The following is a 915,477-nucleotide window of genomic DNA, read 5'->3' as shown; positions in this document are numbered from 1 at the left end:
TCATCACGACCTGGCCGCCGGTGCCGCCGTTCAGGTGATACATCGCCCCCGCGCCGAATACCGTCCACATCAGGATGTACGTCGTGATGTCGAACACCGACGACGTCGGCCCGACCCACAGCATGAAGCGGCTGATGTTGCCGGCTTCCCACTTGCGCGGCTTCTTCAGGAACTCGGGGTCCATCTTGTCCCACGGCAGCAGCATCTGCGACGTGTCGTAGATCAGGTTCAGCACGAGCAGCTGCGTCGCGAGCATCGGCTCCCACGGCAGGAACGCGCTGGCGACGAGCACCGAGAACACGTTGCCGAAGTTCGAACTCGCGGTCATGTTCAGGTACTTCAGGATGTTGCCGAACGTCTCGCGGCCCTTGATCACGCCTTCCTCGAGCACCATCAGGCTCTTTTCGAGCAGGATGATGTCGGCCGTTTCCTTCGCGATGTCGGCGCCGCTGTCGACCGAGATGCCGACGTCGGCGTCGCGCAGCGCGGGCGCATCGTTGATGCCGTCGCCGAGGAAGCCGACCGTGTGGCCGTTCGCCTGCAGCGCCTTGACGATGCGCGCCTTCTGCAGCGGCGTGAGCTTCGCGAACACGGTCGTGCGTTCGACGACCTCCGCGAGCGTCGCGTCGTCGAGCGCCTCGATTTCCGTGCCGAGCATCGGCTTGCCGGGTTCGAGACCGACCTGGCGGCAGACCTTCATCGTGACGATCGGGTTGTCGCCCGTCAGCACCTTCACCGCGACGCCGTTCTCGCGCAGCGCGGCGAGCGCCGGTGCGGCCGATTCCTTCGGCGGATCGAGGAAGGTCAGGAAGCCGCGCACGACGAGGTCGCGTTCGTCGGCGGTGCGGTATTGCTGGCGCTCGTCGCCGCGCGGGATCGTGCGCGTCGCGAGCACGAGCACGCGGAAGCCGTCCTGGTTGTACGCGCCGGCCTGTTCGAGCAGCCGCTTGCGCGCGACGAAATCGAGCGGACGCACGCCGTTTTCGTCCTGCACGTGCGTGGAGACGGCCAGCATCTCCTCGACCGCGCCCTTGCAGATCAGCAGGTGCGTGCCGCGCGTGTCCTCGACGACGACCGACAGGCGGCGCCGCACGAAGTCGAACGGCAGCTCGTCGATCTTCTTGTAGCCCTGCGGCTTCACGCGCTCGCCGATTTCGTCGGCACGCGCGACGACCGCGATGTCGATCAGGTTCTTCTGGCCGCTCTGGTGGAAGCTGTTCAGCCAGCCGAGCCGCAGGATCTCCTCGTCCTTGTAGCCCGACAGGTCGAGGTGATGTTCGAGGATGATCTTGTCCTGCGTGAGCGTGCCGGTCTTGTCGGTGCACAGCACGTCCATCGCGCCGAAGTTCTGCACCGAGTTCAGCCGCTTGACGACGACCTTGCGGCGCGCCATCGCGACCGCGCCGCGCGCGAGGTTCGCGCTGACGATCATCGGCAGCATTTCCGGCGTGAGACCCACGGCCACCGCGAGCGCGAACGTGAGTGCGCTCAGCCAGTCGCCCTTGGTCAGCCCGTTGATCATGAACACGATCGGCACCATCACGAACATGAACTTGATCAGCAGCCAGCTCACGCTCGAGACGCCGCGATCGAAGCTCGTCTCGATGCGCTTGTGGCTCACGACGTTGCGCGCGAGCGAGCCGAAGTAGGTGTCCTCGCCGGTCGCGACGACGACGGCCGTCGCCGTGCCGCTGACGACGTTGGTGCCCATGAAGCAGACGTTTTCGAGGTCGAGCAGCGATGCCGGCGCGTCGGTCGCCGCATCGGCCGCACCTGCCGCATCGGCCGTGCCCGTGCCGGCGGATTTGCCGGCGACCGCGCCGAGCGTGTCGTACTTCTCGACCGGCAACGCCTCGCCGGTCAGCACGGCCTGGCTGATGAACAGGTCGCGCGAAGCGAGCAGGCGCACGTCCGCCGGGATCATGTCGCCGGCCGACAGGTGCACGATGTCGCCGGTCACGACTTCGCGCATCGGCACTTCGCGGCGGGCCGGTTCGGACGTGTCGGTCACCGCGCGCTGCACGGTGGCGGTGGTGCGGACCATCGCCTTCAGCTTCTCGGCCGCGCGCAGCGAACGGAATTCCTGCACGAAGCGCAGCAGTGCGCTGATCGTGACCATCGTCAGCAGGATCGTCATGCCGACGTAGTCGCGATCGTCGGGCGCCGCGAAGTAGACGTCGGTGAAGAAGCTGATGGCGGCCAGCACCAGCAGCACGTAGACGAACGGGTTGTGGAACGACAGCAGCAACTGGCGGGTCCAGTGCGGCGGCTTGTCGTGCGCGATTTCGTTCGGGCCGTGGTGCTGCAGGCGGTCGGCGGCCTGGTCGTACGTGAGGCCGCGCGTGCTGGTGTGCAGCGACTTCAGCGTGTCCTCGAGCGGACGGGCCGCTTCCAGCGCGGCGCGCAGGATGCGCGGGTCGTTCTGCGTACCGGCGCCGGCCTTGATGAAGCCGCGCTGTTTCTTGTGCGATGTGTTGTGTCGTGTCGTCATGAGTCGCTCCTTGCGCACGAGGCGGCGCACGGGGAGCGACCGTCACGTCATCGACGCACGAGCGCTTCCCGCCGCGTCGCGTCGGGCGCGATCGGCTGTGGATCGGTGAAGGCGGGAATGCTCGCCGGCGCGTGCGGTGCGGCCGGAGGGGCGATGCGCGGCGTCGCACCGGCGAGCGGTAATCGACTACTGTCGTCTGAGTTCATCAGTATTCCTGTCGGTTGCGGATAATCGGCACGGGCGATCGGCGGCGATGCGCGCAACGAGGCGCGCGGCCGGACGGCACGCGAACGGAGTACGCACGCGGCTGACGCCGCGCGCAACACGAACGCACGCGCGCGACGACGCGTCGCGTGCATTCGGCAATATCGAAAATCGGGCGGGAGATCGGGCCGGTAGTCAGGCCGGAAGGACGCCGCATCCTGCTTCCCGGGATGCGGCAGAAGACGAGGCTCTGCGCGTATTCCTCAGGCAGCAGTCGAGTTGGTCAAGCACCAACTACAACTCGCATCGGTGTTCACAGAACACTCCATGTGTTTAGACGGGAGCGATGGTAATGGGTCGCTGTGCGAAGCGTCAACCCTTTTGTCAGGCGTTATTTCGAGAAACGCAACCGGGTTGCCGCGTGCGCGCCGTCGTGCCGGAGTGCGAACGAAAAAACGGCCGCGCGCAGCCCGTATCGGCATGCGCGCGGCCGTGTCGACGCCGCGTCGCGGCGACTCAGTTGACCGCTGCGACGGCGGCCCCCGCATCGAGGATGCCCGAACCTGCCGGCATCGCGGTGCACGACGTGCCGGCCGCGAGCTTCGCCGCACGCGTGCCGCCTTGCAGCTTCTGCTGGATCTGCGCGGGCGTGAGGTTGCCGTTCACCGACAGCATCAGTGCGGCGACCCCCGTCACCTGCGGCGTCGCGAGGCTGGTGCCGCTCGCGGGGCCGTAGGTGTCCGAGCCCGGCGTCGTCGTGCCGCTGTTCGACGTCGACAGGATGTTGACGCCCGGCGCGCTCAGCGTGACGTTGGGCCCGAAGTTGCTGAACGACGCGCGGCGGCCCGTCGTGTCGGTCGCGCCGACGCTGATCACGCCGCGGCAGTTCGCGGGCTGGTCGAGCCCGGTCGACAGGCCGTCGTTGCCGGCGGCGACGATGACGGTCACGCCCTTCGCGTTCACGTCGTCGATGGCCTGCTGGAACGTCGTGCTGCACGCGCCGACACCGCCGAGGCTCAGGTTGATGACCTTCGCGGGGCGCGCGTTGTTCGGTACGCCGTTCACCGGAATGCCGGCTGCCCAGCGCATCGCGTCGGCGATATCGCTCGTCCGGCCGCCGCACTTGCCGAGCACGCGCACCGGCAGGATCTGGCCGAGCCACGACACGCCGGCGACGCCGGTGCCGTTGTTGGCGGTCGCGCCGATCACGCCCATCACGCGCGTGCCGTGCCAGCTGCTGTCGCTCGGCTGGCTCGCGCAGTGATAGAACGGGCCGCTGGTGTTGTCGAGTTCCTGCTGCGTGACCCAGTCGCCCGGGTCGGATGCGTCGGGGCCGCGCGCCTGGCCGTTGTTGCTGGTGTTGACGTCGCTGATGAAGCTGTAGCCGGACAGCAGGTTACCGACGAGGTCGGCATGCGGCCGGTAGCCGGTGTCGAGCACGGCCGTGACGACGGTCGGCGAACCCTTGGTCGTGTTCCAGGCGGGGGGCAGATCGATGCCGGCGGTCGGGTCGGACAGATACCACTGCTGGTTGTAGAGCGGATCGCTCGGCGTATCGCGGATCTGCATCGGGTGATCCGGTTCCGCGTAGTCGACGTCCGAATCGGCCGCGAATGCCTGCGCGAGCGCGGCGGCGTCGGCGGCGTCCATGCGCTGGCCGAGCGACAGCACGGCCGCGCCGTTCGACACCGTCCGTTCGACCTGCACGTTCAGCGGCGCTTGCCCGACCGTGCTCGCATACGCGCGTGCGCTGCCGGCGACCGGCGCCGTCCAGCGCGTCACCGAGCGCTGGATCACCGCGTCGAGGCGTGTCCCGTTGTCGACGGCGGCCATCGCACGCGTGGCCGTCAGCGTCTTCAACCGGACGATCAGATGATCGACCGGCGGTTCGGCGGGGGCGGTCTGCGCGGCCATCTGGACGGCGGCCTGCTGCGTCGCGCATGCATTGCTGCCCGACGACGCGGGCGGGTTCGTCGGCGTGGTGGGGGCGGGCGTCGGGGTCGGCGCGGGCGCCGGGGCCGGCGACGCGTTGGACGAAGACGGGTTGCTGCCGTCGCCGCCGCCTCCGCCGCAACCGGCGAGGGGCAGCAGGGCGGCGGCGGACAGCATGCCGGCGAGCATGCGCGCGTGTGCGGTGCGCGCCAGCGCGAAATTGAAGCGTTTGGCTCTCATGTTGAAAATGATCCTCGTAGATAACCGTCGTGCCGGCGGTGGCGCTGGTCCGGCTGAGCCGGACCTTGTCTTTTTGTCTGACGGTTGCAGCCAGGTTGCTGCGACGCGCCATGCACTGGGTAACGGCCGGCGCGGCGGCTTCTTGAGGACGTTTCGCGAGAAAAAAGAGGGGGGCGCAAACGATTACGTTGGTGCGACGCAGCACGAACGCGCGTTTGAAACGCGTGCCAGGAAAGGCGGCGTCGATGCCGCGCGAGGCCGGTGGGGCACCACGTGCGGCGCCAGCGCGGTTTGCGCGGCACCGCAAACGTCTTTCAGGCCACGGCGGCACTGGAAGGTTGCTTACGCTTTCCCTGATACGACGCGAATTTTGTCGGGCGTACGATCGCCACTCGATCAACGTTTCGTCAGGAGAAAAGCATGGATCGCCGCTTACGCTGGCTGGCCGTCGCGCTGTCCTGTGCGCTGGCGGGAACCGCGCACGCACAGGCCGTCACCGGCACGCTGAAGAAGATCAAGGACACGGGTGTCGTGTCGCTCGGCATTCGCGAATCGTCGGTGCCGTTCTCGTATTCGGACAACCAGCAGAAGAACATCGGCTATTCGCGCGACATCGCGTCGCGCATCATCGACCAGTTGAAGACGGAACTGAACCTGCCGAACCTCGCGGTGAAGGAAATTCCGATCACGTCGCAGAACCGGATTCCGCTGCTGCAGAACGGGACGATCGATTTCGAATGCGGATCGACGACGAACACGCTCGAACGGCAGAAGCAGGCCGCGTTCTCGAACAGCATCTTTCTGTATGGCATCCGCTTCAGCACGCGCAAGGATTCCGGCGTGAAGGACTTCGCCGACCTCGCCGGCAAGACGGTCGCGACGACCGCCGGCACGTCGGACGAGCGCCTGCTGCGCAAGCTCAATGAAGAGAAGGGGATGAACATGACGATCATCAGCGCGAAGGATCACGCCGAAGCGTTCATGAACGTCACGACCGGGCGTGCGGTGGCGTTCGTGATGGACGAGCCGCTGCTGTACGGCGAGATCGCGAAGGACCGCAATCCGGGCGCGTATACGGTGGCGGGCACGCCGCTCGTCCACGAGAACTACGCGTGCATGATGCGCAGGGACGATCCGGCGTTCAAGCACGTGGTCGACGACGTGATCGCGAAGATGCAGACGTCGGGCGCGGCCGAGAAGCTCTACGATCAGTGGTTCACGAAGCCGATTCCGCCGAAGGGCGTGAGCCTCAACTATCCGCTGTCGGCGGAAATGAAGCAGCTGTTCAGGAATCCGACGGATCAGGCGCAGTATTGACGGAATCGTGTCGCTCGAGTGCAGGCCGGCATGCCGAACATGCCGGCCGTGCGTTCGAACGCCGCCGGCTTTTCAGCCGGTGATGCGGCTCGCGTCCGGCGGCCGTGAGCAGGCTCCACACTGTCCAAACCGGCCGATGAAAGCGGCCTCTTGATCCTTTGCCGCGCGCGCCGCGTTGCCGGCGCGTCGTACTTCGCAGACATCCGTCCGCGTTTCCCCGTCTCCTTTTTCCACTTTCCCCGCACCTGTGCTCCGTGCCGACAGGCCGCGTTTGCGCACGCGTGCGATTTCTGTCCGGTCGCATCGGTTATCGCGTATACCCGGATTCAGATTTCAATTTGAACTGGTCAGAATCGGCCGAAATTGTTCAACAATTTTCGGCGAAAAATCCCGGGAAGCCCCATGCGGCGGGTCCGGGAGGCGTTGCGGCATTTCAGCGCGGGAGCCGAACAACCCAGGAGTGTTGCCATGTCCGCTCATTTTCCGCTTCGCCATTTCCTTCGCGGCGCGCTCGTGCCGCTGGCCCTCGCGTGCTCGTTCGCGGCGGCGGCTCCGCTGCAGACCGTGCGGCCCGGCACGTTGCTGGTGGGCTCCGATCTCACCTATCCGCCTTATGCGTATCTGGAGGCCGGCAAGCCGGCCGGCTTCGACGCCGAGTTCTCGCGGATGCTGGCGCGCCACCTGAATCTCGAACCGGTGTTTCTCGACACGCGGTTCCCGGATCTGATCCTCGGGATGAAGGCGCGCCGCTTCGACATCGTGGCGTCCGCGCTGTACGTGACGCCCGACCGCGTGAAGCAGGTCGATTTCGTCCCGTATCTGAAGACGGGCGCATCGCCGCTGGTCGCGAAGGGCAGCGCGTTCGTGCCCAGGACGCCGCAGGACCTGTGCGGCAAGCGGGTCGGCTCGATCAAGGGCGCATCGTGGACGCCGAAGCTGCGGGCGCTGTCGCAGGATGCGTGCAAGACGACCGGACGCGGCGAGATCGCCATTCTCGAGTTCCCGACGTCGCCTGAAGCGACGTCCGCGCTGATGTCGAAGGCGGTCGACGTCCAGATCGAGGACGCGGCCGTGGCTCAGGGGATCCCGAAGCAGACGAGCGGGCGCGTCGAGATCGGCTCGACGACCCTGCTGTATCCGATCGTGATCGGCCTCGGGGTGACGAAGGGCGACAGCGGCCTGCTGGGTGCGCTGGAGGGCGCGCTGAGCGACGCAAGGCGCAGCGGCGAGTACGGCAGCCTCGTGAAGAAATACGGGCTGCAGGAGCCGACGGCCGCCGACGTCGCCGCTGCACTCGGTACCGCGAAGTAGGCGCACCGCGGGGCCCGAAGTACGCATGACCCGATCATCGCGTGCCGAGCCGGCGCGCATACCCGCACCGGCGTGCACGCTGCGCGCCGGGCGGGGCATCACCCTGCGGGGTCGAGGAGTTTTCGATGCAGTTCGATTGGCACTATGCGTTTCAGTTGTTGGGGGACAAGGATTTCTGGCGCGCCTGCGTCGTGGTCGTCGAACTCAGCGTCGCGGCGTGGGTGCTCGGGGTGCTGCTCGGCTTTCCGCTGGCGCTCGCGCGGCAATCGCACACGCCGCTGTTGAAGCGGGCGGCGGCCGTCTACATCTGGTTTTTCCGCAGCCTGCCGCTGCTCGTGCTGCTGGTCTTCATCTACAACTTGCCGCAGGTCTTTCCGGCGACCAGCGCGGTCCTGTCCGATCCGTTCACGGCCGGCCTGATCGCGATGGTGCTGAGCGAGACCGCGTATTTCGCGGAGATCCACCGCGGCGGGATCCTGTCGGTGCCGCGCGGGCAGCTCGAAGCGGGGCGTGCGCTCGGCATCCGATTTACCGGCATCCAGCGGATGATCGTGATGCCGCAGGCGATCCGGATCGCGTTACCGGCGCTCGCGAACGAGTTCATCACGATCGTGAAGCTGACGTCGCTGGTGTCGGTGATCTCGCTCGCCGAGATTCTGCTCGTCGGGCAGCGGCTGTACACGCAGAATTTCCTCGTGTTCGAAACGATGCTGGCCGTCGCGTTCTACTACGTGTTGATCGTCACGGTGTTCAGCCGGCTGCTCGGCTATATCGAGCGGCACCTCGACGTCAGCCGCCGCGCACCCGCGCCGGCCGGCCATACGCACGTCGAACTGCCGCTGTCGGCGCCGGCCGTCGCGCCGAGGCCGCGCGCGAGCGCCGAATTCGCGCTGCGCATGAAGGGCGTGCAGCAGCGCTACGGGCGACACGAGGTGCTGAAGGACATCCATCTCGACGTCGTGCCGGGGCAGGTGGTGTCGATCATCGGCCCGTCGGGCTCGGGCAAGACGTCGCTGATTCGCACGATCAACGGACTTGCGCCGGTGAACGCGGGCGAGATCGACCTGTACGGCGAGCCGTTCATCCGGGCGCCGGGTTCGCGTCCGCCGCGTGTGTCGCACGAGCGCATTCTCGATATCGGCATGGTGTTCCAGAGCTTCAACCTGTTTCCGCATCGCACCGCGCTGCAGAACGTGATGATGGCGCCTTGCTATCACCGCCAGGGCGACGACGCGGCGATCCGGCTGCAGGCGCTGTCGCTGTTGTCGAAGGTCGGGATGCTGGAGCATGCGAACAAGTACCCGCATCAGCTGTCGGGCGGCCAGCAGCAGCGCGTCGCCATTGCACGCGCGCTCGCGACGCGGCCGTCGATCATGCTGTTCGACGAACCGACGTCGGCGCTGGATCCCGAACTCGTCGGCGAAGTGCTGAAGGTCGTCGAAACGCTCGCGAAGGAGGGGATGACGATGATCATCGTCACGCACGAGATGAACTTCGCGTTCAAGGTATCCGATCGCATCGTATTCATGGAAAACGGCCGGATTCTTTACGACGTGCCGCCTGAACGGATTCGCGGCAGCGCGGACGAGCGCGTGCAGGACTTCCTGAAGCACGTTCACTTCGCATGACGAATGATCCGGGAGAAGCGGAAATGAATGCGGCGGAGTTTCAGCACGGCCCTGCGGTCGAACGCGCATGCGTCGACCGGCTGCGCGCCTGTCTTGCGCAGGCCGACGCGTATCGCGACGACATCGAAACGGCATGGCTCGCGCGCCGCGACGCCGCAGCGATGGCCGATGCACATGCGTGCGATGCATCGCGGCGCGCCGGTGCGGCCGGCTTGCCGCTGGCCGGTGTCGTGCTGACGGTGAAGGCCTGCTTCGATTGCGCGGGCTGGATCACGCATGCCGGTTCGCGCGTGCTCGCCGACGCGCCGCCGGCCGCGGTCGACGCGACGGCGGTGTCGGCATTGCGTCGTGCCGGCGCGGTGCTGGTCGCGCAGACGGCGATGACCGAGTTCGCGTACGGTGCGCTCGGCGTGAACCGTGCTTACGGGACGCCGACGACACCGCTCGATGCGCGGCGCGAGCGCGTGGCCGGCGGATCGAGTTCGGGCGCGGCCGTGTCGGTCGCGCTCGGTGCGGCCGATCTGTCGCTGGGTTCCGATACGAGCGGCTCCGCACGCATACCGGCGGCATTCTGCGGCGTGACCGGATTCAAGCCGTCGCGCGGACGTTATCCGGACGGCGGCATGCAGTTTCTGTCGACCCGCTTCGATGTGCCGGGCCTGCTGGCCGCGACGGTCGACCCGTGCCGTCGTGCGGACGCGGTGCTGTGCGGTCGTGACGAACGGCGGCCGTCGCGCACGCCGGTGCGGGTTCGCGATCTGGATTTCGTCGTGCCCGAGCCGTTCGCGACCGATGATCTCGATCCCGTCGTTGCGCGCGCATTCGACGCGTGGCTGTCGCGGCTTGCCGCACACGGCGCGCGGATTCGTCGCCAGCGGCTCGACTGTGTGGCCGAGGCCGGCGCCGTCGCCCGTGCGGGCGGCATCATCGCGGCCGAAGCGTTCATGCTGCACCGTGCGCGGCTCGCGACGGCAGCGAACCGCTACGATCCGCTGGTCGGACCGCGCATTGCCGCGGGCGAGCAGGTGCGCGCACACGATTATGCGGCCGCGCTGCTGCGTCTCGCCGCAATGGCCGACACCTACGATGCCGAACTCGGCGATGCGGATGCGGTGCTGACGCCAACGGTGCCGATGCTGCCGCCGCGCATGACCGATCTTGCCGACGAAACCGCGTACCTCGAACAGAACGGGCGTGCGTTCCGGTTGACCGAATTCGCGAACCGGCTCGACCTGCCGAGCATCAGCCTGCCCGGCGACCTGCACGATCGACGGCCCGTCGGCCTGCTGATCACCGGGCGCCGCGGCAGGGACGCGCGGCTGCTCGATATCGCCGCGGCGGTCGAGCGTGCGCTTGCCGATTCCGCATGACCTGCTTTCCGGCGGCAAGGCCTGCCTTGTCATATTTCATCGACACTATTAAGGAAAACTCATGATTGTCGTAAGATCGGACGATATCGCCAATACCGAACGCCACGCACGCGGTCCGGGCTGGGACAGCAAGCGCATGATCGTCAAACAGGACGGCGTCGGCTACTCGGTCCACGAGACACGGGTTCACGAAGGCGCGGAACTGCATCTGCACTACAAGAACCATTTCGAAACCAACTACTGCGTGGCGGGGGAAGGGGAAGTCGTCGATACGGCGACGGGCGACGTACACCGGATCACGCCCGGAACGATCTACGCGCTGAATCTGAACGATCCGCATATCCTGCGCGCGACGCGCGGCGATCTGCATCTCGTGTGCGTGTTCAACCCGCCGCTGACCGGCCTCGAAACGCACCGGGAAGACGGCAGTTACGCGCTGCCGGAGGACGAGCACGCGTGACGGCGCGCACCGGCCGCGCGATGCTCACGCGGCCTCGCGCTGGCTGCGCTTGATCGCTTCGACGAGCATCCGCTCGGAATCGTCGAGATAGCGGGCCAGCGTCGTGACGGCCTCGCTGCGACGGTTCTGCGTGAGCAGGTCGTAGATCTGGTATTCGCGCTGGATCCAGTCGGGTGTCTGTACGCGCCGCTCGTCGGGGTCGGCAGCAAAGACGAGGCGCAGCTGCGCCGAGATGGTGCGGAAGAACTCGTCGAGCAGCGCCGATTTCTGCAGCGCGACGATATGCTGATGAAACCGCAGGCTGTGCGTGCCCACGGCCTGCCAGTTCTGCTTGTCGAGTTCGCGCTCGGCTGCCCGGATCGCGGCCTGCATTTTCTCGAGCAGCGCCGGCTGCGCGAGTTCGGCGGTGTTCAGCGCATGCAGTTCGAGCGTGCGGCGCGCGACGTAGAGATCGCGCACGTCCTGGCGGTTGAGCGTGCGCACGACGACGCCCTTGTGCCGCACGAACGTGACGAGCCCTTCGCGGCCGAGCTGGTGCAGCACTTCGCGCAGCGAATTGCGCGACGTGTCGTATTCGGCGGCAAGGTCCATTTCGATCAGCGCGGTGCCGGGCGGCAACTTGCCGCTGATGATGTGCTCGCGCAGTTGATGGCTGATTCGGTCAGCGACCGACTGTCCTCTCGCTTTTTCGCTTGCCATGCCGTTCGTTCGCTCCTCTCCTGATCGTGCGCCGCCGGCGTGGCGGCCGGCGGTGTTTCGCCATTCTACGGGCTGCGGCGCGCGTTACGCCGTCTTGTCGCGCTGCCAGTCTGCCTGCGGCGGCTGCATCCCGTGCTGGCCGCGATACGGCGCGACCGACGGCTGCGACCAGCCTTCGAGCAGGCTCGGGGCGAGCCGGTAGACCTCGACGCCGAGCGGCCGGCACACGTCGATCGGGTCGCGCGCGTCGGGGCCCCACATCGGCACCGACAGGTCGCCGCCGGGGCAGGTGGACATCGCGCACAGCAGGTCGATTTCCGCGAAGAATTCGAGGTAGTCGCCCGGCTTCGCGGGGCACGCCTTCATGAAGTATTTGTCGTCGCTGTTCAGGCCCGTGCACTGGAACACGTTGAGCACGTCGTGCACGTCGAATTCGGTCAGCCCGTACGGCGCGACGGCGCGCACGAGGTTCGAGTGGCAGTGGAAATGAAAATCCTCGCCGGTCAGCAGCTTGTTCACGTACGGGTCGCAGCGTGTGCCGAGCAGGTCGTGGACGCGGCCGCCGTCGCCGTCGACGCCATAGCCGGCAAGCGTGTCGTCGGTGATCGTGGCCATCGGGCGCAGGTACGGCAGTGTCGACCAGAGCCGGTCGAACGTGCTCACGTGCGCGGCCTGCAATTGCCGGGTGCGCGACGCCCACATGCGTTCGCGCGGATTGTGCAGATTCCACATGTTGAAGTCGGCGACCTGCGGCCCCTCCAGCGTGACGATGCGGAACACGTGGCCGGCCGGGACCGTCCATGCGAAGCCGCTGCGGATCGGCACGATATGCGACTCGATGCGTTCGCGCGCGTCCTGGCGTTGGGCGATCGCGGAATAGAAGGCAGTGTCGACGTTCAGGACGGAGCCCTTGGTGACCTGGTAGGCAGCGGGATAGTTCGACATGACGCGGTACTCTCGGGGAAGTGGGCAGGTGCGACGATCCGGCTGGAATCCTTTGTGTTGGCCGGTCAGGCGTCAATTCCGATGCGGGATTGTTCAACAATTTATCGACGCTTCGGGGAGTATAGAGGGAAGGCGGGGAGGTGTGTCAATGGGTGGAAAGTACGGAGGCGCCGGCGTTTCGATCCGCGTTGGGGCGGGCCGCGCGCGCTCGTTCGCCGGGACGGGAAACGCTCGAGCCGCGCGCGACCGGCAATAAAAAACCGCCGGCATGTGCCGGCGGTTTCGGTATCGGATCCAGTCGCTCGCTCGTTCGCGCGCGACTCAACGTTGCGTCAGGCCTTGATTTCAGGTCCGCGCGCGGCCGGCCGGGCCGGCGCCTCCGGTGCGGGCGCAGGCGCCACCGACCGCGCGGACGGCTGCGCCGGCACGATGACGAGCACCGGCTCGGGCATTGCCCACGGCGCCATCGCTAACCCGACCGGTTGCGGCATCGGCATCGCCAGTGCGTTGGCGAGCGCGACGTGCTGGAGCGCCATCATCTGCTGCTGCATGGCGAGCATCTGCGCCTGGGCCGCCTGCATCTGATACTGCGCGGCCTGTATCTGCCGCAGCGCCGCGGCCGGCGGCATGCCGCCCGACGACGACGTCTGCATCTCGAAGCGCGCGCCGCCTTGCGGGCTCTGCCAGCGCCACGTGCTGACCTTCATCGGGCCGACGGCCGTCTGGACCACGCGTGTTTCGGCTTTCACGGGCACGGCCTGCCCGTCGACGTTGACGAATATCGGCTGGGCGCCGGCGGCGCCGGTCTGCCCGGCCAGCGCGAACACGGGCGCGAGTGCCAGTGTGCCCGCCGCCATGAACGAACGGAATCGCATCTTCATATCTCCATCAAACAAGACTGATCGAAGCAATAATGAACGAATCGTGCGGCTCGCGGAGAGAGCCATCGGCGACTATGCGGGGGCCGGCTTAAACCAGAATTAAAGCGGCGCGAGGCCGCCGTTGTCGTGCCGACAGTGGATTGCCGGCCATCCCGCAATCGGCATTCAACCTCGTCCCTGCCAGGGGAATCCGGCCGCGCGATGCGACAACAGGCACAATACGGGATTCGCCACGGCGCACCCGTGTTCGCCTTTCGAACACCGTGCGACCGCGCCGCTGCTGTCCGAGATCCTTCCCAGTCTTCATGAATGCCACGCCCACTGCCGCGCGCGAATCGAATTCGCCGCGTTTCCTGCTTTTCCTGATCTGCCTGTTCGCGTCCGCCGGCCAGCTCGCGATCGACATCTACGTGCCCGCGCTGCCCGACATGGCGCATTCGTTCGCGACCACGCCGCAGGCGATCCAGTCGAGCGTGTCGGGCTACATGGCGGCCTATGCGCTCGGCCAGCTCATCTTCGGGCCCGTCGCCGACGCGTACGGGCGCAAGCGCGTGCTCGCGTTCGGGCTCGTGATCTACACGATCGGCTGCCTGCTGTCGCTCGGTGCGCAGAACCTGGAGACGTTCGTGCTGGCGCGCTGCCTGCAGGGCTTCGGGATCGCGACCACCAACCTGCTGGCGAAGGCGATCATCACCGATTCGTTCTCCGGCCAGGCGCTGATGCATGCGTTCACGTACATGTCGATCGCGTGGGGGCTCGCCCCGATCGTCGCGCCGGTGATCGGCGCGCACCTGCAGGAATGGTTCGGCTGGCGCGCGTGCCTCGTGTTCCTGCTGGTGTACTCGCTCGTGATGTGGGCGCTGCTGTGGCACTACCGCGAAACGCTGCCGAAACCGGTGCATCTCGAGCCGCGCACGCTGATGGCGAATGCGGGCAAGGTGCTGGCGAGTCCGGTGTTCCAGAGCTGCTTCCTCGCCCAAGGGCTGTGCTACAGCATCCTGCTCGTGTTCAACATCGTCGGGCCGTTCATGGTGCAGACCACGCTGCACAAGCCGCCGACCTTCTTCGGCTATCTCGCGCTCGGCATCGGGCTGATGTATTTCCTCGGCGGCCTGTCGAACCGGATTCACGGGCCCGGGCTGCCGAGCGCCGAGCAACGGCTGCGCATCGGCGCACGCGTGATGGCGGGGGCGTCGGTCGCGATGCTGGTGCTCGCGCTGACCGTCGGGCTGCGTGTGTGGACGCTCGCGACGCCGGTGCTCGTGATGGGTTTCTGCGCGGGCGCGATGTACCCGACGCTGATGGCCAAGGGTAATTCGCTGTTCCCGCATATCGCCGGCCTGACGAGCGCGATCCTCGGTTGCGCGCTGCTGCTCGTGTCGTCCGCGATGATGGGGCTGGCCGGGTTCGTGTCGATCCATGTGCTGACGCCGCTCGCGGTGTTCTTCGTCGCGCTGTCGTGCATCGTCGTGTGGATGGTCACCAAGCTGCTGCGCTACCTGTCGCAGCAGCAGGCCCCGACCGCGCCCGTCGCGTGCGGGAGCGGGGAGGCGGCGTAAGTGCGACCGGTCGACCGCCCCGTGCCCCCGATCCTGCTGAACCGCGTCGCCCGGACCGATGCCTCCGACCTGATCGCCGCCAATCGCGCGAGCCGGGGCCACCATCTGCCGTGGGTCGATTCGTTCACCGACCAGGCGGGATTCGACCAGTGGTTCGCGCGCTGCATGACGGGGCCGAACGTCGGCCTCGTTGCGCGGGAGCGCACGTCCGGCGCGGTGGTCGGCGTGGTGAACCTCAACGAGATCGTCGGCGGTGTGTTCCAGAGCGCGTATCTCGGGTACTACGGCATGGTGGCGTTCCGCCGTTCCGGGCTGATGACCGACGCGATGCGCGCGGCGATCGGCGTGGCGTTCGACGAACTCGGGCTGCATCGGGTCGAGGCGAACATCCAGCCCGGCAACCACGCGTCGATCGCGCTGGTTCGGCGGCTCGGCTTCACGAAAGAGGGTTTTTCGCCGCGCTATCTGCGCATCGGCGGCGAGTGGCGCGACCACGAACGGTGGGCGCTGCTGGCCGACGGCGAGCCCGACACGCGCCCCTGACACCCGCTACCGGGCGATCGTCTTCCCGCCGCCGGCCGCTTACAGCGGATGCGCGGCGCCCGCCTGCGTCAGCAGCGAAGCGGCCGCCGGGTCCGGCATCCCGTTCGAATCGATCGCACCGGCTTTCGCGAGCGCGACGAGATCGCTGTCGACGCCCGGTTGCCCGACCGTGAACGACGTGGTCAGGAAGGCCGGCGCCGCGAGCGCGACCGAATAGCGCTGCTGCAGGTTCGTCACCACCGCCGATTGCGCGGCCTGCACGGTGTTCGGGCTGTTCAGCGCCTGCTGATAGCGCGAATTGCCCTGGAAATTGCCGATCAGGGTGGCCGTGTTCGTACCGAGCTGCGCGGCGAGGTAGGTCAGCATCAGCTCGGTCTCGGGCGTCGTATTGAAGGTGCCGCCCGCGTACGCGAGCGAATGCAGGCTCGTGCCGCCCGTCGCGACGGTGATCACGCACGGCAGCACCGCATTGACCGTCACGCGGTAGTTGCCGCCGCCGTCCGTCAGCGTGGTTGCCGAGCCCGTCGCGCAACTGACCGTCACCTGCGCGCTCGCGAGCGCGTTGCCCGTGGCGGCCGTGCCCGACAGCGCGACGGTCTGCGTGTTGTCGTTGAAGCAGACATCCACGCCGAAGCAGGCATCGCCGTTGCACGCCTGAAGCGTCGCGAGGGCGGCGATGCAAAGCGTGCGCAGCGCGGGGCGGATGAAACGCCTGGTGTGAACGTTCATGGTCGCTGGCCTTGAGGAGAGTGGGCAACCGGTCGGCGCCGATGGTCCGGCGCCGTTCATATTCTAGGTCCCGGATCGGGGCGCTGCTTGCCTGTCTGGCTCGTCAGGCCCGCTGCGGCCGGGAGCGACCTGCCGTCGAGCGTGTCGTGCGCAGTCCTGCTTGGGCGGTGACGCGCGTCAGTTGCGCGGCGGGCGAGCCGGCGCCATCACGTAGGCGAGCAACAGGCTCAGCACGATGCTGAGCGCGAGTGCGTGCCAATGGCCGGTAAGCAACTGCTGATAGTGCTCGCCCATATCCGGCGTGATCCACCGGCACGTCATGGGATGCATCCGGGCCTGGTGACACTCGAGAATGCCGCCATGCCGATAGGCATCCCACAGCGCATCGCCTGAATACAGCCCCAGGAAGAGCGGGACGATCTGTACGCCGTACCGGAGCAGCTTCCCCTCGGCTTCGGTTGTCATGCTTGTCGACTCCGGAATCGGCCTGCGTTGGGTTGTCGTCCGGGGCCGAATGCTCAGGGCTTGCGCGCGGCCGCCTTCGCGAACGCGCCGCGCACCTCGAAGCCGATCGCATCGGCCACGTTGCCGCGCGCGTCGACGAGTTCGAGCCGGTGCCGGCCCGGCCACGGCATCCACGCGACGCGATCGGCATGCCCGATCACCTTGTCGTCGAGCCGCCACGCGAACTTCGCGGCGCGCCCGGCCGACCGTTCGAACCAGATCCGCTGGTTCTTCGGCGGAATGTCCGGATCGATCGCGAAGATCGTGCCGTCGGTCGGCGCGCCGATCGTCAGCGGCGCGCGCGCGCCGTTCCTGTCGGGCGTGACGGAGGCGGCGAGCCGGATCGTGTCGAGCGCGGTTCCCGCGATGAACCACTCGTTGCGGGACGGCTCGATATCGCGTTCGAACGCGATGCGGCGCGTCTCGACGCCGGCCGGCGCGCGCGGCGCGCGGCTCGGCTGGTCGCGGTGCAGGTAGCCGACGACGGCCGACCACACCGGCGACGCACCCGTCACGCCCGACACGTCCCACATCGGCGAGCCGTCCGCATTGCCGACCCATACGCCGACCGTATAGCGAGACGTGAAGCCGACGGTCCAGTTGTCGCGCATGTCCTTGCTCGTGCCGGTCTTGACCGCCGAGAAGAAGCGCGTCGCGAGCGGATTGTCGAAGCCGAACGTGCGCACGCGCGCGTTGTTGTCGGAGAGGATGTCGGTGACGACGAAGCTGGCCGCCTGGCTGAACACGCGCGTGCCGGTTTCGTCGCGGGCGGGCGACGGTGTCGACGCGCCGGACGCCGGCGCGGGCCGGTCGACGACCTGGCGGGCGACGCCGCCGTTCGCGAGCGCGCGGTACGCGTTGGTCAGCGACAGCAGCGTGACGTCCGCGCTGCCGAGCGCGAGGCTGAAGCCGTAGTAGTCGCCTTCCTGCGCGAGCGGCAGGCCGAGCGCGGTCAGCGTGCGCGCGAAGCGGTGCGGCGTGACGAGCACGAGCGTGCGCACGGCCGGCACGTTCAGCGAGCCGCCGAGCGCGCTGCGCACGCTCACCCAGCCCTTGAAATCCTTGTCGTAGTTCTGCGGAATGTACAGGCCGCCGCCGGCGGCGAGGTTGATCGGCGCATCGTCGAGCAGCGACGCGGCCGTCAGCCGTTTCTCGTCGATCGCCTGCGCATACAGGAACGGCTTGAGCGTCGAGCCGGCCTGGCGCGGCGCCAGCACGGCATCGACGTCGCGCGCGCTCGACAGCGCGCCGGACGATCCGACCCACGCACGGATCTCGCCGGTCGCGTTGTCGAGCACGACGACCGCGCCGTCCTGCACGTTGCGCCGGTGCGCGGGCGCGTTGAGTTCGGTCAGCGCGCGCACCAGCGTGTCGCGTGCGAAGCGCTGCAGCGGCGCATCGAGCGTCGTGCGCACCTGCGCGCCGGCCGCCGGCCTGACCTCGGCCGCAATGCGCCGCGCGAAGTGCGGGGCGAGCGCGGCGCCGTCGTCACGCACCGCATTGGCCGGCCGCGCGATGACCAGTTGCACGTAGCCGTCGAGCGACGCGCAGGCCTGCCCGGCATGCATGTCGCGCAGGATCCGGCACGCGCGTTCGGCGACTTTCGCGGGTGCGGCGTTGGGCGCGCGCACGAGCGCGGCCGCGATCGCGGCTTCGCGTGCGTCGAGGCCCGACGGCGCCTTGCCGAACAGCACCTGCGACAGCGCGGCGAGGCCGATCGTCTCGCCGCGGAACGGCACGAGGTTCAGGTACGCCTCGAGCACCTGGTCCTTGCGCCAGCCGCGTTCGAGCAGCAGCGCATTGACCGCCTGCGACGCCTTCTGCGGCAGCGAGCGCTGGCCCGAGCGGCGCGGCGAATCGCTGAGCAGCCCGGCGAGCTGCATCGTGACGGTCGACGCGCCGCGCGTGCGTTCGTTCCACAGGTTGCCCCATGCGGCGCCGGCGATGCCGCGCCAGTCGACGCCGCTGTGTTCGTAGAAACGCTTGTCTTCGGACACGACGATCGCCTCGCGAAACGCGGGCGAGACATCCGCGAGCGACACCCAGTCGCCGCGCCGCTCGGTGAGGTCGACGCGCGTGCGCTGCAGCGGCGTGCCATCGCGCGCGAGCAGCACCCAGTCGGAGCTGCGCCAGTTGCGGCGCACTTCGTCGTAGCCCGGCAGCGCGTGTGCAACGAGCGGCGCGGCCAGCACGATTGCGACGCATACGCGGCCGGCGAAACGCACCGGCCGAGGCAAACCCTGATCGCTCATCGCGTCCCCGTCACTTGCCCGCGTCGGCCGGTTTCACGGTCATCGGCGGGTTCGGCCACAGGCCGTACACCGACGGCGCGTACAGCGCCTCGACACGCGTCGGCGGCAGCCCGAACGTGCCGACGTTGTTCAGCCGCACCGTGTATTCGACCGAGAATTTGCCCTTCGGCAGATAGTCGTAGTACGCGCGGTAGCCGTCGAAGTCGCGCTCGATGAACGCCGGCCATGCGCCGTCCGGCGTTTTCTCGCCCTGCGTCGCGGCTTCCGAGTCGCGGCCGAGGCCCGAGCCGAGGATCGTCGAGCCGGCCGGAACCGGATCGTTGACGACGACCCACGTCATGTCGCTCTGCGCATCAATGTCGAGATGCACGCGCACGACGTCGCCGCGCGTCAGCACGCCCTGGACGGCGGGCGACACCGGCGTGACGGTTTTCGTGATCCGGTAGCCGGCCGCGAACGGCGCACGCAGCGGCACGGCTGCGAGGCTTTCGATCGTCGCCCACGGGCGGCCCGTGCCGTCCTGCGTGACCGACAACGTGGCCGGCGCCTGCGACGCGCGCGGCCACGGCAGCATCACGCTGCGGGCCGCGGCGGCGCGGGTGGCCGGGGTGGCCGACGCCGGCGTGTCGACGGATGCGGGTGCCGGCGCCGCCGCCTGCGACCACGAGATCGTGCGCTCGTCGCCGCCGAGCGCGACCTTCGTCGCGCCGGCCACCGGCGTGCTCTCGTAAGTGCGCGAGAAGCGCTCGACCGCGAGCAGGCCGAGTGCGTTCGACGTCGTGGTCTGCCATGCGCCCTGGCGTTGCAGCGCGAGCAGGCCGGCCGTCACGCGCGGCATCTCGTCCTTCCACGCCGGGTCGCCCGCGAATTCCAGCGCGAGGCGTGCCGCATTGGTCTCGTTGCTGGTCATCAGCCACCACAGGTCGTCGTCGCGCGCGGTCGAGAACACGAGTTGCGTGCCCTGGTACGTCAAGCGCGCCCGCAGGATCTGTTCGACCTGCGCGCGTTTCTCGTCGCGCTGCGGGATGTCCTTCACGCGCGTCAGGATCGCGTGATAGTCGATCACCGCCGACGTCGGCCACTGGTTCGGCGCGATCTCGATCGAACCGAGCATGCGGCCCTGCGCGGCACCGTAGCGCGACAGCGCCTCGATCGCGGCGAGCTTGCGCAGGTCGCGATCCTGGCGCGGCGCCCACGTGTTGCGCTCGAGGCGGCCGTCGACGAAGCGCGCGAGCCCGGCTTCGAGCTGCGTACGCAGGTCTTCCGGCAGCGCGAAGCGCGGGTCGAGACGGCTCGCCTCGTCGGACACCACGAGCAGGTACGACGACAGCGTCGCGCTGCCGGCGTGCGAATCGTCGGTCGACGGCGGGAAGTAGCTCGCGAGCCCGTCGCTGTCGAGGTAGACCGGCATCCGGGCGATCAGCGCCTGCCATTGCGCGGGGTCGCGCAGGCCGATCGCGCGCGACGTCTGCTGTTCGAGGCAGCGATACGGATAGCGCTCGAACCAGCGTTTCACGCCGGGCAGGCCGTCGGCGAGCTTCGACTGCAGCGACACGGCGATGCCGCCGCGCGGCGCGCCGTGCGCGTTGTTCGCGGCGCCGGCCGGGGAGGCCACCGGCACCGTCAGCGTGCCGTCGACTTGCGCGAGGGTCGCCTGCTGGACCGTGACCGGCAGGGCCGGCACGACCTTCTGCGCGACCGCCAGCGCGTCGGACGCGCGCTTGCCGCCTTGCTCGGCCGCTTCGATGCGCCAGTTCAGCGCACCGGCCGCGTCGAGCGCCTGCTCGGGCACGGTGATCGTCCACGCGACTTCGGTCGCGGTATTGGCCGCGAGCGACACGGTCTGCGGTGCGACGTCGACGCCCGTCACGCGCGGCGTCACGACGACCTGCATCGCACGGTCGGTCGTGTTGCGCAGCGTGACCTGCGCGCGGAACGCATCGCCTTCGCGCACGAGCGGCGGCAGGCCGGAGATCAGTTGCAGATCCTGCGTGCTGCGGATCGACGTGCTGCCGGTGCCGAAGCGGTCGGGGCCGACCGCCGCGATCGCGACGATTCGGAAGCGCGTGAGCGCGTCGTTCAGCGGCACGTCGACGGTCGCGCTGCCGTTCGCATCCAGCGTCACGCGCGGATTCCACAGCAGCAGCGTGTCGAACAGCTCGCGCGTCGGCGCACTGCCGCCGCCGCCGCCGGCCGGCACGGCCTTGCGGCCGAAGTGGCGGCGGCCGACGATTTCCATCTGCGCGGTGGCCGTCTCGACGCCGTACGCGCGGCGGCGCAGCATCGCGTCGAGCAGGTCCCAGCTGTTGTTCGGCATCAGTTCGAGCAGCGCCTCGTCGACGGCCGCGACCGCGATCTGCGTGCCGGCCGGCGCGGGCTGGCCGTTCGGCAGCGTGACCTTCACATGCGCCTGCGCCTTGCTGCGCACCGTGTAGCGCGTCGCGTCGGTCGTCACGGTCACGCCGAGGCGGTGCACGCCCGTGCCGACCTTGATTTCGCCGAGGCCGTAGCGGAACGCGGGCTTCGACAGGTCGACGAACGCGGTCGGCGCTTCATAGTGACGGCCTTCGCGCCAGAACGCGCGCGCCCATTCCACCGGCGCCTTCCAGCCCCACGTGAAGAACGAGTACCACGGCACTTCGCGAATCCGGCCGCGCAGCGCGAGCACCGACACGTAGACGTTCGGCCCCCACGATTCGCCGACCTTCAGGTCGACGGTCGGGTTCGCGCCGTTCAGCTCGACGATGTGCGTTTCCATCACGCCGCCGCGTTCGACCGCCACCAGCGCGGTCGCGTAGCGGAACGGCATGCGCACCTGGAAGCGGGCCGTTTCGCCCGGTTCGTACGACGTCTTCTCCGGAATCACGTCGATCCGGTCGGTGTTGTCGCCGCCGAACCAGAGTTGGTCCTCGCGCGTGACCCACACCGACGTCGATGCATTCGACGTGCGGCCGTCGCCGTCCTTGGCGACCGCGATCAGCTGCACGTTGCCGGCCTGTTCGAGCGTCGCGTCGCAGGCCATGCGGCCCTTGTCGTCGGTCTTGCCCGAGCACAGCACGCCGAGGTCGCGCGTGTCGCTCTTGTTGTCGTACGCATAGAAGCCGCCGACCATCCGCTTGCGCGACGACGTCGTGATGCGCGCGACGCCCTTGATCTCGATCGGCACGGACGCACGCGGCTTGCCTTGGAGATCGACCGCCAGTGCCTGCACGGGCACGCGCTGGCCGACCGAGACCCAGCGGCCGGCCTTGATGCCGGCCACCACCGCGGCCGGCCACAGGATCGTGTCGCCGCGGATCGTCTGCACTTCGCCGTTCGGGTCGGCGAACGTCGCTTCGAGCGCGAGGCGCTTCGGTGCGTCGACGTCCGGCAGGCCCTTCAGCGTGACCGCGCCCGCGCCGTTGCGGTCGAGCGTCAGCGGCAGCTTGTCGGCGATCAGCTTCGTCGCGTCGGGATCGTTGTTCGACGACGCGGCGTTGTCGCCGTCCTGCGAATCGTCGTCGGCATTGCCGTCGCCCGTATCGGGGCGATACGGCGTGAAGCTGAAGTCCTCGAAGCGGTCCGCGAACGGCGGCGACGCCCACTTCATCAGCGCCGACACCTGCACGGGCAGGTTCGATGCGCCGCCGCCCGACACGTAGTCGATCTGCACCGCGAGCGGCGCTTCCTTCACGGCGACGAGCGGGCTCTTCTGCGCGTCGCGCGCGCCGATCGACCCCTTCAGCACCGGCAGGCGGAACGCCTCGACGCGGAAGCTGCCGCTGTAGTAGGACGCGGTCGGCGCGTCCTCCGGGCCGCCTTCGAGCTCGACGCTGTATTCGCCGAGCTTCGCGGCGGCCGGCAGCGCGAACTGCGTGTCCGCGCTGTGGTCGGCCGCCCACGTGAGCGGCAGCTTGTAGGTCTGGCCCGTGCCGAGATGGCGGATCGTCACGCGCGTCGGGTATTGCGACGGGAACGCGAGGTTCTGCAGCGTCTCGGCCCGGATGAAATGCTTCATCGACACGGTTTCGCCGGCGCGCAGCAGCGTGCGGTCGAAGACCGTATGCGCGCGCACGGTCTGCGCGCGGTCGGTGTCGGTCGGCACGTTGAAGCGCCACGATTCGATCCCGCGGTTCCAGCCCGAGCTGACGAACGCCATGTCCGGGCCCGTCTTCGGATCGTTCACGCGGGCCGACACGAAGTAGTCGTCGAAGCGTGGTTCCGAATCGGACGAGTTGCATGCGCGCTTCGATTCGAACGCGCCGTCGATCTTCAGCAGGCCCTGCGCGTCGGTCTTGCCGGACGCGATTTCGTCGCCGTTGCAGTCCGACACGCGGATCTGCGCGTTTGGCACGGGCTTGCCCTTGTCGAGCGTCGTGACCCACACGAGATTGTTCTCGCGGCCCTGTTTCAGATGCACGCCGAGGTTGGTGACGAGCACCGTGGTGCGCACGTACATGCTCGACGGCTTCGCGAGCAGCGAGCGGCCGAGCGCGGGCGACGCGAGTTCGAGCACGTAGAAGCCGGGCTTGTCGATCGGCACGCCGACGACTTCGAACGGGCGCAGTGCCTTCGGGTCCGCCTTCGGCAGCGCCAGCGCCTGCACGCCGGGCTGGCCCTTGAGCAGCGTCAGCGAGCGCACGTCGATGCGGCGATCCTTCGGCGCGGGCGCTTTTTCGCCGGCTTCGCGCGGTACGTAGACGGGGTGCTGGCCCTTGCGTTCGAGCAGGCCGGGAATCTGGCTGTCGATCGAACCGGCCGTCATCGACCAGTTGTCGAAGCGGTCGACCGTGCGCATCCACTGGCGAATCGTCGTGTCGTCGTCGACCTTCAGGTTCGAGAACTGCGCGCCCTGGGTGTTGAGGCCGTCGATATGCAGGTCGGCCTCGACGTTGCGCAGCGTGACGGGCACGAGCGCGGGCGAATCGGGTTCGGCGAAGCGCTCGACGATCCCGAAGGTGCCCGACGAGAATTTCGCGAGCGGCGGCATCGGCGCGGTACGCGTCGCGAGCGGGAACAGGTCGGCATTGGACAGCGCGCGGTCGGTCACGTCGCGCAGGCCGGACGGCAATTCGATCGTGAGGCCGGCCTGCTCGGGCAGCGGCGGGTTGAACGTGACGGTCGTGACTTCCTCGCTCTTGTCGTCGGCCGCGAAGGTCGGCGACAGCGACCCGTCGGGGCCGCGCAGCTTGATCGCCTCCGCGTTTTTGCGCGAGATCGGCGCATTGAACGACAGCGTGAGCGGGCGCAGCGGCGTGCAGGGCGCCTTCGCGTTTTCGCGTTCGCACGAGAAGCTCGCGGCGAACGGTGCGCGCACGGTGAAATCGAAGCGCCGCTCCGTTTCGTTCGGGATGCCGCTCGGGCTCGTGACGCCCTTGCCGTACACGAGCTGCATCTTGGCGCTCGCCGGCAGCGCCTGCGCGCACGACAGCGTCAGCACGCGCGCGGCATCCTTCTTCAGCCCGAAATGATCGAGCAGCGCGTTGCGCGCATCGTCGTCGGCGGCCGTGACGGGAATGCGGTTGCCGATGCCGGCCGCTTCGCACCAGATGTTCGCGAGCGCCGAGCGCGGCTCGGCCGGGCCGTTCAGCTTCAGCACGAACATCTGCCGTTCCTCGATCTCGCGCGAGCCGGGGCGGACGGTCACCGGGAACGGGCCGCCCGTCTGGAACGTGAAGCGGCGCGGGCCGCTCACCGCATTGCCGGCGACCGAACGCAACGTGTCGTTGAGCGCGACCGAGCAGCGCACGCCGGGCGGCAGGTCGTTTTCGAAGTCGTAGACCCAGGTCTTGTCGTCGAGCCAGTGACCCTGGCCGCGCGCGGCCGCGGCATCGTTGCAGGTGACGCGCGCGGGATTCGGCGCGGAGGCCGAGCCGAACGCGACCATCGGTTCGTCGAACTTGACGACGCTCTGCCGGACTTCGGTGACGGTGCCCTGCGGCGACACGCTCACCGTGCGCGCCGCGCCCGCATGCAGCGACAGCGCCGTGGCGCCGGCGAGTGCGGCGATGGCGCCGATGCGCCAGAGAACCCGTGCGGTGTGGTTGGTCCGTGTCGGTTTGTTGTGCTTGTCGCGCTGCTTCATCGCTCGGTGCCCTCGGAGGGAAGCTTTCTGTTTGATTGCACCGGATTCTAACCGACCGTCATGCGTGCGCATCGCGGCGCACGGTGTGTCGTCGGGATGCGACACGGGCTTGCGTGCCGCAGATTTGTCGCGTCGACGACACAAAAATGACGAGAAAAATCGATTGTCACGGATGGCGGAACATTTAATGAACTATAAAAAGATTGTTCGATCCGGTTTGTGCGCGTACATTTCAGTTCCGCGCCAATGTTTGAGAAATATCAAGCGTGGTTTTCCCGAATCCGGTGTTCGAGAGAAGGAAACATGCACAACGACAACACTCCCCACTCGCGTCGCACGAGCGACGCAGCCGCAACCGGCATCACGCGGCGTCAATGGCTGCAGGGCGCACTGGCGCTGACGGCGGCGGGCCTCACGGGCTCGCTGGCGTTGCGGGCCCTGGCCGACGATCCCGGCACCGCGCCGCTCGATACGTTCATGACGCTCTCCGAAGCATTGACAGGCAAGAAGGGGCTGAGCCGCGTGCTCGGCCAGCGCTTCCTGCAGGCACTGCAGAAGGGCTCGTTCAAGACGGCCGACAGCCTGCCGCAACTCGCCGGCGCACTCGCGTCCGGTTCGCTGAATCCCGATCAGGAAACGCTCGCACTGGCGATTCTTGAAGCGTGGTATCTCGGCATCGTCGACAACGTCGTCATTACCTACGAAGAAGCATTAATGTTCAGCGTCGTATCCGATACGCTCGTGATCCCGTCGTATTGCCCCAACAAACCCGGCTTCTGGGCCGAAAAACCGATCGAGAGGCAAGCCTGATGGCCGATACCGATACGCAAAAGGCCGACGTCGTGGTCGTCGGGTCGGGTGTTGCGGGCGCGATCGTTGCGCACCAGCTCGCGATGGCGGGCAAGTCCGTGATCCTGCTGGAAGCCGGCCCGCGCATGCCGCGCTGGGAAATCGTCGAGCGCTTTCGCAACCAGCCCGACAAGACCGATTTCATGGCGCCGTACCCGTCGAGCGCGTGGGCGCCGCATCCGGAATACGGCCCGCCGAACGACTACCTGATCCTGAAGGGCGAGCACAAGTTCAACTCGCAGTACATCCGCGCGGTGGGCGGCACGACGTGGCACTGGGCCGCGTCGGCGTGGCGCTTCATCCCGAACGACTTCAAGATGAAGACGGTGTACGGCGTCGGCCGCGACTGGCCGATCCAGTACGACGACCTCGAGCATTACTACCAGCGCGCCGAGGAGGAACTCGGCGTGTGGGGCCCGGGCCCCGAGGAAGACCTGTATTCGCCGCGCAAAGAGCCGTACCCGATGCCGCCGCTGCCGTTGTCGTTCAACGAGCAGACGATCAAGAGCGCGCTCAACGGCTACGATCCGAAGTTCCACGTGGTGACCGAGCCCGTTGCGCGCAACAGCCGCCCGTACGACGGCCGGCCGACCTGTTGCGGGAACAACAACTGCATGCCGATCTGCCCGATCGGCGCGATGTACAACGGCATCGTCCACGTCGAGAAGGCCGAGCAGGCCGGCGCGAAACTGATCGACAGCGCGGTCGTCTACAAGCTCGAGACCGGGCCGGACAAGCGCATCACCGCCGCGATCTACAAGGACAAGACGGGCGCCGACCATCGCGTCGAGGGCAAGTATTTCGTGGTCGCCGCGAACGGCATCGAGACCCCGAAGATCCTGCTGATGTCCGCGAACCGCGATTTCCCGAACGGCGTCGCGAACAGCTCCGACATGGTCGGCCGCAACCTGATGGACCATCCGGGCACCGGCGTGTCGTTCTACGCGAACGAAAAACTGTGGCCGGGCCGCGGCCCGCAGGAGATGACGTCGCTGATCGGTTTCCGCGACGGCCCGTTCCGCGCAACCGAAGCGGCGAAGAAGATCCACCTGTCGAACATGTCGCGCATCAACCAGGAGACGCAGAAGATCTTCAAGGGCGGCAAGCTGATGAAGCCCGCGGAGCTAGACGCGCAGATCCGCGACCGTTCCGCGCGCTACGTGCAGTTCGACTGCTTCCACGAAATCCTGCCGCAACCCGAGAACCGCATCGTGCCGAGCAAGACGGCCACCGACGCGATCGGCATCCCGCGCCCGGAGATCACGTACGCGATCGACGATTACGTGAAGCGCGGCGCCGTGCACACGCGCGAGGTCTACGCGACGGCCGCGAAGGTGCTGGGCGGCACGGAGGTCGTGTTCAACGACGAGTTCGCGCCGAACAACCACATCACGGGTGCGACGATCATGGGCGCGGATGCACGCGACTCGGTCGTCGACAAGGACTGCCGCACGTTCGACCATCCGAACCTGTTCATTTCGAGCAGCTCGACGATGCCGACCGTCGGTACGGTGAACGTGACGCTGACGATCGCGGCGCTCGCGCTGCGGATGTCGGACACGCTGAAGAAGGAAGTCTGACCGTGCGGAAATCTACTCTCACCTTCCTCCTCGCCGGCTGCCTCGCGCTGCCGGGCCTCGTCCAAGCGGCCGACGCGGCCGATCCGGCGCTGGTCAAGCGCGGCGAATATCTCGCGGTCGCGGGCGACTGCATGGCGTGCCACACCGCGAAGGGCGGCAAGCCGTTCGCGGGCGGCCTCGGCATGCCCGTGCCGATGCTCGGCAAGATCTACACGAGCAACATCACACCCGATCCCGACACGGGCATCGGCACCTGGTCGGCCGAGGACTTCGAGCGCGCGGTGCGCCACGGGGTGTCGAAGAACGGCGACAACCTGTATCCGGCGATGCCGTACGTGTCGTACGCGAAGATCAACGACGACGACGTGCAGGCGCTGTACGCGTACTTCATGCACGGCGTCGAGCCGGTCAAGCAGGCGCCGCCGAAGAACGAGATCCCCGCGCTGCTGAGCATGCGCTGGCCGCTGAAGATCTGGAACTGGCTGTTCCTGAAGGATGGCGCGTACGAGCCGAAGCCGGCGCAGAGCGCCGAGTGGAACCGCGGCGCGTATCTGGTGCAGGGGCTTGCTCACTGCAGCACGTGCCACACGCCGCGCGGCATCGCGATGCAGGAGAAGTCGCTTGACGAAACCGGCGGCAGCTTCCTGTCGGGCTCGGTGCTCGCGGGCTGGGACGGCTACAACATCACGTCCGACCCGAACGCGGGGATCGGCGGCTGGACGCAGCAGCAGCTCGTGCAGTACCTGCGCACCGGCAGCGTGCCGGGGCTCGCGCAGGCGGCCGGCCCGATGGCCGAGGCGATCGAGCACAGCTTCTCGAAGATGACCGAAGCCGACATCGGCGCGATCTCGACGTACATCCGGACGGTGCCGGCCGTGGCCAGCGGCGATGCGAAGCAGTCGCGCTCGTCGTGGGGCAAGCCGGCCGAGGACGGGCTGAAGCTGCGCGGCGTCGCGCTCGCGTCGTCGGGCATCGATCCGGCGCGGCTGTATCTCGGCAACTGCGCGACCTGCCACCAGATGCAAGGCAAGGGCACGCCGGACGGCTATTACCCGCCGCTGTTCCACAACTCGACGGTCGGCGCGTCGAATCCGACCAATCTCGTGCAGGTGATCCTGAACGGCGTGGAGCGCAAGGCCGGCGGCGAGGATGTCGGGATGCCCGCGTTCCGTCACGAGCTGTCGGATGCGCAGATCGCCGCGCTCGCGAACTACCTGACCGGGCAGTTCGGCAATCCGGCCGCGAAGGTGTCCGAGCAGGACGTCGCGAAGCTGCGGTGACGCGGTGCGCGACGAAGCGGCGCGATAACTGACGAGAGGAGGAGCACAGCACATCGGGTCGTTGCCCGATGCCGGTTGTTGCAGAGCGGGGCGGGCGGCGCGGATGGCCGCCCGTCCCGGTTCATTCGCAATCCGGTGCGCCGCGCGTGTGCCCGCCGTGCGCATCGCTTTCGTTGATCGACACCATGACACCGAATCAACCGTTTCTCGCGTCCCAGCGCGATGTGCTGCTGCTGCTTGCCCGGATCCTGCTCGTGATCCTGTTCATCATGTTCGGCTGGAAGAAGATCGTCGACTTCCCCGGTACGATTGCGTTCATGGGTTCGGAAGGCGCGCCCGCGCCGATCATGTCCGCCGCGATTTCCGTCGTGATGGAGCTGTTCGCCGGGGTCGCGATCCTGGTCGGCTTCCAGACGCGCGCGCTCGCGCTGCTGCTGGCGCTCTACACGATCGGCACCGGCATCATCGGCCACCACTTCTGGAACATGACGGGCGGCGAGCAGATCAACAACATGATTCATTTCTACAAGAACATCGCGATCGCCGGCGGCCTGCTCGCGCTTTGCGCGGCGGGCCCCGGGCGTTTTTCGATCGATCGCGGATAAGCAGACCCGGGGCGCGCGCATGGGGCACGCGCTGGAAGGTCGAGACTCCGAGGGGGCATCATTTTGCGACTCAAACATTTCGCATGGCTGATCGCGGCCGCCACACCGGCGGCCGCTGTTGCACAGACGAGCGTGACGCTGTACGGCCGCGTCGACGGCGGCGTCGAGTACCTGAACCACATCGCGAAGCCGAACGGCGGCAGCGCGAGCCGCTGGAGCGCCGAAAGCGGCGACTGGGGCACCAGCATGTTCGGGCTGAAGGGTATCGAGGATCTCGGCGGCGGGCTGTCGACCGTCTTCAACCTGGAAACCGCGTTCCAGGTGATGAATGGCCAGACGGGCGGCGGCCGCATGTGGTCGCGGCGCGCGTACGTCGGGCTGAAGAGCAACACGTGGGGCCAGTTGCAGGCCGGCCGCAACCTGTTCATCGACAGCGACGGCGTGTGGGAATTCGACCCGTTCGTGCAGCAGGCGTTTTCGTCGGCCTCGCTCGTGCGCGGCCGCAACTGGCAGCAGACCAGCAACAACATCGAGTATCACAGCCCGGTGATCGGCGGCTTCGACGTGCAGGCGCAATACGCGTTCGGCAACCAGTCGCGCGGCTTCAACTACGGCGCGGCCGACGATTTCGGCCGCTCGGACGGGATCATGATCTCGTACCATTCGCCGGTGCTCGACGTGCGCGGCATCTACGACGAACTGCGCGACAACAACGGCAAGTTCAGCAACATCTTCACCGCGTCGCGCGAGTATTTCGTCGGCGCGAACGTGAAGGTGTCGAAGTTCAAGATCCAGGGCGCGTATACGCATTACCAGGCGCCGGACAGTCCGGCCGGCGTGGCCGATCGCGCGGATCACTACTGGCTCGGCGCGACCTACACCGCGACGCCGCAGTGGGCGGTGACGGGCGGCGGGTATTACGTGAAGGTGGGCGACGGCGGCGGCGACGCGTCGCACGATCCGTCGGGGCACGCGATGATGTACGTGCTCGGCACCACGTACAACCTGTCGAAGCGCACGTTCCTGTACGGCACGGTTGCGTATGTGCGCAACGGCGGCAATTCGAACTTCTCGCTGCTCGCGACGCCGCGCGATGCGACGTCGGGCACGAGCCCGATAACGGGCGAGTCGCAGACGGGGGCGTATGTGGGGATGATGCATACCTTCTGAGCCCCGAAGGGCGCCGGATGCGCAAAAGGCACGGGTGGTCGAACCCGTGCCTTTTTTCGTTTGCGGCCCGCGGGCCGCATCGGCCACCCGTCAGTCGAGCGCCTTCCCGGCCTTCTCATCCATGCAGCGCACGGCGAGCAGCGTCATCGCACCGCACCCGATCGCATACCACGCAGGCGCATTCGGATTGCCAGTCGCCGCGATCAGCCACGTGACGAAGAACTGCGCGAAGCCGCCGAAGATCGCGACGCCGATGCTGTACACGAGCGCGCCGCCGGTCGCGCGCACCGCACGGGGGAACAGCTCGCCGAGCATCGCGCCCGTCGCGCCGATGTTGATCGCATGCACGATCGACAGCGCGGCGATGATCGACAGCAGCGACGCGGCGCCCGGCCAGCGGTTCAGCGCGATGAACGCCGGGTAGATCGCGGCCATCAGCACGATGCGCGTCCACCAGACGATCCGGTTGCGCCCGTACACGTCGGACAGGTGGCCGCCGATCGGCGTCACGAGCATCAGGATCGCGCCGGCGACGCAGCCGGCCGTCATCGACAGCCACGTCGGCAGGTGCAGCACCTGCACGCCGTAGATCGCCATGTAGAACACGATGATGTAATGGATCGACGTGCCGCCGATCGTCACGCCGAGGCCCGCGAACACGGCCTTGCCGTGATGGCGCAGCACGTCGGCGAGCGGCAGCGACGCGACCGGCTCGTCGTGCGCGGCGGCGGGCGCGGCGGACGGCACTTCCTCGACGGTGCGGCGCAGCCAGTAGCCGAGCGGCACGAACAGCGTGCCGATGATGAACGGCACGCGCCAGCCCCAGCTTTCGAGCTGCGCGGCATTCAGCGTCGACGTGAGCGCGACGCCGGTCAGTGCGCCCGCGAGCGCGGCGAGCCCCTGGCTCGAGAACTGGAACGACGCATAGAAGCCGCGCCGATGCTGCGGCGCCTGTTCGAGCAGCAGCGTCGTCGATGCGCCGACTTCACCGCCGGACGCGAACCCTTGCAGCAGGCGCGCGAGCACGAGCAGCAGCGGTGCGGCGAGGCCGATCTGCGCGAAGGTCGGCGCGACCGCGATCATGGCGGTGCCGAGCGCCATCAGCAGCAGCGTGAGGATCATCGCCTTCTTGCGGCCGGCGCGGTCGGCGTACATGCCGATCACGAGCCCGCCGAGCGGGCGCGTGACGAAGCCGACGCCGAAGCTCGCGACCGCGAGCATCAATTGCCCGAACGGCGAGTGCACGGGAAAGAACAGCTTGCCGATCAGGATCGCGAAGAAGCTGTAGACCGTGAAGTCGTAGAACTCGAGCGCGTTGCCGACGGCGGCGGCCGCGATCAGCTTGCGTTTCTTCGCGGCGGCGCGGGCATCGACCGGCGTGCCGGCATACGGAAGGGCGGACGTTTCCATGGGGTTCCCCCGGGTAAGCGCTGAACTGCGTGATGAAGGGCCGTCAGGCCGCGAGCCAGGCTTCGGCGACGCGGACCCAGTAGCTCGCGCCGATCGCGAGGATGTCGTCGTTGAAGTCGTAGCCGGGGTTGTGCACCATGCAGCCGCCCTTGCTGCCGATCCCGTTGCCGATGAACGCGTAGCAGCCGGGGCGCGCTTCGAGCATGAACGCGAAATCCTCGCTGCCCATCAGCGGCGCGGTGTCGGCCTCGACACGCTCCGCGCCGAGCATCTGGCGCGCGACGTCGATCGCGAACGCGGTGGGTTCCGCATGATTGACGAGCACCGGATAGCCGTAGTCGTAGTCGACTTCCGCCGTGACGCCGAAGCTTTCCGCCTGGCCCTTCACGAGCGCTTCGATGCGACGCGCGAGCAGCGCGCGCACGTCGGCGTTCAGCGCGCGCACCGACAGCTTCATCGTGACGGTTTCGGGAATGATGTTGAACGTCTCGCCGGCCTGCACGCTGCCGACGGTGATCACCGCCGCGTGCTGCGCATCGACCTCGCGCGCGACGATCGTCTGCAGTGCGACCATGATGCTGCCCGCGGCCGACATCGGATCGCGCGCGAAGTGCGGCATCGCGCCGTGGCCGCCGACGCCGCGCAGCGTGATCGTCACGCGGTCGGCCGACGCCATCGCGGCGCCGGTTCGGAACGCCATGTCGCCGGCCGCGCGGCCGGGCATGTTGTGGATCGCGAAGATCGCGTCGCAGGGGAAGCGGTCGAACAGGCCGTCGTCCATCATCGCCTTCGCGCCGCCGAAGTTTTCCTCGGCCGGCTGGAAGATCAGGTTCAGCGTGCCGGAAAACTGGCGCGTGGCCGCGAGGTGGCGCGCCGCGCACAGCAGCATCGCGGTATGACCGTCGTGGCCGCACGCGTGCATCTTGTTCGCATGGCGGCTCGCGTACGGCAGGCCGGTGGCCTCCGCGAGCGGCAGCGCATCCATGTCGGCGCGCAGCCCGACCGTGCGCGTGCCTTGCCCTTCGCGCAGCACGCCGACCACGCCCGTCTTGCCGATGCCGCGATGCACTTCATAGCCCCAGCCGGCGAGCAGCTCGGCGACGAGATCGCTCGTGAGCGTTTCCTCGAATGCGAGTTCGGGATGAGCGTGGATGCGGCGGCGCACTTCGACCAGCTCGGGCGCGATCGCGGCGATACCGGGGATGACGGGGTTCACGGCTTGCAGCATGGTCTCTCCTGTGGGGCAGGTGGGGCGTTTGGCGCACATATGACGAGCAAGCATATAAATTTCTTTTGTGTACCAGAAGCTGATAAATTGCTTTGGTGCTCACCACCGGTTGCCGCTCGGGAATACCCTGAACCGGCGTGTGCCGTGCAGCACAGGGTTTCCACGGATCACGCATTGCCGCCATGAAATACCATCAGTTGAAAGCGTTCGTCACCGTCGCGGAAGAGGGGAGCATTCGCGCGGCCGCGCGGCGCCTGAACGTGTCGCCGGCGGCGCTGACGAAGGCGGTCAAGGAGCTGGAGATCGCGCTCGGCGTCTCGCTCGTGGTGCGCACCGCGCGCGGCGTGCAGCTCACCGGGTTCGGCCAGCAGTTGCAGGTGCGCGCGCGGCTGATCGTCGCCGAAATGCAGCGCGCCCGCGACGACATCGAACAGGCGCAGGGCGCGATGACCGGCTCCGTCGCGGCGGCGATCACGCCGGCTGCCGCGGTGACGATCCTGCCCGATGCGTTTCGCGCGTTCCGGCGCCGCTTTCCGGTGGCACGCGTCAACCTGATCGAAGGGTTTCCGGGCGTCGCGCTGCCGCGCCTGCATGACGGCTCGCTCGATTTCGCGGTGGCCGTCGTCGTCCCCGAACTGCTCGCGGCCGAATTCGATCACGCGGAGCTTTATGCGAGCCGGTCGCTGATCGTCGCGCGCAAGGGGCATCCGCTCGCTTCGGCGACGTCGCTTGCCGATCTCGTCGATGCCGACTGGCTGATGAACCCGTCGCCGGAAAGCTCGACGCAGGTGCTGTTCAATTCGTTCGTCGCGTACGGGCTGCCGGTGCCGGCGCGCGTCGTCGAATGTCCGAGCTTCGGCCTCGCGCACAGCCTGATGACCGAATGCGACCTGATCGCATCGATGCCCGAGCAACTGTTGCAGGGCGAATGGGCGCGCGACCAGCTCGCGGTGCTGCCGATCCGCGAGCGCCTGCCGGGCGTGTCGGTGCAGGTCATCACGCGCCGCGACAGCCCGCTGACGCCGGCCGCGGCGATGCTGCTCGACTGCCTGCGCGATTCCGCGCGGCGCAAGGGGCTGCGGTGAACCTTTGCGCGCGATCGGCAACGGTCATTGCATCGTTGTCCTGCGGATCGTGCGCACGGCGCTGACGTCATCCCGGCGGGCATGCGGCTTGCTCGGCGGGCACGCCATCGCGGCGCCTGTCGTGCAAGCCGGTATCATAACGGCCGGCCCGCCGCTTCGGCCGGCCTCCAACAACATCGCCATCCGGCATTCAGCAATCAGAGGCATTACATGACCAGTGCAACCCAATTCGACAACGTATCGGTCGTCAAGCGCGCGAACGTCTATTTCGACGGCAAGTGCGTGTCGCATACCGTGCTCTTCCCGGACGGCACGCGCAAGACGCTCGGTGTGATCCTGCCGTGTGCGCTCAACTTCGGCACCGATGCGCCCGAATTGATGGAAGTGCAGGCCGGCAAGTGCCGCGTGAAGCTCGACGGCAGCAGCGAGTGGCAGACCTACGGCGCGGGCGAATCGTTCTCGGTGCCGGGCAAGAGCCGCTTCGACATCGAAGTGCTCGAGACGCTCGATTACGTCTGCAGCTACCTGTAACACGCGCCGCGAAGACACACGCTGCGCGGCAGCAGCAAAAAGAAAGCCCCGCCGAAGCGGGGCTTGTCGCAAGCGGATGGCGCAAGGCCATCCGGAGCGCCTGTTCTCGTTACAGGCAGGCGTTGATGTCGCCGGCCGACGATGCATCGCCGCCGCGGAAACCAACCCAGGTCTTCGCATTCGCGGCGTTGGCCGGGCGCACGACGGCCGCGGCGCCATTCGGCGGCTGCTGGCCCGGCGCATACACGGCCATCGCGAGGCCATTCGCGAGTTCGTACTGCGACGTCACTTGTTGCTGCGACTTGTCGGCCCAGGTCTTCGCGATGCACTGCGCGACCTGGTCGGCAGGCTTCTGGCTTTGTCCCACGTTTTGCAGGGCAGAATCGGCTGCATGAGCAGAAAATGCCACGGTCAATGCGATGAGCGGTAAGTATTTCGCGTTCACGTTATCTCCCTCGAGTCGTGATTGATTGAATGGGATCCGCAGCAGAACTGCGTGATAGTCAGATCGCGTTGAACAAGCACGGTTCCGATGATTCCGAAACAAGTTGTTAACGCGCTTGCCAAATCGCGGCGCCGATGCTGTGCACTTTGCTGCGGCACGGCATGCATCGTATGCAGCTCGACGTCATGTGTTGCATGGCCGGTACGCTGCCCGGTCGTGCCGTGAGAGGTGGCCGCGGCGAGCGGCATGCGTTCCGCATGCCGTGCCGCAACTCTTTATTGGATTGCGAAAGTGGAATGGCTGATTGATGGCCCCGTCGCATGAGCACCATGATGACAAACTTTCGTCAGTCGAATTGTTAACCAACTTTAAACGCGGGAAGCGACGGCTTGCGAAGCGGCACGCGAGGGGCGTGTCGCTTCGTGCGGAAGAGGAAGCGGCCATGCGGGCGACGCGTGCGCGGCGAAACTGCCGCGCAGCGTGGTGGATCAGCCGGCCTGGCGCGAGCGGGAGACGCGCAGGTTGGCCGGGACGACCGGGCGGAAGCGTTCACGCTTCTGTTCGTCGTCGAAGTGCTGAAGCGCGGGCTTGATCAGATCGCTGCGCGACACGATGCCCGTGATGCGCATCGACTGCTCGTCGGCGACGACGGGCAGTCGCTCGAGCCCGAGCATCGCGAGTCGCGATGCGACGACGCGGCAGGTTTCATGCGCGTGCGCGACGGCGGGGGTGCGGTTCTCGAACGCGCCCGCGATCGGCGAGTCCGCCGCGGCCTCGGCGCGCCGCGCGTCGAGCGTCGCGCGATCGACGAGACCGAGCAGGCGGCCGTCCTGCACGACCGGGTACGCGCGATGGGCCTGCTGCGCGCCGAAATACTGCGACTCGACAGTAGCCAGCGTCGCTGCGCCGTCGATCGCGACGACCCGCTCGGCCGGCGTCATCACTTCGCCGATGTCGTGCCGCTCGAGCGGATCGACGCCGTATTCGCGATAGATGTGATAGCCGCGGCGTGCGATCTTTTCCGTCATGATCGAGCGCTTCATCACGACGGTCGCGAAACCGTGCGCGACGAGGGTGGCCGCGAGCAGCGGCAGCAGCGCGTTCGTGTCGTGCGTGAGGCCGAACGCGAACACGATCGCGGTCAGCGGCGCGCCGAGCGTTGCACCAAGCGTCGCGGCCATGCACACGAGCGGCCACAGCGCCGGGTCGCCGCCCGGCAGCACCGGCGACAGCACGGTGCCGAGGCCGGCGCCGAGCATCAGCAGCGGGGCGAGCACGCCGCCCGAGGTGCCCGAGCCGAGTGCGATCACCCACATCACGGCCTTCACGATCAGCACCGCGAGCGCGATCTTCAACGCGATGTGCTGATGCAGCAGGTCGCCGATCACGTCGTAGCCGACGCCGAGCGCGCGCGGTTCCAGCCGGCCGCCGATGCCGATCACGATCGCGCCGAGCGCGGGCCACCACATCCAGTGCACCGGCAGTTTCGCGAAGGCGTCCTCGACGCGGTACAGCGCGGCTGACAGCCCGCACGCGAGCATGCCCGACAGCAGGCCGGCGACGCCGCACGACAGCAGCGCGACGGGCGTCGGCGCGGCCGTGGTCAGCGCAAACAGCGGATCGACGCCGAAGAACACGGCGCGCGCGAAACCGGCCACCGCGCACGCGAGCGCGACCGGCAGGAAACTGCGCGGACGCCATTCGAACAGCAGCAGTTCGACCGCGAGCAGCACGGCGGCGACCGGCGTGCCGAACACGGCGGTCATGCCGGCGGCCGCACCGGCGACGAGCAGCGTCTTGCGCTCGGCGGCAGTGACGTGCACGCATTGCGCGATCAGCGAGCCGAGCGCGCCGCCCGTCATGATGATCGGGCCTTCGGCGCCGAACGGGCCGCCGCTGCCGATCACGACGCCGGACGACAGCGGCTTGAGGATCGCGACCTTCGGCGACATGCGGCTCTTGCCGAACAGGATCGCCTCGATCGCTTCGGGAATGCCGTGCCCGCGGATCTTGTCCGAACCGAAGCGCGCCATCAACCCGACGATCAGCCCGCCGATCACCGGCACGACGATCACCCACGCGCCGAGCGTATTGTGCGCGGGCGAGCGGTCGACGAACGAGAACTGCCGGAAGAAGAACAGGTTCGTGAACAGATGGATCAGGCTCAGCAGCACGAATGAGGCGAGCGTGCTGAGCAGCCCGATTCCGGCGGCAAGCAACGCGATCGTGGGCAGGCGTTCGTTGGTCGAGAAATCGCGTTTGTGCGGTGCGTTCATCGGTGTGGAAAGGGCGAGGGTCAGTAATCGATCTGGGGAACCTGGAACGCGCCCTTGAGCGACTTCAGCTCGGCGCGATGCATGGCCGCGAGACGCGCGAGCAGCGTCTCGCCCGCGGGCTCGAGGTGGACTTCGACCTGGCGGCGGTCCGCTTCGCTCGTCTTGCGCTTCACGAGGCCGAGCGCTTCGCAGCGCGTGACCAGCGCGACGACGCCGTGATGCTGGGCCTGCAGGCGTTCCGCGAGTTCGCCGATGGTTGCCCATTCGCGATGCGGGTAGCCCTTGATGTGGAGCAGCAGCAAGTATTGCAGCGGCGTCACGCCTTCGCTTTGCGCGGCGCGTTCGGAGAAGCGCTCGAAGCGGCGCATCTGGTAGCGGAACTCGGACAGTTGCTGGAAATCGCTTTTCGCCAGTGCGCGTCGGGTATCGTTCATCGGGGCGGTCGGACAGTCGGTTTCGATAGCGGTAAATATATCACAGCATGATATAAATGGCCGAATTTCCGCGCACGGAATACATGCTGCGTTGCGTCGGCCGTTACAGCGCGTGACGCGCACTGCATGTGCTACGCCGCTTCGAGCATTTGCATCTGCCGATACAGGCCCGTGACGAGATCCGTCTGGGTCATGATTCCAACGAGCCGGCGCGACGCATCGACGACAGGAATGTGGTGGTGGCCCGAATGCGTAAACAGCGGCACGAGCGCGGTAATCGGCATCGTTTCCGGCACGCATGCGACGTCGCGCGTCATCACGGACGCGACGCTCGCCGGCTGGCCGCCGAACGATTGCGGCAGCCGCGCGAACACGCGTTGCCACAGCGGGGTCGGGCGGCGCAGCGCGCGCGTGAGGTCGGCGCGCGTGACGATGCCGGTCAGGCGGCCTTCGCCGTCGACCACGGGCAGCGCCTTCACGCGGTGGCGGTCGAGCAGCGCGAGTGCGGCCGTCACCGACGTCGACGGCGCGACTTCGATGGCATGTCTAGTCATCAGGTCGGCGCACGAGAGCTGGCCGAACGTGCGCGTATAGGCCTGCATCTCCGTTTCGCGCAGCAGCGCTTCGATATCGTCAGGATCGACGTCGAGCCATTCGCCGCGGCGCTTCAGCACCGCGTCGAGGTCGTCGCGCGTGAAGCCGCCGCGCGCCGCCGCTGCGGCGCCGGCAGGTTTCGCTTCGGTGCGCACGCCGCCGTGCGGGTAGCGGTGCCCGGTGAGCGCGTGATAGGCGAGCGCGGCCGACAGCAGGATGGCCGATTGCAGCGCGATCGGTTCCAGCACGAAGCTGAAGCCGAGCGAGTGGATCGCCGGGCCGCCGACCACCGCCGTGAGCGCGACGGCGCCCGACGGCGGGTGCACGCAACGCAGCGCGAACATGCCGCCGATCGCGCATGCGATCGCGACCGCGGCGGCCGTGACCGGGTCGGCGATCCATTGCGCGCAGGCGACCCCGACCGTCGCCGCGACGAGATTGCCGCCGACGATCGACCACGGTTGCGCGAGCGGGCTGGCCGGCACCGCGAACAGCAGCACGGCCGATGCGCCCATCGGCGCGACGAGCAGCGGCACGAGGCCCGGCACGCCGGGAAGCAGCCGCATCGTCACGCCGACCGTCGCGATCCCGACGAGCGCACCCATGCACGAGCGCAGGCGCTCGCGCCAGCCGAGCGACATCGGATGAGGAACGAAGCTGTGCAGCCATTGCCGCAACGTGCGGCGCGACGAAGAAGAGCCTGACGACATGGACGGTAAGCGGTAGAGATGACGGCGCGGATGCGCGCGGTGGCAAGCGGCGAATTATATCGTGTTGTGATACAAATTGCTGCGCTGCTTCCGCGTTGCAGATGAGCGATGCGCGTGTCTTGCAAAAACCTTTCATCCCATGAAGGCGGGTGCGTCGATTGCGCAAATTCGTCGGCAGCGGCGTACAATTCGGGCCACCGAATCCCCCCGTCATGCCCGAACTCCGTACGCGATGCCCGCTCTCCCGCCTTTTCCCCCGGCACGGCAATCGATGCGACGTGGTTCGCGGCTGCGTTCCGTTTCCCCCTGACGCGAGCGCTGCCGACGCCTCCCCACTGACTCTCCCCCAGCCAATTCAATGGACATGCTCGAAAACATGCGCCTGTTCGTGCGCGTTGTCGAAGCCGGCAGTTTTACTGCGGTTGCGAAGGAAATCGACGCGACCACCGCGCAGGTGTCGCGCGCGGTATCGAACCTCGAAGCGCACGTACAGACGCGCCTGCTGCATCGCACGACGCGCCACCTCGGCCTCACCGAAAGCGGCCAACGCTATTTCGAGCGCGCGAAATCGATCCTCGCGGAAATCGACTACGCGAATGCGGAGGCACGCAACGCGCTGCTGCGGCCGACCGGCAAGATGCGCATCCATGCGATGACGGGGCTCGGGCAGAGCCATGTCGTGTCGTCGATCGTCCGCTACCAGGAGGACAACCCCGACGTGTCGGTCGAACTCACGCTGGCGCAGCGGATGCCGAATCTCGTCGAGGAGGGCTACGACGTGTCGATCGTGACGGCGTCGCAACTGCCCGATTCGGGCTATGTCGCGCAGACCTGCGGCACGAGCTGCAGCGTGCTCGTCGCGTCGCGCGAATACCTGGCGCGCCACGGCACGCCGCAAACGCCCGACGAACTGCCGAACCACGTGTGCCTGCGTCTCGACACGCCCGCATCGCCGGCCGGCGAATGGCGGCTCGAGCGCAGCGACGGCGAGGAGACCGTCTACGAGCTGCAGCCCGCGCCGTTCCAGGTGAACGTGCCGGACGCGTTGTGCGTCGCCGTGCGCGCCGGGCGCGGAATCGCATGCGTCGCGCTGTATACGGTGCTCGACGACATCCGCGAAGGGCGGCTGATCCGCGTGCTGCCCGAGTACCGGCTGCAGACGGTGAGCGTGTATGCGGTCTACGCGACGCGCCGCTATCTCGACGCGAAGATCCGCACGTTCCTCGACCATCTGCGCACGACGCTCACGCCTGCGCTGGAGAACGATCTGCGCGAACTCGACCGGCTGACCACCGAACAGACGCCCGGCGGCCGCAAGCGCGCCTGACGGCCCGCGCGGGCGCGCACCGCCCGAACCGTACGTGCGGCGGCGACGGTCATGCGCGCGGCGCGATGCGAATCCGCTCGAAGCGTCCCGCCAGCCATGCGTAGGCGGCAATGCCGATCAGCCCGTGCGCGGCGACGAACCACAACGCACCGGCGAACGAGCCCGTGCTCGCGACGAAATAGCCGATCACGAGCGGCGTGACGATGCCGGCGATGTTGCCGAGGCCGTTGAACACGCCGCCGCTCAGCCCGACCATGCCTTCCGGCGCCGTATCGGCGAGCACGGCCCAGCCGACCGCCGCGAGCCCCTTGCCGAAGAACGCGATCGTCATCAGCGCGATCACGACCGCGTTCGACGACGCGCCGTTCGCGAGCACGAGCAGCGTCGCCATCGCCATCCCCGCGACGAACGGCGTCTTGCGCGCCTTCGACGGATGCATGCCGCGGCGGATCAGCCAGTCCGACAGCACGCCGCCGAGCACGCCGCCCGTGAAGCCGCAGATCGCCGGCAGCGCGGCGACCCAGCCGGCTTCCATGATCGTCATCCCGCGCCCCTTGATCAGGTAGATCGGAAACCACGTGATGAAGAAATAGGTGAGCGCGGTAATGCAGTACTGGCCGATGTAGATCGCCCACAGGTTCCGGTGGCGAAACAGTTGCGACACGTCGTGCCACGACACGCGCGGCCGCGCGCGCACGCGGTTCGCTTCGAGGTCGACGAGCGCGCCGTGCGCGCGCAGGTAGTCGCGCTCCGCGTCGCTCACGCGCGGGTGGCCGTGCGGCTCGCGATACCACGCGAACCACAGCGCGGCGAGCGCGATGCCGAGCAGCCCCATCCACAGAAACACGTGCTCCCAGCCGAGCGCATGCGTGAGCCACGCCATCGCGGGCGTGAACAGCACGACGGCCATGTATTGCGCGGAATTGAACAGCGCCGACGCGGTGCCGCGTTCGGCGGTCGGGAACCAGCACGCAACGATTCTCGAGTTCGCCGGGAACGCCGGCGATTCGACGAGCCCGAGCATGAAGCGCATCACGAACAGCGCGAGCGTGGCGGCCGCGCCCTGCACGGCGAGCCAGCCGACCGTCCCCTGCAGCATCGTGAAGACCGACCACAGCAGCAGGCTCAGGCCGTACACGCGCCGTGCGCCGAAGCGGTCGAGCAACCAGCCGCCCGGGATCTGGCCGATCGCATAGGCCCACGCGAACGCGGAAAAGACGATGCCGAGCTGCACCGGCGTGAGTCCGAGGTCATGTGCGACGCCGGTGCCGGCGATCGACATCGTCGCGCGATCCGCATAGTTGATGACGGTGACCGCGAAAATCAGCGCGAGGACCGCATAGCGGACGCGGCCGATCGTGCGCGACGCGGCGGGCGACGCGGCGAGGGCGGCGCCGCTGGATCGATGGGGCATGCGTGTCTCCTGGCCTTCGTCGTGCGAAGGCATCCGGTGTTGTAAGGGGCCGTCGTACGGCTTGCGGCGGTCAGCGCGTGACGCTGGTCGGCGGGCGCTGGCCCGCGAAGCACGCGGCGAGATTGGCGAGCACGATCCGGCCCATCTCCTCGCGCGTTTCGCGGGTCGCGCTTGCGCGGTGCGGCTGCACGACCACGCGGTCGAGTTCGAGCAGCGCGGCCGGCACGTGCGGTTCGTTCGCGAACACGTCGAGGCCGGCGCCGGCGATCGTGCCGTCGGCGAGCGCGCGAATCAACGCGGCTTCGTCGACCAGCTTGCCGCGTGCGACATTGATCAGGAATCCTTTTGGACCGAGCGCGGCGAGCACGTCCGCCGTCACGAGCACGTTGCCGTGATCGGCCGATGCCGCGATCACGAGCACGTCGCTGTCGCGCGCGAGCGCGGCGAGGTCGGGCACGAAGCGATAGCCGCTGTCGCGATGCTCGCGCGGGCCGAAATAGCTGACGGGCATCCGGAACGCCTGCGCGCGCGCGGCGATCGCGCGCCCGACACGGCCGAGCCCGACGATCCCGAGCCGCTTGCCGGTCACCTGCGTCGCAAGCGGCTGGGCCGCCTTGCTCCAGCGGCCGGCGCGCACGATGCGCTCGCCGGCGCCGAGGTCGCGCAGCGTCATCAGGATCAGCCCCAGCGCCATGTCGGCGACGTCGTCGGTCAGCACGTCGGGCGTCGTCGTCACGTGGATGCCGCGGGCCCGCGCGCGATCGAGATCGACGGCGTCGGTGCCGATGCCGCTGATCGCGACGATCTCGAGCGCGGGCAGCCGGTCCATCAGTGCGGCGGACAGGCCGTTCGCGCCGCCGGTCACGACACCGCGAATGCGCGCGGCGACGCGCTCGAGCAGCGCGTCCGGGTGTGCGGCCGCATACAGCCGGTGCACCGCGTAACGGGCGGACAGTTCGGCGTCGATGGTGTCGGGAAGCGGCTGGGTGAGCAGGATGTCGATGGTCATGAAGGTCTCGGTCGGCGGGCGCGGTGCGGGCCGCGCATCAGGTGGAACCGAGTATAGAAATCGCATCGATATGCGTCTAACATCAAAAACCTATCGATTGATTCAAGAATTGGATGATTGAACTGCACCAGCTTCGCTGCTTCGTCGCGGTCGCCGAGGAACTGCACTTCGGCCGCGCGGCCAAACGGCTCTTCATGACTCAGCCGCCGCTCAGCCGGCAGATCCAGCTGCTCGAACACGCGCTCGGCATCGCGCTGCTGGAGCGCAGCAGCCGGCAGGTCAGCCTGACCGCGGCAGGCGAGCGGTTCCTGCGCGACGCGCGGCACATCCTCGAATTCTCCGCGCGGGCCGAGCAGGCCGCCCAGCGCGTCGCGCATGGCGGCGCCGGGCGCATTACGCTCGGCTTCACCGCGGTCAGCGCGTACCGGATGATTCCGATGCTGCTCGCGCATGCCGCGCACGCGCTGCCGGACGTCGACGTCGAATTGCGCGAGATGGTGTCGACCGTGCAGATCGATGCGCTGGCGTCGCGGATGCTCGATGCGGGCTTCGTGCGCCAGCGGGCCGCGCGCCAGCCGCTCGAATACCGGCTCGTGCAGCGCGAGCCGATGCTGGTCGCGGTCGCGCAAGGTGCGCCGCTCGCCGCGTGCGAGCGCATCGGCCCCGACGATCTCGACCGGCAGCCGTTCATCGCGTATTCGCCGAACGAGGGGAAATACTTCCACGACCTGATCTCGGGCCTGTTCGCGAACGCGGGGCGGCTGCCGAACTACCTGCATTACGTCGGGCAAACGCATACGATCCTCGGCCTCGTGCGCGCGGGGCTGGGCGCCGCGCTCGTGCCGGCGTCGGCGCGCGAGCTGCATGTCGACGGCGTGGTGTTCCGGCCGCTGGCGGGCGCCGACGTGGCGGCCGAGCTGTATCTCGCATGGCGCGCGGACAACGACAATCCGGCGCTGCCGGTATTCAATGCGATGGTCGAGCGGTTTCTGACCGAGAGCGCCGACGAAGCGGGCGGCCACGGCGGCGCGCGGCAAGGCGGCGGCTCGCGTCAGCGGACGCTGTAATAAGTCTGTCGTCTGACAATTCGAGATAGCGATCCGAATCCTTTCCGAATCGTTCGTGATTCGGTGAAATGCCATCGATTCATAGAATATCGCACAGGAATCGGGCGGGCACCTCCGCCCGTTTTCATCTGGGTCACGGGAAAACCCTCTCTTTTCAGCTTGTCGGTCGTCGTATTACTGTATGGATACACTAAATCGATACAGTTGCGTCGCGAGACGCAAACGCACAGGAGACGGCCCATGAATACCTACACCCGGCGGCGCTTTCTGCAGACGGCGTCCGTCGCCACGCTCGCGGCCGCGGGCGGCTTGCCCGGCGTGGCGCGCGCGCAGCCTGCGGTGACGTTGCGCTGCTCGTCGTCGATGCCGGCCGACCAGAACGCCGCGCACTACGCGTGGTACGAGCGGCTGGCCGCGAACCTGAAGGCGAGCGTGGGCGATGCGATTCGCGTCGACTACTTCCCGAACAGCCAGCTCGGCAAGGAGAGCGACGTCGCGCAGCAGGTCAAGATCGGCGCGATCGACATGATGATCGCGGGTTCGTCGATCTGGGCGACGGTGGCGCCGGAACTCGGGATGCTCGATCTCGGCTATCTGTTCGACGACTATGCGCATCTCGCGAAAGTGCTCGACGGCCCGGTCGGCAAAACCCTGAACGCGCTGCTGCAAAAACGCGCGGGCTGCACGGTGCTGACCTGGGGCTCGCATTTCGGCGGGCGTTGCGTGTTCACGAAACAGCCCGTGGTCGCGCTGCAGGGGATCAGGGGCACGAAGCTGCGCGTGCTGCCGACGCCGGCCTTCATGGACACGTTCAAGGCGATGGGCGCGGTGCCGACGCCGATTCCGTTCGGCGAGCTGTACATGGCCGTGCAGACGGGCGTCGTCGACGGGCTCGAGCACGATCCGGCCACGGTGCTCGCGAGCAAATTCGAGGAAGTGGTGAAATCGTGCTGGCAATCGCATCACGTGTTTGCCGCGATGACCGTCGTGATGGGGCGGCGCGCGCTCGACCGGATTCCGGCGAACCTGCGCCCCGCGTTCGATCGCGCGGTGACCGACGCAACCGCGCAGCAGCGCGCGATCGCCGCGCAGAAGGCCGACCAGGCCGAGCAGGCGCTGAAGCAGCGCGGCATGCGCTTTCATCCGATGGCGGAGGCCGAACGCGCGGCGTTGCGGCAGACGATGCACGACCGGCTCTATACGGCGTTCGCCGCGCAGTATCCGGCGACCGCGCCGCTGTTTCCGGCGATCGCCGCCGCACGGAGCTGAGCGATGGAGACCTGTTCCGTTTCGGGCGCCGCGGCGGCGCCGGGCGCCGGCCGTCCGGCGCGCCGCGCCGCCCGCATGGTGGACGCGATGCTGCGCACGATCGAAATCGTGTCCGCGGCGGTGCTGGCCGTCGACGTGCTCGTCGTGTTCGTGTCGGTCGTGTGCCGTTATTTCCTGCACGACCCGCTCGACTGGACCGAGGAGGTCGCGAGCGCGCTGATGATCGTGCTGGTGTTCTTCGGCGCGGCGACGGTGCTGGGGCGCAGCCAGCACGTCGGCATCGACCTGTTTCGCGGCTGGTTCCCGGCGCGCTGGCAGGGGGCGCTCGTGCAGATCGGCCACTGGATCGTCGCGGCCGTCTCGCTGAACCTGCTGGTGTCGTCGTGCCAGTTGCTCGCCGATTCGTACGACCAGCTGACGCCGGGCGGGCTGCCGGGGTGGATCAACGTGTATCCGATGATGTTCGGCGCGCTGTTCATGACCGTGTTCGCGCTGGCGAACGCGCTCGACGCGCCGCGCCGCCGCGTGGTCGGCACGCTCGCGTGCTGCGCGGGATGCGCGGCCGCGCTGTACGGATGGAATGCGCTGGTGCCGGCGCACGCGATCGCGCCCGGCATGCTGCTGGCGGCCGGGTTCATCGGCGGGCTCGTGCTGGGCGTGCCGATCGGTTTCGTGCTCGCGTTCTCGGCGCTGCTGTATTTCCTGGCCGACCCGACGCTGCCGCTGCTCGTCTACTCGCAGCAGGTCATGGCCGGCGCCGATCACTTCGTGCTGCTCGCCGTGCCGTTCTTCGTGCTGGCGGGGCTGCTGATGGAATCGAACGGCATGTCCGCACGGCTCGTCGAACTGCTGCTGCGAATCTTCGGGCGCGTGCGCGGCGGGCTCGGACTGATCGTGATTCTCGCGACGGCCTGCTTTTCCGGCGTGTCGGGCTCCAAGCTCGCGGACATCGCCGCGGTCGGCGGCGTCGTGATGCCGGCCGTGCGCCGCGCGCGCCAGGATCCTGACGAAACGGCCGCGCTGCTCGCGTGCAGCGCGGTGATGGCCGAGACCATCCCGCCCTGCGTGAACATGATCATCATGGGCTTCGTCGCGAACATCTCGATTGCCGGGCTGTTCGTCGCGGGCATCGTGCCGGCCGCGGTGCTGGCCGCGTCGCTCGCCGTGGTCACGGTGATCACCGGCCGCCGCATCGACGTCTCGGCGGTGTTCACGGAGCGCCGCGCATGGCTGCCGCTCGCGGGCGGCGCGCTGGTCGCACTGGCGATGGTCGCGATGATCGGCAAGGGCGTGACGTCGGGGATCGCGACGTCGACCGAGGTGTCCGCGTTTGCGGTGGTCTATGCGCTCGTGGCGGGCTGGCTCGCGTTTCGCGAGCTGACCTGGCGTTCGGTCGGGCGCGTGTTCGTGCGCGCCGCGTCGATGGCGGGTGGCATCCTGTTCATCGTCGCCGCGGCGTCGAGCGTGTCGTTCGCGCTGTCGATCGAGCAAATTCCCGCGCTGGTCTCGGGCACAATGACGGCGTTCGCCCACCAGTACGGCGCGACGATGTTCCTGCTGCTCGCGGCGCTGGTGATGGTCGTGTTCGGCGCGGTGCTCGAGGGCGCGCCGGCGCTGATCATCTTCGGGCCGCTGCTTGCGCCGATCGCGCTGCAGCTCGGCATCAACCCGCTGCATTTCGGCACGGTCGTGGTGGTGGCGATGGGGCTGGGGCTGTTCGCACCGCCGGTCGGGCTCGGGCTGTTCACGACCTGCGCGATCACGGGCACCGAAGTCCGGCACGTCGCCCGCCCGATGGTGAAATATCTGCTGGTGCTGGTGGCCGCCCTCGTGGCGCTGATTCTCGCACCGGCGTTTTCGTTGTGGCTGCCGGCCCGCTTCGGCCTGTAGCCGCCCTTTACCGCAAGACGACATGAGTACGATTCAGGACGTGGCCCGTCATGCGGCCGTTTCGGTCAGCACGGTTTCGAACGTGCTCAACGGCCGCACCGACCAGATGAAGCAGGAAACGCTCGAACGCGTGCAGGCCGCGATGCAGGCGCTGCAGTACCGGCCCAGTACGCTCGCGCGCCAGCTCAAGACGGGGCAGACGCCGCTCGTCGGGCTGCTGGTGCCGTCGATGGCGAACCCGATGTACGGCTACATCGCGCGCGAGGTCGAGGCCTGTGCGCAGGAACGCTACGGTCATCGCGTGCTGATCGGCAATACGTATCGCGATGCGACGAAGGAGGCGTCGTTCTTCGACGACCTGTTCGCGCATGGCGTGCGGCGCGTGATCGTGATCTCGTCGCTGGCCGACGAAAGCCATCTCGAGCGCGCGGCCGCGCGCGGGATGACGGTCGTGAGCTACGACCGGCGCGCGACGCCGGGCGAGCCGTCGAAGGTCGATCACGTCACGGCCGACAACGAGGCCGCCGCGCGGCTCGCGACGCGTTGCCTCGTCGACGCGGGACACCGGCGGCTCGCGTTCGCGACGGTTGCCGGCATGACCGTGAGCCGCAGTGACAAGATCCGCGGCTTTCTCGCGACGGCGCGCGACGCGGGCCTCGACGCGAATGCGCAGGTGCTCGACGGCGGTCCCGCGAACGAGTACGGCGATGCGGTGATCGTCGACGTGGGGCGTGCGCTCGGCGTCGCGCTTGCCGCCGATCCGGCGCGGCCGACCGGCATCGTCGCGGTCAACGACCTGTTCGCGCTCGGCCTGATGGCCGGCTTGCGCGACGGCGGGCTGCGCGTGCCGGACGACGTGTCGGTCGTCGGGATGGACGGGCATTTCCTGTCGGCGATTTCCAATCCGGCGCTGACCACGGTGCAATTGCCCGTCACCGAGATGGCCGAGGAAATGGTGCGGCGCGTGATGCGGCCGGACGGCGAGTCGCCGCCTGCGCCCGAGCCGCACGTGTTTTCCGGCGTGACGCTCGTCGAGCGCGCGTCGGTCGCGTCGCCGCCGCAGGTCGACGATTCGCACGGAGGCGCCGCATGACGCGCGTCTTCATCACGCATCCGTCCGGGCGGCTCGACCAGTATTTCGGCGCGAAGGCGATGCGCGCGCTGCAGGCGATCGCGGACGTCACGTGCAACCCGCTCGATCGCGAGCTGCGCACGGACGAACTGGTGGCGGCCGCGCAGGGTTGCGATGCGATGATCGCGTACCGGCAGACGCCCGCGCCGCATGCGCTGTTCGCGGGGCTGCCCGCGCTGGCGGCGTTTCTGCGGTGCGCGGTCGATATCCGCACCGTCGATGTCGACGCGGCGAGCGCATTCGGCGTGCTGGTCACGCAGGCGAGCCCCGGCTTCGCGCCGGCGGTCGCCGAGTGGACGATCGGCGCGATGATCGATCTGGCGCGCGGTATCGGCCGCTATGCGTCGGCGTACCACCAGGGAACGCCGCCGGCGCCGCGGATGGGCCGCGAATTGCGCGGCAGCACGCTCGGCCTGATCGGTTACGGACAGATCGCGCGCCACCTCGCGCCGATCGCGACGGCGCTCGGGATGCGCGTGCTCGTCAGCGATCCGTACGTGCGCGTCGACGAGCCGACGCTCGAACAGGTCGAATTCCCCGCGCTGCTGCAGGCTGCCGATTTCGTCGTGTGCCTCGCGCCGGCAACGCCGGAAACCGCGAACCTGATCGATGCGGGTGCGTTCGCGGCGATGAAGCCGGGCGCGTACTTCATCAACGCGTCGCGCGGCGAGCTGGTCGACGAGCGGGCGCTGTCCGACGCGCTCGACACCGGCCGGCTCGCAGGCTGCGCCCTCGACGTCGGGCGCGCGGCGGACCAGATGCCTACGCCCGCACTCGCCGCGCATCCGCGCGTGATCGCGACGCCGCACGTCGGCGGCCTGACGCTGCCCGCGGTCGAGCACCAGGCACTGGAGACGGTCGATCAGCTCGCCGCGCTGCTCGCCGGCAGCGTGCCGCGCGGCGCGGTCAACGCGGAGCGTGCGACGCGGCTCGCGCGCTGGCGGACGGCACGCCCGGATACGGGGAGGGGCACGCGATGACACGCGACGAGCGCGCCGGGCGGCTGGCCGACGCCTGCGATTGCCACATCCATATCTACGACGACGCCTATCCGCTCGCACCGACGGCGACGTTCCGTCCGCCGCACGCGCCGGTCGATGCGTATCGCCGCGTGCAGCAGGCGCTCGGCCTTGCTCGCGTCGTGATCGTGCAGCCGACCGGCTATGGCGTCGACAACCGCTGCCTGCTCGACGCGCTGGCCGCATTCGGCGAGCGGGCGCGCGGCGTCGCGACGCTGCCGGTCGACGTGCCGGACGCAGAACTGGCGCGATTGCATGCGGCGGGCGTGCGCGGTGTGCGGTTCATGATGCTGTCGGGCGGCCTGGCGCGGTGGGACGACCTGGAGCGGGTGGCCGCGCGGATCGGGCCGCTTGGCTGGCACATCGACGTGCAGCTCGACGGCCGGACGCTGCCGGACGTGCTGCCGGCGTTGTCGTCGCTACAGGCGCGTCTCGTGATCGATCACACGGGCAAGTTCCTGACGCCCGTCGCGCCGGACGCGCCGGCGTTTGTCGCGCTGCGCCGCCTGCTCGATCGCGGCCACGCATGGGTGAAGCTGTCCGCGCCGTACGAGACGTCACGCTCGGGCGCGCCCGGCTACGACGATGTCGCGCGTCTGGCCGCCGTGCTGGCGCGCAACCATTCGGCGCGTTGCGTGTGGGGCAGCAACTGGCCGCACCCGAACACGTCGCCGGTTCCGGACGACACGAGCTTGCTCCGCTGGCTGGATGACTGCACCGCGGACGACGTGCTCACCCGGGCGATTCTGGCCGACAATCCGGCGGTGCTGTACGGATTCTGAGTTGGCCGCCTGCACGATGCCGGCGCGTGACAATTTTGCAATCCTGAGCGGCGCCCGCATCGGCGCCTCGTGACGCTCGTCGCGCCCCGCCTTGCATTGCGCCGTCGGCTTGCGTGACCGGCCGGCGGCTGCCGGCGTCCGACGCATTTCGATCGAGCTTGAAAAACGAACGCGAGCAGGCTCGGCCGTGGTGAGCGCTATCAAGAGATTCGACGTCGCAACACCCTCGCGAACCCGAACCTGATCCTGGCGGGCCAGCATCGGGTGATTCCGGTGCGACAGCGGCGGCGTGGGTGACTGAAGGGGGGATGGATTGCAACGGCCCGGCGGAGAAGCTCCGCCGGGCCGTGTGCATTCTGGCGTCAGTGCGTGATCGACAGGAACAGGTACGCGGCGAACAGCGACAGGTGCACGACGCCGTGCAGCACCGTCGTGCGGCCCTGGCTGAGCGTCAGCGTGCTGACCAGCAGCGTCAGCGCCAGCAGCACGGTTTCCATCGGGCCGATGCCGAGCGTGAGCGGCTGGCCGACCCAGATGAACACGGCCGCGACGGTCGGGATCGTGAGCCCGATGCTCGCGAGCGCCGAGCCGAGCGCGAGGTTCATGCTGGTCTGCAGGCGATTCGCGCGCGCGGCGGTGACGGCCGCGAGCCCTTCGGGCAGCAGCACGAGCGCGGCGATCACGATGCCGACCGCGGCTTCGGGCGCACCGAGCTGCAGCACCGCATGCTCGACGGCCGGCGACAGCAGCTTCGCGAGCAGCACCACGGCGACGAGGCTGGCGAACAGCAGCACCATGCTGATCACGGCGGTGCGGTTGCTCGGGGCCGCCGCGTGAACCGCCTCGTTCGCGCTGTCGTGCGCGGCGAGGAAGTAGTCGCGGTGGCGCACGGTCTGCACGAACACGAACGCGCCGTACAGCACGAGCGACGACACGCCGGCGAACGCGAGCTGCGATTTCGAGAAGAACGGGCCCGGTGCGGCGTTCAGGTAGTTCGGCATCACGAGCGACAGCACCGACAGCGACGCGAGTACCGCGAGCGCCTTGCTCGCGCCGCGCCCCTGGAAGTCCTGCTCGCCGTGCTTCCACGCGCCGACCAGCAGGCAGATGCCGACGATGCCGTTGCAGATGATCATCACGGCGGCGAACACGGTGTCGCGGGCGAGGCCCGATTTCTCGGGGCCCGCGCCGAGCATCACGGAGACGATCAGCGCGACCTCGATGACGGTCACGGCGACCGCGAGCACGAGCGTGCCGAACGGCTCGCCGACGCGATGCGCGACGACTTCGGCGTGGTGGACGGCGGCGAACACGGCGCCGGCGAGCGCGGCGGCCAACACCGCGATGACGAGGCCTTCGGCCGGCACGACGCGCGACAGCGCGAGGACCAGCCACGCGGCAAGCGGGGCGACGAGGGTCCAGCGCGGGAGCTGGTTGGACGAGAGCGGCATGGAGGGTTTCCTTACGCGGGTGGCGGCGCGCGACGCGCCGTCACGGATTGACGAAGCCCGGCCGTACTATCCGCCGAACGAGGACGATGAAACCGAAGGGTGGCAGCACGCAACGGCGCTGCCCTGGATTCGCCGCCGTGAAGCGGCGAGGGGCGCGGGCGGGACGGAGCCCGTCGCTGGATGAAACGATTCGATGCGGCCGGCCGCAGAAGGCGGCACGAGCCCGTGTGAGACGCGCGAGCCGGAGGCCCGGTTCCGACCCCGGAAGGGCGGCCGGCGATGGACGGCGGTGGCGACGTGGCACGCGGTTTCCCCCTGAAATCCGGCGATTTGTCGAATTTTATCAGGCGTTTGGGGGGCACCATCTCATATTCGAATGCTTTCATTGACCTTTCTGTTCGCAAAAAGTGCCCGGGACTTTCAAATTTTTTGTCATTGCAGTTTCCGTAACGGTCTCTTGCACGACACATTCGGGCACGCCCTGACATAAATCTACCGACCGGTCGGTTTATAATTGCCCGCACTTCCACTTCATGACGGATCGCAAGCGATGGCTGTTTCTTCTGCACATTCGGTGAACTCGGGCGCGCTGGCGCCGTCGGCCGTCGTCGGCGTGATCGGTGCCGGCGCGATGGGCGCGGGCATTGCGCAGGTTGCGGCGGCGGCCGGCCATACGGTGCTGCTGTACGACCTGAACGAAGCCGCGTGCGAGCGCGCGCTGACGGGCATCCGCGCGCAGTTCGCGCGACTCGCGGAGAAAGGCCGGCTCGAACCGGCCGAAGCCGACGCGGCCGGCAACCGGATTCGCGCGGTGCGTGAACTGGCCGATTTCGCGGGCGCCGCGCTGATCGTCGAGGCGGCGGCCGAGCGGCTCGACGTGAAGCGCGAGATCTTCGCGACGCTCGAGCGTCATGTCGACGATGCGTGCGTGCTGGCAACCAACACGTCGTCGATCTCGATCACGTCGATCGCGGCGGGGCTGCGCGTGCCGCAGCGCGTCGCCGGCCTGCATTTCTTCAACCCGGCGCCGCTGATGGCGCTCGTCGAAGTGGTCAGCGGGCTCGCGACCGCGCCCGACGTTGCGCAACGGCTTTACGCGAGCGCCGCCGCATGGGGCAAGCAGCCCGTGATGGCGAAATCGACGCCCGGCTTCATCGTGAACCGCGTCGCGCGGCCGTACTACGCGGAAGCGCTGCGGGTGCTGAACGAGCAGGGCGGCACGCCGGCCTCGATCGACGCGGTGATGCGCGAGGCCGGCGGCTTCCGGATGGGGCCGTTCGAGCTGATGGACCTGATCGGGCACGACGTGAACTTCGCGGTGACCGAATCGGTGTTTCGCGCGTACTTCAACGATCCGCGCTACACGCCGTCGCTGATCCAGCAGGAACTCGTGAACGCGGGCTTTCTCGGGCGCAAGTCGGGGCGCGGCTTCTATTCGTATGCGGACGGGGCGACGCCGCCCGCGCCCGATGTCGAAACGCCGCGCGACGCGCCGGCCGACGTCGCGCTGTTTGCGCAGGACGGCCCGGCCGCCGCGCTGCATGCGCGTTTCGCGCAACGCGTCGCGCTCGCCCGGCAGGCCGGCGCGCATGCCGACGACCTGCTCGCGACGGCCGGCCGCGCGTCGATCGCGCTGACCGACGGCCGCACGGCTACCGCCCGCGCCGCGCAGACGGGCGTGGCCGATCTGGTGCTGGTCGACCTGGCGCGCGATTACGCGCAGGCCGGGCTCGTTGCGCTGACGCGCGCGCTCCAGTGCAGCGATGCCGCGTATGCGGACGCGGTCGGCCTGTTCCAGCAGGCGGGTTTTCGTGTGGTCGGCATCGCGGACGTGCCGGGTATGGTCGCGATGCGCACCGTCGCGATGCTCGCGAACGAGGCGGCCGACACGGTGAACCAGGGCGTGTGCTCGCCCGCCGATCTCGATCTCGCGATGGAGAAGGGCGTGAACTACCCGTGCGGCCCGCTCGCGTGGGCCGATGCGATCGGCATCGGCCGCGTGCATCGCGTGCTGTCGAACCTCGCGGCGAGCTACGGCGAGGACCGCTACCGCGTGTCGCCGCGCATCGCCGCACTGCATGCGGCCGGCCGCACGTTCCGCTCGTGACGCCGGCCCCGTTACCTCGAACACGACAACGACATCACTCCACTGGAGGAGCACTCCGATGACTCACCCGACGCATCCCGCAGCCGCCCTCGAACCGATCGAGACCGCCAGCCGCGACGAACTGCAGGCGCTGCAGCTCGCGCGCCTCAAGTGGTCGCTGCGCCATGCGTACGACAACGTCCCGCACTATCGCCGCACGTTCGACGCGGCGGGCGTGCATCCGGACGACCTGAAGTCGCTCGCCGATCTCGCGAAATTCCCGTTCTCGACCAAGAACGACCTGCGCGACAACTATCCGTTCGGGCTCTTCGCGGTGCCGCGCGAGCAGGTCGTGCGCGTGCATGCGTCGAGCGGCACGACCGGCAAGCCGACCGTGGTCGGCTACACCGCGCGCGACATCGACACGTGGGCGAACGTCACCGCGCGTTCGATCCGCGCAGCGGGCGGCTGCCCGGGCGACACGCTGCACAACGCGTTCGGCTACGGGCTCTTCACGGGCGGGCTCGGGATTCACTACGGCGCGGAACGGCTCGGCTGCATGGTCGTGCCGATGTCGGGCGGGCAGACGGAGAAGCAGGTGCAGCTGATCCGCGATTTCGAGCCGAAGATCATCCTCGTCACGCCGTCGTACATGCTGAACCTGATCGACGAAATGGTGCGGCAGGGGATGGACCCGGCCGAGTCGTCGCTGAAGATCGGCATCTTCGGCGCCGAGCCGTGGACGCAGGCGCTGCGCGAGGAAGTGGAGACGCGCGTGGGCATCGACGCGCTGGACATCTACGGGCTGTCGGAAGTGATGGGCCCGGGCGTCGCGTGCGAATGCGTCGAGACGAAGGACGGCCCGGTGATCTGGGAGGACCATTTCTACCCGGAGATCATCGACCCGGTCACGGGCGAAGTGCTGCCGGACGGCAGCCACGGCGAGCTGGTGTTCACGTCGCTGACGAAGGAGGCGATGCCGGTGATCCGCTACCGCACGCGCGACCTCACCGCGCTGCTGCCGCCGACGTCACGCGCGATGCGCCGTCTCGCGAAGATCACCGGCCGCTCCGACGACATGCTGATCATGCGCGGCGTGAACGTGTTCCCGAGCCAGATCGAGGAGATCGTCGTCGCGCTGCCGCAGTTGTCGGGCCAGTTCCAGATCACGCTGTCGCGCGACGGTCATATGGACCGGCTCGACGTCGCGGTCGAACTGCGCTCCGAGGCGGCCGCGTCCGTCGGCGAAAGCGATCGTGCGGCGCTCGCGCGCGAGCTGCAGCACCGGATCAAGACGCTGGTCGGCGTGTCGTCCGGCGTGACGGTACTGCCGGCGGGCGGCATTCCCGCGACCGCGACCGGCAAGGCGCGACGCGTGATCGACCGCCGCGCGGCCGCCTGAGCCCCCGTTTGCCGTACTCCCCGAGGAAACCTGTGCGATGGATGAATTGAAGACCCTGGCCGTCACGGTCGATGCGCGCGGTATCGCCACCGTCGCGCTGCAGCGCGGCGACGTGCTCAACGCGTTCGACGAGACGATGATCGCCGAGCTGACCGATGCGTTCACGTCGCTCGGCCGGCGCGACGACGTGCGCGCGATCGTGCTGCGTTCGGACGGCCGCGCGTTCTGCGCGGGCGCCGACCTGCAGTGGATGCAGCGCGCGAGCGCGAACGACGCGGCGGCGAACCTGCGCGATGCGCAGCGTTTCGCCGCGATGATGCGCGCGATCCGGCAATGCCCGAAGCCGACGGTGGCGCGCGTGCAGGGCCATGCGTTCGGCGGCGGCGTGGGCCTGTGCGCGGCGTGCGACATCGTGATCGCGAGCGATCACGCGCGCTTCTCGGTCAGCGAGGCGCGCTTCGGAATCCTGCCGGCGGTGATCGGCCCGTATCTGGTCGAGGCGGTCGGCCAGCGCCAGGCGCGCCGGCTCGCGTTGACGGCGACCCAGCTCGCCGCCGGCGACGCGGTCGCGATCGGTCTGATCCACCAGGCCGTGCCGCTCGATTCGCTCGACGAAACGCTCGAGCGGACACTCGCCGAACTCGGCCGCAACGGCCCGAACGCGCTGATGGAGATCAAGCGCTTCTTCGACGCGATCGGCGAGTATCCGCCGTCGGACGAGCGCGCGGCGTTCACCGCGCAGACGATCTCCCGCGTGCGGGCGACACCGGAAGCGAAGGAAGGCTTCGCCGCGTTCTTCGCGAAGCGGTCGCCGGCATGGGAGACGGGCGCGGGGTAAGGGGAAACGGCCGCGTGCGCCCGCGCGGCGGGCCCGGCCGAATTTTGCGGTGCGGGCGCGGGCGCTTGCTCTACAATGCGTGACCTCCGGCGCGCTGCCGGCCCAGCCCCGACCGATTCTTCATCCGATGATCGTCAACCGCCTTATCTCCGAGATCCTGTTCGGCTTCACCGGCCTGATCGGCATCATCAACCCGATCGGCATCGCGTTCCTGTTTCTCGAACGGACCGAGGCGCTCACCGAGCAAGAACGCGATCTGCTCGCGAGAAAGGTGGCATTCAACGCGTTCATCGTGCTGATGGTCGCGTTCTTCGCCGGCACGCCGGTGCTGCATTTCTTCGGGATTTCGATGGAAGCGCTGCGGATCGGCGGCGGCTTCGCGGTGGCGGTGGCCGGCTGGCAGATGCTGAACGAACCCGACGGGCCGGGCGGCGGCGATACGCCGGTCAAGCCGATCGACGCGAACGCGATCATGACGCGCGCGTTCTTCCCGTTGACCATGCCGCTGACGGTCGGCCCCGGCTCGATCGCGACCGCGATCGCGCTGAACGCGAACCGCACACACAAGCTGTCGGAGTTCATGCTGTCGAGCATCGTGTCGATCGCCGTGTCCGTGCTGGTCGCGATCGTGATCTGGCAGGTCTACAGCCGTTCCGCGCTGCTGTCGCGCTACCTCGGCAGCGAGGGCACCAAGGTCGCGAAGCGCGTGTCGGCGTTCCTGCTGCTGTGCATCGGCGTGCAGATCATGCTGACCGGCTTTTCCGCGTTCCTGCAGCCGCTCGCCGACCAGGTCAAGTAAGCCGGCGGCGCCGCGGCGCACGTGCCGCGCAGCCGGTGCCGCACGCGCGTTCGCACCGACGCGCTCCCTGCATACCCTTCGTACCCTGCGGCGACGCCGCACGTCTTTTTGCCGCCCGCGATACCATGCGACGGTCCGGCGGATGCGCGGCGCGCATCCGGCCGTCAGCTCAACTTCAATGGCGAGGCGTGCAATGGAATACGTGAAATTCGGATCGACAGGGCTGGAAGTGTCCAGGCTGGTGCTGGGTTGCATGACGTTCGGCGAGCCGTCGCGCGGCACGCATCCGTGGACGCTGCCGGAGGCGGAGAGCCGCCCGATCATCCAGCGGGCGGTCGAAGCCGGCATCAACTTCTTCGATACCGCGAACATGTATTCGGACGGCACGTCGGAGGAGATCGTCGGCCGCGCGCTGCGCGATTTCGCGAAGCGCGACGAGATCGTGATCGCCACCAAGGTGTTCTACCGGATGCGGCCGGGGCCGAACGGCGCGGGGCTGTCGCGCAAGGCGATCATGACCGACATCGACCAGAGCCTGAAACGGCTCGGCACCGACTACGTCGATCTGTACCAGATCCACCGCTGGGACTACGGCACGCCGCTCGAGGAGACGCTCGAGGCGCTGCACGACGTCGTGAAGGCCGGCAAGGCGCGCCATATCGGCGCGTCGTCGATGTACGCGTGGCAGTTCGCGAAGGCGCTGCACACGTCGAAGCAGCACGGCTGGACCCGCTTCGTCAGCATGCAGAACCACCTGAACCTGCTGTATCGGGAAGAGGAGCGGGAAATGCTGCCGCTGTGCGAAGACGAAGGGATCGCGGTGATTCCGTGGAGCCCGCTCGCCCGGGGCCGCCTCACGCGCAACTGGGACGAATCGACCGGGCGGCAGCAGAGCGACGCGGTCGGCCAGCGGCTTTACGACGCGACCGCGGAATCGGACAAGGCGATCATCGATGCCGTCGCGACGATCGCGGCCGCACGCAACGTCCCGCGCGCACAGGTCGCGCTCGCGTGGGTTGCGCAGAAGCGCGGCGTCACCGCGCCGATCGTCGGCATTTCGAAGACGCCGCAACTGGACGACGCGCTGGCCGCGCTCGAACTGAAACTCACCGACGACGAAATCGCGACGCTCGAACGCCCGTACGTGCCGCACGCGGTCGCCGGGCTCGACTGAGCGGGCGCGCCGCGCGGCCGTCAGCGCGCGGCGGCGAGCATCGGGTAGGTGAACAGCCCGAAGTGAACGACGTTCAGCCCCGCGTGCGCAAGCGCGGATGCGAGCAGGCCGCCGCGCCGCCACGCGAGGCCGTAGCCGACACCGGCCACCGTGCCGAGCACGATCCATTGCCAGCCGGCGGCCGCATGCGCGGCGCCGAACAGCAGCGCGCCGATCGCGAGCGCGACCCACGGCCCCCACGCGAACGCGCGCAGCATGCGCGTCAGCCCGCCCTGCACATAGCCGCGGAACAGCGCTTCCTCGGCGAACGTCACGAGCAGCAGGTTGTTCACGAGCCACAGCCAGCCCGACGGCGGCCACTTGGGCGCCCAGCCGACCATCCCGAACGCGAGCGCGCCGGCCAGGCACGCGGCCGCCGTGGCGACCGCGGCCACGGCGCCGGTGCGCAGCGCGCGTGACAGCGGGACGTCGGGGGCGACCCACGGCAGCACCCACACCAGCCACAGGCCGACGAGCGGCTTGTCCAGATTCAGGTACATCGTGAACGGCACGGCATCCGGCGTGAAGCGCGTCGGCCCGATCACGCGCGGATTGTGGAAGCCGGGAATCAGATGCAGGCTGAGCGCGATCGCGAGCGCGGCAAAGACGACGTGCGCGGCGATGCGCACCGCGCGCGCTCGCTCGGGCATCACGCCCCACGCAGCCGCGGCCAGCAACCCGAGCGGCGCCAGCGCGAACGGCGCGAGCTTGCCGAACGCCAGTGCGCACGCATAGCCGAGTGCGGCGAGGCCGACGCTCAGGCCGTGCTGCGGGCGATGCCACGCGAACGCGGCGGCCGCGAACAGCGCGAGCCAGATCGTGGCGGATGGGAGGAGCGAAAGGGACATGACAGGGGCGGCATTCGTCGGACGAGACGCCGCGCATCATACAGGAGCGTCCTGCGATACCGGCCCGATGCGGTCAGCGGCCGGCCGTTTCGGTGACGCCGTCGCGCCCCGGAATGTGGACGCTGTTGCGCTCGCGCATCCGCCGCCGGTACCAGAACGTCCACAGCAGCAGGCAGCCGAACACGGTATAGCCCATGACCGGCGACACGACCAGCACGCGTTCGACCGGCCAGGTCACGACCATCCAGCAGCGCACCAGCATTTCCAGCGTCATGAACGCGCCCCAGACGAAGGTCATCCGCCGCAGCATCCGCCGCAGCCCCGGCTGCGCGTTCCAGACCGCTTCGAAGTGCGCGGCGCCGCCGTCCATCTCGCGGGCCACGGTAGCGCGGGCGAGATAGAAGATCAGCGGGCGTTCGCGGAACAGCGACAGCAGGAACACGACGCCGATCGTGCCCGACGCGAGCGATTCGCGCATCAGCAGCGTGCGCGGGCTGCCGCCGAGCGCCATCCCGACGATCGACAGCGCGATGCCGAGCAGCACGATGGCCGCCACCGCATCGACGCGGCGCGAGCGGATGAATTCGACGATCGACCAGATGATCGGCGGGACCGCCGACGCGTACAGCGCGCCGGTTTCGCCGAAATGGGGCTGTACGGCCCGGTAGGCGACCCAGGGCAGCACCAGGTTGACGAAGAGTTCGAGTATCAGTCCGGCTCGCGGTTTCACGGTACGCAATTCCACGCAGGTGGGGGCGAACGGGCAAGGGGCGCGGTTGGCCCCCGGTTGCCCCGAAAAGGGTTCGGTCCAGTATATCGAAGAATCGGGCGGCCGCTGCTGCGGCACCGCATCGGTCGTCGGGTATTGGCCGCTATGGCAGGCAGCGTCGTTGCCGTCGTCACGGGGCCGCGGCAGCTGGCAGCGTGATCGTAACCGTGGTGCCCTGCAGCACGACGCTGTGCACGTGAATCTGGCCTTCGTGCCGCTCGACGACAGTCTTGACGAACGCCATGCCGAGCCCGACGCCGCTGGTTTCCGGCTGGCCGACGGTGCGAAAGCGCCGGTAGCGCTCGAACAGTCGCGTCTGGTCCGCGCTGTCGATTCCGCACCCGCTGTCGCGGATCGTGCAGCGCACGGTCTTGCCGCCGGCGTCCGGCTCGACCCGGCATTCGACGCTCGTCAGCGGTGCGCTGTACTTGATCGCGTTGTCCAGCAGGTTGATCAGCGCCCTCGACAGCAACGCCGGATCGCCCAGCACGATCGTGTCGTCGCGCCGCGGCACGTCGTCGATCGACATGGATTTCCGGTGCGCGAGCGGCCACACCGCATCGCGCGCCTCGTTCATCAGGTCGGCGAGGTTCACCGGCACGCGCTCGTATTCGCCGGCCTCGGCCCGCGAGAGCTGCGCGAAGCCGTCGGCCATCGCCAGCGTGTGCCGTGCGAGCTTGCCGATTCTCGCGAACTGCTGCTTCACCGGTGCATCGGCCGCCCGCCGCGCCTGCGTGTCGATCAGGATGATCAGCGAGGTCAGCGGGGCGCGCATGTCGTGCGAAAACAGCGTCAGCATGTCGTTGCGCTGGCGCTCGAGCATGTCGCGGCGCACGGTCGCGTGGCGCAACGTTTCCAGCGCGTCGTGGATTCGCGTGATCTCGGGGCCGATGCCGCGCGGCATCGCGACGTGCGACGTATCGCCGTCGCTGAGCGCGACGATCCGGCGGCCCAGCATGTCGAGCGGCTTCGACAGCAGCCGCTGCAGGCCGCGCGCGAGCGAAACCAGGATCGCGATGCACAGTGCCGTCGCGAACGCCGACACGCCGACCATGATCCGGGCGGCATCGCGCTCGGCGGTCGCCCGGTGCCGGGCAACGGCGATCACGCGGTCGCGCAGCCGCTCGCTCGGCCGGAAATACGGCACGATCGCGCGGGACAGCCCGGCCGCGCTCATCGCATAGGCGCCGTTGCGGCCGTCGGCGACGGTCGCGTCGACGAGCGGCAGGATGTGCGCGTCGAATGCGGTATTCAACTGCGCATAGTCGCGCGCCACGTCGGGATCGTCGAGCCGCGTGCCGATCGCGCCGTCGATCAGCGCGCGCAATTGCTCGATGCGCCCGCGCATGCGCATGATGTCCGCGAACTGCGTGCGCTCGAGCGGCTGGCGCGCGAACATCGGCGCGATGAGCAGCGAACCCGTGCGGCCCGCGTATTCGCGCAGATCGCCGAGGAGCCGCGCGAGCAGGATCGCACCCGACGTGCGTGGGTCGTCCGTCGCGGTATCGGAGATGGCGCCGTCGATCAACGGCGACAGCGTGTCGACGATCCGGAACAGGCGCGCCTGCGCGTGCTGGATATCGTGCACGGTGCGTGATGCGAGCGGCCGCGCATCGAGCGCATCGACTTCCGCGCGCGCAGCGGCGAGCGCGATCCGGATCGCGTCGAGTGCATGCAGCAGGTTGCTGCGTTCGCGATCGTCGAGCACGCTCGTCTGCGCGATGCCGGCGCGAAACCGTGCGAGCGCCCGGTCGGAACGCGCGCGCGCGGCGGACAGCGTGCGGGCCTCGGTCGCGCCGTCGTCCTGCGACCGGACCAGCAGGTCGTTCGTCGGGCCGCGTTCGGCCGAGATCACGTTGGCGGCGCTGATCGCGCAGCGGACGAAGTCGAAGCGCTGCAGGTCGGCGTCCTCGTGCCGGTATTGCCGGACGCTCCCCCAGATGATCGTGCCGCACAGCAACGCCAGCAGCGTCGTGACGAGTGCGAAGCCGATATGCGTCTTCTGCTGGATCGTCAGCGATCGAACGTTGCAGGCGGGGTCCAGGCGAAACGAGAATGAACGATTCATGACATACCATGTTTGCAAGCTATCCCGGTGGGCCCGTATTCTCGGCCTGTCGGCGTCGTGACGTTGTCAGATTCCGTGAGGCCATGGCGGGGCGCCTTGGCGGGGCGGCGATCACGGCCGGAGGTGGGCGCGCGTTGCACAGGATCACCTTGCATCGGAGCAATGTCGACAGTGCACGCATCGCGATCGATCCGGAGAAACCCTGATCGCGGATAGGACGGATCTGCGATGCGTTACGAAGGATGATTCGGATTGCGAATGTTTTCGGTCGTCGTGTCCGAATCGCGTCCGCGACGTCGCGCGGCATCGAACTTGCATCGAACGACGGCAGCGGGGAGGGTGCTGGAGGGTAAGGGCAGGCAGGCGCGCCGCCCGTATACAGGCGGCGCTTTGGGTCGACTCGGCGGCCGGCGTGCCGCGGCGTTAATTGCTGCCGCGGCCGCGCGCGCGGTCAGGCGGTGGCAGGCTGAACGATGATCTTCACGTTCCGGTCCTTGTGGTTGACCAGTTCCTCGAAGCCGTGCGAGACGATGTCGCCGAGTGCGATGCGCCCGGTGATGAGCGGCTGCACGTCGATGCGGCCGTCGGCGATGAAGCGGATCACGTCCGCGAATTCGCCGTTGTACGCGAGCGAGCCGATCACTTCCTTTTCGGTCGACACGATGTCGAAGAAGTTGAACGGCGCGGGCTCCTCGAAGATGCCGACCATCACCGACTTGCCGGCCTTGCGGATCACGTCGATCGCGAGCTTCGCGGTGGCCGTGTGCCCGATGCACTCGAACGACACGTCGGCGCCGTAGCCGCCGGTCAGTGCCCTGACTTCCGCGATCGCGTCGCAGGTCTTCGGATCGATGACGACGCTCGCGCCGACTTCCAGCGCCTTCTGCTTGCGCGCGGCCGACATTTCCAGCGCGATCACGCGGCCGGCGCCCGCGGCCTTCGCGCACATGATCGTGCACAGGCCGATCGTGCCCGCGCCGACCACGACGACGGTCTGCCCGACGATGTTGCCGGCCTTCTTGACCGCATGCAGCCCGACCGCGAGCGGCTCGATCAGCGCGCCGGCCTCGGTCGGGAAGTCGTCGGGCAGCTTGTACAGCAGCTCGGCCGGCACGTTCACGTATTCGGCGAACGCGCCGTTGTTCATCAGTCCGGTGAACGCGAGGTTCTCGCAGATGTTGTACAGCCCGTGCCTGCAATACCAGCACGTGCCGCAATGCTGGCATGCGTCGGCGGTCACGCGCTCGCCGACCGCGAAGCCCGTCACGCCGGCACCGAGTTCGGCAATTTCGCCGCTGAATTCGTGGCCGAGGATGCATTGACCTTTCAGGCCCGTCAGCGGATGCGGCGCGTCGACCGGGATGAAGACGGGGCCCGCGACGTATTCGTGCAGGTCGGAGCCGCAGATCCCGCACCAGTGCACGCGAATCGTGACCCAGCCTGCCGGCGGGCGCTCGGGAACGGGAACCTGTTCGACGCGGATGTCGTGGCGGCCGTGCCAGACGGCGGCTTTCATGCTGGGGGCGGGGGTCGATGCCGGTGTACTCACGTTGCTGTCTCCGTCAGGTTGTCGTCGGGCGCGAGGCATCGCTGCCGGTGCGCCCGTCGCGCGATTGCGCGATCGACCCATATGCACGAACGGGGCCAGCTCCCCGGCGTGGGCCGGGCGGCAGTCCGGCGAGCGGTGAATGATGCGACGCATCACTTCGCTGTTCGTTGACGGGAAACGTGCGGACGGGAGCGGGGTGCGAAGTTTGCTGCGGCAGCCGGGCGGCGCACCGGGTGAGACGCCGGGACGTTCGTCTCAGCGCAATGAGACGAATCGTGAGACGCGCGGCTTTGGCCGGTACGGTTCGCCGCGCGTGTTCACGCGACGACTTCGTCGACCGCGACCGGTGCGAGCAGCGTGAATCCGGCGGCACGGTACAGCGGCAGGCCGGCCTCGGTCGACACGAGCCACACCCGCTGCGCGCCGCGTTGCCGGGCGTGCGCGACGATCGCGGCGAGCAGTTGCCGTGCAAGGCCGCGGCGGCGGTACGCGTCCGACGTTCCGACCCGGTCGACGACGATATCGCGCGCCGACGCAAAGCCGTAACGCGCGGCGGCGGCGATCTGCCCGTTCAGCCGGTGCGCGAACAGGAACGCGGCAGGATTCGGCCGGAACGGCGGGAACGACGCATCCGCATTGAACGTATCGACGTCGGCGGGCGTGTGGCAGGCGAGCGCGCGGGCGAGGGCATCGTCGCCGGACAGCATGCCGATATCGGCGGCCATGAAATGCTCGTCCGACAAGCGGCGGGTCCTGCCGTGCAGCGCAGGCGGCAGCGGTGCGGCGCCGTAGCGCGTGATCCACGCGCCGACGGCGAACGGGCCGTCGCCATGCGCGGGCGCGCCCTCGATCACGAAGTGCTCGAAAGGCCGCCCCATGCCGGCGTCGAATTGCACGACGTGGCCATCCGGGCTGTCGTGCAGCGGTGCATCGCGCCGGTCGCGGGCGGCGCAGTATCCGGCGACGAAGGTGCGCACGGCGGCCTTGCGGCGTGGAAAGGTCGACCAGGCCGCGTCGAGCGGCGGCAGGGCGTCGGGGGCGGGGGAGGCGGTCGGCATGCGGGCGGATGCAACGTCGTCGGGGCGAAGCCGACAGCTTAGATCAGGACGCCGCACGCTGCATGGCGGCCCATTGCCGCGATCGACGGAACGGATCGTTGCGCACATTACCCCTTTACTTGAAGTGAACTTCAATTTGTATCATGTGCGCCAGTCCGATCGCGGCCGCGTGACGCATCCCGTTGCGCGCGGCCGGTTCAACGGAGGGGGAGATGACCGAATCGCCTGTCGCGGCCGAGGCCGCCACGCTGCCGTCGCGCAGCGACCGGGCCGCCGTCGCGAACGTCGTGTTTGCAAGCATCGCGGCGGCGTTGCACGTCGGCAAGGCGACGATCGCGTTGCCGTCGCTCAGGCACGAGTTCGGCGGCTCGCTCGCATCGCTGAGCGCGATCATGTCGGTGTTTCCGTTCGTCGGCGTGTTCGGCGGCATCGCGGCCGGGCTGCTCGTGCGGCGCTGGGGCGACCGGCGGCTGTTGATCGCGGGCCTCGTCATCCTCGGGCTGTCGAGCGTCGCCGGCGCGTGGACCGGCAGCTTCGCGCTGCTGCTGGCCACGCGCTTCGCCGAGGGGCTCGGTTTCGTGATCGTGGTGGTTGCCGCGCCGGCCGTGCTGAATCGCGTGACGCCGCCCGAGCGGCGCAGCGTCGCGTTCGGACTGTGGAGCACGTTCATGCCGGCCGGCATGGCGCTGTCGATGCTGGTCGGGCCGCTGCTCGGCGGCTGGCGCAACGGCTGGCTCGCCGCCGCGGCGCTGACGCTCGTCGCGGCGGCCGCGGTGCCCGTGACGACGTCCGCCGATGCGCCGTCGCGGCCGGCCGCCGCGCCGCGCATCGGGCCCGCGCTGCGCGACGTGCTCGCATCGCGCGCGACCACGCTGCTCGCGCTGGGTTTCGCGACCTACAACGTGCAGTTCTTCGCGGTGATGACGTTCCTGCCGGTGTTCCTGATGCAGCGCCTCGGCGTCGCGGTCGGCGCGGCGGGGCTGATCAGCGCGGCGATCGTGGCCGCGTGCGTGATCGGCAACCTGACGGCCGGCTGGCTGCTGTCGCGCGGCGCGCGGCCGGGGCGCGTGATGGTCGCGACGTCGGTCGCGATCGGCGCGGCCGGCGCAGGGCTCTTCAGCGCGGCTACGCCCGCACCGCTCGCGGTGGCGCTCGGCTTTGCGTTCTCGGCGGTCGCGGGGATGCTGCCGGCGACGATCCTGGCGTGCGCGCCGGGCTCGGCGCCGACGCCGTCGCTGGCGCCGCTCAGCATCGGCTGGGTCGTGCAGGGCAACTATCTCGGGCAGGTGATCGGGCCGCTGGCGATCGGCGCGATCGTCGGCGCGTTCGGCTGGTCGGGCGGCATCGGGCTGATGCTCGCGGCGGCCGTCACCGGCGCGGCGATCGGTCTGTCGCTGCTGCGCGAACCGATGGGCCGGCGCTGAGCGCGGCGCCGTTCAACCTGCACGGAAATCCGTCAAGCATGCTCAACACCCTGGAAAGCCTGATTTGCGACGACGAACCGTCGTGCGATGCGCCGGCATGGCGCGAACCCGACGTGAAGCCGCCGCATGGCGGCGTCGCGCATCCGCGCATGACGATCGGCCGGAGGCCGGTTGCCGGGCACGCGATAGCGGCCGTCTCGCCGTTGCGCCCGCAACTGTTCGTCACGGTGCTGGAAGCCGGCGACGATGCGTTGCTGGTGCGTTGGGTCGAGAGCGGACGTTGCCATTACGGCGAACAGCGCTGGCGCTTGCGCGTCGCGCTGCAGCCGGGCCGCTGCGCGATCTCGGGGCAGCCGATCGAGCCGGGCGAGCCGGTGTTCCGGCCGGTGCGGCGGCCCGTGCCGGCCAACGGCGACGAGATGATCCGCCCGGCGTCGGTGCCGGGTGCGACCGGCGCGGTGGGCGACGTCGCGCCGGAAGACGACGCGCGCACGCCGGCCGACGTTCCCGGCTGAACGCGGGCCGGCAGCTGCGCCGCGTCAGGGCTTCACGTCGTGCCGGTACTGGATGAACCCGGCGTTGGTCGCGAGCTTGTCGTACAGCGCGCGCGCGGCCGTGTTGGTTTCGTGCGTGAGCCAGTACACGCGGCTCGCGCCGGCTTCGCGCGCATGGTCGTACACGGCCTCGATCAGCGCGCGGCCCGCGCCTTGTCCGCGTGCGTCGGGTGCCGTGTACAGGTCCTGCAGGTAGCAGTACGGCCCTTCGGTCCAGCACGAGCGGTGGTAGATCGAATGCACGATCCCGACCAGCGCGCCCGATGCGTCGAATGCGCCGAGCACGAACATCGGCTCGGCCGGGTCCATCAGGCGCGCCCACGTGGTCGCGAACACCGCGTCGCTCAGTGCAGTGTCGTAGAACTTCTGATAACCCTGCCACAGCGGGCGCCACGCGGTTTCGTCGGCGGCGACGAGCGGGCGCACCGTGACGCGCGTCGCGTCGTTCGCGCGGCTGCCCGCGTCGCGTGCGCTCGCTTGCGCGTGGCGGATCGCGGTGAGCGACCGGCGCTGCGCACCCTGCGCGTCGAAGTTCTCCGGTGCGAGCCACGCGTCGAACGCGGCACGGACATCCGGCCATTCGCCGTCGATGATCGAGAACCATGCGGTGTCGCGATTGCGGCCGCGATAGATGATCGCCTGCCGGAACGTGCCTTCGTAGCGGAAGCCGAGCCGCGCGGCGGCCTTGCGCGACGGAAGGTTCAGGTCGTCGCACTTCCATTCGTAGCGCCGGTAGCCGAGCGTGTCGAACGCATACTTCATCAGCAGGAACTGAGCTTCGGTCGAAACGGGCGTGCGCTTGAGCAGCGGCGAGAACGTGACGGAGCCGACCTCGATCACGCCGTTGGCCGGATCGATGCGCATCAGCGCGAGCGTGCCGACCGCGCGGCCCGTGGCGCGGTCGATCACCGTGTAGTGCAGCGGATCGGCGCTCGCCTGCGCGGTGCGCGCGTAGTCGCGGTAGCTCGCTTCGTCGCTGTACGGGCCGTGCGCGAGATAGGTCCAGTCGCTGCCGTCCGGCGCCTGGGCGTAGGCGGCGTACAGGTCGGCCGCGTGGCGCTCGGCGTCGAGCGGCTCGAGCCGGCAGTAGCGGCCTTCGAGCACGATGCGCTCCGGGCGCGGGCGCGCGGACCACTCGGGAACGGGATGGCCGATGGGTTGCTGGAATTCGTTGGTGAGCGTGGACAAGGTCGATCTCGCTTCGGTTGGCGGCCGGCGACATGCCGGCGTGCAGACGATCGTAGTCTCGGCGAGGTACCATGAGAAGCGCCAGAGAACGGCAAATTTATGGTGCCACGGGCGGTGCGTGATCGGCTGTGCGCAACTAGCCGTCCACGACTGGCCGTCCACCACCTTCCGACACTTTCAAGCTGCGATGTTCCGATGACGACTGCCTTTCCTCCCGGCGACGCGCCGTTGCTGCCGCTCGATGCGCCGCTGGCGCGCACGCCGGGCGCGCCTTCGCTGCAGCGCCAGCTGCTGCGCCGCGTGCGCGATGCAATTCTCGGCGGCGCGATGCCGGCCGGCACGCGGCTGCCCGGCACGCGCGCACTGGCCGAGACGCTCGGCGTGTCGCGCAACACGACGGCCGCCGTCTACGAGCAGCTCGTCGCCGAAGGCTTCCTGCAGTCCGACCGGCGCGGCACGCGGGTCGTCGGGTTGTCGCGCCCGGCGCCGCCGCGCCGGCGTGTCGCCCCGCCGGCCGTCGCGCAGCGGCTCGGCCGGATTCGTCCGAGCCGCATCGGCACCGGCGAATCGGAGGGCTTCCGGCCGGGCGTGCCCGCGCTGACGCATTTCCCGGCGGACGCGTGGCGCCACGCGATCGACCGCGCGCTGCGCCGCGCCGGCCGCGACCTGCTCGGCTATGGCGATCCGCTCGGCGAGCCCGGATTGCGCGAATCGATCGCACGCCACCTGGCCGTGACGCGCGGCGTGCGCTGCGATCCCGAGCAGATCGTGATCACGGAAGGCGCGCAGGGCGCGATTGCGCTGTGCGCGCAGTTGCTGACGAACCCGGGCGATACGGTGTGGGTGGAGGAGCCCGGCTATCGGGGCGCGCGCACCGCGATGCAGGCGGCCGACCTCGACGTCGTGCCGATGCCGGTCGACGCGGAAGGGCTGCGTGCGGAAGAGGACGACTGGCGCGAGCGCACGCCGCGGCTCGTCTATACGACCCCGTCGAACCAGTTTCCGACCGGCGCCGTGCTGTCGATCTCGCGCCGGCTCGCGCTGATCGATGCCGCGCGCCGGCATCGCGCGTGGATCATCGAGGACGACTACGACAGCGAATTCCGTCACACCGGTGAACCGATCGGCGCGATGCACGGGCTCGCGCCCGATTCGCCGGTCGTCTACCTCGGCTCGTTCAGCAAGACGATGTTTCCTGCGCTGCGGATCGGCTTTCTCGTGCTGCCCGACGCGCTGCTGGCCGCGGTGCGGCCGGTGCTGCCGGAGATGCTGCGCGGCGGCACTCGCCACGTGCAGCTCGCGCTGGCCGATTTCATCGAGACGGGCGAATACGGCCGCCATCTCGGGCGAATGCGCCGGCTGTATCGCGACCGGCGGCGCTTGCTGCTCGCCGCGCTCGACGGCAACCTGAGCGTGCCGCACCGGATCGAGGGCGGGCCGTGCGGGCTGCATCTCGCGCTGCGGTTGCCGGCGCGCTACCGCGATCGCGCGATCGTCGACGCGGCGCGTGCGCACGGCATCGGTCCGTTCCCGCTGTCGGGGTTTTCGATCGATGCGGCTTCGGCGGGCAACGGGCTCGTGCTCGGTTTCGGCAATACGTCGGCCGACGCGTTCGAACCGATGCTGCGGATGCTGTCGACGATCGCGCAGCAGGTGGGCGGGCATTGACGCGCGACGCGCCGCTTAGTCTCGGCAATATATCGAGATAATCGTTTGAATATTCAATTTTTAACAATCGGAATGATATTCGTCGGTTTCCGTCTTCGCTCCTGGTGCTGAATCGTGTAACGATTTGATCGTCAAGAATCGTCAATGGTGCTTGCCAGTACCAACGGGATGAGCGACGATCAATTCGCTGTAACAAACGGTTACTGATTGAAGAGTATTGAGCCGTCGTTCGCGACGGCCCGGTTTTATATTCCGTGATCGACGGTTTCCGTACTGGATGGATGCCGGAGAGCGGTAGGGGACGGGGCCGGGCGGGCAATGTGCGCGGAGAAATAATAAAAACCGGTCGTCACGACGATCGATGGCGGACAACCGAGACCGTGATCATCACGGAAGCCGTTCGCAAAACCATAACAATCCCGATGAAATCCGATTCAAATCGCTATTGCTTCCCGAATTTGCTGGAAGCATTTTTTATCGTCGTCGTGCTGATCATGGTCGAGTATCTGATGAACTCGATCATCTGGTCGGTCGGCCGAAGCGCCGGGCTTCAACCGATGGCGATTGCCAGCATCGGCCGCGTTCTCGCGAACGGGCTCGTATTTACCGTGCTGCTTCACCACGGCAAATTGACCTACCGCAGCCTGCTGCACGACAGCGTCGATTCCTGGCGCTCGACACTCGCGCGATTTTTCTTCCCCGTCCTGCTGATGACGCCGGGTCTGATGGTGGCGATCAGCGTGATTGAAGTCGGCGTCGGGCAATTGTTTCCATGGGGCGGAAGCGGATATGACGCCCGCGATGCTTATACGAACGGCGGCCTCGGTCTGATCGTATTGATCTGCGTGATTGCACCGGTAGTCGAAGAAATGCTGTTTCGCGGCGTGATGCTGCGCAGCTTCTTGCGACAGTATCCGGAGGGCACGGCCATCGCGCATTCGGCCGCGGTGTTCGGTCTCGCCCACCTGAACGTGTATCAGTTCGTTCTGGCATTCGGGCTCGGATTGTTGATCGGGAAACTGTATGCGGCCACGCGCTCGCTGCTGCCGGGCATCCTGATCCATGCCTGCTACAACACCACCGTCGTGATCGTCGCGCTGAACACGCCGTTCGATTTTTCCAGGGAAAGCCTTTTGACCATCTGGCCGACCGCGTGGTGGTTCGGCGCGCTCGCGGCCGGCGTGATCGGTGCGTGTCTTCTGGTCAAGGCGCTCGATGCGCTGAGGATGGCGCAAGCAGATACGTCGGGCAGCAACGCGTTGCGTTGAATGTTGCGGCGGCAAGCGCTCGCGTGCATTCACCGAATGCCGTCGTCGCGCAGTCATTTTTCAAAACGAGAGAACAGGAGCAAGTCATGCGGGGAATGCAGGTCTGGTTGGCGAGTGTGGCAAGCACGGCGTTGCTGTTGACGGCGTGCGGCGGCGGCGATGACGGCGCGGCCAAGACGGGAAGCAATGCATCGAACACCGATACGGCCGGGACGCCGACGGCCACGTCGCCTGCCGCGCCGCCGCCCGGGTCGTCGACACAGCCGTCGGTCCAGACGGCCTGTCGCCCGAACGGCAGCTTCAGCTATTCGGGCTCGGCGCCGCCCGTCGCCGCGAACAACGGCCAGCTGGCGGTGCTCGTGGTGCCGAATCTGCCGAGCGAATACGCGAAGAACCGCAACATGACGGCCGCCAATGTGCCCGCGGCGAGCCTGGTTCAGCAGCCGAGCGGGGCGTTTACGACGCTTGCATCGTCGGCGGCGGCCACCGACTGCCTTGGGCTCGACCACGGTGCCGTCACCGACATCCAGAGCGTCGGCACCGACGTCGCGATCGGCCGCTGGAATCGTGCGATGGATACCGACGGCAATACCTATACCGATACGCAAGGCGTTCACTACGCGGTCGGTACGCCGCTGTCGTTGCCCGCCACCGGCGGTGTGCTTGCGTGTACCCAGGTGATTGCCGACACGGTGGCGAGCAACATTGGCGATACGGACGGCACGCTCGTTTCGGGTTCGGCCACGCTGGACCCGGCCACGCGCATGCTCACCGCACTGAACCTGTCGATCAAGCTGAACTCCGCCCAATACCCGCTGACGTACACGCAAGTGCCGTTGAACGGCGTGCTGAACACCTCCGGACCCGCGACGATTCAGTCGATCGTCGTCGGGCATGACGCGGCCCAGCCGCTGGTGGCCGTCGGTTACTCGGTTGCGTTGCAGAACACGCAAGGGGTGGGCGGCGTGGCGATCCTGTCGTGCCACTGACCGGGGCCGGCTCGGTCGTGCGTACGCACGCCGGCCGATAACGGACGCGCCGGCGCGTGCATGCGGCCTGTCGACGACGCACGGCAGGCTGACGCGCGGTGACCGGCCGCAACGACGGCGCCAACGACGCGCCGCCTGCGCGCGTGTCGCTGCGTGGTGGATGTGCGGATTGACGAACCGTGCACTTTGTTCGAAACGAACGCCGTCGCGGCTCCGCGTCTGCCGTGCCGCCCGGCATTCGGGTTTCGATTCGTATGTTCGAACAGGCCGCGTGGACTATAAATGGATGCGTGTACCGGTGCTTGTCGGGCGCCTGCGCGTCTCGCGCATGTCGGCGTTGCGACTCCCGGGGGAGGTGCACCGTGGTTCGCCAGACGCTTGCTCGCGCCGTGCTTCGCACCGCGTTGATCGGGGGCGTGTTTGCCGGCAGTTTGCTGCCCGCGCCGGCCGCCCTTGCCGGAAACCTCTCGCCGCCCGTCGCGCCGCATGCGATCAAGCAGCGGACGGCTGCCGCGCCGTATGCGGTGCCGGTCGACTTTCCGGCGATCGTCGACCGCTACGGCCCGGCGGTCGTGACCATCATGACCGCCGCACCCGAGCAGCAGGCCGGCGGCCCGTCCTTCGCGATTCTCGATCCCGACGATCCGCTCGCCGCGTTCTTCCGGCGCGACGCACCGCCGCCCGCGCAGGGCCAGCAGGCGCAGCCGCAGGCACCGGCACCCGACACGTCGCCGCGCGCGGTATCGGGCAGCGGCTCGGGTTTCATCGTCAGCGCCGACGGGCTGATCCTCACCTCCGCGCACGTGGTCGCCGATGCGAGCGACGTGACCGTGCGGCTCACCGACCGCCGCGAATTCAAGGCGACCGTGCTGGCCGTCGATTCGCAAAGCGACGTGGCCGTATTGCGGGTCAATGCGACGAAGCTGCCGTTCGTGCGCGTCGGCGATTCGTCGAAAGTCCGCGCGGGCGAACCGGTGATGACGATCGGCGCGCCGGACGGTTCGGGCAACACGGTCACGGCCGGCATCGTCAGCGCGACGTCGCACCGGCTGCCGGACGGCAGCGCGTTCCCGTTCTTCGAAACCGACATCGCGCCGAACCCCGACAACTCGGGCGGCCCCGTATTCAATCGAGCGGGCGACGTGATCGGCATCGCGGTGCAGGTCTATACGGGTACCGACCGCTACGCGAGCATGACGTTCGCGATCCCGATCGCGTTTGCCGCAAAGGTGCGTGCGCAACTGCAGAAGCAGATGCAGGCGCAGCAGGAACCGCAGGCGCCGGACGCGTCGTCGTCGGGCAATGCGATTGGCGTCGACGTGCAGGACGTCGGCATCGGGCTGGCCGCGGCGTTCGGATTGCCGCGTCCGGCGGGCGCGCTCGTCAACGGTGTCGCCCCCGGCTCGCCGGCCGCCGCGGCCGGCGTGAGGCCCGGCGACGTGATCGTGAAGCTCGGCGACAGGACGATCGGCCGCTCGGCCGAGCTGAACGATGCGGCCGCCGCGCTGCCGCCCGGCCAGAAGACGCCGCTGCGGCTGATCCGCAACCGCGCGCCGGTGATGCTGACCGTCACGGGCGCCGACGAAGCCGCCGGCAACGCGGGCCCGGCCGCCGGCCCGGCTGCGCCGAAGGCGGCCGCGCGACCCCGGCCGGGCGGCGCGGCGAGCGATGGCGGCGACCGCCTCGGGCTGACGATGCACGCGTTGAGCGACGACGAACGCCGTTCGACGGGGCTTGCGGTCGGGATGATGGTGGACGCGGTACACGGCCCGGCGGCCAACGCGGGCATCCTGCCGGGCGACGTCGTGCTGGAACTGAACGACACGCTGCTCGAAACGCCGGACGACGTACCGTCGCTCGAAGCGAACGGCGGCAGCGTGATCGCCGTGCTGATCCAGCGCAACAACGCGCGCAAGTTCGTGTCGGTGCGGGCGCGCTAGGGTCTGCTCACGCTAACGTGCGTTGCGGGCCGCATTACTGCGTCGCGCGTCGCTTGTTTGGCTCGGCCGAACGGCGCTCCTTGCTTCTTGCTCGCGCCCGAAGGAAGTCCCCTTGTGGGACAGCCGGCAACGCTCGTTCGCATGCCCGCAATTGGCGTGAACGGCCCCCCAGGGCGTTGACGCGGCCGGTATCGTCCGCCTACCATCGTCCGGTATCGTTCAGCACGGCACGCAGTCAACCCGGCAATCAGGAGCCATCCGGCATGCACGCAGCTCACTTCATCGTAGTATTCCCGAGGCGCAGGGTCCGGTAGCGACACTACGCCGGCACCCATGCGCCCCCGACTCGTTCGGGGGCTTTTTTTTGCATTGCGCACGGCTGCGCGGCACGTGCGCGGAGGCCATCCGCTTGCCATCGAACCTGCCGATCGTGTCCGAACGGGCGTCGCCGCGATTCGCGACGCTGATCCTGCTGTGCGCGTGCTCGGTGTTGCCGCTGAGCCTGTTCCTGCCGTCGCTGCCGGCGATCGCGCGCGACCTGCGCGCCGACTATGCGCTCGTCGCGCTGTCGCTCGGCGGCTATGCGGCGATGGCCGCATCGCTCGAATTCGTGACGGGGCCGCTGTCGGACCGGTTCGGGCGGCGGCCGGTCGTGCTGGCGAGCGTCGGCGTGTTCGCGCTCGGCTCGCTCGGCTGCGCGATGGCGACCGACGTTCGCGTGTTTCTCGCATGCCGGCTGATGCAGGCGGCGATCACGTCGGTCTATCCGGTGTCGATGGCGACGATCCGGGATACCGGCGGCGGTGCGCGCGCGGCGAGCCGGATCGGCTATGCGGCGACCGCCGCCGCATTCGCGCCGATGCTCGGTCCGACGCTCGGCGGCGCGCTCGACCAGACGACGGGCTGGCGGGCGATCTTCTGGCTGCTCGGCATGACGGGCATCGCGCTGTTCGTCTGGTGTGCGTTCGATCTCGTCGAAACCCATGCGAACCGGTCGTCGAGCGTCGGGCAGCAGCTTCGCGCGTATCCGGCGCTGCTGCGTGCGCGCCGCTTCTGGGCCTATGCGTTCTGCATGGCGTTTTCCACCGGCTCGTTCTATGCGCTCCTGGCCGGCGCGCCGCTCGCCGCGCAAACGGTGTTCGGCATCGCGCCGGCGGAAATCGGTTTCTACATGGGCACCATCACGGCCGGCTTCGTGTGCGGCAGCTTCCTGAGCGCGCGTTACGCGCGCCGCTACGCGCCGGCGACGACGATCCTGTGCGGGCGCGTCGTCGCGTGCGCGGGGCCGTCGATCGCCCTCGCGCTGCTGTTCGGCGGCGCGACGCACGCGATCGCGTGGTTTGGGCCGTGCGTGCTGGTCGGCATCGGCAACGGGCTGAGCAATCCCGCCGCGCATGCCGGCGCGGTTTCGGTGCGGCCGGAGCTGGCCGGCAGCGCGTCGGGGCTGGCCGGCGCGATGACGATCGCCGGGGGCGCCGCGCTTTCGTCGCTGACCGGCGCGGTGCTGACGGCCGGCAACGCGGGCTATGCGCCGCTGGCGATGATGCTGGGATCGGCCGCGATTGCGTTGGCGGCGGCCGTCTGCGTGCGGACGTTAGACGCGCGGGACGCCGGGCGGTGAGCGCGGGCGCGTGGCGGCGGGTACGGGTACGGGCCCGCTACCGTGGCGGGGACGATTGGCGGACAATCGATCGAATACCGGCAGACGACGATCCCTGCGTGCGCAAGGCATTCCCGGCGCGCGAAGGGCGATTGGACGAGGATGTGATGAGCGACTTTTCTGATTTCCAGCGGGAGATTGCCGACGCCGCGAGAGCGACATTCAGGGCGCTGCGGGCGTTGCATCCGGACGAGCATTTCTACGCGTTCGCGCTTTACACCGACAGCGGTGCGATGACGGTGGTGCCGGCGGCCAATTCGGTCGAAGGGTTGCGCCGGATGCGCACGCAACAGGCGATCGCGGACGACGATCCGGCGCCGTGGTGCACGTGGGGTTTTGCCGAATGGGCGTACGCGGCGGCGGAGGCTTCACCGTTCAATGCGCTCTGCGGAAAGCTGGCCGACGAGGTACTGAGCCCGCAGTTCGCGCAGTCGAGATTCGCGGAATTTTCGCGGCAATTGCACGCCGACATGATCGAGGCATTGCGGCTGCTCGATCGCGACGGCCTGTTCGGCACGGGCGAAGCCCGGGCGGCGATCACGCTGTTCGTGTCGATCAGCGACGACGACGCGGCCGACGCGCTGGAAAACGAATCGGCGAAAGCGCTGAATCCGCCGGCCGTCGCCGACGCATTCCTGCGCCGCTACGACTGACCGGCATCGCGACGGCGCACGGCGCCCCGGAACGGGGGCCGCCGTGCAGGCCGCGTTACGGCTTTGCGCCCACGACGAATTCGAACGTCGCGACACCGTCGACGCCGCCCGTCACGCGGTCGCCCGGCTGCAGCGCGCCGACACCCGCCGGCGTGCCGGTGAAGATCAGGTCGCCGGCCTTCAGCTCGACCGAGCGCGACACGTACGCAATCACGTCGGGCACGGCCCAGATCATGTCGGCCAGGTCGCCTTGCTGGCGCGGCTCGCCGTTGACCGCGAGCCAGATGCGGCCCGTCGCCGGGTGACCGGTGGCCGCGGCCGGGCGCAGCGCGGTCACGGGGCCCGATGCGTCGAAGCCTTTCGCCCAGTCCCACGGCCGGCTCAGTTTCTTCGCTTCGGCCTGCAGGTCGCGGCGCGTGAGGTCGACGCCGACGCCGTAGCCCCACACGTGCGACAGCGCGTCGGCCGGATCGATCGACCGGCCGTCCTTGCCGATCGCGACGACCAGCTCGATTTCATGGTGGAGATCGTTCGTCAGCGGCGGATAGGGGACGGTCCCGCGGGCCGGGACGATCGCGTCGGCCGGCTTCATGAAGAAGAACGGCGGTTCGCGGTCGGGATCGGCGCCCATTTCGCGCGCGTGGTCGGCGTAGTTGCGGCCGACGCAGAAGACGCGGTGCAGCGGAAAGCGCGCGGACGACTGGTCGACTTCGACGGAAGGACGCTCGGCAGCGTCGATGACATAAGCGGACATCGGATGGCCTCGTTCGGTGAAAGGACGATTGCCGCCCCCGTGCGGTGCACGGGCCGGCATGCGTGCAACGATACCCGACGCCCGCGCGGCCGGATGCGACGCAACTGCGTTTTACCGGGACAAAACTACGCGTCGGCGGTAGCGGCCGTATCGTCGTCGTCCGGCAGCGCGGCGTTCGCGTCGCGATACGCCTTCGGCGACATGCCGACCCGCGCGCGGAAGCGCCGCGCGAAATACCCTTCGTCGCGGAAGCCGACCGAGCGTGCGATGTCCGCGATGCGCCGGCTCGTGTGGGCCAGCAGCGACTGCGCGAGCGCGATCCGGCGTTCGGTCACGAGATCGGTGAACGTGCTGCCGGTTTCCTTGCGGACCAGGTGCGCGAGGTAGTTGGGCGACAGGAACGCGGCCTCGGCGGTCGCGGCAAGCGTCAGATCCTCGCGGGTCAGGTTGGCGCGCACGTGGCGCAGCACGCGCGCGAGCGCGTCGCGCCGGCCCGCGCGCTGGGCGCCGCGCTGCGCGAGCTTGTCGAGCGCGCCTGCATACTGCGTGCAGACGAGCCCGATCAGTTGCAGCAGGTAGCCGCGCAGCAGCGTGGTCGAGCCGAACGTGCGCACGCGATCGGTGTCGAGCATGCACAGCGCGAGGCGGCGCGCTTCGTCGTAGGCGTCGCCGGTCAGGATGAAGTCGAGGTGTTCCTGGAAGCGGAACGGCGTCAGCTCGGGAAAGCGGTGCGCGGGCACGTCCTCGAGGTCGAGCGGATCGACGTCGAGATCGGCGCGCAGGAACGCCTGGCTGAAGTTGATCACGATGAAGTGCGCGCCTTCCGGATGCGGGATCAGGTGCTCGCGGTGCGGCAGCACGAACGCGAGCGCGCCGCGCGGAAACGGCCGTGTGACGCCGCCGATCCGTTGCTCGGTATCGCCGCCGAGATTGAACTGGATCTGGAAATACGCGTGCCGGTGCGGCTCGGTGATCGCCTGGCGCGACGCCTGGTCGCGGATGTAGAAGTCGAGCCGGTCGCTGCGTTCGGGCATCCCGTACAGGCGCGGCGGGGCGGTGGAGGGCATGAAGGATTCTGCTGGTCGTGACGCGGTTGAGCCGCGATGGTACAGCGAAACCGGCCTGCGCCGGGCAGCACGGAGAATCCGCGGCCGCGGCGGCGGCGGGATCGTGCCCCTTGGCCGGCAACGGCCCCAGCGTCGAATGGCGGGGCCACGCGCCGAACGGCGGCGTCGACAGGTGCGACGCCGGCCGGCGGAGCGTGAAGCGGTGACGGAGCCGGTGACTGAGCCCGGTACCGGGCCCGTTACTGAGCCGTATAGCCGCCGTCGACCATCAACGACGATCCATTGACGAACGACGCGTCGTCGCTGGCGAGAAACAGCACGGCGCTCGCCACTTCGTCCGCTTTGCCGAGACGCCCCATCGGATGCAACGCGATCAGCGCCTGTTTTTGCGCGGCCGGCGCGTCTTTCAGCAGCGGCGTGTCGATATACCCGGGACACACGGCATTCACGCGAATGTCGTGCTGACCATAGTCGATCGCGAGCGTCTGCGTGAGGAGCTTCACGCCGCCTTTCGCGGCGGCATAGGCGGTCACGCCCGATTTCCCGACGTGACTGTGGATCGAGCCGCAATTGACGACGACACCGCCGCCTTGCTTGCGCATTTGCTGAATCGCATATTTATCGCAAAGATAAACGCCGGTCAGGTTGATATCGATCGTCTTTTTCCATGCGGATTCGTCGAGATGTTCGATGCAATCGTCGGCTGCGATGCCGGCATTGGCGAACATGATGTCGACGCGCCCGTAAATTCGGACGGTTTCAGCTATCAGTTTCTGAACGGCTTCGCTATCCGTTACGTCCGTACGAATATACGTCGCCTTTCCGCCATTTTCGACGATCTCGCCGGCGAGCCGCTCGCCCCGGTCCGTCAGGTCGGCAATCACGACACTGGCGCCTTCGCGCGCAAACGCGCGCACCGTCGCTTCACCAATACCGCTTGCACCACCGGTGACGATCGCAACCTTGTTATCGAAACGCATCATTGCACTCCTCGAGCTCATGCTCTTTATTCAATGGGAGCAATGAGGCTAGCACAATGAATGAGAATGAATATTGAGGTGATATTATCTCGATTTAAATGCCGGGTTTATTTCGAGAGCGTCGAGATTTGATGGATTTTCTATTGAGCGATGATGGCGGAAATGGGAAAAATCGTAGAAACCGATTGCGCCGGACGCGATGCGGCGGGATGACATCGTGATGTTCCGGGATGCGACGCAGACTCGGGGCCGTGCCGCGCGGAAACGGCCCCACGCGGAAACCCCCATGACACTGCCGTCGCCGCTGCGATTACCCGCCGGGATGAAAGCCGAGGTAGTGGGTGCGCGGACCGGGTTCGCTTGCCGCAAGCCGGCTGGACGCACCGACGGATGCGAGCGCTTCGGCCGTCGCAGTACGGTTCGTCAGTAGCGTCCAGGTTGCCGGTGCGACGGTGTCGTTGGCTTTCGCCGCCGCGTGCAGATCGGTCAACGCGGCGAGCAGCTCGCCGGCAGGCGGGGCATGGATCACGAACCCTTCGTTGGCCACGGCCGCCGTGTCGATCCCCAGCACCGTACACAACCGCGCCCGCAGCGGCGTTTCGGCTTCGCTCGCCGCCCGCGAACGCGCGATGTCGTCGCGCGTGGCCGCGTCGACGATCGTGCCGCCTCGCACGAACGGCGTCTGCTGCCACGCGTCGGGCGTGCATTGCTTGCCGTCCGGCACCAGCGGCACGAACGGATTCACTTCGGCCGGATAGATCCGGCACACGAGCGGGCGCTCGTCGTAGATCGCGCAGCGCAGGCCGTCGAGCAGGTTCGGGCACGGCCCGGCATGGGTCGCGGTGAGCATGACCGTGACGCGGACGGGCAGCGAGCCGCTGAGCGCGGCGGTCGAGCGCACGCGCTTGTATTCGGCGAATGCGTTGTCGGGCTCGGGTTCGACGAGCCACGGCATCGCATCGCACAGCAGTTCCACGTGGCCGCCGCGCTGCAGCCACGCGGTGGCCTCGTCGATCGTCAGCGGAATGCGCAGGTCGTGGCAGCATCCGCCGCAGCCGTTGCAGGCAAAGTCGAGGTCGGTGGGGGTGTCGTTCATGCTTGATTCGATATGGATAACGTGGGGTGTCGCAACGCGGCGCGACGCGGCGGCGATTGCGTTTACCGCGCGACCAGCGGCGCGACCCTGCGCCGCAGTTCCGGCACGACCTCGGCGTCGAACCACGGGTGGTGCTTGAACCACGCCTGGTTGCGCGGTGACGGATGCGGCAGCGGCAGCACGTCGGGGCCGTGGTCGCGCCACGCGCGCACGGTGTCGGTCAGCGTGGCCTGGCGCGTGTCGCGCAGGAAATGCCGCTGCGCGTACTGGCCGACCAGCAGCGTGAGCTGGATCGACGGCAGCTCGGCGAGCAACCGGTCGATCCACAGTGGCGCGCATTCGGGGCGCGGCGGGTTGTCGCCGCCGGCGCCTCGGCCCGGGTAGCAGAAGCCCATCGGCACGATCGCGAAGCGCGTCTCGTCGTAGAAGGTGTCGGCGTCGACGTCGAGCCAGCCGCGCAGGCGCTTGCCGCTCGCGTCGTCCCACGGGATGCCGCTCGCATGGACGCGTGCGCCCGGCGCCTGCCCGACGATCAGGATGCGCGCGTCGCGATGGGCACGCACGACAGGGCGCGGGCCGAGCGGCAGGTCGGCTTCGCAGGCACGGCACGCGCGGATTTCGGTGAGCAGCACGTCGAGCGGCGCGCGCGCGGGTTTCGGCATCGAATCGGATCGGGGACGGAGTGGTCATGCGGCGTCGGCCGGCGAGCCTGCCGGGCACGGGCGCCGGCAGGCGGCCCGGACAGGCGTGGCGCGGGAGCGCGCGTCGCCTGCATCACGCGGCGCGTGTCACGCCCGCGACGGGCCCGGTGCGCCGCTTTCGGCGACGGCAGCATCATACAACGCGGTTTGCGCGATCGCGCCGGCGATTTCCGCGTCGTCGTGCGAGCCGTCGAGCATGCCCCAGCGCCGGTACTGGGACAGGAACCACTGGCATTCGCACGGATTGGGGCGGTTCACCGCGCCGCCGTCGTGGAAGCGGATCGGCAGCGGCGGCACGGCGAACGGCCCCGATCCGTAGTCGCCGAGCAGGCGCGGCGCGATCAGCCGGGCCGGCACGCCGAGCGCGTCGGGCGACGCGAGCCAGTCGGCCGCGTCGCGCCGGTGCGCGGCGCTGTCGAGCCATGCGCACGCATCGACGAGCGTGCGGATCAGCGCGCGCGCGGTGGCCGGATACAGCGCGACGAAATCGCGCCGCGTCGCGAGCACTTTTTCCGGATGATCGGGCCAGATCTCGCTCGTGACGGCGACGGTCCGCCCCGCGCCGCACGCTTCGGCCACCGCATGCCACGGCTCGCCGGCGCAGAAGCCGTCGAGTTCGCCGCCGGCGAGCGCGGCCACCATCTCGGGCGGCGGGATCACGACGCTGCGCACGTCGCGCAGCGGATCGACGCCGTGTGACTCGAGCCAATGGTTCAGCCACATCGCATGCGTGCCGGTGGGGAACGTCTGCGCGAGCAGCGGCTTGCGGCGAAGTGTCGCGAACGCATCGCGCACGCTGCCGCTGCCGCGATAGGCGTCGGCGAGGCCGCGCGACAGCGAGATCGCCTGGCCGTTGCGGTTCAGCACCATCAGCGCGGCCATGTCGGCCTGCGGGCCGCCGATTCCGAGCTGCAGCCCGCACACGAGCCCGTACAGCGCATGCGCGGCGTCGAGCTCGCCGCTCAGCAGCTTGTCGCGCACGGCGGCCCACGACGGCTGGCGGCTGAGCTCGAGCGTGAGGCCGTGCCGCGCGCCGAGATTCAGGCGCTGCGCGACGATCAGCGGCGCCGCGTCGCTCAGCGCGACGAACCCGAGGCGAAGATGTGCGCGTTCCGGCGCGGCGGGAGAGGAGGTATCCATGGCGTTCATGATTGGGGTGGCGCGTCGAGCAGTTTCCGCGCGACGTCGACGATGCGCAGGCCTTGATCCATCGCACGCTTGCGTAGCGCCGCATACGCGTCGTGTTCGGACAGCCTGCGCTGGTCCATCAGCATCCGCTTCGCGCGGTCGATCAGCTTGCGCTCCTCGAGTTCGCGCTCGACGTCGGCCAGCCGGCGGCGCAGCGCGTCGTCGTGCGAGAAGCGGGCGAGCGCGACTTCGAGAATCGGCGCGAGGCGCTCGGCCGACAAGCCTTCGACGAGATACGCGCTGACGCCCGCGCCGACCGCCGCGCGGATCAGCGACTGGTCCGCATCGTGGCTGAACATCAGCACGGGGCGCGGCGCGGTCGCGTGCATCACCGCGAGCTGTTCGAGCGTGTCGCGCGACGGCGAATCGGTATCGATGATCACGACGTCGGGGCGTTGCTCCTCGACGGCGGCCGGCAGGCGCGCGGGCGTCGCGACGTCGTTCAGCATCTCGTAGCCGAGGTGCGCGAGCGCGTCGCCGAGTTCGCCGATCGGCTTGTCGGTGTCGGTGACGAGCAGCACGCGCAGGCGGGTGGAAGAAGCAGACGTGCTCATGATGCGAACGGCGGCGGCGAAATCGTGGCGGGATGCGCGGGTGCCGCGCGACGGCCCCGCGCGGGCGTCGTCGCGGCGCCGGGCGCGGCGGCCCGACGGCCGGCGCCGCTGCGTCGATGATCGGTGGGCGGCCGGTGCCGCGTGGTGTCGCGCATGCTACGCGGCCTGCGACATCGCCGGTTCGATCGCCGCGCCCGCTTCCGGCACGGGTTGCACGGCCGCTTCGCCGATCGCGCCGCCGACGAGGATCACGGCCGGGCTGCCGAGCCGTGCCGCGTCGATGCCGCGTGCGAGATCGCCGAGCGTGCCGGTCCAGCGGCGTTCGTCGGGTGTGCCGGCCCATTGCACGGCCGCGGCCGGCGTCGTCGGCGGCAGCGCGGCGAGCAGGCCCGCCGCGATACTGTCGACGCGGCTCATCCCCATGTAGATCGCGAGCGTGGTGCCGGTCGCCGCGAGACGCGCCCAGTCGGGTTCGCCGTGGTCCTGACGGTGCGCGGTGACGAACGTGACGCCGTGGCAATGCGCGCGGTGCGTGAGCGAGATGCCGAGGCTCGCGGCGGCTGCAAATCCCGACGAGATGCCGTTGACGATCTCCACCGGAACCGCGGCGGCGCGCAGCGTCGCGAGTTCTTCGCCCGCGCGACCGAACAGCAGCGCGTCGCCGCCTTTCACGCGCATCACGTGCGCGCCGCGCAGCGCGTAGCGGCGCATCAGCTTCTCGATGAATGCCTGCGGCGTGGAGCGGCAGCCGCCGCGCTTGCCGACGCGGATCACGCGCGCCTGCGGCGCGAGTTCGACGATGCCGGGCGCGACGAGGTCGTCGAGCAGCAGCACGTCGGCGGTAGCCAGCGCCTTCACGGCCTTCAATGTGAGGAGATCGGGATCGCCGGGGCCGGCGCCCAGCAGCGTGACTTTGCCTGTCGTCATGTCGTGTTCCTGTGCCGCCTGCACTCGGCGGTCGCATGGGTGTCGTTGCGGGCGGCGGCGGGCGGTCGAAACGCACCGGTATCCGGCCGTGCCGCGCACGGGTGGGGACACCGTTGTCCTGATCGGCCCGTCTGAACGACGGACATGGTTTGCGGGGACTGCCCACCGGCGCCGTTGCCGGTGTCATGCATCGGGTTCAGCAATATCCGGGCCAACCGGAATGGCGCGTCGTGCTCGCACCGCGGAAACGGCAGGCATCGCGCCGCAAGGGGCGCATGCGCTTATGCGGCCGCCGTGCGCGGGCGGCCGCAAGCCCGCATCGGCATGCGTCGTGCCCCGCTCATGCGCACCGCGATGTCGCACGGCGATAGTGCTGCGGCGCACCACCTCTGTGCCTCGCTGCATCGCGACGAATCGTGCGCGGCCCTGGCGCCGCGCGCTGCGCGTCGCGCCGCAAGCCTTGCATGGCGGGGCTGCGAGCCCGATTCGCGACGACATGGCACGGCGTTTGCGTAACGTGCTTCGGGCGAATCAATGGCGATTCGTCCGCAGTACCGATTACTAGACGCGCCCGGCAACGGGCTTCATGGGCAACGGCGTCCTACGCATCGGGTCTCGACGAGACCGGGTGCGCAGGACGCCGTTTTTCGTTTGGCGGATGACATGACCGACAAAGCTACCCGTATCGATCTCTTCAGCCTCCGCACCGCGCCGATGCGCGCGTTCCACCTGACGTGGATGGCGTTTTTCGTGTGCTTCTTCGCGTGGTTCGCCTGCGCGCCGCTGATGCCGCTGATCGCACGCGAATTCCATCTCACCGCGGCGCAGGTCGCGAACATCAACATCGCCGCGGTGGCCGCGACGATCGCCGTGCGGCTGCTGGTCGGTCCGCTGTGCGACCGTTTCGGCCCGCGCCGCGTGTACGTCGGCCTGCTGATGCTCGGCGCGATTCCCGTGTTCGCGGTGTCGTTCACGCACGACTACCTGTCGTTCCTGATCTGCCGGCTCGGCATCGGCGCGATCGGCGCGGGCTTCGTGATCACGCAGTACCACACGTCGGTGATGTTCGCGCCGAACGTGGTCGGCACCGCGAACGCGACGACGGCCGGCTGGGGCAACGCGGGGGCCGGCGCGACGCAGGCGCTGATGCCGCTGCTCGTCGCCGCCGGCCTGATGCTCGGCTTCGGCGAGGACTCGTCGTGGCGCGTCGCGCTGGTCGTGCCGGGCGCCGCGATGCTCGTGATGGCATGGGCGTACTGGCGCTTCACGCAGGATTGCCCGCAAGGCGACTTCGTCACGCTGCGCAAGGCAGGCGTGACGGTCGACAGCGGCAAGAAGGGCGGCTGGGCGAGCTTTTTCGCGGCCTGCGGCAACTATCGCGTGTGGATGCTGTTCGTCACGTACGGCGCGTGCTTCGGCGTCGAGGTGTTCATCCACAACATCGCCGCGCTGTACTACGTCGATCACTTCAGCCTGTCGCTGAAGGACGCCGGGTTCGCGGTCGGCCTGTTCGGGCTGCTCGCGCTGTTCGCCCGCGCGCTCGGCGGCTGGCTGTCCGACAGGATCGCCGCGCGTCGCAGCCTCGACGCGCGGGCGGCGCTGCTGTGTGCGCTGATCGTCGGCGAAGGGCTCGGGCTGATCTGGTTCTCGCATGCGCAAAGCGTCGGCATCGCGCTCGTCGCGATGCTCGCGTTCGGGCTGTTCACGCACATGGCCTGCGGCGCGACCTACGCGCTGGTGCCGTTCATCGACCGCAAGGCGCTCGGCGGCGTCGCGGGGATCGTCGGCGCGGGCGGCAACGTCGGCGCGGTGGCGGCGAGCTTCCTGCTGAAAGGCGTCGGCGACGTGCAGCACACGCTGAGCCTGCTCGGCCTGGCCGTCACCGCGACCGCGCTGTGCGCGATGGCGGTGCGCTTCAGCGAAGCACACAAGGCGCGCGAAGCCGAACTGCGCGACCGTGCGCTGGCTGCCGGCAGCGCCGCGAACTGACCGACCGAAGGAAACGTCATCATGAAACTCATCGTCATCGGCCACGGGATGGTCGGGCACAAGCTCCTCGAATGCGTCGCGGCCGAAGCCGGCACCGCGGGCGCGCTGCAGGTCACCGTGCTCGGCGAGGAGCCGCGCCCGGCCTACGATCGCGTGCATCTGTCCGAATTCTTCGCGGGCAAGTCGGCGGACGACCTGTCGCTCGTCGAACCCGGCTTCTTCGAGCGCCATCCGCAGTTCGACCTGCGCCTGAACGCGCGGGTCGCGTCGATCGACCGCGCCGCGCATACGGTCACGCTCGCGTCGGGCGAAACGCTCGCGTACGACAAGCTGGTGCTCGCGACGGGCTCGCGCCCGTTCGTGCCGCCGATGCCGGGCCACGATCGCGCCGGCTGCTTCGTGTACCGGACGATCGAGGATCTCGAAGCGATGCAGGCGTGCGGCGCGCACGCGAAGCGCGGCGTGGTGGTCGGCGGCGGGCTGCTCGGCCTCGAATGCGCGAAGGCGCTGCGCGACATGGGGCTCGACGCGCACGTCGTCGAATTCGCGCCGCGGCTGATGGCCGTGCAGGTCGACGACGGCGGCGGCCGCATGCTGCGCGCGAAGATCGAGGCGCTCGGCGTGACCGTGCATACGGGCAGGAACACGCTGGAGATCGTCGATGGCGACGCAGGCACGCACCGGATGAGGTTCGCCGACGGCACGCACCTCGACGCCGACATGATCGTGTTCTCGGCCGGCATCCGTGCCCGCGACGAACTGGCGCGCGCGTGCGGGCTCGACATCGGCCCGCGCGGCGGCGTCGCGATCGACGACGCGTGCCGCACGAGCGATGCCGACATCTACGCGATCGGCGAGTGCGCGGCCTGGAACGGGATGGTGTACGGGCTGGTGGCGCCGGGCTACGATATGGCGCGCGTGGTCGCGAAGCAACTGCGCGGCGAGACCGGCGATGCGGCCGTATTCGCCGGCGCCGACCTGAGCACGAAGCTGAAGCTGATGGGCGTGGACGTCGCGAGCATCGGCGACGCGCACGGCACGACGGCCGGCAGCCGGGTCTACCAGTACGCGGACGAGCGCCGCCAGGTCTACAAGAAGCTCGTGGTGTCCGACTGCGGCAAGTTCCTGCACGGCGCGGTGATGGTCGGCGACGCAGCCGAGTACGGCACGCTGCTGCAGATGATGCTGAACCGCATCGAGCTGCCCGAGTCGCCGGAATTCCTGATCCTGCCGTCGTCGGACGGCGCGGCGAAGCCGGCGATCGGCGTCGACGCGCTACCTGCGGCCGCGCAGATCTGCTCGTGCAACAACGTGTCGAAGTCGCAGATCTGCACGGCGGTCGCGGAAGGCGCGACGAGCGTCGGCGCGCTGAAGGCGTGCACGGGCGCGGGCACGTCGTGCGGCGGCTGCGTGCCGCTCGTCACGCAGATCATGAAGGCCGAGATGAAGAAGCAGGGCCTCGCGGTGAACAACCATATCTGCGAGCACTTTCCGCATTCGCGCCAGGAGCTGTTCCACCTGATCCGCGTCGAGCGCATCACGACGTTCGACGAACTGCTCGCGAAGCATGGCCGCGGCCTCGGCTGCGACGTCTGCAAGCCGGCGGTGGCGGGCATCCTCGCGTCGTGCTTCAACGAATTCGTGCTGAAGAAGGAGCACGCGGGGTTGCAGGACTCGAACGACTACTACCTCGCGAACATCCAGCGCGACGGCACGTATTCGGTCGTGCCGCGCATGCCGGGCGGCGAAGTCACGCCGGAAGGCCTGATCGCGGTGGGCCAGGTCGCGAAGAAATACGGGCTTTATACGAAGATCACCGGCGGCCAGCGCGTCGACCTGTTCGGCGCGCGCGTCGAGCAGCTTCCGTCGATCTGGGAAGAACTGATCGCGGCCGGCTTCGAATCGGGACACGCGTACGGCAAGGCGCTGCGCACGGTGAAGTCGTGCGTCGGGTCGACGTGGTGCCGCTACGGCGTCGGCGATTCGGTCGGCCTCGCGATCGACCTGGAGAACCGCTACAAGGGCCTGCGCGCGCCGCACAAGATCAAGTTCGGCGTGTCCGGCTGCACGCGCGAGTGCGCGGAAGCGCAGGGCAAGGACGTCGGCATCATCGCGACCGAGAACGGCTGGAACCTGTACGTGTGCGGCAACGGCGGGATGAAGCCGCGCCACGCGGAACTGCTCGCGTCCGATCTCGACCTCGCCACGCTGGTGCGCTACATCGACCGTTTCCTGATGTTCTACGTGCGCACCGCCGACCGGCTGCAACGCACCAGCGTGTGGCGTGACAACCTCGAAGGCGGCCTCGATTACCTGATCGACGTCGTCGTGCACGACAGGCTCGGGATCGGCGCCGAACTCGAAGCCGACATGCAGCACGTGGTCGACACCTACGAGTGCGAATGGAAGCGCGCCGTGACCGATCCCGACACGCGCAAGCGTTTCCGCCACTTCGTGAACAGCGACGCGCCGGACACGACCATCGAATTCGTCGAGACGCGCGGCCAGGTCCGGCCCGCGACACCCGGCGAGCGCGCGGGCGGCAAGCCCGTGCCGATTCCGGTCGTCGCTGCCGGCGCGACGCACACAGCAACCGAACCCGCAACCGTTTGACCCTGACCGATACCCGCGTCTTTTTCAAGGAGCCCGTCATGAACGATCGTCTTCCGCTGTCCTGGACCCGCGTGTGCGCGCTCGACGACATCGTGCCGAACACCGGCGTGTGTGCACTCGTCAACGGCGAGCAGGTCGCGGTGTTTCACGTCGCCCATCCCGAGGAAGGCGGCGTGTTCGCGATCGACAACGTCGATCCTGTGTCGCGGGCGGCCGTGATGTCGCGCGGGCTGATCGGCAGCCTCGGCGAGCGCGTCGTGGTCGCGTCGCCGCTGTACAAGCAGCACTTCGACCTGCGCACCGGCGAATGCCTGGAAGCGCCCGAGCAGTCGGTGAGCGCGTATCCGTCGCGGGTCGAGGACGGCTTCGTGTGGGTCGCGGCCTGATCGTCACGGAGCACGCATGAGCGCCACTCCCGTGAAGAGCGTGTGCCCGTACTGCGGCGTCGGCTGCGGGGTGGTGCTGCACGTCGAGGATGGCGAGGTCGTCAAGGTATCCGGCGACGCCGAGCATCCGGCCAACTTCGGGCGGCTGTGCACGAAGGGCGCGTCGGCGCACGTCGCGCTGCGCCGCTCCGGGCGGCTCGACCGTGCATTCGTGCGCCGCGCGCGCGAGGACGACCTCGTGCCGCTGCCGGCGCGCGACGCGATCGCCGAGACCGCGCGCCGGCTGCGCGCGGTGCTCGACGCGCACGGCCCCGACGCGGTGTCGTTCTACGTGTCGGGGCAGATGTCGATCGAGGCGCAATACCTCGTCAACAAGCTCGCGAAGGGCTTCGTCGGCACCAACAACATCGAGTCGAACTCGCGTCTGTGCATGGCGAGCGCGAGCACCGGCTACAAGCAGTCGCTCGGCGCGGACGGCCCGCCCGGGTCGTACCAGGATTTCGATCGCGCGAACCTGTTCTTCGTGATCGGCGCGAACATGGCCGACTGCCACCCGATCCTGTTCCTGCGAATGATGGATCGCGTGAAGGCGGGCGCGAAACTGATCGTCGTCGATCCGCGCCGCACCGGCACGGCCGACAAGGCCGACCTGTTCCTGCAGATCCGGCCGGGCACCGATCTCGCGCTGACCAACGGGCTGCTGCACCTGCTGCACGCGAACGGCCGCACCGATCCCGCGTTCATCGACGCGTACACCGAAGGCTGGGACGCGATGCCCGCGTTCCTCGCCGATTACACGCCCGAGCGCGTCGCGGCGATCACGGGGCTCGCGGAAGACGACCTGCGCACGGCCGCGCAGTGGATCGGCGACGCGCAGGCGTGGATGAGCTGCTGGACGATGGGGCTCAACCAGAGCACGCACGGCGTGTGGAACACCAACGCGATCTGCAACCTGCACCTTGCGACCGGCAAAATCTGCCGCCCGGGCAGCGGGCCGTTCTCGCTGACCGGCCAGCCGAACGCGATGGGCGGGCGCGAGATGGGCTACATGGGCGGCGGGCTGCCGGGCCAGCGCTCGGTGGCGTCCGACGACGACCGCCGGTTCGTCGAGACCCTGTGGCGCGTGCCGGCCGGCACGCTGCGCCACGAGACCGGGCACGGCACGGTCGACCTGTTCGCGCGGATGGCGGCCGGCGACATCAAGGCATGCTGGATCATCTGCACGAACCCGGTCGCCACCGTGCCGAACCGGCAGAACGTGATCGCCGGGCTGCAGGCCGCGCAGCTCGTGATCGCGCAGGATGCGTTCCTCGATACCGAGACCAACCGCTACGCGGACATCCTGCTGCCGGGCGCACTATGGGCCGAAGGCGACGGCGTGATGATCAACTCCGAGCGCAACATGACGCTGATGCGCGCGGCGGTCGCGCCGCCCGGCGACGCGCTGCCCGACTGGCGCATCGTCGCGGAAGTCGCGCGCGCGATGGGCTTCGGCGACGCGTTCGACTATGCGTCGGCCGCCGACGTGTTCGACGAGATCGTCCGCTTCTCGAATCCGGCGACCGGCTACGACCTGCGCGGCGCGAGCCATGCGGCGCTGCGCGACGGCCCGGTGCAGTGGCCGGTCGCGCCGGGCGCCGCGCGCGACCGGCACCCGATCCGCTACCTGAACGACGGCGTGAGCCAGACGCTGCGCCCGGCCGCCGCCGGCAACGACGCGCCGCGCATCGCGTTCCCGACGCCGTCGGGCAAGGCGCGCTTCTTCGCGCGGCCGCACGTCGATCCGGCCGAGCTGCCCGACGACACGTTTCCGATCGTGCTGAATACCGGGCGCCTGCAGCATCAATGGCACACGATGACGAAGACGGGCAAGGTCGCGATGCTGAACAAGCTCAACCCGCGCCCGTTCGTCGAACTGCATCCGGACGACGCGGGCGCGCTCGGCATCGCCGGGAAAGACAGCGTCGAGATCCGCTCGGCGCGCGGCCGCGCGGTGCTGCCGGCCGTCGTGACCGAGCGCGTGCAGCGCGGCAACTGCTTCGCGCCGATGCACTGGAACGACGTGTACGGCGACGACCTGTGCATCAACGCGGTGACGAACGACGCGATCGATCCCGAATCGCAGCAACCCGAGCTGAAATACTGCGCGGTCGCGCTGCGGCGCGTCGACACGGATGCGTTCGCGCGCGCCGACGCAGAAACGGCGCAGCCCGACGCACGCGCCGACGACGCGCGGGCAGCGCCCGCGACGGTGCAGGCCGCTGCTTCACAGGAATCCGACATGGCAGACATCGACACTTTCGCGGCTGCGCTCGGCGTGGCCGACCTCGCGCCGCCGCCCTTGACCGACACCGAACGGCTGTACGTGGCGGGCCTCGTCAGCGGGCTGAAGGCGAGTGCCGGCCGGCGCGAAGGCGGCGTGCCCGTGCTGCCGGCCGCCGCGCCGTTGACGCCGCCGGTGCGAGTCTGGCTCGACGGGATGCTCGCGGGGCTGTTCAGCCGCTCGCTGCCCGCGAGTGTGCCGGGTGGCGCCGCGCCCGCGCTGGCGGCCGATGCCGGCGCGGTGCGGATCGTGCGCGCGCGGCCGAAGGTCGTGCTGCTGTGGGCGTCGCAGACCGGCAACATCGAATCGTTGACCGAGGATTACGCGACGCAGCTGATGAACGCGGGCTTCGAGATCCGCACCGCGTGCATGTCCGATTATCCGGTCGCGTCGCTCGCCGGCGCACAATACGTACTGCTGATGACGAGCACGTTCGGCGACGGCGATGCGCCCGACAACGGCCGCGCGTTCTGGGACGCGCTGCAGGCCGGCAGCGCCGCGCGCCTCGACGGCGTGCACTTCGCGGTGCTCGCGTTCGGCGATCGCAACTACGACGCGTTCTGCGGCCACGGCCGCCGGCTCGACGCACGGCTCGCGGAACTCGGCGCGGCGCGGCTGTGCGCACGCGTCGATTGCGACGTCGAATTCCAGCACGATGCCGACCGCTGGCTCGAACGCGTCGTCGCGCGGATCAAGGACGCCGATGCCACGCTGCACGCGGTGCCGTCCGGCGGGACGAGCCCGTCGGGGCTGCTGCCGACGAAGGCGCATCCGGCGCCGTCGAAGCTCGTCGCGAATCTGCGGCTCAACCGTCCGGGTGCGGCGAAGGATACGCGCTACGTGTCGCTGTCGACCGAAGGCGCGAACCTCGAATACGAAACCGGCGACGCGCTCGGCGTGTGGCCGACCAACTGCCCGGAGCTGGTCGACGAACTGCTGTCGGTCACCGCGCTGAAGGCCGATGCACCGGTATCGATCGCGGGCGTCGGCGACATGCGCGTCGGCGATGCGCTCGCGCGTCACTTCGACATCACTCGCCCGCATCCGGACACGCTCGCTTTCATCGCGTCGCGCAGCGCGAACGGTGCGCTGAAGTCGCTGCTCGGCGACGATCGCAAGGGCGACCTGAAGCAATGGCTGTGGGGTCAGCAGCTCGCGGACGTGCTGCACGAATTTCCGGTCGAGCTGTCCGGCGCGGAGCTGGTCGGCATGCTCAAGCGCATGCAGCCGCGCCTCTATTCGATCGCGTCGAGCCCGAGCGCGCATCCGGGCGAGATTCACCTGACCGTATCGGCCGTGCGCTATCACAACGGCCGGCGTGCGCGCAAAGGCGTCGCGTCGACGTTTCTCGCCGATCGCGCGGACGACGGCCGCGTGCCCGTGTTCGTGCAGAAGTCCGCGCATTTCCGGCCGCCGGTGAACGGCGACGTGCCGATCGTGATGGTCGGCCCCGGCACCGGCATCGCGCCGTTCCGCGGCTTCCTGCACGAGCGGCAGGCGCGCGGCGCGCGCGGGCGCAACTGGCTGTTCTTCGGCGAGCAGCATGCCCGGACCGACTTCTACTACGGCGACGAGCTGCGCGCGATGCACGACAGCGGCTTCCTGACGCGGCTCGATCTCGCGTTCTCGCGCGACCAGTCCGACAAGATCTACGTGCAGGACCGGATGCGCGAGCACGGCGCCGAGCTGTACGCGTGGCTGGAGGAAGGCGCGCATTTCTACGTGTGCGGCGACGCCGCGAGGATGGCCAAGGACGTCGATACGGCGCTGAAGGCGGTGGTCGGCGAACACGGCGGGATGTCGGACGAAGCCGCGAACGACTACGTCGCGCGGCTTGCCAGCGCACGGCGCTACGTGCGCGACGTGTACTGAGCGGGCGAGCGGCGGCGCGCTGCCCGCCGCTTCGCCGGCCCGTTACTGCTGCCGCTCCCACGCCCGTGCCTGTTCGGCACGCACGAACGCTTCCGACGAGGCCGGCAGCAGGTTGCGGAACGCGCCGCCGTCGCCGTCGATCACGTCGACCATCTTCGCGATCATTTCCTCCGGGTCGTGCTGCTCGAGCGGGAACGTCAGCCGCTCGGGCGTCACGGTATGCACGGCCGGATCGTGCCAGCGCCGCGTCGTTTCCATCATCCGGTCGTTGAAGCCCGTGCGGTACGGGCCGGGGTTCACGACCGCGACGCGGATGCCGTGCGGTGCGAGTTCCGCGTGCATTGCTTCGGCCACCGATTCGATCGCGTGCTTCGACGCGCAATAGGCGCCGGTGAACGGCCCGGTGATCAACCCCGCGATCGACGACACGAACACGATCTTGCCGTGCCGGCGCGCGAGCATCCCGCGCGCGACTTGTTGCGTGAGTTCGAGCGGCCCGAACACGTTGACGTCGAACAGCTCGCGGACGATCTCGACCGGCAGGTCGACCAGCGCGCCGGCTTCGCCGACGCCCGCGTTGTTCACGAGCACGTCGATGTCGAGATCGGCCGCGCGGGCGCGGTCGTGGGCCGACGTGACGTCGAGCTTGAGCGCGCGCAGTGCGGTGCCGCGCTGCGCGGCGGCGGCCGTCAGCGCGTCGATTTCGGCGGGGACGCGTACGCCGGCCGTCACGTCGTGACCGCGTTCGGCGAGCCGCAGCGCGACTTCGCGGCCGAAGCCGGTGCCCGCGCCGGTGATGAGGATGCGTTTCTGTGCCATGTGCTTACCTTGTGGAGTGGAACGTTGCCTGAAAGCGGTCGCGGCAGTGCTGCGCGATCGCGGTGTCTTCGTCGACGCTGCCGCCCGAGATGCCGATCGCGCCGACGCAGCGCCCGTCGCCGTCGACGAGCGGTTCGCCGCCGCCGAACGTGACGAGCCCGCCATGACTGTGCTCGATGCCGCGCAGCGGACCTGCGCCCGACATCGCGCCGAGCGCGGCGGTCGATGCACGGAAGCGGATCGCCGTCAGCGCCTTGCGTTGGGCGAGATCGATCGCGCCGAGAAAGCATTCGTCGGTGCGCGCGAACGCGAGCAGGTTCGCGCCCGCATCGACGATCGCGATCGCGAGGCCGGCGACCTGCAGCGACGCGGCATGCGCCAGTGCCGCGTCGATCGTGCGGCGGGCGGCTGCGAGCGGCAGCGCGGCGGTGAGCGGGTTCATGCGGGGCTCCGGTGGGATGACGGCACCAGTTTAGGCAGTCCCGGTATATGGGAGAATCCATCTTCCGCTCGAAGGTGTTTCAAGTTTTTTTAATGATGAGCAGACGCGATCCGATGGCCGGGCTCCACGTGTTCATGACCGTCGCCACGGCCGGCAACTTCACGCGCGCCGCCGCCGCGCTGGGCCTGACGCCGGCAGCCGTCAGCCTCGCGATCGGGCAACTCGAGGGCGAGCTGAACGTAAAGCTGTTCAACCGCAGCACGCGCGGCGTGAGCCTGACGGAAGCCGGGCAGCGCTACTGGCGGCAGACGGAGCCGGCGTACCGGGAGGTCGTGCGGGCGCGCGACGAACTGAAGGACGTGCGCAGCGAGCCGAGCGGGGTATTGCGCGTGACCGCGCTGCCGCTGGCGCGCTCGCTCGTGATCGCGCCGGTGCTCGCCCCGTTCCGCGAGCGCTATCCGAAAGTGCGGCTCGAGATTCACTACGAGAACGAACTGGTCGATATCGCGAAGGACGGGTTCGATGCGGGGATTCGCCTGGCCGACCGGCTGCAGCCGGGGATGATCGGCGTGCGGATCGCGCCGGCGTTGACGTGTGCGCTGGTTGCGTCGCCCGATTATCTGGCGCGGTACGGCGCGCCGACGTCGATTGCCGCGCTCGAGCGGCACGCGTGCATCCGGTTCCGGTTCTCGGAGAGCGGGCGACTGCACAAATGGCTGTTGCGCGACGGGCAGCGCGACGTCGATCTCGATCCGGAAGGCGTGTTCGTGACGAACGACGCCGACGCGGTGATCGATGCGGCGCGCGCGGGTGTCGGCATCGCGTTCGCGTTCATGCGCGAGCGGATCGAGCAGGACTTGCGCGACGCGACGCTCGTCGAGGTGCTGCCGGGCGTGTGCCGGACGCTGCCGCCGATGTGGCTTTACTACGTCAATCGCAAGCACCTGCCGGCCAAGCTGCGCGCGTTCATCGACGTGCTGCGCGAGCGGGAAAGCGCGGACGCGGCGTGATGGCATCGACCGGCGGCCGGCTGCAGCGATTTGCCCGTCGGCGCATGATGGCGGCTCCAGCCACGAAGCCATGGAGTCGCGTCATGACGGTATTCCCGCATTTTCCGATTCGAACCGTTGCCGTTGCCGCCGTGCTGGCCGGTGCCGCGATCTGTAGCGCGCCGGCCGTCGGCCAGACGTCGACCGTGCCGACCGGGTCGGTTGCCGCGACGCCCGACAATGCCGTACTGCTGACGGTATTCCTCAAACACGACCAGTCACGCCCGCTCGCCGAGCTGAATGCGCAACTCGCGAAGCAGGGCTTTTACAAGGCGTTTCCGCCGCCGGGCGTCGAAGTCGTGAGCTGGACCGTGACGATGGGGATCGGCCAGATCGTCGTGCTGCGGCTGCCGGCATCGCGGCTGCGCGAGGTCAATCGCGTGCTCGAGGATACGGCGTGGGGCGCGTACCGGACGGAGTTCTATCCGACCTACGACTACAAGGCGATCGGGTTGGGGGAGCATGAGCGGGCGAAGTGATGCGCGCGCGGGGGGATTCAGTGTCTACCAGCCGTCGGGATTCCCGGCGGCATGGGTTACGTTCTGCTTTCAACCGACTGCGCAGTTTTAACGACAAGGATTCCGATTGCGGGGCAGAACGACGCACGGCTGCCGTCGGCTACGTCGCAAGAGGAGGGCCACGCGTCGCCAGGCCACCTGTCCCCATCCCCAAAAAGCCCTGCGAGCTTATGTATTTATCCTTGTCCGCGCGGGCCCGTCCGGCAGATTTCTCCAAAATGCATCACAAGTCATTCATCCGATGAAAAAACCCGTCCGGTTCCCGGTATGATGCGCACCTTGCGTTCGTGGGACGCTGTATTTTTTATGCGATTTTGATGTGCGAGACACCACAAATCCGCACAAAGCGAACGTGAAAGATTTTGTAATATAAGTTCCGTATACTCGTAAGTTCTGATCCAGGCGTCGCTTGCCCCCGTCCTGGGCCGACCGCCCACGCAGAACAAACCCGATACGTCGCCGCCCGACCACCTCGCGCCGCGACTCGATATGCACCACCACTGAACAACTTATGTCTTCCCGCCACTCTGGTTCGCCCGGCCGTGCCGCGGCGGTGATCGCCCGTGCCCGGGCGCTGATCCGCAACGAGCGCGTGCTGTCGCCGCTGCTCGCGCTCGGCATCGGCCTGCTGCTGATCGTGGTTTTCCAGCATCTGTCGGAATCCGTCGACTACCGGTCGGTGATCCGCCAGCTACGTCACATGTCCGTCGGCGAGTGGGGCGCGTCGCTGGCCGCGACCGCCCTCAGCTATCTCGCACTCGTCGCCCGCGACGCGGTCGGCCTGCGCTACGTCGCCGCGAAGGTGCCGCGCGTCGCATTGTGGATCGGCGCGATCGCCGGGTCCGCGCTCGGTAACGCGACCGGCTTCGGCGCGCTGACGGGCGGCGCGGTGCGCGCACGCGTGTACGGCGTGTCGGGCGTCACGCCCGCGCAGATCGGCCGGATGACGGTGTTTACGAGCGGCACGCTGGCGCTCGCGATGGTGTTGATGACGGCGGTCGGCATGGTCTGCGTGCCGGAGGCGCTCGCCGCGATGCTGCACGTCGCGCCCGGCGTGCTGACGTGGGCCGGCGCGGCGCTGCTCGTGGTGCTGGCCGCGATGGCGGCGATGTGCGGCAACACCGCGCGCCCGGTCGTCACGCGCTTCAAGTGGCTGTCGTTCGACGTGCCGGCGCGGCGCGATCTCGTCGCGCAGGTCGTCTATGCGGTCCTCGACGTCGTTGCCGCGGGCCTGACGCTGTGGGTGCTGCTGCCGGCCGCGCCGGTCGGCTTTCCGACCTTCATCACCGTTTACGCCGCCGCGTTGCTGCTCGGGATGATCGGCCATACGCCGGGCGGGATCGGCGTGTTCGAAGCCGCGATGGTCTTCACGCTCGGTCGCGAAGTGCCGCCGCATGCGATGGTCGCCGCGCTGATCGCGTATCGCGCGATCTATTTCGGCGTGCCGCTCGTACTGTCGGCCGGCCTGCTGGCCGGTTTCGAAGGCCGCGCGCTGCGGCGCCGGCTCGTCACGCGTCAGGCCGTGCGCGTGTCGCAGCTCGCACCGGTGTTCCTGAGCCTCGTGACGTTCGCGGTCGGCGGGATGCTGGTGATCTCGAGCGCGACCCCCGCGTTCTGGCACCGGATCGCGATCCTGCGCCACATCGTGCCGTTGTGGGTGCTCGAAGGCTCGCAGGTGATCGCCAGCGTGCTCGGCGTCGCGCTGCTGTTCGTCGCGCGCGGGCTGCTGCGCCGCCTCGACGGCGCATGGTGGATGACGTTCGCGCTGACGCTCGCGAGCCTCGCGCTGTCGCTGGCGAAGGGCCTCGCGTTCGTCGAGGCCGGCGTGCTCGGCACGCTGCTGGTGCTGCTGCTCGTCAGCCGCCGCCGCTTCAATCGCCACTCGTCGCTGTTCGCCGAGCGCTTCACGGTGAGCTGGTTCGTGTCGGTGGCGATGGTGCTGATGCTGGCCGTGTGGGTGCTGTTCTTCGCGTTCCGCGACGTGCCGTACACGCGCGAGCTGTGGTCGCATTTCTCGTTCGACGCGCGTGCGCCGCGTGCGCTGCGCGCGACGCTCGCCGCCGGCGTGTTCGTCGCGCTGTTCGCGCTGTGGCAACTGCTGCGCCCCGCGCCCGGCCGGTTCGTGAAGCCCGTGCAGCAGGATCTGCTCGACGCCGAGCGGATCATTCGCGCGCAGGAGTGCAGCGACGCGGGCCTCGCGCTGATGGGCGACAAGTCGTTTCTGTTCTCGGAGTCCCGCCGGGCGTTCCTGATGTATGCGAAGAACGGCCGCACCTGGGCCGCGCTGCACGACCCGGTCGGGCCGCGGGAAGAATGGCCGGCGCTGATCAGCAAGTTCATCGCGCTCGCGCACGCGCACAGCGGCCGCGCGGCGTTCTATCAGGTGCGTGCGAACGCGCTGCCGCTGTATCTCGACGCGGGGCTCACGCTGATGAAGCTCGGCGAGGAAGCGCATATCGCGCTCGACGAGTTCGACCTGAAGGGCTCGAACCGCTCGCACCTGCGCTACGCGCTGCGCCGCGGCGACAAGGACGCGCTGACGGTCGAGGTGATCGCGCCGAGCGACGTGCCGGCCGCGCTGCCGGCGCTGCGCGACATCTCCGACGGCTGGCTCGACAGCCGCGACGCGCGCGAGAAGAGTTTCTCGGTGGCCGCGTTCCACGACGGCTATCTCGCGACGCAGTCGGTGATGCTCGTGCGGCAGGCCGACAAGCCGATCGCATTCGTCACGTTCATGACGACCGACCTGAACACCGAGGCGACGGTCGGCGTGATGCGCCATCTGCCGGAAGCGTCGCCGTACGCGATGGAATATCTGTTTACGCAGCTCGCGCTGCATCTGAAGGAAGCGGGCTTCCGCAAGCTGAGCCTGGGCATCGCGCCGTTCTCGGGGATGGGGGCGGCGAAGATGCCGTCGCCGTTGCACCGGATCGGCCTGATGGTCTGGCGCTTCGGCGGTCGCTTCTACAACTTCCGCGGCTTGCGCGCTTTCAAGAGCAAGTTCGAACCGCACTGGGAGCCGCGTTATCTCGCGGCTTCGGGCACGGTCGGCGTGTTCGTCACGCTTGCGGATCTGTCATTGCTGGCGGGAGGTCGGCGTTCATGATGTTGAAGAAGGGAATCGCGCGGGCGGCAGCCGCCTGCGCGGGAATGATGCTGGCCGGCGCCGCGTGCGCCGCGCAACCGGCTGCCGTGAAGGCCGAAACCGTGTCGGGCGGCCGTTACGGGCCCGTGACCGTGACCAAACCTGCCGGGCCGCTGCGCGGCTTCGTCGTGCTGTTCTCGCGCGAGGCCGGCTGGAATGCGGCCGACCAGCAGGCCGCCGATGCGCTCGCGAAGGCCGGTGCGATGACGGTCGGCGTCGATTCGGAGCGCTATGCGGCGAATCTTGCCGCGAAGCAGGAGACCTGCCACCACCTCGACGGCGACGCCGAGGCGGTCAGCCACCAGCTCGAACGCCTCGCGCAATCGTCGCGGTATTTCACGCCGATCGTCGCGGGCGTGGGCCAGGGCGGCGCGATCGCGAAGCAGATTCTGGCGATGGCGCCGGAGAACACGATCGCCGGCGTCGTATCGGTCGATCCGGCCGTCAGGCTCGATCCGCGCTTCAAGCCGTGCCCGCCCGATCCGACGATCGTGCGCCGCGCGATGCCGGGATTCGTCGAAACGGCCGCGACGGGCGATTCCGCGAAGCTCGTGTCGCTCGTCTCGTCGCATCTGCGCGACACCACCGGCGGCGACGAACTCGACGTGTCGGACTTGCCGCTCGTCGAACTGCCCGCCAAGGGCGGCAGCGACCGGCTCGCGATCGTGATCTCGGGTGACGGCGGCTGGCGCGATCTCGACAAGACGATCGCCGAGGCGCTGCAGCGCGACGGCGTGTCGGTGGTCGGCATCGACAGCCTGCGCTACTTCTGGAGCGAGAAGCCGCCGGCGCAGGTGAGCCGCGATCTCGCGCGCGTGATGCGCACCTACACGGCGCGCTGGCACGCGAACCGCGTGGCGCTGGTCGGTTACTCGTTCGGCGCGGACGTGATGCCGTTCGCGTACAACCGGCTGCCGGCCGACCTGCGCGACAAGGTCGCCGTGATGTCGCTGCTCGGCTTCGCACCGTCGGCCGATTTCCAGATCCGCGTGACGGGCTGGCTCGGCATGCCCGCGAGCGACAAGGCGCTGAAGGTCGCGCCGGAAATCGCGAAGGTGCCGCCGCAGCTCGTGCAGTGTTTCTACGGCGCGGAAGAGAAGGACACGATGTGTCCGGCACTCGCGAACACGGGCGCCGACGTGATCAAGACGCAGGGCGATCACCACTTCGGCCGCGACTACATCGCGCTCGAGAAGAAGATTCTCGGCGCGTTCGGCAAGCCGGTGGCGGCGCGCTGAACGCAGGCGCGCGCTTCGCGGCGCGCGCGGCCGGTTGCGGTTTATCGTTCGGGCGGCCTGCGGGCCGCCCGTTTCGTTTACCGGCTTATGCGCCGTCGGCGTCGACGACGAGCGCCGGATCGAGCGCGCGGATGCGCTGGTCGACGAAGTAGCCGCCGCCTTCCTGATAGCGCAGGAACAGGCGGCCGCACGCACGGCAGCGGTTGACGGTGCAGCGGTTGTACGGGAAATGGCGCAGCGCGATCGGCGCATCGTCCGATGCGTAGTGCGTGCCGGCCGGATGATGTTCGGCGTAGGTCGGCTCCGCATCGTCGGGCGGCGCGAGCGTGGCGACTTCGATCAGTTGTGCGTCCTGCAGCGACAGCGGCAGGCTCGTCCATCCGGCGAGCGAGGTCTTCGTGCACGTGCAAGGCTGCGTGATGTGCGCGGCTTCAGCCGCCAGTTTCAACAGCGCGTCGTGATCGAGATAGGGCAGTTGGCTCATCGGAAATCGTGAAAAGGCGGCGAGACCGGCAATGTAACGCGTGCGCGGATTGCCTGCACGTCCGCGGCCCGTGGCAGCCGGCGCGAAGCGGCCGCCTCGCGCGTTCCGACCGCCGTGGCCAATTGCCGGTTGCGCGACCGGTTCGGCTGCAACGAGCCGGTCGCGGCAAGCCACGCACCCTGTCGATACGGCGTCCCGGACGATCTAAACGCCGTTCGGCCGATAGCCCTGCAGCAGATATTCGATCGCGTTCGGCAGCGTCTGCCTGATCGTGGCAAAGTCCACGTGCCCGGCATTGCGCGAGAAAACGAACTGGTAATCGTATCGCTTCGCTGCCAGCACCTTCGCCATGTTCTCGGCGGCGAGCACGTAGTCGTGCATGCCATCCGCCATCGGGTTGGGGTACCAGCCGTCGCGATCGCCGATCATGTACCACATCCGGATGGGCTTTCTCGGACTGTTGGGGACGAGGGGCAATCCTGTCGGTGCGTTCGCGGCGGCCGGGACGGGATAGTTCAGGCCTTCCGTTTGCATCGGCGATTTCGCGGGCGGCCCCGCATACCGGCTGTGATATTGCCAGGCGCCGCCCGGCAGGTTCGGGTTATGCGGCCACTGCTGGTTGGTGAAGGTCGGAGAATAGGAAAGGACGTTGCCGAAGAGCTCCGGGTGGAACCAGGCCATGGTAAAGGCCGCTTCGCCACTCGCACTGAATCCCAGCGCGATCCGGCCGGCGGGATCGTGGGTGAGACGGATGCCAGCCACTTTTTCGACCTGGGGCAATACTTCGGTTTCGATGAATTCCGCGTACTGTCCGTTGATCGAATCGTATTCGAACCCCCGCTCGCTCCCCTGTGCGTCCTGGCCGCCGTTTTCGACGGTGATCGCCACCATCGGCGGGACGCGTCGCTCGCGAATCAGATTGTCGAGCGTCGGAAACAGCACGGGCTCGATCGGCTGCGTCGGCAGATTGCCTGCCGTCGACCCGGGCGTGCCGTCTCCCGAAACGATGAACGGCAGGGGTGCCTGCCCGCGTGCCGCCCGGGGCACGTAGACCTGGACCACGCGGGTCCAGATGCCGGCCTCGCTGCAGTAGCTGGCGGCGGTCGTGCCGCAACCGGGGACGAGCATCGTCGAGAAATCGCCCGGGGCGGTCTGTCCGTACTGGTTGATGTAATCGAAACTGGGTTCGAGACGCACCAGGCTGGTCGGGTAGATCTTGCTGTTGTACGACCATAACCTGAAGCTGTATACCGTCCCGGTCGGAACGCTCGTCACCTCGGGCGCTGCCGGATGAGTCGGACCGATGATGAAATTACCGTTGACGGGAATCGGCGGCAGACGGCCATCGGCAAGCTGCGTCGCCCTTGGATAGTTCGGATTCAGGGGATCCCGGGTGGGCGGCTGGGTGCTGAAATTGAGCCCGGTCGTGTCGATGTAAAACGGAGCCCCCGGATTACTGACGTTGGCACCGGCCGGCAGTAACCCGGACGGCACGTTCTGCGCGAACGCGCACGGAAGCGCCGCCGCGAACAGCAGCGCCGTTGCGGCGCGCGTGGCCTTTCGCGCAAGCGATTGATCGATCCTCATTGCATCCTCCTGGAGACGTTGTTTTCGGACATGCGCCGGTATTGGGGGAAGCCGGCTGCTCGACATGCGTCGACGCTCAAATCGCGTCGGCCCGGACGCCGCTTCGCGCGACGGGCTTGCTTCGCGGCGGCAACGGCTCGACCTTGCCGACGACGAACAGGTACGACAGCGCGCCGACCACGCACAGCGCGCCGGCCACCGCGAGCGGCACGACGAACGAGCCCTTCGTGATCGACAGCATCACGCCCGTGAACGTCGTGATGAAGATGCCCGCGAGATTGCCCGCGAAGTTCTGGATGCCGCCGAGCGACGCGACGTGCGCGGGCGTCGGCGCGACTTCGCCGACGAGCGTCCACACGTTGGCGCCCGCGAACGACAGGCTCGCATAGGCCAGCGCGAACAGGCCGAGGCACGCCCACACGTTTTCGACGAAGGCCGACAGCGCGATCGACGACGACAGCAGCATCCCGAGCACGAGGCAGGTCTTGCGCGCGGCGGTCGCGCTCCAGCCGCGCCGGAACAGGCTGTCCGACACGTAGCCGCCGAGCCAGCCGCCCGGAATCGCGAGCAGGGCGGGCAGCATGCCCCACGTGCCGAGCGACGCGAGCGAGAAGCCGCGCGACTGCAGCAGGTAGCTCGGGAACCACGTGATGAAGAAGTAGATCGCGAAGTTCAGGCAGAACAGGCCGATCATCATCCCCCACACGGTGCGATAGCGGAACAGGTCGAGCCACGACACCTTCGGGCCGTCGGTTGCGGCCGCAACGATCGGTGCGCCGCGCTGGGCGAGCAGTGCGTCGACGGCGTCGGGCGCGATCGCGCGATAGCGTTCCGGGTCGCGGTAGACGAACCACCACGCCAGTGCCCACACGATGCCGATGCCGCCCGTGATCGCGAACGACCCGCGCCAGCCGACGATCGAGATCAGCCACGCGACGAGCGGCAGCGACAGCGCGGAGCCGACGCGCGAGCCGCTGTCGAAGATGCTGCTCGCGAGCCCGCGTTCGCTGCGCGGGAACCAGTTGAACGCGACCTTTGCGAACGACGGGATCGCGGCCGCTTCGCCGACGCCGAGCATCAGCCGCACGCCGACGAGCTGCGCGAGGCCGCGCGCGGCGCCCGTCGCGACGGTGAACACCGACCACCAGCCGACCGCGAGCGCGAGGCTCACGCGCACGCCGACCTTGTCGATGAACCAGCCGGCCGGCAGTTGCAGGAACGCGTAGGTCCAGAAGAACGCGCTCAGCACGAGGCCCATGCCGACCGCGTCGAGGCCGAGGTCGGCGCGGATGCTGGGCGCGGCGATCGCGAGATTCGCGCGGTCGATGAAGTTGATGACGTTGGCCAGGAAGCACATCAGGATCATGGCCCATCGGATGCGTGGCATAGGGTGTCTCCGCGCGGAATGTCGTGACGGGCGGCCGGCGATCCGCTGCGCCGGCCGCCTCGATGGGCGGGTTATCGTGCGGCGTGCGACGGCGTGCGGTCGAATTTCGCGAGTGCTTCCCACAGCCCGTTCAGGTAGACCGCGCCGAGCGCGCGGTCGTAGAGGCCGTAGCCGGGCTTGCCCGTCTCGCCCCAGATCATGCGGCCGTGGTCGGGGCGCACGTAGCCGGTGAAGCCGGTGTCGTGGTACGCCTTGACGATCGCGGCGATGTCGAGCGAGCCGCAGCTCGACAGGTGCGCGGTTTCCTCGAAGTCGCCGTTCGCGTCGACCTTCACGTTGCGGATGTGCGCGAAGTGGATGCGGCCTATCGCGCCGAATTCGCGCACGAGCGCCTCGACGTCGTTCTGCGGGCCCGCGCCGAGCGAGCCCGAGCACAGCGTCAGCCCGTTCGCGGGCGAGTCGACGATGCGCACGATCCGCGCGAGATCGTCGCGGTCCTTCACGATGCGCGGCAGTCCGAAGATCGGGCGCGGCGGATCGTCGGGGTGGATCGCCATCTTCACGCCGGCTTCCTCGGCGACGGGGACGATCGCCTTCAGGAAGTATTCGAGGTTCGCCCACAGCGCCGCTTCGTCGACGTCGCGATACTCGGCGAGCAGCGCCTTCAACTGTTCGGGCCGGTAGCTCGAATCCCAGCCCGGCAGCGCGATCCCGTCGTCCGGATCGATCCGGTCGACCGCGTCGGTACTGAACGCGAGGCAGGTCGAGCCGTCGTCGAGCGGCTTCGACAGATCGGTGCGCGTCCAGTCGAACACGGGCATGAAGTTGTAGCAGACGACACGCACGCCGGCCGCGCCGAGATGGCGAATCGTCTGACGGTAGTGGTCGATCAGGCGGTCGCGGCCCGGCTTGCCGAGCTTGATGTCCTCATGGACGGGCACCGATTCGACGACTTCGAACCGCAGGCCGGCGCGCTCGATCGTCGCCTTCAGCGCATCGATCTTGTGCGCGGGCCAGACTTCGCCCACCGGTTCGTCGTAGATCGCGGACACGATATGCGTGACGCCCGGGATCTGGCGGATGTATTGCAGCGAGACCGGATCGGACTCGCCGTACCAACGGAAAGACATCTTCACTGGAGCGGCTCCTGACTGGCGGTTGTGGCATCGGGCGGACGGGCGGCTGCATGCCGGCCGTCTCCGTTGACGGGATTATGATTGGTATACCAGTTGTGCGGGATAGTGGTTTACCAGTTGACCGGATGACAGTGGTCGGTGTGGCTCCTCCGGCGGCGATCCGTGTCGCCGGCCGCGAGGGCATTTCGAAGGCGGTCAGGAATTGGTGTACCATTTTGACGATCCGGTGCCGCGACGGCGCCGGCCCGCCCGTTGCGAGCCTTTCGATGACCGATCTTTCCAGCCTGCCTGCCAGCCGCGATACCGATGCCGCGGACCGCTCCTATATCGGCCTTGCGCGGCAGATTCACGCGATGGTGGCCACCGGCGCGTTCGAGGCCGGCGCACGGCTGCCGTCGGAGCGCAGCCTGGCCGACCAGTTCGGCGTGAGCCGCACGCAGGTGCGCGAGGCGATCATCGCGCTCGAGGTGCAGGGGATCGTCGAGGTGCGGATCGGCTCGGGCATCTATGTATCGGCGGTCGATGCCGCGCGGCCGGTGACGTTCGAGGTGCCGCGCGGCCCGGGGCCGATCGAGACGCTGCGCGCACGCGGGCTGATCGAAGCGGAAGTCGCAGCGCTCGCGGCGACCGAGCGCAAGGATGCGGATCTCGACCGGCTGTTCTTCTCGCTGACGACGATGCGCGAGCAGATGCACGACAAGGCCGCGTACGACGCGGCCGATCGCCAGTTCCATCTGCGCATCGCGGAATCGACCGGCAACACGGTGCTGCTGCACATGGTCACCGCGATGTGGGACTGCGCGCGCAGCGATCCGGTGTGGGACAAGATCGAGGAGCATTTTCACTCGACCGCGCTGCGCGAGGCGTCGCAGGACGATCATCAGCGGATCTTCGCGGCGATCATGGCGGCCGATGCAGGCGCGGCACGCGATGCGATGCGCGCGCACCTGTCGCGCGTGATCGCGGAATTCACGCAGGCGTGGCGCTGACGTTCGTTCCTTCGCACGGCGGCGGGCCGGCGTAGCGACGTAACGACGTAACGACGTTACGACGTCCGCCCGCACGAGCCGCCGTATACGGCTTCTTCCGATTGCGCGGCCGCAGGTTTTATGGTCTCGTTGCGGGATATCGCATCGACTCGAAAAAGGACAGTCGAATGCAGCCGGGCGATTTACGCAAAGTCCGATTGATCAGGGGAATCGGCGCACGTATGCGCGTACGGAACGCCGTGCGTGGGCTGCTTATCATTCTGACGGCGAGCTTACTCGCCCCTGCGTTCGCGGTATTCGCCGCCTCTCCCGAAGCCGTCAATGACAACGTGCTGCGCGTGCTTGCATGGCCCGGCTATGCGGACAGCGATGTCGTCAGCGCGTTCGAGGCGCAATTTCATGTCCGGGTCGAAGTGACGTTCGTCGATTCCGACGAAGCGCTGTGGACGCGCATGCACAGCGCGGCGCCGCCGCCATTCGACGTGCTGGCCGCGAACACGGCCGAGATCCAGCGCTATGCGCACGATCGTCTGCTCACGCCGATCGACCTGTCGCGCATCCCGAACCGGCGTCGGCAGTTGCCGAATTTCCAGCAGCTCGCGACGATCGACGGGCTCGTGGAACAGGGCGCCGTGTATGCGATTCCGTTCACGTATTCGTCGATGGGGCTGATCTACGATCGCAAGCAGGTTCCGGCCGCGCCGCGCTCGATGCGGGAGCTGTGGAATCCGCGCTACCGCGGCAAGGTGCTCGACTTCAACAGCGCGCAGCACAATTTTTCGTTCACGGCGCTGGCGCTCGGCTACCCCGATCCGTTTCGCCTGTCGCCCGCGCAGACGGTCGCCGTCGCGCACAAGCTGATCGACCTGCGCCGCAACCTGCTCACGTATTACACGCTTCCTGAAGAAGCCACCGCGCTGTTCGTCCAGCATCGCGCGGCGCTGATGTTCGGCAACTACGGCACGCAGCAGGTCGAACTGCTGCGGCGTGCCGGCGCGGACGTCGGCTACGTGATCCCGGACGAAGGCGCGCTCGCGTGGCTCGACTGCTGGGCCGTCACGCGCGGCGCGCCGCATCCGGAGCTCGCGTTCGCATGGATCAACTACATGCTCGAACCGGAGATCGGCGCGCTGCTGACCGAGCGCCAGGGCCTCGCGAACACGCTTGCACCGCCGCCGGGCCTCGATGCCGGGCACCGGCGTCTCGTCTGGCTTCAGCCCGTCGAGGACATCGAGCGGCGCGAAGCGCTGTGGAGCCGCATCGTGTCGGGCGACCGTCCGGAGCGGTTCGGAAAATGATCCGCCTCGGGCTCACGTCGAAACTGTCGGTGCTGTTCGCCTGCGTGGGCGTGATCGCGTCCGGTACGACCGGCTATTACGCGTATCGTGCGAACCGCACGATGCTGGTGCAGGAAGCGCAGCACAGCCTGCTGATGTCGACGCAACTGCTCGGGCAGCGCTTCACCACGGCGCTGTCCGACGTCGCGGACGATGCGCTCGTGCTCGCGCAGTTGCCGTCGTGCGCGTCGGTCGCGCGCGGCGACAACCGGGACACCGCGCCGCGCGCGCGGCTCGAGCAGGTGTTCTACAGCTTCATGAGAAACCACCCGGAGTACCTGCAGGTTCGCCTGATCGCGCGCGCGGAGTTCGGGATCGAGCGCATTCGCGTCGATCGCGATGCGCACGGCATCGTCGTGCTGCCGGACAGCGCGTTTCAGGAAAAAGGACAGTTCTCCTACGTATTCGACACGCTCGCGACGGCGCCCGGGCATATCTACCTGTCGCCGATCGTGATCAACCACGAGACGGGATCGCACGCGGCCGAAGGGCTGCCGATCCTGCGCGTGGGCACGCCGGTCGTCGACGCCACCGGCCAGACCGTGGGCGCGCTCGTCGTCGACGTCGAGCTGTCGCGCGTGTTCGACCGGCTCGAACGCGATCTGCCGGACGACTATGCGGTGTATCTCGCGAACGAGTGGGGCGATTTCCTCGTGCACCCCGATCCGTCCCAGACGTTCGGTTTCGATCGCGGCCGGCGCGTGCTGATGCAGGACCGCTTTGCCGTCACGCGCGCGCTGTTCGACGGCGCGCGCACGAACGTGACCCTCAATGGCCTTGCCGATCCCGCCGCGGCGCCGGGCCAGATGTTCGCGTTCGTGCGCACGCCGTTCGGACACGACGAAGGCAACCGCGTCGTCGTGCTCGGGATGGGGCGCCCGCTCGCGGACGTGCTGGCGCCGGCCGGCATGCTCGGCGAACGGATCGTGCGGATGGTGTTCGTGTCGAGTGTGCTGGCGGTGATCCTCGCGATCCTGTTCGCGCGTGCGATCACGCGGCCGCTGCAGACGCTCGCGCGCGCCGCGACGCACGTGTTCGACGATCCGGCCGCCGAGCGGTTGCCGGTCGGGCGCGCCGACGAGATTGGCGTGCTCGCGCGCTGTTTCGACAGCATGCGCGTCGAGATCCGCACGCAGGTCGCGATGCTGCATGCGAAGCAGCTGGAGCTCGCGCACCTCGCCGGCCACGATGCGCTGACGGCGCTGCCGAATCGCCTGCTGTTCATGGAGCATCTCGATACGGCGATCCGCCGCGCGGCCGCGCTGCAGGAAGGGCTCGCGGTGATGTTCGTCGATCTCGACCGCTTCAAGCAGATCAACGACCAGCACGGGCATTCGGCCGGCGACCGCGCGCTCGTCGCGGTCGCGAAGCGGCTGAGCCTCGTGCTGCGCGCCGGCGACATGGTCGCGCGGCTCGGCGGCGACGAATTCATCGTGCTGATCGCGGACGTGCGCTCACCGGCGGTGATCGGCGACGTCGCGTCGCGCATCCAGCTCGTGATGGCCGAGGAACTGGAGTTCGGCGACCGGCGCGTGGCCGTCGGCGCGAGCATCGGCGTCAGCGAGTTTCCGGCCGACGGTGCGTCGGCCGAGGAACTGCTCGTCAAGGCGGATGCGGCGATGTACGCGGCGAAGGCGTCCCCGCAGTGCGCGTACGTGCGCTATCAGGAACTGGTCGGCAGCGGTGTGGACAGCGGCACGGGTGCCGGCGCCGGGATGGACGAAGCGGCCGGCCGGATCGCGTCGGGCGGCAGCCGCTGACGGCTGCTGATACGCGCGATGCAAACGCAACGAGCCCGTCGCGGGACGGGCTCGTTGCCGGTGCGGACGGCGCGCGAACGCGCGCAGCCGCGGGCTTAGTGGCCGAAGTAGATCGAGTCGCGCGGGCTCTGCACCTTCGCGGCCGGTGCGCCACCCTCGACGGTCGCGGCCGGCTGTGCGCCGTAGCCGCTGTTGTCGGCAGCGTGCACGCGGGCTTGCGCGGCCTGGATGTCGGCCGGGTAGTAAGGGCTCGACTGGCTCGGCTTGTAACCGGCGCTTTCGAGCTGGACCAGTTCGTTGCGCACCTGGGCGCGGGTCACGGTGCTTTGGGCGAACGCACCAAACGAAGCGGACAGGGCGACAGCGGCGACGACTGCGGAAACGAGCGATTTCATGATGACCTCCGATGTTTTTGGCTTTCCGCGTTCGACACCATGTCGTAAGCGGTTGATTACATCGTAGGCGTCGGTGGACCTAGGGTAAACGTGAGATTTGGCGAAAGATCGTTGCAAACAGGGCAATAATTTCTGGATAAACGCTTTCGTCCCCTATTCGATGTTGCCGGATTCGCAACGGCGGGGCGGTCGCAGGCGCGGTGCACGGAGGGTCTGCACAGTCAGACGCCCGGCGGCGGATGCGCGGGCGGAAGGCGGCGGCCCGGCGGCGACGCAGCCGGGTCAGAGGTCGTCGTCGATTTCCTTGCGCTCCCGGCGCTCCTCGTTGCCGCGGCGCGCGCGCAGGCGCTGGCGCGACAGCACGGCGATCACCTGCTGGGTCGGCGCGCCGGACGGCAGTTCGTTGCGGATGCGATCGGGCACCATCGGCAGGCCGGCGCGCTGCCGGCGCAGCGCCTTGGCGATTGCCCGGCGGCATTCGTCCCCGTGGCAATCCCATTCATCGCGGATTCTCTGGCAATAACGGCATTGTTCCATCGAAACAGTCTAACCCGTCTTCGGGAACGAGGCTGGACGCCGGCCTGGCCGCGGCGAGCGTTCTCGCATGAGTCCGGAAGCAGCGGTGTTCTTTCGGCGACACCGGCGAGCCGCCCGTCGCGGAGGTGACGTGCGTCGACCTGCTGCACGACGCCGCGCCGTGCAGCGACGCACCCAGCGGAAGCCCGCACGGGTAGTGGAGACCGCCGGATGGATGAATCGGAGTGCGAACTGACTGGATGACGAATACGGACGCAAACGACGATTTCCTGTCCGTCTCCCTACGGATTGCTTGCGCGTGGCGCGCGTGGACGGGCCGGCGAGCGTTACTTGAGTTGCCAGATTCCCCAGATCGCGATCAACAGGCCAAGGCCGAATCCGCAGCCGAGCAACACATAGGTTTCCATTTCATGCCTTTGAAAGCGTGGCGGTGCCGATGCGCGCATCCGCGCGCGAAGCACAGTCGGTGACGTACCGCCCGCACCGTCGGGCGGGGCGATACGCCGGATCCGCAAATACTACGCCCGGCAGCTTTCAGAACGCATGCGCGCCCGATGGCGGTGTGTCGCCTGCTAGTTGTTGCCAGTTTGCGCGGTGCCCGTCTGGACGGCGTGCGATCCGCCGTGCCGGAACACGCCCGATTTCCAGATCATCTGCGACGCCGCGACGAGCACGAACAGCAGCACGACGATCCGGAAGATCCGCGGCGACATCTTGTCGCGCAGTGGCCGAACGAGCCACATGCCGGCAATGGCGGGCAGGCTGGCCGCCGCCGAGATCGCGAGGTCGGCGCCGCTCGCGTGCGCGGCGCCGCTGAACGTCGTGATCAGCGTGACGATCGACACCACGAGGATGATCGCGATCTGCTTCGTGAACACGCGCCCGGTGGCGCCGGACGAAATCAGGTAGGTGGCGAGCAGCGGGCCCGGAACCGACGCGATGCTCTCCATCAGCGCCGCACCGAAGCCGAGCACGAATCCGACGGGCTGTCGCCATGCGTCCGGCAGGTTGAGCTTCGGCGCGGCGAGCATCAGCGTCGCGGCGACGATCAGCAGCGCGCCGGATGCCGCCTGCGCATGACCGGGATTGAGCGCGAGCAGGATCGCGACGCCGACGATATTGCCGATCACGGTACCCGCGATCGGCGCGGCGATCTTGCGTGCCGTCGCCAGCACCTGGCCGCCTTCCAGCGCCTGCGGAATGTTGCCGAGGATGATCGGCATCGACAGCAGCAGCACCGCATGCCGGATCGGCAGGAACTGGCTGAGGATCGGCATCGCGATCAGCGGGACGCCGATGCCCGTGATCCCTTTGGCCATGCCGCCCAGGAACAGCGCGATGGCGATGCCGGCCAGGTCGAACGCGCCGAGCCCCTGCAGGCTGGAGACCAGCACCCCTTCAGTCGGATTGATAGGCATCATCGAATGGCATGTCGCGGCTGGTGCGGCAGCGGGCGCTGCCGACAGCGCCCGCACGCATGTGTTCCGGATTCGCGTGAACCGATAGTCGATCGCGTGGCGCCGTCCCGTTGTGCGGCCGGGTCCGCAGGTAATCGCCGCGCGGTTCGAGCGTGCATCTTACCTGAGCGTTGCGCAACGCATTCGGCGCTGGCTGTCACGCGCCATTCGCCTCTGCTGCGTGGTCATTTCACCAGTTCAATATAATTCATGACGATGTAATGCTTCATGCATGACTTACATACTCTTCTTGAACAAGGAGGTCGGATGACACTGGCGCAGTTGCAGGCCCTGGCGGCCGTGGTCGAACTCGGCTCGCTCACGGCCGCCGCCGACCGGTTGAGCCGCAGTCAATCGGCGATCAGTCACGCACTGAGCGAGCTGGAAGCCGTCACGGAGGTCAAGCTGCTCTGGCGCGATCGGCAGCCGGTCGTCCTGACCGCGGCGGGCGAGCGCCTGTGGCCGTACGTTCAGAGCGTGGTGCGGGAAGCGCAACTGCTGCGCCAGCAGTTCAGCCTGTCGCGCGGCAAGCTCGAAGGCAAGCTGGTGGTTGCGTCGCTGCCGAGCGTGTCGCTGGCGTTCGTCGTGCCGGCGCTCGAGGCGTTGAAGGAGATGCACCCGGGCGTGTCGGCGGTGCTGCTCGAAGGCACGGACAGCGAAGTCGAGGGGTGGATCGACGACGGTACGGCCGACGTCGGCGTGGTGGCCGGCACGAAGACGTTCGCACACAATCTGCCGCTGCTCGACGAGGATTTCGTGGCGGTCGCGGCGGACGACATGTTCGCCGGCCGCAAGAGCGTGTCGGCGAAGCAGTTGACCGCGGCGCCGTTCATTTTCTCGAAAGCAGGATGCGGGCCGGTGATCGCGGATTACTTCGCGCGCAGCGGCGCGCCGCTGCAGGCCGCGTTCAACGTGGTCGAGATGCGCACCATCCTGTCGATGGCGGAGGCCGGCATGGGCGTGTCGATCGTTCCGCGCATCACGCTCACGTACACGCCGTTCGGCGGCCGCGTGCTGCCGCTGTCGCCGAAGCTGCATCGGTCGGTGCGGCTGTCGTGGAGCGCGTCCGGCAACGCGATCACCGACGCGTTCGTGCGGCTCGTCGACGCGCAACGCGCGAAGGCGGCGAAGGCGATCCACGCGCGCGCGAGAAAGGGCCGGTAGCGAACCGTCGAGGCGATGAACGGCGCTCATGAGCGGCTTGCAGTTTATTCATGCCGATGGCCGCGGGGATGCAATACATTGTGCGGGCCGCCACCCGCGCATTGCATTCACAAGGAGATCACCGTGCCGGCCGTACCCACCTTGCTTGCTTTCGCACTCGTGTCGCTCGGAATGGTGCTGACGCCCGGGCCGAACATGATCTACCTGGTTTCGCGCTCGATCTGCCAGGGCCGCCGGGCCGGGCTGGTATCGCTCGGCGGCGTCGCGCTCGGGTTCGTCGTCTACATGGTGTGCGCGGCGGTGGGCATCACAGCTCTGGTGATGGCCGTGCCGTATGCGTACGACGCGTTGCGCTTGGCCGGTGCGCTCTATCTCGCGTATCTCGCATGGCAGGCGCTGAAGCCGGGCGGCCGCTCGGCGTTCCAGGTCAGGCAGTTGCCGCACGACAGCCGCGCGAGGCTGTTCACGATGGGCTTCGTCACGAACCTTGCGAATCCGAAGATCGCGGTGATGTATCTGTCGCTGCTGCCGCAATTCATTTCGCCGGGGCACGGCAGCGTGCTCGCGCAATCGCTGGTGCTCGGCTGCGTGCAGATCGCGGTGAGCGTCAGCGTGAATGCGCTGATCGCCTGCATGGCCGGCGCGATCGCGGGTTTTCTGGCGGGGCGGCCGGTCTGGGCGTCGGTTCAGCGCTGGCTGATGGGCACGGTGCTGGCCGGACTGGCCGTGCGTATCGCGCTGGAATCGCGCTAGCGTGAGCGGTTGACGGCTTGCCGGCCCGACGCGAGGCCGTCGAACGACATCGCGGCGAAAGCACCCGGCAGCGTCAGCCCTGGCAATGGCCCGGCGCTTCGTGGCGGGCTCGAACGGGCGCCGTTTTTTCGCGGCGCCGGCCGCGCGTCGCGAGCCAGCACAGGATCGACCCGCCGCACACCATCGATGCGCCTTGCCAGAATTCGATCGACAGCGGCGCATGCAGCAGCGTCGCGGCGAGCAGCGCGGCGAGCACCGGCGTGAAGTACGACGCGCCGACGATGATCGTCACGTTGCCGTGCATGATGCCGGTGTTCCAGGCCGCGTAGCCGAAGCCGAGCGCGGATGCCGCCAGCACGATGTAGACGGCCGCATGCAGGCTGAACGTCATGCCGCCGCCGCCTTCGATCGCGAACTTGATCCAGAGCGCGAGCGCCACCAGCATGAAGAACGGCGTGACGCCGTTCTTGCCGTCGGCGATGCGTGCGGTCACCGTGCAATAGCCGGCCCAGATCAGCGCGCCGACGAACGCGAGGCCGTAGCTCAGCGGATTGGCGGCGACGTTGTGCAGCATGCCGGCCGGGTCGAGCCCCTGGTCGCCGCCGAGCACGCGGCCGATTCCGAGCATCGACAGTACGACGCCGGGCACGACCAGCAGGTTGGCGCGCTGCCGGTTGAACACGATCGCCGCGACCAGCGTGAAGCTCGGCCATAGATAGTTGACCATCGCCACTTCGATCGCCTGCCGGCCGTTGCTTGCATAGCCGATCGACAGCGACAGGCACACCTCGTACGCGACGAACAGCAGCCCGCCCCAGAGCAGATAGTTTTTCGGGAATCTGCTGAGATCGGGGAAGCCGATCGTAAACAGCAGCAGTACGGATGCGACCGTGTAGATCATTGCGGCGCCGCCCGTCGCGCCGAGGTTTTCGCTGACTCCGCGAACGAGGGCGACCACGGAGGCCCACAACAACACCGCGCCGAGCCCGGCGAGCGTTGCCTTATTCTTGCGCTTCATGCTTCGTGCCTGTTTCAACATTCAAATTCGATTTCGGGTGAGACGGGGCCGTCGCGCGCGTGCTGACGCCGCAAACGGAAAATCCGGTTGCGGCGCGCTGCGCGAGGCGGCTGCTGCAACCGGCCATGCAAAGCGGCGCATTTACATGGGGGGGCGCCGGGACGTCGATCCAGATGGCCTTGATCTCGGTGTACGGGGCGTGCGCCCGCGCGGACTGGTCGCAGTCGCCGGATTCTTGCGGCGGCACTCTAGCACGATGCGCTTCAGACTGGATTCCGCCGCGTACGTGAGGCGCTTCCGCCCGGTATCAGCCCACCCGGTGAAGCTCACCCTGTCGACGCCCGCGTGACGGCCGAGCGGCTCGTGAGCAACGGGTGGCATGCCGGTCGCGGTGCGCGACGACGGTCCTGTCGCCATGTGCATCGGACGCGTGCACCCGTCGCGGTATAGTCACGCAGCCGTCGCCGCATGCATCGAATCCCATAAGACCAACCAGAGGCGCCATGTCGAACCGCTCAATGCTTGTCGTTTCAGCCGCCACCTTCGCCGCCTTCGCGCTTTCCGGCGTCGCGCATGCCGAAGCGCCCTACGTCCAGGCAAGCGAAGTCGCGCGCTGCACCCGGATCGATTCCCGTGACGTCCCGTATCCATCGAGTGCGCGCCGGGCCGGGCAGAGCGGGGAGGTGACGGTCGGCGGCGTCGTGCTGCCGGACGGGACGGTGTCGGACGTGACGCTGCTGGAGAGCAGCGGTCATGCGGAGCTCGACGCGGTGGTGACAGCGGCGTTCACGCGCATTCACTGTAGCGCCGACGGCGGCGCACAGCCGATTCGCATGAAGCAGAAGGTCACGTTCTCGTTGATGTAGCCAACTGTCCACATCGCGCTTTCAGAGAGGAAAGCCATGAAAGAAGTGCCGTATTTCTCGCAATGGGAATCGTCGCACCTGGTCTCACGGTTCGTGTCCCGCGAGCTGCGTTCGGAGGACGACCCGTTGTGGCATCGCTCCGGTGCGCGCACGCCGGAAGAATATGCGCAGTGGAGCCCGAACATTTGCGGCATCGCATGCCTGAAGATGCTGCTCGCGTACCGCTCGAACACGATCGTGCCGTTGCTCGAACTGGTTCGCGAAGCCGTCGGGTTCGGCGTGTACCGGCCGGAACTCGGCGATACCGGCAAGCGCCTGCATTACCGGCCCTTCGTGCACTGGGTGCGCGAGCGGTACGGGATCGACGGCGACGTCGTCGAAGATATCGATTCGGCCGCACTCGAATCGAAGCTCCATGACGGCCACATGCTGATGGCGTCGGTTCATCCCGGCATCCGGCACGACGGGTTCGAGCCGCCGTCGCGCGGCGGGCATCTGGTGCTCGTGTTCGGCGCGAACCGCGACACCGGCGACTGGCTGTTCCACAACCCGTCCGGATTCGACGTGCGCACGCAGCAGGGCGTCGCGATGCCGCGCGCGACGTTCGACCGTTATTTCGCGAACCGCGGCATCCTGATCGCCCCGTGACGTTGCGCACGCAACCAATCGTTCGATGAAGCATCAGGCGCCCGCCGCAACGGGCGCCCGCGCGATCACCGGCCGTTGCGCTTCTTGCTCAGCTCGATCGTCTCGAACAGCACGTAGTCGGCGCTCGGGTGCTGGTCGGCGCCCGGCGCGTGGTAGTAGCGCATCGTGATCGTCGTGCGGCCGCCCGGTTTGCCCGGATCGTGGTCGAACACGGCGATCCCGTAGCCGGTGCCCGTATCGCGCCGCGCGGACCAGATCGCATCCTCGAGTGCGTCGGCAGGCTGGCGCACGAACGTATTCGGCGCCGTGCCGGGCACCGGCCGGTTCGGCTTCGTGAACACCTTCGCCTGCGCAAAGCCGGTCGCCGGGTTCTCGCCGTACACGTCGAGCGGCGCGCTGGTGCCGCCGCCGCCGAGGATCAGGTGGATCGTGCCGTGGCTCGTGTCGAACGTCGTGCGATCCGGATCGTTCGAGCCGACGGGGCGCGGCTGCAGCGTCTCGACGACTTCGCCCGTCTTCGCATCGACGCCTGCGCGGTGATTGCAGCCGCGCACCGGGTAGCTGCGCTCGTAGTCGTGATCGTGGCCGCACAGCACGAGATCGACGCCGTAGCGGTCGAACAGCGGCAGCCATGCTTCGCGGATGCCCTTGTCGGAGCCGTTGCCCGTCTTCGATGAACTGAGCGCGTCCTGGTGCATCTGCACGACGATCCAGTCGATGTCGTCGTCGTGCGCGGCATGACGCAGCGTGTGTTCGAGCCAGCGCGTCTGCTCGCCGTTGCTGTAGCCGCGCACGTAGAACGACGTGCCGGGCTCGATCGGCGGGCGGCCGGTGCTCGCGGCCGGCACGAGCGGATCGGGGCCGCCGACGAACGCGGCGGCGTCCTGGTACACGACGTCGTCGGCGTCGAGCGACACGAACAGCACCGAGCTGACGCGGAAGCTGTACCAGCGGCCCGGGAAGCGCGTGCCGTTCTCCGGCAGCGTATAGCGCGCGAGATACGAGTCAAGCCCCTGCGGGCCGTTGTTGAACTCGATCTCGTGATTGCCGGGGCACGGCATCCACGGACGGTTGGCGGCCGACGTCTGGTTGTTGTTGCCGAAATCGCGCCACACCTCGGGCTGGTGCGCGGGGTTCAGGTTCGCATAGCAGAGGTCGCCGTTCAGCAGGTGGAACAGCGGCTGGAACTGCTCGACGGCCTGCACCGCGAAGCGGCTCTGCGGCGACGACAGCACCCAGGCGCCGTTCGGCGTCGCGAGGTCGCCGTAGCTCGTGAAGCGGAACGGCGCGCGGCCGCGCGGCGCCGTCGAGAAATTCGCGGAGAACGGCTGTGCGGCGTTGCTGTCGTTGTCGGCCGTGATCTCGTAGCGGTAGCGCGTATTCGGCTTCAGCCCGTGCACGCGCGCGTGGTACGCGAATACGGTCTCGCCGTTCAGGCCGTCGGTGTACAGGCGCTGCACGCCGTGCACGGTGCGCGCGGGCTCGCCGTCGGCGACGATGCGCGCGCGCGGATTGACGGCCGGCGCGAGCGAGGCCCACGAGATCACGACTTCCGACGTCGGGTCGTTGCCCCACGTCAGATGGACCTGTTCGGGCGTGCCGTCCGGGTTCGACGCGGCGGCCCGGGCTGCCGCGAGACTACCGGCGGCGGTGGCGAGGCCGGATACGCCGGCGAGTTTCAGGAAGCCGCGGCGCGAGACGGACGCGGCCGGCTCGTTCGGCTGGATCGGAGAGGTGTCCTGGTTCGACATGGTCGGTGTTTTCGTGGGTGGAGACGCGAGCTGCGGAACCGCCCGGCCGCGCGCGAACGTGGCCGGGGCATGAGCCGGAAACGAGCGGGATCCCGGTGGCGAACATTGTCGAAGGGCAGTTTTGCCGGGTTGTGACAGCACGGCAACCCCGTTGGGCGTGGGCGATTGCCCGGACGGGCGGATCGCCGCTTCCGGGCTGCGGCGACGCACGTCCGGTTCGACCGAAATTTATTTGCCGGCATCGCGACGGATTTTTTTCCTCCGCGCCGTTTAACGCATGAACGGCCGCTTCCGGTCGGTACTCGCTACTTCGGAGTCTTACATGAAGCTTTCCATTCCATTGCGGTTCGCGACGGCATGCGTGGCCGCGCTGGCTGCGTCCGCCGCGTTCGCGCAGGCCGTCATCGTCGCGCCTTATGCGCCGCCGCCGCCCCGCGTCGAAGTGATGCCGGCGCCGCGCGCGGGCTACGTGTGGGATCAGGGCCACTGGCACTGGCGGCAGGGCCGCTACGTGTGGATTCCGGGCCACTGGCAAGTGGTTCGCGTCGGCTATCACTGGGTGCCGGGTCACTGGGCCGCGCGTGGGCCGGCATGGCGCTGGATTCCCGGCCACTGGGCCTGATGCGCACGCCGCCGCCCGGCACGCGATGCCGGCGCGCGGCGCCTTCGCCACATCATGAGTCGCAGCCATGCCTTTTCGAACCGTGCTGATACTGGCGGCCGCAGCCATCGTGCTGGCCGGCTGTGTCGTGGTGCCGGCGCGCCCGGCCTATTACCGGCCCGCGCGCGTCGTCGTATATTGAGCGCGCCGGCCGCCGCTCGCGCGAACGCGACCGGGCGGCCGGCCTCCGGTCGACCCGATCGCCATGCGGCCTGAAACGGATACCGATGAAACGGATCTTGCCGATCCCGTGCGCGATGCGCACGATGATTCCGAACCGCCGGTGTGGCGGGGCCGGGTAATGACACGGCGCACGCAAGGAGAACACGACGATGAGCTTCGGTCTGCCGGCGGGCGCACCTACGATCGCGCCGCGGCACAGACGCGCGACGCGCTGGAGCGCCCCGCGTTGAGCGGCGGCGATCCGGACGCCGAGCTGGTGGCGCGGGTCGGCGCGCGCGACGCGTCGGCCGTGCGCGCGCTCGTCGCGCGCAAGCTGCCGCGGCTGCTCGCACTCGCGACGCGCATGCTCGGCGACCGCACGGAAGCCGAGGACGTCGCACAGGAGACGTTCTTGCGGATCTGGAAACAGGCGCCGGGCTGGCGCGAAGGCGACGCACGGTTCGACACGTGGCTGCATCGCGTCGTGCTGAATCTGTGCTACGACCGCTTGCGCGGCCGCCGCGAGGAACCGATCGACGTATTGCCCGACGTACCCGACCCGCAGCCGGAGCCGGCCCTGCGCGCGCAGGCCCGCGCGCGCGACGCGCGTGTGCGGCAGGCGCTCGCGGCGCTGCCGGCGCGGCAACGCGAAGCGCTGGTGCTCCAGTACTATCAGGACCTGTCGAACGTGGAGGCGGCCAACCTGATGGGCATTTCCGTCGACGCGCTGGAAAGCCTGCTTGCGCGTGCGCGACGAAACTTGCGCGCGCAACTGGCCGGCGATTCACCTAGCGAGGACATCCGATGACACCCGAACGATTTCGTACCATCGTCGCCGCGTACGGCTCCGATGCGCGGCGCTGGCCGGACGGCGAGCGCGCGGCCGCCGAGGCGTGGGCGCACGCGCATCCGGGCGATGCGTTGGCGGCGCTGGACGAGGCCGCCGAACTCGATGCGTGGCTCGCCGACGATACGGTCGCACCGCCCGCGCCGTCGCTCGTCGAGCGCATCGTCGCGACGGCGCCCGCCCCGCGCCGCGCGCGGCGGCGGGGCGCCGTGTGGTGGTCGGGCGCGGCATTCGCGGGCGTGGGCCTGGCCGGTGCGCTCGCGGGCGCGGTGGCCGTGTCGATGCTGATGCTCGGCAGCGTGCCTTCTTCGCATGAGCCGGGCTATCTGACAACGACGTTCGGCGGGCCGAGCGTGGACTGGAGCGATGAATGAGCGAGCGCGGCTGGAAATTCATCCTCGTCGGTTCGGTCGTGCTGAACGTATTCATGCTCGGCGCGATCGGCGGCGGCGCGTATCAGTGGTTCTCGACGCATCGCGACCTGCGGGCCGCGGGCGCGCCTGCGTCGCGCACCGCATTGCGTTTCGCCGCGGACGAATTGCCCGAGTCGCGCCAGCAGGCATTCGTCGCGGCGCTGAAGGCTGCGCGCAAGGACGGTCGCGATTTCGCGCGGGAAGGGCGTGACGGCCGGATCACCGTGCTGGATCTGCTCGCCGCGCCGCAACTCGACCGTACCGCGATCGACGCCGCTCTCGATCGCACGCGGGCGGCCGATACCGCGCTGCGTGCGCAGGTCGAGCGCAGCGTCGTGGATTTCGCGGCGACGCTGACGCCGGACGAACGCATGAAGTTCGTCGACGGGTTGCGGCATAGCGGTAACTGGCGGTTGCCGCCGAAGTTGCAGAAGCAGCAGGACGACTCGGCGAGTCGGTAAATCGGTTAGCACACGCCGCGCGGGCGACGGGCGGCGGCGTGCAACGCGTACGCGGAGTGTCGATCGACAACGCTTGCAGGCACGCTTCAGCGAAGCGTCGCGAGGCAACTGCGACGGCGCTACGCTGCGCGCACGTTCAACGTGCAAGCATCCACGCGGAGATCGAGTCGACCACGCCGCTCTCCAGGCCATTGAAGCCGTGATAGGCAAGTGCTTCGCACGGATCGCCCCGGGACGTGCCGCCCGACACGATCATCAGCTCGGCTTTGGGCGACGCATCCAGTTTCTTCATCAGCGCATCCGTTTCGGACACCGGACAATGTTTGCAGCCGTCATTCTCGTGGTGAACGACGAGCACCGGAATTCTGAGGCTGGCAAGGTTCATGTCCGTGACCGCGGTGCCGCCTCGATCTTCGCGGAGGATGGTGGATGTCAGCACGATACCGTCGGGCCCGCCGCCGCCGGCCAGCGCGATCGCAATGGCAGCGGCGGACTGGGTGCCGCGGCTCGTCCCGACCAGCCAGACAGGTACGTGCAGTTGCTCCCGCAACCACGCGATCACGGCACGCGCGTCGTCGACGTGTTCCTTCGAGAGTCGAAAGCCGTTGAGGTAGGGCGCGGATTGCCGGTCGCTCGGTGCGTCGATGACCGCGACGGCGATGCCGTCCTTCACGAACAACTGCCTGGTTCGGACGAGAAAGTTGCCTGCGCCCCATCCGAACCGTCCGGACGGCTCCAGTTGCAGCCCGCCGTGTCCGCCGGCATAGAGAATGGCCGCGGCCTTCGGTGCTTCCGGCGCGATGAAGAGAAACCGCTGAGTCACGCCGGGACGGGTCGGGATGTCGACCACCCTGGGCGGGTTCTGCGCATGTGCCGGATAGCCGTGTAGCGTCAGCGTGACCGCAAGCAGCCACGCGCGGGTCCAGTGCGAGGGCGCACGCATCGAGCCGAAGCAAAGAAACTGCGCACGCAAGCTGACGGGAAGAGTGGGCATCGTAGCGGTGGCCGGCGCAATTCGTCGTGGCAGGCGGGAATGCGGCGGCTTCTCCTGGTCAATGTAGTGGCGCCACGTCGACGCGAGGCGAGGCGTGGCGAGCGGTGGCTGAATGAACGGTCGCTTTCCTTTCGACGCGCGACGCCCAATGCGATTCGATGAACCGAACGATTTCGCTGTTATTGCGCTCGAGGGCGCGCGCGTCGTCTTTCATGCGAACGCCGTTACACGAGTCTAGGTCGCTTTCCGCGAAGGGCAAGCGCCTGGCGGCTTCGACGCGGCAAGCGGTGATTCGCAGATTTGGGCATCCGCCGGCGAGCATGCCGATCCGAGCCGGTCGGGTTCGTGAAAAGTGAAAAGATTCGTTGCAACCTTCAGTCGAATTCGTGATTGAAATTCGAGCGGCAACACGCACGCATTCAAAGGCGCGAGACAAACCCGAAATATTTGCGTTCCGCGCGACGGATTTCCCGCCGGCCAGCGTTAAACACGGGTACGCATCGCGAGAACCCGTCATGGACCACCCGAACGACATCACACCGGCCGCCATTGCGCTGAACCGCTTCGGCCTCGGCGCGCGGGCCGACGACGCGCCGCCCGCCGACCCGAAGGCGTCGCTCGTCGCCCAATTCGACCGCTACGACCCGCGGCCGCCCGCGTGGGCCGGCGAGCCCGACGCGGTGGCGCTCGCCACGCGCTTCGCGAACGCGCGCAATGCGATGACCGGCAACGATCCGGCCACGAAGCGCGCGACCGAGCAATCGATCCGGCGCGACGGTTACGACACGTATCGCAGCGCCGTCGTCGCGCGGATGAACAGCGCGCTGGGCACGCCCGCGCCGTTCGTCGAGCGGCTCGTGCATTTCTGGGCGAACCATTTCGCGGTGTCGGTCGACAAGGGGCCGGTGGCGGCCTATGCGGGCGCGTTCGAACGCGACGCGATCCGCCCGCACGTGCTCGGCCGTTTCGAGGACATGCTGGTCGCCGTCGAACAGCATCCCGCGATGCAGCTCTTTCTCGACCAGGCGCGCTCGGTCGGCCCCGACAGCCCGGCCGCGCTGCGTGCCGAAGCCCGCAATCCGTCGGCCAAGCGCGGGCTCAACGAGAACCTCGCGCGCGAAATCATGGAGCTGCACACGCTCGGCGTGCGCACGGGCTACACGCAGGCCGACGTGACGGAATTCGCGCGCGCGCTGACCGGCTGGAGCATCGCCGGCGGGCGCGGCCCGCAGCCCGGCGATGCGGCGCCCGGCGCGTTCGTGTTTCGCCCGAAACTGCACGAGCCCGGCGTGCGGACCGTGATGGGGCGCAGCTACGACCAGCCCGGCGAAGCGCAGGCGCGCGCGATCCTGCACGACCTCGCGCATTCGGAGGCGACCGGCCGGCATATCGCGTTCCAGCTGGCGCGCCATTTCGTCGCCGACAATCCGCCGCCCGCGCTGACCGATCGGCTCGCCCGCGCGTTCGACGCGAGCGGCGGCGATTTGCCGACCGTCTATCGCGCGCTCGTCGAGGCGCCCGATGCGTGGGCGCCGGTCAACCGCAAGTTCAAGACGCCGTGGGAGTGGGCCGTGTCGTCGCTGCGCGGCCTCGGCTGGCGCGACACGGGCGACCTGAAGGTCGCACCGCTGCTCGCGCAGCTCGGCCAGCCGGTGTGGCGGCCCGGCTCGCCGGCCGGTTACGACGACGTTGCCGCGAGCTGGGCCGCGCCTGACGCGCTCGTGCGCCGCGTCGAGCTCGCGCAGCGGCTGGCCGCGCGCACGGGCGACCGGCTCGACCCGCGCACGCTTGGCAACACGCTGCTCGCCGGTTCGTTGAGTGCGCCGACGGCCACCGCGCTGTCGCGCGCCGAAAGCGCGACCACGTCGCTCGCGCTGCTGCTCGTTTCGCCCGATTTCCAACGGAGATGACCATGGCACTGTCCCGCCGACAATTCCTGAGCGTGGCCGCCGCCGGCGCGGGCGCGATCCTCGTTGCGCCGCGGATCGTGTTCGCGAACGTCGAGACCGATCGACGCTTCGTGTTCGTGATCCAGCGCGGCGCGGCCGACGGCCTGAACATCGTCGTCCCGTATGCGGAGCCCGCGTATGCGTCATTGCGCGGCCCGCTGGCGATCGACACGTCGGCCGCGACGCGGCTCGACGGCACGTTCGCGCTGCATCCGTCGCTCGTGCAGACCGCGCAGTTGTACCGCGACGGGCACGCGTTGTTCGTTCATGCGATCGCGTCGCCGTATCGCGACCGCTCGCATTTCGACGGCCAGAACGTGCTGGAGACGGGCGGCCGCGCGCCGTACCAGGTGAAGGACGGATGGCTGAACCGGCTCGCCGCGCTGCTGCCGGCGTCGCGCGAAAACGCGATCGCGTTCGCGCCGACCGTGCCGCTCGCGTTGCGCGGCACCGTGCAGGCCGCGTCGTACGCGCCGTCCGGCTTGCCCGCCGCGCCGGACGACCTGCTCGCACGCGTGTCGGCGCTTTACGAAGCCGATGCGCAGCTCGGCCCGCTGTGGCAATCGGCGATGGATGCGCGCGGCCTCGCCGGCGACGCGCATGCGCGGCAGGACCCGGCGGGTGTCGGCAAGCTCGCCGCGACGTTTCTCGCGCGCGACGACGGCCCGCGCATCGCGATGATCGAGACGGGCGGCTGGGACACGCACAGCGCGCAGAACGTGCGGCTCGCGAATCAACTGAAAGCGCTCGATACGATGCTCGCCGCGCTGCGCGACGGCCTCGGGCCCGCGTGGCAGCAGACCACGGTGCTGGTCGCAACGGAGTTCGGCCGCACGGCGGCCGCGAATGGCACGGGTGGCACCGATCACGGGCAGGCGTCGGTCGCGATGCTCGCGGGCGGCGCGGTGGCGGGCGGCCGCGTGATCGCCGACTGGCCCGGTTTGCGGCCGGGCGACCTGTACGAAGGGCGCGACCTGAAACCGACCGCGTCGCTCGACGCGCTGATCTCGGGCGCCGCCGCCGAAAGCCTGCGGCTCGATCCGCGTCACACCGCGTCCGCGCTGTTCGCGGAAAGCGGTGTGACGCGGCCGATGAGCGGGCTGGTGCGCGGAACCGCGTGACGTGCGGCGTGGCCGCTTCTGCACCGAATCCATCCACAACACGACAAGGGAGAATCCACAATGTCGAAGATCCGAACCGTTTCGCTCACCGTACTGGTTGCGGCCAGTGCGGCGCTGATGTCCGCATGCGTGGTCGAACCCGCGCGGCCGCCGCAGCCGGCGCCCGTCGTCGAGGTGCCGCCTCCGATGCCTGCGCCGGGCTATCGCTGGGCGAAGGGGCATTACCGGTGGGCCGGCAATCACTGGGCGTGGGTGCCCGGGCACTGGGTGGGTGTGTACTGATCGACGGGACGTGCCGAGCGTTCCGGTCGACTGGCAGGTGAAAAGCGACCGCGCAAAATGTCGCGGCAACGGTGGCCTCGGCGGGCTCGAACTCGATCACTGAGCGCCGGCCTATGGCGCGAGTCCGGGGCTCCATCAGATCGGTACGCGCCTACCACCCGATCCGATGCTTCTCCTCCGTCTCGCGATGCCGCCAGTCGTCGTCCGCGTGCAGGTACTGGCTCGTCGTCGTGAGCGACACGTGGCCGAGGTTGTCGCGCACGAGCCGCAGGTCGACGCGGCCGTCGGCCATGTGCGAGCCCGCGCTGTGGCGCAGCCAGTGCGCGGACGCCTGTTCGAGCACGCGCGCCTGCTGTTCGCCGGCTTCGCCGTGCGCGCGCAGCCGGTCGGCCGCTTGCCGGAACACCTGCTTCACGATCCGGTGCAGCGCCGCGCGCGTGAGCGGCTTGCGCGCATGGCCGACCGGCAGCACGAGCGGCGTGGGCTCGCCGTCGGACGGCAGCGCGGGCAAACCACGCGCGCGCCGGTAGCGCGCCAGCTCGGCCATCATTTCGTCGGTGGCCGGCACGAGCCGCTGCCGGCCGCCTTTGCCCGTCACGTCGAGCCACCAGCGATCGCGCCCGTCCGCATCGCGCCGGCAGAAGAACTGGCCCATCGTCGTGTCGGCCGCTTCGGTGATGCGCAGCCCGCCGAGATACAGCAGCGTGAACAGCCAGCGCGCGCGATCCGCATGGAAGCTCGCGCGTGCGTCGTCGCGCGGCATCGCGGCGATCGCGTCCTTGACCGACTGCCACAGCGGCTGCCCGAGATGGCGCGTGACGCGCGGGGCGGGCCGGCGCTGCCGCTGCCGCGACAACGCGAGCGGATTGCCGGCCAGATAGCCGGCCTGCACGAGCCACGAGAACATCACGTTCAGGATCACCAGTGCCTGCCGCTGGCTGGCCGCCGACAGCGGCCCGTAGAACGGCCGCCAGCGCGGATCGTCGCGCGGATGCTTGCGCCCGCCGTTCGCGCACCACAGCTCGGCCGGCTCGGGGGCGAGCAGGAACTGCCGGTAGACGATCAGGTCTTCGTGCGTGAGCGACGACAGCGGCTTGCCGCACGCGATCACGGCCCACAGCAGCAGCCGTTCGGCTTCCTTCCGGTAGTTCTGGAACGTGGTCGGCGTATCGACGAAGCGGGCGAGCCACGCGCGCACCGCGTCGAGATCGTTGGTCGCGGCAATCTGCGGATGGGCGCCGTTCGAGCGGTTGGTGCCCGTGCGTCCGTCGAGCGCGGCCGGCACGGTCAGCGCATCGATCGGCAGCGGGCGCAGCGCGGGGGCGGACGGAACGGGTGAGGTCATGCGAAGCGGGGGCGCCGGGCGGATCGCACGCACGTGAAAGAGCGGACGAACGCAGCGCGATCGGGCATATCGGGAAGCGTCGATGGTACACGATCGCCGCGCGGTGAACCGCTGCCGTGACGACGGCAGCGCGCATCTCACCCCAGTGTCAGCACGCTGTTGAGCAACGTCCTGACGAGCGTCGCCTGCCGCGTGACACCCGTCTTCGAAAAGATCGCACGCAAATGCGAGCGCGCTGTGTTCTTGCTGATCGCGAGCACATCGGCCGCTTCCTCGAGCGTCTGCCCGTTGACGAGCGCGAGCGCCAGCGCGGTTTCGGCCGGCGTGAGATCGAACAGCTTGCGCACGATGTCGTGCGATGCCTGCGACTTGCGCTCGGCATCGCGGATGAAGATCGCGCACGCGGGCCGGCGCGGATTGTCCTCGGACCATTCGCTGAGCGGTACCGCGCGGATCAGCACGCCGAGCGGCGGCTTGCCGGACGGGCGCGGCACGGCGATCGCCTGCGCGACCGACGGCGCGCCGCCCGCGCGCTCCGCGAGCACCTGCCGGATCAGCTTCTGCAGCTTGCGGTCCTCCAGCGGATACGACGCTTCGAGCGCGTCGCCGCGCACGCGCAGGCCGTCGCATTCGGCGAAGATTTCGTCCGCGACGCAGTTGGTCTTCATGATCGCGCCGCGCTCGTCGAGAATCGCGGTGGCGACGAGCATGCGGTCGATCGCGCTTGCGTACAGCGTGCGCTCGGATTCGACCACCCCGAACTTCGCGTGCAGCCGCACCGCGCGCTTCAGATGCGGCAGCAGCGCGTTGCACACGGCCTTGTCGGTCGCCGTGAACGCGCGGCCGCGATGCGGGCGGCACACGCGGAAGCGGCATTCGATGCCGTCGGACGTGCGCAGGTCCGCGCCCATCAGGTACCCGACGTCGAACGGCTCCAGAAACTCGCGATACATCGCGCTGCCGCGCCAGACGCTGATGCCGAGCAGCTCGTCGACGGTGACGACGCGATCGCTCGGCAGGTTCACGAACGGATCGAGCGCGTAGTAGTAGGTGTTGTACGACGCGACGCCCGACAGCGGCGCACTCGCGTCGGATGCGTTGATCATCAGCCCCGCGTGGCCGTCGGCCGGCCAGCGCAGGATCATCGTCACGTAGTTCGCGTGCAGGTGCATGCGGATCTGCTCGAGCGCGGCGCCCCACGGCACGTCTTCGAGCGGGCCTTCGTAGAGGGTCGTGAGCAATGCGTCGAACTGCTCGAGCGTCAGTTTCGACTGGGCAAGGTGCGGCGGCAGGGCCGCGGGCGCCGTGGTCATCCGGGTTGTCTCCTGTTGCGGCCGCCGGGTCGCAAGGCGCCCGGCGTGCAGGTTCGGACCGTCGGCGGCGATGCGCGCGGCGGACCCGGAACACGATAACGTGTCGGGGCGTACCGGACATCCCACGAATGAGGGTGGTCGAGCGTGTTTTGTAAGGTATTTGTGAACTTTCGAGCCGTGCCGATCGTCTAACCGGCCCTCCAACGCTCCAGAGGAATCTCCGATGATTCACACAACCCGAATGCTGCTCGGCGCGGCCGTCATCGCCGGCAGCACGCTCGTCGCCGGATGCCAGACCGACGCGGCCGCCACGGCGCCGAACGCGGCGCGCCCGGCCGACGGCAAGCCGGTGACCCGGACCGTCTACGTCGCGCCGCAATCCGCGCGCTGCACCGGCGTCGCGCCGATGGAGTGCCTGCAGGTGCGCAGCAGTCCGAACGAGCCGTGGAGCCTGTGGTACGCGGGCATCGAAGGCTTCGCGTACCAGCCCGGTTACCTGTACACGCTGGAAGTCGACGAATACCGCGTCGCGCAACCGCCGGCCGACGGTTCGTCGATCCGCTGGGTGCTCAAGCGCGTCGTCGAACGCCGTCCGGCGAACTGACGGCCGCGCTCACGCGGATGGCCGCGCCGCCGCCCCGGCCGGCGGCGCGGCCGTATCGATGCGCCGGAACACGGCGGACGACAGCAGCGTCACCGTACCCATGCACACGAACGACAGCATGAACCCGTGTGCCATCGAGCCCCGCCAGGCGCCGAACAGGTTGACGAGGCCGCCGCCGATCGACACGCCGAGCCCCATCGCCAGCATCTGCATCATCGTGAACAGGCTGTTGCCGCTGCCGGCGTCGGCATGCGACAGCCCCTTGAGCGTCACGCCGTTCATCGCCGCGAACTGCATCGAGTTCGCGGCGCCGAACACGATCAGCAGCGCGCCTTCCAGCACCGGCGCGGGCCGCGCCGACACCAGTGCGAACCCCGCGATCGCGCAACCGACGATCGCCGTGTTCACGACCAGAAATGCCGCGTAGCCGAAGCGCTTCACGAGCGGCGCGATCCATTTTTTCGCGATGACGCCCGCGATCGCGGCCGGCAGCATCATCAGCCCCGACTGCAGCGGCGTATAGCCCAGCTGCACCTGCATCAGCAGCGGCAGCATGAACGGCACCGAGCTCGTGCCGATCCGGCACAGCAGGTTGCCGAGCAGCCCCGACCCGAAGTTCGGCTCGCGGAACAGCCCGAGCCGGAACAGCGGCTGCGCGCGCCGCCGCGCGTGCGGCAGGTAGGCAAGCGCGCTCGTCAGGCCGAGCACGGCGAGCCCGGTCGCCCACGCGGCGCGATGCGCAGGCATCGGCGGGTCGATCGCGAGCGACAGCGCGATCATCGAGACCGACAGCAGCGCACAGCCGACGAAGTCGAACGGCGGCGGCTGCTGCGCTTGGTCGTGCGGCAGGTAGCGCTGCACGGCGAGGAAGCCGACCACGCCGACCGGCACGTTGACGATGAACACCCAGTGCCACGAAATCGCCTGCGTGAGCCAGCCGCCGAGCGTCGGCCCGACGATCGGGCCGAGCTGGCCGGCGATCGACACGAACGCGATCGCCGCGACGTACTGTTCGCCCGGCACGCGCCGCAGCACGGCGAGCCGCCCGATCGGCAGCAGCATCGAGCCGCCGATGCCCTGCAGCGCACGCGCGGCGACGAGCTGGCCGAGCGTATGCGACGCCGCGCAGCCGATCGACGCGAGCACGAACACGAGAATCGCGAGCGAGAACACGCGGCGTGTGCCGAACCGGTCGGCGAGCCAGCCGGACGCCGGCGTGAGCATCGCCATCGTCAGCGTATAGACGACCACGACGGGCTGCATCGCGAGCGGCGACGCGTGCAGGCTTTGTGCGATCGAAGGCAGCGCGGTGTTGACGATCGTCGTGTCGAGCGACTGCATGAAGAACGCAGCGGCGACGATCCAGAGCAGCGCGGAATGTGTGGGTTCCCGGGACATGGCGAATTCGGTGGTGCAAAGGCCGGCGCGGGAGGCATCGTTACGGCCGTTACGCGGTCGTGCGGCGCCTGCCGGTCTTCGAGCGCTCGATGGTACCGATTCCGGTGGTCATCGGGAAGCTGCCTCAAGTCGTTGACTGTCATCGGTAATGCCGATGACAATGCCGGCATGCTCAATCCCGTCTGGCTCAAGACGTTCGCGACCGTCACGAACTGCCGCAGCTTCACCGAAGCGGGGCGGCAGCTCGGGCTCAACCAGTCGAGCGTCAGCGAACACATCCGTCGTCTCGAGGAGAGCGTCGGCCGGCGGCTGTTCGTGCGCGATACGCATTCGATCGCGATGACGGCCGACGGCGAGGCGCTGCTCGTGCATGCGAACGTGATCCTGCAGGCGCTGAACCGCGCGGAATCGCAATTCCGCAAGCCGCGGCTGCAGGGGCGCGTGCGGCTCGGCGCGTCGGACGACCTCGCGCTCGTCGCGCTGCCGGACGTGCTGGCCGGGTTCCGCGCCGCGCATCCGGACGTCGCGCTGGAGATCACCACCGGCATGACGAGCCGGCTCTACGAACTGATGGATGCGGGCGCGCTCGACCTGATGATCGGCAAGCGGCGGCTCGGCGAGCGGCGCGGCACGCCGTTGCTGCGCGCACGGCTCGAATGGGCCGCGCGGCCGGGCACCGTCGTCGACCTCGAACGGCCGTTGCCGCTCGTGCTGGTGGCCGAGCCGAGCGTCACGCGCGCGGTGGTGCTGAACGCGCTCGCGGAAAAGGGGATCGGCTGGGAAGTCGTGTGTTCGAGCAGCAGCCAGCCGGGCTGCATCGCGGCCGCGCGGGCCGGGCTCGGGCTGACCGCGACGTCGCAATACCTGTCCGCGCGCGGCCTGGCGCCGCCCGTGAACGTCGACGGGCTGCCCGCGCTGCCGGACGTCGAATTCATCGCACTGGCCGCGAAACGGCTCAGCCAGCCGGCCGGCACGCTGCTCGAACTGCTGGAAACCAGCGACCTGCGCGCGTCCGGCGAGGACGTTTGACGCCGGGTGCGCAGGCGCCGCATGCGGCGTGCGTGCGTCACGCCGCCCGTTTCTGGGAAATCACGAGCAACGCGCCGTTTTTGTCCTCCAGCACCGCGCGGTATTCGTGCGGGCCGGCCTGCACGGGCACGCGCACCGACGCACCGGCCTTCACGACCCGCGCCATCGCCGCATACAGATCGTCGTCCTCGTCGACGCGCAGCGTGAGCGCCGCGCGCTCGACGATCTGCTCGTCGCCCGCGACCAGTGCGATCGTCAGCGGGCCGCCGTCGAGCGCGCAATAGCGATCGCCGTCGCGGAACTTCACGTTCAGGCCCAGCCCGTCGACGAACAGCGGCAGCGCCGTGTCGATGTCGTCGACCGGATACAGCAGCATCGAAACCTTCATTCCCTCTCTCCGTTGTCGTTGGCCGGCGCGCGCAACGCGCCGCCGTTCGATGCTAGCGCGGCGTTCGCCGCGTCACGCAGTCCGATCGGATGACGGTGAAACCCCTCTGTCCGCGCACCCGTGCCGGTACTCCGAACAGACGATGCCTGCGCCCGTCCGCGCGCCGACACTTCCATTCGTGGACCGTCGCGCTTCGTCCGTATCGTGCGGGCGGGCTGCACGACCCCGACTCGTCCAACATACATGGAGACGCACGCAATGAAGTTTTCCCTCATCTACGAAGCCCAGACCACCGACGCATCGCGCGAGGGCGACCACCGGGTATTCAAGGAGACGGTCGAACAGGCGCTGCTCGCCGAGCAGGTCGGCTTCGACACGATCTGGTGCGTCGAGCACACGTCGCTGACCAACTATGCGCACATGAGCGCGCCGGAAACCTTCCTTGCCTACCTGGCCGGCCGCACGACGCGCATCGGCCTCGGCCACGGGGTCGTGTGCCTGCCGCCGGCGATGAACCACCCGATCAAGGTCGCGGAACGCGTCGCGCTGCTCGACATCCTGTCGGGCGGCCGCGTGCACTTCGGCGTCGGCAAGGGCGGCAGCCAGCAGGAAGCCGGCGCGTTCGGCTATGACCTCAACGAACTGCAGCCGATGATCGACGAATCGATGTACCTCGTGCCGAAGATGTTCGTGCAGGACGAGATCGAGCACGACGGCAAGTACATCAAGATCCCGAAGCGCCCGATCCACCCGAAGCCGTTCCAGGACCCGCACCCGCCGATGTATCTCGCGTGCACGAACACCGATGCGCTGCTGCGCGCCGGCCAGCGCGGGATGGGCGCGCTGGTGCTCGGCTTCGGCGGCCCCGACGAAGTCGCGAAGAAGAATGCCGTGTATCGCGAAGCGTGGGCGAACCGCAAGCCGGAAGACCAGGTCGGCTTCCGGCCGACCCAGCACCTCGCGGCGCTGTGCCCGACGGTCGTGATGGCCGACGGCCAGGCGGCGCGCAAGATCGGCATCCGCGGCCAGCGCTACTTCATGGAATCGCTTGCGTACTGGTACACGGGCGGCGAGCGTCCGGACCCGGCGAAGTGGGGCGACGATCTCGTGCAGGCCGACACCGGCGAGATGGTGATCCGCTCGCGCTTCGCGTCGGAGGAAGTCGTGGTCAATTTCGCCGACCCGGCGCTCGCGATGATGAACCCGAACCACGCGTACGGCACGGTGGACGACTGCATCGGCTACGTCGGCCGCCTGCAGGAAGCCGGCGTCGACGAAGTGCTGTTCCTGTGCCAGATGGGCACGGTGCCGCACGACGCGCAGATGGAGACGATCCGCAACATCGGCGAGCACGTGATCCCGTACTTCAACCGCGAGAAGGCGCGCGCCTGCGCGTGATGCATGCGGCCGCGGCCGTCGTCCGGTCGGACGATGCGGCGCGCTCGCGCGAAGCCGACCATCGGGGGTGGCGAGCATCGCCCGCGGCCCGGCCGCGCCGAACCATTTTGAACGAGAGCGGGAAAGGCGCCGCGGCGCATCACCCGCTTCACAGGAGACATTCGTGCATCGCGACAACGATTCGAACGCACTGGCCGCCACGCTGATCGCCCGCGCCGAGGCGCTCGCGCCGACGCTGGCCGCCCGCGCCGCGCAGGCGGAAGCACAGGGCCGCATCCCGGCCGAGACGATCGCCGACATGCAGGCCGCCGGCTTCTTCAAGGTGCTGCAGCCGAAGCGCTACGGCGGCTACGAGCTCGATCCGCAAGCGTTCTTCGACATCCAGATGGCGCTGGCGCGCGGCTGCATGTCGACCGCGTGGGTGTACGGCGTCGTCGGCGTGCACAACTGGCAGCTCGCGCTGTTCGATGCGCGCGCGCAGCAGGACGTATGGGGCAACGACCCGGCCACGCTGATCGCGTCGACCTACATGCCGGTCGGCCGCGTGACGCCGGTCGACGGCGGCTTCCGCCTGTCGGGCCACTGGAAGTTCTCGAGCGGCAGCGAACTGTGCGAATGGGTGTTCCTCGGCGCGCTGGTGCCGCCGGCCGAAGCCGGCCAGCCGCCCGAATACCGCACCTTCCTGCTGCCGAAATCCGACTACCGGATTCAACAGGACTGGGACGTGCTCGGCCTGCGCGCGACGGGCAGCCACGACATCGTCGTCGACGACGTGTTCGTGCCCGCATACCGCACGCACAAGGCGATCGACGGGATGATGGGCACGAGCCCGGGCCTCGCCGTCAACGATGCGCCGCTGTTCAAGCTGCCGTTCGCGCAGATCTTCGTGCGCGCGGTGTGCACGTCGTGCATCGGCGCGCTGCAGGGCGCGCTCGACGATTTCACCGGCTATGCGGCCACCCGCGTGTCGGCCAACAGCGGCGCGAAGACGACCGACGATCCGGGGGCGCAGAACGCGTGCGCGAACGCGGCCGTCGCGATCGACGAGATGAAGGTGCTGCTCAAGCGCAATTTCGCGGAACTGATGGCGTCGGTCACCGGCGGTCCGGCCGTGTCGATCGAACGCCGCGTGCATTTTCGCTACCAGTCCGCGCAGGTCGCCGAGCGCTGCGCGCAGGCCGCGAACGCGCTCTTGCGCTACGCGGGCGGCAACGGCATCTATCACCGCAATCCGCTGGTGCGCCGCTTCCTCGACCTGCATGCGGCCCGCGCGCACTACGCGAACAACGTGGATCGTTTCGGCCAGAACCTCGGCGCCGTGATGCTCGGCCGCGAGAACACCGACTTCTTCATCTGACGAGGCCGCGATGAACGACCCGCAAGCACAGCAATACGTGTTCGACGTGGTGGTCGTCGGCTCGGGCGCGGGCGCGCTGCTCGCCGCGTGCCGCGCGGCCGACCACGGCCTGGCCGTCGTCGTGATCGAGAAGACGGCGCTGTACGGCGGCACGTCGGCCGTCTCGGGCGGCGGCATCTGGGTGCCGTGCAATCACCATATCGCCGAGCTGGGCGCGACCGATTCGCGCGAGGCCGCGCGCGGCTATATCGAAGCCTGCGTGGCCGGCGAATCGACGCCCGAGAAAATCGACACGTATCTCGACCGCGCGCCGGAGATGCTGCGCTACCTGGAATCGAACACGCCCGTGCGTTATCAGGCGCTGCCGAAGTACGCGGACTATTTCCAGAAGGTGCCGGGCGCGATGCCGGGCTATCGCGCGCTCGATCCGCTGCCGTTCGACGGCGCGCTGCTCGGCGACGAGTTCGACCGGCTGCGGCCGCCGTCGCCCGGCACGCTGATCGGCGGGCGTGTCGCGGTGACGTCGAAGGAGGCGCATACGCTGTTTTCGCGCGGGCCCGGCTTCATGAAGCTCGCGCTCGCACAGTTCGGCCGCTACTGGCTCGATATCGGGATGCGCCGCCGCACGCGGCGCGACCGGCGCCTGACGCTCGGCAACGCGCTGATCGGCGGGCTGCGCCGCGCGCTGCTCGACCGCAACGTGCCCGTGTGGCTCGACACGCCGATGCGCGACCTGCTCGACGACGACGGCCGCGTGACGGGCGTGCGTGCGCAGCGCTTCGGGCAATGCGTGACGATCGTCGCGCGGCGCGGCGTGATCCTCGGCGCGGGCGGTTTCGAGCGCAACCAGCCGATGCGCGAGCGCTATCTGCCGCAGCCGACGCAGTCGCAATGGAGCGCGACACCGCCTGCCAACACCGGCGACGCGATCGCCGAAGGCCACCGGCTCGGCGGCGCGCTCGCGCTGATGGAGCACGTGTGGGGCGCGCCGACGGTCGGCGTCGCCGGCGAGGAGAAGCAGCGCGCGCTGTTCGTCGAACGCAACCTGCCCGGCTGCGTGATCGTGAACCGCCTCGGCAAGCGCTTCGTCAACGAAGCCGCGCCGTATTCCGAATTCGTGCCGGCGATGTATCGCGACCATGCGCGTACCGGTGCGAACGTGCCGGCGTGGATGGTGTTCGACGCGCGCTTTCGCCGCAAGTATCCGTGCGGGCCGATCATGCCGGCGTCGATGATGCCCGATGCGCGGATTCCGGCCGAATTCCGCGACGTGCTCGTGAAGGCCGACACGGTCGACGCGCTGGCCGCGCGCATCGGCGTCGATGCGGCCGGCCTGCACGATACGCTGCGCGACATGGCGCGCTATGCGGCAACCGGCGTCGACGAAGCGTTCGGCAAGGGCGACAACCTGTTCGACACGTACTACGGCGATCCGCGTAACGAGCCGAACCCGTGCCTGGGGCCGGTCGACCAGGCGCCGTTCTACGCGGTGCGGATCGACGCGGGCGACATCGGCACGAAGGGCGGGCTCGTCACCGACGCGCACGCCCGCGTGCTGCGCGCCGACGGCGAGCCGGTCGACGGGCTCTACGCGATCGGCAACACCAGTGCCTCGATGATGGGCGCGAGCTACCCCGGCGCGGGCTCGACGCTCGGTCCGGCGATGACCTTCGGGTATCTCGCCGCCGACCACCTGGCTGCCCGCGCAGCCGACGCCGAAGGCCGGCTCGCCCGGCGATCCACGACTGAACCCGACGGAGTCCGATCATGAGCGATCTCACCACCCATCCGCTGCGCACCGACATGCTGCTCGCGATGCGCCGTCTCGCGCGCTCCGTCACGGTCATCAGCAGCGCGCACGACGGCCGGCGCTACTCGATGTCCGCGACGGCGGTCGATTCGCTGTCGACCGATCCGCCTTCGCTGCTAATCTGCATCAACCGCAGCGCATCGCTGTATCCGCCGCTCGACGCGGGCGCGGGGTTCTGCGTGAACGTGCTGTCGGCGGCGCACGAAGGCATCGCGATCGACTGCAGCGGCCGCCTGAAGGGCGAAGCGCGCTTCACGACCGGCGACTGGCAGGCGTCGGCGCACGGCGTGCCGTATCTGCGCGACGCGCAGGCGAGCCTCGTGTGCGAGCAGGACGGCCGCTTCGAATACGGCACGCATACGGTGTTCATCGGGCGCATTCGCGAGGTGCTGATGAGCGGCGACGTCGATCCGCTCGTCTATCTCGACGGCGCGTACACGACGCCGGGCGCGCCGGTGAGCCGCGCGGCCGCGTGACGCGCGTGTTTCATCGCACCGGAAAGAGACGACACATGACACGCAGACTGAACCGCGACCACACGAACGATGCGCACACCACGATCCTGCAAGCACTCGCGCGGACGATCGGCGGCGCGAGCGCGCACGTGCTGAATGCGTTTGCGGGCGTCGCGCCGGCGCTGGCGTCGACGCAAGCGTATCGCGCTGCCGGCGACACGGCCGGCGCGGCATGAGGAGCGGGCGATGAGCGATTCCCGTTTTCACCGGCTGACCGTGGCCGACGTGATCGCCGAAAGCGACGACGCGTGCTCGTTCGTGTTCGACGTGCCTGCTGCGTTGCGCGACGCGTTCGCGTACCGGCCCGGGCAGTTCCTGACGCTGAACGTGCCGTGCGCGGATGCGAGCGTCGCGCGCTGCTATTCGCTGTCGAGCGCGCCCGGTATCGACGCCGCGCCGAAGATCACCGTCAAGCGCGTACGCGACGGCCGCGCGTCGAACTGGCTGTGCGACCGCGTGAAGGCGGGCGACACGCTCGACGTGCTGCCGCCGGCCGGTGTGTTCACGCCGCGCACGCTGGACGGCGACCTGCTGCTGTTCGCGGGCGGCAGCGGCATCACGCCGGTGCTGTCGATCCTGAAATCGGCGCTCGTGCACGGTCGCGGGATGCTGACGCTGATCTATGCGAACCGCGACGAGCGTTCGGTGATTTTCCGCGACGAACTGCAGCAGCTCGCGCACCGTCATCCGGGCCGGCTGCGCGCGATTCACTGGCTCGACAGCGTGCAGGGCATCCCGCAGCAACGCCATCTCGAGGAACTCGCGCGGCCGTTCAGCCGGCAGGAGACGTTCATCTGCGGGCCCGCGCTGTTCATGGAGAACGCGCTCGCCGCGATGCTCGGCCTCGGGCTGCCGCGTGCGCGGGTGCACGTCGAGCGGTTTGCGTCGTTGCCCGATGCGCCGGCGCAGGCCGATCCGTCCGCGACGGCAGCCGAGGCCGGCTACGGCGCGGCGATCGAGACGGTCCTCGACGGCGACGCGTTCGCGTTCGACAGCGCACCCGGCGAAACGCTGCTCGACGCGATGCTGCGCGCGGGCGTGCCGGCGCCGAATTCCTGCCGGATGGGGCAGTGCGGCGCATGCATGTGCCGGATCGAGCGTGGTGAAGTCGCGCTCGACAGCAACCACGTGCTCGACGACGACGAGATCGCGGCCGGCTGGACGCTCGCCTGTTGCGCGCGGCCCGCGAGCGACGCGCTGCGCGTGGTGTTTCCCGACTGAGCCGCGGCGCGCCGGCGGCGCGCACGGCCACCCTGATCTATGACGATGGACAACGAAATCCTGACCACGCCCGCGCTGATCGCACGGGCAGCCGCGCGCCACGGCGCGCATCCGGCGATCGAGTCGGAACACGGCCGGCTGACCTACGCGGAACTCGATGCGGCGCGCGTCGACGCGGCCCGCGCGCTGCTCGCGAGCGGCATCGACGCGGGCGACCGCATCGCGGTGTGGGCGCCGAACCTGCCGCAGTGGATCGTCGCGGCGCTGGCGATCCACACCGTCGGCGCGATCCTCGTGCCGGTCAATACGCGAATGAAGGGGATGGAGGTGGGCGGCATCCTGCACGACGGCGGCGTGCGGCTGCTGTTCTGCTGCGGCACCTTCCTCGGCGAATCCTATCCGGCGATGCTCGCGCCGCACCGGCCCGCGACGCTCGAACGCGTGGTCGTGTTCGACGGCGAGCCGCCCGCCGGCGCGTGCGACGAGACCTGGAACGCGTTCCTCGCGCGCGGCGCCGCGGTGCCGCTGGCGGCGGTGCGGGAACGCGAGGCGCAGGTCACACCCGACACCGTGATGGACCTGATGTTCACGTCCGGCACAACGGGCCGCCCGAAAGGCGTGATGACCGCGCACGGCCAGAATCTGCGCGCCGCGCAGGCGTGGGCGGCGATCGCCGGCGTGCGCGCCGACGACCGCTACCTGATCGTCAATCCGTTCTTCCACACGTTCGGCTACAAGGCCGGCTGGCTCGCGGCGCTGTCGAGCGGCGCGACCGTGCTGCCGCATCTCGTGTTCCAGCCGGCCGACGTGCTGCGCCGCGTGGCCGACGATCGCGTGTCGGTGCTGCCCGGGCCGCCGACGCTGTACTACGCGCTGCTCGACGCACCCGATCGCGCGCGGCACGACCTGTCGTCGCTGCGGATCGCGGTGACGGGGGCGGCCGCGATCGCGCCGAGCCTGATCGAGCGGATGCGCGCGGAGCTCGGCTTCGAGACGGTGCTGACCGGCTACGGGCTGACCGAGTCGTGCGGTTTCGCGACGCTGTGCCGGCAGGGCGACGATGCCGAGACGGTCGCCTGTACGTCCGGCCGGCCGATGCCGGACGTCGAGCTGCGCATCGCGGGGCCGGGCGGCGCGCCGCTCGGGCCGGACGAGACCGGCGAGATCTGGGTGCGCGGCTACAACGTGATGCGCGGCTACTTCAACCAGGCGGACGCGACGCGCGAGACCGTCGATGCCGACGGCTGGCTGCATACGGGGGATCTCGGCTGCGTCGATGCGAACGGCAACCTGAAGATCACCGACCGCATCAAGGACATGTTCATCGTCGGCGGCTTCAACTGTTATCCGGCCGAGATCGAACGGCTGCTCGCCGCGCATCCGTCGATCGCGCAGGTGGCGCTGGTCGGCGTGCCCGATCCGCGGCTGGGCGAAGTCGGGCACGCGTATGTCGTGCTGCGGCCGGGCGCGCATGCCGACGCGGACGAACTGAACGACTGGGCGCGCCGCAACATGGCGAACTACAAGGTGCCGCGCTATTTCACGTTCGTCGAGCAGCTGCCGACGAGCGCCGCCGGCAAGGTGCTGAAGTACCGCCTGCGGGCGCAGACCGAGGCGGCGGCCTGAGCGCCGCCGCGACACACGAACGGGATGAACGCATGAACGACAACGGGTTTCCGCAGGGGGCGGTACTGGTGTTCGGCGGCAGCGGCGGGATCGGGCAGGGTGTCGCGCGCGAGTTCGCGCGGGCCGGCGTGCCGGTCGCGGTGGGCTACCGCAGCAAGGCCGACGTGGCCGAGCGCGTCGCACGCGATATACGCGACGAAGGTGTCGCGGCCACCACGCACCGCGTGGACGTGACCGATCCCGCGCAGGTCGACGCCGCGCTCGCGGCTGCGATCGGCGCGCATGGCCGCGTGCATACGATCGTGTGGGCGGCCGGGCCGTTCGTGAACCAGCGCCATATCGGTGACATGACGCACGACGACTGGCGCCGTGCGATCGACGTCGAGACGGTCGGTTTTTTCAACGCGGCGAAGGCCGCGTTGCCGCATTTCCGCGCGTCGGGCGGCGGATCGTTCGTCACGCTCGGCTCGGCCGGGCACCTGCGCTGGCCGGATCGCGACGGGCTGTCGGTCGCGCCGAAGGCGGCCAACGAAGCGCTGGTCAAGGGGCTCGCGCGCGAGGAAGGCCGCCACGAGATCCGCGCGAATTCGATCCTGGTCGGCGTGATCGAGGCCGGGATGTTTCCGGTGCTGCTCGAACAAGGGCAGTTCGACCAGGCGTGGATCGACGAGACGCAGAAGATGCTCGCGCTCAAGCGCTGGGGGAAGGCGCACGATATCGGGCGGGCGGCGGTGTTTCTCGCGTCGGATCGGGCGAATTACATCACCGGGCAGCAGTTGAATGTGTCGGGCGGGTATGGGTTGTAGCGAGTGCGAAGACGCCTGCTCGGACGAGCAGGCGTCGGCGTCGCTTGAGCCGCGTCAATTGTCTTGAACGTTAACATCGCCGGTTTGGGCGATCTTCGTCAGAACGCGCTTCTGATACGCATACCACGATGTCAGACATTCCTTGTCGCGACAATTTTTCTCACGAAAATTCCATTGTTTGCGTGTCCGCTCAACAAAGGCAGCCTTGTCGATGACGGCGTCTTTCGCTTGTTGGTAAGTCGCGGCCAGATCTCGATCTGAAGCCGCAAGATCGGGATCGTGACAGATCAAAAATTCCGGAATGGACTTGGCTTTAGCACAGTCGAAGCTGGTTTGTTGCAGGGGGGAGGCTGCAGCGTCGCTTGCGGGTTGATTTGCCACTGGCTGCGCAACAGGTAAATTCGATGGTGGCGAGAGCGTCGTAGTCGCTGATTGTTGAGACTGGGGCAACGTTGCCGTGCGTTGACCATAGGGCGTCAGCTGCCCTGACATCGCGTCTTCGATCATTGCGCCGATCAGCGAATTGGGTACAACCCGTATGGTTTCAGTTTTTACAACCGAATCGCCGGCCATGGTTTGCGACTTGGCGAAATTGCACGGGGCTGAACACGTAATGCGATTCGAAATATTCGGATTGTCTTCATCGACCAGGAGCAGAATATAGCTTCCATCCCTCAGGCCCACATAGCGCATCATGACAAGCGCCTTCGTGGCCTTTCCTGCTCTCACGTCGTCTTCACTAAGTGCAGGCTCGTAACCATACGTGCCATCTTGGCTCATTGCGTAGTTGTGTGAAGGGGGCGGAGGCGCAGGGGCCACCACTGGGGGCGGTTGCTGCGGCGTGGAAGTGTCGCTGGATGAATTGGGACTTGTCGTTGACGACTGAGCACTGTTGTCGGATTGTTTCGAATTGCAAGCAGCAACAGTGGCTGCAACCAACAAAAGAATTGCGATGTGTTTCACATTTTCCCCCGCTAGTCGATTTGTCTTATAAATTGCCGATGGTTGCCGCGGATGTTCGAGGTGAGGTGCGTCGCCTGCAATTTTCCGTTTGCCGGATTGATTTATAAATCGGATCGGTCTTGGTTGATGGATTGTATCAAGGGGCTCCGTTCGGATGGTGATCTAGAAAGCCAATAAATCTTAAGTATTAGATACCCGCCGGCATCCGTATTCACCCTGCATCGCCACGCGCGATCGCGCATCGGCCTCGCGCTCGACGAGCGCGAGGTCACATTCTTGCAACGCATTCTTCGATGCGTTGCGTCACACACCCTTGACGACCACGGCGACTCCCGACCGCTGAAGGCCGTTCAGCCTCGTTCCGCGCGCATTGCGGCCTCGATGGACGGCGCGGCAGGTCGCGTGTGCCGGCATCGCTCACCGAATCACGATGCGTTCCTGAAACATTTCCTCCGATGACAAGCCGTGTGACCGCCCGTGTTCGGCGCTCACGCTTGTCGCGCTTCGGTTTGCGCCGCATGGCATGCGCTTTGCGGTTGACCCGGTGCCGCCGGTGCGAACGAAACAGGCAACCACGATGAACGCATCGGCGGCATGCAACGACATCGAAACAAACGGGGAATCGGATCGGGCCGCGGGCGCCGCGCATGTCGTATCGGTCATGCGCGCGGGGCAACGCGTTCCCGATCCGTAGAACGGCAAGCGTGCTTGCAAGGTGTCGTGTCGGGGTTCGCAACGCGCAGGGCGGCGCAGGCCGCATGCGTTGGCGACGCGCGCCCGGCACATGTCGGGGGAGGCGCCCGTGAAAATGACGGTGAACCAATGGGCAGCGGTCGCGGCGATGTGCGCGGCTAGCGCGCACGCGCAGGAGATCTACCTGCAGGGCGGTACGCAGGGCGTCGGCATCGGCGCGGCCGTGAGCTTCAATTCGATGCTGGGGGCGCACGCGGATTTCAATGCGATCGATCTGACGCATGATTTCACGGTGGCAGGCAATCGCTATCAGGACGACCTGAAGTTGCGCCAGGGCGGCTTGTACGCCGATGTCTTTCCGTGGCGAGGCAGCGGCTTCCGGGCGACGCTCGGGTTGCGTTTCAACGACGACGAGCTTCACGGCGTATCCGTGCCGACCAACGGCACCTATGTGTTCGGCGGCAAGCGTTATCCGGCGCTGCCGGGAATGTACGCGGTGGCGGAAGCGCGCTATCCGACCGTGATGCCGTACTTCGGGATCGGCTACGGGCATCGGCCGGCGTCGAAGGGGCTGGGTTTCGTTGCCGACCTCGGCGTCGCGTACGGGATACCGAAATGCTCGTACACGCTGTCGCCGGAACTGGCAGCCGCGGCCGGGCCGGCGAAGAGCCAGATCCTGGCCGCGAGCGGGCTGGATTCGCTGCGGCAGGTGATGTCGCGCTATCGGTGGTACCCGGTGTTGCAGATCGGGATTTCGTATCGGTTCTGAGTGGTTCGGCTGGCGTCGCGTGTGCCGGGGAGGGCGACGCCGGCATCGCCGATACGGGCGTGGCAACGCTCGCCGACCGACGACCGTTGCGAGCACGGCGCGCGGCGGCGGTGAATGCAGCCGCCTCGCTGCGGTTTGCGGGCGTCTCCACAAGACGGGGTGAATAGTCGATCGGCCGTCTTTCCCGCCGTTCCGATCCGGCTTACCTTGCTAACAGCAATTCGACCCGTCGGGCGAGCGGCGCATGCCGAGACGATTCATGCGGCTCGTTATCGTTCGCCGACGCCAATCACTGTCCTCTTTCCGCCGATGGCGATGATTGCAGTTCGCAGTCGCGGCGCTATCATTGATATCAAACCAGGATGGAGGAACTTATGGCAAATCTACTGGTGCGTAACGTGGATGACAGTATCGTTCAGAGCCTGCGCGAGCAGGCTGCGGCAAATGGCCGGAGTGCCGAGGCCGAACACCGGGCCATTCTGGCCGATGCGCTCGGCCGGCCGAAGCGAAAGACATTTGCGCAGGTGCTGATGAGCATGCCTGATGTTGGCGACGACGCGGATTTTCAACGTGTTCAGGATTCCGGCGGGGCCACGCGTGTATTTGATTGAAGCATTCGATCGGATGACAGCCCTTGTCGCCGAAGGGCGTGTTCAGAACTTGTTCAGAATTCCTTAAGAACCCAGCTTTACCCGAAGAGACTCAATCCCTCGCGCAGCCCGACGAGACGAGCGACATCACGTTACGGTTGCGCAGGCAGTCGCTCGATCAGTTCGTCAACCGGCACGGAGAGCGCGCTGGCGATCTTGGACAGCACGTCGGTAGTGCCGACGCGTTGACGCGTTTCGATCTGACTGAGATACGGTTTGCTGATGCCCGCTGCTGCGGCGAGAGCATCTTGTGTCATACGCAGATGATTGCGCCACGCGCGAACGGGATGATCGCCAGCCAGTTCCGCGTCAAGCACGGCGGCCGGGATGCGGTGGCCGTCATCGCTTGCCTTTGCGCGTGCATACAGCGCTTCGTCTTCGAGGTCTTCGAGCAGATCCTTCACGCGGTCCCACAGTTCGATGGGGACCACCGCAAAGGCCCGGTGGCCGTCATGCTCGATAAATTGAACTTCGGTCATTTGTAGGCACCTCCACGGGGTTTGACGGCCAGCACAACGATCACAACGCGGCCGTCTTCGATTTCGTACAACACACGCCAATCGCCAACTCGGAGCCGGTAGCCGGGCTGGCCTGCCAACTTCTTCGCGTTCGGATTCGGTGCGTAGGGATCGGCAGCCAGTGCATCGATCTTTTCCCGAATCGTCACCGAAATGTTGCGCGGCATTGCCTTGAGGGCTTGGGCGGCTTGTTTGGGGATTCGATTGAGTGCATGAACGTATGTTTGCAAAGTGCTAATGGATTTGCAAATAAAGTTAGCGGAAATTGGAAGAGGCACCTCGCCCGACGAAGCCCAGCAAACACCGACGATGCAGCGCGCTCGTCGCGGACGGTAAGATGCACCGCCACCAGCACAATATCTTGTCCGTTTCCGGTTTCATGGCATGTCTTTACATGCTCTACGGCCTGGAATATGACGGGTGGGGATGTTTTGCCCAGAAGCACCATTGATCAACGAATCCCTGGCACGTTGGCGGCCATCTCGTCATATGTACGTATGTGAACGCCGTACGATGACGCACACCCGACGGGATATGTCAGAAGAATAATTTCGCGGATACCGAGGAATATTAGTTTAGACGTCTTGACCCTATAATCACATTCCGTGAATAACTACGAAGACGGGGTCGTGATGCCGCTGTATGAGGATCGGATGTGTCGACACGGCAAGATGCTGTTTAATTCGAATGATGAGTTTGTCGGTCGCAGCCTGTCGTTGTATGGGGAGTGGTCGGAGCCGGAAGCATTCCTGTTTATGCAGATGGTTCGGCAGGGCGACACGGTTGTCGAGGCCGGGGCGAACATCGGTTCGCATACTGTCATGCTCTCCAAAACAGTTGGCGATAACGGAACGGTATTCGCGTTCGAACCACAGCGGCACACGTTTCAATTGCTGAATGCGAATCTCGCGCTGAACGAGCGGCTGAACGTGCGTGCATTTCAGTATGCGGTTGGCGACGTCGACGAGACTGTCGAGTTTCCGATCGTGGACCCGCGATTGCCGAACAATTTCGGCGGATCATCGCTACTGATGAGTCATGCCGTGGCCGAACAGGTGCCGTTGCGCACGATCGATTCGTTGCGGCTGCCGAGACTCGACTTCCTGAAAGCCGACGTCGAAGGTTTCGAAATTCAAACCATTCGCGGCGCGCAGGATTCAATCCGGACACTGCGTCCGATCGTGTATCTCGAATACCTCAACCACTACACGGGAGACAGTTCGAAGTCGTTTCTCGAGTACTTCGCGCCGCTTGGCTATCGCGTCTGGTATTTCATTACACCGGTGTACAACCGTCTGAACTTCCGCGGCAACCCGGAGAACGTATTCGATGGGATATGGTCGTTCGATCTCGTATGCGTTCCGCGTGAGCGCGGCGAAATGCACGGGCTCGTCGAGGTGACGCCGGACAACGAGGGCGTGTGTCGCGATCCGGACGCATGGCGGCGCGTTCGGTTCGTGCCTGCGTAGGCGACGTCGAAGGGGGCGATGGATAGGCCGCAAGTCGACTGGAAGACGGTCGAGGGTAAGTGCTTGATTCTCACGGCGGCAAGATGGACACTCCAGCAAGTGTTTTTTCGCCGAAATGTGCCTCTAACCAATTGAAAGCAAAAGAAAACGCGTCGAATCGTCAAGCCTATCTGATTGATACGAACGTCATCAGCGAAATCAGGAAGGGCAAGCGAACCAACCGCGGCGTGCGGGCATTCTTCAAGCAAGCAGCGGCCGACGCGAGCCCGCTTTACCTGTCCGTCGTAACGGTTGCTGAACTTCGCCGCGGCGTCGACCTGATCCGTCATCGCGGCGATACGCGCCAGGCGTCGATGCTCGAGGCCTGGATGGCGACCATCCTGTCCGGCTATGCGCCGAACATCCTGCCGGTCGACATCGAGATCAGCCAGATGTGGGGGCATTTGCGCGTGCCCGATCCGACCCACGAACTCGACAAACTGATCGCGGCCACCGCGCTGATCAACGATCTCACGGTCGTCACGCGCAACGTCGACGATTTCGCCCGTACCGGCGTCAGGCTGCTGAACCCGTTCGACTGACCCGGATTGCCGCACCGCGGCAACTTTTCCCTGCGCCCCGTTTCCTCCCGCACGCCCGGCCCGTCCCGCCGGGCTTGCGCGCGCGCCTGCGCCGCGTCGATTCCCCGCCGCCTCTCGTCCCAACAGACGATGTAACGCCACCCCCGACCGGCCAGAATCCTTTCACGAACAACGGATTCTGAACCAGGAGGAGGCCGACATGATCGATGTCCGTGCGCTTGGCTATGTCGTCGTCGAGGCGACGCGCGTCGATGCGTGGCGCCGCTACGCGGAAGACGTGCTGGGCATGCAGGCGCTCGACGCGCCCGACGGCGCGCTGTACCTGAAGATGGACGAGCGCGATTTCCGCTACGTGATCGTCCCCGGCTCGACCGACCGCTATTTCGCGTCGGGCTGGGAACTGCCCGATGGTGCCGCGTTCGACGCCGCGCTCGCGGCGCTGCAGCGTGCGGGCGTCGAGCCGGCGCGCGCGAGTCGCGACGAAGCCGCGCTGCGCCGCGTGCAGGCGATGGCGTGGTGCACCGACCCGTCCGGCAACCGCCACGAGCTGTACTGGGGCGCGCGCTGCGACTTCCGCCGCTTCGTGTCGCCGCTGGGCGTCGCGCGCTTCGTCACCGGCGACATGGGGCTCGGCCACGCGGTGCTGCCCGCGCCGCAGTTCGATGCGACCGACGCGTTCGTGCGCGGCGTGCTCGGCTTCGAGCTGTCCGACATCTATCGCGTGAAGTTCACGCCCGATCCGGCCGAACCCGAGAAACGCATCCATTTCATGCACTGCCGCAACGCGCGCCATCACAGTCTCGCGTTGTTCGAGATGGCCGTGCCGTCGGGCTGCGTGCATGTGATGGCCGAAGTCGACTCGATGGACGAAGTCGGCCGCGCGCTCGACCGGGTCGCCGCGCACGACGTGAAGATGTCCGCGACGCTCGGCCGGCACTGCAACGACCAGATGATTTCGTTCTACATGAAGACCCCCGGCGGCTTCGATCTCGAATACGGCTTCGGCGGCCTCACGGTCGACTGGTCGAAACATGCGGTGTTCGAGGCCACGAAGGTGAGCCAGTGGGGCCACGATTTCAGCATCGGATACCGGTAAGCCAGCACGATGACGATGAAACCTCTCGACAAGACGATGTCCGCGCGCGACGTGGTCGCGCAACTCGCCGACGGCATGACGATCGGCATCGGCGGATGGGGGCCGCGGCGCAAGCCGATGGCGCTGGTGCGCGAAATCGCGCGCTCCGACCTGAAAGACCTGACGGTCGTCGCGTACGGCGGCGCCGACGTCGGCCTGCTGTGCGCGGCGGGCAAGGTGCGCAAGGTGGTGTTCGGCTTCGTGTCGCTCGACGTGATCCCGCTCGAACCGCATTTCCGCCGTGCGCGCGAACAGGGTCGCATCGACGTGCTCGAACTCGACGAAGGGATGCTGCAGCTCGGCCTGCGCGCGGCCGCCGCGCGGCTGCCGTTCCTGCCGACGCGCGCCGGGCTTGGCACCGCGCTGCTCGATCACGCACCGCAACTGCGCACCGTGCAGTCGCCGTACGACGACGGCGAAACGCTGCTCGCGATGCCCGCGCTCGAACTCGACGTCGCGCTGCTGCACGTGAACGCAGCCGACCGGATGGGCAACACGCGCATCGACGGCCCCGATCCGTTCTTCGACGCGTGGATGGCGCGCGCCGCGCAGCGCTGCTACGTGTCGGCGGAAAAGGTCGACGCGTCGCTCGCGAGCGAGGACCTCGACGCCGCGAAACGCAACCCGTTCGAGCGCTCGCTCGTCACGGGCGTCGTGCACGCGCCGGGCGGCGCGCACCCGACGTCGTGCGGGCCGGCCTACGGCTGGGACCTGCCGCACCTGCGCGCGTACTGCGCGAGCGCGGAGGACGACGCGAAGACGGCGGCCTACCTGCGCGACGTGGTCGGCCAGGACGAACGTCAGTACCTCGAAGGCGTCGGCGGCCTGTCGCATGTGACGACGCTGCCGTTGCCGATTCTGTAAAGGAGCGCCTGTGAGCGAATCTCTTGACCATTCCCTCGCGGAACTGATGATCGTCGCGTCCGCGCGACTCTGGCGCGACGACGGCGAAGTGCTGGCGACCGGCATCGGCACGGGCCCGCGGCTCGCGGCCGGCCTCGCACGGCTCGCCTACAACAACGGACTGCTGTTGACCGACGGCGAAGCGTATCTCGTCGAGGAGCCGGTGCCGCTCGGCCCGCGCCCCGACGGCTATCGCGTGAAGGCGAGCGGCTGGATGACCTACGAGCGCGTGTTCGACTGCCTGTGGCACGGCCGCCGTCATGCGCTCGTGATGCCGACGCAGATCGACCGTTTCGGCCAGGCCAACATCTCGTGGCTCGGCGACGACTACGCGCGCCCGAAAACCCAGCTGCTTGGCGCGCGCGGCTTCCCCGGCAACACGACGAACCACGCGAACTCGTTCTTCGTCAGCGGCCACGGCAAGCGCACGTTCGTCGCGGGCGAAGTCGACATGGTGTGCACGGTCGGCTACAACCCGGCGCGCCGGCTGCCGGGGATGAAGACCTTCGTCGACCTGCGCAGCATCGTCACCGATCTGTGCGTGATGGATTTCGGCGGCCCCGACCACGCGATCCGCGTGCGCTCGCTGCATCCGGGCGTGAGCTTCGACGAGGTGCAGGACGCGACCGGTTTTCCGCTGATCGCCGCGCCGGACCTCGGCACGACGGCCGCGCCGGACGCGGAAGACCTGCGCATCGTGCGTGCGCTCGACCCTCACAACCTGCGCGCGACGATCGTGCGCAACAATCCGGCGCCGCGCCGCGGATGAGGCCCGACATGGAAGCGACCCAGGTGACCTTCGGCGACGGTGTCGTCGACTACGCGGTCGAAGGCGGCATCGCGACGATCACGATGAACCGTCCCGAGTATCACAACGCGCAGAACTCGAAGATGACGTATGCGCTCGACGCGGCGTTCCGGCGCGCGGCGCACGACGACGCGGTGAAGGCGATCGTGCTCGCGGGCGCCGGCAAGCATTTCTCGGCGGGTCACGACATCGGCACGCCGGGCCGCGACATCCACGAGTCGTTCGACCGCGCGTCGCTGTGGTACGACCACGTCGACAAGGAAGGCGGCGAATTCCTGTATGCGCGCGAGCAGGAGGTGTACCTCGGGATGTGCCGGCGCTGGCGCGACCTGCCGAAGCCGACGATCGCGATGGTGCACGGCGCGTGCATCGCAGGCGGGCTGATGCTCGCGTGGGTGTGCGACCTGATCGTCGCGTCGGAGGATGCGTTCTTCGCCGATCCGGTCGTGCGGATGGGCATTCCGGGCGTCGAGTATTTCGCGCATGCGTACGAGCTGAACCCGCGCATCGCGAAGGAGTTCCTGTTTCTCGGCGAACGGATGCCGGCCGAGCGGGCGTACCAGATGGGGATGGTCAACCGCGTGGTGCCGCGCGAACGGCTGCGCGACGCGACCTACGCGATCGCCGCGAAGATCGCGACGATGCCGCGCCTCGGACTCACGCTGACCAAGCAGGCGCTGAATCACGTCGAGGAACTGCAAGGCAAGCGCGCGGCGATGGACGCGGCGTTCGCATGGCATCACTTCGCGCATGCGCACAACGAGCTGGTGAGCGGCGATCGTCTGGGCGGCTACGACGCGCGCAGCATGGCCAGTTCGCAGCGTCAGCCGAACGGCGCGGAGCGAAGCGACACGCAAGCGCCGGCGCCGGCGCCGGTCGCCGTCAACGGAGCCGCCGCATGAGCACGACGCTGCATACGCCGTTGTGCGACCTGCTCGGCTGCCGCTATCCGATCGTACAGACCGCGATGGGCTGGGTGGCCGATGCACGGCTCGTCGCGGCCACGAGCAACGCGGGCGGCTTCGGCTTCCTGGCCGGCGCGACGCTCGACCCGGAGCAGGTCGAAGCCGAGATCCTGAAAGTGAAGTCGCTGACGGATCAACCGTTCGGCATCAACTTCCACATGTTCCAGAAGAACGCGCAGCAGGTCGTCGAGCTGGCGATCAGGCACCGGCTGCGCGCGGTGAGCTACGGCCGCGGGCCCGATGCGAAGACGATCCGCCGCTTCAAGGACGCCGGCATCGTCTGCATGCCGACCGTCGGCGCGCCGAAGCACGCGGCGAAGGCGGTCGAGCTCGGCGCGGACATCGTGACGGTGCAGGGCGCGGAAGGCGGCGGCCACACGGGCGCGGTGCCGACCACGCTGCTGCTGCCGAAGGTACTCGACGCGGTGCAGGTGCCGGTGGTCGCGGCAGGCGGCTTCTTCGACGGGCGCGGGCTGGCCGCCGCGCTCGCGTACGGCGCGGCCGGCATCGCGATGGGGACGCGCTTCCTGATGAGCGCCGAATCGCCGGTGCCGCGCGCGACGCTCGATCGCTATGTGGCCGTGGGCGACCCGGCACGCATCCGCGTGTCGGATGCGCTCGACGGGCTGCCGCAACGGATGATCGACAACCCGTATCTGCTGAAGCTCGAACGCTTCGGCCCGCTGCGCCGCACGTGGTTCGCGCTGAAAACCGCCGAAGCGTGGCGGCGCCGGAACGGCCTGAGCACGGCCGACATGCTGGGCCTCGCGCTCAGGGCGCTGCGCTCGCACGACTACACGGCCAGCCAGACGCTGATGGCCGCGAACGCGCCGTTCCTGATCCAGCGCGCGATCGTCGAGGGGCGTCCGGACGAAGGCGTGCTGCCGAGCGGCCAGGCGGCCGCGATGATCGGCGCGATTGAATCGTGCGACGCGCTGATTGCGCGCATCGTCGCGCAAGCCGGCGAGCGGCTCGACGCGCTGGCCGCGCTGCGCGGCGCGCCGGCCGCCGAGGCCGCGTGAACACAATCACAGGGAGGCAGAGGAGATGACAGCAACCCACCAACCGGCCGGCGCGATGCCGTTCCGGATCGATCGCGCAGACGGCATCGCCGAACTGGTGATCGCCCATCCGCCCGTGAACGCGCTCGACGCGCAAGGCTGGCACGCGCTTGCTCGCGCGCTCGACGCGCTCGGCGAGGACGACGGCGTGCGGGTGATCGTCGTGCGCGGCGAGGGCCGCGGCTTCTGCGCGGGCGTCGACATCAAGGAGCTGGCCGCGCATCCGGAGCGGATCGTGTCGGTCAACGCAGGCAACTACGAGACGTTCCGCGCGGTGCACCGCAACCCGAAGCCCGTAATCGCGGCCGTACACGGCTTCGTGCTCGGCGGCGGGATTGGCATCTGCGGCGCGGCGGACATCGTCGTCGCGGCCGACTGCGCGCGCTTCGGCGTGCCCGAGATCGATCGCGGCGCGATGGGCGGCGGCGCGCATCTGCAACGGCTGTTCGGCGTGCAGAAGGTGCGCACGATGTATTTCACCGGCGACATGATCGACGCGGCCGAAGCGTACCGGCTCGGCGCGCTCGAGCAGGTCGTGACGCGCGACGCGCTGCGCGACGCGGCGCTCGCGATCGCCCACCGGATCGCGGAGAAGAGCCCGGCGATGGTGCGGCTCGCGAAGGAGGCGCTGAACGGCGTCGAAGACGGCGATCTCGAGGACAAGTACCGCTGGGAGCAGGGCTTCACGCTGCAGGCGTACATGACGAACGATTCGACCGAAGCGCGCGCCGCGTTCGTCGAAAAGCGCGACGCGCGCTTCGATGCGCAGGCCGCTGCCGGGGAGGCCCGCGCATGAACCTGACCTATACGCCGCAACAGCAGGCGTTTCGCGCGGAGATCCGCGAATGGCTCGCCGCGCACGTGCCGCGCGAGCGGCTGCCGAGCTTCGACACCGAGGAAGGCTTCGCCGCCCACCGCGACTGGGAGCGCACGCTGCACTCGGGCCGCTGGAGCATGGTCACGTGGCCGCGCGAACTCGGCGGGCGCGGCTGCGACCTGATCGAGTGGCTGATCTTCGAGGAAGAGTACTGGCGCGCGGACGCGCCGATGCGCGTGAACCAGAACGGCATCTTCCTGCTCGGCCCGACGCTGATGGATTTCGGTACCGCGGAGCAGAAGGCGCGCTTCCTGCCCGCGATGGCGGCCGGCGAGCACGTGTGGGCGCAGGGCTGGTCGGAGCCGAACGCGGGTTCGGACATGGCCGCGATCCGCACGACGGCGGCCCGTATCGGTGACGAATACGTGCTGAACGGCCAGAAGATCTGGTCGACGCGCGCGGTGTGGGCGGACTGGCTCTTCGGCCTGTTCCGCAGCGATCCCGACTCGTCGCGCCACCACGGGCTCACGTTCCTGATGGTGCCGCTGTCCGCGCCGGGCATCACGGTGCGGCCGATCCGGCAGTTGAACGGGCAGACCGGTTTCGCGGAAATCTTCTTCGACGACGTGCGCGTGCCGGTCGGCAACCGGCTCGCGGCCGAAGGCGCGGGCTGGCAGGTCGCGATGGCGACGGCCGGTTTCGAGCGCGGGCTGATGCTGCGTTCGCCGGCACGGTTCCAGCGCACCGCGCAGGCGCTGCGCGACCTGTATCTCGCGCACCGCGACAGCGCGGACCGCGACCCGACGCTGCGCGAGCGCGTGGTGCAGGCGTGGATGGATGCGCAGGCGTATGCGCTTTCGACGTATGCGACCGCGAGCCGGCTGCTGAAGGGCGGCCATATCGGCGCGGAGTCGAGCACCAACAAGGTGTTCTGGTCGGAACTCGATCTGCGCATGCACCAGACCGCGCTCGACATCCTCGGCGCGCACGGCGAGGTCGTTCCGCAGACAGCCGCGCAGCACGCGACGCTCGGCCACTGGCTCGACGGCTTCCTGTTCGCGCAGGCCGGCACGATCTACGCGGGCACCAACGAGATCCAGCGCAACATCGTCGCCGAACGGATGCTCGGCATGCCGCGCGCGTAACGGCGCCGGCGCCCCCCTCACTGAACGGACATCGTATGGATTTCGTATTCGATGAAGACCAGGAAGCGCTCGCGGACAGCGTGAAGCGCCTGCTGATGACCGAGATGACGCCCGAGCTGATCCGCGAGCTGTGGGCCACGCCGACCGGGCGCTCGGACGACCTGTGGGCGCTGTTCGCGTCGCAGGGGCTGACCGCCGTGTCGGTGCCCGACACGCACGGCGGCCTCGGCCTGACCGAAGCGGAATGGGCGCTGCTCGCGCAGACCTACGGCTATTTCGGCAGCCCCGAGCCGCTGCTCGACACGGCGCTCGTATCGGCCGGCGTGCTCGCGCGGCTGCCCGCGAGCGACTGGCGCGACGCGTTGCTGCGCGACATCGCCGAAGGGCGTGCGCGCGTCGCGCTCGTGCATCCGGTGAACCCGTATGCGGCCGACGTGCACGTCGCGCAGGCGCTGCTGTGCGAACACCGCGGCGAGCTGCACCGCGTCGATCCCGCGCAGTGCGCGTGGCGCGCGGTCGACAGCGTCGATCCGTCGCGGCGGCTGTTCACGCTCGACTGGGAGCCGTCGGCCGACACGCGGATCGCGCTCGCCGACGAAGCCGCGCCGCTGCTGAATCGCGCGCTCGACCACGGCGCGTTCGCGGTGGCCGCGCAACTGCTCGGCCTCACGCAGCGCGTGCTCGACGTCGCGATCGACTACAGCGCGCAGCGCAAGCAGTTCGGCAAGGCGATCGGTTCGTACCAGGCGCTCAAGCACCTGCTCGCCGACGTCGCGATCCGCTACGAGTTCGCGCGGCCGGTAGTCGCGCGCGCCGCGCAGGCGATCGCCGACGATCACCCGCAGCGCGCGGTGTTCGTGTCGCACGCGAAGCTCGCGGCGACGTCGGCCGCGCAGCTTGCCGCGCGCCACTCGATGCAGGTGCACGGCGCGATCGGCTACACGTGGGAGCTCGATCTGCAGATCTTCATGAAGCGCATCTGGGCGCTTTCCGGCAGCTGGGGCGACACGGCCTTCCACAAGGCCCGCGTGGCCGACGCGATCCTCGGCGACGCGTTGCCGATCGGCCCCGCGCAAACCTTCGACCTCGAGGAACCGAACTGATGAAACAAGCCTATATCGTCGACGCGCTGCGCACGCCGACCGGCCGCCGCAAGGGCGGGCTCGCGCACGTGCACGCGGCGGATCTCGGCGGCTTCGTGCTGAAGACGCTCGTCGAGCGCAACGCGATTCCCGCCGACGACTACGACGACGTGGTGTTCGGCTGCGTCGACACGATCGGCCCGCTCGCGGGCAACATCGCGCGCACCTGCTGGCTCGCGGCCGGACTGCCGTTGCAGGTGCCGGGCGTGACGGTGGACCGCCAGTGCGGCTCGTCGCAGCAGGCCGTGCATTTCGCCGCGCAGGCCGTGATGAGCGGCGTGCAGGACGTGGTGGTGGCCGGCGGCGTACAGACGATGACGCAGATCCCGATCTCGTCGGCGATGACCTGCGCGGCGCCGCTCGGCTTCGACGATCCGTTCTCGGGCAGCACCGGCTGGCGGGCGCGGTTCGGCGCCGCGCCGGTATCGCAGTTCGTCGCCGCGCAGCGGATCGCCGATCACTGGAACCTGTCGCGCGACGCGATGGAGCGCTACGCGCTGGAAAGCCACCGCCGCGCGGTCGCGGCGATCGAGGCCGGCCATTTCAGGCGCGAAATCGTGCCGCTCGAAGGCGTGATGCACGACGAGACGCCGCGCCCGGACACGTCGCTCGACAGGATGGCGACGCTCGAACCGCTCGCGCCGGGCGGCTCGCTGACCGCCGCCGTCGCGAGCCAGACCTGCGACGCGGCGACCGCGCTGCTGATCGTGTCGGAGGATGCGCTGAAGCGCTACGGCCTCACGCCGCGCGCGCGCATTCATCACCTGAGCGTGCTCGGCGACGATCCGCTGTGGATGCTCACCGCGCCGATCCCGGCGACGAAGGCCGCATTGAAGAAGAGCGGGCTCGACTGGTCGCAGATCGACGTCGTCGAGTTGAACGAGGCGTTCGCGTCGGTCGCGCAGGCGTGGCTTGCCGATACGCGCTTCCCGCACGAAAAGACCAATCCGAACGGCGGCGCGATCGCGCTCGGCCATCCGCTCGGCGCGACCGGCGCGCGGCTGATGACGACGCTCCTGCACGAGCTGGAACGCACGGGCGGCCGCTACGGACTGCAGACGATGTGCGAAGGCGGCGGCCTCGCGAACGTCACGATCATCGAGCGCCTGTGAGCGCGTCATTTTCACGATCTCACGATCCAGGATCCAAGAGGCATCAGCATGGGAATCTGTAACGGACGCACCGTCATCATCACCGGCGCGGGCGGCGGGCTCGGGCGCGAATATGCGCTGGCGTTCGCGGCCGAAGGCGCGGCGGTCGTCGTCAACGACATCCGGTACGACGCCGCGCAGGCCGTGTGCGACGCGATCGCGCAACGTGGCGGCCGCGCGCTCGCGAATGCGGACGACATCACGCGGCTCGACACCGCGCAGCGGATCGTCGACGCGGCGCGCGAAGCATTCGGCGACGTGCACGTGCTCGTCAACAACGCGGGCATCTGCCGCGACAAGATGTTCACCAGCATGACCGAAACCGACTGGGACGACGTGATACGCGTGCACCTGCGCGGCCACTTCTGCCTGTCGAACGTGCTGGCGCGCGCGTGGCGCGACGCCGCGAAAGCCGGCCATCCGGTCGACGCGCGGATCGTCAACACGAGTTCCGGCGCCGGGCTGCAAGGCTCGATCGGCCAGTCGAACTACGGCGCGGCGAAGGCGGGCATCGCGGCGCTCACGCTGATGCAGGCGGTCGAGCTGCAGCGCTACGGCGTGCGCGTGAACGCGCTTGCGCCGGCCGCGCGCACGTCGATGACGGAAGGCGTGTTTGCCGACATGATGAAGCAGCCCGAGGACGGCGGCTTCGACTATTTCGATCCGGCCAACGTCGCGCCGCTCGTCGTGTGGCTCGGCAGCGCGGCATCGGCCGACGTGACCGGCCAGGTGTTCGAGGTCGCGGGCGGGATGATCGCGGTCGCCGAAGGCTGGCGCACCGGCCCGCGCGTCGATCGCGGCGCGCGCTGGGCGCCGGCCGAGGTCGGCCCGGCGGTCGCGCAACTGCTCGCCGATGCGCGGCCGGCGCAGCGCGTGTACGGGAGCTGAGCGATGGATCTGGCGCTCACCGACGAACAGGCGATGATCCGCGACGCGGCGGCCGATGTGCTTGCCGAGCGCAGCGCGTCCGCCGACGTGCGTCGTGCACTCGCGCAGTCGGCCGGCCGCGACGACACGCTGTGGGCGGCGCTCTCGCGCGAACTTGGCTGGACGGCGCTCGCGCTGCCCGAGGCGGCCGGCGGGCTGGGGCTCGGCGCGGTCGAACAGATGCTGCTGATGGAGCAGCTCGGCCGGCGTATCGCATGCGTGCCGTATTTTTCGACCGCATGCCTCGCGGCGACGGCGCTCGCGGGCTGCGTCGACACGCCGGCGGCAACCGGCTGGCTCGCGAGGATCGCCGAAGGCGCGTGCAGCGCGACGCTCGCGCTGCCGTTCGACTGGCCGGCCGTGTCGCGGCCGCTGCCGGTCGTCGCGGAAGAAGCCGCGGGCGGCTATGCGTTGTCGGGCGCGATCGACCAGGTGATCGACGGCGCGCGCGTCGACCTGCTGCTGGTGCCGGCCCGGATCGCGAACGAAGGGCAGGCGATCGGGCTGTTCGCGATCGACGTCGCAACGGCGTCGGGGCTTTGCGTCACGCCGCTCGACACGCTCGACGCGACGCGGCCGATCGCGCGGATCGTGCTCGACGAAGCGCGTGTGAGTCGCGACGCGTTGTACGCCGGCGGCGCGCATGCCGCACGGCTGCTCGATCGCACCGCCTGGTTCGCGGCACTCGCGCTGGCCGCCGAACAGCTCGGCGGCGCGCAGCAATGCCTCGATCTGACGCTCGACTACACGAGCCAGCGCGTGCAGTTCGGCCGCGCGATCGCATCGTTTCAGGCGGTCAAACACCGCTGCGCACAGATGATGGTGCTGATCGAATCGGCGCGGTCGGCCGTGCTCGGCGCCGCCCATGCATGGGACGCGGAGGCCGGCGACGCGACACCGGGCGCGGAACTGCGCGCCGACATCGCCGCGGCGAAATCGGCAGCGAACGATGCGTATGCGTTCTGCGCGCAGGAAGCGATCCAGTTGCACGGCGGCGTCGGCTTCACATGGGAATACGACCCGCATCTCTATTTCAAGCGTGCACAGGCATCGCTCGCGCAGTTCGGCACGACGCCGCAACTGCTCGAATGGATCGCATGCCACGCGATCGACGGCGGCACGCCGCAGCGCGGCGAAGCGTTCGCCGCGCCGCCGGTTGCGGTCGGCGCGCGTGGGTCCGCCGCGCGTACGGGAGCCCTTCAATGAACAGCGAAACGCGCGAACAGCAATTGCGGCACGAAGTCGCCGACTGGGTGCAATCGCACCTCACCGGCGAATTCGCATGCCTGAAATACCGCGGCGGCCCCGGCGACGAGGAAGCGTGGCCCGAATTGCGCAAGGCGTGGGAACGGGAACTCGCCCAGGGTGGCTGGACCGGCCTCGGCTGGCCGACCGACGCCGGCGGGCGCGGCTTCTCGGTGGCCGAGCAGGTGATCTTCCACGAGGAATACGCGCGCGCCGGCGGCCCGGGGCGAATGGGCCACATCGGCGAAGGGCTGCTCGGACCGACGCTCGTCGCGTGCGGCACCGACGACCAGCGCGCCCGCTTCCTGCCCGGCATTCTCGACGGCACGCAGTTCTGGTGCCAGGGCTATTCGGAGCCGGGCGCGGGTTCGGATCTGGCCAACGTACGCACGCGCGCCGAACAGGATGCGGACGGCGCGTGGCGTGTGTACGGCCAGAAGGTGTGGACGTCGCTCGCGCACGATTCCGACTGGATTTTCGTACTCGCGCGCACCGATCCGGCGTCGCGCGGCAACAAGGGGCTGTCGTTCCTGCTGATGCCGCTCGACCAGCCGGGCATCGAGATCCGCCCGATCAAGCAGCTCAACGGCGGCGCGGAATTCAACGAAGTGTTCTTCGACGGCGCGCGGGCGGACGCGCGCGACCTCGTCGGCGCGCCCGGCGACGGCTGGCGGATCGCGATGACGCTGCTCGGCTTCGAGCGCGGGATGTCGACGCTCGGCCAGCAGATGCAGTTCGTCCGCGAACTCGAATGGGTGGTCGACGCCGCGCGCGAATCGGGCGCGGACCGCGACCCGGTGCTGCGCCAGCGGATCGGGCGCGCGTGGGCCGGGCTGCGCGTGATGCGCTACAACGCGCTGCGGATGCTGGCCGGCGCGGACGATGCCGACGGCGGCACCGCGCCGCTGCGCCGCGAGGCGCTGATCTACAAGTTCTTCTGGTCGAACTGGCACCGCGATCTCGGCCAGCTCGCGATGGACGCACTCGGGCCGCGTGCGAACGTGATCGATCCGGCCGACGAAAAGCTCACGCATCTGCAGCGCGTCTTCCTGTTCTCCCGTGCGGACACGATCTACGCGGGCACCAACGAAATCCAGCTCAACATCATGGCCGAGCGCGGGCTCGGCATGCCCAGGGAACCACGAGGCACAGCATGACCGAACCCCAGATCCAGAAAGCCCCGGCATACGTACCGGGTCACCGGCTGCTCGCCGGCAAATCCGTGCTGATCACGGCCGCCGCCGGCGCCGGCATCGGCTTCGCGGCCGCGCGCCGCTGCGCGGAGGAGGGCTGCCGCGCGCTGTTCATCTCCGACATCCACGAAAAGCGTCTCGAACAGGCGGTGGCGACGCTGCGCGCCGAAACGGGGCTGCAGCAGATCCACGGCCGCCTGTGCAACGTCGCGGTCGAGGACGACGTGCGCGCGCTCGTCGCCGGCGCCGAGGACGCGCTCGACGGCGTCGACGTGCTGATCAACAACGCCGGGCTCGGCGGATCGACCCGCATCGTCGATATGGACGATGCCGAATGGTCGCGCGTGATCGACATTAGCCTGACCGGGACGTTCCGGATGACGCGCGCGATGCTGCCGCACATGCAGGCCCGCGGCCGCGGCGCGATCGTCAACAACGCATCGGTGCTCGGCTGGCGCGCGCAGGCGGAACAGGCGCACTACGCGGCGGCGAAAGCGGGCGTGATGGCGCTCACGCGCTGCGCGGCGCTCGAGGCGTCGCCGTATGGCGTGCGCATCAACGCGGTCGCGCCGAGCATCGCGATGCACGATTTTCTGAAGAAGTCGGCTCCGGCCGATCTGCTGAATCAACTGGCGTCGCGCGAAGCCTTCGGGCGCGCCGCCGAAGTCTGGGAGGTTGCGAACGTGATGGTGTTCCTTGCAAGCGATTACGCGTCGTACATGACGGGCGAAGTGCTGTCGGTCAGCAGCCAGCACGCATGATGAGCACGACGCTCGCCCCCGTGCGTGCGACGCCCCGCGTGTTCGCGCATCCCGGCGAACTGGCGGCGGCCGCGGGCGACCCGCTCGGCGCGAGCGCGTGGCTCGCGATCGACCAGCTCCGCATCGACGGCTTCGCCGATGCGACGGGCGATCACCAGTGGGTGCACGTCGACCCGGTGCGCGCGCAGGACGGCCCGTTCGGCGCGTGCATCGCGCACGGCTATCTGACGCTGTCGCTCGTCAACTACTTCCTGCCGCAGATCGTGCGGATCGACGGTGCGCGGCTCGGCGTCAACTACGGCTGCGACAAGGTCCGCTTCCCGGCGCCGGTGAAGGTCGGCGCGCGCATACGCGGCGTCGGCGAGCTGCTGCGCGTCGAGCCGCTCGACGGCGGCGTGCAGGCGTGGATTCGCGTGACCGTCGAGATCGAAGGCGAAGCGAAGCCCGGCTGCGTGGCCGACACGATCAGCCGTTACTACTTCTAATCCGGATTCAGAGAGCCAGCTCATGGAAGACGCAGTCATCGTTTCCGTCGCACGCACGCCGATCGGCAAGGCGTTTCGCGGCATGCTCAACGACACCGAGGCGCCCGCGCTGGGCGGCCACGTGGTGCGCACGGCGCTCGAACGGGCGGGCGTCGCGCCGGCCGACGTCGACGACGTATTGATCGGCTGCGCGGCGCAGCAGGGCACGCAGGGCTACAACATCGGCCGGCTGTCGGCCGCGGCGGCCGGCCTGCCGGCATCGGTGCCCGGCATGGCGATCGACCGCATGTGCTCGTCGGGCCTGATGTCGATCGCGAGCGCCGCGCGCAGCATTGGCGCGGGCGACGCGCGAATCGTCGTCGCGGGCGGCGTCGAGTCGATTTCGCTCACGCAGAACAAGCACAAGAACGCGTATCGCGCGCGCTCGCAGGCCGTGCTCGACCACCAGCCGGCGGCCTACATGGCGATGATGGAAACGGCCGAGATCGTGTCGCGCCGCTACGGGATCTCGCGCGCCGCGCAGGACGAATTTGCGTTGCAGAGCCACCAGCGCACGGCCGAAGCGCAGGCGGCCGGCCGCTTCGACGCGGAAATCGCGCCGCTCGACGTGCGGCGGGCGCTGTTCGACAAGGAAGGCAACCCGGCCGGTTACGAGGACGTGAACGCCGCGCGCGACGAAGGCGTGCGCGCCGATACGACGGCCGAGCGGCTCGCCGGGCTGAAGCCGTCGTGGAGCGGCGGCACGGTCGTCGAGCAGGGCGCGTTCGTGACGGCCGGCAATGCGTCGCAACTGTCGGACGGCGCGGCGGCGGTGGTCGTGATGTCGCGCAGCGAGGCGGTACGCCGCGGGCTGACGCCGCTCGGCGCGTTCCGCGGCCTCGCGGTGGCCGGCTGCGAGCCGGACGAGATGGGCATCGGTCCGGTGTTCGCGATTCCGAAGCTGCTCGCGCGCTTCGGGATGACGGTGGCCGACGTCGGGCTGTGGGAGCTGAACGAGGCGTTCGCGTGCCAGGCGCTGTACTGCCGCGACACGCTCGGCATCCCCGACGACCGGCTGAACGTCGACGGCGGCGCGATCGCGCTCGGCCATCCGTTCGGGATGTCGGGCACGCGGATGACGATGCACGCGCTGCTCGAAGGCGCGCGGCGCGGCGTGCGGCATGCGGTGGTGACGATGTGCATCGGCGGCGGGATGGGTGCCGCCGCGCTGTTCGAAGTCGGCGCGTAGCGACGCGCCATTCAGGACCATTCGAGGCCGCGGCAACGACCGACGGCCCGCAGACTTGCCGGCGACGGCGGTGGGCGCCACGGCGCGCACCGTCGTTGCATGCAGACACAGGAGACAAGCGATGAAACGTTCTTTGCCCGGACTCGCGATGTCGGCGCTCGTGCTCGGCGCCGCGCTGTTTGCGTTTTCGCCGCGCCCGCTGCCGGCGTTTCCCGTCACCGCGATCCATGCGGACCGGCTGCAGATCAACGGGCTCGCGCGGGCCGGCGCGCGCATCGTCGCGGTCGGCGAACGCGGCGTGATCCTGCTCAGCGACGATGCGGGCGACCACTGGCGGCCGGCATCGGTCACGCCGGACCAGGGCTCGACGCTTACCCAGGTGCGCTTCCTCACGCCGACGCTCGGCATCGCGGTCGGCCACGACGGCCGGATCCTGCGCAGCGACGATGCCGGCATGCACTGGCGCGAAGTCCACATCGACCGCGCGCATTCCGATCCGCTGCTATCGGTGTGGGGCACGGCGAGCGGTCCGCTGTTCGCGGCCGGCAGCTTCGGCCAGCTGCTGCGCTCGGACGACGCGGGCCTGAACTGGCAGACCGTGAAGACGCCGGCCGGCGACCGTCACCTGAACGCGATCGTCGGCGACGGCCACGGCAACCTGCTGGTCGCGGGCGAGAGCGGCACGCTGCTGCGCTCGACCGACGACGGCGCGACGTGGGACAAGCTGCCGTCGCCGTACGCCGGTTCGCTGTTCGGCGCGCTGATGCTCGCGAACGGCGACTGGGTGGCCTACGGGATGCGCGGCAACGTGGTGCGCAGCACCGATCGCGGCGCGACCTGGACGCACGTCGACAGCCGCGTGCCGGTGTCGTACTTCGGCGCGACCCAGCTCGCCGACGGCGAGCTCGTGCTGGTGGGTCAGGGCGGCGCGATCGTCGCGTCGCGCGACGGCGGGCTGACCTTCGACGTGCGCAGGCTCGGCGGCGTGCAGAGCCTCGCGGCCGTGCTCGACATGGGCCACGGCGCGCTGCTGCTCGGCGGCGAGGCCGGCGTCGCACCGCTCGCCGGCGCGCGCGCATCGACGCCGTCCTGACGCGCGGCGCTTCCGCTGCCCGTTCCCGTTCGTTTCGCATCGACAAGAGAATTCCATGAACGACCTGTCACGCCCCCCTGAAGCCGTTTCCGCGTCGCGCCTCGCCGCGTTCGTCGAGCGCTGTGCCGGCACGATCATCCGCCGGCGCCGGCTGCTGATGCTGCTGTGCGTCGCGCTCACGCTCGCGCTCGGGCTGTCCGCGACGCGCCTGAAGCTCGATCCGGGCTTCAACAAGATGATCCCGATGCAGCACCCGTACATGCAGGTGTTCGAGCGCTACGCGGGCGCGTTCCCCGGCGCGAACACGATCCTCGTGAGCCTGCGCTGGAAGGGCGACGGCGACATCTACAACCAGACGTTCATGGACGCGCTGCGCCATGCGACCGACGACGTGTTCTTCATCCCCGGCGTGAACCGCTCGCGCGTGTTCTCGCTGTTCACGCCGAACGTCCACTACACCGAGGTGACCGAGGCCGGCTTTCGCGGCGACGTGGTCGTGCCGGGCCAGTTCTCGAGCGCGAACCCGGACGATCTCGGGAAGGTGCGCCGCAACGTCGCGCGTTCCGGGCAGATCGGCCGCCTCGTCGGCAACGACCTGAAATCGGCGCTGATCCGCGCGGAGCTGCGCGAGACCGACCCGACCACCGGCAAGCGGCTCGACTACAGCGCGGTCGCGCGCCAGCTGGAGCAGATCCGCGCGAAGTACGCGAAGCAGGGCATCGACGTGAACATCATCGGCTTCGCGAAGCTGGTCGGCGACGTCGAGAGCGGCATCGCCGGCGTGATCGCGTTTTTCGCGCTTGCGTTCCTCGTGACGGCCGCGTTGCTGTTCGCGTACACGCGTTCGTTGAAGACCACCGTGCTCGCGCTCGTCGTCGCGCTGCTGCCGGTGGTGTGGCTGCTCGGCGCGCTGCCGCTGCTCGGGCTCGGCATCGACCCGATGTCGATCCTCGTGCCGTTCCTGATCTTCTCGATCGGCGTGTCGCACGCGGTGCAGATGACCAATGCATGGAAGCAGGCGCTCGTGCGCGGCGCGTCGTCGGTCGACGCCGCGCGCGACGCGTTCCGCAAGCTGTTCGTGCCGGGCACCGTCGCGCTGCTCACCAACGCGCTCGGGTTCATGGTGATCATGCGCATCAGGATCGACATCGTGCGCGAGCTCGGCATCACCGCGTGCCTCGGCGTGCTGCTGATGATCGTGACGAACAAGGTGTTCCTGCCGATCCTGCTGTCGTACACGCGGCTCGAGCGCGGCACGCTCGCGCGCGCGCAGCGCGCGGCGGCGGCCGGCGGCAGCGGCAAGTGGTCGCGCTTCGCGGTCTTCGCGCGGCCGGCGCCGGCACTCGGCGTGTTCGCGGTGGCGCTGGCGCTGCTCGCGTACGGCACGCTCGAATCGCGCAAGCTGGAGATCGGCGACATCGGCACCGGCGCGCCGGAGCTGCGCGCGAATTCGCGCTACAACATCGACAACGCGGCGATCACGCATCAGTACAACATCGGCGTGGACGTGCTGTCGGTGATCGTCGAGACGACCGGCTTCGACGACGCCTGCCTGCATTACCCGGTCATGAGCGCCATCGAGAAGTTCGAGATGAACATGCGCGGCGTGGCCGGCGTGCAGTCGGTCACGAGCGTCGCGTCGCAGGGCAAGGTGTTCATCGCCGCGTTCAACGAGGGCAATCCGCGCTGGGCCGCGCTGCCGCGCTCCAGCGACGGGCTCACGCAGGGCTCCAACGCGTTCGACCCCGACAACGGGATGAACACCGCGAACTGCAAGGCGATCCAGGTGCTGATCTACACGCAGAACCACGAAGGCACGACCATCGCGCACATCGTCGACGAGATCAAGCGCTTCGCGGCCGAGAACCCGACGCCGAACGTCGCGTTCCGGCTCGCGGGCGGCAACGTCGGCGTGATGGCCGCGACCAACGAGGCCGTCGGCGACGCGGAGATCGCGATGCTGCTGTCGATCTTCGGCGCGATCGCGCTGCTCTGCGCGGTGACGTTCCGCTCGTGGCGCGCGGTGCTGTGCATCGTCGTGCCGCTCACGCTCGTGTCGATCCTGTGCAACGCGGTGATGGCGCGGCTCGGCATCGGGCTGAAGGTCGCGACGCTGCCGGTGATCACGCTCGGCGTGGGCGTGGGCGTCGATTACGGGATCTACCTGTACGAGCGCCTGCAGCACGACCTGCGCCACGGCGCGACGCTGCCCGACGCTTTTGCGGACGCGATGCGCCAGCGCGGCACGGCGGCGCTGTTCACGGCGGTCACGATGTTCATCGGCGTCGGCACGTGGGCGTTCTCCGCGCTGAAGTTCCAGGTCGACATGGGTGTGCTGCTCGCGTTCATGTTCCTCGTGAACCTGTTCGGCGCGGTGTTCCTGCTGCCCGCGCTCGCCGCATGGCTCGGCGTCGAGCGTGCCGAGCGCCGCGTGGCGCACCGGCAGCAGTCGGTGCCGGCCGCGCCGGCCCAGGCGCCGCTGAAGCCGTCGCCCGCGCTCGAACCCGGCGATCCGGTGCGCTGAACGGCATCCCCATTTCCCCCACGCGCGGCCGGCCGCCGCGCGCTCTCCACAAGAGGAGTCAATCCACATGTCCGCACGCCCCTACAAGATCGAAGCCCAGCCGCTCACGCAGCGCTATGCGCGCGGCTGGCACTGCCTCGGGCTCGCCCGCGATTTCAAGGACGGCAAGCCGCACACGCTGAATGCGTTCGGCCGCAAGCTCGCCGCGTTCGCCGATTCGACCGGCAAGGTCAACGTCGTCGACGCGTACTGTCCGCACATGGGCGCCGACCTGAGCCTCGGCACGGTGCAGGGCGACCACCTCGTATGCCCGTTCCACGGCTGGGAATGGAACGGCGACGGGCAGTGCGCATCGATCCCGTACTGCAAGCGGATTCCGCCGAAAGCGCGCATCGGCACGTGGCCGACCTGCGAGGAAAACAACCTGCTGTTCGTGTGGAACGACCCGGAAGGCAATGCGCCGCCGCCCGAGGTCGCGATTCCGCGCCTCGACGTGTGCTTCTCCGACGAATGGTCGGACTGGGTCGTCGACACGATGGTGATCCAGGCCAATTGCCGCGAACTGGTCGACAACATCTCGGACGTCGCGCACTTCGCGACCGTGCACCGCGCGCCGATCGACTATTTCGCGAACCTGTTCGAAGATCACAAGGCGACGCAGCTGATGGTCGGCCGCAGCGAGAAGCTCGGCGGCGACGCGCTGACCGCGCTGTCCACGTACTTCGGGCCGGCCGTGCACATCACGCAGATGACGGGGCAGAGCGGCGGCCAGCCGATCCATTCGGTGCTGCTGAACTGCCAAGTGCCGATCGACATGAACAGCTTCGAGCTGCGCTACGGCGTAATCGTGAAGAAGGTGGCCGGGCTGACCGACGCGCAGAACATGGAGATCGCGAACGCATACGTGAAGGAAGCGCAGCGCGCGTTCTACGAGGACGTCGACATCTGGCACAGCAAGACGCGGATCGACAACCCGCTGCTCTGCGAAGGCGACGGGCCGCTGTACCAGATGCGCGACTGGTATTCGCAGTTCTATCTGGACGTGGCGGACGTGCGGCCGACGAGCGTCGCGCGCAAGGCGTTCGAGATGCGGATCCGCGAAGGCGATGCGCCGCCGCCGCTGCACCACGTGTTCGAACCGCAGTAACAACCGACGGGCCGGCCGAAAAAGGGGGCGCATCGAAATGCGTGCCGTCGGCCGGCAACCCACGCCGCGCAAGGCGCACGGGGCGGGCGCGCTTGTGCGTCGCATCAAAATGACTTGACGAAACGGCCACTACCGCGTAGTGTCCATGACCGAAGTGTCCAAGAAGTTCGATTGCTCATCATTGGCCGCACTCCGTGCGGCGGTCGTTGGTCTCTCCCTCTTTAGATTCTTTCTGTGCCCGTTGCGGGCGCATGTTCAATTATTCGTCATTTGTATTAAGGAAGTATTTGTGGATACCGGTACCGTCAAGTGGTTCAACGAAACCAAGGGCTTTGGTTTCATTTCCCCGGACAACGGCGGCGACGATCTGTTCGCCCATTTCTCTGAAATTCGCGGCACGGGCTTCAAGACCCTGGCCGAAGGCCAGAAGGTCAGCTTCGAAGTGAAGCGCGGCCCGAAGGGTCTGCAAGCGTCGAACATCACGCCGCAGTAAGCCGCATCGGCAGCGGCCGCCACGCGGTGGCTGTTGCCGGACGGATTGGCGCGCAGGGCGCCGCTTCGGCGGCAGCCGGCGCGTTTCCGATGCGCACGACCGATGCATCGCGACATCCACGATGCATCGGTCGTGACGCCTCCCTCATCGCATGCGTGATCCGCGTGCGACGCAACGCCTTCGCGAAGCGCCTGCCGTTTCGCGAGCGCATCACCGCTTCAAGCATCAACCCGAGCAGACCGTCGCCATGCCGTAGCAGCCGGCGCGGTCCCGACTTGCGCGGCGCTCATCGCGCCGCCGCCACTGACCGCCCGAACGCCGCAACGCGCCGGGTTCCGATCGCAAGACAGGCCCTGGGCCCGTCTGAACGAACCGATCCCCGGCAGCCTGCCGGCCGTCGTCCCGTTGCGGGTACGGCGCCGGGCAGAACGCCGCGGCTGCGGTCAATTACCTTGTCTGGAGGAATTGGTTTGGCAAAAGAAGAACTGCTGGAACTGGACGGAATCGTCGACGAAGTGCTGCCGGACAGCAAATACCGTGTGACGCTGGAAAACGGCGTCGTGGTCGGCGCGTACGCGTCGGGCCGCATGCGCAAGAACCACATCCGCATTCTCGCGGGCGACCGCGTGACGCTGGAACTGTCGATGTACGACCTGACCAAGGGCCGCATCAACTTCCGGCACAAGGACGCGAATTCGACGCGTCCGCCGCGCAGCGGCCAGCCGCGCCGTTAAGCGGCATCGATCGGACGCGTTCACCGCACCGATCGACTCCCGTCCGGCCACGCGGCCGGACGCACCGGATGGACGGCACACGTCGTGCCGTTCGTCGGTCGCCGGCGGCGTCGTCATGCCGCGGCGGCCAACATCTTCTTCTCCGGTCGTCTTGCGTGTTCCACGCTCGAGCGGCCGCGTCCCGCAGCAAATCCTCGAAGATCATCGCGAAGTAGGGCGGACATTGCCTGTATCGGGCCATGCCCGTAATTCGGCATCGTCACGCGCCGCGCGTTCGGATGCCGCGCGACGAACGTCGCCTGCATCGGCGCTTCGTCGAGCCCCGCATCTTCGGCACCGACGAACTTGAAACCGCATCGGCAGACAGCCGAACGCGCGCGCCGCAACACGGTTTGCGTGCGGGTCGGCGCGGTCGTACACTCGTCGGCAATTCGCGGCCCGCGCCGCGGCTTTCGATTCCTTCAGTGGCTTTCAGCGGGCCAACGACCGTGCCAGCAGGACTTTCGTCGCGCGACGCCAGGAGGCGCCATGAGTGCAGACGCAGCCCCCGCATCCCCGTCGGTTCAGGACCGCATCCGGCACGTGTTCGTGCTGATGCTCGAGAACCGCTCGTTCGATCACCTGTTCGCGCTGTCGGGCTATCCCGACATCGTTGCCGCATCGCCGGGCAACAGCAATGCGTACGGCGGTGCGGTCTACCCGTTCGGCGGCGGCGCGCCCGACCGGATGCCGACCGACCCGTGTCACGAATTCACCGACGTGCTCGAGCAGCTTTGCGGCGCGGGCGTGCCGTTCGTGAAAGGGCAGCCGTATCCGCCGGTCCGCAATACCGGGTTCGTGTCGAACTATGCGACGTCGCATTCCGAAGGTGCGCCGCCGCAGCCGGCCGATGCGGGCAAGATCATGCAGGGCGTCGACATCGCGACGCAGGCGCCTGCGCTGCACGCGCTGGCGAACGCATTCGTGTTGTGCGACGCATGGCATGCGTCGGTGCCGGGGCCGACCTGGCCGAACCGCTTCTTTCTGCATGGTGCGTCGTCGGCCGGGCTCGACCATTCGCCGACCCGGGAAGAAATGGCCGGGTGGGACGTGTTCGGCGGCTTTCCCTATCCGAAGGGTTCGATCTTCGCCGCGCTCGGCGACGACAACTGGCGCATCTACCAGGACCAGACGGGCGACCCGCTCGGGCACGTGCCGCAGGTCGCGTCGCTGAAGGGCATCAGCTTCTTCGACATCGACGACCTCGCGCATTTCGAGGCCGATCTCGCGGCCGGCTATACCGCGCGCTATACGTTCATCGAACCCGGCTACGGCGACATCGTGCACGGCACCTACCGGAACGGCAGTTCGCAGCACCCGATGGATGGCCTCACCGGTGGCGACCAGCTCGCCGCGCGCGTGTACGACGCGATCCGCAATTCGCCGGTGTGGAACAGCAGCCTGCTCGTGATCTGCTACGACGAGCATGGCGGCTTCTACGATTCGGTCAGGCCGGGCGCCGCGCCGCCGCCGAACGACGGCGCGGCGGCGACGTTGAACGCGAGCGGCTTCGGGTTCGACGTGTACGGCGTGCGGGTGCCGGCGATCGTGATTTCGCCGTGGGTCGCGGCCGGGCAGGTCGACCATACGCCGTACGACCATGCGTCGGTCGCCGCGACGCTCGAGCGGCTGTTCGGCCTCGCGCCGCTGACCGACCGAGATCGTCTCGCAAACGACCTGCTGGCGCTCGTCACGACGACGTGCCGCACCGACTGCCCGCAAAGGATCGGATCATGAGCACGACACCGGCCCCCGACCCGCGCGATGCGCTGCCCGTGCGCGATGGCACGAGCCTGGTCGCGTTTCTGCACATCCTGAAGAAAGCGCATGCGGCGCTGGTCGGCCATGACAAGGCTCACCAGCGCTTCACGGAGATCGTCACGCGCGGTCAGGCGCGGCAATACATCGAGGAGCTGATGCCGTCGCTGCTGCAGGCGCGTGCGGAACATCGGCGACGCCGGCATGGCGGGAAGCATCGTTGATCGACGTGGCGGCGCGAGGTTGGGGCGTTTTGAACGCGGTGTCTTGGTGAGAGAGGCCGCGACGCGTCACGCGGCCTGCCGTGCGCGCAGCGCGCCGACCCCCGTCAAAAGAAAACGGGGCTTGCGCCCCGTTCACACCGCTTCCGGATGGAGGACGGCCGTATGCGATTACGCCGCCACCTCCCGCGCCCGCACCATCGTCAACGCCGCATCCTCGATCATGTCCTCCTGCCCGCCGACGAGCCGCTGCCGCCCCAGTTCGACGAGGATGTCGCGTGCGGGAATCCCGTACTTCGCTTCCGCGCGTTTCGCGAACAGCAGGAACGACGAGTAGACGCCCGCATAGCCGAGCGTCAGCGCATCGCGGTCGAGGCGGATCGGTGCATCCATGATCGGCACGACGAGATCCTCGGCGACGTCCGAGATCGCGAACACGTCGACGCCCGTCTCGATTCCCATCCGGTCGCATACCGCGACGAACACTTCCATCGGCGTGTTGCCCGCGCCGGCGCCTAGGCCGGCCGCGGCCGCGTCGATCCGGTTCGCGCCGGCGGCGACCGCCGCGACCGAGTTCGCGACGCCCATCGCGAGGTTGTGGTGGCCGTGGAAGCCGAGTTCCGTCTCCGGCTTCAGCGCGTCGCGTACCCGGGCGATCCGCGCGGTCACGTCGTCGGGCAGCATGTGGCCGGCCGAATCGGTGATGTAGATGCAGTTCGCGCCGTACGATTCCATCAGCTTCGCCTGCACGACGAGCTGCTCGGGCGACGACATGTGCGCCATCATCAGGAAGCCGACCGTATCGAGCCCGAGCGTGCGCGCAAGGCCGATGTGCTGCTCCGACACGTCGGCCTCGGTGCAGTGCGTCGCGACGCGGATCGTGCCGACGCCGAGTTCGTGCGCCATGCGCAGGTGCTCGACGGTGCCGATGCCCGGCAGCAGCAGCGCCGACACCTTCGCCTGCTTCAGCTCCGGAATCACGGCGCTCAGGTACGCCTCGTCGGTATGCGCGGGAAACCCGTAGTTGACCGATGCGCCGCCGAGCCCGTCGCCGTGCGTGACCTCGATCAGCGGCACGCCGGCCGAGTCGAGCCCGCGCGCGATGTCGCGCATCTGGTCGAGCGTGATCTGGTGGCGTTTCGGGTGCATGCCGTCGCGCAGCGACATGTCGTGGACGGTGATCTTCTTGCCTGCAAGTGACATCGTGTGACTCCTCGACTCAAGCGGTGGCGGCCGTCGCGGCCAGCATCTGTTCGGCGAAACGCTCGGCCGTGGCGGCCGCGGCGGCGGTCATGATGTCGAGGTTGCCCGCGTACTTCGGCAGGTAGTCGCCGAGCCCCTCGACTTCCATGAAGACCGACACGCGATTGCCGTCGAACACCGGCCCGTTCTTCAGCGTGTAGCCGGGCACGTAGCGCTGCACCTCTTTCACCATCGCATGCACGGAGGCCGTGATCGCGTCGACGTCGGGCGGCCCGTCGGTCAGGCAGTGGATCGTGTCGCGCATGATCAGCGGCGGCTCGGCCGGGTTGATCACGATGATCGCCTTGCCCTTGCGCGCGCCGCCGACCTGTTCGATCGCGCCGGACGTCGTGCGCGTGAATTCGTCGATGTTCTTGCGCGTGCCGGGGCCGACCGAGCGCGACGAGACCGTCGCGACGATCTCGCCGTACGCGACCGGCTGCACGCGCGAGACCGCGTACACCATCGGGATCGTCGCCTGGCCGCCGCACGTGACCATGTTCACGTTCGCCTGCGCGCTGTCGAGATGCGCGTCGAGGTTCACCGGCGGCACGCAGTACGGCCCGATCGCGGCGGGCGTCAGGTCGATCATTTTCACGCCGAGCGCGGTGAGCTTGTCGGAGTTGTCGCGGTGCACGTACGCCGACGTCGCGTCGAACGCGATGCGGATGTCGTCCGCGGCCACGTGCGGCAGCAGCCCGTCGACCCCGTCGGCGGTGGTCTTCAGGCCGAACTCGCGCGCGCGTGCGAGGCCGTCGGACGCCGGATCGACGCCGACCATCCACACGGGTTCGAGCACCGGCGAGCGGCGCAGCTTGTACAGCAGGTCGGTGCCGATGTTGCCGGGCCCGATCAGTGCGCATTGGATTTTCTTCATCAGGAGTCTTCCTTTAGATAAAGCGGACGTCACAACCGCCGATGCCGGAGATGTGCATCGACAGTGCGTCGCCGGCCGTGACCGGAATCAGTTTCGCGAGCGAGCCGGACAGCACGATTTCGCCGGCAAGCAGCGGGACGTCGTACGCGGCGAGCGTGTTCGCGAGCCACGCGACCGCGTCGGCGGGATGGCCGAGCGCCGCGTCGCCGCGCCCGTGCGCGACCTGCTCGCCGTTCTTCTCGATCGTCATCTCGCACGCGGCGAGATCGAGCGAGCGCGGATCGACGCGCGCGTCGCCGAGCACGTACACGCCGCACGACGCGTTGTCGGCGACGGTGTCCTCGATGCGGATCGCCCAGTCGCGGATGCGCGAGTCGACGATTTCGAAGCAGGGGGCGACGGCGGCCGTCGCGGCGATCACGTCGGTGCGGTCGATGCCGGGGCCGCGCAGGTCGCGCGCGAGGATGAACGCGATCTCGCCCTCGGCGCGCGGCGCGATCAGCGAATCGGCGGCAATCGCTTCGCCGGCCGCGTAGTGCATGCCGGACAGCAGGATGCCGAAATCGGGCTGGCGCACGTTCAGCATGTCCTGCACGGCCTGGCTCGTCACGCCGATCTTCTTGCCGACCACCGCTTCGCCGTGTTCGACGCGGCGTTCGATGAAGCGCTGCTGGATGCGGTACGCATCGTCGAGCGACAGGCGGCGCGGGCGGCTCGACAGCGGCGCGACCGGCGCGCGCGCGTGCCACGCGTCGTACAGCTCGTCGCCGAGCGTCGTATGCAGGCGGGAAGACATGAAAGGGCCCTCGAATCTCGAATGGAAAAGCCGCCGTCGCGGCGGAGTCGTGCGCCGGAGCGGGGCTCCGGCGCGTGCGGCGCATGACGCGCATGACGCGCGATCAGGTCGCGCCCACCGGTTGCTTAGTTACCCGAACTGCGGATCGCGTCCGGCGAGAAGTACGCCTCGTTGAACTGCGGGCTGTTGTCGAGCTTCGGCATCGGGCCTTCGTTCGTCAGGCGGTCGGCCATGTACGCACCGGAGATCAGGTCGTGATAGAACACCACGCCCGGGTAGAACACCTTCGCGTCGTACGCATACAGCGTCGTCGCGACGTTGGTGCGCCACAGCTGGCCGCGCGCATCGTAGTTGTCGGCCAGCAGCGTCATCCACGAATCCTCGTCGATGTACAGCACGCGCTTCGCATACTGGTGACGGTAATTGCTCTTCAGCGTCGCCTGCAGCACCCACACGCGATGCAGCTCGTAGCGGATGTACGCCGGATTCTCGTGGCCCTTGGTCAGCAGGTCCGCGTACTTCACCGAGCTGTCCATCGCCTTGTAGTTGTCGTACGGCACGTAGACTTCGCGCTTGCCGACGATCTTCCAGTCGTAGCGGTCGCCGGGGCCGTTGTACAGGCGGTCGTCGTCGACGGTTCGGAAGCCGCCCGGGCCCTGCGGCTGGTCGTAGCCGTACTCGGGCGCCTGGCGCACGCGCCGCGTGCCGGGGTTGTACATCCACGTGCGCGACGAGTTGTCCGCGCCGGCCTTGTCCCAGTTCGTGAAGCCGACGATCAGCGAGCCGCGGTCGGACAGCGGCAGCTCCGTCGCGTTGCGGTAGTACGTGCGGTTGTTCAGGTCACTCTTCACGTCGAACTTGCCGGCGTTGCGCGGCGAGTAGATGTCGTAGCGCACCTTGCCCCACGCGATGTTGCCGTCCGAGTACACGACGGCCTGGTCGTAGGTCGCCTGCTCGGCGCCGATCGCCGACGAGAAGCGCTGGTTCCACAGCAGCTCGGCGGCCGTCTTCGGGATCGGGTAGGGCACCGTCGGCGGCGCGTTCGTGATGCCGTTCGCGTCGGACGTCATCGTCGAATCCGGCGCGTACGTGCGGATGTCCTTGTAGACGGAATCCGCGTAGCGGAAGTCGCGATGGCTCGGGTAGACGTTGATCTTGAACGTGGCCGGGTAGCGCTTGAACATCGCCTTCTGGCCGTCGGTCAGGTGCTCGGCGTACTGCGCCATGTTCTCCGCGGTGATCGTCGCGACCGGCTTCTCGTTCGCGAACGGATCGGGGTAGCGGCTGCCGCGCTTGTACTGCACGTCCGGCGGCGTGCCGAGCCACTTGCCCGACCACTCGGGCACGCCGCTGTCCTTGCTCGCGGCGCGCACGGCGCCCATCGGCGTCAGCGGGCCGTCGAGCGCCTTGAGGTCGTCCGGCGTGACCTTCGGGAACGACGCCGTCGCGGCGAGCGCGCACGCGGCCATCACCGACGCGCGCAGGAGGGGGAGATGAATGCGTTTCATGACAATCCTCATCTTGCTGGGTGACGAGCGGCCGGGCCGCTCAGAAGTGGTAGGTCGCCGTGGCCAGCACGTAGTCGCGATCCGCGAGCGGGCGCGTGGCCGGGTTCGGCGAGCCGAGGAACTTCGCGTAGACGAGCGACAGCTGCAGGTTGCTCAGGCGTGTGAACGTCACGCCGGCCGTCACGCGGTGGTCGCCCTGTCCGGTCAGCGAGCCGAGTGCGCCGGCGAGCGGCGACGTGCCCGTCAGGTCGTGCGTGTAGGTCAGCGGCACGTCGAGATCCCAGCCGTTGAACACGTTCTTGTAGCTGAGCGTCCACGCGATCTCCATCGCCAGCGCGTTGCGCGAATTCGCGAGCGTGGTCGAGCCGTCGAGTTCCGAGATGCTGCCGGCGTGTACGTACGTGAGTTCGCCGATCAGCGACTGCGAGTTCGCGAGGAAGCTCGGCCCGATCGAGTAGATGCCCGACAGGTTGGTCTGCAGCACGTTCGCGCGGGTCGACTGCGGGCCCGTCGCCGTATTGACGAGCACGGCCGCGCCCTGGCGGTACGACACTTCGCCGGCGACGTTCACGGGGCCGACCTGCGTCGAGAAGCTCGCGCCGGTCAGCTTGATGTTGCTGAAGTAGGTCTGCTGGTACTGGAGCGTCGGGAAGTACGTCGTGACGACGCTCGGGTTCATGTCGTTGTAGTGCAGGTGATACAGGCCGAGCTCGGTATCGCCGAGCACGCGAAAGCGTGCGCCGATCCCCCACTGGTTGCGCGCGCTCGGCTTGTCGTCGGAGCCGCGCGGAATGATCATCCCGCCCGGTCCGATGATGAACTGCGCGCCGGGGCCCGTGACGTCGGAATAGCTCCAGTACGTGCCGGGCGCGGTCAGCCGGTTCTGCTGGAACGAGAACTGGTAGTAGCCGAGCAGGCTGAAGTTCGGCGTGATCTGCCACTGCGTCGAGATCTGCGGCACCGGCAGCAGGATGTCCTTCACCTCGGCGCCCGCCATGTACGACTTGGTCGCGTCGGACGGCCCCTGTGCGCCCGCGATGTTCGGGAAGAACAGGCTTTCGCCCCACGCGACCACCTGGTCGCCCACCTTCACGTTCAGGCTCGTCGAACCGATTTTGAACGTGTTGTACGCATACGCGGCGAGCAGCGTCGTGTGGCCGCCCGACCAGTAGCGCGCGTCGCTCGTGAAGTTGTTGTACTGGCCCGACTGGTTCACGGTGCCCGGCGCGTCGTTGTAGTTCGGGCGGCGATACGCCTGGTCGTAGAACGTATCCGCGCGCACGAACACGCCCCAGTCGTCGTGCTTCAGGTTCACTTCGCCGAGCAGGCTGACCTGGTTCTCGATCAGCTTGTTCTTCGCGAAGTTGCGGTCGCCGTCGTCGCCGTTGATGTTCGCCGGCGTGAGGAGATTGCCGCTCGGCGCGCGGGTGCGCATGCCGAGGCCGTAACTGAGCGTGAACGTATAGTCCAGCGTCGTGTCGGCGCCCAGCTCGATCGTGCTGCCGGCGTGCGCGGCGGGAACGGCGCACGTCAGCAGCGCGGCGGCCAGCGTCGACAGCGTGGCGGGGGCCCGCTTGTCGGTACGGCGCGAAATCCGTTGATGCATGGTGTCTCCTCTTGGGGTATCGACGACGGTCGACTGTGTGTGTTGTCGTGAGAGGCAGAGTAGGGAGATCGCGGTAGCAGGGAATCGTCAAAATGAACTAGATGACTTCCCTAGGACTCGCAACGATGCGTGCGCGGCGCTTGCCGTGCGCGCATCGGCGTGTATCAACGGGCAGCCGCCTGCGCCGCCGACAGGAACGCGGGCCGCTCGCCGCCGCCGTCGAGCCGCAGGTTCGCGCCGGACGTGTACGACGCTTCCGGCGACGCGAGGAACAGGCACGCGGACGCGACGTCGTCGGGCGACGCGAGCCGTCCGGCGGGAATCGTCGCGCGGATCGCGTCGAGCGCGTCGTCGTCGCCGTAGTGGCCTTCGGTGGCCGATTCGGTCTGCACGAGGCTCGGGCTGATCGCGCACACGCGCACGCGCGGCGCCCACTCGACTGCGAGCGACGTGACCGCATTGACGAGGCCCGCTTTCGCGGCGCCGTACGCGGCCGTGCCGGGCGACGGCCGCGACGCGCTCACGCTCGCGATGAACAGCATCACGCCGCCCGCGGGCTGCGGCTGCATGATCGCGTTCACGCGCTGCGCGAGCTGCAGCGGCGCGATCAGGTTCAGCCGCACGATCGATTCGGTGAAGCGCGGCGACGCATCGGCCGCGAGCGCGAACGGCGAGCCGCCCGCGTTGTTGACGAGCACGTCGAGGCCGCCTGCCGCGTCGCGGATCGTCGCGAGCATCGCATCGACCTGTTCGATGTCGCGCAGGTCGGCCGCGACGCAGGCCGCCGTGCGGCCGCCGGCCGACGGCGGCGTGTCGGGCGTGCTGCGTCCGCACACGAACACGCGCGCGCCTGCCGCGAGAAACCGATCGGCGATGCGCCGCCCGATGCCCTTGGTGCCGCCCGTCACGAGCACCGTCTTGCCGCTGTAGTCGAATCCGTTCATCGTTGCCTCCGTTTCGGTGGGCCGATGATAGGAAGAAGCGCGCGCGGCTTCGTAGTCTGAAAGGATGATGCCGGCCGGCGCCCGCGGCGCAATCATCATGGCAGGCATCCATCGAACGACGAAGGAGACAACCCGCGATGACGATCCCCACGACGCCGCCTGTCGGCATCTTCACCGACGTGCCGGGCGGCCTGCGCCTGCACCATTACGAGGCGGGCGACGGCCGGCCCGTGGTGTTCATCCACGGCAGCGGCCCGGGCGCGAGCGGTTTCAGCAATTTCAAGCACAACGTCCCGGCTTTCGCGGCGGCCGGCCATCGCGCGATCGTCGTCGACCTGCCGGGTTACGGGCAGTCGTCGAAACCGTCCGATGTCGCGTATACGCTCGATTTCTTCGTCGGCGCGCTGCATGCGCAGCTGAACGCGCTTGGAATCGGGCCCGCCGTGCTGCTGGGCAACTCGCTCGGCGGCGCGATCGCGCTCAAGTACGCGCTCGACTACCCTGACGAAGTCGACGGGCTGATCATGATGGCGCCGGGCGGCGTCGAGGATCGCGACACCTACTTCCGGATGGAAGGCATCCAGCGGATGGTGCAGCTCTTCACCCATCGCCAGATGAACGACGACACGATGCGCGAACTCCTGACGCTGCTCGTGCACGACCCGGCGATCGTCACCGACGCGCTGGTCGCCGAGCGGATGAAGGTGTGCGTCGAGCAGCCGACCGAAGTGCTGTCGACGATGAGCGTGCCGAACCTGACCGGTGCGCTCGGCGACCTGCGCTGCCCGGTGCTCGGCTTCTGGGGCACGGACGACCGCTTCAATCCGGTCGGCGGCGCGCTGACCTTCCTCGAACGCTGCCGCGACGCGCGCTTCGTGCTGTTGAACCGGTGCGGCCACTGGGTGATGGTGGAACACGCCGCCTATTTCAATCGGGAATGCCTCGATTTTCTTTCGGCGCGCAATGCGCGATAACGCCGGATGCGTTGGCAGGCTGGCCCCGACGCGGGCGGCCCGTCCGAACAAAACCATGGAGACGACATGAAGCTCATCGAAGACCTGTTCGACCTGCGCGGCAAGGTGGCCGCGATCACCGGCGGCGCGCGCGGCATCGGCGCCGAGACGGCGCGCACGCTGGCCGCCGCCGGCGCGAGCGTCGCGATTCTCGACGTGCTGTCGCAGCCGGCCGAGGCGCTGGTCGACGAAATCCGCGCGCAGGGCGGCCAGGCCGCTTTCTGGTCGCTCGACGTGACGCACGAGGCCGACGTCACGCGCGTGTTCGGCGAGATCGTCGCGCGCTTCGGGCGCCTCGACGTGCTCGTGAACAACGCGGGCATCGAAGGTCACAACGTGCCGACGCACGAGCTCACGCTCGCGCAGTGGCAGCGCGTGCAGGACGTGAACGTGAACGGCGTGTTCCTGTGCACGCGCGCGGCGATTCCGCATATCGATGCGGCCGGCGGCGGGTCGATCGTGAACCTGTCGTCGATGTACGGGATCGTCGGCGGCGCCGACGTGCCCGCGTATCACGCGTCGAAGGCCGCGGTGCGGATGATGGCGAAGGTCGACGCGATGCTGTACGCGGCGAAGAACATCCGCGCGAACTCGGTGCATCCGGGCTATATCCGCACGCCGATGCTCGAGGACGCTTTCCGCCAGATGGGGCAGGACCCGGATCGCGCATTCGAATACATGCAGACGCACGTGCCGATGGCGAAGATCGGCAGCCCGCGCGACATCGCGGCCGGCATCCTGTATCTCGTGTCGCCGGCAGGCCGCTACGTGACGGGTGCGGAGCTGGTGATCGACGGCGGGTTCACTGCGCGCTGACGCGGCGCGATGCACGTAACGAAACAGGAGACCGGCAGTTGAAAGCGCTCGTGGCAGTGAAGCGCGTGGTCGACGCGAACGTGAAGGTCGGCGTGAAATCCGACCGCACGGGCGTCGACATCGCGAACGTGAAGATGTCGATGAACCCGTTCGACGAGATCGCGGTGGAAGAGGCCGTGCGGCTGAAGGAAGCGGGTGTGGTGACCGAGGTGGTGGCCGTGTCGGTGGGTGTGGCACAAGCGCAGGAAACGCTGCGCACGGCGCTCGCGATCGGCGCGGATCGCGCGATTCTCATCGAAGCGAATGACGGCGTCGAGCCGCTCGGTGTCGCGAAGGTGCTGAAGGCGCTGGTCGACAAGGAGCAGCCGCACCTCGTGATCCTCGGCAAGCAGGCGATCGACGACGATTCGAACCAGACGGGCCAGATGCTGGCGGCGCTGGCGGGTTTGCCGCAAGCGACGTTCGCGTCGAAGGTGACGGTGGCCGACGGCCGTGCAACGGTCGCACGCGAAGTCGACGGCGGCGCGGAAACGCTGTCGCTTCAACTTCCCGCGGTCATCACGACCGACCTGCGTCTGAACGAGCCGCGCTACGTGACGCTGCCGAACATCATGAAGGCGAAGAAGAAACCGCTCGAAGCCGTGAAGCCGGAAGACCTGGGCGTGGATGTTGCGCCGCGCCTGAAGACGCTGAAAGTAGTCGAGCCGCCGAAGCGCGCGGCCGGCGTGAAGGTGCCGGACGTGCAGACGCTGGTCGGGAAGCTGAAGACCGAAGCCAAGGTGCTGTAACGGGGAACGCAACGAAATGACGATTCTGGTAATTGCCGAGCATGACAATGCATCGCTCAAGGTCGCGACGCTGAATACGGTGGCGGCCGCACAGGCACTCCATGCCGCGGGCGCGGGCGACGTTCACGTGCTGGTTGCGGGCTACGATGCACGGACGGCGGCCGATGCGGCCGCGAAGATCGCGGGCGTGTCGAAGGTGCTGCTGGCCGATGCGCCGCAACTGGCCGACGGTCTTGCGGAGAACGTCGAAGCGACGGTAATGGGTATCGCGAACGGCTACTCGCACATCCTCGCGCCGGCGACGGCCTACGGCAAGAACATCGCGCCGCGTATTGCCGCGAAGCTCGACGTCGCGCAGATCTCGGACATCACGGCGGTTGACAGTGCCGACACGTTCGAGCGCCCTATCTACGCGGGCAACGCGATCGCGACGGTGCAGTCGGGCGACCCGATCAAGGTCATCACGGTGCGTGCAACGGGCTTCGATCCGGTGGCATCGGAAGGCGGCAGCGCAGCGGTCGAGAAGATCGAAGCGGCGGCAGATGCAGGCAAGTCGCAGTTCGTGAGCCGCGAAGTGACGAAGCTGGACCGTCCGGAACTCACGAGCGCGAGCATCATCGTGTCGGGCGGCCGCGGGCTGGGCAGCGGCGAAAACTACACGAAGGTGCTGGAGCCGCTGGCGGACAAGCTGTCGGCCGCACTCGGCGCATCGCGCGCGGCAGTCGACGCCGGCTACGTGCCGAACGACTATCAGGTCGGCCAGACCGGCAAGATCGTCGCACCGCAGCTGTACATCGCGGTCGGCATCTCGGGTGCGATCCAGCATCTGGCCGGCATGAAGGATTCGAAGGTGATCGTCGCGATCAACAAGGATCCGGACGCACCGATCTTCAGCGTGGCCGACTACGGCGTCGTCGGCGACCTGTTCACACTGGTGCCGGAAACGGTCGCGGCGCTCTGACCGATGCCGCTGTTCGAATTCAACGGCGTGCGGCCGCGCATCGATCCGTCCGCGTATGTCGACCCGAGCGCGGTCGTGATCGGCGACGTGACGATCGGTGCGCGCTGCTACATCGGTCCGCATGCGAGCCTGCGCGGCGACTTCGGCGCGATCGTCGTCGAGGAAGGCAGCAACGTGCAGGACGGCTGCGTGCTGCACGTCGGAATCGGCGACACGTGCCGGCTCGGCGTGAACAGCCACGTCGGCCATGGCGCGATCGTGCATGGCGCGACGCTGGAACCGGACACGATGATTGGGATGAATGCGGTCGTGATGGACGGCGCGACGATCGGCGCGACGACGATCGTCGCCGCGTGCGCGTTCGTGAAGGCCGGCTACGACGTGCCGCGCGGCGTGCTGCTCGCGGGCATGCCGGGGCGCGTCGTGCGGCGGCTGAGCGACGCGGAGATCGACGCGAAGGCGAACGGCACGCGGATCTATCAGCAGCTGGCGGCCGACTGCCTGCGCACGCTCAAGCGGATCGACGGGTGAGCGCGCATCCGGGCGGCCCAGGATGCGACGGATTGCCGGGCAGGTTGCCGTTGCCGTAAGATCGGCACTGGCTTTCCCACCGGCATCCGCGTTACATGAAAAAGCACGTCCGTTTGCGGTTCACAGTCATTGCGTCGGCTTTTGCCGTCTACAGCGTTTACATGCATATCCAGCAGATGATCAGTGGCTGCGTGTGGGTCAGGGGCCATCAGCGCTGCAGTTTCGAGAACAGCGCGAATTTCGACGGCTGGATGGATCTCGACCTGATGATCGCCTGCTGCTGGGTGGCCGCCGCGGCGGTGGGCTGGATTTCCGTCGTGCAGGCCGCGAAGAAACCGGGCTGAAGTCCGACGCTTCGTTCACGCGAAACCGGTCGCTGTCAATCCGTGACAACGATCGTCCGTGCGGCATCGCCGCAATCGTCAGTGCCATACCCGGCCCCCGCGCTACAGGTACAACCGGCCGGAGGCGCGGGTTCCGGTCCGCCGATGCGCCGGTCCGAGCCTGGCCTCGCCGTCCATCCGCCGCGATCGGCCGTCGTTGTGCTTTTACCTTCCGTGCCGGGATAATGATCCGGCGTTGCGCACGCTGCGCGAGGGGAGGCTCCCATGCAATTTCCGACAGGATCGGTGGTCGCGCTCAGTTCGGCCGCCGCGACGATGTTTTCGATGGGCATGCTGTTTCTCGGCTACTGGGGTTGGCACGAACCGCTGCCGTGGCGGTTCGGCGACTACGTCGTGATCCTGCCGGCGCTCGCCGGGTTCGCGTGCCTCGTCAGCGTGCCGTTTCTCGCCACTTCGCCGATGAAAACCCCCGACGACGAGACGCGGATGTTGGTCGCGCGACGCGTGTTTCTGTGCGGTGCGAGCGCGTTGTGGTGCGCGATCGTCGCGTCGCTGGTCGTGTGAGGTTCGTGCAGGAGTCGCATCAGCCGATGTCCGCCGGCGCGGTCTTGCGCGCTTGTGTCGAAACCTCTTCCAACCGCGTTTGACGGACCGTTTTCAAGTATTGATTCGGGCTACCCCGACGGCTTTGATTTCCCGGTGCCGTGCACTAGATTCGAAGCATTCATGTGCAATCGAGCGCGAGGTGGAGCCATGACGCCGTGGGAGATTCAGGGCACCGAACTGATGAATTGCAATTGCTCATACGGTTGCCCGTGCCAGTTCAATGCGCTGCCGACCAACGGCTATTGCGCGGCGATGGGGGCGATTTCGATCGACAGCGGCCACTACGGCGACGTGGTGCTCGACGGTGTCAGGATCGCGGTCGTGTTCGCGTGGCCGGGGGCGGTTCACGAGGGCAGGGGCAAGTGCCAGCCGATCGTCGAAGAGCGCGCGAGCCCGGCGCAGCGCGACGCGGTGCTGAAGATCATGACTGGTCAGGATACCGATCCTTTTGCGACGATGTTCGCGGTCTTCGCGTCGACGCTCGAGCAGGCGTTCGATCCGATCTTCGCGAAGATCGATTTCGACGTCGATGTCGATGCACGGCGCGGCCGGATTCATGTCGACGGCGTGTTCGACGTCGCGGGCGATCCCATCCTCAATCCGGTGACGGGGGACGAACATCGCGTACGGATCGACCTGCCGCACGGTTTCGAGTACGAGCTGGCCGAAATCGGTTCGGGCACGTCGCGCTCGCAAGGCAACATTCCGCTGACGCTCGACGGCACCTATGCGCAGTTCGCACGGCTGCACATGAACAATCATGGGTTGATCCGGCATCGCGCCGCGGCATGACTGCGTTCGACCACGGGCGCTGGTACGAGCGCGTCGTTACGCTGCTCGGCATGGCGGCGCTCGTCGGGTTGTGCTGGTTCTACCTGTGGACGGGGGCGGGAACCGGCATGTCGGCGCTGGAGATGACGACCGTCGCGCTCTTTCCGCATCGCCTCGCGGACGCCATGGGCAGCATGGAGCCGACGCTCACGACCGTGATCGTGATGTGGTGGGTGATGATGATCGCGATGATGACGCCCAGTGCGGCGCCGCTCGTGATGCTGTACCGGCGCGTGCTGCGGCAGCGGGGCGCGGACGGCGCCGGTTCGGCGTTCACGTCGGTGGCGCTGCTGGCCGGTTATCTGGCCGCGTGGCTCGCGTTCTCGATCGGCGCGGCGTTGCTCCAGGCGATGCTGCAGCCGGCCGGGCTGATCTCCGCGATGATGCTGTGGTCGAAGAGCGCCGTCCTGTCCGCGATCGTGCTGGCGCTGGCCGGTCTCTATCAGTTTTCGCCGCTCAAGCGCGCGTGCCTGCGGCAATGTCGGGCGCCGGCCGCGTTCCTGGTCGCGCACTGGCGTCCGGGCGTCGCCGGCAGTTTCCTGCTCGGCGCGCGGCACGGCATGGTTTGCGTGGGGTGCTGCTGGTTGCTGATGGCGCTGCTGTTCGTCGGCGGCGTGATGAACGTCGTCTGGATCGCCGCGCTGTCGTGCTTCGTGTTCGCGGAAAAGATCCTGCCCGGCGGCGAACGTATCGGGCAGGCGCTGGGCGTCGTGCTGATTGCGTGGGCCGGTGTGACGTTGATCGTGTGACGGGCGATCGTCCCTGCGGGGAACGCGGGGACGGCCCGATGGGAGCGTGGCGATGAAAACCTGCTTGCAGCTCGCCGCCGTATGGTGCGCGATGGCCGTCGTTGCGCCTCCGGCGTTCGCGGGCGGCGACATGTCCGACATGAAGATGGGCGGCGCGGCGATGTCGGCGCCGGATTCGGCGCTGACCGATGCCGAGGTCCGGGAGATCGACGTCGGCCGCGGACGGGTGACGTTGAAGCACGGTGCCCTCGACAACGTCGGGATGCCGCCGATGACGATGGCGTTCAAGGTCGCCGACGCAGCCATGCTCAGGCCGCTTCATGTGGGCGACAAGGTCAGGGTCCGGGTGGAAAACGTCAACGGTACGCTCACGATCGTGAAGCTCGTGAAGCGGCCGTGACGAACGCGCCGGCACGCGCGCGCGGGCTCGGCGTGCGGCGGCTGATGTCCGGTTGGGTTGGTATTGCGCCGGGTGATGCGTTCATCACGCAGGCGCCCCCGTGCCGAGATCCACGAAGACGTTGTTGGCGCGCGCCTCGTACAGCCGCTTGCCGAGTTTCTGACAGTCGTGTTCGCCGTGTTCCGGCCGGTCGCACGCCACCAGATAGACCCGCGGCAGATCGCCGGTGTTCAGCGTCGTGTGTGCGTCGCTGCCGCGCGGAAATCGCGTGAGGTTGCAGCGGCCGATCGCTTCGCCGGTTCCCGACAGGACAAAGACGCATTCCGCGTACGGGCGGCGGCGCATCGTGGGGCATATCTGAATGACGGCGGTACAGGCCGGAAAGCACCGTTCGCCGCCGCGATGCTACGTAACGCAGCGGGCGCGTTACGCCCGCGTCACCCGGTACGCGACGCCCGGTCGAAGCTGCGAAGACGGCCGCGGACGCAGCACGACGCCCCTGAACGGCCGTCTGGACGCGGCTCTCCGGCAGGCGTGCGAAGTCGTCGTTGAGGCCGATCGCAATGGCACGATAGATGCTTATCAGAGTGATCGAGCTAAAAAAGCTAACGGGGGCTTCCATGCAAAATCACTTCATCAGGACGAACGTTGCGCTCGCGGCCATTGCGGCGGCTTGCGCACTGGCCGCGTGCGGCGGGACCGATGTTACGGCGCCGAAGCCGGGCGGTAACAACATCGGCACGAGTACGAGTGGCACTGGCGGGAGCAGTGGTACGAGTGGGACTAGTGGCACGAGTGGAACCAGCGGAACGAGTGGGACCAGTGGCACGAGCGGAACCAGCGGAACGAGTGGGACTAGTGGCACGAGTGGAACCAGCGGAACGAGTGGGACCAGTGGCACGAGCGGAACCAGCGGCACGAGCGGAACCAGCGGCACAAGTGGAACCAGCGGCACAAGTGGAACCAGCGGCACAAGTGGAACCAGCGGCACAAGTGGAACCAGCGGTACGAGCGGAACCAGCGGTACGAGCGGAACCAGCGGTACGAGTGGAACCAGCGGAACGAGTGGAACCAGCGGTACGAGTGGAACCAGCGGTACGAGTGGAACCAGCGGTACGAGTGGAACCGGCGGCACAAGCGGCACCAGCGGTACCCCCGGCACCAACGGCATCATCAGCTCCGTCGGCGCGGTCGTCACGGGCGTCGGCGCCACGATCAGCGCGGCGAGGCCGCCGGGCGTGGACGCGGGCGTGGCGATCGGCGCCGGCGACACGGTCTCCGGCGTGGGCACGCTCATCCGCGACACGTCGAACGCCGTGAGCAACGGCATCGGCCAGACCGGCTTCACCGCGAACCCCGTCGGGACCACGGTCGCCGGGCTCGGCACGATCGTCGGCTCGGCCGGCAACCCGGTCGCCGGCCTCGGCGAAACGGTGAAGGCGCTCGGCACCGGCCCGCTGTCGCCGTTGGCGCCGCTCACGACGCCGGTCGGCGGGCTGCTCGACACTGTGGCCGGCGGAATCAAGACCGGCGGCACGATGCTCGGCTCGGCTCTTTCGTCGGGCCCGGTCCAGCAGACGACGCAGGCGATCAGCACGGCGATCACGCCGCTCGTCACGACCGTCGGCCAGGTCACGCAGCAGGTCGGCACGGCGACCGGCCTCGGGCAGCCCGTCGCGGGCCTGCTCGGCCAGATCGGCGGCGCGATCACGTCGGCGGGATGGAAGGTAACGTCCACGTCGCCGCAGCCGGTGGTCGGCGGCGTCGGCGAACTCGTGCGCGCGGTCGGCAACACGGTGACCAACGTGGGCGGCCTCGTGAACCCGAACGGCGCGAACGGCGCGGTGCCGGTCGCGGGCCTGGTGACGAGCGTGGTCGGCGGCATGCCGGCGGCCGTCCACAACGGTCCGGCAACCGGCACGGGCGGCGGCTCGCCGTTGGGCGGCCTCTCCAATCCGCTCGCGCCCGTTACCGGGCTGGTGGGCGGCTTGCTCGGCGGCCTGGCGGGAAAGTAGCCGCCCCGTCCGGATCGTCACGGCGGTAACCGGCCGAATGAAAATCGGCCGCCGGTTACCGCCGATCCTGCCGGTCGGATAGTCTCCTGCGGGGAAACCGGCAGGCCGGCGCCGCCCGCTGCATCAATCGCGACCCACGTCGTGCTGCGATGGCGGCCGCGCCAAACCGCGTGCGGGCAGCGGCGTCGACATCACGATCGACGTGCGCGTTTCGCCGTACAGATTGATGCGTCCGATCAGTTGTTCGAGATGGGTCATGCTGATGGCGACGAGTCGCATGACGTACGAGTCCGCGCCCGTCACGTGATGGCATTCGACGACTTCGGGAATCGTCTCCAGCAGCCGGAGGAATTTGGCTTTCGCCGGTTGCGCGACCGTGATCCCGATCAGCGCGCTGACCGGATAGCCGGCCGCGACAGGATTGATCCGCGCCGTGTAGCCGTCGACGACGCCGGCCGCTTCGAGGCGCTTCACGCGCTCCGTCACCGCCGGCACCGACAGGTGCACGTGGCGCGCCAGCTCCGTGTAGCTGATGCGGCCGTTGTCCTGCAACAGCGCCAGTACCTTCCAGTCCAGATCGTCCATCGCGGCGGATTTTTTAAGGTCGAGTGACCATTTTTCCTTAAAAACCGCATTCAGCGAGGACGGGATTTTCCCTACGATGCCTGTTCCACCCGTTGCAGGTTGCAAGGAGCAGGCGATGCTGTTCATCAAGTCCGTCGTGATGGGGCTGTCGATCGCGGTGCCGGTCGGCCCGATCGGCATGCTGTGCATTCAGCGCAGCCTGAGCCGCGGGTTTCGCGCGGGATTCGCGACGGGCATCGGCGCCGCATGCGCCGATGCGATCTACGGCCTGCTCGGCGCGCTCGGCATCGCGGGTGTCGTCACCGCGTTCCCAATGCTCACCGTCGGCCTGAAAATCGGCGGCGGCGCGTTCCTCGTGTGGCTTGCATGGACCATCGCGCGACAGGCGCCGGCCGACTCCCGCGCGCCGCGCGACGTGCCGCGTGCGAGCGTGTTGCGGGATTTCCTGACCACGTTCGGCCTGACGCTGTCGAATCCGATGACGATCCTGTCGTTCGTCGGGATTTTCGCGGCGCTCGGCCCGCTGTCGGGCGCGGGTGAAGGGGCGATGGGGCCGGCCGTCGCGCTGATGGTCGCCGGCGTGTTCACCGGTTCCGCGACGTGGTGGCTGTGCCTGAGCGGTGCGACCGCCGCACTGCGCACGAAGATGCCGTTCGCGTTCATCCACGGGCTGTCGCGCGTGTCGGCCGCAGTGATCGCGGTATTCGGCGTGATTCAGGTGATCGCGGGCGTGCGCGGTGTGATCCAGGTCTAGATGTCGGTCGATGCACGGCGCATATCGCATGGCGACCGGATCGCATCGACCGTCCCGCCTGCCCACCCGCCATCACGGTATTGCGTTGCCGTCCGCCGGCTTCGCGACGATCATCCCAGCTCGAACGACGTCACGCCGAACACGCGATCGATCGCAATCGCCGGCGCGTCTTTCGTGTACATCCGCGCGGTTCCGAAGACGCTCGTCATCCCGTGCCGTTCCGCCAGCGCGACAGCAGCGGGGTTGGTTTCCGGCACGTCGAGCACGATCGTTTCGCCCGGCATGCGCGCCGCGAGCGCGCGAAGCAGCCCGGTGGCAACATCTGCGTCGTCGGCGAACAGCGGGCCGATCTTGCAGCCTGCGCGGCAGCGGCGCACGACCCCGTAACCGGCGATCCGGTCGCCGTCGACCGTCGCGAGCGCCACCGCATCCGGTTGCCCGATCCACGCGGCAAGGAAGCGATCGCGCGCCGCGGGAAAGCACGGGTGATCGTACGCGAGCAACTGCGCGAACGGCACGTCGGCTGCTGCCACCACGTGCGCGCACCCGATGCCGTCCACGCGCCCCTGATAGCGGATGTTGCGGTAGGCCAGCCTGAAGCCGGATTTCCGGTAGTTCGCCTGCTGGGCGACGACGCCGTCGAGCCCGACGTTGCGACCGGCGAGGTAACGCATGCCGTGCTGCCAGATTCGCATGCCGAAGCCCCGGCCGCGAAATCCGGGTTTCACGATATAGAGACCGATGAAGCCGAAGCATGCGTCGTAGGCGACCGCGGCAAGGCACGCGACCGGCTCGCCGCGCAGCACGCCGACGAAGAATCCGGCCGGGTCCGCTTCCCGGAAACACGACGGATCGTGCAGGCCGGGGTTCCAGCCTTCCGCGGCCGCCCATTCGACCGACATCGCGACTTCGTCGGCCGACATGGTGCGCACGATGAAGTCTTCGTCCTGATCCATGGTTCACCTCGGTCGCTGTGCTCGGGATTGCGCGTGACGTGACGGCCTGTGCATCGGGGCGCGCGGGCGTTCGGCAAGATCGCCGTCCGCGCACCCGCTACGGGTGGAAGGTTTCGCCGCGGGTCAGCATGGCGATGAATTCCGCGATCTTGCGCGCCCTGGTTTCCGGTTTCCTGGCGTTTTGTATCCGGTACAGGATCGCATAGCGGTTACGGCTGTTCAGCGTCGCGAAAAACTTCGCGGCTTTCGGATGAGCGTCCAGCGCCGCCTGCAGGTCGTCCGGCACGGTCGAGTTGCTGGCCGACGTATAAGCCGCCTGCCAGCGGCCGTCCTTCCTGGCCTTCTCGATTTCGCTCATGCCGGCCGGCCGCATCCTGCCTGCGGCGATCAGCGCTTCGGCGCGGTCGGTGTTCAGTTTGGACCAGCTGCTTTTTGCGGAGCGCGGGGTGAAGCGCTGGAGCCAGCAGATGTCGTCCCCGGCCCGCTTTTGGCCGTCGATCCAGCCGTGGCAGAGGGCGCTTTCCAGCGCCTGTTCGTACGTGACGGTGCGCAGATCGGCACCTTTTTTCGCGAGACGCAGCCAGACACCCGTTGAAGCGCCGCCGTTTTGACCGAGCCAGCTTTCCCATTCGGTCTGACTGGCAAAGGTTAGAGCGGATTCGGTCATGTCGCCGTCCTGAAGGGTTGCGTGCATGTGCGGGGATAGCGTCCGCAGTCTAACAGTGTCGATACGGGCGGCGAAGTCCGTGATGCGGCCGAAGGCCGGCCGCCCGGGGCATCGCGGGTCCGTCGGCGGGGCTGGACCGGAATCGCCTGTGTCAAGCATCCGGCGACGACGGAAGACCTTGCCGCACACGGCACCAAAGGCCCCGCCATCGACGCGTCAGAACGTGTAGCTCACCTTACCGAACGCCGTGCGCCCCAGCGTGTTGTACCCGTACGCGGTCATGTACTGCCGGTCGAACAGATTCGACACGGTCGCCGATACCGTCAGGTGCGAATTGATCCGGTACGACGCACGCAGCCCCACCGTCAGATACGAAGGCAGATAGGTCGAGTTCGCCGGATCGTCGAACGTCGTGCCGCCATACAGCAGCGACGCGCCCGTGCTCAACGCATGCAGGTGCAGCTCGTCCCACGTGTGGTCGATGTTGATGCTGACCGTCTGGCGCGGCCGCCGGTTGAGCCACGAGTCGTTCGTCTCGTCCTGCGGATTCAGGAGCCCGACCGCGACGCTCACCGGCGTCGAGCGGCCGATCGTCCCCTTGTACGACAGGTCGATCCCGCGAATATGCGCGCGGCCGATGTTCATCGGCGAGAACGTCGCCGGGTTGTACGCGATCAGGTTCGTGACGCGCGTGTCGTAGATCGCCGCCGTGAACGTGCCGTACGACGTGTTCGCATCGACCGCGGCCTCGACCGACGTGTTGCGCTCCGGGCTGAGATTCGGATTGCCGTAGCCGGGGTAGTACAGGTCGTTGAACGTCGGCAGCTTGAACGCATTGCCGTACGACACGCGCGCCGTATACACCGGCGTGATCGCCCACGACAGCGCCGCGTTGCCCGTATTCACCGACTGCCCGGCGATGATTTCATGACGTCCCGCGACGAACATCGTCACGTTGCCGAGCGTCGCCGACTGATGCAGCGAGAATGCGGAGTCGTTGCGCGTCGGCACGCCGTTCGGAATGTCGACCGGCAGGAACGCCTGCTCGCGCGTGAAGTCGTACGCGAGCTTGGTTTCGCCCGACAGCGGCAGCCCGAACAGATGGAACCCGCGCTCCTGATGCGTCAGCGACGTCGACGTGCTGATGCGCTGCGAATCGATCTGGTCGGTCGGGATGGTCGGGGCGCTCGCGTAGAGGAACCCGCGATCGTTCGCATAGCCGAAGGACTGGTCGAACTGCGTGTCCGGCGTGATGTCGAGATGGAATGCGATCCCGGTCGTCAGCTGATGATCGAGCTGGCGGTTCGCGTAGCCGCTGTTGTCGTACGACAGATCGGACCGGTGATACAGCGCGAACGTCGAGATCGACCAGTTGTCGCGCGCGTAGCCGAGGCGTGCATCGAGGTCCTGCGCGTGATACGGGTTGCGGCCGGCCTCGTGCCCGTATGCGAAGGGCCGCGTCGCGTCGATGCCGGCCGTGTTGTACGTGTGCAGGCCGAGCGAGTAGGTGAGCCCGCCGAGCGCGGCGAGCGGCCCGGTCGACGGCACGGTGCCCGACGTGCGCAGCTGCGTGTCGAACGTCTTGTTCGACCCGCCGCCGAACGACACGGTGGTCTGGTTCGGCTGGTTGGCGGCACGGCGCGTGAAGAGCTGCACGACGCCGCCCATCGCATTGGCGCCGAACGACGCGGCGGCCGGCCCCGAAATCACTTCCACCCGTTCGAACGCTTCGGTCGGCAGGTCCGACCACGGCGCGATGCCGGTGGTCGGCGAACCGATCCGGATGCCGTCGATGAACACCGCGACCTGGCTTGCCGACGAGCCGCGAATGCTGACCGATGCGTTCGAGCCGGGGCCGCCGTTCTGCGAGACGGTCACGCCCGGCAGCGTCGCGAGCGCCTGCGTGATGCTCGGGTCGCTCGGCGCCAGCCGGTCGAGGTCGGTACGCGTGAGCACGTGGGTCGTCGCATAGCGCTGGTCGAACGACTCGGGCAGCCGCCGCGTGTCGGTCACGTTGACGGTCGGCAGGTCGGCATTGTTGGCGGCCGGGGCCGGCTGCGAAACCGCGGTGTCGCCGGCGGCGTGCGCGAGCGGCGACAGGAGTGCGGTCGCGGCGGACGTGGCAAGGAGGTGTCGAATCTTCATGAGGCTGTCGTCGTGGTCGGGCTGCGCATGCGCCGATCGAAAGCGGGCAGCGGGCAGCACCGGTTTTGTTATCGGTGAGCGGGCTATCGCGCGACCGGCCGGTGCCGGCCGCCGTCGCGGGCGTTGCGGGTGCAGGGGCGGCGCACGCCGGCGGGCGCGAGCGAAAGGGAACGGCGCGCGCGAGCAGGCGGGCCGTGCATGCCGGCAGCGTGCCGGCGCGGCGCTTCCGGTGCGAAAGCGAATGCGGTAACGGTGGACATCGGGCGGATCCGGAGGTCGGGCCGTCCATGCAACGGGCAACCGCGCATGGCGGTGCCTGGCGCATCGGGACACCCCGCCCGGTGCGGCTGCTTGGACCTCGGGTCGATGGCAGGTCTCCTGGCTCGCGGGTCGTGATTCGCGCCGGCCTTCCCGGTTTCCCAGTGGCATGCAGTGGCACGGATTCGCCGCTCACAGTTGCGGGGGCAGCCGCAGATTCGAGGTCCTGCCTCGCCTGCGTTCCCTTTTGATCCCATCCCTGGGAACCATCAGCGCGCAAGGGTAATGGCGTGCGCGCCGGCGCGTCAATTGTCCGGCGGCGCGGGGATGCGAAAAAACGTCATTGCCGGGCAAAAACGGTCGAAATCCTTTCCGTCATACGTCACCGTCGCGCGTCATGTCTGACGAAACGGGGCCGCTCGCCGCCTGGCGATCGCGCCTGAACCGGCTCGGCGCGACACCCGTCCACCGGACGAAGGCGCGGCGGAACGCTTCCTCGCCGCCGAAACCGAGCTGCGCGGCGATGCGCGCGACCGGCCAGTCCGACTCGCGCAACCGGCGCTGCGCGGCCTCGGCGAGACACTGCTCGCGCAGCGCGTGATAACCGCTTCCTTCGGCCGCGAGGCGCCGCCGCAGCGTCGCTTCGCTGGTGCCGAGCCACGCGGCGAGTGCGGCGAGCGCCGGCAACGCCTGTTCGTGCGCGAGCGCCGCATCGAGAAAACCGCGTACCTGCTGCGTCCACGACACGACCGCCGGCGCCGCATCGATCAGGCGAAACGGAAAATCGACGAGAAACGCGTCGAGTTCGGCCGGCTGCCGGATCACGCGGCATGCGAGCCGGGCCGCGTCGAACGCGAAGCCGTAGGTTGTGCGGCCGACCTCGACCGGGGCGTTGAACAGCCCGAGCAGCGGCATCGCGTCGTCGCGGTGCGGATGGCCGAGCCACACGTCGGCCGGCCGCAGCGGCTGCCCGATCAGCCAGCCGAACAACTGCAGATAGCAGAACAGGCCCGTCAGGTCGACGAGGCACGCGGCCGGGCTGCGCGTGCGGCGCAGCGAATCCATCCGGAACGTCGCGCGGCCGTCGCGAACGGCGAGCGACAGCGCACCGGCGCGCGGCGTCAGCATCTCGCAGAAGTCGCGCGCACAGCGGATCGCGTCGGCAAGCGTCGCGCAACTCAGCAGGCAGCCGCACATCAGGTCGACTTCGCGCTTGCGCATCGGCGGATGGCCGTCGCCGCGCGCGACCTGCGCCTCCAGCCGTTCGATCGCTTCGCGGTACAGCGCGACGAAATCGCCAGGCGTCGCCGTCGGTGGCGACGGCGACGCATCGCGGTCGGCCGGCGGCGCGCCGCTGCGCGAGAGTTCGCTCAGCAGCCGCGCGCCGAGGCCCGGCAGGATGCGACCGCGGGCCGGCATGGCGCGCTGTTTCATGAGTTTCCCGTTCTGAGCGTCGTGACAGGGGCGGGTGAGCGGGCCGGTAGGGGCTCGCAAACCGTCGCCACGCAAGAATGCTATCCACGCCGGCCGCCCGCGGCCTCGCCGGAACGGCGTAGGCCGGCCCCGCATCCCAGTCACGAACGACCCCGGACGACACGCGAATGATCCAGATCGTAGACGAAATCACGCTCGCGCCCGAGCGCATTCCCGACGTGCTTGCACTGCTGCGCGACCGATATCTGCCGGGCCATGCGGCGCGCGGGCTGACGGCGGCTGGCCGCTGGGTATCGCCGCCCGTCGCGGTGCCGGGGCAGCCGAGCACGCTGTGGCTGACCTGGCACGTGGCCGATGCGCCGGCCTACTACCGGATGCGCGCGCTGACGGATGCCGGCGTGGCCGGCTTCTGGATGGCCGTCGACGCGCTGTGCGACGTGCGCCGCCGCCATGTGATGACGGACGCCGACGCGCCGCTGCACGCACTGACGGAGGTCGACGATGCGGCATGACACGGCGCGGGTATTCGTGTCGGCGGAGGGCAACGCCGACGCGATCGAACGGGCATTGCGCGACGCCGCTCGCGCGCTGGCCGGCGCGCGGCGCGTGGCGCTGGCGCGCAATCTCGACGGCAGCTGGGGCGCGGGCGACTACACGCTCGACGTGCTGCGCGACGAATCGGCGGCCGAAGGCGCACCGGATTTCGCCGCGCTGGCGCAGCTGCCGGGCATCGAGCGCATCGACGGCGCCCGCTGCCGCGCGATCGGCGGCGGCCTGCGCGAACCGGCGCTGCGCGACGGCGTGTGGCGCACGCTGATGCTGCGCGTGCGGCCGCAGGCCCACGCCGATCAGGTCGACGCGCTCGAACGCGAACTGCTGCGCATGCCCGCGTTCATGCCCGGTATCCGCAACTGGCGCCTGAGCCGGATCGTGACGCCCGGCGCGTGGACGCACGTGTGGCAGCAGGAATTCGCGCACGTCGGCGACCTGCTCGGCGAATACCTGCTGCATCCGTATCACTGGGGCTGGGTCGACCGCCGGTTCGATGCCGAAAGCCCCGACTGGACGGTCGACGCGATCTCGCATGCGTTCTGTCCGCTCGCGTCGAGCCTGCTGGCCGATACCGATATGGCCGCGTGACGCGCGGCACCCGTCGAGCCGACGACAACCCTGAACTGGAGACACGAAGATGCGAGCCCTGTTGATCGACCGCGTTGGTCATTCCGACGTTCTACGGATGGCCGACGTGCCGGCACCGAAGCCGGGCGCGGGCGACGTGCTGATCCGCGTGGCCTGTGCGGGCGTCAATCCCGCCGACTGGAAATGCCGCGAAGGCTACCTCGGCGCGTTCATGCAGTACACGTTTCCGTTCGTGATCGGCTTCGACGCGGCGGGCGTGGTCGAAGCGGTCGGCGACGGCGTCGACGGTTTCGCGCCCGGCATGCGCGTGTTCGCGCAGACCGACGTCGGCGCGGGGCGCTGGGGCGCGTATGCGGAATACGTGGCGGTGCGCCACGACTCGGTCGTGCGGCTGCCCGACGCGGTGCGTTTCGCGGAAGCGGCCGCGACGCCGACGCCCGCACTGGCCGCATGGGCCGGCCTGTTCGACGACGGCGCGCTGCGGGCGGGCCAGACCGTGCTGATCCACGGCGGCGCGGGCGCGGTCGGCACGTTCGCGATCCAGCTCGCGGCGCAGGCCGGCGCGCGCCTCGCGGCGACGTGTTCGGCGAGCAACCGCGAGACGGTCGAATCGCTGGGCGCGACCGCGAGCATCGACTATCGCGCGCAGGACATCGCCGCGGCGCTGCGCGCGTGGGCGCCCGGCGGCGTGGATCTCGTGCTCGACACGGTCGGCGGCGACACGCTGCCCGATGCGCTCGACCTGCTGGCGCCGGGCGGCACGCTCGCGACCATCATGACGCTCGCGCCCGGCGATGCGCAGCGGCTTGCCGCGACTGCCGCCGACGCCGCACGGCGCGGCCTGCGCACCGCGATGACCTATAGCCGGATGCCGAGCGGCGCGACGCTCGCCCGGATCGCCGCGCAACTCGGCACGCGTGCGCTGCGCGTGCCGCGTTTCGACCGTTTCCCGCTCGAACAGGCGGCCCGCGCACTCGATCTCGTTCAAACGGGCGAGGCGAAAACGAAGCTCGTGCTTCATGTTGCGGATATCGACGGCTGAGCGATCCGCACGCACTTCACAGGAGACCACGATGACCGATATCCGAACCGGCGTACTGACCGGCAAGTGCGCGCTCGTGACGGGCGCGAGCCGCGGCATCGGCCGCGCGATCGCGCAGCGCCTCGCATCGGAAGGCGCAACCGTCGTCGTGACGGCGCGCAGCCTCGCGCAATCGACCACGACCGCCGGCACGCTCGCCGAAACGGTGGCGCTGATCGAGCAGGCCGGCGGCCGTGCGATCGCGCTGGCGGCCGACCTGTCGAACGCGGCCGAGCGCGATGCGCTCGTCGGGCGCGCGGCGCACGCGGCCGGCGGCCTCGACATCCTCGTCAACAACGCGGGCGTGGCCGACTACGCGTGCGTCGACGCGATGCCGATGACGATGTTCGACACGACGATCGAACACTATCTGCGCATCCCGTTCGCGCTGGCACAGGCCGCGATTCCGCTGATGCGCGCGCGCGGCGCCGGCTGGATCGTGAACGTCGGCTCGGTGACGGCGCTGCCGCCGCTACGGCCGTTCGACGCGTTCTCCCGCATGGGCGGCGCGACCGTCTATGCGGCGGCGAAGGCGGCGCTGTCGCGCTTCACGCAGGGGCTCGCGGCCGAACTCGAAGCCGACGGCATTGCGGTGAACCTCGTTGCGCCGAGTACGGCGATCCGCACGCCGAGCGCCGCGCGCTACATCCCCGAAGGCTATCCGACCGAGGACGTCGCGTATCTCGCCGAAACCGCGCTCGCGCTGTGCAGCCTGCCGGCGCGCGAACGCACGGGCCTCGTCACGCACAGCCTGCATTTCCCGCTCGCGCAGCAGCTCGCGGTGCGATCGCTCGACGGCCGCACCGCGTTGCCGCCGCCGGTGATTCCCGCCTATGCGCATCCCCGCATCGACCCCACAGGACTCTGACTGACATGATGAATTCGATTCGCTTCGACGGCGGCACCGCCGTGATCACCGGCGCGGCCAGCGGCATCGGCAGCGGGCTCGCGCGCCACGCGGCCGCGCTCGGCATGCGCGTCGTGCTGGCCGACCTCGATCCGGCGAAGCTCGACGCATTCGCCGCGACGCTCGACACCGACGTCCTGTGTGTGCCGACCGACGTCAGCCGGCCCGACGCCGTCGACGCGCTGGCGGAGGCCGCGTGGCAGCGTTTCGGCGGCGTCGACCTGCTGTTCAACAACGCGGGCGTGATGGCGACCGGTTTCAGTTGGGAAATCACGCCGGAACGCTTCGAGCGCAGCTTCGCGATCAACGTGCACGGCGTGATGAACGGGATCCGCAGCTTCGTGCCGCGGATGCTCGCACGCAACGTGGCGGCGCGCATCGTCAATACCGCGTCGGTCGGCGGGTTCCTGCCGAGCCCGCTGATGTCGCCCTATTCGGCGACGAAATTCGCGGTGGTCGCGCTGACGGAGTCGCTGTACGGCGAACTGAAGATGCTCGGCGCGCCGGTGGGCGTGTCGTTGCTCGCGCCGGGCCCCGTGCTGTCGGGCATTTTCAACGACCCGTTCGGCGCGGTGCACGACCGGCCCGAGGTGCGCAGCTTCGTCGACACGATGCGCTCGATGCTGAACGCGCACGGGCTCACGCCCGACGCATTCGCCGAGCGGGTGTTCGTCGGCATCCGCGAAGGGCGCTACTGGCTGATTCCGCAACCGGAGACGATCGACGGCGCGCTGCAGCGGCGCACCGACGACATCCTCGCCGCCCGCGATCCGTCGCTGCCGTCGTTCTGAAGCGAGCGGGCCGGGCGCGGCTGCCGCGCCCGGCATGTGCCGTCACATATGCGTGCCGGCATGCGTGCGGCCGCCCGGGTCGCCGCCGCGATCGGGCGGCGTATTGTTCTGATCGATCTTCGCGAGCACGAAGCCGGCGGGCGGCAACGCGCCGGGCGAGCGGTGCGTCGCGTGCGCGACGGCGTCGTACGGCGATGCGGCGGGAAAACCGGATGACGTCACGCCCGGTTGAGCGAACGCCGAAACAACAACGGCCGCCAGGGCGGCGGCGACGATCGCATGCGTTTTCATGGTGGCTCCTTCACGACTGACTGACTGCGGGATAACGTAATCAGTCTAGGGCGCGAAACTTAACGCGCCGTGAAGGTGGGGAGCGGCGCGGATGAAGGAATGTTCATGCGCGCCGCGCCGTTCATGCAGGCGCCGACACCAGTGCGCAGAAGTTCTCGAGATCGACGTTGCCGCCGCTGATCACCACGCCGACGCGCTTGCCCTTCAGCGCATCCTTCATCCGTCGCACGGCGGCGAACGACAGGCAGCCGGTCGGCTCGACCACGATCTTCATGCGCGTCGCGAAGAAGCGCATGCAGTCGACGAGTTCGGCGTCCGTCGCGGTCAGGATGTCGTCGACGTCGCGGCGGATGATCGGGAACGTCAGGTTGCCGAGGTGCTGCGTCTGCGCGCCGTCGGCGATCGTGCGCGGCGTGTCGATATGGACGATCGAACCGGACCGGAACGACTGCTGGCCGTCGTTGCCGGCTTCCGGCTCGACGCCGTACAGCGTCGCGTGCGGCGACAGCGCGCGCGTGGCGAGCGCGGTGCCCGACAGCAGGCCGCCGCCGCCGAGCGGCGTGAACACCGCGTCGAGCGGGCCGACTTCGTCGAACAGTTCCTTGGCCGCCGTCCCCTGGCCGGCGATTACGTCCGGGTGGTCGTAGGGCGGGATCAGCGTGAGCCCGTGCCGCGCCGCGAGGTCGCGCCCGATCTGCTCGCGATCCTCGGTGTAGCGGTCGTAGGTCACGACGTTGCCGCCGTAACCGCGCGTCGCGGCCATCTTCGCGGCCGGCGCGTCCTGCGGCATCACGATCGTCGCGGGAATCCCGAGCATGCGCGCCGACAGCGCGATCGCCTGCGCGTGATTGCCGGACGAGAACGCGACGACGCCGTTGCGGCGCTGCTCCGCGTCGAAGCGCGACAGCGCGTTGAACGCGCCGCGAAACTTGAACGCGCCCATGCGTTGCAGGTTTTCGCATTTGAAGAACACCTGCGCGCCGAGCGCTTCGTCGATCGTCCGCGACGTCATCACCGGCGTGCGGTGTGCATGGCCTTCGAGCCGGGCCGCAGCCGCGGCGACGTCGTCGTAGGTGGGGAGAGTCGGAGAGTTCATGGGTTGCCCGGTGGTCGTTGGAATCGGTCGTTGAAGTCGTTTGGCGGGAAGGCAGCGCGGTTACGCGCGTGCGTCATTTCGCATCGTTGTAGACGGTCGCGCGCGAGACGCCGAGATGCTGCGACACGATCTCCATCGCGCGGCGCACCTCGAGAAAGCCGTCGGCCTTCAGCGCGTGCATCAGCTCGCGGCGCTGGTCGGTCTTCAGTTCGCGCGGCGTCGTCGCGAGGCGCATCGCGAATGCGTCGATGCGTTGCCGGATCGCGTCCGCGCCGGCCGGGTCGAGCGTCTCGGCGACGGCTTCGCCGTCCGTGCTGCAGAACTGGTTCAGCATGCCCTGGAAGCCGCGGAACAGCGTGACGTCCGCGTTCAGGCACAGCGCGGCCACATAGCGGCCGGTCGAGTCCTTGATGCCGATCGACGTGCTTTTCGCGGTACGGCCGTCGGCGAAGCGGTTCGGGTAGTTCGCGAGCACCGGCGGGAAATCGTCGTCCGCGATGCGCGCGAGGCCGAGTTCGGTCGCGGGGTCGCCGATCGCGCGCCCCGACAGGTTGTTGTGGATCGCGAGGATCGCGTGCTTCGGCGTGCGCAGGTCGTGCACCACGACCTCGGTGAACGGCGCGAACATCGCGCCGAGCCCTTCGGCAATCCGCTGCACCTGTTCGATCAGCGATGCCTGCTCGGACAGCGCTTTTTTCCGGGTGGTGGTCATGGTGGTTTCGCGTTCGGGTGTCGGATCGACGCAGGGCGTCGGGATTGGGGCAACCGGCGTGCTATTCGCCGTCAGCGGCTTCCGGCCGCGTGATGTCGGCGAGCAGCGGCCGCGCGATCCGCACGTAGTCGGCCGTGTCGAGCACGACGGAGCGGTCGAGACGGCCCGCGTTGAAGGCGATCTCGGCGTTGCGTTCGACGAGTGCCGGATCGACGACGAGCGTCACGTTGGAGTCGAACACGAACGGCGGCACGGCGCCCATCACGCAGCGCGTGACGGCGGCCGCGAGGTCGGGCGGGGCGAGCGTCGCCTTGCGGCGGCCGACGGCGTCGGCCACCTTGCGGAAATCGATCTTCAGGTGGCCGGGAAGCACCGCGAGCGCGGTGGCGTCGCCGCCGTCCTTGAAGGTGCAGAGCATCGCCTTCGCGCCCTGTTCGGGGCGCGTGCCGCGCAGCGCGGCGATCGCGTCGGATTTCCCTTCGGCCGGATGCTCCAGCACGCGAAAGCGCGCGCCGGACGTGTTCAGCAGATCGCACAGCGTGTCGAAAACGGGGTAGTCGCTCATGTCGCTCCGGGCAGGTAGCCGGGGAGATCGGGACACGCCGGGGAGGGCGCTTCGGCGCGTCGATCGATGGAATGTCCAAGTATAGACGTTTTGTCATGGCCCCGCAAAGACAGGGGCGGGGAGCGACGGTCATCACGGGTCAGTCGACGTCGCCGCGCAGGTCGTCGACAATGGCGGTCGGCTCAATCCGCGGCCCGGGCGACGCTTGCTCGAAACCGGTTGGAAGAGGGATCGACGAGGAATACACGAACGATGTTGACCACCATGCAGGAAAAGTGCCGAGAAGATTCATTTCCGGGGCAGCGATATTCAGGCGACAGAAAAACGAAGAAACGTCACTTTTACGTCCGGGCGATGCTGACGGTCGTGCTGGCATGGGTTGCCAATTGCACATTTGCCGCGAGCGATGTGAGCGACGTGGACCAGCAAGCCGCGTTGCGCACCCTGATGGGCAACGATCCCGCGCCTGCGGATAGCATCAAGGGTGTCGCGCTGTCGCCATGGGCGAGCGGGCCAGCGGCTTCAGGGCCGCTGTGGGTCGTGGCCGCATTGCTCCAGCGCTCGACCGATGACGTCGACGCGGCGTTGTGGACGGGTGTCCTGACCCGCGACGGGCAACGGTTCCACCTGGTCGCGAGCGATCGAAGCGAGCGCGTCGATACGTCACCGATGTTGTGGAACGCGTTCCTGACCATGGACGTGATCCCCTACCGAATCAGCGCGCAGGAAACCGCGTTTGGCGTGCGTTTCTACAATAACTACACGTCGACCTCGCATAGCGATACGAACGAGATACTGAGCCTGTATCGCTATGCCGACGCTCGCGTGACGCCCGTCTTCACGGCGGTTACCGACTGGTCCACCTACGACAAGGACGCGGCGGCGGAGTGCGTTACCGGGAAGACCGGGAAAGGCAAGGGTCAGGGCGACGCGGAGCAGGACGCGTGTGATGCGGAAAACACGCAGCAGGTTCATTACGTGCTGTCGTTCAGCGCTCACATGACCAACGGGCATTACGACCTCGTCGTGCGTCAGAAGGGCAACGCCGCGTCGGGCAAGGCCGCGCGGTTTACCTGGAACGGGAACACGTATCAGCCGCGTCGATTCGCCGGCGACTGGCACTGAAAGTCGGCTGCACATTTGCAGCTAGCGGCTCTGGTTCTTCATTAGCGAGATCCCTCACAAACCATGCAGACGGAAATCGAAGCGCCGGGCCCCGTCGGCCCGCTGAACGGCACGCTCCTGTCCCCGGACACCGGTGACGCCCCGGTGGTGCTGATCGTGCCGGGTTCGGGCCCGACCGATAGAAACGGCAACGCGCCGACCTGGCTTCAGGCGTCGACCTACCGCATGCTCGCGGAAGAATTGCTCGATAAAGGCATCGCGTCGGTTCGAATCGACAAGCGCGGCATGTACGGCAGCGCGTCGGCGGTACCGGATGCAAACGACGTCACGATCGACGACTACGCGGCCGACATCCAGTCGTGGGTAGCGGCCATCCGGGCGCGGACCGGCGCTTCCGGCGTCTGGGTGTTGGGGCACAGCGAGGGCGGCTTGGTGGCGTTGCTGGCGGCGCGGCAATCGGCCGACATCGCCGGCGTGATCCTGGTAGCGACGGCGGGGCGCCCGTTAGGCGCCGTATTGCGGCAACAACTGCAATCGAACCCGGCCAATGCCCCGGTGCTGGAAAATGCATTGTCGATTCTCGAATCCCTGGAGGCCGGGGAGCGGGTCGAAGCGACTCGCATCGATCCCGCGCTCATGCCGTTGTTCAGGCCGCAAGTCCAGCGCTTCCTGATGAGCGAACTGACGATCGATCCGGCGTCGCTGCTCGCCGGTTATACGAAGCCCGTGCTCATCGTGCAGGGAACGCGCGATATCCAGGTTGCCGTACAGGACGCGGAACGGTTGCAGCGAGCCAATCCGCAGGCTGAAATGGCGCTGATTGCCGACGCCAGTCATGCACTCAAGACGGTTCGCACGGCGGATCTGCAAGACAATCTCGCCACTTACTCGAACCCGGATCTGCCGCTGGCGGATGGCGTCGTAGACGCAATTACGGCGTTCTTGCGCGCATCGACAGTGAGTCGGCGCTAGTCCGGGGGACGGCGGTTCGTTCGCCGCTGCGTTTTACGCCCGTGACAACGGATCACAAGCTACCGATCCGAAGCCATTCGACGGCGGGATGCTCGCCGGGAACGGTTTCCGGTACGACTGTATGCACCAGCCTCATTCCTCGGGCCGAATTGGCGAACCAGACGACCGCATCCCGAGTCGTCCGATTGGCGAGAACGAGCGCCCGGAATCCCGGGTTGTCTCCCCAGTGAAAGAAGCAGCCCTGGAAGGGTTCGAGCCCCCAACCCAATCCCCAGGCAACGTTCGGATCAGGCGGGTTCCGGCCGACCAGATCCTCGGCGTCGTCGCCTTGCCGCGTATGGATGCGCGGCACGAACCATTGATCGTAGGTCGTGGCTGCCAACCCTCGGCGAGCCAGTACGTGCTGAACAAAGCTGATGTAGTCGGATGCCGTCGTCAGAAGCGACCACGAGGCCTGCGCCGTTTGAACGCGCCGCTTGGGTACGGGCTGGCCTTCCCATTCATGGCCCTGCGCATGGTTGACCGCGAAACGCTCCTGCCACTCCAGGCTCGAATGACGCATGCCCAACGGTTCGAATACGCGCTCTCGCGCCAACATTTCCAGCGGGCGGGCACTGACGGCCTCCATTGCGCGCTGAAGCCACGCAAACGCGCTGCTGCCGTAGCTGAACCGCTCGCCGGGGACGAAATATGTGCGAAGCGGCGCTTTGTCGCTGACGATATTCGGAAGGCCGCTCGTGTGTGTCAGCACATGAAAGGGCGTTATCCGCAGGGCATTCGGGTCGCCCGGTACGTACGCTCCACACATGTCGAACAGGGGTTTGTGCAGGTCCAGCAGCCCTTCTTCGACAAGCTGGAGTGCGATGTACGCGACCAGCGGTTTGGTGAGGGACGCAGCCTCGAAGACGGTTGCCGCATCGACACCGGCGCGGTCGGGCGCACCGCGAACGCCGACGTAATGTTCGGCGCTTCTCGTTCCCGCGCGAAGCGTGGCAAGCGATACGCCGGGAATCTTGCCGCTGGCCGTCGTTTCCGCCAGAAATCGGTTGAGGTCGGTCATCGGTTCACGCGTCGGCAGGATTTTTGCCGGATTGTACCGGTTGCGATGCCGGCGGAGCCTGCCGGCATCGTTCGTTCTCGCCCGCGAATGGACGCTCAAATGTCTGCTCCACGCATAGCGGCGGCCCCTCGCACCCCTGGCTGATCAACCCCAAGTAAGCAGGCACGATATCGACGCCTGCAGGCGCTTCGCATTGCGGGCTGCCTGCGCAGCAGCCCGTCGATACATCGCTCGCAACGCCGCCGCCGGATGCGGCGTGAATCTCCCCGGGCTGCTGGCGAACCAGAAAATCTTGACATAGAGAGCATATGCTCCTATTCTTTGTCTCAAGGGAGCATATGCTCTCATTTTCGAACGGAGCGAAGCGATGAACCAGCCTGAGATTCTTGTGAGCGGTGCAACCGGACGCACCGGCGGTATTGCCATTGACGAACTGCTCAAGATGCACAAACGCGTGCGGGCCTATGTGCGCACGGATGATGATCGGGCGGCCGTCCTGAGGCAGCGCGGTGTCGACGTCGCGGTCGGGGACTTCACCGACATCGACGACATTCGGGCAGCGATGGAAGGTATCCGGTCGGCGTATTTCCTTCATCCGATCGCGCCGGGAATCATCGGGGCCGCGGCCTATTTTGCGCAGGCAGCAAAGGAAGCGGGTGTCACGGCAATCGTCAACATGTCGCAGATTTCCGCGCGCCGGGCGTCGATGAGCCACGCGGCACAGGATCACTGGGTCTCCGAGCGGGTCTTCGATTGGTCGGGTGTCGCGACCACGCATTTGCGCCCGACCTTCTTTGCCGATTGGCTCGTCTATCCGCATTTTGCGCGGGAGATATGGGCCACGAAGAAGATCGAATTTCCGTTTGGCGACGGCCGTCATGCGCCCATCGCCAGCGACGATCAGGGACGCGTGATCGCCCACCTCCTCGCCAACCCCGAAGGCCACGAGGGCAAGACTTACACGCTCCACGGCCCCGTCGAGATGAACCACGTCGAGATCGCTGACGCGATGAGCGAAGTTCTCGGCACCCGGATCGAATACGCGCCGACGTCCATCGAGGAATTCCGGATCAAGATGGAAACCCTTTACAAGTTTCCGCCGTTCCTCACGCAGCATCTGGTCGAAGTCGCGCAGAACTATCGCGACGGCATCTTTTCGGGCACCAACGACGTCGTCGAGAAGGTCACCGGAAAGCCGCCGCTGTCGGTCCAGCAGTTCGTCGAGAAATATCGGGCCGCATTCGTGTGAACACGTCCTTGAAACCAATCGAGAGGTTTGAAAATGTCACCGAACCAATCCGATCGTCACCCGTTTCTCGACGATCTGACGGCCGACGCGGAGCTGGTCAGCTCGGTGTTGCGCGCGCCCGTCGTCGGGCGCGATGAAATCCGGCTCGCCGTCGACACCGTCGGGACCTTTTACGTGTCACAGACGCCAACGTTTGTTCAAGCCGTCGGCTCGCGGCTTTTTCTCGAATACGAGGCCGTTCTGACGAGCGGCGAAACGTTGAGCGCGGTCGTGGTCGTCGATCGCAACGCCGACGGCTCGGTGCCGCGAGTCAGCGTGCGGATGAGCCCGCTTGGCGCCGTACTGACTCTAGCGACCCATCTGCGGGAGTCGCTTGCGAAGCAGTTGCCGGAACACGTCTTTCTTTGAGCCGGGCACGCGCTCGTGGACGGCGTCTACACGCCCCCCGCGCGCGGCTTTTGAAAAAGGAGCTTTGTCATGGATATCAAGAACGCCAACGTCTTCATCACCGGTGCCAATCGCGGCCTGGGCCTTGCTTTTGCACGCGAGGCGCTTCGGCGCGGGGCGGCGAAAGTGTACGCGGGTATGCGTAACACGAGCGGTTTCGACGAGCCGGGCATTGTGCCGGTCAGGATCGATGTCACGGATCCGGCGTCGATCGCCGAGGCCGCGAAACTGGCGGCCGACACGACTCTGCTGATCAACAACGCGGGCATTGCCGCTCTGATCGACGGGCCTTTGGCGGCCGACGTGCAGGCGCAGTCCGCCCGCTTGTTCGATACCAACTACTATGGCGTCGTGCGCGTCACACAAGCCTTCGAACAGATCCTGGCGGCCCAGCCGCGTGCCGCGATCATCAACGTGCTTTCCGACATCGTTTGGCTGCCGCGGCCTTATCTGACACCCTATGCCGCGTCGAAAGCCGCCGCCTGGAGCTACACGAACCAGCTTCGCTTTCACCTGCGCGAGCGTGGCATCCAGGTTCTCGGCCTGCACGTCGGGTTCGTGGATACCGATCTGACCAACGGCATCGACGTGCCGAAGGCCAGCCCCGAGGACGTCGTGCGACAGACCTACGACGCGCTCGCCGCCGGCAAGAGCGAGGTCATGGCCGACGAGGGGACAGCGGTGCTGAAGCGCACGCTCGCGGCCGAGATACCCGGCTACATCACACCGCCGGCAGGGCTTTGAACACCGCCGGATACCGTCGCGCCCTCGCGCGACGCGCGCGTGATGCGCGCGCTTAACCATAATCAGGAGTAGAACAGATGTTGCCGGTCAACCAGCCGCTTGGAATCGATCAATGCAACTGCTTCGCCGTGAGGAAAGCGAGCAGGCAGATCTCCCGACTCTACGATAGCCATCTTGCGCCCGTGGGTCTGCGCATCACGCAATTCCTCACCCTGGCCGCCCTTGACGAAGTGGGAAGTGTCCCGGTCAATGCCCTTGCCGAACGGCTCGATATCGAACGAACGGCGATGGGGAAAATGGTCGGCTTCCTGGAACGCGACGGCTTCGTCACGATCAAGCCGTCGCCCACGGACGGCCGAAGCCGTCTTATCGAGCTCACCGACGAAGGGCGGCGCCTGCACGACAGGGCGGCCGCTCTCTGGCAGGAAGCGCAACGGGAGTTCGAGCAACTGAACGGCGTCGACAATGTTACGGCGCTGCGGGAGGGGTTGAAAAGCGTGGTCGTTGGCGACTTGCCGACGCGTTCGTCAGAAGACTAAGCCTTCGGATGCGTTGCGACAGCGACACGATTCGTGAAACCGGTCATCCAATCGATCCAGACAAAGACGACCGCACCGCGCGGTCGCCCGAACTCACCCCCGCACAGCCTTCACCACATACTGACTCGTCGGCACCACGTCGATCTTGTCGAAGTCGATGAAGCGCCCGCAGCTGTCCATCATCTCGGCCACGTTCCGCTGGAATTTCTCTTCATCGCCGACCGCATCGAAAAACGCATGCGGATCGGTCATCGCCGCGGCGGGGAAGCACTCTTCGACGATCGCGTCGTAACCGGGCGCCGCATGCGTGAGCGCGCGCACGACGACGTTCTGCACGTACTGGAAATTGTCCTGCGTATCGATCGCGACGCGCGTGTGATGCCCATGCCACACGTCGAGCCACGCTTCGTGCGTCAGCCGCGGCGGCCGCTTCAGAAACGCGAGCTGCGAAAACCCGGTCGTGCGCTCGCCCGGCCGCGCCGGAAAGCGCGTATTCGGAATCGGCTGCGATTCGGTGACGAGATACGCGGCCATGTGCGGGACCGCGGCGCGCACCGCATCGTCGAACGGCTGGCGGAACATCGCGTTCGCGCTGTCGAGCCACACGGCGACGATCCCGTCGATGCCCGGGTGCGTGCTGGTCTGCTTCAGGCCGGCGGCCGGCGCGACATCCGCGTCCGCGACGTTCACCTGTACGCCGTGCGCGCCGAGCGACAGCAACCTGTCGCCGAGTTGCGCACGCACCGTGCGGCTCCACTGATCGGGCGCGGCGTGCGTATCGCGCCACAACACGTAAATGACTTTCTCCATTGCTCAGGCTCCGGGGGGAATGACGGGATCGGCGGCGTGGCCGCCGGGGTTCAGGAAGCGGTTTCCGGCGATCCGGCCGCCGAGTGCGCGTTGGGCGCGAACCGGTTCGCGGTCAGCGTGAACGACGGCGGGATCGGCGACGTGACGGTTTCGAACAAGCGTTCGTGACGCGTCGCGTGAATGCGCCACACGCCGTCGCGTTTCACGTACTGATCGTCGTAGAACGCGCTGCCGTGCAGCAGGTAGTTATCCTCAAGATTGATCGCGTGATCCTCGAGAAACCACACACCGCACGCATGCTCGGCGGACACCAGCGTGAGCTCGGGATGGTGGCCGTGATGCATCGTCAGGAACGTCGGCTTGCCGATCAGCGCGCGCAGGCTCGATACGAACGCATCGCGGCTGTCGTACGCATAGCGGCCGCCGTACAGCCGCACCTCGCAGTCTTCGGTCAGGCAGTCCGCGAGCAGCGCCCAGTCGTGCGTGTCGACCGCGCGGAAATACCGGTACTTCAACTGTCGGATCTGCTCGTACTCGTGGAGCGTGCGGGTCGTGTCGTCCATCGCCGGGTCTCGTGGTGGTGTCGTTCGATAGTAGGAACGAAGCCGCCCGCATCACATCGTCTGTTCAGACGAACGCCGTCGTCGCGCGCATGCCGCGCTGCCGGGACGAATCGCCGACTTCATCCGAACGGGTGATGGCTGCCGCAGCGCGCGGCGGTAACGTGGCATCGACGCGGCGTTCGAAGCGCGCCGGCACCGAATCAGGAGACAGCATGACCCTCATCGAATCGCTGGAAGCGCGCGTGCGCCGGCTCGAGGACGCCGACGCGATCCGCCGGCTGAAAGCGCGCTATTTCACGTGCTGCGATCGCAAGGATCCGCAAGGGATGCGCGACTGTTTCGCGCCCGGCCGCGTGCACATCGACTACGGCCGCATCGGCACGTTCGACAACCCCGACGCGCTCGTCGACGTATTCGTGCAACTCGGCTGCCATGCGCACATCGTCGAGATGCATCACGGCGTGAATCCGGAGATCACCGTACTCGACGACGCGCATGCACGCGGCACGTGGGGCCTGCACTACCAGATGATCGACACGAACGCGCGCACGTTCACGCAGCTCGGCGCGTATTACGACGACGAATACCGCAAGGTCGACGGCGAATGGAAGATCGCGGGCACGCGCTGCGTCGTCACGTCGACGCTGTCGGCCCGCTACGAAGGCGATGCGCGCGGCGTGCTGTTCGCCGGCGCGCAGCCGCCGGCCGCCTGAAGCAAGCCGGACGCACGCGAACGCCACCCGGGTGGCACACAGCACATTCCAACAGGAGACATCGAACATGACACAGAACCACGATGCGCCGGTCGCCGTCGTGACGGGCGCATCGCGCGGCGCGGGCAAGGGCATCGCGCGCGCGCTCGGCGCGGCCGGCATGACCGTTTACGTGACGGGCCGTTCGCAGCACGAAGGCGATGCGCCGCTGCCCGGCACGATCCACGAGACCGCACGCGAGATCGACGCGCTCGGCGGCCGCGGGATCGCGGTGGCCTGCGATCACGCCGACGACGCACAGGTGAAGGCGCTGTTCGAGCGTGTCGAGCGTGAAAGCGGGCGGCTCGACATTCTCGTCAACAACGCGACCTACCTGCACGATCAACTGATCCTGCCGGGCCCGTTCTGGGAGAAGTCGCTCGAGCTCGTCAACATCCTCGACGTCGGGCTGCGGTCGGCCTATGTCGCGAGCTGGCACGCTGCGCCGCTGATGGCGAAGCGGCGCAGCGGGCTGATCGCGTTCACGTCGTCGTTCGGTGCGAGCTGCTACATGCACGGCGCGGCTTACGGTGCGCAGAAGTCCGGCGTCGACAAGTTCGCGAAGGACATGGCCGTCGACCTGAAACCGTTCGACGTCGCGGCCGTGTCGATCTGGATGGGCCCGCTGCGCACCGAGCGCACGACGCGCGTGTGGGAAGAACATCCGGATCTGTACAAGGAGTTCTCGCTCGTCGCGGAAAGCCCCGAGTTCACGGGGCGCGTGATTCACGCGATCCACGGCGATCCGCAGCGCATGACGCTGTCCGGGCAGGTGCTCGTCGGCGCGGAAGCCGCGCTGCGATACGGCATCGCCGATCTCGACGGCAAGCAGCCGCCGTCATATCGCGAGCTGCTCGGCGGGCCCGTGCAGGCGCATCCGGCGATCGTCGCTTAAGGAGCGCACATGGGCATCCTGACAGGCAAGGTCGCGCTCGTGACGGGCGCGGGGCAGGGCGTCGGCCAGGGCATCGCGCACGCACTCGCGGCGGAGGGTGCGCACGTCGCGGTGGTCGGCCGTACCCGCGACAAGCTGCTCGCGACCTGCGAAGCAATCCGTGCGCGCGGCGGCGTGGCCGAGCCGTTCGTGTGCGACGTGATGGACGCCGCGCAGATCGTGCAGTGCGTCGGCAATGTCGTCGCGCGATTCGGCAGCGTGCAGATCCTGATCAACAACGCGCAGGTCGTGCCGCTCGGCCGCCTGCTCGACGTGACCGATGCGGATTTCCTCGCGGGGCTCGAATCGGGGCCGATCGCGACGCTGCGGATGATGCGCGCGTGCCATCCGCATCTGAAGGGCGACGGCGTGATCGTCAATTTCGCGTCGTCGGCAGCGGTGCGCTGGGATGCGTCCGGCTACGGCGCATACGCGGCGACCAAGGAGGCGATTCGTGCGCTGACGCGCGCGGCGGCCTGCGAATGGGGCGCGGACGGCATCCGCGTGAACGCGGTTGCGCCGCATGCGTTGTCGCCGGGCCTGAAAGGCTGGGTCGATGCGAATCCGCAGGAAGCCGCCGCGTTTTTCCGCACGATTCCGCTTGGGCGCGTCGGCGACTGCGAGCAGGACATCGGGCGCGCGATCGTGTTTCTCGCGAGCCGCGACGCCGCGTACCTGACGGGCGCGACGCTGCCGCTCGACGGCGGGCAGGCTTACTGGGGCTGAAAGCGGGACTGACGGCGCAAGCCGCCGGCATGCGGCGCCCGCCGCGTGCCGATCATGATCCGGCACGCGTGCGCACGCCGGTGCGCGGCAGCCGGCAAACCGGATTCGAGGAGAGAACGACATGGGTCGACTGGAAGGCAAGGTGGCGATCGTCACGGGCGGTGCGCGTGGCATGGGGGCGGCGACGTGCCGGCTGTTCGCTGCGGAGGGCGCGCGCGTGGTGATCGGCGACGTGCTCGACGAGCCGGGCGAAGCGCTTGCGCGCGAACTCGGCGACGCGGCGCGCTTCATGCGGCTCGACGTCGCGGACGAAGCGAACTGGATACGCGTGACCGAAGCGACGATCGAGCAGTTCGGCCGTATCGACGTGCTGGTCAACAATGCGGCCGTGCTGACGTTCGGCGGCATCACCGAACTGTCGAAGCGCGATTTCGAGCGGGCGGTGTCGATCAATCTCGTCGGCACGTTCGTCGGTATCCGGACGATCGCGCCGCACATGATCGCGCAGAAGAGCGGGTCGATCGTCAACATTTCGTCGGTGGACGGGCTGCGCGGCGTGAACGCGCTGGCCGCGTACGTGTCGAGCAAATGGGGCGTGCGCGGGCTGACGAAGGTCGCGGCGCTCGAACTCGGCCATCAGGGCGTGCGGGTGAATTCGATTCATCCGGGCGGCGTGAACACCGCGATGTCGAACCCGACCGGCGCGCCGCTCGACGAAATCAACAAGCACTACGCGAACGTGCCGCTGCAACGCGTCGGCCTGCCCGACGAAATCGCGCGCGCGACGCTGTTTCTCGCGAGCGACGAAGCGTCGTACTGCAACGGCGCCGAGCTGGCCGTCGACGGCGGGATGGCGGCGGGCGCGTATTACCCCGGATTGCCCGGCGCGCCGTTTTGAGCGGTGGCGCGTGTCGTGCGTTTGCGTCCGATGTTTGTGGACGCAACCTAATTCGGGGTTTCCCTCAGTAGCGAAAACGCGAATTCGCACGGCCCGGGTTCGCGTGTGCCGCGCGCGGGTGCGCCGCGCCGCCTTTTCCGCTTCCGCGAAACCCTTGCCGGACGGCGGTCCCGGCCGTTTCGTCGCCGAATCGCGCACAACGGTGCTGTAAAAAAGACTCACATGCAACCGGCGTGCCGGCTCGCCGACACGGTTGTTTCTTGTTGCAACGCAACGTTTGCCGAATAACGGCGATGGTATGCTGGCCGGCATGGAGTTGTACGGCAGGTTGCTTGCATGGCGAAACTCGCGTTCGCACCCATTACAGAGACATCACCTTCTCTCGCCCGCATCGCGGCATCGACGCGCGCTCCGCTCGCGCGTCCCGTCCTGCGCGCCGCCGTACCCTGCGCTCCAATCGCATACCCCATCTCGCGGGCCCGCCCCGCAACCCCCATCCCCGCCCAATAATCTGGAGACATTGTCATGTCGCAAAACACCTTGGCCGAAGCGACACACGGCCCGCTGATCGCTCCGCCGGCTTTCGTCAGACATCGCAAGCTGATCGACTGGGTGTCGCGCATCGCGGCGCTCACGGAGCCCGAGCGCATCGTATGGTGTGACGGTTCGCAGGAAGAAAACGATGCGCTGTGCCAGGCGATGGTCGACCAGGGCACGCTCAAGCGCCTGAACCCGGCGAAGCGCCCGAATTCGTATCTCGCGCAATCCGATCCGTCCGACGTCGCACGCGTGGAGGATCGCACGTTCATCTGCGCGGCCTCGCGCGACGACGTCGGCCCGACCAACAACTGGATCGAACCCGCCGAAATGCGCGAGACGCTCAACGGCCTGTTCCGCGGCTCGATGCGCGGCCGCACGCTGTACGTGGTGCCGTTCTCGATGGGTCCGCTCGGCTCGCCGATCGCGCACGTCGGCGTCGAACTGTCGGACAGCCCGTACGTCGCGGTGAACATGCGGATCATGACGCGCATGGGCCGCGACGTGTACGACGTGCTCGGCGAGGACGGCGATTTCGTGCCGTGCGTGCACAGCGTCGGCCATCCGCTCGAAGCGGGTCAGAAAGACGTGCCGTGGCCGTGCAACCCGGTCAAGTACATCGTGCATTTCCCGGAAACGCGCGAGATCTGGAGCTTCGGTTCGGGCTACGGCGGCAACGCGCTGCTCGGCAAGAAATGCTTCGCGCTGCGTATCGCGTCGACGATGGGGCGCGACCAGGGCTGGCTCGCCGAACACATGCTGATCCTCGGCGTGACGTCGCCGGCCGGCAAGAAGTATCACGTCGCGGCGGCGTTCCCGTCCGCGTGCGGCAAGACCAACTTCGCGATGCTGATTCCGCCGCAGGGCTTCGACGGCTGGAAGGTCACGACGATCGGCGACGACATCGCGTGGCTGAAGCCGGGCCGCGACGGCCGCCTGTATGCGATCAACCCGGAAGCCGGGTTCTTCGGCGTCGCGCCGGGCACCGGCGTGAAGACCAACCCGAACGCGATTTCGACGCTCACCGAAAACGTGATCTTCACGAACGTCGCGCTGACGGAAGACGGTGACGTGTGGTGGGAAGGGCTGACCGACACGCCGCCCGCGAAGCTGACCGACTGGCAGGGCAACCCGTGGACGCCGGAAATCGGCAAGGAAACGGGCCGCAAGGCGGCGCATCCGAATTCGCGCTTCACGGCGCCGGCCGCGCAGTGCCCGTCGATCGACGCCGACTGGGAGAACCCGGCCGGCGTGCCGATCGACGCGTTCATCTTCGGCGGCCGCCGTTCGACGACCGTGCCGCTCGTGACCGAGGCGCGCGACTGGGTCGAAGGCGTGTACATGGCCGCGACGATGGGCTCGGAAACCACCGCCGCGGCGGTGGGCCAGCAGGGCATCGTGCGCCGCGACCCGTTCGCGATGCTGCCGTTCTGCGGCTACAACGTCAGCGATTATTTCGCGCACTGGCTGAAGATCGGCAAGCAGCTCGAAGGCGCGGGCGCGAAACTGCCGAAGATCTACTGCGTGAACTGGTTCCGCAAGGATGCGAACGGCAAGTTCGTGTGGCCGGGCTTCGGCGAGAACATGCGCGTGCTGAAGTGGATGCTCGATCGCCTCGAAGGCACGGGCGGCGGCGGCGAGCATGCGTTCGGCGTGGCGCCCGCGTATGAAGACCTGCACTGGGACGGCCTCGACTTCACGCGCGAGCAGTTCGATGCGGTGACGTCGATGAACGCCGACGAATGGCGCGAGGAGCTGAAGCTGCACGCGGCGCTGTTCGACATGCTGAAGCTGCATTTGCCGGCTGAAATGACCGACACGATGAAGAAGATCGAGCAGCGCCTCGGCGCCTGACGGTTCGCATCGCAGTCGTACCCTGACGTCCCGCCGCCGGCATGCATGGCCGGCGGCGGGACGTTTTTGCATCGGCCCCGCCATCGCATCGTCGGCTTACTGCGCGCGGCAATGCGCGACGACTTCGTCCACCGCGCGCTGCACGTCGCCGCGCCGGTAGCGCAGCAGCGCGCTGTCGGCCGGATCGGGCTCGTACGACACAACGTTGCCGCGCCCGGTGTAGATCGCGATGTCGGGCAGCAGCGGATGCTCCTGGTCGAGCGACGGTACCGGCTGCGGGTTCCCGGCCGCGCGGAAGAAAGCCGCGAAATAGTCGGCGAAGCTCAGGTTCTCGTCGCCGACGAGGTATGCCTTGCCCGCTTCGCCGCGCTGCAGCGCGCCCCAGATCGCTTCGGACAGCGATTGCGTCGAGATGAAGTTGCTGCCGCCGGCCGGCCCGAATACGGGCAGCCCCGCGAACTGGCCCTGCGCGTAGCCCGTATAGGCCGCGAACATCTCGTTGCGCAGCCCCGGCACCGACCCGACGACGAACGGCGCGTTGACGCTGCATACCGCGAACGACGGCGTCGCGAGCGCGCGCACGCGTTCGTCGGCGAGATGGCGCGAGCGCACGTACGGCACCGTGTCGACGAGCGCCGGCGCGACCTGCGGATAGAAGCTGCCGACCAGCACCGCGCGCTTCACGCCCGCGTCTCGCGCGAGCGCGAAAAAGCGCGGCACCGCGTCGACGTTCGCGCGTTCCCAGTGCGCGGCTTCGTCGGTGCCGGGCGGCAGGTGGCGGATGTCGTTGCCGGCCGCGAACACCACCGCGTCGAACGGCGCGAGATCGTCGCGTGTGAAGTTGCCGGCCACGTAGTCGCGCAGCAGCACGTCGAATTGCGCGAGCGCGCTGCCCGGTGCGGGCGGCTTGCGCGCGGCGAGCGTGACGAGATTGCCCTGCGCGTGCAGGTGCAGCGCGGCGTGGCCGCCGATCAGGCCGGTGCCGCCGACGATCAGGATCTTCATGGTATCTCCGGTAAGGGCGCATTCGCGCCACATGAAATCAACGGGCGAGCGGTGGCGCTCAGAAATCGAAGCCGTTGCCCGTGACGACGGGCAGGTTGGTCCAGAAGCCGTTCGGGTCGCGATACCAGCCGGCCGCCGCGAGCGCGCCGCCGTCGACGTGCAGCGTCGTGCCGGTGACCCATGCGGCGAGCGGGCTCGCGAGGAACAGCGCGGCGCCCGCGATATCGCCGGCCGTGCCGAAGCGCCCGAGCGGAATCCAGCGCGGGATGTGTTCGCGATGCGCGGCCGCGACCATCGCGCTGACGGGCACCTGCGGCGTTTCGGTGGTTTCGGGGGCGATCTGGTTCACGCGTATGCCGGCCGGCCCGAGTTCGACGGCAAGGCTTTTCGTGAAGCCGGTCAGCGCGGCCTTGAACGACGCGTACACGGTGCAGTTCGGAATCGCGCGAAAGCCCTCGATCGACGACACGCCGACGATGCTGCCGCCCGCGCCGCGCTTGCGCAGCAATGGCAGCATCGCGCGCGTGACGATGAAGACCTGGCGCAGATTCACGTCGAACAGCCGCGCGATGTCGTCGTCGGTGCAGTCGTCGAACGGTTTCGCGATCTGCAGGAAATCGCCGACGTTGTTGACGAGCACGTCGAGGCCACCGAAACGTGCGTCGACGGTTTGCGCGAACGCATCGACGTCGTCGCGGCGCGTGACGTCCACGGTGCCGACGAGCGCATCGACGCCCGCTGCTTCGAGCGCGTGACGCACGTCCTGCGCGCGGGCCGGGTCGATCTCGGCCACGGCGACGCGCGCGCCGGCCGCGCCGAATGCTTCCGCGCACGCACGGCCGATGCCCGCGCCGCCACCGGTGACGAGTACGGTCTTGCCGGTAAATGAAATCATCGATGAACTCCTTTGAACGGGAAAGCAGCGAGGCGCGTCACAGCGACGACACCCGTTGCGCGTGGTCGATCCGCCGCTCCGCACCATTGACGAAGCGCGATTCGTCGGACGCGAGAAGACAGGCGCTCATGCGGCGCCCGGCGCGCGGCCGGCCTTGATCGCATCGAGCGCGGCCGCGCCGTACATCTGCGCGATCGTGTCGTCGACGCGCGGGTTGGTACGCAGTTCGTGGCCGCCGTCGACCGCGAAGCTCTGGCCGGTCACCCAGCCCGACTCGGGGCCCGCGAGATAGCGCACCGCATGCGCGATCGCCTCCGGTTCGCCGAGCGTGCCGAGCGGGATCTGTTCGAGAAAGCTGTCGACGAGTGCAGGGTTATCGAACATCGGCGCGGTGGCCTCGGAGCGCGTGAGGCCCGGGCGCACCGCGTTCACGCGGATCTTCGCGCCGGCCAGTTCCTCGGCCGCGCCGCGCACGAGCGCTTCGAGCGCGGCCTTCGCGATGCAGTACGCGGACAGCCAGCGGAAATTGATCTGCGCGGCCGTCGACGAGATGCAGACGATCGCGCCGCCGCCGCTGTCGGCGAGGCGCGGCGCCGCATGACGGATCGCGGTGAACGCGCTGTGCAGGTTCAGGTCGATTTCGGCGCGGAAGGTGTCGGCGTCGTGCAGCAGCAGCGGCCGGAAGCCCGCGCCGCCGACGGTCGGCACGACGATGTCGAGGCGCCGGTCGAGCGCCCACGCGCAATCGAGCGCCGCCTGCAGGTCGCCTTCGTCGCACGCGTCGCCCGCGTGGATCGCGACGCGGCTGCCGGGCACGGTGTCGGTCAGTTGTTGCTGCGTGCGTTCGAGCGCGTCGCGGCGCCGGCCCATCAGCACGACGGCCGCGCCGTCGGCCGCGAGCGCGTGCGCGCAGGCCGCGCCGATGCCGCCGGCGCCGCCCGTGACGAGCGCGGTGCGGCCTTCGAGGGGAGCGGAGCGGCGCATCGGTCAGCCCTCCAGCGGCAGGTCTTGCGCCCAGTCGACGTGTAGCGTGCGCGCCGCGAAGCGCCACGTGCCGCCGTCGAACGTGCAGCGGTCGCGATAGCGCAGCCCCCAGTCGAGCTTGCGTTTCACGCCGTCGCGCACGTAGACGTGGCAGGCAACGCCGTAGGTCTCGACGTCGGCTTCGCCGCCGTCCAGCGTGACGAGCTGGTTGTGCACGTGGTGCTGGGTCGCGTCATAGCGCTCGATCACGCGCATGCCGGCGACGATCGCGTCGCGGTCGTCGAAGCGGAAGCCGGGGCCGGCCAGCGTGGCGTCGTCGGTGAAGAGCGCGGTGAGTCGCGGCCAGTCGCGCCGGTCGACGGCTTGCGCATAGCGGCACGCGAGGTCGTACAGCGCGTGGCGGGGATTGGAATCGGTCATGGGGGCTCCCGTGGAAGAACGGAACGTGTCGGCCGCGCGACGCGGGCCGACGCGGCGGCATTGCAGCGTCGACGCGCAGGTTCGCACCGGGCCGGCCGCGATTCATCATCCATACGGAGCAGGGCGCGGGTCGGGGAAAACACCGGGGCGGCCGCCGCGCATCACGTGAAGGCGCACGGATGCTGCGGTGCGGCAGCCCGCGTGCGCCCCGCGCCTGATGATCGGCACGGCAGGCCGCGACAGGCGCGTGGCGTCCCGCGTTGCTTCAACGAGCGCGACGGCTTTACTTGCCATGGTGCGATGCATCAGGCCACCCGCGCGGCGCTCAGCGTTTGCCCCTAGTCGAAACGGACGATGGCCGGCGGCCCGGTGCTGGCTACCGTGCAGTCATCCGGCGCCGCATGCGATGCGCGCCGGACACGAACCGCACCAGCGGGCAACCGGAGGGGACGACGATCATGAGACTGACGACTCGCAAACTGTGCGTACTGGCGATGGGCACGTTCGCTGCGATGGCGATGGCGCGCTACGGCGCCGATCGGGTCCCGTCGCCGCCGTATGCGGCCGGCATCCTGCAATGCCGCTCGGTCGATGCGAACGGCCTGCCGGCCGGTTGCGTGCCGATCGATCCGTCGCACTTCGGTTTCGCCGCGCTGCGCGGCATGTGACGCCGGGGGGGCCGCGCGCCGCATGGTCGACCGTCGTTGCAATGCGACGGTGTACGAACGGTTTTCGCCATTGCCACGGCGTGTTCGTCGCGCGCCGGGCGGGTGGCGCTGCCGATACGGCTTCACGGCGTTTCATCGCCGTTCGACTTCGACCGCCGAAGCGACGGCGCGCGGTTTCCGAATACGCACCGTCGCACGCATACGGCGGCAACGCGGCAACACAACGACGTCCGCCTCAGGCCGCTTGCTCTTGCAAGGCCCAAGCCCTCGCCACATCCGCCGCTTCCCACTCATTTCCTACACGCTGACCCATTCCTCATGTCATCCGACCATTCCCCGACTCACCCCCTGAATACCCGCGACGTGCATCGCTGGGATGCCGAACACGATGTCGTGATCGTCGGCTTCGGCGCGGCCGGCGCGTGCGCGGCGATCGAAGCGGCGAGCGCCGGCGCCGATACGCTGATTGTCGAGCGCGCGTCGAGCTACGGCGGCACGAGCGCACTATCGGGCGGCGAGATCTACCTCGGCGGCAGCGGCGGCACGCCCGCGCAGCGGCAGGCCGGCTTCACCGACGACACCGAGGATCTGTACCGCTATCTGATGCTGGCCGGCGGCCGCGATGCCGACGAAGCGAAGGTGCGCCTCTACGCGAACGAAAGCCTCGCGCACCACGACTGGCTCGTCGCGCAGGGCCTCACGTACAAGAACACGTTCATCGCCGAGCGGATCGTCGAACCGGAAACCGACGATTGCCTGATCTGGTCGGGCAGCGAGGAAGCGTGGCCGTTCAGCGACGCGGCGAAACCGTGCCCGCGCGGGCATACGCCGCAATGGCCGGGCTGGGGCGGCGGACAGATGCTGATGCGCGTGCTGGCCGATCGCGTGGCGGCGCTCGGCGTGGCGACGCGCTACGACACGCGCGCGCTCGCACTGATCGTCGACGACGACGGTGCGGTGCGCGGCGTCGTGCTGCGCGCGTATGGCGAGACGGCGTTCGTGCGGGCGCGCCGGGCGGTGATCCTGTGCGCCGGCGGCTTCGCGATGAACCGCGACATGGTGCGCCGGCATGCGCCGCAATTCCTGCGCTCGGACGAACCGATCGGCAGCCCCGGCGACGACGGCTCGGGCATCCTGCTCGGCCAGAGCGCGGGCGGCGCGGCGATCCACATGGATCAGGGCTTCGTCAGCCTGCCGTTCTATGCACCCGAATCGTTGATCAAGGGCATCTTCGTGAATGCGCGCGGGCAGCGCTTCATCAACGAGGACGGCTATCACGGCCGCACCGGCCATCACGCGTTCCATCAGCCCGACGATCGCATCTATCTGCTCGTCGACCACGCGACCTACCAGGAGCCGCCTGCGATCGCGCGAATCGGCATCGCGGCGGCCGGCGACACGTGGGAGGAAGTCGAACGCGACCTGGGCATGCCGGCCGGCACGCTCACCGCGACCGTCGACGTCTACAACCGCCACGCGGCCGAAGGCGTCGATCCGCTGTTCCACAAGGCGAAGAAATGGCTGCAGCCGCTGATCGAGCCGCCGTTCGTCGCGCTCGACTGCCGGATCGACTACGCGTTCTATCCGCACTTCACGCTCGGCGGGCTCGACACGCTGCCGACCGGGCAGGTGGTCGATGCGCGGCGCGCACCGGTGCCGGGGCTCTATGCCGCCGGCCGCACGACCTGCGGGTTGCCGCGCTGGGGCGCGGGATACAGCTCGGGGCTGTCGCTCGCCGATGCGACGTTCTTCGGCCGGCAGGCCGGCCGTCACGCCGCGCAGGCGGGGTGCGGCGCGCTGCGCGACGCCGCGTAGCGTTGGCCGGCGGGAAACGAACGACGCCCCGGGCAACGGCATGCACCGGCGCGTCGTCGTTTCAGGCGGCCGGCGGCGGGTCAGCCGGGCGGCCCGCCGTCAGCCGAGATCGAGCGCATTCGTCAGGTCGCCCGGCGGCGTCGCGCCGCGCGCGGCGAACGCGTTGTCGCGCCGGACCACGCCGTCGAGCGGCGCGAGCCCGTGCACGCGGCTGATGAAGCGCAGGATCGAGTTCGTGTCGTACAGCGTGTGATCGACGAAACCTTTCTTCGCGAACGGCGAGATGATCAGCGCCGGAATCCGCGAGCCCGGCCCCCAGCGGTCGCCCTCCGGCGGCGCGACGTGGTCCCACCAGCCGCCGTTTTCGTCGTGCGTCATCACGATCACGGTGTTCTCCCATTGCGGCCCGCGCCGGATATGGTCGATCACGGTCGCGATGTGACGGTCGCCCGATTCGATGTCCGCGTAGCCCGCGTGCATGTTCAGGTTGCCCTGCGGCTTGTAGAACGCGACGGCCGGCAGGCGGCCCGCGTCGATGTCGGCGATGAAGCGGTTGGTCGACGGATCGTCGCCGAGCCCCGCATCGCGCAGATGCCTGCTGCGCGCTTCGGTGCCGGGCGCGTAGTTCACGAAGTAGTTGAACGGCTGGTGGTGATACTGGAAATCGGGCACGGTGCCCGTGTCGCGATGCTCGAGCGCGTATTGCCACGCGCCGCTGTACCACGCCCAGTCGACGTGCTTCTCCGACAGGCGGTCGCCGATCGTCGCGTAGCCCTGCGGCGGCATCACGCGATGGTCGGCCGGGTCCGCGTACGCGGCGTTGCCCGGATCGGGCGGCGGCACGTAGCTCGGCTGATACGGCGGCGCCATCGTGTTCACACCGTAGCCGTCCGGCGTCAGCGGGCCGTCGGCCGCGAACTTCGGCGGACCGTCGAGCGCGGACGCCGGCGAATCCTTCGCGAGCTTCAGGCGCGTGCCGGCCGGATCGTCGCCTTCGACCTGTGACAGCAGTTTCGCCGCATGCGGATGCTTGTGGGCGTCCGGATACAGCGGCGGCTGCGCGGAGATGAGGAACATGTGGTTCATCCACGAGCCGCCGAAGGCCGCCATGAAGAAGTTGTCGCACAGCGTGTATTGCCGCGCGAGATTCCACAGTCGCAGCGTGTCGGCCGAATTGCGGTAGTGGCCCATCACGAGGCCGCCCGAATCGGCCCATGCGGCGAACTGGTTGTTGCGGCCGGCCGCGATCTGCATCTGGTTCTGGTAGAAGCGGTGCCACAGGTCGCGCGTGATCACGCCGTTCGGCAGCGGCTGGCCCTGCGCGTCGGCGATCCGGAACGGTGCGTTCGGCAGCTTGTCGATGTCGCGCTCGGCGATCGCGTAGCGCTTGCCGCCCACTTCCTGCGCCTGCGGCACGAGCCCGCCCCAGATCTTCGGCAGCACGGGCAGCGGCGTCTTGCCGTCGCGATCGAGCTGTTGCGCGTGTTCGGGCCGGACCTCGCCGAGCGGATGCTGCACGCCGGGGAAATCGCCGTACAGGTTCGAGAAGCTGCGGTTTTCCGCATAGATCACGACGATGTGCCGCACCCGCTCGCGCAACGCTGCGTCGATGCGCAGGTCGGCGGCCGAACGCGGCGCATGGCCGGCAGTGGTTTCGCAGCCGCCGAGCGCGACGCCCGCACCGAGCGCGGCGAGGCCGCCGAGTACGCGGCGGCGGTCGGGATCGGCGGGCAGGTCGTCGGGGCGATCGGGGGTGTCGGTCACGTCGTGGGGCTCCTCGAATGGGCGGGTGGGCGGTGTCGCTCGGGCTGCCGCGATGCGTGATGCAATGCATGACGCAATGCAACGCCTGGGGGCCGCGCGGCAGGCGCGTGATTTCTTTGTCACACAAATGTCACGAACGCGACTATAACGCGCCGGGCGCCGCGAGTGAAAGCCGTTTGTCGGACGAATCGCCGCGCGCGGCGGGCGGTGCGCGACGCCTTTGCGCGAACTAGACTGAATTCAGGGGCGGCGCGTCGCGGCGTGCCGCCCGGGCGACGATCGCCCTGCGGCGCCGGCCGACGGCGTCGCCGCGGCATCGTCGACACGACGAGCGACACCACACAGCGAGGCGACGATGGCAACGATGCGTGCCGTTTTCGCATGGCCGCCATGGCCGCGCGCCGGTTGCGCGTGCGCGCCCGCGTGAGCGCACGCCGCGCAGCGCGTCCGTCCGGCCCAATGCCATGGACAGGAAATTCGACTACCCGGGATTGCTGATCGCGGCGGGCTTCTTCGTGCTGTTCGCCGCGCAGTTGCTGATGCTGCGCCCGTCGTCGGCGTCGATCGCGTACAGCGATTTCCACCGGCTCGTCGCCGCGCGGCTCGTCGACGATCTCGAGATCGCCCCCGCGACGATCTCCGGCACGCTGAAGATGCCGCAGGCCGGCACGATGCTGCCGGCGTCCGAAGCCGCGGCGGTGCAGCAGGGCGGTGCGCCGTGGCACTTCACGACCAATCGCGTGAGCGACGACCATCTCACCGACACGCTGACCGCCGCCGGCATCCGCTATCACGGCGCACCCGATACGAGCTGGGTCGCGTCGCTGGCATCGTGGCTGCTGCCGCTCGTGCTGTTCGTGTTCATCTGGAACATGATGCTGCGCAAGCGCGGCGGGCTGCAGGATTTCACCGGGATGGGCAAGAGCCGCGCGCGCGTGTACGTGCAGCAGGAAACCGGCATCACGTTCGACGACATCGCGGGCATCGACGAAGCGAAGGCCGAGCTGCAGCAGCTCGTCGCATTCCTGCGCAACCCCGACCGTTACCAGCGGCTCGGCGGCAAGATCCCGAAGGGCGTGCTCGTGGTCGGCGCGCCGGGCACCGGCAAGACGCTGCTCGCGCGTGCGGTGGCCGGCGAGGCGGCCGTGCCGTTCTTCTCGATCAGCGGCTCGGCGTTTGTCGAGATGTTCGTCGGTGTGGGCGCGGCGCGCGTGCGCGACCTGTTCGAGCAGGCGCAGCAGAAGGCGCCGTGCATCGTGTTCGTCGACGAACTCGACGCGCTCGGCAAGGTGCGCGGCGTCGGCCCGATGTCGGGCAACGACGAACGCGAGCAGACGCTCAACCAGTTGCTCGTCGAGATGGACGGCTTCCAGGCCGGCTCCGGCGTGATCATCATGGCCGCGACGAACCGGCCGGAGATACTCGATCCCGCACTGCTGCGCCCGGGCCGCTTCGATCGCCACATCGCGATCGACCGGCCCGACGTGAACGGTCGCCGGCAGATCCTCGGCGTGCACGTGAAGCGCGTGAAGCTCGCGGCCGACGTCGATCTCGGCGAGCTCGCGTCGCGTACGCCGGGCTTCGTCGGCGCGGATCTCGCGAACGTCGTCAACGAGGCCGCGCTGCATGCGGCCGAACTCGGCAAGCCGGCGATCGGCATGGCCGATTTCGACGAGGCGATCGACCGCGCGCTGACGGGCCTCGAGCGCAAGAGCCGCGTCATGAACGCACAGGAGAAGCTGACCATCGCGTATCACGAAGCGGGCCACGCGCTCGTCGCCGAAAGCCGTACGCATTGCGACCCGGTGAAGAAGGTGTCGATCATTCCGCGCGGCGTGGCTGCACTCGGCTATACGCAGCAGGTGCCGACCGAGGATCGCTACGTGCTGCGCAGGAGCGAGCTGCTCGACCGGATCGATGCGCTGCTCGGCGGGCGCGTGGCCGAAGAGCTGGTGTTCGGCGACGTGTCGACGGGCGCGCAGAACGATCTCGAACGCGCGACGGCGATGGCGCGCCACATGGTCATGCAGTACGGGATGAGCGAGAAGATCGGGCTCGCGACGTTCGACGACGGCGATGCGCACGCGGGCCTGCCCGGCGCATGGCATGCGGGCGACAGGCGCTGCAGCGAACACACCGCGCGGATGATCGACGACGAAGTGCACACCCTGCTCGCCGATGCGCACGCGCGGGTCGCGGCGACGCTCGGCGAACGCCGCGATGCGCTCGAACGGATCGCGCGCCGGCTGCTGCAATGCGAGGTGCTCGAACGCGACGCGCTGCAGGCGCTGATCGACGGGCGTGTCGAAGCGCAGCCGGCAACGGTGCCGGACGACGCAGCCGGTGCACGCGGCGGCGCGATCGAAAAGGAGCAGGGGCGGGCGGCCGCGCGCGATTTCGTCGCGTACGGGCCGCCGCGCGAACCCGATCGTTGAAGAGGCGGTTCAACCCGCGAGCGGCACGCGAAGATGCGACGACGCACGCGTGAGCGTGCGTCAGGTGGGTCAGGATTCGGCCGCGGCCGCGACTTCGGCCGCTTCGGTGAGCGCGTCGAGAAAGCGCGTGCGCCACCAGTGCACGTCGGTCTTGCGCACGATCGCCATCAGCGCCGCGTGACGCTGGCGGCGTTCTTCGAGCGGCATCGCGAGCGCGCGCTGGATCGCCTGCGCGGTGCCTTGCGTGTCGTACGGATTGACGAGCAGCGCCGGCTTCAACTGCTCGGCCGCACCGGCGAAACGCGACAGCACGAGCACGCCCGGATCGGCGGCGTCCTGCGCGGCGAGAAATTCCTTCGCGACGAGGTTCATCCCGTCGCGCAGCGGCGTGACGAGCGCGACGCGGCTTGCACGATAGAGGCCCGGCAGGCGCTTGCGCGCGACGGTGCGGTGGATGTAGCGCATCGGCATCCATTCGAGTTCGCCGTAGTCGCCGTTGATCGCGCCGCACAGGCTGTCCATCTCGCGCCGCAGGTCGTCGTACGCGCCGAGATCCTCGCGGCTCGGCGCGGCGATCTGGATCAGCGTCGCGCGGTTGCGGTTTTCCGGGTATTGCTCGAGCAGCTGGCGGAATGCGTGCACGCGCTGCGGCAGCCCCTTCGTGTAGTCGAGGCGGTCGACGCCGACCAGCAACTGCCGGCGCGAATATTCGTCGCGCATCCGCTCGAACATGTCGAGGCCGTCGCGATCGCGCGCGAGCGATTCGAACTCGTCGACGTTGATGCCGATCGGAAACGCGCCGGCCGACAGCGTGCGGCCGAACGCGCGCAGGCGGCCGTCGGGCAGCCGCGCGGCGCCGGCTTCCGCTTCGACATAATGCTCGAAGTGGAGCAGATCCGATTCGGTCTGGAAGCCGACGAGGTCGTACGCGAACAGCGAGCGCATCAGCCATTCGTGTTCCGGGATCGCGGCCATGATCGGCGGCGGCGGCATCGGGATGTGCAGGAAGAAGCCGATCGGATTCGTGCAGCCCATCGCGCGCAATTCGGCGGCGAGCGGAATCAACTGGTAGTCGTGAACCCAGATCGTGTCGTCGGGCCGCAGCAGCGTGCGCAGCTTGCGCGCGAACAGCTGGTTCACGCGCCGGTAGCCGTCGGCGAAGCGGCGGTCGAACTGCGCGAGATCGAGCCGGTAGTGAAACACCGGCCACAGTACGTTGTTCGAATAGCCGAGGTAGTACGCGTCGTAATCCTGCGGATCGAGATCGATCGTCGCGAGCTGGATGCCGCCGACGTTCTGGATCTGCACGTCGTCGCCGTGCGCGGGCTGATCGTCGCCGCCGCGTAGCCTGCCGCTCCAGCCGAACCAGACGCCGCCGGATTCCTGCAGGCTGTCTTTCACGGCGACGGCGAGCCCGCCGGCCGCGGCTTTACGGGGATCTGCAATGCGATTGGATACGACGACGAGGCGGCTCACCAGCTCTCCTTACGATCGTTGAGGGAATGTTTCGTGCGGCCGTGGCGCGAGAAGCGGACGCCGCCATCGCAGCGCCGTGCGCGAAGCGATGAGGCCGCAATGCGTTCGGACGGGAGTCAGGGCACGCGATTCGCCGTCCGAGCGGGGTGTGCTTTTAAAGCATACTCGTCATTCGGTCGTTTTAAAAGTGTGCGTAGATGCGCAATGCGCGTGCGAATGGGCGGCGATACGCCGTGTCGCCGGGGAGACGGCGCGCGATGCAGGAGCGGGATCGAATCTTGCGCAGCGCTGCGAATGCAGCGTGCGCGAGGCGCCGCGCTGGCGGCCGCATGGCGTGCGAGCGAGCGTTCGTGGCGATGCGTATGGGCTGACACTCACACGATGTTGCGTCGGCCGCCTGTCGTCGTTGGCCACCGATTCCGATGCAGTGGCGCCGACGAACGCGCTACACGCACGCGAGCCGCGAACGCGCGATGCGAACCGGCGAAGCGCGACGTCGTGCATGTGAACGGGTCGCGCCGGACAACGATGCCCGGCCGCACCGTGTCCCGCGCGCAGTCGCACCGCGCGCCGTGCGCGCAAGCGTGACTCAGGCGCTCCGGTAAAACGCGTGCGCAGGATCGTCGTCGCGTCGCGACACCCGTTACACGGCGGCCGGTTGCCAGCGCGGCGCGGCGGGTTCCTGCGCGTGCAGGCCCGGCGACGTCGCCTGCGAACCGGACGGCATCCGGAACGCGGCGACCGTTTCGGACAACTCCCGGCCTTGCGCTTCGAGCGACTTCGACGCGGCCGCGGCCTGCTCGACGAGCGCCGCGTTCTGCTGCGTGGTCTCGTCCATCTGCGTGATCGTCAGGTTCACCTGGTCGATGCCGCGGCTTTGCTCCGCCGATGCGGCCGCGATCTCGCCCATGATGTCCGTCACGCGCGCGACGGCCTGCGTGACGTCCGACATCGTCTTGCCGGCTTCGCCGGCGAGCGCCGAGCCGTCGCGGATCGTCTGCACCGAGGCGGAAATCAGTTCCTTGATTTCCTTCGCCGCCGTCGACGAGCGCTGCGCGAGACTGCGCACTTCGCTCGCGACCACCGCGAAACCGCGGCCCTGTTCGCCCGCGCGCGCCGCTTCGACGGCCGCATTCAGCGCGAGGATGTTGGTCTGGAATGCGATGCCTTCGATGATGCCGGTGATGTCGGCGATCTTCGACGAGCTGTGGCCGATCTCCGTCATCGTGTCGACCACGCGGCCGACCACCGAGCTGCCGCGATGCGCAACGTCCGATGCGTTCGCGGCGAGCGTGCTCGCCTGTTGCGCGTTCTCCGCGTTCAGCCGCACCGTCGACGTGAATTCCTCCATCGTCGCGGCGGTTTCCTGCAGCGACGCGGCCTGTTCCTCGGTGCGCTGGCTCAGGTCGAGGTTGCCCGATGCGATCTCGCTCACCGCATGCGCGATGCTGTTCGACGAATCGCGCACGCGGCCGACGATGCCGATCAAGCGCTCGTTCATCGTCCGCAGCGCGTCGAGCAGATCGCGCGTCTCGTCGTTGCCGCTCACGTGGATGTGGCTGCCGAGATCGCCGTTCGCGACCGTGCGCGCGACGTCCACGGCCGTGCCGATCGGCACGGTGATCTTGCGCGTCAGCCACAGGCCGCCGCATCCCGCGACCACGATCGCGATCAGGCAGATGCCGGCCAGCAGGTTGCGCTCCATCTCGTAGCGGTCCGCGAACTGCTGCGCGATCGCGCGTTCGCGTTCGTGCGTATAGGTCGCGTAGGCGTCGGTCGCGCGCACCAGTTGCGCGAGCAACGGGCGGCAGTTGTCGTCGATGTCGGCGGCCGCCTCGTCTTTCTTGCCGGCCTGCGCGAGCCCGACGATGCGCAGCGCGACGGGCCCGTAGCGGGTTTCAATGCGCACGATGTCGGCCACGAGTTCGCGTGCGCGATCGGAGGTGTCGGTCGCGTTCGCCATCATGTCCTTGAGTTTCGCGAGGTGGTCCTGCACGTCCTTGTGCGCCTGGTTCACCTCGGCCAGTTCGAGCTCGACATCGGACGGCTTGGTCACGAGCACGAGGTTGCGCGCAGCGATCGCGCGCCGGTCGACCGCGGTGCGGATCTGCGCGGACAGCGTCGCGCGCGCATTGATGCCGTTCATGTAGCCGGAGAATTCGGTGTTCGTATCGGATAGCGCCTTGAGTGCCATGCCCGACACGATCACGACGATCGCGGCAAGCAGGCCGAAGCCGCCAAGGAGTTTTGTTTTGATGCTCATTCTGGCGATTTTCACAGTGTGCCTCTGTGCGTGTGGTTGGCGAATCGAGTTTATTGTTCGAACCGATACAGGCTCGTGCCGGCATTAACGGGTATATCGGATCAATCTTTACCCATTGAAAACCCTGATATTAGTTTTTTTAGCGATGGAAGCCTTGCCGGACGGACGTTCTTGATTTAGATCAAAAATCGCCGCAGCGCCCGTGATTCAAAGGTTTATATGTGGAATTGGGAACCTCTTTTCATGGGTGAAACAGAAGCAATGCTTTTGCTAATAATCGTATGATGAATCTGTTTCGATTTACGGATGAATAACCGGATTATTTTGAGAATTGAGAGGAAGGGGAGTCGGGACGCAGGTTTGGCCTGCACCGCGCGATTGGCGGGATAGACCGATAAATACGGATTCGCGGCGCAGGGGGCGCCGGAAAGCGGCCCGCGGCGGGCGCCGCGGGCCGTGGGAGGGTCAGAACGTGGTGCGCAATCCGGCCATCACGCTGCGGCCGCCTTGCGGCGCGAAGCCGCGCACGACCGACGTCGCATAGCGGATGTCCTGGTTCGTCAGGTTGTCGCCGCGCAGGTACGTGAGCCAGTGCGTCGCGCCGACGCGGAACTTGTAGGTCAGCATCACGCCGAGCGACGTGTAGCCGTCCGTCGAGAAGTCGTTGTCGGGCACGCGATGCTGCGACCACGCATGCGTGACCTGCGCGCGTGCGCCGAACGGGCCGTAGCCGTAGTCGGCCGCGAGCGTCGCACGCAGCGGCGCGATGCGCGGCAGCGGCTGGCCCGTGTCGACGTTGCGCGCGTGCGTGTAGTCGGCCGTCAGTTCCAGGTCGACCGTATGGCCGCGCCGCGCGAACGCGCGCCACTTGCCGTCCAGCTCGATGCCGTAGAACTCGGCGCGCACGCCGCGATAGATCGCCTCGTTGAGCGCACCGTCGGTGCCGGGCGCGACCGGTTCGTCGTCGCCGTCCACCACGCGGCCCGTGTTGTACTCGGTCAGGTAGTTCGAGAAGCGGTTGTAGAACACGCCGACGCTGCCGCGATTCGGGCCGCTCGCATAGCGCAGCGACAGGTCGGTCGACACCGCCTTTTCCTTCGACGCGTTCGGGTTGCCGATCAGGAACTGGCCGGTCGCATCGTGCGGGCCGTTCGAATACAGTTCGTAGAAGGTCGGCGCGCGTTCGGTGTACGCGACGTTGGCCGCCACCGACCACACCGGGGTGAGCGAGAACAGCGCGCCGGCCGACAGGCTGCCCGCATTGAATTCCCGCGGCTGCGCGCCCGCGAATTTTTCGACGCCGGCCGGATCGGGATCGACCTTCACGTGCTCGAAACGGCCGCCGACGCTCAGCTTGAGCGCCGGGACGACCTGCCATTCCTCGAGGCCGAACAGCGCGACGCTGTTCGTGCGCGTGGACGGCACGAGCATCTCGTCGCCCAGCGCGGAGAACGTGTTCTGCCCGAACTGCACGCCGATCGCGCCTTCGAACGGGCCGATCTTGCGATGCGTCGCCTCGATGCGCGCCTCGTAGCCGCGATTGCGGAAGGTGGTCGCGGTTTCGCCGTTGTCGACTTCCTTGTGGCGGTAGTCGGTGTACGCGAAATCGAACTTCAGCTTCGTGAACGGCCCGCTCAGGTTGCGCACCTCGGACGCGAGCGCGAGACGTTCCTGGCGCATCCGCAGCCGCACGTCGCTTTCCGCGACGGAACCGTAGTTCGATTCGTAGCCGCTGTAGGACAGGCCCGCGAAGCCGTCCGCCCACGTGTACGACGCGCCGACCGCGCCGCCGTGCACACGGCCGTCGCTGTTCGGCACGTTGCCTTCCGGCTGCGGCGTGTCGGGGCCGTCGATCGCGCGCTGCGCGCTGCTGCGCGCATAGCCGGGGATGCGCAGCTTGCTCGTTTCGTGGTCGAACGCGTCGACGTGAAACGCGAAGCGGCCGTTGCCGCCTTCGACCTGCGCGGCGCCCGCGCGCATCGAGTTCGCGCCGCCGTAGCGCGCGTCGAGCGCACCCGTCACGCCCTGGATCGCTTCGCGCGGAATCCGGTTGTCGATCGTGTTGACGACGCCGCCCACCGCGTTGCCGCCATACAGCAGCGCGGCCGGCCCGCGCACGATCTCGACGCGCTCGATCGACAGCGGGTCCTGCGGCACCGCATGGTCGTACGACAGCGACGATGCATCGTAGGCCGCGACGCCGTTCTGCAGCAGCCGGATCCGGTCGCCGTCCATCCCGCGGATGATCGGGCGGCCGACCATCGGCCCGTAGGTAGTGGTGGATACGCCGGGCAGCCCGTTGAGCGTTTCGCCGAGCGAATCGGCCTGGCGGCGCGTCAGCGCATCGCCGGAAAGCTGGACGGTCGGCGCGATCAGTTCGCCGTCGCCGAGCGGGTTCGCGGTCACGAAGATCGGCGCGAGCGCGGTGGTCGGCGGCGTGCCGGAGGCGGCGGGCGCATCGGTCTGCGCGTGCGCGACGGCGGCGAACAGCATCAGCGAAAGGGACGAGAGCGGGCGTAGCGGTAGACGAGGGAGGTCGCGCATGGTTGGTGAATCGGTTGGAATCGGATCGGATAACGAGCGATGCGGGTCACGGCTGGATACGATATATTGTTGCGTCTGCGACGCGCAGTGACCCGTTGGACCTCGCTCGGCGAGGCTCGACTACCCGAGGTTGAACGGCGTCAGGCGGACGAGCACCCGACATGATATGTTATATCATTACAAACTCCAAGCGGCTGGCGGGATTCTGTCAGGTTTCCGTCGGATGGGTGAAATGGCGGCGGCCATCGCCGTGCATCGTCCCGCGTGTTGATACGTATCAACGTCGTTCGATTCCGAATCCGGATACTGGATCGCTTACCGACCAGGCAGGAGCGACCCATGACCCAGACCATGAAAGCGGCCGTCGTGCACGCATTCGGCGAACCGCTACGCATCGAGGAGGTGCCCGTGCCGACGCCGGGGCCCGGCCAGATTCTCGTCAACATCCACGCGTCGGGCGTGTGCCATACCGATCTGCACGCGGCCGACGGCGACTGGCCGGTCAAGCCGTCGCTGCCGTTCATTCCGGGCCATGAAGGCGTGGGCATCGTCGCGGCGGTCGGCGCGGGCGTCACGCATGTGCGCGAAGGCGATCGCGTGGGCGTGCCCTGGCTCTACACGGCCTGCGGCCATTGCGAGTACTGCCACACGGGTTGGGAAACGCTGTGCCACGGCCAGCAGAACACCGGCTATTCGGTGAACGGCAGCTACGCGGAATACGTGCTGGCCGATCCCGACTACGTCGGCCATTTGCCCGAGCAGGTTGCGTTCGACGAGATCGCGCCGATCCTGTGCGCGGGCGTCACCGTCTACAAGGGCATTCGCGTGACCGATACGCGCCCGGGCCAGTGGCTCGCGATTTCCGGTATCGGCGGCCTCGGGCACGTGGCCGTGCAGTATGCGCGCGCGATGGGCCTGCACGTCGCGGCCATCGACATTTCACCCGACAAGCTCGCGCTGGCGCGGCAGCTCGGCGCGCAGCTGACGATCGACGCGTCGGTCGACGATCCGGCCAAGGTCATCCAGAAGGAGATCGGCGGCGCGCACGGCGTGCTCGTCACGGCCGTGTCCCGCAGCGCGTTCGCGCAGGCGCTCGGAATGGTGCGGCGCGGCGGCACGGTGGCGCTGAACGGCTTGCCGCCCGGCGATTTCCCGTTGCCGATCTTCTCGACCGTGCTGAACGGCATCACCGTGCGCGGGTCGATCGTCGGTACGCGGCGCGACCTGCAGGAATCGCTCGATTTCGCGGCCGACGGCCTGGTGCGCGCACATATCCATCGCGACCGGCTCGGCAACATCAACGACGTGTTCGCGAAACTGCGCGCAGGCAAGGTCGACGGCCGCATCGTGCTGACCGACATGCATTGATGCGATGTACGCAGCGCGTGCCGTCGACGGCGCGACGGCGTCGCGCTGCTTATCGTTCCGCCGGAAACCGCTCCTGCAGCGCATGCAGCCAGCGCGCGACGACATCGAGTTCGTCGTCGGAAAACCCGTCGCACAGCTTGCCGTTGAGTTCGCGCAGCAGCACGCGCGCACGCTTGAGCGCCGCATGGCCTTCGTCGGTCAGGTACAACCGCGTCGCGCGGCCGTCGTCCGAGTCGGCGTGACGCGTGATCAGGCCGGCTTTCGCCATCCGGTCGGCGAGCCCCGTCATCGCGGACGGCGCAAGCTGCAGCGCGGCGCCGACTTCGCCGACCAGCGCGCCGTCCTGTTTCGCGAGGCAGAACAGCGCGCCGGCCTGCGCGGCGCTCGCGTGCGTGTCGGTCTCCGCCTTGCGGTCGATCCAGCGCTGCACGCGCCGCTGGCCGATGTTCAACAGGAAAAACAGTCGTCGGTCTTCGCTCAAGCTGGGTTCCCGGCTGCAATGAAAAGAGAGGGGCGGCCCGCGGCGCGCGGCGTGTCCAGTGCCTGCGCGAGCCAGTCTGCCACGCCGGGCCACAGCACGGCGCCGGGGCGGCTGCGGAAGAAGCCCATGTGCCCGACCGGGCCGCTGCCCGCCGCATGCGGATCGATCTGGCGGCGCTCGACCGCCGCGCGGGTCAGATAGCTTACCAGCAGCCCGATCGCGGTCGGGTTCGCCCACGGGTCGTCGTCGAAGCCGAGCGCGAGGATCGGCAACTGCTGTTTCGCGTAGCGCTCGGCCGCGCCGAGCGTCGGATCGTCGAAGAAATAGTGCGGCAGCGTCGTCCAGCGGCTCCATTCGCGGAACACGCCGGCCGGCATGTCCTCGCCGAGCCCGAGCCGCTTGCCGGGCACGTAGCCGAGCAGCGCCGCCGTCAGCGGGCCGAGGACGCGCAGGATCAGCCGCACCTTCACGCGTTCGGCCGCCTGCATGATCAGCCGCGTGCTGCCCGCGTGCGCGGCGACGAGCACGGCCGCGCGCAGGTACGGCGTGGCGGCGGACAGCCCGATCGCATGCCCGCCGACGCTATGGCCGACCGCCAGCAGCGGCAAACCTTCGTACGCCTGCCGCGCCCACGCAGTCGCGCCGCCCACGTCGAGTTCCATCCAGTCGCGCATGCGGGCCTTCAGCGCGCTCAGGCGCGCGGGCCGCGACGCGCCGATGCCGCGGTAGTTGTAGGTGAGCGCCGCGAAGCCGCGTTCGGTCAGGAAGCGCGCGAAGCCCGCATACAGCCGCTCCGGCACGGCCGTGGCCGGATGGATCAGCACCAGCGCGCGCGGCTCGGCGTCGGGCGACCACACCGTGCCGTGCAGCACGTAGCCGTCGGCGGCGGAAAACGTGATGGGTTCAGCGGTCATGGCCGTCCTCGTCCGGGGAGTTATTTCGTATGCGAAATATAGTTCGGGATTTATTTCGTGCACGAAATATCTGTCGAGGATTCATTCGAACCGCGTTCCGGCAAGCGCGCCGGACGGCATTCGGCGCCGCCGGTCACGTCATAAAACATTTGCATCTTTGCATAGAAGAATATTGCGTTTGTTTCATGATGAAGATCGCCGTATCTTCACCGGTTCCATCCGTTCCACCGGCCGCCGTGCACGGCGGATCGCGAGTCGCCGCCATCGCGCGGCCGTTTGCTAACTCTCCGGGAGATCACGTTGTCGAGCCGAATCGTCATGGCGCTCTTGCTGGCGCTCGCCGCGCAGCCGGGCATGGCCAAGGACACCGTCACGCTGCGCGTCGGTGAACAGAACTACTTCAACATCCAGGCGTCGATGGAGGCGTCCGGCGTGCTGAAGGACCTGCCTTACACGATCGAGTGGAAGCATTTCCAGGCCGCCGCGCCGGTGGCCGAATCGCTGAACGGCAATGCGATCGACGTCGGCTTCCTCGGCGATTCCGCGCTGCTGACGCTGGCCGCGCGAGGTGCGCCGGTGAAGGTGGTCGCCGTGTCGCGGCAGAGCCTCGACGGCGTCGCGATCCTCGTGCCGAAGGATTCGCCGGTGCGCACCGTGGCCGACCTGCAGGGCAAGACCGTCGCCGTCTGGCGCGGCGCGTGGAGCCAGCAGCTGGTGCTGCGCGCGCTGGAGCATGCGGGCCTGCGCGCGGATTCGGTCAAGTACGCATACCTGATGCCGATCGATGCGACCAACGCGCTCGCGAACGGCTCGGTCGACGCGGTGTCGCTATGGGAGCCGTTCGTCAGCACGCTCGCGTTGCGGCAGGGCGCGCGGCCCATCACCACCGCGCAGGGGTTGATGCCCGCGCTGAGTTTCGTCGCCGCGAACGAGCAGGCCGCAACCGGCAAGCGCGCCGAGATCACGGATTTCCTGAAGCGCGTGGTAGCCGCGCGCCAGTGGGTCGACAGCCATCCGCGCGAGTACGCGGACCTGTGGGCGAAGCGCGCGAAGCTCGAACCCGATGTCGCGTATCGCTGGCTCGGCAACGCGAAGCAGCGCGTGGGCCCGGTCGACGAGACAGCCGCGAAGGACGCGCAGAACACGGCCGACTTCCTGCACAAGGCCGGCGTGATTCCGGCCGCGTACGACACGTCGAAGCTGCTCGACCGCTCGTATGCGGGCGCGTTCGCGGCACCTGCGCAGAAGGCGGCCGCCGCGCAGTAAGCGGACCATCCCGGCCACGAATTCCGATCGAGAACCACGAGGACACCCCGACATGCCAGTCGACATCATCGGCATGATCACCGCGACGCCCGGCGCGGAGGTCGACGTACCGGGCGGCGCGGCCGTCCAGCCCGACTACGTGCGCCGTTTCGCGCAGGCGCACGAGGCCGCCGGCTTCGACCAGATCCTGGTCGGCCATTTCAGCAACGCGGCGGATGGTTTCATCGTTGCATCGTTCGCGGCCGCCGCGACCGAACGCCTCCGCATCCTGCTCGCGCACCGGCCCGGGGTGATCGTGCCGTCGGCCGCCGCACGACAGATCGCGACGCTCGACGTATTCAGCGGCGGCCGGCTCGCGCTGAACGTCGTGTCGGGCGGCGACGATACGGACCTGCAGCGCGACGGCGATTTCGTGCCGCACGATGCGCGCTACCGCCGCACCGGCGAATATCTCGACGTGCTGAAGCGGATCTGGCAGGCCGACGCACCGGTCGACCACGACGGCGCGTTCTACCGGCTGCGCGGCGCGTCGCCGCTCGTGAAGGGCGTGCAGCGGCCGCACGTGCCGATCTATTTCGGCGGGTCGTCGCCGGCCGCGCTCGCGGTCGCGGGCGAGCACGCGGATGTCTACATGACGTGGGGCGAGCCGCTCGCGTCGGTGCGCGAGCAGATCGCACGCGTGCGCGCGGCCGCCGCCCCATTCGGGCGTGCGCCGCGCATCAGCGTGTCGTTCCGGCCGATCGTCGCCGACACCGAGGCGGCCGCATGGGAGAAGGCCGAGGCGATCCGCGCGCGCGTGCGCGCGGCACGGCTCGCGAACGGCCAGCCGATCGCCGGCCATGCGCCGCAGAATGCGGGTTCGCAACGGCTGATGGCGGCCGCCGCGCAGGGCGACGTGCTCGACGAGCGGCTGTGGATGGGCGTCGCGAACCTGACCGGCGCGCGCTGGAATTCGACCGCGCTGGTCGGCACGCCGGAACAGGTTGCGCGCGCGCTCGGCGCGTATTACCGGTTGGGCGTGTCGACGTTCCTGATTCGCGGGTTTGATCCGCTGGACGATGCACTCGATTACGGGCGTGCGCTGATTCCGGCGATTCATGCGCAGGTGGCCGAGCTTGACCGGTCTCACGCGGCGGTGACGGCGTAGGCCCGGCGTTCCACCCGACGGTGTCGTTTCACGCGCCCCGGCATTGCCGTCATGCAATGCCGGGGCGAAGTCGTGTCGGGCATCGTCCCGGCAACGCCCTCAGAACGACGGCAACCCCGGCGGATTGGTTTCCGCGTGCGCGATCGCCTCGCTCTGCAAGCCCCAGCGCGCGAGCGCTTGCGCATAGCGGCCGCTGCCGATCAGCGCGTTCGTCGCGAGCGTCAGCGCGGGCGCGAGCCCGCTGCCGCGCCGCGTTGCGATCGCCACATCGGCATGGGCCGGCCAGCCCGCATTGACGACGCCGACGCGCCGGATCTTGCCGGTGCGCGCCGCCTCGTACGCGAGCGACGCGTTCGGGTTCAGCTCCGCATCGGCGCGCCCCGACAGCAGCGCGACGCGCGCGGTCGCATCGTCGTCGAAATAGAGCAGCTCGGCCGGCTTCAACCCTTGCGCCACGTTGCGCTTGTTCCATTCGAGCAGGATGTGCTCCTGGCTCGTGCCCGCGCCCGTGATGATGCGCAGGCCGGCGATGTCCTTCGGCTGCGCGAGCGTCGCGATGGGGCTGCTGGTGCGCACGTAGAAGCCGTGCAGCCCGAGCCGGTAGGTCGTGAAATCGTATTTTTCCTTGCGCTTCTCGGTCACGCCGACGTTCGAGATCACCGCGTCGTACTTGCCGGACGTCAGCCCGAGCGGCCAGTCGGCCCACGCGATCGGCACCAGCGCGAGCGTGCGGCCGAGCGCGTCCGCGACGAGCTGCGCATAGTCGGGATCGGCGCCCACCACGGTGCGCGCGTCGGTCGCATAGGTCGACACCGGCGGCGCGTGCGGCGAGATCGCCACCGTGAACGCGCCGTCGCGTACCCAGCGGTAGCCGGCTGCCGCGCGGATCGCCGCGTCGTCGCGTTGCGCGCGAATGCGGCCGGCCTGGCGTGGGTCGAGGTCGGCCGTCGCGGCGGCCGCGCGCGCGGCGTGCCACGGCAGGCCCGTTGCCGCGATCAATGCGGCGGTCATGAAGCGGCGTCGGTCGGTCATCGCGCGGCCCCTCGCAGGTGTGCAGCGGCGCGCATCACAGCACCCGCGACAGGAATGCACGCGTGCGCGGATGCGCGGGCGCGTCGAGCACGACGGCCGGCGGGCCGGCCTCGACGATGCGCCCGCGCTCCATGAACAGCACGTTGTCCGCGACTTCGCGCGCGAAGCCGATCTCGTGCGTGACGATCACGAGCGTCGTGCCCGAGCGCGCGAGTTCCTTGATCACGTCGAGCACCTCGTTGACGAGCTCGGGATCGAGCGCCGACGTCGGTTCGTCGAACAGCAGCACCTTCGGGCGCAGCGCGAGCGCCCGCGCGATCGCCACGCGCTGCTGCTGGCCGCCGGACAACTGGCGCGGATACGCATCGGCCTTGTCCGCGAGACCGACGCGCGCGAGCAGCGCGCGGGCGATGCGTTCGGCCGCGTCGCGCGTGACGCCGCCGACGGCGACCGGCGCTTCGACCAGATTCTCGAGCACCGTCAGGTGCGGGAACAGGTTGAAGTTCTGGAACACCATCCCGACGGCGGTGCGCCGCGTCAGGACGTCGCGCTCCGGCAGCTCGTGGAGCACGTCGCCGTCGCGGCGATAGCCGATCAGTTCGCCGTCGATGTCGATGAAGCCGTCGTCGACGCGTTCGAGATGGTTGATCGTGCGCAGCAGCGTCGACTTGCCCGAGCCCGACGGCCCGACGATCACGGTCACGCTGCCGCGCGGCGCGACGAACGATACGTTGTCGAGCACGCGCTGCAAGCCGAACTGTTTCGATACGTGATGCACGGCCACTTCGCCGCCGGCGCGCAGCGCGACCGAGGTCGCGGCGTCGCCGTCGCGATGAGCGGCCGCGACCGGGGCCGCGCGACGGGCGGCAATGCGCCGCCACAGCTTGCCGACGCGCGCGAGCGCGAACGTGACGACGGACGGCGGCGGGTTGCGCAGCGCGCCGCGCGCGTAGTGCCGCTCGACCTGCACCTGAATGGTCGACAGCACGGTCAGGATGATCAGGTACCAGACGGTCGCGACCATCAGCAGCGGGATCACTTCGAGATTGCGGCGATAGATCACCTGTACCGTATAGAACAGCTCGGGCATCGCGAGCACGTAGACCATCGACGTGCCCTTGGCGAGCATGATCAGGTCGTTGAACGCGGTCGGCAGGATCGCGCGCATCGCCTGCGGCAGCACGATCCGCGTGGTCTGGCGGCCGCGCGGCAGCCCGAGCGCGGCGGCCGCTTCGAGCTGGCCCTGGTCGACCGCGAGAATGCCGCCGCGGATCACCTCCGCGGAAAACGCCGCGTGGTGCAGCGTGAGGCCGAGCACGGCCGCGCAGAACGGGCTGATCAGGTCGGTGGTCGGCGCGTCGAACCACACGATGTCGGTGAACGGCACGCCGAGCCGCACATGCTCGTACAGGTAGCCGAGGTTGTTCAGGATCAGCAGCAGCACGATCAGCGGAATCGAACGGAACAGCCACACGAAGGTCCACGCGCTGGCCGACAGCAGCCGCGAACGCGACAACCGCGCCAGCGCGACGAACGCGCCGAGCACGAGGCCGAACACCGCGCCGAGCAGCGTCAGCACCAGCGTGCGCGCGAGCCCCGACAGCACCGGCGGCGACAGGAACCATTCGGCGAACACCGGCCAGCCCCATTGCGGATTGCCGAGAATCGAATGCAGGACGATCGCGATCAGCGCGACGGCGAGCACGGTGCCGGCCGTGCGCGACCGGTGGCGCGCGGGCACGATCCGCAAGCGCGTGCCGGCGTCGCGCGCGCCGGGAGAAGAGAGCGGCGGCAGCGTGCCGCCGAGGTGGGTCGTATCGCTCATGTCGGTGGAAATCCTCGAATCGGTCGGGCGGGCGCGCCGCGCACGGGCGGCGCGGCGGCGGGTGTCGGGCGTCTCAGGCGTGCGCTTCGGCCGCGGTGGCCGGTGCAACGCCGGGCGCCGCGTGGCGGCTGGTCTTGCGCGGCAGCCCGAGGTGGTCGCGCAGCGTCGCGCCGGGCAGGTCGCGGCTGTAGCGGCCGCGCGCCTCGAGTATCGGGATCACGAGTTCGACGAAATCGTCGACACCCTGCGCCTGCACCGCGAAGCCGAGGATGAAACCGTCGCCGGCGCCGGCGTCGTGCCAGCGGATCAGCTCGTCGGCGACGTGTTCGGCCGTGCCGATGAAATTCGGGCGCGGCGTGGCGACCGCGAGCGCCGTCTCGCGCAGCGACAGCCCTTTCCGTTTCGCGTCGGCCTTGATCCGGTCGGTGGTCGAACGAAAGCTGTTGCGGCCGAGCTCGCCGAGTTCCGGGAACGGCGCGTCGAGCGCGTACTGCGTGAAATCGTGGTGATCGAAATAGCGGCCGAGGTACGCGAGCGCCTCGTCGATCGTCAGCAGGTCGCGGATCGCCTGGTATTTGTCCTCGGCCTCCTGGGCCGTGCGGCCGACGATCGGTCCGATACCGGGGAAGATCTTCACGTCGCCGGGTTGCCGGCCGTGCTCGACCGCACTTTGCTTCACGCGCCGCGTGAACGCGGCCGTTTCGTCGAGCGACGGCGAATGCGTGAACACGGCGTCCGCATACTTGCCCGCGAGCCCGATCCCGGTGTCGGACGAACCGGCCTGGAAGATCACCGGCTGCCCCTGCGGCGAGCGCTGGATGTTCAGCGGCCCCGCGACCTGGAAGAAGCGGCCGTGGTGATCGAGCGTGTGCAGCTTGTCGCGATCGAAGAAGCGGCCGCTCGCGCGGTCGCGCACGAATGCGTCGTCGTCCCAGCTGTCCCACAGGCCCTGCACGACGTCGAGGTATTCGTCGGCAATCTCGTAGCGCAATTCGTGGTCGGGATGCGCCTTGCCGAAATTCTTCGCGGTGCCTTCGAGCGGCGTCGTCACGACGTTCCAGCCCGCGCGCCCGCCGCTGATCACGTCGAGCGACGCGAGCTGGCGTGCGACGGTGAACGGCTCGCTGTACGACGTCGAGATCGTGCCGGCCAACCCGATCTTCTTCGTCGCGACCGCGAGCGCCGACAGCACGGTCAGCGGCTCGAAGCGGTTCAGGAAGTGGGGGATCGACTTCTCGTTGATGTAGAGGCCGTCGGCGACGAACGCGAACGCGATGCCGGCGGCTTCCGCCTTGCGTGCGATGCCGATCGCGAAGTCGAGGTTGATGCTCGCGTCCGGCGGGTTGCTCGGGTGCCGCCATGCGTTCATGTGGCTGCCTGCGCCCTGGAGCATCAGGCCGAAGGGGATCGATCGTCGGGTCGTCATGGGAGCGTCACGCGTTCTGGTCGGGGGAAAGGGAGCGGTCGGCCGCGACGGCCGCCTGCCAAGATGTGGCCGACTGCGCGCCGCCGAGCCATTCGGCCGACGCGAGCCGCGCCGCGTAGTCGGTCACCGGCGAATCGATCACGAATGCGTCGACGTCGAGCCGCCGGCTCAGCGCGTCGAGCGCGCGGTGCACGCGCTCGGGCGTGTCGGCCAGCACGGTCGGGCGCAGTTCGTCGATCCGGTAGTCGGATGCGCCGCTTTGTCGCGCGAATTCGGCGGCGGCCTGCGCGCTCGCGAGATTGAAGCTCTGGCCGCCCGCGAACTGCAGCTTGAAGATCTTCAGCGGCCCGATCAGCTGCTCGGCCGCGTCGCGCGTCGGCGCGGCCACCGCGTACAGCGCGACCAGCGGTTTCGTGCCGCCCGCGCTGCGGTAGGCGTCGAGCGAACGTTCGAGGTTCGCGTCGTCGCCGTTGAAATGCCCCGCGTAGCAGAAGCGCCAGCCGTTGCGCGCGGCCAGCGCGCCGCTGTCCGGCGAGCCGCCGAGCAGGATGCGTTCGGGCGCCTGCGGCGGCACCGGCATCGCGACGGCGCCGGCGAGCGGATGATCTTCGGCGACGCCCCAGCCGAGGAACGCGTCGAGTTCCGCGAGCTGGCCCGCGAAATCCGGCTTGCGCGCCTTGTCGTGGAACCACTGCAGCGCGCGCGTGGTCAGCGGCAGCCCGCCGGGGGCCTTGCCGACGCCGAGGTCGACGCGGCCCGGCGCGAGCGCGGCCAGCACCTTGAACGTCTCGGCGACCTTGAACGGGCTGTAGTGCTGCAGCATCACGCCGCCCGAGCCGACGCGGATGCGCGACGTGTGCGCGAGCAGGTGCGCGACGACGATCTCCGGCGCCGAGCTTGCGAAGCCCGGCGCGCCATGATGCTCGGCGACCCAGAAGCGTTCGTAGCCGAGCTGTTCGGCGCGTTGCGCGAGCGTCGTGGTGAAGCGCAGCGCGTCGGCGGCGCTCGCGCCGTCGGCGATCGGACTCTTGTCCAGCAGCGATAGCGAGTAAGACATGGTGAGCGGCGTTCCTGCGGGAGCGTGAAATGAGCGTGAAGTGAACGTGACAGGGCGTGACGATGGGCGCGCGGCGCTCAGCTCTTCGGCAAGCCCGGCGGATTCGTGCGCGACCGGTCGATCGCCTCGGAGGCGAGGTTCCAGCGGTCGAGCACCTGCTGGTAGCGGCCGCTCCTGATCAGTCCGTTCAGCGCGACGGTGAGCGGATCGGCGAGCCCGCTGCCGCGACGCGTCGCGATCGCGATGTCGGCCGTGCGCGGCCAGCCGCCGCTGATCGCGCCGACGAGCCGGGTCTTGCCCTGCTGCGCGCTCTGGTACGCGAGCACCGAGTTCACGCTGAACACGGCGTCCGCGCGGCCGGACTGCACGGCGACGATGCGCATCGCCTGGTCGTCGTAATACTGGATCTGCACGGGTTTCAGCCCGTGCGCGACATTCTCGCGATCCCACGCGAGCAGGATCTTTTCCTGGTTGGTGCCGGCGTCGGTCACGACGCGCAGCCCCGCGACGTCCTTCGGCTCGCGGATCGCCTGGATCTTGCTGTCGTTGCGCACGTAGAAGCCGACCTGGTCCTTGCGGTAGGACGAGAAATCGAACTTCTGCTTGCGTTCCTCGGTGACGGTGACGTTCGAGATCACCGCGTCGACTTTTCCGGATTCGAGCGCGAGCGGCCAGTCGGCCCACGCGAGCGCGACGATCTTCAGCTTGCGCCCGAGGCTGTCGGACACGAGCTGGCCGATGTCGGCGTCGAAGCCGATCACCGTGCGCGCGTCGGTCGCATACGTGCTGATCGGCGGCAGGCTCGGCGCGATGCCGATCGTCAGCGTGCCGGGTTCGGCGAACCTGAACGACGCGGGCACCGCGCGCTCGACGGCCGCATCGGCCGCGCCGCGCGGGCGGCCGAGCTGTTCGGGGCTCAGGTCGAACGTGGCCGCGGCGGCGGCCGCGGCGAACGCGCTCAGGCCGATCAACGCGGTGGCCAGCGTGCGCGCGGCACGGGAGGAAAGCGGTACGGCTCGTGGCATGAAAACGTCCTGTGATGGCAAGCGAAGAGAGGGAAGCGTCAGCGGTGCGGGCGCGGTCAGCGCGGCAGCGCCGGTTCGGGCACGGGCGCCCACAGGTCGGCCAGCGTCGACGTGCGCAACGGGTCGACGAGATCCTTGCCGAAGCGCAGGTGGAAATACGCTTCGGGGGCGATCGACGCATCGAACAGCCGCGTATAGCCGGTGCGGTCGTACAGCGCCCACGCTTCGGGCTGGCGAAAGCCGGTGGTCAGGTAGACGCGCCGATAGCCTTGCCGCGCGGCGCGCTGTTCGAGCGCGTCGACGATCACGCGTGCGAGGCCCTGGCGGCGCAGGTCCGCGCGGGTCCAGATGCGTTTGAGCTCGGCAGTGTGCGCGTCGTAGCGCTTGAACGCGCCGCCGCCGATCGTCTCGCCGTCGCGCAGCAGCAGCACGAACGCGCCTTCGGGCGGCGCGAACAGTTCGGCCGGATAGCGTGCGAGTTCATCGCGCGCGGACGCGCGGCTGTCGGGGCGATACGCGTTGTAGCGGGTCGCATACTCGTCGATCAGCGCGTCGATCAGCGGCTGCGCGCGGACGTCGAGCGGCGTCGTGTCGATGATGCGGTCGGTCGTGGCCATGGGCATCGCGAAGGGCGCGCGATGCGGACGTTCCTGGCGGAGTGCGGGCACGCGGCCCGTCCGGTCTGTTCCGCTATCGCGACGGAGTTGTCGTGATGACAGTGGCCGGCGCGCATCCCGTTGCTGCGATGCCGATGGCGGGCCGCCGTCGTTTCGAACACGTTAGCGGCGCGGCCGGCAAAGACGAACGAAGCAATTTCGATAAGGATTTCGCGGGCGGCGTCAGAAGGCTTGCAGCGGGCGTGGGGTGGGGTAGCATCCGGTGTCGCCGATACGCTCGAGACGGCGACGAAGTCGTTCGGGCGAAGGGGAGCACGGCGCGTGTGCGCGGCTGACCGGTATCGGCCGGGATTCGCGCGCACGGGCTGTTCCGTTGCGATCGCATCGCGCCAGACGACACTTTTTCGACGATTCCGGAGTGGAAATATGCCGTTGATCTTGCGCCGGGCAACCCCGGCCGACGCCGCGGAGTTGGGCGACCTGTATCTGCGATCCCGCAACACGATGGCATCGTATGCACCGCTCGCGCACACGGAACCGGAAGTCCGCGACTGGGTCGCCAACATCCTGATTCCGTCGGGTGGCGTGATCGTCGCCGTCGACAACGATCGGTTGGTCGGCATGGCCGCATACTCCGTCACCGATCGCGTGACATGGCTCGACCAGTTGTACGTGTGTCCCGAGTCGACGCGGCGCGGGATCGGCACTTGGCTGCTGGAGGCGGTGAAGTCGCAGACCGATGGCACGCTCCAGCTTTACACGTTCCAGATGAATCGTGCTGCCGCCGCGTTCTACGAAAAGCAGGGATTCATTGCGGTCGCGTACAGCGATGGAAGCAGAAACGAGGAACGCTGTCCCGATGTTCTGTATGCGTTGATGCGGTAACCGGGGGCGACGCGGACCGTTTAGCGGATGGCCGGTTATCGGCTCTCGCGACAGCGTCGACGTGGGGCGTGGCCGACGCTCCCCGGTCGCGACTTCTCCCCAGTCACACGCATCACTCGATGACACGCGGCGGCGTCGACAACTCCGCCAGCTGAAACAGGCAATCTCCGCGCCGAACCTGCGCGGGCACGCGCTTGCACACCACTTCGCCGTCGCCCTTGAACCGGTGCAGCACCGGTTCGCGCAGCGGCGTATCGGGGAAATGCACCCACGCGGCCGGCTGTCCGGCCGTCACCTGGTCGCCGAGTTCGACGAGTGGCTCGTACAGCCCTTGCTCGTACGCATAGACGAAGTGACGCTCGCCGTCGACGCGCATGAAGCGCGTGACGGTCGGCGGCGCATCGGGCACCAGCGCGCCGCGCAGCAGCCCGATATGACCGAGGTAGTGCAGCAGCCCGTGGCGGCCCATCCGGATCAGCGACGGGTCGGCCATGCCGGCGCCGCCGAGCTCGGTCACGATCGAAATCGCGCCTTGCCGCCGCGCGGCCGACGCCGAGTGCACGGGGTTCGGCGCATGCAGCAGCGCATTGTGCAACCCGAACGCGACCAGCAGCCCGTTGAGCTTCGCGGCTTCGTCGTCGTCGAGCGGATCGATCGCGAGCATGTTGCCGCCCTGGTACAGCAGCGAGCTGCCGCCCGAATGCAGGTCGACCAGATACTGCGCGCGCGACAGCAGCATGTGCTCGATGTAGTGGGCGATCATCTGCGTCGGCGTGCCGGCCGGGTCGCCGGGGAAGCTGCGGTTCAGGTTGCCTTCGTCGAGCGGCGACACGCGCAGGCCCGCGTCCGCCGCCGGGAAATTCGCCATCGGCAGCAGGATCAGCTGGCCGCTGACCATGTCGGGCTCGATCTCGCGCATCAGTTGCGACACGATGATCTGGCCTTCGTACTCGTCGCCGTGGTTGCCGGCCATCACGAGCGCGACCGGCCCGTCGCCGTTGCGGATCGACGCGATCGGGATCGGCAGCCAGCCGTACGCCGAGCGATGCACGGAATGCGGCAGCCGCAGGTAGCCGGCGTGCTTGCCTTGCGCGTCGAGATCGATTTCGCAGTGGATGGGATTACGGGGTGAGGAAGAGGCGGTCATGGCGGCGTCGTTCGATGAACGGAATCTGCCATCTTATCGGGAAACGACCGCCGCGCGCCGCGCCGGGCGCGCGCCATGCCGAATGCGGTGGCGAACTGCGATCGACCGGCAAGCCCATCGATGCGTGCGGACGCGTTGCAACGTCGATACGTGGAACCCTTGCGATGTTGCAGCGGTGAACGCATGCGGGCACGTCGGCCGGCCGCATTCGAGCGTGATGTTTCGCGCCGGCCCCCGCCGCGAGAAGGCCGGCGCGCGCAACCGGTTTACCGGCCCGATGTTTCAGCTTCGAGACGACCTTCTTCCCACAGTGCCCAGAAACGGCTGCCGGCGCGATACGGATTCGCGCGGCGCGCGTGGTGATCGGCGATGCCCTGGCGAAATGCGCCGTACAGCGTCAGCGGCGGATTGTCGACGCATCGGGCTTCGCGTGCGGCCGGCATCCGGCGTTCCGACACGAGCCGGCGGATCAGCGATGCGCCGTCGATCACGTCGAGTTCGTCGATGGTTTCGCTGCGGCTGAGGACTTCGACGGTATTCATGCTGGGTCTCCCTGACAACCTGTTTCCGTGACAGGGAGCAATAAGAGTGCCAGGCTCGAAAAGCCTCGCGCTGCGTCGATCGTGCCGGCTTCTGCGGCCAACGTGACGCGTGGCGAGCGGCGATGTTACGGAACACGTCACGTGACACGCGAACGCGCGGCACCACGCGCGGCCGCGCAAAGCGTTTCGGAATTGCATCGTCGGCAGGTGGCGGAAGCGGGGGAAAGCGCGCGATGTCGCGGGCCTGCGTGCGGCCGGTTCAGCTCGCGGTGGCCGGCGCGACGCGGCGGCTGCCGCTCGAATAGAACCGGTAGATCCCCTTGCCGGCCGACTTCGCTTCATACAGCGCGCTGTCGGCCTGCCGGATCAGTTCGTCGGCGGAACCGTGGCCGTCGTCGAGCGCGATGCCGATGCTGATTCCGAGGCTCACGGTCTCGCCGATCGACAGCCTGTACGGTGCCGAGATCTGCCGGATGATGCGCGTGGCGAGGAGCGAGCACGCGTGCATCGTCGTGTCGTCGAGCGCGACGACGAACTCGTCGCCGCCGATTCGCGCCGCGAGCTCGCCGGGCGGCAGCGTCTTGCCGAGCCGCTCCGCGACCTGCGTGAGCACGTCGTCGCCGGCCTGGTGGCCGAACCGGTCGTTGATCGCCTTGAAGCCGTCGAGGTCGAGATACATGACGGCGAGCGCGGGGCCCGGCATGCGGGGCCGGCGCGCGAGCATCCGCTTGAGCCCGGCATGCAGTTCGTGGCGGTTCGGCAAGCCCGTCAGCGCGTCGTGCCGCGCGAGATGCCGGATGTGCTGTTCGGTCCGGCGGCGCGCGGTGACGTCCTCGACGATGATCACCGCGTTGCCGTCCGGCACGCGGTGGCGGGTCAGTTCGAGCTGGCGGCCGTCGGCGAGCGCGACGTCGAGCGGCGCGGGTTCGTCGCAGGCCAGCCACAGCTCGCACTGCGCGGCGAGCTGCGTGCCGCCGGGATCGGTCGCGTCGTTCGCGCCGAGCGTCGCGACGACGGCGGGCAGCGGCGTATCGAGCATGATTTCGCGCGGCGAGCCGAACAGTTGCGCGGTGCGCCGGTTCGCGACGATCACGCGGCGCTCGCCGTCGATCATGCACAGGCCGTGCGGCATGTAGGTGAGCGCGGCGTCGAAACGCGCGACGAGTTCGGCGTTGCGCTGGCGCGCGGCGATCAGCGCGACGAGCACACGATAGTGGCGCTGGACGACCGTGCGCATCGCGGCAAGATAGATCGCGAGCGGCGGCAGCAGCAGCCATGCGCCCGAGCGCTGGGCCAGCAGCGCACCGACACCGATCGGCAGCACGCCGAGCGTGACCTGCATCATCGCGAGTCGCGGCAGCGCCGCATTGCGCGACGCGATCCCGCCGAACACGCCGCCCGCGACCATCACCGACAGCGTGCCGAGTTCGACGTCGACGGCCTGCACGCAGCCCATCACGCCGAGTCCGAGCACGAGGCACGCAACGAGCGACACGGGCGCGTAGCGCATCGCCCAGTATTCGGCGCGGTCGTTGCCGGCGTTGCGCTGAACCGTGTACGCGCGCGCGATCGACAGCCGCGCGACGAGCAGGCCGACGTCGGCGATCAGCCATGCCACGCACCAGAGTTGCTGCAGCCGCATCAGCGCGACGGCCGCGACGAAGCCGCTCGCGAGCCCGGACAGCGCCATCGGGCGCACGTCCTCGAACAGGGTGACGAGCATCGACGGACGCAGCGCGTCCGTCACACGGTGGTTGCCGGAGGGAGGAGTGGCGAGAACGGAGTGCAGGAGAGACGCCCTGACTGCCATGGTTGTTGACCTCGACACGATGTCGCGCGATGACGCGATGGCTGGCGGCTTCGCACGGCACGTGGCGAAGGCCCGGCCAGGCCGGATGCGCACGACATTACCATGAAACACAAGCGGCGCGGCGCCGTGCGCGACGCCGGCCACTAGTCGTAAACCACGCCCGTGGAAGTCTTGCGCATTCGTCGGCGCGGAGGCAGCATCCTTGCGAACGGCATGCGGTGCGGGGGCCGGCAGGAGACAGGTCGCCGTGGGCACGGTGCGGACCCATCGGTTGCGGCCGACACGATCGAAACGGCTGCAACGGAGGGGCGCGACGCGCTCGAATCGCTTCGTGCGACCGGCCGTCGCAGCCCGGCTGAATACCGTTATAAGAGATTCAATAAGTATTTCATGCGAGAAATACTATAGGCGATATATCAAAAACAATGCCAGAATGCGCGCCGCTCCGAACGTCGCGACACCCGATCGCCGTCCGAGCCGCATCAGGAGGTTCTCCCCCAATGAAAAACCACGGCCTGTCACGGCGGGGTTTTCTGAAAGCCAGCGTGCTGGCGGGCGTCGCAGTGTATGTCGCGCCGCTGGGCAGCCGCGCATTCGCGGCGCTCTTCGAAGAAAAACTCCTCACCCCCGTCAAATGGGATAGCGTCACCGGCATCCCCCAGTTCCGCATCGACGGCATCGCGAAGGTCACGGGCTCGAAAGTATTCGCCCGCGACGTGCGCGCCGCCGACATGCCGCACTGGCCGCAGCAGCAGTCGCATGCGCTGATCCTGCGCGTCACGCAGGCCGACCGCACGTACGAAGGCTTCGACCTGTCGCTGCTCGGCGACGACCTGAAGCCGGACCGCGTGGTCACGGCCGACGATCTCGCGCGCGACGGCGTCGCGTTCCCGACGTTCTACGGCGACGACATGCTGCTGCCCGCCGGCAAGACGCCCGCGTATCTCGGCCATGCGGTCGCGATCCTCATCTACCACGATTTCGCGCGCTTCCGCTTCGCGAAGAACGCGCTGAAATTCCGCGACGACGTGATCCGCTACGGCGCGGTCACGGGCCCGCTCGAGCGCGATCCGTGGGGCACGTTCCGCTACGTGCGCGTGGGCGGCAAGACGGCCTACGACGACGACGTCTATTCGAGCCTGAAGGATGCGCCGATCTTCCCGAGCATGATGCGCAAGCACCTGCCGGTGTGGCCGGACGGCAAGGAGCACGGCAAGCTCGACGAACAGGGCATGTTCCTGGCCGGACAGATCGCGAACGAGCTCGACCATCCGTCGGCCGACTGGCTCGTGTTCGACCGCGAGTACAACACGCAGTCGGTCGACACGGCCGCGCTCGAACCGGACAACGCGAACTGCTGGTACGACACCGCGACGCAGTCGCTGCACCTCGTCGTGCCGACCCAGTCGCCGCTCGAAGTGGCGGAGAACGCGGCCGCGATGGTCGCGAAAACCCGCTTCCCGGTGAAGAAGCTGTTCGTGCATCCGTGCTACACGGTCGGCTACGGTTCGAAGGATCACTTCAACGTGCCGTTCTACGGCCTCGTGTGCGCGTTGTACGCGGACGGCCGCCCGGTGCGTTTCGCGAACGACCGCTACGAGCAGTTCCAGACGTCGCTCAAGCGTCACGCGTTCAAGATGCACTACCGGATCGCGGTCGATCGCAACACGGGCCTGCTGCAGTCGTTCAAGGGCGACTTCGAGGCGAACGGCGGCGGACGCTCGAACTTCTCGCCGTCGGTCGCGATGGTCGGCGCGACGGCCGCGCAGTCGATCTACTACTTCCCGAAGAGCGACCTGGCCGCGGTCGCGATCGCGTCGCGCGCGATCGACGCCGGTTCCGCGCGCGGCTACGGCACGCTGCAGAGCATGGCGGCAACCGAGATGGCGGTGGACGAAATCGCCGCGCAGCTGAACATCGATCCGATCGATTTCCGTCTGCGCAACGCGCTGCGCTCGGGGATGAAGAACACGCAGGGTGCGATTCCCGCCGGCGCGCTGCGCGTCGACGAAGTGCTCGAGCGCGCGAAGCAGCATCCGCTGTGGACGCATCGCGTCGCGCGCAAGGCCGAATACGAGGCCGCGAACCCGGGCAAGCGCTACGGCGTCGGCTTCGCGTGCGTGCAGAAGGATTTCGGCACGGGCGCGGAAGCGTCGTTCGCGAAGGTCGAATTCGACGAGAACGGCAAGGTGTCGCTGCAGCACACGGCGGCCGAGATCGGTACCGGGATGTCGACGTCGCAGGCCGTCGCGGTCGCGAAATGGCTCGGCCGTCCGGCCACCGACGTGCGCGTGGCCGTGACCGAATGGCCGGACCTGCCGGTCGAGACGAGCGGCGATCCGTATCTCATGTCGCAGGCCGACCAGGATCGCCTGAGCGCGAACCCGCGCTGGTCGCCGGGCTATGCGTCGCCGTCGAGCGCGACGAACTCCGCGTACTACTTCACGCACAGCACGCGCGAAGCCGCGCGCGCGGTGTTCCGCTACGGCCTGTGGCCGGCCGCGATGTCGATCTGGACGCGCGGACTCGGCGGCGGCCAGGCGGCGCCGTACACGATCCGCATCGAGGACGCGCGCTGGGTCGACGGCAAGCTGACCGCCGACGGCCTCGAGCCGCTGTCGTTCGAACAGCTCGCGAAGCAGGCGCATGCGCTCGGCCTGCCGACCGGCGCCGTCGTGCACGTGTTCAACCGCTGGCAGTGGACCGACGCCGAGTTCGACGTGGGCGGCACGGTCGAACGCCTGCCGATCGACGGGCTGTCGCTGCGGGTCGGCGCGCCGAAGACGGGCGACAACGGCCCGATGCCCGGCACCGCCGCACCGGCCGGCGCAACCGCGATGCATGGAACGCTGGCGCCGACCGCGAACGGCTACCGCGTGCTGGACCGCAAGCGCGTGTTCATTCCGCCGACGAGCCGCAACAACGCGGCCGTCACGTACTACACGGCAGTCGGCACGCTGGTCGAACTGGCCGTGCACGAAGCGACCGGCAAGGTCGAGCTGCTCACGCACCACTCGATCATGGAATGCGGCAACCAGATTTCGCCGCAGCTCGTGTCGGGCCAGTTGCAGGGTGGCCTCGCGATGGGCATCGGGCACGCGCTGCACGAGTACCTGCCGCTGTACGAGGACGGCCCCGGCAACGGCACGTGGAACTTCAACCGTTACCAATTGCCGCGCGCATCCGACGTCGCCGTATGGACGCAGACGGGCGACGTGCTGCCGCCGCTGTCCGAGACCGATCCGCCGAAGGGCGTCGCCGAAGTGGTGATGATTCCCGTCGTCGGCGCGATCGTGAACGGCATCGCGCATGCGATCGGCCATCGTTTCACCGACCTGCCGGTGACCCCGCAAAAGATTCAGGAGGTGCTCGCATGACGACCGCCCAAACCGCGGCTTCGGCCGCGAGCGCCGGCGCCGCCGCGACCGGCGCTTCCGCACCGGATGCGGTGTCGGCCGTACCGGCATCCGCGCCGGCCGTGCCGGCTTCGGCCCCGGCTGCGGCCGCCGTCGAACGTCCGCTCGTGCGGTTCCAGTCGAAACCGCTGTCGATCAATATCAACGGCAAGTCCGTCGGCCCGATGCAGGTGCCGGAAGGGCTGATGATGATCGAGTTCCTGCACGAGTACGCGGGCCTCACCGGTTCGCGGCTCGGCTGCGGGCAGGGCATCTGCCATGCGTGCGTCGTGATCGTCGACAAGCCGGACGGCACGAGCGAGGAAATGCGCACGTGCATCACCGGCGCGCATTTCTTCCACGGCCGCTCGATCCGCACGATCGAAGGCCACGCGAAACGCAACGAAGCGGGCGAAGTGGTCGAGCTGTCGCCGATTCAGCAGAAGTTCCTCGAGCATTTCAGCTTCCAGTGCGGCTACTGCACGCCGGGCTTCGTCAACGCGGCCACCGTGCTGATCGAACGCCTGAAGCGCGAGCCGGTCGCGAAGGCCGACGTCGAGCGCACGATTACCGAGGCGCTCGATGCGCATCTTTGCCGCTGCACGGGCTATGTCCGCTACTACGAAGCCGTCAAGGACGTGGTACTGACGACCCCGGGACTCGTGAAGGACGCCGCATGAAACGCACATTCGCTCACCGTGTCGCGCGCGCCGCGGGTCTGCCCGCGATCGCCGCGGCCTGCGCGCTGCTGCTCGCTGCGTGCGGCGGCCATGACGCACCGGCGTCGAACGCGGCGTCCGGCGCGCCCGGCGCCGACTCGATCGCACGCGGCCGCTATCTCGTCAAGGCTGCCGACTGCGCAGCGTGCCACACCGCGAAGGACGGCGCGCCGTTCGCCGGCGGCGCACCGCTCGAATCGCCGTTCGGCACGTTCTACGGCTCGAACATCACGCCCGACAAGGATCACGGGATCGGCAGCTGGAGCGCGGACGACTTCTACGCCGCGCTGCACGACGGCAAGGCGCCGGGCAAGCGCCTGTATCCGTCGATGCCGTACACGTCGTACCGTCAGCTCACGCGCGCCGATTCCGACGCGATGTACGCGTACCTGAAGACCGTCAGGCCGGTCGCGCAGGCAAACCGCGAGCACGAACTGAAGTTCCCGTACAACCTGCGCTTCGGGATGGTCTTCTGGGACATGGTGTTCCTGAAGGACAGCCTGCCCGACGCCTCGACGGGCCAGTCCGCCGACTGGCAACGCGGCCGCTATCTGGCGGGCGCGCTCGGCCACTGCGCGGAATGCCATACGCCTCGCGCGTTCACCGGCCAGCTCGACAGCGCGAAACCGTTCGCGGGCGCGGCGCTCGGCCGCGTGGCCGCGCCGGACATCACGCCAGCAGGTCTTGCCGCGCGCGGCTGGACGGGCGCGGACCTGCAGACGTTCTTCGGCGTCGGCATCGCGCCGCAAGGCTCGGCGTTCGGCGAGATGTATCCGGTCGTGCACCTGAGCACGCAGTACATGACGAAGGACGACCTGCGCGCGCTGTCGGTGTACCTGCTCGGCGACACGCCGCCCGCGCCGCAACCGGTGAAGCCGGTGTCGGCCGACGCCGCGCAGCTCGCGGCCGGCCGCTCGGTGTATCTCGCGGTCTGCGCGGGCTGCCACGGCTTCAACGGCGAAGGCAAGCCGCACGTCGCGGTGCCGATGAACGGCAACTCGACGCTGCGCCAGGGCGACCCGCGCAACCTGCTGGTCGCGATGCTCGACGGGATCGGCGAGCAGAAGTTCGCCGGTTTCGAGAACCTGCAGCCGATGCCCGGTTTCGCGCACACGCTGAGCGACGACGAACTCGCGCAGCTCGCGAACTACCTGCGCGCGACGTGGGGCGGCCAGCCCGCGAGCGTCACGCCGGCCGACGTGAAGGCGATGCGTTGAGCCGTGCCCGAGGGGCGGGGCGTCGCGTGCGATCCAGCCGGTTTCCGGCGCGCGCGGCGCCTCGCCCGATTTTTTGCGGCGGCCCTTCAGTAGCCGCTGCCGCCTGCGCCTCCGCTGCCGCCCGAGCCGCCACCGCCATACCGGCTCATGCCCGGCCCCTGCGCGGGGCCGCTCCCCGACGACGTACATCCCGCCGACAGCACGAGCACCAGCGCGGCGATCAGCGCCGCGGCCAACGTTGCCGATTTCATGTTCCCCCTCCTTGCGACGCGCAGGCCGCGGGAAAGGCCGGTTCGCGTGAACCGTGCGCCTGCGCGCTGACGAAACGTTTCGGGCGGGGCGTTTATTCCATGTTGGTTGCGGGTCGTCGAATGCGACGGGGACGGATCGGAGGGGCGCACGGCGCCCGAGTCGTCACCTGGGCTTCACCGGCGAAACGTACATGAACCCGACGCGCGGACGGCGCCGCACGTCACAGGCGGCGCGCGGCGGGTGTCGCCCCACGCGAGCCGCCTGCACGATGGCTTGCGATCAACGATAGACGAGATCGGCGCGGCGGTTCTGCGCCCAGGATTCCTCGTCGTGGCCGAGCGCGACCGGCTTTTCCTTGCCGAGACTGACGGCTTCGAGTTGCGTGGCCTGCACGCCGAGCGTTTCGAGCGCGCTCATCACGGCTTGAGAGCGGCGTTGGCCGAGCGCGAGGTTGTATTCGGACGTGCCGCGTTCGTCGGTGTTGCCCTGGATGAGCACGTGCCGTGCCGGATGGCTGCGCAGGTAATCGGCATGCGCCTGCAGCAGCGACTGGTATTCGGGCTTGACGGAGTACTGATCGAAATCGAAGTAGATGCTGCGCTTCGCGAGCGGGCTGTTCGGATTATTGAGGTCGTCGGCCGTCACCGTTGCGACGGCTTCGCTCGAGGGGGCCGGCGCCATGCCGGCATTCTCGGGCGTCTTGGCCGCGTGATGGCACCCGGCCAGCAGCACGACAGTTGCGAGGACCGCAATTCGGTTCATTTTGCTCATCGTTCGTCTCCTGCGGTTGACTGCGTTGAACGCGCGGGGCGTGCGATCGGCACGTCCGTATCCGGCCGCAACGGCGCGAAAGATCCGGTACGCACGACGTGAATCGTGTTCGTAAGCCGGTGGTGCGCCATATGAAAGAGTGTTGCGACCGGAGCGCCGAATCACGGCGCCGCTGCAAACAGATTAGGAAAAATGTCACAGCGTGACCAGTTTCTCCGCATTTATTTGCGCCGATGCGACACCCCGGGCCGCATTCCTGCCGTCTTGCCGGGTGCCGCCATGGCGCCAGGGCCGCACACGGGCCCGGCCCTGGCGGCGGGAGGCAGGACGATCGAGCCGTGCCCGAACGCAAGCCGCACGCGGTCGGCGCAACGGCGTAGCGCTGCGTCGCGGCGCGCGGCGGATCGTCAGAACTTGTGCCGCAGCCCCAATGCGACGACGACCTGGTTGCTGTTCGCCGACGGCGTCAGCGTCCACACGGTCGCGTTGAACGCGGGGTTGCCGTTGCCGCCGCTCACGCTCTGGTACACGCCTTCGAGATACGCATCGGTGCGCTTCGACAGCGCATAGTCGGCCTGCGCGACGACCTGGTTCCACTTCGGGCGCGTCTGGCCGGTGCGCGTATCGAAGCGGCCCATCGTGTACGTGTAGGCAGCCGCGACGCTCAACGCCCGCGTGACGAAGAAGCGCCCGTCGACCGAGAAGTTGTCGAACACCAGCGATTCGCCCTTCAGCGGCGCGATGCCGCCGCCCTGGAGCACGCCCGTCACGCCGTCGGTGGCCGAGTGCGACCACGCGGCGCCGACCGAATGCGGCCCGAACGCATAACGGCCGGCCATCGCCCAGATCTGCTGGTTGCCGCCCGTGATCGTCGCCGAGCCGTCCACCGTGCTGAGTGCGCCGTTCGGGTTCGGCACGTTGCGGTCGCGGCTGATCTTCAGGTAGCCGGCGCCGAGCTTCAGCGGCCCGTTCGCGTACGACACGCCCGCGCTCCACGCCGCGTTGTTGGCGAACTGGCCGGCCGTGTTCGAGAAGCCGTACATCGCGCCGAACGTCAGCCCGCGATACGTCGGGCTCGTGTACTTCACCGCGTGGTTGATCCGGAGGTTGCGGTTCGAATCGTCGTTGTCGTACGGATGCACCGCGAGGTTGCCGCCCCAGCCGGGGCCGGACGCGCCGAGCGGCGTCACGAAATCGAGGATCAGGTCGTACTGGCGGCCGAACGTGATCGTGCCGGCCGTCTTCGAACTCAGCCCGATCCATGCCTGGCGGCCGAACATGTCGACGCCTTTCTGCGACAGCGCGCCGGTGGTGCCCGAAAACCCGTTTTCGAGCGTGAAGACCGCGGCCGTCCCGCCGCCGAGATCCTCGCGGCCGCGCAGCCCCCAGCGCGACGCGTTCAGCGCGCCGCTCGTCATCGCGACGGCGCCGCTGCCCGGCGAGCCGGCACCGTGCGTGCGCTGGTGGGACGCATAGGTGATCGACGTGTCGATCAGGCCGTACAGCGCCACGCTGCTTTGTGCGTGTGCGCTGGCCGCCGCAAGGGCGGTCAGGCAGGTGGCAATGGCGGTCCCCGCGAGTCGAGTGCTGGCGTGCTGGTTCATCTTGTAGGAATGCATAGGAGTTTTTATCGTTTTCCCGGCCCGGTGGCGGGCGGGTCGAGCGGCCATTATTGGAGATCGGGCGACGCGCGATTAATGCGCTGCACAGGAAAGGTCCTCTGCGAAATCGCGCGGAATCGCGGCGAGGCGGACGCGGGTCGAGGTTCAGGCAGCGGCGCGGCGGCCGGCCGTCGACGGACTCGGGCACGCGTGGCGACTCCGAGCCCATGGCCGATACGATCCGGTATTGCGATGAGATGGCGCGCGTGCCGGCGCTGTGGCACGACGTCGCTAACGATTAACCTATTGCGCCGCGATGCCGTGCGGATCGGGTTCGGCGTGTTCGACGCGGGGGCGGGCAGGGTGATCTGGTCTCCGAGTCGCAGCCTTCTGGTCGCGACGGGCACGTGACGTTCGCGGCCGATCGCGCGATACCGCTCCTGCAGCCCTGTTTCGGCCCGTTAATCGGAGCAGGGGTACCAGAGCTTGCGCCACCGGACGCAGCCGCGCAACGATGCAAACAACGCGCGGCGGCAACAGCAGGATGCACGTATGTGCCGAGGTGCGGGGCCGGCGCCTGAAACCCGGCCCCGCGCCCGTCAATGCGGCGTCACCAGACGCGGATCGATATACGCGTCGACGTCCTGCGACTGCTTGTACACGCCGTTGCGCACGTTGAACGCATTCGCGTTGCGCGTCGAGCCGTAGATCGAATCGAGCCCGTCGCCCTTGCGGAACGCGCGCTTCGCGGCAGCCTCGTCGAGCAGGTGCGTGCCTTTCAGCAGCGGCAGGTATTGTTCCGGCGCGAGGCCGACGCGCGCCGACATGATCCGCACCGCGTCCGCCTGCGTCTTCGGGTCTCCGATGTACGCGACGCAGCGATACCAGACCTTGATTACCTTGGCCCAGTCGGCGCGGCGCGCGGCGAGGCTGGCGGGCGCGACCGTGATCGCGTCGTAGATCAGCCCCGGCGCATCCGCCGACGTAAAGATCGCGCGTGCGCCCGGCGCGCGCTTCAGCGCCTCGCCCGCATTCGGCTGCCAGGCCGCCACCGCGGCGATGTCGGTCGACGAACCGAGCACCTGCGGCAGTTCGTTGGTTTTCGCGTTCACGAGCGTCACGTCGCCGTCCTTCAGCCCGTGCTTCTGCAGCGCGGTTTCGAGCAGCAGATGATCGACGAGGCCGAGTTCGACGCCGACCTTCTTGCCCTTCAGCGCCTCGACGCTGCGCAGCGGCGGCTTCGCGACGATCATGTCGTTGCCGGCGGAGTAGTCGGTGAGCAGGATCATCACGTTCTTCGCGCCTGCCGCGCCCGTCACGAGCGCGTCGCCGTTCGTCGCCGCGACGGCGTCGAGCTTGCCCGCGGAAAACGCGTCGAGCGATGCCGAGTAATCGAACCATTCGAAATCGACGTCGACGCCGGCCTCCTTGAACCAGCCCTTGTCGAGCGCGACCTGGAACGCGACCCAGCCGGGCCAGTCGCTGTAGCCGATCTTGAGCGGCGCTGCCGCGTGCGCGGGGGGTGTCGTGAGCAGCGTGGCGGCCGTGGCGGCCGCTCCCAATGCGTGGCGGACGAAACGGCGGGACAGCAGGCGGCGCAGCGCCGGGGCGGGACGGGTCATCGTTTTCTCCAGGAGACCGGGATCGGGATCGTCGATACGGACCATGCCAATGCACGGTCCGGCCGCGTGGCCGGTTCCTGCGGATGCGGAACGAACGAAGCGGCCACGGAGAGGCGCGACGGCCGTTGCCATCGCCAATCTCCCGGGCTTTTGTCCCGCCGTGTAGCGTGTGCGCGTCCGGTCTCGCGACCGGACGAATCCGCGCCGGGCTGCTCTCGGACCAGACGTTCGATGAACCGGAACCCTAGCACCCCTAAGATGCGACGCCGCCGCACCTCTCGGCGTCATGTCGAGCGAGAAGCGTGCCAACGGCACGCTGCGGGCGGCCTCAGCGGCGGCGCGATGCGCGCTGCAGTTCGATGAAGCGGGCGGAGAAGAGCGCGCTCAGCACGCGCCGGAGCAGGTCGAGCTTGTTCATGAGGTGGGCCGTAGCGAGTGAAGGTGCATGCATCCAGCAATGCGCATGCCATCGACGATCGCGCGGTGCGGGCGGACGCGACGCGCACTGCGTCGGTGCGGGGGCGCGTTTGCATGGTGCGCGGCACGCCCGCCGCGAGGGCAGCCACCCGCATCCGGTGCAGTGCCTGTCGATGCGCGCATGCCGGAAAGCCGCGTGGCGCGGCGATTCCGCCACCGCTGGCACGCAACTCGCTTATTCGATGCTCGAGAGGTGCGAAGCAATTTGCATCATCTTCAGGATCGCTAGGGTTCCGGTCGTGCGGCGTTCGCGCCGCGCGATGGCTGGTCCGAGAGCAATCCGGTCTTGTCCTTCTCCTCGAGTCGAGGAAACGGCGAGGCTCCACGGAGGGATAAAAGCCCGGGAGGTCGCGATGTCGTTCGGTCGCCCTCTCACGCCTTTCGTCCAACCGACCACGGAGCCGCCATGTCGCCGAGCCCCCAAGCCGTCCTTGCCCCGCCGCCACACGTCGTGTGGGAAACGCTGATTCCCGCCGGAACCCATTGGTCCGGCATCCTGCGCCGTGGTCTCGCGCTGCGCGTCGTCGATGTCGACGGCGGCGCCAACCTGTCCGCCGTGTTTCATCGCCAGGAAGACCCGCTCGAACGCTACAACATGGCCGACACGCTGAAGGCGCAGCACACCGCGCATCTCACGCGCGGTCATGCGCTGTACACCGACATGGGGCGCGTGATCGCGTCGATCACGGCCGACACGCTCGGCTGGCACGACCCGCTCGGCGGCGTCGGCGATGCGCGGCTCTTCGCGCACAAGTACGGCACCACGTCGTACCAGGCCGATCGCAACGCGATGATCCGCAACGGCCGCGACAGCCTCGTGCTCGAACTGGCGAAGTACGGGCTGTCGGCGCGCGATCTCGTCGCGAACGTCAATTTCTTCAGCAAGCTCGACACGCGCGAAGACGGCGCGCTCGACTTCGTCACCGGACATTCGCCGGCCGGCAGCGCGCTCGACCTGCGCTTCGAGATGAACACGCTGGCGGCATTTTCGACGGCGCCGCATCCGCTCGATCCGCACCCGGACTACGCGCCGAAGGCCGTGAAGCTGATCGCGTACCGCGCGTATCCGGCGGACGGCGCGGCACCGGAAGACGACCCGTGCCGCCGCGCGTGCGCCGAGAACGTGCGCGGCTTCGCCAACACCGATCGCCTGTTTGCGTAAGGAGCCGAGCCATGCCGATCATCGAAAGCCGCCTCGACACGCGCGATGCGATCCACGACACGATTCTGAACGCGGGCGAACCGTGGCTGCACGACCTGAAGCGCGGGCAGGTGTTCCGCATCCTCGACCTCGAAGGGAATCAGGCCGTCGACACGCTGTTCTACCGGTCCGACGACCCCGAGGAGCGTTACAGCGCGCAGGACACGATCCGCGCGCAGCGCAACCTGTACCTGAGCGCGGGCAGCGTGCTGCTGTCGAGCCGGGGCAACCCGATGGCGACGATCGTCGCCGATACCTGCGGCCGTCACGACACGCTCGGCGGCGCGTGCGCGGCCGAGAGCAACACCGTGCGCTACGCGCTCGACAAGCGGCACATGCACAACTGCCGCGACAGCTTCCTCAACGCGATCGCGCACTGTACGTGCGGCGCGGGCGCGCGGCTCACCAAGCGCGACCTCGTCGGCAACGTCAACTTCTTCATGAACGTGCCCGTCACGCCGCTCGGCGGGCTGACCTTCGAGGACGGCATTTCCGCACCGGGCAAGTACGTCGAGATGCGCGCGGAGATGGACGTCACGGTGCTGATCTCGAACTGCCCGCAGCTGAACAACCCGTGCAACGGGTACAACCCGACGCCCGTCCGCCTCACGATCTGGGAGGGCGAATGAACACGTTCCACGCTCGCTTGCTTTGCACGGAGCTGGCGTACGCGCTCAAGCGCGACGCCGGATCGACGACACGTTCGCGGCCTTCCACGGTGGCGGTTGCCTGCCTTCGGGCAGTCCGGCGGGAGGCAGCATGAGATTCGACAAAGTCCTCGTCGCGAACCGCGGCGAAATCGCCTGCCGCGTGATCCGCACGCTGAAGCGGCTCGGGATCGCGTCGGTCGCGATCTACTCCGACGCCGACCGCGACGCGCGCCATGTGGCGCTCGCCGACGAAGCCGTGCGCGTCGGCCCCGCGCCGGCGGCCGACAGCTACCTGAACGTCGCGGCAATTCTCGCCGCCGCGCGCGAGACCGGCGCGCAAGCCGTGCACCCCGGCTACGGCTTCCTGTCCGAGCACGCCGGTTTCGCCGACGCGTGCGAAGCCGCGGGCCTGCGCTTCATCGGGCCGCGCGGCGACCAGATGCGCGCGTTCGGGCTCAAGCACACCGCGCGCGAACTCGCCGCCGCGCAGGGCGTCGCGCTGCTGCCGGGTACGGGCCTGCTCGACGATGCGCGGACGGCACGCGCCGAAGCCGACGCGATCGGCTATCCGGTGATGCTGAAAAGCACCGCGGGCGGCGGCGGGATCGGCATGTCCCTGTGCCGCGACGCCGCGCAGCTCGAAGCGGCGTTCGATTCCGTCGTGCGGCTCGGCACAGCGAATTTCGCGCATGCGGGCGTGTATCTCGAGAAATTCGTCGAGCACGCGCGCCACATCGAAGTGCAGATCTTCGGCGACGGCCGCGGCGGTGCGATCGCGCTCGGCGAACGCGATTGCTCGGTCCAGCGCCGCAACCAGAAAGTGATCGAGGAAACCCCCGCGCCGGGCCTGACCGACGAAGAGCGCGCCGCGCTGCACGCGAGCGCGGTGCGGCTCGCCCGCGCGGTGCGCTATGCGTCGGCCGGCACGGTCGAATTCGTGTTCGACGCCACGACGCGCCAGTTCTATTTCCTCGAGGTGAACACGCGGCTGCAGGTCGAGCATTGCGTGACCGAAGCAGTGACGGGCATCGATCTCGTGGAATGGATGATCCTGCAGGCGGAGGGCGATCTGCCGCCGCTCGACACGCTCGCCGTTGCACCGCGCGGCGCGAGCATCCAGGTGCGGATCTATGCCGAGGACCCGCACAAGCAGTTCCTGCCGAGCGCGGGGCTGCTGACGCACGTCGCGTTTCCGGACAACGTGCGCGTCGACGGATGGATCGACGCGGGCACCGAGATCAGCGCGTACTACGATCCGCTGCTCGCGAAGCTGATCGTGCATGGCGATACGCGTCGCGACGCGCTGGCCGCGCTGCGGCGCGCACTGGCGCGCACCGAGCTGTACGGCATCGAGACCAACCTCGACTATCTGCGCGCGATTGCCGGGTCGGACACGTTCGCGCGCGGCGCATCGACGACGGCCTTCCTGTCGCGCTTCGCGTTCGCGCCGCACACGATCGACGTACTCGACGGCGGCGTGCAGACCACCGTGCAGCAGGCGCCGGGGCGCGTCGGCTACTGGAACGTCGGCGTGCCGCCGTCCGGGCCGATGGACGATCGCGCGTTCGCGCTCGCGAACGCGCTGCTCGGCAATGCGCGCGACGCGGCCGGGCTGGAGTTCACGATGGTCGGCGCGACGCTGCGCTTCAACGCCGAGACGCTCTTCGTGCTCGGCGGCGCACCGCTCGCGGCATCGCTCGACGGCGCACCGGCACCGTTCTGGCAGGTGCTGCGCGCGGGGCCCGGCGCGGTGCTGAAGCTGGGCGGCGTGACGGGCGCCGGCGTGCGTGCGTGCCTGGCCGTGAAAGGCGGGCTGCAGGTGCCCGACTATCTCGGCAGCAAGGCGACCTTCACGCTCGGCCAGTTCGGCGGCCATGCCGGGCGTGCGCTGCGCAAGGGCGACGTGCTGCATCTGGACGCGCAAGCCGGGCGCGGCGAACCGGGCGCAGCGCTGGCCGCGGCCGACATTCCCGCTCTCACGCACGCGTGGACGCTCGGCGTGCTCGACGGCCCGCACGGTGCGCCGGATTTCTTCACGCCGGACGACATCGCGATGCTGTACCGCACGCAGTGGACGGTCCATTACAACTCGAGCCGCACCGGCATCCGGCTGATCGGCCCGAAGCCGCAATGGGCCCGCCCGGACGGCGGCGAGGCCGGCCTGCATCCGTCGAACATCCACGACAACGCGTATGCGATCGGCGCGGTCGATTTCACCGGCGACATGCCGGTGATCCTGGGCCCGGACGGCCCGAGCCTCGGCGGCTTCGTGTGTCCGGTGACGGTCGTGCAGGACGAGTTGTGGAAGCTCGGGCAATTGCGGCCCGGCGATACCGTGCAGTTCGTGCGCGCCCGTGTGTCGGCCGGGCCGGCCACCGGCGCGGTTGCGCGCGCGGCACCGGGCAGCGCGCCGGACGCGCCGGACGATTGCGTGCTGCATCGCGACCCGTCGGCCGGCGGCGGCATCGGCGTGGTCTACCGGCGCTCGGGCGACCGGAATGTGCTGGTGGAATACGGCCCGCTCGTGCTCGACCTGAACCTGCGTTTTCGCGTGCATGCGCTGATGTGCTGGCTCGATGCGCATCGTCTGCCCGGCATGCTCGACCTGACGCCGGGCATTCGTTCGCTCCAGGTGCAGTTCGATGCGCGGACGCTGCCGCTCGACACGCTGCTCGCGCATCTGCAGGCGGCCGAACGCGCATTGCCGGACGTCGCCGACATGCGCGTGCCGAACCGCATCGTGCATCTGCCGCTGTCGTGGGACGATCCGTCGACGCGTGTCGCGATCGAGCGCTACATGCAGTCGGTACGGCCCGATGCGCCGTGGTGCCCGAGCAATATCGAGTTCATCCGGCGGATCAACGGCCTGGCCGGCATCGACGACGTGAAGCGCATCGTGTTCGACGCCCGCTATCTGGTGCTGGGGCTCGGCGACGTGTACCTCGGTGCGCCCGTCGCGACGCCGATCGATCCGCGCCACCGGCTCGTCACCACGAAGTACAACCCCGCGCGCACGTGGACGCCGGAGAACGCCGTCGGCATCGGCGGCGCGTATCTGTGCGTGTACGGGATGGAGGGGCCCGGCGGGTACCAGTTCGTCGGCCGCACCGTCCAGATGTGGAATCGTCACCGGACCACGCGGGAGTTCGAAGCCGGCAAGCCGTGGCTGCTGCGCTTCTTCGACGAGATTCGCTTCTACGAGGTCAGCGAGGCGGAACTGGCGGACCTGCGCGCGGATTTCGTCGCGGGGCGCGCCGGGCTGAAGATCGAGGAATCGGTGTTCGATCTCGGCGAATACAACCGTTTCCTGCGCGACGAGGCGGATTCGATCGCCGCATTCAAGGCGTCGCAGCAGGCGGCGTTCGACGCGGAGCGAGAACGGTGGCGGGCGGCCGGGCATGCCGAATACGTCGGCGACGCGGCACAAGGCGATGCGGACGGCGCGCGGGAGACCGAGGCGCTGGCCGATACGCAGCGCGCGATTGCCGCGGACGTGTCGGGCAGCGTGTGGAAGGTGCTGGTCGAAGCCGGCGAGCGCGTGACCGAGGGGCAGGTCGTCGCGATCGTCGAGTCGATGAAGATGGAGGTCGCGGTGACGGCGACGGAAGACGGCACGATCGAGACGATCGATTGCGCGCCGGGCGCGGCGGTGGTCGCCGGCCAGCGGCTGATGGTGATGCAGGCGGGCGCCGCCGAGGAGGTCGCATGAGCACGACGGAACGTTCGATCGTGCCCGGTGTGCGCTCGATCGCCGCGCTGCGGGCGCGCTATGCGGCGGGCGACCTGACGCCGCATGCGCTCGTCGACGCGATCGCCGCGCATTTTGCCGCGGGCGATCCGCATCATGCGTGGATCAGGCCGCTGACGCAGGCCGAGATGACGGCCCATGCCGACGCGCTGGCCGGGCGCGACCCCGCGTCGTTGCCGCTGTACGGCGTGCCGTTCGCGATCAAGGACAACATCGACCTCGCCGGCATCCCGACGACGGCAGCGTGCCCGGCCTACGCGTACACGCCGGCACGCAGCGCGCCCGTCGTCGAACGGCTGATCGCGGCCGGCGCGATCCCGATCGGCAAGACCAACCTCGACCAGTTCGCGACCGGGTTGTCGGGCCAGCGCTCGCCTTATGGCGCGTGCCGCAATGCGCTCGATCCGCGCCAGGCGTCGGGCGGTTCGAGCTCCGGATCGGCGGTGGCCGTGGCGCTCGGTGTCGCGTCGTTTTCGCTGGGGACCGACACGGCCGGTTCCGGGCGCGTGCCGGCTGCGTTCCACGGGCTCGTCGGGCTCAAGCCGAGCAAGGGCGTGTTGAGCACGCTCGGCGTCGTGCCGGCCTGCCGGTCGCTCGATTGCGTGTCGGTGTTCGCGCATTCGGCGGCCGATGCGCGCGCGGTGTTCGCCGCCGCGCACGGCGTGACCGACGGCGATCCGTACGGGCGCGCATGGCAGCCGCTGCTGGGCACGGACGGCCTTCGCGCGCAACCGGCGCGAACGTTCGGGCAGTTGCGCTTCGGCACGCCGCGCGTCGATCAGCTGCAATTCTTCGGCGACGAATCGTATGGCGCGGCATGGCGCGCCGCGCTCGCGCGCCTGCGCGCGACCGGCGCGCGCATCGTCGAGATCGATTTCAGCCCGTTCCTGGCCGCCGCGCGGCTGCTTTACGAAGGCCCGTGGGTTGCCGAACGGCTCGCCGCGATCGGTGCGTTCGCCGCGCGGGAACCGGACGCGTTGCACCCGGTGATCCGCGAGATCGTCGGCGGCGCGTCGCGCTTCAGCGCGGCCGATGCGTTCGCCGCGTTCGACACGCTCGCGACGCTGCGTGTCGAGGCCGGCCGTGCTTGGGACGGACTGGACGCGATCGTCATGCCGACGTCGCCGACGACGGCGACCGTCGACGAACTCGAAGCCGACCCGATCGGCGTCAATTCGCGTTTCGGCTACTACACGAACTTCGTCAACCTGCTCGACCTGTCGGCAATCGCGGTGCCCGCCGGCCGCTGCGAAACCGGGCGGCATGCGGGGTTGCCGTTCGGCATCACGTTCGTCGGGCGTGCGCACGACGACGCGCGGCTGCTCGATCTTGCGCAGGCGTGGTGCGACGCGGGCGAACGCGACAGCGGCGAGGAGGGCGGCTTGCGGGCGGAAGTCGCAGGCGACGCGGGAGCAACCAAAGCACCGGCGCTCGCCGCGTCATCCGGCGTCGTGCGCGTGGCGGTCGTCGGCGCGCATCTGCAAGGCGAACCGCTGAACTGGCAGCTCACGCAGCGTGGCGCGCGTTTCGTCGCCGCGACGACGACGGCGAGCGCCTATCGCCTCTACGCGCTCGCCGCGGCGGCATCCGGCGGTGTCGCCAAGCCGGGCCTCGTGCGTGTGCCGGACAGCGGCGCATCGATCGCGGTCGAGATCTGGGAGATGCCGGTGGACGCTTACGGCAGCTTCGTCGCGGGCATTGCCGACCCGCTCGGCATCGGCACGCTGACGCTCGCGGACGGCTCTCGCGTGCAGGGTTTCCTGTGCGAAAGCACGGCGCTCGACGGTGCGCGGGACATCACGCACTTCGGCGGCTGGCGTGCGTACCGTGCGAGCGTCGCGGATGACGAGCGCGGCGCGTGCGCATCGCAATGAACGTCCGGTCGCGCGGCGCTCCGGCGTCCGCGCGACCGGCACCTGAAACGATACGGAGATTTTCATGCCAACGACCCGCAACACGACCGAATGGCTTGCCGTGCGCCGCGAGCTGACGACCCGCGGCAAATGGACGCTCGGCGTGGCGTCCTTCCTGCTGCCGTTCGCCGTCTGGTGTCTGATCAGTTACGTGCCGTTCATATGGCATCCGCAAATGCGCATCACGAACCCGGGCAGCGTCGACTATTTCCAGACCGGCATGCAGATCGACCGCGACGTGTTCGACGACGAACTCGCCCATGCGCGTGCGACGCACGCGGCCGTGCCCGAAGGCGTGCGTGCGAACCCGGTTTACCTGCCCGCGCCGCACCAGGTGCTGCGCGCGTTCTACACCGCGTTCACGACCCCGCCGGCATCGCGCGACGGCGTCTGGCTGCACGAGAGCCTGTGGCACAGCATCCGGATCATCTTCTGGGGCTTCGTGATCTCGTCCGCGATCGGCGTGCCGCTCGGCATCGTGTGCGGCACCTTCAGCGTGCTCGCGCGGCTGCAGGAGCCGTTCCTGGAGTTCTTCCGCTACCTGCCCGCACCGGCGTTCGGCGCGCTGATGGTCGCGATCCTCGGCATCTACGATGCGCCGAAGGTCGCGATCATCGTGATCGGCACGCTGTTCCAGCAAGTGCTGATCGTCGCGAACACGACGCGCAAGCTCGAATACGGGCTGTTCGAGGCCGCGATGACGCTCGGCACGAAGAAGCTGAAGCTGCTCACGCACGTCGTGATCCCCGGCGTGCTGCCGGACCTGTATCGCGACCAGCGCATCCTGCTCGGCTGGGCGTGGACCTACCTGATCGTCGCCGAACTCGTCGGCACGAGCTCGGGCATCACGTGGTACATCAGCCAGCAGGCGCGCTATCAGCATTTCGACAACGTGTATGCGGCGATCCTGATGATCGGGATCATCGGCCTCGGCACCGACATCGTGCTCGGGCTGCTCGGCCGCCGGCTGTTTCCGTGGGATCGCACGCTCAAAGCGTGACGCCCGTTGCCGCACTCCCATCGACCGATTTCCGCAGAGGCCATCATGCAGAACCCGCAAGCCGTTCCCGATTACCTGATGCAGTCCGACGCGGTGCGCGAGCGCTTCGCGCGCATGAAAACCCGCGACGTGATCCTCGACGTGCGTCATGTCGGCAAGCGTTTCGCGACACCGCAGGGCGAGTGCGTCGCACTCGACGACATCAGTTTCCGTACGTACCGGCGCGAATTCGTGTGCGTGATCGGCCCGTCCGGTTGCGGCAAGTCGACGCTGATCCGCATCCTCGCGGGCCTCGACGCGCAGACGAGCGGCGAGGTGCTGCTCGACGGCAAGCCGGTGCAGGGGCCGGGCGCCGATCGCGGGATGGTGTTCCAGGGCTATACGCTGTTTCCGTGGCTCACCGTGAAGAAGAACGTGATGTTCGGCCTGCGGATGAACGGCAGCAGCAGCGGCCAGGCCGAGCGCGAAGCGCTGCAGTGGCTCGATCTCGTCGGGCTGACGCGGTTCGCGGATGTCTATCCGCACCAGTTGTCGGGCGGGATGAAGCAGCGCGTGGCGATTGCCCGCGCGCTCGCGAACCGCCCGCGCATCCTGCTGATGGACGAGCCGTTCGGCGCACTCGACGCGCAGACGCGCGCGCGGATGCAGACGCACCTGCTCGACATCTGGCGCAACATCGACGTGACGATCCTGTTCATCACGCACGATCTCGACGAGGCGATCTTTCTGGCGGACCGGATTCTCGTGCTGAAGGCGAACCCGGGCGCGGTGCAGGAACTGATCGAAGTGCCCGTGCCACGGCCGCGCGACTATGCGCAGGTCAATACGCCCGAGTTCATCGCGACGAAGGCGCGGCTCGAGGCGCTGATCCATCCGAAGGAGGCGGTGGCGCTGGACGACGGTGTGAGGCCGCACATGATCCGCATGACGGACGTGTCGGACAACGTCGAATGAGGCGTGAGGAAAATGGCCGCGCATGCGCACCGCATGCCGCTGCTGCGCCGAGAAAAGCACAGCGCGGCATGGTTTGGCGCGGCCGAGGAGGGCGTCAGTCGATCCCGCCCTGGCACACGTACTTGATCGACAGGTAATCGTCGAGGCCGTAGCGCGAGCCTTCGCGGCCGTAGCCCGATTCCTTCACGCCGCCGAACGGTGCGGCCTCGCTCGCGAGTGCGCCCTCGTTGATACCGACGATGCCGGTTTCGAGCCGCGCCGACACGCGCGCGATGCGGCGCACGTCCTGCGTGTAGAAATACGCTGCGAGCCCGAACGGCGTGTCGTTCGCCGCGTTGACGGCGTCTTCCTCGGTCTCGAACGGAAACAGCGCGGCAACCGGCCCGAAGGTTTCCTCGCAGGTCAGCTGCATGTCGGCGGTGGCATCGGCGAGCACCGTCGGCGCGTAGTAGTTCGGCCCGAGTTCGGGCATGCGCTTGCCGCCCGTGAGGACGCGTGCGCCGCGCTCGATGGCGTCACCGACGTGGCGTGCGATCTTGTCGACCGCGCGCGCGTTGATCATCGGGCCGATCTGCGCGGCCGGGTCGGTTGCCGGCGCGACCTTCAGCGCGGCCACGCGCGCGGCGAGCTTCGCGGCGAACGCATCGTACACGCCGGCCTGCACGTACACGCGGTTCGGCGACACGCAAGTCTGCCCGCCGTTGCGGAACTTGGCGGCCATCAGCCCGTCGACCGCCGCGTCGAGCTCGGCATCGTCGAACACGATGAACGGCGCATTGCCGCCGAGTTCCAGCGACAGCTTCTTCAGCGTCGCGGCCGATTCGCGCGCGAGCAGCTTGCCGACGGGCGTCGATCCGGTGAACGTGATCTTGCGCACGCGGCCGTCGGCGAGCCAGTCGGCCACGGCCTGCACACCGCGTTCGCGCGACGCGGAGATCAGGTTCAGCACGCCAGGCGGCACGCCGGCTTCCTGCGCGAGAAAGGCGAGCGCGAGCGCGGTGAGCGGCGTGTCCTCCGCCGGCTTCGCGACGACGGTGCAGCCGGCCGCGAGCGCGGGCGCGATCTTGCGCGCGATCATCGCGAGCGGGAAATTCCACGGCGTGATCGCGGCGACGATGCCGATCGGCTCCTTGACCGCGCTCAGCCGCTTGCCGCGCTGCTGCTGCGGAATCAGGTCGCCGTAGGTGCGCGTCGCTTCTTCCGCGAACCACAGCACGTAGGACGCGCCGTATGCGACTTCACCGCGCGCTTCGGCGAGCGGCTTGCCCTGTTCGCGCGACATCAGCTTCGCGAGATCGTCGGTGTGCGCGACGATCGCCGCGTGCCACGCACGCAGGATCGCGGCGCGTTCGCGAGCGGGCGTCGCGCGCCATGCCGGCAGTGCGCGTGCGGCCGCGTCGGTGGCGGCGCGCGCGTCGGCGGCACCGCTGTCGGGGGCGTGCGCGAAGGTCTCGAGCGTCGCCGGATCGGCGACGGCGAAGCGGGCGCCGTCGAGCGCATCGCGCCACGTGCCGTCGATCAGGTTGGCGGTGCGCAGCAGTTCGGTACGGGACAGTGTAAGCGGCATGACAGGTCCTTGGATGAAGCGGCTCGGCGGCGGCGCGGGCGTACGGCTACCCCGCGCGGCCGGCACGCTGCCGCGTTCGAGGGGGCGCACGCCGTGCGTCAGTGCCGTTCGCCGAACAGCGATTCGAGCGGGTAGTGCCGTTTGACGAACGGCGATTTGATGATCACGTAACTGAAATACTTCTCGATGCCGATGTTCTGCTCGAGCAGCCCTTCGACGATCGTCTGGTAATGGCTCACGCTGCGCGTGATGAACTTCAGCAGGTAGTCGTAGCCGCCGCTCGCCAGGTGGCACTCGACGATCTCGTCGACGTTGCGGATCGCCGCGACGAAGCGGTCGAAATCCTCGCGGCGGTGGTCGGCGAGCGTGACCTCGGTGAACACGACCTGCACGTCGCCGAGCTTCTCGAGCTGGATGTGCGCGCCGTAGCCGCCGATGTAGCCGGCCTTCTCGAGCCGCTTCACACGGATCAGGCACGGGCTGGGCGACAGCCCGACCGCATCGGCCAGTTCGACGTTGGTCATGCGGCCGCGTTTTTGCAACTGGGAGAGGATGCGCAGGTCGATGCGATCCAGCTTGCTGTCCGTCATGTTCGCGTGAGAGGGAAAAATGGAATGTCCGGTTACTTTAGAGTCGATCGATAGCCGCCACAAGCCCGGCTTTCCCTTGGGCCGTCACGCCGGCTGCGCGTGCGCGGCGTCGAGCGCGCGCTGCACGCCCGGGTCGGCCAGCACGTCGTCGAGCGTCTTGCGCACGCGTTCGAACATCAGGTCGAACTCGCCGGCCGTGAAGCTCAGCGCCGGCGCGAAACCGAGCACGCCGTCGCCGAACGCGCGAAACACCACGCCGTTCGCGTACGCGGCGGCCGCGATCTTGTCCGGCACGTTCAGCGCCGGGTCGAAGCGCGTCTTGCGCGCCTTGTCGGACACCAGTTCGAGCGCGCCGAGCAGACCGACCGACCGTGCGTCGCCGACGAGCGGATGCGCGCGCAGCGCATCGAGCCCCGCCGCGAAGCGCGGCGCCATCGCCTGGCCGTTCGCGAGCAGCCCGCCTTCGTGATAGAGCTTCAGCACTTCGAGGCCGATCGCCGCGCTGACCGGGTGCGCGGAATACGTATGGCCGTGACCGACCGCGGCCGACTCGGCGCGGCTGCCCGCGATGCCTTCGTAGATTTCGTCGGACATCAGCACCGCGCCCATCGGCGCATAGCCGGCGGTCAAGCCCTTCGCGACGGTCATCAGGTCCGGATCGACCTGCTCGGTCTCGCACGCGAACAGCGGGCCCGTGCGGCCGAAGCCGGTGATCACCTCGTCGGCGACGAACAGGATGCCGAGGCGCCGGCAGGCGTCGCGCATCGCCTTCAGCCAGCCGCGCGGCGGCACGATCACGCCGCCGGAACCCTGCACAGGCTCGCAGAAGAACGCCGCGACGTTGTCCGCGCCGAGTTCCGCGACCTTCGCTTCGAGCGCGGCGACCGACGCGGCGATCAGCGCCTGCGGATCGTCGCCGAGCGGGTGGCGATACGGATAGGGGGACGGAATATGGTGCTGGTCCGCGCGCGGCAGGTCGAAATGGCGATGGAACGCGGGCAGCGCGGTGAGGCCGGCGCCGATCGACGACGAACCGTGATAGCCGCGTTCGAGCGCGATCATGTGCTTTTTCGACGGGCGGCCGGTCGCGTTGAAATAGTGCGTGATGAAGCGGATCGCGGAATCGACCGCATCCGAGCCGCCGAGCGTGAAGTACACGCGGTTCAGCGACGGCGGTGCGAGCGAAGCGAGCCGTTCGGCGAGTTCGATCGCCGGCTGCGAACCGAAATGGAAATAGCCGGTCGCGTAGGGCAGCTTCGCCATTTGCTCGGCGGCGGCCTTCACGACGCTGTCGCGGCCGTAGCCGACGTTCACGCACCACAGGCCCGAGAACGCGTCGAGCAGCGTATGGCCGTCGGCGTCGCGCAGGAACACGCCGTCCGCGGATTCGAGCACCGTGACGCCGCGCGCCTCGTGTGCGCGGTAGTTGACGACGGGGTGGATCAGGTGTTGGCGATCGGCTTCGATCAGCGCGGCTTGGTTCATGGCGGGGCGGGACTCTCGTCGGTTGTCAGCGGTGAGTTCATGCTACCGGGCGAGAAATCCGCATGCGTCTTCAATTTGCCGCCTGAAACGTATGGTCGCGGCGTTTGCACGGGGCGCTTCGGCATTTTCTGCTGCGCGCCCCGCCGGGCCTCGCGAACGCGTCAGTAGCCGCGCGCGCGATCGACGACGCCGATCATCGGCTGTCCCGCGCGATGACGCGCGAGGTTCTCGAGCACGGCGTCGACCGCCGTGTCGGGCCGCGTCGCGCTCGCGATGTGCGGCGTGATGCGAATGCGCGGATGCGTCCAGAACGGGTGGCCGGCCGGCAACGGTTCGGGGTCCGTCACATCGAGGATCGCGCTGTCGAGCCGGCCGCGCTCGAGCGCGGCGAGCAGCGCGGCCGCATCGAGCTGCGGGCCGCGCCCGACTTGCACGAGCGACGCGCCGGCCGGCAGCGCATCGAACACGCGCGCGCCGAGCAGGCCGCGCGTGCTGTCGGTGAGCGGCAGCAGGCAGATCAGGATGTCGGTGCGGGCCAGGAACGCATCGAGCGCCGCATCGCCCGCGTAGCAGTCGATGCCGTCGAGCGTGCGCGGCGTGCGGCTCCAGCCGGCGCACGGAAAACCGAAGCGCCGCAGCGTGTCGAGCACGGCCTGCCCGAGCGTACCGAGCCCGAGCACGCCGATGCGCCGCGACGCGGCCGCGCGCACCGGCTTTTCACCCCACACTTGTGCGCGCTGTTGCGCCGCGTAGTCGAACAGGTCGCGATGGATGGTCAGCACCGCCTGCGTCACGTACTCGACCATCCCCTCGACGATGCCCGGCTCGATCATCCGCACGACCGGGATATGCGCGGGCACCCGCGACAGGTCGAACTGATCGATGCCGGCGCCGACCGAGAACACGACCTCGAGATTCGGGAGCAGCGCGGCCGGGTCGTCCGGCGGCTGCCACGCGGCGAGGTAGCGCACTGCGTGCGGGTCGCCGACGTCCGGCCAGATCCGGAACGCGAGGTCGGGCGCGCGCTGGGCGAAGCGCTGCGCCCATTGCGCGCCGCGCACCGGGTCGGCCTTGTACAGGAAGCTCATCGTGCGTGCCTCAGCCGAGCGCCTGGCTGACGATCGCGAACGTGCGCAGCGCGGGATCGCGTGCGGGCGCCGCGCCGCGCGCCATCGCGACGACGGTATCGACGCGCGGCAGGCCGAGCCCCTGCAGCCAGTCCGACAGCCCGCTGTCGCCCGGCACGTCGAGGCGCACGAACATGCCTTCGTGCAGGGCGAGCCAGTGGCTGATCAGCGCCTGCGCACGCAGTGCGTCCGGGGCGACGACCGGGCCGATCACATGGCCGCGGCCGAAGCGGCGAAACAGCGCGAAGCCGAGCAGTTCGCCGTCGCGATCGAGCGCGATCCCGTTCGCGACGTCGAGCAGCGCATCGATCACCGGATCGCGCGGATAACCGGCCGCGCGCGACGCGAGCGCGGCGAGCCGCGGGCCGTCGTTGGTGCCGAGCGGCCGAAGGCGCTCGCCGGGCGGCAGCGAAATCAGCGGCGGCTGGAATGCGGCGCCCTGGTGCTGATCGATCGTATCGATCGCATTGAATCCGAATTTGACGTACAGCGGTTCGCCCGCCGGCGTCGCATGCAGAAAGATGGTGCGCGTGCCGAGGCTGTCGACCACGCGGGTGAGCAGTTCGCGGCCGATGCCGCGGCCCTGGTGCTCGGGCGACACGATGACCATGCCGAGCGACGCGTGTGTTTCGCCGAAGCGCCATCCCAGCGCGGTACCGACGACGCCGGTTTCGTCCTCGGCGACGAAGCCGCTGCCGAGCTGGAACACGAAGCGCCAGTCGTCGAGCCGGTGCGGCCACTTGACTGCCTCCGACAGCCGATGCGCGGCGGGCAGGTCGGTTTCGGCGAACGGGCGATAGATAAGCCTGCGGGGAGAATTGAGGTCGGACACGCCGGACTCCGGATGGGTGGAAATGACGCTGCCACTGTGCCAGCGGCGACGCGGTGCGGATAGGACGATTCGCTTGTTTTCCGGGTTCGGAGGGCAGCCGTGCGAGATCGATGCAAACCCGCTCGATCGGCGCGGACGAACGCGCATATCGTGCCGGCGCGCGGCGCCGATCCGGCAACTCCTGCTGTGGGAATGCCACTACGATGAAGTCACGGTGTCGCTGCCGCTTGCAGACGAGCCGCATCGGCCGGCAGCCTGCCCGGGTTTTCGCGAGGCTTGCCGGCCGGGCCGGCCGCACCAGCCGGATCGCGCCGCACATCGTGCTGCATCGGCCGGGCAACTCGCGGCGATTGTGCGTTTTGGGCGGCGCCGAACGATGTACGAACGACTTTTTGCCTTGATTCAATTTCGTTGAACCCAGCCCGCCCCCGGCCCTGCCGGGGCTTCACACCGACAGGACGTCACCATGATCCAATTTGAACCGAAGTTCATCACGTTCGACTGCTACGGCACGCTGACCCGCTTCCAGATGGCCGAGCTGGCACGCGAGATTTACGCGGACCGGCTGTCGCCGGCCGCGATGGAGGACTTCGTGCGCGCGTTCGCCGCATATCGGCTCGACGAGGTGCTCGGCGCCTGGAAGCCGTACCGCGACGTCCTCGTCAACGCGATCCGTCGCACCTGCGCGCGGATCGGCGTGACGTTCGACGAAGCCGAGGCCGAGCGTTTCTATCATGCGGTTCCGACCTGGGGCCCGCATCCGGACGTGCCGGCCGGCCTGTCGCGACTCGCGAAGAAGTACAAGCTGGTGATCCTGTCGAACGCAATGGACGAGCAGATCATGAGCAACGTCGACAAGCTCGGCGCGCCGTTCCATGCGGTGTTCACCGCGCAGCAGGCGCAGTCGTACAAGCCGCGGATGCAGGGTTTCGAATACATGTTCGGCAAGCTCGGCTGCAAGCCAGAAGACGTGCTGCACGTATCGTCGAGCCTGCGCTACGACCTGATGACGGCCGAGGATCTCGGCATCAAGCACAAGGCGTTCGTCAATCGCGGCCACGAGCCCGGCACGCCGTTCTACAACTATTACGAAGTGTCGGACATCGGCCAGCTCGCGACGCAGCTCGGGCTGTAACGCGGCCCGCGTCGGCCTGCGTGGCGGGCCGCGTAGTCGTTGCATACGCTGCGCGGCGCGCCGATTTCCGGCCGTCGCTACGCAATCGTCGTTCTTCTGACGAAGGCCGAGCATCCGGTCGGTTCGCATCGCACGATGCGGACAGGCGGCCCGCTCGCGCAGCCCCAGGCCGCGCCGTCGTCGCTCGACGCGAACGCGACGAGCGCCTGCTACCCGGTGCCGGCCCGACGGTCTTGCGCCGTTTGCAGGCCACCGGTGCATCACGTCACCTCCGTCACGCCACGCCGGAACGCTTCCCGTGTGCGCGCCAGCATGCCGGTGCCGGGTCGCCGCACGGAATCACATGCTCGACGGCTCGGCCCGCGTGCGCGCCCGGTTTCCGGTCACGCCGGCCGCCTTCCGGTCCTCACCCAAAGCCGCTTCGATCGCGCGGCAATCTTCCGATTTTTCACGCCCGGGTTCGGTCGCGACCGTCCTCCGCCGACGCATGCCGATGCGACGGCCGGCCGCGGCATCTCGCTCGTTTCGGCCGCCGCGGGCGCGCGGGCGCGCTTTCGACACAAATGTGCAGTTTGCGCGAGCCAAACGCGCTCCGGATGCCGAACGGGCAATTTTGTCGGTGCAATCTGCGGCGCGCGTCGCTTTACGATTTCCTTCATCGGCACGGCAAGCGCAGTTGCGGCGACACGGCGTCCGCCAAACGGCGATCCGCGCGGTACGCAGCGAATCATGCTGCGCGGGTGGCCCAAAACGGTCGATTCGTATCGTGCGGGCGGCCCGAATCGCGACAAACCGCATTTTGGCGGTGCTTAAATGAATTGCATGCGCACGACGTTGCACCCGCGACCAGCACGCGGATGCGGCGAAATTGAAGAACCACGCTGGACCCCGTGACCCACTTTCTACAGTCAGGAGCAGTTCGGATGAGCGACGATATCGACAACGGCGGCGGCAACAACGGCTTCACGCGCCGCGACATGATGCGGGTCATGGCGGCGAGCGGCATGATGGCAGCCGGCGCCGGCGGGCTGCTGGTCAATCCGCGGACGGCCTTCGCCGCACCCGCCCCGAAGCGCGGCGGCAAGATCCGGGTTGCGAACGAATCGAGCTCGACGGCCGACACGCTCGACCCGGCCAAGGGCTCGACGGGCGCCGACTACATCCGCTTCTTCATGTTCTACAGCGGCCTCACGCAGCTGGATCAAAGCCTCACGCCGCAGATGAACCTGGCCGAGTCGCTGCATACGACCGACGCGAAGACGTGGGTCATCAAGCTGCGCAAGGGCGTCACGTTCCACGACGGGAAGCCGGTCACGCCGGCCGACGTGGTGTTTTCGCTGATGCGTCACAAGAATCCGGCCACCGCGTCGAAGGTCAAGACGCTCGCCGACCAGTTCGCGGACGCGAAGGCGAGCGGCCCGGACGAAGTCACGCTCACGCTCGTCAGCGCAAACGCCGATCTGCCGGTGATCCTCGCGACGCCGCAGCTCGTGATCTGCAAGGACGGCACGACCGACTTCGCGGCCGGCGTCGGCTGCGGCCCGTACAAGCTGAAGTCGTTCAAGCCGGGCGTGTCGACCGTCGGCGTGCGCAACGACAGCTACTTCAAGCCGGGCATGCCGTATCTCGACGAGATCGAACTGATCGGCATCACCGACAGCGCCGCGCGCCTGAACGCGCTGCTGTCGGGCGACGTGCACCTGATCAACGCGATCGACCCGCGCTCGACGCAGCGGGTCGCGTCCACGCCCGGCTATGCGCTGAAGGAAACCAAGTCGGGGCTCTATACCGATCTGATCATGCGCAGCGAAAACCCGATCACCGCGAATCCGGATTTCGTCGAAGGCATGAAATACCTGTTCGATCGCGAGCAGATCCGCTCGGCGGTGTTCCGCGGCTACGCGGTAATCGGCAACGACCAGCCGATCCCGCCCGGACATCGCTACTTCAACGCGGCGCTGCCGCAGCGGCCGCACGATCCGGACAAGGCGAAGTTCCTGCTCCAGAAGGCCGGTGCGCTCGGCACCGCGCTGCCGCCGATCTATGCGACGTCGGACGCGAACGGCTCGATCGAGATGGCCGTGCTGCTGCAGCAGGCCGGCCAGAAAATCGGCCTCAACCTGCAGGTGAACCGCGTGTCGGCCGACGGCTACTGGTCGAACCACTGGATGAAGCATCCGCTCGGCTTCGGCAACATCAACCCGCGCTCGAGCGCCGACGTGCTGTTCACGCAGTTCTTCAAATCCGATGCGCCGTGGAACGAATCGGGCTGGAAGAACGCGAAGTTCGACCAGTTGCTGCTCGCCGCGCGCTCGGAGACCGACGATGCGAAGCGCAAGCAGATGTATGGCGACATGCAGACGATCGTCTCGCAGCAGGGCAGGGTCGGCATTCCGGCATTCATCAGCTTCCTGGACGGCTACGACAAGCGCGTCGGCGGCCTGGGTTCGATTCCGACCGGCGGGATGATGGGCTTCATGTTCGCCGAGCACGTGTGGTGGAACGCTTGACGCCATCGCGTGCCGATGCCGCGCAGCCGGGGCGGTGGCCCGCACCGGCTGTGCGCGACCTTTCCCGGAGTGCCGCTTCATGAATCGAATCCTGCTTGGAATGATCGGCCGGCGCATCGCGGTCACCGCGCTGACGCTGCTGATCGTGTCCGCGATCATCTTCACGATCACGAACCTGCTGCCGGGCGATGCCGCGCAGGCCGCGCTCGGCCAGTCGGCGACGCCCGAGACGGTCGCCGCGCTGCGCCAGCAGTTCGGCCTCGACATGCCGGCGCACGTGCGCTACCTGCACTGGCTCACGGGCTTGCTGCACGGCGATTTCGGCCGTTCGCTGTCGGGCGACATGCCGGTGTCGGAGATGATCGGTGGGCGCCTGCCGAAGTCGCTCGCGCTCGCGGCGATCACGACCGCCGTGTCGGTGCCGATCGCGCTGCTGCTCGGGATACTCGCGGCAGTCAAGCGCGAGTCGGTGGTCGACCGCGCGATCAGCCTCGGCACGCTGTCGCTCGTCGCGACGCCGGAATTCCTGATCGCGACCGTCGCGGTGCTCGTGTTCGCGGTGAAGCTGCGCTGGCTGTCCGCGCTGTCGTATAGCGGGCCGATCGAAAGCTTTCACGATTTCCTGCGCGCCTATGCGATGCCGGTGCTCACGCTGTGCGCGGTCGTGATCGCGCAGATGGCGCGGATGACGCGCGCCGCGGTGATCGAGCAGCTGAGCGCATCGTATGTCGAGATGGCCGTGCTCAAGGGCGCGAGCCCCGCGCGCGTCGTGCTGCGTCATGCGCTGCCGAACGCGATCGGGCCGATCGCCAATGCGGTCGCATTGAGCCTGTCGTATCTGCTCGGCGGCGTGATCGTCGTCGAGACGATCTTCAACTATCCGGGCCTCGCGAGCCTGATGGTCGATGCCGTCGGCAACCGCGATTTCCCGCTGGTTCAGGCCTGCACGCTGATCTTCTGCGTCGCTTACCTGACGCTCGTGCTGTTTGCCGACCTGTGCTCGATCGTGTCGAACCCGAGACTGCGGACCTGAGCGCCCCGTCTTCCTTCCGAGATGCCCCCCATGCACCCGACCGAAACTGTACAACGTAGCAGTGCGCTGCCGCCGTCAGGCGATCCGCAACCCCCGTGGGACGGCGCAACGCCGCCCGCCGCGCCGGCCCCCGACCAGCCGCGCAAGCGGCGCGGCGCCCGCATGGCGCTGACGACGGGCGGCCGCATCGGTCTGGCGATGGTCGCGCTGATGCTGTTCATCGCCGTGTTCGCGCCGCTGCTCGCGCCGCACGACGTCGGCGCGATCGTCACGCAGGACGTGTTCGCGCCGTTCGGCGCGAAGCTGCCGTTCGGCTCGGACTTCCTCGGCCGCGACATGCTGAGCCGGATCCTGTACGGCACGCGGCTGACCGTGCTGCTCGCGCTCGCGGCGGTGCTGCTCGCCGCGCTGACCGGCACGACGCTCGGGCTGCTCGCGACCGTGTCGGGCCGCGCGGTCGACGAGACGATGAGCCGGCTGCTCGACGCGCTCACGTCGATTCCGTCGAAGATGTTCGCGCTGATGTTCGTCGCCGCGTTCGGCTCGTCGCTGCCGCTGCTGGTCCTCACCGCCGCGGTGAGCTACATGCCGGGCTCGTACCGGATCGCGCGTGCGCTGGCCGTGAATATCAGCACGCTCGAATTCGTGCAGGTCGCGCGCGCACGCGGCGAGAGCGCGCTGTACATCGCGTGCGTCGAGATGCTGCCGAACATGATTCACCCGATGCTCGCCGATACCGGGCTGCGCTTCACGTTCGTCGTGCTGCTGCTGAGCGGCCTGAGCTTTCTCGGGCTCGGCGTGCAGCCGCCGTATGCGGACCTCGGCTCGCTCGTGCGCGAGAACATCGCGAGTCTCGGCGACGGCTCGGCCGTCGCGATCATGCCCGCGGTCGCGATCGCGATCCTGACGGTGGGCGTCAACCTGTTGATCGACGGCCTGCCGCATCGCGGCCGCCGCAAGGGCGCGGCCGCGGCTGCGGGAGAACACTGATGCGAGATGAATCGACTCCGCTTGTCGAGGTGCGCGGGCTGCGCGTGGTCGGCGGTCGTCCGGGCGGCGCGGAAACCACGATCGTTCACGACATCGACTTCGACATCGCGCGCGGCGAGGTGCTCGCGCTGATCGGCGAATCGGGCTCCGGCAAGACGACGATCGCGCTGTCGCTGATGGGCCATGCCCGTGCCGGCTGCCGGATCGCCGGCGGCTCGGTGAAGCTCGGCGGCACGGACGTGTGCGCGCTGTCCGCGCAGGCGCTGACCGCCTTGCGCGGCCGCAAGGTCGCGTATATCGCACAGAGCGCGGCTGCCGCGTTCAACCCGTCGCGTACGATCCTCGACCAGGTGATCGAGAGCGCGCTGATCCACCGGACGATGACGAAGCGCGCTGCGCAGGCGAAGGCGGTCGAGCTGTTCCGCGCGCTCGCGCTGCCCGACCCGGAGACGATCGGCAGGCGCTATCCGCACCAGGTGTCGGGCGGCCAACTGCAGCGGCTGATGGCCGCGATGGCGCTGATCACCGATCCGGAGCTGGTGATTCTCGACGAGCCGACCACGGCGCTCGACGTGACCACCCAGATCGACGTATTGCAGGCGTTCAAGAGCGTGATCCGGCGCTACGGGATGAGTGCGGTGTACGTGTCGCACGATCTGGCGGTGGTCGCACAGATGGCCGACCGGATCGTCGTGCTGAGCGACGGCGTGATCCGCGAGGCGGGCGCAACCGAACAGATCCTGCACGCGCCGGCGCACCCGTATACGCAGAGCCTGATCGCGGCGGTAACCCCGGCCGATGCCGAACGCGATGCGAAATCCGCGCCGGCCGAGCCGCTGCCGTTGCTCGACGTGCGCGGCGCGATCGCCGGCTACGGCGGCCGGACCGCGAAAGGCTGGCCCGCGAAGCTGATCCTCCACGAAGTGGACCTGCGCATCGGGCGCGGGCAAACGGTTGGCGTGATCGGCGAATCGGGCTCCGGCAAGACGACGCTCGCGAAGGTGATCGCGGGGCTCGTGCCCGCGACGGCCGGCCAGATCCTGCTCGACGGCGAGCCGCTCGCGCTCGACATCGGCAAGCGCTCCAAGGAGCAGCATCGCCGCGTGCAGATCGTGTTCCAGAATGCGGATACCGCGCTCAATCCCGTCCATACCGTCGAGCGCACGCTGGCGCGGCCGCTCGCGTTCTATCACGGCATCAAGGGCGCGCGTGCGCGGCAGCGCGTCGCGGAACTGCTCGAACTCGTGCGGCTGCCGCCGGCGGTGGCTGCGCGGCGCACCGGCGAGCTGTCGGGTGGGCAGAAGCAGCGCGTGAACCTCGCGCGTGCGCTCGCGGCCGAGCCGGACCTGATCCTGTGCGACGAGGTGACGTCGGCCCTCGACACCGTGGTCGGCGCGGCGATCATGGACCTGCTGCGCGACCTGCAGGCGAAGCTCGGCGTGTCGTACGTGTTCATTACGCACGATATCGCGAAGGTACGCGCGATCAGCGACGACATCGTCGTGCTGTATGCGGGCCGCCGCGTCGAAACCGGCAGCCGCGACGCGCTGTGCGCACCGCCTTATCACCCGTATTCGCATCTGCTCGTGTCGTCCGCGCCGGAGCTGCGCGCCGGCTGGCTCGACGACGCGGCCGAGCGCTGCCACCGTCCGCTGGTGCCGATCGGCGAACGCGAGAACGAGCCTGAGCTGTGTCCGTTCCTGTCGCGCTGCGCGATGCGCGTGGACGGCGTGTGCAACCGGACGGCCCCGTCGCTGCGCACGCTCGGGAACGGCGCGCAGGTGCTGTGCCATCGCAGCGAGGAGGATCTCGCACGCTTCCAGGCGGAGCCGGTGCAGGCGGGCGTCGCGCCGGCGAAGCCGGTGCATCCGTAGCGCGCGCTGCGCGCGTTCGGCGCGGATGCCGGCCCTCCGCATAGTCTGCTGCGGCGGTCGCGAAAAAAGGCGGATTGTGCGCGCGCCGCACGCGAATACGCGGCAACTGCGCTTTTTGACGGTGATTAAATGATTCTCGATGAACGGCCGTCACCGGCATGCAAACGAAGGATCCGATGAAACTCGAATCGTACTGGCTGGATACCCGTCCCGCGTTTCGCGCCGGCAGAGAAGGGCCCGTCGAAGGGCGCGCGGACGTGGTCGTGATCGGCGGCGGCTTCACCGGATTGTCGGCGGCGCTCGCGCTCGCGCAGCGCGGCGTATCGGTGGTCGTGCTCGAGGCCGCCGAAGTGGCCGGTGAAGCGTCGGGCCGCAACGGCGGGCAGTGCAACACCGGCGTCGCCCAGGACTTTGCGTCGCTCGCCGCGCGCATCGGCATCGAGCCCGCGAAGCGGTTCTATCGTGCGTACGAAAGCGCGGTGAAGAGTGTCGAGACGATCGTCACGGCGCACGCGATCGACTGCGACTTCCGGCGTGCGGGCAAGCTGAAGCTTGCCGCGAAACCACAGCATTTCGCGGGACTCGCGAAGACGTTCGACGTGCTGCGGCGCGACGTCGATCCCGACATCGAACTGATCGAACCGTCGAGGATTCGCGACGAAGTCGCGTCCGACGGCTTCTACGGCGGGCTGTTGCAGCGTAACGGCGCGCAGATGCACATGGGCAAGTTCGGCGTCGGGCTCGCGCATGCGGCCGTGCAGGCCGGCGCACGCGTCTACGAGCATGCGGCCGTCACGCAACTCGAGCGGCTCGACGGCGAGCGGCACCGAGTCACCTGTTCGCGCGGCACGATCGTCGCCGATCGCGTGCTGGTCGCGACGGGCGCATCGCAGCACGGCCCGTTCGCATGGTTCCGGCGGCGCATCGCGCCGGTCGGCAGTTTCATCGTCGTCACCGAGCCGCTGCCCGACGCGCAACTGAACCGGTTGTTTCCGCACCGCCGCGCGTACGTGACGTCGCGCCAGATCGGCAACTACTTCCGCGTGACGCCCGACAACCGGCTGCTGTTCGGCGGCCGTGCGCGCTTCGCGATGTCGAGCCCGCGCTCGGACGCGAAAAGCGGCGACATCCTGCGCGCCGGCATGGCCGGCTATTTCCCGGAACTGGCTAACGTACGGCTCGACTACTGCTGGGGCGGACTCGTCGACATCACCGCCGACCGGCTGCCGCGCGCGGGCCAGCACGACGGGCTGTATTACTCGATGGGCTACAGCGGCCACGGTGTGCAGATGTCGGTACACATGGGCCGTGTGATGGCCGACGTGCTGTACGGCGCTGCCGCGTCGAATCCGTGGCGCGAACTCGACTGGCCCGCGATACCCGGCCATTTCGGGCACGCATGGTTTCTGCCGTTCGTCGGTGCGTACTACCGGATGCAGGATTTCCTGCACTGAAGCGGGCGCCGGGGAGGATTCGACATGACAGTGCAATTCATTGGCTCGCCGCGTGTCGCGCGGCCCGTATCGTCGGCGATCGGCGACGTGCTGCGCACGATCGACGCATCGTTCGCGCAGCCGCTGAACCTCGACACGCTCGCCGCGGTGGCCGGCTTGAGCGTGTCGCGTTTCACCGCGCGCTTTCGCAGCGAAACCGGGTTGTCTCCGCACCGGTATCTATGCCTCGTGCGGGTCCGGCGCGCGCAGGACCTGCTGCGCGCCGGTGTCGCGCCGTCGGTCGTCGCGACCGACGTCGGCTTCTTCGACCAGAGCCATCTGTGCCGGCATTTCCGGCGAATGCTCGGGATTACGCCGCGCGATTACGTGGTCGCCCGTGCCGGCGGCGCACAGGCGCGAACGTCGCCCATGCGCGCGTCGTCGACGCGCACGCGCGCCGAACCGCGCGAAGCGACGTGTCACATGGCGTAGGCACCGGCATCGATGGCCTGCCTGCCGGACGATTTCCGGTGGGCGAACCCCGCTTTCCGATATCGCGCGGCGCACTTTCAACGAGACCGCCGCGCACTGCACAGGAGCAGAAATGACCGCAGTTTTCGTGTTGCACCGTGCCGACGGCACACCTTCTTCAACGGCGTTCCGCAAGCAGGCGTTCGGCGAGCGCGACCCGTTCGCGCAGCATCGCGAGATTGCGTGGGAAGGGCCCGACGCGATGGCCGCGGGGCGCATCGGCTTCGTCGGCGAACTCGACGTGGCGAGCTTTCCGCACATCGAAACGATCGTCGTCGTCGAAGGCGAGCTGACGCTCGAAGCGGCCGCGGCCGCGCCGCTGGTGCTCGGCCCGCGACAGGGCGCCGTCATCGGCGGCGGCACCGCGCTTCGCATCGTCGCGCAATCGCCGGTGCAGCTGATGTTCTGCGCGGCCGCGTGTGCGACGCCGACGAAGCGCGGCGTGGCTGCGCTGCACGAGGACGCCGACTTCAAACCGTCGGCCACGCTTCCGGCCGAGGTGCTGCTCGGGCCCGCACCGCAATGCCGCAGCGACAACGTGTTCGTCGACGACGGCGCCGCGTACTGCGCGGGCACGTGGGATTCGACGCCTTATCACCGGATCGTCCGCCCGCATCGCGTGAACGAGTTCATGTTCCTGCTGGACGGCGGCGTACGGTTCGCCGCGCCCGATGGCAGCGTGCTGTCGCTCGGCGCCGGCGACGCGCTGTTCGTGCCGCGCGGCGCATCGATCGGTTGGGAGAGCGGCGAGCGCGTGGCGAAGTTCTACGTCGTGCAGACCGTCAATGCATCCACCGAACGAGACTGACCATGTCCCCTCCGTTGCGCCACATAGAAACCCAGACCACGCTGCCGGCGTCGGCGGATGTCGTCGTGATCGGCGGCGGCATCATCGGCGTCTTTACCGCCTACTACCTTGCCCGGCGCGGGGTATCGGTCGCGCTCGTCGAGAAGGGGCGAATCGGCGCAGAGCAGTCGAGCCGCAACTGGGGCTGGTGCCGGCAGCAGAACCGCGACGAGCGCGAATTGCCGATGGCGAGCAAGAGCATCGACCTGTGGGAGCGGTTCGCCGCCGAATCCGGCGAAGACACCGGCTTCCATCGCTGCGGGCTGTTGTATCTGAGCAATGACGACGCCGAGCTGTCCCGCTGGGCCAGCTGGGGCGAGTTCGCGAAGACCGCGGGCGTGAAGACGTACATGCTCGACGGCAAGCAGGCCACCGAGCGCGGGCACGCCACGCGGCAGCAGTGGAAGGGCGGCGTGTTCTCGCCGAGCGACGGCACCGCCGACCCGGAAAAGGCCGCACCGGCCGTGGCCGCCGCACTGATGAAGCTCGGCGGCACGGTCCGTCAGCATTGCGCGGCACGCGGCCTCGAACTCGAGGGCGGCCGAGTCGCCGGCGTGGTCACGGAGGCCGGCGTCATCAGGACCCGGACCGTCGTGCTCGCCGGCGGCGCATGGGCGTCGTCGTTCTGCCGCCAGCTCGGCATCCGTTTTCCGCAGGCGTCGATCCGGCAGTCGATCCTGAGCGTATCGCCCGTCGAGCATCCGCTGCCGGATGCGATGTACACGACCGGCGTGTCCGTGACGCGCCGCAGCGACGGCCGCTACGCACTGGCGATCAGCGGCCGCGCGCGCGTGGACCTGACGCCGCAGTTCCTGCGCTTCGCGCCGCAATTCGTGCCGATGTTCGCGAAGCGCTGGCGCAATCTACTGCCGGGCGGCCTCGAAGGGGTGCGCGGCGGCCATGAAACGCTGAAGCGCTGGCGGCTCGACGCGCCGACGCCGATGGAGGCGATGCGCATTCTCGATCCGAAACCCGATATGTCGGCGGTCGCGGAAACGTATCGCCGCGCAGCCGAACTGCTGCCCGAGCTTCGCGATGCGAAGATCACGCACGCGTGGGCAGGGTTCGTGGACAGCACGCCGGACGGCGTGCCGGGCATCGGCGAAGTGGCGGGCGTGCCGGGGCTGATCCTCGCGGCGGGCTTTTCGGGCCACGGCTTCGGGATCGGACCGGGCGCCGGGCACCTGATCGCGGATCTCGCGACCGGCGCGAAACCGCTGGTCGACCCGGTGCCGTATCAGCCGGGTCGGTTCAACGATTCCGCGTGGGGCAAGGTCGCCGACTTTTAGCGCGAGACCGTCGTGCGGACGACGGGGGCGGCGACGGGATGAGGCGAATCGATCCGGCTCGCACGTGTGCGGCTCGGACCGGTGCGTCTCATGCGCGCCGACGTCGACCGGTCTTTGACCGGGCCCCGAGACCAGGCGACCTCGGCAAGCCGTGACGCCTGCCTATCGTCGGCGCCACGTATCGACTCAAGGACACCCAGCAATGAATTCTCCTGTTGTTCACCTGATGCAAGCCGACAAGCTGAATCGTTTCTACATCGACGGCGAATGGGTACTGCCGGACGGCGACGAACGGTTCGCGGTCGTGTGTCCGTCCACCGAGGCCGTGCTGTGCGAGATCCCGCTCGGCAACGCGCTCGACGTCGACCGGGCCGTCCGCGCCGCGCGCGCCGCGTTCGAACGGTGGTCGGCCACGTCGCCGCAAGTGCGCGCTGCCGTGCTCGACCGCGTTCATGCGCTGATCCTCGAGCGCGCGGAGCTGTTCGCGACCGCGCTCGCGATGGAAATGGGCGCGCCGATCAGCTATGCGCGTGCCGCGCATGTGCCGCTCGCGGCTGAACATGTCCGGGTAGCGCGCGACAACCTCGCGCGCTACCCGTTTGCCACCCGGCGAGGGACGACCGCGATCGTGCGCGAGCCGATCGGCGTGTGCGCGCTGATCACGCCGTGGAACTGGCCGATCTATCAGATCACCGCGAAGGTCGGGCCGGCGCTTGCCGCCGGCTGTACGGTGGTGCTCAAACCGAGCGAGCTGTCGCCGCTCAGTGCGCTGCTGTTCGCGGAAGTGATCGCCGATGCAGGCGTGCCCGCCGGCGTGTTCAACCTGGTGAGCGGAAGCGGTGCGGAAGTCGGCGCCGCGCTGTCGTCGCACCCGCAGGTCGACATGGTGTCGATCACCGGGTCGACGCGGGCGGGCGCGCTGGTCGCGCAGGCGGCGGCGCCGACCGTCAAGCGCGTTGCGCAGGAGCTGGGCGGCAAGTCGCCGAACGTCGTGCTGCCGGATGCGGACCTGGAGCACGCCATTGCGCCGGGTGTGGCGGCCGCGTTCCGGAACATGGGACAGTCGTGCAGCGCGCCGACCCGCATGATCGTGCCGCGCGACGTGCTCGGGGAGGTCGAGGCACTCGCCGTCGCGGCGGCGCAGCGGCTCGTCGTCGGCGATCCGTTCGTCGATGCGACGACGCACGGGCCGCTCGCCAATCGCGCGCAGTTCGGGCGGGTCGCGCAGATGATCGACGCGGGCCTCGACGAACGCGCGAAGCTGATCGCGGGCGGGCCGGGGCGGCCTGCGGGTTTCGACAAAGGCTTTTATGCGCGGCCGACGATTTTCTCCGAGGTGCGCACCGACATGACGATCGCGCAGCAGGAGATCTTCGGTCCGGTCCTCGCGATCCTGCCATACGATACCGTGGAAGAAGCGATCGCCATCGCGAACGACACGGTCTACGGGCTCGGCGCGCATGTGCAGGGCACCGACAAGGAGCTTGCGCGCGCGGTGGCCGCCCGCATCCGGGCGGGGCAGGTGCATCTGAACTATCCGGCATGGGACCCGCAGGCGCCGTTCGGCGGCTACAAGCAGTCGGGCAACGGCCGTGAGTACGGGATCGAGGGGATGGAGGAGTACATGGAGATCAAGTCGATCCTGGGGTTCTACGACTGACGCGCGTGCTGCGCGCGAGCGCCGTGACTGGACTGAATCAAATTACTTTCGAAGGTACCGACAGTGGAAAACCCCGCCATCCCCGATACGTCGCTGCAAGCGCATCACGCGCACTGGGCAAAGCTGCGGCGCGACCTGCATGCGCACCCCGAACTGCGATTCGAGGAACACCGGACGGCCGACGTCGTCGCCCGCGAGCTCGAGGCACTCGGCTATGCGGTGTCGCGCGGGCTCGGCGGCACGGGCGTCGTTGCGAGCCTGCCCGGTACGGATCCGGGCCGCGGCATCGTGCTGCGCGCCGATCTGGATGCATTGCCGATCCGCGAAGCGAACGACTTCGAGCATGCGTCGTGCACGCACGGGATCATGCACGCGTGCGGCCATGACGGCCACACCGTGATGCTGCTCGGCGCCGCACGCGTGCTGAAGTCACTGCCGCAACTGCCGGGCACCGTTCATTTCGTGTTTCAGCCCGGAGAGGAGGGCGGTGCGGGCGCGCGCAAGATGATCGACGACGGCCTCTTCGACCAGTATCCGACGGAAGCGGTGTTCGGCATGCATAACTGGCCCGGCTTGCCGGCCGGGCATTTCGGGTTGCGCACCGGCCCGATCATGGCAGCGGGCTCCCGGTTCAGGATCACGGTGACCGGCAAGGGCGCGCACGCGGCGCAGCCGCATCTGGGCATCGATCCGGTACCGCTCGCGTGTTCGATGGTGCTGCAATGCCAGACCATCGCGGCGCGCCACAAGGACCCCGTGGATCCGGCCGTTATCTCCGTGTGCATGTTCCATGCGGGAACGACGGACAACGTCATTCCCGACACTGCCGAGCTGCGCGGGACGATCCGCACGCTGTCTTCGGCATTGCAGCAAAAGCTGCAGCGCGACGTCCAGCTCGCGTGCGAGGGGCTTGCCGGCGCCTACGGTGCGCAAGTCGAAGTCGATTTTTTTCAGTACTACCCGGCCACCGTCAACACGCCGGCCGAGACGGCGCTCTGCGAATCGGTGATGCGCGACACGTTCGGCGACGAACGCGTGTCCAGCGACGTGCCCCCGAACATGACCTCCGAAGACTTCGGCTTCATGCTGGAGGAGCGGCCGGGTGCTTACGTGCTGATCGGCAATGCGCGGGACGGCGCGGCAGCGCCGGCACTGCATCACCCGAAATACGATTTCAACGACGACATCATTCCGGACGGCGTCCGGTATTGGGTTGCGTTGGCGCAGCGTTACTTCAGGCAATCGCCGTGATGGACCGTTCCGGCGTCGACGATGCTCGATGGCACCCGCGCGATTCCGGTGCATCACGGCTCCATGATGCCGGCGCGAGCGATAGGTCGAGCGTCGAATTCTTCATACGGGCGCTGCCGTAACCCCGCGCATTCCCGCTGGCGGCGAGACTCGCACCCATGCTCGATCGAGGCTGTCGCAATCGCGTGCCCCGGAAGGTGTTCCGCGTGCCGGCACGGGCCTGAAGTCGGCACGCCGCCGCGTCTACCTGGGTGACCTGTGCGGTGCATGCGATTCGCACCGCACGGGCGGGTGATTGACGCAGATCATCCGCGCGCTTCGCGAGGGCAATACAGTCGACTCGAGCGCTTGCGCGATGCGGGACGAGACTGCGCGCCGAGCGTATTCATGCCGCCCGATCGCGGGCGGAACTCGATACGTTGCGGGGCACGAGCGATGAAACAACGGTTATGGGCGGTTGGCGTGCTGCTTGCATTGGGAGCATGCGCCGACGCGGAACGAAACGCGGCCTTCCGGTCGACGGAAACGCAATTGTTCGCGACGCGCGAGGCTGCGGCGCTGCAGTGCTCGACGCCTGCCGAATGCGACCGTGCATGGACCTTCGCGCGCCGCTACATAGAAGCGTACTCGTCGACCCGGATTACGCGCGCTGACGCGGACACGATCGAAACGGCGGCTCCGTTTCTCGCCGGAGAAGTGTACCTTTGGGCCTCCCGCACGGCCTCGGGCGACGCTACGATGATCCGGCTCAAGGCGATGTGCAAGGGCATGTACGACAGCGACGGCGGCCCCGGCTGGCGGTACGACGCGTGCGCGACGAAGATCCTCGACATCGAGCGAGGCTTCCGGTCATACGGGAGCTCGGCGCGTTCGTCCGACGCGCCGACGACGCCCGTCGTGCCGCGATGATCCGGCGTCTCGCACCCACTCGCGTGCCGATTTGCGCGTGATGTCGAACCGTTGACCTCCGTCAACGCCCGCTTCCGGCGAACGCCGATGATGAAAACCAATCCGAACGCCGCCGGCGCGTCGGTTCATCCAGCGAGGTCGGTATGTACACGAACATCATGGTCGCCGTGGACGGCAGCCCTTCATCGCAACGGGCGCTCGACGAGGGCCTGAAGCTGGCGCGATCGCATGGTGCCCGTCTGTTCGCCGTTTTCGTCGTCGACAAATCATTGCTGATCACGTTCGGCGGACGCATGGACCCGGACGCATTGCTCGCCGAGATCCGGCGCGACGGCGTGTCGGTCCTGCGACAAGCGGAACGAACCATCGCGCATGCGGCAGTCAACGGCGAGACGGAACTCGTCGATACCGAGCTCGGCGAGAGTGTCGCCGAACGGCTGCAGCGCTACGTCGCCGAGCGGTCGATCGATCTCGCCGTGGTCGGAACCCATGGGCGGCGCGGGGTCCGGCGGCTGCTCCTCGGCAGCGTCGCCGAACGTTTCCTGCGCGGATCGAGCTGCCCGGTGCTGCTCGTGCGCGGCAGCGACGCAGCACCGGCCGCGGCGGCGGCGTAGAGCCGCCATGCACGCGGCGCCGCCAGCCGGCGCCTGCCCGTGCGCAACCTGCCGAGGTGACCATCATGCAGATCTCCTTTCCTTCCGAACATCCGACGTATTGCGGCCTGGATCCGGCACTGACCTTTCCGGCGCTGGTCGAAGGCCGCCGCGTGCGCTGCGCGATTACCGCGGAAGCGCTGGAGGATCACTTCCGCGCGGCGTCGCCGCGCGAGCAGGATCTCGTGGAGGCGTTTGCCCGCCACCGTCCCGCGATCGAACGCGCCGCGCGGTGCCTGCTCGAGGAGATGGACGGCCGGCCGATCCTGCTCCACAGCGGCTATTTCCGGTTCTGCACCTGAGCGCCCGCAGCCTTTGACGCGCATCAAGCGCACGCCCATGCGGGCAGTTACGCTGGAATCCTGATGATCGTTCGTCCGTTGCATGGCACACGGTGCCGAGCCAATCCGGTCTTCATCATGGCGTCGCGCGGGTGGGGCGAACGCGCGGGCCGCCCGTTTATCGTTCAAGGAGTAGAAACCATGAGCAATGTCACGCGTTACGATCCGTTTTCGATCGAACCCGTCGCCGACCTGTTTCAGGGGCTGTTCAGGCCGCTGCGCGCAATGGCGCTGACGGACGAGCCCGACCTGGCTTCGATGAAGATCGACGTGACGGAAAGCGACGATGCGTACAGGGTCAACGCGGAACTGCCGGGCGTCGCCAAGGACGACATCGACGTCCAGGTGGCGGGCAGTACCGTATCGATCAACGCGAAGATCGAGCGCGACAAGGAGCAGAAGGATGGCGAGCGTGTGATCCGGCGCGAGCGCTACAGCGGTGCGATCAGCCGTTCGTTCTCGCTGTCCGGCGAGATCGACGACGCGAATGCAACGGCGGTATACCACGACGGTGTACTGTCGCTGACGCTTCCGAAGAAGGCGCCGGTCGCACAGAAGAAACTGGCCGTCAGTTGATCGGACGGCCGGCGAGGTCCGGAATTCCCGGCCGCGCGCGTGCAACGCTCGATATGTGCGGCGGACAGGCGCGCCGCGGCCCACAGGAGTGCAGGCGATGAAGACCGACAAGCAGTTGAAGCAGGACGTTCAGGACGAACTCGAGTCAGACCCGGCGATCGACGCGACACGTATCGGTGTCGAGGTCCTCAACCGGATCGTGACGCTCTCGGGTCATCCGCCGAGCTACGCGGAGAAACTGGCGATCGAGCGGGCGGCGAACCGCGTGGCCGGCGTCAAGGCGCTCGTCGTCGACATGACCGTGCATCTGCCGGACGACGACGTGCGCACCGACGAGGACATCGCGAGCGCGGTGCGCTCGGTGCTGCACTGGACGGTCGGGCTGGACGACGACGCGGTCAAGGTGCAGGTCGAACACGGCTGGATCACGCTGTCCGGCAGGGTCGAATGGGCGTACCAGAGCCATCTGGCCGTGCGGGCGATCTCGCAGATGCGCAGCGTGACCGGCGTGACAGACCATATCGCGGTGCAGGGGACGATCGGCTCGGCAGACATTGGCGGCAACATCAAGCGCGCGATCATGCGCCATGCGGAACGCGAGGCCAAACACATCGCGATCGAGGTGCGCGACGGCACCGTGCGACTGTCCGGCAAGGTCGGCTCGTTCTCCGAGCGCAAGGCCGTTCGCGGGGCGGCATGGTCGGCGCGCGGCGTACGCGCCGTCGTCGACGATCTGGTCGTCGAGTAACGCCGTCAACCCGCAACCCGATGCGCAGCCCGCATGGAAGGGGGAACCCAATGTCACTGTCAGGCGAGGTACATGATGCGGACTGGTCGGTGGCGATCGAGACGATCGCCACCGGAACGGGCGGCTACCGTTGCAGGATCCACGTGACGCTGATGTCGCCGGAGGGCGGATGTGCGCGCACGTTCGTGCACAGCCGGACCCACGACACCGAGCGCGAAGCCGCGTTCGACGGGCTGCGCGCCGGGATGGCGTGGGTCGAGATGAGGAAGTCGAACACGTTTACGGTCTGAAGCAGCAGCGGTCGCGAACGCGTCGTCCGCGTCTCGGTATTTCGTTCGGCATCCGATGCGACACACGCCGAAAGCGAACGTATCGAGGTGTCTGGCCGTGCGCCCGGTTTCGTGCGGCAAGCGGCGCCCGGGCGCGGGACCGGTGCTTCGTCGCGCGCCGCGTGTCTGCGCTGCCGCCCCCGGTACTGGATGCCTCGGCACGGCACGGCCGTGCGCGGCTTCAGACGGCCTTGCACGCCGACAGTTGCAGCGCCTGCGCGAAGCGTGCCAGCGTGGCGATCGATCCCGTCACGCTTTCGTACCGCTCGCGCCCGATCTGGCCGTCGAGGATCACGAGCATGCCGGCGTCACGTGCGAGGGCGACGAGCGCCAGTGTGTCGAGCGCGGGTGCGTTGGTGCGGGCGGCCCGATCGCCCGGATCGGGAAGATGGGTAGCGTGTGACATGACGATTCTCCTGATGGCCCGGAATCCGGACACCGCGCAGCAGTGATCCGTGAATCCAGTATCGTTGCTGCGTCCGTGCGATTCAATCGGCGTGCCCCGAAGCTGCGGTAGGAATCGTGCGGCGGGCGTCGGCGGATTCCTACACGGCACGCGGCTTAGGCTTAGGCGTCGTGCGGCGTCGCACAGTGCGTCGCCGCGCATACCAACCGCCGATTGCGCGCCAGATGTCGGGGGCGGATTCGCAGTAGGTGAACAGGTCGAGATCGCAGCGATCGATCATCCCTTCGTCCGCGAGGAAGGCCAGGTCGACCGCGCGCCTCCAGTACGCTTCGCCGACGAGGATGACCGGCAGCGGCGGGATCTTGCGCGTTTGCAGCAGCGTCAGGACTTCGAACAGCTCGTCGAACGTGCCGTAGCCGCCGGGGAAGAATACCGCCGCCTTCGCGCGCTCGAGCAGGTGCAGCTTGCGGATCGCGAAATAGTGAAACCGGAAGCAGAGATCGGGGGTGATGTACGGATTCGGCGCCTGTTCGCGCGGCAGCTCGATGTTGAAGCCGATGCTCGGCGCGCCGCGCTCGTACGCGCCGCGGTTCGCGGCCTCCATGATGCCGGGGCCGCCGCCGGTGACGATGGCGAGCCGCGCGGCGCGCGCGCACCGGTCGGCGTGGCCGACGATGCGCCCGAATTCGCGCGCGATGCGGTAATACACGCTGTGCTCGACAAGCCGGCTCGCCGCCGCGACGGCACGACGCCGGCCCGCATCGTGCGGGTGCGCCGCGAGCAGGCGATTGGCCTCGTTCAGCCGCGCGTTCGCGACGGCAGGGGCGACGATGCGCGTGCTGCCGTAAATGACGACGGCATGACGGATGCGTTCGTTCTGCAGGCGTTCCTCGGCCTTCCAGTAGTCGAGTTGCAGCCGGATGCCGCGCATCCCTGCGCGCTGCAGGATGGTTGCATCGTCATCGACGGCCGGCGTGCGATTCGGGCGGTTGGCGCAACGCGGCGCACGATGCGGAATACGCTGGACGCCGTCGCTGCGGACGACCGCGTCGGGCCGCGCGCGTGCGCGTTCGCCTCGCGCGATACCGGCTGGAATGCGTTTGACTGCGGTCGACATGCGCTGCGGGGCGGCGGGCCGGTTACTGGCTCAGCACCCATTGCACAAGCTGATGCGCGTCGTCGGCGGACAGCGGGCCGCCGCGATCCTCGGCGGACGGCATCGGCGTGTCGCCCCAGTGCACGCTGCCGCCGACGCGCAGCTTGCGCTCCAGTTCCGGCGCGGCCGTCGGATCGCCGCGGTAGCGCTGCGCGATGTCGTGGAACGACGGCCCGAGGAACGTCATGTCGGACGTGTGACAGAACATGCAGTGCTGCGCATTGACGAGATCGGTCGGCTCGGGCACGGCCGTCTGCGCGGCGGCCAGGTTGGCGGCCGTGACGATCACGCAGAAGGCAGCGTAACGCGGGAGGTTCATGTTGTCTTTCCTCGTCCGGATCAGATGGGCCGCGCCGTGCCGCCACGCGCGATCAGGAGACGACTTCGTCGAGCGGGCGGCGCGGCGAATGCGACGTATGCGGGCCGCGTCCGACGCGCAGCAGCAACTGCGGCTCGCCGTGCAGCCCGAGCATGTGACGCAGGTGGGCGCGCAGCCCGGCCGTCTCGATCGGCTGGTTCAGGTACGACGCCGTATAGCCTGCGCGCGTAGCGACGAGCAGGACGCGCTCCAGCGCCTGTCCGGCGGCGAGCCACGCGTCTCGATCGTCGCGCATGGTCGAAATGCATACGACCAACGGCGACGCGCCGACGAGCTGGTGATGCAGCGCGGCCAGCCCGTTGCCGAGATCGAATGTTCGTACCGCCATCGTCACGACGGGTGCCGCGAAATCCAGCAGCGTCGGCACGCCGGCCGCGAATGCCGGCATGCCGTCGACGTGCCGACGCGGATCGATCCAGCTCGCCAGTTCGCGACGAAAGCGCGGGTCCGCGAACTGCTGCTGATCGGCCTCCGCGACCAGCTCGGCCACCCGGGCGCGATGCCCGATCGAATCGACGCAGGCGACCTCCGCGCCCTCCGCGACGCCGGCCGCGATCAGCTCGCGCTGCAGCGCGTCCGGCACGGCCGTCGATTCGAACGGCGCACGCGTCGTGACGCGCTCCGGAATTGCATCGAACAGCGCGCCGAGTGACGCGTCGGAATAGCCATCGTCGCACACCCGGACCATCGCCAGCAGATCGGGATCGACGTCGGAAGGGAACGTGTTGATCGTGTGAGCAAGCCCGGCGTGATCGAGCGCGACGCGCAAGTTGAGCAGGGCCGCACCGCAACTGATGATCAGCTCTCGATCGAACGGATCGATGACGGGCAAGGCGCGCACACGGTCCGCGCAGACCGCGATCGTGGGGCCGTCGACGATGAAACGCCACGGCTGCGAGTTGTGGCTGGACGGGGCCAGCACCGCGTAGGCCAGCAGCGACCTCAGATGGTCCTCGGGGTGGGTGCTTGCGGCAAGGGGGGGAACGGATATCATTCGATCATCTCCTGGTCGCCACACGGGGGGCGTTATGCCATTTCATCGTGGCAGCAACCGGCCGGCCGCCGTTGACCCACGTCAACGGCCCGTCACCGGGCCATGCGTTCGCGACGCGGATCGACTAGCGTGGAGATGTCAAGCGTACGAACCGGCGTGCGCGGGGAGGCGAGCATGCTTGCGATGATGTTTGACGGCACGACACCGCATTTGCGCGAGGCGCGTGTGCCGGATCCGTTTCCGCGGGCGGGCCAACTGCTGATCGACGTACACGCGTGCGGCGTATGCCGGACGGATCTCCACGTCGTCGACGGCGAGCTCGCGCATCCGAAACTGCCGCTGATCCCGGGGCACGAAATCGTCGGCACGGTGCGCGCGCTCGGCGCGGGCGTGACGGGCTTCGCCGTGGGCGACCGCGTCGGTGTGCCGTGGCTCGGCTCGACGTGCGGCCATTGCACGTATTGCACGACGAACCGTGAAAATCTGTGCGACAGCCCGCGATTCACGGGCTATACGATCGATGGCGGCTATGCCGAGTGCACCGTCGCCGACCACCGGTACTGCGTGCATCTGCCACTGCGCTTCTCCGATCTCGAAGCCGCGCCGCTGCTGTGCGCGGGCCTGATCGGTTATCGAACCTTGCGCATGGCGGGCGACGCGCGGCGCATCGGCATCTACGGCTTCGGCGCGGCGGCGCATCTCGTCGCGCAGGTCGCGCATTTCGAGGGGCGGAAGGTGTTTGCGCTGACGAAGCCCGGCGATACGGTCGCGCAGCAGCTCGCGCTTTCATTGGGCGCGGCCTGGGCCGGCGGCAGCGACGAATTGCCTCCCCAGGCGCTCGACGCCGCGCTCATCTTCGCGCCGGTGGGAGCACTGGTGCCGGCCGCGCTCCGCGCCGTCGACAAAGGCGGGATCGTCGTATGCGGCGGTATTCACATGAGCGATATTCCGAGCTTTCCGTACGCGTGGCTGTGGGGTGAGCGCCGCATCGTGTCGGTCGCCAACCTGACGCGTACGGACGCCGTCGAATTCATGCGGATCGCCGATACGATGCCGTTGCGGGTCGAGGCCGTGCGCTATGCGTTGACCGACGCGAACCGCGCGCTCGACGACTTGCGCACGGGGCGGTTGTCCGGGGCGGCGGTGCTCGCCCTGCGCGGCTGACGCGCTCGCCGCGCACGCAACGCGATCAGATTCGCCCGAGGCCTTCCGAATCGACGATGCGAATCTGCTTGCCTTGCGCCGCGACGAGCCCCTTGTGCTGGAACTTCGACATCATTCGGCTGACCGTTTCCAGCTTCATCCCGAGATATTCGCCGATCTCGTCGCGCGTCATCCGCAGCACGAACTCGGCGGCCGAGTAACCGCGCGCCTTGAAGCGAGTGGAAAGGTTCAGCAGGAACGCGGCCACGCGCTGCTCGGCGGTCATCGTGCCGAGCAGCAGCATCAGCGCGGATTCGCGGACGATTTCGCCGCTCATCATCTGGTACACGTGATGCTGCATCGGGCGCACTTCACGACACATCTGCTCGAGTTGCCCAAACGGAATGATGCAGACCGTGCTGTCCTCCAGCGCGATCGCATCGCCGTTGTGGTGCCCGGTGTGCACGCCGTCGAGCCCGAGCGATTCACCGACGATCTGGAAGCCGGTGATCTGCTCGTCGCCGTCGCGATGCATCACGATGGTCTTGAACGATCCGGTCCGTACCGCATAGATGCTGTGGAACGCGTCGCCTGCGCGAAACAGCGTTTCGCCGCGTCTGACGTGCCGCGTCGTGCAGATCATCGCGTCGACACGCGCGAAATCGTCAGGCGAAAGGTCAGCCGGCAGGCAGACGGTACGCAACGCGCACGTGGAACAACGGGACGCGGCGCGTTTCGGTCGTTCCGCCGGTTCGACGGGATGCAACGGAATGAACGGGCGTAACGGCATGGTCGGCGAAACATCGGCATTGCTTTGCATGATCGGCTCCAGTGCGTGGGGCGGCGGCGACGTCTGCCGCCTTCCTGATGGGGAACCGCGCCGCACGGGCCAGGAGACCGATACGACGGTATCGGCGGTGAAGCAGCCTTTGCTCAGGGCGGCGCGCTTGCTTGTTTTTCTTGATACGCAGTATGGATGGCGCGCGGCACGACGGAAATCAGCGGCAATTGAAGATGCGGTAGGACACGTGGAAGTGTTGTAGGACGTTTCCTACAGCGGAGCGGCATCTTGTCGCTAGCGGCGAGCCCGTTTCGTCTGGCTGAATGCGTCGGCAGGCGGGCCGCCACTCAACCGCAACGGGCGCCGATTCGGTTGACCTGACTCAATGCCGGCGGCGATGGCGGGCGCTATCTTCGATATCGCGCGACGCCGCGTTGAAGCATCGCGAGCAGATTGATTCGCGATACGGTCGACTGGTTGCGAGTCGGAAGCATGGCCGTCGAGCCGAAGGCCGGAAAGAAGTGGGCGGAACTGGCGCACGCCGCTCGTGCACTCGCGCGGTTCGGGGAATTTTGCACCGTGACGGAAAGCGTTCGTCACGGATATCGATGGCCAGTTTGGCGCCACCCGGTCGGCACGCGCAGTGGCAAGCCACTGACGCAGCGGCGGAGTGTGGTCGTCGAAGCATGCCAGCCGGCTGCGTTGCCGTATCAGAGTTCGTCCGGGTCGTCGAACAGCTTGTGGCGCATCGCATAGCGCACGAGCGCCGTGTCGTTCGGCATTTGCATCTTCTCGAGAATCCGCGTCTTGTACGTGCTGACGGTCTTCACGCTGACACAGAGCGCTTCCGCAATTTCGGAGATCGACTCGCCGCTGGTGACGCGCCGGAACACGTCGAATTCACGGTCGGACAGACGCTGGTGCGGCAGGAGGTCGGTCGGCTCGTTGAGACTCTGCGCGAACTGTTCGGCCATGGTCAGGCTGACGTAGACGCCACCGGCCGCGATCTTGGTCAGTGCCGCGACCAGCTCGGCGCTCGCGCTCTCCTTGGTCATGTAGCCGGACGCGCCGGCGCGGAACGCGCGCACCGCGTATTGCTGCTCGGCGTGCATCGTCAGCACGAGGATATGCAATGCGGGTTTCTCGTCCTTGATCTGCTTGATGAGTTCGACGCCGTTTCGGCCGGGCATCGACAGGTCGAGCACCAGGACATTCGCGGGGGTGTCACGCACGAGCGCGATCGTGGACGCACTGTCGCGTGCTTCGCCCGCGACCTCGAACCCGCTCGCGCTCTGCAGGATGTGCCGCAAGCCGTCCCTGACGAGTGCGTGATCGTCAGCGATGAGTACCCTGATCATGACAATACGTCTCCTTGCTGGATGGCATGAAGCGGTAGCGCCACGGTAATCGTGAAGCCCGTTCCGGGTCGGTTGTCGATCGTCACCGTACCGTCGAGCATGTGCGCGCGTTCACGTATGCCGATCAGCCCGAACGACGGACGATCGCGCTCGTCGTGAGCACTGTCCGGCGCGCCGTGACCGTTATCCGCGATGCGCAGCAGGCAGTAGCCTCCTTCCATTTTCAATGCGAGCGTCACCTGCGTCGCATCGGCGTGCCGCGCGACATTGGTGAGCGCTTCCTGCACGATTCGGAACAGCGTCGTGGCAGCCGCGCTGGTGAACGCGGTATCGACTGGGGCGATGTCCCGCTCGACCGCGATCCGGTAGCGATGCGTGAAATCGTTGGCCAGCCACTCGATCGCCGGGATGAGACCGAGATCGTCGAGCATCACCGGCCGTAGATCGGCCGCAATGCGTCGAACCGACGCCACGGTCGAATCGATCAGGCGATGCATGCCGCCCAACTGCTCGCGCACGCCGGTGTGGGGGGCGACGATGCCCGCGAGCCCCAGTTCGACGGCGGAGAGATCCATCTTGAGCGCCGTGAGTTGCTGGCCGAGGTCGTCGTGCAGTTCGCGTGCAATCCGCGTTTTTTCTTCCTCCCGTACGTTCTGCAGGTTGGCGGACAGATCGCGCAGTTCCTCGCGTGATTGCCTGATGGCATTTTCGGCGCGGACTCGCTCGGTGACGTCGCGCAACATGACCGTGTACAGCTTGCCCGTGCCGTCGCGAATCTGCGATATCGACGCCTCGATCGGAAACTCCGAGCCGTCGCCGCGCAGGCCGAACAGCACGCGCTGCTGTCCCATCTGGCGCTCCGACACGCCCGTCACGCCGAATTGTTCGACGTGCCGCGTGTGCGCGGCGCGGAAGCGCTCGGGGATGAAGCGGGAGAGCGGCGCGCCGATCGCCTCCATCGCGGAGACGCCGAACACACGTTCCGCGGCCGGATTGAAGATCACGATCGTCTGGCCTTCATCGACGGTAATAATGGCCTCCATCGATGACCGTATGATGCCCATCATCCTCGCCTCGGTCGGCTGGCCGTCGCCGACCGGGACAGTTGCGGACGTTCGCCTGACGCCGACCTGCTGCACGAGGGCGGCCAGTATCAGCGACAGCGCAAATCCGGCCACCAGCACGGCCATCGTGGATCCGGACGTGTCGGCGGGCGGCGCACTGTAGCGCAGCGAGAGCGGTGCGCCGCCAAACGTCAACGCGTCCGTTCGCATGAGCATGTCGCGGGCGCCGGTGGCGTCGTCGCCGCTGAACCCGCCGGAATAGATGGGGGCCGCCGGGTTGTCAGCCGTGATTTCCATGTGCAGACGATTCAAGACCGATGGCTCGACAAGACGCTCCGGATCGAGCGCCGCATAAACATATCCCGTCGCGCGCGCATGCTGCGGCCCGAACGAAGCCTCGTCTTCAGCGTTCGCATAAATCGGCAGATACAGCGTCAGCGCCGTGCGAGCGATCGTCCCGTCCGCGCTGTCCCGGATCGCACTCGCGGCCAGCGCGGCGTTGCCGGTTTCTGCCGCGCGCTGCAGCGCCCGCCGGGTCGCCTGATTGTCGTCGGCGGCGCTCGGTTCGATTCTTCCAAGGCTGCGGACGGGCGACTGCAAACCGTCCAGATCGAGACTGGCGAGGTAGCGGCGCCATGCGTCGCCGGATTGACGCACGGCCAGCGTCGATACGAAGCCGCGTGCGCCGCGCAAAACGGTAGCGGCGCCAAGGAGGCTGCGCCGGAAGTCGGCCGTGGCCAGCGTCGCCGATTGCGTGAAGCGAGCTTGGACGGCTTCCTGCGCCCGGTTCTGCAGAAGCCGGGCGCACGCAAATGACGCAGTCAGGCCGAGCGCCAGCGTCAGCAGCGCGGCCAGGGTCGCGTAGCGCGCGGGCCGAATGCTGTGCGGATCCGGCCCGGCCTTGAAGGAGGGCGCATTGACTGTCATGTCCGTTCATCCTGACGGATTTCGCCGGCGGCTGGCGAGCGGCGGGCCGGATGCGAGGCACGAACGCGGTGCGGGACGAAACTGCGATGTCGCCCGAAATTGTGCGCGTTTTGTCTGGGTTCGCCAATCGGGACCGATGCGCATGGCGGCTGCCGTGCGGGCTTGACCGGCGTCAACCGGATGATGCGCGGCGGGCCCAGACTGGTTTGGCATTCCAATCAAAACCCGACGCCACCAGGGAGGCATCATGTATGCAAGGATCTTCGCGGCACTCGACGGCAGCCGCAGCTCGCGGCTGGCGCTCGACGAGGCGATCGCGCTCGTCCGCGATTCAGGTGGCCTGATCGTTGCCGTGTGCGTGGTATCGGACGCGCCGCGACTGACAGTCGTCGACAGCGGCTATATCGACCGGCGCGATCCGGCGGGACTGGATGCGGACAAGGCCGCGATCGCGGTGGCGGACGCCGAGACCGCGTTTCGCCTGTGCGGTGTGCGCGGCACCGCGCACACGATCGACGCGTGCGGCGAGGACGTGTCGTCCGTGCTGGCGCGAGCCGCCGCCGAATGCGACGCGGACCTGATCGTGATGGGCACGCACGGACGCTGCGGCGTGCGCCGCGCGGTGCTCGGCAGCGTCGCCGAATCGCTGGTGCGCAGCGCCGACCGGCCGGTGCTGATCGTGCGTGAGGGGCGGGGCGCGTGTGCGGCCGTGTTGTGACGGGAGAGGGCAACCGCGGGCGGTTGCCCCGTGGTCGTCCGTACGGCGTCAGTGCGACAGCAGCACCGGCACCGTCATCGTCTCGAGGACGGTGCGCGTCGCACCGCCCAGCACGCGCTCGTGCATGCGCGCATGGCTGTACAGGCCCATGACGAGCAGATCCGCATGCAGGTCGGTTACCCGGTTCAGCAGCGTCGCGCCTACGCCGACCGACCGGTCGCGCGGCGTCGTCGAGAACGACGCGCGCACGCCGTGCCGCTCGAGGTACGCGGCCACGTCGACGCCCGCGGGCGTCTTGTCCGGATCGGGCTGCCCGCGAACGACCGTCTCGACGTTGACGAAGCGCGCGCGAGCGAGCAGCGGCAGCGCATCCGCCATCACACGGGCGGCTTCGCGCCCGCCGTCCCAGCCGATCAGCACGTTCTCGCCGATCGTTCGCACGTCGCCCGCGTAGGGCACGACGATCGCCGGACGGCCGCTGCCCATCACGAGATCCTCGACGAAATGGCGCGCCACGTAGGTCATGCGATCGTCCGGGTCCTCCTGGCCGAGTATCAGCAGATCGACGTGGCGCGCGTGCAGAATGGCGGCGGCGGTCGGGTCGCCGGTTGGCGCCTGCCATTCGACGCTGCGTCCCGCGCGTTCGGCGGCCGTCAGGAATTTCTCCTCGACCTCCGTGCGCCGCTGGTCGCACAGGCGCTCGTAGACGGCAAGCTTCAGCGGTTCATCGGGTCTTCGCAGCGGTTCGAAGAGATCCTGGCAGACCACGTAGAGGCCGATCAGATGCGCATTCCAGCGTGCCGCGAGGTCGAGCGCGAGGTCGACGCGGGTCGCGCAGCGCTCGCTGTCGTCGAGGTGGACGAGCAGGGTCTTGTAGCTCATGACGGCTCCTTTTCGGTTGATGCCGCGACGGTCCCGGCGGGTTTTCCGGACGGGCAGCCCGCCGGAATCATCAGTACAGGGCACGTGGCCAGACGTAGCACGCGCTCGGCCACGCTGCCGAGGAAAAGGCGCTGAACGCCTCGCCGGCCGTGCGTGCCCATGATGATCAGGTCGGCCTCGATTTCGTTGGCAAGACTGACGATCCGGTGCGGGATGTCTTCGCCAGCCGGCGCGACGTTGGAGATCTGCGGTGTGCCGGCGACGTCACGCGCTTTCAGGCGTCGTGCCGCGTCCTCGGTAACGCGCAGCCCTTCCTCACGAAAGGCGTCGACCAGAATCGACGGGTCGTAGCCGTACATGTCGTAGGCCGGCACCAGGAAATCAACGACGTAGACGGGAGTCAGCCGGGCACCCGTCTCCGACGCGATTGCCAGCGCGGCGTCGAGTGCACGGGACGACGTTTCGCTGCCGTCGAGCGCAACCAGAATGTTCGAGTACATGGCATTTCCCTTGAACGGAGGTGGATGAGATCATCATCGGCGCGTGCGCGCCGGTCGCGCTGATCTGGATCAATCGTCGCGGGGGGCGCGCAGCACATCGGTTGCGGCGCGCGCGGCGATCCACGCTTCGTTGGTCGGCTCGACGACAACCGTGACCGAGCTCGACGCGGACGACACGACCTGCGCATGGTCCGCGTTCGCGTCCGCATCCATTTCGATGCCGAGCCACGCGAGCGCCGCGCAGATCCGCTCGCGCAACACGGCCGAATGCTCGCCGATGCCGGCGGTGAAGACCAGCATGTCGAGGCCGCCGAGCAGCGCGACGAGCGCACCGGCTTCGCGGACGATGCGGTGCACGAACAGCGTCAGTGCATCGCTGGCCAGTGCGTCACCTGCGGCTTCGCACGCCAGCAGCACACGCGGGTCGCCGGAGGCGCCCGACACGCCCTTGAGGCCCGACTCGTGGTACAGCATGCGACCCACTGCTTCGGTGGACAGCTTGCCGGCCTCGATCAGGTGCAGGACCACGCCGGGATCGAGCGCCCCGCAGCGTGTGCTCATCATCAGCCCGTCGAGCGCCGAGAAGCCCATGGTCGTCGCGATGCTGCGGCAGTCGCGCATCGCGCACAGGCTGGCGCCGCTGCCGAGATGGGCGGCGATCACGCGGCCGTGCGCACGTGCGCCGAACCGTTCGTCGAGCGCGACGGCCAGATATTCGTACGACAGACCATGGAACCCGTAGCGGCGCACACCCTGGTCGAACCACGCATGCGGTAACGGCAGCAGTTGCTCGGCGCGCGGTAGCGTGCGATGAAACGCGGTATCGAACACGGCGACCTGCGGCACGTCGGGAAACGCGTCGCGCAGCACGTCGATTGCATCGAGACTGTGCGGTTGATGCAGCGGCGCGAGCGGCGTCAGCGTGCGCAGCGCGTCGAGTACCGCGTCGTCGACGACTACCGGGTCGACGTACCGGGCGCCGCCGTGCACGACACGATGTGCAATCGCGCCCAGCGCGATATGCGGCAGCTGCGAGCGGATCCACAGCGCGATCTGCGCGAGCACGGCGCGGTACGGATCGCCCGCGCGCAGCGGCAGCGTGCCGCCCGGGGCAGCGTCGAAGCGGATCGATACGCTGTTGCCGGTTGCGACCGCTTCACCCTCGTGCAGTGGCCGCCGTGCCGGATCGCCGTGCGGCGGATACGCGAAGACCGCGAATTTCACGCTCGACGAGCCGGCATTGACGACGAGCAGCGCGAGCGTACGCATCGGTCGGCTCAGTGCGACATCAGTATCGGGAGCGTCATCGACGCGAGCACCGTGCGCGTGGCGCCGCCCATGACCAGCTCGCGCCAGCGCGGATGGCCGTAGGCACCCATGACCAGCAGATCGGAACCCGTTTCATAAGCACGCGAAAGCAGCGTGTCGCCGACCGCTTTGCCCGTGCCGGCATCGATGTCCAGCACGTTCACGTCGTATGCATGGCGCGCCAGCATCAGTGCGGCATCGGCGGCCGGAATGCGTGTAGTCGCCGCCTCCGAATCGCCATCGACCACGGCGACGACCGTGGTGCGCTTCGCATGCTCGAGAAACGGGAGCGCATCGTGCGCGGCGCGGGCGGCTTCGCGGCTGCCGTCCCATGCGACGAATACCCGTTCGCCGATCGACGGGAATTCGCCGGTGTACGGCCAGAACAGCACCGGGCGACCGGCGGACAACACGAGGTTCTCCGGAAACTGGTCGTCGATGTAGGTTTCGGGATCGTTCGGGTCGCTCTGGCCCGCAATCACGAGGTCGGCGAGACGCGCGGCGCGCGGCACGGCCACGTTCGCGCGCTCATCTGCGCGAACCCAGGTGGCCGGCACTTTTGCACGTGCGGCTTCCGCATGGAACAGGCGTTCCAGTGCGGCGCGCCGCTCGTCGCGTTGCTCACGGTGCGCGCGGAAATAATCTGCGGAACCAGCCATGACGTAGAACGAATGTGGCTCCGGCGTGTAGACCGCGAACAGCCCGGTGAGATGCGCACCAAAGCGCCGGGCAAGACGCAACGCCAACTCGAGACGCGAATGCGCGCGGGCGCTCGTATCGAGGTGTACGACCAGGCTTTTGTAGCTCATCGGAATCGCTCCTTCGACGGGGGATCCGCCAGTGCAATCCAGTCTACGAAGCAGGCTTTTCGCGTGCTTGACTCAGATCAACGGGTGCCGTGCGCCACGGTCGCACAGTGAAGTGGACGCCAATTCACCGACCGGATCGAAGGAGGGAAGACGATGAGCCGCCAAGCTTTGACCACACCGAACGACGCTTGCCGCGCGGGTTGCGATCTCGCGTTGCGCGTGGCTGCGCTGACGCGCGACTGGCAGCACGAATGGCACGCGCTGGCAGGGCGGCGCATCGAGCGGGATCGCGACGCGGTGCGTGGCCTGCAGCAGGCGCTGACGGCGACGAACGAGTGGACGGCGTTCGGCGACGCGGCCCGGCAGGTGATGCACGACTACACGATCGCGACCGCGGCGATCTGGCAGGACGCCACCGAGCTCTACATGCGCGGGCAATTCGAGAGTGCGAGTGCGTGGCGCACGTGGCTGCGCGATTACGGCACCGGCACGCTGTCGCGCTACCAGACCGACTGGTGGCCCGATCTCGGGCGGCTCGCCGTGGTCAACGAGGCGAGCATGCCGTGGCGCGACTGGATGGCCGCATTCGAGTTCGGCCTCACGGAAGCCGTCGATGCAGGCGACGAGGCCGCGGCCGTCCGGCGTCTCGATGGCAGCCATGCGGCGCAGGAGCACGATCATGTCCGCTGAGCGCGTTGCTTTCGTCACGGGCGGGATGGGCGGCCTCGGCGCCGCGATCAGCCGCCGCCTGCATGAGGCCGGCATGACCGTGGCGGTGTCGCACACCGAACGCAACGACCACGTCGCGACGTGGCTCACGCAAGAAAGCGAGGCGGGCCGCACGTTTCATGCGTACGAGGTCGACGTGGCCGACTACGAGTCGTGCCAGCATTGCGCGGCACGCGTGCTGGCCGAATTCGGGCGCGTCGACGTGCTCGTCAACAACGCGGGCATTACGCACGATGCCACCTTCGTGAAGATGACCAAGAGCATGTGGGACGCGGTGCTGCGCACCAATCTCGACGGTTTGTTCAACATGACGAAGCCGTTCGTGCCCGGGATGATCGATGCCGGCTTCGGACGGATCGTGAACATCGGGTCGGTGAACGGGGAGCGCGGCGCGTACGGGCGGGCGAACTACGCGGCCGCGAAAGCGGGCATCCACGGCTTCACGAAATCGCTGGCGCTCGAACTGGCGCGGCACGGCATCACCGTCAATACGGTGGCGCCCGGCTACCTGGCCACCGCGATGCTCGAGTCGGTGCCGAAGGACGTGCTCGACACGAAGATCCTGCCGCAGATTCCGGCCGGTCGCCTCGGCGATCCCTTCGAAATCGCCGCGCTCGTCGCCTACTTGTGTTCCGACGCGGGCGCCTTCGCAACGGGTGCCGAATTCGACATCAATGGCGGCATGTACATGCGATGAAAGCGTCCGTCATCCGCGCGCCGCTCGTGCGCGAATCGAGGCAGCCGTCGGATCGGAACGGGCAGAAGCCCGATCGGTGTCCATGCACGGCGCCCGAGGCAACACCCGCTGAAAAATGGAACCGCGCCGTGCATGCCGACGTCGCCGCGATGACTTTCGGGCTGTCGCCCGTGTCGTTGGCGCTGGCCCTGCTCGATTGGGGCGCCCATCTGGCGGTGTCGCCGGGCAAGTGCGCCGAACTCGCGACGCAGGCGTGGCTTGCGGCCGTACCTGCGGTGTCGGAAAAAGGCGCGGCGGACGACGCCGACACGGACGGCGTGGCCGTGCATGCAGGGGATGCCGATCCGCGCTTCGCCGCGCCCGCGTGGTCGGGCTGGCCGTTTTGCCTGTATCGCGACGGCTTCCTGTCGATCCAGCGCTGGTGGCGCGACGCGACGCGCGGCGTGCCGGGCGTCGAGCGGCACCACGAGGAACTGGTCGGTTTCGCCGCGCGTCAATGGCTCGACGCGTGCTCGCCCGGCAACTTTCTGGCGACCAATCCCGTCGCGCTCGACGCGACGATGCGCAGCGGCGGCGCGAACCTCGCGGCGGGTGCGCGGCACTGGCTCGACGATGCGAACGCGTGGCTCGATCGCGCCGGCGGCACGCGTGGCCGCGACCCGCGGGCTTACCTGCCGGGGCGCGACGTGGCGATTACGCCGGGCCGGGTCGTGTGGCGCAACGCGTTGTGCGAGCTGCTGCAATACGACCCGGCGACGCCGCGCGTCTCGCGCGAGCCGATCCTGATCGTGCCGTCGTGGATCATGAAGTACTACATCCTCGATCTGCAGCCGCACGATTCGCTGATCCGCTTCCTGGCCGATGCGGGCTACACCGTGTTTGCGGTGTCGTGGCGCAATCCGGGCGCGGAAGCGCGCGATCTCGGGCTCGACGATTACCTGCGCGACGGGTGCCTGGCCGCGCTCGACGTCGTCCGGTCGATCTGCGGCGAAGCGGTCCATGCGGCCGGCTATTGCCTCGGCGGCACGCTGCTGGCAATCGGCGCGGCGGCGCTCGCACGCGACGGGCGGCAACACGAAGCCCTGCGATCCGTCACGCTGCTCGCGGCCGAGACCGATTTCAGCGAACCCGGCGAACTTGGCCTGTTCATCGACGCGAGCGAACTGTCCGCACTCGATGCGCTGATGTGGCGGCAGGGCTACCTGGACGGCGCGCAAATGTCCGCCGCGTTCGAACTGCTGAACGCACGCGACCTGATCTGGTCGCGGATGATGAGCGAATACCTGCTCGGCCGGCGCACGAAGCCGAACGACCTGATGTCGTGGAATGCGGACACCACGCGCATGCCGTACCGGATGCATTCGGAATACCTGACCCGGCTGTTCCTCGACAACGATCTCGCGGCAGGCCGCTACTGCGTCGACGGGCGGCCGGTCGCGCTTTCGGATCTCGACGTGCCGACGTTCGTGGTCGGCACCGAGCGCGACCACGTATCGCCGTGGCGCTCGGTCTACAAGCTTCATCTGCTGACCCACCATGCATTGACCTTCGTGCTGACGGCGGGTGGCCACAATGCGGGCATCGTGTCGGAACCCGGTCATCCGGGCCGCCACTACCGCTGCGCGACCCGCGAACCCGGCGCGCCTTACCGAAGCCCGTGCGACTTCATGCGTGACACGCCCGCGGTCGACGGATCGTGGTGGACCTGCTGGCACGACTGGTTGCATGCGCGCTCGTCGGGCGACGTGCCGGCCCGCACGCCGGCCGCCGGGCTCGCGGCGGCGCCCGGCGGCTACGTGCTCGGGACATGAACGGGCACCGGCATCCGGATGCGGGCGGCGGCGCGTGCCTGCCCGGCCTGCTGCCGCGCGCGGATGGCGCATTGCCCGGGCTGATCGCGCGGGCACGCAGCGCACCGCCGCTCGTCGTGGCCGTCGTGCATCCGTGCGACGCAACCAGTGTCGTCGCGCTGGCCGAACTCGGCGCGTCGCCGCTGGCTGGTGCGATCGAGCCGCTGATCGTCGCGCCGCGCGACAAGGTGCTGCGTGTCGCGCACGATGCAGGCGTCGATCTTTCGCCGTGGACGATCGAGGACGTACCGCACAGCCATGCGGCAGCATCCCGCGCGGTCGAACTCGCGGCGGCCGGCCGTGCCGGCGCGCTGATGAAGGGCAGCCTGCATACCGACGAGCTGATGGGCGCGGTCGTGGCGGCCGATTCGGGGCTGCGCACGGACAAGCGCATGTCCCACTGTTTCCTGATCGAGACGCCGGCCTATCCGCGGCCGTTCATCCTGACCGATGCGGCGGTGAACATTGCGCCGGACCTCGCGCAGAAGGCGGCCATCACGCAGAACGCGATCGACGTCGCGCATGCGCTGGGCGTGGCGTGCCCGCGCGTGGCCGTGCTGTGCGCGGTCGAGACCGTCAATCCGGCGATGCGCTCGACACTCGACGCGGCGGCGCTCGCGAAGATGGCCGAACGCGGCCAGCTCGCGGGCGCGATCGTCGACGGCCCGCTCGCGTTCGACAACGCGATCTCGCTGCGGGCGGCGCACGACAAGGGGATCGACTCGCCGGTCGCCGGCCACGCCGACATCCTGGTCGTGCCCGATATCGAAGCGGGCAATCTGCTCGCGAAGCAACTCGAATACCTCGGCGGCGCGGTCAGTGCAGGCATCGTCGTGGGCGCGCGCGTGCCGATCGTGCTGACGAGCCGCGCCGACGGCGCGGTCGTCCGGATCGCATCCTGCGCACTCGCGATGGTGCTGGCGCAGGTCCGGCATGCCCCCCATTGCTGACGGACGAACTCGCAACCGTTTCTATCAAAGGAGGAACAGCGATGAAAGCACTCGTCTACCGCGGCCCCGGACGCAAGGCGCTCGAGGAGCGGCCCATGCCGGAACTGCAGTCGCCCACCGACGCGCTCGTACGCGTGACGCGCACGACGATCTGCGGTACCGATCTACACATCCTCAAGGGTGACGTCCCCACCTGCGACCCCGGCCGCATTCTCGGCCACGAAGGCGTCGGGATCGTCGAACAGGTCGGTGCCGCAGTCGATGCGCTGAAGCCGGGCGATCACGTGCTGATTTCCTGCATCTCGTCGTGCGGCCGCTGCGAATATTGCCGCCGGGGCCTGTATTCCCACTGCACGACCGGCGGCTGGATCCTCGGGAACCGGATCGACGGCACGCAGGCCGAGTACGTGCGCATCCCGCATGCACAGACGAGCCTCTACCGAATTCCGCCGGGCGCGGACGAGGAGGCGCTCGTGATGTTGTCCGACATCCTGCCGACCGGGTTCGAATGCGGCGTGCTGAACGGCAAGGTGCAGCCGGGCTGCTCGGTCGCGATCGTCGGCGCGGGCCCGATCGGGCTGGCGGCGTTGCTGACCGCGCAGTTCTACTCGCCCGCGCAAATCATCATGATCGATCCGGACAGCAACCGGTTGGAGGTAGCGCGGCGCTTCGGTGCGACCGAATGCTTCGACGGCCGCACCGCGGACCCGGTGGCGGAAGTGATGAAGCTGACCGACGGTGTCGGCGTGGATTGCGCGATCGAGGCGGTCGGGATTCCGGCTACATTCGAGATGTGCACGTCACTGGTGGCGCCGGGCGGCGTGGTCGCGAACGTCGGCGTGCACGGGGTCAAGGCCGACCTGCACCTCGAAAAACTGTGGGATCGCAACATCTCGATCACGACCCGGCTCGTCGACACGGTCAGCACGCCGATGCTGCTGAAAACCGTGCGCGCCGGGCGCCTCGATCCGAAACACCTGATCACGCACCGGTTCTCGCTCGACGACGTCGAGCGCGCGTACGACACGTTCGGCCGGGCGGCGCAGTCGCACGCGCTGAAGGTCATCATCGAGGTCGGCTGATGGCCGGATAGCGCGCGGCGGGAACCGGCGTGCGATGCCCGGTTCCCGCCCCGCCCGGCGGGTCGGGCCGTCAGGAGGAAAGTGCGGCGGGCTCGCGGGTGTCGCCGGATTCGACCGAATCGAGATCGACGCATTGCGCATACACCGGCACCTCGCATGCCCAGTGCAGCCGCTCCACGATGCGGCGGCGCATCGCATCGGCCGCGGCGGGCTCGCCATGCGTGACGAATGTCCGTATGGGCGCCCGCTGCATCGTGCCGAGCCAGCGGAGAATCTCTTCGTAGTCGGCATGTGCGGAAAGCGTCGTGATCGACTCGACCTGCGCGCGCACGCGCACGTACTCTCCGTGGATCTTCAGTGTGGGCTCGTGCGCGGCCAGTGCCGCGCCGCGCGTGCCGGCCGCCTGGTAGCCGACCAGCGCGATCGTGTTGCGCGCATCGGGCGCGTAGCGGCTCAGGTGGTGCAGCACGCGGCCGCCCGTCGCCATCCCGCTGCCGGCGATGATGACCATCGGGCCCCGATGGTCGGCGATCGCCTTCGACTGCTCGACCGAGCGGATCATCGTGGCCGCGTGGCCGAGCGCATTCGCTTCGGAAGGCGTCAACCGGTGTTCGAGAATATGGTGACGATAGATCTCGGTTACGTCGGTCGCCATCGGGCTGTCGACGAACACCGGCACGCGCGCCATCCGGCCCGACGCCTTCAGGCGCGCGATGTAGTGCAGGATTTCTTGCGCGCGGCCGACTGTGAAGCAGGGCATCACCACGACGCCGCCACGCGCGAAGGTCTTGTCGAACAGCGCGGCAAGTTCGCTCTCGGGGTCCGATTCCGGATGCAGCCGGTCTCCGTACGTCGATTCGACGACCAGGTAGTCCGCATGCGCGGGCGCCAGCGGCGGCTGCATGATCGGGTCGTGATAGCGGCCGAGATCGCCCGAGAATGCGAGTACCTCGTGATCCCAGTGCATCACGACGCTCGCCGCGCCGAGAATGTGCCCCGCCGGCAGCAGTCGGAACGCCAGCCCGCCGCCGAGCGCCGTGCATTCGTCGAACGCGACGGGCTTCAGCAGGTGCAGCGCGCGCTGCGCATCGTCCAGTGTGTAGAGCGGCTGTGCCGGATGATGCTTCGAGTAGCCGTGGCGGTTCGCGAAGTCGGCTTCTTCCTCCTGCAGCCGCGCGCTGTCGCGCAGCATGATGTCGCAGAGTTCAGCCGTGGCCGCCGTGCAGTACACCGGCCCGCGAAACCCGTCGCGCGCCAGCACCGGAAGATAGCCGGTATGGTCGATATGCGCGTGCGTGAGCACGACCGCGTCGAGCGTGTCGGGCGCGACCGGTAACGGGCTCCAGTTGCGCAGCCGCAGGTTCTTCGTGCCCTGGAACAGGCCGCAATCGACCAGCACGCGACGATTGCCGTGCTCGACCAGGTACCTCGAGCCGGTCACGGTTTCGGTCGCACCGAGAAAAGTCAGTTTCATGGATCGCCTCACGGGAGTGGACGGAGCAGTGAGTCGATTACAGCGCGGATGCGCGTGAAGCGATTGATGGAAATCAGTCATTGCCGTATCCGCTCCCCGGTCTGGCGAGGTTCGTCTTCCGGCCATTGCGGCTCCGGTTTGACATCGGTCAACGCCCGGTCCGGACGGCGGCCCGATAGTGATCGTATGCGCGCAGGCGATGCGTGATCCCGCACTCCGCGCAGGCCGCGTATCTGCCGTATGCCATGCGCGGCGCGATTCCGACGCTACAGGGACGAACCCATCATGACGCTGATCGCCAATCTGGACGGCGCGCGGACCGGCTACCGGCTGTGCTTCGTCCGTGCACCCTGGGCGTGGTTTACGTGCGCGCCGCTCGATCTGCAATGCGGTCAAAGCTGGGCCGATGTGCCCTACCAGGACGTCGCGCAACCGCCTTACAGCGATTCGCGTGCGCAACTGCTGCGCGTGGCGTTCGACGCGCCGCGCCTGCTGCCGCCGGAAGCCGGCCGGCACGGGCGGGACTGGAGTGTCGAGCAGATCAACGGCGGCGCGGTGCCGTGGCTGCGCAGCGAGGAATTCGTCGACGCGATGAAGCTGGCCGTGCCGGCAGGCGCGACACTCGCCGAATTCGTCGAGACGATCGAGGCCGCCGGCGGCACCGTCTACGGCCCGCTTGGCTGGGCCGAGTTGCCGCCGTGGCAGCGCCCCGACGTCTTGACGCACACGCAAACGGGCTGACGAACCCAAACAGGAGCGAGCATGCCGTCCTGGCCCGATCGAAGCGCTATCCGGACCCGCGCTGATCGCGATCGGCTCGTCAATGCGAATTCAACGACATGCTGAGCTTTTCGTCATGCTGGCGGGCGGCTACCGATTCGGCCGATTCCGTCGTCAACGCTCCGAGCCATATCGACGTTCGTCCCCAGTCGCCTTCCATTTCTTTCTCCAGCTGAATGGGCTGGCCACAGGTCCCGCATCCCTTTTCAGGTAAGTGCATGGGGTTGACCATGGCGAATCACGCGTCGAGCAGAATCCCTGGCGAACGGTCCGGCCGGGCGGCATTGCCGGCATCGACCCAACGGACCGGGCGCCGCCGCTCGCCGTCGAATCAGTGCGCGTCGTCGCCCAGCAACTGACGGCGCAACGATTTTGCCCGCGTGCGCGGGTCGAGCCAGATCGCGAAGAATGCGCGCGCGAACGACGGGTCGGGCACGTCGGCCGTGAGGCGGTCATTGGTGTAGAAGCGTGCGCCGCGCCCGGGAACATACACGCCGCAAAGCACGTCGCCGCGCGATACGTCGGTGAAAGCCCGTTCGATGTCGCGGCGCCATGCGTCGAGCGTCGCAGTCGGCAACGGCGCGGGCGCGAGGCGCACGATTTCGTCCATGCCCGTCGAGACGAGCCGCTCGCCGGTCACGTCGTGACGGTAGGTCAGCGACAACGCGAACGGCGCGTCGAACCCACCGGGCGGGCGGGGCGCCCATAGCTGAGCGTCGTACAGACAGAGGCCCAGGATGCAGAACCGGCCCGCTCCGATCAGTCGCGCCGATGCGATATCGTCGACGCAGCTCGCGCCGGCGAATAGCGGCGCCGCCAGCGCCGCGGCCGCGACGAGCCTCTCGAGCCGGCGCCGCATGTCAGCCGGCGGACGACACGAGGAAATGCATCACGTCGGTGCGCCGCTCGGCAAATCCCGCTTCGCAATAGGCGAGATAGAGGCGCCAGGTGCGAATGAACGTCTCGTCGAACCGCTGCGCGCGCACCGAGTCGACGTGTGCGTCGAACGTGGCCCGCCACGTGCGCAGCGTGCGCGCGTAGTCGTCGCCGAACGCGAGCACTGGTTCGGCGTCCAGGCCGGCTCGCCGCGCGGCATCGACGAAGCGCTTCGGGCTTGGCAGCATCCCGCCGGGAAAGATGAACTCGCGAATGAAGTCGCTTGACGCGCGGTACGCGTCGAATTGCGACTCGTTGATCGTGATCGATTGAATCAGCGCGCGGGCACCGGGCTTCAGGCGCTGCCTGAGCATGTCGAAATACACCGGCCAGAACGTTTCGCCCACGGCCTCGAACATCTCGATCGACACGATCGCATCGTATTGGCCATCGACGTCGCGATAGTCGCGCAATTCGAGCGTGACCCGGTCGCCCAGCCCGTCGCGCGCGATGCGCTCGCAAGCCAGCGCGTATTGCGCATCCGAGATGGTGACGCCGTGCACGTGGATGCGTTGCCGTGCCGCATGCACGGCGAACCCACCCCAGCCGCAGCCGATCTCGAGCACGTGCATGCCGGCGCGCAGGCCGAGCGAATCGACAATGCGCTGATACTTCGCCGTTTGCGCGTCGGCGAGCGAACGCTGCGCGTCGCCGTCGAAGCATGCACTCGAATACGTCCACGTATCGTCGAGCCACAAGCCGTAAAAGTCGTTCCCGAGATCGTAGTGCGCGTGGATGTTGCGGCGGCTGCCGGCCCGCGTATTCATCCTCAGTCGGTGACGCAGCGCGTACCAGACGCGTGCCAGGCGCCCGCCCGTCACCGTCTTCGCGATCACAGCCTGGTTGCGGATCGCGACGCGCAGCAGCGCGACGAGCTCGGGCGTGTCGATCCAGCCGGCGCGATACGCGTCCGCGAATCCGATGTCGCCCGCGCGCAGGATCGCGCGGCACGCACGCCAGTCGCGGATCTGCAGCGTCGCGGCCGGCTGGCAGTGCGGATCGCCGAACACGTGCTGCGCGCCTTCGGGCGTCACGAGCGTCAGGTGACCGTCGTGGATTTGGCGTAGCAGCGCGATGAACAACCGGGCCGAGAGCGGCATCGCCGGTTGCGAGGCGGAAGATAGCAGGCGCAGCAAGGTCATGGACGAACCTCGTGATCGGACGTCGCCGAGCGGTCGCGTGGCGACGCGCCCGGCGAACGGGACATTGGCGACTCGGCAGCAGCAACGGCAACGTGGCCGGGTGGCGTCTTGCCGTGGAACGGCACGCGCGCGCGCCACAGCCGCAGCGCTTGCCAGTGAATGCGAATGACGACGTTGATCGCGTTCAGCGGCTGCCGGGCCAGCGCGCGCCACGCGCGCGCCGCCGTCAGCGGCGTGGCGCGCATGCCGATCGCGGTGCGCAGCAGCAGACCGTCGTCGTCGCAATAGTCGATCGCCACGCTCAGACGATCGCCGCGCTGACGCACGCGAAACGCGTAATCCCCGACCACGTCGCAAAACGGCGAGACGTGAAACGTCTTGCGGCAGACGAGCACGGTATCGGCTTCGATCGGCGCGTGGCGCAGCGCACTGAGCAGATAGCCGTGGTGCGCACCGAACGTGTTGCGCACATCGGCGTAGAGCGCGCGAAGCCGGCCCGCACGGTCGTAGCAGTACCAGAAGCTCACCGGATTGAACGCGTAGCCGAAGATGCGCGGGATCGTCTGCAGCCAGATCGGGCCGTCGGCGGGAATGCCGGCGTGCGCGAGGACCTCGCGCATCCACGGGCCGAGCGCGTGGCCGTCGCGCGGGCCGTAGTCGCGGCAAGCGAGCGCGAGCGGCGCCCGGCGATCGATGCCGAACCAGCCGGCGTCGATCTCGTCGAGCCGCTCGACGTCGCAGCAGACCTGGAAGATCGGGTACGCGAACGCATGGCGCACCGGCCGCAGCCGCTCGTGCATCACGGTGCCGACGAGCAGCCGGGCGGCCGCGCCGTCGCGGGCGAAGGGCGCGTTCATGGGCGGGCCCAGGCCGGCGCGATGCCGAAGTCGCGAACGACGCGCAGCGCCGATTTCAACCCGTCCTCGTGGAAGCCGTAGCCCGTCCACGCGCCCGCAAACCACGTACGGCGCCGCCCTTGCAGCATCGGCAGGCGATGCTGCGCGTCCACGGCCGCGAGGTCGAGCAACGGGTGCTCGTAATCGTAGCGGCCGAGCCGGGTGTCGGGCGCGGGCTCGTCGACCGGATTCAACGTGACGACGACCGGCGAGCGGAACGGCAGCGGCTGCAACTGATTGAGCAGGTAGCTCACGCATACGGGCGATGCGCCGCCGCCGCGCACCGTCCGGCCGCTCAGGTAGTTCCACGCCGACCACACGCGCCGCCGCCGCGGCAGCAACGCCGTATCGGTATGCAGCACCGCGACGTTGTGCTGGTAGCGCACGGCGCCGAGCACGTCGCGCTCGGCGTTGCTGGCATCCGCGAGCAGCCGCAGGCTGGTCGGCGCATGGCACGCGAGCACGACGGCGTCGAAACGCTCGTGACCGGCGGTGTCGGTCGCCACCGTCACGCCTGCGTCGTCGCGCCGTATCGCGCGGACCGGCGTATTCACGCGCACGTCGTCGAGCGTCGCCGCGATGCGCTCGACGTACTGCCGCGCGCCGCCCGCGACGGTGCGCCAGGTCGGCCGGTGGTTGACCTGCAACAACGCATGATTCAGGCAGAAGCGCAGGAACGTCGCCGCCGGAAACCGCAGGATGTCGTTGGCCGCGCTCGACCAGATCGCGGCCGCCATCGGCAGCAGGTAGTGATGCTGGAACGATGCGCCATAGCCGCCCGCCGTGAGCAGTTCCCCGACCGAAAGACGCTGCCGGCTCGCCGATTCGAGGTGATCGTGCGCGGACGCGTTGAAGCGCAGGATGTCGCGCAGCATCCCGAGAAAGGTCGGAGAGAACAGGTTGCGGCGTTGCGCGAACACCGTGTTCAGGTTGCTGCCGGCCCATTCGAGCCGGCCCCCGTCGACCGAAACCGAAAACGACATGTCGGTCGAATGGGCGGCCACGCCCAGTTCGTCGAACAGCGCAATCAGGTTCGGATAGGTCCGGTCGTTGAATACGAGGAATCCGGTGTCGACGGGGTGGCGGGCGCCGTCGAGATCGACATCGACCGTGTGCGCGTGACCGCCGAGATAGTCGGCGGCCTCGAACAGCGTCACACGGTGACGGCGGGCCAGCAAGTACGCGCTGGCAAGGCCGGCGATGCCGGCGCCGACGACGGCGATCCGCCGGCCCGGCTGCGACACTGAAAGTTTCGGGTGCATCGCGAAGGGTCTCCGTCGATCACAAGAGCAGGTTCGGGAATGACATGTGCGGATATACGACGCACCGCGCGCGGCGGATGCAGGTGCGGCCGTCAGTCGCGATCGCCGGGCGACGCGAAGCCCGGCTCGCCGATCTGGTCCGGCGTTTGCGGCACCCGCCTGAAGCGCGACGTGTCGTAACCCATCGCGTCGAGCCGGCCGAGCAGCGCGCGATAGGTGGCGTCGTCCATCGTCGGCTCGCGCGAGAAGATCCAGCCGAGCGTCTTGCCCGGGTAGCCGAGGATCGTGTACCGGTAGTCGGGATCGACGTAGAGCGTCAGTTGCGTGACGTACACAGGCCAGAACAGCCGCACGCGCCATTCGCCGCCGCCGCTGCCGGGCTCGACGGCGTCGACGAACCGATAGTGCGTCTCGGGCTGGTCGAAGCCGCCTTTGCGGCCGACGAAGGCGTCGTCGATCCGGCCGTCTTCGCGCAGGCGCCATTCGGCCCGGCTGCCTACGAAGTTGCGTTCCGCGAAATACGGGATATTGGCGATCACGTACCAGCGGCCCATGTAGCGCGGCAAGTCGACGGGGACGGTCGACAGCGGCACGGCGGCGCGCGGATTCGGGTTCGGCGGGCTGCCCGAGCACCCGGCGGCCCCGATCGCGAGCGCCGTCACGACCGTGACGGCGACGCGGCGCCGAGCCCGGTACGGGATCGCGGCCCTCATGCGAGGCCCCGGCGCTTGTCGAACAGATAGTGGGCGACGCCCCATTCCTGCCCGTCGGCATAGCCGAACAGCTCGGCAACAGCCATGTAGAACATCCGCCAGCGCTGGAACCAGAGACGGGCGTCGGCGCCGTAGACGGTCTCGAAAATCGGCATGATCCGGCCGCGCGCCGCGTCGAGCGACGCGAGCCACTGATTGGCCGTGCGGGCGTAGTGCGTGCCGTCGAGCCACCATTGGCGGGCGACGCGCAGGTCGTCCTGGAACCGCAGCAGCAGGTCGGCCGACGGCATCGTGCCGCCCGTGAAGAAATGGCGCGACATCCAGTCGGCGTCGTCGCGCACCGCGAAGTGATAGGCGAGCAGCTTGTGCGCGAAGATGTGCACGAAGAGCTTGCCGTCGTCCTGCATCCAGCGCGCGATTTTCGCGAGCAGTTGCCCGTAGTTCTTCATGTGCTCGAACATCTCGATCGAGAGGACGCGGTCGAAACCGGCTTCCGCGCGACCGAAATCGAAGTCCACCACGTTGCCGGTCACGATTCGCAGATTCGTCAGTCCGCGCTGCGCCGCGCGTTGCTCGATGAAGTGGCGTTGACCGTGCGAGTTCGAGAGGCCGACGATCTGCGCCGCCGGATACCGCTCGGCGAGCCATAGCGACAGCGAACCCCAGCCGCAGCCGAGGTCGAGCATGCGCTGCCCGTCGGCCAGCCTGGCGCGCTGCGCGTACAGCGCAAGCATCGCGTCCTCTGCCTGCGACAGCGTTTCGTCGCCACGCGGGTAATAGCCGCACGAATATTTGAGCCGCGGGCCGAGATGGGCCTCGAAGAAGCTGCCGGGCACCTCGTAGTGCTGCGTGTTCGCCGCGAGCGTCTCGATTGCGATCGGGCTCGCGCCCAGCTCACGCACCAGCGTGTCGTGGGCCGCCGCGCGCCGTTCGGCGTCGTACGCGTGTTCGGCGCGCAGACGTTGCCGCATGAGCGAGCGCATGCCGGCCCGGATCAGCCGGTCCGGCAGCCAGCCGCGCTCGCAGCATCGGATCAGCCAGGCGTCGTCGGGTGCCGCCGTCGACGCCGGCGAAGGTTGCGAGGGGGTAGCGGTCATGATCGCGTGCTCCGGTCTTCAGGGTGATTGGTTCGAGTGGGGGAAGAGCGGGGCGCCGGCCTCGGAGGCCACGGGACGATGGCGCTGGTCGTGCGCATGTAGTCGCGGTAGCCCGGCCGGGTTTGCACCAGACGCGCTTCCAGCAGCGGCAAGCCGGATACCTTGAGCAGCAGCCAGGCCATCAGCACGGGCGGTATCAGCGTCAGCCAGCCCCACGGCATTCCGGTCGCCAGCGCCGTGTAGGCGAGCCAGTGCACGCACTCGAAAAAGTAGTTGGGGTGCCGCGAATAGCGCCACCACCCGGCGCGGCAGACCTGGCCGCCGTGGTCGGGATCTGCGAGAAACCGCTTGAGTTGCCGGTCAGCGGCCGTTTCTCCGGCGACGGCGGCGATCCAGATCGCGACGGCCGCTGCAATCGCGAACCGGGACGGGGCTTCCGCGCTGTAGGCGGGGATGAAGAATGCGATCGACAGCAACATCGAGATCAGCGCCTGCAACTGGAACAGCCAGAACATCCGATGCGGCGCGGCGTCGCCCCACTGCCGGCGGAACTGTCGATAGCGCGGGTCCTCCGGCTGTCCGCGATTGCGCCGCCACAGATGGCGCGCGAGTCGCAGCCCCCAGATGCCGCCGCCGGCGGCGACGAGCGCACGATTCAATGCCGGGCCGGTAGCCAGCGCGGCGACGAACACGGCTACGCCGCCGAGCGTCGCGGCCCAGACCGGATCGATCATCCCGGCGTTGCGGGAATGCAATTGGGTCATCCAGACCGCTGTGAAGGACACGATCAGTCCGACGAAGGCGAGGAGGGCAACGGCGACGGCGGGCATACGGGCTCCGGGGACGCGATACCCCTTTATACGGAGCCGGCCACCGACCGGATGCAACCGGACGCGACATGGTGCGGGATGATCCCGTCGAGCGAGACGGCAACGCGCGGCACGCGGCCGCGCTTGACGCGTTGAGCGCGCGTGGCGCGCGTCAGGTGAGGTGCATTGCGCCGGTGGCGATCACCGGCCCGGTGGGTTGGCCGCTCGGCGAGCCGCCGTGCGGCTCGAGCGACACGGCGAGCACCGCGCGTGCATCGAGTTGCGCGACGATCGCTTGCGGCAGCGTCATCGACGCCGGCGCATTCGACGCGAATACACCGAGCGAGATCGGCTTCGCATTCGGCGGAATCAGCCAGAGCTCCGTCGACCGGTCGGCAGCGACCGGCGGCGTGTTCGCGGGCACCACGACCATCCGGGCACGCCGCAAGTCGACCGTGGCGGTCCACCGTGCCACGCCATCCGTTTGGGCGAGCGTGGCGGCCATGTAGTGGCTGTCGTCGGCAGCGGGGCGCGGCGGCGCTTCGTCCACCCGGATCACGTTGACCGCGAGCAGCCCCAGCGCAGCCGCGCTCGCGCCAATGCCGACCCAGCGCCACAGTCGCACGCTGTTCCACCATCCGCCGGACGGCGCTGCGCTGCGTGGCCGCGGCGACGTGATGAAACCCAGGTCGTGCTGGATCCTCGTCCAGATTCGCGCGGGCGGGTCGACGGGCGTGACGTCGTCCGCGAGCGGGGCGAGGCGGCGCTGCCACCGCTCGAGCGTGGCATGCAACGCCGGGTCGCGCGCGGCAGACGCCTCCAGCTCGCGCCGTGCGTCCGCGTCGAGCACGCCGAGGGCGTATTCTGCGCAGCGCAATTCGGGATCGTGATCGGCCGGCGTATTCATCGCTCGAGGCACACCTTCAGCTGCATCAGGCTGCGCCGGATCCAGCTCTTCATGGTTCCGAGCGGCACGCGCAGTCGCGCTGCCAGCTCACTGTAGGTCGCGCCGCTGAAGAAGGCCTCGCGCACCGCGCGGCTCTGCTGCGGATCGAGTTGCGCGAGGCAGCGCTCGAGACGCAGGCGCTCCTGCGTGGCTTCCGCCAGCGCGGCGGGCGTCGGATCGTCGGCTGGAAGCTCCAGCACCTGTTCGTCGTCGAGTTGCGCGTCGCGATGCTGCCGCAAGCGGTCGATCGTCTTGTTGCGTGCCAGCGTGATCAGCCATGTCATCGCGCCGCCGCGTGCCGGGTCGAACGCGTCGATGCGTCGCCATGCGGTCGTGTAGACCTCCTGGAGCAGATCCTCGGCTTCCCCGTGATCGTGAAGCATGCGCACGATTGTGCCGAACACCCGCGACGCGGTCAGCCGGTACAACTCCGCGAAAGCCGCCTGATCGCCGGCGGCTGCCTGAAGCATCACCCGATTCAGATGTTCGCGGCGCGCGGCATCCGCATCGGCCCCGCGCGAAGGGGCTGACTGATCGAAGCCGCTGGCACCGCTCGGCGTGTCGCTCATGCGAAGGGGATGGCGCGGATCGCCATGGTGTGAATGTCGAGCGAAATATAGCATTCCCGGATGCATCCGATTGAACGATCGACGGCGCGTCCGCTGCACGTCGTGCCGGGCGACGCCGGTTGCGAACTCCTTAACCGGTTACGAGCGACTCGTCCGCCCGGATGCAGGCCGGGGCACCGTGCGGCGAATGCGGCAGACCACGGTCGGTTGAGTGCACAATGACCGGTTTTCGTGTCCGGGAACCATTCAAATGAAGCGAAGTATCGTCGGCAGACCGCTGTGGACGGCGGTCGCGATCGCGGCGGGCGCCGCACTTGTGCTTGTTGCGGGATGTGCAGGCCTAGCCGGCGGGCCCAGCGGGAATGCACACGTTCCGCCACCCGCGAAATCCGTCGATCTCGATCGCTACGTCGGCAAATGGTACGAGTTCGCGCGGTATGAAAACCGCTTCGAGCGCGGATGCGACGGCGTGACGGCCGAGTATGCGAAGCGGGAAGACGGTCTCGTCGGCGTGCGCAATACCTGCCGCGAAGGCGGGCCGAACGGCCGCGCGCGAACCGCCGACGGGCGTGCAAAGATCGTGGCCGACAGCGGCAACGCAAAGCTGAAAGTGTCGTTCTTCGGGCCGTTCTTCTTCGGCGACTACTGGGTGCTCGATCACGCCGACGACTACGCATGGTCGATCGTCGGTGAACCGTCGGGTCGGTTCCTGTGGATCCTGACGCGCGACGCGAAGCCCTCCGCTGAACAGGCCGCGGCGCTCGTCGAACGGGTTCGGAAGCTCGGTTACGACACGACGATGTTGCGCCGCACCGCGCATTAGGGCGACCGCACGCGGCATGCGTGCAGGGCGCCAGCGGGCCCGGCGCAACGCCGAGCCCCGCGGATGCGCGAAGCCGTGACGGGGAACGGCGGGGAAACGCTGACGGAGCACAGCACGTGACGGCGTCCCTGCCGTCAGCGTGGTGCGGCATCCGCACGGACGCCGTGGGGCGCGCGCGTGGGGCGGGGCGATACGAACCGGTGCGCGCGTTCCCGCACTCTGTTCGGCGGATCGTTGCGCGCGCCCCGCGCCGGGCTTCGTACGCGAATAGCCGGCGCGCTAGATCTGGGCGCGGTCGCGCGAGTTCACGGCGACGACCGTCGGCGACTCGGCCAGCGGGACGAAGCGTCGGGTGGTGCCGTCCAGCGCGTCGATGCCGCCCGTCTCGATGTCGTAAACCCAGCCGTGCAGATTCAGGCGTCCTTGCTCCAGTGCAAGCGCGACGGAAGGGTGGGTGCGCAGGTTCGCAAGCTGCGCGATCACGTTTTCGCGCACGAGCCCGTCGAGTTTCGCGCGCGGCGTGTCGTATTCATGCGCGGCGTTGATGACTCGCGCGGAATCGGCATGACGCAGCCAGTTCGCGACGGCCGGCAGATGATCGAGGCAGGTGCAGCGCGAAATCGCGCCCATCGCGCCGCAATCGGAGTGGCCGCAGATCACGATGTCGCGAACGCCGAGAACGGCGACCGCGTATTCCACGGTGGCGGACACGCCGCCGGGTTCCGGGCCGTACGACGGCACGATATTGCCCGCATTGCGGATCACGAACAGTTCGCCCGGCTCGCGTTGCGTGAGCAGTTCGGGTACGACACGGCTGTCGGAGCACGTGACGAACAGCGCCTTGGGGTTTTGTGACGTCGCGAGTTGCTTGAAAAGCGCCTCACGTTGCGGGTAGATGTCGCGTTGAAAACGCAAAAAACCATCGATGATATCTCGCATGCTCGCTCCAAAACTTCAGACGTATGATCAGCGCAGGAGCAAGCGGGTGCGCCTGCGCGGCCAGCATGATAATGCAGATAGCGGGCGGGATGGCGGGAAGCATTGCCCGGTATCCGCCCCGGGATGCCGGAACGAAGGTCGATTGGATTCGACGTCAGTGTCTGGTGTCTGGCGAATGGATGGATTCTCGTCAATCAAGCGACCGGAAGCGATTCTGGGGTTTAGCAGATTCTGGTGAATCATCCTGCGGCGACAAGCGCGCAGATTCCCGTTTCCCGGAGAGCAAATGCCGAAATCGTTCCAGCGCGTCACCCTTCATGTTGCGCTTCAGCGCATCGATCCGCCGATCTGGCGTCAGATCGAAGTCGAAGGAACCGAAGTTCGATTTGCGTGCTGCCAATGCGGCGCTGTTCCGCATGGCTTCCAATCGCTGGGGGAACCGGTAATACACATTGCGTCGAGACTCCCACCAGCCTGAAGGCAGTGCCGTCTGGACGTGGACACCAGCGTTGCGCTGAAGGAGCAGATCCGCGGCTCGGAACGCGACATTACAACTTTGCTCTTACACACAAATAACTGATAATTCACGTTATGTAAAATCACTCTATAGCCGAGTCAGATAGATCACCTTGAGTTTCATCATCTGCCGCGCTACATTGCCGCTCGCAGAAATCCGCATGGACCTGCGCCCCCGTAACGCATACGTAAGGAACCCCGATGGGGCAACAGGCGGAAGGCAACGACGACATTCCCGGTAGCCCGGCCGGCCGCGACGCGCTCGCACCGGTTGCTGGGGCCGCCGCGTTGCTGGTCGCCGCGCTCGGCATGCTGAGCACCGTCGACATGCTGCCTGCCGACCTGCGCTGGTGTGCGCCGCTCGCCAGCGCCTGGTGCAACGTGTTCGTCGTCGCGATCGGCGTGCTGCTCGCCCAGCGCGGACGCCGCCATCCGCCCGAAGGATCAGTCGCCCCGCTGCTCGCCAACTGGCTGCGCGGCGCGGTTCGCCGCAAGCAGGCGCCGGAGTCGGAGCCCGCATCGGCGCACGACGACAACCCGTGGCCCGCGATCGCCGCCGCAATCGACTGGCGGCCGTGGGCCGTCACCGCCGGCGCCGGGTTCTCCGTCGCGCTTGCCGCGTTCGCGTGGCAGCCGCCGTCGCCCGCGATGCTGGTTCGCGCGATGGCTGCACCCGAACCCACGTTCGCAGCCGGCGCGGCATGCATCGTTCTCGCCTTCCTTACACTCGTCGCCGAACGCCATCACGCGGCCGCCGCACGCACGTCGGCGGTTGCGGCGTCGCTCACGCGGATGCTGCGCGTCGCACTCGCCACCGCGCTCGCGGGTGCACTGGCCGCCGCATGGTTCGTGTTCCGGCACCGCACCGCGGACGGGCTCGTGCATGCGCTCGCGCTGCTCAATGCAGCCATCGCCGCCGAACTGGCCCTGCGCGGCGTGCTGTCGTGGTTCGCGGCGCCGCGCGGCGCCATCGTGCCGACCAGCGCGCTCGCCGGGCTGCTGAGCCGCCGCCCGTCGCCGTTCGCGTCGCTCGGCGCCGAACTGCGCGATCGCTACGGCATCGACCTGCGGCAGAGCTGGGGCTGGCGCAGCTTCGTGCGGCTGCTGCCCGGCGCGCTTGCTGCCACGGTCGCGTGCGCATGGCTGTTGACCGCCGTCGTCGTGCTGAACCCGGAGCAGCGCGCCGTGTATGAACGGTTCGGCGCGCCGGTCGCGGTCTGGCAACCGGGTTTGCACGTCGGTCTGCCCTGGCCGTTCGGCCGCGCGCGCATCGTCGACAACGGCGCGGTCCATCAGGTCGCGATTGCAGGTAGCGCGAGCGACGGCGGCGCCGACGCGCCTCCCCTGCCCGCCGACGGCCCGACGCCCGAACGCCTCGACCGTCTGTGGGACGCGCCGCATCCGTGGGACACCACCCAGGTGATCGCCGGCGCGAACGGCGACCGCCAGAACTTCCAGATCGTCAACGCCGACGTGCGGGTCGACTACCGTGTCGGTCCGACGGATGCCGACGCGCGCGCGGCGCTCTATCGCACGATCGACCCGGAAAGCACGGTTCGCGCGAGCGCCAATCGCGAACTCGTGCATTACCTGTCGTCGCATACGCTCGAATCGCTGCTCGAAACGAATCAGGCCGCGATGGCCGACCAGTTGAAGCGCGCGCTCCAGCAGCAGCTCGACCGGCTGCAAAGCGGCGTCGACGTGATCGCGGTCGTGATCGAGAGCGTGCATCCGCCTACCGGCGCGGCGGCCGCCTTCCACGACGTGCAGGCCGCGCAGATCCGCGCGCAGGGCAGCGTCGCCCAGGCGCGCGGCTTCGCGGCCGGCCTGCTCGGCAATGCGCAGCAGCAGGCGCTCGAACGGATCGCGCACGCCGAAGCGCAGGCCGGCGACACGGTGTCGTCGGCGCGCGTGCAACAGATCGATTTCGACGCCGACGTGGTCGCGTACCGGCTCGGCGGCCCCGCGTTTCCGTTCGAGTATTACCTCGACCGGCTGCAGCGCGGGCTGCTCAACGCACGCATGACGATCATCGACGACCGGCTGGCCGACGGCACGCGGGCGACCGTCGATCTTCGAAACACACCGGCCGGCGATCTGGCCGGCATTCATTGACATGTCGCGGCGTGATCCGCACGGGCGGCGCAACACGGCGGCAGGCCGTGCCGCCGCACCGCATGCGGGCGACGCCGCACCCGGGGTGACATCGTGAGTCTGTTTCATTCGCACGCGCATGATCATGCGCACCACGGCCACAGCCACGGCCACGACCACCATGCGCATCGCGGCGCACCGCAACCGCCCGGCGCATTCCGCCTGCGTGTCGCGATCGCGCTGCTGTGCGTGCTCGTCGCGCTCGCGGTCGCGAGCTTCGTGCAGGTACGCGCCGGCGAGGCGTCGGTCGTCACGCGCTTCGGGCGGCCCGTGCGCGTGTTGCTCGAACCCGGCCTCGCGTGGCGCCTGCCTGCGCCGATCGACGCGGTGACACCCGTCGACCTGCGCCTGCACACCACGTCGAGCGGCCTGCAGGACGTCGGCACCCGCGACGGGCTGCGCATCATCGTCGAGGCTTACGTCGCGTGGCGCGTGCCGGCCGATGCGCGCGACATCGGGCGCTTCATGCGCGCGGTCGGCAACGAGCCGGACGAAGCGGCGCGGCAGATTCGCTCGCTCGTCGGGTCCGCGCTGCAGACGACCTCCGCCGGGTACGATCTCGCGTCGCTCGTGAACACCGATCCGGCCCAGGTGAAGATCGGCGAATTCGAAAATGCGTTGCGCCGGCAGATCGACGCACAGCTCTACGCGGCATACGGCGTGCGCGTCGTGCAGGTCGGACTCGAACGGCTGACGCTGCCGGCCGTCACGCTCGCCGCGACGGTCGACCGGATGAGCGCCGAACGCGAGACCGTGGCAGCCCAGCGCACCGCGGACGGCAATCGCGAGGCCGCGCAGATCCGCTCGGACGCCGAGCGCGACGCGCGCATCGCGCTGGCCGACGCGAACGTGAAGGCGGCCGGCATCGAAGCGCAGTCGCGCAAGGACGCGGCCGACATCTACGGCAAGAGCTATGCGGGCAACCCGCACCTGTACACGATGCTGCGCTCGCTCGACACGCTGAACGCGGTGGTCGGCACCAATACGAACCTGATTTTGCGCACCGACGCCGCGCCGTTCCGCGTGCTCGTGCAGGGTCCGGCCGACGCGACGGGGCCGACCGCGCCGGCGCCCAAAGCGCACAAGGCCGCGCGATGAGCGACCAACCCGCACCCGCGCTCGGGCCGGGCGCGCAGGCCGTGCGCCTGTCGTTCTGGTTCGTCGCCGCGCTCGCGGTGCTCGCCGCATGCGCATGGGCCGGCTCGAACATCCGGCGGATTCCGGCGGACAGCCGCGCGGTCGTGATGCGTTTCGGCGCGCTCGTGCGCACCCAGGACGCCGGGCTCGTGATCGCATGGCCGCAGCCGTTCGAATCGGTGCTGCTCGTGCCGGGCGCCGCGCGCGTGCTCGAACAGCGGATCCGCTCGCTCGACCGCGATCCGCGGGCGCTCGCGTCGCCCGCTCGAGGCGTCGCGCGGCTGCCCGACGCGCTGGCCGGTTCCGGTTACGTGCTGACCGGCGACGGCGGTGCGGTCGCATTGAGCGCGGTGCTCTATTACCGGGTCAGCGATCCGTACGCGTACGTGCTGCAGCGGGACCGTCTCGACGCGGCGCTCGAGCGGATCGTGTCCGCGTCGGCCGTCGAGGTTGCGGCCACGCGCGATCTCGACGCGATTCTGGTCGCGCGGCCCGAGCAACTGGCCGCCGACCGGCAAATGGCCGCGCGTCGCGAACGGTTGCGCGGCGATCTCGCCGACGCGATCGCGCGGCACCTGCGCGCGCTCGACGCGGCGCACGCGGGGCTCGGTGTCGAGGTCGCGCGCGTCGACGTGCAGCCGGCGTTTCCCGGCGCGGCCGCCGACGCGTTCAACGCGGTGCTGACGGCGCTGCAGGTCGCCGAGCGGACCATCGCCGAGGCCCGCACCGCCGCCGAACAGCGGCGGCAGGACGCCCAGCAGGATGCCGACCGGATCGTCCAGCGTGCGCAGGCACGCGCGGCAGAGCGCGTCGCAACCGCGCAGACCGACACGCTGGAAATCCGGCAGCTCGACGCGACGCTGCGCGAGAACGGCGATCCGGGGCTGCTGGCGCGGCTGTATCGCGATCGCGTGCAGGGCGTGCTGTCGAAGGCCGGACGCGTGACGACCATCGATCCGCACGACACCTCGAACCTGATCCTGCCCGGAAACCCCCGATGAATTCGCTCGCTGAACCGGCCACGCAGCCGGATGCCGCTTCCACCGGCGCCCCCGCCTACGCGCTGTCGTCCGACGAGCGTCGCACGATCACGCGGCAGATCGCGCTGGCGTTGCTCGCGGGCGGCCTGCTCGTGCTGTCGTTTGCGTGGCGCATGCTGTCCGCCGGCGGCGAGACGCTCGCGCAACTGCTCGCCGCGCTCGCATCGCTGATCGTCGCCGGGCCGGTGTTTGCGAGCGCATGGCACAGCCTGCGCGCGCCGAGCCTGCATGGCGTGACCGATCGCCTGATCGCGCTCGCGATGCTGGCCGCGTGGGCGATCGGCGACATGACGACGGCCGCCCTGCTGCCGATCGTGATGACGTTCGGGCACGCGCTCGAGGAGCGCAGCGTGCTCGGCTCGCAGGAAGCGATTCGCGCGCTCGGCCGGCTGACGGCCGGCCGCGTGCGCCGCATCGACGCCGACGGCAGCGTCACCGAAGTCGCGTACGACGCGCTGCGGGCGGGCGACCGTATCGAAGTGGTGGCCGGCGCGCGCATTCCGGTCGACGGCATCGTGTTGGCGGGCGCGTCGAGTGTCGACAACGGTCCGCTCACCGGCGAATCCGTGCCGCTCGACGTCGATGCGGGCAGCGCCGTGTATGGCGGCGCGCTGAATCTCGACGGTGTGCTGCGCATCGAGGTCACCCACACCGGCAAGGATTCGACGCTCGGCAAGATCATCGCGCTGATGCAGCATGCGGAACAGGCGAAACCGCCCGTTACGCAGGTGCTCGAGCGCCACATGGGCGCGTATCTCGCGCTCGTCCTGCTGATCGCGGCGATCGTCTGGTTCACGTCCGCGAATGCATCGGCGATGCTCGCGGTCATCGTGGCCGCGTGCCCGTGCGCGCTGGTGCTCGCCGCGCCGTCCACGGCGATTGCCGGGATCGCGGTCGGCGCGCGGCACGGCATCCTGTTTCGCAATGCCGCGTTCCTCGACAAGATCGCCGAGGTCGATTCGCTCGTGATCGACAAGACGGGCACGCTCACCCGCGGGGAATTGCAGGTCCGGCAGGTATGGCTGCAGCCCGGCGTCGACGGCACGCACGCGCGCGCGCTGGCCGCGCGCCTCGGCGAAGGCAGCGCGCACCCGGCGAGCCGCGCGCTCGTGCGCGATGCCATCGCGTCGGGTCTCGACGGCGCGGCCGGTGCGCCGTTCGAACGCACGCGGGAATTGCGCGGGCTCGGCGTTGTCGCCGACACGCCGGACGGCACGGCCGTGCTCGGTCGGCCCGCGCTGCTGGCCGACTACGTCGGCGGGTTGCCGCCAGCCCCGGACGGTTTCGACGGACCGCTCGTCGGCCTCGCGCTCGGCGGGCGCCTGCTCGGGTGGTTCGGTTTCGCGGATACGCTGCGCCCCGACGCGCGCGAAGCGCTCGCCGAACTACGGGCGCTGGGCCTTGCGCGGCAGACGCTGTTGACGGGCGATCTCGAACGCGTCGCCAGCAAGGTGGCGGCCGAGACGGGCATCGACACGGTGGTCGCGCAGGCGCTGCCGCACGACAAGCTCGACTACGTGATGCGCGAGATCGGCGCGGGGCTGCATCCGCTCGTCGTCGGTGACGGACTGAACGACGTGCTGGCGATCAAGGCCGGCTCGACGAGCATCGCGATGGGCGAGCGCGGCGTCGACATCGCGATCGCGTCGGCCGACGTCGTTCTGCTGGGCGACGACCTGCGGCGGATTCCGACCTGCATCCGCCTCGGCCGGCACTGCCGGCGCACGGCGACGACCAATGCGGCGATCGGCCTCGCGTGGACGCTCGCGGTGATCGCGCTGGCCGCGACCGGCGTGCTCGACGCGGTGTGGGCCGCGATCCTGCACAACGTCGGCACGTTCATCGTGATTGCCAACGCCGGCCGTCTGCTGCGGATTGACGACTCCCCTGCCCCCGCGCTCGCTCCCGAGCATGCATCCAGGACTCGTCACGCCGTTTAGCGGTCGCGACATCTCTCACGCCTTCACGGAATCGGGCGTGCGTGAGGCGGCAAGGAAAGCGTCCCTTCAGCGGTGGCGATATCGGCGTACCGGATGCGCCGGTCGGCGTCCGGGAAGGCAGCCATGAAGGCGGCAGGGAATCCGATTCCCCGCCTCGCTTCGATACTGCTCAGGCGAGTTCCACCGGACCGTGGTCGTCGCAATGATCGCCGTGCGGGTGATGGAGATGGCCGTCGACCAGGTAGTCGACGTGATCGCCGTGCGGTACCTGCTCGTGCCCGCAGCCGGGGCCGTGGACATGGCCCGGCTCATGGCCGCCGCAACCCGGCGTGCACTGGTCCGGATTGTTTGCACTGACCTCGACCGTGTGCTCGTCGACATGATCGCCATGCGGATGATGCAAATGGCCATCGTGCAGATAGTCGACGTGGTCGCCGTGCTTGATTGCGGTGTGTCCGCAGCCCGGGCCATGCTGATGGTCATGGTGAGCATGGTGAGGTTCGTTGCATGGGCTCATGCTTGTCTCCTTGTCCGCACGGGAACATTCGACGACCGCCTGGCGATGCCCCTGCGAATAAGGCTTCGACTGGGGAACCTGCCTGGCGCGGATAGGCGCCATCCGGAAACGAAACCGGAACGCGTGGCACGCTCCCTAACGATACTCCCGGCCGACCATGAGGGCCAGTCGGCAGCGCTGCGCCCAGTGCAACTCACCCACCGGCAACAAACGGGGACATTGTGCACGGCGAATGCAATGTTATATCATCACGCTCCTGGCGTGACGCACGCGTTCTGTTTGCGCATGCCGCCAAGAAGCTTCCCGTAGACGGGAAATGGCGCATCGGAAATGATATGTTATAACATTTCAAATCGTTTCGATATGCCTTTCAGCGTGCTCTTGCGGGAAAAAAACGACCCCCATCCCGAAGCACACCATGAACCTCCATCGCTTGCTCCTGTCCCGGGCTGCCGTCCTGGCATTCACTGCGTTCCTCCAGGCCGAAGCTTTTGCGGCCGACGCCGGCACCACGCTCGCCGGCACCGTCGCCGATGTGCAAGGTCACGCGCTCGCCCATGCCCGCGTCGCGCTACAGGACGCCGATGGCCACGCGGTTGCGCACGTGCAGTCCGGCGCCGACGGCCGCTTCCGGTTCGACAATGTCGCGCCCGGCACCTATGCGGCAGTCGTCGACGCCGCCGGTTATGCGACCGGCACGAGCATCGCGACGGTCGCGCCGGGCCAGACGCCCGCGCCGCTCGACGTCAAACTCGGCAAGGACGCCGGCGCGCTCGACGTGACGGTCAACGCGAAACGGCTCGATCGCGCGCGCAATGGACTGCTGCCGGACGTCGGCGCAAGCGTCTACCGATTTTCGCAGGCCGACATCGAGACGCTGCCCCAAGGCGAGAACACGCCGCTCAACCAGGTGCTGCTGCAAGCGCCGGGGGTGGCCTACGATTCATTCGGTCAATTGCACGTGCGCGGCGATCACGCGAACCTGCAGTACCGGCTGAATGGCATCATCATCCCCGAGCCGATCAGCGGCTTCGGCCAGTCGCTCGACACGCGGATCATCGACCAGGTGAACTTCGTCACCGGCGCGCTGCCCGCGCAATACGGCTATCGGACGGCCGGCGTCGTCGACATCCGCACGAAGTCCGGCGACACCGGTAACGGCGGCACGATCGACGTCTACGGCGGCAGCCATCAAACGCTCCAGACGAGCGCCGACGTATTTGGTTCGACCGGCCCGCTCAGCTATTACTTTTCCGGCACGCTCGGCGAAAACAATCTCGGCATCGAGGCGCCGACGTCGAACGGGAATCCGCTGCACGACCACACGCGGCAAGGCAACGCGTTCGGCTACATCTCGTATCTGCTGAATCCGCTCACGCGCGCGAGCGTGATGTTCGGCGCAACGAGCAACCGCTTCGAGATCCCGAACACACCCGGCATCGCGCCGGCGTTCACGCTCAACGGAAACTCGACATTCGACTCGGCCGCGCTCAACGAGACGCAGGCGGAACTGAACAATTTCGCGGTGTTCGCGCTGCAAGGCACGAACGGCGGCGCACTCGACTATCAGGTCGCGCTGTTCACGCGCTACACGCGCACGAAATTCAATCCTGATCCGGTCGGCGATCTGATTTTCAACGGCGTCGCGTCCGACGATTTCCACAGCAACCGGGCGAACGGCGTCCAGGCGGACTTCACCTATCGCCTGAACGACAGTCATACGTTGCGCGCCGGCATGATGTTCGAGCGCGAGCACGCGTCGTTCAACGACAGCGTCGCCGTATTTCCGGTCGATGCCGACGGCAATCAGCTGTCGGATCAGCCGACCACGATTTCGGACTCGCACGACAAGTCCGGCTATCTCTACAGCCTCTATGCGCAGGACGAGTGGAAGATCACGCCGAAGCTGACGCTGAACTACGGACTGCGTATCGATCGCATGAGCGAATACGTTCAGGCCGGCCAGTTGAGTCCGCGTATCGGCCTCGTCTACCGGCCGACCGAATCGACGACGTTGCATGCAGGCTACACGCGTTATTTCACGCCGCCGGCGTTTGAACTTGTGTCCGATTCGACGATCGGCACGTTCAATGGAACGACGAACCAGAGCCCGAGCGCGCAGAACGATCCGGTCAAGCCGGAGCGCAGCCACTATTTCGACGTCGGCATCGCGCAGCGACTCACGCCGGCACTCACGGTCGGACTCGACGCGTACTACAAGAAGGTGTCCGATCTGCTGGACGAAGGCCAGTTCGGCAGCGCGCTGATCTTCACGCCGTTCAACTACCAGTACGGTCGCGTATACGGTCTCGAATTCACGTCGAGCTACAAGCAGGGCAACGTTTCCGCATACCTGAACGTCGCGTATAGCCGCGCTCAGGGCAAGAACATCGAATCCGCGCAATTCAACTTCGGTCCCGACGAGCTCGCTTACATCGCGAACAATTGGGTCTATCTCGATCACGATCAGCGCATCACGGCATCGTTCGGCGGCGCATATACGCTCGGCAAGACGACCTTCAGCGCCGACGGCCTCGTCGGAAGCGGCCTGCGCAGCGGCTTTGCGAATACCGATCGCCTGCCCTGGTACGCACAGGTCAATCTCGGCGTGCTCGAGCACTTCGAGGAACCGATCGTCGGCAAATTCGACGCGCGCGTCGCGCTCGTCAACACGTTCGGCCGCGTCTATCAACTGCGGGACGGCTCGGGCATCGGCGTGGGCGCGCCGCAATTCGGACCGCGGCGCGCGATCTATGCCGGCCTGACCAAGCACTTCTGATTCCCCGACTTGAACGAGGTGACACCATGAACGAATGGGCTGGTCTCGCCGATGCGCTGCGCATCGGCGGCTGGGTCGTTTATCCGCTCAGCGTGCTCGCGGTTATCGCGCTCACGATCGTGCTCGACCGCGCCTATGTGTTCTGGCGCCATGCGAGCGGTCGGGTCGGCGCCGCGCCGACGCTGCCGGACCGGCACGTGATGCAACGGCTCGCCGTGATTTTCGATCACGGCGCGACGCCGCTGTGGCACGTCGAGGCGAAGCTCGAGGCCGCCGCCCAGCAGATCGAGCGCGACATGAGCCGCGGCCTGTGGCTGCTCGAGACGATTGTGACGGCTGCTCCTCTGCTCGGCCTGCTCGGCACGATCGTCGGGATGATGCATTCGTTCCGGCTCATTGGCGGCGACGGGCTCGTGAGTCCCGCCGGTGTGTCGGGCGGTATCGCGCAAGCGCTCGTCGCGACCGCGATCGGCCTCGTCATCGCGCTCGTCTCGCTGTTCGCGTTCAACTACTTTTCGCGGCGCGTCGACAGGCTGATGGACGATCTCGAATCGCTTGCGAACGAACGGCTTGCGGAGTTGCGGCTTGCGCGTGAGCAGGCGGGAGCGTCGTCATGAAGCTGCGCCGCTCGCGCGCGTCGAAGCGCGGCCGGATCGAGATCATTCCGATGATCGACGTGATGTTTTTCCTGCTCGCGACGTTCATGCTGACATCGCTCGCGATGCAACGTCTCGACGCGCTCGGGATCGATCTGCCGCGCGGACGCGCGCAGCAGTTGCAGGCGGATCGGCCCTTGACGCTATCCGTGAACCGGACGAACCAGATCTTCGTCAATCAGCAACCTGTGCCGCTCGACCATGTAAACGATGCCGTCGCGCGTCTGCTCGGACGGAATCACGACATCGTGATCGCAGCAGACGACGGCGCGACGCACGGCATCGTCGTGAAGGCGATGCTCGAAGCCCGGCGGGCCGGGGCCGAGCATTTTCTCGTCGCGGTTCATCGTGACTAGGAACCCGCTTGAATCCGGTTCGCCGCTCGATTCGCCCGGGTATCGGTTCGCGGGAACGATTGCGCTCGCCGCCGTGCTGTGGGGCGCGTTTCTCGTGAGTTCGACGCGGCTGTTCTCCGGCGACGAACCGGCTCCACGCGCCCCGGATTCAATTCAGATGCAGGTGGTTGAACTACCGCCCAGTGCGCCACCCACGACGCATGCGGAATCGAAAGCGGCACCCATGGAAAAGACCGTACCGAAGCCGGTGCCGCCACGGCCAACGCACGTGCTCGCGCCGGTTCGGCCTGCGGCCGCCGTGAAGCGGTTCGATCCCGTTTCATCGCCCGACACGCTGCCGACGCAACCACCGCGTGCGTCGACGGAGACACACACCGCGCAGGCGACACTCGACGATGCGCGGCCGGCCTCCGCGACGAAAGCGGAGGCCGCCGCGACGCAATCAACGTCGGCGGGCAATGCGCAGGCCCGTCTGATTTCGCAGCCGCTGCCCGAACTCCCCGACGATTTGCGCGAGCAGGGATATCAGGCGATGGCGGTCGCGCGCTTTCATGTCCACACAGACGGCACGTTCGACATCGCACTCGTCAAACCGACGCAGAATCCGCGACTCAATCAAATCCTGCTCGAGACGCTGCGTCGATGGCGCTTTTTCCCGGCGATGGAAAACGGGCATCCTGTCGAGAGCCAACAGGACGTGCGCGTGCATTTCAACGTGAACTGAGCGGATGCGTGCCGGCGGGGGCGTCAGGCGCCCGCTTCATGCGACGCGACCTTGTTGCGCCCCGTTTCCTTCGCGTGGTACAGCGCCTCGTCGGCGGCCTTGATCACCGACTCGACTTCCCCGTCCTGCCCGGGCGCCCAGCTTGCGACGCCGATGCTCGCGGTGACGCGCCCGAATTCGCTTTCCGCATGTTCGATCGCGAGCCCGTCGATGGCGGCACGAATGCGCTCGGCGATCTCGGTCGCGCCCGTCGCCGGCGTATCGGGCAGGATCACGACGAATTCCTCGCCGCCATAGCGGGCCGCGGTGTCCGCGGGCCGCCGGATGTTGTCGCCGATGCATCGCGCAACGGCCGCCAGCGCGTCGTCGCCGGCCTGGTGCCCATAGGTGTCGTTGTAGGCCTTGAAGCGGTCGACGTCGACGAACAGCAGCGAAAACACCGAGCGGGCACGGCGCGCGCGACGCCATTCGCGGTCCAGCACTTCCCCGAACGAGCGGCGATTGTTGAGCCCGGTGAGGCCGTCGGTGCGCGCGAGCATGACCAGCTCGGATTCGGCCCGCATCCGGCGCCGCAGCTGGGTGCCCAGCAAAAACGACAGCACGATGAACGCCGCGCCGAAGGTCGCCACCAGCGCGCCGATCGTGATCGCGCGGTGCCGCCAGGCGGCGTAGATGTCCTGCTCCGCCTCGGCGACCATGATGATCAGCGGCAGGTGCGGCAGCGTCTTGAAGTAGTACAGGCGGCGCACGTTGTCGATCGTCGAGGTTTCGAGGAACGAGCCTTCCGGCGCGCTCAGGAAGTGGCGAAACGTCGCCGCATGGCTGATGTCGCGACCGATGGTGTGCACGTCGTACGGCTGGCGCATGAACATGATGCCGTCCGTGCCGATCAGCGAAATCGCGCCGTGCGAGCCGAGCGCGAGCCCGGCGAACAGCGTGTGGAAATATTCGAGATTGACCGCGATGATCACGATGCCGCCGAACGAGCCGTCCGGATTCGACACGCGGCGTGTCAGCGCCACGCTGAGCGCGCCGCCGCGCAGGCGGGATTCAAACGGATCGCTGATGTACAGCCCGGCATTCGGATTGTCGCGGTGAACCGTAAAGTATTTGCGGTCGCCGAAGTTGCCCTTTCGCGGCACGTCGTTGGCCGAGTCGAGGATGATGTTGCCCGCCGAATCCAGCACGAGCATCGAGCCGAGAAATTGCGCGGTCATCGCGTGGTCGAACAGGATGCTGCGCCGCAAGGACGGCGAGGCCGCCATCACGTCCGGCCGCTGGAGACCCTGGATCACCGCGTCCAGCGACAGGCCGTACAGTTCGATATTGCGTTCGATGTCGCGCTCGGCGACGAGCGCGAGATTGCGCGACGTATCGCGTGCGCGATCGAGCGCATCGTGACGGCTCTGAAACAACTGCAACACGCAGAGGCCCATCAGCGCGCACGCTATCAAGGTCCCCGCGAGCACAACGTAGTACGGCGCTGCCGAGCGCGGATGCATCCGTTTCCTCTCAGTTTGGGCCGACGCTGACGCCCCCGGCCGTTATGGTTTCGTCTGAACAACCTATACCAAAAAGTGCGGCACTCGGGTACGAGGTGCAGTCCGTACTTGTCAGGTGGCTGGCGACGTCACCCGAGCGCCGTCGGGCAGATCGTGTCCCGATCGCGCAGGCGCCGGGTGCCGGCGCCATTCGCGGTGTGGCGTATGTCGTGGCCGATGACGGAATCGAAACAATCGATCCGCAGTGGCACGCGTATTGAAATAGCCGGGTGGTTGCCGTTCGAATGCACGGCTGGCAGGAAAGCGGGAAACCGGGCTACCGCCCGGCCCGCGCCGATCGAGTGCGCGATGCCCTCGGTGCCGCGCACGCGATCGATCGACGACCGTCAGACGGCCATCACCGTCACCGACTTCGTGACGAGGTACGGCTCCAGCGCCTCCGGCCCGCCCTCCGACCCGTAGCCCGAGTCCTTCACGCCGCCGAACGGCATTTCCGGCCACGGCGTGGCCGGCTGGTTGATCCACAGCATCCCGACTTCGAGGCGCTGCGTGAGCAGGTGCACGTTCGCGAACGAACGCGTGAACGCATAGCCGGCGAGACCGAACGGCAGACGGTTCGCTTCCGCGATCGCCTCTTCGAGCTTGTCGAAGCCGCGGATCGCCGCGACCGGGCCGAACGGCTCGTTGTTGAACACGTCCGCTTCGAGCGGCACGTCCGCGATCACGGTCGGGGCGAAGAAGTTGCCTTCCGCGCCGATCCGTTCGCCGCCGGTTTCGATGCGCGCGCCGACCTTGCGCGCGTTGTCGACGACCGACGCCATCGCGGTCAGCCGGCGCGGATTCGCGAGCGCGCCGAGCGTCGTGCCTTCTTCGAGGCCGTTGCCGACCTTCAGCCCTTCCGCATGCTTGACCAGCGCGCGCGTGAATTCGTCGCGGATGCTGTTGTGCACGAGGAAGCGCGTCGGCGAAATGCACACCTGCCCCGCATTGCGGAACTTCGCGCCGCCGGCGGCCTTCACCGCGAGCGCGACATCGGCGTCTTCCGCGACGATCACCGGCGCGTGGCCGCCCAGTTCCATCGTCGCGCGCTTCATGTGAAGGCCGGCCATCGCGGCAAGCTGCTTGCCGACCGGCGTCGACCCCGTGAACGTGACCTTGCGGATCACCGGGTGCGGAATCAGGTACGACGAAATTTCAGCGGGATCGCCGTACACGAGGCCGATCACGCCGGCCGGCACGCCCGCGTCGACGAATGCGCGCAGCAGCGCGGCCGGCGATGCCGGCGTTTCTTCCGGCGCTTTCACGAGGAACGAGCAGCCGGTTGCCAGCGCGGCGCTCAGCTTGCGCACGACCTGGTTGACCGGGAAATTCCACGGCGTGAACGCGGCGACCGGGCCGACCGGCTCCTTCACGACGGTCTGCTGCGCGCCGAGGTTGCGCGGCGGCACGATCCGGCCGTACACGCGGCGGCCTTCGTCCGCGAACCATTCGATGATGTCGGCGGCCGACAGCACTTCGACGCGCGCTTCGGTGAGCGGCTTGCCCTGCTCCTGCGTCATCAGCTGCGCGATCGCGTCGGCGCGTTCGCGCACCAGCGCGGCCGCCTTGCGCATCGTCGCCGCGCGCTCGTGCGCGGGCACCTTGCGCCACGCTTCGAAGCCGCGCTGCGCGGCGGCGAGTGCACGGTCGAGATCGGCGATACCCGCGTGGGCCACCTTGCCGATCGGCTTGCCGGTCGCCGGGTTCACGACGTCGATCGTCTTGCCGCTCGCGGCGTCGACCCACTCGCCGTCGATCAGCAGTTGCGTATCCGTATAAGTCACGTTAGCCATCCAGACACCCCTACATTGCGTCGATAAAACGCGCGCGGCCGCGAACGGCCGCACGCCGGTTGACAGAAACAGCCAGGCCGCCGGGGCAGGCACGCGCCCGGCAGCGTCGACGGCGGGCACGCGGGCCCGCCGTCGTTTCGTACGCGGCCGCGCTCAGCGCGCGGCCGCCGTCGCCTTGCGGAGTTTCGCGACGTCCGCCGCCTGCACGGCCGGCGCGCCGTTGTTCCAGCCGGCGCGCATGAACGTCAGCACGTCGGCGATCTGCCGGTCGTTCAACTGGTTCGAGAACGCCGGCATCGGATACGCGGACGGCACGCCGCCGATCACGAGCGTGTCGCTGCCGTTCAGCGTCACGTTGATCAGCGACGACGCATCGGTTTCGAGCACGTTCGGATTGCCGGCGAGCGGCGCGAGCAGCGGCGCATAGCCGCGCCCGTCCGCTCCGTGGCAATGCAGGCAGTAAGCGTTATACACCTTCGCGCCCGGATCGGCTGCCGGCCGGCCCAGCGCGGCCTGCGTCGCCTTCGGATCATAGCTGTAAGGCGGCGCGCCCGTGCCGCCCGCGGCCGGCAACGATTTCAGGTAACGGGAAATCGCCGTCAGATCGTCGTCGGAAAGCGCCTGCGTGCTGTGATTGATCACGCTGACCATCGAGCCGAACGCGGTCGCATGGCGGTTCGCGCCGGTCTTCAGGAACTGCGCGACCTCGGCCTCGTTCCAGCGGCCGAGCCCCGTGTTGTGCTCGCCGGTCAGGTTCGACGCGAACCAGTTGTCGATCGGCGCGCCCGACAGGAACGCGGCGCCCCCTTCGTCGAGCGCCTTCTCCTGGAAGCCGACACCGCGCGGCGTGTGGCACGACCCGCAGTGCCCGAGCCCCTGCACCAGATACGCGCCGCGGTTCCACATCGCGTCCTTGGCCGGTTTGTCCGCGTACGGCGTCGTGTCGAGGAACACCATGTTCCACAACGCGAGCGGCCAGCGCATGTTGAGCGGCCACGGGATGTCGGACGGCCGGTTGGCCTGCTTCACCGGCTCGACACCGTGCATGAAGTACGCGTACAGCGCCTTCACGTCGTCGTCCTTCAGCTTCGCGTACGACGGATACGGCATCGCCGGGTACAGGTTGTGGCCGTCCTTCGCGACGCCCTTGCGCAACGCGCCGGCGAACTCGGCTTCGGTATAGCCGCCGATGCCCGTCTCCGGATCGGGCGTGATGTTGGTCGTGTAGATCGCGCCCATCGGCGTGACCATCTTCAAGCCGCCGGCGAACGGCGTGCCGCGCGGCGCGGTGTGGCACGCGACGCAGTCGCCCGCTTTCGCGAGATACGCGCCGCGCGCGACGAGCGCGCTGTCGGCCGGTGCCGTCTGCGCCGCATGGGCGGCCGTGCCGGCGAGCAGCGCCGAGACGGTGAGCAACGACGCGCCGAACCCGTTCAGGGTGATGTTTCGCATGGTTGTGCCTCCCCTTACGCCGTCTTCAACTGGGCGCCGACCGGCAGCTTGCGCAGCCGCTTGCCGGTAGCCGCGAAGATCGCGTTCGACAGCGCCGCGGCCGTCGCGGCCGTGCCCGGTTCGCCGATCCCGCCCGGTGCTTCGCCGCTTTTCACCAGATGGACCTCGATCGGCGGCGTCTCGTTGATCCGCAGCATCCGGTAGTCGGTGAAGTTGGTCTGCACGACGCGACCGTCCTCGATCGTGATTTCGCCGTACAGCGCGCCCGTGATCCCGAAGATGATGCCACCCTGCACCTGCGCCTCGATCGTGTTCGGGTTCACGTACATGCCGCAGTCGACCGCGCACACGACACGCTTCACCAGCACCTCGCCGTTGTCCACCGCGACGTCGACGACGATCGAGAAGAAGCTGCCGAACGCGTGCATCACCGACACGCCGCGGCCCTGCCCCTTCGGCAGCGACGGGCCGCCCCAGCCGGCCGCCTTCGTCGCGACGTCGAGCACGTTGAGCGCGCGCGGCGTCTTGCCGAGCAGCGCGCGGCGGTATTGCACGGGGTCGGTCTTGGTCTGCGCGGCCAGCTCGTCGATGAAGCTCTCGACCACGAACGTGCCCCGCGTCGGGCCGACGCCGCGCCAGAACGCGGTCGGCACGTGTCGCGGCTCCTGGCGCACGTAGTCGACCAGCTGGTTCGGCAGGTCGTACGGCAGCTCGGCCGCGACCTCGACCGCATCCGGATCGACGCCGTTCTGGAACGCGGGCGGTGCGAAACGCGCCATGATCGACGAACCGACGATCCGGTGCTGCCACGCGATCGGCTTGCCGTTGGCGTCGAGGCCGGCCGAGATCTTGTCGTAGTAGCACGGCCGGTACATGTCGTGCTGGACGTCTTCCTCGCGCGTCCAGATCACCTTCACCGGCGCGCCGACCTGTTTGCCGATCTTCACGGCCTGGCCGATCATGTCGGTTTCGAGCCGCCGCCCGAAGCCGCCGCCGAGCAGGTGGTTGTGCACGACGATCTTCTCCGGCGCGAGCCCGGTCAGTTGCTGCACCGTATCGCGCGCCCGCGTCGGCACCTGCGTGCCGACCCAGATCTCGCAGCCGTCGCCGCGCACGTGCACCGTGCAGTTCACGGGTTCCATCGTCGCGTGCGCGAGCAGCGGCTGTTCGTAGACGGCGTCGACACGCGTCTTCGCGTTCGCGAATGCGTTGCCGACGTCGCCTTCCTTGCGCGCGACCGCGCCCTTGCCGTTCGCCGCCGCCTGCGCGAGATCCGCGAACAGGTCCTTCGTCGACACCTTCGCGCCCGCGCCTTCGTTCCACTTCACGACGAGCGCCGATGCGCCGCGCTTCGCGGCCCACGTGTGATCGCCGACCACCGCCACCGCGTTGTCGACGCGCACGACCTGGCGCACGCCGGGGATCGTCTTCGCGGCCGTATCGTCGACGCTCGCGACCGTGCCGCCGAACACCGGGCTGTTCACGATCACCGCGTACAGCATGCCGGGCACGCGCACGTCGAGCCCGAACTGCGCGGTACCGTCGACCTTTTCCGGCGAATCGAGCCGCTTCGCGGGCGTGCCCACCAGCTTGAAATCCGCCGGCTTCTTCAGCGGGACGTCCTTCGGCACCGGCAGCTTCGCCGCGGCGTCGGCGAGCTGGCCGTACGACGCGCGCCGGCCGCTCGGCGGATGCTGCACTTCGCCGTTCGCGGCGACGCAGGTGGCCGGATCGACATTCCATTGCTTCGCGGCAGCCGTGACCAGCAGCGTGCGTGCGGTCGCGCCGGCACGCCGCATCGGTTCCCACGCATAGCGCACCGACGTCGAGCCGCCGGTGAGCTGGCCGCCGAGCAGCGGATCGAGGAACAGCTTCTCGTTCGGCGGCGCATGGTCGAGCGTCACGCTCGACAGCGGCACCTCGAGTTCCTCGGCGATCAGCATCGGCAGCGACGTGTAGACGCCTTGCCCCATCTCGACCTTCGGCATCACCAGCGTGACCTTGCCGGCGCGGTCGATCTGCACGAACGCGTTCGGTGCGAACACGCCCGGCTGCGCGGGTTCCGCCGCATCGCCGCCGATCACCGAACGGCGCGCATCGTCGCCCGCGGCCGGCAGGCTGAAGCCGAGCAGCAATCCGCCACCGGCCGCCGCGCCCAGCGACATGCCGAGCTTGAGGAACGAGCGGCGCGACACGCCCGCGCCGGCCCGACCTGCTTCGATCAGTCCTCGCGACATGTCACGCCTCCTTCGCGGCTTGCTTCACGGCCGCGCGAATCCGGTGGTAGGTGCCGCAGCGGCAGATATTGCCGGCCATCGCGGCGTCGATGTCGGCATCGCTCGGGTTCGGGTTCGATGCGATCAGCGCGGTGGCGGCCATCACCTGTCCCGACTGGCAGTAGCCGCACTGGACGACGTCGAGCTCGCGCCATGCCTGCTGGACCTTGTGGCCGGCCGGCGTCGCTCCGACGGCTTCGATCGTCGTGATCTTGCGGCCCGCGACGGCGGCGACCGGCAGCACGCACGAGCGCGCGGCGACGCCATCGAGATGCACGGTGCACGCGCCGCATTGCGCGATCCCGCAGCCGAACTTCGTGCCGGTGAGGCCGACGACGTCGCGCAGCACCCAGAGCAAGGGCATGTCGTCGGGGGCGTCGACCGAGCGGGCTTCGCCGTTGATATTGAGGGTGATCATTCAGCCTCCGGGGCCGGTGTATTGGGGGAACGGCGCGTACGATGCGCCGCGTCGTGTCGTCATCGCCGCCGCACGTCGTGCGGCGGATGCCGCGCGGCCCGGGTGGGAGCGGGCCGCGACGGAGATTGCAGGGTTACTCGGCGACGTCGATGCCCGACAGCGCCTTGATGACCGGCGGCGCCGTGAACCAGTCGGCCGACTTCGTGCGGAATTCGACGAAATACGGGCTCGCGAGGTGCGCGTCGAACGCGGCCTGGTCGTCGTAGATTTCGTACAGATGCAGGTTGGGCGAGCCGCCCTGCTCGCGGAACAGATCGTAGCGCCGGTTGCCCGGTTCGGCGCGCGTCTTGCCGACCATGCTGCGCAGTTCGTCCTCGGCGGCCTGCGCGTATTCGGGTTTCACGAACAGCGAAGCAATCACGTGAAGCGCCATCTTGTCACTCCTGTCGAAACAACGAAATCGGGAAGGCCGCGTGCCGGCGTCATGGCGATGCCGGCACGCGGCCGTTCGGTACTGCAAGCCGGTACGGTCGTGTCAGGCCAGTTCGTCCGGGCCCACGCGCACGACGACCTTGCCGAAATTCTTGCCGGCGAGCAAGCCAATCAGTGCTTCCGGTGCATCGGCGAGATCCGGGACGACGTCCTCGAGCGTCTTCACCTTGCCCTGCGCGACCCACTCGCCCATTTCCCTCATGAACGGTGCATAGCCCGTTGCATAGTGATCCAGGATGATGAAACCCTGCATCCGGATGCGCTTGCGCAGGATCGTGCCCATCAGCGCCGGCACGCGGTCACGGCCGGTCGACACGGCCTTGTCGTCGTAGGCTGCGTCGTTGTAATGCGCGATGATCCCGCACACCGGCACGCGCGCATGGTCGTTCAGCAGCGGCCACACCGCGTCGAACACGGCGCCGCCGACGTTCTCGAAATAGACGTCGATGCCGTTGGGGCACGCGTCCTTCAGCTTCGCGGCGAACGCCGGGTCGCGATGGTCGACGCATGCGTCGAAGCCGAGCGTTTCGGTCACGTACGCGCACTTGTCGGCGCCGCCCGCGACGCCGACCACGCGGCAGCCCTTCAGCCTGGCGATCTGGCCGACCACCGCGCCGACCGCACCGCTCGCCGCCGCGACGACCACGGTTTCGCCGGCCTTCGGCTCGCCGATCTTCAGCAGGCCCGTATAGGCGGTGAAGCCCGGCATGCCGAGCACGCCGAGCGCATACGACGGATGCGCGAAATCGCGGCCGAGCGGAATCAGGTCGCGGCCGTCGGACAGCGCATAGTCCTGCCAGCCGGCCCCGGCCACGACGAGATCGCCTTCGCGGAACGCCGGCAGGTTCGACGACACGACCTGGCTGACCGTGCCGCCGACCATCGGCTGGCCGAGTTCGGCGGGCGGCGCATAGGACGGCGCGTCGCTCATCCGGCCGCGCATGTACGGATCGAGCGACAACCAGACCGTGCGCAGCAGCACCTGGCCGGCGCCGGGCGTCGGCACGGCGCCGGATTCGGTGCGGAAGTTGTCCGGCGTCGGCGCGCCGACCGGGCGCGAATTCAGGATGATCTGGCGGTTTGCGGTCTTGCTTTGCGGCATGTGAGCCTCCGTCAACAGGAATGGACGTGCTTCGTGGGCACGAGCGGATCAGGGATGGATCAGCAGAAGACGCACGCGGGCGACAGCGTCGGCGCCCAGGTCGTCGCAACTGCGTATGCGTGCGGGTGAATCGATCGGGACAGCGTAACGCGGCGTGGCACGTTCGTCATGCGAATTTGAGTAGACCAGTCGTCTAGATTGAAGGTAAAAACAAGGCGCGCCGACGCGCGCCCGGATTACGACTGCGTACTGCCCGGCTCGATGGGCTCGATCGGTGGCAGGTTCAGCATGCGCCGTGTTTCGACCATCGCCCTTTCGAGCGGTTTGCGGTTGCGGTGAATCTTTTCCAGCAGCGTCGCGCCCAGCCACAACTCGTAGAGTATCGCGGCCGTGTACGACGGATCGGCGACCCCGCTCAGCGAGCCGTCGGCCAGCCCGGCCTCGATGCCGCCCGCGAGCCGCTCGATGATCTGGCTCGTGCCCTGCCGCAGCACCGTGCGCATCGCTTCCGACAGGTCCGACACTTCCGCGCCGAGCTTCACCGCGAGGCACTTGCCTTCCGGATCGTCCGCGCATTGCGTGTGCAGCCAGTTGCGCCAGTACGTCATCAGACGCTCGGCGCCCGTGCCGGCCTGTTGCTTGAGCAGGTTGTCGAGATGCGCGAGATAGCCGTCGAAATACGATTCGAGCAGCGCTTCGCCGAATGCCTCTTTCGAGCCGAAGTAATGGTAGAACGAGCCCTTCGGGATGCCCGCCGCAGCGAGAATCTCGTTCAGACCGACCGCCGAAAACCCCTTGTGGAGCATGATCGGCTTCGCGATATCCAGGATGTGCTGGCGGACTTCCGCGCCTGAAGATGCATTCATGATGGCGTATGTTAGCAACGATTAGACCGGTCGTCTAGTAACGTCGATCCGGCATGTTGAGCGGCACTTTACCCGATCCCCGCCGGGTGCCCAAATGCGCGTCGGTATGCCGGCTTCCTGCGGCGGCGACGGCAATCCGGCCGGCGCGTCGCCGTTCGTCGTTCGCCGCGGCCGGCGCCGCGTACGCGCCCCATTCGCAACGACGGGATCGCAGTCCGCTCGATCAGGTTCAACGCCGTCAACGCGGCCCAGTCGGCGACGCTCGCGTACGCGCCCTCCGCTCGTCCCGCTCCGCGGCAGGCGCTGCCTTGGCGCCCCGCAGCGGCGCCCGGCGCGCGAGCACCGCCATCTCGCGCCGCAGCGTCTCGAGTTCCTTGCTGCGCGCCGCGTCGGCCGCCCGCGTGCCGTCGAGCTGCCCCTGAAGCACGCCGCATCGATGCAGCGCATCGCCCAGTTGCGCCTGTAATGCCGCCACGTCTTTGCGCTGCTGCGCATCGCGCTGCTCGCTGCGCGATGTCATCGCGTCGAGTTCCTTTTGCAGCCGTGCGGCTGCAAGCCGCTCGCGATCGATCTCCTGAAGCGCCCGTTTCTCCGACGCGCGCAAGCGTTCCTCGGCCCGGCCGGCGTCATCGCGCAGCCGGTCGAGCTGGGCGGTGAAATCCGCACGCGCCTGCGAGAGTGCGCGGTCGCCTTCCGCGTTGTCGGCCGCGAGGCGTTCGAGCTCCGCTTGCAGCGCCTGTCGCGATGCGCCGTCTGCCGCCCTCGCCTGCTCCAGTTCCTGAATGCGCACCTGCGCGGCCAGCAGTGCGGCCGTGCGTTGCTCCAGCGCGGCTTCGGTGCGGGCCAGTGCTGCCCGCAGCGTCGCCACGTCCGCATGCGCCGCCGCCCGCTCGGCTTCGACCTCCGCGCGCAGCGCATCGAGCGCGGCCGACGCGGCGGTGCTCGACCGATTCCACAGCGCGGCAACGAGTTCACCAGCGGCCGCCTGCAGATCGGCCGGCAGGTCGGGATGCTCGATGCGCACGCGACTCTTTTCCCGCAGCTCGGCCCAGAACTCGCCGAGGACGGCCGTCGGCGTGCTCATGCTGCCCTTGCGAACGAGCTGGTACAGGCGGTTCGCGGTCGGCGTGATGCCGAAGCGGAAAAACAGCAGCGCGCAGGCTTCGCGGTACAGCTCGCGAGTTTTCGGGAAGTCGGCCTTGAGGCGCTCGATTTCAGCGATCAGGCGGGATTCGTCGGCGGCGAGATCGGACATGGCGGACTCGGTGGAAATTTCGTAAATAATATAACGTAAACCGTTAAATATCCAATTCTACCGAGCGATTAATTTGACATTATTTCTATAATGTCGAGATGACTGGCGGTTGGCATGGCATGTGGAATCGAAGCGTCCATTTGCACGATCTTGTAATTGCTTTGTAACCATGCCTACGGGTGGCTCGTACGATGAACGCGCGGCCGCCTCGAATCGCGGGGCGCAGCGCCGCATTGCCATATAGTCGAGGAGGCTTCCGCCTCCCTCCTCGCCCGGTCTTCGTCATGGAAAATCAAACTGTCAACGCGCGGAGGGATGAGTACATCCGCGCCGGGGAGCGTGAGGAGCAGGAGAGTTCGCGCGCATCCGTGAGAAGCGGCGAGCGTATGCAGGAAGCGATGCTTTTCGTCGCACCCTCAATCGTGCGGAACGCGACGTGTCGCCGTCGCACGGACGAATTTCGAGCGTGCGGACCTTACTTGACCTTGACCACGACTTTACCCTTCGCGCGTCCTTGCGCTAGGTACTCAAGCGATTCCTTTGCTTGTTCAAACGGAAACACCTTGTCAATCACAGGATGGATACGTTCGGATTCGAGCAGTTTGCCGATCTCGGCAAGTTGAGCGCCGTCGGGGCGTACGAAGAGAAATGAGTAGGTGACATCCCGCTTCCTCGCAAGGCGCATGATCTTGCGGCTCATCAGACCGAATACAAACTTCAGGACGAAGTTCAGCCCGCGAGCACGGGCGAACGCTGCGTCCAGCGGACCGATAAGAGAGACGATCTTCCCGCCCTGCTTCAAGATTCCTACCGATTTTTCAACCGCGTCACCTCTAATCGTGCCAAGCACCACATCGTAGTCGCGCAGCACTTTCTCGAACGCTTGCTTCTTGTAGTCGATTACTTCGTCCGCGCTCAGGCTTTTCACCAACGGGATATTACCCGTGCTGGTATTGGTTCCCACCTCGGCGCCGAAATATTTGGCCAGTTGGATCGCAAACGTTCCAATACCGCCGGACCCCGCAGGAATGAACACCTTCTGACCCGGCTGAAGATTGGCACGCTCCTTCAGTGCTTGCCATGAAGTGAGGCCGACCATTGGGACCGAGGCGGCCTGCACGAAGTCCAGGTTGACCGGTTTCGGGGCTGCAGCGCTCTCCGGTACCACTGCGTACTCTGCGATAGATCCTCTTCCAAGGTCGAACAGACTTGCAAAGATGGCGTCGCCTTTCTTGAAGCGAGTGACGCGGCTGCCGACATCGATCACGATGCCGGCCAGATCGCTGCCGATGGTCGCGGGCAGTTGGACCTTCAAGACGGGTTTGAACATTCCCGTTGGAATCATGTTGTCGATCGGGTTCACCCCCGCGGCGTGAACCTCGACCAGCAGTTCGTCGGGCTCGAGCGTGGGGCGCGGCACTTCGGCGAACCCGATCTCGGGTGATTTGCCATAGCGCTTGAATGTGAGTGCTTTCATGTTGCACTTGCTCCGATGGTGCGTTGTATTCGCGAGAAACTTCATACGCCTCTGGTCCACAAGGTGTTCATTCCGATAGAAATTCCAGTGCCATGGGTACGAAGCTGGTGTGATGCTGGAAGATTCCGCCGTGGCCGGCGTCCTGATAAATGACGAGTTGCGCCTGGTGGATGCGGCGGCCCATATCGTGGCTGAGCGCGGTGGGCACCATGATGTCGTTATCCCCATTGGCGATCAGGACAGGCATGGGCAGGCTGGCGAGATCCTGTGGCGCTTGCCGGCCCCACGCCTTGATCGCCTTGAGTTGACGAAGGAAGGCGCGAGGTGTCGGCCCCTTGTCGCGGCCAGCCTCACGTTCCTTCAACCGTTTCAAGAAGGCGCTTGCCGCGCGCTGGCCGTTGGTTGTCGACGTGAAGAACAGATACGCCTTCGGATCGCGCAGCGTCAGCAGGCCTTTGAGCATGAGTGGCCAGGACACGGTGCCCACACGATCAATCCCGTGACCGCCGGCGGGGCCCGTGCCAGTGAGTATGAGCTTGCGCACCAGGCCCGGTGCCTTGAGCGCCACGTCCTGCGCGACGAAGCCGCCAAGCGAGAAGCCGAGCAGATCGACTCGATCGAAACCCATTGCGCGAATCAGCGCGATGGTGTCGCGCGCCATTTCGTCCACGGTCACGGGCGCGACGCCACCGGATAAGCCAATTCCTCGATAGTCGATGGCGATGACGCGATGTTTCTGAGCCAAGCCATCGACGATGCGCGGGTCGAAGTTGTCCAGCACGGCGCCCCAATGGTTCAGCAAAACCAAAGGAATGCCGCCGTGCGGACCCAGTTCACGGTAGGCGAACCGGGTTCCAGCCGCGTTGACGAACTTGTTCGGTGCCCGCGCATACGACGTCGTCGATTGGGTGTCCGGGTTGATGCTCTTCATCATTCACTCTTCGACTGCGCGCGTCAGCATTGAATGGTCAGGCGCGGATCTGATAACGCTCGGCCGCGTGTGCCTGTCGAATGTCCGATAGCAGTCCCTGGCGAGCGCCATCCAGCGCGTCCCACCGCCCAGCTACGTGGAGCGGCGGGATCGTGACCCGTTCGCGACGGTCGAACCCGATCAGTGCGGCATCAACCAACTCGCCCACCTCCATCACCTCGGGCAGCGTGTTCACGTCGACCCCGGCGCGCTCCCAGATCTCCGTGCGCGTCGCCGCCGGCAGGACGGCCTGCACGTAAACCCCCTTGGGTGACAACTCGAGATTCAGGCCCTGCGACAGGAACAGCACGAACGCCTTGGTCGCGCCGTAGATCGACATGCCGAACTCGGGCGCGAAACCTACCACCGAGCCAATGTTGACGATCGAGCCGTTACCGGCCTGCACGAAGCGTGGCGCGACCGCCGCTGCGAGCCTCGTCAGCGCCGTCGTGTTGAGCGTGATCAGGTGTTCGATGCTTTCAGGGGTTTGCTGCAGCAAGCCGCCCGACTGAGCCACGCCGGCATTGTTGATCAGAATTCCTATTCGATCGTCATCGCGCAGACGAGCCTCGAGCGCGGACAGATCGGTGGACTGGGTCAGGTCGGCCTGCAGCACGTCTACCGCCACACCGGTTTCCTCCCGCAGGCGCGCTGCCAACGCATCGAGTCGCGCCTTGTCGCGGGCGACGAGAACGAGGTCATGGCCACGCCGAGCGAAGCGCTCGGCGTAGGTGGCACCGATGCCGCTGGAGGCGCCAGTGATGAGGACTGTCGGAAGCGTGGTCATGGGTACTTTCCTTTGCAAGGGTTCTTCTGGCGGGGGCTCGATCAGGAGCGCGAGCCTTAGCCGGAAATCGTCGGGTAATCGATGTAACCCACCGCGCCGCCGCCATAGAGCGTCGCCGGGTTGAACTGCGTCAGGGGTGCGCCGTGCTTCAGGCGTTCGACCAGGTCCGGGTTGCCGATAAACGGACGGCCGAACGCGAACAAGTCGGCTCTGCCCTCTTTGAGTTGAGTGGTGGCGAATTCCAGGTCGTAGCCGTTGTTGGCCAGATAGGTCTGCCTGAAACGGCGACGCAGCGCGTCATAGTCGAATGCCGCAACATCGCGTGGGCCGCCAGTCGCGCCTTCGACCACGTGCAGATAGACGATGCCCTGCGCGCTGAGCTGTTCGGCGACGTAGTCGTACTGCGCTTGCGGATCGCTGCAGGAAATGCCGTTGGCCGGCGAAACGGGCGAGATGCGCACGCCCGTGCGCTCTGCGCCGATTTCCTTAACCACGGCGGCGACCACTTCGAGCAGCAGGCGCGCACGGTTCTCGATCGAGCCGCCGTAGTCGTCGGTGCGATGGTTGGCCCCGTCCTTGATGAACTGTTCCAGCAGATATCCGTTGGCGCCGTGAATTTCCACGCCGTCGAAACCGGCGGCAATCGCGTTGGCCGCAGCCTGTCGAAAGTCGTTCACGATGCCCGGCAGCTCGGCCAGTTCCAGCGCGCGCGGCTCGGACACGTCGGCAAAGCCGTTATTGACGAAAGTCTTCGTTTCGGCGCGGATGGCGGAAGGCGCGACCGGCGCCGTACCGCCAGGTTGCAGGTCGGTGTGCGAGACGCGGCCCACATGCCAGAGCTGCACGAAGATGCGTCCGCCCTTCGCATGGACGGCGTCCGTGACCTTCCGCCAGCCAGCGACCTGCTCCGGCGTGTACAGGCCCGGCGTGTCCTGATAGCCCTGAGCCTGGGCCGAAACCTGAGTGGCCTCGGTGATGATCAGGCCGGCCGACGCGCGCTGCGCGTAGTAGGTTGCGGCAAGCTCGCTGGGCACCAGCCCGGCGCCGGCACGGTTGCGAGTCAACGGTGCCATGACGATGCGATTGGTGAGCGTCAGGCCACCGAGGGCGTACGGCTCGAAAAGCGATTTCTCTGACATGTCGTTCCAGCGTCGAATGGTGGGAATGGCTCAATGATGACGACCATAATCTAAAGTGTCAATGCTTTGATGACGATCAACATCAATGTATAGTCAGGCCATCAGACAGGAACGCGCCCACGGAGAGGAAAAGTGAAAGTCACCAAGGCACAGGCCCAGGCCAATCGGGCCCACGTTGTTGAAACAGCGTCGACGCTGTTCAGGGAGCGCGGTTTTGATGGGGTCGGAGTGGCGGATCTGATGGGCACAGCTGGTTTCACCCACGGCGGCTTCTACAAGCACTTCCGCTCAAAGACCGATCTGATGGCGGAATCGGCGGCCTGCGGCATGGCGCAGACCGTCGCGCTGACCGCTGGTGTGGACCCGTCGGAGTTCGTGCGGCTGTATCTCGCGCGCGAGCACCGCGACTCACGCGCAACCGGCTGCACGATGGCAGCGCTGGGCGGGGATGCCGCACGTCAACCTGAAGCGGTCCGGGCCACATTCGCGGACGGCATCGAAAGACTGCTGGCGGCGTTGGTCCGAGAACGTGATTCGTCAGACGGTGCAGACTCGGCCGAGGCCCGAGCCAACTGCCTCGACATCATGGCGCATGCGGTTGGCGCGATTGTGTTGTCGCGGGCGTGCCCGGATGACTCTCAACTGGCCGACGAAATCCTGACGGTATGTCGCGACAAGATTCTCGCGACACTGGGGCCGTCGGCGACAGCACGCGAACCGGCGCACGATCATGGTAACCACAGCCCCGCTAAGCAAACGTGACATGGGGCGCCGATAGCCGCGTACTGGACGACTTTGCATTTCACGGAACGGGGGATGTCTCTAATCACCGATTCCTGACGGCACACCGACACGCGGCACGCAACGCGTTGACCGCTGTCGATGGTTCGCCGGACGAATATGGCCGGTTCCGATGAATCGACATGGTGAGCCGCTTACCCTAGCGGCACCACGCTCCCGAGCAGAATCCGCACGAGCGTCGCCTGGCGCGTGACGCCCGTCTTCGAGAAGATCGCGCGCAGATGCGTGCGCGCGGTGTTCTTGCTGATCCCCGACTCCTCGGCCGCTTCCTCGAGCGTCAGCCCGTTCGTCAGCAGCAGCGCGAGCGACGTCTCGGCGGGCGTCAGGTCGAACAGCTTGCGGATGATTTCCTGCGCGCCCTGCGGCTTGCGGTCGGGATCGCGCAGGAACAGCGTGACGGCCGGCCGCCGCTTGTTGTCCTCCGACCAGTCGGACAGCAGCACGGTGCGCACCAGCAGCCCGAGGCGCGGCTTGTCGAAACTGCGCGTGATCGGCATCGCTTCGACAGTCGCCGCGGCCGTGCCGTGGTGCCCCATCACCGCGTGGCGGATCAGCCGCTTCAGCGTACGGTTCTCCTGTGCGTCGGTCGCCTCGATAGTGCCGCGCGCAATCGTCAGACCGTTGTTCTGCCTGAGGATCTCGTCGGCTACGCTGTTCAGGTCGATGATCGTGCCGTTCTCGTCGAGCGTGATCGTGCCGATCTGCATCCGGTTGATCGCGTTCGCATAGATCGAACGCTCGACCTCCGCCGTGTCGAGCCGCGAATGCAGTTCCACCGCGCGCTTCAGATGCGGCAGCAGCAACGCGCAGATTGCCTTGTCGCGCGCGGAGAACTGCTTCGACGCATGGTTGCGGCACACGCGGAAGCGGCACTCGACGCCCGACGGCGTGCGCAGGTCGGCGCCGAGGATGTAGCGCACGTCCTGCGGCTTCAGGAACTGCTTGTACAGCTCGCTCGACAGCCAGCCCGTGTCGCCGAACACGTCGTCGACCGTGACCACGCGATCGGCCGGCAGGCCGACGAACGGGTCGAGCGAATAGTAGTAGTTGTTGTACGACGCCTCGCCGTCGCCCGGAACGACCGGGCCGAACTCCGACGCGTGCACGGACAGCGGCGCGCGGCGATCGCTCGCAGCCGCGCGCAGGATCAGCGTCACGTAATTCGCCTGCAGCCAGCGGCGCACCAGTTCGAGCGCACCGGCCCACGGCGGCGTCTCCAGCGGCCCCTGATAGATGCGCGCCATCAGCTCGCTGAAATCCGCGACGCCGATGTCGGCCTCGTCACTGGTTGCCTGGCTCTCTTGCGGAGCCCATCTCGTCTCCATCAGCACGCTCCATCCTCCATACGACATGTTTCCGGCGCGACCCAATCGCGCCGCCATGATTAAGACGCGTCTAAATTCGCGCGTCATCGGGAGATTTACTGAATGGTGAGAATTGGCCATTCGGACGAACCGACCATCGTCCGATCGGGTGATGTGGCGTCGTGCCTGCTGCGCTGGAATGCCCGTCAGGCCGTGCCGGCAAGCGTCCGGCGCGGACTCAGGGAAAACCGCGACACGGGTTTACCTGATTCAAACCGCATCCGATTCAGACAGGAGTCCCCATGCCGCTCGACCCACAGGCGCAGGCGCTGCTCGCCGCGTTCGCCCAGGCACCCGCGATCGACTTCGCCCAGCTCACCGTTCCCGCGTATCGCGCGAGCCTTGCCGCCGGCGGCGCATTCGCCGCGGGCGATGCCGTCGCCGCCGAAGAGGACTGGCAGATTCCCGCGTCGGGCCGCCGTTTGGCCGCGCGGCTGTATCGGCCTGCTGCCGACGGGCCGTTGCCGCTGACCGTGTTCTTCCACGGCGGCGGCTTCGTATCGTGCGGCATCGATTCGCACGCGAACCTGTGCCGCAGCCTCGCGGCGCGTGCGCGCACGCTCGTGCTGTCGGTCGACTACCGGCTCGCGCCCGAGGCGCGCTTTCCGGCCGCCGCACACGACGCCTGCGACGCCGTGCGCTGGGCCGCCGCCAGTGCGCGCGATCTCGGCGCACGCGCCGGCGCGGTGGCGGTCGCCGGCGATAGCGCGGGCGGCAATCTGGCGGCAGTCGCCGCGCTGCAGTTGCGCGGCTCGGGCATCGCGATCGTGCACCAGTTGCTGCTGTACCCGGTCGTCGATTGCGCGACCGAGCATCCGTCGTACGAAACGCTCGGCAGCGGCTACTTCCTGACGGCGGAGATGATGCGCTGGTTCAAGCACCACTATTTCGACGACGGCGCCGATCGCGCGTCGCCGCTTGCGAGCCCGCTCGCCGCCCCGGATGTCGCGGGCGCGGCGCCGGCGACGATCGTCAGCGCCGAATTCGATCCGCTGCGCGACGAAGCCGAAGCGTATGCGCTGCGGCTCGCGCAGGCCGGCACACCGGTGACGCTCGTGCGCTGGCCGGGCCAGCTTCACGGTTTCGCGAGCATGCTCGGCGCGATCGATGCGGCCGACCGCGTGCTGAGCTTCGGGGCCGACGCGCTGCGCCGTGCGTTCGACGCGACGGAGGCACGATGACGCTCGCCGGCACGCTGGAGATCGTCGACGAGTTGCGTGCGGGCCGGATGGTCCTGCTCGTCGACGAAGAGGATCGCGAGAATGAAGGCGATCTCGTGATCGCAGCCGATCACGTGACGCCCGACGCGATCAATTTCATGGCGCGTTTCGGGCGCGGGCTGATCTGCCTGACGCTGACCGCGGCGCACTGCGAGCGGTTGCGGCTGCCGCCGATGGCCGATTGCAACGGCACGCCGTTCGGCACCGCGTTCACCGTCAGCATCGAGGCGGCCGAAGGCGTGACGACCGGCATTTCGGCGGCCGATCGTGCGCATACGATCCGCACGGCGGTGCGGGCCGGCGCCCGCCCGGACGATCTCGTCCAGCCCGGCCACGTGTTCCCGATCGCCGCGCGCCCGGGCGGCGTGCTGGTGCGCGCCGGGCATACCGAGGCCGGCTGCGATCTCGCGGCGCTCGCCGGGCTCACACCCGCGTCGGTGATCTGCGAGGTGATGAACGACGACGGCACGATGGCGCGGCTGCCCGAGCTGAAGGCGTTCGCCGCGCAGCACGGGCTGAAGATCGGCACGATCGCCGACCTGATCCACTACCGCCGCGAACACGAATCGCTCGTCGAACGCGTCGGCGAGCGGCCGCTGCATACGCCGTGGGGACGATTCCGCGCGATCGAGTATCGCGACACCGTGCACGGCGCACCGCATCTCGCGCTCGTGCGCGGCGAGCTCGACCCGTCGACGCCGGTGCTGACGCGCGTGCACGAATGCCATTCGCTGCTCGACCTGCTCGATGCGGAGCCGTCCGCGCATTCGTGGCCGCTGCACGCCGCGCTGCAACGGATCGACGCGGCCGGCTGCGGGGTGGCGGTGCTGCTCGACTGCGACATGCGCGGCGACGCGATGCGGATGCCGGCGGCCCCTGCGCGCCGCGACGGGCGCGTGACGGGGATCGGCTCGCAGATCCTGCGCGAGCTCGGCGTGCGGCGGCTGAACGTGCTGTCGAGCCCGTTCCGGCTGCCCGCCCTGTCGGGACACGACCTGGAGATCATGGCGTTCATTCCGCTCGGCGACGACGATCCGGAAAGCGTGCGAGGCACGCACGCGAACCCGCTGCGGGCAGCGTGACGCGTTGACGCAGGGGGATCGGCGGGCGCTCCGGTTGACAGGCTATCGTTTGTTTTTGGTCAATACAGGTTTTGGTTTGTATTTTGACGATACATACCATAGACTGTATTTTTCGATGACAAACGATCGCCTGTCGTCCCGTGGAGCGCCCGATGGACTTTCCGATCCAGACCCTGACCCAGCTGCGCCCGATACTCGTCGGCTTCCGGAAAGCCGCGGGGCTTACGCAGGCACAACTGGCCGCCCGCCTGGGCGTCACGCAGCAATCCTACGCGCAGCTCGAAGCCAACCCGTCGGCGGTCAGCATCGAGCGGCTCTTCAAGGTGCTGAATACGCTCGGCGTTCACATGACGCTCGCGCTGGCCGGGCAGGACCTGTCGGCGGTATCGGCCGATCCCGCGCCTGATGCCGCGGCGGCGGCTTCCCAACCAACCGCGCGCAAACGCACGCCGGCAGCGATGCGCGGCACCACGCCCACCGTCAAGGCGGCCCCGCCCGGGACCGGCGCCACCCGCAAGCGGTCCGCAACCGCCGCACCTGCCAAGCCGCGGGCGTCGCAGCGCGAGGACTGGTGACGATGGCCACGCGTGCCCGTCACGACCGGCTCGACCTGTGGATGAACGGCATTCCGGTCGGCTACTGGGAAGTCCGGCGCGGCGTCGAGCGTCTCGTCTACCTGCCGGACTGGCTCGACGACCGCCAAGGGCGGCCGCTGTCGCTGTCGCTGCCCTTCACGCCCGGCAACCAGCCGCACCAGGGCGCGATCGTCGCAGATTATTTCGACAACCTGCTGCCGGACAGCGAACCGATCCGCCGTCGCATCGCGCAGCGTTACCGGCTCCGCTCGACGGCGCCGTTCGAGTTGCTCGCATCGATCGGCCGCGATTGCGTCGGCGCGATCCAGATGCTGCCGCCCGGCGAAACGCCCGTCGATCTCCAGACGATCGACGGCGAGATACTCGACGACGCGGCCGTCGCCGACGTGCTCCGCCACGCGACCGCCACGCCGCTGCCGGGCCGCGCGGAGCCGGAAAGCGACCTGCGCCTGTCGATTGCCGGCGCGCAGGAAAAGACAGCGTTGCTGCGTCAGGGAAACCGCTGGCTGCGGCCGTCGGGCAGCACGCCGACGACGCATATTTTCAAGCTGCCGCTCGGGCGCGTCGGGAACATGCAGGCCGACATGCGGACCTCCGTCGAAAACGAATGGCTGTGCTCGAAGCTCGTCGCCGCGTACGGCCTGCCGGTCGCGCCGTGCGCGATCGGCCGGTTCGACGACCAGAAGGCGCTGATCGTCGAGCGCTTCGACCGGCGCGCTTCGCGCGACCGCACTTGGATCCTGCGGCTGCCGCAGGAGGACATGTGCCAGGCGACCGGCACGCCGGCGGGCACGAAATACGAATCCGACGGCGGCCCCGGCATCGACACGATCATGGGCATCCTCGCGAATTCGGCCGACGCCGCGCACGACCGGATGAATTTCTTCGTCGCGCAACTCGTGTTCTGGGTGCTGGCGGCCATCGACGGCCATGCGAAGAACTTCAGCATCACGCACCTGCCGGGCAACACGTATCGCAGCACGCCGCTGTACGACGTGCTGTCCGCGCATCCGATCATCGGCACGCGTCGCAACCAGCTGCCGCCGCGCCGCGCGCGGCTCGCGATGGCCGTGTGCGGGAAGAACCGGCATTACGTGATCGGCGAGATCCAGCCGCGCCACTGGATCGCGCAGGGCCGGCGCGTCGGCCTGACCGAAGACGACGTGCGCGCCGCAATGGCGGCCGTCGTCGCGCGCACGGAACCCGCGATCGCCGAAGCCACCGCCCAGATTCCGGCGGATTTTCCGGCGGACGTCGCGGACGCGATCTTCGACGGCATGCGCCGGCAGAGCGTCAAGCTGCGCATCGCCGGGTAGCCTCGGCCGTCGCGCACGGCGCGGTCAGGCTACTCGCCCGCGGCGAAGCGCCGGCAATGTTCGAGATACCCCGCTTCGTGGCTGCTCACGAGCTGGACGATGCTGTTCCACAGCCACATCGGCGCGTCGATCGTCTTCGGGCGGTTGCGGCCGAGTTCGGCGCGCCAGGCCGCGCGCGTCGGTTTGTCCATCTGGCGCGCGTGGGCGGCGCCGACTACAGCGCCGAGATAGCGCGCGACGTCGCGTGCATCGTCCTCGGCGAGCAGGTCGATGTCGAGCTTCAGGTCCTGCGGCAGCAGTTCGCGAATCACGACCGCGCGATCGAGCAGGCGCGCGGCCCGCATCCGCTCGCCGAGCGCGGGCGACAGATGCCGCGCGCCCTCCACGACGCGTTCGGCGTTGTCGCGCGGCATCGCGGCCGTTTCGTCGCGCGGCGCGGCCGCCGTCACGCCCTCCTTGATGTCCATCAGGCACAGGTCGTCGCCGTCGCTCACGTCGCCGTCGATATCGAGCAGCACCGCATACCGCAGCCGCCCGAGCGAACTGCAGCCTTTCACCCAGTACGCCGCGTCGAGCACGTCGACCCGGCCCGTGTCGTTGCGGCCCTTGAGGCTCGTGGCGAGTGTCGCGATCGCGTCGTCGTCGAACAGCTTGCCGATCGCACGCGCTTCCTTCGCGCCGAGCGGCCAGAAGCGGCGGCCGAGCGGAATCGTCGGCGCGAGCCCTTCGATCCGTTCGACGGCGAGCTGCCGCCACGAGCGGCGCATGGCCTGCTTCATCACGAGGTGGACCGGTTCGGGGCGCCCGGGCAGCTTCGCGCTGCGGCCGCCGAATGCCGACGCATAACCGGCCGTCATCGCCTCCATCATGTGCACGATCGTCAGGCCCGCCAGCGCGGACCCGCGCGCCGCCGTCGCCAGCGAAAGCCCGAGACGGATCAGGTCGTGAACGGGATTGCCGACGACCGTCTGGTCGAGATCCCGGATCTGCACGTCGATCTTCCCTTCACTGTTCGCAACCGGGCCGAGGTTCCCGGTATGACAATCGCCGCAGATCCAGATCGACGGCCCGTGCGGCAGCGCGCTGCCGTTGGTTTCGACGAGCCATTCGTAGAACCGGGCCGTATTGCCGCGCACGTACGCGTGCGGCGAACGCGCCATCTTCCGGCGGCGCAGTGCTGTGAGGATCGCCTGGCGCTCGGTGGGTTTCGGCAGGCGCTTTTGCTTCGATCGCGACGGGCTGGTCATGCGGTTCTCCAAATGTTCTTGTGGTGGGCGGCTTGTCGCTTCGTCGCGATGCCCGTCGGCGAGGCGTGCGCGCAAACAGGCCGCATCGCGTATGCAGGCATGCCGCGGGCCGCCGTGCCCTTCGGTTTCGACGATCGCGATGATCACCACAATGGCAACGCGGCTCGCCGGCCAACGCCGATGATGGGCTTGCGGCGCGATCGCCTGGCTGCCGATGTCGCGGCAGCCGTGGATCGGGACGGCCAGTCTGGACTTGGTCGGGACAGGTTCGATCCATGCGAGGCGGTCGAGTCGCTGTTTTCCGTCCAGCAGAAGTCCGTCGTGGGGCCGGCCGCGCAACCGAAAGGCGCCCGTAAGCGAACGGATCGACCGGCGGGTAGCGATGTTCGCGCATGGCCGCAGTGTGACACGGCAACGGACGCACCCGTCAACCCCAGGCGCCGCGCGGGGCCGCCGGCCGCACGCGGGCGGGCCATCCACCTGGACGATGCGCGGCGATGCGGGTTGCGCACAATGAGCGCCATGCCCATTCCCGACGCCCGCCCGACATGGAACCCACCGAACCGTCCACCGCGTTCAGCCCGTTGCAGATCGGCCCGCTGACGCTGCGCAACCGCTTGATCAAGTCCGCCACCAACGAGGGCATGACGCCGAACGGCGTGCCGTCGCGCGCGCTCGTGCGCTTCCACGAACGCATTGCGGAAGGCGGCGCCGCGCTGACGACCGTCGCGTACTGCGCGATCAGCGACGACGGCCGCACGTTCGTCGACCAGGCGCGGCTCGACGTGCCGACGGTTCGCCAGTTCCGCGCGCTGACCGATGCCGTCCATCAGCACGGCGCCGCCGCATCCGCGCAGATCACGCACGGCGGCTGCTTCACGTTCCTGCCGTCGCTGTCGACCCGACGGCCGTTGAGTGCATCGGGCGGCTTCAACAAGGTCGGCGTGATGAGCGGCCGCTTTCTGAAGCAGGCGATGACGCGCGATCAGATGTCGGCCGTTGCCGACGAATTCGCGCAGGCCGCACGCCATGCGCGCAACGCGGGCTTCGACGCGGTCGAGATCCACATGGGGCACGGTTATCTTCTCAGCCAGTTCCTGTCGCCGCTGTACAACCGCCGCCGCGATGCGTACGGCGGAAATGCGGCGCGGCGTGCCGCGTTCCCGGTCGACGTGCTGCGCCGCGTGCTCGATGCGGTGGGCCGCGACCTCGCCGTCGTCTGCAAGATCGGCGTGACCGAAGGCGTACGCGGCGGCGCCACGGCCGACGACGCATGCGAAACCGCGCGGCGACTCGAAGCCGAAGGCGCGCACCTGCTCGTGCTCAGCGGCGGGATGAACGTCGAATCGGTGTGGCAGTTGTTCGGCAGCCCGTTGCCCGGCGACGCGCGCGCGAACGCCGACAACGCGATCGTGCGCGCAGCGATGGCGCTGCAAAAGCTCACCGAGCCGAAAATGGGCGCGTTTCGCGAGATGTATTTCCTCGAGCACGCGAAGAAGGTGCGCGCGGCCGTCCGGATGCCGCTCGCCTACCTCGGCGGCGTACGTTCGCGCGAAAACGTCGAGCTGGCGATGCGCGAAGGGTTCGACGCGGTCGCGCTCGCCCGCGCGCTCGTGTTCGAGCCGGATTTCGTCAACGGGCTGCGCGACGGCCGGCTCGCGCGCTCGGGCTGCACGTCGTGCAACCGCTGTGTCGTGTCGATGTACACGCCGGGCGGCACCGCGTGCGTGCTGCGCGAGCCGAACGACCCCGCGCCGAACCGCGTGCCGGCCGCGGGCGCATGAGGCTCGGCGTGACACGTGTCACGCATGACGCCTGATGCGGGCGCCGGCGCCCGCGCGGTTCAGCCGGCGTCGCGTGCGCGGGCGAGCGCGGCGAGATTCCCTTCGCCGAACCCGTGGTGCCCCTTGCGCTGCACGATTTCGAAGAAGATCTCGCCGGGACGGCGCTTGACGAAGGTCTGAAAGAACAGGCGCGGCACGCCGTCTTTGCCGACCTCGCCGTCGACCAGCACCGCGCGCCGGCGCAGCGCGTCGAGATCCACGCCGTGCCCGGGCAGCCGCGCGTCGACGTCGTCGTAATAGCGGGCCGGCGGCTCGATGAACTCGACGCCGTTCGCACGCAGCGCATCGACGCAGGACAGGATGTCGTCGGTAGCCAGCGCGACGTGCTGCACGCCCTCGCCCGGATGGTCGGGCAAGTACGCGTGCATCAGCTGGGTGCGACGCGTGCCTTCCTCGTAGACCGGAATCCGCACCGCGCCGCACGGCGACACCATCACGCGCGACTCTTCCGACACGTGCCAGTGCGCGTCGATTTCGTGGATCTCGCGAAAATGCAGCAGGTCGTGGTAGAAATCCAGCCACTCCTGCATGCGCCCCGCACCGACCGTCTGCGTGAAATGATCGACCTGCTGCAGCCCGACACCCACGCAGTCCAGATCGGTATGCGCGGTCGCGATGTCGATCGGCCGGAAATCGATGTCGAAGATCGAGATGTCGCCGACGCCGCCGCGTTGGCCGCCGCGCCCGCGCCAGCGGTCGACGAAATAGAGGTGCGAATCGCCGATGCCCTGGATCGCCGGGATCTTCAGCTCGCCGACCCCCACCTTCTCGCCCTCGAATGCCCACGCGCCGAGCTCGATCGCCCGCTCGAACGCGCGCCGGGCGCTAGCCACGCGCAGCCCGATCGCGCACACGCCCATCCCGTATTCCTCCGCGTAGCGCGCGGCGAACGAATCGGGCTCGGCGTTGATCAGGAAATGCATCTGCCCTTGCCGGTAGAGCGTGACGTTCTTGCTGACGTGCCGCGCGATCGCCTTGAACCCGAACTGCTCGAAGCGCTGCGCGAGCGCTTCCGGCACGGGCGCCGCGAATTCGACGAATTCGAGGCCGGCCATCCCGAGCGGATTGGCAACCGGATCGGCAACGGGCGGCGTATCGCTGGACAGGGGGTGGGAATTGCCGGGCATTCCAGTCTCCGGAGGCATGCGGTCGATGGGGACGGCGCCCGTCGCATGCGGGATGCGCGGCCGGGGTGGCGACCGTGCATCCGCCCCGGACGGGCGAGTTTTCAATGCTGCAGATTTTAACCAAATCGTTCACGGCGGCACACCCTGGCCAAACGGGATATCGTCACGCCGCCTAGTGCAAACCCGGAAATCGTTCGATAATCGCACGAACTTGAACGATAATCGCGCACTCTGTCCGATTGGCCAATTGCCGCCGTGCGGCGCGCGCCCTATTCTCCGTTCACTCATCGACTTCAATGCAGCATCGGACGCGGCGCCGCCACGATTCCTCGATGCGCCGTGCCAGGAGACATCGCCATGACCCCAACCTTCGACACCCTCGATGCCGCGCAGCGTGCCCGCATCCGCAGCCAGGCTCGCAAGGCCGCGATCGGCAGCTTCGTCGGCGCCGTCGTCGACTGGTACGACTTCCTGCTGTACGGAATCGTCGCCGCGCTGGTCTTCAATTCCGAATTCTTCCCGAAAGTCAGCCCGACGATGGGCACGCTCGCGGCGTTCGCGACGTTCGGCGTCGGTTTCCTGTTCCGGCCGCTCGGCGGTGTCGTGTTCGGCCACTACGGCGACCGGCTCGGCCGCAAGCGGATGCTGGTGCTGACCGTGATGCTGATGGGGCTGTCGACGGTCGCGATCGGCTTGCTGCCGACGTTCGCGACGATCGGCTGGTGGGCGCCCGTGCTGCTGGTGCTGATGCGCGCGATCCAGGGTTTCGCGGTCGGCGGCGAATGGGGCGGCGCGGCGCTGATGGCCGTCGAAAGCGCGCCGAAGCAAAAGAAGGCGTTCTACAGCAGCGGCGTGCAGGTCGGCTACGGCGTCGGCCTCGTGCTGGCCACGGGCATCGTGTCGATCCTGAGTCACACGCTCGGCGAGGCCGCGTTCAAGTCGTGGGGCTGGCGCCTGCCGTTCGTGTTCAGCATCGTGCTGGTGCTGATCGGGCTGTGGGTGCGCAAGAACATGGACGAATCGCAGGAATTCGTCGAGAAGGTCGAGCACGGCAACCGCAAGCTGCGCCTGCCGGTGCTGGAAGCGCTGACGCGCCATCCGAAGGCATTCCTGCTGATCGTTGCGTTGCGCCTTGCCGAACTGTTCACGATGTACATCGTCACCGCGTTCGCGCTCAGCTATTCGACGACGAACCTCGGCATGTCGCGCGACCTGTTCCTGAACGTCGGTCTGCTGGTGGGCGCGGTGAGCTGCGTAACGATCCCGTGTTTCGCATGGCTGGCCGACCGCTACGGCCTGCGCCGTATCTACCTGATCGGCGCGCTGATCGGCGTCGCGTCGGCGGTGCCGTTCTTCCTCGCGCTGGAAGCGCGGTCGATCGCGTGGATCGTGATCTTCTCGATCCTGCTGGCGAACGCTGCGCACGACATGGTCGTAAGCGTCCAGCAGCCGCTGTTCACCGAGCTGTTCGGCGCCGAATACCGCTATAGCGGCGCGGGCGTCGGCTACCAGTTCGCGAGCGTGGTCGGCGGCGGGTTCACGCCGTTCATCGCGGTCGGCCTCGTCAGCGTGGCAGGCGGCTCGTGGCACCTCGTCGCCGGTTATCTCATGGTGGGCTGCCTGATTTCGCTGGCGGTCGCCGCGCGGATGCGCGCGGCGCGGTAACAACCTGACCTGGCCGGATGGCCGGTCCGGCCTTCGGCCGGCCATCGCACACGGGCCGATCGCGGCAGGCGGCAGGCAATGGCCCCGCCGCCTCGCGAGCGCAACGTCAAACACCGTCAGCTACCCGCCCCGATTCCCCCTTTTCCCCTCCGAACATTCCACGCCAGCCGCCGACCAATGGCATCATATGGGCCTACGTCAGTCACCGATACGCCCCCATATCATGTCGAATCTCATCGTCCACGGCGGCACTCCGCTGCGCGGGGACATCAAGCCGTCCGCGAACAAGAACGCCGTCCTGCCGATCCTGTGCGCCACCCTGTTGACCGATCAGCCGCTGCGCCTCGTCGGCGTGCCGGACATCACCGACGTACGCAAGATCCTCGACATCTTCCGCGCGCTCGGCAGCGACGTGTCGGTCGACTTCACGACGGGCCTGCTCGAACTCCACCATCGCAACACCCGATTCGATCCGGCCGTCCACCGGCTGCCGGAAGCGATGCGTTCGTCGATCATGCTGATTCCGCCGCTGCTCGCACGCTTCGGCGTCGCGCGCCTCGAGAACGACGTGAAGGGCTGCACGCTCGGCGTGCGCGAGATCGATCCGCACGTCGAGGTGTTCGAGCGCTTCGGCGCGCACATCGAGCGCACGCCCGATTCGCTGATCGTGCGCACCGACGGCCCGCTGACGGCCAACGACCACTGGCTCGACTACGCGTCGGTGACGACCACCGAGAACTTCGCGCTGTGCGCGACGGCCGCGAACGGCACGTCGACGCTGATGAACGCCGCGTCCGAGCCGCACGTGCAGGAGTTCTGCCAGTTCCTCGCGATGATCGGCGTCGCGATCGAGGGTATCGGCACGTCGCGGCTGTGCGTGACGGGCGGCCGCAAGCTCGGCGGCGGCGAGTTCCGCTTCGCCGAGGATTTCCACGAGATCGCGACGTTCCTCGCGCTCGGCGCGATCACCGGCGGCGACATCACGGTGCGCAACTCGTCGCCCGAACACTTCCCGCTGATCGACCGCACGTTCGCGAAGTTCGGCGTCCACATCACGCACCGCGACGGCTGGTCGCGCGCGGAACGCGACGGCCCGCTGCGCGTGCGCCGGCCGTTCACGCAGAACATTCTCACCAAGGTCGAAGCCGCGCCGTGGCCGTACCTGCCGGTCGACCTGCTGCCGATCTTCATCGCGCTCGGCGTGCGCGCGGAAGGCAGCGCGATGTTCTGGAACAAGGTCTACGACGGTGCGCTCGGCTGGTCCGGCGAACTGTCGAAGTTCGGTGCGCACGTGCTGCTGTCCGATCCGCACCGGCTGATCACGTTCGGCGGGCTGCAATTGACGCCGGCGCGCGTCGAGAGCCCGTACATCATCCGCGTCGCGATCGCGCTGCTGATGGTGGCCGCGAGTATCGAAGGCCGCTCGGAAATCATGAACGCGCTGCCGATCCGTCGCGCGCATCCGCACTTCGTCGAGAACCTGCGTTCGGTCGGCGCGAACGTCGAATGGACGAGCAGCGAGTAACGCTGCCCGGGGGCGGTACGCGTGACATCGCTACCGCCTCCGTTCCTTCCGCTTTCCTCCGGCCGCCTCGACAGGCGGCCCGCCAATCGGCGTCCCCCGCCCGTCAGCCGGCTCGGCCGGCTGTACTACCCGCGAAGCATCATTCCCCGCAATCGACGTCGCCCGCACCCATGTGGTCGAAGCCGTAAAGCATCACCGCGGTCGTCCCGCGTGCGGGATTGCTCGGCCGCCGCGCGAGGCTGTCGTCGGTTGGGCGGGACGGATACTGGACACTCGTGTCCATCAGGTTGTCCGGCTCCATCCGCCGTTCCGCGTCGGTCAGCTTGCGCCCTTCCGCGCGCGGCAGCCCGAACGCCTTGCGCACGTCCGCTTCGTTCCACGTGCCCTTGAGCGTGACGGTGACCATCTGCAGCCGGCCTTGCTCCCAGTCGAGATAGACCTTCGTCGCGAGCGGATGCACGCTTGCCGCGAGCCGATCGGGGAACGCCGGGCCTTCGTAGTAAGTCGTCGTGTTCTTGCACGCATCGCCGGTGTTCTTGTAGTGCTTCAGCGCGCAGTTGAAACGCTTGTCACGGTAGCCGAAGGTCTTTTCCAGCGTACAACCGAATGCCGGTGACGCCATGCGCGGCCAGGCGCGGACGTCGACGGTCGGGTGCGACAACACCGTGTCCGCCGAAGGATTGGCTGCGGCCAGCAACGGTACGAACGCGACGTACGCGACAAACAGGGATGCTCGAATTTTCATGTCCAGTTTCGGTCGATGGCGGCGCCGGATCGGATGTCGCGTTCGCCTGACGGACAGCCGCGCGGGGCGGGAATCGGCTCGCACCAGATTCGTACTCGTCCAATTGCCCGAATTCACCGAGCCGGGGATTCTAACGTCCTGTTTCCGAGTCTGCGATTTTCAATTCCCGGCTTCGGGAAACTTGAAACGACAATGCCCCCGAACTGCGATCCGGAATCGATCGTGCCACCTGCCTTCCTCTAACCGCATGGAACCTGAATTCGACTCGCTGCCGACACGCGAAGTCTGGATAGACGCTTACCTTACCGGCAACGTCGAGCAATTGGCTTACGTGGAAAGCGCTCACTTCTTCGTCAAGCATGGCGATCTGACAAAGACGAAACAGCAGCAGCTTGCCCTTCTGCGAAGCTTCGCAGCGGAGCATGTTTCGCGCATGTCGGGCGTGACGTACGTGGATGAATCGCGGTGCATTACGGAGTACCGCGAATGGGCGACGATATCCCACTTTGCAACCTGCATACAGCCTCCGTCGGAACTGCATTTTCGATCGTATAGGTCATCTGCCAAGCTGGCCGAATGGCAGACCTACGGGCTCAGTGCACCCCGTCGCCCGAAAAGTCGCGCGATAATCGCTCACTCCCGCACGATTACCGCACACCACGACGCCCCATCCGACGATGAAAAAGCCCGAACTCGACCGACGCGACTGGATTGCCGGCCTCGAAAAAGGCCTGGCGATCCTCGAAGCGTTCGACAGCCAGCACGCGCGCATGACGCCGACCCAGGCCGCCGCGCGCACCGGCCTCACGCGCACCGCCGCGCGGCGCTACCTGCTGACGCTCGAATCGCTCGGCTACGTGTACACGGACGGCAAGCTGTACGGCCTCACGCCGCGCGTGCTGCGGGTCGGCTGGTCGTACTTCGATTCGGCGCGCCTGCCGCGCACGGTCCAGCCCTATCTGCAGCAATTGAGCGCATCGCTGAACGAGTCGGCGTACGTGAGCGTGCTGGATGGCTGGGAACTCGTGTTCATCGCGCGCAACGGCGTGTCGCGCGTGATGACGACCGGTTTCGTGCTCGGCGCGCGCGTGCCGGCGCCGCTGACGTCGCCGGGCGTCGTGCTGCTCGCCCACCATCCCGATCGGGAAGCCGTGCGCGCGTGGCTCGACGACACCGAACTGCCGCCGTTCACGCCGCACACGATCACCAACAAGGCGCGCCTGCTCGAACAGGTCGACCGCGCCCGCGACGCCGGTTTCGCGGCGATCGAACAGCAATTGCAGGTCGGCGTGCGCGGGATCGCGGTGCCGCTGAAGAATCGCCACGGCGAAGTGGTCGCCGCGCTGAGCACGAACATGCCGATCGGCGCGGAGACGACCGACGCGGCCGTGCGGCGCGTGCTGCCGCACCTGCAGGAAGCCGCGCTCGCGATGCTCAACGTGCTGTAGCGATGCGCGGCGACGCGAAAGCCGCGCGCCGGCACGGGCCGCGCAGCGTCACCGTCACCTTCAACCGATCCGCCACCACCGTGGCAGCAGATCGCGCACTTCGCGCCGCCGGTAACGATCGTCGATCAGATGCACGACGCCTTCGTCGTGCTCGGTGCGGATCACGCGCCCGGCCGCCTGCACGACCTTCTGCAAGCCCGGATACAGGTACATGTAGTCGTAGCCGTTGCCGAAGCGCGCGTCCATCGTCTGCCGCATCTGCTCGTTGACGTCGTTGACCTGCGGCAACCCGAGCGTCGCGATGAACGCGCCGATCAGCCGCTCGCCGACCAGGTCCACCCCTTCCGAGAACGCACCGCCCAGCACCGCGAAGCCGACGCCGCGCCCGCCCGCATCGAAGCGCGCGAGAAACGCGTCGCGCTCGCTTTCGGCCATCCCGGGCGCCTGCGCCCACACGGGCACGTCCGGATGCCGCGTCTGCATCAGCGCGACCACGCGCCCCAGGTAGTCGAAGCTGCTCAGGAAGCCGAGGTAGTTGCCGGGACGCGTCGCGTATTGCGCGGCGATCAGGTCGACGATCGGTTCGAGCGAACGGTCGCGGTCGCGCCAGCGCGTCGACACGTGGCTCGCGACGCGCACCGTCAGTTGCTCGGCGCGAAACGGCCCGTCGACGTCGAGCCAGCCCGTGTCGCCGGGCAACCCGAGCGTGTCGCGGTAGAAATGGAACGGGCTGAGCGTGCCCGAGAACAGCACGGTCGCGCGGGCGGCTTCGTAGCGCGACGCGAGAAAGCCGGCCGGAATCACGTTGCGCACGCACAGCGTCGACTGGACGCGGCGCCGGCGGCCGGCCGACGCAACGCCGTCGAGCGCCGGCTGGCGCGGCATCGGTTCGCCGTGCAGCGTGACGTCGAAGATCGATGCGCGGTCGAACGCTTCGGCCAGCACGCCGAACTGGATCGCCTCGAAATGAAACCGCAGCAGTGCGTCGCCGTTCGCGCGCGGCGCGTCGGTCAGGTGTTCGCCGATCGCCGCGACGAGATTCTGCACGGCCGACACGATCGGGCCCGGTATCTCCGGGTACGCGGCATAGCGCGCGGCCTGCGCGCGATTGACCGTGCCCCACGCGCGGGCGAGCCGGTCGAACGCCTTGCGCAGCGCGGCGGGCGCGGCCTCGCGCGCAGCCGCGAACGCGAACGGATCGAGCGACGCGCTGTACATCTTGCGCGCGCGATCGAGCAGGTTGTGCGCTTCGTCGACGAGCACGCCGACGCGCCACTGGTTCTGCTGCGCGAGCGTGTGCAGCATCGCGCTGCCGTCGTAGTAGTAGTTGTAGTCGCCGATCACCATGTCGGACCAGCGCGCCAGCTCCTGCGACAAGTAGTACGGGCAGACGTCGTGCGCAAGCGCCGCCGCGCGCACGGTATCGCGCGCGAGCAGCCCGGCCTCGATCGCCGCATCGCGCGCGGCCGGCAGCCGGTCGTAGAAACCCTTCGCGAGCGGACACGATTCGCCATGGCACGCGCTCTCCGGATGCTCGCACGCCTTGTCGCGCGCGACGAGTTCCAGCACGCGCAGCGGCAGCGCGGGCGTGCCGGCGCCGAGCGTCGTCGCGGCTTCGAGCGCGAGTGCGCGGCCGGGCGTTTTCGCGGTCAGGAAGTACACGTGATCGAGCTCGCCCTCGCCGCACGCCTTCAGCAGCGGAAACACGGTGCCGAGCGTCTTGCCGATACCGGTCGGCGCCTGCGCCATCAGGCAACGCGCGTCGCGTGCCGCGCGATAGACGGCCACCGCCAGCTCGCGCTGGCCGCTGCGGAACTGCCCGTGCGGAAACGCGAGCGCACGCAGCGCCGCATCGCGCGCCGCGCGATGGGCCGTCTCGCGCTCGGCCCAGCCGACGAAGCACGCACACTGCTCGGCGAAGAACGCCGCGAGCTCGGCCGCCCCCAGCGTTTGCGTCAGCACGGTCTCGCGCTCGGACACGATGTCGAAATAGACGAGCGCGACGTCGATTTCCCGGAGGCCGCGCGCCTCGCACATCAGGTGCGCGTAGACCTTCGCCTGCGCCCAGTGCAGCGCGCGGTGGTTGTCCGGCATTGCATCGAGGCTGCCGCGATAGGTCTTGATTTCCTCGAGGCGGTTCGCGACCGGATCGTAGCCGTCCGCACGCCCGCGCACGGTGAGCGTGCCCCACGTGCCCGTGAGCGCGATCTCGGTTTCGTAGCGTGCGCCTCGATTCGACGTGACCGCACCGTGGCCGGCGATGCCTTCGAGCGCGGTCGGCGCGGGTGTGAAGCGCAGGTCGAGATCGCCGCGCCGCGCGGTGAACTCGCACATCGCCCGCACCGCGACGACGTAGCTCATGCGGACAGTCCCGCCGCTTCGGCGTGCACGACGCCTTCGCCGGCCCACTCGACGTCGATCACGCGCACCGGAATGCCGTGCGCGACGCAGTACGCGAGCCAGCGGGTCTGGTTGTCCTGCAGGCGGTCGCCGGGGCCTTTCACCTCGACCAGCTCGTAGCGGCGCTCGCGGGGCCAGAAGCGAACGAGATCGGGCAGTCCCGAACGGTTGCTGCGGATATCCGCGAGCAGGCGCGTGAACCACAGCCGCAGATGCTCGGGCGGCAGGCACGCGAGCGCCTCGTCGAGCAGTTCGTCGCTCAGCACGCCCCAGAACACGAACGGCGATTGCAGGCCCGCCTTCGTCGCGAAATGCCGGCGGATCGTGTCGCGATAGGCGCCCGAATCGAGTTGCGCGAAGCACGCGGCGAACGCGTCCGCACGGCGCGCGGCGAAATCGGGCGCGTACAGGTCGGCCGGGCCGCGCTGGAACGGGTGGAAGAACGCACCGGGCACCGCGGCGAACACGGGCTCCCAGCACAGCAGCCCGAACAGCGAATTGATCAGTGTGTTCTCGACGTAGTGGACCGGCGACGCCGGTTGCGCGAGATGGTCGCGCACCGCGAATTCGACGCTGACGAACGTATCGGGGCGCGCGATCACGAGCGTCTCGCGCGGCACGTCCGCCACGGGCGCAGCAGGTTCGACACGCTGCCCCAGCCGGCGCTGCAGGCGCGGCAGCATGCGCCCGACACGCTGGCGCTCCTCGTCGCTCTCGAAACCGCCGCGTGCGTCGAGCGCCAGCGCGAGCGCGTCGTCGTGGCGCCCGCAGCGTTCGAGCACGCGGATGCGCCGATGGCGGCTGCCGGGCCACGCGCTGCGCGCATACGCGTCGAGCGCGCCGTCCCAGTCGGCCCGGCGTTCGCACGTCTGCCCGAGTGCGAACAGCAGCTTCGCGCGACGCATCGCGAGCCACGGCTGCGCGCAGCCGACCGCGTCGATCGCGCGCACCAGATCGTCGAACGGCAGATCGTCGGGCCATGCGTCGAGCGCATCGCGGCACGTCTGCAGCGCAAGATACGCGTCGACGTCACCGCGCTGCTGGAACGCGCGCGACGACGGGGCGATCGGCACGCTTTCGTACTGGAACACGCCGAGATCGGCGAGCACGAATTCGCTCCAGTCCTGATGCAGATTGCCGAAGAACATCAGGCGCAGCCGGTCGCACAGCGCGTCGATGGTCACGCGCAGCACGCGGTCGCCGGCCTGCGCACACCACGCGTGAAGCGGTTGCGCGACGTCGTGCGCGGGCCGCAGCCGTTCGAGCCATTCGGGTTTGCGCTCGCCCGCATGCGCGGCGAGCGCCGGGAAGATGCGCAGCAGCTCGGCCTTGGTCGACAGCGCGAACAGCTCGTCGAGCGTCAGCGCGGGTGCCGGATCGACCCAGCCGAGTTCGACGAGCGGCGCAGCGGCGGCGAGCGCGCAGCCGATTTCTTCGTACACGAGCTTGCTCGCGCGGAAGTCGGACCCGTTGCGCATCAGCATCCGGACGAGCAGCGCGCGCGACACTTGCGGCAGCGTCGCGAACTGCCGGACGAACGCATGCTCGTGCGCGTCGAACAGGTCGTCGTAACGCTCGCCGAGCCAGGCCAGCGCGCGTTCGAAATTGGTCAGGTAGTAAAACGCCGGGGGCGTGGGCGAAGCAGGCGTCACGGTGATCGATCACTGTACATTTGTACAGGTCGGAATCATATCAAATGTGACGGGAAATGCCGCACGCCCCATCGGACGCCTGCTGCCCGGTCGCGATCAGAACTGGTAATTCACCGACATGTCGAACACGCCGTTGGTCGACTTCTGTGTGATCGGGCTGCGCGCGGCGCGGCCGACCAGTTGCTCGATCGCCCCGTCGATCGTGACGAACCAGTGCTTGTTCACGAACCACGCCATCGTCACGCCCGCGCCGTACGACTTCATCCCCGCTCCCGACGAATAGGCCGGCAGCCCGGAACGGGCGGCGGCCCCCTGATTCACGCCGAACCAGCTGTTCATGTAGCGTGAATCGGCGAACGACACGGTCGGCCCCGCGAACCAGAAGAAATGTTCGTTGCTGCCCGGCAGCGGCATGTACGCGGAGAAATCGCCGACCCAGCCGTTCGAGCCGCCGATGCTGCGACGGATATCCGCGCGCAGCACGAGCGGGAAATCCTTCGAGATCACGTAATCGGCCGCGAGCTTCATCACCGGCGCCGCGTTGATGTTGTCGAGGCCGTGCAGGTGCTGGTCGTCGTCGGCGGAACGGCGCCCGAGGTCGTAACCGACGGACAGGCTCACGCGCCAGTTCTGCCCGCGCAGCACGTTCGCGCCGAGCCCCTCGCCCGTCGACAGGAAGAACAGGTCGCGATAGCGCACGTCGACATTCGGGCCGCCCATCACGCGATAACGGTCGGAGCCCGCATAGCGCGGCTGCAGCGTCATCGCGGCACCCACGCTGACATCCCAGGTGGAGATGTTCGGGTCGTACAGCTTCCGGAGCGGCACGCCGGCCGAGTATTGCCACTCGCCGAGCGGCGAAGGCGTCTGGGCCGACGCGTCGCGGGCGCCGGCCGCGGCGAGCGCCGCGCATGCCGATACACCGGACAGGAACCGGCGTGCGCCGGGCGACAGCAAAGGGCGAGCAACAGTCATCAAGGGAATCCCCGTCGGTTGCGCGATACGAATCTGAAGGAAAGCGCATCGCGCTTTTCGGCTGCAGCGGTTGGCACTCCGCGGCGCGAACGTAGCGTGCGCTGAATTAACGAATATCCTACGCGAGCCGCGCACAGACGCAAAGCGCCCGCTACACGCGGGCACTTTGCCGTGTGCCGGCAGCGGCCGGCGAAGTGTGGCGGAATCAGAATCGCTCGACGTGATAGTCGCCGGCGAGCGCGGCCGGGCTGCGCGACGACATCATCCGCGAAAAACCTTCGGCGAGCCGTCCAAGCGCGAGCTGCTTCTGGCTCGCATCCCAGTGCGTATAGGTGTCGTACGCGGCATCGTCGAACGAAACGGTGACGGCGACCGGGCGGCCGCTCGCGCGAAAGCCGATCTGCAGCACGCCGCCCGGCAGTTCCTCGATGTGAGAGTGCAACGAGCGCGATTCGAAATAGCGGCCCAGCACCTGGGCGATCGCGCGCTTGTCCGGCGATTGCACGTGAATGTCCATGATGGTCCTCCTTTTTTCAATGTTCGCGCGGCGGGTTGGGACGGGCCGCCGTCCGGCATCCGTATCGGCGGCGGGTGCGACGGCGGGTCGCCCTGGGGCGGCTCGTCGGGCACCGGCGGATCGACCGGGTCGTCATGCCCGGGCGGCGGCGGGTCCGGCTCGACGTCGGGAGTCGTCGGCTCGGGGCGGTGCAGCGTGAATGGTGTCTTCATGTCTCTCCTGCGCGACGGCGCGCGCCGCTCGATAGCGCGGCCTCCGCGCGCAAGCGGCGTGCCTGCGCCCCGGCCGCGATGATCCGCCCCTGTCGCCGCTTCTTCGTCGTATGCGGCCATCACGCGCCCTATCGCGCGCCCCGCCGCGATCGACCGCATCGCGATGCGAGAACCGTTCCGACGGCTCGCATTCCGCGACGAGCGCCCGCTGAGCGCGATTGGGGCCGTCGCAGACGGTGTCGTTCAGCTCGTGTACCTCGTCCGTGTCGTCGAACATTCGCCGCCCGGGCCGACAGACCCGCGATTCGCGCTTCCACGTGTCGAAGCATTCGCGCCCGCGCGAAAAATCGCCGCCGCATACGATCGCGTCGTAACGTATTCTTTTCTTGGATGCGTTCATCAAGATGTCCTCTCGCCCACCCCGCCGCCGCGCGATGCTGTGCCGCGCCCCGTGCGGTTTCGCCGATGTGCGGGCGTCGTGCCACCGGCATCGCGTCGGCACGGCGCTTGCGCCTGGTCCCCAGACCCAGGGAGGTTCGACCATGACCGATCTCGCCACCGGCCGCCACGACGCCGTGTCATCGGCTGCCGTCATGCTCCGGCTCGCCACGTCGCGCCCGCCGTCCAAAGACAAGACGGAGGAACGCATCGACGAGGGGCTCGAAGAGACGTTTCCGGCCAGCGACCCGCCCGCCGTTGGCGGCGCGACCCGTATCGACCCTGCCAAGCCGTCCGGCGGGCACGAACGCCGCCCGCCGCACGTTCCTTCACCGCCCCGCGATCACGGCTGACGGCGGCACCCGGCCCGCCCTGCGCGGCGGCGCAGCGGCGCGCCGGAGCAATCCGGAGATGATCCGATGAAACGCCTTGAACGAAGATGGCACGAAATCAGCGGCGCCGCCGGCGTGGCGGCGCTGGCGGCGATCGAAAGCGCGGTGGTGTTCGCGATCGTCGCGATGACGGGCGTCGGCCACTGACGCCGTCGCTTGTGCGCGGCTGCCGCCGTGGAAGATGTACAAGCGGGCGCGCAAATTTCTCCGTCGCCCGGCGGTGGACGCCCGGCGCGCGCCGGATGCGCGCGGCACGCGATCTGCTTCCGGTTCGTCCCGCTCACGAAGGAGGCGTTCATGTATCGCGTCACCGAGATCATGTCGCGCGACGTGGTGTGCGTCGCGCCGACCGACACGATTCGCCATGCGGCCGAATTGATGCGCCGCTTCGATATCGGCGTGCTGCCCGTTTGCGACGGCGCCGAGCTCGTCGCGATCGTGACCGACCGCGACCTCGCGGTGCGCGGACTGTCGCACGGCCATTCGCCCGATACGCCCGTGCAGACGATCGCGTCCAGGCCCGTGCAATGGTGCGTCGAGGACGACGGCGTCGGCGAGGTCCAGCAACGGATGGCCGACGTGCAACTGCATCGGATGCCGGTGCTCGACCGCAACCGGCGGCTCGTCGGCATCGTGTCGCTCGGCGACATCGCGACCCGCGCGGGCGGCCCCGAGCGCGACGAACTGGCCAATACGCTCGAGGACGTGTCGCTGCCGCGCCGGCGCTGACCGGCATCCGTTCATGTCGCGTCGCCCGCCCGGGTAGCGCGTCGACCAGGAGGTGTTCGATGACAACGGACAGATCGCCGCGCGAGAACGCGCGCATCGTCGGCAACCGTCGCAAGACCGGCGGCGGGCCGGGGCCCGACGTGATGGCCGCCCGCACGCTCGAAGGCGATCGCGTGCTGACCATCGACGGCGACGACATCGGCCAGGTGGCCAGCATCATGCTCGACGTGCGTTCAGGCCGGATCGCGTATGCGGTCGTGTCGTCGGCCGGCCTGCGGGGCATCGGCGACAAGCTGCTCGCGGTGCCGTGGAACGTGCTCGCGCTCGACGTCGCGCGCAAATGCTTCGTGCTGCCCGTCGCCACCGAACGCGTGCGCGAAGCCCCCGGCTTCGACCGGAGCCGCTGGCCGGCCATGGCCGATCCGGACTGGGCCGAAGCGCTGCATGCGTACTACGGCAGTTCGCCGTACTGGCTGATCGAGGAAGGCGAAACGGCGCTCGACTCGCCGCCGTACGAAGCGTCGCCCAGCGGCCCTGAAGACGCCAAGCGGTAGCGGCGCGAACGCCGACGGTCAGTGCGCAGCCGCCACCTTCCGTTCGAGTTCCCGGGCGGCGGCCAGATGCGCTTTCAGCGCGGGCAACGTGTCGGCCGCGAACGCGCGAAGCTGCGGATCGCGGCCGTCGCGCGCCTCGGCTTCGTACAGCCGGAGCGCCGCTTCGTGTGCATTCGGGCCGGCCAGCGCGACATAGGCCGTATCGAACGCATGGCCGTCCCGGGTTCGCAGCGCGGTCACGCCCGGATCAACGAGCATCCGCGACTGCACCGGTACGCCCTTGGCCGCGCCCAGCCGCCGCAGTTCGCCCGCGATCCGGCCTTGATCGTCGACCATCCGGCGCGCGAAGCCCTTCACGTCCGGATTCGACGAGTGCTCGAGCGCGAGCTGGCTGGCCTGCTGCACCACCTTGCCGAGCATGCCGGCCTTGTCGACGAATTCGACGTCGATGCCGGTCGGCCGCTGCGTCATGCCGGCCTCGTCGGCGGTCGTCCCCGGACGAATGACGCCCGGTGCGACCTGGGCCGACGAAGCGGGCGCCGCCCGTGCAGGCGGAAACGCGACGGCCAGTGCGCCGACGGTCGCGGTCAGCACGATCGCCGCCGACCGGTGGGTTCGATTCGTTTTCATCCGCACCTCCGTATGTCGCGACGGAGCGGGCCGGGCGTACCGGCTGCCCTCACACGGGACGACGTGAAGAATTCGGTCCACGCATCCTTGCACTCAACGCCCTTGGCATGCTCCACCGACAGCACGCCGGCAGCGAGCATCGTCGTGCGCCACGTCACGTGCGCGCCCACCTAGCCGCCGACGAGCGGCGCGCCAATCAACCCGGTGCCAGCCCGCGCATCCGTTACTTCCGGCGGATCTGCAGCCTGTCGCGCACACCGCTCACGCCGTCGATGTCGTGCGCCACGCGAATCGCGGTCGCACGCTGCCGTTCGTCGGGCACGCTGCCCGTCAGTTCGGCCACGCGTTGATGGACCTGGACGTCGATGTCGTCGGATGCCAGTCCGCGTTCGGCGACGAGCGCCGCATCGCGGATCTGCCCGCCGACGGCCGACGCCTGATGTTCGAGCTTCGCGCCGACGCCCTCCTCGGCCGATACGTCGCGCGGTGTGGCGACCCACGCGCACGACAGCACCGCGATGAGCGCGGCCGACACGACCGACGGCATGCGGGCCGGGCCAGACGGCCGGCCGCGCGTGTCGCCATACTGCGTCCTTTCCGTTGCGTTCATCGCGCCTCCTGTTCTCGTGGACGAACCGCGCGAGCGCCTGCGCCGGCCGCTACCCACGGCGGGTTTTCTTCCGGACGTCCGCGACATCCGGTGCGACATCGGCGATCACGCTCGCGAGCGTCGGCATGTCCACCGGCTTGCACAGATACCCGTTGAAGCCGGCGGCCATCACGCGGTGCCGGTCCGCATTGCCGGCGTGCGCGGTGACCGCGACGACGGGCAGTTGGCCGCCGTCGCCCGGCAGATCACGAATGCGGTCGAGCAGCCAGAAGCCGTCGCCGTCCGGCATCGCGAGATCCGACAGCACGACGTTCGGCGTCTGCCGTTCCATCACGTCGAGCGCGTCGTGCCCCGACTGCGCGGTCAACACCTGCGCGCCCATCGTTTCGAGTGCCGCGGCGAGGCTCGCGCGCGACGTCGCGTCGTCGTCGACGACGAGCACGCGCTGGCCGTCGAGCGATACCGTGCCGGGCACGCCGGCCGGATGCATCCGGTTCCCGGCCGGATCGTCCGCGCCCCAGCCGGCCGGCAGCGTGACCGTGACGGTCGTCCCGCGCCCGGGGCCGGCGCTCGTCGCGACGACTCCGCCGCCATGCAGTTGCACGATGTTGCGCACGATCGACAGGCCGAGCCCGAGGCCGCGCTCCGGCGACGCGATCGCGCGCCCGGGCCGGCTGAACGTGTCGAACAGGTGCGGCAGGTATTCCAGCGCGATCCCCTGCCCCGTATCGGCGACCGACAGCCGCACGCGCTCGCCCGCACGCGTCAGCGACACGACGATGCGGCCGCCCGGCGGCGTGAACTTGATCGCATTCGACAGCAGGTTCGACAGGACCTGACGCACGCGCTCGCGGTCTGCCGGAATCACGCAGGTCGGCATCTCGTATTCGGACGACAGATCGAGCCCGCTCGCCCGCGCCGTCGCGTCGAGTTCGCGCGTGGCATCGCGCACGATCCGCACGAGATCGACCGGCACGCGCTCGAGGCGCAACCGCCCCGTCGCGAGCGACGACGCATCGAGCAGGTCGGCCACCATGTGCGACAACGAACGCGCGCTGCGATCGATCGCATCGACCGCCTGTTGCGCGAGCTCCTGACCATTGACGTTGCGCAGAACCTCGACCCAGCCGTAGATCACGTTCAGCGGCGTACGCAGTTCGTGCGATACGGTGGCCAGCAGCTCGTCCTTCAGCCGGTTCGCCGTATCGGCCTGCGCACGTGCGTCGCGCGCGCCGCGCAGCGAGCGCAGGTTGAGCCGCTCGTCGCGGCGGCGTTCGCGCGCTTCGCGCAGCGTCATCGACAGGCCCGTGCAGTTGCCCTGCGCATCGACGATCGGCGACGCGGCGACGGTCGCGCGAAAGCGGCTGCCGTCGGGCCGCACGCACAGCACGTCGAGCGGGCCGACCGCTGCGCGCAGACTCGCGAACGACGCGGGCAACGGATGGCGCCGCAACCAGCGCGGCGCGATCATCGCGGCGATGTCGCGTCCGATGGCCTGCGCGGGAGCGATGCCGAAGATCCGTTGCGCGGACGGATTCCAGTTCGTGATCCGGCGCGCGGCATCGACCGCGACGATCGCATCGGGCGATGCGTCGACCACACTGCGCAGCAGCCCGTCGTCCGGGACGGCGGCGGGCTCGCGTGCGAGCGGCGCCGGCTCGCGATGCGGTTCGTGCGAGGCGGCGTCGCCGTCGTCGTCGTCGATTTCCCCCAGCCGATCGTTCGCGAGCAGCGGTTTAACGGCCGCCACGAGCACGCACTCGACGAAGCCGATCGCGACGAATGCACCGGCCTGCACGAGCAGCGTGGCCGGCGACACATCGCGCCACCACAGCGTGCCGATCACGGCCACGCTCGCGGCGATCGCGGCCAGGCCGCCGCCGAACGACGTCAGCCACGCGGCAGCCGCCACACCGGCGTAGAAAGGCAGCGGCGCAAACGGCGCGTGCTCGCCGACGACGTGAACCGCCCACGCCTGAAGCGCGGACGCCAGCCCAACGGCCAGCACGACCCATGCACCCTGCCGCAACAGATCACGGGACAGTATTCTCATTGCATCCTTGCCGCGCACCGGCTGCCGTCTAACGGCGACATGCCGCGTATCCAGCATCCAGCCTGCCGTCGAGCGTGCCGGGCGAGCAAGGTGCCATCAGCAAGCGCCATGCCCGATGCGCGCCGTGGCGGCTCCCGCCGCCTGCGTACGTGTCTCTCCGGGCGGACTGCGGCCGGTCGAGTCGCGGCCCGCGTCGCGAGCCGCCCCCATGCGCGACGGACGTAACCGGCTTTTTCATCGGATGACTGTAAAAAAGCACCGATGCGGCCGCGTGCGTGAGTCGCGCGGCAGGGTCGCGATTCGCGCCGCAACGTGATGGTCTGTTCCTTCCGTCCCCGACGTGCAGATTGGAAATTTCTATCTCGCGGCACCTTCGCTGTCGTTTCGCTGTCGATGATAAATATTGCAATCACAGGAACGCGTGGTGCCGATTTTCAAAACGGCCCGCCGACATCGAATGGGAGATACCACCAACCGAGCAAAGCAGCGCGCAGACGGTCGTCGGCTGTCCGGCCAATCGTCCGCGATGCGCACATTGCTCGATCGCATCGAAAAAATTGCGCCTACCCGCGCCAGCGTGATGATTGCCGGCGAAAGCGGGGTCGGCAAGGATATCGTCGCGCGCCGGCTGCACGATCTCAGCACGCGGCGGGACGGCCCGTTCGTGCCCGTGAACTGCGGCGCGATTCCGCCCGATATCGCGGAATCGCAGTTGTTCGGGCACGAGAAAGGCAGCTTCACCGGCGCGATCGCGCAGCGGGAAGGTTTCTTCGAAGCCGCGTGCGGCGGCACGCTGCTGCTCGACGAGATCGCGGAAATGCCCGCGCCGCTGCAGGTCAAACTGCTGCGCGCGCTCGAATCGAACGTGATCGTCAGGGTGGGCGGCACCGAGCCGATTCCGCTCGACGTGCGCATCGTGTCGGCCACGCGCCACAACCCGGCCGACGCGGTGCGCGACGGCCGGCTGCGAGAAGATCTGTTCTATCGTCTCGCCGCGTTTGCGCTGTACGTGCCGCCGCTGCGCCAGCGCGACGGCGACGTCGAGACGATGGCGCTGGAGTTCGTCGACGCGCTCAACGCGCGGCACCACGCGCACAAGCGGCTGACCGAAGCGGCGATCGCGGCGCTGCGCGCGTATTCGTGGCCCGGCAACGTGCGCGAGCTGCACAACACGATCGAGCGCGCGTACATCCTGTCGGACGAAAGCATCGACGTCACGCTGCCGAAGCCGGCGATGCCGAGCGCGCGCCTGTCGGAAAACACGATGGCGCTGCCGCTCGGCGCGACGCTGCATCATGCGCAGCAGCGCTTCATCGCGGCGACGCTGCACCACTTCGACGGCAACAAGCCGCGCGCCGCGAAAGCGCTCGGGATCAGCCTGAAAACGCTCTACAACCGGCTCGCGCTGATGCGCGAGAACGGCTGCTCGTGAGCGGCGCGGCCGGCGTTCCTGCCCGCCGCGCGACGCGCGCCGCCGTTACGCGACCTTGAACCGCCCGACCGTCGTCGCCAGTGCATTCGCCTGCGACTGCAGCGCGGTCGCCGCGGCAGTCGACTGTTCGACGAGCGCCGCGTTCTGCTGCACCATTTCGTCGAGCTGCGTGACCGCGCGATTCACTTCCTGGATGCCGCGCGTCTGCTCGTTCGCCGCGTGCGTGATCTCGGAGATGATCGTCGTCACGTTCGACACGTTGGAGACGATCTCGCGCATCGTGTCGCCGGCCTGACGCACCTGGCCCGACCCGGCCGACACGCTCGCGACCGTCGATTCGACCAGCACCTTCACTTCGCGCGCGGCCTGCGCGCTGCGCTGCGCGAGGCTGCGCACTTCCTGCGCGACGACCGCGAAGCCGCGGCCCTGCTCGCCCGCGCGCGCCGCTTCGACGGCCGCGTTCAGCGCGAGGATGTTGGTCTGGAACGCGATCCCGTCGATCACGCCGATGATGTCGCCGATCCGGCCCGACGCTTCCTCGATCTTCTCCATCGTCGCGACGACGTCCGACACAACCACGCCGCCATGCGACGCGATCCGCGACGCGGCCGCCGCACGCTCGTCGGCCTGGCCGGCAGCCGCCGCCGACTGGCCGACGGTCGCGGTGATCTCTTCCATCGACGCAGCCGTTTGCTGGAGGCTCGCCGCCGCCGATTCGGTGCGCGACGACAGGTCCTGGTTGCCCGCCGCGATCTCGTTCGCGGCCGTGCGCACCGATTCGCTCGCATCGCGGATCTGGCGCATCACGTCGTTCAGCTTGTCGACGAAGCTGTTGAACGAGCGGGCGATGTCGGCCACTTCGTCGCGGCCGTCGGCCGGCAGGCGCTGCGTCAGGTCGCCGGCGCCCGAGCCGATCGCGGCCATCGCCTGGCGCACTTGCGACAGGCGGCGGAACGCGGTCGCGGTGATCGCGCCGATGATCAGCGACGCAACGCCGACGATCACGAGCAGCGTGATCAGCGACGCGGTCAGCAGCGAGCGCATCCCGGCCGTCGCGTCGTTCTTGTCGAGCAGCACCAGCGCGTACCAGTCGGTGCCCGGCACGGGGCGCGCGCGCACCAGCTTCGCGTCGCCGCCGACGCTCACCTCGACGGGCGCGGTCGCGGCCGCGATCGTCGCGCCGTTCGTCGCACCGAGTTCGGGCGACACGTCGGCCACCGGCTTCAGCGTGAGCTTCGGGTCCGGGTGCGCGACCACGTGGCCGGTGCTGTCGATCAACATGCCGAAGCTCGCGGGCGTCGGATGGATCGACTTCACGTTCGCGATCACGGTGTCCATCGCGACGTCGGCGGCGACGACGCCCTTCAGCGCGCCGTCGCGCAGGATCGGCACCGCGAACGTGACGACGAGGTTACCCGTGCCGGCGTCGACGTAAGGCGGCGTGACGACCGGCTTGCCGGCCTGCGCGGCCTGCTTGTACCACGGGCGGCCGGTCGGGTCGTAGTCGGACGGAATCCCGGTCGGGTCGGAGAAATGGAACGTCTTGTCGGCGTAGCCCGCGTAGACGTTCGTGAAGCCGCCGGCCGTGGCCATCTGCTTGAACACCGGCAGCGGATCGGGCGCGAGCGCGGCATCCTGCAACGACGCGATCATCCGGCTGCGGGTGGCGACCCAGTCGGCGATCCCGACCACGTGGCCGCTGGCGACGGAGGTCAGGTTGCGGTCGATCGCGTCGTCGTTGTACGAGCGCGCGATGAAGTAGTTGATGAGCGTGGTGGCGACGAGCGCGAATACGACGATGGCGACGCACGCGGCGAGAATGCGGGCGCGGATGGACGAGAACATGGCAACGACTCGGTAAGGGAGCGCGAACGCCCGGTGGACGAATTCACCGGGTAAACGGCATTCACGCCGCTTACTTGAGGCTGCCGTGACAATTCAGTGAAAGGTATGACGAAACGCGACGCCGGTTGTCAGGGAATCGTCAGGATGGCCGCATCCGTGCGGCACGGGGCTCGGGCGCAGGCACGCGCGCCGCCGGGTGCGGCGACGGGTCCGGGAAACCCGGGCACGGCCATAAGAATGGGCGTTGCAACGGGGCGGTTCGTCGCCCGCACAGGCATGACGATCGATCAGGGCCGAATGGCGGATCGCGTCACGCCCGCAGCGCACCCCGTCACAGACGATGGCTCGGACGCGGATCGTTTTCCGCCGAAGGGGCGTCGGCCCGCAGCGTATCGCGGTCGAGTTCGTCCTGCTGACGCATCCGGTCGCGCAGGTGCCGGATCGCGAACACATGGATGTAATCGTGCACCCGCGCATCGGACGACAGCGCGCGCACTTCGTCGTCGAGCATCGCTCGCAACTGATCCGAACCGATCGCACGCTGTCGGGCGGCTTCCTTGAGTGAATCGAGCAAATTGTCCTTGGACATCGACGGACTCCTGACGGTCGAGGAACGAAAAGAAGAAGGTACCGGATGCTTGAAGACTGAATGACAGCGCGGCGTACGATGCGCCGACGCAAGTTTGCGCGCGATCAACGGCACGTTGCGTGCCGCCGTGCCGATTCGTTCCCGAACCGGCCGCGCGTGATTCGCCGCGCCGAACTGCACGCGAACGAGACTGGAAGCCCTGCCGCCCCACCCCGGGGGCGGCACCGGCCGGCGGGCGAACGATGGAACGCCGCGCGACGCCGATGCATTCGCGAACTTAGACCGGCCGAAATCATGCGTCAAGCGACGTCTGCCACGCGCGGCCCATTCGTCGGAATGAACGGGCCGGACCCTCGCCCGGGCTGCCGAGGTCGCCCGCGTGTCAGCGGATTCCGATACGCACCGCGTAATCCCTGACAGCGACTTCGGCACGCGCTGCTTGGCAGCCCACGGTCGCCGCACGATACTGGAGACATGAACGAAACGTTCATGCGGGTCATCGCCCAGCCGGCCGTCGAGCCGGCATGCGGGGCCCGGCGCAGGGAGACCTACCATGACACATCGCAACTTCCCGGGCCGGGGCGGCCAGCGGCGCGCGCCGGGCAATTCGCGCGCCCTGCCCGCCCGGGCCGAGCCGACCGGCAACCGGCCGTCCGACGATCTCGATACCTTGCTGGCGCTCGCACGCGAGGCCGGCTTGCTCGTCACGCTCGACGGGCAGATCGGCCGCGAAAAATACCAGAGCGTCGCGGGCTCGGTGCTCGCGTTGCAACGGTTCGCCGCGGCGATCCGTGCGCGCGCCGAACCCGACGCGCCGCTTGCCGCGGAGCCGCGCCGCAACGCACGCGCCGGCTGGCCGCATGCGAACCGCCTGCGCAACCGCACGTGCAGCGCATGCGCGCCGCTGCATGTCGCGCACCAGCGCCTGCGGGCGCGCCGCAGCACGGCCCGACGGCACGACCTGCGCGCAATGCTTCGCTCCACCTGAAAGTGCGAACCGCCGCTGCACGGCACGACGCCATGCAGCGGTTGCGCACTGCGCAACTTCGGTAGCGCACGCCGCACGCCGTGCCAGTGCGACGGTAGCGGTGCGCATGCCGCGACCATCACCGATCCGCGTTGGCGCAACTGTGCGCCAACGCGTGCCATCGCATGCCATCGCGCATCGTCACGCACCATTCGATACGGACGCGACGACGACTGACGACGATGCCTGCGAGGAAAGCAGTCCGGACGGGGCCAACGACGACACGAACGCGGAAAGCGGACGGGGTGACTTGCACCCCGCCCGTCCTCCAAGGCAGCCGTTGGCTGCCTACCCTCGTGCCAGAGAGTTCCCGATCGGATGACGCGGCGTGCATCGCACGTCGCGGCTCCTGAAACTGATGTGATGCCATGCCGATGCAGGCACCGTTGATCGCAGCTCTGCGCAGTGCGCGTGGCTGCGTGATACCTGCACGACAGACCGGCGACGTTGCCGGGTGTTTCGACAATGTCTCACGCACGACGCGCGCCGTTTCTGATGCAGGTCAACCGAAGCCCGCTTCGATCTGGACATCGCGCGATTTACCCGGCACCCCGCACGAGCAGCACCGGCACCTGTGCGAGATGCGCGACGCGGCGCGCAACGCTGCCGATCAGCCAGGCGGCGAGGCCGCGTCGGCCGTGCGTGCCGACCACCAGCAGTTCGGCACGCCAGTGCACGGCGTCGCGCATCAGCGCGTGGGCAACGTCGTCGCTCGTCGGGCGGGTTTCGACGACACCGCGCTTGGTCGGGTTCCCGGTCGCATGGAACATCGGGCCGATCTTCGCGAGCGCATCCTCGCCCTCCGCGCGATACGCATCCTCGAGCGCGCGCACCGGCACGATATCGGTCAGACGAACCGCACGGTCGATCACGTAGGCCGCATACAGCAACGTCGTCGGCGCCGCGAAGCCGAGCCCGACGCGCACCGCGTGCAGCGACGGCTCGCTGCCGTCGACCGCGAACATCAGACGCTGCAGTGCGCCGTCCGACGGCCGCGCATAGGCGCCCGGCACGATCAGCAGCGCGCAGCGCGCACGCGCCGTCAGCGTGTCCGACATCGCGCCTTCGACGAGCCGCAACAGCCCGTGGTGCGGATTCGCGCCGACCACCAGCACGTCCGCGCGCCATGCCGACGTATCGCTCACCAGTGCATCGGCCACCGAGCCGCCCGTCACCGACGTGTCGACGACGGCCTGCTCGACCTCGATGCCCGAATCGGCGAACAGCGCCGCGATCCGTTCGTTGATCGTTTGCGCTTCGCGCATCAGCTCCTCCCGCGCGGAACTCAGCAACGCGTCGATGCGCGGGATGTCGGGCAACACGAGGCGCGGATTGTCGATCGCGCAGACGATGCGCAATCGCATGCCGGGGCGCAGCAGCGAGCGCGCGTAGCGCGCGGCGGACAGCGATTCGGGCGTCGGATCGACGGCTAGCGCGATCCGCGCGAGCGTCGGGATGGGCTGGGCAGGCTGCATGGCGGAGGCCTCCGTGCGTGCGCGTCGTCGCGGAACGACGACGGGAGCTTCGCGCGGCTGCGGCGTGCGGCGGCCGCGCGGCCGCCGCGGTCGCGAGGATCGGCGGGATGTCACGCGAAGCGCGGACAATCGATGCGTTCAGCATAGGACGTCCGGCCCGCGTGCGCATGATCGCGATCAACGGTCGCGCGGGCCCGGCCCGTGCCGCTTACGACTTCGTCGGCACCGATGCCGCCGGACGGTTCGCGTAGAACAGCGCATACGCGATGCCGAGCAGCACGATCCACACCGGCCCGATCACGAGCGCGACGCGCGTGTCGGGCGTGAACGCCATCAGCACGACGACCAGCGCGAGGAACGCGAGCGCGACGAACGAACCGAGCGGATAGAACGGCACGCGGATCGGCAGGCGCGCGATCCGTTCGGCCGACAGCGTGCGCCGAAAGCGCATCTGCGCGATCAGGATCACGCACCACGTCCAGATCGCACCGAACGTCGACACCGACGTGAGCCACGTGAACACGTGCTGCGGCGCGAGATAGTTGAGCAGCACGCCGATCAACAGCAGCGCGACCGACACGATCACGCCATACACCGGCACGCCGTTGCGGTTGACCTTGCCGAGCGTGCTCGGCGCCTGGCCCTGCTGCGCGAGGTTGTAGAGCATCCGCGCGGTGCTGAACAGGCCGCTGTTGCACGACGACAGCGCCGCGGTCAGCACGACGAAGTTGATGATGCCGGCGGCGGCCGGGATGCCGAGCCGCGAGAACGTCATCACGAACGGGCTGCCCTGCGTGCCGATCTGATCCCACGGATAGAGCGACATGATCACGAACAGCGCGCCGATGTAGAAAATCAGCACGCGCCAGAACACCGAGTTCACGGCCTTCGTCAGCGACTTCTCGGGATTGCGCGCCTCGCCGGCGGTGAGGCCGAGCATTTCGACGCCGAGATACGCGAACATCACGATCGGCAGCGCGGCGACCACGCCGTGGATGCCGTTCGGCATGAACCCGCCGTGCGCCCACAGGTTCGAGATGCCGATCGCGATCCCGCCGTTGCCGATTCCGAACGCGATCATCAATCCGCCGCCGATGATCATCAGCACGATCGTGACGATCTTGATCAGCGCGAACCAGAACTCGAATTCACCGTACAGCTTGACCGCGATGAAGTTCACCGAGCCCATCGCCATGAGCGCCGCGAGCGCCCAGATCCAGTTCGGCACGCCGGGGAACCACATGTGCATGTAGACGCCGACAGCCGTGATTTCCGCCATGCAGGTGACGATCCACACGAACCAGTAGGTCCAGCCGGTCAGGTAGCCGGCGAGCGGGCCTAGGTAGTCGCGCGCGTAGCGGCTGAACGCACCGGCGACCGGATTGGCGATCGCCATCTCGCCGAGGGCGCGCATGATCAGGAAAATCGCGATGCCGCCCAGCAGGTAGGTCAGCAGGATGGCCGGGCCGGCGACGCGGATCGCGGTGGCCGAGCCGAGGAACAGGCCGACGCCGATCGTCGCGCCCAGCGCCATCAGGTTGATGTGCCGCTCCTCCAGCCCGCGGTGCAACTGGTCTTCTGGTTGTTTCAAGTCCGTCTCCTGGCAGCCGTGAACGGCCGCCGTCATTGTCGATGCAATGCGCGACCGTTCATGCCGATCCGGCATGCCGAAAACGAAATAATCACCGCCGTCATTTTCAAAATAAGAAATGACACGAATGCAGCGTCAATCCGACTGGAATTGCCGCGGATTAACGGTATTTTCCGTAACAATCCGGAAAATGGATTGGGCGTTTCACGGAATACGCCCGTGCGGCCCGTGTGACGCGGCTGTGCGCATGACGGACGGCGACGGGACCCATCGTTTTCGGCGTGAACGAACACGCGTCGAATGTGCGCAATCAGGCGCACTCAATATGCAGGCGGGATTATATGGAGAATCGGCGGTTTCACGCCAGCCGATTTTCGTAAAAATCGCGGAGGCGTGAAAACGGTGGTGGAATTCGGATCGGCGTGTTTCGGGGGCGCTGATTTATTTCGACAACGTCGCGCGCACCGTATATTCGCCTTCGAGCGCGCCGTGATCCGGGCGCACGAAATAACGCGACGCATCGAGATCGGCCGGCAGCGGCTCGACCGGGTACCCGTGCTTTTCCCACGCATCGAGCCCGCCCTTCAGCGCGCGGATGTTGTGGATCATCTTCTTGCGCTGCATCTTCGCGATCAGGCGTTTCGCGGTGGCCTCGTTCGGGCACACGCAATAGACGACGATCGGCCGTTTCAGCACTTCCGGGTCGAGCAGGTCCGGCGAATCGAGATCGACCGGCACCGCGCCGGCGATCCGGTACGGTTCGCGCTCGCGAATCGCCTTCGGCCGCGCGTCGAAGATCAGCGGCGGCTCGTCCGACGTCATCATCTCGACGAGCTGCGGCGGCGAGATGCGAACCTGCGCGAGATAGCGGCGGAATTGCACGCGACGCACCCAGCGGTACAGCAGGAACGTGACGAAGATCGCGAGGAACGCATCGAGGATCGTGCCGCCGCTCGCGCGCACCCAGAGCACGAACTGGACGATCTGGTCATGAATGGCCGCGCCGCCGATCAGCCAGAACGCCGCCCACAGCGACGCGCCGGCCAGATCCCAGAACAGGAACACGCCGACGCCAATGGCGGTCGTGCCGAGCAGCGGCGCCGACACGAGGCCGAGGCCCGGCAGGAACTTGGACAGCACGAGCAGCGGCGCACCGTACCTTTCGAATACGTTACGCGCGAAGCGCAGCGTCGTGTCGAGCGACAGCGAGAAGCGCACGAGGCCGTTCAGCAGGCGCCGGCCGCGCGTGCGGCCCATGAAGAACCACAACGAATCGGCCAGCATCGTCGCGCCGATCGCCGCCGCGAACATGCTGACCCAGGACGCCTGCCCCATGGCCGCCATCGTGCCGCCGAGAATCAGCATCGGCACGGCCGGCACCGGCACGCCGAGCTGCGTGATCAACACGCTCGCGAACACGGCCCACGGGCCGAGCGACGATGGAATAGCGATGGGAAAGTGCCACACGGCGGCGCTCCTGGAAGAGATGCGGCCGCGCGACGGGAGGTGTCGGTACGGCTTGTGCAACGGCCGCTGCGGCACGTCCGCAGCCGACCTGTGCATGACGGGCATTCTAAACGGGTTTGGCTGCGCTCGCGCGGAACACGCCCCGTCGCCACGCGCGTCGCGCCGACGGTTGCCCCGCCGTGACCGTCAGGTGTCCGTGCGCGGCGCGAGCTGCGCGACGTGTTCCGCGTAGTCGGGAAACGCGGCCGCCAGCGCGGCCGCGTCGGCCAGCTCGAATTCCGCGAATTCGAAGCCCGGCGCCACCGTGCAGCCGACGAGCGCGACGTGCTCCGGCGCCGCGCAGCGCGCGCCGAACCAGCTGCCGGAGCGCACGACCGCCTGGAATACGGTGCCCGGATGCGTGAGCGGGTTGCCGAGCCGGTGGATCGTCAGCCCGTCGTGCTCGTCGAGCACCCACACTTCGATCGGATCGCCCGCGTAGAAATGCCAGACTTCGTCGGAACGGATCCGGTGCCACGACGAATACGCGCCGTCGCACAACAGGTAGTAGATCGCGGTCGACGCGGCGCGCGGCGCGCCGTCGGCCGGACGCACGACCGAATCGGTCGCACGGTAGGTTTCGCGGAAATAGCCGCCTTCGGGATGCGGCTGCAGGTCGAACTGGCGAATCAGGTCGGTCGCGGAAATCGGCATGGCGGATGACGTCGGCAAGGGAGGGAACCGGGCATCCGGCGCGCAGCGTCGCTTCGCTCGTCGCGAATGCCGCCGCGTACCGCCGGATGCCGCTGTATCGATCGCCGCGGCCATGCGCACGGCGAACAGGCGAACACCGGTCGATGCTGCCAGAACTGCGTGTCCGGATGCAACCACGCGCGCGATTGCGCGCATCGGGTGCTGCCCGCGTTCAGCCGGCCATGCGAGGGAAGCGGACGGCAACGACGCCCGCGCTCACGCGCGCCGTGCGTCGCGCGTTGCCGCTTCATCACACGTGTGGTCAGTCGAATCCGCGCGACGGTCACCGGCCGCGGCCGCTCGCGCGTCGGCGCCTTGCCGCGTGCGTCACGCCGCCGCCGTCGCGCCGGGCTCGGCGTGCCGCACCAGCAGCACGGGCCGGTCGGCCGCGCGCAGCAGCGATTCGGCGACGCTGCCGAGCAGCAGTCGGCGCAGGCCGTGCCGCCCGCTCGTGCCCATCACGATCAGGTCGGCGTCGGCTTCGGCCGCCGTGCGCATCAGCACCGCGGCGACATCCTCGCCGTAGGCGTCGAGCGCACGCACGGTGCCGCGCACATGCTGCTGCGCGAGCGCCGCCTTCGCGTCGTCGAGCACCGGCGTCGCGGCTTCGGTCGCGGCCGCATCGCCGTCGCGCTCGGCCGCGAAGCCGGCATCGACGTCGACGAGCTGCGGCCGGTGTTCGACGACATACGCGCAGGTGACTTCACCGCCGGACGCAGCCGCGATCCGGATCGCCTCGTTCAGCGCGAGACGCGCGCTCGGGCTGCCGTCGAGCCCGACGAAAATCCGCTTGTACATGGTCCGTCCCTCCGACCGGGCATCCATCGCGCGTTGCGCGACGGCGGCCCGTCATCGCCTCCCAGCCCGGTGCCGGAAGGCTTGCCGAACAGTCTGCCTCACACGCCGACGCGCCCGTTGATGCGCGTCAAGCGCGACCGGCGCGCCCGCTGCTTCACGCCGGTTGCCGCAATTTCTGCTGCCCCCATTACATAAAGCGTGTAAATCGCGCACAATTTCATCTTGAAAATAGACGTTGCATGCAGCCGGTGCGAATATGACCCGGTTCTGCCGCGCTGTCCCCGGTGCCAGGGGGCGGCCCCGACAACAGAATGGCCATCGAATGACCGCCACGGGAACCCCGACGCGTGACGCCCGAGGGCCCGCGCGACTCCAGATCATGTTACGCCAGCCCTTCGCCGCCGGCATCGTTACCCTGTGCGCCGGCGCGGCGCTGTCGCTCGGCGTCGCGCTGCTCGTGCGCGAGCAGTGGCAAGGCGCCGTCCACACGCGTTTCGAACGCCGCACCGCGCACGTGAGCGCGATGCTGCGCCACGAGCTGCAATCCGGCGCGGCCGTGCTCGAAGGCGCGCGCGGCGCATTCAGCCTCGTCCCGGACATGACGCCCGAGCAATGGCGCCGGTATGCGGATACGCTCGATCTCGACAGCGGCCGCTCGCCGGTCCGCCAGATCGGCTACGCGCCGTTGCCGCCCGCCACGCGCACCGCCCTCGCCGGCGCGAAGCCGCTCCCGCCCGGCACGCTCGCGACCGCCGCACTCAGCGCGCCGGCGTCGAATGCGCCCGTCGTGCGCTTCGGCGCGTCCGACGCGGCGCCGCTCGCGCGTGCGCTGCGGGCCGGCGACATCGCGCTCGGCGTCCACCCGGACGACGACGACACGTCGCGCGACGCCCGCACCTTCACGCTGTTCCTGCCGGTGGCCGCGACGCCGCATGTGGCCGCCACGCCGTCCGGCGTGCGCGACGCCGGCGCCGACGGGGTGCTGTTCGCCGCGTTGAGCCCGCGGCGCCTGATCGAGCGTGCGCTCGATGCCGAACGCGGCATCGACGTACGGATGAGCGCCGGCGGCGATCGGCGCACGATCGCCAGCGTCGAAACGACGACCGACGAGGCATCGGCATCGCCCGACCTGATGCGCCGCACCGACGAGTTCAGTTTCGGCGGCACCGTGCTGACGCTCGCCTATTCCGCGGACGGCCGCCCGAGCGCGACCGGCGCGCAACGCGCGGCCGGCACCGTGCTCGCCGCAGGGTTGATCGCGTCGATCGCGTTCGCGGTGCTCGTCCATGCGCTGCTGCGCGGCCGCGCCGGCCACGCCGATTCCGGCGCGAGCAGCCGCGGCATCCTCAACGAAGCGCGGATGATGGGCATCATCCGCTCGTCGATGGAAGCGATCATCACGATCGACGAAAAGCAGACGGTCGTGATCTTCAATCCGATGGCCGAGCAGGTGTTCGGCGTATCCGCGATGGAGGCGATCGGTGCGCCGCTGTCGCGCTTCATCCCGGAACGGTTCCGCGCCGCGCATGCGAAGCACGTCGACCAGTTCGGCGTGACGGGCGTGTCCGAGCGGCAGATGGGCCGCCAGCGGGTGCTGTTCGGGCTGCGCGCCAACGGCGAGGAGTTCCCGATCGAGGCGTCGATCTCGCAGATCCGCGATGCGTCGGGCAAGCTCTACACGGTGATGCTGCGCGACATCACCGAGCGGCAGCGCGCGGAAAACGCGCTGAAGCTGTCGCGCGAGGAACTGCGCGAACTGTCGGCGAACCTGCAGAACGTGCGCGAAGCGGAAAAGACCCGCATTGCACGCGAACTGCACGACGACCTCGGCCAGCAGCTCACCGCGCTGAAGATGGATCTGTCGGTGGTCGAGCAGCAGTTGCGCGTGCCCGGCCGCACGCAGCCCGACGCGGGCCTGCTGTCGCACCTGCAGGGCATGCGGCGGCTGATCGACGCGACGGTCGCGTCGGTGCGGCGCATCGCGGCCGACCTGCGGCCGGTGATGCTCGACGATCTCGGCCTCGTGCCCGCGATCGAATGGCTCGCGAACGATTTCACGAACCGCTACGGGATCGACGTCGAGCGGCACATCGAGACCGGCGGCCTCACGTTCACCAGCGCGGGCGCGACCACATTGTTCCGGATTGTCCAGGAAGCGCTGACGAACGTCGCGCGCCATGCGAATGCGACGCGCGTCGCGCTGCGGCTCGACGTCGAGGAAGGCGTCTGCGTGTTGCGCGTCGCGGACAACGGCCGCGGCTCCGCGCCCGGCGGCCCGGCCCACGAAGACAAATCGTTCGGCCTGATCGGCATTCGCGAACGCGCCCACATGCTGGGCGGCACCGTGACGATCGACACCGCGCTCGCGCGCGGCTTCTCGATCACCGTCGCGTTCCCGCTCGGTTCCGTCCAACAGGAAACGCTCATCACATGATCAAGGTGCTCATCGCCGACGACCATACGCTCGTACGCGACGGTCTGCGGCACATCCTCCAGAACGCCACCGGATTCGAGGTGGCCGGCGAAGCCTGCGACGGGCCGTCGACGATCGCGCTCGTGCGCGCCACGCCCGCGCAGGTGCTCGTGCTCGACCTGTCGATGCCGGGCCGCAACGGCGTCGAGCTGATCAAGCAGATCAAGGACGAGAAGCCCGCGCTGCGCGTGCTCGTGCTGACCATGCACGCGGAGCAGCAATACGCGGTGCGCGCGTTCCGCGCCGGCGCATCGGGCTATCTGACGAAGGAAAGCGCGAGCGCCGAGCTGGTCGGCGCGGTCACGAAGGTGGCGTCGGGCGGCGTCTACGTGAGCCTCGCGATGGCCGAGCAGTTCGCGCAGAGCCTGAACGAGCCGGCCGAGACGCTGCCGCACCAGCGGCTGTCCGACCGCGAATTCGACGTGTTCCGGCGCATTGCCGTCGGCCAGACGCTGACCGAGATCGCGAACGCGCTGTGCGTGAGCGCGAAGACGGTCAGCACGTACAAGACGCGGATTCTGGAAAAGATGCAGATGCCGCACGAAGCGGCGCTGGTGCGTTACGCGATGCGGCACAAGCTGCTCGACGAAACGGACGACGTGTAACGGACGACGTCCGGCAGCGGATGGCGTGTGTCGCCCGGCCGCGCGGCACGCGTTGGACCGGGCGGCGCACGACGCTTACTTGGCCGGCACCGGGCACGCGAGATCGCCTTCCTCGCACGACAGATAACCCTTCAGCGTTTCGGTGCGCGCTTTCGTCAGATCGTCCAGGCAGGTCGACACGACCATCGGGTACGCACTGCCGCCCTCGGCGTTCGCGCTGGAGAAGTTGCATTCGGCATCGCGGTACGCGATCCAGGCACGCTGCGCATTCACGAGTTTGTCGGCCAACGACCGCGCATCGCGCAGGCGCGCGGTGATGGCCTGGTAGGTCCGGTTCAGTTCCCCGTCGGATTTCTTGTACGCGCGATCGGCGCATGCCGTCATCGCCGCCTGATCCGTCGCGTCGGCACAATTCGCCTGCGCATGGGCGACGTTCGCCGCCAGCGCCAGCACACACAGCAGACCGGTCGAGACACGCATGGATGCTCCTTGTTGTTCGTTGATGTTCTGGAAGCCGGTGCGTTGCTGCGCCCCGTTCGCATCGGTCACCGTGCGGCGGTGACATCGACCGCGATGCTAGCGCACGCGCGGCGGATTGTCAGCGGGCGCCGCGCGTCCGGCGCTCCACCGGTGCGCCGCGACGATCCGGCGTCACGCGATCCCACGCGCCGCCCCTCGCTTCCAGAACGTTTCGGCGCAAAAAAGCCCGCACTCGAACGATCCGAGTGCGGGCTTTTCGATACGGCTGACGCGGCGGCCCCGAAGGCCGCCGTCCGGCAACGGGCTTAGTGGCCGAAAAACACCGACGAACGGTCGGTTGAGGCCGGCACGACCACGCGCTGGCCCGACTGCGACGCTGCCGCAGGGTTCGAACCGTAGCCCGTCGCATCGGCTTGCGCGCCGGTGTTCTGCGCGGCCGCGATCTTGGCCTGCGCGGCCTGGATGTTTTCCGGGTAGTTAATCCAGTCGTTCGGGTTGTAGCCGGCCTTTTCGAGCTGGACCAGTTCGGCACGCACTTGCGCGCGCGTCAGCGGCTGCTGGTTCGATTGGGCGAACGAGACGACCGGTGCGGCCACCAGCGCGGCCAGTGCAACTGCCTTGATCAGCGATTTCATGATGCGTTACCTCCAGGATTGTTTTGTCAGGCGCTTCGGACTCGCGGTCGTTGCGCATGAGTAGAAGTCTAGAAGCCGACGCTATCAGGGTAAATACTTAAATCGCGAATTCACTGTTGACGGAAGAACATACAATCGCCACGGAATCGGCTGAATCATCAGACGATTATCGCATCCACGCACCGAATACCTCGATGCGGCGCCCGCGCTGCGCCCACGCATCAGCGCCGCCGGTCGATCTCCGACGACGATGCCATCAACCGGTCGAACAGCAGCGCCTTGAGGCGGATCAGGTCGTCGGCACCCATCTCGCCGAACGCCGCGTGATGCAGCGTCAGCACGGGCGCTGCGGGGTCGGCATGGACGGCCCGCACCGTGCCGTCGAGCGCCAGTTGCTCGACCCGGCCGCCCGTCGCGTACGGAAGCAGCACGCGCAACGGTTCGCCGACCGCGGCGAGCGGCCGGTCGGCAGCAATCGACAGCCCGCTCACGCTGATGTCGTGCACCATTCCGATCCCTTCCACGCCTTCGGCGCCGCCCGTGCAGCATGCGGCGATCCGCGCGGGCACGCGCGGCTCCGCGCGCGTGCGCAACCGGTCGACGAAACCGGGCGGCGACAGCACCAGGAACCGCGCGGCACCCGCCGCCTGCACCGACTCGACCGTCGCGCCGAAACGCAGCACCGCGGCACGGCCGATCGCCACCGCCTCGATGTCGTCGCCACGTGCGAAGTCGAACGCGGCCGCCGACTGCGGCTCGACGAACAGCGCGCCCGATGCGGCGATGCCGATCAGCCGGCAGCGCTGCAGCCCGCGTGTCGTGCCGACGCGTCGGCGGATGCCGATCGACGCCCCGGCCGACAACCCCATCCGCGTCGCGTCGGGCACCGAAGCGGACACCGCGTCGGGCACGCGCGGCCCGGCTGCGGCCTCGGCGGGGTCGCGCCGGCGCAACGGCCGGAAATGCTCGAACAGGAACGCATGCTGCGCGGCATCGCGCAGCGTCGTGCCCGCCGGCAGCAGCGCGGCGCCGTCGGCATCGTAGAGATCGAAGCCGAGCGGGACGCCGGCGGCAAGATCGTCGCGCGTGAGCGAGACGTAGTCGGTAGATAGCCTCATCGGGGCAGCGCGGAGCGACCGCGCGAGCTGACATGACAACATGATTACGGCAGCTTCGCGCGAAATCTGAACAGCTCCGTTACTGCGACGCGCCGGGCGCGTCGGGTGCGGCCGGCACGGGCGCCTGGGACGGTGCGGCCGAAGGGGCGGCAGCCGGTGCGGCGCCGAGGCCCGCGCTGCCTCCGCCCGCCGTGCTCGCCCCCGCCGGCGGCGGTGCGAGTTGCGGCTGCGATGCGCCCGCCGACAGCGCGGCGGCCGACGCGGCCACTTCGGACGCCGGCACCCATTCCTCGACGATACCGCCCGATGCCGCGTCGGGCGCCGAAGCCTCCAACGCCGCCGATGCCGCCGATGCCGCGCCCGTATCGGCCTCGGGCGCACGCTCCACCCGCTGCGTCCTGGCCGGCGCGGGCGCTTTCTTCGCCTCGGGCGGGAACCACGTGCCGAACAGGTCCGTCACGCGCTCGCGCAGCGACGCGAACCAGCCCGGCGACGGCTCGGTATCGAATTTCGCCTTCGTGTCGACGATCCGGGCCCGCTGCGCGCGCTGAAAGAAATCGCCGACGATCGGCAGCGCACTGTGCGCGCCCTGCCCCCAGTAATCGCTGCGCAGCGTCACGCGGCCGTCGTCGAAACCGACCCACGCGCCGGCGACGAGGCCTGGCTGCATCAGGATGAACCAGCCGTCCGCGTTGTCCTGCGTCGTGCCGGTCTTGCCGGCCACGTCGCCGCGGATGCCGAAGCGCGTGCGGATGCTGCTGCCCGTCCCGCGCGTCACGACGTCGCGCATCACGCTCAGCAGCGTCTTGTCGGCTTCGGCGTCGAGCGCGCGCTCGGGCGGCGCCGGCGCGTATTCGGCGAGCACGTCGCCCTGGCGGTTCTCGATGCGCGTCACCATCTGCGGCTCGACATATAGCCCGCCGTTCGCGATCGTCGCGTACGACGCGACCATCTCCTTCAACGTGACCGGGCTCGTGCCGAGCGCGAGCGACGGCACGCGTTCGAGCGGGCTTTCGCGCACGCCCATGTCGCGGGCGAGCCGCGCGACGGCGCCGGGCCCGACCTTCTCCATCACCTGCGCGGTGATCCGGTTGCGCGACAGCGCGACGGCGTCGCGCAGCGTCATCGGCTTGCCGGTCGGCGGCACGTCGTCGTTCGGCCGCCAGATCTCGCCGCCCTTCAGCGGGATCTCGACCGGCTGGTCGATGAACGTGTCGTCCGGCTTCATCCCGTTCGCGAACGCGACCCCATAGACGAACGGCTTGAACGTCGAGCCCGGCTGGCGCCGCGCCTGCGCGACGTGGTCGAACGGCTCGTTCGTGAAGTCGCGGCTGCCGACCCACGCGCGGATCTGCCCGTCGCGCGGATCGATCGCGACGAAGCCGGCCTGCACGTCGGTCTTCGTCCTGCACAGCGCGCGCATGAAGCCGCGGTCGGCCGCGAGCAGCTTCATCGCGGCCGCGTCGTCCTTGCCGGCGTCCTGCGCGGCCTTGTACTCGGGCGACTCGCGCATGAACGTACGGAACACCTCGTTGTCGGTGCCGCAGCCGTCGCGCCCGCTCCATGCGTTGTTCGCGATGCCCTGCAACTGGTTGCCCTGCAGGATGAGCGCCTGGGTCGCCATCTGCTGCAGCCGCGAGTCGATCGTCGTGCGCACGATCAGCCCGTCGGAATAGATGTTGTAGTCGTTGCGGTCGGCCCACGCGATCAGCCATTTGCGCAGTTGCTGCGCGAAATGCGGCGCCGGCCCCGGCGGCTCCTTCTGGCGCTCGAAGTCGATGCGCAGCGGCCGGCGCTGCAACTGCGCGAACTGCGCCGGCGACAGCTTGCCGTACTTCACCATCTGGCCGAGCACCGTGTTGCGACGCTGCAGCGCGCGTTCGGGGTTCAGCACCGGGTTGTAGTAGCTGTTGCCCTTCAGCATCCCGACGAGCGTCGCGCTGTCGAGTACGTCGAGCTGGTCGGCCGACTTGTCGAAATAGGTACGTGCAGCCATCTCGACGCCGTACGCGTTGTACAGGAACGGCACCGTGTTCAGGTAGGTCTCGAGGATCTGGTCCTTGCTGTAGACCGCCTCGATCTTCAGCGCGGTGATCGCCTCCTTCACCTTGCGCGTGAGCGTCGGCGCACGGCCGATCTCGTCCGGATACAGGTTGCGCGCGAGCTGCTGCGTGATCGTCGAGCCGCCCTGGCGGCTGCCCGAGAACGTATGGAGCGCGGCCGACGCCGTGCGCTTCCAGTCGAGGCCGTGGTGTTCGTAGAAGCGGTGATCCTCGGTCGCGATCAGCGCGTCGACCATGTGCGGCGAGATCTGCTTGAGCGGCACCCATTCGCGGTTCGACGGCTTGAATTCGGCGAGCAGCTTGCCGTCGGCGGACAGCACCTGCGCGGGCTGGTCGACGCGCGCCTTGCGGATGTCGCCGATCCCCGGCGTGAACGGGATCAGCACGACCACATACACCACGAACAGCGCCGGCACGGCGGCGCCCGCGAGCAGCACGCCGCGGCGCGTCGGATGGCGAACATGGTGCCACGCGGTGGCGGCGAGAGGCTTGACCCGCGCGACGGCGGCAGCCGCGACGGGTTGGGCGCGCGCGACCCATCTGGCACAGAAGTCACGCACTGACGGCACGTTTCGGCGATTCACGCGGGTGGAGCTCGGCTGAAAAGGGTGCATCGTACCAAACTCGCGCGGCCCGCCGGACTGCAATGGCATGGTGGCGGCATACACGGCGCGGCTGCGCGGCGGTTCACACGCAAAAAAGGCGCGCGCCCCGCAACGGGAGCGACGCGCCAGGCCTGGTACGACAAACGGGCGGCCGTGCGACGCGCAGCCGATCGATGCGCCGAATCAGCGCACGAGAAAACCGTAGGTCAGCGGATCGCGTTCGTCGACGATCCAGTTCGCGAACCCGCAGATATGCGCGCTGCCCTCCACTTCCGGAATTACGGCCGGGAACTCGCCGACCGTCGTTTCGCGCAGCACGCGCCCCTTGAAGACCGTGCCGACGATCGATTCGTTGACGAGCGTGTCGCCGGCCGCGAGCAACCCGCGCTGATAGAGCTGCGCGACGCGCCCGCCGGTGCCCGACCCCGTCGGCGAGCGGTCGACCTCGCGATCCGCGAACACGCAGCAGTTGGCCTGCGTCGAGCCCGGGTGGCGCGGCGCGTTCGCGATGATCGTGCCGTAGATGTGGTTGATTTCCGGAATCTCCGGATGCACGACCGGGTACTTCGCATTCGCGGCGGCCTTCACTTCCGCGCCGAAGCGAATCAGCTTCTCGACGGCCGCTTCGCGCACCGGCAGGTCGAACGGCGCGCCGTCGACGTAGAAATAGAACGCGCCGCCGTACGCGATGTCACCGGTCACCGTGCCGAACGACGGCGTCTCGACCGACACGTCGCGTTGCCAGATGAACGACGGCACGTTGACGAAGCGCACCGGCCCCGCGTGCTCGCCGTCCCACTTGACGAACGCCTCGATGAAGCCGCACGGCGCGTCGATGCCGACCCGCGTTTCCGGCACCGTGCGCGACACCCAGCCGAGTTCGACCGCCGCGGTCGACAGCGCGATCACGCCGTGTCCGCAATGGTCGCTGTAGCCTTCGTTGTGCACGAAGATCACGCCGAAATCGGCATGCGGCGAAACCGGCTCGGTCAGGTAGCCGCCGTACATGTCGGCGTGGCCGCGCGGTTCGAACATCAGCGCGCGGCGAATCTCGTCGGCGTGCGCATTGAGCCACGCGCGGCGCTGGACGATCGTGTCGCCGGGCATGCGCGGCAGCCCGCTCGTGACGATGCGGAACGCTTCGCCGCCGGTATGGACTTCGACGGTGGAAAGGGATCGGGAAATTTTCATGACGGATCGGATGCGTTGAAACGAAGAACGGCGGCCGCGCCGCCGTTCGAGCGCAGGTTGGCCGCTTACTTCGCGTACGGTTCCGGCAGGCCGTTGCGGATCACGTAGACGGTGGTCGGCGCGCCCTTCAGGTCGCCGTTCGCGTCGAACGAATAGGTGCCCGCGACGCCCTTGTAGTCCGACTTCGCGAGCTGCGCGGTCAGCTTCGCCTTGTCGGTGGTCGTGCCGGCCTTGACCATCGCGTCGGCGAGCAGCTTCATCCCGTCGTAGTAGTTCACGCCGTAGACCTGCGTGTCGGTGTGGTACGTGTCGTGGTACTTCTTCAGGAATTCGCGGCCGGCCGCCGTCTTCTCGAGCGCGACGCCGCCCTGCGCGCAGTAGACGATCGACGCCGCGTCGCCCGCGACCTTGCCCATGTCGGCCGAACAGATGCCGTCGCCGCCGAGCAGCTTCGCGCGCAGGCCGCGCTGCTTCATCTGCTTGGCCATCGGCGCGCCCTGTGCCGCATAGCCGCCGAAGAAGATCACGTCGGGGTTGCCGGCCTTGATCTTGGTGAGAATGCCAAGGAAGTCGGTCGCCGACGAATTCGTGTATTCCTGGTCGACGATCCGGATCCCGTTCGCCTTCGCGACGTTCATGAACTGCTCGGCGACGCCCTGCCCGTAAGCGGTGCGATCGTCGATCACGGCGGCGGTCTTCGCGTTCAGCGTCTTCGCGGCGAAGGTGGCCATCGTGCCGCCGAGCTGTTCGTCGCTCGCGCCAATCCGGAAGATGTTCCTGAAGCCCTGCCGGGTGAGCGCCGGGTTCGATGCGACCGGCAGGATCGGCACGCCGGCCGTCGAGTACACGCGCGATGCGGGGATCGCGACGCCCGAGTTGTACGGCCCCAGCACCGCGACGACGCCCTTGTCGACGAGGTTCTGCGCGACCTGCACGCCGGCCTTCGGGTCGGCCTGGTCGTCCTCGGAAACCAGTTTGAACGTGACGGCCTTGCCGGCGACCTTCACGCCGGCCCGGTTGAGTTCATCGACGGCCAGGCGTGCACCGTTCTCGTTGTCCTTGCCGTTCGCGGCCTGCGGGCCGGTCAGCGGCGCGGAATGGCCGATCATCACGACTTCCTGCGCGTGCGCGGAAGTCAGCGCGCCGGCGGCGACGGCCACCGAGAGCGCGATAACGAGGTGTCGCATGATGTCTCCTGATTGGTTTTGTGTGAAACCAATGTAGGACACGCGTGGTCACCGCGCAAGCAATTTCAAAATAAAATCTTCTATTTTGGTCAATTTTCAGACCAGAACGACGTGAGTGCGATCACTTCGGCGCGATGTCGCGCCGCACACGGCGGATGTGCTGCTCGACATAGAACGCCGCCGCATCGGCATCGCCCGACACGATCGCCTCGTAGATCAGCCGGTGCTCGGACACGTAGAGCCGGATCCGGCCCGCGTCGTAGATGCCGTCGTCTTTCAGCCGCTTCCACAGCGGCTGGTCCATCGTCTTCGCGACTTCGTCCGCGATCTTCACGATCAGCGCATCGCCGGTCATCAGCGCGAGCTGCCGGTGAAACAGCCGGTCGCTCTCGTTCCACAGCGCGCGCTGATGCGGATCGTCGACGTCGGTGATGGTTTCCATCTGCGCGAGATAGCGTTCCGCACCGGGGTCCGCACGGCCGTGCGCGGCCGCAAGGCGCGCGATCGCGGGCTCCAGGATCAGCCGCACGTCGAGCGTCGAGGTCGGACTGAAGTCCGGTTCGGATGCCGCGTGCGCGTCGCCGCGCTGCGCGAGCACGTCGAGCGGCGACGCGACGACATAGGTGCCCGAATTGCGCTTCGTGAACACGAGCCCTTCGTTCTGCAGCGCGCCGAGCGCCTCGCGCACGGCCGGCCGGCCGACCTGAAACAGCGCCGCGAGCTCGCGCTCGGACGGCAGCCGCGACTCGGCGGCATAGCGCCCCGCGCGGATCTCGTCGCGGATCTTCTCGGCCACCTGCTCGTAGATCTGCAGCGGCCTGAAACCGCCTTCGAGTGAGTCGGGACGCGCGGACATCATCGTAGGGCTCCTGCCCGGTCGCGGGCGTGAATCTGGAATGGGTTCGCACTATACCGGAGCGCGCCGGCATTGCGGTTACGGCGGCCCTTCTGGACAGATATTAGAACCAAAACCGGCGAACCGCTTTATTTTCTGGGTTGCGGCCCGCCCAGCAAGTGGTATAGATTCGATCCACACTGCCCTGTGTCGCGGTATCCGGCAGCCCTGTGACGGGCACTGCATGCGCCCGTCGTCAACGCTCACCGACGCATACGACGTACACGATGACCGCTCTTTCCCCGACTCCCGTTTTCGATGCGGCCGACACGGCCGCGCTGCTCGACTACCCGGCGCTGCTCGCCACGCTCAGGCAGGCCGTCGCCGACTATGCGGCGGGCGAGATCGTCAGCCCCGAACGCCTGGTCGTGCCGCTGCAGGCCGGCGGCGTGATGCTGTCGATGCCGTCGAGCGCGCGCGACCTCGCGACCCACAAGCTCGTGAACGTGTGCCCGGGCAACGGCGCGCGCGGCCTGCCGACGATTCTCGGCCAGGTGAGCGCATACGACGCGACCACCGGCGAGATGCGCTTCGCGCTCGACGGCCCGACGGTCACCGGGCGCCGCACGGCGGCCATCACCGCGCTCGGCATCCAGGCGCTGCACGCCGCGGCGCCGCGCGACATTCTGCTGATCGGCACCGGCAAGCAGGCGGCCAATCACGCGGAGGCCCTTGCGGCGATCTTTCCGGACGCCCGCCTCCACGTGCGCGGCACGAGCGCCGATAGCGCGACGGCATTCTGCGCCGCGCACCGCGCGCACGCCCCGCGTCTCGTGCCGCTCGACGGCGACACGATTCCCGATGCGATCGACGTCGTCGTCACGCTGACGACGAGCCGCACGCCCGTCTATCGCGAAGCCGCGCGCGAAGGCCGGCTCGTGGTCGGCGTCGGCGCGTTTACCGCGGACGCCGCCGAGATCGACGCGAGCACGGTGCGCGGCAGCCGGCTGGTGGTCGACGATCCGGCCGGCGCGCGCCATGAAGCCGGCGACCTGATCGTCGCGCAGGTCGACTGGCGGCAGGTCGCGTCGCTCGCCGACGTGCTCGGCGGCGCGTTCGAGCGCAACGGGCCGCTGCTGTTCAAGAGCGTCGGCTGTGCCGCGTGGGATCTGGCCGCATGCCGCACCGCGCGCGATGCGCTGGCCGCGCGCGGGGCCGGCTGACCCGGCAACGTTCCCCTCCGGCCGCATTCGCGGCAACGCCTTCCCACGGCCGCTTCGGCGGTTTCCGCACGCGCTGTAGGAATCGCCCTACAACGCGGCGCGGCGGCCTACATCAACTTCCAATTCGGCCGATTTCATTTTCGGCGGCGCAACACGATACTGCCGGCATGAATGCCAGCCAGTTCCCCGCCGCGCTCCGCGTATTTCTCGTCGATCACGCCGTCGCCGTCCGACAACGGATCGCGCTGCTCGTCGGCGCGATCCGCGGCGTCGCCGTCGTGGGCGAGGCGGAGGACGGCCAGGACGCGTGGACGCACATCCGCAGCAGCCAGGCAGACGTGGTAATCGTCGACCTGCGGCTGGCGGACGGCAGCGGCCTCGACCTGATCGGGACGCTGTCGAAGGCCGCGCCGCGCATCGTCACGATCGTGCTGACGAATCATTCGGCGCCGGCGTTCAGAGCGGCATGCGCGTCGGCCGGCGCCGACTACTTCTTCGACAAGACCGCCGAGTTCGACGCCGCATGCCGCGTCATCGAATCCCTGGTGCACGCTCGCGCGCACCGCCCCTGACGAGCCGGAGCGACTCATGTCCACAGCCACCGCCTGCGCCGCCGACGTATCCATCGCGCCCCGTCCGACGATCCCGCTTCGCGCGGTCGCGCGCACCGACGCCACCAAACACCCCGCCGCACGCTGTTCGGTGTGCGCGATGCGCTCGATGTGCCTGCCGCCGCACCTGACCGCGGCCGAATACGATCGCCTCGACGCGATCATCTGCACGACCCGGCAGGTGCGCCAGGGCGACGCGCTGTTCCGCACCGACGATCCGTTCCAGAGCATCTACGCGGTGCGCGCGGGTTCGTTCAAGACCGTGATGATGCATCGCGACGGCCGCGAGCACGTGACGGGTTTCCAGATCGCCGGTGAAACGCTCGGGATGGACGGGATCGGCGGCGGCCAGCACTGCTGCGACGCGATCGCGCTCGAGGACAGCGTCGTGTGCATCATTCCGTTCGGCGCGCTCGAAGCCGCGTGCCGCGAGATCAAGCCGATGCAGCATTTCCTCTACCAGATGCTGAGCAGCGAAATCGTCCGCGAATCGAGCCAGATGCTGCTGCTCGGCACGATGTCGGCCGAGCAGCGCGTCGCGCATTTCCTGCTGAACCTGTCGTCGCGCTTCGAGGCGCGCGGCTATTCGGCGACGGAATTCAACCTGCGGATGACGCGCGAGGAAATCGGCTGCTATCTCGGGATGAAGCTCGAAACCGTGAGCAGGATGTTTTCGCGGTTCCATCGCGAAGCGCTGGTCGAAACGCGCGGCAAGCGCGTGCGCATCATCGACACGCAAGCGCTCGCGCGGGTCTGACAAGGCAGGACTACACGGGGCCGCTCGCGCCGTGCTTCATCGCACCGCGCCGCCGGCCGCCGCGTCGCGCAGCGCCGCCGCACCGGCCGCCTGACACGCGATCAACGCCTGCTCGGCCTGCATGAACGCACGGTGCAGCGCATCGTTCAGGTCGTCGCAGACACACGGCGGCAGCGGCCGGCGCGCGCCGTCGTGCATCACGAGGTCGAGTCGCACGGCGTACCGGCATGCGCGGTCGCCGGCCAGTTGCGATTCGATCGCGAGGTGGCAGCCGTCGATCAGCGCGCGAAACCGTTCGAGCCGCACCAGTTGCGCGCCGGCTTCGGCTTCGACCGCGGCGGAACCCGCGAATCCGAGGCAGGCGATCTGCATGCCCACGCCCATGTCGTCTCTCCTGACGGCGCCGCCCGCTCGTCGACCGCCTTGCATGCGCCGCCCGCACCGAAAGGTGGCGGCACGCGTTTCCCGTGGCGGGGTGCGCCTGCTTCCAGCGCTGCCCGGCCGATAGTTTGCCCGCGCGTTCGCCGGCGCGGGGGCGTTCATACGTTGAAGGTCTGCGACGCCTTCATCTCGATCCACGTCATCCCGGCCCGCAGCCCTTCGATCATCGCTTCGCGCTCGGTCGCGTAGGCATGGCTGTGCTCGAACGTATGATGAAAACGCGCAGCGCCTGCGCCGTGCTCGACCGACACCCGGCAGCGGAATTCGCCCGATTCGCACGGGCGCGTCTCGACTTCGACGGACCAGTCGCGTTCGTGAATGTTGCCCTGCAGTGTCATGCGCCCTCCTGCGGTATCAGTCGCCGAGCCGGAAGTGGCCGCTGTGCAGCAGCACCGGCCGACCGCCGATTTCCTCGAGCATCCGTCGTGCCATCGCCTCGATCGCCGACCGGTGCCCGTCGAACGCCGCCAGCAGGTCGCGTTCGAGCAGCGACGGCGCGCCGAAATGGTCTTCCAGCGCTTCGGCCGTTATCGCGCACTGCACGCAACGTCCGTCGACCAGTGCCGAAAACGCCACGACCAGGTCGCGTGCGCAATATTCGGGGGGCTCCGGCGGGAAGACGATCTGCATCTGTCGGCCTGTCATCGTGTGACGCTCCATGGCAAGAGCATAGTGGCGCGCGCACCCGCACGCTTGACCCACGTCAACCGGTTCGCTGCGTCGCACGATGACGGCGCGGCTGCGCAGCGCCGGTCCGCCCGCGCCCGTTTTCAGCCGGCGCCGGGCTCGATCGCCGCGCCGCGTTCCGCGAGCAGCTCGCGCAGCACGCTGCGGTGGCAATGGCGTTCGTCGTCGCAATAGCAGCCGATCGAGAACGCGGTGGTCGCCGACAGTGCCGCCAGCACGTCCAGCACCTTCGCCGCATCGCCGTGCGCCATCTCGGCGCGAAAGCGCCGCCGGAACGCGTTCCATTCGGCATCGGTTTCGGCGGCCTGCGCCTGCGCGACGAGTTCCGGGCTCGGCGACAGCGTCGGTAGCCATACATCATAGTAGTTCCGCGACGCGAATTCCGCCTTCGGCACGCCGCGCGGCGGCCGCCGCACCGTGCCGATCCGCAGGCCCTCGCCGGCCGCGCGCGGCGTGCCGAGCTGGATGATCCGGATGCCCATGTCGCTCCTTGCATGTCGAGTGCGATCCCGTGATCGTACCGCCGCGCCTGCGCCCGCGTCAGCCGGGCGGCGCACCCTGCGGCCGCACAACAAAAAACCGGCTGCTCCGTGGCGGGAGACAGCCGGTTCGGCCTGCGACGTCGCGCGCCGGGGCGCGCCGCGCTCAGACGCCGCTCTTCAGCACCTTGCCGATCGCATCGGCGACGATCGCGACGTTCGAGTCGTTCAGGCCCGCCACGCACATCCGGCCCGAGCGCAGGATGTACACGCCGTGCACTTCGCGCAGTGCGTCGACCTGCGATTCGGTCAGGCCCGTGTACGTGAACATCCCGCGCTGCTTCACGTAGCGCGTGAGCGCCTCGCCGCTGACGTGGTCGCGCAGGCCGTCATGGATCGACTGGCGCATCCGTGCGATGCGGCGGCACATCGCCGCCAGTTCCTCTTCCCACTGCTTGCGCAGCGCCGGCGTGCCGAGCACGGCCGCGACGACCTTCGCGCCGTAGGTCTGCGGGTTGCTGTAGTTCGAGCGCACGGCGCCGGCCAGCTGGCCGAGCACGCGCTCGGCCGCGGCGGCATCCTCGCAGACGACGCTCAGGCCGCCGACGCGCTCGCCGTACAGCGAGAAGTTCTTCGAGAACGAGTTCGCGACCAGCGTCGGCACGCCGCGGCGGGCCAGCTCGCGCACCGCGAACGCGTCCGCGTCGAGGCCCGCGCCGAAGCCCTGGTACGCCATGTCGACGAACGGCAGCAGCCCGCGCGCCTCGATCACGTCGATCAGCTTCTCCCACTGGCCTTCGTCGAGGTCGACGCCGGTCGGGTTATGGCAGCACGCGTGCAGCAGCACGATGCTGCGGGCCGGCAGCGCGTCGATCGCCGCGAGCATCGCGTCGAACCTCAGGCCGCCGGTCGCTTCGTCGTAGTACGGGTACGTGTTCACCGTGAAGCCGGCGCGCTCGAAGATGAAGCGGTGGTTTTCCCAGCTCGGATCGCTGAGCCACACCTGCGAATCCGGGAAGTAGCGCTTCAGGAAATCGGCGCCCACCTTCAGCGCGCCGGAGCCGCCGAGCGTCTGCAGCGTCGCGATGCGGCCGGCCGCGCGGGCCGGGTGATCGGCGCCGAACACGAGCGACTGCACGGCGTCGCGATACGCGGCCAAGCCGACCATCGGCAGGTACGGCTTCGGGCCGCTCTCGCGCTGCAGCGCGGTTTCGGCTTCGCGCACGGCGCCCATTACCGGAATCCGGCCTTCGGCGTCGAAATAGATGCCGATGCTCAGGTTGACCTTCTGGTCGCGCGGATCTTTCTGGAAGTTCTCGTTGAGCGTGAGGATCGGATCGCCCGGGTACGCGTCGATGTGTTCGAACATGGCTAAGTCGGTCTCGTCTGGAAGGATATGGGTGGTGGCCTGCGTCAGCGTGCGGATGCGCCGTCGTGCACCGCGTAGCCTGCATTCTTCTGACGGAAGCGATACCCGACCGCGAGCACCGCGAGCCATACCGGGATCAGGTACACCGACAGGCGGAGATCCGGCGTCAGGTACATCACGACGAGAATGCCGGCCATGAATGCCAGGCACAGGTAATTCGTGAAAGGATAGCCCAGACTGCGGAAGGAAGTCTGCTCCCCGGCTGCACGCTTGGCCTGGCGGAACTTCAGGTGGATCAGCGTGATCATCGCCCAGTTGATGATCAGCGCCGACACGACGAGGCCCATCAGCACCTCGAACGCCTTGCCCGGCATGAAGTAGTTGACCAGCACGCACACGCCGGTCGCGAGCGCCGACGCGCCGAGCGCGGCGAGCGGAATGCCGCGCCGGTTCACCGAGCACAGCACCTTCGGCGCGTTGCCCTGCTTCGCGAGGCCGAACAGCATCCGGCTGTTGCTGTACACGCCGCTGTTGTAGACCGACAGCGCGGCCGTCAGCACGACCACGTTCAGTACGTTGGCGACCACGTTGCTGCTCAGCGCATGGAAGATCAGCACGAACGGGCTGCCGCCGGTGACGACCTTTTCCCACGGATACAGCGACAGCAGCACGGCCAGCGCGCCGATGTAGAAAATCAGGATGCGGTAGATCACCTGGTTGGTCGCGCGCGGAATGCTGTGCTTCGGATCGTCGGCCTCGGCCGCGGTGATGCCGATCAGCTCCAGCCCGCCGAACGAGAACATGATCGCGGCCATCGACATCACGAGCCCCGACACGCCGTTCGGGAAGAAGCCGCCGTGCTGCCACAGGTTGCGCACGGTGGCCTCCGGCCCCGCGTGGCCGCTTGCGAGCAGCCAGCCGCCGAAGCCGATCATCCCGACGATCGCGGCGACCTTGATGATCGAGAACCAGAACTCCGTCTCGCCGTACGACTTCACGCTGGCCAGGTTGAGCAGGTTGATCGCGACGAAGAACACCAGCGCGGACACCCAGGTCGGCACGCCCGGCCACCAGTACTGCACGTAGATCCCGACGGCCGACAGTTCGGCCATGCTGACGAGGATATACAGCACCCAGTAGTTCCAGCCCGACAGGAAGCCGGTGAAGTGGCCGACGTACTTGTCGGCGAAGTAGCTGAACGAGCCGGCGACGGGCTCGTCGACGACCATCTCGCCGAGCTGGCGCATGATGAAGAACGCGACGATACCGGCCACCGCGTAGCCGAGCAGCACGGACGGGCCCGCCATCTTGATCGTCTGCGCGATGCCGAGGAACAGCCCCGTGCCGAGCGCGCCGCCGAGCGCAATCAGCTGGATGTGCCGGTTCTTCAGCCCGCGCTTCAGGCCGTCGCTCTCGTTTCCAGAAACCATGTCTTCTCCACTCTGTCCGCTTCCGCCTGCAGCGGTGCGGCGCGCCTCGGTGTGCCGGGCGCTGTTTTTGCTGTGCCGGGGCGGTTCGTGGCGCCGCCGGGTTGGGGACCTGCAATCTTCGCGTGGCGGCGCCCGATCCGCGTCGGCGTGCCCGCCAGACCGGCCGCCGACCGTCGCCGCGCCCGCCTTGCTGCGTTCGCACACGAAAATCCGGCGTCAGTTTAGCGTCGCGACGGCGAAATCGGGTTTCGTAACCCGTTCATGCAAACCCTACATTATGAGATAAGATTGCATCCAGGAGACAAACGAGGAAACAAAAATGCATGAACCGGTTCTGGATCGCCTCGATCGCCACTTGCTCGCGATCCTCCAGGAGAACGGCCGCGCGTCGAACCTCGATCTGGCGAAGGCGGTCGGCCTGTCGCCGGCCCAGACGCTGCGCCGCCACCGGCGGCTGGAGGAAATCGGCGCGATCCGCCGCTATGAAACCCGGCTGTGCCCCGACACGCTCGGGTTCGGCGTCACCGCGTTCGTGCACGTGACGATGGAGCGCGGGCATATCCGCGACCTGTCGAAATTCCAGAAGCTGGTATCGGATCTCGCGCAGATTCAGGAGTGCTTTTCGGTGACGGGCGACATCGACTATGTGCTGAAGGTGGTCGCGCACGATCTGAAAGGCTTGTCACGGTTCCTGCTGGAAACGCTGATGCGGATTCCCGGCGTGAGCGGCGTGCATTCGAGCGTGTGTCTCGACGAGATCAAGTGCACGAGTGCGATGCCGGTGGACGCTTAACGCCCGACGCTTCAAATCTGTTCCGGCAATACCGATTACGAAATCGGGCGATTGGATAAGGTCGGACGCCGATGTCGTCGCCCATTTCGCGTCCGGTATTGCCGATTGGTGCCGCCCCGCCACTTCGTCGCGAATTCCGCAAAAATTCGTACCCATCCAATAGTCAACTTGCGTACTGTCGGCGAACCTCTTCGCTTCCTAAACGTACCGGGAATCGACCATGCGCCGAGCGGCGGTAAGAGACAGCGATAGGACTACAACGAGCGGACTCGTCATTGCAGTCACGTCCACGATATTCGACAACGGCAAGCATGTCGCCATAGACGGAGACAAAGCGACATGCGGTAATTGCAAAGGCGCGTTCAGGATTCTCGGCAGCGCCAGGCGTATGAGTTGCCATGGCCGCAGGGTCGTTCTAGATGGTGACCCGGTTCTTTGCCCGTGTGGACAGAACAAAGTCGTTGCCGGTGCCGACAGCAAGATTTTCCATAAGACGTTTCATGCGGCCGGGAGCGACATGAAGTCGTTTTCGCAAAAAGTCCTGAAGCCGATGCCAGGAAAACGAACGTTGGGACGCTTGCTTCTTGGTGGTAAAGCAACTGCGACTCGCGCTTATGAACTGGCCGAATGGTTGAAGCTCCGCCCATTCCTCGGCCTCGGAAATCCGGAACGTATCACTGGCCCGGATTGGCAGGACAAGATAAATGGGCGAACCGGTATCGTCTATTTTTTCGGCTACTGGCGACAGGAAGGAGATTCGGCTGACGCATTGAGCGGCGGACATATCGACCTGTGGAACAAGGACACGCTCACGCCCTCTGCCGTATCATTCTGGCGGTTTCGCATCGGCGTGCGATCCATGATCAACCCGTTCGATTATCTTCGGGGCCGACGCGGAAATTGGTACTCGGACCTGGCCGATTCGAAAGAAATCCTGTTCTGGGAAGTTGAATGAAACGACTGGCTGCCACCCTCGGCGGATTCATATGGGGTTTGCTGGTTACCTGGGCATCCCTTTACACGTTCAGCCGGATTCACTGGCCCGCTACGCCGTCACATTCGACCGGCTGTAACGACATGGAACACTGCAGCCCTCATGGGATATTCATCGTCGGTCTGCTGGCGCTCACCTTGTGGCCGTCGATCCTCTTTGCCGTCATTAACGCGTTCGCTTATCGGCGCTGGTCGGCGCGTAAATGGAAAGTCGTGTTCGCTGCCACGACACTATTTGTCGTCTTGTTTCATCTCGCGAGCTACGCGGCACCCGCGCTAGGCCTAGTCAGCTAGGCAAGACACCGGGGCGGCGCAAGGCTGCGTGAAACCAGCAAGCTTCACCCATACTCACCGCACCACCTCGAACGCACTGATCAACAACGCCCCCGCCGCGATCACCACGCAACCGGCCGCCCGGCGCGGCGTCAGCCGCTCGCCGAGATACACGCGTGCAATCAGCGCCGCGAACACCACACTCGTTTCCCGCAGTGCCGACACCGGCCCCATCGGCGCACGATCCATCGCCCAGATCACGATGCCGTACGCGAGCGCCGCGAACACGCCGCCACCCGCGGCCTTCGCCGTCTCGCCGGGCTCCTGCGTCAGCCGCAGCGGCCCCGCGCGCAGCCGGTAATACGCGGCCATCATCGCGCCCGTCAGCACGAACATCCACGCGGTATAGCCGACCGTGCTGCCGCTTTCCCGCACGCCGATCCCGTCGACCACGCTGTAGGCCGCGATCGACACGCCGGTCGCGAACGCGGTCGGCAGCACCTGCATCATCCGGTGCTTCGCGCCGCGCCCGCGTTCCAGCCCGATCGCCATGATGCCCGCGCAGATCAGCACGAGCCCGCCTTGCGCACCGGCACTCAGGTGCTCGCCCGCGAACGCCGCCGCGCCGAGCGTGACCAGCAGCGGCGCGGTGCCGCGCGCGACCGGATACGCGACGCTCAGGTCGCCGTGCTCGTACGCACGCACCAGCAGCAGCGTATAGACGACGTGCAGCACGGCCGATGCGACGACATAGAGCCAGCTCGCGGGCGTGATCGGCGCCGCGGCCGGCAGGAACAGCAACGCGAACAGCCCGATCGCGATCTGCAGCACCGTGGCCGAGCGAAGCCGGTCGCCACTGCTGCGCACAAGCGCGTTCCATGACGCATGGAGGAACGCCGCACACAGCACGGCAAACAGAACGGGAATCGGCACGCTGAATACTCGCTGACGGGCGGCCACGCGAAATCGTCGCCGCAGGGCGTTCATCGTATGAATCCGTCATCCGCTTGTCAAAAAACCTTCCCCGCACCGCCCGGGATCCGGACGGGTCGATAACGCCCTATTGCCCGCCCGGCGCGGCATTCGCGGCAACGCCCCCACGCACCGCGGCATGTGACGCGAAAGCGCCATGCGATCCGCCCCTTTCCGTTCTCTTTCGGGGCGCATGCCGCCGTAATGAAATCGATACCGCAGCGCAACCGTTGCGAAACCACTCCGTCCCCATATCTTCATACGCGACTGTTTCAATGCGCGTGCTCTCTCACGAGCTTCGCGCCGAACCGACACGGCGACGGGGCCGTTCTCCACCATCGAAGACCTTACTGGAGTTTCCCGATGTTCCGTCAAGCCTTGCTCGTCACCGCCTGCGCAGCCGCAGCGCTGGCGCTGTTCGCCTGCGGCGGCAGCGACGACCCCACGTCGACGCCCGCCGTGTCGTCGCAGGATGCGCTGCAGACCGCCACGCCGATCAAGCACGTCGTCGTGATCTATGGCGAAAACGTGTCGTTCGACCACTACTTCGGCACCTACCCGAACGCGGCGAACCCGTCGGGCGAGCCGGCCTTCAACGCAAAGTCCGGCACGCCGACGCCGAACGGGCTGACGGGCACGCTGCTCACCGCGAACCCGAACTTCACGAACACGGCCAACGGCACCGACGCGGCGAACCCGTTCCGCCTCGACCGCACGCAGGCCGCGACGGCCGACCAGAACCACGCGTACACGGCCGAACAACAGGCCGAGGACAACGGCCTCGCCGACCTGTTCCCGAAATACACCGGCAAGGGCTCGTCCGGCGGCGCCGGCGCGTTCGGCACGAAGGGCCAGGTAATGGGCTACTTCGACGGCAACACCGTGACCGCGCTGTGGAACTACGCGCAGCGCTTCGCGATGAGCGACAACACGTACACGACGTCGTACGGCCCGTCGACGCCGGGCGCGCTGAACGTCGTGTCCGGCCAGACCAACGGGATGCAGATCGTCAAGACGTCCGCGAAGCCGTCGACGCTCGCGAAGAGCTCGTACTACATCAATGACGGACAGGGCGGCTTCACGATGATCAACGACGTCGACCCGGGCTACGACGTGTGCTCGAGCACGACCGACCAGGCGATGATGACGGGCAAGAACATCGGCGACCTGCTGAACGCCGCGAAGATCACGTGGGGTGGCTTCATGGGCGGCTTCAACCTGTCGACGACGAACGGCAACGGCACGACGGGCTGCGCGCGCAGCACGGTCGCCACCGCCGTGAACGCCGCGACGGCCGACTACATCCCGCACCACAACTGGTTCCAGTACTACGCGTCGACGGCTAACCCGCAGCACACGCGCCCGAGCTCGGTCGCGGCGATCGGTTCGAGCTTCCAGACCGACGGCAAGACGGCCGAGCCCGCGAACCACCAGTACGACTCGGACGACTTCTTCGCCGCCGTGAAGGCCGGCAACTTCCCGTCGGTCAGCTACCTGAAGGCCCCGGCCGCCCAGGATGCGCACGCGGGCTATTCGGATCCGCTCGACGAACAGGCGTTCGTGACGAAGGTCGTCAACTTCCTGCAGCAGCAGCCCGACTGGCAGAACACGGCCGTGATCGTCACCTATGACGACTCGGACGGCTGGTACGACCACGTGTACACGCCGCCGACGCGCGCATCGTCGGACCCGGTCGACCAGGTCAACGGCGCCGGCAAGTGCGGCACGGGCGGCACCACCGGCGTGAACGGCGCGACCGTGAACGGCCGCTGCGGCCCGGGCGTGCGCATTCCGCTGGTCGTGATCTCGCCGTACGCAAAGCAGAACTACGTCGACCACACGATGCTCGACCAGGCGTCCGTCGTGCGCTTCATCGAGGACAACTGGCTCGGCGGCCAGCGCATCGGCGGCGGTTCGTTCGATGCGACCGCGGGCGACCTGCGCAACCTGTTCGACTTCACGTCGAAGCCGAACACGACGCCGCTGTACCTCGACCCGACGCTCGGCACCGCGTTGAGCGCGGCACCGGCGATCTGACCGGTACGTCGCAACCGCATGGCCGGCGCATCACGCGCCGGCCGTTTCCATTTAACGCGCCGCTGCGTGCGGCGCACGATTTCCGACCGACAGCATGACAGCTCGCCCTGCGCTCCCGTCTCCCGACGCCTCCGGCGCCCGCGCCTCGCGCACACCTTCCCGCCTCCCGCGCCGCGCGGCGTTCGTGATCGGCGCCGCCGTGCTCGGCTACGGCGCGTTCGCGATCACGTTCCCCGCGCAGGTGCCCGCGGCGATCGGCACCGTCGTCGCCGACTGGACGGGCGCGAATCCGCATCCGGTCGTGCTGCGGCGGCCCGCCGTACAGCCGCTGTCGGCGGTCGCGCAACTCGGGCGCGCGCTGTTCCACGATCCGTCACTGTCCGCGTCGGGCAAGCAGTCGTGCGCGTCGTGCCACAGCCCCGATCACGCATACGGGCCGCCGAACGCGCTCGACGTGCAGCCGGGCGGCCTCGCGATGACGCAGCAGGGCTATCGCCCGCCGCCGTCGCTGATGTACCTGTACCGCCAGCCGAATTTCAGCATCGGCCCCGATGCGGGCGAAAACGACGACGCGCCGAGCGTCGCGCAACAGGCCGCGTCTGCGGCCGGCGTCGTCAAGGCGCAGAAGGTGGCCGGCACGTCGGCCGCGCCGCAGCTCGTGCCGCAGGGCGGGATGTTCTGGGACGGCCGCGCCGATACGCTGCAGCAGCAGGCGTTCGGCCCGCTGCTGAATCCGGTCGAGATGGCGAATGCGAGCATCGACGACGTCGCACGCAAGCTCGCGCAGTCGCCGCACCGCGCGCAACTGGAAAAACTGTTCGGCGCGCGCGTGTTCGACAGCCCGCAGCTCGCGGTGTCGGAGGCGATGTTCGCGATCGCGCGCTATCAGGTGGAGGATCCGTCGTTCCATCCGTACGACAGCAAGTACGACCGCTGGCTCGAAGGCCGCGCGCGGCTCACTCAGGCCGAGTTGCGCGGGCTGCGCCTGTTCAACGATCCGGACAAGGCGAATTGCGCGGGCTGCCACCTGTCGAAACCCGGCAAGGACGGGTTGCCGCCGATGTTTACCGATTACCAGTACGAAGCGCTTGGCGCGCCGCGCAACCGTGCGCTCGCGCAGAACCGCAACCCGGCGTTCTACGATCTCGGCGTGTGCGGGCCGTTCCGCGACGACCTGAAGGACCAGACGCTGTATTGCGGGATGTTCCTGACGCCGACGCTGCGCAACGCGGCGACACGCCACGTGTTCTTCCACAACGGCGTGTTCCACACGCTCGACCAGGTGATGGCGTTCTACAACGAGCGCAGCATCGCGCCGCAGAAGTTCTATTCGCGCGGCGCGGACGGCAAGGTCGACGAATACGACGATATTCCGCCGAAGTATCGCGCGAACGTCGACGTGACCGATGCGCCGTTCGATCGCAAGCCGGGCGACAAACCCGCGATGACCGCGCAGGACATCAAGGATATCGAAGCGTTTCTCGGCACGCTGACCGACGAGCCGGCGCAGCACTGAGCGCCGGCCGGGCGCATGTCGCGCCGCGTCAGCGACGCGCGCGGATGCACAGGAAGGCCGGCGCCAGCGACAGTTCCGCATGGAGCCGTTCCGATACGGCCTTCATCTCCGGCAGCGGTGTCGGTTCGACGAACCGGTCGAGCCGCCAGCCGCCGTCGGCCACCGCGTTCAGGATATCGGCCAGTGGCCGCCGCCATGCCTCGACATAGGGCCGCGGTTCGCCGAACCCCGACCAATGGAAGCCGAAGCGCGACGTGTCGAAGTACGTGCCGTCGCCACGCGTGCGTTCGTCCATCCAGTCGCGCATCGGGTGCGCCATCGAGAACACGAGCGCGGCGCCCGGCCGTGCGACGCGCCGGAACTCGCGCAGCGTCGGCGCGAGATCGCGCACGTAGTCGAGCGCGAGCGAGCACAGCACCTTGTCGACCGACGCGTCGGGCAGCCACGCGAGCGGCGCCTCCAGGTCGCCTTCCACGATATCGACGGCAAGCCCCGCGCAGCGCGTTCGCGCGAGCGCGACCATCTCCGGCGTCACATCGAACGCATGCACGGTCGCGCCAAGGCGGGCGAGATGCTCGCTGCAGATGCCCGGCCCGCAGCCTGCGTCGAGCACCGTCAGCCCGGCGACGTCGCCGAGCAGCCCCAGCGTCGCGGGACGCTCGTAGAGCGCGTTGTGCGCCTTCGTCGGCGCGATGTCCGCATAGCGTTGCGCGAAGCTCGCGTAAGCGCGGCGGCCGGGTGGGTCGTTCGGATCGTTTGGATCGTTCAGTTCGGTCATGTGGCATCCGTCGGCAGAAATCGGGCGTGTCGATTCTGCCCGATCGGACGACCGATCGCGACCGGCCCGCGCGCAGGCTTCAGGACAGGCTGTCGAGCAACCGATACCATGCCACCCCGGCCGCGATACGGAAGCGTTGCAGCCCGCGAAACGGAATCGGGCGAATCGGCGTGACTTGGAACGGCAACGGCAATGGCGCATCGCCGGACCGGTGCGCGGCCAGATGCTTGCCGAGCGTCGTCGCCATCGCGATGCCGCGTCCGTTGCAGCCGAGCGCGATCGTCACGCCCGGCGCGGCTTCATGCACGTGCGGCAGGAAATCCGCGGTGATTGCGACGCGCCCCGCCCTGCGCTATTCGAACCGGATGCTCGAATAGCGCAGGCGAAATGACGCCCGGCGCGCCGTTGCATTGTGCAACGGCGTTTGCCCGCTACCGCGGCTTCGGCGAAGACTCGGCCCGATAGGTACCCTTCGGACGCAATACGAGTTGCTTCGCTGCGGCGTCCAGTTCCTTGCCGTGATACAGATCGAGGCATTTCAGGAAGTCGAACTTCACATCCCTCACTTCCGATTCGACAACCGGATTCCGGTAGTCGCGGGCCAGATACTTCGCGACCAGCGCCTGAATGACGTCCGGTGCACGCTCCAAGTCGTAGTAGGTCCAGTCGCGCAACGCGCTGGTGCTGCTGCCGATGTCCTTGTTCACGCCGGGCGCTTGCTTGTAAGCGGTCGCCAGGCAATCCGCCAGCACCATGTCCTTGAAGTTCTGGAGGTGAGTTCGTGAACCGGCCTCCGGCCACGCCTGCGCGGCGTCCTTCGCCACGACCATCGTCGGTTGAAACACGATGCACGCCAACGCGGCAGCGATCCAGACTCCCCTCACGACAGGCTCCAAAAATTGGCGCGATCGGTACGATATCGCGCACTCGGCTCGTTGAAGTAACAATGGTCGTAACACGTCCGCCCGTCGAACTCTGCGGCGCGGCCCATCATGCACGAATTGAAAGGTTTTGGTAAGAATGACACCCAGATCGGCATCGGCCCGCCAGTTGCCTCATGCGCCCCGCCCCCTCGTTTTCCCCGATCCCGTCCGAATTGACTCTCCTTCTTCGATCGACAACACTTCGCATATCGCAAGTGTGATCACAGGTCGCAGATCAAACCCAGGAGAACCCCGAACTTGGCGCCTCGCATCGTTCCGCCCGCACTGAAAGCCATCGAACAGGAAACGATGGCCGACAAGGTCTACCAGCAACTGCGCGAAGCGCTGATGAGCGGCCGTTTCGCGCCCGGCCAGGCGTTGAGCCTGCGCAGCGTCGCAGAGGCCGTCGGCTCGTCGACGATGCCGGTGCGCGCCGCGCTCACCCGGCTGCGCGCCGAGCGCGCGCTGGTCGACGGCCCGAACCGTGCGCTCGTCGTGCCGCCCATGACGCTCGACATGCTCGACGAGCTGCGCGACGTGCGCATCGCGCTCGAAGGCTGCATCGCGGAGCGCGCATGCGCACGGATGACCGGCGCGCAGATCACGGCCGTGCGCAAGACCTGCGAAACGATGCAGGCCCACGCCGAAGCCGGCCGCTCGCGCGCTTACCTGCAAAGCAATTTCGCGTTCCACAGCGCGATCTACGCGCACGGCGCCAGTGAGAACACGCTCGCGATCGTCGAGAACCTGTGGATGCGCGTCGGGCCGTTCCTGAACATGGTCGCGCTCGACATCCCGCACATGCGGCGCTCGATGGATGCGCACCGCGCGATCGTCGACGCGCTCGAACGGCGCGACGGCGCGGGCGTACGGGCCGGCATCGCGCTCGACATCGGCGGCGCCGCGCACGATCTCGCCGAGACGCTGCGGGCCGAACAGACCCCGCGCGCCGTGAACGCAAAGCCGTAGCGGCCGCGTGCCGCCGTCACGCGATCGCGAGCGAACGCGGTCCCACAACATCAACGATGGAGACAACCCGGTATGACAGCTTCCGACCTGCTGAAACCCTATGACGGCCTGCGCGTCCTCGTGACGGGCGGCGCATCGGGCATCGGTCTCGAAATCGCCGACGCGTTCGCCGAGTGCGGCGCGCGCGTGCACGTGTGCGACGCGTCGCAAGCCGCGCTTGCGGCGCTCGCCGACCGGCCGCCGCGCGCCGGGGCCGGAGCCGGTGCGATCAGCGCGACGCTGGCCGACGTATCCGATCCGGCCGCCGTCGAGCGCGTGTTCGCCGACGTATCGGCCACACTCGGCGGCCTCGACGTGCTGGTCAACAACGCCGGCATCGCCGGCCCGACCGGCGGCATCGACGAAATCGACCCCGTGCAGTGGGAGCAGACCGTCGCGATCAACCTGAACGCGCAATTCCTGTTCGCCCGCCGCGCGGTGCCGCTGCTGCGCGACTCGAAACACGGCGGCGCGATCATCGCGCTGTCGTCGGTCGCCGGCCGGCTCGGCTACGCGTTCCGCACGCCGTATGCGGCCACCAAATGGGCCGTGGTCGGCCTCGTGAAAAGCCTCGCGATCGAACTCGGACCGCTCGGCATCCGCGTGAACGCGATTCAGCCCGGCATCGTGCGCGGCCCGCGGATGCGCCGCGTGATCGACGCGCGGGCGCAGCAGCTCGGCATCGGCTACGACGAGATGGAGCAGCGCTATCTGGAGAAGATCTCGCTGCGGCGAATGACCGACCCGGCCGAGATCGCCGCGACCGCGCTGTTCCTGTGCTCGCCGGGCGGGCACGGGATCACCGGGCAGGCGATCTCCGTCTGCGGCAACGTCGAAGTGCTCTAACGCCTCCTGCATCGTTCACCGAAAGGAATTCATCCGTGGCAAACGCTCGCAAAGTCATCATCACCTGTGCGCCCACCGGCGCGATCCACACGCCGTCGATGTCGCCGTACCTGCCCGTGACGCCGCACGAGATCGAGACCGCCGCGGTCGCGGCCGCGCAGGCCGGCGCGGCCATCCTGCACCTGCACGCACGCAACCCGTCCGACGGCAAGCCGACGCAGGATCCGGCCGTGTTCGCCGAATTCCTGCCGCGCATCAAGGCGCAAACCGACGCCGTCATCAACCTCACGTCGGGCGGCAGCCCGCACATGACGGTCGACGAACGGTTGCAGCCCGCGCTGCATTTCCAGCCGGAAGTCGCGTCGTTGAACATGGGCTCGATGAACTTCGGGCTGTACCCGATGCTCGAGCGCTTTCGCGACCTGAAGCATCCGTGGGAACGCGAACATCTCGAGAAGAGCCGCGATCTCGTGTTCAAGAACACGTTCGCCGATATCGAGACGATCCTCACGCGCTGCGGCGCGAACGGCACGCGTTTCGAATTCGAGTGCTACGACATCTCGCATCTGTACAACCTCGCGCATTTCGTCGACCGGGGGCTCGCGAAGCCGCCGTTCTTCGTGCAAAGCGTGTTCGGCCTGCTCGGCGGAATCGGTGCGCACCCGGAAGACCTGATGCACATGCGCCGCACGGCCGATCGCCTGTTCGGCAGCGATTACGTGTGGTCGATCCTGGGCGCGGGACGCAATCAGATTCCGCTCGCGACGATCGGCGCCGCGCAGGGCGCGAACGTGCGCGTCGGGCTCGAGGATTCGCTGTGGATCGCGCCGGGCAAGCTCGCCGAATCGAGCGCCGCGCAGGTCCTGAAGATGCGCCAGGTGCTCGAAGGCCTGTCGCTGGAGATCGCGACGCCGGCCGACGCGCGCGCGATGCTCGCGCTCAAGGGCGGCGACGCGGTGAATTTCTGATCGCCGGGCAGCCCGCAACACCCGATCCGCAAGCGCAGTGACAAGGCGCCGGCCCGAGCCGGCCGGCGCCAGGACGCCCTTCATCGCCCCGCTCGGTTCGAGCGCCGCCGGCGCGGCTCCGTCGTCTGCCCATCCGCTGCCCGCACCGCAGCGGCATTTGCCGAACGCGGCGCGCCGTGCTTGCCGTGCGCGCCGGTTCGCCCTTACCGGAGTCGTCCGCATGTCCACTCAACACGCCCAGGCATTGTCTTCCGCCGCCGGCGACGCGAGCGCGTCGCTGAACCGGCTGCTGTTTCGCAAACTCATGCCGCTGCTGATCGCCGCGTATGTGATCAGCTTTCTCGACCGCACCAACATCGCGTTCGCCAAACATTCGATGGGGGTCGACCTCGGCATCTCGTCGGCCGCGTACGGGCTCGGCGCCGGGTTGTTCTTCCTGACCTATGCGCTCTTCGAGATCCCGAGCAATCTCGTGATGCACCGCGTCGGCGCGCGCTTCTGGATCACGCGGATCATGGTCACGTGGGGCGCGCTGTCGGTCGCGATGGCGTTCGTCAGCGGCGAGACGTCGTTCTACGTGATGCGTCTGCTGCTCGGCGCGGCCGAAGCCGGCCTGTTTCCCGGCGTGATGCTGTACCTGACGTATTGGTTCGGCCGCGAGCAACGGGCGCGCGCAACCGGCTATTTCCTGCTCGGCGTGTGCATCGCGAACATCGTGGGCGGCCCATTGGCCGGCGCGCTGATCGAGCTCGACGGCACGCTCGGCTTCCACGGCTGGCAATGGCTGTTCGTCGTCGAAGGCATTCCGGCGATCCTGCTGGCGTTCGTCGTGTGGCGCCGGTTGCCGGATCGTCCGAGCGCCGCACCGTGGCTTTCGCCGGAAACGGGCCGCGCGCTCGAACGTTCGCTGGCTGCCGAACAGGATGCGGGCAGCGCCGCGCACGGCAGCCATGCGTTCGGCGCCGCACTGCGCGATCCGCAGATCTGGCTCGCGATCTTCGTGTACTTCTGCCACCAGTTGACGATCTACACGGTGATTTTCTTCCTGCCGGGCATCATCGGCGCATCCGGACGCTTCTCCCCGTTCGCGGTCGGGTTGCTGACCGCGCTGCCGTGGCTCGCCGCCGCGGTCGGGGCCGGGACGCTGCCGCGCTTCGCGCGCGAATCGCATCATTCACGGCGGATGCTGTGCGCGGGGCTCGTCGTGATGGCGGCCGGGATGATCGGCGCCGCGCATGCGTCACCGGTCGCGGGGCTGCTGTGCGTGTGCGTGGCCGCGTCCATGTTCTTCGTCGTGCAGTCGATCGTCTTCACGTTTCCGGCGTCGCGGCTCGCCGGCAGCGCACTGGCCGGCGGCCTCGGGCTCGTGAATACCTGCGGGTTGCTCGGCGGCTTCGTCGGGCCGACCGTCGTCGGCGCGATCGAACAGGCGACCGGCAATGCAAGGAACGGGCTGACGCTGCTGGCGGGCGCACTCGTCGTCGCGGCGTTCGCGAGCCTCGCCCTGCGTCACGGGCACGAGCGGCCCGCTGCGCGGCAGCGCGCCTGATAGCCGAAGGCCCGCCGGCGCGATGCGGGGCTCGCACCCGCCCGCATCGCGCATCGCTGGGTCAGAACAGATACATCCCCGCGACGAACACGACACCCGAGAACAGCAGCGTCGTCACGCAATACCCCATGATGTCGCGCACGCCGAGGCCGGCGATCGCGAGCGCGGGCAGCGCCCAGAACGGCTGCGCCATGTTGGTCCACGCCTCGCCGTACGCGATCGCCATCGCGGCCTTGCCGAGATCGGCGCCGAGCGCCTGCGCGGCCGGCATCACGAACGGGCCCTGCACGACCCAATGGCCGCCGCCGGACGGCACCGCGAAATTGATCACCGCCGAGCTCAGGAACGCGAGCAGCGGGAACGTGTGCACGTTCGCGATATCGACGAACCACTTCGTGATCACGCCCGCGAGCCCCGAGTGATCCATCAGTGCCTGTATGCCCGCGTAAAACGGAAACTGGATCATGATCCCCGACGCGCCACGCGCCGCGCCGGCCACCGCGCGTGCATAGGCCATCGGCGTCCGGTGCAGCAGGATGCCGGCCGCGAGAAACGCGAGGTTCACGGTGTCGATGTCGAGCGCGAAGCCCTTCTGCACGAACTTCAGCACGAGGAACGCCGCGCACAATGCGGCGACGAGGACCGACAGCGCGCGGCTCTCCTCCAGCCGCTCCGCGAACGTCGCGTCGGGGCCGAGCTGGCGCTCGACGCTCGGCGGTTCGGCAAGCAGCGCCGGATCGACGCTGACCACGTCGCCGGGCTTCGGCATCATCATCCGCGCGAGAAACGGCAGCATCACGATCAGGCCGATCGTGATGAACGCGTTGTAGCCGGTGAAGATCGTGTCCGACACCGGAATCAGCCCGATGGTCTTCTCCATCGGATTGCCCTTCGTGGCCGCGACGAGCGGCACCGAACCCGACAGCCCGCCGTGCCAGCTCAGGAAGCCCATGTACGCGGATGCGACGAGCAGCCGGTAGTCGCTGCCGGCCACGCGGCGCGCCACTTCGCGCGCGAGCATCGCGCCGAGCACGAGGCCGAAGCCCCAGTTGATCGCGCACGCGAGTGCGCCGACGAACGCGACGAGCATCACGCCCTGCCCCGGCGTGCGCGCTGTGCTCGCAAGCGCGACGAGCATGCGTTTCACGGGCGGCGAGCTCGCGAGCGCATGGCCGGTGACGAGAATCATCACCATCTGCATCGAGAACGCGAGCAGGTTCCAGAAGCCCGATCCCCACATCGTCGTGAGTTGCACGGGCGTATTCGGCGTGAGACCGAACGCGAGCGCGAACGTGACGATCGTCAGCAGGATCGCGAAAATCAACGGGTCGGGTAGCACGCGGTGGACCACCTGCGTGAAAAAGCGGGAAATGCGCTGAATCAACTTGAGCTCCTCGTTTCCTGATTCCTGATAGGGACGTCCGCGCGTGTCGTTGTGGGTAGGTGCGCGGAAACGCGCGGATTCTTGCACAGAACCGCCGGACGCGCTTTGGCGCGCGCGGGTGCGATCGCGTGCGGGCGCGAACGGGAAACGGAGCGAAAAACCACGACCGGCGGCCCGAGCAGCGCCGCCGGTGAAAAGGACGGAGGCGCGTGCGTCAGCGCACGGACGTGGCCGGGGTGGTCACGGTTGAGACCGGGTTCGCGCGCCGCTCGGCCAGCCGCTGCGCGAACCGGTACGCGACCAGCGAACCGGCCACGGCCAGCAGCATCGGCACGAGGCTGTCGTGATTCGCGCGCGTGAATTCGAGCAGCAGCACGACGGCCGTGATCGGCATCTGCATCGACGCGGCCAGAAACGCGGTCGCGCCGATCAGCGCGCATCCGCCGATCGACGCGCCCGGCCACGCGAGGCTCCACAGCCCGCCGAGCACGACGCCCAGAAGCGCGCCGTTCGCGAGGCCCGGCGTCAGCAGCCCGCCTTCCGCGCCGGCCCGCAGGCTGCCGGCCTCGATCAGCACTTTCAGCACGAGCAGAGCGGCGGCCAGGCCGATCGTCAGCGTGCCGTCGAAACCCAGCGACGCAGGGCCCTTGCCGTTGCCGAGCAACTGCGGAAACCGCATCGCGAGCACGCCGATCACCGCGAAATTGACCAGCGCGAGCACGGGCAGCCGCCCGTCCTTCGGCGCATTCGCGCGAGCGCGCGTCGTGAGCCGCACGAAGCCGTACGCGGCAAAACCGAACAGCGGCCCGCAGACGATCGACCATGCCACCAGCGGCGTGCTCAGCACGAACAGCGGCACCGTGTACTGGTGTTCGTTGCCGAGGCCGATCCACGCAACGGCCGCCGCGATCGCGGAGGTCGCCAGCGCCACGATCAGCGCGCGCAGCTCGAACGTGCCGAGCAGCACTTCGAGCACGAAGATCGCGCCGCCGAGCGGCACGTTGTAGACGGCCGCAAGCCCCGCGCCGGCGCCGCACGCGACCATCAGCCGGCAATCGTTCGGGGTGAGCCCCGCCGCATGCGCCAGCCGCCCGGCCAGCAGCGAACCGATCTCGCGCGGTGCGACTTCACGGCCGAGCGGCGAGCCGAGCGCGACGGTGACGATCTGCAGCAGCGCGTGAACCGTCGTGCTGACGAACGGCATCCTCGGATCGGCCGCGCGCACCGCGCGGCGGATGCTGACGAGCGGCCGGCCGTACTGGTACAGCGCCCACCAGCCGCCGCCCGCGACGATCCCGCAGACGATCAGCGCCGCGAGCCGGCGCAGCGGATCGGCCGCGGTGACGCCGCTGAGGAAACTCTCGGTGCCGATCACGTGCGCGACGCTGTAGCCGTACGCGACGTGCTGGATCGCATGCAGCAGCAGCGCGAGCAGCATGCCGCCGAGGCCCGCGCCGACGCCGGTCAGGATCGTGACGACAGCCACGCGCGCGAACGGGCTGGCGGACGGCGAGGAAGTGGCGGGAGCGGACGGGAGATCGAGGCGCATGGAGTCGGCGAACGGGGATCGAAAAGACGGCGCGCAACCCGCGCGCCGTCGTCAGGACCGCATCGTAGGCCGGCGCCGATCATGAGACAAACGTATTTTTCGAATCGACTCATGCATTCGGAGAATGAGCGAAGACGAGCGGCCCGCGACCGCCCGCCGCCCGCGTCATGCCGGATACGTGACGCGCTCCGGTTCGCGCCGCATGATGATCTTCCCGTGGCGGATCGACAGCGTGGCCTTCGCCTGCCGGCGCACGGCTTCGTAGTCGCCGTCCGCATCGAGCACGACGAGATTCGCCGGGCGCCCGGCCGCGATCCCGTAGCCGTCGCCGAGGTGCATCGCCGTTGCGCTGTGGTCGGTCACGAAGTCGAGGCAGCGCTGCAGGTCCTGGTAGCCCATCATGTGGCAGATATGGAGGCCCGCGTCGAGCACGCGCAGGATGTTGCCGTTGCCGAGCGGATACCACGGGTCCTTGATCGAATCCTGCCCGAAGCACACGTTGATGCCCGCGCGATCGAGTTCCGCGACGCGCGTGACGCCGCGCCGCTTCGGAAACGTGTCGAAGCGCCCCTGCAGGTGGATGCTCTCGGTCGGGCACGAGATGAAGTTCAGGCCCGCGCGCTTCAGCAGCCTGAACAGCTTCGAGCAGTACGCGTTGTCGTACGAGCCCATCGCGGTGGTATGGCTCGCCGTGACGCGCGCGCCCATCCCGCGCACGCGCGCTTCTTCCGCGAGCACTTCGAGAAAACGCGAATGCGGATCGTCGGTTTCGTCGCAATGCACGTCGACGAGGCAGCCGGTGCGCTCCGCGAGATCCATCAGGAAACGGATCGAGCTGACGCCCTGCTCACGGGTGTTCTCGAAATGCGGAATCCCGCCGACGACGTCCGCGCCCAGCTCGATCGCCTGCTCCATCAGCGCGCGACCGCCGTCGAACGATTCGATGCCTTCCTGCGGAAACGCAACGATCTGCAGGTCGATCAGCCCGCGCGCCTCGTCCTTCACCTCCAGCATTGCCTTCAGCGCGGCCAGCGTCGGATCGGTGACGTCGACGTGTGTCCGCACATGCTGGATCCCGTGATCGCGCAGCATGCCGATCGCCGCATGGGCGCGCGTCTTCGTGTCCTCGTGCGTGATCGTCGCCTTGCGTTCGGCCCAGCGCTCGATGCCCTCGAACAGCGTGCCGCTCATGTTCCAGGCGGGCTCGCCGGCCGTCAGCACCGCGTCGAGGTGGATATGCGGCTCGACGAGCGGCGGGATCGCGAGGCGCCCGCCCGCGTCGACATCGTCGGCATGCGCCGGCGCGAGCGGCGCCGGCTGGGCGTCGACGCGCGCGATCGTGCCGCCGTCGATGCCGATCGTGAACAGGCCGTCGCGGCCGCGCAAGCGTACGTTGAACAGATTCATGGGGGTCCGGGTATCGGGCGGCCGTGTCAGAGCCGCGTGGTCGGGAAAAGGAAGACGGGGGACGCGTTCGGCGCGCTAGCGGAAATCGTCGATCGTCAGGCCGGTCGCGGCGGTCATCTCGTCGTTGGTCACGTCGCGCACGTGCTTGCCGAACGTCCACACGTGCCGGCCGGGATCGCGCGCGCGATACACGCGCTCGCCGTAGAACTGGTCGGCCGGCGCCTGCAGGATCTCGGCGTCGGCGGCTCGCGCGCGTTCGCAATGCGCATCGATGTCCGCGTCGTCGGGCAGGTGCACGTGGACACTCTGCGTATTGCGATCGCCGGTGTGTTCCGGCGACGCGATGAAATCGGCCCACGCGCCGCCGATCATCACGATGCCGTCGCCGAACTTCATCTCGGCATGCGCGATGTCGCCTTCCGGCGTCGTGACGACGATGTGGCGCTCGAAGCCGAATGCGCGTTCGAGCCAGTCAAGCGCGGCTTTCGGATCGCGATAGCACAGCGCGGCACTGAAGGACGGACGGCGGGGCGTGGTCATGGGCTGTCTCCGGATGGCGTCGTCGGAATGCCCATTCTCCGCGCCCCCGCGCCGGCAATCAACTCCCGCGCCCGGTGGCGCGCGTGTTGTCGATGCGCGACACGCGCGGCGCGGCGGCCCCGCGCGACGCATCGGGCCGCCGGCGCGAATGCCCCGCACGCGGCCCTCGCGCGCTTTGTGAACGCGATGTGACGGACTCTTGCGCGACGCGCAAAGGAGCGCTCGCGCGATCGCGGCCCGGCGCCGGGCGACGGCGCCCCTACACTTGCGCCGAACTTTTCGTTCCCAGTCCCACACGCAGGAGCCCTGACTTGAAAAAAACCCTCATCGCCGGCGCATGTGCCGCCGCACTGTTCGCCCCGCTCGCTCACGCGCAAAGCTCGGTCACGCTGTACGGGCTGATCGACGCCGGCATCGCCTACACCAACAACGCCAACGGCGCGTCGCTGTGGCGCCTGAACAGCGGCACCGTCAACGGCAGCCGCGTCGGGTTTCGCGGCACCGAGGATCTCGGCGGCGGCCTGAAGGCGCTGTTCGTGCTCGAGAATGGCTTCAACGTGAACAACGGCGGGCTCGGGCAGGACGGCAAGCTGTTCGGCCGTCACGCATACGTCGGCCTGAGCCGGAGCGGCTACGGCACGCTCACGCTCGGCCGCCAGTACGACACGATGGTCGACTTCGTCGCGCCGCTGTCGGCCACGGCCGGCGACTTCGGCGATGCGGGCTTCGCGCATCCGTTCGACAACGACAACCTGAACCACTCGCTGCGCATCAACAACGCGGTCAAGTACACGAGCGACACCTATGCGGGCTTCAAGGTCGGCGCGATGTACGCGTTCTCGAACGCGACCAGCTTCGGCGCGAACCGGGCGTACAGCGTCGCGGCCAGCTACACGAACGGCCCGCTGAAGCTGGCCGGCGCGTACCTGCAGATGAACGGCACGAAGGGCTCGACGAGCGCGAGCCCCGGCGCGACCGATGCGGCCGAAGCGAAGAGCGTGAACCAGGGCGGCTGGTCGATCGGCTCGGATCGCATGCGTTCGTACGGCGGCGGCATCAGCTACGGATTCGGCCCGGCCACCGTCGGCTTCGTCTATACGCGCTCGCAATACGACAACACGGGGTCGTTCGGCTCGACCGGCCAGGTCGCGTTTAACAATTACGACGTGAACGTGCGCTATGCGGTGACGCCGGCCGTCAGCGTCGGCGCGGCCTACGTGTACACGGACGCCAGCGTGTCGAATCCCGACAGCCGGCACGGCACCGATCCGAAGTGGCACCAGGTCGACCTGCAGGCCGTCTACAAGCTGTCGCGCCGCACGGACGTCTACGCGGAAGCGATGTATCAGCATGCATCGGGCCGCGGCTACCAGGCGTTCATCAACGGCTCGGGCGGCGCATCGAGCACCGCGAATCAGATCATCGGCACGATCGGCATGCGCACGCGCTTCTGACCGGCGTCACCTCGCGTCGCCCGACGGCCGCGAACCTGCGTTCGCATGCGGGTTCGGCCGCCGCGGGCAGTTCGCTCGAATGTTGTTCCATCTGGAAGGCAGCGTGCCTGGAATCGGGGTTTTTGCGCGCGCGGGCGCTGCGTAGACTGCCAGCGAAGGTCGGGGTCACGCATCGCGCGTCGCACCGGCCACCTTTCCCGTCTCCAGGAGAACCTCGTGAAATCGCTCGTCGTTACCGCCGCCGCTGCCGTTCTGCTTGCCGCACCGGCCCTGTCGTTCGCCCAGTCGGCACAGTCGCCCGTCACGCGCGCGCAAGTGCTGCAGGAGCTGATCGATCTCGAGTCGGTCGGCTACAACCCGGCGCGCGGCGAACTCAACAACTATCCGGACGACATCATGGCGGCGCAGGAACGACTCCGCGAAAAGCGTCTCGCGCAACGCAAGGCCGCGCAGGCCGCATACGGGCCGGCCGGCGAACCCGCAACTGAATCGGGCGCGGCGGCCAGGCCCGCGCTGTAACGCGATGACGCAGCACCGCGCCCGCGTGAACGATGTCTTGCGGGCGCGGCGTGGGTTGTGTTCGCGTGGTTTGCGTAGTTCGCGCGGTTTGCGTAAAGCACGCGGCAATGCGCCGGTGCTCCGCCGCTCACGCGGCCTGCGGTTCGCGATCGATCGCGTTCAGCATCTCGACGTCGCGCGCGATCATCGCCGGCACCTGCGCACGCAGCATCTCGACCCAGGTCCGCACCTTCGCGTCGACGAAACGGCGCGACGGATACAGCGCATGGACGTTCATCTTCTGCAGGATATGCGCGGGCAGCACGCGCACGAGCGTACCGTCGCGCAGCGCGTCGATCGCCGAGTACAGCGGCAGCATGCCGATCCCGATGCCGTCGCGGATCGCGAGCGCGAGCGATTCGGCCGTATTGGTCTGCACCGGCCCCGCGACGTGGATCTGCTCGACGCCGTCGGGCCCTTCGAGCACCCATTCGTGGGTCGGGAATGCGGGCGTGCACAGCGTCAGGCACGCGTGCGCGGCGAGATCCTGCGGGCGGGCCGGCGCGCCGTGGCGTTTCACGTAGTCGGGCGACGCGCACAGAATGCTGAAGGTCGAGCCGAGCAGGTGCGACACGAGTTCCGAATCGGGCAGCGACGACGCGGTCACGACGGCCATGTCGCTCGTCCCGTCGAACAGGTCGGGCATGCGCTGCGACAGCGACAGCTCGATCGACACGTCCGGGAACTGCGCGTGATAGCGCGTCAGCGCGGGCAGCACGTAGTGATGGCCGACGCTCGCGAAGCTGTGCATGCGCAGCACGCCGGCCGGCCGTTCGTGCGCGCAGCTCGCCTCTTCTTCCGCGCGGTCGACGTCGGCGAGGATCTGGCGGCAGCGCCGCAGATAGCTTTCGCCGGCCGACGTGAGCGCGAGACGGCGCGTCGAACGGTTCATCAGGCGGGTGCGCAGGCGCGCCTCGAGTTCCGACACCGCGCGCGACATCGCGCCGGTCGTCGAATTCAGCGATTGCGCGGCGGCGGTGAAACTGCCCGTCTCGACGACGCGCGAAAACACCCGCATGTTTTGTAGGGTATCCATTCCTGTGAGCAACCTGTAGCGGAGCCGCTATTTTCCTCCACCGGATGCGGCAGATTGTTACTCCGGCTGCAACTATCGTTTCCCCGCAACTGCGTTAATGCGCGGGCGCCGCCCTCCTACAATCGGCGCCTCACCCGTCGAACGGACCCGTTCGGACGCGCCGCGCATGTCGCCCGGCCCCGTACCGGCCCCCTACTCATGAAGCCACAACCTGCGATCGAGCGCCCCACCATCGAACCGGCACGATGGAGAACATGGCTCGATCCACTCGGAGACGCCGCGCGCGACTGGGCCGCGAGCGACGGGCTGATCTGGCTGCACCTCGCTAAAACCGTGTTCGCGGCGCTCCTGGCGATGGGCATCGCGATGCGCCTGGAGATGTCGCAGCCGCGCACGGCGATGACGACGGTGTTCGTGCTGATGCAGCCGCTGTCGGGGATGGTGTTCGCGAAGAGCTTCTACCGCGTGCTCGGCACGGCGGCCGGCCTCGTCGCCGCGCTCGCGCTCGGCGGGCTGTTCGCGCAGCAGCCCGAGCTGTACATGACCGGCATCACGCTGTGGGTCGGCACCTGCATCGCGCTCGCGGTGCGCAACCGCCACTTCCGCTGGTACGGCTTCGTGCTCGCCGGCTACACGGCCGCGCTGATCGGCCTGCCGGCGGTGATGACGCCGCAGACGCTGTTCCAGTCCGCGCTCACGCGCGCCGCGGAAGTCGCGCTCGGCATCGCGTGCTCGGGCGCGGTCAGCGCGCTGATCCTGCCGCTCAGTTCCGCGAAGGCGCTGATGCGCTCGCTGGGCACCCGCCATGCGACGTTCGCGGCGTTCACGGCCGGCGCGCTCGCGGGCGACGTCGCGCGCGGCGATTTCGAGCGGCGCTTCGCCGATTTCGTCGACGACATCGTCGGCTTCGAGGCCAACCGCGCATTCGCGTCGTTCGAGGATCCGCACATTCGTGCGCGCAGCCGGCGCCTCGCGCGGCTGAACAGCGAATTCATGAACGCGTGCACGCGGCTGCATGCGCTGCACCAGTTGGTCAAGCGCCTGCGCGCGAACGGTTCGGACGCGGTCCTCGATGCGCTGGCGCCGCACGTCGACGCACTCGCGCAACGCTTCGCCGCCCTGCGCGACGAGCGGCAGCGCGGCGTCCCGTTCGCCACCGGCGCGTTGCTGGACCTGCGCCGCTTTCACGGCGCGTTGCCGAAGGCCGCACGCGCATCGCGGCGGGACATCGAGGCGCATGCGGCCGGCGGCCTGCTCGATTTCGATACCGCGATCGAGCTGCTTTACCGCTTCATCGGCGAATACCTCGGCTACGCCGATACGTACGCGTCGCTCGACCAGGACGATCACGCGTTCGAGCGCTCGGTCACGCATTACGCGGTGAAGACCAATACGTTCTTCGTCGGCTTCGCGTTCCTGCGCACGATCGTCGCCGTGGGCGCGATGAGCGCGTTCTGGCTCGCGTCCGAATGGCCGAGCGGCTCGCTCGCCGTGATCGCCACCGCGATCGCGTGCGCGCTCAGCTCGACATCGCCGCGCGCGCCGAAGTTCGTTGCGCAGATGAGTGTGGGCGCGGCGTTCGCGACCGCCGTCGGCTACCTGTTCCTGTGCTACGTGTATCCGAACATCGACGGCTTCCCGCTGCTGTGCGCGGCGCTCGCGCCGGTGCTCGGCCTCGGCGCGTTTCTCGCGATGCGCCCGGGATTGTCCGGCTACGGAATCGGCTTCGCGGTATTTTTCTGCCTGCTCGCGGGGCCGGACAACGTGATCGCGTATACGCCCGAGGTGCTGATCAACAACGGGCTGGCGATCGTCGTCGCGATGCTCGCGTGCGCGCTCGTGTTCGCGGTCGTGTTCCCCACCCACATGCCGTGGCTCACCGGCCGCATCGCGCACGACCTGCGCCGCCAGGTCACGCTCGCGTGCGAAGGCGCACCGGCGGGCCTCGCGCAGCGCTTCCAGTCGAGCACGCACGACCTGATGGCGCAACTGCGCACATTGCTCGTGCGGCGCACGAGACAGCATCGCGACGCGCTGCGCTGGATGCTGTCGACGCTCGAGGTCGGCCACGCGGTGATCGACCTGCGCGACGAACTGAACGCGTTCCGCGAATCGAAACCGCCGCAGATGCTGCGCTGGACCGGTTCGATCGACGCGGTCCTGCACGCGCTGCCGCGCTTCTTCGACGATCCGACGCCCGGCCACCACGCGCGCACGCTGAAATCGGTGAATCTCGCGATCCGCGCGGCGCAGCACGCGCTGCAGGCGTGGTATGCGGTGCCCGACGAGCGGCACCGGATGCAGCGCATCGTCGGCTGCCTGCACTTCATGCGCAGCGCGCTGCTGGACAAGGATGCGCCGTTCAACCGGCGCCGCGATTGACGATCGGTGCGTGCGCAACGGGATCCTTGTTCCGGATGGAAATAAGCTCTACAGCCACGGTGATTAATCTTTAAGCAGTGCGAGCCTATAGTTTCCTCACTGCCAGCGAGACTGGCACTCACCCAGGAGAACCCAAAATGAAGCCGCTGCACCTCGCCCTCGTTGCCCTGTCGCTCACCGCTGCCGTCGCTCATGCACAGCCGGCGCCGGCAGACGTCGCACAGCAACCGGCGAACCGCGCCGAAGCCGTCGCCACCGCAGGCCGCGTCGATCGTGCGCAATCGAAGCAGGAAGACCCGAACGCCTGTGTCGGCCCCGTCAGCTTCTGCAACATCTACTTCGGCAGCTGAGCATGACGCCGCGTCGTCACGGCCACGCCAACATCGCCCGCGTCGCACACATCGCATGCGCGGGCGCGCGGCGGGCCGGCCGGGCGCCGCATCGGCGCGCCGCCCCGTGCCGCTTCGATTGAAGCGGCGCTTGCCGTTTCAGGCGCCGCGTCCCGGCCGCCAGCCTACCTCGCGCAACGCATCGAGCAAGCGCGCCTGACCCAGCCCTTCGACCCGCGCCCCGCGCGACTCGACGTCGCCGCCCGCGACGAGCGCATTCACGATCGCTTCCTCCACCGCTTCCGCCGCCGCGACGAACAGCGCGGAAATATGGTCGTTGTTGACCATCTGCACGCCGGTGGTCGGCGCGCCCTTGCTGCCGTAGTTCGCTGCCGGCAGGCCGTCGTTGCCCGTGGCGAACGCGAGGAAGATGTCGCCGCTCGAATCCTCGGTGCCGCCGCCGACCCGCGCGAGCCCGACGCTCGCACGCTGCGCGAGACGCGTGCATTGATGCGGCAGCAGCGGCGCGTCGGTCGCGATCGTCACGACGATCGAGCCCATCCCGGCCTCGCCTTGCGCGTTCGGCGCGCGGAACGGGGAAGGCACGTGCCGCAGCACCTCGCCGACCGGGTAGCCGGCCACGCGCAGCATCTCGCGCACGCCGTAGTTCGCCTGCACGAGCGCGCCGACGGTCCAGCCGCCCGCATCGGCCGCGAGCACGCGCGACGCGGTGCCGATGCCGCCCTTGAACTCGTGGCAGATCATCCCCGTGCCGCCGCCCACGCCGCCTTCGGCGACGGGGCCGGACTGCGCGGCCGCCAGCGCGCGCTGCACGTGCGCGGCGCTCACGTGCTGCCCCCAGATGTCGTTGAGCAACCCGTCGTAGGTTTCCATCACGACCGGCATGCACCAGTACACGCGGCCGGCCGCCGCTTCGCGCTCGTTCGCGACGAGCGCGTCGCGCACCGCGCCGACGCTGTGCGTGTTCGTATAGGCGATCGGCGTGGTCAGCAGGCCGGCCTCGCGAATCCATTCGAGCCCCGTCGCATCGCCGTTGCCGTTCAGCACGTGCACGCCCGCGAAGCACGGCGAATCGTGCGCGGCGCCCGCGCGCGGCTCGATGACGGTGACGCCGGTGCGGACCGATGCATCGCCGTTCTCGACGTTCAGCGTGCAATGTCCGACCCGCACGCCGGCAACGTCCGTGATCGCGTTGAAGCGGCCCGGCGTGCCGAGTCCGATGCGGATGCCGAGATCCCTCGTGCGCATGATGTGATTCCTCCAGTCTTTCGATATGGTTCGGTGTTTCAGTGCTTCGGCAGGGCCGGCGCTCAGAGCGCGCGGAACGCTTCGCTGTGGCGCGCCCAGACCGCATACATCGCGAGCGCGGCGACCAGCAGCGCGCCGATGATGATCAGGTCGGTCGGTTTCGTCGCGGTGGCCAGCGTCGTGTACAGCGTATAGGCGGCGCCGACCACCGCGACGAGCGGCGTGACGGGCCACAACGGCATCCGGTAATGATGCTCGACGTCGCGGCGCACGAACCGGCTCGCGAGTGCGGCCAGCCCGACGACCAGGTAGATCATCAGCAGCAGGTCGACCGTGAACGCGGTCAGCTCGTCGAGGCTCGACACGAACACGAGCCCGGCCGACGGCACCGCGAGCGCGATCGTGGCGAGCCACGGCGATTCGAAGCGCGGATGAATCGTCGAGAATGCACGGTTGCACGCGCGCGACCAGAGCGCGTGCCGGCCGCTGCTGTACAGCAGGCGCCCCATCGTGATCACGATCGCGATGATGGCGTTGAACACCGACAGGAAGATCCCGCCGCTCACCACCCGCGACACGGCCGGGTTGCTGAGCGAACGCACGACATAGCCGATCGGGTCGGCGCTCTTCGTCAGTTCCGTCAGCGACGGCGCGCCGAGCACGATGGCGGTGAGCGGCACCAGTTCGACGACGAGAATCACGAGCAGCGAATAGATCACCGCCTTCGCGACGTTGCGGTTGCCGCCGCGCAGGTCTTCCGCGAGATACGCGGCCGAGCCGAAGCCGTTGTAGCAGAAGATCGCGGTGCCGATCGCCGGCACGATGGCCGCGAGCGTCGCCGGCACGAGCGCGTTGCCGCTCGCGACGACCGGCGCGATCAGCGCGTCGGCGCCGCGATGCGGCGAACCGAAGCCGAGGCCTGCGATCAGCATCAGCACGCCGATCTCGACGACGAGGAACGCACCGGTGATCCACGCGTTCGTCTTAATGTTCAGCATGCCGAGCAGGTAGCTGAGCAGCACGATCGTCAGCGCGACCGACTGGTTGCCGAAGTGCGTGCCGAGCGCGTTGTTCAGGTACGGCGCAGCGCCGCTCGCGAGCACGGCCGGGATGAACACGCTGACGGACAGCACCGTGATGAAGGTCAGGTAGCCGGGCAGTGTGCCGAACACGCGCTTGGCCATGACGTATTCGCCGCCTGCACTGCGGTGCGCGGCGCTGAGCTCCGCGTAACAGAGCGCGAACGCCAGCGCGAGCACGCCGCCGAGCAGGAACGACAGCACCGCGCCGCTGCCGGCCTGCTGGATCGCGAACGGCGCGATCACGAAGATCGAGCTTGCGGGCGTCACGCCCGATACGGTGATCATCACGGCATCGCGCACGCTGAGCGTCTGCGACAGCGCGCGCGGTGCGTCTTGCGTGGCAGGCGCCGCTTGCAGCGGGCCCGTCGATTCCGACATCATCGCCATTTCGTTCTCCTGTGCTCCTATGCTGCTCATTTTTGAACGCCCATACTCGGGCCCGGTTGATTGCGTGGCAGTCTAGGAAGCCAATTTCAGGACCGCTATTCCCCCTTCGTGTTACGCCCTTCCGGTGGTGGTATGGATCGTCTCTTTTCCGAAATCGCGATGCACCAGGCGCTCGGCCGCGCAATCGATCATCTCGGCCAGCCGCGCTTCTGGCGGTTCCTGGTGCTGCTTCTCAATGAAATGGCGCCGTTCGACAACGCGCTCGCGACCGCGATCGGCCCCGACGGCGTACCGCTCGTGCTCGACGAATACGACACGGGCGGCACCGACAGCGCATCGCCCGTGCCGCTGTACCTGAACGGCCTGTATCTGCTCGACCCGTTCCTGCAGGCCGCGCACGACGGGCTCGCCGACGGCTGCTACCGGCTCGAGGAAGTCGCGCCCGACCTGTTCCGCCAGAGCGAATATTTCCTGAGCTACTTTCGCGATGCGGTGGGCGACGACGAGATCCAGATCCTCGTACGGCCCGACGCCGACACGCTGCTGTCGCTGTCGCTCGGCGCAAGCACGCGGTTCGACGTCGAGCCGCTCGGCAAGCTGACGGCCGCGATGCCGTGGGTGCTCGCGGCGATCCGCCAGCACTGGCGGCAGGTCGGCGACGCGGCGCGCACGACGCCCGACGCCGATCTCGGCGCGCGCGTCGAGCAGGCGCTCGCGCGCTTCGGCGCGGGCGTGCTGACCGAACGCGAAATGTCGATCGCGCGCATGGTGCTGCGCGGCAATTCGTCGAAGGCGATTGCCGAACGGCTCGCGATATCACCCGAAACGGTTAAGGTGCACCGGCGGCATCTTTACGCGAAGCTCGGCATCTCGTCGCAGCCCGAGCTGTTTTCGCGCTTCATCCAGGCGTTGGGGGAAGGTGCGTCCGGCTGAGCGCATCGATGCACATCGGCGCCGGCGGATGGCAGGCGGCACGGAATCGGGCACACTCCGTGAAGCGCCGTGCATGCCACGGTCATCCGGTGACGCGGATACCGATGTGCAATTAAAAACAGGATCGCTCGAAAACAGGAATCCCGATTCATGTCACTCATTCCGCTCGTGGGAATCGGCTGGCTGCTGCTATGCGCGATCAGCGCCGCGTCGCTCGTGCTCGTGCCGCCGGTGGTGCTCGTCGCGTGGCTGGCCGGCAAGGACATCTGGTCGATCCTGACCCGCGGCCGGCTGCGGTGCGCATTCTTCGCCTACCTCGGCTCCGCGCCGGTGCCGGCGGTCTTCACGTTCTTGCTGGAAGCCGGCAGCACGGCCGGGACACACGGCGGCGTGGCGTCCGACGGACTGTATCAATGGAACGAACGGTTCTTCGTCGTGTTGGTCGCCGCGGCGGCACTGAGCGGCCTGCTGTTGATGCTGCGGCCGAAAGGCGCGCAAGCGGCGAACGTCGAGCCGTCGCAGCCGGCTCCGTAGTCGGCCAGGTAGTCGGCTCGATAGTCGGCACGCAGGTGCCGCGCCCTGCCGCCCGCCCGGTTTCCGGGCAGGCGCACGGTCATGCGCAAGCGTCCGGCTATTTCCACTTCGCACCGAGTTGCGCGAGCCCGGCGTTGCGGAGATCCTCCGGCAACATCGCCACGCGGAACTCGCAGTCCGCATTCAGCATCAGGAACCACGGCTCCGCGAGCGCCGGGATCTGCGATGGGTCGTCGATGGCGACGATCATGACCGCGCCGCGCCCGCCATGCTGCTCGGTGAAATACACGGCTTCCGGCTTGGCCGATTCGAGTATTCGCGCGATCACGTCGCCGACGCTGCCGTCGCGCACCAGCGTGTTGAACGGCTCGTGAGGGATTCGTATGTTGAGAAGCATGCGCATGATCCGCCTCCATAGGCTCCGCCCGGTCCGGGCCTTTCAAGCATAGGCGTCCGGGCGGACGACGCTGCGTTTCCGTGCAGGCCGGCTGCCCGATTCGAGACGCGCGGGCATGATGTCGCGAACCCTGGCGGGCGACCCTGCGAGCCGCTTCGCGGATCGAGCCGCCACCGCGCCAAAGTCGCCATTCGCTTCGCTCGCGCGGCCAGCCGGTGCTCAACGAGGCCGGCGGCCGTCGAGCCGGCCGTGCGCGCGCTCGGCGCCGCGGCGATGCCGCTCGGGCTGCTTCGGCCGCGCCGGTCGCACGGGTCGCGCGTGAAGGCGCCGACGCACAGGCGTACGCGGCGCGCCCTTCGGGGACAGATGTTTTGGCACGGCGCACGGCGGCGATCGCCCTGCCGTTACGCGACGCCTACGCCCGGCCGATATGCCCCCGATCTTCTCGCAGCCCCGCCAAAAACCGCCTATCGTGAATGGAGCGCTCCGTTCGCCGCCATTCGACCCTGCGTCGCTCGCACCGGCGGCGACGGCATCGTGCTCCGGCACCATTCATCGCGATCCTGGCGCACGCTCGCCCGTGCACGATCGCGGCCGCCCACCGGATTACAGGAGGCCCTCATGAAAGCCGCGCTGCTCGTCAGCTCCACCCTGCTCGCCATTGCATCCGCTTCGGCGTCGGCTCAAGGCTCGATCACGAAAGTCGAAAACGGTTCGCTCGTCGCCGCGAACGGGATGACCGTCTACACGTTCGACAAGGACAAGCCCAACGCCGGCACCAGCGCGTGCACGGGCCAGTGCGAATCCTTCTGGCCGCCGTACAAGGCCAGCGCGACCGACGTTCCGGTCGGCCCCTACACGATCGTCAAGCGCGACGACGGCAGCCCGCAATGGGCGTACAAGGGCAAGCCGCTGTACTTCTTCTCGAAGGACATGAAACAGGGCGACCGCAACGGCGACAACTTCAAGGACATGTGGCACGTGGTCGCGCCGTAAGCGTCGATCCGCCGCGTTCCGCGCCCATCGCGCGGACGCAGAAAAGCCCGCGCGGATCGTCGATCCGGGCGGGCCTGTTCGCGATTGCGCCGACTGCGGTGCACCGTCCGCCGCCACGCGGGCGGACGACGCAGGCAGTCAGGTGGCGCGTCAGCGGTTCGACGGGAAGCTGAACACCGTCCCTTCGCGCACGCCGGCCGACGGCCAGCGCTGCGTGATCGTCTTGCGCTTCGTATAGAAACGCACGGCGTCCGGGCCGTATGCGTGCAGATCGCCGAACAGCGAACGCTTCCAGCCGCCGAACGAGTGGTACGCGACCGGCACCGGCAGCGGCACGTTGATGCCGACCATGCCGATCTGGATGTTGTCGCTGAAGTAGCGCGCGGCCTCGCCGTCGCGCGTGAACAGGCACGTGCCGTTGCCGTACTCGTGCGCGTCGATCAGCGCCATCGCCTCGTCGAGCGATTTCAGCCGGATCACGCCGAGCACCGGCCCGAAGATCTCGTGCTGGTAGATCGGCATCCCGGGCTTCACGTTGTCGAACAGGCACGGGCCGAGGTAGTAGCCGCCGTCGTGACCGTCGACCTTCACGCTGCGGCCGTCGACGACGAGCGTCGCACCGGCTTGCACGCCCGCATCGACGAAGCCCGTCACCTTCTCGAAATGCTGCTGCGTGACGAGCGGGCCCATGTCGACGCCCGCACCGTTGCCCGGGCCGACCTTCATCTTCTCGATCTCGGCCTTCAGGCCGGCAACGACCTGGTCGCCCGTCTCGTCGCCGATCGCGACGACGAGCGGAATCGCCATGCAGCGCTCGCCGCACGAGCCGTACGCAGCGCCCATCAGCGCGTTCACCGCGTTGCCGATGTCGGCGTCGGGCATCACGACCGCGAAGTTCTTCGCGCCGCCGAGCGCCTGCACGCGCTTGCCGTGCGCGCAGCCGGTCGAGTAGATGTATTCGGCGATCGGCGTCGAGCCGACGAAGCTCACGGCCTTCACGCGCGGATCGGTCAGCAGCGTGTCGACCGCTTCCTTGTCGCCGTTCACGACGTTCAGCACGCCCGGCGGCAGGCCGGCTTCGAGCGCGAGCTCGGCCATGCGCAGCGTCGACGACGGCGTGCGCTCCGACGGCTTCAGCACGAACGTGTTGCCGCACGCGACGGCCATCGGCCACATCCACAGCGGCACCATCACCGGGAAGTTGAACGGCGTGATGCCGGCCGCGACGCCGAGCGCCTGGAACTCGCTCCACGAATCGATCGCGGGGCCGACGTTCTTGCTGTGCTCGCCCTTCAGCAGCTCGGGTACATAGGTTGCGTATTCGACGTTCTCGATCCCGCGCTGCAGTTCGCCCATCGCGTCGGCGAGCACCTTGCCGTGCTCGGCCGTGATCAGTGCGCAAAGCTCATCGGCGTGCTCTTCGAGCAACGTCTTGAAGCGGCTCATCACGCGGGCGCGCTTCAGCGGCGGTGTGTTGCGCCACGCCGGGAACGCGGCCTGCGCGGACGCGATCGCGGCTTCGACGGTCAGCTTGTCGGCGAGCGCGACGCTCTTGTGCGATTCACCGGTGGCCGGGTCGAATACCGGCTGGACGCGGCTGCCGCCGTCGACGCGCTTGCCGTCGATCAGGTGGCCGACGGTGGAGGTCACATTGCTGTCGTGTTTCATCGTTCAGACTCTTTCTTGAATTCGGTTGTCGCCCAGGGCCGGCCGCGGCTCAGTCCACTTCGTTCAGGGCGTCGGACAGCGCATTGACCAGGTTGTCGATCTCGCGCTTTTCCGAGATGAACGGCGGCGCCAGCTGGATCGTGTCGCCGCCGTAGCGCACGTAGAAGCCCTTCGCCCAGCATCGCATCGCGATTTCGTACGGGCGCCGTGCCGGTTCGCCCGGCAGCGCCGCGATCGTCAGGCCGGCAGCCAGCCCGTAGTTGCGGATGTCGGCGATGTGGCGCTGGCCCTTCAGCCCGTGCACCGCGGCCTCGAAATGCGGCGCGAGATCGCGCACGCGCGCCACCGCGTCTTCCTTCACGAGCAGGTCGAGCGCCGCGACGCCGGCCGCGCACGCGACCGGATGCGCGGAATACGTGTAGCCGTGCGGGAACTCGAGCATGTACTCGGGGCCGCCCGCGGCCATGAACGTGTCGTAGATTTCCTTCGTCGCGATCACGCCGCCGAGCGGCTGCGTGCCGTTCGTCACCTGCTTCGCGAAGTTCATGATGTCCGGCACCACGCCGAACGCGTCGGCGCCCGTCATCGCACCGGCACGGCCGAAGCCCGTGATGACTTCATCGAAAATCAGCAGGATGTCGTGCGCGGTACAGATGTCGCGCAGACGCTTCAGATAGCCCTTCGGCGGCACGACCACGCCCGCCGACCCGGAGAACGGCTCGACGATCACGGCCGCGATGTTCGACGCGTCGTGCAGCGCGATCAGTTCGAGCAGGCGGTCGGCCAGCTCGGCGCCGTGCTCGGGCATGCCGCGCGAGAACTTGTTCTCGGCGAGTTGCGTGTGTGGCAGGAAATCGGCGTCGAGGCCCTGGCCGAACAGCTTGCGGTTCGGCCCGATCCCGCCCACCGAAATTCCGCCGAAGTTCACGCCGTGATAGCCCTTCTCGCGGCCGATCAGGCGCGTCTTAGTGCCCTTGCCCTTCGCGCGCCAGTAGGCGCGGGCCAGCTTCAGCGAGGTGTCGGCCGCTTCCGAGCCCGAGCCCGTGAAAAACACGTAGTCGAGGCCGGCCGGCGTCAGTTCCTTGATCTTGTTCGCGAGTTCGAACGATTTCGGATGGCCGAACTGGAAGGCCGGTGCGTAGTCGAGCTGCGCGATCTGGCGGCTCACGGCTTCGACGATTTCCGTGCGGCCGTGACCGAGGCCCGTACACCAGAGGCCCGACAGGCCGTCGAAGATCTTGCGGCCTTCGGCATCGGTGTAATACGCGCCCTGGCCCGACACGATCATGCGCGGATCGGCCTTGAACTGGCGGTTGGCCGTGAACGGCATCCAGTGCGCGTCGAGCCATGCGGCGTCGGTGCGAAGGCCGGTTTCGTCGTGTTGGGCGGTGGTGATGTCGGTCATGTCGGTCGGCGCGTCGCGCCCCTCCTCCTTATGTTGATATTGCGCATTGTCGGGAGGCCAATTAGTCTTTTGAATATCGCAATATCAATGTTCACTTGCGCATCCATGCAAGCAAAGAAACCGAAGAGTCGCGCGCTGCTCGGGCAGCTCAGCGACATGGATCTCCGCCTGCTGCGGGTCTTCAAGGGCGTCGTGCAGTGCGGCGGGATGGCGGCGGCCGAACTGGAACTGAATATCGGCATCTCGACGATCAGCCGGCACGTGAAGGATCTGGAAACGCGTCTCGGCCTCGTGCTGTGCCGGCGCGGTCGCGCGGGCTTCACGCTGACGCCCGAGGGCCAGACGGTGTACGAGGAGACGTTGCGGCTGCTCGCGTCGATGGAAGCATTTCGCAGCAGGATCGACGGCATTCACGACAGAATGGGCGGCGAACTGCACATCGCGGTGTTCGACAAGACGGCCACCAACGCGAACGCGCGGCTCGGCGACGCGATCCGCCAGTTCGCCGACGAAGCCCCCGACGTCGCGCTGAACCTGCATGTCGCGTCGATCAACGAGGTGGAGCGCGGGATCATCGACGGCAGCTATCAGGTCGGGATCATTCCCGCGCACCGCAATTCGGGCAGCCTCGTGTATTCGGAGCTGTTCGACGAACGGATGCTGCTCTACTGCGGCCGCCAGCATCCGCTCTTCGATGCGCCGCACGGCAAGCTCACGTGGACGACGATCCGCAACCATGCGTTCGCCGGCCTCGGCTTTCATTCGCCGAACATGGAGCTGAGCCACCGCGCGAAGCTCACCCGCAGCGCGACCGCGTCGGATCAGGAGTCGATCGCGACGCTGATCCTGTCCGGCCGCTATCTCGGCTTCCTGCCCGACCATTACGCGGAGAGTTTCGAAAACAAGGGGCTGATGCAGCCGATCGCGCCGCAACGGTTCAATTACCGGTGCCGGTTCGTGAGCCTGCTGCGGCGCTCGCCGCGGCCGTCGCGGGCCGCGCTGCTGTTTCAGTCGTGTCTCGAAGCTGCGCATGCGGCCGCGCGGCCGGGGGCTTGATGGTTAGGCGGCTGGGTGCTGAACGGCTGGGTGCTGACCGACCGAGCGCTGTCCGGCCGAAAAACTGAACAACCTGCGCCCCTTTCACAGTCGCTCAAAAACCATCGCCCGCACCGCCCTGCGCCCGCATGCGCTTCAGAAAATGCGCCGCGACGAGCGCCGCGGCAAACCCCGACATCGCGCCGACCCCGAGCGCCCAGCGAGGACCGAGGTGGTTCGCGACCCAGCCGGCCACCGGCGCACCGATCGGCGTGCCGCCGAGCGCCACCGCGAGACGCAGCGCCATCACGCGCCCGCGCATCGCCGGCTCGGTCGACAGTTGCACGAGGCTATTGGTCGAGTTCATGAACGTGATCGCGGCGATCCCGGTCAGGACGAGCGCGGCGCCGAACAGCCAGTAGCCGGGCGCCAGCGCGGCCAGCGTGCAGCCGAGCCCGAACAGCGCCGCGCCGATCCACAGATGCCGGAAGCGCGGCCGGTCGCGGCGCGCGGCGAGCAACGCGCCGGTGATCGTGCCGACGGCCATCATCGACGACAGCACGCCGAAGCCGCGCGCGTCGACGTGAAACACGCTGGCCGCCATCGTCGAGATGAACAGCTGGAAATTGAGCCCGAACGTGCCGATCAGGAACAGCATCACGAGAATCGCCTTCAGGTCCGGGCGCCGCCACACGTAACGGAACCCGTCGAGCAGACTCCCGCGCATGCGGTCGGCCCGCGCGTGCGCGCGCAGCTCGTCGGCGCGCAGCATCGACAGCGACGCCAGCACCGCGACGAAACTGAGCCCGTTGAGCAGGAACGCCCAGCCGGTGCCGACCGACGCGATGATGAAGCCGGCCGCCGCCGGGCCGATCATCCGCGCCGCGTTGAACGACGTCGAGTTGAGCGCGACGGCGTTCGCCAGCTCGCGATCGGCGACCAGTTCCGCGACGAACGTCTGCCGCACCGGCGCATCGAACGCCGACGCGCAGCCGAACAGGAACGCGAACAGATATACGTGCCACAGCTGCGCGACCCCGGTCACCGTCAGCAGCCCCAGCAACAGCGCGAGCCCGCCCATCAGCGCCTGCGTCGCCATCAGCAGCCTGCGCTGGTCGAAACGGTCGGCTGCGTAACCCGTCCACGGCAGCAGCAGAAGCTGCGGGCCGAACTGCAGCGCCATCACGATGCCGACGGCCGACGCGTCGTGATGCGTGAGCTGCGTGAGGACGAGCCAGTCCTGCGCGGTGCGCTGAATCCACGTGCCGATGTTCGACACCAGCGAGCCGATCGCCCACACGCGATAGTTGAAGCTGCGAAGCGAGCGGAACACGCCCGCCGCCGGCACGCTCATGGCCGGTCCCGGTCGGGCTCGTTGCCGCCGTGCAGCGCGCCGAAGTGCCGCGCGACGAACAGGCCGAGCACGAGGATGCCGAGGCCGAACGCCGCCGCGTCGGCGGTGACCCGGAGGTCGAAATCGCCGACCCGGCACACCAGCACATAAGCGACCACGAGGTTCGCGACGCCCCACAGGACGTTCACCGTGGACGACGACCATCCGCGCCCGGGCGGATTCGCGAACGGCGCCTGGAACGGCTCGCCGCGCAGCCCGCTGACGAGATGCGGCACGACGTTCGCGAGAAACGCGCCGCCGAAGAAATACGACACGAGATGCGGGAGGTTCATGGTCGGGTTGTCCTTTCGGCCAGCGGATCGATGCAATTCACGGGCGCGGCGGTTCCTGGAATTCCGCGAGTCGCTGCAACAGCTTCACGGCCGATGCAAGCTCGGCCCGCTCGGCCTCCGACAGTTGCGCGTGCAGCGCACGGAACAGCCAGTCGTCCTTGGCCGCACGGTTGGCCTGCAGCACCTTGCGGAAACGGGGCGTGAGCGCGATCAGCGTCTGCCGGCCGTCGGCGGGATCGGGTTCGCCGCTGACGGCGCCCAGCGTCTCGAGCGTCGCGACCGTCACGCGCATCGACTGCGGACGCACGCTTTCGGCACGCGCGAGCGCCGATACGGTTGCCGGGCCGTCGCGATCGAGCCGCAACAGCACCGATTTCTGCGACGACGTCAGGTCGTTCGGGTGGATCTGCTCCCGCATCCGCCGCATCAGCTTGCCGACCGAGATGCGGAGTTCGCCGGCGAGACCGGCCACGGGGAGCGCTTCGGAGGGAGACGATCGCGTGTTCATGAATTCAAGATAGCAGATATACAGGAAAACTGTACAGTTTAGCTGCATATTTCAAGATGTAAGGATCGCCGCTGCGCCGGTGCCCGACCCGACGCGAAACGTCCCGTTCGGCCGCGCGAGCCGGGTGCTCTGCGATAATGCGGGCTCTCCATTTCCGCTCCGCCTCCGCCATGACGCAGCCGTCAGCCCCGCTCGCCACCGACCTGCCACCGATCTCGTGCCTGCCCGGCGATGCGTTGCCGTGGCTGCCGATGAGCGTCGACCTGCCGGGGCTGGCGATCAAGTACCTGCACATCAATGCAGCCGAGGACACGCTCACCGCGCTGCTGAAAATGCCGGCCGGCGGCAGGCTGCCGCGCCACCGTCACGACGGCGACGTGTTCGTCCATACGTTGCAGGGGGCGTGGCGCTATCTCGAATACGACTGGGTGGCACATGCCGGCTCGACGGTGCTCGAACCGGCCGGCTCGGTGCATACGCCGCAAACGCTCGGCGCGCCGGGCGAGGACGTGATCACGCTGAACGTGATGCGCGGCGATCTCGTGCTGCTCGACGACGACGGCCGCGAAACCGCGCGCGAGAACTGCCGCGTCGCCCTGCTGCGCCAGCGCAAGCATGCGCGGACGGCCCCAGACGACGCCGCGCCGTTCGTCACCCGCTGAAAGCCGCGCGGCAGCTCAGTTCGAACGGGCCGCTCGTCGCCGTCATACAGCAACCGTCGGCAGAACGTGCAGAACCGGCCTATGCCTATGCCGGCAACGGTTCACCCCGTTTCCCTCTCGTCCGCCCGCGCGTCGCGCCGCATCGCCTGCGGCGGCACGCCGAACCCGCGCACGAACGCCTCGCGCATGTGTCGACGGTCGCGAAAGCCGTTTTCCTTCGCGATCACATCGAGCGGATGGCGGCTCTGCTCGATCATCAGCCGCGCCGATTCGAGCCGCAGCCGCTCGATCGCCTTCGCGGGCGACTGCCCCGTTTCGAGCGTGAACACGCGGCTGAACTGACGCGGGCTCAGGTGTACGGCCGCGGCGAGATCCTCGACCGTCAGCGCGCGGTCGAGATGCTGCCGCGCGTAATTCAGCGCATTCTGGATCCGGTCGGATTTCGGCGCGAGATCGAGCATTTCCGAATGCTGCGACTGGCCGCCGGCGCGGCGCTGGTGCATCACGAGCTTGTGCGCGACCGACCGGGCGGCATCGGCGCCCAGATCCTTTTCCACCATCGCGAGCGCGAGGTCGAGGCCGGCCGTCATCCCGGCCGACGTCCAGATCGGGCCGTCGACGATGTAGATCCGGTCGTCCTCGACGCGAATCTCCGGGTAGTGCCGCTGCATGTCGCGGCCGAACGCCCAGTGCGTGGTCGCGCGGCGCTGCGCGAGCAGCCCGGCTTCGGCCAGCACGAACGCGCCCGTGCAGATGCCGGCGATCCGCCGGGCACGCGCGCTGGCGCGGCGCAGGTACGCGACGACCCCGGCCGGCGCCGGCGACGCGAGCGGATCGTTGACGCCCGCGACGATCCACGTGTCGACGCCGATCCGCCCGCGCAGCGCGCGCGTCGCAACCGGCAGCCCGAGCGACGAACGCACGTCGCCGCCGTCGACCGAATAGTTGTCCATCACGTAGAACGGCTCGCTCATGCCGAGGTTCGCGTACTCGAACACCGACTGCGCGGCGAGCGCCATGATCTGGAAGCCATCGCTGATCAGAAAGCCGATACGGTGCATGTGCGTTCTCCCGTGCCGGGCACGCGAATCGGCCCGATGTCCTGAATCATACCCATCTACGTCATTTGTGTCGCAGCGATTCGAGACCAGAATGGCTTCACGCCATCCGGCCAATCCCTCGAAACGGAGCACATCATGACGCAAGCACATCGCGGTACCGCCCTCATCACCGGCGCCTCTTCGGGCATCGGCGCCGTCTACGCCGACCGCCTCGCGCGCCGCGGCTACGACCTGATCCTGGTCGCGCGCAGCCGCGAGCGGCTGGCCGCCCTCGCCGAGCGCATCACGAACGACACGCAGCGCGGCGTCGAGATCATCGACGCCGACCTCAACGACCGCGCCGCGCTCGCCACGGTCGAGGCGAAGCTGAAGCAGGATGCGAGCATCACGCTGCTCGTGAACAACGCGGGCATCGGCACGCATGCGCCGCTGCTCGACGCCGACGTCGACGCGATGACGCGGATGATCGACCTGAACGTGACCGCGCTCACGCGCCTCACCTATGCGGCGGTGCCCGGCTTCGTCGCGCGCGGCCGCGGCGCGGTGATCAACATTTCGTCGATCGTCGCGATCTCGCCGGAAACGCTGAACGGCGTGTACGGCGGCAGCAAGGCGTTCGTGCTCGCATTCAGCCAGTCGCTGCATCACGAGCTCGCCGACAAGGGCGTGCAGGTGCAGGCCGTGCTGCCCGGCGCGACCGCCACCGATTTCTGGCAGACGGCTGGCCTGCCGCTCGAACATCTGCCGAAGGAAATCGTGATGCCGGCGGCCGACATGGTCGACGCGGCACTGGTCGGCTTCGATCGCGGCGAACTCGTGACGATCCCGTCGCTGCATGCCGGCGACGAATGGGCCGCGTACGAGGCCGCGCGCCGCACGATGGCGCCGCATCTGTCGGCCGACACGCCCGCACCGCGCTACGCGCTTGCCCGCTGACCGCCGCACGTCCCGCAGATCGAAAACGACACGCACGGCGGTCTCCGGGACGTGCCGCGAAACGCGGTGAACGGCGGCGAATCGCCGGCCGTTACCCGATGGTTCGACGGCCAGTTTCGGACACGTGCCGCTCGCCGGATTCGTCTGCGGAAAACCTCGCCCGATTCGTTCGTCGTCGGAACAAGAATCGCATTCATACGACCGATTCCAACCCGCTTGCCACACAATTCGCGTATCAGTAAGCTCTGCGATTGCAGTCTTCAAGCGGCCTCGTTCGCCCGGTATTCGTCCGATCACGAGGCCATCTCCAGTTGCGGAATTCGACGATGCGGGTCCGTATGTTCATCACCGAGACCGGCGATGCGCCGGCCTGTGCGCACGGTTCGGCCGACCGCCAGCCCGCGCGCGCGCCGCTGCCGGAACTGGATGCCGTCTGCCGTGTCGCGCGTGCGCATTTCGGCGCCGCCGGCGCGTTCATTGCGCACACCGAAGCCGGTGCGCAACGCGTGCTGGCCGCCGACGGCGCCCTGCCCGATCCGCTTTGCGCCGATGGCCTGCCGTCCCGCGTCGAGCCGGCCCTCGCTGCCGATGCCCGCTTTGCTCCGCACGACACGAATACCGACGCGCCGTGCGACGGCACCTCGCGTCGCTCGTTGCGGATCGTCGCAGCCAGCGACCTGAGCGCATCCGATGGCGCGACGCTCGGCACGTTGTGCATCGTCGACGACCAGCCCGCCGCGCTCGACACCGCCAGACGCGCGCTGCTGCGCGACCTCGCCGCGCTGGCCGCAAGCGCGCTTGCCCGCGCGCTCGAAGCCGCCGCGCTGCGCGAACGTCTGCGCAGCGTCGAGGAGCACGGCACGCTGACCACGCTCGCGCTCACGGAGAGCGGCACCGGCGTGTGGGATCGCAACGTGGAAACCGGCGAGATCCATTACTCGCCGGCGTGGAAGGCGATCCTCGGCTACGCGCCGCACGAGCTCGGCACGCGGATCGAGGAGGCGTACGAACGGCTGCATCCCGACGACGTCGACGACGTGAAGGCCGCGATGCGCGCGCACTTCGAGCGCCGCACCGACTGCTACGCGGTCGAGCACCGCATCCGCTGCAAGGACGGCACGTACAAATGGATCGTCAGCCGCGGCAAGGTGATCGCGCGCGACCGCAACGGCCGCGCGCTGCGGATGGTCGGCACGACCACGGACATCACCGCGCTGCGCGAGCTCGCCGCACGGTTGCGCGATTCGGCGGCGCTCGTCGCGGATCTCACCGACCAGGTGCCCGGGCTCGTGTTCCAGCTGCGGCAGGCGGCCGACGGGCGCCGCTTCTTTTCCTATGCGAGCGCGGGTGTCCGCGACATCTACGAACTGACGCCCGAGCAGATCGCCCATAGCGCGCAGGCGGTCGAGACGCGGATTCATCCGGCCGACCTGGCCGCGTATCGGCAGTCGCTGCACGACTCGTCGGTACGGCTCACGCCTTGGCGCCTCGAATATCGCGTGCTGCTGCCCGGCCAGGGGCTGCGCTGGCGCGAAGGCGATGCGCGTCCGCAGCGCACGGCCGACGGCGGCACCGTATGGCACGGCTTCATCACCGACGCGACCGACCGCAAGCACATCGAAGCCGAACTGCACCGGATGGCGACGACCGACCACCTGACGCAACTGTCGAACCGCCACGCGTTCATGCGGCAAAGCGAAGCCGCGCTGCGCAACGTGCGCGCGACCGGCTTCGCCGCCGCGGTGCTGATGCTCGATCTCGATCACTTCAAGGCGCTGAACGACCGCTGGGGCCACCCGGTCGGCGACCGCGCGCTGCGGCATTTCGCGCGGCTATTGCTCGCGGAAACCGGACCGGACGACGTCGTCGGCCGGGTCGGCGGCGAAGAATTCGCGGTCGTGCTGCCGAAGGCGGATCTCGACGCCGCGCTGGCATTCGCGCAGCGCGTGCAGCAACGCGCGATGCACGCGCGGCTCGTGCACGAGGACCAGCAGGTCGCGCTGACCGTCAGCATCGGCATCGACGCGATGCGGACGTCGGATTTCGGCGCCTACCAGCCGCTGTCGCGCGCCGACAAGGCGCTCTATCTCGCGAAGGCGCGCGGCCGCAACCGGATCGAGGTCAATCGGGCGTAGCTTCGGGGCACGCACCTGGCTGCCCGCCGCTTGCGCGACCCATACCTATGCGCGACCGATCGTGCAAGCCGGCGCCGCACCTCGGCCTGCTCGTCCCGCGCGGGCTGTTTTCGTACGTCCACCGAACCGCGCCCCGGCCGTCCGCATCACGCGTCCCGCGCACGCGGCTCCGCCCGCACGCCCAGCAGCATCGCGACCGCGCACGCGGCCAACAGCGCCGCGATCATCAGCATCGCCGGGTCCATGCTGCCGGTCCTCATGCGGATCAGCCCGACGAGCCACGGCGTGATCATCCCGCTCGACACGCCGATGCTGCTGATCAACGCGATCCCGCCCGCCGCGCCGGCTCCCGAGAAATACGCGGACGGCACCGCCCAGAACACCGGATGCGCGGCGAAGATCAGCATCGCCGCGATCGACAGCAGCGCCATCATCGCGACGATGCTCGGCAGGTGCAGCGTCAGCAGCGCGAGCGCCACCGCGCCGCCGAACGCACAGGCGGCGAAGTGCCGGCGTCGTTCGCGTTTGCGATCCGAGCGCCGCGCGATCGCGATCAGGCCGGCCGCGCCGACCGCGTTCGGCACGACCGACAGCAGGCTGATCTGCACGACGTCGCGGATGCCGAATTCGCGGATCATCAGCGGCATCCAGAACAGCAGCATCAGCAGCGCGGTGGTCAGCGAGAAGTAGATGAACGCGAACAGATACGTACGCGGTTCGGCCAGCACCTGCCGCAGCGAGTGCGGCGCCGGCGTATCGGCACCGGCGCGGTCCGCGGCCAGGTCCGCCGCGAGCCGCTCGCGATCGGCGTCGGACAGCCAGCGCGCGTGCTCCGGACGATCGCACAGCCAGAACCACGCGATCACGCCGAGCACGATCGCGGGCGCGCCCTCGATCGCGAACATCCATTGCCAGCCGTGCAGCCCGAGCACGCCCGACATCCCGCGCATCAGCCAGCCCGACAGCAGTCCGCCGACCATCCCGGCCACCGCGACGCCCGCATAGAAGATCGACAGCACGGACGCGCGCCGGCGCGCCGGATACCAGTACGTCAGGTAGAACACCACGCCCGGAAAGAACCCGGCCTCGAACAGCCCGAGCAGGAAGCGCAGCACGTAGAAATGCTTCGCGCTGTCGACGGTGATCATCGCGACCGATACCGCGCCCCACAGGAACATGATCCGCGCGAACGTGCGGCGCGCGCCGAAGCGGCGCAGCAGCGCGTTGCTCGGCACCTCGAACAGCACGTAGCCGACGAAGAACAGCACCGCGCCGAGGCTGTACATCGCGTCGGTCAGGCCGAGATCCTGCCGCATCTGCAACTGCGCGAAGCCGATGTTGCTGCGATCGAGGATCGACACGATGTAGCAGATGAACAGGAACGGCACGATCCGCGCGCCGATGCGCCGGTACAGCGCGTCGTCGTCCGTTGCCGCGATGCCGGACACCGCGGCTCGCGCGGCGTCCGCTTGAAGAGGGGCTGACATCGATCGTCTCCTCGATGGATGGGGATGCGGGGCTCGTACGGGATGCCGGTCGCCGTCGCCCGCGGGCGGCCACCGGCCGTGGCTCGCTCAGTCGCGCGTTACGTGCGTTACGGCTTCGCCCTTCACGCCGAGCATCAGCGCGACGCCGCTCGCCACCAGCAGCGCGGCCAGCAGATACACGGCGAGATCCATGCTGCCGGTGCGCGTGCGGATCATCCCGATCACCCACGGGCTGACGATGCCGCTCGTGATCCCGATGCTGCTGATCAGCGCGATCCCGGCCGCGGCCGCGTTGCCCGACAGATAGCGGGTCGGCACGGCCCAGAAGATCGGCAGCGCGGCGAAGATCAGCGTCGCCGCGATCGACAGGCACGCGAGCATCGCCGCGAAGCTGTGCAGATGCAGCGTCAGCGCCGCGAGCGCGAGCCCGCCGCCGATCGTGCAGCACGCGAAGTGCCTGCGGCGCTCGCCGGTGCGGTCCGACCGGCGAGCGATCAGGATCAGCCCCACCGCGCCGACCGCATTCGGTACGACCGTGTACAGGCTCACGGCCACGACGTCGGTCACGCCGAAGTCGCGGATCATCAGCGGCATCCAGAAGTTGAGCGTGAGCGACGCGCACGTCAGCGAGAAATAGATGAACGCGAACAGGTACACGCGCGGGTTGGCCAGCGCCGCCGCGAGGCTGCGCCCGTCGTGCGCGTGGCCGTGCCCGCGGCCGTCGGCGCATAGCGCGGCGACCCGCGCCTTTTCGGCGGAACTGAGCCACGCGGCATCCTGCGGCCGGTCGACCAGCAACTTGAACGCGGCGAACGCGAGCAGGATCGCCGGCGCGCCTTCGATCGCGAACATCCACTGCCAGCCGTGCAGCCCGAGCACGCCGCTCATGTCGCGCATGATCCAGCCCGACATCAGGCCGCCGAGCACGCCGGCCACCGCGACGCCCGCGAAGAACACCGAGATCGCGGCCGCCCGCCGGTTCGCGGGGAACCAGTAGGTCAGGTACAGCACGATGCCGGGAAAGAAGCCCGCTTCGAACACGCCGAGCAGGAAGCGCAGCACGTAGAAATGCGACGGCTGCGACACGAACATCATCCCGGTCGACGCGATGCCCCACAGCAGCATGATCCGCGTGAACGTGCGGCGCGCGCCGAAACGCGCGAGCAGCAGGTTGCTCGGCACTTCGCAGAACACGTAGCCGACATAGAACACCGCGGCGCCGAGGCCGTACATCGCGTCGCTGAAGCCGAGATCGTGCTTCATCTGCAACTGCGCGAAGCCGATGTTGATGCGGTCGAGGAACGACACGACGTAGCAGAGGAACAGGAACGGCACGATCCGCCACGCGATCTTGCGGAACAGTTGCGCGTCGTCCGTGGCGGCGGATACGGAAGCCGAAGCGCTCGCGTGCGCGAGCGTCGCTTCGGCGGGAAGCGATCGGGGCATGTCTCTCTCCAAACAGGCTGCACGATTCGAGCGCGCAGCCGTCTCCCAGGGCGTACGTGCGCCCTGCTTTCTGATGAGATCGGATGACGGCGGACGGGCAGGCGGCGCAACGCCGCGGCCGGTCGCCGCTTCAGCAAAAAGGCGGGGCGCCCTGCCGGGTGCCCCGCCCTCGGGTGCTCAGTCCTGCAGCGCGGCCCACATTTCCTTGTCGCGCTGCGCGGTCCAGATGCGCGGATGGGTGATGCCGCTCGCTTCGTCGTACGCACGCGACACGTCGAACGGCAAACAGTGCTCGTAGATGAACACGTGGCCGAACTTCGGGTCCATCGCTTCGCGCGTGAGCGCCATCGACGCCTTCAGGTCGAGTTTCTGCTCGACGGCCTTGCGGCCCTGGGCGAGCAGCGTCGTGACGAAATCCTTCGTGTAGTCGAGCCCCTTGTTCACGTCGGCCGGGTTCAGCAGCGCCGGGCCGCGGCCCGGCACGAGCTTCTCGGCGCCGAGCGCGCGCAGCGCCTCGAGCGTGGCCGGCCACTGTTCGAGCTGCGCGTCGCCGCAATAGCACGCGGCGTCGTATTCGACGAGGTCGCCCGAGAACAGCACCTTCTGCGACGGAATCCAGACGATCGTGTCGCCCTTCGTGTGGCCCGAGCCGACGTGCATGATCTTCACTTCGAGCTTGCCGAGGAACAGCGTGATCTCGCGCTCGAACACGAGCGTCGGCCACGTCAGGCCGGGCACCGTCTCGACACCGGCGAACAGGCGCGGGAAGCGCTCGATCTCCGACTTCATGTCGGCCTCGCCGCGCTCGACGATCATCTCGTACGTGCCGCGGCTCGCGATCACGTGCTGCGCGCCTTCGTCGAAATACGCGGACGCGCCGAGCACGCGCACCGCGTGGTAGTGCGACAGCACGACGTGCTTGATCGGCTTGTCGGTCACGCTGCGGATCTTCGCGATCAGGTCCTGGGCCATCGCCGGCGTCGCGGTCGTATCGACGATCAGCACGCTGTCGTCGCCGATGATCACGCCCGAGTTCGGGTCGCCTTCGGCGGTGTACGCGTACGCGTTGTCGGACAGCTTCGTCCAGGTGACTTTCTTCTCTTCCAGATCGGCTTGGGAGGCGAATGCTTTGGCCATGTTGCGTTCCGTGGCTGCGAGCCATGTGTTGAGGGGAGTGAGCGGATCATCTTCCCGCGCCGAATATTTGTCAATGACAAAGTCGCTTGCTATTGTCTAATGCGGGTAAACCTGCGGGCTGGCGCGATAAATGGCGTCGGATACCATGCGGGGTTTCGTCAACGAAAGAATCATCGCGTGCAGAACCACGAAGTCAGCGCAGACGATGCGCCGCCCAAGGCGCAGCGCGGGATCCAGAGTGTCGAGGTCGGCGGACGGCTGCTCGACGCGCTCGCGCGCCGGCGCAAGCCGCTCGGCCTGTCCGAGCTGGCCGCGGCGGCCGACCTGTCGACCGCGCAGGCGCACACCTATCTCGTCAGCCTGATGCGGCTCGCGCTCGTGAAGCGCGATGCGATCACCGGCAACTACGAGCCCGGCCCGTTGTCGCTGCGGCTCGGGCTGATGTCGATCGAGCGCCAGCCGGCCTATCGCGCGGCGCTGCCGCACGCGGCACGGCTCGCCGAAACGGTCGGCCTGAGCGTCGCGCTGTCGGTGCCCGGCGTGCTCGGCCCGACGATCGTGCGCATCGAGCACGGCGGCTATCCGCTGCACGTGAACCTGCACGTCGGCTCGGTGATGTCGCTCGACACGACGGCCACCGGTCGTGTGTTCCGCGCGTTCGGCGACCCCGCGCAACTCGACGCGATGGCCGCCAGCCAGGCCGGCGCGGGCGCCTCGCTCGCGGGCGCCGAGCAGCCGGCGCCGGACGCCGGTGTGCCGCCCGCGGACCTCGACGCGATCCGCGCGCGCGGTATCGAGCGCGGCGTCGACCTGCCGAGCCCGGGTGTCAGCGCGATGTGCGTGCCGGTGTTCGACGCGCAGGGCACGCTGCAGCTCGCGTTGACGGTGATCGGGTCGACGGGCTCGATCGACGTCGACTGGGACGGCCCGATCGCGGCGGCATTGCGCGACGCGGCCCGGCAGGCCACCGCATCGCTCGGCGCCGCGCAGGACGCAGCGCCGCCGTCGGCGTCCGGCCCGGCGCCGGCTGCGGCGCGCGTGCCACCCGCGCTCGCCGACGATGCGAAGGCGCAACGCGGGATCAACGCGCTCGACAGCACCGGCGAACTGCTGCTCGCGCTGGTGTCGGCAGGCCGCGCGCTGCCGCTGCGCGACCTCGCGGCGGCGGCCGGCATGCCGGCCGCCAAGGCCTTTCCCCATCTCGTCAGCCTGCAGAAGATCGGGCTGCTGAGCCGCGACGACGCGGGCTGCTTCGGCGGCGGCCCGCTCGGTCAGGCGCTCGGCCTGATCGCGATGCAGCGCGTGTCGCCGACGCGCGACGCGGACGCCGAAATCGTCGCGCTGGCTGCCGCGACCGACATGAGCGTCGCGGCTGCGACGCTCGGCCCGCTCGGACCGACCGTGATCCGCCTCGAGGAATCGGCGCGGCCGCAGCACGTCAGCCTGCAGGTCGGCACGGTGATGTCGCTCGTCAATACGGCGATCGGACGCATCTTCGCGGCCGGCATGTCCGACGACGTGCTGGCCGACCTGCTCGCCGACGAGCCCGTGCGCCTCGCGGGCCGCACCGCCGCGCCGGCCGACGACGCATTTCGCCGGCGGCTCGCGGCGATCCGCGCGGACGGGGTCGATTTCGCGTTCGACGCGCCGGTGCCGGGCATCGGGACGGTTGCCGCGCCGGTATTCGATCACACCGGCAGCATCCGGCTCGTGATCGCGATCATCGGCTCGTCGCGCGGCTTCCCGCGCGGGCCGGACAGCGACCTCGCGCAAGCGTTGCTCGCCGCGACGCGGCGGCTGTCATGGCGGTTCGGGTGGATCGGCGCGTAAGCCGCCGCCCGCCGCCGCCATCCTCCCTGCCGTTCGAATCCCCTTTCTTGTTTCACGCGAGGCCGCTTGGGCACGGCCTCGCCGCGCCTGTCCGTTGCGCGACGGCCTCCGCTATGCATGTTGCGAAGCAGCAACACCAAATGTCAGTAATTCTCATATAACGAAATCGCATTTCACAAAGCGGAGGCGTTTCGCTATGATTAGGGTTATCCCTAACTCGCCACCTTAACGGGGCTTTGTCATGCAAACGTCTAACACCTCCGACCGTTCCACCGAATCCGCTGGCTGGCTCGCACGCGTGGGCGAGCTGCTCGCAGAAGCCTGGGCACTCCACCTCGAAAACTGCGAAGTCATCGCCGAAGCGCACGCCCGCCTGCCGCGCTGAACGGCACGACCGGCCGCCCGCCGGACGATGCCTGCCTGACCCGCTTGCCCGGACGCGCACCATCAGGTCGCGGCGTGCCGGCAACGGGATGCAACGCAAATCGCCGGTCGGGTAGTCCGGTGGAACCCGCTCCCTGTAACGGGAGCGCGATGAAGCCGCTCTGAATCGCTTCGAAGCCGAAGCCGGCGCCGCTCGGCATCGGCGCGGTTTGTCTGCCGGTTGCCCGGGCGGGCAGCCGTTGTCCAACCGGCGCGCGGCTACGCCGGATCGTCGTGCACGGAAGATTCATCCGTTTTCCTGCCCGGGCGCCCACTCGCTCCGCACGCACAGCCGCACGCCCGGTTGCCGGCTTTCTCCGCGCCAGCGCGCAGCGCAATCCCCCGCACCGTCGTTTCAACGACGGCCGCATCCGCATCCCCGCTCCCGCTCACACCTGAATCGACGGCACGTCCTTCATGCAGCGCAGCGCGAACATCGAGCGGCTGTGGCGGATGCTCGAAATCCTGTACAGCTTTTCGCGCAGGAAACGCTCGTAGCCGGCCGTGCCGTCCACCGCGACCTTGATCCAGTAGTCGTACTCGCCCGACACGAGATACGCCTCGAGCACCTCGGGCAGCGCGGCGAGTTCCTCGCCGAAGCGGGCGAGCGCATCGTCCTCGTGACGATCGAGCGTGACTTCGAGGATCACGATGTCCGCATAGCCCAGCTTGCGCTGGTTGACGAGCGCGACATAACCGTCGATGTAACCGTCCAGCTCGAGCTGCCGCGTGCGGTTCCAGCACGCGGTGGTCGACATGCCGATCTGTTCGGCCAGTTCGGCGTTCGACAGACGCGCGTTTTTCTGCAGCGCGCCGAGGATCTTGCGGTCCTGACTGTCGAGCGTTTTCGGCGAGCGTTCACGTGCGGCCATGGCAAAAAAGAATCTTCTCCTGAAAACCGGGATTTTATCTGAACGCCATTCCGGATTTGTGTCGGTTTGTGTGGAAAAGCGGAAGCCTTTTAATCCGGCCCGTTGATATATTTTCATCCATGCCTGCTGTCCGGCACGTTCCCGCGACAACCCCTTCGCACCGGCACGCACGGCCGCAATCACGAGTTGCGGTGCCGGCCGGCAGGCATGCGATTCCCCGCCGCCCGCGCGCCTATCCGGCCACGCGGCTTCGGCGCCCCTGATCCTGTTCCTGCCCTACCCGTCATGTCGTTCAGGCTTTACCTGTCGTTTCTCGCTGCTTCCGCCGTTCTCGTCTACGCCCCCGGCCCCGTCAACCTCCTCACCATGAACCAGGCGCTGCGCGCCGGCTGGCGCCGCGCGCTGCCGTGCGTCTGGGGCGGCACGCTCGCCGTGCTGCTGCAACTCGCGCTGACCGCGCTGTGCCTGAATTCCCTCGTGCATCTCGACGAGCGCGCGCTGACCGTGCTGCGCTGGGCCGGCGCCGCCTACCTCGTCTGGCTCGGCTGCAAGCAATGGCTCAGCCGCGCGCCGGCGGCGGCGCCTGCCGGCTCCGCCGCGGCGATGGCGGCGATGGCGGCAACCGGGGCGGCCACACCCGAGACCGACTCGCACCGCGCGCTGTTCTGGCGCGGCGTCGCAACGTCGGGGCTCAATCCGAAGACGCTGCTGTTCTTCCCGTCGTTCTTCCCGCAGTTCATCAGCCCGAGCGCCGACTGGAGCCTGAACCAGCAGTACCTGCTGCTCGCCGCGACGTTCGCGGTGCTGTTCGCGCTCGGCGTGGCGTCGATGGCGCTGTTCTCGCACCGGCTGAGCCGCGCGCTGCAGCGGCCCGCACGGATGCGCGCGATGAACCGCGTGACGGGCGGGCTGCTCGTCGGGATGGGCGCGATCATGGCCGGCTGGAACTGACAACGACCGGGCGGCCGGCTTCATCGCGACCGCCGCCGGCGTGCGTCGAAAAAGCAGCCGATCGCCGAATGCTTTAGGGTAGCGGCTGTTTCGGTGGACATGCCCGGCCGGCCGGGCGACTGGATGAAGCTTCTCACTACCCGCCTGCGGCGCGTGTTCGCGCCGATCGGCCTGCACTGGTATCTCGCCCTCCTGCTCGCGCTCGATGCGCTCATGGTGCTGCGCCCCGTCGTCGAACACGCCAGGCTCGGCCTGCATCACGCGTGGCTCGCCGATGCGCTGAATCTCGTCGCCAACGCCGGGCTCGTCGTGCTGCCGCAAGTGGTCGTCGCGGCCGGCCTCGCGACGATGGCCATCGGCATCGTGCTGCGCGCCCGCGTCGCGTGGGTGCTGTCGATCCTGCTGCTGGTCGCGGCCGCCGCGATCAGCGTGCTCGGCGGCTACCGGAGCCATGCGGTGTTCGTCTATACGGCCGTGCTGACCGTTGCGCTGCTGTACTACTGGCGGCACTTCGACCGCGCGAGCGTGGCCGCGAGCAGCCTGTTCGCGTTGCTGAGCATCGTGTCGCTGCTGATCTACGCGACCTTCGGCGTGCTGTATCTCGGCGACGAATTCTCGCCGCCCGTCCACGATCTCGCCACGGCCGTCTATTTCTCGATCGTGTCGATGTCGACGGTGGGCTACGGCGACATCGTTCCGCATGCGCCGACCGCGCGCCTGTTCACCGCGTCGGTGATCGTGCTCGGCATCACGGTGTTCGCGACGTCGATCAGCGCGGTCGTCGGCCCCGTGATCGGCGGCAATCTGAAACGGATCGTCAAGGGAGGCATTTCGAACGTGATCCGCAAGCATCATTACCTGATCGTCGGCGCGACACCCGTCGCGCACGCCGTGCACGACGGGCTGCGCAAGCGCGGCTACGCGGTGACCGTCGTCGTGCCGGCCGGCGTCGAGCACAACTATCCGGCCACGACCGACCTGATCGTCGGCGATGCGACCGACCACGCGGTGCTGGAAGGCGCCGGCGCGGCGACCGCGCGCGCGGTGCTCGCGCTGCGCTCCGACGACGCCGAGAACGCGTTCATCATCCTCGCGATCCGCGAAATCGCACCGTCGGTGCGCACGGTCGCGCTCGTGAACCAGCAGCGCAACCTCGAACGGCTGCGCCTGCTGAAGCCCGACATGGTGTTTTCGCCGCAGCAGCTCGCGGGCGAACTGCTGGCCAGCACGCTCAACGACGAACCCGTCGACAAGTCGGTGATCTCGCACCTGCTGTTCGGCACGGCCGATGCCGCATGAACAGGTGAATGCATGATCGTGTGAGCGTGTGCCTCACGACCCGCGGCGCGCGCCCGGTACAATCGCGCGATGCCTGAATTGCTCGCTTACGGCGGCCTGTTCGCCGTGTCGATGGTCGCCGCGACCCTGTTCCCGCTCCAGTCCGAAGCCGTGCTCGCCGGCCTGCTGGTCGCCGGGCGCGAACCCGTCTGGGCACTGGTGCTCGTCGCGAGCATCGGCAACGTCGCCGGCTCCGCGATCAACTGGGCGCTCGGGCGCGGTATCGAGCACTTTCGCGAACGCCGCTGGTTTCCCGTGAAGCCCGCCGCGCTCACGCGCGCCGAGCGCTGGTACGCACGCTACGGCCGCTGGTCGCTGCTGCTGAGCTGGGCGCCCCTGATCGGCGATCCGCTGACCATGATCGCCGGCGTGCTGCGCGAGCCGCTGCCCACCTTTCTGCTCATCGTGACGATCGCGAAGGTCGGCCGTTACCTGGCCGTCGCGTGGCTCGTCACGCACTGACACCCGCCTTCTCGTCGCCCACCCGCGCACTTGCCGGCGGCGCCATCGACGACGCGCCGCTAAAGATATCGCCGAAATTGCCGTATTAACCGGTCGACTTGCGGTGACGCGTGCGTTCCGCCCCCTCTCACTCCCCACTCAGGACGTTTCATGAGATCGACCCAATTGGGCCGGGTGAGCGTCGGCGCGCGTCTTGCCGCGCTGGCGTGTACGCTCGTCGCCCTGCTGTTCACCGTTTTCGCGTGGACGCTCGCCCATTTCGCCGGCCAGCAGCTCGCGGAAGAAGCGCACATGCGGATCGTCGACAAGGAGCAGTCGATCCGCGCGATGGTCGACCTGTTCGACAAGGCGCTGTCGGCCGAAGCGAACCGCTCGATGGCGCTGTTCGCGAGCTTCCTGCCGGCCGGTTTCTCGCTCGACCCGGCGCGCACCGTCGACATCGGCGGCGTTGCCGCGCCGACCCTCTACGCGGGCGGCCAGCCGCTCGACCTCGACTATTCGATTCCCGACCAGTTCCTGACGAAAAGCGGCGCGATCGCGACGATCTTCGCGCGCGACGGCGACGATTTCGTGCGCATCACGACGTCGCTGAAGAAGCAGGACGGCGCGCGCGCCGTCGGCACCAAACTCGACCGGGCCGGCCCCGCGTACGCACCGCTCGTCGCCGGCCGCAGCTACACGGGCCTCGCGAAGCTGTTCGGCCGGCCGTACATCACGCAGTACAAGCCGGTGACCGATGCGACCGGCCGCGTGATCGGCGCGCTGTTCGTCGGCCTCGACATCGGCGCCGAACTGAAGCTCGTGGAAGACGGCATCCGCTCGCTGAAGATCGGCAACAACGGCTACTACTTCGTGCTCGATGCATCGCAGGGGCCGTCGCGCGGCACCTTCGTCGTGCACCCCGATGCGGCGGGCCAGCCTGCCGACGACGGGCGCGCGCCGTACGCGCGGATGCTCGCGGCCGGCGAGGGGCGGCTCGCATATACGTCGACCGATCCGGCCGCGCACGACGGCGGCCCGACCGCGAAATTCGTGTCGTTCACGACGATTCCGCAGTGGCAATGGCTCGTCGGCGGCATCGCGCTCGACGACGAGCTGCTCGCCACGATGCGCGCGACCCGCAACCGCTTCCTGATGATCGGCGCCGTGCTCGTCGCGGCGTTCGCGCTGCTGTTCGTCATCGTGGTACGCCGCGTCGTGAGCCGGCCGCTCGATGCGGCGGCACGGGCGTCGGAGCGCTATGCGGCGGGCGACCTCAGCGTGCGCATCCGCGACGGCGCGGGCACGCGCGGTCAGGCCGGCAACGACGAGATCGGCCGGCTCGTGCAGGCGGTCGACGGGATCGGCGACGGCCTCGCGCGGATTGTCGCGCAGGTGCGCAACAGCTCCGCCGACATCGCGCGCGGCACGGTCGACATCGCGGCCGGCAGCGGCGACATCGCCGCGCGGATCGCGACGCAAGCGAGCAGCGTCGAACAGACGGCCGCCAGCATGGAACAGATCACCGCCGCCGTGCAGCAGAGCGCCGAACACGCGGCGCAAGCCAACGCACTGGTCGCGCACGCGTCAACTGCCGCGACCGACGGCGACGCCGCGGTGCAGCGCGTGGTCGCGACGATGGACGACATCGGCCGCGCGACGCGCCGGATCGCCGAGATCACCGGCACGATCGAAGGCATCGCGTTCCAGACCAACATCCTCGCGCTGAACGCAGCCGTCGAGGCGGCGCGCGCGGGCGAACACGGCAAAGGCTTCGCGGTGGTCGCGGCCGAGGTGCGCGCGCTCGCGCAGCGCAGTGCGGCCGCGGTCAAGGAGATCGACGCGCTGAGCGCCGAATCGTCGACGACCGTCGAACAGGGTTACCGGATCGCGGAGGCCGCGCGCGGCACGATGCGCGACATCGTCGCGCGCGTCGACCAGGTCCGCACGCTGATCGGCGAGATCAGCGCCGCGTCGCGAGAACAATCGACCGGCATCGAGCAGGTGAACCTGGCCGTCACCCAGATCGGCGACGCGACGCAGCAGAACGCGCTGCTGATCTCGGATGCCGAACGCGCGGCCGTCGCGCTGCGCGACCAGGCCGCGCACCTGTCGGACGCGGTCAGCGTGTTCCGGCTCGAAGAGAACGCGTGATAACGGGCGGCAGGCTGCGGCCGGCCCGCCGCCTACTTCTTGTCGTCGCCCGCCAGATCGATCGCCTTGTCCGATCCCACCGCATTGCGCAGCTGAAACTTCTGGATCTTCCCGGTCGACGTCTTCGGCAACTCACCGAACCGCACGGCCTTCGGCACCTTGAAGCCCGCGAGCAGCTGCCGGCAATGCGCGATGATCTCCGCCTCGGTCGCGCTCGCGCCGTCGCGCAGCTCGACGAACGCGCACGGCACCTCGCCCCATTTCGGGTCGGGCATCGCGACGACGGCCGCGACCGCCACCGCCGGATGCCGGTACAGCGCATCCTCGACCTCGATGCTCGAGATGTTCTCGCCGCCCGAGATGATGATGTCCTTCTTGCGATCCTTGATCCGGATATAGCCGTCCGGCATCAGCACCGCGAGATCGCCGGTATGGAACCAGCCGCCGTGAAACGCGTCGTCGGTCGCCTTCGGGTTCTTCAGGTAACCCTTCATGCAGATGTTGCCGCGGAACATGATCTCGCCGAGCGTCTCGCCGTCGGCCGGCACGGGCGCCATCGTGTCGGGATCGAGCACCGTCGCGCCCGCTTCCAGGTGATAGCGCACGCCCTGGCGCGCATTGAGCCGCGCGCGCTCGTCGTCGGGCAATGCGTCCCAGTGTGCCTGCTTCGCGCACACGGTCGCCGGGCCGTAGACCTCGGTCAGCCCGTACACGTGCAGCAGGTCGAAGCCGATCTCCTTCATCTTCGCGATCACGGCCGGCGCGGGCGCCGCGCCCGCGACCATCGCGTGCACCGTGTGGTCGATGCCGGCACGGAATTCGGCCGGCGCGTTCGCGATCGCGCTCTGCACGATCGGCGCGCCGCAGTAATGCGTGATGCGTTCGCGGCGGATCAGGTCGAACACCGTCTTCGCGTCGAACTTGCGCAGGCAGACGTTCACGCCCGCGCGCGCCGCGACCGCCCACGGGAAACACCAGCCGTTGCAGTGGAACATCGGCAGCGTCCAAAGGTAGACCGCATGCTTCGGCATGTCCCATTCGAGGAGGTTGCTGACCGCCGCGAGATACGCGCCGCGATGGTGGTAGACGACGCCCTTCGGGTCGCCGGTCGTGCCGGACGTATAGTTCAGCGCGATCGCGTCCCATTCGTCGGCGGGTGGCGTCCATGCGTAGTCGGCGTCGCCGCTGGCCACGAGCGCCTCGTAGTCGGTCGCGCCCGCGAAGCGCGCGGGGTCGGCCGGCATCGCATCGGCCACGCTGACGATCTTCAGGCCCGGCACCTCGAGCGCCGCGCGATGCGCGAACTCCGCGTATTCGGTGTCGACGATCAGCACCTTCGCCTCGCCATGGCGCAGCATGAACAGCACCGACGACACGTCGAGCCGCGTGTTGATCGCGTTCAGCACGGCGCCGGCCATCGGCACGCCGAAGTGCGCCTCGACCATCGCCGGGATGTTCGGCAGCATCGCCGCGACCGTGTCGCCGCGCCCGACGCCGAGCCGCTCGAGCGCGCTCGCCAGCTGCTTCGCACGCGTGTAGGTCTCGCCCCACGTGCGCCGCACGTCGCCGTGCACGATCGCGAGGCGCTCGCCGTAGACTTCCGCCGTCCTGACGAGGAAGTCGATCGGGGTGAGCGGCACGTAATTCGCGTCGCGGCGGCCGAGTCCGGCCTCGAACATCTGCGTCATGATCCTGTCTCCCGTGTCCTGTCGACCGGGGCACTTTCACCCCGGATCGTTTTGATGTGGTTCAATTGCCGACAGCCTAACGGGCGCTATTGTGAGCCGTCTGTCATCGAAACGACAGAGTGCGTGTCACGCGCTGCGCGTTATCCCTATCCTCGCAAACCCGCATCGATGCACGACCCACTCGCCGCCCCGCCCGACACGCCCGTTCGCCCGTCCGACGCGCTTCCCGAACCGGCCCCGCTGCCTGCGCTCGCCACGCTGTTCGGCCAGTGCGCGTGGTTCCGTACGCTCGCGCCCGAGCACCAGGCGCTCGTGCTCGCGCAGTCGCACGTCGAGCAGTGCGAGGCCGGCGCCGTGATCGCCCGTCGGCTCGCGCCGTCGGAATACTGGATCGGCGTGCATCGCGGCTTGCTCAAGCTCGCGATCTTCAATGCGTCGGGGCGCGGCTGCACGTTCTCCGGCGTGCCGTCGGGCGGCTGGTTCGGCGAAGGCAGCGTGATCAAGCGCGAGCTGCGCAAGTACGAGGTCGTCGCGATCCAGCGCTCGACCGTGCTGTTCGTGCCGGTCGACACGTTCCACGCGCTGCTCGACACGAGCCTGCCGTTCACGCGCTTCGTGATCCACCAGTTGAACAACCGGATGGGCGAATTCATCGCGTCGATCCAGAACAGCCGGCTGCTGGACGTCGACGCCCGCGTCGCGCAGGCGCTCACGCAGCTTTTCAACCCCGACCTGTACCCGGACACCGGCCCGTCGCTGTCGATCTCGCAGGAGGAACTGGGCATGCTCGTCGGCGTGTCGCGGCAGCGGATCAACCAGGCGCTGCAGCAGCTCGAAAAGCTCGGCACGCTGCGGCTCGCGTACAACCAGATCGACGTCGTCGATCTCGGTGCGCTCGCGCGGGTCGGCATCGAGCAGATCTGAGCGCGACCGATGAACGCAATCGATGCCGATGCAGCCTGCCCGTCCGGCATCGCGGCCGTTTTGCGGCCGGCGCGTCGCGCCGCGTTTCCTCTGCCGAATCGGCACCCGGCCCGCGCGCTCCAACCTGACGATTCCGCCAGTTTCGCGACAGTAACCCGTTCCACGCCGACGCCTATCATTCGGGTTCCCTTTATCCACGCCTGATCACCGCCTGTCCCGCTGCCTCCATGTGGATCGTCAATCTTGCGCTCAGGCGCCCCTACACGTTCATCGTCATGGCCATCATGATCGTGCTGGCCACCCCGCTTGCGCTGATGCGCACGCCGGTGGACGTGCTGCCCGCGATCAACATTCCCGTGATCAGCGTCATCTGGAATTACAGCGGCTTCTCCGCGACGGAGATGACGAACCGCATCACGTCCGTGCACGAGCGGATCCTGACGACGACCGTCAACAACATCCAGCACGTCGAATCGACGTCGCTGCCCGGCATCGCGGTCGTGAAGGTGTTCCTGCAGCCGGGCGCGAACGTGCAGACGGCGATCGCGCAGACGGTGTCGTCCGCGCAGGCGATCGTGCGGCAGATGCCGCAGGGCGCCACCCCGCCGCTCGTGATCACCTATTCGGCGTCGAGCATTCCGGTGATCCAGCTCGGGCTGTCGAGCAAGACGCTCAGCGAACAGTCGCTCGCCGACATCGCGCTCAACTTCCTGCGCCCGCAGCTGATCACGGTGCCGGGCGTGCAGATTCCGTTTCCGTACGGCGGCCGCACGCGCGTGGTCGCGATCGACCTCGATCCGCAGGCGCTGCTCGCGAAAGGGCTCACGCCGGCCGACATCGTCAACGCGGTCAACGCGCAGAACCTCGTGCTGCCGACCGGCACCGCGAAGATGGGCCCGACCGAATACCGGATCGACACGAACGCGTCGGCCGACACCGTCGCCGACATCAGCAACCTGCCGGTCCAGACCGTCAACGGCGCGACGACTTACCTGCGCGAGGTAGCATCGGTGCGCGACGGCTTCGCGCCGCAGACCAACGTCGTGCGCCAGAACGGCCAGCGCGGCGTGCTCATCTCGATCCTGAAAAGCGGCGACGCGTCGACGCTCAAGGTCGTGTCCGACCTGAAGGCGCTGCTGCCGAAGGTGATCCCGACGCTGCCCGAAGGGCTCACGGTCACGCCGCTGTTCGACCAGTCGGTGTTCGTCAACGCGGCCGTCCAGGGCGTGATCCACGAGGCGCTGATCGCCGCCGTGCTGACCGCGATGATGATCCTGCTGTTCCTCGGCAACTGGCGCAGCACGCTGATCATCGCGATCTCGATCCCGCTGTCGATCTTCACGTCGCTGATCGCGCTGTCCGCGCTCGGCGAAACCATCAACATCATGACGCTCGGCGGGCTCGCGCTCGCGGTCGGGATCCTGGTGGACGATGCGACCGTCACGATCGAGAACATCGAGCGGCACCTGCATCTCGGCACGAACCTGCATGACGCGATCCTCGAAGGCGCCGGCGAAATCGCGGTGCCCGCGTTCGTGTCGACGCTGTGCATCTGTATCGTGTTCGTGCCGATGTTCTTCCTGACCGGCGTCGCGCGCTTCCTGTTCGTGCCGCTCGCGGAAGCCGTCGTGTTCGCGATGCTCGCGTCGTACGTGCTGTCGCGCACGCTGGTGCCGACGCTCGCGATGCTGCTGTTCCGCCCGCAGCAGGCGAGCACCGGCCCCGACCGTTCGACGTCGCGCTTCGCGCGCCTCCATCACGCGTTCAACGCCGCATTCGAGCGGCTGCGCGCGTGGTACATCGTGCTGCTCAGCATCCTGCTGGTGCGCCGCCGCTTCTACGCGACGTGCTTCCTCGGCTTCTGCGTGCTGTCGACGGGCCTCGTGTTCGTGCTCGGCCGCGACTTCTTCCCGAATGCCGATTCCGGCAACATCCGGCTGCACATGCGCGCGCCGACCGGCTACCGGATCGAGGAAACCGCGCGTCTCGCCGACCAGGTCGAACGCGTGATCCGCGAAACCGTGCCGTCCGACGAACTCGGCGCGATCGTCGACAACCTCGGCCTGCCGGTGAGCGGCATCAACCTGTCGTACAGCAACGCGGGCACGATCGGCACGCTCGACGGCGAACTGCTGATCGCGCTGAAGCCCGGCCACCGCGCGACCCAGCATTACGTGCACGCGCTGCGCACGGTGCTGCCCGAGCGCTTCCCGGGCGTCGAGTTCTTCTTCCAGCCGTCGGACATCATCACGCAGATCCTCAACTTCGGCCAACCGGCCGCGATCGACGTGCAGGTGCTCGGCAACGATCTCGCGAGTAACATGACTATCGCGAGCAGCCTGATGAAAAAGTTCAGGCGAATCCCCGGCGCCGTCGACGTGCACGTGCTGCAGCGCAACGACGAACCGACCCTGCTGGCCGACATGGACCGTACGCGCATGCAGCAGCTCAATCTCTCCGCGCAGAACGTCGCGCAGAATATGCTGATTTCGCTGTCCGGCAGTTCGCAGACGACGCCGTCGTTCTGGATCAACCCGCGCACCGGCGTGCAGTACCCGCTGCAGATCCAGACCCCGCAATACACGCTCTCGTCGGTCGACGACCTGCTCGGCACGCCGATCTCGGCGAACGGGCGCGCCGGCATGCCGCTGCAACTGCTCGGCAATCTCGTGCAGGTGCGCAACACCGCGAACCCGGCCGTGATCACGCACTACAACATCCGCCCGGCGATCGACGTGTACGTGAGCGTCGAGGGCCGCGACCTCGGCGCGGTCGCGGGCGAGATCGACCGCATCGTGTCCGATGCGCGCGCGACGCTGCCGCGCGGCACCGAGCTGACGATGCGCGGGCAGATCGAGACGATGCGCACGTCGTATATCGGCCTCGGCGCGGGCGTCGCGATGGCGATCGTGCTCGTCTACCTGCTGATCGTCGTCAACTTCCAGTCGTGGCTCGACCCGCTGATCATCATCAGCGCGATGCCGGCCGCGCTCGCCGGCATCGTGTGGATGCTGTTCATCACCGGCACGCACCTGAGCGTGCCCGCGCTGACGGGCGCGATCATGACGGTGGGCGTCGCGACCGCGAACAGCATCCTGGTCGTGTCGTTCGCGCGGCAGCGCCTGCAGGCCGGCGCGCCGCCGCTCACGGCCGCGCTGGAAGCCGGCGCGACGCGGATCCGGCCGGTGCTGATGACGGCGCTCGCGATGATCATCGGGATGGTGCCGATGGCGCTCGGTCTCGGCGAAGGCGCCGAGCAGAACGCGCCGCTCGGCCGCGCGGTGATCGGCGGGCTGCTGTTCGCAACCGTCTCGACCCTGCTGTTCGTGCCGCTCGTGTTCGGCGGCGTGCATGCGCGGCTGGCCCGCCGGCGTGCGCGCCTGGCCGGACACTGACCTTCGTTCCACTACCCGGTTGATTTGGTTGAATTCATGGAAGAGAAACATCACAGCGCCGTCGGCATCCAGGTGGACGAACACGGCATGCACCTGCCGACGCGCACGTCGGTGTCGCGACGCGCACGCATCGTCCTGATCGTGATCGGCGTGCTGCTGGCCGCCGGCGCCGCGCGCACGGTCGTCGTCAACGTGCTGAACCGCAACCGGCTCGACGCGGTCGCCGAGCAGAACACGCGCCAGTACGTGAGCGTCGTGCATCCGGTCGACGCGGCCACCGGCGGCAAGCTGACGCTGCCGGGCACGCTGCGCGGCTTCGTCGAGGCGCCGATCTACGCGCGCGCGAGCGGCTACGTGCTGCGCTGGCAGGCCGACATCGGCACGCACGTGAAGCAGGGCCAACTGCTCGCCGAACTCGACACGCCCGAGCTGAACCAGGAACTCGCGCAGGCCACCGCGCAGCGCCAGCAGGCGCAAGCGTCGCTCGCGCTCGCGAAGACGTCGTTCGAGCGCGCGCAGCAGTTGCGCCAGCGCGATGCCGTCTCGCAGCAGGAACTCGACGACCGGCAAGGCGCGTTCAACCAGGGCACCGCGAACCTCGCGGCGGCCGACGCGAACATGCGCCGGCTCACCGAGCTGAAGGGCTTCCAGCGGATCGTCGCGCCGATCGACGGGATCGTCACGCAGCGCAACGTCGACGTCGGCGACCTCGTCAGTTCCGGCAACGCGGGCCGCGCGCTGTTCACGGTCGTGCAGGCCGACCGGCTGCGCCTCTACGTGCAGGTGCCGCAGGCCTACGCGCAACAGGTGAAGGTCGGCCAGCAAGTGAACGTCGCGCAGGCCGAGCTGCCGGGCCGGACGTTCGACGGCACGATCACGCGCACGTCGCAGGCGATCGACGTCGCGACGCGCTCGCTGCAGACCGAAATCACGCTGCCGAACCCGGACGGCCGGTTGCTGCCCGGCGCGTACGTGCAGGCAACGCTGCCGATGACGCCGGTCGGCCGCCTGCAGGTGCCGGCGAATACGCTGCTGTTCCGCGCCGAAGGCCCGACGGTCGCGACCGTCGACGCGAACGGCCAGGTGCGCCTGAAACCGGTGACGGTGGTGCGCACGATCGGGCAGACGCTCGAAGTCGACGGCCCGCTCACGCCGAATGACCGCCTCGTCACCAACCCGAGCGACGCGCTCGCGAACGGCGACCCGGTGATCGTCTCGACGCCGGCTGCAACACCGGCCGCGAAGCCGGCGGCCGGCGCCGCGGAGGCGAAGTCGTGATCGCGATGCGCGTCCGCCGGCGGCCCGCCGCCGTCTCCGTCACCGCCGTCGCGCTCGCCGCCGCCCTCGCCGGCTGCACGGTCGGCCCCGATTACCGGCGGCCCGACGTCGACACGCCGGCCGCATGGCGGCTCGATCCGGCGGATGCCTATTGGCATCCGGCCGCGCCGGCCCGCGCGCCGCTCGACCCGGCCTGGTGGACTGCGTTCGGCGATCCGCAGCTCGATGCGCTGGAAGCCGAAGCGCTGCGCAACAACCAGACCCTGAAGGCCGTCGCCGCGCGCTACGACCAGGCGAAGGCGACCCTCGCGTCGGTCGCATCGGCGCAGTATCCGGCCGTCGGCCTGAGCGCGAGCGGCCAGCGCTTCAAGATCTCGGCCGACCGGCCGCAGACCAACTACGCGACGCAAAGCATGTCGACCGTGCAGAACGACGTCCAGGTCGGCGCGGCCGTCAGCTACGAGCTCGACCTGTTCGGCCGCGTACGCCGCAGCGTCGAATCCGCGCAGGCCACCACCGAGCAGGCCGGCGACGATTTCGCGAACGCGCGGCTGGTGCTGACCGCCGATCTCGCGTCGAGCTATTTCGCGCTGCGCGAATTCGATGCCGAGATCGACGTCGTCAAGCGCTCGATCGACCTGCAGCAGAAAGCGCTCGACTACGTGAGCGCGCGCCACGATCTCGGCGCGGTGTCGGGCCTCGACCTGCTGCAGCAGCGCTCGCAGCTCGACGCGACGCGCACGCAGGCGCAGCTGCTGCTACAGCAGCGCGCGCAGGTCGAAACCGCGATCGCGACGCTGGTCGGCACGCCGGCCCCCGCGTTCTCGATCGCGCCGCGCGTCGTGCCGATCAACGCGCCGACGCTGCCCACCGGCCTGCCGAGCGACGTGCTGCAGCGGCGCCCCGACGTCGCGTCGGCCGAGCGCGCGATGGCCGCCGCGAACGCGCAGATCGGCGTCGCGCGCGCCGCGTATTTCCCGCGCATCACGCTGTCGCCCGACATCGGCTGGGATGCGACGCGCTTCGCCGGCCTGTTCACCGTGCCGGCGCTGCTGTGGTCGGTCGGCGGGTCGCTCGCCCAGCCGCTGTTCGAAGGCGGCAAGCTGAAGGCCGGCGTCGATTTCGCGCAGGCGGGCTACGCCGCCGCGCAGGCCGGCTACCGGCAGACCGTGCTCACCGCGTTCCAGGAGGTGCAGAATGCGGTCACGGGATTGTCGGTGCTCGCCGACGCCGCGCAGCAGGCGGCCGCGGCCGTCGACGACGCGCGCAAGCTCGTGTCGCTCGCGCAGGATCGCTACGCGGGCGGGCTGACGCCGTTCATCGACGTGCTGACGGCCCAGCAGCAGTTGCTGACGAGCGAGCGGCAGGCCGTGCAGATCCAGGGCCAACGCGCGGCGCTCGTCGTGTTTCTCGCGAAGGCGCTGGGCGGCGGCTGGGACGGGCATGCGGCGAGCGGCCCGGCACCGGCCGAGGTCGCCACCGCAGCCCCGGCGTCGGCCCCGGCGCACCCGAGCCCTTAACCGGATTACCCGGACAACGGATTCGAACATGAAAGTCCTGATCGTCGAAGACGAACCGAAAGTCGTCGAATACCTGAAGAGCGGCCTGACCGAAGAAGGCTGGGTCGTCGACACCGCGCTCGACGGCGAGGACGGCGCGTGGAAAGCCGTCGAATTCGACTACGACGTGGTCGTGCTCGACGTGATGCTGCCGAAGCTGGACGGCTTCGGCGTGCTGCGTGCGTTGCGCGCACAGAAGCAGACGCCCGTCATCATGCTGACCGCGCGCGACCGCGTCGACGACCGCGTGCGCGGGCTGCGCGGCGGCGCCGACGACTACCTCACCAAGCCGTTCTCGTTCCTCGAACTGATCGAGCGGCTGCGCGCGCTCACGCGCCGCGCACGCGTGCAGGAATCGACGCTGATCTCGATCGGCGACCTGCGCGTCGACCTGATCGGCCGCCGCGCGACGCGCGACGGCACGCGGCTCGACCTGACCGCGCAGGAATTCCAGCTGCTCGGCGTGCTCGCGCGGCGCAGCGGCGAGGTGCTGTCGAAGACGACGATCGCCGAACTCGTGTGGGACGTGAACTTCGACAGCAACGCGAACGTCGTCGAAACGGCGATCAAGCGTTTGCGCGCGAAGCTCGACGGCCCGTTCGCGGACAAGCTGCTGCACACGATCCGCGGCATGGGCTACGTGCTCGAGGCGCGCGAGGACGGCGACACCGAGAGGCCCGCATGAAACGCTCGATCGTCCTGCGGTTGTCGGCGATGTTCGGCATCGTGTCGCTGCTCGTGTTCACGCTGGTGGGCTGCGGGCTGTTCGTGATGATGGAGCGCCAGCTGTTCGCCGAGCTGCGCGCGACGCTCGACACGCGCACCAAGGTCGCCGAGATGATCGTGTCGCATGCGCTGACGGCCGAGCGCGGGCGTCTCATGCAGGAAAAACTCGCCGATCTCGAACCGCCCGACGGCTCGACGCGCTACCAGGTCGACAGCACGAACCCGGCCTTCCGCTTCGGCAAGCCCGTCGACGGCGTGCCCGTCGGCGAGCCGTTCGGCGCCTTCCAGCGCTACGCGCTGAACGACAGCAGCTACGACGTGATGACGAAGACCGTCACCGTGGCCGGCAACGGCGAGCGGCCGACGCTGCGGCTGATCGTCGCCAGCTCGTGCGAACGCACGCAGCGGATGCTGCGCCGCTTCGGCTGGACGCTTGCCGGGCTGATCGCGATCGCGACGATCGTCGCGCTGCTGCTGAGCCGCGCGGTGGCCCGCTTCGGGCTCGCGCCGCTCGACCGGCTGTCGCAGGACGCGTCGGCGATCAGCCTCGCGAACCGCCACCAGCGGCTGCAGACCGACGCGCTGCCGGCCGAGCTGCGCGAGCTTGCCGCGTCGTTCAACGGCGCGCTGGAACGCATCCAGCAGACCTACGCGCGGCTCGAGGCGTTCAATGCGGACGTCGCGCACGAGTTGCGCACGCCGATCAGCATCCTGATCGGCCAGACCCAGGTCGCGCTGACCAGCCGCGACCGCTCGGTCGAGCGGATGCAGCAGACGCTGCAGTCGAACCTCGAGGAATTCGAGCGGCTGCGCGTGATCATCAACGACATGCTGTTCCTGTCGCGCAGCGACCGCGGCGAACGCGCGACCGACCTGAAGGACGTGTCGCTCGCCGACGAGGTGCGGCGCATGCTCGACTTCCTCGAAATCCCGCTCGACGAGGCGCAGTTGCACGCCGAGCTGCACGGCGACGCGCGCGCGGCCGTCGATCCGTCGCTGTTCCGCCGCGCGATGACGAACCTGCTGATCAACGCGATCCAGCATTCGGCGCCCGGTGCGACGATCGGCGTGACGATCGTGCGCCGCGACACGCTCGTCGAAGTGTCCGTCGCGAACCCCGGCGAGCCGATCGATCCCGCCCGGCGCTCGCACGTGTTCGAGCGCTTCTACCGCCTCGAGGAAGCGCGCGCGAACAGCAAGGAGAACCACGGGCTCGGACTGTCGATCGTCAAGGCCGTCGCCGAAATGCACGGCGGCAGCGTATTCGTCGCGTGTTCGGGCGGCATCAACACGTTCGGTTTCTCGGTCTCGACGAAGCCCTGCGCGGGCGGCCCGCTGCGCCCGGCCGACGTGCACGACACCCGGCCGGCGCACGCGCCGCGCGCGTTGCACTGACGACGGCCGGCGCCCGCGCGCCGCCGAGGGCAGTTTTCTTCAATACGGGCCGGTGCGGCTTCCGTAGTCTCGATGCGACTTTCGATCATTCGCATGGAGACATCCAATGAGCATGCTGGTTTCGATGGCCGCGTTCGCGCTCGCCTCGTCGATCACCCCCGGTCCCGTCAACATCGTCGCGCTCAGTGCGGGCGCGCGTCACGGCCTCGGCGCGAGCCTGCGCTATGCGGCCGGCGCGACGCTCGGCTTCGTCGCGCTGTTCCTGCTGATCGGCCTCGGGCTGCACGCGGCGCTCGCGCGCTGGCCCGTGCTGACGACCGCCACGCAGTGGTCGGGAATCGCGTTCCTGCTGTATATGGCGTTCAGGCTCGCGCTCGATGACGGCCGGCTGTCGGCCGCCCCGGACGTGGCCGGCCCGTCGGCGGTGGCCGGCGCGGCGATGCAGTGGCTGAATCCGAAGGCGTGGCTCGCGTGCGTGGCCGCGATGGGCGCGTATGCGGCCGATGGCGACCGTGCGCAGGTCTGGCAGTTCGCCGCGCTGTATCTCGTGATCTGTTTCGCGTCGATCGCGTGCTGGGCGTACGCGGGTGCGTCGCTGCGGCACCGGCTCGCGAACGCGCGGCGCATGCGCGTGTTCAACCGGCTGATGGCGCTGCTGCTCGCGGGCAGTGCGCTCTTGCTGCTCGACGTGTAGCGGGTTGGTCGCTCGGTTCGCCGCTTGGCTTGTCGCTCAGTTCGTCGCGCTGCGGTACTGGCCGGGCGTCGCGGCCGCGATGCGCCGGAACGCGCGCTGGAAATGCGCCTGGTCGGCAAAGCCCGCGTCGAGCGCGACGTCGGCGATCGGCCGGCCGCGACGCAGCTCGGTGCGGCCGTACTGCACGCGGCGATCGATCAGGAACGCATGCGGCGTCATGCCGTAGCGTGCGTTGAATGCGCGGATCAGGTACGACGGCGACAGGTCGGCCGCTGCACAGATCGCATCGAGCGTGACGCCCTCGCGGCAATGGGCGGCGATGTAGTCGGCCGCGCGCGCGAGTCTGGCGTTGTCGTCGCCGGCGCGCGGCGTGGCCGGCTCGCGATCGAGCGCGCCGTGCAGCACGGTGAAAAATTCGACCGCCGCGCTCTCCTTGCCGAGCGGATCGACGCCGGGTGCGACGAGCGTGCGGTAGAAGCCGCCAAACTGCGCGAACAGGTCGTGCCGTTCGGTCAACTTCGTCGAAAAGCCGTGAAAATCGCCGTTCGGGTCGCGACCCAGCGAATGCTGCAGCCGCGCGAGCCACGGCACGTCGACATAGACCATCCGGTAGGCCCACGCGTCGGGGCCGTACGGATTGCACGCATGCACCTGCTCCGGATCGATGATCACCAGCACGCCGCGCCCGACGTGCGCCTTCGTCGCGCCGTTCACGTAGGTGCTCGTGCCGCCGACGATCGCGCCCACCGAAAACGTGTCGTGCGTGTGCTTCGCGTAGCAGATCGCGCGACCGTCGTCGACGGTGCGCGCCTCGATGAACGGCAACGCGGCATCCCGCCAGAACGGCGACGGATCGACGGATCGGTTGGCGGTACGGCTCACGCGGCGGGCTCCCGGTTCGGACGGCGAACGCACACCGTACAAGACTGCGGGGCGCCGCGCAACCGGATCGCGCCGTTTCGCCTAAGCTTTGAATTTCATCCGCCGCGACAGCCGCGGCGGTTCCCGTTCACTCCTCTTCCGTCACGCTCATGCACATCGATCTGAAAGGCAAGACCGCGGTCGTCACCGCCTCCACCGCCGGTATCGGGTTCGCGATCGCCGAAGGGCTCGCGCGCGCCGGTGCGCGCGTCGTCGTCAACGGCCGCAGCGACGCGTCGGTCCAGGCCGCGCTCGCGCAACTGCGCGCCGCCGTCCCCGACGCGGATTTCGACGGCATCGCCGCCGACCTCTCCGATGCGGCCGGCGTCGCGCGCATCACGCAGCACACGCCCGCGGCCGACATCCTCGTCAACAATGCGGGCATCTACGGCCTGAAGGCGTTCTTCGACATCGACGACGCCGAATGGGACCACTATTTCCAGACCAACGTGATGTCCGGCGTGCGCCTCGCGCGGCATTACCTGAAAGGGATGATCGAACGCAATGCCGGTCGCATCGTGTTCATTTCGTCGGAATCGGGCCTGAACATCCCGGTCGACATGATTCATTACGGATTCACGAAAACGGCGCAACTGTCGATCGCGCGCGGCCTCGCGAAGCTCGCGGCCGGCACTCGCGTAACGGTCAACTCGGTGCTGCCGGGGCCGACGATGTCGGACGGCGTACGGGCGCTACTGAAGGAAACGGCCGACGAAACCGGCCGCAGCATCGACGACGTGGCCGTGGAGTTCGTACGCAACCAGCGCGCAAGCTCGATCATCCAGCGGCCGGCGACGCCCGAGGAAGTCGCGAATATGGTGGTCTACGTGTGCTCGCCGCTCGCGTCGGCGACGACGGGCGCCGCGTTGCGGGTGGACGGCGGCGTGGTCGACACGATCGCGTGACGACGGGCGGGCAAGGCCGCCGCGCTAGCGCGACGCGGCCTTGCCTTGCTGGAGCACACCCTTGCGGTCGGCGTTCATGCAGGAATCGAAGCCGTGCTGGGTCACGACGCCGGCCTTGTCGAACACGACGAAATACTCGCGGTGATCGTGGTCGTGTTCGATGAAGTAGTTGTAGCAGACGCCGCTGCCGTTGCGGACCATCCAGACGCTGCGCGGATTGCCGGCCGCGCGGACGACGTCGGCACGCGTCGCGCCATGCCGCGACGCGGCCCGCGCAAGCGGCGTGCGCGAGTACGAGAATGGCAGCCACGAGTCGAACCACGCGCAGCCGTGCAACATCAGGCAGCTGGCGGCCAGGGACAGCGTCGCTGCGGGACGGGCAAACGGAATCAATCGCATGCTTGGGAAATCTGCTGCGCCGTGCCGGCGCGATCGAAAACCCCATGCTACTCGACCTTTGGGTCCGGATCGAAAAGAAATGTAGAGATCTTTATCCGAATCGCTGCATTACAGGCTTGCGCACCCGCCGGATCGTCGCCCGCCGCGGCGGCCGATGCGCGCCTGAACGCGCGTCGTCATGCGATCCATTCGGCCCACAGCATCGTCAGCACCGTCATCAGCGCGGGGCCGACGAACAGCCCGATCAGCCCGAACGTCTCGGCGCCGCCGAGGATGCCGAACAGCACGAGCAGGAACGGCAGCCGCGTGGAGCCGCCGATCAGCACCGGCCGCACGAAATGCTCGGCCACGAACACGACGACGAACCCGAGCACGGCCACGACGATCGCCCACATGGTCGCGCCCTGCACGAACAGCCAGAGCGCCGCGCCGCAGAACACGACGGGCGCGCAGAACGGCAGCATCGCGGCGACCGCCGTGACGAGGCCGAGCAGCGCCGCATGCGGGACGCCGGCCAGCGCATACGCGATGCCGAGCAGCGCGCCCTCGCCGAGCCCGACGACGACGAGCCCCGTCACCGTGCCGAACACGGCCGCGACCATCCGCTCGATCAGCTCCGCGCCGCTGCGTCCGAACGCGCGCCGCGCGCCCTGCAGCAACGCGCCCGACAGCTTGTGGCCGGCGCGCAGGATCACGAACAGCGTGACGAGCATGAAGCCGAATTCGAGCAGCGCGTGCGCGAGCTTCGTGCCGAACTGCCGCCCGAACGCGATGAATTTCTCGCCGTTGACACTGTGCATCGCGGTGGACGCGTGCAGCGGATGGCCGAGGTTGGCCTGCCACCATTCGGTGATCTGCGCGGCGCCGTAAGGCAGCCGGGCGACCACGTCCGGCACCGGGATGCCGTTGTCCTGGATCGTGCGCAGCCACTCGCGCAGGTCGTGTACCTGCGCGACCGCCTGGGTGGCCGCGACGGCCACCGGCAGCACGACCAGCAACGAGATCCCCGTCGTGATCACGATCGCGATCAGCGTCGGACGATGGCGGAACAGCCGGTGCGACTCGAAGCGTCCGAGCATCGGCCACATCGCGATGGCGATCACGCAGGCCCATGCGATGGCAGGAATGAAATCGCGGATCACCCACAGCGCGATCACCAGCAGCGCCGCATACAGCACGGCGCGGGACACCTGCTGCACGCGCGGGCGCGCGGCGGGCTCGTGAGACGACGGGACATGTGCGCTCATGACACCTCGGTCGAAATGAAAAAATGGCGGTTCGCGCAAGCCACCGGCCTGCACGAACCGCCATTCTATCCATCGGCGCCGAAAGGACGGCGCATATCGTGCGTGCGCCGCCCGGGCGCGATGCCCGTTCAGGCCACCTTGTCGGCGGTCCGGTAACGTTCGAGCCAGTGCGCGTACGGCGCGGGCAGCGTCCACGACGGGCGTTCGACGCCGAGCTGCTTGGCCGCGTAGTACGGCCAGTGCGGGTCGGCCAGATGCGCACGGCCGACCATCACGAGATCGAGCTGTTCTTCCGCCACCACGCGGTTCGCGAGTTGCGGGGTGTCGATCCCCCACGCGGACGACACCGGCAGCCCGGCCTCGCGGCGCACGCGCTCGGCGACCGGCGCGAGGAACGCCGGGCCCCACGGAATCTGCGCGTGGGGCGTCGAGAAACCGACCGATACGCTCAGCATGTCGAGCCCTTCCTGCTTCAGCCGCTGCGTGAGCGCGATCGACTCGGCGAGCGTCTCTTCGTCGCGGCCGTCGTATTCGATCACGCCCAGGCGCGCGGTCAGCGGCAGATGCTCGGGCCAGACCTTGCGCACGGCCGCCAGCGTCTCGACGAGAAAGCGGCCGCGGTTCTCGGCCGAACCGCCGTATTCGTCGTCACGCCGGTTCGCATGCACCGAGAAGAAGCTCTGGGCGAGATAGCCGTGCGCGAAATGCAGTTCGAGCCATTCGAAGCCCAGGTCGCGCGCGCGCTTCGCCGATGCGACGAAATCGGCCTGCACGCGTGCGATGTCGTCGCGCGTCATCGCGCGCGGCGTTTTCGGCAGATGCGCGCCGAACGGCACGGCCGACGGCGCGATGGTCTGCCAGCCGCGCGGATCGCCGTCGGCGATATGGTCGTCGCCTTCCCACGGACGGTTCGCGCTCGCCTTGCGGCCCGCGTGCGCGATCTGGATGCCGGGCACCGCGCCGGCCGCCTTGATCGCCGCGACCGACGGCGCGAACGCTTCGGCCTGCCGATCGTTCCACAATCCGGCGCAGCCCGGCGTGATACGGCCTTCCGGCGACACGGCGGTCGCCTCGGCGATCACGAGGCCCGCGCCGCCGCGCGCGATGCCGGCCAGATGCACGTGATGCCAGTCGTTGACGACGCCGTCCTCGGCGACGTACTGGCACATCGGCGGCACCGCGATACGGTTGCGCAGCGTGACATCCTTGAGTTTGAACGGTTCGAACAGGGCAGACATCCACGACTCCTTTGCTTGGTACTGCAAAATGACTGGAAACCAGCCGTGCGGCATGCACGGCGAAACGATTCGGGCCGTCGCGGGTGCGCTTGCGCTGCCCCGCGACGGATAACGACGAGGCGCCGGCCCGGCCGGCGCCCTTGGCTCAACGGCGACCGAGCTGCGCGAGCAGCGCTTCGGCGGCGGGCTCCGACGACGCGGGGTTCTGCCCCGTGATCAGCAGCCCGTCGGTGACGACATGCGGCGCCCAGTCGGCGCTGCGCTCGAATTGCGCACCGTTGGTCTTCAGCATGTCCTCGACGAGGAACGGCACGACTTCCGTCAGTTCGACGGCCGCTTCCTCGCTGTTGGTGAAGCCCGTCACGCGCTTGCCGCGCACGACCGATTCACCGGTCTGCGAATGCTTCACGTGACGCAGCACGCCCGGCGCGTGGCACACGGCCGCGACCGGCTTGCCGGCTGCGAGTGCGCGCTCGATCAGGCCGATCGAATGCAGATCCTCCGCGAGATCCCACAGCGGGCCATGGCCGCCCGGGTAAAACACTGCGTCGTAGTCGTCCACGGACACGTCGGCCAGCTTGCGCGTCGACGCGAGTTCGGCCTTGGCCGCCGGATCGGCGTCGAAGCGGCGCGTCGCGTCGGTCTGGGCCGTCGGATCGCTGCTTTTCGGGTCGAGCGGCGGCTGGCCGCCCTTCGGCGATGCGAGCGTCAGCTCGACGCCCGCATCCTTGAACGTGTAGTACGGCGCGGCCAGTTCCTCGAGCCAGAAGCCGGTCTTCTTGCCGGTGTCGCCGAGCGTGTCGTGCGAGGTCAGGACAACCAGAATCTTCATGATCGGACACTCCTTCGAAAATGGGGGAACGGGTCGCGCGACCGGTATCGGCCGGCGCGGCGCGCCTGTCGGTTAGTCAGATACCGCGCGTCAACGTGCCGCTCGCGGGTCCAAAATACCGGACGATCCTATTAGACCAGTCGTCTAGGAATAATCCGAAAAAAACGACGGCGTCTCGTTGCACGCTCAGCATCGCAGCGCGATATGGCATTTTCGCGTCCGCGTTGCCCGAGCCGGAGGCGTCGTCGCATTCGTCAGGCCGGATGATATCCGCAGATTAGACCGGTCGTCTAGAGAACGGGCATTCATCCCTGCCCGCGTCATGGCCTTTTCGGCCGGGCGCGATCCGGCAACCTTCGCCACCGATCGCGCCCTGCCCGGATTCGTCGCGCCGGCTAACCGCGCAGCGGGCCGTCGGTATCGCCGGCTTCGATGACCGGCGCTTCGAGCCGATGCGCGCGTGTGCCGTCGTCCAGCCGCTTCAGCATCAACTCCGCGAGCGCGCGCCCCGACGCGTGCCCGGTCGGCTGCACGACCGCCGTCACGCGATGCGGATGCGCGAGGTCCGGCGGCACGCCGTCATAGACGATCAGCGACACGTCGTGCCCCAGGCGCAGTCCGCTGTCCACGAGCGCCCGAAACGCGCCGCTGCCCGCGATATTGTTGTCGACCAGCAGCGCCGTCGGCCGCTCGGCGCGGGCAAGCAGCGCCCGCGCGGCCTGCAACCCGCCGTCGTGCGTCAGCGGGCACTCGACGAGCAGCGCCGGATCCGGCTCGATACCGGCTTCGCGCAATGCCGACAGATAGCCTGCGCGACGCTGCGCGGCAAAATTCAGCGCGAGCGGCGCACTGATCATCGCGATGCGCCGATGCCCGAAACCGGTCAGCCGACGGACGGCACCGCGTGCCCCCGCCTCGTTGTCGAAATCGAACCACGCGTACGGCTCGGCGGCTTGCGTGCGGCCGTACGCGACGTACGGAAACGCGCTCGACTGCAGGTACGCAATGCGCGGATCGTCGACCAGCGTGCGCGCGACGATCAGCCCGTCGACGAGTTTGCCGTCGACCATTCGCCGATAGGTGTCCAGTTCCGCATTCGGTCGCGCGGACGCGATGATGAAGTCGAGATTGCGCTCGGCCAGCCGCTCGGTGATGCCCGCGACGACCTCGCCGAAACGCGGATCGCCGAGATCGCCCGCGCCGAACGGATAGACGATCCCGATCACGTCCGCCCGCCCGGTCGCGAGCCGGCGCGCGGTCGGGTCCGCGACATAGCCCATTTCCCTTGCAGCCTTCGCCACGCGTTCGCGCGTCGCCTCGCTGACGTCGTCGTAACCGTTCAACGCGCGGCTGACCGTCGTGCGCGACAGCCCGAGCGCATCCGACAGCGCCTTCAGATTCACCTTCACCGTCGCGCCTCGCATTCGCCGGTCCGCCCGGCCGCCGTGAATCGGGTAATTATTTCCATTGGGTAAGCATTACCGTCAAATAAATATCTTTTGCGTTCCAAACCGGTTTGAAATAGCATCCAAACCGGTTTGGACATCGATGCCACCTTCTGCCGTTCCCTTTCACCGTCAACTGAAACAACGTCGAGATGACATACTTTCCCTTTTGCCGCGCGACCGCGGCCAAACGTTTGCTGTTCGCTGGCGCGGCACTGGCCGCCTTCGCGTCCGCTTCGTCCGTCACGCACGCGCAGAGCGCCGGCGCCCCCGCGCCCACCCCGCATACGCAGCAGGCCTACGATCCCGAAGGCAACTTCACGATGCGCTGGACCCGCGCGGACATCCGCCAGATCGTCGCACAGTCGCATACGGCGGGCGCCGACCGGAACTCGCTGCCGCAAGCACTGACGATGCCGGACATCCCGCAGGATTTCCCGCTGATCAATTCGAACGTGTGGGTCTGGGATACCTGGCCGCTGGCCGACCTGCGCGCGAACCAGCTCAGCTACAAGGGCTGGGAAGTGATCTTCTCGCTCACCGCCGATCCGCATGCGGGCTACACGTTCGATGACCGCCACGTCCATGCGCGCATCGGCTTCTTCTACCGCCGCGCGGGCATCCCCGCATCGCAGCGCCCGGCGAACGGCGGCTGGACCTGGGGCGGCCACCTGTTCCCGGACGGCGCGAGCGTCAAGGTGTTCGGTACCTCGCCGATGACCAACAACGCCGAATGGTCGGGCTCCGCGCGCCTCACGCACGGCGACAACGTCAGCCTCTACTACACCGCGACGTCGTTCAACCGCTCGGCGCCCGGCGGGGCCGACATCACGCCGCCGCAGGCGATCATCACGCGCGCCGACGGCCACATCCACGCCGACGACAAGCACGTATGGTTCAGCGGTTTCGACGATCACAAGGCGCTGCTGCAGCCGGACGGCAACTACTACCAGACGGGCCAGCAGAACACCTACTTCTCGTTCCGCGATCCGTTCGTGTTCACCGATCCCGCGCACCCGGGCAAGACCTACATGGTGTTCGAAGGCAATACGGGCGGCCAGCGCGGCGCGCGCACCTGCACCGAGGCCGATCTCGGCTACGCGCCGAACGATCCGTACAAGGAAGATCTCAACGCGGTGATGAATTCGGGCGCAGTGTATCAAAAGGCCAATGTCGGCCTCGCGGTCGCGACGAACCCGCAGTTGACGGAATGGAAGTTCCTGCCGCCGATCCTGTCGGCGAACTGCGTCGACGACCAGACCGAGCGCCCGCAGATCTACCTGAAGGACGGCAAGTACTACCTGTTCACGATCAGCCACCGGACGACGATGGCCGCGGGCGTCGACGGGCCGGACGGCGTGTACGGCTTCGTCGGCAACGGCATCCGCAGCGACTTCCAGCCGCTGAACGGCGGCAGCGGCCTCGTGCTCGGCAACCCGACCGATTTCTCCGCACCGGCCGGCGCACCGTATTCGCAGGATCCGAACCAGAACCCGCGCGAATTCCAGTCGTATTCGCATTACGTGATGCCGGGCGGGCTCGTCGAATCGTTCATCGATGCGATCGGCGCGCGGCGCGGCGGCACGCTCGCGCCGACCGTGAAGGTCAACATCGCCGGCACGTCGACGGCGGTCGACCGCGCGTACGGGCGCGGCGGGCTCGGCGGTTACGGCGACATCCCGGCGAACCTGCCCGCGACGGGCGCCGGCCACAACGACGGCCCGGGCACCCGTCCGTAACGGCTGCAGCGGGCACCGCCCGCAAGCAGTGAGGCGGCGCACATCGCGCGTGTCGCGTGCGCGCCGCCGTTTTTCTTCCGCAGATCGCGCGTGCCGCCGTCGAAAGCGGCATGCGCCCTCCTTTCCCGCTTCGCACGACGAAGCACGGACCCCCGCATGACATCGACGTTCTTCCGCTTTTCCTTCCGGGTCGCCCGGCTGCTGCTCGCCGGTGCGGCGGGCGCGGCCTGCATGCACGCATCGGCCGCGACCTGCGCCGCATCGCCCGACAACGGCACGCCACAATGGCGCCCCGCGCTGCATTACACGCCGCAGCGCAACTGGATGAACGATCCGAACGGGCTCGTCTACGACAACGGCCGCTACCACCTGTTCTATCAGTACAATCCGGTCGGCAACGACTGGGGCAACATGTCCTGGGGCCACGCGACCAGCACCGATCTCGTGCACTGGCGCGAGCAGCCGGTCGCGATGCGCGCGAACGCCACGGAGGAAATCTTCTCCGGCTCGATCGTCGCCGACACGCACGACACGTCCGGCCTCGGGTCGCCCGGACGAACGCCGCTGGTCGCGCTCTACACGAGCGTCTACCAGGGCGGCTCGGGTCACGTGCCCGGCACGCAGGCGCAGTCGCTCGCCTACAGCGTCGACCACGGCGCGACGTGGCAGCCCTACGCGCACAACCCCGTGCTCACGCTCGACCCCGAATCGAAGCAGTTCCGCGACCCGAAGGTGTCGTGGTACGCGCCGGGACGCTACTGGCTGATGACGACGGTCGTCGCCGATGCGCACGTCGTGAAGCTCTATCGCTCCGACGACCTGATCCACTGGTCGTTCCTGAGCGACTTCACGTTACCGGACGTGCCGCATGCGGGCGCATTGTGGGAGATGCCCGACCTCGTGCCGCTGCCGCTCGACGGCGATGTTCGACGCATCAAGTGGGTGATGATCGTCAACGTGAATCCGTGGTCGATCGCGGGCGGCTCGGGTGCGATGTATTTCGTCGGCAGCTTCGACGGCCGCACATTCACGCCCGATCGCGTCGCGCCGGCCGGTTCCGATCCCGCCCGATTCCGCTGGGTCGATCACGGCGCCGACTTTTATGCCGCCGGCACGTTCTCGGGCGCGCCGGGCACACGGCCGGTCGCGATTGCGTGGATGAGCAACTGGGATTACGCGGCGAAGGTGCCGACGACGCCGTGGCGCGGCGCGACGACGCTGCCTCGCGAACTGGCGCTGAAGACGATCGACGGCGAACCGCAACTCGTCGTCACGCCGGCCGCCGCGTTCGACGCATGGGCGGACGGCCGGCCCGCCGTGCATGAAGGCGAGCTGGCGGTCGAGTCCGCCACGCGCGAGCTGGCGGCGGCGACTCGCGGTGTCGTGCAACGCATCACGGTGACGATCGCGCCGCAGCGCGCGGCGCGCGCGGGCCTGATCGTGCGGCGCTCGGCGGACGGCACGACCGGCACCCGGATCGTGTACGACACGGCGAAACGCACGCTGACGCTCGACCGCTCGCAGTCCGGCGAAACGAATTTCACCGGCACGTTCAGCCGCGAGCACATCGTCGACCTGCCGCTCGAACACGGGCAACTGCGGCTCGACATCGTCATCGATCGCGGGTCGGTCGAAGTGTTTGCGAACGGCGGTCGCGTCACGCTCACCGACCTGATCTTTCCGCCGCTCGACGCCGACCGCGTCGCCGTGTTCGCCGAGCACGGCCACGCGACGTTCTCGGGGCTCACGGTGACGCAACTCGAAGCCGGCGGCGACGCGCGTAGCGCCTGCCCGGCGCGGTAGTACGGTTCGAACGCGCGCCCCGTTCCGCATCGGACGGGGACCGTCCGCCCGGCGTTGCGCCGGCCGGGTGCGGCCCCGCCGATGGCACGGCTCAGAGCAATCCCATCCCGCCCGACGCGATGATCTCCGCGCCGACGATGAACGCGGACTCCGGCGCGCTCAGGTGCAGCACCGTCGACGCGATTTCATCCGGCGTGCCGAACCGGCCGATCGGCACGAGGCCCTTGATCTTCCCGGCCGTCTCGTCGAGCGTGGCCGCATCGAGTCCGAGCTTGCCGTACAGCGGCGTCTGAACCGGCCCGGGGCTCACGACGTTCACGCGCACACCGTGCGGCAGCAGCTCCGTCGACAGCGTCTTCGCGAACGAATTGACGGCCGCCTTGCTCGCCGCGTACACCGACGAGCCGGGCATTCCGATGTGCGCGTTGATCGAGCCGTTGATCACGATCGACGCGCCGCAGTTCAGCAGCGGCACCAGCGACTGGATCTGGAAATACGCGCCCTTCACGTTGGTGTCGAACACGAGATCCCACATGGCCTCGTCGCTGTCGGCGAACGGCGCGAGTTTCGCGACGCCGGCGTTGATGAACACCGCGTCGAGCCGCGCGCCCGCCGACGCGATCGCATCGGCCAGCGCGCGGGCCGACGCGACGCTGCCGGCCTCGTTGCGGATCGCGAGCGCGTCTGCGCCGAGCGTCTGCCGTGCGGCTTCCAGCGTCTGCGCGTCGCGCCCGGTGATGATGACCCGCGCGCCTTCGGCCGCGAATGCCCTGGCGGCCGCCAGGCCGATGCCGCTGTTGCCGCCCGTGACGAGGACCGTCTTTCCTTCGAAGCGTTGCATGATGTTCTCCTGTGAACCGGTGAGTTGACCGTGAACACAGGATGCGCGCGGCGCCCGGGATTGCCGTGCGACGGGCGGCGCGAACACGTTCGATATTTTCGAACATGTTCGGGCGGGACGATTTCGTCGCGCTGTTCCGCGCCGCGTCAGCCGGCCACGTCGATCCCGTCGAGCAGCCGCTGCGCAAGCCTCGGTTCGCGCAATTGCTCCACCCACCACTGCAGCGCGCGACCGTCGCGGTCGCCGTGCCACGCGACGTACAGCACGTTCGGTTCGCGCGGATCGGCCGTCTGCTTTTCGACGAGATCGCCGCGCGCCAGCAGCGACACCACGCGCCGGCGCGGCACCCAGCCGACGCCGAGTCCGTCGCGCTGCGCGAGGATCTTCGCGCGCATCGACGGCACCGCGAGCACGGCTTGCCCGCCGAGCAGTCCGTAGACGCGGCCGGCCGCGCGCCGCGACGAATCGGCGACGACGACCGCGCGATGCGCGCCGATCGCATCGCGCGTCAGTACGTCGCTCGCGGAAGCCAGCGGATGACGCGGCGACACCGCGAACACCCACTCCATCGCCCCCAGCTCGAACCATTTGAGGCCCGGAATCGCCGGCGGCTCGTTGGTCGCGCCGACGATCAGATCCGCGCGGCCGTCGCGCAGCGCTTCCCAGGTGCCGCCGAGCACTTCGTGCGTGAAACGCAGCGACACGCCCGAGTCGAGCGCGTCGAACGCACGGATCACCGGCAGCAGCGTGTCGAACTCCAGCACCTCGTCGCTGACGATCCACAGCCGGTCTTCCCAGCCGCTCGCGACCTGCCGCACGCGCTGCGTCAGCCGCGCGACGTCCAGCGCGAGGCGCGCCGCCTCGTCGGTCAGCAACTGTCCGGCCGCCGTGAGCTGCAACCGGTAGCCGCGCCGGTCGAACAGCAGCGCGTCGAAACGCGTTTCGAGCTGGCGCGCCGCGTGCGACACCGTCGACGGCGCCTTGCCGAGCCGCGCGGCCGCGCGCGACAGGCTGCCGGTGGCCCGGATCGCGTCGAGCAGCGCAAGTTCGTCGTCGGACAGCATGGGCTCGCTCCGGTGTGGGGGTGTCGTGGATCGTAAGACAGCGGCGGGCCGAGGTCCAATCGGGTGACGCGGGCGGTGGATGCCGATGATGCGATCGCCGGGCCGGCGTGGCCGATTTCGTGCGCCGCGGCGACCCGTGAAAGCACGCCGGCGCGCCACCGCCTCGGTCGGCTTCCGGTATGCTACTCGACACGAAATCAACGCAATCAAGGTAACCACTGCAATGGACATCGCGATCCGCATCGAAGGCCGTCGCGACCTGACCGGGCAAATCTTCCGGCAACTGCGCACCGCGATCGTCGACGGGCGGCTCGCCGGCGGCGCACGGCTGCCGTCGACGCGCGACCTCGCGAAACAGCTCGGCGTATCGCGCAAGACGACGCTCGACGCGTTCGAACGTCTGGTCGCCGAGGGCTACCTGAATACACGCGCGGGCGACGGCACGTTCGTCGCCGACGGCCTCGCGCGCGTGCCGCATGCCGCGGCGATGTCGGCGCCGTCGCTGGTCGACGCCACCCCGCGCGTCGACGCGGTCGATGCGCGCACGCTGTGGGACGACCTGCCCGACGCGCTCGCGATGCCCGCACTGCACGATTCGCCCGGGTTCGACTTCCGCGGCGGCGTGACCGACAAGGCGCTGTTCCCGTTCGACGCATGGCGGCGCTGCCTGCATCACGCGCTGCGCCAGCAGATGCGCGGCCCCGCGCGATACCACGACCCGGCCGGCGATCCGCAGCTGCGCGGCGCGATCGCGCGCTACGTCGCGTTCAGCCGCGCGGTCGCGTGCGGCTGGGACGACGTGCTCGTCACGCATGGCGCGCAACAGGCGCTCGACCTGATCGCGCGCGTCGTCGTGCGGCCCGGCGACGTGGTCGCGGTCGAGGACCCCGGCTACCCGCCCGCGCGCGCCGCATTCGCGTCGCTCGGCGCGACGGTGATCGGCGTGCCGGTCGATGCGCACGGCCTCGTCACCGAACGGCTGCCCGACGACGCGCGCCTCGTCTACGTCACGCCGTCGCATCAGTTCCCGCTCGGAATGCCGATGACGCTGGACCGGCGCGTCGCGCTGCTCGAATGGGCGCAGCGCCGCCGCGCGGTGATCATCGAGGACGACTACGACGGCGAATTCCGCTTCGAGGGCCGGCCGGTGGAATCGCTGAAGAGCCTCGACCGCACGGGCCTCGTCGCGTATGTCGGCACGTTCTCGAAGACGATCTTTCCCGAACTGCGGATCGGCTACGCGATTCCGCCGCGCGCACTGCGCGGCGCGCTGGCCAAGGCGAAGCAGATCGTCGACTGGCACACCTGCACGCTGACGCAGGCGGCGCTTGCGCGCTTCGTGCTCGAAGGCGATTTCGCGCGGCACCTGAAACGCGTGCAGAAGCACTACGACGCGCGCCGCAAGATGCTGATCGCGCATCTGCGCGGCGAACTCGCACCGTGGTTCGACGCGATCGTGCCGACCGCCGGCATCCACCTCGCCGCGTGGCTGAAGCCGGGGCTCGACGAAGCGGCGCTGGTCCGCGCGGCCCGTGCGCAGGACATCGGCCTGTACGGGATTTCGGCGTTCCACGTCGGCGTGCCGGTGCGGCCGGGGCTGCTGTTCGGCTATGGCGGAATCGACACGCTGCGCATCGACACGGCGCTCGCTGCGCTGGCCGGCCTGCTGGGTTCCGGCCCCGGCGGCGGCCCGGCACTGGTTACCTGAATTTTCCTGAAATTGGCCATTCAAGCAGACCAGCGTGCGTCCTAAAGTGGGTCCTGTCGCGCCACCGTGCGCTCCAACCGAAAGAGGACCTGCCATGCAACCGCGCCTGAACTTCTATGCCGCCAGCCCGAATGCGATCAAGGTGATGCGCAACGCCGAGGAATTCCTCGCGAAATGCACGATCGAGAAGCCGCTCGCCGAACTCGTGCGCCTGCGCGCGTCGCAGATCAACGGCTGCGCGTTCTGCGTCGACATGCACACGGCCGACGCGCGCAAGGGCGGCGAAACCGAGCGCCGCCTGGCCACCGTCGTCACGTGGCGCGAGACGCCGTTCTTCACCGAGCGCGAACGCGCGGCGCTGGAATGGACCGAGGCACTGACGCTGGTCGCCGGCAACCACGTGCCCGACACCGTGTGGGAAGCCGTGAAGCCGCACTTCACCGACGAGGAGCTGTTCGACCTGTCGATGCTGATCGCGACGATCAACTCGTGGAACCGCTTCGCGATCGCGTTCCGCAAGATGCCCGAGTGAGGGGACGACGATGACTCGCGCCACGCTCCGTCGCGCCGCCGTCGGCGCATGGCTCGCGGCCGGCGCCGCGCTGCTGCCGGGCACCGCCCGCGCGCACGACGCCGCCGACAACGTGCACACGATCATGCGGCAGGCCGTGCCCGAAGCGCCGGGCAAGCTCGCCGTCGTCGCGATCGTCGACTATGCGCCGGGGCAGGCTTCCGACGCGCACCGGCACCTCGGCTCGGTGTTCGCGGTCGTGTCGAAAGGCGAAGTGCTGTCGCAGGTGAACGACGGCCCGCTCCATTGCTACCGCATCGGCGAAGGCTGGTACGAAGCGCCGGGCTCGCGCCATCAGGTGTCGCGCAACGCGAGCGCGACCGAGCCCGCGCAGATCGTCGTGTTCGGGCTGACCGGCGCAAACGTGCCGCTCACGTCGCCGATCGATCAGTAACCTCACCGCGTTCCGGGGCGCGTGCCGTCGTCGACGCACGCGCCCTTGCGCTTGTCGACCGGGGTTCGCGCCGGTTCCACGCTGCCCCGCTCCCCGCCGGGTTCCCGCCGTTTCTCCATTAGCCGCTCCCTACACTCCGGCGCCGCGCCACGCCCCACCCCGTCACGGCCTGCGCCCGCCCCCGCTCGACGCGCGCCCGATCGCGGTCGATCCGGGCGAAAACCCTTCCTTGAAATTAACTAACTCATCAATTAGCGTCGATTTCATGAACGCGAAATCCACCGTCGCCAGGCCGCGCGGGCGCCGCCCGTCGGTCGACGATTTCGACCTGCGCGACCACATGCTCGACGTCGCGATGCAGTTGTTCGCCGAGCGCGGCATCGCCGCGACGACCGTCGCCCAGATCGCCGCCGCCGCCGGCGCCACGTCCGCGATGGTCCACTACTACTTCACGAATCGAGAGCAACTGCTCGACGCAATCGTCGAGGAGCGGCTCGCGCAGGTGATCGCGTTCGTGTGGCGGCCGACCGAGCCGCAGATCGAAAACGATCCGTTCGCGCTCGTCGCCGAACTCGTCGATCGCTTCTTCGACGTCACGCAGCGCATGCCGTGGCTGCCGTCGATCTGGCTGCGCGAGATCGTCCACGAAGGCGGGTTGCTCCGCGAGCGGATGCTGCGGCGTATTCCGCTCGAACACGTCGGGCGCTTCGCCGAACGCATTCGCGGCGCGCAGCAGGCCGGCACGCTGAACCCCGCGCTCGAACCGGCGTTCCTGTTCCATTCGATCATCGCGCTCGTGATGCTGCCGCTCGCGACCGCGAAGCTGTGGCAAAGCGCGCGCGGCCTGCCGCCGATCGACCGCGACGTGCTGCACCGGCATGTCCGCGCGCTGCTCGGTTCGGGCATGCAGCCGCCGGCCGCTGTGCGTCGCACGCGGGCACGTTCGCCGCGGAGGCCGTCGTGAACCCGCGCCGCCCGCTGTCGCTGTGGCCGCCGCTTGCGCTGGCCGCCGTCGCCGCGCTGCTCGCCGGCTGCCACCGGCCGACGAACGACGGCAGCACCTACCAGGGCTATGTCGAAGGCGAATTCGTGTACCTGTCGTCGTCGCAATCGGGCACGCTGACGCAGTTGTCGGTGGCGCGCGGCCAGACCGTCGCCGCCGGCGCGCCGGCCTTCTCGCTCGAGGCCGTCAGCGAAACCGCCGCGCTGTTGCAGGCACAGCACCAGCTCGCGGCCGCCCGCGCGCAGCTTGCCGACCTGCGGACGGGCAAGCGCCCGCCGGAAATCGCGGTCACGCAGGCGCAGCTCGCCCAGGCCACCGCGCAGGCCGCGCGAGCCGCCGCGCAACTGGAGCGCGACGAACGCCAGTACGCGGCCGGCGGCCTGTCGAAGCAGCAGCTCGACGATTCGCGCACGGCCGCGCAAACCACCGCCGCGCAGATGCGCGAACTGCAGCAACAGGTCGACGTCGCGCGCCTGCCGGGCCGCACACAGCAGGTCGCCGCGCAGGCCGCGCAGGTCGACGCCGCGCAGGCGGCCGTGGCCGAAGCGCAATGGAAACTCGACCAGAAGCGCGTCGCCGCGCCCGCCGCCGGGCGCGTGTACGACACGCTGTACCGCGTCGGCGAATGGGTGCAGGCCGGCAATCCGGTCGTGCAGATGCTGCCGCCGCAAAACCTGAAGGTGCGCTTCTTCGTGCCGGAGGCCGCCGTTACATCGCTCGCCCCGGGGCGCACGGTCGCGATCCGCTGCGACGGCTGTGCAGCCGACGTGCCCGCGCACATCACCTACGTGTCGAGCGAGGCCGAATACACGCCGCCGGTGATCTACAGCAACGAGAGCCGAAGCAAGCTCGTGTTCATGATCGAGGCGCGCCCCGCCGTCGCCGATGCGCCGAAGCTGCATCCGGGGCAGCCCGTCTCCGTGAGCGTGCGATGAACGCGCCGGCCGCCCCGTATGCGATCGACGTCGACCGCCTGAACAAGCGGTTCGGCGACAAGCACGTCGTGAAGGACGTGTCGCTGCGCGTCGCGCGCGGCGAGATCTTCGGCTTTCTCGGGCCGAACGGCAGCGGCAAGACCACGTCGATCCGGATGATGTGCGGGCTGCTCACGCCCGACTCGGGCAGCGGCACCTGCCTCGGCTACGACATCGTGCGCGACAGCGCGCAGATCAAGCGGCGCGTCGGCTACATGACGCAGCGCTTCTCGTACTGGGAAGACCTGTCGATCCGCGAGAACCTCGATTTCGTCGCGCGCGTGTACGGGATGCCCGACCGCAACGCGGCCGTCGCGCGCGCCCTCGACGGACTCGGCCTCGCGAGCCGCGCGGACCAGCTCACGGGCGCGCTGTCGGGCGGCTGGAAGCAGCGCCTCGCGCTGGCCGCGTGCATGCTGCACGAGCCCGAACTGCTGTTGCTCGACGAGCCGACCGCCGGCGTCGATCCGGCCGCGCGCCGCGACTTCTGGGAGGAATTGCACCGGCTGGCCGCGCAAGGGATCTCGGTGCTCGTCAGCACGCACTACATGGACGAGGCCGAGCGCTGCCACAAGCTCGCGTACATCGCATACGGCGAGCTGCTCGCGCAGGGCACGTCGGCCGAGATCGTCGCGTCGCAGGGGCTCGTGACCCGCGCGATCACCGGCGCGCATCTGAGCGACCTTTCCGCCCGGCTGCGCACGCTGCCCGGCGTCGAGCAGACGGTCGTGTTCGGCTCGGCGCTGCACGTGAGCGGCCGCGATCGCGCGCGGCTCGACGCGACGCTCGCGCAGCTCGCCGCGCACGCCGACGGGCGTGGCGAGCTGCAGATCGCGCCGATCGACACCGGTCTCGAAGACGTCTTCATCTACATGATGGGCCGCGCGTCCGCGCCGCCCGGCGGAGCGTCGTCATGAACGCGCGGACGCGCCTGCGCGACACGTTCTCGGTCGCGCGCTGGTGGAGCATCGTGCTGAAGGAATTCCTGCAGTTGCGGCGCGACCGCGTGACGTTCGCGATGATCGTCGGCGTGCCGATCATCCAGCTCGCGCTGTTCGGCTTCGCGATCAACACCGATCCGAAGCATCTGCCGACCGCGGTGATCGTCGCCGATTCGAGCCCGTTCGCGCGCAGCTTCATCGCCGCGATGCGCAATTCCGCGTACTTCGACATCGTCCAGACGCTGCCCGACGAAGCGGCCGGCCGGCATGCGCTCGCACGCGGCGACGTGCAGTTCGTGCTGAACGTGCCGGCCGATTTCTCGCGGCGGCTGCTGCGCGGCGAGCGTCCGTCGCTGCTCGTCGAGGCGGACGCGACCGATCCTGTCGCGACCGCATCCGCGATCGGCGCGCTGCCGGGCCTCGTGCAGCCCGTCGCGGACAAGGACCTGACCGGGCCGCTCGCGCACCTGAACGGTCGCCCGGCCGCGTTCGACGTCGTGCTGCACCGGCTCTACAACCCCGAGGGCATCACGCAGTACAACGTCGTGCCGGGCCTGATGGGCGTGATCCTGACGATGACGATGGTGATGATGACGGGCCTCGCGATCACGCGCGAACGCGAGCGCGGCACGATGGAGAACCTGCTCGCGACGCCCGTGCGGCCGCTCGAGGTGATGACGGGCAAGATCGTCCCGTATGTGTTCATCGGGCTGATCCAGGTATCGATCATTCTCGCGGCCGCGCGGTTCGTGTTTCACGTGCCGTTCGTCGGCGGCGTGTTCGCGATCTATCTGTCCGCGCTACTGTTCATCGCCGCGAACCTGACGGTCGGCATCACGCTGTCGTCGCTCGCGCAGAACCAGTTGCAGGCGATGCAGCTCGCGGTGTTCTACTTCCTGCCGAACATCCTGCTGTCGGGCTTCATGTTCCCGTTCGCCGGGATGCCGAAGTGGGCGCAGCTCATCGGCAACCTGCTGCCGCTCACGTACTTCAACCGGCTCGTGCGCGGCATCCTGCTGAAAGGCAACGGCTGGAGCGACCTGTGGCCGTCGGTGTGGCCGGTCGCGCTGTTCACCGTCGTCGTGATGGGCATCGCGCTGCGCTTCTACCGGCGCACGCTCGATTAGGGGCCGTGCGATGAAACCCGCTTCACGTCTCCGCGCCCACGCCGCCCACCGCTGCACGCTGGCCGCCGCCGCGCTGCTCGTCGCCGGATGCGCGGTCGGGCCGGATTTCCGCGCGCCCGATGCGCCTGCCGCGCAGCACTACACGCACGGCGAGCCGCCCGCGACGACGGCCGCCGCTGCCGGGCCGGCCGGCGACGCGCAGACGTTCGCAGCGGCCGAGCACACGCCGCGACGCTGGTGGACGCAGTTCGGCGCCGAACCACTGAACCGGCTCGTCGACATCGCGTGGCGCAACAGCCCGACGCTTGCCGCCGCCCGCGCGCGGCTCGACGAAGCGCGGCAGAACCATGCGGCCGAAACCGGAGCGACGATGTTGCCGAAAGTCGACGCGAGCCTGTCCGCCACGCGCGAGCAAGTCGATACGACCGCGTTCGGGCTGCCGGCCAGCGTGCCCAGCCCGGGGCCGTTCACGCTGTACGACGCGTCGGTGAGCGTGTCGTACGTGCTCGACGTGTTCGGCCGCAACCGGCGTGCGCTCGAAGCGCTGCGCGCGCAGGTCGACTACCAGGCGTACATGCTCGACGCGGCGCGCCTGACGCTCGCGGGCAACGTCGTCGCGACCGCGATCCTGCGTGCATCGCTTGCGCAACAGGTCGCGCTCACGCAGCAACTGATCGACGCGCAGACGAAACAGTTGCGCATCGTCGAAGCGCGCTTCGCGGCGGGTGGCGTATCGCAAGCCGACGTGCATGCGCAACGCGCACTGCTCGCGCAGACGCAGGCGTCGCTGCCGCCGCTCGCGGCCCGTCTCGCGCAGTCGGGCCACCGGCTCGCGATCCTGCTCGGCGCGCCGCCCGCCGACACGATGCTGCCCGACCTCACGCTCGATGCGCTCGCGCTGCCGCGCACGCTGCCCGTTGCGCTGCCGTCGACGCTCGCACGCGAACGCCCCGACATCCGCGCCGCCGAAGCCGTGCTGCACCAGGCGAGCGCGAACGTCGGCGTGGCCACCGCGAACCTGTATCCGCGCTTGTCGATATCGGCGGGGATCGGCTCGGAGCGCACGCGCATCGCGGATCTCGTGAGCGGGCTCAATGTGTGGAACGTCGGCCTTGGCCTGACGCAACCGCTCTTTCACGGCGGCGAGCTGCGCGCGAAGAAACGTGCGGCCGAAGCGGCATACGACGCCGCGTTCGCGAGTTACCGGGAAACCGTGCTGGAAGCGCTGCAGCAGGTGGCCGACGCGATGCGTGCGGTCGAGCACGACGCGGTTGAACTGCAGGCGCGAGACACGGCCGCGCAGGAAGCAGCGGCCAGCAACCGGATTGCCGGTGAGCGCTATGCGGCGGGCGGGATCAGCACGCTCGACCTGCTCGACGCGCAGCGGCAGACGCTGCAGACGGCGCTCGACCGGACGCGCGCGCAAGCGGACCGCCTCGCCGATACGGCGGCGCTGTTTCAGGCGCTGGCGGGAAGCTGGACGGATGACGATGCTGCGGAGTCGACGACCGGACGACACTAGCGCGGGCCGGACACTGCCGGCCTACACGCGATGCATCGTATGAACGGCGCACGTATCGGGTTCGGCCGCCATCGCGGCCCGCTTCCATTCGATACCCGCCGATGACCGAACCCGCGATACGTGCAACGCGTCACGCAAATAAAAAACCGGCCCGAAGGCCGGTTTCTCATACCGCATGCCGCAAGCGGCGCTCGCGCGCCGCGCGACATCAGAAGCGGTGGATCAGGCCGACGCCGACGCCGATCTGGTTCTGCTTCGAACCCGCGCCCACGCCGTCGCCGATCGACGTCGTTGCAGCGATGATCTTGCCGGCGTTGAGCGTGTTGCCGCTCGAGTGCTGGTAAGCCTCAACCGCGTACAGTCCCGTGCGCTTCGACAGGCTGTAGTACTGCGACAGCGTGACCTGGTGGTACTTGGCCGAGCTGGTGATGCCGTTCGACTGCGTTGCCGCCGTGTACGAGTAACCTGCCGCGAAGTCCCACTGGGCAGCCGCCTTCCAGTGCAGCACGGCGCCTGCCGTGTTGAAGATTGCGGTGTTGCGGAACGACGAGCCGACGCCCGGCGTGTACTGGACGTTCGAGTACGACGCCGAAATGTCCCATGCCGGCGTGAACTGGTAGCCCGCCGTCACGGCGATACGCTGCTGCGATTGCGCGGTGGCATAGCCGTTGTTGATCGACGACACGGCCGGCTGGTTGCCGTCGCCCGATGCCGTCAGGCCGTTCTGGACCGTCGAGTTCGCGCCCCACACGCCGCCGCCGAGCGTCGAGTTGTTGACCTTCTGGTAGCCGACCGCGATGCCTGCCGGGCCGTTCAGGTACTGGATCGCCGCGCTCCACGTCGAGCCGCGGTTCGTCGCGCCTGCGACGCCGCCGAACGAGTACGAACCGCCGACCGTGAAGCCGTAGAACTTCGGCGACATGTAGACGAGCGAGTTGTTCGCGCGGTAGCTGGTATCCAGCGAGTCGATATCGCCCGGGTGCGCGCCGTAGTAGCCGGTCAGCCAGGTCGTCGGGCTGTACGGCGACAGCAGCGTGTAGTACGCGGTGTACTGGCGGCCGGCCGTCAGCGTACCGTACGTGCTGTTGGTCAGGCCCACCCACGCCTGACGCGTGAAGATGCCGTTGGTCCACTGCGACGAGCCGTTAGCCGTGTTGACGCCGGCTTCCAACTGGAAAATCGCCTTCGTGCCGCCGCCGAGATCTTCGCTGCCCTTCAGGCCGAAGCGGCTGCCTGCCCACACGCCGGTGGACATCTGCACCTTCGAGTGACCGCCCGACGTTGCACCGACTGCCGACGAGTTGTTCTGGTAAGCCAGACCGTTATCGACGATCCCGTACAGGGTCACGCTGCTCTGGGCGTGGGCGGCGGTAGCGGCTGCAAGGCCCACTGCCGTCATGGCGAAAGCGACGCGCTTTTTCATTGATTCTCCGTCCTCAAAGAATGATTTCTTTTCTGGTGTGGTTTTATGACTGACACATGTGCGAGTACATGCCGACGCGATTCTGACGGATTACCGATTATTTCCCAACATGTGCAGTCGGTCATCGTATGATCGACGCAACGCGCGGGTTCACCAAACGGTTACATGACAGCCGAAAACGCTTACGCGGCGGGCCTCTCCGGCATTTCACGGTGAAAACCCTAGCTTTACATTTTTACGGGTGCGACGCGACCGTCGGATGTCGTCAGATGCCTTCGGCGAAATACATCTTACAAATGCGCGACCGCGACCGACGCCGCGATTCACGCCGCCGCGAAGGATCGCTGACGTTCATGACACCCACGTTTCGCGACACGAAATAATGAAAACGTTTTTAGCCGCGGCGCGGGGAGCGACGACCGGCAGGAGAACAGCCCGGCGAATGCGGGCCGACGGGCGATGCAGGCGCCTGTCGTGCCTGCATCGTTCAGTCCGACTCAGCGCGCGGCCGGCTGCACGAGATGCGCACTCACCGCATCGGCGAGCGCGGTCAGGCGTGCGCGAATCGCGGCGTTCGAGCCGACCAGCGCGAGCGACGACGCCATGATCCGGTAGACGCGCTTTCTCGGCACCTTGACCGGCTTCGCCGGATCGAGCCACGCCGCGTTGCCGGCCAGCAGCTCGAGCGTTTCGAGGCCGATCATGATTGGCCACAGGCACGCGAGCCGCAGCCGCACGAAGCGGCGCGGGATCGCGAGCGTGTACAGGCACGCGTCGCGATACTGGTCGAGCGTCACGCGCAGCAGGTCGACGAGCACGCCGCGCGCACGCGCCGACGCATCGGGCGCCGTCAGGTCGGCAACATCGAGCCCGTGCGCGCGCAGCACGTCGTCGGGCAGATAGCAGCGGCCGATGCGCAGATCCTTCCCGCAGTCGCGCAGGATGTTGGTCATCTGCAGCGCCTTGCCGAAACGAATGCCCTTCTCGCACATGTCCGCGAGGTTCCAGCTGCGCGCGGCCCGCGTGTGCATGCCCGTCATGTCGGTCCAGAACTCGCCCACGCAGCCCGCGACGAGATACGTGTAGCGGTCGAGCTCGTCGCGCGTCGGCAGCGACGCGACTCGCCCCGACTGCTCGTCGGGGAACGTGCGCAGGTCGAACACCATCCCCGCCGTCAGCGTCGAGACGACCTTGCGGATCGACGCGCGGTCGGCATCCGGCTGCGTGCGCAGCAGCGCGAGCATCGGCTCCACCGAGCCGAGCAGCACGTGTTCGTGCGAGTCGGTCTGCATCCGCGTCACGTCCTCGAGCGCACGCGACAGCGCGGCGCCGTCGCCGAGCCGCTCGACCTCGTCGCGCAGGTCGGTCAGCAGCGCCGCCCGCCGGTCGGGCGCGACGAGCGCGGTGTCGGCGATCGTGTCGGCCGCACGCGCGAGCAGGTACGCGAGGCCGACCGGGTCGCGCATGCCGTCGGGCAGCACGCGCAGCGTCAGGTAGAAGGAGCGGGAAACGTTCTTCAGCAGATCGCCGAGCAGGAAAGCGGAATCGGTTCGAGTCGTCATGGGTCGGGAAAAATCGGCCGGCGCGGGCCCCGGGCACACACGGGCGCCGGGCGCCCGCGCCGGCCCGCGAGTCGCCGCATCGTCGCGCCGGACGGGCGTCGGCCCCGGCGCGGCGATGCAAAATTCCCGCAAGTTTAGTGCATCCGGCGCGCGGCCTCCCCGAGACGGCCGGAATGCGTCGCCGGCAGGCCGCCGTCGATCACGCCGCCGCCGGCATCGCGCCCTGAAATCAGACAACGGAAAGGCCGAAGTAATACATATGTAATTATTCGGTGCGACGATCGCGTCCCGTTCGACTCCACGCGACACGGCACGACAGCCGCCCGTCCGAGCGAGCCCCCTTTCCGACTTCCGTTTCGAAGGTTCACCGACATGCTCTTCAAGCGCCCGACCTCCCTGCGCTACGTGCCGTTCGCCTGTGCGGCCGCGTTCCTGCTCGCCGCATGCGGCGGCGACGACGTCGCGTCCGATCCCACCCAGCCGATTTCCGCGAAGGTCCAGGTGGTCGGCCATCGCGGCGCGAGCGCGCTGCGCCCCGAACACACGCTCGCGTCGTACCGCAAGGCGATCGAGGACGGCGCGGACGTGATCGAGCCCGACCTCGTGTCGACCCGCGACGGCGTGCTCGTCGCGCGGCACGAGAACGAGATCTCGGGCACGACGAACGTATCGACGCTGCCGCAGTTCGCGAGCCGCAAGGCGACGAAGACGATCGACGGCGCGGAACTGACCGGCTGGTTCACCGAGGATTTCACGCTGGCGGAACTGAAGACGCTGCGCGCCCGCGAGCGCATTCCGCAGGTGCGCCCCGCGAACACCGCGTACAACGACCAGTTCGAGATCCCGACGTTCGACGAGATCGTCGCGCTCGCGAAGCAGATGTCCGCGCAGACCGGCCGCACGATTCACCTGTATCCGGAAACCAAGCATCCGACCTACTTCCAGTCGATCGGGCTGCCGCTCGAGGACCGTCTCGTCGACGCGCTGCTGAAGGATCCGTACACGGCGCGCACCGCGACCGTCTATATCCAGTCGTTCGAGGTCGCGAACCTGAAGACGATCCGCAACCGGATCAAGTCGAGCCAGCCGAACTGGAAGCTCGTGCAGCTGATGGACGAAGCCGGCCAGCGCCCGTACGACTTCGTGAAGGCGAACGACAAGCGCACCTACGGCGACCTGTCGACGCGCGACGGCATGCGCGAGATCGCGACCTATGCGAACGGCGTCGGCCCGTACAAGACGTCGATCATCGCGGTCGCCGCGGACGGCACGCTGCAACAGCCGACGCCGTACGTGCGCTACGCGCACGAAGCCGGCCTCGTCGTGCATCCGTACACGTTCCGCCCGGAGAACAACTTCCTGCCCGCGTCGCTGAAGGACGGCGGCACGCCGGCCACGCGCAACACGGCCGGCTCGGTGCGCGAGATCCAGGCGTACCTGCGCGCGGGCATCGACGGCTTCTTCACCGACGATCCGGCCGTCGGCCGCGCGGCCGTCGATACGTTCAAGCGCTGACACGCGCGCAACCTGCCCGACGTGCGGCAACGGGGCGCGGCACACGCCGTGCCGTCGCGCCCCGCTGCACCGCACTGGTCAAATCACGTTGAAGTGATGCGTGCCGTCCCGCTTCAACTGATCGACCAGCCCGTACTCCCAGTCGAGATACGCCTGCATCGCGGCCGCCGCGTTGTCGGTGCCTTCGTACGGGCGCCGGTAGCGATCGACGCGCGGTGACGCGAGGCGCGTCTCGCCGCTTTCGAGCGGCAGTCCGGCGTCGATCCAGGCGGCCGTGCCGCCGGTCAGCACCACGATGTCGGCCGACGCCGGCAGCAGCGCACGCGCGTCGTCCGCCGCGAACCGCGCGAGCAGGCTCGATCCGCACGTGAACACATAGCGCTTCGCGGGCGGGATCGCGGCAAGGGCTTCGCGCAACTGCGCGCGCACCGCGAACCATGCGCCCGGGATATGGCGCTTCACATAGTTCGCGCTGGCCGTCACGTCGACGACCGCCAGCTCGCCGGGCGCGGCCTCCTTCAGCCAGCCCGCGAGCGTCACGGGCGAGACGTCCGTTACGGCCGGCGCGGCCGGCACGTCGCGCGGCGGCTGGCCGCGCTCGACGCAGCGGGCCGTGCCGCCTTCCGGTTCGACGACGCGCACGTCCCAGCCCATCTGCGCGAGCCACGATGCGGTCATGTCGGCGCGCACGCCGTCGTCGTCGGCGAGCACGATCCGCGCGCCGCGCACGGCCGCGTGATGATCGGTCTCCTGCACGAGCTGGCCGCCCGGCGTGCTCAGGAAGCCCGGCAGATGGCCGGCTTCGTATTCCTCCGGCGTGCGCACGTCGAAGCGGTACAGCGTGCGGCCCGGTTCGGCGAGCGCGTCGACGTCGGCGAGTGCGATGCGGGGCACGCCCGCGCGTTCGGCCACCGCGCGCGCCGCCTTGCGGGCGTCGGCGCGCTGCGTTGCGTCGATGGCGTCCGGGAAGCGCCGCGCGGCGCCGCGCTCGAGCGTCTGGCCCGCGAGCGTCCAGCCGATCGTGCCGTTGCGCAGCGCGGCGACCGGATTCGGCAGCCCCGCGTTGACGAGCGACTGCGTGCCGATGATGCTGCGCGTGCGGCCCGCGCAGTTGACGATCACCCGGGTCGCCGGGTTCGGCGCGAGCGCGCGCACGCGCAGCACGAGTTCCGCGCCCGGCACGCTCGTCGAGGTCGGAATGTTCATCGTCTGGTATTCGTCGAAACGGCGCGCGTCGACGATCACGACATCCGCCTTCGCGTCGATCAGCGCCTGCACCTCCTGCGCGGACAGCGACGGCGTGTGCCGCTCGGCCTCGACCCATTCGCCGAACGACTTGCTCGGCACGTTCACGTCGATGAACAGTTCGCCGCCCGCGGCGACCCAGCCCGCGAGGCCGCCGTCGAGCAGCCGCACGTCGGTATAGCCGAGCTGCGCGAGCTTCGCGGCCGCGCGCGGCGCGAGATCCTCGCCGCCCGCTTCGCCGAACACGACGATCGGCGTGTCGCGGCGCGGAATCCGCGTCCACGCGTCGAGTTCGAGTTTCGACAGCGGGAAGTTCGCGGCCCACAGCGGATGGCCCTGCGCGTACGGATCTTCCTCGCGTACGTCGATCAGCGCGAGCTCGTCGCGGGCAAGCAGGCGGGCGCGCACGTCCTGGTACGACGCGACGGGAAAGCGGGAGGTGGAGTCGGCGGATTGCGTCACGATGTTTCTGTCTCGAATGCGTTGAAGTCTGTGAAGAAAGCGATAAAGGATGAGTCAGGGGCCTGCCGGCGCGGGCCGGCCGGCGCTGCATCAGGCGTTCGAATAGCCGGACACGAACGGCTTCACGGTCCCGTCGTCCAGGTACACCGCGCGCTCGACCTTGCCGATGTTCGCGCCGTAAACGTGGATGCTGATCGATACCTGGTCGGCGAACGCGTTGGTCACGCGATGGACGTCGCCGATGCGCGGCGACACGGCTTCGATTTCGCCCGGCCGCAGCCGCACGGCTTCGCCGGACGCCACCGGCCGGCCCGCCGCGTCGAACCGGTACGGCTGCGAGAATTCGCCGCCGCGCAGCATCCCGATCAGCCCCCACACCGTGTGGTTGTGGATCGGCGTCGTCTGGCCGGGCCCCCACACGAAGCTGACGACCGAGAACCGCTCGTCCGGGTCGAGATGCAGCAGGTACTGCCGATAGCGCGCGGGGTCGGGCTGCGCGAACGCGTCGGGCAACCAGTCGTCGTGTTCGACGAGCGCGGCGAGCAGCGCGCCGCCTTCGTCGAGGATGCGCGCCTCGTCCGCGCCGGACGCGAGCAGCGCGCCGAGACCGTCGACGAACGGACGCAGCGGCGTCCGATGCAACGAAAGCGTACTCATCGGCTGACTCCTCGAATATGATGCCGAATATGATGGATCGTCATGATGCACCCGAAAGTCCATGCAGAACAAACATGAAAATTAGCGATATCGACGCTTTTGCAGCGGTCGTCCGCTGCCAGACACTGAGCCAGGCCGCGGCCGAGCTCGGGATGACGCAGCCCGCAATCACGCGGCGCGTCCAGAATCTCGAGGAAGCGCTCGGCGTGACGCTGCTCGACCGCAACACGAAGCCGCCGCGCCCGACCGACATCGGCCGGCGCGTCTTCGAACAGTGTCGCGCGATCCTGCGCGAAGTCGATGCGCTGCGCGAGCTGACGGCCGGCGAGCAGCCGCCCGCCGGCGAATTCCGGATCGGGCTCACGCAGGGCCTCGGCGAGCTGATGCTGCCCGCGCTGATCGCCGCACTCGCCGAGCAGTGGCCCGCGCTCGCGACGCAGGTCACGACCGCGTGGGGCGGCATGCTCGTCGAGCGCGTTGCCCGTCGCGAACTCGATGCGGCGCTCGTCTTCCTCGCGCGCGAGATGGTGCTGCCCGCGCAGGTCGAGGGCGAACGGCTGCTGGCCACGCGGCTCGTCGCGGTCGGCCGCAAGGGCGACTGGCCACGCCGCAGTTACCGGCTCGCCGATTGCCGCGCGCACGGCTGGGTGCTCAATCCCGACGGTTGCGGCTTTCGCGCGGGCTTGCGGCGCGCGCTCGACGCGCAGGGGCTGCCGATGCCGGTCACGCTCGACACCTACGGCCGCGACCTGCAACTGCAGAGCGTCGCGAACGGCTTCGGGATCGGGCTGATGCCGCTGCCGCTCGTCGAAGGCAGCCCGCTGCGCGATGCGCTCGACATCGTGCCGCTCGTCGATTTCAAGCCGCAGATCGATCTGTGGCTGCTGCGCCGGCACGATGCGGCCCGCTTCGACGCGCCGCTCGCCGCCGTTGCCGCACAGGCGCGCGCGGCATTCGCGCTGCCCGAGCAGCGGCACGGCAAGGCTGCGTGATCCGGCCGGGCGGTGCAGGCATCGCGCCGCCCGCTCGACACCTGCGCGCGGGGCGCTCCGCTCACGCATCGACGCGGCCGCGTCGGGTGTCGTCGAGTGGCGCGGCGCTTTTCGTTTCGCCCTTCGACTCGCCCCTTCCCGCCGCTTCGAGTACCGCGCGCCCGGCCGCCACCGCGATCGCGTCGTCCTGCGGCGTATGCACGCGGCTGCACAGCACGTCGCGATAGTGGCGTTCGAGCGGATTGGCGCGGCTCAACCCGTGATTGCCCGACAGCTTCAACGCCTGCTCGACCGTACGAATCGCGTGCTCGGTTACCGTGCGCTTGACGAGGCCGCTCGTCGCGACCGGCGGCGCATTGCCCGCGTCGGTACGTGCGATGTGATCGTCGAGCAGCACGCGGTTCGCATGCAGCCAGCCCTCGATGTCGCCGACCGCTTCCTGCACGCGCGGCAGTGTCGCGAGCGGCGCGCCCAGCCCGCTCGGCGCACGCGTCGTCGCGAAACCGACCAGCCAGTCGCGCGACGCGCGCGCCACCGCGTCGTACAGGCTGCCGAGCAGCGCGACCATCCACGCCTGCTGGTCGGCCTGCGCATCGGCATCCGCATGGGATGCGGCCGACACGGCCCATGCGTCCGGTGCGCGTACGTCGACCGCATGATCGGCCGGCAGCCGCACGTCGTCGAACACGACTTCATGGCTGCCTGACGCACGCAGGCCGAGGTGATTCCAGCTTTCGATCACGCGGATGCGGTCGCCATCCGCAGCGGGCTCGCGCGGCACGAGAAACACGCCGACCCGCGGCGCCGGCTCGTCGGTGCGCGCCCACACGGCCAGCCAGCGCAGCGCCGGGATGCCGGTGCAGTACAGCTTGTGACCGGACAGCCGCCAGCCGTCGCCGTCGCGACGCGCGATGGTTTCCGGCAGGCCGCCGCGCGACGGCGAACCGAGCGCGGGCTCGACGCGCAGCGCGTTGATCAGCGCGCCTTGCGCGACCGCGCTGTCGAACACCGCGCGCCGGAGCTGCGCCGGCCAGCGAGTGTCGGCGCGACCGAGCGCGCGATGCTGCAGATAGGTCATCGTCAGCACCAGCGCGGTTGCCGGATCGGCACGCGCGACGGCCGCCACGATCCGGCTCGCCTGCGCGAGCGTCGCCCCGGCGCCGCCGAACGCGCGCGGCACGACCTGCGCGATCAGCCCCGCGCGCTGCAGCCGCGCGAAGTTTTCATGCGGAAAGCGGCCGTCGGCATCGTTGCGGGCCGCATCGGCGGCAAGGGCCGGCGCGAGACGGTCGAGCAGCGCGGCGACGCGTGCGTCGTCGGCATCGTCGGTGGGCAACAGGCGCAGCGAAGGCGGCTGCGGCGACGGCGAGGAAGCGGCAAGGCTGGCGGACATCGGCACGGATTCCCTGGGACATGCGGAAAAGGACAGGCCGCGACGACGCAACGGCAATCGGTCGCCGCGCGTCGCGGTCTTTCATGAAGTCGACGATCGGGCGCGTGCGGTGGTTAGGTTCGCCGGCGCCCGCGCGCCCGATCGTTCGTGAGCCCACAGCGTAGGCGCAGCGCCCCGCCGCCCAAACCATGCAAATCTGATATTCAAATCGGGATTGATTATTTCCGTTCCGCATGATCCCGGCGTTAACCTGCGGTCCATTCCTGCCCGGCCGCGCGCCGGGACGTCCCTGCACCGGAGACCCAGATGAGCGTCGAATTCATCGGCATGATCCAGAGCCAGAAGCAGTCGGAAATCCACCCGGCGTCCGGCCCCGTGGTCGATCCCGACTACGTGCGCGACTTCGCGCGCGCCCACGAGACGGCCGGCTTCGACCGGATCCTCGTGCCGCACCACTCGACCGGCCCGTCGGCGACGCTGACGATCGCGTTCGCCGCGGCCGCGACCGAGCGCATCCACTTCATGCTCGCTCATCGTCCGGGCTTCACCGCGCCGACGCTCGCCGCGCGCCAGATCGCGACGCTCGACCAGTTCAGCCGCGGCCGGCTCGCCGTGCATTTCATCTCCGGCGGCTCGGACAGCGAGCAACAGCGCGACGGCGATTTCCTCGACCACGACGCGCGCTACGCGCGTACCGACGAATACCTCGGCATCCTGCGGCGGATCTGGACCGAAGCGCAGCCGTTCGATCACGACGGCGCGCACTACCGGTTCAAGCAGGGCTTTTCGGAAGTGAAGCCGCTCCAGCAGCCGCATGTGCCGATCTACTTCGGCGGCGCATCGGAGGCCGCGCTCGCGGTGGCCGGCAAGCACGCGGACGTCTACGCGCTGTGGGGCGAATCGCTCGACCAGGTGCGCGACCTGACCGCGCGGGTGCGCGCCGAAGCCGCGCGGCACGGCCGGCAGGTGCGCTTCTCCGTGTCGTTCCGCCCGATCCTCGCCGCGACCGAGGACGAAGCGTGGGCGCGTGCGCATCGCATCCTCGACGAAACGCGCCGGCTGCGCGAAGCGGCCGGCCTCGGCGCCGGCGGCCCGCAGCAGAGCGAAGGCGCGCGCCGCCTGCTCGCCGCGGCCGAACGCGGCTCGCGCGTCGACAAGCGGCTGTGGACCGAGATTGCGAAGCTCACCGGCGCGCGCTCGAATTCGACGGCGCTGGTCGGCACGCCCGAACAGGTCGCCGATGCACTGCTCGACTACTACGACCTCGGCGTGACGACGTTCCTGATCCGCGGCTTCGATCCGCTGGAAGACGCGATCGACTACGGCCGCGAACTGATTCCGCGCGTGCGTGCCGCGGTCGCCGCACGCGACGCGGCGCGCCGCGCAGCCTGAGCCCGACGGAGCGATACACGATCATGTCCGCCGTCCTTGCCTCCCCCGCCCGCACCGCATCGGGCCTCGAACTCGCCGAAGCGCCGCGCCAGCATTTCTGGTTCGATCCGCCGGCGCCGCGCGTCGACGTCGCCGCCGAGCGCCGTCACCGTCAGGAACGGCTCGCCGCCGCGTTCCGCCTGTTCGCGCGCTTCGGCTTCGCACAGGGTCTCGCCGGCCACATCACCGCGCGCGACCCCGAACTGCCCGACCACTTCTGGGTGAATCCGCTCGGCCTGCATTTCTCGCAGATCAAGGTGTCCGACCTGCTGCTCGTCAACGCGCGCGGCGAAACCGCGATCGGCACGCGGCCGCTGAACAAGGCCGCATTCGCGATTCACGCGGCGATTCACGACGCGCATCCGCACGTCGTCGCCGCCGCGCACACGCATTCGACGTACGGCAAGGCGTGGTCGACGCTCGGCCGGCCGCTCGATCCGCTCACGCAGGACGCGTGCGTGTTCTACGAGGATCACGCGCTGTTCGACGACTTCACGGGGATGGTCGTCGACACGAGCGAAGGCGCGCGGATCGCCGCTGCGCTCGCGAAACCGGACGGCACCACGCACAAGGGCGTGATCCTGAAGAACCACGGCATCCTGAGCGTCGGCCCGACGGTCGAGGCCGCCGCGTGGTGGTACATCGCGCTCGACAATGCCGCGCACACGCAGTTGCTGGCCGAAGCGGCCGGCACGCCGCAGCCGATCGATCACGCGACCGCGCGGCACACGCACGGCCAGATCGGCGGCCCGGAGGGGGCACTGCATGCGTTCGACAGCTTGTTCGCGCGCGTCGTCGCCGACGAACCCGACCTGCTCGACTGAGCACCTTTGCGCACGACCCGAGACCCGACCACATGACCCGAACCACCGCACCCGTGCCCGCCGACGCGCACGACACGCACGACGACAAACGCCGCAAGCTGCTGCGCGCAGCCGGCGCCGCCGCACTCGCCGCGCCCGCGATCACGCTCGGTCGCAAGGCCTGGTCCGCGCCGCCGCTGAAGAAGCTCACGTTCGCGTGGAACCAGAACGCGTTCTGCCTGACGCCGATCGTCGTCGCGCAGGAGCGCGGCTTCTTCGAGAAGAACGGCCTGAAGGTCGAGCTGATCAACTACAGCGGCTCGACCGACCAGCTGCTCGAATCGATCGCGACCGGCAAGGCCGATGCGGCGGTCGGCATGATCCATCGCTGGCTCAAGCCGCTCGAAGCCGGCTTCGACGTGAAGATCATCGGCAGCTCGCACGGCGGCTGCGTGCGGCTGCTCGGCGCGAAGGCGGCCGGCGTGACGACGCTGCAGGCGCTGAAGGGCAAGACGGTCGGCGTCAGCGATCTGGCCGCGCCCGGCAAGCATTTCTTTTCGATCCTGCTCGCGAAGAACGGGATCGATCCCGAACGCGACATCACGTGGCGGCAGTATCCGGCCGACCTGCTCGGCGTCGCGGTCGACAAGGGCGAGATTCACGCGATCGCCGACGGCGACCCGAATCTCTATCTGCTCGAAAAGCGCAGCAACGGTGCGTACACCGAACTGGCGACGAACCTGTCCGGCGAATACGCGCGCAAGGTGTGCTGCGTGATCGGCGCGCGCGGCGACCTCGTGCGCAACGACCGGCCGTCGGCGGCCGCGCTCGCGCGCTCGATCGTGCAGGCCACCGAATTCACGCACGACAATCCGAACGAAGCCGCGAAGGTGTTCGCGAAGTATTCGCCGAAGATCAGCCCCGACGACCTGCGCAAGCTGTACGCGACGCTCACCTACACGCACCATCCGACCAACGTCGACCTGCAGCAGGAAATTGCGTTCTACGCGGACGATTTCCGCCGCATCAGCGTGCTGAAGAAGAGCACCGACCCGCAGCGCTTCGCGCAGCAGGTCTATGCGAACGTGCTGGGGTGACGCGATGTCGACGATCGAACACGCGCCCGCCGCACGCACCCCATCCGCGCCTTCCGGCGGCGATGCCGTCGCCCCCGCGGCACGCATCGCCTGCACGGCCTGCGAAGCCACGCTGGCCGCCGAGGCTCGCCGCGCCCGCACTTGGCCGACCGGCATCGCGGCCGCGCTCGCGTGGGCCGCGCTCGGCGCGCTCACGCAGCTGTGGCCGAACCGCGTGGTCGGCTTCACCGACTGGGCCTACACGGACACGTTCGGCACGGCCGCGTGGACGATCGCCGCGCTGCTGCTCGTCGCCGCGACGCTCGGCCAGCTCGCTCCCGCGACGCGCACGCCGCTCGCGCGCGTGCGCGCGGCCGGCCCATGGCTCGTCGCGCTGCCGCTCGCGCTCGCCGCGTGGGAAATCCTCACCGCGAAAACCGGCTGGCTGCCGACGCCGTTCTTCGCGCCGCCGCAGGCGCTGATCGAGGTCTACGTCGACGACTGGCCGCGCCTCGCCGGCAGCGCCGGCAACACGCTGAAGCTGCTCGCGCTCGGCTTTGCGTACGGCGTCGCGGTCGGCTTCGCCGTGGGCGTGTCGATCGGCTGGTCGCGCCGGATCGGCTACTGGGTGCATCCGGTGCTGCGCGTGCTCGGCCCCGTGCCGGCCACCGCGCTGCTGCCGCTCACGTTCTACTTCTTCCCGTCGAGCTATTCGGCCGCCGCGTTCCTGATCGCGCTCGCGACCGGCTTCCCGGTCGCGGTGCTGACGTGGTCGGGCGTCGCGAGCGTCAACAAGCAGTATTACGACGTCGCGCGCACGCTCGGTGCGAATGCGCGCTTCCTCGTGCTGCGCGTCGCGATTCCGGCCGCGCTGCCGCACGTGTTCGTCGGCATCTTCATGGGGCTGAGCGCGTCGTTCACGGTGCTGGTCGTCGCCGAGATGATGGGCGTCAAGTCCGGGCTCGGCTGGTACCTGAGCTGGGCGCAGGGTTGGGCGTCGTACGTGAACATGTATGCGGCGCTGATCGTGATGGCGCTGCTGTTTTCCGGGCTGATCGCGCTGCTGTTCGCGGTGCGCGACCGCGTGCTCGCGTGGCAGAAAGGAACCGTCAAATGGTGAGCGTCGCCGTACCCGAATCGTCCGTTGCCGCCGCCGCGGCTCCCGCCGTCACGCCGCCGCGCGGCGCGCGCATCGACATCCGCCGCGTGAGCCACGCATTCGATGGCCCCGGCGGCGCGCTGCCGGTGCTGGACGACGTCACGCTGTCGGTCGCGGCCGGCGAATTCGTCGCGCTGCTCGGCCCGAGCGGCTGCGGGAAATCGACGCTGCTGCGCCTCGTCGCGGGGCTCGACGCCGCGCGGCAAGGCACGATCGCGCAGGACGGCGTGCCGATCGCGCAACCCGATCCGTCGCGCATCGTCGTGTTCCAGGACCCGACGCTGTACCCGTGGCGGCGCGTGCGCGCGAACGTCGCACTCGGCCTCGAGGCGCGCGGCGTCGCGCGTGCGTCGCAGCACCGCGTCGACGAGGCGCTCGCGCGCGTCGGGCTGCAGGAATTCTCGAACGTGTTCCCGCATCAGTTGTCTGGCGGGATGGCGCAGCGGGTCGCGCTGGCCCGCGCGCTCGTCAACGATCCGCGCCTGCTGATTCTCGACGAGCCGCTCGGCAAGCTCGATTCGCTCACGCGGCTCACGATGCAGGCCGAACTCACCGCGCTGTGGCGACGCGACGGGTTCTCCGCGCTGCTCGTCACGCACGACGTCGAGGAAGCGCTGTTCCTCGCGCAACGGGTGATCGTGTTCGGGCCGCGGCCCGCGCGGATCGTCGCCGAATTGCGCGTCGACCTGCCCTACCCGCGCCATCGCGGCGACCCGCGCCTCGCCGAACTGCGTCACGACGCGCTGCGGCACCTCGGGCTCGATGCGAGCTGGTAGATGCGCGGTGCCGCTCGACGATGGGCCGCCGCGCGGCGCGAAGGGTGCCGATGAACGCGCCGACGTTCGCCGACTGGGCACTCGTGTTCCTGCAAGCGCTGTATCGCACGCAGATCGCGCTCGCGCACGGGCTGCATGCGCTCGGCCTGACGGGCGATGCCGACGGTCAGCCCGCGTGGCCGTGGGCGCACCGCGTCGCGCTCGAAACGCTGCGGATCGACGCGGGACTCACGCGGCAACTCGCGTTCGCCGCCGCGGCGACGGCGCTGGCCGTCGCGCTCGCGTGCGTCGCGTTCGCTTCGCGCAGATGGCGTATCGCGTCGGCGCTCGCTGCGCTGGCCGCCGGCTGGTTCGCGCCGTGGCCGCCGGCCGCGCTGTGGCTCGCACCCGCCGTGCCGACGAGTTTCCAGCGCGATCCCGCGCCGTTTTCCGTCTCGAACGTGATGCGCGGCGCGCACCTGTATGCGCAGCACTGCGCGGCCTGCCACGGGACGGACGGCCGCGGCGAAGGGCCGCTCGCGGCCACGCTCGCGCACTGGCCGCCGACCTTCGCCGGCGCGCTGCTCGCCCGGCGTCTCGACGGCGAACTGTTCTGGCGCGTGCGTCACGGCATGCACGACGAACGCGGCGCGCCGACGATGCCCGGCTTCGCCGCGACGCTCGGGCCGCAGGACACCTGGGCCGTGCTCGACTACCTGAAAGCGCTCGCCGCGGGCAGCGGCGCGCAGGCCGAAGGCGCGTGGCCCGTGCCCGTCCCGCTGCCGGCGCTCGACGTGCGTTGCGGCGCCGCCGCGCCGCAGCCGCTCGAGCGCTGGCGCGCAGGCCAGCGCGTGCGCATCGTCGCGCTCGCGCCGGGCGCGACGCCGCCGCCGGAAGACGCGCGCTGGCAAACCCTGCTCGTCACGGCACACGGCGCACCCGTGCCGCCGGCGGCCGGTGCGACGCGCGCCGATTGCGTCGCCGCGACGCCCGATGCGTGGCGCGCGTTCGCGACGATCGCCGGCGTGGCGCCCGACGCGCTCGGCGGCACGCAGCTGCTCGCCGATCGTCGCGGCTGGCTGCGGGCGCGTGCGTTGCCGGGCAGCGCCGGCTGGTCGGATGCCGACCTGCTGTGCCGCGCGGACGGCCTCGCACGACCCGCCGGACCGGCCGCGAGCGGCGATCCGCTGACCGCGCTGCTGCTGCGCGTCGACTCGGAGCCCGTGCGCGACGTCCAGGCCGGGCTGCCGCACTGAATGCATGCTGAACCTCTCTTCTCACCGACTTTCACGATGAATCCGACCCGACGCCACTTCCTCGCACAAGCGAGCGCCCTTGCCACGATCGCCACGGCCCCGGCCGCGCTGCGCGCACAGACGGGCACGCGGCCGCTGCTGCGCGCCGGCGACCAGAAAGGCGGGCTGCGCGCGCTGCTCGAAGCGGCCGGCGAACTGAACGGCCTGACGTACGACATCGCGTGGACCGAATTCCCGGCCGCCGCGCCGCTCGCCGAAGCGCTGAACGCGGCCGCCGTCGACTGCGGGCCGATCGGCGACGCGCCGGTGATCTTCGCGCTCGCGTCGGGCGCCCGCATCAAGGTGATCGGCGCGAACCGATCCGACCCGTACGGCACCGCGGTGCTCGTGCGGCCCGATGCGCCGCTGAAAGGCCCGGCGGACCTGAAAGGCAAGCGCATCGGTACCACGCGCGGCTCGATCGGCCATTTCGTCACGCTGAAGGCGCTCGATGCGGCCGGCCTGCCGCCCGACGCGGTATCGTTCCGCTTCCTGCCGCCGGCCGACACGATGCTTGCGCTCGCAACCGGTTCGATCGATGCGTGGGCGACGTGGGAGCCCTATACCGCGCTCGCGGAAACCGGCGGCCGCGCGCGCGTGCTCGTCAACGGCCGCGGGCTGTGGTCGGGCCTCAGCTACCTCGCGGCGACCGACGCGGCGATCGCGTCGAAGCGCGACGTGCTGCACGATTTCCTGCGGCGCGTCGTGCGCGCGCAGGCGTGGTCGTACCGGCACGTCGACGCGTATTCCGCCGCACTCGCCCGCATCATCGGCATTCCTCCGGCGGCCGCGAAGCTGCAATTCGAACGCCGCAACACACGCTGGCTGCCGATCGATGCGACGATCGTCGCCGAGCAGCAGCGCACGGCCGATTTCTACCTGAAGGCGGGCCTGCTGCGCCAGCCGCTCGCCGTGCGCGCGACGTTCGACGCGGGCTTCCCGCTCGCGTGACCGGCCGCGCGGCGGCACGCAGCCGCCCGAACGGTTGCGGCGCGATCTGGCACAATCGCGATCTCGTCATCCGCCTTCAGCCAGCGTCATGCCAGCCATCTCCGAACTCTTCGTCTACCCGATCAAATCCTGTGCCGGCATCGCGCTGTCGCGCGCGCAACTGCTCGAAACGGGCCTCGCGTACGACCGCCACTGGCTGATCACCGACCCCGCCGGGCAGATGATCACGCAGCGCACGCACCCGCGCCTCGCGCTGATCCGCACCGCGCTCGACAGCGAGGCGCTCGTGCTGAACGCGCCGGGCATGCGCGAACTCCGCACGCCGCTCGACGGCGACGTATCGCCCGCCACGCCGAAAATGGCCGCGACCGTGTGGCGCGACACCGTCGACGCGATCGACACGGGCGCCGAAACGGCCGCGTGGCTCACCGAGTTCCTCGGCACGCCCACGAAGCTCGCGCGCTTCGCGGCCGACGCGCGCCGCAGCTGCAACCGCAAATGGACCGGCGACGTCGATACGCACACGCAGTTCGCCGACGGCTACCCGCTGCTCGTGATCGGCCAGTCGTCGCTCGACGACCTGAACGCACGGCTCGCCGCGAAAGGCGCACCGGCGATTCCGATGAACCGCTTCCGTCCTAACATCGTCGTGTCGGATCTCGACGCGTACGAAGAGGATTTCGTCGAACATTTCGATACGGAAGGCGCGACGCCCGTGCGGCTGCGCCTCGTGAAGCCATGCACGCGCTGCCCGATGCCGACGATCGACCAGGTCACCGGCGCGCCCGATCCCGCGTGGCCGCATGAACCGACCGACACGATGCAGACCTATCGCGCGAACCCGAACTTCAACGGCGAGCTGACGTTCGGCGTCAACGCGATCGTGGTCGCCGGCGCGGGGGCGTGGCTCGAAATCGGGCAATCGCTGGAAGCGGAGATCGGGTTCGGCGATTGAGCCGCGCGCTCGGCACCGCACCACACCGCACGCAATAGCCCCGGCCAGCCCCGCCATCGGAAGGCGGCGTTACCCGGGCCGCCGCCGTCCCGCAGCGGCCATCGTCGTCACGCGGCACGCGGCGCCCCAACGCCCACCGCCGGCAACCGGATCGTCACGACCAACCCGCCCCCCGCCGCATCGGCCAGCGTCACGCTGCCCTGATGCACGCGCGCGATTTCGCGCACGATCGACAGCCCGAGCCCCGTCCCTTCGACCGTCTGCGTCTTGCTGCCGCGATGAAAACGCTCGAACACCGCGTCGCGCTCGTCCGCCGGAACGCCCGGCCCGTTGTCGATGACGTCGAGCCGCGCATGCTCGCCGTCGCGCGACACGCGCACCGTGATCACCGCGCGATCGCCCGCATAGCGGATCGCGTTGTCGATCAGGTTGCCGATCATCTCGCCGAGCAGGTCGGGCTGCCCGTGCACGTCGACGTCGGCCTCGTGCTCGAAACCGAGATCGATGTCGCGCGCGCGTGCGACCGGCGACCAGTCGAGCGTCACGCTGCGCGCGAGCCGGTGCAGCGCGACCGGCCGGTGCGCGACCGCATGGCCGCTGTCCGAATCGAGCCGCGACAGCGACAGCAGTTGCTGGACGATCTTCGCGGCCTGCCGCACCGCGCCGTTCGCGCGCCGCAGATGCCCGTTCGCGCGCGCCTGCTCGTCGGGCCGCAGCGCGAGTTCGACACCGGCCTGCACGGCCGCGAGCGGTGTCTTCAGTTGATGGGCCGCATCCGCGAAGAAGCGGCGCCGCGCGACCTGCATGCGCTGCGTACGGCCGATGTACTGGTTGATCGACTCGACGAGCGGCGCAAGCTCGCTCGGCATCGCGCCGGGTTCGAGCGGCGTCGTATCGTCCTCGCTGCGCGCGGCGACCGTCGCCGACAGCCGGTTCAGCGGCCGCAGCCCGCGCCCGACGCCGAGCCACACGATGCCGAGCGCAAGCACGACGAGCAGCCCTTCCTGCAGCAGCGACCCGACCAGGATTTCGCGCGCGAGCGCCTGGCGCGCCTCGATCGTCTCGCCGACCATCACCCACACGATGCGCGACTGCGCGGTCGGCACGTCGTGCACCGGGATGCGCAGCGCGGCCATCCGCAACTGCTCGCCGCGATAGACGACGTCGTAGTAGCGCGTGACGAACAGCGCACCGTCGCCCGCGTCGCGCCCCTGCGGCAGCGGCAGGTCCGGGTAGCCGGTGATCGTGTGGCCGTTGTCTTCGCGGATCAGGTAGTAGATCTTGCCGCCGTCGCTCGATTCGAGCATTTCGAGCGCGAGATACGGCAGGTCGACCTCGATCTCGCCGTCGTTGAGCCGCACGCCTTCGCGGATCGACTTCAGCGACGACGACAGCGTGCGGTCGAACGCGACGTGCGCGGCATTCATCGCGCGCTGGTACGTGAGCCAGGAGTCGAGCGCGAGCAGGCCGAGCAGCGGCAGCAGCAGCCACAGCGCAACCTGCGTGCGCAGGTTCGGGCGGATCACTCGGCCCCCCGCCCGGCTGCGCCATGCGGCATAGCGGAGCATGCACGCCGCACCGCTGCGCGCCCGCGCGCCCGGCCGTGAATCGCATGCGTGTGACGGCCGGGCCGCGAACGTGTCGACCCGGCGCAGCACGTCGACGCGTACACCGGTCCCGCGCAAGGATCGTGAGCGCGTCGGCGGCTCATTCCGCCGTCTCCGCCTTCGCTTCCAGCAGATAACCGAGCCCGCGCAGCGTGACGATCGCGATGCCCGTGTTCTCGAGCTTCTTGCGCAGCCGGTACACGTAGATTTCGATCGCATCGGCATTCACCGACTCGTCGAGCCCGAAGATCTTCTCCGACAGCGTTTCCTTGTTGATCGCGCGGCCATTGCGCAGGATCAGCACTTCCAGCACCGAGCGCTCGCGCGGCGTGAGCGACAGCGGCTCGCCCGCGAGGTGGAAGCTGCGGTCGATACTGTCGTACGAAAGCGGCCCGCACTCGACCCGCGAATGCTCGTGGCCGAGGCTGCGGCGGATCAGCGCGCGGGCGCGCGCCTCCAGCTCGGTCAGTTCGAACGGCTTCGCGAGATAGTCGTCGGCGCCGAGATCGAGCCCTTTCACGCGATCCTCGACCGACCCGTGCGCGGTCAGGATCAGCACCGGCACCGGATTGCGCCGTGCACGCAAGCGCCGCAGCACTTCCAGCCCGTCGAGCTTCGGCAGCCCGAGATCGAGGATCACCAGCGCGTAGTCCTGCGTGCGCAGCACGTGGTCGGCCGCCTCGCCGTCCGCCATGTGATCGACCGCGAAGCGCGCCGCGCTCAGCGCGTCGTTCAGCGACTGGGCGAGGTTCGGATTGTCTTCGACGAGCAGCACACGCATGGGGATTCCGGTAAGGTCAGCGACAGGCCGCTACATTACATGATCCTTTCCACGGCGACGCCTCGCGGAAAACACGGGTTGCACAGCCGGCGCGGACACGCGTCGCGCGGGCCGGCCTTCGCTCGTCGCTCGGCACTCAGCGCTCGGCGGCGGCCCCGCTGCGCGTCGTGAAGCGCGCACCGTCGCCCGCGCGCCGCCGCTCGCGCAGGCCGACCGCCACCGCCACGAACGCCACGCTCGCACCGGCCGTGACGACGATCATCGGGCGCGCGGTACCGTCCGACAGCCACGCCAGCACGCCGCCGCACGCGGCCGTGATCGCCATCTGGATAAAGAAGAACAACCCGGACGCCGTCCCGGCGATCGTCGCGTACGGCTGCATCACCGCGAACTGGCAAGCGGGAATCGCGATCCCGACGGCGATCATCACGAAGAACATCGGCACGACGAGCGCCGCCACCGACGCCGGCGCAATCGCCGCGCCGATCCACAGCACGGCGGCACTCGCCAGATTCACGCCCGCCGCCGCCGCGATGACCGAATCGGCCTTCCAGCGGGTGCCGGTCCGTGCGAACAGGTTCGAACCGATCAGATAACCGAGCACGGTCAGGCCGAAAATGGCGGCATACATCGGGCCGGATACGCCCCGTTGCCGCTGGAACAGCGTCGACGATTCCGCGATGAACGGGTAGTACGTGCAGTACGCGAAACTGATCGCGAGCGAGTAATGCAGGAAGCGGCGTTCGCGCAACAGGCCCGCGTAGGTCCGCAGGAGCCCCGTGCGCGGCGCTGGCCGCGCGTCGCGTTCGCGGGTCTCGGGCAGGTAGCGCAGCACCATCGCCGTCGCGACCAGGCCGCCCGCCGCCAGCGAGCCGAACACGCCGCGCCATCCGAGCCACTCGGCCACCGCGCTGCCGGCCATCGGCGCAATCACCGGCGACAGCGCCATGCCGGCCGAAATCCGGCCCAGCATCGCGGCCTGTATCGCGGTCGGGAAGCGCTCGCGCACGATCACCCGGCCGATCACCGTTCCGCAGCAGCCGCCCAATGCCTGGAAGATGCGTGCGGCGACGATCGCCGCGATGCTGGTCGACCACGCGCAGGCGACGCTCGCGACCACGTACAGGCACAGGCCGCCGAGCAGGACCGGACGGCGGCCGTAACGGTCGGACAACGGCCCCGACACCAGCATCGACAGCGCATAGCCGACCATGTAGAAGGTCAGCGTGAGCTGCAACTGCGCGTCGGTGCCGTGCAGCGCGTCGGCCATCGCCGGCAGCGACGGCAGATACGCATCGATCGTGACCCGCGGCAGGCACACGACGAGCAGCAACAGGCACAGCCAGCCCCACTGGGGTAATGAACGCGTTTTCATGGGGAAGCCCGTCTCCGGTCGGATTGATGTGGTCGTCAGCAATCTAAGGTCAAAGTGATATAAGCTGAAGGGCCATTAAATCCGCCACCGACTAGACCACTATGCCGCGAGGCAAAGCCGCGATTCCGCTCGATCTGCCGTGCCCGGCCGGGCTGTCCACGGGCAGTCCGCAGTCGAAGCAGGACTGCATTGCCGATGCGCTGCGCGACGCGATCCTGAAGCGCCTGCTGCCCGGCGACAGCCCGCTGCCGTCCAGCCGCACGCTCGCCGCGCGCTGGGGCGTCGCCCGGGGCACCGTCGAAGCGGCGTACGACCGGCTCGGCTCGGAGGGCTACATCGCCCGCACGCAAGGATCCGGGTCGCGGGTGTGCGCGGTGGTGCCGGACAGCTATCTGCGCGCGGCCGCGCAGTCGCGCGACACCGGCCTTCCCCGTTCCGGCCCACCCGCTGCGGCGGCGCCCGATGCCGCCGCGCCGGAACAGGGCGTGCGCCCGGGCGTGCCGTTCGTCGCACGGCTGGCCGATCCCGGCCTGCTGCCGATGCAGCAGTGGAAGAAGGCGCTCGGCGCGAGCCTGCTCGCCGCGACCGCGAACGACCTCGGTGCCACGCCGGCGCAAGGCGTCGAGGCCCTGCGCGACGAAATCGCCGCGTACCTGCGGGAATACCGCGGCATCCCGTGCAATGCCGGCGACATCGTGATCACGACCGGCATCCGGCATTCGATCGATCTCGTCGCGCGCACGCTGCTCGCGCCCGGCTCGACGGTGCTGATGGAAGATCCGGGCTACGTGTCGGCCTGGCAGATCTTCACGATCGCGGGCGCGACCGTGATCGACGTGCCGGTCGATCGGGAAGGCATCGACACGGCGTCGCTTGGCCGGCATCCCGAGGCGCGCGCGGCCTACGTGACGCCCGCGCATCAGGCGCCGCTCGGCGTCACGATGTCGGTGTCGCGCCGGCTCGAACTGCTCGACTGGGCGCAGCGCAACCGCGCGTGGATCATCGAGGACGACTACGACGGCGAATTCAGCTACCAGACCGCCCCGCTGCCGGCGCTGAAATCGCTCGACGCGTGCGATCGCGTGATCTACTGCGGCTCGTTCAACAAGACGCTGTTCTCGGGGCTGCGCATCGGCTTCATGGTCGTGCCGGCCGAACTGCGGCCGGCGCTGTCGGCCGTGTGGCATGCGACCGCGCGCTCGGTGGGCGCGGCGCCGCAACTGGCGCTGGCCCGCTTCATCGCGCACGGCGATTTTGCGAAGCACCTGCGCGCCGCGCGTCACGCGTACCGCCAGCGACGCGACATCGTGCTCGACCAGTTGGCGAAACACGCGCTCGGGCGGTACGCGGTGTCCGGCGAACACGCGGGCTTTCATTTCGTGCTGTGGCTGCCGCCCGGAATGGACGACGCCACGTACGTCGCGCAAGCGCGGGCGGCCGGCGTCGAATTGCAGCCGATCCGCGCATTCTGTCGCAGCGCGCGGTGCGAGGCGGGCGTCGTCGTCGGCTACTCGGCGCTGACGGCCGCGCACGCGCGGCATGGCGGCCGGCTGCTCGCCAAGCTGCTCGCGCCGCCCGCATAGCGGCCCTTGCCCTCGTTGCCGGGCCCCGCGGCACCCCCCCTCCTTCCGTCTCCCCCATCGTGCCGCGCGCCGCGAAACGCGGCGCCGCCGCCGCTTCGACTTCGGGAAATCCATGACCCAAAGGACACGATTGTGAACAGAAATGAAAGCGGGCTGAAAGTGCGCCGCAATTAACATCCGCTCCACTCGAACAACACCTAGACGTAACTGGAGGAAGACATGCCGTTTGCACCGAAGCAGCTCGCCGCCATGCTGGCGGTCGTTCTGGGCACTGCCGCCGGCGCCGCCGCCGCGCAGGTTCCGGCCGGGTATCCGGGGAGCTACCAGGGCGTGATCGACGCCGCGAAGAAGGAAGGCAAGCTGATCGTCTACTCGACGACCGACACGGGCCTCGTGCGCCCGCTGATCAAGGACTTCGAAAGCCTGTACGGCGTGAAGGTCGAGTACAACGACATGAACAGCACCGAGCTGTACAACCGCTACATCAGCGAGAACGCGGCGAGCAGCACCAGCGCCGACGTGCTGTGGAGCTCGGCGATGGACCTGCAGGTCAAGCTCGTCAACGACGGCCTGATGGCGTCCTACGATTCGCCCGAAAGCGCGAACGTGCCGCAATGGGCGCAGTACCAGAAGCAGGCGTACGGCACGACGTTCGAGCCGCTCGCGATCGTCTACAACAAGCGCCTGATCCCCGAGAACGAAGTGCCGAAAACGCGCGCCGACCTGATCAAGCTGCTCACGTCGCAACCCGACCGGTTCAAGGGCAAGGTCACGACGTACGACGTCGAGAAATCGGGCGTCGGCTTCAACGCGCTGACGCAGGACGCGCACCTGAACGAGAAGGTCACGTGGGAACTCGTGAAGGCGATCGGCGCGACCGGACCGAAGCTGCAGTCGAGCACCGGCGCGATGATGGAACGGATCTCGTCGGGCGAGAACCTGATCGGCTACAACATCATCGGTTCGTACGCCTACGCGAAAGCGAAGAAGGACAAGTCGATCGGCTACGTGTTTCCGAGGGACTACACGCAGATCGTGAGCCGCCTCGCGACGATCTCGAAGAAATCGAAGAACCCGAACGCCGCGAAGCTGTGGGTCGACTACCTGCTGTCCAAGCGCGGCCAGACGCTGATCGCGGACCAGGCGAACCTGTATGCGATCCGCACGGACGTGACTGGCGAAACGTCGGCCGCGAGCCTCACGAAAGAACTCGGCGATTCGCTGAAGCCGATCCAGATCGGCACCGGCCTGCTCGTCTATCTCGACCAGTCGAAGCGCCTCGCTTTCCTGAAGCAATGGCAGCAGGCGATCAAGCGCTGATCCGCTGACTGCCGGCCGCCCGCCGCATTCGGCGCGGGCGGCCCCTTCCCCTTACCGACTTCCTTGAGGCGGCCATCCGGATGGCCGCAGGGGCGAACTCATGCTTTCAACCAGCACACACGGAACGGCACCCACCGCTCCGCCCACCGCCGGCCCGCGCGACACGATTCCCGCGCTGCCGGTCAGCAGCCTGCAGCCGCTCGCCGGCATGCTGCGCTGGATCGTCGTTGCGGTGCTGACCGTCGCGGTCGCGCTGCCGCTCGGCTTCATCCTGTTCCAGAGCCTGCTGTCCGCGCCGTTCTTCGACGCGAACAAGACGCTCGGCATCGAAGGCTTCCGCTTCATCTTCCACGATCCCGACTTCTGGTCGGCCGTGAAGAACTCGTTCATCATCGCCGGCGGGATGCTGTTCATCTCGATCCCGCTCGGCGGCATCCTCGCGTTCCTGATGGTGCGCACCGACCTGCCCGGCCGCCGCTGGCTCGAACCGCTGCTGCTCACGCCCGTGTTCGTGTCGCCGATGGTGCTCGCGTTCGGCTACGTGGTCGCGGCGGGCCCGGTCGGCTTCTACTCGGTGTGGTTCAAGGAACTGTTCGGGGTGCAGAACGTACCCTGGAACGTGTACTCGATCTTCGCGATCACCGTGATCGTCGGCCTCACGCACGTGCCGCACGTGTACCTGTACTCGTCGGCCGCGCTGCGCAACCTCGGCTCGGACGTCGAGGAAGCCGCGCGCGTGACGGGCGCCCGCCCGTTCCGCGTCGCACTCGACGTGAGCCTGCCGATGACGATGCCCGCGCTGCTGTTCGCCGGCGTGCTCGTGTTCTTCCTCGGCTTCGAGGTGTTCGGGCTGCCGCTCGTGCTCGGCGATCCGGAAGGCCACCTCGTGCTCGCGACCTACCTGTACAAGCTGACCAACAAGCTCGGCGTGCCGTCGTACCACCTGATGGCCGCGGTCGCGGTGTGCATCGTCGCGATCACGTTCCCGCTCGTGCTGCTGCAGCGCCGCCTGCTGAAAACGGCGAACCGCTTCGTCACCGTGAAGGGCAAGGCCGGCCGCGCGACGGTGCTGCCGCTCGGCGTGTGGCGCTGGGTCGCGCTCGCGATCGTCGCGCTGTGGCTGATGCTGACCGTGATCGTGCCGATCTCCGGCATCGTGCTGCGCGCGTTCGTGACCAACTGGGGCGAAGGCGTCGCGCTCGCCGAGGTGCTGACGCTGTCGAACTTCATCGAGCTGTTCGAACAGGACAACCTGGTGCGCGCGATCGTCAACACGCTCGGCATCGGCGTGATCGGCGGCGCGCTCGCGGTCGGCTTCTACTCGCTCGTCGCATTTGCCGGCCACCGCCGCCCCGACTGGGCGACCAAGCTGCTCGACTATCTCGTGCTGCTGCCGCGCGCGGTGCCCGGCCTGCTCGCCGGCCTCGCGTTCCTGTGGATCTTTCTGTTCGTCCCCGGCCTGCGCGAGCTGAAGAACTCGATGTGGAGCATCTGGATCGCCTACACGGTCGTGTGGCTCGCGTACGGGATGCGGCTCATCCAGAGCGCGCTGCTGCAGGTCGGCCCGGAACTGGAGGAAGCGGGCCGCAGCGTCGGCGCGACGCGCAGCCGCGTGTCGCTCGACGTGACGCTGCCGCTCGTGCGTTTCGGCCTGCTCGCGGCATGGCTGCTGATCTTCATGATCTTCGAGCGCGAATACTCGACGGCCGTCTACCTGCTGTCGCCCGGCACCGAAGTGATCGGCGCGCTGCTCGTGTCGCTGTGGGCGACCGGCGCCGTCGACCAGGTCGCCGCGCTTTCTGTCATCAACATTGCGATGGTCGGCGCCGGTCTCGGCGTGGCCCTGCGTTTCGGAGTGAAACTTCATGGATAAGCTCATCGTCGACGACCTGCATCTCAGCTACGGCGCCAATCCGATCCTCAAGGGCGTGTCGTTCGAACTGAAGGCCGGCGAAGTCGTGTGCCTGCTCGGCGCGTCGGGCAGCGGCAAGACCACGCTGCTGCGCGCGGTGGCCGGCCTCGAACAGCCGTCCGACGGCCGTATCCAGCTCGACGACCGCGTGTTCTTCGACGGCGCGAAACGCATCGACCTGCCCGTCGAACAACGCTCGCTCGGCCTCGTGTTCCAGTCGTATGCGCTGTGGCCGCACCGCACCGTGGCCGACAACGTCGGCTACGGGCTGAAGCTGCGCCGCGTCGCCCCGGCCGAACAGAAGCGCCGCGTGCAGGCCGCGCTCGACCAGCTCGGCCTCGGCCATCTCGCGGAACGCTTTCCGCACCAGCTGTCGGGCGGCCAGCAACAGCGCGTCGCGATTGCGCGCGCGCTCGTCTACAACCCGCCGGTGATCCTGCTCGACGAACCGCTGTCGAACCTCGACGCGAAACTGCGCGAGGAAGCACGTGCGTGGCTGCGCGAGCTGATCGTGTCGCTCGGGCTGTCGGCCCTGTGCGTGACGCACGACCAGACCGAAGCGATGGCGATGTCCGACCGCATCCTGCTGCTGCGCAACGGCCGCATCGAGCAGGAAGGCACGCCGGCCGAGCTGTACGGCGCGCCGCGCTCGCTGTACACGGCCGAGTTCATGGGCAGCAACAACCGGATCGATGCACGCGTCGCGGCGATCGACGGCGAACGCGTGACGCTGGCCGGCGACGGCTGGGAACTGCAGGCGCTCGCCCGCGACACGTTCGCGCCGGGCCAGGACGCGCAGGCGGTGATCCGCCTCGAACGCGTGCAGGTCGCCGACGGCCCGGGCGCGAACCGCCTGCAGGCCGATCTCGTCACGTCGATGTATCTCGGCGACCGCTGGGAATACCTGTTCCATTGCGGCGAGATGCGCCTGCGCGCGTTCGGCCACGTGCCGCGCGCGGCCGGCAAGCACTGGATCGAATTCCCGGCCAACGACTGCTGGGCGTTCGCGAAAGCGGGCTGACCCGGTCGCGGCGGGCGCATTGCCCGCCACCTGCGCGCTGTCCGTCACCTGTCGACACGCATGTCCGGCGGACGTCTTCGGGCGTCCGCCGCGGCATGCTGGGCGCCGTATCCGCTTCATCACGCTCACCCCGGTTTACCCGGCTTCACCCTGCTTTCCGCTGTTTCACCTACTCACAAGAACCAAGGAGACACCGTCAATGAAGTCACGCGCAGAACGTTCCCTTCGCGCCGCCGTCCTGACCGGCTCGGCCGCCGTCGCCGGTCTCGCCGCGGGCGCCGCCCACGCGCAGTCGTCGGTCACGATATACGGGATCATGGATGCCGGCATCGAGTTCGCGAACCACGCGGCGCCGGAGGGCGGCAATTCGTACAAGCTCAAGTCCGGCAACAAGAACACCTCGCGCTGGGGGCTGCGCGGCGTCGAGGATCTCGGCGGCGGGCTGAAGGCCGTGTTCCGTCTCGAAAGCGGGATCGATCTCGCGAACGGCACGTCCGACGACGGCCCCGACTCGATCTTCGGGCGCCGCGCAACCGTCGGCCTGAAGGGCAAGTGGGGCGAGATCTCGCTCGGCCGCAACTTCACCGTCACCTACGACTACATGCTGCCGTTCGACCCGATGGGTTATTCGCAGAACTACTCGTGGGCATCGTCGTCGATGGCGACCGGCGGCCGCAAGGACGGCATGTTCACGCGTTCGTCGAACGCGGTGCGCTACGACGGCGAATTCAGCGGTTTCAAGTTCGGCGCGATGTACGGCTTCGGCAACGTCCCCGGCAGCGTGAAGACCAGTTCGAAGTACGATGCGGCGATCGGCTACGAGGGCGGCGCGTTCGGCGCGGTGGTCGCGTTCGACCGGCAGAACGGCGCGTCCGACAGCGTGACGCCGGCCGACCCGGTCAACTACATCCAGGGGATTCATGCGGGCCTGAGCTACGACTTCGGCAATCTGAAGACGATGGCCGGCTACCGCAACTACAAGCGCACGTATCGCACCAGCGCCGCGAACCAGTTGAGCGACATGTACTGGGTCGGTGGCTCGTACCAGTTCACGCCGACGTTCTCGTTGATCGGCGCCGTTTACCACCAGAACATCAAGGGCGGCACGGATGCCGATCCGACGCTCGTGTCGATGCGCGCGCAGTATGCGCTGTCGAAGCGCACGGTGCTGTACGCGGCCGGCGCCTTCGCGATCGGACAGCATGGGCAGAAGGTCGGCGTGTCGCGCGATGTCAACGGCTACGGCACCACGCAGGTCGGCGTGACGGCCGGGATTCAGCAGCGGTTCTGAGCCTGACGGCGGGTGGCGGCGCGCGCGCGGCGTGCCGCCACCCGATCGCTCGCGATTGCACGACGCGGTTCGCCGGACCTGTCGGTATCCTGAAGAAATGGCCTCCGCAAACGGCGCCGGCCAGCCGCGCACCGTCGCTTCGTCATCCGCCCTCGCGCATCGTGAACACCGGTCGCACCACGCTGCTCGTGTCGGCCCAATGCGCACCGACGTCCGCCAGCGGCACGGCCCGCGTGTCGATCGACAGGCCCGCCGGCCCCGCCGCGTCGAACACGCCGCGCACCGACGCCAGCAGGCGCGGCAGCGGCACGCTGCCGAGGCCGCTGCCCATCAGCTCGATCGCCGTCGCCCGCAGCACCGCGCCCGGCAACAGCACGTCCGCACCGCCGATCGAGCCGATCTGCACGAAACGCAGCCGGCGGCCCTCGGGCGTCGCCTTCGCCGCGGCGACCAGCAGCACCTGTGCGCTGCTTCCCCACAGATAGTCGAGCACGACATCCACGCCCGCGCGCAAATGCGGCTCGAGCGCCCGCGCCAGATGCACGTCGTCCTGCTGCAGCGATACGACCGCATCCGCGCCCGCGCTCGACAACGCTTGCAGCGCGGCCGCATTGCGGCCGGTCGCGATCACCCGCGCGGCGCCGAGATGCTTCGCGATCCGCACCGCCAGCCGCCCCGACGCACCCGTTGCACCGTTGACGAGTACCGTCTCGCCCGCGACGAGCCGCGCACGCTCGGTCAGCGCGGCCCACGACGACATCCCGGGAATCGCGATCGCCGCGGCCGTGACGTCGTCGAGCGTGTCGGGCAGCGGCACGCACTGCGTATCCGGCGCGATCGTGCGCTCGGCCATCGCGCCGAACGGTGCGGAGGCGCCGAAGAAATAGACGCGTCGACCGTCATCGAGACGGCCGACACCGTCGACGCCGACGACGAACGGATAGCGCATGTCCGACGAGTAGTGCCTGCCGGACGCACGCCCCTGCGCGAGCCGGCTCAGCGCGGACGCCGTCACGTCGATCAGACGGTGGCCCGGCATCGCACGCGGCGCTTCGAATTCCATATGGACGGGACGCTCGCCGGCGCCCGTCACGACGGCTGCTTTCATCGCGACTCCTTGAATCGGGGATCCCGATCGACGGTTCCGGCGTGCGTGCTGCGTGCGTCGAGCCACGCACGCAGCGCGGGATCGCGTACTTCCAGCACGTCGAACAGGCCCAGCGCACGCAACGCGGGCAATGCGTCGATCGTGTCGGCCTCCGCGCGCGCCCGGTCGGCGGGCGCGGCGTTCGGGTCGGTCAGCACCCGCGCGTTGATCAGGAATGCGCCGACCGTGCCCTTGCGGATCGTCGTTGCGCCGACCTCGATCCGGTCGGCATGGTCGGGAAGCATGTGTTCGGCTCGCATCGTGTCGTACTCCGGTTGTCATCGATGGACGCAGTGTAGGCGTGCGAATCCGGCCGATCTCCGGTATAACGGCCATTCGATACCGATATCCGGCCATGTCCGATCCTCTGCTGCCCGCCCGCTTCGTCACGTCCGACGACGGCCCGTTCGTCGTCGCGGCCGTCATGTCGCAGCGCGACCCGCGCGTGACGCCGCCCCACTCGCATGCGCGCGGCCAGCTCGTCGGCGCGCTGAGCGGGCTCGTGACGATCGGTCTCGACGGCGAGGACTGGGTCGTGCCGGCGATCCATGCAATCTGGATTCCGCCGCATTGCCGGCATTCATTGCGCTCGTTCGGGCCGATTGCCGGCTGGTCGGCGTTCGTCGCCGAAGCGCGCTGCGCGTCGCTGCCGGCGACCCCGCGCGCGATCCGCACGACGCCGCTGCTGCGCGAGGCCGTGCAGCGCGCGGCGAGCTGGGACGGCTCGGACCTGGATGCCGCGCAAACGCGGATCGCCGACGTGATCCTCGATGAAATCGCGTCGTCGGAGGTCGAGGCACTGGGGCTGGTGCGGCCCCGGGATCCGCGGCTCGTCAGGATTACCGACGCGCTTGCCGCGGATCTCGCGGACAACCGGCGGCTGGAGGAGTGGGCCGAATGGGCCGGCATTAGCGCGCGGACGATGAGCCGCCGCTTCGTCGCGGAGACGGGGCTGACCTTCGCGCAGTGGCGTCAGCAGGCCAGGTTGCTGCGGGCGCTGGAGCGAATCGCCGACGGCGTGCCGGTGACGACGATCGCGCTCGATCTCGGGTACGACAATGTGAGCGCGTTCATCGACATGTTCCGCCGTGCGCTGGGGACGACGCCGGGGAGGTATATGGAGACCGGTCGATTCGAGCTACTCAAGAATGAGCACCAATGAACACTGCCTCCTGTCAAGTCAGCCTGAATCACGTCGCAGAATATAGCCATGCTGTCGCTGCAATCGGAACTCTATACAATTTTTTCGCGGCACAAGCAGGTCGGGACGCGTGAAAATTTCCAATTTGATCGCGGCATCGAAGTAATCGTCGCGCAGGCTGTCCACGAAAAAATATCAACCATGGTCAAAGCAATCACCAACCTGAACTCTTCTAGCGGCAAGGGCTTCACTTACGAACATCGCGTTGCAGCTGTCTATGCGTCTGCATTGCTATGTGAACAGAGTGCTCATGGCCTCGAAGGGAAAATTGTGAGCCGAGTTGCGTTGCAGCGCAAAGCGGTGGACGAACCGATGGATGACGTCATTGTCGATGCGGTGGCTCGAAATGCAGATATCTATCGACTTAGCCTGCAGGTCAAGCAATCTCTCACTATAACGAGCGCTCCCAGCAATACAGACTTCAGAGAAGTCATTGAAGCGGCATATTTGACGATAACATCTCAAGGATTCGATCGTGGCTTGCACCGGGTAGGTGTCGTAACTGGGAAATTCACATCAGCCGAAGCTCTGCCTGCGTTTTCCGCACTCTGCAGTGCGGCAGCGCATCAAAGTGCCTCATCGTTCACGCGCTATTACGGCACAAACGGCGGAATTCCGATCGTCACAAACAAGGTCGTTCGTGATCAATACGATTCCGTCACGCAAATCATTGCACCTCTTGTTGCGTCAGGCGACATTGCAGAACAAACTCATCGCCTGCTGTCGTCTTTCGTCCCAATCGAGATGCGGCTCGGAAGCCCCGGGGCATCCGATGAATTGTATGCGGAGCAGATGATCCGCAATTTCCTTCCCGAGCACGAAAAGGCTCTTGCTGGTTCAGTATGGAGATGTGTGCTCGACATTGTAGATCTAGGGACATCGCTAAGTGCCGAACTGGATCGGGAAAAGATCATCGCTGGACTGGACGGTCAGTTCGAAATTCCAAGTGCTCGCCAGACTAATGCATCTCCCTCGCCTTCGAAATGGTGGAAACCGCGCCGACGATTGGTTGCACTAGGCGTGTTCGCGTCTCTATTTGTGGCAGTCGGTACCTGGGGGCTCTCAAAATCCGAACGTGAATCTACCAACGCACAACCCTTGATCCCGGTGCCGGGGCGCTCCATGATCGATCGTTCGATCAACCTCGCCAAGATGGAGGGTGCTACGTCCACCGACGCTAGCAATGAATTCGTAATCGCGATTCCTTTCGCACGTCCGAGTTTGCCCCGCGGATCAACAATGCCGGAAGGGGCAAACGTCGTAGCACTATCGAACGCGTCACCCCTTCGCGTTGATAATCAGGATATCGTTTTCGGTGCCGGTCGATGCCGAATGCTTGGAACAGTCGAATGGCCAGATCAATCCATACTGCAGGGAGAAGCAACGATCCAGGGCCTCTCTTGCGTGATGGAAAACGGGGATTCCTACAGCCTCGGCCGAGAAAATACATCCCCCATCGGGTTCGTCACTGAGGCCGGAACGCCGGCTAACAGAACACTGTCGTTAATCGACGACGACAAGACTGTCACACTCCCACCCAATCACCGGTACATGGTGCGGTTCTTTGAACCGGTCCGAGCTTTGACCTTCACCGGTAAATCGGCAATCACTTGGTGAAACACAGGTCCCCGTGGCTCACCGGCATCTTGTAGCGGCCCACTCGCCAACTTCAACAACGCTCCCTTGATGCCGGAAACACCAAAATGGTATTCATAAACGCCACATCGACTCAGTAGACACCACCACTCGTTGACCGTGTCTCAGACTTCCCCTTGAACTGCGCGGCCAACCGCTCCGCACTCCTCGCCAGCAGCGTCGTATCGACACCGACCGCGACGAACAACGCCCCGGCTTCCAGATAGCGCCGCGCGGCCGCTTCATCCGCGCTCAGGATGCCCGGCGCCTTGCCGGCTGCCTTGATCGCGCGGATCGCCCCGTCGATCGCGGCCTGCACGTCCGGATGCCCCGGATTGCCGAGATGCCCGAGATCGGCCGCGAGATCCGCGGGCCCGATGAACACGCCGTCGACGCCGTCGACCCGCGCAATCGCATCGATCGCATCGAGCCCCGCACGCGTCTCGACCTGCACGAGCACGGCCATCTCGTCGTTCGCACGATGCAGATAATCGCCGACGCGATTCCACCGCGACGCACGCGCCAGCGCACTGCCCACGCCGCGCATCCCGTGCGGCGGATAACGCGTCGCCGCCACCGCCGCGCGCGCTTCGTCCGCGCTCTGCACCATCGGAACGAGCAACGTCTGCGCGCCGAGATCGAGCACCTGCTTGACGATCACCGGATCATTCCACGGCACGCGCACGACCGGCTGCGACGAATACGGCGCGATCGCCTGCAGTTGCGCCAGGATCGTCGGCACCGTGTTCGGCGCATGCTCGCCGTCGATCAGCAGCCAGTCGAAACCGGCACCCGCGACCACTTCGGCGCTGTACGGATTCGCGAGCCCGAGCCACAGCCCGATCTGCGCGTCGCCGCGTGCAAGTGCGGCCTTGAAGACATTCGAAGGAATCTGCATCGCTCGCTCACCTCACGCGAAGTAGCACTGGATCGTCCCGAGCGGACCGTAGTCGACGCTGAACGTATCGCCCGGCCGCGCCGCGCACGGCCGCGTGAACGAGCCGCCGAGCACGATCTGCCCCGGCTCCAGCGCGACGTCGAAGCGCGCGAGCCGATTGGCAAGCCACGCGACGCCGTTCGCCGGATGGTTCAGCACCCCGGCCGCCACCCCGGTTTCCTCGACCACGCCATTGCGCGACATGATCGCCGCGACCCACCGCAGATCGACGTCCTGCGGCTTCACCGGCCGCCCGCCGATCACGACGCCCGCGTTCGCCGCGTTGTCGGCGATCGTGTCGAACACCTTGCGCGGCCGCTTCGTGTCGGGGTCGATCGACTGGCTGCGCGCATCGATAATCTCGAGCGCCGGCACGACGTAGTCGACCGCGTCGTACACGTCGAAGATCGTGCAGTCCGGGCCGGTCAGCCGCTTGCCGAGCACGAACGCGAGTTCGACCTCGACGCGCGGCACGATGAAACGGCTGGCGGGAATCGTGCCGCCGTCGGCGAAGAACATGTCGTCGAGCAGCGCGCCGTAGTCGGGCTCGTCGATCTGCGACGTGTTCTGCATCGCCTTCGACGTGAGGCCGATCTTGTGGCCCTTCAGCGTGCGGCCTTCGGCGAGCTTGAGGGCCACCCACGCGCGCTGGATCGCATACGCGTCGTCGATCGTGATGTCGGGATGGTCGAGCGAGATCTGGCGGATCTGCTGGCGCTCGCGCTCGGCGTCGTGCAGACGCTGCGCGAGCTGGTCGATGAGGGCGGGTTCGAGCATGGTCGGATCGGGAATGGGGTTCAGCCTGCCCGCTTGTAGCGGGCATGGATGTTGTTGTGCTTGTACGAGCCGCTTTCGCTGAACTCGGTCAATTCCATCGACAGCGCGAGGTAGCGTTTCGCGTACAGCTCGGCGAAATGCGCCTTCAGCGCATCGAACAGCGCGTCGCACGCGGCCTTTTTCTGCTCGTCGGTGCGGCCCGAACCGATCTTGAGCGTCACGTGGACGAACGCGTCGTCCTCCGTACCGTCGGCCACGCAGTAATCCTGCAGTTCGATCGCGCGCGAGCGGATGCCGCCCGTCGGGAACACGCCGCCCTGCGCGATCAGCGTCTCGTTGATCGTGCGCAGCAGCGCGGGAATGCGGGCGTCGTCGCGGATGTTCGCGGTGTATTCAACGACGATATGCGGCATGTCGGGTCTCCTGTCGAATGGGTGGCGAAGTGCTCAGGACAACGGAAAGATCGCATTGATCTGCCCGGTGCCCGAACTCGCGAAATAGTCGGTCACGATCTCGACGGGTTTGTCGTAGCGATCCCAGCCGAGCAGGCCGAGCAGCATCGCGGTGTCGTGCATCCCGCCTTCGCCGTGGCAATGCGTGTTGTACTCGGGCAGCATCGCGCAGAACGTCCTGAAATCGCCCTGCTTCCACAGCTCGACCACGCGCAGGTCGACCTGCCGGAAGAATTCGCGGCTGATCTGGTGAATCGATTCCTCGGGGCTGCCGTTGTCGTTGAAGCGGTGCGACAGCGAGCCGCTCGCGAGAAACGCGACGTTCGAATCGCTGTTCTCGATCGCTTCCAGCAGCGCCTCGCCGAAGCGCCGGCTTTCGTCGAGCTGATGCCACATGCACCAGCCGGCGATCGACACGACCTTGAAGTGCTGGTCGCCGTTCATGTAACGCATCGGCACGAGTGTGCCGTATTCGAGTTCGAGGCTGTCGATCTCGTGCGCGCGCGTCGCGATCCCGCGCCCGCTGGCCGTCTCGGCGATCAGCCGGCCGAGCGCCGGGTTTCCCGGATACGCGTACTGCATGTCGCGAATGAAATGCGGCAGTTCGTTGCTCGTGTACGTGCCCGAGAACCGCGCGTTGCAGTTCACGTGATAGCCGGCATTGACGAGCCAGTGCACGTCCGACACGACGATCGTGTCGACGCCGAGCGCGCGGCAGCGCTCGCCGATCAGCCGATGGCCGCGGATCGCCGCTTCGCGGCAGCCGTGATGCTTGCCGGGCATTTCCGACAGGTACATCGACGGCACGTGCGTGATTTTCGCGGCGAGGGACAGTTTCCCCATCGTTCAAGTCTCCTGTCGGCCGGAGTTAGCGCTTTAGCGGTTACTCCGGCCCCATGCTTCGCGGTCGACTGGAGTTAGCGCTTTCGCGATTATTCCAGCCCCTTGCGTGGCCGGCGTGCCGGCCAGGGAATCATTTCGTGCTGCCGGGCGCGTCGCGCCCGTTACACGCCCCAGCGCGGAATGTGGTGCGATCCCATCGAGATGCACACGTTCTTGATCTCGGCGAACACCTCGAAACTGTATTCGCCGCCCTCGCGTCCGGTGCCCGATTCCTTCACGCCGCCGAACGGCTGGCGCAGGTCGCGCACGTTCTGGCTGTTCACGAACACCATGCCCGCTTCGATGCCGCGCGCGAGGCGATGCACCTTGCCGACGTCCTGTGTCCAGATGTACGACGCGAGGCCGTACGACGTGGCGTTCGCGAGCCGCAGCCCTTCCTCCTCGTCCTCGAACGGGATCAGGCACGCGACCGGCCCGAAGATTTCTTCCTGCGCGACACGCATCCGGTTGTCGACGTCGGCCAGCACGGTCGGCCGCACGAAGTTGCCGTTGCGCAGATGGTCGGGCAGGCCCGCCGGCTTGTCCGCGCCGCCCGCGACCACGCGCGCGCCTTCCTGCTCGCCGATGCGGATGTAGCCCGTCACCTTCTCCCAGTGCTGGCGCGTGATCATCGCGCCGAGGTTCGTGGCCGGATCGGACGGATCGCCGACCACCAGGTTGTTCGCGCGGCGCGCGAATTCCTGCACGAAGCGATCGTAAATCGTGCGCTGCACGAAGATCCGCGAGCCCGCGGTGCAGCGTTCGCCGTTGATCGAGAAGATCGTGAACAGCGACGCGTCGAGCGCGCGGTCGAAATCGGCGTCGTCGAAGATCAGCACCGGCGACTTGCCGCCGAGTTCCATCGAATACTTCTTGAGACCGGCGCGTTCCATGATCCGCTTGCCGGTGACCGTACCGCCGGTGAACGACACCGCACGCACGTCGGGGTGGCGCACCAGCGCGTCGCCGACCGTTGCGCCGTAGCCCTGCACGACGTTGAGCACGCCCGGCGGAATGCCGGCTTCGAGCGCGAGGCGTCCGAGCTGATCGGCCGTCAGCGGCGACAGCTCCGACATCTTCAGCACGGCGGTGTTGCCGAGCGCGAGGCACGGCGCGGTCTTCCACGTCGCGGTCATGAACGGCACGTTCCACGGCGACACCAGCGCACACACGCCGACCGGCTGGTACAGCGTGTAGTTCAGCATCTGGTCGTCGACCGGATAGGTGCGGCCGTTCATCTGCACGCACACTTCCGCAAAGAAGTTGAAGTTCTCGGACGCGCGCGGAATCAGCTGCTTGCTCGTCTGCGCGATCGGCAGGCCGGTGTCCTGCGTCTCAAGCGCCGCGAGCATCGGCACGTTCTTCTCGATCAGCTCGCCGAGCTTGCGCATCAGCTTCGCGCGTTCCTTCGCGGGCGTGTTCGCCCATTTCGGGAACGCTTCCTTCGCCGCGCGCACGGCCGCGTCGACTTCGGCCTCTCCGCCCGAGGCGACGTCGGTGATCACGTCGCCCGTCGCGGGATTCAGCGTCGTGAACGTCTCGCGGCTCTCGACTTCGCGGCCGTCGATCCAGTGCTTGATGGTCATGCTCTCTCCTTGGGCGACGGGCTCAGCCGGCGCGATAGTAGTCTGCATCGCCGACGATCGTGTTCACGAGCCGGCCGATGCCTTCGATTTCGGTCACGACCTCGTCGCCCGGCTTCGTGTCCGCCAGCCCCTCGGGCGTGCCGGTCAGGATCAGGTCGCCCGGCGAGAGCGTCATGAAGCCGCTGATGTGCTCGATCAGCGCCGGCACGTCGAAGATCATGTCGCGCGTGCTGCCGCGCTGCGTCTCCTGGCCGTTCACCGTCGTGCGCAGCGTCAGGTCGCCCGCGTCGCCGATCTCGTCGCGGCTGACGAACCACGGCCCGAGCGGCGTGCAGGTGTCGCGGTTCTTCACGCGCAGGTTCGGCCGGTAGTAGTTCTCGAGATAGTCGCGAATCGCATAGTCGTTCGCGACCGTGTAGCCGGCCACATAGTCGAGCGCCTGCGCGCGGCTCACGTTGCGCGCGGGCCGGCCGATCACGACCGCCAGCTCGCACTCGTAGTGCATGTGGGTGGCATCCGCCGGGCGCACGGTGCGCGACCGGTGGCCGACGAACGTGTTCGGCCCTTTCAGGAAGATCAGCGGTTCGCTCGGCGCGTTGAACGCGAGTTCCTTCGCGTGGTCCGCGTAGTTCAGGCCGAGCGCGAACGTCGTGCGCGGCGCGACGGGCGGCAGCCAGATCACCGCGTCTTCGGCAACGACGCTTCCCGTATCGAGGCGGATCGCGCCGTCGCCGGCCGGTTCGGCTGCATGCAGTGCGCCGTTGTAGATCACGCGCGCCGTCTTCATCGTGCTTCCTCCGCCATCAGCGTGTGCCGCAACGTGCCGATGCCGGCGGCGGCGATCTCGATCGTGCTGCCCGCGCGGGCGCGCGGCGCGCCGCCCGCGACGCCGAGCAGCAGCACGTCGCCGGCGTCGAACGACATGAAGGCCGTCACGTCCGCGATCAGCTCGCGCACCGGGCGGATCAGCGTGGCGGTCGACGCGGATGCCGCGGTTTCGCCGTCGATCCGCACGCTCAGGCCGATCGCGTCGACGTCGCCGAGCGCGGCGGCCGGCACGATGACGGGGCCCAGCGGGCAAAAGCCGTCGCGGCACTTGAAGCGCACGGCCGGACGGTAGTAATCGGGATGCGGCACCGACACGTCGCTCGCGAGCGTGAAGCCGTGAACATAGTCGAGCGCCTGCGCGGCCGGCACGCGCGTCGCGCGCCGGGCGAACACGACGGCCACCGATGCACCGATTTCCAGCGCATCTACACCGGCCGGCACGACGACGGCCGCACCGTCGGCCGCATGCGTGTTGGCCGGCTTGATATACAGGATCGGCGCCTGCGGCGGACGGCCGTAAGGCGGTGCATTCACGGCCTCGCCGAGCGCGTCGAGCGCGTGGCGCTCGTTGAGCAGCGCCCCGTAGACGGTACCGATGGCGACCGGCAACGGCGGCGCCGCGGCGGTCGTGCAAGACAGCTCCATGCGTCATTCCCCTGCCGCGCGTCGCGGCGCATCGTCAATACTTAACATCTTAAGTAAACAATCGGACGCTGACAACCTCGATTACCCTGATAAGCGAAATTCACTACCGGCGGCTGTTAAGATTGATGCGTCCCCGTCCACTATCCACCCCGATGAACCGTACGCTCGACCATCGCAACCTGGCCATGCTGCTGCTCGAGGCCCGCGAAACGCTGATGGGTCTGTTTCGCCCCATTCTCAAGGAATTCGCGCTGACCGAACAGCAATGGCGGATCATCCGCGTGCTCGACGGCGAACCGGCGCAGGCGCTCGAAGCGGGACAGATCGCACGGCGCTGCTGCATCCTGAGCCCGAGCCTCACGGGCGTGCTGGAGCGGATGGAGCGCGACGGCCTGATCACCCGCACGCGCGCGCAGGAAGATCAGCGCCGGCTGCTGGTCGGCCTGACGCCGCAAAGCAGGAAACTGGTCACGGAAATCGGCCCGCGGATCGACGAGCAGTACCGGCAGCTCGAATCGCGGTTCGGCCAGGACGGCCTCGAAGACATCTATCGCGCGCTCGACCGGCTCATCGAGCTCGGCGGCAACCCGTGAGGACGGCGCCCGCTCCCGCCGGCGGCGGAAACGGGCGCCGGTGCAACGCGGGCGGTCAGTGCAACGCGCCGCGCATCAGTTCGGTCACGGCCACGCCGCGCGACGTGCGCATGCATTCCTCGACGTAATCGATGAACGGCAACGGCTCGAAATCGATTTCGTCGCGCACGCGGCGGTTGTCGAACACGCGATCGACCGTCGCGAATTCCCCGCAGCGCTGCAACGCCCGGCCGATCACGCGCTCGAGCGCCGGATCGGTCCGCCCGAGCACGTCGCGCACCACGAGCGGCAGTTCGGCCGGCGCGCACGCCGCGTAGCGCGGCGCGCCCGTCATCCCCGCCGCCTCGTCCATCGCGCGCACGATCTGCGCGACCTGCGGCGCCTCGTCGCCGGCCGACACGTGATACAGGTCGTGCGCGAGCGTCGGCTTGACCGCCAGCAGCATCGTCGCGCGCGCCACGTCGTCCACCGACACGATGTCGATGCGCGTCATCGGCCGCGCGGTGAAACGTCGCGCGGCATGCGCAAGCCGGAACATCCAGAACGAATTCGGCGCGGGCCGCGTCCCGAGCACCGTGTGGCCGACCACGTGCGACGGCCGCACGACGACGAGCGGCAGCCCGAGCGCACGCAGGCGCTGCTCGGTCTGCGCCTTCGCGCGCAGGTAGTCCGCCGCGAGCACGGCGCCCGGCAGGCCTTCGTCGTGGTGCGCCGTGTCGTTCGCCGTATCGCCCATCGCCTCTTCCTGCACGATGCCGCCGCGGCCCGCATGCGCGTACGCGGTGCCGACGTACACGAAGCGCTGCAGGCGCGGCGTCCGTGCGAAACGCTCGGCGAAGCGCACCGCATCGGCGATGTCGGCCCGCAGGTGCGCACCGTCGGCCGGCGATGCATGGCCGGCGCAGTGAATCACGTGCGTCGCATCCGCGAGGCGCGGCGCGTCGGCGCCTTGCCACACGTCGCCGAGCGCGCCGACGATCACGTTCGCGTCGGTCAGGCGCGACGCCCAGTACGGCGCCAGCCCCGCACGCAACGCTGCTTCGCGAAGCCGCGCGACGGCGTGGCCGCGATCCTGCGCACGCACGACGCAGACGATGCGCTCAAGCAGCCCCGCATTGACGAGCGCCGTCAGCACGGTACTGCCGATGAAGCCGGTTGCGCCGGTCAGCACCAGCCGTCCGACGTTCGCCGCCGCGACCGGTGCGCTGGCCGGCGACACGAGGCTCGTGCGCCAGTTGAGCGACAACGCGGTTTTCCAGATCAGCACGATAGTCTCCTTCGAAGAGTCGGCCGGGCGGCGTGGCGCCCGCGGTTGCGGGACGCGCACGGCACAGCGGCCGGGCCGGGGCCTGACGCGCGCCCCGGCGGTCCCGATCGGGCGTGCGGCCCGCGATCGCGTCGATCGCGTCTCTGGCACGAGGCGGCGGCAGCCGCCGGGGACGGGCGTCCGCGGCACTGGATCGGGAGGATGCCAGTGTGGGGCCCGACCGCACGCAAGTCTGTCCCGAAAGTTTCGTGAAAGTGTGCCGATTTGTATGCGATTGTCTGAGTCTGTCGTGCCGACATGCTGTCAAGACGCAGCAACATCCGGTCGGGCCGCCTCGCGACCGCACTGCCCGGCCGGACCGGTTTCGCGGCCGGGCGCACGCGACAGATCGACGCGCCCCGCGGCCCTGTCATCCCATGTCTCGAAGATCGGCCGGCATCCCGCGGTGCCGCGATCCTCCGCGACGCCCGTGTTGACGGACGCTGTCGGAATAACCATGCATCGTCAGACGTCATTCCATCTGAAACCGCAATCCATTCAATACGAATCCATTGCGGTTTATCACTTGCGTTTCACACCAGTCTATCTAGACTGTTCAAGTCAAAACGCTCGAATGCATCATTTTTCAGGAGACGATCACAATGCGCCTCACCATTCGTATTAATGGCAGCGAATCGGCAACCCGGCATTCCTTCGCGGTCCTGTGGGTCGATACCGACGAGGGGCTGTGGTCGCGCGAGGCACATCAGGGCATCGATCTTCCGGCCTGGGGCAAGGTCCGCGATGTCGAAGGCGCGATGGCGCTGTGCGCGGCCGATGGCGGGAATGCCGTGTGCCAGCTGAAGGGGCTGTCGTTCGGCGCGACGCAGCGCGAACAGGGCCCGGCCGTGCTCGCCGGCGATCACCCCGGCGCGTGGCGGCTGCAGGCCGTCGATCGCTGCACGACGCAGCCGGAATATCGGGAATTCATCTCCGTCGCCCGATAGGAATTACCGATCCCATTCGTCTGCGGTTTTCGGTTTATTCCGGTTTCAGCGATATTCATTTCGATATTCAGAATTAATGGCGCCCCTTCGAGGGCGCTTTTCATTTCCCCGATTAAAGAAATAATCGCCGGCCGGGCAATTGATCGTGTGCCGTGGCGGTCGGCATCCGTCTTCTCCGGATAGCGATCCCCGGATCGACGGCAAGCGTATCGCGCGGCGTTCTCCCGATGCTGCGTCGATGAAATGCCGTTTCGCAGCCCCTTCCTTCCCCCTGTTCCGCCCTTTTCCCGCTACCCGACAGCCGCTTTTCACGGGGCCGGAACATACTTTCCCCACACGATGTTTACTCATTTATTACAATCGCATTATTCAGACTCACTCGCCGCCCCTCGGCGGCCCGACCCCGCTATTGCATGAGCGTGAAAAAGAAGACCCACCCCGCCGATCCGTACGCGGCCGCGACCAAGAACCCGATGCTCGCGGCGCGCCTGCCGATGTGGCGCTCGAAGCTGATCGTGATCGTCGTGTTCCTTGCGTTCGCCGCGCTGATCGGCCGCGCGTTCTGGGTGCAGGTCGCGAACAAGGAGTTCTACGTCGGACAGGGCCAGAAACGCTACCAGCGCACGATCGAGCTCGATGCGACGCGCGGGCGCATCGTCGACCGCAACGGCGCGATGCTCGCGGTCAGCCTGTCGACCTATGAAATCTGGGCGAATCCGAAGCAGGTTGCCGATACCGACTACCCGCAGATCTCGAAGCTGCTCGACATCCCGCTCGCCGAGGTCAAGCGGCGTCTCGGCAACGACAAGTCGTTCGTGCTGCTCAAGCGGCAGGTCGACGCGGACACCGCGGGCAAGCTCGACAAGCTCGCGATCGACGGCATCACGCAGATCGCCGATTCGAAACGCTTCTACCCGGAAGGCGAATCGGCCGCGCACGTGGTCGGTTTCACGAACATCGAGGACAAGGGGCAGGAAGGCGTCGAGCTCGCGGCGAATGCGCGCCTGGTGGGTACGTCCGGCCAGCGCGAGGTGATCCGCGACCGGCTCGGCCGCATCGTGTCGGACACGCGCCCGCTCGTGCCCGCGCAGCACGGCGCGACGATCGAACTGACGATCGACCGCCGCATCCAGCAGCTCGCGTTCAGCCAGCTCAAGGCGGCCGTGATCGAAAACAACGCGGTGGCCGGCAGCGTCGTGGTGCTCGACGCGCAGAACGGCGAGATTCTCGCGCTGGCGAACTACCCGACCTTCGACCCGAACGACCGCGCGCGCCTCACCGGCCAGCAGTTGCGCAATCGCGCGGTGATCGACACGTTCGAACCGGGCTCGACGATCAAGCCGCTCGTCGTCGCGCTGTCGATCGACGAGCGCAAGGTCACGCCGAACACGATCATCAACACGTCGCCGGGCACCTACAAGATCGGCCCGGCCGTGATTCACGACACGTCGAACCACGGGTCGCTGACGGTGTCGCAGGCACTGCAGAAGTCGAGCAACGTCGCGCTCGCGAAGCTCGCGTTGAACCTGCCCGCCGAAACGATCTGGAACAAGTACCAGGAATACGGGATCGGCCGCGCGCCGGAGCTGACGTTCCCGGGCGTCGCATCGGGCCGGCTGCGCGGCTACAAGCGCTGGCGGCCGATCGAGCAGGCGACGATGGCGTACGGCTACGGGCTGTCGATGTCGCTGCTGCAGATCGCGCAGACCTACACGGCCTATGCGGGCGACGGCACGCTGCACCCGGTGTCGCTGCTGAAGAACGGCACCGACCAGCAGACGATCGACGCGCATCGCGGCCATCGCGTGACGTCGCCGCAAACGGCCGCGTCGATCCGCTCGATGCTCGAGATGGCGGTCGGCGAAGGCGGCACGGGGCGCCGCGCGCGCGTCGACGGCTACCGGATCGGCGGCAAGACGGGGACCGCGCGCAAGCAGGTCGGCGCCTCCTATGCGAAGGGCAAGTACCGCGCGCTGTTCGCCGGGATGGCGCCGATGAGCAACCCGCGCCTGATCGTCGCGGTGATGATCGACGAGCCGCGCGGCAAGGGCTACTACGGCGGCACGGTGGCAGGCCCGGTGTTCGCGTCGGTCACGAGCGGCTCGCTGCAGTTGCTCGGCGTGCCGCCCGATGCGCCGGTCGAATCCGAGAAGACGCCGCCGGTGAAGGGCACTGCGCCGCAAAAGACGGTGGCGGCGCCGAAAGCGGCGGCGACGCAGGCACGGACGGCTGCCACGCCGAAAGCCGCTGCTCCACTGAATACGGCTGCGCCGTCGAAAGCGTCGGCGCAGGCGAATACGGCGGCAGGGTAATCGACGCCGCCCGCGCTCCCTTTCGTCGGGCGCGCGGGTGACACGCTGACGGACGTGTCACTTCCGTCGGCGCCATCGCGCCGTCAATGCGCGGCCGCGACCGGCTTCGTCATCCTGCCGAGCACGTGCTCGGTCATCCCGCGCGCGAGTTCGGTCTCGCCCATGAACACGGTACCGATGCCCTCGCTCGACAACAGCGCGGCCTCGTCACCGCTGTTCGTGCACAGCACGACCTCGAGCGTCGGGTTGAGCGTGCGCGAAATCTCGACGATCTGCCGCACGTCGAACGCGTCGGGCAGCGTGACGACCAGCATCCCGGCGCGCGCGATATGCGCCTGCACGAGCACGATCGGCTCGATCGCGTCGCCCGACACGGCCGCGACGCCTTCCGCGCGCAGCTTCTCGACGAGTTCGCGATTCTGCTCGACGACGACGTACGCGATCCCGCGCTCGTCCAGCGCATGCGCGATGCGCGTGCCGACCTTGCCGTAGCCGACGATCACGACCTGCCCGGTGAGGTGCGTTTGTGGCGTCGACATCGGCAACGCGGCGAGCGGATCGTCGCGCGCCTCGAGCTTGCGCGCGAACGCCGAATGCTTGCGGATCCATGCGAGCGCCGGATCGACCATCGCGAACAGCAGCGTGTTCATCGCGATCGAGATCAGCGCGACCGCCAGAATCAGGCTCTGCCCTTCGGCCGACAGCAGCCCGAGCGCGCGACCGAGGCCCGCGAGGATGAACGAGAATTCGCCGATCTGCGCGAGACCCGCGCCGACCGTCAGCGCGGTATTGAGCGGATAACGGAACGCGATTACGAGCGCGACCGCCGCGAGCGTCTTGCCGATCACGACGATCGCCGCGACCTCGATCACGTGCAGCGGCTCCGCGAGCAGGATCTTCGGGTCGAACAGCATGCCGACCGAAATGAAGAACAGCACCGAGAACGCATCGCGCAGCGGCAGCGTTTCGTCGGCCGCGCGCCGGCTGAATTCCGACTCGCGCATCATCATCCCGGCGAAGAACGCGCCGAGCGCGAACGACACGTCGAACAGCTTCGCCGCGCCGAACGCGATGCCGACCGCCGCCGCGATCATGCACAGCGTGAACAGCTCGCGCGATCCCGTGCGCGCGACGAGCCACAGAATGCGCGGAAACACGCGCTTGCCGACCACCAGCATCAACGCGATGAACGCCGCGACCTTCAGCATCGTGACGCCGAGCGTGCCCCACACGCTGCCGCCGGCCGCGTGCGGGTCGCCGGGCGGCGTGCCGCCGAGCAGCCCCGCGACGGGCGGCAGCAGCACCAGCACGAGCACCATCACGAGATCCTCGACGACGAGCCAGCCGACCGCGATACGCCCGTTGACCGTCTCGACGAGCCCGCGCCCCTCGAGCGCGCGCAGCAGCACGACCGTACTCGCGACCGACAGCGCGAGCCCGAACACGAGCGCCGCACCGACGCTCCAGCCCCAGGTGAGCGCGAGCCCGCCGCCGAGCAGCGTGGCCACCGTGATCTGGACGATCGCGCCCGGCAGCGCGATCTTGCGTACGGCGAGCAGATCGCCGAGCGAGAAATGCAGGCCGACGCCGAACATCAGCAGCATCACGCCGACTTCCGCGAGCTGCTGGGCGAGCGACAGGTCGCCGACGAAACCGGGCGTGCCGGGGCCGATCACGATCCCGGCGAGCAGATAGCCGACGAGCGGCGGCATTTTCAGCAGCGACGCGAAATAACCGAAAACCATCGCGAGACCGAAACCGGCCGCGAGCAACGCAATCAGGCTGACGTCATGAGGCATCCCCCCTCCCGAGTTCTTGTAACTATTTAGTAAGGTTCAAGAACGAAAGGATAAGGGATGAGACGGAAAAATGGCGCGACGCGGCGAAAAATTCACGCGGCGGCGCGCCTGTGCGGGGTGCAACCCCGGCGAAGCGAAAGGCGCCGCGCGCAAGCGCCGGCGCCCTGAAGCACGTCGGACAAGCGGGGCTAGCGCCCCGCCGCCCCCGTCAGCGCGACGCTTGCGGGAACCGCGCACCCGGCGGCGGTTCCGGCCGCGTCAACGGCACGCTCTTGCGCACCTTCGCGACCTGCGCGGCCGTCACCGGCGCGCCCGTATTGCCCCAGCTCGTGCGCACGAAGTTGGACACGTCCGCGACTTCCTGGTCCGACAGACGCCAGCCGAACGGCGGCATCGTGAACGTCGACGGCGCCGTGTGCGTGCCCTGCAGCGCGCTGCCTTCCAGCACGACGTGGATCAGCGACGTCGGATCGTCGCCCTGCACGACCGGGTTGCCGGCGAGCGCCGGGAACACGCGCGTGTAGCCGTGGCCGTCGCTGCGGTGGCAGGCCATGCAGTTGTCGCGATAGACGGCCGCGCCGGGCTTGCTCGCGTCGCCGGTCTGCAGCGCCTTCGCGGCCGCCGCGTCGTACACGTGCGGCTGTTCGCCCTGCACGCGCGGCGGCAGCGTCTTCAGATAGCGCGCGATCGCGTTCAGGTCGTCGTCGGTCATGTGCTGCATGCTGTGGCCGACCACGTCCGTCATCCCGCCGAACGCGGCCGTGCGCAGCGTGCGGCCCGTCTTCAGGAATTGCACGATCTCGGTTTCCGTCCACGCGCCGAGGCCCGTGCGCGGCTCGCCGCGCAGGCTCGTCGGCACCCAGCCGTCGATCGCCGCGCCGCCGGCCAGGAAGTCCGGGCCGTCCGCATCGGTCAGCCCGCGCTCCTGCATCGTCGGCGCGCGCGGCGTGTGACACGCGCCGCAGTGGCCGAGACCCTGCACGAGATAGGCGCCGCGCGCGATCACCGGATCGGTGTACGGTGCCGCGTCGAACGGCTTCGGGGTCGGCGCGAACATCTTGCGCCAGATCCCGAGCGGCCAGCGCATCGACAGCGGCCATACGATGTCGACCGCGCGGTTCTCGTGCTCGACCGGTGCGACGCCGTGCATGAAGTACGCGTACAGCGCCTTCATGTCGTCGTCGGTCAGGCGCGCGTAGGACGGGTACGGCATGGCCGGATACATCGTGTCGCCGTTCTTGCGCACGCCTTCGCGTACCGCGCGGGTGAAGTCGTCGATCGTCCAGCCGCCCAGGCCCGTCTTCGGGTCCGGCGTGATGTTCGTCGAGTAGATTCCGCCGATCGGCGTGTCGAACTTCAGCCCGCCCGCGAACGGCTTGCCGCCGCTCGCGGTGTGGCACGCGATGCAGTCGCCCGCGCGCGCGAGGTACTCGCCTCGCTTGATCAGCGCCGCATCGGCGGATTGCGACGCGGGTGCGGCCGCGGCACCGGAAGCCGCCGCGGGCGCGGCCGGCTGCGCGAACGCCGTCGCGCCCGCGAAGCCGAACGCGGCCCAGGCCGTACCGGCCGCCAGTGCGCGCGACATCCGGCGTGCGACGGTGTGGTTCATCGTCCTCTTCATACCGTCACCAACGGGGCGGGATTTTTCAGGTATTGCTCGCGGATCGCGCGCGCCGACCAGTAGGCCAGCGCCGCGACGATCCCGGTCGGGTTGTAGCCGATGCCCTGCGGCAGCGCCGATGCGCCCATCACGAACACGTTGTGCACGTCCCAGCACTGCAGATAGCGGTTCAGCACGCTCGTCTTCGGATCGGTGCCCATGATCGCGCCGCCGACGAGGTGGGTCGTCTGGTACGCGCGCGAATCGAAGTGCTTGCCGAACTCGCGCGTCGACACGCTGATCGCCTTCGGCCCCATCGCCTCCGCGATCTTCTTCATCTGCCCGGTCACGTACTGCGCCATCCTGATGTCGTTGTCCTTCCAGTCGAAGGTCATCCGCAGGAGCGGCTGGCCGTACGAATCGCGATAGGTCGGATCGAGGTCGAGATACACGTCGCGGTACGACATGTTGGTGCCGTGCGCGTCCATCGAGATCGTGTGCGCATAGTTGTCCTTCACGGCCTTCTTCCACGCCGAGCCCCACTGCGGCGTGCCGGGCGGCGTCGCGATGCCGCTGATCGGCTTCACGCCGGCCTGGTTCACCCACAGCGGCGAGCCGCCGACGAAGCCGAGCGGGCCGTGGTCGAAGTTGTCCGCGTTGAAATCGTCCACCGCGACGCCGTTGCCGCCCGCGCCGATGAACGGATTCGTGTAGGTATCCTTGTCGAAGAACGCCTTGATCGTCGACAGGTTCTGGTACGCGAAATTGCGGCCCACCACGCCTTCGCCCGACACCGGGTCGTACGGCTTGCCGATGCCCGACAGCAGCAGCAGGTGCACGTTGTGATACTGGAATGCGGCCACGATCACGAGGTCGGCCGGCTGGTGCACTTCACGCCCGGCCGGATCGACGTAGGTCACGCCCGTCGCGCGCTTCTTCGTATCGTCGAGGTCGACGCGCAGCACGTGGCACTTCGAGCGCAGCTCGAAGTTCGTCGCCTGCTTCAGCGCGGGCAGGATGTTCAGGTTCGGCGACGCCTTCGAATACATGTAGCACGCGTAGCCGCTGCAGTAGCCGCAGAAGTTGCACGGCCCCATCTGCACGCCATACGGGTTCGTGTACGGGCCCGACGTGTTCGCCGACGGCAGCCGGTACGGATGCAGCCCGAGCGACTTGGCCGCATCGAAGAAGCGCTGCGCCGAATACGTGTTGAGCTGCGCGGGCAGCGGGAAGTTGTCGCTGCGATTCGCTTCGAACACGTTGCCGTCGCCGACCACCTTGCCGCCGACCTTGTACGCCTGCCCCGACGTGCCGAACACCTTCTCGGCGAAGTCGAAATGCGGTTCGAGCTCGTCGTAGGTCACGCCGGTGTCCTGGATCGTCATCCCTTCGGGGATGAACTTCCGGCCGTAGCGCTCTTCATAGTGGCTGCGCAGGCGCAGCTCTTCCGGCGTGATCCGGAAATGCACGCCCGACCAGTGCAGCCCCGCGCCGCCCACGCCTTCGCCCGGCAGGAACGCGGCGAGCTGCCGGTACGGCAGCGCGGTGTCCTGCAGGCCGTGGCGGATCGACACGGTCGTCTTCGACAGATCGAGGAACAGCTTCTTGCGGACGTTGTAGGTCAGCTCGTCGATCGTGTTCGGATACGCGCCGTCCGGATAGGTGTCGCGATACTCGCCGCGCTCGAGCGCGACGACGTTCAGGCCCGCTTCGGTCAGTTCCTTCGCGAGAATCGCGCCGGTCCAGCCGAAGCCGACGATCACCGCATCGACATGCGGCTTTTTCTCTGCGGCCATCAGCTGCGCTCCCCGTTGATCGAGACGGGGCCGTACGGATAAGGCTTGCCGCTCTGGTTGACGAAATCCATGAAGTCCGCGCGCGCCCCCGGAAAGCCGATCATCTTCCACGCGGCCATGTCGTGATTGCCGCCATGCACCGGATCGCAGAAGTAGCCTTCGCGCGTGTTCTGCAGCAACTGGCCGAAGAACACGCCGGGCGGCACGTCGTCGATCTGCGCGCCGCCTTTCTCCAGCGCGCCGAGCACGGTGTCGCGCGTCGGTGCGTCGAGATCCGCGAACGCCTTGCCGTGGGTCTTCTCGCAATAGCGGTTGACCGCCGCGATGCCGAGCCGGTAGATGTCGCGCGGCACCAGCTTCAACTGGTAGCCGAGCTCGGGCACGCCCTGCTGGAACGGCCCCTGCATGTACCAGGTCGCGCCGTGCGCATACGGCGTCTCCATCTGGCGGTCGATGAATTCGGGCACGCCGGATTCGAGCGCGCCGGGGCCTTCGGCGTCGGCCGGAATCAGCCGGTCGACGGCGGCCTGGACGAACGCCCATTCCTTCGCATCGAAAAAGGTCGGCTTGTACGGCGTGCGTTCGGTGCTGGCCGATGCGCCGGGCGCGTTGCCGGCCGTCGCGGCAGGCGACGACGAACGCAGGTCGCAGCCGGCGACCGACGCGATCGGCACGAGCGCGACCGACGTGCGCAGGAAACGGCGGCGCGAATTGGGTTTGTCAGGTGGCGTGGACATGGTCGGATGGTGATCGTTGGGGATCGGGGGCCGGACATGCGCATTCCGCGTGCCGCACTTCCGGCTCGGCAGCCACGCCGCACGCGGCTGGCCGTCCTGTTCTTTCGTCTGTTGCGAACAACCTCGATACGGGCGCAGGCCGCGCGATGCGCGGCAGCGCCTTCATGCAGCCGCGCATCGCGCGGGTTCAGGCTGCGCTCCATTGGTTCGGCTTCTTTTCGAGCCTTATCATCTGACAAATGCCGGCTTCTGCCCGCATTTGCCTCTCATCGCTCATGACCCTCATTCAACTTAGACGCCGCGCTTGCCGACGGCAAGCGCAACGTGCACGACCCTCTTTCGAGCCCGGCGACGAGTGCCGCGAATTATATATGGAACCGGTTCCATTGATAGAGGGATCAATGCAATTCAATACATCTAAAATCGCAACAATTGGAAAATCCAGACGACGAAGCGCGCAACGATCATGCGACGACCGGTCAAAATGGGGCTCAGGGAGCGGATGGTCGAGCGTCGAGTCTCGTCGAAGACCGTCTCTTTCGCGCCACGCGGCGCACCGGCGGATGCCGTTGCGCACGGCGCTCTGGTAGCCTCCGCGTCTCATGAGTACACGGAAAAAGAATGAACTGCCGGCGCCCGATGCGATCGAGGTCAGCCGCTACCTCAGCTACCTGCTGCGCCACGCGCCGCAAACGATCGGGCTGCGGCTCGATCCGGAAGGCTGGGCCGACATCGACGAACTGATCGCCGGCGCCGCCCGACACGGGCACCGACTCGATCGCGCGACGCTCGAAACCGTCTGCGCGACCAACGACAAGCAGCGTTTTGCGCTCTCCCACGACGGCCGCCGCATCCGCGCGGTGCAAGGCCATTCGACACCCGTCGTGCAGCGCCGCTATCCGGCCGCGCAGCCGCCCGAGCGCCTCTATCACGGCACCGCGACACGTTTCCTCGATTCGATCCGGGCGCAAGGGCTGAAGCCCGGCGCGCGTCATCACGTGCACCTGTCACCGGACATGCGGACGGCGCTGGCCGTCGGCGCGCGCTACGGCGTGCCCGTGATTCTCGCGGTCGATGCGCAGCGCATGCATCGGCAAGGCCACACGTTCCACGTCGCCGAAAACGGCGTATGGCTGACCGACGCCGTGCCCGCGGAATTCCTGACGGAAATGAATACGCCTGCGCGCTGAAACGCGCGCTCACCCCGGCCAGAACATCGACGCGATGGACAGCGCCAGCGCCGCGCAAAGCGGCGAGTAATACAAGGTGTCCATCCGCGCGAAGCGCGACCCGCGAATCCGCTTGAAGAAGCCGACGTAACGGAAATCGCCGACGGCCCGCACCGCGAAGATCAGTGCGAGCGCAACGACCGCGAACGAGATCGCGCGGTGATACGCACCCGGCCCGAACCAGCCGGCCCGCGCGGCAACCATGCACGCGCCGCCGAGCAATGCGGCCGCGACGGCAAATGTGCCGACGGCGGTCGGCCGTATCAGCGGCTTGCCGTCCTGCTCCGGGATCGCTGCACGTTTGCCCCGGCGTCCGCCCGCCGCCCAGTAGAGGTGAACGAGCGCCATTGCGCAAAGCGTCGGCACGCTGAAATACGCTCCGGTCATGTCGGTGAGTGCCCTCGTCTCGTAGTGGGGTTGTCTCGATGCGTGGCCGGCGAAATACCGGCATGCGGCCCCGGCACGCGATACACGTGACGATACCGAAGCCCGGCAACGCGCGCATTGCGACGCCCGGTCGCAACCCGCCACCCGCGGCAGCGCATGCTGCGACGCAGTGCGCGCGCACGCGGTCCGGCCGCTTGACTTCCCTCCGCGCACACCTACCCTGTTAATCCAGTAGAGCGATCGATCCGCGCCTGCGCGACCGGCCGCACGTGCAGCGTTCGCCGCGCAAGCGCACGGGCACGTTGCACGACAACGACGACGAAGGCCATGGAGGCGACTCATGCTGATCGGCGTGCCGAAAGAGATCAAGAACCACGAATACCGTGTCGGGCTCACGCCCGCCGGTGCGCGCGAACTCACGCGGCACGGCCATCGCGTGCTGGTGCAGCGTGGCGCGGGCACGGCGATCGGCCTGCTCGACGACGACTACACGGCCGCGGGCGCATCGCTCTGCGACGCAGCGTACGAAGTCTTCGCGCGCGCCGACATGATCATCAAGGTCAAGGAACCTCAGCCGGCCGAATGCGCGATGTTGCGGCGCGGGCAGATCCTCTACACGTATCTGCATCTCGCGCCCGATCCCGCTCAGGCCGCCGCGCTCGTGAAGTCCGGCGCCGTGTGCATCGCGTACGAAACCGTGACGGGCCCCGGCGGCGGCCTGCCGCTGCTCGCGCCGATGAGCGAGGTGGCCGGGCGCATGTCGATCCAGGTCGCGGCGACCCACCTCGAAAGCCCGCGCGGCGGGCGCGGCCTGCTGATGGCCGGTGTGCCCGGCGTGCCGGCCGCGCATGTCGTGGTGCTCGGTGCGGGCGTGGTGGGCACCGGTGCGCTGCAGATGGCGGTGGGCCTCGGCGCGCGCGTCACCGTGCTCGACACCAACGTGAACCGGCTGCGCCAGCTCGATCTCGTCTTCGCCAACCGGATCGCGACCGTCTGCTCGAACGCGCAAACGATCGACGAAGCCGTGCGCGATGCCGACGTCGTGATCGGCGCGGTGCTCGTGCCGGGCGCATCGGCGCCGCGGCTCGTCACGCGCGACATGATCGCGACGATGCGCACGGGAGCCGTCGTCGTCGACGTCGCGATCGACCAGGGCGGATGCTTCGAGACGTCGCACGCGACGACCCACGCGGACCCGACCTTCGTCGTCGACGGCGTCGTGCACTACTGCGTCGCGAACATGCCCGGCGCGGTCGCGCGCACGTCGACCTTCGCGCTGAACAACGCGACGCTCGGGGCTGCGCTCGCGCTCGCCGACAAGGGCTGGAAGCAGGCGATGACCGACGATGCGCATCTGCGCGCGGGCCTGAACGTGTGCGACGGACACATCACGCACGAAGCGGTCGCGCTGGCGCTCGGCCTGCCCTATGTGCCGGCGTCCGGCATGCTGGCGTAATGGTGTCGTGACCGCGGTCACGCGTGGCCGGCGGCATGCGCCGCCGGGCGCGTTCACGCGCCCTTCGTCCCGCGGCGCTTCGATGCGCCGCCCGCCCCCATCGTGCGTGCAAGCAGCGGCCTCAACTGCGCAAGCGTGCGCGTGTTCAGCAAGTCGTGCCGCGTGAGCCAGCCGCGTCGCGCCTGATCGACGCCGTACGCCAGATCGTCGAGTTCGTCCGCGCTGCACGCATCCGAGCCGAGCGCCACCGGCACGCCGGCCTTCGCGGCCTCGCGGCACCAGATGTCCGGCAGGTCGAGCCGCCGCGGCTGCGCATCGAGTTCGACGAAGCAGCCGCGCGCCGCCGCGTGCGCGATCACGCGCGGCACATCGAGTTCGCAGGCGTCGCGCTCGCCGAGCATGCGGCCCGTCGGGTGCGCGAGAATCGTGAAATGCGGATGGTCCATCGCACGCAGCAGGCGCGCGGTCTGCGCCTCGCGCGACAGCGCGAAGCCGTCGCGTACCGCGCCGACCACGAGATCGAGCCGGCCGAGCATCGCGTCGGGTACATCGAGACTGCCGTCCTCGCGAATGCCGGCCTCCACCCCCTTGAGCAGCACGAAATCGTCGAACGATGCGTTGATGCGATCGATCTCGTCGAGTTGCCGGGCCAGCCAGTCGAAGGCGTTGCGGCCGCCGCCGGCATCCGGTGCGCGGTCGGTGATGGCCAGGTACGCGAACCCGCGTGCGCGTGCCGCATCGGCCATCGCGCGCACGCTGTCGCGACCGGCCGATGCATCGGTATGCGCATGCAGGTCGCCGCGGACGTGCTTGTGCTCGACCAGCGCCGGCAGCTTGCCTGCCCGCGCCGCGTCGATCTCGCCGCGATCCTCGCGCAATTCGGGCGGCACCTCGTGCAGCCCGATGGCCGCGTAAACCGACGCCTCGGTCGCGCCGGCAATCCGTTCGTCGCCGCGAAACACGCCGTATTCGTTGATCTTCAGCCCGCCGGCCTGCGCGAGCCTGCGCAACGCGATGTTGTGCGCCTTCGATCCGGTGAAGTAGACGAGCGCCGCGCCGAACGCGTCGGCATCGACGATGCGCAGGTCGACCTGCAACCCGCTGGCGAGCACGACGCTCGACTTCGTCTTGCCGCGCGCCAGCACGCGCGCCACGTCGCCGTGGCCGACGAACGCGTCGGCAACGGCCGCCGGATCGCGGGCGGTGACGAGGATGTCCAGATCGCCGACCGTCTCGCGGCGGCGGCGGAAACTGCCGGCCGGCACGGCGTTGTCGACGCCAGCGATCGCGCGCAGGCGTTCGAGCAGCGGCAGCAGCGCGTGCGCCGCCTCCGGCAGCAGGAAGCGTCGGGGTTCGCGCTGCAGCCGGGCGTCGATCGCTTCGAGCAGATGCGCTTCGGTCTTCGCGCCGAAGCCCGGCAGCTCGCGCACGTGCCCGTTCTTCGCTTGCGCACGCAGCTGCTCGAGCGAATCCACGTGCAGCGCGTCATGCAACGCCTTCACGCGTTTCGCGCCGAGCCCCGGCACGTCGAGCAACTCGACGATCGCACCGGGCAGCGCGTGGCGCAGCGTTTGCTGCAGCTCGCAGGTGCCGGTCGCGGCGATCTCGCGCAGCTTCGACGCGAGATCGGGCCCGATCGACGGAATCTTCCCGAGATCGTCGCCGTTCGCGATCATCGTCGCGATGTCGCGGCCGTAGTCGGCGATCGTCCGCGCGGCGTTGCGATACGCACGCACGCGGAACGGGTTGGCGCCCTGGATCTCGAGCATGTCGGCGATCTCGGCAAACACGGCCGCACACTCGGCATTGTGGATCGGCATGATCGGCGTGGCTCCCTTCCACGTGGATGACGCCGACGACGGCGCCGGCCCGCCCGGCATCTCGTGCTGACGCCGCCGGGCGCCCGTTCACCATCGTACGCCGGCAGCGAAACGCGTGCAGCGTCGCCGCGTCGCGACGTCAGAGGGACGCGCGCGGCGTGGTGGCGTAGCGCCGTTCGTAGATCGACTGGCAATGCGTGCAGCGCTCGGCGGTCGGCAGCGCCAGCAGGCGCTCGTAGCCGACCGAGGCGTCGCAGTCGATGCATTCGCCGTAGCTGCCGTCACGCATGCGCTGCTGGGCGCGGCCGACCGCGCGCAGTTCGGTCAGCTTCATGCCGATCAACGCATGGTCGACGTCGACGAACAGGTCCGCATTCGCCTCGTCGCCCTCGTCCGGCGACGCGCCCGCAAGGTCCGCATAGGATTCCGACGCGCGCTGGTCCTCGCTCGTGCGGATCTCCGCACGCAACGTCTGCTCGCTCTCGTTCAGCCGCCGTTTCAGCGTCTGCCGTTGTTGCTCGTCGAGCGCCATGGCCGTCTCCTGTTCCGGGTTCCGCGCGGAGCATTGCGGCGCGCGGTGTCGCGCCGGTGCGCGGCGGGCAGGCGCGCGCGCCGCCACCGTGTCCGGATGTGCGCCCGCGGACATGAAGCGCCGGACGCATTCGACGCAGGATAAACCCATTGAACACGCGTGTGTTGACTGGAATCGGCGGACCTGCATCGCCCATCAAAAGCCTGATGAAACTGGGGACGGACGCAAGATCGCCATGCACGGTTCGTGCCACGAGCGCCCGTCAGGGTCGTTGCAGCGCAGCAGATTCATCGTGCTGCCGCGCCCGCTCGTCCGGCCGGTATCGGCCTGTCGACGCATTCATCGGCGCGGCGTGCTTCGCCGGATGATTCGTTATCCTTAGAACGCATTGCGCCCGAAGAATCCCCGCACGACCGTCAACAGGATGATCTTCATGTCGAACCAGAAGCTCCAGTTCTGCATGTAGAACAGGTCGAACTTCACGCGCGCCTCCATCGCCTCGACCTTGCGCGTCTCGCCGCGATAGCCGTTCACCTGCGCCCATCCGGTGATGCCGGGCCGCACGCGATAGCGATACATGTAGCAGTCGATCAGTTGCCGGTAGAAATCGTCGTGCTCGATCGCATGAGGACGCGGGCCGACCACCGACATCTGCCCGAGCAGCACGTTGAAGAACTGCGGCAGCTCGTCGAGCGACGTGCGCCGCAGGAACGCGCCGACGCGCGTGATGCGCGAATCGTTGCGCGACGCCTGCCGCACGACGCCCGGTTGCACGCGGTGCATGCGCATCGTCCGGAACTTCAGGATGTCGAACTCCCGGCCGTCCACCCCCTTGCGGCGCTGCCTGAACAGCACGGGTCCCGGCGACGACAGCTTGACCGCGATCGCCAGCATCGACAGCAGCGGCAGCAAGGGAATCAGCACGCCGAAAGCGAACAGCCGGTCGAACGCGAACTTGGCCCACAGCTCCGGCGCCGAGCGCGGCGTGGTCGCGAGATTGATCGCCGGCATGCCGAGCACGTCGGTGGCCGAGCGATCGACCACCGCCATCTGCCGCACGTCGGGCAGCAGCCGCAATTCCACGAACTCGTCTCGCAGCTCGCGGACGATGCGCTGGATCCGCCACTCGTGCGACATCGGCAGCGTGAGCCAGACCTCGTCGATCTCGCCGCCGCGGATCAGGTCGCGCAACGCGTTCCAGTCGTCGATCACCGGCACGCCGCCGATCCCGCCGGCGGCAGCCGGCGCGTCGTCGTCGAATACGCACGCGGCGACGAACGGCCCCTGCGGGTCGAGTTGCATGCGCTCGATCGCGACACGCCCGTACGCGGTTGCGCCAACTACCGCGACACGGCGCTGCCGCGCGCGCGGGTCGTCACGCGTCAGCGCAAGCGCCAGCAGCGCGGCACGGCCGAGCAGCAGCGCGGCGTCGGCGGCCAGCACCGTCCGCACGATCCAGCGTGTCGTGATCGTGCCGCCGCGGTTCATGATCCACATCGCGGCGGCCACCGTCAGCACGCTCGCGCAGACGAGCGCCACCAACGTCTGCGTCAGCGCATGCGTGCTGCCTTGCGGCGCCACACTGCCGCGCACTGTGCGCAGGTAACGCGGCAGCAATGCCACGGTCAGCACGCCCAGCAGCGCGATCGCGCCGCGCTGCGCGTCGGACAGGTCGCGCCATGCGAGGCCCGACGCCGCCTGCGCGCCGAGCGCGCCCGCCAGCACGAGCACGACGTCGGTCGCCGCGATCGCGGCACGCCGCACCGCATTCGTTCCACCGGACTTCGACTGCATCGTCACGCACCATGTGCCGGAAACCCGTGACGCCCTTCCGGCATGCGGGAGCGAACCGGCGTCGGCCGCGCCGTCCCGCGCGTGCCGAGCAACCTGCGATAGTCGGCGCGAATCAGGTCGTAGCACTCGCACGCGTGATGTTCGAGACCGTCGCGGTCGAGCACCGTGATGCGGCCGCGGCGCTGCCGGATCAGCCCGGCTTCCTGCAGGCTGCCCGCCGCTTCCGTCACGCCTTCGCGCCGCACGCCGAGCATGTTCGCGATCGTCTGCTGCGTGACGGCCAGTTCGTCGCCGTCGATGCGGTCGTGCGCGAGCAGCAGCCAGCGGCTCAATTGCTCGCTGACCGAGTGATGCCGGTTGCACAGCGCGCTGCGCGAGATCTGCGCCATCGCCGCCTGGCAGTAGTTGAGCAGCAGCCGGTAGGTCGCGGGCGACCGCTCGAATTCGGCGCGCATCACGCAACTCGGCACGCGATAGGCCATCCCGCCGATGCGGACCTCGACCCGGTGAGAGGCCGCGGCGCCGCCGACCAGCGTCGCCAGGCCGACCACCCCTTCGCGGCCGACCTGCGCCACTTCGACCATCGCACCGTCTTCCATCAGGTGCTGCACCGACATCATCGACGTCGTCGGGAAATGTACGTGACGCATCGGCTCGCCGACCCGGTCGAGCATCCCGGCCTTGATCCTGACCAGTTCGAGATGCGGTGCAATGGTGCGGATGCTGTCCTCGGGGAGAGCATCGAGGATGGCGTTCGCCGAGTAGCTCGAGTGAAGATGAAGCATGTCTGTATCCCTTTTATCGTCTGCGCCGCCTGCTGCCGCGTGCACGGAACTCGTTATCGCGATGCGTGCCCGGACGTTGACAGTGGTTGCGGCCCACAACCCCGATTCCGACCGACCAGCGGCTTCGCCACCGGATCGAATCGGCCGTTCCGTTTCGACACACCAGCCCGAGTAAGCGATTTACGTGCCAATGCATGCCCATCTTTAATATATGAATCACACGGGATTTAGATCGCCCGAATAAGCCGCCCGAATTCAAAAAAAATGTCTCATTTCCGGACACTCTTCCGGGCGATGGACACTGCGCCATTCGACTGATCATTTCCGCCGCACCTACCTGACGCAGTCGCTGCGGTGCCGCAAGGCTTGTCTCACATATACTTACAGTCGATTTTCAATTGTTTCCGCGACCTGTCCTGGCGGCACTCCGATGCGACACCGTGCCTCACACGAGTGTTTGAAACTGTCTCAAATTTGAATCGACACACTAATTTCTGGCTCTGTAACCCACCGCACATTTCATCCACAAGTAATTGATTTTAAATTGTATTTTTGCCGGCACCATTTATTTGTCAAATAATGTTCAATTTCCCTCTGCGAACTTTCGCCTTACGATGTCCGCCATCGCCGGATTGATTCCAGATCGACATCGAATGAATTCCAGGCGTCGCATTCCGTTTCCGGATGATTAATTTCGCCGAAATGAATCATTAAACGGGAATAACATTTGCGCGCATGGCAATCGTCAAACTTTGTGAGATGACGCAATATGCAATTGATCGAATTCAATGGCGTGTTAGCCTTTTCGCGAGAATCGTCACTCGATATTTGACGAACACAAGTCCGCACGATCGTGCTAATTCCCCATTTCCGGGGTATCGCCGCGACGACGCGTGACCGCCACCCTACGAGGATGCGCCGTGACTCACCAGGCCCCTGACGCCGTCGTGCATGCGAACGGCATGATCGAGCTTTCCCACAGCTTCGATGCGAACCGGTTTCTGGCGGCCATCGACCGCGAAGAACTCGCTGCGTTCGCCCCTCACCTGCAGCTCGTTCACCTGAAATCGGGGCAAGTGCTCTGCGAGCCCGGCGAAATGCTTGCCGCCGTCTACCTCCCCGTCACGACCGCGATTTCGCTGCAGTACGTGTCGTCCGGCGGCATGACGCTGGAAGTCGCGGAGATCGGCAGCGAGAGCGTGGTGTGCGACGACGTGATCGGCGGCAGCGGCCGGATGCCCTGCCGGGCCGTCGCCTGCCGCGACGGCTTCGTCTACCGGCTCGACCGGCGTGTGTTCGCCGCCGCGTTCGACGCGTCGCCGGTGATCCGCCATCTCGTGTTCGTCTGCGTGCGGCTCCTGATGGCGCAGGTCTCGCAGATCACGTTCTGCAGCCGCCATCACGTCCTCAAACATCAGTTATGCAGATGGTTCCTGCTCGCGTACGACCGCACGCGCAGCATCGAGATCCAGGTGACGCACAGCATGCTCGCGCAGATGCTCGGCGTACGGCGCGAAACGGTCACCGACGCCGCCGGCGAAATCCAGAAGCTCGGCCTGATCCGGCAATACCGGAGCTCGATCGAGCTCGCCGACCTCGGCGGCCTCGAAAAGATGTCGTGCGGCTGTCGCGCGATCGTGCGCGACGAAATGAAGCGCATCCTGTCGGCCGACTCCGGCGTGCCGGCCGCGTCGCGCGCCTGACTGGCCTGTCTGCCCGGCGCGACGCTTCGGTGCGCAGGGTCAGCTGTTTGTAGGGTGGCGAACAGAACGTCGTGCGTGCCAGTGGTCTACTGGTGCCGGACTGCCGGGGGGACGTCAGCGCGTATCGCGCGTCTGCCTCGAGCGGACGACACCACGCACGCCGGAGCAGCACGTGAAAAACGAAATCAGAACCATCCTGAAGCACGTCGCCCACCTCGAAGCCGCGATCGATTCGATCGGCGACGGGGACGACCTCTATGAAGCGGGCCTCTCCTCGCTCGATACGATCCAGCTGATGCTCGCGATCGAGAAGCAATTCAACATCGAGATTCCCGACGAGATGCTGAACCGCAACCTGTTCCGCAGCATCGATGCGCTCGCGGACACCATCGCGACGCTGCAACGCACCGAGCATTCCGCATGAGCGCGCTGCTTCCGGAACTCGCGTCCGGCAGCGATTCGCGCCGGCTCGACGAGGCCGCGCATGCCGTCGCGCAGATCGCCGCGCAGCACGCGGACGCGGTCGACCGCGACGCGCGCTGCCCGGTCGAGGCGATCGAGGCAATGCGCGCGCGCCGCCTGCTCGGCGCAATGGTGCCGACCGCGCTCGGCGGCGCTGGCGCGTCGCTGGAAGACATCGCATCGGCCTGCTCGATTCTCGGCCAGGCCTGCGCGTCGTCGGCGATGGTGTTCGCGATGCACCAGATCCAGGTCGCCTGCATCGTCAACCATGCGCTCGACCAGGGCTGGCACAAGCTGTTCCTGCAGCAGCTCGTGCGTCATCAGTGGCTGCTCGCGTCGGCCACGTCGGAAAACGGCGTCGGCGGCAACCTGCGCGCGAGCCAGTGTGCGCTCGAAACCAGCGGCGGCGAGTTCCGGCTGCGCAAGTCCGCACCGACGATCTCGTACGGCGACTATGCGGACGGCATCCTCGCGACCGCGCGGCGCGATGCGGACGCGCCGGCTTCCGAGCAGGTGCTCGTCACGCTGCTGCGCGACGGCTACACGCTCACGCGCCGCGGCGAGTGGGACACGCTCGGGATGCGCGGCACCTGCAGCAACGGCTTCGAGCTCGACGCGCAAGGCGCCGCCGTCCAGTGCCTGCCGGTCCCGTTCGCGACGATCGCCGAGGAAACGATGGTGCCGGTATCGCACATCCTGTGGGCCGCGGTATGGATCGGCGTGGCCGGCGACGCGTTCCATCGCGCGCACCAGTTCTTCCGCGCGCAGGCACGCCAGACCGATGGCGCGCCGTCGCCCGCATCGCGGCGCATCGCCGAATCGCTCGCGCTGATGCAGGCGATGCAGGCCCGCGTCGACAGCGTGCTGCGCCTCCACGCGAACCCGACGGCGAATTCGTGGTCGGCCGGCATGGCCCGGGCCGCCGAGATCAACACGCTGAAGACCTATGTATCGACGACCGCACTGGAAGTCGCCCACCAGGCGATGATGATCTGCGGGATGGCCGGCTACAAGCAAGGCACGCCGTTCAGCATCGGGCGCCACATTCGCGACCTGCACGCGGCGCCGCTGATGATCAGCAACGACCGCATCGCCACCAACACCTCGAACCTGCTGCTCGCGCTGCGTCCTGCGACGCTGGAGAAACATACGTGAACGATCGCCTTGCCGTACCCTCCGCCGCCTCCGCTCCCGCCGACGCACCGATCGACCGCGCGGGCGTCAATCCGCTGCGCGACGAACTGATCGACGCGGGCCTGCTGGTCTCGACCGGCATCCAGGGCCTGTTCGGCCGCAGCGAAGCATTCGAGCGCGTGGTCGAGGCGCTGGACGCATTCGTCACGCGCCTGGGCGCCGACCAGCACGCCGAGGTGCTGCGCTTTCCGCCGGCGATGAGCCGCCTCGAGTTCGAGCGCAGCGAATACATGAAGAGCTTCCCGCAACTCGCCGGCAGCGTGCATTCGTTCTGCGGCGACGAGCACCAGCACCAGCGCCTGCTGCAATGCCTCGACCGCGGCGACGACTGGACCGAGAACCAGAAACCGACCTATGTCGTGATGACGCCGGCCGCGTGCTACCCCGTGTATCCGGTCGTCGCGCGCGCGGGTGCGCTGCCCGACGCCGGCCGCATCGTCGACGTGTTCTCGTACTGTTTCCGCCACGAGCCGTCGCTCGACCCGACCCGCATGCAGTTGTTCCGGATGCGCGAGTACGTGCGGATCGGCACGCCCGAGCAGATCGTGTCGTTCCGCGAGACCTGGATCGAGCGCGGCACGCGGATGATCGACGCGCTGCGCCTGCCCAACGCGATCGATCTCGCGAACGATCCGTTCTTCGGGCGCGGCGGCAAGATCGTCGCGAACAGCCAGCGCGAGCAGAACCTGAAGTTCGAGCTGCTGATCCCGATCGAGCACGACGATCGCCAGACCGCGTGCCTGAGCTTCAACTACCACATGGACCATTTCGGGTTGCTGTGGGACATCCGCACCGCGACGGGCGACGTCGCGCACACCGGCTGCGTCGGCTTCGGCCTCGAACGGCTCACGCTCGCGCTGTTCCGCCACCACGGCTTCGACATCGACGCGTGGCCGCGCGAGGTCCGGGACGTGCTGTGGGGCGCGCAATGAGATTCGTGTCCCGCGGCGGCGAGGACGCGTCGTTCGAGGATGTGCGCCACCGCGCGCGCCACTACCGGCCGCATCCGCTGCACAGCCAGGAGATGGTCTGGAAGCAGACCAACTGCTACGTCGACATGTGGCTCGAGGTGCTGCGCTGGTGGGGCTTCAATCCGTACGCGGCGCTGCCGTTTACGATCGCGCTCGATTTCGAGGGCGACCAGTTCACGTTCTTCAAGTTTCCGCACGACGAACTGGAGCGGCTGTACGGCATCGTCGTGCAGGAGCACTCGATCTACGAACCGCTCGACCAGCACGTCGAGACGCAGGTCGCGCGCGGCCACCTGATGATCGTCGAGGTCGACGCGTGGTTCCTGCCCGACACGCGCGGCAGCAGCTATCGCACGCAGCACACGAAGACGACGATCGGCATCGATGCGATCGACCGCGCGAAACGCCAGATCGGCTACTTCCACAACAGCGGCTATTACGTGGCCGAGGATTTCGACTACAACGGGCTCGTCGGCGGCAGCTCGCCGATGACGTTGCCGCCGTACGTCGAATGCGCGAAACGGCGGTTCCCGCCGCTCGACGAGCGCGCGCTGTGCGAAGCGTCGCTCGCGGCGCTGCAGCGCCACCTGCGGCGCCTGCCGGTCGTCGATCCGATCGCCGCGTTCCGGCGGCAGTTGCAGACCGACGCGCGCACGCTCGCCGATTCGCCGCTCGAGCGCTTCCACGCGTACTCGTTCAATTCGGTGCGGCAGCTCGGTGCGAATTTCGAACTGTTCGGCCACTACGCGCGCTGGCTGCAGGCCAGCGGCTGCGTCGGGCCGTTCGCCGAGATCCGCGCCGCGTGCGACCGCATCGCGTCGGAAGCGATGGTGCTGGAGTTCCGGCTCGCGCGCGCCTGTGCGCGCGGCAAGGAGGAGCGCGGCGACTCGACGCTCGAAGCGATCGAGGCCGCGTATGCGGACGTGATCGCCTGTGCGCGGCAGATCGGCCTGCCGCTGCGGCACGTGACGCCCGTGCGCGACGACACCGCGGCACCCGTGCCGGTCATGCGGTGACGCGCACACGCGCCCAGCCAGCCTGGTCGATGCGGGCGACGGCCGCGGGCGCCGTGCGGGAGCCGCGCGACCTCCCGGCCGGCAGCGATGGCTGGATTCCGGCGATCGTGCCCGGCACGGTCGCGCAGTCGCTCGCGCTCGCCGGCCGGCTCGACGAAGCCGCCTCGCTCGACGAGCGCGATCACTGGTACCGGATCGAACTGCGCGGGCACGGCCCGCGCGTGCTGCGCTTTCACGGCCTCGCGACGCTCGCGCAAGCGTGGCTCGACGACACGCCGATCCTCTACTCCGACAGCATGTTCGTCACGCACGACGTGCCCGTCGCGCTCGACGGCACGCACCGGCTGACCGTCTGTTTCCGCGCGCTCGCACCGCACCTGCGCGACACGCGCGCGCCGCGCCGGGCGCGCTGGCGCACGCGCCTCGCGGAGCCGGCGACACTGCGCACGATCCGCACGTCGCTGTTCGGGCACATGCCCGGCTGGTTTCCGCCGCACGTGCCGACCGGCCCGTGGCGGCCCGTGGACGTGCTCGATCCGGCCGACGCACCCGTGCTCGTCGATTGCGATCTGCGCGCGCGCATCGAAGGCGACACGGGCTGGCTCGATGCGGAACTGACGTTCGCCGCGCCGCTGCCCGATGCGCTCGCGGCACGCCTGTCGTGCGGCAAGCACCACGCGACGCTCGAACGTGCCGGCCCCGAACGTCTGCGCACGAGCGTCGCGGTGCCCAACGTCTGCCGCTGGTGGCCGCATACGCACGGTGAACCGGTGCTGTACGACGTTGCGCTGCATATCGGCGACGCGCAGCGGCCGCTCGGCGCGACGGGCTTCCGCACGATCGAGGTCGACGCCGGCGCCGACGGCAAGGGCTTCGGACTGCGCATCAACGGCGTGCCGGTGTTCGCGCGCGGCGCATGCTGGAGCAGCGCAGCGCCGCTCGCGCTGCACGCGGACGACGCCACCTACGCGCGCCTGCTCGGGCTCGCGCGCGACGCCGGCTTCAACATGCTGCGCGTGGGCGGCACGATGACCTACGAGGCCGACGCGTTTCACGCGTGGTGCGACCGGCTCGGGCTGCTGGTCTGGCAGGATTTCATGTTCGCGAACTTCGACTACGCGCTCGACGATCCCGCGTTCGCGGACAACGTCGACCGCGAAGCGCGGCAGTTCCTCTCGCGTGTCGGCGCATCGCCATCGCTGGCCGTCCTGTGCGGCGGCAGCGAGATCGCGCAACAGGCCGCGATGTCCGGCCTCGGGCCGAAGCAGCGCTTCCTCGAACTGAGCGCCGACCGGCTGGCCGGCCACGCGGCCGCGCGCCGGCCCGACGTGCCGTACGTGCCCGATTCGCCCGACGGCGGCGTGCTGCCGTTCGCGCCGCGCGAACGCGTGTCGCACTACTACGGCGTCGGCGCATACCTGCGCCCGCTCGACGACGCGCGCCGCGCGGACGTGCGCTTCGCGAGCGAATGCCTCGCGTTCTCGAACCTGCCGTGCGACGCGACGCTCGCCGAGCTCGGCTGGCCCGGCGTGCACGAGCCGCGCTGGAAGGCGGCCGTGCCGCGCGACCCCGGCACGTCGTGGGATTTCGAGGACGTCCGCGACCATTATCTGCAGACGCTGTACGACGTCGCGCCCGACCGGCTGCGACGCGAGGATCCGGCGCGCTACTTCGAGCTGTCGCGCGCGGTGATCGCGGACCTGATGCGCGACACGTTTTCCGAATGGCGGCGCACCGGTTCGCGGTGCGCCGGCGCGCTCGTGTGGCAGTTCCTGGACGTGATGCCGGGCGCCGGATGGGGCATGATCGACGCCGCGCACCGGCCGAAATCCGCGTGGCATGCACTGCGCCAGGTACTGCAGCCCGTGCAGGTGCTGCTCGTCGACGAAGGCCTGAACGGGCTCGACGTGCACGTCGTCAACGAGCGCCCCGCGCCGCTCGCGGCGGCGCTCGAACTGGTCGCGCTGCGCGACGGCCGCACACCGGTCGCGCGGGCCGGCTGCCCGGTGCGGATCGCGGCGCACGACACCGTGCGGATCGGTTCGGCCGAGCTGCTCGGCCGCTTCTTCGACTGGACCTACGCGTACCGGTTCGGGCCGTGCGAACACGACACCGTCGTCGCGACGCTGCGCGCCGACGACGGCACGCTGCTGTCGCAGGCGTTCCATTTCCCGTCCCGCACGCATCCGGCCGTGCTGGCGCGCCGCGAACTCGGGCTGGAGGCGTGCGTGTCGCGCAGCGGCGATACGTGGCACGTCGACATCGACACCCGGCACGTCGCCCGCCATGTGCAGATCGATGCGCCGGGCTTCATGCCGCGCGACGACTGGTTCCATCTCGCGCCCGGCACGCCGGCGCGCGTCGCGCTCGTGCCGCTTGACGCGGCCGGCAAAAATGGCGCCGTGGCCGACACGCCGCCGGCCGTGGAAATCCGTGCAGTGAACGCCGCGCGTACGGTGCGCGCCACGCAAGCCGGCTGACGCGGCGCGACGTGCGCGGCAGTTGCCGGCCGCGCGCGCCTGCCGGCGCTCAGTCGGACGAGCCCGTCCCGCGCGGCCGCTCGATCCCGTATGCCTCCATCCAGCGATACAGCGTGGCGCGCGAGACGCCGAGCTCGCGCGCGGACGCCGCGACGCGCCCGCGCGTGCGCAGCAGTGCGGTTTCGATCGCCTCGCGCTCGATCGACTTGCGGATGTCGGCCACCGACGGCGACGCGGCATCGAGACAGTATTCGAGTTCGAGATCCTGCGCGGTGATCAGGCGGCCTTCCGTCATCACGACTGCGCGGCGCACGCGATTGATCAGCTCGCGGACGTTGCCGGGCCAGTCGTGCTTGTAGAGCGCTGTGATCGCGTCCGTCGAGAAGCCACGCACGCGATGACGCGCATCGCCGCGAAAGCGTTCGAGCATGTGGTGCGCGAGCAGCTCGATGTCCTTGCCGCGCGCGCGCAGCGGCGGCTGGTCGATGCGCATCACGCACAGGCGATGGAACAGGTCCGGCCGAAAGCGCCCTTCCTCCATCGCGTCGCGCAGGTCGACGTGCGTCGCCGACACGATCCGGACGTCGACCGGCACCGGGCCGCTGCCGCCCAGGCGATGAATCGCGCGTTCCTGCAAAAACCGCAGCAGGCTCGCCTGGCTCTCGTGCGGCAGGTCGCCGATCTCGTCGAGCAGCAGGGTGCCGCCGTTCGCCGCTTCGACATAGCCGATCTTGCGCGCGTTCGCGCCGGTAAACGCGCCGCGCTCGTAGCCGAACAGTTCGGATTGCAGCAGATGCGGCGGAATGGCCCCGCAGTTGACCGCGACGAACGGGCCGTTGCGGCGCTCCGAATGGCGATGGATCGCGACGGCCGTCAACTCCTTGCCGGTCCCTGTTTCGCCGAACACGAACACCGGTGCGTCGGTGCGCGCGAAGCGCCGCACCGTATCGAACAGCCGCAGCATCGCGCTGCAGGTTCCGACGATGCCTTTCTCTTCCGATTCGAGCCGTTCCCGGTCGCGCGCGAACAGGCATTCCATGCCGTACGCATGGCCGACCGTATCGGCGATCCGCTGGTGCGACGCGGGCAACGTGACGTAATCGAAGCAATAGTCGCGCAACAGCGCACGCACGTTCGGCGACGCGGTCTGGCCGACGTCGACGAGTGCGACCCAGACGACGTCGCGCATCGACGCGCAGGTCGATGCGATGCTGCCGATCGCGTCCGCATGGCCGCCGCTCAGATCGAGGATGCCGCAGGTGATTTCGCCGGACGTGTCGCGCAACTCGCTCGCCTGCGCGACGATCGACACTTTCCAGTCGCGCCGCGACAGTTCCTTTCGCAGCATGACGGACGGCGACTGCGTCCAGTAAATCAGAGGACGCTGCCCGTTACCGCTCTCCGCGCCGGCGCTCTTATCGCGCGTTATTGGCATATTCATAACGAACCATCACTTTCTCCACTCCGCGAACCGTTCGCGTGCGCTGCGGCCGGCGGCGCATGGCCGCCTTTCCGCGCTGCGTTTCCGCAGCTTTGGCGAAGATCGAGACTGCACACGGCGAGAGCCCCCGGAGGTCGAGCCGGATGTCATCCGGCCTCGTTGTCATCGAACTCGAAGGAAACGCGCGGCTACGGGAGCCACGACGTTCCCGCTTTGAGGCGCCCCGCCATCATGGCGGAGAGCGTCGGCAGACAGGAATGCCGTCGGCATGTGCGTGACGTCGTACACGACAGTTGCGCCCGATGCTGAACCGGATGGCCGCCAACCCGTTTCCGGAATGACCGCCGCATTTCATCCGCTCCTGAATTTACACCCCGTTTCGAGATGGTCTTGTTACCAAAAGATAAACCTGAATCAGCCGGTTACGCGACCGGTCGTTCCGCGCCACGTGTATTTGACCACTGAGATTTGATTATCTACGAGCATTGCAGTCAATCAGTGGCAAATACTACTTTTCCGCAAGATTGCGACGGTCGATTGCCTTTTATTTCCGTCGAAATCCCCGCAAAAAGCCGGTACCGCATGCCGCTCGCAACATAATTGCCCGCGCGGACGGCCGGCCGCATCGTACCGCGGCGGCGGCCGGTCCGCTCGCGCCTTTCACGTCCGTTACATGCGGTAATCAACCGCACCGCATCACGCGTCGCGTTTCCGGGTGCCGGAGCCCGGTAAAACGCTTGCCGCACGTGCCGATCGCGTGGCGGCGAGGCGCCACGGCGGTGCCTGGAACCGGTCGTGCCGACGTTTGCCTTTCGCAGTGCAGCATGGCTGCCCGGCACGTGGCGGGTGGGCACATTGCGACCGGGGCCGACATCCCGTCGGCCGGGTCGAGGCCGGCCCGTTGCCGTCATCGGCCGGACCACGTCGCGTGACCGGAAGCGGCAGCCGAGGTCGCGCGCTTCTGCTTCTGGAATGCATGCGCGCGAACCCCGGCATGCCGAGGAAGACGAACGCACGCGCCGCACCGGCACGCAAGATCCCGAAGGAATTCGACGAGGCTGTGGACGGTCGGCATGCGCGATGCCACCGCGCGCTTGCGCAAGCCGATGCGTAGGTGGATGCCCGACACTGCCGTGCGAGATCGGCCCGTCGTGAACGCTCGCCATGCTCAAGTGCTGCCCCCGGTTCGCTATTGCCATCCGATATTGACTGGCCGCGCAGCGACGCGAGCTGCCAGGATGACGCAATTATGGAAAAGCACCGGCCGCCGCGGTGTGTGCTACCGCACCTTGAGGCGCCCGCGCGGCAGCCCCGGGGCTGCGCATCTCGCGCCCGCCTTGCGAATCCGGAGCGTGAGTACGCTTTCGAACAGACCGGCGCGCGACGCGGCCGGATGATGAGCATCGCCGCGCTGCACGAACGATCGCGTTCGATCAGCAACGCATGCCGAAGGCATCACGCGAGGACAGCATCATGGAATGGCATTGTTGTGAATTCGAACATCTGGGCGCGGTCGACCTCTATGCAATCCTGCGCGCCCGCAACGCCGTGCTGGTGGTCGAGGACGCGCACACGCATCTGGACATCGACGGCAAGGACGCTGGCGCGCTGCACGTCTATGCAACCGTGCGCGACGGCGACACGATGGAAGTCGCTGCGTACGCCCGCATCCTGCCCGGCGACGACGTCGATCCGGACGTCGTGATCGACAAGGTGCTGACGAGCGAAAGCCGTCGCGACGACGATACGCTCGAGCGGCTGATCGAACGCGCCCTCACCGCCGCGCAGGCCGCGTGGCCCGACACCGCGGTGCGCACGCACGTCGCAGCGCCGCGCCAGGCGTTCTACAAGCGTTTCGGATTCCGCAAGGCCTACGGCCCGTATCTCGAACAAGGCGCGCCGTTCGTCGGCCTGGTGCGGCCCGCCGACCGCGCGGCCGGCGCGCTGCGCAACCTGCTGTCCCGGGCCGTGACGGCCCACGGGCCGCGCAACGACGACGCGCGTGCCCGCCCCCGGCAGCCGGCCGACACCGGAGCCAATCGATGAACCCCACCACCCTCCGCCCGGTTCCCGAGCCCGACCTGCCGTGCATCCTGCCGGTGATTCTCGCCGGCGGCTCCGGCACGCGGCTGTGGCCGCTGTCGCGCGAACAATATCCGAAGCAGCTGATCGAGCTGATCTCGAACGAATCGCCGTTGTCGGCGACGGCCCGCCGCCTGAACGGTATCGCGAATGCGTCGCTCGGCGACACGCTGCTGCTGGTGTGCGGTGAACAGCATCGCGTCATGAGCGCCGCGCAGGTGGTCGGGCGCGCGGCGCCCGCCCGCATTCTGCTCGAACCGGTCGCGCGCAACACCGCGCCCGCGCTGACGCTGGCGGCCCTCGACGCGAGCCAGCTCACGGACGATCCCGTTCTCGCGGTGATGCCGGCCGATCACGTGATCACCGACGTCGGCGCGTTCCAGGACGCGATCGCGCGCGCGGCGCGCTACGCGCAGGAAGGCGCGATCGTCACGCTCGGCGTGCTGCCGCGCCGCGCGGAAACGGGCTACGGCTACATCCAGGTCGGCGAGCCGCGCACCGGCCGTCTCGGCGGTCAGGGCGGCTACGCGATCGGGCGTTTCGTCGAGAAGCCCGACGCGACGCTCGCGGAGCGCTACCTGCAATCGGGCGACTACTGGTGGAACAGCGGGATTTACGTCACCCGCGCATCGGTCTGGCTGAAAGCGATCGGCGCGCTCGCGCCCGGCATTCATGCGGCCTGCGAAGCCGCATGGCGTGCCGGTATCGCCGAAGATCCGTTCTTCCGGATCGACGCGACGGCCTTCGACGCGTGCCCGTCGGACTCGATCGACTATGCGGTGATGGAACGGCTCGCGGAACACGGTGAACTCGGCATCGACGGCATCGTGGTGCCGCTCGCGGCGGGCTGGTCGGACGTCGGCACCTGGGACGCGATCTGGGAAATCATGCCGAAGGACGATCAGGGCAACGTCGCGCGCGGCCCAATCGTGTTCGAGGACACGCAGGACAGTCTCGTTCGCTCGGAGGGCCGCCTGATTGCTTGCGTCGGGATGAAGGACGTCGTCGTGATCGAGACGCCCGATGCCGTGCTGGTCGCGAACAAGCACGACGTGCAGCGCGTGAAGAACATCGTCGCCCGCCTGAAATCCGACCGGCGCCCGCAGGCGAGCGAGCACCGCAAGGTGCAGCGGCCGTGGGGGCACTACGATTCGATCGACCTCGGCCAGCGCTTCCAGGTGAAACGGATCGTGGTCGAGCCCGGCAAGCGGCTGTCGCTGCAGATGCACTATCACCGCGCCGAGCACTGGATCGTCGTGCGCGGCACCGCGAAGGTGACGCGCGGCGCCGAGACGTTCCTGCTCCGCGAGAACGAATCGACGTACATTGCGGTCGGCGAAGTACACCGCCTCGAGAATCCCGGGCTGATTCCGCTGGAAATCATCGAGGTGCAGTCGGGAGACTATCTCGGCGAGGACGATATCGTTCGGTTTGATGATCAGTATGGGCGGGCGGTTGAAGTGCTGTCGGCGCAGCAGACATAGGCGATACGTCGCTGCGCGCGGTATTCGCGCGAATGCAATGCCGGCGCACAGTCGCCCGCTGCGGACGCTTCTGTGTCGATCGACATCGCCGGACGGTCAACGACGCAGCCCGACGGATTCGCGCACGCGCGGCAGCAACGACGTATCCGCGCCGACCCCGTCGGGCGTGGCCGATCGGGATTGAAGCGCCGTCGCACACGGCCCGGCTTTCGCATTGTCGGCGGCGCAATCCTGCTTCGGACCGATCCGTACCGGCATACCGCCGATTCCCGACATCTGGTTGTCCGCAAGCTCGACACCCGACACGTTTCCCCACAGGCGAATGCCGTCGAAACGCGACTGCGATACGCGGTTGCCCGTCACGACCACGCGTGTCACCGCCCCCGACCATGTGCTGACGTCGATCGCAGCCTGCTGCGTGAGCGGGCGAGGATCGGTGCGGCCGGTCGCCGTCTGGATGTTCGCGATCATGTTGTTCTCGATCCGGACGTTCGACGCATCGTAGGTCTGAAAGCTGTCCTCCTGCGCGACGAGAATGCCCGCGCTCACCTGCACGTTACGCACAATGTTGTTCGAGATCGTCACCTCCGTGCCGCCGACCACCGTGATCCCGCGTCCCCACGAGTTGCCTTCGAGCGAGTTTTGGGTAATCAGCACATTGCGGCTCAGCACGCCGTCGCCCCGATAGCTCACCACGGCAATCATGTCGTCGCCGGTGTCGCGCACGACATTGCCCTGAACCACCACGTCGCGCGCGCCGTGCGTCATGTGAATGCCGTCGGCGAGCGTCGACAGCACCTCGTTGCCGACGATCGCGACGTCCGCACCGCCGAACACGAAAATGCCGGCGCTCGCACCGCCGTCGATGACGTTATCGAGCACTTGCACGCTGCGCCCCGTCACCTCGACCTTGGTCGACTCCCGCGTGGCGAGGCGCGTCCTGCCGACGCCCTTGAGTCGAAATCCGACGAGCGTCGTACCGTCGCCCCGCATCTCGATCGTCTGGTCCTCCGGGTTGCGCGCCGCGAGCGTCGCGCCGTAACCCGACAGCACGACATGCGGGCGCCGCACGATCAACGAACGGCCGACCACGTACCGCCCGGGCGCGAACACCAGCCGCTGCCCCGGACGCAACCTGTCCAGCACGCGCTGCAGCTCGCCCGCCTGATCGGCTGCGCTGGAAGCGGGATAAACGTACACATCCGGCACGTTCGCATGGAGCGCACCCGGCGCGGACGCATCGGCGGCCGCCACGGCGAACCCGGGCCACGACAATCCGCCCGCGATGAACATGCCTGCGATCACGGTGCATACACGCGACAGGCCTTGTGAACCATGCATATCGAATCGTCTCCCTCGAATAATCTGGTACACGGCGCGGGTATGGGTTGCCGCGCATGCCAGCTGCCCGGACATCGATTGTTTCAGCAGCGACGGCAATGCGCCGCGTTTGCGCCGACCGTTGACCGTGAGGAAATTCCACTAGCCCTTCAGGGCATACGACACGATACCTTCTATTGAATCATTCGGACGAGCCAGCCTCGGTGCGTCAGCAGACCAAGGTATCGGTCGCCCAATCTGACACGGCGTGCCATGTCACGCATCGCTACGCGAGCATCGCGCAAATCCGGGAACGACAAGCCGCCGGGTAAACGTCGCCCGATCGGGACGATCGTCGACTAATCCCTCCGTCGGTAAGCCATCGCACCCAGCGCATCGCGCATGCGCTGCACAATGTTTCCATCACCGGACGGATACCACGGCTCACGTTCGCGGTTGCGTGATCCCGAGCGACGGCAGCCCGAATTCGATCGCTCCGATTACGCCGGCTACTTCACCGGATCGCGCGCGTCGAGCACGACACCGTGGCCCCGACGGTCGCAATGCCAACGGATTTTCAGATTAGGAATACATAGTAATTTGAAACGGATGTCCTGCCTGAACGACTCGCCGGCAATTCGACTGTTCGCCGTACAACCTTCTCCACGGCGATCGATGAAAAACGCGATCGCACCGACAGACCAACAGATGACCACACGAAAGATCGTTCATATCGCCGAGGCGTTTGGTGGGGGCGTGCTGTCGATGCTGACCCAGCTGGCCAATCACGCTGCGGCATCCGGCGTCGATGTCACCGTTTTGCACTCGATCCGGGCAGAAACGCCGGCCGACTATTCAACGCTGTTCCGGCCCGACGTGAAGCTGATCCACGTCGACATGGGCCGAGAAGTCAGCGTCCGGCAGGATCTTTCGAGCCTGCGTGCGCTGGTCGGGCATCTTCGCGACTGCAAGCCGACCGCGATTCATCTGCATTCGTCGAAAGCCGGCGTGCTGGGACGCGTCGCCGCGAGGATCGCCGCCCCGAATGCAACGGTCTTCTACTCGCCGCACGGGCTTGCGTTCCTGCGCCGCGACATCTCGCGCATGAAGCAGGCCGCCTACCTGAACTTCGAACGAATCGCGGCACGCATCGGCGGAACCATCGTCGCTTGCTCGAGCAGCGAGCTGGGCGAGATCAAGAACAATGTCCGGGCGAAATCGGCGGTCCTGGTGGAGAACGGCGTCGATGTCGCCGCGATCCTGCCCCGTCGATCGCGGGACGACGGCAAGATCGTCGTTGGCATGAGCGGCCGCGCGTCGTTCCAGAAGAACCACCAGGCATTCGTCGAACTGGCCGCCCGGCTGCGGCGCGCCGACGTCGACTTCCTGTGGATCGGCGGCGACGCGACCGAGATTGCGGATCCCCATTTGAGCGAGGCCGTCATCTGCAGCGGCTGGGTGACGCGCGCCCGTGCGCTGGCGCTCACGTCGGGACTGGACATCTACGTCCAGACGTCTCGCTGGGAAGGCATGCCGGTCGCGTTGATCGAAGCGCAGGTTGCCGGCATCCCGGCCGTGGTGACGGACGTCGTCGGCAATCGCGACGTGGTCATTCATGGCGTAACCGGCTATGTCGCGTCGAGCGTCGACGAGATGGCCGCGTATCTGACTGCGTTGCGTGAAGACCGGCAGCTTCGCGAAACCATGGGAGCGGCCGCGCGGGCGCGGGCGGTTCAACGATTCTCGATGAACGCGGTCTTCCGGCAATGGCACACCCTTTACGGACTGGACACCGCAGATGCCCGAGCGGGCGCCCGCGGCTTCGAGCCGGTTGCACTGGATCACGTCAAAGCCCGGCCCTGAGTTCGATATTCAATGACTGACATGATCGCTTTCAAAAAACCGAAACAGCTCGTGTACAACGGCCGATTCACCACGCAGAAGACGACCGGCGTGCAACGCGTCGCACGTGAGCTGATCGCCGCACTGATCGAGTTTCAGCCGCAGGACCCGGTAACCGTGCTCGTGCCGCCGCAGCCCGCCGTAGCGGTAAGCGGCGCACGGACCGTCAAGGTCGGCTTTTACAAGGGCGTCGTCTGGGAACAACTGGTGCTTCCCTTTTTCGCCCGCCCCGGCCGCCTCGTCAATCTCGGCAACTCGGCGTCCATTTTCATCCGCAACCAGATCATCTACATGCACGATGCGGCCGTATTCGATACGCCCGCCCACTTTTCCCGGTCGTTTCGGGTGTGGTACCGGATCATGTTCTGGATCCTGGCGCGCACCTCCGCGCGCGTGCTGACCAATTCCAGCTTTTCACGCGAACGTCTCGCCTACCACTGCGGCATTTCCACCGAGAAAATCAGTGTCGTTCCGCTCGGTGCGGATCATCTCGACGCACTGGCGCCCGACACGAGCGTACTCGACGCGCATTCGCTGACGCCGAACCGGTTCGTGCTCGCGGTCAGCAGCATGAATCCCACCAAGAACTTCGGCCGGCTCATCGCGGCATTCCGGCAGCTCAACGATCCGTCGGTCGACCTCGTCATCGTCGGCATGAGGAACACGGCCGTGTTCGGAAACCAGGACCATGCCCCGGTGGAGAAGCCGAACGTCAAGTACGTCGGCTATATCAGCGACGAACAGTTGAAGGCGCTGTATCAGCATGCGGCATGCTTTCTCTATCCGTCGATTTACGAGGGGTTCGGCATCCCGCCTCTCGAGGCGATGCGCTACGGTTGCCCGACGATCGTCGGAAAATCCGCAGCGCTGCCGGAAGTCTGCGCCGAGGCGACGCTGTATTGCGATCCGTATTCGCAGGACGACATCGCGGAAAAATTGCGGCATCTGCTGGATTCGGCCGAGCTCAGGGACGAGCTCAGACGAAAGGGGCGCGCTCACGCGGCACAATATTGCTGGAGCAGAAGCGCAAGAATGATGACGGAGATATTCGACACGCTGTAGCCGCAGGCAATCGGCACGGGCCGTCGCCCGGACGCAATCAATACCGGCAACAAAACGCGAGTCGGCATGTTCCGCCGCACTCGCCTCCCTCCGTGATCGCAATCCACCCGCGCGCTGCCGTTCGACGTCGGAATCATCGCGACGATCGGGGCGGCGCCGTCATATCGTCCCCGCCATGCTTTCCCGGGGATACGCGGCACGACGACCTTCCCGCGTCGAAATACGTCCGTTCACGACCTGCCCGGATTCGCGAGGCAAGATGCGCGAATGCGCACAGGGCTCAGGCGGGTCGCTCGACCGACGACCGCGAATGAAGTATCCGGCTGGAGTCGATGCCGGCGATCGCGGCGATGGCCGCCGGATCATGCGAACGGCCCTTTCGGGCTCCGCAGCGAATCGCGCTACCGCGACCTCGCCGGCATCTTGATCAGCCCGACCCGTTCACGACAGATCACGTACACCAGCGCGGCCGCCACGGCCGTCTCGACCAGCAATACCGCGATGGCCGCGCCACGCGCCGCAAACAGCGACGCGAGCGGCGGCAGTATCGTCACGTTCAGCAAGCCGGACGAGATCAGGATCGTACTGAAAATGCGTTTCATGCCGAGCGGCAGCATCGTCTGAACGCCAAAGAGATCCGTCATGCATGCCATGAACGGCACCAGTGCAAGACAACGCAACACGCCGACCGTCGGCTCGAACGAGCTTCCGTACAGGATCCGGACCGCGAGCGGCGCAAACTCGTAGATCGCGACCGACATGGCCAGCACCAGCGCACCCTGCGCGACGATCAGCTTGCGCAGGAACGCGAATGCCTCGTCACGCGCGTTGTGCATCAGATAGGTGACGTGCGGATACGTGGTGGCCCGCAGCGGCTGCAACATGCCGACTGCGGCGCGGATCAGCTTGTCGCCCGCCGCAAAATAGCCTGCGGCGACGTTACCGGACACGATGCTGAGCAGCACGGTATTGGTCGACGCGTAGAACGAGATCGACGTCGACGCGAGAAAGACCTGCGTGCCGCCTTTCACCGCGTCGACGATATCGGCGAACCGCACACGCACGCGCGAGATCTCGCGCCCCAGGAACAGATAAGCGAGCAACGTTATTCCGCAGAGCAACGGCACGGCCGCGTTGATGGCCACCGCATGCAGGATGTCGTCCGGTGAATGAACCCACAGGAAGAAGGCGGCGACGCTGAGTGCGCGATACCCGACCACCGTCATGCTGAACACGCTCAGCTTCTGAATGCCCTGAAAGTACCAGCCCGGCGTGAGCGCAGCACCGATTACCATCCCGAATTCGATCAGCAACGCCGTGCGCTCGGCTTCGAAGTACGGAATCAGCGACGTCATCGCAACGAGCACGACGAAGCCCGCGACGGAGATCAGCCACTGTGCGCTGATCGTCGTCCAGAAGATTCTCGACCGCTCGACCTTGTCGCTTGCGAGCGCGACACGCGGTGTTGCCGTCAGGTCGAAGCTGTAATTCACCAGATTGATGAAGTACGTGGTGACCGCGAGCACGAACGACAGCCTGCCGTACTGGAGCGGGCCGAGTACACGCGTCAGCAGCGGCAACGTCACGAGCGGCACGACGTACGTCGAGATCTGCAACGCGAACAACATGGCGAAGTTTTTTCGAACAGCAGTCATCGTGCCTTCTGGGCTGAAAATGGGCGGTGCATCGACCGTCAACGCGCCGGCGCGCGCGATACGTGTTCGTCGATGCCGAGTGCGGCGTACAGCGACGACGCGTAACAATCGACCGTGTAGCGCGACCAGTCGTAGCGACGATTTTCGTCGCCGAGGTGCGCGCGTAGCGCGCCGATCGCGCGTGAGAAATCGTCGGCGCTATTTCGATAGAGGATCTTGTTACCGATCTCGTCGCCGAATGTCGACAGGCTTCCGATGTCGTTCACCAGCACCGGCAGGCCGAGTACCGCGGCCTCGACGATCACGAGGGGCGCGTTTTCCACCCAGACCGACGGGAGAACAAGCGCATCGTGCGTCGGCAGTTCGGCGAACAGCGCAGCATGGTCGAGACGGCCGGCGAACCGCAGCCTACCGGTTTCGACGAGGTCGGCATGGCGCTTCTCGAGCCCGCCCCGCTCCGCCCCTTCGCCGTACACGGTAAGCGATCCGATCGCATCGCCGGCGGATTCTGCCATGAGCGCGAGAAACTCGGCCAGCCCCTTGTCCGCTTCGATGCGACCAACGAACGCAAGATCCAGCCGAGCGCCCCGCGCAGGCTTCGGCGCGCGCGAAATCAGCGATGAATCGATCGGATTCGACAGAAGAGTGGCGCGCGTGCGCCCGAATCGCGCGATCAGGTCACGCATGAACGGGCTCGGGCACAGGATCTCGTCGAACAGGCCGAGCGGGTCGAAAAGCGCATTGACCACGTGCCAATGCACCTTCTTCACGACGTCGTGGAGAATGCCGCGCGGGCTGGCGATCGGGATCAAGCGTCGGCCGCCATGCAACCGGTCGAGCGCCAGCGGCTGCCCGCGTCCTCTCGAATAGACTTGCAGGCTCGGGTTGTGAAACACCAGGTGGTAGTCGTGCGCGGTGATGTACAGACCGCACCCCGAGCGCCGCTTGTAGCGGGCAAGCACGGGCAAAATCGCGCTCGACAGCAGGTTGTGGTAGTTGTGGACCAGAATGCGCTGGGGGCGAAACCGGTCGAGCAGCGCGACGAGCGCACGTGCGGTAGAAGGCGACCACGCGCGTGCGCGCCGAATGTTCTCGACGCCGCCGAGCGCATGCTCGTCGAACGTTTCGACCGTCACGTCGTTGCGTGCGCGCAGCACGTCGACGGACATTCGGTACACCTCCTCCGCCCCTCCCCGACGAACGAAGTCGTTGATGACCAGCACGCGCATCACGACGGACCTCGGCATGGTCGATACCGTAAGCCCGGCGCGTTATCACCGTACTCGCGTCGCGGCGCAATCTGCGCGAGGCTGCGGGCCGTTTGCATGCGGTAAAATTTGCACCGCTCCCGGCGTTCGTGGCAATTTCGTTTCATCTGCAATCCTGAGCGGAGTCACGGCGCCGCGCACGACTGACAGGCGGCATCCGTGAAACACGATGCCGCTACGATAGCGTGCCGGGAACGCCGACTCTGTTCGCATGGTCACTTAGAACCGGTTTCACGAAACCGGCCCGACGCGCCGCCGAACGTTCCCGCACCATATGAAACGCTTGCCGCGATGGCGGCAGCCGCACAGCGCCGCCCCGCCCGCAACGATACCGGGCGACCTAGAGCGTCGACTCAGTGCGCCGCTTGCGCGCATGCGATGCGGTCGCGCGTTTCGTTTTCCGGGGCGGCGCAAGCTCCGCGGGCGCTCGCCAATCGACAAGCAGTTCCGCACACCGGTCGATCACGTATTGCGCGGCGGCACTGCCGTACAGCGAATGATCGACGACTTCCTGCACGTCGACCGATACGTTCGGGAAGCGTGAAAACGCGTGCGATGCGGGGCCGAAATGCCGGACCAGTGTGTCGACACCCGGGTCGAACGTTCCATAGACGAGATGCGTGCGGATACCGCGCGCCGACATGTCGCGCAGCAATCCGCGCGGCGTATCCTTGCCCGGGCCTCGCCCGACCCGTTCCGCGACTCGCATGACCGGCACCGACATGAAATCCGCCAGGTAGCGCAACAGCCCGCGCAGTACCGGGCGCAGATCGCGACGGCCGCGCAGCAAGCGGCGCCACTTTCCCGTACTGCGCAGCGATGCAAGATAGCCTCGCATCGAATTCGTCTGATTCTTGATCACGTTCGCGAGCGTCTCTCCGCGCGGCCATACGAACACAGGAAGATTGACCGCGATCACGCCGGCAAATGGCCCGTTCGACGCTGCATGAAGCGACGTGTACGCACCGGAGCAAATCCCGAATGCGACGACCTTGTGATGCCCGCCGTCTTTCAGCCAGTTTGCGGCGGCCACCATGTCGGCGATCATCTGATCCGAATACGGGATGTCCCATTGATTGTCACGCGCGTGCTCGTCGCTGTCGCCGATTCCGCTCGAATCGATGCGCAGGCTGCAGATTCCCTGCGCGGCAAGCGACCGGGCGAGTCGAACCGCGAGGCGCCCGTCCGCGATGCGTGGATTGGCGGCCGTATTCGTTATCAGGAGGGTTGGCGCGCCGGCGTGCATGATGTCGTCGGTCGGCTCGCACAGCACCCCGACCAGCTGTTGCGGCCCCACGCGCACGACGCGTTCGACGCTCCCTTTGCCCGTCAGCACGATGTCTTGGTCGGGACGGTGTGCGCACGCCTGAACGATCGAATCAGGTGCGTCGTCGATCCAGCCCGCAATCGCGTCAGGCAAACCCTCTGGCAGCCGCGACCAGAGCGGCTCTCGCATGGCGACTGCCCAGTCGGCACATGCATGGACACTTGCCGCGACACCCCGTGCCTGCAACGCGTCCGACAGGGCCGTGCCGTCGCCGTACGGTGCGTCGACGAGCAGCGCGCGTGCCGGTAATGTGCGCAGTTGACCCGCCGTCTGGCGCAGGTCGATACGCCGAAGCGCCTCGACCAGATCGTCGGGATACGTGTGGCCGAGGATGTTGAGCGGTTTCTCGTCGCGAACCGCGAGTTTCGCGGCCGGTGGCGCGTTGTCGAGCCAGTGCTGCGCGACGACGGAGAGCTCGCGCAGGTAGCTGCGACCGCGTACGACGGGCGCAACCGCGACGAACCGCGTGAGCTCGGGGATGCCGTCCGCGGCGAGGAGCGCGACGGCCGCGCCGGCACGGACGCCCACGAGCGTCAGATCGCTCAGCGTGCCGCGCGCGCGCAGCACCTGCACCGCGGAGCGAACGCTCGCGAGCATCTGGTCGAAGCGGCCAGGGTCGCGTTCGTCGCCAAGCGAATCGCCACTCGCCGGATAATGAAATCGCAGCACCGGGAAACCGCGGTCGGCAAGATGCTCGGCGAGTGAACGCACGAGTTTGTGAAGCCACAGTGCTTCGTGACCGAGCGGCTCGCAAATGACGATGCCGTGTGTTCGAGTGCCCTCGTGAAGCCAGCCGACGCATCCATCAAACTGGACAGGTGTCATGGTCTTATCCTTGTTTTAATAAGCGCTAACGAAATACGGTGCAGGGACTTTTCCTCCGTCAGCCTGCCCTGCCAATCTCTTCCCGGCTCCATTCACCGGGAGGTCATGGCGAAACCCGTGTTCGGTCATCAACAGCGACACCCGATCCGGCTATTGCTATTACCGCCGGGGCTCCACGTCCACGACCTGAAATTCTCGGTAGCTGCCGGCATCCACGGGAGAGATCGCACGCTCGTTTCCCGATCTTTCGAAACGTCGGCGTCTCGCTTTGCCGCCGGTCCGAGTCCCGATCGGACCGATCCGCACGGATCAGCCATCCGCCTCGCGAGCGGCTAACACGGTACTGGTCCGACGCGCCGTGAGCGTACGCGCAAGCTGCACGAACGGCGCTTCGCACAATCGATAACCTGCCCAGGACAATGGAATCAGCGGCACGATCGGTACGATCATGTAGAGACCAAGCGGCCATCCGGTGATGTGGAAACGCTGACACAACCAGAACATCGCAAACAGCGGGAGACTATGCAGCAGGTAGATCGAATAGCTGATTTCACCAAGCCATGACAGCACGCGAATGCGCAGCTTCAGCACGGTCGCCAGTATCGCGAACACCGTGATCCCGATGAAGTAAGCGAGCGAGGTCGGCAAGTGATCCAGGTTGTTATGCCGCCAGTCGCTGAGCGCTCCCATCAGCGCGATACTCGCAATCACCACCGTCACGCAGGCGACTGCCGACCGGTAAGTGATGGCCAGTCGCCCCGGCCCGCCGCTTCCCGGCCATCGAATGCGCAGCACTTGATTCGGTGTGTCGTATGCCTGACGAAAACAGGCGCCCCAAAACATGATGCCGAGGTGATACGGCAAGGTTTTGTATTCGCTGGCCATGCCGGCCGGCGCAAGTTTCAGCGCGACGATCATCGCGAACAGCCCGCTCAACCCGACGCTGACGATGCACAACCAGACCATCCGGTGAAGTGCGCCCAGCCAGAACAGGATCAGGCACAACCCGTAGAAATACAGCTCCGTCTCCAGCGTCCAGCCATGCGGCAATATCAGGCTTGCTCCAAATGCGGCAGGGAGCATGGTCACATTGGCAATGACACCGTCGATGTCCATCCTTTTATCGAACAGATACCAGTGAACGAAATATCCCAACGGAAGCGCCAACCAGTACGCGGGGTAGAGCCGGAAGAATCGCCGAATCAGGAACCGCTTCGTTCCCGCCCCCACCTCGCCGTGCAGGCTGCTCGGAATCAGCATGCCGCTGATCGCAAAAAACACCACCACGCCGATCCGCCCGAAATTCATCGAGCGCTGCAGCGTGTCTAGCGCATGTTGGGAGCCCGCAATCGGCGCAAATCGCTCGGCGTAGTGCGTCCATATGACGAGGATCACCGCAACGGCGCGCATCGCATCGACATGGTGAAAACGCCTCGAATCATTCGATTGGGACATGACTGAAAGGGTAAAAAACCGAAATGTTTTGTCGCGACTCGCCATCGTTGCGATCGAAGTCGAATCCATCGCTTTCCCGACGATCGCGAGGTGGCACCCACGCGCGATGCATTCGCTGGAGCGGCTCCTGTCATCGGGATCGCATCGTCTGCGTCAACTCGAGCCCGAGTGCTTCTTGTCGATCACGTACCACCAGACCACGGCGATCAACGCATAAAAAGCGGTGCGCGAGCCGAACATCATCCAGTAATCGCCTTGCTGGACCGCAAAGGTCGCGTACGAGAATACCTTCGCCATCAGCCACAGCATCAGCACGCCGCCGCGCATCGTGACCAGGATCTGCAACGCGGCCAGCGCGCCATACACGACGCCAGTCATCGCGACAAAGGCTGCCCCGCCGGCATAACCGAACCAGTACACGGGCACTGCCATGTTTCCCATCGTGAACGTGACGTCGTCGAATATGAACGCCTTGAGCAGCCGAGGCTCCATGTACGACATCATCAGGTCACGCAAACCGCTCGGTTCCGAATCGTCGAAAAAAGTCGGCATCGTCCAGGAAGCGAGCGAGTGCACGAAACGCCAGAACGCCTCCGCGCCGCCCAGCGCCGGCGCCGTGAACATCTGCGCATCGCCGTCCACCACGTACCAGGGCTGCCCCTGCAGCAGAAAACGCGAAGAGATCACGTCGGCCACTTCCAGACCCTGCCCGCGGTACGCATAAATGATCGAAACGGTGCCGAGCAAGAGCGCCAGCCCCGCGCCGATTCCCAGATAGCGAACGACCGGTTTGCCGTTCATCGCATGAATCGCGATGAATGGTGCCAGCGAGCACAGGCCGATATGCAGCACCGCCATGAACTGCTCGCCATGCAGCACGTTCAGCCCGAGGTCGACTGCCATCGTGACGATCGCCAGCCCCCGGATACGCTTGTCGGAACTGGTCGCGATGGTGCCCAGCAAAAAACCCATGAAGGTCTGATTGTTCAGGAACAGGTTGAACATCGCCCCGTTCGATGCATCGTTACGCAACGCATACCGGTTGATGCCGGAAAACATCGAGAACCCCGACGTCAGACCCGCGAGCACGCCGGTCGCGATGATCGCGGCCGCAAGCACGAAGCCCGTCGCAATGCTGATCGGTTGCAACGCGATCCGCGCTCTGACCGGCTTGTGCGACGGACGCTCGTCCAGGAGCCTGTCGAATGCGACGAGCGCACAGACGACAAAGATCAGATAGAACGTCAGGAGCCGGCTGAACGCGCCGGTCGCTTCCCCGGAGATATCGGTTTCCCGAAGGTATCCGCCGTTCTCCAGTCCGACGCCGGCGAGGAATGCGGTCAGGCCGATCGCGAGCACGTAGAGCACCGACACGGCAAACACTGGCCGATACTTGACCAGGACGACAAGCCCCAGTGTCGCCATCAGCAACGTGCACGTCGCGCTCGGCTCCGTCGCGCCGAGCGACGGCAGCATCGCATTGATCAGCAACCCGAGCGCAAGCAGCGTCGCTATCGTCACGCCGCTTGCCGATAGGGCACTGACCTGTATCGCTCGCGTAGTCTTGTCCGTCATGCTGCAATCCGAAATTCGTTGCGCCGGTCGTGCGCCGTTCGCGCCCATCTCACGCGACGTTTCTCAGCAGTCCCTTTCTCAATCTGTCCCACGCCTTGAACAGAAATGCATCGGGCACGACATCGCCGGAATCCACTTGCGACCTGACTTCTTTCGTCTGCCGACGGGCATTCGCGTAATAGCTCGAATGCAACGGTGAAGGCCGGAAACCATTGAACACCAGCCCGTCCACGTTCACGCCGACCCGGTTCAGATTTCGGATCGCTTCCGTCACGCCCGCGTAGCTGACCGCACCTTGCCGCGCTACCATCAACGTGACGTCCGCGAGCCGCGACAACATCGCGACGTTCGCCACCGGGCGCGCCGGCGGCGCATCCACGACGATCACGTCGTATTCGCGTCGCAGCGAGGCGATCAACGGTTCGAGCCTCTCCGCTCCGAACAGGTGCCGCCCTGGTTCGACATTCCTTCCGCCGGGCAGCACGTCGAAGTTTTCGCGGACGTGGACGATCGCGTTCCCGAGTTCCAGCGAGCCCTTCAGTACGTCGGACAAACCCTTCTGGGATTTCACAGACACGTGTCGATCGACGCTCGATCCGTCTGCGTCGGCACGAACGAGCAAGGTTTTGAGGCCGCTTTCCGAGAACAGGGAGGCCAGATTGGCGGAAATCATCGACCGACCCTGCCCCGGCTCGGGAGACGTAATCAGCACGGTCCTTGATTTACCGTCCTCGGCCGCTTTCCCGTAACGCAACAGCACGGCGAGATTGTCCAGCGCTTCGGCGAGCGGCGTATCGGGGTGCTCCCTTGCGGCGATATACGGCGTTCGTTCTCTCCGGTCGGCCTCGACCTGATGCTGCGAGATCGGGAGCACGCCCAGCATCGGCACGCCAGCTACTTCCTCCAGATGTTCCGGACTCCGAACACGCTGGAAGAACAGCGCACAGGCTTGTGCCGCAGCCACACCCAGTATCAGCCCGATCGCCGCGCCCAACACGACCACGAGTGCCCGCTTCGGCTGAACCGGTTTGTCGCTGACAACGGCCGGGTCGATGACGGACGCGTTGCCGACCGTGCCGGCCTTGGCAATTTGCAGCTGCTGCGCGTTGTTCATCAACCCGATGTAGAGCTGATTGTTGACCTCCACGTCGCGCGACAGACGCAAGTAAGTCTGTTGCTGCGACGGCAGGCGCTCAACCTTGCGTTTCAGTTCCGCCGACTGCTGGTCGAGCGTCTTCAGCTTGTTGGCGACAGCGGTAAGCTGAGGTTGCCCGGCGACATACTTCGACGCCATATCCTGATACTCGAGCCTGGCTTCGAGCCGTGACTTCTCGACAAGCGCCAGCTGGTCAATCAGCAATTGCACGTCGCCTTGCGAATCGATCGAGCCTTCCGAATTGCGAAACTCCTTCAGCGCACGCTCAGCCTGCTCCAGCCGCGCCTTCACGAGCGGCAATTGCGTGTCTAGAAATGCCAGGCTGTGCTCGGAGTCTTCCGAGCGACGCTTTGCCTTGGCATCCAGATAAGCGGCTGCAATCGCGTTGAGCAACCGTGCGGCAAACACCGGGTCGGGATCCTCGAAACTCAGCTGCATGATGCCCGACTGGCGCTTCGTTTCCGCCCCGTTCAGTTTCTTCAGGATCGCCTCGAGCCGCACCGGCGTGGCGACGCGCTTCACGCGAAATTCCGTACCGGGACGCGCCACGATCCGCGCGATGTTCACCCGATAACCGTTCGCGGCACGCGGTTGACCGACTACCCCCGTCAACACCTCCTGACCGTTGCCGTCCTTCAACACGAAGCGGTTGCCGTCGAGATAATCGAGCGTCAGCTTCTTGCCGACCTGCGCATCCGGAACGTCGAATTCCTTGAATTCGATCCGCTCGCCGCCCCACGCCCAGAATGGCGTATTGAACAACGGTTCGACGAGACCATCCGGACCTTTCGACAAGACCGAACCGAGCAAACCGCCGACGAGCGGCACGCTGTTGCGGACCGACACGTCCGCCTGCGCGACGGTAGCGTCCATCGCCTGGGTAACGACCGCGCGCGAGCGAGCGATATCGATCTCACCGACGACGGCCGAGTTCTCGATATCCAGGGCGTTCGAAATCTCCGAAAGCGAGCCCAGCGCGCTGTGCTTGTTTTCCTGAATCTGTATCAACGTGTCCACGGAGTATATCGGCGTGGCCGTCACCGCATACAGCAGCGCCAGCAGCACACATCCCAGGAAAATGGCCAGAACAACGCGCCAGTGATCCAGCACGTTTTCCAGCGACTGGACCAGCGTAAAACCAACCCCGTCGCGAGCAGTACTTCCCGACCCGTCTCGAGATTGCTTCGATGAAGGCCTATCCCATGTCATGCATCAGCTCCCAAATTGCCATCCTGTCGAGCGTCTTGCGACAGTACCCGCGATTGATCACACCGCTCGCGCCGCTCGCCCCCGGGCCATTCTTTCGGCACCTCACGCAAGGCATGTGTCCTGTGTCCGCCCACCGGCATGCTGTAACGCACCGCCGATTCGTTGCGCAGAAGACGCATGACCTCGCTTGTCCGGCTCACTATGCGATAGATGGGCGGTTTTCTGAGTGCGATGCCTTACATTAAGCGGCACCGGGGAAACGAATCGCCGGGTGGCCAACTCGCTCACGCCAAGCCGGAGGCCGGTTCGAAAGCGTCGCCCGACTCCCCGGAACGCGCCCGATCTGTAAGGTTTGGCCCTGTTTTCGCCGTCCTGGCCGCGCAAGCGCAAGACGAATCGGCGACAGCCCGCAAGCAACGCATCGGTTTCGCGATCCTCATCTTGGTGAACTAGCGCACATCCCTTTTACGGTGCTTCATACAACATCGGCCATGCGGGAACGAACCTCGGCCTGCACACCGTCGTATCGAGCCGTCAATTGCCCGGTAGCGCGCTCCGGATCGCAAGTCTGCCGACAAGCCCGGCGGCATGCGATGAGGTCGACGTGCCGGACAGCCGGTTGATCGAAACGGCGAGCGAGTGAGGAAACACGTGAGGTCTTCGGTCGAACGCGGGTGCACGAGCGTCCCGTCATCTGCGGGACGTCGGCTGCTTCGCGATGCGGCAACGTATTGACGGTCAGCCCGTCTTCACGTCGCTGCGAACGGGGACAACCGGGCAAGGAATACCGGCACGCATTCCGCGCGGCACCGCTGTCACCGTCGTTGGCTTCCGGACGCCGGAACGCGTTCCGGTGTGACAAGCACGCGATCGGCAAGACGGCCCGGACCGTGGCGAACGTCGACGCGCATCGCGCCCATATTTCTCGTTTAACCATGCTGAATGACGACATGAGCAGCCACCCATCATTCGACACGTCGGTGCCGAACAAGAACAATCCCGCGGGGCGTCGAATGCGCGCCGTGTTTTGCCTGGCGCTCGCCGCGCTGCTTTCCGCGTGTGCGTTTGCGCCGGGCCAGCACATGGCGGACACGCCCGCATTGCCGGTCACGACCGACGGCAACGGCGACGTGACCAGCGACATGAAGGTGCCGGTCAGGCAGATCGACCTGACGCTGATCAGCCAGATTCGTGCGGAGCAGAAGAGCCGCACCGCGTTGCCCGTCCCGGGCAGCCTGCTCGGCAAGCCGGACGGCTACCGGGTCGGTGCGGGCGACGTGTTGCAAATCACCGTATGGGATCACCCGGAATTCGCGACCGCGGCCGGCCAGCCGACGCCGAACACGAAATCAGCCGACGCCGCGCCCGGCTTCGTCGTCGATAGCGACGGCAACGTACAGTTCCCGTACATGACGCGACCGATCCACGTCGCCGGCAAGACCGCGGCGCAGATCCAGCGCGAAGTCAGCGCCGAACTCAGGAAGGTGTTCATCAAGCCGCAAGTGACGGTTCGCGTCGCATCGTTCCGTGCCGGACAGATCTATGTGGATGGTGAAGTGCGCGCCCCCGGTTCGCAGGCGATCAACGACATTCCGATGACGCTGGTCGAAGCCGTCAATCGCGCGGGGGGCTTTGCACCGACCGCGGATCAGAGTCGCGTGACGATCACGCGCGATGGAACGACCTATCCGGTGAATGTCGCGCGGATGATGCAGACGGGCGGGAACCCTGCCGCCATCATGCTGAAACCGGGCGATCTGCTGCATGTGAGCGCCCGCGACGACAATCCCGTGTACGTGACGGGCGAAGTGAACAAGCCGCTGGCCGTGCCGCTGCAACGCGACGGCTCGCTCTCGCTGAACGAGGCACTCGCGCAGGCCGGCCAGCTCAATCAGCAGACGTCGAACGCCAAACAGGTTTTCGTACTGCGCAAGGCCGACGACAGCGCCCCCGTCGTCTATCGACTCGACATGAAGTCACCGGTTTCGATGCTGCTGGCGAACCAGTTTCCGCTGGCGTCGAAGGACATCGTCTATGTCGACAACACCGGGCTCGTTCGCGCGAGCCGCGTGCTGAACCTGCTGTTGCCGGCGATCAGCGCCGGTTTGACCGGCGCGCTCGTCACGAAGTAACCGTCGCGCATAACCGCAGGTCCGGTTCGGTGCGTGCGCAACGAACCGGACCGCGCACATCGTATTACCGCCGCGAAATCGCCCGCCTCCAGGGCTACATCCGATTCGACAGCGTCGGGCGGCCCGTGCGTCGCCGCCCGCGTGGTCCGGTCGAGCCCTTCCCGACTGCCCGTCGACATGAAGACGCGCGTTATTGCCCCAGTCTCGGAATCATCGTGACGGTGGGCGCGGCACTATAGGCGACCGTCATGGCGTCGCCCGGTTTGAGATCGACCATGCCGTTCGTCAATCCGGTCGCATATGCCTGCTGCCCGTTTCGCGACACGCTGATTGACGACACCGTACCGCCGGCGACCGACATGCTGACCGCGCTCGGGTTGTTGTTCGTAAACCTCCACGGCGAAGCACCCACTGTCGTCACAACCGGCGTCAGTTGCACGCCGAAACCGACAAAGCCGTTTTGCGCGATATTGTCTTCGCTCCACGACGTGTAGGACCATGAACTCGATGAGATCAGCGAGTCGATTGCGCGAGGATAATTGACTGGCTGGGCCATATAGTTTCCCCGCAGCTTGAGCGATGCCCCGGCCGTGAGCGTCCCGATCGTCACAAGGCGAGCAAACCCGTTGCAGCAGCCGATATTTTCCCCAGTATTGCCGCTGACCTCGGTGAACGACGTGCAGGATCCGTCCACGTAGATCCCGTCCTTCGCGATGCCGGACAGCTGGTTCTTCGAGACGATGCACCCTCGGGTGTTGTACAGGGTGATTCCGGAAACGGCGCTCAATCCGCCGGTCCCGGTGAACGTAATCGACGCGCCACTGGCAATTCCGCTGCCCGTGAAATTATTGGACAGCGTAACGGTCGGGCCATTTCCGTTACCGGAAACCGACGTCACGTAAGTGCCGACCGGGATATTCGTTCCGGATACGCCTTGCCCCACCGCACAGCCGCGTGCCGACGGATACGGCGTAAACGTCAGCATGTTGGTTCCCGCCGCCGATGCGGCCGAAGTCGTGATCGTTTGAGACGTCATGCAGACCATCGGAGTAAAGACGATGGAAGCACCGCTCGCCACGGTGCCGGTCGTCGCCTTGCTGAGCGTCACCGAAGTCGCCGCCACACCGGTCACGAACGTCCCGGACGCAATGTTGACGCCGCTGACGCTCTGCCCAATCGACACACCCGTCGTTTCATTGCCAGGCGCCCCAAAGCCGTAGTTGTCGTTATAAGTGACGCCGGTCGTCGTGGCGAACGTCAGCGACGTGGCGGAACTCGCGGCGGCAGTGGTCGTCGCGATCGTCGTCCCGAACAGGCCGACGCCGGAGAAAATCACGGTCCCGCCACTTGGTACGGTCGCATTCTGGCTCAGCGTCACCGTCGATACGCCTGCCGACACGACCGTGCCGATCGGTACGCTCGTCGATCCGTTGAAATACCAGGCCGTCATGCCGACGGCAACGCCCGGGGTATTGGCAAAGCTCAGTGTCGTCGACGCCGAGGTCGCACTGATCGTCGTCAACGGGAACCCGTTCTTGTTGTTCGGATCCCATGCATTGCTGATCATGTTCTGCGAAATATTGACGTGGATGTTGTTTCCGGCCGGCTGCCATAATCCGATCGGTGTTCCCGCCGCGTTCTTGATCGTGTTGTTGACGATCGTGATATTCGAATTATTAAATCCACTCGTCGCGGTCACGGCCAATGCCGCATAACCGATCGGGCCATTTGGCTCATTAACTATCGCGCCGATGTTGGATTGCACCCCGCACGTATCCAGAATATTGTTAGCAACCGTCACGTTATCGTTGCCGTACGACTGGTAAACGCTCGTCAGCTCTGACGCGACATAAATGCCGGCCCCCATGGGGTTGTAGATCTGATTGTCAGTCACCGTGACGTCTTGAGCCCCCACAATCGCGATGCCACGTGCATATTTGGTTCCGACGACCCTGTTGTTTGCGATCGTAACGCGGCGAGGACGGACGCCCTCGTTGAAATAACCAACTACCGCGAACGCGTCGTCGCCGCCATTGATCACTTCATTATTCGTGATGGTGATGTCCGAGCTTGCCTTGGTAACATGAATGCCGTCGTGCCAGATATTGAGCAGTGTATTGCCGAAAACCTTTCCATTGATGCAACTTCGCATTATCGCGCCGCCGCCGGCCGAGTTATTGAACTTGCATCCCGAAATTTCGAACTGACTGCAATCCAGCATATTGACTGAGCCGGCGTTCTCATCCGGATAATACGCGGTTGCATTTTTTGAAAAAAATTGTAGATTCCGTACTTTGAAATTACTGACGCCTTTCCAGTAAATAACCGAATTCTGGCCTTGCAGTGTAGTGCACTGCAAGATCGAGTCCCACCCGGCCCCGATGATCGAGGCTTTAGCGGTCAGCGTATTGCTATACAGGTAGGTCCCCGGTGGAAAATACAACGGGATCCCGGCATTGAGTGCTGTCTGGAGTGCCGCTGTATTGTCGGTCACACCATCGCCCATCACCCCGAACCGCTTCACACTCATCGGCAGATCGACCAGTTCCTGGAGAAGCGTTCTTGCGGTCAGGCCCGTCGCCGTACCAACGATATATGTTGCCGGAAATTCTGCTGTCATCTAAGCGCCCCTGGCATCGCAATCCATCGCGACGCAAAAAATTAAATAGCCGGATTATTGGCGATCGGCCAATCTCGTATACATCGTTTCGCGACCATGTCGCCTGCCTTCAATGCACGCATGCTCGCGCCGAATCGCATGCGCCTTTCTTAGAATAGAGGCGGTTTTCACGACGAAATGTACGTGGACTAACCGAATCAGACAGACGGGTCCGGAAAATCCTTGCGTGCCCGATACGACAGAAACTCGACAGGGATCGTGGCGCTCCTGCACGCACGGGATGCATATCGATGCCACGCGCAGGAACGGCAGTTCGACCACATCTCGATGGACGACGATTTTTTCCTCGGTCGAGTACTTCTTACTCCGCACCGCCACCGCAATCGGGAACGATGACCGTCTTTTCATCGCGTCTCACGACCGCGCCGAATAAAGATCGTATGTATCGGTAGAAACACCGATGCTGTAGTCGAACTACATTCATACCATTAGTCGCTGCTGAGAGTCGCTACATCCGATTCGACAGCGTCGAGCGGCCCGTGCGTCGCCGCCCGCGTTGACCGATCGAGCCCAACCGGCCGTAACGATTCCCCGCCTGGCCTGGCATGCCGACGCGCAACCACCCCGCATCGCCAGCCGATTGCGTCCGGTGCGAATCCACCGGACGTGCGCAGCTCCAGACATCATTCGAACAACCGGCAATACGATCATGGAGAGCAACATGCGGGACAAACTCTGGCCGGCCGTCGTGCTGGCAGCGACCCTCTGCACCAATGCCTACGCAAGCAACGCCGATTTCAACTCGCAGGGCGATGCCACCGATGCGTTCGCGTCGGCTGCCGCGCAACGGCGCGCCGACCTGCTCGTGCGCAAGATGACGCTCGACGAAAAACTGCAGTTCATTCATTCGCAATACGAAATGTCGAAGGTGCCCGGCGGCGGCGCCGGCTACATCCAGGGCGTGCCGCGGCTCGGCATTCCCGACCTGAACATGGTCGATTCGGCCACGGGGTCCGGCAGCACGTCGCAGGCCAGCACAACGTTCCCGGCGACGATCGCGGTCGCCGCGAGCTGGGATCGCCGGCTGTCGTACGACTACGGCAAGCAGGTCGCGATCCAGTTGCGCGCGCAAGGGTTCGGCATGGGTCTCGGCGGCGGCACCAACCTCGCACGCGAGCCGCGCGGCGGCCGCCTGTTCGAGTATCTCGGCGAGGATCCGCTGCTGGCAGGCGACCTGCTCGCCGAACGCACGCTCGCCACGCAGCGGCAGAAGGTCATCGCGACCATCAAGCACTATGCCGGCAACGAACAGGAGCATGGCCGGATGGGCGGCAACACGCAGATCGACGAGCGCACGCTGCGCGAACTGTACCTGCTGCCGTTCGAGATCGCCGCGAAGCGCGGGCGGCCCGGCAGCGTGATGTGCAGCTACAACCGCCTGAACGGCGCGTATGCGTGCGAAAACCCTCACTTGCTGAACGACGTGCTGAAGAACGAATGGGGCTTCCAGGGCCAGGTGCAGTCCGACTGGGGCGCCACGCACAGCACCGCCGCGTCGATCAACGCCGGGCTCGACGAGGAAGAGGACGTCGGGCCGTCCGTGTACCTGACGCCCGCGGCCGTCAAGCAGGCGATCGCGAACGGCTCGGTGTCGACCGCACGACTCGACGACATGGTGCGGCGCAAGCTCGCAGTGATGATCCGCGTCGGCGTGATGGACGATCCGGCCAAGGGCGGCGGCACGATCGATTTCGCGGCCGCGAACCGGTTCGCGCAAACCGCTTCCGAGCAATCGATCGTACTGCTGAAGAACGACGGCAACCAGCTGCCGTTGGTCGCATCGGCGTTGTCGCGTATCGCCGTGATCGGCGGCCACGCCGACGCGGCCGTGCTGTCGGGCGGCGGCTCGGGCAACACGCGCGACCCCGTATCGGGATCGTTCGCGGGCTGCGGCGGCCTCACGTTCGGTTCGTCGACCGGATGCAGCTGGTGGCGCAATCCGTGGCTGAAGGTCGACGTGCCCATCGTCGCGGCGATCCGCGCGCTCGCGCCGGCCGCGCAGGTCACGTATGCGGGCAACAGCGACCAGCAGTCGCCGTTCCGCGCGTACACGCAGCAGGAGATCGACCAGGCCGCGGCACTCGCGGGCCGTTCGGACGTCGCGATCGTCGTGGTCGCGCAGCCGGCCGGCGAGGATTTCGGCGATCTCCAGAGCCTGAGCCTCGCGAACCCGTCGAACCAGGATGCGCTCGTCGAGGCCGTCGCCCGCGCGAATCCGCACACGATCGTCGTCGTCCAGAGCGGCAACCCGGTGCTGATGCCGTGGAAGGACCAGGTCTCGGCGATCGTCGAGGCGTGGTATCCGGGCGAAGCCGGCGGCAAGGCGATCGCGAACGTGCTGTTCGGCGCGGTCAACCCGTCCGGCAAGCTGCCCGTCACGTTCCCCGCGCGCGATCAGGATTCGCCGACCTGGGGGCAAAACGGTGCGTTCGACAACGATCCCGTCTATGCGGAAAAGCTGAACATGGGCTATCGCTGGTATGACGCGCGCAACATCAAGCCGATGTTCGAGTTCGGCTACGGGCTGTCGTACACGCACTTCGCGTATTCGGGGCTGTCGGTGTCGCGGCAATGGGACGGCTCGCTGAGCGTCGCGTTTACCGTGCGCAACGACGGGCGCGTTGCGGGCGCGGAAACGCCGCAGGTCTATCTGGGCGTGCCGTATAAGGACGAACCGCCGAAGCGGCTGGTCGGCTGGGAGAAGATCCGGCTGAATCCGGGCGAGGCGCAGCGCGTGCGCGTGACCGTGTCGCCGCGGATGCAGAGCGTGTGGGATACGTCGCGTAACGGCTGGCGCATGGTGCCGGGCGGGACGGTGTATGTCGGGGCGTCGTCGCGCGATATCCGGTTGCAGGGGCATTGATCGCCGATGAACCAACCGGGGGAGCCGCGCATGCCGTGCCCGGCTCCCCCGCGTTTGCCCGTCCGCTGACGATCTTTACCGGAACACCAACGCCAGCAACATCGCCAGCGCGGCGATAGCGGCTATCCCCGCCGCGATGCCGGCCAGATGCGCGGCGACCACCACGCCGGCAGGCAGGCACAGCGGCGCCGCCCTGCACGCGTTGTCCGGCGAGCGGACACGCGCCACCGGTCGGGCCCGCGATCGCGACCCGACGCCGGCCATCACGCGCCGCTCCCTTCCAGCGTATCGAGCAACGGCCTGGCCAGATGCATGACCTGGTACACCGTGCCCGCGCCACTGTCGTCCGGCTCGTGTTCCGATACGCGTATCCGCGTCAGCCGCCAGCGTAGCGGGTCGACGCTGACGGCCGCCGCGACCACGCCCTGCCGGGCGGCCGCTTCGCGATTGCCCGCGATCTCCTGGGCCAGCGTCGCGTCGAGATCGGCATCCGCCGGAATATCGACGGCCTCCAGCCGCACGAAACGCGCCGTCGACGCACTGCCCTTGCGCGCGTCGAGCGCGACCTGCACGTCGATCGGCGCGCGTCCGAAGCTGTCCGTCACGACCCGGTAGCGGCCGTCCGTGACGAAGCCGGCGAATGCCTGTTCGTTGCGCCACAGATAAAGCGATGCATAGCCGTTTTCCGTCGCACCGTAGCGGCCCGCCTCGCGCAGCAGGAACCCCTTGAACACCAGCTCAGGCGTATCGTCCCAAAGCCTGCCGCGCTCGCGCACGCGATCGCGGATGATGTCGAGGTCGTAGTCCGCCGGCAGGCGATGCACGTAGTACGCAGTCAGCATGATCGACTCCTGGAAACGAAAAGGGAGATTCCAACGGCTTGAACACAGCGTAGAAGCGCTTGAATCATTTGGAAAGACGATGGCAGAATATTTTAATGATTCGCTTTTGAAATGGATGCGTGTGCGATGAAAACGCTCGATATCGAAGCCGTGCAGGCGTTCGTGCTGACCGCCGATCTCAAGAGCTTCACGCGCGCCGCCGAGGCGATGGACACCACGCAATCCGCGGTGAGCCTGAAGATCAAGCGGCTCGAGGACGGCCTCGGCCGCCGCCTGCTGGAACGCACGCCGCGCCAGGTTCGCCTGTCGGCCGACGGCACCGCGTTCCTGGAGCCCGCGCGCGAACTCGTTTCCGCTCACCAGGGTGCGGTCGACGCGTTCGGCGCCGGTCAGCGGCGGCTCGTGATCGGCGTGAGCCATCATGTCGTCGGCGCCGACCTGCCGATGCTGCTGCGGCGCATGAGCGAAGCCGAGCCGGGGCTCGTGCTGGAAATCCGGGTCGCCGCGTCGCGCGACGTGCTCGATGCATTCGACCGCGGCCAGCTCGATGCCGCCGTCGCGCTGCAGCACGACAGCCGGCGGCTCGACGGCGAAACCATCCTGTCCGAGTCGTTCGGCTGGATGGCCGCGGCCGATTTCGAGTACCATCCGCCGCAACCGCTGCGGCTCGCGACGCAGGCCGAGCCGTGCAGCGTACGCCGCATGGCGGTCGGCGCGCTGGACGAAGCCGGAGTCGCGTGGACGGAAGTGTTCGTCGGCGGCGGTGTGGCGACGATCGGCGCGGCGGTGTCCGCGGGGCTGGCCGTCGCCGCGCTCGGGCACCGCGTGGCGCCCGTCGGGACGGTCGACGTGGGCGCGCGATACGGGCTGCCGCCGTTGCCGGCGCGCGACGTGGTGCTCTACTCGAACCTGACCGATGCACGCGCGCGACAGGCGCTGCGCACGCTGGGCGCGGCGCTGCGGTCGTCGGTCGGCGTGCGGTGACGCCGCCGGATAGCTGCCGCCGCACCCGTCACATCGCGGCAGGTTTCGTCTTTTCGTACCCGGGACATCTGCGGGAACGGGCCCTGCCGGAATGGAAAGGCTTCGATGCCCGCCACGGTAAAATCCTGTCTTCGTCCCGCCGAACCGCCGCCCATCCCTGTCCGGATCGGGATCACCTACGTCAACAAGCCCTCATCACTTTGATTTCGTTACTCTTTCCCCCTCACGGCGCATGAACTACTCGCTCGCCACCACGTACATCCGGGAACTCGAGATCCGCAAGAGCCGCTTCATCGGGTACGCGATTCCCGTCGACGACCGCGACGCCGCGATGCAGGCGCTGCAGCGCCTGCGCGACGAACACCCGGCGGCCACGCATGTGTGCTGGGCGTTGCTGGCGGGCGGTCAGTCGGGCATGTCGGACGACGGCGAACCGTCGGGCACCGCGGGCCGGCCGATTCTCGAAGTGCTGCGCCATCACGATCTCGACGGCGTGCTCGGCGCGGTGGTGCGGTACTACGGTGGCGTGAAGCTCGGTGCCGGTGGTCTGGTGCGCGCTTATACCGATGCGATCGCGTCGGCGCTGCTCGATGCCGAGCGCGTCGAACGCATCCGCTACACACGGCTCGCGATCGAGATCGGCTACCCCGAGGAAGCGCGCGTGCGCCGCTGGATCGAACAGGCCGGCTATGAACTTGTCGACAGCGCGTACGGGATGACGGTCAGGCTCGTAATCAAGCTGCCCGAGACCGCCGACGTGAATGCACGAACCGAGCTGTTCGACCTGACGCAAGGACGATCGGGCTTTCCGGATCTGTGACGCGTGGCCGCCGCGCGCCCGGTCGTCCCGGGCGGTCAGCAAATTGCGCGGAAAAATCAGATACGTCCGATAGAAAAACCGGGCACCGCCACTTACTCTCATCGGGTTCCCGGCGACTCGCAGCGCAAACGTTTTACCCGCAGCCGGCGCAGGCGGCATGCCATGGCCGGGCGTGCCGCCGCGCGGTTCGTCGCGCGTCGCCATAATCAAAACTCAGCTACGGGATAACGGACGCATGTATCAAGTGCAGACACTGCAAGCCCAGCTTGCGGAACTCGATCGACGCATCAAGGCGGCACGGAGCCGCGAACGCAGCGCGGCGCTCGCGCAGGTACGCGAGCTCGTCACGAGCTACGCGCTGACCGCGCGGGAAATCTTCGGGCAGGGTTACAGCGAGCGCGCGAAGCTGTTCACGGTCGGCGTGAAGTATCGCGATCCGGCAACCGGCGCGACATGGAGCGGGCGCGGGCGCGCCCCCGCCTGGATAGTCGGGCGCGACCGCAACGCGTTCCTGATCCGGGAGTAACGTGCGCCGCATCGCGCGGCGCCCCCTTCATCGCATCGAATCCGCCGGGGCCGCCCGGTCACTCAGTAAACATCCGGCACGATCATGGTGTCCGGCACCGGCCGGCGGATGTAATCCTCGTGATGCTCGCGCGGCGGCAGGTCGATCGGTGCGTGCGGCACCTCGTGATACGGCACCTGCTGCAGCAGATGGTGAATGCAGTTCAGCCGCGCGCGCTTCTTGTCGACGGCCTGCACGACCCACCACGGCGCTTCCTCGATGTGCGTGCGCTGCAGCATCTCTTCCTTCGCGGCCGTATAGGCTTCCCAGCGGCGGCGGCTCTCGAGATCCATCGGGCTCAGCTTCCATTGCTTGAGCGGATCCTTGATTCGGCTCTGGAATCGCACTTCCTGCTCGTGATCGGTGATCGAGAACCAGTATTTGACGATCTGGATCCCGCTGCGCACCAGCATCTTCTCGAATTCGGGCACCGAACGGAAAAACTCCTCGTATTCCTCGTCGGTACAGAAGTTCATCACGCGCTCGACGCCCGCGCGGTTGTACCAGCTGCGGTCGAACAGCACGATCTCGCCGCCGGCCGGCAGATGCGCGACATAGCGCTGGAAATACCATTGCGTGCGCTCGCGGTTGTTCGGCGCCGGCAGCGCCGCCACGCGGCACACGCGCGGATTCAGCCGCTGCGTGATGCGCTTGATCGCGCCGCCCTTGCCGGCCGCGTCGCGCCCTTCGAAAATGACCACGAGCCGGTGCCCGGTGCTCACGACCCAGTCCTGCAGCTTCACGAGTTCGCCCTGCAGCCGGAACAGTTCGCGGAAATACCGCTTGCGCGCCTCGCGGCGCTCCTGCGAAAACAGCAGCTCGTCGCTGTCGTCGAAGCGGCGATCGTCGAGCTCCATTTCGAGCTCTTCGTCGTAGGCGTCGACCAGATCTTCCTCGAAGCGGCGCTGGCGCACCTCCATCGATTCCTCGGTGCGGTCGTCGATCTCGGTACGGATATCGTTGTCGCCCATGGGGCCTCCTTCCATCATTGACGCAGCCAAACGCTCACATTATCTCAGTGTCGCGCGTCAAATTCATGAAAATGGGGCCGGCCCGGCGTCCGTCCCCCGCGCGCGCAACGAATTCGTCCGTATTGCCGCCCGGCCGGAAACCGATCCCGTCGACGCCGGCCTGCCCGCGCAGCCCGGTGCGCCGTTTAATTTAAAAGGAGAATTCTTTCAAACCATGCGTCCATAAAAAAAGCCGCCTGATACCTTGGCGGCTTCTGCTTCGGCCGGCGCGTGGAACGCAACCGGTCGGCGCGCTGGTCAGCGGATGATCCGCGTCACCCCCCGCCCACGCGGGTCGGCCATCGCCTCCGGCGTCTTCCCGTCGATCTTGATCACCTGGATGTCGCCACTGAAATCCTGCCCCTTCAGCGTGTAGCCGCGCGCCTCGATCTGCTTCGCGAGCTCGCCTTCGATCGGGTGGTACGGCTCCCAGAAGATCGTGTTCGGCGGCAGCAGCTGGTGATGGAAGCGCATCGCGCCGACCGCTTCCTTCAACGGCATCTTGAAGTCGTAGATGTTGTTGATCACCTGGAAGATCGACGTGAAGATGCGCGAGCCGCCCGGCGTGCCGATCACGAGCGACACCTTGCCGTCCTTGGTCATGATCGTCGGCGACATCGACGACAACGGGCGCTTCTTCGGTTCGATCGCGTTCGCGTCGCTGCCGACCACGCCGAACATGTTCGCGACGCCCGGCTTCGCGGAGAAGTCGTCCATCTCGTCGTTCAGCACGATGCCGGTGCCGTCGGCGATCACGCCCGAGCCGAAGTAGCCGTTAATCGTGTACGTGTTCGACACCGCGTTGCCCCACTTGTCGACCACCGAGAAGTGCGTCGTTTCGGCTTTCTCCGGCATCGTCGTGCCGAGGCCCGGCTGCACGCTCTTCGTATCCGACGGCTCCTTCGGATTGACTTCACCCGCCCGCTTCGCGATGTACGCGTCGTCGGTCAACTGCGCGATCGGCACCTTGTAGAAATCGGGATCGCCGAGATACTGCGCACGATCGGCGAACACGCGCTTCTCGATTTCCGCGACGAGGTGGATGTACTGCGGCGAGTTGAGCTTCACGCCCTCGAAGTCCTGCTTGAGGTCGGCCTTCATCTTCAGCAGCTGCACGAGGCCGATACCGCCCGAGCTCGGGGGCGGCGCGGTGATCACGTCATAGCCGTTCCACTTCGCCTGCACCGGCTGGCGCCACACCGCGCGGTACTGCGCGAGATCCTCGGTGGTGATCAGCCCGTTGCCGTCGCCGGTCTTCATCGACGCGGCGATCAGCTCGGCCGTCTTGCCCTTGTAGAAACCTTCCGCGCCGTCGTTCGCGATGCGCGTGAGCACGTCGGCGAGATCCGGCTGCTTGAAGTTCGCGCCGGCCTTCAGCCCGGAGAAATACTTGTCGAAGTTGGTCTTGCCGCCGAACTCCTTCGATGCGTCGACGCCGCGCTGCGCGAGCTGTTCGTCGACGACGAAGCCGTCGCGCGCATAGTGGATCGCCGGCGCGAGCACCTGCTTCCACTTCAGCTTGCCGAAGCGCTTCTGCGCTTCCCACATGCCCGCGACCGTGCCCGGTACGCCGACCGCGCGCGGGCCGTACAGGCTCATGCCCTTGACGACGTTGCCGTCCTTGTCGAGATACATGTCCTTCGTCGCGGCGAGCGGCGCGCGCTCGCGGTAGTCGATGAAGTACGGCTTGCCGTCCTTGTAGATCGTCATGAACCCGCCGCCGCCGATGTTGCCGGCTTCCGGATACGTGACGGCGAGCGTGAACGCGATCGCGACGGCCGCGTCGATCGCGTTGCCGCCTTCCTTGAAGATTCGCTCAGCGGCATCCGCGCTGTACTTGTCGGCCACCGCGACAGCCGAGCTCGTCAGGACCGCCGGCTGCGGCCCCTTCGCATAGACGGGCGCGTTCGGCAGGAAGCCGATGCCGGCCACCGTCGCGAGCACGGCAGCGGATGATTTGAAGCGATTCAGCGTAGTCATTGCATGTCCCCCATGTGGATCTCCTTCAGGCAGGAAAGGCGCCTGTTCCGCTCATGGCCGTCGGCGCGCCGACGGTCATCTCCGGTTTCGTAGTATAGGGGGACAAAAAGGGTCGAACACGTGGTGTGCGACGAAAGCGCATCGTTATGTGCGCGCGGCCTGCTCGGCTTGCATGCGGATCGGTCGAAATTGCATGCGACACGACCTCGGTTCCTCTCCGCAAAACGCCTTCAAACATCTTCATCACGCAGCGCACAAAACCGAAAGTTGCGAACCGCGCGGCACGCCACGCGGCACGCCACGCGGCACGCATAAAAAATTCCGCAAAGAGCCCTGCCGCAGCGCGGGCCGATCTGAGAAGATAGCGCCCCGCTTTCGCGCCGCATCATTTTTTCGTTCACGCTTCGCGTTTCTTCGTCTCGCTTCCGTCGCTTCCTATGGCCTCACACAATGCGCATCATGCGTCCGGCTTCGCAGCCGGCGTCGCCGCCGCCGTCCTCGTCGCACAAACCGGGGCCACCGGCCCGTGGCATTCGGCCCTGTTCGCCGCGTTCGCGGCGGGCGTCGCTGGCGGCACCGCGCCCGACTGGCTCGAAGTGGCCTGGTGGAGCCGCAAGCGCCGCCTGTGGATCACGCATCGCACCGTCACGCACTGGGGCATCGGCTGGATCGCGCTGCTCGCGCTCGGGTGGCACGGGCTCACCCATCATCCGCATCCGCTGTGGGCCGCGCCGCTGTTCGGCTTCGCCTGCGGCGGCGTGATGCACCTGCTCGCCGACTGGCCGAACCCGCTCGGCGTGCCGTGGATCTGGCGGCGCCACTCGTTGAACCTGTGGAACAGCGGGCATTGCGACCTGATCATCGTGGCCGCCGCGTGGGGCGGCACGCTGTGGCTCGCGCAGTCGTTGTGCTCGCGTGCGCCGCTGCTCGAACAGTGGCTCGGCTGGCTGCATCGCGTCTAGTTGCAATTCGACACCATTCCCCGCGCGATCGGCACGCCGACGCGCACGCAACTTTCCGTCGGTTGAAAGTACGGTGCGGGCCCCCATCTGAAGCGAATCGCCCACCCATGTGCCCGGCGCGCACACGCGACGTCTGGCACACTGACGATTCGATTCGTGCGCGCGCGGTTTGCGCGCTTTGCACCCCGCTCGCACCCTATTTCAACGCTCCGATGGACGTCACAGCTACCCGCCCGGCCGCCCGTGCGCTCGACGTGTTCCACCCGGCCGTCGCCGCGTGGTTCCGGCGCACGTTCGACGCGCCCACCGGCGCGCAGGCGCTCGCGTGGCCCCACATCAAGGCCGGCCGCTCGACGCTGGTCGCCGCGCCCACCGGCTCCGGCAAGACGCTCACCGCGTTCCTGTGCGCGCTCGACGAACTGGTGCGTGACGCGCTCGCGCACGACGGCACGCTGCCCGACACGACGCTGGTCGTGTACGTGTCGCCGCTGAAAGCGCTGTCGAACGACATTCACGTGAACCTCGATGCGCCGCTCGCCGGCATCGCCGAATCGCTCGCGCAACTCGGCCTGCCGGTGCCGGCGATCCGCACCGCCGTGCGCACCGGCGACACCACGCAGGCCGAGCGCGCCGCGCTGCGCAAGCGCGCGCCGCACATCCTCGTCACGACACCCGAATCGCTGTACGTGCTGCTGTCGTCCACGTCGGGGCGGCAGATGCTGTCGAACGTGCGCTCGGTCATCGTCGACGAAATCCATGCGCTCGCGTCGTCCAAGCGCGGCAGCCATCTCGCGCTGTCCCTCGAACGCCTCGATGCGCTGGCCGGCCGCGCGCTGCCGCGCATCGGGCTGTCGGCCACGCAAAAGCCGATCGACGCGGTCGCGCGCTTCCTGGTCGGCGGCCCGGCCGACGCGCCGCGCGACTGCGCGATCGTCGACACGGGCCACACGCGCGAGCGCGACCTCGCACTCGAGTTGCCGAACGTGCCGCTCGAACCCGTGATGGCGACCGACGTGTGGGAACAGGTGTACGATCGCATCGCCGGGCTCGCGGCCGCGCATCGCACGACGCTCGTGTTCGTCAACACGCGGCGCACCGCCGAGCGCATGGCGCGCCATCTCGCCGACCGGCTCGGCAAGGAAGCGATCGCCGCGCATCACGGCAGTCTCGCGAAGGAGCATCGCTTCGACGCCGAACAGCGCCTGAAGCGCGGCGAACTGAAGCTGCTCGTCGCCACCGCATCGCTCGAACTCGGCATCGATATCGGCGACGTCGATCTCGTCTGCCAGGTCGGCTCGCCGCGCGGAATCGCACCGTTCCTGCAGCGCGTCGGCCGCTCCGGGCACCATGTCGGCGGCATACCGAAGGGCCGGCTGTTCCCGCTGTCGCGCGACGAACTCGTCGAATGCGCGGCGCTGCTCGATTGCGTGCAACGCGGCGAGCTCGACACGCTTCGCATTCCCGATGCGCCGCTCGACGTGCTCGCGCAGCAGATCGTCGCCGAAGCGGCATGCGCGGAATGGCAAGAAGACGCGCTGTACGCGAGCTTCACGCGCGCGGCGCCGTATGCAGGGCTTGCGCGCGAGCGCTTCGACGAAGTGATGAAGATGCTCGCCGAAGGCTTTACGAGCCGCCGCGGCGTGCGCGGCGCGTACCTGCATCGCGACGTGGTCGGCGGCACCGTGCGCGGGCGCCGCAACGCGATGATGACCGCCACCACGTCGGGCGGCACGATCCCCGACATGGCCGACTACGCGGTGCTGCTCGAACCGCAGGGCATCCAGGTCGGCACCGTCAACGAGGATTTCGCGATCGAGAGCCTCGCGGGCGACGTGTTCCAGCTGGGCAACCAGTCGTACCGGATCATTCGCGTCGAAACGGGACGCGTGCGCGTGGAAGACGCGCAGGGCCAGTCGCCGAACATTCCGTTCTGGCTCGGCGAGGCGCCAGGGCGCAGCGACGAGCTGTCGGCGGCGGTCGGCCGGCTGCGCGCGCGGCTCGACGGTCTGTTCGCCGAAGGCGACCGGCCGGCGCGTGGCGGCAACCGCGAGCGCATCGGCGACGAGAGCGGAAGCGGGAACGGCGGCAAGTCCGCGCGCCGGACCGGCACCCAGGCCGGCGTGAATGCGAAACCCGAGGCTGCCACCCAGGTCGCCGCCGACGCGTCGATCGACTTGCAAAACGGCGCCGCGCTCGCCGGCACCGCCGAAAGCCGCCTCGCGCCGGCGTTGCGCTGGCTCGTCGACGACCTGCGCCTGTCGCCCGATGCCGCGCACCAGATCGTCGACTATCTCGCCCGCGCGCGCGCCGCGCTCGGCGCGCTGCCGACGCAGGACACGCTCGTGATGGAACGCTTCTTCGACGAATCGGGCGGCACGCAGCTCGTGATCCATTCGCCGTTCGGCAGCCGCATCAACCGCGCGTGGGGGCTCGCGCTGCGCAAGCGTTTCTGCCGCAATTTCAACTTCGAGCTGCAGGCGGCCGCGACCGACGACGCGATCATCCTGTCGCTGTCGCTCGCGCACAGCTTCGCGCTCGACGAGGTGTGGCGCTACCTGCGTTCGGCCAGCGCCGAGCACGTGCTGATCCAGGCCCTGCTCGACGCGCCGATGTTCGGCGTGCGCTGGCGCTGGAACGCGACGACCTCGCTCGCGCTGCCGCGCTTTACCGGCGGCAAGCGCACCGCGCCGCAACTGCAGCGGATGAAGAGCGACGACCTGCTCGCCGCCGTCTTCCCCGATCAGGCCGCCTGCCTCGAGAACGTCGTCGGCGAGCGCGAGATTCCGCATCACCCGCTGGTCGAGCAGACGCTCGACGATTGCCTGCACGACGCGATGGACACCGACGGCTGGCTTGCGCTGCTGCGCCGGATCGAAAGCGGCGCGATCGAGCTGGTTGCACGCGACCTGCCGGCGCCGTCGCCGCTCGCGGCCGAGATCCTGAACGCGAAACCCTACGCCTTCCTCGACGACGCACCGCTCGAAGAGCGCCGCACGCAGGCCGTGCAGTCGCGCCGCTGGAGCGATCCCGAATCGGCCGACGATCTCGGCGCGCTCGACGCCGACGCGATCGATGCGGTACGCGACGAAGCGTGGCCGCTCGTGCGCGACGCCGACGAAATGCACGACGCGCTGCTCACGCTCGCGTGCATCGCCGACAGCGAAGCACGCGAACACGAAGGCTGGCCCGACCGGCTTGCGGAACTCGCGGAGCGCCGGCGCACGACGAAACTCGTCGCGCCGGGCGGCGCCGCGCTGTGGGTGCCGGTCGAACGGCTCGTGTGCGTGCGTGCGCTGCACCCCGACGCGCGCATCGCGCCGGCGCTCAAGGTGCCGGCCGCCTGCGCGCAGCCGTGGGAACCCGATGCCGCACTCGTCGACGTGATCCGCGCAAGGCTCACCGGCTTCGGCCCGCTCTCACTCGACGCGATCGCGACGCCGCTCGGCCTGCCGCCTGCGTCGGTCGCGACGGCGCTCGCCGCGCTGGAGCGCGAAGGCTATGTGATGCGCGGCCGGTTCACGCCGGGCGCGGCAACGGACGAATGGTGCGAGCGCCATCTGCTTGCGCGCATTCATCGCTATACGGTCAAGCGGCTGCGCCGCGAGATCGAGCCGGTCGAGCGCGCCGATTTCATGCGCTTCCTGTTCCACTGGCAGCACCTGACGCCCGACACCCGTGGCACCGGCCGCGATGCCCTCGCGGCAGTGGTCGAACAGCTCGAAGGCTACGAGGCCGCGGCGGGCGCGTGGGAAGACGCGCTGCTGCCCGCGCGGCTCACCGACTACACGGCGGGCGGGCTCGACGAGCTGTGCCGCTCCGGCAAGCTCGTGTGGACCCGCATCGGCGCGCCGGCGCGCGCGGCCGGCACGCCCGTGAAGACGACGCCGATCGTGCTGCTGCCGCGCCGCCACCTCTGCGCATGGCAGGCGCTGCGCGACCCCGATGCACAACCGGCGCTGTCCGCGCGGGCCGCGCAGGTGCGCGACGCCCTCGCCGCCCACGGCGCGATGTTCTTCGATGCGCTGCTCGACGACCTGCACATGCTGCCCGTCGAACTCGAACAGGCGCTCGGCGAACTCGTGTCGGCCGGCCTCGTGAATGCGGACAGCTACGCGGGCCTGCGCGCCCTGCTGAAACCGGCCGTCAAGCGCAGTGCGACCTATGCGCCGCGCACGCGGCGCGGCGGCGCGCTGATCGGCGGGATGGACGACGCGGGCCGCTGGGCGCTCGTGCAACGCCGCGCGCCGCCGGACGGCGCACCGACGCCGAAACGCGGGCAGGCCGCGACCGATCCCGACGCGCTCGAACACATCGCATGGACGCTGCTGCGCCGCTATGGCGTCGTGTTCTGGCGGCTGCTCGAACGCGAAGCCGACTGGCTGCCGAGCTGGCGCGAGCTCGTGCGCGTGTTGCAGCGGCTCGAAGCGCGCGGCGAAATTCGCGGCGGGCGCTTCGTCGCCGGGCTCGCGGGCGAACAGTTCGCGCTGCCCGAAGCGATCCCGATCCTGCGCGAATTGCGGCGGCAACCGGGCGACGGGCAGACCGTGTGCGTGACGGGCGCCGACCCGCTGAATCTTGCCGGCACGCTGCTGCCCGGTGACAAGGTGCCGGCGCTGGCCGGCAACCGCGTGCTGTTCCGCGACGGCGTGCCCGTCGCATCGCTGGTGGCCGGCGCATTCCACTTCTCGCCCGACCTGACTCCCGCCGCGCGCGAGGATGCGCGCCTGCGGCTCGCACGCCGCTACTGACATCGGCTGCCACGCCGCACCGCACGGACTACTGATCGCCACGCCGCATTGCCACCGGCGTTCGGGTAGCATCGAACGATTTTCTGCGCGGCCGCCCGCGCGCCAACACGACAAGACCTCCGGAGACCACTGCCCATGTCCTCGCATGCCGATTCGCCCGCGACGCATCACGCGGGCTCGTTGACGATTTTCCAGGGCGCCGCGCTCTATATCGGCGCGGTGCTCGGCACCGGCGTGATCGCGCTGCCCGCGCTGGCCGCCGAAGTCGCGGGGCCGGCCTCGCTGCTCGCGTGGGCCACGCTCGTCGTGCTGTCCGGGCCGCTCGCGGCCACCTTCGCCGCACTCGGCGCACGCTATCCCGATGCCGGCGGCGTCTCCACCTACGCGCGGCGCGCATTCGGGCCGAAAGCCGCGGCCATCGTCGGATGGTGCTTCTACTTCGCGGTGCCGGCCGGCGCGCCGGCCGCCGCGATGTTCGGCGGCGCCTACGTCGCGGCCGTCACGGGCGGCGGGCAGACGACCGTCATCGTCACCGCGGCCGCGCTGATCGCGACCGTGTCGGCCGCGAATGCATTCGGCGTCACCGTGTCGGGCCGCATGCAGCTCGTGCTGTCGGCGCTGCTCGTCACGCTGCTGCTCGCCGCGGTGCTCGCGTCCGCGCCGCATGCGCGCACCGCGAACCTGCATCCGTTCGCGCCGCACGGCTGGCTCGCGGTCGGTCAGGCCGCCGCGCTGCTCGTGTGGAGTTTCGCCGGCTGGGAAGCGATCACGCATCTCGCGGCCGAATTCCGCCGGCCCGCGCACGACATGCCGCGCTCGGCCGGCATCGCGGTCGTGGTGGTCGGGTTCCTGTATCTGTCGGTCGCCGCCGCGAGCGTGACGGTGCTCGGCCCGTCGGCGGGCGCATCGGGTGCGCCGCTCGCCGAACTGATCGCGGGCGGCATCGGCGGTCATGCGCAGGTGCTGGCCGCCGCGGCCGCGCTGCTGCTCACGCTCGGCACGATGAACGCGTATTTCGCGGGTGCGGCCAAGCTCGGCGCGGCGCTCGGGCGCGACGGCGCGCTGCCCGCGTGGCTCGCACAAGGCAGCCAGGTGGGCGGCGTGCCGCGCCGCAGCCTCGGCGTGATCGCCGCGCTCGCGGCCGTCGCACTGGCCGCGACGACGATCTCGGACGTCGGGCCGAAACCGCTCGTGCTCGTGACGTCCGGGTGCTTCGTGATGGTGTATGGGCTCGGTGCGGCCGCCGCGCTGAAGTTGCTGCCGCGCGGCGGCATCGCTTACCGCTGCGCGTGGATATCGCTGGTCGCGGTGGCCGGGCTGTTTCTGACGACGGGCTGGTACATTCTGTGCCCGCTACTGCTCGCGGGTGGCGCGCTGCTTTATCTGCAGGTGGCCGCGCCGCGCAAATGACCCGCCCTGCGTGCGCGGGCTGACACCCGCCCGCTCACGGCGACGCGCCGGCCGATCGTTGGCCGAATCGCGGCCCGGATCGCCGCGCGCATCGCGTCGGTCAGGCCGGCACGAGCTCGAAGCTGAGCCGCTTGCCGAGCGCGGCGGCCGCGCTCGCGAGCGTCGCCAGCGTGAGGCACGTGTCGGTTTCGTCGAGCAGCCGGTTGAGTGCGGCACGACTGGTTTTCATCCGCACGGCCATCGCGGTTTTCGTGATGTGCTGCGCCTTCATTTCGTGCCCGATCTGCCACGCGATCACGCGCTTGATCGCGGTGGCGGTGGCCGCTTCGAGATTGCCGTCCTCTTCGAGGAAGGTATCGAAGTCGCTGCCGATGTGCGGATTGTTCGTGGTCGTCATGTCGTACTCCTGTGCATGGCGTGGCCGGCTGCCCGACCGTCGGAAACGACGCGTTCAGGCGCAACCGGAAATTCAAAGGGTGTGCGTCAGCGCCTTCAGGCGCGCGACGGTGACGTCGAGCTCGTCCGACGGCGTGGCCCGCGACTGCTTGAAGAAGCCGTGCAGCAGGACCATCGTGTCGCCGACGACCGTGAACGGCACGCGGGCGCTCCGCCCCGGCAGCATCACGCGGATCTCCCACACATCCCGCGCCATCTTCCGGACCAGCGGCATGCCGAGCGGCCAGCCCGGTTGCACGGTCTTGATCTCTTCGCCGATCGTCCTTCGCTCCGCCTGCCCGAGCGCCTTGAGCCATTCGCGCACCGGCTCGTTGCCTCGGGCCGTGCGAAAGAACCGCACGCCGAGCGTGACCGGGATCTGCTGTCGCACCATCGTCTTGTCACCAAGCGCACCAAAAACGATACGATATGCCAAGCACCACGATGACGGCTACTGGCCGGATGGCCGGTCCGGAAGCGCAGACAGGAACCGGGCCGGGCTTGCCGCCCGGCCCCAAGGATCAGCGATTGCCGCGACCCGGCTTGCGCGCGGCGCGCGGCGTCCGGTGCGGGCGCTTGTCGCCGAACCGTGATCGTGCGATCTCGCGCACGGCGTCGATCAGCGTCCGCGCGACCGGCGACGGCTGCGCATCGGTGCGCAGCACGAGCCCGACCGGCTCGTCGGTGCCTGCCGACGGCAGCGGCACGCGTGCCAGCGCGCCGGCCGACAGGTCGTATTCGGCCGCATAGAGCGGCACGAACCAGACCGCGTCGTTCTCGAGCGCCAACGCGCGCGCGACCGACACCGACAGCACCTCGATGAACGAATCCAGCGGCGGCGCGCCGCAGGCGCCGAGCAGTTGCTCGGCCGACTGGCGGATCAGCGTGCCGAACGGCGGGAGCACGACCGGAAAGCGTGCGAGCTCGGCGGCCGGCGCCGCGCTCGACAGCAGCGGATGCCCGGCGCGCACGACGGCGACGAGCGGCTCGTTGTACAACTGCTCGAACGCGAGGCCGATCATCCGCTCCGGCTCCGACAGCCGCCCGATCGCGCACTCGATCGCGCCGGACTTCAGGCGCTCCAGCAGATCGGCGTTCGCGGCCGTCGCGATCCGCACGACGACGCGCGGCCAGCGCTCGGCGAGCGCCTTCATCAGCGCGGGCGCGAGCGATGCCGCGACGGTCGGCAGCATGCCGATTTCCAGCGTTGCCGCGGCGGCGCCGCCCTCGCGCGCGAGCAGCCCGACGCCCTGCCGCAGCGCCAGCACGCACGCGTTCGCGTGCGGCAGGAACAACTGCGCCTCGCGGGTCGGCTGCGCGCCCTGCCGGCCGCGCTCGAACAGCTTCACGCCGAGGATCGCCTCCAGTTCGGCGATCGTCTTCGATACGGCCGGCTGCGTGATCGACAGGCTTTCCGCCGCCTTCTGCACGCCGCCCTGCTGCGCGACCGCGAGAAAGCACTGCAGGTGCCGGAACTTGACCCGGCCGTCGGCGATACGGTTATTCATAACGAGTGGTTATGCGATGGACGATATAACGCCATTTTGCATAACTTTCCGTCTCGCCCCAAGCCCTCGACGATAAGTCACGCGTTGCGCCGCAGCGCGCGGAAACCGGCCGGCTCCCACATGCGCTTCGCGATCAGCAAACTCGTCCCGTGCTTCTGCGCGAGCGGCGCGGACGACGATTCCGTATGCAGCGCGGCCGCCTTGCTGCGCAACCGGCGCAGCTCCAGTTCGAGTTCGGCGTGCGCCGCCTCCGTCAGCATCCCCTGCGAGAACGTCATCGTCTCGCCTTCGCCGTCGAAGCCGCTGTCGAGGAAATCGCCGAGCGCGTGCGCATGGAAATAACGGCGGATCGGCCCGCCGGGCAGCCAGTCGAAATCGCGCGCGACGCGCACGCGAATCCGGTCGCCCGGCAACAGTGCGACGACGTTCATCCGGTCGAGCATCAGCAGGTATTTCACGCACTCGGCCTTCGTCAGCCGATAGACCGACACGATGTCCTGCACCGTCCAGTAGTTGATCGCGCAGACGGCGACGAGCAGCAGTTTGTCGTCCGACACGAGCAGCGCCTCCTGCTGCTCGGTCAGCACGTGCAGCTTCGGCGCCGATACGGACGCCTCCTGCACGAGCTCGGCCAGCGTATAGCCGAGCAGCTGGGCGATCTCCACGACGCGCTCCAGCGTGAAGCGGCCGCTGGCGAACAGCCGCTTCACGCTGGTCTCGGAGACGTCGAGCGCACGGGCGACGTCGCGGTAGGTCATGCCCTGCGCCTTCAACTGGCGCTTCAGCGTGTCGATGAGTTGGGCGGTTTCGGTCATTTTGGTATCGAAAAATGATGCTCCAGGTCTGATATTAGGCCACCCGAGCACGCAGATGAACACTTTCGGATACTTGTCTGCATAATCCGCTCCGTGCTGTCACCGAACGACGGAGCCGACATGACCACCCGAACCGACACCGCTTGCTACGAATCGCCCCTCACCGCGCCGCGCGATGCCCGCGACACGGATCGCACGATGCCGCTCGCCACGGTCCGTACACTGGCCGCGAGTGCGCACGTCGGGGATCTCGTGTTCATCCGCGTACCGTCGAATGCGCCGCGCGACGCGGCAGGCGCGTGGGCCAATCGCTTCGGCATCGTCGTCGATACGTCGGGCGACGAACCCGTGATCGCCGAATCCGCGTTTGCGTGGACGAAGCTCACGCCGCTGTCGCGCTTCGTCGCCCGCACCGACGGCGGGCGCATCGCGCTGGCCCGCCGCGTCGCGGCGCCGACCGCCGATGCGCAGCGCCAGCTTCATTCGACGGCGGAGCGGCGAATCGACGCGCTGCTCGGCAAGCGCTTGAACCTGTGGGCGCGGCGCGGGTTCTGCGCGGACTACGTGACCGACATGCTCGGCGCCGACCGGAACGCGACGCCGGCCGCACTGCTGCGCAGCGGAACACTGTCGCTCGAATTCGACGGGATCGTGTTCGATCCCGGCCGTCAGTCGTGACGGGCGCGCTCAGGGAGACCCGATAACAACAAGAACGAAAACACAAAAAAGCGGCGACGGGCTGGCTGGAGGGCCGTGCACGGAGTCGTCACCGACGACGCGAAGCCCGATCGCTTTTTCCGCCGGACAGGCATCCTGTCCGGCGGAATTTTCATGGGCGCGCCGAACATAACGAATGGTTATGCGTTTCGCTAAAAAAGGTCATTTTGCATAACTTTCCGGATTGGTTAAAGTCGCACCATCCACTTTGCGAAAAACCTATCAGGAGACGCCCGATGGATTCCCCCACGATCCTCACGCCGCGCGACTGGCCGTCGCATCCGGCCTATGTCCACCCCGAATACCGTTCGTCCGTGAAACGCGGCCCGACGCGCCCGCTGATCCCGCTGAAGGAAAAGCTGCGCGACCAGTACGCGCCCGTCTACGGCGCCGAAGATCTCGGCGCGCTCGACCATGACCTGACGAAGAACGCCGTCAAGAACGGCGAGCCGCTCGGCGAGCGGATGGTCGTCACGGGCCGCGTGCTCGACGAAGGCGGCAAGCCGGTGCGCAACACGCTCGTCGAGGTGTGGCAGGCGAATGCGGCCGGCCGCTACGTGCACAAGGTCGACCAGCACGACGCGCCGCTCGACCCGAACTTCCTCGGTGCGGGCCGCTGCCTGACCGACGACGAAGGCCGCTACCGCTTCCTGACGATCAAGCCCGGCGCGTATCCGTGGGGCAACCATCCGAACGCGTGGCGCCCGAATCACATCCACTTCTCGCTGTTCGGCGATTACTTCGGCTCGCGCCTCGTCACGCAGATGTACTTCCCCGGCGACCCGCTGCTCGCGTACGACCCGATCTTCCAGGGCACGCCCGAGGCCGCGCGCGATCGCCTGATCTCGCGCTTCTCGATGGACATCACCGAAGAAGGCTATGCGCTCGGCTACGAATTCGACATCGTGCTGCGCGGCCGCGACGCTACCCCGATGGAGCGCTGAACCATGACGACGCTGAAGCAAACCCCTTCGCAGACGGTCGGGCCGTACTTCGCGTACGGCCTGTGCCCGCAGCAGTACGACTACGATCTGAAGAGCCTGTTCACGCCGACGATCGCCGCGCCTCACGCCGAAGGCGAGCACGTGCTGCTGGTCGGCCAGGTGTTCGACGGCGACGGCCAGGTCGTCGGCGACGCGGTGCTCGAATTCACGCAGGTGGACGGTGCGGGCCGCTATCCCGCGTCGCGCGACGACATCGCGAAATCCGGTTTCACGGGTTTCGCGCGGGTCGGCACCGGTACCGATGCGCAGCAGCGCTTCGTCGTCGAGACGGTGAAGCCGGGCCGCATCGCCGCCGACGAAGCGCCGCACATCAACGTGACCGTGATGATGCGCGGGATCCTCACCCATGCATTCACGCGCGTGTACTTCGACGACGAAGCCGCCGCGAACGCGGTCGACCCGGTGTTGAACGCGGTGCCGGCCGAGCGCCGTGCGACGCTCGTCGCCAGGCGCGACGCGCAGCCGGGCCGCCCGGTCGTCTACCGCTTCGACATCCGCATGCAGGGGCCGGACGAAACGGTGTTCTTCGACGTGTGACGCGTGCGCGGGCGCTTGCCGCGCCGCGCCTCGTACGCCACCGCACCGCCGTGTGGCGCGATACCGAAAGGCATCGCGCCACACGGCGTTTTTCCTGTGTCGTCGCCAACATTCGATGATGCGTCGCATCGCGGCGCACGGCGGCTGCGGAGGGTTATCGCTCGCGGCTTCCGGCCCGATTTCAAACGATCGATTGAAACGCTTGCTGCGACTGCACATGAATCGTCGAATCAACACGATATCGTTTGCGCGTTACACGGCGTATTCTTCGTTATCGGCAACGCGCCAACAGGATTAAATCGGAATCGGAAACAATTACGCATGTAATGCGCGACACCGCCCGGCTGGCTGTGCGCGCATTTTTTTCTGACCGGGTGCCTTTGAACGCGTCTGACCGAAGTTGGCAGGCGCGTATTTTTTTGCGGCGACGGGCGCGCGGGCAGCGCGGGCACCGACCGCTTGCGGTCAGCGCCGGATCTCCAGATAGCGGCTCGGCGTGTCGCCCAGGATGCGGCGAAACGCCGACGCGAATGCGCTGGCGCTCGCGTACCCGAGGTCGAGCGCGACGCGCGTCACCGGCTGCCCGTCGCTCAGGCGGGCGATCGCCGCGAGCATGCAGACCTGCTGGCGCCACGCGGCGAAACTCACGCCGGTCTGCGCACGGAACTGCCGCGTGAACGTGCGCCGGCTCACGCCGGCGTCGGCCGCCACCTGGTCGAGATCGGCCGCGATCGACGGCGATGCGAGCAGGTGCCGGCACACCTTCGCGAGCCGCGCATCGGCCGGCAGCGGCGCATGCAGCGACAGGCGCGGCATCGTCGCGATTTCCGCGACCAGCAGCGCCATCAGCTTGCCCGCGCGCCCGTCCACGTCGTACAGCGCCGGCAGGTCGATCGCATCGTCGATCAGTTGCCGCAGCAGCGCCGATACGCCATAGACGCCGCACTGGTCGGGCAGGCCCGCTTCGCGCGCGGCGTCGCCGGACACGAACGTGTTGAGCATCGTGACCGGCCCGGTCATCGTCATTTCGTGCCGCACGCCGGCCGGCACCCAGCACGCGCGCTGCGGCGGCACCAGCCAGCGCCCGTGCGGCGTCGAGACGCTGATCGTGCCGCGCGACGCGAACGCGAACTGCCCGCGCCCGTGCGCGTGCTCCGGAAACGTCGTGCCCGCCGCGTAGTCGCAGGCGATCACGACCACGCTCCGCGGAATGTTTTCGTAGGGATCTAGCAGCGTATTTCTCACGGCCCGAATTCCATCATCAATGACCCGATATCGAAGGCGGGTCGCCTTCGCGCAATCTACGATCCGCTCCACCCTTGCGCGCGCTGACGGCCGCAAGACCCGCCGGCCTGATCGGCCGGATCATCACTGCATCGGAGCGGACATGCCGAATACGTTTCATCGCGTGGGGGACGGCCCCCACCCTGTTCTTGTACTGCCCGGCTGGTTCGGCGACGCCCACGCATTCGAACCCGTCGAACCGTGGCTGTCGCGTGAGCACTTCAGTTACGTCTTCATGGACTACCGAGGTTACGGCCGCATGCGCGATGCCGCGGGCCGCTACACGATCGACGAAATCGCCGCCGACGCGCTCGCGCTGGCCGACGCGCTCGATTTCGCGACCTTCAGCGTCGTCGGCCACTCGATGGGCGCGATGGCGGCCGAGAAAGTCGCCGTCATCGCGCCCGGACGGGTGCGCGCGCTGGTGCCGGTCACGCCCGTGCCGTGCGGCGGCCTGCCGTTCGACGCGGAGAAACGCGCACTGTTCGAGCGCGCCGCCGACCACGTCGCCGATCGCCGGACCCTCATCGATCGCAGCACCGGCGGCCGGCTACCCGCCGCGTGGGTCGAGTGGAAAGCCGCGTATTCGGCCGCCCGTTCGTCGCCGGCTGCGTTCGGCGCGTACTTCCGCGCATGGGCCGACACGGATTTCAGCGACGCCATCGTCGGCATCCATCCGGTGAAAGTGCTGATCGGCGAGCACGATCCGGCGTTCGACGCGGCGCTGATGGCGCGCACCTACCTGCGCCGCTATCCGCGCGCCACCGTCGACGTGCTGCGCAACGCGGGCCACTATCCGATGAACGAGACGCCGCTCGCGCTGGTCGCGGCGATCGAGGCGTTCCTGCTCGGCGCGACGGCGAACGCCGTCGACCGCTGACGACGCGCGACACGCAAGCAGCATGGCGCACGCGCAGTCACCGCAACATGAAAGACATCGCCGACAGGCTGTTCAGCGTGCGCACCACATGCTCGACCGACGGCCCGTCGAAGCGCAGCGTCACCGCATCGACGCGCTCGAGCGACGGCAGCATGCAGAACAGGTCGGCCAGTGCGGCCGTCTGCACGCGCAACGTGCAAGCGGCCGGCGCGGGTCGATGCGCGCCCGCACGCACGCCGGCCGACAGCGCCTGCGCCACCGCTTCGCGCGCCGCCGTTGCGATCCGCGCACACGATGCGGCGGGCGTGAGCGTCTCGCCGCTCGATGCGCCGCCGGCCGTCTTGACGACCTCGAAATGCGCATCGGGAAAGAGCGGCCGCGTTTCGTCGGCAAACACGTCGTCGCCGGTGGCGAGCGCGACGTGCGCGCCGTATTCGCGCGCCAGCGCGCCGTACAGCCCGGCTTCGCCGAGCTCGACGCCGTTCAGCCACACCTGCGTGAACGCAAAGCTGTTGATCGTGTGCGCGAGCACGCCGTGCGTCTGCGACTTCGCGTGATAGCCGATCATGAACACGAGATCGGGCTGCTGTTCGAGGCCCGCCATCAGCCCGAGCGTGCGCGGCTTGCCGAGCACGACGCGCGCACGCGCATCGAGCCCGTCGGGCAGCAGGTTGCGGAAACCGCCGTGCGAATCGTTGACCCACACGGCCTGCGCGCCGCCCATGAACGCGCCTTCGATCGCCGCGTTCGCCTCGGCGGTCATCCAGCGGCGCGCGCGCTCGTATTCCGGATTGCCGGCGCGCGTCTGCTCGGTCGCGAACACGCCGGCGACGCCTTCGATATCGGTCGAAATCAGGATCTTCATGACTGGGTAAGACGTCCTTCGTGGCCTTCGTTGAACAAGCGATCGAGATCGGGCACCGCATCGCGCAGCGATTGCCGCACGTGGCCATCGCGCCCGGCCACCGTCACGGCCTGCAGCAACGCGTCGGCAATCGCGTGCTCGACGCTTTCGGCCGCCGCCAGGAACAGCGGATCGAGCGCCGCATCGGCGACGAGGGCCGGCAGCGCAATGGTCGACGCGTCGTGCGCGATCGTGTATGCGGTGGAAAATGCGAGCGCGATGTCGCCGCTGCCGTGCCCGTAGACCGAGCCGGTGCGGGCCAGGCCCGCCCCCGCGCGGCGTGCGACGCGTGACAGTTGCCGCGCATCGAGCGGCGCGTCGGTGGCCAGCAGCAGGATGATCGACCCCTGCTCGGGCGGCGCCGCATGCGCGGCGTCGGCCGCCCGCCGTTGCGCGACGATGCGCCCGAGCGCTACGCCGCCGAGCGTCAGCATCGGCAGCCGGCCGAAATTCGCGAGCACGAGCGCGCCGACCGTATACGGCCTGCCTGCCGCGACCGCGACACGCGATGCCGAACCGATCCCGCCCTTCAGGTCGAAGCACGACATCCCGCGCCCTGCGCCCACCGCGCCGCGCGCGACGTCACGCGATGCCGCGCGGCACGCGTCGTCGTAGTGCGCGGCGGTGACCGCGAACGCCTGGATGTCGTTCAGGCACCCGTCGTTGCACTCGAACACGAGCGGGTTGACGGTCGGCCAGTCGCGGCCGATCCGCGGATTCGCGGCGATCGCCGCGCGGATCTGCGCGTGCGCGACCGCGCCGACACCGAACGTGTTGGTCAGCGCGATCGGCGTATCGAGCGTGCCGAGTTCGTCGACCTGCACGAGCCCGACGCTCTTGCCGAAGCCGTTGATCACGGCCGCCCCCGCCGGCACCTTGCTGCGGTACACGTCGCCCGGATGCGGCTTGACGACGGTCACGCCGGTCTGCACGTTGCCCGCATCGAGCGTGCAATGGCCGACCGTCACGCCCGGCACGTCGGCGATCGTGCCGCGCGGGCCAGCCGGCAGCGTCGCCGTCCACATCGGTGCGATGCCCATCAGCGGCGCTCCAGCTTCGGATCGAGCGCGTCGCGCAGCCCGTCGCCGAGCAGGTTGAACGCGAGCACGGTCAGGAAGATCGCGAGGCTCGGGAAAATCGCGATGTGCGGCGCCGTCACCATGTCCGCGCGCGCTTCGTTGAGCATCGCGCCCCACTCCGGCGTCGGCGGCTGCGCGCCGAGCCCGAGGAACGACAGGCTCGCGGCCGTGATGATCGACGTGCCGATCCGCATCGTGAAGTAGACGACGACCGACGACACGGTGCCCGGCAGGATGTGCCGCATGATGATCGTCCAGTCCGACGCGCCGATGCTGCGCGCGGCCTCGACGTAGGTCATGTGCTTGAGCATCAGCGTGTTGCCGCGCACGAGCCGCGCGAACGCCGGGATGCTGAAGATCGCGACCGCGCAGATCACGTTGATCATCCCGTTGCCGAGGATCGCGACCACGCCGATCGCGAGCAGGATGCCGGGGAACGCGAACAGCACGTCGGCCACGCGCATCGTGATGCGGTCCCACCAGCCTTCGTAGTAGCCGGCGAGCAGCCCGAAGAACGTGCCGATCACCGCGCCGAGCGCGACCGAGAAGAAGCCGGCCGCGAGCGAGATGCGCGTACCCGCGACGATCCGGCTGAAGATGTCGCGGCCGAGCGAATCGACGCCGAACCAGTGCACGGCCGACGGCCCCGCGTTCAGCGCGTCGTAGTCGAAATAGTTCTCGGGATCGAACGGCACGACGTGCGGGCCGACGAACGCCAGCACGACGAGCGCGAGCACGAAGCCGCCCGCGACGAGCGCAACCGTCTGCTTGCGGAACTTGCGCCAGAATTCGCGCCACGGCGTGCGGATCGCGGCGGATGCGGCCGGCGCCGCGGTCTGGACTGTCGCGTTCATGCGCGCCTCACTTGAACCGGATGGTCGGGTTGATGACCGCGTACAACACGTCGACGGTCAGGTTGATCAGGATGAACTCGAGCGAAAACAGCAGCACGATCGCCTGGATCACCGGGTAATCGCGCATCGTCACCGCATCGACGAGCAGGCGGCCGAGCCCCGGCCAGTTGAACACGACCTCGACGACGATCGAGCCGCCGAGCAGAAAGCCGAACTGCAGCCCCATCATCGTGACGACCGGGATCATCGCGTTGCGCAGGCAGTGCTTGAGCACCACCATCGGCTCGTGCACGCCCTTCGCGCGCGCGGTGCGCACGAAGTCCTCGTTCAGCACCTCGACGAACGACGCGCGCGTGAAGCGCGCCATCACGGCCGCGACCGCGGCGCCGAGCGTCAGCGACGGCAGCACGTAGCTCTTCCACGAGCCGTCCGGCACGACTGGCAGCCAGCCGAGCTTCACCGAGAAGATTTCCATCAGCAGCATGCCGAGCGCGAACGCGGGAAACGAGATGCCCGACACCGCGAGCGTCATGCCGAGGCGGTCCGGCCAGCGGTTGCGCCACACCGCCGATGCGATCCCGATCGCCATCCCGAACGCCGTCGCCCACGCCATGCTGACGAGCGTCAGCATCAGCGTCGGCATGAAGCGCTCGCCGATCTCGGTCGAGACCGGCCGCTTGCTGCGCGTCGACAGGCCGAAATCGCCGTGCGCGATCTTCACGAAGAAGTTCGCGAACTGCGCGGGCAGCGGCCGGTCGAGGCCGAGATCGGCACGCACCAGCGCGACGGTCGCATCGTCGGCTTCGGGCCCGGCCGCGAGCCGCGCCGGATCGCCCGGCAGCAGGTGGACGAACAGAAACACCAGCACCGCGACGATCGCGAGCGTGGGCAGCAGGCCGAACAGGCGTTTGACGAGAAAATTCAGCATGGGGCACCGATCGAATCAGCGTGCCGGCGGCGTGCGCCGCCGGCACCGCGTGGCGGACGAGCCGCCGTCATCACCACTGTCACTTCAGCGAGATTTCGTCGAAGTTGAACGAGCCGTCCGGCATCACGTACGCGCCCTGCAGCCGCTTGCTGCGTGCATACACGATCTTCTCCTGCACGAGGAAGATCCACGGCGCATCGGTCCAGATCTGCTTCTGCGCATCGGCGTAGAGGTCGGTCTTCTTTGCGCGATCGACCGTCTCGAGCGCCTTCGTCAGGTCGCCGTCGACCGTGTCGTTCTTGTAGTACGCGGTGTTGACGAGCTTCGGCGGCGCCGACGCGCCGGCGAGCAGCGGCGTGATCGCCCAGTTCGCTTCACCCGTCGACGACGACCAGCCGATGTAGTACATCCGCACCGGCGCCTTCGCCGGGTCCGGCGCGCTCTCGACCTTCGCGACGCGCTCGCCGGCTTCCAGCGCCTGCACCTGCACCTTCACGCCGACCTGCGCAAGCTGCTGCTGCACGAACTGGATCGCCTTCTGCGACGTCGAGTTGTTGTAGGCCGACCACAGCGTCGTCTCGAAGCCGTTCGGATAACCGGCTTCCTTCAGCAGCGCGCGGGCCTTCGCCGGGTCGTACGGCCACGGGCCCAGCTTCGTCGCGTAGTCGACGCCCTGCGGCACCACGCCGGTGGACGGCGTCGCGAAGCCGGCGAATGCGACCTTCGCGAGCGCTTCCTTGTTCACCGCGTAGTTCAGCGCCTGACGCACCTTCGGGTTGTCGAACGGCTTTTGCTGCATGTTCAGCGACACGTAGCGCTGCACGATCGACGGCCGCTCGACGATGTCCACCTTCGGATTGCCCTTCAGGTCGGCCGCCTGCTCGAACGGGATGCGGAACGCGAAATCGGCTTCGCCCGTCTTGATCAGCGCCGCACGCGTGTTGTTGTCGACCACCGGCTTCCAGTCGATCGCATCGATCTTCGGATAGCCCTTCTTCCAGTAGCCGGCGAACTTCTTCACCTTCAGGTCGTCGGTCTGCTTCCATTCGACGAACTCGAACGGCCCGGTGCCGACCGGATGCAGCGCGATGTCTCGGCCCCACTTCTTCAGCGCGGCCGGCGAGATCATCACGGCCGACGGGTGCGCGAGCGTATTGATCAGCGCCGAGAACGGCTCGCGCAGCGTGAGCTTCACCGTGTACGGATCGACCACTTCGGTCTTCTCGATCACGCGGAACATGTTGTAGCGTTTCAGGTGGTTCGCGGGATCGGTCACGCGGTCGAAGTTCGCCTTCACGGCCGCCGCGTTGAAATCGGTGCCGTCGTGGAACTTCACGCCCTGGCGCAGCTTGATCGTGTACGTCTTCGCATCCGGGCTCGCTTCGTAGCCGGTCGCCAGCACGTTGACGAGCTTCATGTCCTTGTCGAAGCCGAACAGCCCCTGGTAGAACGACTTGACGACGGCCTGCGACACCGTGTCGTTCGCGTCGTACGGGTCCATCGTCGTGAACGTCGAATCCACCGCCATCACCGCGGTCTGCTGCGCGAACGCGGGCACCGCGGCCGACAGCGCGAACGCGCCGGCAAGCGCGACGAAACACGCGCGCGGACGAAACATCGGGAACGAATGCTGCTTGGTCATTTTGCTGGGCTCCTAACGGTGAATCGGTGACGCCTCACGGACGTTTCGGTTTCGACTTCCTGCAAGCTCGCGCATCGCCGCGGCGATGCATGACTTCAATACGCGCCGCCGACGCGGTGCGTCGCGACGTAATGATCGGGGCCGACCGCGACGAGCGGCGCGACGACCGGCTCGTCGCCGACCGCGCGGATCGGGCTCGGGATTTCATCCGCCGCGAGCTGGCGCGGCGCATGCCGGCGCGCGGGGTCGGCCACCGGCACCGCGCTCATCAGCTTCTTCGTGTACGGATGCTGCGGCGCCTCGAACACCGCGCGGCGCGGGCCGATCTCGACGATCTGGCCGAGATACATCACCGCGACGCGATGGCTGATGCGCTCGACCACCGCCATGTCGTGCGAGATGAACAGGTACGCGACGCCGAGCTCGCGCTGCAGGTCGAGCATCAGGTTGACGATCTGCGCCTGCACCGACACGTCGAGCGCCGACACCGATTCGTCGGCGATCACGACCTTCGGGTTCAGCGCGAGCGCGCGCGCGATCGCGATCCGCTGGCGCTGGCCGCCCGAGAACTCGTGCGGATAGCGGCGCGCGGCCTCCGGCGGCAGGCCAACCTTGTCGAGCAGCCAGTCGACGCGCGCCTGCGCGTCGCGGCCGCTCGCGACACCGTGCACGAGCAGCGGCTCCATGATCGAGAAGCCGACCGTCAGGCGCGGGTTCAGCGACGCGAACGGGTCCTGGAAGATGAACTGGATGTTCCGGCGCAGCGCCTGCAGGTCCGGGCCTTTCAGCGCGCTGATGTCGCGGCCGTCGAACTCGATCGAGCCGCTCTGCGATTCGACGAGGCGCAGCAGCGAGCGGCCGGTGGTCGACTTGCCGCAGCCCGATTCGCCGACGAGCGCGAGCGTCTCGCCCGCGCGCAGCTCGAAGCTCACGCGCTCGACCGCATGCACGTATTGCGACACGCGGCCGAACACGCCGCTCTTCACCGGGAAGCGCGTCACCAGATCGCGCACGCGCAGGATCGGCGGTGCGGCGCGGTCGACGGGCGGCTGCGCGCCGTCGTTCGCCGCGGGTGCGGGCGACGCCGCCGGTGCCGCCGCGCTCGCGCCCTCCACCTTCAGCAGCGGGAATTTCTCGGGCGCGTCGGTACCCTGCATCGAGCCGAGTTTCGGCACGGCCGCCAGCAGCGCACGCGTGTAGCGATGCGCGGGCGCCGCGAAGATGCGCTCCGACTCGCCCTCCTCGACCTTCTCGCCGCGATACATCACGAGCACACGGTCGGCCACTTCGGCCACCACGCCCATGTCGTGCGTGATGAAGATCACGCCCATGTTCATTTCGTCCTGCAGCCCGCGCACCAGTTGCAGGATCTGCGCCTGGATCGTCACGTCGAGCGCGGTCGTCGGCTCGTCGGCGATCAGCAGCGCGGGCCGGCACGACAGCGCCATCGCGATCATCACGCGCTGCCGCATCCCGCCCGACAACTGGTGCGGATAGCGCGCGAACACGCGGCGCGCCTCCGGAATACGCACGAGGTCGAGCAGCCGCAGCGTCTCCGCGCGCGCTTCCGACGGGCTTTTCGACTGGTGCAGCGCGATCGCCTCGCTGATCTGGTCGCCGACCGTGAACACCGGGTTCAGCGACGTCATCGGCTCCTGGAAGATCATCGCGATGTCCGCGCCGCGAATGCCGCGCATCGCCGCGCCGCCGGCCTGCGCCAGATCGACGATCGCGCCGCCGCGCCGGCGCAACGCGATCCGCCCGCTCGTGATCGCGCCGCCGCCGTGCTCGACGAGCCGCATCAGCGCAAGCGACGTCACCGATTTGCCCGAGCCCGATTCGCCGACGATCGCGAGCGTCTCGCCGCGATCGACGTGAAACGACACGTTGCGCACCGCGTCGAACGTCGCGCCTTCGCGGCGGAACGTGACCGACAGGTCGTCGACAGCCACCACGCGCTGCTCGGGCAGCACCAGGCCGGACGGGTTACGGCTCGAAGTCATCGTGGGTCCTCCTCGTGCGGTCCGGATCAGGCCGTGTCGTCGTCGCGATAGATGCCGACCACCGGCGCTTCACCGACGCGCGCGTAGCCGCGGTACATTCCTTCGGTATTGAACGGCATCGCGACGTTGCCGTGCGCATCGACCGCGATGATCCCGCCGCGGCCCGCGACGCGCGGCAGCTTGTTCATCACGACGTCGTGCGCGGCGTCGGCGAGCGAGGCGCCGCGGTACGCGATCTGCGCGGCCACGTCGTGCGCGGTCGCGAGCCGGATGAACATCTCGCCGGTGCCGGTGGCCGACACCGCGCAGGTTGCGTCGTCCGCATAGCAACCCGCGCCGATGATCGGCGAATCGCCGACACGCCCCGGCTGCTTGTTCGTGATGCCGCCCGTCGACGTCGCCGCCGCGATGTGGCCGTTCAGGTCGCACGCGACCGCGCCGACCGTGCCGTGCTTGCGGTCCGGATCGAGCGGCTCGGCCGGCTGCTGCTGCGATGGCGAAGCGCCGAACGTGAACGTGGCCGCGTCGTGGTCGAGCATCGCGCCGGCCGCCGTGCGCGCCTTGACCCACTGCGCGTGACGCGCTTCGGTCGCGAAGTAGCCGGGCTCCGCGAGTTCGAGCCCCTGCGCGGCCGCGAACGCATCGGCGCCCGCCCCGGCGAACAGCACGTGTTCGCTCGCTTCCATCACGCGCCGCGCGGCGAGCACCGGGTTGCGCACGCGCGTCGCGCAGCAGATCGCGCCGGCGCCGAGCGTCGCGCCGTCCATGACCGCCGCGTCGAGTTCGTGCTTGCCTTCGGCCGTATAAACAGCGCCGCGCCCGGCGTTGAACAGCGGACAGTCCTCGAGCATCCGCACCGCGACGGTGACCGCGTCGAGCGCACTGCCGCCATCGGCCAGCACCTGCTGCGCGGCCGTCAGGATCGCGGTCAGTTCGGCGCGGTACTGCCGTTCGGTATCGGAATCCATCGCATCGCGCAGGATCGTGCCTGCGCCGCCGTGAATCGCAACGATCGCGGATGAAGTCATGGTTTTTTCGGACGGTGAGAAGAAGGGTTGGCGACGGGCGGCGTCGCTTGCGGCTGCGTGAGCCACGGCAGCAGGAATTCGGTCATCTCGGCCGCGGATTTCGCGGACCGGTGCGTGCGCAGCGCGACCGCGTCGATCAGCGCCTCGATCATCGCGAGCACGGCCGCCTCCGACGTGGCCGCGAAGCGCCGTTCGGCCCTGACGTACAGGTTCAGCGACGCGATCGGCGCAAGCGGCGACTGCGGGCCGTCGGAAATACCGAGCACGCGCGCACCGCGAGCGGCCGCGCGGCGGGCCAGTTCGATCGTGTCCTTCACGTAGCGCGGAAACGCGAGCGCGATCACGAGATCGCGCGAATCGGCCGTGTACAGCCGCCGCGCCGCATGCGACGGGCCGCCGAGCAGCGCGAGCGACTGCACGTTGTCGTGACAGACGGACAGCCCGTGCTCCATCAGCCCGGCGAGAAACGCGCTCGAGCCCGCGCCGAGGATCAGCACGCGTCGCGCGCCGACGATCGCCTCGACCGCGGCCTCGACATCGGTCGCGTCCAGTTGCGCACGCGTGTTCCCGATATTCGCGACGGCCTGGTCGAACACCGCGTCGATCCACGCGGCGCCGCGCACGCCCGACTCCTGCTCCTGCGCGGAACGCAGCCGCTCGACGGGGCCGAGCGTTGCCTCGAAGCCGCGCACGAGCGCCGCGCGCATCGCCGGATAGCCGTCGAAGCCGAGCGCCTTCGCGAAGCGGTTCGCGGTCGCGATCGACGCATTCACGGCCTGCGCGAGTTCGTCGATGCGCATCGTCGCCGCACGGAACGGGTTCGCGAGCACGAACTCGCCCATGCGCCGGTGAATCGGCGTCATCAACGGCATGGCCGACGCGATCCGCTCGGCGATCGCGGGTTCGTCGTGGCTGGCGTCGGGCGAAACGAGTGGCGTCATGCGAAGGGGAGTTGCAAGGATGATGAAAATTAATTTACACAATCTCGATAATGAAAAGAAATAAATTTTCATTGCGGTTGTCACACCCTCTTCCCGCACGTGTCGGTCGTCCGATCGCTCGCCCAGCCCCGCCGCACGGGCCTTCGGCGCGTGATCGCCATGCGGCGCAACGCACGCCGCCGCCCTTCGCCCATCGGGAAAACCCCGAGCAAGTTCGTTCGAATGCAATTTGGCGTTGACCGGATTCGAATTCGAACATAGGATGTTCGAAAATGATCAGTCGTCAGATAACATCACCCTTCAATGACGACAGGATGTTCGCTTGAACGCCACTCCTCCGACGTGAAACGGGGAAATTGGCGGCATTCAAGATCGGACATCGTATGAATCAGGCGAAAAACAGGCCCTCCGAATGGTGGGTCGTCATGGATCGGGCCGGCGCCGCGCGCCGGCCCTGCCCGACAGGAGACAGCAGTGAAGACAGTCAAGGCGTTGCGCTGGTGGATCATCGTGCTCGTATGTCTCGGCACGATCCTCAACTACCTCGCACGGAATTCCCTCGCGGTGCTCGCCCCCGAGCTGAAGCAGGTCTTTTCGATCTCGACGCAGCAGTATTCGTACATCGTCGGCGCGTTCCAGATCGGTTATACGATCATGCAGCCCGTGTGCGGCTTCGTCGTCGACCTGATCGGGCTGCGGCTCGGGTTCGCGCTGTTCGCGATGCTGTGGTCGGTGGTCGGCGTCGCGCACGGTTTCGCGTCGGGCTGGCTGTCGCTCGGCATCCTGCGCGGCTTCCTCGGCCTGTTCGAAGCCGCCGCGATTCCGTCGGGAATGAAGGCCGTCGCCGAATGGTTTCCCGATCGCGAGAAATCCGTCGCGGTCGGCTACTTCAACGCGGGTACGTCGCTCGGCGCGGCGATCGCGCCGCCGCTCGTCGTGTTCATCTCGATGCGGTTCGGCTGGCAGGCCGCGTTCATGGTCACCGGCGCGCTCGGCTTCGTGTGGGCCGCGCTCTGGTACACGCAGTACCGCTCGCCCGCCGACCATCCGCGCATCACGTCGCAGGAACGCGCGCTGATCCGCGACGGCCAGGCGACGATGCCGCCCGTGTCGAAGCGCCGCATTCGCGACGTCGTCACCGCGCGGCGCTTCTGGGCGATCGCGCTGCCGCGCTTCTTCGCCGAGCCCGCGTGGCAGACCTTCAGCTTCTGGATTCCGCTGTATCTCGCGACCGAACGCCACATGGAACTCAAGCAGATCGCGATCTTCGCGTGGATGCCGTTTCTCGCGGCCGATCTCGGCGGCATCGCGGGCGGCTACCTGTCGCCGTATCTCGCGACGCGCTTCAAGCTGCCGCTCGTGTGGTCGCGCGTGGCCGGCGTCGCGCTCGGCGCGGTGCTGATGCTCGGGCCCGCGATGATCGGGCTCGTATCGTCGCCGTACACGGCCATCGCACTGTTCTGCGTCGGCGGCTTCGCGCACCAGATGATCTCCGCGCTCGTCAACACGCTGTCGGCCGACGTGTTCGATCCCGAGGAAGTCGGCACCGCGAGCGGCTTCGCGGGGATGGCCGCGTGGATCGGCGGGCTCGGTTTCTCGCTGCTGGTCGGCGCGCTCGCCGACAAGATCGGCTATACCCCGCTGTTCGCGTGCCTCGGCCTGTTCGACCTCATCGGCGTCACGCTGCTCGCGGTGCTGATCCGCGGGCAGTCGAAGCAGGAACGCCTGCTCGCACGGCACGCCTGACCTTCGTTCTCACCAGGAATCGCATTCATGACTTCGCTTCTTCATCCGCCCGGGTTCCGCGTCGCCGGTCAGCACGCGAACCGCGTGCTGCTCGCGTCCGATGCGGGTGCAACCATCGAGATCTTCGTGCTCGAGGACGACATCGTGCGCGTGCGCGTGCTGCCCGACGCGACGGCGCGCAACCCGCGCACGTGGTCGATCGCGCCCGGCCTCGACGACGTGCCGCTCGACGGCCGCGACCGCCTCGACCTCGACGGCTTCGCCCTGCCCGCCTATACGCTTGTCGAAGACGACGAAGGCGTGTGCATCGAGACCGCGCAGATCCGGCTCGCGGTGCGCCGGCAAGGCGGCCGCTGCACGTGGTCGATGCGCGGCGCGGACGGCGTGTGGCGCGTCGCACTCGCCGACCGCGCGACGCAGGCGTACAACTTCGGGTGGTGGGACGATCGCGCGTATCACTACGTTGCGCGCGAGCACGGCGACAAGGTATTCGGCCTCGGTGAACGCGCGGGCGACCTCGACCGCACCGGCGCGCGCTTCGAGATGCGCAACATCGACGCGATGGGCTACAGCGCGAAGCACACCGATCCGCTGTACAAGCACATCCCGTTCTACATCACGTGGTCGCCCGATGCATGCCAGGGCTTCGGCCTCTTCTACGACACGCTGTCGGACTGCGCGTTCGACATGGGCCGCGAACTCGACAACTATCACGGCCCGTACCGCTATTTCGTCGCCGAACACGGCGATCTCGACTACTACTTCATCGCGTCGCCCGACACGCCGCTCGCCGCCGCGCGGCGCTTCACGTGGCTCACCGGGCGCCCCGCGCGCACGCCGAAATGGGGGCTCGGCTATTCGGGCTCGACGATGAGCTACACGGATGCGCCGGACGCGCAGCAGCAGATGAACCGGTTCGTCGACCAGTGCGATACGCACGACGTCCTGTGCGATTCGTTCCACCTGTCGTCGGGCTATACGTCGATCGGCGCGAAACGCTACGTGTTCAACTGGAACCGCGAGAAATTTCCCGACGCGAAGGGCTTCGTGAAGCATTACCGGGACCACGGCATCCGCCTGTGCGCGAACATCAAGCCGTGCCTGCTGCGCGACCATCCTGCGTTCGACGACGCGGCAACGCGCGGGCTGCTGATCCGCTCGGCGTCCGGCGAGCCCGCATGGGTGCAGTTCTGGGACGAAGTCGGCGCGTATCTCGACTTCACGCAGCCCGACGCGTACCGCTGGTGGTGCGAGCAGGTCACGTCGGCGCTGCTGGAATACGGGATCGAGTCGACCTGGAACGACAACAACGAGTACGAGATCTGGTCGCCCGACGCGATCGCGCACGGCTTCGGCCGGCCGTTCCCGGCGCGCGAAGCCAAGGTGCTGCAGACGATGCTGATGATGCGCGCGTCCCGCGAAGCGCAGCGCGCGCATGCGCCGGCGCGGCGGCCGTTCCTCGTGTCGCGCTCCGGCGGCGCCGGCATGCAGCGCTACGTGCAGACCTGGTCCGGCGACAACTACACGTCGTGGGAAACCTTGCGCTACAACCTGAAGATGGGCCTCGGGCTGGCGCTGTCGGGCGTGTCGAACATCGGCCACGACATCGGCGGCTTCTCCGGGCCCGCGCCGTCGCCTGAACTGCTGCTGCGCTGGGTGCAGTTCGGCATCTTCATGCCGCGCTTCAGCATCCATTCGTGGAACGACGACGGCACCGTCAACGAACCGTGGATGTATCCGGAGATCACCGCGCAGATCGCGTCGCTGATCAAGCAGCGCTACCGGCTGCTGCCCTACCTCTATCACCTGCTGTGGCTGTCGACGACGCGCTACGAGCCGGTGCTGCGGCCGACGTTCGCCGATTTCCCCGGCGATGCGCGCTGCTACGACGAATGCGACGACATGATGCTCGGCGACGCGCTGCTCGTCGCGCCGGTCGTCGATCCCGGCCTGACCGAGCGCACCGTCTACCTGCCGTCGGGCGCGCGCTGGATGTGCTGCGCGAGCGCGCGGTCGTTCGACGGCGGCACGAGCGTGACGCTGCCCGCGCCGCTCGACACGCCGGTGATGTTGCTGCGCGAGGGCCGCGTGCTGCCGCTGAACGTCGCGCAACAGCATTTCGGCGCACGCGCCGACACGCGCGGCTTCCTCGTCGCACCGCGCATCGAGGACGGCGTCGCGTACGGCGAATGCATCGAGGACGACGGCGAGACGGAAGCATGGCGCGACGGCGAATACGGGCTGTGGCGCATCGAAACCGGCCGCGAGGCGTCGGGCGCGCTCGGCGTGTCGGTGCGCTGGGACGGCCGCCCGGCGCGCCCGGCCGATCGCGTCGAGGTGCTGCTGCCCGCGTCGCTGCAAGGCCCGGTCGCCGTACGCGGCGCGCGCGTCGAACAGGATGCGCAGGATCGCGCGTGGCGCCGCCTCGTCGTCGCATTCGACAACTGAACCGCGTAACCCGGGCAACGCGGGCCGTCCATGCGGCCCGCCGCCGGTCACAGAGGAGGCGACCGAGCCTCCCGTCCACCTTCAAAAGATGAAGAGATCTGGAGATTCGACGATGAAAGCACCCGTCAACCGTTATGCAATCCTGATTTTATCGGCCGCGTCGCTCGGCACGACCGCCGCTCACGCGCAGAGCAGCGTGACGCTGTACGGCGTCGTCGACGATTCGCTCGCGTACGTGAACAACCAGCAGGGCCACTCGAACCTCTACCTGCGCGACGGCAACCTGTATGCGTCGAAGTTCGGGCTGCGCGGCGACGAGGATCTCGGCGGCGGCACGCATGCGATCTTCGACCTGCAGGCCGGCTTCAACCTGAACAACGGCGCGCAGGCCGCCGCCGGCACGATCTTCAATCGCCAGGCGTTCGTCGGCCTGCGCAACGATCGCTACGGCACGATGACGGCCGGCCGCCAGTACACGCCCTACTTCCTGTTCGTCGGCCCGTATGCGTCGAGCAGCTGGCTGACCGGCGCGACCGGCGCGCATCCGGGCGACATCGACGGCCTCGACACGACGATCCGCGTGAACAATTCGGTAACCTATACGTCGCCGACCGTCGGCGGGATGACGGCCAGCGCGATGTACGCATTCGGCGGCATTGCCGGCGCGACCGGCAAGGGCAACACGTTCAGCGCCGCGCTGCGTTACGCGAACGGGCCGGTCGGCGTCGCGGCCGGCTACCTGCGCATCAACAGCTCGGGCTCGTCGGCCGGCTTCCAGAATCCGGCGACCGCCGCGTCGGGCAGCTTCGCGGTATCCGTGCTGAACCAGGGCTACCTGAGCGCGAAAGCCGTCGAGCAGGTCGCGGCGGCCGGCAACTACACGCTCGGCAACCTGACGATGGGCATCAACTATTCGAACGTGAAGTACCTGCCCGGCAACGGCTCCGCGTTCACGGACACGGCCGTGTTCAATACCTACGGCGCACTCGCCGCCTACCGCTTCACGCCGGCGTTCTCGGTGGCCGGCGCATTCGCGTACACGCTCGCGTCGAGGGCGAACGGCGTCGACAGCGCGGCCCGCTACCAGCAGTATTCGCTGAAGGAGTCGTACAGCCTGTCGAAGCGCACGACGCTCTATGCGCTGCAGGCGTACACGCATTCGAGTGGCCGCACGCTCGGCGCGCAAGGCGCCGGCCACATCGTCGACGCGGCACCGATCGTCGGCGATTCGCAGCAGCTCACGCCGTCGACGACGCACGGCCAGTTCGTCGGCATGGCCGGCATCGCCGTCACGTTCTGAACACCTTCTGAACCATCGCGGCAGCGCCTTCCGCGCGCTGCCCCCCGCCGGACGACACGCGATTCGTGCACTGCGCGCACGTCGCGCGGGTCGTCCGGGTATCCGAACCGCGTCCGTCGCGCGGCATACGCCGCTCGCCGTCAACCCGCCGCGCGGGTTTTCTCGATCCCCCCAATGCCTTACAATTCGTCAGGTTTCTCCTTCTGCATGCCCCCTTCTTGCAGTTCCGACACCGCGGTACACTCGACGCACGCCGTATCAGGGTCCGACACGCGACGTGCGTGCCGGGCGGCGTCGCGCCTCGTTGCGCCCACAACCGGATGCCCACCATGACAGATTCCCGCCCCTCGCCCCGCACGACCTTCAAGCCGCAGGTCGTCCTGCCCGCGCTTGCGGTCATCGGTGCGCTGCTGGTCGTGTGCGCGCTGCTCCCGAGCGAAGCCGGCGCGCTGTTCTCCGCCGGCCAGCAATGGGTCATCGCGCGCTTCGACTGGTTCTACGTGCTCGCCGTCACCGGTTTCCTCGTGTTTCTCGTGCTGATCGCCGCGAGCGATTTCGGCAACATCCGGCTCGGCCCCGACGATGCCGAACCCGAATTCAGCTTCGTGTCGTGGACGGCGATGCTGTTCGCGGCCGGCATGGGCATCGGCCTCATGTACTTCGGCGTCGGCGAGCCGATGCAGCATTTCCTGAAGCCGCCCACCGTCGACCCCGGCACGCCCGCCGCCGCGCGCGAGGCGATGCTGATGACCTTCTTCCACTGGGGCTTCCACGCGTGGGCGATCTACGGGCTGATGGGGCTCGTGCTCGCGTATTTCGGCTTCCGCTACAACCTGCCGCTGACGCTGCGCTCCGGGCTGTATCCGGTGCTGCGCGAACGCATCAACGGCTGGATTGGCCACACGGTCGACGCGTTCGCGCTGGTCGGCACGGTCGCCGGCATCGCGACGACGCTCGGCTACGGCGTGATGCAGCTGAGCGCGGGCCTGCATACCGTCGCCGGCTGGGATACCGGCAGCAACGTGTTCCGCATCGGGCTCGTCGCGGTCGTCGTGATCCTCGCGGGCGTATCGGCCGCGACCGGCCTCGACAAGGGCGTGCGGCGGCTGTCCGAGCTGAACCTGCTGCTCGCGTTCCTGCTGCTCGCGTTTGTGGTGGTCGCCGGCCCGACCGCCTTCCTGCTGCGCGCGCTCGGCGACAACATCGGCCAGTACCTGTCGAGCCTCGTCGACCTGTCGTTCCGCACGTACGCGTATGCACCGCCGCGCGAGGAAGGCTGGTTCGGCGGCTGGACGATCCTCTACTGGGCATGGTGGGTATCGTGGTCGCCGTTCGTCGGCATGTTCATCGCGCGCATCTCGCGCGGCCGCACGATCCGCCAGTTCGTGATCGGCGTGCTGCTCGTGCCGACCGCGTTCAATCTCGTGTGGATGACCGTGTTCGGCAACAGCGCGATCTGGCTCGATACGCACGGCGCGGCCGGCGCGCTCGCGCAGACGGCCACCAACGTCGACGCGCTGCTGTTCCGCTTCTTCGATTTCCTGCCGCTGCCGCAACTGCTGTCGATCGTCGCGATCGTGCTGATCGCGGTGTTCTTCGTCACGTCCGCCGATTCGGGCGCGTTCGTGATCGACCAGATCGCGACGCGCGGTAACGCGCACTCGCCCGTCTGGCAACGGCTGTTCTGGGCCGCGCTGCTCGGCGTGACGGCCGCGGTGCTGCTCGTCGCGGGCGGCCTCGGCGCGTTGCAGGCGATGACGCTGATCGCCGCGCTGCCGGTCGCGATCATCATGATCGCGCTCTGCTACGGGCTGTGGCGCGGGCTCGCGGCCGACCGCGTGCACTATTCGCAGGACCTCGCGCCCGCCGCGAGCTTCTGGACCGGCCAGCACTGGCGCCATCGCCTCACGCACATTCTTCGGCAGACGACCGAAACCGAAGCGCGCCAGTTCATCGCCGAGACGGTCGAGCCCGCGTTGCGCAAGGTCGCCGACGAGCTGCGTACGAGCGGCGTCGATGCGAACGTGCAGCGCGACAGCGACGATGCCGTGCGCCTCATCGTGCCGACCGCCGATCATCGCGACTTCGTGTACGGCGTGCGCGTGACGGCGAAATCCGCGGCCGCGTTCCTCGTGCGCGAGGCGGCCGAGCCGGAAGCGGAACGGGCCCACGTGTACGGGATCGTCACGTTCTTCGAGGACGGGCGGCTCGGCTACGACGTCGAATACCTGCGCGGCGACGAAGTGATCGCCGACGTGCTGCGCCAGTACGAACGCTACGTGTCGCTCGCGGCCGACAAGCGCACGCATCTGCTGAGCCGCGCGCCGGGGCACGCGACGGAAGCCGAATGAACCCGTGTGTCGCCTTAAACGCGCCGGGGCCGGTCGCCCTGGCCGACGGAGCCGCACGATGACCGGGCTCCTGCAAAGTCGCGCGTCCGATGTCATCGCGCTCGGCACGCTTGCGGTGCTCTACTTCGGCGGAATCGGCATCGCACTGTGGCGCATCCGTGCCGCGGCGCCGCGCGGCAAGGTCTACTGGATCGTCTGCGCGGCGCTGCTCGCCGGCGGCGCCGTCGCAATGAGCATCAACCTGTCGCCGGTGCCGAACAGCGGCGAAATGCCGCCCGGGTTCGCGCTCGGCGTCGAGGCCGTCCTGCTCGGTCTCGCGATGGTCGCCGGCGGTTGCGCGTGGCTGATGCTGCGCGCGCGGCGGCGCTGACGCGCGTCCGTTGCGCGGCCCGGCTTCGTCCCGCGCGAACAACGATGCACTGGCCACCCTTTCCGCTTCCTGACCGCGCCTGTCATGCGGACGGCGCGCGCGCCGTCACGAGCCAGCAACCCGCGTCGAAGCGTACATCCGCGCCGTCGACGTAAGGCTCGAACGCGGCGCGCATCGCGTCGACCACGCGCCGCCGTGTGGCGTCGTCCACCTCCAGCAACGCAAGCCCGACCGGGCCGAGTCGCGTGATGTAGTCGTCCAGCGCGGACTCCGGTAACGCACACGGCAGATCGACCGGCTCGATCGTGATGTCTGCCCAGCCGCTATCCGACAGCACCGACGCGATCCGCCGCCGGTCGCCGAACGCGAACTGCCCCGGCGCACCGGGGCGCCGCGCAGGCAGGTTCGGCAGCAACGGCGCGGCGGCCTGCTCGGCGACCGTCATGAACGGATTGTCGGGCGCACCGCGCCACGCGACGAACCGCATCCGCGCATTCGGCCGCGCCGTATCCCGCAGATTCGCGAACGCCCGCACCGGATCGTCGAAGAACATCACGCCGAAGCGCGACACGATCAGGTCGACGCTCGCGGGCTCGAACACGTGCGTCTGCGCATCGGCGCACACGAAGCGGGCATGTGTGCCGCTGCGCTCGGCGCGCGCCTGCGCGACATCGATCATCGGCGCCGAGATATCGATGCCCGTGCATCGCGCGTGCGCACCGAGCCGCCGCGCGATCGCAAGCGTGACCGCGCCCGTTCCGCAGCCGACGTCGAGCACGCTGCGCGCGCCCGACGTGGCCGCCGCCTCCACGATCAAACGCGCCAGCGGTTCGAACATCCGGTCGATCGTCGCCTGCGTATCGACCCACGCGCGCCCGGACGGGCCATTCCACAGCGCGGATTGCGTTTCGTTGGGCCGGCTGGATTCCATCGCAATTCCCCTTCGGGTTCGTTGATCGCGCATCGCACTGTGCTGCTTCAAGCCGGCTTGAGGTCAAGCCCTCCGGCGACTACGGACCGCCGTCGCAATAGCGGCGCCCGGCCCGTGAACGCGCGCTCGTCGCCCCGTTTTTTCACATTTCTTACATTCTCGCTGCGTATCGTTGACGACTTTCCTACGGTGCCTCCCATGCGACGACTCCTCACGCGCGCGCTGCTCGTGCGCGGCGCTCCCCTTGTTGCCCTCGCCGCGCTGTCCGCGTGCTCGAACCACATCGATTCGCCGGCCGATCCGGCGAGTGCGTCGGTCAACGTCCAGGCCGCATGGGTCGAGATCGGCGACACGAACCAGGCGATCGCGCGCGTCATCACGAACTACACGCCCGCGTCGGCCGCCGATCCGCTGTGCCCGCAACTGAGCGTCGACGGCAAGCTGTCGCGCATGTCGCTGCGCGCGGGCGCCGCAACCGTCGCCCAGCGGCCGACCGCAAGCGACCCGGCCGATTCGAAACCGTCGAGCTTCCCGGTGTCCGTCTGCGAGGCGACGCTGCCGGCGGGCGCGCTGGCGGCGAGCGTCGCGGGCCGCACGTTGCCGCTGCCGAAGGCGCAGCCGCAACGCATCGCGATCATCGCCGACACCGGCTGCCGGATGAAGAAGGCCGACAACGCATGGCAGGCGTGCAACGACGCGACGGTGTGGCCGCTCGACACGATCGCGGCCAGCGTCGCGAAGCTGTCGCCCGATCTGGTGATGCACATCGGCGACTACCACTATCGCGAGAACGCCTGCCCGCCGGACATCGCCGGCTGCAAGGACAGCCCGTGGGGCTACGGCTGGGATACGTGGCAGGCCGACCTGTTCCGCCCGGCCGCGCCGCTGCTCGCGAAGGCGCCGTGGGTCGTCGTGCGCGGCAACCACGAGGAATGCGCGCGCGCGGGCCAGGGCTGGTTCCGCTTCCTCGATCCGCGCCCGTATTCGGCCGCGCGTTCGTGCGACGATCCGGCCAACGACAACAACGCGAACTATTCGGAACCCTATGCGGTGTCGCTCGGCGGCGGCTCGCAGGTGATCGTGTTCGACACCGCGAAGGTCGGCCGCACGCCGCTCAAGACGACCGACGCGCAATTCGGCATCTACCAGAAGCAGTTCCAGACGGTGGCCGCGCTCGCGTCGAAAGCCGGCATGACGACGACGATCTTCACGAACCATCATCCGATCCTCGCGTTCGCGCCGATCGCGGGCAGCACGCCCGCGCCGGGCAACGTCGCGCTGCACGGGCACGTGCACGACTTCCAGGCGATCAACTTCTCGTCCGGGCATCCGGCGACGATCGTGTCCGGCAACGGCGGCGACAACCTCGACGTCGCGCTGCCCGATCCGTTCCCGGCCGGCCTGACGCCCGCACCGGGCGCGGTGATCGAGCGGCTGTCGCACAACAACAGCTTCGGCTTCCTGATCATGGAACGTCGCGCGGCCCCGGCGACGGGCTGGGTGTTCCATGCGTATTCGGCCGCCGGCAAGCTGCTCGCGTCGTGCAACCAGTCGGGCACGACGCTCGCTTGCGACAAGACGGGGTTCATCGCGCCGTGAGTGACGATGTCAGGCTGGGCAGCGGTTTGACGGGCGCGGCGGGCCGGCGCGCGACGATGGCGGACATCCGTCGGCATGCGGGTTCGGTTCCGGCCGCGGGCTCCGCTGCCGCGCGCGGCGGGCGCAAGGTCCGCATGCTCGCGGCCGCGACGCTCGCCGGCCTTGCGCTCGCGGCCCACGCCGCGCCGGCCGAAACGGTCCTGCTGCCCGGCGCACCGCCGTCGCGGGTCGTCGACACGATCGGCAAAGGCACCCCGCAGGTGACGGCCAAGATCGATGCGGCGACCGCGCGCTTCGCGCCCGACCCGACGCTCGTCGCGCTCGGCCGCCGGATCTTCTTCGATGCGCGCCTGTCCGAGCCGCGCGGCATGTCGTGCGCGGGCTGCCACGATCCGGGCCGCGCGTTCGCGCCGACGCTGTCGGCCGCGTCGCTCGCGGGGCCCGGCGTGCCGGAGGGCAGCCGGCCCGGGCACTTCAGCCGGCGCAACGCACCGTCGCTGCTCTATGTGCGCTACGTGCCGCGCCGCCACTTCTATCAGGACGACGACGCGCCCGCGCCGTCGCCGTTCGGCGGCCTGTTCGGCGACGGCCGCGCGGATACGCTCGCCGAGCAGATCCGCGGGCCGCTGTTCGATCCGGACGAGATGAACAACCGGTCGCCGGCCGCGCTGCTGCGCAAGGTCGGCGCAACCGAACTCGCGCCCGATCTTGCCGCACGCTTCGGTGCGTCGGTGCGGCGCGATCCCGAGCAACTGGTGCGTGCGCTGGGTGCGGCCGTCGAAGCCTACCTGCAGAGCGACGAGATGGCGCCGTTCACGTCGCGCTTCGACGCGTTCCTGCGCACGCGCAAGCCGCTCGCGCCGGCCGAGATGCGCGGCCTCGCGCTGTTCCGGAATCCGGACAAGGGCAACTGCATGACCTGCCACACGCTGTCGGACACGTCGAGCCGCCCGGAGCGCTCGCTGTTCACCGACTTCGGCTACGACGCGATCGCGGTGCCGCGCAACCGCGCGCTGCCGGCGAACCGCGATCCGCGCCATTTCGACAACGGACTGTGCGACACCGCGCGACGGCTGCGCTGGCCCGAGCCGACACAATGGTGCGGCTACCTGCGCACGCCGGGGCTGCGCAACGTCGCGCTCAAGCAGTCCTTCATGCACAACGGCGTGTTCACGACGCTGCGCGATGCGGTCGCGTTCTACAACACGCGCTCGACCGACCCGGGCTTCTGGTATCACGGGGCCAGAACGTTCGACGACGTGCCGGCCGCGTACCGCGGCAACATCAACGTCAATTCGACGCCGATGAACCGCCGGCCCGGTACGCCGCCCGCGCTGACCGACGCGGAAATCGACGACATCGTCGCGTTCCTCGGCACGCTGACCGACGCGCGCTATGCGGGAGCCGCCGCCCCCACGGCCCGCGCCGCGCCTGCCGCCCGGATCGCGCGGACCGCCGCGCCGGCCCGCTGACCCTGGCCGAACGGCCAATCGCGTGCGTGCCCGCTTGCGGTCGCCGCAAACACTGGTTATATTTACAGTACTGTATTTATGAACAGTGAGGTGCGAGATGGAACATCTGGTCCGTATCGTCAACGACGCCGATCGCCAAGTGCTGGCATGGCTGCGCGCCCAGGTCGGCGATGCCCGCGTCGAGCGCGCGGCGCGCCAGCTCGGGCACACGCGCAAGCCGTTTCCGTCGGCCGTGTGCCGCTATCTGGGCATGAGCGCGCCGGCCACGCTGCGTCAGGCCGAGCGGCCCCGCGCCGCGCGCGATTTCTCGGTCGGCGATCGTTATCTGTCGCTGATCCGCCAGCACCTCGCCACGCACTCGGTCGGCCGATGAAATGGCGGCGGCTGGCCGAGCCGGCGGCCCGGATTGCCGGCGGGCTCGCGTATTCGCAAGCCCGGCCGGCCGCCACCGCGCTTACCAGGCCGCCGTGGCTCCCCGCGCGAGGCGCCCGAGCGTTTCGAACGCCGCTTCGTGCGCCGCATCGAACCCGCGCGTGCAAGCGAGCCGGATGGAGCCGTCGAAGCGGTCGGAATTCGAGAAGATCGAACCGGGAGCGATCCTGACGCCACGTGTCGGCTGTGCGCGAACTTCAGCATCCGAACTTCAGCATCTTCACGCGCGCATGCCGGCGCCCGACGCTCGTCCAGCCGAGCCGCGTCCCGGGCGCCAGCACGTTGTTGAACGACGGCCAGTAGACGTGAACACGCCTGATACGGCGAATCGACGCGTCACGGACGAACGTCAGGCGGCCCCCGCATCGTCCACCGAAGATCTGGCGCGATCCGGTTTTTCCGTGCTCATGCGGATCGGCCAATCTCGACCGCCTCGACCGCCGCAGCCTGCGCGGCAGGCCTGCGCGCCGCCTCGGCACGCACCACGCCGAGCGCCAGCACCGCGATGCCCGCGATCACGCACGGCGCCGCAACGATGGCGAACGCGGTCGGCAACGGCACGCCCATCGCCAGCATCGCGCCGCCCGCCATCGATCCGACGACCGAGCCGCCCCGTCCGATCCCGTTCGCCCAACTCACGCCGGTGGTGCGGCACTCGGTCGGATAGAACGCGGCGGACAGCGCATTGGCACCGACCTGCGAGCCCGACACGCAGAAGCCGGCCGCGAACACGGCGAGCGCGGCGCCCCACGGCGACGCGGCAAACACGCCGATCGCCGCGACGAATCCGCCGGCCGCCGCATAGCTGCAGGCCAGTACGCGATGCGGGTCGAAGCGGTCCATCAGCGCGCCGAGGACGATCGCGCCGAGCGTGCCGCCGACCTGGAACATCGCGGTCACGCGCGCGGCCGTCTGCAGCGTCGCGCCGGTCGTACGCAGCAGCGTCGGCAACCAGCTCGACAGCAGGTAGATGACGAGCAGGCTCATGAAGAACGTGAGCCACAGCAGCAGCGTGCCGCGCAGCAGATCGGCGCCGAACAGGCGCCCAAGCGGCGACCCGGCCGGCTTGCCGGCGGGCGCGATGAACGTCGCGTTCGCAAGATGCGGATCGGGCGCGATGCGACCCAGCATCGCCGCGATCCGCGCGGAAGGTGCGCGCCGATTGACGAGATAGCGCACCGATTCCGGCAGCCGCCATGCGAGCAGCGGCAGAAGCAGCAGCGGCGCGGCGCCGCCGACGACGAGCACCGCGCGCCAGCCGTGGTGCTCGATCAGCGACGCGGCCGCCAGCCCGCCGAGTGCGGAGCCGATCGTGAAGCCGCAGAACATCGTCGTCACCAGCAGCGAACGGCGCCGCGCCGGGCAGTATTCGGACGTCAGCGTGATCGCATTCGGCATCGCGCCGCCGAGCCCGAGCCCGGTCACGAAGCGCCACGCGATCAGCTCGGTCAGTCCGCCTGCGCTCGCCGACGCGGCGCTCGCGATGCCGAAGCACGCGACGCACGCGAGCAGCAGGCGCTTGCGGCCGAACCGGTCGCCGAACGGCCCGAACACGAGCGCACCGGCCATCAGCCCGGCGAGCCCCGCGCCGAACACCGGCGCGAGCCGCGCGGGCGACAGGCCCCATTCCGCGCGGATGACGGGGGCGATGAACCCGATCGACGCGGTATCGAACCCGTCGATCGCGACGATCAGAAAGCACAGGACGACGATCGCGGCCTGAAACGGCGCCACGCGATGCCGGTCGATCCATTCGCTGACGTCGACGGACAGCGTATCGGCCATGATGGTGTCTCCTCCAGGAAGGCAGGCGCGCGTCGTGTCGTTGAAATGCGCGCCGCCGGAATCGGGCTGACAGTGCCGCGTCAAGCGGGCAGCTTCAGGCAATCCTGCGCACGCCAGCCGTGCAGCCAGTCGAGCGCGTCGTAGAACTGCGCCTGCGTGCGACCGACCCAGAGCCCGTTGCGGACCTGCCGCTCGACGCCTTTCGCGTGATAGATCCGCCCCATCTCGCGCGCCGAATACAGCACGCGCGCGGTGCGCGGAATCCGCACGCGTTCGTACAGCGCAAACGCGGCCTCGAAGTCGCCGTCGGTCTGCGCGACGGCCGCGCCGAGCGTCACCGCATCCTCGAGCGCCTGGCACGCGCCCTGTGCGATGTATTGCGTCATCGGGTGCGCAGCGTCGCCGAGCACCGTCGCGCGGCCCGCGCTCCAGCGTTCGACCGGGTCGCGGTCGGCGGTCGCCCAGCGCTTCCACGACGTCGGCCGGTCGAGCATCTGCTTCGGCAGCGGATGGATGCCGTCGAAGTACGACAGCACCTCCTCCTTGCTTCCGTCGCGCACGCCCCAGGTTTCCTGCTCGCGGCTGTGGAACGTGACGACGAGGTTGTACTGCCGCCCGCCGCGCAGCGGATAGTGGACGAGATGGCAATGCGGGCCGGCCCATACGACCGGCGCATTGATCTGCAAATCCCGCGGCATGTTCTCGACGTCGACCACCGCCCGATACACGACGTGGCCCGTCACGCGATGCGCATCGCCGGTCAGCGCCTGACGGATCGCGGATTTCACGCCGTCGCAGCCGATCACCGCGTCGCCACGGTAGCGTTCGCCGTGCTGGTCGATCACGATCACGCCGTTGCCGTCCTGCTCGAAGCTGCACACCTGCGTGCTCGTGCGGAATTCGATCAGCGGATGATCCTTGACCGCTTCGTAGATCGACAGGTGAATGTCCGCGCGATGAATCACCGCATACGGATTGCCGAAACGCTCGCGGTACGCGGCACCCGTATCGATGCGCGCAACTTCGCGCGCATCGATCGCGTCCATCAACTGCAGCCGGTCGGTGAACACCGCCCGGCTGCGCGCGGCCTCGCCGACGCCCAGCGCGTCGAGCGCGTTGAACGCATTCGCCGCGAGCTGGATCCCCGCGCCGATCTCGCCGATCTGGCCCGCCTGTTCGAGCAGCTTCACGCGAATGCCCTGGCGCGCGAGCGCGAGCGCCGTCGCGAGCCCGCCGATGCCACCGCCGATCACCAGCACGCGCCGGCCGTTGTCTTTTGTCTCGCTCATGTCTGTCTCCTGCTTCGTGTTACGCGACGTAATCCGGCTGCCGCCGCGGCTGTGCCGCGTCGAACGCGGGCTCGTGCCGCGCGTGTTCGAACACCGCGAGGCTGCGCGGATACGCGCTCAGGTCGCAATCCATCCGCAATGCGTTCGCGACCTGCGGCACGAGGCACACGTCGGCGAGCGTCGGCGTGTCGCCGAAGCACCACGGGCCCTGGTCCGCGCGCGCGAGCAGCCGCTCGACGCCGGCCATTCCTTCGGCGATCCAGTGCCGGTACCAGGCGGTCTTTTGCTGCGGCGTCACGTTCAGTTCGCTGTCGAGATAGCGCAGCACGCGCAGGTTGTTGACCGGATGGATGTCGCATGCGATCAGCGATGCGAGCTCCAGCACGCGCGCGCGACGCGGTAACTCGAGCGGGATCAGTCGAGGCGTCGGCTGGAGCTGGTCGAGGTAATCGACGATCGCGAGCGACTGGCCGAGGCCGAAATCGCCGTCGACCAGCGCCGGCACCGCGGCCGACGGGTTCACGTTAGCGACGTAGGCCGCCTCGCGATGCTCGCCGGTGCGGATGTTCACCGGCAGCGTGTCGTACGGCAGCCCTTTCAGCGCGAGCGCGATGCGCACCCGGTAGGACGTCGAACTGTTGAAGAAGCTATGCAGTTGCACGATGTGACCTTTCGGGGAAGATGCGTCAGACCACGCGCACGGTCAGTTCGCCGAGGCGCTCGACACCGACCCTCATCACGTCGCCCGCGACCACCGCGCCGACACCTTCGGGCGTGCCCGTGAAGATCACGTCGCCCGGTTCGAGGCGGAAAAACTTCGACAGGTCGGCCACCGTCTCCGCAACCGACCAGATCAGGTGCGACACGTCGCTCTTCTGCTTCGTCGCGTCGTTGACGGTCAGCCACAGGCCGCCCTGCTCGAAATGACCGACCTCGCTCGCCGGATGCACGGGACCGATCGGCGCCGAACGGTCGAACGCCTTGCCGATTTCCCACGGCCGGCCCATTTCGCGCATCTTCATCTGCAGGTCCCGGCGCGTCATGTCGAGGCCGACCGCGTAGCCCCACACGTGTTCGAGCGCGCGCTCGAGCGGAATGTCGGCGCCGCCCTTGCCGATCACCGCGACGAGTTCCGCTTCGTAGTGATAGTTCTGCGTCTGCGACGGATACGCGAGTTCGAGCGTTTCGCCGTAGGCGACCGGCACGATCGAATCGGCCGGCTTGCAGAAGAAGAACGGCGGCTCGCGATCGGGATCGAAGCCCATTTCGCGCGCATGGGCTGCGTAGTTGCGGCCGACGCAATAGACGCGGCGCACCGCGAATCGGGCATCGCTGCCGGCGACGGGCAGCGCCACGGGCGCTTCGGGCGGGAAAACGAAAGTCATGAACGGCTCCAGCGTAAATACGGATGAAGGGAGGCGCGCCGCCGCGGCGGCGCATGAAAACGGATCGTCGAAATCGTCGGCGTCGGGCGTCAGTCGCGCGCTTCGCGCAGCAAATTCAGCGCGGCCAGCACGGGCCGGTCGGAATAGCTGAACAGCACGCTGTCGGACGACGCCGACAGCCGCACGGGCGCCCACGACGGCGCGACGAAGATGTCGTGCGGCTCGAATGCGAACGCGCTGCCGCCGATGTGCGCGGTGCCGCCGCCTTCGACGACGCAATAGACCGTCGCATCGGTGCTGCGATACGTGCGGCCGTCGAAACCGGCGGGCAGGAACTGCATGAAGGTGGCGATCGTCGGCATCGGCCAGCCGCCCGTCGCGGGGTTCACGTAGCGCAACTTCACGCCGTCCCACGCGTCGAGTTCGCCGTTCCGGTACAGCGCGTCGAGCGCGTCGCGGGTGCGCGCATACGGATAGCTGAATACCGGCGACGTCGGATCGCTCGCGCGATGCCGCACCGGCGCCATGTTGTGGCCGAAGCGCGCGAAGCTGTCGCCTTCCTGGCGATTCACCGGCTGCACGGCTTGCGGGTAGTTCTCCGCGAAGCCCGCGTCGAGGTGCGCGAGCAGCGGGATGTCGAGCCCGTCGAGCCACACCACCGGCTCGCCGCCCTCGTCTTCCGACGGATTCCCGTGGTCGTGCCATGCCCACGACGGCGTGATGATGAAGTCGCCCGGATGCATCGTCGTGCGCTCGCCGTTCACGGCCGTCCACGCGCCGCGCCCTTCGACGATGAAGCGCAGCGCCGATTGCGTATGCCGGTGGCTCGGCGCGATCTCGCCCGGCAGAATCAGCTGCAGCCCCGCGTACAGCGTCGGCGTCATGCTCGACTTGCCGGGCAGCCCCGGGTTCTCCAGCACCAGCACGCGGCGCACGGCCTCTTCGGCGCTGATCACGCTGCCGGCCTGCATCACGAGGTCGCGCACCTGCGCGTACTTCCAGATCGCGGCCTGCGCGGCCGGCTGCGGCGATTTCGGCACGAGGGTGTGCAGCGATTCCCACAACGGCGCGAGGCGCTGCTCGGCGATCCGTGCGTAGTAGGCGGCGCGCGACGCGTCCGGACAGGTCGTCATGATGTCTCCTTGAGTCGGCCGATCGGCGTCGGCGCTATGTCGGGGCGGGGACCGTTGCGGTCCGTGAATGCATTTATATTCGACGCAGCCATACCCGGTAAAATGGTCAAATCATCTGATCCATATCATTATGGATATACCAACTTGCGACGAGGCATGCGATGGACTGGACCCACCGGCTGCGACTGCGGCATCTGCAGGTACTGTTGAGCGTCGCCGGCACCGGCAACCTGAGCCAGTCGGCGGTGGCGCTCGCGACCACGCAGCCCGCGCTGTCGAAGTGGCTGAAGGAGCTGGAAGAGGATGTCGGGCTGCCGTTGTTCGAGCGGCATGCGCGCGGCCTGCGCCCGACGCCCTACGGCGAAGCGCTGATCGAGCACGCGCGCCGCGTCGAAGCGCAGCTCGACGTCGCGCGCGACGACATGGCCGCGCTGCGCGAAGGCGGCAGCGGCCTCGTGACGATCGGCACGTCGGGCGTCGCGGCGGCCGATACGGTGCCGCTCGCGGTGTCGCAACTGCTGAAACGGATGCCGCGTGCACAGGTGCGGCTCACCGAAAGCACGATGAACCAGTTGATGCCGCAGCTCGCGCGCAGCGAACTGGATATCGTCGTCGGCCGCTCGGGCTCGACGTCGGTCGATCCGCTGCTGCGCGCCGAAGCGCTGTACGTCGACCCGGTCGTGTTCGTCGCGCGGCCCGGCCATGCGCTCGCCGGCGCGGCGTCGGTCGGCTGGGACGACGTGCTCGCCTATTCGTGGATCGTGTGGCCGGCGGGCACGCCCGTGCACAATGCGCTGGAAGCCGCGCTGACGGCCGCCGGCCGCGTGCGGCCGCCGCACTGCGTCGAATCCAATTCGTCGATCCTGAACCTCACGCTGCTGAACAACACCGACCTGCTCGGCGTCGCGTCACATCGTGCCGCGCAGCGCTTCGCGCAACTGAACGCGATCCGGATTCTGCCGATGCAGCTCGAAGGCCAGGGCGCGGTGTCGATGTACTGGCACCCCGACAGCGCGCATCGCGCGGCCGTGGCCGCGACGATCGAGTGTCTGCGCGCGTGCGCGGCGCCGCAGGTGGGCGGTTGGGAGAAAGTGAAGGTGGAATGAACGGCGCGGCCCGATGTCAATGGGGCCACGTTGCCACGTTGCCACGTTGCCACGTTGCCACGTTGCCGCGTTGCCGCGATGGCTCACGCGCCGTCGCAGGAAGCCGTGCCGTCCAGCATCAGCGTGCCGACCCGTGCGGGCACGAGCGGCGTCCGCGGCACCGGCGGCGTCCAGCCGAACAGCGCCTGCGCGGCCGCGCCGCACACCCTGCCCTGGCACGCCCCCATCCCGCAGCGCGACTGCAACTTCGCGGCCGTCCAGCCCGGCTCCCCCGCGACGGCATCGAAACGCACATCCTCGCAGCGGCACAGCAGCGTGTCGGGCCGCGCAAGCCGGCGAACCGGCTCGCGGATCGCGAAACGCTCGCGCACGGCATCCGCGAACGCCTGCCAGTGCGCGCGCCGCGCGACGAGCTCGGCCAGCGGCGCCGTCTGCCCGGTCGCCGCATAGCCTGCGATTTCACCCTCGACCATCGCCAGTTCGCTGCCGCCGACGCCCGTACACTCGCCCGCCGCGAAAACCCCGTCGCGGCTCGTGCGCTGGTGCGCGTCGACCGCCACCGCGCCATTCTCGATCCGGCAACCGAGATGACTCGGCAGCACGGTGTTCGGCACGAGGCCGAAGCCGCACGCGAGCCGGTCGCAGTCGACTTCGAACTCGCGGTCGCCCTGGCGAATCCGCACGCGTTCGAGCCGCGTGTGGCCGAACGCCTCGACGACGTGCGCATCGGGCCGATAAACGGCCGTGACGAGCTTCGCGGCCTGCGCGAGCTTCGACGGCCAGCGCCACAACCCCGCGCCGAAACCGGCCACGTCGCCCCACGCAGCCTGTTCGAGTACGTGCAGCACGCGCGCGCCGGACTCACGCGCCGTCGCCGCGCTCGCCAGCAGCAGCGGCCCGCTGCCCGCGATCACCGTCCGCTGCCCGCGCACGTCGAGGCCGTACTTGATCAGCGCCTGCAAGCCGCCTGCGCCGGTGACGCCCGGCAGCGTCCAGCCCGGAAACGGCAGCAGCAGTTCGCGTGCGCCGCAGCACACGATCAGCGTGCGGAAATCGAGCAGCCGACCGCGCTCGTCGTCCTCGAGCAGCAGCGTGCCCGGCTGCGTTTCGGCGACGATGCGCGTCGCCGCGAGGTGCGTGACGTTCAGCTGCCGCAACACGGCGAGCCGCTCGGCGGCGGCCGATGCCGGTGCGGCCGTTGCGTGTTGCCGCCAGATCTGGCCGCCCGCACGCGGGTTGTCGTCGACGATCGCAACCGTCGCGCCGTTGCGCGCGGCGGCCCGCGCGGCCGACAGCCCGGCCGGGCCCGCGCCGACGATCGCGACGTCGACGCTCAGTCGTTCCTGTTTCATCGCGTGCGCTCCACCTGCATCCCGTCTCGGCACAGCGTCTGGCACGCCAGCCGGCGCCGGCCGTCGATCGTCATTCGGCACTCCTGGCAGATGCCCATTCCGCAAAACGGCGCACGCGCCCTGCCGGTGCACGACACGCGGGTCGTATCGTCGCCGCTCGCCGCGACCGCGGCCGCGACGGTCGCGCCGTCGGCCACCGTCAGCGCACGGCCGTCCAGATGAATGATCATGTCAGCGCTCCGGCTACGGGGGACGCGCTCAGGAAGCGTCCCGGCAAATACGGTTCGATATCGATGGGCGGCCGCTCGCCGTCCATCAGCGCGGCGACGATCCGCGCGCTGCCCGGCGCGGTCGTCACGCCAAGCCCTTCGTGCCCGACCGCGAGCCACACGCCCGGCCGCGCCGGGTGCTCGCCGAGCAGCGGCAGCCCGTCGGGGCTCGCGCAACGGAATCCTGTCCATGCGCGGATGCCGTTCAGGTCGGCGAGATCCGGCAGATAGCCGACCGCGCGGCGCAGCATGCGCGCGAGCACGGGCGGCTCGACTCGCGCGTCTTCTGTGTCGAACTGGCGCGACGAGCCGATCAGCAACTGGCCGGTCGGCCGCGGCTGCACGTTGAACGCGACCGACGTGCCGTCGCTCGCATGCGCGCTCGCCGCATAGCCCAGCTCGACGAGCTGGTGCGACACGTGGCCCGGATAGCGGTCGGTGATCAGCAGATGGCCCTTTTTCGGGCGCAGCGGCAGTTCGGGCAGAAGCGTGCGCGCCGCAACGCCATTCGCGACGACCACCCGCTCCGCGTGCAGCGTGTCGCCGCTCGCGAGCGCGACGCTCGGGCCGTCGACCGCGACGGCGCGGTCGCGCCGCAACGTGAGGCGCGGCGCGCGCTGCAGCAGCCAGTTCGCGGTGACGGGCGCATAGAGGATCGCATCGCCGGGGATCTTCAGCGCCCCGCCGAGGCCCGCACGCAGCATCGGCTCCCGTTGCGCGAGCGCGGCCGCGTCGATCAGCTCGCCCGCCACGCCGTGCGCGGCCAGCGCCGCCTGCTTCGCACGCGCGAGATCCATCTCGTGCGCATCGGCGGCAAGCCACAAGGTGCCGCAGTTGCGATACGCGCAGCCTTCGGGCATCTCGCCGCTCAACGCGCGCCACAGTTCGATCGAGTAACGGCTCAGCGCGAGTTCCGCCGCGTTGTCGTCCATCGCGACGAGGTGCCCCATGCCCGCGCCGGTCGCGCCGCCGCTCGCGTCGTCGACGACGAGCACACGCAGCCCGCGCTGCGCGAGTTCGTGCGCGCACGCGGCGCCGACGATGCCGGCGCCGATCACGACGACGTCGGTCTTCGTTTCGCTCACGACCCGATGCCCCAGCCGAACGGATCGTCTTCCTCGATCAGCAGCGTCGCTTCCGCGCTCAGGTGCGCGCTGCCGCGAATCGTCGGCACGATGCCGCCGTCGGTGGCTTCGTAGCTCGCCTGGAACACGCTGCCGATCACGCTCGCCTGCCGCCATACGGCGCCCGGCGCGAGCTTGCCGTCGGCCGCGAGACACGCGAGCTTCGCGCTCGTGCCGGTGCCGCACGGCGAACGGTCGTACGCGAGGCCCGGGCATAGCACGAAACTGCGGCTGTCGTGTTCGGGATCGTCGGCGAACAGCTCGATATGGTCGATCTCGCCGCCGTTCGCGCCGGTGATGCCCGCGCGTTCGAGCCCTGCGCGCACGGCCGACGCGTACGCGGTGAGCGCCGCGACGTTGTCGCCGGCGACGCGCTGCCCGTGGTCGCTGATCAGGAAGAACCAGTTGCCGCCCCACGCGATGTCGCCGGTCACGGGGCCGTATCCCGGCACGTCGAGCGCGACGCCCTTCGCGTGGCGATACGCGGGCACGTTGCGCACGCTGACCGACAGGTCGTCGTGCAGCGTCGCCTCGACGGTGCCGACGGGCGTTTCGATCAGATGAATGCCGGGCGCGATGCGCCCCATGTGATGCAGCGTGCGCACGACGCCGATCGTGCCGTGCCCGCACATCCCGAGATAGCCGCTATTGTTGAAGAAGATCACACCGGCCGCCGCTTCGGGCGACACGGGTTCGCACAGCAGCGCGCCGACCAGCACGTCGCTGCCGCGCGGCTCCAGGATGCAGGCGGTGCGGTAGCGGTCGTACTCGCGCGCGAGCACGTCGCGGCGCTCGGCCATCGTGCCGCTGCCGAGCGCGGGGAAACCGGACACGACGAGCCGAGTGGGTTCGCCGCCCGTGTGCGAATCGATGATCTGGATGCGCTTCATCATGAGCCGTCCGAAGTGGGGAAAGGAGCACAGCTTCCTCCGTCGCGCGTCCGCCCGCTTGTGGCTTTTCGATGAGGACGACGACGAAATCGGCATAGTGCGACGCGCCGTTGCCGCGCCGTCCGGCCGCTGTGCCGATTTCGTCATTTTGCTCCGCGATACGACTCAAGCGTGATCGGCATCGGCGCAGCGATACTGGTTGCACACCGACACCTGTCGGCCGACCGATACAAACACGTAGGAGATTGAAGTGAGCCGAAACGCCATTCAGTGGACCGGGGTCTTCCCGGCCGTCAGCACCCAGTTCAAGCCGGACTTTTCCCTCGACATCGACGCCACGCACCGCGTGGTGAAGAACCTGGTGAACGACGGCGTGTCGGGCCTCGTGGTCTGCGGCACGGTCGGCGAAAACACGTCGCTGTCGACGAGCGAGAAGCTCCAGGTGATCGAAGCCGCACGCGACGCGGCCGGCGGCAAGATTCCGGTGATCGCCGGCATCGCCGAATTCACGACCGAATTCGCGCGCAACACGGTGCGTGAAGCGCAGCGCGTCGGCGTTGACGGCGTGATGGTGATGCCCGCGCTGGTCTACTCGGCAAAACCGCACGAAACCGCCGCGCACTTTCGCGCGGTCGCGACGAGCACCGACCTGCCGGTGATGGTCTACAACAACCCGCCGATCTACAAGAACGACGTGACGCCCGACGTGCTGATCGCGCTGCAGGATTGCGAAAACATCGTCTGCTTCAAGGATTCGTCGGGCGATACGCGCCGCTTCATCGACCTGCGCAACGCGGTCGGCGATCGCTTCGTGCTGTTCGCGGGCCTCGACGACGTCGTGGTCGAGAGCATCGCCGTCGGCGCCGAAGGCTGGGTGTCGGGCATGTCGAACGCGTTCCCGAAGGAAGGCGAAACGCTGTTCCGCCTCGCGAAGCAGAAGCGCTTCGACGAAGCGCTCGCGCTGTATCGCTGGTTCATGCCGCTGCTGCACCTCGACGCACGCCCCGACCTCGTGCAGTGCATCAAGCTGTGCGAAGAACTGGTCGGCCGCGGCAGCGCGGTCACGCGTCCGCCGCGCCTCGCGCTGCAGGGCGACACGCTCGCGGAAGTGAAGGCGATCGTCGCGAAGGCGCTCGAAACGCGCCCGACGCTGCCCGACGTCGGTCTCTGACCGACGCCCCCCGCGGCGGCGTGCAGGCGAGCCCTGCGCGCCGCCGTCCCAGGTCCGGCATGGCCCGCGGGCCGTTCGCACCGGCGCCAAGCCCGCGCCGCGCGTGAACGCCCCGCCGCCCGCCCCGGTCGTTCGAACCGGGCGACGCCGGCCGGCAGGCTCGCGCCGCTGCTCCGTCGGAGCGCGGCGCTCCTCGAGCCTGTGCCGATATTCCGTCAGGAGACACGCCCATGCCAGGCCAAGGCAATGCTCACCCGTCTGTCCCGCTTTCCCGTTCCGCGCACCCCGACGCGGGTCACGGCAAGTTCAAGAAACAGCTGTCGCTGACCGACCTCACGTTCATCGGTCTCGGCGCCATTTTCGGTTCGGGGTGGCTGTTCGCCGCGAGTCACGTGTCGACGATCGCGGGCCCGGCCGGCATCTTCTCGTGGCTGCTCGGCGGCTTCGCGGTGCTGCTGCTCGGCATCGTCTACTGCGAACTCGGCGCCGCGCTGCCGCGCGCCGGCGGTGTGGTTCGCTACCCGGTGTTCTCGCACGGCCCGCTGCTCGGCTACCTGATGGGCTTTATCACGCTGATCGCCTTTTCGAGCCTGATCGCGATCGAAGTCGTCGCCGCGCGCCAGTATGCGGCCGCGTGGTTTCCGGGCCTGACGGCCGCAGGATCGAGCGATCCGACCACGCTCGGCTGGCTCGTGCAGGCCGCGCTGCTCTGCTTCTTCTTTTACCTAAACTATTCGAGCGTGAAGACATTCGCGAAGGCGAACAACGTCATCAGCATCTTCAAGTTCATCGTGCCGCTGTCGGTGATCGCGGTGCTGTTCACGTTCTTCAAGCCGGCGAACCTCACGTTGCACGGCTTCGCGCCGTTCGGGATGCCGGGCATCGAGATGGCCGTGTCCGCGGGCGGCATCATCTTCGCGTATCTCGGGCTCACGCCGATCGTGTCGGTCGCGAGCGAGGTGCGCAATCCGCAACGCACGATCCCGATCGCGCTGATCCTGTCGATCCTGCTGTCGACGCTGATCTACGTGCTGCTGCAGCTCGCGTTCATCGGCAGCATCCCCACCGGCATGCTCGCCGCCGGCTGGCACGACGTGAGCAAGGCGTTCTCGCTGCCGTACCGCGACATCGCGCTCGCACTCGGCGTCGGCTGGCTCGCGGTGATGGTCGTCGCCGACGCGATGATCTCGCCGAGCGGCTGCGGCAACATCTACATGAACGCGACGCCGCGCGTCGTCTACGGCTGGGCGAAGACGGGCACGTTCTTCAAGGTGTTCACGCGCGTCGACGAAGCGTCGGGCATCCCGCGCGCGGGCCTGTGGCTCACGTTCGGCCTCGCGATCTTCTGGACGCTGCCGTTCCCGTCGTGGGAAGCGCTGATCAACATCGTGTCGGCCGCGCTGGTGCTGAGCTATGCGGTCGCACCGGTTTCCGTCGCCGCGCTGCGCCGCACCGCGCCCGACCTGCCGCGGCCGTTCCGCGCGAGCGCGTTCGGCATCACCGGGCCCGCGTCGTTCGTGATCGCCGCGCTGATCGTCTACTGGTCGGGCTGGAGCACAGTGTCCTGGCTGCTCGGGCTGCAGATCGTGATGTTCGTCATTTATCTTGCATGCCGCCGCTGGGTGCCGACCGCGCACCTGAGTCTCGCCGAGCAGGTGCGCTCGTCCGCGTGGCTGATCGCGTTCTATGCCGCGATGATCGCGCTGTCGTATCTCGGCGGCTTCGGCGGCACGGGCCGGCTGGCGCATCCGTACGACACGGTCGTCGTCGCGGCCGTCGCGCTCGTCATCTACTACTGGGGCGCGAATACCGGCGTGCGCACCGACAAGCTGCAACTCGACGACGACGAAGACTGACGCGCCCGCGCACCTACCCCTGATCCCTTCGGCCGGGCGCCCCACGCCCGGCCCCTGTTTTTTCGAGGAAAACCATGCAACTCACAGGTCAGCTCCTGATCGGCCAGTCGGCCGTCGCCGGACAGAACGGCACCCTCCATGCGATCGCCGCCGCAACCGGCGAGCCGCTCGAACCCGCGTTCGGCGGCGCAAGCCTGCGCGACCTGGAGACGGCCTGCGCGCTCGCCGACGACGCGTTCGACACCTATCGCGAAACGTCGCTCGAAGCCCGCGCCGCGTTTCTCGACGCGATCGGCCGCCACATCATGGCGCTCGGCGACGACCTGATCGAGCGCTGCGTCGCCGAAACGGGCCTGCCGCGGGCGCGCATCGAAGGCGAGCGCGGCCGCACGGTCGGCCAGCTCGCGCTGTTCGCGTCGCTCGTGCGCGACGGCGGCTTTCTCGACGCGCGGATCGATCCGGCGCGCCCGGAGCGCAAGCCGCTCCCGCGTGTCGACCTGCGGCTGCGCAACGTCGCGCTCGGGCCCGTCGCGGTGTTCGGCGCATCGAACTTCCCGCTCGCGTTCTCGGTCGCCGGCGGCGATACGGCCTCGGCGCTGGCCGCCGGCTGCCCGGTGATCGTCAAGGCGCATTCCGCGCATCCGGGCACGTCGGAATACGTCGGCCGCGCGATCCAGCAGGCCGCGCGCGAATGCGGGATGCCGGCCGGCGTGTTCTCGCTGCTGTTCGATGCGTCCCGCGAGATCGGCCAGGCGCTCGTCGCCGATCCGCGCATCAAGGCTGTCGGCTTCACCGGCTCGCGTCGCGGCGGCGTCGCGCTGATGCACATCGCGGCCACGCGCCCCGAGCCGATTCCCGTCTATGCGGAAATGAGCTCGATCAATCCGGTGCTGCTGTTTCCCGCCGCGCTCGACGCGCGTCACGATGCGATCGCGCCGCAGTTCGTCGCGTCGCTCACGCTCGGCGCCGGCCAGTTCTGCACGAACCCGGGCCTCGTGCTCGCGGTCGACGGGCCCGCGCTGCGCGCGTTCGAGGCAACGGCCGCCGCGGCGGTGCGTGCAGCACCCGCGCAGACGATGCTGACGCCGCACATCCACGCCAGCTACGAGCAAGGCGTCGCGGCGCTGCGCGAACACGCCGCGGTCGAGCTACTCGCGCAAGGCGCGGAAGGCAACCGCCTGCAGGCCCGTGCGGCGCTGCTCGCGACGTCGGCCGACGCGTTCGTCGCGCATCCCGAACTGCGCGACGAGGTGTTCGGCCCCGCTTCGCTGATCGTGCGCTGCCCGGACGCCGACACGCTGCATCGCGTGCTGAAGTCACTCGAAGGCCAGTTGACGATCGCCGCGCATCTCGCCGACGGCGATGCGCCGCTGTTCGCCGCGCTGCGCCCGACGCTCGAGCGCAAGGCCGGCCGCCTGCTCGTGAACGGCTTCGGCACGGGTGTCGAGGTCGGCCATGCGATGGTGCACGGCGGCCCGTTCCCGGCCACGTCCGACACGCGCACGACGTCCGTCGGCGCGCGCGCGATCGAGCGCTTCCTGCGCCCGGTGTCGTATCAGGACGTGCCGGATGCACTGCTGCCGGACGCGATCCGCAGCGACAATCCGCTGAACGTGCCGCAACGCATCGACGGCGTGCCCGCGCCGCGCGGGGGGAATCATGTCTGAGCACACCGCCGAAGTCGTCCTGTCGCTCGACGAAGTCCACGCACTCGCGCTGCGCGTGCTGACGCACCACGGCCTGTCCGACGCGCATGCGCGAGCCATCGCCAACGTGATCGCGCAGGGCCAGCGCGACGAATGCCATTCGCACGGCGTGTACCGGCTGCTCGTCTGCGTGCGTTCGCTGAAGAAGGGCAAGGTCGATCCGCAAGCCGTGCCGACGCTGCACCGGCTGTCGTCGTCGATCGTCTCGGTCGACGCGCATCGCGGCTTCTCGCTGTTGAGCTTCGAAACGGGCCTGCCCGTGCTCGTCGAGATGGCGAAGCAGCACGGCATCGCAGCGATGGTGATCAACCGCTGCTACCACTTCTCCGCGCTGTGGCCCGAGGTCGAGGCAATCGCGGCCGAGGGGCTGGTCGGCATCGCGATGAATCCGAGCCATAGCTGGGTCGCGCCGGAAGGCGGCCGCGAGCCCGTGTTCGGCACGAACCCGATCGCGTTCGCGTGGCCGCGCCCGGGCGGCGTGCCGTTCGTGTTCGATTTCGCGACGAGCGCGATCGCGCGCGGCGACATCGAGTTGCACGCGAAGCAAGGCAAGGCGATCCCGCCGGAATGGGCGATCGATGCCGAAGGCCGGCCGACCACCGACCCGAAGGCCGCGCTGCAGGGCGCGATGCGCACGTTCGGCGGCCACAAGGGTTCGGCGCTCGCGGCGATGGTCGAACTGCTCGGCGGTGCGCTGATCGGCGACATGACGAGCCGCGAGTCGATGGACTTCGACGAAGGCGTCGGCGCGACGCCGTGCCATGGCGAACTCGTGATCGCGTTCGACCCGAAGGTCTTCCTCGGCGACGACCTCGACGCGGGGCTCGCGCGCGGCGAACGGATGTTCGAATCGATCGTCGCGCAGGGCGCGCGGCTGCCGTCGCAACGGCGCTTCGACGCCCGCGCGCGCAGCCTCGCGCACGGCGTGCGGATTCCGAAGCCGCTGTACGACGAGATCCTGACGCTGCTCGACTGAGCGCCCGCGCGCGGGGCCGGATCGCGCGGGCGTCGCCGGTCGCAGGTCGAGAGGCCCCGGTCGACGGGCGCCCGGCGTGGCGGCGGCCGCGGCCATGGCCGCTTCCACGCCCGCTTCAGTGGCCGGTCTCCCGTGCGCGCCGCGGCCTTCCGCGCATGCTTCCCCGAGCCTGCCGGGCAGGCCCGGCGCCGGCCCGTGACCGCCACGCCCGCGGCGGCTGTGGGATAATCGTCGGGTTTGCCCAGGGCGCAGCTCAAGAGGTTGTTCGCACGGGCGCGAGAGAGGCCTTTATTCCCCGTGCCTCCACCCTTTTCCCGCGATATTTCTTCAGCAACGACAATGCCCACTTACCGCTCCAAAACCTCCACCGCCGGTCGCAACATGGCAGGCGCGCGCTCGCTCTGGCGCGCCACCGGCATGAAAGACGACGATTTCTCGAAGCCGATCATCGCGGTCGTCAACTCGTTCACGCAGTTCGTGCCCGGGCACGTGCACCTGAAGGATCTCGGCCAGCTCGTCGCGCGCGAAATCGAAGCCGCCGGCGGCGTCGCGAAGGAGTTCAACACGATCGCGGTCGACGACGGCATCGCGATGGGCCACGACGGCATGCTGTATTCGCTGCCGAGCCGCGACATCATCGCCGACTCGGTCGAGTACATGGTGAACGCGCACTGCGCGGACGCGATGGTGTGCATCTCGAACTGCGACAAGATCACGCCGGGGATGCTGATGGCCGCGATGCGCCTGAACATCCCGGTGATCTTCGTGTCGGGCGGCCCGATGGAAGCCGGCAAGACGCGCCTCGCGAACCCGGTCACCAAGGCGATCGAGGTGAAGAAGCTCGACCTGGTCGACGCGATGGTGATCGCGGTCGACCCGTCGTATTCCGACGCCGAAGTCGCCGAAGTCGAACGCTCGGCGTGCCCGACCTGCGGCTCGTGCTCGGGCATGTTCACCGCGAACTCGATGAACTGCCTGACCGAAGCGCTCGGCCTGTCGCTGCCCGGCAACGGCACGGTGGTGGCCACGCACGCCGATCGCGAGCAACTGTTCAAGCGCGCCGGCCGCCGCATCGTCGAACTCACCCGCCAGCACTACGAGCAGGACGACGAACGCGTGCTGCCGCGCTCGGTGGGCTTCAAGGCGTTCGAGAACGCGATGACGCTCGACATCGCGATGGGCGGCTCGACCAACACGATCCTGCACCTGCTGGCGATCGCGCAGGAAGCCGGCATCGATTTCACGATGAAGGACATCGACCGCCTGTCGCGCGTTGTGCCGCAGCTGTGCAAGGTCGCGCCGAACACGAACAAGTACCACATCGAAGACGTGCACCGCGCCGGCGGCATCATGGCGATCCTCGGCGAGCTCGACCGCGCCGGCAAGCTGCACACCGACGTGCCGACCGTGCACGCGCCGTCGCTGAAGGACGCGCTCGACCAGTGGGACATCGTCCGCACGCGGGACGAAGCAGTCCGCACGTTCTATCAGGCCGGCCCGGCCGGCATCCCGACGCAGGTCGCGTTCAGCCAGAACACGCGCTGGCCGAGCCTCGACCTCGACCGCGCCGAAGGCTGCATCCGCTCGTACGAGCATGCGTTCTCGAAGGAAGGCGGCCTCGCCGTGCTGACGGGCAACATCGCGCTCGACGGCTGCGTGGTGAAGACGGCCGGCGTCGACGAAAGCATCCTCGTGTTCGAAGGCACCGCGCACGTGACCGAATCGCAGGACGAGGCGGTCGAGCACATCCTGAACGACAAGGTCAAGGCCGGCGACGTGGTGATCGTGCGCTACGAAGGCCCGAAGGGCGGCCCCGGCATGCAGGAAATGCTCTACCCGACCAGCTACATCAAGTCGAAGGGGCTCGGCAAGGCGTGCGCGCTGCTGACGGACGGCCGCTTCTCGGGCGGCACGTCGGGTCTGTCGATCGGCCACTGCTCGCCGGAAGCGGCCGCGGGCGGCGCGATCGGCCTCGTGCGCGACGGCGACAAGATCCGCATCGACATCCCGAACCGCACGATCAACGTGCTGGTGTCCGACGACGAACTGGCGCGCCGCCGCGAAGCGCAGAACGCGAAGGGCTGGAAACCGGCGCAGCCGCGTCCGCGCAAGGTGTCGGCCGCGCTGAAGGCGTACGCGAAGCTGGTGATGTCGGCCGACAAGGGCGCCGTGCGCGACCTGTCGCTGCTCGACGACTGACACGACGGCCAGCCGGCGGTTGCACCGCCGGCGCGAGCGGGGGTGGCCGGTCGGCCTGCCGACCGTGCGACCGCCCCGCCCGTCGCTCCGCAAGCCGCTCCCCGGAGCGGCTTTTTTTCGTCCGTACGCGGCGCCGCGACGCGCGCTACTCCGCGGCCGGTCAGTGGCGAAACTCCTCGCCGCCGCCGCTGCCGCCACCCCCGCCTCCGCCGTGACCGCCGCCACCGTTCCCGCCGCCTTGCGGCCGCCCGCCGAAACCGCCGCCGCCCTGATGCACCGGCGGCGGCATCGCACCGGGCGCGCCGCCCGGCGCGGCAGGCGCACGTCCGACAGCCGGCGGCCCGGACGGTCGCGCATTGCCGCCTTGCATCGGCGCCGGATGCGGAACTGCCTGCTGCGGGGGGGCGGGCGCCGCCTGGGGCGCCGTTGCAGCGGGCGGCGGCGTGCGGATCGCACCGTTCCAGCCACCGCGCGCGGCCGAAGGCCGCGCGTCATGCACGGGAGGCGGCCCGCCCGGCGCGACCTGCATCGGCCCGCCCGGTTGCGGACGCCCCTGTCCCGGCGGCATGCCGCCGGGGCCGAACCGCGGCTCGGGGCGATGGGCCCAGCGATCGCGGTCGTGATACCACGGCCGGTTGCGGTAGTAGCGGTCCCAGTACCCGGCGATCGCGAATCCGGTGATCGGCACGCCGATCACCGCGCCGTATTCGTACAGCGGCACGTAGTTGCCCTGGTACGGATAGTCGAGCAGTTGCGCATCGATCCAGCCGCGCACGCCCGGCAGCGCGACGTCGCACCACGAGTAGTCGCTAACGCAGCCGAACACGTCGAGCGCCGTGCCGGGCGGAATCTGCGCCACCACCGGGTAGTCGGGCGCCGGCCCTGCGAACAGCTCGGCCGGCGCATTCGTGTACGCGCTGCTTTGCGCATCGGCGACGCCCGGCGCGGCCGCAAGGCCGAGCAGGACGACGCACAGACTTCGAACCATCGTGTTTCTCATGATGCTCTCCCGCGCCGTACCGCCGCGCGCCGGTCAATGCCGATGTCCGCCCCAGCCGCCACCCCAGTGGCCGCCGCCCCACGGACGATGCCAGTACCCGCCATGCCCACGCCAGCCGCCGCCCCAGCCGCCCCAGAAGCCGACCGAGATCGCCGGCGCGCCCCAGCCGTACCAGCCCGGGTAATACGCGGGCGCATAGTACGGATACGCATACGGATACGGCGGCGGATAAGCCGGCGCGACGTAGACGGGGGCCGGTTCCACGACGGGCGGCGCAGCTGCCGGCGAGGTCTGCGCGGCCTGCGCAGGCGGCGATGCGGGACGCGGCACGGCGGTGCCCGGTGCAGCCGGCGCGACCGTACTCTCGCGCTGGCTCAGCACGGCCGGGGCCGGCGCGTAATACGGCGCATACCCGTACGGGCTCGTGTAATAACAACCGCCGAGCGTCAGCGTTGCCAATGCGAATGCCGCACACCGCGCGGCAGGAATCGAGGTCATGTCGTGCTCCGGCAGAATCCGCGCGCCGCCGGGCGGCGCGCCTGACTCTAGCTTACGTCCGCTGCAGATTTCCGGCCGGTATGATCGGTTACTTTTTGTTTCCTGCCGTCGGCAGGCGTGCAGGCACGCCGCATGCTGGCCGGTTTGCCGCGTTCGCGTTGAAGTTCGCGCAAATGCCCTCAACTTGAACGATGTCAGGTCGGCCGGCGCGAACGGGCGTTCGCGAGCAACCGGCTGCCGGAACCCGGCGAGCTTCGGCCCGCCCAGACAGGAACGCGGCTCGCGCCGCCATCGACATGACTACGCCACGCCCCACCTTCCGGGCGGACACACCGCTCGATCCGATCATCCAGTTGCTGGCGCTCGCCGGCGAGCAGGGTTATCTGACCCACGCCGATCTCGTCGACGCGCTGCCGCCCGAAAGCGACGGCTCCGACGCGCTCGACGTCGTGCGCGCCGCGCTCGCCGACATCGGCATCGCCGTGCTCGACGAGCCGGCCGCGCCCGCGCCGTTCGCCGGTTCGGCGCCGGTCGACGTCGATCGCGATGCGCTCGACGAAGGACGCGCGATGCTCGGCGACCTCGCACACGGCACGCGCGCGTCGACCGACCCGCTCGCGCTCTACATGCGGCGCATGCAGGCGGTGCCGCTGCTCACGCGCGAAGGCGAAATCGTGCTCGCCCGCGAGCTCGAGACGGGCCGCCACCAGATACTGCACGCGCTCGCCGGCTATCCGGCGGCGGTCGACGCGCTGCTCGCGCGGCACCGAGCAACGGCGACGCCAGGCAGCGCCGGAGCGTCCGACGACGACACCGCCGACACGCCCGCGCCGGCCAGCTACGACGCGTTGCAGGCGGCCGTCACGGCCTTGCGCGGCGCGTTGCACGCGCATGGCGTGCGTTCCGACGCATACCGCGACGCGCGCAATCACGTGGCCGCGCTGCTGGGCTCGATCGCATGGGTCGCGCCGGCCGTCGACGATGCGAGCCGCGTCGTGCGTGCGCTCGCGTCCGAGCCGCTCGACACCGTGTCGGGCGAAGCCGCGTGCTTCGACACGGTCGCGCGGCGGGCGCTCGCCGCCGCGCTCGCCGACGGCCAGCAGAAAGTGCGCGACGCCACGCGCGCGATGCTGGAGGCCAACTTGCGGCTCGTGCTGTCGATCGCGCGCAAGTACATGAACCGCGGCGTCGACCTGCCCGATCTGGTGCAGGACGGCAGCCTCGGCCTGATGCGCGCGATCGAGAAATTCGAATACCGGCGCGGCTTCAAGTTCTCGACCTATGCGACCTGGTGGATCCGCCAGGCGATCGCGCGCGCGGTGGCGGATCGCTCGCGCACGATCCGCGTGCCCGTGCACGTCGGCGACCAGTACCAGCGCGTGCAGCGCCATCTGCTGCGCTTTCGCCAGCGGACGGGCCGCCGGGCCACGCCGGCCGAACTCGCGGCCGAGACCGGCATCGACGAGGACAAGCTGCGCGCGGTGCTGGCGCTGCCTGCCGAGCCGGTTTCGCTCGACACGCCGCTGCCCGACGCGGACACCGGCCTCGTGGAGCTGATCGAGGACCAGGCGTCGGCCAGCCCGTTCGAGCAACTGGCCGACACGCGCATGCGCGAATGCGTGAGGTCGCTGCTCCGGTCGGTCACGCCGGCCGAGGCCGACGTGCTGCGCCGGCGGTTCGGCCTCGGCGGCGCCGAGCCCGATACCTACGACGCGATCGCGCAGGACGCGGGCATGTCGCGCGAACGCGTGCGCCAGATCGAGAAACGGGCGCTCGCCGCATTGCGCACGGCCGCCGAGGCCGAGAACGCGCAGTCGTTCCTCGACGTGTGATCGCGTCACGCGACGCACGGTCGTGCCGCCAACCGGCACGACCGTGCGCTTCGCAGCTGTGCTACGTTTGCCATTGACGTGCGTCAAGTTTTCTTCATCGCGCGTCGCGACAATGGTGAAAGGCCGACCGGCGCATCGTTCGCCGTGTCCATTTCGTTTGTGCTTCCCCGGGTCCCTCGCCATGCAGACGACCGCCAGCCAAACGTACGAGGAAAACCGGCATATCGCGGCCTGCCTGCGCGAGGCCGCGCAGCGGCTGGCCGACCAGGGCGCGAATCCGTACCGGGTCGCGGCCTATCGCGCGTCGGCCGCGACGGTCGATGCGCTCGACGTCGACGTCCGTACCCTGTTCGAATCCGGCGGCGTCGATGCGCTCGGCACGCTGCCCGAGATCGGCACGGGCGTCGCGCAGGCGATTGCCGAGCTGCTGGTGACCGGGCGCTGGCGCCTGCTCGACCGGCTGGGCGGCGACGCCGAGCGCACTTCCGCGTTCGAAGCAGTGCCGGGCATCGGCCACGCGCTCGCCCTGCGCATTCACGACCTGCTGCACATCGATACGCTCGAGGAACTCGAACGCGCGGCCCGCAACGGCCAGCTCGAAACGATCGCGGGCGTCGGCCCGCGGCGCGCGGCCGGCATCCGCACCGCGCTCGACGACGTGCTGAGCCGCCGGCGGCGCTGGCAGGGTCACGTGCAGGATGCCGGGCCCGGCACGGAGCCGCCGGTCGAACTGCTGCTCTACATCGACCGCCTGTATCGCAACCGGGCCGCCGCGGGCGTATTGCCGACGCCGGGCGTCGCGCAGCGCACGAGTGCGCACCGGCGACCGAGCACCGACGGCTACGTGCCGCTGCCCGTGATGCACATGACCAAGGGCGGCTGGCATTTCACGGCGCTGTGCCTGCATGCGGCGATGCGCACGCCGGAGGCCTCACGGCCGACGGACTGGGTCTCGCTCTATTTCTACGACGCGCTGCAGTGCGAGCACCAGCGCATCGTGTTCACCGAAACCTACGGCTCGCTCGTCGGCAAGCGGATCGTGCGCGGGCGCGAGCAGGAATGCCGCGTGTACTACGCGGGATGAGTCAGTCGTCCGAGGTATCGTCGACGTCGAACGGCACGTCGAGCACTGACGCGATCTCGCCGCATGCATGGGTGAGCGCGCGTGTGCGGTGGCGCGAATGTTCCACGCCGAGATCGAACCAGGTCGAATACGACACGTCATCGGCCCCGCTCTTCCGGTTCGGCACGTCGAACCAGAACGTCACCGTGTAGCCGCCCGACCAGCGAATCGGTATCACCTGCGTGAGCCGCATTCGCGTGATCGCGCCGCGGCGGAACCGGAAGCTGTCGTCGCCGACGCGGAAACCCGCCCACGCGCCGTCGTTCGACACGAACACGGTCAGCGTTTCGTCCGGCGGCGCGGCCGGCGGGCCATCTGCCGGCGCAAGGTCGGCCGCCGACACCATCGCCGCCGCCGAACCGTCACGCCCCGTCTCGACCTCCACGTACGCTTCGATCGTCCGCTTCGCGGCGTCGTAGAAGCGGCGCGCGGCGTCGGGCCGCGCGCGGTCAGCCATCAGGACCCGTTGCTTGAAGCGGGCATGCTCGCCGTAGCGAAGCGGCACATCGGGCACGTCGCCGGGCTCGTCGTCCGGTTCGTCTTCCGGATCATCGAGCGGGGCACCCGGCGCGGCCAGCCCGGCAGCGCCGCGCCGCCGTCTCATCCATGCGCTGCCCCATGCCAGCAGCGCGGTCTGCGCCGCCAGCACGGCGGCGAGCGTCGCGCACCCCGCGAGAAACCCGTAATGCGGGCCGACTTTCGATGCCGCATACGCGGCGGGCAACACATACAGCACAAGTAAGAACCACACGCGGCAACCCCGTCGTTCCTGTTTTCGATATGCGGCACGGTATCGCACGGCTCGCCACCCTGCCGCCGCGCCCTCCAGCCGCCGATGCATGCGCGTCGCCTACGCGCGTTCCGCCTTCGTGCGGCGCGCCGGATGACGATGCGCGACGATGCGCAGCAGCTTCTGGAACGACGGGCATTCGAGATGGTTCGACGCCGGGCACACGGCCGCATGCCGCAACGCATCGCGCACGGCGCCGAGGCGGCGGATCGTGCGGTCGAGTTCGTCGGCCTTGCCGTCGAGCTTCGCGCGGTCGATCGCGGGCACGCCGTCCGTGCCGACCATCGCTAGGATGTCGTCGAGCGAGAAACCGGCTTCGCGCCCGAGCGCGACCAGCGCCAGCCGCTCCAGCACCGATTCGTCGTATTGCCTCCGCAACCCGTGGCGACCGGTCGGAACGATCAGCCCTTTTTCCTCGTAGTAACGCAGCGTCGACGCGGGCAATCCCGAGCGTCGCGCCACCTCTGCAATGTCCAGCCGGCTCATGCTTGACGTCAAGTGAACTTGAAGTTGCAAGATAGTCGCTCGACTTCATCAAGACAAGCCCGGATCGCCATGAAACCGCCGAAACCCCACCGTATTCCGCCGCGCCGCGCAGCCGTCACCGGGCGCCCGGGAGGGTCGCGATGAGCGTGCCCGACATCCTGCTCGACGTGTCGCTGATCGGCGCGGGCGCAACGCTCGTGATGGATCTGTGGACACTGTTCCGGCGGCGCGCTTTCGGCATTCCGTCGCTCGACTATGCGCTGGTCGGCCGCTGGATCGGTCACATGGCGCAAGGCCGGTTCCGGCACGCGTCGATCGCCGCCGCGCCGCCCGTGCCGGGCGAACGCGCGCTCGGCTGGTTCGCGCATTACGCGATCGGCATCGCGTTCGCGGCGCTGCCCGTCGCGATCGCGGGCACCGACTGGATCGCCGCGCCGACGCCGCTCCCCGCGCTCGTCGCCGGCCTCGGCAGCGTGGCCGCGCCGTTCTTCGTGATGCAGCCCGCGTTCAGCTTCGGCATCGCGGCGTCGCGTACGCCGCAGCCGGGCGTCGCGCGCCGGCGCAGTCTCGGCACGCATCTGTCCTATGGGGTGGGGCTTTATATGGCGGCGTGCACGCTCGCGGCGCTGGCTCGTTGAGCACGGTGTCACCAAAGCGGTGACGGATCGTGTCGGCTTCATCGACCCACGTCGACGTCCACGTCCACGCGAGCGCTTCGTCGTGCGCGACAGGCGCTGCGCGGGCAGCACGAAGGCCGTGCCGGGTATCGGCACGGATGACAACGCAACTCACTCCCCGCCGCAGTCGATCAGGTTGTGACGCATGCGCCCGAGCAGCCGCACCAGCGTATCGCGCTCGTCGGGCGTGAAGCCGCGCAGCCCGTCGTCGGCGACGGTGTCTCCCACTTCGAGCATCTGCGGAAAGATCTCGCGCGACTTGTCGGTCAGGCGGATTACGAATGCGCGGCGATCGTCGTCGTTCGCGATGCGCTCGATCCAGCCGTAGCTTTCCATCCGGTCGAGCAACCGCGTGAGCGAGATCGGCGTGATCTCGAGCCATTCGGCGAGCCGCGCCTGATTCATCTCGCCCTTCCACGTCAGGTACGCGAGCACGCGGCTCTGCGCGCGCGTCAGCCCGATGCGCTTCGCGCGCCGGTCGAACAGGCGTCCGTTCAGGCGCGCGACGTCGGCGATCAGATAACCGATCCGGTTCTCGTAAGTCTTGTCCATCCGCCGATTATAGGGTGACATCCTCCCCCGCCTGATGCCCGCGGGGAATTCGTGCGGCGCTCACCCCGACATCGATCCGGGACGCGTCGCTTCGATGGGTTCCGGCTGCCGGCGGCACGACTGCACCGCGCATTTCACGGGGGCAACGGGCATGTCCCGCCCTGAGAACGCTGGCCGGCGTCGGGCCTTTGTCTTCTTCCAGCCGTTGCCGAGTCCCGTTTCACCGTTCGTCGCCGGCTGCGCGTTGTGCAGTTGGGTTCGATGCCGTCCGATAAGCGGTCGAGCGGCGCGAAGAACCTGCCGTCCGAGCGCGTAGCGAAGCGGCGAGACCCCAGGTCGATACCGACCGCCCCTCGACCCGGCGATGAGCGGATATATAATAAGCGTGCTTATAATTCCCGCCCAACCGGATCGCCGCCCACGGCGACCGTGCTACGGAGACACCCGCTTGAACCCCGCCGCCGACGCCCCCGCCTCGCCCGCCCTGAACCGGCCGATGCTGACCCTGTCGATCATGCTCGCCACGCTGATTCAGACCCTCGACAGCACGATCGCGAATGTCGCGCTGCCGCACATGCAGGGCACGCTGTCCGCGTCGCAGGACGAGATCACATGGGTGCTGACTTCCTATATCGTCGCGGCGGCGATCGCGACACCGCTCACCGGCTGGCTGTCCGACCGGCTCAGCGTGAAGCGGCTGCTGATCGTGTCGATCGCGGGCTTCACGGTCGCGTCGGCGCTGTGCGGGCTGTCCGAGACACTCGTGCAGATCGTCGGCGCGCGGCTGCTGCAGGGTGTGTTCGGCGCCGCGCTGGTGCCGCTGTCGCAATCGATCCTGCTCGACATCAATCCGCGCGAGAAACAGGGCCAGGCGATGGCGATCTGGGGGATGGGCGTGATGGTCGGCCCGATCCTCGGCCCGACGCTCGGCGGCTGGCTCACCGACAGCTACAACTGGCGCTGGGTGTTCTTCATCAACGTGCCGATCGGCGCGTTCGCGCTCGCCGGCGTGATGACCTTCCTGCCCGCGCGCGCGCCGCGTCCGCACGTGAAGTTCGACGCGTTCGGCTTCGCGACGCTCGCGCTCGCGATCGGCGCGTTCCAGGCGATGCTCGACCGCGGCGAACAGCTCGACTGGTTCGGCTCGTACGAGATCCGCATCGAGGCGCTCGTCGCGGCACTCAGCTTCGCGTTCTTCCTCGTGCATACGGCGACCGTCGGCAAGGCGTCGTTCTTCAAGTCGGAACTGCTGCGCGACCCCAACTTCGCGACGGGCACGCTGTTCATCTTCGTGGTCGGCGCGGTGCTGTACGCGACGCGCGCGCTGCTGCCGCCGATGCTGCAGAACCTGATGGGCTACCCGGTCGCGACGACCGGCCTCGTCACCGCGCCGAGCGGCGCCGGCACGATGATCGCGATGCTGTTCGTCGGAAGGCTGCTGAAATACGTGGATGCGCGGATGCTGCTGCTCGCGGGGCTGGCGATTTCCGCGCTCGCGCTATGGCAGATGATGCAGTACACGGTCGTGCTGTCCGAAGCGGACATCGTGTGGCCCGGCGTGATCCAGGGCTTCGGGCTGGGGCTCGTGTTCGTGCCGCTGAGCGCGCTGTCGTTCTCGACCCTGCCGCCGGACCTGCGCGCGGACGGCACGGCCACCTACAGCCTGATGCGCAACATCGGCAGCAGTATCGGCATCTCGATCGTGCAGACGCTGATGACGCGCAACACGCAGGTCGCGCACGCCGACCTCGCGACCCACATCACGCCGTTCAACCCGGCCGTGCAGGCGATGGCCGGCAGCCGCATCGACATCGCGCTGCTCGATCGCACGATCAACCAGCAGGCGTCGATGATCGCGTACCTGAACGACTTCAAGCTGATGTTCGTCGCGACGCTGCTGATGATTCCGCTGTTGCTGCTGATCCGCCCGCCGCAGAAAACGGCGAGCGTCGAGATCGCACACGCGGCGATGGATTGACGGGCGCACACACCGCGCACGCCCGCCGCACGCCGCGCACTGCACGCCGCGTCAGACCTTCATCGTGCCGGTGCGCACGTAGCGCTCGTGCCACGACAGCGCCTCGGCGAGCAGGTGCGGCGTGTGCTTGCCGAAACTGTCGCGCGACGCGCGCTCGAAGTAGTCCTCGAGCAACGGCCGGTAGTCGGGATGCGCGCAGGTCGCGATGACCTTGCGCGCGCGCTGCTTCGGCGACAGGCCGCGCAGGTCGGCCAGGCCCTGCTCGGTGACGACCACCGCGACGTCGTGCTCGGTATGGTCGACGTGGCTCGCCATCGGCACGATCCGCGAGATCGCGCCGCCCTTCGCGGTGCTCGCCGACATGAAGCACGACAGGTAGCCGTTGCGCGCGAAGTCGCCCGAGCCGCCGATGCCGTTCTGGATCTTCGTGCCCATCACGTGCGTCGAGTTCACGTTGCCGTAGATGTCGGCCTCGATCATCCCGTTCATCGCGATGCAGCCGAGCCGGCGCACGAGTTCCGGATGGTTGCTGATCTCCTGCGGGCGCAGCACGATCTTCTCGCGGAACGTCGCGATTTCGTCGGCGAAGCGCTGCACGGCGGCCGGGCTCAGCGACAGCGCGGTGGCCGACGCGAAGCTCAGCGTGCCGTCCTGCAGCAAGTCGAGCATGCCGTCCTGGATCACCTCCGTGTACGCGGTCAGGTTCGAAAAACCGGCCGAGCTGAGCTCGGCGAGCACCGCGTTCGTGATGTTGCCGACCCCCGACTGCAGCGGCAGCAGGTTTTCCGGCAGGCGGCCGCGCTTCACTTCGTGGCGCAGGAAGTCGATCAGTTGCAGCGCGATCTGCTTCGATGTCGCGTCCGGCGCGGAGAACGCGTTGCTGCGGTCCGGCGCGTCGGTCTCGACGATCGCGACGATCTTGTCGGCCGGGCAGCGCAGGTACGGCTCGCCGATCCGGTCGTCGCTCTTCGTCAGCGGAATCGGCTTGCGGTGCGGCGGCAGCGCGGTGCCGTAATAGACGTCGTGCATCCCGTCGAGGCCGAGCGGCTGGCGCGCATTCACTTCGAGGATCACGTGCTTCGCGCGTTCGAGCCAGGTCTTGTTGTTGCCGATCGACGCGGACGGAATCAGCAGCCCGTCCTCGCGGATACCGGCGACTTCGACGATCGCGACGTCGAGATCGCCATACAGCCCGAACCACGCGTACTGCGCGACGTGGCTCAGGTGGACGTCCTGGTAGTCGACTTCGCCGCCGTTGATCTTGTCGCGCAACGTCGGGTCGGACTGGTACGGCAGCCGCATCGAGATGCCGTTGGTGCGGGCGAGCGCGCCGTCGAGTTCCGGCGCGGTCGACGCGCCCGTCAGCACGTTGATCCGGAAGTCCTCGCCGCGCGTGTGCGCCGCGTCGATGTGGGCGGCAAGCGCGGCCGGCACGGCCTTCGGATAGCCCGACCCGGTGAAGCCGCTCATGGCGACGGTCATGCCGGGACGGATCAGCGCGGCGGCTTCGTCGGCGGTGCGGACGAGCGAACGCAGGGCGGGAGCGAGGATGCGTGATGAAGACATGGCTGGTTTCTGACGCGTGGGGTCTGTCGTTGACGTCGCGGGGGGTGTCTCCTGAGCGACATGAAGCCCTTGGGGCCGCGAGGGGCGGCCGGCACCACAGGCACGGTCGGAGTATCGCAGAGGCGATCCCCGCGAAATGTCCGCTGAATGAAAAAGATCCTTACCGAATTTGCCGGGTATCGAACGGCCGTTCTGTGACGGACGTACCGTTTAAATCCGCCGCATGCGAAAGGAGCACGAAAGCATCGAAACGAACGACCGGTCGACGATCGCCAACCTGCGTGCATCAATCGACGCGTTTCGACGGCAATTTATCGTCGCCGGATCGACAATGGCCGACGCCCGTCCGGCGCGGCCAATTGTCGCCCGATGCGCATCGTCGCGACCTGACGCACGTCAAGTTCGCACGCGCTGCGCGACGCACGCCGGACCGCGCGAAAAGTACCGCCGCGCCGGCCTGCGAGGCCCGTTGGCCCTTGACAGTCGCGCGACGCGAACCACACTGGAATACGCGTCCCGCAACCCCCGTCCGGCGGCGCTGCCGCGCACGCGCTTTTCGGCGCGCCGATCGCTGCAAGATGCGGTAACACTCCCGCATGTCAGGACATTGATCGAATAAAAAGCACCAAATTACAATTCCGTATATATTTCGCCGATGGACCAAAGAAAAACCGCCACACGCTCCGAACCGCCCCTGCCGCGCACCTGGGATGCGCGGCTCGCGCGCTCGCTTGTCCGACCGCTCGTCGACACGCCCGTCACCCCGAATCACCTCACCACCGTTCGCCTGCTGATCGGCCTCACCGGCGCCTGGTGCCTCGCGCACGGCGGCTTCGGCTGGAGCAATGCAGGCGCGTTCCTGATCGTGCTGTCGAACTTCGTCGACCACACCGACGGCGAACTCGCGCGCATCAGCGGCAAATCCAGCAAGATCGGTCATTTTTACGACCTCGCGGCCGATGCGCTCGTCACGATCGCGCTGTTCGTCAGCATGGGCGTCGGCATCGTCGCCCAGGGCGGCCAGATGGCCGCGTCGCCGGTGCTGCTCGGCGCGGTGGCCGGCGCCGCCGTCGCACTGATCTTCTTCCTGCGCATGCGGATCGAATCGTTCGCCGGCAAGGCCGGCACCAAGCAGGCATTCGCCGGCGGCTTCGAGACCGAAGACGTGCTGTACCTGCTGCCGCTCGTGACGCTGTTCGACGGCGTCGAGCCGTTCCTGCTGGCGGCGTCGATCGGCGCCCCGCTGTTCGCCGCCTGGGTCGTGATCGACTGGTGGCGCATCGTCCGGCGCGGCAATGCCTCGCAGAATCCAACCGAAATCCAGGCTTCCAAATGACTCCTAGCACGCGCGACGACTCCGTGCTGAGCCCGGCACGCCCCGCGCCCGTGCGCGCGGCCGCGGCCGATCCCGATCGCACCGTGGCCGACCGTGTCGGCCGTCTCGACCTCGACCGCCTGCGCGCCGACTACACGCGCCAGGGCTCGTTCCTGTACCTCGACCAGTTCCTGCCGGCCGACGCGCACGCGAAGCTCGCGGCAGCCGCCCGCGCGCTGCAGGCCGGCCTGAACCGCAATTACCTGCCCGGCCACAAGCAGGGCGGCAGCGTGAGCCGCCATACGATCGACGAACAGGCGCCGTACATCGCCGAGCTGTACCGCTCGAAGGCGCTGATCGGCTTCCTGGAGAAAGTCACGGGCGACAAGCTGATGCTGTCGCCGGACGACGATCCGCACGCCTACGCGCTGTATTACTACACGAAGCCCGGCGACCACATCGGCTGGCACTACGACACGTCGTACTACGACGGCCGCCGCTACACGCTGCTGATCGGCGTGATCGACGAATCGTCGTGCCGGCTCGACTACGAACTGCACACGCGCAACCCGGACGTCGCCGACGAGCCGGGCTCCGTGCAGATCGCCGACGGCGGCATCGTGCTGTTCGACGGCGACAAGCTGCGCCACCGCATCACCCCGCTCGGCCAGAACGAGATCCGCGTGTCGCTCACGTTCGAATACGTGACGAACCCCGGCATGCGGCCGTGGAAGCGCTTCATTTCGAACATGAAGGATGCGATCGCGTATTTCGGTTTCCGCCAGGTGTTCAAGCAGCTGGCCACGCGACGCACGACCGGGTCATGACACGCGCCGGCCTCATCCTGCTGTCCCTCGGGACCGCACTCTTCGTTGCACTGCTGGCCTGGCAGGGCGTCGGCGCGGTCGCGTCCACGTTCCTCGCAGCCGGCTGGGGGCTCGCGCTCGTCGCGGCGTTCCACGTCGTGCCGCTCGTGATCGACGCGGTCGCGATCTCCGTGATGTTCCGCCGCGGCCAGCCGGGCGCCGACCTCGGCAACGCGCTGCGCGCGCGCTGGGTCGGCGAATCGGTGAACAGCCTGCTGCCCGCCGGGCAGATCGGCGGCCCCGTGCTGATGGTGCGCCACCTCGCGCAGCGCGGCACGCGGATGGCCGACGCGGCGGCGGCCGTCACCGTCGGCACGACGATGCAGGCGCTCGCGCAGATGGCGTTCGCGCTGATCGGCATCGCCGCGTTCAGCCTGTATGCGACGCACGAATCGGTCGCGCACCTGCGCACGCCCGCGCTGATCGCCACCGGCGTGCTCGGCGCCCTCGCCGTGCTGTTCTATCTGGCGCAGCGGCGCGGGCTGTTCGGCCGCGGCCTGCGCCTCGCGTCGAAGCTGCTCGGCCCGCGCGACTGGTCGTCGCTGGCCACCCGCGCCGACGCGATCGACGGCGCGGTCGGTGCGTTGTACCGCGATCGTGCGAAAGTCGCGAAGACGTTCGCACTGAGTCTCGTCGGCTGGATCGTCGGCACCGCGGAAGTGTGGCTCGCGCTGCACTTCCTCGGACACCCGGTGAGCTGGCTCGACGCGCTGCTGCTCGAGAGCGTCGGCCAGGCCATTCGCGGCGCGGCCTTCGCGATCCCGGGCTCGCTCGGCGCGCAGGAAGGCGGTTACCTGCTCCTCGCGCCGCTGGTCGGATTGCCGCCCGACGCGGCGCTCGCGCTGTCGCTTGCGAAACGCGCGCGCGAACTCGCGCTCGGCCTGCCCGGCCTGCTCTATCTGCATTTCAGTGAAAGAAACTGGCAGCGGCGCCGTGCGCCGCAGCCGCTCGCCGACTGATCGTTCAGATCGCCGGCTTTTTGGTTGGAGAACCCATGCGAGCCATCATTCTTGCGGCAGGCCTCGGCTTGCGCCTGCAACAACCGCCCGAAGCGCAGTTCCCGAAGTGCCTGCTGCGCTTCGACGACGTGTCGCTGCTCGAGCGCCATCTGCGCGTGCTCGATGCCGCCGGCGTCGACGAGATCGTGCTCGGGCTCGGATTCCAGGCCGAGAAGGTCGAACAGGAACTGAAGCGCCTCGGCCGCCAGGCCGAGATCGTGATCAACGAACGCTACGACCTCGGCAGCGTGCTGACCGTGCACACCGTCGCCGACGCGATGACGCGCGGCGGCGACGTGCTGCTGATGGACGCCGACGTGCTGTACGACGAGAACATCCTGCATGCGCTGGTGGCCGATGCCGACCGCGCGGTCGACCGCCTGCTGATCGACCGCGACTTCGAGGCCGGCGACGAGCCCGTCAAGCTGTGCCTGAAGAACGGCGTGCCGGTCGAGCTGCGCAAGCAGCTCGCGGTCGACCTCGACTACGACACGATCGGCGAATCGGTCGGCTTCTTCCGCTTCACCGAAGGCACCGCGCGCCGCCTCGCGGCGATCGTCGCGGGCTACGTCGACAGCGGCCGCGCGAACATGCCGCACGAGGAAGCCGTGCGCGACCTGCTGCTCGAAGGCGGTCATGCGTTCGACGTCGCCGACGTGACCGGCTCGCCGTGGATCGAGATCGACTTCCCGAACGACGTCGCACGCGCCACGCAAGAGATCCTTCCCCTGATTCAACGTACTACCGCAGGAGCCGCACGATGAACGCACGCGAACCCAACTTCACCGAATCGCGCAGCGCGCGCCTGCGCCGCATGCTCGTCAGCAGCGACCTCGAATTCCTGATGGAAGCGCACAACGGCCTGTCCGCGCGGATCGTCCGCGAAGCCGGCTTCAAGGGGATCTGGGCATCGGGCCTCGCGATTTCCGCGCAGTTCGGCGTGCGCGACAACAACGAAGCGAGCTGGACGCAGGTCGTCGACGTGCTCGAATTCATGGCCGACGCGAGCGACCTGCCGATCCTGCTCGACGGCGACACCGGCTACGGCAACTTCAACAACGTGCGCCGCCTCGTGAAGAAGCTCGAACAGCGCGGCATCGCGGGCGTGTGCATCGAGGACAAGCAGTTCCCGAAGACGAACAGCTTCATCGGCGGCGAGCGCCAGCCGCTCGCCGAAATCGACGAATTCTGCGGCAAGATCAAGGCCGGCAAGGATTCCCAGACCGATCCCGACTTCTCGATCGTCGCGCGCGTCGAGGCGCTGATCGCGGGCTGGGGGATGGACGAGGCGCTGCGCCGCGCGAACGCGTACGCGGAAGCCGGCGCCGATGCGATCCTGATCCACAGCAAGCTGTCGCGCCCAGACGAAATCCTGCAGTTCGCGCGCGAATGGAGCGGCAAGGCGCCGCTCGTGATCGTGCCGACCAAGTACTACAGCACGCCGACCGACGTGTTCCGCCAGGCCGGCATCAGCACCGTGATCTGGGCGAACCACCTGATCCGCGCATCGGCGTCCGCGATGCAGGCGACCGCGCGCGAAATCCACGAGAGCGAAACGCTGATCAACGTCGAGGACCGCGTCGCATCGGTCAACGAAATTTTCCGCCTGCAGGACGCCGACGAATACTCGGCGGCCGAGCGCATCTACCTGTCGTCGTCGTCGCGCGCGTCGAACGCCGCGATCGTGCTCGCCGCGAGCCGCGGCAAGGGCCTCGAAGCCGTGACCGAAGACAAGCCGAAGGTCATGCTGCCGGTCGCCGGCAAGCCGCTGCTGCGCTGGCTCGTCGACGGCTTCAAGACGCACGGCGTGAACGACATCACCGTGGTCGGCGGCTATCGCGCGGACGCGATCGACACGTCGGGCATCAAGCTCGTCGTCAACGAACGCCATGCGCAGACGGGCGAACTCGCGTCGCTCGCGTGCGCGGCCGATCGCCTGACCGGCGACACCGTGATCTCGTACGGCGACCTGCTGTTCCGCAGCTACATCGTGCGCGACCTCGCGGAAAGCGAGGCGGAGTTCAGCGTGGTGGTCGATTCGTCGCTCACCGAGACCAACCAGAGCGTGCGCGATTTCGCGCTCTGCTCGGCCGAGGACGATCGCGGCCTGTTCGGCCAGAAGGTGTACCTGCAACGCGTGTCGAGCGACGTCGCCGCAGGCACGCCGCACGGCCGCTGGATCGGTCTCCTGAACGTGCGCGGCGCAGGCGTGGAGCGCCTGAAGGCGATGCTCGCGACGCTGCAGGCGCGCCCCGACTTCGACACGCTCGACATCCCGGCGCTGCTCAACGAACTCGTCGCAGCCGGCGAGAAGATCGAGGTGCAGTACGTGCACGGCCACTGGCGCGGCGTCAACGATCTCGAAGACTTCCGCCGCGCGGGCGACTTCGCGCACGGCCAGACGCCGCTGTCCGAACCGGGCACCGGCAACGGGGGCGCGCAATGATCGAAGCGGCCCAGTTCGTCGAGGCCGCGCGCGCGCGCGGTTTCGACTGGTACGCGGGCGTGCCCTGCTCGTACCTGACGCCGTTCATCAATTATGTGCTGCAGGACCCGACGCTGCACTACGTGTCGGCCGCGAACGAAGGCGACGCGGTCGCGCTGATCGCGGGCGCGACGCTCGGCGGCAAGCGCGGCATCGCGATGATGCAGAACTCGGGGCTCGGCAACGCGGTGAGCCCGCTCACGTCGCTCACGTGGACGTTCCGCCTGCCGCAGTTGCTGATCGTCACGTGGCGCGGCCAGCCCGGCGTGGCCGACGAGCCGCAGCACGCGCTGATGGGCCCGATCACGCCCGCGATGCTCGACACGATGGAGATCCCGTGGGAGACGTTCCCGACCGACCCCGAACAGGTCGGCCCGGCACTCGACCGCGCGATCGCGCACATGGACGCGACGGGCCGCCCGTACGCGCTCGTGATGCAGAAAGGCAGCGTCGCGCCGTATGAGCTGAAAGCGAACCCGGCGGCGCAGCCGCGCGCGCACGTGGCCGCGCAAGCGTCGGCGCGCGCCGCGTCGGCCGACGCGTGGCCGACCCGCCAGGACGCGCTGCAGCGCGTGATCGCGCACACGCCGGTCGATTCGACCGTCGTGCTCGCGTCGACCGGCTTCTGCGGCCGCGAACTCTACGCGATCGACGATCGCCCGAACCAGCTGTACATGGTCGGCTCGATGGGCTGCGTGACGCCGCTCGCGCTCGGCCTCGCGCTCGCGCGCCCCGACCTGCGCGTGGTGGCCGTCGACGGCGACGGCGCCGCGCTGATGCGCATGGGCGTGTTCGCGACGCTCGGCACCTACGGCCCGGCCAACCTCACGCACGTGCTGCTCGACAACGGCGCGCACGAGTCGACGGGCGGCCAGGCGACGGTGTCGCAACATGTTTCGTTCGCGGGCGTGGCTGCCGCGTGCGGCTATGCGTCGGCGCTCGAAGGCGACACGCTCGACGTGCTCGATGCGACGCTTGCCGCGCCGGCCGACGGCGTGCAGTTCGTGCGCCTGGCGATCCGCACCGGCGTGCCCGACGGCCTACCCCGCCCGACCGTCACGCCGGTCGAGGTCAAGACCCGTCTGATGCGGCACATCGGCGCCGCGCAGACCGAAGCCCACGTTGAAGGAGCCCATTGATGCTGCTGCTGAACCCCGGCCCGGTCACGCTCACCGAACGCGTGCGCCGCAGCCTGCTGCAACCCGACCTGTGCCATCGCGAAAGCGAATTCTTCGACCTGCAGGATGAGGCGCGGGCGCGTCTCGTCGCCGCGTACGAGCTTGATCCGGCCGAGTGGGCGGCGGTGCTGATGACCGGTTCGGGCACGGCTGCCGTCGAGAGCATGATCGCGGCGCTCGTGCCGAAGGACGGCAAGCTGCTCGTGATCGAGAACGGCGTGTATGGCGAGCGGATTACGCAGATCGCGACGCAATATGGCGTCGCGCATGACGTGCTGAAGCATGAGTGGATGCAGGCGCCCGATCTCGCGCAGATCGGTGCACGGCTCGATGCGGGTGGGTACTCGCATGTTGCGGTGATTCATCATGAAACGACGACGGGTCGGCTGAATGATCTCCGTGCGATTGCCGAGGTGTGCCGTTCGCGCGGCGTGAAGATGCTCGTCGATGGTGTGAGCAGCTTCGGTGCGGAAGCGATCGATTTCGCTGGTGGCGATATCGATGCCGTTGCCGCGACCGCGAACAAGTGCCTGCACGGCGTGCCGGGTGCAGCGTTCGTGATCGTGCGTCGCAGCGCGCTCGCGAAGGCGGCAAGCCGTGCGTATTACCTCGACCTCGGCCGTCTCGCAAAGCTGCAGGATCAGCGGAACACGCCGTTTACGCCGTCCGTGCATGCCTATTACGCGCTTGTCGAGGCGCTGCGGGAGTTTGACGAGGCCGGTGGCTGGCGTGCGCGGCATGCGCATTACAAGGCGCTGGCCGATCAGGCGCAAGCCGGGCTTGCCGCGCGCGGGATGCCGCTGGTGCTGCCGGAAGGTGAATCGTCGGTTGTGCTGCGTGCGTACCGGTTGCCGCAAGGTGTGACGTACGAGACGCTGCACGACGGGCTGAAGGCGCGTGGCTTCGTGATCTACGCAGGGCAAGGCGGGTTGTCGAAGGAGCTGTTCCGGATTTCGACGATGGGCGCGATTCAGGCCGCTGACGTCGATCGGTTGCTGGACGGGTTTACGGCGTTGACGCAGTAAGCGTTGCCCGCTCCTTCATCTGAAAAGGCCCGCGAGGGCCTTTTCTCATCCCGAGAAATTTGATAAGGATTACTTCCCGTCGCCACCATGAGAATCCTGCACGTCGCCCCGCTGCTGGCGCTCGCCACCGCCCCCGCCGCTCATGCAGCCGACAACCAGACTTGCGACGACGCAACCGTCGTCGCAGTCGCCCGCTGGGCCGGCATCACGAACGCGCGCGTCGCCGCACGCGACACGAACCGGCTCGTCGTCGCGTCAGCGTGCAAGGTCATGCCGAATGCGCCCGAAACGACGATCGCGGCCGTCGCGTTCGATTCGCTGCCGAAGAGCAAGAACCCGGACGAAAGCCACAAGTTGCAGGTCATCGCGCTCGTTGAGGGCGGCAAGGTCGTGGCGGCCGAAAAGTCGGTCGTCGAAGAGGATGCGGCGACGGAGATCGGCGAGAACAGCTATCGCATCGATACGGCGCGGTACCAACTGTCGCCCGACGTGCGTGCATTCGGCGTCGTGTTCACGAGCAGCGCGCGCGGGCCGAGTTGTCCCGATGCCGATGCCAGCGAGGAACTGACGCTGTGGGTACGCGAAAGCAACCGCATCCGTCCGGTATTTGGCACCAACCTCTATGGCTGGGTCAGCGTTGAAGGCGAAGCCTGCGGCCCTGGCGTGGGCGACGCGCGCAGCGAAGACGCCCGCATGACGATCGCCGTCGAGAAAACATCGAGTCACGGCTTCGCCGATCTGTCGATCACGGCGCACATCACGCAGTCGCAGCGCAAAGACCGCGAATACTCGGATACGGGAAAGCGCACGACGCGCACGATCGTCCACTACGACGGCAAGTCATATGGAATCGATATGTTCCGAAACTTCTGGTATTCGCCCGCCGCGATGAAGCGATTCAGGTAGGAACGCGGCGGGCAACTTCCTGCCCGCCTACTCCGCCACCTTCGCTCCGATCGCGTCGCCCGACGCCGGCATCCGCAGCGCATCGTCGCGCACGCGCCGCGTCTCGCGCGCCGCAAACCGATCCTTCAGCCGCAGGAACGGTTTTTCAACGAGAAAATAACTGGCCGTCGCGGCCAGCAACGCCCACACGATTCCAAGCGGGAACGCATGCGGAACCGGTAGATCCGGATTCGCAAACGGCTGCTGCCAAAGATAAAGGCTGAACGAGATCGTACCGACGAACACGACAGGCCGCGTACGCAACCATCGCGCACACCAGAACTCGCGACGAAAATTCAGCACGACGATCACGATCGCGATCAGCGCGGCTTCGAGCGTCACACCGTACGTCGCATTCCAGAATCCGCCGAGCCGATGTTCGGCAAGCGGCATGCCGATCAACACGACCGCGATGATCGCCGTCACGATGCGCGTCTCGTTGCGCCACGAACGAATCCACGCTTCGAGCCGTTCGCGGTTGAGCGACGCGTAGCAGCCGATCAGGATCGGATCGACACCCGTGTGCAGCATCGTCCCGAGCTGCCCGCGCAGCGCGGGCGCCACGCAATACGTGACGGCGCGCACGAGCGGCACGATCAGGATCAACGCAGCCAGCCAGCGCGTGCCGCCACGCCGCATCCCGTACACGAACAGCAGCGGCCAGAACCAGTAAAACTGCTCCTCGAGCGCAAGCGACCAGAAATGGCCGAGATACCACGCGCCGTCCGGATGCAGCGTGTTGTCGCCGGTCAGCCCGAACCACGCCGAGTAATTCCACAGATGCAGCGCCGCATACAGCCACTGGCGGCGGTCGACGTCGAACCCGCCGGCGCAGGCCACGATCGCGACCGCCGCGAGATACACGTAGCAGGCCGGCCAGATCCGCAGCGCGCGGCGCACGTAGAACGACGTCAGCGCGATGCCGCCCGTGCACGCGAACTCGGCGCGCAACACGGTGGTGATCAGGAAGCCGCTGAGGACGAAGAAGATCAGTACGCCGAGCCGGCCGTCGGCGAACAGCCGCAACGGCGCGTACCAGCCCGTGTAGCCGCCGGGCAGCACGTGCTCGGCGTGTCCGATCACGACCATCGCCACCGCGACGGCGCGCAACCCGGTCAACTGCGTGACGCGATGATTCATCGGCTGGTTTCCGTTGGCACGGTGGAGGGGCGGCCAACCGGCGCCCCGCTTCGGCACGCCGATCCGCCGCCGGGATTTTGTATGAAAAATATCCGAATGAAATTGCTTCAAAAATCCCGATGCCGCGCGCGAAACGCGTGCCGCCCGTGCCGCCCGTGCCAACCGGTCCGGGGCGGCGCGCAACGCCAGCCGCTTGCTGCATCGCCGCGACCCGCCGACCGCGGCAGGGTCGCGGCGCCGCCGTCACCGGTCGGCTTTCTTCTCCAGCAGCCGCACGTTCTGCTGCGCAACCTGCAGATCCTGCAGCCGGTCCACCAGCTCCGCGCAGCCCGTCTTGTCCATCTGGAACGACGTGCCGCACATCGGGCAGCGAACGTCGCTGCTGCCGAGAAAATCCGCCAGCGACAGCTTCACCCGCCCGCGCGCGCAGACCGGACACATGAAACCCGGTGCGTCGTTCAGCATCTTCTCGCTCGTCTTCATGACTCCCTCCTGGAGTGGTCGCCACCGTCGCCGGTGGCCTGGGTGCCGGCGCCGCCGACCTGGGCATTCATGCCCAGCAGCGCCAGCAGGTTGCCGATGCCGGCCGGGATGCCGGCCTGCCCGACCTCGACCTTGGCGCCGATGTTCGCCTCGAGAAACGGCGACACGTCCTCGCGCGTCCGGCCGCCGGCCTCGGGCCGGCCGCGCGCGAGCATCGCGCTCCAGCGGTACTGGCGCGGCGCGGCGTCGTCCGCATCGCCGGGCAGCAGCGGGATCGCGCACGTCGTCTTCACGCGCTCGGCGAGCAGCAGGCGCACGCCGAAATCGAAGGTCGCGGTCTTCACTTCGAGCAGCGGCAGCGGAATCAGCGACAGCACCGGAACCTGCACCCGGCGCCATTCGGTCCGGTACTTGTCGATCACCTGTTCGTAGTAGAACGTGATCATCCGCAGATCGCCGAAGTCGCTGTCGTCCGGCTCCCCCGGCTCGCAGCGGCGAGACGGATTCCGGACGAAGCCGAACTCGCGAACGTACTGGACGAACTGGCGCGCGGCCATGAAGTCGGCCTCGATCACGGCCTCGATCGGCGCGGCGAACAGGTACTGAAGATCGACGACGGGGCTGATGGAATCGGTCATGGCATCACTCCGTGACAACCAGTTCGTCACGCTCGCGGCCGCCTTCGCCGACGAGCACCCACTTGTAGTTGCGCAGCTTCGCGCGCAGCGTCAGCGTCTGCACGAATTCGGCCGGAATGCCCTGCAGCGCGGCCGGGTCCAGCGTCACCGCGAGCGACGGCACGCGCGCGGCCTCCGCCTGGATGCCGCGCTGCCGCTCGGCGGCCGCCGCGATCAGGCCGTCCAGCGCCGCCCAGCTCCTGTCGAGCGCCGCCTCGAACGACGCGCGTCCCGCATCGGTGCGATCGTCCGCGTCGAACACGTCCGCGAGGCTGTCGTCGAGCGACGCGTGGAGCACGTCGAGCAAACCGGCCCGCAACGCGTCGAGCGACGGCGGCGTGCCGCGCATGGCCTGTGTCAGCGCGTCGCCGAGCAGCGCGTGCAGGTTGCTGCCGAGCTCGCGCGCGACACGCGACGAACGCAATGCGTCGATCCGGTCGCGCAGCCGGTCGTCGCGCGCGCCAGCCGCCCCGCTCGCGCCGCGCACGGGGCCGAGTGCGCCGGCCAGATCCTGCAGCAGCCGCGCGCCGGCCTCCGTCGCCAGATCGGCGACGGCGACCCGCGACGGCAACGCATCGGCCGCCGGCGTGTCCGGATCGAGCCGCGCCGCCCGTTCGTCGCCGCCGGCGCTGTCCGCGCCCGGGGGCATCGCGAAGCGCAGCGTCACGTTCGCCTCGTCGAGCAGGCCGTTCGGCACCGGGAAATACTGGAGCAGCGGATCCTCGCGATACTTCACCGCGAGGCGCTTCGAATACAGGTTCGCGTCGTGCTGCGCGCCCGCGAGACTGTCGAGGAACGCGGCGGCGATATCCCGCAGATTGGTCATCGGTGTTCTCCTCTGACCCGCGCCGGCAAGCCGGCGCGGGCGGGTTGTCACAGCGGGCGGATCAGGGCTTGGCCTGCAGCGTGAGGGTCGTGGACACGGTGACGCCGTCGATCGTCGCGCTGACGGTCACGACCGACTGGCTGCTGTCGTCGAGCGCCTTGCACTCGATCTCGACCTTGCCGGCGCCATCCGTCTTCGGCGGGACGCTCGTCACGTCCTCGTTGTGCGCCTTGACCTCGAAGGCCTTGCCGCCGGCGTCGAACGCGAACTTCAGCGGGACACCCGCCGCCGGCGTGCCGTCCGGTTTCCGCGCGGTCAGCACGTCCTTGCCCAACTGGTCCTTGGCGATCGAGAGCGTCGCCGGCTCGCTGCTGAGCGAAGGCGGCACCGGCGGCGGCAACCGGTGCAGGATGCGCACCGGCACGACGACCGACTTGGCGTCGGTCTTGCCGCTGTCCGGCGCGGGGATCGACGCGGACACCGTCAGGTCGATCGCCTGCTCGGGAACGTCGCCTTCGGCCCAGAACAGGACGGACAACGAACCGTCGCCGTCGGTCCTGAACGCCGTGACCTTGCCGGCCGAATCGAACGGGATGGACGAACCGAACGGCGCGCGGCTCATCCTGAACTTGTCCGCGAGCGCGGGATCGATCTGGAACACGACTTCCGTATTGCCGGCGAACAGCCCGCTCGAATTCTGCAGGCGCACCTGCAGCATCTGCTGCTGCGACGGATCGCCGGACATCACGGTGGACAGCGCCGGGCTCACCTGCATGTCGCCGTTGCGGCTCGCGCCGGTCGCGGCGCTCGACAGGATGTTGAGCACGGTCGCGAGCCCGGCCGGCACGCCGGCCTGCGACGCGTGCACGAACACGTCCTGCGTGTACTCGACCGAATAGCGCGAATCCTGCGTCGCCTTCGAATCCTTCTTGCTCGAGTAGCTGGCCTTCATCTGCGCCGACAGGCTGAACGGCCCCCAGCCGATCTTGCCCTGCGCCGACAGTTCGCCCGCGATCGCCTCCGACTTCGACTCTTCCGACGTCGACGACGCGGCCGCGTTGATGTTCGCCTTGAACTGGATCGTCACTTCGTCGACCAGGATCAGCGGCACCGGCACGATCGTCAGCAGCGGCACGATCAGCTTCACCATCTGACCGTCCTTCTGGTACAGGAAGGTGACGTTGACGGCCTGCTTCACGCCGTCGGTGTCGGTCGTGAGGCCGACCTTGTCGATGAACTCGTAGGTGGATTTCGCGGCCATCGCCTGCGCGGTGATCGCGGCCTGCAACGGGCCGCCGATCAGGGCGCTGTAGTCGATACCGTTCAACAGACTCCGGGCGGACTCGGCCGCCGAATTGTCAACTGGCATGATGGATCTCCTGTGATTTCGGTTCCGCGCGCGCCGCCGTGCTGTCCCGCCGGCGCGTGCGGTACGTCACGCGGCCGCCGTGCCCGAACGGGCGGCGGCCGGGCCGGCCGTTATGCGTGCGGCGGCGGACGCAGGCGGAAGCGCATCCGGTTCTGGCTCAGTTCCGCATCCACGCTGTAGCGCCGCCAGATCGCGAAACCGGTCAGCAGCGCGAACGTGCTGACCGACGAGACCACCACGCCGCCGTAGATCGCGGCGTTCGACACGGGACGAAACGGCCACGTGAACAGCGCGGTATCGCCTTCCGCGAGATCCTCGGCGGCCCGCGGTTCGAGCAGCTTCGTCCACTCCTTGATCTGCTGCGGATCGAGGACGTCGACCAGGAACTCTCCGCCGAACTGATTGACGCGTTGCGCCACGGCAAGCTGCGTGGTGCGATCGTCCTTCCAGACAATCGTATTTTCGCCTTCCATTTTTCACTCCTTTTCATGATGAAAATCGGGTGAATTCGCCCTCGGAATATTGCGCATTCGCCCGCTGATGAGCGAATGCAATGCGATATCCGCCCGGCATTCAAATTGCGCCGAATACGAATACCCCTCAATACCTCCGATTGCGTAACGAAAACGGCAATCGCCGGCATCACAATTCACGGCCGATTTTCACCAGACGGGCAAGTTCGTGAATGGACAGTTTGCGCATGATGTTTTCACGATGCTTGCTGACCGTGCGCGGGCTGACGTCGAGCAATCTTGCGATTTCCTTGCTCGCGAACCCGGCGCCGATCAGGCGCAGCACATCCCGCTCACGCGGCCCGAGCGCGGCGATCTTCGCAACGAGAGAGGTCGTCCGCGAGCGGCGGCGCGTGTTCGACCGCGTAGGCCACCAGCTGCGCGGTGCCGCTCAGGCCGAGCTTGCGCACGATGTTCGCGCGGTGCTTGCGGACTGTCATCGGCGCGGCCCCCAATGCCGCGGCAATCTCCGTACAGCGCATCCCCCGCGCGATCAACGACACGATCTCGCGCTCTTTCCTCGTCAGAGAATCGCTTTCCATTCACAATCCCCGGAATTATTTTGATTTCTCATTGATTCGCGACGCATGGCCAGCGTCATGAGCGCATTTCACGCGTGGCACATGCATGAAATGCGACGACATATTGAATCGAAAAACGTGAACGACGCGATGCGTTTTTTTACGGATTTTTTCAATCGCGCTCGACGGGGATGACGATCGTCCGCGATGCCGGGGGCGGAACACGTCGTTCGGGTGAGTTGGGCATAATGGCGATCTGCTTCCAGCACCGGTTGCCCGGTATCTCACCGACCTTTCAATCAGGAAACGTCATGTACCCACCGATCGAACCCTACGCCCACGGCCATCTCGACACCGGCGACGGCCACCGCATCTACTGGGAGCGCTGCGGCAACCCGGCCGGCAAGCCCGCCGTGTTCCTGCACGGCGGCCCCGGCGCCGGCTGCAGCCCCGACCATCGCCGCCTGTTCGATCCGGAGCGCTACGACATCCTGCTGTTCGACCAGCGCGGCTGCGGGCGCTCGACGCCGCACGCCAGCCTCGAGAACAACACGACGTGGCATCTGGTCGCCGATATCGAGCGCCTGCGCGAGATGGTCGGCGCCGAAAAGTGGCTCGTGTTCGGCGGATCGTGGGGCAGCGCGCTGTCGCTCGCGTACGCGGAAACGCATCCCGAGCGCGTGAGCGCGTTGGTCGTGCGCGGCATCTTCACGATGCGTCGCGCGGAGTTGCTGTGGTACTACCAGGAAGGCGCATCGTGGCTGTTCCCCGATCTGTGGGAAGCCTTCGTTGCACCGATTCCGGAAGCCGAGCGCGGCGACCTGATGGCGGCCTACCATCGCCGGCTGACCGGCGACGACGAAGCCGCGAAGCTCGAAGCCGCGCGCGCGTGGAGCATCTGGGAAGGCCGCACGATCACGCTGCTGCCCGACCCCGAACTCGCCGCGCACTTCGCGGACGGTCGCTACGCGCTCGCATTCGCGCGCATCGAGAACCACTACTTCGTGAACAAGGGCTTCGTCGACGAAGGCCAGCTGCTGCGCGACGCGCATCGCCTGGCCGGCATTCCGGGCGTGATCGTGCAGGGTCGCTATGACGTCGCGACGCCTGCGCGCACCGCGTGGGATTTGTCGAAGGCATGGCCGGATGCGACGTTCGAGATCGTGCCCGGCGCCGGGCATGCATACAACGAGCCGGGAATCCTGGAAGCGCTGATCGCGGCGACGGACCGGTTCGCGGACTAGCCGCGCGACATCAGGAAGTCGTTTCCCCGCGCGCCGGATCCGCAGGCGCGTCGGAGTTCGCCCCTAGCTCCCAGTCGCTACGCGTCGGCGGCTTCGTCACGCGAATCAGCACCAGCGCAACACAGAACGTCAAGGCCACGTAGACCATGATCGGCTGCCACGGAATGGCAATCGCCATGCGTTGATATTCCTGCGGCATATGGCGAACCAGCGGTGTCGCGATCGACACGCAGCCCGCCGGCATGCCCAGCATCGCGGTCGCAGCCGTCATCAGCGCCATGCCGCAGTTCCACATGCGCCGCCCGCGCGGCGCGATGACGGTGCCCAGAACCAGCAGGACTGCCGCCGCCTGCAGCAGATTCTTCGGCCGGATATTCGGAATGATGTAGGCGAAAGCGCCGGTATGGGCCGCCGCATACGATATCGCCCAGTAATACAGTGCCGACGCTGCGGCCAGCAGACCGAAAGACACGAAGCGCCGCCCCGTCGAACCCGGCGTGACCTGCGGCAGGCTCAGGTAGTCGCTGCGGGGCCGGTTGTACATCAGCGCGAATCCGATGATGCCGAACGGCAACCCGACGAGCACGGGGACCCACGTCGACAACAGGAGCCACACGACACACCATGCGCCCCAGGTCGCCAGAGCGAGCGTGCGTCCCTAGCGGCGACGCAACGCAAGTGCGACGTGACTGACCAGCCCCGCAATCGCCGACACGAACAACGCGCCCTGCAACACTCGGAACTGCCACGACCACGCCGAAAGCGCATTCAGCGATCGCTCGTGCTGGACGAACAGCATGAACGGGACGAACTGCAGCAGTGACGTGATACGCGATCATGCGAATCGTCGTATAGCGGCGGGATGCGGGAATGGCAGTGCCGGTCGTGAGCGTGAGGCAGCGTCGAAGAGCCGGTCGGACCGAAAGCATACTCCTCGATCCGGTCAGCCGCGCCGCCCGTGTGCCACATATGTCGTCACAGAGCCGCTTCGACGATCGCCTTGCCGCTGATCGCCCGCTCGACGAGTTGCTCGTCGCCGACCTTGCGGATCGCATCGTCGAGCAGCCCTTCCGGCGCTTCGGTCGCCACCTTCAGCAGGCCCGACAGGCCGCGCGCGTCGAGCACCACCAGCGTCTCCATCGAATCCGCGCGGCTCACGAGCACACGGCGCCACGCCGGCCCCGCGCCGAAGCTCGCGCAGAGCGGAATCGTCTCGCTGCCGAGTGTGTAGTCGAAGGTCTTGATCATGATCCGCCGCCGTTGCAAGGGAATGGCGATGCGCGACAGTGCGGCGCCGTGACGCCGACGCACCCGCGCGTGCCACCGGCGCCCCGGATCGAGCCCGATCCGTTCGCCGGCATGACCATGCTAGGCGTGCAGTATTAACGAAGACTTAAACGGCATGCGCGCAGGTACGCGGCATGCGTCACGGCGCGTCGAGCGGCTCCACCGTCACGCCGACCTTCAGCTCCTGATCCGCGCCGCCGCCGCGGATCACGCCGCGCAGCGGCGTCACGTCCGCATAGTCGCGGCCGATCGACAACATCACGTAGTCATCACCCGGCGCGCGATCGTTGGTCGGATCGAGCTGCAGCCAGCCGCCGTCCTCGGGCCATGCCGGGTCGTACACGTCGACCCATGCATGCGACGCGTCGGCGCCGATCAGCCGCGGCTGCCCAGGCGGCGGCTGTGTGAGCAGATAGCCGCTCACGTATCGCGCGGCGAGTCCGAGCGAGCGCAGTGCGCCGATCATCACGTGCGCGAAATCCTGGCACACGCCCTTGCGCAAGCGCAGCGCATCGAGCGCGGACGTCGTGATGTCGGTGCTGTTCGGCGTATACGCGAAATCGGCATGCACGCGCCGCATCAGGTCCCACGCGGCCTGCACGAGCGGCCGTTGCGGCGTGAAGCTCGCGGCCGCATACGCGGCGAGTTCGGGATCGCACGCGACGTGCGGCGACGTGAACACGAATTCGCTCGCCGGGTCGTAAGGCTGCCCCGCGCGGAACCGCAGGCGGTCGCGCACGGCTTCCCATGCGGTCGCGTGCCCGGCACCGGGATGCGCGATCGCAGGCGGCGGCGCGCCACGCGCGCCGAGCGACCACACGGGCGGCATCACGCGTACCGTGCTGCGGCTGCGCACGAGCAACGTGTCGTGCGGCTGGTTCAACGCGAACGACGCGCGCGCGTTGCCGAACGCATCGATCTCGGTGCCGACCGATTCCGGCACCGGATCGATGTCGAGCGCGAACGACAGCACCTGCTGGCGCGGCGTGACGAGCGGTTGCAGGCGGGCTTGATGCTGCGCCGATTCGACACGCGCCGCGTAACGGTATTCGGTATCGTGCGTGACACGCAGCAACCGGCCCGGCGCCACGGCCGTCGCGGCCGGCGCCGGTGTCTTGCGCGTCTCCGCCGCGCCCGGCACCGCTTTCGTCGCGCCTTTCGTCGTCACCATAGCGTCCTGCCCGCCTCGCGCACGTGGCTGAAATAGCGCTCGCCGATCCGGTTCGACAGTTCCCGGACCGCCTTCACCGTCGTGTCGAGCGCATCGAGCAGCGTGTCGTGCCGGCCGCCGTCCGTGGTCTCGCACAGCTCGTGCAGCGACCACGTGGGCACGTCGGGAATCGTCTCGGCCAGCTCGGACAGCGCGTAGCCTTCGCTGCGCTCGACCTTCGTCAGCCGGCCGCGCAGCGCCTGCACGACCCAGCCGAGCGAGCGCGGGTTGTCGGTATCGAGCACGACGAGCGACAGCAGCGGCGCCACGTCGAAGCCGCGCTGGAACCGCGACCGGAACGTGATCGTGCTGTCGAACAGCTCCAGCACGAGCTCGAAGCCGTCCTGCCGGTGCACCGCGCCTTCGTCGAACGCGAATTTCAGCACACTGCCCAGGAAGTCCAGCCGGTCGATCTGCCGGCCGATCGACAGCAGGCGCCAGCCGTCGTCGCGCGTCATGTTGTCGGTCTGCGCGCCCGTGATCGCACCGAGCAGCAGGCCGACGCGCTCCAGCAACTGCAGCGCCTCGTTGCCGATCTGCTCCTCGGCTTCGGGCTGGCCCGCGCTGTCCGCGAACAGCTGGGTCGCGTCGTCGATCAGCCGCCACTGGTCGCTCGACAGCCGTTCGCGGATCGCGGCGGCAGCGCCGCGCATCCCGAACAGGCACGACGCGATGCCCGACGTGCGATCCGCGCCGCGCGTGAGCGCCGTCGCGAGCGCGTGCTGGAACGCGCGCGGCGCATCGACGGCGTTCGGCGCATCGGCCGCGATCAGGCCCGTGTCGCGGCACAACGTATCGATGAGTTCGAGATGCGCGGGGCTGTCGACGTCGTCCTCGCCGCGCAGCCGTTCGAGCGCCGCACGCGCGAGGCGCATCAGGTTGGTCGCGCGCTCGGTATAGCGACCGAGCCAGAACAGGTTCTCGGCCGCGCGACTCGCGATCGCGCGCGGCTGCTCGACGAGGTCGTCGGGGCCGAGGTGCGTCTGCAGCAGCGTCGTCGGATCGACGATGCCCTCGGTCATCACCCACGTATCGACGGTGCTGCCGCCGCGCGGCATCGGCGCGTTGAACAGCGTATCGCGCATGCCGACCCGCGACAGTCCGCCCGGCAGCAGCCGCCAGCGCTGCGCACCGTCGGCGAGCGCGAACACGCGCAGCAACAGCGGCTTCGGCACGATGCGCGCGCTGCCGGGGCCGTCGGGCGCGTCCTGGCGCGGCCAGGTCGGCGCCTGCGACAGCGGCAGGTCGGCCTGCACCGTGTAGTGCTCGGGCCGCGCGAGAATTCGCGCGCGCCACTCGGCGAGCTGCGCCTGCGTGAGCCGCGCGCCGATCACCGGCTCGAACGCGCCGCCGGCCTGCACGTCGGATGGATAGGATGCCTTCACGATGCCGCGCGCGAGCTGCGGCAACGCGTCGTCGCACGCGGCCGCCTCGCCGCACCACCACGAATGCACGGCCGGCAGCGTCAGCGTTTCGCCGAGCAGCCCTTCCGCGAGACGCGGCATGAAGCCGAGCATCGCCGGCGATTCGAGGAAGCCCGAACCCGGTGCATTCGCGAGCAGCACGTTGCCCGCGCGCACGGCCTGCAGCAGCCCCGGCACGCCGAGCATCGAATCGGGCCGCAGTTCGAGCGGGTCGAGCCACGCGTCGTCGACGCGCCGCAGGATGCCGTGCACGGGTTCGAGCCCGCGCAGCGTCTTCAGGAACACGCAGTTGTCGCGCGCGGTCAGGTCGCCGCCTTCGACGAGCGTGAGGCCGAGGTAGCGTGCGAGATACGCGTGCTCGAAATACGTCGCGCTGTGCGGCCCGGGCGTGAGCAGCACGATCCGCGAATTCCTGCGGGCCGGGCTGAGCGCCTGCATGCTCTGCAGCAGCGCGCGGTACGCGGACGCGAGCCGCTGCACGCGCAGCCCGCGAAATCCGCTCGGAAAGAGCCGCGACACGATCAGCCGGTTTTCGAGCAGATAACCGAGGCCGGCCGCGCCCTGCGTGTGCTGCGCGACGATCCGCCACTGCCCGTCCGGGCCGCGCGCGAGATCGAATGCGACGACGTGCAGCCAGGTATCGCCCGGCACGCGCGCGCCGCGCATCGCACGCTGGTAGCCGGGATGGCCGGTCACGAGCGCCGGCGGCAGCAGCCCGCGCTCAAGGATGGTTTGCGGCCCGTACAGGTCGGCCAGCGTCGCGTTGAGCAGCCGCACGCGCTGCAGCACGCCGCGCTCGATCCCGACCCAGTCCTCGGGCGTGACGATCAGCGGCAGCAGGTCGAGCGACCACGGCCCGGCCGCGCCGTCTCCGGCGCGCTGCTCGTGCAGCTGGTAGAACAGGCCGTTCTCGCGCATGCGCCGGTGCAGCGCATCGGCGCGCCGGTCGAGATCGGCCACGCCATCGCTGCCGATCGACGTGAAGAAGCTGCGCCACGCGGGCGCGAGCGCAGGCGCGGTCAGGCCGGCCGCGCTCCCGCGCAGTTCGTCGTAGCGGCCGGCGGCGGCCGGCGCCGCGAGCGCGGCGGCCAGTTCGGCGGCATCCGGCTGCGCGCCGGTATCGAAAAGCGTGGGCATCGCGTCGAGGGCGGCGAGATGATCGGTGTCAATGGGCGGCAAGATAGCGTTCCGTCGTCAGGGCGCAACCGCGCACGCGCGCCGCCGCACGGGCGGCAGGCCGCGGCGCGCGGCCGCAATCTGCCCGCATCCTAGCATTCCGGCCGGGCCGCCAGCGCCCGGCGCGCCCGCGGGTCGCGCACCGCGCATCGTCGTCCGTTCCGTCATCGCCCGGTCACGGCCGCCGCAGGTCGAGCGTAAACGGGAATTCGCGGCTCGGCGCGGCGGCCGCGACGTCCATGCGCCCCGGCGTATGCCCCATCTCGACGAAGCGGGCGAGCCGGCGGCTCTCGGCCTCGTACGCATTGACGGGAAACGTCGCGTAGTTGCGCCCGCCCGGATGCGCGACGTGATAGCGGCAGCCGCCGAGCGAGCGTTGCAGCCACGTATCGACGATGTCGAACGTGAGCGGCGCGTGCACACCGATGGTCGGATGCAGCGCGGACGGCGGCGACCACGCCTTGTAGCGCACGCCCGCGACGTACTCGCCGACAGTGCCGGTCGGCTGCAGCGGCAGCGCGCGGCCATTGACGGTCACGACGTGGCGGTTGTCGTTCAGGCCCGTCACGCGCACTTCGAGCCGCTCGACCGACGAATCGACGTAGCGCACCGTGCCGCCGGGCGCGCCCTCCTCACCCATCACGTGCCACGGCTCCAGCGCGCCGCGCAGCGACAGCTGGAGCCCGTTCACCGCGATCTGGCCGAACAGCGGGAAACGGAATTCGAAGTGCGGCGCGAACCACGCGGGATCGAACGCGAAACCGGCGTCGCGCAACTCGGTCAGCACGTCGTCGAAATCCATCTGAAGAAACGCGGGCAGCATGAAGCGGTCGTGCAGCGCAGTGCCCCAGCGCGTGAGCGGCGTCGTATACGGCGCCGCCCAGAAACGCGCGACCAGCGCGCGCAGCAGCAACTGCTGCACGACGCTCATCCGCGCATGCGGCGGCATCTCGAACGCGCGCAGTTCGAGCAGCCCGAGCCGGCCGGTCGACGAATCGGGCGAATACAGCTTGTCGATGCAGAACTCGCTGCGGTGCGTGTTGCCGGTCACGTCGATCAGCAGGTTGCGCAGCACGCGGTCGACGAGCCACGGCGGCATGTCCTGCCCGCGCAGCAGCGTGTTGCGCTGGATCTCCGCGAACGCGATGTCGAGTTCGTAGAGCTGGTCGTTGCGCGCTTCGTCGACACGCGGCGCCTGGCTCGTCGGCCCGATGAACAGCCCGGAGAACAGGTACGACAGCGACGGGTGGTTGTGCCAGTACGCGATCAGGCTCGCGAGCAGGTCCGGGCGGCGCAGGAACGGGCTGTCGGCCGGCGTCGCGCCGCCGAGCACGACGTGGTTGCCGCCGCCCGTGCCGACGTGGCGGCCGTCGACCATGAACTTCTCGCTGGAGAGCCGCGACTGCCACGCGGCGTCGTACAGGAATTCGGTGTGGTCGACGAGCTCGTCGAAGTTCGTGGCCGGATGGATGTTCACCTCGATCACGCCGGGGTCGGGCGTCACCTGCAGCATCTTCAGCCGCGCGTCGCGCGGCGGCGGATAGCCTTCGAGCACGAGCTTCACGCCGAGCGCATGCGCGGTCAGCTCGATCGCGGCGAGCAGGTCGAGATAATCCTCGAGCGCGGCGAGCGGCGGCATGAACAGGTACAGGATGCCGTTGCGCACTTCGACGCACAGAGCGGTGCGCGTGATCCACGCGGCCGACTCGAAGCGCGCCGGCACGCGGCTCGCGTCGCGCGCGGCCGGTCCGCCGTTGCGGGCCGCGCCGTCGTCGCGCCACTGCATTACGGTCGGCGCGGTTGCGTCGCGATGCACGCCGGACAGGTAGCGCGGCGCATCGGCCGGGCCCGCATGGCGCGCGCGGATCGCGTCCGCGTTCGGCAACGCGTCGCGCGGCGCGAACGGATCGCGCTCGACGAGATACGGATGGTCGGCACGGCTCGCCCACGGCAGCGAATCGAGCGGCAGCCGGTAGCCCATCGGCGAATCGCCGGGCACGAGGTACATCCGCTCGTCGCGGAAGAACCACGGGCCCGTCTGCCAGCGCGGCCCGTCGAGGCCCGGCCGATCGCGGCCCGGTGCATCGTCCGCGCGCTTCACCGGCAGCACGTAGCCGACCACGCTGTCGAGCTGCTGCTCGAACACCTTGCGCAGCCGCGCGCGCTCGAGCTCGTCGTCGAGCCGCGAGTCGAACGGATCGACGTTGACCGGCAGCCGGCGCTCGCGCCACAGGTAGTACCAGACGTCCTCGTAACCCGGCCGGATGAATTCGCCGGTCAGGTTCAGCCGCGCGGCCAGCGCATCGATGAAGCGCTTCGCGTCGTCGGTCGTGTACGCGGACGGCTCGCGCTCGTCGGCGAACAGCGACGGATCGTGCCACACGGGCTGGCCGTCCGCGCGCCAGAAGATCGACAGCGCCCAGCGCGGCAGCTGCTCGCCCGGATACCACTTGCCCTGCCCGAAATGCAGGAAGCCGCCTTCGCCGTATTCGGCGCGCAGCCGCTGCACGAGTTCGGTCGCATAGCCGCGCTTGGTCGGGCCGAGCGCGTCGGTGTTCCATTCGGCGCCGTCGCGATCGTCGATCGACACGAAGGTCGGCTCGCCGCCCTGCGTGAGCCGCACGTCGCCGGCCGCCAGCGCGCCGTCGACGTGCGCGCCGAGCGCGCGCACCGCATCCCATTGCGATTCCGTATACGGCTTCGTCACACGCGGCGATTCGTACACGCGCGCCACGGCCATCTCGTGCTCGAACGACACCTCGCACTCGTCGATCAGCCCCTCGACCGGCGCGGCACTGGTCGGCTGCGGCGTGCAGGCCAGCGGAATGTGGCCCTCGCCGGCGAGCAGGCCCGAGGTCGGATCGAAGCCGATCCAGCCGGCGCCGGGCAGGTACACCTCGCACCATGCGTGCAGGTCGGTGAAATCGACCGACGTGCCGCTCGGGCCGTCGAGCGACTTCACGTCGGGCGTGAGCTGGATCAGGTAGCCCGACACGAAGCGCGCGGCGATGCCCAGATGCCGGCACAGCTGCACGAGCAGCCACGCGCTGTCGCGGCACGAGCCCGATGCGAGTTCGAGCGTCTGCTCGGGCGTCTGCACGCCCGGCTCCATCCGCACCAGATAGCCGATATCGCGCTGCAACTGCTGGTTCAGCGCGACGAGGAAGTTCACGGTGCCGGCCGGCGTGCGATCGACGCCGTCGACATACGCGCGGAACAGCGGCGCCGCACTCGTCTGCGGGTCGCGGGCGAGATACGGCGCGAGCTCGGTCTTCAGCGCGTCGTCATAGCTGAACGGGTATTGCTCGGCGCTCGCTTCGAGGAAGAAGTCGAACGGGTTGTACACCGACATCTCGGCGACCAGGTCGATCGTGATCTCGAAGTGCTCGGTGCGCTCCGGAAACACGAGCCGCGCGAGATAGTTCGAGAACGGGTCCTGCTGCCAGTTGATGAAGTGCTGCGCGGGCTCGACGGTCATCGAATACGCGAGGATCGGCGTGCGGCAGTGCGGCGCGGGCCGCAGCCGCACGACCTGCGGGCCGAGGTTGACGAGCCGGTCGTAGCGATAGCGGGTGGTGTGATGCAGCGCGACGTGGATGGACATGGGAGCTCGATTCGGGTTGGGGTCGGTTCACGTCAGGCCGGCCGCGCGCGCCGCGTCGGCTGCGACGCGGCGGCATGGCGTGGCGGATTCGGCGAAAGCGCGCGCCGGGTCAGACCAGTTCCGGCGTCTGCACGACGCTGATCTCGAGGCCGACGGCCGTCGCGCCGAGCCCCGTCACCGGCTGCGCGTCGCGATAGTCGAGGCCGACCGCGATGCGCACGTAGCGCTCGTCCGGGCAGCGATTCATGAACGGATCGAACCCGACCCAGCCGAGCCCCTCGACATAGGCCTCGGCCCACGCATGGCCGGCCGGCTGCTGCATCAGCGCGGCGGCCTGCGGCTGCGCGCCGAGCGCCGGTTGCGGCACCCCCTGCGATTGCGACTGCACGGCGTGCGACGCGCCGAGCACCTGCTGCATGCCGTCGCCGGTCTGCAGCGCGAGCGCGGCTTCTTCTTCTTCGTCGCCCGTGTTCTGCTTCGCGTCGGCGATGCGCTGCATCGCGTTGTCGGCCAGCACGTAGCCCGAGATGTAGCGCGCGGGAATCTTCAGCACGCGTGCGGCCGCGATGAACGCATGCGCATGGTCGCGGCTCGTGCCCTCGCCGCTTTGCAGCGCGGTTTCCGCGTCGACGGGCGCGTCGGCGGCCAGGTTCGGCGCATACGCGATGCGGTCGTGCACTTCCGTCATCAGCCAGTGCAGCGCGTCGAGGCTGCGCGGCTCGATCGGCAGCGCCTGCGTGAGCGCGCGCACGGTGTCGCCCGCCTTCGTGAGCGCGGTTTCGCGCTCGAAGATCCACGGCGGCGCATAACCTTCAGGATTGCCGAGAATACCCGCGCGGTCCTGCGTCTCGACTACGCCGGCCGCGACGACGACGACCTCGGCCTTCGCGCCGCGGTCGTGCCGCACGAGGTCGATCCGGTTGCCGAACCCGTCGTCGTAAGACAGCGTCGGCTCGACGCCGTCGATCGTGACCTGCCATGCGCGCACCGTCTGCCCGGGGCCGGACTGCGGGCGCAGCCGCAGCCGCTGCAGCGCATGGGTGGCTTGATCGTCGAACCGGTAACGCGAGATGTGTCGAATGGCGAGTCGCATGGCAAGTCTCAGTCGAAGTTGTAAGCCTGGGCGATTTCGAGCCCGAGGCTGTTGTTGCGGCCGATGAAGTCGGTCAGGAACTCGTGCAGGCCGCTCTTGAAGATCCGCTCGACCGAGGTATCGGACAGCATCTGCAGGATCTTCGCGGCCGTGTCGTGACACGGGTGTGTCACGCCGTAATCCTTCGCGAGCAGGTTCAGGCTCGACACGACCCGCCCGTAGCAATAGCGCAGCGAGCGCGGCATGCGGCCGTTCAGGATCAGGTAGTCGGCGATGTTCAGCGGCTTGTACTGCACGTCGTACACCCAGCGGTACGAACGGTGCGCGGCGACGCAGCGCAGGATGGTCTCCCACTGGTAGTTGTCGAGGATCGTGCCGACGTGCGACACCGACGGCAGCAGCAGGTGGTATTTGACGTCGATGATCCGCGCGGTGTTGTCCGCACGCTCGACGAACGCGCCGATCTGCGCGAAATCGAAGATCTCGTTGCGCAGCATCGTGCTGTAGAAGCTGCCGAGGATCAGCGCGGTTTCGCGCTTCACCTCGTCGAGCACGGCCGGCAGCGCGCTTTCCGGCACCGGTTGCGCCAGGGCGCGGCGCAGCGCGAGCCATGCGCCGTTCACGCTCTCCCACGCCTCCCGCGTGAGCGCCGTGCGCACCATCCGCGCGTTCGAGCGCGCGGCCTCGATACACGACAGCACGCTCGACGGGTTGTCGCGGTCGCGCAGCAGGTAGTCGGTCACGGTATCGGCCGCATACGCGTCGTATTTCTGCCGGTAGCCGTGATCGGTGCCCGAGCTGACGAGCACCGACGACCATTCGGCCGGCGCGTCGGACGTGCGCGTGAGCGCCATCCGCAGCCCGGCATCGACGATGCGCGCGATGTTCTCCGCGCGCTCGATATAGCGGTACATCCAGTAGAGCCCGCTCGCAGTACGTCCCAGAAGCATCTCGTGTCCACTCCGTCTTCGTTCGGTTCGCGCGCCGGTGCCGGCGCGCTCGTGTCCGGCTCAGTCGGCCAGCACCCAGGTGTCCTTGGTGCCGCCGCCCTGGCTCGAGTTGACGACGAGCGATCCCTCCTTCAGCGCGACGCGCGTGAGCCCGCCCGGCGTGATGCGGATCCGGTCCGACACCAGCACGAACGGCCGCAGGTCGACGTGGCGCGGCGCCAGCCCGGCTTCGGACAGGATCGGCGTCGTGGACAGCGCGAGCGTCGGCTGCGCGATGTAGTTCGCCGGGCGCGCGCGCAGCTTCGCGGCAAAGGCTTCGAGCTCGGCCTTCGACGCGCACGGCCCGACCAGCATCCCGTAGCCGCCGGAGCCGTGCACTTCCTTCACCACCAGTTCGTCGAGATGGTCGAGCACGTACTTCAGGCTGTCCGCCTCGCCGCAGCGCCAGGTCGGCACGTTCTCCAGCAGCGCCTTGCGGCCCGTGTAGAACTCGACGATCTCCGGCATGTACGAGTAGATCGCCTTGTCGTCGGCGATGCCCGTGCCGGGCGCGTTCGCGATCGTGATGTTGCCGGCGCGGTACACGTCCATGATGCCTGCCACGCCGAGCACCGAATCGGGGCGGAACGTGAGCGGATCGAGAAACGCGTCGTCGACGCGGCGGTACAGCACGTCGATCGGGCGGAAGCCCTCGGTCGTGCGCATCGCGACGCGGCCGTCGATCACCTGCAGGTCGCTGCCTTCGACGAGATGCACGCCCATCTGGTCGGCGAGGAACGAATGTTCGTAGTACGCGGAATTGTGGATGCCGGGCGTGAGCACCGCGATGGTCGGGTTGTCGGCGTTGCCGCCCGGCGGGCATACGGCCGCGAGCGACTGGCGCAGCATCTGCGGATAGGTCTCGACCGGACGCACCTTCACCTGCTGGAACAGCTCGGGGAAGAGCTGCATCATCGTCTCGCGGTTTTCCAGCATGTACGACACGCCGGACGGCGTGCGCGCGTTGTCCTCCAGCACGTAGAACTCGTTCTCGCCGGTGCGCACGATGTCCACGCCGATGATGTGCGTATAGACGTTCCCGGGCGGCCGGAAATCGATCATCTCCGGAATGAACGCTTCGTTGTGCGCGATCAGGTGCTTCGGCACGATGCCCGCGCGCACGATTTCCTGGCGGTGATAGATGTCGTCGAGGAACGCGTTGAGCGCCATCACGCGCTGCTCGATACCGAGCGACAGGCGGCCCCATTCGGCGCCGGAGATGATGCGCGGGACGATGTCGAACGGGATCAGCCGCTCGGCGGCCTCCGCATCGCCGTAGACGGCGAACGTGATGCCCGTCCTGCGGAACACGCCTTCCGCATCGTGGGCCTTCTGGGCGAGGCTCGCGGGATTCTGCGTGTCGAGCCACTGCTTCAGGCGCGCGTAGGGCGCCCTTACCATGTCGCCGGATTGCAGCATTTCATCGAATGGCTTCATCGATCTTTTCTCCATCGATCGTTTTCCCCGGCATTGCGCATGCCGGACCGGCGTAACCACTACTTTGCAAGGAACGTGCCTTGCGGAATCCGCTCGATAATCCCCCCTTTTCGCGCGCCGCCAGGCACGCCCGTGCGGCATCGCGCACCATGTCGGTGCAACGCCCGACGCGACGGGCGACGGCGGTGCGCCGCCTTCGGGCACGGCCCATGCTGCGCCGCGTCTGACGAACATAGTTCCCCCGCGTGTCACGAATGTGCAATCTGCACTGCACCATAAACCCGTCGCCCGGGGCCCCCGGACCACCGGAACGAACGGATCGAAAAGGCGGGCCGGTACGCGCACGGCGCAACCGGCCCTAGGGGGGAAGTACCGTCTGCGGCCGTGCCGGCAGTTCGACGCGATGAACTGACCGGTTAGCCGGGTCCGGCACCTCGAACCTATGCAGCCGTAATCCCGCCGACAACGCCCATGCGTATTTCGACTGACACCGATCGAAAAAAAACATCGGGCGACATGCACGAGGCGCGGTACGCTAGACCGTTCGTGCAGCGAAGCGGCGCCGCCCTTCAGGCCCGCGACTATAAAAAGCGAAGATCGAAATGGAAGCAAAGTGGCTGGAAGATTTCCTGAGCCTTGCGGATACCAGGAGTTTTTCCCGGGCCGCCCGTAACCGTCATCTCACGCAGTCGGCATTCAGCAGACGAATTGCCGCACTCGAAACCTGGATGGACGCGAAGCTGGTCGACCGGAGCATCAACCCGATCACGCTCACGCCGGCCGGCCAGATGTTCCGCGGTCTCGCCGCGGACATCCTGCGCAGCATGTATGCGGCGCGCAATCTCGTGAACGGCTACGACCAGTTCGCGGCCAGCGACCAGGTCGTGCGTTTCGCGGTCGCCCATACGCTCGTCTTCACGCTGTTTCCCGAATGGCTCAAGCAGCTCAACGGCGAGGTCGGCCACGTGACCGCGCGCGTCAACGCGGTGAACGTGCCGGAAGGCGTGCAGCAGCTCGTCGAAGGCGAATGCGACCTGCTGCTCGGCTATCACCATCCGCAGTTGCCGATCGTGCTCGACCCGAACCACTTCCCGTTCGTCAGCCTCGGCGTCGAACGGATTCTGCCGGTATCGACGCCCGACGCGCGCGGCGCGCCCGTGTTCCGGTTGCCCGGCACCCCCGATGCGCCGCTGCCGCTGCTCGCGTATTCGTCGGGCGCGTTTCTCGGCAACATCGTCGAGATGCTGCTGTTGAATGCCACCGAGCCGTACGTGCTGCAACGCTGCTTCGAGACGCACATGTCCGAGGCGTTGAAAGGGATGGTCGTGGCCGGACACGGGATCGGCTGGCTGCCTGAAAGCTGCGTCGCGAAGGAGCTCGCGGAAGGCACGCTCGTGTGCGCGGGCGACGGCGACTGGATCACCGAGCTCGAAATTCGCCTGTATCGGTCGGCCCGCAAGCGCGGGCTCGCAGCCGAGCAGCTGTGGACCTACATCATGAACCGGCCGCCCGCGGCGCTCGATGGGGCGATCGACTCGGCCGAACCGGCGCCCGCGCCGGCGATGCGCGTCGCACGACGCAGCGCAGCCGGCAGCCTCTGATCGTCGCGTTCGCGTCGTCTCGATCGACGCGCGAACGCAGGGACCCTTTGCGGTGATCCGGTGGACGCATGCGGCCGTCGCATATCGCATTTTCCGCGCACACGCCCCGCTCTTCCGTAGCAAGCCACGATCCCGTCACAGCCCGAAAATTATCGCGCCAGACGGGAAATCGTTACCAGGCAAATGGCAAACGTTTGCATTCCGCAAATGATTTACTTTACATGCGACATAACCGGGTCTTTATTATCAGACCGATTATCTGGTCGGAAATAACCTGTTACATATCAAAATAAAAGTTTCGATTTATCTGCAACCGTCTAAAATACGCGAAGCGTGGCCTCTTGATTTCGAATCACGCAATTCGTGTCCGGATCGATATCAGACACGGCAGCAAAAATTCCTTTTATCAGTCGTTACTTTTCGGCACGAAAGTCGATACGTCCGACGTGATTCCATGTGCCATGGATCATCGCTACCGAATAGCAATATTCATATTCGGCAATTTCGACTTTCTTCATGATTAATAGTTTCATACGAATCAACGGCAATCCTATTTAAATAAGACATTTCAAAGCCGTCCCATTCCGGCCACATGCGGTTGTTGGCTCATATTCCATCGTGTATCAATAGCGTGTCGCAAAAATAACGTTGGAAAATCTGACTCGGAATGAATGCGCGCCATTGATTCCGGACGGGAGGTTCAATGTCTTCCTCGTTTCGACAGCAGCATGCTCACCCTTTGCTGGGCGCCGTCATCTCCGCGCTTTGCGTGAATACGATGGCCCAGACGCCCGCTTCCCAGCCATCCGCCGCCGCCGCGTCCGCTCCGGGTGCGGGCCGCTACGTCATTTCGTACGTCTGCGGCGATGCGCGGATCGACGGCACCGCCCCGCTTCCGCCCGACGGCCGCCCGTACAACCTGGGCGTGTCGTTCGTGTCGGCGCAGACCGGGCAGCCGCTCTCCAACGTCCAGGTGCGCCTGCGCCGACATGGCCGCGTACTCGTCGAATTCAACGCATCCGGATCGCGCTGCCTGTTCAGCGTGCCCGATGCGAGCTACCGGGTCGAAGGGACCTATCAGGGCGCCACCCAGTTCGCGATCGTCGAAACGGGCGTGCTGACCACGCAGTTGCGATGGTGAGCGCTGCCGCCCACCCCGCCCCGATCACGCCTTTCATCGCAACGTATCGAATCGAGGAGTTCGGAATGACTCGCGCAGAACGACCGGACGGCTCGCCCGTTCATCAGCCGAAACCGTCCTGGGGGCCAGGAAAGAACGCCGCGCTCAGCTTCGTCGCGTTCGCCGCGATCTTCGGCATCTTCGCGTACACCGAACGGGACACGAGGATCGGCCATGCCAGCATGACGCACGACCTCTCCGGCGCGATCGGAACCGCCGTCGGGAAGTACCGCCACGCGATCGTGGCCGCGAGCGAGCGCATGACGGGCGCGTCCGGCATGTCCGGAGCGTCGGCCGCCCCCGCGCCGGCACTCGCCGAGGCCGCGCCGCCCGCGACGCGGCAGCCGTCCGCTCCGGATGCGCCCGCTGTATCGGCGGCACCGCCCGCGATGCTCGCGGTCGGGCCGGACACCGCGCCACGGGCGCGAACCCACGGCATCGCGAAACACCGGCAATCGTCGCATGCTGCGCCCGCAATGCTGACGGCCGACTCGCGTTCCGCGCCGGCCCGCGGCCTCGCCGCCGTCCGGCCAGGCGCCGCCCACCGCACGCCGCGAACCGAAACGCTCGCGGGCACGAAAAAGCGCCTGGATTTCGCGCCGAATCCGCAGCCGTACGGCGCCGATTCGGCACGGATGCAGACGGCGAGCATCACGCGCCCGGAACTGGAAAGCGCGCGTGCGCTGGCGAAGGCGCGCTCGTGCGCGGTGATCGACGAATGGAGCTGCGTCGAGCAAAACGCGAGCCGCGCGCTCGCGATCGACCCGAAGAACAGCGAGTCGCGCGCGTTGCTCGGGCAAGCGGTCCGCAATCGGCTGTAGGCCGAACGCCGCACGGCCGTGCCATACGCAGCGCGCAGCGGCATGCGGCGTCGGCATGCAGCCGATGCGGCCGTACCTTGTGAGGACACACCGTGGACGACAATCATCAACAACCATGCACCACCGTCGCTCCGTCCAGCCGACGGATCCTCCTGCATGCACCGCTGGTGTTGCTGCTCGTCGCGTCCGGCCCCAGCTTCTGCGCCGAAGACGTCAGCGACATCGCCGGGACCAGCGGCACGTCGAATGCGCCGCCGCCCGACGGGCAGCCGACGAGCGCATCGGACGGGCGCACGCGAGGCGCGGCGCCCCCGCTTGCGCCGACGCCGATCGCGCAGGCGTCCGATCCTTCGACGCCGATCGTGCAGGCGTCGCCGACGCCGACCACGGTCGTGGTGGAACCGGACGCGCCGCAATCGAGCGCCCCGGTGCCGGCTCCGCGATCGCCGGACAAGCCCGACACACCGGCCCCGGTCGCCGAAACGCCGGTCGCACCGATGCAGCTTGCGCAGGTCGCGATCGACCGCCCCTCCGACGCACCGGCACGTGCCACCGCGACGACGTCCGACACGCCCGCGCCCGGTTCCCCGGCGCCGGCCGTGCCGACGTCGAACGCCCCGCTGACGATCGCCCCGCTGACGATCGCCCAAGCCGCGCCGTCGACTACGCCGACGCAAACCGCGCAAGCCTCCGGCACCCCGATGCCGAACTCGCCGGCGCCGATGCCCCAGTCACCCGGCTCGCCGCTGCCGTCGTCCGGAACGCCGAACTCGCAGACGCCCGGCGCCCAGCTACCGGGCGAAGCGATCCAGCGCTCGCAAGGGCCCGACGTCGAAACGCCGAATGCGCAGGCGCCGAACCTGCGTACCGCCGACGTCGCGACCGTGCGCAACGACGTGTTCGGCCTCGCGGCGAGCGGCGGCGCGGTCAAGGCGCTCGACGAAGCGAAGGCGCGGCCCGATGCTTTCTCCGCCGTCGACATCGCGCAGCTCGAAGAACTGTCGATTCGCCAGCAGGTGCGCGGCGGACGCGACAAGTCGCGCGCGATGACGAGTCCCGACCGCTTCGACGGGATCGACGATGCGCTGCGCGCGGCCGACGATCTCGACAAGCGGATGCCGGCCACGCCCGAGTACACGCCGGTCAGGACGGCGCTCGCGGGCGATCGCACGATCGCCTATGCGGCGCGCGGCGACATGACGAAGGCCGTCGCGACGTTCGAGACGATTCCGTCCAATGCGGAGATCTCGATCGACGCGCTGTCGGCCGTCGGCGACGCGTACCTGTACCTGAGCGAACCGGGCAAGGCGAATGCCGTGTACCAGCGCGCGCTGCAACAGGCGACCGCGTCGCCGACCGACCGCGCGACCCGCGGCTTCCAGTACGGCGCGCGCACGCGCCCGATCGAGCTGCGCGAAGGGCTGTTCTGGTCGTACGTCGACCAGGGGAACCCGGCGGGCGCGAAACAGGCGCTCGACGACATGGGCAAGTCGCTGCCGCCGGCCAGCCAGGTCGTCAACTACGGCCCGGGGGAAAGCGACTACCTGCGCTACTACCGGCTGCGCGCGCAATACCTGATCTACACCGGCCACGTCGACGAAGGGATCGCCGCGCTCGAAGCGCTCGAGAAACAGGTGCCGTTCAACGCGGAGATCCGTGCGGCGCACGCCGACGCGGTGTCCGGCCAGTCGCATCCGCGCCAGGCGATCGCGATGTATCGCGCGTCGCTGACCGATCACCCGGACAGCGTCGAGATGCTCGCGGGCCTCGGCCGCGCGTCGCTTGTAGCCGACGACTACGCGAGCGCGAAGAGCGTCGACCAGACCCTGGACAACACGTTCCCGGACAGCGGCGCCGTGCGCGGCTTCAAGCGCGACTACAACGCGTACCGCAGCCCCGTGTTCACGACCGACCTGAGCTTCGAGCACGGCAACAGCGCGCTGGCCGACAACAGCTTCACGTCGGACAGCTACATCTATTCGCAGCCGTTCGGCGACAACTGGCGCGTGTTCTCGCATACGTTCTTCGGCTACGCGCAGACCGATGGCGGCAACCTGAGCCGCACCCGCACGGGCGTCGGCGGCGACTACCGGCACGGGCCGCTGACCGTGCAGGGCGAAGTCACGCGCTCGCTCGGCGGGGACGGCCGAACCGGCGGGCGCGGAACGATCGCGTATGCGCTGAACGACTACTGGACGGTCAGCGGCGACCTCGACACCAACGACAACTCGCTGCCGTGGAAAGCGTATGCCGCGCACATCTGGGGCCGCTCGGCGAACGTGTCGGTCGTCTATCGCCAGAACGACCGTCGCCAGGTCAGGCTGAGCTACGGCGTGAGCCGCTACAGCGATTCGAACCTGCACCAGGAGATCTCGGCGGGCGCCACGCAACGCGTATACACGAGCGCCAACCAGCTCGTCAACGTGTCGCTGGATCTCGGCACCGACAGCAACACGCGGCACGACGCCCCCTACTTCAGCCCGGGCCGCGACTACGCGGCCGCGGCCACCGTCATGCATCAGCTGACGCTGTGGAAGAAGGGCGACCTGGGGCTGCAGCAGCGCGTGTCGGTGTCCGGCGGCGCGTACAACGAGCGCGGCTTCGGCACCAGCGCCTTGTGGAGCGCGCGCCTCGAACATGCATGGACCTTCAAGCACGACATCACGCTGAGCTACGGCGTCGAGGTCAGCAGCCACGCGTACGACGGCCAGCACGAGCGTTCCGAAACCGGCTTCATGTCGGTCAACCTGCCGTTCTAGCAAGGAGAGCGCGCAATGCAATCCAGACGGACCTTCATGTGCGGATGCCTCGGCGCGTTTACCGCGTGCTCGCTGTTCCCGGGTGTGACGAAGGCCAGAATGATCGACCTGCTGCCGCCGTCCGACCCGGCCGACGGCAAGACGTTTCGCGTGATCTGCCTGCACGACGTGCGCGACAACCTGATGGCGTCGTTTTCGTCGCCGTCGCCGTCGGCGATGCTCGATCCGTTCGCGGTCGATACCGGCACGTTGACCGCGATCTTCTCGTGGCTGCAGACCAACAACTACCACACCATCACGGTCAAGCAGATCGAGGAGTCGCGGCACGGCGGCAAGCCGCTGCCGCCGCGCGCGGTGCTGCTCACGTTCGACGACGGCTTTCGCAGCCACTACACGAAGGTGCTGCCGCTGCTCGAGCGGTTCAAGTATCCGGCCGTGATGGGCATCGTCACCGCGTGGATCGATACGCCCCCCGATACGCCGATCCGCCTCAGCGACAAGGTCCAGGTGCCGCGCGACTACTTCATGTCGTGGGACGAGGTGAAAGCGCTCGGTCAGTCGAACCTCGTCGAGCTCGGCTGCCACACGCACAATCTCCATCACGGCGCGATCGCGAATCCGCAAGGCAACGAGCTGCCGGCGACCACGTCACACCTGTACCTGCCGGACCAGAAACGCTACGAAACCGACGCCGAATTCGAAGCGCGCGTGCACGACGACCTGCAGACCTGCGTGCGCCAGATCCGCGAACACACCGGCATCGTCGCCCGCTCGATGGTGTGGCCGTACGGCGCTGAAAACCAGCCCGTGCGCCAGATCTCGACGTCGCTCGGCATGGACATCCAGTTCAGCCTCGACGCCGGCCCGAACACGCCGGATGTGCCGCTCGACCGGCTGCGGCGGATCCTGCTGATGTACGACGTCGACATCGGCGGGTTCGAGCGCTCGATGCGCGAGCCGGCATCGAACCGCGGCGACGTCGACGTGCCCGAGCGCACCGTGCAGGTCGATCTCGACCAGGTCTACGATCCGAACCCCGCGCGACAGGAAGAGAATCTCGGCAAGCTGATCGAACGCATCTACCGGATGCAGCCGAAATCGGTGTACCTGCAGGCGTATGCGGACCCGAAAGGCACGGGTGTGGCCGAAGCCGTGTATTTCCCGAACCGGCACCTGCCGATGCGCGCCGATCTCTTCTCGCGCGCCGCATGGCAGCTCAACACGCGCGCCAACGTGCAGGTGTACGCATGGATGCCGGTGCTCGCGTTCCGGCCGCCGGCCGACAAGCTGCGCGCGCTCGAGGCCGTGAGCGCGTACGGCGGCGCGCCGGCCCGCGAGAACGGCACGCGCACGTTCCGGCTGAGCCCGTTCGATCCGGACGCGCGGCTGATGATCCAGCAGATCTACGAGGATCTCAGCAAGCATGCGTCGTTCAGCGGCATCCTGTTCAGCGACGACGCGGTGCTCGACGACTACGAGGATGCCGGCCGGCATGCGCAGCGCATCTACGCGCAGTGGGGGCTGCCGGCCGACGTCGGCAAGATCCGCGAGAACCCCGACCTGATGAAGCGCTGGACCCGGCAGAAGTCGCGCTACCTGATCGACCTGACGCGCCAGCTCGAACAGGTCGTGCTCGCGCACCAGAACGTGGGCGACGTGCTGACCGCGCGCAACATCTTCGCGATGCCGGTGCTCAAGCCCGAATCGGAGGCGTGGTACGCGCAGAACTACGACGATTTCCTCGCCGCCTACGACTACGTCGCGCTGATGGCGATGCCGTACATGGAACAGGCGAAGGACCCCGAAGGCTGGATGGACCGGCTCGTGCAGGCCGTCCGCGCGAAGAAGCTCGGGCTGCGGCGCACCGTGTTCGAGCTGCAGTCGTACGACTGGCACGCGCGCAAGGCGGTGGCGGCCGGCACGCTGCTTGCGCAGATGCGGCGGCTGCGCAGCGAGGGCGCGGTGAACTTCGGCTACTACCCGGACAACTTCCTGAACGATCAGCCGGATCTCGACGCGATGCGCGACGTGATGTCGCTGAAGTCGCGCCTCGACCCGACCTCGATCAACGCGCTGATGCAGATGCAACCCATCCAGGGCACGAAGACGCCATGACCACCCACAGCATCATCCAGCGCCTGCAGGATTTCGTTTTCTACTATCCGTTCTTCATGTCGTACCTGTGGATGATCGGCGGTGTCGTGCACTACTTCCTGCTCGAAGAAGGCCGCACGCTGTCGACGCGCACGATCGCGGCGAGCGGCATTCCGAAGATCTCGATCGTCGTGCCGTGCTTCAACGAGGCGGCGAACGCGCGCAGCGTGATCCGTCATCTGAACGCGATGGATTATCCGAACTACGACATCATCGCGGTCAACGACGGCAGCCAGGACCGCACCGGCGAGATCCTCAACGAGCTGGCCGTCGAGATTCCGCGGCTCCTCGTGATCCATCACGCGCGCAACGAAGGCAAGGCGGTCGGGCTCACGACCGCGGCCGCGGTATCGAACGCGGAATATCTGCTCTGCATCGACGGCGATGCGCTGCTCGCGCACGACGCGGCCGGCTGGATGCTCGAGCATTTCCTGACCGATCCGGGCGTCGGCGCGGTAACCGGCAATCCGCGCATCCGCACGCGCACGTCGCTGCTGGGGCGCATGCAGGTCGGCGAATTCTCGTCGATCGTCGGCCTGATCAAGCGCACGCAGCAGGTGTACGGCCGCATCTTCACGGTATCGGGCGTGATCACGATGTTCCGCAAGACCGCGCTCGCCGACGTCGGCTACTGGAGCTCGGACATGCTGACCGAGGACATCGACATCAGCTGGAAACTGCAGTGCCGGGACTGGCGTGTGGTGTACGAGCCGCATGCGCTCAGCTGGATCCTGATGCCCGAGACGCTGAAGGGGCTGTACCGGCAGCGGCTGCGCTGGTCGAAGGGCGGCATCCAGGTGCTGATCAAATATGCGGGCACGCTCGCGCGGCCGACGCAGATGATGATGTGGCCGCTGTTCGCCGAGTACCTGATCGGCATCGCGTGGGCGTACTCGATGTCGTTCATCCTGCTGCTCGCGCTGATCGACGTGGTCTACCCGCTTCCGCCGAACTGGCATGTATCCGTGGTGCCGCACTGGCACGGGATGCTGCTGGTCGCGACCTGCATCCTGCAGCTGATCATCGGCAGCATGATCGATCGTCGTTACGACGAAAAACTCCTGATGTATTTCCTTGACACCATCTGGTACCCCGTCGCCTTCTGGCTGATCAGCATGATCACCACCGTCGTCGCCCTGCCCGCCGTCGTACTGCGGGGCCGCGGCAAGCGGGCCGTATGGGTCAGTCCCGACCGAGGCATTCGACATGAAGAACGCGCCGATTATTGACCTTTCCCTGCGCGCACCGCGCGAAATCATCGCCGAACGCGGCAGGTTCGTCGGGCCCGTGCTCGTCGCGTGGTACCGCCTGTTGCGGCCCGCGCTCGTCGGCGGCGTATGGGCATCGATCTGCATCTACACGTACCGCTACCTGCTGCCGTTCAACGAGGCCGAGATGCCGATCGAGCAGATCGTGTTCTACGTAACGAGTATCGCGCTCATCGCCGGCACGATCGTCACGTGGCTGATCGCCGGGCGCGTCGTGCACCCGTTCGCGTACCGGTTGCGCACGTCGAAGATGCTGCGTCGCTCGGCCAGCGTGAAGATGCGCGCGGTGCCGCCGACCGCGCTCGCGGGCGCCCGCCGGCGCGGCGCGCGGCGCACGACGCGCATTCTCGTCGCGTCGCACGACGCGAACGGCTCGATTTCCGGCATCGAATGGGTCGCGCACGCAGGGCCGCAACCCCGCGAATAAGTCACCGGAAAGGGACCGCGCCGGGAGCGACGCGTGCCCGCACGGCGCGATGCCGTTGCCGAAATCGTGCTGACGCGCGCCGCGCGCCAGCCGCCAACTTCTTGTGGACGAGGTGAATCATGTGCGGAATCGTCGGAGCAAGCGGCCTGAACAATCAGGTGCCGCAACTGGTCAATGCGCTGAGCCGGCTCGAGTATCGCGGCTACGATTCGTGCGGCATCGCCGTGCAGGGTGACGGCCGCCTGCGCAGCGAACGCACGCTGCGGCGGGTAACCGACCTGCAGGCCCGCGTGCTGACGCTGGGCCTCGAAGCGCGGACCTGCATCGCGCATACGCGCTGGGCGACCCACGGCGCGCCGTCGGAAATGAACGCGCATCCGATCATGTCCGGCGACACGATCGCGGTCGTCCACAACGGGATCATCGAGAATCACGACACGTTGCGCGCCGAATTGCGGGAGCGCGGCTACGTGTTTCGCGGCCAGACCGACACCGAGGTCATCGCGCACCTGATCCACAGCCTCTATCGCGACGACCTGTTCGACGCGGTCGTGCGCGCCGTCAAACGGCTGCACGGCGCGTACGCGATCGCGGTGCTGAGCGCGCGCGAGCCGCAGCGCCTCGTCGCCGCGCGCGCGGGCTCACCGCTCGTGATCGGCATCGGCGCGGAGCAGAACTACCTCGCGTCGGACTGCGCAGCGCTCGGCGACCTGACCGACCGTTTCGTCTACCTGGAAGACGGCGACGTCGCGCTGATCACCCCGGAGCGCATCGCGGTGGTCGACGCGGGCGGCCACGAAGCGCGGCGCCCGCTGTGCGAAGTGAAGGCGCGCGAAGGCGACGCCGTGCTCGGCCCGTACCAGCATTTCATGCAGAAGGAGATCTTCGAGCAGCCGAAGGCGATCGACAGCACGCTCGACGGCATCGACGCGATCTCGCCGGCACTGTTCGACGCGACCGACGGCACGCGCGCCCAGCTGTCGAGAGTCAGGAGCGTGCTGTTGCTCGGTTGCGGCACCAGCTACTACGCGGGCCTGACCGCGAAATACTGGCTGGAGAGCATCGCCGGCATCCCCGCGCAGGTCGAGATCGCCAGCGAATTCCGCTACCGCGACACGGTGGCCGATCCGCGTACGCTCGTCGTCGGCATCTCGCAATCGGGCGAGACGGCCGACACGATCGGCGCACTCGAACAGGCCCGCGCGACGGGCCAGACGTTGTCGATGGCGATTTGCAACGTCGCCACCAGCACGATCGCGCGCAACGCGCCGCTGCGGTTCCTGACGCGGGCCGGCATCGAGCTCGGCGTCGCGTCGACCAAGGCGTTCACGACGCAGCTCGTCGCGCTGTTCGTGCTGACGCTGACGCTCGCTCAACTGCGTGGCCGGCTCGACGCGGCACAGGTCGCGCTGCACCTGAAGCAGTTGCGCGCGCTGTCCGGCCGCATCAGCCACGCGCTCGCGCTGGAAACGCAGATCATGGGCTGGGCCGCGAAGTTCGCGCGCACCGAGAACGCGCTGTTCCTCGGGCGCGGCATTCATTTCCCGATCGCGATGGAGGGCGCGCTGAAACTCAAGGAAGTGTCGTACATCCACGCCGAAGGCTATGCGGCCGGCGAGCTGAAGCATGGCCCGCTCGCGCTCGTCACGAGCGCGATGCCGGTCGTCACGATCGCGCCGGACGACCGCCTGTTCCAGAAGCTCAAGTCCAACATGGCCGAAGTACGCGCACGCGGCGGGCGGCTCTACGTGCTGGCCGGCAGCGCGCTCGAGATCGACGCCGACCGCGACACGCACCTGATCCGCGTGCGCGAATCGGGCGACCTGCTGTCGCCGATCGTCAACGTGATCCCGCTGCAACTGCTCGCGTATCACGTGGGCTGCGCGCGCGGCGCCGACGTCGACAAGCCGCGCAATCTCGCGAAATCGGTGACGGTCGAATGAAGCGACGCGCGCGTGCGGCGCACGCGGCTGCGCTGGGTGTCGCGGCCGCGCTGGGCGGCGCCTGCGGCATCGTCACGGCGCCGCCGCCTGCCTGCGCCGCCGCGCCGCCGGTCGTGCATACGGTCACCGTGCCGGCGCCGGCTGCGGCATCGCCCCGCCCGGGCGTCGATCCGCGCAGCTTCATGCACGGCATCGGCGTGGCCGACGCCGGCGACGGCAGGCGCTGGGTGTTCTTCAGCAGCTCGGGCCTCGCGCCGCGCGGCGCGCTGCGCAGCGGTAACTGGCCGCATGACGTGTACGTCGGCGAATGGCTGCCCGGCAAGCCGCAACTGGTGCACGTCCGTCCGTTCATCAGCCGCCCCGAGGCGCAGGAACCCGTATCGGTCGCGCAGAACGCGCGCGGCGACATCTTCGTCACGTTCGAGGACGGCTGGAACACGCCGAACGTCGTGAGCCAGCGATACGGCGTCTATCGGCGCGACCTGAAGCCGGTCAAGCCGTATCCGAACGACGTCGAGTCCGGCGGCCACTCGGGGCACGTCGCCACGGCGGCCGACCGCTTCGTCGTGTTCTATTCGGCCGACTGGATCGACGGCGGCGGCGTCGACAACCTCGGCACCGGCAACGGCGTCTACGTGAAAACCTACGACGCGGCCGGGCGCGTGCTCAACCATGTCGCGGTCGCGCCGCGCCGCCGCGAGTGGTGGCCCGTCGTCGCGGGCTCGCCGCACACCGCGCTGCTCGTGTGGCAGAAATTCATCGAAGGCAGCACCGACGCGACGCTCGAATACGCGATGTTCGACCCGGTCACCGCGAAGCTGGACAAGCTCGGGACGCTGAACGACGCGATCCGGTACTACGTGTACTCGTCGGCTTATGTGCCGGCGATCGATCGCTTCCTCGTCGTCACGACGACGGCGGACGATCGCGGCGTCGCGATGCTGATCGCGCCGGACGGCCGCCGCACGGCGACGCTCGACTGCCTGCCCGCGTCGGTGCGCGAGTCCGGCATCGGGGTGTCGGGCGCGCATGCGTATGTGCCGATCCGCGACGGGCGGCTGCTGACGCTCGCGCTCGGGCCCGCGGACATCGCGGTCGGCGGCGTGCAGCGCTCGCCGATTCCGTGGAGCACGACGGGCATCGCCGGCTTCCCGGCGAGCGGCACCGCGATGCATTTCGTGTCGCTGACGCCGTCGGGCGCGCGCGAAGCGGATTTCGAACCGGCGCACGAGACGCCATGGCCGAACGGCGAAGCGCGTTGTTCAAGTCATTGACGCAGGCCCGGCAGCGGGTTGGCCGTCAACGCGGTGGGGGCGAGCGCGCCCGCCCCTGATCCGTCGATCCGCTCTTTCCCGCGTCGCGTTGCGCGCTGCCGCAGCGTGCCCCGCCCCGATCGTCGGGCACGCGCGCCGCTTGCGCCGCAGTCGCCAGCGTCGCGCGTACCGGATAGACTGTCGCCCGATTCCTTCCCTCGGCCGCGGCCTGCTTCGCATGTCGCCGCCGCAACGCCCCTTCCCGGAGAACGCATGCTGATGCGCCGGTGGTTTCCGCTTTTGCTGCTGACGATCTGCGTCGTCGGACAACACGCGTCGGCGCAGTCCGCGCTCGAACTCGACACCGACGGCACGGCCCGCGCCCTCACGCGGCAAACGCTGCTCGCGCGCCCCGATGCGACGGACGTCCACGTGCCGCGCGACATCGCGTACGGCCGGCCGATGACGTTCCGCGCGGTGCCGTTCGCGGCGCTGCTCGGCGACACGCCGCTGCCGGCCGATGGCGTGCTCGAAACCCGCGCGGCCGACGGCTTCGCCGCGCAACTGCCGCTGGACCTCGTCGCCCGCCGCACGCCGGCCGGCGCCGTTCCGTGGCTCGCGATCGAGGACCCGGCGCATCCGTGGCCGAAGCTGCCCGGCAAGCAGGTCAGCGCGGGGCCGTTCTATCTGGTCTGGCTCGGGCCGCACGCGTCGTCGGTGCGCGGCGAGCAGTGGCCGTACCAGATCGTGCGCGTCACGATCGAATCGTCGCCGCTCGCGCGCTGGCCGTCGCTCGCCGTCGATCCCGCATTGCCCGCGAACGATCCGGCCCGCGCGGGCCAGCGACTGTTCGTCACGCAATGCCTCGCGTGCCATCGTCTCGACGGCGCGGGCAGCAGCCATGCCGGCCCCGACCTGAACACGCCGATGAATCCGGTCGACTACTTCCAGCCCGCCGCGCTGCGCCGCTATATCCGCAACCCGGCATCGGTGCGCGACTGGCCGGGCCGCAGCATGCCGGCGTTTCCCCCCGATCAGCTGAGCGAGCGCGAACTCGACCAGATCGTCGCGTATCTCGCGTACATGGCGCGGCGCAAGGCCGGTCAATGACGTATGACTCGCCCCCGCAAGGAACCTCGATGACGTCAGGCGATACGCTGTTTACCGTTGCAACGATCACGGCCGCGCAAACGCACCCGCTGCGCGCGACGATCCTGCTGAACGGCGATCTGAACGCGTGCGAACTCGCCGGCGATCATGCGCCGACAACCCTGCACGTCGGCGTGCGCGATGCGTCGGGTATCGTCGCGATCGCGTCGCTCTGCGAAGAGCCGCGCGACGACGATCCCGCGCAGCCGGCGTGGCGGCTGCGCGGGATGGCCGTCCACCCGGCCGTGCGCGGCCTGGGCTTCGGGCGAATGCTGGTGCAGGTTTGCGTGCGGCACGCCGACGCGCACGGCGCCGCGCTCGTGTGGTGCACGGCACGCGAAGCCGCGTACCGGTTCTATGAAAAGCTCGGGTTCGCAGCCGACGGGGCGATGGTGACGATGCCGGGGCGCACCGATACCGCATTTCACGTGATGCGGCGCTATCTCGACCGACCGTCGCCGGCGGCCTGACGCGCGCCGCACGCACGCAACGTCAGCGGAAAACCGGCACGGCGCGCACTTCCCGCCGGCGCGCCGCGCAACGTACGCTCAAGCTTCCTGCGCGCTCTGCAGCACCGCGCGCAACAGCACGTCGGCGCCCGCCGCCGCCCATTCGGGCGTAATCGCTTCGGCTTCGTTGTGGCTCAGCCCGTCGACGCACGGCACGAAGATCATCCCCGTCGGCGCGACACGCGCGACATAGCACGCGTCATGGCCCGCCCCCGACACGATGTCCATGTGCGGCAGCCCGAGCGCGCGGGCCGCATCGCGCACCGTGTCGATGCAGCGCGGTGCGAACGGGATCGGCGCATACGTGAAGATCTGCTCGATCTGCGCACCGAGACCGGTTTCGTCGGCCACGCGCGCCAGTTCCGCACGCAGCGCCGCATCCAGTGCGTCGAGTACCGCGTCGTCGGGGTGGCGGAACTCGACCGTGAAGAAGCAGCCGCCCGGCACCGTGTTGCGCGAATTCGGCCGCGCGTCGATCATCCCGACCGTCGCGCGCGCGTGCGGCGCATGACGGCGGCCGAGCGCGTCGACGAACGCGATCATCCGCGCGGCGCCGACCAGCGCATCGCGGCGGAATTCCATCGGCGTCGTGCCCGCGTGCGCATCGACACCGGTGAGCGTCACCTCGTACCAGCGTTGCCCCTGCCCGGCCGTCACGACGCCGATCGTCTTGCCGGCCCGTTCGAGAATCGCGCCCTGTTCGATGTGCAGCTCGTACGCCGCATGCACCGGATAGCCGCCGACGGGCTCCGCGCCCGCGTAGCCGATCCGCGCCAGCTCCTCGCCGATCGTCCGGCCCGCAGCGTCGGTGCGCGACAGCCCGTATTCGAGCGTGTAGACGCCCGAGAACACGCCGGCCGACACCATCGCCGGCGCGAAGCGCGACCCTTCCTCGTTGGTCCAGATCACGACGTCGATCGGGCGCTCGGTCTCGATACCCGCATCGTTCAGCGCGCGCACGACCTCGAGCCCGCCGAGCACGCCGTAGATGCCGTCGTAGCGGCCGCCCGTCGGCTGCGAATCGGCGTGCGAGCCCGTCATGACCGGCGCGGCGTCGGGGTTGCGGCCCGCGCGGCGCGCGAACACGTTGCCCATCCGGTCGACGCGCACCGTGCAGCCGGCGTCCTGCGCCCATTGCACGAACAGGTCGCGCGACTCGCGATCGAGATCGGTCAGCGCCAGACGGCAGACGCCGCCCTTCGGCGTCGCGCCGATCTCGGCCATCCGGTCGAGCGACGCCCACAGGCGCGCGCCGTCGACGCGCGGCACGCCCGCGCTCGCGCGTTGGGCATCCACGGTGAAGCTGACGTTGGCGGTGTCGTCACGCATCGCCGTTCTCCGGCGCGGCCTGCCGCGCGTAGCGGAAGTCGCAGCGCTTGCCGCCTTGCATGATCGTGCTCGTGCGCGTGAGCGCGATGTCCGGCGCATAGCCCTGGATGAAATAGCTGTCGCGCGCGCAGCTCAGCAGGTGCCCGATCTCGCCGAGCCCCATCGCGTGGTACATCTCCGCGTAGCTGCAGCGATGCACGTCGTAGTCGTAGTGCGCGTCGTCCGCGCGCTTCACCTCGACGTCGAGCGCATCGTCCTTTTCCCACAGCACCTGCAGCGCGATGAACGACTGCACGCTCGTGCCGTCCGGCTCCTGCGCGGCGAACGTGCGGCCCGCGTCGACGGCCGCGCCGCGCACGGCTTCCGCGATCACCGCCTGCGCGCGCTCGGTGCCGAACTCGCGCTTCATGATCTCGTAGATCGGCTTGATGATTTCCGCTTCGATGCGCCGCCGCGCGAGGATGCCGAGGCGCGTGTCCTCGGGGGCGGCGGCGGATGGGGAGGTCGCTTCGGTCATGGGGATCGTCTCCGTTGTGTCGTGGTTCATTGCCGCGCCGCGGTGCGCGCGCCGCCGAGCACGTCGACGACGGTCCACTTGCCGCCGCGCACCTGGTAGATCGTGAAGGCCGGGTCTTTCAGGTTGCCGTCGGCATCGAACGCGATGCGTCCCGTCACGCCGGGCCGGTCGATCGCGCGCACCGCCGCGACCAGCTTCGCCGGCTGCGTCGTGCCGGCCTTCTGCGCGGCCGCGATCAGCGTGGCGGCCGCGTCGTACGCGAACGGCGCATGCAGTTCGATCGGGGCATGAAAGCGCGCCTGGTATTGCGTGTCGAACGCTTTGCCGCCCGGCATCCGCGCGAGCGGCAGGCCCGGTTCGAGCGCGGTCACGCCGTCGCCGTCCTTGCCCGCGAGCGACAGGAAGGTTTGACTCACGAAGCCGCCCGCGCCGAGCAGCGGCGCGTTCACGCCGAGCTGGCGCATCCGGCGCGCGATCGGCGCGGCCTGCGCGTCGAGCCCGCCGAAGAACACGAGATCCGCGCGCTTGCCCTTGATTGCCGTCAGCACGCCGCTGAAGTCGGTCGTCTTGTCGTTCACGTACTGGCGGTCGACGATCGCGCCGCCGTTCGCCTGCACGCCCTTGATGAACTGGTCGGCCAGCCCCGCGCCGAACGACGTGCGATCGTCGATCACCGCGATGCGCTTCGCCTTCAGCGTCTTCACCGCGTACGCGCCCGTGAAGTTGCCGCCCGCATCGTCGTGACCCATGATGCGGAACGCCGTCGCGTAGCCCTGCTGCGTGTATTGATGGCCGGTGGATGCCGGCGCGATCTGCGGAATGCCCGCATCGCGATAGACGCGCGACGCCGGCACGCTGCAGCCCGTGTTCCAATGGCCGACGACGCCGATCACGTGCCGGTCGACCAACTGCTGCGCGACCGCGACGGCCGTGCGCGGATCGGATTGATCGTCGGCCGCGACGAGCTTGTAGACCACCGCCTTGCCGCCGATGGTCGGATGCTTCGCGTTCGCGTCGTCGATCGCGAGTTGCGCGCCGTTCTGCAGATCCTTGCCGATCCGCGCGGACGGGCCGGTGAGCGGCGCGGCGAGACCGATCAGGATCGTCTGCGGCGCGGATTGCGCGAAGGCGGGAACGGAGGCGACCAGGGCGGCCGCCGAAAATGCGAGGCTGGCGGGGAGGAAGGCGAGTTTCATGTGCGGGGATCGGCGAGTCGAATCAAAACATGAAAAATATTAAATATTCAGCACCCAAACCCCAAATACCCAATTGTTGGATGCTTATGCCATTCCCTGCACATTAACCTACTGCGCTGTAAATAAACGACATTTTCTTGTTGTCGCTTACCCTGACTTTTCGATAAAATTCGACACATGAAAAATATCGAACAATTGCCGCACGATCCGCCATTGCGCGCGGTGCGTGCGTTCGAAGCCTTCGCGCGTCTCGGGTCGGTCACCGCGGCGGCGGGCGAGCTCGACATCACGCCGTCGGCGGTCAGCCATCAGCTTCAGCTGCTCGAAGCGTTCATCCAGACGCCGCTGACGGTGCGCGAAGGCCGGCTGCTGGCGCTCACCGACGAAGGCCGCGACTACTACCGCTCGATCAGCGCCGCGTTCTCGGTGCTGCGCAGCGCGACGCGCTTCGTGCGCGACCGCTCGTCGCTGCGGCAGATCACCGTCAGCCTGATTCCGCTGCTCGGCATCGGCTGGTTCATCCCGCGCCTGCACGCGTTCCTCGCCGACAACACGGACGTCGACGTCACCGTGCTGTACGCGCATCACCGCAACTACCGCAGCGATGCGTCCGACCTGTCGATCCGCTTCGGCACCGGCGACTGGCCCGGCTATCGCTGCGAGCGGCTGCTGCCGGGCGCGATGGTGCCGATGTGCAGCCCGGCGTTCCTGAAGCGCCACGGGCCGTTTCGCACGCCGGCCGATCTCGCGCGCGCACCGCTCGTGCACGACGAGGACCGCAGCACGTGGGTCAACTGGCTGCAGGGGGCCGGCGTGCGGCACGTGTCGCATGCGGTGGGGCCGATGTTCGAGGACGGCCAGCTCACGCTGAGCGCCGCGCGCGCGGATCTCGGCGCGGCGTTGCTGCGCGCGCCGCTGGTCGAACGCGAACTGGCGAACGGCGAACTCGTGAAGCTGTTCGATCACGCGCTCGACGACGGGCGCGATTACTACCTGTGCACGCGCGAGGATGCGGACACGCCGGACGGCGCGCGGCGGCTCGCGGCGTGGTTGAGGAAGATGGCGGGGATCTGAGCGGCGCACCGCGCTCGCGCTGCCGGATGCGCGAGCACTCGCCGCGCCGCCTCCTGCCCGGGTCTTGCACGCGCGCGATTGAATATATACGATATACATATCATATATCGGAGGCTGTCATGAGCCGGATTCTGATCGACCTGTCGAACGGCCAGCTCGACGAGCTGGCCGCCATCGTCGAGACTGAACGTCGTCCCCGCGCCGCGGTCATCCGCGACGCGATCGATGCCTACATTGCCCTGCACAAGCGCCCGCTCGCCGACGACGTCTTCGGTCTCTGGAAGGATCGCGCGGTCGACGGGCTCGCCTACCAGGAGGAATTGCGTTCGGAATGGTAAAAGCGCTCTTCGACACCAACATCCTGATCGACTATCTGGGCGGCGTGGAATCCGCCCGCGCGGAACTGGGCCGCTACGACTATCGTGCGATCAGCACGATCTCGTGGATGGAGGTCCTGGTCGGTACGTCCGCACGCGACGAAGCCCCGATCCGCGCGTGGCTTTCGTCGTTCGACGTCATCGCGCTCGACAGCACGATTGCCGATCGCGCCGTGACCATTCGAAAGGAACGCCGCATCCGCCTGCCCGACGCGATCGTCTGGGCATCGGCGCAAGTAAACGGCCTGCTGCTCGTGTCGCGCAACGCGAAAGACTTTCCTCCCACCGAGCCCGGCGTCCGGATGCCGTACCGGATCTGACGCGAGGCGCGCGGCTGCGCGCGTCCCTCCTTTCGCCGCGACCTGCTCCGCGATCCAAAGCCGCCGGACGAGCCTCCCCGCATCGTCGTCAAACAAGGGCCGGAAGCAGATAGAAATTCCCGATGCCGCGGATTGAAACAAGCAATTTCACAAACTCAGGGTGAACCCGGATACTGGCAACACTCCACTCCACACCGAAGCAAAGGAAACCACCAGATGCCGATCATCAACACCCAAATCAAACCGTTCAAGGCAACCGCATACCACAACGGCGAGTTCGTGCCCGTCTCGGAAGAAAACTTCAAGGGCAAGTGGTCCGTCGTCGTGTTCTACCCGGCCGACTTCACGTTCGTCTGCCCGACCGAACTGGGCGACCTCGCCGACCGTTACGCGGAATTCCAGAAGCTGGGTGTCGAAATCTACGGCGTGTCGACCGACACGCACTTCACGCACAAGGCATGGCACGACACGTCGGACACGATCGGCAAGATCAAGTACCCGCTGGTCGGCGACCCGACGCTCACGCTGTCGCGCAACTTCGACGTGCTGATCGAGGAAGAAGGGATGGCGCTGCGCGGCACGTTCGTGATCAACCCGGAAGGCGAGATCAAGCTGTGCGAAATCCACGACAACGGCATCGGCCGCGACGCAGGCGAACTGCTGCGCAAGGTGCAGGCTGCGCAGTACATCGCGGCGCACCCGGGTGAAGTGTGCCCGGCCAAGTGGACGCCGGGTGCGGAAACGCTGACCCCGTCGCTCGACCTGATCGGCAAGATCTGACGATCGCCGCGCGCGCCTCGCCCGGGGCGCGCGAGCCGCACCAAGACGGGCCGCGGCAGCATGCGGCCCGCACCCTCCTCCGGCACGACGTGCCCGACCCGCCTCATCAATACGGAATCCGAAACGCCATGCTCGACGCCAATCTCAAGAACCAACTGAAAGCGTACCTCGAAAAGATCACGCGCCCGATCGAACTCGTCGCGTCGCTCGACGACGGCGCGAAATCGCAGGAACTGCTGGCGCTGCTGAACGAGATTGCGTCGCTGACGGATCGCGTGAGCGTGACCGAACGCCGCGACGACGCCGAGCGCAAGCCGTCGTTCTCGATCGGCGAGCCCGGCAAGCCGGCGGGCATCCGCTTCGCCGGCATCCCGATGGGGCATGAATTCACGTCGCTCGTGCTCGCGCTGCTGCAGACGGGCGGCCATCCGATCAAGCTCGACGACGACGTGATCGAACAGATCCGCGCGCTCGACGGCGACTACGCGTTCGAAACGTATTTCTCGCTGTCGTGCCAGAACTGCCCGGAAGTCGTGCAGGCGCTGAACGTGATGTCGCTGATCAACCCGCGCATCCGTCACGTCGCGATCGACGGCGCGCTGTTCCAGGATGAAGTCGAGTCGCGCCAGATCATGGCCGTGCCGACGATGTTCCTGAACGGCGCATCGTTCGGCCAGGGCCGCAGCAGCGTGAAGGAAATCCTCGCGAAGCTCGATACGGGTGCGAGCGCGCGCGCCGCGAAATCGCTGGAAAACAAGCCGGTGTTCGACACGCTGATCGTCGGCGGCGGCCCGGCGGGCGCGGCCGCGGCCATCTATTCGGCGCGCAAGGGCATCGCGACGGGCGTCGTCGCCGAGCGCTTCGGCGGCCAGGTGCTCGACACGATGGCGATCGAGAATTTCGTCTCGGTGCAGGAAACCGAAGGGCCGAAGTTCGCGACCGCGCTCGAACAGCACGTGAAGCAGTACGACGTCGACATCATGGACGTGCAGCGCGCGGATGCGCTGATTCCGGGCGACGTGCACCAGATCCGCCTCGCGAACGGCGCGGTGCTGAAGGCGAAGACGATCGTTCTCGCGACCGGCGCGCGCTGGCGCGAAATCAACGTGCCGGGCGAGCGCGAATACCGCAACCGCGGTGTCGCGTACTGCCCGCACTGCGACGGCCCGCTGTTCAAGGGCAAGCGCGTCGCGGTGGTCGGCGGCGGCAACTCGGGCGTCGAGGCCGCGATCGACCTCGCCGGCATCGTGAAGGAAGTCACGCTGATCGAATTCGGCGCGCAACTGCGGGCGGACGAAGTGCTGCAGCGCAAGCTGCGCAGCCTGCCGAACGTGACGATCGTCACGCAGGCGCAGACGACCGAGCTGACCGGCGACGGGAGCAAGCTGAACGGGCTCGTCTACAAGGATCTGCGCTCGGGCGACACGCAGCGCATCGAGCTCGAAGGCGTGTTCGTGCAGATCGGCCTCGTGCCGAACACCGAATGGCTGAAGGGCACGGTCGAACTGTCGAAGCACGGCGAGATCGTCGTCGATGCGCGCGGCGCGACGTCGATACCGGGCGTATTCGCGGCCGGCGACGTGACGACGGTGCCGTTCAAGCAGATCGTGATCGCGGTGGGCGAAGGCGCGAAGGCATCGCTCGGCGCGTTCGATCACCTGATCCGGCAGGACGTGGCGCCGGTGGCCGCCGCGCAGCCGCAGGCCGAAGAGGCCGTCGCCGCGTAACGCGCGTCAGCCCGTCGACATACGCGTTTGTCTCTCTTGGCCCCGCATGCTTTGGTCGGCGTGCGGGGCCCTTTTTATACGCAAGACATCGGCGCTTACTGGGGCGCGGCCGGGCCGTCGTTCGCCGGCACGGGCGCAGGCGCCGTCGACTTGAAACTGCTCGACTGCCTGACCAGTTGCTCGGTCATCGCGGCGGCCACCGGATTCGCGCCGGACGACGCCTTTCCCTGACGATACGAACCGGTGCTCGCCGACGTCGCCTGCATCGATGACGTCGACGGCGTCGACGGCGGCGGCAGCGACGGATCGAGCTTCGCCGATTCCCTGACGAGCGCGGCCGTCTCCGGCGTTTCGGATTTCGTCGCGGCCGGTGCGGCGGCTGCGTGGCGGTCGAGGCCATCGCGCTTGCGCGGCGCATGTTGCGCGGCCTGCGCGGGCGCAGCCGACGGAGCGAGTGCGGCGGCCGGTGCCGGCGGGGTCGAATCCTGTGCATCCACCGTCACGACGTTGACCTTGGGCGGCGGCGCGGCCGGCTTCGTCTCGGGTTGCGGCTTGTCGCTGACTATCGGAACGGGGGGAGCCGCCGCAGGCGCGGCGCCCACGCGCGCGGTTGCGGCCGGTGCGGGTGCGGGTGCGGATAAAGACGGCGCGGCAGCCGCCTGCTTCGTTGCCGTCGGTGCCGACGGCGCGATCGCGCCCTGCACCGCGTGATCGTCGCCCGCGGGCGCCGCGGCAACAGGCGCGGCCGAATCGCCGATGCCGGCGTCTTCGATCGCACGGTGGTCCGCGCGCAGCAGCATCACGTACGCGGAGCCGGCCGCGACGACCAGGAGGCCGCCTGCGATCATCATGGTTTTACGGGTACTCGTCATGCTTGCTCACCGATCGTATCCACGTGAACAAGCCATCATACGCGGCCGGCGTGCGTTGATCCCGCATGAATACATTTGGTTGCATTGATGTCGGCAAAGGCCGCCGACGCGGTGCCGCGCGCCCTATCGTCAGACGGAAAAAATACCGCGCACGCCCGTCAGATGCAGAAGATCGCGACCGCGATCCCGCCGAACAGCAGCCACTTGACGATGTAGTACACGGTGCGATTCCACGCCTTCAGGCGCTTGCCGGCACGGCGAATTGCATACAGGTACCTGAACGCACGATTGAGCCCGCCCGTGCGATCGCCGGTTTCGTTCGGCGACGCGGCCGCGCGCATCAACAGTTGCCCGAATGCATCGTTCACGCGCTGCGCCCAGCGATATTTCATCGGGCGATCGATGTCGCAGAACAGGATCACGCGATCGTGCGCGGTGCGGTTTTCGGCCCAGTGCAGATACGTCTCGTCGAACATCACGGCCTCGCCGTCGCGCCATGCGTACGACTCGCCGTCGACGACGATCCGGCACGCGTCGTCGTTCGGCGTATCGAGCCCGAGGTGGTAGCGCAGCGAGCCCGCATACGGATCGCGATGCAGCCCGAGCTTGCCGCCCGGCGGCAGCTGCGCGAACATCGCCGCCTTGATCGACGGAATCCGCGACAGGATCTCGACCGAGCGCGGACATAATGCCTGCGCGGACGGATGCGGCGCGTCGTACCACTTCAGGTAGAAACGCTTCCAGCCGTGGCGAAAGAACGAATTGAAACCGATGTCGTTGTACTCGCCCGACGCCTTGATCCGGCTCGCGTCGCGCAATGCGAGCGCTTCGCTGCGGAACGTGCGCCATTCGCGCTGCAGCACCGCGAGTTCCGGAAAATGATTCGTGTCGAGAAACGGCGTGGTCGGCACCGACGAGAACGCGTACGAAAAGCAGTTCAGCGGTGCGGTAAAGGTCGAGTGGTCGGATAGTTGCCTGAACAACGGGTGCCGAACCTTGCCGCGCCGATGCGTGTACGCGACACACGCAATGAACACGATCAACAGGACCCAGCGCATCGATATTTCCCCCGTAAGCTGTTTGCCAAAATTCTAGGTACGGGGAAATTTTCCTGCTCTGACGCGCAGATCGTACGGCGCGCCTGTCACGACGCGGCGAGGCGGTGGATCGATCCGCGCCGAAACGCCGAAAAGCCCGAAAATACGGGCTTTTCGGGCAATCCTGATGCGCGCGCGACCTGCTGCCGACGCACGCGCCGGCGGCGATTATTCCGGAAACGGCAAATCAGTTTGTCCGTCTGCGCGCATATCGAACGTGTTGAGCGTCATCGCGACGAGCGCGTAATAGCCGAGCAGTGCGACGAGGTTCACCACGGTCTCGTGGCCGAAGCGCGCCTGCGCGCGCGCGAACGTCGCATCGCTCACGCGGCGCGTGTCGTACAGCTCGCTCGCGAACGCATGGATCAGCGCGTCGTCGTCCGATTCGAACGCGGGCGCGACGCCGCGCCGGATCGCGTCGGCCGTCGCGGCCGGCACGCCTGCGTCGAGCGCGATCGGATAATGGATGTGCCATTCCGCCTGCGAACGCCAGCGCGCCGCAGTCACGAGAATCGCGAGTTCCGACAGGCGCAGCGGCAGCCCCGTGCGATAGCGGCAGAACGCGCCGAGCTTCTGTGCGTGCTGAGCGAGCTCGGGGCTCGCGATCCAGCCGAGAAACGGCCCGTTCAGGTTGCCGCGCGGGCCGCTGAGAATGTCGGCGAGCACGGCCTTCTGTTCGTCGGTGGCCGACGCGGGATCGAAAGGAGGCAGTCTGTTGGTCATGGTGAGCCTTCGGTGAGGTCCGCGTTCACGCGTGGGCCGCGGCGAGCGCCGCGCCGATCGCGCCGGACAGCCGTTCGACGATCGTGTCGATCTGCTGCGCGGTACTGACGAACGGCGGCGCGACCAGGATGTGGTCGCCGTGCACGCCGTCGATCGTGCCACCCATCGGATACACCATCAACCCGCGTTGCATTGCCTCGCGCTTGACCGCCGCATGCAGTTTCAGCGCGGGATCGAACGTCGCCTTGGTGTCGCGATCGCGCACGAGTTCGACGCCGACGAACAGGCCGCGGCCGCGCACGTCGCCGACGTGCGGATGCGAACCGTAATGCTCGCGCAACGTTGCGCGCAGTTGTTCGCCGCGCGCCTTCACGTTGTCGAGCAGATGCTCTTCGGCGATCACGCGCTGCACTTCGAGCGCGGCCGCGCAGGCGGTCGCGTGGCCGAGGTACGTGTGGCCGTGCTGGAAGAAGCCCGAGCCGTCGACGATCGTCCGGTAGATCCGGTCGCTCACCAGCGTCGCGCCGATCGGCTGGTAACCCGCGCCGAGCCCTTTCGCGATCGTCAGCAGGTCGGGCGCGACGCCGTCTTCTTCGCACGCGTACAGATAGCCCGTGCGCCCCATTCCCGACATGATTTCGTCGAGGATCAGCAGCACGCCGTACTGGTCGCACACCGCGCGAATCTTCTTCAGGTACGTGCGCACGGGCGGCACCGCGCCGGCCGTCGCACCGACCACCGTCTCCGCGACGAACGCCGCGACGTTTTCCGCGCCGAGCTCGACGATCTTCCGTTCGAGTTCGTCGGCCAGACGCTGCGCATACGCTTCGTCGGCTTCACCGGCCTGCTGGTCGCGGTACGCATAGCACGGGCTCACGTGGTGCGCTTCGATCAGCAGCGGCAGGAACGGCTCGCGCCGCCACGCGTTGCCGCCGATCGCGAGCGCGCCGAGCGTGTTGCCGTGATAGCTCTGGCGCCGCGCGATGAAGTGGCGGCGCTGCGGCTCGCCCTTCTCGACGAAATACTGGCGCGCGAGCTTCAGCGCGGCCTCGATCGCCTCGGAGCCGCCCGACACGAAATACACGTGTTCGAGGCCCGCCGGCGCGGCGTCGACGAGCCGGTCGGCCAGTTCCTCCGCCACGTCGGTCGTGAAGAACGACGTATGCGCGTACGCCAGTTGCTGCGCCTGCCGCTTGATCGCGTCGATCACGCGCTGGTTGCTGTGGCCGAGACACGACACGGCCGCGCCGCCGCACGCATCGATGTAGCGCTTGCCGGTGGAGTCGATGATTTCGATGCCGTCGCCGGCGACGGCGACGGGCAACGTGGCGCGCGGAGCGCGATGGAAAACGGTCGTCATGCGTTGCCTCATGGTTCAGGACGCGTCGTGCGCGCGTCCGGACGGCACGATGCGCGTCGCGAAACGCTGCGTGCCGTGTTGATGAATCGTGAAATCGATCGATGCCGCGCCGATCGCGAACACTGCGGTTGCCAGCGTGTTCTCGTCGTCGGGGTCGGCCGGATCGTCGCGGTAGATCGGCAGCCCTTGCGGCGCGCGATCGCCGAGCACGTGCAGCAGCGCGGCGGCGTCGATCGTGTCGATGCCGGGCGTCAGCGCGTCAACGCGGCGCTGGCGGTCGGCAGACGACTGCGTGACGATCTGCGCCTCCGCGTCGCAACCGGGATGCACGAGATGGTTCGCGTGGCCCGCGAGCCGTGCGACATCGACGACCGAACAGCGCGCGACGCTCGCCTCGATGCTCAGCACGCGTTCATCGCCGGTCGCACCGAGCGTGTGATGAAAGCCGCTCGCGCGCGCATGCCCGCGCAGCACGTCGACCGCCGCATCGAGCGACGTCGCGTCGAGCACGGCGCGCGCGAGGATCATGCGCGGGACGCCCGGCGCCGGTGTGCGGATCCGCAGGTTGTTGATCGCCTGCGCGATGCCCGCGCGGTTCGCGGCAAACGTATGGCCCGGCAGCGAGCCGGGATAGTAGAAACTGACGAAGCCCGGCTTGCCCGCCGGATGCACGTCGACGAGCAGGCAGCGTTCGCGCAGGTACGGATCGCCGTCCTCGTTGTGCGCGATCCAGCGCGTGCCGTTCGCATCGCGCGCAGCGAGCGTCGTGCAGCCGTCCGGCGCGTTGTGGATCAGCTCGCCGCGGCAGTTCCACAGGAAGATGTCCTCGGCCGGCCAGCCGACGCCTGCCGCGATCCCGTCCAGCTCCGCGACGAGGTCGGGGTACGCGGCCTGCGCCGCCTGCCGCAGCGCGGCGACGAACGGATCGCCGCGCCAGCGGCGCACGGCCTGCCACGCGCTGCTCTGCTGCATGTACGCGTCGAACACCGGGCGGGCGAGTTCGCCGAGGCGCACGCCGATGTCGAACGGCGTGCCGGCGATGACGGGAGAAAGGGAAAGCGGCATGTCGGATGTTTCGGTTTCGTTCAGGACACGTGTTTCAGGAATTCCTTCAGGCGCGGCGTCGGCGGCCGGTCGATCAGGTCGACCGGATGGCCGTCCTCGGCAATGCCGCCCTGATCCATGAACAGCAGCCGCGTGCCGACCCGCTTCGCGAAGCCGATCTCGTGCGTGACGACGATCATCGTCATCCCTTCGGTCGCCAGATCCTGCATCACCTTCAGCACTTCGTGGCGCAATTCCGGATCGAGCGCCGACGTCGGCTCGTCGAACAGCATCAGCCGCGGCCGGATCGCGAGCGCACGCGCGATCGCGACGCGCTGCTGCTGGCCGCCCGACAGCTCCGACGGGTAATGATTCGCGCGCGATTCGAGGCCGACCTTGTCGAGCAGCGCCATCGCCTGGTCGCGCGCATCGGCACGCGATGCGCCGCGCACCTGGATCGGCCCGAACATCACGTTCTCGAGCGCGGTCATTTGCGGAAACAGGTTGAACTGCTGGAACACCATGCCGGCTTCGAGCCGGATGTTGCGGATCGTCGTCGCGTTGCCGCGCACGCTCTGGCCATCGACGAGCAGCTCGCCGCCGGTGATTTTCTCGAGCGCATTGATACAGCGCAGCATCGTCGACTTGCCCGAGCCCGACGGGCCGATCACGACGACCACTTCGCCCGCGTCGATCTTCAGGTCGATATGCTTCAACACCGGCACGTGGCCGAAGCTCTTCGACACGTTCTGGAATTCGATCATGCTCACAGGATGCGCATCCTCTTCTCGACGAGCCGCAGCGTCAGCGTCATCGCGCCGGTCAGCAGCAGATAGATAATGGCCACGGCCGTCCAGATCTCGACCGCCTGGAAATTGCCCGCGATAATTTCCTGCCCCTTGCGCGTCAGTTCGCCGACGCCGATCACGATGAACAGCGACGTGTCCTTCAGGCTCACGATGCACTGGTTGCCGAGCGGCGGAATCAGACGCCGGAATGCGAGCGGCCCGACCACCTTCAGCAGCACGCGCGGCATCGACAGGCCCATCGCGAGCCCCGCTTCCGTCAGCCCCTTCGGGATCGACAGCAGCGCGCCCCGCACCACTTCCGCGAGATACGCGCCGGAATTCACCGTGATCGCGATGATCGCGGCCGTCAGGCCGTCGATGCGGATATGCGCGAGCAGCGGCAGCGCGAAATACAGGAACATCACCTGCACGACGATCGGCGTGCCGCGGATCAGTTCAATATAAACCTGTGCGAGCACGTTCATCGCCTTCGGTCCGTACGCGCGGAACATCCCCGCGATCATCCCGACGACGAAGCCGCCCACCAGCCCGAAAAATGCGATGAACACCGTCAGCCGGACCCCGTCCATCAGGTCCGGCAGCGCTGCCCAGATCGCCGACCAATCGAAATTCACGTATCGCTCCCCGTTCGATTCAAGACCGGCGCGGCCGCCCGGCCGCGCCATGGCGCGTGCTCACGCTCACATCTTCGGCGGCTCGGCGCCGAACCACTTCCGGTAGATCTGCGCGTAGCGGCCGTCAGCCCGGATCTTCACGAGCGACGCGTTGACCTTCGGCACGAGCGGGCTGCCCTTCGGGAAGCCGATCCCGTATTTGTCGCCGCTGACCGGCTGGCCCGCGACCTTCACCTTGCCCTTGCCTTCGTTGTTCACGAAGAACAGCACGTTCGGCGTGTCGTGCATCGCCGCGTCGACGCGGCCCGCTTCGAGCGCGAGGTACGCCTGGTCGATGTTCGGGAACTGGCGGACCTCCTTCGGCTTCAGGTGCGCCTTGATCCAGTCGATCGTCGCCGTGCCGGTTTTCGCGGCGATCACCTTGCCGTTCAGGTCGTCGATCGACTTGATCGACGTGTTGCCGGTCTGCACCATCGCCGCGAGGCCGCTGTCGTAGTACGGCGCGGAGAAGTCGATCGCCTTCTTTCGCTCCTCGCGGATCGTCATCCCCGACAGCGCGACGTCGATGTTCTGCGTCTGCAGCGCCGGGATCAGGCCCGCGAAATCCATCGGCTGGATCGTGTATTTCCAGCCCTGGTCCTTCGCGATCTCCGCCCACAGGTCGAGATCGAAGCCGACGTACTTGTCGCCCTGCTTGAACTCGAACGGCATGAACGACGTATCGGTCCCGACGACGAGCGTCCTGGTATCCGCGTGCGCGAGGCTGGCGCCGAGCGCGGCAGCAACCGCGACGGCTTTCAGGAAGGAACGGCGACTCATGGTTTCTCTCCGCATAATTGAGCGATATGACCGGCCAGCCGGCCGGCGGTAACGACGACATCGAGCCGCACCGCAACATGCGATGCCGAATTAGACATTAGTGCAACAAGTGTTGTCAATGGCGATACTACGACGACAAAAAAGTCCGCAACAGGGAAATGCATCGAGACAAACCCGGCGCGTGCGACGCGGTTAAATCGGAGGAAAGGAAGTGCGGCTCGAGGGGAGAGGCGGCCGGGACGGATCGTGCCGCGCGGGCCGATGGCGGCGGCTGGCGAGCAGTTGGCGGTGAGTGGTGAGTGGCCCGGACGGGCAGGTTTGCCGCCTCGGGCATCATGCGCGAGAGGAGGATGGCGGCGCGACCGCGCGGCGCTGATCGCCGCCGCGAGCGCGCTCGTCGGGCCGTTTTTCAACCCGTTTTGGGTTCACGTGTCAGCGCGGATCGTCGTCGGTTCGACGTGCGGCGCGGCGCCGGGGCGGCCGCCCGCGCGATGCCCTCAATCGCCGGTGCGGCTCAACACATGTTGCCGAATGCGCGCGCCCCAACCGGCCGGCCGCGCGCCGCTGCGGCATCGCTTACGCCGCCACCCCACTCGCCTGATGCGACACGAGCCGCGCATACGCACCCTGCCGCGCCATCAGGTTCGCATGCCGTCCGGCCTCGATCACGCTGCCGTGCTCCATCACGAGGATCAGGTCGGCATTGCGCACGGTCGACAGCCGGTGCGCGATGACGATCGACGTGCGCTGCGTCATCAGGTCTTCCAGCGCCGCGCGGATCTGCTGCTCGCTGATCGTATCCAGATGGGACGTCGCTTCGTCGAGGATCAGCACCGGCGCATCCTTCAGGAACGCGCGCGCAATCGCGACACGCTGGCGCTGGCCGCCCGACAGTTGCACGCCGCGCTCGCCAACGCGCGTCGCGAGCCCGTCCGGCAGCCGCGCGACGAATTCGCCGAGCGCCGCATGGTCGATCGCACGCCGCACGTCCGCGTCGGACGCATCGTTCGCCGCGAGCCGGATGTTCGCTTCGAGCGTGTCGTTGAACAGGTAGGTATCCTGCGCAACGAGCGCGATGTGCTGCCGCAGGTCGTCGAGCCGCAAGTCGCGCAGGTCGACGCCGCCGAGCGTCACGCGGCCTTGCTGCGGGTCCCAGAAGCGCAGCAGCAGGCTCGCGACCGTCGATTTGCCGGCGCCCGATGCGCCGACCAGCGCGACGGTACTGCCGCGCGGCACCTCGAAACTCACGCGGTCGATCGCGGGCACGCTGCGGCCCGGATACGTGAAGCTCGCGGCTTCGAAACGCACCGCCGGATCGGCGGGCATCGCGTGCGTGCCGTCGGTCACCGGCACGGGTTCCTTCTCCAGCGCACGCAGGCGGCGCGTCGACGCGATCGTGTCGGCGAGCTGGCGCGCGACCTGGCCGATTTCGGCCACCGGCATGAACGCGGCCACCGCGACCAGCACCAGCAGCGGCAACGACTCGCGCGGAAACCAGCCGCGCGCGCACAGCAGCGCGCCGAGCGCCGCGACGACCAGCCCGCCGAGCCCACTCGCGACTTCCAGCGCGGCGCTCTGCGACGACAGGTCGTCGAGCAGCTTCGCGCGCTGCTTCCGGTATGCATCGACTTCGGCCACGAACGCGTCGCGCCGGCGCGCCACGGCCTGGAACGCGGTCAGCTCCGCGAGCCCCTGGATCGTTTCGGTCAGGTGCGCGCCAAGCTGGCCGAGCGCTTCGCGCGCGCCGGTGCCGAGCCGGTCGACCTCGCGCCGCGCGAGCACCGGCGCGAGCCCGGCCCACAACAGGAACGGCAGCAGCACGAGCGCGAGCGGCCACGCAATCGATGCGAGCAGCACCAGCACCGCGGCCGGCACGAGCACCGCGACGAATGCGGGCGCGAGCGTGTGCGCATAGAAATACTCGACGGTCTCGACGTCCTGCGTCGCGAGCGACACCAGATCGCCGGACCGGCGGCGCAGCAGCCCGGCCGGCGCCAGACGTTCGAGCGTCGCGAACAGCGCGATGCGCATTTCCGCGAGCAGCCGGTAGGCCATGTCGTGCGCGAGCCACGATTCGAGCCAGTGCAGCACGGCCGCCACCGGCGCGATCACGAGCAGCGCGGTGACTAGCGCCGGGCTCACGTGCCCGCCCGGCACCGCTCCAACCACCAGCGCGCCGATCACGCCGACGCCGATGAACGCGAGCACGCGGCCGATCCCGAACAGCACCGTCAGCACGACCTTGCCCGTCCACGGACGCACGAAGCGCAGCAGCGTCTGCAAGGTTTCCGGCCAGCCGACTTCGGCCGCATCGTCGTTCAGCGGCCGCACCTGCGGGCCCGACGATACGCGTGCGGTAACACCGGCCGGCGCCGTCGCGCCGACCGTTTCGGCGACCGCTTCCAGTTGCGGCCCCATCAGCCGGCGATACGGGCCGTCGCGCGCGATCAGCGCCGCGTGCGTGCCCTCGTCGACCACCCGTCCCTGGTCGAGCACCAGGATGCGGTCGGCGCCGATCACGCTGGACAGCCGGTGCGCGAGCACGAGCGTCGTACGCCCGCGCGTGAGCCGGTCGAGCGCCTGCTGGATCAGCGCTTCGTTCTCCGCATCGACCGACGACAACGCCTCGTCGAGCAGCAGGATCGGCACGTCGCGCAGCAGCGCACGCGCAATCGCGATGCGCTGGCGCTGACCGCCCGACAGCATGAGCCCGCGCTCACCGATGCGCGTCGCGTAGCCGTCGGGCAGCGCCGAGATGAAATCGTGCGCGTTGGCCGCGCGCGCGGCGGCGATCATGTCCGCGTCGGTCGCGTCGGGGCGGCCGAGCCGCAGGTTGTCGGCGACGCTGCCGTCGAACAGCGTCGCATCCTGCGCGACGACCGCGATCATTTCACGCACCTGGCCGGCATCGAGCGTGCGCACGTCGCGGCCGCCGATGCGGATTGCGCCGCCCTGCGCATCGTGCTGGCGCAGCAGCAGGCGCACGATCGTCGATTTGCCCGCGCCGCTCGGCCCGACGATCGCCACCGTCTCGCCTTCGCGCACCGAGAAGCTCAGCGCCGCATGCGCATCCGCGCGGCGGCCCGGATACGCGAAGCTGACCGCGTCGAACGCGATCTCCGGCCGCAGGCCCGTCACGCGCGGCGCGTCGGCGGCCGGCGCGTGGCTCTGCGCGTCGAGCAGCGCGTGGATCGCATTCGCGGCCGACTGGCCGATCATCCCCTGGTGCAACACCGACCGCAGGTCGCGCAGCGGCCGGAAGATTTCACTGCCGGCCATCAGCACGATCAGCAGCGCCTCCAGGCTCATGTCGCCGTGCCGCACGCGCCACGCGCCGACCGCGATCGCGACGGCCGCGCCCAGGCCGGTGCCGAGATCGGTGAAGAAGCGCGTCAGCAGGCCGAGCGCGAGCACCCAGAACGTGCTGTCGGACAGCGCGCGCGCCTTCGCGGCCAGCTTCGCGCCGAACGCCGTGCTTTGCCCGAACGCCTTCAGCGTCGGCAGGCCCTGCACCGCGTCGAGAAACTCCTCGCCGAATGCCTTGAACGCGGCCGAACGCGCGAGCGCGGCGCGCTTGTCGGCGCGATGCACGAGCTGCGGCAACGCGAGCGTGACGAGAGCCGCGACCAGCAGGATCGCGGCCGTCGGCACGTCCCACCACGCGAGGACCGCGAAGATCATCACCGGGGCACAGGCGGCGATCACGAGCTGCGGCAGGTAGGTGCCGAAAAAGGTCTGCAACTGCTCGACGCCGTCGACGACGGCCAGCATCACGCCGCCCGTGCGTTCGCCGCTGAACCACGCGGGGCCGAGCGCGGCGATCCGGTCGAACAGCCGCGCGCGCAGCGTGGCCTGCACGCGCCCGGCCGTGTGCTGCGCGAGCACCGTGCGGCGATGATCGAGCCATGCGCGCAGCAGCACGCAGGCCGCCGTTGCAGCGACGGCTTCGCCGATGCTGCGCGCCGGCGCGCCGGAAAAGACCAGCGCCAGCACGCGGCCGAGAAATACGAAGCGCAGGATGCCGACACCCATCGCGAGCAGGCCGAGCGCGACGGCCGCGGCCACCCGCCAGCGCAGCCCCGCCATCATCGCCCATAGTCGTCGGTCGAAATACATGAAGCCCTCCAGTCGTATCTGTGACGTTTTTGTTGACCGGATCGAGGCTACCCGCGCAGCCCGCGCGCGGCAAAAGATGATTTTTCAACGGGTGTTGAGTCAACTACAATACCCCGCATGTCGCATCTCCCTCCCCTCAGCGCATTGCGGGCTTTCGAGGCGGCCGTCCGCCTCGGCGGGTTCGCGCGCGCGGCAGTCGAGCTGAACGTGTCGACCAGCGCGGTCAGCCACCAGATCCGCGCGCTCGAGGAATCGCTCGGCGCGCGGCTGCTCGAACGCAGCACGGGGCTCGGCGGCATCAGCCTCACGCCGGCCGGCGCACGCCTGCTGCCGGCCGTCAGCGATGCGCTGTCGCGCCTGACCGACGCCTGTGCGGAGATTCGCGGCACCGCACAACGGCTGACGGTTTCCGCCAACGCGCCGTTTTCGGCAATGTGGCTCGCCCGCCGCCTCGCGGAATTCTCGTCGCTTCATCCCGACACGCCACTGCACGCGGTCGTGCTCGACGACGAGCCGGATTTCGCGCGCAGCGGCATCGACCTGGCGATCGTGCACGTGCCCGCGCACCGGCTGCGGGCCGACGACGACGTGCTGATGCGGGAGACCGTGTTCCCGGTCTGCAGCCCCGAACTGTTTCCGTACGCATCGGGGTACGTGTGCCGGTCGCGGCTGCTGCAGGAGATGCACGAGCACAGCCCCGAGATCGACTGGCGCAACTGGGCGTCGGAATTCGGTTTGCCAGGCGACTTCGAGACGAAGATCGTCCGTTACAGCAGCTTCAGCCAGGTGATCGGCGCGGCGGTCGGCGGTGCGGGCATCGCGCTCGGCCGCATGCCGCTGATCGAGCCCGACCTGCGCAGCGGCCGCCTGGTGCCGTTGAAGCCGGGCATCGAACGCGCCGCGTCGTGGCGCTTCGTGCTGCGCCGCAACCCGTCGACGCGGCACCGGTTGCTCGATCCGCTGATCGCGTTCCTGCGTCGCGAAGCGGAAGCGCAAGCCGCGCCGGTCGCAGGCCCGATCGTTGCGCGCGCATCCAACGACAGTCTCGTGCGCGGCACGGGCGGCGCGACCGGCAAGTAACGCGCGGGCCTCGCCCGCATGCGCCGCTTACGGCGCGGCGAAGAACAGCGCGACCACGCACGCCATCCCGCCGAACCACACGAGCGAGCGCAGCGACGCCCAGTTCAGCAGGTACATCAGCATATACACGACGCGCAACGCGACGAATGCCATCGCGAGCTGATCGACGCGATGCACGTTCGCGCCGTTGTGCCACGCGACCACCAGCGCGGCCGTGAACAGCGCGAGCGCTTCCCATGTGTTCTGGTGCGCGGCCTGCGCGCGGGCGCGCCAGCCTTCGAGCTTCGCCAGGTATTCGCGCGGCGCGTGGTTGTCGTAGCCCTTGCGGGCCTTCGCGAGAAACGTCATCGGGAACGGCAACAACGCGACGATGAACAGGCACAGCTGGGACGTCGTCATCAAAAGTCTCCTCCTTTATGATTACATTGATCAATGACAAGATCGCCGAGAGCTTAGCATCGCGTCGTGCCGTTCGCGCACCGGTTTTCTAGACGGGAGACTCGGCTGCACGGGCCGCCGGCAGCCGCGGCGAGCCTTGTGCGACACCTCAAATTCCACCAAATCATCGACAAATACGTTAATTAAAACTGGTCGAACACCAATAAGATAGCGTTCAACACTGGCCTGACGCACTATCGCGCCAGCCTGCCGTTTCAATCCGCGCGCCGCGCCCCGAACGACATCCGATCCGAGACATCGCCATGCCCCGTCCCATCGTCGCCCATATCCGCCCCGACGCCGTCCGCCACAACCTCGACTTCATCCGCCGCACCGCCGCGCAATCGCGCGTGTGGGCCGTCGTCAAGGCCAACGCATACGGCCACGGGATCGAGCGGATCTACCCGGGCCTCGCTGCCGCCGACGGCATCGCGCTGCTCGATCTCGACGAAGCGGTGCGCGTGCACGAGCTCGGCTGGGACAAGCCCGTGCTGCTGCTCGAAGGGATCTTCGAGCCGGCCGACGTCGAACTGGCCGATCGCTACCGGCTGACGGTAGCCGTGCATTGCGACGAACAGCTCGACCTGCTGATCGCGGCTAAGCCGCAGCAGCCGATCGACATCCAGCTCAAGATGAACTCCGGGATGAACCGGCTCGGCTATCGCCCGGCCGCTTTCCGTGCCGCGTGGGAACGTGCAGCCAACGCGCCGTCGATCGGCAAGATCACGCTGATGATGCATTTCGCGAACGCCGACGAAGGCGAAGTCGACTGGCAGCTCGACCAGTTCGATGCGGCCACGGCGGGGATTCCGGGCGAGCGCTCGGCGTCGAATTCGGCCGCCGTGCTGTGGCATCCGCGCGCGCACCGCGACTGGGTGCGGCCCGGCACGATCCTGTATGGCGCGTCTCCGACGGGTGCATCGCGGCATATCGCCGATACGCCGCTGATGCCCGCGATGACGCTGTCGAGCCGGATCATCGGCGTGCAGACGCTGTCACCGGAAGAAACCGTCGGCTACGGCCGCCGCTTCACGGCCGACCGGGCGATGCGGATCGGCGTCGTCGCGTGCGGCTATGCGGACGGCTATCCGCGCCACGCGCCGACCGGCACGCCGATCGCGGTGGACGGCGTGATGACGCGCGTCGTCGGCCGCGTGTCGATGGACATGCTGACCGTCGACCTGACGCCGTGCCCGAACGCGGGCATCGGGTCGAGCGTCGAGCTGTGGGGCGACCAGGTGAAGGTGGATGACGTGGCGGAAGCCAGCGGCACGATCGGCTACGAGCTGATGTGCGCACTCGCGCGTCGCGTGCCGGTCGTGATCGTGCCGCCGGGTGCGTCGAGCGAACAGCCCGCGCTGCGCACCGGAAGCTACGGACGCTGACCGGCGTCGATGCGGCGGCGTGCCCTCGCGCCGCCTTGTGTACTGCTTCGGTGATGGCTTCGGTTGCGGGTCGCCTCGGGCGGCCCGCTTGCGTTTCCGGGCAAGCGGCAGGCGCGCGTTGCCGCCCTTCCCGCTTCGCTCGACACGCGCGTTCGTCAATGCACTACGAGCGCCACGTCGGCTTGCGCTTTTCGAGGAACGCATCGATGCCTTCGCCCGCGTCCTCTTCCATCATGTTGCGCGCCATCACGTCGCCCGCGTACGCGTAGGCTTCGTCGAGCGGCAATTCGCGCTGGCGGTAGAACATCTGCTTGCCGTAGCGAACCGCCGCCGGGCTCTTCGCGACGATCTCCGCGACCTTGCGCGCGACGGCCGCATCGAGCGCGTCCTCGGGCACGGCCTCGTTGACGAGCCCCCACGCGGCGGCCGTCGCCGCATCGACGAAGCGCCCGGTCACGAGCATGTCGAACGCGCGCTTCGCCGTGACGTTGCGGCTCAATGCAACGGCCGGCGTCGAACAGAACAGCCCGACGTTGATGCCCGATACCGCGAAGCGCGCGGTATCGGCCGCGATCGCGAGGTCGCACGCGGCGACGAGCTGGCAGCCGGCCGCCGTCGCAATGCCGTGCACGCGCGCGATCACGGGCACCGGCAACGCACGCATCGCGAGCATCACGCGGCTGCACCGCGCGAACAGCGTGCGGTAGTAGTCGAGTTCGGGCTTGCCGCGCATCTGCCGCAGGTCGTGGCCCGCGCAGAACGCGTTGCCTTGCGCGGCCAGCACGACGCAGCGCACGTGCGGATCGGCCGCGAGCGACGCAAACGCATCGTGCAGGCCCGCGAGCATCGCCTCGGACAACGCGTTGAACTGCTGCGGCCGGTTCAGCCGTAGCGTGACGACGCCGTCGTGCGCATCGCGCAGCAGGATCGGCCCGGCAGTCTGTTGATCGGATTCCATGATGTTCCGCTCGATGGGGTTCGGCAGGAGTCGATGCGGCGCGAACGGGCGGCCGATGAGGCACGCACGCTCACGGCACCGTGACGATAAATGGTCCTCCACATTCCGCGCGGCGTCCAGTCGCGCGGCCGCACGTGCGTGCGCGGTGGTCTGCGTGCCGCCGTACCCGCGTGCGGACCACGCGATTCGCGCGTCAGCGGCCTCGCTGCGCGGTTTTCGCCGTGCCGGCCGTCCGCGCGGCAACGGCGGCCGTCGCATAGGCGACACAAGCGACCGCCGCAACCGCCCACAGCGCGGCGGTCGGATTCGGCAACAGCATCGTCGCGGCGCTGGCGATGGCCACGCCGAAGAGGCTTCCCGCCTGTCGCGCCGCATTGAGGAATCCCGACGCCACGCCCGCCGCGTCCGCGGGCACCTGTTCGAGTACGGTCGCGATCATCGGCGCCACGGACAGCGCGGTCCCCGTGCCGAATGCGGCCATCGCCGTCCAGGCCACCGGCCACGGCGCGCGCAGCGCAAGCGCGGCCGCGAGCGCCGGAATGGCCAGCGCCGCCATCCCGAGACCGTTTGCCATCAGCCGGGCCGGGTGCACCCGCCCCTGCAATTTTCCGGACAACAGATTGCCGAGCGACAGGCTCAGCGCGAACGGCAACAGCGTCAGCCCCGTCTGCCGCGCGCTCATGCCGAGGCTCCCGTGCAGGTACAGGCTCAGCACGAACAGCAAGCCGAAGTAGCCGACATAGACGAGGCTGCCCATCAGGTTCATCGCGACGAAGGTGCGATTGCGAAACCACGCCAGCGGAACCATCGGATCGCGAACACGCCGCTCGATGACGACCAGCGCGGCGGCGGCGAGGCCGGCGACCAGCAGCGCGCACCGGACTTCCGCCGCGCCCGGGCCGCGCGTCGGCAGTTCGATCACGGCGAAACACAGCGCGCCGAGCGCCATCGCCCCGACACACTGGCCGGCCCAATCGAAGTGGCGCGTTTGCCGCGCGACCGACGCCCGCACGAGTACGGCCGCCCCGGCAAACGCGACCGCGCCGGTCGGCACATTGATCAGGAACGCACTGCGCCAGCCGAAATCGTCCACGAGGATGCCGCCCAGCACCGGCCCCACGGCCACCGCAACCGACGCGATGCCCGCCCAGACCGCAATCGCCCGCGCCCGCTCGGCAGGCACGTCGAAGGTGCCGCGCACGACCGCGAGGGACGCGGGTAAAAAGAGCGCGGCGCCCATGCCCTGCACGAATCTCGCGGCCACGAGGACGGCCACGGACGATGCGAAGCCGCATCCCGCCGATGCGGCGACGAACAGCGCCAGCCCCGCGAGATAGACGTGCTTCGCGCCGAACCGGTCGGACAGCGCGCCGCCCGCGAGAATCAGCGCGGCGAAGCTGAGCGTGTACGCGTCGACGATCCACGCGAGCGCCGCGACCGTCGCACCAAGACTCGCGCGCATCGCCGGCAGCGCAACGTTGACGATCGTCGTATCGAGTACCGCCATGAACATTCCGATCGCGACCAGCGCAAGCGTGAAGCGGCGTTCGCGGGCCGTCGGGCGGCCCGCTGCCATGACGGGTACGGGAAGGGAAACAGGCGTGCAATCGGGCATGAAACCTCCAGGCAGATGCCGGGAGTCTAGAAACGGCACGCGATGCGGAAAAGTGATAATTTCGCATTTGCCTGATGCAGATATGCATCTCCACTGCCTGCCGCCATCCTGCCCGATGACACTGCCGACCCGCATGAACTGGGACAACGCCCGCTTCTTCCTGGCCCTCGCGCGCACCGGCACGCTGCGCGGCGCCGCGGCGCAACTGAACGTCGATCAGGCGACGGTGGGGCGTCGGATCGCCGCGCTCGAAGACGAACTCTCGGCCCGCCTGTTTCTCCGAACGCCCGCCCTCTATGTGCTGACGACCGCCGGCGAGGCGTTGCTCGAGCCCGCCGAAACGATGGAACGGGCGTCGCTCACGATCGAGCGGCGCGTGATGGGCCTCGACGAGCAGCTTGCCGGGTCCGTGCGAATCGCCACGACCGACACGCTCGGCAAGCGCTTCGTGATTCCCGCCATCGCCAGCTTGCGGCGCAGGCATGCCGGCATCGACGTCGTGTGCGTGACGTCGGCCGAGATCGCCAATCTCACGCGCCGCGAAGCGGATCTCGCGATTCGCACGTTGCGGCCGGAATCGCCGGACCTGATCGTCAGGCGGCTCGGGCATCTCGAAACGGGCATCTACGCATCGCGCCGCTACCTGGCCGAGCGTGGCGAACCGGCCGCGGGCAGCGCGTTCGAGGGACACGATCTGGTGATGTACCAGCAGCCGGTGGTGCCGACGATGTGGGACGCCCTGTGCGGCGAATCGACGTCGCGCGGCCGCGTGATGTTCCAGACATCGTCGACGATGATGCTGGTCGAAGCCGCCCTTGCGGGGCTCGGCATCGCGGAGCTGCCGTGCTTTCGCGCGGAAACCGAGCCGGAACTGGTGCGCCTCATGCCCCGACGATGCAATCATTTCGACGTGTGGCTCGTCGCGCATGCCGATCTGTACAAGACCGCACGCGTGCAGGCGGTGATCGAAGCCGTCGTCGACGAATTCGCGAGCGTCGCGCCGTCAGGCCGGTAACGAACGCGCTACGGCTTCAGCGCGCGGCCGATCCGCCTGCCGCGCCATGCGCGCACGCCCGAGCGCAGGTGGCCGACACCGACGAGAAAAAAGACGGCACCCATCGCGCCGAAGGTCAGTACGCCGCCCCAGATCCCCCCGAACGTATTCATTCGCGCCGTCATCTTCGGTGCGTCGGGCAGATAACGCACCTCGACGCTCGCGCCGTCCTGCACGCTGACCGCGCCGCCCTGCGCGTATTCGACCCGCTCGCCCGCGAGCGTCGTGAACGCGATCTCCGGATGATGCGGCCCCGCGTTCAGCTTGACGACGCGCCCCGGCACGACGACCGACGCCTGCAGGAATTCACGCGTCGACTGCGCGTACAGTGCAGTGCCGATCAGCAGGCACGTGCCCGCGACGGTGAAAACGATGCCCTTCGCAATCAGCATCTCCGTCTGCTGCGCGGCACTGCGGCCGGCTCCGGACGCCATCGCGCTCGCCTCAATGACGCGACTGATAGAACGACACGTCGATCTTCGACGGCGTCTTGCAGCGATACATCACGCCGCGCCCCGTTTCGTCGGTCACGCCTTCGTACGGGCCGTTGCAGCCGGTGACCTTGTACTGCGCGAACGGAATGCGCTGGCCGTCCTGCGGCCGGACCAGCACCGGGATGCGCGCCGTCGGGCCGTCGCCGATCGTGCGGACGAGCACCATGCGCGACGCATCGATCGGCGCGGCGGAACGCATGTAGATCGTGCGCCCCCGCGCGTCGGTCGTGCCTTCGACTTCGAGTTCCCGGTTGTCCTGGGCTGCGCGCGCGTAGAGCACGAACGCATAGCGCGTGTACGGCAGCGCCTCCTTCGTCGCGGGATCGTGCAGCACGAAGTAGCACCCGTAGACGCCCCTGCCGCCCGTGGCCTGCCCGTCGGCCTGCACGGGGTGGCACGTGTACGACGAACCGTCGCCGACGGCCGCCTGTTGCGGATTCTGCTGCCCGGTGCCGGCGCACCCGCTTGCCAGCGCGGCCGCCAGCGTCGCGCATGCGCCGCGTACGAGCGCTGCCCGATCGATCTTGATTGTCATCGGAGGAGGTCCCGTTCCTGATGGTTGGTCCTGAATGCCGGGCGTGCCGCGCAGGTCGCGCGGGCACGCCGCCCTCGGCATCGGGCAGGATACGGACATCGCTCCGCGCTGTAAATTGCGCGCGCGGCCGGCCGCGCCGCGCGGCTACCCGCCGCTCGCGACGCGCGCGATCGTCTGCCGCAGCCAGAGGTGCGCGGCGTCGCCGTGCCGGCGTTCATGCCAGTGCTGCGCGAACTCGAACGAATCGATCGGGAACGGCGGCTCGAACACGCGCAGGCGCGCGTCGTCGCGCACACGGTCGAGATTGCGGCGCGCGACGGTCAGCACGAGGTCGGTGCCGGCGATCAGGTCGTTGGCCACGCCCCAGAACGGCAGGATCACGGCGATGTGCCGCTCGCGCCGCAGCCGCGCGAGCGCGCGATCGACTTCGTTGTCCATCCCGTCGCGCATCGCGACGAGCGCATGCGGCCGCGCGAGCCACGCGTCGAGCGCGAGTTCGCCGCGACGCGGCAGGCGGCTCGCATCGGCCATGCACGCGAACGATTCGACGAACAGCGGCTGCGCGTGCAGGTCGCGCTGCACCGCGGGCAGCACGCCGAGCGCGAGATCGACCTCGCCGTCCATCAACTGCATCCGCATCGCCTCGCGCGTGCCCTGCGACACGATCAGCTCGATGCCCGGCGCGTCGGCGCGCAGCGTCTTCACGAGCGCCGGCAGCACGATCCTCGCGCCGTAATCGGACATCGCGATGCGAAACACGCGCGTGGCCGCCGACGGATCGAACGCCGGCGGCTCGATCAGCGCGCCGAGCCGGCCGAGGACGTCGTTCAACGGCTCGACCAGCTCGTTCGCGCGCGCGGTCAGCTCCAACCGGCCCGCGCGCCGCACGAGCAGCGGATCGCCGAAGATTTCCCGCAGCCGCGCGAGCGCGTGGCTGACGGCCGGCTGGCTGCGGTGCAGCCGGACGGCGGTGCGCGAGATGTGTTTTTCGCTCAGCAGCGCATGCAGCGTCACGAGCAGGTTCAGGTCGATGCGGGCCAGATTATTCATGAAAGGAATATGAAGCATCCGAAGAACGAATTTCCATTCGCGATCTTAATGGATAACAATCATTTCAAATTTCTTTCACGATGGACCACGATGACGACTTCCCTTTCCTTCGCCACCCTTCCGCTCGCCGTCGCGGCCTTCGTCGCGGGCGCGCTCGTGCCGCTGCAAGGCGGCAGCAATGCCGCGCTCGGGCGCGCGCTCGGCCACCCGCTGTGGGCGAGCGTCGCGTCGCTGACGGTCAGCCTGCTGGCAGTGCTGCCCGTGCTGCTCGCCACGCGTGCGAACGCGCCGCTGATCGGCGACGCGCTGCAGCGCCCGCTGTGGATGTGGCTCGGCGGCCTCGCGGGCGTGATCTACATCACCCTCGCGCTGATCCTCACGCCGCGGCTCGGCGCGACGACCTTCATCGTCTGCGTCGTGGCCGGCCAAATGCTCGCGTCGCTGCTGATCGACCACTACGGGCTGATGGGGCTCGCGCAGCGGCTCGCGACGCCCGGGCGCATCGCGGGCGTCGCGCTGATCTTCGCGGGGATGATCGTCGTGCAGTGGCAAACGCCCGCGCCGCGCGTGCCGGCCGCCGCCGGCGACGTGGCGGCCGTGCAACCCGAGCCGCAGCGCTGAGCGCTGCAGCCGACCGTGGCCGCGTGCGTGGCCCGCTGCAGGTCAGCCCGCGAGCTTCTTCAGCGCGTCGAGCACCGCGTCGCCCTTGAAAGGCTTCACGATCCAGCCCTTCACGCCGGCCGCCTTGCCGCGCTCCTTCATCGCCGGGCTGCTTTCGGTCGTCAGCATCACGACGTTGACCGTCGCGTTCGCCAGTTCGCCGCGGATCTTCTCGACCATCGTCAGGCCGTCCATGTTCGGCATGTTCACGTCGCTGATCACGAGGCGCACGCCGGGCGTCGCCTTGAGCTTCGCGAGCCCGTCCTTGCCGTCGACGGCCGTCGCGACGTCGAGCCCGTGATTGCGCAGGAAGCCCGCGACCTCGTCGCGCACCGTGCCCGAATCGTCGACCACCAGAATCTTTGCCATGTCGTATTCCCCTTCCTTTCGTTGTTGCTGACTTCAATCGTCAAAACAGTTCGAGCTCGCCCGACTCGACCATCGGCCCCACGTCCTGCACCGATTCGCGGAAATCCTCCGGCGACCAGCTCAGGCTGAACACGAAGCGCTGGTCGAGACAGACGGCGCGCCCCGATGCCGGGTCGGTCATCCGGTACTTGAAGCAGAGCTGCGGGCAATCGCCGCCGAACGAGATGAACTTCTGCTTGTGATTGACGACGAGCGGCACCTGCACCGGATGGCGCGCGAGTGCCTCGGCGTCGCCGAGATAGCGGTTCTTGAACGCGCCCCACACGAGGTTGGTCAGCTCGCCGAGCACGCTGTTCACGTCGCGGAAATCCGGCGCGCGGCCGGCGTCGCGCGTGCCGCCGAGCATGTCGAGCAGCGGCTGTTCGCTCGTCTGCAGCAGCATGTAGCCGCGGCACCATGCGCTTTCGAGCGCGATCAGGCTGAACACCTCGCCGAAGATGATCTGGTCGCGCACGATGCATGGCGTTTCATGCTCGATCGTCATGCCGGGAAACAGGCTGTCGATGCGCGCCTCGGTGATCTCCGAGATGCCGCGCACGAGCGCGTTCGGGTAGTCGCGGCCGAACAGGTATTCGTCGACCGCGCGCTTGAGCGGCGTCATGTCGTCGGCGACGTAGGCCGCGCACGCGACGCGTGCCAGCGCGTCCGGCAGCCCGTCGCGCGACGCGAGCGATTCGCGGCGCAGGATGATCGGCAGCTCCGGACGCAGCGCGTCGATCTGCGTCGCGATGATCGCGCTCTCGGCCGGCGAGCCGCCGTAATCCTCGGCCAGCAGGATCGCGCCGAGGTCGATGTTCGAGCGCAGCACCTTCAGCAGCCGGTTGCGCCGCACGGTCAGGCCGACCAGGTTGTGCTCGTCGCAGAAACGCTTGATCGCGTCGGCGTGCGCGCGGCTGTCGTCGAGCACGAGCACCTTGCTGACTGGCTTGTCGAGGGTCATTTCAGGGTTCCTAAGTGTGGATCCGGGTCGATCGGGGTCGATCAGAACAGTTCCAGCTCGCCGCCGGTTTCCATCACCGCGGTATCCGGCACGTGGAAATCGACCGGCGCGTTCGCGCACACGCACAGCGTCGCGCCGATTCGCACGTCGCCGTCGAGCGTCAGGTCGTAGGACGCCACGTGACCGGGGGCCAGCGCGGGCAGGTAGTCGATGCTCGCTCCGCTCAGCAGGTACGGCGTCGACATGCCCAGGTCGGGAAACGGCACGGTCAGCGCCTGGTTGATCGCGCCGCAACACAGGTTCGCCACTTCCATGAACGCGTCGGGCAGCGGCCGAGCATTGTTCGTACTTGCGGTCGCGCCGACGAAATGGCGGCGCGTCGCGTCGTCGTCGCTGAAGCGCAGCGCGAGCAGCAGGCGGAAATGGAGCGCCGAGATCGTCAGCACGGCGACCTGCTCGGAACCCTTCTGCTTCGCGCGCGACTTCGCGTGGGCAGGATCGTGCCCGTCTTGGGCGGGGCCGGCGGCCGGACGGATGTCGCACGTGCCGCCGGACGCGAGCCGCGTGCGCGCCGCATCGAAGAAGATTCGCTCGAAGCCCGTTTTGGCCTGCGCGCTGATCACGCCGCGCCTCCTTCGATCCGCGCATGCAGTTGCCCGGCCAGCGTCTCGACGGTCGCGAGCGCCGCCGTGATCATCTTGCCGCCGGCCTGGATGTCCTGGAACGTCGCGGCCGTCACGAGATCGTTGCGGTTCAGGCTGTCGCGATAGCTGTTCGACAGTTGCTGCGAACGCGCGGCCAGCCCGCGCACCTCGCTCGCGACGATCGAGAAGCCGCGCCCGGCCGTGCCGGCGCGCGCGGCCTCGATCGACGCGTTCAGCGACACGATCGACACGTGCGCGACGATCGCCGACAGCTCCTGGTTCTTCGTGCGCATGTCGTGGTTCTGCGTGGTCAGCGAGATCATCTGCTCGTGCCAGCGCTCGAACGTGCCGGCCAGCCCGCGCAGACGCGCGGCTTCGTCGGCGATCTTCAGCACGTGCTGCGCGAGCGCCGCGCGATCGGCCGACAGCGCCTGCAGCGCGTCGCGCTGCGCGCCGGCCGCCGACGCCTCGCGCGCCAGCGCATCCTCGAGCTGCGCTTCGCGCTGCGCCCACGCGTCGGCCGCTTCCGCATGCGCGGCCACCGCCTCCGCCGCACGCGCTTGGGCCGCGTCGAGCGTGCCGCGCAACGTGTCCGCGTCGTGCTCCAGCACCGCGACGAGCCGCTTGCGCGTCACGCGAAACACGACCGCCGCCACGATCGCGACGACCGCACCGCCCGCCAATGCGGCGGCCACCTGAATCATCCACGCCTGCACGATCACGTCGTCACTCCGCCGCGCCGATATCCGCGCTGCGCGCATGCTCGTGCGCGATGCCCTGCGCGGCACCGTCCGCCGCGAAGCGGGCCGGCAACGACACGATCGTCTCGAACGCGCGGTACGGCGCGCCGACGCGATCGTCGGTGAAGCGCAGCGCGATGTCGCCGCCGTCGCGCTTCAGGAAGCTGCGCACCGCATCCATGCCGACGCCGCGCCCCGACACTTCGGTCAACGTGCTCGCGGTCGAAAAACCCGGCCGGAAGATCAGTTCGGCGACAGCTTCGTCCGACAGCGCCGTTTCATCGCCGGCATCGATCCAGCCGCGCTCGCGCGCGATGCCGCGAATCCGGTCGAGCGCGAGGCCGCGGCCGTCGTCGCTCAGCACGAACCACAGCTCGCCGCCGCCCACGCCGACCGCGATGTCGATCGTGCCGGATGCCGCCTTGCCGGCCGCGCGACGCTCGTCCGACGATTCGATGCCGTGGTCCATCGAATTGCGCAGCAGATGCATGAACACGTTCTTCAGCGTCGCGACGATTTCGCTGCGCACGCGGTGGCCGTGGCTGTCGATGTGCACGACGGGCGCCGGCTTGTCGAGCTCGGCCGCGAGCGACGGCAGCGATTCGATCACGCCGCCGAGCGCGTCGCCGATGCCCTGCGTGCCGAGCTGGCTCAGCATGCGGCGCACGGCATCGCGCGCCGCGTGCCAGTCGGACGCATTCGCCGGATCGGCGCCGTCGAGCACGCGCAGGCTCTCGCGGATGTGCGCGCGTTCGACCATCATGAAGTCGGCGCCCTGCACCGCTTCGCCGCTGCGGCCGAGCGTGACCGCGTTGATCGTCGCGTAGTGCTCGACGGCCTCGCGCACGCGCGCGAGGTCCTCCATCAGCGCATCGCGGTTCCACTCGGGGCCGCCGTCCGCACGCCGCAGCGAGTCGTACGCCTGCTCGGCTTCGTGGACGATGTTCGTCAGGTGCTGCAGGCTGTACGTGCGCGCATTGCCCTTGATCGTGTGCATGTTGCGGAACAGCGCGGCGACGATCGAGTGATCGGCGCGCTCGTGCTGGCGGATCATCCGCTCGTTCTCGCTGAGGAAGCCCTTCGCGCTGTGCACGAAGTCGTGGAACTTGTCCTGGCTGATCGACAGGATCTCGCCGATCATCTCGAGGCGGCGCTGCTGCTCGCCGGCCTGCGCGGTCAGCTCGCGAATCTCGGTCACGTCGCGCACGCACAGCATCAGGCGCACGACGGTGTCGGTCTCGTCGGTGATCGCCGACCAGCTCAGGTCGAGCCACTTGTCGCGGCCGTCCGGCATCCGTTTCGCGACTTCGTTCACGAGCAGGTGCTCGTTGAACGCGAAGTTCATGCTGTCTTCGCCGAGGCACGCGTGCACGGCCGCGTCGACCTGCGAGCGCGCGTCGGCGCCGAGGTTCGAATCGTCGAACACGAGCGCCATCAGGTCGCGGCCCGCGATGTCGTTCGTCTCGAAGATGGTTTCGAGGTACGCCGAATACTCCGCATGCACGACGCCGCCTTCGACGACGGTCAGAATCCCCTGCTGCATGTTCTGCAGCATCGCCTGGATGTCGGCCGTCTTCTGCTTGAGCTGCGCGGAGTTCTCCTGGATCTTCTCGATCATCCCGTTGAACGCGACGATCGAATGGCCGATTTCGTCCATCCGGCCCACCGGCACGCGGCGCGTGAAATCCTGGCTCGTCGCGATCTCGCTCATCGCCGTCTGCATCCCGATCAGCGGGCGCGTGATCTGGCGATACAGCAGCAGGCCGAGCGCGGTCAGCAGCACGATCACCGTGCCGGCGACGCCCGCGATCGCGGTCGCCGTCGTCGAGAGCATGCCGTTCAGCGCGCTGATCGCGTCGTCCTTCTGGCGGTTCTTCTCGACGCGCAGCGTGTCGACGATGCTTTCGAGTTCGTCGCGATACTGCGCGACGTTCGCGAACAGGTACGCCTGCGCCATCTCGGGCTTGCCGTCGGCCTTCATCTTCACGGTGTCGTCGATCGCCGCGAAATAGTTCGCCGCGCTGTCCTTCGCCTGCGACACGAGCCCGACCTGCGCGTGGCCCACCGCCGATTTCGCCTGCACGTCGAGCGCGGCGCGCAGCGCAGCCTGCTTCGCCTTCAGCTCGTCGCGCGCCTGGGCGGCGGTGTTCGCATCGGGCGCGTAGACGAGCGTCATCGTCGCGATCTGGATGTTCTTCACGTCGGCGACGAGATCGGCGGACGCGAGCGCGCTCGGCACGATTCCCTGGGTGACCTGACGCACGTCGGACGCACTCTTGCGGGTCTGGTACACGGCATAGATGCCGATCGCGGACAGCGCGAAGAACGTCAGGACGACTAGCAGCGTAATGCGATGACGGATGGTCATGAGTACAGCTCCCCGCAGCGATCCGGCTTCGATCGCCCTCTGGTCTATTGAAAGAATGTGAGCGGCGAATTATCGGGGATGGTGTATGACGTTCCGATGACCGGAAATCAATCGTTCATTGATAAAAATGCAATTAATAATTGCGAATGAAAATCCCTAAAGTTTTTCAGGAATCTGCCGTTAACCCGCTGCCTCAAGGCTTCGGACGGCGCTGCGGCACCCCGATGAGCTTCCTGGATACGGATAATTATTGTTAATTATTTGATCCGCGAATTAACCGCAATCGGGTTTTCGCAAAACGTTTGCGCATTATCGGCGAATCCATGCGAATTCGCGATTGGTTCGTGGTCGTCGGGTGATTCGACCCACGCTTGAAACGATACCGCCCGCCCCGGCGCGACGCGCGACGCTGCATCACGTCGCATCGCCGCCCCGGGGCGGGCGGGACCTGCCAACTACCGCTCAGTGGCTGCTCGCGCGGGTCGCGCCCAGCCCCGTTTCCGAACGCACCTGCTGCGCGGCGAACGCGCCCTTCTCCGCTTTCGCGCGCGCGCTCGTGTCGAGTACCGAGAACAGCCACACGCCCACGAAGCCGATCGTCATCGAGAACAATGCGGGCGACGTGTACGGGAACCACGCCGAACCCTTCGGATAGCCGAGCGTCGCTTCCCACACCGACGGCGACACGATGGTCAGCCCCACCGACGAGACCAGCCCGAGGAAGCCGCCGATCACCGCGCCGCGCGTGGTGCAGCCCTTCCACATCATCGACAGGAACAGCACCGGGAAATTCGCCGATGCCGCCACCGCGAACGCCAGCGACACCATGAACGCGACGTTCTGCTTCTCGAACGCGATGCCCAGCAGCACCGCGATCACGCCGAGCACCAGCGTCGTGATGCGCGACACCTTCAGTTCGTCGGCGCTGTCGGCCTTGCCGTTCTTGAAGACGGTCGCGTAAAGGTCGTGCGACACCGCGGACGCGCCCGACAGCGTGAGCCCGGCGACCACCGCCAGGATCGTCGCGAACGCCACGGCCGAGATGAAACCGTAGAACACGTCGCCGCCCACCGTCTTCGCCACCAGCACCGCGGCCATGTTGGCCGTTCCCGCGCCGCCCTTGATCACGCCCTTCGCGACGTCGGCCAGTTCCGGATTGGTCAGCACCAGCGTGATCGCACCGAAGCCGATGATGAAGATCAGCACGTAGAAGTAGCCGATCCACGTGGTGGCCCAGAACACCGACTTGCGCGCTTCCTTCGCATCCGGCACCGTGAAGAAGCGCATCAGGATGTGCGGCAAACCGGCGGTGCCGAACATCAGCGCCATGCCGAACGAGATCGCCGAGATCGGGTCCTTGATGAAGCCGCCCGGCGACATGACCGACAAGCCGATACGGGTCGCGTCGTCCGGCGATTTGCCGGCGTTCGCCGCAATCGCGGTCTTCACCTCCACGGCCCTGGCGAACAGCGCCTCGGGGCTGAAGCCGTACTGCGCGAGCACCATGATCGCCATGAACGTCACGCCCGCGAGCAACATGCACGCCTTGATGATCTGCACCCAGGTGGTCGCGGTCATGCCGCCGAACAGCACGTAGACCATCATCAGCGCGCCGACGATGACGACGGCCACCCAGTAGTCGAGACCGAACAGCAGCTTGATCAGTTGCCCCGCGCCCACCATCTGCGCGATCAGGTAGAACGCGACCACCACCAGCGTGCCGACCGCGGCGAAACTGCGGATCGGCCCCTGCTCGAAACGGTAGCCCGCGACGTCGGCGAACGTGAACTTGCCGAGGTTGCGCAGCCGCTCGGCCATCAGGAACGTGATGACCGGCCAGCCGACCAGGAAGCCGATCGAGTAGATCAGGCCGTCGTAGCCCGACGTCATCACCGCGGCGGAAATGCCGAGGAAGGATGCCGCCGACATGTAGTCGCCCGAGATCGCCAGGCCGTTCTGGAAGCCGGTGATGCCGCCGCCGGCCGTGTAGAAATCCGCCGCGGAACGCGTGCGCGACGCCGCCCACTTGGTGATCCACAACGTTCCGGCCACGAACAGCGCGAACAGGACGATGGCCGTCGTGTTGGTCGCCTGCTTGGCGGTCTGCCCGACCTCGCCGCCGCCCGCGAAGGCCGCGCCGCATGCGCTCGCGGCCAGCAGCGCGACGAGCATCGTCGAAAGTGTCTTCTTCATCGCGCGACGTCCTGCAGGATGTCCTGCGTCAGTTGATCGTATTCGTTGTTCGCGCGGCGCACGTAGATGCCGGTGATGACGACGGTAAACACGATCACCGCCATGCCGACCGGTACGCCGACACTCGTCACGCCGGTGCTCACGGGCTTCGCGAGGAACGACTTGTCGAATGCGATCAGTGCGATGTAGCCGTAGTACACGATCAGCATCAGCACGGTCAGAAAGATGCCGAGCGTGTTGCGTCGTCGCTTGAGCAGCGCATACTTCGGATGCGCTTCGATTTTTTTCACCATCCCGTCATGCATCGCCTGTCTCCTGGTTTGCTTTTTGAATGAGTGCGGCGATTCTGACCAGCGAAGCTGACTGCGTGCTTACTCGATCTTTCGCGGGCGCACTATGGTTTTCCCTAGCGGCGCCGGGCGCTACGTCGCGGTCGCGCGCGCAAGCCCCCTTTCCGATCGCGAGCGCGTGCCGTCGAGCCAGTCCTCGACCTGTAGCGCGGGAACGCGTGCAAACCCGCGCACGTTGTGCGTGACGAGCACCAGACTTCGGGCACGCGCCTGCCCTGCAATCAGCGCATCGTACGGACTGGTCGGCGTTCCTGCCGCGCTCAGTTGCGCACGAATCTCGCCGGCGTGCTCAGCATCTTCCGCATCGAACGACACCACCTCGAACTGAAGCGCCTCGACACGTGCAACGTTCGCTGCCGCTCTCCGGCTTTTGTATGCACCGTAGTAGAACTCGTGCACGACGATCGCCGGCATGCCGAAATCCGCCGGCCGATACGTGCGCAGCCGGGCCAGCATCGCCGGCGCGCCTTTCAGGATGGCGATGACGGCATGGGTGTCCGGCAGAAATTTCATTCGAATACGTCCAGACCCGGACGCTCCTGAGCCGAAGGCTCGGTCGTTGCCGCGGCCTCGAAATCGGCGTCGACCGGGCCGATCAGCGGCGTCAGCCATGCCCAGTCTTGCGGAACCGGTTCGAGAATGACGGACGAGCCGTGGCGACGAATCCGGACCTCGGCCGTTTCGAAGCGGAAATCCTTCGACAGACGCACGGCCTGCGATCCGCCATGCTTGAAAATCTTGGCAGTATCCGTCGCCGCCACCATGTATCTACAAAATGTAGATGTTTTAGTAGCGAGACGCCCCGATGACGAGTCATCGCTTCGGCCTATGCCCGACAGACAGTCGAGCGCCGTGGAGCGCCCATTCGTTCCCGTCAGGAAACAATCAATCGCCATTCGGTGATTCTCGTCGCCCGTCGCGCGCTTTAGACTGCCGGATCACCTCCTTTCGGACCCAAGCAATGACCGACGCCCTGCCGCTGACCACCGAACCCGAGTCGGGCCTCCAGTACCGCCTGCGCGCGGCCGCCGGCCGCCCCGTTGCCCGTCTGTTGCTGCTGCATGGCGTCGGCGGCAACGAAACCAACCTGCTGAACCTCGCCGGCGCCATCGATCCGCGCGTCGAAATCGCGTTCCTGCGCGCGCCGCTCGCGTTCGGGCCCGGCCAGCACGCATGGTTTCCGGTGCGCTTCGGCCCGAACGGCCCCGAAATCGACGCGGCCCGCGCGGACGCGAGCCGCTTGCGGCTGATCACGCTGCTGCGCGCGCTGCGGGCCCGCGACGACGCGGGCGCCGCCCTGCCGACCGTGATCGCCGGCTTCAGCCAGGGCGGCATCATGAGCGCGAGCGTCGGCCTCACGTCGCCGGGCGACGTCACAGCCTTCGCCGTGCTGTGCGGGCGCATCCTGCCCGAAATCGATCCGCTGATCGCGCCGCGCGACGCATTGCGCCCGCTGCATGCACTGATCATGCACGGCCGGTCCGACGACAAGCTGCCCGTCGCGTGGGCCGACACCGCCGACGCGAAACTCACGGCGCTCGGCGTCGCGCACGACATGCGGTTGTATGAAGCCGGCCACGAGCTGACCGCGGAGATGGCCGGCGATTTCGGCCGATGGGTCGGCGAACGCGCGGGGCTGAACTGACGGCACCCGCACTTCGACGCATATCAATGCACCTCAACGCACCTCAACGCACCGGCACGCCGCCCGCGGACGGCGCGGCGTGCCCGGCGCGTACCGCCGGCCGTCAGGCGCCCTGCGCCGGATCGGCGACGATGCGTGTGACCGCGGATGCCCGCGCGCCGGCCGCCAGCTCCCGCGCCACCCCGCGCTTGGCCAGCTTCCAGCCGACCACCAGCGCGAGCACGACGACCGGAATCGTCGCGATGGTCCACGTGCCGCCCGGGTAGTCGAATGCCATCAGCACCAGCACGCCGACGAGGAACGCGAGCGTGAGCCACGACGTGAACGGCGCACCGGGCATCCGGAACGACACGGCCTGCAGCTCGCCGCGATCGACCGCGCGGCGGAACTGGATCTGGCACATCACGATGAAGCCCCAGGTCGAGATGATGCCGAGCGACGCCATGTTCAGCACGATCTCGAACGCCTGGGCCGGCACGATGTAGTTCAGCGGCACGCCGATCGCATTGATCGCGACCGTAACGAGAATGCCGCCGTACGGCACGCCGCGCGCATTCATCCGCGACACGAAACGCGGCGCCGAGCCGCCCATCGCGAGCGAGCGCAGCACGCGCCCGGTCGAATAGAGGCCGGAGTTCAGGCTCGACAGCGCGGCGGTCAGCACCACGATGTTCATCACCGTGCCGACGTACGGCACGCCGAGCTTGCTGAAGAACGTGACGAACGGGCTTTCGTGCGCGCTGTACGCGGTCCACGGCAGCAGCATCGTCAGCAGCACGACCGAGCCCACGTAGAACAGCGCGATCCGCCACATCACGCTGTTGATCGCCTTCGGCAGCACCTTGCGCGCATCGGCGGTCTCGCCCGCCGCGACGCCCACGAGCTCGATGCTCGCATACGCGAACACGACGCCCTGCACGATCAGCACGGCCGGCAGGATGCCGTGCGGAAAGATCCCGCCATGATCCGCGATCACGTGCAGCCCCGGCATCTGGCCGGCGACCGGATGGCCGCTCGCGAGAAACACGGCGCCGACCGCGAGGAACAGCGCGAGCGTGCCGACCTTGACGATCGAGAACCAGAACTCCATCTCGCCGAACACCTTCACGCCGATCATGTTCATCACCGACACGATCCCGAGCGCGCCGAGCGCGAACACCCACTGCGGCACGTCCGTGAACACGGCCCAGTACTTCATGTAGATCGCGACCGCGGTGATGTCGACGATGCCGGTGGTCGCCCAGTTCAGGTAATACATCCAGCCCGCGACGAACGATGCGCGCTCGCCCAGGAACTCCCGCGCGTACGACACGAAGCTGCCGCTGGTCGGCCGGTGCATCACGAGCTCGCCGAGCGCGCGCATGATCAGGAATGCGAACACGCCGCACACGAGATACACGAGCGCAAGCGCGGGCCCCGCGTGCTGCAGGCGCCCGCCCGCGCCGAGAAAGAGGCCGGTGCCGATCGCACCGCCCATCGCGATCATCTGCACGTGGCGCGGTTTCAACTGCTTCGCATAGCCGGCTTCGTGCGACGCGAACATCGCATCCGGATCGGCATGACGGGATTGCGCGCCGCCGGCCGGATCGGCCGGGCGCTTGCTGGAGTGGGTCATCGTAAGTCTCCGTTTGTTGTCTGTTGATGTGTCGCGCCCCGCGTCGGCGCGCGTGCGCAACGATTGCGCGCGGGCCGCCGGCGGCACGCGCCGGCGCCGCGCGGGCGGCGTCACAGCACGCGCGGCCGGATCAGCGCGTCGGGCTGCAGTGCCTCTTCGAGCTGCTCATCGGTCATCCACGCGCGTTCCAGCACGACCTCGCGGATCGACTTGCCGGTGGCATGCGCTTCGGCCGCCACGGCGGTCGCGCGCTTGTAGCCGATGTACGGGTTCAGCGCGGTCGCGAGCGCGACCGAACGCTCCATCGTTTCGCGCAGCCTTTCCGGGTTCGCGGTGATCCCGCTCACGCAACGCTGCGCGAGCGTCGTGCACGCGGCGGTCAGGTGGCTGAAGCTGCGGAACAGCGCGCTGGCGATCACCGGCTCGAACGCGTTGAGCTGCAGTTGCCCGGCCTCGGCGGCGAAGGTCACGGTCAGGTCGTTGCCGAACACTTCGAACGCGACCTGGTTCACGACTTCCGGGATCACCGGATTCACCTTGCCCGGCATGATCGACGAGCCGGCCTGCACCGGCGGCAGGTTGATCTCGCCGAATCCCGCGCGCGGGCCGCTCGACAGCAGCCGCAGGTCGTTGCAGATCTTCGACAGCTTCACGGCGATCCGCTTGAGCACGCCCGAGACCTGCACGAAGGCGCCGCAATCCTGCGTCGCTTCGATCAGGTTCGGCGCGGTGCTCAGGTCGAGCCCGGTGATGCGCCGCAGCGCCGCGAGCGCCTTCTCCGCGTACTGCGGATGCGCGGTGATCCCGGTGCCGATCGCGGTCGCGCCGAGATTGATCTCGCGAATCAGCCAGCCGGCTTCCTGCAGTCGCGCGATGTCTTCGGTCAGCATCACCGCATAGGTCGAGAACTCCTGGCCGAGCGTCATCGGCACCGCGTCCTGCAACTGCGTGCGGCCGAGCTTCAGCAAGCCGGCGAATGCATCGGCCCGCTCCGCGAACGCATCGCGCAGGCGCGCCATCGCCTCGAGCAGATGTTCGAGCGCGAAGCAGGTCGCGACCCGGATCGCGGTCGGATAGACGTCGTTGGTGCTCTGCGCGAGATTGACGTGCTCGTTCGGATGCAGATAGTCGTACTGCCCGCGCGCGTGCCCCATGATTTCGAGCGCACGGTTGCAGATCACCTCGTTCGCGTTCATGTTGGTCGACGTGCCGGCCCCGCCCTGGATGATGTCGACGACGAACTGGTCGTGCAGGCGCCCTTCGCGGATCTCGACGCACGCGGCGGCGATCGCGTCGCGATGCTGCTGCGACAGCAGCCCGAGTTCGCAATTCGCGTCCGCTGCGGCCTCCTTGACGGCGGCGAGCGCCATCACGAGATACGGCAGCGACGCGATGGTGCGGCCGGAAATGTCGAAATTCTCTTTCGCTCGCAGCGTGTGGACGCCGTAGTAGGCCTCATTCGGAATGCTTCGCTTACCTAAAAGATCCGCTTCGACGCGGAAGCCGTTTTCTGCCATCGTGCCCTCCTGAATGTCTCGTGCCGCCCGTCGTTCGCCGCTTCCCGACGCGACGGGTTCGCATTCTATGCCTTTGCAAAAACATGCTCGCCTCTGTATTATCGAAAGCGGTTTTGCGTGGAATGCAACAGCGAGAATCGAATGAAAAAAGGCGCGAGAGAAACCGGCGTCGATCACCTGGGCGCGATGCGCGCGTTCGTCAGGGTGGTCGAAACGGGGAGTTTTTCGGCGGTCGCGAAGGAGATGCACGTGTCGACGTCGACCGTCGCGCGCAAGGTCACGGCGATCGAGGAAGCGCTCGGCGTCGCGCTGCTGCACCGCTCCACGCACAGCGTGACGCTCACCGAAGCCGGCCATATCTACCTGGAACGCGCGGTCACGCTGATCGCCGATCTCGACGACACGTTGCGCGTCGTCGCGGAACTCAATGCCCACCCGAGCGGCCCACTGAAGCTCACCGCGCCGGTCGCGTTCGGCCGCCGCCACCTCGCGCCGCTGGTCGCGCCGTTCCTGGCGCGCTACCCGACGATCCAGCTCGACGTGCGGCTCACCGACAACCACAACGACCTCGTGGCCGGCGGCTTCGATCTCGACATTCACGAAGGCGAGAACTACCTGGACAACCTCGTCGTCCACCGCCTGTCGCGCAACGACAGCATCCTCTGCGCGACGCCCGGCTATCTCGACCGCTGCGGGCGCCCGGCCACGCCGGACGACCTGAAGCACCACAACTGCTTGCGCTACGTGCATCCCGAAGGCGATCCGCGCTGGTTTTTCGTGCGCGACGACGCGCAGCACAGCGTGCTGCCGGGCGGCAACCTCGTCACCGACCACTCGGAGCTGCTGCTCGAAGCGACCTGCGCGGGGCTCGGCATCGCGGAATTCGAGATCTGGCTGGTGCGCGACCTGCTCGCGAGCGGCCGGCTCGAAGCCGTGCTGCCGCGCTACCGGCTGCAGAACCGGCTGACCGGCGAATACATCTACATCGCGTATCTGGCGAACCGGCGCAGTTCGGCGAAGCTGCGCGTGCTGAAGGATTTTCTCGCGGAACACCTCGCACAGATCGGCGAGCTGTCGGCACTCGAACTGACGAAGATTCGCGGCGCGCGCGCATAGCGCCCGCGCCCGCGCTCATGCGCGGGCCGGCGGCAGCTGCGCATCGGCGCCGTTCAGGCTGCCTGCAATTCGAACGGGAACGTGGCGCGCCCGATCTCGACGCCCTGCGTGTTGAGCATCCGCGGCCGGTGGAACGCGGCCAGTTGCGCGCGCTGCGCGGCCGTGCCGATCTGCAGCCGCTCGAGGAGTTCGCTGACGATCATGTAGAGCACGTCGAGATTGCCGTCCTCGATCTTCACCGAGATGCCGAGCGCGCCGTCGGCGCCCAGTTCCCGCGTGCGCGCCGATGCCCGCACGCCGATCCCGTAGCATGCGTCGGCGCCGAGCTTGCCGACCACCTGCCCGTCGAACGCGCGCATCAGCACCGTGCAATAGCGTCCGTCGCCGGCCACCAGCTCCGGATACGCGGTCATCGCACGATGAATGCGCGCCAGCGCGCGAACGCGATCGGTGAGCGCGCCGGCGCCCGCGTCCACCTTGTCCGCGCCGTCGGCCAGCGACGCGTAAAGACGCGCGAGCCGGTCCAGCGAAAACGCCGGCGTCGGCAGGTTGCATCCGTCGATCGCCCAGTTCACTTCGTCGTCGCGCAGCCCGCACGCGTCGGCCACCACCTGCTTGACGCGCACCTGCATCGGATGGTCGGGCAGATGGTAATCGGCGATCGCGGCGCCGATCGCCTGCGCACCGGCCAGCATCCCGACGTGCTTGCCCGAACAGTTGCTGCATACGCCGGTCGGCGTGTAGTCGCGCTTGATCCACGCCCGGTACACCGCGTCCGACAACGGCGGATGGCCGCCGCAGCGCAAATCCGATTCGTGCGCGGCGACCTTGGCCAGCATCGCGCGCGTGCGTTCGATATGCCGGTCCTCGCTGCTGTGCGACGCGCACATCAGCGCGATGTCCGCATCGTCGAAACCGAAGCGCTCGGGCGCGCCCGTCTCGATCACCGACAGCGCCTGGGCCGGCTTGGCCGCCGACCGCGCGAGCGTCATCCGGAACGGATCGCCGAACCGGGCCAGCAGCCGGCCGCCGGCGTCGACCACCGCCACATGGGCGACGTGCGTGTTCTCGATCGCATCGCCGCGGTACGTGACGACTGCTGCGCGTGGGGTGTCCATCGTGTGTTGTCTCCTTGCTCGGGGCCAGCTTGCCGGGGCCCGTCCATCCGGTACGGCAGTGTAGCGAGTCGTCGCCGCCGCGCGCCGGCCGGGCGATGGAAAGCGGTGTTGCACGCGATGCAAAGGCAAGCGCGCCCCCACAAAACCCTGACCGGATTAGTACAGAAACCATTCGATCGTTTACAGAATTAGTACCAATCCGTACAATTGCGACCGCAAATACGAATCATACGCATTTACATTGACGTTTTCCGATCCGCGCGCCCGCCGCGCCGCCATCGAGAAGACGCGCCCGCTCACCGAACCTTTTGCTGCCTCTCGCTATGCCCGCCCAGTTCAAGACGAGGCCTCGCGCCCTCGTGTCGGCGCTGACCTGCTCCGTATTCCTGACCCCGCTGCTCGCGTCCGCCGAAACCGCCCCTGCTCCCGCACCCGCCGCCGGCCAGCCCGCCCCGTCCGCCGACGTGCAGGCCACGCTGCCGACGATCACGGTCCAGTCCACCGCGCCGTCGGACATGCAGGTGAAGCGTTCGCCGTCGTACAAGTTCACCGCGCCGCTGCTCGACACGCCGCGTTCGGTCACGGTGATCCCCGAGCAGCTGATCAAGGAAAAGAACGTCACGTCGTTCGCCGACGCGCTGCGCTCGGTGCCGGGCATCACGTTCCTCGGCGGCGACGCGGCTGCGAACCCGTCGGCCGATCGCCCGGTGATTCGCGGCTTCGAATCGCGCAACTCGATCTTCGTCGACGGGATGCGCGACTCGGGGCTGCAGAATCGCGAGACGTTCGCGGTCGAGCAGATCAGCGTGATCAAGGGCCCCGATTCGGTCTACGCCGGGCGCGGCTCGGTGGGCGGCAGCATCGACATCGTCACGAAGACGCCGAAGAACGACGACTTCATCAACAGCAGCATCGGCTTCGGCACCGACGGCTACAAGCGCGCGACGGTTGACGCGAACCGCAAGCTCAACGACACGACGGCCGTGCGCTTGAACGTGATGGGCCACGACGCGAACCAGGCCGGCCGCAACGACGTGTACAACAAGCGCTGGGGCGTCGCGCCGTCGGTCGTGTTCGGGCTGAACACGCCGACCACGGTCACGGTCAGCTACTACCACATGAACTCGTACGACATGCCGGACTTCAGCGTGCCGTTCCGCGCGTCGGGCGGCACGCCGGTGCCGACCGATCGCGGGCAGTTCTTCGGGCTGAACACGCGCGATTACCGCTACGGGCAGACCGACACCGCCGAAGTACGCGTCGAGCACAAGCTCAACGACGACTGGAAGCTGAAGAACACGACGATGTTCGGCCGCTCGACGCTCGACTACGTCGCGACGAATCCGCAGATCCTCGCGTCGAACCCGTCCATGCTGAGCCTGCAGGCGAAGAGCGGCAAGTACGCGCTCAACGGCTTCTCGAACCAGACGGAAGTGACCGGCAGCGCGAGCCTGTTCGGCATGAAGCACACGATGACGGCCGGCGTGGAGTTCAGCCACGAGCAGGCGCGCTACGAGGGCTATCTCGTGTCGGATTCGGCCGGCAACAACATCCGCTCGGGCGGCCCGTGCTCGGTGGCCGGCAACTGCACGCCGCTCGCGGGCGGCTGGAATCCGAACATGCCGTGGACCGGCAGCATCGTGCTGAACGGCGACAAGGGCTTCCCCGGCGCGACGACGAACACGCGCACCGATACGGTTTCCGCGTACATCTTCGATACGGTGAAGCTGTCCGAGCGCTGGCAGTTCAACACGGGGCTGCGCTTCGACCGCTACGACACGACCGGCAAGCAGGCGGGCGTGGCCGACCTGTCGAACACGTCGAACCTGTTCAGCTACCAGTTCGGCCTCGTGTTCAAGCCGGTGACCAACGTGAGCCTGTATGCGTCGTACGGCACGTCGTCGAACCCGCCGGGCTCAAACGGCGGCCTCGGTGGCGGTACCGACCAGATCACCGCGACCAATCAGGATCTCGCGCCCGAGCGTTCGCGCAACATCGAGATCGGCGCGAAGTGGGACGTGCTGCACGACCAGCTGTCGCTCACGTCCGCGCTGTTCCAGACCGAGAAGACCAACGCGCGCGTCAGCGACGGCCTCGGCCACACGGTGAACGCGGGCAAGCAGCGCGTGCGCGGTTTCGAATTCGGCTTCGCCGGCAACGTGACGCCGAAGTGGCACGTGTTCGGCGGCTACTCGTACCTGAACGCGATCACGACCGACGCCGGCCCCGGCAGCCCGGGCGCATCGGGTCTGCCGATGGTGATGGTGCCGAAGCACAACTTCACGCTGTGGACGAGCTACGACGTGATGCCGAAGCTCACGCTCGGCGCCGGTGCGACGATGATGAGCCAGACTTATGCGTCGGTATCGGCGACGACGAAGAAGTGGACGCCCGGCTATGCGCGCTTCGACGCGGCGGCGACGTGGCGCGTGAACAAGACGATGGACGTTCAACTGAACGTGCAGAACCTGTTCGACAAGAAGTACTACGCGAGCGCGTATCCGATCTACGCGACGTGGGCGCCGGGCCGTTCGGCGATGGTCACGCTCAACTTCTATCAGTAATACCGACCTTGCCGGTAGCGGCGGGAAGGTGCGATGCGCCCTTCCCGCTCGCATTCACCACGGAAGCGAATGCGCCTTCGCGTTCGTGAAGCGCTTCATCGCTTCCTGCACGCCTTCCTTGTAGCCGAGCGCCGAATCCTTCACGCCGCCGAACGGCGCCGGTTTGCCGACCAGCAGCCGCGCACCGCGCGCGATCGCATCGTTCACCTGCTGCTCGCGGAGCCTCGCGGCCGCTTCGTCGATCGCGGTGCTGTATGTCGAACGCGCTCATGCGCTCACGCATTCACACGTTCACGCGAGGTGGTATCGCAACCAGAAGGTTTCGCGGCATGCGTTGTCGAACGTCTGCCGCGTCGGGCTGATCGGCTGCGCATCGGGCTGCCGGATCACGTCGTAGTCGATCCAGCATTCGGCGCACAGCAGATCGGACGGCGCGCGGTCCTGCTCGACCGAGCGGCGCACGACCGCGCCGTTGTCGAAGCGGTATTCGGTTTCGGCCCGCGTGACTTCGACGTCGTCGTCGGTCCAGCGGTCGTGCGACGTCGCATGCGACACGACCGACACCGGGCCCGGGAGTCCGTGGATCGCGGCAACGTACGAAATGAGCTTGTCCATGGCGAGGCAGTGAACGGAAGGACGGCCGCGTCGCGCACCCTGCATCGCACGAGACGGCCCGAGCGGCGAGTATAGCCGCGCGCCGAAGACCTTGCCGCCTGCGGGGTTTCGCGCGCTATGCGTCCAGCGCCAGCAACGCGAACGTCGCGAGCCAGTGCTCGCCCATGTAGTCGCCGGCCACGTGCGCGAGCGCGCTCGCGAGATGGCGGTCGGCCGCGTCGAGCAGCTTCGCGCGCCGCGCGTCGCCTTCCGGCAGCGCGCCGGCGAGCGCGCGCTGGCACCACGCGCGGCTCAGGTTCAGCCCGTCGAGGTGCGCGATCTTGCCGTCGCTGCGATCGCTGACCGTCGCCGGCTCGAACAGCGTCGCCGGCTCGCCGCGCGCGAGATCGGGCAGGAAACGCGCGAACCAGCCGTCGAATTCGGCGGCCGGCAGCACGCGCCGCATCAGCTCGGCTTCCATCAGCGCGGGCGACAGGAATTCGTCGCCCGACGGCTCCCACGCCTGGCATCCGGCGTCGTTCAGGTGCCAGCGCTTCGCGGTATCGACGATCAGCGCCGCGAGCCCGTCGCGCTGCGTGTCGCGCGCGAAGTCCAGCGTGAGCGCGAGCGCGAACGCGGTGTTGAAGTGCGTGCCGACCCGCAGCGGATAGGTCGCTTTCGGCAGGAACGTCTCGAAGCGCGACACGAAGAGCTCGGTGAGCGGCGCCATCGTCTTCGCCCAGCGCGCGGCCTGCGGCATCGCCCCTTTCAGCGCGAGCCGCTCGAGCTGCGCGGCGAGCGCGAGCAGCCACGCCCAGCCGTACGGCCGCTCGAAGCCGCTGTTGTGCGGCAGCGCGAGATACGCGCGCTCGCCGGCGACGTTCGCATCGGTGAAGTGCGCATCGACGGTCGCGACGATGCGCTCGGCTTCCGGCAACGCCGGATAGCGTTCGAGCACGCGCAGCACGAGCCAGTAGCCGTGCACGCACGAATGCCAGTCGTAGCTGCCGTAGAAGATCGGATGCAGCGCGCGCGGGCCCTGCACGTCGTGCGGGCCTGCGAGCGAATGCGTGAGCTTGTTCGGATATTCGCGGGTCAGGTGCGCGAGCGCGAGCGACGCGAATTTCGAGGCGAGTTCGGGCGTGAGTCGGTCGGTCATGGGCATCTCGTCCATCGGTCAGAAGCGGAAAGCGAATGCATACATCAGCAGCGTGTTCACGGCGAGCAGCAGCAGGGCCGTCGGCCACTGCGCCTTGATCACGCCGTTCTTGTCCTTCAGTTCGAGCAGCGCCGCCGGCACGATGTTGAAGTTCGCGGCCATCGGCGTCATCAGCGTACCGCAGAAGCCGCTCAGCATCCCGATCGCGCCGACGATCGCCGGGTTGCCGTGGAACTGGTGGACGATCAGCGGCAGGCCGATACCGGCCGTCATCACGGGAAACGCGGCGAAGCCGTTGCCCATGATCATCGTGAACAGCGCCATGCCCACCGTGTAGGCCGCAACCACCGCGAACGGCGAATCGATCGGCACCCAGTCCTTCACGAGCCCCGACACCACGCCGCCGACGCCCGCGACCGCAAACAGCGCGCCGAGCGCCGCGAGCATCTGCGGCAGGATCGCGGCCCAGCCGACCGCGTCCATCGTGTGGCGCGCCTCCTTCACCGCATGCACCGGCGAATCGCGCAGCATCGCGAGTGCGACGGCGAACGCGACGAGCGTGCCGAGCACGAGCGAGATCAGCGTTACGCTCTTCTGCTCGACGAACGGCACGAGCTTCAGCGCGAACGTGCCGATCAGCGTGACGACCGGAATCAGCAGCGCGGGCAGGAACAGCCGGTTGCCGAAACGCTGCGCGATCGTCTCGCGCCGCACGGCCGCGGCCTCCCCGGCTTCGTCGGATTTGCCGCGCCCGAGCTTGCCCGAGCCGGCGATCACCGCGAGCGCGATCGCGAGGCACCCCGTCACGAAATGCGGCAGCAGCGCGCCGAACAGGAACGTGGCCGCGTAGATCGCCCAGAACGCGAAATTGACGACGCGGCGCGGGTTCGTGCGGTCCGTCAGGTTGAAGTACGCGAACGCGGCGAACATCAGGCCCGCGAGCGTGTACAGCGATTCGAGGCCGATCATCGCGCGCCCTCCTGCCCCACCAGGCCGAAGCCGCGCGTGAGCCGGCGGTCGAGCAGCGCAAGGCGCGTGCAGTGGATCAGCAGCGCGGCGATCGCCGTCGGGATCGCCCACACCGACAGGTGCAGCGGCTCGATGGCGATCCCGTTCTGTTCGAGAAAGCCCTTGATCAGCAGGATCGACTGGATCGCGATGAAGATGTCCTCGCCGAAGAACACGGCGACGTTGTCGACGCCCGACGCATGCGCGCGGATCTGCTGGCGCACCGCTTCGGGCAGCTCGCCGTGCCGGTTGACGGCGGCGGCCTCGGCCATCGGCGCGATCAGCGGCCGCACCATCTGCGCATGACCGCCGAGCGACGTGAGGCCGAGCGCGGCCGTCGCCTGGCGCAACACGAAATACAGCATCAGCACGCGGCCCGTGGTGGCTGCCTGCACGCGCGAGATCATCCGCTTCGCCTGCTCCTTGAGCCCGTTGCGCTCGAGCAGCGCGATCACCGGCAGCGTCAGCCAGATGAGCCCCATGTAGCGGTTTTCGGTGAACGCCTTGCCGAACGCGCTGACGATGTCGACGAGATTCAGCCCGCCCGCCAGCCCCGTCGCGAGCCCCGCGATCGTGACCACCAGCAGCGCATTGAAGCGCAGCGCAAAGCCGATCACGACGATCGGCACTCCAATCAGCACCAGCATTGCTCCTCCTTGTTTCGGACGCGCGGCGCGTTGGCCCGCGCAGCCTGCCCGGTTTGGACCGGGCTCGGTCGGCGCAATCTAACACGATACTTTATCGATAAATAGTCGACGATTTGCAGCTTCGGGTAAACGTTGAACGATGCAGACACCGTGCCCGGCCCATGTGTCGCGGGTGTTTCATCCGATGAATCGGTGGTCGGTCGGCGGCCGGCGCGCGGCGCGGGCGCACCGGTCGCGGCACGCACGTTCGCTCGCCGGGGGCGGCGTGCGACGAGTCGCCGCGCGTGGCGTGGCCGCGGTGCGCCGACTACACTGGAAAGCATCGGCAACGGACGGGAGAGCCGCCATGATTGACGTATTCCAGACCATCGGCAGCCGCGCGTTCTCCGCTCATCTGGCGAAGGACGGGATGGTGACGCTGATGGAACAGCACCATGAGGTCGATCGTGTGACGCTCGCGACCGCCTATGCCGCGCTCGTCGAGGAATCCGAGCAGGAAAGCGACCTCCTCGACGCGACGGTCGAAGGGATGATGCGCGCGCTGATCCAGGGGTACGCGCGCAGCCATTGACGGCGCAGCCGCGCAGCCGCGCAGGTGGCGTACGGCCGGTTTCCGCCTTCGGCCGCTGAACCGGGCGACGGGCGCGCGCGGGCTACGCGGCCGACGTGCCAGCGCGCCGGCGCCGATGTCGAACCGCCGGCCCGCGCGCAGTTGCCGGTAGTCGGCCTGCGTGAAGATCGTCGGTTCGCGACCGCACCGTTGCCGGCGCGGTCGCGTTCCGTCGTGAGCGCTTCGACTTCGCCGCGGCCCGCAAACAGGATAGAGGAAACGTACTGAAACAGCGCAATGCGCAAATTTTTCGATTGCCGCCGCCCGCGCCGCATGACAGCATGCGGGGCGTCGCCAACCAAAAACAATGCCGTGCCGTCCGGCCGCCGATGCCGTACGGCGGCGCCGAACCGGCAGCCCCTTCCATGAACCCGGCCTACCTCCAACATTACGAACCGACCGGAGAATTCCGCTTGTGAACATCGGCATCGTCAACGACCTCCCGCTTGCCGTCGAGGCGATGCGCCGCGCGATCGCGCGCCGGCCCGAGCACCGCGTGCTGTGGGTCGCGACCGACGGCGCGCAGGCCGTCGAGCTGTGCGCCGCGCAGCCGCCCGACGTCGTGCTGATGGACCTGATCATGCCGAAATTCGACGGCATCGAAGCGACGCGGCGGATCATGCGATCCGAACGACCGTGCGCGATCCTGATCGTGACGAGCTGCATCGGCGCGAATGCGTGGCGCGTGTTCGAGGCGATGGGCGCCGGCGCGCTCGACGCGGTCGATACGCCGCGGCTCGGCGACGGCGCGGCCGGCGACACGACCCGGCTGCTGCTCGCGAAGATCGACCAGATCGGCCGCCTGCTCGACGCACCCGTCGGCGCGCGCGTCGCCGGCACGGCCTCCCGCACCGCGGGCGGCCCGCTGGTCGCGATCGGCGCATCGGCCGGCGGCCCCGGCGCGCTCGCGTCGATCCTCGGCAGCCTGCCGGCCGATTTCAATGCGCCGATCGTGATCGTCCAGCACGTCGACCGCGCATTCGCCGAAGGCATGGCGCAATGGCTCGACGGGCAGACGCCGCTCACGGTGCGCGTCGCGCGCGAAGGCGACCGGCCGCAACCGGGCGTCGCGCTGCTCGCCGCGACCGACGACCACCTGCGCATCACGCGCGCCGGCACCCTCGAATACACGCGCGAGCCGGCCGCCACGCCGTATCGTCCGTCGGTCGACGTGTTCTTCAACAGCCTGACCGAACACTGGGCCGGCCGCGTGATCGGCGTACTGCTCACGGGCATGGGCCGCGACGGCGCGATCGGCCTGAAGGCGCTGCGGATGAAGGGCTACCATACGATCGCGCAGGACGAAGCGACGAGCGCCGTGTACGGCATGCCGAAGGCGGCCGCGACGCTCGGCGCGGCGCGCGCGATCCTGCCGCTCGGGCGCATCGCGGGCGAACTGGCGGCGCTGGCACGAATCTGAGCCCGATGAACACGCGCAACACCCATGCCTGCCCTCGCCCCCACCCGCCTCGACCATGACCATTGACCTGACTCGCCCGCCAGGCGGCATGCCGCCCGTCGACGTGCCGGCGATGGTGCTGCTGGTCGACGACCAGACGATCGTCGCCGAAGCCGTACGACGCGCGCTCGTCGACGAAGAAGGCATCGATTTCCACTACTGCCCGCGCTCGGACGACGCGATGGCCACCGCGATCGAGACGCGGCCGACCGTGATCCTGCAGGATCTCGTGATGCCCGGCATCGACGGGCTGAGCCTCGTGAAAGCGTATCGCGCGAATCCGGCGACGCGCGACGTGCCGATCATCGTGCTGTCGACGCAGGAAGAGCCCGTGATCAAGAGTGCCGCGTTCGCGGCCGGCGCGAACGACTACCTCGTGAAGCTGCCCGACCGCATCGAGCTCGTCGCCCGCGTGCGCTACCACTCGCGCTCGTACATGAACCTGCTGCAGCGCGACGAGGCCTATCGCGCGCTGCGGCAATCGCAGCAGCAGTTGCTCGAAGCGAATCTCGAGCTGCGCCGCCTCACGCATTCCGACGGCCTGACCGGGCTGTCGAACCGGCGCTATCTCGACGAATACCTCGCCGCCGAATGGCGGCGCGGCACGCGCGAGCGCAGCGAGCTGTCGCTGCTGATGATCGACGTCGACAACTTCAAGCTGTACAACGACACGTACGGCCACGTGTCGGGCGACGGCGTGCTCAAGCAGATCGCGTCGACCATCGAGCGCTGCCTCGGCCAGTCGGGCGAGCTCGCCGCGCGTTTCGGCGGCGAGGAATTCGCGGTCGTGATGCCGGCCACGTCGCCGGGCGCCGCGCGGCTGCTCGGCGAGAAGATCCGCCTCGCGGTCGAGGCGCTGCGGCTGCAGCACGCGCATTCGTCGACCGGCGATACCGTGACGATCAGCATCGGCGGCGCGAGCATCGTGCCGATGTCCGGCCTGCCGACGACCGTGCTGATCGAAGCGGCCGACCGCGCGCTCTATCGCGCGAAGCACGACGGCAAGAACCGCGTCGAGATCGATGCGCCGCCGCCGGCGCCCACGCCCACGCCCGGCGGTTTCGGCACGCCGCGCGCCGGCTGAACGCCGCGCGCGCGCCGCGCTCACGCGGCGCCGAGCCGGCGCGCGTAGTCGTTCGGGTCCAGCGGGCGGCTGAACAGGTAGCCCTGCTGCATGTCGCAGCCTATCTGCTGCAGGAACCACGATTGCGCCTGCGTCTCGACGCCTTCGGCCGTGACCTTCATCCCGAGCGAATGCGCCATCGCGACCACGGCCTGCGTGATCGCCACCGAGTCGTGATGATCGGGCACGCCCGACACGAACGAGCGGTCGACCTTCAGGTTGTGCAGTGGAAAGCGCTTCAGGTACGCGAGCGACGAATAGCCGGTGCCGAAATCGTCGACCGAGATCCGCACGTTCATGTCCGTGAGCGCCTCGAGCATCGGCAGCACGGTGTCCGTGTCGTTCATCAGCAGTCCTTCGGTAATTTCGAGCTCCAGCGCGGACGGATCGAGCCGCGCTTGCGCGAGGCAGCGACCGACCGATTCGACGAGCCCTTCGTGGAACTGCCGCGGCGACAGGTTGACGGCCAGCATCAGGTCGGGCGCGATCGTGCGGCGCCATTCGGCCGCCTGCCGGCACGCGGTTTCGAGCACCCACTGGCCGATCGCGACGATCTGCCCCGTATCTTCCGCGACCGGAATGAACTCCGCCGGCGACATCGGCCCGAGCTCGGGGCTCGTCCAGCGCAGCAGCGCTTCGGCGCCGACCGTGCGGCCGCTGCGCGCATCGACGACGGGCTGATACGCGAGCCGCAGCATGTCCGACGACAGCGCGCGCCGCAGCGACTGTTCGATCGCGAAGCGGCGCTGCAGCCGCAGGTTGAGCTGCGCGGTGAAGAACGTGAAGTGGTTGCGGCCGCGCTGCTTCGCGTCGTACATCGCCGAATCGGCGTTGCGCATCAGCGTGACCGCATCGTCGCCGTCGCGCGGCGCGACGCTGATGCCGATCGACACGCCGAGCCAGTATTCGTTGTTCGCGATCGCGAACGGCTTCGCGATCGCGTCGATCACTTCGCGCGCGAGCGCCGCGAGCCGGTCGGGATCGTCGCAGTCGTCGACCAGGATCACGAATTCGTCGCCGCCGACGCGCGTGAGCGCATAGCGGCCGCCCGCGCAGGCCGCGAGCCGCGCGGCGACGCTGCGCAGCAGCGCGTCGCCGGCGTCGTGGCCGGCCGTGTCGTTGACCTTCTTGAAGCCGACCAGATCGATGAACAGGATCGCGACGCGGGCGGGGCCGGCCGCCGCATCGCGCCCGCCGAACAGCTCGCGCATGCGGTCGGCGAGCCAGCGGCGGTTGTAGAGACCCGTGAGCGCATCGCGCGTGGCTATGTAGCGCAACTGCTGCTGCGCTTCGCGCACCGGGCCGATGTCGTTGAACGACACGAGCACCGAATCGGCCTGCGTCTCGCCCGGCTTCACGATCGGCACCGCGTTGCCGCGCACCCAGATGATGTCGCCGTCCGCGAGGCCGAAGCCGACCGTGTAGTCGAGCAGCGGCGTGGCCGTCATCAGCGCGCGCCGGCTCGGCCAGTCGTCGGGCGCGATCGGCGTGCCGTCCTCGTGCAGCTTGCGCAGGATCACCGTCGACAGCCGGCGGCCGACGAGGTCGCCCTTCACGCGCATCATCCGGTTCGCGCTCGGATTGCTCGCGACCACGACGCCGTCGCGCGACACGACGAGGATTCCTTCGTTCAGGCTGTTGACGACGAGCCGGTGATGCTCCTCGCTGCGCGCGAGCTGCCGCACCATCCGGTCCTGGTGCACCGCCAGGCCGACGCTGTTGCCGATGTCGCGCAGCAGTTCGGTTTCCACGTCGCCCGGCAGGCGCGGCGTGCGGTGATAGACGGCGAACGCGCCGAGCACCGCGCCCGTGTCGTCGAGGAACGGCACCGACCAGCACGCGCGCAAGCCCAGCGGCAACGCGACGGCGCGGTAGTCGGCCCACAGGGGATCGGTTTCGATGTCTTCGACGGCGACCATCCGGCGCAGGTACATCGCCGTGCCGCACGAGCCGGCCGCGGGGCCGATCGACGCGCCTTCGACCGCCGCGCCGTACTGCGCGGGCAGCGACGGCGCGGCGCCGACGTGCACGTGCACGCCGTCGTGATCGAGCAGCAGGATCGTGCACGACGCGCCGTCGCCGAGCAACGCTTCGGCACGCCGGCAGACTTCGGCCAGCAGCTCCGGCAGCGGCGTGTTGCGCGTGATCAGCCTCAGCACGCTTTGTTCGGACGCGAGCACTTCCGCCGCGAGCCCGAGACTGTAACGAGAACTTTGCGGTTCGGTATTCAAGATGAATCCTGCCGTCTGTCCGATCGGGTCTGGTGCGCCCGTTTCGTCTTCGATCCTGCGTGCCGTATTTCGCCCCGGGCTTACGCCGATACCCGGTGCGCCCCGTATTGCGCGCCGTGCCAACGCGCGAAAATATATTTAACACCAATCCATGGCAATCGGCGCATCCGCGCGTATCAGGGGTTACGCGCGGTCGGCGCGGCCGGGCAGCCGACAGTCAGCTTATCGAAAGGTCGGCATCCGGCGCGACGGGCCGGCGCAAGGCCGCGCCGGGCGCGCACCGCGTTTGAAAACGATTCGTCAGATTGTGGCGGCGCCCTGCTTCACCGGTGCCGACGTCGCGCGGTATCGTCGTGCCGGCAGGCCCGCCCTCCGCGCGGCCGCCGCCGGGCGGTTCGACAGGGCGGCCGGCCCAGCCGCGTTGCCGTATCCGTGATTCAATGTCGATCGAACCGGCGTCGCGCCATCCGGCGGCACGTCGATTCGACACTTCATCGATCGACCCTCAAGGGATCACCATGACGAACCCTGCCGAAATCAAGGCGCTCGTTTTCGATGTTTTCGGAACGATCGTCGACTGGAGAAGCGGCGTCGCACGCGGCGCCGCCGCGTTCCTCGATCGCCACGCGCCCGCGCTCGACCCGTTCGAGTTCGCCGATGCGTGGCGGGCCGAATATTCGCCGTCGATGGAGGAAGTCCGCAGCGGGCGCCGCCGCTACGTGCGGCTCGACGTGCTGCACCGCGAGAACCTCGTCCGCACGCTCGACCGCTACGGGATCGTCGACGTGCCCGACGCCGACATCGACGCGCTCAACCTCGCATGGCACAGCCTCGACCCGTGGCCCGACGCCGTCGCGGCACTGCACCGGCTGAAGCGGCGCTTCATCATCGCGCCGCTGTCGAACGGCAACATCCGGCTGATGGTCGACGTCGCGAAACGCGCGGGGCTGCCGTGGGATGCGATTCTCGGCGCGGAAGTCGTTCACGCGTACAAGCCGTCGCCGCAGGTGTACAGCGGGACGGTCGAGATCCTCGGCATCGAACCGGCCGAGCTGTGCCTGGTCGCCGCGCACAACGGCGATCTCGCGGCCGCGCGCCGGCAGGGGCTGTCGACCGCGTTCGTGCTGCGGCCGACCGAGCACGGCCCGGGCCAGACGACCGACCTGAAAGCCGACGACGCGTGGGACTTCGACGTCAGGGACCTGAACGAACTCGCCGATCGGCTCGGTTGCCGGGGTTGACCGCGGGCGGCGCGGCCTGCCCCTGCGCCGCCATCGCCAGACGCCGCCAGTTGCGCGCCGCATACCGGTGCGCCTGCTGCAGCGCGAGCCACAACCCGATCTGCCGCACCGGCCTGAAGAAACCGCGCGCGCTGAAGACGGTGCGCCGCTCGACGCGCGTCGCGCCGCCATCGATGGGCGTCAGCGTGAATTCGTCCTCCAGCAGCCCGACCCACGCGCGACACCATACCGTCGACGTCACCATCCGGTAACGCAGCCGGCGATTTTCGTCGAGCACGAGAATCCGCTGGTCGATCGTGCCGCGATCGGTCGTGCACTGCCGCGTGTTGCCGACCGCCGGCACGCCTTCGAGCACGCGGCAGCTGACCGGCTTCGGCACGCCGAGGCGGAACAGCAACGGCCGCGTGTCGTCCATCCGGGCATGGAGGAAATGCGGCCAGATGTGCTCGGGCCGGCAATCGAACGTCCACTGCGAATGAATTTCCACGAGCGTCTCCGGGCGGCTGTCGGTGCGGCCATGATCGCACACGCGCGCCGCCGTCTGCGTTACTTCACGACCGCGCGCCACGCGGTTCGCGCGTAGATGAGCAGCAACGGCAGCAGCGCGAGTGCGAACAGCAGCGCAAGCGCGAGCACCCACACCGGCCAGTCGTCGGGATTGCCGCGCATCCAGTAGCGGTAAGGCACGCTCAGGAACGCGATTTCCATCAGCAGCGCGCCGAGCGGCACGAGCCCGTTGATGACCGCCGCCACGCCGAAGCGGGCCGCGCGGTCGAGGTTCCGGCCCGCGCCGTACGCCGCGATCAGGTAGAGGAAGTACCCGATCATCGCGACCATCAGCCCGCCGCCGGCCAGCAGGCCGATACTGCGCACGCTGCGCTCGTGCAACTGATGCGCGCCCGGCGGCAAGACGACATCGACGCGCTCGCCGATCTCCGGCACGTTGCCCGAGCGGATGTTGCCCGGCAGCACGACCCGCCCGCCATCCGGCATCACGGCTTCCAGTATCGACGTGTACTTGATGCACGGGTACCTATCGGTGCGCCCGCTGCTGTCGCGACTCTCGCAGGTGTCCCACTCGGACTGGTAGGACACTACGGTCGCCTCGTATTTCGGCGACACCGCCAGTTCGTAGAGTTCGTCGCCGATCCAGTACGCGAACGGGAAGAACAGCGACACGAGGCAAAAGCACACGAGCCACCAGAACGCGACCGCGCCGCCGGACCCGCGCTTGCCGCCGCTCTGGCGGCGCACCATGCGCGACGCGAGCCAGTACGCGGCGACGCCGAACACGGCCACACAGACCACGAAAACCTTGCCCGCATGCGTCAAAGCCATCGACGTTTCCCCCGATAACCGGCCGGTTGCGCTTCGTCGGCCGTTCTTTTCCTATGGATCGATCGCGTCGTCGCCACGGCGACCGTCGCGTCCGCCACGCCGTTATTCCGGCTCGCCGACGAATCGCAGCGTGCCCGATTCCCCCGACAGCAACGCGCGATTCGCATCCGCCGCCGCGCGCAGGTAGTCCCACAGCGCGGTCACGCGCCGCAGCTTGCGCAGATCCTCGCGGCACGTCAGCCAGAAACACCGCGTGACGACCACGTCGTGCGGCAGCACCGGTACCAGCGCCGGCTGCGCGGCCGCCATGAAGCACGGCAGGATCGCGAGCCCGCCGCCCTGCAGCGCCGCGAAATGCTGCGCGATCACGCTCGTCGTACGCAAGCCGGCCGTCGCGCCCGGCACCGCGCGGTCGAGGTACAGCAGTTCGTTGCTGAACGCGAGATCGTCGACGTAGCTGATGAATGCGTGCTGCGCGAGATCGTCCGTGCAGGTAATCGGCGCGTGATTCGCGAGATAGTCGCGCGTCGCATAGAGCCGCAACCGGTAGTCGCACAGCTTCGTGACCACGTACGGCCCGCGCTCGGGCCGTTCGAGCGTGATCGCGAGGTCGGCCTCGCGCTTCGGCAGGTTGACGAAATGCGGCACCGGCAGCAGGTCGACCGTCACGTGCGGATGCGCGGCGCGAAACCGCGCGAGCTGCGGCGCGAGGAAAAAGCAGCCGAACCCTTCGGTCGACCCGATCCGCACGTGGCCCGACAGCGCCTCGCCGGTATTCGCGACCTGGTCGCACGCGGATTGCACGGTCGTCTCCATCGCGTCCGCGTACGCGACGAGCCGCTGCCCTTCGGCCGTCAGCGTGAAGCCGCCGGAGCGCGACTTGTCGAACAGCAGCGTGCCCATCGCGGCTTCGAGTGCGCGAATGCGGCGCGCGACGGTCGTGTAGTCGACCCCGAGCCGCTTCGCGGCGCCGCTCGCGCGCTGCGTGCGCGCGACTTCGAGGAAAAAGCGCAGGTCGTCCCAGTTCAGGTTGCCGGAAACCGGCTCGGTGGCGTGTCGCATCGGCGAGGAAAAAAGCGGGGGTCTCCGGGCCGGCCGTCGATATGCATAAATGCACATCCAACCGGTTTCTTTATCGGTACATGATGAATCTGCGCATAACTATACTCGACCGTGACCTGCGGACTACGAGCCGCGGCACCACCACGGAGACACCATGCAGACGCGATCCACCCTCGATGAGCATGCGACAGTCGCGGCGCCGGCACCCGCGCGCACCGCGAAGCACTACCTGCTGGCCGGCTGGGCCAGCATGGCCGGCACCACGATCGAGTGGTACGACTTCTTTCTCTACGGCACGGCCGCCGCGCTCGTGTTCAACCGCATCTTCTTCCCGTCGCTGGACCCGGTCGTCGGCACGCTGGCCGCGTTCGGCACGTTCGCGGTCGGCTTCATCGGGCGGCCGATGGGCGGCATCGTGTTCGGCCATTTCGGCGACCGGATCGGGCGCAAGTCGATGCTGATGATCACGCTGCTGCTGATGGGCGTGCCGAGCATGATCATCGGGCTGATCCCGTCGTACGACCGCATCGGCTACTGGGCAGCCGCGCTGCTGATCGCGATGCGTTTCCTGCAGGGGATGGCCGTCGGCGGTGAATGGGGCGGTGCGGTGCTGATGGCCGTCGAGCATGCGCCGAAGGGCCGCAAGGGGCTGTTCGGCAGCCTGCCGCAAACGGGTGTCGGGCTCGGCCTGATCCTGTCGTCGGTCGCGATGGCCGCGGTGGCCGCGCTGCCCGACGCCGACATGCTGTCGTGGGGCTGGCGCGTGCCGTTCCTCGCGAGCATCGCGCTGGTCGGCCTCGGCTGGTTCATCCGCGCGAAGGTGCCCGAGTCGCCCGACTTCGAGAAGGTCAAGCATCAGGGCAAGGCCGAGAAGTCGCCGGTGACGGCCGCGCTGCGCCGCCATCCGCGCGAAGTGCTGACGATCGTCGGCGCGCGTGCCGCCGAGAACACGTGGTTCTACATGGTCGTCACGTTCGCGCTCGCTTACGCGACGCAGCAGCTGCATCTGCCGAAGGCCGAGATGCTGCACGCGATCACGGCCGGCGCGGTGCTGTCGCTCGTCACGATGCCGCTGTGCGGCCACCTGAGCGACCGCATCGGCCAGCGCCGGATGTTCGCGATCGGCCTCGTGCTGATGTGCGCGTTCGCCGCGCCGTTCTTCATGATGCTCGGCACGCAGCAGACGTCGTACGCATGGTGGGCGATCGTGCTCGGCTTGGGCGTCGTGTTCCCGATTCTCTATGCGCCAGAATCGCTGCTGTTCGCGCAGCAGTTCCCGGCGGAAATCCGCTATAGCGGCATCTCGCTGTCGGTGCAACTGGCCGGCGTGATCGGCGGCGGGTTCGCGCCGATGATCGCGACGTCGCTGCTCAAGGCCGGCGGCGGCCAGCCGCACTATGTGATCGCGTATCTCGTCGGCTTCGGCGTGTTCGCGCTCGTATGTACCGCGCTGATGCGCCCGGCGCGCGCAGACGTCTGAGCGCGCGCATCTTCACCCGATTCGGGTTCGTCCCGTCGTTCGCCGTGCGTGCATGCGCGGCGGATGCGGGCCCCCTTTTTCTTCATCACACCGTTTTCCCGGAGATCGTCATGAACGCCGCAGTTCCCCAGACCACCCTCGCGCTGCCCACCGCCAAGCTGCTGATCGACGGCGCGTTCGTCGAATCGCAAAGCGCCGAATGGGGCGACATCGTCAACCCCGCGACGCAGGAAACGATCGGCCGCGTGCCGTTTGCGACGCTCGACGAGGTCGATGCCGCGATCGCGTCCGCGCAGCGCGCGTTCCAGACGTGGAAAACGACGCCGATCGGCGCACGGCTGCGCATCATGCTGAAGTTCCAGGATCTCGTGCGCCGCAATCTCGAACGGATCGCGCACACGCTGACCGCCGAGCAGGGCAAGACGCTGCCCGACGCGCAAGGCGACATCTTCCGCGGCCTCGAAGTGGTCGAGCACGCATGCTCGATCGGCACGCTGCAGCAAGGCGAATTCGCGGAGAACGTCGCGGGCGGTGTGGATACCTACACGCTGCGCCAGCCGATCGGCGTGTGCGCGGGCATCACGCCGTTCAACTTCCCCGGAATGATTCCGCTGTGGATGTTCCCGATGGCGATCGTGTGCGGCAACACGTTCGTGCTGAAGCCGTCGGAACAGGACCCGCTGTCGACGATGCAGCTCGTCGAACTCGCGATCGAGGCCGGCGTGCCGAAAGGTGTCCTGAACGTCGTGCACGGCGGCAAGACGGTGGTCGACCGCCTCTGCACACATCCTGACATCAAGGCGATCTCGTTCGTCGGCTCGACGCGCGTCGGCACGCACGTGTACAACCTCGGCAGCCAGCACGGCAAGCGCGTGCAGTCGATGATGGGCGCGAAGAACCATGCGGTCGTGCTGCCCGATGCCCATCGCGAACAGTCGATCAACGCGCTCGTCGGCGCCGGCTTCGGCGCGGCCGGCCAGCGCTGCATGGCGACGTCGGTCGTCGTGCTGGTGGGCACGGCGCGCGACTGGCTGCCCGATCTCGTCGAGAAGGCGAAGGCGCTGAAGGTCAACGCGGGCCACGAGCCGGGGACCGACGTCGGGCCGGTCGTGTCGAAGGCCGCGCATGCGCGCATCACCGCGCTGATCGACGAGGGCGTGAAAGCCGGCGCGAAGCTCGAACTCGACGGCCGCGACGTGAAGGTGCCCGGCTACGAGCACGGCAACTTCGTCGGCCCGACGATCTTCTCGAGCGTGACGACCGACATGTCGATCTATACGGAAGAAATCTTCGGGCCGGTGGTGGTCGTGATGGAAGCCGACACGCTCGACGACGCAATCGCGCTCGTCAACGCGAACCCGATGGGCAACGGCGTGGGCCTGTTCACGCAGAGCGGCGCGGCCGCGCGCAAGTTCCAGAGCGAGATCGACGTCGGCCAGGTCGGCATCAACATCCCGATTCCGGTGCCCGTGCCCTACTTCAGCTTCACGGGCTCGCGCGGCTCGAAGCTCGGCGATCTCGGCCCGTACGGCAAGCAGGTCGTGCAGTTCTACACGCAGACCAAGACGGTCACCGCGCGCTGGTTCGACGACGACGCGACGGCCGGCGGCGTGAACACCACGATCGCGCTGCGCTGAGCCCGGGAGCCCGACCATGGAAATCGCCTTCATCGGACTCGGCAACATGGGCGGCCCGATGGCCGCCAACCTGCTCAAAGCGGGCCACACGCTGACGGTGTTCGACCTCGACGCGCATGCGGTCGACGTCGCGGTGCGCGCAGGCGCGACGGCCGCCGGCTCGCCGCGTGAAGCGGCCGCGCGCGGCGCGGTCGTGATCACGATGCTGCCGGCCGCGCAGCACGTGCGCACGGTCTACCTCGGCGACGACGGCGTGCTGGCCGGCGCCCGCGCGGGCGCGACGCTGGTCGACTGCAGCACGATCGACCCCGGCACCGTGCGCGCGGTCGCCGACGCCGCCGCGCAGCACGACTTGCCGCTCGCCGACGCGCCGGTGTCGGGCGGCACCGGCGGCGCGCAGGCCGGCACGCTGACCTTCATGGTCGGCGCCCACGCCGCGCTGTTCGAGCGCATCCGCCCCGTGCTGCTCGACATGGGCAGCAACGTCGTGCATTGCGGCGGCACGGGCACCGGGCAGGTCGCGAAGATCTGCAACAACCTGCTGCTCGGGATCTCGATGATGGGCGTGTCGGAAGCGATGGCGCTCGGCGCCGCGCTCGGGATCGATCCGGCCGTGCTGGCCGGCATCATCAACACGTCGACCGGCCGCTGCTGGAGCTCGGACACGTACAACCCGTATCCGGGCGTGAGCGACACGGCGCCCGCCGCGCGCGGCTATGCGGGCGGCTTCGCGGCGAACCTGATGCTGAAGGATCTCGGGCTCGCGACCGAAGCGGCGCGAAACGCACGCCAGCCGGTCTGGATGGGCGCGCTCGCGCAGCAGCTCTATCAGTCGATGAGCCAGCAGGGGCTCGGCACGCTCGATTTCTCCGCGTGCGTGAAGCTGTACGAGGCACAGCCGGCGTAACCGCCGCCTGCCGCCGGACGTGCGCCGACCCGCGATGTGCGCAAACGCATCGCGGGTCGTCTTGCTTGCGGGGGAAGCGCTGTGCCGGCGACGGCGGCGCGTCAATGCCGCCGGTCGGTCAACCGCGCGGGTTCGACGCCGTCTCGAAGGTCGGATGGCACTCGAACGCGAGTTCGGAGCGCGCGGCGGCACGGCTGCCGCCGCTCAGCGATTCCTGCTTCACGCTCGCGCGCATCCCGCGCTGCGTGCAGTAGTTGGTGGCTTCGTCGACGGCCTTCGTATGGGCGTCGGCCCAGGTCGTCGACACGCCGACCGTGCGCGTCGTCACGGTAAACACGTTCGGGTTCGACGTCGCGGTCACGTCGGAAGCGGTCGAACACGCGGCGAGCAAGCATACGGCAGCCGCGACGGTCAACCATCGCAGGGTTCGAAAGGAAACTGGAGTGGACATGTGGGGCAGGCGCGCGCCGTTCTGCACGCATTGAACAACATAGGCGACAGTATGCCTGCCCGATCGCCGGAGATCATGCCCCTTTCGGTGAACACATTGTTTCGAATGGTTAAACGATGATGAAAATGCGCCATTATTTCTGCCCCGTTTCCGGGTCGGATGCCGTCAATGGGTCATTTTTCCCGGCCGGCCCGGCTGGCGCGTGTGGCGCGGTCGCCGATCAGTGCGCGGCCTCCTGCCTGATCCGCGCCGACGCTTGCGTGAGATTCGGCCATGCCGGCTGCCCCGGCGCGTAGCGCGCGCGGATGTAAGCGGCGAGTTCGGCCATCTGCCGATCGTCGAATGCGTCGCCGAAGCCCGGCATGTAGCCGAGCGCGCCGGTGGCCGGCTGGTCGATCCCGTGATGCAGCACGCGCAGCAGGTTGTCCGGCGCGGCCTGGCTGACGCTCGTGTTGAGCCCCATCAGCGGGCGGACGCCCAAATGCCCGACGCCGCCCGATTCCGCATGGCAGACCGCGCACGCGGCGTCGAAAGCGCGGCGACCGTTCTCGAGGCCCAGCGTCGCGACGGCTTCCGCGCCCCGCGCGTGCCGCGCGGCCGCGTCGGCGGCGGCCGCCGCATCGACGGGCGGCGACAGCGACGCGAGATAGTGCGCGATCGCCCGGACGTCGGCCTCGGGTAGCGCCGCGAGCCCCGCGACGACGGGCGCCATCGGCCCTGCCGCGACGCCGTGTTGCGCGGAGAAGCCCGTGCGCAGGTAGTCGAACAGCGCGCCTTCCGTCCACGGCACCGGCGCCGCCGCCGACGCGACGAGCGGCGGCGCGACCCATCCCTCTGCCTCGCCGCCCGACAGGTAGGCGCGCCCGCCGCGCTCCGCGCCCAGCGCGTTGCGCGGCGTGTGGCACGCGCCGCAGTGCCCGGCGCCGTCGACCAGGTACTTGCCGCGATTCCACATCGCGGAGCGTGCCGGGTCCGGCGCGAACGGCCGCGCATCGTGATACAGCCAGTTCCAGCCGGCGACGAGGCGCCGCCGGTCGAGCGGGAACGGCAGCGTCGTCTTCGGCGGCGCGTGCTTCACGGCCGGCTGCGACATCAGGTACGCATAGAGCGCGAGCAGGTCCGGCTCGCTCAGCTTCGCGAACGCCGTGTACGGGAACGCCGGGTACAGGTGCGTGCCGTCGCGCGAGATGCCTTCGCGCATCGCGCGCGCGAACGCCGGATACGACCACGCGCCGATGCCGGTTTCCGGATCGGGCGTGAGGTTGGTCGTGTAGATCGTGCCGAACGGCGTATCGAGCGCGAGCCCGCCCGCGTTGGTCGCGCCGCCGGGCGCGGTGTGACACACCGCGCAATCGCCGGCGAGCGCCACCTGCCGGCCGCGCTCGAGCGTCGCCGCGCTCCACATCGCGCCGTCCGCGCCGCCGGTCGTCACGGGGGCGATCGGCGCGGGGCCCGGCAGGATCGCGCATGCGAGACCGATCAGCCCGCCGACCACGCCGCCCACGCCGCCGCCGGCCAGCCAGCGGCGCCAGCGCGACGCACGGCGCGGGGCGCCCTGTGGCCCTTCGCCGGCATCGACCGGCATCGGCCGCGCCAGCGCCGCGCGAATGCGCGCGGCATCGAACGGCGGTGCGCGAAACCGCACGCCCGTCGCGTCGTACAGCGCGTTCGCGATCGCCGCCGCGGCCGGCGCGGCCGCCTGCTCGATCCGGCGTGCATCGTGCGCGGACAGTTCGCCGTGCGCGCGATGCGCGGTGGCGTCGAGCGCCACCAGTTCGTGTGCGATCGCGTCCGGCGGCGTGCCCGCGCCGGGTTCGTCATGCGCGGGCCGCGCGGACAGGCGCGCACCCATCACGCGCGAAATCGCCGCCTCGATCTGCCACGCCGGCAAGCCGGCCATCGACGCGGCGCCCGGCTCGCCGGCGCCCTGCCCGGCCACGACGCGCCGCACCGCGACGTCGCCCGTCGTGCGGTCGACGTCGAGATCGACGACCCATGCGGACCACTGCGCAGCGCCGTCCTGTCTCTCGGCGGCGGCAGCAGCAGCGGCCGGTGGCGTGTTGCCGGACGGTGCGACGGCGCCGTCGAAAGCGAAACCGCGCCCGCGCAGGCGCGCCTGCGCACCTGGGTCGATCGCGGCCGGCGCGCCCCATGCGGCGCGCTCGCTGACCATCCGGATGATTTCGCGCGGCCCCGCGTCCCGCGCCGCATCGAGATGCTGCAGGCGCAACGCGACCGGGTCACGCCGCAACGCGCCCGCGAGTTCGTCGACGAAGGATTCGCGCGCGAACGCGTGCGCCTGCCCGGGAATCGCGTGGCCGGCGTCGGCGAGTTCGATCGACGTCTGCGCGTGCCGGTAGACGAACGGCGCGACGGGGGCGGGTTCCGTGCATTCGGTTTGCGCACCGTGCGGCGCGTGAGGATCGTCCGTTGCCGCCTGCGCGCGATAGCGCCACGTCGTCATTCGCCCGTCGGCCCCGGTGCGCGCCTCGATGTCGAGCGCTACCTGCGCGCGTGCATCGTCCATCGGCCAGGTGTAGTGCGCATGGTGCGCGCGCAATGCATCGGCGCCCGCGTCATCGCGCGGCCCGGACACCGTCGCGCGCTCCGCCGCGACGGGCACGGCGGCGTCAGGCTTCATCATCGCCTCGCAGATAGCGCGCCGCGCGCTGCACGGCCCGGATGATCTCCAGGTGCGTGCCGCAGCGGCACAGGTTGAAGCGCAACGCATCGCGGATCGCCGCATCGTCCGGGGCCGGATTGCGGTCGAGCAGCGCCTTCGTGCTCATGATCATCCCGTTCAGGCAGTAACCGCATTGCGCGGCCTGCTCGTCGATGAACGCGCGCTGGATCGGATGCGGCGCGTCGCGCGAGCCGAGCCCTTCCAGCGTCGTGACGTCGCGCCCGTTCGCGGCGGCGGCCGGCACGACGCACGAACGCGTCGCCTGCCCGTCGACCAGCACCGTGCATGCGCCGCACTGCCCGAGCCCGCAGCCGTATTTCGGGCCGTTGAGCGCGCAGTCGTTGCGCAGGACCAGCAGCAGCGGCGCATCGGGCGCCGCGTCGTCGAAGGTGTGCGGCGTGCCGTTCACGCGAAACGCCGGCGGCCGCGACAAAGAAGCGGAATGGGACATGAATGAATCCGGAATGCGGCGCGCGGGACGAAGGCGGCCGTTGGCAAGCGGCCGGCGGCGGGCACGGCCACCGGCGCGCCCGACATATAACACGCCGAAAAACAGGCGTACCGGCGCACGGGCGCCCGCCGCGGCGACGCAGCGAAGCGCCGCGCACGTGTCAGGCCGCCGCCGCGATCCCGTTGCGCGACGGCGCGACGAGCGGCACGTCGAACACGTCGTAGCCGAACACCCACGACGGATCCTCGTTCGTGCGCAGCCACGTGTTGTTGTGCGACACGAGTTGCACCTTCGACGCACGCGCCGCGCGATTCGCCTCGTACAGCGCGAACGCTGCGGCGTAATCGCCGACGCCGACTTCGCCGAGGCAGCGCGCGAGCATCGCGGCGTCCTCGATCGCCATCGCCGCGCCCTGCGCCATGTGCGGCTTCATCGGATGGCACGCGTCGCCGAGCAGCACGAGGCGGCCGCGGCACCACAGCGGCAGCGGATCGCGTTCGAGCAGCGGCCACTTGGTGATCGACGGCGACACGTCGATCAGGTGCTGGATGTCCGCATGAAAACCCGCGAACGCTTCGCGCATCTCGTCGCGGCTGCTGTCGACCATCGATACGCCCTCGGGCCATTCCGCCTGCGGCACGCCGGTCACGTAGTAATACTCGTCGCGCTTCTCGGTCACGTAGTAGACCATCATGTGGCGATCCTCCGACCACCACTTCACGCACATGTCGTACGGCTTGTGGCCGAGCAGCGACGCCGGGAACACCGCGCGGTGCGCGACGTAGCCCGTGTAGCGCGGCGGCTCCGCGCCGAGCAGGTGCTCGCGGATCCGCGAATTCACGCCGTCCGCGCCGATCACGATGTCGGCCGTCTCGATGCTGCCGTCGGCGAACGTCAGGCGCACCGCATCGCCGGTGTCGTCCACCGCCGCGAGCCGCTTGCCGAAGCGGATCGTGCCGGGCGTCACCGCCTGCGTCATCAGCGCATGGAAATCGCCGCGATGCACGGTCAGGTAGCTCGCGCCGTAGGTCTTGCGCGCGTAGTCGCCGAGCGGAATCTGCGCGAGCACGTCGGCCGTGCGCCAGTCGCGGCTGTACCAGCAATCCGGATGCGAACCCATCGCCTCCAGCGCCTCCTCGCAGCCGATGCGCCGCATGATCTTCATCACGTTCGGGCCGAGATGGATGCCCGCGCCGAGGCGCGAGAACGCCGGCGCCTGCTCGTACAGCGCGACGTCGTAGCCGCGGCGCTGCAACAGCGCCGCGGCGGCCGTGCCGCCGAGACCGGCGCCGATGATTGCGATACGGGGTGTGCTCATGCGGATCTCCTGATCGTGGGCCCGTTGCCGAACGCGGCGCGGGAACGGGCGGATTGAATGGCGTTTATGTAGCGTACACACTCAATTTATTCAGGACAAGCGGATTGTTGGCCGTCGCAACAGCATTCGGGAAAACACCAATAATTCCTTTAATTTTCTTATCGACAAACGCTTACGGCACGATTGACATCATTTTGATCCATTGCCATTTTCAAATGTACACACTAGACTTTGCTCGACATCAGGCGATCCCGCGCCAGCGCATCGCCCCACTCTTACCGACACGGAGCCTCCCGTCATGAGCAAGACCTACCGCATCGGCCAGATCGTGCCGAGTTCCAACACGACGATGGAAACCGAGATTCCCGCGATGCTGCGGCTGCGCGAAGCGATCCGTCCCGAGCGCTTCACGTATCACTCGAGCCGGATGCGGATGAAGAAGGTCGTCAAGGAAGAACTCGCGGCGATGGACGCCGAATCCGACCGCTGCGCGGTGGAACTGAGCGACGCGCGCGTCGACGTGCTCGGCTATGCGTGCCTCGTCGCGATCATGGCGATGGGGCACGGCTACCACCGCGTGTCGCAGGCGCGCCTGACGAAGCACACGGCCGACAACGGCGCGCAGGCGCCGGTGCTGACGAGCGCCGGCGCGCTCGTCGACGCGCTGAAGGTGATCGGCGCGAAGCGGATCGTCGTCGTCGCGCCGTACATGCTGCCGCTCACCGAACTCGTGGTCGACTACATCCGCAACGAAGGCTTCGACGTGCTCGCGTACCGCGCGCTGGAAATCCCCGACAACCTCGACGTCGGCCGCCACGACCCGGCGCGCCTGCCCGATATCGTGAAGACGCTGCCGTACCAGGACGCCGATGCGATCGTGCTGTCCGCGTGCGTGCAGATGCCGTCGCTGCCGGCCGTCGCGAAGGTCGAGGCGATGACGGGCAAGCCCGTGATTACGGCCGCGATCGCGACGACCTACGCGATGCTGCGCGAACTCGACCTCGAACCGGTCGTGCCCGGCGCCGGCGCGCTGCTGTCCGGCGCGTACTGAGCGCGGCCCTTTCGACGGAGTCCATCCATGCCCTCGACTTTCCTGTACGGCGCGAACGTCCGCGCCAACGGCATCCGCCAGCACTATCTGCGCTACGGCGGCGCGACCGGCGCACGCGCGGCGCGCCCGGCGATCGTGCTGATTCCCGGCATCACGAGCCCCGCGATCACGTGGGGGTTCGTCGGCGAAGTATTCGGCGCGGCGTTCGATACCTATGTGCTCGACGTGCGCGGGCGCGGGCTGTCCGACGCGTCGCCGTCGCTCGACTACGGCCTCGACGCGCAGGCCGACGACGTCGCGGCGCTCGTCGCCGCGCTCGGCCTGCCGCGCACGAGCCTCGTCGGCCATTCGATGGGGGCGCGGATCGCCGCGCGCGCCGCGCGACGCGGCATCCGCGGCCTCGCGTCGGTCGTGCTCGTCGATCCGCCCGTGTCGGGCCCGAACCGGCGCGACTATCCGGGCAAGCTGCCGTGGTACATCGACTCGATGGCGCTCGCGCGCGCCGGCACCGACGCCGACGGCATGCGCGCGTTCTGCCCGACCTGGACCGACGCCGAACTGCAGTTGCGCGCCGAATGGCTGCACACCTGCGACGAGCGCGCGGTGCGCGCATCGTACGAAGGGTTTCATACCGACGATTTCCACGCGGACGCCGCGCAACTCGCGGTGCCGTCGCTGCTGATCACGGCCGAGCGCGGCGACGTGGTGCGCGACGACGACGTCGCCGAGCTGCAGCGCGCGACGCCGTCGATGCGGCACGTGCGCGTGCCCGACGCGGGCCACATGATTCCGTGGGACAACGCACCGGGCTTCTACGCGGCATTCGGCGACTTCCTCGGCGCGCCGCTCGCGGCCTGATCGCGCGGCGCCCGCCCCTTTCCTTCACGCCTTTACCGGAGCCGACGATGCCAGTCAGCGACATTCAACTGATCGACGCGTGGAAGCAGGTGCTCACGCTGTCGCGCCTCGAACCGGGCCAGACCGTCACGATCCTGACGAGCGCGGCCACCCATCCGCAGACGCTGTCGTGCGCGCTGATCGCGACGCAATCGATGGGCGCCATCGTCAACCGGCTCGACCTGCCGCCGGTAAACGGCGACAAGGCGTTCAGCCGCGACCCGCTCGCGTATCTCGGCACGACGCCGCTGACCGGCAACCGCGCGGCGATCGCCGCACTGCGCGAGAGCGATCTCGTGCTCGACCTGATGACGCTGCTGTTCTCGCCGGAACAGCACGAGATCCTGAAGGCCGGCACGAAGATCCTGCTCGCGGTCGAGCCGCCCGAAGTGCTGGTGCGGATGGTGCCGACGCTCGCCGACCGCACGCGCGTGCTGGCCGCGGCGAAACGGATCGCCGCCGCCCGCGAGATGCGCGTGACGTCGGCGGCCGGCACCGCGCTCGTGTGTCCGCTCGGCGAGTTTCCGCCGACGGCCGAGTACGGCTTCGTCGACGCGCCGGGCCGCTGGGACCACTGGCCGAGCGGCTTCGCGCTGACCTACCCGAACGACCGCACCGCGCGCGGCACGATCGTGATCGATCGCGGCGACATCCTGCTGCCGCAGAAGCGCTACGTGAGCGAACCGATCGTACTGACCGTCGAAGGCGGCTATGCGACGCGCATCGAAGGCGGCGTCGACGCCGCCCTGCTGCGCGACTACATGGAAACCTTCGCCGACCCCGAGGGCTATGCGATCTCGCACATCGGCTGGGGGCTGCAGCCGCGCGCACGCTGGTCGACGCTCGGGCTGTACGACCGCGAGGCGACGATCGGGATGGACGCGCGCGCGTTCGAGGGCAACTTCCTGTTCTCGCTCGGCCCGAACAACGAAGGCGGCGGCACCCGCACGACCACCTGCCACATCGACATCCCGCTGCGCCGCTGCACGGTCGAACTCGACGGCGCAACCGTCGTGCGCGACGGCCGCGTGACCGATCAACCCGCGTGACCCACGAGCACCCGACACCATGAACGATCTTTCCCGCCACGCCGAAGCGAACGTCTATCGCCAGCAGGGTTTCGGCACGCCGCTGCCGCCGCACGGCAACCTCGGCCTGCTGATCGTCGACTTCGTGGTCGGCTTCGCCGATCCCGCGACGTTCGGCGGCGGCAACATCGCGCCGGCGATCGCGCGCACGACGCATGCGCTCGCGCTCGCCCGCGCACGCGGCTGGCCCGTCGCGCACAGCCGCATCGTGTATGCGGACGACGGCAGCGACGACAACGTGTTCTCGCTGAAGGTGCCCGGCATGGCGACGCTGACCGAGCACCATCCGAACAGCGCGATCGTGCCCGAGCTCACGCCCGCGCCCGGCGAACTCGTCGTGCGCAAGACCGTGCCGTCGGCGTTCTTCGGCACCCAGCTCGCGCCGTGGCTCGCGCAGCGTGCGGTGCAGACGCTGCTCGTCGCGGGTGCCGTGACGAGCGGCTGCGTGCGCGCGAGCGTGGTCGACGCGATGTCGCACGGGTTCCGACCGCTCGTGCTCGCCGACTGTGTAGGCGATCGCGCGATTGCACCGCACGACGCGAACCTGTTCGACATGCAGCAGAAATACGCGGCCGTGATGCCGCTCGACGATGCGGTCGCCGCGATCGATGCGATGCAGGCGCGCACGCGCTGAAGCGTCGCGGCGGGCTGGCGGCGTGGCTGGCCGGCACCCGTCCGCGCGATTGACGCTGCGCTTTTGGCGGCCTAGATTGGTGCCGCGCATGCTCGCGGCGACGGCCACCGTCACCGTGCTTGGCACACACCGCGAACCGGATGGCTGCGCCGCCGGCCGCCTCGCCCCGCACACGCCGCAGCCGGCCGCGCGCCGCCCCCTCCTCGACAGGACCCTCGATCCGTGAACCGCTCCGAACTGCTCGCGCGCGACGGCTGCCTGACCGTGATCCGGCCGCCCGCGCCGCCCGTCAAGCCGGCGCCCGGCCAGCCGGGCAGCCTGTCGTCCTACGTGCCGGCGCTGCCCGAGGTGTTCGTCGCGATCCTCGACGACGGCCGCATCCTCGCATTCAACGGCCACGTCGATCTCGGCACCGGCATCCGGACGTCGCTCGCGCAGATCGTCGCCGAGGAACTCGACGTGCCGGCCGCGCGCGTGACGATGGTGCTCGGCGACACGGCCGCGACACCGAACCAGGGCCCGACCATCGCGAGCGCGACGATCCAGATTTCCGCGGCACCGCTGCGCTGCGCGGCCGCGCAGGCGCGTCATGCGCTGCTCGCACTCGCCGCCGAACGGTTCGGAGCAGACGCGGCGCAACTGCACGTCGACGACGCGACGATCTCGGCGAACGGACATACGGCAACGTTCGCCGCGCTCGTCGCCGCGCGCCGGATCGCGCTGACGCTGGACCTGAACACCCGCACGAAGGACCCCGCCCGATACCGGATCGTCGGCCGTTCGTCGCCGCGCGTCGACCTGCCCGCGAAGGCGACCGGCCAGCTCACGTTCGTGCACGACGTGCGCGTGCCGGGCATGCTGCACGGCCGCGTCGTGCGGCCGCCGTATGCGGGCCACGACAGCGGCGCATTCGTCGGCACGTCGCTCGTCGACGTCGACCGCGCGTCGGTGGCCGACGTGCCGGGGCTCGTGGCCGTCGTGACGATCGGCGATTTCGTCGGCGTGGTGGCCGAGCGCGAGGAACACGCGATCCGCGCGGCGCGGCAGTTGCGCGTGACGTGGCGGCCGCTCCCCGCGCTGCCGCCGCTCGACGAGCCGGCCGCCGCGATCGCCGCCGCGCCGGCCACGCGCCGCGTGCTGCTCGATGAAGGCGACGTCGACGCCGCGCGTGCGCAGGCCGACACGATCACGCTGTCGCGCACCTATGCGTGGCCGTACCAGATGCACGGCTCGATCGGCCCGTCCTGCGCGCTCGCCGACTACCGCGCGCCCGGCTGCGGCCGGATCACCGTGTGGTCCGGCACGCAGAATCCCGTGTCGCTGCGCTACGACCTCGCGACGCTCATCGCGCGCGACGAAGCCGATTTCGACGTCGTGCGGATGGAAGCGGCCGGCTGCTACGGCCGCAACGGCGCGGACGACGTATGCGGCGACGCGCTGCTGCTGTCGCGCGCGGTCGGCCGCCCGGTGCGCGTGCAGCTCTCGCGCGCGGACGAACATCTGTGGGAACCGAAAGGCACGGGCCAGCTGATTCAGGTGACCGGCACCGTCACGCGCGACGGCCGCCTGCTCGGCTACGACTTCACGACGCGCTATCCGTCCAACGACGCGCCGCTGCTCGCGGCGCTGCTGACCGGCGCGATCGCGCCCGGGCCGCGCGTGTTCGAGATGGGCGACCGCACGGCCGTGTCGCCGTACGCGAGCCCGCATCGCCGCTTCGTCTGCGAGGATCTCGCGCCGCTCGTGCGCGCGTCGTGGCTGCGCGGCGTGTCGGCGCTGCCGAACTCGTTCGCGCACGATGCGTTCGCCGACGAATGCGCGGCGCTGACCGGCGTCGATCCGCTCGCGTTCCGGCTGCGCCATCTGCAGGATGCGCGCGCGATCGAACTGCTGCAGGCGGTGGCCGAGCGCGCGGGCTGGACGCCGCGTGTGCCGCGCCAAGATCGCGAACGCGACGGATCGCGGCACGTGCACGGCCGCGGCATCGCGTACGCGCGCTACGTACACAGCCGCTTCCCTGGTTTCGGCGCGGCGTGGTCGGCATGGATCGTCGACCTGAGCGTCGATCGCGTGTCGGGCGAGATCCGCATCGAACGCGTCACGGTCGGCCAGGACACGGGCACGATGATCAATCCCGACGGCGTGCGCCATCAGATCCACGGCAACGTGATCCAGGTATTGAGCCGCACGCTGAAGGAGCGCGTGCGCTTCGCCGACGGCAAGGTCGCGTCGCGCGAATGGGCGAGCTATCCGATCCTCACCTTCGCGGAAGTGCCGGACGTCGACGTCGTGCTGATGCCGAGGCAGGGCGAGCCGCCGCTCGGCGCGGGCGAATCGGCGTCGGTGCCGGGCCCCGCCGCCGTCGCGAACGCGTTGTTCGATGCGACCGGCGTGCGGTTCTACGCGCCGCCGTTTACGCCGGAGACGGTCCGCGCCGCGTTGCGCGACGCAGGCCGGTTGATGACGACCGGTGCGGTCGATGCGGTCGGTGCGCAAACGGCAGCCGGCACGGTCTAGAGGCCACGGGTTTCATCGCGGGATCGCGCCCGACGGGCGGCGCACGTCACGCGTCGCCGTCTTCGTCCATCATCTTGCGCAGCAGGAACTGCAGCGCGACCCGTTCGCCCGGATTGAGCGTGCCATACGTGCGCTCCGTCACCTGCCGCGCGAACGGCACCGTGCGGTCGATCAGCGCGAGGCCCGTAGCGGTCGCGCGCACGATCAGCTTGCGGCCGTCGTTCGGATCGGGCAGCACCTCGACCAGTGCACGCGCCTTCAGTCGATCGACCACGCCGCGAATCGTCGCCTGGTCGATCGCGGTTGCCTTGACGATGTCGTTGAGCGAGCACGCCTGGCGCTCCTTGACCGCGCACAGCGTGACGAACTGCGCGGCCGTGAGATCCGAATCGGGGATCGCTTCCTGGAAGATCGACACGTGCCGCTGATACGCGCGGCGCAGCAAGTGCCCGATCTGATCGTGAAAGTCGTAGGAATCCTTCGAAGACGCCATGAAAGTGCAGGCCCACGCCGCATGTAAGGGAAAGACAAGCAGTGTACACCCTCCATTCGGCGCGACCGGCCGGCGGGGTGCCGCTTCATTGCGGTGCATCAGGATGCGCGGTGGTCAGCGCGCGGTGCGCCCGACGATCGCCCGACACGGCTTGCCTCGTCCGCCGCGCGCGTCGCCGCGACTGGCGCCGCCGCAGGGGCAAGCCGGTTTCCGCGCAGATGCTCGAGCGCATTGGCAGACTTCCGTGCACACACTCTACTTTTAAGCGCATACGCACGAATTTTGTGCATGCCGACCACACCTGTCCTCTTCTTATAAATCGTACGACTTTCCGTAAAAAACCTCGTTCAACACGCGGTTTTTCACACGCAAACACCCTCCTCCCAGCGGCCGTAATCATGCCTGTGCGATTCGGTATTTTCTAGTGTGTACGCTATTTAATTGCCGTGATATACAGACTCCAGTGCGCAGCGGAACGTCCGCTCGCGTCGATCGGCCACCCATTCATCCGTCACATTCGAACAGGGGCAATCCCATGTCTACCGCACACCCGAGCGCCGCCGTTTCCCCCGACGGCGCGCTGCACGGCAATCTGTATCGCAAGGTCACGCTGCGCCTGATCACCCTCTTCTGCCTGTGCTACTTCGCGGCCTATCTCGACCGCATCAACATCGGGCTCGCGAAACTCCAGATGCTCGACGCGCTGAAGTTCAGCGATACCGTGTACGGGCTCGGCGCCGGCCTGTTCTTCGCCGGCTACATCCTGTTCGAAGTCCCGAGCAACCTGGTGCTGCAACGCGTCGGCGCGAAGCTGTGGATCGCGCGGATCATGATCACGTGGGGGCTGCTGTCGGGGGCGACGATGTTCGTGCACACGCCGATGCAGTTCTACGTCGTGCGCTTCCTGCTCGGCGCGGCCGAGGCCGGCTTCCTGCCCGGCGTGCTGCTGTACCTGACGCAGTGGTATCCCGATGCGCGCCGCGCGCGGATCGTCGCGCTGTTCATGGTCGGGCTGCCGCTGTCGAGCATGATCGGCAGCCCGATTTCCGGCTGGATCATGCGTGCGTTCGACGGCGCGCACGGGCTCGGCGGCTGGCAGTGGTTGTTTCTGCTCGAAGCGCTGCCGTCGGTGCTGCTCGGCTTCGCGGTGCTGCGCTGGCTGCCCAACGGCATCGAATCCGCGCACTGGCTGAACGCCGACGAGAAGCGCACGTTGCGCGCGAATCTCGACGCCGATCCGGCCGGCAACAAGAGTCATGCACTCGCCAACGCGTTCTCCGATCCGAAGGTATGGGCGCTCGGCCTGATCGACCTGTGCGTGCTGCTCGGCCTCTATGCGGTGAGCTTCTGGCTGCCGACGATCCTGCGCGACACCGGCGTGAAGGACGCGTATCACATCGGCTGGCTGATGGTGATTCCGAATGCCGCGGCCGTGCTCGCGACGCTGTACTGCGGCGCCAGCTCCGACCGCGCGCGCGAGCGCCGCTGGCATATCGTCGTGCCGTTCATGGTGTCGGCCGTCGCGCTGGCGATCGCGGCATCGTCGTCGCACGGCACGTTCGGCACGGTGCTGCTGTTCTCGCTGATCAACGCGGGCGCGGCCGCCGCGATGCCGGTCGTCTGGGCATTGCCGTCGACGTTCCTGAAAGGGCCGGCCGCAGCCGGCGGGATCGCGTTCGCGTGCTCGATCGCGAACCTCGGCGGATTCGGCAGCACCTATTTCATCGGCTGGCTGCGCGACACGTTTCATACGCAAAGCGCGGGGTTGTACGGTTTCGCCGCATGCATGGTGGTCGGCTGCGCACTCGCGCTCGCCTATCCGGCCCGGCTCGTGAACCGCTGACGCCACACGCTGCCCGCGCGGTACGGTCGTTTTTACAACCGCGCCGATCGCGCGGGCCATCTCGCCTCCCACGCGCCGCGCTCCAACGGCGCGTGCGCGCGTCCCGCCGCCGCTTCCCGTCGCCCGCCTCGTCACTTTCTCGCCGCCCCGCGCCGTGCAGGCACACCGCTTGCGCCATCCACGCGCCCGCCGATCCGGCGGACAGCCATCCTTCCCTCAACCGGCGTTGCGCCCCGCGCGACTTTTCGCGCGGCGACCCCGCATCGCAAGCAGGCTCCCTGAACGAGAGGACAACATGAAATCAATACGAACGCTGGTAGCCCTGTGCTCGGTCGTTTCCGTACTCGCGGCATGTGGCGGCGACGGCAACGACGCCGGCACGGTACTCGGTATCTCGAAGCCGCAGGCGCGCTTCATCAACGCGGTCCCGGCCGGGCCGAACCTCGACTACTACCTGAATGCGAAGCTCGACCAGTCGGGCATCGCGTACAAGGGCGTGACGCGCTATCACGACGTCGATTCGGGCACGCAGAACGCCAGCTACGATGTGTCCGGCACGACGTCGACGGTCGCCTCGCAATCGTTCAGCGCGGCGAACGGCCACCACTACACGACGATCGCGCTGCCGAGCACGACGTCGCTGATCTCGGTGATCGACGATCCGTACGACAAGGGCCTGCTGTCCGACAAGGCGCGCGTGCGCAGCTTCAACGCATCGCCGAATGCGCAGAACGTCGACGTGTACGTCGTGCCGCCGGGCACCGACATCACGACGCAGAGCCCGACGATGGCGGGCACCGCGTACCAGAACGCCGTGCCGGCGTCGACGCAGGATTCGGTCTATCTGAACGGCGGCAGCTACCAGGTGATCGTCACGACGGCCGGCAGCAAGACGCCGATCCTCAAGACCGCGCCGGTCAACATCAACAACAATGCCGACTGGCTGCTCCTGACGATTCCGTCCGGCGGGGTCGGCGACGTGACGCCGAACGACATTCACGTGCTCGTCGCGCAGGGCAACGACGCCGATACGTCCGCGCAGGAACTGGGTCCGCAGTAAGGGCCTGAAACGGTCGAGGCGGCCGGTGCGCTCGGCACCGGCCGCCTCGATGGTTCGACCTCCGTATCAATCGGTCCGCTCGAAGCGGATCACGTGCTCGGCGCGCGTACTGCTGCCGTGCTCGACATCGACGTCGCCGACGTGGCGCACGCGCCAGCCCGGCCGGGTCGCGATCTGCGGCAGGTTGCCCGATGACCGGCTCTCGATTCCGCCAAGCCCTTGGTCCGGCGTGTCGACCGCGTCGTCGAGCGAAGCGTTCGAATAGATCACGTTGTCCTGCCGTTCCGACGCGCCGCTGCGCGCCTGGAGGCCCTTGCCGTCGACGTCGACCGTGCTGTCGGTCATCGCCATGTTCGCGTTGTCGAGCGTGACGATCCGGCCGGCGGCCCGGCGCACCGGGTCACCGCTGTCGACCGCATGCGCGTCGACGTCGATCGGCGGCAGGCCCGTCGGCATCTTCCCGGCGATCGCCTCGGGCGTCAGCGGGCGCCGCGCGACCTCCGCCGCCTGGGTCGCCGCATCCGGCATGTCGCCGCCGGCCGCCGGCGTCTTTACCGGGCTCTTCTCGATCTGTTCGCGCTGCTTTTCCGGGGTTGAGTTCGATTCCGCGTTCTGCATCGCACCTCCTTGCCCGGCCGGCGAACGCCGGCTTCATGCGGGCGTCGCCGGTCCGGAAATCGCTACAACGATTCTTGCAAATCCTTCATGCGCACGGCCGCGCGCACGCACGCCGGCCGGCGCGCGTGCCCGGCCGGCACTGCACGGCCCTCGAACGGGCAGCGAATCTGCCGGCGCGCAGCCGGCGCCGCCCATGCCGCGAACCGCGCGTCAGCCGCCGCTCGCACCGGCCGGCGCGGAGGCCGCGCCCGGCATGCTCGCGCCGCTGTCGCTGCTGCCCATCGCGCCGCTGCTCGGCATAGCCGACGGTGCGGTGGACGGCGCGGCCGACATGCCGCTCGCACCCGAGTCGGAACTCGCGGCACCGTTGTCGTTCTTCTTCTGGCAACCCGCGCCTGCCGCCAGGCCCGCAATCAGGATGCCGGCGAAGACGGCTCGCGATACGTGACGAATGGAATATCGCTGCATGACACCTCCGCTGATGTCGATGTGGATGGAACTTGTTGGCGAGCAAGCCGCATGCCGCCCGTCATCCACCCGGCCGTACGCGCCCCATTCATTTTTCAAATACCCCCCAACGGAATATTTAATTTCCCATCGTGGTGGCGCCCACCCATACTCGGGAACAAATCCGAGACATAACGTCCACGGCGGCCGGGCCGGCGCAGCGCTCCCACGCTGCCGGTTTCGCGCCCCGCACATGGAAGGAGACAACGGCGTGCAACTGGAAGCCACCCACCGCGCGGGCATCGTGCCCCGCGCGGACGACGCATCGCATCGAACCGATTCGGCTGCGCGCGACCCCGCGCTGAGCCCGCGGCTGCACAATCCCGACCTCGCGCCGACGAAGGCCGAGGGCCGCACGTGGGGCCGCTACAGCATCTTCGCGCTGTGGACCAACGACGTGCACAACATCGCGAACTATTCGTTCGCGATCGGGCTGTTCGCGCTCGGCCTGTCGGGCTGGCAGATGCTCGCGTCGCTCGCGATCGGCGCGATGCTCGTGTACTGCTTCATGAACCTCACCGGCTACATGGGCCAGAAGACCGGCGTGCCGTTCCCGGTGATCAGCCGCATGAGCTTCGGCATCTACGGCGCGCTGCTGCCCGCGCTGATCCGCGCGGTGATCGCGATCGCATGGTTCGGTATCCAGACCTATCTCGCGTCGGTCGTGCTGCGCGTGCTGCTCACCGCGATCTGGCCGGGCCTCGCCGCATTCGACCAGAACGCGATCTTCGGGCTGTCGACGCTCGGCTGGGTCACGTTCGTCGCGATCTGGCTCGTGCAGATCGGCATCCTCACGTACGGGATGGAGATGGTCCGCAAGTACGAGGGGCTGGCCGGCCCGGTGATCCTCGTCACGACGCTGTCGCTCGCCGCGTGGATGTATAGCCGCACGGGCGGCCATCTCGCGATGTCGATCGGCAAGCCGATGACGGGCTTCCGGATGTGGACCGAAGTGTTCGCGGGCGGCTCGCTGTGGCTCGCGATCTACGGCACGCTGGTGCTCAACTTCTGCGATTTCGCCCGTTCGTCGCCGAGCGCGAAGACGGTGCGCGTCGGCAACTTCTGGGGCCTGCCCGTCAACATCCTGGTGTTCGCGACGATCAGCTTCGTGCTCGCCGGCGCGCAGTTCAAGCTGAACGGCCATATCATCCACAGCCCCACCGAAATCATCGCGACGGTGCCGAACAAGCTGTTCCTCGTGCTCGGCTGTCTCGCGTTCCTGATCGTGACGGTCGCGGTGAACATCATGGCGAACTTCGTCGCGCCGGCCTTCGTGCTGACGAGCCTCGCGCCGCACCGCCTGTCGTTTCGCCGCGCGGGCCTGATCAGCGCGACGATCGCCGTGCTGATCCTGCCGTGGAACCTGTACAACAGCCCGATCGTGATCGTCTACTTCCTGTCCGGCCTCGGTGCGCTGCTCGGCCCGCTGTACGGGATCATCACGGTCGACTACTGGCTCGTGCGCAAGCAGCGCGTGAACGTGCCCGATCTCTATACCGAAGCGCCGACCGGCGCCTACTTCTACACGCGCGGCGTGAACCGCAAGGCGCTCGCGGCGCTCGTGCCGTCCGCGCTGATCTCGATCACGCTCGCCGTCGTGCCCGCGTTCAGCGCGATGACGCCGTTCTCGTGGCTGCTCGGCGCGGCCATCGCGGGCAGCGTGTACTGGCTGACGGCCGATCGCAACCGGCAATACGACGAGCGTTCGGGCGAATCCATCGCGGTCGCCTGCGCGCGACACTGAAACACCCGCATACGGAGTCGCAATGAGGATCCTGGTAGTCAACGTCAACACCACCGAGTCGATCACCGACGCGATCGCCGCGCAGGCGCAGGCCGCCGCATCGCCGGGCACGGAGATCGTCGGGCTGACGCCGCGCTTCGGCGCGGAGTCGGTCGAGGGCAACTTCGAGAGCTACCTCGCGGCGATCGCCGTGATGGATCGCGTGCTGAGCTACGACGAGCCGTACGACGCGGTGATCCAGGCCGGCTACGGCGAACACGGCCGCGAAGGGCTGCAGGAGCTGCTGACGGTGCCCGTCGTCGACATCACCGAAGCGGCCGCGAGCGTCGCGATGCTGCTCGGCCACCGCTACTCGGTCGTGACGACGCTCGACCGCACGGTGCCGCTGATCGAGGATCGCCTGAAACTCGCCGGGCTCGACGCGCGCTGCGCGTCGGTGCGCGCGAGCGGCCTCGCGGTGCTCGAACTCGAAGAGAACCCGGCCCGCGCGATCGAATCGATCGTCGGCCAGGCCGAGCGCGCGGTGAGGGACGATCACGCCGAAGTGATCTGCCTCGGCTGCGGCGGGATGGCCGGCCTCGACCGGCAGATCGCGGAATGCACGGGCGTGCCGGTCGTCGACGGCGTGTCGGCCGCGGTCGCGCTCGCCGAGTCGCTGGTGCGCCTGAAACTGAAGACGTCGAAGGTCCGCACGTACGCGCCGCCGCGCCCGAAGCGGATCGTCGGCTGGCCGGGCACCTTCGCAAAATGATGCGCGGCCGGCCCGCCCCCGCATCGCACTCGGGCATCGCGTCGCCGGGACGCGTATCGGCATGCGGGACCCGCTAGACCCGGCCGCGCTGCCCCGCGCCGCGGCCGATGCCGCGGGCGCGCTCGACGTGCTCGATGCACGGCTGATGCGCATCCTGCTCGTGCTGCTGACCGAGCGCACCGTATCGCGCGCGGCCGTGCGCCTGAACATGTCGCAACCGGCGACGAGCGCCGCGCTCAAGCGGCTGCGGACGCTGCTCGGCGATCCGCTGCTGGTGCGCAGCCGCTACGGGATGGTGCCGACCGAGTTCGGCGCGCGGCTGATCGAGCCGCTGCGCAACGCGCTGCGCGTGATCGACTTCATCCGCATCCAGCAGCCGACGTTCGACGCGCGCACGTCGGTGCGTACCTACCGGATCGGCTGCCCCGACTACCTGAACGTGCTGTTCGTGCCGAAGCTCGTCGCGCTGTTTCGCGAACGCGCGCCGAACGCGCAACTCGTGTTCCATCCGCTCGGCGACGGCTTCGACGACGAGCGTGCGCTGGCCGACGGCGAACTCGACGTCGTGATCGACAATCGCCCGGCGCGCGCGTCGCGCTTCCGGCAGGACGACCTGTTCGACGATCGTATCGTGTGCCTGATGCGCGCGACGCATCCGCTCGCGCGGCGCGGCGCGTTGACGGCGGCCGATTTTGCCGAAGCGCCGCAGCTGTGCCCGACGCCGTCGTGGCTCGAAGCGTCCGGCGCGATCGACCGGCAGCTCGAACGCGTGGGCCTGCAAAGGCGGATCGTCGTCACGCTGCCGCACTTCGAACTCGCCGCGCATGCGCTCGTGCGCACCGACATGCTCCTGACCACCACGTACCGGCTCGCGCGGCACTATGCGAAGCTGCTGCCGCTCGCCGCCGTCGCGCTGCCGGCCGAACCGCCGGACATCGTGTACCGGATGACCTGGAACGAAGCGGGAGAATGCACCGAAGGCGTGCGCTGGCTGCGCGGGCTGATCGTCGAAGCGACGCGCACGTGGCTCGACGCCGACGCGATGCGGCCGGCCGTCGCCGCGGTGGCCGCCGCCGCTGCCGATGCGGATAGCCGACCAACCGCGCCGCCCGCCGCCGATACACCGGAGCCCGCGCGGCGCACGCGCCGCAGGCGGGCGACACATTGCCGCGCGTCACACCCGGCGCGCGTCGCCCATGCGGCACGCATCCATCGCGGCGCGACGAAGCCGCACTGACCGTCGACGCCCGCACGCCGCGACGATTCGCGCGACAGCAACGCGCTGTCAGACCGGTCCTATTTACCCGGCCCGCACCGTATCGTCAGAATGACGCCTCGCACACTGGCGAATGGACATCGGCATCGACGATGCCCGTCGCGCCCTATCGAGGAAAACCGCATGAAGAAGGCACTCATCGCGCTGGCCGTGCCGGTCGCGCTGCTCGCGAGCACCGGCGCGTTCGCCGAAACGCAGGACTGCGCGACGCGCATCCGCGCGTTGCAAACGCAGATCGACACCGCGAAGCGGTTCGGCAATGCCAATCAGGCGATGCGCCAGCAGGCCGCGCTCGACCAGATCAAGACCCATTGCACGGACGCCGGCCAGCTCGCGCGCGCCGAACGCAAGGTGGTCGACAAACAGCGGGATCTGCAGCGTGCGCAGGATGACGTGGAGGACGCGAAGGCACGCATCCACAACGCCGAAGCACGCGGCGATGCGAAGAAGTTGAGCAACGCGCAGCGCAAGCTCGCCGACAAGCAGCAGAAGCTGCGCGACGCCACGCGCGACCTGCACGCCGCGCAGGCCGACCGCGACGCGCTGACACGCTGACGTGACGCGCTCGGACGGTGGGTCGCGTCAGACGTGCCGCGCGAGCGCCAGCAGCACCGACAGCGACACGATCGACCCGAGCGTCGACAACAGGATCGTGCGCGACGTCACGTGCGCTTCCCGCCCGTAGAACTCGGCCAGCATGTACGGCCCGGTGCCGGTCGGCAACGCGGCGAGCACGACCGCGATCTGCGCGAGAACCGGCGGCAGCGCGAACACGCGCACGCCGAGCCACCACGCGAGCGCCGGCTGCACGAACAGCTTCACCGCCGTCAGCGCGATGCTGCCGCGCGGCGCGGCGCCGGGCGCGTCGCGCTTCTCCGCGAGAAACAGCCCGAGGCTGACGAGCGCACACGGGCTCGCGGCCGCGCCGAGCAGCTTCAGGAACGTGTCGACGGGCGCGCCGAGCGGCACCTGCGCGGCCGACACGCAAACGCCGGCCAGCGGCGCGACGATCAGCGGGTTGCGCAGCAGCGCGCCGACCACCTTCCCCATCAGCCGCAGCGGCGCGCGGTCGCGCTGCAGCCCGATCTCGATCAGCACGATCGCGCCGGCGAACAGCACGCACGCGACGAGAATGGTCGCGATCGTGGTCGGCGTGAGGCTGTCGGTGCCGAAGGCGAGCAGGCACAGCGGGAAGCCGAGATAGCCGGTGTTCGGATACGACGCGGCGATCGCATCGATGCTCGCATCGGCGAGCCCGCGCCCCGCGAACAGGCGCCACGCGAGCACGCCGGCGAACACGAGCGCGCAGGTCAGCGCGAACGTGGCGACGAAGGCCGGCTGATACAGCTGATGCCACGATGCGTGCGCCATGATCTGGAACAGCAGCGCGGGCAGCGCGAGCCACACGACGAACCGGTTGAGTTCCGAGGCCGCCGCCGGCCCGAGTACGCCGCGCCGGCGGCACAGGAACCCTGCCGCGATCAGCCCGAACACGGGCAACAGAATCTCGATCGTCGATGACATCTTGAATACGCTACGTGAAACCGGAACGCGCCAGCTTAATGGTTCCGGGCAAGCGCGTCCAATGCACGGCGTGCGTGCGCCGGTTCGTCACGCGCCGTCGCGCATCGGTTGCGTAAGCAACTTGTATGCAACGCGCGCGGTGACGAGCGCGAGTACGCCGCTCACCGTCGGCGCATCGGCGAACCCGCTCGCGAACGCGACGGGCGCTGCCTGCGCGAGCGTGCCGGCGGCCGGGCAAGACGCCGCGTGAATCGCCCGCGTGCGGCGACAGCGGCCGTATCGACCGTATCGGCGGTGACAGCCGTCGCCGCGCGATACGGAATATGCATTGCACGATTCGATGTTTGTCGGCCGGAAACCGATTTCGTAACCTGCCCGGCAGCCGCGCCGCCTTGCGCGCGGATCACCGAGGACCACCGCCGATGAACCCCTCTTCCGCTGCGGCGCGTCGCCGCGCGCTGCAGCGTCTTGCCGCCCTCGCCGCCGCGCCGCTCGCCGGCGGCATCGCCCGCCCCGCCCATGCGGCCGCCGCCGACCCGTCGGGCGTGACGCTCGTGCTCGGCGACCAGGCCGGCGGCCTGCGCGCGCTCGCCGAAGCCGCGCGCGTGCTCGACGGCACGCGCTACCGGTTCCGCTGGGCCAATTTCCAGGGTGCCGCGCCGCTGTTCGAGGCGCAGCGCGCGGGGGCGATCGATCTCGCGCCGGCCGGCGACCTGCCCGTGCTGACGGCCGCGCTCGGCGATCCGTCGTTGCGGATCGTCGCGACGCGGGTCGGCTCGCCGGCATCGCTCGGCATCGTCGTGCAGCCCGATTCGCCGGTCCGCACCGTCGCCGACCTGAAAGGGCAAACCGTCGTCGTGTCGTCCGCGCGCGGCAGCATCTCGCAGTACCAGTTGTACGGCGCGCTGCACGAACACGGCCTCGCGCCGCGCGACGTCGACGTGCGCTTCGTGCTGCCCGTCGACGCGTTCGCCGCGTTCGAGGCGAAGCGGATCGCGATCTGGGCAACGTTCGATCCGTACTACGGGCATGCAGTACGACGCGGCGCGCGCATCGTCCGCGACGGCAGCGGCATCAATTCCGGGCTGGCGTTCCTCACGTCGCCGGTCGACACGCTCGACGATCCCGCGAAGCGCGCGGCGCTCGCGGACGTGCTGGCGCGGCTCGCCCGCGCGGGCCAATGGGCGCTCGCGCACCCGGCCGACTATGCGGGCGTCTATGCATCGCTCACGCGCCTGCCGCCCGACGCGGCCTCCGACATCACGCACCGGGCCGCGCTCGCGCAGCGCAGCGTCAGCAGCGCGGACATCGACGTGCTGCAGCGTGTCGCCGACCGCGCGGCGGCCGACGCGATCCTGCCGCGGCGCGTCGATGTCGGATCGATCGCGATCCGGAACGTATCCGCGTGAACGGGAAGGCGTGCGGCCGACGACGACTGCCGCCCCGGTGTGCGTCGAGATGAAACGCATCCGGGCCGTCATGCGCCGCCGCACGGGCGACGTTCCGGCGCCGCATGTATCGTCACCCGGCCCACCGCGATAAGCATAGTTCAAATCGTTTCTTGTCCGGCCTTGGCACGTGATCGAGAATGCGCCGACGGGCTCACGCCCGGCCTCGTTTTCCAACGTTCCGGACCCATCGATTCATGCTTCCACTGCGCCTGCTTCGATCGCTGCTGATCGCGTCCCTCTTCGCGCTGCCGGCCGCCGCCGCGCATGCCGCCCCCGTCACCACCATCCGCATCGGCGTCGCCCAGCAAGGCACCGGCGATCCGCCGACGTTCGGCGGATCGAGCGCCGCCACCGCGCAGTTGCAGCAGCTGGTCGAAAAGGAGTTCGCGGCCGACGGCATCAAGGTGCAGTGGCTGTTCTTCAAGGGCGCGGGGCCGGCCGTCAACGAGGCGATCGCGAACAACGCGCTCGACTTCGCGTACCAGGGCGACCTGCCCGCGGTGCTCGCGCGGGCGAACGGGATCAAGACGCGCCTGCTGCTCGCCACGAGCGTGCGCTCGGGCGTCAAGATCGCGGTGCCGCCCGACTCCGCGATCCGCTCGATCAAGGACCTGAAGGAGCGCCGCGTGTCGATCTTCCGCGGCACGAACCTGCAGCTCGTCGCCGACAACGCGCTCGCGAGGAACGGCCTGAGCGAACGCGACCTGCGCGTGATCAACCTCGACTCCGCGAGCGCGCTCGCCGCGCTTGCGTCGAAAGGCATCGACGCATCGGTGGGCGACTACCAGCTCTACAAGCTGCGCGACGCGGGGCTCGCGAAGATCATCTACGAATCGCAGAACGACGGCCCGCAGCTCACGCGCCAGACTCACCTGCTCGTGCTCGACGACTTCGAGCGCGCGCATCCGGACATCGTGCAGCGTGTCGTCAACGCACTCGTGAAGGGCGCGCAATGGTCGTCCGACGAAGCGAACCGCGATGCGCTGTTCCGGCTGTGGGCGAAGAGCGGCGTGCCGGTTTCATCGTGGCAGGCCGACTATGCGAACCAGCGCCTGAAGGATCGCCTGTCGCCGCTGATCGATCCGTTCCTCGTCGCGCGCTACAAGTCCGTCGCGCAGGATGCGCTCGCGCTGAAGCTGATCCGCCAGCCGGTGAACGTCGATGGCTGGTTCGAGCCGAAGTATCTCGACCACGCGCTGCGCACGCTGAAGCTCGAAAACTACTGGCAGCGCTACGACGCGGCCGGCAAACCGCTTTCCTGACCCGGACCGCCCGATGAGCGACACCGCGATTTCCGTTGCGCCGTCCGGCCGCCCCGCGCTCGCCGCGCCGCCGCATCGTGCGGCGGCCGTGAAACGGTGGGCGTGGCGGCTCGCGCCGTGGCTGCTGCCCGCGCTGCTGTTCGTGCTGTGGAGCGTCGGCAGCGCGCGCGGCTGGATCGCGCCGCAGATCCTGCCGCCGCCGCAACGCGTGTACGACGCGCTCGCGGATCTCGCGACGAGCGGCGACCTCGTGCGCCACACGCTGATCAGCCTGCAGCGCGTGCTGGTCGGATTCGCGGCCGGCACACTGCTCGGCTTCGCAATCGGCGCCGCGCTCGGCCTGTCGCGCACGCTGGAAGCCTACGTGCTGCCCGGTTTCAACGCGCTCGTGCAGATTCCGGTGCTCGGCTGGCTGCCGTTCCTGCTGCTGCTCGTCGGCGTCGGCGAGCCGCTCAAGTACCTGCTGATCGCGCATGCGGCGCTGGTCCCCGTCACGCTGAGCACGTTGCAAGGGTTTCGGCAGACACCGCCCGCGCTCGACGAGGTAGCACGCATATTCGGCTACACGCGCCGGCAACGCATCGTGTACGTCGTGCTGCCCGCCGCGATCCCGACGCTCGCGACCGGCGTGCGGCTCGCGTTCACGAAATCGTGGCTCGCGCTCGTCGTCGTCGAGCTCGTCGCATCGTCCGAAGGCCTCGGCTACCTGATCGTGTACGGGCGGCAACTGTTCCAGCTCGACCTCGTGATGGCGGCCGTGATCGTCGTCGGCGCGGTCGGCCTGCTGATCAACCGGCTGCTCGACGCGCTCGAAGCGCGCCTGCGCCGAGGCGTGCCGTCCGCGTTCCGCGGCTGAACGCCGTTGCCCGCGCAATCGAAGGAGACCCATCCGTGACGCATTCCGCCTCGCAAGACGCTGCGCCGCCGGCCGCCACGGCCGCCCGCCGCCTGCACACCCCCGACTGGCGCGGTTTCGTGCTGCCGCTCGTCGCGTTCGCGCTGTGGTGGGCGATCGCGTCCGCGCATCTCGTGAACAGCGGGCTGCTGGTCGGGCCGGCCGACGTCCTGCGCACCGCGTGGGCGCAGGCCGCGAGCGGCGCACTCGGTCGCGCGCTGTCCGCGTCGCTCGCGCGCGAAGCGTGCGGTTTCGCGCTCGGCGCGACCGGCGGCCTGCTGCTCGGCGCCGCGCTCGGGCTGTCGCGCGTCGCGGCGCGGATGGTCGGCCCGAGCTTCGACACGTTCAAGCAGATCTCGCTGTTCGCATGGATTCCGCTGATTTCGGTGTGGTTCGGCCTCGGCGACGTCGCGAAGGTCGTGTTCCTGTCGCTCGCCGCGCTGCTGCCCGTCGCCGCGCACACCTGCGACGGCATTCATGCGGTGCCGCGCGCGTATGTCGACGTCGCCCGCGCGCTGCGCTACTCGCGGCTGCAACTCGTGCGCTACGTGATCCTGCCGGCCGCGCTGCCGTCGATCTTCACCGGGCTGTATCTCGGGCTGATCTATTCGTGGCTCGCGACGCTCGGCGCCGAATACCTGCTGGTCGCCGGCAGCGGCATCGGCAACACGCTGATCGACGGCAGCGAGCAGTTCCGGATGGATCTCGTGCTGTTCGGGATCATCGTCGTCGGCGTGACCGGCTGGGCCCTAAACGCGATCGCGCGTGCGATCGAGCGCACGGTGCTGGCCCGCCGCGGCGACCTGCCGCGCTGATCGCCCTTCCTTTCCCGCCACCACGTTCCTCGCGCCGCCATGACGACCCTCGCATCCGATTCGCTCGACATCCTCCACGTGAGCAAGCACTACGCACAACGCGGCGCCGCGCTCGCCGTTCTCGACGACGTGTCGCTGCACGTGCGCGCCGGCGAATTCGTGACGATCGTCGGCGCGAGCGGTTGCGGCAAGTCGACGCTGCTGCGGCTGATCGCCGGGCTCGACACCGACTACGCGGGCGAGATCCGGGCCGGCGCCGAGCGCGTGCGCGACACGTCGCTGCAGCGCGGCATCGTGTTCCAGGATCACCGGCTGTTCCCGTGGCTGACCGTCGCGCAAAACATCGAGGCCGCGCTGCGCAATGCGCCGCTCGACGCGGCCGCGAAGCGGCGCGCGGTGGCCGATCACGTCGCGCTCGTCGGGCTGAACGGCTTCGAGCACGCGTATCCGAACCAGCTGTCGGGCGGGATGGCGCAGCGCGTCGCGATCGCGCGCGGCCTCGTGAACCGCCCGCGCGTGCTGCTGCTCGACGAACCGTTCGGCGCGCTCGATGCGCAGACGCGTGCGCGGATGCAGAACGAACTGCTGCGCATCTGGGAACAGGAGCGCATCACGATGATTCTCGTCACGCACGACGTCGACGAAGCCGTGTATCTCGGCGACCGCGTCGTGACGATGGCGCCGCGCCCGGGCCGCATCGAGCGCATCGTCGACGTCGCGTTGCCGCGCCCGCGCCGGCGCGATTCGCCGGAGTTCGCGCGGTTGCGCGACACCGTGCTCGCCGATTTCGACGACCGCGACCCGCCGGGCGACGATCGCCCGGGCGGCACGCCCGTCGAGACTCCGCGCCCGCACCGGATCGGCGAATGGCGGCTCGCGTGGTAGCACGCGCGACGCCCCGATTCGTTCAGCATGACGACACATATCGATCATCGCAGCGCACACGCTAAGGTTGTGACGAATCATCGGTTCCGCTTGCGCGCGGTCCCTGCTTGAATGGAGATTCGACCGACCCGACTCCAGGAGACTCCCGATGTCAGAAGTCCAGCACGCCGCTCACTCGTCCTCGCCTGTTTCGCACGCCGCGCCGCGCACGGCCGCCGACCCGCTCCAGCTTCGCCAGGTCGCCGGCCGGATCGGCGCCGAGATCGCCGGCGTGCGGCTGTCGGGCACGCTCGACGACGCGACGTTCGATGCGATCCACGCCGCGCTGCTGCGCCACAAGGTGCTGTTCTTCCGCGGCCAGCAGCATCTCGACGACACCGCGCAGGAGGCGTTCGCGCGCCGCTTCGGCGATACCGTCGCCCACCCGACCGTACCGTCCGTCGACGGCAGCGCGAAACTGCTCGAACTCGATTCCGCCCATGGCGCGCGCGCGAATTCGTGGCACACCGACGTGACCTTCGTCGATGCGTACCCGAAGATCTCGATCCTGCGCGCGGTCGTGATTCCGCCGTTCGGCGGCGACACCGTGTGGGCCAACACGGCCGCCGCATACACGCATCTTCCCGACCCGCTGCGCGCGCTCGCCGACACGCTGTGGGCGCTGCATACGAACGCGTACGACTACGCGTCGACGCACGTGCATGCCGACGACGCGCAACTGAAGCGCTACCGCGAGGTGTTCACGTCGACCGTCTACGAAACCGAGCATCCGGTCGTGCGCGTCCATCCGGAAACCGGCGAACGCACGCTCGTGCTCGGGCATTTCGTGCAGCGGCTCAAGGGGCTGTCGGCACAGGATTCCGCGCATCTGCTGCAGGTGTTCCACGAGCACGTGACGCGCCTCGAGAACACCGTGCGCTGGAACTGGCAGGAAGGCGACGTCGCGATCTGGGACAACCGCGCGACGCAGCACTACGCGATCAACGACTACGGCGATGCACGCCGTGTGGTGCGCCGCGCGACGGTGCACGGCGACGTGCCGGTCGGCATCGACGGCCGCCGGAGCGTGTTGCTGAAGGGGCCGGGCGCGACGCTGCAATAACGCGCGCGTCCCGCGGCGGCGGTGCGCGATGCGCGCCGCCGCGCCCGCCCCGCTTTCCCCCCACCGGACATCCAACCATGCCCTTCCCGCCACCGGCCCGACGCCTGCCCGCGCAACGATGTCGGCCCTGCGCCCCGTTCACTTCCGCCAGGAGCGTCGCATGAGCGCCCTACTCGAACCCGCTGCCCACCCCGTCGACGTGATTCCGCTGTCCGCCCACATCGGCGCGGAAATCCGCGGCGTCGATCTCACGCAACCGCTGACCACGCCGCAGATCGCCGCGATTCGCGCTGCGCTGCTGAAGTGGCGGGTAATCTTCTTCCGCGAGCAGTTCCTCACGCACGAGCAGCACGTCGCGTTCTCCGCGCAGTTCGGCGAGCCGACCGTCGGGCACCCGGTGTTCGGGCACGTCGACGGGCATCCGGCCGTCTATTCGATCGCGAAGCATCGCAAGGCCACCCGCTTCGAAGGCGAGCCGGTGCGCCGGCCGTGGACCGGCTGGCACACCGACGTGACGGCCGCCGTGAACCCGCCGTGGGCATCGATCCTGCGCGGCGTGACGATTCCGCCGTACGGCGGCGACACCCACTGGACGAACCTCGTGCGCGCCTACGACACGCTGTCCGCGCCGCTGCGCGGCTTCGTCGACGGCCTGCGCGGCGTTCATCGCTTCACGCCGCCGGCCGGTGCGCGCGCGACCGGCGCGTTCGACGACGCGGTCGAACGCCGCCCGCTCGTGACCGAACACCCGCTCGTGCGCGTGCATCCGGAGACCGGCGAACGCGCGCTGTACGTGAGCCCGAGCTTCCTGAAATCGATCGTCGGGCTCGCGCCGCGCGAGAGCCAGGCACTACTCGAACTGCTGTGGGAACACGTGACGCGGCCGGAATTCACGATCCGCTTCAAGTGGGAGCCGCGCAGCATCGCGTTCTGGGACAACCGCGCGACCGCCCACCTCGCGCCCGTCGACATCTTCGATCTCGACTTCGACCGCCAGCTCTATCGCACGACGCTCACCGGCGACGTGCCGGTCGGCCCGGACGGCCGGCCGTCGGTCGCGCTCGAAGGCTCGCCGGTCGAAACGGCAGCGGCCGTCGCGCTCAACTGAACGCCGCACCGGCGGCACCCGGTCGCCCCCGGCGCGCATCGCGCCGGTCTTTCCCGTCACGCCGTGCGGACGAAAGCGCAAACCGCGCGCGTCCGCACGGCCCGTCCGTCAGTCCAGCCACACGCCATCGAAGCGGTGCCCGCCGAGCGGCGAGAACGTCAGCCCGTGCACGCGTTTCGACACGGGCAGCGACACGATCGACGTCGCGATCGGCGTGAACGGCACCTGGTCCTTGAACACGACCTGCGCCTGCTCGTACAGCGCCGTGCGCTTCGCGACGTCCGCGTTGGAACGCGCCGCGTCCACCAGCTTCTCGAAGTCGCGATTGCACCATTTCGCGAGGTTGCTGCCGTGCACCGCGTCGCACCCGAGCAGCGTGCCGAGCCAGTTGTCGGGATCGCCGTTGTCGCCCGACCAGCCGTACAGGATCGCGTCGTGCTGCCCGTCGTGCTTCGCGCGGCGGTTGTATTCGCCCCATTCGTAGCTGACGATCTTCGCGCGCACGCCGATCTTCGCCCAGTCCTGCTGGATCAGTTGCGCCATCAACTGCGCATTCGGGTTGTACGGACGCTGCACGGGCATCGCCCACAGCGTCAGGTCGAAGCCGTTCGGGAAGCCGGCCTGCGCGAGCAGCGCCTTCGCGGCCGCCGGATCGCGCGGCGCATCCTTCAGGCGCGGGTTGTACGACCATTGCGCGGGCGGCATCGGGTTCGTCGCGATCTTCGCGTCGCCGTTGAACACGGTCTTCACGATCGCCGACTTGTCGATCGCGATGTCGAGCGCACGCCGCACGTCGACGCGATCGAGCGGCGCATGCTGCGTGTTGTACGCGACGAACCCGACGTTGAAGCCCATCCCGGAGAACAACGTGAGCTTCGGGTCGCGCCGCACCGTGTCGAGATCGGCCGGCCGCGGAAACGCCGACACCTGGCACTCGTCGGCCACCAGTTTCTGCAGGCGCGCGGCCGGGTCGGGCGTGATCGCGAACACGAGGCGCGCGAGCTTCACGTCGTCCGGTTTCCAGTAGTCGGGATTCGCGTCGTAGCGGATCAGCGCGTCCTTCTGGTACGTGCGCAGCAGGAACGGCCCCGTGCCGACCGGGAACTGGTTGATGTCGGCCTCGCGATGGCGCGCCGCGAGCTGCGACGCATACTCGGCCGACAGGATCGACGCGAACGCCATCGCGAGATTGCGCACGAACACGACGTCGGGCGTCTTCAGCACGAAACGCACCGTATAGTCGTCGACCTTGTCGATGCGTTCGACGTTGCGGTCGAAACCGAGATCGCTGAAATACGGAAAGCTGACCGGATAGGCCTTGCGGAACGGATCGTCCGCATCGAGCATCCGGCGGAACGTGAAGACGACGTCGTCGGCCTGAAACGGCCGAGTCGGCGTGAACCATGCGGTGGTCTGGAACTTCACGCCGCGCCGCAGATGGAACGTGATCGTGCGCTGGTCGGGCGACACGTCCCAGCTCGTCGCGAGCGACGGTTCGAGATCGAGCGTGCCGCGCCTGAACTGCACGAGCCCGTTGTAGACCGTGTACGTGCTCGCGTCGAAATCGGTGCTCGTCGTGTGCTGGCCCGGATCGAAGCCCGCCGGGCTGCCTTCGGTGCAGTACACGAGCGTCTTGCCGGCCGGCGCGGCGAGTGCCGGCGTGAGCGCGCCGGCGAGCAGCAGCGACGCCGCGATGCCGCGCAGCGCGGCAGCGGCATGGGGGATGCCGCGCGCACGGCGCGCGGCTGACGAAACGAAAGCATTCTTCATGGTGGCGGAGATGACGGATGGCTGTCATGCGAATGACGACCGCCGATCTTCGCGCGCCTCCCGCCGATCGCTTACCAATTAATTTCGCGTTGCTTATCGTCGCGGATGCATCCCGCTGCCCGTGCGCGGAAACGTCCACGCGAGCGCCGGGCGGCCTTCCCGGGCGGCCTTCCCGGGCGGTCTGCTTGCGCGCCGTCTTCCGGCCATCTTCCGGCCCCCTGCAGACTCGCCCGAAATGGCGCATCGTATCGGCTGGCCAACGTCGGCAAGGGTGCCCCGGGATCGTCCCGGCACCGCCGCGCCGCCGATTCCAGGAGGACCCACGATGCCCGTCAGCTCCGATACGTCCACCCGCCCCGTGAAGACGCCGGGCCCCGATCATCCGATCACGGTCGAACCGCACCCGCGGCGCGTCGTGGTCAAGGCGGCCGGCAAGATCGTCGCGGATACGCGCCGCGCGCTGGCGCTGCGCGAAGCCGCTTACCCGGCCGTGCTCTACATTCCGCGCGAGGACGCCGACATGACGCTGCTGCAACGCACCGATCACGCGACGTACTGCCCGTACAAGGGCGACGCCGCCTACTACTCGATTCCGGCCGGCGGCGCGCGAGCGGTCAATGCCGTCTGGACCTACGAGGCGCCCTATCCGGCCGTCGATGCGATCCGCGGCCACCTCGCGTTCTATCCGGATCGCGTCGATTCGATCGAGGAAGGGCCGGCCGGCTCCGATTGAGTGTCGCGGCGGTCGTTTGGCGTTTGGCGTTTGGCGTTTGGCGTTTGGCGTTTGCCGGTTTCGGTTCGCGCTTCGCCTGGCACCGCGAGTCGGGGGCCGGGCGTCAGGCGCCGAGCAGCCGCGCATGCAACGCATGCGATACCGTCCGCACTGCGCGCCGAGCCACCCCGCCCCGGCGTGCTCCCGCGCGCATAACCGCCCCCGAACGACGCCATTGCGCTTGCCGCTGATTTGCATATGCGCATTCGTTGGTTGGCTGCCGGCACGCGTGGCCGTATCGTCCTGAATCCGGCGCGCGGGCCGGCCCGTGGCGCGCATTGTCCGCATCGGGCCCCGCCCCGCGCCGACCGCGCCGCCTGTCGCGCGCGGCCCGTGAACCCGCAAGCAGGACGCTTCGATGAACGACACACCGCACGCAGACGTTGAACCCACCCCGGCGAATCCGCATCGCCGCCAGTGGCTGCAAGGCGCGGCCGCCGGCCTGGCCGGGCTCGCGCTCGGCCCGCTCGCCGGCCTGCCCGCGCACGCGCAAGACAGCGGCTCGCGGCTGCGCATCGGCTTCCAGAAATACGGCAACTTCGTCGTGCTCAAGGCGCGCGGCACGCTGGAGAAGCGGCTCGCGAGCCAGGGCGTCACCGTGCAATGGCTCGAATTTCCGGCCGGCCCGCAATTGCTCGAGGGCCTGAACGCAGGCGCGATCGACGTCGGCACGGTCGGCGAGACGCCGCCGATCTTCGCGCAGGCGGGCGGCGTCGATTTCGTCTACATCGGCAACGAGCCGCCCGCGCCGCAGGGCGAGGCGATCGTCGTGCTGCCCGATTCGCCGATCCGCAACGTCGCGCAGCTGCGCGGCAAGAAGGTCGCGTTCAACAAGGGCTCGAACGTCCACTACCTGCTCGTGAAGGCGCTCGAGCACGCGGGCCTGACGTATGCCGACATCCAGCCGATCTACCTGACGCCCGCCGACGCGCGCGCCGCGTTCGTGCAGCGCAACGTCGATGCATGGGTGATCTGGGACCCGTACCTGGCCGCCGCCGAGCGGCAGATCGGCGCGCGCGTGATCGCAAACGGCGAAGGGCTCGTGCGCAATACGCAGTACTACCTCGCCGCGCGCAAGTATGCGGCCGCTCACCCGCAGGTGGTGCGCGCGCTGCTCGACGAAGTCGACGCGGTCGACCGCTGGGCGCGCGACCATGCGCCGGAAGTCGCCGCGCAACTGTCGCCGCTCGTCGGCCTCGACGCGCCGACGCTCGAAGTCGCGCTCAAGCGCGCCGGCTACGGCGTGCAGCCGATCACCGACGCGACGCTCGCGTATCAGCAGAACATCGCGGACGCGTTCAGCACGCTGAAGCTGATTCCGGGCAAGCTGTCGGTTGCCAGCGCACGCTGACGCACGTCACCGACCACCGTCACCGCCGACGCGCGGCGCGGCACGCGTAAATCAACGCGCGGGCGCCGCGCCGATGCGCCGCCATTCGTCGTAATCGGTCACGAGCCCCGCTTCGTCGACCGCGATATCGGCCGCATAAGTACCGCTTTCATAGCGGTACACGTGCGGCGCGGTGCGCGTATAGCGCTGCTCGCCGCGCACGAATTCGAAATCCGGAAAGCGCAGCCACGCGGTATGGATCACGGCCGTGTCGCCGACGGCCAGCGCGAGCCGCCGGATCGGCAACGTATTCGTCGACGGGCTGAAACCGAGATCGACATCGGTCGCACCCGCGAGCGCCGGTACGTCGACGCCATCGATCGTCCACCGCCCCGCATCGCACGCGATCTCCCGTTGACGCGGCGGCAGCGCACCGCTCCACTGCGTGATGCGCGCCGAGCGCGTGAGCCAGTCGGCGCCGCAGGCGATCGCATAATCGATGCGAAACGGCGAACCGCCGATCGCCCCCGATACCGAACCCGACAGGTCGATTCCCGTTCGCGACTCGACGAGCCGGCACCATTCGGCCGCCTGCCACGTCTGCACGATCTGCCACGCCACGCAGCGTGTGCGACCCGCTTCATCCTGTTGCGTCATGTCGTCGTCCCCAGTCGATCGCACCGCTGTTGATTGTCGCCGATCGTCCCGGCGAACACACGCGGCTTCGGCCACCGATGGTCAGTATCGGTTCGCCGCGCACCTTCGGGCGGCCCCGCTTTGGTACCATCCGTCGATCGGCATCAACCGGAACCGGACAAGGGGCGCGACTTCATGGATTTGCTGGCGACGATGCGCATCTACGTCCGGGTCGTCGAGCGCGGCACGATGTCCGGCGCGGCGCGGGATCTCGACATGGGCCAGCCGGCCGTCAGCGAGCGCATCGAACGGCTCGAGAAGCATCTCGGCACGCGGCTCCTGATGCGCAGTGCGCGCACGCTCGTCTGCACGGAAGAAGGCCGGATCTTCTATGAACGCAGCAAGGCGCTGCTCGAAGCGGCCGACGATGCGGTCGCATCGGTCTCGAAGTCGGAGAATGCGCTCGACGGCACGATCCGGCTCGCGGCGCCGCAATGCTTCGGCGAAGTCGTGCTGCCGCGCGTGCTGATGCATGTCCGCACCGCGTATCCGAACCTGCATATCGATCTGGTCCTGAACAACGACATCGTCGATCCGGTCACCGAAGGCGTCGACATTTCGATCCGCGTCGGCCAGCTCGGCGACGGCGGATTCATCGCATACCCGGTCGGCGCGGTCGGCCGCCGGCTCGTCGCCGCGCCGTCGTATCTCGAGCAGCACGGCCCGCTCGACACGGCGGCCGAGCTTGCGCACCATCCGTTCATCCGCGTGAAAGGCGTGTTCGCCAGCGAACGGCTGCCGCTGCAGCACGAAGGCGGCCCGCTCGAATACGCGCGCATCCGCACGATCATGACGACGAGCCATTGGCGTCCGATGTTCGACACGATCGCGGCCGGCGGCGGAATCGGCGTGGTCCAGCAGCCGGCCTGCGCCGACGCGCTCGCGTCCGGCACGCTCGTCGAGCTGCTGCCGCGGTACGCGCTGCCCGACTTCGCGCTCAACGTGCTCGTCCATGCGCAGCGCCCGCTGCCGCCGCGCGTACAGGCCGTCGTCGGCCTGCTGAAGCAGGACATTCCCACGCTGCTGGGCCGCGCTGCTCGGTGACCCGGTGACGGCGGCGACCGCCGCCGAAGTCACGCGTGCAGCGACTTCCCCGGCATCGTCACGTGCGCATCGCGATCGCATCCGACATCGTCATCGCCTGCGCGACCTATTCATGGCGATTGCGGTCGCACATCGCGATCTGGTCGCGACGCAGGCTCGTCATCAGGACGATACGGTTCGACGTCGACCGCTTCGAGATCACCGCACGACACATGGCGCGCGCAAGCATGCTCACTTGCGCGCCGCCCGACCGTGCGGTACCGTCCACCTCTCCGGGATAACCGAAGCCTCGCGTCGAAACCCATCCGTCGATTCGATCCGATGCGGCCCCGCCCCTACCCGGCGCGGTCGCGTCGTCCGTACAGGAGGGGTTTCAATGGACGTTCGCGTGTACCTGCTGGCCGCCGCCGTGTTCCTGGCCGGCGTCGCCGAAAACATCTGCGTCGGCATCCTGCCGGCGATCTCGGCCGGCCTTCATGTGTCGATCGCCGCCGCCGGCCAGCTCACCACGATCTTCTCCGCCGTGTTCGCGCTTGCCGCGCTCGTCGCGGCCGCCTGCGTCGCGCGGGTCGAGCGGCGCACCGCGCTGCTCGCGGCGCTCGGCGTGTTCGCGGCCGCGAATCTGTGCGCCGCGGCCAGCCCCGGCTATGCGAGCCTGTTCGCCGCGCGCGTGCTGATGGCCGCGAGCTGCGCGACGCTGATCCTCGTCGCGACGCGATTCGCGGCCGAACTCGCGCCGGCGTCGCAACGCGGCCGCGCGATCGGCATCGTGTTCATGGGAATCAGCGCGTCGCTCGTGCTCGGCGTGCCGATCGGGATGCGGATCGCCGACTGGGCCGGCTGGCGTGCGGTGTTCGTCTCGATCGCCGTGCCCGCGCTGCCGCTCGGAATCTGGCTCGGCCGACGATTGCCGCGCATGGCGCCGGCCGCCGCCAACGAAGCGACAGCCGCGGCCACCCCGCCGTCCTATCGCGCCGTGCTCGCGCGCCCGCGGCTGCTTGCCGCCCAACTCGTCTCCATCGCGATGATCGGCGGGCATTTCACGCTGTTCGCGTATCTCACGCCGTATCTGCAGGCGCTGCTGTCGCCCGGCGCGGCCGCGCTCGAAGGGTTGTACGTCGTGTTCGGCATCGCCGGCGTGACCGGCGCGTGGCTGGGCGGTTTCTTCTCGGACCGGCTCGGCGCGGCGCGCGCGCTGTGCGCGTGCCCGGCCGTGTTCCTCGTCGCGATGGCCGTGCTGCCGGCGGCCGCGGGCGTGTCGCCGCTCGCATTCGTGCCCGCGATGATGCTGTGGGGTGGCATCAGTTGGTCGATCTCGCCGATCGTGCAGAACTACCTGATCCACACCGCGCCGTCGCTGGCCGATGCGAGCGTCGGCATCAACGTATCGGCCATGCATGCGGGCGTCGCGCTCGGCGCGGCGTTCGGCGGCGTACTCGTCGAACGCCGCGCGCTGCTCGTCACGCCGTGGGCCGGCTGCGCGCTCGTCGCGCTTGCGCTCGCATGCGCGTGCGGCGCGGCATGGCCCGCGCGGCAGGCCGCGAGCGCATCGTGAATGCCTGACGACGGGCGGCGCGGCGCGCATGCCCGCCGCGTCACCACGCCTGCCGGTAAATCTCCAGCGCGTCGGCCTCGGTCACCTCGCGCGGATTGTTCACGAGCAGGCGCGTCTGCAGCATCGCGTCCGACGCCATCCTCGGCAGATCGCCTTCGCCGATGCCGACTTCGCGCAACGTGCGCGGGATGCCCGTCGCGGCGATCAGCCGGTCGATCTCGGCGATCAGCGCATGCGTCCGCGCTTCGTCGCTGCCCGTGGCCGACGGCGCGACGATCGCCGCGAGTTCCGCATACAGCGGCGCGGCGGCCGGCGCGTTGAAACGCAGCACGTGCGGCAGCACGAGCGCATTCGACAGCCCGTGCGGCACATGGAAGATCCCGCCGACCGGATAGGCCAGCGCATGCACGGCCGCGACCGGCGCATTCGCGAACGCCTGCCCCGCGAACATCGCGCCGACCAGCATCGCTTCGCGCGCCTGGCGATCGTGGCCGTCGTCGCACGCCGCGAGCAGGTTGCGCGACAGCAGCGTCAGCGCGTGCACGGCCAGCATGTCGGACACCGGGTTCTTCAGCCGCGCGGACGTATAGGCTTCGATCGCATGCACCATCGCGTCGATGCCGGTGGCGGCCGTCGCCGCGCGCGGCAGGCCGAGCGTCAGTTCGGCGTCGAGGATCGCGACGTCCGCGAACAGGTGCGGCGACACGACGCCCATCTTGCGCGCCTCGCCGACCGTGACGATCGACACGGCCGTGACTTCGGAGCCGGTGCCGGCCGTCGTCGGCATCTGCACGAGCGGCAGCCGCGCGCTCGCGACCTTGTCGACGCCGTACATGTCCGCCAGCGCCTGCTGCCCCGGTGCGAGCACCGCGATCAGCTTCGCGACGTCCATCGACGATCCGCCGCCCAGGCCGAGCACGATCTCGGCATCGGCCGCCACCGCCCGCTCGGTCGCTTCCAGCACCACGTGTTCGGGCGGATCGGCGATCACGTCGTCGATCACGGTGACCTGCCAGCCGTGCGCGGCGAGGCTCGCCAGCGCGGGCGCGAGCACGCCGCTGCGATGCAGGAACGCGTCCGTGACCACGCACACGCGCACGAGCGCCGGAAAGCGTTCGCGCAACAACGCGCCGAGCCGGCGCGCGGCGCCGAATTCGACGACCTGCGTCGGAACGGTACGGAATTGAAACGGGTTCATCGGGTGCCCCCTGGTGGCGTCGCCGTACCGGTGTCCGCCTGCACCATGTAGCGCGTCACGTCGCGGCGATCGAGCAACGGCATGATCGCGCCGATTCCGATCCGCTGGAAATGCGGCGTTTCCCGATGCACGTCGAGGCCGTCCTCGGTGGAATAGCGCTCGAGGATCACGATGTGGTCGGGATTCTCCGCCGACCGGAAATACGCGTAGTCGAGATTCTTCGGCTCGTCGCGGGTGGCCGGTGCGAGCTCCGCGAGCAATTCGAGCACGCGGTCGCCGTTGCCGGGTTTCGCGTAGAAATGCGCGATGACCTGCAGGTAGGGTTCGTTCATGTTGCGCTCCGTATTCGACGAAGGTTCGACGACGGTTCGACGAAGGCCCGTCACGCCGACGGGTCAAACTCCACCACGCGCGGTCGCTCGTCGATATCGCAACCGCCTCGTGCCGTGCCGCCGCGCGCCGCGTACGTCGTCCGCAGCACCGGCAACGCCGTGCCCAGCGAATCGCGCATGTACGACGAACGCAGCGGCCCGCCGCCGTGGTGACGACTCAACGCTGCATTGTATGGGATCGGCACCGCGTTCACTGCGTCCCGGGCCGCGCGCTACCATGCGGCCCGCCCGGCCATCGCGACGTCGCCGCGCAGCGACAAATGCAGGCACGCGCCGTCCGCGTACGCATGCGATCGATGCGCGGAACCGGCGAGCGTGCCGGGCACCGCCTGCGGCACGGCCACCCCGTCGCAAAAAATCGCCGCAAGGTCGCGCCAGCGGCCGCACATCTCCAGCATGTGGGCGCCGAAGCCCGCGCTGCGCGTGAAGCCTTCCACGCGCTTGCCGTCAAGCGCATCCGGTTATGCGACGCACCGCGACTCGTTGCGCACGCAACCCTATCGGCAGTTTCCCGAGCATCGTGAATCCGCTCGAAGCTGCCGCGTCGTCCGGTGTCGGTTCGCGCTCACCACGGCACCGTCCGCCCCAGATAGTCGAGGAATTCGAGCCCGGGCCGCGCGCGCTTCGCGAGCAGCACGTCGACGAGGCTCGGCACGCTCTCGGCGATCGTCAGCCGCGCATCGGGCCCGCCCAGGTCGGTGCGGACCCAGCCGGGCGCCATCAGCGCCATCGCGCGACGCGTATCGGCCTGACGCGCCGCGAAGCTGCGCATGAACTGGTTCAGCGCGGCCTTGCTGCCGCGATATACCTCGCGCATGCCGTTCACGTTGTTCGCGACGCTGCCCTGCCCCGACGACATCGCGCCGATCAGGCCGTCGTCGGTGACGAGATCCTGCAGCGTCTCGATCACGCGCATCGGCGCCAGCGCATTCGTGATCATCACGCGCACGAATTCGTCGGTCGTCACTTCGCCGATCGTCTCGGTCGGTTCGTTCGTCGTTCCCGCATTCACGAACAGCATGTCGAAGCGCCGGCCCGCCAGCCGCGCGCGCAATGCGGCCAGTTGCGCCGGCTCGCAGATGTCGAGCGTCTCGATGTCGAGCCGGCCGTCGAACCGGTCGACGAGCTCGTGCAATTGCGTGCGCCCCGATCCTGCGCGCACGGTGCCCGTGACGCGCCAGCCCCGCTTCAGAAATGCCTCCGCCATCGCGAGCCCGAGGCCGCGAGACGCCGCGACGAGCAGGATCGCGGGTACGTGCTGGTTCGATGCGGTCGATTGCATGGTGTGCGCCTTTGCCGGGTTTCGTGATGCAGCCACTATAGGCGCGCAACACGACAGGCGCCAGACGCATCGTATTCAATACATAGTTGCATCAGACGCCATGTGATGTCGCCCGGTGGCGTATCCTGTCGTCATGGACGACATCGACCTGAACCTCGTCACCGCGCTCGACGTGCTGCTGTCGGAAGGCAGCGTGACCGGCGCCGCGCGCCGGCTTGGCCTGAGCACGTCCGCGATGAGCCGCACGCTCACGCGGCTGCGGCTCGCCACCGGCGATCAGCTGCTCGTGCGCGCCGGACGCAAGCTCGTGCCGACACCGCACGCAGCCGCGCTGCGCGACCGTGTGCACGCAATCGCAACGGAGGCGCGCGCGGTGCTGCGGCCGGCGACGGCCGACGTCGACATGGCGACGCACGCCGCCACGTTCACGATCCGCGCGGCCGCGTCGTTCATGGAAATGTTGTCCGGCCCGGTGGTCGCCGCGCTCGGCGAGGTCGCGCCACAGGTGCGCGTGCGCTTCGTCCCGAAGCCCGACCGCGATCCGCAGGCGCTGCGCGACGGCGCCGTCGATCTGGAAATCGGCAAACGCGGCGACGATGCGCCCGAACTGCACACGCGCATGCTGTTCCACGACTGGCACGTCGCGGTCGCGCGCGCCGGCCATCCGCTGTTCGCGTCGGGCAGGATCACGCCCGCCCGCTATGCGGCCTGCCGTCACGTGATCGCCTCGCAGCTGGGCGACTTCGGCGGGCCGGCCGACGACCCGGCCGCTCCGGCCCACCCGGGCCACACCGTGTGCGTCGTCGTACCGGGCTATCCCGACGCGATGCGTGTCGCGGCCAGCACCGACCTGATCGCGCTCGTACCGCGCTCGAGCCTCGGCAACGCGTTCTCGCCGGGGCTGACGGAGGCCCTCGGGCTGCGCAGCTTCGAGATTCCGGTGCGCCTGCCCGAGATCCTCGTTTCCGCGCTGTGGCATCCGCGCATGCACGGCGACCCGGTACATCGCCGCCTGCGCGATGCGGTCATCGCCGTCTGCCAGCAAGCGTATCCGGATGCCCGCGCGCCGCGCCCGCCGGCGAGCCGCGCGCGCACGCGCGCTGCGGGCTGACGCGCGGCTCAGACCAGCCGGCCGCCGCCGTCGATGTGCAGGATCTCGCCGTTCATGAAGCCGTTGCCCAGCAGGAACGCGATCGCATCCCCCACTTCGTCGGCGCGCCCGACACGGCCGCCGGGCAACGCCGCCGCGGCGCCCGCGAGGATCGTGCCGCGCGCGTCCGGGCCGAACACGTCGTACAGCGGCGTCTCGACGAAGCCGGGCGCAACGACGTTCACGCGAATCGGCTTCAGCTCCAGCGCGAGCGACTGCGCCAGCGCCTCGACGCCGCGCACGGCCGCGGCGATCACTGACGTGCCCTGCGCGGCCGGACGATCCGACAGTTGGCCGCCGGTCAGCACGATCGAGCCGGTCGCGGGCATCCGCGGCAATGCGGCCCGGATCGCGTAGACCGGCCCGGCGATACGCTCCTGCAGCGCGACCAGCACGTGATCGGGGTCGGTCTCGCCCAGCTTGCCGGCGATGAAGCGGCCGGCCGTGACGACCAGGTGATCGACGCGTGCGATCGTGTCGAATGCGGCCTGCACCGCATGCCGGTCCGCGATGTCGGCCACCGCGATGCGCGCGCCGCCGATCGCTTGCGCGGCGGCTTCGAGCGTCGCGCGGGTCCGGCCGATCAGCGTCACGCTGGCGCCTTTCGCCTTCGCGGCGGCCGCGGCCGCGAGGCCGATTCCGGAACTCCCGCCGAATACCACCACGTGCGCACCGTCCAGTGCCGAAGATGGCGTTGCCTCGTTCATGTCGACTCCTCATCGGGGATTAAAGGTGCGTGAACGTTAGGTCATTCTCGATTGCGCTGGAACATGCGAAACTTGAATCAGACTCATGCCATAAGGGAATAAGATGGATTCGCTGCGATCCATGCGCGTGTTCGTCCGCGCGATCGAGCTCGGCAATTTCTCGGCGGTCGCGCGCGAGGAAGGCACCGGCCAGCCGACGATCAGCAAGATCGTCGCCGCATTCGAACGGGAACTGGGCGTGCGCCTTCTCGAACGCTCGACCACGAGCCTCGCGCCCACCGACGAAGGCCGGCGGTTCTACGACCGCTGCAAGCGCGTGATCGACGAATACGCAAGCGCGGTGGCCGACGTGCGCGGGCAAACGGTGCGGCCGGTCGGCAAGCTGGTCGTCAATGCGCCGCTCGGGCTGGGGGAACTCAGGCTGAACGCGCTCGTGCTCGACTTCCTCTCCGCGTGGCCCGAGATCGAAGTCGAGCTGCAATTGACCGACCGCGTGATCGACCTCGTCGAAGAAGGCGTCGACGTCGCGATTCGCCTCGGCCACCTGCTGCCGCCGGATGCCGTGGCGCGCCACGTCGCGTCGTCGCCGCGCCTGCTGGTCGCCACGCCGGGATACGTCGCGCAGGCCCCGAAGCTTCGCCGCCCGGAAGACCTGACGAAGCATGCGTATGTCGGCTACGCGCGCGCGGACATCGGCAACGAACTGACATTCGCCCGCGGCGACGAGCAGGTCGTCGTTCCGGTGCACGGCAGGTATCGCGTGAACAGCTCGATCGCGCTGCGGGAATGCTTCCTGGCCGGAAACGCGGTGGGCAGCGCGCCCGCGTGGCTCGTTCAGGACCTGATCGACAGCGGGCAGCTCGTGCGCTTGCTGTCGAGGTGGGCCATGGCGCCGCCGCATGCGCTGCACCTCGTCTACGCATCGCGCCGGTATCTGCCGCTTCGCACCCGCACGTTCCTGCAGTTCATGGAACAGCGGATTCCCGCGCTACCCGGATTCCATGCGATCCCCGCACCGACCGCCATCCCGACCGTGCCCGCCGCGCGGCAAGCCCGCTGACCGACGGGCGCCGCGGTCGTCACCCGCTGGGCGCCGATCCTCCGCCATTTTTACCCGATCCCGTCGAATCCCCGCTATTGCGCTGCCCCCGGCGGCGCCGGCGGGCCGTTCGGCTAAAATGCCGCACTTTCCACCTTGTCCGGCCCGCTCGCCATGCAACCCGCCTCCTCCGCCCAACCCGCCGCCCACGGCGCCGATGCCGCACATTCGGCCCGCGACCTCGTCTACGGCCCGAACGACCGGCCGGCGCCGATGGTCGCCTTCGTCGCCGCGCTACAGCACCTGCTGGCGATCATCGTGCCGATCGTCACGCCCGGCCTGCTGATCTGCCAGGCGCTCGGCGTATCCAGCCGCGATACGACCCTGATCGTGTCGATGTCGCTGGTGATTTCCGGCATCGCCACCTTCGTCCAGTGCAAGCGCTTCGGCCCGCTGGGCGCCGGCCTGCTGATCGTCCAGGGCACGAGCTTCAACTTCGTCGGCCCGCTGATCGCCGGCGGCAGCCTGATGGTCAAGCAAGGCACGCCGGTCGAGACCGTGATGGCCGCGATCTTCGGCGTCGTGATTGCCGGGTCGTTCGTCGAGATGGGCGTGTCGCGCATCCTGCCGTTCGTGAAGCGCCTGATCACACCGCTCGTCACCGGCATCGTCGTGCTGCTGATCGGCCTCACGCTGATCAAGGTCGGCCTCATCAGCATGGGCGGCGGCTTCGGCGCGATGGCCAAGGGCACGTTCGCGAGCGCGGAGAACCTGACGCTGTCCGGCCTCGTGCTCGGCACGATCATCCTGCTGAACCGCGTGCCGGTCGTGTGGGTGCGCAGCACCGCGCTCGTCATCGCGCTCGCGATCGGCTATCTCGCGGCCGCGTTCCTCGGCCGCCTCGACTTCACCGGCATGCACCAGGCCGCGCTGTTCCAGGTGCCGACGCCGCTGCACTTCGGCATCGGCTTCTCGTGGTCGCTGTTCGTGCCGATGCTGATCATCTACCTCGTCACGTCGCTCGAAGCGATCGGCGACGTCACGGCCACCAGCAAGATTTCGAACGAGCCCGTCGAAGGCCCGGTGTGGATGCAGCGGATCAAGGGCGGCGTGCTCGTAAACGGCGCGAACTCGCTGCTGGCCGGCGTGTTCAACACGTTCCCGAGCTCGGTATTCGCGCAGAACAACGGCGTGATCCAGATCACCGGCGTCGCCAGCCGCCACGTCGGCATCTGGATCGCGGGGATGCTGGTCGTGCTCGGGCTGTTCCCGGTCGTCGCCGGCGTGCTGCAGGCCGTGCCCGAGCCCGTACTCGGCGGCGCGGCGATGGTGATGTTCGGCGCGGTGGCCGCATCGGGCATCAACATCCTCGCGGGTGTCCAGCTCGACCGTCGCGCGCTGCTGATCATCGCGGTGTCGCTCGCGCTCGGCCTCGGCGTGTCGCAGGTGCCGGACATCCTCAACAGCCTGCCGCACGCGCTGAAGAACGTGCTCGAATCGGGTGTGGCCACGGGCGGCATCTGTGCGCTCGTGATGAACTGGTTCCTGCCGGAAAAGAAGTAAGCGGACGAGCAACTCGTCCGGGAACGCAGGGGCGTCCGTGAAGGCAGCCGCCTCACGGATGCCCGCGTTGCAGACCGGCACGTCGAACGCGGCAGGCGCGGCCTGCGCAATGTGCATAGCCGCTTCGACAGGCGACGCGATGTCGGTCTCGATCCACTTAAGCTCGGCACCTGGCGGCAACGTCGATGCGTCCGGCCGCGTGCTGGCGGCGGCCAAAAGTCAAACCCGGTCAGGTCACTTGGCCGATCGATTTGCGCTGGTTAGAATCACCGCATGCCCCAGCGCCCCGCACCCAATATCGCCCCCGAAGCGAGCGCCGTTCCGGTCAAGGAACGCGCGACCATCGTCTGCTATCGCGGCGAACGAGTCTTGCTCGTCGCGCGCGCCGCGTCGCGCTGGGCCCTTCCCGGCGGCACGATCAAGCGCGGGGAAGCGCCGCTCGAAGCCGCGCATCGCGAGCTGTTCGAAGAAACCGGCATCACCGGCCAGCCTCTCGTCTATTCGATGCAGTTCACTGGGCTCGCCAAGATCCATCACGTGTTCTTCGCGGAAGTCGGCCCGGACCAGACGCCGCAAGCGAACAACGAGATCGATAAATGCAAGTGGTTTCCGGTCGACAGCGTCGACGGGCTGCGCGCCAGCATTCCGACGAAGCGCATCGTCGAACTCGTGTACCGGCACGAAATCGGCAAGACGTAACGCGCGTTACGGGCGCGCGCGCTCACGGGCCGGCAGCCGGCCCGGATCAACGTGCGTGAACCGGCGGCGCGTGAGCGCTCAGTGCGGACGCCTTCTTCGCAACTCGTGCGTGGAATAGACGACCAGGAAGATGCCCAGCATCGCCACGCCGGACGCCATGAAGTCGTTCGCGCTTCCCGAGCTGTTCAGGGATTGCGGGAAAATGCCGAGACTCAATCCTGCGACAGCGAGAAGCAACCCTGCGGCCACACCCCAGATGGGTCCGACCGTCTTTTCGATTTTATTTTTCATACAGCACCCGTCTACAGTCATTACCTGAACGGTATCGGCAAAAGGTGCCGCGTCTACCTTCAGTGATTTCACTATAGCTGGAAAATAATTCGCAGACTTGTAGTAATTTTCCCGATCAAGTTTCGTCGGGCGCGGATGCCGGCACTGGCGCCGGCGTGCACTTGCACGTCGATTGGCGCGGGCCGGGGAGACAGGAAAGAACGAGGGGGTATCGCACACGCCCGGTGTCGAACCGACCCGGGCGTGTGCGACACCCACAATCGACCTCGAAGGCAGATTCCACCGCAAGCGCGATCCGTGGACAGGTCGAGGCCAGCAACACCCTGCGTGCTCGAGCCATCGTCGATGCGGTCGATACGGACGGTGACGTGGCACGGCAAAAGAACCCATGCCGTCGGCTCACACCACGCGGTGCTCTCGCCGTTCCTTGACCAGCACTTCGCCGCCTCTACATTCAGAAGACACAACTGTTCCGCACCTCACCGACTTCTCTCGAAGTCATGCCCGCGCTTTATTCTGCGCGGCGCGGCTCGATTCACAAGCCAAACCACAAGTCTTATCCGATCAATTCCGATATTTGTGACTCGCCGCGAAATACCACCTCAAGGCTACCGTTCACGGATTGCCACTACCGCTTCCAGCAGACACAAAATCGTCCGGATATTTTTGAAATTAGAAATTTCATAACCGATAATTTAATTTCACAATCAGGCTATATTACACAAAACATCTTGACCATCGCTCAAACGATACCCATACTGGCGCCGCTCAAGTGCATTTCCTCGAGCGTGAGTCACCGCAATATTGATTTAATAGATAACACACAGCATTCAAACGATGCTTTATTTGAAACAATTATAAAAACGAAACAACAAACGATCAAGACAAGCAAATTGTCACGCTGAATTTTCACCGAAATGAAACACCGGGGCAGATAGTTTCCATACCACCCCATAGGCATCCGCTTTGTTTTTTAAGTAACGTTTCTAATCAGAATTCATAGCAATCCAAAGACCAAGGATCATGAAATGATTGGCAAATCGAAACTCGACCGCTTCCACGCTGGCCGCTCCGTCAGAAAAAATCCGCACGGCGCGCTCCTGCTCTGCAGCCTGCTGCTCGCCTCCACGCCAGGCTTCGCCGGCATCAATCAAGGAACGTACTTCCCGCCGACAAACCCTACGGGGAATGTGATAAATATTGACTACGACTTTCCAGCGAGCCGCCCCGCAAGATATTTCGACAAGCTGGAGACGAGCTTCACCTTCAACAAACTGAATTCCAACCCGATCGGCACACGATTTGTCGCGACTCAATTCTGGCTGGATCCGACAAACGGAGCCGGTGGCGGAGATACGATATACATCGGCATCAACCCGACCGTGCAATCTTACGGCTACGGCGGCCAGGCGCATTTCTCGTATTTCGGTAAAAATGCGGGCCAACTCTACAACAGCAATTGTGCCAAAGGCGCCGATGGCGGAAGCGGCATTACCTGCGCGCTCAATCTGCCGACGACACAAGGATATACCTATCACCTCACGGCAACCCTGATCGAAAGCACTGCTCAGCATGCAGTCCTGTCCGGCACCGTCGACGTACTCGATGGCGCCGGCGATCCGGTCCAGACTGTCGAGATCGGGAAATTCGAGATTCTGCGCGGCAACATGGCATTGAGTTATCCGGGGAGCTGGGTAGAAGGAAGTTCCGATCCTTGTACCTCCCTGGTAAAAACCGGCATTACCTTCAGCCCTCTGCTCGTCACCTATTTCAACACGGGCGGAAAAGATAAATATACGTCGCCGATCAACACCGTCTCGTCGAATAAATGCGGCGTGAATGCGACGCCTGTCGGCGTGAGAATGGACTACGGGCGTTGACATCGCTCACGCGCGCCAAGCCGGATGAGCCACGCCGGCTTGGTGAAGACTTGCAAGCTTGACAGAAGCAGGCTCGAATACGACCTGGCCGCCCGGATGGTCATTCGAACGCAGGCGAAGGCACGTTACATCGACCGGAGCGGCGTGAAATGGTGCAGATCGGCCGGGCGTGCGCACCGGCCAAGCCGCGCGGCACGCCGCGGTGCGTTTTATCCCTGGATGCGAATGAGCGAAATTCGGAGGGCTGTCCCGACGGGATTGGATCTTCGCCGGGAAGCATCACGAACGGGCGCGCGAAACTCCGTCAGCATACCCGAACGACTTGAAGCCCGTGCGGTGGAAGGCAGTCGACTACAACTACCACTCGCACGGCAGCTTGCGAATCCAATACTGCATCGCCAAAGCCTCTTCGTCCGGGATTGAAAACGTAGACGCCGCTCGACCGGAATCGCTCACAGGATGAAAAATACGGCGACAGCGACGCATATCGAGATGATCAGCAGACCCATGCATTGATTTCCGTAAAGTCAGACAGCATCGCCTACATTCATCGAACCGACAATCGGCCCAGTCCGAGCTGCAGCGCCACACGCACAAAATGCGCCCCGCCCGAATCCGATCAGCCGGATTTCTTACCCCGCCGAATACCGCAACCGACGTCGTGCCGCCTAGATGACGTCTGTGGGCGCGCGCCGTGGGCATTCATGCAATCCGCTGCTTCGGTCTTGACTATCGAGCAATCGCCAACGAGGCGCGTCGCGATGTCGGCGTCCGCGTCGATTGAATTTTGAGTCGATGGCTCAAATTTCGGTCGACGTCCGTTCCTCCGGGAAGATCAGACTCGCCTCTACGTGCGCAACCGCCGCGGCGACAAGGTGAAGCCGACAAAACGATAGCTTTGCGGAAAAGGGAGAAATTTGCGGAAATGAATCGCGCACATTTAGGCGAAGTGCGATTCTCCGAAACCATTGTGGCGGAAGGCAGCAGGAGTCGAACCTACCCAGGAGCGTCTAACGCCCCTAACCGGATTTGAAGCCCGGCCGTACCACCGGATACGAATGCCTTCCGTGGGGAAAAGAATCAAAAGACCAACGAGTGCCTACGCCTGAATACCCGCCCAACCGCTGTCAGGCCGCAGGAAGTGAAGATCGCGGTGGAAGCGAGTATACCCAACCCGGTCGAAGAACTCGAGAATCTGGATCGCGCGCTTGCGGCCGAGCCCCGTCGCGTCGCGGAACGTCGCCGCGTCGAGCCCGCCGCCGAGCGACGGCGCGAGATGCGCGACCAGTGCAGCAAGCTCACGCACGACGTCCGCGTGATAGAACAGGTCGCGCACCACTTGGTGCACGTCGCCGCGCCGCGCGAGCTTGCGCAGCAAGGTCCGCACCGCGTCCTCGGCCGCCCCCGTATCGCGCGCCAGGTCGCGCACCCACGGCGGATCGAAGCGCCCCGCATGCAGCCGCGGCAGCAGCTGCTGCGCCAGCGCTTCCTCGCGCGGCTCGAGGCTCACCGCATGCGACGGCAAATGCAGCCACGGCCCGCTGCGCGCCGCTTCGCCGCTCGCCACCAGCGCGTCGACGAGCGCACGCCACAGCGCATCGCCGGCGAGCGGCGCAGCCATCCGCCGCAAGCGCGCGGCGTCGAGCCCCTGCTCGTCCGGCATGCGTTCGTGATACGCACGCAACGTATCGATCGCGCGCGTCTGCATCGCACGCCAGTGCGCATGCGCAATCACCGCGCCGTCGTTCGACGCGGCATCGCGCTGCCCGATCGCCAGCGCATCGTCCGGCAACGCGAGCGCGTTCGGCGCGAAACCCGTCAGATGCGTGAGCATCGCGCGCGGGATACCGAGCGGCGCCTGCGCGAGCAATGCATCGACGCGTCCTTCGTCGAGCCATTCGGCCAGCGCGTCGAGCCACGCGCGACGCTGCGGCGTGCGACGCTTGCGTGCGGGCCCGAACGGATCGAGCACGCGACCGCCGCCGACCGTGCGCGTCGCCTGCGGATTGCGGACGATGAAGCGGTCGCCCGGCAGCGCGAACACCGGCTCGTCGAAGACCAGTTGCACGCGCATCCGCTGGCCGGCCGCGAGCGTATCGCCGTCGAGCAGCGCGACGTGCGCGACCCGATGCAGCGTGCCGAGATGCACGTGCAGCGGCGCCCAGTGCGTGAGGGTGAGCCCCGCGTCCGCGAGCAGCGTCAGTTCGACGTCGAGACGCGGCGACGTCGCGACGAGCCGCGCATCGGCGACCGTATCGCCGCGCTCCACCTCGGCCTTGTCGACGCCCGCCAGATTCAGTGCGCAACGCTCGCCCGCACGGCCGGCCTCGACCGGCCGGTTCTGCGCATGGATGCTGCGCACGCGCGCCGCGCCGCCCGTGCGCACGATCGCGAGCGTGTCGCCGGTCGCGACGCGGCCCGCGAACGCGGTACCCGTCACGACGGTGCCCTGCCCCGCGAGCGTGAACACGCGATCGACCGCGAGCCGGAACAGGCCGTCGTCGCGCCGCGCGCGCCATGCGATTGCAGCGTCCGTCAGGTAGCGCTTCAACTCGGCGACGCCGACATCGCCCGAAGCCGTCGCACGCGTTTCGAAGATCGGCACGCCGGCCAGCGTCGAGTCGCGCAGCCACGCGGCAATCTCGTCGCGCACGTCGGCCACGCGCGCGGCATCGACGCGATCGCACTTCGTCAGCGCGACCGCGCCATGCGTGACGCCGAGCAGTTGCAGGATCGCGAGATGCTCGCGCGTCTGCGGCATCACACCGTCGTCGGCCGCGATCACGAGCAGCGCGAAGTCGATCCCGCATGCGCCGGCCGCCATCGTATGAATCAGCTTCTCGTGGCCCGGCACGTCGATCAGGCCGAGCACGTCGCCGTTGTCGAGCGGCGTATACGCATAGCCGAGCTCGATCGAGATGCCGCGCGCCTTCTCTTCCTTCAGGCGATCGGTATCGACGCCCGTCAGCGCACGCACGAGCGTCGTCTTGCCGTGGTCGATGTGTCCGGCGGTACCGACGATCATGCAGCGGGCCCCGCGAACGCCCCGCACTGCGCGATGAACGCCGCCTCGTCGGCGGCTTCGAGGCAGCGCAGGTCGAGCCGCAGCGCATTGTCGGCCACGCGGCCGATCACCGGGCGCGGCCATTCGCGCAGCCGTTTCTCGAGCTGCGCCAGCGCGCGGCCGGCGCGCTTGCCGTCCGCCGTGCGCACGACGAGCCCGGCGCTCGGCAACTGGTCGACCGGCAGCGCGCCGCTGCCGATCTGGCTGAACATCGGCTCTACCGTCACGTCGAAACCGCTGCCGAGCGCGGCCTGCAGCGCCGGACGCACACGTTCGGCGGCCTCGGCGATCTCGTGTTGCGCGCGCGTGAGCAGGCGCAGCGTCGTGAGCCGGTCACGCAGGAATTCGGGGGACTGGTAGAGACGCAGCACGGGTTCGAGCGCCGCGAGCGTCAGCTTGCCGACGCGCAGCGCACGCTTGAGCGGATGTTTCCTGATCTTCGCGACGAGCGCGCGATCGCCGACGATCAGGCCGGCCTGCGGGCCGCCGAGCAGCTTGTCGCCGCTGAACGTGACAACGTTTGCACCGGCGGCCACGGTTTCCTGCACGGTGGTTTCGTGCGGCAGCCCCCATTGCGTCAGGTCGGCGAGCGTGCCGCTGCCGAGATCGACGGCAACCGGCAGCCCGTGCTCGCGCGCGAGCGGCGCGAGTTCGGCGAGCGTCGCCTCCTTCGTGAAGCCGCTGATCGCGTAGTTGCTGCAGTGCACCTTCATCAGCAGCGCGGTGCGCGGGCCGATGGCATCCGCGTAGTCGCGCAGATGCGTGCGGTTGGTCGTGCCGACTTCACGCAGCCGGGCGCCCGCGCGGCTCATGATGTCGGGAATGCGGAATGCGCCGCCGATTTCGACCAGCTCGCCGCGCGACACGACGACTTCCCGCTTCGTCGCGAGCGCCGACAGCGTCAGCAGCACGGCCGCCGCATTGTTGTTCACGACGGTCGCGGCTTCCGCGCCGGTCAGTTCGCACAGCAGATCGTCGATCAGGTCGTCGCGATCGCCGCGGCGGCCCGTGGCGAGGTCGAATTCGAGGTTGACGGGGCGCGTGAGCGCGTCGACCACGGCCCGCACCGCATCGTCGGGCAACAGCGCGCGCCCGAGGTTCGTGTGCAGCACGGTGCCGGTCAGGTTGAACACGGCGCGCACGGCGCCCGTGCTCTGCGCGGCCAGCGTACGCGCGACGGCCGCGGCGATGCGCGGCTCGTCGAGCGGTTCGGCCCCCGCCGGGTCGTGCTGCGCGGCGGTACGCCAGCGATCGAGCTCGGCGCGCACGGCGTTCAGCACGCGTGTGCGGCCGTAGTCGGCAAGCAGCGGCTGCAGCGGCGCCGACGACAGCACGCGCTCGACCGACGGCACGCGCGCCAGCACGGCATTCAATTCATTCAAACCGGGTTCGGTCACGTCGAGGTGGCTCCAGTCTCATGCTTCACAGTGGGCCGGCCCCGCGCTTGCGCGCCGCCCCGGCCCCTGCCGTCAATCCGCTTCGCGCGCAACGTCCGGCCACAACAGCGGGTTCGGCGAACTGCGCTGATAGCCGGCCTCGTTCATCAGCAGGTCGAGCGTGAGACTCGCGAGATCGTCCGCCAGCGGCTCGAACTCGTAGTCCTTGTCCTGATAGCCGATCTTGCGATAGGTCTTGCACTCGTCGCACGATTCGGCCTTGACGGCTTCGCTGCCGCCCTCGATCCCGTGATACGCGATGCCCTTCGTCGAATCGCAGTGCGAGCACTTCGTGCGCACCATGTGCCATTCGGTCGTGCACAGCCCGCATTGCAGGAAACGGTAGCCCTGGTACTGGCCGCCGACGCGCACGACGCTCGCGACCGGATGCGACCCGCATACGGGGCACAGCCCCGGCTGGTCGAGATACGGGACGTCGGCCGGCGCAACGCGGCTCGCGAGATCCGTCCAGACGACCTGCAGCGCGGCCATCAGGAACGGCGCGGTGGCCGGATCGACTTCGGCGAAGCGCAGCGCGAGGATCGCGTCGGCCTGCGCATCGAGTTCGACAGGCGCCATCAGGCGCAGCCGGTCGAGCAGCTTCGCGAGCTGCGGGTTCACGAGCCCGGCGCCTTCGACGCGGTCGAGCAGCTCGTACAGCACGGCGCGCCAGCGCGCATCGCGCTCGCCGTCGAGCGCCGGCACGAGCGGCATCGAATGCTGCTGCGCCCGCGCGATCGCGTCCTTCGACGGCAGCGGCAGTTCGAGCGTCTGCAGCGTCGCGTGCTGCGCATCGGCGACGGTGGCCATCAGCCGCAGGTAGCCGCTGATCGGGTTCAGGTCGGCCAGCTTGCGCAGCCGCGCGGCGCGCGCCGCGAACGCGGTGGCGCGCTCCGGCAGGCGAAAGCGCGGAATGGCCGAATGATCGAGTGCCGAGATCTCGGTCGGTTCGAGAATACGTTGTGTCACGAGAATGTCTTCCAAATAAACAAGCGCCGACGAGTCGGCGCTTTCAGGCGGTTCCGACGGCTGACGGGCCGGCCCGCCGCGATCGGCGAGCCGGCCCGCTCCGGTGCGTCATTTCACGCTTTCACGGAACCACTTCGGGTGATGCTTGCGAGCCCAGCCCAGCGTGACGGTGCCGCGCACCATCGCACCGATCGAGCCCTTCACCCACAACGCCGCATAAATGTGCACGATGATGCTCGCGATCAGCACGAAGGCCGCCACGGCATGCACGACAGCGGCCGCGCGGATCACCCCGATCGGGAAGTAGAACGAGAAGTAGCGCCGCCAGATCACGACTCCCGACAGCAGGAGCAGCAGCAGGCACGCCACCAACGTAAAGAATAGCAGCTTCTGTCCGGCGTTATAGCGCCCGACCGGCGGCAGCTTGTCTTCCTGATTGGTCAGCACGTCGTCGATCTGCCTGAGCCACTGGCGATCGTCCGCGTCGAGCATGTTGTGGTGCCAGAAGCGCACCACCAGGATCGCGAACGACACAAACATCACGAGGCCGACGAACGGGTGCAGGATCCGCGTCCACTGGCCGCCGCCGAACAGCGCGGTCAGCCAGAACATCGACGGATGGAACAGCGCGAGCCCGGACAGCGCGAGCAGCACGAACGTGATCGCGGTGATCCAGTGATTCGTGCGCTCGTTCGGCGTGTAGCGGACGATCAGGTTGGGGTCGTCGTGCTTCATTTCGCGTCCTCCTTGATGCGTCGCGCCTCGGCGCGCGCGGCGGCTTCCTCTTCGTCACTCACCTCGTTCGGACCGACGCGGACGTAGTGGAAGAACCCGGCGAGCGCCGTGAGCGCGAGGCCGGCGACCGCGAGCGGCTTCGCGATGCCCTTCCACAGCTTCACCATCGGGCTGATCGACGGGTTGTCGGGCAGCCCGTGGTACAGCGACGGCTTGTCCGCGTGGTGCAGCACGTACATCACGTGCGTGCCGCCCACCCCTTGCGGGTCGTACAGCCCCGCATGCTCGAAGCCGCGCTCCTTCAGGTCCTCGATCCGCTCGGCCGCGTGCTGCTTCATGTCCTCCTTGGTGCCGAACACGATCGCGCCCGTCGGGCAGGTCTTCACGCAGGCCGGTTCCTGGCCGACCGCGACGCGGTCGGAACAGAGCGTGCACTTGTACGCGCGATGATCCTTCTTCGAGATCCGCGGCACGTTGAACGGGCAGCCGGTCACGCAATAGCCGCAGCCGATGCAGTTCTCCTCGTGGAAATCGACGATCCCGTTGTTGTACTGCACGATCGCGCCCGGCGACGGACACGCCTTCAGGCAGCCCGGATCCTCGCAGTGCATGCAGCCGTCCTTGCGGATCAGCCACTCGAGGTCGCCCGCCGGGTTCTCGTATTCGGAGAACCGCATGACCGTCCACGAATGCTCGGTCAGGTCGGCCGGGTTGTCGTACACGCCGACGTTGGTACCGACTTCGTCGCGCAGGTCGTTCCACTCCATGCATGCCGTCTGGCATGCCTTGCAGCCGATGCACTTCGATACGTCGATCAGCTTCGCGACGCTCCCGGTCACCGGTTCGCGCACCGTGGGCGGTGGCGTCGTGGTGGCCGAGACGCGCTTGATATCCAGCGATTGCAATGCCATCTCTTTCCCCTTACGCCTTTTCGACCTTCACCAGAAACGACTTGAATTCCGGTGTATAGGAGTTGCCGTCGCCCACGGACGGAGTCAGGGTATTGGCGAGATAGCCGGGCTTCGTCAGACCCTTGAAGCCCCAGTGCAACGGGACGCCGACCGTCTGGACCTTCTTGCCGTCGACCGTCAGCGGCTTGATCCGCTTCGTGACGAGGGCGACCGCGACGATGTAGCCGCGCTTGGACGACACCTTCACGCGCTCGCCGTGCGCGACGCCGACTTCCTTCGCGAGATCTTCGCCGATCTCGACGAATTGCTCGGGCTGGATGATCGAGTTCAGCCGCGCATGCTTGGTCCAGTAGTGGAAGTGCTCGGTCAGCCGGTACGTCGTCGCCACGTGCGGGAAGTCCGCCACCTTGCCGAACGACGCGCGGTCGTCCGGGAACACGCGGGCAGCCGGGTTGTTCAGCGCCTGCGGGTTGTTCGGGTGCAGCGGGTTCGCGTCGAGCGGCGTCTCGAACGGCTCGTAGTGCTCGGGGAACGGACCTTCGTTCATCCCCGCGCGCGCGAAGAAGCGTGCGACACCTTCGGGATTCATGATGAACGGCCCCATCCCGTTTTCGGGCGATTCGTCCACCTTGAAGTCCGGCACGTCGGCGCCCTTCCACGCGCTGCCGTTCCAGCCGATCAGCTTGCGGGTCGGGTCGAACGGCTTGCCGGCGACGTCGCACGACGCGCGGTTGTACAGGATCCGCCGGTTCGCCGGCCACGCCCACGCCCAGTTCAGCGTCTGGCCGATGCCGGTCGGGTCGGAGTTGTCGCGCCGCCCCATCTGGTTGCCGGCCTGCGTCCATGCGCCGCAGAAGATCCAGCAGCCGCTCGCGGTCGTGCCGTCGTCCTTCAGCTGCGCGAACCCGGCGAGCTGCTCGCCCTTCTTCACGAGCGTCTTGGTCGGGTCTTTCGGATCGGGCAGATCGGCGAGCGCCTTCCCGTTGAACTCCATCGCGAGCTCTTCGGGCGTCGGGCTTTCCGGGTTCGCGTACGGCCAGGTCAGGTTGACGATCGGGTCGGGATACTTGCCGCCGTCCGTCTGGTACATCTTGCGCATGCGCAGGAACAGCCCGGACATGATCTCGAGGTCGCTCCGTGCTTCGCCCGGCGGCTCCGCGCCCTTCCAGTGCCACTGCAGCACGCGGCTCGAACTCACGAGCGAGCCGTTTTCCTCCGCGAAGCAGGTGGTCGGCAGACGGAACACCTCGGTCTGGATCTTCGACGCATCGACGTCGTTGTAGTCGCCGTGATGCTTCCAGAACTCGGACGTCTCGGTCGCGAGCGGATCCATGATCACGAGCCACTTCAGCTTCGCGAGGCCGGCCGCCGTCTTCACCTTCGACGGCGCCGCCGCGAGCGGGTTGAAGCCCTGGCAGATGTAGCCGTTCATCTTGCCGGCGTTCATCAGCTCGATCGCCTGCATCAGGTCGTACTGCTTGTCCAGCTTCGGCAGGTAGTCGTAAGCCCAGTTGTTCTCGGCGGTCGCCGCATCGCCCCACCACGACTTCATGAAGCTGACGTGGAACGCCTTGTAGTTCTTCCAGTAGCTCAGCTGGTTCGGCCGCAGCGGCAGTTGCACGCGCTTCTTCAGGTAGCCGTCGAAATCCTGCTCGGCCTGCATCGGCAGCGTCATGTAGCCCGGCAGCAGGTTCGACATCAGCCCGAGGTCGGTCAGCCCCTGGATGTTCGAGTGGCCGCGCAGCGCGTTCATCCCGCCGCCGGCGATGCCGATGTTGCCGAGCAGCAGCTGCACCATCGCGCCGGTGCGGATGATCTGCGCGCCGATCGAGTGGTGGGTCCAGCCGAGCGCGTACAGCACCGTGCCGGCGCGGCCGGGAACCGCGGTGGTCGCGAGCATCTCGCACACCTTCAGGAATTTCTCCTTCGGCGTACCGCAGACCTGCTGGACCATGTCCGGCGTATAGCGCGCGTAGTGCTGCTTCAGCAGGTTGTACACGCAGCGCGGATGCTGCAGCGTCGGGTCGACCTTCACGAAGCCGTCGTCGCCGCGCTCGTAGTCCCAGCTCGACTTGTCCGGGTACGCGTGCTTCTCGGCGTCATATCCGGAATAGATGCCGTCGTTGAACGCGAAATCCTCGCGCACGATGAACGAGAAGTCCGTGTAGTTCTTCACGTACTCGTGCTGGATCTTGTCGTTCGTCAGCAGATAGTTGATGACGCCGCCCAGGAAGACGATGTCGGTGCCGGTGCGGATCGGCGCGTAGTAATCGGCCACCGAGGCCGTACGCGTGAAGCGCGGGTCGACGACGATCAGCCGCGCCTTGCGGTGCGCCTTCGCCTCCGTCACCCACTTGAAACCGCACGGATGGGCCTCGGCTGCATTGCCGCCCATCACGAGAATCACGTCCGCGTTCTTGATGTCGACCCAATGGTTCGTCATCGCTCCACGGCCAAACGTCGGGGCAAGACCTGCCACCGTCGGGCCATGTCAGACACGCGCCTGATTGTCGAATGCGAGCATCCCGAGGCTGCGGACCGTCTTGTGCGTCAGGTAGCCCACTTCGTTGCTGCCGGCCGACGCGGCCAGCATGCCGGTGGTCAGCCAGCGGTTGACCTTCGCCCCGTCTTCCGCCGTCTCGACGAAGTTCGCGTCGCGGTCGGCCTTCATCAGCTTCGCGATGCGGTCGAGCGCGTCATTCCACGAGATCGGCTCCCACTTGTCCGAGCCGGGCGCCCGATACTCGGGGTGCGTGAGGCGGTTCGGGCTGTGGATGAAGTCGATCAGGCTCGCGCCCTTCGGGCACAGCGTGCCGCGATTGACGGGGTGGTCGGGATCGCCTTCGATATGGATGATGCTCGGCTGCGCGTTCTTCGCGCCGTCTCCGAGGCTGTACATCAGGATGCCGCAACCCACTGAACAGTAAGGACAGGTGTTGCGCGTTTCGACGGTGCGCGCCAGCTTGTACTGTCGGACTTCGGCGAGCGCTTCGGACGGCGAGAAGCCCATCAGGGCTAGACTCGATCCGGCAAGCGACGTAGCCGTCACCTTCAGGAACTGGCGCCGGGACATTTGTAGCATGGCTGGTCTCGGCGTTATTGTGGGGGTGGGGAAACTGAAAGGAATTATAGACAGTTCGCGCAACTATGTTCGAATCCTCGGATCAATACCGAATTGTATGATTACCAACGATGATCCGCGTTCCGCGCGCACCCGAACCGTCATGAAACGACCGATCACTTCCGAAGCCAGCCGTCTCGCCCAGCGACAGGCCAACTGGGCCCTCACCGCGTTCAAGCGCTTTTCGGCCGACCGCTGCTCCGCGATGGCCGCGGGCATCGCATTTTTCTCCGCGTTCTCGCTCGCGCCGATGCTCGTGATGGTGATCGCGGTGGCCGGCTGGTTCTACGGCGACGATGCCGCGCGCGGCCAGGTGTTCGAACAGGCGCACCAGTTGATCGGCGACGATGCGGCGGCCAGCATCCAGACGATCGTGCAGAACGCGCACCGCGCGGGCGAGCGCGGCGGGCTCGCCACCCTGATCTCGTTCGCCGCGCTCGCGATCGGCGCGTCGGCCACGTTCGCGTCGCTCAGCGCCGCGCTCAGCGTGATCTGGCCGGCCACCGAAAACCGCTGGTCGAGCATGCTCGGGCTCGTGCGCGTGCGGCTGATCTCGTTCGGGCTCGTGCTCGGCGTCGCGTTCCTGCTGATCGTGTCGCTCGTGCTCGACACCGCGATCACGTTCGTCGGCACGTGGCTGCTGGGCAATTCGCCGTATGTGGTCGTCACGAACCTCGTGCAGTTCTTCGTCGGCATCGCGGTGCTCGCGGGCGCGTTCGCGTCGCTGATGAAGTTTCTGCCCGATGCGCGCGTCGCATGGCGCGACGCCGCGATCGGCGGCGTCGTGTCCGCGATCCTGTTCTCCGGCGGCAAGAAGCTGTTCGCGCTGTACCTCGCGCATGCGGGCACGGCCAGTGCGTTCGGCGCGGCGGGATCGTTCGCGGTCCTGCTGATGTGGCTGTACTTCTCCGCGATCGTGTTGTTACTCGGCGCGGAATTCGCGGCGGCCCGGGGCAACGCGCATCGGCCCGCCGGTGCCGCGCAGGCGGCGCCCGTTCGAGCCGACGGGCTCGACGTTCGCAACGGCGACGATTGATTCGCTTCGCTCCCGACACTGCTGGGCACCCCTGCACAACCCGTCCACCGCTTGCAACCACGCGACCCGCCGCGCAATCGCGCGGCGTTGACACGCTCTTTACCTGCGTGCGTAATCGTCGCTGCAACCGCAAACGTTTGCATGCGCCTTTTTCCGTGCGGCAACGGGCCAAAACAGGCTGCCCGCCGCGATGCGCACCGTCCGTTGAAACAATCGCACCGCAACAATTGTCAACTATTTCAAAAATGGGAATAGTCGTTGATGTGCTTGATATATATGGACTTTTTCCCGCTGTTACCTTTTCGAGACACTTTATTTTTTAAGCTTTCTTGCGTGTATGGCACTGAGCTATTCTCCAATCCGCAACAAATAACGATGAATCACTTGCGTGGAGAAACTCAACGATGAAGAAACTTGCTCTCTCGACCCTCTCGCTCGCCCTGCTGGGTGCCGCTGGTGCCGCTCAGGCTCAGTCGAGCGTGACGCTCTACGGCGTGATCGACACGTCGATCACGTACGTTCACGGCAACGCCGGTCAAGGTAACAATTCGTGGTCGATGGGTAGCGGCAACCTGCAAGGCAGCCGCTTCGGCCTGAAGGGTTCCGAAGACCTCGGTGGCGGCCTGAAGGCGATCTTCCAGTTGGAAAACGGCTTCAACTCGGCATCGGGCGCACTGGGCCAGGGTGGCCGCATGTTCGGTCGCCAGGCTTTCGTCGGCCTGGAAAGCAGCCAGTTCGGTACGGTAACGCTGGGTCGTCAGTATGACCCGCTCGTCGACCTGGTTCAGGCAGTGACGGCCGACAACTACTTCGGCAGCGTGTTCGCCACGCCGGGTGACGTCGACAACAACGACAACAGCCTGCGCGTCAGCAACGCGATCAAGTACACGTCGCCGGTGTTCGGCGGCCTGCAGTTCGAAGGCATGTACGCGCTCGGCGGCGTCGCCGGCTCGACCGGCAAGGGCCAGACGTGGGCCGCAGCCGCAGCGTACAACAACGGCCCGCTCGGCGTGGCTGCAGGTTACTTCCACGCAAACAACGCATCGGCGCTCACCGCTGGCAAGCGCAGCGGCTGGACCGGTACGTCGGACGCAATCTTCGACGGCGACTCGGGCACGACCTTCATCAACAACGCGTTCACGTCGTCGACGTCGATCGGCATCGCGCAAGTGGCCGCCCAGTACGCATTCGGTCCGGTGACGGTCGGTGCGGGCTACAGCAACGCCCAGTACAAGGCTGACGGCGCGTCGACGTTCGGCACGAACCAGAAGTACAACACGGGTCGCGGTTTCGTCACGTACCAGGCATCGGCACCGCTGCTGCTGGGCCTCGGCTACATCTACACGAAGGGTAGCGGCGACAACAACGCCAAGTACCATCAGGTTTCGCTCGGCGCGGACTACTCGCTGTCGAAGCGCACCGACGTGTACCTGGTCGGCGCATACCAGCATGCAAGCGGCCACAACGCCGACGGCAGCGATGCTCAGGCATCGGTTGGCTCGTACGGCATCGCCGGCAAGAGCTCGCAGGAAATCGTCGCGCTCGGCCTGCGCCACAAGTTCTAAAAACGAAGTATCCGGTGTGCATGGCGTCTCCGACGCCCTGCCGCCGACCTGGAAAGCCAGTCACCGGTTTCGGCCGTGGCTGGCTTTTTTTCGTCCGTCGCCGGCAGCCAGCCCGGCACCCTCTGCACGGGCCGCCGCGCAAAAAACGGTCCCGATGTACCTCGGCCGACCGGCAGCGGCACCTGGCGCCCGCAACGCGTGCGCAGCCGCCTTTCCGGATGTCCGCGCAGGTCGCCATTTCTTCTCGCGACGACTACCATCCGCACTGTCGGCACCCACTGGTTCATCCGGTGTGACGATTGTTTGCTCCGCATGTCGATTTCGGCGAGCGTCGTCCGTCGTATCGATGGCGGCACATGGTTCGCCCCAGTCCCATACAGACAGAGAGACAGACAGGAGCTTCGTCATGACGATTCAAAAGATCACGCCTTTCCTGTGGTATTCGACGGAAGCCGAAGAAGCCGCGGCCTTCTATGCGGGCATCTTTCCGGATTCGCGCGTCGTGCGCGTCACGGCGGTGCCCGGCGCCGAAGGCACGCGGATGGTCGAGTTCGAGCTGTTCGGGCAACCGTTCTTCGCGATGAGCCACTCGCGCACCGAGACGTTCAATCACGCGATCTCGCTGCTGGTCAGTTGCGCCGATCAGGCGGAACTCGACCGCTACTGGGATGCGCTGATCGGCAACGGCGGCACCGCCGACGCGTGCGGCTGGCTGCGGGACCGCTACGGCGTCTCGTGGCAGATCGTTCCGGAGACGTTGATCCCGATGGTGTCCGACCGCGATACGGTCAAGGCCACGCGCGTGGCCGCCGCGATGATGCAGATGATCAAGCTCGACGACGCCGCGCTGAAAGCCGCCTACGCCGGCACGGCGAGCTGACGCAGCACGCCGCACCGCGCATGCGCGAAGGCGCGCCGGGCCGCTGACGGATGTCGGGCGTGCGGCTCCGACGGCATGCGCGTGCGGTTGCCGTGCGAAGGCCCCAACGATCCCGATCGGTGCCGGCCCGCACGTCGATCACGTTCGCGGCATCTGCCGCTGCGTCGACAGCAGCATCGATTCGGCCGTTCGCCACTCGTGGCCGATGAATGCGGCGAGCGGTTCGCCCGACAGGATCGCCGCGTGTTCGTCGCCGCCGAAATAGGCGGCGCGCGGCCGCCACCACCGGCCGGTACGTTTCCGGCAGGCACTCCCAAGCACCCCAGTCGCGGCGACGTCCTTGGGCGCGATCCTGCCGGGCGCGGCGCTGTACCCGATGCGTGCGAGCGCAAGCACCACGTTGCGCTCGTCACTGCACCGGTCTGGTTCGGCATTCCACTGCGCGACCGTCGCGAGCAGCACGGTGGAGAAATCGCACGTGCGCACCGGTTCGAGCGATGCAATCGCCGGCGTGCTGGCCGGCACGACACTGTGCCAACACACCTTCGTCAACAGGATCGCAAGATCGTGATCGACGAGCGGCGGTTCGACGATGCCGGCTTCCGGGTCGCGACGCAGCCACTCGCCACTGCAGTTCGCGCCGCGCCGGATGACGCCGCGGCACGACTTCATCGTGCGCACGACGGTCGCTTCCAGTGCGCGCACGCCGCCGTCGCGGGTGGGCGGCGCCGACAAGGCAAACAGGTCGAGTATCAGCGCATGTCGCGTCGGCTCGTCGGCTCGCCGGGCCGAGCCGGTCGCCAGCAGGTCGATGTCGCTGCGCGGTTTCAGGCCGCCGTCGAGCGCCGACCCGAACAGGTGTATCGCCTTCAACGTCGCGCCGAGATGCCGCTCGATCGTGCGGCACGCCATGGCGACCTGGGCGGCGATTTCGTCGGGAATGGATGCGGTCAGTCTCGCGATGCGCATGCAACGGGCGCAGCGAGCGCGACGGGCGGCTGCGAATCGACCGCGAACCCGGGCGAGGATAGAGATTCGTCATCGCGCATGCGCGGCCGTCATCCCGGCTGCGCCACGCGCCGAACCGGCCTTCCGCCGGACCACCGCTTCACTGCTTCACCGCTTCACCGCTTCACCGCTTCACCGCGTCACCGCTTCACCGCTTCACCGCTTCACCGCTTCACCGCTTCACCGCTTCACCGCTTCACCGCGTCACCGCTTCACCGCTTCACCGCTTCACCGCTTCACCGCTTCTCTGCTTCTCCGCCGCGCGATTTGCGCAGCGCAATAAAAATCCCCGCACGCTTTCGCGTACGGGGATCGTCGGACATCGCAGCGGCTGCCGAAATACATTCGGCAGCCGCCGGGCGGCATTACGCTGCCGCGTCCTTCAGCTTCTTCAGCGCACGTGCCTTCACGCGCACGCTGGCCGGCTTCGCCGGGAACCAACGCTCTTCGCCCGTGAACGGATCCTTGCCGAAGCGCTTCTTCTTCGCCGGCACGACTTGTGCCGTGATCTTCAGCAGACCCGGCAGCGTGAACTCGCCCGCGCCCTTCTTGTGGACCGAGCCCAGCACGACGTTCTCGAGTGCGACGAGCACTGCCTTGACTGCCTTCACTTCGACAGCTGCGCGCTCAGCGATGTGCGTGGCGAGCGATGCCTTCGTGAACTTGTCCTTCAGCGGCGTCGGAGCGGCCGGTGCCGCCTTCGCGACAACCTTCTTCGCCACTACTTTCTTCGCGGGCGCAGCCTTTTTGGCAGCCACTTTCTTGGTCGCCGGTGCGGCAGCCTTCTTGGCCACCTTTTTTGCGGAAGTCGCCATGTTTCTCCTACCAGGTGTGGTCGTTGGATACACGAAGCGTGCAACGCGCGCGCTTCAACGCCGGATTCTACAAGCGCCTTGACGCTTCGTGCAGTACTTTTATGCGTTTTCCCGGGGTTTCCCGCAGGTTTTTTTGCATGCGGCCGCGTTCATCGACGCTCGAGCATCGAAAAACGCCTTCACGTAGGCACCCGAACACGAATTACGTTCGATATTTGCGCACCTATACTGGGCGCGCTCAATGCCCGGATGCCTCCATGCGCGAAGCCAGATACGTCAAAGGACTCGACGGCCTGCGAGCCCTCGCCGTCATCCTCGTTTTCCTGTCCCACAAAGGCCACGTCCTTGCCGTCGACGTCGGCAAGCTCGGCGTGTGGACGTTTTTCCTCATCAGCGGATTCCTGATCGTCGGCGAGCTGCATCGCAATCGCCAGGCCGTCGAGTGCGGCACCATGACGCGCCGCCACGCGTTCGCGCTGTTCCTCGCGAAGCGGGCGCTGCGGATCTTTCCCGTGTACTACCTGCTGCTCGCCGCGCTCGCGATCGCGCACGCGCTGTTCTACCAGCGCGGCGTCAATCTCGGGCTCGCGTGGCACGCGGCGTTCCTGTCGAATTACTGGATCGGTGTCGTGAAGGACGGCTGGCCGGGCTCCACGTCGCACTTCTGGAGCCTCGCGGTTGAACAGCAGTTCTATCTGATCGCTCCGCTCGCGCTGCTCGCGGTGCCTGCCGCGCGACACGTCGCGCTCGGCGTCGCGGCCGTCGTGCTGTGTGCGTTCGCGCATCTCGCGCTCTACCTGTGCGACGCGTCGCCGGTGCTGATCTACGCGTTCTCCCCGTGGAATTTCGCGCTGATCGCGCTCGGCGGCGTCGGCGCGATGGCGCTCGCCGATCGCGGCACGGCCGCCGTACGGCGCGCGCCGCCCGGCTGGCTCGGCGCGGCAGGCGTCGTGTTCTTCCTCGTGCTGCCCGCGTGCACGGCGCTGCCCGACACGCTCGCGGGACTCGCGGATCTCGGCCTGTCCGCGTCGCTCGGCGCGCTGCTGCTGTGGATCGTCCGCAAACCCGGGCATCCCGTCGTCGCGCTGCTCGACCGGGCGCCGCTCGTCTATCTCGGCACCATCAGCTACGGCTTCTACCTGTTCCACAACCTGATTCCGGCGCGCTTCGGCGTGCTGCCCACGCACGTCGCACATGTCGCGATACCGGAAATCGTGCGCGACACGCTGCCAGAGATACTCCAGTTCGCACTCGCCGTGCTGCTCGCACACCTGTCCTGGCGCTATCTTGAAAAGCGGCTGCTCGATTTCAAGAAGCCGGTCGCCGCGATGCTGGCCCGGCATTTCGTCGCGCGGCCGAGCACGTCGGCGCGTTGAACGCCGCACGGACGCGGCGGCAATCGAACGGGAAAACCGCGATTCGGGCCGCGCGCGCAAGCTGACGATCGACCGACGCGGTTTCGCGCCGTCGTGGCGTCGTGGCGTCGTGGCGTCGTGGCGTCGTGGCGTCGTGGCGTCGCATTATCGACCGGCCCCGGCGCAAACCGTGCGGTCGAACGTCGAATTTCAGCGCATCGCGCTACCGGACCGCACCGCCCGTCCGATCACTCTGCCGCCCGCTGCGGCACCGGTTTCAGGCGTGGCATTCGTTCCCGTCGGAACGCCCCGCCTCGCACGCGGCACGGCACGCCCAGCCGCGCAAACCCGCCACCCTGCACGCCGACGGCGCGCGCCAATCACGCATCTGCACCACGATCACGCATCCGCGCCCCGCACACGCAAAAAAGCCCCGACGCGCGAGCGGCCGGGGCCAACGGAACAACCACCACCTGAAACAACGGAGCGCGCGGCTGCCTAGGCGACAGCAGCCAGCGCGGGCAAGCAGGTACGCAGATACGCCTCGAATTCGCGGCTTACTTCCGGATGCTGAAGCGCGAGCTCGACGGTCGCCTTGAGATAGCCGAGCTTGCTGCCGCAGTCGAAGCGCGTGCCGTAGTAGCGATACGCGAGCACCTGCTCGTTCGCGAGCAGCGACTGGACCGCATCGGTCAGCTGCAACTCGCCGCCGGCGCCCGGCTTGAGCTTGCGCAGGTGATCGAAGATCGTCGGCATGAACACGTAGCGGCCGACCACGCCGAGATTCGACGGCGCATCCTCGGGCGCGGGCTTCTCGATGATGCCCGACAGCTTGATGATGTCCTCTTCCCATTCGCGGCCTTCGACGACGCCGTACGAACGGCTGTCCTCGCGCGGGATCGTCTCGACCCCGATCACCGAGCTGTGATAGTGGTCGAACACGTCGACGAGCTGCTTGAGCACCGGCTGTTCGCCGTGCAGCAGGTCGTCGGCGAGGATCACCGCGAACGGCTCGCCGTGCACCAGCTTCTCCGCGCACAGCACCGCGTGACCGAGGCCGAGCGCTTCCGGCTGGCGCACGTAGAAGCAGTTGACATGGCTCGGCTTGATGCCGCGCACGAGCTCCAGCAGCTTTTCCTTGCCGCGCGCCTCGAGTTCGGCCTCGATCTCGTACGACTTGTCGAAGTGATCCTCGATTGCGCGCTTGCTGCGCCCGGTGACGAAGATCATCTCGGTGATACCGGCGTTGATCGCTTCCTCGACCGCGTACTGAATCAGCGGCTTGTCGACGACGGGCAGCATTTCCTTCGGGCTCGCCTTCGTTGCCGGGAGGAACCGCGTGCCGAGACCGGCAACGGGGAACACGGCCTTGGTGACTTTCAACATGTTCGCATCCTGATTGCGTTGACTGCGCCGCGTCGACCTGCGACCCGGCGCGATTGTGTTCCGAACGGCATATCGAGAATCGACGGTACGGCCAATTCGACTCCGCTCATTTTCGATATGGACTGATTGCCCAATTATTCCGGAAAAAATATAATCCTTTCAACCCGGTCGACATTACCGAACCGAGTGCCGAGGCAGAAACAAATTACCGATTTTCCAGATACAAATTCTTACGATTCGAATTCCTCGATATAGGGCACGCCGCCCCGTTCGAGACCCGGGCGAATCGGCTCGTTCTTCAGCGCCTCGCGGTACGCCGACAGCACGGCCATGACCAGCAGTACTGCAGCGCTCGCGATCCAATGCATGTCCATCTTGCCGCTCCTTGCATCAATCAACTGGAGCTTCAAACTATCAGAAAAAAATCGGTAAATAATTGACCCGTGTCGCAGAACCGCTTTCTGAACGCGATTGAACCATGATGCGGAATACCGATATTTCAGGGCGAGATTTTTTTATTCATTGATCGAATTCTTGCGCATTACGATTGAATGAAACTTCCCGTCCATCCGTCGCAAGGAATCGAATCGCATGCAAGCTTTCAGCGGATCGTCTCTGGCCGCGCCGCCCGTCGCCGATCACAAGGAACACGTGATCGACGCGATGCGCGGCTTCGCGGCGCTGCTCGTCGCCTATTTCCACTGCCGGCAAGTCGTCTGGGTCGGGATGCAGGGCTTCCATCACGCTTACGGCCATGCGCTCACCCCGGGCGCGATCGCCGGCTACCTGACCTTCCCGTTCGCGTGGGGCTCCGCCGGCGTGCCGATCTTCTTCGTGATCAGCGGCTACTGCATCCACCGCAACGCGGCGCTCAAGCTCGCCGCCGATCCCGCGTACCGGCTCGACGCGCCGAACTTCTGGGTGCGCCGGTTCGCGCGCATCTACCCGGTGCTGCTCGCCGCGCTGCTGTTCACGCTCGCGCTCGACTCGGTCAGCCTGCAGATCGAGCCCGTCAGCCACAAGATCCGCGACGTCGGCCTCGTCGCGTTCCTCGTGAACCTGTTCTCGCTGCAGGGCGTCGCCGGCTACACGTACGGGTCGAACGGCGCGCTGTGGACGCTGTCGCTCGAAGTGCAGTTCTACGCGATCTACCCGCTGCTGTTCGCGATCCGCCGGCGCATCGGCATGCCGGCGGTCGTGGCCGCGGTCGCGCTCGTCAACGTCGCGTCCGCGTGGCTGCTCGAACGGCACGACCTGCAGTTCTTCACGTCGTACTGGCTGTCCTGGACGATCGGCGCGTGGATCGCCGACGTGCGCGCGCAGCAGGCGCACGGCACGGCCACCGTGCCGTCGCGCGCGTGGTACGGCGCGGCCGCCGTGCTGCTGGCCGGCGGCTGCGGCGCATTCCATTTCGGTCAGTACGGCGCATTCCAGCTGTGGTCGGCCGGCTTCGCGTGCTTCCTGTACCGCGCGCTCGCCCGTCCGCCGCGCCCGACGCCGCCGCTGCGCGTGCTGAGCTGGTTCGGCGACTTCAGCTATTCGCTGTACCTGATCCACCTGCCGCTGTTCGTCTGCCTCGGCTCGGTGCTGTTCCATTCCGAGCTGCAGTTGTCGATCTGGCCGTCGTTCGCGTTCATGGCCGCCGCGATTCCCGTCGCGTACCTGTTCTACCGGATGTTCGAGCGGCCCGCGATGACGTGGTCGGCCAGCTTCAAGCCGACCCGATCCGCCCGCGTCGTCGCGCCGGCGCCCGAACGGGCTGCCTGAACCGGCTGGCGCGCTTTCTCGTGCCCCCGCGCGACGTGATGCTGCGCGGGGGTTCTTACATGGTCTGAACGCGTCGGTGCGCCGCGTGGGTGCCAGGGGCTGGCCGCCGGTGTTACGGCCGCGCTACGGGCCGCCTGGGCCGTCCCGGAGCGACGTTCGCCGCGCGGGACTGCTTGCACCACCTTCTTGCACCAACCTCTTAGGCCAACCTCTCGCAACATCCTCACGCATCGCCCGCCCCCAATCGACGCGCGCCCGGGAACATGCTCGCCCCCCACAACAAACCCGCGCCCCACTCACCCGACAAAAAAACCACACTGAAAAACAAAGCCCCCACGCAGCACACCGCCGCATGAGGGCCCGTTTCCCGCCGGCTCGCGCCGCCTACCGCTTCTTCGCCTTCGCGGCCTTCGCCGTATCCGCGAGGATCTTCTCGACCCGCTCCACGCAGGTCTCGGTGCCGAACCGGCGCACCGCCGTCGCGCGCCCGCTCGCAACGAGTCGCTCACGCAGCGCGCCGTCGCGCTTCAGCGTACCCAGCGCATCGGCCAGCGCGGCCGCATCGCCCGGCGCGCAGAGCAGCCCGTTGTCGCCGTCCTCGATGATCTCGACGACGCCGCCCGCGCGGGCCGCGACGACCGGCCGGCGCGCGAGCATCCCCTCGACGATCACGCGCCCGAACGGCTCGGGCGTGATCGACGTATGCGCGACGACGTCGACCGCCGTCATGCACGCGGCCACGTCGCGCTGGAACCCGAGGAAATGCACGCGCTCGTCCATCCCGTGCCGGGCGACGATTTCGTGCAACTGCGCCGCATAGTCGTCCTCGCCGAACAGCGGCGCGCCGACCAGCACCACGTGCATGTCGGGATGCCGTGCGGCGGCCTCCAGCAGCACGTGCTGCCCCTTCCAGTGCGCGAGGCGGCTGAACGAGCCGACGAGCCACGCGTGCTCGGGCAGCCCCAGCCGCGCGCGCAGCGCAGCCTGGCTGACGCCTTCCAGCGCATCGAACGGCTCGGCCGAAATGCCGTTGAACACGACGTCGACGTGCTGCGGCGTGAAGCCCGTCAGCGCGCGGAACGCCTGCGCGGACGCGTCGGAATTCGCGATCACGCGCGTGACGCCGAGCCGCGCGCAGTACTTGATCGCCAGCAGTTGCTTGCTGCCGAAATGGTCGGTGCTGACGATGTCGCGCAGATGCCACACCACCGGCTTGCGCGCGAGCCGCCCGGCGAGCGCGGCCACCACCATCGCGCGCTGCGTGTTCGCATAGATCACCTCGGCCCGGCGCGCACGCCGCGCGACGTCGCGCACCAGCCGCGCGAGCTGCTTCACCGCGCCGAACGACACGCCGCCCTGCTTGCGCACGCCCGCGAGCGCGCCCTGGTCGACCACGTCGACGCGCGCGCCGATCTCGTCGAGCGCCGCGCGGAACGGGCCGTCGTCGAACAGCAGCACATCGGCGTTCGCGCGCATGTGCTTCATGATCTCGAGCAGCGACAGCTCCGCGCCGCCGAGCACGCCGCTCTGGTCGAGCACGAGCGTCGCCGGGCCGCGCGCGGCCGGCATCGGCGCGACGGCCGTGCCGCGCTGCGCGGTCGAGCCGGGCAGCGTGGCCTCCACATAGTCGAGAAAGCGCCGCCGGAACGTATCGGCGGAGAACCGCTCGGCGTTCGCGCGGCACGCGTGCGGCGCGAAGCGCTGCGGCGCGCGCTCGAAATCGTCGACGGCCGCGACGATCGCGTGCGGCGTCTGTTCGTCGAAAAAGAGCCCGGTCGGGTTCAGGCTCGACTGCGGATCGAGCACGGTTTCGAGCGCACCGCCCTTGCCGTACGCGATCACCGGCGTGCCGCACGCCTGCGCCTCGACCACCGAAATCCCGAAATCCTCCTCGGCCGCGAACACGAACGCCTTCGCGCGCCGCATCCGGTCGTGCAGCACCGCGAACGGCTGGTAGCCCATGATTTCGACGTTCGGGCCGGCCTTCGCGCGGATCTTCTGCATCTCGGGGCCGTCGCCGATCACGACGAGCTTGCGCTCGGGCGTGCGCGAAAACGCGTCGACGATCAGGTCGATCTTCTTGTACGGCACCATCCGCGACGCGGTCAGGTAGAAATCCTCCTTCTGCGCGTTCAACGAAAACGCGTCGACGTCGACCGGCGGGAAAATCACCGCCGCGTCCCGGTGGTAGACCTTCTTGATCCGCCGCGCGATGAACGCGGAATTCGCGACGAAGCCGTCCACCGCATTCGCGGTGCGCGTGTCCCAGTTGCGGATGTAATGCAGGATCATCCGCGCGAGCAGCGATTTCGGCCCGTGCGTGAGGTTCGACTGTTCCAGATACTGGTGCTGCAGATCCCACGCATAGCGGATCGGCGAATGCACGTAGCTGATGTGCACCTGGTCCGGCCCCGTCAGCACGCCCTTCGCGACCGCGTGGCTGCTCGAGATCACGAGGTCGTACTCGGACACGTCGAGCTGCTCGATCGCGAGCGGCATCAGCGGCAGGTAGCTGCGATATTTGGTGCGCGCGAACGGCAGCTTCTGGATGAACGACGTCGTCACCCGCTTGCCGCGCACGAATGCGCGATCGTCGAGGAAGTCGACGAGGCTGAACAGGTCCGCGTCGGGAAAGCACGCGACGATCTGCTCGAGCACGCGTTCGGCACCGGCATAGGTGACGAGCCAGTCGTGGACGATCGCCACGCGCAGCGCGCGCGCCGGCTGGCGCGCGGCGGCCCGCTCGGCCGGCCCGGGCCGGCGCAGTGCGGCGGCGTCGCCGGCTTCGGCCACGGCCGCATCGGCGTTGGCGAGATTCAATACGGCGTGTTCCGCCAGATCGCGATTCATGCTGTTTTCCTCGCATTGAGACGGACAAACAGGTCGCGCACGAGTGCGCGCAACCCCGGCGTCATCGTGAGCGACCACGCGACGTTCAGCACCAGCACGACCGCGCACATGCCGATCGACTCGCCGAGCCCCGGCCACGCCTGCGCGAGCAACAGGCTCGCGAGCAGGAAGGCCAGGTGCGCGAGCATGTCGAGCACGATCGCGCGCATCCGGATCGCCGACAGATACAGCAGCACGCCGTAGTCGACGAGCGCGCGCGCCGCGACGACCACCGCCGCGCCGATCAGCCCGAAGTGATGGATGCCGAACCACAGCCCGCCGACGAAGAACGGCATCTCGACGAGCCCGGCGAATGCCGCGCGGGCCGGGTTGACCTGCGACTGGATCAGGATTCGCGTGACGCTCGCCTGGCCGACGAGCCATACGCTGATCACCAGCACGCGGCCGACCGGCGCCGAGTGCGCGGCGAGGTCCGCGCCGACCCACAGCGTGAGAAACGGCGCGAGCGCGAAGATCGCGACGATGCCGACCGGCGTGAACACGCCGTTCAGGAATTCGAGCGACTGGCGCGCGAGCGCGTCCGCATGATCGCGGCCGACCGCCGACAGGCGCGGAAACAGCGTGCGCACCAGCGCGTTCGGCAGCATGTTCAGCCGCGTGACGAGGTTCTGCGGCACCGTGTAGTAGGTGACGAATTTCGCGCCCATGCCGGCGCCGAGCATCACGCGGTCGAGCGTGTCGGCGATCATGCTCGTCGTGCTCGCGATCAGCATCCAGCCGCCGAAGTTGAACAGCCCTTTCGCGGTGCCCCACTGCGGCGGATCGATGCTCCGGATGCCGAGCACCTTGATGCTGGCGTGGCCAAGCATCACCGCCGCGACCAGCCGCGCGACGACGGCCGCGGCGAGCACCGTCTGCAGGTTCGGCGCGATCCACCACGCGGCGCCGAGCGGCAGCAGCTGGAACAGGAAAGTGCCGATCGTCTGGTTCGTGTTGAACACGCCGAACCGTTCGGCGCCGTTGATCGCGCCGGCGAACACCCACGACACGTTCGCGAGCGGAATCGCGAGCGCGAGCCATGGCAGCGCGAGATACACCTCGTGCTGCATCGCCGCCGACACCTTCGTGAAGTACGCGGTGTAGACGAACGCGCCGAAATAGATCAGCAGCCCGCCCGCGATGCCGGTGCCGAGGTTCAGCCAGAATGCGCTCCAGAACACGCGCGCGCTTTCGTCGGCGTTGCCGCTCGCGAGCGCCTTCGAGATGTGGTTCTGCGCGGCCATGCTCATCCCGAGATCGAGGATCCCGAAATAGCCGATCAGCGTCCATACGAGACTCACAACACCGTAGCGTTCGACGCCGAGCGCGTGAATATAGGCGGGCACCGTCACCAGCGACACGAAGGTCGGCAGGATCAGCCCGATAAAGTTGATCGAAACGTTCTTGAGTATGCCTTTGTCCATGCTTGTGCCTTGTGTGACGCCGCCCGTCACGGTTTCCAGCGGTACATCAGTACCTTGCCGCGCGCGTCTTCCTCGACGAATACGAGGTACTCGCCGTTCTCGCGCCGGAACGCGCTGATGCCGAACGGCACGTCGACCCAGCCGGATGCCTTGCCGACTTCGGCGCCCGGGCTCATCACGCCCACTTCCTTGCCGGTTTCCTTGTCGTACACGTGGATCTTGCCGACCGGCTCCACCCCGAACAGATAGCGGCCCTCGACCGTGATCCCGATCAGGTCGAAAATCGGCTTCGCATCGAGCTGCCACGGCAGCGCGACCTGGTAGCGCACGACCGGCGAGCCCGTCGACCACTTGTCGAAGCGCACCAGCACGCGGCCCACTTCCTTGTTGATGCCCGGCTGCGGCGGTGCGTCGGCCGTGTAGCCGGTCGCGTACAGCGTGTCCGTCTGCGCGTCGTAGATCGCGCGGCGCAGTTGCGTGAACGGCTGCGGCATCGGGTAGGTCGTGACCTTGTCGTACGCGTAGACCGGGTTGCCCGCCTTGTCGACGCCGCCGTAGCGGAAGCGGTGGATGCCGCGCACGTCGCTCGTGCGCCAGATGTCGCCCTTCGTGTCGACCCACCAGCCCCAGCCGCCCGCCTTCGCCTTGCCCGTCGTGTTGATTTCGAACTCGTCGGCGTCCAGCCGGCCGTTGCCGTTCGCGTCGCGCCACAGCCAGTCGCCGCCCGGCGGCTTGTTCGGCACGTTGTCGACCGGCCGCGCGCGGCCCGCGATCAGGCCCGACGGAATCGCCACCTCGCCGTCGCGCTTCGCGTCGAAGCGGTAGATCTTCAGGTGATCGGCGTACATGTCGGTCAGGTACAGGAACGTGCGGCCGTCGACGCGTCGCGCGATCGGCATGCCCGGCCACTGGTCCGTATGGAACACGGGGTCGTCCGGATACTTGAAGCGGTTCGACAGGAAGCCGACGTATTTCCAGTCCTGGCCGGGCGGCTTCGACAGGTCGAGCTCGAAGCGCTTGTTGCCCGTGTACACGCTGTTCGGCCGCGCCGGGTCGAGCCACGCGCCGTCGACGAACAGCAGCCCCTGCACCTGCCAGCGCAACTTTCCGTCCGGCGTATAGCTTTCGAGCACCGCGCCGAGCCCGGCGCCGATCGTGTCGTGGCGCGGCCCGATGCCGTTCATCGACACGTAGACGTTGCCCGCCCGGTCGACGCCGACGCCCGTCAGCCCGTTGAAACGCTGCGGCCCCGGCCGGCCCGGCACCGGGCCCGCGAAGATGCCGCCGCGCTCGCCGAGCGCGCCCGACTGCGCATAGCCGTTGCTGCCTTTCGAGAAGATCAGGATCTGCTGGCGCGGGCCGTTGTCCGCGACCAGCACGCGCCCTTTCGCGTCGACGGCCACGTCCACCGCATCGGTGCCTGCCGGCAGCGCGGGCGCGTCGTCGAGCTTGCGGCCGTCCGCGCGCACGTGCACCAGGTGCGCGGGCCCGTTGATCGTGTCCGTGAGCAGCCACAGCGTGCCGTCGCCCGCGAGCGCGAGGCGGCCCGGCTCGTGCGCGCTCCACGTGCCCTTGCGCTGCATCGTTTCCGCGTCGAACACGTCCACGGCGTCGCGCGACGGATTCGTCGCGAACACCGTCTTGTCGTCGGCCGCGAGGCCGCCGACTTCCGCCTTCTGCTCGCCCACTTCCGAGCGCGCGGGCGCCGTCACTTCGTTCATCACCATGAAGCTCGCGGCCATCCGCGCGCGGCCGGCGTCGGCGCGGCCGCCCGGTGCCACCTGCGGCGCCGCGCGGAACGGCGCCGGCTGCTTCATGTCGCCGATCGTGCGCCGCGAGATGCCGAACCACTGCTTGCCCTTGTCCGGCCAGATGCCGGGCGACTGCAGGTGGCCGCGCTCGTTGCCGACGCCGATCGCGACATACGCGTACTTGTTGTTCACGGCGATCGCGCTGCCGCCGAGGTTGCCCCAGCCGTGCGTGCCGCCGGCGAAGCCGAGCATCTTCCCGTCATGGTAGACGCTCGCCTCGGCCCCGCTCTCGTCCCACGGCGCATTCGTATACACCTTGCCTTCCGGCGTCACCGCGATCGCGCGAATGTCGATCTGCGTCCAGCTGCCGTCGCCATAGCCGAACGTATTGCCGATCCACGACGTCGTCGCGGGCAACACCGTTTCGGCCGGTACGGCGCTCGTGAGCAACGTCGCGCATACCGTCATGCCTACCAGAATCAGACGTCGCAATGCGCTTCTCCAGACTGAATGCAACAGCGACCGGCGTCCGCCGCGGACTGCCGCCGGCGCACGCTGTCGCTAAATAGGTTTCAAACGTCGCGATGCAGGTTACAAGCAAAAATAATCACAAGAAATTTGGAAATATTTGGGGATGTTTCCGCCTGAAATATCGAGCCGGAACAAGCGCGCAAAGCCGCTCCAGAACGGCAATAACGACCGCCTTTTCGCGTTCCAGTCTGTAGAAAATGCCGCTTCTCGACGCCAGTCGGGGCTCGCCCGGCAGTGGCCTTTCGTCCGCCGACCGAAATGACCGGCGATTTAATGTGGGCCAGCAGATAAATGACGCGCGTTTTTTTGCCGATTTCTTTTCCCTAGAATCGATTTCGATTCGATATTTCATTTAATGGCATGCATTACGTTCACGTTCACGCATCGGAAGTGCGACACGCCCCGGCTCACGCCGCGCGTCGCGAAGGAGCGGCGCGATGACGGGCATCTCGCGACCCGCGGACCTCACCCCGCCGCAACACGGCCGCATCGTGCAGCTCGACGGGCTGCGCGCGATCGCCGTGGGCGCCGTGTTCCTGCAGCACGCGCTGAAGGCGCCGCTGTGGATGGGCGTCGACCTCTTCTTCGTGCTGAGCGGCCTGCTGATCACCGGCATCCTGCTCGACCGCAAGGCGCGCGGGCAGTCGTACTTCAGCCACTTCTACGCCCGCCGCGTGCGCCGCATCCTGCCGCCGTACGTGCTGCTGCTCGTGGTGTCGACGATCCTGTTCGGCGCGAGCTGGCTGCCGCACTGGCCGTGGTTCGCATTTTTCTCGACCAACATCGGGCTGTCGCTCGGCAGCATCGGCCATGACAGCCTGAACGTGCTGTGGTCGCTCGCGGTCGAGGAGCAGTTCTACATCTTCTGGCCGTTCGTCGTGCTGTGGTGCTCGGAGCGCGCGCTGCTGTGGGTCGCCGCCGCGCTGATCGTCGCGGCGCCCGTGCTGCGCGCGATCGCGACGCCGTGGTTCGACTCGTTCTGGCCGATCTACTACCTGACGCCGTTCCGGATGGATCTGCTCGCGGCCGGCGCGCTGCTCGCGATCGCGCTGCGCCGCGACCGCCGTGCGCTGGAGCCGTTCTATCCGCTCGCGATCGTCGGCGCGCTCGTGTCGCTCGCGATCCTCGGCTGGCTGCACCTGTCGTTCCCGCGTTTTCGCGCGGCGAACACGCCGATGTCGAATGCGGCGCTTTACAGCATCTCGCTGCTGCTCTGCACGTCGATCGTCGTGATCGCGCTGCGCGGCCGCGGCGTCGTGCAGCGCGTGCTGACGAACCCGCTGCTCGTCTACGTGGGCACCGTCAGCTACACCGTGTACCTGATCCACCTGAGCGTGCTGTACGCGCTGTGGCCGCTGCACCTGAACCGCTTCGTCACGGCCGCGCTGGCGCTCGCGATCACGCTCGCGTACGCGACCCTGAGCTGGTACGGCTTCGAACGGCGCCTGACGCGCGGTCCCGCGCGCCGCGCGCTGCCGGCCGCCGCCGGCACGACCGCCTGACTTTCCCTTTCCATCGTCTCTACCAGGACAACGTCATGAGCCAAACCCGCAAGAAGGCCATCATCACCGGGATCTCGGGGCAGGACGGCGCCTACCTGACCAAGCTGCTGCTCGACAAGGGCTACGAGGTCACCGGCACCTACCGCCGCACCAGCTCGGTGAATTTCTGGCGCATCGCCGAGCTCGGCGTCGACACGCACCCGAACCTCACGCTCGTCGAGCACGACCTGACCGACGCCGGCTCGAGCCTGCGCCTGCTCGAACGCACACAGCCCGACGAGCTGTACAACCTCGCCGCGCAGAGTTTCGTCGGCGTGTCGTTCGACCAGCCGGCGACGACCGCCGAAGTGACGGGCCTCGGTCCGCTGAATCTGCTCGAGGCAATCCGCGTCGTGAGTCCGAAGACGCGCTTCTACCAGGCGTCGACGTCCGAGATGTTCGGCAAGGTGCAGTCGATTCCGCAGACGGAAGCGACGTCGTTCTACCCGCGCAGCCCGTACGGCGTCGCGAAGCTGTACGCGCACTGGATGACGGTGAACTACCGCGAGTCGTACGGCCTGTTCGGCAGCAGCGGCATCCTGTTCAATCACGAATCGCCGCTGCGCGGCCGCGAGTTCGTCACGCGCAAGATCACCGACACCGTCGCGAAGATCAAACTCGGCAAGGCGAGCCGCCTCGAGCTCGGCAACCTCGACGCGAAGCGCGACTGGGGCTTCGCGCTCGAATACGTCGAAGGCATGTGGCGCATGCTGCAGGCCGACGAACCCGACACCTACGTGCTCGCGACCAACCGCACCGAGACCGTGCGCGATTTCGTGCGGATGGCGTTCGCGGCGGCCGGCTATCAGATCGAATGGACCGGCAAGGGCGAACAGGAGCGCGGCCTCGACGCGGCGAACGGCAACGTGCTCGTGGAAGTGAATCCGAAGTTCTATCGTCCCGCGGAAGTCGACCTGCTGATCGGCTGCGCGGACAAGGCGAAATCCAAGCTCGGCTGGGAGCCGAAGACGACGCTCGAACAACTTTGCCAGATGATGGTCGAAGCGGACCTCACGAGGAACCAACACCATGACACGTTCTGATATCGAACACGCACCGCGCCGCGCATTCGTCACGGGCCTGACGGGTTTCACCGGCCGCTACATGGCGCAACATCTCGAAGCCGCCGGCTACGAAGTCTGGGGCGCGGTCGCACCCGGTTCGCCGCCGTCCGACGATCCAGTATTCGCTAACTGCACGCTGCTGCCCGTCGACCTGCTCGACGCGGATACAGTACGCGCGGCCGCGGCCGATGCGCGCCCCGATGCGGTCGTGCATCTTGCCGCGCGCGCGCATGTCACGCAAGACGACCCGTCGCAGACCTACGCGGTCAACGTCGTCGGCACGCGCAACCTGCTGGCGGCGCTCGCGGACCTCGACCGCCGCCCGTCGGCCGTGCTGCTCGCGAGCAGCGCAAACATCTACGGCAACTCGACGGCTGGCGTGCTCGACGAAAGCGTTCCGCCCGCCCCCGCGAACGACTACGCGATCAGCAAGCTTGCGATGGAATATGCAGCGAAGCTGTGGGCCGATCGGCTGCCGATCGTGATCGCGCGACCATTCAACTACACGGGTGTGGGCCAGAGCGATGCGTATCTGCTGCCGAAGCTCGTCGCGCACTATGCTCGCAACGAACCGAGGATTTCGCTCGGCAATCTCGACGTACGCCGGGACTTCTCCGACGTGCGTGATGTGACTGCCGCCTATCTGAAACTGATTCAGACTGCGCCAGCCGGAGAGATCCTCAACGTCTGCTCGGAGCGCGCGTATTCGCTGAAGGAAGTGCTGGCGATGCTGTCGCGCATCGCCGGTTACGTAATCGACGTGACGGTCGATCCGCGTTTCGTGCGGCACAACGAGGTGAAGCGCCTGAGCGGGTCGCGCGAGAAGCTGCGGCGCGCGGTGGGCGAGCTGCCCGTCACGCCGCTCGACGAAACGCTGCGATGGATGGTGGATGCGATGCGCGACACGCCCGCGCACGCCGGCTGAATCACGCGTGGCGCACGCGCGAATACGGTGCGCCGGACGACCTCGCTCGACGCGGAAAAAACCACGGGCCGCCTGTTTCGCAGGCGGCCCGTTGCCGTTGATACGTCGATGCGTTCCTACGTCGGCGAACGCCCCGCGCCGCTCAGCCTTCCAGGCCGCGCGCCAGATCGTTACGCAGGTCGCCCGCATTCTCGAGCCCGACCGACAGGCGGATCAACCCTTCGGTAATCCCCGCGGCCGCGCGCGCTTCCGGCGTGATGCGGCCGTGCGTCGTCGTCGCCGGATGCGTGATCGTCGTGCGCGTGTCGCCGAGGTTGCCGGTAATCGAGATCAGCTTCGTGCTGTCGATCACGCGCCATGCGTTCGCGCGCTGCTGCTCGGGCGTGTCGCCCTTCAGCTCGAACGACAGGATCGCGCCGCCCGCCTTCTGCTGACGCTTCGCGAGTTCGTGCTGCGGATGCGACTCGAGGCCCGGATGAAACACCCGCGCCACCGCCGGATGCGAATCGAGCCAGCGCGCGATTTCCAGCGCGTTCGCCGATTGCTTCTCGACGCGCAGCGACAGCGTTTCCATCCCCTTCAGCAGCACCCACGCGTTGAACGCCGACAGCGTCGGGCCCGCGCTGCGCACGAACGGGAACACCTTGCCCATGATGAATTCCTTCGAGCCGACCAGCGCGCCGCCGAGCACGCGGCCCTGGCCGTCGAGGAATTTCGTCGCCGAGTGCATCACGACGTCGGCGCCGAGCTTCAGCGGCTGCTGCAGCACCGGGCTGCAGAAACAGTTGTCGACGACGAACAGCGCGTTCGCGGCCTTCGCGATCTTGCCGATCGCCTCGATGTCCGCGAGTTCGGTCAGCGGATTCGACGGCGTCTCGAGGAAGAACATCTTCGTTTCCGGCCGCACGGCTTCCTTCCATGCGTTCAGGTCGGTCGGGTCGACGAAGGTCGTCGTGATCCCGAACTTGCTGAAGATCTGTGAGAACATCCCGAGCGTCGAACCGAACAGGCTGCGCGAGCTGACGAGGTGATCGCCCGCCTGAAGCGCCGCCATCACGACCGACATGATCGCGGCCATGCCGGACGCGGTCGCGATGCACGCCTCGCCGCCCTCGAGCGCCGCGAGACGCTCCTGGAACATCGTGACGGTCGGGTTCGTGAAGCGCGAATAGGTGAAGTAGTCTTCCGAATTCGCGAAGCGCTCGGCCGCATCGGCCGCGCTCTGGAAGCAGAAGCTCGACGTGAGGAACAGCGCTTCCGAGTGCTCGTTGAAGTCGCTGCGCAGCGTGCCCGCGCGCACGGCAAGCGTGTCGAAGTTGAGGGAGTCGTCCATGTTTCGTTTTCCGTATTCGATGGCCGCGCGCGTGGCGCGAACCCGGTCAAACCCAGGGCAAAACAAAAAGCCCGCTATGCGTCGGCATCAGCGGGCTTCGGTGCGGTACGACAGCGATCGACTCGGGCCGGTTGCCACCGGCCTTCGCTTTAGCTGTTTGGGGAAATCGCCCCGCGTCCGCAAGCTGATATCAAATCGACGCAAGGCCACATCGTATCACGCGTCGACGAAAGCGTGCGCCGGTGTCACTCGACCGACAGCTGCAGGTTCATCTGCGAGCGTTCGGTGTCGCCGGCCGTATCGCGATCGGCCTGCGACGCCGGCGTGAGGCGCGCGCGCTCGATCGCGTCGAGATACTCGGGCGTCACGTCGCCGGTGATGTAGTTGCCGTCGAAGCACGACGCCTCGAAGCGTTCGAGCTTCGGGTTGATGTCGCGCACCGCGCGGCGCAGATCGTCGACGTCCTGGTAGATCAGGTGGTCGGCGCCGATGATCTTCGCGACTTCCTCGTCGGTGCGGCCGTGCGCGACGAGTTCGCCGCGCGTCGGCATGTCGATGCCGTACACGTTCGGGAACTTCACCGGCGGCGCCGCCGACGCGAAGATTACCGATTTCGCGCCTGCATCGCGCGCCATCTGCACGATCTCATGCGAGGTCGTGCCGCGCACGATCGAATCGTCGACGATCAGCACGTGCTTGTCCTTGAACTCGATGCTCATCGCGTTGAGCTTCTGGCGCACCGACTTCTTGCGCACGGCCTGCCCCGGCATGATGAACGTCCGGCCGACGTAGCGGTTCTTGAAGAAGCCTTCGCGGTACTCGACGCCGAGCTTCGCGGCGACCTGCATCGCGGCCGGGCGCGACGAATCGGGAATCGGCATCACGACGTCGATCGGCACGTTCGGCAGCTCGCGCTTGATCTTCTCGGCGAGATAGTCGCCCATGCGCAGACGCACGTTGTAGACGGGCACGCCGTCGAGGCACGAATCCGGACGCGCGAGGTACACGTATTCGAACATGCACGGATTCAGCGTCGGCTGTTCCGCGCATTGCTGGCTGTGGAAGTTGCCGGCCGGGTCGATGAAGATCGCCTCGCCCGGCTGCACGTCGCGCACGAATTCGAAACCGATGCCCTCGACGGCCACCGACTCCGACGCGACCATCCACTCGGTGCCGTGTTCGGTTTCGAGCTTGCCGATGCACAGCGGGCGGATGCCGAACGGATCGCGGAATGCGAGCAGGCCGTAGCCGGCGATCAACGACACGATCGCGTACGAGCCCTGCAGGCGGCGATGCACGCCCGAGACGGCCTTGAACACCGACGCCGGATCGAGCTCGAGGCCCGTGGTCGACAGTTGCAGCTCGTGCGCGAACACGTTGAGCAGCACTTCGCTGTCGGAATTGGTATTGATGTGCCGGCGGTCGATCCGGAACATCTCGTCCTTCAGTTGCTGCCAGTTCGTCAGGTTGCCGTTGTGCGCGAGGATGATCCCGAACGGCGCGTTCACGTAGAACGGCTGCGCCTCGGCTTCGCTCGACGCCGAGCCGGCCGTCGGGTAGCGCACCTGGCCGATGCCGTAGGTGCCGGGCAGGCTGCGCATGTTGCGCGTGCGGAACACGTCGCGCACCATGCCGTTCGCCTTGTACATGTGGAAATTGCTGCCGTCCGCCGTCGCGATGCCCGCCGCGTCCTGACCGCGATGCTGCAGCAGCAGCAGGCTGTCATAGATCAGCTGATTGACCGGGGATTGGGAGATAACGCCTACGATGCCGCACATGGCATGTCCTTCAGAATGACAAAATCGGTTCCGTCCTGCCCGGCCGCGTCGTCACACGCGTACGTACTGGGCCATGCCGTCGGGCAGGAGCTGCTTCAGCTCGTGCACGCCCTGTTCGGCAATAGGACGCAATAGCGCATTGCGCCAGAATTCCTGTTTGGGCAGTTCGGTCAGCCCGGCCGCCGCGACCAGCAGCACCACCAGCACGCAGCCGCGGACGAGCCCGAACATCATGCCCAGCGAGCGGTCGACGCCGCCCAAGCCGCTCGCCTGCGCGATCCGCGACAGCAGCGCGTTCGCCACGCCGGCGACCAGCACCACGCCGATCACGATCAACGCGAAGGCGATCACCCACTGCGTCAGCGCACCGCCCGGCCAGTTCGCCGGAATGTACGGCACGACCAGCCCGACGTAGCGGCCCGCGATCACGATCGCCGCAATCCAGCCGATCAGCCCGAAAATCTCCGATACGAAGCCGCGCCACGCGCCGCGCAGCGCCGACAACGCGATCACCGCCAATACAGCGTAGTCGAAAGCCGTCAGCATCGTGCGTTACTGCGTCAGACCGGCTTCGCGCACCTTCGCGATCGCGGCGGACGCCGCCGCGCGATCCGCGAACGGGCCTGCACGCAACAGTGTAGCCGTGCTGCCGTCCGCCTGCTTGCGATGCTCGACATATGCGGGCACGCCCGCCGATTTCAATTTGGTCGCCCACGAACGGGCCGTCGCGTCGTCCTTGAACGAACCGAGCTGCACCGCGAAGCGCGCACCGGCCGGCGACGCCGGCGACGACGCGTCGCCGCTGTCCGGGCTCGCGGTGTCGGCGTTCGCGACGGGCGCGGGCTTCGGCGTGGCCGGCTTTGCCGCGGGCGCGGCCGGTTTCGGCTCGGGCTTCGGCGGCGTCACGCTCGCCGTGGTCGTGGTATCGGGCCTGGCGGCCGGCTTCGGCGCGGGCGCCGGCGCGGCGGCGACGGCCGTATCGGATGCCGGCGGCTCGTCATGTGCGACGCCGGCCTGCACGTCGGACGACTCGTCGTCGCGCGGCGCGACCGCCTGGTGCGCGGGCCGGTTCGGGATGTCGATCGCGATGTCGTCCGTCACCGGCTTCGGGTGCGAGTCGAGCACCATCGGCAGCACGATCACGGCGGCGACGACGAGCGCGATCGCGCCGACGAGGCGACGGCGCGCGCGTTGCTTTTCTGGAAGGGTCGGATCGAGGAGCAGTGCGTCCGATTCCGGACGCTCGGTGCGGCGCGAGCGTCGCTCGACGCGTTCAGTGGTGCGCTCCGTGCGCACGTTCCGGGAGGTCCCGGTGCGACCGCCGCGCCGCGGAGGCGCGTCGTCGTCTTTTTTGCCGAACGAGAAAATTCCCATGTATGGCTGAGTCCGAAACTGCCCGTCAGTCAGTGTTGCTGCGATTTACGGTAGGCCAGCACGCCGGCAACCGTATGGAAACTGCCGAAAACCACGATTCTATCATTCTCGGATGCTCTTTTTAGCGCATCGCGAAACGCTTCCGCGGGCGACGCGTAGCGCGTGACGCTCGAATCGGGCCCCTCCTCGACGCCGGCCTTGCGCAGCGCGGCTTCGAGCTGCTCCGCGGACGCCGCGCGCGGCAGCGGCAGGTCGGTCACGCACCAGTGGTCGATCTCGCCCTTCAGGTGCTGCAGCACGCCGTCGATGTCCTTGTCGTGCATCGCGCCGAACACCGCGTACGTGTACGGGAAGAAGCCCATGTTGCCGAGGTTCTGCTCGAGCACGGCCGCCGCGTGCGGGTTGTGCGCGACGTCGAGCACGATCGCCGGCTTGCCGGGCATCACCTGGAAGCGCCCGGGCAGCTCGACGTTCGCGAGCCCGAGCCGGATGTCCTGCGCGGACACCGGCAGCACCGGACGCAACGCTTCGAGCGCGGCCAGCGCGGCCGACGCATTGATCAGCTGATTCGCGCCGCGCAGCGCCGGATACGCGAGCGCCGGGTAGCGCTTCTCGCGCCCGAGGTAGCTCCACTGCTGGCGCTCGGCGCCCGCCTGCGCCTCGTAGCGGAAATCGCGGCCGACGAGCCACAGGTCGGCGCCGATCGCCTCCGCGTGGTCGATCAGCGTTTGCGGCGCGGCCGGATCGCCGCAGATCGCCGGCTTGCCGGCGCGGAAGATCCCGGCTTTCTCGAACGCGATCTTCTCGCGCGTGTCGCCGAGGTATTCGGTATGGTCGATGTCGATGCTCGTGACGATCGCGCAGTCGGTATCGATGATGTTCACCGCGTCGAGCCGGCCGCCGAGGCCGACCTCGAGGATCACCGCGTCGAGCCCGCGCGACGCGAACAGGTGCAGGATCGCGAGCGTCGTGAATTCGAAGTACGTGAGCGATACCGGCTCGGACAGCGACGTGCGCGCCGCTTCGACGGCCTCGAAGTGCGGCAGCAGTTCGTCGTCGGTGACGTTCTGCCCGTTCACGCGCGCGCGCTCGTTGAACTCGAGCAGGTGCGGCGACGTGTGGCAGCCGACCTTGTAGCCCGCGCGCACGAGAATCGTCTCGAGGAATGCACAGGTCGAGCCCTTGCCGTTCGTGCCGCCGACGGTGATGACGGGGCACGCGAATTCGAGCTGCAGCGCCGCCTTGACCTGCCCGATGCGGGTCAGGCCCATGTCGATGCCGACCGGGTGCGCGCGTTCGAGATGCGAAAGCCACGCGTCGAGAGTGGGAAAAGTGCTCATCGGTTCAAATCTGGATCGGGACCGCCACTACGCCAAAAAACGAAGCGCGCCGCCTGACGCTGAAGCCAGGCGACGCGCAGTGTGCACAACCTCGCGCCGGTCAGGCCAGCGCGTCGGCCGGTTGCCGCTGCAGCAGCGCGAGCAGTTGCGCGATCTCGTCGCGCATCTTGCGGCGGTCGACGATCATGTCGATCGCGCCCGTCTTCAGCAGGAATTCGGCGCGCTGGAAGCCTTCCGGCAGCTTCTCGCGGACCGTCTGCTCGATCACGCGCGGGCCGGCGAAGCCGATCAGCGCCTTCGGTTCGGCGATCACGACGTCGCCGAGGAACGCGAAGCTCGCCGACACGCCGCCCATCGTCGGGTCGGTCAGCACCGAGATGAACGGCAGCTTCGCTTCCGCGAGCTTGGTCAGCATCGCGGTGGTTTTCGCCATCTGCATCAGCGACAGCAGGCTTTCCTGCATCCGTGCGCCGCCCGATGCGGTGAAGCAGATGAACGGCACGTGCTGCTCCAGCGCGTTCTGCGCGCCGCGCGCGAAGCGCTCGCCGACCACCGAGCCCATCGAGCCGCCCATGAACGAGAACTCGAAGCAGGCCGCGACCACCGGCAGCGTGTGGATCGCCCCGCCCATCACGACCATTGCGTCGGTTTCGCCCGTGTCGTCCATCGCTTCCTTCAGACGATCGGGATACTTGCGGCTGTCCTTGAACTTCAGCGAGTCGACCGGCACGATTTCCTGGCCGATCTCGTAACGGCCTTCCGGATCGAGCAGCCCGTCGAGGCGCTCACGCGCACCGATGCGCATGTGGTGATCGCACTTCGGGCACACGTGCAGATTCGCGTCCACGTCGTTGCGGTACAGCACGGCCTCGCAGGACGGGCACTTGACCCACAGACCTTCCGGAATGCCCTTGCGGCTCTTCGGGTCGGTCTGCTTGATCTTCGGCGGCAACAGTTTGTCGAGCCAGCTCATCGTATGGTTTCCTGTTCCGTGGCGGGCCGGGCCAACCGGCCCGTTCCCGCTTCCTGTTGTGTTTATCGCGCCGTCTTGCCCGCGCCGTCCAGGGCGGCGCGCAGCTCGGCGATGAAGGTCTTCAGCGCGGCGGCGGCGCCTTCCGGCGCGGCGCTTTCGAGCAGCTGCACGAGGCGGCTGCCGATCACGACGGCGTCCGACACTTCGGCCACCGCGCGCGCCGTTTCGGCGTCGCGGATGCCGAAGCCGACGCCTACCGGAACCGGCACGCGCGACTTGATGGCCGGGATTTTACCCGCAATGCTCGAAACATCCAGATTTCCCGCGCCGGTCACGCCCTTGAGCGACACGTAATACACGTAGCCGCTCGCGATCTTGCCGACGTCGGCGATGCGTTCGTCGGTCGACGTGGGCGCAAGCAGGAAGATCGGATCGATCTGCGCGGCGCGCATTTTCTCGGCGAACACGCCCGCCTCTTCCGGCGGATAGTCGACGACGAGCACGCCGTCGACGCCGGCCGCCTGCGCTTGCTCCGCGAACGCGTCGACACCCATCCGTTCGATCGGGTTCGCATAGCCCATCAGCACGACGGGGGTTTTGGGGTCGGTTTCGCGAAAGCGCTTCACGTCGGCGAGCACGCTCTTCAACGTGACGCCGCGCGCGAGCGCGCGCTCCGACGAGCGCTGGATCACGGGGCCGTCGGCCATCGGGTCAGAGAACGGCACGCCGAGTTCGATCACGTCCGCGCCGCCTGCGGCGAGCGCGTGCATGAATTCGACGGTTTTCGCGGGATCGGGGTCGCCGGCCGTGATGAACGGGATCAGGCCCTTACGGCCTTGTTCGGCGAGCGCGGCGAAGGTCTGCTGAATACGGGACATGGCAATTTTCCTGGATGCGTTGCGTTCGGCGATGCGGCGGCGCGATTCACGCGCACGCCGGCGCGGCGAGCGCGTTCACACGCTCGTGCGCGATCGCACAATAGCTTTCGTTGATCTCGTAGCCGACGAAGTCGCGCCCCTGCCGTGCGCAGGCCACCGCGGTCGTGCCGCTGCCCATGAACGGATCGAGCACGCGGCCGCCCGGCGGGCAGCTGGCGAGCACCATCCGCTCGATGATTTCCAGCGGTTTCTGGGTCGGATGATCGACGCGCTCCGCGTGCTGCCGGTGCAGGCGCGAGACCGACCAGACGTCCTTCGGGTTGTAGCCCATCTCCAGCCACTTGCTGCCTTCGAACAGCTTGCGCGAGCGGGCCTTCTTCGTGTCGGCGTCGTACGGGATGCGGACCGGATCGAGATCGAAGTAATACGCTTTGGAAACCGCGAAAAAGCCGATGTTGTCGTGCACCGACGTGAAACGGCGCGTCGTGCCGCCCATGCTCGGCACGCGTCGGTCCCAGATGATCTCGTTGACCATCGTGAGCTGCGTCTTCAGGAAACTGAAGATTTCCGGCGCGTACTGCCACGTGCAGAAGATGTACATCGACCCGCTCGGCTTCAGCTTCGGAATCGCGAGCTCGAGCCACGCGCGCGTCCACGCGAGGAAATCGTCGCCCGAACGCTTGTCCGAGTCGTTGCCGTAGTCCTTGCCGAGCCCGTACGGCGGATCGGCGACGATCAGGTCGATCGACGCGTCCGGCAGATGCACGGCATCGGTCAGGAAATCGCGGTTGTGCAGTTCGATCCCGGACGGCAGCGCGCGCGGCACGGCAGCGGCGGGCTGAACCGCCTCCGCGTCGCTCGCGGCGCCGCCGCCCGGTTCTTCGATCAGGTCACGCATCGGTCGGGGTCAGAGCTCGATGCCCGATCGCTCGGCGACCGTGTGCATGTCCTTGTCGCCGCGGCCCGACAGGTTGACGAGCAGGATCTTGTCCTTCGGCAACGTCGGCGCGAGCTTCACGCCATACGCGATCGCATGGCTCGACTCGAGCGCGGGGATGATCCCCTCGATCCGGCAGCAGTCGTGGAACGCCTTCAGCGCTTCGTCGTCGGTGATGCCGACGTACTGCGCGCGGCCGCTGTCCTTCAGCCATGCGTGCTCGGGGCCGACGCCCGGATAGTCGAGGCCCGCCGACACCGAATGCGTCTCGATGATCTGGCCGTTCTCGTCCTGCAGCAGATACGTGCGGTTGCCGTGCAGCACGCCCGGGCTGCCGGCGATCAGCGACGCCGCGTGATGGCCCGTGTCGAGGCCGTCGCCGGCCGCTTCGACGCCGATCAGCTGCACCGACGTGTCGTCGATGTACGGATAGAAGATGCCCATCGCGTTCGAGCCGCCGCCCACGCATGCGATCACCGCATCGGGCTGCCGGCCGGCGAGTTCGGGCATCTGTACCTTGCACTCGTCGCCGATCACGCGCTGGAAGTCGCGCACCATCATCGGGTACGGGTGCGGGCCCGCGACCGTGCCGATGATGTAGAACGTGTTCTCGATGTTCGTGACCCAGTCGCGCATCGCTTCGTTCAGCGCGTCCTTCAGCGTGCGCGAACCCGATTCGACCGGCACGACGGTCGCGCCGAGCAGCTTCATCCGGTAGACGTTCGCGGCCTGGCGGCGCACGTCTTCCGAACCCATGTAGACGACGCACTCCATCCCGAAGCGCGCGCAGATCGTCGCGGTCGCGACGCCGTGCTGGCCGGCGCCCGTCTCGGCGATCACGCGCTTCTTGCCCATGCGCTTCGCGAGCAGCGCCTGGCCGATCACGTTGTTGATCTTGTGCGCGCCCGTGTGGTTCAGGTCTTCGCGCTTCAGGTAGATCTGCGCGCCGCCGAGCGTCTCGCTCCAGCGCTGCGCGTGGTAGATCGGCGACGGGCGGCCGACGAAATGCTTCAGCTCGCGCTCGAATTCGGCGACGAAACCGGGGTCGTTCTGGAATTTTTCATACGCCGCGCGCAGCTCGTCGAGTGCGTGAACCAGCGTCTCGGCGACGAACGTGCCGCCATACGGGCCGAAGTGGCCGCGATCATCAGGAAGGTTGTACATGGTGTCTCTCTCGATCGGTCGGTGCGCCGCGCTTTCGGGGCCGCACCGGCTTGCATCACCCGGCGTCCGCTTCGCGCACCGCGCGTACGAACGCCGCCATCCGGGCGTGATCCTTCACGCCCTTCGCGCCCTCCACTTCGATGCCACTCGAGACATCGACAGCAAACGGGCGCAACTGGCGAATCGCATCACCGACGTTTTGCGCGCTCAAGCCACCACTCAAAACGGCCCGATGCGCGAGCTCTGCGGGAATAAGAGACCAATCGAAGACCTTGCCGCTACCGCCGTAATCCGGCACCAGGGTGTCGAACAGGAGGCCGCGCGCTTTCGAATAACGAAGAGCCGATTCTACCAAATCGGACGGCTGCGTCGAGGGGCCGACGCGCACCGCGCGCAGCCACGGCAGCCGTGCCGCGCGGCCGAGCGCGTCGCACTGCTCCGGCGTCTCGTCGCCGTGAAACTGCAGGAGCGTGAGCGGCACGTCGTGCACGACGGCCTCGATCTCGGCTTCGGTCGCATTCACGAACAGCCCGACCACCGACACGAACGGCGGCGCCAGGCTCGCCAGCTCGGCCGCCTGCGCGATCGACACCGCGCGCGGGCTCTTCGGGTAGAACACGAGACCGATCGCATCGGCGCCGAGCGCCGCCGCGTGCAGCACGTCGTCGGGGCGCGACAGCCCGCACAGCTTGATGCGCGTGCGCGGCGGCAGGCCGGTCGCGGCGGGGGTCGAGGAAGACACGGCGTGATCCGTCATGATTGAGGGTCCAGATCGGCCCAGACGCTGCTCCACGGCACGCTGCCGAGCTGCGCGGGCGGGACGGCGAATTCCGCCGGGTAGCCGACGTGGGCGAGGTACAGCCCGTCGGCCATGAATGTGGGCGCCGCGAGCGTGCGGTCGCGCCCGGCCAGCACGTCGGCGAGCCAGTCGGCCGGATAGCGGCCGCGACCGACCGCCACGAGGCAGCCCATCAGGTTGCGCACCATGTGATGCAGGAACGCGTTGGCGCGGAAGCGGAAATGAATGAAATGCCCCGCGCGCCGCACGTCGATCTCGTACAGGTGTTTGACCGGCGTCTTCGACTGGCATTCCGACGACCGGAACGACGAGAAATCGTGCTCGCCAATCAGGTGCGCGGCGGCAGCGCGCATCGCGTCGTCGTCGAGCGGCGTATGGATCCAGCCGGCGCGCCCCGCCAGCATCGGCGAGCGCACCGGATGCACGTACAGCGCGTAGTAATAGGTGCGCTCGAACGCGGAGAAGCGCGCGTGGAACGTCTCCGGCATCGGCTTCGCCCATTGCACCGCCACGGTCGACGGCAGGAACGCGTTGGTGCCGCGCACCCACGAGAACACCTCGCGATCGAGGTCGGTATCGAAGTGCACGACTTGCCCGAGCCCGTGCACGCCCGTGTCGGTCCGCCCGGCCACCGTCGTATGCAGCGGCACGCGCGCGAACTCGGCCAGCGCGTGTTCGAGCCGGTCCTGCACGGTCTTGCCGTGCGGCTGCGCCTGCCAGCCGCAGAACGCCGCGCCGTCGTACTGAATGCCGAGCGCGATCCGCATCACGCTTCGTCCGCCAGCTTCGCGAGCAGCGCGCGCGCATCGTCGCGCGTCGCGGCGTCGTTGGCATCGATCACTTCCTGCAGCAGCGTCCGCGCGCCGGACAGGTCGCCCAGCTCGACGTATTCGGCCGCGAGGTCGAGCTTGTTGCGCGCGATGCGGGCAAGCTCGTCCGGCGTCAGCGCCGGCAACGCGGCGCCCGGCGTGGCCGGCAGGTCGAGATCGAAATCGAGCTTCAGCGCGCCGAACTGCGCGCCGCCGAGCGGCGCCAGCGACGACGGCGCGCCCGGGCTGCCCGCGTGGCCGGCAGGCGTCGGCGCGTCCGGCTCCCAGTCGAACTCGTCGTCCTGGTCGGCCGGATGTTCCGGGGCCGGATCGATCGAGCCAATCGGCGGGCGCTGGGCGGCTTGACCGTTAGTTGCAATTCTATCGGTGTCGGACGGCGCTGCCGGCGCGGCAGACCCGTCGGCCGCCAGCGAAGGCTCGTCCGGCGTGCGCGGCGGCAACGGCATGTCGAGGCTGTTGAGCGCGCTGATCGCGTTCTGCATCAGCGCGGCATGCTGCGCGTCGGCGGCTGCGGGGGCGGCTGCGGCGGGGGCAATTGGCGTCTCGGCGGGCTTTCCCGCAAGCTTTTCCGCCGGCTCTTCGGCAGCCACCTTTTCTTCCGGCTCGACATCGTGCGGCACCCGAGCCGCGTCGCTCGCGAGCGGCTCCGCGGTGTGCGCCGTCGGCAATTCGGGCGGCTCGTCGTGCGGTTTCGCCGCTTCCGGCGCCGGCGGCACAGCCGTATCCGGCGTCTCGACCGGCTGCGCCGCTGCAGCCACTGCCGCGACAAGGCTCGAGTCGGAAGCTGCGTCGCGCGAGACCGGCGTCTCGGGCCGAATCGGCAGTTCCGGCTCGACGGACGGCGCGGCTTCGGTTTCCGCCACCGCAGTCGCGGCACCGCCCGCTGCGGCTGCCGTCGTACCCGCGCCCGTATCCGCATCGTCCGCGCGCCGGCCTTTGCGGCGCTTGCGCCACGCAAAACCTGCCGCGAGGACGATCACGGCCGCGCCGGCCAGCGCGGCCGGACGCCAGTCCATCTGCTCGGTACGGGGTGCGGGTGCCGCCACCGGCGCGGCCGGTTGCGCGGGCGCCGCTACCGATGCCGGCTGCACCGCGCTCGCGGCGACGCCGGACGCGGCTTCGCCTGCCGTCGGCGCGGCAGCGGACGCACCCGCATCGTTCGCGGCCGGGCGCGGCGCAACAGGTGCCGGCGCGGGAGCCGGTGTGACCTCGTTCGTCGTGGCCGGCTTGCCGATGCCGTGCTTCTGCAATTCCATCAGCACGCGATTCTTCAGCGCCAGCAGTTGCTGCAGGCTCGACGGCCGCGGCTGCGACGCACCCGCGACGGGCGCCGCGCCTGCCGGTTCGCCGATGCCCGAAACCTGGCTGCCCGAAGTAGCGGGCGGAACCGCGGCACCGCTCGCGGTCGACGGCACCGACTGGATCGCCCCGCTCCACACGTGCGGACCGCTTGCGCCGGAGACAGGCGCCGCCGGCTGCATGCTGACGACAGCCGATGCACCGTTCGCAGCCGAAGCGCCGACCGACGCCGACGCCGACGCCGATGCCGACGCACCGGCGGCCGTCGCGACGCTTGCGCCGCCCGGCGCCGCATGCATGGCCGACGCCACCGGCGCGGGTTGCACGGCCGAGCCCGGATGCGGTGCGGACGCAGCGTGCTGTGCGAGCGCCGTCCCGCCCGATGCGGCAGCGGGCGCGGAAGCCGCCGCCGTAGCCGATGCGGCCGACGCGGCGGCCGGCACGAGCGCCGCGCCTGTCGCGTCGAGCGCCGGCACGGTCAGCGTCGCGCCGACTTTCAGGCGGCTCGCGTCGCGCTTCATGAACGCCTGCGGATTGGCGTCGAACAGCGCGCGGCCGGCACGGGCGAGCACAGCGGGATCGTGCGATTGCGTGGCGGCCTTCGCGATGTCGTTCAGCGACTGGCCCGGCTGAACCGTGACGGTGAGCGGCACTGCACCGCCGGCAGCGGACGCCGGCAGCTCGCCGGTGCCGGCCGCCCAGGCCGATGCGGTTGCGCCGAGCGCCAGGATCGCCAGCGCGCCACGCACGGCGCGCGACAGACGGGACTGGCGCGGAAACAAGGAAATTCGGGACATCGTTGGCTCTATCGCCGCGCGCGGGCGCGGCTCGGATTCGCGGTTGAAAGCGTCAAAAAGTTGCCGCAGAAATGCAAAAGCGTCGCGTGGAACGCGACGCTTTCGGCGGGTCTGTGCGTCGTAACCGCGTAGTTTACTTCACACGATCGCGTTCGGGCCGAATTCGTCGCCGACCGGCGCAACCGGCCGCGTTCGCGCGTCGGCGCGGCCGGCGAACGCGCTACGTCGACACGCGGGTGCGCACGCTGCGACCCGCACCGTCGATCGATCGGAAGCGCACCGCGCCCGCAGCCGAAAAACCGCCCGACCGCATCGCATTCCGAACGCGTGCCGCGGCTGCGGGCGCGATGGCGCGCCATGACCGGAAAATCGGGCACGCCTGCTCAATAATTCACGCTTCCCGCCGTTAATGGATTAACGATCTCCAATCAGAATAAATCCGGACATTCACCAACCCCATTCAAATCCATTTCAATTGATCGATAAGAGGCCAACTCCCCTCTCTTATCGTCGGATTGAACGTTCCCACCGCAAAACCCCCGACCTACAAGGCTCTCCAGCCTACCCCCGCTCCATTGTTCGCACGAAATCAATCATTTCGACAGCAATTCAATTACATTACACAAAATTACACAGATCGAATAATTGCCCTCGTTACGATCGTCTTCAAACAAGAATCGGCGCAGTTCGACCCTCGCACCCGCTCCTGCCGTCGATGCGGGCGTGCAGTCGGCCGGGGTGACGCCGCGAGGTGCCAGGGAGGCATCGCGCAGTCGCACGACTGCATTTACTCACCAGCTCGTTACGGGGATCGAACATGGGCTATCAACAGGGCTTGAGCGGGTTGGCCGGCGCGGCGAACCATCTCGACGTGATCGGCAACAACATCGCGAATGCCAACACGGTCGGCTTCAAGCAGGGCCGCGCGAACTTCGCGGACATGTACGCGAATTCGGTCGCGACGTCGACCAACACGCAGATCGGCATCGGCACGCGGCTCACGTCGGTGCAGCAGCAATTCGGCCAGGGAACGATCAACACCACGAAGTCGTCGCTCGACATCGCGATCAACGGCAACGGCTTCTTCCAGATGTCGAACAACGGCGTGACGACGTACTCGCGTGACGGCGTATTCCACCGCGACAAGAGCGGCGCGATCGTCGACGCGCAAAACCGCAACCTGATGGGCTATGCGGCAGGCCCCGGCGGCGTGATCAACACCGCGGCGACCGTGCCGCTACAGGCGCCGACCAGCAACATCGCGCCGCAGGCGACGACGAAGATCACCGGCCAGTTCAACCTGAACTCGCAGGACAAGGTGCCGGCCAAGACGCCGTTCAACGCGGGCGACAACACCACGTACAACTACAACTCGTCGATCCAGGTGTACGACACGCTCGGCGGCGCGCAACAGGTGTCGATGTACTTCACGAAGAACGCGGCGGGCAGCTGGCAGGCGTACGCCGGCGTGCAGGGCCAGACGCCGACGAATCTCGGCACCGTCACGTTCGACGCCTCGGGCCGGATCAGCTCGACCACGTCGGCCGCCACCGGCCAGCCGACGCCGAGCGTCGGCCAGTTCGCGTTCTCGATCCCCAACGCATCGGGCGGCGCCAATCCGCAGAACCTGACGCTCGACCTGAGCGGCACGACGCAGTTCGGCGGGAAAAGCGGCGTGAACAATCTCGCGCAGGACGGCTTCGCGAGCGGCACGCTGACGACGTTCTCGATCGGCACCGACGGCAAGCTGACCGGCAATTACTCGAACGGCCAGAGCACGGTGCTCGGCCTGATCGCGCTCGCGAACTTCAACAACCCGAACGGGCTCGAGAACATCGGCGGCAACCAGTACGTGGAAACCGCCGCGTCGGGCGTGCCGCAGATCTCCGCGCCGGGCAGCACGAACCACGGCACGCTGCAGGGCAGCGCGCTGGAAAACTCGAACGTCGACCTGACGACCGAGCTCGTGAATCTGATCAAGGCACAGCGCGATTACCAGGCGAACGCGCAGACGATCAAGACCCAGCAGACCGTCGACCAGACGCTCCTGAACATGCGCTGACCCGCGCATGAAAAACGCGCCGCGCCGGCCTCGATATCGTCAAGGCCGGCGCGGCGCGCAGTCTGGTGCAACGCGGCCCGCGGAGCGCGGGCCGGAAGCGGGCTTTACTTGTCGAGCAGGATGCGCAGCATGCGGCGCAGCGGCTCGGCCGCGCCCCACAGCAGCTGGTCGCCGACCGTGAACGCCGACAGGTATTCACCGCCCATCGCGAGCTTGCGCAGGCGGCCGACCGGCACCGTCAGCGTGCCCGTGACGTTCGCCGGCGACAGGTCGCGCATCGACGCTTCACGCTCGTTCGGCACGACCTTCACCCAGTCGTTCGCCGACGCGAGGATGCCGTTGATCTCGTCGAGCGGCACGTCCTTGTTCAGCTTGATCGTCAGCGCCTGCGAGTGGCAGCGCATCGCGCCGATCCGCACGCACAGGCCGTCGACCGGAATCGAACCCGGCTCGCCCATGGCCGGCTTGCCGAGGATCTTGTTGGTTTCCGCGCCGCCCTTCCACTCTTCCTTCGACATCCCGTTGCCGAGATCCTTGTCGATCCACGGGATCAGCGAGCCGGCGAGCGGCACGCCGAAGTTGCTCGTCGGCATCGCATCGCTGTTCATCGCGGCCAGCACGCGGCGGTCGATGTCGAGGATCGCGGAAGCCGGATCGGCGAGCTGCGCCTGAACCGCGCCGTTCAGCGTGCCCATCTGCGACAGCAGTTCGCGCATGTTCTGCGCGCCCGCGCCCGACGCGGCCTGGTAGGTCATCGCCGTCATCCAGTCGACGAGGTTCTCGCGGAACAGGCCGCCGAGCGCCATCAGCATCAGGCTGACCGTACAGTTGCCGCCGATGAAGTTCTTCGTGCCCTTGACGAGCGCGTCCTTGATCACGTCGAGGTTGACCGGATCGAGGATGATGACCGCGTCGTCCTTCATCCGCAGCGACGATGCCGCGTCGATCCAGTAGCCGTTCCAGCCGGCCGCGCGCAGCTTCGGGAACACGTCGTTCGTGTAGTCGCCGCCCTGGCACGTGATGATCACGTCGCACTTCTTCAGCTCGTCGACGTTGGTCGCGTCCTTGAGCGTAGTCTCGTTTTTCGCGAACGACGGCGCTTTGCCGCCCGTGTTGCTGGTGCTGAAAAACACCGGTTCGATCAGGTCGAAATCGCCCTCTTCCTGCATGCGCTGCATCAGGACGCTGCCGACCATGCCGCGCCAACCTACGAGACCTACGTTCATGACTAACCCTTTGATGGAGCTTCCCCGCCATTTCCGTCCCCGCTGTGACCGCGCGGGGAAAAAGGCGGGCACGACGGACGATCAGCGTTTAATGATCGTTTTCGTGGTAATGGTTTTCGTGATGACGATGGCGCGCGCACCCGCACGGGCAGTGTTGCCGTGGAGTTTCAAGACCGGGGAGATCAGGGATTTAAGCGCCATCGTTCGAGTCTACACAAAGCCGGTGGCCCGCACAACGACCAACCGCACGCGAACCGGCCGATTTCGCGGCCTGTTCGCGCCCTTTCTACATGCTTGCGTTACAGCGCCGCGACCACCGCGTCGCCCATCGCCGTCGTACCGACCTGCCGGCAGCCCGGCGTCGCGATGTCGCCCGTCCGATAGCCCTGTTCGAGCACCGTTTTGACCGCGCGCTCGATGCGATCGGCCTGCTCCGCGCGATTCAGCGAGTAGCGCAGCATCATCGCGGCCGACAGGATCGTCGCGAGCGGATTCGCGATGCCCTTGCCCGCGATGTCCGGCGCCGAACCGTGCGACGGCTCGTACAGGCCCTTGTTGTTCTTGTCGAGCGACGCCGACGGCAGCATGCCGATCGAGCCCGTCAGCATCGACGCTTCATCCGACAGGATGTCGCCGAACATGTTGCCGGTGACGATCACGTCGAACTGCTTCGGCGCCTTCGCGAGCTGCATCGCCGCGTTGTCGACGTACATGTGCGACAGCTCGACGTCCGCGTATTCCTTCGACACGTCGATCATGATGTCGCGCCAGAACTGCGACGTTTCGAGCACGTTCGCCTTGTCGACCGACAGCAGTTTCTTCGCGCGCTTGCGCGCTGCCTGGAACGCGACGTGCGCGATGCGGCGCACTTCCGGTTCCGAATAGCGCATCGTGTCGAAGCCTTCGCGTTCGCCCGCGAACAGGCCGTCCGGTGCCGCGCGCACGCCGCGCGGCTGGCCGAAGTAGATGTCGCCGTTCAGCTCGCGCACGATCAGGATGTCGAGGCCCGCGACCAGCTCGGGCTTCAGCGGCGACGCATCGACGAGTTGCGGATAGCAGATCGCCGGGCGGAAGTTCGCGAACAGCTCCAGATGCTTGCGCAGCCCGAGGATCGCCTGTTCGGGGCGCAGCGCGCGCTCGAGCGAGTCGTACTTCCAGTCGCCGACCGCGCCGAACAGGATCGCGTCCGCGGCCTTCGCGAGCGCGAGCGTCGCGTCGGGCAGAGGATGGCCGCTCGCCTCGTAGCCCGCGCCGCCGACCGGCGCCTGTTCGAGTTCGAACTTCTCGTCGAGTGCGTTCAGCACCTTCACCGCTTCATTGACGATTTCCGGACCGATGCCGTCGCCGGGCAGCACTGCAATCTTCATGCGAAATTCCTGACTGGGTAGGTTTTTATGGAGGCAGGCCGGCGAACGCGCCGCCGGCGCGCCCGCCCGAAAGGGGACTTCAGCCGACCAGCTTGGTGTTGAGCCACGGCTGCTTCACGAGGCGCTCGGCCTCGAACTGGCGGATCTTGTCCGCGTGGCGCAGCGTGAGGCCGATATCGTCGAAACCGTTCAGCAGGCAGTACTTCCGGAACGCGGTGATCTCGAACGGATACGTGCGGCCGTCGCCCGTGCGCACGACCTGCGCGTCGAGGTCGACCGTCACCTCGAAGCCGTTGAACGCGACCGTCTCGTTGAACAGGTGATCGACCTGCTGCTCGGTCAGCACGATCGGCAGCAGGCCGTTCTTGAAGCAGTTGTTGAAGAAGATGTCAGCGAAGCTCGGCGCGATGATCGCGCGAAAGCCGTACTGCTGCAGCGCCCACGGCGCATGCTCGCGCGAGCTGCCGCAGCCGAAGTTCTTGCGCGCGAGCAGCACCGACGCACCCTGGTAGCGGGGCTGGTTCAGCACGAAGTCCGGATTCAGCGGACGCTTCGAGTTGTCCTGGCCCGGCTCGCCGTGATCGAGGTAGCGCCATTCGTCGAACGCGTTCGGACCGAAGCCCGTGCGCTTGATCGACTTCAGGAACTGCTTCGGAATGATCGCGTCGGTGTCGACGTTCTCGCGATCGAGCGGCGCCACGACGCCGGTATGTACAGTGAATTTTTCCATGATCCGTCTATCCGGTTGAAGGGCCGGCACGCGGCCGGCACACATCGACAAATTCTCGGTGGCGGTGTCAGTCCGCGGCGCGCTTGAGCGCGCTGCCGGCGGCGTTGACGTCCTCGCCGAAGCCGCGGACGGTGTTGCAGCCCGCGAGGCCGAAGCCCAGCCCCGCCAGCGCCAGCGCGGCAACCAGCCGCGCAATGACCTTCGATGCCGTCACGCGTTACCCCAACTGGCGAATGTCGACGAAATGACCTTCGATCGCCGCGGCCGCCGCCATCGCGGGGCTCACGAGGTGCGTGCGACCGCCCGCGCCCTGACGGCCTTCGAAGTTGCGGTTCGACGTCGACGCGCAGCGCTCGCCCGGTTCGAGCCGGTCGGCGTTCATCGCGAGGCACATCGAGCAGCCCGGCTCGCGCCATTCGAAGCCGGCGTCCGTGAACACCTTGTCGAGCCCTTCGCGCTCGGCCTGCGCCTTCACGAGACCCGAGCCCGGCACGACCATCGCGAGCCGCACGTTCGATGCCACGCGGCGGTTCAGCTTCTTCACGACGTACGCAGCCGCGCGGATGTCTTCGATTCGCGCGTTCGTGCACGAGCCGATGAAGATCTTGTCGACCTTGATCGATTCGATCGGCGTGTTCGGCTCGAGCGCCATGTAGGCCAGCGCGCGCTCCATCGCGTCGCGCTTGACCGGATCCTTCTCGCGCTCGGGATCGGGCACGCGGCCGTCGATCGACGTGACCATTTCCGGCGACGTGCCCCACGTGACCTGCGGGACGATCTCGGCCGCGTTCAGCTCGACCACGCGGTCGAACTGCGCGCCGTCGTCCGACTTGAACTGGCGCCAGTATTCGACGGCCTGATCCCATTCCGCGCCGGTCGGCACGAACGGGCGACCCTTCAGGTAATCGATCGTCGTGTCGTCCACCGCGACCATGCCCGCGCGCGCGCCGGCCTCGATCGCCATGTTGCAGACGGTCATGCGCCCTTCCATCGACAGCGCGCGGATCGTCGAGCCGCCGAATTCGATCGCGTAGCCCGTGCCGCCGGCCGTGCCGATCTTGCCGATGATCGCGAGCACAATGTCCTTCGCGGTACAGCCGCGCGGCAGTGCGCCGTCGACCTTCACGAGCATGTTCTTGCTCTTCTTCTGCAGCAGGGTTTGCGTGGCGAGCACGTGCTCGACTTCCGACGTGCCGATGCCGTGCGCGAGCGCGCCGAACGCGCCGTGCGTCGACGTATGCGAATCGCCGCACACGATCGTCATGCCCGGCAGCGTCGCGCCCTGCTCCGGCCCGATGATGTGGACGATGCCCTGGCGCACGTCGTTCATCTTGAACTGCGTGATGCCGAACGCGTCGCAATTTGCGTCGAGCGTGTCGACCTGCAGCTTCGAGACGGGATCGGCAATGCCGTGGCTGCGATCGGTGGTCGGCACGTTGTGGTCCGACACGGCCAGGTTCGCGCTGATGCGCCATACCGGACGCTGCGCCATCTTCAGCCCTTCGAATGCCTGCGGGCTCGTGACTTCATGCAGCAGCTGACGGTCGATGTAAAGCAGCGTCGTGCCGTCTTCCTCGGTGTGGACCACGTGGGTGTTCCACAGTTTGTCGTAGAGAGTCTGTGCCATGGGTATGCGGGGTCGTTGTGACTACAAGCCTTGCGGATGCGGTCGATTATGCCACGCAGAACGCGTCGCGGCGCAGGCCGCGCGCGAAAAAACCCATTAAAAACAGTGGTTTGGCTGGTAGTGCCAATACCTGTATCGGCATTACCCGGCAAACGGGGCACGCATGATCCGGGCGGCGGCGAGCGTGAAAACGCGCCGCCCGCAGCGCGCTCGCCGCACGCGGACCCGCGGGCCTAGCCGTTCGGATATTCGCGATTGATCAGGTCGAGCCGCAGCATCGCGAGCTGCATGCCGGCGTTGCTCATCAGGTAAAGATCGCGCCGCCGCATCGCCGGCTGCTGCGCCGATGCATCGTATGCGTCCGGCAGCGACAGTCCGGCCGGCACCGCCGCCTGCATCCCCGCCGCATTCGACACGCGCACGGCGATCGATGCCTGGTCCCGATGCGTGACGACGCCGACCTTGCCGAGCGCCGCGGCCGAGCCGGCCTGCCTGACGATCGCGGCGGCCACGCCGTCGGGCGTGGGGATCGGGCTGCCGGCAACCGGGGCCGGGGTCGCGATCGACGTCACGCCGGCCGTCAGCCCGTACTTCGATGCGAGCGCGCTCGCGACTTCCTGCTGCGCGAAGATCGGCACCGAAACCTTCTGTCGAAGCTGGAACACGGCGTCGGCGATCGCCTCGCTCATGGGGCCCGGCACCGGCGTGGTGCCGGATGCGGCGCGAGCGCCGAAGCTGAACGCGACGATCGTGCCGATGCCGGCAGCGTCGACGGCGGGCGGCGTCCACGAGAAAAACGTGTCGAGCAGGTAGCCGGTCTCGTCGGCGGCGGCCGTCCGGTCGTTCAGCTCGTGCGTCAGCTTGCCGAGCATCTGGCGCTGCAGTTCCGCATCGGAGGCGGGGGCGTCGCTCGCGAAAGCGGGCGCAGCGGCGGCGCACGATGCGGCGAACAATGAAGTGGAGGCCAGGAAATGGCGGCGGTTCGTCATGGTCACGGGATTCGAATGAGAAACGGAAGGCATCAGCCCTTCGGGAACGCCTGCATCGTCGCGGTCATCGCGCGCGTCAGCATCTGCGCGTACATGTCGTGCACGAGATAGAGGCTGCGGTTGCGCGTCCACGGCTGGCCCGATTGCGGGTCGTACGTCGTCGGCAGGGGCACCTCTGCCACCGCCGCCGCCTGCATGCCCGCCTGCTGCGAGGTCTGGATGCAGCGCTTCGCATGATCGCGATGGCCGACCACCGCGACGGTGCCCATCGCCGTCGCGCCGCCCGCGCGGGACACGGCCACGGCCGCGACGCCCGCGGTGCTCAGGTACACGATCGAGCCATCGTTCGCGACCACCGGCTCGATCGACGACAGCACGTCGGTGCCCATCCCGTATTTCGACACGAGAAAGCGCGCGATCTCCCACTGCGCGTAGACCTTGACGGGCTTCAACTGGCGGATGCGGTACACGGCGTCCGCGAGCGCCTCGTTGACGGGTCCGGGATCGGGCAGCGCGGACTGGTTGCCGCCGGTGCTCGACGTATTGCCGCTCGCCGCATTCGGGCGATTGCCGAAGCTGTACGCGACGATTGCGCCGATCTGCGCGGCCGGCACCGTCGGGAGAGACCATGCGAAGCCGACGTCGGTCAGCGCGGGCATGATCGCACTGACCGTCGCCGCATCGCCGAGCTGGGCGTTCAGCTTCGCGGACATCTGTGCGGCCAGCGCCGCATCGGTGACGGGGGCCGACGCGACGTCGTCGCCACCGCATGCGCTCAGCAGCGGTGCCGCGGCCATCGCGGGCGCGGCAGCAAGGAATTTTCTACGCAAGGAAGCCGACGGGTTCAGATTCATGAGAAATACGAAACGATGCGAGCGACGCCGGCAGCCGGCCACGGCGTTGCAAATCGCGGGTTCACGGGAAATAACGACCGGGCGCGTCGAGCGGTCGGGCGAGGAGTCGCAGCGTCGACGCTCGAATCGAATCGCTGCGCATCGGTCGATTGACGCAGCGGGATAGTAGTGGGCGTTTGTTAAATCGCGGTGAACCCGTCGATCGAAATCCGACGACCGTCACGCCGTTTCATCGATGGACGAATGCGTTTCATCCATGGCGAGCGTGTGCCGTCGTCGTTTCATCGGCTTCTCCGACGACTTCTCGACCTGGGTGTTCTTCTACGGCCCCGAAGGCGGCGAGCGCAACGCATAGCGCGCGGCACTTTTCCTGCCATCGCCTAGACTGTTTAATCGCAGCGGGCGGCGCGCGACGCGCGGCCGCCCGGTCGTCACGATGCCGGCGCAAGCCGGTTCAACGAACGGGAACACGGCATGCAATACGAACTGTATTACTGGCCCGAGATCCAGGGCCGTGGCGAGTACGTGCGGCTAGCGCTCGAAGCGGCCGAAGCCGACTATGTCGACGTCGCGCGTGAATCGGGGCGCGGGATGGGTGTGCCGGCCATGATGCGGATGATGGACGGCACGAAGGCGGAATGCGTACCGTTCGCGCCGCCGTTCCTGAAGGCCGGCGATCTGGTCGTCGGGCAGACCGCGAACATCCTGCTGTTTCTCGGCGCGCGGCTCGGGCTCGCGCCCGACGACGAAGCCGGCCGGCTGTGGGTGCACCAGCTTCAGCTGACCATCGCCGATTTCGTCACCGAGATCCACGACACGCACCATCCGATCGCAAGCTGCCTCTACTACGAAGACCAGAAAGCGGAAGCCGCCGAGCGCGCCGCCGATTTTCTCGAAAACCGGCTGCCGAAATTCCTCGGCTATTTCGAACGTGTACTCGACCAGAATCCGCACAAGAGCGGCTACCTCGCCGGCAATGCCCTCAGCTACGCGGACCTGTCGACGTTCCAGCTGATCGAGGGCCTGCGCTACGCGTTTCCGAAAGCGATGAAGCGCGCGGAGCGAAAGATCGCGGGGCTCGTCGCGCTGCACGACCGCGTCGCGCTGCATCCGCCGGTCGCGCACTATCTCGAGTCGGAACGCCGCATCCCGTTCAACGACATGGGCATTTTCCGGCACTATCCGGAGCTGGACAAATAACGCCGGTACGGCCGCCGCATCGCTTCATGCGCGGCGGCCGCATCGGCACCGGCCGCTCGATACGCGCCGGCGCCCGTTCCGCGCGCTCGGTGCCGGGCCGTCAGCGCGGCTGCCCGTGCTGCGTGGCCGCTGCATCGACGGCTTCGACGGAACGCGTCAGCCACGGCCCGATGTCCATCTCGTCGTAGCGCACGAGCCGGCTCTTGCGCGCCCGGCGATACGCCCACCAGATCGCGACGAACAGCGGAATCCATACGTAGATCGACAGCACTTCCATCCAGTCGATGCGGGCCGCGAAGAACGCCTGGTAATCCTGTCCGAGCGAGATCACGATGCAGATCGCGATCGCGAACAGCGGCCCGAACGGGAACCATTTCGCGCGGTACGGCAGTTGCTCGAGCCGGTAGCCCTGCTTCAGAAATCCCTTGCGGAACCGGTAATGGCAAACCGCGATGCCGAGCCACGCGATGAAGCCCGTGATGCCGACCGTATTCAGCAGCCACAGATAGATGCTCTGGTTGTTGGTCAGCGACGTGAGGAAGCACAGCCCGCCGACGGCCATCGTCGCATACAGCGCATTGCGCGGCACGCCGCCCGGCGACAGCGTCGCGAACATCGCCGGCGCGCGCCCTTCCGCCGCGAGGTTGTACAGCATCCGCGTGGCCGCGTAGGTGCCGGAATTGCCGGCCGACAACACAGCCGTCAGGATCACGAGATTCATTGCGCCGGCCGCAAGCCGGAAACCCGCGTGGCTGAACACCAGCGTGAACGGACTCACGCCGATGTCGGTCACGTCGCTCTTCAGCAGGTTCGGGTCCGTGTACGGCACCAGCAGGCCGATCACGAAGATCGCGAACACGTAGAACAGCATGATCCGCCAGAAGATCTGCTTCACCGCGCGCGGGATCGTCTTGCGCGGGTTTTCGGATTCGCCGGCCGTGATCCCGACCAGCTCGGTGCCGAGAAACGAGAAGCCCGCGATCAGCGCGACGCTCATCATCGCGTGCACGCCGCCGACGAACGGCGCGTCGCCCGTCGTGAAGTTGCGCAAACCGACCGGATGCCCGTTGCCGATCAGGCCGGCCGCGATCAGCAGCCCGGCCGCGATGAACGCGACGACGGTGACGACCTTGATCAGCGAGAACCAGTATTCCGACTCGCCGAAGCCGCGCACCGACAGCGTATTCAGCAGGAAGATCAGCACGAGGAAACCGGCGCCCCACCAGATGCCGGGCACGGCCGGAAACCAGTAGCGCATCACGATCTGCGCGGCGACCAGCTCGATCGCGATCGTCACGGCCCAGCTGTACCAGTAGGTCCAGCCGAGCGCGACGCCGAAGCCCTCGTCGACGTATTTCTCGCCGTAGATCGCGAACGAGCCCGACACCGGCATCAGCGCGGCCATTTCACCGAGGCCCGTGACGACGAAATAGACCATCAGCCCGATCGCGATATACGCGGCGATCGCCCCGCCCGGCCCCGCCTGCGCGACCGACGCGCCCGACGCGACGAACAGCCCCGTGCCGATCGAGCCGCCGATCGCGATCATCGCGATGTGACGCCCCTGCAGGCGGCGCTTCAGCGTCGTTCCGGACGGTGCGGCCGTCTCCGCTGCAGCTTGCAAAGCATCCATAGTGTTCACCCTGATTGGATTCGAGCCCGGCGATTTGATTCGGAATGCAAATCGTCTGGCCCGGTCATTCGCGTTGAAGCCGGCCCTTCCCGGCCGGCCGCGTCACACGACGCTGCGCTTGATCGCCTGCAGTTCGGCCGTCGTCACGATCCTCTCGATCCGGAACCGCGGGCTTTCCAGCCACACGTTCGCGATCCGCCGGTACTCGTCGAGATCCTCGCATGCGAGCCGCACGAGAAAATCGAACGTGCCGCTGACGAGCCAGCAATCGAGCACGGCCGGATTCGCCCGCATTTCGTCCTCGAACGGCGCCTGCGAACGCCCGTGGTCGGCCAGCGTGATCTGCGCGATCACGACGATCGGCTTGGTCGCGCGCGGCGCGTTGATCACCGCGCGGTAGCCTTCGATCACGCCGAGCGCCTCGAGCCGCTCCACGCGCGCCTGGCACGGCCGCGGCGTGAGGTTCACGAGTTCCGACAGCTTCCGGTACGAAATCCGCCCGTCGGTGCGCAGGATGTCGAGGATCCGGATATCGATCTTGTCGAGCTGCATCTTCTTGTCGGTCATCCGCGTTCGCTCCGGTCGGGTCGTGGCTGGTGCGCGGAACGCCTGCCGTTCCGCGCGGGGGCCACATTATCCGGCCGAAGCGCCCGCGCACCAATCGGCTAGAACCGCAGCGACAGGCAGGTCAGGCCGCCGTCCATCTTGCGGAACTCGCTCGTGTCGATCACGTGCAGCGGCATGCCGAGCGACGCGATCGCGTCGTGCACGCGCGGATAACCGGCCGGCGTGATCAGCGTGCCGTTCACGCGCAGCGTGTTGCCCGCGTATTCGTCGGCGGCCGAAATCGCGATCCGGCGGTAGTCGGCGAACGCCGGATGCGCGGCGAGCGCTTCGGTCACGAGCAGCGTGTCGTCGCCGAGCGCGTTGACGACCGACTTGAGATGCAGGCCGGCGCCCACCGGCACCGCGACGACCGAATAGCCGTAGCGCGACACCAGCGATTCGAACGCGGCGATGCCTTCGGCGTCGGTACGGCCCGTCAGGCCGATGTAGAAGCGCTTGCCGACCTGCATCACGTCGCCGCCGTCGAGACGGCCGCCCTGCATCGGCAGCAGGTCGCGATGCGCGGCGAGCGCCGCTTCGATGTGCGCCGTCTCGCCGCGCCGCGCGGGCGCGCCGGGCCGCGTGATCACCGCGAATTCCGGCGTCACGACCGCGGTGTCCTCGACGAAGTGCGAATCGGGGAACGCGTCCAGCGGCGGCAGTTCGGTCAGCGCAACGCCGAGCGTGCGCAGCGCGTCGCAGTAGGCGTGGAACTGGGTGAGCGTCTTGTCGTAGTCGGGCGCACCGAGGTCGGCGGTGGTCAGGCCCGCGCCGCAGGACGGCGCGGGACGGCGAACGATCGCTTGCGTGAATTGCATCGACTCCTCCATGGTCAGCGCCGCGCCCGTGCCGTGCACGGGGCGGCTGCGTTGTGTCCGGACCATTATCGGAAGCCAATTTCCGCAATTCGCGTCGATTTCCGCTGCGCCCGCAGCCGATTGCGTCGAATTGCGCATGGCGCGCAGCGGATTCGGCACACGGCCGTTCGTCGCAGGGCGAACGGCCGTGCGCGCATGCGGGATGCCGGCTACGCGCCCGGCGCGAACCCCAGCTGCGAACGGCCGAGCGCCGTGAGATCGCCCTCCGCGCCGCGCCCGTCGAATTCGACCTCGAAATGATCGGCAGGGAAATCGGGCGGGCTCTCGCCGCGCAAGAACGCGGCCCGCTGGCGCCGCAGGTACGCGTCGTTCTTCGCACAACCGGGTGCGGCCGCGATGTACATCACGTTGCTGTCGCCCTTGCCGCGATGCGCATCCTCGACCGCATGCACGACGTCGCCGTGCCAGAACACCGCATCGCCCGGCTCCATGTGCGGGATCGGCACCAGCGCGTCGAGCAGCAGCGCGTGCCATTCGGGCCGGATCGACAGCGCACGGCCCGGGCGCGCGCCGCACAGGTCGTCGTCGGCGACGTCGTCCTGCAGCGCGCGCAACACGACGTAGGCCATCGCGTTCGCGACCGGGATCAGTTGCAGCGTGCCGTCGCCGGGCCCCTGCGGCGTCAGCGCGGTCCAGCCCTGGAAGGTGCGGAACATCGAGCACACGGCCGGCGACGGAATCTCCTCGACGTCGGGACGGAACGCCGCATCGAACGGGTCGTAATCGCGCCAGCGGCCGGCCAGCACGTGACGGTAGACCTGACGAAAATTCGCACCGAGCCAGCGCTCGACCGAGCCGCCGTCGACGTGCGGCGACAGTCCGAGCGACGTCGAACCGGGCGGCCGGCGGCGGATCCGGTCCGCATACGCCGGCACCTGGTCGGGATCGAAGTGCGTGCGCACGCCGTCCGCATGCCGCCACAGACGGTTCAGGAACACGCGTGCTTGCGTCAGCGCCGGCGACTGGCGCGCGGCCACCTGCGGCTTCGACCAGTAGACGCCGTAGATCTGCGGCTTGCCCGACGCGAGGTTGCCGAAATAGCGATCCTCGGCGCGCGCATCGAGCCGCTCGGCGAAGCGGTTCGCATCCAGGTACGCGCCGATCTCGTCGTTCCAGTCGCGCGCCTGCCGCGCGTCGAACACGCCGCGGATCACGACCGCGCCATGCGTGCGGATCGCGGCAATCGCGTGCGGATCGACGGTCCCGCTGGCGATCGCCGCGAACGGCACCACCGGGATCACGTCATGGCCGTACGCGTGCGCGCGCCGGATCGCGTCGACCTGCCGCGCGATGTCGCCTTCCAGTTCCCGGAACGTGGCCGCGTAAGCAGGCAGGTCGGCGCGCAGCGCGCTTTTCGCGTCGCGAATCGCGGCGGGCAGGTCGTCAATCGTCAGTTGCATCGTGGTCTCCTCGCGGACAGGTGTCGTGATGTGCCGTCAGCGTACGACCGGCGCCCACCCGCGAGTACCCCTATCCGGCCAACTATCGATACAATCCTGACAACCGTGCATCACTCGGCGCGATGGCAGACCACGCACAGCTTGTTGCCGTCCGGATCGCGGAAATAGGCGCCGTAGTAGTCGCGGTGATAGTCCGGCCGCAGGCCCGGCGGCCCTTCGCAGGTGCCGCCGTGACGCAGCGCGAGCGCGTGGCAGCGATCGACGTGCGCGCGCGTCGGCGCGGCGAACGCGATCGTATGGCCGTTGCCCGGCTCGGGCGCGCGGCCGTCGAGCGGCCGGCCGAAGAAGAACAGCGGCCGGTCGGCGTCGGCCGGCATCCAGCCCGACCAGCCGTCCGGTTCGCGGAATTTCAGACGCAGCCCGAGTTCCGCGAACAGCGGCGCGTAGAAATCGTAGGCGCGCGAGGTGTCAGTCACACCCACGCAAACATGTGAAAACATGGCATCGCTCCGTCGTGACGATCGCTCACGATCATGCCACGGCGCGATGCCGGCCCTCGCCCGGAGGCCGCGATGAAACCGCAGTACGAGCACGTGACGTTCGCCCCAGGCAGTTCGATCCGCGTGTACCACCGCCAGCTCGCGCGCATCCCGTTCGAATGGCATCGCCATCCCGAATACGAACTGACGCTGACGCTCAACAGCCGCGGCCGTCGTTTCATCGGCGATCACGTCGCGCATTACGCGGACGACGACCTGGTGCTCGTGCCGCCCAACCTGCCGCATACCTGGGCGTCGAACGCCCGCATCGATCCCGATGCGCCCGAAGTCGCGCTCGTCATCTGGTTCGACGGCGACTGGGTGCGCCGGCTGGCCGACTGTTGCCCAGAATACGCGCCGCTGCGCTCGCTGCTGCGGCGTGCCGCGCCGGGCCTGCGCTTCGACGCGGATGCGGCCCGCGCGATGCGGGCGCGGCTGCCGCAGTTGCTCGATCCGTCGCCGCGCACCCGGCTCGCGGCCGCGCTCGACACGCTCGCCGATCTCGCGGAAGCCGGCGGCGAACCGCTCGCCACCGCGCACGCTTACGACCGCGCCGACGGCGCGGCACCGCCCGCCGACACGGCCGCGCCCGAAGCCGAGCGCCTCGACCGCGTGCTCGACGCGATCGACCGGCACTTCCACGAACCGCTGCGCGTCGACGCGCTCGCCGCCGCCGCGCACATGTCCGAACGCACGCTGCAGCGCCTGTTCGTCCGGCATCTCGGTGAAAGCGTCGGACGCTACGTGCAGCGGCTGCGGCTCGCACATGCGTGCCGCCATCTCGTCGGCACCGACTGGCCGATCGCGACCGTGGCCGCGCGCTGCGGCATTCCGAATGCCGCGAACTTCAACCGCCAGTTCCTCGCCGCCCGCGGGATGACGCCGGGCGCCTACCGGCAGTGCTTCGCGCAGCACGGGCGCGCGCCCGACGACGACACGCCCGCACTCGACACACGCCCGCCGTCGCTGGAGCGCCGCGCCGTGACGGACGAGCCGCGGCCGCACAAATGAAAACACCCCGACGGGGTGACCCGTCGGGGTGTCGTGACGTTGCGTTTCGCCAGACGCGAGCGGCCTGCCGGCCGTTCGCGCCGCGCACGACTTAACGTGCGTCGAGCGGCTTCGCTTCGCGCGGCGTATCGCCGATGAACAGCTGGCGCGGACGGCCGATCTTCTGCTCCGGATCGCCGATCATTTCGTTCCACTGGGCGATCCAGCCGACCGTACGTGCCATCGCGAAGATACACGTGAACATCGACGTCGGGATGCCCAGCGCGCGCTGGACGATGCCCGAGTAGAAGTCGACGTTCGGGTACAGCTTGCGCGACACGAAGTATTCGTCTTCCAGCGCGATCTTCTCGAGCTGCATCGCGAGCTTGAACAGCGGGTCGTCGTGCAGGCCCAGTTCGTTCAGCACTTCGTAGCACGTTTCGCGCATCAGCTTCGCACGCGGGTCGTAGTTCTTGTACACGCGGTGACCGAAGCCCATCAGCTTCACGCCCGAATTCTTGTCCTTCACCTGCTTGATGAATTCGGGGATGTTGTCCGGCGAACCGATCTGCTCGAGCATGTTCAGCGCGGCTTCGTTCGCACCACCGTGCGCCGGGCCCCACAGACAGGCGATACCGGCCGCGATACATGCGAACGGGTTCGCGCCCGACGAGCCGGCGAGGCGCACGGTCGACGTCGATGCGTTCTGCTCGTGATCGGCGTGCAGGATCAGGATGCGGTCGAGTGCGCGGACGAGCACGTCGTTGACCTTGTACTCTTCGCACGGGTTCGAGAACATCATGTGCATGAAGTTCGCGCTGTACGACAGCGAGTTCTTCGGATACACGAACGGCTGACCGATGCTGTACTTGTATGCCATCGCGACGAGCGTCGGCAGCTTCGCGATCATGCGGATCGCCGACACTTCGCGGTGACGCGGATCGTTGATGTCGAGCGAGTCGTGATAGAACGCCGACAGCGCGCCGACTGCGGCGACCAGGATCGCCATCGGGTGCGCGTCGCGACGGAAGCCACGGAAGAAGAAGTGCATCTGCTCGTGCACCATCGTGTGCTTCGTGACGGTGTCGACGAATTCCTTCTTCTGCGCTGCGTTCGGCAGTTCACCCTTCAGCAGCAGGTAGCAGCTTTCGAGGAAGTCCGCGTTTTGCGCGAGGTTGTCGATCGGGTAGCCGCGGTACAGCAGCTCGCCCTTGTCGCCGTCGATGTACGTGATCGCCGAATTGCAAGCTGCCGTCGACATGAAGCCCGGGTCGTACGTGAACTTGCCGGTCTGGCCGTACAGCTTGCGGATGTCGATCACGTCCGGGCCCATCGTGCCCTTGTAGATCGGCAGTTCGACGCTCGGCGAGTTGTCGCTGAACGATAGCGTGGCTTTAACATCAGACGGAGTCATGGCACATCCTCAATCGAAATAAAGAAACGGGATTCGATAACGGGCACAGCGCGTTACACCTTGGCGTTACACGTTGCGCAGCATCTCCAACAGCCGGTGAATGTCCGGGCTGTCTAGGTCGCCTTCTGGTTCCTTGCGCGCGAGGAGCAAGTCCATCAGGTCGTTGTCGCTCAGATCGAGCAGGCGCGACAACGCGCCTACGTCTGCATCGGTGAGGTCATGCTCGTATCTGCTGAAGAAACGCTCGAAAATGATGTCGTTCTCCAGCAGACCCCGCCGCGCACGCCAGCGAAGGCGTGCGCGACGGTGCGGGTCGGATTGATGCGAATCGTCGCTCATCTCGCAGACTCCCGCAGGGCCGCCCCAAGGGTGTCGACACCCCCTCGGGGGGCAGCGAACGCAGTGAGCTTGGGGGTCGTCATATCAAACCGCGCGGCGAACCATCAGTTCCTTGATCTTGCCGATCGCCTTCGTCGGGTTCAGGCCCTTCGGGCAAACGTCGACGCAGTTCATGATCGTGTGGCAACGGAACAGACGGTACGGGTCTTCCAGGTTGTCGAGACGCTCGCCGGTAGCGGTGTCGCGGCTGTCCGCGATGAAGCGGTAAGCCTGCAGCAGACCGGCCGGGCCGACGAACTTGTCCGGGTTCCACCAGAAGCTCGGGCACGACGTCGAGCAGCTCGCGCACAGAATGCACTCGTACACGCCGTCGAGTTCGTCGCGTTCTTCCGGCGACTGGAGGCGTTCCTTCTCCGGCGGCGGCGCGTCGTTGATCAGATACGGCTTGATCGAGTGATACTGGTTGAAGAAGTGCGTCATGTCGACGATCAGGTCGCGCACGACGGGCAGGCCCGGCAGCGGACGCAGCACGATCTTCTGCGGCAGGTCGTTCAGGTTCGTCAGGCACGCGAGACCGTTCTTGCCGTTGATGTTCATCGCGTCCGAACCGCACACGCCTTCACGGCACGAGCGGCGGAACGACAGCGTCTCGTCCAGTGCCTTCAGCTTGACCAGTGCGTCGAGCAGCATGCGCTCATGCTGGATCTCGAGCTCGTACGTCTGCATGCGCGGCGCCACGTCCTTGTCCGGATCGTAGCGGTAGACTTCAAAAATGCGTTTTGCCATTTCGGATTCCTTTGACTCGGCTTAGAACGTGCGCGGCTTCGGCGGCACGGATTCGACCGTCAGCGGCTTCATTTGAACCGGCTTGTAGTCGAGGCGATCGCCTTCGCTGTACCACAGCGTGTGGCGCAGCCAGTTGTCGTCGTCGCGGTGTTCGTAGTCGCTGTGCGCGTGCGCGCCGCGGCTTTCCTTGCGTGCTTCCGCCGACACCATCGTGGCGCGGGCCACTTCGATCAGGTTCTCCAGCTCGAGCGCTTCGACGCGCGCGGTGTTGAACACCTTCGACTTGTCCTTCAGGTGGATGTTGTCCACGCGTGCCGCCAGGCCGGCCATCTGCTCGACGCCTTCCTTCAGCAGCGCCGACGTACGGAACACGCCCGCGTGCTTCTGCATCGTCGCGCGGATGTCGTTCGCGACGTCCTGCGTGTATTCGCCCGAGCTCGACTTGTCGAGCTTGTTCAGGCGCGCCAGCGAGAATTCGCCTGCGTCGGCCGGCAGCGGCTTGTGTTCCTTCTGGTTCTTCACGTGCTCGACGATGTGGTTGCCGGCCGCACGGCCGAACACCACGAGGTCCAGCAGCGAGTTCGTGCCGAGGCGGTTCGCGCCGTGCACGGACACGCACGAGCATTCGCCCACTGCGTAGAAGCCGTTGACCGGATCCTTGTGGCCGCGCGACGTGCCGACGACCTGACCGTGGATGTTGGTCGGGATGCCGCCCATCTGGTAGTGGATCGTCGGGACGACCGGGATCGGTTCCTTGATCGCGTCGACGTTCGCGAACTTCAGCGCGATTTCGCGGATCGACGGCAGACGCTTCATGATCGTCTCGGCGCCGATGTGCGACAGGTCGAGCAGCACGTGATCCTTGTTCGGACCGACGCCGCGACCTTCCTTGATTTCCTGGTCCATCGAACGCGAAACGAAGTCACGCGGCGCCAGGTCCTTCAGCGTCGGCGCGTAGCGCTCCATGAAACGCTCGCCGTTCGCGTTGCGCAGGATACCGCCTTCGCCGCGCACGCCTTCGGTGATCAGCACGCCCGCGCCGGCCACGCCGGTCGGGTGGAACTGCCAGAACTCCATGTCCTGCAGCGCGATGCCCGAACGCGCGGCCATGCCGAGGCCGTCGCCGGTGTTGATGAACGCGTTGGTCGATGCCGCGAAGATCCGGCCCGCGCCGCCCGTCGCGAACAGCGTGGTCTTGCCTTCCATGATGTAGACGTCGCCCGTCTCCATCTCGAGGGCCGTCACGCCGAGCACGTCGCCTTCCGCGTCGCGGATCAGGTCGAGCGCCATCCATTCGACGAAGAACTGCGTCTTCGCTTCGACGTTCTGCTGGTACAGCGTGTGCAGCAGCGCGTGACCGGTACGGTCGGCGGCCGCGCAAGCGCGCTGGACCGGCTTCTCGCCGTAGTTCGCGGTGTGGCCGCCGAACGGACGCTGGTAGATCGTGCCGTCCGCGTTGCGGTCGAACGGCATGCCGAAGTGCTCGAGTTCGTACACGACGTTCGGCGCTTCACGGCACATGAACTCGATCGCGTCCTGGTCGCCGAGCCAGTCGGAGCCCTTGATCGTGTCGTAGAAGTGGAAGTGCCAGTTGTCTTCGCTCATGTTGCCGAGCGACGCACCGATACCGCCCTGCGCGGCCACCGTGTGCGAGCGGGTCGGGAACACCTTCGACAGCACGCCGACCGACAGGCCCGCGCGCGACAGTTGCAGCGCCGCGCGCAAGCCGGAGCCGCCTGCGCCGACGATCACCACATCGAACTTGCGGCGCGGGAGGTTAGTTTTGATTGCAGCCATTCTTTACACTCTCCAGAGAATCTGCGCGGCATAGCCCGCACATGCGAGCAGCCAGACGATGGTCAGCGATTGCAGCAGCAGGCGCACACCGACGGGCTTCACGTAGTCCATCCAGATGTCGCGCACGCCGACCCATGCGTGGTAGAAGAGGGAAAGCAGCATCACGAAGGTCGCGAGCTTCATCCATTGCGCGGCGAAGATCGAGGCCCAGCCTTCGTACGAGAAGTCGTGTGCGCCGAAGAACAGGACGAGCAGAATGACCGTGTAGACCGCCATGATCGTGGCGGTGATGCGCTGCGCAAGCCAGTCGCGCAAGCCGTAGTGTGCGCCGACGACGAGGCGCTTCGAGCCGATTCGGTTGTTGGCTGCCATTTTCTTAGAATGCTCCGAACAGTTTGAGTGCCATGGCGATCGTCAGCGCGATCGAGACGACGAAGACGACGACGGCCGTCCGCTTGCCGCCTTCCTTCGTGACGGCGTCGTGGTTGACGTCCATCAGCAGGTGGCGAATGCCGGCGCAGAAATGGTGGAAGAAGGCCCACGACAGTGCGAGGACGATCAGCTTGACGATGATGTTGGAGAGGAAAGCCTTGAAGACTTCGAAGCTGAGCTCGGACGTGAGGCTCTGGTCGAAGAGGAACAGCAGGAACGGCAGGAACAAGAACAGCAGCGCGCCGCTGACTCGATGGAGGATCGACAATATCGCTGCCAGCGGCATGCGATATTTCATCGTGATATCGCCGAATCCGATGTTCCGGTATTCCGGCCTCGGCTTTCTTACTGCATCAGTCATGCTAGACCCCTACTATGTTGTCACACTAATCCGCGATTTTAGCGCCTTTTTATATCGCGCTGCAGCGAAAGTCTGCTCTGGATAATTGCGCGAACAAGAACAAAGGCGGCCCGAAACGTGCTTCGCGAGCGTGGGATTCGCGAACGCACTCGGCTTGAGCCGATACACCGTCAACTCAAGTCATTCTGATAGTAGTACCCGGTCGTGACATACCAGCCGCGACGCACTTCCACCGGCCGGTCTCCGTATGTATAGGACACGCGCTCGACCGACAGCAGCGGGAACCCCGCCGGCACGTGCAGCAGGTCGGCCACCGCCGGCTCCGCCGCCACCGCGCGGATCTTCTCCGTCGCACGGATCATCCGCGTGCCGAACTCGGTCTCGAACATCGCGTAGAGCGGCCCCTTGTACTCGCTCAGCCGCTCGAACGTGAGCCCGCGGAACATCGCGCCCGGCAGCCAGATCTCGTCGAGCACCGTCGCTTCGTTCTCGAACTCCAGCAGGCGGCGCACCTGCACGACGGGATCGGCCGGCTTCAGGTCGAGCTGCCGCGCGATCTCGGCCGGCGCGCGCAGGCGCCGGCACTCGAGCAGGCGGCTGACGTGCGGATGTTCGGCGCCGTCGTCGGCCAGCAGGCGCAGGAAACGGAACTGCGCGCGATCTTCATTGTGCGTCGCAACAAAAGTACCCTTGCCCTGCCGCCGGACCACGAGGTTTTCGGCGGCCAGCTCGTCGATCGCCTTGCGCACGGTGCCCTGGCTGACCTTGTAGCGGGCCGCGAGCTCCACCTCGCTCGGGATGATCTCGCCCGGCTTCCATTCGCCGGATTCGAGACTTTGCGTGATCAATGACTTAATCTGCTGGTATAACGGGCTGAACGTCGGCGACGGCGCCGCCGCAGGCGAAGGTGCGGGATCGCTCGCGCCCGGCTGCCCTGGGCCGCCTGCGCCGGTCTGATTCGCGGTATTCGCCTGGTTCGATGTCATGGCGCGCATTTCATCACAAACCGCACTTTTTCGTCCACTCAATTTCCGCAAAACATCTGTCTTATATAAGACATATGATACCGTTTGACTTTGCGCGTGACGGCTCCTACACTCCCGGTCGAGCAAGGGTTCGCGGGTGCCACAGCGCGTCCCCGGCTACGTGCCACGGCCGTCTCCAGGTTCACCGCGTCTGCCATCGCGAGTCCTCCGCCCTGCTTCAATGCAACGTTACGCACAACGCGCATAGAATGGCGTTTTCGCTAGCGTCCAACGCTTCACCCGTCCTGGAGATTTTCAATGGCTAAGCCCGCAAAGCGCGTTGCCGTCACCGGCGCCGCAGGTCAAATCGCTTACTCCCTGCTGTTCCGCATCGCGAACGGCGACCTGCTCGGCAAGGATCAGCCGGTCATCCTGCAACTGCTCGACCTCCCGCAAGCCCAAGCCGCCGTCAAAGGCGTCGTGATGGAACTCGACGATTGCGCGTTCCCGCTGCTCGCGGGCGTCGTGATCACCGACGATCCGAAGGTCGCATTCAAGGATGCCGACGTCGCACTGCTGGTCGGCGCACGTCCGCGCTCGAAGGGCATGGAGCGCAAGGACCTGCTGTCGGCGAACGCCGAAATCTTCACGGTCCAGGGCGCCGCGCTGAACGAAGTCGCGAGCCGCGACGTGAAGGTGCTGGTCGTCGGCAACCCGGCGAACACGAACGCGTACATCGCGATGAAGTCGGCGCCGGATCTGCCGAAGAAGAACTTCACCGCGATGCTGCGCCTCGACCACAACCGCGCGCTGTCGCAGCTCGCCGCCAAGTCGGGCAAGCCGGTCGCATCGATCGAGAAGCTCGCCGTGTGGGGCAACCACTCGCCGACGATGTACCCCGACTTCCGCTTCGCGACCGCCGAAGGCGAATCGCTGCTGAAGCTGATCAACGACGACGTGTGGAACCGCGACACGTTCATCCCGACCGTCGGCAAGCGCGGCGCGGCGATCATCGAAGCGCGCGGCCTGTCGTCGGCGGCATCGGCGGCCAACGCGGCGATCGACCACGTGCGTGACTGGGTCCTCGGCACGAACGGCAAGTGGGTCACGATGGGCATCCCGTCGGACGGCTCGTACGGCATCCCCGAAGACATCATCTACGGCGTGCCGGTCGTGTGCGAAAACGGCGAGTACAAGCGCGTCGAAGGCCTGGAAATCGACGCGTTCTCGCGCGAGAAGATGGACGGCACGCTGGCCGAGCTGCTCGAAGAGCGCGATGGCGTCGCCCACCTGCTGAAGAACTAAGCATCACGCATCGTGCCGGGCGGCCTTCGGGCAGCCCGGCACGGCCCGCACCGGCTGCCGCCGGCGCGGGCCGACCGATCCGATCCGCACACGTTTTGCCGCCCGCGCCAGCCGCGCACCGGCCCAGAACGCGTCCGAATCCGATTTTCTCCCCGTTGACCCGCTCCCCTGACGTAGACGAGATGGCCGCGCTCACTCCTGCACAAGTGCTGTACGACGGGGCGTCCCCGCCCCCGATCCTGCCCTGCTGCGATCACTACGCGGGCAGCGAAAAGCTGATGCGCAAGTCGCTCGCGCTGCAGGCCGAGCTGGGCCCCGTGTTCGACATCACGCTCGACTGCGAGGACGGCGCGGCCGTCGGCCAGGAAGCCGCGCACGCGGCGCTCGTCGCCGACATCCTCGGCAGCGACGAGAACCGCTTCGGCCGCGTCGGCGTCCGCATCCACGACTTTTCCCACCCGCACTGGCGCGACGACGTGCGCATCGTGCTGCGCGCGGCGCGCGCGCCCGCCTACATCACGCTCCCGAAAGTCGCGAGTGCCGCCGACGCGGCCGAAATGACCGCGTTCGTCGAAGGCACGCGCCGCGAGCTCGGCATCGCGCAGCCGATTCCCGTCGACGTGCTGGTCGAGACGCACGGCGCGCTCGCGCAGGCGGCGGCGCTCGCCGCGTTGCCGACGGTCGGCACGCTGAGCTTCGGGCTGATGGATTTCGTGTCCGCGCACCACGGCGCGATCCCCGATTCCGCGATGCGCTCGCCCGGCCAGTTCGAGCACCCGCTCGTGCGCCGCGCGAAGCTGGAAATCGCCGCGGCCTGCCACGCGCACGGCAAGACGCCGTCGCACAACGTAACGACCGAGGTGCGCGACATGAGCGTCGTCGCCGGCGATGCACGCCGCGCGCGCGACGAATTCGCGTTCACGCGGATGTGGAGCATCCACCCCGCGCAGATCCGCCCGATCGTCGACGCATTCGCACCGCGCACCGACGAAATCGCGCTGGCCGCCGAAATCCTGCTGGCCGCGCAGGCCGCCGACTGGGGGCCGACACGCCACGGTGATACGCTGCACGATCGCGCGAGTTACCGGTATTACTGGTCGGTGCTGCGCCGTGCGCGCGCCGCCGGCCAGCCCGTGCCGGCCGAGGCCGCGCCGCTGTACGGGCCGGCCGCCGCGGGCAGCGCGCCGTAAGCGCGCGCCGCGGCGCCGATACCCGAGTTTCATGCATGCGACGACGCGCGAACCGGATAGAGGTTTGCGAAACGACAAAAAACGTAACGGAGCCCGAAAACCTGATATATACGCGGCCAAATAGGTGAAAATAGCGGCCGCTGCGCGCTTTCGGGGCGCGTGCAGTTTCAAACCGGCCGGCAGTTTCGATTGCCGGCCCTTGTCAACTGATTATCGAAAGGTTCTGACTCCATGAAGAAACTCCTGATCGCTACCGCCATCGGCGCCTTGTCCGCCACGATGCTGGTGTCGGCTCCGAGCGCGTTTGCCCAGGGTACTGCCACGACGACCGCGAAGAAGGCAGCGGCCAAGCGCCCGGCGCCGGCCAAGCGCATCATCCCGCGCAGCAAGAAAGCCCAGGCGCGTGCCGCGGCCAAGGTCGATCCGGTGCCGGAAGGCGCGGTCAAGTGGTCCTGCAAGGAAGGTCTGTCGTTCGACCTCGCTGGCGATATGAAGCGTGACCAGGTCGTCACGGTTCACTGGGCGAAGAAGAACTACAAGCTGCCGCGTCAGACCACGACGACGGGCGCCGACACGTTCTACGATCCGGCAGCAGGCTTCAAGCTGGTCGTGATCCCGACCAAGGCGATGCTGTTCTCCGACGCGAACGGCGGCGAGCGCCTCGCGGACGAATGCGTGACGCCGGAAATGGCGCAAGGCACGCCGGCACCGACGCAATCGAACGAGCTGAAGCCGGCAACGAACTAAGCGCGTTCCCATCGGCCCCTCGATGTCCGCCCCGGTCTCCAACGTCCGCCCTGCTCCGGATACGGTACTCGTCGATATCGTCGACTACGTGCTGAATGCCGGCATCGACAGCGCGCTCGCGCTGGAGACGGCGCGTCATTGCCTGATCGACACGCTCGGATGCGGACTCGAGGCGCTGTCCTACCCTGCCTGCACCAAGCTGCTCGGCCCCGTCGTGCCCGGCACGATCGTGCCGAACGGCGCGAAGGTGCCGGGCACCTCCTTCCAGCTCGATCCCGTCCAGGCCGCGTTCGGCATCGGCGCGATGATCCGCTGGCTGGACTTCAACGACACCTGGCTCGCCGCCGAATGGGGCCATCCGTCCGACAACCTGGGCGGTATCCTGGCGACGGCCGACTGGCTCTCCCGCACGGCCGTCGCGGCCGGCCGGAAGCCGCTCACGATGCGCGACGTGCTGGTCGCGATGATCCAGGCCCACGAGATCCAGGGCTGCCTCGCGCTCGAAAATTCGTTCAACGCGGTCGGGCTCGACCACGTGCTGCTCGTGAAGGTCGCATCGACGGCCGTCGTCGGCCGGCTGCTCGGGCTCACGCGCGACGAGCTGATCAATGCGGTGTCCAACGCGTTCGTCGACGGCCACCCGCTGCGCACCTACCGCCACGCGCCGAACACGGGTTCGCGCAAATCATGGGCGGCCGGCGACGCGACGTCCCGCGCGGTGCGCCTCGCGCTGATCGCGAAAACGGGTGAAATGGGCTACCCGTCGGCGCTCACCGCAAAAACCTGGGGCTTCTACGACGTGCTGTTCGACGGCAGGCCGTTCCGCTTCCAGCGCCCGTACGGCACGTACGTGATGGAAAACGTGCTGTTCAAGATCGCGTTTCCCGCCGAATTCCACGCGCAAACGGCCGCCGAGGCCGCACTGCAGCTGCACGCCCAGCTCTCCGCCGCGGGCCGCACCACCGACGACATCGGCCGGCTCACGATCCGTACGCACGCAGCCGCGATCCGCATCATCGACAAGCAGGGCCCGCTCGCCAATCCGGCCGACCGCGACCACTGCATCCAGTACATGGTCGCCGTGCCGCTGCTGTTCGGCCGGCTGACCGCGGCCGACTACGAGGATTCGGCCGCGGCGGACCCGCGCATCGACGCGCTGCGCGCGAAAGTCGTGTGCGTCGAGGATCCGCAGTTCACGAAGGATTACCACGACCCGGACAAGCGCTCGATCGCGAATGCACTGACGATCGAGTTCACCGACGGGTCGAAGCTTGCCGAGGTGGCGGTCGAATACCCGCTCGGCCACCGGCGGCGGCGGGCCGAAGGCACCCCGCTCCTGGTCGAGAAGTTCAGGACCAACCTCGCCCGCCGTTTTCCGGCCAAGCAGCAACAAGCGATTCTCGACGTGTCGCTGGACCAGGCAAAGCTCGAAGCAATGCCGGTCGATGAGTACGTCGACTTGTATGTGATATAGCCGTCAGATACAGGACTCTTTGTTTCCTAGCCTTAAACCCAGGAAAATCACCATGGCCCACAATCTCCACAAGACCCTCAAGGAATTCGACAGCGGTTCCGGCAAAGGCAAGTTCTACTCGCTGCCGCAGCTCGGCAAGGAACTGAAGACGAAGATCGAACGCCTGCCGGTGTCGATCCGTATCGTGCTCGAGTCCGTACTGCGCAACTACGACGGCAAAAAGATCACCGAAGAGCACATCGAGCAGCTCGCGAACTGGAAGCCGAATGCGAAGCGCGTCGACGAGATTCCGTTCGTGGTGTCGCGCGTCGTGCTGCAGGACTTCACGGGCGTGCCGCTGCTCGCCGACATCGCGGCCATGCGCGGCGTCGCCGAGCGCACGGGCAAGAACCCGAAGAAGATCGAGCCGCTGGTCCCGGTCGATCTCGTCGTCGACCACTCGGTCCAGATCGACTACTTCCGCCAGAAGGACGCGCTCGACCTGAACATGAAGCTGGAATTCCAGCGCAACAACGAGCGCTACCAGTTCATGAAGTGGGGCATGCAGGCGTTCGACACGTTCAAGGTCGTGCCGCCGGGCGTCGGCATCGTCCACCAGGTGAACCTCGAATACCTCGCGCGCGGCGTCCACAAGAAGGCGGACGGCGGCGACACCGTGTACTACCCGGACACCCTCGTCGGCACGGACAGCCACACGACGATGATCAACGGCATCGGCGTGGTCGGCTGGGGCGTGGGCGGCATCGAGGCGGAAGCCGGCATGCTCGGCCAGCCGGTGTACTTCCTGACGCCGGACGTGGTCGGCGTCGAGCTGAAAGGCAGGCTGCGCGAAGGCGTGACGGCCACCGACCTGGTGCTGACGATCACCGAAATGCTGCGCAAGGAGAAGGTCGTCGGCAAGTTCGTCGAATTCTTCGGCGAAGGCACGAAGTCGCTGTCGCTGCCGGACCGCGCAACGATCGGCAACATGGCGCCGGAATACGGCGCGACGATGGGCTTCTTCCCGGTCGACGAAAAGACGATCGACTACTTCGAAGGCACCGGCCGCACGAAGGCGGAAATCGCCGCGTTCGAAAACTACTTCAAGGCGCAGAAGCTGTTCGGCATCCCGAAGGCCGGCGACATCGACTACACGAAGACGGTGACGCTCGACCTCGCAACGGTCGCACCGTCGCTGGCCGGCCCGAAGCGCCCGCAGGACCGCATCGAGATCGGCAACGTCAAGTCGACGTTCACCGACCTGTTCTCGAAGCCGGTCGCGGAGAACGGCTTCGCGAAGAAGGCGGAAGACCTCGACAAGCAGTACACGACGAGCAACAACGTCGACGTGAAGAACGGCGACGTGCTGATCGCCGCGATCACGTCGTGCACGAACACGTCGAACCCGAGCGTGCTGCTGGCCGCCGGCCTGCTCGCGAAGAAGGCGGTCGAGGCCGGCCTTACCGTCGATCCGAAGATCAAGACCTCGCTCGCGCCGGGATCGCGCATCGTCACCGAGTACCTGACGAAGACGGGCCTGCTGCCCTACCTGTCGAAGCTCGGCTTCGAAGTCGCGGCCTACGGCTGCACGACCTGTATCGGCAACGCGGGCGACCTCACGCCGGAACTGAACGAAGCGATCACGAAGAACGACATCGTCGCGGCGGCCGTGCTGTCCGGCAACCGTAACTTCGAAGCGCGCATCCACCCGAACATCCGCGCGAACTTCCTCGCGTCGCCGCCGCTCGTCGTCGCGTACGCGATCGCCGGCAACATCACGCGCGACCTGATGACCGAGCCGGTCGGCAAGGGCAAGGGCGGCCGCGACATCTACCTCGGCGACATCTGGCCGACGAGCGAAGAAATCCACGCGCTGCTCAAGTTCGCGCTCGATCCGAAGAAGTTCGAGGACAACTACTCGAAGCTGACCAAGAAGGGCGACCTCTGGAGCAAGATCGAGGGCGAATCGGGCCAGGTCTACGACTGGCCGAAGTCGACCTACATCGCCGAGCCGCCGTTCTTCGGCAACGACTTCTCGATGGAACCGGCTGCGTCGATCCCCACGGTCAAGGGCGCGCGCGCGCTCGGCATCTTCGGCGATTCGGTCACGACCGACCACATCAGCCCGGCAGGCTCGATCAAGGAAGACTCGCCGGCAGGCAAGTGGCTGAAGGAAAATGGCGTGCAGAAGGCCGACTTCAACAGCTACGGCTCGCGCCGCGGCAACCACGACGTGATGATGCGCGGCACGTTCGCGAACGTCCGGATCAAGAACCTGATGATCCCGGTGAACGCAGACGGCACGCGTGTCGAAGGCGGCCTGACGATTCATCAGCCGAGCGGCGAACAGTTGTCGATCTACGATGCGGCGATGAAGTACGTCGACGCCGGCACGCCGACCGTCGTGTTCGCGGGCGAAGAGTACGGCACGGGCTCGTCGCGCGACTGGGCCGCGAAGGGCACGCAACTGCTCGGCGTGAAGGCCGTGATCGCACGCAGCTTCGAGCGCATCCACCGCTCGAACCTGGTCGGCATGGGCGTGCTGCCGCTGCAGTTCAAGGGCTCGGACAGCGTCCAGTCGCTCGGCATCACCGGTGACGAAACGTACGACATCGAAGGCCTCGGCGACGACTTCAAGCCGCAGCAGGACGTCACGCTCGTGATCCACCGCAAGAACGGCGAATCGCAGCGCGTGCAGGTGCTGCTGCGCATCGATACGCCGATCGAAGTCGACTACTACAAGCACGGCGGTATCCTGCCGTTCGTGCTGCGCTCGCTGCTCGCAGCGTAAGCGCTGTTGCAGGTGCCGTAGCCGCCTCGCGGGCGGCTGCGGCCGATTTGGATGCCCGACCTCGTGTCGGGCTTTTTTTCCGTCTCCGAATTGCCGGGCACCGACCGCACGCACGTTTTCGATCGGCATCGCGTGTCACAATGGCGCGACCGTCGATCCCGCCCCCACGCCATGCGCCGCCTCGCCCTGCAACTCGCCGCGACACTTTTCCCGTTGATGATCGCCACGGCGACGCTCGCCGATCTTCAGTATTTCCACAAGCGCTTTGCAGGACGGATCGGCGGCCGCTATGCGTTCACGATGGACGTCAAGAATGTCGACGGCAAGCTGACGGGCAGCTACCGCTACGTCGGCAAGCACACCGATATTCCGCTAAGCGGCAAGATCGACCCGTCGGGCAGCTTCACGATGGACGAGACAGGCGGCACCGGGCAACGCACCGGCACGTTCACGGGCAAGGTGGCCGGCAACGCGCTAGACGGCACCTGGGCATCGTCCGACGGTGCTCGGCGCCTGCCCGTCGACGCGCGACAGACCTCTGAAATCGTCATCGGCTCGAAGCGCGAGATTCTCACGCAGGCGATCGGCACTTACGCGCTCGACAGCGTCTCCGGCTCCGGTGGCGCCAATGCGATGTGGGACTCGTGGCGGAACAAAGGCCGATGGGAATCCAACGTATCGAGCATTTCGATGGCGCGGCGCGAATTCTCGGACGTGAGCCTCACGCGCAAGGATCTGCGGCGACTCGACAGCATGACGATCACCGTGGACCCGGCGCTCGCCACGCGCCTGAACGTCGATGGCAAGGTACTGGTGTCGATCCCGTACCGCGACGCGGGGATGCAGTACGAGATCGGCGCGCCCCACGACAGCGTCGTCGAAGACGGGCTGAAAGCACTGTCGCCTGCCACCACGGTGCATGACGAGCAGCTCTACCTGCTCGCCCGCGACGCGATCGACTTCGTCCCCGCGATGTCGGGAAATTTTCTGCCCGACGACAGTCCGGACATCGTGACGGTCAGCTATGCAGTCGTCGACAAAACCTTCACCGTCTATCTGCAAGACGGCAACTGCTGCGGCGGCACCCTGTTCACGTTCCGACGCAAGGGCAAGTGACGCGATCCGCGCTCGTACGTAGGGCCGCTGACGGACAGTGCGCGACGCGTCGAGGCGCGGACAGCGGCATTCAGGACAATCCTGCCCGGGACGTTCGACGTCCGCGCAAGTGCTGCCGGTAATCGCGCGTCGCCCAAAGCGTCACGCCGCGTTGTCCGCACGCGCCTTCGCGCCGGCACCGGCGCCCGCTCGCCGCGCATTCTTCTTCAAATGCGTGCGGTTGTATTCGATCGCCGCGCGCACGAGCTGCTTCAGCGCCCGCTTGTCGAGCCGGTCGCCTTCGAAGAAATCGATCGCGCGCCGCGCATTGCCGTCGAGGCCGTCGTTGAACAGCTGGTCGGGATCGGGCAGGTGCGCGCCGTGCATGAAGGTCACCTTCACCTTGCCCTTGTGCGCATTCGCCACCGCGATCATTCCGTCGCACTCCCAAACGGGACTGCCCATCCATTTCCATTCCTCGACGATGCCCGCTTGCGCGCCGAGGATCGTCTCGCGCAGCTCGGCGAAGGTCTTGCCGCGCCAGTCGTCGATGCCGGCGATCAGCGCGTCGATACGCTGCGACGGCGTGAGGTCCGTGGTGCTCATGTGCGCGCCTCCGTGCCTGCGTCCGGGCGGGCCAGGACCTGTTCGAGCGCGTCGAGGAACCGGACCCAGCCGTGCTGCGCGCCGCGGTACGCCTGCTCCTGATCCGTGCGGAAACCGACCTGCTCCATCCGCAGGTGCGTGCCGGCGGGCGTTGGCGTGAGCGTCCACGTGACGACGCTTTCGAGCCCGTACGCGGCCCACGTATAAGACAGCGCGCGCGGCGGCTCGATCGTCAGGATCGTGCAGTCGACCGAACCCCAGTCGGCGCGGAAGCTGAAGGCGCGGCCCGCGACGGGCTCGAAGTCGCTCTTCATCAACCATGCCTCGATCAGATGCGGTTGCGTGAGCGCGCGCCAGATCTTCTCCGGCGGATGAGGCAGCTCCCGTTCGACGACGACGGAGCGCGTTTCGGTGGTGGCCTGGTTCATTACTGATCCATCCTTTTCAGAAGGTCTTCGAGGGCGTCGAACCGGTTCTGCCAGAAGCCGGCCATCTGGCTCGTCCAGTCGATCAACGGGGCCAGCGCTTGCGGCTGCGCGCTGTAGTGCGTCTGCCGGCCTTCGTGACGGTCGCTCACGAGCCCGGCCTGCTTCAGGACGCCGAGATGCTTCGAGACGGCCGGCTGCGAGACGCCCGCGTGGGCCGTCAACGCGGCGACCGTCAGCTCGCCGTCCGCGCACAGCCGCTCGAAGAGCGCACGGCGCGTCGGATCGGCAAGCGTCCTGAAAAGCATGTCGTGGGCGTTCTGCATGTCCTTATTCATAACTCGCTGGTTATGGGTTGAAGGATATCCGGTGAACGGCGAGAGTCAAGGCGGAATTTCACGCACGACGCTGCGCGATCTTGCGTGTGCCCGTCGTCCGCCCGGCACGCCCATGCGCAGGTCTGGATTCGAGCAATCCCTCTAATCCGCAATTGCCGCATGCGATCCGAAAGCCGCCCGCAAGACCGCCGGAAGCCCCGTTCCACAGTTCGGGAAACGTTCGCGACCGGCCGGCCTCTTTTTTATGCACGTGCGAAACCGTTCGTGCCGCATCGCCCCGTTTGACCACATAGTGCGACGCGGCACGCGGCAACGACCGGACACGCACGCTGCACGCACGCGTCGATCCGCTCTGCGATCGTGTACGTTCCGGCGCCGCGACGAGCGACTCGTGCGTACGAACGTCGCGCGTTGCCGCGCCGTCGTGTCGAGAACCGGTTCCGTTCGTCGCGGGCGCGATCGCGTGCGCGCGGGCCGCCCTGCCTGCGCGCACACGTGCCGATGTCAGAACTGACAGCTAGGGAAACTGGCAGCTACCTGAACGGCAGCGACGCCCTACGCTCGTCACCGCTCGCGACCCCACAAGGGTCGAGGGCTCCAGCAACGTCGTTTCTCCTAAAAAGGACTCCCGATGAAAAGGAATGCCTGGTTTGCCCTGCCCCTGCCGTCGCCCCGCCGCCTCGCGTGCGTGGCACCGCTCGTGTTCGCCGCCGCTGCGGCGCATGCGGCGACGGATTGGGTCGACACCCATACGAAGGCCTTTCTGACCGGCCCGCAGTTGATGGCGCGCAGCGCGGCGCCGTCGCTCGAACTCGCGGCCGGCGAAACGACCAACGTCGTCGTCAGCCTGAAGCTGCGCAACGCCGCGCAGCTCAAGCAACTGGCGCGCGACGTGAACAGGCCGGGCAGCGCGCACTACCACCAGTACCTGACGCCCGAGCAGTTCCTCTCCAGCTACGCGCCGACCGAAGCGCAGGTAAAGTCGGTGGTCGACTATCTGCACAAGAGCGGCTTCACGAACGTCGAGGTCGCGCCGAACCGGCTGCTGGTCTCCGCCAGCGGCACGGCCGGCACGGTGAAGGCCGCGTTCAACACGTCGCTCGTGCACTTCCAGTACGCGGGCCGTTCGGGCTACGCGAACACGTCGACCGCACAGGTGCCGCGCGCGCTCGGCGACGTCGTCGGCTCGGTGCTCGGGCTGCAGAACGTCGCGCGTGCCCATCCGATGCTGCGCATCGGCAACGTGGCGAAGCCGCAGGCGCTCGCGGCCGGCACGGCCACCGGCCACTATCCGAAGGAATTCCCGGGCCTCTACAACGCGACCGGCGTGCCGACCGCGGCCGGCGTGACCGTCGGCATCATCACGATCGGCGGCGTGTCGCAGACGCTCGCGGACCTGAAGCAGTTCACGTCGAGCAACGGTTACGGCACGGTGTCGACGCAGACGGTCAAGACCAACGGCTCGGGCGGCAGCTATACCGACGACCAGGACGGCCAGGGCGAATGGGATCTCGACAGCCAGTCGATCGTCGGCTCGGCCGGCGGCCAGGTCGGCAAGCTCGTGTTCTACATGGCGGACCTCAACGCCAGCGGCAACACGGGGCTCACGCAGGCGTTCAACCGCGCGGTGTCGGACAACACCGCGAAGGTGATCAACGTGTCGCTCGGCTGGTGCGAAACCGACGCGAACGCCGACGGCACGATCGACGCCGAGGAACAGATCTTCACGACCGCCGCCGCGCAAGGCCAGACGTTCTCCGTTTCGTCGGGCGACGAAGGCGTGTACGAGTGCAACAACCGCGGCTATCCGGACGGCGCGAACTACACGGTGTCGTGGCCGGCTTCGTCGCCGCACGTGCTCGCGATCGGCGGCACGACGCTCTACACGACGTCGGCGGGCGCGTTCTCGAACGAGACGGTGTGGAACGAAGGGCTCGACGGCAACGGCAAGCTGTGGTCGACGGGCGGCGGCGTCAGCACGATCCTGCCCGCGCCGTCGTGGCAGTCGGGCAGCAACCGCCAGTTGCCGGACGTCGCGTTCGACGCCGCGCAAAGCACCGGCGCGTACATCTACAACTACGGCCAGTTGCAGCAGATCGGCGGCACGAGCCTCGCCGCACCGATCTTCACGGGCTTCTGGGCGCGTCTGCTCGCAGCCAACGGCACGGGGATCGGCTTCCCCGCCGGCAATTTCTACGCCGACATTCCGTCGAACCCGTCGCTCGTGCGCTACGACGTGGTATCGGGGAACAACGGCTATCAGGGGTATGGCTACAAGGCAGGCACCGGCTGGGACTACACGACCGGCTTCGGCAGCCTGAACATCGCGAACCTCAACAAGCTGATCAAGTCAGGCGGGTTCTAAGCGAAGCGTGACGGCCGGCGCGCGGCGGGAGTGCGTTGCGCGCCGGTTCGAGACTTTACGGCGATCGCGGTCCGATCGTCGGCCTGCGCGTGGACCGTGCCCATCCCTACTCGGTCGCGCGCTCGCTCGCGGGCTCCGACGCGGCCGGCACACCGGCCCGATGCGACGGCGCAAAGAGCCGCAGCCCGCTCGCGACGCTCGCGGCCCCGGCGAAGCCCGCGCCGAGCATCAGTGCCAGTGTCGGCCCGTGGCGCCCCGCGATCCCGAACGACAGCGCGACGAGCGCCGCGCCCGTCGCCTGCCCGATCAGCCGCGCGGTCGCGATGATCCCGCTGGCGCCGCCGCTGCGCTCGGGCGGCGCGCTCGACATCAGCGCCTTCAGGTTCGGCGACTGGAAAAAACCGAAGCCCGCGCCGCACAGCATCATCCGCCAGCCGATGTCGATGACGCCCGGCGCCGCCGGCAACGCGGCGAGCGACACCATGCCCGCGCTCAGCAATGCAAGACCGATCGCGCCGAGCAGGCCTGGCGGATAGCGATCCGACAACCGGCCCGCGATCGGCGCGGCGAACGCGACGATCGCCGACCACGGCGTCATCAGGAACCCCGTCTCGACCGCGTTGCGATGCAGGACGGTTTCGAAATAGAACGGCAGCGACACGAACGCAAGCCCCTGCGCGGCGAACGCGCACACGGCGGTCAGTGCCGACAGCGTGAACACCGGCCGGCGAAACAGGTCGACCGGCAGCATCGGCGCCGGATGCCCGGCCTGGCGGCGGATCAGCAGCCAGCCGAACGTGACCGCGACCGCGGCCGCCGCGCACACGACGGCAAGCGGCCCGCGCTGCGCGAATTCGCCGAGCGCGAAGATCAGCGACGCGAACGTGATCACGTTGAACAATGCGGCGACCGGATCGAACGCATGCTTGCCGCGCGCCGTCTGCGGCAGCGACGGAATCGCCACTGCAAGCGCGAACACGCCGAGCGGCACGTTCACCGCGAACAGCCACGGCCACGCGGCAACCGACAGGATCAGCGATGCGATGGTCGGCCCCACCGCGAACGACACGCCGACCACGAGCGCGTTGAAGCCGACGCCGCGCCCGAGCCGGTGCGCGGGAAACAGGCCGCGGATCAGCGCGACGTTGACGCTCATGATCGCGCTCGCGCCGAAGCCCTGCACGATCCGCGCGGCCGTCAGCATCGGCAGCGTCGACGCGAGCGAGCAGCCGAGCGATGCGAGCGTGAACACCGCGAGCCCGGCGACGTACACGCGCTTGTGGCCGACGATGTCACCGAGCGACGCGAACGGCAGCAGCGTCGCGACCATCGCGAGCTGGTATGCGTTGATGATCCACACGGACGCGGCCGGCGACGCATGCAGGTCGGTCGCGATCGCGGGCAGCGCGGTGTTCGCGATCGCGGTGTCGAGCGTCGCGAGCGCGACGGCCAGCAGCACGGCGGACATCGCGCGCCAGTTGACGGCCGGCTCATGCGCGCCGGCTGGGGTAGCGAATTCGGACAAGATGAAGCTCGGCTGACGAGCGACGCGGGGTGCCGCGTCGCGGATTGGACTCGCGGCGGCGTTCCGGTCGCACCGCACGGAACGCGCGCCGCCGCGCCCCGTATTGTTGCAGAGCCGCATCGAACGTGCAGGCCGCCGCGTCGTCAGTCAGCGAAATGAAAGCCGCCGCGTGGCCGTGCGGGAAGCACGACCAGCGGGCGCGGCACGCCGGCCCGCCTCGTCAGCTCACCGCGCGCCGCGCATTGCGCCCGCGCAGCCATTCGAGCGCCAGCAGCAGGCTCGTCGAGAAAATGATCAGGATCGTTGCGAGCGCAGCGATCGTCGGGCTGATGTTCTCGCGAATGCCGGTGAACATCTGGCGCGGCAGCGTCGTCTGGTCCGCACCCGCGAGGAACAGCGTGACGACCACCTCGTCGAACGACGTCGCGAACGCGAACAGCGCGCCCGACATCACGCCCGGCGCGATCACCGGCAGCGTCACGCGAAAGAACGTCGACACCGGGTTCGCGCCGAGCGACAGGCTCGCGCGCACGAGGTTCTGGTTGAAGCCCTGCAGTGTCGCGGCAACCGTCGTCACGACGAACGGCACGCCGAGCGCCGCGTGCGCGGCGATCAGCCCCGTGTAGGTGTTCGCGAGCCCGAGCGGCGCGAAAAACAGGTACATGCCGACGCCCACCACGACCACCGGCACGATCATCGGCGACAGCAGCACGGCCATCAGCAGCCCCTTGCCGCGGAAGTCGGCCTTCGTCAGACCGATCGCCGCGAGCGTGCCGAGCACGGTCGCGACGACGGTCGCCGACGGCGCGACGATGAAGCTGTTCTTCGCCGCCATCCGCCACTCGTCGGATGCGATCAGGTTCTCGTACCAGCGCGTCGAGAAACCCGGGATCGGATAGACGAGGAACGTGCTCGACGAGAACGACAGCGGCACGATCGCGAGCACCGGCAGGATCAGGTACAGCAGCGTCAGCACGACGAGCACGCGCAGCGCGACGTACCACGCGCGCTCGACGAACGACATGTGCGGCGCGAACAGCGGCCTGGCGAGTTTCATGGTTCGAATCCCCTTCCCGTTTCGTGGCGTGTTCCGGCCCGGCCGCTCAGCCGAGGCTCACGTTGGTGCGCGTGAAGCGCCCGTACACCGCGTACAGCACGAGCGTCGCCGCGAGCAGCAGCCCGCCGAGCGCACACGCCATCCCCCAGTTGATCGTCACGTTCGTGAAGTACGCGACGTAGTAGCTGACCATCTGGTCGTTCGGCCCGCCGAGCAGCGCGGGCGTGATGTAGTAGCCGATCGCGAGGATGAACACGAGCAGCGCGCCCGCGCCGACGCCCGGATAGGTCTGCGGCACGTACACGCGCCAGAACGCGGCGAACGGATGGCTGCCGAGCGACACGGCCGCGCGCTGATAGGTCGGCGGGATCGACTTCATCACGCTGTAGAGCGGCAGGATCATGAACGGCAGCAGGATGTGCGTCATCGAGATGTACACGCCGACGCGGTTGAACAGCAGCGTGAGCGGATGCGAGATCAGCCCGCTGCCGATCAGCGCCTTGTTGACGAGCCCTTCGCTCTGCAGCAGCACGATCCATGCGGCGACGCGCACGAGCACCGAGGTCCAGAACGGGATCAGCACGAGGATCATCACGAGGTTCGCGCGACGCTCGGACAGCGTCGAGATCCAGTACGCGAGCGGGTAGCCGAGCAGCAGCGCGAACAGCGTGACGGCCACGCCGATCACGAACGTGCGGCCGAAGATCGCAAGATAGATCGACTGGTCGGGATCGGCCTGCACGATATGGCCGAAGCCGTCCTGCTTGTGGTCGAGCGCGGCAAGCAGGTAGAACGGCGACACCTGGCTGCCGTTCTTCGCGATCGCCTGCCAGTATGCGACGTCGCCCCAGCGCGAATCGAGGTCGATGAATTTCGCGCGCATCTGCGCGGGCGTGAGCGCCGCGTCATTGTCGCCCTTCAGCGGCATCGCGCGCGCCGTCTTCGCGACGAGCGAGCGATAGCCGGGAATCTCGGTGTTCAGGCGCCGCGCGAGCGCCCCCATCGCCTCGCTGTCGGCCACCTTCGTCATGTCGGCCGCGAGCGCGACGTACGCGGCGTCTGCCGGCGGCGCCTTGCGGTCCCAGCCCGACAGCGCGGCGACCGTGTTCGGCAACGCGGTCGCGATCTCCGGGTTCTGCACCGCGCGCGTGAGCAGCGTGCCGATCGGCACGACGAAAATCAGCAGCAGGAAAATCGCGAGCGGCGCGACCAGCAGCAGCGCCATCGTGCGCTTGCGGGCCTCGGCGGCTTTCAGCTCGCGCTTGAGCGCGGCGTTCGGCGGCGAGGAAGGCGCGATCGTCATCGTATTCAACGGTTCTCTCCGGCCGGGCACGTTCCGGCGGAAGGCCGCGCGACACGATCGACGTGCCGCGCGGCCGGTTGCATCAGGACACCGTTCAGGAGGCCTGACCGGTTACTTCGTCGCCCATGCGGCGAAGCGCTGCTCGAGCTCGTCGCTGTGGTCGGTCCAGAAGCCGATGTCTTCCAGCACCGCGTTCTTGCCGTTGGCCGGCGAGTTGGGCAGGTTCGCGAGCGTCTTCGGGTCGAGCGCCTTGATCGCCGCAATGTTCGCCGGGCCGTACGCGATGTGCTGCGCATACGCCTGCTGCGGCTTCGGCGTCAGCGAATACGCGATGTACTGCTCGGCCAGCGCCTTGTTCGGCGAACCCTTCGGAATCGCCCAGTAGTCGAGGTCGTAGATGCTGCCGTTCCACACGACCTTCAGGTTCTTGCCTTCCTTCTGCGCGGCGTCGATGCGGCCGTTGTACGCGGTCGACATCACGACGTCGCCGGCGACGAGGAACTGCGGCGGCTGCGCGCCCGCTTCCCACCACTGGATGTACGGCTTCAGCTCGTCGAGCTTCTTGAACGCGCGGTCCTGGCCGGCCTTCGTGCCGAGCACCTTGTACACGTCCTTCGGTGCGACGCCGTCGGCCATCAGCGCGAATTCGAGGTTGTAGCGCGCACCCTTGCGCATGCCGCGCTTGCCGGGGAATTTCTTCACGTTCCAGAAATCGGCCCAGCCGGTCGGCGCCGACTTCAGCTTGTCCGCGTTGTACGACAGCGCCGTCGACCACACGAAGAAACCGACGCCGCACACCTGCGGAGATTCCGGAATCAGGTCGGACTTCTTCGCGATCTTCGACCAGTCGAGCTTCTCGTACAGCCCTTCGTCACAGCCGCGGTTCAGGTCACCCGATTCGACTTCGACCACGTCCCAGTTGACGTGCTTCGCCTCGACCATCGCCTTCACCTTCGCCTGCTCGCCGTTGTATTCGACGGCGGTGACCTTGTTGCCGGTCGCCTTCTCGAACGGCTGGTTGAACGCAACCTTCTGCGCGTCGCCGTTCGCGCCGCCGAAGTTGACGACCGTAAGCTCGGCAGCCGATGCCGATGCGCCGACGACGGCGAGCGCCAGTGCCAGCGCGGTGCGCCGTGCGGTAAAGCGTGCTCGGTTCATGGTGGTTCCTCTCCTCTCGTGGTGGAAGTGGGCAGTTGTTGTTGACGACGTGCTGCGGAAAATCGGGAAAACCCTGCTCAAGCGAACACGCGCAGGTGTTCGGGCGCGAACGCGAGCGCGACCGGTGCGCCGGGCGAGAACGCATCGAGCGCGCCGGTGCCGAGCGGCACCTTCACGAAGCATTCGTCCTGGCCCGGCAGCGCGCAGCGCATGCGCACGTGATCGCCGAAATAGATGAGGCTGCGGGCCTCGCCGCTCAGCCGGTTGGCGGCCGCGCCGTTCGCGTGACCGTTCGCGCCGTGCACGGCCAGGCTCATGCGTTCGGGGCGGATGCACGCGACGGCCGGCGCGCCTTCCGCGGCTTCGCCGATGCGGCGGCCGACGAGCTTCGTGCCGTCGTCGAGCCGGAATTCGCAGAACTCGCCGTCGACGCGCGCGATGGTGCCGCGCAGCCGGTTGCTGTCGCCGATGAAGTTCGCGACGAATTCGTTGCACGGCGATTCGTACAGGCGGTCGACGGTGTCGAGCTGCTGCACGATGCCCTTGTCGAACACGGCGACGCGATCGGACATCGTCAGCGCCTCGCCCTGGTCGTGCGTCACGTACACGAAGGTCACGCCGAGCTTTTCGTGCAGCGCCTTCAGTTCGTACTGCATGTGTTCGCGCAACTGCTTGTCGAGCGCGCCGAGCGGCTCGTCCATCAGCACCAGCTTCGGCTCGAACACGAGCGCACGCGCGAGCGCGATGCGCTGCTGCTGGCCGCCCGACAGCTGCGCCGGGTAGCGTTTCGCGAAGCGCTCCATCTGCACCATCTTCAGCGCATGCGCGACACGCTCCACGCGCTCGGCCGCCGGCAGCTTGCGCACGGTCAGCGGATACGCGACGTTCTGCTCGACCGTCAGGTGCGGAAACAGCGCGTAGTTCTGGAACACCATGCCGATGTTGCGCTTGTGCGGCGGCACGGTGTTCAGCAGCTCGCCGTCGAGGCGGATCTCGCCGCCGGTCGGGAATTCGAAGCCGGCGAGCATCATCAGGCAGGTCGTCTTGCCGGAGCCCGACGGCCCGAGCAGCGTCAGGAATTCCCCGCGGTGGATGTCGAGGTCGAGCGATTTGACGACCAGCGTTTCGCCGTCGTAGGTCTTCCGCACGCCGCGAAAGCTGACGATCACATCATCGGACTTCATCGTGGCTGTCCCCTTGCTTCGCGACAATTGATTTTGAGATGCGAGCCACTATACGGCGCGCACGGTTCTACAATAGGGAACCATTTCAATATTACTAGTAGGACCACTTTGGATACCGTGATCCTCGCCGACTGGCTCTCCGCCCGTCTCGACCGCAGCTCGCCCGAGCCGATGTACCGGCAGTTGCTGCAGCAGATGCAACAGGCCATCCTGACCGGGGAATTGGGGCCAGGAATCAAGCTGCCGAGTTCGCGCACGCTGGCGGCCGACCTGTCGATCGCGCGCAATACCGTGCTGCACGTGTACGACCAGTTGACGGCCGAAGGCTATGTGCTGACGACCACCGGCAGCGGTACCTACGTGGCCGACACGCGGCCGGACGCCGCCGCGATCCACGTGCCGGGCGCCGCGCCGTCGCCGTCGAGCGCCGACGAAGCGCCGCTGCCGGACGCGCAGGGCGGCCTGTCGATGCGCGGCCGGCAACTGATCGAGCACGCCGGCGTGTCGCGGCGCCAGTGGGGGGCGTTCATGCCGGGCGTGCCGGACGTGTCGGAATTCCCGAGCCGGACGTGGAGCCGCCTGCAGGCGCGGCTGTGGAAGGAGGCGAATCCGGAGCTGCTGACCTATGCGCCGGGCGGCGGCTACCGACCGTTGCGGCGCGCGCTCGCCGATTACCTGCGTGTCGCGCGCTCGGTCAAATGCTCGCCGGACCAGGTGATCATCACGACGGGCATCCACCAGTCGATCGATCTCGCGGTGCGGCTGCTGTCCGACATCGGCGATCGCGCGTGGGTCGAGGAGCCGTGCTACTGGGGCGTGCGCAGCGTGTTGCAGGCGGCCGGCCTCGCACTGACGCCGGTGCCGGTCGACCAGGAAGGGCTCGACCCGCGCGCGAGCGACATGCAGCATCCGCCGCGGCTCGTGCTCGTCACGCCGTCGCATCAATACCCGCTCGGGATGGTGATGAGCCTCGCACGGCGCCGGATGCTGCTCGAATACGCACGCCGGCACCGCTGCTGGATCATCGAGGACGACTACGACAGCGAGTTCCGCTACGGCAGCCGCCCGCTCGCATCGCTGCAGGGGCTCGACGACGGCGGTCGCGTGATCTACGTCGGCAGCCTCGGCAAGATGCTGTTCCCGGGGCTGCGGATGGGCTACATGGTCGTGCCCGAGCATCTGGTCGACACGTTCCGCACCGGGTTGTCGGAGCTGTACCGCGAAGGCCAGCTGATGCAGCAGGCCGTGCTCGCCGAATTCATCATGGACGGCCACCTGACTTCGCACGTCAGACGAATGCGCACGCTGTACGGCGAGCGCCGGCAGCTGATGATCGACGCGATCCGCGCGCGCTTCGGCGACGCGCTGCCCGTGATGGGCGACGAGGCCGGCCTGCATCTCGTGCTCGGCCTGCCCGACGCGTGCGACGATCGCGCGGTCACGCAGAGCGCGTTCGACGCGGGCGTGATCGTGCGCCCGCTCACCAGCTACTACAGCAGCGTGGACACCGCGCAGCGCGGCCTGCTGCTCGGCTATGCGTGCGTCGCGCACGAAGGCATCGGGCCCGCGTTCGACACGCTCGCGAATACCATCGAGCAACACCTGCCGCGCGATCTCACGCGCGCGGCATAGCGGCCCGCGCCCACGTTACGGCGTGCCGCCCGCCCCGCGATCGAGCGATGCCGCGCGCACGGCTTCGCCGGGCTTCGTGAACACGCGCTGCCGCAGCGCGGCGATCTGCGCGTCGCGATCCTGCGGCGACAGGCCGGCCGATTCGATCTGCTTGCGCTGCGTCGCATAATCCGCGTAGCGGCTCTGCCACGATGCATCGTCCTGCTGCATCTGCGCGACCCGCGCGGCGGCTTCGGGGCCGAGCGTCTGCGTCAGTTGCGCGCGCATCGCATCCGGCGTCGCGCCGCTCTTCTGCAGTTGCGCGATCTGGTCGATCGCCGCGCGCTGCTGGTCGATGCGCTGCCGCTCGGCGCGTTCGCCGGCCGGCATCTGCTGGTCGAGCGCGGCGAGCCGTTCGGCCTTCTGCGCGTCCGTCAACGCGGGATCCTGCGCGATCTTCAGCCGCGCGAGGTCGTAGCGCTGCCGCCACTGCTCGTCACCGAAGAACGGCTGGCTCCAGTCGCCGAGCGTGCGATACGCGATCGACGCGCGCTGGTCGAGCGCGAGTTGCAACGCGCCCAGGTCGGACTTGTCGACCGCGCCGGCGTCGCGCAGTTTCGCGAGCGCGTCGAGATACGCGCGATACCGGTGCCACACGTCGAGCGCGTCGGCCTGTGCCGCGGTGCCGTCGAGCTGCGCGGCAATCTCGCGCACGACGAACGCGTCGAGCGCGGCCGCGCTCAGGTCGCTCCGCGCGGTCAGGCAATAGTCGAAGAAATCGCGCACCGCGTGCGATTTCGCAAGACGGCCGCCGGCATCGAGCGGCAAGCGCGGCGCACTGGAGCCGGCCAGCGACGGCGGCAATCCCGCGCTGGCCGGCACGGCGGCCTGCGCCGGTGCGGCGGCGGAGCCGCCTGCCGCCGACGCGTCCGGCAACTCGCCGGCGGTACCGGCCCCGCGATGCCAGCCGGCGCCGTTCCACATCGCCACGCTGGCAATCGCCGCCAGCCCCACGACACCGTAGACCACGGCGCGCCGCGCCAGCGGCGCGCGCCCTTCTCGTACCGTCATCGATTACACGCCCGCCAGCTTCAGCCGGTTCGCATGCGTGCGGATCACGGCGACCGGATCTTCCGCATACGCGCCGCGCACGCCGAGCAACTGGTTGATCTCGTCGAGATGGTTCCACTTGTAGCTCGTGCTCAGCACCTTGCCGTACAGCGCACTGCACTTCGACACGAGCCCGTCGTTCTGCCCGGAGCCGCGGTTGATCATCACCGTGCCGGTGCCGAACAGCGCGAGCGTCGACAGGTCCAGCGCATTCGCCGGATCCACGACAGGAATGGTGCTCGTATCCGTCGCCCCGGTGACGCCGAGCACCGACAGCGTCGGCTGGATCGCCGTGCCGGCCCACGAATACAGCAGGTGCGTGCTGCCGCCGACGGTTTCCGTCGGCGCGCCGGTCTGGCAACTGCCCGGCGCACCCAGGCCCGCGCTCGGGTAGTTCTGGTTGTACGTCGCTGCCCGTGCGGTCGTCAGCGTCTGCAGCGCGGCAAGCGCGTCCTGGTTCGTGTTGTGGCTGCTGCTCGTCAGGATGCCGAACACATTGACGAACGCGGCGATCACCGATGACGACAGCCCGGTGGGATCGTAGGCGAGCACGCTCTGCACGAAGTCGGCGAACTCGGAGCCGCGATGCGGCGTGCCGATCGTCGTCACCGACGCGACGAGATCGGGCGCGACGGCCGCGACATAGCGCGACGTGAGACCGCCCTGGCTGTGGCCGACGAGATTGACCTTGGTCGCCCCCGTCGCCGCGAGCACCGTCTTCACGTATGCGAGCAGCTGTTCACCACGCCCGTTCGGGCCGTCGTCGCTCTGGAACCCCGACAGGTTCGCGACGTAGACGGTCGCACCGTTCTTTTGCAGGTCCTCCTGGATACCGTACCAATACTCGAGCACGCCGGCGTACTTGTCGGTACCCGTCAGCCCGTGCACGAGGATGATCGGATAACGCGTCGCCGCGTAGCCGTCGGCGGGCGCGGTCGCCGCCATCGCCGCGTGCGTCGTCGCCAACGTCGTCACGGCGGTCGCCCCCGCGAACGGCGCGATGCTCATCGCGCATGCCACTGCCCCTGCCACCACCCTGGAACGCATCGATCTGGCCATGCATGTTCTCCTGATTATTGTGCTGCCGGTGCGAATGAAGCCCAATCGATCCACACGATGTGTCGCGAACGTCGGAACCACCGCATGCATCGAATGCGGGAGTGAAGCACGAGTCGCGAACGTTTGCGCGCCGACTAGACACGGTTCTCTAATCGGTTGACGCGCCCCGCCCGTTCGGGCGGGGCCGCGTTCATGCGCGCGCATGCTGCAACGCACACGCGCGATGCGTCACAGCTTCGCGCTCACGCGCACCCAGGCGGTACGGCCCGGCTCCATCACCGGCGAGTTCGCCGGATAGCCGAAGCCCGCGTTGCCGGCGAGGTTCAGGTGCTCGGTGTAGGCCTTGTTCAGCACGTTGTCGACGCCAACCGAGATCTGCACGGTCTTGCTGACGTTGTACTGCGTGTGCAGCGACAGCACGCCGAATCCGGCGCTCGGGCCGAAGTCCTTGCCGACCACGTTGCCCTCGTTCAGCGCGTAGCGATGCTGCGGCGCAACGATGCGCCACAGCCCCCCTGCCGACCACGCACCCCGCGTATATTCGAGCCCGATGCGCGCGTCGAGCGGCGGCATCTGCGGCAGCGGATCGCCGCTCGCGACGTTGCGCCCCCACGCATACGCGAGCGACGTCTCGATGCGCAGCGGTGAAACCGGTTTCCACGACACGCCCGCTTCGCCGCCCATGATCTGCGCGTTGACGTTGGTCGCCTGCGTAGTCGGGCCCATCATGCCGGCCGCGTAGTTGAACAGGATGAAGTCCTGCACGTAGCCCGCGTAGGCCGACACCCACGCATCGAGCCGTTCGCTCTTGTATTGCGCGCCGATGTCGAGCTGGGTGGTCTTCTCAGGCTGCACAGCCGAGAACGCGTTGACCGAGCCGGCCGGCCCGCGCTTCGCGGAGAACAGCTCCCAGTAGTCCGGATAGCGCTCCGTATGGCCGACGCCCGCGTACCACGTGACGGGCAGTGACGCGAGGTCGCGCTCGTAGCGAACGAAGCCGCTCGGCAGCACGCGCGTGCGATCGTCGTCGAAGGTCGGATTCGGCTTGCTCATCATCATGCCGCTCGTCGTCGCACGCTTGTCGCGTGCGCTCGCATAGTCGACGCGCGCGCCGCCGATCACGCGCGACACGTCGCTCGCGTACCACGTCAGCTCGCCGAACACGCCCGCGTTCCACATCGTCGCCTGCGCATCCCACGGCATGTCGCCGTAGTTCTGCCGCCCCATCGCCGAGCGCGAGTCGAGCCGGTTCGACTGCGCATCGACGCCCGTCACGAGCTTGAAGTCGTCGGCGAAACGGAACGTCGCGGCCGCGCGCGCGCCGAACGTGCGACGCCGCACCTCCGACGCCATCCGCATCGGCATGCTGCTGGTCGGGTCCGGTTGCCGCAACGTGTAGTTGTCCATCACGTGATCGGCTTCGTTGTAGTACACGCGCGCCTCGATCCGGTCGAGCACGTCGCCGAGATGCTTCTTGTCGAACGACAGGCCGAACGTCTCGCGGCGAAAATGCGCGCCGTCCATGCCGCGCCCCGCGTAGCGCGCATAACCGTCGCCGGTGCCGGCGGTCAGCTCGACGCGCGTATGGTCGTCCGGCGTCCAGCCGAGCGCCGCATCGGTGTTCCACTTGTCCCACTGCGACGGCACGGTGTTGCCGTTGCCGTCCTTGTAGTCCTGCGAATGCGCGTGGTTCGCGCTCACGCGGCCGTAGACGTCCGGCGTGCCGGCCGTCACGTCGATGTTCTGGTCGTTGCGGCCGAACGAGCCGCCGACCACGCTGCCGTCGAAACGCATGCCGGGTTTGTCGAAGCGCGGCGTCACGCGCTCGAACATCACGGTGCCGGCCGACGCGCCGGGACCGTACAGCACCGTCTGCGGCCCCTTCACGACGGTGACCTCGTCGTAGCTCTCCGGTGCGATGTACGACGTGGGCGCATCCATGCGGCCCGGACATGCGCCGAGCGTCGACATCCCGTTCGCCAGGATGTTCAGCCGCGAACCGAACATCCCGCGCAGCACGAGGTCGCCGTTGGTGCCGCCGCTGCGGATCGACGTGAAACCGGGGATCGTCTTCAGGTAATCCGCGCCGTCGCTGGCGGGCAGCGGCTGGCGCGGGGTCTTCGGGTCCGTGACGACGACGAGCGGCGTAGACAGCGGCGACGCGACGACTTCGACGGCCGGCAGCGGCGCGGCCGGGTCGTCGCGCGGCACGCCCGCGGCACGCGCCGTTTCGGCCGCCGCGGCGCTCGCGGCCAGCGCGCCGGCTGCGAGCGCGGGAACGGTGAGTTTCAGCACGCGCGGCATGCGCCGCGCACAGGCATTGCGTGACGCCTGCGGCGCACGCAACTGGAAAATGGTCATGATCGAAAGCCCGAGTGACGCCCTCCACGCGGCCTCGACGGCCCGCACGGATAGCGGCGATGAAAAAAACGGAAACAGCGCGTCAGGCGCGCTCGGGCGGTGCGCGCGGGTACGCGCGCGGATAGCGGTCGGCACGCGCCGCGACGGCAGGCGGCGCGACGGCGGATACGGAAACGACGGAAACGGAAGCGAGTGCCGCGGCGGCAGGCCCGCCGATCGCGGGGCTGTGCGCGAAAAAGCCGCAGTACCCGCACGCATCGAGATGCAGCGCATGATCGTGCAGGCGGCTCGCATCGGGCGACCCGTGCGCGCGATGCTCGGTACCGCAGACGATCGCGTCGGGCGTGGCCGCCTGCGCGACGCGCCACTGCGACACCGGCGGCGCCGCGATCGCGAACCAGATCGCGAGCACGCCGAGCCAGGCGGTCAGGTGACGATGTCGGTGCAGCATGCGCGGCGGCCAGTAAGCGGAATGTAAAAACAGCCGAGATGTTACCGAATGTTCAACGGGCTGACCAGTACGGATGCCGGTAAACGGACCGGGGGCGCATGGTTGTCAACACAACCATGCGCCCCCGCCTGCCGCCTGCTTTCGACACGCGCCGTTCAGGGCGCCATGCGCCGCAGCACGTCGTCGCGCCGGATGAAATGATGGTAGAGCGCGGCCAGCGCGTGCAGCCCGATCACGAAGTAGAACGCATTGCCGAGCAGTTCGTGCGCTTCCTTGATCGTCGGCCGCAGCGCCTTGTCGGGGCCGAACAGCGTGAACGACACGCCGAGCCAGTCGAGCGACACCGGCTTGCCGCCCAGGTTGACCATCATGATGCCGAGCAGCGGCTGCGCGATGATGAACACGTAGAGCGCGACATGCGCAAGTTTCGAGAGCCAGCGCAGCAGCGCCGCCTGCGCAATGGGCTCGGGCACGCGGCTGACGGCGCGCCACAGCACGCGCAGCACCGACAGCACGAGCACGAGCGTGCCGGCGGTGAGATGCACGTTCATCCAGAACACCCGGCTGTCGCTGCCTTTCGGCCCGCGGATCTCGATCGCGAGGTAGGCCAGCGCCACCAGCAGGAAAACCGCCCAGTGGAAGAAGATCGCCGGCGAGCTGTAGCGCGTCTGTTTCGCGAGGATGTTTCTCATGCTTCGTCTCGTGTGGTATGCGGGGAGGAGCGCATGCGGTAACCGGCCGGCCGCCCGGCAGGGCTGCCCCGATTGTAGCCGCACGGGCGCACGGTTTTGCACGACGCGCGCAAATATCCGACGAATCGCAACCCCGCGCCGCACGGCGCGTCATATGGAAAATCCGCATCGCGCGCGCGAACGGCTGTGGCACGATGAAATTTTGGTGCGACGGCGCGCGGGCATCATGAGCAAAGCGTTCTTCGTTGCGGCCTATCGGCTGATCGCCGCGCTGCTCGCGGTATCCACCACGCTGCACAGCGTCGCCAACTACTGGCACCTGCCGGGCTTTCATCTCGGCAACTACCTCAGCTACTTCACGCAACTGAGCAGCCTCTACGCGGCCGCGATGCTCGCGGCCGGGCTCCCGCGCATCACGCGCCCCGGCTCGGCCCGCTACGAATCGATGCGCGGCGCCGCGGTGCTGTACGTGCTGATCACCGCGATCGTCTACGAACTCCTGCTCGCGCGGCTCGATGCGCTGCGTCACGTCACGCCGGCGTTCAACAACTGGGTGCTGCACCGGATCGTGCCGCTCGTCATGCTGTGCGACTGGCTGTACGTGGAGCCGCGCCTGCCGATCCCGCGGCGCAGCGCGTTCGCCTGGCTCGGCTTTCCGGTCGTCTATCTCGGCTATACGCTCGTGCGCGGCTCGCTGGAGAACTGGTATCCGTATCCGTTCGTCGATCCGCGGCCGCACGGCTACCTGCCGGTCGCAATCCAGTGCTCGCTGATCGCGATCGGTGCGGCGGCGCTCGCGCTGGGCATTCGCTGGGTCGGCAATCGCGCGCGACCCTCCGGCGCGGTTACGCTCGGGAAAGGATGAAGCGGGGAATGCTGAAAAGGCGGGCGTGTGCGCCGCCCGGCGCACACGGAGTGACGCGGGCCGTCAGCCGCCGTTGCGCGGCAGGAAGTTCATCGGATCGACGACCTTGCCGTTCTGGCGGACTTCGAACTCGAACGTCGAGCGCCCGCTTGCGTCGGTGCCCATTTCGGCGATCGGCTGGCCCTGGCGCACCGCGTCGCCTTCGTTGACGAGCAACTGGCCGTTGTGTCCATAGGCCGTGATGAGCCCGTTCTCATGCTTCAGGATCACGAGCGGGCCGTAGGCCTTGACGCCCGATCCGGCGTAGACCACACGCCCGGCCGCCGCGGCCCGCACCGAACGGTCGGGCCCGGATGCGGCGATCACGACGCCGCGCGTCTTGCCGGCCGAAAACGGCGTCGCCACGACACCGGTGGCCGGCCACGCGAGCGAACCCGGCTGGGCGGCCGCCGCGGGCGGCTGCCCGGGCTGTGCCGCGGCCGGCGGCGGCGCGACGCGCAGCACCTGGCCCGGATACACGGCATCGGTCGGCGCCATGTGGTTCCAGCTGGCCACGTCCTGCACGCGCTGCCCGTAGGCGCTCGCGACGCCCGCGAGCGTATCGCCCGGATTCACGCGGTAGTAGCCGGCGATCACGCCCGGCGTCGCGGCCGTCGTGGGTGCCGGCTGACGCGTCGGCTGCCAGTTGTCGGTCCATGGCGTCATCGTGCAGCCCGTCAGCGCGATGGCCGCGGCAACGAGCGCCGCCTGCGGCAGCCGGCGCGTCAGCGCATCGTGGATGGGAAAAGTTTCTCTCAAGGGTCCTCCCGGATTTGCGTCGCTGCGCCACCCGCCGCCCCCCGGCGCGCGACGCACGATGTCCGGCCCAACGGCCGGACCAATCAGTATCCGACCGCTCGCGCGGCCGTCAGTTTCCACGGCGGAACGTCGTCGCGAATGGGCTCACCGGCCCCTTTTCCGCGTCGTCCCGACCGGCAAAGATACCATTTGTGGCGGGCAGAGCCGCGACAGAGGCCCGATCCGGCAACAATCTTGCGGCGCCGCAGCAGCGCGCCGGCGGCCTGCAAGCCGCGCCGCGCGGGCCGCCGGGCAGGCTGGACGGGGATTCGCCGCCCGCGTGGCCGCCCTTGCCCGCCGTATCGGTCCCGTCACATTCTCCCCTTCGATCGCCGCCTATACTCGGTGATGCACTGCGCGATCCAACGACAACGAGGAGCATGACAATGAACAACGCGACGTTTCTTTCCGTGCAGCTCAACGCCGACGACTTCTCCGGTTCCAGCGGCCTGGTCGAATTGCTCAACCGGCACCTGCTGTTCGCCACCGACGTCGCCGAGGCGGCCGATGCGCTCGTCCAGCTCGCGAGCGTCGCGCACATGACCGGCGCCACGCGCCACAGCGTCGAGCTGCCGGTGCTCGCGATCGAACGGCTGCGCGAGGCGCTCGACACGTTGAGCGGCTACGACGAAACGTGGCTCCAGGTGCTGGAGCCGGCCGAAGCGCTGTTCCGCGATATCGGGCGCGGCAGACGCCCGCTGCACTGAACCGGCGGCAGGCGCGCGACGCGCGCCGCCAATGAAAACAGCCCGCCGTTCCGGATCACGGAACGGCGGGCTGTTCGTACTTCAGGGGTCGGATCAGGCCGCCGAGGCGGCCGCACCATTAACGACCCTTGTAGATCGGCGCGTCGTCGGCGATGCGCTTGACTTGCCAGCCGGTCTTGGCCTTGGCCGGTGCGCCCGATTCCTGCGCGGCAACCGGTTGTGCGCCGTAGCCGGTGGTATCGGCGGCAGCGACGTTCTGTTGCGGGTTCAGGCGGGCTTCAGCAGCCTGGATACCTTCCGGGTAGTTCGTCCGGTCGCTGCCCAGCTTGTAGCCGGCCTGTTGGACGGCGACGAGGTCGGCCTTCACCTGGGCGCGGGTGACCGGCGCATTCTGTTGGGCGAACGACACGGCGGGAACGGCGAGGACGGCAGCTGCGGCGAACGTTGCGATCAGCGATTTCATGATTACCTCCGGGATTTTTTTGCTCCGCCGCACACACCATGTCTGCAGCGATGGAACAGAGTTTAGTCCCGACGTCCCCTAGGGAAAACCATGAAAGAACGAAAACACTGTTTCCCCGGAGCTAACAATGTCGGCATCCGGGATAGAAAAACCCTATTCAAAGAATAGATTTTCGCAACAATGCCGCCGCCGCCCGACGCTTACGACCAGTTCGCGTGGAAGCTGCCCGGCTTGTCGGTGCGCTCGAACGTGTGTGCGCCAAAGAAGTCTCGCTGCGCCTGCACAAGATTCGCCGGCAGCCGCTCGGAACGGTAGCTGTCGAAGTACGCGACCGCCGACGCGAACGCCGGCACCGGCACGCCGGCCTTCACCGCGGCGACCACGACGTCGCGCAGCGCCGTCTGGTAGTTCGCGGCGATGTCCTTGAAGTACGGGTCGAGCAGCAGGTTCGCGAGCGCCGGGTCTTTCGCATAGGCATCCGTGATCTTCTGCAGGAAGCGCGCGCGGATGATGCAGCCCGCCCGGAAGATCTTCGCGATGGTCCCGAGATCGAGGTTCCAGCCGTACTCTTCGGACGCCGTGCGCAGTTGCGCGAAGCCCTGCGCGTACGAGATCACCTTGCTCAGATACAGCGCGCGGCGCACCGCTTCGATGAACGCGGCGCGATCGCCTGCGAACGGCGCGGCGGCCGGGCCCGACAGGATCTTGCTGGCCGCGACGCGCTCGGTCTTCAGCGACGACAGCACGCGCGCGAACACCGACTCCGTGATGAGCGGCAGCGGCACGCCGAGATCGAGCGCGTTCTGGCTCGTCCACTTGCCGGTGCCCTTCTGCGCGGCGCGATCGAGGATCACGTCGACGAGGTGCTTGCCGGTTTCGTCGTCCTTCTTGCCGAAGATCTTCGACGTGATCTCGATCAGGTAGCTGTCGAGTTCGCCCTGGTTCCATTCGGTGTACACCGCGCCCAGTTCGTCGTTGGTCAGCCCCGCGACGTCCTTCAGCACCGCATAGCTCTCGGCGATCAGCTGCATGTCGCCGTATTCGATGCCGTTGTGGACCATCTTCACGTAGTGGCCCGCGCCGTCCGGGCCCATGTACGCGACGCACGGCTCGCCGTCCGACGGCGCCTTCGCCGCGATCTGCTTGAGGATCGGCTCGACCAGGTCGTACGCGTCGCGCTGGCCGCCGGGCATGATCGACGGGCCGCGCAGCGCGCCCTCTTCGCCGCCCGACACGCCGGTGCCGATGAAGTGCAGGCCCGATTGCGCGAGCTCCTGGTTGCGGCGGATCGTGTCGGTGAAGTGCGTATTGCCGCCGTCGATCAGCACGTCGCCCTTCTCGAGCAGCGGCTTGAGCGAGGCGATCGTCGCGTCGGTCGCTTCGCCGGCCTTCACCATCATCAGGATCCGGCGCGGCGTTTCGAGCGACGCGACGAATTCCTCGAGCGTATGGGTCGGCACCAGATTGCGGCCGGGGAATTCGGCGATCAGTTCGTCGGTTTTCTCGCGGCTGCGGTTGTACACAGACACCGCGTAACCGCGGCTCTCGATATTGAGTGCGAGATTGCGGCCCATCACCGCGAGCCCGATCACACCGATTGCTTGTTTGCCCATTAGTCAATTCTCCGGAAAAAACGGGGCGTGACCCGAGCCGGGTCGCGCGCACAGGCGAAAGGATAGTGGAAACCCGGCGGCGATGCGCGCTTGCGTGTCACTGTTCCGCGTGCGGCAGCCGGCGGAACACGACGCTCAGGTTGTTCGCCGGCATCTCGACCACCTCGATGCAGTCGAGCCCGCGATCGAGGCCGAGCGCGACGACGGTCTCGAGATCGCGCACGCCCCACGACGGGTCGCGGCTGCGCAATTGCAGGTCGAACGCTTCGTTCGACGGCGCCGTGTGCCGGCCCTCGCGGCGATACGGCCCGTACAGGAACAGCACGCCGCCCGGGCGCAGCACGCGCGACGCGCCCGCGAACAGCGCGTCGGTGCAGGCCCACGGCGAGATGTGAATCATGTTGATGCAGACGATTGCATCGAGCGCGTCGAACCGCCATGACGCGTCGCGCACGTCGAATGCGAGCGGCTGCGCGACATTCGCGAGGCCGGCATGCGCGACCCACGCGGCGATCGAGCGGCGTGCCTGCACATCGGGATCGCTCGGCTGCCAGTGCAGGCCCGGCAGCGCCTGCGCGAAGTGGACCGCGTGCTGCCCGGTGCCGCTCGCGATTTCGAGCACGCGGCCGCTCGTCGGCAGCACGCGGCGCAACACGTCGAGGATCGGCCCGCGATTGCGTTCGGCCGCCGGCGCCGACAGCCGCGCGGACGGATCGGGCGACGCTGCCGGGCCGGTCACGACGCTAGCTCCGGTGTATGGCCGGCGAGGCCCAGCCGCGCGGTCAGCGCGCCGAGCGCGGGCGCGCAGCGCGCCTCGATCTTCAAGGTCAGCATCGGATCGGCGCGCGTATGGCCGAGATTGAGCGCGGCGACCGGCTTGTGCCGCGCCTGCGCCCACACGCAGAAGCGGTAACCGGAATACACCATCAGCGACGAGCCGACGACGAGCAGCGCATCGGCCGCGTCGAGCGCCTGCGACGCGAGCGCCACGCGCTCGCGCGGCACGTTTTCGCCAAAGAACACGACCGCCGGCTTCAGCAACCCGCCGCACGCGGGGCACGCCGGGATGCGGAACGTGTCGAGCGCGGCCCATTCGAGGTGCGCGTCGCCATCCGCGGCCGGCTCGGCCTGCGCGCCCAGCAGCTCGGGATTGTCGGCCTCGAGCATCAGTTGGATCGTCGCGCGCGCATGCCGCGCGCCGCAGTCGAGGCACGTGACGCCGTCGATGCCGCCGTGCAGCTCGATCACGTCGCCGCTGCCCGCGCGCTGGTGCAGCCCGTCGACGTTCTGCGTGACGAGACGCTCGATCCGCCCCGCGCCGCCGAGCCGCGCCAGCGCGACGTGCGACCCGTTCGGCTGCGCACGGCCCACGACGGGCCAGCCGATCATGCTGCGCGCCCAGTAGCGACGGCGCGCGGCATCGGAGCCGAGGAATTCGTGGAGCTGGATCGGCGGCGAGCGCATCCACTGGCCGTTGCGGTCGCGATAGCCGGGAATGCCGGAGTCGGTGCTGATACCCGCACCCGTCAGCACCAGCAGGCGCGGATGACGCTCGACGAACGTGTGCAGCGCATCGAGAGCGGCCGGGTCGACGTCGGTGCTCGAGGAGTCGTGGTGGGCTTTGTCGTTCATGTTCTCAACGCGTGATCGGGCGCGCCGGCAAACCGTGCGCCCGCACGGGCGGCCAGGCACGCCAGCACATGATACAGAACGCCGCGCGATCGGGCCGGGGGCGCGCGTCGCACACCGGCGCGCAAAAAAAGACGCCCATCCGCCACTCGGCGATGGGCGCTTCAACAATTGATCCATCGGGGTAGTGGATCAACTGACAGCACGATTTCGCGGCGTCCGCCATACCGCCGGCGGCGAACGCTTCCCCTGGACTGCATGTGTTCCGCGATGCCGAACGCATCGATGCGCGCAGGCTTTCCGCTGCGATCCGGGCCGGACCCGCCGCGCCGACGCGATGCACGGCGCACGCACGCGGGCGCCGCGCGACGACTCGCGTTGCGCGCGGCGGCATGACGATCCGGGATCCGGGCCATCCCAACGCATTCGACGTTCGTCCCCGACGGCCGACAGGCACCCGTCGGCCTCGTGCGCCACACCTGCACGTCGTCGTTCAGAACGAACCCGATTGCTCGGATGGAACGGAAAGCCGCGCGCTCAGGTCGCCTCGATCGAAGGCGAAGCGAATATCCTGGCAGGTCGGCGATTCATGTTTGCAACACGACACGTTGCGATTCGGTCTGTTCTCATTCTCTTGTCCCCGTCTCCGATACGTCCGACCCACTGAAGCGATCGCCGGACCGACTGCGTCCGCGACCGCGCTCACGGCCCGTACAGATATGCAAGGAGCGCACCATGCTTCATGCCGCAAGGCCGCGCGGGTCGAGGCGGCGCGATCGACGCGAATCGCGCACCGACGGGCCGCGCGAACGTTTCGAAACTGAAACGCGTGCCGGATCAGCGGGCGTCGGCCGGGCGCGCCGACAGGTCGTGCCGGCCCGGCCCGCGCGGGCGGCGCGGCGTTGCATCAACGCGACTGCCGGTCGGCTTACAATCGCCCCACGGTGCCGCGCACCCTTGAACGGGTCGCATGCGCCGCGCGTCACGACGCGTGGTGTCGCGCCTCGGCCTCGCGCTGCGCGGCACGACGCTGCGGATCGCGTAGCACCGTGGCCGCCGCGACACCGCCACTCAACGAAAGGCTTCGATCACCTTGATGCGGCGCTCGGTTTCGTCGACGAAGCAACTGTCGACCTCCACGAGCCCGAGCGTGCCGCCCGCATCGGGCTGGCGCGCCTCCGCGCATGCGGCATCCCGCATCTTGAGCCAGCGGCGTTCGTCGTTGCGCAACCGCGTCTTGCCCTGCTCGTCCAGGCTCGCCATCTTCGTCTTGTAGACGGCATTCAAGCGCCGGTCGGCCGCGCCGTATTTCAGCGCGAGGCAATTGCGGATGTCGGCCGTGTAGCCCGTCTCCTCGGCGGTCTTGCAGACGGCGGCGCGCGCCGCGTCGTCCGCACGCGCGTCAGTCGTGAGCGCGAACAGCAGCGCGCTCGCCGCCAGACCGATCGCCGTGTGTCGAAGCGTGTTCATCCGGATGCGTTGTTTTCAATGACGGAAGGCGTCGATTATGCCCGGCCGGCTGCCTGCATGGCTGTCGTCGTCTCGACATGCGCCCGTCACCGCGCATGCCGTGCCGCGCAACCGGGATGCAAACACGCTAGCATTCGGACACGCAACGTCGCACGTTCGCTTCGCCTGCCTCCAAGGACCCGACATGACCACGCCCGCCCCTGCCCGCCCCGACGTCGCGCACCGCGTCTTTTCGGCCGGGCAGCTGTCGATCGGCCTCACGCTTCCGCTGCTTCGCGCGGGCCATATCGTCGCCGACTTCGACGAGCAGCTCGAGCTGGCGGCCCTGGCCGACACGCTCGGCTTTCGCGCGCTGTGGATTCGCGACGTGCCGCTGAACAGCGCCGACTACCCCGACCCGGTCGGGCACCTCGATCCGTGGGTCCTGCTCGGCGCGCTGGCGGCGCGCACACGCCGGATCGTGCTCGCAAGCGGCGCGATCGTGCTGCCGCTGCGTCATCCGCTGCATATCGCGAAAGGCGCGCTGTCGGTCGCGACGCTGTCGGGCGGACGCTTCATCCTCGGGCTCGGCTCCGGCGACCGGCCGCCCGAATATGCGGCGTTCGGCGTCGATCCGGACACGCGGCGCGACCGCTACCGCGCGCACTGGGACGTCGTCGCGGCCGCGCTCGGCGTGCCGTCGCGCGTGGTTCCCGACGAAGCGCCGCCCGATGCGCCCGAATTCACGCTGCTGCCGCGCGGCGCCGACGCGGTGCCGATGCTGGTGGTCGGCTCGGGTGGCCAAAGCGTCGACTGGATCGCGCGGCACTCGATCGGCTGGATGACGTACCATCGCGATCCGGATACGCAGCGCGCACGCTATTCGATGTGGCGCGCGGCGGTCGACCGGCTCGCGTCGCCGGCCTTTCGCGCGTTCGGCGTGTCGATGCGACTCGACCTCGCCGCGAATCCCGATGCGCCGGCCACCGCGTTGCCGCTCGGCTATGCAACCGGACGCCGCGCATTGATCGATATCCTGCAGGACATGCGCGCGGCGGGCACGCATCACGTCACGCTGAATCCTGGGACGGACCGCCCCATGCGCGAAGTCATCGAAGAAATCGCACGATACGTTCTGCCGATATTTCACGACGGACAAACCTGATCGCGCAGGACTCCGTATTAATTCGATGCGGCGCGATGCGATGAACGCGACACTCGCCATTGTCGACCGGAAAAAGTTACAAATACATTTCATTTCGACGATCACGGTGCCGTGATTCATCCGGATGTCTACCGTCCGCGTCCATACATGACCGCATCAACGCCCCCACCGCAAACGTCCGCGCTGCGTCGGGCAGGCCCGATTCGGGCGATCGTCGACGGAACTATTCGGTTCCGATCGCGATCATGTTAACTTCCGTCCATCGTTCAGCCTAGCGGGCCGATGCGCGCCCGCATGCCCACCCCATGCGACATGTCCTCCTCGGCTGGCTGCTCGCCGCCGTCGTCTCGGCCGCCCACGCGGCCGCTCCCGCCCCGGCCGCCGCGCCGGCCGCTTCCGGCGCCGCGCCCGCGCTGACGCCGCAACAGGCACAGCAGGCACTCAATGTGCTCCAGAATCCGCGCGAGCGCGCCCAGGTCGAAACGACGCTGCGCGCCATCGCGGCCGTCGGTGCGCTGAACACGCCCGCGGTCGCGGCAAGCGATGCGGCGGCCGCCAGCAGCGCGCCTGCGGCCGCGGCCCCGGCCGCGCTCACGTCGAACGGGCTCGCGTCGATGCTGGTGCGGCAGGGATCGCGCTGGACCATCGAAATCGGCGGTGCGCTGAAGGAATCGCTGCACTCGCTCCTCGATATCGGCTCGGTCGGAAGCTGGTGGCGCGAGAAACTGGTCCGCGCCGACGAACGCGCGGATCTTGCGCAAGCGCTCTGGATCATCATCGCGGTGCTCGTGCCCGCGCTCGCCGTCGAATGGCTCGCGAAGCGGCTGTTGCGACGCGCGCTGGCCACAGTGGCCGCGCGGCGGGCCGGCGCGTCGCACGGCACCGCGCCGGACTCCGTTGCACCGGAGCGCGTTGTACCGAACTCCGTTACGCCCGATGACGACGCCCCGCCGGATACCCCCGACGCCGCGCCCGCATCGTCGCAGGCCCGCGGCCACGCGCGTCGCCACACCACGCTGCTGCACCGGATGCCGCGCGCGCTCGTCAGTCTCGCGTTGCGCGCCGTGCCGCTGCTCGTGTTCGTCGGCGTCGCGAGCCTGACGATGTCGATGATCGCCGATACGGATACCCCGATCGAATCGGCGCTCGAAGCGCTGATCGACATCTACGTGATCTGCCGGCTCGTGACGATCGTCAGCCGGCTGTTCTTCCAGCCCGATGCGCGGCAGTTGCGGCTGCTGCACATCAGCGATGCGTGGGCCGGCTTCGCGCAACGCTCGATCGCGCGAATCGCGATCGTGGTCGGCGCGTGCACGGCCGTGGTCGAGATCGCCGCGAACTTCGGCCTGACCGACGCCGGCCACGTCGCGCTGCTGAAAGCGGTCGCGCTCGTCGCGCACCTGATGGTTTCGGCGCTGATCCTGCAGTGCCGCAGGCCGGTCGCCGCGCGCATCCGCGCGGCCGGCGACGACCGTCCGTCGGTCGCGATGATCGCCAACGCGCTCGCGGACGCGTGGGCGCCCGTCGCGGTATTCATCGTGATGGCGCTGTGGTTCGTGTGGGCGCTCGACGTCCACAACGGCTACCGCGTGCTGATCACGCTCGGCGGCCGCTCGATCGCCGTGATGATCTTCATGCGGATCGTGTCGATCGTCGTGTTCGGCGCACTCGCACGCGTGTTCCAGCGCCGCGACGAAGACCGCACGCTCGTCCATCTGCACGCATACCGCTACTACCCGCTGCTGCGTCAGTTCGTGTCGGGCGCGATCGGCATCGTCACCGTCGTGCTGCTGTTGCAGATCTGGGGCGTACCGATCTTCCGCGCGTTCGAAACCGGCACGATCGGTCACCGGCTCGCGTCGGCGCTGGTGACGATCGCCATCGCGGCCATCGTCGCGCTCATCGTGTGGGAAGCCGCGAACATCGCGATCGAGCGCCGGCTGCAGCGCTGGACGCGCGAAGGCAATCTCGTGCGCGCGGCGCGGCTGCGCACGCTGCTGCCGATGCTGCGCTCGCTGCTGTTCGTGATGATCGCGCTCGTCGTCGTGCTGACGGGCCTCAGCCAGCTCGGCGTGAACGTCGGCCCGCTGCTGGCCGGCGCCAGCATCTTCGGCGTCGCGCTCGGCTTCGGCTCGCAGAAGCTCGTGCAGGATTTCATCACCGGGATCTTCCTGCTGATGGAGAACGCGATGCAGGTCGGCGACTGGGTCACGCTCGCCGGCGTGTCCGGCACGGTCGAGTACCTGTCGATCCGCACCGTGCGGCTGCGCGCCGGCGACGGGTCGCTGTACACGATCCCGTTCAGCTCGGTGACGACCGTCAACAACACGAATCGCGGGCTCGGCAACGCAGCCGTCAAGATCAGCATTGCCTACGGCGAGGATATCGATCGCGCGATCGCGACGCTGAAGGAGATCGGCGCCGCGTTGCGCGACGACCCGAAATACCGCGACGGCATCCTGTCGGACTTCAGCTACTGGGGTATCGACCAGGTCGACGGCGCGGCGATCGCGCTGGCCGGACAGATGCAATGCACGGACTCGACGCGCTGGAGCGTGCAGCGCGAATTCAACCGGCGGATCGCGGAGACGTTCCGCGAACGCGGCATCCGGATCGCCAATCCGCAGCGCAGCGTCATCGCGTACGCGGACGGGTCACGGGCGGGCGGCGATGACGAAAACGGCAGCAACGGCGGCAACGGCCACGCGGCCGAACCGACGGCCCGGCCGCCGTCGCCCGCCGCACCGGCGCGCAAGCCGGGCTGACCGGCCCGAGCCGACGTCGCGCCGCGTTCAACGCGCGGCGGGCTTGCTCACGCGCCGGGTGCGCTTCGCGGCGGGCGTCGACGCCCCCGCCTTCGCGTTGCGTTTCGACGCCGCGCCCTGCCCGCGCGTCGAGCCGGCTTTCGGGCCGGCAGCCGATGCGTCGCGCTGCGCGTTCCATTGCTCGAGCAGCACGCGCGTCTGGTCGGCGATCGTGTCGATCAGCAGTGCCGCACGCTCGCCCTCGAACGCTTCCCATCCGAGCAACTGCAGCGCCGAGCGCTGCGCGATGTGGAACACCGTGATCTGCCCGAACAGGCTCAGCGCACGCAAGCGCGTGACGGGGTCGTCGGCCGGCCGGCCCGAGATGCGGCCGATCAGTTCGGCGCTCACGTCGTTGAGCGGCTTGCGCATGCGCGTCATCAGGATTTCGCTCGCGCTCGCCGGCTCCTGGCCGACTTGCTCGCGCGCGAAGAACATCCGCTGGTTCAGCGTCTTCGGCGCGGTGAACATCCGGTCCGACAGCGCGCGCAGCAGCCCGACGAACGCGTCGATCAGCACGTCGACGTCCGCATCCGCATCGAGCATCGCCCACGCATGGCCGACCGACGGCGCGAACACCTCCCAGCCGTGCTCCGCGATCGTTTCCACGCACGCGCGGTACACGCCTTCCTTGTTTTCGAAGTAGTACTGGAGCGCCGGCGCGTTCACGCCGGCCATCGCGGCGATCTCGCGCGTCGACGCGCCCGCGAACCCGCGCTCGCCGAACAGTTCGATCGCCGCCTCGATGATCCGCTGGCGCGTTTCGTCGCCGCGAGCGTAACCGCCCGCCGACGTGCGGCGCAGCTTCTTCGCTTCGTTCATGCCGTCCTCGTCATTCGATCGATCGACATTCTACTTGACACAATTCTATCAACTGGAATAATTCTTCCACTTGGAATAAATTGGATCCCAGCATGTCGACGCAGCAAGAGCCGCCACAGAAAGCAGATCGTCAGGAACCCACAACAATGCCGCGCAACGGCAACGGATCGAAGCGGCGCATCCTGCTCGTCGTCGCGGTGCTCGCGGCCATCGGCGGCGCCGTGTGGCTGGGCCGCTGGTGGACGGTCGGCCGCTTCATCGAAAGCACCAACGACGCGTACCTTCAGGCGGACAGCATGACGGCCGCGCCGAAGGTCGCCGGCTACGTGACCGATGTCTACGTGCGCGACAATCAGGCTGTGAAGGCCGGCGATCCGCTCGTGCGGCTCGACGTGCGCCAGTACCAGGTCGCGCTCGCGCAATCGCTCGCGACCGTCGACGCGCGCCGCGCGGATATCGCTCGCGCCGAGGCCGATATCAGCCAGCAGCGCGCGAATCTCGAGCAGGCCACTGCGCAGGCGAAGGTATCGCGGATCAACGCGCAGCACGCCAGCGACGAATACGCGCGCTATGCGCCGCTCGCGGCGACCGGCGCCGAGACGCACGAACGCGTGGCCGACCTGAAGAGCACGCGCGACCAGGCAGCCGCGACGCTCGCCGCGAACGATGCGTCGATCGCCGCCGCGCGCACGCAGATCGCATCGTTCACCGCGCAGCTCCAGCAGGCGCGCGCGCAGCTCGAGGCCGCGCAGGCCAGCGCCGCGCAGGCCCAGCTCGACCTCGACAACACGATCGTGCGCAGCACCCTCGCGGGCCGCGTCGGCGATCGCACGGTGCGCGTCGGTCAATACGTGCAGCCCGGCACGCGGCTGCTGACCGTGGTGCCGGTCGACTCGATCTACCTCGTCGCGAACTTCAAGGAAACGCAGATCGGCAACATGCGCATCGGCCAGCCCGTCGAGCTGCACGTCGATGCGCTGCCGGACGGCACGCTGTCCGGCGTCGTCGACAGCTTCGCACCCGGCACCGGCGCGCAGTTCGCACTGCTGCCGCCCGAGAATGCGACCGGCAACTTCACGAAGATCGTCCAGCGCGTGCCGGTGCGCATCCGCCTCGCGGCGAACGCGCGCGCGCAGCGCATGCTGCTGCCGGGGCTGTCGGTGACGGTCGACGTCGATACGCGCTCGGCCCGCGACGAGACGCATCATGGCTGAACCGTCCGCCACGATGCCCGCGCCGCCGCACGAAGGCCGCGCGAGCGTGACCGACTGGATCGCGGTCGCGGCCGGCGCGCTCGGCGCGCTGATGGCGACGCTCGACATCTCGATCACGAACTCCGCGCTGCCGCAGATCCAGGGCGAAATCGGCGCGACCGGCACCGAAGGCACGTGGATCTCGACCGGCTACCTGATGTCGGAGATCGTGATGATCCCGCTCGCCGCGTGGCTCACGCGCGTGTTCGGGCTGCGCAATTTCCTGCTGACGAACTCCGCGCTGTTCATCGCGTTCTCGATGATGTGCGGCTGGTCGCATTCGCTGCCGATGATGATCGCGGGCCGGATCGGCCAGGGCTTCACCGGCGGTGCGCTGATCCCCACCGCGCAGACCATCATCCGCACGCGGTTGCCACTGTCGCAGTTGCCGGTCGGCATGACGCTGTTCGGCCTGATCGTGCTGCTCGGGCCGCTGTTCGGCCCCGTGCTCGGCGGCTGGCTCGCGGAGAACGTGAGCTGGAGCTGGTGCTTTTTCCTGAACCTGCCGGTGTGCCTGCTGCTGATGGCACTGCTGTGGTTCGGACTGCCGTCGGACCGCCCGCAGTGGAACACGTTCTTCAATGCCGACTGGCTCGGAATCGCCGGCCTCGCGATCGGGCTGAGCTCGCTCACCGTCGTGCTCGAGGAAGGTCAGCGCGAACGCTGGTTCGAATCGCAGATGATCGTCACGCTGAGCGTCGTGTCGCTGTTCGGCATGATCCTGATCGCGCTGTCGCAGATCTTCGCGAAGCGGCCGATCATGCGGCTGTCGCTGATGCGCAACCCCCGCTACGCGAGCGTAATCGTGATCGTGTCCGCGGTCGGCGCGGGGCTGTACGGCGTGTCCTACCTGCTGCCGCAGTTCCTCGCGATCGTCGCCGGCTACAACGCGGAACAGGCGGGCGCGATCATGCTGCTGTCGGGGCTGCCGGCATTTCTCGTGATGCCGATCCTGCCGCGCCTGCTCGGCAAGGTCGATTTCCGCATCCTCGTGATCTCGGGGCTGCTGCTGTTCTGCCTGAGCTGCATGCTCGACATCAGCCTGACCGCGCAGAGCGTCGGCCACGACTTCGTATGGTCGCAACTGATCCGCGGCGTCGCGCAGATGCTCGCGATGATGCCGCTCAACCAGGCGTCGATGGCCGCCGTCGCGCGCGAAGACTCGGGCGATGCGGCCGGGCTCTACAACATGGCGCGCAATCTCGGCGGCTCGATCGGGCTCGCGATCATCGGCACCGTGATCGATCGGCGTACGACCTTCCACACGGCCGCGCTGCGCGAATCGGTCACCGCCAACTCGCTGATCGGGCAGGACCGGCTGTCGGCCTACGCGGCCAACTGGTTCGCGCACACCGGCGACCTCGCGTATTCGAACATGCGCGCACTCGGACAACTGGCGCAGCAGATCCAGATCCAGGCCGTCGTGATGACCTATTCCGAAACCTTCTATCTGCTGGGCCTGGCGCTGCTCGCCTGCGTACCGCTCGCGCTGCTGCTGAGAACGCCGCGCGGGCCGCAACCGATGTCGTCCGGCCACTGAACCGTCTTACGCGATGAAACCCTTGTCCCTGCCCCGCCGCCCCGCGCTCACGCTGTGCGCGGCCGCGTGCCTGCTCGCCGGCTGCACGGTCGGCCCCGACTATCGCGGCGCGCCCGCCGCACCGGATGCGCCCGTCTTCGTGCGCGCGCCGGCCTCCGGCGTCGACGCCACCGCGCCCGCGCCGAGCGCGTGGTGGCACGCGCTGAACGATCGCCAGCTCGACGAGCTGATCACAGCCGCACTCGTGTACAACCCCGATCTGCACGCCGCGCAGGCGCGCCTGCGCGCGGCGCGTGCGCAGCTCTCGCAACAGCGTGCGGCGCAGTTGCCGAAATCGTCGGCCACCGTCGCCGCCATCCGCACGCGCGAACCGGACATCGGCGCGCTCGGTTCGCTGCTGCCGTCGAACGGCTCGAACCAGTCGGGCGGCACGTCGCCGACGCCTGGCGGCTCGGGCCCGCTTCAGCTCTATTCGGCCGGCTTCGATGCAACCTGGGAAATCGACCTGTTCGGCGGCACGCGCCGCGCGGTCGAAGCCGCGTCCGCGCAGGCGGAAGCGGTCGACGCCGATCTCGCCGATACGCAGGTATCGATCGCGGCCGAAGTCGCGAACGCGTACGTCGACCTGCGCGACCAGCAGCAGCGGCTTGCACTGTCGCGGCGTACCGCCGAGTTGCAGCAGAAGATGCTCGAACTCACGCAGCAGCGCCGCGCACGCGGCGTCGCCGCCGATGCCGACATCGAACGCCTGACGACCCAGGTCGAAAACACGCGCGCGTCGCTGATCCCGCTCGACGCGCAGGTAACGGAGTCGCTCGACCGGCTCGCGATCCTGACGGGCCGCGCGCCCGGCGCGCTCGACGCGGCGCTGTCGACCGCGGCCCCCCCGCTGCCGACGCTGCCCGCCAGCGTGGCGATCGGAGACCCGGCCACGCTGCTGAAACAGCGCCCCGACATTCGCGCGGCCGAGCGTCGGCTCGCATCGAGCAATGCGCAGATCGGCGAGCATGTCGCCGACTATTTCCCGAAGGTGACGCTGCTCGGCGATCTCGGTTTCAGCGCGACCGACCCGGGGCATCTGTTCCGCAAGCAGAACTTCAACTGGGTCGGTGCGCCGTATCTGCAATGGAACATTCTCGACTTCGGGCGCACGCGCGGCGCGGTGCGCGCGGCCGAGGCATCGCGCGACGAAGCGGAAGCGAACTATCAGAAGGCCGTGCTCGGCGCGTTGCAGGATGCGAACACCGCATTGCAGCGCTACGGGCACCAGCGCGAGCACGTCGTCGCGCTCGCCAGGGTGCAGACGTCGGCCGTGCATTCCCGGTCGCTGATGGATGAGCGTTATCGCGCGGGCGTCGCCTCGATGATCGACCTGCTCGATACGCAACGCGAAACGCTGGCCGCGCAGCAGAACGTGATCGCCGGGCAAGCCGAACTGATCAAGGACTACGTGTCGCTGCAGAAGAGCCTCGGGCTCGGGTGGCAGACCGGCGCGGGTTGACGACGAGGGAATCGGTGCCGCGCGGCCGGGTCTGGCGACGCTGGCGCGGCACAGATGCCCGCAACGCGGATCGCACGACACAACGACTCATTGCGCACGCAACAATATTTGTTCGCTGCACCAACAACGACGGGGCGCGCACCGCATCGATGCCGATACTATCGGCTGCATACCCAATATCAATTAGCCAATCATCTGACGATCTCTTCTAATTCAACCGGTTTCCCCACCACCGATCGGATTCAAGGAGTTCCATCGTCATGTCTTCATCCTCCAGTCGCGTGCTGAGACACGCGGTCGCCGCGGTCTGCGTTGCACTTTCCGCGTCTTCCCATGCCGCCGAACTTACCCGGGACACGGGCGCGCCCATCGGCGACAACGAGAATTCGCAGACGGCCGGCCCGGCGGGCCCCGTGCTCCTGCAAGACTCCGCACTCATCGAGAAACTGCAGCGCTTCGATCGCGAGCGCATTCCGGAGCGCGTCGTGCATGCGCGCGGCACCGGCGCATTCGGCGAGTTCGAGCCGAGCGCCGACATCTCGGACCTGACGAAAGCGAAGGTCTTCACGCCGGGCACCCGCACACCGGTATTCGTGCGCTTTTCGACCGTGATGGGCTATCGCGGCTCGCCCGAACAGGCGCGCGATCCGCGCGGTTTCGCGGTGAAGTTCTATACGCAGCAGGGCAACTGGGACATGGTCGGCATCAACTGGCCCGTGTTCTTCATTCGCGACGGCATCAAGTTCCCCGACTTCGTTCACGCGAACAAGCCGAGCGCCGTGACCGGCGTGCAGGACCCGAACCTCGCATTCGACTTCTTCGCGCACACGCCCGAGGCGACGCACATGCTGACGATGCTGTACACGAATGCGGGCATGCCCGATTCGTATCGTCACATGGACGGCTTCGCGGTGCACGCGTTCAAGTTCGTCAATGCGCGCGGCGACGTGCACTACGTGAAGTTCCACTGGAAAAGCCGGCAAGGCGTGCACGGCCTGCGGCCGCAGGATATCGCCGCGTCGATCGGGCACGACTGGAACATGATGACGAACGACCTGTACGGGGCGCTGAAGCAACGCGATTTCCCGAAGTGGGATCTGTACGTGCAGGTGCTCACGCCGCAGGAACTGAACCGGTTCGACTTCGATGCACTGGACGACACGAAAGTCTGGACCGGCGTCCCCGAGCGCAAGATCGGCACGATGACGCTGAACCGCGTGCCCGACAACTACTTCCAGTCGACCGAGGAATCGGCGTTCGCCCCGTCGCGGCTCGTGCCCGGCATCGAGCCGTCCGAAGACCGGATGCTGCAGGATCGCCTGTTCGCCTACGCCGACACGCAGATGTACCGGCTCGGCGCGAACTACCAGGATCTGCCGATCAACCGGCCTGCCGTGCCGGTGGTCAGCAACAACCAGGACGGCGCGATGAACGCCGGCGACCGCAAGGGCGAAGTGAACTACGAACCGTCGACGCTGCATGAACTCGCGCCGAATCCGCAGTACAAGTCCGTACGCATGGCGCTCGGCGGAACGACGCAGCAGGAGGCGATCCACAAGAAGCTGCTGTTCCGTCAGGCGGGCGAGTACTACCGCAGCCTGTCGCAGCAGGACAGGGACGACCTGATCACCGCGCTGTCCGGCGATCTCGGCAAGGTGACGAACGCACCCAACCAGTACGCGATGCTGTCGTACTTCTACAAGGCCGATGCCGACTACGGCACGCGTCTCGCGCAGGCCGTTCACGCCGACGTCGGGCAAGTGCAGGCGCTCGCGGCGAAGCTGAGCGAGAACTGATCCCGCGGCTGCGGCCGCCGTCGACGTGCGGGGTGCCGCGCCGCGCACGTCGACCTCACCCATCCATCAGGACATCCTCATGCCATCCGAACGCCTGACGCGCGCGATCCGTTCGATCGCCGCGGCCCTGGCGCTGGCCGCGATCGCCGGCTGCGCGCACCTTCCCGACCGGCCGGCGTATTCGCGAGCCGACCCCGCCGCGCTGCGCCACTACGACGATGACTGGTTCGACGCCGCCCGCGTCGGACGCGTCGACATCCTGCGCGCGTTGCACGACGCCGGCTATCCCGTGGACGCCGCCGACGGCCACGGCTTTACGGCCGTGATACTCGCGTCCTACGACGGCCAGCCGGCCGCACTCGACTACCTGCTGTCGGCCGGCGCAAACGCATGCGTAGGCGACCGTCACGGCAACACCGCGCTGATGGGCGCCCTCTTCAGGAACGAACCCGACATCGCGCGGCGCCTGATCGACACGGATTGCCCGATCGACCAGACGAACGGCGCCGGCGAAACCGCGCTGGGATTCGCGACGCTGTTCAATCGCTTCGAGCTGATTCCGCTGCTGGTCGCACGCGGGGCGAATCCGGATCATGTCGATCGGCGCGGCCAGTCGCTGCTGCAACTCGCGCTGTCGCACGGCAATACATATGCCGCGGACGCGCTGCGGCAAGCGGGGGCAAAACAGTAGCGCGACTACGAATCGACCGTCTGAACGATGCGATCGCACCGTGCTATCGTGCCGCTGGTTTCATCGCACGGAGACAGGAAAATGCTGAATCGCTTCGCCATTGTTCTTGTTGCCGCCGGTGCGGCAACCAGTCTCGCGGCGACGGCCGCAAGCACCCAGCCGGACAACGCCAATTCGTATCGGCAGTTGCGCACGCGGCTGTTTGCCGGCACGACCGTCACCGCGATCTTTTCACCGAACCAGTGCCGGAACGCGCAGCCCGCGCAAGCGCAGGCAACGGTGCCCACCGTGTCAGGCGGCTTCGCGATACGCGACTTCATGGAAGTCGGCGGCAACACGCTCGCGTTCGCCAACCAGCACCTGACCGTCCAGCCGAGCGGAACGACGGTACTCGAACTGATCCAGTACCGCGTCATGCAGGATGAAAGCGCGACGGTGACGGTGCGCTCGCTTTCGCCCACCACGTATCAACCCGTCGCGCCGGCCCAGGTTTTCCAGTGCACGCTCGGCGACGGTCTCCGTTTTTCCTATGCATGGCGCGAACGCGACTGACGAAGGCGATTCGTAGCGGACGCGAAATTCCTCGATTGAAAAGCAGGACTACTACGGAATAAAGATGATGCGCGGCGCAAGGAGCCCGTCTCGTGCCCCGCCTGTGTACACCCGAAGAAATCAGAAAAAATCGTCGAGCGGCCGGTAGAACGCGATCCGAGCCGGATCGGGAGAAGAAAGACGCGCCCCCTTCGCTGCCGAGATCTGCTTCGATATCGGGCGCCGCCAGCGCCAGATCCTGATGGCGAGCGACTACGCCGAGTCACCCGCAGCGCGTCGGCAATTCGAGTCATGCCTCGAACACGGTCAGCCTCGTCGCGCGAATTACGCATCGAACCAGAAAGTATCGGCAATTCGAATTGGGCCTTCCTTTCTTTTCCGAGCGCGAATATTACAAATCACTGCCAATAGTTTCAAAAACATTTCACTTATTCGCTTTAATTTAGTTTCATATAATCAAAAAAAGTTTGACACCGCGCTTTCGTTCTTGATACCGTCCGATCCAGTCAATCTGACGAATTGCTCGCCACGCAAGCGCTTCCGCTCTACGTTTTTTCGCTTCCGCTGCACCGCCGTGCTCGCCGCCGGCCGTATCGTTCTCGCCGGCGCATGCAACACCCCGATGCATTTCACTGGACGACTGCCATCCGGCAGCAGGCCGAAGGATCGAATCAAATGAGCAGGACAACGAAACTGTTGCTCTAGCAATCCCGCCCGCGCGCTGTCCGCGCGGCTGCATCGCATCGCGGCGCAGCCCTCTCGTTACCGCATTTTCCGTATTTCGCCCCCGGAGAAAAACCGCTTTCCGGATCGGGCGAAAGGCCCTGTCGCGTCCGTGCCATCCGCACGCGTGCGACAGAAACCGGCGGTGCATGACCCGCGCCGCTGTCGACCGTCGTTGTTCGTGCCGTTCGATGTTCAACCGGAGGGGTAATTCAAATGAATCAGGTTGCAGACAAGAATCAAAAACACAAGCGCTTCGTCAAGCTCGCATTCGCCGTCGCCGCTGCCGCGTCGTGCGGCATGGCCACCGTTCACGCCGCGCCTGCCGCCGGCTGGACCGAAACGCGTACCAAGGGTTTCCTGCCGCTCGTGCAGCAGAACGAAGCCGGTGCGGCCGGTGCGCCTGCCGCGAGCACGGCTGCCGCTGCGGCGGCGGCCATCGAGATGGCGCCCGGCGAATCGGTGGACATCGTGCTCGGGCTGAACCTGCGCAACGAAGCACAGCTCGACCAGTACCTGCACGACCTGCATACGCCCGGTTCCCCGCACTACCGGCACTTCCTCACGCCGGCGCAGTTCGCGGCGCAATACGCGCCGACCGACCAGCAGGTCGCCTCCGTCGTCGCCCATCTGCGCAAGGCGGGCTTCGTGAACATCGTGGTCGCGCCGAACCGGCTGCTGGTATCCGCGTCCGGCACCGCGGCGACCGTCAAGTCCGCGTTCCGCACCACGCTCAAGCGCTTCACGCACAACGGCCGCAGCGTCTATGCGAACACCGACGCCGCGCAGGTGCCGAACGCGATCGGCGGCGTCGTGGGCGCGGTGCTGGGGCTGCAGAACGTCGAGCTGATGCACACGGGCGCGGGCAGCAAGCCACAGGGCAACACCAGCAACCTGACGATTCCGTCCGGCGCATCGGCGGTGCCCCACAACCCGACCGAGTTCTCGTCGATCTACGGCGGCGACGGCACGCCGACGGCGTCGCAGACCACCGTCGGCATCATCTCCGAAGGCGATCTGTCGCAGACGGTGAGCGACCTCAATACGTTCGCCGCGAACAACGGCCTCGGCACGATCAGCAGCAGCATCGTGAAGACGGGCCCGTCCGGCAGTTCGTACACCGACACCGACGGCACCGTCGAATGGAACCTCGACAGCCAGTCGATCGTCGGCGCGGCCGGCGGCAGCGTGAAGCAGGTCGTGTTCTACGTCGCGCCGTCGATGACGCTCACGGCGATCACCGCCGCGTACAACAAGGCCGTGACCGACAACGTCGCGAAAGTGATCAACGTATCGCTCGGCGTGTGCGAATCGTCCGCGAACAGCACCGGCTCGCAGGCAACCGACGACACCATCTTCAAGCAGGCGATCGCGCAAGGGCAGACCTTCTCCGTATCCGCCGGCGATCACGGCGCGTACGAATGCGCGGGCGGCACGCCGTCGCGCTCGACCTACACGGTGAGCGAGCCGGCAACGTCGCCGTACGTGATCGCGGTGGGCGGCACGACGCTGTTCACCAACACGTCGACCCGCGCGTACAACAGCGAGATCGTCTGGAACGATCCGAGCTGGCAGCCGGGCACCGTGTGGTCCACGGGCGGCGGGTACAGCAAGTACGAAGCCGCGCCGTCGTGGCAATCGTCGAGCCTCACGGGATCGACCAAGCGCGCGCTGCCCGACGTCGGCTTCGATGCGGACCTGCGCACCGGTGCGATTCTCGTCGTGAACGGCCAGACGTCCGACACGCTGTGGGGCTCGGGCTACCTGAACAACGAAGGCGGCACGAGCCTCGCCGCACCGATCTTCACGGGCATCTGGGCGCGCTTGCAGTCCGCGAACAACAATGCGCTCGGGTTCCCCGCGTCGAGCATCTACAAGTATTTCCCGAGCAACGCGGCGCTGCTGCACGACGTCACGTCCGGCAACAACGGCAGCGGCACCTACGGCTACAAGGCGAAGGCAGGCTGGGACGCGACGACCGGTTTCGGCAGCGTGAACATCTCGAAGCTGAACGCGTTCATCCAGAGCACGCCGGATTTCGCACGCTGATGGATCGACGACCGCCCGGTTCCGCGTGCAGCCCGTAGCGCACGCTTGGAGCCGGACCCGATCGCATGAACGACCCGCGACGGCTGCCCGGCCGTCGCGGGTTTTTGCATTTCGCGCCAGCTCGCGGAGCGCGCAGCAGGCGCGGCGATGCACGCGTCAACCCTGCAATCGCGCTTCGACCCGAAGGCAGCATCGCCCCACGCACTGCATGCGGCCGCGTACCGCGAAACCGCACGGTCTTGGCCCCGCAGATCACTCGGCCCAGTTGCGAACGTAGTCCGGTACCGGCATGTCGCGGTCGGCATGAACCGGTGCGCCGCGCGTCGTCTTCAGCGGCAGGATTCCCGTCCAGACGGCGAGCGCGAGATCTTCGTCCTTGTCGGACGGCATCGAATCGCCGACTTTCACCGCGGCTTCAGCAAGGGCGATCCGCAGCACGCTGGTCGCATTGATTTCATTCACGTTGCCCGGCCGCGCGTGATGCGTGCGTCCCGGCGCGATCTTCTCCATCAATGCATCCAGCGCCGCTCGCTTGTCCGGGCCGCCCTCCACGACGTCGAAGCGCCCGTAGATCACCGCGGATCGATAATTCATCGAATGGTTGAAGGCCGACCGGGCCAGCACGAGACCATCGAGCAGCGTAATCGCGACGCACGCCTGCGCGCCCGCCGACAGCGCCTTGATCATCCGGCTGCCGTTGGACCCGTGAACGTAGAGGTCATCGCCGCGTCTCCAGTGCGCGGTCGGGATGCAGTGCGTGTCGTCGCCTGTACCGAATGCGATGTGGCATACGTACGCTTCGTCCACGATGCGATTGAGCATCGTGCGATCGCGATTCGCCAGTTCCGGCAGCCTGCGAATGGTGGTGCGTGACGTGGACGGGATGACGTTCTGGTCTTTCATGTTTCGTTTTCCTGTTTGCGCGCGCTGACGCGCATCGAGCGGCCTGCGGTTCGGGAAGCTGCAGGCATCCGCTCGAAATATATTTGCACTACGAAGTTAATGGAATCGAACTCGCACAACTTCAATGCGTGAACGCGCGGTCGATCGCCCCATCGACAGTCGCCCGCCAGATCGATCAAAATACGCGCGTTCCGCTTTCCGCGACGATCGCCGGAAACGCCCGCGTGCCGGCCGGCACCGCGAGAACGTGAACGATACGACGCGCACCGACTCTTCAAAAGAACCAGCTCAACGATAAATTCTGGAACCAGCTCATGGATCTCGCGCTGCTCATCTCGTCGCTTGCCAGCCCGGACGGCACGACGCGCCACAGCCAGCAGGAAGCTCTCTACCGGCGCCTGCGCGACCTGCTGCTGGACGGGCAAATCCCGCCCGGCACGCGGCTCGTGTCGACGCGCGTGCTCGCCGCCGAGCTGGGGATCGCACGCAATTCGGCGGTCTATGCCTACGAGCGTCTCGCCGAGGAAGGCTTCGTCGCGGCCACGCGCAACGGCACGATCACGCTATGGGACGGGTGCGACCGTTCGGCCGCAGCGCGCGAAAGCCGCACGGCGCCGGTTCAATTGTCCGAGCGCGTGCGCGGGCTGGAGAACGCCGATCCCGAACCCGAACGCATGCTGCCGTTCGTGCCCGGCCTTCCGTCGCTCGACGAATTCCCCGTCGCTCAATGGCGCCGCTGCATCGAGCGCGCGTGGAAAGTCATCCGGCCCGCGCAGCTCGCCTACGGCCCGGTCGAAGGACTGCCCGAACTGCGGCGCGCCGTCGCCGCATACATCCGGGTCTCGCGAGGCGTGCGTTGCGAAACGGGCCAGGTCTTCATCACCGACGGCACGCAAGGCAGCCTCGAACTGTGCGCCCGCATGCTGGCGAATCCCGGCGAATTCGGCTGGCTCGAGAATCCCTGCTACAACGGCGCCCGAACCGCGTTCCGGTCGACCGGTCTGGCTCTCGTCCCGATCGAGGTCGACGAGGAAGGAATGGTGCCCACCGACGAGCAGTGGCGCACCCTGCCGCCGAAGCTGATCTACACGACCCCGTCGCACCAATACCCGCTCGGCGCGCTGATGAGCCCGCGGCGGCGAGCGACGCTCGTCGAACGCGCGCGGGCGTGCGGCGCCTGGATCATCGAGGACGATTACGACAGCGAGTTCCGCCACGGCGGGCAGCCGCTGCCCGCGATCCAGGGCTTGCAAGCCGACGCGCCGGTCTGCTATCTCGGCACCTTCAGCAAGACGATGTTTCCCGCCCTTCGGCTCGGATTCATGGTGGTGCCCCCGGTGCTGGTCGAACGCTTCACCCGAACGCTGCGCGAACTCGTCCATCGCGGCCACCCGGCCGATCAGCTCGCGATGGCCGAATTCATCGACACCGGCCTCTTTGCGCGCCACCTGCGCAGGATGAGAACGCTGTACGCCGAGCGGCGAAGCAGCCTCGAGGCGGCGCTCGCGCGCCACCTCGGCACTGCGTTGCGCGTTCGGGGAAGCCCGGGCGGCATGCATCTGTCGGCGGATCTCGCGATGCCGCTGCACGATACCGACGTCGCCCGCGCGGGAGCCGCGCATGGCTTGCTGCTTCAGTCGCTGAGCAGCTATCGGGTCGGCGCAGGCCGGCCGTACAACGGCTTCGTGCTGGGATACGCCGGCCTGAACGACGCGACGATCGAGACCGCGACGACGCAGTTCGCGGCCGTCATCGAACAGCTCGGCCGCACGCGCGGCTGAGCGTCGCTCACAGTTGCGATTCGATCGGAAACAGCCCGAGAAACCAGACTTCCATCCGCCGCGCGGGCGACACTTCCGGCTCGTGATCGAGCTCGGTGACCTTGCCGTCCGAATCGGTCTGAATCCACTTGAGTTGCCCGCCGCCCGCCGTGCCGGG

General features: G+C 68.1%; 798 protein-coding genes, 1 tRNA gene, 6 pseudogenes and 3 riboswitches (2 of these 808 running past the window's edge). Of the genes and pseudogenes, 400 read left to right on the top strand and 405 right to left on the bottom strand.

All coding sequences use genetic code 11. From position 1 onward, the window contains the following. Both mgtA and WJ16_RS27535 read right to left on the bottom strand, forming a co-directional pair. Positions 1-2,491: the 5' portion of a magnesium-translocating P-type ATPase gene (gene mgtA, locus WJ16_RS27540; RefSeq protein ID WP_076606051.1), read on the bottom strand. Its footprint begins 293 nt before the window's first position; the window shows 2,491 of its 2,784 coding nt (coding positions 1-2,491); the start codon lies at positions 2,489-2,491; its stop codon lies beyond the left edge, outside the window. A gap of 720 nt (positions 2,492-3,211) precedes the next feature. Continuing rightward, positions 3,212-4,867 (bottom strand): S8 family peptidase, encoded by a 1,656-nt coding sequence (locus WJ16_RS27535; RefSeq protein ID WP_069260176.1) that lies wholly within the window; start codon positions 4,865-4,867, stop codon positions 3,212-3,214. A gap of 420 nt (positions 4,868-5,287) precedes the next feature. Here WJ16_RS27535 and WJ16_RS27530 point away from each other — a divergent pair, with 420 nt between their 5' ends. The 5 genes from WJ16_RS27530 to WJ16_RS27510 all read left to right on the top strand — a co-directional run bounded on the left by WJ16_RS27530 (position 5,288) and on the right by WJ16_RS27510 (position 10,953). Beyond that, positions 5,288-6,184, top strand: coding sequence for a glutamate/aspartate ABC transporter substrate-binding protein (locus tag WJ16_RS27530; protein ID WP_069260175.1), 897 nt, complete (start codon positions 5,288-5,290; stop codon positions 6,182-6,184). Between the two features lie 468 nt (positions 6,185-6,652). Further along, positions 6,653-7,495: a transporter substrate-binding domain-containing protein gene (locus WJ16_RS27525; protein ID WP_069260174.1), complete on the top strand. Its 843-nt coding sequence runs from the start codon at positions 6,653-6,655 to the stop codon at positions 7,493-7,495. A gap of 125 nt (positions 7,496-7,620) precedes the next feature. Then, positions 7,621-9,123 (top strand): amino acid ABC transporter permease/ATP-binding protein, encoded by a 1,503-nt coding sequence (locus tag WJ16_RS27520; protein ID WP_069260173.1) that lies wholly within the window; start codon positions 7,621-7,623, stop codon positions 9,121-9,123. Between the two features lie 23 nt (positions 9,124-9,146). Beyond that, positions 9,147-10,493, top strand: a complete 1,347-nt coding sequence (locus WJ16_RS27515; RefSeq protein ID WP_069261169.1) for an amidase family protein — start codon at positions 9,147-9,149, stop codon at positions 10,491-10,493. Positions 10,494-10,554: 61 nt separating this feature from the next. Beyond that, entirely contained in the window at positions 10,555-10,953 is a 399-nt protein-coding gene (locus WJ16_RS27510; protein WP_069260172.1) for an ectoine synthase, read from the top strand. Positions 10,954-10,977: 24 nt separating this feature from the next. On the opposite strand, the gene WJ16_RS27505 is transcribed toward WJ16_RS27510, so the two are convergent. From WJ16_RS27505 to WJ16_RS27495, 3 genes are all read right to left on the bottom strand, one after another. Then, a complete protein-coding gene (locus WJ16_RS27505) occupies positions 10,978-11,652 on the bottom strand; it encodes a GntR family transcriptional regulator (RefSeq protein ID WP_069260171.1) in 675 nt (224 codons plus the stop codon). 84 nt (positions 11,653-11,736) lie between these two features. Further along, the gene (locus WJ16_RS27500; protein WP_069260170.1) at positions 11,737-12,597 is read right to left on the bottom strand and encodes an urea carboxylase-associated family protein; all 861 of its coding nucleotides are present in this window, start codon (positions 12,595-12,597) and stop codon (positions 11,737-11,739) included. 332 nt (positions 12,598-12,929) lie between these two features. Further along, positions 12,930-13,472 carry a hypothetical protein gene (locus WJ16_RS27495; RefSeq protein WP_069261168.1) on the bottom strand — a complete coding sequence of 181 codons (543 nt, stop codon included), beginning with the start codon at positions 13,470-13,472 and terminating at the stop codon, positions 12,930-12,932. A gap of 311 nt (positions 13,473-13,783) precedes the next feature. Here WJ16_RS27495 and WJ16_RS27490 point away from each other — a divergent pair, with 311 nt between their 5' ends. Together WJ16_RS27490 and WJ16_RS27485 are read left to right on the top strand one after the other, a co-directional pair. Then, the gene (locus tag WJ16_RS27490) at positions 13,784-15,037 is read left to right on the top strand and encodes a multidrug effflux MFS transporter (RefSeq protein ID WP_069260169.1); all 1,254 of its coding nucleotides are present in this window, start codon (positions 13,784-13,786) and stop codon (positions 15,035-15,037) included. A gap of 21 nt (positions 15,038-15,058) precedes the next feature. Then, on the top strand, positions 15,059-15,580 hold the full coding sequence (locus tag WJ16_RS27485) for a GNAT family N-acetyltransferase (protein WP_069261167.1): 522 nt from the start codon (positions 15,059-15,061) through the stop codon (positions 15,578-15,580). Between the two features lie 39 nt (positions 15,581-15,619). On the opposite strand, the gene WJ16_RS27480 is transcribed toward WJ16_RS27485, so the two are convergent. The 4 genes from WJ16_RS27480 to WJ16_RS27465 form a co-directional block, all read right to left on the bottom strand. Then, a complete protein-coding gene (locus WJ16_RS27480) occupies positions 15,620-16,309 on the bottom strand; it encodes a hypothetical protein (RefSeq protein WP_069260168.1) in 690 nt (229 codons plus the stop codon). Positions 16,310-16,486: 177 nt separating this feature from the next. Continuing rightward, positions 16,487-16,774 (bottom strand): hypothetical protein, encoded by a 288-nt coding sequence (locus WJ16_RS27475; RefSeq protein ID WP_069260167.1) that lies wholly within the window; start codon positions 16,772-16,774, stop codon positions 16,487-16,489. Positions 16,775-16,827: 53 nt separating this feature from the next. Then, positions 16,828-19,065: a penicillin-binding protein 1C gene (pbpC, locus tag WJ16_RS27470; protein WP_069260166.1), complete on the bottom strand. Its 2,238-nt coding sequence runs from the start codon at positions 19,063-19,065 to the stop codon at positions 16,828-16,830. 10 nt (positions 19,066-19,075) lie between these two features. Continuing rightward, on the bottom strand, positions 19,076-25,129 hold the full coding sequence (locus tag WJ16_RS27465; RefSeq protein ID WP_069260165.1) for an alpha-2-macroglobulin family protein: 6,054 nt from the start codon (positions 25,127-25,129) through the stop codon (positions 19,076-19,078). A 303-nt stretch (positions 25,130-25,432) separates the two neighbouring features. Here WJ16_RS27465 and WJ16_RS27460 point away from each other — a divergent pair, with 303 nt between their 5' ends. From WJ16_RS27460 to WJ16_RS27440, 5 genes are all read left to right on the top strand, one after another. Beyond that, a complete protein-coding gene (locus WJ16_RS27460) occupies positions 25,433-25,939 on the top strand; it encodes a sugar dehydrogenase complex small subunit (protein WP_069260164.1) in 507 nt (168 codons plus the stop codon). Next, positions 25,939-27,558, top strand: coding sequence for a GMC family oxidoreductase (locus WJ16_RS27455; protein ID WP_069260163.1), 1,620 nt, complete (start codon positions 25,939-25,941; stop codon positions 27,556-27,558). Before WJ16_RS27460 ends, WJ16_RS27455 begins: the two co-directional genes overlap by 1 nt. A gap of 2 nt (positions 27,559-27,560) precedes the next feature. Then, positions 27,561-28,838 (top strand): cytochrome c, encoded by a 1,278-nt coding sequence (locus WJ16_RS27450; RefSeq protein ID WP_069260162.1) that lies wholly within the window; start codon positions 27,561-27,563, stop codon positions 28,836-28,838. Between the two features lie 185 nt (positions 28,839-29,023). Then, a complete protein-coding gene (locus tag WJ16_RS27445; protein ID WP_069261166.1) occupies positions 29,024-29,443 on the top strand; it encodes a DoxX family protein in 420 nt (139 codons plus the stop codon). 63 nt (positions 29,444-29,506) lie between these two features. After that, complete coding sequence (locus WJ16_RS27440; protein WP_069260161.1) at positions 29,507-30,613, top strand: porin; 1,107 nt, start codon at positions 29,507-29,509, stop codon at positions 30,611-30,613. Between the two features lie 90 nt (positions 30,614-30,703). Here WJ16_RS27440 and WJ16_RS27435 read toward each other — a convergent pair whose 3' ends face one another. Together WJ16_RS27435 and WJ16_RS27430 are read right to left on the bottom strand one after the other, a co-directional pair. Further along, on the bottom strand, positions 30,704-32,023 hold the full coding sequence (locus tag WJ16_RS27435) for an MFS transporter (protein WP_069260160.1): 1,320 nt from the start codon (positions 32,021-32,023) through the stop codon (positions 30,704-30,706). 43 nt (positions 32,024-32,066) lie between these two features. Next, complete coding sequence (locus WJ16_RS27430; protein WP_069260159.1) at positions 32,067-33,251, bottom strand: M20 aminoacylase family protein; 1,185 nt, start codon at positions 33,249-33,251, stop codon at positions 32,067-32,069. 182 nt (positions 33,252-33,433) lie between these two features. Here WJ16_RS27430 and WJ16_RS27425 point away from each other — a divergent pair, with 182 nt between their 5' ends. Together WJ16_RS27425 and ppnP are read left to right on the top strand one after the other, a co-directional pair. After that, complete coding sequence (locus tag WJ16_RS27425; protein WP_069260158.1) at positions 33,434-34,336, top strand: LysR substrate-binding domain-containing protein; 903 nt, start codon at positions 33,434-33,436, stop codon at positions 34,334-34,336. Between the two features lie 210 nt (positions 34,337-34,546). Then, the gene (ppnP, locus tag WJ16_RS27415) at positions 34,547-34,867 is read left to right on the top strand and encodes a pyrimidine/purine nucleoside phosphorylase (protein ID WP_006478890.1); all 321 of its coding nucleotides are present in this window, start codon (positions 34,547-34,549) and stop codon (positions 34,865-34,867) included. 109 nt (positions 34,868-34,976) lie between these two features. Here ppnP and WJ16_RS27410 read toward each other — a convergent pair whose 3' ends face one another. From WJ16_RS27410 to WJ16_RS27395, 4 genes are all read right to left on the bottom strand, one after another. After that, positions 34,977-35,312, bottom strand: a complete 336-nt coding sequence (locus WJ16_RS27410; protein ID WP_021162025.1) for a hypothetical protein — start codon at positions 35,310-35,312, stop codon at positions 34,977-34,979. 488 nt (positions 35,313-35,800) lie between these two features. Continuing rightward, a complete protein-coding gene (locus WJ16_RS27405; RefSeq protein WP_069260156.1) occupies positions 35,801-37,588 on the bottom strand; it encodes a chloride channel protein in 1,788 nt (595 codons plus the stop codon). A gap of 20 nt (positions 37,589-37,608) precedes the next feature. Next, positions 37,609-38,022, bottom strand: coding sequence for a MarR family winged helix-turn-helix transcriptional regulator (locus WJ16_RS27400; protein WP_069260155.1), 414 nt, complete (start codon positions 38,020-38,022; stop codon positions 37,609-37,611). A 131-nt stretch (positions 38,023-38,153) separates the two neighbouring features. After that, on the bottom strand, positions 38,154-39,326 hold the full coding sequence (locus WJ16_RS27395) for an HPP family protein (RefSeq protein ID WP_069260154.1): 1,173 nt from the start codon (positions 39,324-39,326) through the stop codon (positions 38,154-38,156). 358 nt (positions 39,327-39,684) lie between these two features. Between WJ16_RS27395 and WJ16_RS27390 the strand changes: the two genes are divergently transcribed. Beyond that, positions 39,685-40,653 (top strand): LysR family transcriptional regulator, encoded by a 969-nt coding sequence (locus tag WJ16_RS27390; protein WP_069260153.1) that lies wholly within the window; start codon positions 39,685-39,687, stop codon positions 40,651-40,653. Positions 40,654-40,702: 49 nt separating this feature from the next. Here the strand turns inward: WJ16_RS27390 and WJ16_RS27385 are convergent, their stop codons facing one another. Beyond that, positions 40,703-42,067 (bottom strand): MFS transporter, encoded by a 1,365-nt coding sequence (locus WJ16_RS27385; RefSeq protein WP_069260152.1) that lies wholly within the window; start codon positions 42,065-42,067, stop codon positions 40,703-40,705. 70 nt (positions 42,068-42,137) lie between these two features. Beyond that, complete coding sequence (locus tag WJ16_RS27380; protein ID WP_069260151.1) at positions 42,138-43,076, bottom strand: 2-hydroxyacid dehydrogenase; 939 nt, start codon at positions 43,074-43,076, stop codon at positions 42,138-42,140. A 113-nt stretch (positions 43,077-43,189) separates the two neighbouring features. On the opposite strand from WJ16_RS27380, the gene WJ16_RS27375 reads away from it, so the two are divergent. The 6 genes from WJ16_RS27375 to WJ16_RS27350 all read left to right on the top strand — a co-directional run bounded on the left by WJ16_RS27375 (position 43,190) and on the right by WJ16_RS27350 (position 50,235). Further along, entirely contained in the window at positions 43,190-44,143 is a 954-nt protein-coding gene (locus tag WJ16_RS27375) for a LysR family transcriptional regulator (RefSeq protein ID WP_069260150.1), read from the top strand. Positions 44,144-44,383: 240 nt separating this feature from the next. Then, a complete protein-coding gene (locus WJ16_RS27370; RefSeq protein ID WP_069260149.1) occupies positions 44,384-45,412 on the top strand; it encodes a TRAP transporter substrate-binding protein in 1,029 nt (342 codons plus the stop codon). A gap of 3 nt (positions 45,413-45,415) precedes the next feature. Next, positions 45,416-47,302, top strand: a complete 1,887-nt coding sequence (locus tag WJ16_RS27365; RefSeq protein ID WP_069260148.1) for a TRAP transporter large permease — start codon at positions 45,416-45,418, stop codon at positions 47,300-47,302. A gap of 22 nt (positions 47,303-47,324) precedes the next feature. After that, positions 47,325-48,395: a LacI family DNA-binding transcriptional regulator gene (locus tag WJ16_RS27360; RefSeq protein ID WP_069260147.1), complete on the top strand. Its 1,071-nt coding sequence runs from the start codon at positions 47,325-47,327 to the stop codon at positions 48,393-48,395. Beyond that, entirely contained in the window at positions 48,392-49,414 is a 1,023-nt protein-coding gene (locus WJ16_RS27355) for a hydroxyacid dehydrogenase (RefSeq protein WP_069260146.1), read from the top strand. Before WJ16_RS27360 ends, WJ16_RS27355 begins: the two co-directional genes overlap by 4 nt. After that, positions 49,411-50,235: an amidohydrolase family protein gene (locus WJ16_RS27350; RefSeq protein WP_069260145.1), complete on the top strand. Its 825-nt coding sequence runs from the start codon at positions 49,411-49,413 to the stop codon at positions 50,233-50,235. Before WJ16_RS27355 ends, WJ16_RS27350 begins: the two co-directional genes overlap by 4 nt. A gap of 362 nt (positions 50,236-50,597) precedes the next feature. Here the strand turns inward: WJ16_RS27350 and WJ16_RS27345 are convergent, their stop codons facing one another. Next, complete coding sequence (locus WJ16_RS27345; protein WP_069260144.1) at positions 50,598-51,686, bottom strand: calcium:cation antiporter; 1,089 nt, start codon at positions 51,684-51,686, stop codon at positions 50,598-50,600. A gap of 550 nt (positions 51,687-52,236) precedes the next feature. Here WJ16_RS27345 and WJ16_RS27340 point away from each other — a divergent pair. The 5 genes from WJ16_RS27340 to WJ16_RS27320 all read left to right on the top strand — a co-directional run bounded on the left by WJ16_RS27340 (position 52,237) and on the right by WJ16_RS27320 (position 57,985). Continuing rightward, the gene (locus tag WJ16_RS27340; RefSeq protein WP_069260143.1) at positions 52,237-53,793 is read left to right on the top strand and encodes a 3-hydroxyacyl-CoA dehydrogenase; all 1,557 of its coding nucleotides are present in this window, start codon (positions 52,237-52,239) and stop codon (positions 53,791-53,793) included. A gap of 58 nt (positions 53,794-53,851) precedes the next feature. Next, positions 53,852-55,174 carry a phenylacetate--CoA ligase PaaK gene (gene paaK, locus WJ16_RS27335; protein ID WP_069260142.1) on the top strand — a complete coding sequence of 441 codons (1,323 nt, stop codon included), beginning with the start codon at positions 53,852-53,854 and terminating at the stop codon, positions 55,172-55,174. A gap of 37 nt (positions 55,175-55,211) precedes the next feature. Further along, a complete protein-coding gene (locus tag WJ16_RS27330) occupies positions 55,212-56,012 on the top strand; it encodes an enoyl-CoA hydratase-related protein (RefSeq protein ID WP_069260141.1) in 801 nt (266 codons plus the stop codon). 127 nt (positions 56,013-56,139) lie between these two features. Continuing rightward, entirely contained in the window at positions 56,140-56,811 is a 672-nt protein-coding gene (locus tag WJ16_RS27325) for a MarC family protein (RefSeq protein ID WP_069260140.1), read from the top strand. A gap of 193 nt (positions 56,812-57,004) precedes the next feature. Further along, positions 57,005-57,985 (top strand): aldo/keto reductase, encoded by a 981-nt coding sequence (locus WJ16_RS27320; RefSeq protein WP_069260139.1) that lies wholly within the window; start codon positions 57,005-57,007, stop codon positions 57,983-57,985. 20 nt (positions 57,986-58,005) lie between these two features. Here the strand turns inward: WJ16_RS27320 and WJ16_RS27315 are convergent, their stop codons facing one another. The 5 genes from WJ16_RS27315 to WJ16_RS27295 form a co-directional block, all read right to left on the bottom strand. Beyond that, positions 58,006-58,872, bottom strand: coding sequence for a CPBP family intramembrane glutamic endopeptidase (locus WJ16_RS27315; RefSeq protein ID WP_069260138.1), 867 nt, complete (start codon positions 58,870-58,872; stop codon positions 58,006-58,008). Between the two features lie 73 nt (positions 58,873-58,945). Further along, positions 58,946-59,602, bottom strand: a complete 657-nt coding sequence (locus tag WJ16_RS27310) for a VC0807 family protein (protein ID WP_069261165.1) — start codon at positions 59,600-59,602, stop codon at positions 58,946-58,948. Positions 59,603-59,771: 169 nt separating this feature from the next. Beyond that, positions 59,772-61,709 (bottom strand): sensor histidine kinase, encoded by a 1,938-nt coding sequence (locus tag WJ16_RS27305; RefSeq protein WP_069260137.1) that lies wholly within the window; start codon positions 61,707-61,709, stop codon positions 59,772-59,774. Between the two features lie 451 nt (positions 61,710-62,160). Continuing rightward, positions 62,161-63,225: a 2,3-butanediol dehydrogenase gene (locus WJ16_RS27300; protein WP_069260136.1), complete on the bottom strand. Its 1,065-nt coding sequence runs from the start codon at positions 63,223-63,225 to the stop codon at positions 62,161-62,163. Between the two features lie 350 nt (positions 63,226-63,575). Continuing rightward, positions 63,576-64,316, bottom strand: coding sequence for a GNAT family N-acetyltransferase (locus WJ16_RS27295; RefSeq protein ID WP_069260135.1), 741 nt, complete (start codon positions 64,314-64,316; stop codon positions 63,576-63,578). A gap of 212 nt (positions 64,317-64,528) precedes the next feature. Here WJ16_RS27295 and WJ16_RS27290 point away from each other — a divergent pair, with 212 nt between their 5' ends. Together WJ16_RS27290 and WJ16_RS27285 are read left to right on the top strand one after the other, a co-directional pair. Further along, positions 64,529-65,740 (top strand): MFS transporter, encoded by a 1,212-nt coding sequence (locus WJ16_RS27290; protein ID WP_069260134.1) that lies wholly within the window; start codon positions 64,529-64,531, stop codon positions 65,738-65,740. 38 nt (positions 65,741-65,778) lie between these two features. Beyond that, positions 65,779-66,255, top strand: a complete 477-nt coding sequence (locus WJ16_RS27285) for a DUF3331 domain-containing protein (protein ID WP_069260133.1) — start codon at positions 65,779-65,781, stop codon at positions 66,253-66,255. Positions 66,256-66,279: 24 nt separating this feature from the next. Here the strand turns inward: WJ16_RS27285 and WJ16_RS27280 are convergent, their stop codons facing one another. Then, the gene (locus tag WJ16_RS27280) at positions 66,280-67,482 is read right to left on the bottom strand and encodes a GNAT family N-acetyltransferase (RefSeq protein WP_069260132.1); all 1,203 of its coding nucleotides are present in this window, start codon (positions 67,480-67,482) and stop codon (positions 66,280-66,282) included. Positions 67,483-67,677: 195 nt separating this feature from the next. Here WJ16_RS27280 and pdxR (WJ16_RS27275) point away from each other — a divergent pair, with 195 nt between their 5' ends. The 6 genes from pdxR (WJ16_RS27275) (at position 67,678) to WJ16_RS27250 (ending at position 75,660) form a co-directional block, all read left to right on the top strand. Further along, positions 67,678-69,150, top strand: a complete 1,473-nt coding sequence (pdxR, locus tag WJ16_RS27275; protein WP_069260131.1) for a MocR-like pyridoxine biosynthesis transcription factor PdxR — start codon at positions 67,678-67,680, stop codon at positions 69,148-69,150. Positions 69,151-69,572: 422 nt separating this feature from the next. Then, a complete protein-coding gene (locus tag WJ16_RS27270; RefSeq protein WP_069260130.1) occupies positions 69,573-70,418 on the top strand; it encodes a CPBP family intramembrane glutamic endopeptidase in 846 nt (281 codons plus the stop codon). An 86-nt stretch (positions 70,419-70,504) separates the two neighbouring features. After that, positions 70,505-71,407, top strand: a complete 903-nt coding sequence (locus WJ16_RS27265) for a hypothetical protein (protein WP_069260129.1) — start codon at positions 70,505-70,507, stop codon at positions 71,405-71,407. A gap of 362 nt (positions 71,408-71,769) precedes the next feature. Further along, positions 71,770-73,347 (top strand): trypsin-like peptidase domain-containing protein, encoded by a 1,578-nt coding sequence (locus WJ16_RS27260; protein WP_069260128.1) that lies wholly within the window; start codon positions 71,770-71,772, stop codon positions 73,345-73,347. A 409-nt stretch (positions 73,348-73,756) separates the two neighbouring features. After that, positions 73,757-74,968 (top strand): MFS transporter, encoded by a 1,212-nt coding sequence (locus WJ16_RS27255; protein ID WP_069261164.1) that lies wholly within the window; start codon positions 73,757-73,759, stop codon positions 74,966-74,968. Further along, the gene (locus tag WJ16_RS27250; RefSeq protein WP_236858338.1) at positions 74,965-75,660 is read left to right on the top strand and encodes a DUF4303 domain-containing protein; all 696 of its coding nucleotides are present in this window, start codon (positions 74,965-74,967) and stop codon (positions 75,658-75,660) included. The genes WJ16_RS27255 and WJ16_RS27250 overlap by 4 nt, the downstream gene beginning before the upstream one ends. 55 nt (positions 75,661-75,715) lie before the next feature. On the opposite strand, the gene WJ16_RS27245 is transcribed toward WJ16_RS27250, so the two are convergent. From WJ16_RS27245 to cobA, 8 genes are all read right to left on the bottom strand, one after another. After that, entirely contained in the window at positions 75,716-76,414 is a 699-nt protein-coding gene (locus WJ16_RS27245) for a fumarylacetoacetate hydrolase family protein (protein WP_069260127.1), read from the bottom strand. A 125-nt stretch (positions 76,415-76,539) separates the two neighbouring features. Next, on the bottom strand, positions 76,540-77,481 hold the full coding sequence (locus tag WJ16_RS27240; protein ID WP_069260126.1) for a helix-turn-helix transcriptional regulator: 942 nt from the start codon (positions 77,479-77,481) through the stop codon (positions 76,540-76,542). 239 nt (positions 77,482-77,720) lie between these two features. Further along, on the bottom strand, positions 77,721-78,464 hold the full coding sequence (locus WJ16_RS27235) for an SDR family NAD(P)-dependent oxidoreductase (protein WP_199855931.1): 744 nt from the start codon (positions 78,462-78,464) through the stop codon (positions 77,721-77,723). Between the two features lie 307 nt (positions 78,465-78,771). Beyond that, positions 78,772-79,557, bottom strand: coding sequence for a YkgJ family cysteine cluster protein (locus tag WJ16_RS27230; protein WP_069260125.1), 786 nt, complete (start codon positions 79,555-79,557; stop codon positions 78,772-78,774). Between the two features lie 62 nt (positions 79,558-79,619). After that, entirely contained in the window at positions 79,620-80,219 is a 600-nt protein-coding gene (locus tag WJ16_RS27225) for a uracil-DNA glycosylase family protein (RefSeq protein WP_069260124.1), read from the bottom strand. Positions 80,220-80,345: 126 nt separating this feature from the next. Beyond that, entirely contained in the window at positions 80,346-81,398 is a 1,053-nt protein-coding gene (locus WJ16_RS27220; RefSeq protein WP_069260123.1) for a CmpA/NrtA family ABC transporter substrate-binding protein, read from the bottom strand. 5 nt (positions 81,399-81,403) lie between these two features. Then, complete coding sequence (locus WJ16_RS27215; protein ID WP_069260122.1) at positions 81,404-82,000, bottom strand: ANTAR domain-containing response regulator; 597 nt, start codon at positions 81,998-82,000, stop codon at positions 81,404-81,406. A 156-nt stretch (positions 82,001-82,156) separates the two neighbouring features. Then, a complete protein-coding gene (cobA, locus tag WJ16_RS27210) occupies positions 82,157-82,927 on the bottom strand; it encodes a uroporphyrinogen-III C-methyltransferase (protein WP_069261161.1) in 771 nt (256 codons plus the stop codon). Positions 82,928-83,590: 663 nt separating this feature from the next. Here cobA and WJ16_RS27205 point away from each other — a divergent pair. Genes WJ16_RS27205 through WJ16_RS27190 form a run of 4 tightly spaced genes read left to right on the top strand, consistent with a single transcriptional unit; the run spans position 83,591 to position 92,110 of the window. Next, positions 83,591-84,916, top strand: a complete 1,326-nt coding sequence (locus WJ16_RS27205) for an MFS transporter (protein ID WP_069260121.1) — start codon at positions 83,591-83,593, stop codon at positions 84,914-84,916. A gap of 21 nt (positions 84,917-84,937) precedes the next feature. Then, positions 84,938-87,529, top strand: coding sequence for a nitrite reductase large subunit NirB (gene nirB / locus WJ16_RS27200; protein WP_069260120.1), 2,592 nt, complete (start codon positions 84,938-84,940; stop codon positions 87,527-87,529). Positions 87,530-87,567: 38 nt separating this feature from the next. After that, positions 87,568-87,915: a nitrite reductase small subunit NirD gene (gene nirD, locus WJ16_RS27195; protein ID WP_069260119.1), complete on the top strand. Its 348-nt coding sequence runs from the start codon at positions 87,568-87,570 to the stop codon at positions 87,913-87,915. A gap of 16 nt (positions 87,916-87,931) precedes the next feature. After that, positions 87,932-92,110 carry a bifunctional nitrate reductase/sulfite reductase flavoprotein subunit alpha gene (locus tag WJ16_RS27190; RefSeq protein ID WP_069260118.1) on the top strand — a complete coding sequence of 1,393 codons (4,179 nt, stop codon included), beginning with the start codon at positions 87,932-87,934 and terminating at the stop codon, positions 92,108-92,110. 42 nt (positions 92,111-92,152) lie between these two features. Here WJ16_RS27190 and WJ16_RS27185 read toward each other — a convergent pair whose 3' ends face one another. Further along, positions 92,153-92,929 carry an SDR family oxidoreductase gene (locus WJ16_RS27185; RefSeq protein WP_069260117.1) on the bottom strand — a complete coding sequence of 259 codons (777 nt, stop codon included), beginning with the start codon at positions 92,927-92,929 and terminating at the stop codon, positions 92,153-92,155. Between the two features lie 4 nt (positions 92,930-92,933). Further along, positions 92,934-93,371 (bottom strand): GlcG/HbpS family heme-binding protein, encoded by a 438-nt coding sequence (locus tag WJ16_RS27180; protein ID WP_069260116.1) that lies wholly within the window; start codon positions 93,369-93,371, stop codon positions 92,934-92,936. A gap of 95 nt (positions 93,372-93,466) precedes the next feature. Here WJ16_RS27180 and WJ16_RS27175 point away from each other — a divergent pair, with 95 nt between their 5' ends. From WJ16_RS27175 to WJ16_RS27160, 4 genes are all read left to right on the top strand, one after another. Further along, a complete protein-coding gene (locus tag WJ16_RS27175; RefSeq protein ID WP_084636153.1) occupies positions 93,467-94,381 on the top strand; it encodes a LysR family transcriptional regulator in 915 nt (304 codons plus the stop codon). Between the two features lie 83 nt (positions 94,382-94,464). Further along, complete coding sequence (locus WJ16_RS27170) at positions 94,465-94,899, top strand: hypothetical protein (protein ID WP_069260114.1); 435 nt, start codon at positions 94,465-94,467, stop codon at positions 94,897-94,899. 550 nt (positions 94,900-95,449) lie between these two features. Beyond that, complete coding sequence (gene mprF, locus WJ16_RS27165; protein WP_069260113.1) at positions 95,450-98,044, top strand: bifunctional lysylphosphatidylglycerol flippase/synthetase MprF; 2,595 nt, start codon at positions 95,450-95,452, stop codon at positions 98,042-98,044. Continuing rightward, positions 98,041-99,321, top strand: coding sequence for a virulence factor family protein (locus WJ16_RS27160; protein WP_069260112.1), 1,281 nt, complete (start codon positions 98,041-98,043; stop codon positions 99,319-99,321). Before mprF ends, WJ16_RS27160 begins: the two co-directional genes overlap by 4 nt. Before the next feature lie 85 nt (positions 99,322-99,406). Here the strand turns inward: WJ16_RS27160 and WJ16_RS27155 are convergent, their stop codons facing one another. From WJ16_RS27155 to uxuA, 4 genes are all read right to left on the bottom strand, one after another. Further along, a complete protein-coding gene (locus WJ16_RS27155) occupies positions 99,407-99,805 on the bottom strand; it encodes a hypothetical protein (RefSeq protein ID WP_069260111.1) in 399 nt (132 codons plus the stop codon). A gap of 204 nt (positions 99,806-100,009) precedes the next feature. Beyond that, positions 100,010-101,392, bottom strand: coding sequence for an alpha/beta hydrolase (locus tag WJ16_RS27150; RefSeq protein ID WP_069260110.1), 1,383 nt, complete (start codon positions 101,390-101,392; stop codon positions 100,010-100,012). Between the two features lie 76 nt (positions 101,393-101,468). Continuing rightward, positions 101,469-102,779 (bottom strand): MFS transporter, encoded by a 1,311-nt coding sequence (locus WJ16_RS27145; protein WP_069260109.1) that lies wholly within the window; start codon positions 102,777-102,779, stop codon positions 101,469-101,471. A gap of 71 nt (positions 102,780-102,850) precedes the next feature. Further along, on the bottom strand, positions 102,851-103,915 hold the full coding sequence (uxuA, locus tag WJ16_RS27140; protein WP_208607017.1) for a mannonate dehydratase: 1,065 nt from the start codon (positions 103,913-103,915) through the stop codon (positions 102,851-102,853). Between the two features lie 266 nt (positions 103,916-104,181). Between uxuA and WJ16_RS27135 the strand changes: the two genes are divergently transcribed. The 3 genes from WJ16_RS27135 to WJ16_RS27125 all read left to right on the top strand — a co-directional run bounded on the left by WJ16_RS27135 (position 104,182) and on the right by WJ16_RS27125 (position 108,001). Further along, entirely contained in the window at positions 104,182-104,904 is a 723-nt protein-coding gene (locus tag WJ16_RS27135; protein ID WP_069261159.1) for a FadR/GntR family transcriptional regulator, read from the top strand. A 167-nt stretch (positions 104,905-105,071) separates the two neighbouring features. Beyond that, complete coding sequence (locus WJ16_RS27130) at positions 105,072-106,202, top strand: ABC transporter substrate-binding protein (RefSeq protein ID WP_069260108.1); 1,131 nt, start codon at positions 105,072-105,074, stop codon at positions 106,200-106,202. Next, complete coding sequence (locus tag WJ16_RS27125; RefSeq protein WP_069260107.1) at positions 106,199-108,001, top strand: GGDEF domain-containing protein; 1,803 nt, start codon at positions 106,199-106,201, stop codon at positions 107,999-108,001. The genes WJ16_RS27130 and WJ16_RS27125 overlap by 4 nt, the downstream gene beginning before the upstream one ends. 95 nt (positions 108,002-108,096) lie before the next feature. Here the strand turns inward: WJ16_RS27125 and WJ16_RS27120 are convergent, their stop codons facing one another. The 3 genes from WJ16_RS27120 to WJ16_RS27110 form a co-directional block, all read right to left on the bottom strand. Next, on the bottom strand, positions 108,097-108,396 hold the full coding sequence (locus WJ16_RS27120) for a DUF4148 domain-containing protein (protein WP_069260106.1): 300 nt from the start codon (positions 108,394-108,396) through the stop codon (positions 108,097-108,099). A 282-nt stretch (positions 108,397-108,678) separates the two neighbouring features. Beyond that, the gene (locus WJ16_RS27115; protein ID WP_069260105.1) at positions 108,679-108,933 is read right to left on the bottom strand and encodes a hypothetical protein; all 255 of its coding nucleotides are present in this window, start codon (positions 108,931-108,933) and stop codon (positions 108,679-108,681) included. Positions 108,934-109,505: 572 nt separating this feature from the next. Next, positions 109,506-110,354, bottom strand: coding sequence for a sulfite exporter TauE/SafE family protein (locus tag WJ16_RS27110; protein WP_069260104.1), 849 nt, complete (start codon positions 110,352-110,354; stop codon positions 109,506-109,508). Positions 110,355-110,657: 303 nt separating this feature from the next. Here WJ16_RS27110 and WJ16_RS27105 point away from each other — a divergent pair, with 303 nt between their 5' ends. Continuing rightward, entirely contained in the window at positions 110,658-111,554 is an 897-nt protein-coding gene (locus WJ16_RS27105; protein WP_069260103.1) for a LysR family transcriptional regulator, read from the top strand. A gap of 123 nt (positions 111,555-111,677) precedes the next feature. Then, positions 111,678-112,307, top strand: coding sequence for a LysE family translocator (locus WJ16_RS27100; RefSeq protein WP_069260102.1), 630 nt, complete (start codon positions 111,678-111,680; stop codon positions 112,305-112,307). A gap of 73 nt (positions 112,308-112,380) precedes the next feature. Here WJ16_RS27100 and yddG read toward each other — a convergent pair whose 3' ends face one another. Then, positions 112,381-113,325 (bottom strand): aromatic amino acid DMT transporter YddG, encoded by a 945-nt coding sequence (yddG, locus tag WJ16_RS27095; RefSeq protein ID WP_157126869.1) that lies wholly within the window; start codon positions 113,323-113,325, stop codon positions 112,381-112,383. Between the two features lie 141 nt (positions 113,326-113,466). Continuing rightward, on the bottom strand, positions 113,467-113,706 hold the full coding sequence (locus tag WJ16_RS35075) for a hypothetical protein (RefSeq protein ID WP_418219863.1): 240 nt from the start codon (positions 113,704-113,706) through the stop codon (positions 113,467-113,469). A 122-nt stretch (positions 113,707-113,828) separates the two neighbouring features. Here WJ16_RS35075 and WJ16_RS27090 point away from each other — a divergent pair, with 122 nt between their 5' ends. Both WJ16_RS27090 and WJ16_RS27085 read left to right on the top strand, forming a co-directional pair. Next, positions 113,829-114,191, top strand: coding sequence for an energy transducer TonB (locus WJ16_RS27090; protein WP_069260100.1), 363 nt, complete (start codon positions 113,829-113,831; stop codon positions 114,189-114,191). A gap of 36 nt (positions 114,192-114,227) precedes the next feature. Next, entirely contained in the window at positions 114,228-114,839 is a 612-nt protein-coding gene (locus WJ16_RS27085) for a C39 family peptidase (protein ID WP_069260099.1), read from the top strand. A gap of 65 nt (positions 114,840-114,904) precedes the next feature. On the opposite strand, the gene WJ16_RS27080 is transcribed toward WJ16_RS27085, so the two are convergent. Beyond that, entirely contained in the window at positions 114,905-116,590 is a 1,686-nt protein-coding gene (locus WJ16_RS27080; protein ID WP_069260098.1) for a purple acid phosphatase family protein, read from the bottom strand. A 322-nt stretch (positions 116,591-116,912) separates the two neighbouring features. Here WJ16_RS27080 and WJ16_RS27075 point away from each other — a divergent pair, with 322 nt between their 5' ends. The 4 genes from WJ16_RS27075 (at position 116,913) to WJ16_RS27060 (ending at position 119,134) form a co-directional block, all read left to right on the top strand. Then, complete coding sequence (locus WJ16_RS27075) at positions 116,913-117,212, top strand: YXWGXW repeat-containing protein (protein ID WP_069260097.1); 300 nt, start codon at positions 116,913-116,915, stop codon at positions 117,210-117,212. 244 nt (positions 117,213-117,456) lie between these two features. Beyond that, positions 117,457-118,221, top strand: coding sequence for an RNA polymerase sigma factor (locus WJ16_RS27070; protein WP_076606012.1), 765 nt, complete (start codon positions 117,457-117,459; stop codon positions 118,219-118,221). Then, positions 118,218-118,634: a hypothetical protein gene (locus tag WJ16_RS27065; RefSeq protein WP_069260096.1), complete on the top strand. Its 417-nt coding sequence runs from the start codon at positions 118,218-118,220 to the stop codon at positions 118,632-118,634. The genes WJ16_RS27070 and WJ16_RS27065 overlap by 4 nt, the downstream gene beginning before the upstream one ends. After that, a complete protein-coding gene (locus tag WJ16_RS27060; RefSeq protein ID WP_069260095.1) occupies positions 118,631-119,134 on the top strand; it encodes a periplasmic heavy metal sensor in 504 nt (167 codons plus the stop codon). Before WJ16_RS27065 ends, WJ16_RS27060 begins: the two co-directional genes overlap by 4 nt. A gap of 136 nt (positions 119,135-119,270) precedes the next feature. On the opposite strand, the gene WJ16_RS27055 is transcribed toward WJ16_RS27060, so the two are convergent. Continuing rightward, a complete protein-coding gene (locus WJ16_RS27055; protein ID WP_236858337.1) occupies positions 119,271-120,128 on the bottom strand; it encodes an alpha/beta hydrolase in 858 nt (285 codons plus the stop codon). A 515-nt stretch (positions 120,129-120,643) separates the two neighbouring features. On the opposite strand from WJ16_RS27055, the gene WJ16_RS27050 reads away from it, so the two are divergent. From WJ16_RS27050 to WJ16_RS27040, 3 genes are read left to right on the top strand one after another with little or no spacing between them, the layout of a single operon-like run. Continuing rightward, the gene (locus WJ16_RS27050) at positions 120,644-122,038 is read left to right on the top strand and encodes a DUF1800 domain-containing protein (protein WP_069260093.1); all 1,395 of its coding nucleotides are present in this window, start codon (positions 120,644-120,646) and stop codon (positions 122,036-122,038) included. Positions 122,039-122,040: 2 nt separating this feature from the next. Further along, positions 122,041-123,198 carry a DUF1501 domain-containing protein gene (locus WJ16_RS27045; RefSeq protein ID WP_069260092.1) on the top strand — a complete coding sequence of 386 codons (1,158 nt, stop codon included), beginning with the start codon at positions 122,041-122,043 and terminating at the stop codon, positions 123,196-123,198. 60 nt (positions 123,199-123,258) lie between these two features. Further along, positions 123,259-123,480 (top strand): YXWGXW repeat-containing protein, encoded by a 222-nt coding sequence (locus WJ16_RS27040; RefSeq protein ID WP_069260091.1) that lies wholly within the window; start codon positions 123,259-123,261, stop codon positions 123,478-123,480. Between the two features lie 151 nt (positions 123,481-123,631). Here the strand turns inward: WJ16_RS27040 and WJ16_RS27035 are convergent, their stop codons facing one another. Next, complete coding sequence (locus WJ16_RS27035; protein WP_069260090.1) at positions 123,632-124,825, bottom strand: tyrosine-type recombinase/integrase; 1,194 nt, start codon at positions 124,823-124,825, stop codon at positions 123,632-123,634. Positions 124,826-124,962: 137 nt separating this feature from the next. After that, positions 124,963-126,138, bottom strand: coding sequence for a helix-turn-helix transcriptional regulator (locus WJ16_RS27030; protein ID WP_069260089.1), 1,176 nt, complete (start codon positions 126,136-126,138; stop codon positions 124,963-124,965). 223 nt (positions 126,139-126,361) lie between these two features. Here WJ16_RS27030 and WJ16_RS27025 point away from each other — a divergent pair, with 223 nt between their 5' ends. Beyond that, entirely contained in the window at positions 126,362-126,742 is a 381-nt protein-coding gene (locus WJ16_RS27025; RefSeq protein WP_069260088.1) for a DUF4377 domain-containing protein, read from the top strand. A 9-nt stretch (positions 126,743-126,751) separates the two neighbouring features. On the opposite strand, the gene WJ16_RS27020 is transcribed toward WJ16_RS27025, so the two are convergent. Then, a complete protein-coding gene (locus WJ16_RS27020) occupies positions 126,752-128,140 on the bottom strand; it encodes a DHA2 family efflux MFS transporter permease subunit (protein ID WP_069260087.1) in 1,389 nt (462 codons plus the stop codon). 168 nt (positions 128,141-128,308) lie between these two features. Between WJ16_RS27020 and WJ16_RS27015 the strand changes: the two genes are divergently transcribed. Then, entirely contained in the window at positions 128,309-129,169 is an 861-nt protein-coding gene (locus WJ16_RS27015; RefSeq protein WP_069261157.1) for a LysR family transcriptional regulator, read from the top strand. Between the two features lie 37 nt (positions 129,170-129,206). Here WJ16_RS27015 and WJ16_RS27010 read toward each other — a convergent pair whose 3' ends face one another. Further along, positions 129,207-129,557 (bottom strand): VOC family protein, encoded by a 351-nt coding sequence (locus tag WJ16_RS27010; protein ID WP_011355015.1) that lies wholly within the window; start codon positions 129,555-129,557, stop codon positions 129,207-129,209. Between the two features lie 258 nt (positions 129,558-129,815). Between WJ16_RS27010 and WJ16_RS27005 the strand changes: the two genes are divergently transcribed. From WJ16_RS27005 to WJ16_RS26970, 8 genes are all read left to right on the top strand, one after another. Further along, positions 129,816-130,955 (top strand): LLM class flavin-dependent oxidoreductase, encoded by a 1,140-nt coding sequence (locus WJ16_RS27005; protein WP_069261156.1) that lies wholly within the window; start codon positions 129,816-129,818, stop codon positions 130,953-130,955. Positions 130,956-131,118: 163 nt separating this feature from the next. Then, positions 131,119-132,312, top strand: a complete 1,194-nt coding sequence (locus WJ16_RS27000) for an acyl-CoA dehydrogenase family protein (protein ID WP_069260086.1) — start codon at positions 131,119-131,121, stop codon at positions 132,310-132,312. Between the two features lie 10 nt (positions 132,313-132,322). Then, on the top strand, positions 132,323-134,083 hold the full coding sequence (locus tag WJ16_RS26995) for an FAD-binding protein (protein ID WP_069260085.1): 1,761 nt from the start codon (positions 132,323-132,325) through the stop codon (positions 134,081-134,083). After that, positions 134,080-134,598 (top strand): flavin reductase family protein, encoded by a 519-nt coding sequence (locus WJ16_RS26990; protein ID WP_069260084.1) that lies wholly within the window; start codon positions 134,080-134,082, stop codon positions 134,596-134,598. Before WJ16_RS26995 ends, WJ16_RS26990 begins: the two co-directional genes overlap by 4 nt. Before the next feature lie 35 nt (positions 134,599-134,633). Next, positions 134,634-134,813: a hypothetical protein gene (locus WJ16_RS26985; RefSeq protein ID WP_069260083.1), complete on the top strand. Its 180-nt coding sequence runs from the start codon at positions 134,634-134,636 to the stop codon at positions 134,811-134,813. 10 nt (positions 134,814-134,823) lie between these two features. Then, positions 134,824-135,858 carry a ferredoxin--NADP reductase gene (locus tag WJ16_RS26980; RefSeq protein ID WP_069260082.1) on the top strand — a complete coding sequence of 345 codons (1,035 nt, stop codon included), beginning with the start codon at positions 134,824-134,826 and terminating at the stop codon, positions 135,856-135,858. Between the two features lie 39 nt (positions 135,859-135,897). After that, positions 135,898-137,484, top strand: coding sequence for a FadD3 family acyl-CoA ligase (locus WJ16_RS26975; protein WP_069260081.1), 1,587 nt, complete (start codon positions 135,898-135,900; stop codon positions 137,482-137,484). Positions 137,485-137,516: 32 nt separating this feature from the next. Beyond that, a complete protein-coding gene (locus WJ16_RS26970) occupies positions 137,517-138,290 on the top strand; it encodes an SDR family NAD(P)-dependent oxidoreductase (protein ID WP_069260080.1) in 774 nt (257 codons plus the stop codon). A gap of 54 nt (positions 138,291-138,344) precedes the next feature. Here WJ16_RS26970 and WJ16_RS33835 read toward each other — a convergent pair whose 3' ends face one another. Next, positions 138,345-139,070, bottom strand: a complete 726-nt coding sequence (locus WJ16_RS33835; RefSeq protein WP_076606011.1) for a lysozyme inhibitor LprI family protein — start codon at positions 139,068-139,070, stop codon at positions 138,345-138,347. Positions 139,071-140,037: 967 nt separating this feature from the next. Between WJ16_RS33835 and WJ16_RS26965 the strand changes: the two genes are divergently transcribed. Together WJ16_RS26965 and WJ16_RS26960 are read left to right on the top strand one after the other, a co-directional pair. Beyond that, entirely contained in the window at positions 140,038-140,715 is a 678-nt protein-coding gene (locus WJ16_RS26965) for a hypothetical protein (protein WP_069261155.1), read from the top strand. 374 nt (positions 140,716-141,089) lie between these two features. Beyond that, positions 141,090-141,326 (top strand): FitA-like ribbon-helix-helix domain-containing protein, encoded by a 237-nt coding sequence (locus WJ16_RS26960; protein ID WP_069261154.1) that lies wholly within the window; start codon positions 141,090-141,092, stop codon positions 141,324-141,326. A 131-nt stretch (positions 141,327-141,457) separates the two neighbouring features. Here WJ16_RS26960 and WJ16_RS26955 read toward each other — a convergent pair whose 3' ends face one another. Together WJ16_RS26955 and WJ16_RS26950 are read right to left on the bottom strand one after the other, a co-directional pair. Continuing rightward, the gene (locus tag WJ16_RS26955; protein ID WP_069260079.1) at positions 141,458-141,844 is read right to left on the bottom strand and encodes a helix-turn-helix domain-containing protein; all 387 of its coding nucleotides are present in this window, start codon (positions 141,842-141,844) and stop codon (positions 141,458-141,460) included. Then, positions 141,841-142,050 carry a type II toxin-antitoxin system RelE family toxin gene (locus WJ16_RS26950; RefSeq protein ID WP_069260078.1) on the bottom strand — a complete coding sequence of 70 codons (210 nt, stop codon included), beginning with the start codon at positions 142,048-142,050 and terminating at the stop codon, positions 141,841-141,843. Before WJ16_RS26950 ends, WJ16_RS26955 begins: the two co-directional genes overlap by 4 nt. 438 nt (positions 142,051-142,488) lie before the next feature. On the opposite strand from WJ16_RS26950, the gene WJ16_RS26945 reads away from it, so the two are divergent. The 24 genes from WJ16_RS26945 to WJ16_RS26830 all read left to right on the top strand — a co-directional run bounded on the left by WJ16_RS26945 (position 142,489) and on the right by WJ16_RS26830 (position 166,911). Continuing rightward, positions 142,489-143,352, top strand: coding sequence for an FkbM family methyltransferase (locus tag WJ16_RS26945; RefSeq protein ID WP_226241895.1), 864 nt, complete (start codon positions 142,489-142,491; stop codon positions 143,350-143,352). Between the two features lie 170 nt (positions 143,353-143,522). Then, positions 143,523-143,933: a type II toxin-antitoxin system VapC family toxin gene (locus tag WJ16_RS26940; protein ID WP_069261152.1), complete on the top strand. Its 411-nt coding sequence runs from the start codon at positions 143,523-143,525 to the stop codon at positions 143,931-143,933. Between the two features lie 199 nt (positions 143,934-144,132). Continuing rightward, entirely contained in the window at positions 144,133-145,029 is an 897-nt protein-coding gene (locus WJ16_RS26935; protein WP_069260077.1) for a VOC family protein, read from the top strand. Positions 145,030-145,038: 9 nt separating this feature from the next. Next, a complete protein-coding gene (locus WJ16_RS26930; RefSeq protein WP_069260076.1) occupies positions 145,039-145,932 on the top strand; it encodes a CoA transferase subunit A in 894 nt (297 codons plus the stop codon). A 10-nt stretch (positions 145,933-145,942) separates the two neighbouring features. After that, the gene (locus WJ16_RS26925; RefSeq protein WP_069260075.1) at positions 145,943-146,740 is read left to right on the top strand and encodes a CoA-transferase subunit beta; all 798 of its coding nucleotides are present in this window, start codon (positions 145,943-145,945) and stop codon (positions 146,738-146,740) included. A gap of 8 nt (positions 146,741-146,748) precedes the next feature. Continuing rightward, positions 146,749-147,681, top strand: coding sequence for an enoyl-CoA hydratase (locus tag WJ16_RS26920; RefSeq protein WP_069260074.1), 933 nt, complete (start codon positions 146,749-146,751; stop codon positions 147,679-147,681). Beyond that, positions 147,678-148,766, top strand: a complete 1,089-nt coding sequence (locus tag WJ16_RS26915) for an NAD(P)H-dependent flavin oxidoreductase (protein ID WP_069260073.1) — start codon at positions 147,678-147,680, stop codon at positions 148,764-148,766. Before WJ16_RS26920 ends, WJ16_RS26915 begins: the two co-directional genes overlap by 4 nt. Before the next feature lie 25 nt (positions 148,767-148,791). Then, on the top strand, positions 148,792-149,601 hold the full coding sequence (locus WJ16_RS26910; protein ID WP_069261151.1) for an enoyl-CoA hydratase family protein: 810 nt from the start codon (positions 148,792-148,794) through the stop codon (positions 149,599-149,601). Further along, positions 149,598-150,767: an acyl-CoA dehydrogenase family protein gene (locus WJ16_RS26905; protein WP_069260072.1), complete on the top strand. Its 1,170-nt coding sequence runs from the start codon at positions 149,598-149,600 to the stop codon at positions 150,765-150,767. Before WJ16_RS26910 ends, WJ16_RS26905 begins: the two co-directional genes overlap by 4 nt. Before the next feature lie 35 nt (positions 150,768-150,802). After that, entirely contained in the window at positions 150,803-151,870 is a 1,068-nt protein-coding gene (locus tag WJ16_RS26900) for an acyl-CoA dehydrogenase family protein (RefSeq protein WP_069260071.1), read from the top strand. After that, a complete protein-coding gene (locus WJ16_RS26895; protein ID WP_069260070.1) occupies positions 151,870-153,021 on the top strand; it encodes an acetyl-CoA C-acetyltransferase in 1,152 nt (383 codons plus the stop codon). The genes WJ16_RS26900 and WJ16_RS26895 overlap by 1 nt, the downstream gene beginning before the upstream one ends. Positions 153,022-153,069: 48 nt before the next feature. Then, the gene (locus WJ16_RS26890; RefSeq protein WP_069260069.1) at positions 153,070-153,948 is read left to right on the top strand and encodes an SDR family oxidoreductase; all 879 of its coding nucleotides are present in this window, start codon (positions 153,070-153,072) and stop codon (positions 153,946-153,948) included. A 3-nt stretch (positions 153,949-153,951) separates the two neighbouring features. Continuing rightward, the gene (locus WJ16_RS26885) at positions 153,952-155,193 is read left to right on the top strand and encodes an acyl-CoA dehydrogenase family protein (RefSeq protein WP_069260068.1); all 1,242 of its coding nucleotides are present in this window, start codon (positions 153,952-153,954) and stop codon (positions 155,191-155,193) included. After that, positions 155,190-156,389, top strand: coding sequence for an acyl-CoA dehydrogenase family protein (locus WJ16_RS26880; RefSeq protein ID WP_069260067.1), 1,200 nt, complete (start codon positions 155,190-155,192; stop codon positions 156,387-156,389). The genes WJ16_RS26885 and WJ16_RS26880 overlap by 4 nt, the downstream gene beginning before the upstream one ends. Further along, entirely contained in the window at positions 156,386-157,186 is an 801-nt protein-coding gene (locus WJ16_RS26875; RefSeq protein ID WP_069260066.1) for an SDR family oxidoreductase, read from the top strand. The genes WJ16_RS26880 and WJ16_RS26875 overlap by 4 nt, the downstream gene beginning before the upstream one ends. Beyond that, positions 157,186-157,671, top strand: coding sequence for a MaoC family dehydratase (locus WJ16_RS26870; RefSeq protein ID WP_069260065.1), 486 nt, complete (start codon positions 157,186-157,188; stop codon positions 157,669-157,671). The genes WJ16_RS26875 and WJ16_RS26870 overlap by 1 nt, the downstream gene beginning before the upstream one ends. A gap of 22 nt (positions 157,672-157,693) precedes the next feature. Further along, positions 157,694-158,899, top strand: a complete 1,206-nt coding sequence (locus tag WJ16_RS26865; protein ID WP_069260064.1) for an acetyl-CoA C-acyltransferase — start codon at positions 157,694-157,696, stop codon at positions 158,897-158,899. 121 nt (positions 158,900-159,020) lie between these two features. Further along, positions 159,021-159,992: a WD40/YVTN/BNR-like repeat-containing protein gene (locus WJ16_RS26860; RefSeq protein WP_069260063.1), complete on the top strand. Its 972-nt coding sequence runs from the start codon at positions 159,021-159,023 to the stop codon at positions 159,990-159,992. A 55-nt stretch (positions 159,993-160,047) separates the two neighbouring features. Continuing rightward, complete coding sequence (locus tag WJ16_RS26855) at positions 160,048-162,516, top strand: efflux RND transporter permease subunit (protein ID WP_069260062.1); 2,469 nt, start codon at positions 160,048-160,050, stop codon at positions 162,514-162,516. A 67-nt stretch (positions 162,517-162,583) separates the two neighbouring features. Then, positions 162,584-163,663 (top strand): Rieske 2Fe-2S domain-containing protein, encoded by a 1,080-nt coding sequence (locus tag WJ16_RS26850; protein WP_069260061.1) that lies wholly within the window; start codon positions 162,584-162,586, stop codon positions 163,661-163,663. Positions 163,664-163,952: 289 nt separating this feature from the next. Continuing rightward, positions 163,953-164,156, top strand: a complete 204-nt coding sequence (locus WJ16_RS35875; protein ID WP_006483056.1) for a cold-shock protein — start codon at positions 163,953-163,955, stop codon at positions 164,154-164,156. 470 nt (positions 164,157-164,626) lie between these two features. Beyond that, positions 164,627-164,890, top strand: coding sequence for a translation initiation factor IF-1 (gene infA / locus WJ16_RS26840; protein ID WP_006751842.1), 264 nt, complete (start codon positions 164,627-164,629; stop codon positions 164,888-164,890). Positions 164,891-165,418: 528 nt separating this feature from the next. Beyond that, positions 165,419-166,666: an alkaline phosphatase family protein gene (locus WJ16_RS26835; protein ID WP_069260060.1), complete on the top strand. Its 1,248-nt coding sequence runs from the start codon at positions 165,419-165,421 to the stop codon at positions 166,664-166,666. Then, positions 166,663-166,911, top strand: coding sequence for a hypothetical protein (locus tag WJ16_RS26830; protein ID WP_069260059.1), 249 nt, complete (start codon positions 166,663-166,665; stop codon positions 166,909-166,911). The genes WJ16_RS26835 and WJ16_RS26830 overlap by 4 nt, the downstream gene beginning before the upstream one ends. 168 nt (positions 166,912-167,079) lie before the next feature. On the opposite strand, the gene dmpG is transcribed toward WJ16_RS26830, so the two are convergent. The 6 genes from dmpG to WJ16_RS26800 all read right to left on the bottom strand — a co-directional run bounded on the left by dmpG (position 167,080) and on the right by WJ16_RS26800 (position 173,881). Beyond that, positions 167,080-168,111: a 4-hydroxy-2-oxovalerate aldolase gene (dmpG, locus tag WJ16_RS26825; protein WP_069260058.1), complete on the bottom strand. Its 1,032-nt coding sequence runs from the start codon at positions 168,109-168,111 to the stop codon at positions 167,080-167,082. A 16-nt stretch (positions 168,112-168,127) separates the two neighbouring features. Then, entirely contained in the window at positions 168,128-169,027 is a 900-nt protein-coding gene (locus WJ16_RS26820; protein ID WP_069260057.1) for an acetaldehyde dehydrogenase (acetylating), read from the bottom strand. Between the two features lie 13 nt (positions 169,028-169,040). Beyond that, on the bottom strand, positions 169,041-169,823 hold the full coding sequence (gene dmpE / locus WJ16_RS26815; RefSeq protein ID WP_069260056.1) for a 2-oxopent-4-enoate hydratase: 783 nt from the start codon (positions 169,821-169,823) through the stop codon (positions 169,041-169,043). Positions 169,824-169,948: 125 nt separating this feature from the next. Further along, complete coding sequence (locus tag WJ16_RS26810; protein WP_069260055.1) at positions 169,949-171,331, bottom strand: DUF1329 domain-containing protein; 1,383 nt, start codon at positions 171,329-171,331, stop codon at positions 169,949-169,951. A gap of 40 nt (positions 171,332-171,371) precedes the next feature. Then, positions 171,372-172,937: a DUF1302 domain-containing protein gene (locus WJ16_RS26805; RefSeq protein ID WP_069260054.1), complete on the bottom strand. Its 1,566-nt coding sequence runs from the start codon at positions 172,935-172,937 to the stop codon at positions 171,372-171,374. Positions 172,938-173,101: 164 nt separating this feature from the next. Then, positions 173,102-173,881 carry an SDR family oxidoreductase gene (locus WJ16_RS26800; RefSeq protein ID WP_069261150.1) on the bottom strand — a complete coding sequence of 260 codons (780 nt, stop codon included), beginning with the start codon at positions 173,879-173,881 and terminating at the stop codon, positions 173,102-173,104. Between the two features lie 137 nt (positions 173,882-174,018). On the opposite strand from WJ16_RS26800, the gene WJ16_RS26795 reads away from it, so the two are divergent. From WJ16_RS26795 to WJ16_RS26750, 10 genes are all read left to right on the top strand, one after another. Then, on the top strand, positions 174,019-174,855 hold the full coding sequence (locus WJ16_RS26795; RefSeq protein ID WP_069260053.1) for an alpha/beta fold hydrolase: 837 nt from the start codon (positions 174,019-174,021) through the stop codon (positions 174,853-174,855). A 66-nt stretch (positions 174,856-174,921) separates the two neighbouring features. Beyond that, the gene (locus WJ16_RS26790; RefSeq protein WP_069261149.1) at positions 174,922-175,710 is read left to right on the top strand and encodes an SDR family NAD(P)-dependent oxidoreductase; all 789 of its coding nucleotides are present in this window, start codon (positions 174,922-174,924) and stop codon (positions 175,708-175,710) included. A gap of 38 nt (positions 175,711-175,748) precedes the next feature. Next, positions 175,749-176,498 (top strand): electron transfer flavoprotein subunit beta/FixA family protein, encoded by a 750-nt coding sequence (locus WJ16_RS26785; protein ID WP_069260052.1) that lies wholly within the window; start codon positions 175,749-175,751, stop codon positions 176,496-176,498. A 16-nt stretch (positions 176,499-176,514) separates the two neighbouring features. Then, positions 176,515-177,459, top strand: coding sequence for an electron transfer flavoprotein subunit alpha/FixB family protein (locus tag WJ16_RS26780; protein WP_069260051.1), 945 nt, complete (start codon positions 176,515-176,517; stop codon positions 177,457-177,459). 3 nt (positions 177,460-177,462) lie between these two features. Beyond that, complete coding sequence (locus WJ16_RS26775; RefSeq protein ID WP_069260050.1) at positions 177,463-177,990, top strand: acyltransferase; 528 nt, start codon at positions 177,463-177,465, stop codon at positions 177,988-177,990. A 95-nt stretch (positions 177,991-178,085) separates the two neighbouring features. After that, positions 178,086-178,334, top strand: coding sequence for a hypothetical protein (locus tag WJ16_RS26770; protein ID WP_069260049.1), 249 nt, complete (start codon positions 178,086-178,088; stop codon positions 178,332-178,334). A 264-nt stretch (positions 178,335-178,598) separates the two neighbouring features. Beyond that, positions 178,599-178,898, top strand: a complete 300-nt coding sequence (locus WJ16_RS26765; RefSeq protein WP_069260048.1) for a hypothetical protein — start codon at positions 178,599-178,601, stop codon at positions 178,896-178,898. A gap of 189 nt (positions 178,899-179,087) precedes the next feature. Beyond that, positions 179,088-179,732: a DUF1326 domain-containing protein gene (locus WJ16_RS26760; RefSeq protein WP_069260047.1), complete on the top strand. Its 645-nt coding sequence runs from the start codon at positions 179,088-179,090 to the stop codon at positions 179,730-179,732. After that, positions 179,729-180,520: a DUF2182 domain-containing protein gene (locus tag WJ16_RS26755; RefSeq protein ID WP_069260046.1), complete on the top strand. Its 792-nt coding sequence runs from the start codon at positions 179,729-179,731 to the stop codon at positions 180,518-180,520. Before WJ16_RS26760 ends, WJ16_RS26755 begins: the two co-directional genes overlap by 4 nt. A 52-nt stretch (positions 180,521-180,572) precedes the next feature. Then, positions 180,573-180,920: a copper-binding protein gene (locus WJ16_RS26750; RefSeq protein ID WP_069260045.1), complete on the top strand. Its 348-nt coding sequence runs from the start codon at positions 180,573-180,575 to the stop codon at positions 180,918-180,920. Between the two features lie 84 nt (positions 180,921-181,004). Here WJ16_RS26750 and WJ16_RS26745 read toward each other — a convergent pair whose 3' ends face one another. Continuing rightward, a complete protein-coding gene (locus WJ16_RS26745) occupies positions 181,005-181,265 on the bottom strand; it encodes a cupin domain-containing protein (protein ID WP_069260044.1) in 261 nt (86 codons plus the stop codon). Positions 181,266-181,540: 275 nt separating this feature from the next. Here WJ16_RS26745 and WJ16_RS26740 point away from each other — a divergent pair, with 275 nt between their 5' ends. Then, entirely contained in the window at positions 181,541-182,935 is a 1,395-nt protein-coding gene (locus WJ16_RS26740) for a collagen-like triple helix repeat-containing protein (protein WP_069261148.1), read from the top strand. Between the two features lie 123 nt (positions 182,936-183,058). Here the strand turns inward: WJ16_RS26740 and WJ16_RS26735 are convergent, their stop codons facing one another. Then, on the bottom strand, positions 183,059-183,520 hold the full coding sequence (locus tag WJ16_RS26735) for an Lrp/AsnC family transcriptional regulator (protein WP_069260043.1): 462 nt from the start codon (positions 183,518-183,520) through the stop codon (positions 183,059-183,061). A gap of 115 nt (positions 183,521-183,635) precedes the next feature. Between WJ16_RS26735 and WJ16_RS26730 the strand changes: the two genes are divergently transcribed. Beyond that, positions 183,636-184,274 carry a LysE family translocator gene (locus WJ16_RS26730; protein ID WP_069260042.1) on the top strand — a complete coding sequence of 213 codons (639 nt, stop codon included), beginning with the start codon at positions 183,636-183,638 and terminating at the stop codon, positions 184,272-184,274. A 110-nt stretch (positions 184,275-184,384) separates the two neighbouring features. Here WJ16_RS26730 and WJ16_RS26725 read toward each other — a convergent pair whose 3' ends face one another. From WJ16_RS26725 to WJ16_RS26710, 4 genes are all read right to left on the bottom strand, one after another. After that, positions 184,385-185,230, bottom strand: coding sequence for a GNAT family N-acetyltransferase (locus tag WJ16_RS26725; RefSeq protein ID WP_069260041.1), 846 nt, complete (start codon positions 185,228-185,230; stop codon positions 184,385-184,387). A gap of 97 nt (positions 185,231-185,327) precedes the next feature. Then, a complete protein-coding gene (locus WJ16_RS26720) occupies positions 185,328-185,897 on the bottom strand; it encodes a YdeI/OmpD-associated family protein (RefSeq protein ID WP_069261147.1) in 570 nt (189 codons plus the stop codon). A gap of 216 nt (positions 185,898-186,113) precedes the next feature. Next, positions 186,114-188,042, bottom strand: a complete 1,929-nt coding sequence (locus WJ16_RS26715) for a TonB-dependent receptor domain-containing protein (protein WP_069260040.1) — start codon at positions 188,040-188,042, stop codon at positions 186,114-186,116. 351 nt (positions 188,043-188,393) lie between these two features. Further along, a riboswitch (cobalamin riboswitch) is annotated at positions 188,394-188,586 on the bottom strand. Between the two features lie 89 nt (positions 188,587-188,675). Further along, complete coding sequence (locus WJ16_RS26710; RefSeq protein ID WP_069260039.1) at positions 188,676-189,734, bottom strand: helix-turn-helix domain-containing protein; 1,059 nt, start codon at positions 189,732-189,734, stop codon at positions 188,676-188,678. Positions 189,735-189,901: 167 nt separating this feature from the next. On the opposite strand from WJ16_RS26710, the gene WJ16_RS26705 reads away from it, so the two are divergent. Genes WJ16_RS26705 through WJ16_RS26685 form a run of 5 tightly spaced genes read left to right on the top strand, consistent with a single transcriptional unit; the run spans position 189,902 to position 193,653 of the window. After that, entirely contained in the window at positions 189,902-190,246 is a 345-nt protein-coding gene (locus tag WJ16_RS26705; protein WP_069260038.1) for a hypothetical protein, read from the top strand. Next, positions 190,236-190,874 carry a Dabb family protein gene (locus WJ16_RS26700; protein ID WP_069260037.1) on the top strand — a complete coding sequence of 213 codons (639 nt, stop codon included), beginning with the start codon at positions 190,236-190,238 and terminating at the stop codon, positions 190,872-190,874. The genes WJ16_RS26705 and WJ16_RS26700 overlap by 11 nt, the downstream gene beginning before the upstream one ends. Positions 190,875-190,923: 49 nt before the next feature. Beyond that, complete coding sequence (locus WJ16_RS26695; RefSeq protein WP_069260036.1) at positions 190,924-191,916, top strand: NADP-dependent oxidoreductase; 993 nt, start codon at positions 190,924-190,926, stop codon at positions 191,914-191,916. 31 nt (positions 191,917-191,947) lie between these two features. Beyond that, positions 191,948-192,823: an SDR family NAD(P)-dependent oxidoreductase gene (locus WJ16_RS26690; RefSeq protein ID WP_069260035.1), complete on the top strand. Its 876-nt coding sequence runs from the start codon at positions 191,948-191,950 to the stop codon at positions 192,821-192,823. A 5-nt stretch (positions 192,824-192,828) separates the two neighbouring features. After that, a complete protein-coding gene (locus WJ16_RS26685) occupies positions 192,829-193,653 on the top strand; it encodes an SDR family NAD(P)-dependent oxidoreductase (RefSeq protein WP_069260034.1) in 825 nt (274 codons plus the stop codon). 42 nt (positions 193,654-193,695) lie between these two features. Here WJ16_RS26685 and WJ16_RS26680 read toward each other — a convergent pair whose 3' ends face one another. The 4 genes from WJ16_RS26680 to WJ16_RS26665 all read right to left on the bottom strand — a co-directional run bounded on the left by WJ16_RS26680 (position 193,696) and on the right by WJ16_RS26665 (position 196,317). Then, a complete protein-coding gene (locus WJ16_RS26680; RefSeq protein WP_069260033.1) occupies positions 193,696-193,944 on the bottom strand; it encodes a hypothetical protein in 249 nt (82 codons plus the stop codon). A gap of 121 nt (positions 193,945-194,065) precedes the next feature. Further along, positions 194,066-195,040: a threo-3-hydroxy-L-aspartate ammonia-lyase gene (locus WJ16_RS26675; RefSeq protein ID WP_069260032.1), complete on the bottom strand. Its 975-nt coding sequence runs from the start codon at positions 195,038-195,040 to the stop codon at positions 194,066-194,068. Positions 195,041-195,113: 73 nt separating this feature from the next. Next, complete coding sequence (locus tag WJ16_RS26670; protein ID WP_069260031.1) at positions 195,114-195,752, bottom strand: helix-turn-helix transcriptional regulator; 639 nt, start codon at positions 195,750-195,752, stop codon at positions 195,114-195,116. Positions 195,753-195,813: 61 nt separating this feature from the next. After that, positions 195,814-196,317: a YbaK/prolyl-tRNA synthetase associated domain-containing protein gene (locus WJ16_RS26665; protein WP_069260030.1), complete on the bottom strand. Its 504-nt coding sequence runs from the start codon at positions 196,315-196,317 to the stop codon at positions 195,814-195,816. Between the two features lie 252 nt (positions 196,318-196,569). On the opposite strand from WJ16_RS26665, the gene WJ16_RS26660 reads away from it, so the two are divergent. Beyond that, positions 196,570-197,442, top strand: a complete 873-nt coding sequence (locus tag WJ16_RS26660; protein WP_157126868.1) for a hypothetical protein — start codon at positions 196,570-196,572, stop codon at positions 197,440-197,442. A 63-nt stretch (positions 197,443-197,505) separates the two neighbouring features. Beyond that, a complete protein-coding gene (locus WJ16_RS26655; protein ID WP_069260028.1) occupies positions 197,506-198,414 on the top strand; it encodes an alpha/beta hydrolase in 909 nt (302 codons plus the stop codon). Between the two features lie 52 nt (positions 198,415-198,466). Here the strand turns inward: WJ16_RS26655 and WJ16_RS26650 are convergent, their stop codons facing one another. Then, positions 198,467-199,474 (bottom strand): serine hydrolase domain-containing protein, encoded by a 1,008-nt coding sequence (locus WJ16_RS26650; protein ID WP_069260027.1) that lies wholly within the window; start codon positions 199,472-199,474, stop codon positions 198,467-198,469. 367 nt (positions 199,475-199,841) lie between these two features. Between WJ16_RS26650 and WJ16_RS26645 the strand changes: the two genes are divergently transcribed. From WJ16_RS26645 to WJ16_RS26630, 4 genes are all read left to right on the top strand, one after another. Next, complete coding sequence (locus tag WJ16_RS26645; protein ID WP_069260026.1) at positions 199,842-200,723, top strand: NmrA family NAD(P)-binding protein; 882 nt, start codon at positions 199,842-199,844, stop codon at positions 200,721-200,723. Between the two features lie 33 nt (positions 200,724-200,756). Then, entirely contained in the window at positions 200,757-201,131 is a 375-nt protein-coding gene (locus tag WJ16_RS26640) for a hypothetical protein (protein WP_069260025.1), read from the top strand. A 69-nt stretch (positions 201,132-201,200) separates the two neighbouring features. After that, complete coding sequence (locus WJ16_RS26635) at positions 201,201-201,914, top strand: SDR family oxidoreductase (RefSeq protein ID WP_069260024.1); 714 nt, start codon at positions 201,201-201,203, stop codon at positions 201,912-201,914. 77 nt (positions 201,915-201,991) lie between these two features. Next, positions 201,992-202,453, top strand: a complete 462-nt coding sequence (locus tag WJ16_RS26630; protein WP_069260023.1) for a MarR family winged helix-turn-helix transcriptional regulator — start codon at positions 201,992-201,994, stop codon at positions 202,451-202,453. Positions 202,454-202,546: 93 nt separating this feature from the next. Here WJ16_RS26630 and WJ16_RS26625 read toward each other — a convergent pair whose 3' ends face one another. Further along, a complete protein-coding gene (locus WJ16_RS26625; protein WP_069260022.1) occupies positions 202,547-203,263 on the bottom strand; it encodes an EthD domain-containing protein in 717 nt (238 codons plus the stop codon). 50 nt (positions 203,264-203,313) lie between these two features. After that, positions 203,314-203,826, bottom strand: a complete 513-nt coding sequence (locus tag WJ16_RS26620; protein WP_069260021.1) for a nuclear transport factor 2 family protein — start codon at positions 203,824-203,826, stop codon at positions 203,314-203,316. A 212-nt stretch (positions 203,827-204,038) separates the two neighbouring features. Between WJ16_RS26620 and WJ16_RS26615 the strand changes: the two genes are divergently transcribed. From WJ16_RS26615 to WJ16_RS26595, 5 genes are all read left to right on the top strand, one after another. Continuing rightward, the gene (locus WJ16_RS26615; RefSeq protein ID WP_069260020.1) at positions 204,039-204,539 is read left to right on the top strand and encodes a nuclear transport factor 2 family protein; all 501 of its coding nucleotides are present in this window, start codon (positions 204,039-204,041) and stop codon (positions 204,537-204,539) included. Positions 204,540-204,606: 67 nt separating this feature from the next. Further along, the gene (locus tag WJ16_RS26610; protein WP_069260019.1) at positions 204,607-205,473 is read left to right on the top strand and encodes an SDR family NAD(P)-dependent oxidoreductase; all 867 of its coding nucleotides are present in this window, start codon (positions 204,607-204,609) and stop codon (positions 205,471-205,473) included. Positions 205,474-205,482: 9 nt separating this feature from the next. Further along, the gene (locus WJ16_RS26605; protein WP_069260018.1) at positions 205,483-206,238 is read left to right on the top strand and encodes an SDR family NAD(P)-dependent oxidoreductase; all 756 of its coding nucleotides are present in this window, start codon (positions 205,483-205,485) and stop codon (positions 206,236-206,238) included. 121 nt (positions 206,239-206,359) lie between these two features. After that, the gene (locus WJ16_RS26600) at positions 206,360-207,136 is read left to right on the top strand and encodes a glucose 1-dehydrogenase (RefSeq protein WP_069260017.1); all 777 of its coding nucleotides are present in this window, start codon (positions 206,360-206,362) and stop codon (positions 207,134-207,136) included. Between the two features lie 525 nt (positions 207,137-207,661). Next, positions 207,662-209,527 (top strand): phosphoenolpyruvate carboxykinase (GTP), encoded by a 1,866-nt coding sequence (locus WJ16_RS26595; protein ID WP_069260016.1) that lies wholly within the window; start codon positions 207,662-207,664, stop codon positions 209,525-209,527. Between the two features lie 96 nt (positions 209,528-209,623). Here the strand turns inward: WJ16_RS26595 and WJ16_RS26590 are convergent, their stop codons facing one another. From WJ16_RS26590 to WJ16_RS26575, 4 genes are all read right to left on the bottom strand, one after another. Then, positions 209,624-210,532: an NAD-dependent epimerase/dehydratase family protein gene (locus WJ16_RS26590; protein ID WP_069260015.1), complete on the bottom strand. Its 909-nt coding sequence runs from the start codon at positions 210,530-210,532 to the stop codon at positions 209,624-209,626. Positions 210,533-210,590: 58 nt separating this feature from the next. Further along, positions 210,591-211,427, bottom strand: coding sequence for an SDR family NAD(P)-dependent oxidoreductase (locus WJ16_RS26585; RefSeq protein ID WP_069260014.1), 837 nt, complete (start codon positions 211,425-211,427; stop codon positions 210,591-210,593). Positions 211,428-211,553: 126 nt separating this feature from the next. Further along, the gene (locus tag WJ16_RS26580; protein ID WP_069260013.1) at positions 211,554-212,411 is read right to left on the bottom strand and encodes an SDR family NAD(P)-dependent oxidoreductase; all 858 of its coding nucleotides are present in this window, start codon (positions 212,409-212,411) and stop codon (positions 211,554-211,556) included. A gap of 3 nt (positions 212,412-212,414) precedes the next feature. Beyond that, entirely contained in the window at positions 212,415-212,831 is a 417-nt protein-coding gene (locus WJ16_RS26575; protein ID WP_069260012.1) for a nuclear transport factor 2 family protein, read from the bottom strand. 458 nt (positions 212,832-213,289) lie between these two features. On the opposite strand from WJ16_RS26575, the gene WJ16_RS26570 reads away from it, so the two are divergent. Both WJ16_RS26570 and WJ16_RS26565 read left to right on the top strand, forming a co-directional pair. Next, complete coding sequence (locus WJ16_RS26570) at positions 213,290-213,499, top strand: hypothetical protein (protein WP_069261146.1); 210 nt, start codon at positions 213,290-213,292, stop codon at positions 213,497-213,499. A 318-nt stretch (positions 213,500-213,817) separates the two neighbouring features. Beyond that, the gene (locus WJ16_RS26565) at positions 213,818-215,314 is read left to right on the top strand and encodes an FAD-dependent oxidoreductase (RefSeq protein ID WP_069260011.1); all 1,497 of its coding nucleotides are present in this window, start codon (positions 213,818-213,820) and stop codon (positions 215,312-215,314) included. Positions 215,315-215,413: 99 nt separating this feature from the next. Here the strand turns inward: WJ16_RS26565 and WJ16_RS26560 are convergent, their stop codons facing one another. Beyond that, positions 215,414-217,078, bottom strand: a complete 1,665-nt coding sequence (locus WJ16_RS26560) for an acid phosphatase (protein WP_069260010.1) — start codon at positions 217,076-217,078, stop codon at positions 215,414-215,416. 464 nt (positions 217,079-217,542) lie between these two features. On the opposite strand from WJ16_RS26560, the gene ftsH reads away from it, so the two are divergent. Continuing rightward, entirely contained in the window at positions 217,543-219,513 is a 1,971-nt protein-coding gene (gene ftsH, locus WJ16_RS26555) for an ATP-dependent zinc metalloprotease FtsH (protein ID WP_069260009.1), read from the top strand. Positions 219,514-219,582: 69 nt separating this feature from the next. Here the strand turns inward: ftsH and otsA are convergent, their stop codons facing one another. The 3 genes from otsA to WJ16_RS26540 all read right to left on the bottom strand — a co-directional run bounded on the left by otsA (position 219,583) and on the right by WJ16_RS26540 (position 225,796). Next, positions 219,583-220,989 (bottom strand): alpha,alpha-trehalose-phosphate synthase (UDP-forming), encoded by a 1,407-nt coding sequence (gene otsA, locus WJ16_RS26550; RefSeq protein WP_069260008.1) that lies wholly within the window; start codon positions 220,987-220,989, stop codon positions 219,583-219,585. A 643-nt stretch (positions 220,990-221,632) separates the two neighbouring features. Then, on the bottom strand, positions 221,633-223,252 hold the full coding sequence (locus tag WJ16_RS26545; RefSeq protein ID WP_084636117.1) for a methyl-accepting chemotaxis protein: 1,620 nt from the start codon (positions 223,250-223,252) through the stop codon (positions 221,633-221,635). Between the two features lie 465 nt (positions 223,253-223,717). Continuing rightward, complete coding sequence (locus tag WJ16_RS26540; protein ID WP_236858336.1) at positions 223,718-225,796, bottom strand: TonB-dependent receptor; 2,079 nt, start codon at positions 225,794-225,796, stop codon at positions 223,718-223,720. Positions 225,797-226,135: 339 nt separating this feature from the next. Between WJ16_RS26540 and adhP the strand changes: the two genes are divergently transcribed. Further along, complete coding sequence (adhP, locus tag WJ16_RS26535; RefSeq protein WP_069260005.1) at positions 226,136-227,164, top strand: alcohol dehydrogenase AdhP; 1,029 nt, start codon at positions 226,136-226,138, stop codon at positions 227,162-227,164. Positions 227,165-227,213: 49 nt separating this feature from the next. Here adhP and WJ16_RS26530 read toward each other — a convergent pair whose 3' ends face one another. After that, entirely contained in the window at positions 227,214-227,645 is a 432-nt protein-coding gene (locus tag WJ16_RS26530; RefSeq protein WP_069260004.1) for a MarR family winged helix-turn-helix transcriptional regulator, read from the bottom strand. Continuing rightward, complete coding sequence (locus tag WJ16_RS26525; protein WP_069260003.1) at positions 227,642-228,559, bottom strand: alpha/beta hydrolase family protein; 918 nt, start codon at positions 228,557-228,559, stop codon at positions 227,642-227,644. Before WJ16_RS26525 ends, WJ16_RS26530 begins: the two co-directional genes overlap by 4 nt. A gap of 318 nt (positions 228,560-228,877) precedes the next feature. Between WJ16_RS26525 and WJ16_RS26520 the strand changes: the two genes are divergently transcribed. Beyond that, the gene (locus WJ16_RS26520) at positions 228,878-229,825 is read left to right on the top strand and encodes an ABC transporter substrate-binding protein (protein ID WP_069260002.1); all 948 of its coding nucleotides are present in this window, start codon (positions 228,878-228,880) and stop codon (positions 229,823-229,825) included. A 52-nt stretch (positions 229,826-229,877) separates the two neighbouring features. Beyond that, entirely contained in the window at positions 229,878-230,972 is a 1,095-nt protein-coding gene (locus WJ16_RS26515) for an LLM class flavin-dependent oxidoreductase (RefSeq protein WP_069260001.1), read from the top strand. A gap of 99 nt (positions 230,973-231,071) precedes the next feature. Here WJ16_RS26515 and WJ16_RS26510 read toward each other — a convergent pair whose 3' ends face one another. The 6 genes from WJ16_RS26510 to WJ16_RS26485 form a co-directional block, all read right to left on the bottom strand. After that, on the bottom strand, positions 231,072-232,004 hold the full coding sequence (locus WJ16_RS26510; RefSeq protein ID WP_069260000.1) for an ABC transporter substrate-binding protein: 933 nt from the start codon (positions 232,002-232,004) through the stop codon (positions 231,072-231,074). A gap of 34 nt (positions 232,005-232,038) precedes the next feature. Beyond that, positions 232,039-233,829, bottom strand: a complete 1,791-nt coding sequence (locus WJ16_RS26505; RefSeq protein ID WP_076606010.1) for an amino acid ABC transporter permease/ATP-binding protein — start codon at positions 233,827-233,829, stop codon at positions 232,039-232,041. A 73-nt stretch (positions 233,830-233,902) separates the two neighbouring features. Further along, the gene (locus tag WJ16_RS26500) at positions 233,903-235,255 is read right to left on the bottom strand and encodes an LLM class flavin-dependent oxidoreductase (RefSeq protein WP_069259999.1); all 1,353 of its coding nucleotides are present in this window, start codon (positions 235,253-235,255) and stop codon (positions 233,903-233,905) included. Between the two features lie 7 nt (positions 235,256-235,262). Continuing rightward, complete coding sequence (locus WJ16_RS26495; protein ID WP_069259998.1) at positions 235,263-236,312, bottom strand: LLM class flavin-dependent oxidoreductase; 1,050 nt, start codon at positions 236,310-236,312, stop codon at positions 235,263-235,265. Between the two features lie 77 nt (positions 236,313-236,389). Continuing rightward, positions 236,390-237,337, bottom strand: a complete 948-nt coding sequence (locus tag WJ16_RS26490; RefSeq protein ID WP_069259997.1) for an ABC transporter substrate-binding protein — start codon at positions 237,335-237,337, stop codon at positions 236,390-236,392. A gap of 56 nt (positions 237,338-237,393) precedes the next feature. Continuing rightward, positions 237,394-237,954, bottom strand: a complete 561-nt coding sequence (locus WJ16_RS26485; protein WP_069259996.1) for a GNAT family N-acetyltransferase — start codon at positions 237,952-237,954, stop codon at positions 237,394-237,396. Positions 237,955-238,380: 426 nt separating this feature from the next. On the opposite strand from WJ16_RS26485, the gene WJ16_RS26480 reads away from it, so the two are divergent. Further along, the gene (locus tag WJ16_RS26480) at positions 238,381-238,839 is read left to right on the top strand and encodes a GNAT family N-acetyltransferase (protein ID WP_069259995.1); all 459 of its coding nucleotides are present in this window, start codon (positions 238,381-238,383) and stop codon (positions 238,837-238,839) included. Between the two features lie 112 nt (positions 238,840-238,951). Here WJ16_RS26480 and WJ16_RS26475 read toward each other — a convergent pair whose 3' ends face one another. The 3 genes from WJ16_RS26475 to WJ16_RS26465 form a co-directional block, all read right to left on the bottom strand. Continuing rightward, positions 238,952-239,986, bottom strand: a complete 1,035-nt coding sequence (locus WJ16_RS26475; protein WP_069259994.1) for a succinylglutamate desuccinylase/aspartoacylase family protein — start codon at positions 239,984-239,986, stop codon at positions 238,952-238,954. 266 nt (positions 239,987-240,252) lie between these two features. Next, the gene (locus WJ16_RS26470; protein ID WP_069259993.1) at positions 240,253-240,528 is read right to left on the bottom strand and encodes a hypothetical protein; all 276 of its coding nucleotides are present in this window, start codon (positions 240,526-240,528) and stop codon (positions 240,253-240,255) included. Between the two features lie 259 nt (positions 240,529-240,787). Continuing rightward, the gene (locus tag WJ16_RS26465; protein ID WP_069259992.1) at positions 240,788-242,338 is read right to left on the bottom strand and encodes a sensor domain-containing diguanylate cyclase; all 1,551 of its coding nucleotides are present in this window, start codon (positions 242,336-242,338) and stop codon (positions 240,788-240,790) included. A gap of 500 nt (positions 242,339-242,838) precedes the next feature. Between WJ16_RS26465 and WJ16_RS26460 the strand changes: the two genes are divergently transcribed. From WJ16_RS26460 to WJ16_RS26450, 3 genes are read left to right on the top strand one after another with little or no spacing between them, the layout of a single operon-like run. Next, positions 242,839-245,715 (top strand): xanthine dehydrogenase family protein molybdopterin-binding subunit, encoded by a 2,877-nt coding sequence (locus WJ16_RS26460; protein WP_069259991.1) that lies wholly within the window; start codon positions 242,839-242,841, stop codon positions 245,713-245,715. Beyond that, positions 245,712-246,413 (top strand): (2Fe-2S)-binding protein, encoded by a 702-nt coding sequence (locus WJ16_RS26455; RefSeq protein ID WP_069259990.1) that lies wholly within the window; start codon positions 245,712-245,714, stop codon positions 246,411-246,413. The genes WJ16_RS26460 and WJ16_RS26455 overlap by 4 nt, the downstream gene beginning before the upstream one ends. Further along, on the top strand, positions 246,410-247,669 hold the full coding sequence (locus WJ16_RS26450; protein ID WP_069259989.1) for a cytochrome c: 1,260 nt from the start codon (positions 246,410-246,412) through the stop codon (positions 247,667-247,669). Before WJ16_RS26455 ends, WJ16_RS26450 begins: the two co-directional genes overlap by 4 nt. 86 nt (positions 247,670-247,755) lie before the next feature. Here the strand turns inward: WJ16_RS26450 and WJ16_RS35375 are convergent, their stop codons facing one another. The 4 genes from WJ16_RS35375 to WJ16_RS26435 all read right to left on the bottom strand — a co-directional run bounded on the left by WJ16_RS35375 (position 247,756) and on the right by WJ16_RS26435 (position 251,915). Next, positions 247,756-247,920: a hypothetical protein gene (locus tag WJ16_RS35375; RefSeq protein ID WP_167375399.1), complete on the bottom strand. Its 165-nt coding sequence runs from the start codon at positions 247,918-247,920 to the stop codon at positions 247,756-247,758. Positions 247,921-248,200: 280 nt separating this feature from the next. Further along, positions 248,201-248,692: a peptidoglycan-associated lipoprotein Pal gene (gene pal, locus WJ16_RS26445; RefSeq protein WP_069259988.1), complete on the bottom strand. Its 492-nt coding sequence runs from the start codon at positions 248,690-248,692 to the stop codon at positions 248,201-248,203. Between the two features lie 407 nt (positions 248,693-249,099). Then, the gene (locus tag WJ16_RS26440; protein ID WP_069259987.1) at positions 249,100-250,311 is read right to left on the bottom strand and encodes a porin; all 1,212 of its coding nucleotides are present in this window, start codon (positions 250,309-250,311) and stop codon (positions 249,100-249,102) included. Positions 250,312-250,892: 581 nt separating this feature from the next. Continuing rightward, a complete protein-coding gene (locus WJ16_RS26435) occupies positions 250,893-251,915 on the bottom strand; it encodes an ABC transporter substrate-binding protein (RefSeq protein WP_069261144.1) in 1,023 nt (340 codons plus the stop codon). Between the two features lie 137 nt (positions 251,916-252,052). Continuing rightward, a riboswitch (guanidine-I (ykkC/yxkD leader) is annotated at positions 252,053-252,174 on the bottom strand. Between the two features lie 432 nt (positions 252,175-252,606). Next, positions 252,607-252,741, top strand: a riboswitch (guanidine-I (ykkC/yxkD leader). A 57-nt stretch (positions 252,742-252,798) separates the two neighbouring features. Between WJ16_RS26435 and WJ16_RS26430 the strand changes: the two genes are divergently transcribed. The 6 genes from WJ16_RS26430 (at position 252,799) to WJ16_RS26405 (ending at position 261,858) form a co-directional block, all read left to right on the top strand. Next, the gene (locus tag WJ16_RS26430) at positions 252,799-253,554 is read left to right on the top strand and encodes an urea amidolyase associated protein UAAP1 (RefSeq protein WP_069259986.1); all 756 of its coding nucleotides are present in this window, start codon (positions 252,799-252,801) and stop codon (positions 253,552-253,554) included. A gap of 11 nt (positions 253,555-253,565) precedes the next feature. Continuing rightward, the gene (locus tag WJ16_RS26425) at positions 253,566-254,222 is read left to right on the top strand and encodes an urea amidolyase associated protein UAAP2 (RefSeq protein ID WP_069259985.1); all 657 of its coding nucleotides are present in this window, start codon (positions 253,566-253,568) and stop codon (positions 254,220-254,222) included. Positions 254,223-254,352: 130 nt separating this feature from the next. Next, entirely contained in the window at positions 254,353-257,952 is a 3,600-nt protein-coding gene (uca, locus tag WJ16_RS26420) for an urea carboxylase (protein ID WP_069259984.1), read from the top strand. After that, positions 257,949-259,865 carry an allophanate hydrolase gene (gene atzF, locus WJ16_RS26415; RefSeq protein WP_069259983.1) on the top strand — a complete coding sequence of 639 codons (1,917 nt, stop codon included), beginning with the start codon at positions 257,949-257,951 and terminating at the stop codon, positions 259,863-259,865. Before uca ends, atzF begins: the two co-directional genes overlap by 4 nt. A 64-nt stretch (positions 259,866-259,929) precedes the next feature. Beyond that, positions 259,930-260,904, top strand: a complete 975-nt coding sequence (locus WJ16_RS26410) for an ABC transporter permease (RefSeq protein ID WP_069259982.1) — start codon at positions 259,930-259,932, stop codon at positions 260,902-260,904. Between the two features lie 45 nt (positions 260,905-260,949). After that, positions 260,950-261,858 (top strand): ABC transporter ATP-binding protein, encoded by a 909-nt coding sequence (locus WJ16_RS26405; RefSeq protein WP_069259981.1) that lies wholly within the window; start codon positions 260,950-260,952, stop codon positions 261,856-261,858. 94 nt (positions 261,859-261,952) lie between these two features. Here the strand turns inward: WJ16_RS26405 and WJ16_RS26400 are convergent, their stop codons facing one another. The 5 genes from WJ16_RS26400 to WJ16_RS26380 all read right to left on the bottom strand — a co-directional run bounded on the left by WJ16_RS26400 (position 261,953) and on the right by WJ16_RS26380 (position 267,459). Further along, a complete protein-coding gene (locus tag WJ16_RS26400; protein ID WP_069259980.1) occupies positions 261,953-263,425 on the bottom strand; it encodes an NAD-dependent succinate-semialdehyde dehydrogenase in 1,473 nt (490 codons plus the stop codon). 98 nt (positions 263,426-263,523) lie between these two features. Further along, complete coding sequence (locus tag WJ16_RS26395; RefSeq protein ID WP_006749694.1) at positions 263,524-264,015, bottom strand: Lrp/AsnC family transcriptional regulator; 492 nt, start codon at positions 264,013-264,015, stop codon at positions 263,524-263,526. Positions 264,016-264,099: 84 nt separating this feature from the next. Continuing rightward, complete coding sequence (locus tag WJ16_RS26390) at positions 264,100-265,500, bottom strand: aspartate aminotransferase family protein (RefSeq protein ID WP_069259979.1); 1,401 nt, start codon at positions 265,498-265,500, stop codon at positions 264,100-264,102. A 161-nt stretch (positions 265,501-265,661) separates the two neighbouring features. Continuing rightward, the gene (locus WJ16_RS26385) at positions 265,662-266,588 is read right to left on the bottom strand and encodes a 2-hydroxyacid dehydrogenase (protein ID WP_069259978.1); all 927 of its coding nucleotides are present in this window, start codon (positions 266,586-266,588) and stop codon (positions 265,662-265,664) included. 10 nt (positions 266,589-266,598) lie between these two features. Beyond that, positions 266,599-267,459, bottom strand: a complete 861-nt coding sequence (locus WJ16_RS26380) for a GNAT family N-acetyltransferase (protein WP_069259977.1) — start codon at positions 267,457-267,459, stop codon at positions 266,599-266,601. 22 nt (positions 267,460-267,481) lie between these two features. On the opposite strand from WJ16_RS26380, the gene WJ16_RS35065 reads away from it, so the two are divergent. The 19 genes from WJ16_RS35065 to WJ16_RS26295 all read left to right on the top strand — a co-directional run bounded on the left by WJ16_RS35065 (position 267,482) and on the right by WJ16_RS26295 (position 285,529). Then, positions 267,482-267,874, top strand: a complete 393-nt coding sequence (locus WJ16_RS35065) for a hypothetical protein (protein ID WP_157126867.1) — start codon at positions 267,482-267,484, stop codon at positions 267,872-267,874. A gap of 51 nt (positions 267,875-267,925) precedes the next feature. Continuing rightward, positions 267,926-268,594, top strand: a complete 669-nt coding sequence (locus WJ16_RS26375) for a haloacid dehalogenase type II (RefSeq protein WP_069259976.1) — start codon at positions 267,926-267,928, stop codon at positions 268,592-268,594. A 39-nt stretch (positions 268,595-268,633) separates the two neighbouring features. Beyond that, positions 268,634-269,407: a hypothetical protein gene (locus WJ16_RS35060; RefSeq protein ID WP_157126866.1), complete on the top strand. Its 774-nt coding sequence runs from the start codon at positions 268,634-268,636 to the stop codon at positions 269,405-269,407. A 110-nt stretch (positions 269,408-269,517) separates the two neighbouring features. Further along, entirely contained in the window at positions 269,518-271,104 is a 1,587-nt protein-coding gene (locus WJ16_RS26370; RefSeq protein ID WP_069259975.1) for an ABC transporter substrate-binding protein, read from the top strand. A 79-nt stretch (positions 271,105-271,183) separates the two neighbouring features. Continuing rightward, complete coding sequence (locus WJ16_RS26365) at positions 271,184-272,137, top strand: ABC transporter permease (protein WP_069259974.1); 954 nt, start codon at positions 271,184-271,186, stop codon at positions 272,135-272,137. Between the two features lie 30 nt (positions 272,138-272,167). Further along, on the top strand, positions 272,168-273,127 hold the full coding sequence (locus WJ16_RS26360) for an ABC transporter permease (RefSeq protein ID WP_069259973.1): 960 nt from the start codon (positions 272,168-272,170) through the stop codon (positions 273,125-273,127). Next, the gene (locus WJ16_RS26355; protein ID WP_069259972.1) at positions 273,127-275,001 is read left to right on the top strand and encodes an ABC transporter ATP-binding protein; all 1,875 of its coding nucleotides are present in this window, start codon (positions 273,127-273,129) and stop codon (positions 274,999-275,001) included. Before WJ16_RS26360 ends, WJ16_RS26355 begins: the two co-directional genes overlap by 1 nt. Positions 275,002-275,177: 176 nt before the next feature. Next, the gene (locus WJ16_RS26350; RefSeq protein ID WP_069261143.1) at positions 275,178-276,455 is read left to right on the top strand and encodes an NAD(P)/FAD-dependent oxidoreductase; all 1,278 of its coding nucleotides are present in this window, start codon (positions 275,178-275,180) and stop codon (positions 276,453-276,455) included. Positions 276,456-276,479: 24 nt separating this feature from the next. Beyond that, a complete protein-coding gene (locus tag WJ16_RS26345; protein WP_069259971.1) occupies positions 276,480-276,926 on the top strand; it encodes a helix-turn-helix domain-containing protein in 447 nt (148 codons plus the stop codon). A gap of 112 nt (positions 276,927-277,038) precedes the next feature. Next, entirely contained in the window at positions 277,039-277,773 is a 735-nt protein-coding gene (locus tag WJ16_RS26340; protein WP_069259970.1) for a cupin domain-containing protein, read from the top strand. A 2-nt stretch (positions 277,774-277,775) separates the two neighbouring features. Next, positions 277,776-279,101 carry an NAD(P)/FAD-dependent oxidoreductase gene (locus WJ16_RS26335; protein ID WP_069259969.1) on the top strand — a complete coding sequence of 442 codons (1,326 nt, stop codon included), beginning with the start codon at positions 277,776-277,778 and terminating at the stop codon, positions 279,099-279,101. Between the two features lie 202 nt (positions 279,102-279,303). Continuing rightward, on the top strand, positions 279,304-280,761 hold the full coding sequence (locus WJ16_RS26330; RefSeq protein ID WP_069259968.1) for an aldehyde dehydrogenase family protein: 1,458 nt from the start codon (positions 279,304-279,306) through the stop codon (positions 280,759-280,761). A gap of 63 nt (positions 280,762-280,824) precedes the next feature. Continuing rightward, complete coding sequence (locus WJ16_RS26325; protein ID WP_069259967.1) at positions 280,825-282,012, top strand: M20 aminoacylase family protein; 1,188 nt, start codon at positions 280,825-280,827, stop codon at positions 282,010-282,012. 387 nt (positions 282,013-282,399) lie between these two features. Then, positions 282,400-282,921, top strand: a complete 522-nt coding sequence (locus tag WJ16_RS26320) for a hypothetical protein (protein ID WP_236858335.1) — start codon at positions 282,400-282,402, stop codon at positions 282,919-282,921. A 143-nt stretch (positions 282,922-283,064) separates the two neighbouring features. Continuing rightward, positions 283,065-283,535 carry a universal stress protein gene (locus WJ16_RS26315; protein ID WP_069259965.1) on the top strand — a complete coding sequence of 157 codons (471 nt, stop codon included), beginning with the start codon at positions 283,065-283,067 and terminating at the stop codon, positions 283,533-283,535. A gap of 65 nt (positions 283,536-283,600) precedes the next feature. Continuing rightward, positions 283,601-283,876, top strand: coding sequence for a DUF1488 family protein (locus WJ16_RS26310; RefSeq protein WP_069259964.1), 276 nt, complete (start codon positions 283,601-283,603; stop codon positions 283,874-283,876). 180 nt (positions 283,877-284,056) lie between these two features. Then, entirely contained in the window at positions 284,057-284,491 is a 435-nt protein-coding gene (locus WJ16_RS26305; RefSeq protein WP_069259963.1) for an Hsp20/alpha crystallin family protein, read from the top strand. A gap of 97 nt (positions 284,492-284,588) precedes the next feature. Beyond that, positions 284,589-285,239 carry a BON domain-containing protein gene (locus tag WJ16_RS26300; RefSeq protein ID WP_069261142.1) on the top strand — a complete coding sequence of 217 codons (651 nt, stop codon included), beginning with the start codon at positions 284,589-284,591 and terminating at the stop codon, positions 285,237-285,239. Positions 285,240-285,289: 50 nt separating this feature from the next. Then, positions 285,290-285,529 (top strand): hypothetical protein, encoded by a 240-nt coding sequence (locus WJ16_RS26295; protein WP_069259962.1) that lies wholly within the window; start codon positions 285,290-285,292, stop codon positions 285,527-285,529. Between the two features lie 220 nt (positions 285,530-285,749). Here the strand turns inward: WJ16_RS26295 and WJ16_RS26290 are convergent, their stop codons facing one another. The 4 genes from WJ16_RS26290 to WJ16_RS26275 form a co-directional block, all read right to left on the bottom strand. Continuing rightward, positions 285,750-285,974 (bottom strand): hypothetical protein, encoded by a 225-nt coding sequence (locus WJ16_RS26290; RefSeq protein ID WP_069259961.1) that lies wholly within the window; start codon positions 285,972-285,974, stop codon positions 285,750-285,752. A gap of 139 nt (positions 285,975-286,113) precedes the next feature. After that, positions 286,114-287,091, bottom strand: a complete 978-nt coding sequence (locus WJ16_RS26285; protein ID WP_069259960.1) for an LOG family protein — start codon at positions 287,089-287,091, stop codon at positions 286,114-286,116. Positions 287,092-287,113: 22 nt separating this feature from the next. Next, positions 287,114-287,449 carry a c-type cytochrome gene (locus WJ16_RS26280; RefSeq protein WP_069259959.1) on the bottom strand — a complete coding sequence of 112 codons (336 nt, stop codon included), beginning with the start codon at positions 287,447-287,449 and terminating at the stop codon, positions 287,114-287,116. Positions 287,450-287,501: 52 nt separating this feature from the next. Then, positions 287,502-288,503 carry an Acg family FMN-binding oxidoreductase gene (locus WJ16_RS26275; RefSeq protein WP_069259958.1) on the bottom strand — a complete coding sequence of 334 codons (1,002 nt, stop codon included), beginning with the start codon at positions 288,501-288,503 and terminating at the stop codon, positions 287,502-287,504. Positions 288,504-288,677: 174 nt separating this feature from the next. On the opposite strand from WJ16_RS26275, the gene WJ16_RS26270 reads away from it, so the two are divergent. Continuing rightward, positions 288,678-289,667, top strand: coding sequence for a zinc-dependent alcohol dehydrogenase family protein (locus WJ16_RS26270; protein ID WP_069261141.1), 990 nt, complete (start codon positions 288,678-288,680; stop codon positions 289,665-289,667). A gap of 25 nt (positions 289,668-289,692) precedes the next feature. Here WJ16_RS26270 and fnr read toward each other — a convergent pair whose 3' ends face one another. The 3 genes from fnr to WJ16_RS26255 form a co-directional block, all read right to left on the bottom strand. Further along, complete coding sequence (gene fnr, locus WJ16_RS26265; RefSeq protein WP_069259957.1) at positions 289,693-290,466, bottom strand: fumarate/nitrate reduction transcriptional regulator Fnr; 774 nt, start codon at positions 290,464-290,466, stop codon at positions 289,693-289,695. A 671-nt stretch (positions 290,467-291,137) separates the two neighbouring features. Beyond that, on the bottom strand, positions 291,138-291,785 hold the full coding sequence (locus WJ16_RS26260) for a response regulator (protein ID WP_069259956.1): 648 nt from the start codon (positions 291,783-291,785) through the stop codon (positions 291,138-291,140). Beyond that, the gene (locus WJ16_RS26255; RefSeq protein ID WP_069259955.1) at positions 291,782-293,776 is read right to left on the bottom strand and encodes a PAS domain S-box protein; all 1,995 of its coding nucleotides are present in this window, start codon (positions 293,774-293,776) and stop codon (positions 291,782-291,784) included. The genes WJ16_RS26260 and WJ16_RS26255 overlap by 4 nt, the downstream gene beginning before the upstream one ends. A gap of 247 nt (positions 293,777-294,023) precedes the next feature. Here WJ16_RS26255 and WJ16_RS26250 point away from each other — a divergent pair, with 247 nt between their 5' ends. Continuing rightward, complete coding sequence (locus tag WJ16_RS26250; protein WP_069259954.1) at positions 294,024-294,494, top strand: universal stress protein; 471 nt, start codon at positions 294,024-294,026, stop codon at positions 294,492-294,494. Between the two features lie 48 nt (positions 294,495-294,542). On the opposite strand, the gene WJ16_RS26245 is transcribed toward WJ16_RS26250, so the two are convergent. The 4 genes from WJ16_RS26245 to WJ16_RS26230 all read right to left on the bottom strand — a co-directional run bounded on the left by WJ16_RS26245 (position 294,543) and on the right by WJ16_RS26230 (position 297,993). Then, positions 294,543-295,376, bottom strand: a complete 834-nt coding sequence (locus WJ16_RS26245; protein ID WP_069259953.1) for a universal stress protein — start codon at positions 295,374-295,376, stop codon at positions 294,543-294,545. Further along, a complete protein-coding gene (locus WJ16_RS26240) occupies positions 295,373-295,876 on the bottom strand; it encodes a universal stress protein (RefSeq protein WP_069259952.1) in 504 nt (167 codons plus the stop codon). The genes WJ16_RS26245 and WJ16_RS26240 overlap by 4 nt, the downstream gene beginning before the upstream one ends. A gap of 69 nt (positions 295,877-295,945) precedes the next feature. Then, positions 295,946-297,145 (bottom strand): acetate/propionate family kinase, encoded by a 1,200-nt coding sequence (locus WJ16_RS26235; RefSeq protein WP_069259951.1) that lies wholly within the window; start codon positions 297,143-297,145, stop codon positions 295,946-295,948. Between the two features lie 8 nt (positions 297,146-297,153). Then, on the bottom strand, positions 297,154-297,993 hold the full coding sequence (locus tag WJ16_RS26230) for a universal stress protein (protein WP_069259950.1): 840 nt from the start codon (positions 297,991-297,993) through the stop codon (positions 297,154-297,156). Between the two features lie 153 nt (positions 297,994-298,146). On the opposite strand from WJ16_RS26230, the gene WJ16_RS26225 reads away from it, so the two are divergent. Genes WJ16_RS26225 through WJ16_RS26205 form a run of 5 tightly spaced genes read left to right on the top strand, consistent with a single transcriptional unit; the run spans position 298,147 to position 303,301 of the window. After that, positions 298,147-298,683, top strand: coding sequence for a hypothetical protein (locus WJ16_RS26225; protein ID WP_069259949.1), 537 nt, complete (start codon positions 298,147-298,149; stop codon positions 298,681-298,683). Beyond that, positions 298,673-299,419: a beta-ketoacyl-ACP reductase gene (locus tag WJ16_RS26220; protein ID WP_069259948.1), complete on the top strand. Its 747-nt coding sequence runs from the start codon at positions 298,673-298,675 to the stop codon at positions 299,417-299,419. Before WJ16_RS26225 ends, WJ16_RS26220 begins: the two co-directional genes overlap by 11 nt. Next, the gene (locus WJ16_RS26215; protein WP_069259947.1) at positions 299,416-301,230 is read left to right on the top strand and encodes a PHA/PHB synthase family protein; all 1,815 of its coding nucleotides are present in this window, start codon (positions 299,416-299,418) and stop codon (positions 301,228-301,230) included. The genes WJ16_RS26220 and WJ16_RS26215 overlap by 4 nt, the downstream gene beginning before the upstream one ends. Continuing rightward, the gene (locus WJ16_RS26210) at positions 301,227-302,219 is read left to right on the top strand and encodes a bifunctional enoyl-CoA hydratase/phosphate acetyltransferase (RefSeq protein ID WP_069259946.1); all 993 of its coding nucleotides are present in this window, start codon (positions 301,227-301,229) and stop codon (positions 302,217-302,219) included. Before WJ16_RS26215 ends, WJ16_RS26210 begins: the two co-directional genes overlap by 4 nt. Positions 302,220-302,260: 41 nt before the next feature. Then, complete coding sequence (locus WJ16_RS26205; protein WP_069259945.1) at positions 302,261-303,301, top strand: zinc-dependent alcohol dehydrogenase family protein; 1,041 nt, start codon at positions 302,261-302,263, stop codon at positions 303,299-303,301. A gap of 70 nt (positions 303,302-303,371) precedes the next feature. Here WJ16_RS26205 and WJ16_RS26200 read toward each other — a convergent pair whose 3' ends face one another. Beyond that, the gene (locus WJ16_RS26200) at positions 303,372-304,775 is read right to left on the bottom strand and encodes an MBL fold metallo-hydrolase RNA specificity domain-containing protein (protein ID WP_069259944.1); all 1,404 of its coding nucleotides are present in this window, start codon (positions 304,773-304,775) and stop codon (positions 303,372-303,374) included. Positions 304,776-305,060: 285 nt separating this feature from the next. Here WJ16_RS26200 and WJ16_RS26195 point away from each other — a divergent pair, with 285 nt between their 5' ends. Then, positions 305,061-305,516 carry a hypothetical protein gene (locus WJ16_RS26195; protein ID WP_069259943.1) on the top strand — a complete coding sequence of 152 codons (456 nt, stop codon included), beginning with the start codon at positions 305,061-305,063 and terminating at the stop codon, positions 305,514-305,516. A gap of 370 nt (positions 305,517-305,886) precedes the next feature. Here WJ16_RS26195 and WJ16_RS26190 read toward each other — a convergent pair whose 3' ends face one another. From WJ16_RS26190 to WJ16_RS26150, 9 genes are all read right to left on the bottom strand, one after another. Then, the gene (locus WJ16_RS26190; protein ID WP_069259942.1) at positions 305,887-306,414 is read right to left on the bottom strand and encodes a chalcone isomerase family protein; all 528 of its coding nucleotides are present in this window, start codon (positions 306,412-306,414) and stop codon (positions 305,887-305,889) included. Between the two features lies 1 nt (position 306,415). After that, positions 306,416-307,633 (bottom strand): SAM-dependent methyltransferase, encoded by a 1,218-nt coding sequence (locus WJ16_RS26185; RefSeq protein WP_069259941.1) that lies wholly within the window; start codon positions 307,631-307,633, stop codon positions 306,416-306,418. Beyond that, entirely contained in the window at positions 307,630-308,490 is an 861-nt protein-coding gene (locus tag WJ16_RS26180; RefSeq protein ID WP_069259940.1) for a DUF1365 domain-containing protein, read from the bottom strand. The genes WJ16_RS26185 and WJ16_RS26180 overlap by 4 nt, the downstream gene beginning before the upstream one ends. Continuing rightward, positions 308,487-309,791 carry an NAD(P)/FAD-dependent oxidoreductase gene (locus WJ16_RS26175; RefSeq protein WP_069259939.1) on the bottom strand — a complete coding sequence of 435 codons (1,305 nt, stop codon included), beginning with the start codon at positions 309,789-309,791 and terminating at the stop codon, positions 308,487-308,489. The genes WJ16_RS26180 and WJ16_RS26175 overlap by 4 nt, the downstream gene beginning before the upstream one ends. A 92-nt stretch (positions 309,792-309,883) precedes the next feature. After that, positions 309,884-310,504 (bottom strand): lipocalin family protein, encoded by a 621-nt coding sequence (locus tag WJ16_RS26170; protein WP_069259938.1) that lies wholly within the window; start codon positions 310,502-310,504, stop codon positions 309,884-309,886. After that, positions 310,501-311,601 carry an SAM-dependent methyltransferase gene (locus WJ16_RS26165; protein WP_069259937.1) on the bottom strand — a complete coding sequence of 367 codons (1,101 nt, stop codon included), beginning with the start codon at positions 311,599-311,601 and terminating at the stop codon, positions 310,501-310,503. Before WJ16_RS26165 ends, WJ16_RS26170 begins: the two co-directional genes overlap by 4 nt. Continuing rightward, positions 311,598-312,431, bottom strand: a complete 834-nt coding sequence (locus WJ16_RS26160) for a DUF1295 domain-containing protein (protein ID WP_069259936.1) — start codon at positions 312,429-312,431, stop codon at positions 311,598-311,600. The genes WJ16_RS26165 and WJ16_RS26160 overlap by 4 nt, the downstream gene beginning before the upstream one ends. Positions 312,432-312,582: 151 nt before the next feature. Then, the gene (locus WJ16_RS26155) at positions 312,583-313,317 is read right to left on the bottom strand and encodes an anti-sigma factor (RefSeq protein WP_069259935.1); all 735 of its coding nucleotides are present in this window, start codon (positions 313,315-313,317) and stop codon (positions 312,583-312,585) included. Further along, positions 313,314-313,925, bottom strand: a complete 612-nt coding sequence (locus tag WJ16_RS26150; RefSeq protein ID WP_069259934.1) for a sigma-70 family RNA polymerase sigma factor — start codon at positions 313,923-313,925, stop codon at positions 313,314-313,316. Before WJ16_RS26150 ends, WJ16_RS26155 begins: the two co-directional genes overlap by 4 nt. Positions 313,926-314,175: 250 nt before the next feature. On the opposite strand from WJ16_RS26150, the gene WJ16_RS26145 reads away from it, so the two are divergent. Then, on the top strand, positions 314,176-314,748 hold the full coding sequence (locus tag WJ16_RS26145; RefSeq protein ID WP_069259933.1) for a lipocalin family protein: 573 nt from the start codon (positions 314,176-314,178) through the stop codon (positions 314,746-314,748). A gap of 279 nt (positions 314,749-315,027) precedes the next feature. Here WJ16_RS26145 and WJ16_RS26140 read toward each other — a convergent pair whose 3' ends face one another. Further along, positions 315,028-315,687: a carbonic anhydrase gene (locus WJ16_RS26140; RefSeq protein ID WP_069259932.1), complete on the bottom strand. Its 660-nt coding sequence runs from the start codon at positions 315,685-315,687 to the stop codon at positions 315,028-315,030. 286 nt (positions 315,688-315,973) lie between these two features. On the opposite strand from WJ16_RS26140, the pseudogene WJ16_RS35680 reads away from it, so the two are divergent. The 5 genes and pseudogenes from WJ16_RS35680 to WJ16_RS26120 all read left to right on the top strand — a co-directional run. Continuing rightward, positions 315,974-316,066 (top strand): annotated as a pseudogene (locus WJ16_RS35680) (plasmid pRiA4b ORF-3 family protein); the annotation flags it as partial. A gap of 338 nt (positions 316,067-316,404) precedes the next feature. Beyond that, positions 316,405-318,318: a protease modulator HflK gene (locus WJ16_RS26135; protein ID WP_069259931.1), complete on the top strand. Its 1,914-nt coding sequence runs from the start codon at positions 316,405-316,407 to the stop codon at positions 318,316-318,318. A 93-nt stretch (positions 318,319-318,411) separates the two neighbouring features. Continuing rightward, on the top strand, positions 318,412-319,455 hold the full coding sequence (hflC, locus tag WJ16_RS26130) for a protease modulator HflC (RefSeq protein WP_069259930.1): 1,044 nt from the start codon (positions 318,412-318,414) through the stop codon (positions 319,453-319,455). Then, positions 319,452-320,495 (top strand): protease modulator HflK, encoded by a 1,044-nt coding sequence (gene hflK, locus WJ16_RS26125; protein ID WP_069259929.1) that lies wholly within the window; start codon positions 319,452-319,454, stop codon positions 320,493-320,495. Before hflC ends, hflK begins: the two co-directional genes overlap by 4 nt. Next, positions 320,492-322,474 (top strand): heavy metal translocating P-type ATPase, encoded by a 1,983-nt coding sequence (locus tag WJ16_RS26120; protein WP_069259928.1) that lies wholly within the window; start codon positions 320,492-320,494, stop codon positions 322,472-322,474. Before hflK ends, WJ16_RS26120 begins: the two co-directional genes overlap by 4 nt. A 169-nt stretch (positions 322,475-322,643) precedes the next feature. Here the strand turns inward: WJ16_RS26120 and WJ16_RS33800 are convergent, their stop codons facing one another. Continuing rightward, positions 322,644-322,991, bottom strand: coding sequence for a hypothetical protein (locus WJ16_RS33800; protein ID WP_076606006.1), 348 nt, complete (start codon positions 322,989-322,991; stop codon positions 322,644-322,646). A gap of 418 nt (positions 322,992-323,409) precedes the next feature. On the opposite strand from WJ16_RS33800, the gene WJ16_RS26110 reads away from it, so the two are divergent. From WJ16_RS26110 to WJ16_RS26095, 4 genes are all read left to right on the top strand, one after another. Further along, a complete protein-coding gene (locus WJ16_RS26110) occupies positions 323,410-325,770 on the top strand; it encodes a TonB-dependent receptor (protein WP_069259926.1) in 2,361 nt (786 codons plus the stop codon). Positions 325,771-325,796: 26 nt separating this feature from the next. Continuing rightward, positions 325,797-326,387, top strand: a complete 591-nt coding sequence (locus WJ16_RS26105; RefSeq protein WP_069259925.1) for a MotA/TolQ/ExbB proton channel family protein — start codon at positions 325,797-325,799, stop codon at positions 326,385-326,387. After that, positions 326,384-326,782, top strand: a complete 399-nt coding sequence (locus WJ16_RS26100; protein WP_069259924.1) for an ExbD/TolR family protein — start codon at positions 326,384-326,386, stop codon at positions 326,780-326,782. The genes WJ16_RS26105 and WJ16_RS26100 overlap by 4 nt, the downstream gene beginning before the upstream one ends. A gap of 94 nt (positions 326,783-326,876) precedes the next feature. Then, the gene (locus WJ16_RS26095) at positions 326,877-327,506 is read left to right on the top strand and encodes an energy transducer TonB (RefSeq protein WP_236858383.1); all 630 of its coding nucleotides are present in this window, start codon (positions 326,877-326,879) and stop codon (positions 327,504-327,506) included. 23 nt (positions 327,507-327,529) lie between these two features. Here WJ16_RS26095 and WJ16_RS26090 read toward each other — a convergent pair whose 3' ends face one another. The 14 genes from WJ16_RS26090 to WJ16_RS26030 form a co-directional block, all read right to left on the bottom strand. Beyond that, positions 327,530-329,008, bottom strand: a complete 1,479-nt coding sequence (locus WJ16_RS26090; protein ID WP_069259923.1) for a sensor domain-containing diguanylate cyclase — start codon at positions 329,006-329,008, stop codon at positions 327,530-327,532. A 128-nt stretch (positions 329,009-329,136) separates the two neighbouring features. Continuing rightward, the gene (locus WJ16_RS35050) at positions 329,137-329,376 is read right to left on the bottom strand and encodes a hypothetical protein (RefSeq protein WP_157126865.1); all 240 of its coding nucleotides are present in this window, start codon (positions 329,374-329,376) and stop codon (positions 329,137-329,139) included. An 18-nt stretch (positions 329,377-329,394) separates the two neighbouring features. Next, positions 329,395-330,840 (bottom strand): NAD-dependent succinate-semialdehyde dehydrogenase, encoded by a 1,446-nt coding sequence (locus tag WJ16_RS26085; protein WP_069259922.1) that lies wholly within the window; start codon positions 330,838-330,840, stop codon positions 329,395-329,397. Between the two features lie 153 nt (positions 330,841-330,993). Then, the gene (locus WJ16_RS26080; protein ID WP_069259921.1) at positions 330,994-332,292 is read right to left on the bottom strand and encodes a c-type cytochrome; all 1,299 of its coding nucleotides are present in this window, start codon (positions 332,290-332,292) and stop codon (positions 330,994-330,996) included. Positions 332,293-332,306: 14 nt separating this feature from the next. Next, on the bottom strand, positions 332,307-334,529 hold the full coding sequence (locus tag WJ16_RS26075) for a xanthine dehydrogenase family protein molybdopterin-binding subunit (protein ID WP_069259920.1): 2,223 nt from the start codon (positions 334,527-334,529) through the stop codon (positions 332,307-332,309). 1 nt (position 334,530) lies between these two features. Continuing rightward, a complete protein-coding gene (locus WJ16_RS26070; RefSeq protein WP_069259919.1) occupies positions 334,531-334,986 on the bottom strand; it encodes a (2Fe-2S)-binding protein in 456 nt (151 codons plus the stop codon). Positions 334,987-335,119: 133 nt separating this feature from the next. Continuing rightward, positions 335,120-335,419, bottom strand: coding sequence for a putative quinol monooxygenase (locus WJ16_RS26065; RefSeq protein WP_069259918.1), 300 nt, complete (start codon positions 335,417-335,419; stop codon positions 335,120-335,122). 102 nt (positions 335,420-335,521) lie between these two features. Next, complete coding sequence (locus WJ16_RS26060; RefSeq protein ID WP_069259917.1) at positions 335,522-336,580, bottom strand: NADP-dependent oxidoreductase; 1,059 nt, start codon at positions 336,578-336,580, stop codon at positions 335,522-335,524. A 236-nt stretch (positions 336,581-336,816) separates the two neighbouring features. Further along, entirely contained in the window at positions 336,817-337,446 is a 630-nt protein-coding gene (locus WJ16_RS26055; RefSeq protein WP_069259916.1) for a TetR/AcrR family transcriptional regulator, read from the bottom strand. A gap of 238 nt (positions 337,447-337,684) precedes the next feature. Next, on the bottom strand, positions 337,685-338,701 hold the full coding sequence (locus WJ16_RS26050; protein ID WP_069259915.1) for a DNA-binding protein: 1,017 nt from the start codon (positions 338,699-338,701) through the stop codon (positions 337,685-337,687). 475 nt (positions 338,702-339,176) lie between these two features. Beyond that, positions 339,177-340,178 carry an NADP-dependent oxidoreductase gene (locus WJ16_RS26045; protein ID WP_069261139.1) on the bottom strand — a complete coding sequence of 334 codons (1,002 nt, stop codon included), beginning with the start codon at positions 340,176-340,178 and terminating at the stop codon, positions 339,177-339,179. Positions 340,179-340,245: 67 nt separating this feature from the next. Then, complete coding sequence (locus WJ16_RS26040) at positions 340,246-341,109, bottom strand: alpha/beta fold hydrolase (protein WP_069261138.1); 864 nt, start codon at positions 341,107-341,109, stop codon at positions 340,246-340,248. Positions 341,110-341,146: 37 nt separating this feature from the next. Then, positions 341,147-341,935, bottom strand: coding sequence for an SDR family NAD(P)-dependent oxidoreductase (locus WJ16_RS26035; protein WP_069259914.1), 789 nt, complete (start codon positions 341,933-341,935; stop codon positions 341,147-341,149). A 56-nt stretch (positions 341,936-341,991) separates the two neighbouring features. Continuing rightward, positions 341,992-343,074, bottom strand: a complete 1,083-nt coding sequence (locus tag WJ16_RS26030; protein ID WP_069259913.1) for an alkene reductase — start codon at positions 343,072-343,074, stop codon at positions 341,992-341,994. Between the two features lie 132 nt (positions 343,075-343,206). Between WJ16_RS26030 and WJ16_RS26025 the strand changes: the two genes are divergently transcribed. Then, positions 343,207-343,836, top strand: coding sequence for a TetR/AcrR family transcriptional regulator (locus tag WJ16_RS26025; RefSeq protein WP_069259912.1), 630 nt, complete (start codon positions 343,207-343,209; stop codon positions 343,834-343,836). A gap of 173 nt (positions 343,837-344,009) precedes the next feature. Here the strand turns inward: WJ16_RS26025 and WJ16_RS26020 are convergent, their stop codons facing one another. Further along, on the bottom strand, positions 344,010-345,200 hold the full coding sequence (locus WJ16_RS26020; protein WP_069259911.1) for a helix-turn-helix transcriptional regulator: 1,191 nt from the start codon (positions 345,198-345,200) through the stop codon (positions 344,010-344,012). A 281-nt stretch (positions 345,201-345,481) separates the two neighbouring features. On the opposite strand from WJ16_RS26020, the gene WJ16_RS26015 reads away from it, so the two are divergent. The 4 genes from WJ16_RS26015 (at position 345,482) to WJ16_RS26000 (ending at position 349,453) form a co-directional block, all read left to right on the top strand. Then, complete coding sequence (locus WJ16_RS26015; RefSeq protein ID WP_069259910.1) at positions 345,482-346,420, top strand: alpha/beta hydrolase; 939 nt, start codon at positions 345,482-345,484, stop codon at positions 346,418-346,420. Further along, positions 346,417-347,541, top strand: coding sequence for a bifunctional 3,4-dihydroxy-2-butanone-4-phosphate synthase/GTP cyclohydrolase II (gene ribBA / locus WJ16_RS26010; RefSeq protein ID WP_069259909.1), 1,125 nt, complete (start codon positions 346,417-346,419; stop codon positions 347,539-347,541). Before WJ16_RS26015 ends, ribBA begins: the two co-directional genes overlap by 4 nt. A gap of 152 nt (positions 347,542-347,693) precedes the next feature. Further along, the gene (locus WJ16_RS26005) at positions 347,694-348,116 is read left to right on the top strand and encodes a helix-turn-helix domain-containing protein (RefSeq protein WP_069259908.1); all 423 of its coding nucleotides are present in this window, start codon (positions 347,694-347,696) and stop codon (positions 348,114-348,116) included. A gap of 2 nt (positions 348,117-348,118) precedes the next feature. Further along, complete coding sequence (locus WJ16_RS26000) at positions 348,119-349,453, top strand: type II toxin-antitoxin system HipA family toxin (RefSeq protein WP_069259907.1); 1,335 nt, start codon at positions 348,119-348,121, stop codon at positions 349,451-349,453. Between the two features lie 29 nt (positions 349,454-349,482). Here the strand turns inward: WJ16_RS26000 and WJ16_RS25995 are convergent, their stop codons facing one another. Continuing rightward, positions 349,483-350,700 carry a DUF2252 family protein gene (locus tag WJ16_RS25995; RefSeq protein WP_069261137.1) on the bottom strand — a complete coding sequence of 406 codons (1,218 nt, stop codon included), beginning with the start codon at positions 350,698-350,700 and terminating at the stop codon, positions 349,483-349,485. 548 nt (positions 350,701-351,248) lie between these two features. On the opposite strand from WJ16_RS25995, the gene WJ16_RS25990 reads away from it, so the two are divergent. Further along, on the top strand, positions 351,249-352,484 hold the full coding sequence (locus WJ16_RS25990) for an NADH:flavin oxidoreductase (RefSeq protein ID WP_069259906.1): 1,236 nt from the start codon (positions 351,249-351,251) through the stop codon (positions 352,482-352,484). Between the two features lie 59 nt (positions 352,485-352,543). Here the strand turns inward: WJ16_RS25990 and WJ16_RS25985 are convergent, their stop codons facing one another. Beyond that, complete coding sequence (locus WJ16_RS25985; protein WP_069259905.1) at positions 352,544-353,671, bottom strand: 4-hydroxyphenylpyruvate dioxygenase family protein; 1,128 nt, start codon at positions 353,669-353,671, stop codon at positions 352,544-352,546. Between the two features lie 357 nt (positions 353,672-354,028). Between WJ16_RS25985 and shiA the strand changes: the two genes are divergently transcribed. Both shiA and WJ16_RS25975 read left to right on the top strand, forming a co-directional pair. Further along, complete coding sequence (gene shiA / locus WJ16_RS25980; RefSeq protein ID WP_069259904.1) at positions 354,029-355,336, top strand: shikimate transporter; 1,308 nt, start codon at positions 354,029-354,031, stop codon at positions 355,334-355,336. Positions 355,337-355,559: 223 nt separating this feature from the next. Then, positions 355,560-356,861, top strand: a complete 1,302-nt coding sequence (locus WJ16_RS25975) for a UDP-N-acetylglucosamine 1-carboxyvinyltransferase (protein ID WP_069259903.1) — start codon at positions 355,560-355,562, stop codon at positions 356,859-356,861. 139 nt (positions 356,862-357,000) lie between these two features. On the opposite strand, the gene WJ16_RS25970 is transcribed toward WJ16_RS25975, so the two are convergent. After that, positions 357,001-357,606 carry a hypothetical protein gene (locus WJ16_RS25970; RefSeq protein ID WP_069259902.1) on the bottom strand — a complete coding sequence of 202 codons (606 nt, stop codon included), beginning with the start codon at positions 357,604-357,606 and terminating at the stop codon, positions 357,001-357,003. A 677-nt stretch (positions 357,607-358,283) separates the two neighbouring features. On the opposite strand from WJ16_RS25970, the gene WJ16_RS25965 reads away from it, so the two are divergent. Further along, positions 358,284-359,054 carry an IclR family transcriptional regulator domain-containing protein gene (locus WJ16_RS25965; RefSeq protein WP_069259901.1) on the top strand — a complete coding sequence of 257 codons (771 nt, stop codon included), beginning with the start codon at positions 358,284-358,286 and terminating at the stop codon, positions 359,052-359,054. Positions 359,055-359,114: 60 nt separating this feature from the next. Here the strand turns inward: WJ16_RS25965 and WJ16_RS25960 are convergent, their stop codons facing one another. From WJ16_RS25960 to WJ16_RS25945, 4 genes are all read right to left on the bottom strand, one after another. Next, on the bottom strand, positions 359,115-361,415 hold the full coding sequence (locus WJ16_RS25960; protein ID WP_069259900.1) for an ATP-dependent DNA helicase: 2,301 nt from the start codon (positions 361,413-361,415) through the stop codon (positions 359,115-359,117). Beyond that, positions 361,412-363,106, bottom strand: a complete 1,695-nt coding sequence (locus WJ16_RS25955) for a VRR-NUC domain-containing protein (protein WP_069259899.1) — start codon at positions 363,104-363,106, stop codon at positions 361,412-361,414. The genes WJ16_RS25960 and WJ16_RS25955 overlap by 4 nt, the downstream gene beginning before the upstream one ends. A 96-nt stretch (positions 363,107-363,202) precedes the next feature. Beyond that, positions 363,203-364,081, bottom strand: a complete 879-nt coding sequence (locus WJ16_RS25950; RefSeq protein ID WP_069259898.1) for a MipA/OmpV family protein — start codon at positions 364,079-364,081, stop codon at positions 363,203-363,205. 205 nt (positions 364,082-364,286) lie between these two features. Beyond that, positions 364,287-364,598 carry an ATP-binding protein gene (locus WJ16_RS25945; protein ID WP_069259897.1) on the bottom strand — a complete coding sequence of 104 codons (312 nt, stop codon included), beginning with the start codon at positions 364,596-364,598 and terminating at the stop codon, positions 364,287-364,289. 754 nt (positions 364,599-365,352) lie between these two features. Here WJ16_RS25945 and WJ16_RS25940 point away from each other — a divergent pair. From WJ16_RS25940 to WJ16_RS25930, 3 genes are all read left to right on the top strand, one after another. Next, positions 365,353-365,601: a hypothetical protein gene (locus WJ16_RS25940; RefSeq protein ID WP_069259896.1), complete on the top strand. Its 249-nt coding sequence runs from the start codon at positions 365,353-365,355 to the stop codon at positions 365,599-365,601. A gap of 336 nt (positions 365,602-365,937) precedes the next feature. Continuing rightward, complete coding sequence (locus WJ16_RS25935; RefSeq protein ID WP_069259895.1) at positions 365,938-366,369, top strand: CBS domain-containing protein; 432 nt, start codon at positions 365,938-365,940, stop codon at positions 366,367-366,369. A gap of 59 nt (positions 366,370-366,428) precedes the next feature. Then, positions 366,429-366,923: a PRC-barrel domain-containing protein gene (locus WJ16_RS25930; RefSeq protein WP_069259894.1), complete on the top strand. Its 495-nt coding sequence runs from the start codon at positions 366,429-366,431 to the stop codon at positions 366,921-366,923. An 18-nt stretch (positions 366,924-366,941) separates the two neighbouring features. Here the strand turns inward: WJ16_RS25930 and WJ16_RS25925 are convergent, their stop codons facing one another. The 3 genes from WJ16_RS25925 to WJ16_RS25915 all read right to left on the bottom strand — a co-directional run bounded on the left by WJ16_RS25925 (position 366,942) and on the right by WJ16_RS25915 (position 370,216). After that, positions 366,942-367,553 carry a DUF4142 domain-containing protein gene (locus WJ16_RS25925; protein ID WP_069259893.1) on the bottom strand — a complete coding sequence of 204 codons (612 nt, stop codon included), beginning with the start codon at positions 367,551-367,553 and terminating at the stop codon, positions 366,942-366,944. Positions 367,554-367,776: 223 nt separating this feature from the next. Further along, positions 367,777-368,163: a BON domain-containing protein gene (locus WJ16_RS25920; RefSeq protein ID WP_069259892.1), complete on the bottom strand. Its 387-nt coding sequence runs from the start codon at positions 368,161-368,163 to the stop codon at positions 367,777-367,779. Between the two features lie 49 nt (positions 368,164-368,212). Next, positions 368,213-370,216 carry a hybrid sensor histidine kinase/response regulator gene (locus tag WJ16_RS25915; protein WP_069261136.1) on the bottom strand — a complete coding sequence of 668 codons (2,004 nt, stop codon included), beginning with the start codon at positions 370,214-370,216 and terminating at the stop codon, positions 368,213-368,215. A gap of 393 nt (positions 370,217-370,609) precedes the next feature. Between WJ16_RS25915 and WJ16_RS25910 the strand changes: the two are divergent. Continuing rightward, positions 370,610-371,648 (top strand): annotated as a pseudogene (locus WJ16_RS25910) (sigma-54 interaction domain-containing protein). Between the two features lie 45 nt (positions 371,649-371,693). On the opposite strand, the gene WJ16_RS25905 reads toward WJ16_RS25910, so the two are convergent. After that, positions 371,694-373,493, bottom strand: a complete 1,800-nt coding sequence (locus WJ16_RS25905) for a methyl-accepting chemotaxis protein (protein ID WP_069259890.1) — start codon at positions 373,491-373,493, stop codon at positions 371,694-371,696. Between the two features lie 331 nt (positions 373,494-373,824). Next, complete coding sequence (locus tag WJ16_RS25900) at positions 373,825-374,082, bottom strand: DUF3562 domain-containing protein (protein WP_069259889.1); 258 nt, start codon at positions 374,080-374,082, stop codon at positions 373,825-373,827. A gap of 553 nt (positions 374,083-374,635) precedes the next feature. Here WJ16_RS25900 and WJ16_RS25895 point away from each other — a divergent pair. After that, positions 374,636-375,070 (top strand): hypothetical protein, encoded by a 435-nt coding sequence (locus WJ16_RS25895; RefSeq protein WP_069259888.1) that lies wholly within the window; start codon positions 374,636-374,638, stop codon positions 375,068-375,070. A 578-nt stretch (positions 375,071-375,648) separates the two neighbouring features. Here the strand turns inward: WJ16_RS25895 and WJ16_RS25890 are convergent. The 5 genes from WJ16_RS25890 to WJ16_RS25870 form a co-directional block, all read right to left on the bottom strand. Beyond that, the gene (locus tag WJ16_RS25890; RefSeq protein WP_069259887.1) at positions 375,649-376,584 is read right to left on the bottom strand and encodes a universal stress protein; all 936 of its coding nucleotides are present in this window, start codon (positions 376,582-376,584) and stop codon (positions 375,649-375,651) included. Positions 376,585-376,792: 208 nt separating this feature from the next. Further along, entirely contained in the window at positions 376,793-378,211 is a 1,419-nt protein-coding gene (locus WJ16_RS25885; RefSeq protein ID WP_069259886.1) for an amino acid permease, read from the bottom strand. A 405-nt stretch (positions 378,212-378,616) separates the two neighbouring features. Continuing rightward, entirely contained in the window at positions 378,617-379,642 is a 1,026-nt protein-coding gene (locus WJ16_RS25880; RefSeq protein ID WP_069259885.1) for a DedA family protein/thiosulfate sulfurtransferase GlpE, read from the bottom strand. Positions 379,643-379,828: 186 nt separating this feature from the next. Then, the gene (locus WJ16_RS25875; protein WP_069259884.1) at positions 379,829-380,335 is read right to left on the bottom strand and encodes a cupin domain-containing protein; all 507 of its coding nucleotides are present in this window, start codon (positions 380,333-380,335) and stop codon (positions 379,829-379,831) included. Between the two features lie 366 nt (positions 380,336-380,701). Further along, complete coding sequence (locus WJ16_RS25870) at positions 380,702-381,172, bottom strand: universal stress protein (RefSeq protein WP_069259883.1); 471 nt, start codon at positions 381,170-381,172, stop codon at positions 380,702-380,704. A gap of 322 nt (positions 381,173-381,494) precedes the next feature. Between WJ16_RS25870 and WJ16_RS25865 the strand changes: the two genes are divergently transcribed. Together WJ16_RS25865 and WJ16_RS25860 are read left to right on the top strand one after the other, a co-directional pair. Further along, the gene (locus tag WJ16_RS25865) at positions 381,495-383,606 is read left to right on the top strand and encodes a PAS domain-containing sensor histidine kinase (RefSeq protein ID WP_069259882.1); all 2,112 of its coding nucleotides are present in this window, start codon (positions 381,495-381,497) and stop codon (positions 383,604-383,606) included. Beyond that, positions 383,603-384,250 carry a response regulator gene (locus WJ16_RS25860; protein ID WP_069259881.1) on the top strand — a complete coding sequence of 216 codons (648 nt, stop codon included), beginning with the start codon at positions 383,603-383,605 and terminating at the stop codon, positions 384,248-384,250. Before WJ16_RS25865 ends, WJ16_RS25860 begins: the two co-directional genes overlap by 4 nt. 75 nt (positions 384,251-384,325) lie before the next feature. On the opposite strand, the gene WJ16_RS25855 is transcribed toward WJ16_RS25860, so the two are convergent. The 7 genes from WJ16_RS25855 to WJ16_RS25825 all read right to left on the bottom strand — a co-directional run bounded on the left by WJ16_RS25855 (position 384,326) and on the right by WJ16_RS25825 (position 392,388). After that, on the bottom strand, positions 384,326-384,730 hold the full coding sequence (locus WJ16_RS25855) for a lysozyme inhibitor LprI family protein (protein ID WP_069261135.1): 405 nt from the start codon (positions 384,728-384,730) through the stop codon (positions 384,326-384,328). Positions 384,731-385,035: 305 nt separating this feature from the next. Next, positions 385,036-385,365, bottom strand: a complete 330-nt coding sequence (locus tag WJ16_RS25850; RefSeq protein WP_069259880.1) for a DUF4148 domain-containing protein — start codon at positions 385,363-385,365, stop codon at positions 385,036-385,038. Positions 385,366-385,586: 221 nt separating this feature from the next. After that, positions 385,587-386,483, bottom strand: coding sequence for a PilZ domain-containing protein (locus WJ16_RS25845; RefSeq protein WP_069259879.1), 897 nt, complete (start codon positions 386,481-386,483; stop codon positions 385,587-385,589). A 79-nt stretch (positions 386,484-386,562) separates the two neighbouring features. Then, complete coding sequence (locus WJ16_RS25840; protein WP_069259878.1) at positions 386,563-389,160, bottom strand: penicillin-binding protein 1A; 2,598 nt, start codon at positions 389,158-389,160, stop codon at positions 386,563-386,565. A 174-nt stretch (positions 389,161-389,334) separates the two neighbouring features. Next, a complete protein-coding gene (gene lhpH / locus WJ16_RS25835; protein ID WP_069259877.1) occupies positions 389,335-390,342 on the bottom strand; it encodes a trans-3-hydroxy-L-proline dehydratase in 1,008 nt (335 codons plus the stop codon). Positions 390,343-390,407: 65 nt separating this feature from the next. After that, positions 390,408-391,529, bottom strand: a complete 1,122-nt coding sequence (locus WJ16_RS25830) for a branched-chain amino acid ABC transporter substrate-binding protein (protein WP_069259876.1) — start codon at positions 391,527-391,529, stop codon at positions 390,408-390,410. A gap of 121 nt (positions 391,530-391,650) precedes the next feature. Further along, complete coding sequence (locus tag WJ16_RS25825) at positions 391,651-392,388, bottom strand: FadR/GntR family transcriptional regulator (RefSeq protein WP_069259875.1); 738 nt, start codon at positions 392,386-392,388, stop codon at positions 391,651-391,653. A gap of 263 nt (positions 392,389-392,651) precedes the next feature. Between WJ16_RS25825 and lhpI the strand changes: the two genes are divergently transcribed. From lhpI to WJ16_RS25810, 3 genes are all read left to right on the top strand, one after another. Continuing rightward, entirely contained in the window at positions 392,652-393,587 is a 936-nt protein-coding gene (gene lhpI, locus WJ16_RS25820; RefSeq protein ID WP_069259874.1) for a bifunctional Delta(1)-pyrroline-2-carboxylate/Delta(1)-piperideine-2-carboxylate reductase, read from the top strand. 167 nt (positions 393,588-393,754) lie between these two features. Next, a complete protein-coding gene (locus WJ16_RS25815) occupies positions 393,755-394,159 on the top strand; it encodes a response regulator transcription factor (RefSeq protein WP_069259873.1) in 405 nt (134 codons plus the stop codon). A gap of 16 nt (positions 394,160-394,175) precedes the next feature. Then, positions 394,176-394,955 (top strand): helix-turn-helix domain-containing protein, encoded by a 780-nt coding sequence (locus tag WJ16_RS25810; RefSeq protein ID WP_069259872.1) that lies wholly within the window; start codon positions 394,176-394,178, stop codon positions 394,953-394,955. A gap of 36 nt (positions 394,956-394,991) precedes the next feature. On the opposite strand, the gene WJ16_RS25805 is transcribed toward WJ16_RS25810, so the two are convergent. The 6 genes from WJ16_RS25805 to WJ16_RS25780 all read right to left on the bottom strand — a co-directional run bounded on the left by WJ16_RS25805 (position 394,992) and on the right by WJ16_RS25780 (position 399,361). After that, positions 394,992-395,339, bottom strand: a complete 348-nt coding sequence (locus WJ16_RS25805; RefSeq protein ID WP_069259871.1) for a metal ABC transporter ATPase — start codon at positions 395,337-395,339, stop codon at positions 394,992-394,994. A gap of 155 nt (positions 395,340-395,494) precedes the next feature. Next, complete coding sequence (locus WJ16_RS25800; protein WP_059552282.1) at positions 395,495-395,734, bottom strand: hypothetical protein; 240 nt, start codon at positions 395,732-395,734, stop codon at positions 395,495-395,497. 16 nt (positions 395,735-395,750) lie between these two features. After that, complete coding sequence (locus tag WJ16_RS25795) at positions 395,751-396,041, bottom strand: DUF1488 family protein (RefSeq protein ID WP_069261134.1); 291 nt, start codon at positions 396,039-396,041, stop codon at positions 395,751-395,753. A gap of 125 nt (positions 396,042-396,166) precedes the next feature. Further along, positions 396,167-396,565 (bottom strand): DUF488 domain-containing protein, encoded by a 399-nt coding sequence (locus WJ16_RS25790; RefSeq protein WP_069259870.1) that lies wholly within the window; start codon positions 396,563-396,565, stop codon positions 396,167-396,169. Positions 396,566-396,728: 163 nt separating this feature from the next. Then, positions 396,729-397,931: an amino acid aminotransferase gene (locus tag WJ16_RS25785; RefSeq protein WP_069259869.1), complete on the bottom strand. Its 1,203-nt coding sequence runs from the start codon at positions 397,929-397,931 to the stop codon at positions 396,729-396,731. Positions 397,932-397,975: 44 nt separating this feature from the next. Beyond that, positions 397,976-399,361, bottom strand: a complete 1,386-nt coding sequence (locus tag WJ16_RS25780; RefSeq protein ID WP_069259868.1) for an amino acid permease — start codon at positions 399,359-399,361, stop codon at positions 397,976-397,978. Between the two features lie 319 nt (positions 399,362-399,680). On the opposite strand from WJ16_RS25780, the gene WJ16_RS25775 reads away from it, so the two are divergent. The 4 genes and pseudogenes from WJ16_RS25775 to WJ16_RS25770 all read left to right on the top strand — a co-directional run bounded on the left by WJ16_RS25775 (position 399,681) and on the right by WJ16_RS25770 (position 401,441). After that, positions 399,681-400,154 (top strand): Lrp/AsnC family transcriptional regulator, encoded by a 474-nt coding sequence (locus tag WJ16_RS25775; RefSeq protein WP_069259867.1) that lies wholly within the window; start codon positions 399,681-399,683, stop codon positions 400,152-400,154. A gap of 220 nt (positions 400,155-400,374) precedes the next feature. Next, a pseudogene (locus WJ16_RS35965) lies at positions 400,375-400,587 on the top strand (PAAR domain-containing protein); the annotation flags it as partial. Positions 400,588-400,671: 84 nt separating this feature from the next. Further along, complete coding sequence (locus WJ16_RS35960) at positions 400,672-401,109, top strand: T6SS effector amidase Tae4 family protein (RefSeq protein ID WP_076606050.1); 438 nt, start codon at positions 400,672-400,674, stop codon at positions 401,107-401,109. After that, positions 401,106-401,441, top strand: a complete 336-nt coding sequence (locus WJ16_RS25770; RefSeq protein ID WP_069259866.1) for a hypothetical protein — start codon at positions 401,106-401,108, stop codon at positions 401,439-401,441. Before WJ16_RS35960 ends, WJ16_RS25770 begins: the two co-directional genes overlap by 4 nt. A gap of 54 nt (positions 401,442-401,495) precedes the next feature. Here WJ16_RS25770 and WJ16_RS25765 read toward each other — a convergent pair whose 3' ends face one another. Beyond that, positions 401,496-402,353 carry an EamA family transporter gene (locus WJ16_RS25765; RefSeq protein WP_069259865.1) on the bottom strand — a complete coding sequence of 286 codons (858 nt, stop codon included), beginning with the start codon at positions 402,351-402,353 and terminating at the stop codon, positions 401,496-401,498. 402 nt (positions 402,354-402,755) lie between these two features. Between WJ16_RS25765 and WJ16_RS25760 the strand changes: the two genes are divergently transcribed. Both WJ16_RS25760 and WJ16_RS25755 read left to right on the top strand, forming a co-directional pair. Then, complete coding sequence (locus tag WJ16_RS25760; protein ID WP_069259864.1) at positions 402,756-404,429, top strand: phospholipase C; 1,674 nt, start codon at positions 402,756-402,758, stop codon at positions 404,427-404,429. Positions 404,430-404,523: 94 nt separating this feature from the next. Further along, the gene (locus tag WJ16_RS25755) at positions 404,524-405,945 is read left to right on the top strand and encodes a cytochrome-c peroxidase (RefSeq protein ID WP_069259863.1); all 1,422 of its coding nucleotides are present in this window, start codon (positions 404,524-404,526) and stop codon (positions 405,943-405,945) included. A 28-nt stretch (positions 405,946-405,973) separates the two neighbouring features. Here the strand turns inward: WJ16_RS25755 and WJ16_RS25750 are convergent, their stop codons facing one another. The 3 genes and pseudogenes from WJ16_RS25750 to WJ16_RS25740 form a co-directional block, all read right to left on the bottom strand. Next, entirely contained in the window at positions 405,974-406,723 is a 750-nt protein-coding gene (locus WJ16_RS25750) for a class I SAM-dependent methyltransferase (RefSeq protein ID WP_069259862.1), read from the bottom strand. A gap of 79 nt (positions 406,724-406,802) precedes the next feature. Beyond that, positions 406,803-407,075: pseudogene (locus WJ16_RS25745) on the bottom strand (FAD-dependent oxidoreductase); the annotation flags it as partial. 79 nt (positions 407,076-407,154) lie between these two features. Further along, positions 407,155-407,607: a type VI secretion system amidase immunity protein Tai4 gene (locus tag WJ16_RS25740; protein ID WP_069259860.1), complete on the bottom strand. Its 453-nt coding sequence runs from the start codon at positions 407,605-407,607 to the stop codon at positions 407,155-407,157. A gap of 297 nt (positions 407,608-407,904) precedes the next feature. Between WJ16_RS25740 and WJ16_RS25735 the strand changes: the two genes are divergently transcribed. From WJ16_RS25735 to WJ16_RS25720, 4 genes are all read left to right on the top strand, one after another. Beyond that, the gene (locus WJ16_RS25735) at positions 407,905-408,615 is read left to right on the top strand and encodes a GntR family transcriptional regulator (RefSeq protein WP_069259859.1); all 711 of its coding nucleotides are present in this window, start codon (positions 407,905-407,907) and stop codon (positions 408,613-408,615) included. Positions 408,616-408,687: 72 nt separating this feature from the next. Then, entirely contained in the window at positions 408,688-409,500 is an 813-nt protein-coding gene (locus WJ16_RS25730; RefSeq protein ID WP_069259858.1) for an SDR family oxidoreductase, read from the top strand. A gap of 35 nt (positions 409,501-409,535) precedes the next feature. Beyond that, entirely contained in the window at positions 409,536-410,468 is a 933-nt protein-coding gene (gene kce, locus WJ16_RS25725; protein WP_069259857.1) for a 3,5-dioxohexanoate:acetyl-CoA acetone transferase, read from the top strand. Between the two features lie 220 nt (positions 410,469-410,688). Further along, complete coding sequence (locus WJ16_RS25720) at positions 410,689-412,017, top strand: MFS transporter (protein WP_069259856.1); 1,329 nt, start codon at positions 410,689-410,691, stop codon at positions 412,015-412,017. Between the two features lie 61 nt (positions 412,018-412,078). Here the strand turns inward: WJ16_RS25720 and WJ16_RS25715 are convergent, their stop codons facing one another. The 4 genes from WJ16_RS25715 to WJ16_RS25700 form a co-directional block, all read right to left on the bottom strand. After that, positions 412,079-413,401 carry a TIGR00366 family protein gene (locus WJ16_RS25715; protein ID WP_069259855.1) on the bottom strand — a complete coding sequence of 441 codons (1,323 nt, stop codon included), beginning with the start codon at positions 413,399-413,401 and terminating at the stop codon, positions 412,079-412,081. A 214-nt stretch (positions 413,402-413,615) separates the two neighbouring features. Then, positions 413,616-414,950 (bottom strand): chloride channel protein, encoded by a 1,335-nt coding sequence (locus tag WJ16_RS25710; RefSeq protein WP_069259854.1) that lies wholly within the window; start codon positions 414,948-414,950, stop codon positions 413,616-413,618. 165 nt (positions 414,951-415,115) lie between these two features. Continuing rightward, entirely contained in the window at positions 415,116-416,357 is a 1,242-nt protein-coding gene (gene codA / locus WJ16_RS25705; RefSeq protein WP_069259853.1) for a cytosine deaminase, read from the bottom strand. 75 nt (positions 416,358-416,432) lie between these two features. After that, on the bottom strand, positions 416,433-416,897 hold the full coding sequence (locus WJ16_RS25700) for a VOC family protein (RefSeq protein ID WP_069259852.1): 465 nt from the start codon (positions 416,895-416,897) through the stop codon (positions 416,433-416,435). A 311-nt stretch (positions 416,898-417,208) separates the two neighbouring features. On the opposite strand from WJ16_RS25700, the gene WJ16_RS25695 reads away from it, so the two are divergent. Beyond that, positions 417,209-418,351 carry a porin gene (locus WJ16_RS25695; protein WP_069259851.1) on the top strand — a complete coding sequence of 381 codons (1,143 nt, stop codon included), beginning with the start codon at positions 417,209-417,211 and terminating at the stop codon, positions 418,349-418,351. Between the two features lie 216 nt (positions 418,352-418,567). Beyond that, on the top strand, positions 418,568-418,870 hold the full coding sequence (locus WJ16_RS25690) for a DUF4148 domain-containing protein (RefSeq protein WP_069259850.1): 303 nt from the start codon (positions 418,568-418,570) through the stop codon (positions 418,868-418,870). A 127-nt stretch (positions 418,871-418,997) separates the two neighbouring features. Here WJ16_RS25690 and WJ16_RS25685 read toward each other — a convergent pair whose 3' ends face one another. Next, on the bottom strand, positions 418,998-419,945 hold the full coding sequence (locus WJ16_RS25685; RefSeq protein WP_069259849.1) for a LysR family transcriptional regulator: 948 nt from the start codon (positions 419,943-419,945) through the stop codon (positions 418,998-419,000). Positions 419,946-420,143: 198 nt separating this feature from the next. Between WJ16_RS25685 and WJ16_RS25680 the strand changes: the two genes are divergently transcribed. Next, positions 420,144-422,327 carry an FUSC family protein gene (locus WJ16_RS25680; RefSeq protein ID WP_069259848.1) on the top strand — a complete coding sequence of 728 codons (2,184 nt, stop codon included), beginning with the start codon at positions 420,144-420,146 and terminating at the stop codon, positions 422,325-422,327. A gap of 137 nt (positions 422,328-422,464) precedes the next feature. Then, positions 422,465-422,677, top strand: a complete 213-nt coding sequence (locus tag WJ16_RS25675; RefSeq protein WP_069259847.1) for a hypothetical protein — start codon at positions 422,465-422,467, stop codon at positions 422,675-422,677. Between the two features lie 138 nt (positions 422,678-422,815). Here the strand turns inward: WJ16_RS25675 and WJ16_RS25670 are convergent, their stop codons facing one another. Next, a complete protein-coding gene (locus WJ16_RS25670; RefSeq protein ID WP_069259846.1) occupies positions 422,816-423,925 on the bottom strand; it encodes a DmpA family aminopeptidase in 1,110 nt (369 codons plus the stop codon). A 62-nt stretch (positions 423,926-423,987) separates the two neighbouring features. Continuing rightward, on the bottom strand, positions 423,988-425,394 hold the full coding sequence (locus WJ16_RS25665) for an APC family permease (protein ID WP_069259845.1): 1,407 nt from the start codon (positions 425,392-425,394) through the stop codon (positions 423,988-423,990). A gap of 132 nt (positions 425,395-425,526) precedes the next feature. Here WJ16_RS25665 and WJ16_RS25660 point away from each other — a divergent pair, with 132 nt between their 5' ends. Both WJ16_RS25660 and WJ16_RS25655 read left to right on the top strand, forming a co-directional pair. Further along, positions 425,527-426,327, top strand: coding sequence for a helix-turn-helix transcriptional regulator (locus WJ16_RS25660; RefSeq protein ID WP_069259844.1), 801 nt, complete (start codon positions 425,527-425,529; stop codon positions 426,325-426,327). A 150-nt stretch (positions 426,328-426,477) separates the two neighbouring features. Then, positions 426,478-426,861, top strand: a complete 384-nt coding sequence (locus tag WJ16_RS25655) for a hypothetical protein (protein WP_069259843.1) — start codon at positions 426,478-426,480, stop codon at positions 426,859-426,861. Between the two features lie 97 nt (positions 426,862-426,958). Here WJ16_RS25655 and WJ16_RS25650 read toward each other — a convergent pair whose 3' ends face one another. Further along, a complete protein-coding gene (locus tag WJ16_RS25650; RefSeq protein ID WP_069259842.1) occupies positions 426,959-427,264 on the bottom strand; it encodes a panthothenate synthetase in 306 nt (101 codons plus the stop codon). Between the two features lie 615 nt (positions 427,265-427,879). On the opposite strand from WJ16_RS25650, the gene WJ16_RS25645 reads away from it, so the two are divergent. Beyond that, positions 427,880-428,254, top strand: a complete 375-nt coding sequence (locus WJ16_RS25645; RefSeq protein ID WP_069259841.1) for a COG4315 family predicted lipoprotein — start codon at positions 427,880-427,882, stop codon at positions 428,252-428,254. A gap of 150 nt (positions 428,255-428,404) precedes the next feature. On the opposite strand, the gene WJ16_RS25640 is transcribed toward WJ16_RS25645, so the two are convergent. Next, positions 428,405-429,922 carry a CoA-acylating methylmalonate-semialdehyde dehydrogenase gene (locus WJ16_RS25640; RefSeq protein WP_069259840.1) on the bottom strand — a complete coding sequence of 506 codons (1,518 nt, stop codon included), beginning with the start codon at positions 429,920-429,922 and terminating at the stop codon, positions 428,405-428,407. 49 nt (positions 429,923-429,971) lie between these two features. Beyond that, entirely contained in the window at positions 429,972-431,327 is a 1,356-nt protein-coding gene (gene aptA / locus WJ16_RS25635; RefSeq protein WP_069259839.1) for an omega-aminotransferase AptA, read from the bottom strand. Positions 431,328-431,432: 105 nt separating this feature from the next. On the opposite strand from aptA, the gene WJ16_RS25630 reads away from it, so the two are divergent. Beyond that, positions 431,433-432,383, top strand: a complete 951-nt coding sequence (locus tag WJ16_RS25630; protein WP_069259838.1) for a LysR family transcriptional regulator — start codon at positions 431,433-431,435, stop codon at positions 432,381-432,383. Positions 432,384-432,477: 94 nt separating this feature from the next. Here WJ16_RS25630 and WJ16_RS25625 read toward each other — a convergent pair whose 3' ends face one another. From WJ16_RS25625 to WJ16_RS25615, 3 genes are read right to left on the bottom strand one after another with little or no spacing between them, the layout of a single operon-like run. Further along, positions 432,478-433,716, bottom strand: coding sequence for an MFS transporter (locus WJ16_RS25625; protein WP_069259837.1), 1,239 nt, complete (start codon positions 433,714-433,716; stop codon positions 432,478-432,480). After that, positions 433,713-434,048, bottom strand: coding sequence for a hypothetical protein (locus tag WJ16_RS25620; RefSeq protein WP_069259836.1), 336 nt, complete (start codon positions 434,046-434,048; stop codon positions 433,713-433,715). Before WJ16_RS25620 ends, WJ16_RS25625 begins: the two co-directional genes overlap by 4 nt. A 37-nt stretch (positions 434,049-434,085) precedes the next feature. Further along, positions 434,086-434,556: a MarR family winged helix-turn-helix transcriptional regulator gene (locus WJ16_RS25615; protein WP_069259835.1), complete on the bottom strand. Its 471-nt coding sequence runs from the start codon at positions 434,554-434,556 to the stop codon at positions 434,086-434,088. A 170-nt stretch (positions 434,557-434,726) separates the two neighbouring features. Between WJ16_RS25615 and WJ16_RS25610 the strand changes: the two genes are divergently transcribed. Next, a complete protein-coding gene (locus WJ16_RS25610) occupies positions 434,727-435,218 on the top strand; it encodes a 2,4'-dihydroxyacetophenone dioxygenase family protein (RefSeq protein ID WP_069259834.1) in 492 nt (163 codons plus the stop codon). Between the two features lie 101 nt (positions 435,219-435,319). Here WJ16_RS25610 and WJ16_RS25605 read toward each other — a convergent pair whose 3' ends face one another. Then, positions 435,320-436,279 carry a GlxA family transcriptional regulator gene (locus WJ16_RS25605; protein ID WP_069259833.1) on the bottom strand — a complete coding sequence of 320 codons (960 nt, stop codon included), beginning with the start codon at positions 436,277-436,279 and terminating at the stop codon, positions 435,320-435,322. Between the two features lie 135 nt (positions 436,280-436,414). Between WJ16_RS25605 and WJ16_RS25600 the strand changes: the two genes are divergently transcribed. After that, the gene (locus WJ16_RS25600) at positions 436,415-437,215 is read left to right on the top strand and encodes an SDR family NAD(P)-dependent oxidoreductase (RefSeq protein ID WP_069259832.1); all 801 of its coding nucleotides are present in this window, start codon (positions 436,415-436,417) and stop codon (positions 437,213-437,215) included. Between the two features lie 326 nt (positions 437,216-437,541). Further along, on the top strand, positions 437,542-439,350 hold the full coding sequence (locus tag WJ16_RS25595) for a sensor domain-containing diguanylate cyclase (protein WP_236858382.1): 1,809 nt from the start codon (positions 437,542-437,544) through the stop codon (positions 439,348-439,350). 146 nt (positions 439,351-439,496) lie between these two features. Here the strand turns inward: WJ16_RS25595 and WJ16_RS25590 are convergent, their stop codons facing one another. From WJ16_RS25590 to WJ16_RS25580, 3 genes are all read right to left on the bottom strand, one after another. Next, a complete protein-coding gene (locus tag WJ16_RS25590) occupies positions 439,497-440,837 on the bottom strand; it encodes an MFS transporter (RefSeq protein WP_069259830.1) in 1,341 nt (446 codons plus the stop codon). Positions 440,838-440,924: 87 nt separating this feature from the next. Next, positions 440,925-442,283 (bottom strand): MFS transporter, encoded by a 1,359-nt coding sequence (locus WJ16_RS25585; protein WP_069259829.1) that lies wholly within the window; start codon positions 442,281-442,283, stop codon positions 440,925-440,927. Positions 442,284-442,460: 177 nt separating this feature from the next. Beyond that, entirely contained in the window at positions 442,461-443,420 is a 960-nt protein-coding gene (locus WJ16_RS25580) for an MBL fold metallo-hydrolase (RefSeq protein ID WP_069259828.1), read from the bottom strand. A 177-nt stretch (positions 443,421-443,597) separates the two neighbouring features. Here WJ16_RS25580 and WJ16_RS25575 point away from each other — a divergent pair, with 177 nt between their 5' ends. Further along, a complete protein-coding gene (locus WJ16_RS25575; protein WP_069259827.1) occupies positions 443,598-445,250 on the top strand; it encodes an IclR family transcriptional regulator in 1,653 nt (550 codons plus the stop codon). 241 nt (positions 445,251-445,491) lie between these two features. Then, the gene (locus tag WJ16_RS35370) at positions 445,492-445,635 is read left to right on the top strand and encodes a hypothetical protein (protein WP_167375398.1); all 144 of its coding nucleotides are present in this window, start codon (positions 445,492-445,494) and stop codon (positions 445,633-445,635) included. A 427-nt stretch (positions 445,636-446,062) separates the two neighbouring features. On the opposite strand, the gene WJ16_RS25570 is transcribed toward WJ16_RS35370, so the two are convergent. Then, complete coding sequence (locus WJ16_RS25570; protein WP_069259826.1) at positions 446,063-446,545, bottom strand: Lrp/AsnC family transcriptional regulator; 483 nt, start codon at positions 446,543-446,545, stop codon at positions 446,063-446,065. Between the two features lie 285 nt (positions 446,546-446,830). Between WJ16_RS25570 and WJ16_RS25565 the strand changes: the two genes are divergently transcribed. From WJ16_RS25565 to WJ16_RS25550, 4 genes are all read left to right on the top strand, one after another. Beyond that, a complete protein-coding gene (locus tag WJ16_RS25565) occupies positions 446,831-447,496 on the top strand; it encodes a LysE family translocator (protein ID WP_069259825.1) in 666 nt (221 codons plus the stop codon). Between the two features lie 123 nt (positions 447,497-447,619). Then, a complete protein-coding gene (gene kch, locus WJ16_RS25560; RefSeq protein ID WP_069261133.1) occupies positions 447,620-448,795 on the top strand; it encodes a voltage-gated potassium channel protein in 1,176 nt (391 codons plus the stop codon). A gap of 69 nt (positions 448,796-448,864) precedes the next feature. Continuing rightward, on the top strand, positions 448,865-449,296 hold the full coding sequence (locus WJ16_RS25555) for a YqaA family protein (protein WP_069259824.1): 432 nt from the start codon (positions 448,865-448,867) through the stop codon (positions 449,294-449,296). A gap of 150 nt (positions 449,297-449,446) precedes the next feature. Then, positions 449,447-451,429: a methyl-accepting chemotaxis protein gene (locus WJ16_RS25550; protein WP_069259823.1), complete on the top strand. Its 1,983-nt coding sequence runs from the start codon at positions 449,447-449,449 to the stop codon at positions 451,427-451,429. A 32-nt stretch (positions 451,430-451,461) separates the two neighbouring features. Here WJ16_RS25550 and WJ16_RS25545 read toward each other — a convergent pair whose 3' ends face one another. Further along, complete coding sequence (locus WJ16_RS25545) at positions 451,462-453,117, bottom strand: acyl-CoA synthetase (RefSeq protein WP_069259822.1); 1,656 nt, start codon at positions 453,115-453,117, stop codon at positions 451,462-451,464. Positions 453,118-453,285: 168 nt separating this feature from the next. Here WJ16_RS25545 and WJ16_RS25540 point away from each other — a divergent pair, with 168 nt between their 5' ends. The 7 genes from WJ16_RS25540 to WJ16_RS25510 all read left to right on the top strand — a co-directional run bounded on the left by WJ16_RS25540 (position 453,286) and on the right by WJ16_RS25510 (position 463,088). Then, entirely contained in the window at positions 453,286-454,041 is a 756-nt protein-coding gene (locus tag WJ16_RS25540; protein WP_069259821.1) for a Crp/Fnr family transcriptional regulator, read from the top strand. Between the two features lie 227 nt (positions 454,042-454,268). Then, on the top strand, positions 454,269-457,436 hold the full coding sequence (locus tag WJ16_RS25535) for an efflux RND transporter permease subunit (RefSeq protein ID WP_069259820.1): 3,168 nt from the start codon (positions 454,269-454,271) through the stop codon (positions 457,434-457,436). 36 nt (positions 457,437-457,472) lie between these two features. Beyond that, positions 457,473-458,714: an efflux RND transporter periplasmic adaptor subunit gene (locus WJ16_RS25530; protein ID WP_069259819.1), complete on the top strand. Its 1,242-nt coding sequence runs from the start codon at positions 457,473-457,475 to the stop codon at positions 458,712-458,714. A 5-nt stretch (positions 458,715-458,719) separates the two neighbouring features. Further along, complete coding sequence (locus WJ16_RS25525) at positions 458,720-460,234, top strand: efflux transporter outer membrane subunit (RefSeq protein WP_084636152.1); 1,515 nt, start codon at positions 458,720-458,722, stop codon at positions 460,232-460,234. A 28-nt stretch (positions 460,235-460,262) separates the two neighbouring features. Continuing rightward, entirely contained in the window at positions 460,263-460,958 is a 696-nt protein-coding gene (locus tag WJ16_RS25520; protein WP_021159240.1) for a heavy metal response regulator transcription factor, read from the top strand. Then, the gene (locus WJ16_RS25515; RefSeq protein WP_069259817.1) at positions 460,955-462,394 is read left to right on the top strand and encodes a heavy metal sensor histidine kinase; all 1,440 of its coding nucleotides are present in this window, start codon (positions 460,955-460,957) and stop codon (positions 462,392-462,394) included. The genes WJ16_RS25520 and WJ16_RS25515 overlap by 4 nt, the downstream gene beginning before the upstream one ends. A 106-nt stretch (positions 462,395-462,500) precedes the next feature. Beyond that, positions 462,501-463,088, top strand: coding sequence for a LysE family translocator (locus WJ16_RS25510; protein ID WP_069259816.1), 588 nt, complete (start codon positions 462,501-462,503; stop codon positions 463,086-463,088). Between the two features lie 36 nt (positions 463,089-463,124). Here WJ16_RS25510 and WJ16_RS25505 read toward each other — a convergent pair whose 3' ends face one another. Continuing rightward, positions 463,125-463,970 carry an AraC family transcriptional regulator gene (locus tag WJ16_RS25505; RefSeq protein ID WP_069259815.1) on the bottom strand — a complete coding sequence of 282 codons (846 nt, stop codon included), beginning with the start codon at positions 463,968-463,970 and terminating at the stop codon, positions 463,125-463,127. Positions 463,971-464,119: 149 nt separating this feature from the next. Between WJ16_RS25505 and WJ16_RS25500 the strand changes: the two genes are divergently transcribed. Beyond that, positions 464,120-464,914, top strand: coding sequence for an SDR family NAD(P)-dependent oxidoreductase (locus WJ16_RS25500; protein ID WP_069259814.1), 795 nt, complete (start codon positions 464,120-464,122; stop codon positions 464,912-464,914). Between the two features lie 24 nt (positions 464,915-464,938). Here WJ16_RS25500 and WJ16_RS25495 read toward each other — a convergent pair whose 3' ends face one another. The 5 genes from WJ16_RS25495 to WJ16_RS25475 form a co-directional block, all read right to left on the bottom strand. Next, positions 464,939-465,313 (bottom strand): hypothetical protein, encoded by a 375-nt coding sequence (locus tag WJ16_RS25495; protein WP_069259813.1) that lies wholly within the window; start codon positions 465,311-465,313, stop codon positions 464,939-464,941. A gap of 176 nt (positions 465,314-465,489) precedes the next feature. Beyond that, the gene (locus tag WJ16_RS25490) at positions 465,490-466,560 is read right to left on the bottom strand and encodes an AI-2E family transporter (protein ID WP_069259812.1); all 1,071 of its coding nucleotides are present in this window, start codon (positions 466,558-466,560) and stop codon (positions 465,490-465,492) included. Between the two features lie 128 nt (positions 466,561-466,688). Further along, positions 466,689-467,798 (bottom strand): NADH:flavin oxidoreductase/NADH oxidase, encoded by a 1,110-nt coding sequence (locus tag WJ16_RS25485; RefSeq protein ID WP_069259811.1) that lies wholly within the window; start codon positions 467,796-467,798, stop codon positions 466,689-466,691. A 145-nt stretch (positions 467,799-467,943) separates the two neighbouring features. Further along, the gene (locus WJ16_RS25480) at positions 467,944-468,630 is read right to left on the bottom strand and encodes a type 1 glutamine amidotransferase domain-containing protein (protein WP_069259810.1); all 687 of its coding nucleotides are present in this window, start codon (positions 468,628-468,630) and stop codon (positions 467,944-467,946) included. A 395-nt stretch (positions 468,631-469,025) separates the two neighbouring features. Further along, positions 469,026-470,054 carry a substrate-binding domain-containing protein gene (locus WJ16_RS25475; protein WP_069259809.1) on the bottom strand — a complete coding sequence of 343 codons (1,029 nt, stop codon included), beginning with the start codon at positions 470,052-470,054 and terminating at the stop codon, positions 469,026-469,028. 173 nt (positions 470,055-470,227) lie between these two features. Here WJ16_RS25475 and WJ16_RS25470 point away from each other — a divergent pair, with 173 nt between their 5' ends. Together WJ16_RS25470 and WJ16_RS25465 are read left to right on the top strand one after the other, a co-directional pair. Continuing rightward, positions 470,228-471,814, top strand: a complete 1,587-nt coding sequence (locus WJ16_RS25470; protein WP_069259808.1) for a glycoside hydrolase family 68 protein — start codon at positions 470,228-470,230, stop codon at positions 471,812-471,814. A gap of 156 nt (positions 471,815-471,970) precedes the next feature. Further along, positions 471,971-473,617 carry a glycoside hydrolase family 32 protein gene (locus WJ16_RS25465; protein ID WP_069259807.1) on the top strand — a complete coding sequence of 549 codons (1,647 nt, stop codon included), beginning with the start codon at positions 471,971-471,973 and terminating at the stop codon, positions 473,615-473,617. A 91-nt stretch (positions 473,618-473,708) separates the two neighbouring features. Here the strand turns inward: WJ16_RS25465 and WJ16_RS25460 are convergent, their stop codons facing one another. Further along, positions 473,709-474,458 (bottom strand): SDR family oxidoreductase, encoded by a 750-nt coding sequence (locus WJ16_RS25460; RefSeq protein ID WP_069259806.1) that lies wholly within the window; start codon positions 474,456-474,458, stop codon positions 473,709-473,711. Between the two features lie 146 nt (positions 474,459-474,604). Beyond that, the gene (locus WJ16_RS25455) at positions 474,605-475,522 is read right to left on the bottom strand and encodes a LysR family transcriptional regulator (protein WP_069259805.1); all 918 of its coding nucleotides are present in this window, start codon (positions 475,520-475,522) and stop codon (positions 474,605-474,607) included. A 223-nt stretch (positions 475,523-475,745) separates the two neighbouring features. Here WJ16_RS25455 and pdxR (WJ16_RS25450) point away from each other — a divergent pair, with 223 nt between their 5' ends. The 8 genes from pdxR (WJ16_RS25450) to WJ16_RS25415 all read left to right on the top strand — a co-directional run bounded on the left by pdxR (WJ16_RS25450) (position 475,746) and on the right by WJ16_RS25415 (position 483,762). Then, positions 475,746-477,230, top strand: a complete 1,485-nt coding sequence (gene pdxR / locus WJ16_RS25450; protein WP_069259804.1) for a MocR-like pyridoxine biosynthesis transcription factor PdxR — start codon at positions 475,746-475,748, stop codon at positions 477,228-477,230. A gap of 94 nt (positions 477,231-477,324) precedes the next feature. After that, positions 477,325-477,762 carry a carboxymuconolactone decarboxylase family protein gene (locus WJ16_RS25445; protein WP_069259803.1) on the top strand — a complete coding sequence of 146 codons (438 nt, stop codon included), beginning with the start codon at positions 477,325-477,327 and terminating at the stop codon, positions 477,760-477,762. A 10-nt stretch (positions 477,763-477,772) separates the two neighbouring features. Then, positions 477,773-478,195: a cupin domain-containing protein gene (locus tag WJ16_RS25440; RefSeq protein WP_069259802.1), complete on the top strand. Its 423-nt coding sequence runs from the start codon at positions 477,773-477,775 to the stop codon at positions 478,193-478,195. Between the two features lie 265 nt (positions 478,196-478,460). Further along, positions 478,461-479,159 carry a TetR/AcrR family transcriptional regulator gene (locus WJ16_RS25435; protein ID WP_069259801.1) on the top strand — a complete coding sequence of 233 codons (699 nt, stop codon included), beginning with the start codon at positions 478,461-478,463 and terminating at the stop codon, positions 479,157-479,159. Beyond that, positions 479,156-480,133: an HlyD family secretion protein gene (locus tag WJ16_RS25430; RefSeq protein ID WP_069259800.1), complete on the top strand. Its 978-nt coding sequence runs from the start codon at positions 479,156-479,158 to the stop codon at positions 480,131-480,133. The genes WJ16_RS25435 and WJ16_RS25430 overlap by 4 nt, the downstream gene beginning before the upstream one ends. Continuing rightward, on the top strand, positions 480,130-481,089 hold the full coding sequence (locus WJ16_RS25425) for an ABC transporter ATP-binding protein (protein ID WP_069259799.1): 960 nt from the start codon (positions 480,130-480,132) through the stop codon (positions 481,087-481,089). Before WJ16_RS25430 ends, WJ16_RS25425 begins: the two co-directional genes overlap by 4 nt. Next, positions 481,086-482,240: an ABC transporter permease gene (locus tag WJ16_RS25420; RefSeq protein WP_069259798.1), complete on the top strand. Its 1,155-nt coding sequence runs from the start codon at positions 481,086-481,088 to the stop codon at positions 482,238-482,240. Before WJ16_RS25425 ends, WJ16_RS25420 begins: the two co-directional genes overlap by 4 nt. A 10-nt stretch (positions 482,241-482,250) precedes the next feature. After that, positions 482,251-483,762 carry an efflux transporter outer membrane subunit gene (locus tag WJ16_RS25415; RefSeq protein ID WP_069259797.1) on the top strand — a complete coding sequence of 504 codons (1,512 nt, stop codon included), beginning with the start codon at positions 482,251-482,253 and terminating at the stop codon, positions 483,760-483,762. Positions 483,763-483,970: 208 nt separating this feature from the next. On the opposite strand, the gene WJ16_RS25410 is transcribed toward WJ16_RS25415, so the two are convergent. Together WJ16_RS25410 and WJ16_RS25405 are read right to left on the bottom strand one after the other, a co-directional pair. Beyond that, the gene (locus WJ16_RS25410; protein WP_069259796.1) at positions 483,971-485,185 is read right to left on the bottom strand and encodes a porin; all 1,215 of its coding nucleotides are present in this window, start codon (positions 485,183-485,185) and stop codon (positions 483,971-483,973) included. Positions 485,186-485,682: 497 nt separating this feature from the next. Continuing rightward, positions 485,683-486,747 (bottom strand): phytoene/squalene synthase family protein, encoded by a 1,065-nt coding sequence (locus WJ16_RS25405; RefSeq protein ID WP_069259795.1) that lies wholly within the window; start codon positions 486,745-486,747, stop codon positions 485,683-485,685. A 372-nt stretch (positions 486,748-487,119) separates the two neighbouring features. Between WJ16_RS25405 and WJ16_RS25400 the strand changes: the two genes are divergently transcribed. Next, a complete protein-coding gene (locus tag WJ16_RS25400) occupies positions 487,120-488,262 on the top strand; it encodes a glycerophosphodiester phosphodiesterase (RefSeq protein ID WP_069259794.1) in 1,143 nt (380 codons plus the stop codon). A 78-nt stretch (positions 488,263-488,340) separates the two neighbouring features. Here WJ16_RS25400 and WJ16_RS25395 read toward each other — a convergent pair whose 3' ends face one another. Together WJ16_RS25395 and WJ16_RS25390 are read right to left on the bottom strand one after the other, a co-directional pair. Then, positions 488,341-489,969: a rhodanese-related sulfurtransferase gene (locus WJ16_RS25395; RefSeq protein WP_069259793.1), complete on the bottom strand. Its 1,629-nt coding sequence runs from the start codon at positions 489,967-489,969 to the stop codon at positions 488,341-488,343. Positions 489,970-490,059: 90 nt separating this feature from the next. After that, complete coding sequence (locus tag WJ16_RS25390) at positions 490,060-490,626, bottom strand: cysteine dioxygenase family protein (protein ID WP_069259792.1); 567 nt, start codon at positions 490,624-490,626, stop codon at positions 490,060-490,062. A gap of 17 nt (positions 490,627-490,643) precedes the next feature. Between WJ16_RS25390 and WJ16_RS25385 the strand changes: the two genes are divergently transcribed. Then, complete coding sequence (locus WJ16_RS25385) at positions 490,644-491,618, top strand: LysR family transcriptional regulator (protein ID WP_208607024.1); 975 nt, start codon at positions 490,644-490,646, stop codon at positions 491,616-491,618. Positions 491,619-491,679: 61 nt separating this feature from the next. Here WJ16_RS25385 and WJ16_RS25380 read toward each other — a convergent pair whose 3' ends face one another. Further along, positions 491,680-493,011, bottom strand: a complete 1,332-nt coding sequence (locus tag WJ16_RS25380; protein ID WP_069259790.1) for an acyl-CoA dehydrogenase family protein — start codon at positions 493,009-493,011, stop codon at positions 491,680-491,682. 306 nt (positions 493,012-493,317) lie between these two features. On the opposite strand from WJ16_RS25380, the gene WJ16_RS25375 reads away from it, so the two are divergent. The 8 genes from WJ16_RS25375 to WJ16_RS25340 all read left to right on the top strand — a co-directional run bounded on the left by WJ16_RS25375 (position 493,318) and on the right by WJ16_RS25340 (position 501,436). Beyond that, positions 493,318-494,403 carry an LLM class flavin-dependent oxidoreductase gene (locus tag WJ16_RS25375; RefSeq protein ID WP_069259789.1) on the top strand — a complete coding sequence of 362 codons (1,086 nt, stop codon included), beginning with the start codon at positions 493,318-493,320 and terminating at the stop codon, positions 494,401-494,403. Between the two features lie 23 nt (positions 494,404-494,426). Next, complete coding sequence (locus WJ16_RS25370) at positions 494,427-495,266, top strand: class II aldolase/adducin family protein (protein WP_069259788.1); 840 nt, start codon at positions 494,427-494,429, stop codon at positions 495,264-495,266. A 32-nt stretch (positions 495,267-495,298) separates the two neighbouring features. Beyond that, positions 495,299-496,342 (top strand): ABC transporter substrate-binding protein, encoded by a 1,044-nt coding sequence (locus WJ16_RS25365; protein ID WP_069259787.1) that lies wholly within the window; start codon positions 495,299-495,301, stop codon positions 496,340-496,342. A 4-nt stretch (positions 496,343-496,346) separates the two neighbouring features. Then, positions 496,347-497,441 carry an ABC transporter permease gene (locus WJ16_RS25360; protein WP_069261132.1) on the top strand — a complete coding sequence of 365 codons (1,095 nt, stop codon included), beginning with the start codon at positions 496,347-496,349 and terminating at the stop codon, positions 497,439-497,441. Then, entirely contained in the window at positions 497,435-498,256 is an 822-nt protein-coding gene (locus WJ16_RS25355; protein ID WP_069259786.1) for an ABC transporter ATP-binding protein, read from the top strand. Before WJ16_RS25360 ends, WJ16_RS25355 begins: the two co-directional genes overlap by 7 nt. 50 nt (positions 498,257-498,306) lie before the next feature. Beyond that, positions 498,307-499,491: a c-type cytochrome gene (locus WJ16_RS25350; protein ID WP_069261131.1), complete on the top strand. Its 1,185-nt coding sequence runs from the start codon at positions 498,307-498,309 to the stop codon at positions 499,489-499,491. 36 nt (positions 499,492-499,527) lie between these two features. Further along, the gene (locus WJ16_RS25345; RefSeq protein WP_069259785.1) at positions 499,528-500,481 is read left to right on the top strand and encodes an ABC transporter substrate-binding protein; all 954 of its coding nucleotides are present in this window, start codon (positions 499,528-499,530) and stop codon (positions 500,479-500,481) included. 88 nt (positions 500,482-500,569) lie between these two features. Beyond that, the gene (locus WJ16_RS25340; RefSeq protein WP_069259784.1) at positions 500,570-501,436 is read left to right on the top strand and encodes an MOSC domain-containing protein; all 867 of its coding nucleotides are present in this window, start codon (positions 500,570-500,572) and stop codon (positions 501,434-501,436) included. 107 nt (positions 501,437-501,543) lie between these two features. On the opposite strand, the gene WJ16_RS25335 is transcribed toward WJ16_RS25340, so the two are convergent. The 3 genes from WJ16_RS25335 to WJ16_RS25325 all read right to left on the bottom strand — a co-directional run bounded on the left by WJ16_RS25335 (position 501,544) and on the right by WJ16_RS25325 (position 505,199). Next, positions 501,544-502,962 carry a sensor histidine kinase gene (locus tag WJ16_RS25335; RefSeq protein WP_069261130.1) on the bottom strand — a complete coding sequence of 473 codons (1,419 nt, stop codon included), beginning with the start codon at positions 502,960-502,962 and terminating at the stop codon, positions 501,544-501,546. Positions 502,963-503,143: 181 nt separating this feature from the next. After that, on the bottom strand, positions 503,144-503,824 hold the full coding sequence (locus WJ16_RS25330) for a response regulator (protein ID WP_011355366.1): 681 nt from the start codon (positions 503,822-503,824) through the stop codon (positions 503,144-503,146). A 136-nt stretch (positions 503,825-503,960) separates the two neighbouring features. Then, on the bottom strand, positions 503,961-505,199 hold the full coding sequence (locus WJ16_RS25325; protein WP_069259783.1) for a multidrug effflux MFS transporter: 1,239 nt from the start codon (positions 505,197-505,199) through the stop codon (positions 503,961-503,963). Positions 505,200-505,300: 101 nt separating this feature from the next. On the opposite strand from WJ16_RS25325, the gene pdxR (WJ16_RS25320) reads away from it, so the two are divergent. The 5 genes from pdxR (WJ16_RS25320) (at position 505,301) to WJ16_RS25300 (ending at position 512,326) form a co-directional block, all read left to right on the top strand. Beyond that, complete coding sequence (gene pdxR / locus WJ16_RS25320; protein ID WP_069259782.1) at positions 505,301-506,782, top strand: MocR-like pyridoxine biosynthesis transcription factor PdxR; 1,482 nt, start codon at positions 505,301-505,303, stop codon at positions 506,780-506,782. A gap of 219 nt (positions 506,783-507,001) precedes the next feature. Next, positions 507,002-508,102, top strand: coding sequence for an ABC transporter substrate-binding protein (locus WJ16_RS25315; RefSeq protein WP_069259781.1), 1,101 nt, complete (start codon positions 507,002-507,004; stop codon positions 508,100-508,102). Between the two features lie 100 nt (positions 508,103-508,202). Further along, positions 508,203-509,975, top strand: coding sequence for an ABC transporter permease (locus WJ16_RS25310; protein ID WP_069259780.1), 1,773 nt, complete (start codon positions 508,203-508,205; stop codon positions 509,973-509,975). Next, positions 509,968-511,035 carry an ABC transporter ATP-binding protein gene (locus tag WJ16_RS25305; protein WP_069259779.1) on the top strand — a complete coding sequence of 356 codons (1,068 nt, stop codon included), beginning with the start codon at positions 509,968-509,970 and terminating at the stop codon, positions 511,033-511,035. The genes WJ16_RS25310 and WJ16_RS25305 overlap by 8 nt, the downstream gene beginning before the upstream one ends. A gap of 199 nt (positions 511,036-511,234) precedes the next feature. Further along, positions 511,235-512,326, top strand: coding sequence for a porin (locus WJ16_RS25300; RefSeq protein ID WP_069259778.1), 1,092 nt, complete (start codon positions 511,235-511,237; stop codon positions 512,324-512,326). Positions 512,327-512,468: 142 nt separating this feature from the next. Here WJ16_RS25300 and WJ16_RS25295 read toward each other — a convergent pair whose 3' ends face one another. Both WJ16_RS25295 and WJ16_RS25290 read right to left on the bottom strand, forming a co-directional pair. Then, positions 512,469-513,434 carry a quinone oxidoreductase family protein gene (locus WJ16_RS25295; RefSeq protein ID WP_069259777.1) on the bottom strand — a complete coding sequence of 322 codons (966 nt, stop codon included), beginning with the start codon at positions 513,432-513,434 and terminating at the stop codon, positions 512,469-512,471. Next, positions 513,431-513,733, bottom strand: a complete 303-nt coding sequence (locus tag WJ16_RS25290) for a hypothetical protein (protein WP_069259776.1) — start codon at positions 513,731-513,733, stop codon at positions 513,431-513,433. The genes WJ16_RS25295 and WJ16_RS25290 overlap by 4 nt, the downstream gene beginning before the upstream one ends. Positions 513,734-513,828: 95 nt before the next feature. Between WJ16_RS25290 and WJ16_RS25285 the strand changes: the two genes are divergently transcribed. After that, positions 513,829-514,635, top strand: coding sequence for an AraC family transcriptional regulator (locus WJ16_RS25285; RefSeq protein ID WP_069259775.1), 807 nt, complete (start codon positions 513,829-513,831; stop codon positions 514,633-514,635). Positions 514,636-514,683: 48 nt separating this feature from the next. Next, positions 514,684-516,291, top strand: a complete 1,608-nt coding sequence (locus WJ16_RS35035; RefSeq protein WP_157126861.1) for a hypothetical protein — start codon at positions 514,684-514,686, stop codon at positions 516,289-516,291. Between the two features lie 112 nt (positions 516,292-516,403). Here the strand turns inward: WJ16_RS35035 and hpaI are convergent, their stop codons facing one another. The 7 genes from hpaI to WJ16_RS25250 form a co-directional block, all read right to left on the bottom strand. Continuing rightward, positions 516,404-517,207 carry a 4-hydroxy-2-oxoheptanedioate aldolase gene (hpaI, locus tag WJ16_RS25280; protein ID WP_069259774.1) on the bottom strand — a complete coding sequence of 268 codons (804 nt, stop codon included), beginning with the start codon at positions 517,205-517,207 and terminating at the stop codon, positions 516,404-516,406. 12 nt (positions 517,208-517,219) lie between these two features. Then, a complete protein-coding gene (gene hpaH, locus WJ16_RS25275; RefSeq protein WP_069259773.1) occupies positions 517,220-518,023 on the bottom strand; it encodes a 2-oxo-hept-4-ene-1,7-dioate hydratase in 804 nt (267 codons plus the stop codon). 20 nt (positions 518,024-518,043) lie between these two features. After that, positions 518,044-518,436 carry a 5-carboxymethyl-2-hydroxymuconate Delta-isomerase gene (locus WJ16_RS25270; protein ID WP_069259772.1) on the bottom strand — a complete coding sequence of 131 codons (393 nt, stop codon included), beginning with the start codon at positions 518,434-518,436 and terminating at the stop codon, positions 518,044-518,046. 33 nt (positions 518,437-518,469) lie between these two features. Continuing rightward, positions 518,470-519,318: a 3,4-dihydroxyphenylacetate 2,3-dioxygenase gene (gene hpaD, locus WJ16_RS25265; RefSeq protein WP_069259771.1), complete on the bottom strand. Its 849-nt coding sequence runs from the start codon at positions 519,316-519,318 to the stop codon at positions 518,470-518,472. 161 nt (positions 519,319-519,479) lie between these two features. Next, positions 519,480-520,943, bottom strand: coding sequence for a 5-carboxymethyl-2-hydroxymuconate semialdehyde dehydrogenase (hpaE, locus tag WJ16_RS25260; protein WP_069259770.1), 1,464 nt, complete (start codon positions 520,941-520,943; stop codon positions 519,480-519,482). A gap of 22 nt (positions 520,944-520,965) precedes the next feature. Beyond that, positions 520,966-521,730, bottom strand: coding sequence for a fumarylacetoacetate hydrolase family protein (locus tag WJ16_RS25255; RefSeq protein ID WP_069259769.1), 765 nt, complete (start codon positions 521,728-521,730; stop codon positions 520,966-520,968). Further along, positions 521,727-522,416, bottom strand: coding sequence for a fumarylacetoacetate hydrolase family protein (locus tag WJ16_RS25250; protein WP_069259768.1), 690 nt, complete (start codon positions 522,414-522,416; stop codon positions 521,727-521,729). The genes WJ16_RS25255 and WJ16_RS25250 overlap by 4 nt, the downstream gene beginning before the upstream one ends. A gap of 152 nt (positions 522,417-522,568) precedes the next feature. Here WJ16_RS25250 and hpaR point away from each other — a divergent pair, with 152 nt between their 5' ends. Continuing rightward, positions 522,569-523,009, top strand: a complete 441-nt coding sequence (gene hpaR / locus WJ16_RS25245) for a homoprotocatechuate degradation operon regulator HpaR (protein ID WP_069259767.1) — start codon at positions 522,569-522,571, stop codon at positions 523,007-523,009. A gap of 55 nt (positions 523,010-523,064) precedes the next feature. On the opposite strand, the gene WJ16_RS25240 is transcribed toward hpaR, so the two are convergent. Continuing rightward, a complete protein-coding gene (locus tag WJ16_RS25240) occupies positions 523,065-524,276 on the bottom strand; it encodes an SDR family oxidoreductase (protein WP_069259766.1) in 1,212 nt (403 codons plus the stop codon). Positions 524,277-524,917: 641 nt separating this feature from the next. Between WJ16_RS25240 and WJ16_RS25235 the strand changes: the two genes are divergently transcribed. Next, positions 524,918-525,262, top strand: coding sequence for a DUF3564 family protein (locus tag WJ16_RS25235; protein WP_069259765.1), 345 nt, complete (start codon positions 524,918-524,920; stop codon positions 525,260-525,262). Between the two features lie 413 nt (positions 525,263-525,675). Next, a complete protein-coding gene (locus WJ16_RS25230; RefSeq protein ID WP_069259764.1) occupies positions 525,676-527,574 on the top strand; it encodes a peptidoglycan D,D-transpeptidase FtsI family protein in 1,899 nt (632 codons plus the stop codon). Positions 527,575-527,657: 83 nt separating this feature from the next. On the opposite strand, the gene WJ16_RS25225 is transcribed toward WJ16_RS25230, so the two are convergent. From WJ16_RS25225 to WJ16_RS25210, 4 genes are all read right to left on the bottom strand, one after another. Next, positions 527,658-529,373 carry a cation:proton antiporter domain-containing protein gene (locus WJ16_RS25225; protein ID WP_069259763.1) on the bottom strand — a complete coding sequence of 572 codons (1,716 nt, stop codon included), beginning with the start codon at positions 529,371-529,373 and terminating at the stop codon, positions 527,658-527,660. Positions 529,374-529,581: 208 nt separating this feature from the next. After that, positions 529,582-530,994 (bottom strand): c-type cytochrome, encoded by a 1,413-nt coding sequence (locus WJ16_RS25220; RefSeq protein WP_069259762.1) that lies wholly within the window; start codon positions 530,992-530,994, stop codon positions 529,582-529,584. Next, positions 530,991-532,769, bottom strand: a complete 1,779-nt coding sequence (locus WJ16_RS25215) for a GMC family oxidoreductase (protein WP_069259761.1) — start codon at positions 532,767-532,769, stop codon at positions 530,991-530,993. The genes WJ16_RS25220 and WJ16_RS25215 overlap by 4 nt, the downstream gene beginning before the upstream one ends. After that, positions 532,769-533,506 (bottom strand): gluconate 2-dehydrogenase subunit 3 family protein, encoded by a 738-nt coding sequence (locus tag WJ16_RS25210; RefSeq protein ID WP_069259760.1) that lies wholly within the window; start codon positions 533,504-533,506, stop codon positions 532,769-532,771. Before WJ16_RS25210 ends, WJ16_RS25215 begins: the two co-directional genes overlap by 1 nt. Before the next feature lie 602 nt (positions 533,507-534,108). On the opposite strand from WJ16_RS25210, the gene WJ16_RS25205 reads away from it, so the two are divergent. Further along, a complete protein-coding gene (locus WJ16_RS25205) occupies positions 534,109-534,696 on the top strand; it encodes an RNA 2'-phosphotransferase (protein WP_069259759.1) in 588 nt (195 codons plus the stop codon). 9 nt (positions 534,697-534,705) lie between these two features. On the opposite strand, the gene WJ16_RS25200 is transcribed toward WJ16_RS25205, so the two are convergent. Beyond that, the gene (locus WJ16_RS25200) at positions 534,706-535,122 is read right to left on the bottom strand and encodes a DUF3995 domain-containing protein (protein WP_069259758.1); all 417 of its coding nucleotides are present in this window, start codon (positions 535,120-535,122) and stop codon (positions 534,706-534,708) included. A gap of 340 nt (positions 535,123-535,462) precedes the next feature. Here WJ16_RS25200 and ald point away from each other — a divergent pair, with 340 nt between their 5' ends. Further along, on the top strand, positions 535,463-536,578 hold the full coding sequence (ald, locus tag WJ16_RS25195) for an alanine dehydrogenase (RefSeq protein ID WP_069259757.1): 1,116 nt from the start codon (positions 535,463-535,465) through the stop codon (positions 536,576-536,578). A 53-nt stretch (positions 536,579-536,631) separates the two neighbouring features. Here ald and polX read toward each other — a convergent pair whose 3' ends face one another. From polX to WJ16_RS25175, 4 genes are all read right to left on the bottom strand, one after another. After that, a complete protein-coding gene (polX, locus tag WJ16_RS25190; protein ID WP_069259756.1) occupies positions 536,632-538,398 on the bottom strand; it encodes a DNA polymerase/3'-5' exonuclease PolX in 1,767 nt (588 codons plus the stop codon). Between the two features lie 139 nt (positions 538,399-538,537). Continuing rightward, on the bottom strand, positions 538,538-538,930 hold the full coding sequence (locus WJ16_RS25185; protein ID WP_069261129.1) for a TraR/DksA family transcriptional regulator: 393 nt from the start codon (positions 538,928-538,930) through the stop codon (positions 538,538-538,540). A 378-nt stretch (positions 538,931-539,308) separates the two neighbouring features. Continuing rightward, complete coding sequence (locus WJ16_RS25180; protein WP_069259755.1) at positions 539,309-540,724, bottom strand: undecaprenyl-phosphate glucose phosphotransferase; 1,416 nt, start codon at positions 540,722-540,724, stop codon at positions 539,309-539,311. A 2-nt stretch (positions 540,725-540,726) separates the two neighbouring features. Continuing rightward, positions 540,727-541,509: a Crp/Fnr family transcriptional regulator gene (locus tag WJ16_RS25175; protein ID WP_069259754.1), complete on the bottom strand. Its 783-nt coding sequence runs from the start codon at positions 541,507-541,509 to the stop codon at positions 540,727-540,729. Between the two features lie 920 nt (positions 541,510-542,429). On the opposite strand from WJ16_RS25175, the gene WJ16_RS25170 reads away from it, so the two are divergent. The 6 genes from WJ16_RS25170 to WJ16_RS25145 all read left to right on the top strand — a co-directional run bounded on the left by WJ16_RS25170 (position 542,430) and on the right by WJ16_RS25145 (position 549,335). Then, positions 542,430-543,212 carry a Crp/Fnr family transcriptional regulator gene (locus WJ16_RS25170; protein ID WP_174921715.1) on the top strand — a complete coding sequence of 261 codons (783 nt, stop codon included), beginning with the start codon at positions 542,430-542,432 and terminating at the stop codon, positions 543,210-543,212. 172 nt (positions 543,213-543,384) lie between these two features. Further along, positions 543,385-543,636 carry an acyl carrier protein gene (locus tag WJ16_RS25165; RefSeq protein ID WP_006490451.1) on the top strand — a complete coding sequence of 84 codons (252 nt, stop codon included), beginning with the start codon at positions 543,385-543,387 and terminating at the stop codon, positions 543,634-543,636. Then, positions 543,633-544,829: an acyl-CoA dehydrogenase family protein gene (locus WJ16_RS25160; RefSeq protein ID WP_069259753.1), complete on the top strand. Its 1,197-nt coding sequence runs from the start codon at positions 543,633-543,635 to the stop codon at positions 544,827-544,829. The genes WJ16_RS25165 and WJ16_RS25160 overlap by 4 nt, the downstream gene beginning before the upstream one ends. Then, entirely contained in the window at positions 544,826-545,800 is a 975-nt protein-coding gene (locus WJ16_RS25155; RefSeq protein ID WP_069259752.1) for an amino acid--[acyl-carrier-protein] ligase, read from the top strand. Before WJ16_RS25160 ends, WJ16_RS25155 begins: the two co-directional genes overlap by 4 nt. Then, positions 545,797-546,855 (top strand): DUF1839 family protein, encoded by a 1,059-nt coding sequence (locus WJ16_RS25150; protein ID WP_069261127.1) that lies wholly within the window; start codon positions 545,797-545,799, stop codon positions 546,853-546,855. Before WJ16_RS25155 ends, WJ16_RS25150 begins: the two co-directional genes overlap by 4 nt. 29 nt (positions 546,856-546,884) lie before the next feature. Then, positions 546,885-549,335 carry a glycoside hydrolase family 2 protein gene (locus tag WJ16_RS25145; RefSeq protein ID WP_236858381.1) on the top strand — a complete coding sequence of 817 codons (2,451 nt, stop codon included), beginning with the start codon at positions 546,885-546,887 and terminating at the stop codon, positions 549,333-549,335. Between the two features lie 49 nt (positions 549,336-549,384). On the opposite strand, the gene WJ16_RS25140 is transcribed toward WJ16_RS25145, so the two are convergent. Further along, positions 549,385-550,776, bottom strand: coding sequence for a sigma-54 dependent transcriptional regulator (locus tag WJ16_RS25140; RefSeq protein ID WP_069259750.1), 1,392 nt, complete (start codon positions 550,774-550,776; stop codon positions 549,385-549,387). Positions 550,777-552,249: 1,473 nt separating this feature from the next. Here WJ16_RS25140 and WJ16_RS25135 point away from each other — a divergent pair. Continuing rightward, entirely contained in the window at positions 552,250-552,822 is a 573-nt protein-coding gene (locus tag WJ16_RS25135; RefSeq protein WP_069261126.1) for a GNAT family protein, read from the top strand. Continuing rightward, entirely contained in the window at positions 552,819-554,342 is a 1,524-nt protein-coding gene (locus tag WJ16_RS25130; RefSeq protein WP_069259749.1) for a mannose-1-phosphate guanylyltransferase/mannose-6-phosphate isomerase, read from the top strand. Before WJ16_RS25135 ends, WJ16_RS25130 begins: the two co-directional genes overlap by 4 nt. Before the next feature lie 96 nt (positions 554,343-554,438). On the opposite strand, the gene WJ16_RS25125 is transcribed toward WJ16_RS25130, so the two are convergent. Beyond that, positions 554,439-555,683, bottom strand: a complete 1,245-nt coding sequence (locus tag WJ16_RS25125) for a right-handed parallel beta-helix repeat-containing protein (protein WP_069259748.1) — start codon at positions 555,681-555,683, stop codon at positions 554,439-554,441. A gap of 687 nt (positions 555,684-556,370) precedes the next feature. Here WJ16_RS25125 and WJ16_RS25120 point away from each other — a divergent pair. Together WJ16_RS25120 and WJ16_RS25115 are read left to right on the top strand one after the other, a co-directional pair. Continuing rightward, positions 556,371-557,525 (top strand): glycosyltransferase, encoded by a 1,155-nt coding sequence (locus WJ16_RS25120; RefSeq protein ID WP_069261125.1) that lies wholly within the window; start codon positions 556,371-556,373, stop codon positions 557,523-557,525. A 21-nt stretch (positions 557,526-557,546) separates the two neighbouring features. Next, positions 557,547-558,626: a glycosyltransferase family 4 protein gene (locus tag WJ16_RS25115; RefSeq protein ID WP_069259747.1), complete on the top strand. Its 1,080-nt coding sequence runs from the start codon at positions 557,547-557,549 to the stop codon at positions 558,624-558,626. Positions 558,627-559,027: 401 nt separating this feature from the next. Here the strand turns inward: WJ16_RS25115 and WJ16_RS25110 are convergent, their stop codons facing one another. From WJ16_RS25110 to WJ16_RS25085, 6 genes are all read right to left on the bottom strand, one after another. Next, a complete protein-coding gene (locus WJ16_RS25110) occupies positions 559,028-560,281 on the bottom strand; it encodes an oligosaccharide flippase family protein (RefSeq protein ID WP_069259746.1) in 1,254 nt (417 codons plus the stop codon). A gap of 38 nt (positions 560,282-560,319) precedes the next feature. Continuing rightward, entirely contained in the window at positions 560,320-561,510 is a 1,191-nt protein-coding gene (locus WJ16_RS25105) for a glycosyltransferase (RefSeq protein ID WP_069259745.1), read from the bottom strand. 379 nt (positions 561,511-561,889) lie between these two features. Beyond that, positions 561,890-563,701, bottom strand: coding sequence for a serine aminopeptidase domain-containing protein (locus WJ16_RS25100; protein ID WP_069259744.1), 1,812 nt, complete (start codon positions 563,699-563,701; stop codon positions 561,890-561,892). Positions 563,702-564,010: 309 nt separating this feature from the next. Then, a complete protein-coding gene (locus tag WJ16_RS25095; RefSeq protein ID WP_069259743.1) occupies positions 564,011-565,156 on the bottom strand; it encodes an acyltransferase family protein in 1,146 nt (381 codons plus the stop codon). A 153-nt stretch (positions 565,157-565,309) separates the two neighbouring features. Next, positions 565,310-566,731 (bottom strand): DUF6418 domain-containing protein, encoded by a 1,422-nt coding sequence (locus tag WJ16_RS25090; RefSeq protein ID WP_069259742.1) that lies wholly within the window; start codon positions 566,729-566,731, stop codon positions 565,310-565,312. A gap of 49 nt (positions 566,732-566,780) precedes the next feature. Continuing rightward, positions 566,781-569,096: a GNVR domain-containing protein gene (locus WJ16_RS25085; protein ID WP_069259741.1), complete on the bottom strand. Its 2,316-nt coding sequence runs from the start codon at positions 569,094-569,096 to the stop codon at positions 566,781-566,783. A gap of 950 nt (positions 569,097-570,046) precedes the next feature. Here WJ16_RS25085 and WJ16_RS25080 point away from each other — a divergent pair. Further along, entirely contained in the window at positions 570,047-571,228 is a 1,182-nt protein-coding gene (locus tag WJ16_RS25080; protein ID WP_069261124.1) for a polysaccharide biosynthesis/export family protein, read from the top strand. A 190-nt stretch (positions 571,229-571,418) separates the two neighbouring features. On the opposite strand, the gene WJ16_RS25075 is transcribed toward WJ16_RS25080, so the two are convergent. After that, positions 571,419-573,848, bottom strand: coding sequence for a right-handed parallel beta-helix repeat-containing protein (locus tag WJ16_RS25075; protein WP_069259740.1), 2,430 nt, complete (start codon positions 573,846-573,848; stop codon positions 571,419-571,421). A gap of 721 nt (positions 573,849-574,569) precedes the next feature. Between WJ16_RS25075 and WJ16_RS25070 the strand changes: the two genes are divergently transcribed. Beyond that, positions 574,570-576,771 (top strand): glycoside hydrolase family 3 C-terminal domain-containing protein, encoded by a 2,202-nt coding sequence (locus WJ16_RS25070; RefSeq protein ID WP_069261123.1) that lies wholly within the window; start codon positions 574,570-574,572, stop codon positions 576,769-576,771. Positions 576,772-576,846: 75 nt separating this feature from the next. Here the strand turns inward: WJ16_RS25070 and WJ16_RS25065 are convergent, their stop codons facing one another. Together WJ16_RS25065 and WJ16_RS25060 are read right to left on the bottom strand one after the other, a co-directional pair. Next, a complete protein-coding gene (locus WJ16_RS25065) occupies positions 576,847-577,038 on the bottom strand; it encodes a hypothetical protein (RefSeq protein ID WP_157126860.1) in 192 nt (63 codons plus the stop codon). Continuing rightward, positions 577,035-577,613 carry a DUF4865 family protein gene (locus WJ16_RS25060; RefSeq protein ID WP_069259738.1) on the bottom strand — a complete coding sequence of 193 codons (579 nt, stop codon included), beginning with the start codon at positions 577,611-577,613 and terminating at the stop codon, positions 577,035-577,037. The genes WJ16_RS25065 and WJ16_RS25060 overlap by 4 nt, the downstream gene beginning before the upstream one ends. 126 nt (positions 577,614-577,739) lie before the next feature. On the opposite strand from WJ16_RS25060, the gene WJ16_RS25055 reads away from it, so the two are divergent. The 3 genes from WJ16_RS25055 (at position 577,740) to WJ16_RS25045 (ending at position 579,943) form a co-directional block, all read left to right on the top strand. Beyond that, positions 577,740-578,597: a LysR family transcriptional regulator gene (locus WJ16_RS25055; protein ID WP_069261122.1), complete on the top strand. Its 858-nt coding sequence runs from the start codon at positions 577,740-577,742 to the stop codon at positions 578,595-578,597. Between the two features lie 232 nt (positions 578,598-578,829). Next, positions 578,830-579,417, top strand: coding sequence for an IMPACT family protein (locus WJ16_RS25050; protein WP_069259737.1), 588 nt, complete (start codon positions 578,830-578,832; stop codon positions 579,415-579,417). A gap of 235 nt (positions 579,418-579,652) precedes the next feature. Then, positions 579,653-579,943 carry an H-NS histone family protein gene (locus WJ16_RS25045; RefSeq protein ID WP_069259736.1) on the top strand — a complete coding sequence of 97 codons (291 nt, stop codon included), beginning with the start codon at positions 579,653-579,655 and terminating at the stop codon, positions 579,941-579,943. Positions 579,944-580,005: 62 nt separating this feature from the next. Here WJ16_RS25045 and ppk2 read toward each other — a convergent pair whose 3' ends face one another. Beyond that, positions 580,006-580,953 (bottom strand): polyphosphate kinase 2, encoded by a 948-nt coding sequence (ppk2, locus tag WJ16_RS25040; protein WP_069259735.1) that lies wholly within the window; start codon positions 580,951-580,953, stop codon positions 580,006-580,008. Here ppk2 and WJ16_RS35030 point away from each other — a divergent pair. Beyond that, positions 580,952-581,179: a hypothetical protein gene (locus tag WJ16_RS35030; protein WP_157126859.1), complete on the top strand. Its 228-nt coding sequence runs from the start codon at positions 580,952-580,954 to the stop codon at positions 581,177-581,179. The genes ppk2 and WJ16_RS35030 overlap by 2 nt on opposite strands. 71 nt (positions 581,180-581,250) lie before the next feature. On the opposite strand, the gene ggt is transcribed toward WJ16_RS35030, so the two are convergent. Further along, on the bottom strand, positions 581,251-582,972 hold the full coding sequence (ggt, locus tag WJ16_RS25035; protein WP_069259734.1) for a gamma-glutamyltransferase: 1,722 nt from the start codon (positions 582,970-582,972) through the stop codon (positions 581,251-581,253). A gap of 437 nt (positions 582,973-583,409) precedes the next feature. On the opposite strand from ggt, the gene WJ16_RS25030 reads away from it, so the two are divergent. The 3 genes from WJ16_RS25030 (at position 583,410) to WJ16_RS25020 (ending at position 590,092) form a co-directional block, all read left to right on the top strand. Beyond that, a complete protein-coding gene (locus WJ16_RS25030; protein ID WP_069259733.1) occupies positions 583,410-583,934 on the top strand; it encodes a metal-dependent hydrolase in 525 nt (174 codons plus the stop codon). Between the two features lie 212 nt (positions 583,935-584,146). Beyond that, positions 584,147-588,682, top strand: coding sequence for a DEAD/DEAH box helicase (locus WJ16_RS25025; protein ID WP_069259732.1), 4,536 nt, complete (start codon positions 584,147-584,149; stop codon positions 588,680-588,682). A gap of 135 nt (positions 588,683-588,817) precedes the next feature. After that, positions 588,818-590,092 (top strand): APC family permease, encoded by a 1,275-nt coding sequence (locus tag WJ16_RS25020; RefSeq protein ID WP_069259731.1) that lies wholly within the window; start codon positions 588,818-588,820, stop codon positions 590,090-590,092. Positions 590,093-590,192: 100 nt separating this feature from the next. Here the strand turns inward: WJ16_RS25020 and WJ16_RS25015 are convergent, their stop codons facing one another. The 4 genes from WJ16_RS25015 to WJ16_RS25000 form a co-directional block, all read right to left on the bottom strand. Further along, a complete protein-coding gene (locus tag WJ16_RS25015) occupies positions 590,193-590,489 on the bottom strand; it encodes an XRE family transcriptional regulator (RefSeq protein ID WP_069259730.1) in 297 nt (98 codons plus the stop codon). 72 nt (positions 590,490-590,561) lie between these two features. Beyond that, positions 590,562-590,921 (bottom strand): type II toxin-antitoxin system RelE/ParE family toxin, encoded by a 360-nt coding sequence (locus tag WJ16_RS25010; protein ID WP_069259729.1) that lies wholly within the window; start codon positions 590,919-590,921, stop codon positions 590,562-590,564. Between the two features lie 127 nt (positions 590,922-591,048). Continuing rightward, positions 591,049-592,035: a pca operon transcription factor PcaQ gene (gene pcaQ / locus WJ16_RS25005; RefSeq protein WP_069259728.1), complete on the bottom strand. Its 987-nt coding sequence runs from the start codon at positions 592,033-592,035 to the stop codon at positions 591,049-591,051. 77 nt (positions 592,036-592,112) lie between these two features. Then, complete coding sequence (locus WJ16_RS25000) at positions 592,113-592,850, bottom strand: helix-turn-helix domain-containing protein (protein WP_069259727.1); 738 nt, start codon at positions 592,848-592,850, stop codon at positions 592,113-592,115. 120 nt (positions 592,851-592,970) lie between these two features. Here WJ16_RS25000 and WJ16_RS24995 point away from each other — a divergent pair, with 120 nt between their 5' ends. From WJ16_RS24995 to pcaG, 3 genes are all read left to right on the top strand, one after another. After that, a complete protein-coding gene (locus WJ16_RS24995; protein WP_069259726.1) occupies positions 592,971-593,528 on the top strand; it encodes a YiiX/YebB-like N1pC/P60 family cysteine hydrolase in 558 nt (185 codons plus the stop codon). A gap of 275 nt (positions 593,529-593,803) precedes the next feature. Further along, complete coding sequence (gene pcaH / locus WJ16_RS24990) at positions 593,804-594,511, top strand: protocatechuate 3,4-dioxygenase subunit beta (RefSeq protein WP_006489685.1); 708 nt, start codon at positions 593,804-593,806, stop codon at positions 594,509-594,511. A gap of 3 nt (positions 594,512-594,514) precedes the next feature. Then, complete coding sequence (pcaG, locus tag WJ16_RS24985; protein ID WP_069259725.1) at positions 594,515-595,108, top strand: protocatechuate 3,4-dioxygenase subunit alpha; 594 nt, start codon at positions 594,515-594,517, stop codon at positions 595,106-595,108. A gap of 465 nt (positions 595,109-595,573) precedes the next feature. Here pcaG and WJ16_RS24980 read toward each other — a convergent pair whose 3' ends face one another. Further along, a complete protein-coding gene (locus tag WJ16_RS24980) occupies positions 595,574-596,353 on the bottom strand; it encodes an AraC family transcriptional regulator (protein WP_069259724.1) in 780 nt (259 codons plus the stop codon). A gap of 142 nt (positions 596,354-596,495) precedes the next feature. On the opposite strand from WJ16_RS24980, the gene WJ16_RS24975 reads away from it, so the two are divergent. Then, entirely contained in the window at positions 596,496-597,272 is a 777-nt protein-coding gene (locus WJ16_RS24975; protein ID WP_069259723.1) for an alpha/beta fold hydrolase, read from the top strand. Between the two features lie 37 nt (positions 597,273-597,309). Here the strand turns inward: WJ16_RS24975 and WJ16_RS24970 are convergent, their stop codons facing one another. The 8 genes from WJ16_RS24970 to WJ16_RS24935 all read right to left on the bottom strand — a co-directional run bounded on the left by WJ16_RS24970 (position 597,310) and on the right by WJ16_RS24935 (position 606,651). Next, positions 597,310-598,137, bottom strand: coding sequence for a M55 family metallopeptidase (locus WJ16_RS24970; RefSeq protein ID WP_069259722.1), 828 nt, complete (start codon positions 598,135-598,137; stop codon positions 597,310-597,312). Further along, positions 598,134-599,216, bottom strand: a complete 1,083-nt coding sequence (locus WJ16_RS24965; protein WP_069259721.1) for a DmpA family aminopeptidase — start codon at positions 599,214-599,216, stop codon at positions 598,134-598,136. The genes WJ16_RS24970 and WJ16_RS24965 overlap by 4 nt, the downstream gene beginning before the upstream one ends. Continuing rightward, entirely contained in the window at positions 599,216-600,109 is an 894-nt protein-coding gene (gene gsiD / locus WJ16_RS24960) for a glutathione ABC transporter permease GsiD (RefSeq protein ID WP_069259720.1), read from the bottom strand. The genes WJ16_RS24965 and gsiD overlap by 1 nt, the downstream gene beginning before the upstream one ends. Before the next feature lie 7 nt (positions 600,110-600,116). Continuing rightward, positions 600,117-601,037: a glutathione ABC transporter permease GsiC gene (gene gsiC / locus WJ16_RS24955; RefSeq protein WP_069259719.1), complete on the bottom strand. Its 921-nt coding sequence runs from the start codon at positions 601,035-601,037 to the stop codon at positions 600,117-600,119. 79 nt (positions 601,038-601,116) lie between these two features. After that, on the bottom strand, positions 601,117-602,679 hold the full coding sequence (gsiB, locus tag WJ16_RS24950) for a glutathione ABC transporter substrate-binding protein GsiB (RefSeq protein ID WP_069259718.1): 1,563 nt from the start codon (positions 602,677-602,679) through the stop codon (positions 601,117-601,119). A 95-nt stretch (positions 602,680-602,774) separates the two neighbouring features. Then, a complete protein-coding gene (locus tag WJ16_RS24945) occupies positions 602,775-604,682 on the bottom strand; it encodes a dipeptide ABC transporter ATP-binding protein (protein ID WP_069259717.1) in 1,908 nt (635 codons plus the stop codon). Positions 604,683-604,708: 26 nt separating this feature from the next. Further along, positions 604,709-605,710 carry an isoaspartyl peptidase/L-asparaginase family protein gene (locus WJ16_RS24940; RefSeq protein WP_069259716.1) on the bottom strand — a complete coding sequence of 334 codons (1,002 nt, stop codon included), beginning with the start codon at positions 605,708-605,710 and terminating at the stop codon, positions 604,709-604,711. Further along, complete coding sequence (locus WJ16_RS24935) at positions 605,707-606,651, bottom strand: MurR/RpiR family transcriptional regulator (RefSeq protein WP_069259715.1); 945 nt, start codon at positions 606,649-606,651, stop codon at positions 605,707-605,709. Before WJ16_RS24935 ends, WJ16_RS24940 begins: the two co-directional genes overlap by 4 nt. 474 nt (positions 606,652-607,125) lie before the next feature. Between WJ16_RS24935 and WJ16_RS24930 the strand changes: the two genes are divergently transcribed. From WJ16_RS24930 to WJ16_RS24910, 5 genes are all read left to right on the top strand, one after another. Continuing rightward, positions 607,126-608,397, top strand: a complete 1,272-nt coding sequence (locus tag WJ16_RS24930; RefSeq protein ID WP_069259714.1) for an MFS transporter — start codon at positions 607,126-607,128, stop codon at positions 608,395-608,397. 27 nt (positions 608,398-608,424) lie between these two features. Next, the gene (locus WJ16_RS24925) at positions 608,425-610,845 is read left to right on the top strand and encodes a glycoside hydrolase family 31 protein (RefSeq protein ID WP_069259713.1); all 2,421 of its coding nucleotides are present in this window, start codon (positions 608,425-608,427) and stop codon (positions 610,843-610,845) included. Positions 610,846-610,957: 112 nt separating this feature from the next. Continuing rightward, the gene (locus WJ16_RS24920; RefSeq protein ID WP_069259712.1) at positions 610,958-612,145 is read left to right on the top strand and encodes a porin; all 1,188 of its coding nucleotides are present in this window, start codon (positions 610,958-610,960) and stop codon (positions 612,143-612,145) included. 329 nt (positions 612,146-612,474) lie between these two features. Further along, the gene (locus WJ16_RS24915) at positions 612,475-614,496 is read left to right on the top strand and encodes a BCCT family transporter (RefSeq protein WP_069259711.1); all 2,022 of its coding nucleotides are present in this window, start codon (positions 612,475-612,477) and stop codon (positions 614,494-614,496) included. A gap of 58 nt (positions 614,497-614,554) precedes the next feature. After that, positions 614,555-614,866, top strand: a complete 312-nt coding sequence (locus WJ16_RS24910; RefSeq protein WP_069259710.1) for a hypothetical protein — start codon at positions 614,555-614,557, stop codon at positions 614,864-614,866. Between the two features lie 82 nt (positions 614,867-614,948). Here the strand turns inward: WJ16_RS24910 and WJ16_RS24905 are convergent, their stop codons facing one another. Beyond that, positions 614,949-615,797, bottom strand: coding sequence for a class I SAM-dependent methyltransferase (locus tag WJ16_RS24905; RefSeq protein ID WP_069259709.1), 849 nt, complete (start codon positions 615,795-615,797; stop codon positions 614,949-614,951). Positions 615,798-615,995: 198 nt separating this feature from the next. Between WJ16_RS24905 and WJ16_RS24900 the strand changes: the two genes are divergently transcribed. From WJ16_RS24900 to WJ16_RS24890, 3 genes are all read left to right on the top strand, one after another. After that, a complete protein-coding gene (locus WJ16_RS24900; RefSeq protein WP_069259708.1) occupies positions 615,996-617,396 on the top strand; it encodes a metallophosphoesterase in 1,401 nt (466 codons plus the stop codon). A 134-nt stretch (positions 617,397-617,530) separates the two neighbouring features. After that, on the top strand, positions 617,531-618,868 hold the full coding sequence (locus tag WJ16_RS24895; protein WP_157126893.1) for a cytochrome-c peroxidase: 1,338 nt from the start codon (positions 617,531-617,533) through the stop codon (positions 618,866-618,868). Between the two features lie 97 nt (positions 618,869-618,965). Next, positions 618,966-619,241 carry a CppA family protein gene (locus WJ16_RS24890; RefSeq protein ID WP_069259706.1) on the top strand — a complete coding sequence of 92 codons (276 nt, stop codon included), beginning with the start codon at positions 618,966-618,968 and terminating at the stop codon, positions 619,239-619,241. Between the two features lie 81 nt (positions 619,242-619,322). Here WJ16_RS24890 and WJ16_RS35665 read toward each other — a convergent pair. The 6 genes and pseudogenes from WJ16_RS35665 to gtdA form a co-directional block, all read right to left on the bottom strand. Continuing rightward, a pseudogene (locus WJ16_RS35665) lies at positions 619,323-619,605 on the bottom strand (hypothetical protein); the annotation flags it as partial. Positions 619,606-619,705: 100 nt separating this feature from the next. Beyond that, entirely contained in the window at positions 619,706-621,085 is a 1,380-nt protein-coding gene (locus tag WJ16_RS24885; RefSeq protein WP_069259705.1) for an MFS transporter, read from the bottom strand. 80 nt (positions 621,086-621,165) lie between these two features. Then, positions 621,166-622,374 (bottom strand): 3-hydroxybenzoate 6-monooxygenase, encoded by a 1,209-nt coding sequence (locus WJ16_RS24880; protein ID WP_069259704.1) that lies wholly within the window; start codon positions 622,372-622,374, stop codon positions 621,166-621,168. A gap of 19 nt (positions 622,375-622,393) precedes the next feature. Next, on the bottom strand, positions 622,394-623,035 hold the full coding sequence (maiA, locus tag WJ16_RS24875) for a maleylacetoacetate isomerase (protein ID WP_069259703.1): 642 nt from the start codon (positions 623,033-623,035) through the stop codon (positions 622,394-622,396). Between the two features lie 25 nt (positions 623,036-623,060). Next, positions 623,061-623,759, bottom strand: coding sequence for a fumarylacetoacetate hydrolase family protein (locus WJ16_RS24870; protein WP_069259702.1), 699 nt, complete (start codon positions 623,757-623,759; stop codon positions 623,061-623,063). Positions 623,760-623,848: 89 nt separating this feature from the next. After that, on the bottom strand, positions 623,849-624,892 hold the full coding sequence (gene gtdA / locus WJ16_RS24865) for a gentisate 1,2-dioxygenase (RefSeq protein ID WP_069259701.1): 1,044 nt from the start codon (positions 624,890-624,892) through the stop codon (positions 623,849-623,851). 161 nt (positions 624,893-625,053) lie between these two features. Between gtdA and WJ16_RS24860 the strand changes: the two genes are divergently transcribed. After that, the gene (locus tag WJ16_RS24860; RefSeq protein WP_069259700.1) at positions 625,054-625,998 is read left to right on the top strand and encodes a LysR substrate-binding domain-containing protein; all 945 of its coding nucleotides are present in this window, start codon (positions 625,054-625,056) and stop codon (positions 625,996-625,998) included. A gap of 83 nt (positions 625,999-626,081) precedes the next feature. On the opposite strand, the gene WJ16_RS24855 is transcribed toward WJ16_RS24860, so the two are convergent. Genes WJ16_RS24855 through WJ16_RS24840 form a run of 4 tightly spaced genes read right to left on the bottom strand, consistent with a single transcriptional unit; the run spans position 626,082 to position 629,633 of the window. Continuing rightward, on the bottom strand, positions 626,082-627,350 hold the full coding sequence (locus WJ16_RS24855; protein WP_069259699.1) for an NAD(P)/FAD-dependent oxidoreductase: 1,269 nt from the start codon (positions 627,348-627,350) through the stop codon (positions 626,082-626,084). Beyond that, positions 627,347-627,580, bottom strand: coding sequence for a 2Fe-2S iron-sulfur cluster-binding protein (locus tag WJ16_RS24850; protein ID WP_069259698.1), 234 nt, complete (start codon positions 627,578-627,580; stop codon positions 627,347-627,349). The genes WJ16_RS24855 and WJ16_RS24850 overlap by 4 nt, the downstream gene beginning before the upstream one ends. Continuing rightward, positions 627,577-628,704, bottom strand: coding sequence for an NAD(P)/FAD-dependent oxidoreductase (locus tag WJ16_RS24845; RefSeq protein ID WP_069259697.1), 1,128 nt, complete (start codon positions 628,702-628,704; stop codon positions 627,577-627,579). The genes WJ16_RS24850 and WJ16_RS24845 overlap by 4 nt, the downstream gene beginning before the upstream one ends. Next, a complete protein-coding gene (locus WJ16_RS24840; RefSeq protein WP_069261121.1) occupies positions 628,701-629,633 on the bottom strand; it encodes a 4-hydroxyproline epimerase in 933 nt (310 codons plus the stop codon). The genes WJ16_RS24845 and WJ16_RS24840 overlap by 4 nt, the downstream gene beginning before the upstream one ends. A gap of 1 nt (position 629,634) precedes the next feature. On the opposite strand from WJ16_RS24840, the gene WJ16_RS35025 reads away from it, so the two are divergent. The 6 genes from WJ16_RS35025 (at position 629,635) to ilvD (ending at position 637,541) form a co-directional block, all read left to right on the top strand. After that, positions 629,635-629,808, top strand: coding sequence for a hypothetical protein (locus tag WJ16_RS35025; RefSeq protein WP_157126858.1), 174 nt, complete (start codon positions 629,635-629,637; stop codon positions 629,806-629,808). Between the two features lie 75 nt (positions 629,809-629,883). Further along, a complete protein-coding gene (locus tag WJ16_RS24835; RefSeq protein WP_069259696.1) occupies positions 629,884-630,804 on the top strand; it encodes a dihydrodipicolinate synthase family protein in 921 nt (306 codons plus the stop codon). Positions 630,805-631,034: 230 nt separating this feature from the next. Further along, positions 631,035-632,660, top strand: coding sequence for an APC family permease (locus WJ16_RS24830; RefSeq protein ID WP_069259695.1), 1,626 nt, complete (start codon positions 631,035-631,037; stop codon positions 632,658-632,660). 74 nt (positions 632,661-632,734) lie between these two features. Further along, a complete protein-coding gene (locus WJ16_RS24825; protein ID WP_069259694.1) occupies positions 632,735-634,327 on the top strand; it encodes an aldehyde dehydrogenase (NADP(+)) in 1,593 nt (530 codons plus the stop codon). Next, positions 634,320-635,342, top strand: a complete 1,023-nt coding sequence (locus tag WJ16_RS24820; protein ID WP_069259693.1) for an Ldh family oxidoreductase — start codon at positions 634,320-634,322, stop codon at positions 635,340-635,342. The genes WJ16_RS24825 and WJ16_RS24820 overlap by 8 nt, the downstream gene beginning before the upstream one ends. Before the next feature lie 339 nt (positions 635,343-635,681). Beyond that, a complete protein-coding gene (ilvD, locus tag WJ16_RS24815; RefSeq protein ID WP_069259692.1) occupies positions 635,682-637,541 on the top strand; it encodes a dihydroxy-acid dehydratase in 1,860 nt (619 codons plus the stop codon). Between the two features lie 160 nt (positions 637,542-637,701). Here ilvD and WJ16_RS24810 read toward each other — a convergent pair whose 3' ends face one another. Next, positions 637,702-638,541 (bottom strand): SH3 domain-containing protein, encoded by an 840-nt coding sequence (locus WJ16_RS24810; protein WP_069259691.1) that lies wholly within the window; start codon positions 638,539-638,541, stop codon positions 637,702-637,704. Between the two features lie 33 nt (positions 638,542-638,574). After that, a complete protein-coding gene (locus tag WJ16_RS24805) occupies positions 638,575-639,039 on the bottom strand; it encodes a hypothetical protein (RefSeq protein ID WP_069259690.1) in 465 nt (154 codons plus the stop codon). Positions 639,040-639,335: 296 nt separating this feature from the next. Here WJ16_RS24805 and WJ16_RS24800 point away from each other — a divergent pair, with 296 nt between their 5' ends. Beyond that, positions 639,336-640,871: a sigma-70 family RNA polymerase sigma factor gene (locus WJ16_RS24800; protein WP_069259689.1), complete on the top strand. Its 1,536-nt coding sequence runs from the start codon at positions 639,336-639,338 to the stop codon at positions 640,869-640,871. 181 nt (positions 640,872-641,052) lie between these two features. After that, entirely contained in the window at positions 641,053-641,955 is a 903-nt protein-coding gene (locus WJ16_RS24795; protein WP_069259688.1) for a helix-hairpin-helix domain-containing protein, read from the top strand. Position 641,956: 1 nt separating this feature from the next. Here the strand turns inward: WJ16_RS24795 and WJ16_RS24790 are convergent, their stop codons facing one another. Both WJ16_RS24790 and WJ16_RS24785 read right to left on the bottom strand, forming a co-directional pair. After that, a complete protein-coding gene (locus WJ16_RS24790) occupies positions 641,957-642,835 on the bottom strand; it encodes a hypothetical protein (RefSeq protein ID WP_157126857.1) in 879 nt (292 codons plus the stop codon). Positions 642,836-642,844: 9 nt separating this feature from the next. Continuing rightward, positions 642,845-643,270, bottom strand: a complete 426-nt coding sequence (locus WJ16_RS24785) for a helix-turn-helix domain-containing protein (RefSeq protein WP_069259686.1) — start codon at positions 643,268-643,270, stop codon at positions 642,845-642,847. Between the two features lie 140 nt (positions 643,271-643,410). On the opposite strand from WJ16_RS24785, the gene WJ16_RS24780 reads away from it, so the two are divergent. Continuing rightward, positions 643,411-643,908, top strand: coding sequence for a DUF2938 domain-containing protein (locus WJ16_RS24780; RefSeq protein WP_069259685.1), 498 nt, complete (start codon positions 643,411-643,413; stop codon positions 643,906-643,908). A 150-nt stretch (positions 643,909-644,058) separates the two neighbouring features. On the opposite strand, the gene WJ16_RS24775 is transcribed toward WJ16_RS24780, so the two are convergent. Further along, a complete protein-coding gene (locus WJ16_RS24775; protein WP_069259684.1) occupies positions 644,059-644,499 on the bottom strand; it encodes a MarR family winged helix-turn-helix transcriptional regulator in 441 nt (146 codons plus the stop codon). 448 nt (positions 644,500-644,947) lie between these two features. On the opposite strand from WJ16_RS24775, the gene WJ16_RS24770 reads away from it, so the two are divergent. Beyond that, positions 644,948-646,477 (top strand): DHA2 family efflux MFS transporter permease subunit, encoded by a 1,530-nt coding sequence (locus tag WJ16_RS24770; protein WP_069259683.1) that lies wholly within the window; start codon positions 644,948-644,950, stop codon positions 646,475-646,477. A gap of 51 nt (positions 646,478-646,528) precedes the next feature. Here the strand turns inward: WJ16_RS24770 and WJ16_RS24765 are convergent, their stop codons facing one another. Further along, positions 646,529-648,043 carry an acetyl-CoA hydrolase/transferase family protein gene (locus tag WJ16_RS24765; protein WP_069259682.1) on the bottom strand — a complete coding sequence of 505 codons (1,515 nt, stop codon included), beginning with the start codon at positions 648,041-648,043 and terminating at the stop codon, positions 646,529-646,531. Between the two features lie 655 nt (positions 648,044-648,698). Between WJ16_RS24765 and WJ16_RS24760 the strand changes: the two genes are divergently transcribed. The 8 genes from WJ16_RS24760 to WJ16_RS24725 all read left to right on the top strand — a co-directional run bounded on the left by WJ16_RS24760 (position 648,699) and on the right by WJ16_RS24725 (position 656,816). Further along, a complete protein-coding gene (locus WJ16_RS24760; RefSeq protein WP_069259681.1) occupies positions 648,699-649,379 on the top strand; it encodes a CDP-alcohol phosphatidyltransferase family protein in 681 nt (226 codons plus the stop codon). Further along, a complete protein-coding gene (locus WJ16_RS24755; protein WP_069259680.1) occupies positions 649,376-650,185 on the top strand; it encodes a HalD/BesD family halogenase in 810 nt (269 codons plus the stop codon). The genes WJ16_RS24760 and WJ16_RS24755 overlap by 4 nt, the downstream gene beginning before the upstream one ends. Continuing rightward, on the top strand, positions 650,182-651,183 hold the full coding sequence (locus WJ16_RS24750) for an HpnL family protein (RefSeq protein WP_069259679.1): 1,002 nt from the start codon (positions 650,182-650,184) through the stop codon (positions 651,181-651,183). Before WJ16_RS24755 ends, WJ16_RS24750 begins: the two co-directional genes overlap by 4 nt. A 35-nt stretch (positions 651,184-651,218) precedes the next feature. Beyond that, entirely contained in the window at positions 651,219-651,986 is a 768-nt protein-coding gene (locus WJ16_RS24745) for a phosphocholine cytidylyltransferase family protein (RefSeq protein WP_069259678.1), read from the top strand. Further along, positions 651,983-653,668, top strand: a complete 1,686-nt coding sequence (gene aepX / locus WJ16_RS24740; protein ID WP_069259677.1) for a phosphoenolpyruvate mutase — start codon at positions 651,983-651,985, stop codon at positions 653,666-653,668. Before WJ16_RS24745 ends, aepX begins: the two co-directional genes overlap by 4 nt. Further along, on the top strand, positions 653,665-654,846 hold the full coding sequence (gene aepY, locus WJ16_RS24735) for a phosphonopyruvate decarboxylase (protein WP_069259676.1): 1,182 nt from the start codon (positions 653,665-653,667) through the stop codon (positions 654,844-654,846). Before aepX ends, aepY begins: the two co-directional genes overlap by 4 nt. After that, complete coding sequence (locus WJ16_RS24730) at positions 654,846-655,910, top strand: 2-aminoethylphosphonate aminotransferase (RefSeq protein WP_069259675.1); 1,065 nt, start codon at positions 654,846-654,848, stop codon at positions 655,908-655,910. Before aepY ends, WJ16_RS24730 begins: the two co-directional genes overlap by 1 nt. Positions 655,911-655,997: 87 nt before the next feature. After that, positions 655,998-656,816, top strand: a complete 819-nt coding sequence (locus WJ16_RS24725; protein WP_069259674.1) for a PA3715 family protein — start codon at positions 655,998-656,000, stop codon at positions 656,814-656,816. Between the two features lie 27 nt (positions 656,817-656,843). Here the strand turns inward: WJ16_RS24725 and WJ16_RS24720 are convergent, their stop codons facing one another. The 8 genes from WJ16_RS24720 to WJ16_RS24690 form a co-directional block, all read right to left on the bottom strand. Then, positions 656,844-657,995 (bottom strand): acyltransferase family protein, encoded by a 1,152-nt coding sequence (locus WJ16_RS24720; RefSeq protein WP_069259673.1) that lies wholly within the window; start codon positions 657,993-657,995, stop codon positions 656,844-656,846. A 243-nt stretch (positions 657,996-658,238) separates the two neighbouring features. Then, complete coding sequence (locus tag WJ16_RS24715) at positions 658,239-658,478, bottom strand: hypothetical protein (protein ID WP_069259672.1); 240 nt, start codon at positions 658,476-658,478, stop codon at positions 658,239-658,241. Next, positions 658,475-659,116, bottom strand: coding sequence for a DUF2589 domain-containing protein (locus tag WJ16_RS24710; RefSeq protein WP_069259671.1), 642 nt, complete (start codon positions 659,114-659,116; stop codon positions 658,475-658,477). The genes WJ16_RS24715 and WJ16_RS24710 overlap by 4 nt, the downstream gene beginning before the upstream one ends. Positions 659,117-659,120: 4 nt before the next feature. Beyond that, on the bottom strand, positions 659,121-659,981 hold the full coding sequence (locus WJ16_RS24705; RefSeq protein ID WP_069259670.1) for a hypothetical protein: 861 nt from the start codon (positions 659,979-659,981) through the stop codon (positions 659,121-659,123). Between the two features lie 61 nt (positions 659,982-660,042). Next, complete coding sequence (locus tag WJ16_RS24700) at positions 660,043-661,350, bottom strand: DUF2589 domain-containing protein (protein WP_084636113.1); 1,308 nt, start codon at positions 661,348-661,350, stop codon at positions 660,043-660,045. A gap of 110 nt (positions 661,351-661,460) precedes the next feature. Further along, positions 661,461-661,823, bottom strand: a complete 363-nt coding sequence (locus WJ16_RS24695; RefSeq protein ID WP_069259668.1) for a hypothetical protein — start codon at positions 661,821-661,823, stop codon at positions 661,461-661,463. Positions 661,824-661,992: 169 nt separating this feature from the next. Beyond that, positions 661,993-662,148 (bottom strand): LuxR C-terminal-related transcriptional regulator, encoded by a 156-nt coding sequence (locus tag WJ16_RS33765; RefSeq protein WP_236858380.1) that lies wholly within the window; start codon positions 662,146-662,148, stop codon positions 661,993-661,995. Positions 662,149-662,155: 7 nt separating this feature from the next. Next, positions 662,156-662,404 (bottom strand): response regulator transcription factor, encoded by a 249-nt coding sequence (locus WJ16_RS24690; RefSeq protein WP_069259667.1) that lies wholly within the window; start codon positions 662,402-662,404, stop codon positions 662,156-662,158. Between the two features lie 290 nt (positions 662,405-662,694). Here WJ16_RS24690 and pip point away from each other — a divergent pair, with 290 nt between their 5' ends. Continuing rightward, a complete protein-coding gene (pip, locus tag WJ16_RS24685; protein WP_069259666.1) occupies positions 662,695-663,627 on the top strand; it encodes a prolyl aminopeptidase in 933 nt (310 codons plus the stop codon). Between the two features lie 10 nt (positions 663,628-663,637). Here the strand turns inward: pip and WJ16_RS24680 are convergent, their stop codons facing one another. The 8 genes from WJ16_RS24680 to WJ16_RS24645 form a co-directional block, all read right to left on the bottom strand. After that, positions 663,638-664,243, bottom strand: a complete 606-nt coding sequence (locus WJ16_RS24680) for a hypothetical protein (RefSeq protein ID WP_236858378.1) — start codon at positions 664,241-664,243, stop codon at positions 663,638-663,640. A gap of 359 nt (positions 664,244-664,602) precedes the next feature. After that, positions 664,603-664,875, bottom strand: coding sequence for a hypothetical protein (locus WJ16_RS24675; protein ID WP_069259665.1), 273 nt, complete (start codon positions 664,873-664,875; stop codon positions 664,603-664,605). Positions 664,876-665,053: 178 nt separating this feature from the next. Then, the gene (locus WJ16_RS24670) at positions 665,054-666,085 is read right to left on the bottom strand and encodes a transglutaminase family protein (RefSeq protein WP_069259664.1); all 1,032 of its coding nucleotides are present in this window, start codon (positions 666,083-666,085) and stop codon (positions 665,054-665,056) included. Continuing rightward, positions 666,079-668,685 carry a circularly permuted type 2 ATP-grasp protein gene (locus WJ16_RS24665; protein ID WP_069261120.1) on the bottom strand — a complete coding sequence of 869 codons (2,607 nt, stop codon included), beginning with the start codon at positions 668,683-668,685 and terminating at the stop codon, positions 666,079-666,081. Before WJ16_RS24665 ends, WJ16_RS24670 begins: the two co-directional genes overlap by 7 nt. Before the next feature lie 214 nt (positions 668,686-668,899). Beyond that, on the bottom strand, positions 668,900-672,328 hold the full coding sequence (locus WJ16_RS24660) for a transglutaminase family protein (protein ID WP_069259663.1): 3,429 nt from the start codon (positions 672,326-672,328) through the stop codon (positions 668,900-668,902). A 109-nt stretch (positions 672,329-672,437) separates the two neighbouring features. Next, the gene (locus WJ16_RS24655; protein ID WP_069259662.1) at positions 672,438-673,421 is read right to left on the bottom strand and encodes a transglutaminase family protein; all 984 of its coding nucleotides are present in this window, start codon (positions 673,419-673,421) and stop codon (positions 672,438-672,440) included. Positions 673,422-673,429: 8 nt separating this feature from the next. Then, positions 673,430-674,371, bottom strand: coding sequence for an alpha-E domain-containing protein (locus WJ16_RS24650; protein ID WP_069259661.1), 942 nt, complete (start codon positions 674,369-674,371; stop codon positions 673,430-673,432). Between the two features lie 60 nt (positions 674,372-674,431). Continuing rightward, complete coding sequence (locus tag WJ16_RS24645) at positions 674,432-675,847, bottom strand: circularly permuted type 2 ATP-grasp protein (RefSeq protein WP_069259660.1); 1,416 nt, start codon at positions 675,845-675,847, stop codon at positions 674,432-674,434. Between the two features lie 602 nt (positions 675,848-676,449). Here WJ16_RS24645 and WJ16_RS24640 point away from each other — a divergent pair. From WJ16_RS24640 to WJ16_RS24590, 11 genes are all read left to right on the top strand, one after another. After that, positions 676,450-677,448, top strand: a complete 999-nt coding sequence (locus WJ16_RS24640; protein WP_069259659.1) for a LysR substrate-binding domain-containing protein — start codon at positions 676,450-676,452, stop codon at positions 677,446-677,448. 703 nt (positions 677,449-678,151) lie between these two features. Further along, positions 678,152-678,589: a hypothetical protein gene (locus WJ16_RS24635; protein WP_069259658.1), complete on the top strand. Its 438-nt coding sequence runs from the start codon at positions 678,152-678,154 to the stop codon at positions 678,587-678,589. A 65-nt stretch (positions 678,590-678,654) separates the two neighbouring features. Beyond that, on the top strand, positions 678,655-679,449 hold the full coding sequence (locus tag WJ16_RS24630; RefSeq protein WP_069259657.1) for a hypothetical protein: 795 nt from the start codon (positions 678,655-678,657) through the stop codon (positions 679,447-679,449). Between the two features lie 92 nt (positions 679,450-679,541). Beyond that, positions 679,542-682,208 carry a poly-beta-1,6 N-acetyl-D-glucosamine export porin PgaA gene (gene pgaA / locus WJ16_RS24625; RefSeq protein WP_069259656.1) on the top strand — a complete coding sequence of 889 codons (2,667 nt, stop codon included), beginning with the start codon at positions 679,542-679,544 and terminating at the stop codon, positions 682,206-682,208. A 15-nt stretch (positions 682,209-682,223) separates the two neighbouring features. Beyond that, a complete protein-coding gene (pgaB, locus tag WJ16_RS24620) occupies positions 682,224-684,323 on the top strand; it encodes a poly-beta-1,6-N-acetyl-D-glucosamine N-deacetylase PgaB (protein WP_069259655.1) in 2,100 nt (699 codons plus the stop codon). After that, on the top strand, positions 684,320-685,591 hold the full coding sequence (pgaC, locus tag WJ16_RS24615) for a poly-beta-1,6-N-acetyl-D-glucosamine synthase (RefSeq protein ID WP_069259654.1): 1,272 nt from the start codon (positions 684,320-684,322) through the stop codon (positions 685,589-685,591). Before pgaB ends, pgaC begins: the two co-directional genes overlap by 4 nt. Continuing rightward, on the top strand, positions 685,569-686,057 hold the full coding sequence (locus WJ16_RS24610) for a Biofilm PGA synthesis auxiliary protein PgaD (protein ID WP_069259653.1): 489 nt from the start codon (positions 685,569-685,571) through the stop codon (positions 686,055-686,057). The genes pgaC and WJ16_RS24610 overlap by 23 nt, the downstream gene beginning before the upstream one ends. A gap of 119 nt (positions 686,058-686,176) precedes the next feature. Continuing rightward, complete coding sequence (gene glmS / locus WJ16_RS24605; protein WP_069259652.1) at positions 686,177-688,000, top strand: glutamine--fructose-6-phosphate transaminase (isomerizing); 1,824 nt, start codon at positions 686,177-686,179, stop codon at positions 687,998-688,000. After that, complete coding sequence (locus tag WJ16_RS24600) at positions 687,997-689,274, top strand: hypothetical protein (protein WP_069259651.1); 1,278 nt, start codon at positions 687,997-687,999, stop codon at positions 689,272-689,274. Before glmS ends, WJ16_RS24600 begins: the two co-directional genes overlap by 4 nt. Before the next feature lie 252 nt (positions 689,275-689,526). Continuing rightward, the gene (locus WJ16_RS24595; RefSeq protein ID WP_069259650.1) at positions 689,527-690,363 is read left to right on the top strand and encodes a c-type cytochrome; all 837 of its coding nucleotides are present in this window, start codon (positions 689,527-689,529) and stop codon (positions 690,361-690,363) included. A gap of 29 nt (positions 690,364-690,392) precedes the next feature. Beyond that, complete coding sequence (locus WJ16_RS24590) at positions 690,393-690,872, top strand: GNAT family N-acetyltransferase (RefSeq protein WP_069259649.1); 480 nt, start codon at positions 690,393-690,395, stop codon at positions 690,870-690,872. Positions 690,873-690,950: 78 nt separating this feature from the next. Here the strand turns inward: WJ16_RS24590 and WJ16_RS24585 are convergent, their stop codons facing one another. From WJ16_RS24585 to WJ16_RS24575, 3 genes are read right to left on the bottom strand one after another with little or no spacing between them, the layout of a single operon-like run. Beyond that, positions 690,951-692,240 (bottom strand): Zn-dependent hydrolase, encoded by a 1,290-nt coding sequence (locus tag WJ16_RS24585; RefSeq protein WP_069259648.1) that lies wholly within the window; start codon positions 692,238-692,240, stop codon positions 690,951-690,953. Beyond that, positions 692,233-692,757 (bottom strand): L-2-amino-thiazoline-4-carboxylic acid hydrolase, encoded by a 525-nt coding sequence (locus tag WJ16_RS24580; RefSeq protein WP_069259647.1) that lies wholly within the window; start codon positions 692,755-692,757, stop codon positions 692,233-692,235. The genes WJ16_RS24585 and WJ16_RS24580 overlap by 8 nt, the downstream gene beginning before the upstream one ends. A gap of 26 nt (positions 692,758-692,783) precedes the next feature. Continuing rightward, positions 692,784-693,953, bottom strand: a complete 1,170-nt coding sequence (locus tag WJ16_RS24575; RefSeq protein ID WP_069259646.1) for a branched-chain amino acid ABC transporter substrate-binding protein — start codon at positions 693,951-693,953, stop codon at positions 692,784-692,786. A 177-nt stretch (positions 693,954-694,130) separates the two neighbouring features. Between WJ16_RS24575 and WJ16_RS24570 the strand changes: the two genes are divergently transcribed. From WJ16_RS24570 to ahpF, 5 genes are all read left to right on the top strand, one after another. Continuing rightward, positions 694,131-695,027, top strand: a complete 897-nt coding sequence (locus tag WJ16_RS24570; protein ID WP_069259645.1) for a LysR substrate-binding domain-containing protein — start codon at positions 694,131-694,133, stop codon at positions 695,025-695,027. A 119-nt stretch (positions 695,028-695,146) separates the two neighbouring features. Beyond that, the gene (locus tag WJ16_RS24565; protein WP_069259644.1) at positions 695,147-695,365 is read left to right on the top strand and encodes a CopG family transcriptional regulator; all 219 of its coding nucleotides are present in this window, start codon (positions 695,147-695,149) and stop codon (positions 695,363-695,365) included. Next, on the top strand, positions 695,359-695,724 hold the full coding sequence (locus WJ16_RS24560) for a type II toxin-antitoxin system VapC family toxin (protein WP_069259643.1): 366 nt from the start codon (positions 695,359-695,361) through the stop codon (positions 695,722-695,724). The genes WJ16_RS24565 and WJ16_RS24560 overlap by 7 nt, the downstream gene beginning before the upstream one ends. A gap of 216 nt (positions 695,725-695,940) precedes the next feature. Then, positions 695,941-696,504: an alkyl hydroperoxide reductase subunit C gene (ahpC, locus tag WJ16_RS24555; protein WP_069259642.1), complete on the top strand. Its 564-nt coding sequence runs from the start codon at positions 695,941-695,943 to the stop codon at positions 696,502-696,504. Positions 696,505-696,632: 128 nt separating this feature from the next. After that, positions 696,633-698,231 carry an alkyl hydroperoxide reductase subunit F gene (ahpF, locus tag WJ16_RS24550; RefSeq protein WP_069259641.1) on the top strand — a complete coding sequence of 533 codons (1,599 nt, stop codon included), beginning with the start codon at positions 696,633-696,635 and terminating at the stop codon, positions 698,229-698,231. A 95-nt stretch (positions 698,232-698,326) separates the two neighbouring features. Here the strand turns inward: ahpF and WJ16_RS24545 are convergent, their stop codons facing one another. The 9 genes from WJ16_RS24545 to WJ16_RS24505 form a co-directional block, all read right to left on the bottom strand. Continuing rightward, positions 698,327-699,103 carry an extensin gene (locus WJ16_RS24545; RefSeq protein WP_069259640.1) on the bottom strand — a complete coding sequence of 259 codons (777 nt, stop codon included), beginning with the start codon at positions 699,101-699,103 and terminating at the stop codon, positions 698,327-698,329. A 158-nt stretch (positions 699,104-699,261) separates the two neighbouring features. Continuing rightward, the gene (gene lpxO, locus WJ16_RS24540) at positions 699,262-700,161 is read right to left on the bottom strand and encodes a lipid A hydroxylase LpxO (RefSeq protein ID WP_069259639.1); all 900 of its coding nucleotides are present in this window, start codon (positions 700,159-700,161) and stop codon (positions 699,262-699,264) included. A gap of 207 nt (positions 700,162-700,368) precedes the next feature. Continuing rightward, positions 700,369-700,923 (bottom strand): carboxymuconolactone decarboxylase family protein, encoded by a 555-nt coding sequence (locus tag WJ16_RS24535; protein WP_069259638.1) that lies wholly within the window; start codon positions 700,921-700,923, stop codon positions 700,369-700,371. Between the two features lie 25 nt (positions 700,924-700,948). Continuing rightward, positions 700,949-702,283 carry an aspartate aminotransferase family protein gene (locus tag WJ16_RS24530; RefSeq protein ID WP_069259637.1) on the bottom strand — a complete coding sequence of 445 codons (1,335 nt, stop codon included), beginning with the start codon at positions 702,281-702,283 and terminating at the stop codon, positions 700,949-700,951. Between the two features lie 15 nt (positions 702,284-702,298). Beyond that, positions 702,299-703,348: a C45 family autoproteolytic acyltransferase/hydolase gene (locus WJ16_RS24525; protein ID WP_069259636.1), complete on the bottom strand. Its 1,050-nt coding sequence runs from the start codon at positions 703,346-703,348 to the stop codon at positions 702,299-702,301. A 20-nt stretch (positions 703,349-703,368) separates the two neighbouring features. Next, entirely contained in the window at positions 703,369-704,097 is a 729-nt protein-coding gene (gene glnQ, locus WJ16_RS24520) for a glutamine ABC transporter ATP-binding protein GlnQ (RefSeq protein WP_059237091.1), read from the bottom strand. Next, positions 704,094-704,801, bottom strand: coding sequence for a glutamine ABC transporter permease GlnP (glnP, locus tag WJ16_RS24515; RefSeq protein WP_174922076.1), 708 nt, complete (start codon positions 704,799-704,801; stop codon positions 704,094-704,096). The genes glnQ and glnP overlap by 4 nt, the downstream gene beginning before the upstream one ends. Positions 704,802-704,816: 15 nt before the next feature. Further along, on the bottom strand, positions 704,817-705,569 hold the full coding sequence (gene glnH, locus WJ16_RS24510; RefSeq protein WP_069259635.1) for a glutamine ABC transporter substrate-binding protein GlnH: 753 nt from the start codon (positions 705,567-705,569) through the stop codon (positions 704,817-704,819). Between the two features lie 576 nt (positions 705,570-706,145). After that, a complete protein-coding gene (locus WJ16_RS24505; protein WP_069259634.1) occupies positions 706,146-709,685 on the bottom strand; it encodes an ABC transporter ATP-binding protein/permease in 3,540 nt (1,179 codons plus the stop codon). 117 nt (positions 709,686-709,802) lie between these two features. Here WJ16_RS24505 and WJ16_RS24500 point away from each other — a divergent pair, with 117 nt between their 5' ends. Further along, complete coding sequence (locus tag WJ16_RS24500; protein ID WP_069259633.1) at positions 709,803-710,765, top strand: LysR family transcriptional regulator; 963 nt, start codon at positions 709,803-709,805, stop codon at positions 710,763-710,765. 27 nt (positions 710,766-710,792) lie between these two features. Here WJ16_RS24500 and WJ16_RS24495 read toward each other — a convergent pair whose 3' ends face one another. Next, complete coding sequence (locus WJ16_RS24495) at positions 710,793-711,164, bottom strand: MAPEG family protein (RefSeq protein WP_069259632.1); 372 nt, start codon at positions 711,162-711,164, stop codon at positions 710,793-710,795. Positions 711,165-711,466: 302 nt separating this feature from the next. Here WJ16_RS24495 and alr point away from each other — a divergent pair, with 302 nt between their 5' ends. Continuing rightward, a complete protein-coding gene (alr, locus tag WJ16_RS24490) occupies positions 711,467-712,588 on the top strand; it encodes an alanine racemase (protein WP_069259631.1) in 1,122 nt (373 codons plus the stop codon). Between the two features lie 163 nt (positions 712,589-712,751). Here the strand turns inward: alr and WJ16_RS24485 are convergent, their stop codons facing one another. Together WJ16_RS24485 and WJ16_RS24480 are read right to left on the bottom strand one after the other, a co-directional pair. Beyond that, entirely contained in the window at positions 712,752-713,546 is a 795-nt protein-coding gene (locus WJ16_RS24485; protein ID WP_069259630.1) for an enoyl-CoA hydratase, read from the bottom strand. A gap of 193 nt (positions 713,547-713,739) precedes the next feature. Next, the gene (locus WJ16_RS24480) at positions 713,740-715,161 is read right to left on the bottom strand and encodes an MFS transporter (RefSeq protein WP_069259629.1); all 1,422 of its coding nucleotides are present in this window, start codon (positions 715,159-715,161) and stop codon (positions 713,740-713,742) included. A 133-nt stretch (positions 715,162-715,294) separates the two neighbouring features. Here WJ16_RS24480 and WJ16_RS24475 point away from each other — a divergent pair, with 133 nt between their 5' ends. Further along, the gene (locus WJ16_RS24475) at positions 715,295-716,176 is read left to right on the top strand and encodes a LysR family transcriptional regulator (protein ID WP_069261119.1); all 882 of its coding nucleotides are present in this window, start codon (positions 715,295-715,297) and stop codon (positions 716,174-716,176) included. 8 nt (positions 716,177-716,184) lie between these two features. Here the strand turns inward: WJ16_RS24475 and WJ16_RS24470 are convergent, their stop codons facing one another. The 3 genes from WJ16_RS24470 to WJ16_RS24460 all read right to left on the bottom strand — a co-directional run bounded on the left by WJ16_RS24470 (position 716,185) and on the right by WJ16_RS24460 (position 718,294). Next, positions 716,185-716,649, bottom strand: a complete 465-nt coding sequence (locus WJ16_RS24470; protein ID WP_069259628.1) for a DUF3592 domain-containing protein — start codon at positions 716,647-716,649, stop codon at positions 716,185-716,187. Between the two features lie 10 nt (positions 716,650-716,659). Next, the gene (locus WJ16_RS24465) at positions 716,660-717,244 is read right to left on the bottom strand and encodes a hypothetical protein (protein ID WP_069259627.1); all 585 of its coding nucleotides are present in this window, start codon (positions 717,242-717,244) and stop codon (positions 716,660-716,662) included. A 144-nt stretch (positions 717,245-717,388) separates the two neighbouring features. After that, entirely contained in the window at positions 717,389-718,294 is a 906-nt protein-coding gene (locus WJ16_RS24460) for a LysR family transcriptional regulator (RefSeq protein ID WP_069259626.1), read from the bottom strand. 90 nt (positions 718,295-718,384) lie between these two features. On the opposite strand from WJ16_RS24460, the gene WJ16_RS24455 reads away from it, so the two are divergent. Then, positions 718,385-718,915, top strand: a complete 531-nt coding sequence (locus tag WJ16_RS24455) for a DMT family transporter (protein ID WP_069259625.1) — start codon at positions 718,385-718,387, stop codon at positions 718,913-718,915. 42 nt (positions 718,916-718,957) lie between these two features. Here the strand turns inward: WJ16_RS24455 and WJ16_RS24450 are convergent, their stop codons facing one another. From WJ16_RS24450 to WJ16_RS24410, 9 genes are all read right to left on the bottom strand, one after another. Further along, entirely contained in the window at positions 718,958-719,323 is a 366-nt protein-coding gene (locus tag WJ16_RS24450; protein ID WP_031401467.1) for a response regulator, read from the bottom strand. A 40-nt stretch (positions 719,324-719,363) separates the two neighbouring features. After that, positions 719,364-720,323 carry a chemotaxis protein CheX gene (locus WJ16_RS24445; RefSeq protein ID WP_069259624.1) on the bottom strand — a complete coding sequence of 320 codons (960 nt, stop codon included), beginning with the start codon at positions 720,321-720,323 and terminating at the stop codon, positions 719,364-719,366. A gap of 41 nt (positions 720,324-720,364) precedes the next feature. Next, on the bottom strand, positions 720,365-720,946 hold the full coding sequence (locus WJ16_RS24440) for a hypothetical protein (RefSeq protein ID WP_069259623.1): 582 nt from the start codon (positions 720,944-720,946) through the stop codon (positions 720,365-720,367). Continuing rightward, positions 720,943-721,671 (bottom strand): methyl-accepting chemotaxis protein, encoded by a 729-nt coding sequence (locus WJ16_RS24435; protein WP_157126892.1) that lies wholly within the window; start codon positions 721,669-721,671, stop codon positions 720,943-720,945. The genes WJ16_RS24440 and WJ16_RS24435 overlap by 4 nt, the downstream gene beginning before the upstream one ends. Before the next feature lie 22 nt (positions 721,672-721,693). Next, on the bottom strand, positions 721,694-724,075 hold the full coding sequence (locus WJ16_RS24430) for an MCP four helix bundle domain-containing protein (RefSeq protein ID WP_069259621.1): 2,382 nt from the start codon (positions 724,073-724,075) through the stop codon (positions 721,694-721,696). A 462-nt stretch (positions 724,076-724,537) separates the two neighbouring features. Next, on the bottom strand, positions 724,538-726,268 hold the full coding sequence (locus tag WJ16_RS24425) for a cation acetate symporter (protein WP_069259620.1): 1,731 nt from the start codon (positions 726,266-726,268) through the stop codon (positions 724,538-724,540). Further along, positions 726,265-726,573, bottom strand: a complete 309-nt coding sequence (locus WJ16_RS24420) for a DUF485 domain-containing protein (RefSeq protein WP_069259619.1) — start codon at positions 726,571-726,573, stop codon at positions 726,265-726,267. The genes WJ16_RS24425 and WJ16_RS24420 overlap by 4 nt, the downstream gene beginning before the upstream one ends. A gap of 117 nt (positions 726,574-726,690) precedes the next feature. Next, positions 726,691-727,131: a type II toxin-antitoxin system VapC family toxin gene (locus WJ16_RS24415; protein WP_069259618.1), complete on the bottom strand. Its 441-nt coding sequence runs from the start codon at positions 727,129-727,131 to the stop codon at positions 726,691-726,693. After that, on the bottom strand, positions 727,128-727,382 hold the full coding sequence (locus WJ16_RS24410) for an antitoxin (protein ID WP_069259617.1): 255 nt from the start codon (positions 727,380-727,382) through the stop codon (positions 727,128-727,130). The genes WJ16_RS24415 and WJ16_RS24410 overlap by 4 nt, the downstream gene beginning before the upstream one ends. 197 nt (positions 727,383-727,579) lie before the next feature. Here WJ16_RS24410 and WJ16_RS24405 point away from each other — a divergent pair, with 197 nt between their 5' ends. After that, complete coding sequence (locus tag WJ16_RS24405) at positions 727,580-728,263, top strand: alpha/beta hydrolase (protein WP_069259616.1); 684 nt, start codon at positions 727,580-727,582, stop codon at positions 728,261-728,263. Positions 728,264-728,366: 103 nt separating this feature from the next. On the opposite strand, the gene WJ16_RS24400 is transcribed toward WJ16_RS24405, so the two are convergent. Together WJ16_RS24400 and WJ16_RS24395 are read right to left on the bottom strand one after the other, a co-directional pair. Next, the gene (locus WJ16_RS24400) at positions 728,367-729,878 is read right to left on the bottom strand and encodes an amino acid permease (RefSeq protein WP_069259615.1); all 1,512 of its coding nucleotides are present in this window, start codon (positions 729,876-729,878) and stop codon (positions 728,367-728,369) included. A 110-nt stretch (positions 729,879-729,988) separates the two neighbouring features. Then, complete coding sequence (locus WJ16_RS24395; protein ID WP_069259614.1) at positions 729,989-731,395, bottom strand: aspartate ammonia-lyase; 1,407 nt, start codon at positions 731,393-731,395, stop codon at positions 729,989-729,991. Positions 731,396-731,536: 141 nt separating this feature from the next. Here WJ16_RS24395 and WJ16_RS24390 point away from each other — a divergent pair, with 141 nt between their 5' ends. Beyond that, the gene (locus tag WJ16_RS24390; RefSeq protein WP_069259613.1) at positions 731,537-732,511 is read left to right on the top strand and encodes a LysR family transcriptional regulator; all 975 of its coding nucleotides are present in this window, start codon (positions 731,537-731,539) and stop codon (positions 732,509-732,511) included. A 53-nt stretch (positions 732,512-732,564) separates the two neighbouring features. Here WJ16_RS24390 and WJ16_RS24385 read toward each other — a convergent pair whose 3' ends face one another. Beyond that, positions 732,565-733,629, bottom strand: coding sequence for an asparaginase (locus tag WJ16_RS24385; protein ID WP_069259612.1), 1,065 nt, complete (start codon positions 733,627-733,629; stop codon positions 732,565-732,567). A 323-nt stretch (positions 733,630-733,952) separates the two neighbouring features. Between WJ16_RS24385 and WJ16_RS24380 the strand changes: the two genes are divergently transcribed. Next, positions 733,953-736,193, top strand: coding sequence for a TonB-dependent receptor (locus WJ16_RS24380; protein ID WP_069259611.1), 2,241 nt, complete (start codon positions 733,953-733,955; stop codon positions 736,191-736,193). Positions 736,194-736,247: 54 nt separating this feature from the next. Here WJ16_RS24380 and WJ16_RS33750 read toward each other — a convergent pair whose 3' ends face one another. The 5 genes from WJ16_RS33750 to WJ16_RS24360 form a co-directional block, all read right to left on the bottom strand. Next, positions 736,248-736,400 carry a hypothetical protein gene (locus tag WJ16_RS33750; RefSeq protein WP_157126855.1) on the bottom strand — a complete coding sequence of 51 codons (153 nt, stop codon included), beginning with the start codon at positions 736,398-736,400 and terminating at the stop codon, positions 736,248-736,250. 84 nt (positions 736,401-736,484) lie between these two features. Beyond that, positions 736,485-736,808 carry a hypothetical protein gene (locus WJ16_RS24375; RefSeq protein WP_069259610.1) on the bottom strand — a complete coding sequence of 108 codons (324 nt, stop codon included), beginning with the start codon at positions 736,806-736,808 and terminating at the stop codon, positions 736,485-736,487. Positions 736,809-736,923: 115 nt separating this feature from the next. Continuing rightward, positions 736,924-737,946: a DUF2891 domain-containing protein gene (locus WJ16_RS24370; protein ID WP_069261118.1), complete on the bottom strand. Its 1,023-nt coding sequence runs from the start codon at positions 737,944-737,946 to the stop codon at positions 736,924-736,926. Positions 737,947-737,964: 18 nt separating this feature from the next. Then, positions 737,965-738,915, bottom strand: coding sequence for a DUF979 domain-containing protein (locus WJ16_RS24365; protein ID WP_069259609.1), 951 nt, complete (start codon positions 738,913-738,915; stop codon positions 737,965-737,967). Further along, on the bottom strand, positions 738,912-739,601 hold the full coding sequence (locus tag WJ16_RS24360) for a DUF969 domain-containing protein (protein WP_069259608.1): 690 nt from the start codon (positions 739,599-739,601) through the stop codon (positions 738,912-738,914). Before WJ16_RS24360 ends, WJ16_RS24365 begins: the two co-directional genes overlap by 4 nt. Before the next feature lie 346 nt (positions 739,602-739,947). Between WJ16_RS24360 and WJ16_RS24355 the strand changes: the two genes are divergently transcribed. The 3 genes from WJ16_RS24355 (at position 739,948) to WJ16_RS24345 (ending at position 742,754) form a co-directional block, all read left to right on the top strand. After that, on the top strand, positions 739,948-740,172 hold the full coding sequence (locus tag WJ16_RS24355) for a hypothetical protein (protein WP_069259607.1): 225 nt from the start codon (positions 739,948-739,950) through the stop codon (positions 740,170-740,172). Between the two features lie 454 nt (positions 740,173-740,626). After that, positions 740,627-741,631 (top strand): chemotaxis response regulator protein-glutamate methylesterase, encoded by a 1,005-nt coding sequence (gene cheB / locus WJ16_RS24350; protein WP_069259606.1) that lies wholly within the window; start codon positions 740,627-740,629, stop codon positions 741,629-741,631. A 55-nt stretch (positions 741,632-741,686) separates the two neighbouring features. After that, a complete protein-coding gene (locus tag WJ16_RS24345) occupies positions 741,687-742,754 on the top strand; it encodes a diguanylate cyclase domain-containing protein (RefSeq protein WP_069259605.1) in 1,068 nt (355 codons plus the stop codon). Between the two features lie 20 nt (positions 742,755-742,774). On the opposite strand, the gene WJ16_RS24340 is transcribed toward WJ16_RS24345, so the two are convergent. After that, entirely contained in the window at positions 742,775-745,024 is a 2,250-nt protein-coding gene (locus WJ16_RS24340; RefSeq protein WP_069259604.1) for a putative bifunctional diguanylate cyclase/phosphodiesterase, read from the bottom strand. 518 nt (positions 745,025-745,542) lie between these two features. Between WJ16_RS24340 and WJ16_RS24335 the strand changes: the two genes are divergently transcribed. After that, the gene (locus tag WJ16_RS24335) at positions 745,543-746,265 is read left to right on the top strand and encodes a haloacid dehalogenase type II (protein ID WP_069261117.1); all 723 of its coding nucleotides are present in this window, start codon (positions 745,543-745,545) and stop codon (positions 746,263-746,265) included. On the opposite strand, the gene WJ16_RS24330 is transcribed toward WJ16_RS24335, so the two are convergent. The 3 genes from WJ16_RS24330 to WJ16_RS24320 all read right to left on the bottom strand — a co-directional run bounded on the left by WJ16_RS24330 (position 746,219) and on the right by WJ16_RS24320 (position 748,665). Beyond that, on the bottom strand, positions 746,219-746,752 hold the full coding sequence (locus WJ16_RS24330) for an SRPBCC family protein (protein ID WP_208607029.1): 534 nt from the start codon (positions 746,750-746,752) through the stop codon (positions 746,219-746,221). The two genes, WJ16_RS24335 and WJ16_RS24330, sit on opposite strands and share 47 nt — an antisense overlap. A 59-nt stretch (positions 746,753-746,811) precedes the next feature. Next, positions 746,812-747,603 carry a uracil permease gene (locus tag WJ16_RS24325; protein ID WP_069259603.1) on the bottom strand — a complete coding sequence of 264 codons (792 nt, stop codon included), beginning with the start codon at positions 747,601-747,603 and terminating at the stop codon, positions 746,812-746,814. Between the two features lie 102 nt (positions 747,604-747,705). Then, on the bottom strand, positions 747,706-748,665 hold the full coding sequence (locus WJ16_RS24320; protein WP_069259602.1) for a LysR family transcriptional regulator: 960 nt from the start codon (positions 748,663-748,665) through the stop codon (positions 747,706-747,708). A gap of 154 nt (positions 748,666-748,819) precedes the next feature. Here WJ16_RS24320 and WJ16_RS24315 point away from each other — a divergent pair, with 154 nt between their 5' ends. From WJ16_RS24315 to mmsB, 3 genes are all read left to right on the top strand, one after another. After that, on the top strand, positions 748,820-750,145 hold the full coding sequence (locus WJ16_RS24315; RefSeq protein ID WP_069259601.1) for an MFS transporter: 1,326 nt from the start codon (positions 748,820-748,822) through the stop codon (positions 750,143-750,145). Positions 750,146-750,255: 110 nt separating this feature from the next. Beyond that, on the top strand, positions 750,256-751,782 hold the full coding sequence (locus WJ16_RS24310; RefSeq protein ID WP_069261115.1) for a CoA-acylating methylmalonate-semialdehyde dehydrogenase: 1,527 nt from the start codon (positions 750,256-750,258) through the stop codon (positions 751,780-751,782). A gap of 16 nt (positions 751,783-751,798) precedes the next feature. Next, a complete protein-coding gene (mmsB, locus tag WJ16_RS24305) occupies positions 751,799-752,689 on the top strand; it encodes a 3-hydroxyisobutyrate dehydrogenase (protein WP_069259600.1) in 891 nt (296 codons plus the stop codon). Between the two features lie 118 nt (positions 752,690-752,807). On the opposite strand, the gene WJ16_RS24300 is transcribed toward mmsB, so the two are convergent. From WJ16_RS24300 to WJ16_RS24285, 4 genes are all read right to left on the bottom strand, one after another. Next, on the bottom strand, positions 752,808-753,140 hold the full coding sequence (locus tag WJ16_RS24300; RefSeq protein WP_069259599.1) for a hypothetical protein: 333 nt from the start codon (positions 753,138-753,140) through the stop codon (positions 752,808-752,810). A 220-nt stretch (positions 753,141-753,360) separates the two neighbouring features. Next, positions 753,361-755,781, bottom strand: coding sequence for a cytochrome c (locus WJ16_RS24295; RefSeq protein ID WP_069259598.1), 2,421 nt, complete (start codon positions 755,779-755,781; stop codon positions 753,361-753,363). Further along, complete coding sequence (locus tag WJ16_RS24290) at positions 755,771-756,274, bottom strand: (2Fe-2S)-binding protein (protein WP_069259597.1); 504 nt, start codon at positions 756,272-756,274, stop codon at positions 755,771-755,773. Before WJ16_RS24290 ends, WJ16_RS24295 begins: the two co-directional genes overlap by 11 nt. Positions 756,275-756,434: 160 nt before the next feature. Continuing rightward, complete coding sequence (locus WJ16_RS24285; protein ID WP_069259596.1) at positions 756,435-757,592, bottom strand: FAD-dependent monooxygenase; 1,158 nt, start codon at positions 757,590-757,592, stop codon at positions 756,435-756,437. A gap of 298 nt (positions 757,593-757,890) precedes the next feature. Between WJ16_RS24285 and WJ16_RS24280 the strand changes: the two genes are divergently transcribed. From WJ16_RS24280 to WJ16_RS24260, 5 genes are all read left to right on the top strand, one after another. Next, positions 757,891-758,643: a maleate cis-trans isomerase family protein gene (locus WJ16_RS24280; protein WP_006483547.1), complete on the top strand. Its 753-nt coding sequence runs from the start codon at positions 757,891-757,893 to the stop codon at positions 758,641-758,643. A gap of 27 nt (positions 758,644-758,670) precedes the next feature. Beyond that, positions 758,671-759,501, top strand: a complete 831-nt coding sequence (locus WJ16_RS24275) for an alpha/beta fold hydrolase (RefSeq protein ID WP_069259595.1) — start codon at positions 758,671-758,673, stop codon at positions 759,499-759,501. Positions 759,502-759,548: 47 nt separating this feature from the next. Continuing rightward, the gene (locus tag WJ16_RS24270) at positions 759,549-760,589 is read left to right on the top strand and encodes a 2,5-dihydroxypyridine 5,6-dioxygenase NicX family protein (protein WP_069259594.1); all 1,041 of its coding nucleotides are present in this window, start codon (positions 759,549-759,551) and stop codon (positions 760,587-760,589) included. Between the two features lie 19 nt (positions 760,590-760,608). Continuing rightward, the gene (locus WJ16_RS24265) at positions 760,609-761,262 is read left to right on the top strand and encodes an isochorismatase family protein (protein WP_069259593.1); all 654 of its coding nucleotides are present in this window, start codon (positions 760,609-760,611) and stop codon (positions 761,260-761,262) included. Positions 761,263-761,484: 222 nt separating this feature from the next. Next, a complete protein-coding gene (locus tag WJ16_RS24260) occupies positions 761,485-763,779 on the top strand; it encodes a xanthine dehydrogenase family protein molybdopterin-binding subunit (protein ID WP_069259592.1) in 2,295 nt (764 codons plus the stop codon). A 46-nt stretch (positions 763,780-763,825) separates the two neighbouring features. On the opposite strand, the gene WJ16_RS24255 is transcribed toward WJ16_RS24260, so the two are convergent. Continuing rightward, a complete protein-coding gene (locus tag WJ16_RS24255) occupies positions 763,826-764,272 on the bottom strand; it encodes a MarR family winged helix-turn-helix transcriptional regulator (RefSeq protein WP_069259591.1) in 447 nt (148 codons plus the stop codon). A 535-nt stretch (positions 764,273-764,807) separates the two neighbouring features. Between WJ16_RS24255 and WJ16_RS24250 the strand changes: the two genes are divergently transcribed. Then, positions 764,808-766,115, top strand: coding sequence for an MFS transporter (locus WJ16_RS24250; RefSeq protein ID WP_069259590.1), 1,308 nt, complete (start codon positions 764,808-764,810; stop codon positions 766,113-766,115). Between the two features lie 295 nt (positions 766,116-766,410). After that, positions 766,411-767,175: a DUF4397 domain-containing protein gene (locus tag WJ16_RS24245; protein ID WP_069259589.1), complete on the top strand. Its 765-nt coding sequence runs from the start codon at positions 766,411-766,413 to the stop codon at positions 767,173-767,175. A 66-nt stretch (positions 767,176-767,241) separates the two neighbouring features. Here the strand turns inward: WJ16_RS24245 and WJ16_RS24240 are convergent, their stop codons facing one another. Continuing rightward, positions 767,242-767,793, bottom strand: a complete 552-nt coding sequence (locus tag WJ16_RS24240; protein WP_069259588.1) for a DUF3005 domain-containing protein — start codon at positions 767,791-767,793, stop codon at positions 767,242-767,244. A gap of 193 nt (positions 767,794-767,986) precedes the next feature. Between WJ16_RS24240 and WJ16_RS24235 the strand changes: the two genes are divergently transcribed. From WJ16_RS24235 to WJ16_RS24215, 5 genes are all read left to right on the top strand, one after another. Continuing rightward, the gene (locus WJ16_RS24235; protein WP_226240140.1) at positions 767,987-768,241 is read left to right on the top strand and encodes a hypothetical protein; all 255 of its coding nucleotides are present in this window, start codon (positions 767,987-767,989) and stop codon (positions 768,239-768,241) included. A 252-nt stretch (positions 768,242-768,493) separates the two neighbouring features. Then, entirely contained in the window at positions 768,494-770,044 is a 1,551-nt protein-coding gene (locus WJ16_RS24230; RefSeq protein ID WP_084636110.1) for an NCS1 family nucleobase:cation symporter-1, read from the top strand. A gap of 22 nt (positions 770,045-770,066) precedes the next feature. After that, positions 770,067-770,795, top strand: a complete 729-nt coding sequence (locus tag WJ16_RS24225; protein ID WP_069259587.1) for an aspartate/glutamate racemase family protein — start codon at positions 770,067-770,069, stop codon at positions 770,793-770,795. Positions 770,796-770,856: 61 nt separating this feature from the next. Then, complete coding sequence (locus tag WJ16_RS24220; protein ID WP_069259586.1) at positions 770,857-772,032, top strand: LysR family transcriptional regulator; 1,176 nt, start codon at positions 770,857-770,859, stop codon at positions 772,030-772,032. A gap of 162 nt (positions 772,033-772,194) precedes the next feature. Further along, a complete protein-coding gene (locus WJ16_RS24215; RefSeq protein WP_069259585.1) occupies positions 772,195-772,626 on the top strand; it encodes a DUF1090 family protein in 432 nt (143 codons plus the stop codon). A 27-nt stretch (positions 772,627-772,653) separates the two neighbouring features. Here WJ16_RS24215 and WJ16_RS24210 read toward each other — a convergent pair whose 3' ends face one another. Beyond that, the gene (locus WJ16_RS24210; RefSeq protein ID WP_069259584.1) at positions 772,654-773,595 is read right to left on the bottom strand and encodes an AEC family transporter; all 942 of its coding nucleotides are present in this window, start codon (positions 773,593-773,595) and stop codon (positions 772,654-772,656) included. A 121-nt stretch (positions 773,596-773,716) separates the two neighbouring features. On the opposite strand from WJ16_RS24210, the gene WJ16_RS35795 reads away from it, so the two are divergent. From WJ16_RS35795 to WJ16_RS24170, 8 genes are all read left to right on the top strand, one after another. Further along, entirely contained in the window at positions 773,717-773,845 is a 129-nt protein-coding gene (locus WJ16_RS35795; RefSeq protein ID WP_257785878.1) for a hypothetical protein, read from the top strand. A 172-nt stretch (positions 773,846-774,017) separates the two neighbouring features. Continuing rightward, complete coding sequence (locus WJ16_RS24200) at positions 774,018-775,004, top strand: ABC transporter substrate-binding protein (protein WP_069259582.1); 987 nt, start codon at positions 774,018-774,020, stop codon at positions 775,002-775,004. 236 nt (positions 775,005-775,240) lie between these two features. Next, positions 775,241-776,308 carry an ABC transporter substrate-binding protein gene (locus tag WJ16_RS24195; RefSeq protein WP_069259581.1) on the top strand — a complete coding sequence of 356 codons (1,068 nt, stop codon included), beginning with the start codon at positions 775,241-775,243 and terminating at the stop codon, positions 776,306-776,308. A 13-nt stretch (positions 776,309-776,321) separates the two neighbouring features. Then, the gene (locus WJ16_RS24190; RefSeq protein ID WP_069259580.1) at positions 776,322-777,164 is read left to right on the top strand and encodes an ABC transporter permease; all 843 of its coding nucleotides are present in this window, start codon (positions 776,322-776,324) and stop codon (positions 777,162-777,164) included. Between the two features lie 35 nt (positions 777,165-777,199). Next, on the top strand, positions 777,200-778,018 hold the full coding sequence (locus WJ16_RS24185; protein WP_069259579.1) for an ABC transporter permease: 819 nt from the start codon (positions 777,200-777,202) through the stop codon (positions 778,016-778,018). 39 nt (positions 778,019-778,057) lie between these two features. Next, positions 778,058-778,903, top strand: coding sequence for an ABC transporter ATP-binding protein (locus WJ16_RS24180; protein ID WP_069259578.1), 846 nt, complete (start codon positions 778,058-778,060; stop codon positions 778,901-778,903). 148 nt (positions 778,904-779,051) lie between these two features. After that, on the top strand, positions 779,052-780,005 hold the full coding sequence (locus tag WJ16_RS24175; RefSeq protein WP_069259577.1) for a TauD/TfdA dioxygenase family protein: 954 nt from the start codon (positions 779,052-779,054) through the stop codon (positions 780,003-780,005). A 160-nt stretch (positions 780,006-780,165) separates the two neighbouring features. Further along, a complete protein-coding gene (locus WJ16_RS24170; RefSeq protein WP_069259576.1) occupies positions 780,166-781,113 on the top strand; it encodes a TauD/TfdA dioxygenase family protein in 948 nt (315 codons plus the stop codon). A 108-nt stretch (positions 781,114-781,221) separates the two neighbouring features. Here WJ16_RS24170 and WJ16_RS24165 read toward each other — a convergent pair whose 3' ends face one another. Then, complete coding sequence (locus WJ16_RS24165; protein WP_069259575.1) at positions 781,222-782,883, bottom strand: ABC transporter substrate-binding protein; 1,662 nt, start codon at positions 782,881-782,883, stop codon at positions 781,222-781,224. A 325-nt stretch (positions 782,884-783,208) separates the two neighbouring features. Between WJ16_RS24165 and WJ16_RS24160 the strand changes: the two genes are divergently transcribed. Both WJ16_RS24160 and WJ16_RS24155 read left to right on the top strand, forming a co-directional pair. After that, positions 783,209-783,616 carry a DUF427 domain-containing protein gene (locus WJ16_RS24160; protein ID WP_069259574.1) on the top strand — a complete coding sequence of 136 codons (408 nt, stop codon included), beginning with the start codon at positions 783,209-783,211 and terminating at the stop codon, positions 783,614-783,616. Between the two features lie 397 nt (positions 783,617-784,013). Beyond that, positions 784,014-785,006, top strand: coding sequence for a sulfonate ABC transporter substrate-binding protein (locus WJ16_RS24155; protein ID WP_069259573.1), 993 nt, complete (start codon positions 784,014-784,016; stop codon positions 785,004-785,006). A 51-nt stretch (positions 785,007-785,057) separates the two neighbouring features. Here the strand turns inward: WJ16_RS24155 and WJ16_RS24150 are convergent, their stop codons facing one another. Beyond that, positions 785,058-785,642: a putative glycolipid-binding domain-containing protein gene (locus WJ16_RS24150; protein ID WP_069259572.1), complete on the bottom strand. Its 585-nt coding sequence runs from the start codon at positions 785,640-785,642 to the stop codon at positions 785,058-785,060. A 174-nt stretch (positions 785,643-785,816) separates the two neighbouring features. On the opposite strand from WJ16_RS24150, the gene WJ16_RS24145 reads away from it, so the two are divergent. Next, on the top strand, positions 785,817-786,725 hold the full coding sequence (locus tag WJ16_RS24145; RefSeq protein WP_069259571.1) for a LysR family transcriptional regulator: 909 nt from the start codon (positions 785,817-785,819) through the stop codon (positions 786,723-786,725). 376 nt (positions 786,726-787,101) lie between these two features. After that, positions 787,102-788,280, top strand: a complete 1,179-nt coding sequence (locus WJ16_RS24140; RefSeq protein WP_069259570.1) for an MFS transporter — start codon at positions 787,102-787,104, stop codon at positions 788,278-788,280. Between the two features lie 40 nt (positions 788,281-788,320). On the opposite strand, the gene WJ16_RS24135 is transcribed toward WJ16_RS24140, so the two are convergent. The 4 genes and pseudogenes from WJ16_RS24135 to WJ16_RS24120 all read right to left on the bottom strand — a co-directional run bounded on the left by WJ16_RS24135 (position 788,321) and on the right by WJ16_RS24120 (position 791,152). Next, positions 788,321-789,478: an iron-containing alcohol dehydrogenase gene (locus WJ16_RS24135; RefSeq protein WP_069259569.1), complete on the bottom strand. Its 1,158-nt coding sequence runs from the start codon at positions 789,476-789,478 to the stop codon at positions 788,321-788,323. Next, positions 789,475-789,810: a putative quinol monooxygenase gene (locus WJ16_RS24130; RefSeq protein WP_069259568.1), complete on the bottom strand. Its 336-nt coding sequence runs from the start codon at positions 789,808-789,810 to the stop codon at positions 789,475-789,477. The genes WJ16_RS24135 and WJ16_RS24130 overlap by 4 nt, the downstream gene beginning before the upstream one ends. A gap of 50 nt (positions 789,811-789,860) precedes the next feature. After that, positions 789,861-790,322 (bottom strand): annotated as a pseudogene (locus tag WJ16_RS33735) (hypothetical protein); the annotation flags it as partial. 113 nt (positions 790,323-790,435) lie between these two features. Continuing rightward, positions 790,436-791,152: an SDR family oxidoreductase gene (locus WJ16_RS24120; RefSeq protein ID WP_069259566.1), complete on the bottom strand. Its 717-nt coding sequence runs from the start codon at positions 791,150-791,152 to the stop codon at positions 790,436-790,438. 133 nt (positions 791,153-791,285) lie between these two features. Between WJ16_RS24120 and WJ16_RS24115 the strand changes: the two genes are divergently transcribed. Then, a complete protein-coding gene (locus WJ16_RS24115; protein WP_069259565.1) occupies positions 791,286-792,263 on the top strand; it encodes a LysR family transcriptional regulator in 978 nt (325 codons plus the stop codon). A gap of 8 nt (positions 792,264-792,271) precedes the next feature. Here the strand turns inward: WJ16_RS24115 and WJ16_RS24110 are convergent, their stop codons facing one another. Then, positions 792,272-793,009, bottom strand: coding sequence for an SDR family oxidoreductase (locus WJ16_RS24110; RefSeq protein WP_069259564.1), 738 nt, complete (start codon positions 793,007-793,009; stop codon positions 792,272-792,274). Positions 793,010-793,112: 103 nt separating this feature from the next. On the opposite strand from WJ16_RS24110, the gene WJ16_RS24105 reads away from it, so the two are divergent. The 3 genes from WJ16_RS24105 (at position 793,113) to WJ16_RS24095 (ending at position 796,310) form a co-directional block, all read left to right on the top strand. Then, entirely contained in the window at positions 793,113-794,069 is a 957-nt protein-coding gene (locus tag WJ16_RS24105) for a LysR family transcriptional regulator (protein ID WP_069259563.1), read from the top strand. A gap of 153 nt (positions 794,070-794,222) precedes the next feature. Next, complete coding sequence (locus WJ16_RS24100) at positions 794,223-795,611, top strand: nucleobase:cation symporter-2 family protein (protein ID WP_069259562.1); 1,389 nt, start codon at positions 794,223-794,225, stop codon at positions 795,609-795,611. 273 nt (positions 795,612-795,884) lie between these two features. Next, complete coding sequence (locus WJ16_RS24095) at positions 795,885-796,310, top strand: NUDIX hydrolase (RefSeq protein WP_069259561.1); 426 nt, start codon at positions 795,885-795,887, stop codon at positions 796,308-796,310. A gap of 78 nt (positions 796,311-796,388) precedes the next feature. Here WJ16_RS24095 and WJ16_RS24090 read toward each other — a convergent pair whose 3' ends face one another. After that, positions 796,389-796,601: a hypothetical protein gene (locus WJ16_RS24090; protein ID WP_069259560.1), complete on the bottom strand. Its 213-nt coding sequence runs from the start codon at positions 796,599-796,601 to the stop codon at positions 796,389-796,391. A gap of 1,028 nt (positions 796,602-797,629) precedes the next feature. Between WJ16_RS24090 and WJ16_RS24085 the strand changes: the two genes are divergently transcribed. Then, positions 797,630-798,481: a hypothetical protein gene (locus WJ16_RS24085; protein WP_069259559.1), complete on the top strand. Its 852-nt coding sequence runs from the start codon at positions 797,630-797,632 to the stop codon at positions 798,479-798,481. 971 nt (positions 798,482-799,452) lie between these two features. Here the strand turns inward: WJ16_RS24085 and WJ16_RS24080 are convergent. The 7 genes from WJ16_RS24080 to fdnG form a co-directional block, all read right to left on the bottom strand. Then, a tRNA-Sec gene (locus tag WJ16_RS24080) sits at positions 799,453-799,548 on the bottom strand. A gap of 32 nt (positions 799,549-799,580) precedes the next feature. Next, positions 799,581-801,506, bottom strand: a complete 1,926-nt coding sequence (gene selB / locus WJ16_RS24075; protein WP_069259558.1) for a selenocysteine-specific translation elongation factor — start codon at positions 801,504-801,506, stop codon at positions 799,581-799,583. Then, the gene (selA, locus tag WJ16_RS24070; RefSeq protein ID WP_069259557.1) at positions 801,503-802,942 is read right to left on the bottom strand and encodes an L-seryl-tRNA(Sec) selenium transferase; all 1,440 of its coding nucleotides are present in this window, start codon (positions 802,940-802,942) and stop codon (positions 801,503-801,505) included. The genes selB and selA overlap by 4 nt, the downstream gene beginning before the upstream one ends. Before the next feature lie 72 nt (positions 802,943-803,014). Further along, positions 803,015-803,950: a formate dehydrogenase accessory protein FdhE gene (gene fdhE / locus WJ16_RS24065; RefSeq protein WP_208607023.1), complete on the bottom strand. Its 936-nt coding sequence runs from the start codon at positions 803,948-803,950 to the stop codon at positions 803,015-803,017. A 108-nt stretch (positions 803,951-804,058) separates the two neighbouring features. Next, entirely contained in the window at positions 804,059-804,685 is a 627-nt protein-coding gene (locus WJ16_RS24060) for a formate dehydrogenase subunit gamma (RefSeq protein ID WP_069259555.1), read from the bottom strand. After that, entirely contained in the window at positions 804,682-805,596 is a 915-nt protein-coding gene (gene fdxH / locus WJ16_RS24055) for a formate dehydrogenase subunit beta (protein WP_069259554.1), read from the bottom strand. Before fdxH ends, WJ16_RS24060 begins: the two co-directional genes overlap by 4 nt. A gap of 10 nt (positions 805,597-805,606) precedes the next feature. Next, a complete protein-coding gene (fdnG, locus tag WJ16_RS24050; RefSeq protein WP_107313295.1) occupies positions 805,607-808,678 on the bottom strand; it encodes a formate dehydrogenase-N subunit alpha in 3,072 nt (1,023 codons plus the stop codon). A gap of 142 nt (positions 808,679-808,820) precedes the next feature. On the opposite strand from fdnG, the gene WJ16_RS24040 reads away from it, so the two are divergent. The 3 genes from WJ16_RS24040 (at position 808,821) to WJ16_RS24030 (ending at position 812,198) form a co-directional block, all read left to right on the top strand. Further along, positions 808,821-809,753: a YihY/virulence factor BrkB family protein gene (locus WJ16_RS24040; protein WP_069261112.1), complete on the top strand. Its 933-nt coding sequence runs from the start codon at positions 808,821-808,823 to the stop codon at positions 809,751-809,753. Positions 809,754-810,157: 404 nt separating this feature from the next. Further along, entirely contained in the window at positions 810,158-811,318 is a 1,161-nt protein-coding gene (locus WJ16_RS24035; RefSeq protein WP_069259552.1) for a porin, read from the top strand. A gap of 406 nt (positions 811,319-811,724) precedes the next feature. Continuing rightward, positions 811,725-812,198, top strand: coding sequence for a VOC family protein (locus tag WJ16_RS24030; RefSeq protein ID WP_069259551.1), 474 nt, complete (start codon positions 811,725-811,727; stop codon positions 812,196-812,198). Between the two features lie 138 nt (positions 812,199-812,336). Here WJ16_RS24030 and WJ16_RS24025 read toward each other — a convergent pair whose 3' ends face one another. Both WJ16_RS24025 and WJ16_RS24020 read right to left on the bottom strand, forming a co-directional pair. Next, the gene (locus WJ16_RS24025; RefSeq protein ID WP_236858375.1) at positions 812,337-813,167 is read right to left on the bottom strand and encodes an aminoglycoside adenylyltransferase family protein; all 831 of its coding nucleotides are present in this window, start codon (positions 813,165-813,167) and stop codon (positions 812,337-812,339) included. A 404-nt stretch (positions 813,168-813,571) separates the two neighbouring features. Beyond that, positions 813,572-814,021 carry an HU family DNA-binding protein gene (locus tag WJ16_RS24020; protein ID WP_011355701.1) on the bottom strand — a complete coding sequence of 150 codons (450 nt, stop codon included), beginning with the start codon at positions 814,019-814,021 and terminating at the stop codon, positions 813,572-813,574. A 257-nt stretch (positions 814,022-814,278) separates the two neighbouring features. On the opposite strand from WJ16_RS24020, the gene WJ16_RS24015 reads away from it, so the two are divergent. Next, positions 814,279-815,397, top strand: a complete 1,119-nt coding sequence (locus WJ16_RS24015) for an acyltransferase family protein (RefSeq protein ID WP_069259550.1) — start codon at positions 814,279-814,281, stop codon at positions 815,395-815,397. A gap of 477 nt (positions 815,398-815,874) precedes the next feature. Here the strand turns inward: WJ16_RS24015 and galU are convergent, their stop codons facing one another. After that, entirely contained in the window at positions 815,875-816,762 is an 888-nt protein-coding gene (galU, locus tag WJ16_RS24010) for a UTP--glucose-1-phosphate uridylyltransferase GalU (RefSeq protein WP_006482949.1), read from the bottom strand. Between the two features lie 230 nt (positions 816,763-816,992). Next, the gene (locus WJ16_RS35360) at positions 816,993-817,136 is read right to left on the bottom strand and encodes a hypothetical protein (RefSeq protein ID WP_006479318.1); all 144 of its coding nucleotides are present in this window, start codon (positions 817,134-817,136) and stop codon (positions 816,993-816,995) included. A 217-nt stretch (positions 817,137-817,353) separates the two neighbouring features. Here WJ16_RS35360 and WJ16_RS24005 point away from each other — a divergent pair, with 217 nt between their 5' ends. Beyond that, on the top strand, positions 817,354-818,529 hold the full coding sequence (locus WJ16_RS24005; RefSeq protein ID WP_069259549.1) for an acyltransferase family protein: 1,176 nt from the start codon (positions 817,354-817,356) through the stop codon (positions 818,527-818,529). A gap of 384 nt (positions 818,530-818,913) precedes the next feature. On the opposite strand, the gene WJ16_RS24000 is transcribed toward WJ16_RS24005, so the two are convergent. The 3 genes from WJ16_RS24000 to WJ16_RS23990 are packed head-to-tail and all read right to left on the bottom strand — an operon-like array spanning position 818,914 to position 825,061. Then, a complete protein-coding gene (locus WJ16_RS24000; protein WP_069259548.1) occupies positions 818,914-821,379 on the bottom strand; it encodes a glycosyltransferase family 4 protein in 2,466 nt (821 codons plus the stop codon). Further along, a complete protein-coding gene (locus WJ16_RS23995; RefSeq protein ID WP_069259547.1) occupies positions 821,376-822,842 on the bottom strand; it encodes an oligosaccharide flippase family protein in 1,467 nt (488 codons plus the stop codon). The genes WJ16_RS24000 and WJ16_RS23995 overlap by 4 nt, the downstream gene beginning before the upstream one ends. Before the next feature lie 26 nt (positions 822,843-822,868). Next, on the bottom strand, positions 822,869-825,061 hold the full coding sequence (locus WJ16_RS23990; protein WP_069259546.1) for an NHL repeat-containing protein: 2,193 nt from the start codon (positions 825,059-825,061) through the stop codon (positions 822,869-822,871). 500 nt (positions 825,062-825,561) lie between these two features. Here WJ16_RS23990 and WJ16_RS23985 point away from each other — a divergent pair, with 500 nt between their 5' ends. The 3 genes from WJ16_RS23985 to WJ16_RS23975 are packed head-to-tail and all read left to right on the top strand — an operon-like array spanning position 825,562 to position 828,654. Next, positions 825,562-826,626 carry an acyltransferase family protein gene (locus WJ16_RS23985; RefSeq protein WP_069259545.1) on the top strand — a complete coding sequence of 355 codons (1,065 nt, stop codon included), beginning with the start codon at positions 825,562-825,564 and terminating at the stop codon, positions 826,624-826,626. Positions 826,627-826,661: 35 nt separating this feature from the next. After that, complete coding sequence (gmd, locus tag WJ16_RS23980; protein ID WP_069259544.1) at positions 826,662-827,708, top strand: GDP-mannose 4,6-dehydratase; 1,047 nt, start codon at positions 826,662-826,664, stop codon at positions 827,706-827,708. Then, positions 827,695-828,654, top strand: a complete 960-nt coding sequence (locus tag WJ16_RS23975) for an NAD-dependent epimerase/dehydratase family protein (RefSeq protein ID WP_069259543.1) — start codon at positions 827,695-827,697, stop codon at positions 828,652-828,654. Before gmd ends, WJ16_RS23975 begins: the two co-directional genes overlap by 14 nt. Before the next feature lie 142 nt (positions 828,655-828,796). Here the strand turns inward: WJ16_RS23975 and WJ16_RS23970 are convergent, their stop codons facing one another. From WJ16_RS23970 to WJ16_RS23915, 12 genes are all read right to left on the bottom strand, one after another. Then, a complete protein-coding gene (locus WJ16_RS23970; RefSeq protein WP_069259542.1) occupies positions 828,797-829,987 on the bottom strand; it encodes an O-succinylhomoserine sulfhydrylase in 1,191 nt (396 codons plus the stop codon). A 245-nt stretch (positions 829,988-830,232) separates the two neighbouring features. Continuing rightward, on the bottom strand, positions 830,233-831,765 hold the full coding sequence (gene purF / locus WJ16_RS23965) for an amidophosphoribosyltransferase (RefSeq protein ID WP_069259541.1): 1,533 nt from the start codon (positions 831,763-831,765) through the stop codon (positions 830,233-830,235). 51 nt (positions 831,766-831,816) lie between these two features. Then, complete coding sequence (locus WJ16_RS23960; RefSeq protein WP_069259540.1) at positions 831,817-832,311, bottom strand: CvpA family protein; 495 nt, start codon at positions 832,309-832,311, stop codon at positions 831,817-831,819. A gap of 6 nt (positions 832,312-832,317) precedes the next feature. After that, complete coding sequence (locus WJ16_RS23955) at positions 832,318-833,139, bottom strand: SPOR domain-containing protein (RefSeq protein WP_069259539.1); 822 nt, start codon at positions 833,137-833,139, stop codon at positions 832,318-832,320. A 29-nt stretch (positions 833,140-833,168) separates the two neighbouring features. Then, complete coding sequence (folC, locus tag WJ16_RS23950; RefSeq protein WP_069259538.1) at positions 833,169-834,479, bottom strand: bifunctional tetrahydrofolate synthase/dihydrofolate synthase; 1,311 nt, start codon at positions 834,477-834,479, stop codon at positions 833,169-833,171. A 100-nt stretch (positions 834,480-834,579) separates the two neighbouring features. Further along, positions 834,580-835,452: an acetyl-CoA carboxylase, carboxyltransferase subunit beta gene (accD, locus tag WJ16_RS23945; RefSeq protein WP_069259537.1), complete on the bottom strand. Its 873-nt coding sequence runs from the start codon at positions 835,450-835,452 to the stop codon at positions 834,580-834,582. A gap of 62 nt (positions 835,453-835,514) precedes the next feature. Then, positions 835,515-836,330, bottom strand: coding sequence for a tryptophan synthase subunit alpha (gene trpA, locus WJ16_RS23940; RefSeq protein WP_069259536.1), 816 nt, complete (start codon positions 836,328-836,330; stop codon positions 835,515-835,517). Between the two features lie 46 nt (positions 836,331-836,376). Next, positions 836,377-837,228, bottom strand: a complete 852-nt coding sequence (locus WJ16_RS23935; RefSeq protein WP_069259535.1) for a DNA-methyltransferase — start codon at positions 837,226-837,228, stop codon at positions 836,377-836,379. Positions 837,229-837,237: 9 nt separating this feature from the next. Further along, entirely contained in the window at positions 837,238-838,431 is a 1,194-nt protein-coding gene (trpB, locus tag WJ16_RS23930; protein WP_069259534.1) for a tryptophan synthase subunit beta, read from the bottom strand. Positions 838,432-838,486: 55 nt separating this feature from the next. Beyond that, positions 838,487-839,188, bottom strand: coding sequence for a phosphoribosylanthranilate isomerase (locus tag WJ16_RS23925; RefSeq protein WP_069259533.1), 702 nt, complete (start codon positions 839,186-839,188; stop codon positions 838,487-838,489). After that, positions 839,185-839,997 (bottom strand): tRNA pseudouridine(38-40) synthase TruA, encoded by an 813-nt coding sequence (truA, locus tag WJ16_RS23920; protein WP_069259532.1) that lies wholly within the window; start codon positions 839,995-839,997, stop codon positions 839,185-839,187. The genes WJ16_RS23925 and truA overlap by 4 nt, the downstream gene beginning before the upstream one ends. Then, positions 839,997-842,156 carry a motility hub landmark protein FimV gene (locus WJ16_RS23915; protein WP_069259531.1) on the bottom strand — a complete coding sequence of 720 codons (2,160 nt, stop codon included), beginning with the start codon at positions 842,154-842,156 and terminating at the stop codon, positions 839,997-839,999. The genes truA and WJ16_RS23915 overlap by 1 nt, the downstream gene beginning before the upstream one ends. Positions 842,157-842,973: 817 nt before the next feature. Here WJ16_RS23915 and flgE point away from each other — a divergent pair. Next, complete coding sequence (gene flgE / locus WJ16_RS23905) at positions 842,974-844,218, top strand: flagellar hook protein FlgE (protein WP_069259529.1); 1,245 nt, start codon at positions 842,974-842,976, stop codon at positions 844,216-844,218. A gap of 104 nt (positions 844,219-844,322) precedes the next feature. Here the strand turns inward: flgE and asd are convergent, their stop codons facing one another. The 7 genes from asd to WJ16_RS23870 form a co-directional block, all read right to left on the bottom strand. Beyond that, entirely contained in the window at positions 844,323-845,444 is a 1,122-nt protein-coding gene (asd, locus tag WJ16_RS23900; protein ID WP_069259528.1) for an aspartate-semialdehyde dehydrogenase, read from the bottom strand. Between the two features lie 299 nt (positions 845,445-845,743). Further along, positions 845,744-846,811, bottom strand: a complete 1,068-nt coding sequence (gene leuB, locus WJ16_RS23895; RefSeq protein WP_069259527.1) for a 3-isopropylmalate dehydrogenase — start codon at positions 846,809-846,811, stop codon at positions 845,744-845,746. Between the two features lie 79 nt (positions 846,812-846,890). Then, positions 846,891-847,541 carry a 3-isopropylmalate dehydratase small subunit gene (leuD, locus tag WJ16_RS23890; RefSeq protein WP_069259526.1) on the bottom strand — a complete coding sequence of 217 codons (651 nt, stop codon included), beginning with the start codon at positions 847,539-847,541 and terminating at the stop codon, positions 846,891-846,893. A 67-nt stretch (positions 847,542-847,608) separates the two neighbouring features. Beyond that, a complete protein-coding gene (locus tag WJ16_RS23885; RefSeq protein ID WP_069259525.1) occupies positions 847,609-847,755 on the bottom strand; it encodes an entericidin A/B family lipoprotein in 147 nt (48 codons plus the stop codon). A 3-nt stretch (positions 847,756-847,758) separates the two neighbouring features. Next, a complete protein-coding gene (gene leuC / locus WJ16_RS23880) occupies positions 847,759-849,168 on the bottom strand; it encodes a 3-isopropylmalate dehydratase large subunit (RefSeq protein ID WP_069259524.1) in 1,410 nt (469 codons plus the stop codon). A 233-nt stretch (positions 849,169-849,401) separates the two neighbouring features. Beyond that, the gene (locus WJ16_RS23875) at positions 849,402-850,157 is read right to left on the bottom strand and encodes a Tat pathway signal protein (RefSeq protein ID WP_069259523.1); all 756 of its coding nucleotides are present in this window, start codon (positions 850,155-850,157) and stop codon (positions 849,402-849,404) included. Between the two features lie 32 nt (positions 850,158-850,189). Next, positions 850,190-851,011 carry a hypothetical protein gene (locus WJ16_RS23870; RefSeq protein WP_069259522.1) on the bottom strand — a complete coding sequence of 274 codons (822 nt, stop codon included), beginning with the start codon at positions 851,009-851,011 and terminating at the stop codon, positions 850,190-850,192. A gap of 474 nt (positions 851,012-851,485) precedes the next feature. On the opposite strand from WJ16_RS23870, the gene WJ16_RS23865 reads away from it, so the two are divergent. Continuing rightward, positions 851,486-852,211, top strand: a complete 726-nt coding sequence (locus WJ16_RS23865; protein ID WP_069259521.1) for a glutathione S-transferase — start codon at positions 851,486-851,488, stop codon at positions 852,209-852,211. A gap of 100 nt (positions 852,212-852,311) precedes the next feature. On the opposite strand, the gene WJ16_RS23860 is transcribed toward WJ16_RS23865, so the two are convergent. The 5 genes from WJ16_RS23860 to WJ16_RS23840 all read right to left on the bottom strand — a co-directional run bounded on the left by WJ16_RS23860 (position 852,312) and on the right by WJ16_RS23840 (position 857,228). Then, positions 852,312-853,844, bottom strand: a complete 1,533-nt coding sequence (locus WJ16_RS23860; protein WP_069259520.1) for an amino acid permease — start codon at positions 853,842-853,844, stop codon at positions 852,312-852,314. Positions 853,845-853,946: 102 nt separating this feature from the next. After that, entirely contained in the window at positions 853,947-854,411 is a 465-nt protein-coding gene (locus WJ16_RS23855; protein ID WP_069259519.1) for an Lrp/AsnC family transcriptional regulator, read from the bottom strand. 98 nt (positions 854,412-854,509) lie between these two features. Then, positions 854,510-855,268 (bottom strand): dimethylarginine dimethylaminohydrolase family protein, encoded by a 759-nt coding sequence (locus WJ16_RS23850; protein WP_069261111.1) that lies wholly within the window; start codon positions 855,266-855,268, stop codon positions 854,510-854,512. 209 nt (positions 855,269-855,477) lie between these two features. Further along, the gene (locus WJ16_RS23845) at positions 855,478-856,728 is read right to left on the bottom strand and encodes a DUF1479 domain-containing protein (RefSeq protein WP_069259518.1); all 1,251 of its coding nucleotides are present in this window, start codon (positions 856,726-856,728) and stop codon (positions 855,478-855,480) included. 110 nt (positions 856,729-856,838) lie between these two features. Continuing rightward, on the bottom strand, positions 856,839-857,228 hold the full coding sequence (locus tag WJ16_RS23840; protein WP_069259517.1) for a VOC family protein: 390 nt from the start codon (positions 857,226-857,228) through the stop codon (positions 856,839-856,841). A gap of 72 nt (positions 857,229-857,300) precedes the next feature. Here WJ16_RS23840 and WJ16_RS23835 point away from each other — a divergent pair, with 72 nt between their 5' ends. Beyond that, positions 857,301-858,278, top strand: a complete 978-nt coding sequence (locus tag WJ16_RS23835) for a helix-turn-helix domain-containing protein (protein WP_069261110.1) — start codon at positions 857,301-857,303, stop codon at positions 858,276-858,278. 91 nt (positions 858,279-858,369) lie between these two features. On the opposite strand, the gene gltA is transcribed toward WJ16_RS23835, so the two are convergent. The 7 genes from gltA to WJ16_RS23800 form a co-directional block, all read right to left on the bottom strand. Beyond that, positions 858,370-859,671 (bottom strand): citrate synthase, encoded by a 1,302-nt coding sequence (gltA, locus tag WJ16_RS23830; RefSeq protein WP_039358262.1) that lies wholly within the window; start codon positions 859,669-859,671, stop codon positions 858,370-858,372. A 66-nt stretch (positions 859,672-859,737) separates the two neighbouring features. Further along, entirely contained in the window at positions 859,738-860,010 is a 273-nt protein-coding gene (locus tag WJ16_RS23825) for an FAD assembly factor SdhE (protein ID WP_011355742.1), read from the bottom strand. A gap of 84 nt (positions 860,011-860,094) precedes the next feature. Next, positions 860,095-860,796 (bottom strand): succinate dehydrogenase iron-sulfur subunit, encoded by a 702-nt coding sequence (locus tag WJ16_RS23820; protein ID WP_069259516.1) that lies wholly within the window; start codon positions 860,794-860,796, stop codon positions 860,095-860,097. A 21-nt stretch (positions 860,797-860,817) separates the two neighbouring features. Then, positions 860,818-862,593: a succinate dehydrogenase flavoprotein subunit gene (sdhA, locus tag WJ16_RS23815; protein ID WP_069259515.1), complete on the bottom strand. Its 1,776-nt coding sequence runs from the start codon at positions 862,591-862,593 to the stop codon at positions 860,818-860,820. A 3-nt stretch (positions 862,594-862,596) separates the two neighbouring features. Further along, complete coding sequence (gene sdhD, locus WJ16_RS23810) at positions 862,597-862,965, bottom strand: succinate dehydrogenase, hydrophobic membrane anchor protein (RefSeq protein ID WP_011355745.1); 369 nt, start codon at positions 862,963-862,965, stop codon at positions 862,597-862,599. A 4-nt stretch (positions 862,966-862,969) separates the two neighbouring features. After that, positions 862,970-863,386: a succinate dehydrogenase, cytochrome b556 subunit gene (sdhC, locus tag WJ16_RS23805; RefSeq protein WP_034185792.1), complete on the bottom strand. Its 417-nt coding sequence runs from the start codon at positions 863,384-863,386 to the stop codon at positions 862,970-862,972. Positions 863,387-863,556: 170 nt separating this feature from the next. Beyond that, positions 863,557-864,381, bottom strand: a complete 825-nt coding sequence (locus WJ16_RS23800) for a GntR family transcriptional regulator (protein ID WP_076606001.1) — start codon at positions 864,379-864,381, stop codon at positions 863,557-863,559. A gap of 288 nt (positions 864,382-864,669) precedes the next feature. On the opposite strand from WJ16_RS23800, the gene WJ16_RS23795 reads away from it, so the two are divergent. The 6 genes from WJ16_RS23795 (at position 864,670) to WJ16_RS23770 (ending at position 872,953) form a co-directional block, all read left to right on the top strand. Then, a complete protein-coding gene (locus WJ16_RS23795) occupies positions 864,670-865,656 on the top strand; it encodes a malate dehydrogenase (RefSeq protein WP_006754984.1) in 987 nt (328 codons plus the stop codon). Positions 865,657-865,838: 182 nt separating this feature from the next. Further along, complete coding sequence (locus tag WJ16_RS23790) at positions 865,839-866,846, top strand: HpcH/HpaI aldolase/citrate lyase family protein (protein WP_069259513.1); 1,008 nt, start codon at positions 865,839-865,841, stop codon at positions 866,844-866,846. A gap of 231 nt (positions 866,847-867,077) precedes the next feature. Beyond that, on the top strand, positions 867,078-867,593 hold the full coding sequence (locus tag WJ16_RS23785; protein ID WP_069259512.1) for a hypothetical protein: 516 nt from the start codon (positions 867,078-867,080) through the stop codon (positions 867,591-867,593). Between the two features lie 22 nt (positions 867,594-867,615). Next, entirely contained in the window at positions 867,616-869,067 is a 1,452-nt protein-coding gene (locus WJ16_RS23780) for a bifunctional 2-methylcitrate dehydratase/aconitate hydratase (protein WP_069259511.1), read from the top strand. A gap of 52 nt (positions 869,068-869,119) precedes the next feature. Continuing rightward, positions 869,120-871,837 (top strand): aconitate hydratase AcnA, encoded by a 2,718-nt coding sequence (gene acnA / locus WJ16_RS23775; protein WP_069259510.1) that lies wholly within the window; start codon positions 869,120-869,122, stop codon positions 871,835-871,837. 51 nt (positions 871,838-871,888) lie between these two features. Then, entirely contained in the window at positions 871,889-872,953 is a 1,065-nt protein-coding gene (locus WJ16_RS23770; protein ID WP_236858374.1) for a hypothetical protein, read from the top strand. A 141-nt stretch (positions 872,954-873,094) separates the two neighbouring features. Here WJ16_RS23770 and WJ16_RS23765 read toward each other — a convergent pair whose 3' ends face one another. The 3 genes from WJ16_RS23765 to WJ16_RS23755 are packed head-to-tail and all read right to left on the bottom strand — an operon-like array spanning position 873,095 to position 874,289. Continuing rightward, positions 873,095-873,538 (bottom strand): DUF1801 domain-containing protein, encoded by a 444-nt coding sequence (locus WJ16_RS23765; protein ID WP_069259509.1) that lies wholly within the window; start codon positions 873,536-873,538, stop codon positions 873,095-873,097. Next, entirely contained in the window at positions 873,535-873,966 is a 432-nt protein-coding gene (locus WJ16_RS23760) for an SRPBCC family protein (RefSeq protein ID WP_069259508.1), read from the bottom strand. The genes WJ16_RS23765 and WJ16_RS23760 overlap by 4 nt, the downstream gene beginning before the upstream one ends. Further along, on the bottom strand, positions 873,966-874,289 hold the full coding sequence (locus WJ16_RS23755; protein ID WP_041493622.1) for an ArsR/SmtB family transcription factor: 324 nt from the start codon (positions 874,287-874,289) through the stop codon (positions 873,966-873,968). Before WJ16_RS23755 ends, WJ16_RS23760 begins: the two co-directional genes overlap by 1 nt. Before the next feature lie 643 nt (positions 874,290-874,932). Here WJ16_RS23755 and WJ16_RS23750 point away from each other — a divergent pair. Then, positions 874,933-876,666 (top strand): S53 family peptidase, encoded by a 1,734-nt coding sequence (locus tag WJ16_RS23750; RefSeq protein ID WP_069259507.1) that lies wholly within the window; start codon positions 874,933-874,935, stop codon positions 876,664-876,666. Between the two features lie 106 nt (positions 876,667-876,772). Here WJ16_RS23750 and WJ16_RS23745 read toward each other — a convergent pair whose 3' ends face one another. The 5 genes from WJ16_RS23745 to WJ16_RS23725 all read right to left on the bottom strand — a co-directional run bounded on the left by WJ16_RS23745 (position 876,773) and on the right by WJ16_RS23725 (position 882,893). Beyond that, positions 876,773-878,191 (bottom strand): MFS transporter, encoded by a 1,419-nt coding sequence (locus WJ16_RS23745; RefSeq protein ID WP_084636150.1) that lies wholly within the window; start codon positions 878,189-878,191, stop codon positions 876,773-876,775. Positions 878,192-878,411: 220 nt separating this feature from the next. Continuing rightward, positions 878,412-879,248, bottom strand: coding sequence for an ABC transporter permease (locus WJ16_RS23740; RefSeq protein WP_049032914.1), 837 nt, complete (start codon positions 879,246-879,248; stop codon positions 878,412-878,414). 46 nt (positions 879,249-879,294) lie between these two features. Then, positions 879,295-880,551 carry an ABC transporter permease gene (locus WJ16_RS23735; RefSeq protein ID WP_069261107.1) on the bottom strand — a complete coding sequence of 419 codons (1,257 nt, stop codon included), beginning with the start codon at positions 880,549-880,551 and terminating at the stop codon, positions 879,295-879,297. A 111-nt stretch (positions 880,552-880,662) separates the two neighbouring features. Then, positions 880,663-881,709 carry an ABC transporter substrate-binding protein gene (locus WJ16_RS23730; RefSeq protein WP_069259506.1) on the bottom strand — a complete coding sequence of 349 codons (1,047 nt, stop codon included), beginning with the start codon at positions 881,707-881,709 and terminating at the stop codon, positions 880,663-880,665. 77 nt (positions 881,710-881,786) lie between these two features. Next, positions 881,787-882,893: an ABC transporter ATP-binding protein gene (locus WJ16_RS23725; protein WP_069259505.1), complete on the bottom strand. Its 1,107-nt coding sequence runs from the start codon at positions 882,891-882,893 to the stop codon at positions 881,787-881,789. Between the two features lie 108 nt (positions 882,894-883,001). On the opposite strand from WJ16_RS23725, the gene pdxR (WJ16_RS23720) reads away from it, so the two are divergent. Beyond that, on the top strand, positions 883,002-884,525 hold the full coding sequence (gene pdxR / locus WJ16_RS23720) for a MocR-like pyridoxine biosynthesis transcription factor PdxR (protein ID WP_069259504.1): 1,524 nt from the start codon (positions 883,002-883,004) through the stop codon (positions 884,523-884,525). A 15-nt stretch (positions 884,526-884,540) separates the two neighbouring features. Here the strand turns inward: pdxR (WJ16_RS23720) and WJ16_RS23715 are convergent, their stop codons facing one another. The 5 genes from WJ16_RS23715 to WJ16_RS23695 all read right to left on the bottom strand — a co-directional run bounded on the left by WJ16_RS23715 (position 884,541) and on the right by WJ16_RS23695 (position 890,177). Continuing rightward, positions 884,541-885,575 (bottom strand): lipase secretion chaperone, encoded by a 1,035-nt coding sequence (locus WJ16_RS23715; protein ID WP_069259503.1) that lies wholly within the window; start codon positions 885,573-885,575, stop codon positions 884,541-884,543. Between the two features lie 3 nt (positions 885,576-885,578). Next, complete coding sequence (locus WJ16_RS23710) at positions 885,579-886,673, bottom strand: triacylglycerol lipase (protein ID WP_069259502.1); 1,095 nt, start codon at positions 886,671-886,673, stop codon at positions 885,579-885,581. Between the two features lie 228 nt (positions 886,674-886,901). Continuing rightward, positions 886,902-889,034: a TonB-dependent copper receptor gene (locus tag WJ16_RS23705; RefSeq protein WP_069259501.1), complete on the bottom strand. Its 2,133-nt coding sequence runs from the start codon at positions 889,032-889,034 to the stop codon at positions 886,902-886,904. Positions 889,035-889,116: 82 nt separating this feature from the next. Beyond that, complete coding sequence (locus WJ16_RS23700) at positions 889,117-889,485, bottom strand: DUF2946 domain-containing protein (RefSeq protein WP_069259500.1); 369 nt, start codon at positions 889,483-889,485, stop codon at positions 889,117-889,119. Positions 889,486-889,640: 155 nt separating this feature from the next. Next, positions 889,641-890,177: a cytochrome b gene (locus WJ16_RS23695; protein ID WP_069259499.1), complete on the bottom strand. Its 537-nt coding sequence runs from the start codon at positions 890,175-890,177 to the stop codon at positions 889,641-889,643. A gap of 226 nt (positions 890,178-890,403) precedes the next feature. Between WJ16_RS23695 and WJ16_RS23690 the strand changes: the two genes are divergently transcribed. Beyond that, positions 890,404-891,042: a Pr6Pr family membrane protein gene (locus WJ16_RS23690; RefSeq protein ID WP_069261106.1), complete on the top strand. Its 639-nt coding sequence runs from the start codon at positions 890,404-890,406 to the stop codon at positions 891,040-891,042. 63 nt (positions 891,043-891,105) lie between these two features. Here WJ16_RS23690 and WJ16_RS23685 read toward each other — a convergent pair whose 3' ends face one another. Further along, positions 891,106-891,840, bottom strand: coding sequence for a peptidoglycan DD-metalloendopeptidase family protein (locus tag WJ16_RS23685; RefSeq protein WP_069259498.1), 735 nt, complete (start codon positions 891,838-891,840; stop codon positions 891,106-891,108). 425 nt (positions 891,841-892,265) lie between these two features. On the opposite strand from WJ16_RS23685, the gene WJ16_RS23680 reads away from it, so the two are divergent. Next, on the top strand, positions 892,266-892,586 hold the full coding sequence (locus tag WJ16_RS23680) for a hypothetical protein (RefSeq protein WP_069259497.1): 321 nt from the start codon (positions 892,266-892,268) through the stop codon (positions 892,584-892,586). Between the two features lie 118 nt (positions 892,587-892,704). Here WJ16_RS23680 and WJ16_RS23675 read toward each other — a convergent pair whose 3' ends face one another. The 5 genes from WJ16_RS23675 to WJ16_RS23655 all read right to left on the bottom strand — a co-directional run bounded on the left by WJ16_RS23675 (position 892,705) and on the right by WJ16_RS23655 (position 897,761). Beyond that, on the bottom strand, positions 892,705-893,049 hold the full coding sequence (locus WJ16_RS23675; RefSeq protein ID WP_069259496.1) for a DUF4148 domain-containing protein: 345 nt from the start codon (positions 893,047-893,049) through the stop codon (positions 892,705-892,707). A gap of 200 nt (positions 893,050-893,249) precedes the next feature. Then, positions 893,250-894,662 (bottom strand): NADP-dependent phosphogluconate dehydrogenase, encoded by a 1,413-nt coding sequence (gene gndA, locus WJ16_RS23670; RefSeq protein ID WP_069259495.1) that lies wholly within the window; start codon positions 894,660-894,662, stop codon positions 893,250-893,252. Positions 894,663-894,759: 97 nt separating this feature from the next. Then, positions 894,760-895,401, bottom strand: a complete 642-nt coding sequence (locus WJ16_RS23665) for a DUF938 domain-containing protein (protein WP_069259494.1) — start codon at positions 895,399-895,401, stop codon at positions 894,760-894,762. After that, the gene (locus tag WJ16_RS23660; RefSeq protein WP_069259493.1) at positions 895,398-896,294 is read right to left on the bottom strand and encodes an NAD-dependent protein deacetylase; all 897 of its coding nucleotides are present in this window, start codon (positions 896,292-896,294) and stop codon (positions 895,398-895,400) included. The genes WJ16_RS23665 and WJ16_RS23660 overlap by 4 nt, the downstream gene beginning before the upstream one ends. A gap of 1,068 nt (positions 896,295-897,362) precedes the next feature. After that, the gene (locus WJ16_RS23655; RefSeq protein ID WP_069259492.1) at positions 897,363-897,761 is read right to left on the bottom strand and encodes a lysozyme inhibitor LprI family protein; all 399 of its coding nucleotides are present in this window, start codon (positions 897,759-897,761) and stop codon (positions 897,363-897,365) included. A gap of 184 nt (positions 897,762-897,945) precedes the next feature. Here WJ16_RS23655 and WJ16_RS23650 point away from each other — a divergent pair, with 184 nt between their 5' ends. Beyond that, a complete protein-coding gene (locus WJ16_RS23650; protein ID WP_069259491.1) occupies positions 897,946-898,905 on the top strand; it encodes an LLM class oxidoreductase in 960 nt (319 codons plus the stop codon). Positions 898,906-899,210: 305 nt separating this feature from the next. Beyond that, complete coding sequence (locus WJ16_RS23645) at positions 899,211-901,670, top strand: mechanosensitive ion channel domain-containing protein (RefSeq protein ID WP_069259490.1); 2,460 nt, start codon at positions 899,211-899,213, stop codon at positions 901,668-901,670. Between the two features lie 27 nt (positions 901,671-901,697). On the opposite strand, the gene WJ16_RS23640 is transcribed toward WJ16_RS23645, so the two are convergent. After that, positions 901,698-902,531 (bottom strand): CerR family C-terminal domain-containing protein, encoded by an 834-nt coding sequence (locus WJ16_RS23640; RefSeq protein ID WP_069259489.1) that lies wholly within the window; start codon positions 902,529-902,531, stop codon positions 901,698-901,700. A 92-nt stretch (positions 902,532-902,623) separates the two neighbouring features. Between WJ16_RS23640 and WJ16_RS23635 the strand changes: the two genes are divergently transcribed. The 7 genes from WJ16_RS23635 to WJ16_RS23605 all read left to right on the top strand — a co-directional run bounded on the left by WJ16_RS23635 (position 902,624) and on the right by WJ16_RS23605 (position 912,636). Next, positions 902,624-903,745, top strand: a complete 1,122-nt coding sequence (locus WJ16_RS23635; RefSeq protein WP_069259488.1) for an HlyD family secretion protein — start codon at positions 902,624-902,626, stop codon at positions 903,743-903,745. Then, positions 903,738-905,324: an MDR family MFS transporter gene (locus tag WJ16_RS23630; RefSeq protein WP_069259487.1), complete on the top strand. Its 1,587-nt coding sequence runs from the start codon at positions 903,738-903,740 to the stop codon at positions 905,322-905,324. The genes WJ16_RS23635 and WJ16_RS23630 overlap by 8 nt, the downstream gene beginning before the upstream one ends. A 13-nt stretch (positions 905,325-905,337) precedes the next feature. After that, positions 905,338-906,825 (top strand): efflux transporter outer membrane subunit, encoded by a 1,488-nt coding sequence (locus tag WJ16_RS23625; RefSeq protein ID WP_069259486.1) that lies wholly within the window; start codon positions 905,338-905,340, stop codon positions 906,823-906,825. Between the two features lie 260 nt (positions 906,826-907,085). Next, positions 907,086-908,621, top strand: a complete 1,536-nt coding sequence (locus WJ16_RS23620) for a catalase (protein WP_069259485.1) — start codon at positions 907,086-907,088, stop codon at positions 908,619-908,621. A 79-nt stretch (positions 908,622-908,700) separates the two neighbouring features. Continuing rightward, on the top strand, positions 908,701-909,312 hold the full coding sequence (locus tag WJ16_RS23615; RefSeq protein WP_069259484.1) for an ankyrin repeat domain-containing protein: 612 nt from the start codon (positions 908,701-908,703) through the stop codon (positions 909,310-909,312). 81 nt (positions 909,313-909,393) lie between these two features. Further along, positions 909,394-909,864, top strand: a complete 471-nt coding sequence (locus WJ16_RS23610; RefSeq protein WP_069259483.1) for a VirK family protein — start codon at positions 909,394-909,396, stop codon at positions 909,862-909,864. 939 nt (positions 909,865-910,803) lie between these two features. Next, complete coding sequence (locus tag WJ16_RS23605; protein ID WP_069259482.1) at positions 910,804-912,636, top strand: S53 family peptidase; 1,833 nt, start codon at positions 910,804-910,806, stop codon at positions 912,634-912,636. A gap of 252 nt (positions 912,637-912,888) precedes the next feature. On the opposite strand, the gene WJ16_RS23600 is transcribed toward WJ16_RS23605, so the two are convergent. Further along, the gene (locus WJ16_RS23600; RefSeq protein WP_069259481.1) at positions 912,889-913,539 is read right to left on the bottom strand and encodes a pyridoxamine 5'-phosphate oxidase family protein; all 651 of its coding nucleotides are present in this window, start codon (positions 913,537-913,539) and stop codon (positions 912,889-912,891) included. 314 nt (positions 913,540-913,853) lie between these two features. Between WJ16_RS23600 and pdxR (WJ16_RS23595) the strand changes: the two genes are divergently transcribed. Beyond that, positions 913,854-915,320 (top strand): MocR-like pyridoxine biosynthesis transcription factor PdxR, encoded by a 1,467-nt coding sequence (gene pdxR, locus WJ16_RS23595; RefSeq protein WP_069259480.1) that lies wholly within the window; start codon positions 913,854-913,856, stop codon positions 915,318-915,320. Positions 915,321-915,327: 7 nt separating this feature from the next. On the opposite strand, the gene WJ16_RS23590 is transcribed toward pdxR (WJ16_RS23595), so the two are convergent. After that, positions 915,328-915,477: the final stretch of a phospholipase D family protein gene (locus tag WJ16_RS23590; RefSeq protein WP_069259479.1), read on the bottom strand. Its footprint extends 1,401 nt past the window's final position; the window shows 150 of its 1,551 coding nt (coding positions 1,402-1,551); the start codon falls outside the window, past its right edge; its stop codon occupies positions 915,328-915,330.

Origin of the sequence: Burkholderia metallica (assembly GCF_001718555.1) — a bacterium.
GTDB lineage: Bacteria > Pseudomonadota > Gammaproteobacteria > Burkholderiales > Burkholderiaceae > Burkholderia > Burkholderia metallica.
This window is presented reverse-complemented; position numbering and strand designations above follow the sequence as displayed.

Coding starts and splice junctions, on each gene's coding strand:
- WJ16_RS26910 (WP_069261151.1), top strand. CDS start 148,792: ATGACAGCAACCCACCAACCGGCCGGCGCGATGCCGTTCCGGATCGAT.
- WJ16_RS24800 (WP_069259689.1), top strand. CDS start 639,336: ATGACTACGCCACGCCCCACCTTCCGGGCGGACACACCGCTCGATCCG.
- WJ16_RS24375 (WP_069259610.1), bottom strand. CDS start 736,808: ATGGACAAGCTCATTTCGTACGTTGCCGCGATCCACGGACTCCCGGGC.
- WJ16_RS26675 (WP_069260032.1), bottom strand. CDS start 195,040: ATGAACTCTCCGACTCTCCCCACCTACGACGACGTCGCCGCGGCTGCG.
- WJ16_RS26810 (WP_069260055.1), bottom strand. CDS start 171,331: ATGAAACGCATTCATCTCCCCCTCCTGCGCGCGTCGGTGATGGCCGCG.
- WJ16_RS27375 (WP_069260150.1), top strand. CDS start 43,190: ATGATTGAACTGCACCAGCTTCGCTGCTTCGTCGCGGTCGCCGAGGAA.
- WJ16_RS24530 (WP_069259637.1), bottom strand. CDS start 702,283: ATGACGACCGTTTTCCATCGCGCTCCGCGCGCCACGTTGCCCGTCGCC.
- WJ16_RS25960 (WP_069259900.1), bottom strand. CDS start 361,415: ATGAGCTACGTCGTCGCGGTGCGGGCGATGTGCGAGTTCACCGCGCGG.
- WJ16_RS33835 (WP_076606011.1), bottom strand. CDS start 139,070: ATGAGCCAAGATGGCACGTATGGTTACGAGCCTGCACTTAGTGAAGAC.
- WJ16_RS27035 (WP_069260090.1), bottom strand. CDS start 124,825: ATGACCTCACCCGTTCCGTCCGCCCCCGCGCTGCGCCCGCTGCCGATC.
- WJ16_RS24115 (WP_069259565.1), top strand. CDS start 791,286: ATGGACGACATCGACCTGAACCTCGTCACCGCGCTCGACGTGCTGCTG.
- WJ16_RS24165 (WP_069259575.1), bottom strand. CDS start 782,883: ATGAAGAATGCTTTCGTTTCGTCAGCCGCGCGCCGTGCGCGCGGCATC.
- WJ16_RS23605 (WP_069259482.1), top strand. CDS start 910,804: ATGAATCAGGTTGCAGACAAGAATCAAAAACACAAGCGCTTCGTCAAG.
- WJ16_RS27190 (WP_069260118.1), top strand. CDS start 87,932: ATGAGCGCCACTCCCGTGAAGAGCGTGTGCCCGTACTGCGGCGTCGGC.
- WJ16_RS24000 (WP_069259548.1), bottom strand. CDS start 821,379: ATGAATCGCGATCTGGCGGAACACGCCGTATTGAATCTCGCCAACGCC.
- shiA (WP_069259904.1), top strand. CDS start 354,029: ATGACCCCAACCTTCGACACCCTCGATGCCGCGCAGCGTGCCCGCATC.
- WJ16_RS25940 (WP_069259896.1), top strand. CDS start 365,353: ATGACCGATCTCGCCACCGGCCGCCACGACGCCGTGTCATCGGCTGCC.
- WJ16_RS23875 (WP_069259523.1), bottom strand. CDS start 850,157: ATGACGAACCGCCGCCATTTCCTGGCCTCCACTTCATTGTTCGCCGCA.
- WJ16_RS26995 (WP_069260085.1), top strand. CDS start 132,323: ATGAACGACCCGCAAGCACAGCAATACGTGTTCGACGTGGTGGTCGTC.
- WJ16_RS27530 (WP_069260175.1), top strand. CDS start 5,288: ATGGATCGCCGCTTACGCTGGCTGGCCGTCGCGCTGTCCTGTGCGCTG.
- WJ16_RS26495 (WP_069259998.1), bottom strand. CDS start 236,312: ATGTCTTACTCGCTATCGCTGCTGGACAAGAGTCCGATCGCCGACGGC.
- yddG (WP_157126869.1), bottom strand. CDS start 113,325: ATGAAGCGCAAGAATAAGGCAACGCTCGCCGGGCTCGGCGCGGTGTTG.
- WJ16_RS27490 (WP_069260169.1), top strand. CDS start 13,784: ATGAATGCCACGCCCACTGCCGCGCGCGAATCGAATTCGCCGCGTTTC.
- WJ16_RS24965 (WP_069259721.1), bottom strand. CDS start 599,216: ATGGGCATCGCACCGATGTGGACGGCGACGCTGCCGGCTGGCCCGCGC.
- pdxR (WP_069260131.1), top strand. CDS start 67,678: ATGACGACTGCCTTTCCTCCCGGCGACGCGCCGTTGCTGCCGCTCGAT.
- WJ16_RS24645 (WP_069259660.1), bottom strand. CDS start 675,847: ATGAAGCCATTCGATGAAATGCTGCAATCCGGCGACATGGTAAGGGCG.
- WJ16_RS26660 (WP_157126868.1), top strand. CDS start 196,570: ATGTTGACCACCATGCAGGAAAAGTGCCGAGAAGATTCATTTCCGGGG.
- WJ16_RS26140 (WP_069259932.1), bottom strand. CDS start 315,687: ATGCGAGATATCATCGATGGTTTTTTGCGTTTTCAACGCGACATCTAC.
- WJ16_RS27060 (WP_069260095.1), top strand. CDS start 118,631: ATGAGCGAGCGCGGCTGGAAATTCATCCTCGTCGGTTCGGTCGTGCTG.
- pcaH (WP_006489685.1), top strand. CDS start 593,804: ATGGATTCCCCCACGATCCTCACGCCGCGCGACTGGCCGTCGCATCCG.
- WJ16_RS24290 (WP_069259597.1), bottom strand. CDS start 756,274: ATGTCCCATTCCGCTTCTTTGTCGCGGCCGCCGGCGTTTCGCGTGAAC.
- WJ16_RS27525 (WP_069260174.1), top strand. CDS start 6,653: ATGTCCGCTCATTTTCCGCTTCGCCATTTCCTTCGCGGCGCGCTCGTG.
- WJ16_RS27130 (WP_069260108.1), top strand. CDS start 105,072: ATGCAGCCGGGCGATTTACGCAAAGTCCGATTGATCAGGGGAATCGGC.
- WJ16_RS26860 (WP_069260063.1), top strand. CDS start 159,021: ATGAAACGTTCTTTGCCCGGACTCGCGATGTCGGCGCTCGTGCTCGGC.
- WJ16_RS24220 (WP_069259586.1), top strand. CDS start 770,857: ATGCGGGACCCGCTAGACCCGGCCGCGCTGCCCCGCGCCGCGGCCGAT.
- ppk2 (WP_069259735.1), bottom strand. CDS start 580,953: ATGGGCGACAACGATATCCGTACCGAGATCGACGACCGCACCGAGGAA.
- folC (WP_069259538.1), bottom strand. CDS start 834,479: ATGAGCACTTTTCCCACTCTCGACGCGTGGCTTTCGCATCTCGAACGC.
- WJ16_RS27005 (WP_069261156.1), top strand. CDS start 129,816: ATGAAGTTTTCCCTCATCTACGAAGCCCAGACCACCGACGCATCGCGC.
- WJ16_RS24280 (WP_006483547.1), top strand. CDS start 757,891: ATGAGCAAGACCTACCGCATCGGCCAGATCGTGCCGAGTTCCAACACG.
- WJ16_RS25480 (WP_069259810.1), bottom strand. CDS start 468,630: ATGAAGATTCTGGTTGTCCTGACCTCGCACGACACGCTCGGCGACACC.
- WJ16_RS24155 (WP_069259573.1), top strand. CDS start 784,014: ATGAACGACACACCGCACGCAGACGTTGAACCCACCCCGGCGAATCCG.
- WJ16_RS26460 (WP_069259991.1), top strand. CDS start 242,839: ATGAAAAACCACGGCCTGTCACGGCGGGGTTTTCTGAAAGCCAGCGTG.
- WJ16_RS27425 (WP_069260158.1), top strand. CDS start 33,434: ATGAAATACCATCAGTTGAAAGCGTTCGTCACCGTCGCGGAAGAGGGG.
- WJ16_RS26885 (WP_069260068.1), top strand. CDS start 153,952: ATGGATCTGGCGCTCACCGACGAACAGGCGATGATCCGCGACGCGGCG.
- WJ16_RS27395 (WP_069260154.1), bottom strand. CDS start 39,326: ATGTCGTCAGGCTCTTCTTCGTCGCGCCGCACGTTGCGGCAATGGCTG.
- WJ16_RS25310 (WP_069259780.1), top strand. CDS start 508,203: ATGCTTTCAACCAGCACACACGGAACGGCACCCACCGCTCCGCCCACC.
- WJ16_RS26695 (WP_069260036.1), top strand. CDS start 190,924: ATGCGAGCCCTGTTGATCGACCGCGTTGGTCATTCCGACGTTCTACGG.
- WJ16_RS25130 (WP_069259749.1), top strand. CDS start 552,819: ATGAACCCCACCACCCTCCGCCCGGTTCCCGAGCCCGACCTGCCGTGC.
- WJ16_RS33800 (WP_076606006.1), bottom strand. CDS start 322,991: ATGAGCCCATGCAACGAACCTCACCATGCTCACCATGACCATCAGCAT.
- WJ16_RS27030 (WP_069260089.1), bottom strand. CDS start 126,138: ATGACCACGGCGCCCGCGGCCCTGCCGCCGCACCTTGCCCAGTCGAAA.
- WJ16_RS27230 (WP_069260125.1), bottom strand. CDS start 79,557: ATGAACGACACCCCCACCGACCTCGACTTTGCCTGCAACGGCTGCGGC.
- WJ16_RS25700 (WP_069259852.1), bottom strand. CDS start 416,897: ATGACCACGCCCCGCCGTCCGTCCTTCAGTGCCGCGCTGTGCTATCGC.
- WJ16_RS26515 (WP_069260001.1), top strand. CDS start 229,878: ATGCCAGTCGACATCATCGGCATGATCACCGCGACGCCCGGCGCGGAG.
- WJ16_RS24285 (WP_069259596.1), bottom strand. CDS start 757,592: ATGAGCACACCCCGTATCGCAATCATCGGCGCCGGTCTCGGCGGCACG.
- WJ16_RS27105 (WP_069260103.1), top strand. CDS start 110,658: ATGACACTGGCGCAGTTGCAGGCCCTGGCGGCCGTGGTCGAACTCGGC.
- WJ16_RS27350 (WP_069260145.1), top strand. CDS start 49,411: ATGACACGCGACGAGCGCGCCGGGCGGCTGGCCGACGCCTGCGATTGC.
- WJ16_RS27305 (WP_069260137.1), bottom strand. CDS start 61,709: ATGAATCGTTCATTCTCGTTTCGCCTGGACCCCGCCTGCAACGTTCGA.
- WJ16_RS26480 (WP_069259995.1), top strand. CDS start 238,381: ATGCCGTTGATCTTGCGCCGGGCAACCCCGGCCGACGCCGCGGAGTTG.
- WJ16_RS25620 (WP_069259836.1), bottom strand. CDS start 434,048: ATGAACCTCCCGCATCTCGTGTCGTATTTCTTCGGCGGCGCGTTTCTC.
- WJ16_RS25350 (WP_069261131.1), top strand. CDS start 498,307: ATGAACGCGCCGACGTTCGCCGACTGGGCACTCGTGTTCCTGCAAGCG.
- WJ16_RS27520 (WP_069260173.1), top strand. CDS start 7,621: ATGCAGTTCGATTGGCACTATGCGTTTCAGTTGTTGGGGGACAAGGAT.
- WJ16_RS24370 (WP_069261118.1), bottom strand. CDS start 737,946: ATGACCGACCGACTCACGCCCGAACTCGCCTCGAAATTCGCGTCGCTC.
- WJ16_RS24545 (WP_069259640.1), bottom strand. CDS start 699,103: ATGACGAGTACCCGTAAAACCATGATGATCGCAGGCGGCCTCCTGGTC.
- WJ16_RS25370 (WP_069259788.1), top strand. CDS start 494,427: ATGTCCGCCGTCCTTGCCTCCCCCGCCCGCACCGCATCGGGCCTCGAA.
- WJ16_RS25285 (WP_069259775.1), top strand. CDS start 513,829: ATGTCCGATCCTCTGCTGCCCGCCCGCTTCGTCACGTCCGACGACGGC.
- WJ16_RS27315 (WP_069260138.1), bottom strand. CDS start 58,872: ATGTCCCTTTCGCTCCTCCCATCCGCCACGATCTGGCTCGCGCTGTTC.
- WJ16_RS26780 (WP_069260051.1), top strand. CDS start 176,515: ATGACGATTCTGGTAATTGCCGAGCATGACAATGCATCGCTCAAGGTC.
- WJ16_RS26835 (WP_069260060.1), top strand. CDS start 165,419: ATGAGTGCAGACGCAGCCCCCGCATCCCCGTCGGTTCAGGACCGCATC.
- WJ16_RS23705 (WP_069259501.1), bottom strand. CDS start 889,034: ATGACCATTTTCCAGTTGCGTGCGCCGCAGGCGTCACGCAATGCCTGT.
- WJ16_RS25905 (WP_069259890.1), bottom strand. CDS start 373,493: ATGTTCTCGTCCATCCGCGCCCGCATTCTCGCCGCGTGCGTCGCCATC.
- WJ16_RS26315 (WP_069259965.1), top strand. CDS start 283,065: ATGTACACGAACATCATGGTCGCCGTGGACGGCAGCCCTTCATCGCAA.
- WJ16_RS25445 (WP_069259803.1), top strand. CDS start 477,325: ATGCAACCGCGCCTGAACTTCTATGCCGCCAGCCCGAATGCGATCAAG.
- WJ16_RS23795 (WP_006754984.1), top strand. CDS start 864,670: ATGGCTAAGCCCGCAAAGCGCGTTGCCGTCACCGGCGCCGCAGGTCAA.
- WJ16_RS25205 (WP_069259759.1), top strand. CDS start 534,109: ATGAGTACACGGAAAAAGAATGAACTGCCGGCGCCCGATGCGATCGAG.
- WJ16_RS25580 (WP_069259828.1), bottom strand. CDS start 443,420: ATGGCCAAAGCATTCGCCTCCCAAGCCGATCTGGAAGAGAAGAAAGTC.
- WJ16_RS25710 (WP_069259854.1), bottom strand. CDS start 414,950: ATGCGCCTCGATCTCCCGTCCGCTCCCGCCACTTCCTCGCCGTCCGCC.
- WJ16_RS24410 (WP_069259617.1), bottom strand. CDS start 727,382: ATGGTGGCGGCGACGGATACTGCCAAGATTTTCAAGCATGGCGGATCG.
- WJ16_RS23740 (WP_049032914.1), bottom strand. CDS start 879,248: ATGAAACTCGCCAGGCCGCTGTTCGCGCCGCACATGTCGTTCGTCGAG.
- WJ16_RS24535 (WP_069259638.1), bottom strand. CDS start 700,923: ATGACCAACAGACTGCCTCCTTTCGATCCCGCGTCGGCCACCGACGAA.
- WJ16_RS26670 (WP_069260031.1), bottom strand. CDS start 195,752: ATGACCACCACCCGGAAAAAAGCGCTGTCCGAGCAGGCATCGCTGATC.
- WJ16_RS23730 (WP_069259506.1), bottom strand. CDS start 881,709: ATGAACCGAGCACGCTTTACCGCACGGCGCACCGCGCTGGCACTGGCG.
- WJ16_RS26850 (WP_069260061.1), top strand. CDS start 162,584: ATGTCCGCACGCCCCTACAAGATCGAAGCCCAGCCGCTCACGCAGCGC.
- WJ16_RS24040 (WP_069261112.1), top strand. CDS start 808,821: ATGAAACGACCGATCACTTCCGAAGCCAGCCGTCTCGCCCAGCGACAG.
- WJ16_RS27205 (WP_069260121.1), top strand. CDS start 83,591: ATGACCGACAAAGCTACCCGTATCGATCTCTTCAGCCTCCGCACCGCG.
- WJ16_RS24135 (WP_069259569.1), bottom strand. CDS start 789,478: ATGAACCCGTTTCAATTCCGTACCGTTCCGACGCAGGTCGTCGAATTC.
- WJ16_RS23655 (WP_069259492.1), bottom strand. CDS start 897,761: ATGAACACGCTTCGACACACGGCGATCGGTCTGGCGGCGAGCGCGCTG.
- WJ16_RS26110 (WP_069259926.1), top strand. CDS start 323,410: ATGAACCTCCATCGCTTGCTCCTGTCCCGGGCTGCCGTCCTGGCATTC.
- WJ16_RS24170 (WP_069259576.1), top strand. CDS start 780,166: ATGAGCGCCCTACTCGAACCCGCTGCCCACCCCGTCGACGTGATTCCG.
- WJ16_RS23850 (WP_069261111.1), bottom strand. CDS start 855,268: ATGCAATTCACGCAAGCGATCGTTCGCCGTCCCGCGCCGTCCTGCGGC.
- WJ16_RS27010 (WP_011355015.1), bottom strand. CDS start 129,557: ATGAAGGTTTCGATGCTGCTGTATCCGGTCGACGACATCGACACGGCG.
- WJ16_RS26790 (WP_069261149.1), top strand. CDS start 174,922: ATGAAGCTCATCGAAGACCTGTTCGACCTGCGCGGCAAGGTGGCCGCG.
- WJ16_RS25440 (WP_069259802.1), top strand. CDS start 477,773: ATGACTCGCGCCACGCTCCGTCGCGCCGCCGTCGGCGCATGGCTCGCG.
- WJ16_RS24915 (WP_069259711.1), top strand. CDS start 612,475: ATGACAGATTCCCGCCCCTCGCCCCGCACGACCTTCAAGCCGCAGGTC.
- WJ16_RS26880 (WP_069260067.1), top strand. CDS start 155,190: ATGAACAGCGAAACGCGCGAACAGCAATTGCGGCACGAAGTCGCCGAC.
- WJ16_RS27475 (WP_069260167.1), bottom strand. CDS start 16,774: ATGACAACCGAAGCCGAGGGGAAGCTGCTCCGGTACGGCGTACAGATC.
- atzF (WP_069259983.1), top strand. CDS start 257,949: ATGAGCACGACGGAACGTTCGATCGTGCCCGGTGTGCGCTCGATCGCC.
- WJ16_RS24295 (WP_069259598.1), bottom strand. CDS start 755,781: ATGAAGCCTGACGCCGCCGTGCCCGTCGCGGCGGAGCGCGCGACGGTG.
- WJ16_RS26285 (WP_069259960.1), bottom strand. CDS start 287,091: ATGTCGACCGCAGTCAAACGCATTCCAGCCGGTATCGCGCGAGGCGAA.
- WJ16_RS23700 (WP_069259500.1), bottom strand. CDS start 889,485: ATGCTGCACCGACATCGTCACCTGACCGCCTGGCTCGGCGTGCTCGCG.
- WJ16_RS26375 (WP_069259976.1), top strand. CDS start 267,926: ATGATCCAATTTGAACCGAAGTTCATCACGTTCGACTGCTACGGCACG.
- WJ16_RS26410 (WP_069259982.1), top strand. CDS start 259,930: ATGCCAACGACCCGCAACACGACCGAATGGCTTGCCGTGCGCCGCGAG.
- WJ16_RS24275 (WP_069259595.1), top strand. CDS start 758,671: ATGCCCTCGACTTTCCTGTACGGCGCGAACGTCCGCGCCAACGGCATC.
- WJ16_RS24485 (WP_069259630.1), bottom strand. CDS start 713,546: ATGGAATCCGATCAACAGACTGCCGGGCCGATCCTGCTGCGCGATGCG.
- WJ16_RS27325 (WP_069260140.1), top strand. CDS start 56,140: ATGATCGTCAACCGCCTTATCTCCGAGATCCTGTTCGGCTTCACCGGC.
- WJ16_RS24975 (WP_069259723.1), top strand. CDS start 596,496: ATGCCGAATACGTTTCATCGCGTGGGGGACGGCCCCCACCCTGTTCTT.
- WJ16_RS25460 (WP_069259806.1), bottom strand. CDS start 474,458: ATGCAACGCTTCGAAGGAAAGACGGTCCTCGTCACGGGCGGCAACAGC.
- dmpG (WP_069260058.1), bottom strand. CDS start 168,111: ATGTCACTTGCAGGCAAGAAGATCACCGTCCACGACATGTCGCTGCGC.
- WJ16_RS26450 (WP_069259989.1), top strand. CDS start 246,410: ATGAAACGCACATTCGCTCACCGTGTCGCGCGCGCCGCGGGTCTGCCC.
- WJ16_RS26215 (WP_069259947.1), top strand. CDS start 299,416: ATGAAAGCGTCCGTCATCCGCGCGCCGCTCGTGCGCGAATCGAGGCAG.
- WJ16_RS25355 (WP_069259786.1), top strand. CDS start 497,435: ATGGTGAGCGTCGCCGTACCCGAATCGTCCGTTGCCGCCGCCGCGGCT.
- WJ16_RS25085 (WP_069259741.1), bottom strand. CDS start 569,096: ATGACATGGGATAGGCCTTCATCGAAGCAATCTCGAGACGGGTCGGGA.
- WJ16_RS24445 (WP_069259624.1), bottom strand. CDS start 720,323: ATGACCCTCGACAAGCCAGTCAGCAAGGTGCTCGTGCTCGACGACAGC.
- WJ16_RS26630 (WP_069260023.1), top strand. CDS start 201,992: ATGTTGCCGGTCAACCAGCCGCTTGGAATCGATCAATGCAACTGCTTC.
- WJ16_RS27220 (WP_069260123.1), bottom strand. CDS start 81,398: ATGGATACCTCCTCTCCCGCCGCGCCGGAACGCGCACATCTTCGCCTC.
- WJ16_RS25405 (WP_069259795.1), bottom strand. CDS start 486,747: ATGACGACTCGAACCGATTCCGCTTTCCTGCTCGGCGATCTGCTGAAG.
- WJ16_RS25755 (WP_069259863.1), top strand. CDS start 404,524: ATGACAGCTCGCCCTGCGCTCCCGTCTCCCGACGCCTCCGGCGCCCGC.
- WJ16_RS25135 (WP_069261126.1), top strand. CDS start 552,250: ATGGAATGGCATTGTTGTGAATTCGAACATCTGGGCGCGGTCGACCTC.
- WJ16_RS24795 (WP_069259688.1), top strand. CDS start 641,053: ATGCAGACGACCGCCAGCCAAACGTACGAGGAAAACCGGCATATCGCG.
- WJ16_RS25990 (WP_069259906.1), top strand. CDS start 351,249: ATGGAACCCACCGAACCGTCCACCGCGTTCAGCCCGTTGCAGATCGGC.
- WJ16_RS24365 (WP_069259609.1), bottom strand. CDS start 738,915: ATGATCGGCCTCGAATCGCTGTACACGCTCGCGGGCCTGATGTTCGCC.
- WJ16_RS26705 (WP_069260038.1), top strand. CDS start 189,902: ATGATCCAGATCGTAGACGAAATCACGCTCGCGCCCGAGCGCATTCCC.
- WJ16_RS25375 (WP_069259789.1), top strand. CDS start 493,318: ATGAGCGTCGAATTCATCGGCATGATCCAGAGCCAGAAGCAGTCGGAA.
- WJ16_RS27240 (WP_069260126.1), bottom strand. CDS start 77,481: ATGCCCTCCACCGCCCCGCCGCGCCTGTACGGGATGCCCGAACGCAGC.
- WJ16_RS27075 (WP_069260097.1), top strand. CDS start 116,913: ATGAAGCTTTCCATTCCATTGCGGTTCGCGACGGCATGCGTGGCCGCG.
- WJ16_RS24020 (WP_011355701.1), bottom strand. CDS start 814,021: ATGGCGACTTCCGCAAAAAAGGTGGCCAAGAAGGCTGCCGCACCGGCG.
- WJ16_RS24420 (WP_069259619.1), bottom strand. CDS start 726,573: ATGCATGACGGGATGGTGAAAAAAATCGAAGCGCATCCGAAGTATGCG.
- WJ16_RS23735 (WP_069261107.1), bottom strand. CDS start 880,551: ATGACGATCGCGCCTTCCTCGCCGCCGAACGCCGCGCTCAAGCGCGAG.
- WJ16_RS26465 (WP_069259992.1), bottom strand. CDS start 242,338: ATGGCAGTCAGGGCGTCTCTCCTGCACTCCGTTCTCGCCACTCCTCCC.
- WJ16_RS24465 (WP_069259627.1), bottom strand. CDS start 717,244: ATGACAATCAAGATCGATCGGGCAGCGCTCGTACGCGGCGCATGCGCG.
- WJ16_RS24640 (WP_069259659.1), top strand. CDS start 676,450: ATGGAAGCAAAGTGGCTGGAAGATTTCCTGAGCCTTGCGGATACCAGG.
- WJ16_RS26055 (WP_069259916.1), bottom strand. CDS start 337,446: ATGAATGCATCTTCAGGCGCGGAAGTCCGCCAGCACATCCTGGATATC.
- WJ16_RS23680 (WP_069259497.1), top strand. CDS start 892,266: ATGAACAACGCGACGTTTCTTTCCGTGCAGCTCAACGCCGACGACTTC.
- WJ16_RS26915 (WP_069260073.1), top strand. CDS start 147,678: ATGAGCACGACGCTGCATACGCCGTTGTGCGACCTGCTCGGCTGCCGC.
- WJ16_RS26895 (WP_069260070.1), top strand. CDS start 151,870: ATGAAACAAGCCTATATCGTCGACGCGCTGCGCACGCCGACCGGCCGC.
- WJ16_RS25720 (WP_069259856.1), top strand. CDS start 410,689: ATGTCCACTCAACACGCCCAGGCATTGTCTTCCGCCGCCGGCGACGCG.
- WJ16_RS27285 (WP_069260133.1), top strand. CDS start 65,779: ATGCTCAACACCCTGGAAAGCCTGATTTGCGACGACGAACCGTCGTGC.
- WJ16_RS26365 (WP_069259974.1), top strand. CDS start 271,184: ATGAATCGAATCCTGCTTGGAATGATCGGCCGGCGCATCGCGGTCACC.
- cobA (WP_069261161.1), bottom strand. CDS start 82,927: ATGACGACAGGCAAAGTCACGCTGCTGGGCGCCGGCCCCGGCGATCCC.
- WJ16_RS25235 (WP_069259765.1), top strand. CDS start 524,918: ATGCGCCTCACCATTCGTATTAATGGCAGCGAATCGGCAACCCGGCAT.
- WJ16_RS24840 (WP_069261121.1), bottom strand. CDS start 629,633: ATGAAGCGCATCCAGATCATCGATTCGCACACGGGCGGCGAACCCACT.
- WJ16_RS26185 (WP_069259941.1), bottom strand. CDS start 307,633: ATGACCTTGCTGCGCCTGCTATCTTCCGCCTCGCAACCGGCGATGCCG.
- WJ16_RS24005 (WP_069259549.1), top strand. CDS start 817,354: ATGCAAGCTTTCAGCGGATCGTCTCTGGCCGCGCCGCCCGTCGCCGAT.
- WJ16_RS23865 (WP_069259521.1), top strand. CDS start 851,486: ATGCAATACGAACTGTATTACTGGCCCGAGATCCAGGGCCGTGGCGAG.
- WJ16_RS26985 (WP_069260083.1), top strand. CDS start 134,634: ATGACACGCAGACTGAACCGCGACCACACGAACGATGCGCACACCACG.
- ppnP (WP_006478890.1), top strand. CDS start 34,547: ATGACCAGTGCAACCCAATTCGACAACGTATCGGTCGTCAAGCGCGCG.
- glmS (WP_069259652.1), top strand. CDS start 686,177: ATGTGCGGAATCGTCGGAGCAAGCGGCCTGAACAATCAGGTGCCGCAA.
- WJ16_RS25805 (WP_069259871.1), bottom strand. CDS start 395,339: ATGGGCGTGGGCATGCAGATCGCCTGCCTCGGATTCGCGGGTTCCGCC.
- pal (WP_069259988.1), bottom strand. CDS start 248,692: ATGAGCAAAATGAACCGAATTGCGGTCCTCGCAACTGTCGTGCTGCTG.
- WJ16_RS23690 (WP_069261106.1), top strand. CDS start 890,404: ATGAGCAAAGCGTTCTTCGTTGCGGCCTATCGGCTGATCGCCGCGCTG.
- WJ16_RS25220 (WP_069259762.1), bottom strand. CDS start 530,994: ATGAAGAGGACGATGAACCACACCGTCGCACGCCGGATGTCGCGCGCA.
- WJ16_RS26170 (WP_069259938.1), bottom strand. CDS start 310,504: ATGAGGGCCGCGATCCCGTACCGGGCTCGGCGCCGCGTCGCCGTCACG.
- ribBA (WP_069259909.1), top strand. CDS start 346,417: ATGACGCTCGCCGGCACGCTGGAGATCGTCGACGAGTTGCGTGCGGGC.
- WJ16_RS25425 (WP_069259799.1), top strand. CDS start 480,130: ATGAACGCGCCGGCCGCCCCGTATGCGATCGACGTCGACCGCCTGAAC.
- WJ16_RS26200 (WP_069259944.1), bottom strand. CDS start 304,775: ATGAAACTGACTTTTCTCGGTGCGACCGAAACCGTGACCGGCTCGAGG.
- WJ16_RS24455 (WP_069259625.1), top strand. CDS start 718,385: ATGACGACTTCCCTTTCCTTCGCCACCCTTCCGCTCGCCGTCGCGGCC.
- leuD (WP_069259526.1), bottom strand. CDS start 847,541: ATGGAAAAATTCACTGTACATACCGGCGTCGTGGCGCCGCTCGATCGC.
- WJ16_RS27175 (WP_084636153.1), top strand. CDS start 93,467: ATGAGCAGACGCGATCCGATGGCCGGGCTCCACGTGTTCATGACCGTC.
- WJ16_RS25400 (WP_069259794.1), top strand. CDS start 487,120: ATGCTCTTCAAGCGCCCGACCTCCCTGCGCTACGTGCCGTTCGCCTGT.
- WJ16_RS26075 (WP_069259920.1), bottom strand. CDS start 334,529: ATGTCGCGAGGACTGATCGAAGCAGGTCGGGCCGGCGCGGGCGTGTCG.
- WJ16_RS24480 (WP_069259629.1), bottom strand. CDS start 715,161: ATGCCCGATTGCACGCCTGTTTCCCTTCCCGTACCCGTCATGGCAGCG.
- WJ16_RS25845 (WP_069259879.1), bottom strand. CDS start 386,483: ATGAGGCTATCTACCGACTACGTCTCGCTCACGCGCGACGATCTTGCC.
- WJ16_RS25210 (WP_069259760.1), bottom strand. CDS start 533,506: ATGTCCACGCCACCTGACAAACCCAATTCGCGCCGCCGTTTCCTGCGC.
- WJ16_RS26475 (WP_069259994.1), bottom strand. CDS start 239,986: ATGACCGCCTCTTCCTCACCCCGTAATCCCATCCACTGCGAAATCGAT.
- WJ16_RS24335 (WP_069261117.1), top strand. CDS start 745,543: ATGACGAACCCTGCCGAAATCAAGGCGCTCGTTTTCGATGTTTTCGGA.
- WJ16_RS25475 (WP_069259809.1), bottom strand. CDS start 470,054: ATGCGAGGCGCGACGGTGAAGGTGAATCTGAAGGCGCTGTCGGATGCG.
- WJ16_RS26585 (WP_069260014.1), bottom strand. CDS start 211,427: ATGATTTCATTTACCGGCAAGACCGTACTCGTCACCGGTGGCGGCGCG.
- WJ16_RS24255 (WP_069259591.1), bottom strand. CDS start 764,272: ATGGCGTCTTCGAAGGATTCCTACGACTTTCACGATCAGATCGGGCAC.
- WJ16_RS35375 (WP_167375399.1), bottom strand. CDS start 247,920: ATGAAATCGGCAACGTTGGCCGCGGCGCTGATCGCCGCGCTGGTGCTC.
- WJ16_RS25630 (WP_069259838.1), top strand. CDS start 431,433: ATGCAAGCAAAGAAACCGAAGAGTCGCGCGCTGCTCGGGCAGCTCAGC.
- WJ16_RS25305 (WP_069259779.1), top strand. CDS start 509,968: ATGGATAAGCTCATCGTCGACGACCTGCATCTCAGCTACGGCGCCAAT.
- WJ16_RS24890 (WP_069259706.1), top strand. CDS start 618,966: ATGGAACATCTGGTCCGTATCGTCAACGACGCCGATCGCCAAGTGCTG.
- WJ16_RS24565 (WP_069259644.1), top strand. CDS start 695,147: ATGAGCCGGATTCTGATCGACCTGTCGAACGGCCAGCTCGACGAGCTG.
- WJ16_RS25760 (WP_069259864.1), top strand. CDS start 402,756: ATGTTCCGTCAAGCCTTGCTCGTCACCGCCTGCGCAGCCGCAGCGCTG.
- WJ16_RS27370 (WP_069260149.1), top strand. CDS start 44,384: ATGAATACCTACACCCGGCGGCGCTTTCTGCAGACGGCGTCCGTCGCC.
- WJ16_RS25935 (WP_069259895.1), top strand. CDS start 365,938: ATGTATCGCGTCACCGAGATCATGTCGCGCGACGTGGTGTGCGTCGCG.
- WJ16_RS26395 (WP_006749694.1), bottom strand. CDS start 264,015: ATGACGGACAGCAAGCTGGATCGCATCGACCTGCGCATCCTCTCCCAG.
- WJ16_RS23970 (WP_069259542.1), bottom strand. CDS start 829,987: ATGGACGACTCCCTCAACTTCGACACGCTTGCCGTGCGCGCGGGCACG.
- WJ16_RS26135 (WP_069259931.1), top strand. CDS start 316,405: ATGGGGCAACAGGCGGAAGGCAACGACGACATTCCCGGTAGCCCGGCC.
- WJ16_RS23725 (WP_069259505.1), bottom strand. CDS start 882,893: ATGAAGTCCGATGATGTGATCGTCAGCTTTCGCGGCGTGCGGAAGACC.
- WJ16_RS25340 (WP_069259784.1), top strand. CDS start 500,570: ATGCCAGCCATCTCCGAACTCTTCGTCTACCCGATCAAATCCTGTGCC.
- WJ16_RS26085 (WP_069259922.1), bottom strand. CDS start 330,840: ATGGCTAACGTGACTTATACGGATACGCAACTGCTGATCGACGGCGAG.
- WJ16_RS25055 (WP_069261122.1), top strand. CDS start 577,740: ATGAAAACGCTCGATATCGAAGCCGTGCAGGCGTTCGTGCTGACCGCC.
- WJ16_RS24415 (WP_069259618.1), bottom strand. CDS start 727,131: ATGAAATTTCTGCCGGACACCCATGCCGTCATCGCCATCCTGAAAGGC.
- WJ16_RS26035 (WP_069259914.1), bottom strand. CDS start 341,935: ATGACCACGCTTCCGACAGTCCTCATCACTGGCGCCTCCAGCGGCATC.
- WJ16_RS23985 (WP_069259545.1), top strand. CDS start 825,562: ATGACGGGCATCTCGCGACCCGCGGACCTCACCCCGCCGCAACACGGC.
- WJ16_RS25110 (WP_069259746.1), bottom strand. CDS start 560,281: ATGACTGCTGTTCGAAAAAACTTCGCCATGTTGTTCGCGTTGCAGATC.
- WJ16_RS24720 (WP_069259673.1), bottom strand. CDS start 657,995: ATGAATCATCGCGTCACGCAGTTGACCGGGTTGCGCGCCGTCGCGGTG.
- WJ16_RS23845 (WP_069259518.1), bottom strand. CDS start 856,728: ATGCAACTGACGATTGACGACCTGCCCGCCGCGATTCGCGACGCGAAA.
- WJ16_RS27465 (WP_069260165.1), bottom strand. CDS start 25,129: ATGAAGCAGCGCGACAAGCACAACAAACCGACACGGACCAACCACACC.
- WJ16_RS26685 (WP_069260034.1), top strand. CDS start 192,829: ATGATGAATTCGATTCGCTTCGACGGCGGCACCGCCGTGATCACCGGC.
- WJ16_RS24870 (WP_069259702.1), bottom strand. CDS start 623,759: ATGACTTTCGTTTTCCCGCCCGAAGCGCCCGTGGCGCTGCCCGTCGCC.
- WJ16_RS24775 (WP_069259684.1), bottom strand. CDS start 644,499: ATGGACAAGACTTACGAGAACCGGATCGGTTATCTGATCGCCGACGTC.
- WJ16_RS24475 (WP_069261119.1), top strand. CDS start 715,295: ATGAACTGGGACAACGCCCGCTTCTTCCTGGCCCTCGCGCGCACCGGC.
- WJ16_RS35075 (WP_418219863.1), bottom strand. CDS start 113,706: ATGCCACCCGTTGCTCACGAGCCGCTCGGCCGTCACGCGGGCGTCGAC.
- WJ16_RS25140 (WP_069259750.1), bottom strand. CDS start 550,776: ATGAATATGCCAATAACGCGCGATAAGAGCGCCGGCGCGGAGAGCGGT.
- WJ16_RS24810 (WP_069259691.1), bottom strand. CDS start 638,541: ATGAGAAACACGATGGTTCGAAGTCTGTGCGTCGTCCTGCTCGGCCTT.
- WJ16_RS26155 (WP_069259935.1), bottom strand. CDS start 313,317: ATGAATACGCCGGCCGATCACGATCCCGAATTGCGCTGCGCAGAATAC.
- WJ16_RS23675 (WP_069259496.1), bottom strand. CDS start 893,049: ATGAAATCGCTGATCGCAACGTTCGCCGCAGCTGCCGTCCTCGCCGTT.
- WJ16_RS23780 (WP_069259511.1), top strand. CDS start 867,616: ATGTCCGCCCCGGTCTCCAACGTCCGCCCTGCTCCGGATACGGTACTC.
- WJ16_RS27020 (WP_069260087.1), bottom strand. CDS start 128,140: ATGTCCCGGGAACCCACACATTCCGCGCTGCTCTGGATCGTCGCCGCT.
- WJ16_RS24650 (WP_069259661.1), bottom strand. CDS start 674,371: ATGCTTCTGGGACGTACTGCGAGCGGGCTCTACTGGATGTACCGCTAT.
- WJ16_RS25800 (WP_059552282.1), bottom strand. CDS start 395,734: ATGACACTGCAGGGCAACATTCACGAACGCGACTGGTCCGTCGAAGTC.
- WJ16_RS25015 (WP_069259730.1), bottom strand. CDS start 590,489: ATGACGACCACGAACAATCCGCACATCGGCAGCGACTTCGATACCTTC.
- WJ16_RS27405 (WP_069260156.1), bottom strand. CDS start 37,588: ATGAACGCACCGCACAAACGCGATTTCTCGACCAACGAACGCCTGCCC.
- WJ16_RS26260 (WP_069259956.1), bottom strand. CDS start 291,785: ATGATCAGGGTACTCATCGCTGACGATCACGCACTCGTCAGGGACGGC.
- mprF (WP_069260113.1), top strand. CDS start 95,450: ATGTCTTCCCGCCACTCTGGTTCGCCCGGCCGTGCCGCGGCGGTGATC.
- WJ16_RS25360 (WP_069261132.1), top strand. CDS start 496,347: ATGTCGACGATCGAACACGCGCCCGCCGCACGCACCCCATCCGCGCCT.
- WJ16_RS24435 (WP_157126892.1), bottom strand. CDS start 721,671: ATGATTCAGGTGGCCGCCGCATTGGCGGGCGGTGCGGTCGTCGCGATC.
- WJ16_RS27110 (WP_069260104.1), bottom strand. CDS start 110,354: ATGATGCCTATCAATCCGACTGAAGGGGTGCTGGTCTCCAGCCTGCAG.
- WJ16_RS24300 (WP_069259599.1), bottom strand. CDS start 753,140: ATGTCCACTCCAGTTTCCTTTCGAACCCTGCGATGGTTGACCGTCGCG.
- sdhA (WP_069259515.1), bottom strand. CDS start 862,593: ATGGCTGCAATCAAAACTAACCTCCCGCGCCGCAAGTTCGATGTGGTG.
- WJ16_RS23860 (WP_069259520.1), bottom strand. CDS start 853,844: ATGGATGCTTTGCAAGCTGCAGCGGAGACGGCCGCACCGTCCGGAACG.
- ftsH (WP_069260009.1), top strand. CDS start 217,543: ATGGACAGGAAATTCGACTACCCGGGATTGCTGATCGCGGCGGGCTTC.
- WJ16_RS25670 (WP_069259846.1), bottom strand. CDS start 423,925: ATGCGCACGAGGGATCTCGGCATCCGCATCGGACTCGGCACGCCGGGC.
- WJ16_RS24215 (WP_069259585.1), top strand. CDS start 772,195: ATGAAGAAGGCACTCATCGCGCTGGCCGTGCCGGTCGCGCTGCTCGCG.
- WJ16_RS25290 (WP_069259776.1), bottom strand. CDS start 513,733: ATGCGAGCCGAACACATGCTTCCCGACCATGCCGACCGGATCGAGGTC.
- hpaI (WP_069259774.1), bottom strand. CDS start 517,207: ATGCAGATTCCTTCGAATGTCTTCAAGGCCGCACTTGCACGCGGCGAC.
- WJ16_RS25545 (WP_069259822.1), bottom strand. CDS start 453,117: ATGACGCAGATGTTCGAGGCCGGACTCGGCCGCCGCGACGCGAATTAC.
- WJ16_RS24395 (WP_069259614.1), bottom strand. CDS start 731,395: ATGGCAGAAAACGGCTTCCGCGTCGAAGCGGATCTTTTAGGTAAGCGA.
- WJ16_RS25270 (WP_069259772.1), bottom strand. CDS start 518,436: ATGCCGCATATCGTCGTTGAATACACCGCGAACATCCGCGACGACGCC.
- WJ16_RS25985 (WP_069259905.1), bottom strand. CDS start 353,671: ATGCCCGGCAATTCCCACCCCCTGTCCAGCGATACGCCGCCCGTTGCC.
- WJ16_RS25215 (WP_069259761.1), bottom strand. CDS start 532,769: ATGGCCGCAGAGAAAAAGCCGCATGTCGATGCGGTGATCGTCGGCTTC.
- WJ16_RS25020 (WP_069259731.1), top strand. CDS start 588,818: ATGTCCTCGCATGCCGATTCGCCCGCGACGCATCACGCGGGCTCGTTG.
- WJ16_RS24405 (WP_069259616.1), top strand. CDS start 727,580: ATGACCGACGCCCTGCCGCTGACCACCGAACCCGAGTCGGGCCTCCAG.
- WJ16_RS25095 (WP_069259743.1), bottom strand. CDS start 565,156: ATGTCCCAATCGAATGATTCGAGGCGTTTTCACCATGTCGATGCGATG.
- WJ16_RS24570 (WP_069259645.1), top strand. CDS start 694,131: ATGAAAAATATCGAACAATTGCCGCACGATCCGCCATTGCGCGCGGTG.
- WJ16_RS24450 (WP_031401467.1), bottom strand. CDS start 719,323: ATGGCAAAGATTCTGGTGGTCGACGATTCGGGCACGGTGCGCGACGAG.
- WJ16_RS27400 (WP_069260155.1), bottom strand. CDS start 38,022: ATGAACGATACCCGACGCGCACTGGCGAAAAGCGATTTCCAGCAACTG.
- WJ16_RS24090 (WP_069259560.1), bottom strand. CDS start 796,601: ATGAAAAATAAAATCGAAAAGACGGTCGGACCCATCTGGGGTGTGGCC.
- WJ16_RS26520 (WP_069260002.1), top strand. CDS start 228,878: ATGGCGCTCTTGCTGGCGCTCGCCGCGCAGCCGGGCATGGCCAAGGAC.
- WJ16_RS23925 (WP_069259533.1), bottom strand. CDS start 839,188: ATGACGGATCACGCCGTGTCTTCCTCGACCCCCGCCGCGACCGGCCTG.
- WJ16_RS26345 (WP_069259971.1), top strand. CDS start 276,480: ATGACAGTGCAATTCATTGGCTCGCCGCGTGTCGCGCGGCCCGTATCG.
- WJ16_RS26655 (WP_069260028.1), top strand. CDS start 197,506: ATGCAGACGGAAATCGAAGCGCCGGGCCCCGTCGGCCCGCTGAACGGC.
- WJ16_RS24905 (WP_069259709.1), bottom strand. CDS start 615,797: ATGGAATCCAGCCGGCCCAACGAAACGCAATCCGCGCTGTGGAATGGC.
- WJ16_RS26565 (WP_069260011.1), top strand. CDS start 213,818: ATGTCATCCGACCATTCCCCGACTCACCCCCTGAATACCCGCGACGTG.
- WJ16_RS25615 (WP_069259835.1), bottom strand. CDS start 434,556: ATGAACACGCGATCGTCTCCCTCCGAAGCGCTCCCCGTGGCCGGTCTC.
- lhpI (WP_069259874.1), top strand. CDS start 392,652: ATGACCGCTCTTTCCCCGACTCCCGTTTTCGATGCGGCCGACACGGCC.
- WJ16_RS26040 (WP_069261138.1), bottom strand. CDS start 341,109: ATGAAGAGCATCAACCCGGACACCCAATCGACGACGTCGTATGCGCGG.
- WJ16_RS27455 (WP_069260163.1), top strand. CDS start 25,939: ATGGCCGATACCGATACGCAAAAGGCCGACGTCGTGGTCGTCGGGTCG.
- WJ16_RS25970 (WP_069259902.1), bottom strand. CDS start 357,606: ATGAAAATTCGAGCATCCCTGTTTGTCGCGTACGTCGCGTTCGTACCG.
- WJ16_RS24390 (WP_069259613.1), top strand. CDS start 731,537: ATGAAAAAAGGCGCGAGAGAAACCGGCGTCGATCACCTGGGCGCGATG.
- aepX (WP_069259677.1), top strand. CDS start 651,983: ATGAACGCACGCGAACCCAACTTCACCGAATCGCGCAGCGCGCGCCTG.
- WJ16_RS26190 (WP_069259942.1), bottom strand. CDS start 306,414: ATGCGGCGCCGGCTCGAGAGGCTCGTCGCGGCCGCGGCGCTGGCGGCG.
- WJ16_RS26755 (WP_069260046.1), top strand. CDS start 179,729: ATGACTGCGTTCGACCACGGGCGCTGGTACGAGCGCGTCGTTACGCTG.
- WJ16_RS25565 (WP_069259825.1), top strand. CDS start 446,831: ATGTCGTTCAGGCTTTACCTGTCGTTTCTCGCTGCTTCCGCCGTTCTC.
- WJ16_RS25090 (WP_069259742.1), bottom strand. CDS start 566,731: ATGACGGACAAGACTACGCGAGCGATACAGGTCAGTGCCCTATCGGCA.
- paaK (WP_069260142.1), top strand. CDS start 53,852: ATGACTCACCCGACGCATCCCGCAGCCGCCCTCGAACCGATCGAGACC.
- WJ16_RS25385 (WP_208607024.1), top strand. CDS start 490,644: ATGATGCCGAATATGATGGATCGTCATGATGCACCCGAAAGTCCATGC.
- WJ16_RS25490 (WP_069259812.1), bottom strand. CDS start 466,560: ATGAGCGCACATGTCCCGTCGTCTCACGAGCCCGCCGCGCGCCCGCGC.
- WJ16_RS26970 (WP_069260080.1), top strand. CDS start 137,517: ATGAACGACAACGGGTTTCCGCAGGGGGCGGTACTGGTGTTCGGCGGC.
- WJ16_RS26105 (WP_069259925.1), top strand. CDS start 325,797: ATGAACGAATGGGCTGGTCTCGCCGATGCGCTGCGCATCGGCGGCTGG.
- WJ16_RS26750 (WP_069260045.1), top strand. CDS start 180,573: ATGAAAACCTGCTTGCAGCTCGCCGCCGTATGGTGCGCGATGGCCGTC.
- hflK (WP_069259929.1), top strand. CDS start 319,452: ATGAGCGACCAACCCGCACCCGCGCTCGGGCCGGGCGCGCAGGCCGTG.
- WJ16_RS25530 (WP_069259819.1), top strand. CDS start 457,473: ATGGAAGAGAAACATCACAGCGCCGTCGGCATCCAGGTGGACGAACAC.
- WJ16_RS23620 (WP_069259485.1), top strand. CDS start 907,086: ATGTCTTCATCCTCCAGTCGCGTGCTGAGACACGCGGTCGCCGCGGTC.
- WJ16_RS24675 (WP_069259665.1), bottom strand. CDS start 664,875: ATGATCAAGACCTTCGACTACACACTCGGCAGCGAGACGATTCCGCTC.
- ald (WP_069259757.1), top strand. CDS start 535,463: ATGCTGATCGGCGTGCCGAAAGAGATCAAGAACCACGAATACCGTGTC.
- WJ16_RS25870 (WP_069259883.1), bottom strand. CDS start 381,172: ATGTACAAGCGGATTTTCGTCGGGCTCGACGGCAGCCCGAGCGCGCGT.
- WJ16_RS24325 (WP_069259603.1), bottom strand. CDS start 747,603: ATGGCTTTGACGCATGCGGGCAAGGTTTTCGTGGTCTGTGTGGCCGTG.
- WJ16_RS24495 (WP_069259632.1), bottom strand. CDS start 711,164: ATGACGACGTCCCAGCTGTGCCTGTTCATCGTCGCGTTGTTGCCGTTC.
- WJ16_RS27330 (WP_069260141.1), top strand. CDS start 55,212: ATGGATGAATTGAAGACCCTGGCCGTCACGGTCGATGCGCGCGGTATC.
- WJ16_RS25975 (WP_069259903.1), top strand. CDS start 355,560: ATGTCGAATCTCATCGTCCACGGCGGCACTCCGCTGCGCGGGGACATC.
- WJ16_RS27385 (WP_069260152.1), bottom strand. CDS start 42,067: ATGCCCCATCGATCCAGCGGCGCCGCCCTCGCCGCGTCGCCCGCCGCG.
- WJ16_RS25230 (WP_069259764.1), top strand. CDS start 525,676: ATGAGCGTGAAAAAGAAGACCCACCCCGCCGATCCGTACGCGGCCGCG.
- WJ16_RS23710 (WP_069259502.1), bottom strand. CDS start 886,673: ATGGCCAGATCGATGCGTTCCAGGGTGGTGGCAGGGGCAGTGGCATGC.
- WJ16_RS26930 (WP_069260076.1), top strand. CDS start 145,039: ATGACGATGAAACCTCTCGACAAGACGATGTCCGCGCGCGACGTGGTC.
- WJ16_RS25070 (WP_069261123.1), top strand. CDS start 574,570: ATGCGGGACAAACTCTGGCCGGCCGTCGTGCTGGCAGCGACCCTCTGC.
- WJ16_RS26100 (WP_069259924.1), top strand. CDS start 326,384: ATGAAGCTGCGCCGCTCGCGCGCGTCGAAGCGCGGCCGGATCGAGATC.
- WJ16_RS24200 (WP_069259582.1), top strand. CDS start 774,018: ATGAACCCCTCTTCCGCTGCGGCGCGTCGCCGCGCGCTGCAGCGTCTT.
- WJ16_RS26165 (WP_069259937.1), bottom strand. CDS start 311,601: ATGACCGCTACCCCCTCGCAACCTTCGCCGGCGTCGACGGCGGCACCC.
- WJ16_RS26350 (WP_069261143.1), top strand. CDS start 275,178: ATGAAACTCGAATCGTACTGGCTGGATACCCGTCCCGCGTTTCGCGCC.
- WJ16_RS23870 (WP_069259522.1), bottom strand. CDS start 851,011: ATGAATCTGAACCCGTCGGCTTCCTTGCGTAGAAAATTCCTTGCTGCC.
- WJ16_RS25300 (WP_069259778.1), top strand. CDS start 511,235: ATGAAGTCACGCGCAGAACGTTCCCTTCGCGCCGCCGTCCTGACCGGC.
- WJ16_RS24120 (WP_069259566.1), bottom strand. CDS start 791,152: ATGCAATCGACCGCATCGAACCAGCACGTACCCGCGATCCTGCTCGTC.
- WJ16_RS26330 (WP_069259968.1), top strand. CDS start 279,304: ATGAATTCTCCTGTTGTTCACCTGATGCAAGCCGACAAGCTGAATCGT.
- gmd (WP_069259544.1), top strand. CDS start 826,662: ATGAGCCAAACCCGCAAGAAGGCCATCATCACCGGGATCTCGGGGCAG.
- WJ16_RS26610 (WP_069260019.1), top strand. CDS start 204,607: ATGACACAGAACCACGATGCGCCGGTCGCCGTCGTGACGGGCGCATCG.
- WJ16_RS25965 (WP_069259901.1), top strand. CDS start 358,284: ATGAAAAAGCCCGAACTCGACCGACGCGACTGGATTGCCGGCCTCGAA.
- WJ16_RS23785 (WP_069259512.1), top strand. CDS start 867,078: ATGAAGAAACTCCTGATCGCTACCGCCATCGGCGCCTTGTCCGCCACG.
- nirB (WP_069260120.1), top strand. CDS start 84,938: ATGAAACTCATCGTCATCGGCCACGGGATGGTCGGGCACAAGCTCCTC.
- WJ16_RS26400 (WP_069259980.1), bottom strand. CDS start 263,425: ATGCCGCTTACACTGTCCCGTACCGAACTGCTGCGCACCGCCAACCTG.
- WJ16_RS24235 (WP_226240140.1), top strand. CDS start 767,987: ATGCCGCGAACCGCGCGTCAGCCGCCGCTCGCACCGGCCGGCGCGGAG.
- WJ16_RS26425 (WP_069259985.1), top strand. CDS start 253,566: ATGCCGATCATCGAAAGCCGCCTCGACACGCGCGATGCGATCCACGAC.
- WJ16_RS27265 (WP_069260129.1), top strand. CDS start 70,505: ATGCGGGGAATGCAGGTCTGGTTGGCGAGTGTGGCAAGCACGGCGTTG.
- WJ16_RS24935 (WP_069259715.1), bottom strand. CDS start 606,651: ATGACGCCACTCGTTTCGCCCGACGCCAGCCACGACGAACCCGCGATC.
- WJ16_RS24100 (WP_069259562.1), top strand. CDS start 794,223: ATGCAACCCGCCTCCTCCGCCCAACCCGCCGCCCACGGCGCCGATGCC.
- WJ16_RS27085 (WP_069260099.1), top strand. CDS start 114,228: ATGAAAGAAGTGCCGTATTTCTCGCAATGGGAATCGTCGCACCTGGTC.
- WJ16_RS26730 (WP_069260042.1), top strand. CDS start 183,636: ATGCTGTTCATCAAGTCCGTCGTGATGGGGCTGTCGATCGCGGTGCCG.
- WJ16_RS35025 (WP_157126858.1), top strand. CDS start 629,635: ATGAGCCGTCCGAAGTGGGGAAAGGAGCACAGCTTCCTCCGTCGCGCG.
- WJ16_RS23750 (WP_069259507.1), top strand. CDS start 874,933: ATGAAAAGGAATGCCTGGTTTGCCCTGCCCCTGCCGTCGCCCCGCCGC.
- WJ16_RS26195 (WP_069259943.1), top strand. CDS start 305,061: ATGACGCTGATCGCCAATCTGGACGGCGCGCGGACCGGCTACCGGCTG.
- WJ16_RS24360 (WP_069259608.1), bottom strand. CDS start 739,601: ATGCTGGTGCTGATTGGAGTGCCGATCGTCGTGATCGGCTTTGCGCTG.
- WJ16_RS26765 (WP_069260048.1), top strand. CDS start 178,599: ATGCAATTTCCGACAGGATCGGTGGTCGCGCTCAGTTCGGCCGCCGCG.
- ilvD (WP_069259692.1), top strand. CDS start 635,682: ATGCCCACTTACCGCTCCAAAACCTCCACCGCCGGTCGCAACATGGCA.
- WJ16_RS27320 (WP_069260139.1), top strand. CDS start 57,005: ATGGAATACGTGAAATTCGGATCGACAGGGCTGGAAGTGTCCAGGCTG.
- WJ16_RS26490 (WP_069259997.1), bottom strand. CDS start 237,337: ATGCCACGAGCCGTACCGCTTTCCTCCCGTGCCGCGCGCACGCTGGCC.
- WJ16_RS25780 (WP_069259868.1), bottom strand. CDS start 399,361: ATGGTTTCTGGAAACGAGAGCGACGGCCTGAAGCGCGGGCTGAAGAAC.
- hpaH (WP_069259773.1), bottom strand. CDS start 518,023: ATGCTCGAACCCGCCCTCATCGACCAGCTCGCGCAGCGTCTGCACGAC.
- WJ16_RS27045 (WP_069260092.1), top strand. CDS start 122,041: ATGGCACTGTCCCGCCGACAATTCCTGAGCGTGGCCGCCGCCGGCGCG.
- WJ16_RS26645 (WP_069260026.1), top strand. CDS start 199,842: ATGAACCAGCCTGAGATTCTTGTGAGCGGTGCAACCGGACGCACCGGC.
- WJ16_RS27145 (WP_069260109.1), bottom strand. CDS start 102,779: ATGCCACGCATCCGATGGGCCATGATCCTGATGTGCTTCCTGGCCAAC.
- WJ16_RS27115 (WP_069260105.1), bottom strand. CDS start 108,933: ATGGAACAATGCCGTTATTGCCAGAGAATCCGCGATGAATGGGATTGC.
- WJ16_RS26160 (WP_069259936.1), bottom strand. CDS start 312,431: ATGCCCGCCGTCGCCGTTGCCCTCCTCGCCTTCGTCGGACTGATCGTG.
- WJ16_RS25185 (WP_069261129.1), bottom strand. CDS start 538,930: ATGGCGCTCGACGAGCAACAACGGCAGACGCTGAAACGGCGGCTGAAC.
- WJ16_RS25495 (WP_069259813.1), bottom strand. CDS start 465,313: ATGCGATTGATTCCGTTTGCCCGTCCCGCAGCGACGCTGTCCCTGGCC.
- leuC (WP_069259524.1), bottom strand. CDS start 849,168: ATGGCACAGACTCTCTACGACAAACTGTGGAACACCCACGTGGTCCAC.
- WJ16_RS23630 (WP_069259487.1), top strand. CDS start 903,738: ATGGCTGAACCGTCCGCCACGATGCCCGCGCCGCCGCACGAAGGCCGC.
- WJ16_RS23855 (WP_069259519.1), bottom strand. CDS start 854,411: ATGACCGACAAGAAGATGCAGCTCGACAAGATCGATATCCGGATCCTC.
- WJ16_RS26360 (WP_069259973.1), top strand. CDS start 272,168: ATGCACCCGACCGAAACTGTACAACGTAGCAGTGCGCTGCCGCCGTCA.
- pbpC (WP_069260166.1), bottom strand. CDS start 19,065: ATGAGCGATCAGGGTTTGCCTCGGCCGGTGCGTTTCGCCGGCCGCGTA.
- WJ16_RS25075 (WP_069259740.1), bottom strand. CDS start 573,848: ATGACAGCAGAATTTCCGGCAACATATATCGTTGGTACGGCGACGGGC.
- WJ16_RS24895 (WP_157126893.1), top strand. CDS start 617,531: ATGCTCGCGGCCGCGACGCTCGCCGGCCTTGCGCTCGCGGCCCACGCC.
- WJ16_RS26150 (WP_069259934.1), bottom strand. CDS start 313,925: ATGAGCGACACGCCGAGCGGTGCCAGCGGCTTCGATCAGTCAGCCCCT.
- WJ16_RS25200 (WP_069259758.1), bottom strand. CDS start 535,122: ATGACCGGAGCGTATTTCAGCGTGCCGACGCTTTGCGCAATGGCGCTC.
- WJ16_RS26510 (WP_069260000.1), bottom strand. CDS start 232,004: ATGACCGACCGACGCCGCTTCATGACCGCCGCATTGATCGCGGCAACG.
- WJ16_RS24610 (WP_069259653.1), top strand. CDS start 685,569: ATGAAGAACGCGCCGATTATTGACCTTTCCCTGCGCGCACCGCGCGAA.
- gsiD (WP_069259720.1), bottom strand. CDS start 600,109: ATGAACGCGACAGTCCAGACCGCGGCGCCGGCCGCATCCGCCGCGATC.
- gltA (WP_039358262.1), bottom strand. CDS start 859,671: ATGACTCCGTCTGATGTTAAAGCCACGCTATCGTTCAGCGACAACTCG.
- codA (WP_069259853.1), bottom strand. CDS start 416,357: ATGAATCTGTTCAACGTACGCTTGCGCGGCCGCGACGGCCTGTTCACG.
- WJ16_RS25540 (WP_069259821.1), top strand. CDS start 453,286: ATGCACGACCCACTCGCCGCCCCGCCCGACACGCCCGTTCGCCCGTCC.
- WJ16_RS26865 (WP_069260064.1), top strand. CDS start 157,694: ATGGAAGACGCAGTCATCGTTTCCGTCGCACGCACGCCGATCGGCAAG.
- WJ16_RS26580 (WP_069260013.1), bottom strand. CDS start 212,411: ATGCGCCGCTCCGCTCCCCTCGAAGGCCGCACCGCGCTCGTCACGGGC.
- WJ16_RS25535 (WP_069259820.1), top strand. CDS start 454,269: ATGTGGATCGTCAATCTTGCGCTCAGGCGCCCCTACACGTTCATCGTC.
- WJ16_RS24425 (WP_069259620.1), bottom strand. CDS start 726,268: ATGAAGAAGACACTTTCGACGATGCTCGTCGCGCTGCTGGCCGCGAGC.
- WJ16_RS24355 (WP_069259607.1), top strand. CDS start 739,948: ATGATTGACGTATTCCAGACCATCGGCAGCCGCGCGTTCTCCGCTCAT.
- WJ16_RS26715 (WP_069260040.1), bottom strand. CDS start 188,042: ATGAAGATTCGACACCTCCTTGCCACGTCCGCCGCGACCGCACTCCTG.
- WJ16_RS25045 (WP_069259736.1), top strand. CDS start 579,653: ATGTATCAAGTGCAGACACTGCAAGCCCAGCTTGCGGAACTCGATCGA.
- pgaC (WP_069259654.1), top strand. CDS start 684,320: ATGACCACCCACAGCATCATCCAGCGCCTGCAGGATTTCGTTTTCTAC.
- WJ16_RS26620 (WP_069260021.1), bottom strand. CDS start 203,826: ATGGACGACACGACCCGCACGCTCCACGAGTACGAGCAGATCCGACAG.
- WJ16_RS25500 (WP_069259814.1), top strand. CDS start 464,120: ATGCACATCGATCTGAAAGGCAAGACCGCGGTCGTCACCGCCTCCACC.
- WJ16_RS25345 (WP_069259785.1), top strand. CDS start 499,528: ATGAATCCGACCCGACGCCACTTCCTCGCACAAGCGAGCGCCCTTGCC.
- WJ16_RS27435 (WP_069260160.1), bottom strand. CDS start 32,023: ATGGAAACGTCCGCCCTTCCGTATGCCGGCACGCCGGTCGATGCCCGC.
- WJ16_RS23835 (WP_069261110.1), top strand. CDS start 857,301: ATGAAACCGCAGTACGAGCACGTGACGTTCGCCCCAGGCAGTTCGATC.
- WJ16_RS26665 (WP_069260030.1), bottom strand. CDS start 196,317: ATGAGCGACTACCCCGTTTTCGACACGCTGTGCGATCTGCTGAACACG.
- WJ16_RS25925 (WP_069259893.1), bottom strand. CDS start 367,553: ATGAAAACGAATCGAACCCACCGGTCGGCGGCGATCGTGCTGACCGCG.
- WJ16_RS25655 (WP_069259843.1), top strand. CDS start 426,478: ATGTCACTCATTCCGCTCGTGGGAATCGGCTGGCTGCTGCTATGCGCG.
- WJ16_RS25115 (WP_069259747.1), top strand. CDS start 557,547: ATGATCGCTTTCAAAAAACCGAAACAGCTCGTGTACAACGGCCGATTC.
- WJ16_RS25175 (WP_069259754.1), bottom strand. CDS start 541,509: ATGCTTCATCTTCACTCGAGCTACTCGGCGAACGCCATCCTCGATGCT.
- WJ16_RS25030 (WP_069259733.1), top strand. CDS start 583,410: ATGGCCTCACACAATGCGCATCATGCGTCCGGCTTCGCAGCCGGCGTC.
- WJ16_RS27055 (WP_236858337.1), bottom strand. CDS start 120,128: ATGCCCACTCTTCCCGTCAGCTTGCGTGCGCAGTTTCTTTGCTTCGGC.
- WJ16_RS26820 (WP_069260057.1), bottom strand. CDS start 169,027: ATGAAGAAAATCCAATGCGCACTGATCGGGCCCGGCAACATCGGCACC.
- WJ16_RS23660 (WP_069259493.1), bottom strand. CDS start 896,294: ATGAACGACAAAGCCCACCACGACTCCTCGAGCACCGACGTCGACCCG.
- WJ16_RS24175 (WP_069259577.1), top strand. CDS start 779,052: ATGTCAGAAGTCCAGCACGCCGCTCACTCGTCCTCGCCTGTTTCGCAC.
- WJ16_RS26070 (WP_069259919.1), bottom strand. CDS start 334,986: ATGATCACCCTCAATATCAACGGCGAAGCCCGCTCGGTCGACGCCCCC.
- gsiC (WP_069259719.1), bottom strand. CDS start 601,037: ATGCTGAATTTTCTCGTCAAACGCCTGTTCGGCCTGCTGCCCACGCTC.
- WJ16_RS26975 (WP_069260081.1), top strand. CDS start 135,898: ATGACGATGGACAACGAAATCCTGACCACGCCCGCGCTGATCGCACGG.
- accD (WP_069259537.1), bottom strand. CDS start 835,452: ATGAGCTGGCTCGACAAACTGTTGCCGCCGAAGATCAAGCAGACCGAC.
- WJ16_RS26295 (WP_069259962.1), top strand. CDS start 285,290: ATGTCACTGTCAGGCGAGGTACATGATGCGGACTGGTCGGTGGCGATC.
- WJ16_RS26640 (WP_069260025.1), top strand. CDS start 200,757: ATGTCACCGAACCAATCCGATCGTCACCCGTTTCTCGACGATCTGACG.
- WJ16_RS24190 (WP_069259580.1), top strand. CDS start 776,322: ATGAGCGACACCGCGATTTCCGTTGCGCCGTCCGGCCGCCCCGCGCTC.
- asd (WP_069259528.1), bottom strand. CDS start 845,444: ATGAACGTAGGTCTCGTAGGTTGGCGCGGCATGGTCGGCAGCGTCCTG.
- WJ16_RS24580 (WP_069259647.1), bottom strand. CDS start 692,757: ATGACCGAAGCGACCTCCCCATCCGCCGCCGCCCCCGAGGACACGCGC.
- WJ16_RS27340 (WP_069260143.1), top strand. CDS start 52,237: ATGGCTGTTTCTTCTGCACATTCGGTGAACTCGGGCGCGCTGGCGCCG.
- WJ16_RS23645 (WP_069259490.1), top strand. CDS start 899,211: ATGCGACATGTCCTCCTCGGCTGGCTGCTCGCCGCCGTCGTCTCGGCC.
- WJ16_RS25750 (WP_069259862.1), bottom strand. CDS start 406,723: ATGACCGAACTGAACGATCCAAACGATCCGAACGACCCACCCGGCCGC.
- WJ16_RS27090 (WP_069260100.1), top strand. CDS start 113,829: ATGTCGAACCGCTCAATGCTTGTCGTTTCAGCCGCCACCTTCGCCGCC.
- WJ16_RS26355 (WP_069259972.1), top strand. CDS start 273,127: ATGCGAGATGAATCGACTCCGCTTGTCGAGGTGCGCGGGCTGCGCGTG.
- lhpH (WP_069259877.1), bottom strand. CDS start 390,342: ATGAAAATTTCCCGATCCCTTTCCACCGTCGAAGTCCATACCGGCGGC.
- WJ16_RS27295 (WP_069260135.1), bottom strand. CDS start 64,316: ATGCCGACCGCCTCCCCCGCCCCCGACGCCCTGCCGCCGCTCGACGCG.
- WJ16_RS26385 (WP_069259978.1), bottom strand. CDS start 266,588: ATGAGCTTCCTGTACAAGGCCGACCCGGTGCGCGGCGCGCAATGGGCG.
- WJ16_RS26290 (WP_069259961.1), bottom strand. CDS start 285,974: ATGTCACACGCTACCCATCTTCCCGATCCGGGCGATCGGGCCGCCCGC.
- WJ16_RS26240 (WP_069259952.1), bottom strand. CDS start 295,876: ATGTACTCGAACATTCTGGTTGCGCTCGACGGCAGCGAAACGTCGTCC.
- WJ16_RS24210 (WP_069259584.1), bottom strand. CDS start 773,595: ATGTCATCGACGATCGAGATTCTGTTGCCCGTGTTCGGGCTGATCGCG.
- WJ16_RS24130 (WP_069259568.1), bottom strand. CDS start 789,810: ATGAACGAACCCTACCTGCAGGTCATCGCGCATTTCTACGCGAAACCC.
- WJ16_RS23800 (WP_076606001.1), bottom strand. CDS start 864,381: ATGCGCGCCATGACATCGAACCAGGCGAATACCGCGAATCAGACCGGC.
- WJ16_RS25325 (WP_069259783.1), bottom strand. CDS start 505,199: ATGAAAACGCGTTCATTACCCCAGTGGGGCTGGCTGTGCCTGTTGCTG.
- WJ16_RS24320 (WP_069259602.1), bottom strand. CDS start 748,665: ATGCGACACGCCACCGAGCCGGTTTCCGGCAACCTGAACTGGGACGAC.
- WJ16_RS25025 (WP_069259732.1), top strand. CDS start 584,147: ATGGACGTCACAGCTACCCGCCCGGCCGCCCGTGCGCTCGACGTGTTC.
- WJ16_RS27290 (WP_069260134.1), top strand. CDS start 64,529: ATGACCGAATCGCCTGTCGCGGCCGAGGCCGCCACGCTGCCGTCGCGC.
- WJ16_RS24910 (WP_069259710.1), top strand. CDS start 614,555: ATGACCGGGCTCCTGCAAAGTCGCGCGTCCGATGTCATCGCGCTCGGC.
- dmpE (WP_069260056.1), bottom strand. CDS start 169,823: ATGTCTTCCCGCCTGCATACGACGCTCGGCGACGAGCTGTACGACGCG.
- alr (WP_069259631.1), top strand. CDS start 711,467: ATGCCCCGTCCCATCGTCGCCCATATCCGCCCCGACGCCGTCCGCCAC.
- WJ16_RS27535 (WP_069260176.1), bottom strand. CDS start 4,867: ATGAGAGCCAAACGCTTCAATTTCGCGCTGGCGCGCACCGCACACGCG.
- WJ16_RS25520 (WP_021159240.1), top strand. CDS start 460,263: ATGAAAGTCCTGATCGTCGAAGACGAACCGAAAGTCGTCGAATACCTG.
- WJ16_RS25680 (WP_069259848.1), top strand. CDS start 420,144: ATGAAGCCACAACCTGCGATCGAGCGCCCCACCATCGAACCGGCACGA.
- WJ16_RS23760 (WP_069259508.1), bottom strand. CDS start 873,966: ATGAACCAGGCCACCACCGAAACGCGCTCCGTCGTCGTCGAACGGGAG.
- WJ16_RS27015 (WP_069261157.1), top strand. CDS start 128,309: ATGCTCAATCCCGTCTGGCTCAAGACGTTCGCGACCGTCACGAACTGC.
- WJ16_RS24805 (WP_069259690.1), bottom strand. CDS start 639,039: ATGACCTCGATTCCTGCCGCGCGGTGTGCGGCATTCGCATTGGCAACG.
- WJ16_RS24925 (WP_069259713.1), top strand. CDS start 608,425: ATGACTTCGCTTCTTCATCCGCCCGGGTTCCGCGTCGCCGGTCAGCAC.
- selB (WP_069259558.1), bottom strand. CDS start 801,506: ATGATCGTCGGTACCGCCGGACACATCGACCACGGCAAGACGACGCTC.
- WJ16_RS26050 (WP_069259915.1), bottom strand. CDS start 338,701: ATGTCCGATCTCGCCGCCGACGAATCCCGCCTGATCGCTGAAATCGAG.
- WJ16_RS26690 (WP_069260035.1), top strand. CDS start 191,948: ATGACCGATATCCGAACCGGCGTACTGACCGGCAAGTGCGCGCTCGTG.
- glnH (WP_069259635.1), bottom strand. CDS start 705,569: ATGAGTCGCCGTTCCTTCCTGAAAGCCGTCGCGGTTGCTGCCGCGCTC.
- WJ16_RS25825 (WP_069259875.1), bottom strand. CDS start 392,388: ATGATGTCCGCGCGTCCCGACTCACTCGAAGGCGGTTTCAGGCCGCTG.
- truA (WP_069259532.1), bottom strand. CDS start 839,997: ATGCGGATCGCGCTCGGCATTCAGTACGACGGCGCGGCGTTCTGCGGC.
- WJ16_RS26205 (WP_069259945.1), top strand. CDS start 302,261: ATGAAAGCACTCGTCTACCGCGGCCCCGGACGCAAGGCGCTCGAGGAG.
- aptA (WP_069259839.1), bottom strand. CDS start 431,327: ATGACCGACATCACCACCGCCCAACACGACGAAACCGGCCTTCGCACC.
- WJ16_RS23765 (WP_069259509.1), bottom strand. CDS start 873,538: ATGAGCACCACGGACCTCACGCCGTCGCAGCGTATCGACGCGCTGATC.
- hpaD (WP_069259771.1), bottom strand. CDS start 519,318: ATGGGGAAACTGTCCCTCGCCGCGAAAATCACGCACGTGCCGTCGATG.
- WJ16_RS27480 (WP_069260168.1), bottom strand. CDS start 16,309: ATGAACGTTCACACCAGGCGTTTCATCCGCCCCGCGCTGCGCACGCTT.
- WJ16_RS27065 (WP_069260096.1), top strand. CDS start 118,218: ATGACACCCGAACGATTTCGTACCATCGTCGCCGCGTACGGCTCCGAT.
- WJ16_RS25145 (WP_236858381.1), top strand. CDS start 546,885: ATGCGGGCGACGGCCGCGGGCGCCGTGCGGGAGCCGCGCGACCTCCCG.
- WJ16_RS27245 (WP_069260127.1), bottom strand. CDS start 76,414: ATGTCCGCTTATGTCATCGACGCTGCCGAGCGTCCTTCCGTCGAAGTC.
- WJ16_RS24600 (WP_069259651.1), top strand. CDS start 687,997: ATGAAGCGACGCGCGCGTGCGGCGCACGCGGCTGCGCTGGGTGTCGCG.
- WJ16_RS26120 (WP_069259928.1), top strand. CDS start 320,492: ATGAATTCGCTCGCTGAACCGGCCACGCAGCCGGATGCCGCTTCCACC.
- WJ16_RS26435 (WP_069261144.1), bottom strand. CDS start 251,915: ATGACCCGTCCCGCCCCGGCGCTGCGCCGCCTGCTGTCCCGCCGTTTC.
- WJ16_RS25080 (WP_069261124.1), top strand. CDS start 570,047: ATGAGCAGCCACCCATCATTCGACACGTCGGTGCCGAACAAGAACAAT.
- WJ16_RS26980 (WP_069260082.1), top strand. CDS start 134,824: ATGAGCGATTCCCGTTTTCACCGGCTGACCGTGGCCGACGTGATCGCC.
- hpaR (WP_069259767.1), top strand. CDS start 522,569: ATGAACCGTACGCTCGACCATCGCAACCTGGCCATGCTGCTGCTCGAG.
- WJ16_RS24900 (WP_069259708.1), top strand. CDS start 615,996: ATGCGACGACTCCTCACGCGCGCGCTGCTCGTGCGCGGCGCTCCCCTT.
- WJ16_RS24500 (WP_069259633.1), top strand. CDS start 709,803: ATGTCGCATCTCCCTCCCCTCAGCGCATTGCGGGCTTTCGAGGCGGCC.
- WJ16_RS25010 (WP_069259729.1), bottom strand. CDS start 590,921: ATGGTGCGACAGCAGATCCCGGTCACGCTCGGCGTGCGGTTCTTTCGC.
- WJ16_RS27215 (WP_069260122.1), bottom strand. CDS start 82,000: ATGAGCACGTCTGCTTCTTCCACCCGCCTGCGCGTGCTGCTCGTCACC.
- WJ16_RS26245 (WP_069259953.1), bottom strand. CDS start 295,376: ATGAGCTACAAGACCCTGCTCGTCCACCTCGACGACAGCGAGCGCTGC.
- WJ16_RS23625 (WP_069259486.1), top strand. CDS start 905,338: ATGAAACCCTTGTCCCTGCCCCGCCGCCCCGCGCTCACGCTGTGCGCG.
- WJ16_RS25415 (WP_069259797.1), top strand. CDS start 482,251: ATGAAACCCGCTTCACGTCTCCGCGCCCACGCCGCCCACCGCTGCACG.
- WJ16_RS35035 (WP_157126861.1), top strand. CDS start 514,684: ATGCTGTCGCTGCAATCGGAACTCTATACAATTTTTTCGCGGCACAAG.
- WJ16_RS27360 (WP_069260147.1), top strand. CDS start 47,325: ATGAGTACGATTCAGGACGTGGCCCGTCATGCGGCCGTTTCGGTCAGC.
- WJ16_RS24880 (WP_069259704.1), bottom strand. CDS start 622,374: ATGAGCGAGACAAAAGACAACGGCCGGCGCGTGCTGGTGATCGGCGGT.
- WJ16_RS25315 (WP_069259781.1), top strand. CDS start 507,002: ATGCCGTTTGCACCGAAGCAGCTCGCCGCCATGCTGGCGGTCGTTCTG.
- WJ16_RS26570 (WP_069261146.1), top strand. CDS start 213,290: ATGAGACTGACGACTCGCAAACTGTGCGTACTGGCGATGGGCACGTTC.
- WJ16_RS26540 (WP_236858336.1), bottom strand. CDS start 225,796: ATGCGCGACCTCCCTCGTCTACCGCTACGCCCGCTCTCGTCCCTTTCG.
- adhP (WP_069260005.1), top strand. CDS start 226,136: ATGACCCAGACCATGAAAGCGGCCGTCGTGCACGCATTCGGCGAACCG.
- WJ16_RS24585 (WP_069259648.1), bottom strand. CDS start 692,240: ATGCGTGACGACACCGCCAACGTCAGCTTCACCGTGGATGCCCAACGC.
- WJ16_RS26225 (WP_069259949.1), top strand. CDS start 298,147: ATGAGCCGCCAAGCTTTGACCACACCGAACGACGCTTGCCGCGCGGGT.
- WJ16_RS24710 (WP_069259671.1), bottom strand. CDS start 659,116: ATGACCGATTCCATCAGCCCCGTCGTCGATCTTCAGTACCTGTTCGCC.
- WJ16_RS24195 (WP_069259581.1), top strand. CDS start 775,241: ATGCTTCCACTGCGCCTGCTTCGATCGCTGCTGATCGCGTCCCTCTTC.
- WJ16_RS24730 (WP_069259675.1), top strand. CDS start 654,846: ATGCTGCTGCTGAACCCCGGCCCGGTCACGCTCACCGAACGCGTGCGC.
- mmsB (WP_069259600.1), top strand. CDS start 751,799: ATGGAAATCGCCTTCATCGGACTCGGCAACATGGGCGGCCCGATGGCC.
- WJ16_RS25250 (WP_069259768.1), bottom strand. CDS start 522,416: ATGGAGCTGTCTTGCACGACCGCCGCGGCGCCGCCGTTGCCGGTCGCC.
- WJ16_RS24940 (WP_069259716.1), bottom strand. CDS start 605,710: ATGACTTCATCCGCGATCGTTGCGATTCACGGCGGCGCAGGCACGATC.
- WJ16_RS23825 (WP_011355742.1), bottom strand. CDS start 860,010: ATGAGCGACGATTCGCATCAATCCGACCCGCACCGTCGCGCACGCCTT.
- WJ16_RS25585 (WP_069259829.1), bottom strand. CDS start 442,283: ATGCCCCGATCGCTTCCCGCCGAAGCGACGCTCGCGCACGCGAGCGCT.
- WJ16_RS27025 (WP_069260088.1), top strand. CDS start 126,362: ATGATTCACACAACCCGAATGCTGCTCGGCGCGGCCGTCATCGCCGGC.
- trpA (WP_069259536.1), bottom strand. CDS start 836,330: ATGTCCCGTATTCAGCAGACCTTCGCCGCGCTCGCCGAACAAGGCCGT.
- WJ16_RS26340 (WP_069259970.1), top strand. CDS start 277,039: ATGACCGCAGTTTTCGTGTTGCACCGTGCCGACGGCACACCTTCTTCA.
- WJ16_RS26030 (WP_069259913.1), bottom strand. CDS start 343,074: ATGTCAGAGAAATCGCTTTTCGAGCCGTACGCCCTCGGTGGCCTGACG.
- WJ16_RS24560 (WP_069259643.1), top strand. CDS start 695,359: ATGGTAAAAGCGCTCTTCGACACCAACATCCTGATCGACTATCTGGGC.
- WJ16_RS25380 (WP_069259790.1), bottom strand. CDS start 493,011: ATGTCCGCCAGCCTTGCCGCTTCCTCGCCGTCGCCGCAGCCGCCTTCG.
- WJ16_RS24460 (WP_069259626.1), bottom strand. CDS start 718,294: ATGAATAATCTGGCCCGCATCGACCTGAACCTGCTCGTGACGCTGCAT.
- WJ16_RS23915 (WP_069259531.1), bottom strand. CDS start 842,156: ATGTCCCGAATTTCCTTGTTTCCGCGCCAGTCCCGTCTGTCGCGCGCC.
- WJ16_RS23790 (WP_069259513.1), top strand. CDS start 865,839: ATGGCCGCGCTCACTCCTGCACAAGTGCTGTACGACGGGGCGTCCCCG.
- WJ16_RS24780 (WP_069259685.1), top strand. CDS start 643,411: ATGAGCGTGCCCGACATCCTGCTCGACGTGTCGCTGATCGGCGCGGGC.
- WJ16_RS24265 (WP_069259593.1), top strand. CDS start 760,609: ATGAACGATCTTTCCCGCCACGCCGAAGCGAACGTCTATCGCCAGCAG.
- WJ16_RS25600 (WP_069259832.1), top strand. CDS start 436,415: ATGACGCAAGCACATCGCGGTACCGCCCTCATCACCGGCGCCTCTTCG.
- WJ16_RS25930 (WP_069259894.1), top strand. CDS start 366,429: ATGACAACGGACAGATCGCCGCGCGAGAACGCGCGCATCGTCGGCAAC.
- WJ16_RS23840 (WP_069259517.1), bottom strand. CDS start 857,228: ATGTTTTCACATGTTTGCGTGGGTGTGACTGACACCTCGCGCGCCTAC.
- WJ16_RS26635 (WP_069260024.1), top strand. CDS start 201,201: ATGGATATCAAGAACGCCAACGTCTTCATCACCGGTGCCAATCGCGGC.
- WJ16_RS25830 (WP_069259876.1), bottom strand. CDS start 391,529: ATGCGACACCTCGTTATCGCGCTCTCGGTGGCCGTCGCCGCCGGCGCG.
- WJ16_RS26955 (WP_069260079.1), bottom strand. CDS start 141,844: ATGACCGAAGTTCAATTTATCGAGCATGACGGCCACCGGGCCTTTGCG.
- WJ16_RS27155 (WP_069260111.1), bottom strand. CDS start 99,805: ATGAGCCAACTGCCCTATCTCGATCACGACGCGCTGTTGAAACTGGCG.
- WJ16_RS24790 (WP_157126857.1), bottom strand. CDS start 642,835: ATGCATCGGCGGCTGGAGGGCGCGGCGGCAGGGTGGCGAGCCGTGCGA.
- WJ16_RS25950 (WP_069259898.1), bottom strand. CDS start 364,081: ATGACTGTTGCTCGCCCTTTGCTGTCGCCCGGCGCACGCCGGTTCCTG.
- gndA (WP_069259495.1), bottom strand. CDS start 894,662: ATGGGCAAACAAGCAATCGGTGTGATCGGGCTCGCGGTGATGGGCCGC.
- WJ16_RS25810 (WP_069259872.1), top strand. CDS start 394,176: ATGTCCACAGCCACCGCCTGCGCCGCCGACGTATCCATCGCGCCCCGT.
- WJ16_RS24700 (WP_084636113.1), bottom strand. CDS start 661,350: ATGCCAGTTGACAATTCGGCGGCCGAGTCCGCCCGGAGTCTGTTGAAC.
- pcaQ (WP_069259728.1), bottom strand. CDS start 592,035: ATGAATAACCGTATCGCCGACGGCCGGGTCAAGTTCCGGCACCTGCAG.
- WJ16_RS26145 (WP_069259933.1), top strand. CDS start 314,176: ATGAAGCGAAGTATCGTCGGCAGACCGCTGTGGACGGCGGTCGCGATC.
- WJ16_RS25795 (WP_069261134.1), bottom strand. CDS start 396,041: ATGACAGGCCGACAGATGCAGATCGTCTTCCCGCCGGAGCCCCCCGAA.
- WJ16_RS25225 (WP_069259763.1), bottom strand. CDS start 529,373: ATGCCTCATGACGTCAGCCTGATTGCGTTGCTCGCGGCCGGTTTCGGT.
- ahpC (WP_069259642.1), top strand. CDS start 695,941: ATGCCGATCATCAACACCCAAATCAAACCGTTCAAGGCAACCGCATAC.
- pdxR (WP_069259480.1), top strand. CDS start 913,854: ATGGATCTCGCGCTGCTCATCTCGTCGCTTGCCAGCCCGGACGGCACG.
- WJ16_RS26390 (WP_069259979.1), bottom strand. CDS start 265,500: ATGAACCAAGCCGCGCTGATCGAAGCCGATCGCCAACACCTGATCCAC.
- WJ16_RS25595 (WP_236858382.1), top strand. CDS start 437,542: ATGCGGGTCCGTATGTTCATCACCGAGACCGGCGATGCGCCGGCCTGT.
- WJ16_RS24315 (WP_069259601.1), top strand. CDS start 748,820: ATGCAGACGCGATCCACCCTCGATGAGCATGCGACAGTCGCGGCGCCG.
- WJ16_RS27270 (WP_069260130.1), top strand. CDS start 69,573: ATGAAATCCGATTCAAATCGCTATTGCTTCCCGAATTTGCTGGAAGCA.
- WJ16_RS23995 (WP_069259547.1), bottom strand. CDS start 822,842: ATGGACAAAGGCATACTCAAGAACGTTTCGATCAACTTTATCGGGCTG.
- WJ16_RS27445 (WP_069261166.1), top strand. CDS start 29,024: ATGACACCGAATCAACCGTTTCTCGCGTCCCAGCGCGATGTGCTGCTG.
- WJ16_RS24820 (WP_069259693.1), top strand. CDS start 634,320: ATGTCTGAGCACACCGCCGAAGTCGTCCTGTCGCTCGACGAAGTCCAC.
- WJ16_RS27460 (WP_069260164.1), top strand. CDS start 25,433: ATGCACAACGACAACACTCCCCACTCGCGTCGCACGAGCGACGCAGCC.
- WJ16_RS35960 (WP_076606050.1), top strand. CDS start 400,672: ATGAAGTCGTTTTCGCAAAAAGTCCTGAAGCCGATGCCAGGAAAACGA.
- WJ16_RS24885 (WP_069259705.1), bottom strand. CDS start 621,085: ATGGCCGATACGCTGTCCGTCGACGTCAGCGAATGGATCGACCGGCAT.
- WJ16_RS23990 (WP_069259546.1), bottom strand. CDS start 825,061: ATGACGGTATGCGCGACGTTGCTCACGAGCGCCGTACCGGCCGAAACG.
- WJ16_RS26625 (WP_069260022.1), bottom strand. CDS start 203,263: ATGGAGAAAGTCATTTACGTGTTGTGGCGCGATACGCACGCCGCGCCC.
- WJ16_RS27135 (WP_069261159.1), top strand. CDS start 104,182: ATGACCGATCTTTCCAGCCTGCCTGCCAGCCGCGATACCGATGCCGCG.
- sdhC (WP_034185792.1), bottom strand. CDS start 863,386: ATGACTGATGCAGTAAGAAAGCCGAGGCCGGAATACCGGAACATCGGA.
- WJ16_RS24855 (WP_069259699.1), bottom strand. CDS start 627,350: ATGAAACAGGAACGACTGAGCGTCGACGTCGCGATCGTCGGCGCGGGC.
- WJ16_RS26650 (WP_069260027.1), bottom strand. CDS start 199,474: ATGACCGACCTCAACCGATTTCTGGCGGAAACGACGGCCAGCGGCAAG.
- WJ16_RS24105 (WP_069259563.1), top strand. CDS start 793,113: ATGGATTCGCTGCGATCCATGCGCGTGTTCGTCCGCGCGATCGAGCTC.
- WJ16_RS26950 (WP_069260078.1), bottom strand. CDS start 142,050: ATGCCGCGCAACATTTCGGTGACGATTCGGGAAAAGATCGATGCACTG.
- WJ16_RS26900 (WP_069260071.1), top strand. CDS start 150,803: ATGGATTTCGTATTCGATGAAGACCAGGAAGCGCTCGCGGACAGCGTG.
- WJ16_RS25295 (WP_069259777.1), bottom strand. CDS start 513,434: ATGAAAGCAGCCGTCGTGACGGGCGCCGGCGAGCGTCCCGTCCATATG.
- WJ16_RS25255 (WP_069259769.1), bottom strand. CDS start 521,730: ATGAAGACGGCGCGCGTGATCTACAACGGCGCACTGCATGCAGCCGAA.
- WJ16_RS25770 (WP_069259866.1), top strand. CDS start 401,106: ATGAAACGACTGGCTGCCACCCTCGGCGGATTCATATGGGGTTTGCTG.
- WJ16_RS26960 (WP_069261154.1), top strand. CDS start 141,090: ATGGCAAATCTACTGGTGCGTAACGTGGATGACAGTATCGTTCAGAGC.
- fnr (WP_069259957.1), bottom strand. CDS start 290,466: ATGCAAAGCAATGCCGATGTTTCGCCGACCATGCCGTTACGCCCGTTC.
- WJ16_RS26485 (WP_069259996.1), bottom strand. CDS start 237,954: ATGGCCACGACCGACCGCATCATCGACACGACGCCGCTCGACGTCCGC.
- hpaE (WP_069259770.1), bottom strand. CDS start 520,943: ATGACCATCAAGCACTGGATCGACGGCCGCGAAGTCGAGAGCCGCGAG.
- WJ16_RS26440 (WP_069259987.1), bottom strand. CDS start 250,311: ATGCATTCCTACAAGATGAACCAGCACGCCAGCACTCGACTCGCGGGG.
- gsiB (WP_069259718.1), bottom strand. CDS start 602,679: ATGACCAAGCAGCATTCGTTCCCGATGTTTCGTCCGCGCGCGTGTTTC.
- WJ16_RS26760 (WP_069260047.1), top strand. CDS start 179,088: ATGACGCCGTGGGAGATTCAGGGCACCGAACTGATGAATTGCAATTGC.
- ggt (WP_069259734.1), bottom strand. CDS start 582,972: ATGACTACGCTGAATCGCTTCAAATCATCCGCTGCCGTGCTCGCGACG.
- WJ16_RS24945 (WP_069259717.1), bottom strand. CDS start 604,682: ATGACTTCGAGCCGTAACCCGTCCGGCCTGGTGCTGCCCGAGCAGCGC.
- WJ16_RS25125 (WP_069259748.1), bottom strand. CDS start 555,683: ATGCATGGTTCACAAGGCCTGTCGCGTGTATGCACCGTGATCGCAGGC.
- WJ16_RS35030 (WP_157126859.1), top strand. CDS start 580,952: ATGGGGCCTCCTTCCATCATTGACGCAGCCAAACGCTCACATTATCTC.
- WJ16_RS26310 (WP_069259964.1), top strand. CDS start 283,601: ATGCAGATCTCCTTTCCTTCCGAACATCCGACGTATTGCGGCCTGGAT.
- WJ16_RS26525 (WP_069260003.1), bottom strand. CDS start 228,559: ATGACCGCTGAACCCATCACGTTTTCCGCCGCCGACGGCTACGTGCTG.
- WJ16_RS24345 (WP_069259605.1), top strand. CDS start 741,687: ATGACCATTGACCTGACTCGCCCGCCAGGCGGCATGCCGCCCGTCGAC.
- polX (WP_069259756.1), bottom strand. CDS start 538,398: ATGCCGATCCACAATGCCGAGTGTGCGGCCGTGTTTGCCGAGATCGCC.
- WJ16_RS25180 (WP_069259755.1), bottom strand. CDS start 540,724: ATGCAGTCGAAGTCCGGTGGAACGAATGCGGTGCGGCGTGCCGCGATC.
- acnA (WP_069259510.1), top strand. CDS start 869,120: ATGGCCCACAATCTCCACAAGACCCTCAAGGAATTCGACAGCGGTTCC.
- WJ16_RS25515 (WP_069259817.1), top strand. CDS start 460,955: ATGAAACGCTCGATCGTCCTGCGGTTGTCGGCGATGTTCGGCATCGTG.
- kch (WP_069261133.1), top strand. CDS start 447,620: ATGAAGCTTCTCACTACCCGCCTGCGGCGCGTGTTCGCGCCGATCGGC.
- WJ16_RS25390 (WP_069259792.1), bottom strand. CDS start 490,626: ATGAGTACGCTTTCGTTGCATCGGACGCCGCTGCGTCCGTTCGTCGAC.
- WJ16_RS25640 (WP_069259840.1), bottom strand. CDS start 429,922: ATGAAACACGACAGCAATGTGACCTCCACCGTCGGCCACCTGATCGAC.
- WJ16_RS24225 (WP_069259587.1), top strand. CDS start 770,067: ATGAGGATCCTGGTAGTCAACGTCAACACCACCGAGTCGATCACCGAC.
- WJ16_RS24240 (WP_069259588.1), bottom strand. CDS start 767,793: ATGCAGAACGCGGAATCGAACTCAACCCCGGAAAAGCAGCGCGAACAG.
- WJ16_RS26890 (WP_069260069.1), top strand. CDS start 153,070: ATGGGAATCTGTAACGGACGCACCGTCATCATCACCGGCGCGGGCGGC.
- WJ16_RS24765 (WP_069259682.1), bottom strand. CDS start 648,043: ATGTCTTCATCACGCATCCTCGCTCCCGCCCTGCGTTCGCTCGTCCGC.
- WJ16_RS24060 (WP_069259555.1), bottom strand. CDS start 804,685: ATGAAGCACGACGACCCCAACCTGATCGTCCGCTACACGCCGAACGAG.
- WJ16_RS26090 (WP_069259923.1), bottom strand. CDS start 329,008: ATGCATCCGCGCTCGGCAGCGCCGTACTACGTTGTGCTCGCGGGGACC.
- WJ16_RS25895 (WP_069259888.1), top strand. CDS start 374,636: ATGACACATCGCAACTTCCCGGGCCGGGGCGGCCAGCGGCGCGCGCCG.
- WJ16_RS24085 (WP_069259559.1), top strand. CDS start 797,630: ATGATTGGCAAATCGAAACTCGACCGCTTCCACGCTGGCCGCTCCGTC.
- WJ16_RS24995 (WP_069259726.1), top strand. CDS start 592,971: ATGACCACCCGAACCGACACCGCTTGCTACGAATCGCCCCTCACCGCG.
- WJ16_RS25650 (WP_069259842.1), bottom strand. CDS start 427,264: ATGCGCATGCTTCTCAACATACGAATCCCTCACGAGCCGTTCAACACG.
- WJ16_RS26615 (WP_069260020.1), top strand. CDS start 204,039: ATGACCCTCATCGAATCGCTGGAAGCGCGCGTGCGCCGGCTCGAGGAC.
- WJ16_RS26605 (WP_069260018.1), top strand. CDS start 205,483: ATGGGCATCCTGACAGGCAAGGTCGCGCTCGTGACGGGCGCGGGGCAG.
- WJ16_RS25000 (WP_069259727.1), bottom strand. CDS start 592,850: ATGACCGAAACCGCCCAACTCATCGACACGCTGAAGCGCCAGTTGAAG.
- pcaG (WP_069259725.1), top strand. CDS start 594,515: ATGACGACGCTGAAGCAAACCCCTTCGCAGACGGTCGGGCCGTACTTC.
- WJ16_RS26920 (WP_069260074.1), top strand. CDS start 146,749: ATGGAAGCGACCCAGGTGACCTTCGGCGACGGTGTCGTCGACTACGCG.
- WJ16_RS24635 (WP_069259658.1), top strand. CDS start 678,152: ATGTCTTCCTCGTTTCGACAGCAGCATGCTCACCCTTTGCTGGGCGCC.
- WJ16_RS27500 (WP_069260170.1), bottom strand. CDS start 12,597: ATGTCGAACTATCCCGCTGCCTACCAGGTCACCAAGGGCTCCGTCCTG.
- WJ16_RS26060 (WP_069259917.1), bottom strand. CDS start 336,580: ATGCCGCAAAGCAAGACCGCAAACCGCCAGATCATCCTGAATTCGCGC.
- WJ16_RS26045 (WP_069261139.1), bottom strand. CDS start 340,178: ATGAAAGCACTCACATTCAAGCGCTATGGCAAATCACCCGAGATCGGG.
- WJ16_RS26740 (WP_069261148.1), top strand. CDS start 181,541: ATGCAAAATCACTTCATCAGGACGAACGTTGCGCTCGCGGCCATTGCG.
- WJ16_RS25885 (WP_069259886.1), bottom strand. CDS start 378,211: ATGACGGCGGCCGTTCACGGCTGCCAGGAGACGGACTTGAAACAACCA.
- WJ16_RS23975 (WP_069259543.1), top strand. CDS start 827,695: ATGACACGTTCTGATATCGAACACGCACCGCGCCGCGCATTCGTCACG.
- trpB (WP_069259534.1), bottom strand. CDS start 838,431: ATGTACAACCTTCCTGATGATCGCGGCCACTTCGGCCCGTATGGCGGC.
- WJ16_RS23650 (WP_069259491.1), top strand. CDS start 897,946: ATGACCACGCCCGCCCCTGCCCGCCCCGACGTCGCGCACCGCGTCTTT.
- WJ16_RS25660 (WP_069259844.1), top strand. CDS start 425,527: ATGGATCGTCTCTTTTCCGAAATCGCGATGCACCAGGCGCTCGGCCGC.
- WJ16_RS24690 (WP_069259667.1), bottom strand. CDS start 662,404: ATGGAAAGCGATTCTCTGACGAGGAAAGAGCGCGAGATCGTGTCGTTG.
- WJ16_RS27510 (WP_069260172.1), top strand. CDS start 10,555: ATGATTGTCGTAAGATCGGACGATATCGCCAATACCGAACGCCACGCA.
- WJ16_RS27235 (WP_199855931.1), bottom strand. CDS start 78,464: ATGATGCGTTTCGATAACAAGGTTGCGATCGTCACCGGTGGTGCAAGC.
- WJ16_RS27355 (WP_069260146.1), top strand. CDS start 48,392: ATGACGCGCGTCTTCATCACGCATCCGTCCGGGCGGCTCGACCAGTAT.
- WJ16_RS24825 (WP_069259694.1), top strand. CDS start 632,735: ATGCAACTCACAGGTCAGCTCCTGATCGGCCAGTCGGCCGTCGCCGGA.
- WJ16_RS26875 (WP_069260066.1), top strand. CDS start 156,386: ATGACCGAACCCCAGATCCAGAAAGCCCCGGCATACGTACCGGGTCAC.
- WJ16_RS27040 (WP_069260091.1), top strand. CDS start 123,259: ATGTCGAAGATCCGAACCGTTTCGCTCACCGTACTGGTTGCGGCCAGT.
- WJ16_RS24505 (WP_069259634.1), bottom strand. CDS start 709,685: ATGTATTTCGACCGACGACTATGGGCGATGATGGCGGGGCTGCGCTGG.
- WJ16_RS24575 (WP_069259646.1), bottom strand. CDS start 693,953: ATGAAACTCGCCTTCCTCCCCGCCAGCCTCGCATTTTCGGCGGCCGCC.
- WJ16_RS26870 (WP_069260065.1), top strand. CDS start 157,186: ATGAGCACGACGCTCGCCCCCGTGCGTGCGACGCCCCGCGTGTTCGCG.
- pdxR (WP_069259804.1), top strand. CDS start 475,746: ATGGACATCGCGATCCGCATCGAAGGCCGTCGCGACCTGACCGGGCAA.
- WJ16_RS26855 (WP_069260062.1), top strand. CDS start 160,048: ATGAACGACCTGTCACGCCCCCCTGAAGCCGTTTCCGCGTCGCGCCTC.
- WJ16_RS24755 (WP_069259680.1), top strand. CDS start 649,376: ATGACTCCTAGCACGCGCGACGACTCCGTGCTGAGCCCGGCACGCCCC.
- WJ16_RS26230 (WP_069259950.1), bottom strand. CDS start 297,993: ATGAGCTACAAAAGCCTGGTCGTACACCTCGATACGAGCGCCCGCGCG.
- WJ16_RS26990 (WP_069260084.1), top strand. CDS start 134,080: ATGAGCGATCTCACCACCCATCCGCTGCGCACCGACATGCTGCTCGCG.
- WJ16_RS24695 (WP_069259668.1), bottom strand. CDS start 661,823: ATGGAAGGCGAAAATACGATTGTCTGGAAGGACGATCGCACCACGCAG.
- WJ16_RS24140 (WP_069259570.1), top strand. CDS start 787,102: ATGGACGTTCGCGTGTACCTGCTGGCCGCCGCCGTGTTCCTGGCCGGC.
- WJ16_RS27225 (WP_069260124.1), bottom strand. CDS start 80,219: ATGCCGAAACCCGCGCGCGCGCCGCTCGACGTGCTGCTCACCGAAATC.
- WJ16_RS27495 (WP_069261168.1), bottom strand. CDS start 13,472: ATGCGATTCCGTTCGTTCATGGCGGCGGGCACACTGGCACTCGCGCCC.
- WJ16_RS25945 (WP_069259897.1), bottom strand. CDS start 364,598: ATGGACATTCACGTGCAATCGCCGGACAAGCGCGCGATCGCCCAGGTG.
- galU (WP_006482949.1), bottom strand. CDS start 816,762: ATGTTGAAAGTCACCAAGGCCGTGTTCCCCGTTGCCGGTCTCGGCACG.
- WJ16_RS23755 (WP_041493622.1), bottom strand. CDS start 874,289: ATGCAGAACGCCCACGACATGCTTTTCAGGACGCTTGCCGATCCGACG.
- WJ16_RS26280 (WP_069259959.1), bottom strand. CDS start 287,449: ATGAACCTCCCGCGTTACGCTGCCTTCTGCGTGATCGTCACGGCCGCC.
- WJ16_RS25160 (WP_069259753.1), top strand. CDS start 543,633: ATGAGCGCGCTGCTTCCGGAACTCGCGTCCGGCAGCGATTCGCGCCGG.
- WJ16_RS26745 (WP_069260044.1), bottom strand. CDS start 181,265: ATGCGCCGCCGCCCGTACGCGGAATGCGTCTTTGTCCTGTCGGGAACC.
- WJ16_RS24670 (WP_069259664.1), bottom strand. CDS start 666,085: ATGGTGACGACGAAAGGCGCGACGAAAGCGGTGCCGGGCGCGGCGGAG.
- WJ16_RS23770 (WP_236858374.1), top strand. CDS start 871,889: ATGCCCGACCTCGTGTCGGGCTTTTTTTCCGTCTCCGAATTGCCGGGC.
- WJ16_RS27125 (WP_069260107.1), top strand. CDS start 106,199: ATGATCCGCCTCGGGCTCACGTCGAAACTGTCGGTGCTGTTCGCCTGC.
- WJ16_RS24160 (WP_069259574.1), top strand. CDS start 783,209: ATGCCCGTCAGCTCCGATACGTCCACCCGCCCCGTGAAGACGCCGGGC.
- WJ16_RS25730 (WP_069259858.1), top strand. CDS start 408,688: ATGACAGCTTCCGACCTGCTGAAACCCTATGACGGCCTGCGCGTCCTC.
- WJ16_RS27050 (WP_069260093.1), top strand. CDS start 120,644: ATGGACCACCCGAACGACATCACACCGGCCGCCATTGCGCTGAACCGC.
- WJ16_RS23960 (WP_069259540.1), bottom strand. CDS start 832,311: ATGCTGACGGCTTTCGACTACGCTGTATTGGCGGTGATCGCGTTGTCG.
- WJ16_RS26255 (WP_069259955.1), bottom strand. CDS start 293,776: ATGACAGTCAATGCGCCCTCCTTCAAGGCCGGGCCGGATCCGCACAGC.
- WJ16_RS26455 (WP_069259990.1), top strand. CDS start 245,712: ATGACGACCGCCCAAACCGCGGCTTCGGCCGCGAGCGCCGGCGCCGCC.
- WJ16_RS25455 (WP_069259805.1), bottom strand. CDS start 475,522: ATGCTGTCCGACGACGAACTTGCGCTGCTCGACGCGATCCGGGCCACC.
- WJ16_RS25785 (WP_069259869.1), bottom strand. CDS start 397,931: ATGTTCGAACACATCGACGCGTACCCGGGCGATCCGATCCTCACGCTC.
- WJ16_RS26735 (WP_069260043.1), bottom strand. CDS start 183,520: ATGGACGATCTGGACTGGAAGGTACTGGCGCTGTTGCAGGACAACGGC.
- WJ16_RS26235 (WP_069259951.1), bottom strand. CDS start 297,145: ATGCGTACGCTCGCGCTGCTCGTCGTCAATGCCGGCTCGTCGAGCGTG.
- WJ16_RS24180 (WP_069259578.1), top strand. CDS start 778,058: ATGACGACCCTCGCATCCGATTCGCTCGACATCCTCCACGTGAGCAAG.
- WJ16_RS26590 (WP_069260015.1), bottom strand. CDS start 210,532: ATGAAGATCCTGATCGTCGGCGGCACCGGCCTGATCGGCGGCCACGCC.
- WJ16_RS25100 (WP_069259744.1), bottom strand. CDS start 563,701: ATGACACCTGTCCAGTTTGATGGATGCGTCGGCTGGCTTCACGAGGGC.
- WJ16_RS24595 (WP_069259650.1), top strand. CDS start 689,527: ATGCTGATGCGCCGGTGGTTTCCGCTTTTGCTGCTGACGATCTGCGTC.
- WJ16_RS26775 (WP_069260050.1), top strand. CDS start 177,463: ATGCCGCTGTTCGAATTCAACGGCGTGCGGCCGCGCATCGATCCGTCC.
- WJ16_RS25435 (WP_069259801.1), top strand. CDS start 478,461: ATGAACGCGAAATCCACCGTCGCCAGGCCGCGCGGGCGCCGCCCGTCG.
- WJ16_RS25790 (WP_069259870.1), bottom strand. CDS start 396,565: ATGGGCATCCGGATCATCCAGCTCGGCACGCCGCGCGCGGCCGGCGAG.
- WJ16_RS26545 (WP_084636117.1), bottom strand. CDS start 223,252: ATGAGCATCAAAACAAAACTCCTTGGCGGCTTCGGCCTGCTTGCCGCG.
- WJ16_RS24655 (WP_069259662.1), bottom strand. CDS start 673,421: ATGCGACTCGCCATTCGACACATCTCGCGTTACCGGTTCGACGATCAA.
- WJ16_RS25365 (WP_069259787.1), top strand. CDS start 495,299: ATGACCCGAACCACCGCACCCGTGCCCGCCGACGCGCACGACACGCAC.
- pgaB (WP_069259655.1), top strand. CDS start 682,224: ATGCAATCCAGACGGACCTTCATGTGCGGATGCCTCGGCGCGTTTACC.
- flgE (WP_069259529.1), top strand. CDS start 842,974: ATGGGCTATCAACAGGGCTTGAGCGGGTTGGCCGGCGCGGCGAACCAT.
- lpxO (WP_069259639.1), bottom strand. CDS start 700,161: ATGCGCTGGGTCCTGTTGATCGTGTTCATTGCGTGTGTCGCGTACACG.
- WJ16_RS25485 (WP_069259811.1), bottom strand. CDS start 467,798: ATGTCTGCCCTGTTCGAACCGTTCAAACTCAAGGATGTCACGCTGCGC.
- WJ16_RS24250 (WP_069259590.1), top strand. CDS start 764,808: ATGTCTACCGCACACCCGAGCGCCGCCGTTTCCCCCGACGGCGCGCTG.
- WJ16_RS26935 (WP_069260077.1), top strand. CDS start 144,133: ATGATCGATGTCCGTGCGCTTGGCTATGTCGTCGTCGAGGCGACGCGC.
- WJ16_RS25610 (WP_069259834.1), top strand. CDS start 434,727: ATGACGCAGCCGTCAGCCCCGCTCGCCACCGACCTGCCACCGATCTCG.
- WJ16_RS27505 (WP_069260171.1), bottom strand. CDS start 11,652: ATGGCAAGCGAAAAAGCGAGAGGACAGTCGGTCGCTGACCGAATCAGC.
- WJ16_RS25675 (WP_069259847.1), top strand. CDS start 422,465: ATGAAGCCGCTGCACCTCGCCCTCGTTGCCCTGTCGCTCACCGCTGCC.
- WJ16_RS23695 (WP_069259499.1), bottom strand. CDS start 890,177: ATGAGAAACATCCTCGCGAAACAGACGCGCTACAGCTCGCCGGCGATC.
- WJ16_RS26405 (WP_069259981.1), top strand. CDS start 260,950: ATGCAGAACCCGCAAGCCGTTCCCGATTACCTGATGCAGTCCGACGCG.
- WJ16_RS27180 (WP_069260116.1), bottom strand. CDS start 93,371: ATGAACCCGCTCACCGCCGCGCTGCCGCTCGCAGCCGCCCGCCGCACG.
- WJ16_RS27160 (WP_069260112.1), top strand. CDS start 98,041: ATGATGTTGAAGAAGGGAATCGCGCGGGCGGCAGCCGCCTGCGCGGGA.
- WJ16_RS25420 (WP_069259798.1), top strand. CDS start 481,086: ATGAACGCGCGGACGCGCCTGCGCGACACGTTCTCGGTCGCGCGCTGG.
- WJ16_RS26805 (WP_069260054.1), bottom strand. CDS start 172,937: ATGCATCAACGGATTTCGCGCCGTACCGACAAGCGGGCCCCCGCCACG.
- WJ16_RS24525 (WP_069259636.1), bottom strand. CDS start 703,348: ATGCCGCTTTCCCTTTCTCCCGTCATCGCCGGCACGCCGTTCGACATC.
- WJ16_RS26680 (WP_069260033.1), bottom strand. CDS start 193,944: ATGAAAACGCATGCGATCGTCGCCGCCGCCCTGGCGGCCGTTGTTGTT.
- WJ16_RS25995 (WP_069261137.1), bottom strand. CDS start 350,700: ATGACCAGCCCGTCGCGATCGAAGCAAAAGCGCCTGCCGAAACCCACC.
- WJ16_RS27430 (WP_069260159.1), bottom strand. CDS start 33,251: ATGCTGCAAGCCGTGAACCCCGTCATCCCCGGTATCGCCGCGATCGCG.
- leuB (WP_069259527.1), bottom strand. CDS start 846,811: ATGAAGATTGCAGTGCTGCCCGGCGACGGCATCGGTCCGGAAATCGTC.
- uca (WP_069259984.1), top strand. CDS start 254,353: ATGAGATTCGACAAAGTCCTCGTCGCGAACCGCGGCGAAATCGCCTGC.
- WJ16_RS24830 (WP_069259695.1), top strand. CDS start 631,035: ATGCCAGGCCAAGGCAATGCTCACCCGTCTGTCCCGCTTTCCCGTTCC.
- WJ16_RS24030 (WP_069259551.1), top strand. CDS start 811,725: ATGACGATTCAAAAGATCACGCCTTTCCTGTGGTATTCGACGGAAGCC.
- WJ16_RS23955 (WP_069259539.1), bottom strand. CDS start 833,139: ATGGGAATTTTCTCGTTCGGCAAAAAAGACGACGACGCGCCTCCGCGG.
- gtdA (WP_069259701.1), bottom strand. CDS start 624,892: ATGACGACCTGTCCGGACGCGTCGCGCGCCGCCTACTACGCACGGATC.
- WJ16_RS23820 (WP_069259516.1), bottom strand. CDS start 860,796: ATGGCAAAACGCATTTTTGAAGTCTACCGCTACGATCCGGACAAGGAC.
- WJ16_RS25865 (WP_069259882.1), top strand. CDS start 381,495: ATGACCGCCACGGGAACCCCGACGCGTGACGCCCGAGGGCCCGCGCGA.
- WJ16_RS25850 (WP_069259880.1), bottom strand. CDS start 385,365: ATGAAATCGCTGATCAAGGCAGTTGCACTGGCCGCGCTGGTGGCCGCA.
- WJ16_RS26500 (WP_069259999.1), bottom strand. CDS start 235,255: ATGACGACCCGACGATCGATCCCCTTCGGCCTGATGCTCCAGGGCGCA.
- WJ16_RS27070 (WP_076606012.1), top strand. CDS start 117,457: ATGCGGCCTGAAACGGATACCGATGAAACGGATCTTGCCGATCCCGTG.
- WJ16_RS25685 (WP_069259849.1), bottom strand. CDS start 419,945: ATGGATACCCTACAAAACATGCGGGTGTTTTCGCGCGTCGTCGAGACG.
- WJ16_RS26275 (WP_069259958.1), bottom strand. CDS start 288,503: ATGATATCCGTTCCCCCCCTTGCCGCAAGCACCCACCCCGAGGACCAT.
- WJ16_RS26005 (WP_069259908.1), top strand. CDS start 347,694: ATGGACTTTCCGATCCAGACCCTGACCCAGCTGCGCCCGATACTCGTC.
- WJ16_RS25900 (WP_069259889.1), bottom strand. CDS start 374,082: ATGTCCAAGGACAATTTGCTCGATTCACTCAAGGAAGCCGCCCGACAG.
- WJ16_RS25120 (WP_069261125.1), top strand. CDS start 556,371: ATGACCACACGAAAGATCGTTCATATCGCCGAGGCGTTTGGTGGGGGC.
- WJ16_RS26720 (WP_069261147.1), bottom strand. CDS start 185,897: ATGACCGAATCCGCTCTAACCTTTGCCAGTCAGACCGAATGGGAAAGC.
- WJ16_RS27120 (WP_069260106.1), bottom strand. CDS start 108,396: ATGAAATCGCTCGTTTCCGCAGTCGTCGCCGCTGTCGCCCTGTCCGCT.
- WJ16_RS35065 (WP_157126867.1), top strand. CDS start 267,482: ATGACGCTGCCACTGTGCCAGCGGCGACGCGGTGCGGATAGGACGATT.
- WJ16_RS26795 (WP_069260053.1), top strand. CDS start 174,019: ATGACGATCCCCACGACGCCGCCTGTCGGCATCTTCACCGACGTGCCG.
- WJ16_RS24380 (WP_069259611.1), top strand. CDS start 733,953: ATGCCCGCCCAGTTCAAGACGAGGCCTCGCGCCCTCGTGTCGGCGCTG.
- WJ16_RS24660 (WP_069259663.1), bottom strand. CDS start 672,328: ATGTCCATCCACGTCGCGCTGCATCACACCACCCGCTATCGCTACGAC.
- WJ16_RS24025 (WP_236858375.1), bottom strand. CDS start 813,167: ATGCGCATCGCGAGACTGACCGCATCCATTCCCGACGAAATCGCCGCC.
- WJ16_RS26175 (WP_069259939.1), bottom strand. CDS start 309,791: ATGCACCCGAAACTTTCAGTGTCGCAGCCGGGCCGGCGGATCGCCGTC.
- WJ16_RS23600 (WP_069259481.1), bottom strand. CDS start 913,539: ATGAAAGACCAGAACGTCATCCCGTCCACGTCACGCACCACCATTCGC.
- WJ16_RS26600 (WP_069260017.1), top strand. CDS start 206,360: ATGGGTCGACTGGAAGGCAAGGTGGCGATCGTCACGGGCGGTGCGCGT.
- WJ16_RS26725 (WP_069260041.1), bottom strand. CDS start 185,230: ATGGATCAGGACGAAGACTTCATCGTGCGCACCATGTCGGCCGACGAA.
- WJ16_RS25920 (WP_069259892.1), bottom strand. CDS start 368,163: ATGAACGCAACGGAAAGGACGCAGTATGGCGACACGCGCGGCCGGCCG.
- WJ16_RS23610 (WP_069259483.1), top strand. CDS start 909,394: ATGCTGAATCGCTTCGCCATTGTTCTTGTTGCCGCCGGTGCGGCAACC.
- WJ16_RS25555 (WP_069259824.1), top strand. CDS start 448,865: ATGCCTGAATTGCTCGCTTACGGCGGCCTGTTCGCCGTGTCGATGGTC.
- WJ16_RS35360 (WP_006479318.1), bottom strand. CDS start 817,136: ATGGACATGCATTGGATCGCGAGCGCTGCAGTACTGCTGGTCATGGCC.
- WJ16_RS23935 (WP_069259535.1), bottom strand. CDS start 837,228: ATGCGTGACCTGATCGAAGAACCGGGCGGCGGCGCCGCGAGCGACGCG.
- WJ16_RS26430 (WP_069259986.1), top strand. CDS start 252,799: ATGTCGCCGAGCCCCCAAGCCGTCCTTGCCCCGCCGCCACACGTCGTG.
- WJ16_RS25590 (WP_069259830.1), bottom strand. CDS start 440,837: ATGTCAGCCCCTCTTCAAGCGGACGCCGCGCGAGCCGCGGTGTCCGGC.
- WJ16_RS25150 (WP_069261127.1), top strand. CDS start 545,797: ATGAGATTCGTGTCCCGCGGCGGCGAGGACGCGTCGTTCGAGGATGTG.
- WJ16_RS24725 (WP_069259674.1), top strand. CDS start 655,998: ATGAGAATCCTGCACGTCGCCCCGCTGCTGGCGCTCGCCACCGCCCCC.
- WJ16_RS25465 (WP_069259807.1), top strand. CDS start 471,971: ATGACATCGACGTTCTTCCGCTTTTCCTTCCGGGTCGCCCGGCTGCTG.
- WJ16_RS24400 (WP_069259615.1), bottom strand. CDS start 729,878: ATGACCCACTCCAGCAAGCGCCCGGCCGATCCGGCCGGCGGCGCGCAA.
- WJ16_RS24015 (WP_069259550.1), top strand. CDS start 814,279: ATGCGCGAAGCCAGATACGTCAAAGGACTCGACGGCCTGCGAGCCCTC.
- ahpF (WP_069259641.1), top strand. CDS start 696,633: ATGCTCGACGCCAATCTCAAGAACCAACTGAAAGCGTACCTCGAAAAG.
- WJ16_RS24310 (WP_069261115.1), top strand. CDS start 750,256: ATGAACGCCGCAGTTCCCCAGACCACCCTCGCGCTGCCCACCGCCAAG.
- WJ16_RS25050 (WP_069259737.1), top strand. CDS start 578,830: ATGAACTACTCGCTCGCCACCACGTACATCCGGGAACTCGAGATCCGC.
- WJ16_RS26300 (WP_069261142.1), top strand. CDS start 284,589: ATGAAGACCGACAAGCAGTTGAAGCAGGACGTTCAGGACGAACTCGAG.
- WJ16_RS25625 (WP_069259837.1), bottom strand. CDS start 433,716: ATGAGCGTGCCGGCGGCGGGCGTGTTCCGCTCGCTTCGCAGCTTCAAC.
- WJ16_RS24745 (WP_069259678.1), top strand. CDS start 651,219: ATGCGAGCCATCATTCTTGCGGCAGGCCTCGGCTTGCGCCTGCAACAA.
- WJ16_RS26220 (WP_069259948.1), top strand. CDS start 298,673: ATGTCCGCTGAGCGCGTTGCTTTCGTCACGGGCGGGATGGGCGGCCTC.
- WJ16_RS24715 (WP_069259672.1), bottom strand. CDS start 658,478: ATGAAGACGAGCGAGAAGATGCTGAACGACGCACCGGGTTTCATGTGT.
- WJ16_RS26505 (WP_076606010.1), bottom strand. CDS start 233,829: ATGAGCGATACGACCCACCTCGGCGGCACGCTGCCGCCGCTCTCTTCT.
- glnP (WP_174922076.1), bottom strand. CDS start 704,801: ATGGCGCGGCCGGGCGGCCGCGCCGGTCTTGAATCGAACGGGGAGCGA.
- WJ16_RS25860 (WP_069259881.1), top strand. CDS start 383,603: ATGATCAAGGTGCTCATCGCCGACGACCATACGCTCGTACGCGACGGT.
- WJ16_RS25330 (WP_011355366.1), bottom strand. CDS start 503,824: ATGCGTGTGCTGCTCGTCGAAGACAATCCGAACCTCGCCCAGTCGCTG.
- WJ16_RS26000 (WP_069259907.1), top strand. CDS start 348,119: ATGGCCACGCGTGCCCGTCACGACCGGCTCGACCTGTGGATGAACGGC.
- WJ16_RS26210 (WP_069259946.1), top strand. CDS start 301,227: ATGAACGGGCACCGGCATCCGGATGCGGGCGGCGGCGCGTGCCTGCCC.
- WJ16_RS25775 (WP_069259867.1), top strand. CDS start 399,681: ATGCATGAACCGGTTCTGGATCGCCTCGATCGCCACTTGCTCGCGATC.
- WJ16_RS26320 (WP_236858335.1), top strand. CDS start 282,400: ATGCCGCCCGATCGCGGGCGGAACTCGATACGTTGCGGGGCACGAGCG.
- WJ16_RS25470 (WP_069259808.1), top strand. CDS start 470,228: ATGACATACTTTCCCTTTTGCCGCGCGACCGCGGCCAAACGTTTGCTG.
- WJ16_RS26800 (WP_069261150.1), bottom strand. CDS start 173,881: ATGAACGGATTCGACTACAGCGGCAAGACGGTGCTCGTGACGGGCGGC.
- WJ16_RS23635 (WP_069259488.1), top strand. CDS start 902,624: ATGTCGACGCAGCAAGAGCCGCCACAGAAAGCAGATCGTCAGGAACCC.
- WJ16_RS24095 (WP_069259561.1), top strand. CDS start 795,885: ATGCCCCAGCGCCCCGCACCCAATATCGCCCCCGAAGCGAGCGCCGTT.
- WJ16_RS25510 (WP_069259816.1), top strand. CDS start 462,501: ATGAGCATGCTGGTTTCGATGGCCGCGTTCGCGCTCGCCTCGTCGATC.
- WJ16_RS27515 (WP_069261169.1), top strand. CDS start 9,147: ATGAATGCGGCGGAGTTTCAGCACGGCCCTGCGGTCGAACGCGCATGC.
- WJ16_RS25890 (WP_069259887.1), bottom strand. CDS start 376,584: ATGCAGCCTGCCCAGCCCATCCCGACGCTCGCGCGGATCGCGCTAGCC.
- WJ16_RS25665 (WP_069259845.1), bottom strand. CDS start 425,394: ATGGCGATGATGTCGGAATCGACGGGCCCGCTGCAAGCGGCGCCTGCC.
- WJ16_RS24245 (WP_069259589.1), top strand. CDS start 766,411: ATGAAATCAATACGAACGCTGGTAGCCCTGTGCTCGGTCGTTTCCGTA.
- WJ16_RS24430 (WP_069259621.1), bottom strand. CDS start 724,075: ATGACCATCCGTCATCGCATTACGCTGCTAGTCGTCCTGACGTTCTTC.
- WJ16_RS25815 (WP_069259873.1), top strand. CDS start 393,755: ATGAATGCCAGCCAGTTCCCCGCCGCGCTCCGCGTATTTCTCGTCGAT.
- WJ16_RS24860 (WP_069259700.1), top strand. CDS start 625,054: ATGGACTGGACCCACCGGCTGCGACTGCGGCATCTGCAGGTACTGTTG.
- WJ16_RS24150 (WP_069259572.1), bottom strand. CDS start 785,642: ATGACGCAACAGGATGAAGCGGGTCGCACACGCTGCGTGGCGTGGCAG.
- WJ16_RS25525 (WP_084636152.1), top strand. CDS start 458,720: ATGCGCGTCCGCCGGCGGCCCGCCGCCGTCTCCGTCACCGCCGTCGCG.
- WJ16_RS27345 (WP_069260144.1), bottom strand. CDS start 51,686: ATGCCGCTCTCGTCCAACCAGCTCCCGCGCTGGACCCTCGTCGCCCCG.
- WJ16_RS26335 (WP_069259969.1), top strand. CDS start 277,776: ATGTCCCCTCCGTTGCGCCACATAGAAACCCAGACCACGCTGCCGGCG.
- WJ16_RS25855 (WP_069261135.1), bottom strand. CDS start 384,730: ATGCGTGTCTCGACCGGTCTGCTGTGTGTGCTGGCGCTGGCGGCGAAC.
- WJ16_RS24850 (WP_069259698.1), bottom strand. CDS start 627,580: ATGATCATTCATCTGGACGGCCGTGCGCTGACGGTGGCCGACGGCGCG.
- WJ16_RS26020 (WP_069259911.1), bottom strand. CDS start 345,200: ATGGAGACGAGATGGGCTCCGCAAGAGAGCCAGGCAACCAGTGACGAG.
- WJ16_RS25840 (WP_069259878.1), bottom strand. CDS start 389,160: ATGCACCCTTTTCAGCCGAGCTCCACCCGCGTGAATCGCCGAAACGTG.
- WJ16_RS26700 (WP_069260037.1), top strand. CDS start 190,236: ATGCGGCATGACACGGCGCGGGTATTCGTGTCGGCGGAGGGCAACGCC.
- WJ16_RS24760 (WP_069259681.1), top strand. CDS start 648,699: ATGGACCAAAGAAAAACCGCCACACGCTCCGAACCGCCCCTGCCGCGC.
- WJ16_RS25570 (WP_069259826.1), bottom strand. CDS start 446,545: ATGGCCGCACGTGAACGCTCGCCGAAAACGCTCGACAGTCAGGACCGC.
- WJ16_RS24470 (WP_069259628.1), bottom strand. CDS start 716,649: ATGGCGTCCGGAGCCGGCCGCAGTGCCGCGCAGCAGACGGAGATGCTG.
- purF (WP_069259541.1), bottom strand. CDS start 831,765: ATGTGCGGCATCGTAGGCGTTATCTCCCAATCCCCGGTCAATCAGCTG.
- WJ16_RS26270 (WP_069261141.1), top strand. CDS start 288,678: ATGCTTGCGATGATGTTTGACGGCACGACACCGCATTTGCGCGAGGCG.
- WJ16_RS24385 (WP_069259612.1), bottom strand. CDS start 733,629: ATGGACACCCCACGCGCAGCAGTCGTCACGTACCGCGGCGATGCGATC.
- WJ16_RS24110 (WP_069259564.1), bottom strand. CDS start 793,009: ATGAACGAGGCAACGCCATCTTCGGCACTGGACGGTGCGCACGTGGTG.
- WJ16_RS25875 (WP_069259884.1), bottom strand. CDS start 380,335: ATGCCGATTTCCGCGACCGACCTGATTCGCCAGTTCGACCTGCAGCCG.
- pip (WP_069259666.1), top strand. CDS start 662,695: ATGTACCCACCGATCGAACCCTACGCCCACGGCCATCTCGACACCGGC.
- WJ16_RS24630 (WP_069259657.1), top strand. CDS start 678,655: ATGACTCGCGCAGAACGACCGGACGGCTCGCCCGTTCATCAGCCGAAA.
- WJ16_RS26575 (WP_069260012.1), bottom strand. CDS start 212,831: ATGACCGATTCCAATCCCCGCCACGCGCTGTACGACCTCGCGTGCCGC.
- WJ16_RS25550 (WP_069259823.1), top strand. CDS start 449,447: ATGAGATCGACCCAATTGGGCCGGGTGAGCGTCGGCGCGCGTCTTGCC.
- WJ16_RS24270 (WP_069259594.1), top strand. CDS start 759,549: ATGCCAGTCAGCGACATTCAACTGATCGACGCGTGGAAGCAGGTGCTC.
- WJ16_RS26595 (WP_069260016.1), top strand. CDS start 207,662: ATGTCGCAAAACACCTTGGCCGAAGCGACACACGGCCCGCTGATCGCT.
- WJ16_RS27150 (WP_069260110.1), bottom strand. CDS start 101,392: ATGAGGATCGATCAATCGCTTGCGCGAAAGGCCACGCGCGCCGCAACG.
- WJ16_RS25915 (WP_069261136.1), bottom strand. CDS start 370,216: ATGAGAATACTGTCCCGTGATCTGTTGCGGCAGGGTGCATGGGTCGTG.
- WJ16_RS26830 (WP_069260059.1), top strand. CDS start 166,663: ATGAGCACGACACCGGCCCCCGACCCGCGCGATGCGCTGCCCGTGCGC.
- WJ16_RS27080 (WP_069260098.1), bottom strand. CDS start 116,590: ATGTCGAACCAGGACACCTCTCCGATCCAGCCGAACGAGCCGGCCGCG.
- fdxH (WP_069259554.1), bottom strand. CDS start 805,596: ATGGCATTGCAATCGCTGGATATCAAGCGCGTCTCGGCCACCACGACG.
- nirD (WP_069260119.1), top strand. CDS start 87,568: ATGAACGATCGTCTTCCGCTGTCCTGGACCCGCGTGTGCGCGCTCGAC.
- WJ16_RS26965 (WP_069261155.1), top strand. CDS start 140,038: ATGTCGGGGGAGGCGCCCGTGAAAATGACGGTGAACCAATGGGCAGCG.
- WJ16_RS25410 (WP_069259796.1), bottom strand. CDS start 485,185: ATGAAAAAGCGCGTCGCTTTCGCCATGACGGCAGTGGGCCTTGCAGCC.
- WJ16_RS23715 (WP_069259503.1), bottom strand. CDS start 885,575: ATGACGGTACGAGAAGGGCGCGCGCCGCTGGCGCGGCGCGCCGTGGTC.
- WJ16_RS26065 (WP_069259918.1), bottom strand. CDS start 335,419: ATGGCGCTTCACGTGATTGCTTCGCTGTTCGTGAAACCCGAATACGCG.
- WJ16_RS35370 (WP_167375398.1), top strand. CDS start 445,492: ATGCAAACGTCTAACACCTCCGACCGTTCCACCGAATCCGCTGGCTGG.
- WJ16_RS27170 (WP_069260114.1), top strand. CDS start 94,465: ATGACGGTATTCCCGCATTTTCCGATTCGAACCGTTGCCGTTGCCGCC.
- WJ16_RS25105 (WP_069259745.1), bottom strand. CDS start 561,510: ATGCGCGTGCTGGTCATCAACGACTTCGTTCGTCGGGGAGGGGCGGAG.
- WJ16_RS25060 (WP_069259738.1), bottom strand. CDS start 577,613: ATGCTGACTGCGTACTACGTGCATCGCCTGCCGGCGGACTACGACCTC.
- WJ16_RS27390 (WP_069260153.1), top strand. CDS start 39,685: ATGGACATGCTCGAAAACATGCGCCTGTTCGTGCGCGTTGTCGAAGCC.
- aepY (WP_069259676.1), top strand. CDS start 653,665: ATGATCGAAGCGGCCCAGTTCGTCGAGGCCGCGCGCGCGCGCGGTTTC.
- WJ16_RS24145 (WP_069259571.1), top strand. CDS start 785,817: ATGGATTTGCTGGCGACGATGCGCATCTACGTCCGGGTCGTCGAGCGC.
- WJ16_RS26905 (WP_069260072.1), top strand. CDS start 149,598: ATGAACCTGACCTATACGCCGCAACAGCAGGCGTTTCGCGCGGAGATC.
- WJ16_RS24035 (WP_069259552.1), top strand. CDS start 810,158: ATGAAGAAACTTGCTCTCTCGACCCTCTCGCTCGCCCTGCTGGGTGCC.
- WJ16_RS25645 (WP_069259841.1), top strand. CDS start 427,880: ATGAAAGCCGCGCTGCTCGTCAGCTCCACCCTGCTCGCCATTGCATCC.
- pdxR (WP_069259782.1), top strand. CDS start 505,301: ATGCCGCGAGGCAAAGCCGCGATTCCGCTCGATCTGCCGTGCCCGGCC.
- WJ16_RS24920 (WP_069259712.1), top strand. CDS start 610,958: ATGAAAGCACCCGTCAACCGTTATGCAATCCTGATTTTATCGGCCGCG.
- WJ16_RS27365 (WP_069260148.1), top strand. CDS start 45,416: ATGGAGACCTGTTCCGTTTCGGGCGCCGCGGCGGCGCCGGGCGCCGGC.
- sdhD (WP_011355745.1), bottom strand. CDS start 862,965: ATGGCAGCCAACAACCGAATCGGCTCGAAGCGCCTCGTCGTCGGCGCA.
- WJ16_RS26080 (WP_069259921.1), bottom strand. CDS start 332,292: ATGCGAAACATCACCCTGAACGGGTTCGGCGCGTCGTTGCTCACCGTC.
- WJ16_RS26370 (WP_069259975.1), top strand. CDS start 269,518: ATGAGCGACGATATCGACAACGGCGGCGGCAACAACGGCTTCACGCGC.
- WJ16_RS26305 (WP_069259963.1), top strand. CDS start 284,057: ATGAGCAATGTCACGCGTTACGATCCGTTTTCGATCGAACCCGTCGCC.
- WJ16_RS26250 (WP_069259954.1), top strand. CDS start 294,024: ATGTATGCAAGGATCTTCGCGGCACTCGACGGCAGCCGCAGCTCGCGG.
- WJ16_RS24785 (WP_069259686.1), bottom strand. CDS start 643,270: ATGAGCCGGCTGGACATTGCAGAGGTGGCGCGACGCTCGGGATTGCCC.
- WJ16_RS26015 (WP_069259910.1), top strand. CDS start 345,482: ATGCCGCTCGACCCACAGGCGCAGGCGCTGCTCGCCGCGTTCGCCCAG.
- WJ16_RS26470 (WP_069259993.1), bottom strand. CDS start 240,528: ATGAATACCGTCGAAGTCCTCAGCCGCAGCGAAACCATCGACGAACTC.
- WJ16_RS26770 (WP_069260049.1), top strand. CDS start 178,086: ATGAAAAAGCACGTCCGTTTGCGGTTCACAGTCATTGCGTCGGCTTTT.
- WJ16_RS24970 (WP_069259722.1), bottom strand. CDS start 598,137: ATGAAGATCCTGATTTCGACCGATATCGAAGGCGTCGCCGGCGTGTTC.
- WJ16_RS24665 (WP_069261120.1), bottom strand. CDS start 668,685: ATGCCCACGCTTTTCGATACCGGCGCGCAGCCGGATGCCGCCGAACTG.
- WJ16_RS26710 (WP_069260039.1), bottom strand. CDS start 189,734: ATGAAACAGCGCGCCATGCCGGCCCGCGGTCGCATCCTGCCGGGCCTC.
- WJ16_RS27185 (WP_069260117.1), bottom strand. CDS start 92,929: ATGGCACAGAAACGCATCCTCATCACCGGCGCGGGCACCGGCTTCGGC.
- WJ16_RS24230 (WP_084636110.1), top strand. CDS start 768,494: ATGGAAGGAGACAACGGCGTGCAACTGGAAGCCACCCACCGCGCGGGC.
- WJ16_RS23615 (WP_069259484.1), top strand. CDS start 908,701: ATGCCATCCGAACGCCTGACGCGCGCGATCCGTTCGATCGCCGCGGCC.
- WJ16_RS24590 (WP_069259649.1), top strand. CDS start 690,393: ATGACGTCAGGCGATACGCTGTTTACCGTTGCAACGATCACGGCCGCG.
- WJ16_RS27380 (WP_069260151.1), bottom strand. CDS start 43,076: ATGACCATCGACATCCTGCTCACCCAGCCGCTTCCCGACACCATCGAC.
- WJ16_RS27300 (WP_069260136.1), bottom strand. CDS start 63,225: ATGAAAGCCGCCGTCTGGCACGGCCGCCACGACATCCGCGTCGAACAG.
- WJ16_RS24705 (WP_069259670.1), bottom strand. CDS start 659,981: ATGACCAATCTGCGGGATATCGCCGCCGCGTTCCTCGACAGTCTCGCG.
- WJ16_RS23640 (WP_069259489.1), bottom strand. CDS start 902,531: ATGAACGAAGCGAAGAAGCTGCGCCGCACGTCGGCGGGCGGTTACGCT.
- WJ16_RS26180 (WP_069259940.1), bottom strand. CDS start 308,490: ATGAACGCGCCCTTCGCCCGCGACGGCGCGGCCGCCCGGCTGCTCGTC.
- WJ16_RS25605 (WP_069259833.1), bottom strand. CDS start 436,279: ATGCACCGTATCGGCTTTCTGATCAGCGATGGCTTCCAGATCATGGCG.
- WJ16_RS24750 (WP_069259679.1), top strand. CDS start 650,182: ATGACACGCGCCGGCCTCATCCTGCTGTCCCTCGGGACCGCACTCTTC.